Annotated in this window: 816 protein-coding genes, 11 tRNA genes, 1 other RNA gene, 13 pseudogenes and 3 riboswitches (2 of these 844 running past the window's edge); of the genes and pseudogenes, 471 read left to right on the top strand and 370 right to left on the bottom strand. The window is 58.4% G+C overall.

Going from position 1 to position 918660, the window contains the following annotated elements:
- From dnaK to greA, 6 genes are all read left to right on the top strand, one after another.
- Positions 1-1263: the 3' portion of a molecular chaperone DnaK gene (gene dnaK, locus MME58_RS21445; RefSeq protein ID WP_005733029.1), read on the top strand. It extends 654 nt beyond the left edge of the window; the window shows 1263 of its 1917 coding nt (coding positions 655-1917); its start codon lies off the left edge, out of view; it ends in the stop codon at positions 1261-1263.
- A 326-nt stretch (positions 1264-1589) separates the two neighbouring features.
- Complete coding sequence (dnaJ, locus tag MME58_RS21440) at positions 1590-2732, top strand: molecular chaperone DnaJ (protein WP_055006614.1); 1143 nt, start codon at positions 1590-1592, stop codon at positions 2730-2732.
- 22 nt (positions 2733-2754) lie between these two features.
- Positions 2755-3558 carry a 4-hydroxy-tetrahydrodipicolinate reductase gene (gene dapB / locus MME58_RS21435; RefSeq protein WP_054987351.1) on the top strand — a complete coding sequence of 268 codons (804 nt, stop codon included), beginning with the start codon at positions 2755-2757 and terminating at the stop codon, positions 3556-3558.
- A gap of 216 nt (positions 3559-3774) precedes the next feature.
- Positions 3775-4911 carry a glutamine-hydrolyzing carbamoyl-phosphate synthase small subunit gene (gene carA / locus MME58_RS21430; RefSeq protein WP_003418841.1) on the top strand — a complete coding sequence of 379 codons (1137 nt, stop codon included), beginning with the start codon at positions 3775-3777 and terminating at the stop codon, positions 4909-4911.
- 136 nt (positions 4912-5047) lie between these two features.
- Positions 5048-8269: a carbamoyl-phosphate synthase large subunit gene (gene carB, locus MME58_RS21425; RefSeq protein ID WP_055006613.1), complete on the top strand. Its 3222-nt coding sequence runs from the start codon at positions 5048-5050 to the stop codon at positions 8267-8269.
- Entirely contained in the window at positions 8266-8742 is a 477-nt protein-coding gene (greA, locus tag MME58_RS21420) for a transcription elongation factor GreA (protein ID WP_002555134.1), read from the top strand. Before carB ends, greA begins: the two co-directional genes overlap by 4 nt.
- An 80-nt stretch (positions 8743-8822) precedes the next feature.
- On the opposite strand, the gene MME58_RS21415 is transcribed toward greA, so the two are convergent.
- Positions 8823-9134, bottom strand: a complete 312-nt coding sequence (locus tag MME58_RS21415) for a YhbY family RNA-binding protein (RefSeq protein ID WP_003340569.1) — start codon at positions 9132-9134, stop codon at positions 8823-8825.
- A gap of 103 nt (positions 9135-9237) precedes the next feature.
- Here MME58_RS21415 and rlmE point away from each other — a divergent pair, with 103 nt between their 5' ends.
- The 16 genes from rlmE (at position 9238) to MME58_RS21335 (ending at position 25249) form a co-directional block, all read left to right on the top strand.
- Positions 9238-9888, top strand: a complete 651-nt coding sequence (rlmE, locus tag MME58_RS21410) for a 23S rRNA (uridine(2552)-2'-O)-methyltransferase RlmE (RefSeq protein ID WP_004666214.1) — start codon at positions 9238-9240, stop codon at positions 9886-9888.
- Between the two features lie 193 nt (positions 9889-10081).
- The gene (gene ftsH / locus MME58_RS21405; RefSeq protein ID WP_054987353.1) at positions 10082-11986 is read left to right on the top strand and encodes an ATP-dependent zinc metalloprotease FtsH; all 1905 of its coding nucleotides are present in this window, start codon (positions 10082-10084) and stop codon (positions 11984-11986) included.
- Positions 11987-11994: 8 nt separating this feature from the next.
- Positions 11995-12846, top strand: coding sequence for a dihydropteroate synthase (folP, locus tag MME58_RS21400; protein ID WP_055006612.1), 852 nt, complete (start codon positions 11995-11997; stop codon positions 12844-12846).
- Positions 12847-12862: 16 nt separating this feature from the next.
- Positions 12863-14206, top strand: a complete 1344-nt coding sequence (gene glmM, locus MME58_RS21395; protein WP_055006611.1) for a phosphoglucosamine mutase — start codon at positions 12863-12865, stop codon at positions 14204-14206.
- Positions 14207-14272: 66 nt separating this feature from the next.
- On the top strand, positions 14273-15028 hold the full coding sequence (gene tpiA, locus MME58_RS21390; protein WP_055006610.1) for a triose-phosphate isomerase: 756 nt from the start codon (positions 14273-14275) through the stop codon (positions 15026-15028).
- Positions 15029-15032: 4 nt separating this feature from the next.
- Positions 15033-15413: a preprotein translocase subunit SecG gene (secG, locus tag MME58_RS21385; RefSeq protein ID WP_004656657.1), complete on the top strand. Its 381-nt coding sequence runs from the start codon at positions 15033-15035 to the stop codon at positions 15411-15413.
- Positions 15414-15457: 44 nt separating this feature from the next.
- A tRNA-Leu gene (locus tag MME58_RS21380) sits at positions 15458-15543 on the top strand.
- Positions 15544-15638: 95 nt separating this feature from the next.
- Positions 15639-15715, top strand: a tRNA-Met gene (locus MME58_RS21375).
- Positions 15716-15845: 130 nt separating this feature from the next.
- Entirely contained in the window at positions 15846-16304 is a 459-nt protein-coding gene (gene rimP / locus MME58_RS21370) for a ribosome maturation factor RimP (RefSeq protein ID WP_002555126.1), read from the top strand.
- Between the two features lie 59 nt (positions 16305-16363).
- Positions 16364-17845, top strand: a complete 1482-nt coding sequence (nusA, locus tag MME58_RS21365; RefSeq protein WP_054987357.1) for a transcription termination factor NusA — start codon at positions 16364-16366, stop codon at positions 17843-17845.
- 27 nt (positions 17846-17872) lie between these two features.
- Positions 17873-20401 carry a translation initiation factor IF-2 gene (infB, locus tag MME58_RS21360; protein ID WP_055006609.1) on the top strand — a complete coding sequence of 843 codons (2529 nt, stop codon included), beginning with the start codon at positions 17873-17875 and terminating at the stop codon, positions 20399-20401.
- A gap of 159 nt (positions 20402-20560) precedes the next feature.
- On the top strand, positions 20561-20977 hold the full coding sequence (gene rbfA / locus MME58_RS21355; protein WP_054987359.1) for a 30S ribosome-binding factor RbfA: 417 nt from the start codon (positions 20561-20563) through the stop codon (positions 20975-20977).
- Between the two features lie 3 nt (positions 20978-20980).
- The gene (gene truB / locus MME58_RS21350; protein ID WP_004656648.1) at positions 20981-21898 is read left to right on the top strand and encodes a tRNA pseudouridine(55) synthase TruB; all 918 of its coding nucleotides are present in this window, start codon (positions 20981-20983) and stop codon (positions 21896-21898) included.
- Between the two features lie 159 nt (positions 21899-22057).
- Positions 22058-22327 (top strand): 30S ribosomal protein S15, encoded by a 270-nt coding sequence (rpsO, locus tag MME58_RS21345; protein ID WP_002555121.1) that lies wholly within the window; start codon positions 22058-22060, stop codon positions 22325-22327.
- 175 nt (positions 22328-22502) lie between these two features.
- Positions 22503-24608 carry a polyribonucleotide nucleotidyltransferase gene (pnp, locus tag MME58_RS21340; protein WP_055006285.1) on the top strand — a complete coding sequence of 702 codons (2106 nt, stop codon included), beginning with the start codon at positions 22503-22505 and terminating at the stop codon, positions 24606-24608.
- Positions 24609-24895: 287 nt separating this feature from the next.
- Positions 24896-25249 (top strand): BON domain-containing protein, encoded by a 354-nt coding sequence (locus MME58_RS21335; protein WP_002555119.1) that lies wholly within the window; start codon positions 24896-24898, stop codon positions 25247-25249.
- A 140-nt stretch (positions 25250-25389) separates the two neighbouring features.
- On the opposite strand, the gene MME58_RS21330 is transcribed toward MME58_RS21335, so the two are convergent.
- The 3 genes from MME58_RS21330 to MME58_RS21320 all read right to left on the bottom strand — a co-directional run bounded on the left by MME58_RS21330 (position 25390) and on the right by MME58_RS21320 (position 29824).
- Complete coding sequence (locus tag MME58_RS21330; protein ID WP_055006284.1) at positions 25390-25728, bottom strand: DUF2845 domain-containing protein; 339 nt, start codon at positions 25726-25728, stop codon at positions 25390-25392.
- Positions 25725-28697 carry a DUF748 domain-containing protein gene (locus MME58_RS21325; protein ID WP_055006283.1) on the bottom strand — a complete coding sequence of 991 codons (2973 nt, stop codon included), beginning with the start codon at positions 28695-28697 and terminating at the stop codon, positions 25725-25727. Before MME58_RS21325 ends, MME58_RS21330 begins: the two co-directional genes overlap by 4 nt.
- A gap of 110 nt (positions 28698-28807) precedes the next feature.
- Positions 28808-29824, bottom strand: coding sequence for a class I SAM-dependent rRNA methyltransferase (locus tag MME58_RS21320; RefSeq protein WP_055006282.1), 1017 nt, complete (start codon positions 29822-29824; stop codon positions 28808-28810).
- A 156-nt stretch (positions 29825-29980) separates the two neighbouring features.
- Here MME58_RS21320 and MME58_RS21315 point away from each other — a divergent pair, with 156 nt between their 5' ends.
- Complete coding sequence (locus MME58_RS21315; protein WP_055006281.1) at positions 29981-31555, top strand: alkaline phosphatase D family protein; 1575 nt, start codon at positions 29981-29983, stop codon at positions 31553-31555.
- Positions 31556-31661: 106 nt separating this feature from the next.
- On the top strand, positions 31662-32603 hold the full coding sequence (locus tag MME58_RS21310; protein ID WP_055006280.1) for an AEC family transporter: 942 nt from the start codon (positions 31662-31664) through the stop codon (positions 32601-32603).
- Here MME58_RS21310 and MME58_RS21305 read toward each other — a convergent pair.
- The 6 genes from MME58_RS21305 to gatC form a co-directional block, all read right to left on the bottom strand.
- Positions 32600-32983 (bottom strand): carboxymuconolactone decarboxylase family protein, encoded by a 384-nt coding sequence (locus tag MME58_RS21305; RefSeq protein WP_054987366.1) that lies wholly within the window; start codon positions 32981-32983, stop codon positions 32600-32602. The two genes, MME58_RS21310 and MME58_RS21305, sit on opposite strands and share 4 nt — an antisense overlap.
- A gap of 32 nt (positions 32984-33015) precedes the next feature.
- A complete protein-coding gene (locus MME58_RS21300; protein ID WP_055006279.1) occupies positions 33016-34047 on the bottom strand; it encodes a calcium/sodium antiporter in 1032 nt (343 codons plus the stop codon).
- A gap of 76 nt (positions 34048-34123) precedes the next feature.
- Positions 34124-34492, bottom strand: a complete 369-nt coding sequence (locus MME58_RS21295; protein WP_054987368.1) for a septal ring lytic transglycosylase RlpA family protein — start codon at positions 34490-34492, stop codon at positions 34124-34126.
- A gap of 174 nt (positions 34493-34666) precedes the next feature.
- Positions 34667-36112, bottom strand: a complete 1446-nt coding sequence (gene gatB, locus MME58_RS21290) for an Asp-tRNA(Asn)/Glu-tRNA(Gln) amidotransferase subunit GatB (RefSeq protein ID WP_055006278.1) — start codon at positions 36110-36112, stop codon at positions 34667-34669.
- Positions 36113-36122: 10 nt separating this feature from the next.
- Positions 36123-37574 (bottom strand): Asp-tRNA(Asn)/Glu-tRNA(Gln) amidotransferase subunit GatA, encoded by a 1452-nt coding sequence (gene gatA / locus MME58_RS21285; protein WP_054987370.1) that lies wholly within the window; start codon positions 37572-37574, stop codon positions 36123-36125.
- 14 nt (positions 37575-37588) lie between these two features.
- Positions 37589-37876, bottom strand: coding sequence for an Asp-tRNA(Asn)/Glu-tRNA(Gln) amidotransferase subunit GatC (gene gatC / locus MME58_RS21280; protein ID WP_002555109.1), 288 nt, complete (start codon positions 37874-37876; stop codon positions 37589-37591).
- Positions 37877-38081: 205 nt separating this feature from the next.
- On the opposite strand from gatC, the gene mreB reads away from it, so the two are divergent.
- The 8 genes from mreB to tldD all read left to right on the top strand — a co-directional run bounded on the left by mreB (position 38082) and on the right by tldD (position 49349).
- Complete coding sequence (gene mreB / locus MME58_RS21275) at positions 38082-39119, top strand: rod shape-determining protein MreB (protein WP_002555108.1); 1038 nt, start codon at positions 38082-38084, stop codon at positions 39117-39119.
- Positions 39120-39302: 183 nt separating this feature from the next.
- Complete coding sequence (mreC, locus tag MME58_RS21270; protein ID WP_082427493.1) at positions 39303-40418, top strand: rod shape-determining protein MreC; 1116 nt, start codon at positions 39303-39305, stop codon at positions 40416-40418.
- The gene (gene mreD / locus MME58_RS21265; RefSeq protein WP_003364106.1) at positions 40411-40902 is read left to right on the top strand and encodes a rod shape-determining protein MreD; all 492 of its coding nucleotides are present in this window, start codon (positions 40411-40413) and stop codon (positions 40900-40902) included. The genes mreC and mreD overlap by 8 nt, the downstream gene beginning before the upstream one ends.
- Before the next feature lie 57 nt (positions 40903-40959).
- A complete protein-coding gene (locus MME58_RS21260) occupies positions 40960-41562 on the top strand; it encodes a Maf family protein (RefSeq protein WP_055006276.1) in 603 nt (200 codons plus the stop codon).
- Entirely contained in the window at positions 41559-43016 is a 1458-nt protein-coding gene (gene rng / locus MME58_RS21255) for a ribonuclease G (protein ID WP_055006275.1), read from the top strand. Before MME58_RS21260 ends, rng begins: the two co-directional genes overlap by 4 nt.
- 181 nt (positions 43017-43197) lie before the next feature.
- A complete protein-coding gene (locus MME58_RS21250; protein ID WP_055006274.1) occupies positions 43198-47013 on the top strand; it encodes a YhdP family protein in 3816 nt (1271 codons plus the stop codon).
- Between the two features lie 48 nt (positions 47014-47061).
- The gene (locus MME58_RS21245; protein WP_055006273.1) at positions 47062-47907 is read left to right on the top strand and encodes a carbon-nitrogen hydrolase family protein; all 846 of its coding nucleotides are present in this window, start codon (positions 47062-47064) and stop codon (positions 47905-47907) included.
- 2 nt (positions 47908-47909) lie between these two features.
- Positions 47910-49349, top strand: coding sequence for a metalloprotease TldD (gene tldD, locus MME58_RS21240; protein WP_055006272.1), 1440 nt, complete (start codon positions 47910-47912; stop codon positions 49347-49349).
- 48 nt (positions 49350-49397) lie between these two features.
- On the opposite strand, the gene yjgA is transcribed toward tldD, so the two are convergent.
- A complete protein-coding gene (yjgA, locus tag MME58_RS21235) occupies positions 49398-49919 on the bottom strand; it encodes a ribosome biogenesis factor YjgA (RefSeq protein ID WP_054987377.1) in 522 nt (173 codons plus the stop codon).
- 107 nt (positions 49920-50026) lie between these two features.
- On the opposite strand from yjgA, the gene pmbA reads away from it, so the two are divergent.
- The 5 genes from pmbA (at position 50027) to MME58_RS21210 (ending at position 55325) form a co-directional block, all read left to right on the top strand.
- Complete coding sequence (gene pmbA / locus MME58_RS21230) at positions 50027-51373, top strand: metalloprotease PmbA (protein WP_054987378.1); 1347 nt, start codon at positions 50027-50029, stop codon at positions 51371-51373.
- Between the two features lie 1079 nt (positions 51374-52452).
- Complete coding sequence (locus MME58_RS21225) at positions 52453-52848, top strand: hypothetical protein (RefSeq protein ID WP_054985084.1); 396 nt, start codon at positions 52453-52455, stop codon at positions 52846-52848.
- Positions 52841-54217: a class II fumarate hydratase gene (locus MME58_RS21220; protein ID WP_055006896.1), complete on the top strand. Its 1377-nt coding sequence runs from the start codon at positions 52841-52843 to the stop codon at positions 54215-54217. The genes MME58_RS21225 and MME58_RS21220 overlap by 8 nt, the downstream gene beginning before the upstream one ends.
- Before the next feature lie 33 nt (positions 54218-54250).
- Positions 54251-54712 (top strand): tetratricopeptide repeat protein, encoded by a 462-nt coding sequence (locus tag MME58_RS21215; RefSeq protein WP_055006897.1) that lies wholly within the window; start codon positions 54251-54253, stop codon positions 54710-54712.
- Between the two features lies 1 nt (position 54713).
- The gene (locus MME58_RS21210; RefSeq protein WP_054985087.1) at positions 54714-55325 is read left to right on the top strand and encodes a superoxide dismutase; all 612 of its coding nucleotides are present in this window, start codon (positions 54714-54716) and stop codon (positions 55323-55325) included.
- A 186-nt stretch (positions 55326-55511) separates the two neighbouring features.
- Here MME58_RS21210 and MME58_RS21205 read toward each other — a convergent pair whose 3' ends face one another.
- From MME58_RS21205 to MME58_RS21160, 10 genes are all read right to left on the bottom strand, one after another.
- Positions 55512-55784: an HPr family phosphocarrier protein gene (locus MME58_RS21205; protein WP_054985088.1), complete on the bottom strand. Its 273-nt coding sequence runs from the start codon at positions 55782-55784 to the stop codon at positions 55512-55514.
- Between the two features lie 16 nt (positions 55785-55800).
- Positions 55801-56658 (bottom strand): RNase adapter RapZ, encoded by an 858-nt coding sequence (rapZ, locus tag MME58_RS21200; protein ID WP_054985089.1) that lies wholly within the window; start codon positions 56656-56658, stop codon positions 55801-55803.
- Positions 56659-56660: 2 nt separating this feature from the next.
- Positions 56661-57125, bottom strand: coding sequence for a PTS IIA-like nitrogen regulatory protein PtsN (ptsN, locus tag MME58_RS21195; protein ID WP_055006898.1), 465 nt, complete (start codon positions 57123-57125; stop codon positions 56661-56663).
- An 11-nt stretch (positions 57126-57136) separates the two neighbouring features.
- On the bottom strand, positions 57137-57445 hold the full coding sequence (gene hpf, locus MME58_RS21190; protein ID WP_002555091.1) for a ribosome hibernation-promoting factor, HPF/YfiA family: 309 nt from the start codon (positions 57443-57445) through the stop codon (positions 57137-57139).
- A 75-nt stretch (positions 57446-57520) separates the two neighbouring features.
- Positions 57521-59014, bottom strand: coding sequence for an RNA polymerase factor sigma-54 (locus MME58_RS21185; protein WP_054985091.1), 1494 nt, complete (start codon positions 59012-59014; stop codon positions 57521-57523).
- Between the two features lie 182 nt (positions 59015-59196).
- Positions 59197-59922, bottom strand: a complete 726-nt coding sequence (gene lptB, locus MME58_RS21180; RefSeq protein ID WP_002555089.1) for an LPS export ABC transporter ATP-binding protein — start codon at positions 59920-59922, stop codon at positions 59197-59199.
- A complete protein-coding gene (gene lptA / locus MME58_RS21175) occupies positions 59923-60471 on the bottom strand; it encodes a lipopolysaccharide transport periplasmic protein LptA (RefSeq protein WP_002555088.1) in 549 nt (182 codons plus the stop codon). It abuts the gene before it with no gap.
- Entirely contained in the window at positions 60458-61030 is a 573-nt protein-coding gene (gene lptC / locus MME58_RS21170) for an LPS export ABC transporter periplasmic protein LptC (protein WP_054985092.1), read from the bottom strand. Before lptC ends, lptA begins: the two co-directional genes overlap by 14 nt.
- An 8-nt stretch (positions 61031-61038) precedes the next feature.
- Complete coding sequence (locus tag MME58_RS21165; protein ID WP_054985093.1) at positions 61039-61578, bottom strand: KdsC family phosphatase; 540 nt, start codon at positions 61576-61578, stop codon at positions 61039-61041.
- Positions 61578-62552 (bottom strand): KpsF/GutQ family sugar-phosphate isomerase, encoded by a 975-nt coding sequence (locus MME58_RS21160; protein ID WP_054985094.1) that lies wholly within the window; start codon positions 62550-62552, stop codon positions 61578-61580. The genes MME58_RS21165 and MME58_RS21160 overlap by 1 nt, the downstream gene beginning before the upstream one ends.
- Before the next feature lie 304 nt (positions 62553-62856).
- Between MME58_RS21160 and MME58_RS21155 the strand changes: the two genes are divergently transcribed.
- From MME58_RS21155 to hisC, 10 genes are all read left to right on the top strand, one after another.
- Complete coding sequence (locus tag MME58_RS21155) at positions 62857-63666, top strand: ATP-binding cassette domain-containing protein (protein WP_005754063.1); 810 nt, start codon at positions 62857-62859, stop codon at positions 63664-63666.
- Positions 63666-64463 (top strand): lipid asymmetry maintenance ABC transporter permease subunit MlaE, encoded by a 798-nt coding sequence (gene mlaE / locus MME58_RS21150; RefSeq protein WP_054985095.1) that lies wholly within the window; start codon positions 63666-63668, stop codon positions 64461-64463. Before MME58_RS21155 ends, mlaE begins: the two co-directional genes overlap by 1 nt.
- On the top strand, positions 64463-64930 hold the full coding sequence (gene mlaD / locus MME58_RS21145; protein WP_054985096.1) for an outer membrane lipid asymmetry maintenance protein MlaD: 468 nt from the start codon (positions 64463-64465) through the stop codon (positions 64928-64930). Before mlaE ends, mlaD begins: the two co-directional genes overlap by 1 nt.
- 19 nt (positions 64931-64949) lie before the next feature.
- Entirely contained in the window at positions 64950-65600 is a 651-nt protein-coding gene (locus MME58_RS21140) for an MlaC/ttg2D family ABC transporter substrate-binding protein (protein WP_054985097.1), read from the top strand.
- Positions 65597-65902, top strand: a complete 306-nt coding sequence (locus MME58_RS21135; RefSeq protein WP_054985098.1) for an STAS domain-containing protein — start codon at positions 65597-65599, stop codon at positions 65900-65902. The genes MME58_RS21140 and MME58_RS21135 overlap by 4 nt, the downstream gene beginning before the upstream one ends.
- 114 nt (positions 65903-66016) lie before the next feature.
- Positions 66017-66256 carry a BolA family protein gene (locus MME58_RS21130; protein WP_002555079.1) on the top strand — a complete coding sequence of 80 codons (240 nt, stop codon included), beginning with the start codon at positions 66017-66019 and terminating at the stop codon, positions 66254-66256.
- Between the two features lie 22 nt (positions 66257-66278).
- Positions 66279-67544, top strand: a complete 1266-nt coding sequence (gene murA / locus MME58_RS21125) for a UDP-N-acetylglucosamine 1-carboxyvinyltransferase (RefSeq protein ID WP_002555078.1) — start codon at positions 66279-66281, stop codon at positions 67542-67544.
- Between the two features lie 154 nt (positions 67545-67698).
- Complete coding sequence (hisG, locus tag MME58_RS21120; protein WP_002555077.1) at positions 67699-68334, top strand: ATP phosphoribosyltransferase; 636 nt, start codon at positions 67699-67701, stop codon at positions 68332-68334.
- Positions 68335-68458: 124 nt separating this feature from the next.
- Positions 68459-69805 (top strand): histidinol dehydrogenase, encoded by a 1347-nt coding sequence (hisD, locus tag MME58_RS21115; protein ID WP_055006899.1) that lies wholly within the window; start codon positions 68459-68461, stop codon positions 69803-69805.
- Positions 69805-70857 carry a histidinol-phosphate transaminase gene (gene hisC / locus MME58_RS21110; protein ID WP_055006900.1) on the top strand — a complete coding sequence of 351 codons (1053 nt, stop codon included), beginning with the start codon at positions 69805-69807 and terminating at the stop codon, positions 70855-70857. Before hisD ends, hisC begins: the two co-directional genes overlap by 1 nt.
- A 261-nt stretch (positions 70858-71118) precedes the next feature.
- Here the strand turns inward: hisC and algW are convergent, their stop codons facing one another.
- Complete coding sequence (algW, locus tag MME58_RS21105) at positions 71119-72279, bottom strand: Do family serine endopeptidase AlgW (protein WP_004656566.1); 1161 nt, start codon at positions 72277-72279, stop codon at positions 71119-71121.
- A gap of 111 nt (positions 72280-72390) precedes the next feature.
- Here algW and MME58_RS21100 point away from each other — a divergent pair, with 111 nt between their 5' ends.
- The 3 genes from MME58_RS21100 to cysN all read left to right on the top strand — a co-directional run bounded on the left by MME58_RS21100 (position 72391) and on the right by cysN (position 76123).
- The gene (locus MME58_RS21100; protein WP_054986678.1) at positions 72391-73149 is read left to right on the top strand and encodes a Nif3-like dinuclear metal center hexameric protein; all 759 of its coding nucleotides are present in this window, start codon (positions 72391-72393) and stop codon (positions 73147-73149) included.
- Between the two features lie 146 nt (positions 73150-73295).
- Positions 73296-74213 carry a sulfate adenylyltransferase subunit CysD gene (gene cysD / locus MME58_RS21095; protein WP_003313577.1) on the top strand — a complete coding sequence of 306 codons (918 nt, stop codon included), beginning with the start codon at positions 73296-73298 and terminating at the stop codon, positions 74211-74213.
- 11 nt (positions 74214-74224) lie between these two features.
- The gene (cysN, locus tag MME58_RS21090) at positions 74225-76123 is read left to right on the top strand and encodes a sulfate adenylyltransferase subunit CysN (protein ID WP_055006901.1); all 1899 of its coding nucleotides are present in this window, start codon (positions 74225-74227) and stop codon (positions 76121-76123) included.
- 134 nt (positions 76124-76257) lie between these two features.
- Here the strand turns inward: cysN and MME58_RS21085 are convergent, their stop codons facing one another.
- A complete protein-coding gene (locus MME58_RS21085; protein ID WP_054986676.1) occupies positions 76258-76701 on the bottom strand; it encodes a Z-ring associated ZapG family protein in 444 nt (147 codons plus the stop codon).
- A gap of 145 nt (positions 76702-76846) precedes the next feature.
- Here MME58_RS21085 and MME58_RS21080 point away from each other — a divergent pair, with 145 nt between their 5' ends.
- From MME58_RS21080 to zapE, 3 genes are all read left to right on the top strand, one after another.
- Entirely contained in the window at positions 76847-77476 is a 630-nt protein-coding gene (locus tag MME58_RS21080; protein ID WP_054986675.1) for an alpha/beta hydrolase, read from the top strand.
- Between the two features lie 39 nt (positions 77477-77515).
- Positions 77516-78865 (top strand): tryptophan--tRNA ligase, encoded by a 1350-nt coding sequence (locus MME58_RS21075; RefSeq protein ID WP_055006902.1) that lies wholly within the window; start codon positions 77516-77518, stop codon positions 78863-78865.
- A gap of 62 nt (positions 78866-78927) precedes the next feature.
- Positions 78928-80022, top strand: a complete 1095-nt coding sequence (gene zapE / locus MME58_RS21070; protein WP_054986673.1) for a cell division protein ZapE — start codon at positions 78928-78930, stop codon at positions 80020-80022.
- Positions 80023-80081: 59 nt separating this feature from the next.
- Here the strand turns inward: zapE and MME58_RS21065 are convergent, their stop codons facing one another.
- On the bottom strand, positions 80082-80987 hold the full coding sequence (locus MME58_RS21065) for a GlxA family transcriptional regulator (protein ID WP_162491474.1): 906 nt from the start codon (positions 80985-80987) through the stop codon (positions 80082-80084).
- 495 nt (positions 80988-81482) lie between these two features.
- On the opposite strand from MME58_RS21065, the gene rplM reads away from it, so the two are divergent.
- From rplM to MME58_RS21045, 4 genes are all read left to right on the top strand, one after another.
- The gene (rplM, locus tag MME58_RS21060; RefSeq protein WP_002555065.1) at positions 81483-81911 is read left to right on the top strand and encodes a 50S ribosomal protein L13; all 429 of its coding nucleotides are present in this window, start codon (positions 81483-81485) and stop codon (positions 81909-81911) included.
- A gap of 14 nt (positions 81912-81925) precedes the next feature.
- Complete coding sequence (rpsI, locus tag MME58_RS21055) at positions 81926-82318, top strand: 30S ribosomal protein S9 (protein WP_002555064.1); 393 nt, start codon at positions 81926-81928, stop codon at positions 82316-82318.
- A 281-nt stretch (positions 82319-82599) separates the two neighbouring features.
- Positions 82600-83217 carry a glutathione S-transferase N-terminal domain-containing protein gene (locus tag MME58_RS21050; RefSeq protein ID WP_054986671.1) on the top strand — a complete coding sequence of 206 codons (618 nt, stop codon included), beginning with the start codon at positions 82600-82602 and terminating at the stop codon, positions 83215-83217.
- 17 nt (positions 83218-83234) lie between these two features.
- A complete protein-coding gene (locus tag MME58_RS21045; protein WP_003313571.1) occupies positions 83235-83654 on the top strand; it encodes a ClpXP protease specificity-enhancing factor in 420 nt (139 codons plus the stop codon).
- 60 nt (positions 83655-83714) lie between these two features.
- Here the strand turns inward: MME58_RS21045 and MME58_RS21040 are convergent, their stop codons facing one another.
- The 4 genes from MME58_RS21040 to MME58_RS21025 form a co-directional block, all read right to left on the bottom strand.
- Positions 83715-84293, bottom strand: a complete 579-nt coding sequence (locus MME58_RS21040) for a BON domain-containing protein (protein WP_055006903.1) — start codon at positions 84291-84293, stop codon at positions 83715-83717.
- On the bottom strand, positions 84290-84883 hold the full coding sequence (locus MME58_RS21035) for a phosphoheptose isomerase (RefSeq protein ID WP_003418801.1): 594 nt from the start codon (positions 84881-84883) through the stop codon (positions 84290-84292). Before MME58_RS21035 ends, MME58_RS21040 begins: the two co-directional genes overlap by 4 nt.
- Before the next feature lie 170 nt (positions 84884-85053).
- Complete coding sequence (locus tag MME58_RS21030; protein WP_054986670.1) at positions 85054-85428, bottom strand: YraN family protein; 375 nt, start codon at positions 85426-85428, stop codon at positions 85054-85056.
- A complete protein-coding gene (locus MME58_RS21025; RefSeq protein WP_055006904.1) occupies positions 85425-87239 on the bottom strand; it encodes a penicillin-binding protein activator in 1815 nt (604 codons plus the stop codon). Before MME58_RS21025 ends, MME58_RS21030 begins: the two co-directional genes overlap by 4 nt.
- Before the next feature lie 279 nt (positions 87240-87518).
- Here MME58_RS21025 and rsmI point away from each other — a divergent pair, with 279 nt between their 5' ends.
- The 18 genes from rsmI (at position 87519) to lpxC (ending at position 106960) form a co-directional block, all read left to right on the top strand.
- Positions 87519-88388, top strand: a complete 870-nt coding sequence (gene rsmI / locus MME58_RS21020) for a 16S rRNA (cytidine(1402)-2'-O)-methyltransferase (protein WP_055006937.1) — start codon at positions 87519-87521, stop codon at positions 88386-88388.
- A 98-nt stretch (positions 88389-88486) separates the two neighbouring features.
- Positions 88487-88844, top strand: an RNA gene (gene rnpB / locus MME58_RS21015) — RNase P RNA component class A.
- A 305-nt stretch (positions 88845-89149) separates the two neighbouring features.
- Entirely contained in the window at positions 89150-89605 is a 456-nt protein-coding gene (gene mraZ / locus MME58_RS21010) for a division/cell wall cluster transcriptional repressor MraZ (RefSeq protein ID WP_002555055.1), read from the top strand.
- A 2-nt stretch (positions 89606-89607) separates the two neighbouring features.
- Positions 89608-90549: a 16S rRNA (cytosine(1402)-N(4))-methyltransferase RsmH gene (rsmH, locus tag MME58_RS21005; protein WP_082427601.1), complete on the top strand. Its 942-nt coding sequence runs from the start codon at positions 89608-89610 to the stop codon at positions 90547-90549.
- Positions 90546-90839 carry a cell division protein FtsL gene (gene ftsL, locus MME58_RS21000; protein WP_002555053.1) on the top strand — a complete coding sequence of 98 codons (294 nt, stop codon included), beginning with the start codon at positions 90546-90548 and terminating at the stop codon, positions 90837-90839. Before rsmH ends, ftsL begins: the two co-directional genes overlap by 4 nt.
- Entirely contained in the window at positions 90839-92566 is a 1728-nt protein-coding gene (locus MME58_RS20995; RefSeq protein WP_162491475.1) for a peptidoglycan D,D-transpeptidase FtsI family protein, read from the top strand. The genes ftsL and MME58_RS20995 overlap by 1 nt, the downstream gene beginning before the upstream one ends.
- Entirely contained in the window at positions 92566-94029 is a 1464-nt protein-coding gene (locus MME58_RS20990) for a UDP-N-acetylmuramoyl-L-alanyl-D-glutamate--2,6-diaminopimelate ligase (protein ID WP_055006905.1), read from the top strand. Before MME58_RS20995 ends, MME58_RS20990 begins: the two co-directional genes overlap by 1 nt.
- A complete protein-coding gene (locus MME58_RS20985) occupies positions 94022-95392 on the top strand; it encodes a UDP-N-acetylmuramoyl-tripeptide--D-alanyl-D-alanine ligase (protein WP_055006906.1) in 1371 nt (456 codons plus the stop codon). The genes MME58_RS20990 and MME58_RS20985 overlap by 8 nt, the downstream gene beginning before the upstream one ends.
- Entirely contained in the window at positions 95392-96474 is a 1083-nt protein-coding gene (gene mraY / locus MME58_RS20980; protein ID WP_024687132.1) for a phospho-N-acetylmuramoyl-pentapeptide-transferase, read from the top strand. Before MME58_RS20985 ends, mraY begins: the two co-directional genes overlap by 1 nt.
- 5 nt (positions 96475-96479) lie before the next feature.
- Positions 96480-97826: a UDP-N-acetylmuramoyl-L-alanine--D-glutamate ligase gene (gene murD, locus MME58_RS20975; protein ID WP_054986664.1), complete on the top strand. Its 1347-nt coding sequence runs from the start codon at positions 96480-96482 to the stop codon at positions 97824-97826.
- Positions 97823-99037, top strand: coding sequence for a putative lipid II flippase FtsW (ftsW, locus tag MME58_RS20970; protein WP_055006907.1), 1215 nt, complete (start codon positions 97823-97825; stop codon positions 99035-99037). Before murD ends, ftsW begins: the two co-directional genes overlap by 4 nt.
- Positions 99027-100097, top strand: a complete 1071-nt coding sequence (gene murG, locus MME58_RS20965) for an undecaprenyldiphospho-muramoylpentapeptide beta-N-acetylglucosaminyltransferase (RefSeq protein WP_055006908.1) — start codon at positions 99027-99029, stop codon at positions 100095-100097. The genes ftsW and murG overlap by 11 nt, the downstream gene beginning before the upstream one ends.
- Complete coding sequence (gene murC / locus MME58_RS20960; RefSeq protein WP_055006909.1) at positions 100090-101550, top strand: UDP-N-acetylmuramate--L-alanine ligase; 1461 nt, start codon at positions 100090-100092, stop codon at positions 101548-101550. Before murG ends, murC begins: the two co-directional genes overlap by 8 nt.
- On the top strand, positions 101547-102503 hold the full coding sequence (locus MME58_RS20955; RefSeq protein ID WP_055006910.1) for a D-alanine--D-alanine ligase: 957 nt from the start codon (positions 101547-101549) through the stop codon (positions 102501-102503). The genes murC and MME58_RS20955 overlap by 4 nt, the downstream gene beginning before the upstream one ends.
- Positions 102504-102506: 3 nt before the next feature.
- A complete protein-coding gene (locus tag MME58_RS20950; RefSeq protein ID WP_054986229.1) occupies positions 102507-103376 on the top strand; it encodes a cell division protein FtsQ/DivIB in 870 nt (289 codons plus the stop codon).
- A 14-nt stretch (positions 103377-103390) separates the two neighbouring features.
- The gene (gene ftsA / locus MME58_RS20945) at positions 103391-104647 is read left to right on the top strand and encodes a cell division protein FtsA (RefSeq protein ID WP_003364017.1); all 1257 of its coding nucleotides are present in this window, start codon (positions 103391-103393) and stop codon (positions 104645-104647) included.
- Between the two features lie 101 nt (positions 104648-104748).
- Positions 104749-105936, top strand: coding sequence for a cell division protein FtsZ (gene ftsZ / locus MME58_RS20940; RefSeq protein ID WP_002555041.1), 1188 nt, complete (start codon positions 104749-104751; stop codon positions 105934-105936).
- A gap of 112 nt (positions 105937-106048) precedes the next feature.
- A complete protein-coding gene (gene lpxC, locus MME58_RS20935; RefSeq protein ID WP_054986228.1) occupies positions 106049-106960 on the top strand; it encodes a UDP-3-O-acyl-N-acetylglucosamine deacetylase in 912 nt (303 codons plus the stop codon).
- A 116-nt stretch (positions 106961-107076) separates the two neighbouring features.
- On the opposite strand, the gene MME58_RS20930 is transcribed toward lpxC, so the two are convergent.
- A complete protein-coding gene (locus tag MME58_RS20930; protein WP_054986227.1) occupies positions 107077-107532 on the bottom strand; it encodes a DUF721 domain-containing protein in 456 nt (151 codons plus the stop codon).
- A 304-nt stretch (positions 107533-107836) separates the two neighbouring features.
- Between MME58_RS20930 and secA the strand changes: the two genes are divergently transcribed.
- The 4 genes from secA to MME58_RS20910 all read left to right on the top strand — a co-directional run bounded on the left by secA (position 107837) and on the right by MME58_RS20910 (position 113542).
- Positions 107837-110578, top strand: coding sequence for a preprotein translocase subunit SecA (secA, locus tag MME58_RS20925; RefSeq protein WP_055006911.1), 2742 nt, complete (start codon positions 107837-107839; stop codon positions 110576-110578).
- 109 nt (positions 110579-110687) lie between these two features.
- The gene (argJ, locus tag MME58_RS20920; RefSeq protein WP_054986225.1) at positions 110688-111905 is read left to right on the top strand and encodes a bifunctional glutamate N-acetyltransferase/amino-acid acetyltransferase ArgJ; all 1218 of its coding nucleotides are present in this window, start codon (positions 110688-110690) and stop codon (positions 111903-111905) included.
- Positions 111906-111962: 57 nt separating this feature from the next.
- On the top strand, positions 111963-112589 hold the full coding sequence (locus tag MME58_RS20915) for a glutathione S-transferase family protein (protein WP_054986224.1): 627 nt from the start codon (positions 111963-111965) through the stop codon (positions 112587-112589).
- 2 nt (positions 112590-112591) lie between these two features.
- The gene (locus tag MME58_RS20910) at positions 112592-113542 is read left to right on the top strand and encodes a Nudix family hydrolase (RefSeq protein ID WP_055006912.1); all 951 of its coding nucleotides are present in this window, start codon (positions 112592-112594) and stop codon (positions 113540-113542) included.
- 115 nt (positions 113543-113657) lie between these two features.
- Here the strand turns inward: MME58_RS20910 and MME58_RS20905 are convergent, their stop codons facing one another.
- From MME58_RS20905 to MME58_RS20895, 3 genes are read right to left on the bottom strand one after another with little or no spacing between them, the layout of a single operon-like run.
- Positions 113658-114236 carry a cob(I)yrinic acid a,c-diamide adenosyltransferase gene (locus MME58_RS20905; RefSeq protein WP_054986222.1) on the bottom strand — a complete coding sequence of 193 codons (579 nt, stop codon included), beginning with the start codon at positions 114234-114236 and terminating at the stop codon, positions 113658-113660.
- A gap of 15 nt (positions 114237-114251) precedes the next feature.
- Positions 114252-116288: a sensor histidine kinase gene (locus MME58_RS20900; protein ID WP_054986221.1), complete on the bottom strand. Its 2037-nt coding sequence runs from the start codon at positions 116286-116288 to the stop codon at positions 114252-114254.
- A 44-nt stretch (positions 116289-116332) separates the two neighbouring features.
- Positions 116333-117253, bottom strand: coding sequence for a putative 2-dehydropantoate 2-reductase (locus MME58_RS20895; RefSeq protein ID WP_054986220.1), 921 nt, complete (start codon positions 117251-117253; stop codon positions 116333-116335).
- Between the two features lie 169 nt (positions 117254-117422).
- On the opposite strand from MME58_RS20895, the gene MME58_RS20890 reads away from it, so the two are divergent.
- Together MME58_RS20890 and MME58_RS20885 are read left to right on the top strand one after the other, a co-directional pair.
- The gene (locus tag MME58_RS20890) at positions 117423-117902 is read left to right on the top strand and encodes a YajQ family cyclic di-GMP-binding protein (protein ID WP_003304827.1); all 480 of its coding nucleotides are present in this window, start codon (positions 117423-117425) and stop codon (positions 117900-117902) included.
- Positions 117903-118024: 122 nt separating this feature from the next.
- Positions 118025-118855, top strand: coding sequence for a mechanosensitive ion channel family protein (locus MME58_RS20885; RefSeq protein WP_024638343.1), 831 nt, complete (start codon positions 118025-118027; stop codon positions 118853-118855).
- Between the two features lie 297 nt (positions 118856-119152).
- On the opposite strand, the gene MME58_RS20880 is transcribed toward MME58_RS20885, so the two are convergent.
- From MME58_RS20880 to MME58_RS20860, 6 genes and pseudogenes are all read right to left on the bottom strand, one after another.
- Entirely contained in the window at positions 119153-120754 is a 1602-nt protein-coding gene (locus tag MME58_RS20880) for a type VI lipase adapter Tla3 domain-containing protein (RefSeq protein WP_277623041.1), read from the bottom strand.
- Positions 120751-121649 (bottom strand): annotated as a pseudogene (locus MME58_RS20875) (effector protein Tle3 domain-containing protein); the annotation flags it as partial. The gene MME58_RS20880 and the pseudogene MME58_RS20875, both read right to left, overlap by 4 nt.
- Positions 121645-121845, bottom strand: a pseudogene (locus MME58_RS27900) (T6SS effector phospholipase Tle3 domain-containing protein); the annotation flags it as partial. The pseudogenes MME58_RS27900 and MME58_RS20875, both read right to left, overlap by 5 nt.
- 371 nt (positions 121846-122216) lie before the next feature.
- A complete protein-coding gene (locus MME58_RS20870; RefSeq protein ID WP_054986217.1) occupies positions 122217-122546 on the bottom strand; it encodes a hypothetical protein in 330 nt (109 codons plus the stop codon).
- Positions 122547-122574: 28 nt separating this feature from the next.
- Positions 122575-124125: an AmpG family muropeptide MFS transporter gene (locus tag MME58_RS20865; protein ID WP_054986216.1), complete on the bottom strand. Its 1551-nt coding sequence runs from the start codon at positions 124123-124125 to the stop codon at positions 122575-122577.
- Between the two features lie 54 nt (positions 124126-124179).
- Positions 124180-124536, bottom strand: coding sequence for an MGMT family protein (locus tag MME58_RS20860; protein WP_054986215.1), 357 nt, complete (start codon positions 124534-124536; stop codon positions 124180-124182).
- 172 nt (positions 124537-124708) lie between these two features.
- Here MME58_RS20860 and MME58_RS20855 point away from each other — a divergent pair, with 172 nt between their 5' ends.
- Positions 124709-125716 (top strand): DUF481 domain-containing protein, encoded by a 1008-nt coding sequence (locus MME58_RS20855; protein WP_054986214.1) that lies wholly within the window; start codon positions 124709-124711, stop codon positions 125714-125716.
- Positions 125717-125770: 54 nt separating this feature from the next.
- On the opposite strand, the gene MME58_RS20850 is transcribed toward MME58_RS20855, so the two are convergent.
- A complete protein-coding gene (locus MME58_RS20850) occupies positions 125771-126529 on the bottom strand; it encodes an SDR family oxidoreductase (RefSeq protein WP_055006914.1) in 759 nt (252 codons plus the stop codon).
- 331 nt (positions 126530-126860) lie between these two features.
- On the opposite strand from MME58_RS20850, the gene MME58_RS20845 reads away from it, so the two are divergent.
- The 3 genes from MME58_RS20845 to groL all read left to right on the top strand — a co-directional run bounded on the left by MME58_RS20845 (position 126861) and on the right by groL (position 129596).
- A complete protein-coding gene (locus tag MME58_RS20845; protein WP_055006915.1) occupies positions 126861-127355 on the top strand; it encodes an FxsA family protein in 495 nt (164 codons plus the stop codon).
- A gap of 254 nt (positions 127356-127609) precedes the next feature.
- A complete protein-coding gene (locus MME58_RS20840; RefSeq protein WP_003304675.1) occupies positions 127610-127903 on the top strand; it encodes a co-chaperone GroES in 294 nt (97 codons plus the stop codon).
- Positions 127904-127952: 49 nt separating this feature from the next.
- Positions 127953-129596, top strand: coding sequence for a chaperonin GroEL (groL, locus tag MME58_RS20835; protein WP_054986211.1), 1644 nt, complete (start codon positions 127953-127955; stop codon positions 129594-129596).
- Between the two features lie 84 nt (positions 129597-129680).
- On the opposite strand, the gene MME58_RS20830 is transcribed toward groL, so the two are convergent.
- Positions 129681-130421 (bottom strand): phosphatase PAP2 family protein, encoded by a 741-nt coding sequence (locus tag MME58_RS20830; RefSeq protein WP_055006916.1) that lies wholly within the window; start codon positions 130419-130421, stop codon positions 129681-129683.
- A 177-nt stretch (positions 130422-130598) separates the two neighbouring features.
- On the opposite strand from MME58_RS20830, the gene colR reads away from it, so the two are divergent.
- From colR to MME58_RS20805, 5 genes are all read left to right on the top strand, one after another.
- The gene (gene colR, locus MME58_RS20825; RefSeq protein ID WP_002555020.1) at positions 130599-131282 is read left to right on the top strand and encodes a two-component system response regulator ColR; all 684 of its coding nucleotides are present in this window, start codon (positions 130599-130601) and stop codon (positions 131280-131282) included.
- Positions 131272-132561 (top strand): sensor histidine kinase, encoded by a 1290-nt coding sequence (locus MME58_RS20820; RefSeq protein WP_055006917.1) that lies wholly within the window; start codon positions 131272-131274, stop codon positions 132559-132561. The genes colR and MME58_RS20820 overlap by 11 nt, the downstream gene beginning before the upstream one ends.
- 200 nt (positions 132562-132761) lie before the next feature.
- Positions 132762-133442, top strand: a complete 681-nt coding sequence (locus MME58_RS20815; RefSeq protein ID WP_055006918.1) for a class I SAM-dependent methyltransferase — start codon at positions 132762-132764, stop codon at positions 133440-133442.
- A 4-nt stretch (positions 133443-133446) separates the two neighbouring features.
- Positions 133447-134169 (top strand): lipopolysaccharide kinase InaA family protein, encoded by a 723-nt coding sequence (locus tag MME58_RS20810; RefSeq protein WP_055006919.1) that lies wholly within the window; start codon positions 133447-133449, stop codon positions 134167-134169.
- Positions 134166-134393: a hypothetical protein gene (locus MME58_RS20805; RefSeq protein ID WP_054986206.1), complete on the top strand. Its 228-nt coding sequence runs from the start codon at positions 134166-134168 to the stop codon at positions 134391-134393. Before MME58_RS20810 ends, MME58_RS20805 begins: the two co-directional genes overlap by 4 nt.
- A 43-nt stretch (positions 134394-134436) precedes the next feature.
- Here the strand turns inward: MME58_RS20805 and MME58_RS20800 are convergent, their stop codons facing one another.
- The 3 genes from MME58_RS20800 to MME58_RS20790 all read right to left on the bottom strand — a co-directional run bounded on the left by MME58_RS20800 (position 134437) and on the right by MME58_RS20790 (position 138115).
- The gene (locus MME58_RS20800) at positions 134437-135543 is read right to left on the bottom strand and encodes a DUF1513 domain-containing protein (RefSeq protein WP_054986205.1); all 1107 of its coding nucleotides are present in this window, start codon (positions 135541-135543) and stop codon (positions 134437-134439) included.
- Between the two features lie 16 nt (positions 135544-135559).
- Positions 135560-136624, bottom strand: coding sequence for an imelysin family protein (locus MME58_RS20795; protein ID WP_055006920.1), 1065 nt, complete (start codon positions 136622-136624; stop codon positions 135560-135562).
- 63 nt (positions 136625-136687) lie between these two features.
- On the bottom strand, positions 136688-138115 hold the full coding sequence (locus MME58_RS20790; RefSeq protein WP_055006921.1) for a di-heme oxidoreductase family protein: 1428 nt from the start codon (positions 138113-138115) through the stop codon (positions 136688-136690).
- A 217-nt stretch (positions 138116-138332) separates the two neighbouring features.
- On the opposite strand from MME58_RS20790, the gene MME58_RS20785 reads away from it, so the two are divergent.
- Positions 138333-138962, top strand: coding sequence for a pyridoxamine 5'-phosphate oxidase family protein (locus tag MME58_RS20785; protein WP_054986202.1), 630 nt, complete (start codon positions 138333-138335; stop codon positions 138960-138962).
- Between the two features lie 24 nt (positions 138963-138986).
- Here MME58_RS20785 and MME58_RS20780 read toward each other — a convergent pair whose 3' ends face one another.
- The 7 genes from MME58_RS20780 to MME58_RS20750 form a co-directional block, all read right to left on the bottom strand.
- Entirely contained in the window at positions 138987-140042 is a 1056-nt protein-coding gene (locus tag MME58_RS20780; RefSeq protein WP_233590989.1) for a DUF6708 domain-containing protein, read from the bottom strand.
- On the bottom strand, positions 140023-143499 hold the full coding sequence (locus tag MME58_RS20775) for a toxin VasX (RefSeq protein ID WP_055006922.1): 3477 nt from the start codon (positions 143497-143499) through the stop codon (positions 140023-140025). The genes MME58_RS20780 and MME58_RS20775 overlap by 20 nt, the downstream gene beginning before the upstream one ends.
- Complete coding sequence (locus MME58_RS20770) at positions 143496-144383, bottom strand: DUF4123 domain-containing protein (protein WP_054986200.1); 888 nt, start codon at positions 144381-144383, stop codon at positions 143496-143498. Before MME58_RS20770 ends, MME58_RS20775 begins: the two co-directional genes overlap by 4 nt.
- A gap of 199 nt (positions 144384-144582) precedes the next feature.
- Complete coding sequence (locus MME58_RS20765; protein WP_054986199.1) at positions 144583-145950, bottom strand: imelysin family protein; 1368 nt, start codon at positions 145948-145950, stop codon at positions 144583-144585.
- 169 nt (positions 145951-146119) lie between these two features.
- The gene (locus tag MME58_RS20760) at positions 146120-148171 is read right to left on the bottom strand and encodes a putative bifunctional diguanylate cyclase/phosphodiesterase (RefSeq protein WP_054986198.1); all 2052 of its coding nucleotides are present in this window, start codon (positions 148169-148171) and stop codon (positions 146120-146122) included.
- Positions 148172-148559: 388 nt separating this feature from the next.
- A complete protein-coding gene (locus MME58_RS20755; RefSeq protein WP_055006923.1) occupies positions 148560-149144 on the bottom strand; it encodes a superoxide dismutase in 585 nt (194 codons plus the stop codon).
- 192 nt (positions 149145-149336) lie between these two features.
- Complete coding sequence (locus tag MME58_RS20750) at positions 149337-149939, bottom strand: LysE/ArgO family amino acid transporter (RefSeq protein WP_054986197.1); 603 nt, start codon at positions 149937-149939, stop codon at positions 149337-149339.
- 94 nt (positions 149940-150033) lie between these two features.
- Between MME58_RS20750 and MME58_RS20745 the strand changes: the two genes are divergently transcribed.
- The 4 genes from MME58_RS20745 to MME58_RS20730 all read left to right on the top strand — a co-directional run bounded on the left by MME58_RS20745 (position 150034) and on the right by MME58_RS20730 (position 153880).
- Positions 150034-150933: a LysR family transcriptional regulator ArgP gene (locus tag MME58_RS20745; RefSeq protein WP_055006924.1), complete on the top strand. Its 900-nt coding sequence runs from the start codon at positions 150034-150036 to the stop codon at positions 150931-150933.
- A gap of 74 nt (positions 150934-151007) precedes the next feature.
- Positions 151008-152000, top strand: coding sequence for an NAD-dependent epimerase/dehydratase family protein (locus tag MME58_RS20740; protein WP_054986195.1), 993 nt, complete (start codon positions 151008-151010; stop codon positions 151998-152000).
- An 84-nt stretch (positions 152001-152084) separates the two neighbouring features.
- Complete coding sequence (locus MME58_RS20735) at positions 152085-152936, top strand: hypothetical protein (RefSeq protein ID WP_055006925.1); 852 nt, start codon at positions 152085-152087, stop codon at positions 152934-152936.
- Positions 152937-153076: 140 nt separating this feature from the next.
- A complete protein-coding gene (locus tag MME58_RS20730; protein ID WP_055006926.1) occupies positions 153077-153880 on the top strand; it encodes a hypothetical protein in 804 nt (267 codons plus the stop codon).
- A 70-nt stretch (positions 153881-153950) separates the two neighbouring features.
- Here MME58_RS20730 and MME58_RS20725 read toward each other — a convergent pair whose 3' ends face one another.
- Genes MME58_RS20725 through MME58_RS20715 form a run of 3 tightly spaced genes read right to left on the bottom strand, consistent with a single transcriptional unit; the run spans position 153951 to position 156532 of the window.
- Positions 153951-155000, bottom strand: a complete 1050-nt coding sequence (locus MME58_RS20725; protein ID WP_054986192.1) for an alkene reductase — start codon at positions 154998-155000, stop codon at positions 153951-153953.
- 21 nt (positions 155001-155021) lie between these two features.
- Entirely contained in the window at positions 155022-156188 is a 1167-nt protein-coding gene (locus tag MME58_RS20720; protein WP_054986191.1) for an MFS transporter, read from the bottom strand.
- Positions 156189-156217: 29 nt separating this feature from the next.
- Positions 156218-156532, bottom strand: coding sequence for an ArsR/SmtB family transcription factor (locus MME58_RS20715; RefSeq protein WP_054986190.1), 315 nt, complete (start codon positions 156530-156532; stop codon positions 156218-156220).
- 164 nt (positions 156533-156696) lie between these two features.
- Here MME58_RS20715 and MME58_RS20710 point away from each other — a divergent pair, with 164 nt between their 5' ends.
- Entirely contained in the window at positions 156697-157296 is a 600-nt protein-coding gene (locus tag MME58_RS20710) for an acyl carrier protein phosphodiesterase (RefSeq protein WP_054986189.1), read from the top strand.
- Here MME58_RS20710 and MME58_RS20705 read toward each other — a convergent pair.
- Together MME58_RS20705 and olsB are read right to left on the bottom strand one after the other, a co-directional pair.
- Positions 157254-158090 carry a lysophospholipid acyltransferase family protein gene (locus tag MME58_RS20705; RefSeq protein WP_054986188.1) on the bottom strand — a complete coding sequence of 279 codons (837 nt, stop codon included), beginning with the start codon at positions 158088-158090 and terminating at the stop codon, positions 157254-157256. The two genes, MME58_RS20710 and MME58_RS20705, sit on opposite strands and share 43 nt — an antisense overlap.
- On the bottom strand, positions 158090-158839 hold the full coding sequence (olsB, locus tag MME58_RS20700) for an L-ornithine N(alpha)-acyltransferase (protein ID WP_054986187.1): 750 nt from the start codon (positions 158837-158839) through the stop codon (positions 158090-158092). Before olsB ends, MME58_RS20705 begins: the two co-directional genes overlap by 1 nt.
- Before the next feature lie 334 nt (positions 158840-159173).
- On the opposite strand from olsB, the gene MME58_RS20695 reads away from it, so the two are divergent.
- The 4 genes from MME58_RS20695 to MME58_RS20680 all read left to right on the top strand — a co-directional run bounded on the left by MME58_RS20695 (position 159174) and on the right by MME58_RS20680 (position 162437).
- The gene (locus MME58_RS20695; protein WP_055006927.1) at positions 159174-160280 is read left to right on the top strand and encodes a serine hydrolase domain-containing protein; all 1107 of its coding nucleotides are present in this window, start codon (positions 159174-159176) and stop codon (positions 160278-160280) included.
- Entirely contained in the window at positions 160277-160615 is a 339-nt protein-coding gene (locus MME58_RS20690) for a hypothetical protein (protein WP_054986185.1), read from the top strand. The genes MME58_RS20695 and MME58_RS20690 overlap by 4 nt, the downstream gene beginning before the upstream one ends.
- An 81-nt stretch (positions 160616-160696) precedes the next feature.
- The gene (locus MME58_RS20685) at positions 160697-161278 is read left to right on the top strand and encodes a YceI family protein (RefSeq protein WP_054986184.1); all 582 of its coding nucleotides are present in this window, start codon (positions 160697-160699) and stop codon (positions 161276-161278) included.
- 1 nt (position 161279) lies between these two features.
- On the top strand, positions 161280-162437 hold the full coding sequence (locus MME58_RS20680) for a phospholipase D-like domain-containing protein (protein ID WP_054986183.1): 1158 nt from the start codon (positions 161280-161282) through the stop codon (positions 162435-162437).
- A 41-nt stretch (positions 162438-162478) separates the two neighbouring features.
- Here MME58_RS20680 and MME58_RS20675 read toward each other — a convergent pair whose 3' ends face one another.
- Positions 162479-162712, bottom strand: a complete 234-nt coding sequence (locus tag MME58_RS20675; RefSeq protein WP_054986182.1) for a DUF6124 family protein — start codon at positions 162710-162712, stop codon at positions 162479-162481.
- A gap of 433 nt (positions 162713-163145) precedes the next feature.
- Here MME58_RS20675 and MME58_RS20670 point away from each other — a divergent pair.
- Positions 163146-163470, top strand: a pseudogene (locus MME58_RS20670) (hypothetical protein).
- Between the two features lie 77 nt (positions 163471-163547).
- On the opposite strand, the gene MME58_RS20665 reads toward MME58_RS20670, so the two are convergent.
- The 5 genes from MME58_RS20665 to MME58_RS20645 all read right to left on the bottom strand — a co-directional run bounded on the left by MME58_RS20665 (position 163548) and on the right by MME58_RS20645 (position 166498).
- On the bottom strand, positions 163548-163988 hold the full coding sequence (locus MME58_RS20665; protein ID WP_055006928.1) for a type VI secretion system amidase immunity protein Tai4: 441 nt from the start codon (positions 163986-163988) through the stop codon (positions 163548-163550).
- 18 nt (positions 163989-164006) lie between these two features.
- Positions 164007-164450 (bottom strand): type VI secretion system amidase immunity protein Tai4, encoded by a 444-nt coding sequence (locus tag MME58_RS20660; RefSeq protein ID WP_055006929.1) that lies wholly within the window; start codon positions 164448-164450, stop codon positions 164007-164009.
- Positions 164450-164950: a type VI secretion system amidase effector protein Tae4 gene (locus tag MME58_RS20655; protein WP_055006930.1), complete on the bottom strand. Its 501-nt coding sequence runs from the start codon at positions 164948-164950 to the stop codon at positions 164450-164452. The genes MME58_RS20660 and MME58_RS20655 overlap by 1 nt, the downstream gene beginning before the upstream one ends.
- A gap of 49 nt (positions 164951-164999) precedes the next feature.
- Positions 165000-165488: an Hcp family type VI secretion system effector gene (locus MME58_RS20650; RefSeq protein ID WP_054986178.1), complete on the bottom strand. Its 489-nt coding sequence runs from the start codon at positions 165486-165488 to the stop codon at positions 165000-165002.
- A 263-nt stretch (positions 165489-165751) separates the two neighbouring features.
- The gene (locus MME58_RS20645) at positions 165752-166498 is read right to left on the bottom strand and encodes a hypothetical protein (protein ID WP_233590988.1); all 747 of its coding nucleotides are present in this window, start codon (positions 166496-166498) and stop codon (positions 165752-165754) included.
- Between the two features lie 40 nt (positions 166499-166538).
- On the opposite strand from MME58_RS20645, the gene MME58_RS20640 reads away from it, so the two are divergent.
- The gene (locus MME58_RS20640; RefSeq protein ID WP_055006932.1) at positions 166539-167018 is read left to right on the top strand and encodes a hypothetical protein; all 480 of its coding nucleotides are present in this window, start codon (positions 166539-166541) and stop codon (positions 167016-167018) included.
- Between the two features lie 54 nt (positions 167019-167072).
- Here the strand turns inward: MME58_RS20640 and MME58_RS20635 are convergent, their stop codons facing one another.
- A complete protein-coding gene (locus MME58_RS20635; protein ID WP_054986175.1) occupies positions 167073-168596 on the bottom strand; it encodes a fumarate hydratase in 1524 nt (507 codons plus the stop codon).
- A gap of 179 nt (positions 168597-168775) precedes the next feature.
- Here MME58_RS20635 and MME58_RS20630 point away from each other — a divergent pair, with 179 nt between their 5' ends.
- A complete protein-coding gene (locus MME58_RS20630) occupies positions 168776-169714 on the top strand; it encodes an iron-sulfur-binding ferredoxin reductase (protein ID WP_055006933.1) in 939 nt (312 codons plus the stop codon).
- A gap of 93 nt (positions 169715-169807) precedes the next feature.
- Here the strand turns inward: MME58_RS20630 and pyk are convergent, their stop codons facing one another.
- A complete protein-coding gene (pyk, locus tag MME58_RS20625; protein ID WP_054986173.1) occupies positions 169808-171259 on the bottom strand; it encodes a pyruvate kinase in 1452 nt (483 codons plus the stop codon).
- Positions 171260-171435: 176 nt separating this feature from the next.
- Here pyk and MME58_RS20620 point away from each other — a divergent pair, with 176 nt between their 5' ends.
- Together MME58_RS20620 and MME58_RS20615 are read left to right on the top strand one after the other, a co-directional pair.
- A complete protein-coding gene (locus tag MME58_RS20620) occupies positions 171436-171831 on the top strand; it encodes a tetratricopeptide repeat protein (protein WP_054986172.1) in 396 nt (131 codons plus the stop codon).
- 193 nt (positions 171832-172024) lie between these two features.
- Positions 172025-172384, top strand: a complete 360-nt coding sequence (locus MME58_RS20615) for a PilZ domain-containing protein (RefSeq protein WP_054986171.1) — start codon at positions 172025-172027, stop codon at positions 172382-172384.
- A gap of 18 nt (positions 172385-172402) precedes the next feature.
- Here the strand turns inward: MME58_RS20615 and MME58_RS20610 are convergent, their stop codons facing one another.
- The 6 genes from MME58_RS20610 to MME58_RS20585 all read right to left on the bottom strand — a co-directional run bounded on the left by MME58_RS20610 (position 172403) and on the right by MME58_RS20585 (position 179565).
- Positions 172403-173746, bottom strand: a complete 1344-nt coding sequence (locus MME58_RS20610) for a DUF58 domain-containing protein (protein WP_055006934.1) — start codon at positions 173744-173746, stop codon at positions 172403-172405.
- Positions 173743-174801, bottom strand: coding sequence for an AAA family ATPase (locus MME58_RS20605; RefSeq protein ID WP_055006935.1), 1059 nt, complete (start codon positions 174799-174801; stop codon positions 173743-173745). The genes MME58_RS20610 and MME58_RS20605 overlap by 4 nt, the downstream gene beginning before the upstream one ends.
- A 271-nt stretch (positions 174802-175072) precedes the next feature.
- A complete protein-coding gene (locus tag MME58_RS20600) occupies positions 175073-176290 on the bottom strand; it encodes a DUF4350 domain-containing protein (protein WP_054986168.1) in 1218 nt (405 codons plus the stop codon).
- A complete protein-coding gene (locus tag MME58_RS20595; protein ID WP_055006936.1) occupies positions 176287-177876 on the bottom strand; it encodes a DUF4129 domain-containing protein in 1590 nt (529 codons plus the stop codon). Before MME58_RS20595 ends, MME58_RS20600 begins: the two co-directional genes overlap by 4 nt.
- Positions 177863-178843 carry a stage II sporulation protein M gene (locus tag MME58_RS20590; RefSeq protein WP_054986166.1) on the bottom strand — a complete coding sequence of 327 codons (981 nt, stop codon included), beginning with the start codon at positions 178841-178843 and terminating at the stop codon, positions 177863-177865. The genes MME58_RS20595 and MME58_RS20590 overlap by 14 nt, the downstream gene beginning before the upstream one ends.
- Positions 178840-179565, bottom strand: a complete 726-nt coding sequence (locus MME58_RS20585) for an RDD family protein (RefSeq protein WP_055004913.1) — start codon at positions 179563-179565, stop codon at positions 178840-178842. Before MME58_RS20585 ends, MME58_RS20590 begins: the two co-directional genes overlap by 4 nt.
- 180 nt (positions 179566-179745) lie before the next feature.
- Here MME58_RS20585 and sbcB point away from each other — a divergent pair, with 180 nt between their 5' ends.
- Complete coding sequence (sbcB, locus tag MME58_RS20580; protein WP_055004914.1) at positions 179746-181176, top strand: exodeoxyribonuclease I; 1431 nt, start codon at positions 179746-179748, stop codon at positions 181174-181176.
- A gap of 70 nt (positions 181177-181246) precedes the next feature.
- Here the strand turns inward: sbcB and mvaT are convergent, their stop codons facing one another.
- Positions 181247-181627 (bottom strand): histone-like nucleoid-structuring protein MvaT, encoded by a 381-nt coding sequence (mvaT, locus tag MME58_RS20575; protein WP_054986163.1) that lies wholly within the window; start codon positions 181625-181627, stop codon positions 181247-181249.
- Between the two features lie 358 nt (positions 181628-181985).
- On the opposite strand from mvaT, the gene purU reads away from it, so the two are divergent.
- A complete protein-coding gene (purU, locus tag MME58_RS20570) occupies positions 181986-182837 on the top strand; it encodes a formyltetrahydrofolate deformylase (RefSeq protein ID WP_010435617.1) in 852 nt (283 codons plus the stop codon).
- A gap of 78 nt (positions 182838-182915) precedes the next feature.
- On the top strand, positions 182916-183116 hold the full coding sequence (locus tag MME58_RS20565) for a hypothetical protein (RefSeq protein WP_054986162.1): 201 nt from the start codon (positions 182916-182918) through the stop codon (positions 183114-183116).
- A gap of 51 nt (positions 183117-183167) precedes the next feature.
- Here the strand turns inward: MME58_RS20565 and MME58_RS20560 are convergent, their stop codons facing one another.
- Positions 183168-184640, bottom strand: coding sequence for an inorganic phosphate transporter (locus MME58_RS20560; protein WP_054986161.1), 1473 nt, complete (start codon positions 184638-184640; stop codon positions 183168-183170).
- A 206-nt stretch (positions 184641-184846) separates the two neighbouring features.
- Positions 184847-185044 carry a hypothetical protein gene (locus MME58_RS20555; RefSeq protein WP_002554967.1) on the bottom strand — a complete coding sequence of 66 codons (198 nt, stop codon included), beginning with the start codon at positions 185042-185044 and terminating at the stop codon, positions 184847-184849.
- 835 nt (positions 185045-185879) lie between these two features.
- On the opposite strand from MME58_RS20555, the gene pcaR reads away from it, so the two are divergent.
- The 5 genes from pcaR to MME58_RS20530 all read left to right on the top strand — a co-directional run bounded on the left by pcaR (position 185880) and on the right by MME58_RS20530 (position 191176).
- Complete coding sequence (pcaR, locus tag MME58_RS20550) at positions 185880-186722, top strand: pca regulon transcriptional regulator PcaR (protein ID WP_054986160.1); 843 nt, start codon at positions 185880-185882, stop codon at positions 186720-186722.
- Between the two features lie 171 nt (positions 186723-186893).
- Entirely contained in the window at positions 186894-187751 is an 858-nt protein-coding gene (locus MME58_RS20545) for a CoA transferase subunit A (RefSeq protein WP_026175054.1), read from the top strand.
- Positions 187748-188530, top strand: a complete 783-nt coding sequence (locus MME58_RS20540) for a CoA-transferase subunit beta (protein WP_183139075.1) — start codon at positions 187748-187750, stop codon at positions 188528-188530. The genes MME58_RS20545 and MME58_RS20540 overlap by 4 nt, the downstream gene beginning before the upstream one ends.
- Positions 188530-189732 (top strand): 3-oxoadipyl-CoA thiolase, encoded by a 1203-nt coding sequence (pcaF, locus tag MME58_RS20535; RefSeq protein WP_054986158.1) that lies wholly within the window; start codon positions 188530-188532, stop codon positions 189730-189732. The genes MME58_RS20540 and pcaF overlap by 1 nt, the downstream gene beginning before the upstream one ends.
- 142 nt (positions 189733-189874) lie before the next feature.
- Positions 189875-191176, top strand: coding sequence for an MFS family transporter (locus tag MME58_RS20530; protein WP_054986157.1), 1302 nt, complete (start codon positions 189875-189877; stop codon positions 191174-191176).
- A gap of 63 nt (positions 191177-191239) precedes the next feature.
- On the opposite strand, the gene adeC is transcribed toward MME58_RS20530, so the two are convergent.
- From adeC to MME58_RS20515, 3 genes are read right to left on the bottom strand one after another with little or no spacing between them, the layout of a single operon-like run.
- Entirely contained in the window at positions 191240-192700 is a 1461-nt protein-coding gene (adeC, locus tag MME58_RS20525; protein ID WP_054986156.1) for an AdeC/AdeK/OprM family multidrug efflux complex outer membrane factor, read from the bottom strand.
- Positions 192697-195831 (bottom strand): efflux RND transporter permease subunit, encoded by a 3135-nt coding sequence (locus MME58_RS20520; RefSeq protein WP_055004915.1) that lies wholly within the window; start codon positions 195829-195831, stop codon positions 192697-192699. The genes adeC and MME58_RS20520 overlap by 4 nt, the downstream gene beginning before the upstream one ends.
- A 3-nt stretch (positions 195832-195834) precedes the next feature.
- A complete protein-coding gene (locus MME58_RS20515) occupies positions 195835-196995 on the bottom strand; it encodes an efflux RND transporter periplasmic adaptor subunit (protein ID WP_055004916.1) in 1161 nt (386 codons plus the stop codon).
- A gap of 255 nt (positions 196996-197250) precedes the next feature.
- Here MME58_RS20515 and pmeR point away from each other — a divergent pair, with 255 nt between their 5' ends.
- Together pmeR and MME58_RS20505 are read left to right on the top strand one after the other, a co-directional pair.
- Positions 197251-197895: an auxin-lysine conjugate-binding transcriptional regulator PmeR gene (gene pmeR, locus MME58_RS20510; protein ID WP_054986153.1), complete on the top strand. Its 645-nt coding sequence runs from the start codon at positions 197251-197253 to the stop codon at positions 197893-197895.
- A 486-nt stretch (positions 197896-198381) separates the two neighbouring features.
- Complete coding sequence (locus MME58_RS20505) at positions 198382-199515, top strand: DUF3396 domain-containing protein (RefSeq protein WP_054986152.1); 1134 nt, start codon at positions 198382-198384, stop codon at positions 199513-199515.
- 14 nt (positions 199516-199529) lie between these two features.
- Here MME58_RS20505 and MME58_RS20500 read toward each other — a convergent pair whose 3' ends face one another.
- Positions 199530-201026: an MDR family MFS transporter gene (locus MME58_RS20500; protein ID WP_055004917.1), complete on the bottom strand. Its 1497-nt coding sequence runs from the start codon at positions 201024-201026 to the stop codon at positions 199530-199532.
- A 127-nt stretch (positions 201027-201153) separates the two neighbouring features.
- Complete coding sequence (locus tag MME58_RS20495) at positions 201154-201324, bottom strand: hypothetical protein (protein ID WP_162838971.1); 171 nt, start codon at positions 201322-201324, stop codon at positions 201154-201156.
- A gap of 165 nt (positions 201325-201489) precedes the next feature.
- Between MME58_RS20495 and MME58_RS20490 the strand changes: the two genes are divergently transcribed.
- Positions 201490-201729 (top strand): hypothetical protein, encoded by a 240-nt coding sequence (locus tag MME58_RS20490; RefSeq protein WP_055010606.1) that lies wholly within the window; start codon positions 201490-201492, stop codon positions 201727-201729.
- Here the strand turns inward: MME58_RS20490 and MME58_RS20485 are convergent, their stop codons facing one another.
- The 9 genes from MME58_RS20485 to bglX form a co-directional block, all read right to left on the bottom strand.
- Positions 201730-202353 carry a flavin reductase family protein gene (locus tag MME58_RS20485; protein ID WP_054984282.1) on the bottom strand — a complete coding sequence of 208 codons (624 nt, stop codon included), beginning with the start codon at positions 202351-202353 and terminating at the stop codon, positions 201730-201732.
- Between the two features lie 141 nt (positions 202354-202494).
- On the bottom strand, positions 202495-202851 hold the full coding sequence (locus tag MME58_RS20480) for a hypothetical protein (RefSeq protein ID WP_054984281.1): 357 nt from the start codon (positions 202849-202851) through the stop codon (positions 202495-202497).
- Positions 202852-203309: 458 nt separating this feature from the next.
- Positions 203310-204635: an MFS transporter gene (locus MME58_RS20475; RefSeq protein WP_054984280.1), complete on the bottom strand. Its 1326-nt coding sequence runs from the start codon at positions 204633-204635 to the stop codon at positions 203310-203312.
- Positions 204636-204820: 185 nt separating this feature from the next.
- Positions 204821-206455: a J domain-containing protein gene (locus tag MME58_RS20470; protein WP_054984289.1), complete on the bottom strand. Its 1635-nt coding sequence runs from the start codon at positions 206453-206455 to the stop codon at positions 204821-204823.
- Positions 206456-206460: 5 nt separating this feature from the next.
- Entirely contained in the window at positions 206461-208155 is a 1695-nt protein-coding gene (locus MME58_RS20465) for a molecular chaperone HscC (protein ID WP_055006197.1), read from the bottom strand.
- A 173-nt stretch (positions 208156-208328) separates the two neighbouring features.
- Positions 208329-210701 carry a PAS domain-containing protein gene (locus tag MME58_RS20460; RefSeq protein ID WP_082427475.1) on the bottom strand — a complete coding sequence of 791 codons (2373 nt, stop codon included), beginning with the start codon at positions 210699-210701 and terminating at the stop codon, positions 208329-208331.
- Positions 210702-210925: 224 nt separating this feature from the next.
- On the bottom strand, positions 210926-212260 hold the full coding sequence (locus MME58_RS20455; RefSeq protein ID WP_054984277.1) for a sigma-54-dependent transcriptional regulator: 1335 nt from the start codon (positions 212258-212260) through the stop codon (positions 210926-210928).
- A 6-nt stretch (positions 212261-212266) separates the two neighbouring features.
- Positions 212267-214024, bottom strand: coding sequence for an ATP-binding protein (locus tag MME58_RS20450; RefSeq protein ID WP_055006199.1), 1758 nt, complete (start codon positions 214022-214024; stop codon positions 212267-212269).
- Between the two features lie 68 nt (positions 214025-214092).
- Positions 214093-216390, bottom strand: a complete 2298-nt coding sequence (gene bglX / locus MME58_RS20445) for a beta-glucosidase BglX (RefSeq protein WP_055006196.1) — start codon at positions 216388-216390, stop codon at positions 214093-214095.
- A gap of 335 nt (positions 216391-216725) precedes the next feature.
- Here bglX and MME58_RS20440 point away from each other — a divergent pair, with 335 nt between their 5' ends.
- Positions 216726-217400 carry a TPM domain-containing protein gene (locus MME58_RS20440; protein WP_055006198.1) on the top strand — a complete coding sequence of 225 codons (675 nt, stop codon included), beginning with the start codon at positions 216726-216728 and terminating at the stop codon, positions 217398-217400.
- Positions 217401-217425: 25 nt separating this feature from the next.
- Positions 217426-218043 carry a TPM domain-containing protein gene (locus MME58_RS20435; RefSeq protein WP_054984275.1) on the top strand — a complete coding sequence of 206 codons (618 nt, stop codon included), beginning with the start codon at positions 217426-217428 and terminating at the stop codon, positions 218041-218043.
- Between the two features lie 57 nt (positions 218044-218100).
- Here MME58_RS20435 and MME58_RS20430 read toward each other — a convergent pair whose 3' ends face one another.
- Complete coding sequence (locus tag MME58_RS20430; RefSeq protein WP_054984274.1) at positions 218101-219117, bottom strand: alpha-xenorhabdolysin family binary toxin subunit B; 1017 nt, start codon at positions 219115-219117, stop codon at positions 218101-218103.
- Positions 219114-220334, bottom strand: coding sequence for an alpha-xenorhabdolysin family binary toxin subunit A (locus tag MME58_RS20425; protein ID WP_055006195.1), 1221 nt, complete (start codon positions 220332-220334; stop codon positions 219114-219116). The genes MME58_RS20430 and MME58_RS20425 overlap by 4 nt, the downstream gene beginning before the upstream one ends.
- Before the next feature lie 297 nt (positions 220335-220631).
- Between MME58_RS20425 and MME58_RS20420 the strand changes: the two genes are divergently transcribed.
- From MME58_RS20420 to MME58_RS20400, 5 genes are all read left to right on the top strand, one after another.
- Positions 220632-221852: a class I SAM-dependent methyltransferase gene (locus MME58_RS20420; protein WP_055006194.1), complete on the top strand. Its 1221-nt coding sequence runs from the start codon at positions 220632-220634 to the stop codon at positions 221850-221852.
- A 149-nt stretch (positions 221853-222001) separates the two neighbouring features.
- On the top strand, positions 222002-223150 hold the full coding sequence (gene yiaY / locus MME58_RS20415; protein WP_055007078.1) for an L-threonine dehydrogenase: 1149 nt from the start codon (positions 222002-222004) through the stop codon (positions 223148-223150).
- Positions 223151-223175: 25 nt separating this feature from the next.
- A complete protein-coding gene (locus MME58_RS20410; RefSeq protein ID WP_055007079.1) occupies positions 223176-223619 on the top strand; it encodes a GNAT family N-acetyltransferase in 444 nt (147 codons plus the stop codon).
- Between the two features lie 125 nt (positions 223620-223744).
- Positions 223745-224995, top strand: a complete 1251-nt coding sequence (locus MME58_RS20405; protein WP_055007080.1) for a pectate lyase family protein — start codon at positions 223745-223747, stop codon at positions 224993-224995.
- Between the two features lie 563 nt (positions 224996-225558).
- A complete protein-coding gene (locus MME58_RS20400) occupies positions 225559-227772 on the top strand; it encodes an AAA family ATPase (protein WP_055007081.1) in 2214 nt (737 codons plus the stop codon).
- Between the two features lie 691 nt (positions 227773-228463).
- Here MME58_RS20400 and MME58_RS20395 read toward each other — a convergent pair.
- The 12 genes from MME58_RS20395 to MME58_RS20340 all read right to left on the bottom strand — a co-directional run bounded on the left by MME58_RS20395 (position 228464) and on the right by MME58_RS20340 (position 243984).
- Positions 228464-228537: transfer RNA gene (locus MME58_RS20395), tRNA-Gly, on the bottom strand.
- 155 nt (positions 228538-228692) lie between these two features.
- Entirely contained in the window at positions 228693-229574 is an 882-nt protein-coding gene (locus MME58_RS20390) for an alpha/beta fold hydrolase (protein ID WP_055007082.1), read from the bottom strand.
- Positions 229575-229870: 296 nt separating this feature from the next.
- Positions 229871-230563: a pseudouridine synthase gene (locus tag MME58_RS20385; protein ID WP_054984269.1), complete on the bottom strand. Its 693-nt coding sequence runs from the start codon at positions 230561-230563 to the stop codon at positions 229871-229873.
- A 35-nt stretch (positions 230564-230598) separates the two neighbouring features.
- Positions 230599-230835 carry a cysteine-rich CWC family protein gene (locus MME58_RS20380; protein WP_054984268.1) on the bottom strand — a complete coding sequence of 79 codons (237 nt, stop codon included), beginning with the start codon at positions 230833-230835 and terminating at the stop codon, positions 230599-230601.
- A 40-nt stretch (positions 230836-230875) separates the two neighbouring features.
- On the bottom strand, positions 230876-234196 hold the full coding sequence (locus MME58_RS20375; protein ID WP_055007083.1) for a dermonecrotic toxin domain-containing protein: 3321 nt from the start codon (positions 234194-234196) through the stop codon (positions 230876-230878).
- Positions 234197-234318: 122 nt separating this feature from the next.
- Positions 234319-236133 (bottom strand): allophanate hydrolase, encoded by a 1815-nt coding sequence (gene atzF / locus MME58_RS20370; protein WP_055007084.1) that lies wholly within the window; start codon positions 236131-236133, stop codon positions 234319-234321.
- Positions 236130-239834, bottom strand: coding sequence for an urea carboxylase (gene uca, locus MME58_RS20365; RefSeq protein ID WP_055007085.1), 3705 nt, complete (start codon positions 239832-239834; stop codon positions 236130-236132). The genes atzF and uca overlap by 4 nt, the downstream gene beginning before the upstream one ends.
- A gap of 109 nt (positions 239835-239943) precedes the next feature.
- A complete protein-coding gene (locus MME58_RS20360) occupies positions 239944-240561 on the bottom strand; it encodes an urea amidolyase associated protein UAAP2 (protein ID WP_055007086.1) in 618 nt (205 codons plus the stop codon).
- Positions 240562-240572: 11 nt separating this feature from the next.
- Entirely contained in the window at positions 240573-241298 is a 726-nt protein-coding gene (locus MME58_RS20355; protein ID WP_055007087.1) for an urea amidolyase associated protein UAAP1, read from the bottom strand.
- Complete coding sequence (locus tag MME58_RS20350) at positions 241295-242077, bottom strand: ABC transporter ATP-binding protein (protein WP_054984262.1); 783 nt, start codon at positions 242075-242077, stop codon at positions 241295-241297. The genes MME58_RS20355 and MME58_RS20350 overlap by 4 nt, the downstream gene beginning before the upstream one ends.
- On the bottom strand, positions 242074-242889 hold the full coding sequence (locus MME58_RS20345; RefSeq protein WP_055007088.1) for an ABC transporter permease: 816 nt from the start codon (positions 242887-242889) through the stop codon (positions 242074-242076). Before MME58_RS20345 ends, MME58_RS20350 begins: the two co-directional genes overlap by 4 nt.
- A 27-nt stretch (positions 242890-242916) precedes the next feature.
- Entirely contained in the window at positions 242917-243984 is a 1068-nt protein-coding gene (locus tag MME58_RS20340) for a putative urea ABC transporter substrate-binding protein (RefSeq protein ID WP_055007089.1), read from the bottom strand.
- Between the two features lie 64 nt (positions 243985-244048).
- Positions 244049-244151: riboswitch (guanidine-I (ykkC/yxkD leader) on the bottom strand.
- 479 nt (positions 244152-244630) lie between these two features.
- On the opposite strand from MME58_RS20340, the gene MME58_RS20335 reads away from it, so the two are divergent.
- Positions 244631-245020 (top strand): hypothetical protein, encoded by a 390-nt coding sequence (locus tag MME58_RS20335; protein ID WP_162491483.1) that lies wholly within the window; start codon positions 244631-244633, stop codon positions 245018-245020.
- Positions 245021-245213: 193 nt separating this feature from the next.
- The gene (ung, locus tag MME58_RS20330; protein WP_055007090.1) at positions 245214-245906 is read left to right on the top strand and encodes a uracil-DNA glycosylase; all 693 of its coding nucleotides are present in this window, start codon (positions 245214-245216) and stop codon (positions 245904-245906) included.
- 9 nt (positions 245907-245915) lie between these two features.
- On the opposite strand, the gene MME58_RS20325 is transcribed toward ung, so the two are convergent.
- From MME58_RS20325 to MME58_RS20310, 4 genes are all read right to left on the bottom strand, one after another.
- Entirely contained in the window at positions 245916-246950 is a 1035-nt protein-coding gene (locus MME58_RS20325; protein WP_054984258.1) for an AbrB family transcriptional regulator, read from the bottom strand.
- Positions 246943-248457, bottom strand: coding sequence for a tripartite tricarboxylate transporter permease (locus MME58_RS20320; RefSeq protein ID WP_055007091.1), 1515 nt, complete (start codon positions 248455-248457; stop codon positions 246943-246945). Before MME58_RS20320 ends, MME58_RS20325 begins: the two co-directional genes overlap by 8 nt.
- 1 nt (position 248458) lies before the next feature.
- A complete protein-coding gene (locus tag MME58_RS20315; RefSeq protein ID WP_054984256.1) occupies positions 248459-248917 on the bottom strand; it encodes a tripartite tricarboxylate transporter TctB family protein in 459 nt (152 codons plus the stop codon).
- Between the two features lie 62 nt (positions 248918-248979).
- The gene (locus MME58_RS20310) at positions 248980-249957 is read right to left on the bottom strand and encodes a Bug family tripartite tricarboxylate transporter substrate binding protein (protein ID WP_054984255.1); all 978 of its coding nucleotides are present in this window, start codon (positions 249955-249957) and stop codon (positions 248980-248982) included.
- Positions 249958-250437: 480 nt separating this feature from the next.
- Between MME58_RS20310 and MME58_RS20305 the strand changes: the two genes are divergently transcribed.
- Together MME58_RS20305 and MME58_RS20300 are read left to right on the top strand one after the other, a co-directional pair.
- A complete protein-coding gene (locus MME58_RS20305; protein ID WP_054984285.1) occupies positions 250438-251109 on the top strand; it encodes a response regulator in 672 nt (223 codons plus the stop codon).
- The gene (locus tag MME58_RS20300) at positions 251102-252484 is read left to right on the top strand and encodes a sensor histidine kinase (protein ID WP_054984254.1); all 1383 of its coding nucleotides are present in this window, start codon (positions 251102-251104) and stop codon (positions 252482-252484) included. The genes MME58_RS20305 and MME58_RS20300 overlap by 8 nt, the downstream gene beginning before the upstream one ends.
- An 8-nt stretch (positions 252485-252492) precedes the next feature.
- On the opposite strand, the gene MME58_RS20295 is transcribed toward MME58_RS20300, so the two are convergent.
- A complete protein-coding gene (locus MME58_RS20295; RefSeq protein ID WP_054984253.1) occupies positions 252493-253314 on the bottom strand; it encodes an HDOD domain-containing protein in 822 nt (273 codons plus the stop codon).
- Positions 253315-253428: 114 nt separating this feature from the next.
- The gene (gene ygfZ, locus MME58_RS20290; protein WP_055006420.1) at positions 253429-254370 is read right to left on the bottom strand and encodes a CAF17-like 4Fe-4S cluster assembly/insertion protein YgfZ; all 942 of its coding nucleotides are present in this window, start codon (positions 254368-254370) and stop codon (positions 253429-253431) included.
- A gap of 153 nt (positions 254371-254523) precedes the next feature.
- Between ygfZ and MME58_RS20285 the strand changes: the two genes are divergently transcribed.
- Positions 254524-254778, top strand: coding sequence for an FAD assembly factor SdhE (locus MME58_RS20285; RefSeq protein WP_003378499.1), 255 nt, complete (start codon positions 254524-254526; stop codon positions 254776-254778).
- Positions 254762-255226, top strand: coding sequence for a protein YgfX (locus MME58_RS20280; protein WP_055006418.1), 465 nt, complete (start codon positions 254762-254764; stop codon positions 255224-255226). Before MME58_RS20285 ends, MME58_RS20280 begins: the two co-directional genes overlap by 17 nt.
- Here the strand turns inward: MME58_RS20280 and nadB are convergent.
- On the bottom strand, positions 255195-256811 hold the full coding sequence (nadB, locus tag MME58_RS20275; protein ID WP_055006417.1) for an L-aspartate oxidase: 1617 nt from the start codon (positions 256809-256811) through the stop codon (positions 255195-255197). The two genes, MME58_RS20280 and nadB, sit on opposite strands and share 32 nt — an antisense overlap.
- Before the next feature lie 497 nt (positions 256812-257308).
- Here nadB and rpoE point away from each other — a divergent pair, with 497 nt between their 5' ends.
- The 11 genes from rpoE (at position 257309) to pdxJ (ending at position 267657) form a co-directional block, all read left to right on the top strand.
- The gene (gene rpoE / locus MME58_RS20270) at positions 257309-257890 is read left to right on the top strand and encodes an RNA polymerase sigma factor RpoE/AlgU (protein WP_002554912.1); all 582 of its coding nucleotides are present in this window, start codon (positions 257309-257311) and stop codon (positions 257888-257890) included.
- Positions 257891-257923: 33 nt separating this feature from the next.
- Positions 257924-258517, top strand: coding sequence for an anti sigma-E factor RseA C-terminal domain-containing protein (locus MME58_RS20265; RefSeq protein WP_054984250.1), 594 nt, complete (start codon positions 257924-257926; stop codon positions 258515-258517).
- Positions 258518-258525: 8 nt separating this feature from the next.
- Positions 258526-259485: a MucB/RseB C-terminal domain-containing protein gene (locus MME58_RS20260; RefSeq protein WP_054984249.1), complete on the top strand. Its 960-nt coding sequence runs from the start codon at positions 258526-258528 to the stop codon at positions 259483-259485.
- Between the two features lie 297 nt (positions 259486-259782).
- On the top strand, positions 259783-261207 hold the full coding sequence (locus MME58_RS20255; protein ID WP_223813465.1) for a DegQ family serine endoprotease: 1425 nt from the start codon (positions 259783-259785) through the stop codon (positions 261205-261207).
- Between the two features lie 171 nt (positions 261208-261378).
- Positions 261379-263175, top strand: a complete 1797-nt coding sequence (gene lepA / locus MME58_RS20250; RefSeq protein WP_054984247.1) for a translation elongation factor 4 — start codon at positions 261379-261381, stop codon at positions 263173-263175.
- A 9-nt stretch (positions 263176-263184) separates the two neighbouring features.
- On the top strand, positions 263185-264039 hold the full coding sequence (gene lepB, locus MME58_RS20245; protein WP_054984246.1) for a signal peptidase I: 855 nt from the start codon (positions 263185-263187) through the stop codon (positions 264037-264039).
- Positions 264040-264155: 116 nt separating this feature from the next.
- Positions 264156-264533 carry a DUF4845 domain-containing protein gene (locus MME58_RS20240; RefSeq protein WP_054984245.1) on the top strand — a complete coding sequence of 126 codons (378 nt, stop codon included), beginning with the start codon at positions 264156-264158 and terminating at the stop codon, positions 264531-264533.
- On the top strand, positions 264530-265219 hold the full coding sequence (gene rnc / locus MME58_RS20235) for a ribonuclease III (protein ID WP_002554906.1): 690 nt from the start codon (positions 264530-264532) through the stop codon (positions 265217-265219). Before MME58_RS20240 ends, rnc begins: the two co-directional genes overlap by 4 nt.
- Positions 265212-266114, top strand: coding sequence for a GTPase Era (era, locus tag MME58_RS20230; RefSeq protein WP_054984244.1), 903 nt, complete (start codon positions 265212-265214; stop codon positions 266112-266114). Before rnc ends, era begins: the two co-directional genes overlap by 8 nt.
- 59 nt (positions 266115-266173) lie before the next feature.
- On the top strand, positions 266174-266857 hold the full coding sequence (gene recO, locus MME58_RS20225; RefSeq protein ID WP_055006416.1) for a DNA repair protein RecO: 684 nt from the start codon (positions 266174-266176) through the stop codon (positions 266855-266857).
- A 59-nt stretch (positions 266858-266916) separates the two neighbouring features.
- The gene (gene pdxJ / locus MME58_RS20220; RefSeq protein WP_055006415.1) at positions 266917-267657 is read left to right on the top strand and encodes a pyridoxine 5'-phosphate synthase; all 741 of its coding nucleotides are present in this window, start codon (positions 266917-266919) and stop codon (positions 267655-267657) included.
- A gap of 7 nt (positions 267658-267664) precedes the next feature.
- Here pdxJ and cmoB read toward each other — a convergent pair whose 3' ends face one another.
- The 4 genes from cmoB to lon form a co-directional block, all read right to left on the bottom strand.
- Positions 267665-268624 (bottom strand): tRNA 5-methoxyuridine(34)/uridine 5-oxyacetic acid(34) synthase CmoB, encoded by a 960-nt coding sequence (gene cmoB / locus MME58_RS20215; RefSeq protein ID WP_055006414.1) that lies wholly within the window; start codon positions 268622-268624, stop codon positions 267665-267667.
- Positions 268621-269364, bottom strand: a complete 744-nt coding sequence (gene cmoA, locus MME58_RS20210; RefSeq protein WP_055006413.1) for a carboxy-S-adenosyl-L-methionine synthase CmoA — start codon at positions 269362-269364, stop codon at positions 268621-268623. The genes cmoB and cmoA overlap by 4 nt, the downstream gene beginning before the upstream one ends.
- 91 nt (positions 269365-269455) lie before the next feature.
- Positions 269456-269848, bottom strand: coding sequence for a protease inhibitor I42 family protein (locus MME58_RS20205; RefSeq protein ID WP_054984240.1), 393 nt, complete (start codon positions 269846-269848; stop codon positions 269456-269458).
- A gap of 191 nt (positions 269849-270039) precedes the next feature.
- Positions 270040-272457: an endopeptidase La gene (gene lon / locus MME58_RS20200; protein WP_055006412.1), complete on the bottom strand. Its 2418-nt coding sequence runs from the start codon at positions 272455-272457 to the stop codon at positions 270040-270042.
- Positions 272458-272640: 183 nt separating this feature from the next.
- On the opposite strand from lon, the gene MME58_RS20195 reads away from it, so the two are divergent.
- The 4 genes from MME58_RS20195 to MME58_RS20180 are packed head-to-tail and all read left to right on the top strand — an operon-like array spanning position 272641 to position 276964.
- The gene (locus MME58_RS20195) at positions 272641-273315 is read left to right on the top strand and encodes a hypothetical protein (protein ID WP_054984238.1); all 675 of its coding nucleotides are present in this window, start codon (positions 272641-272643) and stop codon (positions 273313-273315) included.
- On the top strand, positions 273312-275666 hold the full coding sequence (locus MME58_RS20190) for a bifunctional diguanylate cyclase/phosphodiesterase (protein ID WP_054984237.1): 2355 nt from the start codon (positions 273312-273314) through the stop codon (positions 275664-275666). Before MME58_RS20195 ends, MME58_RS20190 begins: the two co-directional genes overlap by 4 nt.
- Before the next feature lie 3 nt (positions 275667-275669).
- Positions 275670-276536 (top strand): DUF3034 family protein, encoded by an 867-nt coding sequence (locus tag MME58_RS20185; protein ID WP_054984236.1) that lies wholly within the window; start codon positions 275670-275672, stop codon positions 276534-276536.
- The gene (locus MME58_RS20180) at positions 276536-276964 is read left to right on the top strand and encodes a group I truncated hemoglobin (protein ID WP_054984235.1); all 429 of its coding nucleotides are present in this window, start codon (positions 276536-276538) and stop codon (positions 276962-276964) included. Before MME58_RS20185 ends, MME58_RS20180 begins: the two co-directional genes overlap by 1 nt.
- A 464-nt stretch (positions 276965-277428) precedes the next feature.
- On the opposite strand, the gene MME58_RS20175 is transcribed toward MME58_RS20180, so the two are convergent.
- Positions 277429-278421 carry a GntR family transcriptional regulator gene (locus MME58_RS20175; RefSeq protein WP_371913030.1) on the bottom strand — a complete coding sequence of 331 codons (993 nt, stop codon included), beginning with the start codon at positions 278419-278421 and terminating at the stop codon, positions 277429-277431.
- A gap of 346 nt (positions 278422-278767) precedes the next feature.
- On the opposite strand from MME58_RS20175, the gene MME58_RS20170 reads away from it, so the two are divergent.
- The 8 genes from MME58_RS20170 (at position 278768) to MME58_RS20135 (ending at position 286538) form a co-directional block, all read left to right on the top strand.
- Positions 278768-280141 carry an amidase gene (locus MME58_RS20170; RefSeq protein ID WP_055006411.1) on the top strand — a complete coding sequence of 458 codons (1374 nt, stop codon included), beginning with the start codon at positions 278768-278770 and terminating at the stop codon, positions 280139-280141.
- A 74-nt stretch (positions 280142-280215) separates the two neighbouring features.
- Positions 280216-281097 (top strand): polysaccharide deacetylase family protein, encoded by an 882-nt coding sequence (locus MME58_RS20165; protein WP_004658231.1) that lies wholly within the window; start codon positions 280216-280218, stop codon positions 281095-281097.
- A 27-nt stretch (positions 281098-281124) separates the two neighbouring features.
- Positions 281125-282465, top strand: coding sequence for an MFS transporter (locus tag MME58_RS20160; RefSeq protein ID WP_054984233.1), 1341 nt, complete (start codon positions 281125-281127; stop codon positions 282463-282465).
- A 10-nt stretch (positions 282466-282475) separates the two neighbouring features.
- The gene (locus MME58_RS20155) at positions 282476-283237 is read left to right on the top strand and encodes an SDR family NAD(P)-dependent oxidoreductase (protein WP_055006410.1); all 762 of its coding nucleotides are present in this window, start codon (positions 282476-282478) and stop codon (positions 283235-283237) included.
- Positions 283238-283274: 37 nt separating this feature from the next.
- Complete coding sequence (locus MME58_RS20150) at positions 283275-284024, top strand: SDR family NAD(P)-dependent oxidoreductase (RefSeq protein ID WP_055006409.1); 750 nt, start codon at positions 283275-283277, stop codon at positions 284022-284024.
- Positions 284025-284041: 17 nt separating this feature from the next.
- Positions 284042-284341, top strand: coding sequence for a hypothetical protein (locus MME58_RS20145; protein ID WP_054984230.1), 300 nt, complete (start codon positions 284042-284044; stop codon positions 284339-284341).
- Positions 284338-285345 (top strand): CobW family GTP-binding protein, encoded by a 1008-nt coding sequence (locus MME58_RS20140; protein WP_055006408.1) that lies wholly within the window; start codon positions 284338-284340, stop codon positions 285343-285345. Before MME58_RS20145 ends, MME58_RS20140 begins: the two co-directional genes overlap by 4 nt.
- On the top strand, positions 285342-286538 hold the full coding sequence (locus MME58_RS20135; protein ID WP_055006407.1) for an ABC transporter substrate-binding protein: 1197 nt from the start codon (positions 285342-285344) through the stop codon (positions 286536-286538). Before MME58_RS20140 ends, MME58_RS20135 begins: the two co-directional genes overlap by 4 nt.
- Before the next feature lie 248 nt (positions 286539-286786).
- On the opposite strand, the gene MME58_RS20130 is transcribed toward MME58_RS20135, so the two are convergent.
- Entirely contained in the window at positions 286787-289210 is a 2424-nt protein-coding gene (locus MME58_RS20130; protein WP_055006406.1) for a glucose/quinate/shikimate family membrane-bound PQQ-dependent dehydrogenase, read from the bottom strand.
- A 446-nt stretch (positions 289211-289656) separates the two neighbouring features.
- Here MME58_RS20130 and MME58_RS20125 point away from each other — a divergent pair, with 446 nt between their 5' ends.
- Together MME58_RS20125 and MME58_RS20120 are read left to right on the top strand one after the other, a co-directional pair.
- On the top strand, positions 289657-289884 hold the full coding sequence (locus MME58_RS20125) for a VF530 family protein (protein ID WP_054988489.1): 228 nt from the start codon (positions 289657-289659) through the stop codon (positions 289882-289884).
- Positions 289885-289954: 70 nt separating this feature from the next.
- Positions 289955-290614, top strand: a complete 660-nt coding sequence (locus MME58_RS20120) for a Pr6Pr family membrane protein (protein ID WP_054988490.1) — start codon at positions 289955-289957, stop codon at positions 290612-290614.
- A 15-nt stretch (positions 290615-290629) separates the two neighbouring features.
- Here MME58_RS20120 and MME58_RS20115 read toward each other — a convergent pair whose 3' ends face one another.
- The 3 genes from MME58_RS20115 to MME58_RS20105 all read right to left on the bottom strand — a co-directional run bounded on the left by MME58_RS20115 (position 290630) and on the right by MME58_RS20105 (position 295192).
- On the bottom strand, positions 290630-291397 hold the full coding sequence (locus tag MME58_RS20115) for a siderophore-interacting protein (RefSeq protein WP_054988491.1): 768 nt from the start codon (positions 291395-291397) through the stop codon (positions 290630-290632).
- Positions 291394-291984: a PadR family transcriptional regulator gene (locus tag MME58_RS20110; protein WP_054988492.1), complete on the bottom strand. Its 591-nt coding sequence runs from the start codon at positions 291982-291984 to the stop codon at positions 291394-291396. Before MME58_RS20110 ends, MME58_RS20115 begins: the two co-directional genes overlap by 4 nt.
- Before the next feature lie 88 nt (positions 291985-292072).
- On the bottom strand, positions 292073-295192 hold the full coding sequence (locus MME58_RS20105; RefSeq protein WP_055006405.1) for a biosynthetic peptidoglycan transglycosylase: 3120 nt from the start codon (positions 295190-295192) through the stop codon (positions 292073-292075).
- Positions 295193-295552: 360 nt separating this feature from the next.
- Between MME58_RS20105 and MME58_RS20100 the strand changes: the two genes are divergently transcribed.
- Positions 295553-296458 (top strand): hypothetical protein, encoded by a 906-nt coding sequence (locus MME58_RS20100; protein ID WP_055006404.1) that lies wholly within the window; start codon positions 295553-295555, stop codon positions 296456-296458.
- A 52-nt stretch (positions 296459-296510) separates the two neighbouring features.
- Here MME58_RS20100 and MME58_RS20095 read toward each other — a convergent pair whose 3' ends face one another.
- Complete coding sequence (locus tag MME58_RS20095) at positions 296511-297200, bottom strand: hypothetical protein (RefSeq protein ID WP_055006403.1); 690 nt, start codon at positions 297198-297200, stop codon at positions 296511-296513.
- 178 nt (positions 297201-297378) lie between these two features.
- Positions 297379-297978, bottom strand: a pseudogene (locus tag MME58_RS27610) (hypothetical protein); the annotation flags it as partial.
- A 908-nt stretch (positions 297979-298886) separates the two neighbouring features.
- Between MME58_RS27610 and MME58_RS20085 the strand changes: the two are divergent.
- Positions 298887-299225 carry a hypothetical protein gene (locus MME58_RS20085; protein ID WP_183139074.1) on the top strand — a complete coding sequence of 113 codons (339 nt, stop codon included), beginning with the start codon at positions 298887-298889 and terminating at the stop codon, positions 299223-299225.
- A gap of 65 nt (positions 299226-299290) precedes the next feature.
- On the opposite strand, the gene MME58_RS20080 is transcribed toward MME58_RS20085, so the two are convergent.
- Positions 299291-300421 (bottom strand): OpgC domain-containing protein, encoded by a 1131-nt coding sequence (locus MME58_RS20080; RefSeq protein WP_054988497.1) that lies wholly within the window; start codon positions 300419-300421, stop codon positions 299291-299293.
- 294 nt (positions 300422-300715) lie between these two features.
- Here MME58_RS20080 and MME58_RS20075 point away from each other — a divergent pair, with 294 nt between their 5' ends.
- From MME58_RS20075 to MME58_RS20065, 3 genes are all read left to right on the top strand, one after another.
- On the top strand, positions 300716-300997 hold the full coding sequence (locus tag MME58_RS20075) for a type B 50S ribosomal protein L31 (RefSeq protein ID WP_054988498.1): 282 nt from the start codon (positions 300716-300718) through the stop codon (positions 300995-300997).
- A gap of 151 nt (positions 300998-301148) precedes the next feature.
- Positions 301149-302240, top strand: a complete 1092-nt coding sequence (gene ddlA / locus MME58_RS20070; protein WP_055006401.1) for a D-alanine--D-alanine ligase — start codon at positions 301149-301151, stop codon at positions 302238-302240.
- Positions 302237-302647, top strand: a complete 411-nt coding sequence (locus tag MME58_RS20065) for an NUDIX hydrolase (protein WP_055006400.1) — start codon at positions 302237-302239, stop codon at positions 302645-302647. The genes ddlA and MME58_RS20065 overlap by 4 nt, the downstream gene beginning before the upstream one ends.
- A 40-nt stretch (positions 302648-302687) precedes the next feature.
- Here the strand turns inward: MME58_RS20065 and metR are convergent, their stop codons facing one another.
- Complete coding sequence (metR, locus tag MME58_RS20060; protein ID WP_054988501.1) at positions 302688-303605, bottom strand: transcriptional regulator MetR; 918 nt, start codon at positions 303603-303605, stop codon at positions 302688-302690.
- Between the two features lie 106 nt (positions 303606-303711).
- On the opposite strand from metR, the gene metE reads away from it, so the two are divergent.
- The 3 genes from metE (at position 303712) to MME58_RS20045 (ending at position 307903) form a co-directional block, all read left to right on the top strand.
- On the top strand, positions 303712-306012 hold the full coding sequence (gene metE, locus MME58_RS20055) for a 5-methyltetrahydropteroyltriglutamate--homocysteine S-methyltransferase (protein WP_054988502.1): 2301 nt from the start codon (positions 303712-303714) through the stop codon (positions 306010-306012).
- A 181-nt stretch (positions 306013-306193) separates the two neighbouring features.
- Positions 306194-307186, top strand: a complete 993-nt coding sequence (locus MME58_RS20050; RefSeq protein WP_082427520.1) for an alpha/beta fold hydrolase — start codon at positions 306194-306196, stop codon at positions 307184-307186.
- A gap of 69 nt (positions 307187-307255) precedes the next feature.
- On the top strand, positions 307256-307903 hold the full coding sequence (locus tag MME58_RS20045) for a DsbA family oxidoreductase (protein WP_054988503.1): 648 nt from the start codon (positions 307256-307258) through the stop codon (positions 307901-307903).
- Between the two features lie 76 nt (positions 307904-307979).
- On the opposite strand, the gene aauR is transcribed toward MME58_RS20045, so the two are convergent.
- From aauR to MME58_RS19995, 10 genes are all read right to left on the bottom strand, one after another.
- Positions 307980-309308 carry a two-component response regulator AauR gene (gene aauR / locus MME58_RS20040; RefSeq protein ID WP_054988504.1) on the bottom strand — a complete coding sequence of 443 codons (1329 nt, stop codon included), beginning with the start codon at positions 309306-309308 and terminating at the stop codon, positions 307980-307982.
- Positions 309309-309318: 10 nt separating this feature from the next.
- Positions 309319-311235, bottom strand: coding sequence for a two-component sensor histidine kinase AauS (aauS, locus tag MME58_RS20035; RefSeq protein ID WP_055006399.1), 1917 nt, complete (start codon positions 311233-311235; stop codon positions 309319-309321).
- A gap of 55 nt (positions 311236-311290) precedes the next feature.
- Positions 311291-312025 (bottom strand): amino acid ABC transporter ATP-binding protein, encoded by a 735-nt coding sequence (locus tag MME58_RS20030; protein WP_054987191.1) that lies wholly within the window; start codon positions 312023-312025, stop codon positions 311291-311293.
- Positions 312022-312690, bottom strand: a complete 669-nt coding sequence (locus MME58_RS20025) for an amino acid ABC transporter permease (protein WP_174518954.1) — start codon at positions 312688-312690, stop codon at positions 312022-312024. The genes MME58_RS20030 and MME58_RS20025 overlap by 4 nt, the downstream gene beginning before the upstream one ends.
- Positions 312687-313433 carry an amino acid ABC transporter permease gene (locus MME58_RS20020; protein ID WP_055006398.1) on the bottom strand — a complete coding sequence of 249 codons (747 nt, stop codon included), beginning with the start codon at positions 313431-313433 and terminating at the stop codon, positions 312687-312689. Before MME58_RS20020 ends, MME58_RS20025 begins: the two co-directional genes overlap by 4 nt.
- 118 nt (positions 313434-313551) lie before the next feature.
- On the bottom strand, positions 313552-314466 hold the full coding sequence (locus MME58_RS20015; RefSeq protein WP_055006397.1) for a glutamate/aspartate ABC transporter substrate-binding protein: 915 nt from the start codon (positions 314464-314466) through the stop codon (positions 313552-313554).
- A gap of 355 nt (positions 314467-314821) precedes the next feature.
- On the bottom strand, positions 314822-316360 hold the full coding sequence (gene glpD / locus MME58_RS20010; protein WP_055006396.1) for a glycerol-3-phosphate dehydrogenase: 1539 nt from the start codon (positions 316358-316360) through the stop codon (positions 314822-314824).
- A 524-nt stretch (positions 316361-316884) separates the two neighbouring features.
- Positions 316885-317640, bottom strand: coding sequence for a DeoR/GlpR family transcriptional regulator (locus MME58_RS20005; RefSeq protein ID WP_054987196.1), 756 nt, complete (start codon positions 317638-317640; stop codon positions 316885-316887).
- 99 nt (positions 317641-317739) lie between these two features.
- Complete coding sequence (gene glpK, locus MME58_RS20000; protein WP_054987197.1) at positions 317740-319245, bottom strand: glycerol kinase GlpK; 1506 nt, start codon at positions 319243-319245, stop codon at positions 317740-317742.
- A 60-nt stretch (positions 319246-319305) separates the two neighbouring features.
- Complete coding sequence (locus tag MME58_RS19995) at positions 319306-320163, bottom strand: MIP/aquaporin family protein (RefSeq protein WP_054987198.1); 858 nt, start codon at positions 320161-320163, stop codon at positions 319306-319308.
- Between the two features lie 341 nt (positions 320164-320504).
- Between MME58_RS19995 and ybaK the strand changes: the two genes are divergently transcribed.
- Positions 320505-320975, top strand: coding sequence for a Cys-tRNA(Pro) deacylase (gene ybaK, locus MME58_RS19990; protein ID WP_054987199.1), 471 nt, complete (start codon positions 320505-320507; stop codon positions 320973-320975).
- Between the two features lie 8 nt (positions 320976-320983).
- On the opposite strand, the gene MME58_RS19985 is transcribed toward ybaK, so the two are convergent.
- Positions 320984-322057, bottom strand: coding sequence for an ABC transporter ATP-binding protein (locus tag MME58_RS19985; protein WP_055006395.1), 1074 nt, complete (start codon positions 322055-322057; stop codon positions 320984-320986).
- Positions 322054-322974, bottom strand: coding sequence for an ornithine carbamoyltransferase (gene argF, locus MME58_RS19980; RefSeq protein ID WP_054987201.1), 921 nt, complete (start codon positions 322972-322974; stop codon positions 322054-322056). The genes MME58_RS19985 and argF overlap by 4 nt, the downstream gene beginning before the upstream one ends.
- A gap of 450 nt (positions 322975-323424) precedes the next feature.
- On the opposite strand from argF, the gene MME58_RS19975 reads away from it, so the two are divergent.
- From MME58_RS19975 to grxD, 3 genes are all read left to right on the top strand, one after another.
- Positions 323425-323718 carry a hypothetical protein gene (locus MME58_RS19975; protein ID WP_054987202.1) on the top strand — a complete coding sequence of 98 codons (294 nt, stop codon included), beginning with the start codon at positions 323425-323427 and terminating at the stop codon, positions 323716-323718.
- A 132-nt stretch (positions 323719-323850) separates the two neighbouring features.
- Positions 323851-325971 (top strand): molybdopterin oxidoreductase family protein, encoded by a 2121-nt coding sequence (locus tag MME58_RS19970; protein ID WP_055006394.1) that lies wholly within the window; start codon positions 323851-323853, stop codon positions 325969-325971.
- A gap of 88 nt (positions 325972-326059) precedes the next feature.
- Positions 326060-326386 (top strand): Grx4 family monothiol glutaredoxin, encoded by a 327-nt coding sequence (gene grxD, locus MME58_RS19965; RefSeq protein ID WP_002554852.1) that lies wholly within the window; start codon positions 326060-326062, stop codon positions 326384-326386.
- A 172-nt stretch (positions 326387-326558) separates the two neighbouring features.
- Here the strand turns inward: grxD and bfr are convergent, their stop codons facing one another.
- The 4 genes from bfr to pyrC all read right to left on the bottom strand — a co-directional run bounded on the left by bfr (position 326559) and on the right by pyrC (position 329363).
- Complete coding sequence (gene bfr, locus MME58_RS19960; protein ID WP_005889341.1) at positions 326559-327029, bottom strand: bacterioferritin; 471 nt, start codon at positions 327027-327029, stop codon at positions 326559-326561.
- Positions 327030-327229: 200 nt separating this feature from the next.
- Complete coding sequence (locus MME58_RS19955; RefSeq protein WP_002554850.1) at positions 327230-327448, bottom strand: bacterioferritin-associated ferredoxin; 219 nt, start codon at positions 327446-327448, stop codon at positions 327230-327232.
- A 197-nt stretch (positions 327449-327645) separates the two neighbouring features.
- A complete protein-coding gene (gene rnt, locus MME58_RS19950; protein ID WP_003363600.1) occupies positions 327646-328323 on the bottom strand; it encodes a ribonuclease T in 678 nt (225 codons plus the stop codon).
- Entirely contained in the window at positions 328320-329363 is a 1044-nt protein-coding gene (gene pyrC / locus MME58_RS19945; RefSeq protein WP_054987204.1) for a dihydroorotase, read from the bottom strand. The genes rnt and pyrC overlap by 4 nt, the downstream gene beginning before the upstream one ends.
- Before the next feature lie 148 nt (positions 329364-329511).
- Here pyrC and MME58_RS19940 point away from each other — a divergent pair, with 148 nt between their 5' ends.
- Both MME58_RS19940 and MME58_RS19935 read left to right on the top strand, forming a co-directional pair.
- Positions 329512-330417, top strand: coding sequence for a flagellar protein MotY (locus tag MME58_RS19940; protein ID WP_054987205.1), 906 nt, complete (start codon positions 329512-329514; stop codon positions 330415-330417).
- A gap of 120 nt (positions 330418-330537) precedes the next feature.
- On the top strand, positions 330538-331755 hold the full coding sequence (locus tag MME58_RS19935) for an argininosuccinate synthase (RefSeq protein ID WP_003363593.1): 1218 nt from the start codon (positions 330538-330540) through the stop codon (positions 331753-331755).
- A 575-nt stretch (positions 331756-332330) separates the two neighbouring features.
- Here the strand turns inward: MME58_RS19935 and MME58_RS19930 are convergent.
- The gene (locus MME58_RS19930) at positions 332331-332855 is read right to left on the bottom strand and encodes a hypothetical protein (RefSeq protein WP_082427519.1); all 525 of its coding nucleotides are present in this window, start codon (positions 332853-332855) and stop codon (positions 332331-332333) included.
- 1243 nt (positions 332856-334098) lie between these two features.
- Here MME58_RS19930 and MME58_RS19925 point away from each other — a divergent pair.
- On the top strand, positions 334099-334725 hold the full coding sequence (locus tag MME58_RS19925; RefSeq protein ID WP_054987207.1) for a response regulator transcription factor: 627 nt from the start codon (positions 334099-334101) through the stop codon (positions 334723-334725).
- 157 nt (positions 334726-334882) lie between these two features.
- Here MME58_RS19925 and MME58_RS19920 read toward each other — a convergent pair whose 3' ends face one another.
- From MME58_RS19920 to metG, 4 genes are all read right to left on the bottom strand, one after another.
- On the bottom strand, positions 334883-335065 hold the full coding sequence (locus tag MME58_RS19920; protein ID WP_054987208.1) for a PA3496 family putative envelope integrity protein: 183 nt from the start codon (positions 335063-335065) through the stop codon (positions 334883-334885).
- Between the two features lie 106 nt (positions 335066-335171).
- Positions 335172-335810 carry an endonuclease III gene (nth, locus tag MME58_RS19915; RefSeq protein ID WP_054987209.1) on the bottom strand — a complete coding sequence of 213 codons (639 nt, stop codon included), beginning with the start codon at positions 335808-335810 and terminating at the stop codon, positions 335172-335174.
- Positions 335807-336670: an electron transport complex subunit RsxB gene (gene rsxB, locus MME58_RS19910; RefSeq protein ID WP_054987210.1), complete on the bottom strand. Its 864-nt coding sequence runs from the start codon at positions 336668-336670 to the stop codon at positions 335807-335809. Before rsxB ends, nth begins: the two co-directional genes overlap by 4 nt.
- A 128-nt stretch (positions 336671-336798) precedes the next feature.
- Positions 336799-338844, bottom strand: a complete 2046-nt coding sequence (gene metG, locus MME58_RS19905; protein ID WP_055006393.1) for a methionine--tRNA ligase — start codon at positions 338842-338844, stop codon at positions 336799-336801.
- A gap of 184 nt (positions 338845-339028) precedes the next feature.
- On the opposite strand from metG, the gene apbC reads away from it, so the two are divergent.
- Positions 339029-340123: an iron-sulfur cluster carrier protein ApbC gene (gene apbC, locus MME58_RS19900; RefSeq protein WP_054987212.1), complete on the top strand. Its 1095-nt coding sequence runs from the start codon at positions 339029-339031 to the stop codon at positions 340121-340123.
- Positions 340124-340273: 150 nt separating this feature from the next.
- Here the strand turns inward: apbC and MME58_RS19895 are convergent, their stop codons facing one another.
- Positions 340274-340483: a cold-shock protein gene (locus tag MME58_RS19895; protein WP_002554837.1), complete on the bottom strand. Its 210-nt coding sequence runs from the start codon at positions 340481-340483 to the stop codon at positions 340274-340276.
- Positions 340484-340802: 319 nt separating this feature from the next.
- Here MME58_RS19895 and dcd point away from each other — a divergent pair, with 319 nt between their 5' ends.
- Positions 340803-341369 (top strand): dCTP deaminase, encoded by a 567-nt coding sequence (gene dcd / locus MME58_RS19890; RefSeq protein ID WP_002554836.1) that lies wholly within the window; start codon positions 340803-340805, stop codon positions 341367-341369.
- 112 nt (positions 341370-341481) lie between these two features.
- The gene (locus tag MME58_RS19885; RefSeq protein ID WP_054987213.1) at positions 341482-341700 is read left to right on the top strand and encodes a hypothetical protein; all 219 of its coding nucleotides are present in this window, start codon (positions 341482-341484) and stop codon (positions 341698-341700) included.
- A gap of 74 nt (positions 341701-341774) precedes the next feature.
- On the opposite strand, the gene pdeM is transcribed toward MME58_RS19885, so the two are convergent.
- The 11 genes from pdeM to MME58_RS19830 all read right to left on the bottom strand — a co-directional run bounded on the left by pdeM (position 341775) and on the right by MME58_RS19830 (position 355708).
- Positions 341775-342431, bottom strand: a complete 657-nt coding sequence (pdeM, locus tag MME58_RS19880) for a ligase-associated DNA damage response endonuclease PdeM (RefSeq protein WP_054987214.1) — start codon at positions 342429-342431, stop codon at positions 341775-341777.
- Entirely contained in the window at positions 342428-344920 is a 2493-nt protein-coding gene (locus MME58_RS19875) for a ligase-associated DNA damage response DEXH box helicase (protein WP_055006392.1), read from the bottom strand. Before MME58_RS19875 ends, pdeM begins: the two co-directional genes overlap by 4 nt.
- 250 nt (positions 344921-345170) lie before the next feature.
- Positions 345171-345935 carry an ABC transporter ATP-binding protein gene (locus MME58_RS19870; RefSeq protein ID WP_017683457.1) on the bottom strand — a complete coding sequence of 255 codons (765 nt, stop codon included), beginning with the start codon at positions 345933-345935 and terminating at the stop codon, positions 345171-345173.
- 9 nt (positions 345936-345944) lie between these two features.
- Positions 345945-347063, bottom strand: coding sequence for a succinylglutamate desuccinylase/aspartoacylase family protein (locus MME58_RS19865; protein ID WP_054987217.1), 1119 nt, complete (start codon positions 347061-347063; stop codon positions 345945-345947).
- Between the two features lie 12 nt (positions 347064-347075).
- Positions 347076-347786: an ABC transporter permease gene (locus MME58_RS19860; RefSeq protein WP_054987218.1), complete on the bottom strand. Its 711-nt coding sequence runs from the start codon at positions 347784-347786 to the stop codon at positions 347076-347078.
- Positions 347783-348511, bottom strand: coding sequence for an ABC transporter permease (locus MME58_RS19855; RefSeq protein WP_054987219.1), 729 nt, complete (start codon positions 348509-348511; stop codon positions 347783-347785). The genes MME58_RS19860 and MME58_RS19855 overlap by 4 nt, the downstream gene beginning before the upstream one ends.
- An 80-nt stretch (positions 348512-348591) precedes the next feature.
- On the bottom strand, positions 348592-349374 hold the full coding sequence (locus tag MME58_RS19850) for a transporter substrate-binding domain-containing protein (protein ID WP_054987220.1): 783 nt from the start codon (positions 349372-349374) through the stop codon (positions 348592-348594).
- A 342-nt stretch (positions 349375-349716) separates the two neighbouring features.
- On the bottom strand, positions 349717-351426 hold the full coding sequence (locus MME58_RS19845) for an ATP-dependent DNA ligase (protein ID WP_054987221.1): 1710 nt from the start codon (positions 351424-351426) through the stop codon (positions 349717-349719).
- Positions 351423-352469 (bottom strand): ligase-associated DNA damage response exonuclease, encoded by a 1047-nt coding sequence (locus MME58_RS19840; RefSeq protein WP_054987222.1) that lies wholly within the window; start codon positions 352467-352469, stop codon positions 351423-351425. The genes MME58_RS19845 and MME58_RS19840 overlap by 4 nt, the downstream gene beginning before the upstream one ends.
- A 291-nt stretch (positions 352470-352760) precedes the next feature.
- Positions 352761-355235: a penicillin acylase family protein gene (locus MME58_RS19835; RefSeq protein WP_055006391.1), complete on the bottom strand. Its 2475-nt coding sequence runs from the start codon at positions 355233-355235 to the stop codon at positions 352761-352763.
- A 266-nt stretch (positions 355236-355501) separates the two neighbouring features.
- The gene (locus MME58_RS19830) at positions 355502-355708 is read right to left on the bottom strand and encodes an SEC-C metal-binding domain-containing protein (RefSeq protein WP_082427514.1); all 207 of its coding nucleotides are present in this window, start codon (positions 355706-355708) and stop codon (positions 355502-355504) included.
- A 158-nt stretch (positions 355709-355866) separates the two neighbouring features.
- Here MME58_RS19830 and MME58_RS19825 point away from each other — a divergent pair, with 158 nt between their 5' ends.
- From MME58_RS19825 to MME58_RS19815, 3 genes are all read left to right on the top strand, one after another.
- Positions 355867-356523 carry a LexA family protein gene (locus MME58_RS19825; RefSeq protein WP_054987225.1) on the top strand — a complete coding sequence of 219 codons (657 nt, stop codon included), beginning with the start codon at positions 355867-355869 and terminating at the stop codon, positions 356521-356523.
- 127 nt (positions 356524-356650) lie between these two features.
- Positions 356651-356899 (top strand): DUF1654 domain-containing protein, encoded by a 249-nt coding sequence (locus MME58_RS19820; RefSeq protein WP_054987226.1) that lies wholly within the window; start codon positions 356651-356653, stop codon positions 356897-356899.
- A 276-nt stretch (positions 356900-357175) separates the two neighbouring features.
- A complete protein-coding gene (locus MME58_RS19815) occupies positions 357176-357505 on the top strand; it encodes a hypothetical protein (RefSeq protein WP_054987227.1) in 330 nt (109 codons plus the stop codon).
- Between the two features lie 9 nt (positions 357506-357514).
- Here the strand turns inward: MME58_RS19815 and MME58_RS19810 are convergent, their stop codons facing one another.
- Positions 357515-358006 carry an LEA/WHy family protein gene (locus MME58_RS19810; protein WP_054987228.1) on the bottom strand — a complete coding sequence of 164 codons (492 nt, stop codon included), beginning with the start codon at positions 358004-358006 and terminating at the stop codon, positions 357515-357517.
- 117 nt (positions 358007-358123) lie between these two features.
- On the opposite strand from MME58_RS19810, the gene MME58_RS19805 reads away from it, so the two are divergent.
- Together MME58_RS19805 and MME58_RS19800 are read left to right on the top strand one after the other, a co-directional pair.
- Positions 358124-358672, top strand: coding sequence for a hypothetical protein (locus tag MME58_RS19805; RefSeq protein WP_054987229.1), 549 nt, complete (start codon positions 358124-358126; stop codon positions 358670-358672).
- Positions 358673-358783: 111 nt separating this feature from the next.
- The gene (locus tag MME58_RS19800; RefSeq protein WP_054987230.1) at positions 358784-361219 is read left to right on the top strand and encodes a TonB-dependent receptor; all 2436 of its coding nucleotides are present in this window, start codon (positions 358784-358786) and stop codon (positions 361217-361219) included.
- Between the two features lie 408 nt (positions 361220-361627).
- On the opposite strand, the gene MME58_RS19795 is transcribed toward MME58_RS19800, so the two are convergent.
- Positions 361628-362101, bottom strand: a complete 474-nt coding sequence (locus MME58_RS19795; RefSeq protein ID WP_054984352.1) for a YchJ family protein — start codon at positions 362099-362101, stop codon at positions 361628-361630.
- A gap of 3 nt (positions 362102-362104) precedes the next feature.
- On the bottom strand, positions 362105-362602 hold the full coding sequence (locus MME58_RS19790) for a DUF6231 family protein (protein WP_054984351.1): 498 nt from the start codon (positions 362600-362602) through the stop codon (positions 362105-362107).
- A gap of 218 nt (positions 362603-362820) precedes the next feature.
- Between MME58_RS19790 and MME58_RS19785 the strand changes: the two genes are divergently transcribed.
- On the top strand, positions 362821-363096 hold the full coding sequence (locus MME58_RS19785; protein ID WP_054984350.1) for a DUF1145 domain-containing protein: 276 nt from the start codon (positions 362821-362823) through the stop codon (positions 363094-363096).
- Positions 363089-363847 (top strand): hypothetical protein, encoded by a 759-nt coding sequence (locus MME58_RS19780; RefSeq protein ID WP_054984349.1) that lies wholly within the window; start codon positions 363089-363091, stop codon positions 363845-363847. Before MME58_RS19785 ends, MME58_RS19780 begins: the two co-directional genes overlap by 8 nt.
- 78 nt (positions 363848-363925) lie before the next feature.
- Here the strand turns inward: MME58_RS19780 and MME58_RS19775 are convergent, their stop codons facing one another.
- The 3 genes from MME58_RS19775 to MME58_RS19765 form a co-directional block, all read right to left on the bottom strand.
- Entirely contained in the window at positions 363926-364957 is a 1032-nt protein-coding gene (locus MME58_RS19775) for a purine-nucleoside phosphorylase (RefSeq protein WP_055005106.1), read from the bottom strand.
- 26 nt (positions 364958-364983) lie between these two features.
- The gene (locus MME58_RS19770; RefSeq protein ID WP_055005105.1) at positions 364984-365943 is read right to left on the bottom strand and encodes a nucleoside-specific channel-forming protein Tsx; all 960 of its coding nucleotides are present in this window, start codon (positions 365941-365943) and stop codon (positions 364984-364986) included.
- 180 nt (positions 365944-366123) lie between these two features.
- Positions 366124-366588 carry a CopD family protein gene (locus MME58_RS19765; protein WP_054984346.1) on the bottom strand — a complete coding sequence of 155 codons (465 nt, stop codon included), beginning with the start codon at positions 366586-366588 and terminating at the stop codon, positions 366124-366126.
- A gap of 107 nt (positions 366589-366695) precedes the next feature.
- On the opposite strand from MME58_RS19765, the gene dinG reads away from it, so the two are divergent.
- The 5 genes from dinG to MME58_RS19740 all read left to right on the top strand — a co-directional run bounded on the left by dinG (position 366696) and on the right by MME58_RS19740 (position 372950).
- Positions 366696-368840 (top strand): ATP-dependent DNA helicase DinG, encoded by a 2145-nt coding sequence (gene dinG, locus MME58_RS19760; RefSeq protein ID WP_054984345.1) that lies wholly within the window; start codon positions 366696-366698, stop codon positions 368838-368840.
- A gap of 111 nt (positions 368841-368951) precedes the next feature.
- The gene (locus MME58_RS19755; RefSeq protein WP_054984344.1) at positions 368952-370100 is read left to right on the top strand and encodes a serine hydrolase domain-containing protein; all 1149 of its coding nucleotides are present in this window, start codon (positions 368952-368954) and stop codon (positions 370098-370100) included.
- Between the two features lie 153 nt (positions 370101-370253).
- Positions 370254-371399, top strand: coding sequence for an OmpA family protein (locus tag MME58_RS19750; RefSeq protein WP_054984343.1), 1146 nt, complete (start codon positions 370254-370256; stop codon positions 371397-371399).
- Positions 371400-371690: 291 nt separating this feature from the next.
- Positions 371691-372338 carry a pyridoxamine 5'-phosphate oxidase gene (gene pdxH / locus MME58_RS19745; RefSeq protein WP_054984606.1) on the top strand — a complete coding sequence of 216 codons (648 nt, stop codon included), beginning with the start codon at positions 371691-371693 and terminating at the stop codon, positions 372336-372338.
- Between the two features lie 147 nt (positions 372339-372485).
- On the top strand, positions 372486-372950 hold the full coding sequence (locus MME58_RS19740) for an outer membrane lipoprotein (protein ID WP_003314430.1): 465 nt from the start codon (positions 372486-372488) through the stop codon (positions 372948-372950).
- Between the two features lie 93 nt (positions 372951-373043).
- Here MME58_RS19740 and MME58_RS19735 read toward each other — a convergent pair whose 3' ends face one another.
- The 7 genes from MME58_RS19735 to MME58_RS19705 all read right to left on the bottom strand — a co-directional run bounded on the left by MME58_RS19735 (position 373044) and on the right by MME58_RS19705 (position 380738).
- The gene (locus MME58_RS19735) at positions 373044-374657 is read right to left on the bottom strand and encodes an NAD(P)/FAD-dependent oxidoreductase (RefSeq protein ID WP_054984605.1); all 1614 of its coding nucleotides are present in this window, start codon (positions 374655-374657) and stop codon (positions 373044-373046) included.
- A gap of 97 nt (positions 374658-374754) precedes the next feature.
- Positions 374755-375435 (bottom strand): COG3650 family protein, encoded by a 681-nt coding sequence (locus MME58_RS19730; protein ID WP_055005104.1) that lies wholly within the window; start codon positions 375433-375435, stop codon positions 374755-374757.
- 301 nt (positions 375436-375736) lie between these two features.
- The gene (locus tag MME58_RS19725; protein WP_054984603.1) at positions 375737-376438 is read right to left on the bottom strand and encodes an ABC transporter ATP-binding protein; all 702 of its coding nucleotides are present in this window, start codon (positions 376436-376438) and stop codon (positions 375737-375739) included.
- Positions 376439-377206, bottom strand: a complete 768-nt coding sequence (gene livG, locus MME58_RS19720; RefSeq protein WP_054984602.1) for a high-affinity branched-chain amino acid ABC transporter ATP-binding protein LivG — start codon at positions 377204-377206, stop codon at positions 376439-376441.
- The gene (locus tag MME58_RS19715; RefSeq protein WP_054984601.1) at positions 377203-378468 is read right to left on the bottom strand and encodes a high-affinity branched-chain amino acid ABC transporter permease LivM; all 1266 of its coding nucleotides are present in this window, start codon (positions 378466-378468) and stop codon (positions 377203-377205) included. The genes livG and MME58_RS19715 overlap by 4 nt, the downstream gene beginning before the upstream one ends.
- Positions 378465-379388 carry a high-affinity branched-chain amino acid ABC transporter permease LivH gene (gene livH, locus MME58_RS19710; protein WP_010432468.1) on the bottom strand — a complete coding sequence of 308 codons (924 nt, stop codon included), beginning with the start codon at positions 379386-379388 and terminating at the stop codon, positions 378465-378467. Before livH ends, MME58_RS19715 begins: the two co-directional genes overlap by 4 nt.
- A gap of 225 nt (positions 379389-379613) precedes the next feature.
- Positions 379614-380738 (bottom strand): branched-chain amino acid ABC transporter substrate-binding protein, encoded by a 1125-nt coding sequence (locus tag MME58_RS19705; RefSeq protein ID WP_055005103.1) that lies wholly within the window; start codon positions 380736-380738, stop codon positions 379614-379616.
- Positions 380739-381063: 325 nt separating this feature from the next.
- Between MME58_RS19705 and MME58_RS19700 the strand changes: the two genes are divergently transcribed.
- Positions 381064-381369 (top strand): DUF2288 domain-containing protein, encoded by a 306-nt coding sequence (locus MME58_RS19700; protein ID WP_054984608.1) that lies wholly within the window; start codon positions 381064-381066, stop codon positions 381367-381369.
- Between the two features lie 145 nt (positions 381370-381514).
- Here MME58_RS19700 and MME58_RS19695 read toward each other — a convergent pair whose 3' ends face one another.
- Complete coding sequence (locus MME58_RS19695) at positions 381515-383806, bottom strand: putative bifunctional diguanylate cyclase/phosphodiesterase (RefSeq protein ID WP_054984599.1); 2292 nt, start codon at positions 383804-383806, stop codon at positions 381515-381517.
- 236 nt (positions 383807-384042) lie between these two features.
- Between MME58_RS19695 and MME58_RS19690 the strand changes: the two genes are divergently transcribed.
- On the top strand, positions 384043-385422 hold the full coding sequence (locus tag MME58_RS19690) for a spinster family MFS transporter (protein WP_055005102.1): 1380 nt from the start codon (positions 384043-384045) through the stop codon (positions 385420-385422).
- Positions 385423-385488: 66 nt separating this feature from the next.
- Here MME58_RS19690 and rapA read toward each other — a convergent pair whose 3' ends face one another.
- Complete coding sequence (gene rapA / locus MME58_RS19685; protein ID WP_055005108.1) at positions 385489-388335, bottom strand: RNA polymerase-associated protein RapA; 2847 nt, start codon at positions 388333-388335, stop codon at positions 385489-385491.
- Between the two features lie 236 nt (positions 388336-388571).
- On the opposite strand from rapA, the gene MME58_RS19680 reads away from it, so the two are divergent.
- Both MME58_RS19680 and MME58_RS19675 read left to right on the top strand, forming a co-directional pair.
- On the top strand, positions 388572-388910 hold the full coding sequence (locus MME58_RS19680) for a hypothetical protein (RefSeq protein ID WP_054984597.1): 339 nt from the start codon (positions 388572-388574) through the stop codon (positions 388908-388910).
- A gap of 88 nt (positions 388911-388998) precedes the next feature.
- Positions 388999-389154, top strand: a complete 156-nt coding sequence (locus tag MME58_RS19675; protein ID WP_005743242.1) for a hypothetical protein — start codon at positions 388999-389001, stop codon at positions 389152-389154.
- A 286-nt stretch (positions 389155-389440) separates the two neighbouring features.
- On the opposite strand, the gene MME58_RS19670 is transcribed toward MME58_RS19675, so the two are convergent.
- Positions 389441-391075 (bottom strand): pectate lyase family protein, encoded by a 1635-nt coding sequence (locus MME58_RS19670; protein ID WP_055005101.1) that lies wholly within the window; start codon positions 391073-391075, stop codon positions 389441-389443.
- A gap of 173 nt (positions 391076-391248) precedes the next feature.
- The gene (locus MME58_RS19665; protein ID WP_005743244.1) at positions 391249-391719 is read right to left on the bottom strand and encodes a MaoC family dehydratase; all 471 of its coding nucleotides are present in this window, start codon (positions 391717-391719) and stop codon (positions 391249-391251) included.
- A gap of 370 nt (positions 391720-392089) precedes the next feature.
- Between MME58_RS19665 and fadD2 the strand changes: the two genes are divergently transcribed.
- The 6 genes from fadD2 (at position 392090) to MME58_RS19635 (ending at position 407556) form a co-directional block, all read left to right on the top strand.
- On the top strand, positions 392090-393778 hold the full coding sequence (gene fadD2 / locus MME58_RS19660) for a long-chain-fatty-acid--CoA ligase FadD2 (protein ID WP_054984595.1): 1689 nt from the start codon (positions 392090-392092) through the stop codon (positions 393776-393778).
- Between the two features lie 353 nt (positions 393779-394131).
- Positions 394132-395823: a long-chain-fatty-acid--CoA ligase FadD1 gene (gene fadD1, locus MME58_RS19655; RefSeq protein WP_054984594.1), complete on the top strand. Its 1692-nt coding sequence runs from the start codon at positions 394132-394134 to the stop codon at positions 395821-395823.
- 277 nt (positions 395824-396100) lie between these two features.
- Entirely contained in the window at positions 396101-400012 is a 3912-nt protein-coding gene (hrpA, locus tag MME58_RS19650) for an ATP-dependent RNA helicase HrpA (protein ID WP_055005100.1), read from the top strand.
- A 242-nt stretch (positions 400013-400254) separates the two neighbouring features.
- The gene (locus MME58_RS19645) at positions 400255-401376 is read left to right on the top strand and encodes a beta-ketoacyl-ACP synthase III (protein ID WP_054984592.1); all 1122 of its coding nucleotides are present in this window, start codon (positions 400255-400257) and stop codon (positions 401374-401376) included.
- A gap of 120 nt (positions 401377-401496) precedes the next feature.
- On the top strand, positions 401497-406389 hold the full coding sequence (locus MME58_RS19640) for an NEL-type E3 ubiquitin ligase domain-containing protein (RefSeq protein ID WP_055005099.1): 4893 nt from the start codon (positions 401497-401499) through the stop codon (positions 406387-406389).
- 39 nt (positions 406390-406428) lie between these two features.
- Entirely contained in the window at positions 406429-407556 is a 1128-nt protein-coding gene (locus tag MME58_RS19635) for a GNAT family N-acetyltransferase (protein ID WP_054984590.1), read from the top strand.
- Positions 407557-407629: 73 nt separating this feature from the next.
- Here the strand turns inward: MME58_RS19635 and MME58_RS19630 are convergent, their stop codons facing one another.
- The 4 genes from MME58_RS19630 to MME58_RS19615 all read right to left on the bottom strand — a co-directional run bounded on the left by MME58_RS19630 (position 407630) and on the right by MME58_RS19615 (position 411990).
- Positions 407630-409462, bottom strand: a complete 1833-nt coding sequence (locus tag MME58_RS19630; RefSeq protein ID WP_054984589.1) for an ABC transporter ATP-binding protein — start codon at positions 409460-409462, stop codon at positions 407630-407632.
- Positions 409463-409562: 100 nt separating this feature from the next.
- Positions 409563-410126, bottom strand: coding sequence for a peptidylprolyl isomerase (locus MME58_RS19625; RefSeq protein ID WP_055005098.1), 564 nt, complete (start codon positions 410124-410126; stop codon positions 409563-409565).
- Between the two features lie 138 nt (positions 410127-410264).
- The gene (locus tag MME58_RS19620) at positions 410265-411053 is read right to left on the bottom strand and encodes an alpha/beta fold hydrolase (protein ID WP_055005097.1); all 789 of its coding nucleotides are present in this window, start codon (positions 411051-411053) and stop codon (positions 410265-410267) included.
- Positions 411054-411066: 13 nt separating this feature from the next.
- Positions 411067-411990: a LysR family transcriptional regulator gene (locus MME58_RS19615; protein ID WP_054984586.1), complete on the bottom strand. Its 924-nt coding sequence runs from the start codon at positions 411988-411990 to the stop codon at positions 411067-411069.
- A 67-nt stretch (positions 411991-412057) separates the two neighbouring features.
- On the opposite strand from MME58_RS19615, the gene MME58_RS19610 reads away from it, so the two are divergent.
- Positions 412058-412372 (top strand): hypothetical protein, encoded by a 315-nt coding sequence (locus tag MME58_RS19610; protein ID WP_055005096.1) that lies wholly within the window; start codon positions 412058-412060, stop codon positions 412370-412372.
- Between the two features lie 165 nt (positions 412373-412537).
- Here MME58_RS19610 and MME58_RS19605 read toward each other — a convergent pair whose 3' ends face one another.
- The gene (locus tag MME58_RS19605; protein WP_055005095.1) at positions 412538-417370 is read right to left on the bottom strand and encodes a M10 family metallopeptidase C-terminal domain-containing protein; all 4833 of its coding nucleotides are present in this window, start codon (positions 417368-417370) and stop codon (positions 412538-412540) included.
- 267 nt (positions 417371-417637) lie between these two features.
- Between MME58_RS19605 and MME58_RS19600 the strand changes: the two genes are divergently transcribed.
- Complete coding sequence (locus MME58_RS19600) at positions 417638-418516, top strand: carboxylate/amino acid/amine transporter (RefSeq protein WP_055005094.1); 879 nt, start codon at positions 417638-417640, stop codon at positions 418514-418516.
- Between the two features lies 1 nt (position 418517).
- Here MME58_RS19600 and MME58_RS19595 read toward each other — a convergent pair whose 3' ends face one another.
- Complete coding sequence (locus tag MME58_RS19595; protein ID WP_054984581.1) at positions 418518-419252, bottom strand: SDR family NAD(P)-dependent oxidoreductase; 735 nt, start codon at positions 419250-419252, stop codon at positions 418518-418520.
- Between the two features lie 149 nt (positions 419253-419401).
- On the opposite strand from MME58_RS19595, the gene MME58_RS19590 reads away from it, so the two are divergent.
- Positions 419402-419977, top strand: a complete 576-nt coding sequence (locus tag MME58_RS19590) for a DUF1349 domain-containing protein (protein WP_055005093.1) — start codon at positions 419402-419404, stop codon at positions 419975-419977.
- Positions 419978-420033: 56 nt separating this feature from the next.
- Here MME58_RS19590 and MME58_RS19585 read toward each other — a convergent pair whose 3' ends face one another.
- Both MME58_RS19585 and MME58_RS27895 read right to left on the bottom strand, forming a co-directional pair.
- The gene (locus MME58_RS19585) at positions 420034-420471 is read right to left on the bottom strand and encodes a DUF3757 domain-containing protein (protein ID WP_055005092.1); all 438 of its coding nucleotides are present in this window, start codon (positions 420469-420471) and stop codon (positions 420034-420036) included.
- A 626-nt stretch (positions 420472-421097) separates the two neighbouring features.
- Positions 421098-421301 (bottom strand): annotated as a pseudogene (locus MME58_RS27895) (DUF3757 domain-containing protein); the annotation flags it as partial.
- 366 nt (positions 421302-421667) lie between these two features.
- Here MME58_RS27895 and tnpA point away from each other — a divergent pair.
- From tnpA to tnpC, 3 genes are all read left to right on the top strand, one after another.
- Complete coding sequence (tnpA, locus tag MME58_RS19580) at positions 421668-422000, top strand: IS66-like element accessory protein TnpA (protein WP_055005091.1); 333 nt, start codon at positions 421668-421670, stop codon at positions 421998-422000.
- Positions 421997-422332: an IS66 family insertion sequence element accessory protein TnpB gene (gene tnpB, locus MME58_RS19575; RefSeq protein WP_055005090.1), complete on the top strand. Its 336-nt coding sequence runs from the start codon at positions 421997-421999 to the stop codon at positions 422330-422332. The genes tnpA and tnpB overlap by 4 nt, the downstream gene beginning before the upstream one ends.
- 61 nt (positions 422333-422393) lie before the next feature.
- Entirely contained in the window at positions 422394-423995 is a 1602-nt protein-coding gene (tnpC, locus tag MME58_RS19570) for an IS66 family transposase (protein ID WP_055005089.1), read from the top strand.
- Here the strand turns inward: tnpC and MME58_RS19565 are convergent.
- Positions 423987-424736: an alpha/beta fold hydrolase gene (locus MME58_RS19565; RefSeq protein WP_055005107.1), complete on the bottom strand. Its 750-nt coding sequence runs from the start codon at positions 424734-424736 to the stop codon at positions 423987-423989. The two genes, tnpC and MME58_RS19565, sit on opposite strands and share 9 nt — an antisense overlap.
- The gene (locus MME58_RS19560) at positions 424729-425352 is read right to left on the bottom strand and encodes an RBBP9/YdeN family alpha/beta hydrolase (protein ID WP_008012707.1); all 624 of its coding nucleotides are present in this window, start codon (positions 425350-425352) and stop codon (positions 424729-424731) included. The genes MME58_RS19565 and MME58_RS19560 overlap by 8 nt, the downstream gene beginning before the upstream one ends.
- A gap of 57 nt (positions 425353-425409) precedes the next feature.
- On the opposite strand from MME58_RS19560, the gene MME58_RS27890 reads away from it, so the two are divergent.
- Complete coding sequence (locus MME58_RS27890; RefSeq protein ID WP_420917736.1) at positions 425410-425829, top strand: Lrp/AsnC family transcriptional regulator; 420 nt, start codon at positions 425410-425412, stop codon at positions 425827-425829.
- Here the strand turns inward: MME58_RS27890 and MME58_RS19540 are convergent.
- The 4 genes from MME58_RS19540 to phbB form a co-directional block, all read right to left on the bottom strand.
- Positions 425826-426976 (bottom strand): IS3-like element ISPsy29 family transposase gene (locus MME58_RS19540; protein ID WP_122239182.1). Its coding sequence is split into 2 segments (ribosomal slippage): positions 425826-426742 and positions 426742-426976, totalling 1152 coding nucleotides; the frame shifts between segments, so codons are not numbered across the junction. The two genes, MME58_RS27890 and MME58_RS19540, sit on opposite strands and share 4 nt — an antisense overlap.
- Positions 426977-427016: 40 nt before the next feature.
- Entirely contained in the window at positions 427017-428108 is a 1092-nt protein-coding gene (locus tag MME58_RS19535) for an isocitrate/isopropylmalate dehydrogenase family protein (RefSeq protein WP_055005086.1), read from the bottom strand.
- Between the two features lie 55 nt (positions 428109-428163).
- Positions 428164-429507, bottom strand: a complete 1344-nt coding sequence (locus MME58_RS19530; protein ID WP_054985641.1) for a CitMHS family transporter — start codon at positions 429505-429507, stop codon at positions 428164-428166.
- Positions 429508-429564: 57 nt separating this feature from the next.
- The gene (gene phbB / locus MME58_RS19525) at positions 429565-430308 is read right to left on the bottom strand and encodes an acetoacetyl-CoA reductase (protein ID WP_054985642.1); all 744 of its coding nucleotides are present in this window, start codon (positions 430306-430308) and stop codon (positions 429565-429567) included.
- A gap of 618 nt (positions 430309-430926) precedes the next feature.
- Between phbB and MME58_RS19520 the strand changes: the two genes are divergently transcribed.
- Positions 430927-432089 (top strand): IS3 family transposase gene (locus MME58_RS19520; protein WP_122387017.1). Its coding sequence is split into 2 segments (ribosomal slippage): positions 430927-431182 and positions 431182-432089, totalling 1164 coding nucleotides; the frame shifts between segments, so codons are not numbered across the junction.
- Positions 432090-432343: 254 nt separating this feature from the next.
- Here the strand turns inward: MME58_RS19520 and MME58_RS19515 are convergent.
- From MME58_RS19515 to bamA, 8 genes and pseudogenes are all read right to left on the bottom strand, one after another.
- Positions 432344-433087 carry a transporter substrate-binding domain-containing protein gene (locus MME58_RS19515; RefSeq protein ID WP_055004828.1) on the bottom strand — a complete coding sequence of 248 codons (744 nt, stop codon included), beginning with the start codon at positions 433085-433087 and terminating at the stop codon, positions 432344-432346.
- A complete protein-coding gene (locus MME58_RS19510; protein ID WP_054985644.1) occupies positions 433084-434412 on the bottom strand; it encodes an MFS transporter in 1329 nt (442 codons plus the stop codon). The genes MME58_RS19515 and MME58_RS19510 overlap by 4 nt, the downstream gene beginning before the upstream one ends.
- Positions 434413-434508: 96 nt before the next feature.
- Complete coding sequence (locus MME58_RS19505) at positions 434509-435570, bottom strand: lactonase family protein (protein WP_055004827.1); 1062 nt, start codon at positions 435568-435570, stop codon at positions 434509-434511.
- A 23-nt stretch (positions 435571-435593) separates the two neighbouring features.
- A complete protein-coding gene (gene acnA, locus MME58_RS19500; protein WP_055004826.1) occupies positions 435594-438272 on the bottom strand; it encodes an aconitate hydratase AcnA in 2679 nt (892 codons plus the stop codon).
- Positions 438273-438412: 140 nt separating this feature from the next.
- Positions 438413-439300, bottom strand: coding sequence for a LysR family transcriptional regulator (locus tag MME58_RS19495; protein WP_054985647.1), 888 nt, complete (start codon positions 439298-439300; stop codon positions 438413-438415).
- Positions 439301-439446: 146 nt separating this feature from the next.
- Positions 439447-439932, bottom strand: a pseudogene (locus MME58_RS19490) (NAD(P)-dependent alcohol dehydrogenase); the annotation flags it as partial.
- Between the two features lie 87 nt (positions 439933-440019).
- The gene (locus MME58_RS19485; protein ID WP_055004825.1) at positions 440020-440433 is read right to left on the bottom strand and encodes a hypothetical protein; all 414 of its coding nucleotides are present in this window, start codon (positions 440431-440433) and stop codon (positions 440020-440022) included.
- 113 nt (positions 440434-440546) lie between these two features.
- The gene (gene bamA / locus MME58_RS19480; protein WP_055004824.1) at positions 440547-442919 is read right to left on the bottom strand and encodes an outer membrane protein assembly factor BamA; all 2373 of its coding nucleotides are present in this window, start codon (positions 442917-442919) and stop codon (positions 440547-440549) included.
- A gap of 214 nt (positions 442920-443133) precedes the next feature.
- On the opposite strand from bamA, the pseudogene MME58_RS19475 reads away from it, so the two are divergent.
- From MME58_RS19475 to MME58_RS19460, 4 genes and pseudogenes are all read left to right on the top strand, one after another.
- A pseudogene (locus tag MME58_RS19475) lies at positions 443134-443822 on the top strand (response regulator).
- Positions 443823-443833: 11 nt separating this feature from the next.
- Positions 443834-445069: a HAMP domain-containing sensor histidine kinase gene (locus tag MME58_RS19470; protein WP_055004823.1), complete on the top strand. Its 1236-nt coding sequence runs from the start codon at positions 443834-443836 to the stop codon at positions 445067-445069.
- A gap of 168 nt (positions 445070-445237) precedes the next feature.
- A complete protein-coding gene (locus tag MME58_RS19465) occupies positions 445238-446575 on the top strand; it encodes a DEAD/DEAH box helicase (RefSeq protein WP_054987649.1) in 1338 nt (445 codons plus the stop codon).
- A gap of 210 nt (positions 446576-446785) precedes the next feature.
- Positions 446786-447088 carry a hypothetical protein gene (locus MME58_RS19460; RefSeq protein ID WP_055004822.1) on the top strand — a complete coding sequence of 101 codons (303 nt, stop codon included), beginning with the start codon at positions 446786-446788 and terminating at the stop codon, positions 447086-447088.
- A gap of 275 nt (positions 447089-447363) precedes the next feature.
- Here the strand turns inward: MME58_RS19460 and MME58_RS19455 are convergent, their stop codons facing one another.
- The 4 genes from MME58_RS19455 to MME58_RS19440 all read right to left on the bottom strand — a co-directional run bounded on the left by MME58_RS19455 (position 447364) and on the right by MME58_RS19440 (position 450038).
- Positions 447364-448227: a DUF6279 family lipoprotein gene (locus MME58_RS19455; RefSeq protein ID WP_055005930.1), complete on the bottom strand. Its 864-nt coding sequence runs from the start codon at positions 448225-448227 to the stop codon at positions 447364-447366.
- 69 nt (positions 448228-448296) lie between these two features.
- Positions 448297-449025 (bottom strand): TorF family putative porin, encoded by a 729-nt coding sequence (locus MME58_RS19450; RefSeq protein WP_054987617.1) that lies wholly within the window; start codon positions 449023-449025, stop codon positions 448297-448299.
- Positions 449026-449169: 144 nt separating this feature from the next.
- The gene (locus MME58_RS19445; RefSeq protein WP_054987618.1) at positions 449170-449682 is read right to left on the bottom strand and encodes a hypothetical protein; all 513 of its coding nucleotides are present in this window, start codon (positions 449680-449682) and stop codon (positions 449170-449172) included.
- A gap of 167 nt (positions 449683-449849) precedes the next feature.
- On the bottom strand, positions 449850-450038 hold the full coding sequence (locus MME58_RS19440; protein WP_002554403.1) for a hypothetical protein: 189 nt from the start codon (positions 450036-450038) through the stop codon (positions 449850-449852).
- Between the two features lie 305 nt (positions 450039-450343).
- On the opposite strand from MME58_RS19440, the gene MME58_RS19435 reads away from it, so the two are divergent.
- Positions 450344-451180 (top strand): CvfB family protein, encoded by an 837-nt coding sequence (locus MME58_RS19435; RefSeq protein WP_054987619.1) that lies wholly within the window; start codon positions 450344-450346, stop codon positions 451178-451180.
- A gap of 45 nt (positions 451181-451225) precedes the next feature.
- Here the strand turns inward: MME58_RS19435 and MME58_RS19430 are convergent, their stop codons facing one another.
- A complete protein-coding gene (locus MME58_RS19430) occupies positions 451226-451858 on the bottom strand; it encodes a DsbA family protein (RefSeq protein WP_054987620.1) in 633 nt (210 codons plus the stop codon).
- Between the two features lie 144 nt (positions 451859-452002).
- On the opposite strand from MME58_RS19430, the gene MME58_RS19425 reads away from it, so the two are divergent.
- Positions 452003-452404 (top strand): DUF2177 family protein, encoded by a 402-nt coding sequence (locus MME58_RS19425; RefSeq protein ID WP_054987621.1) that lies wholly within the window; start codon positions 452003-452005, stop codon positions 452402-452404.
- 91 nt (positions 452405-452495) lie between these two features.
- On the opposite strand, the gene MME58_RS19420 is transcribed toward MME58_RS19425, so the two are convergent.
- Positions 452496-452876 carry a hypothetical protein gene (locus tag MME58_RS19420; RefSeq protein ID WP_055005929.1) on the bottom strand — a complete coding sequence of 127 codons (381 nt, stop codon included), beginning with the start codon at positions 452874-452876 and terminating at the stop codon, positions 452496-452498.
- Positions 452877-453115: 239 nt separating this feature from the next.
- Here MME58_RS19420 and MME58_RS19415 point away from each other — a divergent pair, with 239 nt between their 5' ends.
- The 3 genes from MME58_RS19415 (at position 453116) to def (ending at position 455087) form a co-directional block, all read left to right on the top strand.
- Entirely contained in the window at positions 453116-453307 is a 192-nt protein-coding gene (locus MME58_RS19415) for a CsbD family protein (RefSeq protein ID WP_055005928.1), read from the top strand.
- A 225-nt stretch (positions 453308-453532) separates the two neighbouring features.
- Positions 453533-454501: a YihY/virulence factor BrkB family protein gene (locus MME58_RS19410; RefSeq protein WP_002554398.1), complete on the top strand. Its 969-nt coding sequence runs from the start codon at positions 453533-453535 to the stop codon at positions 454499-454501.
- A 46-nt stretch (positions 454502-454547) separates the two neighbouring features.
- Positions 454548-455087 (top strand): peptide deformylase, encoded by a 540-nt coding sequence (def, locus tag MME58_RS19405; protein ID WP_055005927.1) that lies wholly within the window; start codon positions 454548-454550, stop codon positions 455085-455087.
- Positions 455088-455110: 23 nt separating this feature from the next.
- Here def and MME58_RS19400 read toward each other — a convergent pair whose 3' ends face one another.
- A complete protein-coding gene (locus tag MME58_RS19400; protein ID WP_055005926.1) occupies positions 455111-455521 on the bottom strand; it encodes a GNAT family N-acetyltransferase in 411 nt (136 codons plus the stop codon).
- A gap of 120 nt (positions 455522-455641) precedes the next feature.
- On the opposite strand from MME58_RS19400, the gene MME58_RS19395 reads away from it, so the two are divergent.
- The 8 genes from MME58_RS19395 (at position 455642) to MME58_RS19360 (ending at position 463115) form a co-directional block, all read left to right on the top strand.
- Positions 455642-456655, top strand: a complete 1014-nt coding sequence (locus MME58_RS19395; RefSeq protein WP_055005925.1) for an ABC transporter substrate-binding protein — start codon at positions 455642-455644, stop codon at positions 456653-456655.
- A gap of 134 nt (positions 456656-456789) precedes the next feature.
- Entirely contained in the window at positions 456790-457290 is a 501-nt protein-coding gene (locus tag MME58_RS19390; RefSeq protein ID WP_055005924.1) for a hypothetical protein, read from the top strand.
- Positions 457291-457318: 28 nt separating this feature from the next.
- On the top strand, positions 457319-457756 hold the full coding sequence (locus MME58_RS19385; RefSeq protein WP_055005923.1) for a nucleoside deaminase: 438 nt from the start codon (positions 457319-457321) through the stop codon (positions 457754-457756).
- Positions 457757-458030: 274 nt separating this feature from the next.
- Positions 458031-458852, top strand: a complete 822-nt coding sequence (locus MME58_RS19380) for an alpha/beta fold hydrolase (RefSeq protein WP_054987630.1) — start codon at positions 458031-458033, stop codon at positions 458850-458852.
- Positions 458842-460017 (top strand): PAS domain-containing sensor histidine kinase, encoded by a 1176-nt coding sequence (locus tag MME58_RS19375; RefSeq protein WP_054987631.1) that lies wholly within the window; start codon positions 458842-458844, stop codon positions 460015-460017. The genes MME58_RS19380 and MME58_RS19375 overlap by 11 nt, the downstream gene beginning before the upstream one ends.
- A 110-nt stretch (positions 460018-460127) precedes the next feature.
- Entirely contained in the window at positions 460128-461312 is a 1185-nt protein-coding gene (locus tag MME58_RS19370; RefSeq protein WP_054987632.1) for a GAF domain-containing sensor histidine kinase, read from the top strand.
- A 257-nt stretch (positions 461313-461569) separates the two neighbouring features.
- Complete coding sequence (locus MME58_RS19365) at positions 461570-461890, top strand: hypothetical protein (RefSeq protein WP_054987633.1); 321 nt, start codon at positions 461570-461572, stop codon at positions 461888-461890.
- 61 nt (positions 461891-461951) lie between these two features.
- Positions 461952-463115: a PQQ-dependent sugar dehydrogenase gene (locus MME58_RS19360; RefSeq protein WP_054987634.1), complete on the top strand. Its 1164-nt coding sequence runs from the start codon at positions 461952-461954 to the stop codon at positions 463113-463115.
- Between the two features lie 96 nt (positions 463116-463211).
- Here MME58_RS19360 and MME58_RS19355 read toward each other — a convergent pair whose 3' ends face one another.
- Positions 463212-463520, bottom strand: a complete 309-nt coding sequence (locus MME58_RS19355; protein ID WP_054987635.1) for a PepSY domain-containing protein — start codon at positions 463518-463520, stop codon at positions 463212-463214.
- 298 nt (positions 463521-463818) lie between these two features.
- On the opposite strand from MME58_RS19355, the gene MME58_RS19350 reads away from it, so the two are divergent.
- The 4 genes from MME58_RS19350 to MME58_RS19335 all read left to right on the top strand — a co-directional run bounded on the left by MME58_RS19350 (position 463819) and on the right by MME58_RS19335 (position 469113).
- Positions 463819-465993: a TonB-dependent siderophore receptor gene (locus MME58_RS19350; RefSeq protein WP_055005922.1), complete on the top strand. Its 2175-nt coding sequence runs from the start codon at positions 463819-463821 to the stop codon at positions 465991-465993.
- 160 nt (positions 465994-466153) lie between these two features.
- Positions 466154-467470 carry an MFS transporter gene (locus MME58_RS19345; RefSeq protein WP_055005921.1) on the top strand — a complete coding sequence of 439 codons (1317 nt, stop codon included), beginning with the start codon at positions 466154-466156 and terminating at the stop codon, positions 467468-467470.
- Positions 467471-467939: 469 nt separating this feature from the next.
- Complete coding sequence (locus tag MME58_RS19340) at positions 467940-468209, top strand: helix-turn-helix domain-containing protein (protein ID WP_082427342.1); 270 nt, start codon at positions 467940-467942, stop codon at positions 468207-468209.
- Between the two features lie 184 nt (positions 468210-468393).
- Positions 468394-469113, top strand: coding sequence for a hypothetical protein (locus MME58_RS19335; protein WP_055005920.1), 720 nt, complete (start codon positions 468394-468396; stop codon positions 469111-469113).
- 266 nt (positions 469114-469379) lie between these two features.
- Here MME58_RS19335 and MME58_RS19330 read toward each other — a convergent pair whose 3' ends face one another.
- Positions 469380-470456 (bottom strand): diguanylate cyclase, encoded by a 1077-nt coding sequence (locus MME58_RS19330; protein WP_054987639.1) that lies wholly within the window; start codon positions 470454-470456, stop codon positions 469380-469382.
- 284 nt (positions 470457-470740) lie between these two features.
- Positions 470741-471958 carry an MFS transporter gene (locus tag MME58_RS19325; protein ID WP_054987650.1) on the bottom strand — a complete coding sequence of 406 codons (1218 nt, stop codon included), beginning with the start codon at positions 471956-471958 and terminating at the stop codon, positions 470741-470743.
- Between the two features lie 111 nt (positions 471959-472069).
- On the opposite strand from MME58_RS19325, the gene MME58_RS19320 reads away from it, so the two are divergent.
- On the top strand, positions 472070-472978 hold the full coding sequence (locus MME58_RS19320; RefSeq protein ID WP_054987640.1) for a LysR family transcriptional regulator: 909 nt from the start codon (positions 472070-472072) through the stop codon (positions 472976-472978).
- Positions 472979-473009: 31 nt separating this feature from the next.
- Here the strand turns inward: MME58_RS19320 and MME58_RS19315 are convergent, their stop codons facing one another.
- The 3 genes from MME58_RS19315 to MME58_RS19305 all read right to left on the bottom strand — a co-directional run bounded on the left by MME58_RS19315 (position 473010) and on the right by MME58_RS19305 (position 475837).
- On the bottom strand, positions 473010-473600 hold the full coding sequence (locus MME58_RS19315; protein WP_055005919.1) for a DcrB/PsbP domain-containing protein: 591 nt from the start codon (positions 473598-473600) through the stop codon (positions 473010-473012).
- 133 nt (positions 473601-473733) lie between these two features.
- A complete protein-coding gene (locus MME58_RS19310; protein ID WP_054987642.1) occupies positions 473734-474546 on the bottom strand; it encodes an MlaA family lipoprotein in 813 nt (270 codons plus the stop codon).
- Positions 474539-475837 carry an alpha/beta fold hydrolase family protein gene (locus tag MME58_RS19305; protein WP_054987643.1) on the bottom strand — a complete coding sequence of 433 codons (1299 nt, stop codon included), beginning with the start codon at positions 475835-475837 and terminating at the stop codon, positions 474539-474541. The genes MME58_RS19310 and MME58_RS19305 overlap by 8 nt, the downstream gene beginning before the upstream one ends.
- Positions 475838-477002: 1165 nt before the next feature.
- On the opposite strand from MME58_RS19305, the gene MME58_RS19300 reads away from it, so the two are divergent.
- The 3 genes from MME58_RS19300 to MME58_RS19290 all read left to right on the top strand — a co-directional run bounded on the left by MME58_RS19300 (position 477003) and on the right by MME58_RS19290 (position 480059).
- Positions 477003-477857, top strand: coding sequence for a glycine betaine ABC transporter substrate-binding protein (locus MME58_RS19300; RefSeq protein ID WP_054987644.1), 855 nt, complete (start codon positions 477003-477005; stop codon positions 477855-477857).
- 235 nt (positions 477858-478092) lie between these two features.
- On the top strand, positions 478093-478404 hold the full coding sequence (locus MME58_RS19295) for a DUF485 domain-containing protein (protein ID WP_002552552.1): 312 nt from the start codon (positions 478093-478095) through the stop codon (positions 478402-478404).
- Positions 478401-480059, top strand: coding sequence for a cation acetate symporter (locus MME58_RS19290; RefSeq protein WP_055005918.1), 1659 nt, complete (start codon positions 478401-478403; stop codon positions 480057-480059). The genes MME58_RS19295 and MME58_RS19290 overlap by 4 nt, the downstream gene beginning before the upstream one ends.
- A gap of 116 nt (positions 480060-480175) precedes the next feature.
- On the opposite strand, the gene MME58_RS19285 is transcribed toward MME58_RS19290, so the two are convergent.
- Positions 480176-480334: a DUF3309 family protein gene (locus MME58_RS19285; RefSeq protein ID WP_002552554.1), complete on the bottom strand. Its 159-nt coding sequence runs from the start codon at positions 480332-480334 to the stop codon at positions 480176-480178.
- A gap of 317 nt (positions 480335-480651) precedes the next feature.
- On the opposite strand from MME58_RS19285, the gene MME58_RS19280 reads away from it, so the two are divergent.
- The 4 genes from MME58_RS19280 (at position 480652) to csrA (MME58_RS19265) (ending at position 483681) form a co-directional block, all read left to right on the top strand.
- Complete coding sequence (locus tag MME58_RS19280; RefSeq protein WP_054987647.1) at positions 480652-481029, top strand: DUF2784 domain-containing protein; 378 nt, start codon at positions 480652-480654, stop codon at positions 481027-481029.
- A gap of 103 nt (positions 481030-481132) precedes the next feature.
- On the top strand, positions 481133-481948 hold the full coding sequence (locus MME58_RS19275; protein WP_055005917.1) for an SDR family oxidoreductase: 816 nt from the start codon (positions 481133-481135) through the stop codon (positions 481946-481948).
- Positions 481949-482984: 1036 nt separating this feature from the next.
- Positions 482985-483317, top strand: coding sequence for a YnfA family protein (locus tag MME58_RS19270; RefSeq protein WP_054984315.1), 333 nt, complete (start codon positions 482985-482987; stop codon positions 483315-483317).
- Between the two features lie 169 nt (positions 483318-483486).
- Positions 483487-483681 (top strand): carbon storage regulator CsrA, encoded by a 195-nt coding sequence (gene csrA, locus MME58_RS19265; RefSeq protein WP_054984316.1) that lies wholly within the window; start codon positions 483487-483489, stop codon positions 483679-483681.
- A gap of 43 nt (positions 483682-483724) precedes the next feature.
- Here the strand turns inward: csrA (MME58_RS19265) and MME58_RS19260 are convergent, their stop codons facing one another.
- From MME58_RS19260 to MME58_RS19245, 4 genes are all read right to left on the bottom strand, one after another.
- Positions 483725-483952 (bottom strand): YheU family protein, encoded by a 228-nt coding sequence (locus MME58_RS19260; RefSeq protein WP_003314533.1) that lies wholly within the window; start codon positions 483950-483952, stop codon positions 483725-483727.
- Positions 483953-484019: 67 nt separating this feature from the next.
- A complete protein-coding gene (locus tag MME58_RS19255) occupies positions 484020-485216 on the bottom strand; it encodes an osmoprotectant NAGGN system M42 family peptidase (protein ID WP_002552559.1) in 1197 nt (398 codons plus the stop codon).
- 78 nt (positions 485217-485294) lie between these two features.
- A complete protein-coding gene (gene ngg, locus MME58_RS19250; RefSeq protein ID WP_054984317.1) occupies positions 485295-487043 on the bottom strand; it encodes an N-acetylglutaminylglutamine synthetase in 1749 nt (582 codons plus the stop codon).
- Between the two features lie 3 nt (positions 487044-487046).
- Positions 487047-488819 (bottom strand): N-acetylglutaminylglutamine amidotransferase, encoded by a 1773-nt coding sequence (locus MME58_RS19245; RefSeq protein ID WP_055004849.1) that lies wholly within the window; start codon positions 488817-488819, stop codon positions 487047-487049.
- A gap of 310 nt (positions 488820-489129) precedes the next feature.
- Between MME58_RS19245 and MME58_RS19240 the strand changes: the two genes are divergently transcribed.
- Positions 489130-489366 carry a hypothetical protein gene (locus tag MME58_RS19240; RefSeq protein WP_233590938.1) on the top strand — a complete coding sequence of 79 codons (237 nt, stop codon included), beginning with the start codon at positions 489130-489132 and terminating at the stop codon, positions 489364-489366.
- On the opposite strand, the gene MME58_RS19235 is transcribed toward MME58_RS19240, so the two are convergent.
- The 4 genes from MME58_RS19235 to mnmC all read right to left on the bottom strand — a co-directional run bounded on the left by MME58_RS19235 (position 489327) and on the right by mnmC (position 495631).
- The gene (locus MME58_RS19235) at positions 489327-490406 is read right to left on the bottom strand and encodes a lipocalin-like domain-containing protein (RefSeq protein ID WP_055004848.1); all 1080 of its coding nucleotides are present in this window, start codon (positions 490404-490406) and stop codon (positions 489327-489329) included. The two genes, MME58_RS19240 and MME58_RS19235, sit on opposite strands and share 40 nt — an antisense overlap.
- The gene (locus MME58_RS19230; protein WP_055004847.1) at positions 490396-492873 is read right to left on the bottom strand and encodes an ABC transporter permease; all 2478 of its coding nucleotides are present in this window, start codon (positions 492871-492873) and stop codon (positions 490396-490398) included. Before MME58_RS19230 ends, MME58_RS19235 begins: the two co-directional genes overlap by 11 nt.
- Complete coding sequence (locus MME58_RS19225; RefSeq protein ID WP_054984321.1) at positions 492873-493541, bottom strand: ABC transporter ATP-binding protein; 669 nt, start codon at positions 493539-493541, stop codon at positions 492873-492875. The genes MME58_RS19230 and MME58_RS19225 overlap by 1 nt, the downstream gene beginning before the upstream one ends.
- A gap of 92 nt (positions 493542-493633) precedes the next feature.
- A complete protein-coding gene (gene mnmC, locus MME58_RS19220; RefSeq protein WP_055004846.1) occupies positions 493634-495631 on the bottom strand; it encodes a bifunctional tRNA (5-methylaminomethyl-2-thiouridine)(34)-methyltransferase MnmC2/FAD-dependent 5-carboxymethylaminomethyl-2-thiouridine(34) oxidoreductase MnmC1 in 1998 nt (665 codons plus the stop codon).
- 162 nt (positions 495632-495793) lie between these two features.
- Between mnmC and pap the strand changes: the two genes are divergently transcribed.
- Positions 495794-497290, top strand: coding sequence for a polyphosphate:AMP phosphotransferase (gene pap / locus MME58_RS19215; protein WP_055004845.1), 1497 nt, complete (start codon positions 495794-495796; stop codon positions 497288-497290).
- A 53-nt stretch (positions 497291-497343) separates the two neighbouring features.
- Here the strand turns inward: pap and MME58_RS19210 are convergent, their stop codons facing one another.
- The 3 genes from MME58_RS19210 to MME58_RS19200 all read right to left on the bottom strand — a co-directional run bounded on the left by MME58_RS19210 (position 497344) and on the right by MME58_RS19200 (position 498756).
- On the bottom strand, positions 497344-497586 hold the full coding sequence (locus MME58_RS19210) for a hypothetical protein (RefSeq protein WP_147479843.1): 243 nt from the start codon (positions 497584-497586) through the stop codon (positions 497344-497346).
- Positions 497587-497756: 170 nt separating this feature from the next.
- Positions 497757-498158: a YbaN family protein gene (locus MME58_RS19205; RefSeq protein WP_055004843.1), complete on the bottom strand. Its 402-nt coding sequence runs from the start codon at positions 498156-498158 to the stop codon at positions 497757-497759.
- A 10-nt stretch (positions 498159-498168) separates the two neighbouring features.
- Positions 498169-498756 (bottom strand): UPF0149 family protein, encoded by a 588-nt coding sequence (locus MME58_RS19200; protein ID WP_055004842.1) that lies wholly within the window; start codon positions 498754-498756, stop codon positions 498169-498171.
- 176 nt (positions 498757-498932) lie between these two features.
- Here MME58_RS19200 and recQ point away from each other — a divergent pair, with 176 nt between their 5' ends.
- The 3 genes from recQ to MME58_RS19185 all read left to right on the top strand — a co-directional run bounded on the left by recQ (position 498933) and on the right by MME58_RS19185 (position 503884).
- On the top strand, positions 498933-501062 hold the full coding sequence (gene recQ, locus MME58_RS19195) for a DNA helicase RecQ (RefSeq protein WP_055004841.1): 2130 nt from the start codon (positions 498933-498935) through the stop codon (positions 501060-501062).
- Positions 501063-501155: 93 nt separating this feature from the next.
- On the top strand, positions 501156-501590 hold the full coding sequence (locus MME58_RS19190; protein ID WP_054984328.1) for a MarR family transcriptional regulator: 435 nt from the start codon (positions 501156-501158) through the stop codon (positions 501588-501590).
- A 95-nt stretch (positions 501591-501685) separates the two neighbouring features.
- On the top strand, positions 501686-503884 hold the full coding sequence (locus MME58_RS19185) for a motility hub landmark protein FimV (protein ID WP_054984329.1): 2199 nt from the start codon (positions 501686-501688) through the stop codon (positions 503882-503884).
- Between the two features lie 36 nt (positions 503885-503920).
- On the opposite strand, the gene MME58_RS19180 is transcribed toward MME58_RS19185, so the two are convergent.
- The gene (locus tag MME58_RS19180) at positions 503921-504271 is read right to left on the bottom strand and encodes a topoisomerase DNA-binding C4 zinc finger domain-containing protein (protein WP_054984330.1); all 351 of its coding nucleotides are present in this window, start codon (positions 504269-504271) and stop codon (positions 503921-503923) included.
- Positions 504272-504519: 248 nt separating this feature from the next.
- On the opposite strand from MME58_RS19180, the pseudogene MME58_RS27885 reads away from it, so the two are divergent.
- From MME58_RS27885 to MME58_RS19160, 5 genes and pseudogenes are all read left to right on the top strand, one after another.
- Positions 504520-504801: pseudogene (locus MME58_RS27885) on the top strand (PAS domain-containing protein); the annotation flags it as partial.
- A gap of 249 nt (positions 504802-505050) precedes the next feature.
- A complete protein-coding gene (locus tag MME58_RS19175; protein ID WP_411741100.1) occupies positions 505051-506085 on the top strand; it encodes a methyl-accepting chemotaxis protein in 1035 nt (344 codons plus the stop codon).
- A 506-nt stretch (positions 506086-506591) separates the two neighbouring features.
- Positions 506592-509597, top strand: a complete 3006-nt coding sequence (eprS, locus tag MME58_RS19170; protein WP_055004840.1) for an autotransporter serine peptidase EprS — start codon at positions 506592-506594, stop codon at positions 509595-509597.
- 100 nt (positions 509598-509697) lie between these two features.
- Positions 509698-512815 (top strand): annotated as a pseudogene (locus MME58_RS19165) (autotransporter domain-containing protein).
- A 436-nt stretch (positions 512816-513251) separates the two neighbouring features.
- Positions 513252-513542 (top strand): hypothetical protein, encoded by a 291-nt coding sequence (locus MME58_RS19160; RefSeq protein WP_055004839.1) that lies wholly within the window; start codon positions 513252-513254, stop codon positions 513540-513542.
- A 52-nt stretch (positions 513543-513594) separates the two neighbouring features.
- Here MME58_RS19160 and MME58_RS19155 read toward each other — a convergent pair whose 3' ends face one another.
- From MME58_RS19155 to MME58_RS19125, 7 genes are all read right to left on the bottom strand, one after another.
- Complete coding sequence (locus MME58_RS19155; RefSeq protein WP_055004838.1) at positions 513595-514170, bottom strand: BRO-N domain-containing protein; 576 nt, start codon at positions 514168-514170, stop codon at positions 513595-513597.
- 417 nt (positions 514171-514587) lie between these two features.
- The gene (locus MME58_RS19150) at positions 514588-515700 is read right to left on the bottom strand and encodes an HNH endonuclease (RefSeq protein ID WP_055004837.1); all 1113 of its coding nucleotides are present in this window, start codon (positions 515698-515700) and stop codon (positions 514588-514590) included.
- Between the two features lie 166 nt (positions 515701-515866).
- Positions 515867-517114: a ribonucleotide-diphosphate reductase subunit beta gene (locus tag MME58_RS19145; RefSeq protein WP_003393710.1), complete on the bottom strand. Its 1248-nt coding sequence runs from the start codon at positions 517112-517114 to the stop codon at positions 515867-515869.
- 667 nt (positions 517115-517781) lie between these two features.
- A complete protein-coding gene (locus MME58_RS19140) occupies positions 517782-518351 on the bottom strand; it encodes a GNAT family N-acetyltransferase (RefSeq protein ID WP_054987135.1) in 570 nt (189 codons plus the stop codon).
- A gap of 104 nt (positions 518352-518455) precedes the next feature.
- Positions 518456-519103 (bottom strand): BON domain-containing protein, encoded by a 648-nt coding sequence (locus MME58_RS19135; protein WP_054987134.1) that lies wholly within the window; start codon positions 519101-519103, stop codon positions 518456-518458.
- 123 nt (positions 519104-519226) lie between these two features.
- Positions 519227-519676 carry a potassium channel family protein gene (locus MME58_RS19130; RefSeq protein ID WP_054987133.1) on the bottom strand — a complete coding sequence of 150 codons (450 nt, stop codon included), beginning with the start codon at positions 519674-519676 and terminating at the stop codon, positions 519227-519229.
- 34 nt (positions 519677-519710) lie between these two features.
- Complete coding sequence (locus MME58_RS19125) at positions 519711-520463, bottom strand: helix-turn-helix domain-containing protein (protein ID WP_054987132.1); 753 nt, start codon at positions 520461-520463, stop codon at positions 519711-519713.
- 240 nt (positions 520464-520703) lie between these two features.
- Between MME58_RS19125 and MME58_RS19120 the strand changes: the two genes are divergently transcribed.
- Both MME58_RS19120 and MME58_RS19115 read left to right on the top strand, forming a co-directional pair.
- Complete coding sequence (locus tag MME58_RS19120) at positions 520704-521912, top strand: acetate/propionate family kinase (protein ID WP_055004850.1); 1209 nt, start codon at positions 520704-520706, stop codon at positions 521910-521912.
- A 73-nt stretch (positions 521913-521985) separates the two neighbouring features.
- Positions 521986-524493 carry a phosphoketolase family protein gene (locus MME58_RS19115; RefSeq protein WP_055004836.1) on the top strand — a complete coding sequence of 836 codons (2508 nt, stop codon included), beginning with the start codon at positions 521986-521988 and terminating at the stop codon, positions 524491-524493.
- Positions 524494-524622: 129 nt separating this feature from the next.
- Here MME58_RS19115 and MME58_RS19110 read toward each other — a convergent pair whose 3' ends face one another.
- Positions 524623-527535, bottom strand: a complete 2913-nt coding sequence (locus tag MME58_RS19110; protein ID WP_054987130.1) for a ribonucleoside-diphosphate reductase subunit alpha — start codon at positions 527533-527535, stop codon at positions 524623-524625.
- Positions 527536-528244: 709 nt separating this feature from the next.
- Between MME58_RS19110 and MME58_RS19105 the strand changes: the two genes are divergently transcribed.
- From MME58_RS19105 to fhuF, 3 genes are read left to right on the top strand one after another with little or no spacing between them, the layout of a single operon-like run.
- The gene (locus MME58_RS19105; protein ID WP_082427017.1) at positions 528245-528988 is read left to right on the top strand and encodes a winged helix-turn-helix domain-containing protein; all 744 of its coding nucleotides are present in this window, start codon (positions 528245-528247) and stop codon (positions 528986-528988) included.
- A 4-nt stretch (positions 528989-528992) separates the two neighbouring features.
- Positions 528993-530603: an ATP-binding protein gene (locus MME58_RS19100; RefSeq protein ID WP_055004834.1), complete on the top strand. Its 1611-nt coding sequence runs from the start codon at positions 528993-528995 to the stop codon at positions 530601-530603.
- Positions 530561-531307, top strand: a complete 747-nt coding sequence (gene fhuF, locus MME58_RS19095) for a siderophore-iron reductase FhuF (protein ID WP_055004833.1) — start codon at positions 530561-530563, stop codon at positions 531305-531307. The genes MME58_RS19100 and fhuF overlap by 43 nt, the downstream gene beginning before the upstream one ends.
- On the opposite strand, the gene MME58_RS19090 is transcribed toward fhuF, so the two are convergent.
- A complete protein-coding gene (locus tag MME58_RS19090; protein ID WP_054983988.1) occupies positions 531308-532033 on the bottom strand; it encodes a 4'-phosphopantetheinyl transferase family protein in 726 nt (241 codons plus the stop codon). It abuts the gene before it with no gap.
- A gap of 776 nt (positions 532034-532809) precedes the next feature.
- Here MME58_RS19090 and MME58_RS19085 point away from each other — a divergent pair.
- The gene (locus MME58_RS19085) at positions 532810-533343 is read left to right on the top strand and encodes an REP-associated tyrosine transposase (protein WP_054983987.1); all 534 of its coding nucleotides are present in this window, start codon (positions 532810-532812) and stop codon (positions 533341-533343) included.
- 79 nt (positions 533344-533422) lie between these two features.
- On the opposite strand, the gene MME58_RS19080 is transcribed toward MME58_RS19085, so the two are convergent.
- Positions 533423-534211: a dienelactone hydrolase family protein gene (locus MME58_RS19080; RefSeq protein WP_054983986.1), complete on the bottom strand. Its 789-nt coding sequence runs from the start codon at positions 534209-534211 to the stop codon at positions 533423-533425.
- A 172-nt stretch (positions 534212-534383) separates the two neighbouring features.
- Between MME58_RS19080 and MME58_RS19075 the strand changes: the two genes are divergently transcribed.
- The 4 genes from MME58_RS19075 (at position 534384) to MME58_RS19060 (ending at position 538596) form a co-directional block, all read left to right on the top strand.
- A complete protein-coding gene (locus tag MME58_RS19075) occupies positions 534384-534734 on the top strand; it encodes a hypothetical protein (protein ID WP_054983985.1) in 351 nt (116 codons plus the stop codon).
- Between the two features lie 27 nt (positions 534735-534761).
- Complete coding sequence (locus tag MME58_RS19070; protein ID WP_002554629.1) at positions 534762-535439, top strand: response regulator; 678 nt, start codon at positions 534762-534764, stop codon at positions 535437-535439.
- Positions 535436-536782 (top strand): ATP-binding protein, encoded by a 1347-nt coding sequence (locus MME58_RS19065; RefSeq protein WP_054983984.1) that lies wholly within the window; start codon positions 535436-535438, stop codon positions 536780-536782. Before MME58_RS19070 ends, MME58_RS19065 begins: the two co-directional genes overlap by 4 nt.
- Before the next feature lie 461 nt (positions 536783-537243).
- Complete coding sequence (locus MME58_RS19060) at positions 537244-538596, top strand: dicarboxylate/amino acid:cation symporter (protein ID WP_054983983.1); 1353 nt, start codon at positions 537244-537246, stop codon at positions 538594-538596.
- Positions 538597-538663: 67 nt separating this feature from the next.
- Here MME58_RS19060 and MME58_RS19055 read toward each other — a convergent pair whose 3' ends face one another.
- Positions 538664-539158: a SprT family zinc-dependent metalloprotease gene (locus tag MME58_RS19055; RefSeq protein ID WP_054983982.1), complete on the bottom strand. Its 495-nt coding sequence runs from the start codon at positions 539156-539158 to the stop codon at positions 538664-538666.
- 194 nt (positions 539159-539352) lie between these two features.
- Here MME58_RS19055 and ttcA point away from each other — a divergent pair, with 194 nt between their 5' ends.
- Positions 539353-540177, top strand: coding sequence for a tRNA 2-thiocytidine(32) synthetase TtcA (gene ttcA / locus MME58_RS19050; protein WP_055004832.1), 825 nt, complete (start codon positions 539353-539355; stop codon positions 540175-540177).
- 6 nt (positions 540178-540183) lie between these two features.
- Here ttcA and MME58_RS19045 read toward each other — a convergent pair whose 3' ends face one another.
- From MME58_RS19045 to arsC, 3 genes are all read right to left on the bottom strand, one after another.
- Positions 540184-540855, bottom strand: coding sequence for a DNA-3-methyladenine glycosylase I (locus MME58_RS19045; RefSeq protein WP_054983980.1), 672 nt, complete (start codon positions 540853-540855; stop codon positions 540184-540186).
- 101 nt (positions 540856-540956) lie between these two features.
- Complete coding sequence (wrbA, locus tag MME58_RS19040; RefSeq protein ID WP_054983979.1) at positions 540957-541562, bottom strand: NAD(P)H:quinone oxidoreductase; 606 nt, start codon at positions 541560-541562, stop codon at positions 540957-540959.
- Positions 541559-541912 (bottom strand): arsenate reductase (glutaredoxin), encoded by a 354-nt coding sequence (gene arsC / locus MME58_RS19035; protein WP_054983978.1) that lies wholly within the window; start codon positions 541910-541912, stop codon positions 541559-541561. Before arsC ends, wrbA begins: the two co-directional genes overlap by 4 nt.
- Before the next feature lie 129 nt (positions 541913-542041).
- On the opposite strand from arsC, the gene MME58_RS19030 reads away from it, so the two are divergent.
- Positions 542042-542509 (top strand): TlpA disulfide reductase family protein, encoded by a 468-nt coding sequence (locus MME58_RS19030; RefSeq protein ID WP_055004831.1) that lies wholly within the window; start codon positions 542042-542044, stop codon positions 542507-542509.
- A gap of 649 nt (positions 542510-543158) precedes the next feature.
- Here MME58_RS19030 and MME58_RS19025 read toward each other — a convergent pair.
- The 3 genes from MME58_RS19025 to MME58_RS19015 form a co-directional block, all read right to left on the bottom strand.
- Positions 543159-543566, bottom strand: coding sequence for an META domain-containing protein (locus tag MME58_RS19025; RefSeq protein ID WP_055006455.1), 408 nt, complete (start codon positions 543564-543566; stop codon positions 543159-543161).
- The gene (locus tag MME58_RS19020; protein ID WP_055006454.1) at positions 543563-544000 is read right to left on the bottom strand and encodes a hypothetical protein; all 438 of its coding nucleotides are present in this window, start codon (positions 543998-544000) and stop codon (positions 543563-543565) included. Before MME58_RS19020 ends, MME58_RS19025 begins: the two co-directional genes overlap by 4 nt.
- 237 nt (positions 544001-544237) lie before the next feature.
- The gene (locus MME58_RS19015; RefSeq protein ID WP_055006453.1) at positions 544238-546991 is read right to left on the bottom strand and encodes a response regulator; all 2754 of its coding nucleotides are present in this window, start codon (positions 546989-546991) and stop codon (positions 544238-544240) included.
- Positions 546992-547244: 253 nt separating this feature from the next.
- Between MME58_RS19015 and cysM the strand changes: the two genes are divergently transcribed.
- The 5 genes from cysM to MME58_RS18990 all read left to right on the top strand — a co-directional run bounded on the left by cysM (position 547245) and on the right by MME58_RS18990 (position 553333).
- Entirely contained in the window at positions 547245-548147 is a 903-nt protein-coding gene (gene cysM, locus MME58_RS19010; protein ID WP_055006452.1) for a cysteine synthase CysM, read from the top strand.
- The gene (gene rlmD / locus MME58_RS19005) at positions 548147-549502 is read left to right on the top strand and encodes a 23S rRNA (uracil(1939)-C(5))-methyltransferase RlmD (RefSeq protein ID WP_055006451.1); all 1356 of its coding nucleotides are present in this window, start codon (positions 548147-548149) and stop codon (positions 549500-549502) included. The genes cysM and rlmD overlap by 1 nt, the downstream gene beginning before the upstream one ends.
- Positions 549503-549658: 156 nt before the next feature.
- A complete protein-coding gene (gene relA, locus MME58_RS19000; protein WP_004657204.1) occupies positions 549659-551902 on the top strand; it encodes a GTP diphosphokinase in 2244 nt (747 codons plus the stop codon).
- 27 nt (positions 551903-551929) lie between these two features.
- On the top strand, positions 551930-552763 hold the full coding sequence (mazG, locus tag MME58_RS18995) for a nucleoside triphosphate pyrophosphohydrolase (RefSeq protein WP_055006450.1): 834 nt from the start codon (positions 551930-551932) through the stop codon (positions 552761-552763).
- Positions 552764-552793: 30 nt separating this feature from the next.
- Positions 552794-553333 carry a DUF2058 domain-containing protein gene (locus tag MME58_RS18990; protein WP_054986317.1) on the top strand — a complete coding sequence of 180 codons (540 nt, stop codon included), beginning with the start codon at positions 552794-552796 and terminating at the stop codon, positions 553331-553333.
- 82 nt (positions 553334-553415) lie between these two features.
- Here the strand turns inward: MME58_RS18990 and MME58_RS18985 are convergent, their stop codons facing one another.
- The 4 genes from MME58_RS18985 to purM all read right to left on the bottom strand — a co-directional run bounded on the left by MME58_RS18985 (position 553416) and on the right by purM (position 556554).
- On the bottom strand, positions 553416-553595 hold the full coding sequence (locus MME58_RS18985) for a hypothetical protein (RefSeq protein ID WP_002554613.1): 180 nt from the start codon (positions 553593-553595) through the stop codon (positions 553416-553418).
- 528 nt (positions 553596-554123) lie between these two features.
- Positions 554124-554837 (bottom strand): DUF3108 domain-containing protein, encoded by a 714-nt coding sequence (locus MME58_RS18980; RefSeq protein WP_054986318.1) that lies wholly within the window; start codon positions 554835-554837, stop codon positions 554124-554126.
- Positions 554838-554845: 8 nt separating this feature from the next.
- Positions 554846-555496, bottom strand: coding sequence for a phosphoribosylglycinamide formyltransferase (purN, locus tag MME58_RS18975; protein WP_054986319.1), 651 nt, complete (start codon positions 555494-555496; stop codon positions 554846-554848).
- The gene (purM, locus tag MME58_RS18970) at positions 555496-556554 is read right to left on the bottom strand and encodes a phosphoribosylformylglycinamidine cyclo-ligase (protein WP_054986320.1); all 1059 of its coding nucleotides are present in this window, start codon (positions 556552-556554) and stop codon (positions 555496-555498) included. The genes purN and purM overlap by 1 nt, the downstream gene beginning before the upstream one ends.
- Positions 556555-556895: 341 nt before the next feature.
- Between purM and MME58_RS18965 the strand changes: the two genes are divergently transcribed.
- The 6 genes from MME58_RS18965 (at position 556896) to MME58_RS18940 (ending at position 562221) form a co-directional block, all read left to right on the top strand.
- Entirely contained in the window at positions 556896-557990 is a 1095-nt protein-coding gene (locus MME58_RS18965) for a DUF2066 domain-containing protein (protein ID WP_054986321.1), read from the top strand.
- A 39-nt stretch (positions 557991-558029) separates the two neighbouring features.
- Positions 558030-559103: an AI-2E family transporter gene (locus tag MME58_RS18960; RefSeq protein ID WP_054986325.1), complete on the top strand. Its 1074-nt coding sequence runs from the start codon at positions 558030-558032 to the stop codon at positions 559101-559103.
- Positions 559104-559318: 215 nt separating this feature from the next.
- Positions 559319-560023, top strand: a complete 705-nt coding sequence (gene hda, locus MME58_RS18955; protein WP_054986322.1) for a DnaA regulatory inactivator Hda — start codon at positions 559319-559321, stop codon at positions 560021-560023.
- Positions 560017-560781: an NAD-dependent deacylase gene (locus MME58_RS18950; RefSeq protein WP_162491462.1), complete on the top strand. Its 765-nt coding sequence runs from the start codon at positions 560017-560019 to the stop codon at positions 560779-560781. The genes hda and MME58_RS18950 overlap by 7 nt, the downstream gene beginning before the upstream one ends.
- 75 nt (positions 560782-560856) lie before the next feature.
- The gene (locus tag MME58_RS18945) at positions 560857-561585 is read left to right on the top strand and encodes a C40 family peptidase (RefSeq protein ID WP_082427525.1); all 729 of its coding nucleotides are present in this window, start codon (positions 560857-560859) and stop codon (positions 561583-561585) included.
- Positions 561586-561675: 90 nt separating this feature from the next.
- Positions 561676-562221, top strand: coding sequence for a C40 family peptidase (locus MME58_RS18940; protein WP_054986324.1), 546 nt, complete (start codon positions 561676-561678; stop codon positions 562219-562221).
- A gap of 331 nt (positions 562222-562552) precedes the next feature.
- Here the strand turns inward: MME58_RS18940 and MME58_RS18935 are convergent, their stop codons facing one another.
- Positions 562553-563881, bottom strand: coding sequence for a PQQ-dependent sugar dehydrogenase (locus MME58_RS18935; protein WP_055006448.1), 1329 nt, complete (start codon positions 563879-563881; stop codon positions 562553-562555).
- 119 nt (positions 563882-564000) lie between these two features.
- Positions 564001-564215: riboswitch (cobalamin riboswitch) on the top strand.
- A gap of 91 nt (positions 564216-564306) precedes the next feature.
- On the opposite strand from MME58_RS18935, the gene cobO reads away from it, so the two are divergent.
- The 13 genes from cobO (at position 564307) to MME58_RS18875 (ending at position 575159) form a co-directional block, all read left to right on the top strand.
- Positions 564307-564918, top strand: coding sequence for a cob(I)yrinic acid a,c-diamide adenosyltransferase (gene cobO / locus MME58_RS18930; protein ID WP_055006447.1), 612 nt, complete (start codon positions 564307-564309; stop codon positions 564916-564918).
- A gap of 25 nt (positions 564919-564943) precedes the next feature.
- Entirely contained in the window at positions 564944-566239 is a 1296-nt protein-coding gene (locus MME58_RS18925; protein WP_054988365.1) for a cobyrinic acid a,c-diamide synthase CobB, read from the top strand.
- A complete protein-coding gene (bluB, locus tag MME58_RS18920) occupies positions 566236-566886 on the top strand; it encodes a 5,6-dimethylbenzimidazole synthase (protein WP_055006446.1) in 651 nt (216 codons plus the stop codon). The genes MME58_RS18925 and bluB overlap by 4 nt, the downstream gene beginning before the upstream one ends.
- Positions 566883-567791 carry an adenosylcobinamide-phosphate synthase CbiB gene (gene cbiB / locus MME58_RS18915; protein ID WP_055006445.1) on the top strand — a complete coding sequence of 303 codons (909 nt, stop codon included), beginning with the start codon at positions 566883-566885 and terminating at the stop codon, positions 567789-567791. The genes bluB and cbiB overlap by 4 nt, the downstream gene beginning before the upstream one ends.
- Positions 567784-568788 (top strand): threonine-phosphate decarboxylase CobD, encoded by a 1005-nt coding sequence (gene cobD / locus MME58_RS18910; protein WP_055006444.1) that lies wholly within the window; start codon positions 567784-567786, stop codon positions 568786-568788. Before cbiB ends, cobD begins: the two co-directional genes overlap by 8 nt.
- Positions 568785-570245: a cobyric acid synthase gene (locus MME58_RS18905; protein WP_055006443.1), complete on the top strand. Its 1461-nt coding sequence runs from the start codon at positions 568785-568787 to the stop codon at positions 570243-570245. Before cobD ends, MME58_RS18905 begins: the two co-directional genes overlap by 4 nt.
- A 1-nt stretch (position 570246) precedes the next feature.
- Positions 570247-570768: a bifunctional adenosylcobinamide kinase/adenosylcobinamide-phosphate guanylyltransferase gene (gene cobU / locus MME58_RS18900; RefSeq protein WP_055006442.1), complete on the top strand. Its 522-nt coding sequence runs from the start codon at positions 570247-570249 to the stop codon at positions 570766-570768.
- A complete protein-coding gene (gene cobT / locus MME58_RS18895; RefSeq protein ID WP_055006441.1) occupies positions 570765-571817 on the top strand; it encodes a nicotinate-nucleotide--dimethylbenzimidazole phosphoribosyltransferase in 1053 nt (350 codons plus the stop codon). The genes cobU and cobT overlap by 4 nt, the downstream gene beginning before the upstream one ends.
- Positions 571814-572386: an alpha-ribazole phosphatase family protein gene (gene cobC, locus MME58_RS18890; protein ID WP_055006440.1), complete on the top strand. Its 573-nt coding sequence runs from the start codon at positions 571814-571816 to the stop codon at positions 572384-572386. Before cobT ends, cobC begins: the two co-directional genes overlap by 4 nt.
- Before the next feature lies 1 nt (position 572387).
- Positions 572388-573119: an adenosylcobinamide-GDP ribazoletransferase gene (locus MME58_RS18885; protein WP_055006439.1), complete on the top strand. Its 732-nt coding sequence runs from the start codon at positions 572388-572390 to the stop codon at positions 573117-573119.
- 98 nt (positions 573120-573217) lie between these two features.
- Positions 573218-574426, top strand: coding sequence for an MFS transporter (locus MME58_RS18880; protein WP_055006438.1), 1209 nt, complete (start codon positions 573218-573220; stop codon positions 574424-574426).
- Positions 574423-574545 (top strand): hypothetical protein, encoded by a 123-nt coding sequence (locus tag MME58_RS27500; RefSeq protein ID WP_061447440.1) that lies wholly within the window; start codon positions 574423-574425, stop codon positions 574543-574545. The genes MME58_RS18880 and MME58_RS27500 overlap by 4 nt, the downstream gene beginning before the upstream one ends.
- 62 nt (positions 574546-574607) lie before the next feature.
- A complete protein-coding gene (locus MME58_RS18875) occupies positions 574608-575159 on the top strand; it encodes a glutathione peroxidase (protein WP_055006437.1) in 552 nt (183 codons plus the stop codon).
- Positions 575160-575386: 227 nt separating this feature from the next.
- Here the strand turns inward: MME58_RS18875 and MME58_RS18870 are convergent, their stop codons facing one another.
- From MME58_RS18870 to MME58_RS18860, 3 genes are all read right to left on the bottom strand, one after another.
- Complete coding sequence (locus tag MME58_RS18870) at positions 575387-576670, bottom strand: OmpP1/FadL family transporter (protein ID WP_082427523.1); 1284 nt, start codon at positions 576668-576670, stop codon at positions 575387-575389.
- Positions 576671-576910: 240 nt separating this feature from the next.
- The gene (locus tag MME58_RS18865; protein WP_002554588.1) at positions 576911-577129 is read right to left on the bottom strand and encodes a hypothetical protein; all 219 of its coding nucleotides are present in this window, start codon (positions 577127-577129) and stop codon (positions 576911-576913) included.
- Between the two features lie 481 nt (positions 577130-577610).
- Positions 577611-577916 (bottom strand): hypothetical protein, encoded by a 306-nt coding sequence (locus MME58_RS18860; protein WP_055006436.1) that lies wholly within the window; start codon positions 577914-577916, stop codon positions 577611-577613.
- Positions 577917-578664: 748 nt separating this feature from the next.
- On the opposite strand from MME58_RS18860, the gene MME58_RS18855 reads away from it, so the two are divergent.
- Both MME58_RS18855 and MME58_RS27495 read left to right on the top strand, forming a co-directional pair.
- Positions 578665-580029 (top strand): DNA recombination protein RmuC, encoded by a 1365-nt coding sequence (locus MME58_RS18855; RefSeq protein WP_162839199.1) that lies wholly within the window; start codon positions 578665-578667, stop codon positions 580027-580029.
- Positions 580030-580225: 196 nt separating this feature from the next.
- On the top strand, positions 580226-580348 hold the full coding sequence (locus tag MME58_RS27495) for a PA1414 family protein (RefSeq protein ID WP_003418154.1): 123 nt from the start codon (positions 580226-580228) through the stop codon (positions 580346-580348).
- Between the two features lie 87 nt (positions 580349-580435).
- On the opposite strand, the gene MME58_RS18850 is transcribed toward MME58_RS27495, so the two are convergent.
- Positions 580436-580744 carry a hypothetical protein gene (locus MME58_RS18850; protein ID WP_055006941.1) on the bottom strand — a complete coding sequence of 103 codons (309 nt, stop codon included), beginning with the start codon at positions 580742-580744 and terminating at the stop codon, positions 580436-580438.
- Positions 580745-580956: 212 nt separating this feature from the next.
- Here MME58_RS18850 and MME58_RS18845 point away from each other — a divergent pair, with 212 nt between their 5' ends.
- Together MME58_RS18845 and MME58_RS18840 are read left to right on the top strand one after the other, a co-directional pair.
- Positions 580957-581556: a tRNA-uridine aminocarboxypropyltransferase gene (locus MME58_RS18845; RefSeq protein WP_055006942.1), complete on the top strand. Its 600-nt coding sequence runs from the start codon at positions 580957-580959 to the stop codon at positions 581554-581556.
- A gap of 100 nt (positions 581557-581656) precedes the next feature.
- Positions 581657-582616, top strand: coding sequence for a DMT family transporter (locus tag MME58_RS18840; RefSeq protein WP_055006943.1), 960 nt, complete (start codon positions 581657-581659; stop codon positions 582614-582616).
- Between the two features lie 3 nt (positions 582617-582619).
- Here MME58_RS18840 and MME58_RS18835 read toward each other — a convergent pair whose 3' ends face one another.
- Together MME58_RS18835 and MME58_RS18830 are read right to left on the bottom strand one after the other, a co-directional pair.
- Positions 582620-583234: an NAD(P)H-dependent oxidoreductase gene (locus MME58_RS18835; protein WP_054987870.1), complete on the bottom strand. Its 615-nt coding sequence runs from the start codon at positions 583232-583234 to the stop codon at positions 582620-582622.
- Entirely contained in the window at positions 583227-584621 is a 1395-nt protein-coding gene (locus tag MME58_RS18830; protein WP_054987871.1) for a class II fumarate hydratase, read from the bottom strand. Before MME58_RS18830 ends, MME58_RS18835 begins: the two co-directional genes overlap by 8 nt.
- Before the next feature lie 169 nt (positions 584622-584790).
- Between MME58_RS18830 and MME58_RS18825 the strand changes: the two genes are divergently transcribed.
- The 7 genes from MME58_RS18825 (at position 584791) to MME58_RS18795 (ending at position 592606) form a co-directional block, all read left to right on the top strand.
- Positions 584791-585318, top strand: a complete 528-nt coding sequence (locus MME58_RS18825; protein WP_003314637.1) for a DUF2059 domain-containing protein — start codon at positions 584791-584793, stop codon at positions 585316-585318.
- A gap of 15 nt (positions 585319-585333) precedes the next feature.
- Complete coding sequence (locus MME58_RS18820; protein WP_054987872.1) at positions 585334-585627, top strand: BolA family protein; 294 nt, start codon at positions 585334-585336, stop codon at positions 585625-585627.
- A 186-nt stretch (positions 585628-585813) separates the two neighbouring features.
- A complete protein-coding gene (trhO, locus tag MME58_RS18815; protein WP_055006948.1) occupies positions 585814-586752 on the top strand; it encodes an oxygen-dependent tRNA uridine(34) hydroxylase TrhO in 939 nt (312 codons plus the stop codon).
- 3 nt (positions 586753-586755) lie between these two features.
- Positions 586756-587388: a DsbA family protein gene (locus MME58_RS18810; protein ID WP_054987873.1), complete on the top strand. Its 633-nt coding sequence runs from the start codon at positions 586756-586758 to the stop codon at positions 587386-587388.
- The gene (locus MME58_RS18805; RefSeq protein WP_055006944.1) at positions 587381-589207 is read left to right on the top strand and encodes an ABC transporter ATP-binding protein; all 1827 of its coding nucleotides are present in this window, start codon (positions 587381-587383) and stop codon (positions 589205-589207) included. The genes MME58_RS18810 and MME58_RS18805 overlap by 8 nt, the downstream gene beginning before the upstream one ends.
- Before the next feature lie 123 nt (positions 589208-589330).
- A complete protein-coding gene (locus tag MME58_RS18800; RefSeq protein ID WP_055006945.1) occupies positions 589331-591793 on the top strand; it encodes an EAL domain-containing protein in 2463 nt (820 codons plus the stop codon).
- A 27-nt stretch (positions 591794-591820) separates the two neighbouring features.
- A complete protein-coding gene (locus MME58_RS18795) occupies positions 591821-592606 on the top strand; it encodes an iron-containing redox enzyme family protein (RefSeq protein WP_055006946.1) in 786 nt (261 codons plus the stop codon).
- A 29-nt stretch (positions 592607-592635) separates the two neighbouring features.
- Here MME58_RS18795 and MME58_RS18790 read toward each other — a convergent pair whose 3' ends face one another.
- The 5 genes from MME58_RS18790 to MME58_RS18770 form a co-directional block, all read right to left on the bottom strand.
- Positions 592636-593562, bottom strand: a complete 927-nt coding sequence (locus MME58_RS18790) for a GGDEF domain-containing protein (protein WP_054987877.1) — start codon at positions 593560-593562, stop codon at positions 592636-592638.
- A 214-nt stretch (positions 593563-593776) separates the two neighbouring features.
- A complete protein-coding gene (locus MME58_RS18785; protein WP_055006947.1) occupies positions 593777-594517 on the bottom strand; it encodes a YciK family oxidoreductase in 741 nt (246 codons plus the stop codon).
- 12 nt (positions 594518-594529) lie between these two features.
- Positions 594530-595201, bottom strand: coding sequence for an N-acetylmuramic acid 6-phosphate phosphatase MupP (mupP, locus tag MME58_RS18780; protein ID WP_054987879.1), 672 nt, complete (start codon positions 595199-595201; stop codon positions 594530-594532).
- Positions 595202-595204: 3 nt separating this feature from the next.
- Positions 595205-595903 (bottom strand): bifunctional 2-polyprenyl-6-hydroxyphenol methylase/3-demethylubiquinol 3-O-methyltransferase UbiG, encoded by a 699-nt coding sequence (gene ubiG / locus MME58_RS18775; protein WP_002554570.1) that lies wholly within the window; start codon positions 595901-595903, stop codon positions 595205-595207.
- A gap of 84 nt (positions 595904-595987) precedes the next feature.
- A complete protein-coding gene (locus tag MME58_RS18770) occupies positions 595988-597319 on the bottom strand; it encodes a TRZ/ATZ family hydrolase (protein WP_054987881.1) in 1332 nt (443 codons plus the stop codon).
- A gap of 120 nt (positions 597320-597439) precedes the next feature.
- Between MME58_RS18770 and mtnA the strand changes: the two genes are divergently transcribed.
- The 14 genes from mtnA (at position 597440) to MME58_RS18700 (ending at position 615737) form a co-directional block, all read left to right on the top strand.
- Positions 597440-598516 carry an S-methyl-5-thioribose-1-phosphate isomerase gene (gene mtnA / locus MME58_RS18765; RefSeq protein ID WP_054987882.1) on the top strand — a complete coding sequence of 359 codons (1077 nt, stop codon included), beginning with the start codon at positions 597440-597442 and terminating at the stop codon, positions 598514-598516.
- Between the two features lie 302 nt (positions 598517-598818).
- Positions 598819-601599, top strand: a complete 2781-nt coding sequence (gene gyrA / locus MME58_RS18760) for a DNA gyrase subunit A (RefSeq protein ID WP_054987883.1) — start codon at positions 598819-598821, stop codon at positions 601597-601599.
- 204 nt (positions 601600-601803) lie between these two features.
- Positions 601804-602889 (top strand): 3-phosphoserine/phosphohydroxythreonine transaminase, encoded by a 1086-nt coding sequence (serC, locus tag MME58_RS18755; protein WP_055006790.1) that lies wholly within the window; start codon positions 601804-601806, stop codon positions 602887-602889.
- The gene (gene pheA / locus MME58_RS18750) at positions 602889-603983 is read left to right on the top strand and encodes a prephenate dehydratase (protein WP_054987885.1); all 1095 of its coding nucleotides are present in this window, start codon (positions 602889-602891) and stop codon (positions 603981-603983) included. The genes serC and pheA overlap by 1 nt, the downstream gene beginning before the upstream one ends.
- A gap of 57 nt (positions 603984-604040) precedes the next feature.
- A complete protein-coding gene (locus tag MME58_RS18745) occupies positions 604041-605645 on the top strand; it encodes a prephenate dehydrogenase/arogenate dehydrogenase family protein (protein ID WP_054987886.1) in 1605 nt (534 codons plus the stop codon).
- Positions 605642-606331 (top strand): (d)CMP kinase, encoded by a 690-nt coding sequence (gene cmk / locus MME58_RS18740; RefSeq protein ID WP_010433630.1) that lies wholly within the window; start codon positions 605642-605644, stop codon positions 606329-606331. The genes MME58_RS18745 and cmk overlap by 4 nt, the downstream gene beginning before the upstream one ends.
- A 121-nt stretch (positions 606332-606452) precedes the next feature.
- Positions 606453-608144 carry a 30S ribosomal protein S1 gene (gene rpsA / locus MME58_RS18735; protein ID WP_054987887.1) on the top strand — a complete coding sequence of 564 codons (1692 nt, stop codon included), beginning with the start codon at positions 606453-606455 and terminating at the stop codon, positions 608142-608144.
- Positions 608145-608469: 325 nt separating this feature from the next.
- On the top strand, positions 608470-608766 hold the full coding sequence (gene ihfB, locus MME58_RS18730) for an integration host factor subunit beta (RefSeq protein ID WP_054987888.1): 297 nt from the start codon (positions 608470-608472) through the stop codon (positions 608764-608766).
- A 24-nt stretch (positions 608767-608790) separates the two neighbouring features.
- Positions 608791-609033 carry a lipopolysaccharide assembly protein LapA domain-containing protein gene (locus MME58_RS18725; protein WP_055006789.1) on the top strand — a complete coding sequence of 81 codons (243 nt, stop codon included), beginning with the start codon at positions 608791-608793 and terminating at the stop codon, positions 609031-609033.
- A gap of 411 nt (positions 609034-609444) precedes the next feature.
- Complete coding sequence (locus tag MME58_RS18720; protein WP_055006788.1) at positions 609445-610887, top strand: MBL fold metallo-hydrolase RNA specificity domain-containing protein; 1443 nt, start codon at positions 609445-609447, stop codon at positions 610885-610887.
- 263 nt (positions 610888-611150) lie between these two features.
- The gene (locus MME58_RS18715; RefSeq protein ID WP_054987891.1) at positions 611151-612128 is read left to right on the top strand and encodes a UDP-glucose 4-epimerase family protein; all 978 of its coding nucleotides are present in this window, start codon (positions 611151-611153) and stop codon (positions 612126-612128) included.
- Positions 612121-613137, top strand: a complete 1017-nt coding sequence (locus MME58_RS18710; RefSeq protein ID WP_054987892.1) for an MraY family glycosyltransferase — start codon at positions 612121-612123, stop codon at positions 613135-613137. Before MME58_RS18715 ends, MME58_RS18710 begins: the two co-directional genes overlap by 8 nt.
- A gap of 98 nt (positions 613138-613235) precedes the next feature.
- On the top strand, positions 613236-615230 hold the full coding sequence (locus MME58_RS18705; protein WP_055006787.1) for a polysaccharide biosynthesis protein: 1995 nt from the start codon (positions 613236-613238) through the stop codon (positions 615228-615230).
- A 159-nt stretch (positions 615231-615389) separates the two neighbouring features.
- Positions 615390-615737 carry a ComEA family DNA-binding protein gene (locus MME58_RS18700; protein ID WP_054987894.1) on the top strand — a complete coding sequence of 116 codons (348 nt, stop codon included), beginning with the start codon at positions 615390-615392 and terminating at the stop codon, positions 615735-615737.
- 105 nt (positions 615738-615842) lie between these two features.
- Here MME58_RS18700 and MME58_RS18695 read toward each other — a convergent pair whose 3' ends face one another.
- Positions 615843-616412, bottom strand: coding sequence for a TetR/AcrR family transcriptional regulator (locus tag MME58_RS18695; protein WP_054987895.1), 570 nt, complete (start codon positions 616410-616412; stop codon positions 615843-615845).
- A gap of 121 nt (positions 616413-616533) precedes the next feature.
- A complete protein-coding gene (locus MME58_RS18690; protein ID WP_055006786.1) occupies positions 616534-617325 on the bottom strand; it encodes a TlpA disulfide reductase family protein in 792 nt (263 codons plus the stop codon).
- Between the two features lie 415 nt (positions 617326-617740).
- On the opposite strand from MME58_RS18690, the gene MME58_RS18685 reads away from it, so the two are divergent.
- The gene (locus tag MME58_RS18685; protein WP_055006785.1) at positions 617741-619018 is read left to right on the top strand and encodes an aromatic amino acid transport family protein; all 1278 of its coding nucleotides are present in this window, start codon (positions 617741-617743) and stop codon (positions 619016-619018) included.
- 72 nt (positions 619019-619090) lie between these two features.
- Here MME58_RS18685 and MME58_RS18680 read toward each other — a convergent pair whose 3' ends face one another.
- The 3 genes from MME58_RS18680 to MME58_RS18670 form a co-directional block, all read right to left on the bottom strand.
- Positions 619091-619297, bottom strand: a complete 207-nt coding sequence (locus tag MME58_RS18680) for a hypothetical protein (RefSeq protein WP_002554553.1) — start codon at positions 619295-619297, stop codon at positions 619091-619093.
- A 123-nt stretch (positions 619298-619420) separates the two neighbouring features.
- Complete coding sequence (locus MME58_RS18675; RefSeq protein WP_054987898.1) at positions 619421-619903, bottom strand: GreA/GreB family elongation factor; 483 nt, start codon at positions 619901-619903, stop codon at positions 619421-619423.
- A gap of 3 nt (positions 619904-619906) precedes the next feature.
- Positions 619907-620305 carry a hypothetical protein gene (locus MME58_RS18670; RefSeq protein WP_054987899.1) on the bottom strand — a complete coding sequence of 133 codons (399 nt, stop codon included), beginning with the start codon at positions 620303-620305 and terminating at the stop codon, positions 619907-619909.
- Positions 620306-620455: 150 nt separating this feature from the next.
- Between MME58_RS18670 and earP the strand changes: the two genes are divergently transcribed.
- Together earP and MME58_RS18660 are read left to right on the top strand one after the other, a co-directional pair.
- Positions 620456-621592 carry an elongation factor P maturation arginine rhamnosyltransferase EarP gene (gene earP / locus MME58_RS18665; RefSeq protein WP_055006784.1) on the top strand — a complete coding sequence of 379 codons (1137 nt, stop codon included), beginning with the start codon at positions 620456-620458 and terminating at the stop codon, positions 621590-621592.
- 99 nt (positions 621593-621691) lie between these two features.
- Positions 621692-622261 (top strand): elongation factor P, encoded by a 570-nt coding sequence (locus tag MME58_RS18660; protein WP_002554550.1) that lies wholly within the window; start codon positions 621692-621694, stop codon positions 622259-622261.
- Positions 622262-622353: 92 nt separating this feature from the next.
- Here MME58_RS18660 and MME58_RS18655 read toward each other — a convergent pair whose 3' ends face one another.
- Both MME58_RS18655 and MME58_RS18650 read right to left on the bottom strand, forming a co-directional pair.
- Positions 622354-622773 (bottom strand): organic hydroperoxide resistance protein, encoded by a 420-nt coding sequence (locus tag MME58_RS18655; RefSeq protein WP_054987901.1) that lies wholly within the window; start codon positions 622771-622773, stop codon positions 622354-622356.
- A gap of 235 nt (positions 622774-623008) precedes the next feature.
- Complete coding sequence (locus MME58_RS18650) at positions 623009-623482, bottom strand: MarR family winged helix-turn-helix transcriptional regulator (RefSeq protein ID WP_054987902.1); 474 nt, start codon at positions 623480-623482, stop codon at positions 623009-623011.
- Between the two features lie 188 nt (positions 623483-623670).
- Between MME58_RS18650 and MME58_RS18645 the strand changes: the two genes are divergently transcribed.
- A complete protein-coding gene (locus tag MME58_RS18645; RefSeq protein WP_054987903.1) occupies positions 623671-624417 on the top strand; it encodes a sulfite exporter TauE/SafE family protein in 747 nt (248 codons plus the stop codon).
- Here MME58_RS18645 and MME58_RS18640 read toward each other — a convergent pair.
- The gene (locus tag MME58_RS18640; protein WP_210434502.1) at positions 624407-625261 is read right to left on the bottom strand and encodes a LysR family transcriptional regulator; all 855 of its coding nucleotides are present in this window, start codon (positions 625259-625261) and stop codon (positions 624407-624409) included. The genes MME58_RS18645 and MME58_RS18640 overlap by 11 nt on opposite strands.
- A gap of 94 nt (positions 625262-625355) precedes the next feature.
- On the opposite strand from MME58_RS18640, the gene MME58_RS18635 reads away from it, so the two are divergent.
- On the top strand, positions 625356-625589 hold the full coding sequence (locus MME58_RS18635) for a DUF1127 domain-containing protein (protein WP_054987905.1): 234 nt from the start codon (positions 625356-625358) through the stop codon (positions 625587-625589).
- Positions 625590-625619: 30 nt separating this feature from the next.
- Here the strand turns inward: MME58_RS18635 and MME58_RS18630 are convergent, their stop codons facing one another.
- Entirely contained in the window at positions 625620-626966 is a 1347-nt protein-coding gene (locus tag MME58_RS18630; RefSeq protein WP_054987906.1) for a class II 3-deoxy-7-phosphoheptulonate synthase, read from the bottom strand.
- Positions 626967-627136: 170 nt separating this feature from the next.
- On the opposite strand from MME58_RS18630, the gene MME58_RS18625 reads away from it, so the two are divergent.
- Positions 627137-627898: a spermidine synthase gene (locus tag MME58_RS18625; RefSeq protein WP_054987907.1), complete on the top strand. Its 762-nt coding sequence runs from the start codon at positions 627137-627139 to the stop codon at positions 627896-627898.
- 454 nt (positions 627899-628352) lie between these two features.
- On the top strand, positions 628353-630026 hold the full coding sequence (locus MME58_RS18620) for a DEAD/DEAH box helicase (RefSeq protein WP_054987909.1): 1674 nt from the start codon (positions 628353-628355) through the stop codon (positions 630024-630026).
- A gap of 91 nt (positions 630027-630117) precedes the next feature.
- On the opposite strand, the gene MME58_RS18615 is transcribed toward MME58_RS18620, so the two are convergent.
- Entirely contained in the window at positions 630118-630885 is a 768-nt protein-coding gene (locus MME58_RS18615) for a DODA-type extradiol aromatic ring-opening family dioxygenase (RefSeq protein ID WP_054987910.1), read from the bottom strand.
- Between the two features lie 101 nt (positions 630886-630986).
- On the opposite strand from MME58_RS18615, the pseudogene MME58_RS18610 reads away from it, so the two are divergent.
- A pseudogene (locus tag MME58_RS18610) lies at positions 630987-631632 on the top strand (thiopurine S-methyltransferase).
- 364 nt (positions 631633-631996) lie between these two features.
- On the opposite strand, the gene htpX reads toward MME58_RS18610, so the two are convergent.
- Both htpX and MME58_RS18600 read right to left on the bottom strand, forming a co-directional pair.
- Positions 631997-632884, bottom strand: coding sequence for a protease HtpX (gene htpX / locus MME58_RS18605; RefSeq protein WP_003369784.1), 888 nt, complete (start codon positions 632882-632884; stop codon positions 631997-631999).
- A 264-nt stretch (positions 632885-633148) separates the two neighbouring features.
- Complete coding sequence (locus MME58_RS18600) at positions 633149-634360, bottom strand: pyridoxal phosphate-dependent aminotransferase (RefSeq protein ID WP_054987914.1); 1212 nt, start codon at positions 634358-634360, stop codon at positions 633149-633151.
- A 190-nt stretch (positions 634361-634550) separates the two neighbouring features.
- Here MME58_RS18600 and msrB point away from each other — a divergent pair, with 190 nt between their 5' ends.
- A complete protein-coding gene (msrB, locus tag MME58_RS18595; protein WP_054987915.1) occupies positions 634551-634946 on the top strand; it encodes a peptide-methionine (R)-S-oxide reductase MsrB in 396 nt (131 codons plus the stop codon).
- 150 nt (positions 634947-635096) lie between these two features.
- Complete coding sequence (locus tag MME58_RS18590; protein WP_054987911.1) at positions 635097-635582, top strand: glutathione peroxidase; 486 nt, start codon at positions 635097-635099, stop codon at positions 635580-635582.
- A 6-nt stretch (positions 635583-635588) separates the two neighbouring features.
- Here the strand turns inward: MME58_RS18590 and MME58_RS18585 are convergent, their stop codons facing one another.
- The gene (locus tag MME58_RS18585) at positions 635589-637940 is read right to left on the bottom strand and encodes a hybrid sensor histidine kinase/response regulator (protein WP_055006783.1); all 2352 of its coding nucleotides are present in this window, start codon (positions 637938-637940) and stop codon (positions 635589-635591) included.
- Between the two features lie 80 nt (positions 637941-638020).
- Between MME58_RS18585 and MME58_RS18580 the strand changes: the two genes are divergently transcribed.
- A complete protein-coding gene (locus MME58_RS18580) occupies positions 638021-638911 on the top strand; it encodes an ATP-binding protein (protein WP_055006782.1) in 891 nt (296 codons plus the stop codon).
- Positions 638908-639390, top strand: a complete 483-nt coding sequence (locus MME58_RS18575; protein WP_054986345.1) for a GAF domain-containing protein — start codon at positions 638908-638910, stop codon at positions 639388-639390. The genes MME58_RS18580 and MME58_RS18575 overlap by 4 nt, the downstream gene beginning before the upstream one ends.
- A gap of 54 nt (positions 639391-639444) precedes the next feature.
- On the opposite strand, the gene MME58_RS18570 is transcribed toward MME58_RS18575, so the two are convergent.
- Positions 639445-640203, bottom strand: coding sequence for a hypothetical protein (locus MME58_RS18570; RefSeq protein WP_054986344.1), 759 nt, complete (start codon positions 640201-640203; stop codon positions 639445-639447).
- A 294-nt stretch (positions 640204-640497) separates the two neighbouring features.
- Here MME58_RS18570 and MME58_RS18565 point away from each other — a divergent pair.
- From MME58_RS18565 to MME58_RS18550, 4 genes are all read left to right on the top strand, one after another.
- Positions 640498-640573: transfer RNA gene (locus MME58_RS18565), tRNA-Glu, on the top strand.
- Between the two features lie 2 nt (positions 640574-640575).
- Positions 640576-640651 (top strand) — tRNA-Gly (locus MME58_RS18560).
- A gap of 100 nt (positions 640652-640751) precedes the next feature.
- Positions 640752-640827 (top strand) — tRNA-Glu (locus tag MME58_RS18555).
- A gap of 4 nt (positions 640828-640831) precedes the next feature.
- Positions 640832-640907 (top strand) — tRNA-Gly (locus MME58_RS18550).
- A gap of 84 nt (positions 640908-640991) precedes the next feature.
- Here MME58_RS18550 and MME58_RS18545 read toward each other — a convergent pair.
- On the bottom strand, positions 640992-641420 hold the full coding sequence (locus tag MME58_RS18545) for a cupin domain-containing protein (RefSeq protein WP_054986343.1): 429 nt from the start codon (positions 641418-641420) through the stop codon (positions 640992-640994).
- 167 nt (positions 641421-641587) lie between these two features.
- Positions 641588-642310, bottom strand: coding sequence for a pirin family protein (locus MME58_RS18540; RefSeq protein ID WP_054986342.1), 723 nt, complete (start codon positions 642308-642310; stop codon positions 641588-641590).
- A gap of 187 nt (positions 642311-642497) precedes the next feature.
- Here MME58_RS18540 and MME58_RS18535 point away from each other — a divergent pair, with 187 nt between their 5' ends.
- From MME58_RS18535 to MME58_RS18525, 3 genes and pseudogenes are all read left to right on the top strand, one after another.
- Positions 642498-643418 carry a LysR family transcriptional regulator gene (locus tag MME58_RS18535; RefSeq protein WP_055006781.1) on the top strand — a complete coding sequence of 307 codons (921 nt, stop codon included), beginning with the start codon at positions 642498-642500 and terminating at the stop codon, positions 643416-643418.
- A gap of 104 nt (positions 643419-643522) precedes the next feature.
- A complete protein-coding gene (locus MME58_RS18530; RefSeq protein ID WP_054986348.1) occupies positions 643523-644515 on the top strand; it encodes an ABC transporter substrate-binding protein in 993 nt (330 codons plus the stop codon).
- 28 nt (positions 644516-644543) lie between these two features.
- Positions 644544-646813, top strand: a pseudogene (locus tag MME58_RS18525) (molybdopterin guanine dinucleotide-containing S/N-oxide reductase).
- Positions 646814-646820: 7 nt separating this feature from the next.
- Here the strand turns inward: MME58_RS18525 and MME58_RS18520 are convergent.
- The 4 genes from MME58_RS18520 to MME58_RS18505 all read right to left on the bottom strand — a co-directional run bounded on the left by MME58_RS18520 (position 646821) and on the right by MME58_RS18505 (position 651431).
- Positions 646821-648026, bottom strand: coding sequence for an acyl-CoA dehydrogenase family protein (locus tag MME58_RS18520; protein ID WP_054986347.1), 1206 nt, complete (start codon positions 648024-648026; stop codon positions 646821-646823).
- Positions 648027-648059: 33 nt separating this feature from the next.
- Entirely contained in the window at positions 648060-649049 is a 990-nt protein-coding gene (locus tag MME58_RS18515) for an ABC transporter substrate-binding protein (RefSeq protein WP_055006780.1), read from the bottom strand.
- Between the two features lie 187 nt (positions 649050-649236).
- On the bottom strand, positions 649237-650820 hold the full coding sequence (locus tag MME58_RS18510) for a rhodanese homology domain-containing protein (RefSeq protein WP_054986338.1): 1584 nt from the start codon (positions 650818-650820) through the stop codon (positions 649237-649239).
- On the bottom strand, positions 650817-651431 hold the full coding sequence (locus MME58_RS18505; protein ID WP_122239027.1) for a cysteine dioxygenase family protein: 615 nt from the start codon (positions 651429-651431) through the stop codon (positions 650817-650819). Before MME58_RS18505 ends, MME58_RS18510 begins: the two co-directional genes overlap by 4 nt.
- Before the next feature lie 219 nt (positions 651432-651650).
- On the opposite strand from MME58_RS18505, the gene MME58_RS18500 reads away from it, so the two are divergent.
- Positions 651651-652556 (top strand): LysR family transcriptional regulator, encoded by a 906-nt coding sequence (locus MME58_RS18500; protein ID WP_055005716.1) that lies wholly within the window; start codon positions 651651-651653, stop codon positions 652554-652556.
- Between the two features lie 60 nt (positions 652557-652616).
- Here MME58_RS18500 and MME58_RS18495 read toward each other — a convergent pair whose 3' ends face one another.
- The gene (locus MME58_RS18495) at positions 652617-653705 is read right to left on the bottom strand and encodes an LLM class flavin-dependent oxidoreductase (RefSeq protein ID WP_055005715.1); all 1089 of its coding nucleotides are present in this window, start codon (positions 653703-653705) and stop codon (positions 652617-652619) included.
- A gap of 256 nt (positions 653706-653961) precedes the next feature.
- Here MME58_RS18495 and MME58_RS18490 point away from each other — a divergent pair, with 256 nt between their 5' ends.
- The 4 genes from MME58_RS18490 to MME58_RS18475 all read left to right on the top strand — a co-directional run bounded on the left by MME58_RS18490 (position 653962) and on the right by MME58_RS18475 (position 656910).
- Positions 653962-654819: an ABC transporter permease gene (locus MME58_RS18490; RefSeq protein WP_055005714.1), complete on the top strand. Its 858-nt coding sequence runs from the start codon at positions 653962-653964 to the stop codon at positions 654817-654819.
- A gap of 2 nt (positions 654820-654821) precedes the next feature.
- The gene (locus MME58_RS18485) at positions 654822-655643 is read left to right on the top strand and encodes an ABC transporter ATP-binding protein (protein WP_055005713.1); all 822 of its coding nucleotides are present in this window, start codon (positions 654822-654824) and stop codon (positions 655641-655643) included.
- Between the two features lie 50 nt (positions 655644-655693).
- Positions 655694-655999: an Rdx family protein gene (locus MME58_RS18480; protein ID WP_054986332.1), complete on the top strand. Its 306-nt coding sequence runs from the start codon at positions 655694-655696 to the stop codon at positions 655997-655999.
- An 89-nt stretch (positions 656000-656088) separates the two neighbouring features.
- Positions 656089-656910: a UDP-2,3-diacylglucosamine diphosphatase gene (locus MME58_RS18475; protein ID WP_055005712.1), complete on the top strand. Its 822-nt coding sequence runs from the start codon at positions 656089-656091 to the stop codon at positions 656908-656910.
- Positions 656911-656920: 10 nt separating this feature from the next.
- Here the strand turns inward: MME58_RS18475 and MME58_RS18470 are convergent, their stop codons facing one another.
- Together MME58_RS18470 and MME58_RS18465 are read right to left on the bottom strand one after the other, a co-directional pair.
- Complete coding sequence (locus tag MME58_RS18470; protein WP_054986330.1) at positions 656921-657232, bottom strand: Mpo1-like protein; 312 nt, start codon at positions 657230-657232, stop codon at positions 656921-656923.
- A 1500-nt stretch (positions 657233-658732) separates the two neighbouring features.
- Positions 658733-660187 carry a TrkH family potassium uptake protein gene (locus MME58_RS18465; protein WP_005755011.1) on the bottom strand — a complete coding sequence of 485 codons (1455 nt, stop codon included), beginning with the start codon at positions 660185-660187 and terminating at the stop codon, positions 658733-658735.
- Between the two features lie 173 nt (positions 660188-660360).
- Here MME58_RS18465 and MME58_RS18460 point away from each other — a divergent pair, with 173 nt between their 5' ends.
- Positions 660361-660921, top strand: a complete 561-nt coding sequence (locus MME58_RS18460; protein ID WP_054984936.1) for a nitroreductase family protein — start codon at positions 660361-660363, stop codon at positions 660919-660921.
- Positions 660922-660937: 16 nt separating this feature from the next.
- On the opposite strand, the gene MME58_RS18455 is transcribed toward MME58_RS18460, so the two are convergent.
- The 6 genes from MME58_RS18455 to MME58_RS18430 all read right to left on the bottom strand — a co-directional run bounded on the left by MME58_RS18455 (position 660938) and on the right by MME58_RS18430 (position 665155).
- On the bottom strand, positions 660938-662287 hold the full coding sequence (locus MME58_RS18455) for a sensor histidine kinase (protein WP_054984935.1): 1350 nt from the start codon (positions 662285-662287) through the stop codon (positions 660938-660940).
- Positions 662288-662373: 86 nt separating this feature from the next.
- The gene (locus tag MME58_RS18450) at positions 662374-662859 is read right to left on the bottom strand and encodes a Spy/CpxP family protein refolding chaperone (RefSeq protein WP_055006778.1); all 486 of its coding nucleotides are present in this window, start codon (positions 662857-662859) and stop codon (positions 662374-662376) included.
- A 156-nt stretch (positions 662860-663015) separates the two neighbouring features.
- Positions 663016-663693, bottom strand: coding sequence for a response regulator transcription factor (locus tag MME58_RS18445; protein WP_054984933.1), 678 nt, complete (start codon positions 663691-663693; stop codon positions 663016-663018).
- 7 nt (positions 663694-663700) lie between these two features.
- On the bottom strand, positions 663701-664114 hold the full coding sequence (locus tag MME58_RS18440; protein WP_054984932.1) for an SH3 domain-containing protein: 414 nt from the start codon (positions 664112-664114) through the stop codon (positions 663701-663703).
- Positions 664115-664257: 143 nt separating this feature from the next.
- Complete coding sequence (locus MME58_RS18435) at positions 664258-664557, bottom strand: YciI family protein (RefSeq protein ID WP_054984931.1); 300 nt, start codon at positions 664555-664557, stop codon at positions 664258-664260.
- 1 nt (position 664558) lies between these two features.
- Positions 664559-665155 (bottom strand): septation protein A, encoded by a 597-nt coding sequence (locus MME58_RS18430; RefSeq protein ID WP_054984930.1) that lies wholly within the window; start codon positions 665153-665155, stop codon positions 664559-664561.
- Between the two features lie 65 nt (positions 665156-665220).
- On the opposite strand from MME58_RS18430, the gene MME58_RS18425 reads away from it, so the two are divergent.
- From MME58_RS18425 to MME58_RS18390, 8 genes are all read left to right on the top strand, one after another.
- Entirely contained in the window at positions 665221-666084 is an 864-nt protein-coding gene (locus MME58_RS18425) for a PHP domain-containing protein (RefSeq protein WP_055006777.1), read from the top strand.
- A gap of 13 nt (positions 666085-666097) precedes the next feature.
- A complete protein-coding gene (locus tag MME58_RS18420) occupies positions 666098-666727 on the top strand; it encodes an L-threonylcarbamoyladenylate synthase (protein ID WP_122239333.1) in 630 nt (209 codons plus the stop codon).
- Positions 666728-666846: 119 nt separating this feature from the next.
- Positions 666847-667545 (top strand): segregation and condensation protein A, encoded by a 699-nt coding sequence (locus tag MME58_RS18415; RefSeq protein ID WP_183139184.1) that lies wholly within the window; start codon positions 666847-666849, stop codon positions 667543-667545.
- Between the two features lie 15 nt (positions 667546-667560).
- Positions 667561-668346, top strand: a complete 786-nt coding sequence (scpB, locus tag MME58_RS18410) for an SMC-Scp complex subunit ScpB (RefSeq protein WP_055006774.1) — start codon at positions 667561-667563, stop codon at positions 668344-668346.
- Between the two features lie 135 nt (positions 668347-668481).
- Positions 668482-668673 (top strand): DUF1289 domain-containing protein, encoded by a 192-nt coding sequence (locus MME58_RS18405; RefSeq protein ID WP_005767716.1) that lies wholly within the window; start codon positions 668482-668484, stop codon positions 668671-668673.
- Between the two features lie 184 nt (positions 668674-668857).
- Positions 668858-670084 carry a 23S rRNA pseudouridine(2605) synthase RluB gene (gene rluB / locus MME58_RS18400; RefSeq protein WP_054984925.1) on the top strand — a complete coding sequence of 409 codons (1227 nt, stop codon included), beginning with the start codon at positions 668858-668860 and terminating at the stop codon, positions 670082-670084.
- A 271-nt stretch (positions 670085-670355) separates the two neighbouring features.
- The gene (locus MME58_RS18395) at positions 670356-671765 is read left to right on the top strand and encodes an amino acid permease (RefSeq protein WP_055006773.1); all 1410 of its coding nucleotides are present in this window, start codon (positions 670356-670358) and stop codon (positions 671763-671765) included.
- A 593-nt stretch (positions 671766-672358) separates the two neighbouring features.
- Positions 672359-672634, top strand: coding sequence for a hypothetical protein (locus MME58_RS18390; protein ID WP_147479874.1), 276 nt, complete (start codon positions 672359-672361; stop codon positions 672632-672634).
- A gap of 206 nt (positions 672635-672840) precedes the next feature.
- Here the strand turns inward: MME58_RS18390 and MME58_RS18385 are convergent, their stop codons facing one another.
- A complete protein-coding gene (locus MME58_RS18385) occupies positions 672841-673833 on the bottom strand; it encodes a hypothetical protein (RefSeq protein WP_055006771.1) in 993 nt (330 codons plus the stop codon).
- A gap of 571 nt (positions 673834-674404) precedes the next feature.
- Between MME58_RS18385 and arfB the strand changes: the two genes are divergently transcribed.
- On the top strand, positions 674405-674818 hold the full coding sequence (gene arfB / locus MME58_RS18380; protein ID WP_055006770.1) for an alternative ribosome rescue aminoacyl-tRNA hydrolase ArfB: 414 nt from the start codon (positions 674405-674407) through the stop codon (positions 674816-674818).
- A gap of 157 nt (positions 674819-674975) precedes the next feature.
- On the opposite strand, the gene MME58_RS18375 is transcribed toward arfB, so the two are convergent.
- The 4 genes from MME58_RS18375 to phhA form a co-directional block, all read right to left on the bottom strand.
- Positions 674976-676175 (bottom strand): MFS transporter, encoded by a 1200-nt coding sequence (locus MME58_RS18375; RefSeq protein ID WP_055006769.1) that lies wholly within the window; start codon positions 676173-676175, stop codon positions 674976-674978.
- 136 nt (positions 676176-676311) lie between these two features.
- Positions 676312-676491 carry a hypothetical protein gene (locus MME58_RS18370; RefSeq protein ID WP_054984921.1) on the bottom strand — a complete coding sequence of 60 codons (180 nt, stop codon included), beginning with the start codon at positions 676489-676491 and terminating at the stop codon, positions 676312-676314.
- Positions 676492-676965: 474 nt separating this feature from the next.
- Positions 676966-677322: a 4a-hydroxytetrahydrobiopterin dehydratase gene (locus MME58_RS18365; RefSeq protein ID WP_054984920.1), complete on the bottom strand. Its 357-nt coding sequence runs from the start codon at positions 677320-677322 to the stop codon at positions 676966-676968.
- Positions 677323-677355: 33 nt separating this feature from the next.
- Complete coding sequence (phhA, locus tag MME58_RS18360; protein WP_055006768.1) at positions 677356-678153, bottom strand: phenylalanine 4-monooxygenase; 798 nt, start codon at positions 678151-678153, stop codon at positions 677356-677358.
- A 266-nt stretch (positions 678154-678419) separates the two neighbouring features.
- Between phhA and MME58_RS18355 the strand changes: the two genes are divergently transcribed.
- On the top strand, positions 678420-680009 hold the full coding sequence (locus tag MME58_RS18355) for a sigma-54-dependent transcriptional regulator (protein WP_054984918.1): 1590 nt from the start codon (positions 678420-678422) through the stop codon (positions 680007-680009).
- Between the two features lie 88 nt (positions 680010-680097).
- Here the strand turns inward: MME58_RS18355 and MME58_RS18350 are convergent, their stop codons facing one another.
- Positions 680098-680364: a DUF2790 domain-containing protein gene (locus tag MME58_RS18350; protein WP_054984917.1), complete on the bottom strand. Its 267-nt coding sequence runs from the start codon at positions 680362-680364 to the stop codon at positions 680098-680100.
- Positions 680365-680701: 337 nt separating this feature from the next.
- On the opposite strand from MME58_RS18350, the gene acs reads away from it, so the two are divergent.
- From acs to astE, 14 genes are all read left to right on the top strand, one after another.
- On the top strand, positions 680702-682657 hold the full coding sequence (gene acs, locus MME58_RS18345; RefSeq protein ID WP_054984916.1) for an acetate--CoA ligase: 1956 nt from the start codon (positions 680702-680704) through the stop codon (positions 682655-682657).
- 532 nt (positions 682658-683189) lie between these two features.
- Positions 683190-683966, top strand: a complete 777-nt coding sequence (locus MME58_RS18340) for an ABC transporter substrate-binding protein (RefSeq protein ID WP_054984915.1) — start codon at positions 683190-683192, stop codon at positions 683964-683966.
- Between the two features lie 84 nt (positions 683967-684050).
- On the top strand, positions 684051-684740 hold the full coding sequence (locus tag MME58_RS18335; protein ID WP_054984914.1) for an ABC transporter permease: 690 nt from the start codon (positions 684051-684053) through the stop codon (positions 684738-684740).
- On the top strand, positions 684737-685435 hold the full coding sequence (locus MME58_RS18330; protein WP_054984913.1) for an ABC transporter permease: 699 nt from the start codon (positions 684737-684739) through the stop codon (positions 685433-685435). Before MME58_RS18335 ends, MME58_RS18330 begins: the two co-directional genes overlap by 4 nt.
- A 1-nt stretch (position 685436) precedes the next feature.
- Positions 685437-686549: a succinylglutamate desuccinylase/aspartoacylase family protein gene (locus tag MME58_RS18325; protein ID WP_055006767.1), complete on the top strand. Its 1113-nt coding sequence runs from the start codon at positions 685437-685439 to the stop codon at positions 686547-686549.
- Positions 686550-686571: 22 nt separating this feature from the next.
- Positions 686572-687336 (top strand): ABC transporter ATP-binding protein, encoded by a 765-nt coding sequence (locus tag MME58_RS18320; RefSeq protein ID WP_054984911.1) that lies wholly within the window; start codon positions 686572-686574, stop codon positions 687334-687336.
- Positions 687337-687471: 135 nt separating this feature from the next.
- The gene (gene argR, locus MME58_RS18315; protein WP_055006766.1) at positions 687472-688464 is read left to right on the top strand and encodes a transcriptional regulator ArgR; all 993 of its coding nucleotides are present in this window, start codon (positions 687472-687474) and stop codon (positions 688462-688464) included.
- A gap of 234 nt (positions 688465-688698) precedes the next feature.
- Positions 688699-689916 (top strand): aspartate aminotransferase family protein, encoded by a 1218-nt coding sequence (locus MME58_RS18310; RefSeq protein ID WP_054984909.1) that lies wholly within the window; start codon positions 688699-688701, stop codon positions 689914-689916.
- A 133-nt stretch (positions 689917-690049) separates the two neighbouring features.
- Positions 690050-691081 (top strand): arginine/ornithine succinyltransferase subunit alpha, encoded by a 1032-nt coding sequence (gene aruF, locus MME58_RS18305; RefSeq protein WP_055006765.1) that lies wholly within the window; start codon positions 690050-690052, stop codon positions 691079-691081.
- A gap of 63 nt (positions 691082-691144) precedes the next feature.
- On the top strand, positions 691145-692170 hold the full coding sequence (astA, locus tag MME58_RS18300; RefSeq protein WP_054984907.1) for an arginine N-succinyltransferase: 1026 nt from the start codon (positions 691145-691147) through the stop codon (positions 692168-692170).
- Positions 692167-693636, top strand: coding sequence for a succinylglutamate-semialdehyde dehydrogenase (astD, locus tag MME58_RS18295; protein ID WP_162491468.1), 1470 nt, complete (start codon positions 692167-692169; stop codon positions 693634-693636). The genes astA and astD overlap by 4 nt, the downstream gene beginning before the upstream one ends.
- Before the next feature lie 48 nt (positions 693637-693684).
- On the top strand, positions 693685-695031 hold the full coding sequence (gene astB, locus MME58_RS18290; RefSeq protein WP_054984905.1) for an N-succinylarginine dihydrolase: 1347 nt from the start codon (positions 693685-693687) through the stop codon (positions 695029-695031).
- A gap of 61 nt (positions 695032-695092) precedes the next feature.
- On the top strand, positions 695093-695380 hold the full coding sequence (locus MME58_RS18285; RefSeq protein ID WP_054984904.1) for a hypothetical protein: 288 nt from the start codon (positions 695093-695095) through the stop codon (positions 695378-695380).
- A 12-nt stretch (positions 695381-695392) separates the two neighbouring features.
- Complete coding sequence (gene astE / locus MME58_RS18280; RefSeq protein WP_055006763.1) at positions 695393-696400, top strand: succinylglutamate desuccinylase; 1008 nt, start codon at positions 695393-695395, stop codon at positions 696398-696400.
- A gap of 225 nt (positions 696401-696625) precedes the next feature.
- On the opposite strand, the gene MME58_RS18275 is transcribed toward astE, so the two are convergent.
- On the bottom strand, positions 696626-697138 hold the full coding sequence (locus MME58_RS18275) for a 6,7-dimethyl-8-ribityllumazine synthase (protein ID WP_055006762.1): 513 nt from the start codon (positions 697136-697138) through the stop codon (positions 696626-696628).
- Positions 697139-697264: 126 nt separating this feature from the next.
- Positions 697265-697431: riboswitch (FMN riboswitch) on the bottom strand.
- A gap of 212 nt (positions 697432-697643) precedes the next feature.
- Between MME58_RS18275 and ltaE the strand changes: the two genes are divergently transcribed.
- The 7 genes from ltaE (at position 697644) to MME58_RS18240 (ending at position 703607) form a co-directional block, all read left to right on the top strand.
- Complete coding sequence (gene ltaE / locus MME58_RS18270; protein ID WP_055006761.1) at positions 697644-698648, top strand: low-specificity L-threonine aldolase; 1005 nt, start codon at positions 697644-697646, stop codon at positions 698646-698648.
- Positions 698649-698792: 144 nt separating this feature from the next.
- Positions 698793-701417: an alanine--tRNA ligase gene (gene alaS, locus MME58_RS18265; RefSeq protein ID WP_055006760.1), complete on the top strand. Its 2625-nt coding sequence runs from the start codon at positions 698793-698795 to the stop codon at positions 701415-701417.
- A gap of 91 nt (positions 701418-701508) precedes the next feature.
- Entirely contained in the window at positions 701509-702741 is a 1233-nt protein-coding gene (locus tag MME58_RS18260) for an aspartate kinase (protein WP_005731386.1), read from the top strand.
- A 174-nt stretch (positions 702742-702915) separates the two neighbouring features.
- Complete coding sequence (gene csrA, locus MME58_RS18255; protein WP_002554426.1) at positions 702916-703104, top strand: carbon storage regulator CsrA; 189 nt, start codon at positions 702916-702918, stop codon at positions 703102-703104.
- A gap of 62 nt (positions 703105-703166) precedes the next feature.
- Positions 703167-703257: transfer RNA gene (locus MME58_RS18250), tRNA-Ser, on the top strand.
- 109 nt (positions 703258-703366) lie between these two features.
- Positions 703367-703443, top strand: a tRNA-Arg gene (locus tag MME58_RS18245).
- A gap of 87 nt (positions 703444-703530) precedes the next feature.
- A tRNA-Arg gene (locus MME58_RS18240) sits at positions 703531-703607 on the top strand.
- Positions 703608-703650: 43 nt separating this feature from the next.
- On the opposite strand, the gene bamE is transcribed toward MME58_RS18240, so the two are convergent.
- Positions 703651-704139, bottom strand: a complete 489-nt coding sequence (gene bamE / locus MME58_RS18235; RefSeq protein ID WP_055006759.1) for an outer membrane protein assembly factor BamE domain-containing protein — start codon at positions 704137-704139, stop codon at positions 703651-703653.
- A gap of 323 nt (positions 704140-704462) precedes the next feature.
- On the opposite strand from bamE, the gene mgtE reads away from it, so the two are divergent.
- The gene (gene mgtE, locus MME58_RS18230) at positions 704463-705905 is read left to right on the top strand and encodes a magnesium transporter (protein WP_054984333.1); all 1443 of its coding nucleotides are present in this window, start codon (positions 704463-704465) and stop codon (positions 705903-705905) included.
- A 175-nt stretch (positions 705906-706080) separates the two neighbouring features.
- On the opposite strand, the gene MME58_RS18225 is transcribed toward mgtE, so the two are convergent.
- The 3 genes from MME58_RS18225 to MME58_RS18215 form a co-directional block, all read right to left on the bottom strand.
- Positions 706081-706407: an Arc family DNA-binding protein gene (locus MME58_RS18225; protein WP_002554423.1), complete on the bottom strand. Its 327-nt coding sequence runs from the start codon at positions 706405-706407 to the stop codon at positions 706081-706083.
- 435 nt (positions 706408-706842) lie between these two features.
- Positions 706843-707028: a PA3371 family protein gene (locus MME58_RS18220; protein ID WP_054984334.1), complete on the bottom strand. Its 186-nt coding sequence runs from the start codon at positions 707026-707028 to the stop codon at positions 706843-706845.
- Positions 707029-707064: 36 nt separating this feature from the next.
- A complete protein-coding gene (locus MME58_RS18215) occupies positions 707065-707304 on the bottom strand; it encodes a hypothetical protein (RefSeq protein ID WP_054984335.1) in 240 nt (79 codons plus the stop codon).
- 316 nt (positions 707305-707620) lie between these two features.
- On the opposite strand from MME58_RS18215, the gene MME58_RS18210 reads away from it, so the two are divergent.
- Both MME58_RS18210 and MME58_RS18205 read left to right on the top strand, forming a co-directional pair.
- Positions 707621-707697: transfer RNA gene (locus MME58_RS18210), tRNA-Arg, on the top strand.
- Positions 707698-708878: 1181 nt separating this feature from the next.
- On the top strand, positions 708879-709547 hold the full coding sequence (locus MME58_RS18205) for a hypothetical protein (protein WP_147479873.1): 669 nt from the start codon (positions 708879-708881) through the stop codon (positions 709545-709547).
- Positions 709548-709634: 87 nt separating this feature from the next.
- On the opposite strand, the gene MME58_RS18200 is transcribed toward MME58_RS18205, so the two are convergent.
- Entirely contained in the window at positions 709635-712049 is a 2415-nt protein-coding gene (locus MME58_RS18200) for a DUF3772 domain-containing protein (protein ID WP_054987758.1), read from the bottom strand.
- A 283-nt stretch (positions 712050-712332) separates the two neighbouring features.
- On the opposite strand from MME58_RS18200, the gene MME58_RS18195 reads away from it, so the two are divergent.
- From MME58_RS18195 to MME58_RS18185, 3 genes are all read left to right on the top strand, one after another.
- Positions 712333-713034: a glutathione S-transferase family protein gene (locus tag MME58_RS18195; protein WP_054987759.1), complete on the top strand. Its 702-nt coding sequence runs from the start codon at positions 712333-712335 to the stop codon at positions 713032-713034.
- Positions 713035-713261: 227 nt separating this feature from the next.
- Entirely contained in the window at positions 713262-713855 is a 594-nt protein-coding gene (locus MME58_RS18190) for a TetR/AcrR family transcriptional regulator (RefSeq protein ID WP_054987760.1), read from the top strand.
- A 222-nt stretch (positions 713856-714077) separates the two neighbouring features.
- Positions 714078-716096 (top strand): DUF262 domain-containing protein, encoded by a 2019-nt coding sequence (locus MME58_RS18185; RefSeq protein WP_055006757.1) that lies wholly within the window; start codon positions 714078-714080, stop codon positions 716094-716096.
- 332 nt (positions 716097-716428) lie between these two features.
- Here MME58_RS18185 and MME58_RS18180 read toward each other — a convergent pair whose 3' ends face one another.
- The 7 genes from MME58_RS18180 to MME58_RS18150 all read right to left on the bottom strand — a co-directional run bounded on the left by MME58_RS18180 (position 716429) and on the right by MME58_RS18150 (position 724016).
- Positions 716429-717871, bottom strand: a complete 1443-nt coding sequence (locus tag MME58_RS18180) for a hypothetical protein (RefSeq protein WP_055006756.1) — start codon at positions 717869-717871, stop codon at positions 716429-716431.
- 384 nt (positions 717872-718255) lie between these two features.
- The gene (locus tag MME58_RS18175) at positions 718256-718969 is read right to left on the bottom strand and encodes an NYN domain-containing protein (RefSeq protein WP_055006755.1); all 714 of its coding nucleotides are present in this window, start codon (positions 718967-718969) and stop codon (positions 718256-718258) included.
- A 277-nt stretch (positions 718970-719246) separates the two neighbouring features.
- Positions 719247-720059 (bottom strand): oxidoreductase, encoded by an 813-nt coding sequence (locus MME58_RS18170; protein WP_054987764.1) that lies wholly within the window; start codon positions 720057-720059, stop codon positions 719247-719249.
- A gap of 95 nt (positions 720060-720154) precedes the next feature.
- The gene (locus tag MME58_RS18165; RefSeq protein WP_055006754.1) at positions 720155-721156 is read right to left on the bottom strand and encodes an NADP-dependent oxidoreductase; all 1002 of its coding nucleotides are present in this window, start codon (positions 721154-721156) and stop codon (positions 720155-720157) included.
- Positions 721157-721321: 165 nt separating this feature from the next.
- Entirely contained in the window at positions 721322-722110 is a 789-nt protein-coding gene (locus MME58_RS18160) for an SDR family NAD(P)-dependent oxidoreductase (RefSeq protein WP_054987766.1), read from the bottom strand.
- Between the two features lie 44 nt (positions 722111-722154).
- Positions 722155-723237 (bottom strand): alkene reductase, encoded by a 1083-nt coding sequence (locus MME58_RS18155; protein WP_055006753.1) that lies wholly within the window; start codon positions 723235-723237, stop codon positions 722155-722157.
- Between the two features lie 179 nt (positions 723238-723416).
- Entirely contained in the window at positions 723417-724016 is a 600-nt protein-coding gene (locus MME58_RS18150; protein ID WP_054987768.1) for a TetR/AcrR family transcriptional regulator, read from the bottom strand.
- Between the two features lie 118 nt (positions 724017-724134).
- Here MME58_RS18150 and MME58_RS18145 point away from each other — a divergent pair, with 118 nt between their 5' ends.
- From MME58_RS18145 to MME58_RS27490, 3 genes are all read left to right on the top strand, one after another.
- Positions 724135-725025: an alpha/beta hydrolase gene (locus MME58_RS18145; RefSeq protein WP_054987769.1), complete on the top strand. Its 891-nt coding sequence runs from the start codon at positions 724135-724137 to the stop codon at positions 725023-725025.
- A 186-nt stretch (positions 725026-725211) separates the two neighbouring features.
- Positions 725212-725526: a hypothetical protein gene (locus MME58_RS18140; RefSeq protein WP_054987770.1), complete on the top strand. Its 315-nt coding sequence runs from the start codon at positions 725212-725214 to the stop codon at positions 725524-725526.
- A gap of 335 nt (positions 725527-725861) precedes the next feature.
- Positions 725862-726812: a methyl-accepting chemotaxis protein gene (locus MME58_RS27490; protein ID WP_277623039.1), complete on the top strand. Its 951-nt coding sequence runs from the start codon at positions 725862-725864 to the stop codon at positions 726810-726812.
- Between the two features lie 55 nt (positions 726813-726867).
- Here MME58_RS27490 and MME58_RS27880 read toward each other — a convergent pair.
- The 5 genes and pseudogenes from MME58_RS27880 to MME58_RS18115 form a co-directional block, all read right to left on the bottom strand.
- A pseudogene (locus MME58_RS27880) lies at positions 726868-727445 on the bottom strand (methyl-accepting chemotaxis protein); the annotation flags it as partial.
- Positions 727446-727769: 324 nt separating this feature from the next.
- A pseudogene (locus MME58_RS27875) lies at positions 727770-728762 on the bottom strand (cache domain-containing protein); the annotation flags it as partial.
- Between the two features lie 136 nt (positions 728763-728898).
- Positions 728899-729222: a hypothetical protein gene (locus MME58_RS18125; RefSeq protein ID WP_054987799.1), complete on the bottom strand. Its 324-nt coding sequence runs from the start codon at positions 729220-729222 to the stop codon at positions 728899-728901.
- Position 729223: 1 nt separating this feature from the next.
- The gene (locus MME58_RS18120; protein ID WP_055006752.1) at positions 729224-731299 is read right to left on the bottom strand and encodes a hybrid sensor histidine kinase/response regulator; all 2076 of its coding nucleotides are present in this window, start codon (positions 731297-731299) and stop codon (positions 729224-729226) included.
- Between the two features lie 332 nt (positions 731300-731631).
- Positions 731632-733083, bottom strand: a complete 1452-nt coding sequence (locus tag MME58_RS18115) for an NCS1 family nucleobase:cation symporter-1 (protein WP_054987773.1) — start codon at positions 733081-733083, stop codon at positions 731632-731634.
- A gap of 345 nt (positions 733084-733428) precedes the next feature.
- On the opposite strand from MME58_RS18115, the gene MME58_RS18110 reads away from it, so the two are divergent.
- Together MME58_RS18110 and MME58_RS18105 are read left to right on the top strand one after the other, a co-directional pair.
- Positions 733429-734148, top strand: coding sequence for a GntR family transcriptional regulator (locus MME58_RS18110; protein WP_054987775.1), 720 nt, complete (start codon positions 733429-733431; stop codon positions 734146-734148).
- A 10-nt stretch (positions 734149-734158) separates the two neighbouring features.
- Complete coding sequence (locus tag MME58_RS18105) at positions 734159-734890, top strand: aspartate/glutamate racemase family protein (RefSeq protein ID WP_054987776.1); 732 nt, start codon at positions 734159-734161, stop codon at positions 734888-734890.
- 236 nt (positions 734891-735126) lie between these two features.
- On the opposite strand, the gene MME58_RS18100 is transcribed toward MME58_RS18105, so the two are convergent.
- Positions 735127-736362 (bottom strand): zinc-dependent alcohol dehydrogenase, encoded by a 1236-nt coding sequence (locus tag MME58_RS18100; RefSeq protein ID WP_054987777.1) that lies wholly within the window; start codon positions 736360-736362, stop codon positions 735127-735129.
- A gap of 101 nt (positions 736363-736463) precedes the next feature.
- Positions 736464-737369 carry a LysR family transcriptional regulator gene (locus MME58_RS18095; RefSeq protein WP_055006751.1) on the bottom strand — a complete coding sequence of 302 codons (906 nt, stop codon included), beginning with the start codon at positions 737367-737369 and terminating at the stop codon, positions 736464-736466.
- Positions 737370-737542: 173 nt separating this feature from the next.
- On the opposite strand from MME58_RS18095, the gene MME58_RS18090 reads away from it, so the two are divergent.
- Genes MME58_RS18090 through MME58_RS18080 form a run of 3 tightly spaced genes read left to right on the top strand, consistent with a single transcriptional unit; the run spans position 737543 to position 741116 of the window.
- Positions 737543-738433, top strand: a complete 891-nt coding sequence (locus tag MME58_RS18090) for an NAD(P)-dependent oxidoreductase (protein WP_054987779.1) — start codon at positions 737543-737545, stop codon at positions 738431-738433.
- A 3-nt stretch (positions 738434-738436) separates the two neighbouring features.
- Positions 738437-739954: an aldehyde dehydrogenase family protein gene (locus MME58_RS18085; RefSeq protein ID WP_055006750.1), complete on the top strand. Its 1518-nt coding sequence runs from the start codon at positions 738437-738439 to the stop codon at positions 739952-739954.
- A gap of 4 nt (positions 739955-739958) precedes the next feature.
- Positions 739959-741116 carry a M20 aminoacylase family protein gene (locus MME58_RS18080; RefSeq protein ID WP_055006749.1) on the top strand — a complete coding sequence of 386 codons (1158 nt, stop codon included), beginning with the start codon at positions 739959-739961 and terminating at the stop codon, positions 741114-741116.
- Between the two features lie 185 nt (positions 741117-741301).
- Here the strand turns inward: MME58_RS18080 and MME58_RS18075 are convergent, their stop codons facing one another.
- Positions 741302-742228 carry a LysR substrate-binding domain-containing protein gene (locus MME58_RS18075; protein WP_055006779.1) on the bottom strand — a complete coding sequence of 309 codons (927 nt, stop codon included), beginning with the start codon at positions 742226-742228 and terminating at the stop codon, positions 741302-741304.
- 150 nt (positions 742229-742378) lie between these two features.
- Here MME58_RS18075 and MME58_RS18070 point away from each other — a divergent pair, with 150 nt between their 5' ends.
- Both MME58_RS18070 and MME58_RS18065 read left to right on the top strand, forming a co-directional pair.
- Positions 742379-743161: a YqcI/YcgG family protein gene (locus tag MME58_RS18070; protein WP_054987782.1), complete on the top strand. Its 783-nt coding sequence runs from the start codon at positions 742379-742381 to the stop codon at positions 743159-743161.
- A gap of 6 nt (positions 743162-743167) precedes the next feature.
- On the top strand, positions 743168-743803 hold the full coding sequence (locus MME58_RS18065) for a LysE family translocator (protein ID WP_054987783.1): 636 nt from the start codon (positions 743168-743170) through the stop codon (positions 743801-743803).
- A gap of 30 nt (positions 743804-743833) precedes the next feature.
- Here MME58_RS18065 and MME58_RS18060 read toward each other — a convergent pair whose 3' ends face one another.
- A complete protein-coding gene (locus MME58_RS18060) occupies positions 743834-745210 on the bottom strand; it encodes an L-serine ammonia-lyase (protein ID WP_054987784.1) in 1377 nt (458 codons plus the stop codon).
- Positions 745211-745338: 128 nt separating this feature from the next.
- Here MME58_RS18060 and MME58_RS18055 point away from each other — a divergent pair, with 128 nt between their 5' ends.
- The gene (locus tag MME58_RS18055) at positions 745339-746250 is read left to right on the top strand and encodes a LysR substrate-binding domain-containing protein (protein ID WP_054987785.1); all 912 of its coding nucleotides are present in this window, start codon (positions 745339-745341) and stop codon (positions 746248-746250) included.
- 12 nt (positions 746251-746262) lie between these two features.
- Here the strand turns inward: MME58_RS18055 and MME58_RS18050 are convergent, their stop codons facing one another.
- The 3 genes from MME58_RS18050 to MME58_RS18040 all read right to left on the bottom strand — a co-directional run bounded on the left by MME58_RS18050 (position 746263) and on the right by MME58_RS18040 (position 750755).
- On the bottom strand, positions 746263-747591 hold the full coding sequence (locus tag MME58_RS18050; RefSeq protein ID WP_055006748.1) for a DUF3100 domain-containing protein: 1329 nt from the start codon (positions 747589-747591) through the stop codon (positions 746263-746265).
- 505 nt (positions 747592-748096) lie between these two features.
- Positions 748097-749485, bottom strand: coding sequence for a 2-oxoadipate dioxygenase/decarboxylase HglS (gene hglS / locus MME58_RS18045; protein WP_054987787.1), 1389 nt, complete (start codon positions 749483-749485; stop codon positions 748097-748099).
- Between the two features lie 22 nt (positions 749486-749507).
- Positions 749508-750755, bottom strand: coding sequence for a 2-aminoadipate transaminase (locus MME58_RS18040; protein WP_055006746.1), 1248 nt, complete (start codon positions 750753-750755; stop codon positions 749508-749510).
- Between the two features lie 252 nt (positions 750756-751007).
- Here MME58_RS18040 and amaB point away from each other — a divergent pair, with 252 nt between their 5' ends.
- Together amaB and amaA are read left to right on the top strand one after the other, a co-directional pair.
- Complete coding sequence (gene amaB / locus MME58_RS18035) at positions 751008-752498, top strand: L-piperidine-6-carboxylate dehydrogenase (RefSeq protein WP_054987789.1); 1491 nt, start codon at positions 751008-751010, stop codon at positions 752496-752498.
- Positions 752499-752543: 45 nt separating this feature from the next.
- Complete coding sequence (amaA, locus tag MME58_RS18030; RefSeq protein ID WP_054987790.1) at positions 752544-753830, top strand: L-pipecolate oxidase; 1287 nt, start codon at positions 752544-752546, stop codon at positions 753828-753830.
- A gap of 12 nt (positions 753831-753842) precedes the next feature.
- On the opposite strand, the gene MME58_RS18025 is transcribed toward amaA, so the two are convergent.
- A complete protein-coding gene (locus MME58_RS18025; RefSeq protein ID WP_054987791.1) occupies positions 753843-755216 on the bottom strand; it encodes a sensor histidine kinase in 1374 nt (457 codons plus the stop codon).
- On the bottom strand, positions 755213-755875 hold the full coding sequence (locus tag MME58_RS18020; RefSeq protein ID WP_054987792.1) for a response regulator: 663 nt from the start codon (positions 755873-755875) through the stop codon (positions 755213-755215). Before MME58_RS18020 ends, MME58_RS18025 begins: the two co-directional genes overlap by 4 nt.
- Positions 755876-756044: 169 nt before the next feature.
- On the opposite strand from MME58_RS18020, the gene MME58_RS18015 reads away from it, so the two are divergent.
- The 7 genes from MME58_RS18015 to MME58_RS17985 all read left to right on the top strand — a co-directional run bounded on the left by MME58_RS18015 (position 756045) and on the right by MME58_RS17985 (position 764048).
- Positions 756045-756308 (top strand): PepSY domain-containing protein, encoded by a 264-nt coding sequence (locus MME58_RS18015; RefSeq protein WP_003381463.1) that lies wholly within the window; start codon positions 756045-756047, stop codon positions 756306-756308.
- Positions 756308-756853, top strand: coding sequence for a cytochrome b/b6 domain-containing protein (locus tag MME58_RS18010; RefSeq protein ID WP_054987793.1), 546 nt, complete (start codon positions 756308-756310; stop codon positions 756851-756853). The genes MME58_RS18015 and MME58_RS18010 overlap by 1 nt, the downstream gene beginning before the upstream one ends.
- 37 nt (positions 756854-756890) lie before the next feature.
- The gene (locus MME58_RS18005) at positions 756891-758189 is read left to right on the top strand and encodes a sialidase family protein (protein ID WP_055006745.1); all 1299 of its coding nucleotides are present in this window, start codon (positions 756891-756893) and stop codon (positions 758187-758189) included.
- The gene (locus MME58_RS18000; protein WP_055006744.1) at positions 758186-758806 is read left to right on the top strand and encodes a hypothetical protein; all 621 of its coding nucleotides are present in this window, start codon (positions 758186-758188) and stop codon (positions 758804-758806) included. The genes MME58_RS18005 and MME58_RS18000 overlap by 4 nt, the downstream gene beginning before the upstream one ends.
- Before the next feature lie 10 nt (positions 758807-758816).
- Positions 758817-760850, top strand: a complete 2034-nt coding sequence (locus tag MME58_RS17995) for an LTA synthase family protein (RefSeq protein WP_055006743.1) — start codon at positions 758817-758819, stop codon at positions 760848-760850.
- A 349-nt stretch (positions 760851-761199) separates the two neighbouring features.
- Positions 761200-761814 (top strand): biliverdin-producing heme oxygenase, encoded by a 615-nt coding sequence (locus MME58_RS17990; RefSeq protein WP_054987796.1) that lies wholly within the window; start codon positions 761200-761202, stop codon positions 761812-761814.
- On the top strand, positions 761811-764048 hold the full coding sequence (locus MME58_RS17985) for an ATP-binding protein (RefSeq protein WP_054987797.1): 2238 nt from the start codon (positions 761811-761813) through the stop codon (positions 764046-764048). Before MME58_RS17990 ends, MME58_RS17985 begins: the two co-directional genes overlap by 4 nt.
- A 47-nt stretch (positions 764049-764095) precedes the next feature.
- Here MME58_RS17985 and MME58_RS17980 read toward each other — a convergent pair whose 3' ends face one another.
- The 12 genes from MME58_RS17980 to pobA all read right to left on the bottom strand — a co-directional run bounded on the left by MME58_RS17980 (position 764096) and on the right by pobA (position 779910).
- Positions 764096-764848 carry a permease gene (locus tag MME58_RS17980; protein WP_233591002.1) on the bottom strand — a complete coding sequence of 251 codons (753 nt, stop codon included), beginning with the start codon at positions 764846-764848 and terminating at the stop codon, positions 764096-764098.
- 5 nt (positions 764849-764853) lie between these two features.
- Positions 764854-768234, bottom strand: a complete 3381-nt coding sequence (locus MME58_RS17975; RefSeq protein WP_241409104.1) for a toxin VasX — start codon at positions 768232-768234, stop codon at positions 764854-764856.
- A gap of 294 nt (positions 768235-768528) precedes the next feature.
- Positions 768529-769299, bottom strand: coding sequence for a DeoR/GlpR family DNA-binding transcription regulator (locus tag MME58_RS17970; RefSeq protein WP_055007219.1), 771 nt, complete (start codon positions 769297-769299; stop codon positions 768529-768531).
- A gap of 39 nt (positions 769300-769338) precedes the next feature.
- Positions 769339-770025, bottom strand: coding sequence for an SDR family NAD(P)-dependent oxidoreductase (locus MME58_RS17965; protein ID WP_055007218.1), 687 nt, complete (start codon positions 770023-770025; stop codon positions 769339-769341).
- 63 nt (positions 770026-770088) lie between these two features.
- Positions 770089-771213, bottom strand: coding sequence for a sialidase family protein (locus MME58_RS17960; protein WP_055007217.1), 1125 nt, complete (start codon positions 771211-771213; stop codon positions 770089-770091).
- Entirely contained in the window at positions 771200-772615 is a 1416-nt protein-coding gene (locus MME58_RS17955; RefSeq protein WP_055007216.1) for a sodium:solute symporter family protein, read from the bottom strand. Before MME58_RS17955 ends, MME58_RS17960 begins: the two co-directional genes overlap by 14 nt.
- Before the next feature lie 70 nt (positions 772616-772685).
- Positions 772686-773720, bottom strand: coding sequence for a 4-hydroxythreonine-4-phosphate dehydrogenase PdxA (pdxA, locus tag MME58_RS17950; protein WP_055007215.1), 1035 nt, complete (start codon positions 773718-773720; stop codon positions 772686-772688).
- On the bottom strand, positions 773713-774972 hold the full coding sequence (locus tag MME58_RS17945) for a four-carbon acid sugar kinase family protein (protein WP_055007214.1): 1260 nt from the start codon (positions 774970-774972) through the stop codon (positions 773713-773715). The genes pdxA and MME58_RS17945 overlap by 8 nt, the downstream gene beginning before the upstream one ends.
- The gene (locus MME58_RS17940) at positions 774969-776138 is read right to left on the bottom strand and encodes an iron-containing alcohol dehydrogenase (protein WP_055007220.1); all 1170 of its coding nucleotides are present in this window, start codon (positions 776136-776138) and stop codon (positions 774969-774971) included. The genes MME58_RS17945 and MME58_RS17940 overlap by 4 nt, the downstream gene beginning before the upstream one ends.
- A 10-nt stretch (positions 776139-776148) precedes the next feature.
- Positions 776149-777027: a 4-hydroxy-tetrahydrodipicolinate synthase gene (gene dapA / locus MME58_RS17935; RefSeq protein WP_055007213.1), complete on the bottom strand. Its 879-nt coding sequence runs from the start codon at positions 777025-777027 to the stop codon at positions 776149-776151.
- Positions 777028-777197: 170 nt separating this feature from the next.
- Positions 777198-778523 carry an MFS transporter gene (locus MME58_RS17930; RefSeq protein ID WP_054986841.1) on the bottom strand — a complete coding sequence of 442 codons (1326 nt, stop codon included), beginning with the start codon at positions 778521-778523 and terminating at the stop codon, positions 777198-777200.
- Between the two features lie 202 nt (positions 778524-778725).
- The gene (gene pobA, locus MME58_RS17925) at positions 778726-779910 is read right to left on the bottom strand and encodes a 4-hydroxybenzoate 3-monooxygenase (RefSeq protein ID WP_055007212.1); all 1185 of its coding nucleotides are present in this window, start codon (positions 779908-779910) and stop codon (positions 778726-778728) included.
- Between the two features lie 147 nt (positions 779911-780057).
- On the opposite strand from pobA, the gene MME58_RS17920 reads away from it, so the two are divergent.
- Positions 780058-780927 carry a helix-turn-helix domain-containing protein gene (locus MME58_RS17920; protein ID WP_055007211.1) on the top strand — a complete coding sequence of 290 codons (870 nt, stop codon included), beginning with the start codon at positions 780058-780060 and terminating at the stop codon, positions 780925-780927.
- A 51-nt stretch (positions 780928-780978) separates the two neighbouring features.
- On the opposite strand, the gene ppnN is transcribed toward MME58_RS17920, so the two are convergent.
- Positions 780979-782352: a nucleotide 5'-monophosphate nucleosidase PpnN gene (gene ppnN / locus MME58_RS17915; protein ID WP_055007210.1), complete on the bottom strand. Its 1374-nt coding sequence runs from the start codon at positions 782350-782352 to the stop codon at positions 780979-780981.
- 452 nt (positions 782353-782804) lie between these two features.
- Between ppnN and MME58_RS17910 the strand changes: the two genes are divergently transcribed.
- The 3 genes from MME58_RS17910 to MME58_RS17900 all read left to right on the top strand — a co-directional run bounded on the left by MME58_RS17910 (position 782805) and on the right by MME58_RS17900 (position 786173).
- A complete protein-coding gene (locus tag MME58_RS17910) occupies positions 782805-783479 on the top strand; it encodes a TIGR04211 family SH3 domain-containing protein (protein WP_054986838.1) in 675 nt (224 codons plus the stop codon).
- A 400-nt stretch (positions 783480-783879) separates the two neighbouring features.
- Positions 783880-785481: a tetratricopeptide repeat-containing response regulator gene (locus MME58_RS17905; protein ID WP_003370034.1), complete on the top strand. Its 1602-nt coding sequence runs from the start codon at positions 783880-783882 to the stop codon at positions 785479-785481.
- Positions 785478-786173, top strand: a complete 696-nt coding sequence (locus MME58_RS17900; protein WP_054986837.1) for a sensor histidine kinase — start codon at positions 785478-785480, stop codon at positions 786171-786173. Before MME58_RS17905 ends, MME58_RS17900 begins: the two co-directional genes overlap by 4 nt.
- Before the next feature lie 65 nt (positions 786174-786238).
- Here the strand turns inward: MME58_RS17900 and MME58_RS17895 are convergent, their stop codons facing one another.
- Positions 786239-787048, bottom strand: a complete 810-nt coding sequence (locus MME58_RS17895; RefSeq protein ID WP_054986836.1) for a glycosyltransferase family 2 protein — start codon at positions 787046-787048, stop codon at positions 786239-786241.
- Positions 787049-787427: 379 nt separating this feature from the next.
- Between MME58_RS17895 and MME58_RS17890 the strand changes: the two genes are divergently transcribed.
- The 3 genes from MME58_RS17890 (at position 787428) to MME58_RS17880 (ending at position 791246) form a co-directional block, all read left to right on the top strand.
- Positions 787428-788339, top strand: coding sequence for a methyltransferase domain-containing protein (locus MME58_RS17890; protein ID WP_054986835.1), 912 nt, complete (start codon positions 787428-787430; stop codon positions 788337-788339).
- 195 nt (positions 788340-788534) lie between these two features.
- On the top strand, positions 788535-789776 hold the full coding sequence (locus tag MME58_RS17885) for a glutamine synthetase family protein (RefSeq protein ID WP_162491486.1): 1242 nt from the start codon (positions 788535-788537) through the stop codon (positions 789774-789776).
- A 54-nt stretch (positions 789777-789830) separates the two neighbouring features.
- The gene (locus tag MME58_RS17880; RefSeq protein ID WP_055007209.1) at positions 789831-791246 is read left to right on the top strand and encodes an MFS transporter; all 1416 of its coding nucleotides are present in this window, start codon (positions 789831-789833) and stop codon (positions 791244-791246) included.
- Between the two features lie 65 nt (positions 791247-791311).
- Here MME58_RS17880 and MME58_RS17875 read toward each other — a convergent pair whose 3' ends face one another.
- From MME58_RS17875 to flgA, 4 genes are all read right to left on the bottom strand, one after another.
- Positions 791312-792058: a flagellar brake protein gene (locus tag MME58_RS17875; RefSeq protein ID WP_055007208.1), complete on the bottom strand. Its 747-nt coding sequence runs from the start codon at positions 792056-792058 to the stop codon at positions 791312-791314.
- Positions 792059-792140: 82 nt separating this feature from the next.
- On the bottom strand, positions 792141-792608 hold the full coding sequence (locus MME58_RS17870; protein ID WP_055007207.1) for a flagella synthesis protein FlgN: 468 nt from the start codon (positions 792606-792608) through the stop codon (positions 792141-792143).
- A gap of 49 nt (positions 792609-792657) precedes the next feature.
- Positions 792658-792972: a flagellar biosynthesis anti-sigma factor FlgM gene (gene flgM, locus MME58_RS17865; protein ID WP_003370051.1), complete on the bottom strand. Its 315-nt coding sequence runs from the start codon at positions 792970-792972 to the stop codon at positions 792658-792660.
- Between the two features lie 161 nt (positions 792973-793133).
- Positions 793134-793892, bottom strand: coding sequence for a flagellar basal body P-ring formation chaperone FlgA (flgA, locus tag MME58_RS17860; protein WP_055007206.1), 759 nt, complete (start codon positions 793890-793892; stop codon positions 793134-793136).
- A 77-nt stretch (positions 793893-793969) separates the two neighbouring features.
- On the opposite strand from flgA, the gene MME58_RS17855 reads away from it, so the two are divergent.
- Positions 793970-794896 (top strand): chemotaxis protein CheV, encoded by a 927-nt coding sequence (locus MME58_RS17855; protein WP_004658711.1) that lies wholly within the window; start codon positions 793970-793972, stop codon positions 794894-794896.
- Positions 794897-794947: 51 nt separating this feature from the next.
- On the top strand, positions 794948-795775 hold the full coding sequence (gene cheR / locus MME58_RS17850) for a protein-glutamate O-methyltransferase CheR (RefSeq protein WP_003347319.1): 828 nt from the start codon (positions 794948-794950) through the stop codon (positions 795773-795775).
- 92 nt (positions 795776-795867) lie between these two features.
- On the opposite strand, the gene cynR is transcribed toward cheR, so the two are convergent.
- Entirely contained in the window at positions 795868-796779 is a 912-nt protein-coding gene (gene cynR, locus MME58_RS17845) for a transcriptional regulator CynR (protein ID WP_054986831.1), read from the bottom strand.
- 73 nt (positions 796780-796852) lie between these two features.
- On the opposite strand from cynR, the gene cynS reads away from it, so the two are divergent.
- The 7 genes from cynS to MME58_RS17810 all read left to right on the top strand — a co-directional run bounded on the left by cynS (position 796853) and on the right by MME58_RS17810 (position 802936).
- Positions 796853-797320 carry a cyanase gene (gene cynS / locus MME58_RS17840; protein WP_003370061.1) on the top strand — a complete coding sequence of 156 codons (468 nt, stop codon included), beginning with the start codon at positions 796853-796855 and terminating at the stop codon, positions 797318-797320.
- A gap of 10 nt (positions 797321-797330) precedes the next feature.
- Entirely contained in the window at positions 797331-797804 is a 474-nt protein-coding gene (locus MME58_RS17835; protein ID WP_054986830.1) for a nuclear transport factor 2 family protein, read from the top strand.
- Between the two features lie 278 nt (positions 797805-798082).
- Positions 798083-798490, top strand: coding sequence for a flagellar basal body rod protein FlgB (gene flgB / locus MME58_RS17830; RefSeq protein WP_003370068.1), 408 nt, complete (start codon positions 798083-798085; stop codon positions 798488-798490).
- 3 nt (positions 798491-798493) lie between these two features.
- Positions 798494-798934, top strand: coding sequence for a flagellar basal body rod protein FlgC (gene flgC / locus MME58_RS17825; RefSeq protein ID WP_002554316.1), 441 nt, complete (start codon positions 798494-798496; stop codon positions 798932-798934).
- A gap of 15 nt (positions 798935-798949) precedes the next feature.
- Complete coding sequence (gene flgD, locus MME58_RS17820; protein WP_003370069.1) at positions 798950-799639, top strand: flagellar hook assembly protein FlgD; 690 nt, start codon at positions 798950-798952, stop codon at positions 799637-799639.
- 25 nt (positions 799640-799664) lie between these two features.
- Positions 799665-800993: a flagellar hook protein FlgE gene (flgE, locus tag MME58_RS17815; RefSeq protein WP_003436076.1), complete on the top strand. Its 1329-nt coding sequence runs from the start codon at positions 799665-799667 to the stop codon at positions 800991-800993.
- 197 nt (positions 800994-801190) lie between these two features.
- Entirely contained in the window at positions 801191-802936 is a 1746-nt protein-coding gene (locus tag MME58_RS17810; RefSeq protein WP_055007205.1) for a flagellar hook protein FlgE, read from the top strand.
- Here MME58_RS17810 and MME58_RS17805 read toward each other — a convergent pair whose 3' ends face one another.
- On the bottom strand, positions 802937-803128 hold the full coding sequence (locus MME58_RS17805) for a hypothetical protein (RefSeq protein ID WP_032609907.1): 192 nt from the start codon (positions 803126-803128) through the stop codon (positions 802937-802939).
- Between the two features lie 283 nt (positions 803129-803411).
- Here MME58_RS17805 and MME58_RS17800 point away from each other — a divergent pair, with 283 nt between their 5' ends.
- The 50 genes from MME58_RS17800 (at position 803412) to MME58_RS17555 (ending at position 858924) form a co-directional block, all read left to right on the top strand.
- Entirely contained in the window at positions 803412-804152 is a 741-nt protein-coding gene (locus MME58_RS17800; RefSeq protein ID WP_004658719.1) for a flagellar basal body rod protein FlgF, read from the top strand.
- A gap of 46 nt (positions 804153-804198) precedes the next feature.
- Positions 804199-804987 carry a flagellar basal-body rod protein FlgG gene (gene flgG / locus MME58_RS17795; protein ID WP_002554310.1) on the top strand — a complete coding sequence of 263 codons (789 nt, stop codon included), beginning with the start codon at positions 804199-804201 and terminating at the stop codon, positions 804985-804987.
- A gap of 84 nt (positions 804988-805071) precedes the next feature.
- Complete coding sequence (gene flgH, locus MME58_RS17790) at positions 805072-805785, top strand: flagellar basal body L-ring protein FlgH (RefSeq protein WP_011268457.1); 714 nt, start codon at positions 805072-805074, stop codon at positions 805783-805785.
- 13 nt (positions 805786-805798) lie between these two features.
- Positions 805799-806908 carry a flagellar basal body P-ring protein FlgI gene (locus MME58_RS17785; protein ID WP_011268456.1) on the top strand — a complete coding sequence of 370 codons (1110 nt, stop codon included), beginning with the start codon at positions 805799-805801 and terminating at the stop codon, positions 806906-806908.
- 10 nt (positions 806909-806918) lie between these two features.
- A complete protein-coding gene (gene flgJ, locus MME58_RS17780) occupies positions 806919-808163 on the top strand; it encodes a flagellar assembly peptidoglycan hydrolase FlgJ (RefSeq protein ID WP_054986825.1) in 1245 nt (414 codons plus the stop codon).
- Between the two features lie 10 nt (positions 808164-808173).
- A complete protein-coding gene (flgK, locus tag MME58_RS17775; protein WP_055007204.1) occupies positions 808174-810234 on the top strand; it encodes a flagellar hook-associated protein FlgK in 2061 nt (686 codons plus the stop codon).
- Between the two features lie 13 nt (positions 810235-810247).
- Complete coding sequence (locus tag MME58_RS17770; protein WP_011268453.1) at positions 810248-811840, top strand: flagellar hook-associated protein 3; 1593 nt, start codon at positions 810248-810250, stop codon at positions 811838-811840.
- 89 nt (positions 811841-811929) lie between these two features.
- Entirely contained in the window at positions 811930-815502 is a 3573-nt protein-coding gene (locus MME58_RS17765; protein WP_055007203.1) for a glycosyltransferase, read from the top strand.
- Positions 815503-815616: 114 nt separating this feature from the next.
- Positions 815617-818523, top strand: coding sequence for a TIGR00180 family glycosyltransferase (locus MME58_RS17760; RefSeq protein WP_055007202.1), 2907 nt, complete (start codon positions 815617-815619; stop codon positions 818521-818523).
- A gap of 308 nt (positions 818524-818831) precedes the next feature.
- Positions 818832-819758, top strand: a complete 927-nt coding sequence (locus tag MME58_RS17755) for a ketoacyl-ACP synthase III (protein WP_054986821.1) — start codon at positions 818832-818834, stop codon at positions 819756-819758.
- A gap of 328 nt (positions 819759-820086) precedes the next feature.
- On the top strand, positions 820087-820935 hold the full coding sequence (locus tag MME58_RS17750) for a flagellin domain-containing protein (protein ID WP_055007201.1): 849 nt from the start codon (positions 820087-820089) through the stop codon (positions 820933-820935).
- Between the two features lie 72 nt (positions 820936-821007).
- Positions 821008-821400: a flagellar protein FlaG gene (locus MME58_RS17745; RefSeq protein WP_054986819.1), complete on the top strand. Its 393-nt coding sequence runs from the start codon at positions 821008-821010 to the stop codon at positions 821398-821400.
- A gap of 83 nt (positions 821401-821483) precedes the next feature.
- Positions 821484-822935 (top strand): flagellar filament capping protein FliD, encoded by a 1452-nt coding sequence (gene fliD, locus MME58_RS17740; RefSeq protein WP_055007200.1) that lies wholly within the window; start codon positions 821484-821486, stop codon positions 822933-822935.
- Positions 822936-823059: 124 nt separating this feature from the next.
- On the top strand, positions 823060-823449 hold the full coding sequence (gene fliS, locus MME58_RS17735; RefSeq protein ID WP_054986817.1) for a flagellar export chaperone FliS: 390 nt from the start codon (positions 823060-823062) through the stop codon (positions 823447-823449).
- A gap of 24 nt (positions 823450-823473) precedes the next feature.
- On the top strand, positions 823474-823770 hold the full coding sequence (gene fliT / locus MME58_RS17730) for a flagellar protein FliT (protein ID WP_003316802.1): 297 nt from the start codon (positions 823474-823476) through the stop codon (positions 823768-823770).
- Between the two features lie 177 nt (positions 823771-823947).
- Positions 823948-825423: a transcriptional regulator FleQ gene (gene fleQ, locus MME58_RS17725; protein ID WP_055007199.1), complete on the top strand. Its 1476-nt coding sequence runs from the start codon at positions 823948-823950 to the stop codon at positions 825421-825423.
- Positions 825424-825545: 122 nt separating this feature from the next.
- Positions 825546-826760: a sensor histidine kinase gene (locus tag MME58_RS17720; protein ID WP_024662270.1), complete on the top strand. Its 1215-nt coding sequence runs from the start codon at positions 825546-825548 to the stop codon at positions 826758-826760.
- Positions 826760-828175, top strand: a complete 1416-nt coding sequence (locus MME58_RS17715; protein WP_054986815.1) for a sigma-54-dependent transcriptional regulator — start codon at positions 826760-826762, stop codon at positions 828173-828175. The genes MME58_RS17720 and MME58_RS17715 overlap by 1 nt, the downstream gene beginning before the upstream one ends.
- A 242-nt stretch (positions 828176-828417) precedes the next feature.
- Positions 828418-828747 carry a flagellar hook-basal body complex protein FliE gene (gene fliE, locus MME58_RS17710; protein WP_002554293.1) on the top strand — a complete coding sequence of 110 codons (330 nt, stop codon included), beginning with the start codon at positions 828418-828420 and terminating at the stop codon, positions 828745-828747.
- A gap of 15 nt (positions 828748-828762) precedes the next feature.
- The gene (gene fliF / locus MME58_RS17705; RefSeq protein WP_003436100.1) at positions 828763-830547 is read left to right on the top strand and encodes a flagellar basal-body MS-ring/collar protein FliF; all 1785 of its coding nucleotides are present in this window, start codon (positions 828763-828765) and stop codon (positions 830545-830547) included.
- Positions 830540-831556, top strand: coding sequence for a flagellar motor switch protein FliG (gene fliG / locus MME58_RS17700; protein WP_011268442.1), 1017 nt, complete (start codon positions 830540-830542; stop codon positions 831554-831556). The genes fliF and fliG overlap by 8 nt, the downstream gene beginning before the upstream one ends.
- A 15-nt stretch (positions 831557-831571) precedes the next feature.
- Complete coding sequence (gene fliH, locus MME58_RS17695) at positions 831572-832390, top strand: flagellar assembly protein FliH (RefSeq protein ID WP_055005638.1); 819 nt, start codon at positions 831572-831574, stop codon at positions 832388-832390.
- Positions 832380-833738 carry a flagellar protein export ATPase FliI gene (gene fliI / locus MME58_RS17690; RefSeq protein ID WP_055005639.1) on the top strand — a complete coding sequence of 453 codons (1359 nt, stop codon included), beginning with the start codon at positions 832380-832382 and terminating at the stop codon, positions 833736-833738. The genes fliH and fliI overlap by 11 nt, the downstream gene beginning before the upstream one ends.
- Before the next feature lie 6 nt (positions 833739-833744).
- Positions 833745-834194 (top strand): flagellar export protein FliJ, encoded by a 450-nt coding sequence (fliJ, locus tag MME58_RS17685; protein WP_002554288.1) that lies wholly within the window; start codon positions 833745-833747, stop codon positions 834192-834194.
- A gap of 84 nt (positions 834195-834278) precedes the next feature.
- Entirely contained in the window at positions 834279-834626 is a 348-nt protein-coding gene (locus tag MME58_RS17680) for an STAS domain-containing protein (RefSeq protein WP_004408073.1), read from the top strand.
- Positions 834586-836292, top strand: a complete 1707-nt coding sequence (locus tag MME58_RS17675) for a fused response regulator/phosphatase (RefSeq protein ID WP_055005640.1) — start codon at positions 834586-834588, stop codon at positions 836290-836292. The genes MME58_RS17680 and MME58_RS17675 overlap by 41 nt, the downstream gene beginning before the upstream one ends.
- Before the next feature lie 34 nt (positions 836293-836326).
- Complete coding sequence (locus tag MME58_RS17670; RefSeq protein ID WP_054987598.1) at positions 836327-836683, top strand: Hpt domain-containing protein; 357 nt, start codon at positions 836327-836329, stop codon at positions 836681-836683.
- A gap of 108 nt (positions 836684-836791) precedes the next feature.
- Positions 836792-838195 carry a flagellar hook-length control protein FliK gene (locus MME58_RS17665; RefSeq protein ID WP_054987599.1) on the top strand — a complete coding sequence of 468 codons (1404 nt, stop codon included), beginning with the start codon at positions 836792-836794 and terminating at the stop codon, positions 838193-838195.
- Between the two features lie 548 nt (positions 838196-838743).
- Positions 838744-839256: a flagellar basal body-associated protein FliL gene (gene fliL / locus MME58_RS17660; RefSeq protein WP_054987600.1), complete on the top strand. Its 513-nt coding sequence runs from the start codon at positions 838744-838746 to the stop codon at positions 839254-839256.
- A gap of 9 nt (positions 839257-839265) precedes the next feature.
- Complete coding sequence (gene fliM / locus MME58_RS17655; RefSeq protein ID WP_055005641.1) at positions 839266-840234, top strand: flagellar motor switch protein FliM; 969 nt, start codon at positions 839266-839268, stop codon at positions 840232-840234.
- Positions 840235-840295: 61 nt separating this feature from the next.
- Positions 840296-840754, top strand: coding sequence for a flagellar motor switch protein FliN (gene fliN / locus MME58_RS17650; RefSeq protein WP_002554280.1), 459 nt, complete (start codon positions 840296-840298; stop codon positions 840752-840754).
- On the top strand, positions 840755-841195 hold the full coding sequence (fliO, locus tag MME58_RS17645) for a flagellar biosynthetic protein FliO (protein WP_003436111.1): 441 nt from the start codon (positions 840755-840757) through the stop codon (positions 841193-841195).
- Positions 841195-841947: a flagellar type III secretion system pore protein FliP gene (gene fliP / locus MME58_RS17640; RefSeq protein ID WP_054987602.1), complete on the top strand. Its 753-nt coding sequence runs from the start codon at positions 841195-841197 to the stop codon at positions 841945-841947. The genes fliO and fliP overlap by 1 nt, the downstream gene beginning before the upstream one ends.
- A gap of 25 nt (positions 841948-841972) precedes the next feature.
- The gene (locus MME58_RS17635) at positions 841973-842242 is read left to right on the top strand and encodes a flagellar biosynthetic protein FliQ (protein ID WP_002554277.1); all 270 of its coding nucleotides are present in this window, start codon (positions 841973-841975) and stop codon (positions 842240-842242) included.
- A gap of 6 nt (positions 842243-842248) precedes the next feature.
- Positions 842249-843034: a flagellar biosynthetic protein FliR gene (gene fliR, locus MME58_RS17630; protein WP_032609911.1), complete on the top strand. Its 786-nt coding sequence runs from the start codon at positions 842249-842251 to the stop codon at positions 843032-843034.
- Positions 843035-844171 (top strand): flagellar biosynthesis protein FlhB, encoded by a 1137-nt coding sequence (gene flhB, locus MME58_RS17625; RefSeq protein WP_046719191.1) that lies wholly within the window; start codon positions 843035-843037, stop codon positions 844169-844171.
- 249 nt (positions 844172-844420) lie between these two features.
- Positions 844421-846550, top strand: a complete 2130-nt coding sequence (gene flhA, locus MME58_RS17620; protein WP_002554274.1) for a flagellar biosynthesis protein FlhA — start codon at positions 844421-844423, stop codon at positions 846548-846550.
- 11 nt (positions 846551-846561) lie between these two features.
- The gene (flhF, locus tag MME58_RS17615) at positions 846562-847890 is read left to right on the top strand and encodes a flagellar biosynthesis GTPase FlhF (protein ID WP_054987603.1); all 1329 of its coding nucleotides are present in this window, start codon (positions 846562-846564) and stop codon (positions 847888-847890) included.
- A 115-nt stretch (positions 847891-848005) separates the two neighbouring features.
- Positions 848006-848839 carry a flagellar synthesis regulator FleN gene (fleN, locus tag MME58_RS17610; RefSeq protein WP_003412391.1) on the top strand — a complete coding sequence of 278 codons (834 nt, stop codon included), beginning with the start codon at positions 848006-848008 and terminating at the stop codon, positions 848837-848839.
- Positions 848836-849576 (top strand): RNA polymerase sigma factor FliA, encoded by a 741-nt coding sequence (fliA, locus tag MME58_RS17605; protein WP_002554271.1) that lies wholly within the window; start codon positions 848836-848838, stop codon positions 849574-849576. Before fleN ends, fliA begins: the two co-directional genes overlap by 4 nt.
- Before the next feature lie 256 nt (positions 849577-849832).
- Entirely contained in the window at positions 849833-850207 is a 375-nt protein-coding gene (locus MME58_RS17600; RefSeq protein WP_162491446.1) for a chemotaxis response regulator CheY, read from the top strand.
- Positions 850208-850226: 19 nt separating this feature from the next.
- On the top strand, positions 850227-851012 hold the full coding sequence (locus MME58_RS17595; RefSeq protein ID WP_054987604.1) for a protein phosphatase CheZ: 786 nt from the start codon (positions 850227-850229) through the stop codon (positions 851010-851012).
- Positions 851013-851045: 33 nt separating this feature from the next.
- Positions 851046-853322 carry a chemotaxis protein CheA gene (locus MME58_RS17590; protein WP_055005642.1) on the top strand — a complete coding sequence of 759 codons (2277 nt, stop codon included), beginning with the start codon at positions 851046-851048 and terminating at the stop codon, positions 853320-853322.
- Between the two features lie 50 nt (positions 853323-853372).
- Positions 853373-854521 carry a protein-glutamate methylesterase/protein-glutamine glutaminase gene (locus tag MME58_RS17585; protein ID WP_054987606.1) on the top strand — a complete coding sequence of 383 codons (1149 nt, stop codon included), beginning with the start codon at positions 853373-853375 and terminating at the stop codon, positions 854519-854521.
- Positions 854521-855261, top strand: coding sequence for a flagellar motor protein (locus MME58_RS17580; RefSeq protein WP_054987607.1), 741 nt, complete (start codon positions 854521-854523; stop codon positions 855259-855261). The genes MME58_RS17585 and MME58_RS17580 overlap by 1 nt, the downstream gene beginning before the upstream one ends.
- 6 nt (positions 855262-855267) lie before the next feature.
- Positions 855268-856155, top strand: coding sequence for a flagellar motor protein MotD (motD, locus tag MME58_RS17575; protein ID WP_054987608.1), 888 nt, complete (start codon positions 855268-855270; stop codon positions 856153-856155).
- A 45-nt stretch (positions 856156-856200) separates the two neighbouring features.
- The gene (locus MME58_RS17570) at positions 856201-856989 is read left to right on the top strand and encodes a ParA family protein (protein WP_054987609.1); all 789 of its coding nucleotides are present in this window, start codon (positions 856201-856203) and stop codon (positions 856987-856989) included.
- Between the two features lie 75 nt (positions 856990-857064).
- The gene (locus MME58_RS17565; protein WP_054987610.1) at positions 857065-857985 is read left to right on the top strand and encodes a CheW domain-containing protein; all 921 of its coding nucleotides are present in this window, start codon (positions 857065-857067) and stop codon (positions 857983-857985) included.
- Between the two features lie 57 nt (positions 857986-858042).
- Positions 858043-858522, top strand: a complete 480-nt coding sequence (locus MME58_RS17560; protein WP_003370201.1) for a chemotaxis protein CheW — start codon at positions 858043-858045, stop codon at positions 858520-858522.
- A complete protein-coding gene (locus MME58_RS17555; protein ID WP_054987611.1) occupies positions 858523-858924 on the top strand; it encodes a DUF2802 domain-containing protein in 402 nt (133 codons plus the stop codon).
- 419 nt (positions 858925-859343) lie between these two features.
- Here MME58_RS17555 and MME58_RS17550 read toward each other — a convergent pair whose 3' ends face one another.
- Positions 859344-859892 (bottom strand): adenine phosphoribosyltransferase, encoded by a 549-nt coding sequence (locus MME58_RS17550; protein WP_055006951.1) that lies wholly within the window; start codon positions 859890-859892, stop codon positions 859344-859346.
- A gap of 61 nt (positions 859893-859953) precedes the next feature.
- A complete protein-coding gene (gene fnr / locus MME58_RS17545) occupies positions 859954-860688 on the bottom strand; it encodes a fumarate/nitrate reduction transcriptional regulator Fnr (protein ID WP_054985609.1) in 735 nt (244 codons plus the stop codon).
- Between the two features lie 152 nt (positions 860689-860840).
- On the opposite strand from fnr, the gene MME58_RS17540 reads away from it, so the two are divergent.
- Positions 860841-861308 carry a hypothetical protein gene (locus MME58_RS17540; protein WP_054985610.1) on the top strand — a complete coding sequence of 156 codons (468 nt, stop codon included), beginning with the start codon at positions 860841-860843 and terminating at the stop codon, positions 861306-861308.
- 14 nt (positions 861309-861322) lie between these two features.
- Here the strand turns inward: MME58_RS17540 and hemN are convergent, their stop codons facing one another.
- From hemN to ccoN, 12 genes are all read right to left on the bottom strand, one after another.
- Positions 861323-862705 (bottom strand): oxygen-independent coproporphyrinogen III oxidase, encoded by a 1383-nt coding sequence (gene hemN, locus MME58_RS17535; protein WP_054985611.1) that lies wholly within the window; start codon positions 862703-862705, stop codon positions 861323-861325.
- Positions 862706-862801: 96 nt separating this feature from the next.
- Positions 862802-863485, bottom strand: a complete 684-nt coding sequence (locus tag MME58_RS17530) for a sulfite exporter TauE/SafE family protein (RefSeq protein WP_054985612.1) — start codon at positions 863483-863485, stop codon at positions 862802-862804.
- Complete coding sequence (ccoS, locus tag MME58_RS17525; RefSeq protein ID WP_054985613.1) at positions 863478-863678, bottom strand: cbb3-type cytochrome oxidase assembly protein CcoS; 201 nt, start codon at positions 863676-863678, stop codon at positions 863478-863480. Before ccoS ends, MME58_RS17530 begins: the two co-directional genes overlap by 8 nt.
- Positions 863657-866116, bottom strand: coding sequence for a heavy metal translocating P-type ATPase (locus MME58_RS17520; protein ID WP_055006952.1), 2460 nt, complete (start codon positions 866114-866116; stop codon positions 863657-863659). The genes ccoS and MME58_RS17520 overlap by 22 nt, the downstream gene beginning before the upstream one ends.
- A 2-nt stretch (positions 866117-866118) precedes the next feature.
- Complete coding sequence (locus MME58_RS17515; RefSeq protein WP_054985615.1) at positions 866119-866655, bottom strand: FixH family protein; 537 nt, start codon at positions 866653-866655, stop codon at positions 866119-866121.
- 10 nt (positions 866656-866665) lie between these two features.
- Positions 866666-868078, bottom strand: a complete 1413-nt coding sequence (gene ccoG, locus MME58_RS17510) for a cytochrome c oxidase accessory protein CcoG (RefSeq protein WP_055006953.1) — start codon at positions 868076-868078, stop codon at positions 866666-866668.
- A 64-nt stretch (positions 868079-868142) separates the two neighbouring features.
- On the bottom strand, positions 868143-868595 hold the full coding sequence (locus tag MME58_RS17505) for a type II toxin-antitoxin system VapC family toxin (protein ID WP_054985617.1): 453 nt from the start codon (positions 868593-868595) through the stop codon (positions 868143-868145).
- Positions 868595-868846: a type II toxin-antitoxin system prevent-host-death family antitoxin gene (locus MME58_RS17500; protein ID WP_002554250.1), complete on the bottom strand. Its 252-nt coding sequence runs from the start codon at positions 868844-868846 to the stop codon at positions 868595-868597. Before MME58_RS17500 ends, MME58_RS17505 begins: the two co-directional genes overlap by 1 nt.
- 124 nt (positions 868847-868970) lie before the next feature.
- Complete coding sequence (gene ccoP / locus MME58_RS17495) at positions 868971-869948, bottom strand: cytochrome-c oxidase, cbb3-type subunit III (protein WP_055006954.1); 978 nt, start codon at positions 869946-869948, stop codon at positions 868971-868973.
- Positions 869945-870136: a CcoQ/FixQ family Cbb3-type cytochrome c oxidase assembly chaperone gene (locus MME58_RS17490; RefSeq protein WP_054985630.1), complete on the bottom strand. Its 192-nt coding sequence runs from the start codon at positions 870134-870136 to the stop codon at positions 869945-869947. Before MME58_RS17490 ends, ccoP begins: the two co-directional genes overlap by 4 nt.
- 5 nt (positions 870137-870141) lie before the next feature.
- Entirely contained in the window at positions 870142-870750 is a 609-nt protein-coding gene (ccoO, locus tag MME58_RS17485) for a cytochrome-c oxidase, cbb3-type subunit II (protein ID WP_024667473.1), read from the bottom strand.
- Positions 870750-872192: a cytochrome-c oxidase, cbb3-type subunit I gene (ccoN, locus tag MME58_RS17480; RefSeq protein ID WP_055006955.1), complete on the bottom strand. Its 1443-nt coding sequence runs from the start codon at positions 872190-872192 to the stop codon at positions 870750-870752. Before ccoN ends, ccoO begins: the two co-directional genes overlap by 1 nt.
- 647 nt (positions 872193-872839) lie before the next feature.
- On the opposite strand from ccoN, the gene MME58_RS17470 reads away from it, so the two are divergent.
- On the top strand, positions 872840-873529 hold the full coding sequence (locus MME58_RS17470) for an alpha/beta family hydrolase (RefSeq protein ID WP_055006956.1): 690 nt from the start codon (positions 872840-872842) through the stop codon (positions 873527-873529).
- A gap of 1 nt (position 873530) precedes the next feature.
- Here MME58_RS17470 and MME58_RS17465 read toward each other — a convergent pair whose 3' ends face one another.
- The 3 genes from MME58_RS17465 to MME58_RS17455 form a co-directional block, all read right to left on the bottom strand.
- Positions 873531-873989, bottom strand: a complete 459-nt coding sequence (locus MME58_RS17465; protein WP_055006957.1) for a hypothetical protein — start codon at positions 873987-873989, stop codon at positions 873531-873533.
- Positions 873990-874081: 92 nt separating this feature from the next.
- On the bottom strand, positions 874082-875677 hold the full coding sequence (locus MME58_RS17460; RefSeq protein WP_055006958.1) for a hypothetical protein: 1596 nt from the start codon (positions 875675-875677) through the stop codon (positions 874082-874084).
- A 52-nt stretch (positions 875678-875729) separates the two neighbouring features.
- Positions 875730-877610 (bottom strand): hypothetical protein, encoded by a 1881-nt coding sequence (locus tag MME58_RS17455; RefSeq protein ID WP_054985624.1) that lies wholly within the window; start codon positions 877608-877610, stop codon positions 875730-875732.
- Positions 877611-878354: 744 nt separating this feature from the next.
- On the opposite strand from MME58_RS17455, the gene MME58_RS17450 reads away from it, so the two are divergent.
- Positions 878355-880250 carry an autotransporter outer membrane beta-barrel domain-containing protein gene (locus tag MME58_RS17450; RefSeq protein ID WP_407075145.1) on the top strand — a complete coding sequence of 632 codons (1896 nt, stop codon included), beginning with the start codon at positions 878355-878357 and terminating at the stop codon, positions 880248-880250.
- A 64-nt stretch (positions 880251-880314) separates the two neighbouring features.
- Here MME58_RS17450 and MME58_RS17445 read toward each other — a convergent pair whose 3' ends face one another.
- The 4 genes from MME58_RS17445 to acnA (MME58_RS17430) form a co-directional block, all read right to left on the bottom strand.
- Positions 880315-880839, bottom strand: coding sequence for a hypothetical protein (locus MME58_RS17445; RefSeq protein WP_055006959.1), 525 nt, complete (start codon positions 880837-880839; stop codon positions 880315-880317).
- A 907-nt stretch (positions 880840-881746) separates the two neighbouring features.
- The gene (locus MME58_RS17440) at positions 881747-883312 is read right to left on the bottom strand and encodes a methyl-accepting chemotaxis protein (RefSeq protein ID WP_054985626.1); all 1566 of its coding nucleotides are present in this window, start codon (positions 883310-883312) and stop codon (positions 881747-881749) included.
- Between the two features lie 96 nt (positions 883313-883408).
- The gene (locus MME58_RS17435; protein ID WP_055006960.1) at positions 883409-884200 is read right to left on the bottom strand and encodes a CPBP family intramembrane glutamic endopeptidase; all 792 of its coding nucleotides are present in this window, start codon (positions 884198-884200) and stop codon (positions 883409-883411) included.
- 139 nt (positions 884201-884339) lie between these two features.
- Positions 884340-887084, bottom strand: coding sequence for an aconitate hydratase AcnA (gene acnA, locus MME58_RS17430; protein WP_055006961.1), 2745 nt, complete (start codon positions 887082-887084; stop codon positions 884340-884342).
- Between the two features lie 192 nt (positions 887085-887276).
- Between acnA (MME58_RS17430) and rlmM the strand changes: the two genes are divergently transcribed.
- Positions 887277-888350: a 23S rRNA (cytidine(2498)-2'-O)-methyltransferase RlmM gene (rlmM, locus tag MME58_RS17425; RefSeq protein WP_054985629.1), complete on the top strand. Its 1074-nt coding sequence runs from the start codon at positions 887277-887279 to the stop codon at positions 888348-888350.
- A 673-nt stretch (positions 888351-889023) separates the two neighbouring features.
- Here the strand turns inward: rlmM and MME58_RS17420 are convergent.
- From MME58_RS17420 to MME58_RS17400, 5 genes are all read right to left on the bottom strand, one after another.
- Positions 889024-890484 (bottom strand): aldehyde dehydrogenase family protein, encoded by a 1461-nt coding sequence (locus MME58_RS17420; RefSeq protein ID WP_054985944.1) that lies wholly within the window; start codon positions 890482-890484, stop codon positions 889024-889026.
- Positions 890485-890668: 184 nt separating this feature from the next.
- Positions 890669-891526, bottom strand: a complete 858-nt coding sequence (locus tag MME58_RS17415; protein WP_055007174.1) for a GNAT family N-acetyltransferase — start codon at positions 891524-891526, stop codon at positions 890669-890671.
- A gap of 35 nt (positions 891527-891561) precedes the next feature.
- Entirely contained in the window at positions 891562-892746 is a 1185-nt protein-coding gene (locus tag MME58_RS17410) for an NAD(P)/FAD-dependent oxidoreductase (RefSeq protein WP_055007175.1), read from the bottom strand.
- 24 nt (positions 892747-892770) lie between these two features.
- The gene (locus MME58_RS17405) at positions 892771-893163 is read right to left on the bottom strand and encodes a RidA family protein (protein ID WP_054985947.1); all 393 of its coding nucleotides are present in this window, start codon (positions 893161-893163) and stop codon (positions 892771-892773) included.
- Complete coding sequence (locus tag MME58_RS17400; RefSeq protein WP_055007176.1) at positions 893153-894289, bottom strand: DSD1 family PLP-dependent enzyme; 1137 nt, start codon at positions 894287-894289, stop codon at positions 893153-893155. Before MME58_RS17400 ends, MME58_RS17405 begins: the two co-directional genes overlap by 11 nt.
- Before the next feature lie 95 nt (positions 894290-894384).
- Between MME58_RS17400 and MME58_RS17395 the strand changes: the two genes are divergently transcribed.
- Together MME58_RS17395 and recR are read left to right on the top strand one after the other, a co-directional pair.
- A complete protein-coding gene (locus MME58_RS17395; protein WP_055007177.1) occupies positions 894385-895269 on the top strand; it encodes a LysR family transcriptional regulator in 885 nt (294 codons plus the stop codon).
- Between the two features lie 110 nt (positions 895270-895379).
- Positions 895380-895982, top strand: a complete 603-nt coding sequence (gene recR, locus MME58_RS17390; RefSeq protein WP_054985950.1) for a recombination mediator RecR — start codon at positions 895380-895382, stop codon at positions 895980-895982.
- A 22-nt stretch (positions 895983-896004) separates the two neighbouring features.
- On the opposite strand, the gene MME58_RS17385 is transcribed toward recR, so the two are convergent.
- Together MME58_RS17385 and fliK are read right to left on the bottom strand one after the other, a co-directional pair.
- A complete protein-coding gene (locus tag MME58_RS17385; RefSeq protein WP_003370273.1) occupies positions 896005-896328 on the bottom strand; it encodes an EscU/YscU/HrcU family type III secretion system export apparatus switch protein in 324 nt (107 codons plus the stop codon).
- Positions 896328-897956 (bottom strand): flagellar hook-length control protein FliK, encoded by a 1629-nt coding sequence (gene fliK, locus MME58_RS17380; RefSeq protein ID WP_054985951.1) that lies wholly within the window; start codon positions 897954-897956, stop codon positions 896328-896330. The genes MME58_RS17385 and fliK overlap by 1 nt, the downstream gene beginning before the upstream one ends.
- A 190-nt stretch (positions 897957-898146) precedes the next feature.
- Between fliK and ccmA the strand changes: the two genes are divergently transcribed.
- Genes ccmA through MME58_RS17330 form a run of 10 tightly spaced genes read left to right on the top strand, consistent with a single transcriptional unit; the run spans position 898147 to position 905528 of the window.
- Entirely contained in the window at positions 898147-898788 is a 642-nt protein-coding gene (gene ccmA / locus MME58_RS17375) for a cytochrome c biogenesis heme-transporting ATPase CcmA (protein WP_055007178.1), read from the top strand.
- Entirely contained in the window at positions 898785-899456 is a 672-nt protein-coding gene (gene ccmB / locus MME58_RS17370) for a heme exporter protein CcmB (protein WP_055007179.1), read from the top strand. The genes ccmA and ccmB overlap by 4 nt, the downstream gene beginning before the upstream one ends.
- A gap of 55 nt (positions 899457-899511) precedes the next feature.
- Complete coding sequence (locus MME58_RS17365; protein ID WP_055007180.1) at positions 899512-900315, top strand: heme ABC transporter permease; 804 nt, start codon at positions 899512-899514, stop codon at positions 900313-900315.
- Positions 900312-900488, top strand: a complete 177-nt coding sequence (gene ccmD, locus MME58_RS17360; RefSeq protein ID WP_054985955.1) for a heme exporter protein CcmD — start codon at positions 900312-900314, stop codon at positions 900486-900488. The genes MME58_RS17365 and ccmD overlap by 4 nt, the downstream gene beginning before the upstream one ends.
- Positions 900485-900952: a cytochrome c maturation protein CcmE gene (gene ccmE / locus MME58_RS17355; protein ID WP_054985956.1), complete on the top strand. Its 468-nt coding sequence runs from the start codon at positions 900485-900487 to the stop codon at positions 900950-900952. Before ccmD ends, ccmE begins: the two co-directional genes overlap by 4 nt.
- 3 nt (positions 900953-900955) lie before the next feature.
- Positions 900956-902929: a heme lyase CcmF/NrfE family subunit gene (locus MME58_RS17350; RefSeq protein ID WP_055007181.1), complete on the top strand. Its 1974-nt coding sequence runs from the start codon at positions 900956-900958 to the stop codon at positions 902927-902929.
- Entirely contained in the window at positions 902926-903462 is a 537-nt protein-coding gene (locus MME58_RS17345) for a DsbE family thiol:disulfide interchange protein (protein ID WP_054985958.1), read from the top strand. The genes MME58_RS17350 and MME58_RS17345 overlap by 4 nt, the downstream gene beginning before the upstream one ends.
- Complete coding sequence (locus tag MME58_RS17340; RefSeq protein WP_055007182.1) at positions 903459-903929, top strand: cytochrome c-type biogenesis protein; 471 nt, start codon at positions 903459-903461, stop codon at positions 903927-903929. The genes MME58_RS17345 and MME58_RS17340 overlap by 4 nt, the downstream gene beginning before the upstream one ends.
- On the top strand, positions 903926-905107 hold the full coding sequence (gene ccmI, locus MME58_RS17335; RefSeq protein WP_055007183.1) for a c-type cytochrome biogenesis protein CcmI: 1182 nt from the start codon (positions 903926-903928) through the stop codon (positions 905105-905107). Before MME58_RS17340 ends, ccmI begins: the two co-directional genes overlap by 4 nt.
- Positions 905108-905120: 13 nt before the next feature.
- Positions 905121-905528, top strand: coding sequence for a hypothetical protein (locus MME58_RS17330; protein WP_054985961.1), 408 nt, complete (start codon positions 905121-905123; stop codon positions 905526-905528).
- A 61-nt stretch (positions 905529-905589) separates the two neighbouring features.
- Here the strand turns inward: MME58_RS17330 and MME58_RS17325 are convergent, their stop codons facing one another.
- Together MME58_RS17325 and MME58_RS17320 are read right to left on the bottom strand one after the other, a co-directional pair.
- On the bottom strand, positions 905590-906588 hold the full coding sequence (locus tag MME58_RS17325; RefSeq protein ID WP_055007184.1) for a sulfate ABC transporter substrate-binding protein: 999 nt from the start codon (positions 906586-906588) through the stop codon (positions 905590-905592).
- A 103-nt stretch (positions 906589-906691) separates the two neighbouring features.
- A complete protein-coding gene (locus tag MME58_RS17320; RefSeq protein ID WP_054985963.1) occupies positions 906692-907525 on the bottom strand; it encodes an ion transporter in 834 nt (277 codons plus the stop codon).
- A gap of 285 nt (positions 907526-907810) precedes the next feature.
- Here MME58_RS17320 and MME58_RS17315 point away from each other — a divergent pair, with 285 nt between their 5' ends.
- Positions 907811-908359 carry a GNAT family N-acetyltransferase gene (locus MME58_RS17315; protein WP_054985964.1) on the top strand — a complete coding sequence of 183 codons (549 nt, stop codon included), beginning with the start codon at positions 907811-907813 and terminating at the stop codon, positions 908357-908359.
- Here the strand turns inward: MME58_RS17315 and MME58_RS17310 are convergent.
- The 5 genes from MME58_RS17310 to MME58_RS17290 are packed head-to-tail and all read right to left on the bottom strand — an operon-like array spanning position 908337 to position 913432.
- Positions 908337-909812, bottom strand: coding sequence for an efflux transporter outer membrane subunit (locus tag MME58_RS17310; RefSeq protein ID WP_054985965.1), 1476 nt, complete (start codon positions 909810-909812; stop codon positions 908337-908339). The two genes, MME58_RS17315 and MME58_RS17310, sit on opposite strands and share 23 nt — an antisense overlap.
- A complete protein-coding gene (locus tag MME58_RS17305) occupies positions 909809-910693 on the bottom strand; it encodes an efflux RND transporter periplasmic adaptor subunit (RefSeq protein WP_055007185.1) in 885 nt (294 codons plus the stop codon). Before MME58_RS17305 ends, MME58_RS17310 begins: the two co-directional genes overlap by 4 nt.
- A complete protein-coding gene (locus tag MME58_RS17300; RefSeq protein WP_055007186.1) occupies positions 910690-910899 on the bottom strand; it encodes a DUF1656 domain-containing protein in 210 nt (69 codons plus the stop codon). The genes MME58_RS17305 and MME58_RS17300 overlap by 4 nt, the downstream gene beginning before the upstream one ends.
- A complete protein-coding gene (locus tag MME58_RS17295) occupies positions 910896-912983 on the bottom strand; it encodes an FUSC family protein (protein ID WP_055007187.1) in 2088 nt (695 codons plus the stop codon). Before MME58_RS17295 ends, MME58_RS17300 begins: the two co-directional genes overlap by 4 nt.
- 14 nt (positions 912984-912997) lie before the next feature.
- Positions 912998-913432: a MarR family winged helix-turn-helix transcriptional regulator gene (locus MME58_RS17290; protein WP_054985968.1), complete on the bottom strand. Its 435-nt coding sequence runs from the start codon at positions 913430-913432 to the stop codon at positions 912998-913000.
- A 553-nt stretch (positions 913433-913985) separates the two neighbouring features.
- On the opposite strand from MME58_RS17290, the gene MME58_RS17285 reads away from it, so the two are divergent.
- A complete protein-coding gene (locus MME58_RS17285) occupies positions 913986-914654 on the top strand; it encodes a polysaccharide lyase family 7 protein (RefSeq protein ID WP_054985969.1) in 669 nt (222 codons plus the stop codon).
- Between the two features lie 19 nt (positions 914655-914673).
- Here MME58_RS17285 and MME58_RS17280 read toward each other — a convergent pair whose 3' ends face one another.
- Entirely contained in the window at positions 914674-916062 is a 1389-nt protein-coding gene (locus MME58_RS17280) for a heavy metal sensor histidine kinase (RefSeq protein WP_055007188.1), read from the bottom strand.
- The gene (locus tag MME58_RS17275; protein WP_002554192.1) at positions 916041-916730 is read right to left on the bottom strand and encodes a heavy metal response regulator transcription factor; all 690 of its coding nucleotides are present in this window, start codon (positions 916728-916730) and stop codon (positions 916041-916043) included. The genes MME58_RS17280 and MME58_RS17275 overlap by 22 nt, the downstream gene beginning before the upstream one ends.
- A gap of 170 nt (positions 916731-916900) precedes the next feature.
- Between MME58_RS17275 and MME58_RS17270 the strand changes: the two genes are divergently transcribed.
- The 3 genes from MME58_RS17270 to MME58_RS17260 all read left to right on the top strand — a co-directional run.
- A complete protein-coding gene (locus MME58_RS17270) occupies positions 916901-917506 on the top strand; it encodes a hypothetical protein (protein WP_054985972.1) in 606 nt (201 codons plus the stop codon).
- 74 nt (positions 917507-917580) lie between these two features.
- Positions 917581-918201, top strand: coding sequence for a cytochrome b/b6 domain-containing protein (locus MME58_RS17265; protein WP_054985973.1), 621 nt, complete (start codon positions 917581-917583; stop codon positions 918199-918201).
- Positions 918198-918660: the 5' portion of a molybdopterin-dependent oxidoreductase gene (locus MME58_RS17260; RefSeq protein WP_055007189.1), read on the top strand. The gene runs 308 nt beyond the window's last position; only the first 463 of its 771 coding nucleotides appear in the window; it begins with the start codon at positions 918198-918200; its stop codon lies beyond the right edge, outside the window. Before MME58_RS17265 ends, MME58_RS17260 begins: the two co-directional genes overlap by 4 nt.

Below are 918660 nucleotides of genomic sequence, written 5' to 3'. Positions count from 1 at the left end.
CTGGCAACCAACGGTGACACGTTCCTGGGTGGTGAAGACTTCGACATTCGTCTGATCGACTACTTCGTCGACGAATTCAAGAAAGAAAGCGGCATGAACCTCAAGGGTGATCCGTTGGCGATGCAGCGTCTGAAAGAAGCTGCTGAAAAAGCCAAGATCGAGTTGTCTTCCAGCACTCAGACCGAAGTCAACCTGCCGTACATCACTGCAGATGCAACCGGTCCAAAGCACCTGGTCGTGAAGATTTCGCGCTCCAAGCTGGAATCGCTGGTTGAAGACCTGGTTCAGCGCACCATCGCCCCGTGCGAAATGGCGCTTAAAGATGCTGGTATCGACAGAAGTAAGATCAACGACGTGATTCTGGTCGGTGGCCAGACGCGTATGCCGCTGGTTCAGAAGCTGGTTACCGAGTTCTTCGGTAAAGAAGCGCGTAAAGACGTCAACCCTGACGAAGCCGTTGCCATGGGTGCTGCCATCCAGGGCGCCGTGTTGGCTGGTGATGTCAAAGACGTTCTGCTGCTCGACGTCAGCCCGCTGACTCTGGGTATCGAAACCATGGGCGGCGTGATGACTGCGCTGATCGAGAAGAACACCACGATCCCTACCAAGAAATCCCAGGTGTTCTCGACGGCCGATGACAACCAGAACGCGGTAACCATTCACGTACTGCAGGGTGAGCGTAAGCAAGCCGGTCAGAACAAGTCTCTGGGCAAGTTCGACCTGGCCGAGATTCCACCTGCTCCACGTGGTGTGCCACAGATCGAAGTGACCTTCGACATCGACGCAAACGGCATTCTGCACGTTGGCGCGAAAGACAAGGCTACCGGCAAGCAGCAGTCCATCGTGATCAAGGCCAACTCCGGCCTGTCCGAGGAAGAGATTCAGCAGATGGTTCGCGATGCTGAAGTCAACTCCGAAGAAGATCGCAAGTTCGAAGAGCTGGCCTCTGCCCGTAACCAGGGTGATGCGCTGGTCCACTCGACTCGCAAGATGATCGCTGATGCGGGCGACAAGGTCACCGCTGAAGAGAAAACCGCAGTAGAGGCCGCACTGGTTGCCCTGGAAGCCGCTATCAAGGGCGACGACAAGGCTGCCATTGAGGCCAAGGTCGAAGAACTGTCGAAGGTTTCCGCGCCAATTGCTCAGAAGATGTACGCCGAGCAGGCTGAAAACCCTGAAGCAGCGGCCAAGCCGGCTGAAGAAAATGCCAAGGCTGACGACGTTGTCGATGCCGAGTTCGAAGAAGTGAAAGACCACAAGTAAGCGCAGGCTCACTTGAACGCCGGTTGACCTCTTTTGAGCGTTGACTGGTAGGATGTCGCCGCGCGGGAGCTTGCTCCCGCGTTGGCGTGTCTGGAACAGGCAAAAATTTCGGCGTGTGGAGTCGCTCCGCATGCCTCGTGGCAAGATCGCGACGCTCCTGCGTGGCGAATCATTCTGCCGCTTTCTCGGCCGATTCATCAGGCCGTTGAACGAAGACCAGGATCGTTGAATCGACGTGAGTTGGGTCCGGGCCTGTATGGGGCTCAACGAGTTTGGCGGGGCTCAGGAGAGCTTTCGCCAAACGTCCTCAAGAGTGCGGAAGAACTATGGCAAAGCGTGATTATTACGAAGTGTTGGGAGTGGAGCGAGGCTCCAGCGAGGCGGACCTGAAGAAGGCTTATCGTCGTCTGGCGATGAAGCATCACCCTGACCGCAACCCTGATGACAAAGCATCGGAAGAGCTGTTCAAAGAGGCCAATGAGGCCTACGAAGTGCTGTCCGACGCCAGCAAGCGTGCTGCCTACGATCAGTATGGTCATGCCGGTGTCGACCCGAGCATGGGTGGCGGCGGTGGTTTTGGTGGTGGTGCCGGTGGTGCCAACTTCTCCGATATCTTCGGCGATGTGTTCAGTGACTTCTTTGGCGGCGGCCGTGCTGGTGGCGGCGGCGGTCGTGGCGGTGCCCAGCGTGGCAGCGATTTGCGTTATACGCTGGAGCTGAATCTGGAAGAGGCGGTTCGCGGTACTAACGTGAATATCCGCGTTCCGACGCTGGTCAACTGCAAGCCATGCGATGGCAGCGGTGCCAAGAAGGGCTCATCGCCTGTTACCTGCCCTACGTGTGGTGGTATTGGTCAGGTCCGCATGCAGCAGGGTTTCTTCTCTGTGCAGCAAACCTGCCCGCGTTGCCACGGTCACGGCAAGATCATTTCCGACCCGTGCGATTCGTGCCACGGCGAAGGTCGTGTCGAAGAGTCCAAGACGCTGTCCGTCAAAGTGCCGCCAGGTGTCGATACCGGTGACCGCATTCGCCTGTCCGGCGAAGGCGAGGCGGGTGCTCAGGGTGGACCGACCGGCGACCTGTATGTCGTGATCAATGTGCGCGAACACGCGATCTTCCAGCGTGACGGCAAGCACCTGTTTTGCGAAGTGCCAATCAGCTTTACCGATGCGGCATTGGGTGGCGAGCTTGAAGTGCCGACGCTCGACGGCCGCGTCAAACTGAAAATCCCCGAAGGTACTCAGACCGGCAAGCAGTTCCGCCTGCGTGGCAAGGGTGTTGCTCCGGTGCGTGGCGGTGGTGCTGGTGACTTGATGTGCCGCGTTGCAGTCGAGACCCCGGTCAACCTGAGCAAGCGTCAGCGTGAATTGCTCGAAGAGTTCCGTACATCGCTTGAAAGCGACGAATCCCACTCTCCCAAGGCCAGTGGCTGGTTCGAGGGTGTGAAGCGTTTCTTCGGCGATCTGTAAGGTTTATCAACGGGAGCAGGGCATGCGACGTATTGCTGTAGTGGGCGCCGCCGGGCGCATGGGCAAGACCTTGATCGAAGCGGTTCAGCAGGCACCTGGCGCCGGCTTGACCGCCGCTGTCGATCGTCCTGACAGCACGCTGGTGGGTGCTGATGCGGGCGAGCTGGCTGCGTTGGGTCGTATCGGTGTGCCATTGTCGGGTGACCTGGCAAAAGTGGCGGACGAGTTCGACGTGTTGATCGATTTCACTCACCCCTCGGTGACACTGAAAAATCTGGCGTTCTGCCGCAAAGCCGGCAAGGCCATGATTATCGGAACGACGGGTTTCAGTGCTGAAGAGAAACAGCGTCTGGTCGAGGCGGGTAAAGACATCCCGATCGTGTTTGCTGCCAATTTCAGCGTCGGTGTAAACCTTTGCCTGAAGTTACTGGACACCGCTGCCCGCGTCCTGGGTGACGAGGTCGATATCGAAATCACCGAGGCGCACCACAGGCACAAGGTCGATGCGCCTTCCGGTACCGCCTTGCGCATGGGTGAAGTGGTTGCCAGTGCGCTGGGGCGCGACCTGGAAAAGGTTGCTGTTTACGGGCGTGAAGGCCAGACCGGCGCGCGTGATCGTCAGACCATCGGTTTCGCGACCATTCGTGCCGGTGATGTGGTCGGTGACCATACCGTGCTGTTTGCAGCGGACGGAGAACGGGTCGAAATCACCCACAAGGCGTCCAGTCGCATGACTTTTGCCAAGGGGGCCGTACGGGCTGCAATGTGGCTCGACGGCAAGGCTCCCGGGCTTTACGACATGCAGGATGTGTTGGGTCTGCATTGATTTCATACAGGGCCATTCGTGGTCCTGTCGCATTTCCCCGCATTTCAGGCTCATTGGTGGTAGACCAAAAAGGGCCTTTTCTGTAAGCTACAGCTTTAGTGTGTCCACTAAAAGCGCGCAGATGATTCCATAAGAAAGCGGGGTGACGTAACTACGTCATTCCGCTTTTTTGCAGCCTGCGATCGCCCTTTCAGGTTTTATTTACGGGAGGTCTTCTTGACTAAGCCAGCCATACTCGCCCTTGCTGATGGCAGCATTTTTCGCGGCGAAGCCATTGGAGCCGACGGTCAGACCGTTGGTGAGGTGGTGTTCAACACCGCAATGACAGGCTATCAGGAAATTCTTACCGATCCTTCCTACGCCCAGCAGATCGTTACCCTGACTTACCCGCATATCGGCAACACCGGCACCACCCCTGAAGACGCAGAATCTGATCGTGTCTGGTCAGCCGGCCTGGTCATTCGCGACCTGCCTCTGGTAGCCAGCAACTGGCGTAACAAGCTGTCCCTCGGTGATTACCTGAAAGCCAATAACGTTGTTGCCATCGCCGGCATCGACACGCGTCGCCTGACCCGCATCCTGCGTGAGAAAGGCGCCCAGAACGGCTGCATCCTGGCCGGCGATAACATCACCGAAGAGGCAGCCATCGCCGCTGCTCGCAGCTTCCCGGGCCTCAAGGGCATGGACCTGGCCAAGGAAGTCTGCACCAAGGACACCTACGAGTGGCGTTCCAGCGTCTGGGATCTGAAAACCGACAGCCACCCTGAAATCGCCGCGTCCGAGTTGCCTTATCACGTGGTCGCCTACGATTACGGCGTCAAGGTCAACATCCTGCGCATGCTGGTCGAGCGCGGCTGCCGCGTAACCGTGGTGCCTGCACAAATGCCTGCCAGTGAAGTGCTCGCCTACAAGCCGGACGGCGTTTTCCTGTCCAACGGCCCAGGCGATCCGGAGCCGTGCGACTACGCCATCAAGGCGATCAGGGAAGTGCTGGAAACCGACATTCCGGTGTTCGGCATCTGCCTCGGCCACCAGTTGCTGGCGCTGGCCGCGGGTGCCAAGACCGTGAAGATGGGCCACGGCCACCACGGTGCGAACCACCCGGTCCAGGATCTGGACACCGGTGTGGTCATGATCACGAGCCAGAACCACGGTTTTGCGGTGGATGAAGCGACCCTGCCGAGCAACGTTCGCGCCATCCACAAGTCGCTGTTCGACGGCACCCTGCAGGGTATCGAACTGACCGACAAGAGCGCATTCAGCTTCCAGGGTCACCCTGAAGCGAGTCCGGGCCCGAACGACGTCGCGCCTTTGTTCGATCGCTTTATCGAAGCCATGGCCAAGCGCCGCTGACCGGTTGCCTTGAGACTGTAATACGCAGGTGCCCAGGGCGGCCCCGGACTCGGTGTCCGGTCGCTGCCGCCCAGGCCACCTCAGACAAATGTTCAAGACGGCTTGCCGACTGACCTGCGGATTTGAGTGACAACCCATGCCAAAACGTACAGATATTAAAAGCATCCTGATTCTCGGCGCCGGCCCCATCGTGATCGGCCAGGCCTGTGAATTCGACTACTCCGGCGCCCAGGCCTGCAAGGCTCTGCGTGAGGAGGGTTACCGCGTCATCCTGGTGAACTCCAACCCGGCCACCATCATGACCGACCCGGCCATGGCCGACGCCACCTACATCGAGCCGATCAAATGGCAGACCGTTGCCAAGATCATCGAAAAAGAGCGTCCGGACGCACTGCTGCCGACCATGGGCGGCCAGACGGCGCTGAACTGCGCACTGGATCTGGAGCGTGAAGGCGTTCTGGAGAAGTTCGGCGTCGAGATGATCGGTGCCAATGCCGACACCATCGACAAGGCTGAAGACCGTTCGCGTTTCGACAGGGCCATGAAGTCCATCGGCCTGGCCTGCCCGCGCTCCGGCATCGCGCACAGCATGGAAGAGGCCAACGCGGTTCTTGAGAAACTTGGTTTCCCTTGCATCATTCGTCCGTCGTTCACCATGGGTGGTACGGGCGGCGGTATCGCGTACAACCGTGAAGAGTTCGAAGAAATCTGCGCCCGTGGTCTGGACCTGTCGCCGACCAAGGAACTGCTGATCGACGAATCGCTGATCGGCTGGAAAGAGTACGAAATGGAAGTTGTCCGTGACAAAAAGGACAACTGCATCATCGTCTGCTCGATCGAAAACTTCGACCCGATGGGCGTGCACACCGGTGACTCCATCACGGTTGCTCCGGCACAGACCCTGACCGACAAGGAATACCAGATCCTGCGTAATGCCTCGCTGGCAGTGCTGCGCGAGATCGGTGTCGAAACCGGCGGCTCCAACGTTCAGTTCGGCATCTGCCCGGACACCGGCCGCATGGTCGTGATTGAGATGAACCCGCGCGTATCGCGCTCCTCGGCACTGGCTTCCAAGGCGACCGGTTTCCCGATCGCCCGCGTTGCTGCCAAACTGGCAGTGGGTTACACCCTCGACGAGCTGTCGAACGAAATCACTGGCGGCAAGACCCCAGCTTCTTTCGAGCCGTCAATCGACTATGTCGTCACCAAGCTGCCGCGCTTCGCATTCGAGAAGTTCGCCAAGGCCGATGCCCGCCTGACCACGCAGATGAAGTCGGTCGGTGAAGTCATGGCCATCGGCCGTACTTTCCAGGAATCCCTGCAGAAAGCGCTGCGCGGTCTGGAAGTCGGCGTTTGCGGTCTCGATCCGAAGCTGGACCTGAGCCACCCGGAAAGCATGAGTACGCTCAAGCGTGAGCTGACCGTACCGGGTGCCGAGCGTATCTGGTACGTCGCCGACGCGTTCCGCGCAGGCATGACGGTTGAAGACATCTTCGCCATGAACATGATCGACCCTTGGTTCCTGGTGCAGATTGAAGATCTCATCAAGGACGAGGAAAAGGTCAAGACACTGGGTCTGTCGGCAATCGATCGCGACCTGATGTTCCGCCTCAAGCGCAAAGGGTTCTCTGACGCGCGCCTGGCCAAACTGGTCGGCGTTACCGAGAAAAACCTGCGCACTCATCGTCACAAGCTGGATGTCTTCCCGGTCTACAAGCGCGTCGATACCTGCGCCGCCGAGTTTGCAACCGACACCGCGTACCTGTACTCGACGTACGAAGAAGAGTGCGAAGCCAATCCTTCGACGCGCGACAAGATCATGATCCTCGGCGGTGGTCCTAACCGCATCGGTCAGGGTATCGAGTTCGATTACTGCTGTGTACATGCTGCTCTGGCGCTGCGTGAGGACGGGTACGAGACCATCATGGTCAACTGCAACCCGGAAACCGTCTCTACCGATTACGACACCTCCGATCGCCTGTACTTCGAGCCTGTCACTCTGGAAGACGTGCTGGAAATCGTGCGTGTCGAGAAGCCGAAAGGCGTGATCGTTCAATACGGTGGCCAGACGCCGCTGAAGCTGGCGCGCGCACTGGAAGCCGCCGGTGTACCGATCATCGGCACCAGCCCTGACGCCATCGACCGTGCCGAAGACCGCGAGCGCTTCCAGCAGATGGTCGAGCGCCTTAACCTGCGTCAGCCGCCAAACGCCACCGTGCGCAGCGAAGACGAAGCCATTCGTGCTGCAGCGAAGATCGGTTATCCGCTGGTGGTGCGTCCGTCCTATGTACTGGGCGGTCGTGCGATGGAAATCGTTTACCAGGAAGACGAACTCAAGCGTTACCTGCGCGAGGCGGTTCAGGTGTCCAACGACAGCCCCGTGCTGCTGGATCACTTCCTGAACTGCGCCATCGAAATGGACGTCGATGCCGTCTGTGACGGTACTGATGTGGTGATCGGCGCGATCATGCAGCACATCGAACAGGCCGGTGTTCACTCTGGTGACTCCGCTTGCTCGCTGCCGCCGTACTCGCTGCCTGCCCACATCCAGGACGAGATGCGCGAGCAGGTCAAGAAGATGGCTCTGGAGCTGGGCGTTGTCGGCCTGATGAACGTACAGCTGGCACTTCAGGGCGAAGACATCTATGTCATCGAAGTCAACCCGCGTGCATCGCGCACCGTGCCATTCGTTTCCAAGTGCATCGGCGTTTCCCTGGCGATGGTCGCTGCTCGCGTAATGGCCGGCAAAACCCTGAAAGAGCTGAACTTCACCAAGGAAATCATCCCGAATTTCTACAGCGTGAAAGAGGCGGTGTTCCCGTTCGCCAAATTCCCTGGCGTTGACCCTATCCTTGGCCCGGAAATGAAGTCGACCGGCGAAGTGATGGGCGTGGGCGATACCTTCGGTGAAGCGTTCGCCAAGGCCCAGATGGGTGCCAGCGAAGTGCTGCCTACCGGCGGCACTGCGTTCATCAGCGTGCGTGACGATGACAAGCCGCTGGTTGAAGCGGTCGCTCGCGACCTCATCAATCTGGGTTTCGAAATCGTTGCCACCGCAGGCACTGCCAAACTGATAGAAGCGGCAGGTCTGAAAGTACGTCGCGTCAACAAAGTGACCGAAGGCCGTCCGCATGTGGTCGATATGATCAAGAATGACGAAGTCACCCTGATCATCAACACCACCGAAGGTCGCCAGTCGATCGCTGATTCCTACTCCATCCGTCGCAATGCCTTGCAGCACAAGATTTATTGCACCACTACCATTGCAGCAGGCGAAGCGATCTGTGAGGCGCTCAAGTTCGGTCCAGAGAAGACCGTACGTCGCTTGCAGGATCTCCATGCAGGATTGAAGGCATGATCAAATACCCAATGACCGTTCAGGGCGCTCGCGCCCTGGAAGAAGAACTGACTCACCTGACCAAGGTGATTCGTCCCAAGTTGAGCCAGGACATCGGTACTGCGCGCGAACTGGGCGATTTGAAGGAAAACGCTGAATACCATGCTGCCCGCGAGCAGCAGGGTATGGTCGAGGCGCGTATTCGTGATATCGAAGGTCGCATGCAGAATGCTGTGGTGATCGACGTCACGACTATTCCGCACACCGGCAAGGTGATTTTCGGCACGACAGTCGAAATCGCCAATGTCGAAACCGACGAAAGCGTTGTCTACCAGATCGTTGGTGAGGACGAAGCGGATATCAAGAAGGGCAAGATTTCAGTGGGCTCGCCCATCGCTCGCGCCCTGATTGCCAAGGAAGAGGGTGATGTTGTTGTCGTGAAAACGCCCAGCGGCGTTATCGAGTACGAAATCATCGAAGTGCGTCATATCTGAAACCTGTCGCCCGCTCTGGCGGGCGCAGTCAGTGACAAAAAAGAGTCAGGGCACGCTTTTCGCTGCCCTGACTTCTGTTTTTATCCGTGCGCGCGGTGGACGTTGGACAGTTGCTTGTTTACCTTTGGGTTCTTGCGATAGATCAGCGCCATTTTGCCGATGACCTGTACCAGATCCGCTGAACCGGCCTTGCACAGTTCTGCAATGGCACCCAGGCGGCTTTCGCGGTCGAGGATGTTGAGCTTGATCTTGATCAGCTCATGATCGCTCAGTGCGCGTTCAAGCTCTGCAAGTACACCTTCAGTCAAACCATTGTCAGCCACGATCAATACCGGTTTCAGATGGTGGCCAATGGATTTGTATTGTTTCTTCTGCTCTGGAGTGAGCGGCATAATCTGACCTCTGCGTCTGATCTTTTAAAAGCGGCGGCCAGTTTACCCGAGCGAGTCCGGGACCGCCCAGTTAATCACGACTCGTTTATTTTTGAGGTGCCCCGTGGCCCGTTCCAAGACAAGCCATAACTGGCTTAAAGAACACTTCGACGACAAGTACGTCAAAATGGCGCAGAAGGACGGCTACCGTTCGCGCGCCAGCTACAAGCTGCTCGAGATCCAGGAAAAGGACAAGCTCATCCGTCCGGGCATGACCGTAATCGACCTGGGTGCTGCGCCGGGAGGTTGGTCGCAGGTGACCAGTCGTCTGATTGGAGGTCAAGGTCGACTGATCGCTTCCGACATCCTGGAAATGGACAGCATCCCGGACGTGACCTTCATTCAGGGCGATTTCACCGAGGACAAGATTCTCGAGCAGATCCTGGAAGCGGTCGGTAATACGCAAGTAGACCTTGTGATTTCCGATATGGCCCCCAATATGAGTGGATTGAGCGCTGTGGATATGCCGCGTGCGATGTTTCTCTGCGAATTGGCACTCGATCTTGCTGGTCGGGTACTGCGTCCCGGTGGCGATTTTCTGATCAAGGTCTTCCAGGGTGAAGGCTTCGATGTCTACCACAAGGATATTCGCAAGCTGTTCGACAAGGTGCAGATGCGCAAGCCTTCGTCGTCCCGCGACAGATCGCGCGAGCAATACCTGCTGGCTCGTGGCTTCCGCGGCATCGACGGTGCAGCCAGCATCGAGCGTTTTTGATGCGGCGCGATAGCTTTTTTCAAATGGCTTTGCCGATGCAGCATGACTGAACATTGCGTTGTCAAAGTTTCATAAAGGGTTACAGACGGTGTCTGCCGTATCTGTAGGTTCTGTAGTAAGTTAGGCCGGTGAATATCATGCGAGGCACGCTTGCTGCGTGGAGCTTGCTTCAGAGGGTAGCTAATTGAACGATATGGCAAAGAATTTGATCCTGTGGTTGATCATCGCGGCTGTCCTCGTGACGGTGATGAACAACTTCTCCAGCCCTAACGAGCCGCAGAACCTCAACTATTCCGAGTTCATCCAGCAGGTCAAGGATGGCAAGGTCGAGAAGGTTTCTGTAGACGGCTACGTCATTACGGGCAAGCGCAGCGATGGCGATACCTTCAAGACCATCCGCCCGAACATCCCGGACAATGGCCTGATCGGTGATCTGGTCAGCAACAACGTCGTGATCGAAGGCAAGCAGCCCGAGCAGCAGAGCATCTGGACCCAATTGCTGGTTGCCAGCTTCCCGATACTGGTGATTATCGCGGTGTTCATGTTCTTCATGCGCCAGATGCAGGGTGGGGCAGGCGGTAAAGGCGGCCCGATGAGCTTTGGCAAGAGCAAGGCGCGCCTTCTATCCGAAGATCAGGTCAAGACGACCCTGGCTGACGTTGCCGGTTGCGACGAAGCGAAGGAAGAAGTAGGCGAGCTGGTCGAGTTCCTTCGCGATCCGGGCAAGTTCCAGCGCCTGGGCGGTAGAATTCCACGCGGTGTGCTGATGGTCGGGCCTCCGGGTACCGGTAAGACGCTGATCGCCAAGGCTATCGCAGGCGAGGCCAAGGTCCCGTTCTTCACCATTTCCGGTTCTGACTTTGTCGAGATGTTCGTAGGTGTCGGCGCAAGCCGCGTTCGCGACATGTTCGAGCAAGCCAAGAAGCACGCTCCCTGCATCATCTTCATCGACGAAATCGATGCGGTCGGTCGTCATCGTGGCGCAGGCATGGGCGGTGGTCACGACGAGCGCGAGCAGACTCTCAACCAGTTGCTGGTCGAGATGGACGGTTTTGAAATGAATGACGGCATTATCGTCATTGCTGCAACCAACCGCCCTGACGTACTTGACCCTGCGCTGCTGCGTCCTGGCCGTTTCGACCGTCAGGTGGTTGTAGGTCTGCCTGACATTCGTGGTCGTGAGCAGATCCTCAAGGTTCACATGCGCAAGGTTCCGATGGGTGAAGACGTGAACGCAGGCGTTATTGCTCGCGGTACTCCGGGCTTCTCCGGTGCGGATCTGGCCAACCTGGTCAACGAAGCGTCCCTGTTCGCTGCGCGCTCCGGCAAGCGCGTTGTAGAAATGAAGGAGTTCGAACTGGCCAAGGACAAGATCATGATGGGCGCCGAGCGCAAATCGATGGTCATGTCCGAAAAGGAAAAACGCAACACGGCTTACCACGAAGCGGGTCACGCTATCGTCGGGCGTCTCGTGCCAGAGCATGATCCGGTCTACAAGGTCTCGATCATCCCTCGTGGTCGCGCTCTGGGCGTTACGATGTTCCTGCCTGAAGAAGACCGTTACAGCCTGTCCAAGCGTGCATTGGTCAGCCAGATCTGCTCGCTTTACGGTGGCCGTATAGCAGAAGAGATGACTCTGGGTTTCGATGGCGTCACCACTGGTGCCTCCAATGACATCATGCGTGCCAGCCAGATTGCCCGGAACATGGTGACCAAATGGGGCCTGTCTGAAAAGCTCGGCCCATTGATGTACTCCGAGGACGAAGATGCGGGTTACCTGGGACGTGGCAGCAGCCAGAACTCCAGCGTTTCCGGCGACACCGCCAAGTTGATCGACTCGGAAGTGCGCAGCATCATCGATCACTGCTACGGCACCGCCAAGCAGTTGCTGACGGATAATCGCGACAAGCTTGAAGCGATGGCCGATGCGTTGATGAAGTACGAAACCATCGATGCCGACCAGATCGACGACATCATGACAGGTCGTCCTCCGCGTGAGCCGCGTGACTGGGGTGGTGGTTCGGGTACCAACGGTACTCCGATCACGCCTGACCCTCGTCCGGAAACTCCGATTGGCGGCCCTGCTGCCGAGCATTAAGGTCTGACATGACATCTGCGCTGTACCCAACCCGGTTGCCTTGCGGCAACCGGGTTCTTGATTTGGCCCATACGCATGTGATGGGTATCCTCAATGCAACCCCAGACTCCTTTTCGGATGGTGGCCGCTACAGCCAGCTTGATGCAGCATTGCGTCATGCCGAGGCGATGGTGCTGGCGGGTGCCACGCTGATTGACGTTGGCGGCGAGTCGACTCGCCCGGGCGCACGTCCGGTTTCCGCTTCGGAAGAAGTCGAGCGTGTCGCTCCGGTGGTCGAGATCATCGCGCGTGAACTGGATGTGATTATCTCTGTGGATACGTCCACCCCTGAGGTCATGCTGGTGACGGCTGGTCTGGGGGCGGGGCTCATCAACGACGTTCGCTCGCTGCAGCGCCCAGGCGCTCTTGAGGCGGCTGCAAGCACCGGTTTGCCTGTCTGTCTCATGCATATGCAGGGTGAGCCGGGAACCATGCAGGATGACCCCCACTACGAAGACCTGGTGGGAGATGTTGGCGCCTTCCTGCTTGAGCGCATGAGTTACTGCGCTGCTGCGGGGATCGCTCAGCAACAGGTCATTCTTGATCCGGGCTTTGGTTTTGCCAAGACTCTGGAGCACAATCTGAGTCTGTTCAAACACATGGAGGCGCTGCATGCGCTCGGTCGGCCGCTGCTGGTGGGTGTTTCGCGCAAGAGCATGATAGGCGCTGTGCTGGGCCGTCCGGTAGACCAGCGTTTGTCCGGTGGTCTGGCCCTGGCTGCTCTGGCAATAACCAAAGGTGCAAGAATTCTACGTGTGCACGATGTCGCCGAAACGGCTGATGTGGTGCGCATGATCGCAGCTGTCGAAGCAGCTGAATAACAACAGTGGGGCATCCATGACTACCAGAAAATATTTTGGCACCGACGGCATTCGTGGTCGCGTAGGGCAATTTCCGATCACGCCCGAGTTCATGCTTAAACTGGGTTGGGCGGCAGGCATGGCCTTCCGCAAGATGGGCGCCTGCCGGATTCTCGTCGGCAAGGACACGCGTATCTCCGGTTACATGTTCGAATCCGCTCTCGAGGCGGGGCTGTCTGCGGCCGGTGCTGACGTACTCCTGCTGGGTCCGATGCCGACGCCTGCCATCGCCTATCTGACGCGTACCTTCCACGCGGACGCGGGTATCGTCATCAGTGCCTCGCATAATCCGCACTATGACAACGGTATCAAGTTCTTCTCCGGTCAGGGTACCAAGCTGCCTGACGAGATCGAAATGATGATCGAGGAGTTGCTCGATGCGCCCATGACCGTGGCCGAATCGGAAAACCTTGGCAAGGTTTCGCGTATCAACGATGCCGCCGGGCGTTACATCGAGTTCTGCAAAAGCAGTGTGCCGACCAGTACCGATTTTGCCGGCCTCAAGGTCGTGATCGACTGCGCGCACGGTGCGACCTACAAGGTTGCGCCTAACGTTTTTCGCGAGCTTGGCGCACAGGTTGTAGTGCTGTCTGCACAGCCTGACGGGCTCAATATCAACAAGAACTGCGGCTCCACGCACATGGAAGCCTTGCAGGCGGCAGTGCTCGCAGAGCATGCCGACATGGGCATCGGCTTCGACGGAGACGGTGACCGTGTACTGATGGTCGATCACACCGGGACCATCGTCGATGGCGACGAACTGCTTTACATCATCGCCCGTGACCTGCACGAGCGTGGTCGCCTGCAGGGCGGCGTTGTCGGCACGCTGATGAGCAATCTGGGGCTTGAGCTCGCTCTGGCCGAGCAGAATATCCCGTTCGTTCGCGCCAATGTCGGTGACCGTTATGTGATCGCCGAGCTGCTTGAGCGTAACTGGCAGATCGGTGGAGAGAACTCCGGGCATATCGTATGTTTCCAGCACGCCACTACGGGGGACGCGATCATCGCCTCGTTGCAGGTGATACTGGCCTTGCGTCGCAGTAATGTCAGTCTGGCCGAGGCCCGTCTGAAACTGCGCAAATGCCCGCAAATCCTGATCAATGTGCGTTTCGCAGGGTCGGGTCTCGACCCGGTTTCGCATCCTTCGGTCCAAGAGGCTTGCGCACGTGTTACCGAGCAGATGGCCGGCCGCGGCAGGGTGCTACTGCGTAAATCGGGCACCGAGCCGCTAGTGCGCGTAATGGTCGAGGGTGAGGATGAAACGCAGGTCAGGGCGTACGCCGAAGAACTCGCAAAACTGGTTGCTGAAGTTTGCGCCTGATTTCGGCTTGCCAGTGTCGGAAGTGTTGGGTAACATCTGCGCCCACTTTGACCCACGAGGTGTAGCATGCGTCGCCCAATGGTAGCTGGTAACTGGAAAATGCACGGTACCCGCGCCAGCGTCGCTGAGCTGATCGAGGGTTTGGGCAGGCAGGTACTGCCAGGCAGCGTCGATATCGCCGTCATGCCTTCGAGCCTGTTTGTCAATCAGGTGATCGAGGGGCTTGAGGCAACGTCGATTATCGTCGGCGCACAGGATGCAGCCATTCAGGCTGAGCAGGGTGCGCTGACCGGTGAGGTAGCATCGAGTCAACTGGCCGATGCGGGTTGCAGGCTGGTGCTTGTCGGGCACTCCGAGCGCCGTCAGTTGATTGGCGAGCAGGACGATGTCCTCAACAAGAAGTTTGCAGCAATCCAGGCGAGCGGCCTGACGCCTGTGCTTTGCGTAGGCGAGACGCTGGAAGAGCGCAAGGCAGGGCAGACGCTTGAAGTTGTAGGGCGTCAGTTGGACAGTGTCATCGCCGAGTTTGGCGTCAGTGCGCTGATCAATGCCGTTATTGCCTACGAGCCGGTCTGGGCCATTGGCACCGGATTGACGGCTTCGCCTCAAGAAGCGCAGGAAGTGCACGCAGCAATTCGTGCGCAACTGGCAAAAGAGAATGCCGAAGTCGCACAAGGCGTGCGACTTCTCTATGGCGGCAGCGTGAAGGCGGCCAATGCGGTCGAGCTCTTCAGCATGCCGGATATCGATGGGGGGCTCATTGGTGGAGCGTCCCTGAATGCAGATGAGTTCGGTGCGATCTGTCGCGCCGCGGGAAACTGAAAAAATGCTGGAAACAGTCGTAATCGTTTTTCACCTGTTGGGCGCTCTGGGCGTTGTTGCTCTGGTATTGCTGCAGCAGGGTAAAGGTGCGGACGCTGGTGCGTCGTTCGGAGCAGGTGCATCAAATACTGTCTTCGGAGGTCAAGGAACCTCTACCTTTCTCAGTAAGTTTACTGCTATACTTGCCGCATGTTTTTTCATAACCAGCTTGGGGTTAGGCTACTTTGCTAAAGAGAAAGCTCAACAGCTGACTCAGGTAGGTTTGCCAGACCCGGCAGTACTGGAAGTGAAGCAAAAGCCGGCAGCAGATGATGTACCGGTTCTCGAAGGGCAAAAGCCAGCAGTCGTTCCTGCTGACGTACCTCAAGCCCCAGAGAAGAAGTAAAAGAATTCGGCGATGTTCGTGAGGTCGCCAAAAAGAGTTGTAATGCCGAGGTGGTGGAATTGGTAGACACGCAACCTTGAGGTGGTTGTGCCCATAGGGTGTAGGGGTTCGAGTCCCCTTCTCGGTACCAATTAACAGGAGAGCCCGCGTCAGCGGGCTTTCTTGTAGGTGGATGTTGGATTGACCCAGCAATGGATCGGTCGTATACTTCCGCCCCAGCTTTGTCGCGGGGTGGAGCAGTTTGGTAGCTCGTCGGGCTCATAACCCGAAGGTCGTTGGTTCAAATCCAGCCCCCGCAACCAGTTTTAGCGGAGCCCCTTTTAAGGGGCTTTTTGTTAGCTGGACAGTACATGACGTCGATGTTCAGCGGCGTTTTCAGGGATGGGCTTTTGCCCATTTTTTTATTTCTAAAGCATGCACGAGGGGGTTCAGGTGTCGAGCAAGCTAGAACAGTTGCAGGACTTGTTGGCCCCGGTGGTCGTGGCCCTTGGCTATCAATGCTGGGGGATCGATTTCAGTTCCCAGGGCAAGCATTCGGTGCTGCGCATTTATATTGACAAGGAAGGTGGTGTTCTGGTTGACGACTGCGCAATCGTCAGTCGTCAGATCAGCGGTGTATTGGACGTAGAAGATCCAATCAGCACCGAATACACCCTTGAAGTATCTTCTCCTGGCATGGAGCGCCCACTGTTCACTATTGAGCAGTTTGCTTCGTACGCCGGGGAACAAGTGAAAATAAAGCTGCGCTCGCCCTTCGAAGGCCGGCGCAACTTTCAAGGCCTTCTCCGCGGGGTGGAGGAGCAGGATGTCGTGGTGCAGGTTGAAGACCACGAGTTCCTGTTGCCGATCGACATGATCGACAAGGCCAACATTATTCCCACGTTTGACTGAGACGTGCCGGTTACTGCGGATCCCGCGGATCCAATGGCTTGCGAAAGGCGAGGCGTACGATGAGCAAAGAAGTACTGCTGGTTGTTGAGTCGGTGTCCAATGAAAAGGGCGTTCCGGCAAGTGTAATTTTTGAAGCGCTGGAGCTGGCTCTTGCCACCGCCACCAAGAAACGTTTTGAAGATGAAGTAGAACTGCGTGTAGAGATCAATCGCCAGACAGGCAACTACGAGACTTTCCGTCGCTGGACAGTTGTCGAAGATGAAGATCTGGATGATCCTGCATACGAATTGGCGGTGGACCAGGCTCAGGTCAAGAAGCCGGGTGCCGTTGCAGGCGACCTGATCGAAGAGAAAATCGAATCCATCGAATTCGGTCGTATCGCTGCGCAGACCGCCAAGCAAGTCATTGTGCAGAAAGTTCGCGAAGCCGAGCGCGCTCAGGTGGTAGATGCCTATCGCGAGCGTCTGGGTGAAATCATTTCTGGTACTGTTAAAAAGGTTACACGTGACAATGTCATCGTTGACCTGGGTAACAATGCCGAGGCCTTGCTGGCTCGTGAAGACATCATTTCCCGGGAAACCTTCCGGGTTGGTGTCCGCGTCCGTGCTCTGCTGAAGGAAATTCGCACCGAAAACCGTGGCCCTCAGCTGATTCTGTCGCGTACTGCGCCAGAGATGCTGATCGAGCTTTTCCGCATTGAAGTGCCGGAAATTGCCGAAGGTCTGATCGAGGTGATGGCTGCCTCCCGTGACCCGGGTTCTCGTGCGAAAATCGCTGTTCGCTCCAAGGATAAACGAATCGATCCGCAAGGTGCCTGTATCGGCATGCGCGGTTCGCGCGTTCAGGCTGTTTCCGGCGAGCTGGGTGGCGAGCGTGTGGATATCGTTCTTTGGGACGATAATCCGGCGCAGTTCGTGATCAATGCAATGTCTCCTGCAGAAGTAGCGGCAATCATCGTAGATGAAGACGCGCATGCAATGGATATCGCAGTGGGCGCGGACAACCTGGCCCAGGCTATTGGTCGTGGCGGTCAGAACGTGCGTCTGGCCAGTCAGTTGACCGGCTGGACCCTGAACGTAATGACCGAATCGGACATCCAGGCCAAGCAGCAAGCTGAAACCGGTGACATCCTGCGCAATTTCATCGAAGAGCTCGAAGTCGATGAAGAGTTGGCACAGGTGCTGGTTGATGAAGGCTTCACCAGCCTGGAAGAGATTGCCTACGTACCGTTGGAAGAAATGCTCAACATCGACGGCTTTGACGAAGACATCGTCAACGAGCTTCGCGCTCGTGCCAAGGATCGTTTGTTGACTAAAGCCATCGCTACAGAGGAAAAGCTGGCAGACGCCCATCCGGCCGAAGACCTGCTCTCACTTGAGGGTATGGACAAGGATTTGGCGATGGAACTGGCGGTGCGCGGCGTAATTACCCGCGAAGACCTGGCCGAGCAGTCTATAGATGACCTGCTCGACATCGACGGCATTGACGATGATCGTGCCGGCAAGTTGATCATGGCCGCCCGAGCCCACTGGTTCGAGTAATTGGGCGCGGCCTGAGGAGAGAAGTGCATGACGCAAGTCACGGTGAAAGAACTGGCCAAAGTGGTCGACACACCGGTAGAGCGCCTGTTACAGCAGATGCGTGAGGCAGGTCTGCCGCACACCGCCGCCGAGCAAGTTGTGACCGATAACGAAAAACAAGCCTTGTTGACGCACCTGAAAAGCGGTCACAAGGCCAAGGTGGAAGAGCCTCGCAAGATTACCTTGCAGCGCAAGACCACCAGCACCCTGCGCGTTGCTGGCAGCAAAAGCATCAGCGTTGAAGTGCGCAAGAAGAAAGTCTTTGTGCAGCGTAGCCCGGAAGAGATCGAAGCCGAGCGCAAGCGCGAGATGGACGAACGCCGTGCGGTAGAAAATGCCGCTCGTCAAAAGGCTGAAGAAGAAGCCAAGCGTCGCGCCGAAGAAGATGCGCGCAACCAGCCTGCTGTCGGCCAGCCAGCTTCTGCACCTGCGCAACCTGTTGCAGCCGCCGAGCCAGTGCGTGAAGCGCCGGCAGCAGCTGCTGCTCCGGCACCTGCCAGCGCTGCGCCGTCTGCAGACGCTCGCAAGCGTGATGAACAGCGTCGTCCAGACAAACCTCGTGCTGACGACCGCAATGCCCGCGGCGGCGACGGAGAGCGTAAAAATGCTCCGCATCGTGCTTCGGTCAAAGAGAAGGCTCCGGCCCCTCGCGTTGCGCCTCGTACTACCGACGAAGAAAGCGACAGCTTCCGTCGCGGTGGTCGCGGCAAGTCCAAGCTGAAGAAGCGCAATGCGCATGGTTTCCAGAGCCCTACCGGTCCTGTGATCCGTGACGTTGCAATCGGCGAGACCATCACTGTCGGCGAGTTGTCGGCACAGATGTCGGTCAAGGCTGCTGAAGTCATCAAGTTCATGTTCAAGATGGGCACTCCGGTGACCATCAACCAGGTACTGGATCAGGAAACTGCCCAGTTGATCGCCGAAGAGCTGGGCCACAAGGTCACGCTGGTCAGCGACAACGCCCTGGAAGATTCCCTGGCTGAATCGCTGAAGTTCGAAGGTGAGTCGTTCTCCCGTGCACCGGTTGTGACCGTAATGGGCCACGTCGACCACGGTAAGACCTCGCTGCTCGACTATATCCGCCGTGCGAAGGTAGCAGCCGGTGAAGCGGGTGGTATCACCCAGCACATCGGTGCCTACCACGTTGAAACCGAACGCGGCATGGTGACGTTCCTCGACACCCCTGGTCACGCTGCGTTTACCGCAATGCGTGCCCGCGGTGCCAAGGCGACCGATATCGTGATTCTGGTTGTCGCTGCCGACGATGGCGTGATGCCGCAAACCATCGAAGCTGTTCAGCATGCTGTGGCTGCTGGCGTTCCGCTGGTTGTTGCGGTGAACAAGATCGACAAGCCTGGTGCCGACCTCGATCGTATTCGCAGCGAACTGTCCGTCCACGGTGTGACGTCCGAAGAGTGGGGCGGTGATACGCCTTTCGTTTCGGTCTCCGCGAAGATGGGTACCGGCGTCGACGAGCTGCTGGAAGCTGTTTTGTTGCAAGCCGAAGTCCTGGAACTCAAGGCAACGCCATCGGCCCCTGGTCGTGGTGTCGTCGTCGAGTCCCGTCTGGACAAGGGCCGTGGTCCGGTCGCTACTGTTCTGGTTCAGGACGGTACATTGCGTCAGGGCGACATGGTTCTGGTCGGTTCGAACTTCGGTCGCATTCGCGCCATGCTCGACGAGAACGGCAAGCCAGTCAAAGAAGCAGGTCCTTCGATCCCGGTCGAAATCCTGGGTCTTGACGGTACTCCGGATGCTGGCGACGAGATGTCGGTACTGGCTGACGAGAAGAAAGCCCGTGAAGTTGCCCTGTTTCGCCAAGGCAAGTTCCGCGAGGTCAAACTGGCTCGCGCTCATGCCGGCAAGCTGGAAAACATCTTCGAGAACATGGGTCAGGAAGAGAAGAAGACGCTCAACATCGTCCTCAAATCCGACGTCCGCGGTTCTCTGGAAGCACTGCAGGGCGCCCTCGGCGGCCTGGGTAACGACGAAGTGCAAGTGCGTGTAGTCGGTGGCGGTGTCGGTGGTATCACCGAGAGCGACGCCAACCTGGCACTGGCCTCCAACGCTGTACTGTTTGGCTTCAACGTGCGTGCCGATGCTGGCGCGCGCAAGATTGTCGAGCAGGAAGGTCTGGACATGCGTTACTACAACGTGATCTACGACATCATCGAAGACGTCAAGAAAGCCCTTACCGGTATGCTTGGCAGCGACGTCCGGGAGAACATCCTGGGTATTGCCGAAGTCCGCGATGTGTTCCGTTCGCCGAAGTTTGGCGCGATCGCAGGGTGTATGGTTCTGGAAGGCACGGTTTACCGTAACCGTCCAATTCGTGTTCTGCGCGAAGACATCGTTATCTTTGAAGGCGAGCTGGAATCCCTGCGCCGCTTCAAAGACGACGCTGCCGAAGTTCGTGCAGGCATGGAATGCGGTATCGGCGTCAAGAGCTACAACGACGTCAAGGTCGGTGACAAGATCGAAGTCTTCGAGAAGGTCCAAGTGGCTCGCAGCCTCTAAATCGCGAGCCTCAGGAGCCATGGTGGGAGCCTTGCATGCAAATGCTCTGCTTCCCCCGAGGCCTCTAAACGCAACGCCCGGTCTGGCAATTGTCAGGCCGGGCGTTTGCCGCTTTCAGACTGTCAGGGTTTGCTCCCGGATCAGTAACAGGTAACAAGCATGGCAAAAGAATACAGCCGTACCCAACGTATCGGCGATCAGATGCAGCGTGAGCTGGCGCAACTGATCCGTCGCGAAATCAAGGACCCACGTGTGGGTCTGGTCACTATCACCGCCGTAGACGTCAGCCGTGACGTGGGTCATGCGAAGATTTTCATGACCGTCATGGGGCAGGACAGCGCGGAAGAGATCGCACAGACCATCAAGGTGCTCAACTCTGCCGCAGGCTTCCTGCGCATGCAGTTGGCACGCGAAATGAAGCTGCGCAGTGTGCCTCAACTGCATTTCCACTACGACGAAAGCGTCGTGCGTGGTGCACATCTCTCGGCACTGATCGAGCGTGCCGTGGCGCAGGACGGCCAGCATCAGGAAGGCTCGGCATCGTCAGATGCAAAGCCTGAAAGCAACGAGGAATAAAGGGTGGCTCAGGTCAAGCGTATACGCCGCAATGTCAGCGGGATCATCCTGCTCGACAAGCCACTGGGCTTCACTTCCAACGCCGCTCTGCAAAAGGTTCGATGGCTGCTCAACGCCGAGAAGGCCGGGCATACCGGCAGCCTCGATCCCCTGGCAACGGGTGTTTTGCCATTGTGCTTTGGTGAAGCGACCAAGTTCTCTCAATACTTGCTCGATTCGGACAAGTCCTACGAGACTTTGGCACAACTGGGTAAAACCACTACCACCGCCGATTCTGAAGGCGAGGTTTTGCTCACGCGTCCGGTGACCGTTGGTCGCGACGATATCGAAGCGGTTCTGCCGCATTTTCGCGGGCAAATCAGCCAGATACCTCCCATGTACTCAGCCCTCAAGCGTGACGGCCAGCCACTTTACAAGCTGGCACGTGCAGGGGAAGTAGTGGAGCGCGAGCCCCGTTCTGTTACTATTGCGCGCCTGGAATTACTTGCTTGCGAAGGCGACACGGCACGTCTGTCCGTCGATTGCAGCAAAGGCACCTATATCCGTACGCTGGTCGAGGATATTGGTGAAAAGCTCGGTTGTGGTGCTTACGTCGCAGAGCTGCGCCGTACCCAGGCGGGGCCTTTCACGCTGGCTCAGACGGTTACGCTGGAGGAGCTGGAGCAAGTACACGCCGACGGCGGCAATGAAGCGGTTGACCGCTTCCTGATGCCATCGGACAGCGGTCTGCTGGACTGGCCGCTGCTGAAGTTTTCGGAGCACAGTTCGTTTTACTGGTTGCACGGGCAGCCAGTACGCGCGCCGGACGCACCGAAATTCGGTATGGTTCGCGTGCAGGATCACGAAGGCCGCTTCATCGGTATCGGTGAAGTCGGCGAAGACGGGCGTATTGCGCCGCGTCGATTGATTCGGTCAGAGTGACCGGAACCAGTCCGTCCGCAGGCTAGCCTGCGAGCGGGGTGGAACGAGGATGGCTGTCAACAGGCACGGTCATACCTCCTTTTTTAATACGGGGATCTGTCCTCGGCCTGTTGGAAACGTTTCTCCGGAAACGCTTCCTTGAACAAAAGGATTGCCCACATGGCACTCAGCGTTGAAGAAAAAGCTCAGATCGTAACCGACTACCAGCAAGCTGTTGGTGATACTGGTTCGCCAGAAGTGCAAGTTGCACTGCTGACCGCCAACATCAACAAACTGCAAGGCCACTTCAAGGCCAACGGTAAGGACCACCACTCGCGTCGTGGTCTGATCCGTATGGTAAACCAGCGCCGCAAGCTGCTGGATTACCTGAAAGGTAAGGACGTTAGCCGTTACAGCGCCCTGATCGGTCGTCTGGGTCTGCGTCGCTAATAACGACGTTGCTAGAGGTTGGTTGTCTGTCACGATCCGTCGGGTTTGCCCGGTGGTTCTGGCAGGCTCCCAGCCTCAAGTTTTATCTGGGCTGTGGAAGGGGCCGATTCCCCACGCTGCCCAAGAATTCGCAAGAAACCAGTTCCCCAAGAGCCACAAAGAAAGGTAGGAAACCGTGAACCCGGTAATCAAAAAGTTTCAGTTCGGTCAATCGACCGTAACCCTCGAGACAGGCCGTATCGCCCGTCAAGCCTCTGGCGCAGTATTGGTCACCGTTGACGACGACGTCAGCGTACTCGTGACTGTGGTCGGCGCCAAACAGGCTGACGCTGGCAAAGGCTTCTTCCCTCTGTCCGTGCACTACCAGGAAAAAACCTACGCTGCCGGCAAGATTCCTGGTGGTTTCTTCAAGCGTGAAGGCCGTCCTTCCGAGAAAGAAACCCTGACCTCGCGCCTGATCGACCGTCCGATCCGCCCGTTGTTTCCAGAAGGCTTCATGAACGAAGTGCAGGTCGTCTGCACCGTCGTCTCCACCAGCAAGAAAATCGATCCGGACATCGCTGCGATGATCGGTACTTCGGCTGCTCTGGCTATCTCCGGTATTCCGTTTGACGGTCCGGTCGGTGCTGCCCGTGTCGCTTTCCACGAAAGCACCGGCTACCTGTTGAACCCGACTTACGAGCAACTGCAGGCGTCGAGCCTGGACATGGTCGTAGCCGGTACTTCCGAAGCCGTTCTGATGGTTGAATCGGAGGCCAAAGAGCTGACCGAAGACCAGATGCTGGGCGCTGTGCTGTTCGCCCATGACGAATTCCAGGTGGTGATCAACGCCATCAAGGAACTCGCCGCCGAGGCTGCCAAGCCTACCTGGGCATGGCAGCCCAAGCCTGAAGCGACCGCGTTGCTGGGCGCTATCCGTGCCGAGTTTGGCGACGCGATCTCCCAGGCTTACACCATCACTGTCAAAGCCGACCGCTACGCGCGTCTGGGCGAACTGAAAGATCAGGTCGTTGCCAAGCTCGCTGTCGAAGAAGGCAGCCCGTCCGCCAGCGAAGTCAAGGCTGCGTTCGGCGAAATCGAATACCGCACCGTTCGCGAAAACATTGTAAACGGCAAGCCGCGTATCGATGGCCGTGACACGCGCACCGTTCGCCCTCTGAACATCGAAGTCGGCGTTCTGCCAAAGACTCACGGTTCGGCACTGTTCACCCGTGGCGAAACTCAGGCGCTGGTTGTTGCCACGCTGGGTACTGCACGTGACGCACAGCTGCTCGACACCCTTGAAGGCGAGAAAAAAGACCCCTTCATGCTGCACTACAACTTCCCTCCGTTCTCGGTGGGCGAGTGTGGTCGCATGGGCGGCGCAGGTCGTCGTGAAATCGGTCACGGTCGTCTGGCCCGTCGCAGTGTCCAGGCCATGCTGCCAGGCGCTGACGTGTTCCCTTACACCATCCGTGTTGTATCGGAAATCACCGAGTCCAACGGCTCCAGCTCCATGGCCTCGGTCTGCGGTGCTTCCCTGGCTCTGATGGACGCCGGTGTGCCGATGAAAGCACCGGTTGCCGGTATCGCCATGGGTCTGGTCAAGGAAGGTGAGAAGTTCGCCATTCTGACCGACATCCTGGGTGACGAAGACCATCTAGGCGATATGGACTTCAAGGTAGCCGGTACCTCCAAAGGTGTTACCGCGCTGCAGATGGACATCAAGATCAAAGGCATCACCGAAGAAATCATGGAGATCGCTCTGGGCCAAGCCCTGGAAGCTCGCCTGAACATCCTCGGTCAGATGAACCAGATCATCGGTCAGTCGCGTAACGAACTGTCGGCCAACGCTCCGACCATGATCGCGATGAAAATCGACACCGACAAGATCCGTGACGTGATCGGCAAGGGTGGCGCGACCATCCGTGCTATCTGCGAAGAGACCAAGGCTTCGATCGACATCGAAGACGACGGCTCGATCAAGATATTCGGCGAATCCAAGGAAGCGGCTGAGGCAGCACGTCAGCGCGTTCTGGGCATTACCGCAGAAGCCGAGATCGGCAAGATCTACGTCGGCAAGGTTGAGCGCATCGTCGATTTCGGCGCATTCGTCAACATCCTGCCTGGCAAGGACGGTCTGGTTCACATCTCGATGCTGAGCGATGCTCGTGTAGAGAAAGTGACCGATATCCTCAAGGAAGGTCAGGAAGTCGAAGTGCTGGTACTGGACGTGGACAATCGCGGCCGTATCAAGCTGTCGATCAAAGACGTAGCGGCAGCGAAAGCGTCGGGTGTCTGATTGACTTGAGCAACACTTGAAAAAGGACTCTTCGGAGTCCTTTTTTTATAGCGCAATTAAAGGGTTACAAACCTGAGCATGCAAACTGCTCGGTATAAACATGCATCTTGCAAGCTGTCGTGATGACGAACGGGCAATCTGCACGATTCCGTGGAAATCAATAAAATATAACTAATTGATTTTAAAGGTTTTTCAGATTTTCTGTTATTGGCACAGCGCTTGCGATATACCTGTTAACCCTGCCACCACATGCTGGTGCAGATTTCGAGAAAAACAGGAGTTATCGTATGAAGAAGTTCGCTATTGCCGCTGCTACCGCTACTGCCCTGACTCTGACCATGGCCAATGCTGCTTTCGCACAGACCTCGGCCCAGGCGCCAATGGTTCTGGCAGCTAACACCACCACTCAAGAAGTCAAAGAAGACACCTCTGACACCTGGATCACTACCAAAGTCAAAGCTGACCTGCTGACTGAAAAAGGTATTCCTGGTTCGGACATCAAGGTTGAGACCAACAAAGGCGTGGTTTCCCTGTCCTCCATGGTAAAAGTGACTGAAGCTCAGAAAAACACTGCCGTCGCTATTACCAAGAAAATCAAAGGTGTTAAAGACGTATCGGCTGCTGGCCTGAAAGCCGAGTAATCGAATACTGCTCATGAACAGCCGCAGTCATTGATTGATGGAAGGTTCATGCGAGGCTACAAGGATGTAGCCATTAAAGGCCCCGGCTGAAGAGTCGGGGCCTTTTCTATGGCGGGGAATAACAGGTTGGGGCGGAAAGGTCAGTTGCGGCGCTTGCTTTCAATCCTGACCAGACGACCGCCTTCGAAGCGCAAGTACTGATACATGCCGTTATCAGGACCGTATATCCACTCCTCGATCCTCACAGCTTCGGACCTCCGATAATTACTATTGAAGGTTTCCTGAGTACCGAGCAATTCCTGACTCACCGGCTCTCCGCACTTCTGCTGGACTTCGAACGCGCGGTCGCCGGTGCTTATCAGCTGGTTGCCGCAACGCAGTGTTGATGTGGCATATGCCGAGGCAGCCACTGACCCGGCCACGGCGGCAAGGGTCAGGTTGATCAGCAGTTTGATTCGGGTGCGTGCCAAGGGCTTCATTCACTGTCGAGGTGGAGGGGGCTGATGACTTTACCATCCGGTTGGGCCTGACCTAGCCGGGCGTCGACGAAGTACACGCGGGCGTCTTCCAGCTTGCCCTTGTCTACCAGGTAGTCCTTGATGCTGCTGGCTCTGCCCTGGCCCAGTTCACGCAGCAATACCTCATTGCTGCTCCAGAACCTGAGTACGGCGGCACGCATCTGTCCGGCACGTTGTTCCTTGCTCAGACCGGCCCATTCAGCAGGCGGCTGCTGTTTAAGGCGTGTCCGATAAATACCTTCAAGCATGGGCGCTTTTTCGTCTTCCGGGACCTGGATCAGGCCCGCCCTGGGGGGAACCTTGTCACCGCGTCTCTGAAGAATCTTGTAATACGTGTACTGGTATTCCCGCTCCAGCCTCTGCTGTGCGATCAACGGACCATCACTGCTGGCAGCGCTGGTGCCTTCGATCTCCAGCTTCAGGTCCGGGCGCTCCTTGAGTGCGACCGAAAGCTTGTCCAGGGCACTTTGCGCCTCTGCCGACAAATCACTGGAGCCTGGCGCGAAACTCACGCTGCCGAGGTCCTCTGAGCTTCCACCGGCGACCAGCCCGCCGAGCATCTTGAACGGAGCCTGCGCAGCACGCAGCACAAGATTGCGCAGGGTCTGCCAGACAATCGGCATCACGCTGAACTGCGGATTGTTCAGGTCGCCCTCGATGGGCAGCTCCAGAGAAATTCGGCCCTGCGTATCCTTGAGCAGCGCGACAGCCAGACGAATAGGCAAGTCCAGGGCATCGGGGCTATCGACCCGTTCACCCAGTTGCAGTTGCTCTACCAGCACCTTGTTCTGAGCCTTGAGCTGACCTTTGGTAATCAGGTAGTGCAAATCGAGGTTGAGCCTGCCCTTACGGATCCTGAAACCGGCGAACTTGCCGGAGTAGGGCGTCAGATTGGTCAGCTCGACGCGCTTGAAGCTGGTGGTGATATCGAGGCTGGCCATCGGGTCGAACGGATTGAGACTGCCTTTGATCGTCACGGGCGCATAGCGATCCACCTTGCCCTCCATGTCCACGGGGGCCGGTGTAGGCTTGCGGTTATCTATAGTGCCGATGCGGCCGTTGAGCTGTTGCACGGCGGTGGCAAAGTTGGGGGTCAGGGTCATGTCGGCAAAGTTTGCCGAACCATCCTTGATATTTACTTCGCCGACGTGGATCGCCAGAGGGTTCTCTGCCTTGGCCTTGGGTTGTGTTCTGGCTGGCTTTGGCTGCGAGGCAGTCTTGTCATCGGCCTGAGGGATCAGCAGGTCATCGACGTTGGTCGTGCGGTCTTCGTTGATCATGAAGCGCGCATAGGGCTGATCCATGTCGACCTTGGCAATCGAAAGACCGGTGCCGTGCTGGTAGTCCAGCCCTTCGAGTTGCAGTTGCTGCCACTTCAGGAAGTCGCGCTGTTTGAGCGTGTCGAGCGTGTGAAGCTGATTGACCTGAGCTTTGCCGGTGACGCTGAACGCCAGTGGTTCAGTGCTTTTCAGGTTGACCGCCAGATCGCTACCGAGCATGCCGCTGCGCAGCTCCAGACGAATGAACGGGCTTATATAAGCCTGGGCGATGCGCAGGTCGATATCGCGCGAGGTTACGTTGAGTTGTGCGCTGACCGGGTTGAGGTTCACATTGCCTGCCGCGGCCAGGTTGCCCTGCTTGCCCAGTCCGGTATCGAGCTTGAGCGTAAAGGGTGCCTTGTTCAGGCTGTCGAAATTCTGGATGTCCAGATTCAACGGGCCAACATCCAGTGCAACGGGCTCTTGAGGTACGCGATCTGCCAGATGGACCATGTAATTGCGCAGTTGCACATCGCGCAGCAACACCTGCCAAGGCTTGTTCTGAGCAACAGGTTGCGCGTTGGCTTTGGCAGCGTTCTCGGTAGCGGCGGGTGCTTCGGCAGCCTTTTCATCCACGGCCGGTGTTTGCGGTGCTGCTGGCCTGGCTGGCTGGCCGGCGAACAGTTTCTGCCAATCCAGTTGCCCGTCGGCTTCGCGTGCTGCCCAGGTTTCCAGCTTCTGGCTGCGGATCTTGCCTACGTTGACCAACTGCTTTGCCAGATCGACCGATGTTTCGCTCACGTCCAGGCGTTGCAGGCGTAGCAAAGGCCGACCGTCTGGCGTGTTCAGTGCGAAGGGCGCGACGCTGGCCGAAACATTGGTCAGCTTGAGCTCGGTTTCCTTGGCCAGATTCAGTGTGTAAGCGGTGCTGAAATTCAGCACGCCGTCTTCAAGTGCCAGCGGCAAGGCATCACGCACGTAAGGCCACCACAGCTTCATCTTGCTGTCGGTAACTTTCAGCGTTCCCTCAGAGGTGATGGGTATCAGACTGATACGGCCGACCCAGTCGATCTGCCCGCCATCCGGCCCCGCCGCAACCAGCGTCATGTCGGCATTGTCTTCGGGAAGAGTGCTGAGGTTCTTGAGTTCGAAATTGAGTGTGTCGTAGAGAAACTCGATGGGCTGGCTGGGGCGCAGGTCCTGGAAATGAACGTAGCCATCTGCCAGTTTGATTTCGTCGATACGCAGTGGGAACGGCTTGCCGGGCGGTTCGTTCTTTACCGGTTCGCTGGCGGGCAGCTTGAACAGCTGTGCCAGATTGAGTTTGCCCTGTTTGTCGAACAGCAGCTCGGTGCGCGGTTTGATCAGCTCGACGCGTTGCAGATGCAGGGCCCGCGTCCACAGACTATTGATTTGCAGATTGGCGTAGAGCTTTTCAAACGCGACCTGTTCCTTGCCCGGCGTACCGATGTTCAGGCCCCAGAGGGTCAGTTCCAGCGTGTAGGGGTTGAATTCCAGACGTTCGAGCTTCGCCGGCACCGTGGCGTAGTTGGCCAGTTGCTGATTCGCGATACGCAGAGCGACGCCGGGAAGAATGAAGAACCCCAGCAAGCTGTAGAGCACGATCACAGTCAGCAGGGAGCCAAGTGTGCGTTTCAATCCTCTGGACATGGGCAGCGGCGTCTCTCTCTTTTGGAAGCCCTTGGAGTATGGCATGCCTGTTCGGTTCCCAAGGCACTGCCGTCGCGGCTTGTAGGAACTTTCTGGTATTACGCTCCGCGTCAGAGTTGCAGGATCAACGTTTTCAGGGGCGGCTGATTATCCAGAGAAGGGAAGTCTTCGGCGGGACGCATCTCCTCGCAGTCGCGCACCGGACGCCCTGCCTTGGTGGCGCAGCGCAGTACCTGTTCACGCCAGTCCTGCATACTGACTTTTGCCAGATTGTTGCAGCAGATCAGTACACCGCCTTCTGCCGTAGTCAACAGGGCGGGCTTGAGCAGGCTTTGATAATCGCGCAGCAGGTCAACGGTACCGAACGCGCTTTTGGCCCAGGCAGGCGGATCAAGCAGGACCAGATCATATTGACGCTGTTGCAGCTTCACATAGTTGGGTAATTGTTGAGTGCGTCGCGCCGCAACAGGCAGCCCGGCCAGTTGGCGTATCGCCGGAAAATAATCCGACTGGATGAATTGCATAGGCGGCAGTTGCGGGTTGAGCGCGCCATTTTCCCGACCCACGGCCAGATTGCCCTCGGCGAAATCCAGATTGCACACTTCGCTCGCGCCACCGGCCGCAGCGCTGAGACCGACGCCGCAGGTGTACGCGAACAGGTTCAACACGCTTTTGCCGGCGCTGTGCTGCTTGACCCAGCCACGCGTGTTGCGCAGATCCATAAACAACAGCGGGTCCTGGCCTGCATGTCGGCCACGGACCCGGTAGTTGAGCCCCCATTCGTGCCCGACATGGTCGGCCAGCGCCGCGTCCTCCGCCTTGTAAACGGTGTCCTGGCGGTCCACGCGCGAGTTGCCTTGCGAGCGATCGTTATAGACCAGCAACATGTCCAGGCCCAGTCGCGTTTCGATCTGCTTGTGCAACGCCAGCAATGCGTCGCGATCCAGTCGGGTGTGAAAGCTTTGCACCAGCAATTGCGGGCCGTAGCGGTCGATGGTCAGCCCGCTGGCACCTTCCTGGCTGCCGTGAAACAGTCGATAGCAGTCTGTGCCCTGCCGATGCAGTTCGCCAAGCAGCGATTGGCGGTTATCGAGGGCGACGCTGAGCGCCTGATTCAAGGAAGACATGCTGAGCGCCTCGGGCTGGAATAAGGCGCGGGAGTTTAACAGCTAGCGGGCGCTGAAGGTTTTTGGTGTCAGGCGCGCCATTCTGGCTCGTGTTGTCATACAGCGCCAATAATCCCCTGCTAGGGTGCCTTTTTGCCTGTCAGCGAGGGGATAACCGTGAGCCAGTTCGATCTCAAGCGTCGCCGTGTCATCCAGGCCGTGGGGGCCGGTTTGCTGTTGCCGGGGCTTGCCCCCGCGGTAATTGCTTCGGTGCAGGATCGCCCGAAAATGGTCGATGGTGTGCAGTCCGGGGATCTGCTCGGTGACAAGGCGATGGTCTGGAGTCGCAGCGACCGGCCTTCACGCATGGTGGTCGAATGGGACACACGCAGCATGTTTACCCAGCCGCGGCGCGTGGTGTCGGCGCTTGCCGATCAGCGCACTGACTTCACCGCGCGGGTGGAGTTGAGCGGACTGCCGGTCGATCAGGCGATTTTCTACCGCGTCTCATTCGAGGATGCCCAGACCGGTGTCGCCAGTGAGCCGTGGTTCGGCCATCTGCGCAGCTCACCGCAGCAGCGTCGTGATATCCGCTTCGTCTGGAGCGGCGACACGGTGGGGCAAGGCTTCGGCATCAACCCCGATATCGGTGGCATGCGTATCTATGAGGCGATGCGCTTGCGTTTGCCTGACTTTTTTATCCACAGCGGTGACACCATTTACGCTGACGGTCCGGTGCCTGAGCAGATCGCCACGGAAGGTGGGCGGATCTGGCGCAACCTGACGACTGAAGCGAAAAGCAAGGTAGCGGAGACTCTCGACGAGTACCGTGGCAACTACCGCTATAACCTGATGGACGAAAATCTGCGCCGTTTCAATGCCGAGGTGCCGCAGATCTGGCAATGGGATGACCACGAGGTCACCAACAACTGGTCACCCAGCAAGCAGCTTGACGAGCGATACAAGATCAAGGACATCCAGTTGCTGTCCTCGCGTGCCCGCCAGGCTTATCTGGAATACGCGCCGCTGCGCTTGCAGGAGGCGGACAATGGCGGACGTATTTATCGCAAGGTGCCGTACGGTCCGATGCTCGACGTGTTTGTCCTCGATATGCGCAGTTACCGCGACGGGAATGATGCCAACCTCGCTGACAAGCCCGGCCCGACCACGGCATTTCTGGGCCGCGAGCAACTTGACTGGCTCAAGCGCGAACTCGATGCGTCCCGCGCACAATGGAAAGTCATTGCCGCTGACATGCCCATCGGCCTTGGTGTGCCGGATGGAGAGGTAAGCCCCGGTGTGGCGCGCTGGGAAGCCATCGCCAATGGCAATGACGGCCCGGCGCTCGGGCGGGAGCTGGAGATTGCCGAATTGCTGGCTTACTTGCACGCGCAGAAGATTCGCGACTGCGTCTGGCTGACTGCCGATGTGCACTACTGCGCTGCGCATCATTACCAGCCGGATCGAGCCGTGTTTCAGGACTTCGACCCATTCTGGGAGTTCGTGGCCGGACCCTTGAATGCGGGCAGCTTCGGGCCCAATGTGCTGGACAAGACGTTCGGCCCTGAGCTGGTCTTCCAGAAGGCGCCTCCTGCGCAGAACACGTCGCCTTTTGCGGGTTATCAGTTCTTTGGCGAAGTGAACATTGACGGTCAGACCGGCGAGATGTCCGTCGCCCTGCGCGATCTCGATGGTGTTTCAGTGTTCGAGCGCAAATTGCAGCCGACAGAGGAGGTCAGCCGAATCGTCTGACGGACGATGGGGGCGGGGCCAAGTAAGGTTTTCGGAAATTCCTTGCAACATGCTTGTCATGTGTGGCCTATCATGGGCTACCTAACGACGGGACCGGATGCGTGGCATGCTGGCTATCTTTCTCGAAACCCTGAACATCACCGCCCCGGTGTTTGCCATGCTGTTTCTGGGCGTATTGCTCAAGCGGATCGGTGCGATCAACGACGGGTTCATCGTTGCGGCCTCCGGTCTCGTGTTCAACGTCACCATGCCTGCGCTGCTGTTTCTGGGCATCATTCACGCCGATTTGCGTGCGGCCCTGCAACCCCGGCTGCTGATCTTCTTCAGTGCCGCGACGCTGCTGAGTTTCGCATTCGCCTGGGGCTGGGCGATCTGGCGTTGCCCGCAGGAAGAGCGCGGCGTCTACGTTCAGGGCGCGTTCCGTGGCAACAACGGGGTAATCGGACTGGCGCTGGCAGCCAGCATGTACGGCCCTTACGGCATTTCGCTGGGCGCGATTCTCGCGGCTCTGGTCATCGTCTTCTACAACACGTTGTCCACGATTGTGCTGGCGGTTTACAGCCCGGTGATCAAATCCGATCCCTGGAGTGTTTTCAAAAGTGTGCTGGCCAACCCGCTGATCATCAGCGTGATCATCGCCTCGCCTTTCGCTTACTTCAGCATAGGCCTGCCCAAGTGGCTGGAGACGTCCGGCAGTTATCTGGCACAAATGACCCTGCCGCTGGCACTGATCTGCATTGGCGGTACGCTGTCGCTGGCTTCGCTGCGCAAAAGCGGCAATCTGGCGATCAGTGCCAGTGTCATGAAGATGATCACACTGCCGTTGCTTTGCACGCTGGCAGCCTGGCTGTTGGGTTTTCGCGGCGCGGAACTGGGGATTCTGTTTCTGTACTTCGCCAGCCCGACGGCCGCTGCCAGCTACATCATGGCGCGTACCGCCAACGGCAACTACGAACTGGCCGCCGCGATCATCGTCATCACCACGCTGGCCGCAGCCGTCACCACCAACGTGGGAATCTTCATTCTGCAATGGGGCGGCTGGATCTAGTCCGCTTTCACGTAGCTGTCGATGACTTCCTGGGCCGCACGAAATGCGTCGATGGCTGCTGGTACACCGGCATAAACCGCGCAATGCAGCAGCGCCTCACGGATTTCTTCAACCGTGCAGCCATTGTTCAGCGCACCACGAACGTGGCCCTTGAGTTCTTGCGGGCATTTAAGTGCGGTGAGCGTGGCCAGGGTGATCAGGCTGCGCGTTTTCAATGGCAGGCCGTCGCGACTCCAGACGCTGCCCCAGGCGTGCTCGTTGACAAAGTCCTGCAGCGGCTGGCTGAACTCGGTGGCGTTACCCAGTGCACGGTCAACGTAGACATCGCCCATCACCTGACGACGGATCTGTTCGCCGTCGCTGATCGTCTTGTCTGTCATGGCATTTCCCCTTGTATCGATGAGGGTTGAGGTCAGTGCTGGCGTCGCCATGCGCGGATCGTGCCCCAGGCCACGACAACGCCCAGCACAGGCAGAACCAGGGTAAGCATTTTTGTTTCAAGCCTCTCGGCCAGTGCCATGCCGGTGCTGATCGACAGAATATGCAACCCGTAAGTCAGGTACAACGACAGCAGAAACAGGCCTTCCATGCGGTCTATCCGGTAACCCGAATAGAACAGCGGCACGCAAAGCAGCGATACACCGAGCATGATCGGCAGATCGAACACCATCGCGTTCGGTGAGATCGTCAGCGGCACCGGAGCGACCAGTGCGGTCACTCCCAACACGCCCAGCAGATTGAAAAGATTGCTGCCGATCACGTTACCCACGGCAATATCGCGTTCACCGCGAAACGCTGCGATCAATGAGGTCATCAGTGCGGGCAGCGAAGTGCCGATGGCGATTACCGTGAGTCCGACGATGCGCTCGGACAGTCCCAGGTGGATGGCAATCACCACCGAGGCATCGACCAGCAAGTGCCCGCCGGCAGTCAACAGCAGCAAGCCTGCGGCCAGCATCAGGACGCGTGTGAACGTGCGCGGTTTCTCGGTGGTTTCGGCATAACCATGACGCGGCGTGTGGCCGCCCTGGCGGATGATGAAAAACAGGCAGGCCAGCAGTCCTGCGAGCAGCAGTACGCCGTCAAATTTGCTGAATTCTCCATTCCACGACAGGCCGATGGCCAGTAGACAGGCACCGATCATCAGCGGGATATCGACGTGCAACACCTGACGGGCAACGCGCAGCGGAATGATCAGCGCGCACAGACCGAGGATCACCAGCACATTGAAGATATTGCCGCCGATGACACTGCCTACGGCGATGTCGGTGTTATCGGCAAAGGCTGCTTGCAAACTGACCGCCATCTGTGGCGCGCTGGTGCCCATTGCCACGACGGTAAGCCCGATGATCAGTGGCCTGACCTTGAAAATCGCGGCCAGGTACACAGCTGCGCGAACCGACAGCTCTGCCCCGATCAGCAGCAGTAACAAGCCACTGAGCATTTGAATGAGCGCGGGGGCGGGCAGGGCCGATAGCTGGAGAATATGAGTGTCCTTGGTGGGGTAATCGGGGTTGAGGTCAGTCGAGTGCCTGAACGCGTACTGGCGCGGTGCCGCTGCGTAGCATACCCAGTTGTTCGGCTGCTTCGCGAGAGACGTCGATCAAACGACCACGTGTGTGTGGGCCGCGATCATTGATGCGTACGACCACTGACCTGTCGTTGTCCAGATTCGTGACTTTGACGCGCGTGCCGAATGGCAACTGCCGATGCGCGGCAGTCAGGGCATTCTGATTGAAAGCTTCGCCGCTGGCAGTGCGGTTGCCGTGATGTTGGGCTCCGTAATAAGCGGCCGTGCCGGTCTCGTCATAACCGTGAGGGTCGATGATGTGATTGGCGCAGCCAGCCAGTAACGTCAGCAGGCTGCAGGCAAAAATAAGGCGGCGCATGGGGGCTGGTTCCTGAGTGCCGGGGGAGTGGTAGTTGACTCTTGTGCCAATGCTCGCGTTGGCATGCATTTCGTGACGTAGCAACCCGGTGTCGCACAGCGTACTCGACACCGGATGCAGAGCGTGCGGAAAGGCATCCCCACGCAGAGCGCGGGGACACAGGTATTTGAGCGATCAGCCCTCCAGCCTGGCCTTCAGCAGTTCGTTGACCTGCTGCGGGTTGGCTTTGCCTTTGGAAGCTTTCATCGCCTGGCCGACGAAGAAGCCGAACATCTTGCCGCGTTTGGCCTCGTCGGCTGCGCGATACTGTTCGACCTGTTCCGCGTTGGCAGCCAGCATCTCGTCGAGCATCGACTCGATGGCACCACTGTCGGTCACCTGCTTCAAGCCGCGCTTTTCGATGACTTCATCGGCACTGCCTTCGCCGTTGGCCATCGCCTCGAAAACCATTTTCGCGATCTTGCCGGAAATGGTGTTGTCGGTGATGCGCTTGAGCATGCCACCCAACTGCTCGGCACTGACCGGCGACTGTTCGATTTCCAGGCCCTGTTTGTTCAGCAGGCTGCCCAGCTCGACCATGACCCAGTTGGCTGCCAGCTTGGCGTCACCACTGATGCTGGCCACTTGCTCGAAGTAGTCCGCCTGCTCGCGGCTGGAGGCCAGTACGCCGGCGTCGTAGGTCGACAGGCCGAACTGGCTCTGGAAGCGCTCGCGTTTCTGCGGCGGCAGCTCCGGCAACGTGGCGCGGGTTTCTTCTAGAAACGAATCCTCGATGATGACCGGCAACAGGTCGGGGTCGGGGAAGTAACGGTAGTCGTTAGCTTCCTCCTTGCTGCGCATGGCGCGGGTTTCGTTGGTGTTCGGGTCATACAGACGGGTTTGCTGGATGACCTTGCCGCCGTCTTCGATCAGGTCGATCTGACGCTGGATCTCGCTATTGATTGCCTTCTCGATGAAACGGAACGAGTTGACGTTCTTGATCTCGCAACGGGTGCCGAACTCGACCTGACCTTTTGGACGAATCGAGACGTTGCAGTCGCAGCGCAGCGAGCCTTCGGCCATGTTGCCGTCACAGATGCCCAGATAGCGGACGATCGCGTGGATGGCCTTGACGTAGGCCACGGCCTCCTTGGCACTGCGCATGTCCGGTTCGGAAACGATCTCCAGCAGCGGTGTGCCGGCCCGGTTCAGGTCAATGCCGGTCATGCCCTGAAAATCTTCGTGCAGGCTTTTGCCCGCGTCTTCTTCAAGGTGCGCACGCGTGATGCCGATGCGCTTGACCGTGCCGTCGTCCAGCGTGATGTCCAGGTGGCCCTTGCCGACAATCGGCAGCTCCATCTGACTGATCTGATACCCCTTGGGCAAATCAGGGTAGAAGTAATTCTTGCGGGCAAACACGTTGTGCTGGCCGATTTCGGCATCCACTGCCAGGCCGAACTTCACGGCCATGCGTACGGCTTCCTTGTTCAGTACCGGCAATACGCCCGGCATACCCAGATCGACGAGGCTGGCCTGGGTATTGGGCTCGGAGCCGAACGTTGTGGCGCTACCGGAAAAAATCTTTGATTGGGTCGAAAGCTGGGTATGAATCTCCAGCCCGATGACGACTTCCCATTGCATGTGTTTCTCCTCAGAAGCCTTCAGGTGCGCGAGTGTGCCAGTCGGTGACTTGCTGATACTGATGCGCCACATTCAAGAGGCGGCCTTCCTGGAAATACGGGGCCAGCAATTGCACGCCGACCGGCAGGCCGTCGACAAAGCCCGCAGGCATGGAGAGCCCAGGCAGGCCCGCGAGGTTGGCGGTGATGGTGTAGAAGTCTTCCAGGTATTCGGCAATCGGATCGTTGGTCTTGGCGCCGATTTTCCAGGCCGGGTTGGGCGTGGTCGGGCCGAGAATCACGTCGACATCGGCGAACGCGTTCATGAAATCGTTTTTGATCAGGCGACGAATTTTCTGTGCCTGCAGGTAATAGGCGTCGTAGTAGCCTGCCGACAGCGCGTAGGCACCTACCATGATGCGTCGCTGGACTTCCGGACCAAAGCCTTCGGCGCGTGAGCGCTTGTACAGGTCGGTCAGGTCCTTCGGGTCTTCGCAGCGGTAGCCGAAACGCACGCCGTCGAAGCGCGACAGGTTGGACGAGGCCTCGGCCGGAGCGATGACGTAGTAAGCCGGAATGGCGTGTTGCAGGTTCGGCAAACTGATTTCCTTGACGACTGCGCCGAGCTTTTCCAGCTCCTTGACGCTTTCGTGTACCAGCTGTGCGATACGCGGGTCGAGACCTGCGCTGAAGTATTCTTTCGGCACACCGATACGCAGGCCCTTGAGCGAGGTATTGAGGCCGGCGGAGTAGTCTGGAACCGGCTCGTCGATGCTGGTGGAATCCTGCGGGTCGAAACCGGCCATGCCTTGCAGCAGCAGTGCGCAGTCTTCGGCGGTGCGTGCCATCGGCCCCGCCTGATCGAGGCTGGACGCGTAGGCGATCATGCCCCAGCGCGAGACGCGTCCGTAGGTAGGCTTGAGGCCGGTGAGGTTGGTCAGGGCTGCGGGCTGACGAATCGAGCCACCGGTATCAGTACCGGTCGCGGCTGGCAGCAGGCGGGCAGCAACCGCGGCTGCCGAACCACCGGAGGAGCCGCCAGGAACGCATTCCAGGTTCCACGGATTTTTTACCGCACCATAATGGCTGGACTCGTTGGCCGAACCCATGGCGAATTCGTCCATATTGGTCTTGCCCAGTGTCACAGTGCCTGCGCGGGCCAGGCGGGAAACCACAGTGGCGTCGTAGGGAGCCTTGAAATTGTCGAGCATCAGCGAGCCGCAACTGGTGCGGATACCCTGGGTGCAGAACAGGTCTTTATGCGCCAGCGGCGCGCCGAGCAGCGGGCCGTTTTCACCGGCGGCACGGCGAGCATCTGCCGCCTGGGCCTGGGTGATGGCCAGGTCTTCAGTGAGGCTGATGAAGCTGTTGAGCTGTGGGTCGAGCGTCGCGATGCGCGACAGCAGAACGCGGGTCAGCTCTTCAGAAGAAAACTTTTTTTCGGCGAGTCCGCGAGCGATCTCGGCCAGAGTCATTTGATGCATGCAGGCGCTTTCCCTTACTCGATGACTTTCGGAACCAGATAGAGGCCGTCTTGGACCGCTGGTGCGATGGCTTGGTAAGTGTCACGACGATTTCGCTCGGTGACGGCGTCTTCGCGCAGGCGCTGGGTGGCTTCCAGCGGGTGAGCCAGAGGCTCGATGCCAGTGGTGTCGACCGCTTGCATCTGATCGACCAGTCCGAGAATGCTGTTAAGTGCTTCGGTGGTACGCGGGATATCGGCGTCATTGAGGCCCAGTCGGGCCAGATGAGCGATCTTTTCCACGTCGGAGCGTTCAAGCGCCATGGGGTATCTCCAGTGGAATGCTTATGGATTTGCTTTGTGGCCAATTGCGGAACACTATCGCGTTATTACTGTCTCAAGCCGCTAACGTCGAGGGTGGTGTTCGGAAAACCGCCAATTTAGCATATTGGCTCCTTGCCCAAAATCCCTGTCGTTGTTAGAGTTTGCCGCACTTTTTTTACCACGCGTTCCCTAGGGTCCCTTTCCCATGTTCAAGAAACTGCGTGGCATGTTTTCCAGTGATCTATCCATCGACCTGGGCACTGCCAACACCCTTATCTACGTGCGTGAGCGCGGTATCGTTCTGAATGAACCCTCTGTTGTTGCCATTCGTACTCACGGCAACCAGAAGAGTGTCGTGGCCGTCGGTACCGAAGCCAAGCGCATGCTGGGCCGTACTCCAGGCAACATCGCAGCCATTCGTCCAATGAAAGACGGCGTTATCGCCGACTTCAGCGTCTGCGAAAAAATGTTGCAATACTTCATCAACAAGGTCCACGAAAACAGCTTTCTGCAGCCCAGCCCCCGTGTGCTGATCTGCGTTCCGTGCAAATCAACCCAGGTTGAGCGTCGCGCCATTCGCGAATCGGCCCTGGGTGCAGGCGCACGCGAAGTATTCCTGATCGAAGAACCAATGGCCGCTGCAATCGGTGCCGGTCTGCCGGTGGAAGAAGCTCGCGGTTCGATGGTTGTCGACATCGGCGGCGGTACCACCGAAATCGCGCTGATCTCCTTGAACGGTGTGGTGTATGCCGAATCCGTGCGTGTGGGCGGCGACCGTTTCGACGAAGCGATCATCACTTATGTGCGTCGCAATTACGGCAGCCTGATCGGCGAATCCACTGCCGAGCGCATCAAGCAGGAAATCGGTACTGCCTATCCGGGCGGTGAAGTGCGCGAAGTCGACGTCCGTGGCCGTAACCTGGCCGAAGGCGTTCCGCGCGCATTCACCCTGAACTCCAATGAGGTGCTTGAAGCACTTCAGGAGTCGCTGGCAACCATCGTTCAGGCAGTCAAGAGCGCGCTCGAGCAGTCGCCTCCGGAGCTGGCCTCGGATATCGCCGAGCGTGGTCTGGTCCTGACCGGTGGCGGTGCATTGCTGCGCGATCTGGACAAATTGCTGGCTCAGGAAACAGGTCTGCCGGTCATCGTCGCCGAAGACCCGCTGACCTGTGTGGCGCGTGGCGGTGGCCGGGCGCTGGAAATGATGGATAAGCACACCATGGATCTGCTCTCCAGCGAGTAATTCGCCGGGGTGCCTTTCACGGAGCCTTTTGTATGCAGGTGGCGTATGTGCTACCTGTATGCATCAGGCTGACGCCGAAACAGGGTGCCTATCTCTTTCATTTGTCCAGGCCGGTTACATACCGCATGAATAATTGCCAATCGAAGTTCGATCCTACGATCGCATGCCCCGGAGGAGCGGCCCATTAAACCGCTTTTCGCAAAAGGCCCTTCGCTGGGCGTACGTCTGCTGGTGCTGGCCGTGCTGTCGGTTGCGTTGATGGTTGTCGACGCCCGCTTTACGATCCTCAAGCCCGTGCGCAGCCAGATGTCGATGGTGCTCATGCAGTCCTACTGGATCGTTGATCTGCCGCAACGTTTGTATCAAGGCGTTGCCAGTCAGTTCGGCAGCCGTACGGAACTGATCGCCGAAAACGAAAAACTCAAGACCGAAGCGCTGCTCCTGCAGGGCCGTCTGCAAAAGCTGGCGGCCCTGACCGAGCAGAATGTTCGTCTGCGTGAGTTGCTCAACTCTTCGGCGCTGGTCAATGAAAAGGTCGAGGTCGCCGAGCTGATCGGCATGGACCCTAACCCCTTCACCCATCGGATCATCATCAACAAGGGCGAGCGCGACGGCGTTGTGCTCGGCCAGCCCGTGCTCGATGCGCGCGGCCTGATGGGCCAGGTTGTCGAGCTGATGCCCTACACCTCGCGGGTGCTGCTGCTGACCGACACGACCCACAGCATTCCGGTTCAGGTGAACCGCAACGGTCTGCGTGCCATCGCCAGCGGCACCGGTAATCCGGAGCGTCTGGAACTGAGACATGTAGCGGATACCGCCGACATCAAGGAAGGCGATCTGCTGGTCAGTTCCGGCTTGGGTCAGCGCTTTCCCGCCGGTTATCCAGTGGCCACGGTCAAGGAAGTGATTCACGACTCCGGCCAGCCGTTCGCGATCGTTCGTGCCGTACCAACTGCTGCCTTGAATCGCAGTCGCTATCTGTTGCTGGTGTTCTCCGACGGCCGCTCGCCGGAAGAGCGTGCTGCCGATGCGGCGCAAGCGCAGGAATCCATCGACAAGGGCATCGAGCCCTCGGTGATGGCGACTTTGCCGCCGCCCACGCCGGCCTTCCCCATGTGGCCGCAAGTGGCTGTTCCGGTATTCCCGGGCAGCACGGCAACGCACAAACCTGCTGCGCAACCGACAACTCCGGCGCCCGCTGCAACACCTGCGACTCTTGCACGGCCTGCCACCCGGCCTGCTGCGACGCAGCCGCCTGCTTCAAGACCCTCCACCGCTCGGGAGCCTATCGATGGTTAGTCATGTTTCCGGGCGCAATGGCTGGGTGGTCTGGCTGACGTTTGCGATCGGTCTGTTGCTGAGCGTTTCGCCGCTGCCGCAATTCATGGAGATCTTCCGGCCTCTGTGGCTGGCCCTGCTGCTGACCTTCTGGGTTCTGGCGCTGCCGCACAAGTACGGCATGACCACGGCGTGGATACTGGGGCTGATGGAGGATGTGTTGTATGGCACGTTGCTTGGCCAGAATGCGCTGATCCTCAGTCTGATTACATTTCTGGTGATGTCCCTGCAGCAGCGTCTGCGCATGTTCCCCATGTGGCAACAGTGCCTGGTGCTGCTGGTCGTATTTGGTCTTGCGCAGCTCGCACAGCTCTGGCTGAGTGCATTGACCGGTAACCGTCAGCCCACGCTGGCGCTGGTTCTACCCGCGCTGGTCAGTGCCCTGTTGTGGCCCTGGATCAGTTATGGCCTGCGTGGATTGCGCAAACGTTTGAAAATCAATTAAGCGCAAGGTGAGCGCGACGCCCGCCGCGCTCATCCGCACAGACACGGAGATGTCCTTATGCCCTTGCTTTATCTGGCTTCTGGCTCGCCGCGCCGCCGCGAACTTCTGATTCAGATCGGTGTGCCCTTTACCGTACTGAGCGCTCAGATCGACGAAACTCCCTTCGACCATGAAACCCCGACTGCCTATGTCGAGCGCCTTGCGCTGGGCAAGGCTCAGGCCGGGTTATCTGTGCTGCCGGCCGAACAACAAGCCTGCGTAATGGGTGCTGACACTGCAGTGGTCCTTGACGGGCGCATTCTTGGCAAGCCGGCTGATGAAGCGGACGCCCTGGCCATGCTGATGGCCCTGTCGGGTCGCGAGCATGAGGTGATAACGGCCGTTGCGCTGAGTGATCGGCAACGCAGCGAAATCCGTACTGTGACCAGTCGCGTGCGATTTCGCCCGATTCAGGACCGTGAGGCTCAGACCTATTGGGCCAGTGGCGAGCCTGTCGACAAGGCCGGGGGCTATGCCATTCAGGGGCTGGCGGCGATTTTCGTCGAAGGCCTGCAAGGCAGCTATTCTGGGGTGGTTGGTCTGCCTCTGTGTGAAACCGCAGAACTGCTTGGCCATTTCGGCATACCCTGCTGGCAATGCCTGGAAGGTGACAAGTCATGAGTGAAGAGATACTGATCAACATCACCCCGATGGAATCGCGGGTGGCAGTGGTAGAAAACGGTGTTCTGCAAGAGGTGCATGTCGAGCGTACCCAGCGTCGCGGGATCGTTGGCAATATCTATAAAGGCAAGGTTGTGCGGGTGCTGCCCGGCATGCAGGCGGCGTTCATCGACATCGGTCTGGATCGTGCGGCATTCATTCATGCATCGGAAATTTCCATGCGTGAAGGGCCTGCGGTCGAGAGCATTGCGTCGTTGGTGCATGACGGCCAGAGCCTCGTGGTGCAAGTCACCAAAGACCCGATCGGCAGCAAGGGCGCGCGACTGACTACCCAGCTCTCCATTCCGTCACGGTATCTGGTGTATATGCCGCGCACTGCGCATGTGGGCATTTCCCTGAAAATCGAGGACGAGGCCGAGCGTGAACGACTGAAAAAAGTGGTCAGCGATTGTGTCGCCCTGGAAGGTATCAAAGAGGCCGGAGGCTTCATTCTGCGCACCGCAGCCGAAGGTGCCGGTGCCGACGAAATCCTCATGGACATCCGCTATCTGCGCAGGCTCTGGGATCAGATCGGCGAGCAGATCAAGACCGTCAGCCCGCCCTCCGTGATTTACGAAGACCTGGGGCTGGCCCTGCGTACCCTGCGCGATCTGGTCAGCCCGCGCATCGAAAAAATCCGCATCGACTCGCGGGAAACGTTCCAGAAGACCACCCAGTTTGTGGCTGAACTGATGCCTGAAATAGCGGACAGGCTCGAGCATTATCCAGGCGAGCGGCCTATTTTCGACCTCTACGGGGTCGAGGATGAAATCCAGAAGGCCCTCGAGCGCAAGGTGCCGCTCAAGTCCGGTGGTTATCTGGTGGTCGATCCGGCCGAGGCGATGAGCACCATCGACGTCAATACCGGCGCGTTTGTCGGGCATCGCAACCTTGAAGAAACCATCTTCAAGACCAACCTGGAAGCGGCGACAGCCATTGCCCGGCAACTGCGTCTGCGCAATCTGGGTGGCATCATCATCATCGATTTCATCGATATGGAAGACGGTGAACACCAGCGTCAGGTGCTGCGCACGCTGGAGAAACAGCTTGAGCGCGATCACGCCAAGACCAACATCATCGGCATCACCGAGCTGGGTCTGGTGCAGATGACCCGCAAGCGTACCCGCGAAAGCCTCGAACAGGTGCTGTGCGAGCCTTGTCACTGCTGCGCAGGGCGGGGCAAGCTGAAGACCCCCGAGACCATCTGCTACGAAATCTTCCGGGAAATCCTGCGTGAAGCCAGGGCTTATCAGGCGGTGGGCTATCGTGTTCTGGCCAATCAGCGTGTGGTGGATCGCCTGCTCGACGAGGAGTCGGGCAATGTGGCCGAACTGGAGGCCTTCATTGGCCGGACCATCCGTTTTCAGGTAGAAACCATGTACTCGCAGGAACAATACGACGTGGTGCTGCTCTGAGGGTGCTGATCGTTTGAAATATGATGACAAGTGCCCTTCGGGTTTCTGGCAGGTATGCCGTTTTATCGAGAATGATGCGTGGGAAACGAGCAAAACCTGGACCTGAACGCACCTGCACACCTGAACCGGAACCGCTTTGTCGACTCCGGTCCTTGCATCCCGCAGTGGAGGGCATCCTGAGATGGGACGCTTTCCTCGCTTCGTCGCAACCCTCACTCGCTGGGGCCTGAGCCTTTGCGCACTGATTCTGGTGCTGGCGGCACTGTACGTCAGCCTCGGGCGTCAGCTCGCGCCCTTGGTTGCCGAATACCGTGTCGACGTGGAAAGCCGGGCCAGCAGCGCGTTGGGCCTGCCGTTGAGCATTGGCAGCCTGGAAGGTAGCTGGAGCCGGTTTGCCCCGGTTCTGCTGGCCCACGACGTCATGGTCGGGGAGGGTGCCGCTGCCTTGCGCCTGGATCGCGTGAGGGTCGTTCCCGACCTCTGGGAAAGTCTTCTGGCGCGTGAAGTGCGTATCGCCCATCTTGAAGTGGACGGTCTGCAGTTCATTCTCAAGCAGGACAAGGAAGGCAGTTGGTCCGTCGAGGGCTTGCCGATGCACAACGACAGCCCGTTCGATCCCGAGCAAGTGCTCAACCAGATGCAAATGGTCTCGCATTTGTCGCTGCTCGACAGCCAGGTCACTGTGCAGCCGTTTGACGCCTCGCCACTGACCCTGACCTATGTAAACCTCAGCCTGACCACTGGCAGTTACCATCAGCGCCTCGATGCACGCCTGACGTTGCCGGATGGCCAGCCATTTGCGCTGAATGTGCGCTCGCGCATTCAGGCCAGTGAGTGGAAGAACGCCGAGGCAGATGTCTACGCCAGTCTGCCGCAAAGCAACTGGGCCAGGTGGCTGCCAAAAAGCCTCACGCGGGAATGGACACTGTCAACGCTGCAGGCCGGTGGCGAGCTGTGGATGAGCTGGGGCAAGGGCACCGTGCAACGCGCGACTGCACGGCTTAATGCGCCGCATGTCAAAGGCGTTTATGCCGGTCGCAAGCCCTCAGCTGTCGACAACCTCGCGCTCAACGCCTGGTTTGCGCGCACCGACACAGGTTTTGACCTGAACCTCGATTCGCTGGCGATGAGCCTGGGCGACAAGCGCTGGGAAAGCCGCCTGCAACTCACGCAAACCGCCGCGACCCCTGACAGCGAAGAACTCTGGCATGTGCAGGCCGATCGCCTGGACCTTACACCTCTCACGCCGCTGATCGACTCCTTCGCGCCCCTGCCGGAGAAAGCCATGGCAGTGGTCGACGGCCTCAAGGTGACGGGCGGGCTGCGTAACGTCCTGCTGGATTACCGGCCACAGGCCACCGGCGACAAGCGCCTGAGCTTTGCCGCCAATCTCGACAAGGTGGGTTTCAATGCGTATCGCGGGGCTCCGGCGGCCGGAAACGTATCGGGTGCCATCAGCGGCGATCTGGGGCAAGGCGAGCTGCGACTCGACACCGACGACTTCATGCTGCATCTGGACCCTATCTTTGCCAAACCCTGGCACTACCGGAAGGCCAATGCCCGCCTGACCTGGAAACTCGATGATCAGGCGTTCACCCTCATCGCGCCGTATATCAAGGTGCTCGGCGACGAAGGCAAGATCGCGGCGGACTTTCTGATCAGGATTCATCTCAGTCACGACCAGGAAGACTACATGGACTTGCGCGTCGGCATGGTCGACGGCGATGGCAGTTACACCAGCAAGTACCTGCCTGCAGCCCTCAGTCCTGAGCTTGATCGCTGGTTGCGAACGGCCGTGGTGAGTGGGGCGGTGAAGCAGGGTTTCTTCCAGTATCAAGGCTCGCTGAACAAGAGTTCGCCCGACACCGCGCATGTCCTCAGCCTGTTTTTCGATGTCAGCAACGCAACCCTGGCATTCCAGCCGGGCTGGCCTTCGCTGACCGGCGTCGACGGCAAGGTGTACGTCGAAAACAGCGGCGTGCGAGTCAAGGCAAGTAAAGGGCAGCTGCTTGATACCAAAATCAGCAACGTACTGGTCAACATTCCCCACGTCCCGGCAGGTCAGGACAGCCACCTGCTGGTGGATGGCAGCTTCTCCGGCAATCTGGTCGATGGCCTGAAGATCCTCCAGCAGGCACCCATTGGCACGGCCAGCACCTTTGCCGGCTGGCAGGGCGAAGGTCCGCTTGACGGCAAGCTGAAGCTGGATATCCCGCTGGCCAAGGGCGTTGAGCCAAAGGTCGTGGTGGACTTCAGTACTGAAAATGCGCGTCTGAAACTGGTCGATCCGGTGCTGGAGTTGACTCGTCTCAAAGGTGATTTCCGTTTTGACAGCTCCAGTGGACTGAGCGGCAAGGGCATCAAGGCACAGGCATTCGATCGTCCTGTGACCGCGGAAATCGCCGCCGAGGGCAGGCCGGGCGATAACGTGACGCGCATTGTGGCAAATGGGCAGATTACTGTGAAAAGACTGACAGACTGGCTGAGTGTCACCCAGCCGCTGCCGGTCTCGGGTGACTTGCCGTATCAGCTGCAATTGACTCTGGATAGCAAGGACAGCCCGTTGGTGATCAATTCCACGCTCAAGGGCGTGGCGATCGACCTGCCCGCACCGTTCGGCAAGACCGCCGAGCAGGAGCGTCCCAGCGAATTTCGCATGACCCTGCAAGGTTCAGAGCGCAAGCTCGGCGCGGCCTATAACGATCAGGCCAACTTTGCTTTCGCTGCACCGAATGGCAAGTTTGCCGAGGGTCGCGGCGAGCTTTATCTGGGGCGCGGCGGAGCGATAGTGCCCGATGCCAAGGGGCTGCGGATTCGCGGCGAGTTGTCCGAACTGGACGTGGCACCCTGGCAGGAGCTGGCTGGGCGATATGCCGGCAATGATCCGGGCGGCAATGCAAAACAACTGCTTAACAGTGTTGATCTGCAGATCGGCAAGCTGACGGCGATGGGCACCACGCTGGACAACGTGCGTGTTCAATTGCAACGCAATGCTGCAGCCTGGGCGTTGTCACTGGACAGTGCGCTGGCCAAGGGGACTGCGGTGTTGCCCGACGCGAAGTCTGCGCCAATCGGCATCGACATGCTGTACGTGCGGCTGCCTGCCTCTGATCCGAATGCGGCAGTGGTCGAAAACGCGCCTGATCCTCTGGCCGATATCGACCCGCGTAATATCCCCGCTCTGGATGTGAAGATCGCTCAGCTGTTTCAGGGCGACCAGTTGCTGGGCGCTTGGGCGCTTAAAACCCGACCTACGGCTACCGGTATGCGAATGTCTGACCTGAGCCTGGGGCTCAAAGGCATTCTGCTTGAGGGCAACGGTACCTGGGAGGGTACGCCCGGAGCCAGCAACAGTTCGTTCAAAGGTCGTCTGGCGGGCAAGAACCTTGCGGATGTGCTCAAAGCCTGGAGCTTCGCGCCGACGGTCACCAGTGAAAGTTTTGAAATGAATGTCGATGGACGCTGGCCAGGGTCGCCTGCCTGGGTCGGCCTCAAGCGCTACTCCGGCAGCCTGGATGCGACGTTGAACAGAGGCCAGTTTGTCGAGGTGGAAGGCGGTGCCCAGGCGCTGCGCGTGTTCGGACTGCTGAATTTCAACTCCATCGGTCGTCGTCTGCGCCTGGACTTTTCCGACCTGCTGGGCAAAGGGCTCAGCTACGACCGGGTCAAGGGGCTGCTGGTGGCCAGTAGCGGGGTTTATGTGACCCGCAACCCGATCACGCTGACCGGGCCGTCCAGCAACCTTGAGCTCAACGGCACGCTGGATATGGTTCGTGATCGTGTTGATGCGAAGCTGCTGGTGACCCTGCCGGTGACCAATAACCTGCCGATCGCTGCGCTGATTGTCGGCGCGCCGGCCATCGGTGGCGCGCTGTTCCTGGTCGACAAGCTGCTGGGCGACCGTGTCGCCCGCTTCGCCAGCGTGCAATACAAGGTCGAAGGCCCTTGGAAAGAGCCGAAGATCACGTTCGACAAGCCATTTGAAAAACCCCAGTAGCGCCTCATGGAGTACAGTGGTGGCCAGGTCATTGAGGAGCGGGTTGCCATGTCCTTTGCTGTGATTCAGATGGTCAGCCAGAGCGATGTCCAGGTCAATCTGGCCAGCGCTCGCCGGCTGCTCGAGCAGGCAGCCGACAGTGGTGCGCGGCTGGCGGTGTTGCCTGAAAACTTTGTCGCGATGGGGCGGCGTGACGTTGCCGATATCGGCCGTGCCGAAGCTTATGGGCAAGGACCTATACTGCCGTGGTTGAAACTGGCGGCTCGCGACCTCAAGTTATGGATTGTTGCCGGAACCTTGCCGCTGCCGCCAGACGAGCGACCCGATGGCAAGGTGACGGCGTGTTCGCTGCTGATTGATGAGCACGGCGAGCAGGTGGCCCGGTATGACAAACTGCACCTGTTTGATGTCGATGTTGCTGACAATCGAGGCCGCTACCGCGAATCGGATGACTATGCTCATGGAAGCAGGGTGGTGGTAGTCGAGACCCCTGTCGGTCGTTTGGGGCTGACCGTCTGTTATGACCTGCGCTTCCCTGAGCTGTACACCGCGCTGCGTGAAGCGGGGGCTGAATTGATCACTGCGCCGTCAGCGTTCACGGCGGTAACGGGTGCGGCGCATTGGGACATCCTGATCCGGGCGCGGGCCATCGAAACCCAGTGTTACGTGCTGGCGGCAGCACAGGGCGGGGTCCATCCGGGGCCGCGTGAGACTTACGGGCACGCGGCCATCGTTGATCCATGGGGCCGCGTACTGGCCGAGCAGGCACAGGGTGAAGCCGTGGTGCTGGCTACACGCGACAGTGAAGAACAGGCGTCCATACGGGCGCGGATGCCGGTGTCCAGTCACCGGCGCTTTTTTTCGCAGGACGCCATGCGGCCTGCTTCGGAGTGAATATGAGTGATCTGTCCTCAGTCAGCGAACACCTTCTGGCACCCGGCGGCCTGAACCTCGACAGCCTGCAATCGGTGCTGGGCGAACTCGCCGGGCCTGGGATCGACGCGGCTGATCTGTATTTTCAGGGCATGATCTCCGAGTCCTGGTCGCTCGAAGACGGCATCGTCAAGGAAGGCAGTTTCAATCTCGATCAAGGTGTCGGCGTGCGTGCCCAGTCGGGCGAGAAAACCGGTTTTGCCTACAGCAACGCGATCACCGCTGATGCATTGCGCACCGCCGCACGCGCTGCGCGCTCTATTTCCCGCGCTGGCCAGAATGGCCGCGTGCAGGCATTCACGTCGCAGGACGTGGCCCAGCTGTATGCCCCGGATAATCCGCTGGAAGTGCTGAGCCGGGCTGAGAAAGTCGCGTTGCTCAAACGCATCGACGTTGCAACGCGGGCGCTGGACTCGCGTATCCAGCAGGTGTCGGTAAGCATGGCCGGTGTCTGGGAGCGCATTCTGGTGGCTGCTGCCGACGGCAGCCTGGCCGCCGATGTGCGTCCGCTGGTGCGCTTCAACGTGAGCGTTATCGTCGAGCAGAACGGCCGCCGCGAGCGCGGCGGGCATGGCGGTGGCGGGCGTACCGATTATCGTTATTTCCTGACCGACGATCGCGCCATGGGCTACGCCCGTGAGGCCCTGCGTCAGGCGCTGGTCAACCTGGAAGCGATTCCCGCACCGGCAGGCACCTTGCCGGTGGTGCTCGGTTCGGGCTGGTCCGGCGTGCTGCTGCACGAAGCGGTCGGTCACGGCCTTGAGGGTGACTTCAATCGCAAGGGCAGTTCTGCCTATAGCGGACGCATGGGCGAGATGGTTGCGTCGAAACTCTGCACCATCGTCGATGACGGCACCCTGGCGGGGCGTCGTGGCTCGCTGAGCGTCGATGACGAAGGCACACCGACCGAATGCACTACGCTGATCGAGAATGGCGTGCTCAAGGGCTACATGCAGGACAAGCTCAATGCCCGGTTGATGGGGGTCGCCCGGACCGGCAACGGCCGTCGCGAGTCCTATGCGCACCTGCCGATGCCGCGCATGACCAACACCTACATGCTGGGCGGCCAGAGCGATCCACAGGAAATCATCGCCTCAGTGAAGCGCGGCATCTACTGCGCCAACCTGGGTGGCGGTCAGGTGGATATCACCAGCGGCAAGTTCGTATTTTCGACCAGTGAGGCCTATTTGATCGAAGACGGCAAGATTACTGCGCCGGTCAAAGGGGCGACCTTGATCGGTAACGGGCCGGAGGCCATGAGCAGGGTGTCGATGGTGGGTAACGATCTGTCGCTGGACAGTGGCGTCGGCACGTGCGGGAAAGATGGCCAGTCGCTGCCGGTCGGTGTGGGTCAGCCTACGCTGAAAATCGACGCGATTACCGTAGGTGGCACCGGTAGCTGAACGTGAGTCGGGGCCGGCTGCTTGCTGCTGCCGGCCCCGATGGCGAAATCAACGCAGACCGCGTTGAAGTTCGTCCAGCTCACGGATGTATTTGAAGATTTTGCGGCTGGTGGCCGGCGGTTTGTTGCGTGCAACTTCGTGCTGTGCCTGACGGATCAGCGAACGCAGTTGCTGACGGTCGGCGTCGGGGTATTCGACAACGAATTTCTCGAGGTCGCCGTCATCGCCCGCAATCAGGCGATCACGCCAGCGCTCCAGATTGTGGAAGCGTTCATTGTATTGGCGAGTGGAGGCATCGAGTTGGTCCAGCAACACCAGAATGGCTTCCTGGTCCTGATCGCGCATCAGCTTGCCGATGAACAGAATATGCCGCTTTCGCGCGATGTTCGCCGTGTGCTTGGGCGCTTCGGCCAGGGCCTTGCGCAAAGCGTCGGTCAGCGGCAGCTTGGCCAGCACATCGGCTTTGAGTGTTGTCAGTCGCTCGCCGAGGTCGACCAGAGCATGCAGCTCTCGTTTGACCTGGGTTTTGCTTTTCTCCCCGTCGAGGGAGTCGTCGTAAGAATCAACCATGGGGGCAGTCCGCAAAGAAACGCCGCCATGATAACCAGTCGTGGGCCGCTTGTCCGGCCCGGTCGGTATTCGGCCTGTGCTGAAAGAAGAATTTGATGGAGAAAGTCATGAGTGCAACCCAAAGCGTCGGCCCACAAGCCTTGCCCGAGCTGCAGGAACAGGTCGAGCAGATCATCGCCGAAGCCCGGCGTCAGGGCGCCAGCGCCTGCGAAGTCGCAGTCTCGGTGGATCAGGGGCTGTCGACATCGGTCCGTCAGCGTGAAGTCGAAACCGTCGAGTTCAACCGCGATCAGGGCTTTGGTATCACCCTGTACGTCGGACAGCGCAAGGGCTCGGCCAGCACCTCGGCGACCGGTGCCGATGCCATTCGTGAAACCGTCGCCGCCGCACTGGCGATTGCCGAACACACCTCCGAAGATGAAAGCTCCGGGTTGGCCGATGCTGCGTTGATGGCCAAAGAGGTCATGGATTTCGACCTGTATCACACCTGGGACATAACCCCTGAACAAGCCATCGAGAAAGCGCTGATTTGCGAAGCTGCGGCCTTCGATGCCGACAGCCGCATCAAGAACGCCGACGGCACCACGCTCAATACCCATCAGGGCTGCCGCGTGTATGGCAACAGCAATGGCTTCATCGGTGGTTATGCGTCAACGCGGCACAGCCTGAGTTGCGTGATGATCGCCGAAGGCGAAGGCCAGATGCAGCGCGATTACTGGTACGACGTCAATCGCCAGGGCGAGTTGCTGGCTGACGCACAAAGTATTGGTCGCAAGGCTGCATTACGTGCGGCGAGCCGCCTCGGTGCGCGCCCTGTGCCAACCTGTGAAGTGCCGGTGCTATTTGCCGCAGAGCTGGCGGGTGGTTTGTTCGGCAGTTTTCTCGGTGCTATTTCCGGGGGCAACCTGTATCGCAAGTCATCGTTTCTTGAGGGGGCGCTTGGTCAGCAACTGTTCCCTGAGTGGATGACCATCGATGAGCGTCCGCACTTGAAGCATGCGATGGGCAGTTCTGCGTTCGACAGCGACGGTCTGGCAACATTTGCCAAGCCGTTCGTGGAAGGCGGTGATCTGGTTTCCTACGTACTGAGCACTTATTCCGGCCGCAAGCTGGGTATGCCGAGCACTGCCAACGCGGGTGGGGTCCACAATCTTTTCGTCACCCATGGCTCGGAAGATCAGGCCGCGCTGATTCGGCGTATGGGCCGTGGCCTGCTGGTGACCGAGCTGATGGGTAGCGGCCTGAACATGGTTACCGGCGACTATTCGCGGGGCGCAGCGGGTTTCTGGGTCGAAAACGGCGAAATTCAATTCCCGGTTCAGGAAGTGACCATTGCCGGCAACATGCGTGACATGTTCAAGCAGATCGTCGCCGTTGGCAGCGATCTTGAACTGCGCAGTAACATCCGCACCGGTTCGGTCTTGATCGAGCGCATGACCGTAGCGGGTAGCTGAGCCTGACGACGCTTCGCTTGTCCGCGATATCCAGGTTTTGTAGGAGCGGACTCGTCCGCGAACTGCCGGGAACCGGCAGCAAAACCAGGCGCCTCGGTGCACCAGATACAACCAAGGTGGCCTGTTTTGGGGCCGCTTTGCAGCCCTTCGCGGACAAGTCCGCTCCCACGCCCTCCGGGCCGAAGCAGCCCTTCGCTGTCCACGATATCCAGGTTTTGTAGGAGCGGACTCGTCCGCGAACTGCCGGGAACCGGCAGCAAAACCAGGCGCCTCGGTGCACCAGATACAACCAAGGTGGCCTGTTTTGGGGCCGCTTTGCAGCCCTTTGCGGACAAGTCCGCTCCCACGCCCTCCGGGCCGAAGCAGCCCTTCGCTGTCCACGATATCCAGGTTTTGTAGGAGCGGACTCGTCCGCGAACTGCCGGGAACCGGCAGCAAAACCAAGCGCCTCGGTGCACCAGATACAACCAAGGTGGCTTGTTTTGGGGCCGCTTTGCAGTCCTTCGCGGACAAGTCCGCTCCCACGCCCTCCGGGCCGAAGCAGCCCTTCGCTGTCCACGATATTCAGGTTTTGTAGGAGCGGACTCGTCCGCGAACTGCCGGGAACCGGCAGCAAAACCAGGCGCCTCGGTGCACCAGATACAATCAAGGTGGCCTGTTTTGGGGCCGCTTTGCAGTCCTTCGCGGACAAGTCCGCTCCCACGCCCTCCGGGCCGAAGCAGCCCTTCGCTGTCCACGATATCCAGGTTTTGTAGGAGCGGACTCGTCCGCGAACTGCCGGGAACCGGCAGCAAAGCGGGCGCCTCGGTGCACCAGATATAACCAAGGTGGCCTGTTTTGGGGCCGCTTTGCAGCCCTTCGCGGGCAAGTCCGCTCCCACGCTCTCCGGGCCGAAGCAGCCCTTCGCTTGTCCGCGATATCCAGGTTTTGTAGGAGCGGACTCGTCCGCGAACTGCCGGGAACCGGCAGCAAAGCGGGCATCTCAGCACCTGTGTATGACGCACTCGCTTAAGATCACGCTTGTAATGATTATTTATATCATTTAATAATGAATATCATTATTAAGATGAGCTGCGGTCATGGCGTCTGTTCTGCACGAGCTGCCTTATCTCGAAAACTGGCGTGGATTGAGTCTGCGGATTCGTTGTGCCCTTGAGCCTGACGAGCCCCGGCTGATCGAGCATTACCTGGCCGAAGGACGTTATCTGGCGCGTTTTACCGCCACGCCTCAGCTCATGGTTGCCGAAACCACTTTCCGCCTGTTGATGGACACTGCGCGCGATACGGCATTGCCGTGGCACTGGCGTTGCCTGTGCCTGGACCAGGCCTGGCGGCCGCTGCGTGATCTACAGGCAATTGCCTCCACGCCCGCCCGACGTCAGCGCTGGCAAGCCTGTGTCCATCAACTGGCAAGTTGTGTGCTGCAGCCCTCTATTCCCCTTTCTGAACTGGTGCAAGGACATTGCGATGAGTAATACCCGTATAGAACGCGACAGCATGGGCCAGTTACAGGTCCCGGCCGAGGCCCTTTACGGCGCGCAGACTCAGCGTGCGGTGGAAAACTTTCCGATCAGCCATCAACGCATGCCCCGGCAGTTCATCCGCGCACTTTTGCTGGCCAAGTCGGCTGCGGCGCAGGCCAATCTGGAGCTGGAACAGATCAGCGAAGGGCAGAGCAGGGCGATTGTCAGTGCCGTGAAGGATCTGCTGGCCAGTGATTACATGGCTCATTTTCCGGTTGATATCTTCCAGACTGGCTCAGGCACCAGTACCAACATGAACGCCAATGAGGTAATCGCAACGCTGGCCACGCGTGTGCTGGGCGAGCAGGTCAATCCCAATGACCACGTCAACTGCGGGCAGAGCAGCAACGACATCATCCCGACCACGATTCATGTGAGTGCTGCGCTGGCGCTTCACGAACAACTGCTGCCTGCACTCGCCCATCTGACGCACGTAACCGAACACAAGGCCGAGCAGGTCCATGCCTTCGTCAAGACCGGTCGTACGCATCTGATGGACGCCATGCCGGTCCGAATGAGTCAGGTGCTCAACGGCTGGTCGCAGCAGATTCGCGCCAACATCGAGCATCTGCAAGCTCTCCAGCCGAGCCTGCAGTCGCTAGCTCAGGGCGGCACTGCAGTCGGTACCGGAATCAACGCGCATCCCGAATTTGCGGCGCGTTTCAGTCGTCAGTTGAGCGCCTTGACCGGTGTGCAGTTCGCACCTGGCAAGAACCTGTTCGCGTTGATCGGTTCGCAGGACACGGCGGTCGCGGTATCCGGCCAGCTCAAGGCCACGGCAGTATCACTGATGAAAATTGCCAACGACCTGCGCTGGATGAATTCGGGGCCGCTGGCAGGGTTGGGTGAGATTGAGCTTGAGGCGTTGCAGCCGGGGTCGTCGATCATGCCGGGCAAGGTCAACCCGGTCATTCCGGAAGCCACTGCCATGGTCGCCGCGCAAGTGATCGGCAACGACGCCACCATCACTGTGGCAGGGCAGTCCGGCAACTTCGAGCTTAACGTGATGCTGCCAATCGTCGCCCAGAACCTGCTCAGCAGCATCGAGCTACTGGCTAACTCCAGTCGTCTGCTGGCTGACAAGGCGATTGCGAGCTTCAAGGTCAATGAATCCAAGCTCAAGGAGGCGCTGTCGCGCAACCCGATTTTGGTGACTGCCCTGAACCCGATCATCGGTTATCAGAAAGCCGCCGAAATTGCCAAAACCGCTTACAAGCAGGGCCGCCCGGTCATTGACGTGGCCCTCGAACACACCGATCTGCAACGCAGTGAGCTGGAAGTGTTGCTTAACCCCGAAAAACTTACCGCTGGCGGTATTTGATTCCAGTCAGCCAACGTCCCCTGGAGGTATGTCATGCAGCATTGGAAACGCACCATCGAGCAGGCCAATCGCTGTTTCAATCTCGGCGAGTGGGTCGAAGCCCGCGAACTGTATCTCCAGGCGCTGGCGTTGGCGCAAGTACTGTTCGAGCGTTGGGCGGATGTGGATGAAGCCGTCGCAGCCTGTGTGATTTCTCACCACAACCTGGCGGACCTGCACCTGAGCCTGGGCCAGCCGGAGGAAAGTGCCGAGTACCTGTGTGCCATCCATCAGCATCTGTTGCAGACCATGCAGAACCAGCGTCTTCCCCCTGCCCTGCGTGAGGCAGCCTTGCGTCACAGCAGCAAAACCTACGCCGAGCTGTTGAGCTTTATCAGCGAGCACGGCGAATACCCGCGCACTCATCGGTTGCTCAACAGCAGCAGCGAGCACACGCGCTCATCGCTGCAGCGCCGTTCGGCAACCACTTCCGGACTCTTCTACGGAGCACATTGAAATGCCTTATACCTTGCCTGCACTGCCTTATGCATACGATGCCCTTGAGCCGCACATTGATGCGCAGACCATGGAAATCCATTACACCAAGCATCACCAGACTTACATCAATAACCTCAATGCGGCGGTCGAAGGTACCGAGTTTGCTGACTGGTCCGTCGAGAAACTGGTCGCCAGCATCAAACAGTTGCCTGAAAACCTGCGTCCTGCGGTGATCAACCAAGGTGGCGGTCATGCCAATCATTCGTTGTTCTGGGAGGTGATGGTGCCAGGCGGCGGTGGTTTGCCCAAAGGCCCTTTAGAGTTGGCCATCGAAGAGCAATTGGGCGGTTACGACAGCTTCAAAGAAGCGTTTACCAAAGCCGCCTTGACTCGTTTCGGCAGCGGCTGGGCATGGCTGAGCGTCACCCCTGAGAAAAGACTTGTGGTTGAAAGCAGCGGGAATCAGGACAGCCCGTTAATGAATGGCAATACGCCGATTCTGGGGCTGGACGTGTGGGAGCACGCCTATTACCTGCGCTATCAGAATCGTCGTCCCGAATACATCAACGCGTTTTACAACGTGATCAATTGGGATGAGGTGTCTCGACGTTATCAGGCCGCTCTGGCCTGACTCCAGCAACCCGACCCAAGGCAATTTATGCGTTCCGGGATACTCGCGATCAGCAGTGTGCGGTTGGTTCGCCTGACGATAGGGATTGTGCTGCTGGTGGCGGGTATGGCGTTACTGATTGCTCAAGGACTGAGCTGGTTGCGCATGCAATGCTGGTGGTAATGCTTACAGCGATGGGGTGACGGCTTACTCGCCCTCATCAAACCTGTTGTCGATCAGCTCGACCAGGCCATCCAGTGCTTCCTGTTCGAACTCGCCTTCGGTGTGCAGGTGGATCTCGGTACCTTTGCCTGCAGCCAGCATCATCACCGCCATGATGCTTTTGCCGTCGACCATGGTCTGCGGCGATCGGCCGACCCTGATCGTGCAAGGGAACTTGCCTGCTACGCCCACGAATTTGGCAGCAGCGCGGGCGTGCAGGCCCAGTTTGTTGATGATGGTTATTTGACGAGCGGGCATCGCAGTGAAAATCCTTTCAGCTAAGGTCGCGGTGGCGAACCTGAACGTTCTTGAGTGATTGTTGCAAGACCTGGCCGAGCCGTTCGGTCAGGTAGACGGAGCGGTGGTGTCCGCCGGTGCAGCCGATGGCAATGGTAACGTAAGAACGGTTGCTGGCAGCAAACCGGGGCAGCCATTTGTTCAGGTAAGCGAAGATGTCCTGAAACATCTCTTCAACATCGGGCTGCACCGACAGGTAGTCGATAACCGGCTGCTCAAGTCCGGAATGGTCGCGCAGCTCAGGTTTCCAGTACGGGTTGGGCAGGCAGCGTACATCGAAAACCAGGTCGGCATCGATAGGCATGCCGCGCTTGAAGCCGAAGGACTCGATCAGGAACGCGGTGCCTGGCTCGGGCTTGTTCAGCAGGCGAAGTTTGAGTGCGTCACGCAACTGATAGAGGTTCAGGTGAGTGGTGTTGATCTTCAGGTCGGCCAGATCGATGATCGGGCCGAGCAGTGCGGTCTCGTCGCGTATAGCCTCGGCCAGCGAGCGCTCTGCGGTGCTCAGCGGGTGGCGACGTCGGGTTTCCGAAAAGCGCTTGAGAAGGGTTGCCTCGTCCGCATCGAGGTACAACACGTCGCACTGGATGTTGCGTGAGCGTACTTCATCCAGCATCTGCGGAAAGCGGGTGAGATGGCTGGGCAGATTGCGCGCATCTATGGAAACCGCCAGCAAGGGCTCGGCCAACTCGGTATTGATCAGCGCACGTTCGGCCAGCTCCGGCAGCAGGCCGGCAGGAAGGTTGTCGACACAATAAAAACCGCTGTCTTCCAGCACATCCAGCGCCGTACTTTTGCCTGAGCCGGAGCGGCCGCTGACGATGATCATGCGCATGGTCAGTTTCCGTTCTGCACGTCCAGCACCACTTGATAAAGCGCTTCAGAGCTATCAGCACTGCGCAGGCGCTTACGCACATCTTTGTCATCAAGCATGCTGGCGATCTGGCGCAGCAATTCCAGGTGCTCATCGGTAGCGGCTTGTGGGACCAGCAATACGAACAGCAGGTCAACCGGCGCGCCATCGATGGCGTCGAAATCAGTCGGGTTGTCAAGGTGAATGACCGCGCTGACAGGCTGGCTGCACTCGGCGAGACGACAGTGAGGGATTGCAATGCCGTTGCCGAAACCGGTCGAACCCAGTTTTTCGCGGGCAACAAGGCTTGTGAATACTGTGTCCGAAACCATGCCCGGTACTTCACGACCGATCAGGTTGGCGATTTCTTCGAGTACACGCTTTTTGCTGCCGCCCGGCACGTTCACACAGGAGCGGCCGGGGGTCAGGATATTTTCGATTCGGATCATTTAAATGGGCGTTAGCGAGCGGCCGCACCTTTGAGGATGCTTTGCTGCTTTTCCTTATGCTTGAGCAATTGTCGGTCTAGCTTGTCAGTGAGCAGGTCGATGGCAGCATACATATCGTCATGTTCAGCATTGGCAACGACCTCTCCACCATGGATGTGCAACGTGGCTTCGATCTTCTGCTTGAGCTTCTCGACCGTCATCGTGACCTGCACGTTGGTAATCTTGTCAAAATGCCCCTCGAGCTTCTTGAGCTTGAGCTCAACGTATTCGCGAAGGGGTTTGGTCACTTCCAGTTGGTGTCCACTGATGTTGACTTGCATACAGCTTTCTCCTTTGCCAGTGCATAAGGAGACAGGCATGGCGCCTGTCTCTGGGACGCTGTGGCTCGGCCTGCATCACATCAGCCGCTTACGCTCACTGGAAGGCGCTATACCGAGTGACTCGCGGTACTTGGCGACTGTGCGACGGGCTACTTGAATGCCTTGTGCCTCCAGTAAACCAGCGATCTTGCTATCACTCAACGGCTTTTTCTGATTTTCCGCCGCAACCAGTTTTTTGATGATTGCGCGAATTGCCGTTGACGAGCATTCGCCGCCCTCGGAAGTGCTTACATGGCTTGAGAAGAAGTATTTCAGCTCGTAAATGCCACGTGGAGTGTGCATGAATTTCTGAGTGGTCACGCGCGAGATGGTCGACTCATGCATTCCCACTGCCTCGGCAATATCGTGCAGGACGAGCGGCTTCATGGCCTCGTCACCGTATTCGAGAAAACCGCGCTGGTGTTCGACGATCTGTGTGGCGACCTTCATCAGCGTCTCGTTGCGGCTTTGCAGGCTCTTGATGAACCAGCGCGCCTCTTGCAACTGATTGCGCATGAAGGTGTTGTCTGCGCTGGTATCGGCGCGGCGCACAAAGCCGGCGTATTGCGGGTTGACGCGCAGGCGCGGTACTGACTCCTGATTGAGTTCGACCAGCCAGCGCTCGTTGTCCTTGCGCACGATCACGTCGGGAATGACATATTCGGCTTCTGTGGATTCGATCTGTGAGCCAGGGCGCGGGTTGAGGCTCTGGACCAGTTCGATGACCTGGCGCAGCTCGTCTTCCTTGAGCTTCATGCGCCGCATCAACTGACCGTAGTCGCGGCTTCCCAGCAGATCGATATAGTCGGTGACCAGGCGTTGTGCTTCTGCCAGCCACGGCGTTTTCGCCGGCAACTGACGCAATTGCAGCAGCAGGCATTCGCTCAGGTTTCGCGCGCCGACGCCTGCCGGTTCAAACTGCTGGATACGGTGCAGTACGGCTTCGATCTCGTCGAGTTCGATGTCCAGCTCGGGATCGAAAGACTCGAGAATCTCATCGAGCGTTTCGTCCAGATAGCCCTGATTGTTGATGCAATCGATCAGCGTGACCGCCACAAGACGGTCCTTGTCGGACATTGGCGCGACGTTCAATTGCCACAGCAGGTGGCTTTGCAGGCTTTCGCCTGCAGAGGTGCGTGTGGTGAAGTCCCACTCGTCATCATCGTTGCTTGGCAGGCTGCTGGCGCTGGTCTGGTAAATGTCTTCCCATGCCGTATCGACAGGCAGTTCATTGGGGATACGCTCGTTCCATTCGCCATCTTCAAGGTTATCCACAGTCGGCGCGGATTCCTGATAGGTCGGTTCCTGAACGTCAGGGTTGGGCTTTTGTTCGATGTTGTCGGCAAGCGGGTCGGAGTTATCGAAGTCGTCGCCTTCTTCCTGCCGTTCCAGCATGGGATTTGACTCCAGCGCTTCCTGGATCTCCTGCTGGAGGTCCAGAGTGGAAAGCTGAAGTAAGCGGATTGCCTGTTGCAGCTGCGGTGTCATCGTCAGCTGCTGGCCCATTCTCAAGACTAGCGATGGTTTCATGGCAGGGGCTAAACACCTTATTCGCCGGCGCGCATGCGCCATCTACTACAGGCGCCGTGGCGCCAACTTAAGCAAATTATATGCCTGAAACCTGTGCCTTTGCCTAGAGTGGTATGACAAATAAAATATTGTCAATACACTGCGTAGGCATCAATCGGCTGCTAAGCGTAAAGGGCAGTCGATTAAAGGCGGAATTCGTGGCCGAGGTAGACCTCTTTCACCAGTTGGTTCGCCAGAATGGTCTCGGAGTCGCCTTCTGCGATCAGTTGCCCATCGTTGACGATGTAGGCAGTTTCGCAGATATCCAGCGTTTCACGGACGTTGTGGTCGGTGATCAGTACGCCGATACCCTTGGCCTTGAGGTGATGAATGATCTGCTTGATATCGCCCACGGAAATAGGATCAACGCCTGCGAACGGTTCATCCAGAAGGATGAATTTCGGTGCGGTAGCCAGCGCCCGAGCGATTTCCACGCGGCGACGCTCGCCGCCCGACAGGCTCATGCCCAGATTGTCGCGGATGTGGGTGATGTGAAATTCCTGCAGGAGGCTTTCCAACTCCTTGCGACGTGCCCCGGCATCGAGTTCCTTGCGGGTCTCGAGTATCGCCATGATGTTATCGGACACCGACAGCTTGCGGAAAATCGACGCTTCCTGCGGTAGATAGCCGATGCCGGCGCGGGCGCGGCCGTGCATGGGTTGATGGCTGACGTCCAGGTCGTCAATCAGCACGCGCCCCTGATCAGCCTGGACCAGTCCCACGATCATGTAGAAGCAGGTGGTCTTGCCGGCACCGTTGGGGCCCAGCAAACCGACGATCTGGCCGCTGTCGATGGAAATGCTCACATCGCGCACGACCTGTCGGCTTTTGTAGCTTTTAGCCAGATGCTGGGCTTTGAGCGTTGCCATTTACTGGGCCTTCTGAGGTTGATCGGTTTTCTTTTTCGGCTGGATGACCATATCGATGCGTGGACGTGGTGTAGTCACCTTGGCACCGCCATTGGCGCGACCGGCACTGACGACCTGTCTGACCGTGTCGTAGACGATTTTCTCGCCTTCGGACGTGTTGCCATCATTGATGACCTTGGCCTTGTCGATCAGGACGATGCGGTCCTGCCCGGCGTAATACTGGATGGTGACGGCGTAAGCCTGCACGATCGGTTTATCAACTGCAGGCTTCTGCTCGTAATAAGCCAGATTGCCGACAGACGTGAACACGTCCACTTCGCCTTGGGCATTACGCGTGATCGTCACGGTGTTACCAGTGATTTTCATCGAGCCCTGGGTGATGATCACGTTGCCCTTGTAGGTCGCTACGCCTTTCTTGTCATCGAGCTGAGCATCGTCAGACTGGATGTGGATCGGCTGATCGCGGTCGGTTGGCAGGGACCAGGCGCTCGCGCTTCCCAGTGCTGCGCCCAGGCCGAGCAATAAAGGAAGAGTTTTAACGAGCCTCATACTGTCCTCTTACGTTGGACAGCAGGTCCATCCTGCTGTCTTTCAAATACGCTTTCATTCCCTTGGCCGTAGTCACACCGCCTGCGCCGTCGATTCTAACGTCTTGCTCGGTCTGCGCATATTGCTTCTGAGGGAATACGGTCATACGACTGGTGGTGATAATAGTCGTACGTTGTTTTTCATCGGTACGTTCGACGCGTACGGAGTCGATAAGCTCGACCTGGTCGCCACCGGACGAAACCTCGCCTTTCTTGCTCTGCACGTGCCAGGGAAACTCGCCGCCGCGATACATATGCAGATCCGGCGTAGTCAGCAGGGTCACGTCAGTGGCCTTTACGTGCTCGACCTTGTCGGAGGTCATGTCGTATTGAAGCGTGCCGTCCGGCAAATACTGAACACTATGGGCATTGATCGCATAGTAGTCGATGACCGTGTCATCGACCGTTGCGACCGGTTGGTCCATGAAGCTTTCCGGACTGATATTCCAGTAGCCGACCGCTGCCAGCAGCAGCGCCAGTACCCCGAGAAGCAGGAACTTGCGAATTTTTTTAGTGAACATAATGGCTTCTATAAATAGGCGGAGTGAGCCGCTTCAAGGTTGCCTTGCGCACTCAGGATCAGTTCGCAGAATTCGCGCGCTGCGCCTTCGCCGCCCCGCGCCTTGGTGATTCCATGTGCGTGCTCGCGTACAAAAACGGCCGCATTGGCGACGGCCATGCCCAGTCCGACGCGCCTTATGACTGGCAAGTCTGGCAGATCATCGCCCAGATAGGCGACTTGTTCGTAACCAAGCTGGAGTTCTGCAAGCAGTTTGTCCAGCACCACCAGCTTGTCTTCGCGTCCCTGAAACAGGTGCTCGATGCCCAGGCTCTTTGCCCGACGCTCGACGATCGAGGTCTTGCGGCCGCTGATAATGGCTGTCGTGACGCCCGAGGCTATCAGCATTTTTATGCCTTGGCCGTCCAGGGTGTTGAATGTCTTGATCTCGCTGCCGTCTTCCATGAAATAAAGACGGCCGTCGGTGAGTACGCCATCGACGTCGAAAACGGCCAGTTTGATAGCCTTGCCGCGTTGCATGAGATCCTGGGTCATCGTTTCGGTTTCCATTACATGACGCCTGCGCGCAAAAGGTCCTGCAGGTTGAATGCGCCAACCGGCCGGTCATTCTGGTCTACGACAACAAGTGCACTGATTTTGTTGTCTTCCATGATTTTCAGCGCTTCGGCGGCCAGCATTTCGGCATGAGCCGTTTTGCCGTGAAGCGTCATGACTTCATCGATGACGGTCTGACGGATGTCGACAGGGCGATCCAGTGTTCTGCGCAAATCGCCGTCGGTGAAGATGCCGGCCAGTGTGCCATCGGCCTCGACAATTGCAGTCATGCCCAGCCCCTTGCGAGTCATTTCAAGCAGCGCATCCCGTAGCAGGGTGCCGCGTTGCACGCTGGGCAATGCGTCGCCGGAGTGCATGACATTCTCGACCTTGAGCAGCAGGCGACGACCCAGCGCGCCACCCGGATGGGAAAATGCAAAGTCTTCTGCCGTGAAACCCCGTGCATCGAGTAGCGCCACGGCCAGGGCGTCGCCCATGACCAATGCGGCAGTCGTCGATGAGGTCGGCGCCAGGTTGAGCGGGCAGGCCTCATGCACGACATGGGCATTGAGGTTGATGTCGGCAGCCTTGGCCAGAATGGACTCCGGGTCGCCGGTCAGGCTGATCATCTTTATGCCCAGCCGCTTGATCAGCGGCAGCAGGGTCACGATCTCGTTGGTGCTGCCGGAATTTGACAGGGCGAGAATGATGTCATCACGGGTGATCATGCCCATGTCGCCATGACTGGCTTCAGCCGGGTGCACGAAAAAAGAGGTGGTACCCGTGCTCGCCAGCGTGGCGGCAATCTTGTTGCCGATGTGTCCGGACTTGCCCATGCCGACCACAACGACTCGACCCTTGCTGGCGAGGATCATTTCGCACGCGCGCACAAAGTCGCCGTCAAGACGTTCGAGCAAGCCGTGTATGGCTTCTATCTCAAGACGAATGGTGCGTTGCGCCGATTGGATCAGGTCAGTGGATTGGTTCATGTCTGGAAGGGGTCAGCCTGCTGAAAGGCGGCGATTATAGCGGTAATGAACGATTCCCTCACGTCTGATCGTCGTTGTGTTGTTTTTAAACGAATTTCCTACGTGTTCGAGGGTCTGTATCCACGCCTGTTGCCATAACATTGTGGTACAGAATAATTCAGCGAATACCTGAACCGCTCGGTTCTCTTCTTGGGGGCGGGTGGCGGCGGTGGTATAGTTCGCGGCCTGTTCGGCGCGCCTGGACAGCTTGTCGGGCTCCAAGAACCGGCGGCTGCTGGCGAATGCTGTATCGCAAGGAGTTTAGATGAGTCCTGATGACGCCTATGCGGTCGAGTTGAAAGGTGTGTCTTTCAAACGCGGTACGCGCAGCATTTTCAATAACGTAGATATTCGTATTCCGCGGGGCAAGGTCACCGGGATCATGGGGCCGTCCGGTTGTGGCAAGACTACCTTGCTGCGCCTGATGGGCGCGCAGTTGCGTCCGGGCGAAGGCCAGGTCTGGGTCAATGGCCAGAACCTGCCGGAGCTGTCGCGCAGCGATCTGTTCGATGCCCGCAAGCAGATGGGCGTGTTGTTTCAGAGCGGCGCGCTGTTTACCGATCTGGACGTTTTCGAAAATGTCGCCTTTCCCTTGCGTGTGCACACCGAACTGCCGGAAGAAATGATCCGCGACATCGTACTGCTCAAGCTCCAGGCCGTGGGTCTGCGCGGTGCGGTTGAGCTGATGCCCGACGAATTGTCGGGTGGCATGAAGCGTCGTGTCGCGCTGGCCCGTGCAATCGCACTCGACCCTCAGATCCTCATGTATGACGAGCCCTTCGTCGGGCAGGATCCTATTGCGATGGGGGTATTGGTGCGCCTGATCCGGTTGCTCAACGATGCGTTGGGTATCACCAGTATCGTGGTGTCTCATGATCTCAGCGAAACGGCGAGCATTGCCGATTACCTGTATGTCGTGGGCGACGGTCAGGTGCTGGGGCAGGGCACGCCCGAGGAATTGATGTCCTCGGACAATCCACGAATTCGTCAATTCATGACCGGCGAGCCTGATGGCCCTGTACCGTTTCACTATCCGGCACCGGATTTTCGCGAAGATCTATTGGGGAAGCGCTGATGCGCAATAAGTCACTGATGGACAGGGTTCGCCTGTTGGGGCGCTCGGCCATTGATATTGTTACTGTTCTGGGGCGTTCCGGTCTGTTTCTGGTCCATGCCCTGCTCGGTCGCGGCGGCGCGGGCAGCAGTTTTCAGTTGCTGGTAAGGCAGCTTTATTCGGTCGGCGTCATGTCGCTGGTCATCATTGTGGTGTCCGGACTGTTCATCGGGATGGTGCTGGCGCTGCAGGGCTTCAGCATTCTGACCAAATACGGTTCCGAGCAGGCAGTCGGCCAGATGGTCGCACTGACCCTGCTGCGTGAACTCGGGCCTGTGGTGACGGCTTTGCTGTTCGCCGGCCGTGCCGGTTCTGCATTGACCGCCGAGATCGGCAACATGAAATCTACCGAGCAGTTGTCGAGCCTTGAGATGATCGGTGTCGATCCGCTCAAGTACATCGTTGCGCCCCGCTTGTGGGCAGGTTTCATCTCGCTGCCGATTTTGGCGATGATTTTCAGTGTGGTCGGTATCTGGGGTGCTTCCTGGGTGGCGATCGATTGGCTGGGAGTCTATGACGGTTCTTTCTGGTCGAACATGCAGAACAGCGTTTCTTTCACGAACGATGTGCTCAATGGGGTGATCAAAAGCGTCGTATTTGCCTTCGTGGTGACGTGGATCGCCGTTTTTCAGGGTTACGACTGCGACCCCACTTCCGAGGGGATCAGCCGCGCGACGACGAAAACCGTCGTATATGCCTCATTGGCCGTTCTGGGACTGGACTTTATTTTGACCGCCTTGATGTTTGGAGATTTCTGATGCAAAACCGTGCCATCGAAACCGGAGTCGGTCTGTTCCTGCTGGCCGGGATACTGGCTCTGCTCCTGCTGGCCCTGCGAGTCAGTGGTCTGAGCACAAGTGCGAGCACTGACACGTATAAACTTTATGCCTACTTCGACAATATTGCCGGTTTGACTGTCAGAGCCAAGGTAAGCATGGCTGGCGTCACCATCGGCAAGGTAACGGCGATCGACCTGGATCGCGATACCTTCACCGGTCGTGTGACGCTTGAGATCCAGAAGAAGGTCGACAACCTGCCTTCCGACTCGACGGCGTCGATCCTGACCGCTGGCCTGCTGGGTGAGAAATACATCGGTCTCAGCGTCGGTGGCGACGACAAGCTGCTAAAGGACGGTGCAACCATTCATGACACGCAGTCGTCGCTTGTGCTGGAAGACCTGATCGGGAAATTCCTGCTCAATACCGTAAGTAAAGACGCCAAGTAAGCCAAGTAAGGAGTTTTAAATGATCTCTACCCTGCGCCGCGGTCTGCTGATATTGCTGGCCACCTTGCCGATGCTGGCCAATGCTGCGGCAACGCCTTCGGCTCACGATCTGGTGGAACGTACCACCAAGGAACTGTTGAGCGATCTGGCGACCAATCGTGAGCAGTACAAGTCCAATCCGAGTGCTTTTTACGACGCGCTGAACCGTATTGTCGGACCCGTCGTCGACGCTGATGGCATTTCCAAAAGCATCATGACCGTGAAGTATTCCCGCAAGGCGACGCCTGAACAGGTGAAGCGTTTCGAAGAAAACTTCAAGCGCAGCCTGATGCAGTTCTACGGTAACGCATTGCTTGAGTTCAACAACCAGGGCATCACCGTTGCGCCTGCCAAGGATGAAGGCGACGACCGTACCAGCGTTGATATGCAGGTCAAAGGCAACAACGGTGCCGTCTACCCGGTTTCCTACACGCTGGTAAAACTGAACGGCGAGTGGAAGGTGCGTAACGTTGTCATCAACGGTATCAATATCGGCAAGCTGTTCCGTGATCAGTTCGCCGACGCCATGCAGCGCAACGGTAACAACCTGGACACTACGATCAATAACTGGGCTGGCGAAGTCGCCAAGACCAAGTCCACTGTAGATGCTGCGCAGAAGCCTGCACAATGAGTGAGTCCGCTGTCCGGCTTGTCGGTCCGGGCGAACTCCGGTTGATCGGTGTGCTGGATTACCGCACCGGTCCGCAGCTGCGCAAGCAGGGTGCGGCGCTGATCAAGTCCGGCGATCTGGCCGACCTGACGCTCGACTGCTCGGGCGTCGAGAAATCCAGCAGCGTGGGTCTTGCCTTGCTGCTGGCTTTCATGCGCGATGCCAGGGATGCAGGCAAGTCGATCACGGTCCGGTCGCTGCCTGAAGACATGCGCCAGATAGCCCGCGTATCAGGTCTGACCGAGTTACTGGACACCCACTGACAGGCATTATCGAGAAAGCCCTTTATCCGGGACCTGCTTGTCGGGCTTCGCATAACATGGGCTTTTTTGTATGATGGCCGACCCGCGCGCGTACAGCGCCGATCGAGGTTAAGCATGCAGGCCGTAGAAGTTAAAAGCTTCCTTGAAGGAAAGCTGCCGGAAATCAAGGTGGAAGTCGAAGGCGAAGGCTGCAACTTCCAGCTGAATATCATCAGCGACGAATTGGCTGGCCTGAGCCCGGTCAAGCGTCAGCAACAGATTTATACCCATCTGAACCCCTGGATTGCCGATGGCAGCATCCACGCGGTGACCATGAAATTTTTCAGCCGCGCTGCATGGGCCGAGCGTTCCTGAGCCAATTGGTGTCGAGACTCTAATGGATAAATTGATTATTACCGGCGGCGTTCGTCTTGATGGCGAAATTCGCATTTCCGGCGCAAAGAACTCTGCCTTGCCGATTCTTGCCGCCACGTTGCTGGCTGACGGGCCGGTCACTGTTCAGAACCTGCCACACCTGCACGACATAACCACCATGATCGAGCTGTTCGGTCGCATGGGCATCGAACCTGTGATCGATGAAAAACTCAGTGTCGAGATCGACCCGCGCACCATCAAGACGCTGGTCGCCCCGTACGAACTGGTAAAGACCATGCGTGCGTCGATTCTGGTCCTGGGCCCGATGGTCGCTCGTTTCGGCGAGGCCGAAGTGGCGCTGCCAGGTGGCTGTGCCATCGGTTCGCGTCCGGTTGACCTGCATATCCGTGGTCTTGAAGCCATGGGTGCGATCATTGACGTCGAGGGTGGCTACATCAAGGCCAAGGCACCTGAGGGTGGCTTGCGTGGCGCCAACTTCTTCTTCGACACCGTGAGCGTGACCGGTACGGAAAACATCATGATGGCTGCGAGCCTCGCCAACGGTCGCAGCGTGCTGCAGAACGCTGCGCGCGAGCCCGAGGTTGTCGATCTGGCCAACTTCCTGATCGCGATGGGTGCGAAAATCCACGGTGCTGGCACCGACACTATCACCATTGATGGCGTCAAGCGTCTGGGCCCGGCCACCTACAAGGTCATGCCTGACCGTATCGAGACCGGCACCTATCTGGTAGCCGCCGCCGTCACCGGTGGTCGCGTGAAGGTCAAGGATACCGATCCCACCATCCTTGAAGCTGTTCTGCTCAAACTTCAGGAAGCCGGTGCGGAAGTCACGACCGGTGAAGACTGGATCGAGCTGAACATGCACGGCAAGCGTCCAAAGGCTGTCAACGTGCGTACCGCGCCGTACCCGGCGTTCCCGACCGACATGCAGGCGCAGTTCATCTCGCTCAATGCGATTGCCGAAGGCACGGGTGCGGTCATCGAGACCATCTTCGAAAACCGCTTCATGCATGTGTATGAAATGCACCGCATGGGCGCTCAGATCCAGGTCGAAGGCAACACGGCCATTGTCACCGGGACCGAAGTTCTCAAGGGCGCGCCAGTCATGGCAACCGACCTTCGGGCGTCGGCCAGTCTGGTGATCTCTGCGCTGGTTGCCCAGGGCGACACGCTGATCGATCGCATCTACCACATAGACCGTGGTTACGAGTGCATCGAAGAGAAGCTGCAAATGCTGGGCGCCAAGATCCGCCGCGTTCCGGGCTAGTAGCGTGCGGTCCTGATGCCACCGACATCGGGGCCGCCTGTTCTGTCGCGGGTGTGATTTCTGATTCGTTTCACTTCAGGCCGAACAGGCTTGAGGGTTGCCATGCGCCGCTTGCGTCGTGACAAAAGTTTCCTGATAAGGACTTACGTTTCCCATGTTGACCATCGCACTGTCCAAGGGCCGCATTCTTGATGACACCCTGCCGCTTCTTGCTGAAGCGGGCATCGTGCCGACCGAGAATCCGGATAAGAGCCGCAAGCTCATCATCCCCACGACTCAGGCCGATGTGCGCCTGCTGATCGTGCGAGCCACCGATGTGCCGACCTATGTCGAGCATGGGGCTGCCGATCTGGGTGTCGCGGGCAAGGATGTGTTGATGGAGTACACCGGCCAGGGCCTGTACGAGCCGCTGGACTTGCAGATTGCCAAGTGCAAGCTGATGACTGCAGGCGCTATCGGTGCCGTTGAGCCCAAGGGTCGTCTGCGCGTGGCGACCAAGTTCGTCAATGTTGCCAAGCGTTACTACGCCGAGCAGGGCCGTCAGGTCGATATCATCAAGTTGTACGGCTCCATGGAGCTGGCACCGTTGATCGGTCTGGCAGACAAGATCATCGACGTGGTCGACACCGGTAACACCTTGCGAGCCAATGGCCTTGAGCCGCAGGAACTCATTGCGACCATCAGCTCGCGGCTGGTGGTAAACAAGGCGTCCATGAAAATGCAGCATGCACGCATTCAGGCCCTCATCGACACCCTGCGCAAGGCAGTGGAGTCGCGACACCGTAGCTGATTCACTCACGCAACGTTGAGTTGCGTCCAGCTATCCGTGTCATAGCCAGATTTCTCAGGTGCCTGCGCGGATAGCTTGGTAGCTTTAGGCTCCTGAGCATCCGCCAATTATTGAGGCCACCGCTATGACCACGCCCACTGCAATTCGCCGACTCGACGCTGCTGATCCGGATTTCGCACGACATCTGGATCATCTGCTGAGCTGGGAAAGTGTGTCTGATGACTCAGTCAACCAGCGCGTGCTCGACATCATCAAGGCGGTGCGCGAGCGTGGTGATGCGGCACTGGTCGAGTTCACCCAGAAGTTTGACGGGCTGCAGGTCGCTTCGATGGCCGACCTGATTCTGCCTCGTGAGCGCCTGGAGCTGGCGCTGACCCGCATTACGCCGGTTCAGCGCGAAGCACTGGAAAAGGCTGCCGAGCGTGTGCGCAGCTACCACGAAAAGCAGAAGCAGGATTCCTGGAGTTACACCGAGGCCGACGGTACGGTGCTGGGCCAGAAAGTCACACCGCTCGACCGTGCAGGTCTGTATGTACCCGGTGGCAAGGCCTCTTATCCGTCCTCGGTATTGATGAATGCCATACCGGCCAAAGTGGCTGGCGTGACCGAAGTGGTCATGGTCGTGCCCACGCCGCGGGGTGAGATCAACGAACTGGTACTGGCGGCCGCCTGCATTGCCGGCGTCGACCGGGTGTTCACCATCGGTGGCGCGCAAGCTGTGGCAGCGCTGGCTTACGGCACCGAAAGCGTGCCGAAGGTCGATAAGGTTGTCGGCCCTGGCAACATCTATGTAGCCACTGCCAAGCGTCATGTGTTCGGCCAGGTCGGTATCGACATGATCGCCGGTCCTTCCGAGATTCTGGTGGTGTGTGACGGTCAGACCGACCCGGACTGGATCGCCATGGACCTGTTTTCCCAGGCCGAGCACGACGAAGACGCCCAAGCCATTCTGGTCAGTCCGGATGCCGACTTTCTCGACAAGGTCGCGGCCAGCATTACCCGTTTGCTGCCGACCATGGAGCGCGCAGCTATCGTCGAAACGTCGATCAACGGCCGAGGTGCGCTGATAAAGGTGGCGGACATGGCGCAAGCCATCGAGGTCGCCAACCGCATTGCGCCTGAGCACCTGGAACTGTCGGTTGCCGACCCCGACGCCTGGCTGCCGCAGATTCGTCACGCAGGTGCGATCTTCATGGGCCGTCATACCTCCGAGGCGCTGGGCGATTACTGCGCAGGCCCCAACCACGTGTTGCCGACTTCCGGTACGGCACGTTTTTCCTCGCCGTTGGGTGTCTATGATTTCCAGAAGCGCTCATCGATCATCTATTGCTCGCCCCAGGGGGCGTCCGAGCTGGGCAAGACAGCATCCGTACTGGCTCGTGGCGAGTCATTGAGCGGTCACGCCCGCAGTGCCGAATATCGAATCACTGACCCCGACTGGAAAGCACGCAACACAGAGGACGGCAAATAATGAGCAAATTCTGGAGCCCTTTCGTCAGCGGTCTGGTGCCATACGTGCCGGGTGAACAGCCGAAGTTGACCAGGCTGGTCAAACTCAACACCAACGAAAACCCGTATGGGCCGTCGCCAAAGGCCGTCGAGGCCATGCACGCTGCGCTGACCGACGACTTGCGTCTGTACCCGGACCCTAACAGCGACCTGCTCAAGCACGCTGTTGCCGATTATTACAACGTACAGCCCAACCAGGTGTTCCTGGGCAACGGTTCTGATGAAGTGCTGGCGCATATCTTTCACGGTTTGTTTCAGCACGAGGCACCCTTGCTGTTCCCGGACATCAGCTACAGCTTCTATCCGGTGTACTGCGGCCTGTACGGAATCGACTACGAGATGGTCGCACTGGACGATCAATTCCGGATTCGTGCCGAAGACTATGCGCGGCCGAACGCCGGGATCATCTTCCCCAACCCGAATGCGCCAACCGGTTGCCTGCTTGGCCTGGACAAGGTCGAGCAGATCATCAAGGCCAGCCCGGATTCAGTGGTGGTTGTCGACGAGGCGTACATCGACTTCGGTGGCGAAACCGCGATTACGCTGGTCGATCGCTACCCGAACCTGTTGGTCACCCAGACCTTGTCCAAGTCACGCTCACTGGCCGGCCTGCGCGTCGGTCTGGCGGTGGGGCACCCTGATCTGATCGAGGCGCTGGAGCGGGTCAAGAACAGCTTCAACTCTTATCCGCTGGACCGCATGGCCAACGTGGGCGGTGCGGCGGCTTTCGAGGACCGTGAGCATTTCGAGACGACGCGCAACAAGGTCATCGAAAGTCGCGAAGTGCTGGTCGAGCAGTTGCAGGGCAAAGGCTTTGAAGTGCTGCCCTCGGCCGCCAACTTCATCTTCGCCCGTCACCCGCAACACGACGCCGCAGCCCTGGCCGCAAAGCTGCGCGAGCAGGGCATTATCGTTCGTCACTTCAAGCAGCAGCGTATCGCTCAGTTCCTGCGCATCAGTATCGGCACGCCAGAGCAGCATCAGGCCCTGCTGGAAGGTCTGAGCGACATCTAAGGGGGGATCTGTCAGCCCGAAAGCGGGCTGACTCTGCATTGCCACTCAGGATCGGGCACAGATCGTCCAGAACGACATGCACACGCGCAGGACTCATCGTTATACGCAAGTCTTGTGGGAGCGAGCTTGCTCGCCAAAGGGTCTGCACAAGCGCCGAAAATGCATCGAGTGAAACACCGTCTTCGCCAGCAAGCTCACTCCCACGCCCTTCGGGCAGAAGCCTGGACGCCCTTTATTCCGGGCGTCTCAGGTAATGGCGCTTTACTCCGGCGCTGCGGCAGGCGTCGGTGCAGGCGGCGGACGCAGGCCGACTTCAGCGCTCAGACGCATTTCCTTGCCGTTGCGCATCACGTCGATGGCAATCTTGTCCTTGGGCTTGGTGCGCGCAACCTGGTTCATCGAGCGGCGACCGTCGCCGGCAGGCTCGCCATTGATGCTCAGAATTACATCCCCCAATTGCAGCCCGGCCTTCTGTGCCGGTCCGTCGCGGAAGATGCCTGCCACAACGATGCCCGGACGATCCTTCAGCCCGAACGACTCGGCCAGTTCCTGGGTCAGCGGTTGAACTTCGATGCCCAGCCAGCCACGAATGACCTGGCCGTGTTCGATGATCGACTTCATGACGTCCATCGCCAGCTTGGTCGGAATGGCGAAGCCGATGCCCTGGGATCCGCCGGATTTGGAAAAGATCGCGGTATTGATGCCGATCAGGTTGCCGCTGGCGTCTACCAGTGCGCCGCCCGAGTTGCCCGGGTTGATGGCCGCGTCGGTCTGAATGAAGTCTTCGTAGGTATTGAGGCCCAACTGGTTACGGCCAGTGGCACTGATGATCCCCATGGTCACGGTCTGACCAACCCCGAACGGGTTGCCGATGGCCAGCGCGACGTCGCCGATACGGATGCCGTCAGAACGTGCGATGGTGATTGCGGGAAGGTTTTTCAGGTCGATCTTGAGTACCGCCAGATCGGTTTCCGGGTCATTGCCGATCACCCTGGCAATGGTTTCACGGCCGTCTTTCAGGGCAACCACGATCTGATCTGCGCCAGTAGTGACGTGGTTGTTGGTCAGTATGTAGCCCTCCGGGCTCATCATGACGCCAGAGCCGAGGCTTGACTCCATACGCTTTTGCTTGGGCGTGTTGTCGCCGAAGAAGCGCCGGAACTGCGGGTCTTCGAAAAGGGGGTTATTGCCCTTGTTGACCATCTTGGTGGTATAGAGGTTGACCACCGCCGGGGCTGCGGCAATGACCGCATCGGCATAGGAAGACGGACCTTGCATGACGTTGGTGGTCTGTGGAGCCTGTTGCAGATTGACATCCAGGCTCGGCAGGCCGACCCACTGCGGATAACGCTGAATAATCAGCATGGCGATAAGCACGCCAGCCAGCAATGGCCAGCCGAAAAAACGCAGTGCCTTGAACATTTAACAAGTCCTGATGGTTGCGGGCGCAGAAAGTTTTGCCACGGGTGCGCCATAATGGCGGGCATTATACGAGTACAACGCAGCTCTGAACTGCATATTTAGGAGTCTTTTATGGCTGTTGCCCTGAGCACCCTGGTCGAAGAAGCCGACCGCTATCTGAACAGTGCCCGTATTCAGGATTACTGCCCCAATGGCCTGCAGGTCGAAGGCCGGCCCCAGGTCATGCGCATCGTCAGCGGCGTGACGGCGAGTCAAGCCCTGCTGGATGCCGCTGTCGAGGCGCAGGCTGATCTGATCCTGGTTCATCACGGCTATTTCTGGAAGGGCGAAAACCCTTGCGTGGTCGGCATGAAACAGCGTCGCCTGAAAACGTTGCTCAAACATGACATCAGCCTGCTCGCCTATCATCTGCCGCTGGATGTGCATCCCGACGTGGGCAACAACGTGCAGCTGGCGCGGCAACTGGAGATCACCGTTGAAGGCCCGCTGGACCCCGAAAATTCGCGCGTGGTCGGCTTGATCGGCTCCTTGTCCGAACCCATGACCGCTCGAGATTTTGCCCGCCGCGTGCAGGACGCACTGGGGCGCGAGCCGTTACTTGTCGAGGGCAGTCAGATGATTCGCCGTGTCGGCTGGTGCACCGGTGGCGGTCAGAACTATATCGATCAGGCGGTGCTGGAAGGCGTCGATCTCTTCCTGAGTGGCGAAGCGTCAGAGCAGACGTTTCACAGCGCCAGGGAAAACGACATAAGCTTCATCGCGGCCGGGCATCATGCCACCGAGCGTTATGGTGTTCAGGCTCTGGGTGATTATCTGGCCCGGCGTTTTGCCCTTGAACATATCTTCATCGACTGCCCGAACCCGATCTGACCGATCAAACGGTGGGGTATATGTATAGATCGTTTCGATCTAGCCGCATCGCTGATTAGCGATATCACGCATGTTAAAGTGCGCGGCTCGAATACGGCCCGCAGGCCGCCCCGGGGTTTCCCGGTTCATAACGAACGTGAGTAGCCATGGTTGACAAACTGACGCATCTGAAACAGCTGGAGGCGGAAAGCATCCACATCATCCGCGAGGTCGCCGCCGAGTTCGATAACCCGGTGATGCTGTACTCGATCGGCAAGGATTCGGCCGTGATGCTGCACCTGGCGCGCAAGGCATTCTTCCCCGGTAAATTGCCATTCCCGGTCATGCACGTCGATACCCGCTGGAAATTCCAGGAAATGTATCGCTTCCGTGACCAGATGGTCGAGGAAATGGGCCTTGATCTGATCACTCACATCAATCCCGATGGCGTGGCTCAGGGCATCAACCCCTTTACCCACGGCAGCGCCAAACACACCGACATCATGAAGACCGAGGGCTTGAAACAGGCGCTCGACAAACATGGTTTCGATGCTGCCTTCGGTGGTGCCCGACGCGACGAAGAAAAGTCCCGGGCCAAGGAGCGTGTCTACTCGTTCCGCGACAGCAAGCATCGCTGGGACCCGAAAAACCAGCGCCCCGAGCTGTGGAACGTCTATAACGGCAACGTCAACAAAGGCGAGTCGATCCGTGTGTTCCCGCTTTCCAACTGGACCGAGCTGGACATCTGGCAGTACATCTACCTTGAAGGCATCCCGATCGTGCCGCTGTATTTTGCCGCCGAGCGCGACGTTATCGAGAAGAACGGTACGCTGATCATGATCGACGACGAGCGCATCCTCGAGCATCTTACCGATGAAGAGAAGTCGCGCATCGTCAAGAAGAAGGTCCGTTTCCGTACTCTGGGCTGCTACCCGCTGACCGGTGCCGTTGAGTCCGAGGCGACCAGCCTGACCGACATCATCCAGGAAATGTTGCTGACGCGAACTTCCGAACGCCAGGGTCGGGTCATTGACCACGACGGTGCTGGCTCGATGGAAGAAAAGAAACGTCAGGGTTATTTCTAAGGGGGTGTCACATGTCGCATCAATCTGATTTGATCAGCGAGGACATCCTCGCCTATCTGGGCCAGCACGAACGCAAGGAAATGCTGCGCTTCCTCACCTGTGGCAACGTCGATGACGGCAAGAGCACGCTGATCGGGCGTCTGCTGCACGACTCCAAGATGATCTACGAAGATCATCTTGAAGCCATTACCCGAGACTCGAAAAAGTCCGGCACCACTGGCGATGACGTCGATCTGGCGTTGCTGGTGGACGGTCTGCAGGCCGAGCGCGAGCAGGGCATCACCATCGATGTCGCGTATCGCTATTTCTCCACGGCCAAGCGCAAGTTCATCATTGCCGATACGCCAGGACATGAGCAGTACACCCGTAACATGGCCACTGGTGCTTCGACCTGTGACCTGGCGATCATTCTGGTGGATGCGCGCTATGGGGTGCAGACCCAGACCCGTCGTCACAGCTATATCGCTTCGCTGCTGGGCATCAAGCATATCGTTGTCGCCATCAACAAGATGGACCTCAATGGTTTTGACGAGAGCGTGTTCGAGTCGATCAAGACCGATTACCTGAAGTTTGCCGAGGGTATTGCGTTCAAGCCGACCACCATGGCGTTTGTGCCGATGTCTGCGCTCAAGGGCGACAACGTGGTGAACAAGAGCGAGCGTTCGCCGTGGTACACCGGCCAGTCGCTGATGGAGATTCTCGAAACCGTCGAAATCGCCAGTGATCGCAACTATGCAGACCTGCGATTCCCGGTGCAGTACGTCAACCGTCCGAACCTGAATTTCCGCGGCTTCGCCGGTACGCTGGCCAGCGGCATCGTGCACAAGGGCGACGAGATAGTCGTGCTGCCGTCGGGCAAGAGCAGCCGTGTGAAGTCCATCGTCACCTATGAGGGTGAGCTGGAGCATGCCGGGCCGGGTCAGGCTGTGACCCTGACCATGGAAGACGAAATCGACATCTCCCGTGGCGACCTGCTGGTGCATGCCGACAACGTTCCGCAGGTCAGCGATGCGTTCGACGCCATGCTGGTATGGATGGCCGAAGAGCCCATGCTGCCGGGCAAGAAATACGACATCAAGCGTGCCACCAGCTATGTGCCGGGCTCCATTGCCAGCATTACCCATCGGGTCGATGTGAACACGCTGGAGGAAGGCCCTGCCAGCTCGTTGCAACTGAACGAGATCGGCCGGGTCAAGGTCAGCCTCGATGCGCCCATCGCGCTGGACGGCTACAGCAGCAACCGCACTACGGGCTCTTTCATTGTCATTGATCGTCTGACCAACGGCACTGTGGCGGCGGGCATGATCATTGCCAAGCCGGTCTCGGGCGGCGGTTCGCAGCATCATGGCGAACTGGCCCATGTCTCCACCGAGGAGCGTGCGCAGCGTTTTGGCCAGCAACCGGCCACGGTATTGTTCAGCGGTCTGTCCGGCGCGGGCAAGAGTACGCTGGCGTACGCGGTCGAGCGCAAGCTGTTCGACATGGGCCGTGCGGTCTACGTACTGGACGGTCAGAACCTGCGTCATGACCTGAACAAGGGCTTGCCACAGGACCGTGCCGGTCGTACCGAGAACTGGAGCCGTGCCGCTCACGTGGCGCGCCAGTTCAACGAAGCGGGCCTGCTGACCCTGGCTGCTTTCGTTGCGCCGGACGCCGAGGGACGGGAGCGTGCCAAGGCGCTGATCGGCAAAGAGCTTCTGCTGACCGTCTATGTTCAGGCGTCACCCGCGGTGTGCCGCGAACGTGACCCGCAAGGCCTGTATGCCGCTGATGGCGACAACATTCCTGGCGAGTCCTTCCCGTATGACGTGCCACTGAATGCCGATCTGGTGATCGACACGCAGACACTCAACCTGGAAGAAAGCGTCAGGCAGGTGCTGGGCCTGCTGCGCAGCCGCGGCGCGATCTGATTGCGCTGACACCGTGTCCGTTCTCTGAGCGGGCACGGAGCGCACAGAAAGCTTTATCGCCTGTGCTGCACGCGCCTACAAAAAAGCCCGCCGCAGACAGTGTCTGCGGCGGGCTTTTCAGTGGTTGTGAATCCCTATCTTTTCAAGCCGTAATGCTCATCCAGCATTCCTGGAGTGTTGGGCGACTTGGGGGCGTAGTCCTTGGGTGTCTCGGTGTCACGCGGGGGAGTAAGGCGGTCGCGATGATCGCGATGTGCCTGATTGGCCTCCGGGTGCAGAGCCGCCAGCAGGCGTTGACGGGTCAACTCGTCGAGAGCCAGACGGTTGGCGCCCTCGGCAAGGTGTTCCTGAACATCCTGGTAGCTCTGTGAAAGCTTCTGTACCAGATTGGCCGTGCTGTTGAAGTGCGTGACTACCTCGTTCTGATAGGTGTCGAAACGCTCCTGAATGTCGTCCAGCTGGCGCTGGGTGCTGTTCGGAACGGTGTTGGGCAGCAGGCGTGCCACCAGAAAACCAATGACGACACCGGCCACCAGGGCGAGCGTCGGCAACAACCAGACTAAGAGCGAGTGTTCCACGAGTCCTTCCTCTATAAACGGCTTTGCTTTACGTTAACGGCTGGAACCTGCGCTGTATACCCGCGACGTATCGTTGATATGCAAGCCGCAGACAATCAGCTAGACGAGTCGACCCATTTCGAGGTCACGGAGTTCTGTTTTGCTCATGCGTGAAACCCCATTATTTATCGATGGCCCAGAAGGCCAGCTCGAAGCGCTGTATCAGGACGTACCCGACGCCCGAGGCGTTGCACTGATTTGCCATCCTAACCCGATACAGGGTGGAACGATGCTCAATAAAGTCGTCTCGACGCTGCAGCGTACCGCAAGAGACCAGCGTCTGATCACCTTGCGCTTCAATTATCGCGGTGTCGGTGCCAGTGCCGGTACGTCGGTTGCCGGGCCGGGCGAAATCGATGATGCTCAGGCTGCAGCCCGGTGGCTGCGGGCTCGGCACCCTGATTTGCCGATGACCCTGTTCGGTTTTTCCTTTGGCGGCTACGTCGCTGCGAATCTGGGGGGAAGGCTGGAGGCCGAGGGTGAAACGCTGACTCATTTGTTTCTGGTTGCTGCTGCGGCGTCGCGGCTCAAGGATCAGAGCGTACTGCCACACGCCTGCCCGCTGACAATCATTCAGCCCGAGAGCGACGAAGTGATTGATCCCGAAACGGTCTATGCATGGTCTGCAGCACTGCAACGTCCACATGAGCTACTGAAAGTGGCAGAATGCGGACACTTTTTTCATGGCAAGCTGACCGATCTGAAAGATCTGCTTCTGCCGCGACTTTCCAGCTGATTGCAGCCCGTATTGCACCCTATTGATAAGCGACCTGCCATGACCACTCGTATTCTGACCGGTATCACGACCACCGGTACTCCCCATCTGGGCAACTACGCGGGTGCCATTCGCCCGGCCATTGTTGCCAGCCGTCAGAGCGACTTCGATTCGTTCTATTTTCTGGCCGATTACCACGCGCTGATCAAATGCGATGACCCGCTGCGCATTCAGCGTTCGCGTCTGGAAATCGCCGCAACCTGGCTGGCAGCTGGCCTGGACGTTGAGCGTGTGACCTTCTATCGCCAGTCGGACATCCCCGAGATTCCGGAACTCACCTGGCTGCTCACCTGTGTAGCGGCCAAGGGCCTGCTCAATCGCGCCCACGCCTACAAGGCGTCGGTGGACAAGAACGTGGACAGCGGCGAAGACCCGGATGCGGGTATCACCATGGGCTTGTACAGCTATCCGGTGCTGATGGCCGCCGATATTCTGATGTTCAATGCTCATCAGGTTCCGGTAGGGCGCGACCAGATTCAGCACGTTGAAATGGCCCGCGATATCGGCCAGCGTTTCAACCACCTGTTCGGTCACGGCAAGGAATTCTTTGTCATGCCCGAGGCGCTGATCGAAGAGAGCGTTGCGACGCTGCCAGGCCTGGACGGTCGCAAGATGTCCAAAAGCTACGACAACACCATCCCGTTGTTCAGCAGTGCCAAGGAGATGAAAAACGCCATATCGCGCATTGTCACCGACTCGCGTGCGCCGGGTGAGGCGAAAGACCCGGACACCTCGCACCTGTTTACCCTGTATCAGGCTTTCTCGACGGCCGGGCAGTGCGCCGAATTCCGTTCCGACCTGTTGCAGGGCCTGGGATGGGGCGAAGCGAAAAATCGTTTGTTTACCTTGCTGGATGCCCAGTTGAGCGAACCCCGCGAAAAGTATCTGGGGCTGATCGAGCGTCCTGCCGATCTCGAAGACATCCTGCTCGCCGGTGCGCAGAAAGCCCGGCGTGTCGCCACACCATTCCTTGAGGAATTGCGCGAGGCGATGGGGCTGCGGTCGTTCCGTACCGTGGTGCAGAACGCCGATACCGGCAAGAAAAAGGCCAGCAAGGGCGCTCGTTTCGTCAGCTTCCGTGAAGACGACGGCAGCTTCCGTTTCCGTTTGCTGGCTGCCGATGGCGAACAGTTGCTGTTGTCGCGAAATTTTGCCGATGGCAAGGCTGCTGGCGTCGTCAGCAAGCAGTTGCAGCAGGGCGGTGAACTGGACCTGCGCAGTGAGGACGATCGCTTTACGCTGTGGCTGAACGGCGACTGTGTGGCGGACAGTCCGGTATTTGCCGACGCTGCCGCACGCGACAGCGCCATCGAGACTCTCAAGCTGGCGCTTGCTCCTCAACAGGACTGATTGCCAATCCCCGGGAGCGTCGCTACAGTGACGACCCGTTTTTGTTGCCTTGCTAACGAATTATGACGCCCCTAGAACGATATCAAGCTGATCTGAAACGCCCGGACTTCTTCCATGATGCCGCGCAGGAAAACGCTGTACGCCATTTGCAGCGTCTGTACGACGATCTGGTTGCCGCTCACGACAGCAAGCCCGGCCTGTTCGGCAAGCTGTTCGGCAAAAAGGAACCTGCTCTGGTCAAGGGGCTGTACTTCTGGGGGGGCGTGGGCCGCGGCAAGACGTATCTGGTTGACACGTTCTTTGACGCCTTGCCGTTTCAGGACAAGGTGCGCACTCACTTCCACCGCTTCATGAAGCGTGTGCACGAAGAGATGAAGACCCTCAAAGGCGAGAAAAACCCGCTGACGATTATTGCCAAGCGTTTTTCCGACGAGGCACGGGTCATCTGTTTTGACGAGTTCTTCGTTTCCGACATCACCGACGCCATGATTCTGGGGACGCTGATGGAAGAGCTGTTCAAGAATGGCGTGACGCTGGTTGCAACCTCCAACATCGTCCCGGACGGTTTATACAAGGACGGTTTGCAGCGGGCGCGTTTCCTGCCGGCTATCGCGTTGATCAAACAGAATACCGATATCGTCAATGTCGACAGCGGCGTCGATTACCGCCTGCGTCACCTTGAGCAGGCCGAGCTGTTTCACTTCCCGCTCAACGAAGTCGCACAGGAAAGCCTGCGTAAAAGCTTCAAGGCCCTGACTCCGGATTGCGCTGAGACCATCGAAAACGATGTGTTGATGATCGAAAACCGTGAGATCCGTGCCCTGCGTACCTGTGATGACGTGGCCTGGTTCGATTTTCGCGAGTTGTGCGACGGGCCTCGCAGTCAGAACGATTACATCGAGCTGGGCAAGATCTTCCACGCGGTGCTGATCAGCGGCGTCGAGCAGATGGACGTTTCTACCGACGACATCGCCCGGCGCTTTATCAATATGGTCGACGAGTTCTATGACCGTAACGTCAAGCTGATCATCTCGGCCGAGGTTGAATTGAAGGACCTGTACACCGGGGGGCGGTTGATGTTCGAGTTCCAGCGCACCTTGAGCCGCCTGCTCGAAATGCAATCCCACGAATTCCTTTCGCGGGCGCATAAGCCTTAGTAGCCGCTTCAAGTTTCAAGTCAGAAGCTTGAAACTTGTCCCAGGCTTGCGGCTTGAGCTCAGAGCCTCTCCTTGTGGTTTTCGAACTGCTGTCGATACTGGTTGGGCGACAGCTCGGTGTGCTGGCGAAACAGGCGGGCGAAAAAGCTGGCATCGTCATAGCCCACCTCATAGCTGATGGTCTTGATGCTCTTGCGAGACCCTGACAGCAACCCCTTCGCCGTTTCAATCCGCAGCCGTTGCAGGTAATGCAGCGGCTTGTCGCCCGTGGCCGCCTGAAAGCGGCGCATGAAGTTGCGAATGCTCATGCCGTGTTCGCGGGCGACATCTTCAAAGCGAAACTTGTCGGCAAAATGCTCTTCCAGCCAGTGCTGGATCTGCAGAATTATCACGTCCTGATGCAGCTTTTGACCGCCAAAACCGATTCGCCCTGGTGAGTAGGTGCGGCGCACCTCGTAGAGAATGTCACGGGCCACCGCCTGGGCGACGTTGGCACCGCAGAAGCGCTCGATCAGGTAGATGTAGAGATCGCAGGCTGAGGTCGTGCCACCTGCGCAGTACACGTTATCGGCGTCGGTCAGGTGCTTTTCCTGATTGAGCAGCACCTTGGGGTAGCGTTCGGCAAACGCGCCGAAAAAGCGCCAGTAGGTAGTCGCTTCCTTGCCGTCCAGCAAGCCGGCCTCGGCGAGCCAGTAGACGCCGGTGGCTTCTGCGCAAAGCACGGCACCCTTGGCGTGTTGCTCGCGCAGCCAGGGCAGAATCTGTGGGTAACGTTGGCACAGGGTTTCAAAGTCATCCCAGAATGCCGGGATGACGATGATATCGCTCTGGCACAGTGCGCCGTCGACCGGCAGCGTGACATCGCTGAAGCTGCTGACAGAGAGGCCGTCCGGGCTGACCAGGCGGGTTTCGAAAGCGGGCACCAGGCCCTGGCCCAATTGTTTGCTGTAGCGAAGGCTGGCCAGGTGAAAGAAGTCCTTGGCCTGCATGACCGTCGAGGCAAACATCTTGTCAGTGGTGAGGATGCTTACGCGGCGCAGCGGAGTGGCGTGTTGGATCGGCATAATCGTTATTCTTATATGGGTAAATGGTCAAGCAACGGCTGGATCGTCTTATTTTTTATCGGGCCTGTCCAGCCTCCTCATGTCAGGATCCCTGCGAGAGGTGCGCATGATGGCCTTATGCTAAAGGCGCAAATATCCGCCAATCCACACCTCGCAGGCAATAAACAGAATGTGAACAAAAAATCCGGTTGAGGTTATTTTTACAGTCTGTATAATCCGCCAGCTCTTTGCAGTGGAAGTGATGCGCCGTCTGCCGAAGAATCTTGCCGTATAACGGACGCGCTGACCCGAGCCCCCGATAGCGTCTGTTTCCGGCTGCCTTTGACTTGTCAAAGTACGCACTATTCAGTAAGATCCGCCGTCTAATTTTCAGGGCGGCCCCTGAGGCTATAAAGAATGAAAACTTTTACTGCTAAACCGGAAACAGTTAAGCGCGACTGGTTCGTCGTCGACGCTGCTGGTCAGACCCTGGGTCGTCTGGCCACCGAAATCGCGAGCCGTCTGCGTGGCAAGCACAAGCCGGAATACACTCCGCACGTTGATACCGGCGACTATATCGTCGTGATCAATGCCGAGCAGATCCGCGTTACTGGTGCCAAAACCACCGACAAGATCTACTACTCACACTCCGGTTTTCCGGGCGGGATCAAGTCGATCAACTTCGAAAAGCTGATCGCCAAAGCTCCTGAGCGCGTGATCGAGACCGCGGTCAAAGGCATGCTGCCTAAGAACCCGCTGGGTCGCGACATGTATCGTAAGCTGAAAGTCTATGCGGGCGCTGTACACCCTCATACTGCTCAGCAGCCCCAAGAACTGAAGTTTTAACGGAATAGTTCATTATGTCGGCGACTCAAAATTACGGCACTGGCCGTCGCAAGACCGCAACCGCTCGCGTTTTCCTGCGTCCGGGTACTGGTAACATCTCGATCAACAACCGCTCCCTGGACAATTTCTTCGGTCGCGAAACTGCCCGCATGGTAGTTCGTCAGCCGCTGGAACTGACCGAGACAGTTGAAAAGTTCGACATCTACGTCACCGTTATCGGTGGCGGTGTAAGTGGTCAGGCTGGCGCAATTCGCCACGGTATCACTCGCGCTTTGATGCAGTACGACGAGACTCTGCGCGGTGCGCTGCGTAAAGCAGGCTTCGTGACTCGCGATGCTCGTGAAGTTGAACGTAAGAAAGTCGGTCTGCGTAAAGCGCGTAAGCGTCCGCAGTACTCGAAGCGTTAATTCGCTCTTCGTTCAAAGAAAGAACGTCCACCCCCTCGCGGGGCTGGGCGTTTTTTTATGGGCGTGATTTTTGCGGTTCTGGTGTTTTGAGCGTGGGCGTGCCGCGTCGATAGAGCGAGATTTATAGACCTGTCGACGAAGATTGCGGAATTTACGTCGTGTAAATGAGCTATCTTGTGGCCCGCGACGAACAACTGTGCTGTTGCGTTCATTATCGGATGCGCTCTGAGGGCGTGTTCGTTTGTCTGTCCGATAAATTTTAACAAGCGAGGAGGATCACCATGGGCGTGACCAACCGGTTGGCCTGTTACTCCGACCCCGCCGACCACTATTCTCATCGCGTACGCATTGTGCTCGCCGAGAAGGGTGTCAGCGCCGAAATTATTGAAGTCGTGGCGGGTCGTCATCCGCCGCAGCTGATTGAAGTAAATCCGTATGGCAGCTTGCCGACCCTCGTCGATCGTGATCTGGCGTTGTACGAGTCGACGGTGGTCATGGAATATCTGGATGAGCGTTATCCGCATCCACCCTTGCTGCCTGTCTATCCGGTGGCTCGCGCCAACAGTCGGCTGCTGATCCATCGCATCCAGCGAGACTGGTGTGGGCTTGTGGACCTGATCCTCGACACGCGCAGCAAAGAGCCTGCTCGCGTCCAGGCACGCAAGGAGCTTCGTGAGAGCCTGGCCGGGGTTTCCCCGTTGTTCGCGGAAAAAGCTTTTTTCATGAGTGACGAGCTAAGTCTCGTCGATTGCTGTCTACTCCCCATACTCTGGCGTTTGCCAATTTTGGGTATTGAATTGCCGCGGCCTGCCAAGCCGTTGCTTGATTACATGGAGCGCCAATTTGCGCGTGAGGCTTTTCAGGCGAGTCTGTCTGCTGCCGAACGTGAAATGCGCTAAGGCTTAAGGAGCCGTTAATGAACTCCAGTCGCCCTTATCTTGTTCGCGCTCTCTATGAGTGGATCGTCGATAACGATTGCACCCCGCATGTGCTGGTCAATGCGGATTACCCCTCGGTGCAGGTCCCGCAAGGGTTTGCCAACGACGGGCAGATTGTCTTGAATGTCTCGCCAAGTGCAGTGCGTCATCTGCACATGGATAACGAGGCGGTGAGCTTCGAAGGCCGCTTCGGTGGTGTGCCGCACACGCTTTATGTGCCTGTCGCTGCCATTCTGGGTATTTATGCCCGTGAGAACGGTCAGGGCATGGTTTTCGATCTGGAGCCCTCCATGGAGGAGGGCGAGGAAATCGAGATCGAGATCGAAGACGATACACCTCCGCCAGACAGCGAACCGCCACGCCCGAGCGGTCGGCCGAGTCTGAAGGTCGTCAAGTAAAAGACAGGCATAAAAAAGGCGATCTTCGGATCGCCTTTTTTATTGTCTGTCGGTTGCCCGTCAGTCGATGTACTCGAAGAGTTTGACGATCTTCTGCACGCCTGAGACGCCCTGTACCAGGTTGGTGGCGCGATTGGCTTCGTCATGGGTTACCAGGCCCAGCAGGAAGACGATGCCGTTCTCGGTCACCACCTTGATGCGCGAGCCAGGGATGGATGCGTCAGCGATCATCTGGCTTTTGATCTTGGTGGTCAGCCATGCGTCGTTGTTGCGGGCCAGCAGTGAGGAGGGTGCCATCACCTGCAGTTCGTTGTTGACCTTCTTGACGCGCTGAACGGCGCTGGCGGCTTGTTCAGCCATGGCCTTGAGGTCGGCGCGCGGTGTCTGGCCAGCCAGCAGCACGATGCCGTTGAAGCTGGTCACGACGATGTGCGAGCCCTCTGCGAGGTCAGGGTTGGCTTTGGAGATGTTGACGGCTGCCTTGGTCTCGATCAGCGAGTCGTCGATCTTGCTGCCGAAGGTGCGCGTGCCGCGATCGTCTTCGATCGGTTTTTCGCGAGTGGCCGTGATCACCGAGCTGCATCCGGTGATGCTGAGGCACAGTGTCAGAACCAGTAGGCTAAGACGATTAGGGGTCATTCTTCACTCCCGAACAGTTGGCTGTCGATCAAATCGCAAAGGCAATGGATCGCCAGCAGATGGACTTCTTGTATGCGTGCCGTGACATTGGCGGGTACGCGGATCTCCACATCCTCGGGCAATAGCAGTGAGGCCATGCCGCCACCGTCGCGTCCCGTTAATGCTACGACAATCATTTCGCGATCATGTGCGGCCTGGATGGCTTGAATAATATTCGCCGAGTTGCCACTGGTGGAAATGGCCAGCAAAACATCGCCTGGTTGACCCAGTGCGCGGATCTGCTTGGAGAAGATTTCGTTGTAGCTGTAATCGTTGGCGATCGAGGTAATCGTCGAGCTGTCGGTTGTCAGTGCAATGGCCGGCAGGCTCGGCCGCTCGCGTTCGAAGCGGTTGAGCAATTCCGAGGAAAAGTGTTGTGCATCGCCAGCAGACCCGCCGTTGCCGCACGCGAGCATCTTGCCCTCGTTGAGCAGGGCATTGACCATGACCTGACTGGCTTGCTCGATAAAGGGTGCAAGGACTTCCATCGCCTGTTGCTTGGTTTCGATGCTGGCCTGGAACAGCCGGCGAATTCGGGATTGCATGTCCATCAATGTGACCTTAATTAGAGCGTACGGCGGCGGGCGGATGCGCCGGGTTTTCCCGGGAGCTATCCGGCACAAACGGGTGTGCAGCCGGCAAAACAAATAGCGAAATCGGTGAGGGCTGTAGTGTATTGCAGGTCATGGCTCAAGTGGGGCTGCTGCTTCACTGAGCCAGGTCAGCTGTCAAAAGCGCTCTTGATCCAGTTCAGCGGTGCAGCCTTGCCGGGTTCGCCTTCAATGGCGATTACGTCGAAGCGACAGGGGTGACTGGCCCAGCCTGTTACTTGTTGCAGAAAAAGCTGTGCGGCGGTGACGAGTTTTTCCTGCTTGCGAAAATCGACGCTTTCCATGGCTCCGCCCCAGCCGGAATGACGCCGGTAGCGAACTTCGACGAATACTACTGTATCGCCGTCAAGCATGACTAGATCAAGCTCGCCGCGTTTGCATAACCAGTTTTGCTCGATAAGGCTCAGCCCCTGCTGTTGCAAAAACTGCAGGGCGAAGGCTTCGGCCTCGCGCCCTGCTTGCTGGCGGGTGCTGCGTTGCGTCAAGGTGCGGTGTCCGGTAGGCGCTGGATCTTGCCATCGACGAATTCGGCCCACGGAAGTTGGCGTTCGACGCGGCGGCCCGGGTTCAGGCTCAGGCTGCCGGACAGCCCGTCAATGCGGCTATCCGGCATTGCCTTGAGCTGGGCCAGGCGTGGGGCCAGGCGGTAGGCGTCGATACCCATTGCGTACAGGCGACCCAGGCTGCCTGCGGCCTGGGGCCATTGCGCGGTGACTTGCTGGCGCAGCGGGTCTTCGGCATTCAGCAGCCAGGGGGTTTCGCAGAAGCGTACGCCGTTGAGGTCCATGTACTGTGCATGATCGTTGCTGTTGGTGAACAGATGCGAAGTGGCGTAGACCGGAACGTCGCCTGCGTACTGGAAGACCATGGTCGGCTTGATCTGCTGCGCTTGCTGAGGCGTTGCGGCAAGGAACATGAAGTCGATGTCTTGGCGACGGCTGGGCTGAGCGGCTACCTGAGTGCCGGCAGTGCTTTGCAGTCGCTGAGCGCGTCCCTCGCTGTTGCGCAACTGGAACAGATCTGCGACCTGCTGTGCCAATTCGACAGGTTGGTCAACGTGTTCGGCGGCAATCAGCGTGCCGCCCTTGGCCTGCCAGCTCTTGCGGAAGGCATCCAGCACCCGGTCGCCCCATTCGCCTTTCGGCACCATCGCAACGGCGCTGCGCTTGCCGTCTGCCCAGGCGCGACGTGCAACTTCGCGGGCTTCGTCTTCTGCGGCCAGGCCGAACTGATACAGCTGAGCAGGACCTTCGTTGCTGGTGTCGCTGTAGTTCAGTGCCAGGGTGGTAATTGGCAATTGCTGACGGCTGTTCAACTGCTTGACGAGATTTTTTTCCAGCGGGCCGACGACCAGTTGTACGCCGGCGGCCTGAGCCTGGCGGTAGAACTCGTCCATCGAGGTGACGCGCGAGCTGTCGAAAACCTGGATGGCGGGTGGATTCTGTCCTGCTTGTTGCGCCTGAAAGTGCGCAGCCATGAAGCCTTCACGCAGCGCTTTGGCAACAGCGGCCAGTTGACCGTCCTGTGGCAGCAGCAGAGCAATTTTGGTAATCGGCTCGCTAGTGAGGGCGCGTAATTGCGCAAGGGCGGTAGGCAATTGCAATGCGGCAGGGTGTTTCGGGTTCTGGGCTTTCCAGCTGTCGATGGCGGCCTGTTGTTGCTCGAGCGTGCCAGCGCCCTTGATCGAGCGAGCGAGGTTCAGCCAACCGCCCATATCGTCGGTGGCGGTGCTTTGCAGTTGCTCGGCAGGGAGGGCGGATACCAGGGTCCAGATCGCATCATTGTTGGCGCTGGCTTCTGCGCCTTGCAGCAGGGGGCTGGCAAATACCCGCTCGTTGGCCGCTGCCAGAGCCTGACCATCAGCCTCCAGTGCGCGTGCCTTGACCATGTGAGTGCGAACCTGCTGCTCGACCGACAGTTCGCCCAGGCGCTGCATGCTTGGATGGTTCAGTGCTGTCAGTGCTGCCTTGGGCTGGTTACGGCCCATCGCCAGTTCTGCTGACAGTGTGCTGGCAAAAACCTGCAGGCCAGGTTTGAGCTGGTCGATCTGCACTTGTCCGAGGATCTGTGCAGCGCGTCCTGCGTCGTTCTGGCGGCTCGCCAGGTCGGCAGCGCTCAGGCGCAGCGTTGCGGCCTGCTCGGGTGTCTTGGCGCTGGCGGCCTGATCAAGCAACTGCTCGATACTGGCGTCAGGGGTTCGAGGCAGCTCGCCAAGACTGGACGAGGGCGAGCTGGCACACGCTGCGAGAAGGGCAGCGAGGCAGAGGGCAGAGAGCAGCCGCAGACAAGCGATCATTGGTATGTTCCTGAAACTCGAGCGAATTAGCGGGGAATTGTACCCAAGCGCTGGCCGGGGTGCGATGTCGAAGGTGTTTAAAGCCATGATATTGGTGGCGTTAGGGTCATCCTATGGCCGAATCGTTCAATTCGAGAGGGGTATCGTGCTTCATGCTCAGGCTTGATCATGTTTATATTCCTTTTTATCTGCATCCCTGATGCGCGAACCGCTCGGCCGGGCTTCAGCCTGTACACTATGTCCTTCCAGGTACCCGCCTTAACCTATGAGGTCTGCGTTTTGACTGTTCCGGTTGTTTCGAATTCCACTCCAGGCTCGCTTTATGTAGTGGCGACTCCTATCGGCAATCTGGACGACATGAGCGTGCGAGCATTGAAGGTGTTGCGTGAAGTCGCGCTGATTGCGGCTGAAGACACTCGCCATTCGGCGCGTCTTATGCAGCATTTCGGGATTTCAACTCCGCTGGCTGCCTGCCACGAGCATAACGAACGTGATGAGGGTAGTCGTTTCATTACGCGTCTGCTGGCTGGCGACGATGTTGCGCTGATTTCCGATGCAGGCACGCCGTTGATTTCCGATCCCGGTTATCACCTGGTACGTCAGGCGCGTGCCGCCGGTGTACCGGTGGTCCCGGTGCCTGGCGCCTGTGCCTTGATTGCTGCTCTTTCGGCGGCCGGGCTGCCTTCGGACCGGTTTATTTTCGAGGGCTTCCTCCCGGCCAAAACTGCAGGTCGCAAGGCAAAACTCGAGCGGGTCAGGGAAGAGCCACGCACGCTTATCTTCTATGAGGCGCCGCACCGGATTCTCGAGTGTCTTCAAGATATGGAGCTGGTCTTCGGTGCTGACCGTCAGGCCTTGCTGGCACGTGAAATAACCAAAACTTTCGAAACGCTCAAAGGTCTGCCATTGGGTGAGCTGCGGGCGTTCGTCGAGGCCGACAGTAATCAGCGGCGTGGCGAGTGCGTTGTGCTGGTAGCGGGCTGGACGCCGCCCGAGGGCGAGGATGTCATCGGTGAAGAGGCGCGCCGCATACTTGATCTACTGCTCGCGGAGATGCCGCTCAAGCGCGCTGCAGCCTTGGCAGCCGAGATAACCGGCGTGCGCAAGAACCTCCTTTATCAGGTGGCGCTGGAAAAGCAGAAGGAATGATGAATGGCTTTTGAAGAGGGCAAATAAAGGGGGCAAGCGCATCGCACATGCTATTAAAGCTTGTTCTTGGTGGCATGTGCCGCTAACCTTGTCGGCGGAGAGTCGATTGGACAGTCGCTGCCTCTTGTTGTTCCGCAACAGGGGGGGGAGGAAAGTCCGGGCTCCATAGGGCGGAGTGCCAGGTAACGCCTGGGAGGCGTGAGCCTACGGAAAGTGCCACAGAAAATAACCGCCTAAGCACTTCGGTGCCGGTAAGGGTGAAAAGGTGCGGTAAGAGCGCACCGCACGTCTGGTAACAGTTCGTGGCAAGGTAAACCCCACTCGGAGCAAGACCAAATAGGGTTCCTAGGCGTGGCCCGCGCTGGAACCGGGTAGGTTGCTAAAGACGTCCAGTGATGGCCGTCGTAGAGGAATGACTGTTCTCGACAGAACCCGGCTTACAGATCGACTCTCCACCTTTTTTCACCCTTCGTTTCAAGCAGCAAATCCCTCCCGTAATACCAAAAAAATCTTATAGCTCATAAATCACATTAACTTCTGATCGCAACGGTTTGAGTTGTGTGGGATTTATCTGTCAGAGCCTTCGTAAAATTACCCTTTTATACCCGATACCTCTCCTAAATCTCCGAAATGTAAGGGTTTTCCTTAAGACCGTGCCTTGACGGTGTGGTGGGCGCGTTCCTATAGTGTGCACAAGTGGCAGAAAGTGGCACGAAGTGGGTTTTTTCAGCGCAAAAAGCTAATATTTGGAGAATGCGCCTGTGTTCCGTGGTGCCAACGCGATCAATCTCGATGCCAAGGGCCGTCTCGCTATGCCGAGCCGGTACCGTGACGAGTTGGATTCGCGTAGTGCCGGGCAACTTATCGTGACTATTGATGCCGTTGATCCCTGCCTTTGCCTTTATCCGCTTTCCGAATGGGAGCTGATAGAGGCAAAACTTCGTGATCTGGCGACGTTTCGTGAAGAGAACCGTCGCCTGCAAAGGCTTCTGATTGGTAATGCCGTCGATCTGGAACTCGATGGCAGCGGGCGTTTTCTGGTGCCGCCACGCCTGCGCGAGTATGCCAGGCTGGATAAGCGCGTAATGCTGGTGGGCCAACTCAACAAGTTTCAACTGTGGGACGAGGACGCCTGGAATGCTCTTGCTGATGCTGACCTGGCTGCCATTCAAAAACCTGGCGCGATGCCCGACGAATTACGTGATTTGATCCTGTGACTATGAATAGCGGCTTTACCCACATCACCGTGCTGCTTGAAGAAGCCGTGGAGGCTCTCGCGGTGCGCGCCGATGGCTGCTATCTGGACGGCACGTTCGGACGTGGCGGGCATAGTCGTCTTATATTGAGCCAGCTTGGCCCCGATGGCCGGCTTCTGGGATTCGACAAGGACCCTCAAGCGATTGCCACCGGGCAAGCGCTAGCGGCCGAAGACGGCCGCTTTGTCATTGTGCAGCGCAGCTTTGCCGAGCTGGGCTCGGAGGCGCAAGAGCGCGGTCTGGCTGGAAAGGTAAGCGGTATTCTGCTGGACCTGGGTGTGTCGTCCCCGCAACTGGATGATCCCGAGCGCGGTTTCAGCTTCATGAACGACGGTCCACTGGACATGCGCATGGACCCTACTCGTGGCGTAAGCGCTGCCGAGTTCATTGCCTCCGCGCCCGCCGAAGAAATTGCCCGTGTATTCAAGGAATACGGCGAAGAGCGATTTGCCAAGCGCATGGCCAACGCCGTCGTCGCGCGCCGTGACGTGCAGCCTTTCGAGCGTACAGCCGACCTGGCGGAAGTCCTCAAGGTTGCCAACCCTGCCTGGGAAAAGGGCAAGAATCCTGCAACGCGTGCCTTTCAAGGGCTGCGTATTCACGTGAACAACGAGCTGGGTGATCTGGAAACCGGCCTTGAAGCTGCGCTTGATGCGTTGGAGGTCGGTGGTCGTCTTGTCGTCATCAGTTTTCATTCGCTGGAAGACCGCATCGTCAAGTTGTTCATGCGCAAGCTCGCCAAGGGCGAAGCCGACAACATGCCGCGTAACTTGCCGATCCAGTTCAAGCCATTCGAGCCAAAAATCAAGATCCACGGCAAGGCCCGGTTCGCTTCGGATGTCGAAACCAAAGCCAATCCGCGCTCGCGCAGTGCTGTCATGCGTGTAGCGGAGAAGCTCAGGTGAGCCGTCTGTTCCTGAAGCCTCTCCCGGGCGGCAGCTTCATTATGCTGCTGCTGTTTATTGCCGTCCTGATTTCGGCGATTGGCGTTTCCTATAGCGCTCATTGGAACCGTCAGTTGCTCAATTCGCTGTATTCGGAAATGAGCGTGCGCGACAAGGCGCAGGCCGAGTGGGGGCGTCTGATCCTCGAGCAGAGCACCTGGACGGCGCACAGCCGTATCGAAAATCTGGCCACCGAACAGCTGAAGATGCGCATCCCCAGCGCTGCCGAAGTGCGGATGGTGGCGCCATGATGAAACTTGAAGGCGCTCTGTATCCGTGGCGTTTTCGCGTGGTCGTGGGGCTGCTGGTGTCCCTCGTGCTCGCCATTTGCTGGCGCATCGTCGACCTGCAGGTCATCGACCATACCTTTCTAAAAGAGCAGGGCGATGCGCGCAGCCTTCGGCACATCCCTATTCCGGCGCACCGTGGCCTGATCACCGACCGCAACGGCGAACCGCTGGCAGTCAGTACTCCGGTAACAACGCTGTGGGCCAACCCGCGTGAAATGCAGCAGGACAAATCCAAGTGGCCGATGCTTGCCGCAGCTCTGGGTCAGGACCTCAAGGCATTGACCGAGCGACTGGACTCGCAGGCGACCAAGGAATTCATCTATCTGGTCCGAGGCCTGACGCCAGAGCAGGGTCAGTCGGTCATCGATCTGAAAGTGCCCGGTGTCTACGGCATCGAGGAATTTCGCCGCTTTTATCCGGCAGGCGATGTCACTGCGCACATGGTCGGCTTTACCGACCTTGATGACCACGGTCGTGAAGGCGTCGAGCTGGCTTATGATGACTGGCTCGCTGGCGTGCCCGGCAAGCGTCAGGTCATCAAGGACCGGCGTGGCCGACTGATCAAGGATGTTCAGGTAACCAAAAATGCCAAGGCCGGAAAGACCTTGGCTTTGTCCATTGATCTGCGCCTGCAATATCTGGCGACCCGTGAACTGCGCAACGCCATCGTGGAAAACGAAGCCAAGGCAGGCAGCATGGTGATCATGGACGTGAAGACCGGGGAGGTTCTGGCGATGGTCAACCAGCCGACCTACAACCCGAACAACCGCCGCACCATGGTCCCTGCAGCCATGCGCAACCGGGCGATCATCGACGTGTTCGAACCGGGTTCGACCATGAAGCCGATCTCCATGACCGCTGCGCTGGACAGTGGCCGCTGGAAGCCGACCGACAAGGTCGAGGTGTATCCGGGCACCTTGCAGATCGGCAAATACACCATTCGTGACGTGACCAAGACCGAAGGTCCGATCCTCGATCTGACCGGCATCCTGATCAACTCCAGTAACGTTGGCATGAGCAAGGTCGCGTTTGATGTGGGCGGTGAAGCCATCTTCCGTGCCATGCAGCGCGTTGGCTTCGGTCAATACACCGGCCTCGGCTTCCCCGGCGAGCGCGTTGGCAACCTGCCCAATTACCGTGAATGGCGCAAGGCGGAAACCGCCACGCTGTCATACGGCTACGGTCTGTCGGTCACTGCTTTGCAATTGGTGCACGCTTATGGCGCGCTGGCCAACAACGGTCGTATTGTGCCGTTGACCATTCTTAAAACGGATAAAGAGCCGGATTCGACCCAGGCCATTCCCGAAAAAACTGCAAAGACCCTGCAGGGCATGTTGCAGCAGGTCATCGAAGACCCGCGCGGGGTATATCGCGCCCGTGTGCCTTCCTATCACGTCGGCGGCAAGAGTGGTACGGCGCGCAAGACGTCTATTGGCACCAAGGGCTATGCGGAGAACTCCTATCGCTCACTGTTCGCCGGTTTCGGACCGATGAGTAACCCGCGCTATGCCATCGTCGTGGTCATCGACGAGCCGAGCAAGGGCGGTTACTACGGCGGTCTGGTTTCGGCACCGGTATTCAGCAAGGTCATGTCCGGCACGTTGCGTCTGATGAACGTGACGCCTGACAACCTTGCGCCACCGGAACAAGTCAATGCAGCACCGGTAGCCAAAGGAGGGCGTGGTTGATGGCCTTTAATCTGAGCAAGATCTTCGCTCACACCGACCGCGATCCATTGATTCGCGAGTTGACCCTGGACAGCCGCAATGTTCGCCCAGGCGATCTTTTTCTGGCCGTACCGGGCATCAAGGTCGACGGCCGCGCACATATCGCCGATGCGCTCAAGCGTGGCGCAGCGGCTGTGGCGTATGAGGTGGAGGGCTCGACCGTTCTGCCGATCACCGACGTGCCGTTGATACCGGTCAAAGGCCTCGCAGCGCAGTTGTCCGCCATCGCCGGTCGTTTCTATGGCGACCCGAGCCGAAGCCTGAATCTGGTCGGTGTCACCGGCACCAACGGCAAGACCAGTGTGACCCAGTTGGTTGCCCAGGCGCTTGACGCCTTGGGTCAGCGTTGCGGCATCGTCGGCACCCTGGGCACCGGCTTCTACGGCGCGCTGCAAAGCGGGCGTCATACCACGCCTGATCCGATTGCCGTGCAGGCGACGCTGACCGATCTGAAAAAGGCCGGTGCACGCGCAGTGGCGATGGAAGTCTCGTCCCACGGTCTCGATCAGGGACGTGCTGCGGCGTTGGCCTTTGATGTGGCGGTGCTGACCAACCTGTCCCGCGATCATCTGGATTATCACGGCACCATGGAGGCATACGCTGCCGCCAAGGCAAAGCTGTTCGCATGGTCCGATCTCAAGTGCCGGGTGATCAACCTGGATGACGATTTCGGTCGTGAACTGGCCGCCGTCAAACAAGAGTCGCGCCTGATCACCTACAGCCAGCTGGACAGCTCGGCCTACCTGTATTGCCGCGATGCGAAGTTCGATGACGATGGCGTGCGTGCCAGGCTGGTCACGCCTCAGGGCGAGCACTTTCTGCGCAGCAGCCTGTTGGGTCGTTTCAACTTGAGCAATGTGCTGGCCGCGGTCGGCGCACTGCTGGGCCTGGACTACGCGCTGGACGAAATTCTCAAGGCGCTGCCGAAACTCGAAGGCCCGGTCGGACGCATGCAGCGCTTGGGCGGTGCCGACAAACCGCTTGTAGTCGTCGATTACGCGCATACCCCGGATGCTTTGGAAAAAGTCCTTCAAGCACTGCGTCCGCACGCGAAGGGGCGCTTGTTGTGCCTGTTCGGCTGCGGTGGCGATCGTGATCGCGGCAAGCGCCCGCTGATGGCTGAAGTGGTCGAACGTCTGGCCGACGGTGTGTGGGTCACCGACGACAACCCGCGCTCCGAATCGCCGGCCGGCATTTTTGACGACATCCGCCCTGGATTTGTTGCTGCCGACAAGGTGCGCTTCATTGAAGGTCGCGGGCAGGCTATTGCCGAGCTGATTGCCAGCGCCAGTGCCGATGATGTCGTGGTCCTGGCCGGCAAAGGACACGAGGACTATCAGGAAATCAATGGCCAGCGTCAGCCATTTTCCGATCTGCAGGAAGCTGCCAGGGCGCTTGCCACATGGGGGCCTGCGAATGCTTAAGCCAATGACATTCAGCGAACTGGTTGTACCACTTGATGCGAACATGGTCGGTGGCGATTGCAGTTTTGCAGGTGTGAGCACCGATAGCCGCGGCATTGAGCCGGGCCAGCTGTTCGTAGCCCTGACTGGTCCTCGCTTTGACGGTCACGCGTATCTCGATCAAGTGGCTGCCAAAGGCGCGGTCGGAGCTTTGGTCGAGCGCGAAGTGCAGGGCGCTGTCTTGCCACAACTGGTCGTGCTGGACACCCGCAAAGCCCTTGCGCAACTGGGCGCGATGAATCGCAATGCCTTTGTCGACAGGCCAGTGGCCGCCGTCACCGGTTCGAGCGGCAAGACCACGGTCAAGGAAATGCTCGCCAGCATCCTGCGCACGCGCGGTCCGGTGCTGGCTACCCGTGGCAACCTGAACAACGAACTGGGCGTTCCGCTGACTCTGCTGGAACTGGCCCCTCAATATTCCTCTGCCGTCATCGAACTGGGTGCGTCGCGAGTTGGCGAGATTGCCTACACCGTGAGCCTCACCAAGCCGCATGTCGCCATGATCACCAATGCCGGAACCGCCCATGTCGGTGAGTTTGGCGGTCCGGACAAAATTGTCGAAGCCAAAGGCGAAATTCTGGAAGGCCTTGATGCCAGCGGCACGGCAGTGCTGAACCTGGAGGACAAGGCGTTCCCGATCTGGCGCAAGCGCGCCGGTAATCGCAACGTTCTGACCTTTGCACTGAGCGATCCGGCTGCGGACCTGTACGCCAGCGAAATCAGTCGTGATGCGCGAGGCTGTCCAGGTTTCACCATCAATAGTCCGTTGGGTACGGCACAGGTCCAGTTGAACCTTCTGGGCGCGCACAACGTGACCAACGCACTGGCGGCTGCGGCTGCCGGATGTGCATTGGGTGTCACGCTGGAAGGCATCGTCACGGGCCTGAACAACGTGCAACCGGTCAAAGGACGCGCTGTTGTGCAAATCGCCAGCGACGGGACGCGCGTCATCGATGATACCTACAACGCCAATCCTGCCTCGATCAACGCGGCCGTCGACATCCTCACCGGTTTTACGGGTCGTACCGTGCTGGTGCTGGGCGATATCGGCGAGCTGGGTGAATGGGCCGAGCAAGGTCATCGCGACGTGGGTGCCTACGCCGCTGGCAAGGTCTCGGCGCTGTATGCCGTCGGTCCGTTGATGACTCATGCCGTCAGCGCCTTTGGCGAGCATGCGTACCACTTTGCCAGTCAGGCGGAGCTGATCGCGGCGCTGGGCGCCGAGCAGGATCCCGATACCACTTTACTGATCAAGGGCTCGCGTAGCGCTGCCATGGAAAACGTCGTGGCTGCCTTGTGCGGTTCTAGCTTGGAGAAACATTGATGCTGCTGCTGTTGGCCGAGTTTTTACAACAGTTCTACAAAGGCTTCGCGGTCTTTCAGTACCTGTCATTGCGCGGGATTCTCGGCGTGCTCACTGCGCTGACATTGTCGTTGTGCCTGGGGCCGTGGATGATCCGTACCCTGCAGATGCGTCAGATCGGCCAGTCGGTGCGCAATGACGGTCCGCAGTCGCATTTGTCCAAATCGGGTACGCCGACCATGGGCGGCGCGCTGATCCTGTCGTCCATTGGTATCAGCACATTGCTGTGGGCTGACCTGAGCAACCGCTATGTCTGGGTGGTGTTGCTCGTGACACTGCTGTTCGGGGCCATCGGCTGGGTCGATGACTACCGCAAGGTGATCGAAAAGAATTCGCGTGGCCTGCCCAGTCGCTGGAAGTATTTCTGGCAGTCGGTGTTCGGCCTCTGTGCAGCAATCTTTCTTTACACAACTGCGCCGTCTGCCACCGAAACCACACTGATCGTGCCAATGCTCAAGGATGTGCGCATCCCGTTAGGTATCGGTTTTGTCGTCCTGACCTATTTCGTGATCGTCGGCTCCAGCAATGCAGTCAATCTGACTGACGGTCTGGACGGTCTGGCGATCATGCCGACGGTGATGGTGGGCGGTGCGCTGGGCATCTTCTGTTACCTGTCGGGCAACGTAAAGTTTGCCGAATACCTGCTGATTCCCTATGTGCCAGGGGCGGGTGAGCTGATTGTGTTCTCAGGCGCGCTGATCGGCGCAGGGCTCGGGTTTCTCTGGTTCAACACGTATCCAGCGCAGGTCTTCATGGGCGACGTGGGAGCACTGGCGCTGGGTGCAGCACTGGGCACCATGGCGGTAATCGTGCGTCAGGAAATCGTCCTGTTCATCATGGGCGGCGTGTTCGTGATGGAAACCCTTTCAGTGGTTATTCAGGTTGCGTCTTTCAAACTCACCGGTCGTCGCGTATTCCGCATGGCACCGATCCATCACCACTTTGAACTCAAAGGCTGGCCCGAGCCGCGCGTGATTGTCCGTTTCTGGATCATCACCGTGATTCTGGTGCTCATCGGCCTTGCCACACTGAAACTGAGGTAGAACGAGTGTCCCTGATCGTTTCCGACCGCTTCCGCATTGTTGTGGGGCTTGGCAAAAGTGGCATGTCCCTGGTTCGCTTTCTGGCGAACCGGGGCGTGTCCTTTGCCGTGGCCGACACGCGGGAGAATCCTCCTGAGCTGGCGACCCTGCGTCGCGACTATCCGCAGGTGGAAGTGCGTTGTGGCGAGCTGGACGTGGATTTTCTCTGCCGTGCCGACGAATTGTACGTCAGCCCCGGCCTGGCGCTGGCCACACCGGCCCTGCAGCAGGCACACGCGCGCGGCGTCAAATTGTCCGGTGACATCGAGCTGTTCGCGCGTTACGCGAAGGCACCGGTCGTCGCCATTACCGGTTCGAATGCGAAAAGTACGGTAACGACGCTGGTAGGCGAAATGGCTGTCGCTGCAGGCAAACGCGTTGCGGTAGGGGGCAACCTGGGTACTCCAGCGCTGGACCTGCTCAGCGACGATGTCGAACTGTACGTGATGGAGCTGTCCAGCTTTCAGCTCGAAACCACCGACCAGCTCAACGCTGAAGTGGCGACCGTGTTGAACATCAGCGAGGACCACATGGACCGCTACAGCGGTCTGCCTGCCTACCACCTGGCCAAGCACCGGATTTTCCGAGGTGCCCGGCAGGTGGTGGTCAATCGTCAGGATGCGCTGTCCCGTCCGCTGATTGGCGAAGGCCTGCCGTGCTGGACATTCGGTCTCAACAAGCCCGACTTCCACGGTTTCGGTCTGCGCGAAGAGAACGGCGAAAAGTACCTGGCGTTCCAGTTCGAAAACCTCATGCCGGTCAGTGAACTGAAAGTCCGGGGCGCGCACAATCAGGCCAATGCCCTTGCAGCGCTGGCGCTCGGGCACGCCGTGGGGCTGCCCTTCGATGCCATGCTCGCCAGCCTGCGTGAATTCACCGGGCTTGAGCATCGCTGCCAGTGGCTGCGAGAGCACCACGGCGTTCATTACTACAACGATTCCAAAGCCACCAACGTCGGTGCCGCACTGGCTGCCATCGAAGGCCTTGGTTCGGATATCGAAGGCAAGCTGGTTCTGATTGCCGGTGGCGATGGCAAAGGTGCCGACTTTAGTGCTTTGCGTGCGCCTGTTGCGGAGCATTGCCGCGCCGCAGTATTGCTGGGGCGCGATGCCGAACTGATCGCTCAGGCCTTGGGCGAAGCGGTTCCGCTGGTTCGTGTGGATACCGTACAGGCCGCTGTCGAGCACAGCGCCCGTCTGGCTCAACGCGGCGATGCCGTTCTGCTTTCCCCTGCATGCGCCAGTCTGGACATGTTCAAGAATTATGAAGAGCGCGGACACGTGTTCGCGCAGGCAGTGGAGTGCTTGTCATGATCTTCGGTGTGATCAAGCCTTATCCATCGCCACTGATCAGCGGACGCGGAATCGACCTCGACTTCCCGATGCTGGTCGGCTGTCTGGCGCTGCTCGGCCTGGGGTTGGTCATGATTACCTCCGCCTCGTCGGAAGTGGCCGCCGTGCAGTCTGGCAATACGCTGTACATGATGACGCGTCATCTGGTGTATCTGCTGATCGGCCTGGGTGCGTGCGGTGTGACCATGATGATCCCCGTCGCCACCTGGCAGCGTCTGGGCTGGATGATGCTGCTCGGTGCTTTCGGCCTGTTGCTGTTGGTGCTCGTGCCGGGCATTGGACGTGAGGTGAACGGTTCGATGCGCTGGATCGGGTTCGGCGCGTTCAACGTGCAGCCATCGGAAATTGCCAAGGTATTTGTGGTGATTTTCCTTGCCGGCTACCTGATTCGTCAGCAGCAGGAGGTTCGCGAAAGCTGGATGGGCTTCTTCAAGCCGTTCATCGTGCTGTTGCCGATGGCAGGTCTGCTGCTGATGGAGCCTGACTTCGGTGCGACCGTAGTGATGATGGGCTCGGCGGCCGCCATGTTGTTCCTTGGTGGCGTCGGTCTGTTCCGTTTCTCGTTGATGGTGGTTCTGGCTGTCGCTTCGGTCGTGGTTCTGGTCCAGGCCCAGCCTTACCGGATGGCGCGCCTGACCAACTTTACCGACCCATGGGCCGACCAGTTCGGTTCCGGCTACCAATTGACCCAGGCGCTGATCGCTTTCGGTCGTGGCGAATGGTTCGGCGTCGGGCTGGGCAATAGCGTGCAGAAACAGTTCTATCTGCCAGAAGCGCATACCGACTTCGTGTTTTCCGTGCTCGCGGAGGAGCTGGGTGTGATTGGTTCGTTGATCACCGTTGCGTTGTTTCTGTTCGTCAGTATCCGCGGGATGTACATCGGCATGTGGGCCGAGCGGGCCAAGCAGTTTTTCGGTGCCTATGTGGCTTACGGTCTTTCGTTTCTGTGGATTGGTCAGTTCCTGATCAATATCGGCGTGAACGTCGGTCTGTTGCCGACCAAGGGCCTGACCCTGCCATTCCTCAGCTATGGCGGCAGCTCGCTGGTGATCTGCTGTGCAAGCCTTGGCCTGTTGCTGCGCATCGAGTGGGAATCGCGCAACAACATGGGCAGTGAAGAAGCCGAGTTCAAGGAAAGCGACTTCGCCGAGGAGACGCCCCATGGACGCTAACGTGCTGATCATGGCGGGCGGTACTGGCGGGCACGTGTTCCCGGCGCTGGCTTGCGCACGCGAGTTCCAGGCACGCGGCTACAAGGTCCACTGGCTGGGTACGCCGCGCGGTATTGAAAACGAGCTGGTCCCGCAGGCCGGTCTGACGCTGCACCTGATCAATGTCACCGGTCTGCGCGGCAAAGGCCGTTTGTCGCTGCTCAAGGCACCGTTCATGTTGCTCAAGGCCTTGTTGCAGGCGCGCAAGGTCGTGCGTCAGGTGAAGCCGGTCTGCGTGGTTGGCTTCGGCGGCTATGTCACTGGTCCCGGCGGTCTGGCTGCGAAGCTCGCGGGTGTACCGTTGGTCATTCATGAGCAGAACGCTGTTGCCGGGACTGCCAACCGCAGTCTGGCCTCGTTTGCCAGTCGCGTGTGCGAGGCGTTCCCGAACACATTTGCGGTCTCGCCCAAGCGCCGCACCACCGGTAATCCGGTGCGTGTCGAACTGTTTCTCGAAACACCGCGTCAGGCACTGGCCGGACGCAAGGCTCGTCTCCTAGTACTGGGCGGCAGCCTGGGAGCAGAGCCATTGAACAAGTTGCTGCCCGAGGCGCTGTCTCAGTTGCCTCAGGACATCCAGCCCGAAGTGTTTCATCAGTCGGGCAAGAATCACGACGCAGTCACCGCCGAGCGCTATCGCAACGTGGGCGTCGAGGCGCAGGTTGCGCCGTTCATCCAGAACATGGCCCAAGCCTATGGCTGGGCCGATCTGGTGGTCTGTCGTGCAGGCGCATTGACCATCAGCGAACTGGCCGCCGCCGGTCTGCCGTCGTTGCTGATACCGCTGCCCCACGCGATTGATGACCATCAGTCACGTAATGCTGACTATCTGGCTCGCGAAGGCGCAGCCTTCGTCATGCCGCAAGCGACAACTGGCGCCGCCGAGATGGCAGCACGCCTGAAAGAGGTTTTGATGCAACCCGAACAATTGAACAGCATGGCCCGCACCGCACGCAGTCTGGCCAGGCCCGATGCAACCAACACTGTCGTCAACGTCTGCGTGGAGGTGGCTCATGGTTGAGAATCAACGCGCCATGCCACAACCTGAAATGCGTCGCATCCGTCGCATCCACTTCGTCGGTATCGGTGGCGTCGGCATGTGCGGGATTGCCGAGGTGTTGTTGAACCTGGGCTATGAAGTCTCGGGCTCCGATCTGAAGGGCTCGGCCGTGACCGAGCGCCTGGAATCGTTCGGCGCGCAGATTTTTGTCGGTCACCGCGCTGAAAACACCGTCGGTGCCGACGTACTGGTCGTGTCCAGCGCTGTGAATACCTCCAATCCTGAAGTCGCCACTGCGCTGGAACGACGTATTCCGGTGGTGCCTCGTGCCGAGATGCTTGCCGAGCTGATGCGCTACCGCCACGGTATCGCTGTAGCCGGTACGCATGGCAAGACCACTACCACCAGTCTGATCGCTTCGGTATTCGCTGCAGGCGGCCTGGACCCGACTTTCGTGATCGGCGGACGTCTGAACGCAGCGGGCACAAACGCCCAGTTGGGCACCAGCCGTTACCTGATTGCCGAAGCAGACGAAAGCGATGCCAGCTTCCTGCACCTGCAGCCTCTGGTCGCGGTAGTCACCAACATCGACGCCGATCATATGGCGACCTACGAAGGTGACTTCAACAAGCTGAAGAAGACCTTCGTCGAGTTCCTGCACAACCTGCCGTTCTACGGTTTGGCGGTGATGTGTATCGACGACCCGGTGGTGCGTGAAATTCTGCCATTGGTCAAGCGTCCGACGCTGACCTACGGTTTCAGCGAAACTGCCGACATACGTGCGATCAACGTGCGTCAGGACGGCATGCTGACCTTCTTTACCGTACTGCGCCGCGACCGCGAGCCGCTGGATGTGTCGGTAAACATGCCCGGCAACCATAACGTACTCAACTCGCTGGCGACGATCGCCATCGCTACCGACGAAGGCGTCAGCGACGAGGCGATCGTTCAGGGCCTGTCAGGGTTCCAGGGCGTCGGTCGTCGATTCCAGGTGTACGGCGAACTGCCGGTCGAAGGTGGCAACGTGATGCTGGTCGATGACTATGGTCATCACCCGCGTGAAGTCGCCGCTGTTATCAATGCCGTGCGCGGCGGCTGGCCTGATCGTCGTCTGGTGATGGTCTACCAGCCGCATCGTTTCAGTCGCACCCGCGATCTGTACGACGATTTCGTGCAGGTTCTGGCGGACGCCAACGTATTGTTGCTGATGGAAGTCTACCCGGCCGGTGAAGAGCCTATACCGGGTGCGGACAGCCGCAATCTGTGCCACAGCATTCGTCAGCGTGGTCAACTGGACCCCATCTATATCGAGCGTGGCGTTGAACTGGCGCCGCTGGTCAAACCGCTGTTGCGAGCTGGCGATATTCTGCTGTGCCAGGGCGCAGGCGACATTGGTGGCCTTGCACCGCAACTGCTGAAAAGCCCGCTATTCGTCGGTGCCAAAGTGGCCTCCACCGAAGGGAAGCTGAAATGACAGCCGCCCGGTCTTCCCTGCGCTCGACTCTCGAGCCGAAAAGCTTCGGCCGTGTCGCCGTGCTCTTCGGTGGCAAGAGTGCCGAACGGGAAGTTTCCCTGAACTCGGGTAATGCGGTGCTCAAGGCATTGCTCGATGCTGACGTGGATGCGTTCGGCATTGATGTGGGCGATGACTTTCTGCAGCGACTGGTCAGTGAAAAGATCGACCGTGCCTTCATTGTCCTGCACGGAAGGGGCGGCGAAGACGGCACCATGCAGGGCCTGCTGGAATGCCTGGAAATCCCTTATACCGGCAGTGGTGTACTGGCTTCCGCGCTGGCGATGGACAAGCTGCGCACCAAGCAGGTGTGGCAGAGTCTTGGCCTTGCGACGCCTTTGCATGCCGTTCCTGGAAACGAGAGCGATTGTATTTGCGCGGCGACGGAACTGGGCTTCCCTTTGATCGTCAAACCGGCCCATGAAGGTTCAAGTATCGGTATGGCAAAGGTGAACAGCGTCGATGAATTGATCGCCGCCTGGAAAGCCGCCAGTACCTACGACTCGCAAGTATTAGTTGAACAGTGGATTCAGGGACCTGAGTTCACTGTGGCGTCTCTGCGTGGCCAGGTGTTGCCTCCCATCGGCCTGGGCACTCCTCACAGTTTTTACGATTACGATGCCAAGTACCTGGCTTCCGATACTCAGTACCGGATTCCGTGCGGGCTTGGCGATGCGCAAGAACAGGAACTCAAAGACCTTGCAGCACGCGCTTGCGAAGCCATCGGCATTGCAGGGTGGGCGCGCACGGATGTCATGCAGGACGCACAAGGCAAGTTCTGGTTACTGGAAGTGAATACTGTGCCGGGCATGACCGATCACAGCCTGGTGCCCATGGCGGCACGCGCTGCGGGTCTGGATTTTCAACAACTGGTGTTGGCGATTCTCGCCGACAGCGTTCAGGCGAGAGGGTAAGGCATGTACGGCGCGTCGGCACGTCCTCAGCCACCTGCACCCGGTCGCAACAAGCCGGTGCCGCGTGGTGCCAGCCGAATGGTGGCCAAGGAGCCTCTGTCGGCGCGTCTGCCCAAGGCCAACTTCAGTTTTCTGAAGCGTCTGTTCTGGCCTGTGCTGTTGGTGATTCTGGGCTTTGGCACTTATGAGGCAGCACAGCGTCTGCTGCCGTATGCCGACCGCCCGATCACCCGCATCAATGTGCAGGGCGATTTGAGTTACATCAGCCAGCAGGCTGTGCAGCAGCGGATTGCGCCTTATGTGGCGTCGAGTTTTTTCAAGATCGATCTGGCCGGTATGCGCACCGAGCTCGAGCAGATGCCATGGATCGCCCACGCCGAGGTTCGTCGCGTATGGCCGGATCAGGTCGTGATTCGTCTTGAAGAGCAGTTGCCGGTTGCCCGTTGGGGCGATGAAGCGCTGTTGAATAACCAGGGGCAGGCTTTCACACCGCGTGAACTGTCCAATTACGAACATCTTCCCCAGTTGTTCGGCCCGCAGCGGGCCCAGCAACAGGTGATGCAGCAGTATCAGGTGTTGAGTCAGATGTTGCGCCCGCTGGGCTTCTCCATCGTGCGCTTGGAACTGCGCGAGCGCGGCAGCTGGTTCCTGACGACAGGTGCCGGTAGTGCTGGCCCGGGTATCGAATTGTTGCTTGGACGCGACCACCTCGTCGAAAAAATGCGCCGTTTCATCGCGATTTACGACAAAACGCTGAAAGAACAAATCACGAATATCGCGCGCGTCGACTTGCGTTACTCCAACGGCCTTGCGGTCGGTTGGCGCGAACAGGCAGCGCCGACGACGGAAAAACCCGCCGTCGCGAAGAATTGATAAGAGGCAGGACCATGGCAAACGTGCAAAGCGGCAAAATGATCGTCGGGCTGGATATCGGTACCTCCAAGGTGGTGGCACTGGTAGGCGAAGTCGCGGCCGATGGCTCGCTGGAAATCGTGGGTATCGGCACCCATCCCTCCCGCGGCCTGAAAAAGGGCGTGGTAGTGAACATCGAGTCGACCGTGCAGTCGATTCAGCGCGCAATCGAAGAAGCGCAGCTGATGGCGGGTTGCCGCATTCACTCGGCGTTCGTCGGCGTTGCCGGCAGCCATATCCGTAGCCTGAACTCGCACGGCATCGTGGCGATTCGTGATCGCGAAGTCAGTTCCGCAGACCTGGAGCGTGTACTCGATGCTGCTCAGGCGGTGGCCATTCCTGCCGACCAGCGCGTACTGCACACCCTGCCTCAGGATTACGTGATCGATAACCAGGAAGGCGTGCGTGAACCGCTCGGCATGTCCGGCGTGCGTCTGGAAGCCAAGGTCCACGTTGTGACCTGTGCAGTGAACGCAGCGCAGAACATCGAGAAGTGCGTACGTCGCTGTGGTCTGGAGGTCGACGACATCATTCTCGAACAACTGGCCTCGGCGTATTCCGTACTCACCGATGACGAGAAAGAGCTGGGCGTGTGCCTGGTGGATATCGGTGGTGGCACGACTGACATCGCGATCTTTACCGAAGGCGCTATTCGTCATACGGCAGTCATCCCCATTGCGGGTGATCAGGTGACCAACGACATAGCCATGGCGTTGCGTACCCCGACCCAGTACGCCGAAGAAATCAAGATTCGTTACGCCTGCGCGCTGGCCAAGCTGGCCGGTGCCGGTGAAACCATCAAAGTACCGAGCGTGGGCGACCGCCCACCTCGCGAGCTGTCGCGTCAGGCGTTGGCCGAAGTGGTAGAGCCTCGTTACGACGAGCTGTTCACCCTGATCCAGGCCGAGTTGCGTCGCAGCGGCTATGAAGATCTGATCCCGGCCGGCATCGTGCTGACCGGCGGTACAGCGAAAATGGAAGGTGCGGTCGAACTGGCCGAGGAAATCTTCCACATGCCGGTTCGCCTCGGCGTGCCGCACAGCGTCAAAGGGCTCGCTGATGTCGTGCGCAACCCGATCTACTCGACCGGCGTAGGCCTGTTGATGTACGGGCTGCAGAAACAGTCGGACGGCATCTCGCTGTCCGGGATCGTCGGCAACAGCAGTTACAGCGACGAAACCAAGGCACCGGTGCTTGAGCGGATCAAGCGCTGGGTGCAGGGCAATTTCTGAGTTTCAACGTTCAAACGTTTCACGGCGTCAGATTCAGGGCTTCAAAAGCAGTATCGGCAGGCAGTAGGCAAAACTAACTAGAAAGCGGAAGGAGAGAGAAAATGTTCGAACTCGTAGACAACGTCCCGCAAAGCCCGGTTATCAAAGTTATCGGTGTAGGCGGTGGTGGCGGAAACGCTGTCAATCACATGGTCAAGAGCAACATCGAAGGCGTGGAATTCATCTGCGCCAACACTGACGCTCAAGCGCTGAAAAACATTGGCGCGCGGACCATTCTGCAATTGGGTACCGGCGTGACCAAAGGCCTTGGCGCTGGCGCCAACCCTGAGGTCGGTCGTCAGGCCGCCCTGGAAGATCGTGAGCGCATTGCAGAAGTTCTGCAGGGCACCAACATGGTTTTCATCACCACTGGCATGGGCGGCGGTACCGGCACCGGTGCAGCACCGATCATCGCTGAAGTGGCCAAGGAAATGGGCATCCTCACGGTTGCTGTCGTGACCCGTCCATTCCCGTTCGAAGGCCGCAAGCGTATGCAGATCGCCGATGAAGGCATCCGCATGCTGTCCGAAAGCGTCGACTCGTTGATCACCATTCCCAACGAGAAGCTGCTGACCATCCTCGGTAAGGACGCCAGCCTGCTGTCGGCTTTCGCCAAGGCTGACGATGTACTGGCCGGTGCCGTTCGCGGTATCTCCGACATCATCAAGCGCCCGGGCATGATCAACGTCGACTTCGCCGACGTTCGTACCGTAATGAGCGAAATGGGCATGGCGATGATGGGCACTGGCTGCGCCAGCGGTCCGAACCGTGCACGCGAAGCGACCGAAGCGGCCATTCGCAATCCATTGCTCGAAGACGTCAACCTGCAGGGCGCTCGCGGCATCCTGGTCAACATTACTGCCGGTCCTGACCTGTCTCTGGGTGAGTACTCCGACGTGGGTAGCATCATCGAAGCGTTCGCTTCCGAGCACGCGATGGTCAAGGTCGGTACCGTTATCGATCCGGACATGCGTGACGAGTTGCACGTGACTGTGGTTGCCACCGGCCTGGGCGCGAAAATCGAGAAGCCGGTCAAGGTCATCGACAACACGCTGCAGACCACTCAGCAGGCTCCTGCACAGCAGGCGTCGCGCCAGGAAGCACCGTCGGTCAACTACCGCGATCTGGACCGTCCTACCGTGATGCGCAACCAGGCACACGCAGGCGCTACGGCCGCGGCGAAGATGAACCCTAACGATGATCTCGATTACCTGGACATCCCGGCTTTCCTGCGTCGTCAGGCCGATTGATGAAATGTATCAGGGGTATTAGGGTGATTGGTGTTCAGCAAAGGCATGGTCTGCTATCATCGCCAGCCTTTGTTGATACCAGTTCGCAACTTGCGCTGAAGCGGCCCATGCCATGATTAAACAACGCACCCTGAAAAATATTATCCGTGCCACAGGTGTAGGCCTGCACTCCGGGGAGAAGGTTTACCTGACCCTCAAGCCCGCACCTGTGAATACCGGCATTGTGTTTTGCCGAGCTGACCTTGACCCCGTCGTGCAGATTCCTGCGCGTGCGGAAAACGTCGGCGACACCACTCTGTCGACCACGCTGGTCAATGGTGATGTCAAAGTTGACACGGTAGAACACCTGCTCTCGGCCATGGCTGGCCTTGGCATCGATAACGCCTACGTCGAGCTCTCTGCCTCCGAAGTTCCTATCATGGACGGCAGCGCAGGCCCTTTCGTATTCCTGATTCAATCGGCTGGCCTGGAAGAACAGGACGCGCCGAAGAAGTTCATCCGTGTCCTGCGTGAAGTCACTGTGGAAGAGGGCGGTAAACGCGCTACTTTCGTGCCTTTCGAAGGGTTCAAGGTCAGTTTCGAGATCGATTTCGATCACCCCGTCTTCCGTGATCGCACCCAGAGTGCAAGCGTGGACTTTTCCAGCACTTCCTTCGTGAAGGAAGTCAGCCGTGCCCGGACCTTCGGGTTCATGAGTGACATCGAGTACCTGCGCAAGCACAACCTCGCACTCGGCGGCAGTGTGGAAAACGCCATCGTGGTCGACAAGGACGGCGTACTGAACGAAGACGGCCTGCGTTACGAGGACGAATTCGTCAAACACAAAATCCTCGACGCCATCGGTGATCTTTACCTGCTGGGCAACAGCCTGATCGGTGAGTTCCGTGGTTTCAAATCGGGGCATGCACTGAACAATCGTCTTCTGCGCACGTTGATCGAGCAGAAAGACGCCTGGGAAGTGGTGACTTTCGAGGATGCCAGTACGGCACCTATTTCTTACATGTGCCCTGTAGCGGCCGTGTAGGCAAGCTTTACTCTCTTTCCTTTTGTTCTTTGAAGGCTGCCCTCGGGTGGCCTTTTTTTATGGCGTTTACGTCGGAAATCAATGCTCGGCGGACATCGTGCGAGGATAGGGCCGAATTATTTTTTGTCTCTGGCATGGCTGGCCAGCCGCTCCAGTGCGGCACGCAGCTTGGGGTCGGTGATGCCATCGGCGGTGGCTTGAATGTTTTCTGCAGCAACTGTCGACAGGTCGATGGTGTGCGTGGCGGCTCCGCGCGGTGCCTCAGGGGGCTGCACCCTGAAGACGATGCGCATCAGGTTGACGAATTCGTCGAAAGCCATCAGTTGGCGGTGCAGGCGCTTTTGCTGATAGCGCAGGCGCGTAGCCCAGTGACCGTCCGTCACGATCAGCAACAAGGTGCCTTCGCGCCATGAGGCCACATGACAATGCTCGCGCGCCGCTGGCTGCAGCTGGCTTTCGAGCAGACGCTGCAAATGGCTCAGGCGTTCGGCGTGACGAAAGATGGCCTTCAGAGGCTTGGCTTCACGCAGCAAAACCGCGGGCGGGCGGGCGTTCAGAGGACGAAAGGCCATGGGAGAGTGCCTGGTGACAAGATGAACATCTTAACAGAAAGCGTTCTGACGGCTGCTTTTCAGGGCATTTCCGTGCTTTCATATGCAAATCAATGAGTAACTTCCCCGAATTACGGGTTGAAGTGCTTGAAAATGGCCCCATTGTAAACCTGCCCCATAACAGCGCTGTGCCAGCATCGTGGAATAACGCCACTTTCCTCACCATCGTTTCCGGGTAGAATGCTCGTTCGCATGCGGCCATCTGGGCTGCACGGGCGACTCACGGGGCCGCCCTCCATTCCTATGTGTGGAAGATCCTGTCGATATGTTTGCGCCTTTGTTGAAAAAACTTTTTGGAAGCAAGAACGAGCGTGAAGTCAAACGCATGCTCAAGACGGTACAGATCGTCAATGCCTTCGAAGAGCAAATGGTGGCCCTTTCGGACGAGCAATTGCGCGCCAAGACCGAAGAGTTCAAGGCCCGCATAGCCAAAGGCGAGACCCTCGATCAACTGCTGCCCGAAGCCTTTGCTGTCGCTCGTGAAGCGGGCAAGCGTGTCATGGGCATGCGCCACTTCGACGTTCAGTTGATCGGCGGCATGACCCTGCACGAAGGCCAGATCGCGGAAATGCGTACCGGTGAAGGTAAAACTCTGGTCGGTACGTTGGCTGTGTATCTCAATGCGCTGTCCGGCAAGGGCGTTCACGTGGTCACCGTGAATGACTACCTCGCTCGCCGCGATGCCAACTGGATGCGTCCGCTGTACGAGTTCCTCGGCCTGACCGTAGGTATCGTCACGCCATTCCAGCCGCCTGAAGAGAAACGCGCCGCTTACGCTGCCGACATCACTTACGGCACCAACAACGAATACGGTTTTGATTACCTGCGCGATAACATGGCGTTCAGCATGGACGACAAGTTCCAGCGTGAACTCAATTTTGCCGTGATCGACGAAGTCGACTCGATTCTGATCGACGAAGCGCGTACGCCGCTGATCATCTCGGGTCAGGCCGAAGACAGCTCCAAGCTGTACACCGAAATCAACCGCCTGATCCCCAAGCTCGAGCAACACATCGAGGAAGTGGAAGGCGAAGTCACCAAGCCGGGCCACTTCACCGTTGACGAGAAAACCCGTCAGGTCGAACTGAACGAAGCCGGTCACCAGTTCATCGAAGAAATGCTCACCGAAGTCGGTCTGCTGGCCGAGGGCGAAAGCCTGTACTCCGCGCATAATCTGGGGCTGCTGACTCACGTTTATGCCGGTCTGCGAGCGCACAAACTGTTCAACCGCAACGTCGAGTACATCGTTGCGGACGGCCAGGTTCTGCTGGTCGACGAGCACACCGGCCGCACCATGCCGGGCCGTCGTTTGTCCGAGGGCTTGCATCAGGCCATCGAAGCCAAGGAAAACCTGAACATTCAGGCCGAAAGCCAGACCCTGGCATCGACCACGTTCCAGAACTACTTCCGTCTGTACAACAAACTGTCCGGCATGACCGGTACAGCCGACACCGAAGCGTTTGAATTCCACCAGATCTACAACCTGGCCGTGATGGTCATTCCGCCGAACAAGCCGTTGGCGCGTAAAGACTTCAATGACCTCGTCTATCTGACGGCGGAAGAAAAGTACGCAGCCATCGTGACCGACATCAAGGCCTGCATTGCAGAAAACCGCCCGGTGCTGGTAGGTACGGCGACCATCGAAACTTCCGAGCACATGTCCAGTCTGCTCAAGAAGGAAGGTATCGATCACAAGGTTCTGAACGCCAAGTTCCACGAAAAAGAAGCAGAAATCATCGCGCAGGCCGGTCGTCCGGGTGCGTTGACCATTGCGACCAACATGGCCGGTCGCGGTACCGACATCCTGTTGGGCGGTAACTGGGAAGTCGAAGTTGCCAATCTGGAAGACCCGACGCCCGAGCAGATCGCACAGATCAAGGCTGACTGGCAAAAACGCCATCAGCAGGTAATCGAAGCGGGTGGCCTGCACGTCATTGCTTCCGAGCGTCACGAATCGCGTCGTATCGACAACCAGTTGCGTGGTCGTGCCGGCCGTCAGGGTGACACCGGCTCCAGCCGCTTCTACCTGTCGCTTGAAGACAGCCTCATGCGCATTTTCGCTTCCGACCGGGTGAAGAATTTCATGAAGGCGCTGGGCATGCAGTCCGGTGAGGCCATCGAACACCGCATGGTGACCAACGCCATCGAAAAAGCGCAGCGCAAGGTGGAAGGCCGTAACTTCGACATCCGCAAGCAGTTGCTCGAGTTCGATGACGTGGCCAACGAGCAGCGTAAAGTGATTTATCACATGCGTAACACGTTGCTGGCTGCCGAGAACATCGGCGAGACCATCGCAGACTTCCGTGAAGAAGTGCTCAACAACCTCATCAGTCAGCATATTCCGCCACAGTCCCTGCCAGAGCAGTGGAATGTTGCCGGTCTGGAAGCTGCGTTGAACACCGACTTCGCGGTCAAGCTGCCCGTCCAGCAGTGGCTGGACGAAGACGATAACCTGCACGAAGACAGCCTGCGTGAAAAAATCATGGCGCAGCTGCTGGTGGCATACAACGAGAAGGAAGATCAGGCCAGCGCCGAAGCCCTGCGTTCCTTCGAGAAGCAGATCCTTCTGCGCGTGCTGGACGACCTCTGGAAAGATCACCTGTCGACCATGGACCACCTGCGTCACGGTATTCACTTGCGCGGCTATGCACAGAAGAATCCGAAGCAGGAATACAAGCGCGAATCCTTTACGCTGTTCCAGGAACTGCTGGATTCGATCAAGCGCGACACCATCCGTGTACTCTCGCACGTTCAGGTTCGCCGCGAAGATCCAGAGGAAGAAGAAGCACGCCTGCGTCAGGAAGCCGAAGAGCTGGCCAGTCGCATGCAGTTCGAGCACGCTCCTGCGCCGGGTATCGAGCAGCCGTTGCTGGACGAAGAGGGTGGCGAGGCACCTGTAGCCGTCGCCGCCGAGCCGGTCCGCAACGACCAGAAACTGGGTCGCAACGAGCTGTGCTGGTGTGGTTCGGGCAAGAAATTCAAGCACTGTCACGGCCAGATCAACTAAGCCTCTGACTGTGTAATACCTGCGCCGCGACCGGCTTGCCCGTCGCGGCGTTTTTTCATTGATAGCCGTACCGTTGCGGACGGCACCACACTCCTTGAGGAGCACCCCGATGGCTGTTGGTCTTGGTCCTTTGCCTGCGTTGCACCCGGTTCCCGGTTTTGAACTTGGCATTTCTTCTGCCGGCATCAAACGCCCGGGGCGCAAGGATATCGTGGTCATGCGCTGTGCCGAAGGCTCCAGCGTTGCCGGTGTATTCACCTTGAATGCGTTCTGCGCCGCACCGGTCATTCTGGCCAGACAGCGTGTGCAGGGCACCGTGCGTTACTTGCTGACTAACACCGGCAACGCCAACGCGGGCACAGGTGAACCAGGTCTGATTGCTGCACGGCGCACCTGCGAAAAGCTGGCGCAACTGACCGGCGTCGATGCATCGGCGGTGCTGCCGTACTCAACGGGTGTGATCGGCGAACCGTTGCCTGTGGAAAAGATCGAGGGCGCTCTGCAAGCCGCGCTGGATGACCTCTCTGTGGATAACTGGGCCGCAGCGGCGACCGGGATCATGACCACCGACACCCTGCCCAAGGGTGCCAGCCGTCAATTCACCCATGATGGCGTGACCATCACCGTGACCGGTATCAGCAAGGGTGCTGGAATGATTCGCCCGAACATGGCGACCATGCTTGGCTATATCGCCACCGACGCCAAGGTGTCGCAGAGCGTGCTGCAGGACCTGATCCGTGACGGCGCCAACAAGTCGTTCAACCGCATCACCATCGACGGCGATACCTCGACCAACGATTGCTGCATGCTGATCGCCACCGGTCAGGCTGATCTGCCCGAGATCACCGAGACCCAAGGCCCATTGTTCGAGGCGTTGAAGAAAGCCGTCTTCGACGTGTGCATGGAAGTCGCTCAGGCCATCGTGCGTGATGGTGAAGGTGCGACCAAATTCGTGACAGTAGAAGTCAACGGTGGCGGCAATCACCAGGAATGCCTGGACGTCGGTTATGCCGTGGCCCACTCGCCACTGATCAAGACTGCGCTGTTTGCGTCCGATCCGAACTGGGGGCGCATTCTGGCTGCTGTCGGCCGTGCGGGCGTTCCGGACCTGGACGTGAGCAAGATCGACGTATTCCTGGGCGGTGTATGCATCGCCAGCCAGGGTTGCCGTGCCACGACCTATACCGAAGAGCAGGGCTCTGCAGTCATGGCCGAAGAAGAGATCACCATTCGTATCGAGTTGGGTCGCGGCGATTGCAGCGAAACAATCTGGACCACTGATCTCTCTCACGAATACGTGAAGATCAACGCGGAATATCGCACCTGATTCAATCCCCGGTGCGGGGTCATCCTGCCCTCGCGCCGGGCTCAATGGAGCTGAACCATGAGCCTGCATCTGATTATCGGCGACAAACGCTACTCATCCTGGTCGCTGCGCCCCTGGCTTGTACTGGAAATGACCGGTGCACCGTTCACTGATCAGGTCATTCGTCTGAACCAGCCTGATACCCGCGAGAACATTCTCAAATATTCGCCGACCGGCAAGGTTCCTGCGTTGCAGTGCGAGCACGGTACGATCATCGATTCGCTGGCCATTTGCGAGTATCTGGTCGAACGCTTCCCGGACGTCGAATTGTGGCCACGCGACATCGCTGCTCGCGCCCAGGCGCGTTCTGCGTGTGCGCAGATGCACAGTGGTTTCGTCAGCCTGCGCTCTAACATGCCGATGGACTTGCGCCAGGATCAGGCACTGGAAGTGATTCCGGTCGATACCCAGAACGACATCGACCGTATTGTCGAGCTGTGGGCCGAGTGCCGCGCTCGCGCTGCCGAAAGCGGTCCGTTTCTGTTTGGCAAGCCGAGCATTACTGATGCGTTCTTCGCGCCGGTGGCGATTCGTTTGCGCAGCTATCGCGTTCAGTTGCCGGAAGAGGCGCTGGCCTATATCGAAACCATCTACCAATGGCCTGCCTTCAAGCGCTGGCAGCAGGCCGGTCTGCAGGAGTCTTGATTGTGAAACGAGTTCATGTGGCCGCCGCCGTCATTCGTGGCGCTGACGGCAGCGTATTGATTGCCCGACGTGCCGACACTCAGCACCAAGGCGGCCTCTGGGAGTTTCCTGGTGGCAAGGTCGAAGAGGGTGAGACCGTCCAGGCTGCACTCGCACGTGAACTGCAGGAAGAGTTGGGGATCCTGGTCACGGCCGCGCGTCCGTTGATCAAGGTCTGCCACGATTATCCGGACAAGCAGGTGCTGCTGGATGTCTGGGAGGTCTCGGCCTTTACCGGCGAGCCGCACGGCGCAGAAGGGCAGCCGCTGGTCTGGGCTGCTCCGCGTGACCTGGTCAATTATGACTTTCCGGCCGCCAACCAGCCTATCGTCGCGGCAGCCCGGCTGCCCGGCGAATACCTGATCACCCCTGAAGGGCTGGACAACATCGAGCTGTTGCGCGGAATGCAGAAGGCCATTGCAGGCGGCATCAAGCTGGTGCAGTTGCGAGCGCCGGGTGGTTATGACCCGAAGTATCGCGATCTGGCAGTGGATGCGGCCGGACTGTGTGCGGGCAAGGCGCAGCTTATGCTCAAGGGACCTCTGGAGTGGTTGGGCGACTTCCCGTCCGCTGGCTGGCACCTGACGGCCGAGCAACTGCGCAAGTATGCCAGCCGCGGCCGTCCGTTCCCTGAGAACCGCTGGCTGGCGGCCTCCTGTCATAACGCCGAGGAGCTGGCCCTGGCCGAACAAATGGGCGTGGATTTCGTCACCCTGTCACCCGTTCAAGCAACCCTGACTCATCCCGATGCGCAGCCGCTGGGCTGGGAGCAGGCAACGCAGCTGATCGCAGGCTTCAACAAGCCGGTATTTCTGTTGGGCGGCGTGGGCCCCACCGAGCGTCGACAAGCCTGGGAAAGCGGTGCACAAGGCGTGGCCGGGATTCGCGCGTTCTGGCCTGACGAGGTCGTCTGAGTCGTACAAGCGTCGCACAATAGTTGGGATATCGTTCCTCACGCTTCAGCGCGGGAATACCCTTCGCGACGCTCCGCGTCATACACCTGCGCAGCGCCGCTGTTTCGCATGCCAATCAAACCGGTTTGGGCGCGGGCTCCCAGAGTATTTCGGCGATGCCCTGTCTTCTGGCGATCAATCTTGCAGCGACGAACAGCAAGTCCGACAGCCTGTTGATGTAAGCCAGCCCTGCGCCTTCAAGCGGCTCGACTGCATTCAGATGCTGACAGCGGCGTTCTGCACTGCGGGCCAGGCTGCGGCAGATGTGAGCTTGAGCGATCAGCGTCGAGCCACCGGGTAGGATGAAGTTTTCCAGCGGCCCCAACTCTTCGTTCCATACATCAATCGCCGCTTCGAGGCGCTCGACCTCGGTGCTGTTGAGCGCCTTGTAAGTCGGCATTGCCAGCTCACCTCCAAGATCGAACAGTCGGTGCTGGCAAGGTGCGAGTACCTTGATCACCTCATCAAGGGCCGGCACGCGTTGAGCCTCATCGATCAGCCCCGCCAGCAACAGCCCGAGCTGGCTGTTGAGCGTATCGACCTCACCGATGGCCTCGACGCGCGGATGGTCCTTGGACACCCGCCTGCCGTCGCCCAGGCCGGTTTCCCCGGCGTCGCCGGTGCGTGTGTAGATCTTCGACAAACGAAAGCCCATTGATACGGTTCCTGATCAAGACTTGGAAATAACCTGCTGCTGAACGCTCACCTGGTTGGCCACCAGTGGCAAACGCAGCGTAAAGCAGGTGCCTGTGCCAAGAGAGGACTGCACCTCCATCTGGCCCTTGTGGTTGTTGGTGACAATAAAGTACGACACCGACAGACCCAGTCCGGTGCCCTGGCCTATTTCCTTGGTAGTAAAGAACGGCTCGAATGTACGCTTGCGAACATTTTCGGACATGCCGATGCCGTTGTCCTCGACCTGGATCTCGGCCCATGGCGGATTGAGGCGGGTACGCAGAACGATACGCCCCGGCTCTTCGCCTTCCGGACGCTGGTGAATGGCCTGAGCGGCATTTTTCAGCAGGTTCAGCAGCACTTGCTCCAGTTCGTTGGCGATGCATGGCACCGGACCCAGCTCCGGGTCGAACTGGCGAATGATGTGCTGGCCTTTGAAGTCGAAACCGACGGTCAGGTCGAAATCGTTGCTGGCAATTTCCACTGCCTGATCGATCAAGGCGGGCAAGTCGCAGGGTGACAGTTGACGACTGCTCAAACGGCTGAAATTGAGCATGTGGCTGACAATCTTCGCCGCCCTGGCACCGGCCTGCTGGATGCCGTCCAGCAGTTTCGGCACTTCGCGGCTATCCAGGTAATGATTGACCTGCGCCAGGTCGATACCGTCGGCCTCGGCCTGTTCTACGTTCTTCGGCAGTTCCGGTGACAAGCGCCGACGAATGTTCTGCACGTTATGCAGAATGGCACCCAGCGGGTTGTTGATCTCGTGGGCCATGCCCGCTGCCAGACCGCCGACAGACAACATTTTTTCCGACTGCACCATCATTTCTTCCAGCGATATGCGCTGGGTGATGTCATCGATGCGGATCACCACGCCGCGCCCGGCATCCCCGGTCAACGGGTAGAACGTCAGCGCATAGTGGCGCGACTCGTCGTTCTTGATCCAGGTCACGCGCTCGATCTTGGTCACACTGTGGCGCTCGACAGTGTGCCTGATCTGCGGCAGAAACGAGCGCATCGGTTCGAAGGCCAGGAAGATCGGCTGGTTCAGCGCTTCGTCCAGCGTCGTTCCGGACAGCGCTGTAGCCTCCTGATTCCACTGCGTGACGTACAGCTGTTCGTCCAGCGCAATCATCGCCGAGGGCATCGAATCAATGATGCTGTTGAGGTAGTTCTGAAAGCCGGTGAGCTTCTTCTCGATCTTGCTGCGCACCTGGACTTCAAGCTCCAGCTTGCGGTTGGTATGGCGGGTTTCCTCGGCCAGCCCCTGCGCCTGATCGTAGGCTTCCTGGGAATCATCCCGGGCGCGCTTGAGTTGCTGCTCACGCGCCTCGATACGCGACAGCATGGTGTTGAAGGCCTCGGCCAGACTGCCGATTTCATCCTCGTTGCCAGGCTCTGCGCGCAGGGCGTAGTTTTCTTCGCGGGTCACCTGCCGGGACAGTTCTTCCAGCTGGTAGATGGGCTCGGTGATCAAACGCCGGATTTGCCGCGCCACCACCAGCCACAGCAACACGCTGAACACCAGAATGCCCAGGCTGGCAGTCAGCGTACCGGTGTAGAACGCGGGAGGCAGCTCGCTGCTGGCAACCAGCAACAGGTGCCCTGGCGGTTCGTCGCCCTTGGGCACAGTGATGACCTGCGTGCTGCGAAACTCGGTCAGCCGCCAGCTGTCGAGGTCCTTGTAGTGCCTGGGCAACTGGAGGCTCTCGCCCTGTTGCATCTGTTCGAGCCGTTCCCCGTCATTGTCGTATATGGCTGCTGCACGTAACGGGCCGTAGCTTTTAAGTTCCTTGAGCAACGCGCGGGCGTCGGCCGGCGAGTACAAGGATCGCTCGTTGAGGTTGGCGCTGCTGATCAGGCGGCCGATGGTCTGCAGGGCCTGCGGAGCCATCGCCTCCTGCGAGATGTAATAAGCCGCGCTGATGAAGGTCAGGTTGGCGACCAGCAGCACGGTGGTCATCAGGACCAGCAGGGCGGCCAGCAGTTTTTGACCTACCGGCAGGTTTTCCAGGCGTTGGCGCAAAGGCATTGTGCAAGTCGCAGTGACGTGTGATGCCAGCAGGGTAGCGCGGGCTAGTCCGTACGCAAACCCTTGCGTGCCAAGTGTGCTGTCAGGCGCGACTGCAATTGTTGCAGGTGAGGTGCCGGACAGCGATGACGTGTCGCTGCTGCACACGCGTAACCCAGCAGGTAGCTGATTTCGGTTCGCCTGCCGTGGAGCACATCCTGATACATGGATGAGTAGTTGGCGGCTGTCGCGTGGATGACGCGCAGCACTTCATCATATAGCCCCTGCGCAGCGGCAGGCTGACCGCAGCAGGTCAGAAGGTCGGTCAGCTCGGCGCAAAGCGTGGCGACCTCGCAGACGTGCTCCAGCAGGCCACCGTTACGGCAATCGTGCAGCACCGTCAGCGGATTGATCGCGCAGTTGAGCGCCAGCTTGCGCCACAGGCGCGTCAGGATGTCCGGCGTCCATTCGTGGGGAATGCCGCTGCCGTGCAAGTCTTGCAGCAGCGCGGGGGCTTGCGGGTTCGATACATCACCCAGCCAGGTGAAGCCGTGGCCGGCAAACCTGACACGCCAGTCCGACTCCAGAAATGCGCCCTCGGTGCTGGAGGCAAACAGGCAGCGGGCGAGGGGAACATGTGCTGCCACAGCGTCCTGGCTGCCCAGGCCGTTCTGTAACAGGATGACGTCGGCATGTGCCGCCAGCCGCGGAGACAGTTGCGCAACAGCGTGTTCAGCGTCGTAGGCCTTGCAGGTGACCAGCAGACGCTCGATGGGCTGCCGATGTTCGGCGGTCTGTGCTTCGACTGAGTACATATGGGCTGTATCGTTTTCGACCAGCGTCACGCGACCGCCGCTGGCGTTGTATGCAGCCAGCCGATCGGCGTTGCGAAGAATCAGCCGCACTGGCAGACCCGTGCGTGCCAGCCGCGCCGCCCAAAGACAGCCAAGACTGCCCGCACCGAGGACATGCCATATCGCCTTCATCTGTGAGGCACGTTGAGGCGCTGGAGCGGTCTTCTGAAAGTGAAAACAAGGATGTACATGAAAGGCTCGCAGTGAACGCAGGAAAAGTCTCGTTATAATGAGCGTTCTTTCACACCGTCAAGTCATGCGTGCCCGAATCGTGCGCACGCCGTTTATCTGGAGAACTTACATGCCCTCGTTCGACGTAGTGTCCGAATTGGATAAACACGAAGTCACGAATGCCGTCGACAACGCCATCAAAGAGCTGGACCGTCGCTATGACCTCAAAGGCAAAGGCACTTTCGAGTTCAAGGAACTGACCGTCACGCTGACTGCCGAGGCGGACTTCCAGCTGGAAGCCATGATCGAAATCCTCAAGCTGGCGCTTGTCAAACGCAAGATCGACGCGAAATGCCTCGAGATCAAGGACGCCTACGCCTCGGGCAAATTGATGAAGCAGGAAGTCATTCTGCGCGAAGGCATCGACAAGGAGTTGGCGAAGAAAATCGTCGCTCATATCAAGGAAGCCAAACTCAAGGTCCAGGCTGCCATTCAGGGCGAGCAAGTACGGGTAACCGGCAAGAAGCGTGACGATTTGCAGGAAGCCATTGCAGCGCTGCGCGCCTACGATTCGGGCATGCCGCTGCAATTCAACAACTTCCGTGACTGAACATTTGCACTGAAAGCCGGGGAACCCTGCGTTCCCCGGTCAGTCCGAATCGCCTTGAGCATCGAAATGACGGCAGGCCGCCGTGGTTTTGATCGCAGTTCATGGCGGGTAAGGAGAGAACGATGGATTTAAACGCAGAAGTCGGTCACCTGTGGCAAGCGTCGCAGGCGTGGATTCCGATGATCATGGAGTACGGCAGCCGCTTGCTGCTTGCAGTCGTAACGCTGTGTGTAGGCTGGTGGCTGATCAACCGGCTGACCGGCAAGCTGGGTGCCTTGCTGGCGCTGCGACACGCTGATCTGGCCTTACAGGGCTTTGTCAGCAACCTGGCGAACATCATTCTGAAAATTCTGCTGGTGGTCAGCGTTGCGTCGATGATCGGCGTAGAAACCACCTCGTTCGTCGCGGCGATCGGTGCTGCCGGTCTGGCGATCGGTCTGGCATTGCAGGGTAGCCTGGCGAATTTCGCGGGCGGCGTGCTGATCCTCTTGTTCCGCCCGTTCCGCATCGGTGACTGGATCGAAGCTCAGGGTGTATCGGGAACAGTCGACAACATCCAGATCTTCCACACGGTGTTGCGCACCGGTGACAACCGTACCGTGATCATCCCCAACGGCAACCTGTCCAACGGCATCATCACCAACACCAACCGTCAGCCAACCCGTAAAATCACTTTCGATATTGGCGTGAGCCACGATGCCGATCTCAAGAAAGCCTTGCAGGTCCTGCTGGACATGGCCGACGACCCGCGGGTACTCAAGGACCCGGCCCCGCAGGCCGTGGTAGCCGCGCTGGGGGAGAACGCGATTACCTTGTCTCTGCGCGTCTGGACCAGCAGTGGCGATATGGGCGACGTGACCTCGATGTTCAACATCGAAGCACGCGACCGCTTGAAGGACGCGGGTATCGAGATTCCATTGCCGCAGCGGATTGTGCGGGTGGTTCAGGAATAGCGGTTTTGTGCGGTATGACAAAGCCCTGGCTCGTGAGAGTCAGGGCTTTTTTGTATGCGTTCGTTACAGGCTGGTCTTTTGTGGCGAGTACCGCTTTTATGGCCGACTCATCATCGTCTTCTTGAATATTGCGTCTACATAGATCAGATTTTTTTGGGTGTGACTTTGGGACTCATTGCAGCGTGATAATTAAAAAGCACACAAAGGCTGAAGTTGCCGTCAGACCTCTCGCACGGCTCGTACTTATGGTGAACCGTAAGTGAATGGATCTGCGCCGCGGTTGTGGCTGTTTTTCGCTTAGCGGGCCTCATCCGGCGGGCGGACCATTTGTACGGTCAGGCTGTCATCCGTGCTGGCGTAGACCACGGCACTGACGCCGCCATCCCTGTAACTGGCGATGGTCGCCAGATTGATCCCTACCAGCGCACCGCTGACCCCGGTATTGCCCAGACGACGACCGATGTCGTAACCCTCTTCGACATTGCCGAGCTCAAGACCATGGCCGTCCTTGTTCAGGTCGCGAATGGCGTTGTTCAGAGCAATTTCGGCTTCCGGGTTGTTGGTGCTGTCGTAGAACACCCGTACAGGTTTCTGACCGTCGGGCAAAGTATCCAGCGCCTGCACCCAGGCGGCTTGCAGGGCTTTGGCTTGCAAGGCAGGTTTCAGACGCTTGCCGTTTTCATCCTGCATCGAAGCCTTGATCGGGCGGTGCAGGTAGCCGAGCACTGGCGCAGCGTCAAACTCCTTGACCTGATGCTGAGCCCAGCGGATCGGTAGCCAAGGGGAGGGCTCGAAGTTGCCAGGACCACGGTTACTGATGGTTTTCCACAGGGTGGGGAGTTGGGATTGCCAGTAGGCGGTGGACATAGTACTCGGAGCGTCCGGTACTTTGGGGTTATAGGTGTCTGCACCCGCTTCATACAGATTCTTGTCGCGCTCCCAGTAAAAACTCCATAGCTTGCCCAGATCGCTGTTCTTGTTTTGATTGTCCTCTGATTCATCAGTCGCGTACTGACGGATGTAGCGATCTACCCGATCTGAGCGAGTGACCAGTAGGCCTGTCATGCTTTCGAACACTGTTGGTACGACTTGAGCATTTTGCAGTCCGGGAGTACCCGCCACACGCAAGCCGTTTCGCGTGACGTCACCATCTTCACTTACGATTAGCGCCTGAGGCACTTGGGGATTATCGTCAAAAAGACGGAATAAGCGTTCAAGCATTTTTTGAGCATGGGTGGTGTTTTCAGCGTCTTGCCACAAAAACAGTTTCACACCTAAAGTAGCAGCGTTGCGCCCATTTAAAATATTGTCAGCAGCACCCGTATCTGAAGGTTGTTTGGGGGGGGCAATTGCAAACGTTGGGATGGGCCAATATGCGACCGCCTCGCCTGCTGAGTGCTTGAATGCAGCACGGATATTAATGCTCTGGGTATTCTCTCGAGAGAGTAAGGAATCCGTATAATCTTCGGGGTTTTGCGAATATATTGATGTAAAATTATTTTTCTTTTCTTTGATTTTTCGCCATACAGATGATTGATGCCATCCCCCTACGGCTAGTCCGATTCCGCGTATTTCTAAAGCGTAGGTCCGTTTTTGCAACGCCTGCTGTTCGGAAACTTGTGCTGCTACGTTAGATTTATACGCGGCTGGTTCAACCTTCTCATGAGCAACGGCTTTACCCCACCAGTGGCCGCTGTAGATCAGCAGTAAAGTGCCCAAAATGGCTGCAATGCCCCAGCGTGTTACCGAGTGTATGTCACGAAGTTCCATGTTGTTTTCCTGTGCTTTAAAGTAGGCAAGTAGGACGAACCCTATCCAGAGAAAAAGTAGTATTCCAGTTATCCAGGTATACGCCTTCAGCTTGGGGCGTAGTGAGATTTTCGGTTGATGGAGCTTCACTTTTCACCACCTTTTTCAAGTGGGGCGGTTACTAAAGACGGCGGCGTTAGTGATACCAGCCCAGAGGGCGGAAATATGCCTCGTTGGTAATACGCATGACTGGCTTTCACCAATGTCTGAGCTTCGGCGCTAATTTTTGCCCATCCCGGTAATCTTTCAATGATTCCGAATATAGTTTTATCTATCCTCCAATTCGCAATCGCCACCAACACCTCACGCATCTCAGGATCGTCCAGGCATTTCGCCTGCCCAATCGCAATGTCCATCGCCGTGACCCAGCGCTGATTTTCCGGGCTGCGCAACACCGCAAAGTGATAGCTGTTCGGGTCCAACTCCGGAGCCTCGGCCAGCCTTGCCCGAATTTCATTGGGGGTTTCCTCTCGCTCCAGAGCGTACCTGTCCGAGGGTTTAGGGGCGCCTTCTCCGGTCAGTCGCCGACTTTGCATGGCACTGGTTTGATCGCCGGACGCTTTGCCTTTATTCCAACGGTCGTGCTCTTGCTCCAGATCTATCCGGCCTGAATAGGTCCTGATATTGATCCAGTTGAACTTGGCGCTGGGGTTGCCAAGTGCGGCGTTGATGCTCACATCATCGGGCTTGTCTAAGCCTGCCGTTGTGGCAGTGCCTGATTCAAACTCGCCTCCAAACATCTGTGGCTCATGTGGAGGGCTCAAGGGTTCGGCATTGATCAGGCACAACTGGCCTATCTCTACCGGGGCTTGCGAGATGACACCTGCCACTGTCCAGCCTCCGGGATAGCGGGGTTCATCATCGGCACGCAACAGCTCGCGGCCTGCGGGTTTCCCACCAGTACTGGCGCGCCGTCGCGATGGCGTTTGGTCCACATGCGCTGATAGAAGCGCAATGGCTGCAACTCATTCATGGGCTGCCGGCCGATCCAGCCGCTCATTGACCCCCTGGCACAACCCCGTTTCCACCGACTCATAAGAAGCCCCCGGATCATTCACTCCGTGCAGAAAGATCACCACGCCGGGCAAATCGGCGGGGACTTCCATTTTGCAGGTGGTGTTGAGATTGGGGATCAGACGTGTGGTGCCTTGGGCAACGGTGTATTCATCGGCACCGTTCATTGCGCACCGCCTTTTGGTGTGCCGCTGCGCAGTGCCGATACTTGTGCCTGATGCATCATTTCGCGTTCCACTCGTTCTGTCAGTCCGTCTGCGTTCGTCATTCCTTTCACCCGGCTGCCATCTTCCAGTTTGATTTCATAAGAATGGTCCGCCACTGCCGCGGCCGGTCACCGAGCGACATTACTCCTGATGGCGCGGCAAAATAGTGAGTGATGGCTAACAATGACGTCGGCCATTTCATAAGAAGTTGTAGTGCGTTTCTTACGGCGCAATGACAGACAACGTCAGGAGAAAAGACTGTAAGAGGAGGGGCGTGCGATATGAAAAAAAACCCTGGCTGGTGAGAGTCAGGGCTTTTTAGTTGGCGATTACTACAGGCTTATATTGGCCAGCGTAACGATAATGCCAATGGCTGCGACGGCGGCGGCCACTGCGTTGATGGAGAACACCGTGCGTACTGTCGTGGACAGCCTCCACGGTTTTACGGCGAATGCATAAATCAGCAGAAAGATGATCGCGAAGATTTCTACCTGAGCGAGCAGTACCACGGCACCGCCAAAAGCCATCGGCCCGGACGGGGTGGCAGGATCCCGCGACAGGTAAGAGATCAGCAGGGTGCCGATGATCGGCAGCCAGATGCCCAGGCTGATAAGGATCAGCGGAACGGGGTTGAAAGCGCGTGTTTTGTTATCGGTGTCCAATGTTGTTCCTTGATGGGTTGGCCTGGGCTCAGGGCTTGTCGACAACGGAAGCCTCTTTCGGCTCCTCGGTCTTCGCCGTGCGTATCTCTCGGTTCCATTGCAGGATGATCATCACCAGCGTCGGAATGCCCAGCAGGGCGGTGATCAGGAAGAAATTGTGGTAACCGAATTTTTCCACCACCACGCCTGAATATCCGCCCAACAGGCGTGGCAGCAACAGCATGATGGAACTGAGCAGGGCGTACTGGGTGGCAGAGAACTTCAGGTTGGTAAGGCTCGACAGGTAGGCGACAAATGCCGACGTCGCCAGCCCGGAACTGAGGTTGTCCAGTGAGATGGTCAGAATCAGCATCTTCACGTTGGGGCCCATGTCCGCCAGCAGCAGGAACAGGATATTGGTCGAGGCGGAGGTCAGACCGCCGATGAACAGAATCGGCATGATGCCAAAGCGCACGATCAATAGTCCGCCGATACCCGCACCCAGCAAGGTCATGATCAGGCCGAAGATCTTGCTGACACTGGCGATCTGGTCCTTGGTAAAGCCCTGATCGATATAGAACACATTGGCCATGACGCCCATTACCGTGTCCGACATTCGATAGGTCGCGATCAGGCCCAGCAAGAGCAGCGCCTGCCAGCGGTAACGCATGATGAAATCGTTGATCGGTGTGAGCACCGGTGCCAGCCCGCGGCGACCCATCGACGACAGGCAGGCGATGGTCAGCAGCGTATAGAGAATCGCCCGCAAAAACGCCCGGTCTTCGAGCAACAGATCCATCCAGCTCGTACCGTTGAACAGCACGCTGGCGAAGTCGGTATTGTAAAGCTGGGTAAACATTGCCGGCACCGATACCAGCAGCACAATCAGCACGAACACCGAGGCCAACTGGTGGGTAAAGCCATAGCGTGCTGCCGACAACTGGGTACGCAGCAGCACAGGCGGCTCGCGCATGATCAGCGTTGTGACCAGTGCGGGCAGCATCAGCAGGCCGAACAGTACATAGGTGCCGGTCCATGCCGAATGCTTGTAGGCAAAGCCTGTTGAGCCAAAACCCTCGGCGAAGTATAACGCGCCTGCTGTTGCCAGCAGCGCAGCGACCCGGTAGCCGGACATATAGCTGGCGGCCAAAGCAGCCTGTTGCGTGTCCTGGGCAATTTCCAGGCGATAGGCATCGATGGCGATATCTTGCGTCGCTGAAGAGAAGGCTACCACCACGGCAATAGCGATCAGCCACGACAGATGCTTTTGCGGATCGCAGAAGCCCATGCCGATCAGACCGAGAATCACCAGACTCTGGGACAGCACCAGCCATGAACGACGACGCCCCAGCTTGCCGAGCAGAGGCAGGCACCATTGGTCTAGCAATGGCGACCAGACCCATTTAAAGGCGTAGGCAAGGCCGATCAGGCTTGCATAACCAATGGTCTCGCGAGCGACACCGGCTTCACGCAACCACACGGATAAAGTCGAAAAGACCAGCATATAAGGCATGCCCGCAGCGAATCCGAGCAGCAGTAACACTAATGTCGACGGGCTGGCATATGCGGCGAGCGCGGCGCGCCAGGTTTTACGGGGCATGGGCTGGAATCTGCCTCAGGTTACGAAAACAAAGGGCGCACTTTAACCGCTGTGCTATAGCGGACGCCAGCCATGGCGCTGCATATCCACCCGATTATTCAGAATGGTAACGCCCTCTGCACGTAAACGCGCCCGCTGTTCGTCACCGGACACACTGCCAGCCGGCAGACTGAGCCGACCACCGGCCCCCAGTACCCGATGCCACGGCAGTGAAGAACCTTCTGGCAACTGGCTCAATGTGCGGCCTACCCAGCGCGCCGCTTTTCCCAGCCCTGCCAGTTGAGCGAGTTGCCCATAAGCGACCACCTTGCCTTCCGGGATTTGTGCCAGCGTCAGGTAGAGCGCGCCACGCTTTACCTCGGCAGGCGATTGCCCGTCCGGGTAAAGAAATGTCAAGTTTGGGTCGGTCACACACTTATCCTGTATAAAACGATATTGATTGTCGTTCTCTTGAACTTTGACTGAATTCCGCTGTCAGTGAAACCTGTGCATTGTGGTCCCCGGGCTGCCTTGATATTGCCTCTTGACGTTGTCCCGCAGGATGATGCCCGACTTCCCGCCAAACAGAGCCTGATTACCGCTTATGTTGTCCAGAACCCTGCTGTGCCTCGCAATTACCACTGTTTCCACTCCATTGCTTGCCGACACCGTCTGGTTAAAGAACGGTGACCGGCTGACCGGCACGATCAAAGTGTTCGATGGCGGCAAGCTGCTGCTGCAGACTGAATACGGCGGCGCTATCCCTTTGGACTGGAAGCAGGTCAAGACGCTGCAAAGCGACCAGCCTTTGCTGGTCAAGCAGGATGAGCACACGGGGGAGGTCTCCAAGTCGTTGCAGGCTGCCGATGACGGCAAGGTCGTGCTGGCTAATGGCGATGCGCCCAAGACCGTTGAACTGGCAAGCATTCATCAGATCATCAAGCCCAAGCCGGTTATCACTGATCTTGTCTGGAAAGGCAACATTGATGCCGCACTGGACTTCCAGCAGGCAGAGAACGACACCAACGATTACAACGTTGCGTTCAAGACTTCTGCGCGTCATGGCCAATGGCGTCATAACGCCAAAGGCGATTACAACCGCGAGACGACTGACGATGTGGTCGGCACCGACAACTGGAGTGCCGAATACTCGCTGGACCGCTTCCTGACCGAGAAATTCTTCTGGGACGCCCGCGTGACCTACAAGCGCGACAAGATCGAAGACCTGTCTCGTCAGCGCGTCGTCGGTACTGGTCCTGGCTATCAGTTGTGGGATGACGAACTGGGTGCGTTCAAGGTCGGAGCACTGCTTAACCGTACCGACTTCGAGTTTTCCAACGGTCAGAAAGAAAACTTCTATTCCGTTGCAGGTACCTGGGATTACAACCGCTACCTGATCGGCAAGAAGTTCGAGTTCTTCAGTAACGGCGAGCTGGGCAAGCCGTTGAGCGGCGTTGCCGATTACTCGATGGATGTCGAAGCCGGCCTGCGCTACAAAGTCACCGACTGGGCATCGCTTAACCTGAAGGCCGAGAAAAACATCATCAGTGGCTCGGACAACGGTGACGTGGACAAGACCCGTTATACCGCCGGCTTTGGCGTGAGCTGGTAAATGAGGGGAGAGCGATGCGCATCGTGCGCGTCGCTCGCTGCCTTGATCTGCTGGCTAGATTCTCATTGCCCCATCGAGCTCCAGAATACGCCCGCTGAAATAATCGTTTTCAAGAATATAAGCCACCGAGTGGGCGATTTCGTCCGGCTTGCCCATGCGTCTGAGCGGGATGGCCGACGTCATTTTCTCCAGTGCTTCGGGGCGCATGCTGCCAGTCATTTCGGTTTCAATGAATCCCGGCGCCACGCCCGCCACACGGATCCCGTAGCGTGCCAGTTCCCTTGCCCAGGTCACCGTAGCGGCAGCAACGCCGGCCTTGGCAGCCGAGTAGTTGGTTTGTCCAATATTGCCCGCCCGTGAAATCGACGAGATATTAATGATCGCGCCCTGACTTTTCTGCTCGATCATTTTTGCTGCCACTTCGCGCGTGCAGAGGAATACGCCTGTCAGGTTGACGTCAATCACCGCCTGCCATTGCGCCAGACTCAGTTTGGTCATCTCGCCATCCTTGACCTTGACCAGCAGGCCGTCGCGCAGAATACCGGCGTTGTTGACCAGGCCGTGAAGAGGGCCGAAATCCTCGGCAACCTTGCTGACCGTGTCGACAACCTGTTGTTCATTGGCGACATTGCACAAATAGGCGCGAGCCTTGACGCCCAGCGCCTCACAGGCTGCAACAGCCTGGTCAAGCTTCTCCTGATTCAGGTCCAGCAGCGCCAGGTTGGCACCCTTGCCGGCAAGGTATTCGGCCATGGCTCTGCCCAGCCCCTGGCCTCCACCGGTGATAACTATCAGCTTGTCTTTCAATTCCATGTGCGTGCCCAGTCACAGTTGATCGTTTCCATGGCGTCACTGGCTGAATGCGAGTGTTTAGCCATAGCCAGAGCACGTTATAGGCTGTTTTCGCGCATTCGTCTCGTGTTCGGAGTAGTGGTTTTTCAACCATTTCCTGCTGCCGACAGGGACTTCATCAAGCCGGAAACCCAGCCTTGAAATACACCGATACACGTTCGTGAAGCCTTGGTTCAGCTGACTTATGCGCATAATTGAGCGGTAAGCCAGGCGCAGGGAGCTTGAATTAACGACCTTCTGACATCACATACGGTCTACTCGGAAGGCATTCTTCCCTTGAGGAACTCATTTGATGCGTGTTTTTTTACTGCTGTTTCTATTGTTCCCGGTACTTGAGCTGTTTCTGCTGGTTCGTGTCGGGATGTCCATCGGCTTTCTCTGGACCTTCCTGCTGGTCGTCGCGACGTCGATGCTGGGCTTGTTCGTGATGCGTGTGGCCGGGTTTGCAACGGCGCTGCGGGCACGCGAAAGCCTGGCGCGTGGCGAATTGCCTGCCCAGGAAATGCTCGAAGGCCTGATGGTTGCTGTGGGCGGTGGTCTTTTGCTGCTGCCCGGTTTCATCAGCGACATTCTGGGTGTGATCTGCCTGTTGCCGATTACCCGTCGTCTGCTGATCAACAAGGTTCGTCAACGCGCCGAAGATCAGGCCATGCGTCAACGCGCCTTCGCCGATGACCTGCAGACACCGGCCAACCAGGGTACGTTCAGTCATCGCCCGAACGCTATTCACCAGCCGACTCGCGAGCCTGATGTCATCGAAGGCGAGTTCGAACATCGCGACAAGTAGCCTTTAACCCCCCGGCAGCGCGGCACCTTCGGGTGCCGCGCTGGTTTTTGCCCGGCGAATCTGGTGTAAAAAATTTTTGCCCAAGACTTGTAATCACTTTGCTCGCCCTTATGTATGGGTCACCGCAAGGTTTCTGGCATGAAGGCCAGACCGTATTCTGCGGTTCGCGCGTCGAACCGTAACCGGCAAGTCCGGATTTAAACCGGCCGGTGCAGTCACCGGACGATCAGACAAACATAATCAGGAGATCGACAATGAAGCTTCGTCCTCTGCATGACCGCGTCGTCATCCGTCGCAGTGAAGAAGAAACGAAAACTGCCGGCGGTATCGTTCTGCCAGGTTCGGCTGCTGAAAAGCCTAACCGTGGCGAGATCGTTGCTGTGGGTACCGGCCGCGTGCTGGACAACGGCGAAGTGCGTGCGCTGGCTGTGAAAGTGGGTGACAAGGTTGTGTTCGGCCCTTATTCCGGCAGCAACACAGTGAAAGTAGACGGCGAAGACCTGCTGGTGATGAGCGAGAACGAGATTCTTGCTGTTGTCGAAGGCTGAGTGCTCCCGCTGATTTCCGTTACTACAAAGTATTCAAGGAATAATGATCATGGCTGCTAAAGAAGTTAAATTCGGCGATTCTGGCCGCAAGAAAATGCTCGCCGGTGTAAACGTCCTGGCTGACGCAGTTAAAGCGACCCTGGGTCCTAAAGGCCGCAACGTTATCATCGAGAAAAGCTTTGGCGCTCCGCTGATCACCAAAGACGGTGTATCGGTTGCCAAGGAAATCGAGCTGAAAGACCGTTTCGAAAACATGGGCGCGCAGCTGGTCAAAGACGTTGCCTCCCGTGCCAACGATGATGCCGGTGACGGTACTACCACAGCGACCGTTCTGGCTCAGGCAATCGTCAACGAAGGCCTGAAGGCTGTCGCTGCCGGCATGAACCCGATGGACCTCAAGCGCGGCATCGACAAGGCGACCATCGCCATCGTCAAAGAGCTGCAGGCCATGTCCAAGCCTTGCACCGACACCCGGGCGATTGCCCAGGTCGGTACCATCTCGGCCAACTCTGACCATTCCATCGGCGACATTATTGCCGAAGCCATGGAAAAAGTGACCAAAGACGGCGTCATCACCGTTGAAGAAGGTTCGGGTCTGGAAAACGAGCTGTCTGTTGTAGAAGGCATGCAGTTCGACCGCGGTTACCTGTCTCCGTACTTCATCAACAAGCCGGACACCATGGTTGCCGAACTCGACAGCCCGCTGCTGTTGCTGGTTGACAAGAAGATTTCCAACATTCGCGAAATGCTGCCGGTTCTGGAAGCAGTCGCCAAGGCTGGCCGTCCTCTGTTGATCGTTGCCGAAGACGTTGAAGGCGAAGCGCTGGCCACTCTGGTGGTCAACAACATGCGCGGTATCGTGAAAGTTGCAGCCGTCAAGGCTCCAGGCTTCGGCGACCGTCGCAAGGCCATGCTGCAGGACATCGCTGTTCTGACTGGCGGTACCGTTATCTCCGAAGAGATCGGCCTGAGCCTGGAAACCACTACCCTGGAACACCTGGGTAATGCCAAGCGCGTCATTCTGAACAAAGAAAACACCACCATCATCGATGGTGCTGGCGTCAAAACCGATATCGACTCGCGCATCTCCCAGATTCGTCAGCAAATCGGCGACACCAGCTCGGACTACGACAAGGAAAAACTGCAAGAGCGTCTGGCCAAGCTGTCGGGCGGCGTTGCAGTGATCAAGGTCGGTGCAGGTTCCGAAGTTGAAATGAAAGAGAAGAAGGCCCGCGTTGAAGACGCCCTGCACGCCACCCGTGCAGCCGTTGAAGAAGGCGTGGTACCTGGCGGTGGCGTGGCACTGGTTCGTGCTCTGCTGGCCATTTCCGACCTGGAAGGCGATAACAGCGACCAGAACGTCGGTATCGCTCTGCTGCGTCGTGCTGTAGAAGCGCCTCTGCGTCAGATCGTAGCCAACTCCGGTGGCGAGCCAAGCGTCGTAGTCGACAAGGTCAAGCAAGGCCGTGGCAACTACGGTTACAACGCTGCTTCCGGCGAATATGGCGACATGATCGAAATGGGTATCCTGGACCCGGCCAAGGTGACTCGCTCTGCTCTGCAGGCGGCGTCCTCCATCGCCAGCTTGATGATCACCACCGAAGCGATGATCGCTGACGTGCCTGAAGACAAGCCAGCAGGCGGCGGCATGCCGGACATGGGCGGCATGGGTGGTATGGGCGGTATGATGTAATCCGGCCTTACCCGCAAAGCTGCACCCATAAAAAACCCCGCCTTGTGCGGGGTTTTTTTATGACCTTTTTTTGTTCGGGACCAATCAGCGTGTCACCTGAGTCGTCGCGTTCGCGAGGCGTTTCGGTTCAGGCTTATAGAGAATGAAGTAATAAACCCCCAGACAGATCAGCCAGCAGAACACTGCAGTCCAGATGTTATGTGAAAAGAAGTGTGCACCTTGCAGCATCCTGCCGATGGAGAACACTGTTCCCAGGCCAAAGGCCAGGGCCAGTCCCATTTTCGCCATGCGTGGGCGGCGGTCGCGCAGTGCAAAGAACAGGGCAAACAGAGTGAACCCGGTAGCAGCATGGCCACCCGGCCAGCAGCGTCCCGGTTTATCGGTGGCGGGGCGCGGGCTCAACAGTTCACTGTAGGTTTCCTGTCCTCCGAATTCGGTCAGGCTCCAAGGGCATTGCACCGAGGTCACCACTTTTACCGGCGTCACGAAGGCGGTTGAAAGAGCCATGGACAGCACCAGGCAACCCAGCTCTCTACGCCACGGGATCAGACGCTCTACCTTGAAGGAGGCGGCAAAGCCGATCATGACCAGCACGCCGAAAATCATGACCAGTTGCTTGGCGCGATCATGAAGGACGTCTTCGAGAAAATAGCTGTGCCTGCCGATGAATTGTCCACTGACAGGGTCGAAAGCCAGCTTGGCGATGTCCATGTCCAGCGAGGTCAGCTCAAGGAGTACAAGGGCCAGCGCGACGACGGCGGGTACACCCAGATAAATCCACGGGTTGATAGGGCGAGAGTAGGGTGGGGCGACGGTTTTCGACATATCGAATCCAGATCGGTGAAAGGCATGCCGCGATCATTGTGTGCGACGGTTTGTCTCAAAGTGTGTCATGGGCGTTGTAAATCATAGGTGAAAAAAACGTCATGGCATTTCGGCGCTGGCCCTTACGCCCACTTCGTCTTAAGCTGCGCCAGCCCAAACTGCATATGAGAGTGCTTTATGCGAATTCTTCTGGTTGAAGACAACCGCGACATCCTGGCGAACATGGCCGATTACCTGGGCATGAAAGGCTATACCGTCGACTGCGCCCAGGATGGCCTCTCAGGACTGCATCTGGCGGCCACCGAGCATTACGACCTGATCGTCCTCGACATCATGCTGCCGGGCATCGACGGCTACACGCTGTGCAAGCGTCTGCGTGAAGATGCGCGTCGCGATACGCCGGTCATCATGCTGACCGCACGCGATCAACTGGATGACCGCCTGCAGGGTTTCCGCTCCGGTGCTGATGACTATCTGCTCAAGCCTTTTGCCCTGTCGGAACTGGCCGCGCGGATCGAAGCGGTTCTGCGCCGTGCCCAGGGCGGCGGACGTCGCACCTTGCAGGTTGCCGATCTGGTGTATGACCTCGATACACTTGAGGTGACGCGCGAAGGCCGGATGCTCAAGCTCAACCCGGTCGGGCTCAAACTGCTCGCTGTCCTGATGCAGAAAAGCCCGCATGTACTGCGTCGCGAGATTCTGGAAGAAGCTTTATGGGGCGACGATTGTCCGGACAGCGACAGCCTGCGCAGCCATGTGCACCAGTTGCGTCAGGTCATCGACAAACCGTTCGGCAAACCGTTGTTGCAGACCGTGCACGGTGTGGGCTATCGCTTGGCCGAGGGCCGGGATGGAGTTTAAACAGAGTCTTGCCCAACGGATCATCATTGCCTTTGCGTTGATGAGTGCACTGGTCGCCGGATCTTTCGCCATCGGTATCATCTCTACCGTTCACCTGGTTGAAGAAAAACTGATTTCTGCAGGCCTCGGCGGTGATCTCAATCGTCTGATGCTGATGGACAGTGTCAGCGACTGGAGCCATCGGCCCAAGCCCGACCAGTTGTTCTACTTCAGCAACGGTCCGGGCGACTTTGATCTGCCCAAGGACCTTCGGCACCTTGAGCCTGGTTTTCATGAGGTCTTTCGAGGCCCGCTGTCGTATCACGCCATGATCGAGGTGGTGGATGGTCGGCATTACGCCCTGCTTCAGGATCAGAGCGATTTTGAAGAGCGTGAGCGGGTGCTGTTCGCTGTCGTGCTGGTCGGTTTCGTGCTGGCGCTGGCGCTGGCAGTCTTTTTGGGCTGGGTACTGGCCCGTCGGGTGATGGCACCGGTCGTGCGTCTGGCCCGGCAGGTTCGTCACCGTGACCAGTTGCTGGGGCTGGCACCGCCACTGGCACCTGACTATGCCGCCGACGAAGTCGGCGAGCTGGCAGTGGCGTTCGACGCAACATTGGGGCGTCTGAGGCAGGCGTTGATTCGTGAGCGTATGTTCACCAGCGATGTGAGCCATGAGCTGCGTACCCCTTTGATGGTGCTGGCCAGTTCCTGCGAGTTGCTGCTGGAAAATCCTGCGCTCGATATACGCGGGCGTCGTCAGGTTGAGCGTATCGGTCGCGCCTGCGAAGAGATGCGCGATCTGGTGCAGACCTTCCTCATGCTCGCGCGCACCCAGCGTGAAGATCCGGCCATGACGCCCAAGGCCACTCTGGTCGGCGTGGCCGAGCAGTTGATCTCTCAGTGGCGTGATCCAATAGAAGGCAAAGGGCTTCAACTGATCTATACCCCGCCAACGGATGACCAGTTGTCTGAAATTCGCTACAACGCAACGTTCCTGCATGCTGTCATGGGCAACTTGCTGCGCAATGCCCTGCACTACACGGATCACGGTTTCATTGCGCTGACGCTCCACGCAGAGAGCTTCACCGTGGAGGACAGTGGTGTGGGCATTCCCGAGGAAAAACGCGAGGCCATGTTCGAGCCATTTGTACGCGGCAATGAGCAGCGCGGCGAAGGCCTGGGCCTTGGGTTGTCACTGGTACAGCGCATTTGCACCAACCAGGGCTGGAGTGTCGATCTCACGCCTATGGAACCGCATGGTTGTCGCTTCAAAGTGACGCTGAATGTGGTCAAGACCTGACCTTCACTTCGAGTAGACCCGCTTCAGTGTGTGACGATAAATCGACTGCACTTCGTCGATTGGTCACACACGGTGTCTAACTCTCTGTAAAATCTCGAAACATCTGACGTGTAAAGGTGACATTTTTTTCACATTCAGATGACCTGACAGTGACAGCGGTGCCTTTAGTTTGGCCCGCATCAACGTCAGGAGCTGCTCCCATGAGCGACCGCATAGAACTCGAGTTTTCCCGTAAGTACGACAAGTCACATGCTCGCCAGTATCTTGAGAAGCATCAAGACGGTATCTGGCGCAAGCTGTCGCACCATCGTGATGAACAACTGGCAAGAAAAGCCCTGCACCTGGCCGGGGATCCGGGACTGGTGCTGGATCTGCCCTGTGGTGCAGGACGCTTCTGGCCACTGTTGGCGGAGAAACCCAACCGCTCGATCATTGGTGCGGACAACTCTGCGGACATGCTCAGTACCGCCTGTGCATCGCAGCCTGCAGAAGTGGTGAAAAGGGTACAACCTTTGCAGACATCTGCTTTTGCCATCGACTTGCCCGATAACGCGGTAGACAGCATCTTCTGCATGCGCTTGCTGCACCATGTTGGCCAGTCGAGTGACCGAATGGCTCTGTTACATGAGTTTCAGCGCGTTACCCGAGACAGTGTCATTGTTTCGCTGTGGGTTGATGGCAATTTCAAGGCATGGAAGCGTGCGCGTCTGGAGAAACAGCGCCAGCAGAAAAATGGGCAGGAAAGTTACCAGAATCGTTTTGTGTTACCGGCTGCTACCGCAGAGTCCGAATTTGAACAGGCAGGATTTCGTATCCAGAACCGAATGGACTTTCTGCCGATGTACGCCATGTGGCGAGTCTATGTCTTACGTAAAAGGTAAACAGATGGGTTTGCAGTCCTTGAAAGAGCCAGTTGTGAACTCCGTGCAGGATGAGTTCAACCATTTCTGGAGTCAGCACGGCGAGTGGGTTGAAGAACCCAACGCACGTCGAGGTGGAGAAAGTGGTGTACAACGGCTCGACATGGGCAACGGGCAGACTCTTTATGCCAAGCGCCAGATAGGTCATATCTATCGCAGTCTGCTGCATCCGCTCGGTCGCCCCACCGTATTGCGCGAGCGCGAGGCGTTAGAAGGGCTGCGAAAGCTTGGCGTCGTTGTACCTGAGGTGGTGTTTTGCGGTGCCGAACGTGGCGAAGACAATGCATGGCGTGCATTGCTGGTTACGGTCGCACTGGAAGGTTTCGAAGAGATAGAAAAGTGGCAGGCTGCCGGGGGGCGCGAGCGGCATGGCGAGCTGTTTTATGAGCGCATGCTCAAGGAAGTAGCGACCACCCTGGCGCGCATGCACTTGGGCCGTTGGCAGCACAGCTGCCTGTATATCAAGCATATTTTTGTACGTGTAACGGGTGAGGGGCCGGATGCCAAGGTAGAGGTCGCCTTGCTGGACCTTGAAAAAGGCCGTCGCCGCCTGACCGCTCATGGCGCAGCCCAGCATGATATGAAACAGCTACGACGCCATTCGTCATTCAGCGCTGCAGACTGGCAAAAGTTGTTCTACTTTTACCAGGCAGCGTTTGGCAGCTCTATCAAAGGTTTAGAGTCATGAAGCTAGAAATGGCAAGAGGTTTGTTTATCTTCGGTGCACTCGCAGTAGCGACCGTCGCCGTGGCGGCGCTTGAGCAACCGTCTACCCGAATACTCACGGCACAACATGGCGAGGGATACTGCCCCTTGCCGCGTGTGGCGAAGAGTCTGGTAAACGTGCAGCCGGACCATGACCTTTTGCTGTTCATGTACAGCCTGGCACAAGGGGCAGGAGCTCGTAACTAAGGCCCCGTAACCAAGGCCGGTTGTTCCCGGACGGAACCTCTGGCTACCCCACCTGAGCCAGATGAAGATGGTTGTCCCACAGCCCTGCGGGCAGGTCCAGCGGCCTGGCAAGCAGTTCCTGTCTGCGGCAATCGTAGAAGCGGCAACGTCCCTGGCCCGAGGTAACGACAAAACCGTCGGCCACAGCACCCACGCCCGCGCAGTCAGGTAACGGCGCGTCCAGTTTCAATGCGCCGCTGTCCAGATCCCAGATGAAGAACCGGTTACCGCGTGGTGCCGTCAGGGCTACCAGCCGTAGCTCACTGTGCACTGCGACGCTGGCCGTATAGTGAGCCATTGCCCGCAATTGCTCTTCGGCCACCACAAACGCCTGGAATGGCTGGCCGGGCCGCTTGATCGCCAGCAACTCGGCCAGTTCGTGGCTGTCCCCCATGAACTGCTGACCCGCCACGATAGTGCCATCACTGGCGATGCCCAGATGACGTACGCTGTTCATCTGCTGAGAAAGCGTTTCCTTGCTCAGCAGCGTCCCGTCACGCTGCATGATGACCAGGCTGGGTTGCATGGCATTCAGGTTCATCTCTACCCGGCTTTCCGCTTCGGTGCGAATGCCGCCGTTCGCGACCACCAGCGTTTCGCCATCCGGCATCCATGAGACTTGATGCGGACCGATGCCGTGTGTGGGGATTTCAGCCGAGTGCACCAGCCGCTCGTCGACAAATCGATAGACGCCCAGCAATCCGCGGCCTGGGTCGCGCGTGTCGTTCTCCGTCGCATACAGCCATTCGCCGTCGCGATGAATCACTGCATGGCCATAGAAGTGCCGGTTCGGCTGCGAGACGATGGTTTGCAGCAAGCGGCCGTCACGCAGATCGATGAGATAGCTTTCAGTGCCTGGACGACGTGCGATGAACACCGCAAGTGGCAGGCCGGGATGATTGATGATGTCATGGCAGCGCTGGCCCACTGGGGTAGCAAAGACTTGTGTCCCGTCGAGCCGGAAACCCACCGCATAGTGTTTGCCGTCGCCATCGTCGCGAGCGGAAAGCAGCAGGGGGCGTGCGCCTTGTTGCCTGAACAGTTTCCAGCCGCCCAGCGTGCAAGCGTTGAGCAAGAGGCTGCCGAATGCCTTGGCCTGACGTCGCAACATCACATGTACCTCTTGATCAATCGCCGTCGTTGGCGTTGAAGCCCAACTGAATGCCCAGCGCCTTGGCCAGCTCGCCTTCATGCAGACGATGCACCGCATTGAGGCTGTCGTAGAACGCATTGAGTTGCTGGCGTCCTGCATCAGTGGCCAGCAGGTCGGCCAGCGGCGGCTTGAGCTCCGAGAGCAATTTGCGGCTGGTAGCGTAGGCCGCATCGATTTTGTCGGCCAGCGGTTTCTGCTCGGCGGGCAGCAGGCTGCGCAGGCCCTTGTTGTCGACACCGGTCCAGACCGTCTCAGCACTGATCAAACTGGCTTCCAGGCTGCTGAGAGAAGATTTGCTGCGCCAGGCGTCGGCCTGGAAGGGTTGCGGCTGGCCTTTGCTCTGGCGACCCAAGGGCGTGCCCAGCTTCTTTTTCAGGCTGTCGAGGGCGGTGACCTGCACCCGTAGCAGTTCGGCAATGGCCTCGTGAGAGTCGGCATAGCGTTGGTTGGGGAACTTGCTCAACTGCGCGAGCATGCCGTCCGTGCTGTTCCAGCTGTTGAGGATTTCTTCGGCCAGCAGCTTTTGACGCTCGCCGATCGCCATCAACAGCGGACAATAGCGCGCTTTCTGTTCGGCATTGGCCATGTCGATTTCAGCGTCGAACAGAATGTATTCGTAAGCGGACAGGCCTTGAACCACTACGCTGGCCTTGGACAGCTCCTGGGCGTTGATCTGCGGCTGTGCGCTCACCAGTTGCTCGACCTGACGACCGACCAGGTTCTTCTTGTCTGGCCAGAACTGTATTTGCCAGGCGCGATTGCCCTCGGCCAGAGGGCCTATCAACAGCGGCTGCAGTTCAGCCCAGGTCTTCTGCGCTTTCAGGAAGTCGGCACGCGCCGTGGCCAGGTCGGTCTTGCCCTGACAGAACGCCAGCGCACTGCTTGCCAACTGACGATCAGCATCGACCCAGCGGCTGTAGGTCGGCAGGATCACCTGTTTGGCAATGGCTGCGGACGTGACTGCCTGCGGGTCGGATGGCGAGCAGGCACCCAAGGCAAGCGCCGCAAGGCTGGTCAGCAACAACTTGGGTCGGAACATGTCCGGCTCCTTATTTTCGAAAAGAAGATTTTTTGAAACGAGACGATTCTGGGTTGGGCGCAATCATAACGAATTCAGGAACGCCAACAGTGCTTCACGCTGCTGTGCATCAAATGCCAGCACCTGCCGCTGCGCGGCCTGGGCTTCGCCGCCGTGCCACAGTATCGCCTCAAGCACATTGCGGGCGCGACCATCGTGCAACAGCTGGGTGTGTCCACTGACAGTGCCGGTCAGGCCCAGCCCCCACAATGGCGGTGTACGCCACTCGCGGCCAGAGGCTTGAAACTCGGTACGGTTATCGGCCAGTCCTTCGCCCATGTCGTGCAGCAGCAAGTCGCTGTAAGGGCGAATTCCCTGATTGGCCAGCTCAGGCTCGGCGGCGTCGCCACGGGTCTTGAAAGCGGGTGTATGGCATTGCTGGCATCCCGCCTGAAAAAACAGATTCTTGCCCGCCAGCACCTGAGGGTCATCCACCCTGCGGCGTGCTGGAACCCCCAGATTTCGTGTGTAGAACTCCACCAGGCGCAGGATGTTGTCACTGACCTCCGGCTCGCCATTCGGGCCATTGCCATTGGGCGCGGCCAGACAATCGGTCTGGGCTGGCGTGCAGTCATCGAAACGACGCAGGCTGGTGGTCAGCCCCATGTCACCGGAAAAAGCGTGCACGTTCTGCTGGTTAAGGTTGGGTTGTCCGGCTTTCCAGCCGAATCTGCCCATGACGATTTTTTGCTGCGCGTCGTCCCACACCCAGTTGGCTCGTCCCGAGATGCCATCGGCGTTTTTGTCATCGGGATCGGCGTTGGCCAGGATTGCGTCGTCGGCAATGGCCTCGAGCAAGCCCAGGCCGATCATTGGCGGGGCTATGCGCGCCGAGATGTGCGTATCGGGGTGCATGGGGCCGTAACCCAGCTGGGTGATTCTGAGGGTTGGCTGGCGCAGCTCGACTGACGTGCCATCGCGAAACTCGACTGTCAGCGCATCGTACTCGACCCGTACCTTGCCCTCGGGCGCTACGCCGGGGTTCGACATGTCCTGCAATTGCCCGCCGTAAACCGGTTCGGGCAGTACACCGTTGCGCTTTATAAGGTCGGCATAGGCCGGGTCATCGGGAATCGACAGCCTGACCAGCATCGATACCGCATTGCTGTCGTCAGCCTCCGGCGGATGACCGCGCCCGTCCTTGATGTGGCAGTTCTGACAGGCATTGGTGTTGAACAGCGGCCCCAGTCCGTCGCGAGCCGTGGTGGTCGACGGCGCAATTACCCACGGGCTGCGGAAAAAGCTGTTGCCGACGCTGAAGTCCAGCCTCCGCACGGGGGCCAGATTGGCCGAGGGCATGGAGAACGCGTTCTGGTCGCTCTTCCTGACGGTAGCGCTGCCACCGGACAAGGCTTCTCCCGGCTCGGCATATGTGAAACGCGGGGCGTCATCGCATGCGCTCAGGACCAGAGTCGTGAGCAAGGCAAGGGATAGACGGAGCCGCGTACTCATACACATCCTGCAACGAGGCGAAAATCGGGGCGTGCAAGCTTATCAGCCTCGAGCGGTTTGAATAAGAGGGATTATCGTTTACGGCGTCTGATGCAATGTGTTGTTACGAATCTTCAAGCTGGCCGAGCCCCTGCATTTTTGCCTATGCTGCAAAGGCTGTCGCGTTTGTCGACGTTGACAGTATCCGCAGATAAAACACCAGGTTGAGATCACATCAATGGATACCCCGGACAACAGCGCGTTCGTGACCACCATCCAGGCACTGGAAGCGATCTATGGTCCGATCGCACCTCCTTCGCTCATCAAGGAAGTTGACCACATTCATGAGATCTACCGGCCTTTCATCGAGCAGGCACCGTTCGCCGTGCTGGCCTCTGCCGGGCCTGACGGGCTCGATGCCTCTCCGCGCGGAGATCAGGCGGGGCTGGTGCATATCGAAGACAGCAAGACGCTTTATCTGCCTGACCGACGTGGCAACAACCGCATCGATACGCTGCGCAATATCGTCAACGACCCACGTGTCGCGCTCCTGTTTCTCATACCCGGCGTGGGGGAAACCCTGCGCGTCAACGGAACCGCTCAGATATCGGTTCAGCCCGAGTTGCTGTCGCGTTTTGCGGTGAAGGGGCAGTTGCCCAGGTCAGTGCTGCGCATTTCAGTGACCAGCGTCTATTTCCAGTGCAGCAGGGCGACCATCAGGTCCGGTTTGTGGGACACGACGCAGCACATCGAGCGCAGTGCATTACCCACTGCGGGGCAGATACTCAAAGCGGTCTCGGCTGAGCAGATCGACGGTGAAGCCTATGACAAGGCTTTACCGGGCCGTATTGCGGATACGCTGTATTGATCACGGCGGGTGGCCCCGACTCGATCAGACACCGGCTTTGTTCTGGTTTTTTTCCTTCTCAAGAAAGTAGTCAAAGATACTCATGCCCTTGCGGAGGCTTTTGCGTACTTCTTCGCTTTGCGCGATCAGTTCGGCGCTGGGGGCTTGCCATTGTTCGCGGGGTAGGGGGGCGGACCAGTCGAAAATCGATTTGGGCAAGCGTATGAAAGGCAGGCGGGTTACCCCGGCGGCAATGTAGCAGGGAAGGGTCCAGCCCGAGAGGAATTGGACCGGAAGGAAGTTGAATAGGTAACGCAGGTAATCACCTTCTGATCGATAATAACGGCGGCGCATATGGAAATGCTCTACAGTACCTTCCTCCACGTTTCCTGGTCTCATTGGCAACGGCAGTGCGTCAACACCCTTTTCCATGTAAGCGCGAATAATTTCCCATTCGCTCAACGCCAACTCCCTTGTGTGAGTAGGTACGGTGATCCATGAAGCGTGACCACCTGATTTGCCCTCTAGCCCAATCGTCAGATAAGCGAATTTGATGGTTCCATATACCGTTGCTGCTTCGCCGGTGCTGACACAGGCTACGATGTCCTCCCATGAAGCAAATCTGGGACGTCTCCAGTATTTGGTAATGTATGCCACTTCACGGCGTTGTCTATTGAAGCGGACGGGCCGAGGGCATGGCATGGGGACCAAGGGGCCAGAGATAATAAAATAATGAATGACAGTCATGAGTAAGAACAGTCCACTGACAAAATAGTGAATGGGCGAGAACTCCATAAAGTTTTCCAATAAGAATCTCTCATGTTTTATATAATCACGTAACGTCATGGCTAAGCTGGTCATCAGGAGAGTGACTGCTATAACCGTCATAAGGCCGATAATGGCGCGCACGGATTTCTCCAAGGGTTCGAGCCCCGGACCATAGTCAAGATAAACATCATTGATCGATTTGCAGGAGTTCCATGCGCTGATAGCGACAGCCCCTGTGGGGACAGGGAGTGGCGAAAGATAAAATGCCTGGTGGGCAGACTCTTGCTTGCTACCGCTTTCACTGGGCGGCAGATTATGATGATTGGAAGTCACAAAGCTTATCTCTTTTTATCTGCGTGGTCGGTAATTGGAGCGCCTCTTTGGATGATGGCAACGATGCGCTGATAGGATTGCTCCTGATATCCATGCCCAACGGAATTCGGTAGTGCAAGTATCCTTGGTTTTCTTTCAAGAATGCCGTTGCCAGTGCGGGCTTTGCTGCCAGTTGCAAAAGCATAACTGTGTTATGTCCCTGCCAGTCAGTCGGTATCTCCAGCTTTAGGGTCAAGGGGGACGCAGAGACTATGGAGGCTCTTTGGCAAAGCGCCTCACTGATGTCTTCTCTGTAAGATAAATTATGTAACACCGCAGTCCAGCGTAGCGATGTGTCATCGAAGGTCGCTTCTGTCAGGCCTGGTAATACCAGATGTAAGCTGCGTACGGGGTCGCCATCAATGCGACGATGGATAATGCCGTTGTCAAAGACGGTGGGTAATAAATTGATTTCGGCCAGTTTTTGACCATGTGCGGACCCGTCCCAGCCTTCTGGATTTTTTCCCCAAATACAACCTAATAACCAGCGTTGTTGGTCATCCAGGCTTGAGTAATTGTAGAGTGTTTCCCCGGTTAACTGCAGCGCAGCGAAAACCAGACTCCAAGGTGTCAGATACATGGAGACATGAAGGAAACGAGGACCCCGAGTGGCCCACGCTCGACTGGCAATCAGTTTTTTTGTCGATGGCGTTGCAGCTTTTATGTCCGCCCAAAGCCCGGCCATCTCCTTTCCTGCATACAGCGTTATGGCAGAATTTATTCCGATGGCTCCCGCATCACCTGTCAAGCCCATCAGGGCTCCGGCTCTTTCTCCCGAGGTTCCGTTAATAAACGCGCTTTTCCATTTTTCCCAGTCATTCCATAGTGTGCCGACTGTACCTAGCAAGCTCAGAGGAGCGATGACACTGCCCAGGCCCAAACTTAATGAGCCCAGTCGTACCGCCAGTAACCCGCCCGTAGTTTCGGCACTGTTAATCATCAGGATGCGCAGTGCTCTGTCTACGATAGCAATATGTACCGACTGGTAAACTGCCAGAGCAGCGGCTGCAAAGGAGTAAAGGGTTGCGGTCGCTATTACCAGGTCTTTCGCAGATATATTATCCCTTGCACCCGTCCAAACAGCCCACGCCTCCCCCAGATTCCCAACCTGCAAACACACCGCCAGTAACGGAAAGAAACTGCCCTTCAGCGCCGCCGCAGCCGCCCCCTGAGTTGCATACCCTCCAAACGCCCCCGCTCGCAGCGTGTCAATTTCGTCATTGAGCGCTTGCAGTTGTGGATCAGTGATATCCAGTCGAACGCCAATCGCGCCATTGCGCGGAGTGCCTGTCGGGGTAATGGCTTTTTCCAGGTCTCGGCGCAGCGCGTCGCGCGTGTTACGGGTTTGCAGCAGCCGCTGGTGGTTGTATTGCCTTTCGTGAAGCAGATCTCGATGTTGATCCGCTGTCAGTGTGCGGCGGTTAATAAGTTTGGTGAGGCGGTTGCGCTCTCTGATGAGGTCGTCTTCGGTAGCAAGCAGCTGATTCAAGCGCACGAAGTTGTCGCGAAATTTTGTCACATCGGCTTCGTTTGCAACGCTCAGCGTGACGGCTTCCTGTTGCAGCGCCACCAACATGCCCAGTCGCTGTGCTCGATTGCTTGCCCTGCTGAAGTTATCCAGATGTTGGCGTAGCTGTGGGCTGTTCAACCGCTTTTGCATTTCAATCAGCCAGCGCTCCAGGTTCAGGGCGACGGCCGGGATATAACTGGCATTGACGGCTTGGTGCAGCGGCAGGGCAGCGGGGTCCAGATTCAGACTGTTGGTCCAGTGATTGCCCATGATGTGGCTGATATCAGCGATGCGCCTATGGGCATCGGCCAGTCCGTCGCTGAAGTTATGAATATCATCCAGCCACTTGAGCAGGTTGCCTGATTTGGCGCGCAGAAAGTCCATGTCCAGACGCCCATAGAACACCGGCAGAATGTAGTGGGGGTTGTCGTGAAAGTAGTCGCTGACCTTCCGCAGGCTTTCGTCGGTGCGGCACAGGTCGCGGGTGCAGTTGAGCTCCATCGCCAAGGCGCTTTTCAACTGGTCGGGATGGTCTGGGTCGAAGTACCAGGCACTTCGAAAGAGCTCACCTTGAGTGAACAGGCTCACGCGATCATGGGTGATATCGTCCAGGCGCTGCGTCCAGCGTTGGAGATGCGAGCGCTCCTGGGTCAGATAAGCTTGCATCTCCTGGTGACGAACAAGATCGTAAAGACCTCGCGAGCCAAGTCCGACGCCGTTGAGCATGCCTTGGTTGTTATCTTCCAGCGCGTCAATATCGTCTTTCAGTTCTTCATGGAGAGGTTTACCGAGCGCGAGCACCATCTGTGAGTGCTTGCTTTCCATGTTCAGTCTGGCAAATCCGGTTTGCGGCCGTTCGGTATACGCGACCCCGCGCATGGCGGAATACTGCCCCGCTGATGTAGTCGCTGGCACAGGTCCCTTGGAGTGTTCCCGGTGCCAGTCATTGCGCGCATTGAGGTAATCGTAAATGCGGCTGCGTTGTTCGGGCGTAGCAGTGTTCAGTAGTTTCGAGTCAGGATTTGTCTGCCGGGCAGTGTTGTCGTCAACGCTCATCAGTGTGTCGATGTAGCTGGCGGTGATGTAACGCATTTCATTGTCGTTGCGCTCACGCCAATGGTTTAGCCAGCCCACCACCTCGTCCTGCTCCTGCGCAAGGTCACGCAGAATGCCAATGCTGTCGTCCAGCACCAGATACAGGTGATTCAATTCGTAGTACGGGTTGAGTGTATTTTTCAATTCGCCGATGTGTGCCTCGCGAAACAGCGGCAGATGCTCCCAGACATAGTCCTGACGTTCGCCTTCGGGCATATCGGGCGCCGTGCATTGTTGTGCCGGCAATTCGGCGAGTTCGGCAAGCTGCTCTCTGACTTGCTGCTCGACGCGAAGGTGAACGCCGCCGCGCTGGCAATCGGCTTCAGCCAGATTCACTTTCTGCATGAAATAGAAACGGTCTGCAGCGCTGCCCAGCACACGGTTGCATTTGGCGGCGGTCCATTGCAGTTCGGCATAGGCAATATGCAACGTTGTATCACGGGCGAAGATCAGGGTGTGCTCGCCAATCGTGGTCGGCCTGACATCCTGAGTGACTTCCCGGTCCTGCCAGAGCAGTTTGGTCGGTACGCCGCTGTCGAGGCGATATTCATGCAGGTAGCCAGTGCTTTCATCGATCACATACAAATAGCCATCACGCACCAGACGCAAGCCGAGCGGTCGTTTCAAGTCTCTGTAGCCCGAAGTCTCCGACGGGTAGTGAAGCCGTTCCACGCGGCCATAACGCAGTGGCAGCAGTTGCACTTTGATGCCCATTAGCGGGCAGTTGCTCGTACTGTTGCGGGCGTCAATATGGCTTTTTGCTCTGGACTCCCAATAGGCTTTGTCCACAGGTGAAAGCGTTTTGCGAGTCATGGCCGGATCGCTTCGTGCTGTTCGCGACTGCGTTTCACTGCCAGCCAGTTGGCCTGTTGAATACGCCGGGATGGCGTCAGTGAGGACTTTTCATTCATAAGCATCCTGATATCAAGCTGCGACTCGGCTGGCTGGGTAGCCAGAAAGCAGGTGACGTTGGCGTAATGGAAAATATCCGCTTCGCTGTTGAAGCCCGCTTCATAGGCTGTGACGGCCAGTGCATAGACATGGCCGTATCGCGACTTCAAACCCGTGGAGGTGAGGTAGTCCGGGAAAAATGTGCGCAAGTGCTGGTCAAGACTGATCACGATCAGGCGGAACGCGACGTCATTCATGGCCTCCATCTGCCGTTCGCTCATCCGATAAAGCGTCGTGTTTTCATGAATGGCTGGCTCACCCCGGCGCTCGTGCCGGACCCAGTGTTCAGTAATGACATCTGCTGCATAAACACTGTCGATAGGGCCAAACAGCCGATTGTCGATGTGCGCCGGATGAAGCCCGAACAGCGCGTTGGCGACCGGCGGGTCCGAGAGGTTCAAGTGACAGGCCTTGCCTGTTGGCTTATCAACGAAAACCAGCCAGCGCAGGTGATCGGCCACTGTCTTGTGGTCGGCATCACTGAACAGGAGCAGGCCCCATTCCTCGCACGCATTGGTCAAAAAATCTGAAAACGTCGGGTCGTACGGGCCATCGATCTGAACCAGTGCCGGCGAGTGGTCGAGTAATTCACTGAAGCGGGTTTGCAGAAACAGCAGTGTGCAGATCGGTGCTGGGTTCCACTCGAAAAGCTTTCTTCTCAGCTGTGGGAGATTGATGGCGTTGAGCAGCAGGTAAGCGTTTTTCGACCATGGCAGACCACCGGGGCCGGATTCAAATTCAAACATGAGCGCGCTTTGGAAGGGCAGGAGCGCGGATACTCGGTGGTATGGAGAGCGTGTTCAATACACGGAAATGACTTTGGGAAATACCCTACAAAGATCGCTGAAATATCGCTGGCCAGATCTGAAGCACATATCGAGCAGCATAAAAAATGCCGGTCAGCGAACTGACCGGCATTGGTGACTACTGCAGGAGCGACGGCTGTCAGAACTCGTGATCAGCGTTGTCCGGGTTCAGGTCGGTGATGCCAAGCTTGCCAGCTGCCTGCTCGATAGCGCCTGTCTGTTTGACCAGCGCAGCAATGGCGTCACGCACCACTTGATTGCCTGCCGTGTTGCCTGCGGCAATCAACTGGTCGAAGTGCTCACCCTTGTTGGCGTGATCAACGATAGCCTGCAATTTTGCCTGGGTGTCGTCCAGGTCGGCGCGCAAGGTGGCGTCGGTGGCCGGGTCGACCTTGGCGACCAGCGATGACAGGCTCGGACCACTGACCTTGCTGCCGTCCGTGCGAGTGTATTCGCCCAGGTAAACGTTGCGAATGCCTTTGCCGTTGTAGAAGTGCGAGTTATGCGTGTTGTCACTGAAGCAGTCATGTTCGTCTTCGCTGGAGTTGGCTTCCAGCGCGACTTTCATGCGCTCGCCCGCCAGTTCACCCAGTGACAGGCTGCCCATGCCGAAGAGCATTTTACGCAGACCGCTTTCGCCGGATTCTGCTTCCAGCGTGGCACGGTAGTTATCGGGAACCCCTGCCTTCCAGTTGCCGGACATTTCTTCCAGGTCGCTGACCAGCAGATCGGTAACTGCCTTGAGGTAAGCGCGGCGGCGATCGTTATGGCCGCCGGTCGCGCCAGTGCCTTCAAGGTAGTCACTGGCCGGACGAGCGCCGGCACCAGGGCCGGTGCCGTTCAGGTCCTGGCCCCACAGCAGGAATTCGATGGCGTGGTAGCCGGTAGCAACGTTGGCTTCGGAACCGCCCAGCTCGTTCAGGCTGGCGAGTTTTTCGGAGGTGATCTCCTTCACGTCGACCTTGTCTTCACCCACCTGAATCTCGGTATTGGCGATGATATTGGCAGTGGCTCCGGGGTTGCCGAGCGCGTGCTGGTAATCCTTGGCGACATAGTCGATCAGGCCTTCGTCCAGGGGCCAGGCGTTCACCTGTCCTTCCCAGTCATCGATGATGGTGTTGCCGAAGCGGAAGACTTCGCTCTGCATGTAAGGCACGCGCGCAGCCACCCACGCATCCCGGGCAGCTTTCAGGGTTTCATCGTTGGGTTTGGCCAGGAATGCGTCGACGGCGGTGCTCAGTTTTTTAGCACCGGCCTGGGCATCGTCGAATACCGCAGACACCATGTTGGCGTAATTCGCGACCACAGCCTTGGCCGCCGCGTCGTCAATTTGCGCCGCTGTGGCCGGAGCAGACGCTGCGGGGGCAGCAGGCGCGGCAGCGGGGGCCGCAGGAGCAGCGGCTGGCGCGGGTGCCGGGGCGGCGGCCTTGTCCTTGCCTTCGCCACAACCGGCGAGAGAGATAGCGATGGCCAACAGACTAGCGGTTGCCAGAGGCATACGAATCATGACGGAATCCTGCGTCGATAGAGGGGATGGCGGGGTGCGCCCAGAAAATCTGCGACATGATGCGAAAGATTTGCATTCGATGTAAAGGCAAAACGCCTTTGCGGTCGTGTTCAGGCATTCGGCAGGTTGTAACAGCCGGTTTCAAACTGGCTCGGCGGGCCGCAACTGCTCAGCGGCTGGCGGCTTTATCCTCTCGCGCCTGTTTCAGATAGGCCAGCAATTCCCGACCGGGCAGCGGCTTGCTGTACAGGTAGCCCTGACCTTCATGACAACCTTCGGTCACCACATAGGCTTCCTGCTCGATTGTTTCCACACCTTCGGCAATGACCTGCATGCCCAGGCTTTTACCCAGCTGGATAATGGCCCGCACGATGGTGGCGTCATCGTCGTCATCAATCAGATCCTGCACGAAACTCCGGTCGATCTTGATCTTGTCCAGCGGCAGGCTTTTCAGGTAGCTCAACGACGAATAGCCGGTGCCAAAGTCGTCGATGGCAATCAATGCACCAGAGCGGCGCAAACTGAGCAGGTGCTGGGCGGCAGTGTTGATATCTTCCATAAGCCCGGTTTCAGTCACTTCCAGTTCCAGGCTGCGGGGCGGCAGGCGGTAGATCTGCAACAGGTTGTTCACCACGCGCGGCAGTTCTGCGTGGTGCAGCTGCACGGTCGACAGGTTGACCGCCATGCGTAGATCGGTGAAGCCCTGATCAAGCCATTCCCGCAGTTGGCGGCACGCCTGATCAAGCACCCACTCACCGATGGCAATGATGGTGCCGTTCTGTTCGGCCAGCGGGATGAATACATCCGGTGGCACCAGACCATGCTCCGGATGTTGCCAGCGGATGAGTGCTTCCACGCCAACGATGCGGTGATCGCGATAGCTGATCTGCGGTTGGTAGACCAGGTGCAACTGATTGCGTGGCAGCGCTTCGCGCAGATCTTTTTCGAGTTCACGACGGCGGCGCATTTCGCTGTCGACGCTGGCGATGTAGAACTGGTATCGGTTACGCGAGCGGGCTTTGGCCAGTGTCATGGTCTGCTCGGCCTTTTGCAGCAGCTTCTCGGTGCTGTCGCCATCTTCCGGAAACAGTGTGATGCCGATGGTCGCGCGCAGGCGGATCTGCTGTTCGCCTACTGCGAAAGGTGCTTCCAGCTCATCCAGAATATTCTGTGCCAGCTCTGCCGCCTCATAGGGTTGCTCGATTTTTGCCTGCACCAGCGCAAACTGATCACCGCCCAGGCGCGCCAGTGCACCGAGTCGCCCGCTGTGGGCGCGCAGCCGGTCGGCCAGCGCGAGTAACAGTTGGTCGCCTGCCTGATAGCTGAACTGTTCGTTGATCCCTTTGAAATCATCCAGGCCTACGCAGAGAATCGCGACCCTGTGCTGTTGACGTCCCGCGTCTTCCAGAATTCTGTCCAGCCCGGTCTGTAACTGAAGCCGGTTGGGCAGCCCGGTCAGAAAATCATATTGCGCCATGCGCTGCAGGTTGTTCTCCGCTTCGTGGCGCAGATAAGTGTGGCGCTCTATAGAGGCAAGCAGCTGGTTGGCGGTATTGACCCAGATCCCCAGTTCGTTTTTTTCGTGACCTTTGAGCAAGGGCAACTGGTGTTCGCTGGGGCGGTCAGGGTTGATCGCAATCAGGTGTTCGATGATTTTTGACAGCGGCTTGGTCAGCAACCAGTGATAGACCAGATACAGCACCAGGCCCATTGCCAGTGCACGCAACACGCCGGCGACAAAAATGATTCCGGCATTGACCAGAAAGCTTTCGCCGTAATTGGCAGTGTCCAGCGTGATGCGCAGATCGCCGTAGTATTCGCTGTAGGGGCTGCGACCTACCAATTGGGTGGTGAAGCTGCGTTCCTGGCCAAGGATCAGGTCTGTCAGCCATCGGGTTGGAGACGCCTTCAGAGGGCGGTCTTTTTCGGCGAGCAGGCTTTCGTTGGGATGTCCGATCGACGCCATGCGTACGGCGTCATCCTGAAACAGGCCCTCGATGACTTGCATGCCCATCTCGCGGTCCAGGCTGTAGACCGCCTGAGTCGAGGGATCACGAAACATTCCGAGAATTCGTTCGGCATCGCTCGCGACGGCCTGACGTGTCTTGTAGGCGTCGAAAACAATTTGCGCACAGCTGAGCACGACGCCTACCAGCAGCGCCGAAAGCAGTACAACGCGCAGCAACTTTACCGACAGGCTGTTCTTGAGTTCCAGCTTCAATGGCCGTTCCTTAGTTCGTGTCGGAGGACAGAGCGCCTCATGACCCTCGAAAAGCCAGCGTCTCCCGCCGTGAACTGGTCAGAAGCGGTGCGTCTGGCTGATCTTCGCGTTCCTTGCACCTACTGGCCCAAGCCACCTTAGTGTGTCGGGTGGCCAGATGGGTAACTTGAGCAGAACACTGTAAAGAATTACATCGTGATGCGAGTCAGCTAGCGTTTTCTGACAATACACAAAGTAACAGCGGCAGGCGAAAAAACATTTGCGATTCGTCTGACTGGCAGGTCGATGTCTGACGTCGTTACCCAAACAGGTGTCTGGACAGACTATCGGTGTAAGCCCGGCGCATAAAAAACCCGGCGCAAGGCCGGGTTTTTTGCTGATGCTGGAATCAGGCGGCGAATTGCTTGGCCACGAAATCCCAGTTCACCAGGTTCCAGAACGCTTCTACGTACTTTGGACGCAGATTGCGGTAGTCGATGTAGTAAGCGTGTTCCCAGACGTCGCAGGTCAGCAGTGGCGTGTCGCCGCTGGTCAGCGGGTTGCCGGCACCGATAGTGCTGGCCAGTGCCAGGGAACCGTCGGTTTTTTTCTTCACCAGCCAGCCCCAGCCGGAGCCGAACGTGCCGATGGAAGTCTTGCTGAACTCTTCCTTGAACTTGTCGAAGGAACCGAACGCCTCGTTGATGGCTTCGGCCAGAGCGCCGGTAGGTTCGCCACCAGCGTTAGGGGCCAGGCAGTTCCAGTAGAACGTGTGGTTCCAGACCTGAGCGGCGTTGTTGAAGATGCCGCCCGAGGAGGTCTTGATGATCTCTTCCAGGGTTTTGCCTTCGAACTCGGTGCCTGGCACCAGGTTGTTCAGGTTCACGACGTAGGTGTTGTGATGCTTGTCGTGGTGATATTCCAGAGTCTCCGCAGAAATGTGCGGCACCAGAGCGTCTTTGGCGTAGGGCAGTGGCGGCAATTCAAAAGCCATGGTTTATCTCCTTTCAGGTCAATTGCGGTAATCGCACGGCCGATCACGGGCGGCCAGATACAGCATGCACCGGGAGTTTTACTCTTTTGCGGCGCAGACCCCGGATCATAGCACCGGGTCTGCGGCTTAACCACGCAACAACTGTGTGGGATAGAGGTTCCAACGCGTTTGCTCCGGCGTTCATGAAACCCGTCAGGCAGAACGAATCAACTGGAGTGCCACGCTGAACATCATGATGGCGATCATCACATCCAGTATGCGCCATGTCGCAGGGCGGGCCAGCCAGGGCGCGAGCCACGCCGCACCCAGTGCCAGGCTTGAGAACCACAGCAGCGAAGCACTCGCAGCACCGGCGACGTACGCGCCCGGCGCAGCCTGTTGCGCTCCCAGCGAGCCAATCAGCAGCACGGTGTCCAGGTAAACGTGCGGGTTGAGCAAGGTAACGGCCAGTGCGCTGAGCAGCACGGTGCGCAGCGATTTTCTGGCAGTTGCTGCGCTGTGTTCCAGGCTTTGCCGCGAGCAGGCACGCCGCAAGGCCTGCAGCCCATACCAGCTCAGGAATAGCACGCCACCCCAGCGCGCTACCGCCAGCAATGTCGGGTTTTGTGCCAGCACGTTGGCCAGGCCGAACACACCTGCAGCAACCAGGATGGCGTCACAGACGATGCACAGTAACGCGACGGGGACATGGTGTTCGCGGCGCAGGCCTTGTGCGAGTACAAAGGCGTTTTGAGTACCGATCGCCATGATCAGGCCCGCTGCGATCAGCAGGCCATTGAGGTAGCTTTGCCACATAAAGAGTTTCCATCGAGCAGATTCAGATGGCGATTCTCATGCGTTGAGCGTTATAAGAAAAACCAATAATCTTCATCGCTCATTAGGGAAACTGATGTTCGACTACAAACTGTTATCTGCATTGGCGGCAGTGATCGAGCAGGCGGGCTTCGAACGTGCTGCCCAGGTGCTCGGGTTGTCTCAATCGGCGGTTTCGCAACGCATCAAATTGCTGGAGGCGCGCATCGGCCTGCCAGTGCTGGTGCGGGCGTCGCCACCCAGCCCGACAGACATCGGGCGGCGCTTGCTCAATCACGTCCAGCAGGTTCGGTTGCTGGAGCGAGACTTGCAAAGCCAGGTCCCGGCGCTGGATGAAGAGGGGATGCCCGAGCGTTTGCGAATCGCCTTGAATGCCGACAGTCTGGCGACCTGGTGGGCACCGGCCATCGGGGCGTTCTGTACGCAGCACCGTCTGCTGCTGGATCTGGTTGTCGAAGATCAGGACGTAGGCCTCAAGCGCATGCGCGCAGGCGAGGTTGCGGCGTGTCTGTGTGGCAGCGAGCGTCCTGTGGCCGGGGCACGCAGTCAGTTGCTGGGGGCCATGCGCTATCGCGCACTGGCCAGTCCTTCATTCATTGATCGGCATTTTCCAGACGGCGTCAGCCCTGAAAAACTGGCCCGTTCGGCAGCCCTCGTATACGGGCCGGACGACTTGTTGCAGCACCGTTATCTGGCTCTGCTTGGTGTTGAGGACGGCTTCGAGCATCATTTGTGCCCGTCGTCCGAAGGTTTCATACGTATGATCGAGGCCGGAATGGGTTGGGGGCTGGCCCCCGAGTTGCAAGTGCGCGACCAATTGCGCAGCGGTGTTCTGCTTGAGCTGCTGCCGGATCGCTGCATCGATGTGCCGCTGTACTGGCACCATTGGCGCAATGGCGGACAGCTCTTGACGCGCCTCACCGAACATCTCGCACAACATTCGGCCCACTGGCTGGTGCCGCTGAGCGAGGAATGATCGTCAATACGATCATGTGTAATTTAGACAGGCAGGGTTTTCGCCCTCCTGCAGATGCGTTAATGGAGCGGTAAATGAAGATTCTGGTCACCGGCGCGAGCGGCTTCATCGGCGGGCGCTTTGCGCGTTTTGCCCTTGAGCAGGGCATGAGCGTGCGGATCAATGGCCGCCGTGCCGAAGGTGTCGAGCACCTGGTCCGGCGTGGCGCAGAGTTCATCCAGGGCGACCTCGCCGATCCTTATCTGGTGCGCGCGCTGTGCGATGACGTGGAAGCCGTGGTGCATTGTGCGGGTTCAGTGGGTGTGTGGGGACGCCGCCAGGACTTTATGCAGGGCAACGTGCAGCTTACGGAAAACATTGTCGAAGGCTGCCTGAAGCAGCGAGTGCGAAGGCTTGTCCATCTCTCATCGCCGTCCATTTATTTTGATGGCAAATCGCACCGTGGCCTCAAAGAGGAGCAGGTGCCCAAGCGCTTTCATAACCACTACGCGGCCACCAAATACCTGGCCGAGCAGAAGGTCTTCGGTGCCGAGGAGTTCGGTCTGGAGGTGATCGCCTTGCGGCCGCGCTTCGTCACCGGCGCGGGCGACAACAGCATTTTTCCGCGTTTGCTGCACATGCAGCGCAAAAAGCGTCTCTCGATTGTCGGCAACGGGTTGAATGTGGTGGATTTCACCAGCATGCACAATCTCAACGAAGCCCTGCTCAGCAGCTTGCTGGCGACCGGCTCGGCACTGGGCAAGGCCTACAACATCAGTAACGGGACGCCGGTTCCGCTGTGGGACGCGATCAATTATGTGATGCGGCAGATGCACTTGCCTCAAGTCACCCGTTATCGTTCGTACGGTCTGGCCTATAGCGCTGCGGCGATCAATGAAGGCGCCTGCATGCTGTGGCCGGGACGACCTGAACCTACCCTGTCGAGAATCGGCATGCAGGTCATGAACAGGGACTTTACGCTTGATATCAGCCGCGCCAGGCATTATCTGGATTATCAGCCTCAGGTCAGCCTGTGGACGGCGCTGGATGAATTCTGTGGCTGGTGGCAGGCACAGCACGCACTCTGAATGCGGTGGTGGCACAGTGAGATTAGTTGAGCGCTGTTGTTATACTGCCCGACTTTGGTTTAACAGCTTCCTGAAGGGTTATTCATGCGCAACGATCCATACGACGACGTCGATGACGTTCCCAGCCTGAGCGCCAAGGACGATGATGACGACTTCGCGCCGGGCAATGGCGCACGCGAGCGCACTACGGTTTATTCGCGCACCCCGCCCGTGCTCAAGGTCAAGGCACCGAGCACAGGGCCGTTGTGGGCATTGGTCGGTGCGCTGTTCATTGCTTTTTGCGGTCTTGGCTGGTGGAGCTTTCAGCAGGTTTCCCTGATGGAGCAGCAGTTGGTTGCGACTCAGGAGAGCTTTGCCCGCATCAGCGAAGAAGCGGCGGGGCGCCTGCAGGATATTTCCGGCAAGGTCGTCGCGACCGAAGCGCTCTCCAGTGATGGAGAGGCGCTCAAGCAGCGTATCAAGTTGCTGGAAGCGCAGCTGGAGGATCAGGACAAACAGCGTGAGGGCGTTGAAGGCCAGCAGGGCAGTCTCGACAAGCGTCTGGAACAGATGGCCGCGCAAACCGCTCAGCAGCAGAGTGAAAACGCGCAGTTGCAGGAGCAGCTCAAAAGTGTCGTCGCGGAACTGACCACGTTGAAGGCCGCGCTGCCCGACCTGAAAACTGCACAGGCTGATCAAGGCAAGCTGGATGCGCAAATCAAAAGCGTGGCGGCTGATGTCGCCACCCTGAAAAAGCAGGGCAACCCGTCTGCCGCCGTCGAGCGTCTGGAGCAGGACCTGATGGTTCTGAAAAGCGAGCAGGAGAACCGTCCGGCACCCTCGGCAGAAGCCAATACTGCCGAGTTCGATGCATTTCGCGCTCAGGTCACGCGCAATATAAATACCCTGACCAGCCAGATTCAGAATCTGTCGCAACAGCTCAACGCACGCCGTTGACGCTGAGGGCCTGTCTGCCGCGATCGGGTCGCGGCAGGCAATAACCCGGCATCATTTTGTACACTCATAAATAGATATGTGCTTGCCAATTAAGGGAGGGTTTACGCTTGTCTGGCTGTTAAACAAATGGAGTTTCAATAATGAATGGAATCAACGACATGAGCCCCGACACGCTGCACCCATCAACCGAAACAGATCGCATCGCCGGTGAAGAGAACCAGCCCAAGAATGTTTCTACCGAGCCGGCAGAACTTGATGCTGAAGAGCAATCCTGGTCAGAGTCACTCGCTTGGGATGATGCCCCCATGCATCCGGACAATCTGGTATCGCCACGCCCGTCCAGGCCGCCGGTAAGGGTCAAGCCGCCGGTGAGACCTCCTGTCAGGGAGGGCGTACCGGCGAAGCCTCCCATAAAGCCTCCGGTGAAGGTGGCTGAGCCGGTGAAGCCCCCTCAAAAACCACCGGTCAGGCCTCCGGTCAAGGCAACAGACCCGGTCAAACCGCCCGTCAAACCTGTGGTCAAGCCATCCACCGTTCAGCCGGTGCCACAGACCGTGCCGCCGAACCCGGCAGCGCCTTCACGTCTGGACAAGCTGCTGGCAATCGTCAATACCGCAACGGGCGTCCTGCAACTGGTTCAGCCGCTCAACAGTGTGTTCAACCCGGACGGCACGGTCAGCTATCCGAATGGCAGCGTCGAGTCTGCAGATAGCCAATCCGTTGTCCATCCTGACGGTGCCGTGCAGCATCTTGACGGCACAACTGTGCATGCCGATGGCTCGATAGAGCATCCGGGTGGCGAGATTCAGCATAAGGACGGCACCTGGGTCTTTGCCGATGGTTCGGTCAACTACCCGGACGGACGCTGGAAAATGGCGGACGGTACGATTACCGATGCTGAAGGTAATGCGCTAGGTACCGTCAGGCCAGACGCTACGCTGTAGCGGTCATTAATGTACGGTCAATAAAAAACCCTGGCTCTTGCGAGTCAGGGTTTTTTATTACAACGCTGTGTTACAAACGAGGGTAGTCGATATAACCGACTGGCCCTTTGCCGTAAAACGTCTCGGGATGCGCTTCATTCAGTGGCGCATCGCTGGCCAGGCGCTCAGGCAGGTCCGGGTTGGCAATGTAAGGCACGCCGAACGCGATAGCGTCGGCCTTGCCTTGCGCCAGCCAGGCATTTGCAGTGTCCTTGGTGAATTTCTCATTGGCGATGTAGACGCCGCCGAAATCCTTCTTCAATTGCGGGCCGAGACTGTCTTCGGCATCGTGCTCGCGGGCGCAGATGAACGCGATGCCGCGCTTGCCAAGCTCTTTGGCGACGTAACCATAAGTTTCAGCGCGGTTTTCATCCTTCATGTCATGCATGTCGGCGCGGGGTGACAGGTGTACGCCTACGCGACCAGCGCCCCATACCTCAATGACCGCATCCGTCACTTCGAGCAGCAGACGGGCACGGTTTTCTACCGAACCGCCATATTCATCGGTGCGCTGGTTGGTGCCGGTCAACAGGAACTGCTCAAGCAGATAGCCATTGGCACCGTGCACTTCCACGCCGTCAAAGCCTGCAGCCTTGGCGTTTTCTGCACCTGCCCGATAAGCGTCGACGATGTCAGCGATTTCCGCCAGTTCCAAGGCACGCGGGGTCGGCAGCGGGGTGATCGGGCGCATCAGGCTGACGTGGCCTTCAGCTGCGATGGCACTCGGGGCCACCGGGGTTTCGCCGTTCAGGTAGGACGGGTGGGAAATGCGGCCAACGTGCCACAACTGCAGCACGATGCGGCCACCGGCGTTGTGCACCGCCTTGGTAATGTTGCTCCAGCCACGCACCTGATCATTGGACCAAATACCCGGCGTGTCGGGATAACCCACGCCCATGGGCGTCACGGAGGTCGCCTCGGTGAGAATCAGCCCTGCCGAGGCGCGCTGCACGTAATACTCGGACATCATTGCATTCGGCACACGGCCTTCATCGGCACGGCAACGGGTCAGCGGTGCCATGATGATGCGGTTGGGCAGTTGCAGATCGCCAAGGGTAATCGGGTCAAAGATAGTCGTCATGTGTCGAATCCTCGTAATGGATCAATGCGTAGCAGGTGCCAGGTCGGGGTTGCCGTTCTGACGAAAAGTAATCAGCGTGATCAGCAGTGCAAGCACTGCCAGCATGGCGGCAGCCAGCGGTACGCTGGTCAGGCCCAGGCCGTGGGCGATGACGCTGCCACCGACCCAGGCACCGAGCGCGTTGCCGACGTTGAATGCGCCGATGTTCAGGGTTGAAACCAGATTGGGTGCGGCTTTACCGAAGGTCACTACGTTGATCTGTAAGGCCGGGACAGCGGCAAAGGCCGCGACCGCCCAGAGGAACAGAGTGATTTCTGTCGGGATCAGCGCGGTGCTGGTCCAGCTGAGCGCGGTAGAGATCACCGCCATTGAGATGAACACGCCAATCAGCGTCGAGGACAAGCGGCGGTCAGCCATCTTGCCGCCAATCACGTTACCGGCGGTCAGGCCCAGGCCGATCAACAGCAGCGTCCAGGTCACGCCCTTGGGCGATACACCGGTGACTTCACCGAGCAGCGGAGCAATGTAGGTGAACAGCGTGAACATGGAGGCTGAAAACAGTGCGGTCATGGTCAACGACAGCCAGATACCGGCACCTTTGAGCGCAGCCAGTTCGGCACGCATGTCGAGCTTCTCTTCATTGCGGTTGGTCGGCAAAAAGCGGATCAGACCGATCAATGCAATCACGCCGATGACCGTTACAGCCCAGAAGGTCGAGCGCCAGCCGGCGTATTGTCCCAGCGCGGTGCCCAGAGGCACGCCCAGCACGTTGGCCAGCGTCAGGCCGGTAAACATCAGCGCCACGGCCGACGCACGGCGGTTGGCAGGCACCAGCCCTGCAGCAACAACCGATCCGATACCGAAGAACGCACCGTGACACAGCGCAGTGATCACGCGGGCAAACATCAATACGTTGTAGTCGCTGGCCAGCGCACAAAGCAGGTTGCCGATGATGAAAATCCCCATCAGCGTGACCAGCGCGGCCTTGCGTGGCAGTTTTGCCGTGGCCATGGCCATGAAGGGCGCACCGACGGCGACACCCAGCGCATAGCCGGTTACCAGCCAGCCGGCACCGGGGATCGATACGCCGAGGTCAGCCGCCACATCGGGCAGCAGGCCCATGATGACGAATTCGGTGGTGCCGATGGCGAAGGCGCTCAGGGCCAGAATAAGTAGCGAAAGAGGCACGGGGCAGCTCCTGGTAAACGTTGGAAAAGTCAGGTCGGGTTGTTCAGCTCTTCAACCAGCGCCTGCACGAATGCCCGTATGACTTCTTCGTTGCGTCTGAAGAAATGCCACTGGCCGACCTTCTTGCTGCTGATCAGCCCGGCGCGTTGCAAGGTCGCCAGATGAGCCGAGACAGTGGATTGGGACAGCCCGGCGCGCTGATCGATCTGTCCGGCGCACACGCCGTGTTCGATTGAGTATTCCTGAGCGGGAAAGCTCGCGCGGGGGTCCTTCAACCAGGTCAGGATTTCTCGGCGGACCGGATGGGCCAGGGCTTTTATTATGTCGTCGAGGTCGATAGGCATGGCGTACTCAGAGGCGGTGTAGCGATATATCGCGATAGAGCGAACCTTATATCTGTATTTCGCGATATACAAATATGATTTGGTGCTTAGGACTGACCAAATCGCTATATCGGGTTATATCGATATGTGGACCCGGGGCTTGAAAGCGGCGTAGGCTTGTCGCCATGAACTACTTGGCACATCTCCATCTCGGCGGGCATCGCCCCGCTCAATTGCTTGGCAGCCTGTATGGCGACTTCGTCAAAGGTCCGCTGTCGGGACGTTTTCCCGCGGAGCTCGAGGCGGCTATTCGTCTGCATCGCAGCATCGACGCGTTCACTGACAGCCACCCGCTGATCAAAGCCTCCATTGCCCGATTTCCGCCTCAGCGCAGGCGCTATGCGGGCATCATGCTTGACGTTTTTTTTGATCACTGTCTGGCGCGTGACTGGCATCACTACGCTGACCTGCCGCTGGACGCATTCACCCGCAAAGTCTATGGCACGCTGGCCGCCGAGCCGCAATTGCCCGAGCGGCTGGCACTGATCGCGCCGCGCATGGCGGCGCAGGACTGGCTGGGTTCGTATCGAGACTTTGAGGTGCTGGAACAGGTGCTGAACGGCATCTCCCGGCGCTTGTCACGACCCGAAGGGCTGGCAGGCGGCATGCAGGAACTGCAGGCGTTGTACCAGCCCCTGAGCGCGGATTTTGCCGAGTTCTATCCGCAACTGGAGGATTTTGCTCAGGCTGCTCTGGACGAACGCGACGCCACCTCGCCTGGCTGAGCAAGCTCGCCGGGCACCGGCTTACTGATCACTGGCTCATCGACTGCCGGCTCGCCGAACAGTGCGGCCTGAACGGCCTGCTGGGCTTTGAAGGCCAGTGCGGCGCGTTCCTGATCTGCCGTCGGGATAGGCGTCAGCAGGTGAATATGCACATCGCTCTGCTCGTTGGCGAACAGTCGGCGCAAATGGGACAGCAAGTCATCGTCGCCAATGAACGGGGCAATCGGGTCCGGCTTGCCGTCACGCGAGTAGCCGATGGCTACCGGCTGGATCGGTACACCGGCTTCAATGGCACTGGACAACAGACGGCCGTGGAAGGTGCGCAGGCTTCTGCCATCGGTGGTGGTGCCTTCGGGGAAAATCAGCAGTGCGTTGCCTTGTTGCAGGTGATTGCACATCTGTTTCTGGATCAAACGGCTGTCGCCCGATCCACGACGAATGAACAGCGTTCCGGCCTTCAACGCCAGCCAGCCCGCCACCGGCCAGGTCCGTACTTCGGCCTTGGACAGAAATGACAGCGGTGCCAGCATGCCAAGCAATGCGATATCGGTCCACGATACATGGTTACTGACCCACAGCATCGGCTGGGTTGGCAGTTGGCCAGTCACGGTCACGCGAAAGGGCAGGGCGTTGGTCAGGCGTGCCATGAACCAACGGCTCCAGCGCTGTCTGCGTTCCATAGAGCCACCGATTCTGGTGCGTTCCAGAACCGCGAACGCACCGGCAATGGTCAATCCGAGCGCCACCACCAGCAGCACCCGGACTACGCGGGCATAGCCGCGTGCCCGGCTCATCACACAGCCGCCTTGAAGTGGCGAGCGTAACGAGGGCACAGATCGTCGCGCTTGAGCAGGATGAACACGTCGGCTACCTGAAAGTCTTCATCCCAGCACGGCTCGCCGCAGATCTTGGCACCCAGACGCATGTAGGCCTTGAGCAGCGGCGGCATCTCGCAGATCACATTGCTCGGGATGTCCAGTGTCGGCAGCGGGTTCTTCGGCTCGGCGCGCAAGTGCTCGTTGCACAGGTAGCGCTCGCGCAGACGTTGCATGATCGCGTGTGCCTGAATGCCGCCGTCCTGCATCGGAATGCTCGCACAGCCCATCAGGTAGCTGTAGCCGCCTTCGTTGAGCACCTCGGCCAGCTCGCTCCACAACACCGCGATGGTGCCGCCGTTGCGGTAGGCTGGATCGACGCATGTACGCCCCAGCTCAAGAATAGGGCCCTGCAGATGAACCAGCCCGTGCAGGCTGAACTCTTCTTCACTGTAGAAGCGCCCCAGCGTACTGGCAGCCTGATGGTCGAGCAGCCGGGTAGTGGCAACCAGACGCCCGGTGTTCATGTCACGCACACCGATGTGCGAGCAGTGAACATCGTAGTCATCGATATCCAGGCCTTGTTCAGCACCGTTCAGGCGAGCGTTGAACTCTTCGCTGAATACACTGAAACGCAATGCCTGTGCTTCCTGCAAGGCGCGCGTTCCAATCAGGCGCTCGGCCTGAAGACGACGTTCAGAAGCGTTGTCACGGGCGATCTGGGTCATACGAATCTCCATGAGCCAGCCATGCAGAGTGGGCTGGTTGACTGATTTTTCCAGGCGCTTTGCCGTACTTGCAGGCTAGGGAGATGGCGTGTCATGCCTGTGAAGCTTTGGTGATGGTTGTGTGACGGGCGACCTTGCAGCCGTCACAGACGGATCACTATCGTTGCGATGCTCCGCACTCATGGTGATGCACACGCCGCGAAGAGCCCGAAAAACAGGGCTGATACTTTGCCCGGGCATGCCGTTCTGGAGGCTCTGCGTCCGGCCCCGAGGTAATGGCTGACTGTCATGAAACGCTGATACGGTGTGCGGATTACTCTTTAGAGGCCCTGTCATGCCGCGTAGATTTGTCCGTCTGTGTCTGGTTCTGATCCTGGGCTGCAGTGCCCAGGGCGTCGTTGCTCAAACATGGCCGACAGAGCAATGGCTTTCTCGGTCTGTGCCGCGGTCTGCGGCAATCGAAGAGCTCGAGGCTTACGCCTTCCCGTCTCGCGACGACGCCACGCGCAAGGGCATACGCACCGATGCGTTGCTGGTCGTTCGTGACGGGGAAGTCGTCTACGAGCGCTATGCCGGTGTCACCACCGCGCAAACCCCGCACCTGACCTGGTCGATCAGCAAAAGCATCATGGCGACGGTGCTGGGTGTGGCGTTTACAGAGGGGCGTTTTCAGCTGAACGATCCGGTAGCGAAGTTCTATGCGCCGTTCAAGGCGCATGCCGATGTCGCCATCAAAGACCTGATGCACTGGGCCTCGGGTCTGGACTGGCAGGAAGACTACGAATACGCACCGCTCAACTCTTCTGTAGTCGCCATGCTCTACACCCGAGGACGTGACGACATGGCGCGTTTCACCGCTGATCATCCAGTCGCCAGCTCCCCCGGCAAGGCTTACCGATACTCAAGCGGCGACAGCACCGTGCTGGCCGCCGCCCTGAAAACCATGGTCGGGGCCCAGGCCTATCCGGGCTACCCCTGGACTGCGCTGTTCGACCCGCTCGGCATCCGCAGCGCCGTCTGGGAAACCGATGGCGTGGGTACGTTTGTAGGGTCGTCCTATGCCTATATGACCGCTCGCGACCTGGCGCGTGTCGGCTTGTTGATGCAGCGTGGCGGGCAATGGCAGGATCGGCAACTGCTCGGCAACGAATGGATGAACTTCGTGTTGACGCCGTTTGCGGGCGAGCACGTGGATGCCCGTGCTGAAGTCCCCGGCGGTCAGTGGTGGCTCAACCGTACGGCCGATGGCGGCAGAGGGCCGTGGCCAGACGCTCCGCCTGATACTTTTGCCGCGCTGGGGCATTGGGGGCAGGCACTGTATGTGATCCCCTCGCAAAAGCTGGTGATCGTGCGCTACGCCGATGACCGCGACGGCACTTACGACCACAATCAGATGCTCAAGCGCGTGCAGGCAGCACTGGGCAAGGAGGGCGGGCAATGAGCAATCGTCGAATGTTCATCCTGCGCCGCCCGTTCAGCAGCCTGTTGTTGCTGATTCTTGCCGCACTTGCGCTACTCGCCTGGCAGTACGGTGTGAACCTGCAGGCGTTCCCCACCATCATCAGTGCCTACACCGCCAAGGAATACTGCTCGTGCCGGTACGTCATGAACAACCCCGAGGCGTATTGCCTGGGCTACGTCAAACAGTACGTGCCCAGTACCCTGATCGACGACAGCAGCCAGAAACGGGTCATTGCCAACGGCTTTGGACGAACCAGCACCGCCTCGTGGCAGGGTGAGCGACAGGGCTGTCGCCTGTTGCCATCCGAGCCTTGATGGATCGCTGCCGAACGTCGCAGTTTGCCAGAGGTCAGACAGGCGGATAAGGTGGCCCTCAATTGCTCGTCTGGAGTCTGCATGCTCACTATGAATCGCCTGCTGCTGGTCATGCTGGCCGCAGTGGCGTTACCCGCCCATGCGAACTGGTATCTGGATAACGAGTCTTCGCGACTCTCCTTCACCTCGACCAAAAATACCGATATTGCCGAGGTGCATCGTTTCCTTGTGCTGCACGGCAAGGTTGACGCCAAAGGGCTGGCTGAAGTGCAAGTCGAAACGGACTCCATCAGCACTGGCATCCCCCTGCGTGACGAGCGCCTTCGCGAGCAAGTGTTTCAAGTGCGCAAGTTCCCCGCTGCGCAAATCAATGCCCAGCTCGACATGCGGCCGATTAACGCCCTGGCACCGGGTGCGCAACTGGAGCTGCGTTTACCCTTGACCGTCAGCCTGCGCGGCAAGACCCACAGCTATAACGCCGAACTGCTGGCCACGCGTCTCGACGAGCGCCGCTTTCAGGTGGTGACGCTGGAGCCGCTGGTGCTTCATGCTCAGGACTTCGACATGGTCCCTGACTTCAACGGTTTGCGCGGCGCTGCAGGGTTGTCGGCGATCAGCTTGTCAGTTCCGGTCGGGGCTGTTCTGATCTTCACGGCGCGCTGATATGAACGGTGCGATTTTTCCGTGGCGTGAAAACAACCGCTTTCAATTGCTGATCGACGGCCCGGCGTTCTTCCCGCGCATGATCGCCGCCATTGATCGCGCCGAGCAGCAGGTCGATCTGGAGCTGTACCTGGTCGAAGCCGGGGCCTGCGCCGATGCCATCGTGCGGGCGCTGGTCGAGGCGGGCAGGCGTGGTGTGATCGTGCGCTGCCTGTTCGACGACTTCGGCTCGAAAGCCTTCGATGCCGGGCTGCGCAAGCAACTGACCGATGCCGGTGTAATCCTGCGTTTCTATAACCCGATTCACTGGCGACGCGGCGTGCGCAATTTCTACCGCGACCATCGCAAACTGCTGGTGGTGGACAAGGCACTTGCGGTGGTTGGCGGTACAGGTGTGACCGATGAATTCTGGGAGCCGGACAAGGACGTCAGCCAGTGGCACGAAGTGATGGTAGAAATCACCGGACCGCTGGTGATCGACTGGCAAGCGCTGTTCAATCGGCAGTTCCACGCCAATGCCCGGCGCTTCGCCTGGCGTCCGAAAGAAAACTTCGGTCTGGATCATCTGCCCACCGCCCCGGTAGCCGGTGAAGGCCTTGGCCGTGTGGCGTATGCCGACTCCCGACAGCATCGTGACATTCTGCAATCGCTGGTGCGCACGCTGAACACCGGGCAAACGCGCATCTGGCTGGCGACCCCGTACTTTCTGCCCACCTGGAAAGTTCGCCGCGCCTTGCGCAGGGCGGCGGCGCGGGGCGTCGATGTGCGTTTGCTACTGACCGGGCCGCGCACCGATCACCCGTCCGTGCGCTATGCCGGCCACCGCTACTATCCGCGCCTGCTGCGGGCCGGGGTCAAGGTGTTCGAATACCAGCCCTGCTTTCTGCATTTGAAAATGGTCCTGATCGACGACTGGGTGAGCATCGGCTCGTGCAACTTCGATCACTGGAACCTGCGCTTCAACCTGGAAGCCAACCTTGAAGCCCACGACCCAGGCCTGACTGGAGACGTGGTTGCCAGCTTTGAAAAAGACTTCGCCCTGAGCGCCGAAACCACACTGGCAGACTGGAAGGCCAGACCGCTGTGGCGACGGGTCAAACAGCGCGTGTGGGGCTGGATCGACCGGCTGGTGGTGAACTTGCTGGATCAGCGTAATTGAGGGTTACACGGGGCCGAGCGCGGCCCCGGGTTGTCATCTCGTCAAACGACGCATTCCAGCGAACGGTCAATCATGGCCTTGGCCATCTCGGCCATGTGCAGCACTGAAAACGCCAGATCACGGCTGGTGCCCTGAGTGCTGTCGCCGGACTCATAGGCCGTCGTAATGATGCAGCGCAGCAGATCCGAAGCGTAGTTGAGCGCTTCTTCCTGGCTGACGGATGCGTTGACGGTGAACAGGGCGGTGGGCGGGTCGGGAACGATTTTATGGGGCATGTTTGCAACTCCAGCAGAGTATGTGGGAGCCGTCACTAATCGCTACCAAACGATAAGGTGGCGGCCGTGTGCAAGTTGGTAGACCGGCTGCTGGCACCCGGTGCATCCGAAGATGCCATGCGCACGGCCACCATGAAAACGGGACGAAAAAGATCGCCTCGCGGAGGTGGCACATTGCGCCAGCAAAAGCAGGTCTACCAAACCTGATCGCTGATTGGGCAGCGATCGATGAAGGCTAGAGACCTGGGTAGCCAAGCGCAAGAGGCCGGGATTTTCTCGGAAATTTCCTTCAAATGGAAGTGAGGCTTCCTGCTGTTAATTCCTACAAGAATTATCAAAAAGGGTTTTCTGAGTCTGTTTTAGCTACCTGATCGAAAAGATGAGTGCACGCTTTGCTACGCCATAAAGACGTGTTCAGCGTAAAGGGCGGGAAATGAATAACACAGGGAGTCAGGGGCAGCAGCCGGAAAGTCTCAATCTAAAGTTCAATTACAAATTCTTCTTTTGGCTGCTGTTCTCGCCAGTGGTTTTGAAACTCACGCTGTTCGACTACCTGGATAGCTCATCGGGCGCAGATTCTGCTGACGGACAGCGCTCTGAGTAACGTGAAGATTGCCGACACACCCAACGGTGTGGGCGTGGAAGTGACTGGCGCTGTTTATCGGTATTTCAGCCAGCAGTACATTAACGTAGGCGAGACGTTAAAACGCTATCGGATCATATTGAATCAGCATGATGCGTCTGCGCCCTATAGGTAATGGGTGGAGTAGAGTGCTTGTAACGAAAATAGCCTGTGCAGCGTTCGCTGGACAGGCTTGTTGTATGAAAGGACTGTTTAAGGCTTTTTGATGTTCTGCATGTAGGTCTGATTCGGGTGGGTCACGACCCTCTTCGTCAACGTGTCGAGTTCCTTGCTGTGGTACATGTCCAGGCATTTCAGCAGGTCGAATTTTATACCCTTTATCTGGGATTCGGCCAAAGGGTTTGTGTAGTCTCGGGCGAGGTATTTTTCAACCAGCGCCTTGACGGTAAGGGGGCTCTTTTCCATGTCATAGTAGGTCCAGTCACGCATCGCACTGACACTGCTGCCCGCGTCAATTCCGACGTTTATGTCATATTTATAGGCGGTGGTTATACAGGTGGCGAGCGCCATGTCCTTGTAGTTTTTTTCAAAGGTTCTGTACATTCCTTCTGGCGATGAGGTGGGGGTGTAGGCGAAGCTGTTGGATGCTGCTAACACGAGAAGTGTTTTCGTGGCTGCAAGGAATAACCTCATGGCACTTAGCTCCTTGTATTACTTGGTTTTTTTGTAGTCTTGTATGTCGGTATGCGTAGGGTTGATTACTACCTTTTTTGTCAGTGCATTTAGCTCTTTGCTGTGGTAGAGATCAAGGCACTTGAGTAAGTCGAATTTTACGCCTCTTATCTCAGACTCAACCAGTGGGTTTTTATAGTCTCTAACAAGGTATTCGTTCACGAGTTCTCTAAGCTTTTCGGGACTTTTTTCCCAGTCATAATTGGCCCAGTCGCGCAGGGCGGTTATGCTGCTGCCAGCATCGATTCCAACGTTTTCATTATATTGATAAGCGCTGGCGATGCAGATGGCAAGAGCCAGGTCTTTATAGTTTTGTGCATGAGTTCGATATATTCCCTCTGGTGACGTTGGCGTGACAGATGCAAAAATACCCGGCGTATCGAGCGTAAAGAAAACCAGAATTGCTGCACGCAACGACCGCATTACGTAAGGCTCCAGAAATTTGCTTGATCTGTCCGATAGTTGACGCCAGGCTCGTTGAAATAGCAATGGTCATAGCAGATGCTTCCGTCAAACAATGTCGCATGTCCTCGAGCGTCCGACCAGCCTGATATTTCAAATACGATGATGCCTTTTTTGTTGGCCAATGGTCCGCTATCAGAGGGCGGGTATTTGACTGTCTCTGGTTTGCCCCAGTTTCTCATCAGGAAATTTTTGAGGTCAGTAATGCGGAAAAAATATTGATTTCGATCTTCGCCGGATACTGTCTGATCTGGTATTTTTGGGATTTTTTCTCCTGAGTAATTTATGATGTAGCTCATTCTTACAGCGCAGGTATTTTTCCATCTTGCCAATGCATCAGGATTATTTATATTCTGCGCCACAAACCCTCCAATCACCTCTGCCACTCGTTTTTCCGGCGCTACCGGATCATAAATATGTTGCGACGCCGCCCAGGCGGCAGTAAAAAATGGCCGTGCCATAGTCCTTCCTTGATCATGTCGTGACGTTTATACGTGAGCGTTCAAGACGTCAGGAATAGACCTTGTTGTTGATACGGTTCCAGCCACCGGAGACATTCCCTCCACCGGCACCGTCAGATCTTTTCTGCTGGGTGTAGGTGGTTTTTATTTTTCCGTAGTTGAGGCTTATGGTCTCGCTGGGGATGCCCTCATTGGCATTCTGGGTGTAGTTGGAAATGATGACTTCCTCCAGCAGCACTTCAAAGTATTTGACCTTGTCTCCGCCTGCACGATGCAATGACAACACGACTTCCTTCAGGTGCCTGCCCGCGCACAAGGTTTCCATGAGCTTGCAACTCGACTTGTCCAGGGATTTGGTGAACGTGAAATCGCTCAGTGACGTCCGACCCGAAGAGGCGCCACCGGAAGAACTCGCCGTGGCGGAGGTACTCTGGTGCATGCCGAAACCATACCCGGTGATCTCGATACAGTCCTTATAACGATCGTCCAGCGCTTCGCCTGGAATACCTTCGATCTTGATATACGCATCAAATGCCATTTTTCAAATCTCCACGTTCGTTTGGTCTTGCGCTGCATACAGGTATCTATATGTTTCAGTAGCGTAATCTTTATTTTTATCGAGCGTGGGGTCGGCATGCCTTTGATATTGACTGAAATTTCTTAACTTTTCGTCAGAATGGTCGTACAGAGTTTTCCTGTCGAATTGCATTTTCTGGCGGCTACTTATAACAGAGAGTGAACGTGCTTTGAGTTGCGGTTACAAGTACTGAGTGTTCTTAATGTCGGGGCGGTGACGTGAGTCTACCGTTTAAAATGATTGATGGGTTTCACTCCTAGCGTAAAATGGCTGATCGGATCCAGTACAGGATCTACTTGGCGATGCACCCAACTTGCCTCCATTTGAAACTCGGCTAGTAAAATGCTTGTCCCTTTATCGATCGGTGTCTCATTGACGTAGATGTCTAACAGATGGGCAATGCCAAACTCTGCTCCGGAGGTAACGTCGAGTGTTTTTTTGTTTATGACGTATTGGTTTTCTATAACAGCAGGTAATACTCCAAAGAATCCAAGTGTTTTCGATACGTTCTCATATTGATATCGAATAACGTCGCTTGCATGGTAATCATTCGATTTGCTGGCTTTAAAGTTGGATTGAATCATCCACTTTTCGGGTGTGTAAGTGTTCGTGAATTCATCAACATTATTCCAGTGTCTGGATGTTATTTCATAGGGCTTTTTGACAGGGTCATGATCGTGATTGAATAGTGTAGTAACGATGGCATGGCTCATCCATGAGCGCTCATTCGCCCAGTTTATGCGTTGTTGCAGGTTGGCATTGTAGTGCCACGTGGGTGCGTATCGGTAGCCAGTTCCCAAGAGCCTTGGAGGGTCATTCCATAGCGCTCCGGGTCTGGCGTCCGCAGTCATTTGATCGTCAGAGGCTTCGGATAAGCATGCATTTTCAAAGTATGAAGGAAGGGCTGGTTCGTTCGATACGTAGGCTGCGGTAATTAGCTCGCCTACTCTCCCATCCTTGTCAATTGACATAACGGGGTTGTCCGATACGAAATTGGCGGAGACTGGTGGAATGACGCCGCTGGGAGATCAGCCACTGTTTGCCGAGCCTGATGAAGTTCTGACGCTGTACCCTGTTCATGTCCCTTGGGAGCTCCAGAGTTCTGTTGAAAGTTTTATGGTCAATAACAGCTCCTTCGCCGCCCATTCAGGTACAAGCGTTCTACATAATATGATGAGTGAAGGCGCGAAACGGTATGATGAAGCCGTTGAAAGCGGAAATTATCCGGATCCGACGGGTGTGAACGGTATAGGTCTTAACCTGCTCTGGAATCCTGACCCGGCAGTAAGAATTCGAACGTTATCGAAGATAGTAGGTCCCGGCTTGTTTACAGATGCACTGCGCGCTTCGGACGCAGTATACGGTGATCTTTTTACTCGTCTGAGAGGCGTCGTCTTTCAAGGACAGCCGTTCACGTTTGCCGACCAAATGGCCAGAAAGATGCCGCTGCATCGGCATATAAAAAGCGGCGCTGCGCAGACATGGCGTTGAACATAACTGAAAAACCCGCCTCCATGAGACGGGTTTTTATGTTCCTGCCGAGCGTTACTGCACTTCCACCGCCAGACTGTCGCTGATCTTCTTCTGCCAGATCTGCGGGCCGGTGATGTGCACCGAGTCACCCGTGCTGTCTACGGCAACGGTCACCGGCATGTCCTTGACCTCGAACTCGTAGATCGCTTCCATGCCCAGTTCGGCAAAGGCCACGACTCGGGATTTCTTGATCGCCTGGGCCACAAGATAGGCAGCGCCGCCAACAGCCATCAGGTACACGGCTTTGTGGTCCCGGATCGCGTCGATGGCAGTCGGGCCGCGTTCGGATTTGCCGATCATGCCCAGCAGGCCGGTCTGGTCGAGGATCTGGCGGGTGAATTTATCCATCCGCGTGGCCGTGGTCGGGCCAGCCGGGCCGACGACTTCTTCGCGTACCGGGTCGACCGGGCCGACGTAGTAGATGAAGCGACCCTTGAGGTCGACCGGCAGGGTTTCGCCCTTGTTGAGCATTTCGACCATGCGCTTGTGCGCAGCGTCGCGACCGGTGAGCATCTTGCCGTTGAGCAGAACGGTTTCGCCCGGCTTCCAGCTTTGCACTTCTTCCGGGGTCAGGGTGTCGAGGTTGACGCGGCGGGCCGATGGGCCGGCTTCCCAGACGATTTCCGGGTAGGCGTCCAGTGAGGGTGCTTCCAGCGACGCAGGGCCGGAGCCGTCGAGCACGAAGTGGGCGTGACGGGTAGCTGCGCAGTTGGGAATCATGCACACCGGCAGCGAAGCCGCGTGGGTCGGGTAATCCATTATCTTGACGTCGAGCACGGTGGTCAGACCGCCCAGGCCCTGAGCGCCGATGCCCAGCTGGTTGACCTTCTCGAACAGCTCAAGACGCATCTCTTCGATGCGATTCTGCGGGCCGCGGGCTTTCAGCTCATGAATGTCGATGGACTCCATCAGCACTTCCTTGGCCATGACCGCTGCCTTTTCCGCAGTGCCGCCGATGCCGATGCCGAGCATGCCCGGCGGGCACCAGCCTGCGCCCATGGTCGGTACGGTTTTCAGCACCCAGTCGACGATCGAGTCGGACGGGTTGAGCATCGCCATCTTCGATTTGTTTTCCGAACCGCCGCCTTTTGCCGCAACGTCCACTTCCACGGTATTACCCGGAACGATGGAGTAGTGGATAACGGCCGGGGTGTTGTCCTTGGTGTTTTTACGAGCGCCTGCCGGATCGGCAAGGATCGAGGCACGCAGCACGTTTTCAGGCAGGTTGTAAGCGCGGCGTACGCCTTCGTTGATCATGTCGTCCAGGCCCATGGTGGCGCCGTCCCAGCGAACATCCATACCCACGCGCACGAAAACGGTGACGATGCCGGTGTCTTGGCAGATTGGACGATGGCCGGTCGCGCACATACGCGAGTTGATCAGGATCTGGGCAATGGAGTCGCGAGCGGCAGGCGACTCTTCACGCAGATACGCCTCGTGCATGGCCTGGATGAAATCCACGGGGTGGTAATAGGAAATGAACTGCAGTGCGTCTGCAACGCTCTGAATCAGGTCGTCTTGCTTGATCACGGTCATGCGGCGCGCTCCTCTGTAAGGACGGGAACATTCAATTACGCTATCGGCGGCAGTCTGGAACTGCGGCTTGAACCAGAGCTGTCAGGTTAGCCGTAGCGGGCGCAAAAAGGCGCGGCAGTATAACCCGCCCGACAGGCCAGTCTGTACAATCGCCGTTATTTTCTGCGCAGGCTGCCTGAATGCCTCAATTGCATGTTGGTGAGCGTAGCTGGTCGGTGGCATCGGCCAGTAATCTGCTCGACGCCCTGAACCATGCCGGTGTGCCGGTCCCTTACAGTTGTCGTGCCGGCAGCTGTCATGCGTGCCTGGTGCGCTGCGTAAAAGGGCAGCCTGAAGATGCGCTGCCCGATGCCTTGCCTGCTGAAAAGCGTCAGCAGGGTTGGCGGCTTGCCTGCCAGTGTCGAGTGGTCGCGGACCTGACGGTCGAGGTCTTTGACCCGCAGCGTGATGGCCTGCCCGCGACGGTAGTTGGCTGCGACTGGGTCTGCCCGACGGTACTGCGCTTGCGTCTGGAGCCCGCACGCCCACTGCGCTATAGCGCCGGGCAGCATCAGGTGCTGTGGACTGACAGCGGTGTGGCCCGGCCATACTCGCTGGCGAGCCTGCCTGGCGAGGACCCTTTTCTGGAATTTCACATCGATTGCGCCGGGTCAGGATCATTCCGAGATGTCGTCCGACAGTTGCAGGCCGGCGACGCAATGAGGCTTGGCGAACTGCGTGGCGGGGCTCTTCGTTATGACCCCGACTGGCAGGAAAGACCCTTGCTCCTGCTGGCGGCGGGCACCGGGCTCGGTCCGTTGTGGGGCGTACTGCGCGAGGCATTGCGACAGGAACATCAAGGCACCCTCCGCCTGATTCATCTGGCCCATGACAGCCAGGGGCATTATCTGGCCGATGAACTGCACGCTCTGGCCGAACGCTATCCCCAGTTGCATGTCCAGTTGGTCACTCCGCAGATGCTGCAGACTACCCTGGCTGAGCTGCGCCTGTTGTCGCGGCATGCGATGGCGCTGGTGTGTGGCAGTGCCGACAGCGTGGAGACGTTTGCCAAGCGCCTCTATCTGGCAGGGCTGCCGCGTAATCAGTTGCTGGCGGATGTGTTTGTGGCGCGGGAATAACAGGCGCGACAGTCACAACATTCGTCAGGCATGACACCATGCAAAAGGCCCCGGCTCTTGCGAGACGGGGCCTTGGCTTGCAGTATGCTGCGATCAGACCAACGGGTCGCCGACGTGCAGAATCTTCATGCCGTTGGTGCCACCGATGGTGTGATAGCTGTCGCCCTTGGTCAGGATGACCCAGTCACCTTGCTCGACCAGACCACGCTTGAGCAGCTCGTCGACTGCGGCCTGGCTGACCTGACCGGGCGGCAGGGCTGCCGGATCGAACGGCACGGTGTAGACACCACGGAACATCGCCGCGCGTGCTTGAGTGCCACGGTGCGGGGAGAACGCGTAGATTGGCACCGAAGAGCGAATGCGCGACATGATCAGCGGGGTATAGCCGCTTTCGGTCAGTGCAATGATCGCCTTCACGCCAGGGAAGTGGTTGGCAGTGTACATGGCGGCCAGCGCAATGCTTTCATCACAACGGGTGAACGAGTGACCGATACGGTGGCTTGAGGTCTTGCCGGTCGGGTGCTTCTCGGCACCGATGCAGATACGGGCCATGGCCTGAACCGCCTCGATCGGGTAAGAGCCTGCAGCACTTTCCGCCGAAAGCATCACGGCGTCGGTGTAGTCGAGCACGGCGTTGGCCACGTCGGACACCTCGGCACGCGTCGGCATCGGGCTTGAGATCATCGACTCCATCATCTGCGTGGCAACGATCACCGCCTTGTTGTGGCGACGAGCATGCAGAATGATGCGTTTCTGTACGCCAACCAGCTCGGCATCACCGATTTCAACGCCCAGATCACCACGAGCAACCATGACGGCGTCACTGGCGCGGATCAGTTCATCGAGCACTTCGTCGTTGGCAACGGCTTCGGCACGTTCGATCTTGGCGACCAGCCAGGCCGTACCGCCGGATTCATCGCGCAGCTGGCGGGCGTATTCCATGTCGGCGGCATCGCGCGGAAAGGAGACGGCCAGGTAATCCAGGTCCATTTCGGCGGCGAGCTTGATGTCCTGCTTGTCTTTTTCGGTCAGCGCCGGTGCCGTCAGGCCACCACCACGACGGTTGATGCCTTTGTGATCGGACAGCGGGCCGCCGATCAGCACGGTGCAGTGCAGTTCGTCAGCCGTCTGGGTGTCGACGCGCATGACCACGCGACCGTCGTCGAGCAGCAGCTCGTCGCCTACGCCGCAATCCTTGACCAGATCCGGGTAGTCGATACCCACGATTTGCTGGTTGCCACTGGTCAGCGGGTGAGCGGTGGAGAAGGTGAACCTGTCACCGACCTTCAGCTCGATTCGCTTGTCGGTGAACTTTGCGATACGGATCTTGGGACCCTGCAGATCGCCCAGCAGCGCGACGAAGCGCCCGTGTCTGGCGGCGATTTCGCGGATCAGCCTGGCGCGTGCCTTGTGCTCATCCGGAGTCCCGTGAGAGAAGTTCAGACGAGCAACGTCCAGACCCGAAAGGATCAGTTGTTCGATGACTTCCGGCGAGTTGCTGGCAGGGCCAAGTGTGGCGACGATTTTGGTGCGGCGAACGGTCATGCACAAACTCCTTAATTGAAGCGCAGCGAGAGGCTACTCCTGTCTGGGTCTTTAGTCATTGTTCCTTTGCACTACCGCGCTGCCGCCGGGGAGGGCAATCGGCTGACGGTCGGTGTGCGATTTACTTGAAGAAACAGGCTGTGAGGCCGATACAGGGCAGAGAACAGGAGAGTCCCATGCGTATTGTAACGATTGTTGTATTACTGACTGCGCTCAGCGGTTGCACCCGCTGGGCAATGAATTCCAACCTCGATCACGCCTACCGTGCCTATCAGGAAGGCGATTGTGATCGGGTCATGCTGGACCTGTCCAAGGTCGAGCGTCAAAGCCGTTCACGCCGTTATGTTCAGCCCGAAGTGTCGATGCTGCGCGGCCAGTGCCTCGAGCGGCAAAAACTCTACGTCGATGCTGCGCAGACTTATCAGTTCCTGATGACTCAGTACCCGGAAAGCGAATACGCGTTCCGCGCACGAGCCAGACTCGATACGCTTGCACAAACCGGCCTTTACCCCAAGGCCCAGCCTGCCAGGCCGATACCTGTACCTGTTCGAAACGCTCCCGTATCAAAATAGTTACCCCCGTATGAGTGGCAGATGTTGTGTTCGGGTGGATTTTGAAAAATTCTGAGCTAGGCTCTCGTCACAGAGCGGACGAGTTGCTGGGCTCTGAACAGGCACAGTTGCCGGGCAGTGCCTCGCCTTTGAAGTCCGCTACCAACATACGGTGTTAAGCGATCGCAAGCGTGATCTCGGAAGGCTGCCTGCCATGTACAAAGAGCGAAAAATAGAACGCCATCAATTGCAGGATTACCTGCAGGTTTTCAATCGTCATACCGGCAAGCTGATCGGGTGTCTGGGTAATGTGTCAGGGGAAGGGCTGATGTTGATCAGCGACCTGCCCGTCTTGGTGGGGGGCAGGTTTGATCTGTGTCTGAAACTGCCGAGTGACACTATCGGACAGCCGATAGATGTGAGCGCCACATGCCTTTGGTGTCACGAAGACGAGACACCAGGCAGCTATGACTCCGGTTTCGAGTTGTCTCAGGTCTCGACAGAGTATCTGGAGTTCGTCCACCTGCTGCGCCGCTATTTCTGCTTCTATCCCTCTTATGAAGCCTCGGCCTGAGGCTACCGTGCAAGGGGCTCAGAGAGCCCCTGCCTTTTTCCAGCTCAGATAACGGCTGACCAGCTGCGGTCCCAGCTCGCCCGGTCGGGCATCCATTATGGCAATGCCCTGAGCGCTCAGGCGGTCGTGCAACGAAGCGCGGGCATTGAGGAAGTTCAGGGTCCCGCAATACTCCAGCGCTTCATCGTAGCTGTGTATGGGCGTCTGACGCAGGCTGTCGAGCACTTCCTCTCGCAGGCTGGCAATCAGCACCCGGTGTTGCTTGCCCAACTGCCTGGCGGCCGTCAACAGTTCTTCATCGTCTTCATCGCGCAGATTGGTTACCAGCACAACCAGTGAGCGCCTTTTATGACGAACCATCAGTTGGCGAACGGCGGCACTGTAGTCCGCAGGTCGCCGGGTGGTCTGCAGGTCATAAATCGCGTTGAGCAGCAGGTTAAGCTGCCCTGGCCCCTTTACAGGGGCCAGATAACGGTCCTGCTCACCGGCAAACGTTGCGAGGCCGACGGAATCGCCTTGGCGCAGCGCCACGTAGCTCAATAAAAGGCTGGCATTGAGCGCGTGATCGAAGTGAGACAAATCACCGTCCTGGCTGCGCATTCGCCGTCCGCAATCAATCATGAAGATGATCTGTTGATCCCGCTCGTCCTGATATTCACGGGTAATGGGTGCCCGCTGGCGAGCGGTGGCTTTCCAGTCGATCTGGCGCAGGCTGTCGCCTTCACGAAATTCACGCAATTGATTGAATTCCATCCCCGGCCCGCGACGTTGCAACTGGCGCACGCCCAGTTGGCTAAGCCAGTTGTCCACCGCCCGCAGTTGCCCGCCGTAAAGCCGGGCGAAGTCCGGATAGACCCGGGTCGTGCTGAGCACCGGAATATAGCGCCGCGCAGTCCACAGGCGCAAAGGCCCTGGCAGGCTGATTTCGCACCGTTCAAAGGCGAAGTGGCCGCGGCTGGACGGGCGCAGACGATAACCGACGCTGCCTTTGCCGCGTGCAGGCAAGGTGATCGATTGCGGCAGATTTTCATGCTCCAGACCATGCGGCACGTGATCGAATACCCGCAACGTGAGGGGGCTGACGCCGTCGTGCTGAAGGTCGAGCCGGGCTTCGTTCCAGCGTTGCAGCGCCAGGCTGCCCGCCAGCTCGCGCTGCACGCGTGGCGAGGGGCGCCTCAACAGCCAGAATGCATCCAGCAGGCTCAGGCCCGCGAACGCCAGCAACGCCCCTCGATAAAGCCCGTCGATGCCAGCCGGATACTCGATGCCCAGCGCATGAAGTGTTCCCAGCAGCAACGCAATGCCCAGAAATCCGCCGAGCCAGCGCAGCATCGGAACCGACGGTTTGAGCGCCTGTTTCACAGGCGCGGTGCCGGAGCCTGGTCAAGGATCTGCCTGAGCACCTGATCCACCGACAGGCCCTCGATGTCCAGTTCCGGTGACAGTCTGACCCGGTGTCGCAATACAGCCAGTGCACAGCCCTTGATATCGTCCGGGGTGACGAACTCGCCGCCGCGCAGCAAGGCCCGTGCCCGCCCGCCACGCACCAGTGCGATTGACGCGCGAGGCCCCGCGCCCTGGCTCAGACCAGGCCAGCCCCGCGTGCTGCGTGCCAGCCGCACGGCGTAGTCCAGCACCTGTTCATCAATGGGCAGCTCGCTGGCAATGCGTTGCAGAGCCTGTACCTCTCGGGCCTGCATGATGACTCTGAGCGGTCGCACATCCAGCATGTCGGCACGGGTCGAGCGCGAGACCTGACGCACCATGTTCAGCTCTTCCAGCGCGTCGGGATAATCCATGCGCAGTTTGAGCATGAAGCGGTCCAGTTCAGCTTCCGGCAGCGGATAAGTGCCTTCCTGTTCAATGGGGTTCTGGGTGGCCAGCACCATGAACGGCTGCGGGATGGGGAGGGCGCGCCCTTCAAGGGTAACTTGCCGCTCCTGCATGGCTTCAAGCAGCGCAGCCTGAGTCTTGGCCGGTGCCCTGTTGATTTCGTCGGCGAGCAGCAGGTTGGTGAACAGCGGGCCCTTGCGCAGCTTGAACTGCTCAGTCTGCATGTCGTATACCGCATGACCGGTGACATCGCTGGGCATCAGGTCCGGCGTAAATTGAATACGGGCGAACTCGCAGCCTATGCAACTGGCAAGCGCTCTGACCAGCAACGTCTTGCCCAGACCGGGCACGCCTTCCAGCAGCACATGGCCGCCGCCGATCAGCGCGGTCAGCACGTCTTCGATGACCGCGTTTTGCCCGATCACGGCCTTTTGCAGCTCGTTGCGCAATGCCTGAGCCAGTTGACTGGCGCGCTGACGCTGCTGCAACTGGGTGCTCGCAGCGCTCGCTATACCGGTCGGCTCGTTTGCCGGCTCGGTGATTGGCTCGGTGCTGCCTGATGGGTCGGGCGTCTGGTCGCTCATGCGTTCTGGAGTCCTGTTAACGGCTGCCGGTCTTTTATCGTCTATAAACCAGACGTTAGCCCGATCTGGCCTTTTTCGGTTCTTTAGTGTGCTGAATGGAGGGTTGAGCGGTCTACCTCCGGTGTGAAATCGTCCCACCTTGCGTGCTCTGCCAAAGCACTCGGGCACCTTGCATAATGCGCAGGCAGGTACCCGGTACACGTCCCTGACAGCACCGGAATCGATGGCGATTCCATCTGCGTCACTGTGTTGCGCTGTGCTCGATGTCTGGTCACAAGGCATTCCTGAGTATCTGCAGATGGGCTACCTGGCGGGTGAATTCGCTGTGTGAGAGGCGCTGCGGCGGACGAGGCCGCAGGGCGTTGCTGATGGCGCTGGTGGGTTGTCGGGTAAGGCGTGAGAGCACCTGCCATTGTTCGGCCACCGCCAGCTGCTCGAAACCGGGATGCAACTGGCGGGCGCGGCGCAGAATGTCCTGTTGCAGGCTCTTGATCAGCGTCTGCTGCCCGCTGCGTCTGCGCAGAAATTCGGCGCTGGCGCGCAGATGCTCGGTCAGTTGTCGACGCGCAAGCGGGTCGGGCCGACGCACCGGGCCTTCGCGCAGGGCGATGTGCCAGAGGCCCAGGCCGATCAGCAGCGCCAGGGTCAGCAGCGCCTGAGGGTAGTTGCGTACCAGCAGGGTCAGCAGGTTGTCGTGTTCGGTTTGCAGCACCAGGGTTACTTCGCTGCCTTGCGTCAGATACCAGAGCAACCAGGCATTGTCATACGTGCCGATCGATCGGGCTTTCCACAGGTTGGCGTCAGTCACAACGGTAATCAGCCCGTTGCCACGGCTTATTTGCAGCAAATGTGTGGCTTCGGCGCTGTTCGCCCAGGACTGTGCGTGATCTTCCGGGTCTTCCAGATGAAACGCCGGATCGAAGCTCATGTACGCCGGGGCATTTTCGTTTTCTAGATAGAGGCGGGTCAGCTCGGGCCAGGGCACCTTTTTGCGTCCGGGTGCGGGTGTCATCAGAGGGATCGGCAGCAGGGGCTGAGCATCGTTCAGCTGTCGCTCCCGCGCATTGATGTCCGTGGTGAGGTACTGATGGATCTCTAGTCTGTCCAGCAGCAGATCGCCGCTGCGGCCTTTTTGCTCGTCCCAGAGTTGCTCGGCCACGAACAGCAGGTGTCCGCCCGATTCGGCCCAGTTCAACAGCCGTTCGGTTTGTGCAGGGGTCATGTCTGCCCGGTCGTCGAGCAGCAGCAGGGTCTGTGCGCTCCGACTCGGATCGGGAAGTTCAGCCAGGGTGTCGGTGGTGTTCACGGTAACGGACAGCCCACGCAGGAAGTGTTCGGCTGCGAGCCAGGGATTGGCCTTTGCCTGCGGGGAGGGGCCCTGATCGACGGTTTTCTCGTAGCGTTCCAGGTGACGGCTCAGGTAAAGCCCTGCGCCTGTCAGCAGTAAGAGGGCCAGCAGCCCGATCAGTATTCCGCTGCGGCGGCTCATGCCTGCACCGCCGAATTGAACAGACGGCGCCAGCCATCGCAGAGTTCCTGCCGGGCATGGGCCGGTGGCAGGCGATGGCCGTAGGCGAGGTTTTGCCAGTGTAGAGTCAGGTTATGGCTGAATTCGTTGAGCAGCGGCTGGTTCAGCGAAGCGATGCGCTCCAGTACCTGGCTTTCGGTGTCGGCCTTTTTCAACGGCAAACGGTAGTCGCTCATCAAGCGGCTGAGCAGCGCGCGGTACAACAGGCTCAGGGCCTCGCGAGGCTGGCTGCTCCAGAGCCGTTCTGCCTGGTCCGCGACATCGTCAGGCAGGCTTTCGGCATTCACTTGCAGGCCGAATAGCTGCTCGGGGGCCGGGCGGGCAGCGTTTGTCGAGTCGGCCTTGCGACTTGCGAACGTCTTGAGCCAGTCCCTGTAATGCCAGATCACCAGGCCGGCCAGACCGATGACCACACCCCACAACAGCATCTCGATCAGGCTGGCCAGGGCACTTGCCGCCCGAAGCAACCGGTTGAGCCAGGCGATCAGCCAGCTCTGGTCATGCACCTTCCCCGCTGCAGGCCGGGTTGTCTGTTGTTCGGGAAAGCGCCAGCCTGTTTCGGTCTTGAGATTTCTGAAGGGCGGTTGTTGCAGTACGCTCTGAATCTGGCTTCGGGCCGCTTCGCTGGTCAGTGTCTGGCGGGTCAGGCGCGGCGTGTCGGGTGGTGCCAGGGGCGAGTCAGGTTCTGCGCCGCTGGTATCAGGCAGCGGGCAGCTATAGCTTTGTTGATCGGCCCAGGCCGGGGCTGGTGCTGCGGAAAGCATCACACCCACGCCGATCAGCAGCGCATAGGCACTGCCGATCAGGCGCTGGCGCAGGCGTCTGAAAACCAGCTCGATGTCCCAGGCTTCAAGGACCGTACGGCGATTGAGGTACAGGGTGAAGCCGCAGGCCACGTAGACAGGTTCCCAGAGTATCAGCGCCAGGGCGTAGAAAAGATTGGTCAGGTGGTCGATCCACAGCCACTGGTTTTCGACGTCGAGCAGGTTCATCCAGTGCCAGTCGATCTGGATCTGCTGCGGAATGAAGGCGTAAAGCAGGATCAGCAGCCCTATCCACAGTGAGTATTCCAGATGTGCGCCGACGATGGTGAGCAGCCGCGCGGCGCGCAGGTCCTTCTGGCTCAACAGGCTGATGCGCAGGGCGCGCTCCGTACCGGCCAGATGTTCCAGTTGCTGCACCGGTAACTGGAAGCTGCGACTCAGACAAAGCCTTCGCCATAACAGGCTGGGCAACAGTTGATCTTTCAAGGTGGCTGGCCAGGCCTTGAGTGCTTGTCCGAGCGTAGGTGCTGCGCCAAACAGTGACTGCGACAGGATGAGCAGCGGCAAGCGTTCGAACGCTGGCTTGAGCCACCAGAACAGCAGAATCGCTGCCGAGGGATAATCCCAGAGCAGCGCACTGAGCAGGCAGAAAAAGGGCAGGGTGACGATTGCCCAACTGCTCATCAGCACACTGCGGTGCCGGCCCGCGAGCAGCACGCCAAGGTCGATGGCTTCCCAGGGGGATCGAGGACGTATGGCGACGTTCGACTCAGTCAGGCGCATGAGGTTTACGTCCTGCCAGGGTCAGGTAGGCGGCAACCAGCGCCCATAAGGCGGCACCGGTGAGGTACTTGAGCAGCGGCCCGGGCCAGGTCATCGATGACCAGTAAGCCTCGATGAATGCGGCAATCAGCAGAAACAGGATGACCCCGCCGACCAGTTGCACGCTGGTCCTGGCGGCATTGCGCAGCGCGGCACTGCGCATCAGTCTTCCAGGGGCCAGCAAGGCCCATCCCAGCTTCAGACCTGCCGCGCCGGCCAGGGCGATGGCGGTCAGTTCGAAAGCACCGTGACCGATGACGAACGTCCAGAATGTCTGCCCGAAACCGATGTCGGTCAGGTGGCCTGCAATGGCACCAGTCATCAACCCATTGAACAGCAGGAAAAACACGCTGCCCAGACCGAACAGCAAACCGCTGGCGTAGGTCTGAAAGGCGATGCCGATGTTGTTCATGATGTAATAGCCGAACATCATCCAGTCCGCGTCGGAGGCCCGCTCGACGGGTTGGCCGATCCGGCTGGCCGACGGGTCATACATGCTCTGCATGTCGGCCAGTTGCCCGGCGCTGACGATGCTGTAGACCAGTTGCGGAAAGGCGTAGACCAGCAGTCCCATGCCGATCAGGCTGCCGAAAAACAGCACGCTGGCAACCAGCACGAAACGCCACTCGGCGCGCACCAGTCGTGGAAAACCACCCAGAATGAAGCTCAGCAGTCTGGCCAGCGGAGCGCTACGGTGACGGTAAAGTTGCTGGTGGCCGCGCATGGCCAGTTGATGCAAGGGGTCGATCAGATGGCTGCTGTAGCCACGCTCCTGTGCCAGTGCCAGATGGTGACAGATGCGCCGATAGTCGCCGGGAAATGTTTCGCAGCCGTGAGCATCGGCCTTGCCGTTTTCAAGCGCATCAAGGCGTTGCCCAAAGCGTTGCCACTCATCCTGATGGCGGGTTTCAAAAAGGCTCTGCTTCATTTCGGCCCCAACAGATGGCGGGCGATGCCGTTGACATGAACGACCGCCCTGTCGTCAGGGATTTGCAAGGGCTCGGCAAGAATCGCCGCCAGTTCCTGAGTTCGCGCGCTGGACAGTTCGCTCTGTCGCTCCGCCAGACCGAGTACAGCACGCTGCTCATCCACATGCAGGGCAAAGGGCACAATCACCGGTTCTGCCTCTGGCAGGATGGGGCGGGCTACGGGGCGGTCACTGTAGATCACCAGTGTCCCGGCCGCGAGATCACCCAGCCGTTTGAACAATGGATGGCTCAGGCAACTGATCGCCCCCAGCCCGTAGCCGAGAGGAAGCATGTCGACAAAACGCAGCAGATTGCGTATCAGCGACGCGGACCAGTCTACAGGGGGGCCGTCGTCGTGAACCACCCGTAGCCCGAGCACTCGCTTCCCGGGTGTGCGCCCCTGATTCAGCACTTCAAACAGCACCATGTACCACCAGTTCACCAGAAAGAACACGATGGCGGCCAAGCCCATGCCGAGCTTGTCAAACCACTGCAGGAGCAAAAAGAACACACCGATGAGGGCTGCGCGAATTGCGAAGTCGATACCGAATGCCAGTGCACGCGCAACCAGGCCGGCAGGGCGAAGAACCATGTCGATGCCTTCCGGCGTCTCGATTTCGATGCGGGTGTCCAACGGCGTGGGCAGCGCTGCATTCCTTGGCAAAGCGGGAAGGGGGTACATTGTCGGGAGGGCGCGCCTGAAAACGAAAACTGATGCTAGCTACCGCAGCAGAGCTAAGCAACCGACCATTCAATACGCGGGCTGTAAGAAAACATTTCCCGGTACGCCCGATATTACCCGATTAGCCAATGGCGCTTGTCACGGCCTACACTTCGCGGGTCTTTTGTTCAGGATCAGCCCGTGACTTCCAGCATTTTCTGGTACGACTACGAAACCACCGGTATCAACCCGCGCAACGATCGTGCGCTGCAGGTGGCCGGTATCCGCACGGATACCGAACTCAATGAAATTGCGCCTCCGGTCAATCTGTACTGCCAGCTCAGCGATGACATTCTGCCCCATCCTGCTGCGTGCGTAATTACTGGAATCACGCCGGTTACGCTGGCAGAAAAAGGCTTGTGCGAGGCGGATTTCATGACACGTGTACATGCCGAGCTTTCTGCGCCGGGTACATGTGGCGCGGGTTACAACACCTTGCGTTTCGATGATGAAGTCACACGTTACAGTTTTTATCGCAACTTCTTCGATCCTTACGCTCGCGAGTGGCAGGGCGGTAACAGTCGCTGGGATCTGATCGACGTTGTACGCGCGGCCTATGCACTGCGCCCCGATGGCATTGTCTGGCCAGAACAGGACGGTCGGGTCACTCTCAAACTCGAGCGCTTGACTGCAGCAAATGGCATCGATCATGGACAGGCCCATGACGCGTTATCCGATGTGCGTGCAACGATTGCTCTGGCGCGCCTGATTCGCGAGAAACAGCCGAAGCTTTACGACTACCTGTTCGCACTGCGCAGTAAACAGAAAGTCCAGGAACAGGTTCGCCTGATGGAGCCTCTGGTGCATATTTCGGGACGCTTTTCTGCCGCACGCAATTACCTCGGCGTGGTGCTGCCGCTTGCCTGGCATCCCCATAACCGCAACGCGCTGATCGTGTGCGATCTGCACCTGGATCATTCACCGTTGTTGCAGGACGACGCCGAAATACTCAGGCAGCGTTTATATACCCGGCGTGACGCGCTGGCGGAAGGCGAATTGCCGGTGCCGCTCAAACTATTGCATATTAATCGTTGCCCGGTGATCGCCCCGCTGGGCGTGCTGCGCAGTGAAGATCAGCAGCGGCTGCAACTGGACATGGCAGGCTATCAGGCACGCGTAACACAGTTGAGTGACAGCCGGGAAGTTTGGCAGGATAAACTGCAGGTCCTTTACGGCAAGGACGATTTTGCGGTAAGTGAAGATCCCGAACAGCAGTTATATGATGGCTTTATCGGTGACCGTGATCGTCGATTGTGCGAGCAAGTTCGGCAGGCCGAGCCCGAACAACTGGCGCGTGACGCGTGGCCGTTTGATGATGCGCGGTTGCCTGAATTGTTATTCCGGTACCGCGCTCGTAACTTTCCTGACACCTTGAGCGGCGAAGAGCAGGCGCGGTGGCAAGACTTCTGTCGGCAGCGGCTGAGCAACCCGGAGTGGGGCGCGCCCAATACCCTGAGTGACTTTACGGCGGCGCTGGCTGAATGCTCTCTTAGTGCCGTGCCAGAGCAGTTGGAGGTGTTGCGGCAGTGGCAGGATTACGCGCAGGGACTGAGTAAACGTCTGGGTGTATAAATAACGGACAATAAAAAACGCCAGCAGGCTGGCGTTTTTGCAATCGCAATAAAACGCGATTTCTTGAAGCTTAGCCCAGCAGGGTGGCCCAGCTTTCAACGTCGTCGCTGCCCCACTTGGCTTTCCACTCTTTCAGCGTCTTGTGGTTGCCACCTTTGGTTTCGATGACTTCACCGTTGTGTGGGTTCTTGTATTGCTTGACCTTGCGAGCGCGTTTGGTGCCGGCAGGTTTAACAGCGCCACCACGAGGGGCCTTGTTTACCTTGGCATCCGGATCCAGCATAGCAATGATGTCACGCAGCGACTTTTGATACTCGCCCATCAGCGTACGCAGTTTGCCTTCGAATTCCAGCTCGGTTTGCAGTTTGTCGTCTTGCGACAGGTTCTTCAAACGGGCTTGCAGTTCTTTGATGGCTTCTTCTGTGGCGCGGTATTCGTTGATCAGGGACATGAGGAGACCTTATGTTGTGAGGGTTGCAGGGATACAGTGGGGCAATAATAGTCACTGTAAATGAGCAAGTAAACATTAAATAAAAGTTTTATTTGAATTATTTAGCAATATACACGCGTCCTACAGACGTCTGAACTAGGCGTGCCCCCGTCCTCCCTGAAAAGACCCTCGCTATAAAGCCCTCCTTAATATAGGTCTTGTTTAGCGCTGCGCTGCGTAGACGCGGATACTGGCAAGGTGCAATCTTTCCCCTTTTCGGTGTCCTTTTTCAGGGGCTGCATTCAGGCAACAGAGATACTGCAGTTTTGCTGCGCAGCCGCTAGAATAGCGGCTTTGCGAAGTTCTGGAGTTTCCCCCAATGCGCACTTTTCGTCTGGTGATTGCTTGCCCGGACCGTGTAGGCATCGTTGCCAAAGTCAGTAACTTTCTGGCGTCCCATAACGGCTGGATCACCGAAGCGAGTCATCATTCGGACAATCTCAGCGGCTGGTTTTTCATGCGTCACGAGATACGTGCCGACACCCTGCCTTTTGATCTGGACGGGTTCCGTGAGGCCTTCACGCCGATTGCCGAAGCGTTTTCGATGGACTGGCGCATCACCGACTCGGCGCAGAAGAAGCGCGTCGTGCTCATGGCAAGCCGCGAATCGCACTGTCTGGCCGACCTGCTGCACCGCTGGCACAGTGACGAACTCGACTGCGATATTGCCTGCGTGATTTCAAACCACCAGGACCTGCGCAGCATGGTCGAGTGGCATGACATTCCTTATTACCATGTTCCGGTGGACCCGAAAGACAAGGAACCTGCATTTGCCGAAGTCTCGCGTCTGGTCGGGCATCATCAGGCGGACGTTGTGGTGCTGGCGCGCTACATGCAAATCCTCCCGCCACAACTGTGCCGTGAATATGCTCACCAGGTCATCAACATTCACCACAGCTTCCTACCGTCCTTCGTCGGTGCCAAGCCTTATCACCAGGCGTCGTTGCGCGGCGTCAAGCTGATTGGCGCGACCTGTCACTATGTCACGGAAGAACTTGATGCCGGTCCGATCATCGAGCAGGACGTGGTACGTGTCAGCCATCGTGACAGCATCGAAAACATGGTGCGCTTCGGTCGCGACGTTGAAAAAATGGTATTGGCTCGCGGTCTGCGTGCTCATCTGGAAGACCGTGTCCTGGTACACGACAACAAGACAGTTGTCTTCGACTGATCTATCTTTTCGGGAGTGTGCCCCTCGCGCTCCCGACTCTGCCCGTCGGCAATGGTGTAACACCCAAGGTGAAAGCCCGTGACCGATCCTCTCGATAAAGCCACATCCACCGCCCCTGCAACGCTTGGCGAAGGCTGCCTGAGCCGTTATGACCCTGCGGCACTGACTGCGGAAAACGGTGCTGATTTTGAGGGCGCTGCCGCATTGTGGCGCGAGTTGCAGCAATCGGACGTAGCCGATGAAAGGCTTGTGGGGACGGGAGCGGAAGGGGAGGAGTGAATCAAACCTTTGTGGCGGTGCAGAAACCTGCACCGCCACAAGGGCTCTGAATCAGGCCAGAGCCTTGGAGGCCAGCCAGAACAGGGCTGCGGACAGGGCGACCGTTGCAGGCAGGGTCAGCACCCAGGCCAACAGGATGGTACGAACGGTTCCGCCTTGCAGACCGCTTTTGTTGGCGACCATGGTTCCGGCAACACCTGATGACAGAATGTGCGTGGTGGAAACCGGCAGACTGAACACGTTGGCCAGGCCAATGGCGCAGGCAGTAGTGATTTGTGCCGACATGCCTTGTGCGTAGGTCATGCCCTGCTTGCCGATCTTCTCGCCGATAGTCAGTACCACGCGTTTCCAGCCGACCATGGTGCCGATGCCCAGCGCCAGCGCGACTGCCAGGATCACCCAGAACGGTGCGTACTCGGTGGTGGTGGTCAGGTCCTTGCGAAGTTTCTCCAGGTCGGATTTTTCACGCGCCGACAGGTCTGGAAGTTTGCCGACCTTGCGGGCGGTGTCGTCCAGGCACAACAGATAACGGCGTACTTCGATGCGGCTTTCAGGGGCCAGAGCGTGGTAGTCGGACACGCCTTTCAAGCGGTCGAGCAACGCATCGATGGTCGGTTCGGTCTGCTTCGGATTGCAGGCAGAGCTGGACGGCAGGTCGCCTTTTTCGGCTTTACCCATGGCCAGATATTCGCCCAGCGTGCTGCTGTTGCGCTGATAGAACTGGCTCAGATGCTGGGTCGCATCGCGGGTACGTTCGATCTGATAGGTCGTGCTGGTAAGGTCGAGTACGAACTGGCTGGGCACGATACCGATCAATACCAGCATGATCAGGCCGATGCCTTTCTGGCCGTCATTCGAACCATGTACGAAGCTGACCGCCATTGCGGAGATGACCAGCACCAGACGATTCCAGAACGGAGGGTGCTTCTTGTCGTCCAGCTTGCGGCGCTGGTCCGGAGTTTTATGCATCTTCGACTGCGGGCGCCACCATTTCAGTGCAACCAGTACCAGCCCCGCGACGATAAAGCCAGCCAGTGGCGAGAACACCAGCGAAGCGCCGATGTCGATCGCTTTCTGCCAGTTGACGCCATCGGCCAACGGGATTCCGTTGATCAGCGCATTGGCCAGACCCACGCCGAGTATCGAGCCGATCAAAGTGTGCGAACTGGAAGCCGGGATGCCGAAGTACCAGGTACCGAGGTTCCAGGTAATGGCCGCCGCCAGCAGCGAGAACACCATGGCCAGCCCGTGGCCGGTGTTGACGTTGATGAGCAGCTCGACCGGCAGCAGATGGACGATGGCGTAGGCAACACCCACACCGCCCAGCAATACGCCGAGGAAGTTGAATACACCAGAGAAGAACACGGCCAGATGAGGCGGCATGGCCTTGGTGTAAATGACTGTCGCCACCGCATTGGCGGTGTCATGAAAGCCGTTGATGAACTCGAAGGTGAGGACAAAAGCCAGGGCAAGCAACAGGCTCACAAGCACCCAGGCATCAAGCCCGCTGAATAAATCGATCATGTAGGTTTTCTGACCGGGTCTGAAGGGGGCGCGATTATGACAGAAAAAATACCGAACGACTTGTCGTCACTGCGAGGTGTCGCCTCAAGCCAAAAAAAAGACGCATGAACGCCGCCCCGTTGAATACTCTTTGTGGCCGTCTGGCGTTTTGTTCCGGGTGCTGGAAGGCAGAGATGAGCGGGCGCGGGATCATGAGACCCGCGCTGTCATGGCTCTTCTTTCAGGCCTTCTTCCATTTTTTGCAATTCTTGCTTGAACGCTTGATCCAGCAGGCTGGCTCTTTTGCGCCAAGGCTTGCGTTCCGGTTCTGGTTGCGCGGCGTAGGTAGTGATTTCACCGCCGTAGACATCCTTGTAACGTTGTTCCTGGCGCTCAAGTTCCGCGCGCAGTTCATCTTTAGTCACTGTAATACCTGATCGAGTCAAATGGGCTCTGGTGATGACGCAGAACAGTGCAAGTATGTTCACTCCAGTCGGGCTGTATACCAGATACAGTCAGAGGCCTGATCGGGCGAATGCGCGAAAAGATTGCTGGACATCCTGTTATTGTCTGCGGCTACGTGCACCAGAGAAACAACTGTCGTAGCGACATGTGTGTGATTCAAGCGCTGGGCTCGAGCTGGCGGGCTTGCCTGTGTTCTCGCCGCGACGGTGGTGCACCGCGACAGCGCGTCGACACGATGATCAAGGCGTAATCGGGTAGACGGATCAATCGCTGTGAGGGTAATGCCAGCCAACTGAGGGGTACTATCGCCAAGAAGTTCTGTTACGTCAACAACAGAGGTTGAATGAGTTCACATGTCTGGTTTTTTTGTACGATTGTTCCGAAGTTTGAGTGAGGCATTTATATGACGGAACTTTTATAAGACACTTTTTACCCACCTGACGACAGAGCGCCGACCCTCGTGTTCAGAGCGCTTTATATGCGGTGCGTTCGGAGTTGTGAGGCGATGGAGAAAAAACGGGGCGGTTTCACGCGTGCAAGGCATTTTCACAATGAAAACGGCCTTGCTTGGTGAGCAAGGCCGCTGCCTTGGACTTCTCAGTGGGTACCTGACCAGTAATTTCCAAGAAGTCACTTCGTGGCAGAGGTAAAGGTATAAGTATATTTACGGTGGGTCAATTGCGATTATCGGCCACCTGTTCGATAATCGCACAAGCAGGGTGCGTGTCGTTGCCTCCAACAGACCTGAAACCTGCGTACTACAGGGCCTGAAAGGGAGTGACAGAGGGTGCGTCAATGAACGATGAACTGCGTAAATCTTTTGCCTCATTGGCACCGCCCATCGTGGCGTCGCCCGCCAGGCGAATACAGGCACTGACCGGCGACCCGGATTTCATGACGTCGCTGGCGCGGGGACTGGCTGTCATTCATGCGTTCCAGGAGCGCAAGCGGCACTTGACCATCGCGCAGATCAGCCACCGGACGGAAATTCCCCGAGCGGCTGTGCGGCGCTGCCTGCACACATTGATCAAGCTGGGTTACGCGACCACTGATGGCCGCACGTATTCCCTGCTGCCCAAAGTGCTGACGCTGGGTCATGCCTATCTGTCATCGACGCCTCTGGCGACGTCCTCGCAGCCTTATCTGGACCGTATGAGCGACCAACTGCACGAGGCATGCAACATGGCCACGCTGGAGGGCGACGATATTCTTTATATAGCGCGCTCTGCGACCACACAGCGATTGATCTCGGTTGACCTCTCCGTAGGCGGACGCCTCCCGGCGTACTGCACGTCCATGGGGCGAATCCTGCTGGCTGCGCTGGATGACGTGTCGCTGCACGAATACCTTGACCATGTCGATCTGCAGCCCAAGACCAGTCGTACAATCCGCACGCCGGAAGCGCTGCTTGAATGCCTGCAACTGGTTCGTCAACAAGGTTGGTGTATTGTCGATCAGGAACTGGAGCAAGGGCTGCGCTCGATTGCCGTACCGGTTTATGATGCGTCGGGCCAGGTGCTGGCCGCGCTGAATGTCAGTACCAGCGCCGGGCGTGTGGCGCGGAGCGAGCTTGAACAGCGCTTTCTGCCCATCATGCTCGACGCCAGCCGCGACCTGAGCACCCAGTTGTTCACCTGACCGAGTGAACCCGGCTGGTCAGGCGGTTCTGATCAGCTGAATTTGTTCGATTACCGAACGGTTAGTCGATTATCGGATTGTTTGCCCGTCTGCTCAGGCATAACCTCATTTTCATTCCGGCGCAGGTCTTCGCGCCGATCATTGAACGTGATGTTGGGTTCGGAGCACCTCATGGCAGACATTCTTTCTTTGCGCGATGCGGTGAAGCAACTGGTCAACGATGGCGACACCGTTGCACTGGAGGGCTTCACTCATCTGATCCCCACGGCCGCCGGCCATGAAATCATCCGTCAGGGTAAAAAAGACCTGACCCTGGTGCGCATGACTCCTGACCTGATCTACGACCAGTTGATCGGTGCAGGTTGTGCGAAACGTCTGATTTTTTCGTGGGGCGGCAACCCAGGCGTTGGCTCCTTGCACCGTCTGCGCGATGCCGTTGAAAAGCAGTGGCCGCGCGCGATGGAAATTGAAGAGCACAGCCATGCCGATCTTGCCAATGCCTACGTGGCGGGTGCGTCGGGCCTGCCGTTCGCAGTGCTGCGCGCTTATGCAGGCTCTGACCTGCCCAGGGTCAACCCGCTGATCAAGACCGTAACCTGTCCGTTTACCGGGGAAGTATTGGCTGCTGTGCCTTCAGTACGCCCGGACGTGACCGTGATTCATGCACAAAAAGCCGACCGCAAGGGCAACGTCCTGTTGTGGGGCATTCTGGGCGCGCAGAAAGAGGCCGCGCTGGCTGCGAAGCGTTGCATTGTGACCGTGGAAGAAATCGTCGACGACCTGAAGGCACCGATGAACTCCTGTGTGCTGCCAACCTGGGCATTGAGCGCGGTGTGCCTGGTGCCCGGCGGGGCTCATCCGTCCTATGCACACGGGTATTACGAGCGTGACAACCCGTTCTATCAAGCCTGGGACCCGATTGCCCGGGACCGGGAAACCTTCACGGCGTGGATCGATGAGTACATCCACGGCACTGCAGATTTCAGTGAATTCCAGAGCAAGCTGGCTCGCGCTTCGGAGGCCAAATAATGACTTACTCCACCAGTGAAATGATGACCGTCGCCGCCGCCCGTCGTTTGCGCAATGGTTCGGTATGCTTCGTCGGCATCGGTCTGCCGTCCAAAGCCGCGAACCTGGCACGCCTGACGTCAGCGCCGGACGTGGTGCTGATCTATGAGTCAGGCCCGATTGGTGCCAAACCTACCGTGTTGCCGCTGTCGATTGGTGATGGCGAGCTGGCGGAAACCGCGGACACGGTGGTTTCCACCAGCGAAATCTTTCGTTACTGGCTGCAGGGCGGGCGTGTCGACGTCGGCTTTCTCGGCGCGGCGCAGGTGGACCGATTCGGCAATATCAACACCACCGTGGTCGGTGATTATCACCATCCCAAAGTGCGGCTGCCGGGCGCTGGTGGCGCGCCGGAAATCGCCGGATCGGCCAAGTCGGTGCTGATCATTCTCAAGCAGTCGGCGCGTTCGTTCGTCAACAAGCTGGATTTCATTACCTCCGTCGGCCACGGCGAAGGCGGCGATTCGCGTAAGCGCCTGGGTTTACCCGGTGCCGGTCCGGTGGGGATCATCACCGACCTGTGCATCATGGAGCCGGAAGCCGACACCAACGAGTTCGTCGTGACCACGCTGCACCCAGGCGTGACCCGTGAGCAGGTTATTGCAGCCACGGGTTGGGAAGTCCGCTTTGCCGACACGGTGCTTGTGTCCGAAGAGCCTACCGACATCGAGCTGACAGCGCTGCGTGATCTGGAAGCCCGGACCGCCGCCGCTCATGGCCAGGTTGCAGGAGAAGCGTGATGCGTGAAGTGTTTATCTGCGATGCGATTCGCACTCCCATCGGACGCTTCGGCGGTGGCCTGTCTTCGGTGCGTGCAGACGATCTTGCCGCCGTGCCGATCAAGGCATTGATGGAGCGCAACCCCTCGGTCAACTGGGAAGAGATCGACGAGGTGTTCTTCGGCTGTGCCAACCAGGCGGGTGAGGACAACCGCAACGTTGCGCGAATGGCAGCACTGTTGGCGGGGCTGCCGGAAAACGTTCCGGGCGTGACCCTCAATCGCCTGTGTGCTTCCGGTATGGACGCCATTGGTACGGCGTTCCGGGCCATCGCTTCGGGTGAAATCGAACTGGCGATTGCCGGTGGTGTGGAGTCGATGTCCCGTGCGCCCTTCGTGATGGGCAAGGCCGATGCAGCGTTCTCGCGCAGCATGAAACTTGAGGACACCACCATCGGCTGGCGCTTTATCAACCCGGCCATGAAGGCCCGCTACGGTGTGGACTCCATGCCCGAGACGGGCGACAACGTAGCCAGTGATTTCAGGATTTCTCGAGCCGATCAGGACGCTTTCGCCCTGCGCAGCCAGCAACGCACTGCCGTTGCCCAGGCTGCGGGCTTTTTCGAGGAAGAGATTGTGCCGGTGCGGGTGGCGCACAAAAAAGGCGAAACCATTGTCGACAAGGATGAGCATCCGCGCAGCGATACCAGTCTGGAGACTCTGGGCAAGCTCAAACCGGTCAACGGCCCGGACAAAACGGTCACCGCCGGCAATGCCTCCGGGGTCAACGATGGGGCTGCCGCGCTGATTCTGGCTTCGGCCGAGGCCGTCCGCAAGCACGGCCTGACGCCTCGGGCCCGAGTACTGGGCATGGCCAGCGCAGCCGTTGCACCCCGGGTAATGGGCATCGGTCCGGTGCCTGCGGTGCGCAAGCTGGTCGAACGACTGGGCCTGGCGGTGACTGATTTCGATGTTATCGAGCTCAACGAAGCGTTTGCCAGCCAGGGTTTGGCGGTTCTGCGTGAACTGGGTCTTGCGGACGACGCGCCGCAGGTCAATCCCAACGGCGGGGCCATTGCCCTCGGCCATCCGCTGGGTATGAGCGGTGCACGGCTGGTTCTGACTGCGCTGCATCACCTGGAAAAAACCGGAGGGCGCAAAGGCCTGGCAACCATGTGTGTGGGTGTCGGGCAAGGCCTTGCGCTGGCAATCGAGCGTCCATAAAAACCGGCACAGGTATCTGTTCAATGGCCCGGATCAGCGGATTGCCTCCACGAAAGGGCGATCTGCAGGTCCGGGCTGTTGTGCTTGGGTAAGGAGGATGTTACAGATTGTTGCTTATGGATAAATCCGCGTGGGGAAAACAATGACTACAACATCAAACACACCGCATTACACCGGCGAGGAGCGAAGCAAAAGAATCTTCGCGATTGTCGGGGCGTCATCAGGGAACCTTGTCGAGTGGTTCGACTTTTACATCTATGCCTTCTGCGCGATCTATTTCGCACCGGCTTTCTTTCCTTCCGATGATCCGACCGTTCAGTTGCTCAATACCGCAGGTGTCTTCGCCGCTGGCTTTTTGATGCGTCCGATTGGCGGCTGGTTGTTTGGCCGTGTGGCAGACAAGCATGGGCGCAAGAATTCCATGCTGATCTCGGTGACCATGATGTGCGCGGGATCGCTGATCATCGCCTGCCTGCCGACCTACGCATCGATCGGTGCCTGGGCACCGGCCTTGCTGCTGATGGCGCGCTTGCTTCAAGGCTTGTCGGTAGGTGGCGAATATGGCACCACGGCAACGTACATGAGCGAAGTGGCCTTGCGCGGGCAGCGCGGCTTTTACGCCTCGTTCCAGTACGTCACCCTGATCGGCGGTCAGTTGCTTGCGGTATTGACGGTGGTCATTCTTCAGCAGTTTCTGACCACCGAGGAGCTGCGTGACTACGGCTGGCGTATCCCGTTCGTGATCGGTGCGGCCGCTGCGGTCATTGCCTTGCTGCTACGCCGCACGCTGAATGAAACCACAACTGCCGAAAGCCGTAAGGACAAGGACGCTGGCAGTATTGCGGCACTGTTCAAGCATCACGCAGCGGCCTTCATCACCGTGTTGGGTTATACCGCCGGTGGCTCGCTGATTTTCTATACCTTCACTACCTACATGCAGAAGTACCTGGTCAATACCGGTGGCATGGAGGCCAAGACCGCCAGCTATATCATGACCGGCGCGCTGTTTCTGTACATGTGCATGCAGCCTTTCTTCGGCATGCTGGCGGACCGCATCGGCCGTCGCAATTCGATGCTCTGGTTCGGCGCGCTGGGTACGCTGTGTACGGTGCCGATCCTGATGACGCTGAAAACCACGACCAACCCGTTCATAGCGTTTGCGCTGATTACCCTGGCGCTGGCAATTGTCAGTTTCTACACGTCGATCAGCGGGCTGGTCAAAGCCGAGATGTTTCCACCTCAGGTCCGTGCGCTGGGCGTCGGTCTGGCGTATGCAGTGGCCAACGCGGTGTTCGGCGGCTCTGCCGAGTTTGTTGCACTGAAACTCAAAAGCGCCGGAATGGAGAACAGCTTCTACTGGTACGTGACAGCGATGATGGCTGTCGCATTTCTGTTCAGTCTGCGCCTGCCCAGGGAGCCGAAGTATCTGCATCAGGATCATTGATCGCCGCTTTGTTGCGGCCCTAAAAAAACCCACCTGATCAGGTGGGTTTTTTATGCGCTGCAATCAGAACAGTTGAACCGAAGGTTTCTCCTTGGAGATGGTTTCGGTCTGTCCGGTTCTTTCATACCAGCCGCCGCCGAGGGCCTTGTACAGGTTGACCTCGCTGGTCAGCTGCGACAGGCGATCGGTGATCAGCGTTTGTTGTGCGCTGAACAACGAGCGCTGGGCGTCGAGGAAGGTCAGGTTGCTGTCGATACCGATCCGGTAGCGACGCTCGGCCAGACGGTAGTAGTCCTGGTTGGCTGCAACGAAGTCACGCTGTGCCTGGAGCTGCTCGTCGTAGGTCTTGCGCGAGGCCAGTCCGTCGGACACTTCCTGGAAAGCGGTCTGAATCGCTTTCTCGTAGTTGGCGACGCTGATTTCCTTCTGGATTTTCGAATAATCCAGGCTGGCGCGCAGGTTGCCGGCGTTGAAGATAGGGATGTTGATGCTCGGCTGGAACAGCCAGGTTCCCGAGCCTCCCTTGAACAGGCCGGACAACTCGGTGCTGCTGGTCCCGGCACTGGCCGTCAGGCTGATGCTGGGGAAGAACGCTGCGCGTGCTGCACCGATATTGGCGTTGGCAGCCTTGAGCGTATGCTCGGCCTCCAGAATGTCCGGGCGACGCTGCAGCAGGTCGGACGGCAGGCCTGCCGGCATTTCGGTCAGCATGTCGGAATCGAGCAATTGGCTGGCCGGCAGGTTGTCGGGCAAACCGGTGCCAAGCAGCAGCACCAGGCCGTTTTGATCCTGGGCCACCAGACGTTGGTATTGGGCCAGTTTGGCACGCGCGCTTTCAACCGCGGTGCGCGACTGGCTCAGGTCCAGCGCCGAAGAAACACCGACTTCATTGCTGCGCGAGGTCAGGCGATAGCTTTCTTCATAGGTCTTGAGGGTGTCCTGCGTCAGCTTGAGCAGTTCCTTGTCGGCCTGCCAGGTCAGGTAGGCATTGGCAACGTTGGCCACCAGACTGATCTGAGTGCTGCGACGCGCTTCTTCACTGGAGAAGTAGGTCTCCAGCGCCTGCTCGCTGAGGCTGCGCACCCGGCCAAAGAGGTCCAGCTCGTACGAGCTGACACCCAAAGCGGCAGAATAGCTGCTGGTGATGCGGGACTCGCCGGTTTGCGACTGGTCTGCAGGCACGCGCTGACGGGTGCCGCTACCGGTGGCCGAAACAGCAGGGAACAGGTCCGAGCGCTGAATACGGTACTGGGCGCGGTACGCGTCGATGTTCAGCGCCGCAACCCGCAGGTCACGGTTGTTGAGCAGCGCAGTCTGAATCAGCTGTTGCAGCGCCGGGTCATTGAAAAAGTGCCGCCAGCCTTGCTCCGCAGCGGCCATTTTGGCGCCTTCGACCGGCGAGTACGCCGGTCCTTGCGGATATTGTGCAGCGACCGGGGCTTCCGGCTGCTTGTACTCGGGGATCAAAGAGCAGCCGCCGAGAATGAACGCGGTAACTGCAAGAGAGATCAATGACTTGCTCATTGGCCAGCCTCATCGTGTGAAATATGTTTCTGCTTGCCCTTGAAGAGCCCTGAAACCGAGACGAAGAACAGGGGCACCCAGAAGATCGCCAGAATAACTGCGGTGATCATACCGCCGATTACGCCTGTACCGATCGAATGCTGACTACCCGAACCTGCGCCCGTGGAAATCGCCAGCGGCACAACACCAAGGATGAATGCCATGGACGTCATGATGATCGGGCGCAGACGCATGCGGCAGGCTTCGATCGCCGAGTCGACCAGGCTCTTGCCCTGTTCGTGAAGCTCTTTGGCGAACTCGACGATCAGAATGGCGTTCTTCGCCGCCAGCCCCACCGTCACCAGCAGTCCGACCTGGAAGAACACGTCGTTGGACAGACCGCGCAAGCTGGTTGCCATCAGCGCACCGATGACCCCTAGTGGCACGACGAGGATGACCGCGATCGGGATCGACCAGCTTTCATACAGCGCCGCCAGACAGAGGAACACAACCAGCAAGGACAGCGCATAAAGGGCAGGGGCCTGGGAGCCGGACAGACGCTCCTCGTAAGACAGACCTGTCCACGAAATACCGATACCTTGCGGCAGCTTCTTGGCCAGCGCTTCGACCTCGGCCATTGCCTCGCCGCTGCTGTAGCCTGGGGCTGGCGTACCGAGCACTTCCTCTGCCGCCACGCCGTTGTAGCGCGACAGTTTCGGTGAACCGTAGGCCCACTTGCCACTGGCGAAGGCCGAGAACGGCACCATTTCGCCCGAGCTGTTGCGCACATACCACTTCTTGAGGTCTTCAGGCGTCATACGCGCACCCGCATCGCCCTGGATGTACACCTTCTTCACACGGCCGCGGTCGATGAAGTCATTGACATAGCTGCCACCCAGCGCGATGGACAGTGTGTTGTTGATGTCCGACAGGGTGATGCCCAGCGCACTGGCGCGCTCGTCGTCGATAATCAACTGGTATTGCGGTTCGTCATTCAGTCCGTTCGGACGCACGCCTGCCAGAATCTTGCTCTGGGACGCCATGCCGAGGAACTGGTTACGCGCTTCCATCAGCTTGTCGTGGCCAACGCCGCCCTGATCCTGCAGATAGACGTCGAAACCGGTGGCGTTACCCAGTTCGAGAACCGACGGTGGAACGACCGCGAACACCATTGCGTCGCGCAGGCTGAAGAAATAGCCCTGAGCACGCTTGGCCAGTTCGAAGACACTGTTGTTGGAATCACGTTCTTCCCACGGCTTGAGCATGACAAATGCAATCGCCGAGCTTTGACCGCGGCCCGCAAAGTTGAAACCGTTTACCGAGAACACCGACTTCACTGCGCCGCTTTCCTTGGTCAGCAGGTATTCACGCATGTTGTCGATGACTTCCTGCGTACGTTCGGTCGAGGAGCCCGCCGGGGTCTGGATCTGGGCAAAGATAACGCCCTGATCTTCTTCAGGAAGGAACGCTGCCGGGATCCGCATGAACATCCAGACCATGCCTGCACAGATCAGGATATAACCCAGGTATGCCGGCCACTTGTGCTTGAGCATGTTGCCGACGCCGCGCTCGTAGCTCAGAACGCTACGGTCGAAGGTGCGGTTAAACCAGCCGAAGAAACCGCGTTTGGGCTGGCCGTGGGTCTTCTCGTCGATGGGCTTGAGCATGGTCGCGCAGAGCGCCGGGGTAAAGATCAGTGCCACGACGACCGACAGGGCCATGGCCGAGACGATGGTGATCGAGAACTGTTTGTAGATCACCCCGGTAGAACCACCGAAGAACGCCATCGGCAACAGAACCGCCGACAGCACCAGCGCGATGCCGACCAGCGCGCCCTGAATCTGAGTCATGGATTTGATCGTGGCGTCGCGCGGAGAGAGCTTTTCTTCCTCCATGACCCGCTCGACGTTTTCCACCACCACAATCGCATCGTCCACCAGCAAGCCGATGGCCAGCACCATACCGAACATGGTCAGGGTGTTGATGGTGAAGCCGAAGGCGGCAAGGATGCCGAACGTACCCAGCAATACGACCGGCACTGTCATGGTTGTAATGACGGTGGCGCGGAAGTTCTGCAGGAACAGGTACATCACCAGGAACACCAGCACGATCGCTTCGATCAGGGTGTGGACCACACCGTTGATCGATTCGCTGACGACGGGCGTGGTGTCGTACGGGTAGACGACTTTCATGCCTGGCGGGAAGAACGGTTCCAGCGACGAAACGGTCGCACGGATGGCCTTGGCGGTGTCCAGTGCGTTGGCACCGGTGGCGAGTTTGATCGCCAGACCCGATGCCGGTTTGCCGTCGAACTGCGAGTCGGTGCTGTAGTTCTCTGCGCCCAGGCCGACCGTGGCGACGTCTTTCAGGCGAACCTGCGAGCCGTCGGTGTTGACCTTGAGGAAGATGTTGCCGAACTGCTCGGCGGTCTGCAGACGCGTCTTGCCGATGATTGTGGCGTTCAGTTGCTGGCCGCTGATGGACGGCAGGCCGCCTAACTGGCCGGACGATACCTGAACGTTCTGGGCGGTGATTGCGTCTTTCACGTCCACCGGAGTCAGCTGGAAGTTGTTCAGCTTGGCCGGGTCCAGCCAGATACGCATGGCGTACTGCGAACCGAACACCTGGAAGTCACCGACACCGGAGGTCCGGGAAATCGGGTCCTGCATGTTCGACACGATGTAGTTGGCCAGGTCTTCCTTGCCCATGCTGCCGTCTTCCGACACCAGGCCGATGACCATCAGGAAGTTTTTCACTGCCTTGGTCACGCGGATACCCTGTTGCTGCACTTCTTGCGGCAGCAGCGGGGTCGCCAGGTTGAGCTTGTTCTGCACCTGAACCTGCGCGGTATCCGGGTTGGTGCCCTGATTGAAGGTCGCGGTGATGGTCATGCTGCCGTCGGAGTTACTTTCCGAGCTGACATAACGCAGGTTATCAATACCGTTGAGCTGTTGCTCGATCACCTGCACCACGGTGTCCTGCACTGTCTGGGCGGAAGCGCCCGGATAGGTGACCTGGATACCGATGGCTGGCGGTGCGATGCTCGGGTACTGGTTGATCGGCAGGCTGGAAATCGACAGCGCACCGACCAGCATGATCACGAGGGCAATAACCCAGGCAAAAATGGGTCGATCAATAAAAAATTTCGACATGGGTTACTCCCCTTTGCTGCCTGCGGCTTTATCAGTGGCCGGGGCAGGTGCCGGGTTTGCTCCTTTGACGTTGGTCGCTTCGGCGACTTTCACTTCCGCGCCTGGTTTGACGTACTGCAAGCCTTCAGTGATGACGCGATCACCTTCTTTCAGGCCGTCTTCGATCAGCCAGTCGCTGCCCACGGTGCGGTTGGCCACCAGAGTACGCATTTCGACCTTGTTGTCCTGATTGACCACCATGGCAGTCGGCGTGCCTTTCAGGTCGCGAGTCACACCTTGTTGCGGTGCCAGAATCGCTTTCGAGTTGACGCCGGCCTGCAGTTGCGCGTGGACGAACATGCCCGGCAGCAGACGGTGTTCCGGGTTCGGGAACACGGCGCGCAGGGTCACGGAACCGGTGGTCTGATCAACCGATACTTCGGAAAATTCCAGCTTGCCTTCCTGGCCGTAGACGCTGTTGTCTTCCAGCGTCAGCTTGACCTTGGCCGCGTTGTCGCCGGCCTTCTGCAGCTTGCCGCTTTCCAGGTCATTGCGCAGCTTGAGCATGTCGGCGGAGGACTGAACCACATCGACGTAGATCGGGTCGAGCTGCTGAATGGTTGCCATTGCCTCGGTCTGGGCACTGCTGACCAATGCGCCTTCGGTCACGGCAGAGCGTCCGATCCGACCGGAAATAGGCGCCAGCACCTTGGTGTAACGCAGATTGATCTGGGCAGTTTGCAGGGCAGCCTGAGCTTCCTGAGTAGACGCCAGCGCGGTGTCGTACTCCTGACGGCTTACCGCTTGCTCGCTGACCAGTTGCTTGTAGCGATCAGACATCGACTTGGCGGACTGAAGCGTCGCCTTGGCGCTATTGGCATTGGCTTCATAGACCGCAGGATCGATCTGATAGAGCTGTTGACCGGCCTTGACGTCGCCGCCTTCGGTAAACAGACGCTTGAGAATAATGCCGTTGACCTGAGGGCGTACCTCGGCCACGCGGAACGCGGTGGTCCGGCCCGGCAGCTCGGTGGTCAGTGTATAGGGCTGTGCTTTGAGGGTAACGACGCCGACCTGAGGGGGTTGCGCAGGCGGGGCCGCCTGTTCCTTCTTGCTACAGCCACTGAGCAGGGTTGCCAGGGCGACGGCAGTGACCAGAACGGTAACAGCTGGCTTGAATTGCATGAAGATCCTCGGGGCAGGAGCCTGTTTTCTCAACAGTACGTTGAAGTGTTAAAAAATATTTCGGCTAGATAAGTAGCATGCTAAGGAATATACTTACATTCGCGGCTGTTTGTAAACACCCGCCGTGCGCATTCGGCCACTATTCACGGTGCCGACAGCCAATTCGGGACAAGGCGAGACAAATGCCGCCCGGTCATATCTCCAGGCATGCCGCCAGACGCATGCGTGAGGTGAATTTTTTGAGGTTTTATTGCCATGGTTCGTCGCACCAAAGAGGAAGCTCAGATCACTCGCAGCCAGATTCTGGAGGCTGCCGAGCAGGCTTTTTATGAGCGAGGCGTCGCCCGCACCACGCTGGCCGACATCGCAACCCTTGCCGGTGTAACGCGAGGAGCCATTTACTGGCACTTCAACAACAAGGCCGATCTGGTTCAGGCAATGCTCGACAGCCTTCAGGAACCGCTCGACGAAATGGCGCAAGCCAGTCAGAGCGAAGAGGAGGAAGACCCGCTGGGTTGCATGAGAAATCTGTTGATTCATTTGTTTCATGAACTCGCACTGGACCCAAAAACCCGTCGCATCAATGAAATCCTGTTTCATAAGTGCGAGTTTACTGACGAAATGTGTGATTTTCGTCGGCAGCGTCAGGACAACGCCATCCAGTGCCATGACCGTATAACTCTGGGGCTGAACAATGCCGTGCGCCAAGGGCAACTGCCCAAAGAACTGGACACGTCCCGGGCCGCGGTCGCCCTATTTTCCTACGTCAACGGCATTATTTATCAATGGCTGCTGGTTCCCGACAGCTTTTCGTTGCCGGTAGAGGCTGAGCAACTGGTTGATGTGTGCCTGGACATGCTGCGTTTCAGCCCCACGCTACGGGTCGCCAATGCTTCCTGAGTGAAGGAAGGGTAACTGGCTGTAGCGCTCGGTGGTTGAGTCGGGCCGTTCCTTTTCATACACAGCCTAACGCCATTTCGTGCTTCTCATACAGTGTGTTTACCGACTGTTTACCTGACTTCTTCGATTGCGCTGAACCGTTACTGCCGATCACGCCTCGATCCGACAAAATATTGTAGGAAGAAGGTAGGACATTTCCTGATACATGTAGCTGATTTCCCAAAGTAATTTCCGAGTATTGCCCCGCAGGACAACTCCCTTCACTCTTCGCATCCTGAAACATCAGAAGAGAGGAGGGTTGCATGTTTTTGCCGAATCTTGCGCCTATGTGCCCTGAAATCAACACCAGATCTGCTGAAATGCACACGCGTGGACGAAGGCCTTGCGCGCCTGCGTGCGGGTGCCTGTCGGGCGTTATGGAAACGTGCGAAGCGCATGCAGGCCTGAGCGTAAACCTGGCTCCCGCCTTCGAACGGAGGGCGGAGCATGTCGGACACCGCAACTGATACTGTGAGGCTACTGACCGGAGTTACGCACCAATCCGCACGGGTGGCTATGGATTCTGAATTGGGGACGCCGGTCATTCGGCTTGGGTTGATTACCACGCTGTACTTTCGCAACGGCCACACCGTGGAGATGAAGCGTCGGGTCGAAGCCTGTTTTTCGCGTTTCTACGAGGCGTTCAAGACGAAACTCAAATGGCAGTTGTTCAAACGCATGCGCCGCCTGAGCGGATCGGGGTTTTCGTCGACCCGGCGTCAGGTTGTCGAAAGTCTGCCGGGTGAGCAGTTCATCTGGTCTATCGCCAGCGCTACCCAGGCCGAAGTCGCCATGTACAGCCTGTTTGTCATGAATACTCCGGAGGGACAGGCCGACAATGATCGTTCGTGTCTGAAAATGGTACTGCCCTGGTCTTACCTGACCGAGCCCGACGGCTTGAAAAACTACGAGGCCTGGATTCGCTATCTGAGCAGTGAAGTCCAGGCCGAGCATGGTTTTGGTGGGCTTGCCTGTGTATTGCCTTGCGATGGTCATCAGTATTTACCCTGGGAATATCGACTGGCTCAGGACTACATCGGGTTGATGGTCGATCCCGGTCCGCACATCGAAAGCCTGCGCTTGCTGGATCGCATCAAGGGTGTGAGCTGGTACACGGTGTTGGGCGAGGCGTTTGTCAGGCAGTTGGGAGGAAGCGACAGATTGCGGGGCGAAATGAGCGCTCACAGCGACATCGTGTTCCACCGCTATCGCAACGGGTTGATCATTCGGGCAGGGGCGGTGCCTGAGTTGGGGGGCAGAGGTCTGCCGCCGCCGCAAGCCTATGTGACGGTCAACCGGATGATCAAACCGATTCGCCTGCAGGACACCGGCAACCTTCATCCCTACCTTGCCCCCGGGATCGGTTTTACCGAAGAAACCACTGCGCAATGGTATGCGCGATTCGATGAGAAACCTCTGCCGCCAGTCGATGCAGGGCAGGCATGTCCACGCTCGGGCTGCTGGTTCAGCAGCGCGCAGTTCGGCTCCCGGCGGCATTTCGACGAAGGTGAACTCATGCCTGCGTTCGCCCATATAAAGAGCAAGAAAACCCAGTGGTTCTGGGCCGGTGTGCCTTCCTGAGTCCTAAAGTCGAATTAGTCCCGGCCTCGCAATAGCGTATTCGGCATCATCGCCGCTGCGGCAAGGCCGAGCAGCGAAATGGCAGCGCTGGTCATGAGCAGGTGTCTGAAGGTCAATGCCAGTTCGGCTCGCAGCGTTTCCAGTGCCGGTCCGGTTGCTGCATTCAGGCTGTCGAGCAGAACATTCCCGGAGCTGCCTTCGCCACCCAGCGCTCCCGCGCCGAGCTGACCGACCCCTGTATGCTGCAACATGGCCAGCAGCAGTGCCGACATCAATGCCACGCCTACTGCACCGCCCAGCGAGCGGAACAAATTGGTCGTGCTGGTGGCTACGCCCATATCCCGAGGCTGAACCGAGTTCTGGGTCCCGACCAGAGAAGTGGGGAACTGCATGCCGGTGGCGATACCGGTGAGGATCATGAACAGGCTCATCACGATCAGCGACTGCGCAGGCGTGAAGGCCATGCCCAGGATTGCGAAGGGCATCAGCAACGCGCCAGTCAGAATAAGTGGCTTGTAACGCCCGGTTTGTGCCGTGCGTCGCCCTGCAAAATAGGCACCCATCGGCATGCCGATAGCCAGCGGAAGCAAGTGCAGGGCCGCGCTGTCTGCCCCCCCTCCGGTGACGGTCTGATAACGCAAAGGCATCAGGACAATCAGGGAAATTGCTTGAAAGCTGGTAAAGAATACGGTGCACCAGCAAAGCACCGCGCTTTTATTGGCAAACAGGTGCATGGGCAGCAGGGGTTCGGCGGTGCGACGTTCGTACCAGACGAAAATGGCCAGCGTCAGCAGGGCAGTGCCCAGTAACAACTGAACCTCGACATCGGCCAGATTATGTCCCTGACCAATTTCGGTAATTCCCAGCAGCAGCGCGGTCAGGCCGATGATCATCAGCACCGTACCCAGATAGTCGATAACCGGTTTGCGCTGTGGCACCGGCAGGCCGACCAGTGTTCGATACGCAACGATCAGGGCGGCGGCCCCTAAGGGCAGATTAATCAGGAACACCCAGCGCCACGACAGGTATTCAGTCATCAAGCCACCCAGTACCGGACCTGCGACACTGGCCACGGCGTACATACTGCTGAAGTAGCCCTGATAACGGCCGCGCTCACGCGGTGGAACAATGTCGGCGATGATTGCCTGGCTTACCGAAACCATGCCGCCTGCGCCGATTCCTTGAAGAATGCGTGCCAGCACCAGTTGTTCCATGCTCTGCGCCATGCCACAGAACAGCGATGCCAGGGTGAAAAGCCCCAGGCCGAACAGCATCAGCTTACGCCGCCCGTAAAGATCGCCCAGCTTGCCGTAGATCGGCACTGCCACGGTCAGCGAAACCATATACGCGGAAATGACCCAGGCCAGCAGATCGATATCTCTGAACTGGGCGGAAATGGCCGGCATCGAGACGGCAACGATGGTCTGATCCAGCGCGCTGAGCAGTACCGCCATCATCAGCGCGAACAGAATGCTGCGAATGGCCGGAGGCGTTTGAGTAAGACTGGTCAAGGCAAAACCTGATGGCAGTGGTGACCCGCCGCAAGTGTGGCGGGAGAGTCTGGCCAGTCTAATCCGATAGCTTGCTAATCGATAGCTGCCTTTGCTGAACGATGGCGCAATTTATCCTGTGCAGACGTCATCGCAACGCGCTGAAGGTTGCATCGGTCGGCACGCAGTGGCCGAACGTGCAACTGGCGACCTGCGGAGCCTGACGCGCCAGTTCGTTACGATAGGCCCCTGCGGTGTATACCGCCATTACCGCGAGGGCACCGATAACCACCATGCACTTTCTTGTTATTGCTTTCATGACGCACTCCTTACCTCGGCTACAGAGCAGTTTGAAAGAACTGATTAGAGTGTAGGACAAGGTTGGGGCGGACGTCGGTTGTCATCATCACAGCATGCTGCATGACGAATGCGCTGGAAGACGCGTTAGAATTCGCGCTCCGATTTACAAGCAGGGTCGAGGCCAATGGCACGCAAGGAATACAACGGGTTTGAAGTAGTCTCGGCAGTGATGCCTTCCGAGCAGGGTTACAACGCGGCGATTGCCGTCAAGGCATTGGGCGCTGGTGGTGCACCACGCTTTCATGCGCTGTTGCCTGATCAGAAGTTCAAGACCGCCGATGATGCCGACCTGGCCGCTGTGCAGGAGCTTCAGCGGCTGATCGGCATCGATGCCGAGGGGCAGCCGGTATGGGCCGACTCCTGATCAGGCGCCTGGGCGGAACATTTTGAACAGCGCTTCCGGCCCGAGCTGGAAGTAATCCGCAGGGCCGCCGCCACGCAGGATCGGCTCGGCGGCGGCGGTGTCGTAAACGCCGTCCTTGAGCAGGGATTTCTCGATGTGCACGGCCACTACTTCGCCCAGAATCAGCCAGCTGGGTACCCGTTCCTTGTCGGCACGTTGCAACTGAATGATCTGCGTGACTTTGCATTCGAACGACACCGGCGTTTCAAGCACACGTGGCACCGAAACGATATGGGATGCCAATGGCGTCAGGTTTGCCAGCTCGAATTCACTGACGTCCGGCGCGACCGGAGCACAGCTCTGGTTCATGGCTTCTGCCAGCGAACGAGTGGCGAGGTTCCAGACGAATTCGCCGGTCTGCTCAATGTTATTGAGGCTGTCTTTGCGACCAACGCTGCAGAAACCGATGATGGGTGGAACGTAGTTGAAAGCATTGAAGAAGCTGTAGGGTGCCAGATTCAATTTGCCGTTGGCGTCCTGTGAAGAAATCCAGCCAATCGGGCGGGGACCTACAATGGCATTGAACGGGTCATGTGGCAGGCCATGACCTTTAGATGGCTCGTAGGAGTGAATAGTGTCTGACATGCTCGATTCCTGATGGGCTCAATAGGCGATGTGAGCATAGTGCTGCGCATTTGCGGAGGACGCCAGCGCAGTGTGTATTTCATCCTGGGCCAGACATGAAGAAGCCCGACATCGGCCGGGCTTGGGGTGTTGCATGAGCTGTCAGCCCAGACGATTGGCACCTACACGATCTGCACCGTCAGCAGCCAGACGATTGGCACCGACATGGTCTGCACCGTCGGCAGCCTGGCGGTTTGCACCGACACGGTCCGCACCGTCAGCCGCCAGACGATTGGCACCGACGTGATCTGCACCGTCGGCAGCCTGACGATTTGGTCCCACACGGTCTGCACCGTCAGCGGCTACGCGGATCGAACCGACGTTAGTGTGCTTGGTGCCGCCTTCGGCCACGACAGTCGAGCTGGACAAGTCGTTGTGAACGTTGAGGGCTGGAAGTGCAAATGCGCTGGAAGCCAGAACAGAGAACGCCAGGCCAAAGATCAATTTAGAAGTTTTCATGATGATGTCTCCAATGAGTGTCGGGGTGAGTTGTCATCCCGGTATGGAGGCAATGCTACGCGCCAGCGGATTATTAAGAAGTTAATAGGAGTGCTAGCGATCATCGCTAAAAATGATAGTTGCCTGTGATGCTCTGATTTCGGGCTTCTTGGGTGGTATTGCTTCATTAGGGTGCGTATTTTGAAAAGCCTTGCAATAAACCCTCTTGACAAACTGAAACTACAGTTTTTTCAATGCGTTAACGCAAATTATCGGTTTAAAAGTGCACTAACTTGAAACACTTTGTTGCAGGTGCTGTAAGAAAGTCGGCACCCTTTTACGCGGCTGTATCGACAGGATGGATAGTGAGTTACGCATCTTACGCGTTGCGCTGCATCCGAAGGTCCGCTAAAAGCGCAGAGCTTCATGAACGGCATGCCGGGTAGCGCATGCCATTCATGTTGTGTCATGAGGTGCGATCAGTCAGTTTCGATACGTGAGTGCTTGCGCGTGTCTTTCATGAACACATACACCAGCAGCGAGCAGGCGATACAAGCGGTGACATACCAGTAGTAACCGGTTTCCATGCCGATGCTCTTGAACCACAGTGCGATGTATTCCGCTGTACCCCCGAAGATCGAGACGGTCAGGGCGTAAGGCAGGCCGACACCCAGTGCGCGGATTTCAGTCGGAAACAGCTCGGCTTTGACTACTGCGTTGATCGAGGTGTAGCCACTGACGATTATCAGTGCCGCCATGATCAGGAAGAACGCGCCCCACCAGGTATCGATGGTATGCAGCGTGGTCAGGATCGGCACGGTACACAGCGTTCCCAATACACCAAACGCAATCAGGATCGGACGACGCCCGACCTTGTCGGACAGCGCGCCAATGACAGGTTGCAACAGCATGAACAGAAACAATGTCGCTGCAGATATCGAGGTCGAGTCGGTGATGCTCATGCCGACGGTGTTGACCAGGTACTTCTGCATGTAGGTGGTGTAGGTGTAGAAAGCCAGTGTTCCGCCCATGGTCAGGCCGACTACCGTCATCAGTTCCTTGGGATGGCGCATCAATGTGCGCATCAGGCTTTCCTTGGACTTTTCCTTTTTCTTGCGTGTGAACGACTCGGTTTCTTCCATGCCACGGCGCAGAAACAGCGCCACTACCGCACACAGTGCTCCGATGACAAACGGGATACGCCAGCCCCAGGCGTACAGTTGCTCGGTGGTCAGTGTCTGCTGCAGCACGATCAATACGCCCAGTGCGATGAGCTGGCCGGAAATCAGCGTGACGTACTGAAAGCTGGAAAAGAAGCCGCGACGTTCCTTGGTCGCCATTTCGCTGAGGTAGGTGGCCGAGGTGCCATATTCACCGCCGACAGACAGACCCTGGAGCAGTCGGGCGAACACCAGCAGGATAGGGGCACCGACACCGATGCTTTCATAGCCGGGTGTCAGGGCAATGATCAGCGAGCCGAAACACATCAGCAGCACCGATGCCATCAGCGCAGCCTTGCGTCCCTTGTAGTCAGCATAGAGCCCCATCAGCCAGCCGCCGATAGGCCGCATCAAAAAGCCGACCGCAAAGATTGCAGCGGTGTTGAGCAACTGCGCGGTGGTGTCGCCCTTGGGGAAAAACGCTTTGGCGAAGTACAGCGAGAAAGCGGCGTAGACGTACCAGTCGTACCACTCGACCATGTTGCCGACTGAGCCGCTGAAAATGGATTTCAGGCGGCTGGAGGTGGTTTTCTGACCGGCGATGCTGGCAGCCGGCCCGTTGGAGGCGGGGTTGGAAGTGTCCATGGTGTTCCTTGATTTCATTATTTATTTTTAGAGGGGCATGCGTTGCCCTGACCCGTTCCATAGCAGGAGCTGTGCCACACCGTCGGGGCCTGTTGCAGAGCGGTTGAGCGATTTTGGTGAGCAAGAATCCGCTTATCCGGGCATATCGGATAAGCGGATTCTTGCCGATGGGCATCGGCTCGAGATCAGTGCCCGCGTGCAGGGCCGAAAACGATCACGCCCACCACGAAGGCGAGCATCAGGCCTAAAAGGATCATGATCCCCTTGAAGGTGTTTTTTACGCAGTAGGCTTTCACGCTGTCCCAGCCTCCGGTCCTGGCAGAGATGGCGTCCTGAAAACCGGATATGCGGTACGGCGACAGCACGATCCACAGCAGCAGAACGGTGCCATACAGCGCCGTCAGTACCGGCCCTGTCTGCAGGACGACGTAGCTCAGGGTAACCACTGGAATACCGTGGCGCAGTACCAGTGCCTGATGGCCTGGCCAGCTCAGGCAGTCGGGCAGCAGGCGCTCGCTCCAGCGCATGTCCACCGCTTTGACGCGCTCGGCGAAAGGGCGCCAGAACGACATGAACACGTAAATCACAAGCAGCAGGAACACCGGCGCAGTCAGCGCGACGCCAGCTACTTCGTACCAGGTGGCCTTGATGCTGGACGGGTCCAGCAATGCAGTCGTCAGGATCACCAGTGCGCCGAAAAAATAGGCCCTGAGATTAGGGTTGAAGGACGACTGTTGCGGTAATTTTCGCCAGGACTGCACATCTGCGTCTGGAAACGCTTCCATCGCATCCGGGAACCGGTGAATCAGGTCGGAGGCGAGCTTTTCGCAGGCTCGCCACAGGGTTTCGTCGCCGTGCCTTGCTAGACGCAGCCGTTCGTCCAGTGGCGGCGGTTGCAGAAGAAGACGTGCGGCGATGGCCTCAGGGGTGTCACCTTGGGCAGCGAGCAATTGCTGCTGACGGGCGATGAATGCTTTCTTCTCGCAGCGCTGGACCAGGTTCATCCACAGGGAAAGCGGCCCGGCATACACATCATGTTTCTGATCCCAGCCAAAGAGACTGCTCAAACGTTCGAACAGGGCAGGGGACCAGTCATGGTTATTGAGCAGCAGCGTCATGACCCACTGCTCAAGCTGCTCCTGGCGATCGAATGATGTCAGCCAGGGCTGTTGCCGGAGAGCCGTGAGTGCGTCGAGGAAGGCGCGCTCTTCGTTGCGCTCGAGCAAGGCATGCAATGGCCCGAGCGAGCTGTCCAGCAGTGCCTGGGTCAGCCGATGCGACTGATGCGCCCTGAGCTGTACTTTTTGCCAGGGTGTCAGCCATTGCAGTTGTTCGACCGCTGCCTTGATCAGTGCCTGATTGTCCTCGGGGTCCAGCAGGCAGCGTCGGGCAAGATGTTGCTGGAAAAGCTCATCGCAGCCCTGATTCTGAGCAATCTGACGTTGTGAATGCAGGTTTTCCGGTGTGGTCTGACAGGCTTGCTCGTACCAGATCAGTTCTACTGCAGGACGGGCCGGGGGCTCGGCCATGTCGGATGCCTGGAGTACCGCTCGATGTTCCGGCCGGGCCAATGACACCGGCGTGTCGAACGTCTGCGATGGATGTTCCTGGCCGGTGGATGACCAGGCGTCGCTGCCCTCGTCATCGTCTTCGGCACGGTTTCTAGCCCAGTCCAGCGCTTGCTCGTAAGCATCGCGCAGTGTCTGAAAGGCGACCGGATCGTCGTCGGGCCGTGTGGTTTTCAGCAGTCTGGCGTATTGGCGCTTGATGCTGCGCTCGTCGGCATCGTGCCCAAGGTCCAGCACGCTCCAGCAGTCCATTGCCGTCACCATTCACCTCGTTCGAAACGGTCTGCTTCCTGCTCGAGCTGTTTGCGCAATTCATTGATCTGCCGGTCGTCCTGGGTTTCCAGCACGCGCTGAAATTGGGCAGCCCAGACACCGATGGTTTCGCGCGCCTCGCCCAGATACTCCTGATAGAGCCTTTCCAGGCGTGCCGTCAGGTGAGTGTTGACCTGTTGCTCACGCGGGTGAACCTTGAGCGCTTCCAGCACCTTGAGTCGCTCACGGATCTCGGCGGGTGTCATGACGCCAGGGTTGTTCTCGATGACCAGCTTATGACTTTCGCCGGTCATCTGGATTCGCACATCGGCCTCCAGCAGGCCGTTGTTGTCATACGTGAAGCGCACGTCCAGTTCGACCTCGCCAGCCTTGGCCTTCGGCACCGGAATATTCAGTTCGCCCAGTGCAATGTTGTCTTTGACCAGGCGGCTCTCCCCCTGGAAGATTCTCAACAGAACGTGTTCCTGATTATCGGCAACCGTGTTGACGGTACGCACCCGACTGACAGGCACCACACTGTTGCGCTCGATGATCGGGAGGTAATGACCCGACTGGTAGCCATTGAATACGTATTGTGTGGTTTCGATACCCAGCGTGTAGGGGCACACGTCGGTCAGCACGACTTCTTCCAGCGCCGCATCGCGCTGCTTGAGTGCAGCCTGAATCGCGGCACCCTGTGCAACGACTTCATCCGGGTTGAGCGTGATGGCCGGAAAGCGCCCGAACATCCCGGCGGCCAGTTTCCGGATCAGCGGCATGCGCGTGGTTCCGCCCACCAGCAGGATTTCGTCCAGATCCGCCACGCGGATCTTTGCATCGCGCAGGGCGCGCTCGATGGGCGCGCGCAGGCGGGCCAGCAGAGGCGCAAACAGATCGTTCATCTGCTCTTGAGAGAGTGTCTTGCGCCACTCGTGGTCGGCATGGCGCAGCACGAAGTCGGCACTGTTTTCCTGACCCAGCGCCTTGCGCACCCGCTCGGCCTCACGCCGCAGGCTGGGCGTCACCAGCTCTTTGCCAGGAAAGTCTCGCTCATCGCGGTGCAGGCCGAGAAAGTGCTCGACCAGCAGACGATCGAAGTCTTCGCCACCCAGAAAGTTGTCGCCCGCACTGGCTCGCACTTCCATTACGCCGTCGAAGAGTTCGAGGATCGAGATGTCGAACGTGCCGCCGCCCAGGTCGAACACCAGAAACGAGGTTTCGCCTTCCTTCTGGTGAAGTCCGTACGCCAGGGCCGCCGCTGTCGGCTCGTTGATGAGCTTTTCGACCCTCAGACCCGCCAGTTCGCCGGCGATACGCGTCGCTTTACGCTGAGCGTCGCTGAAATAGGCCGGGACGCTGATGACCGCTTCGGTCACCGGTTCGCCAAACGCCCGTTCGACGTCGGCTTTCAGGCTTTTGAGGACTAGCGACGACAACTCTTCAGGACGATAGGTGGCAGATCCCAGGCGAATCTCCTGAGCGCTGCCCATGTAACGTTTGAACAGCGCCGTGGTTTTGTCCGGGTGAGTCTGCAGACGTTCACGCGCCGCTTTACCGACCAGAATCTGCCCGTCGTCGTCCAGTCCGACCACACTGGGGGTCAGTGTTTCACCCAATGCATTGGTAACCAGCTCGCTGCTGCCGTCGCGCCAGACAGCCACCAGGCTGTTGGTGGTGCCCAGATCAATACCGACGATCATTAAAAATGCTCCCTGCTCGAGGATTGTTGCAATGTTTTGCGTGATTCTGAATCAAGGCAACCGGTGTTGTCTTGGTTTTATGCATTCGCGAATTCAGGGGGCAGGTACGAAAAAGTGTGATCGCGTGGCATCTGCGCACCTGACTGCGCAATGCGTTCAGGCGCCGCGCAAAACTATCGATCCCCGGTGCGACTCACGGCCCTGTGCAGAATCGCCGCCAGATCTTCTCTGGAGTAGGGCTTCTGCAACAGGTCGAAGCGGTGTGTTTCATCCTGAGCGATCGTCGCAAATTCAGTGCTGTAGCCAGTAGTGAGGACAACCGGCATCCACGGATAACGTGCTTCGATTTCAGCGTAGAGTTCCAGCCCGCTCATGCCCGGCATTGCGATATCCGAGAACACCACATGAAAGTTTTCCGGGTTGCCGGAAAGCTCGTGCAATGCTTCGGCACCACTCGTTACCCAGAGCACCTGAAAGCCCAGTTGCTCAAGCATAGGGCGCGTATAAGTGCCGATGTCCTGATTGTCCTCGACCATCAGGACGCACATACCGGGCATCGCAGCGAGGGTACAGTGTGTGTCCTCCGATACGACTTCATGATTTTTTGCGCTGGGCAGGCACAGCGTAAAGCAGCTGCCTCTGCCCAGTTCGCTTTCAACCAGCACCTCACCGCCCGATTGTTTGGCAAAACCGAATACCTGCGACAGACCCAGCCCGGTGCCCTGGCCCACGCTCTTGGTGGTGTAGAAGGGTTCAAAGATCAGGCCCAGTTTTTCTCTGGCGATCCCCGCGCCGGTGTCGGTCAGCGACACCGTCACATAGTCACCATGACTGAGTGAGGGGCGGTCCGCAGTGGGGCAGGCTGCGCATTCAACCTTTATGCTGAGCCGGCCAGCGCCGGACATCGCATCGCGGGCGTTGACCACCATGTTGACCAGCGCAGTGTCGAACTGGCTGCCATCGGCAAAGATAAAGCAAGGTTCGTCAGGCAGGTCGATGCTGACCTGAATACGTGCGCCGGTAAGCGTATCCATCATCTCGCCAATGCGCGCCACGCTCTTGCAGACATCGAATACCTCCGGCTGCAAGGCCTGACGGCGGGCAAAGGCCAGCAACTGACCGGTGAGGCGCGCTGCCCGGTCGACCGTGCTGGAAATGGCCTCGACGTACTTCACTCGGCGATGCTCTTCAAGGTTCGGCGATTTCAACAGGTCACTGCATGAGCGGATCACTGTCAGCAGATTATTGAAATCGTGCGCCACACCGCCCGTGAGTTGGCCGATGGCTTCCAGTTTCTGCGCCTGATGCAGGGCATCCTGGGACAGACGCAATGCTGCATTGGCCTCTTCTTCTGCCTGAATGTCGCGGCCGACGGCATGGATGAATTGATTGTCCGGTACTGCGGTCCACGAGATGGTGCGGTACGAACCGTCCAGATGACGATAGCGGTTCTTGAAGTGAGGAATGGTCTGGCCGTTTTCAAGTCCGCTCATGGCAGCCAGTGTGCTATCCACGTCTTCGGGGTGCACCAGCGCCAGAAACTGGCTGTCGAGCAGTTGTTCCTCCGACCAGCCAAGGGCTCGGGTCCAGGCCGGATTGACCGCCGAGATAATGCCGTCGAACTGCGCCATCAGCATCAGGTCGGTCGATAGCCGCCAGATACGATCACGGTCCTGGGTACGCTCGACCACACGCTGCTCCAGCGTCTCGTTGAGCGACATCAGCGCTTGTTCCGCGTCTCTGAGCTGGGTCATGTCCCTGGAAACGCAAAGGATTTTCTCTGGCTTGCCGTCCTTGCCTAAAATCGGGCTGACTTGCACATGCCACCACTTGACGGTGCCCGCCAGAGTTTGCGCCGAGCCCATGAAATTGGCGTTCTGACCCGCGCGGGCCGCTTCAATCGCCGCGATGGCGTCCAGATTGCCCTGATCCTGCCAGAAGTCGGGCCAAGGGCAGCCGCGAATCGAATTGAAATCGCTGACTTCCATTATTCGCTGACCGCCTTCGCTCATGAAGGTCAGGCGCGAATCAAGGTCCAGCACCTTGATGCAGTCATTGATGCTCGACAGAACACGGTCGGTAAACGCCTCGTTTTCGTTTTGTCGGGCTTCAGCGACCACTTGTGAGGTGGTTTCGTTGACCCGACAGAATACGCCGTCGATCAGGCCGCTATCGCCGTAGAGGGGCGAGTAGGACAGCGACCACCAGGTCTGCTCGGACCTGCCGTTGCGGACAATGGTGCGCTGGATATTGTCAGACCGGCAGCTGTGTCCGAGCAGCGCCTGCTCGGCCAGCGGGCGCACGGCCTCCCAGGCATCGCCCCAGACCGAGGCGATGGGTTGCCCTTGAGCCTGCCCGGCAGCGATCGGCAAGACCTGGGAATAGGCATCATTGAAAAACACGATATAGTCCGGCCCCCAAAGCAGGTACATGCTGTCGGGGCAACTGAGCATCAGGTTCATTGATGACAGCAGTGCCGCGGGCCACGCTTGCTTCGGTCCCAGCGCAGACGTCGACCAGTCTGTCTCTCGGATAAACCGGCCCATTTCGCCGCCTCCCAGTGGGAGGTCGAGGGGAGTATTCACGGTAGAAAATGCCCCATCTTTCGGACTGTCAAAGTGAGCGGAATAGCCAGGCGGGTATGATGTCATTATGCCTGTAAACTATCCAGCCATCACGACCCTATATAGCCGTGAACAGTATGCAGACCCGGTGCTGCGAGAAATGTTCGGTTGTCGCCAGAAGAAGCCCCACCGAATGTCAGCAGCCGTCAGCCAAGGAACATTTCGCGTGCCAGGGCATGGCGCTGCATTTTCTCGTTGAGTGTCCTTCGGGGTAGCTGCAGCTCGTTGAGAACAGCTTTGATATCGCCTTTGTGACGGCTCAGCGAGGCGCGCAGGCATTGAGCTTCGAAAGCTTCCTGACGCGCCGCCAAGGATTGCCCCTGCCATTGCGTGGCGGATTCCAGAGGCGCTGGTTCCAGGCCCAGCGCTTGCCGCTCGGCCGCATTGGCCAGTTCGCGCACGTTGCCAGGCCAGTCATGGCTGAGCAACTGGCTCAGGCGCGCGGCACTCAGGGCAGGCACTTCGCGTCCCATGCGCCCGGCAGCAGCCCGGGCGAAATGGCTGAACAGTTGCGCGATGTCTTCAAGGCGTTCGCGCAACGGCGGCAGGCGCAGCTCGGCAACATTCAGGCGATAGGCCAGATCCTCGCGGAAGCGTCCGGCGCGGGCCTCTTCGAGCAAATCCGGCTTGGTTGCCGCGATGATCCGCAAGTTGACGTCGATGCTCTGATTCGAGCCCAGTCGCTCAAGGCGCTTGTCCTGCAAGACGCGCAGCAGCTTGACTTGTTGCGCCATGGGCATGCTCTCGATTTCGTCAAGAAACACCGTGCCGCCGTCGGCATACTCCAGTCGGCCGATGCGCTTGCCCTGTGCGCCGGTAAAGGCGCCGCTTTCGTGGCCGAACAACTCAGCTTCGAACAGGTGCTCCGGAATGGCCGCGCAGTTCAGCGCAACGAAAGGTTTTCCGGCGCGCGGCCCAAAGTCATGGAGACAGCGAGCGACCAGCTCCTTACCGCTGCCGGTTTCTCCTCGAATGATCACGTTCACCGGCAATTGCGCCAGTTCCAGCACCTGGCGGCGCAGAGCCTGCAGGCTGGGTGAAACACCGAGCAGCGTAGCGTCCAGCCGGGTCCTTGCATCGGCCTGTTCATGCAAACGGCGGTTTTCCAGCACTAGCTGACGTTTCTCCAATGCGCGCCGCAAGTTGCTGATAAGGGTCTGCGGACTGAAAGGCTTCTCGAGAAAGTCATAGGCACCTTCGCGCATCGCCTCCACAGCCATTGGCACATCGCCATGGCCGGTCAGGAGGATGACCGGCAGGTCCCGATCCTTGTCTTGCAACCGGCTCAACAGTTCCAGACCGCTCATGCCCGGCATGCGCACATCGGTTAGAACGACTCCGGGAAAATGCTCCGGCAGTCGCGTCAGGCACTCCTCGGCGCGGGCGAAGACTTGCACCTCGAACCCCGACAGCGTCAACCACTGTTCGACGGCTTGCCGAATGGGTGCCTCGTCGTCTACTACGATGACCGAATTCAACATGCTGGGTCAGGTCTCCAGAAAATCGTTGGGCAGGCTGAACGAGAATACAGCGCCGTCCTCGTGGTTTTGCGCCATCAGCTGTCCGCCCAGTTCATGAATGATGGCGTACGATACTGCCAGGCCAAGGCCCAAGCCATCGCCTACCGGTTTGGTGGTGAAGAATGGATCGAAAATACTGGCCAGATTCTCCGCAGCGATGCCCGTTCCGCTGTCCCTGACGCTGAGACGCCAGTGGCCGTCGATGGCGTCGATACGCACCTCGAGGCGTCTGGACGGGCGCTCGCGCATGGCATCCAGTGCGTTGCGCAGCAGGTTTATCAGCACCTGCTCCAGGCGTATGGCATCGCCGCGTACCCAGGCAGGGCGGGAAAGATGCAGTACGCAGTCGATGTGCTCCTCGCGCAGGCGCGGGTCGAGCAGCAGCAAGGCCTGATCGACTACCATCGCCAGGTCCAGCCTCTCGCGCAAACCGCTGGGGCTTTTGCGGGCAAAGGTCTTCAGGTGGCTGGTCAAGGCGGCCATACGAGTCAATTGTTGATCGACCGGAACCAGCGCCTTGCAGGCTTCATCTATTCGGCCTTGATCCAGCAGCAGCCGCAGGGTGGCCAGTTGCATGCGCTGGGCAGTCAGCGGCTGATTGATTTCGTGGGCCAGTGCTGCCGACATCTGCCCCAGCGCTGCCAGTTTGGCCGATTGCACCAGGCCGTCCTGCGCGGTTTGCAGATCTCGGGTTCGCTCCTGCACCAGGCGCTCCAGTTCGTCCCGGTTGCGTTCCCTTAATCGCGCCAGTCGCCAGCGCTGATAAAGAAACAGGCCCAGAAATACCAGAGCCAGCCAGATGCCCGCCGCAGCGAGCCCTGCATTGCGAATGTCCTCACTGGACGCGGGTGGCTTGCGCAACAGGTGCAAGGTCCAGTTTTCATCGGGCAACGGCAGCGACTGCCAGAGGTAATCCGTGGTGCCCTCAGGCCCTTCGACGCGGCTCAAGTGACTGTTTTCGCCAAAGCTGTCGATAACCCGGCTGCGCAATGGCGTCAGTACTTTCTTGTCGTATTGGCGGGTGCGCAACAGGTCGGCACGGTCTTCCACGGAAATGGGCAGCAACTCGCGATAGCGCCAGCCTGACTGATTGGCAATAAACACGATGCCCTTTTCATCACTGACCAGCAGTAGATCATCACCCTGGCCCCACTCCTGCTCAAGGTCCGGAAACTCCAGCTTCACGACCATCGCGCCCATGAAGGCACCTGTATCGTTCACCACCGCGCTGGACAGAAAGTACCCCGGAATCCCGGTTGTTACACCCACCGCATAGAAGCGCCCGGTGCCCTGAGCGCGGGTTTGCAGGAAGTAGGGGCGAAAGCCGTAGTTGTGACCGACATAGCTGTTGGGCGTGCGCCAGTTGCTCGCGCCGATTGCCAATCCGTGCAGGTCGAGCAACTCAAGTGTCGATGAATGGGCCGTGCTGTTGATTTTTTCCAGCTTGAGATTGAGCGCGTTCTGCATCTCGCCGGTCACCGGACCGCTCAATGCGGCACGAATCTCCGGGTCCAGAGCCAGAACGGAGGGCAGGGCGCGGTAACGCTCAATCAGGGTGTGCAGGGTATTGGCGTAGAGTGCCAGCTGGCCTTCAGCACGCACGGCATCTTTCGACAGCGTATGGCGCTGGGCCTGAAACATCGCGAGCCCGGCGGACAGCGCTGCGCCGGCCAGAATCAATAGCACGTACAGGGTGATGCGCCAGTAACGATGCTTTAGCGTCATGTTGCGGCCTGATCGGACTGCATGGCGCGTTTGCAGGCGAGTGCCTGCGAACGCGCCATGGACGGGCATTACAACAGATTGAAGGTCGCTTCTTTCACGGTCTGTGAGTCCAGGCCGATCATGACCTTGAATTCTCCAGGTTCCGCAGCGTACTTGAGTTCGCTGTTGTAGAACTTCAGGTCGTTTTCACTGAGGGTGAAAGTCACGACTTTTTCTTCTCCAGGCTCAAGCATCACTTTTTCGAAGTTCTTCAGTTCTTTCACCGGACGACTGATCGAAGCCGCCACATCATGCAGGTATAACTGCACAACGGTGGCACCCGCAACCTTGCCGGTATTTTTCACGGTCACGCTGGCAGTGAGCTTGCCTTTGCGCGCCATGCTGGAGTCCGACAGCTTGACGTCCGATACGTCGAACTGCGTGTAGCTCAGACCAAAACCAAACGGGAACAGCGGCCCATTGGGCTCCTCGAAGTAATGCGAGGTGTAGTTGCCAGGCTTGCCTTCGTGATAAGGGCGGCCGGTGTTGAGGTGCGCATAGTAGACCGGCAGTTGACCGATCGAGCGCGGGAACGACATGGCCAGCTTACCCGACGGGTTGTAGTCGCCGAACAGCACATCAGCCACTGCGTTGCCGCCTTCGGTACCCGGGAACCACGTTTCGAGCATGGCGTCGGCCTGTTCCTGTTCGTCGACCAGCACCAGTGGACGACCATTCATCAGCACCAGTACCAGAGGTTTGCCCGTGGCCTTGAGTGCCTTGATCAGATCCTGCTGCCTGCCCGGAATGTTCAGGCTGCTGCGGCTGGCCGATTCATGGGACATGCCGCGCGACTCACCGACCACGGCAACGATCACGTCGGCCTGTTCGGCGACCTTGACCGCTTCGTCGATCATTTCCTGCGCCGGACGCGGGTCGACCTCCACTTCCTTCTCGATAAAGTTCAGGTAATTGAGGATGTGTTCGTTGTCACTGACATTGGCACCACGCGCGTAAACCAGTCTGGCTTTGTCGCCGACTGCATTGGCCAGCCCTTCATATACGGTCACTGACTGGTTGGCACGGCCGGCAGCTGACCAGCTGCCGAGCATGTCGAGGTGACTTTGGGCCAGCCCCCCAATCACCGCGATGGTGCCTTGTTTCTTCAGCGGCAGCGTGTCGTTCTGGTTTTTCAGCAGTACAAGGGTCTTGCGCGCGACATCGCGGGCTTCTGCACGGTGCAGGCGGTCATCGGAATAGGTGTCGGCAGGGTCATCGGCGGCAACGCCGATGCGACCGTAAGGCGAGGCGAACAGGCCCATGTCGTATTTGGCACCCAGCACTTCACGCACGGCGTTGTCGATTTCCTTCATGGAAACCTCGCCGTCTTTCACCAGCCCGGGCAACTGCTCACCATAGGCCGCATCGTTCATGCTCAGGTCGACGCCCGCCTTGATCGCCAGCTTGGCGGCCTCGCGGAAGTCCTTGGCCACGCCGTGGTCGATCAGCTCCTTTAGTGCGCCGTGGTCACTGATGGTCACGCCCTTGAAACCCCAGTCCTTGCGCAGCAGATCCTGCATCAGCCACTTGTTGGAGGTCGACGGAACGCCATTGATCGAATTGAGCGCGACCATCACACCGCCAGCGCCCGCATCGATGCCAGCCTTGTAGGGCGGCAGGTAGTCCTGGTACATGCGCGTCATGCTCATGTCCACGGTGTTGTAGTCGCGTCCGCCTTCGACTGCGCCATACAGGGCGAAATGCTTGACTGCCGCCATGATGCTGTCATTGGCTGCAACGTTCTTGCCCTGAAAAGACCTGACCATCACATCGGAGATGCGTGACACCAGATAGGTGTCCTCGCCGAAACCTTCAGAACTGCGGCCCCAGCGTGGATCGCGGGAAATATCGACCATGGGTGCGAATGTCATGTCGATACTGTCGGCACTCGCTTCCTGCGCTGAAACCCGGCCCATCAGTGCGACGGCGTCCATGTCCCAGCTGGCAGCCATGCCCAGGCTGATCGGAAAAATCGTGCGATGACCGTGAACAACGTCATAGGCAAAAAACATCGGAATTTTCAGACGGCTTTTGGCGACAGCTGCTTCCTGCAGCGGGCGATTTTCCGAGCGCGTAATGGAGTTGAACGTGCCGCCGATTCTTCCTGCAGCAATTTCCTTGAGAATTTGCGGCTGTGGCATTTCGGCGCTGATACTGATCAAGCGCAACTGGCCGATCTTTTCGTCCAGAGTCATTTGTTTCATGAGTTTGCCGATGAAGGCATTCTTGGCTTGAAGCGTTGTATTGTCCGTGGCGGCAGCGGTTTGAGCCATCACCGACTGGCTGGCCATACCGAACAGCAAACCTAATAAACACAGCTTATTCATGAATGATTTCTCAAGGCTTTTGTCAGTAACTCGCGTTTAATGTCCGACAGCGAGTTTTTGGGTTATGGACCTTTGGCGTTATGGTTCGTACAGAGCGCAAGGATAGTTGCTATGCGCTTGACTGTATGAAGTCTCCCCAAGGTGTGTACGAAAATGGTGGTTTGATTGATTTTTGTACAAACCCTGTTCGATCAATTATTGACCGTACCAGGCGTTGGCGGTGGATTATGCCGGGGAACTTGTGTTTTGGCTAAGGCGTGTCGTTTCAATAGATTCAAAAAAGCACCGGAGGTCTGATTTTGAAGTCTGTTTCACAGTGGGTGTTGTACGTGGTGATGCTGTTGGGAGGAGGGTTGCGTGCCGAAGCGGAGCCGCCCGCACTGGTTTTTCCGCCGATGACCGGCAGTGTTGTCGATGCAGCACAGATGCTTGATAGCCAGACCACGGTTCGTCTGGCCAGACTTCTGCGTGCCCACGAGCAAGCAACCGGCGAGCGCGTGGTGGTGGTGACCCTGGCCGATCTGCAGGGCACGAGTCTTGAGGAATTCGGCTCTCGGTTGGGCGATGCCTGGGGGCTGGGGCTACATGGTGAGGACAATAGTGTTCTGCTGATGGTTTACCGCGACAAGCGCAAGGTGCTCATGGAGGTTGGCGCTGCCCTGAAGGATCGTCTCAATGATGCGCAGGCTTCCTTGATCATCGATATGCTGATGACGCCCGAGTTTGACGACAATCGCTTTACGATCGGCGTCGAGCGTGGCACACGAGCGGTCATCGCGGCATTGGGTGGTCAGATACCGGATTATCCCGACCCGACCCGACAGATGTCGGATTATGACGAGCAGACCAGTGATGATCAGGTCTGGCTGATCGCTATTGTGCTGACTCTTGTCGTGCTGGGCATTGTGATAATCAGCATCAGACGTGGTGCTGCCCGGCCTGCTCGCGACAAAGCCGCTGACCGGAGTGGCGGTCGCTTCGGCGGTGGCGGGGCTTCGGGCAACTGGTAGTCGAACGATTCGGAATGAGGGAACCATGGCGTTATTGAACAGAGAAGAGCAACGGCAGGTCGCCGAGGCAATTGATCGCGTCGAGCAGCGCACCGATGCCGAACTGGTCACGGTACTGGCTGCCCGTGCCGACGACTATGCGTATATGCCGCTGATCTGGGCCGGGCTGCTCGGCCTGCTGCTGCCGGGTACGATCAATTACTGGGTTCAGTGGCTGAGCGCGGACGAATTGATGCTGGCGCAGATGAGTACGTTCATTGTCGTAGCGCTGGTCTGCCGGTTATCGAAAGTATCCGCCTTGCTGGTGCCGCTTTCGGTACGGCGCTGGCGGGCCGGGAATCTGGCGCGTCGACAGTTTCTTGAACAAAACCTGCACAAGACTCATGACGGAACAGGCATTCTGGTGTTTGTCAGCGAAGCTGAGCGTTACGTCGAAATTCTGGTCGATCATGGCATCGCCAGCCGTCTGCACGACGATACCTGGAAGGCAATGGTCGATGTATTCACCCAGCAGGTCAGGGACGGACAGACCTTGCAGGGGTTTCTGGGCTGTATTCATGCGTGTGGCGAGTTGCTTGCCGATCATGTTCCGGTGACCCACGGCAGGAATGAGTTGCCGAATCGGCTGGTGGTGCTGGGGTAATGACAAAAGGCAGGTGCCTATGAAGTCGACACCTGCCTTTCCTGAAACACATTTGCGTCAGAGGGCGCGCGTTACATCGTAAAGCGATTTTATGTAGGCCTTCAGGTGTTCGACATGCTGGCTGATCAACGCCGAAGAGTCAGGTTGCGACGCGATCTGATCCAGAAAATTATGGAGCGATTGATAAACCTTCCTGGCCTCTTTGACCCACAGCGCCTTACTCTCATCGATCTGCGCGAGCCCTGTCAGCTCATCGAGCTTAGCTTTGGTCTCCTTGGCTTCCCGAGTGATCGTCCGGGTCTGGTCGAGCAGGGCGTTATAGCGCGACCTCAGTCTGTCGCGTTCTTCAGTCAGATCCAGATAAGTCAGGGCGCTGCTGATCTTGCCGAGCAGATTTCCGAGCCTGGCAATCCCGGCAGTAACCAGCGCAAGTTCCGGTGACGGCAGGGTGACCAGTCTGAGCTCCTCCGGAGTAGGCAGCATTTCCTTGAATTGATCGGCAAGGCGGTACTTTTCAAATGCCTTGATGGTTGCATCGAGCAGGCGTCGGTCTTCCGCGATGGCACTCATTGCGCTCTCCAGCCCGGCCGAACGTTCGGTCATGCTGTCGATTTGTTGCTGGAGTGTTTCCGGTAGACGATTGCCTTCCAGCGTCAGATGTATCTGTGTCATATCATCGCTGCGCTCGACAATGGTGCGAGCGCTTTTGCGCACACTCTCCGTGAGATTCGACACCTGACGAATGCGCTGTCCGTTCAGCAGGCTGATCGCTTGCTTTCTTTGTTTATCGCTGAGTCTTTTGTCTGCCTCGATCTGCTGTTGCTTCAGATCAATCATCTGCAGATTCACAGTATTCAATTGCGTGGTGAGAGTGGCCAGTTCATGGTGATAGGCCTTGTCTGCGCTCGTCAATGCTGCTTGAAGCGGTCGCATCTTTTCTTTCATGACCGGCAGAAAGTCCAGTTTCAAAGCGCTCACCTGCGACAGAATATTCTGGTGAGCGGCTCTCATGACTTTATGGCAAGGCGGAGTGAGGACCAACGCTTTTTCAGGAGCTTCAATAGTCATGATCATTGTCCTGTGGTGCTGGAGATTTTTTCGCGTTGAAACTGAATAAGTGCACTTTCAAATAGCTTCAGCAACTGAGTGGTTATGCCTTTTATTTCCAGCCACGGTGTCACAACGCCCTGAAATTGCAGCGCGAAAATCAGCAGCGCCTGATCGTTTTTGATGTCCGCCAGTTCATCGGCTGAGCGATCGATGTACGCCGCCAGCAGTGCCCACAGGTCTTTCAGGTCGGTCGCGCTCTGATGAGCATCGTTTAAGCGAATGTCCATGTCTTCAAACATTGATTGCAGGCCGCGAACGGCGGCTGCCAAGGGGATTTTTTCCTTGAGCGCCTGAACTTTCTGGTTCTTGGAGGCGACCATTCGATTTTTTTCTTTTCGGATTTTTTCCGCCTTTGCGCCAAAAATGCCTCCCGTTATAGCGATCCCGATAGGCCCGCCAAAAATACCCCAGGCAATACTGTTTTTGGTCGCTTTGTATTCTTTGTTTTTGTGGTCTATATCGATCGTCAACTCTTCGATATCTTTTTCCAGGTCTTTGATCTGCTGATCCACGTCGGAGCGCTTCGCCAGTCCCGCCTTGTAATTGATATCAGGAAGGAGCTTATTGCTCAGGACGGTGCTGAACGTGTCGATGTTCCGCATCAACGTTCCTGCCGCGTCCTGATGATCCTTTATTTTTGAGGCGGTCTTTTTCAGGAACTGGGACAGCGTGATACAGACCTTTCGGTCGGTTTCGCCCAGCGGCATCGCTGGTGTATCGCGTACTTCTTCGATGGTCAAATCGTCAACGGTCAGGTCCAGCTGTCTGGCAAAATCCATCTTTTCGATGTAACTGATGATCTGTCGACCCTGGACCGAGAACTGCGCGGCAAACACGTCAAGGGTAACCCCGCTACGCTTGATGCCATTCTCGATAACCAGCCAGCTTTTGCCGTGATTATTGATGGTCGTATAAAGCAACAGCATGTCTTTGGGCTCAAGCCCGGGAATGCCACTTTTTTTGAAACCCAACTCTTGTTCGACACGCGCGAGCGAAGTAGGGGTATTAAGCGCGTACCGTTCGTAACGTTTCAGCGTGATGATGTCTTCCTGGCTCAGAACAAAGGCGGCGCTCCGGCCACCCTTTTTTTCATCATCAAGGAGAACGTTTACGTATTCCAGTGGCTTTAAAGTAACCCGAGCAATGTCTTCGTTTTCCAGGAGTGCTGCTTGGCTCAACATAATGCACGTTCCTTGTGCGAGTTATTGTGTCAGAGCAAAAAGCTCTAAAAGGTGAGGCTGATTGTTTGCAATCAGCCAGGGCAACTATAAAGCTGTTTTTGCCGGGCACAAGTAATGGCCTTTGGTTTTCGGTGGGGATTGTTTTACGGGTTATGTAGGTTTCGAATGGTCAGGCGTGCGTGTACGAACCGTCTGTGTACTCAAGGAAAAATAGGGGTGCCCTTGGTACGCCGAGCCGCCTAAAATGCACGTCTGATTTTTCAAGTTCCCGTTGGGGACATTCGAGGCACATCTTCAATGTCAGTCATTACTCCTACGTCATCCAGCACTGCGAGCGATCACCGCGTGCAGTTCCTCGGCCTGCTGGACATCAGCCTGTCGCAGAACTCGTTGATCAAGCTGGTCCTGGCCAAACACGTGGGCAGCGAGGCCGATTTGCAGCGGATTATCATCAAACCGCTGACCGTCAAGGAGCAGCTTTGCCTGACATTTGTGTACCGCTACAAGACCCGCGACATCACCAAGAATTTTCCGCTTGCCGAAGCCGCGGACGTTATTGCCAGCCTGATCCCTGAGTCGTTCAAGAACGCACACTTGCTGTCGCTGACCGACGAGGTGCAGCTGGAGTTCAGCAAGAAGGGCAAGACGACGCTGTTCAAAAGCAAGGCTCAGCAACAGCGCCAGGTCCCCGCGGCAGGTCATGATCGCGAGAAAAAGCGCTATCTGGAGCTTACCCGGCCCTTCCTGACCGACCTTGGTGTGACCAATCGGCAGCATGAACTGATTCCGGCGATGTCGCGCAAATGGAAGCAGATCAACAAGTTCATCGAAGTGTTCTCCCATGCCTTGAGTGCGTCGCCGCTCAAGCTCGATCGACCGATCAAGGTCGCGGACTTCGGCTCAGGCAAGGGTTATCTGACTTTCGCTATCCACGATTACCTGTGCAATACCTTGCAGGCGCAAGGGCAGGTGACCGGTGTCGAACTGCGCGAAGACATGGTGACGCTGTGCAACGAGGCTGCGGTGAAGCTCGATCATCCCGGTTTGACCTTTGCGCACGGTGACGTACGCACTGTGGCACCCCGTGCACTGGATGTGATGATCGCGCTGCACGCCTGTGATATCGCGACCGACTACGCCATTCATATGGGCATTCGCTCCGGCGCCTCGATCATCATGTGCTCGCCGTGCTGCCACAAACAGATCCGTCTGCAGATCCAGAGCCCGGCTTTGTTGAAACCGATGCTGCAATACGGCCTGCACATGGGGCAGCAGGCAGAAATGGTCACTGACAGCCTGCGTGCCTTGTTGCTGGAAGCGTGCGGTTATGAAACCAAGGTGTTCGAGTTCATCTCTCTGGAGCACACCAACAAAAACAAGATGATCCTCGCCGTCAAGCGTGCCGAACCGGTCGACCCAGCCCTGTTGCTGTCGCGTATTCAGGAGCTCAAGACGTTCTACGGCATCAGCGAGCATTGCCTGGAAACACTTCTGCAAGCGGACGGTTTCATCGGCTGATAGAGGGGCTGCTACCCGGTAGCGGGCGACCTTCGACCAGCGGTATGACGTATGACGGTTTTCCTTGCGCTGGGTCAACTTTCGTACCTCGCGCAGGGCGGATGCTTGAGCTATTACCCAAGCATCCGCGCTACCCACGAGGGTCCGTCATGATCAGCACCTTTTTTATCCCCGCTGTGAACATCATCGGCACTGGCTGCATTGATGAAGCCATGCTCGCCATACGCAAATACGGATTTCACAAGGCCCTGATCGTCACTGATGCCGGGCTTGCAAAGGCCGGGGTGGCCGGTCAGGTTGCCGGGTTGCTGGTGGAGCAGGGTATCGACTCGGTGGTGTATGACGGTGCCCGTCCCAATCCGACCATCGCCAACGTAGAGAATGGCCTGGCCTTGCTGCAAGAACGTCAGTGCGATTTCGTTATCTCGCTTGGCGGAGGTTCGCCCCATGACTGCGCAAAAGGTATTGCCCTGTGCGCCAGCAATGGAGGGCACATCAGTGACTATGAAGGCGTCGACCGCTCGGCAAAACCGCAGTTGCCGCTGATTGCGATCAACACCACCGCCGGAACCGCCAGCGAAATGACCCGCTTCTGCATCATCACCGATGAGGCTCGCCACGTAAAAATGGCTATCATTGATCGCAACGTTACGCCGCTTTTATCGGTAAATGACCCTGAGATGATGGTCGCCATGCCCAAATCGCTGACCGCCGCGACCGGCATGGATGCCTTGACCCACGCAATCGAAGCCTATGTCTCGACGGCTGCCAACCCGATCACTGACGCTTGCGCGTTGCAGGCCATGGCACTGATTGCCAACAATTTGCGTGATGCCTTCACCAACGGGGCGAACATCACTGCGCGCGAGAACATGGCTTATGCCCAGTTTCTGGCCGGCATGGCGTTCAACAATGCGTCATTGGGCTATGTGCACGCGATGGCGCACCAGTTGGGCGGCTTCTATGATTTGCCACACGGTGTGTGCAATGCTGTTTTGCTGCCTCATGTGCAGCGCTTCAACGCCAGCGTCAGCGCTGCACGCCTGACCGATGTTGCGCATGCCATGGGCTGCAATATTCGCGGCCTTTCTCCGGAAGAGGGCGCTCTGGCGGCAATCGATGCCATTCGTGCACTGTCGGCTGCTGTGGATATTCCGGCAGGTCTGGCACTGCTCGGGGTCAAGGAAGAAGATTTTCCTATACTGGCCACCAACGCCCTGAAAGATGCGTGCGGTCTGACCAATCCGCGTTCCGCCGGGCTTGAGCAGATCCAGGAGATATTTCGCCAGGCACTTTGATCGATCGGAACAGACAGGCTGAAAAATGGCAACGCTCAGGCCCTACACCCTTACGGATCGGAATGTCTGCCTGGATATTTTCGACAGCAACGTACCGCATTACTTTGATCCTGCGGAGCGCGAGCAATTTGCCAGCTTCCTGATGGCTCCATTGGGTCATTACTTCGTTGTCGAGCGTGATGGCGCTGTTGTGGCTTGTGGGGGCTATCTTGTGCTGTCGGACCCATCAGTGGCCGAACTCACATGGGGCATGGTCCACAATGAGCTGCACGGCAGCGGCCTTGGCCGATTTCTGACCCAGGCGAGGCTTGATCTGATGAGGGTGTTACCGCGCGTCACCCGCGCCTTTATCAATACGAGCCAGCATGTTCAGGACTTCTACTCGAATCTGGGGTTTGTCATGGGCGCTGTCGAACTGAACGGGCATGGCCCTGGCATCGACAGTGTGAGGATGGAGCGGGCACTGTGAGGAATGATCTTCGCGGCTGAACAGAGGCTGACCAAAGTCGCAGAACATGGGGAAGGCAGGTTTCTGTCCGTTTAGCATGCAGACTGTTTTCGCACCCCCTGCGAATAGGTCCGGAAGGTCAACACATGAGGCCTGTAAGTGCTCTTTTCCAATGCGTTGCTGCTTTGTTCCTGATGTGCTCGTTAGAACAGCACTTGCAGGCTGCTGAGGCGCCGGAAGGTTTTGCCAAAGGCGTTACAGGTGGCGGAGCCGCCACGGCAGTGCATCCCTCGACACTTGACGAGCTTCGATCTGCGTTGTGCGCATCTCGCGATTCACGCGGTGCCTGTACCGATGAAACCCCGCGGGTCATCGTTCTGGACCACGTGTTCGACTTTCGCAGAAGCGTTGTTGTCAGCGGCAGCACCGAAACCACCGAACCGGGCTGTGTGGTCAAGCCGTGTCCGCATGGCGGCGAACAGTTTGCGCTCAATGGTGCCAACAACTTTTGCCAGTCGAGGCCTCCAGTCATGGTGACCTACGATAATGCCGGGCTGAAGCCTCTGAAGGTCGGATCGAATAAAACCCTGATTGGTGTGGGCAACAAGGCTGGCATTCAAGGCGCGGGGCTGTTCATTGGTGACGGCGCACATAACGTGATTGTCCGCAATCTGACCCTGTCCGATATCAACCCCAGCGTTGTATGGGGCGGAGATGCACTCACGCTGAACAAGGCGGATGGCATCTGGATCGACCACAACACCTTCGCACGTATTGGCAGACAGATGATTGTGACCGGATGGGGCGCAGCCTCGCACGTCACCCTTTCCAGTAACGAATTCGACGGCCGCACGCCTTACTCGTCGACCTGCGACGGTCATCATTACTGGGTCTGGCTGTTCCTTGGCAATCAGGACACGCTGACGTTATCGAGAAATTACATACACGACGGCTCGGGAAGAGCGCCGCATTCCGGCGGAATGAAAAATGCGCAGGTGCACGCTCAACTGGTCAACAACGTCTTTCAGCGCATGACCTATCAAGGCGCAATCATGTCGCGAACGCCATCTTCACAGTTGTTGGTTGAAGGAAACGACTTCGAAAAAGTAACTCACCCGTTGTTCAACGATGTGGACCAGCCGGGCAATGCATTCGCGTTGTTCGATCCGGGCTCAGCCGGTGCCAACGACGTCTGCATGAAAACTATCGGAAGGGCATGTGTGGCAAATCAGCAACGGTTGAGTGGTGATGACTACCGCCCCCAGGACGCCTCTGTATTGAACGCGTTCAGGGAATACCGGCAGTTTCTGTTGGTGCCGATGCCTCCAGAACAGGCCCGGGTGCAGGTGCCACGTGATGCCGGTGTAGGGAAGATAGATGTCGGGACTATGAGGTGAAAGTCCGAAAGCATGATGCTGTGTCGACGGGAGCTTAGTATCGAGGGGCTGGTCGGAGCGATGTTTAAAATGACAGCGATATTTGCTTCACTTTTGCATGGCATGAATGCGTTGCGAAAGGGGAAGGGAAATCGAAATAGATGAGTTCATGCTGAAGAAGACAGACTGCTGAGAAACCAGGTTGTACTGAAAACGGTGGAGCGGGTAGAGGGAATCGACCCCTTATAGGGCAGGAGGCCACTCAAAGTGTGTAAGTGTGTAAGTGTGTAAGTGTGTAAGTGTGTAAGTGTGTAAGTGTGTAAGTGTGTAAGTGTGTAAGTGTGATCGAACCTCCACCCTGAAAAATTCTGGCTAGCCGGGCATCGCTCACCAATCCAGCCATCACTCACCTGTCGAGTAAAGGCGTGATCCTACCTGCTCAGTCCCCAGCGCCTCCGAGCAGCCCTAAGATCTCACCCCCCAAAGCATCTCCTATAACCGCCTGTAGGATAGGGCTATGAAATGGCCACTACGCTGATATAGTTTTGGCGTCAATTGACCCTACCTGCAAATGGAATGCCTTTATGATCAAAACAATCTCACTCAAGGGCGTCACCAGCTACCCCCATGACCAGCCGGTCATTCTTGGCCCGCTGAAACGTGTCAACCTGGTATACGGGCTCAACGGCTCGGGGAAATCGACGGTTGGAGACTATTTGCAGGATCTCACTGGCAACCGATATCAAACTTGTCAAGTTGATCCAGCTATCAAGCAGGATCAAGTCTTCGTATACAACCAGAAATTCATTGAGAAAAATTTTCACCAGGAAAGTCATCCTGGAATCTTTACATTGAATGAAGGCAATATCGAAGCGAAAGAAAAAATCGCAGAGTTACAACAAAGCTTAGAGACGGCCAATAAAGAAGTTGATCGTATAAAGACGAAGCTGTCAGAGGGGGATGAGGCTCACGGCAGATCATTAATGACCTACAAGGATGCACTTTGGGATATCAGGCTGGAGTTTGAGAAGGGCGATCTGGCTACCTGTTTCAGAGGTCAGAGGAACAAGGAGGCTTTCAAAGATCAGTTGGAAAAAATTCCCCTTCCTACAAGTCCTGTCCGCACAAAAAAGGAACTGTCCGATGTTACGAAGTCGCTGAGTTATTCCGACGCGAGCTCCATAGCAGCCCTGCCTGAATTAAGCTTTGCTGGAGCGTCACTAGAAAATGATCCGATACTGACTAAAGTTATCACTCCCTCCGGCGATTCTTACCTAGCCGACCTGATCCAAAGACTAGGAAACTCAGACTGGGTCAAGAAAGCGTTGCCCTATCTAGATCATTCTGAGAATGCATGTCCTCTCTGTCAGCAAGATCTACCTCACGAATTCCAACGCAATGTCAAGTCGCTATTCGACGAAACCTACGATCAGGAGGTTTCTAAGGTCGTGGTGCTCAGAGAAAAATATATTAAAGCCGCTGATGCATTGGAGTTTGAATTAGAGGCACAGGCCTACACCTCTTCAGCGATCCAGTCAGAGGCTGACTTCATCAAGGCCAAAGGCGAATTGAAGCGGTTGCTCACGATTAATCGCACAAGGTTAGCGGATAAAGAAGAGTCCGTGTCCAAATCCTTATCTCTAGAGTCAACGACGGCTGCAGTAATTAACTTGAATGCGGCAATCAAGGCTCAGAAAGCCAAGGATGATGAGTACAATCTTAGGTTGAGCAAAAAGGATCAACTCTTTTCGCAAGTTGTCGCAGAGATGTGGCAAGTCATGCGTCAGCAAGCTGAGAAGACTATTGCTGCCCATAAGGAGCTTGCGAAATTCTATCTTAAAAATTCTGCTGAGTTGAATGCTAAGAAAAAAGAGCTAAGCGACCAAGTGCTTCGCGATCTTGCTTCAATTACTGAATGTCAGTCCAAGATGACTAATGTTGATGAGGCAGTTAAGAAAATTGATGCTGCCATCGCGAATATCGGTATCACTGGTTTCAATCTGAAGAAAGTTGACGGTGACGAGACAAGCTATCGATTGGTTCGGGGAAATAATTCAAATGACGTTTACAGGTCATTGAGTGAAGGTGAGAAGACTCTGATCACTTTTTTGTATTTCCTCGAACTTTGCGCAGGTAGTGTAGACGCTGAAAAGCCTGTAGTCGCTAGCGAGAGGGTCATTGTGATCGATGATCCGATTTCAAGCCTGTCGCATAACTATGTTTACGAAGTTGCAGCTCATATCTATCATCGTGTTCTATGCGCTACCCTGAAATTCAAACAGATAATCGTGCTTACTCACAACTTGTTCTTCTTTCATGAGCTATTAAAAAATGCTCCTAAGAGCGTTACTAAGCAATACGCATGTTTCAGAGTTTCTAAAGGCGCTCATAGTGCGATTGCCCAGTTGGGTCAAGAGGAAATCAAGAACGATTACGAAAGCTATTGGCAAGTGATCAGAGAGGCTCGTGATTCTAAAGTGCATGCTGCGGTGCTTCCTAATATGATGCGTAATATTCTGGAGCACTATTTTGGCTTCATCCATAAGAATGATGATCTGCTAAAAGCCCTTGAGGTGCTGGAAAGAGTTGATCATGAATTCAAGCCCCTCTATCGATATATAAATAGACAGTCACATGGTGGTGCGATTAATGTCACTGACTTTGGTGGTTGGAGCGCAGACAAAATGATTGAAAAATTTGAAGGCGTCTTTGCGAGATCCGGATACCCCGAGCATTACGCCGTCATGATGGGCGGTATAGCCGGGGAGGAAGAGGGCACTAATCCTACGGGCGCATGACGGCCACTGACGTCAAAAAGAGGCCATGCTAGGCGGTGGTGGCGATGTGCCACACAATGCTTCCAATCCCCATAAGTCGCTGCTAGGATAGCCCCGCAGCTACCACCAGCGACTCCTTTCCATGCTGCCTGACCCTCCAAACCGCATGAGCTTTGCGCAAGGGGCGCAAAGGCTATCAGCAGGCAATGCTGAGAAAATATGGAGGGTTCTTCCATGAGAAATCATGAGAAAGTCGTACCTGTACGACAATACGAACGTTTCCGCTTTGGTCGTTGGGAGCAGGTGCGTAAGCACCGCCGTTCCCTGCCTCGGCGGTAATGGATGAGTTTGGTGGTAGCTGCACTATTTACTTTCCCCCTCTACGGTGGGCATCACCCACTGACCCGTTGGCGACCTAGGCGCTGGTCGTGCCTCATCAAGCATAAAATGATCGATGACGTCGACGCCTGAGTCCTTTAGGTAGTCAACCACCTCGTGGTAACGCTGGGTCACCAGCAAGCCTCGCTTCAATCCCACCCGAGCAGCCTGCGTCACCTCAATAGTGTACGCCAGCGACGTTATGCAAGCGCCTACGAACTCGTTAGTCGTGCCGTTGCTGCTGTGTGTCCCAAGGAGGGGATAGGCGATAATTGAGCGCGCGGAGATTTAGAGCCGAAGCGTCTGATTAAAAAAAATTTTTCTTTGGAAGGGATGGAGCGGGTAGAGGGAATCGAACCCTCAACTAAAGCTTGGGAAGCTTTCGTTTTACCACTAAACTATACCCGCTCTGGGACCTGCTCTGAGCGGCTGACTTTGTACCAGAACCCTGCCTCGATTTGAAGCGCTAATTTCATCGCGCAGCGATTTCCCGTCCGTCACATCACACAAGCCCTCCGCCAGCAGCACATGTGCATGTGCTGATGGAGGGGCGTTTTCGGGTTTCAGAAGGCGAAAGCATGGTGCCCCTGAACCCGGCTATAGACGTTTGTTGATGCTTCTGCCGGTTGCAGGAAATTCATGAGCACGTGTTTCGAGTCGCGGCAGGCGGCCTTGTGTTCCATGTCCAGAAAGTGGCCTGTTGCGTCGACGGTACTGAAGCTGCAGTTTTGCAGGTACCTGGAGAACTGCGCTGCGTCTTTTGCGGAGGTGTATTCGTCCCAGTCACCGTTGATGAACAACACCGGGGCCTTGATACGCTTTCCTGCGGTCAGGTAGTTGTCCGGATCAAGTTCCAGCACCTGACTGAAGTGATAGTGCATCTGGTCGTATTCATGACCGTCCAGGCTGCTGACGTGGCGATAGTTGACGCGCTTGAAAAGCGATGGCAAGTGCTTGCCGATGGTGCTGTTGATCAAGTGGCCCATGTCATAACGGCTATGCGCGCTGAGGTAGTCGAGGCCCTTGTCCAGGTACTCGCGCATGGGGCCGTTGATGACCGGGGAGAACGAACTGATGACCGCGCTCTCAATGCGTTTTGGTTGGTGGGCCAGCGCAACCAGTGTCGCTGCGCCGCCCCAGGAGAAGGACAGCACGTGCTCGGCGTTGAAGTGGTCGATCAGTTCCAGCAGGAGTTGGCCTTCCTCTTCCCGGGTAAGAGGGGCACCGTGCAGATTGTGAGGCTTGGATCTGCCCGAATAAGGCTGGTCATACAGCACCACATTGAATGTCGGATAAAGGTTACGCAAGGTTTGGGCAAAAGACGCGGTGGTGGCCAGTGAGCCGTTGACCAGAATGATGGTCTTTGCGGCGGCGTCGGTGCGATAGAACTCGGTATAAACCCGAAACTGTCCTTGTATGTCCAGCACTGCTTTTTCTGGCGACATAGGTGTAACTCCTGGCGTAAACAGGTATGCGTGCACATGACGTTGCACGAGTTTCGTGACAGGCAGGCGATAGCCGATGAAAGGCCCATGTCGATCCGATAGTCTGTTCGACAGGTATTATTATTGGCGGGCAATTTGTCGCGAGCCCGTGGCTCTGTGCGACAAAGAGTTTCTTGGAATAATGGATGGACTCATCAGTCGCATCAGGACTGACCATTGCAGTCAAGCAGTCGATTCCTCAACCCGCAAGTGCCGTTCGTACCTTATTCGGGTAATCCGCCAAACGGTTGTGACTTTCAGAACAGGCCGATTTCCGTGGCGTGCAACGCCCGGTAGCTGCCGGGTGCCAGCGCAGGATCCAGAGCCAATCCACCGATGTTCTCTCTGTGCAGGCGCAACACTTTGTTATCGAAGTGGCCGAACATCCTTTTCACCTGATGGTAGCGACCTTCGACAATACTCAGGCGTGCGCTGCGTGGACCCAGTAAGGTCAATTGTGCCGGTTGCGTGGTTATCCCTTCGAATGAGAAATACAGACCTGCAGCAAACAGGGCGGCATAGCGCTCGTCGATCAGTTGTTCAGTCTCGACGTAATACACTTTGGGCATTTTGGTCTGTGGCTGTGTGAGGCGTCTTGACCACTGGCCATCGTTGGTAATCAGCATCAGCCCAGTGGTATTGAAGTCCAGTCGCCCGGCGATGTGCAGTTCGTGCTTGTCAGGCTCGTCCAGCAAGTCGAGGACTGTCGGATGCTGTGTATCGACTGTCGCACTGACGCAGCCTTCAGGCTTGTGCAGCATGAAGTAGCGTGCCGCCTTGCCCGCCTGCAGAATTTCCATGTCGAGCGCTACACGGCTGAACTCGCGTACTTCGTGATGCGGATCGCGAATCGTACGCCCGTCTACCTGCACCCTGCCGCTGGCCATCGCGAGGCGCACGCTTTTGCGATTGAAACGCGGCAGGTTACTGAGGAAGCGATCAAGACGCATGGTGGTAGCGGCGGGCGGGAGAGGAGAGGCGCATCTTATTCCGTGATCCGGTGCGGGGCCTGACCGGACGCTGCATCCGTTATCCCGGCGCAACGCGGACACAGACACGCTTTATCGCGAATGTCATCCGGCAGAGCTTCAAGCCGCAGCGGGTCGATGCTTGCCGAAAAACACCAGCAGGGCTGTGCTGCCGTGCGCGGATCGGCCAGGCTGCATTGGTTACTGAAGCCGCACAGAGGGCAGAGGCGCGTGTCGTTCAGGACGGTTGTCATGCGGGTTCAGGCACCGTGCTCGATGATCGTGGTAGTCAGTTCAGGCGCTCCTGCCAATGGACTGCGCTGTGGGCGCATGATAAACCGGCGCACGGCGTAACAGTGCAGATATCGCTGCGCAACGGCAATGCAGCAGCAGAATCCTGTCGTAATGAATGCCCTGCGCCGACAGGCTGTTGAACAGGTCGTTCAGCGAAGGGGGCGTCATGCCGAAGCGGCTGCGTACCGTCAACACATCCATTGGCTTGGGTGGTAGCCAGCCTTTGAGTGGTGAGCCATTGGAGTTGCCTACCACGCGGGCAATATCGTCATAGCTCTCGCCACTGGGTGTCTGGAACTTGGACAGACTGTAGTTTTTCAGCCTGCCGGGCAGTGATGTTCCGGAGATGACCTTGTCAGTCATCAGCAATGGTTCAAGCACTGGCTGCATCAGTGAATGTTCTGCTGTGCTGGAGGCAGCAAACGGCCGGACATTCCCGTTGACGACGCGATGCAGTTGGGGGTCGACCAATTCGTAGCCATGAGGCGCATAGGTTCGTATTTCTGTGCCGTTGGGGATTTTCACTGTTGCCGTCCACGGTGTGTAATACCCGTGGGTGCTGACCACCAGAGTCCGCGCCTGACCTCTGTCCGATGTCCAGAGCAGAAAACGCCCGCCCAGCTTCCAGGCATGCACCGCTACCCGGCTGGGCGCTGCGGCGCCGGTAATGGTCCAGCGCTTGAGCAGCGCGTCGGTATGGAAGAATTTTTCCAGCCGGGTCTGGCGCGGCTTTATTGGTCGTATGCTCAATCGACCGGGGCCCCGCGCGCCAGCGGACGACACTGAAGATACTCCTGCCGTATGACCTGCAGGTTTGACGATTTTAGTCAGCGTGCGCAGCAGCCTCGGTGTCTGCGGCCCAAGCTGTAGCAAGCCCAGTGATAACGTTGCCAGCAGCGCCTGATGTTTTTCTGCGTAACGCCTGCCCGGCAAATTTGCAGAAGCAACGCTCAGCGCTGCAAGACCGACTTCCGCCGCCAGCGACGCGAAATATACCGGTGTCAGCAACAGCGATATGGGTGCCAGCAAACGCTGCAACTGGTGTAGTCGGTCTGTCCAGTAGGCCAGTGAAACCTGTGCAGGGGTCACGATCTGCTCCTTGGCATCATCCAGCGAGTTCTGTTCGAGGAGTTGGTGCAGGTAAGCGAACGGCGAGCCCTCCAGCTTTTTTTCGCACAACGAGTGGTGCATGGCTTTTCGTGTGTCAGGGTTGTACAGCGCATCCGTCCATGGGCGCAGGAGGGAGGCGGGCGGAGTGGGGGGCTGAGCACCGCCCCATAGTTTGAAGAGATAGTCCAGCCGTTGGTGATGGCGTAGCGGAACGTAGCGCATCACGGCTTCCCGCCAATCCGGATGTGCGGTTTTCAATTTCAGATAGCGTTCAAGTTCACTGTCGTCCGAGAACTGGACAAAGGCCTCGGGGTGCCCTGGTTGATAAAGCACGTTCGGTTTGTCGGTGTGCTTGAGTATCAGCAGCCCGGTGTATTGATGTTCCATGCCGTCGATCAGCGAACCCTGAACGAAAAAACCGAGTGCCAGCCAGTGACCTGGCGCAGAGCCAGCCAAGGCTTCAACGACCTGATCGAAGCCGTTGCGTTTGAGACTGCCGCGCTTCAGGCTGATCAGCGCCTGATTGATAAAGGCCGATCTGAATGCCTGTTCGATGGCTGTTTTTTGCTGTCTCCAGAATGTCTGGATGTGCCCGGTCATCCAGGTCAGAAAATCGAATGCCTTGATGTAGTCCTCAAGTGCCTGCGGCGTGATTGCCAGTCTCTGGCCCTGAGCTCGTTCGCCCTGGCCTGTGCTATCCAGAAAGACCTCTGTAGTACCGTCGTGATCAATGTAACCCTCGGGTGAGTCGACCCGGTAGTTGCTTATCAACGCCTCGCTCAGGCTGATCGGTTTTTCAGCGGGTGTGTGAACATGGATGGGCGGATTGCGGGGGCTGCCCAGCGGGCTGACCGAGTTACCGGATTGATAGGCAATGAACACGTGATCGGGATTAAGCGTCAGATTGTGATGTTTCAATAGATAGGCCGCCATGACCTGCGCAGCCATCCTGGGGGCTGAGGGGATCTGTTCCAGAAGAGTGGACGCTGTTTGCCAGAGGTCTGCCGCACCGGCCAGCGTAAGGCTGCGTGATACGGGTTTGAGCAGGTCGATGTTTTCGCTGTTGAATTGCGTCTCTGTGAGCGATGCCTGGCTCAGTTCGGTAAAAACATCGCCTGCGAGCAGCGGGGCGTCGGCAACGATGACTGCGTCCTGATCGAGCGCATGCAATGCGTGGCCGTACAGTCCCGAGACGTTCATGGCCGCCAGCAGCCTGCGGGTCATCTCGCCCGGATCCTCGCTGATGTATTCGATGACGTTGCCCTTGGCACCCAGTATGTGAATGAAACAGTGGGAGGTGGCTTTCGACCTCACCTGAAAAATACCCTGCACGGTGTCGCCGTTGAGTGACAACATGCGGATCTCGGATTTTTGACCGCGACCGCTTTGCTCAAGGGTCGCCACGTCGGCAGGGAAATCGCTCAGCCCCAAGGCGTCCAGCGTCAGGAAATAGCCGGCCCGGCTGATGTGCCCGGAGAGAAACTGGCGAGCCAGCACATCCAGAAAGCCCAACCGGGACAAGGTGCGAAAAGTGGCTGCGTGCCGAGTTCGAAAAACCTCGAGTGCTGTGCTGTAGTCACGATCCAGATGGGCTTCGCTGATCCACTTGACGAGCTGCGTTGCGCTCAGTGACGAGGCCTCTTCAGGCCAGTGCGTACTGGTGATTTCACTGCGATACAGGCGCACGAACTGCCCCGGATCAAAGGTCGCGGACAATGCCACGTCGGTCAGGGACAGCTCGATGCTGTAAGACTCGTGCCCCTCGTCGTTCAGTGCGGGCAGGGTCTGGGTGCTGAACGTGACCCCTAACGTATCCGGGTCCAGTGCCTTGCCGGTTCGTTGGGTGAGCAGCGCGACGAGCTGTTGGCGGACATGGTGTCTTCGGTTCGGCGGGAGATCCATGTCCAGCTGGCAAGCCTTGAGGAGCAAGACCGAGTCGGCAATCAATGGGAAGCCAGGGCTTTTACGCAACGCTTTGAGGGGGCGTTCGATGTGTGCGGCCGGGGCCTGTGGCTCGTGCTCCTCGGTCGGCGGCAGTGGATGTTCGCGAGGCGCAAGCTGAAGCGCTGGCAGCGCGAATGGCACTGAAGCATTGAGCGTGTCGTGTCGGTTGCTGCTGTACTCTGGCAAAAGAATGCTCGGCTGTTCCAGCAGAAAAGATGAGGGGTGAAAAAGGGTGTCCTGACGAAGCGGACTCCAGATGTGGTTCATGACGGCCGGTCGAAGTGAGTGGATGCTCACTATGTCGTGAAGGCGGTCCGGGTATGACATAACTATGTAATACCCGAGCCGTGTCAAACACGGCGGCACGCCTGGGCACGCCGCGTGTTCGCTTACAGCTGCTGCAAATGAGCACGCCAGCCACCGAGATGGCTGATATCGACAGCCCCCTCCAGGCCGTAGGCTTCGCAGATAAAACCGGTCTCCCAACGGCCATCGGCCAGTTGCACTTTACCGAGGCCCAGCGGTGCCGGAATACCGGTCAGAAACGACCCCAGCTCGCCACTGGGCAACTCCCAGACCTCCACTTCAATGGCTACACCCCGTTCGGCAACCCGCACCATGCCCGGGCGAAACGGCGGCCCACCGGCCAGCGCATACAGCCGATAGTCGGCCGAGCTTTGCGTGGTCTCCAGCAGACGCGCACCGCGTTGCCTCAGTTGCCAATTCAATGCCAGCCCGTCCAGATGCGCGCCACACACCACCAGTTGTGCCTTATCGTTACGTGCGACGCTCTGTGGCACGGACCATTCAGGTATTTCTCCGCCAATCAGGGGCAGCGCGGTTTGCCGTTGAAAAGCATCGGCCAGGCTGAGCAGATACTGGTCGGTGAACGCCCGTCCGAATAGCGTCACGCCCCACGGCAGGCCGTTGCCCATGAAAGCGCTTGGCACGGCGATGGCGGCGTAGTCGAGCAGGTTGACGAAATTCGTGTAATAACCCAGCTCAGAATTACGCAGCACTGGCTCGGCAATCAGTTCTGCCGAGGTGACCGGGCGACCGATGCTGGGTGTTACTACGCAATCCAGCCCTTCAAGCTCCCGGTCGCAAATCGCCTTGAGCGCTTGCAGGCGGTATTGCGCACGAAATGTATCGACTCCGCTGACGCTGGGGGCCTTGGCCAGTACATCGCGAATCACCGGCAATACCGCCTCCGGACGGTCTTCCATCAACTGCCCTGCCACGCTATAGCGCTCGGCCACCCAAGGACCCTCATACAACAGGCGAGCAGCTTCAAGAAACGGTGACAGGTCCACTGTGACCGCTTCGCCGCCTAGCGCGGTGAGGTGGTCGATAGCAGCGCTGAACAGTTTCGGCCCCTCGGTACAGCCAAAGAATTGCAGATTTTCAGCGCGTGGTACGCCGAAGCGAAACGGGCGAGGGGCACCAAACGCCGAAGCGTCGTTCCACTGGGGGTTGCGCCGGCTGTATTCATCGCGCGGATCAAGCGTGGCGACCAGCCCCAGTAACTGGCTGGCTTCCCTCGCCGTGGCAGTGAAGATCGAGACGCAGTCCTGCGTACGGCAGGCTGGCACGACACCTGCGGTAGAAATCAGCCCCTTGCTGGCTTTCGTTCCCACCAGGTTGTTCAGCGCTGCGGGTACACGCCCCGAGCCCGCCGTGTCGGTGCCCAGCGAGAAGCTGCTGAGCCCCAGCGCAACGGCCAGAGACGAACCAGCGCTTGAACCACCCGACGGATACTCCTTCAATACGCTGTTGGGGCAGGCACCATAGGGCGAACGGCTGCCATTCAGGCCGGTGGCGAACTGGTCCAGATTGGTCTTGCCCATGGGCACTGCGCCCAGTGCAATCAGTTGTTCGACGATGGTCGCCGAGCACTCTGGCGTGTAAGCGTAATCCGGGCAGGCGGCCGTGGTTGGAATGGCAGCCAGATCAATGTTGTCCTTGATCGCGAAGGGCACGCCGTAGAGTGGCAGGCTCTGAGCATCGCGATCCTCCAGTGCGGTCAGATAGGGCTCCAGTTCGTCCGTGCCGAGCAGGTGGATGAACGCGTGATAATCCGTGTTGAGCCGTTCGGCTTTTTCCCGCAACGCCAGAATCAGCTGGCGTGGTGAAATCCGGCCGGACTGGTACGCGGTGCGCAGCGTGTCCAGGCGCAGGTCATTGGGCAGTGCTGTGTCGTTCATGACGGGATTCCATTGACAGTGAAAAGGTGATCGATTCCTTCAGTCGCCAGCACTACGACCCGTTGCCCTGCGCGTATTGCCGATCCGGGTTGCACCCTGACCTCCTGCACCACACCGGCGACCGGGGCAAGGAGGGGGATTTCCATTTTCATGGACTCCAGAATCACCAGCACGTCGCCCGCATCCACGCGCTCGCCCGGTTGCACCCGAACCTGCCAGAGGTTGCCGGCAATGTGGCTGTCGATGCCCTGATGACCGGCCTGCAAGGGCTGTTCTTCGGTGTTCGGGGCAGCCCCCTCATCGCTCTGGAAGTCGGCCTGACCATTGGCGTTCCAGCGCTCTCGCTCGGCGTTGAACGCTGATTGCTGACGGGTTCGGAATGCCGTGATGCCGTCGGCTTCGCGGGTCAGAAAGGCCTGGTAGTCGGCCATGTTCAAGGTGCTGTGTTCGATGTTCAGGTCGAAGCGACCCAGCGGAAAATCGCGACGGATACGCAGCAGTTCGTCGGCGCTGACCGGGTAGAAACGGATCTGGTCGAAAAAACGCAGCAGCCACGGTTTGCCCTCGAAGGCAGCGACGTCGCGGTAGCGGTTCCACATCTGCAGGGTACGGCCGACGAACTGATAGCCACCGGGGCCTTCCATGCCATACACGCACATGTAGGCACCGCCGATGCCGACCGAATTCTCGGCGGTCCAGGTGCGCGCCGGGTTGTACTTGGTGGTCACCAGCCGATGGCGCGGGTCCAGCGGCGTGGCAACCGGTGCGCCGAGGTATACATCGCCAAGGCCCATGACCAGATAGCTGGCGTCGAATACTGTGCGTTGCACTTCGTCGAGGTTGGGCAGGTCGTTGATACGGCGGATGAACTCCAGGTTACTCGGGCACCACGGTGCATCCTTGCGCACGGTAGTCATGTATTTCTCGATGGCCAGCTGGCAGGCCGGATCGTCCCAGGACAACGGCAGATGGACAATACGCGACGCCACTTGCAGGTCTTTCGCTGCGCACACCACGCCCCATTCTCCGGCGACGATGTCGAGCAGTTGCCGAAGCGGCAGTTGCTCGGGACGGTAGTGAACCTGTAGGGAGCGAATACCCGGCGTCAGGTCAATCACGCCCGCCAGTGCCTTAGCCTCTAGCGCGAGCATCAAGGCATGGCCGCGCAGACGCAGCACCAGATCCAGCTCTGGTGCCCCGATTTCCAGCAGCAGATGGGTATCACCGGACAGACGTGCAACCAGACGTTTATCGTCCTGACCGATATCAAGGATGATCGGAGTGTGCAGATCCCCTATGCGAACGGGCGTCGGGGTCGGCGCATTAGCGGCATTTCCTGCGTTCGGACTGACGCCTTCGCGAACAAGTTCGCTGCCAAGGGCATCAGTGTTTTGCATAGTTTGCGGGAACACTGCGGCCATTGCCGCATGGCACGCCTCGACGCTCACCGGCGTGAACCGTACCTTGTCGCCAGCCTTCAATTGCCCCAACTGCCACAGGTCTGCCTCGATGATGGTCACCGGGCACACGAATCCGCCCAGGCTCGGGCCGTCCGGCCCGAGGATCACAGGCATGTCGCCAGTAAAATCCACTGCGCCGACCGCATAGGGATTGTCGTGAATATTGGACGGGTGCAGACCTGCCTCGCCCCCGTCGGCGCGGACCCATTCGGGTTTCGGGCCGATCAGGCGCACGCCGGTACGGCTGGAGTTGAAATGGACTTCCCAGTCAGTCGCGAAAAACCTCTCGATGTACGCTTCAGTGAAGTATTCCGGGGCCGCATGGGGGCCATAAATGACCCTCATCTGGCGGACGTCGGTCAGCGTTTCAAGTGCTTCGTCGGCAATCCGCTGGCCTGCACTGCGATCCATCAAGGGCGCGATGTGCAACACATCGCCAGCCCGCAGCGCGCGGCCGCCATGCCCGCCGAACTGGCCGAGGGTAAAGGTGCTTTTGCTGCCCAGATAGTCCGGCACGTCGAGCCCGCCGCGCACGCACAGGTAACTGCGTACACCGGCGCCGGCAATAGTGCCCAATGCGAGGGTCGAACCCGCGCGTACCAGCAGGGCGGTATTCATGGCAGCGGGTTCAGCGTCGACCGTGATCGGAATCTGCGCACCGGTTACTGCGACCACCGCGTCGGTATTGAAGCGCAGCAGTGGGCCGCTCATGGTGATTTCCAGCGCGGCGCATCCTTCGGGGTTGCCCAGCAGGCTATTGCCTTGACGTAACGCGCGGCTGTCCATCGGCCCTGACGGCGGTACACCGACTGCCCAGTAACCCAGCCGCCCCGGATAATCCTGAACGCTGGTCTGCGTTCCGCCAGTCAACACTTCGAACGTATCAGTCTGGTACACCAGATCTTCCAGGCAGCGCGTCCATGGCTGGCCGCTGGCGAACGGGGTGTCGGCGATGATCTGCCGCAGATAGCCTCGATTGGTTTCCACCCCGTACAGGCGCGTTTGATCGAGTGCACCGATCAGCCCGGCGCTGGCGTGCTCGCGGGTTGGTGCCCAACTGATCAGCTTGGCGATCATCGGGTCGAAGTACGGCGGTATCTCACAACCGGCTTCGACCCAGGTGTCGATGCGCAGTGCGCGGCCATCGGCAGGAGGGAAAGTCACAGCGGTCAGCAAACCAGGGCAGGGCTGGAAGTCGCGGCCCGGATCCTCAGCGTACAGCCGCGCCTGAATGGCATGGCCGACCGGTTTGAGGCCAACCTGCAACTGAGCAAGCGGGGGCAGATCACCGGCAGCCAGTTGCACCATCCAGCTGACCAGATCCACGCCCCACACCTGTTCGGTCACGCCGTGTTCGACCTGCAGGCGCGTATTCACTTCCAGAAAGTAGAAGCGCTGATCCTCACTGTCGAAGACGAACTCGACAGTCCCGGCGCTACGATAATTCACCGCTTTGGCGAGTTTGATAGCCGCCGCGCACAGCTCATCGGCCATACCGTCCGGCAGGTTGGGGGCCGGGGTTTCTTCCAGCACCTTCTGATTGCGCCGCTGTACCGAACAGTCACGCACGCCCAGTGCCAGCACTTCGCCCTGACCGTCGCCGAACACCTGCACTTCCAGATGCCGGGCGCGCTGGATGTATTTCTCGATGAACACGCCCGCATCGCTGAAATTGTTCCGACCGAGACGTTTTACCGCCTCGAACGAGTCGGCCAGCTCTTCAGCGCTGCGGCACACACGCATGCCAATGCCACCGCCACCCGCAGTGCTCTTGAGCATGACCGGATAGCCGATGGTACGAGCTGCCAGGAGGGCTGATTCCAGGCTGTCGAGCAATTCGGTGCCTTCCAGCATGGGCACGCCCTGTTGCCTGGCCAGCGCTCGGGCAGTGTGTTTGAGACCGAATACGCGCAGTTGCTCGGGCGTCGGGCCGACGAAGGCGATGCCGACGTCTTCACAAGCCTGGGCAAACGCTGCGTTTTCGGAGAGAAAGCCGTAACCTGGATGAATGGCTTTGGCACCGCTGGCTTTGGCGATGGCGAGGATCTTGTTCACCGCCAGATAAGTCTCGGCTGCGCCGCCTTCACCCAGGCTGTGAGCTTCATCGGCTTGCATCAGGTGCAGGCTGGCAGCATCGGCTTCGGAATATACCGCCACACCTTTCACCTGCAGGGTGCGCAGGGTCCGCAGGATGCGGCAGGCAATGGCGCCACGATTGGCGATCAGCAGTTTGTCGAACATGGCATAACCCCGGAAACCCAGGCGCGCTCGGTTTCGTGATGGGAAGCGGGCCGTCCCGCTGTTTATCTGTCTACGCAACGGTCGTCCGTTGCTGAGGGCGGGTGCCGGGTCAGTCGCGAATCAGCAATTGCGCAGGCGTCGGGTTGTAGCCGTTGCACGGGTTGTTGAGCTGCGGGCAATTGGAGATCAGCACGATCACGTCCATTTCGGCACGCAGTTCAACGTACTTGCCGGGGGCGGAAATGCCGTCTTCGAAGGTCAGGCCGCCCTCTGCGGTCACGGGCACGTTCATGAAGAAATTGATGTTCGGACCGATATCGGTCTTGGTCAGACGGCCGTCATGCAGGCAGGCGCGCAGGTAATTGTCGCGGCAGCTGTGCATGTAGCGTTTTTCCAGGGCGTAGCGCACGGTGTTGCTCTCTTGCGCGCACGCGCCACCCAATGTGTCGTGATGTCCGCAAGTGTCATCGACAATGGTCAGCATGGGGCGGCCCAGATTGGAAAACAGCACGCTGCCAGTGGTCAGGTACACGCTGTTCTGGCGGCGCAAGGTGCGTTGTACGTCATAGCGTTCGCGCGGGTTGTCCAGGCTGAAAAACAGCGTGTCGACCGCCTGATTGCCTTCCAGATCAAGGATGCGCACGGTCTGCCCGGCCTTGACCTCGGCCAGAAACGGTTCGCCTGCCGGAATGGTCGCGTCGCAGCAAGAGTGGGTATCGGTATTCATGACTGGGCTCCTCAGGCGAACAGGCGGTCGGTATTGATGAATCCGCGCTCGTTTTCCGGGCGCGAGGTGCGGCAGTGTTCGGCAATGCTGGCGTCGGCTTTCATCCAGCCGAGTTTCAGCGGTTGCGGTGCGTAGTGCGGGTTGGGGTCCATCGGGTGTTGCAAGGCAGTCAGCACCACCAGCGTGTCCATCGGTGCATAGAGTTCGATGTAATCACCGGCTTTCGAATTGTTCGGGACGAAGTGCAGTGCGCCGGTTTCATCGACGTCGACGCGGCTGAACAGGTTGAGTGTCATCAGCAGGTCGGACAGCCCCAGTCCCCATTTGCCCAGCTCGACCAGCAAGTTGTCGACGCCGTTGCGAAAGAAGCCGTTGCGTAGCTCCTGGTAGCGACCCTGACCGTATTTGTCGGCGACTTCCTGAGCGTTAAGCACGCCACCGATGCTATCGCTCCAGCCGCAGGTGTCGGTGACAATGGCCGCCAATACGCGGCCCATGTCCGAATACAGGCAATGGCCGTTGCTCAATCTGGCGGTGTGCTGGCATTTGAGGCTGTCCGGCAGGTTCAGGCGTTCGGTTTTTTCGCCGGCATTGAGTAGCGTCAGGCTGACGTTGGCGTTGCCGTGCAGGTCGGTCAGGCGCAGCAGTTCACCCCGTTTGAGGATGAACGAGTGATGGCCGCCACCGGGCAGCAGTTCTTCGGCGAACACCGGGTACAGCGTGGTTGAATCAGTCATTGAACGGGCTCCTCTGAGGCGTTGAGCAGCGAATCGATGGCGGCGCGCTCGGCGCGGCGTTCGCTGTTGAGGGGGATGTCGTAAGTGATGCGCGCGCCATACGCACCGGGCGCATGCGGGTCGTGGCGCACCTTGTCGAAGACCAGCAGACGGGTGCCGAGGTTGAAGCCTTCGGACAGGTCGTGGGTGACCATGAACACGGTCAGCTTCGTTTCGCGCCACAGGTCCAGCAGCAAGTGATGCATGTCCTTGCGGATGCCGGGGTCGAGCGCGCCGAACGGCTCGTCCAGCAGCAGGACGCGGGGCTTCATGATCAGTGCCTGAGCAATCGCCAGGCGCTGCTGCATACCGCCCGACAGTTGTGTCGGGTACTTGTCCAGGGCGTGGCTCAGACCGACTTTGTCCAGCAGTTGCGCGGCCTGCTCCCGGGCCTGGTTTTTGCTCTGACCGAACAGACGGCCTATCCACCGTGAGCGGGGCAGCTCCAGGCCCAGCGCCACGTTGTCGAGCACCGACAGGTGCGCAAAGACGGAATAGCGCTGAAACACCACGCCACGGCTGGCGTCCGGCTCATTGCGCAGAGCCGTACCGTCCAGCGTGATGAGACCGCGACGCGGGGTTTCTTGGCCCAGTAACAAGCGCAGAAAGGTCGATTTGCCACAACCCGATGCGCCGACCAGCGTGCAGAACTCGCCTTCGGCCACTTCCAGATTCAGGCCCTCAAGCACCACTTGGTCGTCGTACTGTTGCCAGACATTGCGCACACAGATAAAGCTCATGTTCGCGCTCCTTCGTACCAGGGAAAGGCGCGTCGGGTCAGGGCTTTAAGGCTCCAGTCCATCAGCCAGGCGAGCAGGGTGATCCACACTACATACGGCAGAATCACGTCCATCGCCAGATAACGCCGAACCAGAAAGATCCGGTAACCCAGGCCGTCAGTCGAGGCGATGGCTTCGGCCGCTATCAGGAACAGCCATGCCGAACCCAGCACCAGCCGCAGGGCGATCAGCAGGCGCGGCAGCAGCTGCGGCAGGACTACCCGCAGGATCAGCGTCCATGTCGTGGCACCGAGTGTCTGCGCTTTGATCAGCAGTTCGACCGGGATTTCATGGGCGCGCTGTTCCAGGTCGCGGGTCAGAATCGGTGTGATACCAATCACGATCAGCATCACTTTCGACAGCTCGCCCAGCCCGAAGACGATGAACAGAATGGGCAGAATCGCCAGCGGCGGCACCATCGACATGACCGTCAGCAAGGGTGACAACGGTGCACCGAGCAGCGGCAGGATGCCCGCCGCAATACCCAGACACAGGCCCAGTAGCGCGCTGACCCCCAGGCCGATTGCCAGACGTTGCAGGCTCGATGCCGTGTCCTGCCAGAGCAGATAATCACCGCTGCGAGTGTCGGCAGTGAACGCCATGCGTTTGACCGCATCGGCCATCTGCATGGCGCTGGGCAGCAGTTTGTCGGTAGGGTTCTCCGCGAGCCGGGTAGCCGAGCCCATGAAATAGGCGAACAGCAACAGGGCGAACGGCAGGATCACCAGAATCAGGCGACCGGCACGGTCCGGATGGCGGTTTATCAAACGCATGGCAATGACCTTTTTGCGGAACGTGATTTACAGCTTGCCGTCGACGGCCATCTGCACGTAGCTGGGGTCAAAGTGCAACTTGATGTTGGCTTTGTCGCCAAGGTTCACGCCATTGGCGAACGACATGCCGACTGCGTTGGCATCACGTGCGCCTTCACCAAGCAGGCCATGAGCGAACGAGAAGTCGGCGACCTTGCGCTGAGTGTCCGGCAGCTGTTTGCCGGTCGCGAACTCAAGCGCTTCCTTTGGTGTGGCGAACAGTTTTGTGGTGTCCAGCTGTGCCTGAAAACCAGCCAGATCGGTGCCCGACGCCTTGGCCATGTGCTCCAGCGCTGCTTTGCTCTGGGCGTTTTTGGCGTTCATCAGCGCAACCACTTCAAACCAGGCACCGGTCAGCGCTTTGCCCAGCGCCGGATTGTCCTTCAGGGTCTGGGTATTGACGACCATCATGTCCATGATCTCGCCGGGAATCTGACTGGAATTGAACACTTCGGTCACGCCAGGTTTGGCTTTGATGTCCGACAGCATCGGGTTCCAGGTGGTGACCGCCTGCACATCGTCGGTGTTGAAGGCGGCCGAGATGTCGGCATCCGAGGTGTTGACGACCTTGAGGTCTTTTTCGCTGAGTTTGACGCTGTCCAGCGCACGCGCCAGCAGGTAGTGGGATACCGATAGCTCGACCAGATTGACGTCCATGCCTTTGAGGTCGGCGACTTTCTTGCCTTCGCCCTTGAGCACGATGCCGTCATTGCCGTTGGAGAAGTCACTGACGATCAGTGCTGTGCTTTCCACACCGCCTGCGGCCGGGATGGTCAGCGCGTCCATATTGGTCATGGTGCAGCCATCGAACTGGCCGGCGGTGTACTGGTTGATGGATTCGACGTAGTCGTTGAGCTGAGTGACATCGATCTTGATGCCGTACTTTTTCGCCCACTTGTCGACAATGCCCTGGCTGCCTGCGTATTCCCACGGCATCCAGCCTGCGTAGATGGTCCAGCAGACATTGAAGTGATCTTTTTGGGCGGCATTCGCCGAGAGGCTCAACGCAGCAAGCAGGCCTGCCGTGAGCAGACCGAAGAGACGAGACTTTTGCATGTTGAGAAATCTCCAGTAGTGGAAAAAAGGCGGCCAGGAGCAACGTGACACCACTGGTGTCCCTGTCTCCCGGGCTTTTGTCCCGCCGTGTAACCTCTACTGGAGGTCGCCAACTCTTGGACCAGCCACTTGCCTGTCGGCAAGCCGGAACCCTAGTCGGCTATTGCAAATTGTGGTGCCGCGAACCTGTGTTGACTCCTGCACACCTGTCATCAAGCGAGAGTTGTGCCAACTTGCCAGGACCTTTGTTTTTCAAGGCCTGCCCGAATGATCGGCGGCGGAGCACGCTGAAAGCTGCCTTGTGCTGGTGCGAGGGCGCACCGTGATGATGCGCGTATCCGTGAAATGTTTTGTAGCATGTTTGTAGCAAGTTGAAACACGCCTGCAAGCCTTGGTTTCAGAGCCTTTTGGGGCCATGTGATGACCAGTAACCCAGTGACCGCGCCCCTGTCCCAAGGCACTAGAATGCCTTTTCGGTGTCTGATTCTTCGTCCGCCAACCGCTTTGGCGGACGCCGACCAGCGTCGCTGGTTCGTGCCCAATAGCGGTCCAGGAGGCCGCCATGTATCGAAGACCCTTGCTTATCACGTTGCTGACCCTTTTCCTTGCTGGTTGCTACGCAGGTCCTGGTTACTACGAATCCGATGTGTACACGCAGCCGACAACTGTCGTCGGTGGCGCTTACGCGTATGACAATGGCTATCGCTCTACCTACTATCAGGAGCAGCGCATCTACGTCGCGCCTCAACCACGCTATTACACTCAACCCCGCTACTACGCCCCGGCACCGCGCTATTACGCGCCACCGCCCGTGCCGCGCTACTACCAGCCGGGACGCCCACCGGGCTATGGCTGGAGAAACGATGGCTTCGGCCGCAATGATGGCTTTCGCGGCAATGGCGGTTTCGGACGTAATGACGGCTTCCGCGGCGACCGGGGCAATCGTGGCTGGGATGACCACGGTGGGCGCGGCGGAAGAGATGGCCGTGATCATGGACGGGGCGGGCGCGGCGATGGTCGTGGCGGGCATCGCTAGCTGAAACCCGCGCGTTCACGAGCATGTCAACGCTGTGAACTGACTGCTGCAAACTGACTATGGTGCCGACGCTCCGCGTCGGCACGCCTTTCTGGACGCTCTACGCCCGATCTTGAAGCGCATAGCGCAACCGGCATTGACTTTGCCGTCCGGCTTTCCTAGTGTCCGCGCATTGTTTTTACCGGATGTAACCATGACTAGCGACGACCGCATCAAGCTTGAGCCCAGCTGGAAGGAAGCTCTGCGCGACGAATTCGAACAGCCTTACATGGCGCAGTTACGCGAGTTTCTGCGCCAGGAGCATGCCGCAGGCAAGCAAATCTATCCGCCGGGACCGCTGATTTTCAATGCGCTGAACTCAACGCCGCTGAATAACGTGAAAGTGGTGATTCTCGGTCAGGACCCCTATCACGGCCCGAATCAGGCTCACGGCCTGTGCTTCTCCGTGCAGCCCGGTGTGCCGACACCCCCGTCACTGGTCAACATCTATAAAGAGCTCAAGCGCGACCTGAATATCGATATTCCGAATCACGGTTGCCTGCAATCCTGGGCCGATCAGGGCGTACTGCTGCTTAATACCACGCTTACCGTCGAGCGCGCCAACGCAGCCTCTCATGCCGGAAAAGGCTGGCAGTATTTCACCGACCGGATCATTCAAGTGGTCAGCGAGCATCAACCGCATTTGGTGTTTTTGCTATGGGGCGCTCATGCGCAAAGCAAGCAGAAACTGGTCGATGCGACCAAGCATCTGGTGCTGACCTCTGTCCATCCGTCGCCGTTGTCAGCCTACAAAGGCTTTCTGGGCAACGGGCACTTCGGGCGGGCCAACAAGTACCTTGAGCAAAACGGCATCGCGCCGATCGATTGGCGTTTACCGCCTGTCTGACTGACGCGCTCAGTCAATGAGCCGCTTGTTCCAGCGCCGGTACAGCGGCTCGGCGAGAAACAGTACGAATAGAAGGCGCATCACCTGCATGGCCGTGACCAGCGGCACCGAAAGTTGCAGCACCTCTGCGGTCAGGCTCATCTCTGCAATACCTCCCGGCATCATGCCCAGTGTCAGCGAGCGAAGGTCCAGGTGGGTGAGGGCGCTCAATCCCAGCGCCGCGATTGCAGCGATCAGCATGGTCAGGGCGGTGCCCAACAGTGTACGCGCCAGAAACGAGGGCGCACGTCGAAAGAACTCCCGATTGAAATGGCAACCCAGCCCGCTGCCGATCAGCAACTGGCCAAGCTGACTGGCACCGTTTGGCAGTCCGATTTTCAAGTCCCAGACCACACTCACGACTGCACTGAGCAGAAGAGGGCCGAACAGCCAGGGGTTGGGTTGCTTGAGACGTTGCCACAGCCAGGCCAACGCTGCGCCGACTGGAAGCAGGAAGGCCAGCCAGCGCCAGTCGACCATTGTTGCATGCAGCGAAGGCGCACCTTCACCCAGCAGGTACTTGAAGATCGCCGGTACGCACAGCACCACGGCCAGCACCCGAAGGCTTTGTGCGGCAGCAACACTGCTGAGCGTCGCACCGTTACGTGCGCCCAGGTTGACCATTTCCCCGGAACCGCCGGGCATGCTCGAGAAGAATGCAGTGGGACGATCCTCTCCGGTACGCAGCATCAGCCATACGCCGACCAGGCACGACAGGCTGGTGATCAGCGCACCGAAGAAGATCAGTCCGAAATGCGTCAGCACTTGCTCGATAACCACCGGCGTGAAGTGCAGGCCGATGCCTGTGCCGATAATCAACTGGCCACATTTGCGCCCGCCGGGAATCTGCGCCAGTTGCCAGGGAGTCAGGCAACGCACCAGGATGATTGCCAGCAACGAGCCAACCATCCACGGCAACGGCCAGCCGACCTGGCTGGCGAGGTAGCCGCCCAGCAGGCCGACCAGTGGCGTTGCCCACCATTGGCGCAGAGACGAATCAGCCATGCGTTGCGGCAGCTTGCTGCTTCGTGCGCTTGCGCCAGATACGGATCAGCGGGAACAGCAGCATGAAAACGGTCACTACCCAGACCCCGAGGGTGATCGGACTGGCCCAGAGAATCCCCAGTTCGCCGTTGGAGATCGACAGGGCGCGACGCAGATTCTGTTCCATCAGACCGCCAAGGATGAAGCCGAGCAGGATCGGCGATAACGGAAAATCCAGCTTGCGCAGGATGTAACCGAAGATACCGATACCGACCATCAGGAACAGGTCGAATGTCGTGGCGTGTACTGCATACACGCCGATCCCGGTGATGATCGCAATCACCGGCACCAGCGCCCAGTTCGGCACGGCGAGGATGCGCGTGAAAATACGGATCATCGGGATGTTGAGGATCACCAGCATGATGTTGGCGATGAACAACGAAGCGATCAGGCCCCACACGATGTCCGGTTGCTGTTGAAACAGCATCGGACCGGGCGTGATGTTGTACAGCGACAACGCGCCGATCATTACTGCCGTGGTGCCCGAGCCGGGAACACCCAGCGTTAGCATGGGCACCAATGCGCCACAGGCCGTTGCACCGATGGCTGTCTCGGGCGCGGCCAGGCCGCGCATGTCGCCCTGGCCAAACTTGCCGCTAGGGCCGGCGATACGTTTTTCAGTCATGTAGGCGACCGCACTGGCCAGCGTCGCGCCTGCACCCGGCAGCACGCCGAGAATGAAACCCAGCAAGCCACAGCGAATATTCACCACGAAGACCGCCGCGGCTTCCTTGGCATTGAACATCATGCGCCCGGTGGCCTTGACCGCCTCCTGGCCGCGATGGGTCTTCTCCAGCAGCAAGAGGATTTCGCTGATCGAAAACAGACCCAGTACCAGCACCACGAATTGAATGCCGTCGGTGAGATGAATGTTATCGCCCGTGAAGCGGTACACCCCACTGTTGGCATCGATGCCAACCGCTGACAGGAACAGCCCGATCAGTGCCGCAATGAACGTCTTCAACGGCCTGTCTCCGGCCATGCCGCCCAGGCAGACAATGGCGAACACCATCAGTACGAAGTATTCCGCCGGGCCGAAGGCAATCGCCCATTTGGCGAGCAGGGGCGCGAACAGCACCATGCCGCAGGTGGCGATGAATGCACCGATGAACGAGCTCCACGCCGACAGCGACAGTGCAACCCCGGCCAGCCCCTTGCGGGCCATCGGGTAACCGTCCAGCGTGGTCATGACTGTGGACGCTTCGCCCGGGATGTTCAGCAGGATGGAACTGATGCGCCCGCCGTACTCACAGCCCAGGTACACGGCTGCCAGCAGAATCAGTGCCGATTCGGGCGGCAGGCCCAGCGCAAAAGCGATAGGGATCAGCAGCGCCACACCATTGATCGGCCCGAGCCCCGGCAGCAGGCCGACGACGGTGCCGATCAGTGTCCCGGACAGTGCAGTAATCAGGTTGTACGGGGTGAGGGCGACGCCGAAGCCCTGGCCCAGATAGCTGAAAGTATCCATGTCAGTTCTCCAGAACGCTGAGCAGGCCTAAAGGCAAGGGGACGTCCATGGCCTTGTCGAACAGCAGATAAAGGCCGACGCTCATCAGAGTCACCACCACAATGCCGGGCAGCCAGCGACCGCCATACAGGCGTGCCATGGGAATGCCGATCAGAATGCTGCTGAGGATGAAGCCGAGCGGTTCGAACAATCCTGCGAAGATCAGCAGCAGGACGATGCACGCGCCGATCTTGACCAGGGTTTCGCGGTCCAGCGCCGGTTCCTCTTCGGTATGGACGATGGGTGTAGGCCGAATCAGCAGGTACAGCAGGGCGACCCCCATCAGTCCAAGCATCAGCAGAGGGAAAGCGCGCGGGCCGACCGGTTCATAAGAGAAGGGCGCTTGATAGGGCCAGGCCATGAGGGCCAGACCAGTGCATGCCAGTAGCAGTGCGGCAGCGAAAATGCGTTGTATGACCATGAGAAGCTCCTGAATCGCGCCCGTTGTGCAGGCGCAACTGAAAGTCAGTCATTTGGGTTCAATTACTGAATCAGGCCGAATTCCTTGGCCATCAGTTTGTAGTCGGCGACCTGCTTCTTGACGTAGGTGTCCAGTTCCGCACCGGTCATGGCGAAGGGGAACAGCTCGCGCTGGTCGCGCAGTCTGGCGAAATCTTCGGACGCCAGGATCTTGTCGAACGAGGCTTTCCACCAGTTGTAGTCTTCGTCGCTGACCTTAGGCCCCAGGTAGAAGCCGCGCACCACAGGCCAGACGATGTCGTAGCCCTGTTCTCTGGCAGTGGGGATGTCTTTCATTTCAGGTTCGTCGATGCGCTTCTCGGCAAACACCGCGAGCAGGCGCATGTCGCCGCTCAGAATATGCGGCATCGAGTCGGAAATATCCGTGCTGCCGACCTGGATGTGGCCGCCGAGCAGGGCGGTGGCGATTTCACCGCCCCCTTCAAGCGCCACGTAGCGCAAGGCCCGCGGATTGATACCTGCGGCTTTGGCGATCAGTGCAGTCTGCATCCAGTCCTGGCTGCCTACGGTGCCGCCAGAGCCGATCACGACTTTGCTCGGGTCGGCCTTGAGCGCTTTGACCAGATCGTCGAGATTCTTGTATGGCGAGTCGCTTTTCACGGCGATGGCACCATAACTGGTGCCGACAGCGGCGAGCCAGCGCACGGCGTTTTCATCGAAACGGCCGAATTTGCCCTGTGCCAGATTGAGCAGCGAACCGCTTGACCAGGCGACCAGTGTGCCTGCATCGGCAGGACGCTGAGCCACGACTGCGTTATAGGCTACTGCGCCAACCCCCCCCGGCATATAGGTCACGCGCATGGGTGAGGTCAGAACCTTCTCGTTGATCAGTGCGCTTTGCACCAGCTTGCAGGTCAGGTCGAATCCGCCACCCGGCGACGCGGGCGCAATGCATTCCGGACGTTTTGGCTCGGCAAGCAACTGGCTGGCAAGCAGCATGCATCCGGCGGTGGCGGCTATCTGACGCAGGGGGAATTTCATGTTCAGTCTCCAGAGCTATTCTTGTTTTTGGTAGAGAGAAGCTGTTCAACTGAGGCTTTTTTTACGTGCACGACGAGCGTTGTTCGCCGACACACACGTGCCATCGGTACAGCGCTGTACGCTGATGTTTTGCAGGGAGGCGGAGCAGGGGTAAAGCTGGCGCTGAGCACTTCGCGATGGACTGTGCTCACTGAACTGGCAAGCCAGGGCTGGCGTAGACATGAGGTGACTCCGTTTGACGATTTATTGTTTTTATTTTTCAGACGCATCCAGGCGCCTGTTTCATACGTACCCTTCTGTCGGGTCGTTTAGCGATGCTAAATGACGAACCTTTCGCAAACCTTTCAGCTTCCTTTCACGTCGCGATCGGCACGTAGCAAATCGTTTATGGCCTTCACAGACGGCGGCCGGCCTGTAAACTCCATCGCCACAAGCATCGATACCCAGATCGATAACAACAGTGACAATCAGGAGACGGCGATGCGTGTTCTTCTCGTGGAAGATCATCTGCAATTGGCTGAAAGTGTCGCGCAGGCGCTCAAGGGCGCGGGCTTGACAGTTGATGTGCTGCATGACGGGGTGGCTGCCGACCTAGCGTTGAGCAGTGAAGAATATGCTGTCGCCATTCTCGATGTAGGGCTGCCACGCATGGACGGTTTTGAGGTGCTGGCGCGTTTACGAGCGCGCAGTAAGAACCTGCCGGTGCTGATGCTGACCGCACGCAGCGACGTCAAGGATCGGGTTCATGGCCTTAATCTGGGGGCCGACGACTACCTCGCCAAGCCTTTCGAGCTCTCCGAGCTGGAGGCCAGGGTCAAGGCCTTGCTGCGTCGCAGTGTGCTGGGCGGCGAGCGGCAGCAGCGCTGTGGCGTGCTGGCCTATGATCTGGACACGCGACGTTTCACGCTGGGCGAAGAGCTGCTGACTCTGACCTCTCGCGAACAGGCGGTGCTGGAAGCGCTTATCGCACGACCTGGCCGGGTGATGAGCAAGGAGCAACTGGCCGCGCAGGTGTTCGGGCTCGATGAAGAGGCCAGCCCTGACGCCATTGAAATTTACGTCCATCGTCTGCGCAAGAAGCTCGATGGGCATTCCGTGGCCATCGTGACCTTTCGAGGGTTGGGGTATCTGCTTGAAAGCCGCGATGATTAACGACAGCCTGCGTTGGCGGTTGTTGTGGAACCTGGCTTTGCTGCTAGTGGTGTTGATGCTGGCCAGCGGCATGAGCGCTTACTGGAATGGTCGCGAAGTGGCCGATACCGCCTATGACCGTACATTGCTGGCTTCAGCGCGGACCATTGCCGCTGGCCTGACCCAGCGTGATGGGACGTTGAGCGCCGACATTCCCTACGTGGCGCTGGACACCTTCGCCTACGACAGCGAAGGGCGAATCTATTACCAGGTCAACGACATTCATCAGAAGCTGATTTCCGGTTACGAAAATCTGCCTTCGCCACCACCGGGAACGTTGCGCACCGACGATTACCCTGCGTTGGCCAAGTTTTATAACGGCGTTTATCAAGGTCAGGATGTCCGTGTGGTGAGCCTGCTAAAGCCGGTGACTGACCCAGGCATGAATGGCACTGCCGAGATCCGCGTTGCCGAAACCCAGGAGGCGCGCAAGGGCATGGCGCGAAGCCTGATGGCTGACACATTGCTGCGCCTGGGCATGCTCGGCGGTGGCGCGTTGCTTCTGGTCTGGTTCACCGTGAGCGCTGCATTGCGACCGCTGGAACGGTTGCGTACGGCGGTCGAGGAACGTCAGCCGGACGATCTGCGCTCGCTGCCCATGGTTGAGGTGCAGCACGAATTGCGTCCGCTGGTCGGGGCGCTGAATCACTTCACCGAGCGGTTGCGCCTGCAGTTCGAGCGGCAGGCGCAGTTCATCGCCGACGCCGCCCATGAATTGCGCACGCCGCTCGCCGCGCTCAAGGCGCGGGTCGAGCTGGGCCTGCGCGAGCGCGATCCGCAACACTGGCGCAGTACGCTGGAGTCTGCGGCGCTTGGCACCGATCGGCTCACGCACCTGGCCAATCAGTTGTTATCACTGGCGCGGATTGAAAACGGTGCCCGGGCTATTGCCGAAGGCGGCGCACAACAGCTTGACCTCAGCCAACTGGCCAGAGAGCTGGGTATGGCCATGGCACCGCTGGCCCATTCTCGCGGCATCGCACTGGCGCTGGAGGCTGAGGAGCCGGTCTGGCTGCGTGGTGAGCCGACATTGCTGAACGAGTTACTGAGCAATCTGATCGACAATGCGCTGGCCCATACCTCTCCGGGCGGCAACGTCGTGTTGCGGGTCTATGCGCCGGGTGTGCTCGAAGTCGAGGATGATGGCCCCGGCATTCCGTCAGATGAGCGTGAGCGGGTTTTCGAGCGCTTCTACCGACGCAGTCAGCAGGGCAGTGGTGCCGGGCTCGGCCTGGCTATCGTTGGGGAAATCTGCCGTGCGCACCTGGCCAGAATCACATTGCACGATGGCGCCGAACGGGGGCTGAAAGTGCGGGTCAGCTTTGTCGCGACTTGATAATGAGCCTAGTAGAGCATGCTCTTGGCTTCGTCCATCTGAGCGCTCAGCATTCCTTCGGCTCTGGCAAGCCGCAACTGACCGTACGCAGGCAGGTCGACCATTTCCACAAGGCTGAAAGGGTGGTCGGTATTTCTGTGGATATGCACGGTGGCGATCTGTACCAGATCTGTGTAGTCCGGGCTTTTCGACACGCGCGAGAAGTTCTGGAACTGACCTGGTACGCAGGCCAGCGGCTCGGGAAAATCCCATGAGCGCAGCAAGCGTTCGCCGATGACCGGATGAATGCTGTCGATCACGTGGTTGAGGCTGATCGGATCGGACAGCAGCTCGTAATGGTCTTCTGCGTACGTCAGGATCGGCAGGATTCCGATCAGATGGATCAGGCCGGCAAGCGTGGCCTGATCGGGTTTGAGTGTGGTGTAGTGCTGGCAGAGCGTGTAACTGATGCCGGCTACCTGCAGGCTTTGTTTCCAGATATCACGCATCTTCTGCTCGATGACGGGAGACTTGGCGTGAAACATTTGCTCGACCACCAGGCCGATGGCCAGGTTGCAGGTGTAATTGACGCCCAGCCGCCGGATCGCGGTATTGACGTCGCTGACCTCAAAATTCGGACGCAGCAGAGGACTGTTCGCGACCTTTATCAGGCGTGCGGAAAGGGCTGTATCGCTACCGATGACCTTGCTCAGGGCCGAAATACTGATTTCGGTATCTTCGGCGGCAAGGCGAATTCTCAGTGCTACTTCCGGCAGGGTAGGCAGAAACAAGGCATCTCTGTCGATGGCCTTGATCAAGTTTCTCTGCACCTCGTCAGCCATCTTGCTCATGTTGCATCTCGCAGCCGTTGGGGGTGTCCAGAGTTTTCCGCGCGCTCTGCAGAGCGCCAGCATGTGCACTGGAACGCTCTAGAGACACTAGGAACCTGAATGTGTTCGTCTGGCTTAGCGCTGAGTTTCGAGTTTGCTGTCCAGTATGTAGGGCAGATCACTCATTTGCAGCGTCGCGCCTTCTGGCGAGCCAAGATTTATACGGCCGTCTTCTGCTGCATCGCCCTGCAGTACAGCGAGCAGTTCGACGCCCTGGCCGGAGTGCGCGGCGATGACCACATTGCCCACGGCGCTGGCATGTACGGGTGAAAACAATGCCGTTCCGGGCTCCGGGATCTCTTCGCTGCTCAGCGTCAGGCGGTAGAGCCTGCGCTTGAGTTTGCCAAGGTACTGCATTCGCGCAACGATTTCCTGGCCGGTGTAGCAACCCTTTTTAAAGCTTACGCCGCCGACCGCCTGCAGGTTGATCATCTGCGGGATGAACTCTTCGCGAGTGCTGCCGAACACCTGACCGATACCAACGCGTATCTGGCCCAGCAGCCAGTCATTCAGTGGGCCTTCACTCAGTTGCGATGCCAGATTTGATTTGATGCTGTCCGCGTTTTCAGAGCGCGCCCAGAGTTCGGCCCGGCCCGGCGAGACGCGAATAGCGATCATTTCACTGCCCCGTGCCACCGAGTCGGTTTCCTGCGCAAGCTCCAGGCCCAGACTGGCCAGAGCCCCATCACCGTCCTGCAGGCCGAAGCGCACCCAGTCTGCGCTTTCGTCAGTCAGTTTCGATTTGGAGAACACTGCGTATTTGCGCAGGTCCAGCAATTGCGTCTCGATCAGTTCGCTGGCCATCGCCAGCAGGCAGCCGTCGCCCTCGAAAACGATGCGAAAGCTCGACTGCATCCGGCCCTTTTGCGTGCAGCGTGCGCCGAGGCTGGACGTGTCTTCATTCAGATAATTGAGGTTGCACGTCAATTGACCCTGAAGAAACTTGCTGGCATCCACGCCGCGAACGGCGAGAACGCCCTCATGGGATAGCGTGCAGAAAAAAGCTGTGTGGGCCATGGTCATCGCAAATTGGGAAAAAAGTCCGGGGGCACATCATAGTGCCGAGTCGAGGTTATGCATACGGGGTACGTTAAAACTGCTGCGACCATTGCAAGATTCGCGTGCCCGGCTCGCGGCTGTATACTTGCGGCCTACTTTGAGGAGCGCTCCATGGTCGAAGACGTTGAACTCAACCGCCTTTACTGGCACAGCCGCCGCGGCATGCTTGAACTGGATGTGCTGCTGGTGCCGTTTGTCCGTGAGGTCTATCCGCATTTGAATGACGTGGATCGCGATCTGTACCGTCGTTTGCTCACCTGTGAAGATCAGGACATGTTCGGCTGGTTCATGCAGCGCGCCGAGTCCGAAGACGCTGAATTGCAGCGTATGGTTCGCATGATTCTGGACCGTGTCCAGCCCAAGTGATCGTTTCGAATGCCACTGGCAGGCCTCGCACCTGCTATTGGCACTGTATCTCGCTGTTCAGTTGCTGGCGCTTGTCGCACTGTTTTCGCTGGATATCTCTGGTTGGGTTGTAGCGCCCGGTGTGCTGGTCTGCGTTGCGCATGCTGCCTGGGTGTTGCCGCGCTCCATCCTGCTTAGCCATTCGGCAGCGTTCACCGCGCTGAAGCGCGATCCCCAAGGCTGGCAGCTATGGAATGAGCGTGATGGCTGGCAGCCTGTGCAGTTATGCCCGGACAGCCTTGCGTTACCCTGGGTGGTGATTCTGCGTTTTCGCCCGATCATCAACGGTAAACCAGCCTGGTCGAGAATGAGCTGCTGTATCCCGCTCGACGCGCTGACGCCGGATATTCACCGACGTCTGCGCGTGCGCCTGAAGTTCAGCCGGAATAGGTGGGCGGCACCAGAATAGTGTCCAGTGCTTCCGGCAACATGTCGGGATAGTCCAACGTGTAATGCAGGCCGCGACTTTCCTTGCGCTGCATGGCGGAGCAGATCATCAGCTCCGCCACCTGTGCCAGGTTGCGCAGCTCGATCAGGTCGCGGCTGACCTTGTAGTTGCTGTAGAACTCGTCGATCTCATCCAGCAACAGGCGCACGCGATGCTGAGCGCGCTGCAGACGTTTGTTGGTGCGCACAATGCCGACGTAGTCCCACATGAATCGCCGCAGTTCGTCCCAGTTGTGCGCGATGATCACATCCTCGTCCGAGTCAGTGACCTGGCTGGCGTCCCAGGCCGGAAGGTCCAGGGGCATCTGCACGTCAGCCAACTGCCTCTCGATGTCTGCCGCCGCCGAGCGGGCATAGACGAAGCACTCCAGCAATGAATTGCTGGCCATGCGATTGGCGCCATGCAGGCCTGTGAAACTGGTCTCGCCGATGGCGTACAGACCCGGTACGTCAGTATGGCCTTTGCTGTCGACCATCACGCCGCCGCAGGTGTAATGCGCCGCCGGAACCACCGGGATCGGCTCTCGGGTAATGTCGATGGAAAACTCCAGGCATCGCTCGTAGACCGTCGGAAAGTGCGCCCTGATGAAGGCTTCCGGTTTATGGCTGATGTCCAGATAGACGCAGTCGATACCCAGCCGCTTCATTTCGTGGTCTATCGCACGGGCAACGATGTCGCGAGGTGCCAGCTCCGCCCGTTCGTCGAATCGTTGCATGAAGCGCTCGCCATTGGGCAGCTTGAGGTAGGCGCCTTCGCCGCGGAGTGCTTCGGTGATCAGAAAGCTTTTGGCCTGGGGGTGATACAGGCAGGTCGGGTGAAACTGGTTGAATTCAAGGTTTGCCACTCTGCAACCGGAGCGCCAGGCCATGGCGATACCGTCGCCGCAGGCACCGTCAGGGTTGCTGGTGTACAGATAGACCTTGGCAGCACCGCCTGACGCGAGGATTGTGAAGCGCGCGCTGTAGGTGTCCACTTCGCCACTGGTGCGATTGAGCACATAAGCGCCGAGGCAGCGCTGGCCGTCCAGTCCGAGGCGTCGTTCGGTGATTAGGTCGATGGCGGCGCGCTGTTCGAGCAATTCGATGTTCGGCCGTTTGCTGGCCTGTTCCAGCAAGGTGCGGAAAATAGCTGCGCCGGTGGCATCGGCGGCGTGGATGATCCGCCGATGGCTGTGACCGCCTTCGCGCGTGAGGTGGAATTCAAAGCCGCTTTCATCGGTGTCGGCGGCGTCGCCCCGAGTAAACGGGACGCCTTGGTCGATCAGCCACTGAATCGCCTCACGACTGTGCTCGACAGTAAAGCGTACAGCCTCCTCGTTGCAGAGACCGCCGCCGGCATTCAGCGTGTCTTCAACATGAGATTGCACGGTGTCGGTGTCATCCAGCACCGCTGCCACGCCACCCTGGGCCCAGAATGTCGAGCCGTTGGCCAGATCCCCTTTGCTCAGAACCGCAATCCGCAGGTGCTCGGGAAGGGTCAGTGCCAGGCTCAGCCCGGCAGCGCCGCTGCCTATTACCAGTACGTCATGCTGAAAATGTTGACTCATCTGCGAATTCTGCCCTTGGCGACCACTAGTATAAGTATTGGGGTAACGGCACAATAGCCGCGCCTACATGGCAATGTGAGACCACGGCGGGTCTGGATTGTGCTCCAGTCCGGGATGTCATGCCTATTGTTTTCCCTGTTATCTGTTACTGGAAATGCTCCAGTGCACTGATTTCAGGGGACTTTGCGCAGTTTGCCGCTCACGCCTGTGATTGTGTCAATGGAACTTTTTGCTAAGAACCATGCTCAATAGCAGGTTGCCTACACAGGAACAGCGTCGTTTTCGCAGGCTTAGATAAGTGATCATCAACTGCGAAACTGGCGACAAGACTATTCGCGCAGCCGACCGTGTCGAGCTGCGTTTTTCGTGCAGGCTTCATGATGGCTTGCAGGAAACTTGCTTGAAGGGGGAGAACTTTTGCGAAAAGCCCGAGTCTATGTTTGCGAGCCTGAACAATGTCAGTTGCAACACTCCTTCATGCTCAACGAGGAGTGTTCATGCTAACCCAGGAAGAGGATCAGCAGCTTGTCGAGCGCGTGCAGCGTGGCGATACGCGGGCATTTGATCTGTTGGTGCTGAAGTATCAGCACAAAATTCTAGGGTTGATCGTGCGTTTCGTGCACGACACCCATGAGGCTCAGGATGTTGCACAGGAAGCCTTTATCAAGGCTTATCGTGCGCTCGGAAATTTTCGTGGTGACAGCGCTTTCTATACTTGGCTGTACCGCATCGCCATTAACACGGCGAAAAACTATTTGGTGTCGCGAGGTCGGCGACCGCCAGATAGCGATGTAAGGTCTGAAGACGCGGAGTTCTACGACGGCGATCACGGCCTCAAGGACATCGAGTCGCCGGAGCGTGCATTGTTGAGGGATGAGATCGAGGGCACTGTCCATCGGACCATCCAGCTTCTCCCGGAAGATTTACGTACGGCGCTAACTTTACGTGAATTCGATGGTCTGAGTTATGAAGACATTGCGAGCGTCATGCAGTGTCCTGTTGGTACCGTGCGCTCTCGGATCTTCCGCGCTCGGGAAGCCATCGATAAAGCCCTGCAGCCGTTGTTGCAGGAATCCTGAGACAGCGGCGATAGCCCAAGAGAGGAACCCGCCATGAGTCGTGAAGCCCTGCAGGAATCGCTGTCCGCGGTACTGGATAACGAAGCGGACGAACTGGAATTACGTCGGGTATTGAATGCCATTGACGATGCCGATACTCGTGCCACCTGGTCGCGTTACCAAGTCGCTCGTGCAGCCATGCACAAAGAGCTGCTGATCCCTCATCTGGATATTTCGGCAGCCGTGTCTGCTGCGATTGCAGACGAAGTCAGTCCGCTCAAGGCGGCGCGCGGACCTTGGCGTACGCTGGGTCGTCTGGCAGTTGCAGCGTCGGTTACTGTAGCCGTTCTGGCCGGTGTCCGCCTGTACAACCAGGACGATATTGCCGGTGCGCAACTGGCACAGCAGAGCCAACAGCCTGCCAACCTGACCGTTCCGCAAGTGAAAGGCCCGGCCGTACTGGCGGGTTACACTGAAGAAAGTGCCGAGCAGGCGCCTGGCCCAATGGCCAACGGCGTATTGCAGGGTGCTGGTCAAGGTGATCAACGTTTGCCGGGTTACCTGCGCCAGCATGCCCAGGAAGCTGCGTTGAAAGGTACTGAAAGCGCGCTGCCGTACGCTCGTGCTGCGAGTCTGGAAAACCGTTAAGGAGGATCATGCGAGCCATCCCTCTACTGCCGTTACTGCTTGGTGGATGGCTTGCCCTCCCGGTACAGGCTGATGATGCGCAAGACGCAATCAGTCGTCTTGCCAAGGCTGATCAGCAGCAGAGCTATCAAGGCACTTTTGTATACGAGCGCAACGGTAGTTTTTCTACCCATCGAATCTGGCACCGCATAGCGGAAGGCAAGGTTCAGGAGCGTTTGTTGCAGCTTGATGGCTCTGCTCAGGAAGTTCTGCGTGTTGACGGGCTGACCCAGTGCGTCAGCGGTACACTCGAAGCGGGTGTAGCCAATCCGGCTGATTCCACCTCCCGTGCATTCGATGTCAAGAAACTCTCCGCCTGGTACGACATAAAAATTGTCGGCAAGTCTCGTGTGGCTGGTCGTCAGGCAACCATTGTTGCACTGTCGCCCAAGGACCAGCATCGATATGGTCTCGAATTGCACCTGGATAATGAAACCGGTCTTGTACTCAAGTCACTCCTGCTGAGTGAGAAGGGTCAGTTGCTGGAGCGTTTCCAGTTCACTGATCTCGATACCGCTGGTAATTTGTCGGATCAGATGCTCAAGGTCAGCGCCGACTGCAAGCCTGTTTCTGCGGTCAAGGTCAGGCCCGAGTCTTCCATAGGTCCTGTGGCCTGGCACTCCGACTGGCTGCCTCCCGGTTTTGAAATAAGCAGCAGTGGTGTGCGCAAGAATGCGTCTGCTCAATCGTCTGTTACCCGCCTGATGTACGGCGACGGTCTGGCACGTTTTTCTGTGTTTATCGAGGCGGTGAAGGGTGGTCCCTCCACGGATATCCGGACTCAGTTAGGGCCTACTGTTGCAGTTTCGCGTCGTCTTGCAACGCCGCAGGGCGACATGATGGTGACCGTCGTCGGAGAAATTCCAATGGGCACTGCAGAGCGTATAGCCTTGTCGATGCGTTACGACGAATCTCCAGCCAAAAAATAAACATTTGAAGTCACGAATCCTTGGATGTAAAAATTTTCATCCTGGGTTTCAGGAGTCGCCAGGCCGCATCCAACCTGGCTTGGGCGCAGGCATTGAAATGTTTGGTGAGGTTTGCAGATTGCAAAAGCTCTGGTTTTTTTCTATAGGTCACAGCCTCGCAGCTTTGGCCTTTTGTCGTTTTCAGGGGCCATGTCGCTGATCCAGGGATGAGCATCGCTGCTCGAGGTCTTTGAGTCAGTTGCTTTGTACTGCTTAATTTTGCTCGTTACGAACGGGAGCCATATGTCGATACCACGCATGAAATCCTACTTTTCACTGATTGCTGCTGTGCTGATGCTCGGTCAGGTCGCTACGGCTCAGGCCGAGAACCTGCCGGACTTCACCGGGCTGGTCGAGCAGGCGTCACCTGCTGTGGTGAACATCAGTACGCGTCAGAAACTGCCGGACCGCGCCATTGCCAATCAGCAGATGCCTGATCTGGAAGGCTTGCCGCCGATGCTTCGCGAGTTTCTCGAGCGCAGCATGCCGCCAGGCTCGCGTCCGCCGGGAGCTGGCAAGGGAGATCGTCAGCGCGAGGCTCAGTCGCTGGGCTCGGGATTCATCATTTCCCCGGACGGTTACGTACTGACCAACAATCATGTGATTGACGGTGCTGACGAGATTCTGGTTCGCCTGTCTGATCGTAGCGAGCTGAAAGCCAAGCTGGTTGGCACCGATTCGCGTACCGACGTTGCCGTCTTGAAGATCGAGGGCAAGGACCTTCCGACAGCCAAGCTGGGCAATTCCAATACGCTCAAGGTGGGTGAGTGGGTGCTGGCCATCGGTTCGCCGTTCGGCTTCGATCATTCTGTGACCAAAGGTATCGTCAGCGCCAAGGGTCGCAGCCTGCCGAACGACACGTACGTGCCGTTCATTCAGACCGATGTGGCGATCAATCCGGGTAATTCGGGCGGTCCACTGTTCAACATGGCCGGTGAGGTTGTCGGGATCAATTCGCAGATATTTACCCGCTCCGGCGGCTTCATGGGACTTTCGTTCGCCATTCCGATCGACGTAGCGATGGACGTGGCTAACCAGCTGAAGGCCAATGGCAAAGTCAGCCGCGGTTGGTTGGGCGTTGTTATCCAGGAAGTGAACAAGGACCTCGCCGAATCGTTTGGTCTGGACAAGCCTGCCGGTGCGCTGGTTGCCCAGGTGCTTGAAGACGGCCCTGCTGCCAAGGGCGGTTTGCAGGTCGGTGATGTGATTCTGAGTGCCAACGGCCAGCCAATCATCATGTCCGCTGATCTGCCGCACCTCATAGGCAACCTCAAGGACGGCAGCAAGGCCGAGCTTGAAGTGATTCGCGACGGCAAGCGTCAGAAGCTGACAGTTACCGTAGGCGCGCTGCCTGATGAAGGTCAGGAAATGGGCGATGTTGCCGGTGCGGGCGCCGAGCGCAGCAGTAACAGGCTGGGCGTGTCGGTGATCGAGCTCACTGCAGAGCAGAAGAAATCCCTGGACCTCAAGGGTGGTGTCGCCATCAAGGAAGTCACAGGTGGTCCGGCGTCGCTGATTGGTCTGCAGCCGGGTGATGTGATCACTCACCTGAACAATCAGGCGATTACGTCCAGTAAGCAGTTTACAGAGGTAGCGAAAAGCCTGCCCAAGGATCGTTCTGTCTCGATGCGCGTCCTGCGTCAAGGCCGTGCGACCTTCATCACCTTCAAACTGTCCGAGTAACAGGTCCGTCTGATCGAAAAGGGTGGCTGCGGTCACCCTTTTTTGTGCCTGTTTGTTTACCGTGCGCCGAACCGGGTGCCTGTAAGCGTGACGCCTCTTGCTTAGTTCAGGTACAATTCCCGGCTATTTTTCGGCGGGCAATCTGCCTGCAACCTTTTTGAGTGTTGATCCGTGAGTGATTTGAGTCATATCCGCAATTTCTCCATCATCGCCCACATTGACCATGGCAAGTCGACGCTGGCCGACCGCTTCATTCAAATGTGCGGCGGCCTGTCCGAGCGCGAAATGGAAGCGCAGGTGCTCGACTCCATGGATCTTGAGCGCGAGCGCGGGATCACCATCAAGGCCCACAGCGTTACCCTGTATTACAAGGCCAAAGACGGTATCACCTACCAGCTGAACTTCATCGACACCCCCGGGCACGTCGATTTCACCTATGAGGTCAGCCGATCCCTGGCCGCGTGCGAAGGCGCATTGCTGGTGGTCGATGCGGGGCAGGGCGTCGAGGCACAGTCGGTCGCCAATTGCTACACCGCCATCGAGCAGGGCCTTGAGGTCATGCCGGTACTGAACAAGATGGACCTGCCGCAGGCCGATCCGGACCGCGTCAAGGAAGAGATCGAGAAGATCATTGGCATCGACGCCACCGATGCCGTGGCGTGCAGTGCCAAGAGCGGCATGGGCGTGGACGAGGTGCTCGAGCGTCTGGTCGCAACCATCCCGGCACCGACCGGCAACATCGAAGATCCGCTGCAAGCGTTGATCATCGACTCCTGGTTCGACAACTATCTGGGTGTCGTGTCCCTGGTGCGTGTGCGCCACGGACGAGTCAAGAAAGGCGACAAGATTCTCGTCAAGTCCACCGGCAAGCTGCACCTGGTCGACAGCGTAGGTGTATTCAATCCCAAGCACACTGCAACCGTTGATCTGAAAGCCGGCGAAGTGGGCTTCATCATCGCCGGTATCAAGGATATCCACGGTGCGCCGGTCGGTGACACCCTGACTCTGAGCTCCACACCTGATGTAGACGTGCTGCCCGGTTTCAAGCGGATTCAGCCGCAGGTCTATGCCGGCTTGTTCCCGGTCAGTTCGGACGATTTCGAAGACTTCCGTGAAGCGCTGCAAAAGCTGACGCTGAACGACTCTTCACTGCAGTACCTGCCGGAAAGCTCCGATGCACTGGGCTTTGGCTTTCGCTGTGGCTTCCTTGGCATGCTCCACATGGAGATCATCCAGGAACGTCTGGAGCGCGAATACAATCTCGACCTGATCACCACCGCACCCACCGTAATCTTCGAGCTGTTGCTCAAGAGCGGCGAAACGATCTATGTCGATAACCCATCCAAGCTACCTGACCTGTCGGCTATTGAGGACATGCGCGAGCCTATCGTTCGCGCAAATATTCTTGTGCCGCAGGAGCACCTGGGTAACGTCATTACGTTGTGCATCGAAAAACGCGGTGTGCAGCACGACATGCTGTTCCTCGGCACCCAGGTTCAGGTCAGCTACGATTTGCCGATGAACGAAGTGGTTCTGGACTTCTTTGATCGTCTCAAGTCTGTCAGCCGCGGTTATGCTTCACTGGATTATCATTTTGATCGTTACCAGTCGGCCAACCTGGTCAAGCTCGACGTTCTGATCAACGCCGAGAAGGTCGATGCCCTGGCGTTGATCGTTCATCGCGACAACGCGCACTACAAAGGGCGTGCGTTGACCGAGAAGATGAAAGAGCTGATCCCGCGACAAATGTTCGACGTGGCAATTCAGGCCGCCATTGGCGGTCAGATCGTGGCACGGACAACCGTCAAGGCACTAAGAAAGAACGTACTGGCCAAATGCTACGGCGGCGACGTCAGCCGCAAGCGTAAATTGCTGGAGAAGCAAAAGGCCGGTAAGAAACGCATGAAGCAGGTCGGCAACGTGGAAATTCCACAGGAAGCCTTCCTTGCAGTGCTCAGGTTGGAATAGTCAGGTCCTATGTCACTAAATTTCCCGCTGTTGTTGGTCATCGCTGTTTTCGTCTGTGGCGTGCTTGCACTGATTGATCTGGTCATCCTGGCGCCCCGTCGCCGGGCCGCCATTTCGAATTATCAGGGAAGCGTCGGCGAACCTGACATTGCTGTCGTGGAGCGCTTGAACAAGGAGCCTTTGCTGGTTGAGTACGGCAAGTCGTTCTTCCCGGTGCTGTTTATCGTGCTGGTGCTCCGTTCGTTTCTGGTAGAGCCTTTCCAGATTCCTTCGGGCTCCATGAAGCCGACACTGGATGTGGGTGATTTCATCCTGGTCAACAAGTTCGCGTACGGCATTCGCCTGCCGGTACTGGACCAGAAGGTCATCCAGCTCGGTGATCCGCAACGTGGCGATGTGATGGTGTTCCGCTACCCGAGCGACCCGAGCGTCAATTACATCAAGCGTGTTATCGGTCTGCCGGGCGATCGCATCCGCTACACCAGCGACAAGCGGTTGTTCATCAACGGTGAGCTGGTGGCCAAAAAGCTGATCGGCACCGAGCCCGGCACACTGGGTAGCGCGGAACTGTACGAAGAGCAACTGGGCGCAGTCGAACACCAGATCCGTCAGGAAATGAGCCGCTACCGCGCGCCGCCTGACAGTGAGTGGGCAGTGCCTGCTGCGCACTACTTCATGATGGGCGACAACCGCGACAACTCGAATGACAGCCGTTACTGGGATGATCCCAATATTCCCAAGGAGGAACTGGGCATGGTTCCGGACAAGAACATCGTAGGCAAGGCGTTCGCGGTCTGGATGAGCTGGCCGGAGCCGAAGTTGAGCCACTTCCCTAATTTTGCACGCGTAGGGTTGATCAAGTAATCGATACGGCGCTGCCTGGAGCAGCGCCGTATGTCATTTGGGCTGACTGGAAACGCCTCTGAAACCTGAGTCGACCCGGTCGGGCAGGCGGTTCACTCTTGAGGTCGAAGTCGAACATGACGTTCTCTACTTCTCAAAAAGGTTTTTCGTTCGTGGGATGGCTGTTGGTACTGGCGCTGGTCGCGTTCGCGACCAGCACGGCCTTCAAGCTGATTCCACACTACCTCGACTACATGACGATGAAGAAAATCATCGAAGCGGTCGACAACAATCAGGCCATGGACATTACCACGGTCGACGATTTCTACGGTTATGTCGGTAAGAACATGCAGGTCAACAGTATTCGGGATATAGATTTGAACAAGGCGTTGAAAGTGACGGTGGAGAACAATGCGTTCAAGGCTCATTTGAATTATGAGCAGCGTGAACCGTGGTTCCAGAACATCGATCTGGTGATGAAGTTCGACAAGCAATTCAGTGTGGGTAAACCGTGAGCGTATCCTTGAGCCGCCTTGAGCGTCAGCTCGGCTATACCTTCAAGGATCAGGAACTGATGGTCCTGGCCCTGACCCACCGCAGTTTTGCCGGTCGCAACAATGAGCGTCTGGAATTTCTCGGCGATGCCATTCTCAACTTCGTGGCGGGCGAGGCGTTGTTCGAACGTTTTCCCCAGGCTCGTGAAGGCCAGCTGTCGCGCTTGCGTGCGCGATTGGTGAAAGGCGAAACATTGGCGCTGCTGGCTCGTGGTTTCGACCTGGGCGAGTACCTTCGCCTGGGTTCCGGCGAACTGAAAAGCGGCGGCTTCCGTCGCGAGTCGATTCTTGCCGATGCCCTTGAGGCGTTGATCGGTGCGATCTACCTGGATGCAGGCATGGAGGCGGCGCGCGAGCGCGTTCTGGCCTGGCTGACGACCGAGTTCGACAGCCTGACGCTGGTGGACACCAACAAGGACCCCAAGACCCGACTGCAGGAGTTTCTCCAGTCGCGGGCCTGCGAACTGCCGCGTTACGAGGTGGTGGATATCCAGGGCGAACCGCATTGCCGGACGTTTTTCGTCGAATGCGAGATCAACCTATTGAATGAAAAAAGCCGAGGACAGGGTGTCAGCCGCCGGATCGCCGAACAGGTCGCCGCCGCAGCAGCACTCATTGCCCTGGGCGTGGAGAACGGTCATGAATGATACAACCGCAACACGCTGTGGCTATGTTGCCATTGTCGGCCGTCCCAACGTAGGCAAGTCCACGCTGCTCAACCATATTCTGGGTCAGAAGCTCGCGATTACTTCGCGCAAGCCGCAGACCACGCGCCACAACATGCTGGGCATCAAGACCGAGGGCACCGTGCAGGCGATCTATGTCGATACTCCCGGCATGCACAAGAATGGCGAGAAAGCGCTCAACCGTTACATGAACAAGACCGCTTCGGCAGCCTTGAAAGACGTCGACGTAGTGATCTTCGTTGTGGATCGCACCCGCTGGACAGACGAAGACCAGATGGTTCTGGAGCGCGTTCAGTACGTGCAGGGGCCGGTCATTCTGGCGATCAACAAGACTGACCGCATCGAAGACAAGAGCGAACTGATGCCGCATCTGGAGTGGCTGCAAGGTCAACTGCCGAATGCGTCCATCGTGCCCATTTCCGCACAGCACGGCCATAACCTGGAAGCGCTTGAAAGCCTGATTGCCTCGCACCTCCCCGAAAATGATCATTTCTTCCCTGAAGACCAGATCACCGACCGCAGCAGCCGCTTTCTGGCCGCAGAACTGGTTCGCGAGAAGATCATGCGCCAGTTGGGTGCCGAACTTCCGTACCAGATCACCGTCGAGATCGAAGAGTTCAAGCAGCAGGGGCGCACGCTGCATATCCATGCGCTGATTCTCGTCGAGCGCGACGGGCAGAAGAAGATCATCATTGGTGACAAGGGCGACCGTATCAAGCGTATCGGCAGTGATGCGCGTCGCGACATGGAACTGTTGTTCGACTCCAAGGTGATGCTCAATCTGTGGGTCAAGGTCAAAGGTGGCTGGTCGGACGACGAGCGTGCACTTCGCTCCCTCGGCTACGGCGACCTGTAAGCCCTCTTTTCGCCTGACCCACTGCGGTCGGGCGAACACTTCTCTTTCGAGCCAGCCTGATGAGCACGCCCACCGGCCAACCTGCTTATGTGCTCCATAGCCGTGCATACCGCGAAAACAGCGCGCTGGTCGATTTTCTCACGCCCCAGGGGCGGCTGCGTGCCGTGCTGCGCAGTGCCAAAGGCAAGGCGGGCTCACTGGCGCGTCCTTTCGTGCCGCTTGAAGTCGAGTTTCGAGGGCGCGGCGAGCTCAAGAATGTCGGTCGCATGGACAGCGCAGGTATTGCCACCTGGATGACTGGCGAGGCGCTGTTCAGCGGCATGTACCTCAATGAGCTGCTGATTCGCCTGTTGCCCGCTGAAGATCCGCATCCAGCGGTATTCGAACATTATGCCGCGACCTTGCTGGCCCTCGGGCTGGGCCGTCCGCTGGAACCGTTGCTGCGTTCCTTTGAATGGCGGTTGCTGGACGATCTGGGCTACGGCTTCGCAATGGACGCCGACATCAACGGTGAACCGCTGGCAGTCGAGGGCATGTACCGTCTGCAGGTGGATGCCGGGCTTGAGCGTGTATATCTGCTTCAACCAGGCCTGTTTCAAGGCGCAGAATTGCTGGCCATGTCAGAGGCGGACTGGAGCGTTCCCGGTGCGTTGTCTGCTGCCAAGCGTCTGATGCGTCAGGCGCTGGCGGTGCATCTGGGTGGTCGTCCACTTGTCAGTCGTGAACTGTTTCGCAAGCCTTGATCAAGCTTTATTCTCTACAACCTGCTTCGATCAGCTCGCCCATTTTTCTGGAGACAACCGTGACCCAAAGCACTCGCATCCTTCTCGGCGTGAATATTGACCATGTTGCCACTTTGCGTCAGGCCCGCGGCACACGTTACCCGGACCCGGTCAAGGCGGCACTGGATGCCGAAGAAGCCGGTGCCGACGGTATCACCGTTCACCTGCGTGAAGACCGTCGACATATTCAGGAACGCGACGTGCTGCTGCTCAAGGATGTGCTGCAGACCCGAATGAATTTCGAGATGGGCGTGACCGAAGAAATGCTCGCGTTTGCCGAGCGTATTCGTCCTGCGCATATCTGCCTGGTCCCGGAGACACGACAGGAGCTGACCACAGAAGGCGGGCTGGATGTCGCAGGGCAGGAAGCACGGATCAAGGCAGCGGTCGAGCGGCTGGCGAAAATCGGCTGCGAGGTTTCGCTGTTCATCGACGCCGATGAGCGCCAGATTGCCGCTTCAAAGCGTGTCGGGGCGCCAGCCATTGAGTTGCACACAGGGCGTTATGCCGATGCTCAGACCCCGACTGAAGTCGCCGAAGAACTGCAGCGGGTCGCCGACGGCGTGGCGTTTGGTCTTGCACAAGGCCTGATCGTCAATGCCGGACATGGCCTGCATTATCACAACGTCGAAGCGGTCGCGTCGATCAAAGGTATCAACGAACTGAACATCGGCCACGCGCTGGTGGCTCACGCTCTGTTCGTGGGCTTCAAGGCGGCGGTGGCAGAGATGAAGGCGTTGATCGTGGCGGCCGCCCGCTAAGCACCGTTCAAGGCTTGCGCCCCACAATCACAGCGCGCATCGGCGCGGGCAAGCCTTCGACGGTCTTGCTGTGATCGGCAGGGTCCAGATAGTCGCTCAGCGACTGGAAGCGCATCCACTCGGTGCTGCGCTGTTCTTCGACCGTCGTATGGCTGACGTCGACGCAGCGCACATCGGTGAATCCTGCGCGGCGCATCCACAGCTCCAGCGCAGGCACCGACGGCAGGAACCAGACGTTGCGCATCTGTGCGTAACGGTCTTCGGGCACCAGTACCTGGTGAACATCGCCCGGCACTACCAGCGTTTCCATCACCAGCTCGCCACCTTTTACCAGGCAGTCTTTCAATGCCAGCAAATGGTCGATGGGTGACTTGCGGTGATACAGCACACCCATAGAGAACACGGTGTCGAAGCCTTCCAGGTTGGCGGGCAGGTCTTCCAGCGCAAACGGCAGGTGCCAGGCGGGGAGGTCAGGCAGGTAGCGTTGCATCGCCTGAAACTGACAGAAGAACAGCCAGTTGGGGTCCACGCCGATCACGCTGTCAGCCCCGGCGCCCAGCATGCGCCACTGGTAATAACCGTTACCGCAACCAACGTCCAGAACACGTTTGCCTTTGAGATCAAGATGCGGCGATACCCGGGACCACTTCCAGTCCGAGCGCCATTCGGTGTCGATGTGCACGCCAAACACATTGAATGGCCCTTTGCGCCATGGCGAAAGGCCCAGCAATGCGTTGCGCAGTACGGTGCGGGTTTCACCGTTGCAGCTGCCTTCAAGGGTAAAACTGTCGGTCAGGTCGACTCGCTCGGGCTGCAGATCCGGAAGGGCATCCAGTGCACTTTGCCAGCGTTGCAGATCGCCATGACCCTTGGCCATCTTGGTATCCAGTTGTGCTTGCAGGCCATTGGCCCAGTCAGCCAGAGGGGTTCCCGCCAGACGGCGGACAAGAGGAGCGAGATCAATCATGGCAGGGCAATCAACGAGGTAAAGTTAAGGCATTGGAACCAGGGCACCACCTTGGAAAAACCTGCGGCAAGCAGACGTTGGCGGTGTTCATCAAGGCTGTCGGGCTTCATGACGTTTTCAATGGCACTGCGCTTCTGGGCAATTTCCAGGTCGCTGTAGCCGTTCGCGCGTTTGAAAGCGATATGCAGGTCCGTCAGCAGCGCATGTTCCTGCTCGTCATCGAACCGCAGTTTTTCCGAGAGAATCAATGCGCCGCCTGGCACCAGCGCATCACGAATGCGCCCGAGCAGTGCCAGGCGCTGATCAGGGGCGATGAACTGCAGAGTGAAGTTCAGCGCCACCACGGAGGCAGGCTTGAACTCCAGTGCCAGAATATCGCCTTCGACGACCTGCACCGGCAACAGCTCCTGGAACATCGAATCCTGTGCGTTCAGGTATTCGCGACAGCGCTCGACCATCGCGCTGGAATTATCTATCGCCATGACTTCACAACCTTCGCTGCGCACATGGCGGCGCAAGGCTTGAGTCACAGCACCCAGCGAACTGCCGAGGTCGTAGAGGACTGTTTCCGGTTGGGCAAACTGCGCCGCGAGCACGCCGAGGTTTTCGACAATCGTCGGATAGCCGGGTACCGAACGTTTAATCATGTCCGGGAAAACCCGCACCACGTCTTCGTTGAAGGCGAAGTCAGGCACCTGGGCCAGTGGCTGGGCGAAAATGCGGTCGGTTTCTTTGCTCACGGCGGTTCCGGTGACGGCTTTGAAAAGCGGGCATTCTAGCCAACTTGTCGCCGGGATGCATGGTGCTGCCAGCCAGGCCGAGCCGAAAGCGTCAGTTCACGGTAATCGCGCACTCGAAGGTCTGTTCCGGTGGGACCTCCGGAGCCCATGGCTGCTGATAGGTCATCATCAACCTTCCTGTGCCGGCGTCAGTTGCCTTATAGCGCCATACCGACTGGCCGGCGCTACCGACCATCTCCTTGCTCTCGGCGTTGGCATACACCTCCGGGCCAAGGCTGCGCAGGATATTCTGCGCCGGGTTCTGGGTCAGCCAGCGAAAGCCGGTTGTCGGGTTGCTGGGCAGGGTGAGGATCAGCGTCTGTCCGCTCTGGAGCGTCAGTGGGCAATCGTTTTCAGCCTCGATGGACACGATGTTTTTCGGGGTGTGCGCGCACGCGGTCAGTAGCACAAGGCTCAACGGTGCAATGAAACGGGCAGGGGTCATGGCAAGATCCGGTTTTGCGAGACGAGGCGCAAGGATAACTGATCGGAGTTTTGTGGGGGAGTACGACAGGTGTGGCGCTCTGCGTCACACATCCAGCCGCGCCGCACATTCAAGGTTGGACTGAGATCATACCGAAATGCGCTCCCACGCCGGAACCGATAGCCAGCGTGGGACCTGCGCTGCATCAACCCTTAAAACAACACCTTCGCCACATCTGCAAAGCGTTTGGCAAAGTGAACGGTGATGCCTTCCTTGAGATAGTCCGGCAGTTCTTCGAAGTTGCCACGGTTAGGTTCCGGAAGGATCAGTTCGTGAATCTTCTGACGTCGCGCGGCAATGACTTTCTCGCGCACTCCACCGATGGGCAATACATGCCCTGTCAGGGTCAGCTCGCCGGTCATGGCCACGCCTTTTTTCGGCGGCTGGTTGCGAGCCAGGGACAGCAAGGCGCTGGCCATCGTCACGCCCGCGCTCGGCCCGTCTTTGGGCGTGGCACCTTCGGGAACGTGGACGTGCACAAACGCCTCATCGAAGAACTTCGCGTCGCCGCCAAACTTCGACAAATTGGCACTGACGTAGCTGTAGGCAATTTCAGCCGACTCTTTCATTACGTCGCCCAGTTGCCCGGTCAGTTTGAAGCCGCGATTCAGGGTATGAATGCGCGTTGCTTCGATCGGCAGGGTGGCACCGCCCATGCTGGTCCAGGCCAGACCTGTGATCACACCGGTGCCCGAAAGCACCTGTTCGCTGCGAAACACCGGCATGCCCAGCGACGCTTCAAGGTCTTTCGGACCGATCTTGATCACTGAGTCGGGCGTGTCCAGCAGCTTGACAACGGCTTTGCGCACCAGCTTGCCCAGTTGTTTTTCCAGATGCCGCACACCCGCTTCGCGAGCATAGCCTTCGATGACGGCGCGCAGGGCGCTGTCGCTGATGCTCAGCTTGCTTTTGGCAACGCCTGCTTTCTCCAGTTGCTTGGGCCACAGGTGGCGCTTGGCAATTGCAAGCTTCTCTTCGGTGATATAGCCGGACAGGCGAATCACTTCCATCCGGTCCAGTAACGGGCCGGGGATCGAATCCAGCGTGTTGGCAGTGCACACGAACAGGACTTTGGAGAGATCCAGACGCAGGTCCAGATAGTGATCGAGAAATTCGACGTTCTGCTCAGGGTCCAGGGTTTCCAGCAGGGCAGACGCCGGATCGCCTTGATAGCTTTGGCCCATCTTGTCGATTTCATCGAGCATGATGACCGGGTTCATGACTTCAACGTCTTTAAGCGCCTGCACCAGCTTGCCCGGCTGTGCACCGATGTAAGTACGACGGTGGCCTTTGATTTCGGCCTCATCGTGCATGCCGCCTACGCTCAGACGGTAGAACGGTCGCCCCAGTGACTCGGCAATCGAGCGCCCGACACTGGTCTTGCCGACACCCGGCGGCCCGACCAGCAGCACGATCGAGCCGCTGATCTCACCCTTGTAGGCACCTACCGCAAGGAATTCAAGAATACGTGCCTTGATATCATCAAGGCCGGCATGATGTTGATCGAGCACTTTACGCGCATGTTTGAGGTCCAGCTTGTCCGCGCCGTAGACGCCCCACGGCAACGAGCTGGTCCAGTCCAGGTAATTACGCGTCACGGCGTATTCCGGTGAGCCGGTTTCCAGAACCTTGAGCTTGCCTATCTCCTCGTCGAACTTCTTGCGGGCCTGCGGCGGCAGGGTCTTGCCTTCGAGACGCTGCTCGAACTGCTCGATATCGGCGCTGCGGTCGTCCTTGCTCAGCCCCAGCTCCTGCTGAATGACCTTAAGCTGTTCCTTGAGGAAGAACTGACGCTGATGCTCGCCGATCTTGCGGTTTACCTCGGCAGAGATTTCCTTCTGCAGGCGGGCGACCTCGACTTCCTTGCGCAGCATCGGCAGAACTTTCTCCATACGCCTGAGCATCGGCACGCAGTCGAGTACTTCTTGCAGCTCTACGCCGGTGGCCGAGGTCAAGGCCGCAGCGAAATCGGTAAGCGGCGACGGATCGTTGGGGCTGAAGCGGTTGAGGTAGTTTTTCAGTTCTTCGCTGTACAGCGGGTTGAGCGGCAGCAGTTCCTTGATCGCGTTGATCAGGGCCATACCATAGGCCTTCACTTCATCGGTCGGCTCATTGGGTTGCTGCGGGTACTCGACCTCTACCAGATACGGCGGGCGGTGATGCTTGAGCCAGGTGCGGATGCGCACCCGGCTCAGGCCCTGTGCGACGAACTGTAACCGGCCATTTTCGCGACTGGCATGGTGAACCTTGACCAGAGTGCCATACTCGGGGAGCGCATCTGTCTTGAAATGACGTGGATCTTCCTGCGGCGTGTCCATGAAAAACAACGCCAGCGAGTGATGCTCTGACTTGCTGACCAACTCAAGCGTTTCGGCCCACGGCTCTTCATTGACGATGACCGGCAATACCTGTGCCGGGAAGAACGGGCGGTTGTGGATCGGAATGATGTAGACCTTGTCGGGCAGGTTCTGGCCGGGCAAGGCAAGCGAGGTGCTGTTGGAACTCAGAGACACGTTGTGCTCGTCTGCGTCATTGGGCAAATCTGGCGAGTCTGTCTGCTGGTCGCTCATGGGGCACCTGAGAAGTTGAACATGGTTCTTAGATGGGGCGGCGGCCCTCAGGTTTCAATAGTCTTGGTCGATAGTCTGTAAAGCGGTTGTAAAACCGTCATTTATCACCAGTTGGTCCAGCCGGTGTGGGCCAAAGAGAGCTTATTTTTACTTACGGCGCTGCCGTTACGGGTTGAATCAGGTATGACCAACGTATTTATATCGGCAGTGCTGGCTGGACTATGGATGGCATCGGCTGCGAATGCATCGGCGTCTACTTTTACCGCGCAGGTAATGGACAAGGAGGGTCAGCCCCTTGCCGATGCGGTCGTAACGCTCAAAGGGCCGCCCGCCCCGTCGCCCTCGGTTCTGAAAGCGTCAATGGACCAGCGCGATCAGGAGTTTGCGCCGCATGTGCTGGCCGTCCACACGGGTACTCAGGTCAAGTTTCCCAACAGCGACAACATTCGCCATCAGGTGTACTCGTTCTCGCCGGCCAAACGCTTCGAGTTGCGACTTTACGAGGGCACGCCCTCGGACCCGCTCCTGTTCGACAAACCCGGTGTGGTGGTGCTCGGCTGCAATATCCATGACTGGATGGTCGGCTACATCTATGTCACCGACGAGCCATGGTTCGGTGTGACGGACAGCAACGGCCTGCTCAAACTGGATCAGGTACCCATCGGACATTACGCGGCCACGCTATGGCATCCACAGATCGAAGACATGCAGCCCGTGTCGGGCGGCGAGTTCAATGTGCCCGCCGCGGGCCTCACTCAGCGTTTCAACCTTACGGTCGAAATTAAAGCCGAGGATAAACCCGGCAAGCCCGCACCCGGTGGTTTCGGCGACGCGTTTCACAAGGCCGCGCATGAATGAAATTTAAAGCCAGCTTTCAGGCGCGCATCGCCGGGGTTCTCATTGCCCTGCTGCTGATTGTCGTGGGCGCGGTGTTTCTTGCGGTCAAGGTGGCCACCGGCGATGCGGTACGCACCCAGGCTCAGGCGCAACTGGAAGTGGGTAGCCGAGTGTTCGAGCGGCTGATTGATCTGCGCGGCAAACGGCTGCGCGACACAGTGCAACTGGTGGCGGCCGATTTCGGGTTTCGCGATGCTGTGGCCAGTGCCGATTCATCGACCATCCGGTCGGTGTTGCTGAATCATGGCAAACGCATCAATGCCAGTGACATGTTTCTGCTGGGCATGGATGGCGTAGTGATTGCCAGCACTGTGCCCGAAGTGCCCGAAGGTTCCAGATTCGTTTACGATCAGGCGTTGCGCAACGCCAAACGTGCCGGTCAGTCAGTGCTCATTGTGCCGGGCGGCGGAGCTCCACATTTGCTGGTGGAGAGCACTGTTCTCGCACCGTTGCCGATCGGCCGTGTCGTCATGGGCTTTACCATCGACAGCGATCTCGCCGAAGAACTGCGTTCGCTCAGCGGGCTGGAAGTATCTTTTCTCACGGTAGAAGACGGTAAGACCGGCGATTTGATCAGCACCCAGCCAGAAGCCTTGCACGCAGGGCTGATCGAGTTGATGCGCAGCTCCTCTGAAGGCCAGATGCTGCTGACCGAGCAATCGAACCTTAACTTTCTCAGCCAGACCCTGATGCTCGCCAAAAACAGCAATGGCGGCGACGGGCAAGTGATCGCACTGTTACAGAGCCCGCTGGACAAGGCCTATCAGGCATTCGCGCCGCTGAATGAAAAGATCTTCTGGATATCCATGGCCGCGTTACTGGCGTCGCTGGTCGGTACGCTGGCGCTTGCCCGAAGCGTCTCGCTGCCGGTGCAGGCACTGGCCATCGCGGCCAAACGCATTGGAGATGGAGACTACAAAACACCGGTAACCCTGGTTCGCAGCGACGAGTTGGGGATGCTTGCCGACGCGATCAACACCATGCAGCAGGGCATTGCCGTGCGTGAAGGGCAGTTGGCGCACAACGCTTTGCACGACAACCTGACCGGGCTGCCCAATCGGGCGCTGGTAATGGAGCGCCTAGGCAGCTCGATTGCAGCAGATCGTGCGGTTGCCCTGTTGTATCTGGGCATCGAGAACCTGGCCACGATCAGCGAAAGTGCAAGTGCCGAAGGTGTAGAGCAACTGTTGCGCCAGTTAGGTCAGCGTCTGCAGAGCAATTTGCGGGCTGGCGACACCGTGGCGCGGCTGGGGGCCAACGAATTTCTTTTGTTGCTGGACAATACTGCCAGTGACGGTGCGGTGGGCATGGCCGACGCCGTGCAGCGGCTGCTCAGTGAGCCGCAGCGCATCGACAGCCATGATCTAGTGCTGGAGTGTTGCATTGGCATCACGGTGTATCCGGAACATGGTGACTCTGCTCACGAACTGGTCAACCGCGCAGCGATTGCCCGCAAGGACGCCACGTTCCTCCCCGGTCGTCTGCAGATCTATCAGGATGGGCGCGACCTCGCCCATCAACGTCAGATCAGTCTGATTCGCGACCTGCGCAAGGCACCGCAAAGTGGTGAACTGATGCTGCATTACCAGCCCAAGCTGGATATCCGTCAGGGTTATGTACGCCAGGCCGAAGCTCTTCTGCGCTGGACTCATCCGCAGTTTGGCAACGTATCGCCGGCTGAATTCATCGTCCTGGCCGAGCGCACTGGCAGCATTCATCTGCTGACCAACTGGGTTATCGAGGAGGCGATGCGCCAGTTGGCCGACTGGCGCCAGCGTGGTCTGGTGCTGCAGGTATCGGTGAATATTTCCGCTGACGATCTGCTGGGCGACGACCTGGCAGGCTACGTCATGAAATTGCTCAAGCAATACGCAGTACCTGCCGAACAACTGGTATTCGAGATCACCGAGAGCGCGGTGATGAGCGAGCCGGAAAAAGCGCTGATTGTCCTCCATCGTCTGCGCGACTGCGGCATCAGCCTGTCGGTCGATGACTTCGGAACCGGTTACTCGTCACTGGCTCACTTGAAGCGTCTGCCGGTGCAGGAGCTGAAAATCGATCAGTCTTTCGTGCGCAACCTGGATGAAACCAGCGAAGACGCGGTAATCGTGCGGTCGACCATCGAAATGAGCCACAACCTTGGACTCAAGGTGGTGGCAGAGGGTGTCGAGTACCAACACAGTCTGGACCTGCTCCGGCGTTGGCACTGCGATACGGCCCAGGGTTACCTGATCAGTCGACCGCTGACGGCGGCAGCATTCGAGGCATGGATTGCTACGTTCCAGGCATCACCCAGCCTTATGGTGAATTAATCCATGTTCTACAAAACATCATTGCTGTTGGGGTATCTGCTGGCGGGCGTCGTTCCGGCGCTTGCATGGGCTGACAACGGCCGTTTGATCGCCACGGGTGGCGCAACCAGCATTGAAGGCAGTGCCGGGGGCGGTATAACCCCTTGGGCGGTGATCACCGGTTACAGCGAGCAGGGCGAATGGGGCGCGACGGCCTTCGCCACGCACGTCAATCTGCCGGATTACAACCTTGATGTGGCAGGACTCGCCGTCGCCTACGGCAACCGTGTCGAGTTTTCCTACGCTCATCAACGGTTCGATATCAGCAACCTGCAGCACAGACTCAGCCTGCCGGACGATAACCTCAGCCAGGACGTATTCGGCGTCAAGGTGCGTCTGTTCGGCGACCTGATCTACGAAAGCCTGCCGCAGGTTTCTCTGGGTGTGCAGTACAAGCATCAGAACGATTTCCTGATCCCCAGCCTGGTGGGGGCTCAGCGTGATTCGGATGTCGAAGGTTACTTGACGGCCAGTCGGCTGTTCATGGGGGCGGCATTCGGCTACAACGTCGTGGTCAACGGCGGCGTGCGTTACAGCCGCGCGAATGAAACCGGCCTGCTGGGCTTTGGCGGGGACCGGCGTGACAGCCGCAGCCTGCTCAAGGAGGGTTCGGTAGCGGTGCTGTTCAATCCGCGCTGGGCGCTGGGCGTCGAATATCGCGAAAAACCGGACAACCTGTCGTTTGCGGGCGAAAGTGACTGGGCTGATGTGTTTCTCGGTTATTTCCCCAACAAGCATTTGTCCGTTGTATTGGCTTACGCCCGCCTGGGCGAAATCGCTACGCTGGATAACCAGAACGGCACGTATCTGTCTGTGCAGGGGAGTTTCTGATGAGACGCTTGCTGATCTGTCTGATGCTGACGGTACTGGCCGGTTGCGCCCAACAGCAACAGCCCCCCAGGGATGACAGTCTTTATCGAGACCTTGGCCAGCGTGCCGGCATCCAGCGCATTGTCGAAGGCATGCTCATGAACGTGGCCAGGGATGACCGGATTGTCGAGCACTTCAAGAAAGTCGACATCGTGCGTCTGCGCGACAAACTGGTCGAGAAACTTTGCGTCGAAGCGGGCGGCCCGTGCCGCTACACCGGTGACAGCATGGCCGAGTCGCACAAGGGCCAGAACCTTACCCCCAGCGATTTCAACGCGCTGGTTGAAAATCTGATCGCAGCGATGGACACCGAGAACGTCCCGGTTCCGGTTCAGAACCGCTTGATCGCCCGGTTGGCGCCAATGCGTGGCGACGTGGTCGGTAAGTAATTCGTAGCCTTTAAATACACTCTGACTATCGTGCCAATGCTCCGCGTTGGCATGCCGTTCGTGACGCTCCGCGTCACATGCTGGTGCTGACACCGTGCACTCAAGATCGGACGCAGAGCGTCCAGAAAGGCATTCCCACGCGGAGCATGGGAACGATGAAAGTCCAGAGAACACTATCGTGCCAATGCTCTGCGTTGGCATGCCGCTCGTGACGCTCCGCGTCACAAATCGCCGCCGCGCGCGTGCTCAAGATCGGACGCAGAGCGTCCAGAAAGGCATTCCCACGCGGAGCATGGGAACGATGAAAGTCTAGAGAACACTATCGTGCCAATGCTCTGCGTTGGCATGCCGTTCGTGACGCTCCGCGTCACAAATCGCCGCCGCGCGCGTGCTCGGGATCGGACGCAGAGCGTCCAGAACAGCGTTCCCACTGGAGCGTGTGCAATGAATCTTCCAGCCCCACCTCAACTCAACCGAGTCAGATACCCCGGCACTTTCTGCTCCGGCAGCACCGACAACACTTTCAGGCGTTGCAGCATGCGCTGTCGGGCGCGTAGCAGGTGTTCCTTGAGGTTCAGGGCGGCGGCATCAAACGCTCCGTGCAGCAGCAGTTCGATGATCAACCGGTGTTCGGCCAGCATCGCTTCGTCGGCACCGATACTCAGCAGCCGGTAGAAAATCCTGTTGATAATCATCGGGCTCTGCGCTTGGCTGATCAGGGTGGCGATCTTGCGGTTTTGCAGGCCTCCCAGGCATTGCTGGTGCAGGTCGTCCTCAAGGCGTTCTATCTCCTCCAGGCTGCAATGGTTGGCATTTTGCGCCTGGATGACCCTGGCCAGCATTGCTTCAAGGGTTTCGCGACTCAATTGTGGCGCGGTCTGGCGCAGAGCTTCAGGCTCGAGGCAGGCGCGCAGTTCATAATCTTCGGTGATTTCCCGAGCTGTCAGCGGCCCCGCCAGCCACTGCGAGTAAGGCTCTTTCTCCACCAGGCCGCGATCACGCAAACGCATCAGCGCCTCGCGAACCACCGCGCGGCTGACACCGTAATGCTGCGCGGCACTCTGTTCATCCAGCCGATAGTGACCAAAGGCGATGCAGGCCGACAGCGCCGCCCCGATTTCATCATGAATACGCTCGCCGAGCGGGCGGGTGTCGACCAGCTCTTCACTGCTGTCCAGCCCGAACTGCTTGTGGCTCAGGCTCAGCCGCAGCGGCTCGACTTCTCGAGCGTCAGGATTGACCAGATAGCCGCGGCCATCGAAGCGGCTGATCAAACCTTCTTCATGCAGCAGATTAAGCGCCTTGCGAACGGGTACCCGACTGGTGCCGAACAGTTCTGCCAACGGTGCTTCAAGCAGCACCAGTCCATTGGCGGCCGCACCCGAGACGATTGCGTTACGCAACACCTCACGGATCATGGCGTAACGCGACGCGGTGCGCGTGTCCTCTTCTGACATCGGTTTCATACACTTCTGGCGATTGACGGGCAATTCTCGCACAGATGCGCCGCTGTCACCTTGGGCCACGTCCTGATGCTCGCTCATGGGGCCACCGTTACTTTTTTGCACTGAAATGTACCTTTTGTAAAAGATACATTATTTCTTTATGACGATTATGTGCTCTGAAGAATCGTCGCCGTGCCTGATCTACGGTCTTTCAGGAACGCTTCTAGCACGGTGGTTCCAGACTGCCGGGGCCTGATCGGCAATCAGGCCGGGAAGGGCGTCGACGTAGATTGGCATGGAATCTGCCTTTATTAAATGTACATTTTATTAATAAGTACATTTTAAAGGCCGCGTGCTTATGAACGACATCGGGAACCACAGTGCCACTCGTGACGCCTGCGCAATGGCCGAGGATTTCGCACAGGGGCGCAGTGACCCGCTGCAGGCTCTGGAAAGCGCCTTGCAACAGACAACCGAAGTCGATCATGTGTTTATCTCCATGAGTATCGAGCGTGCACGCAGGGAAGCCGAAGCGTCCGCTGCGCGCTGGAAACACGGGCAGCCATTAAGCGCGTTCGACGGTGTGCCGATTGCCTGGAAGGATCTGTTCGACGTGGCGGGCTGTGTTACGACGGCCGGTGCCGCCTTGCGCAACAACCTTTCGCCTGCCTTGCTGGATGCGCCCGGTGTGGGGCTGCTGGCGCGCTCCGGGATGGTCAGTCTGGGCAAGACCAATCTCAGCGAATTCGCCTATTCCGGGCTGGGCCTGAACCCGCATTTCGGTACGCCGGTCAACCCTGCAAGCGACAGTTCGCCCCGCATTCCCGGAGGCTCATCCTCGGGCTCGGCGGTTGCCGTCGCTGCCGGGATCGTGCCGATTGCGATGGGTACCGATACCGCCGGTTCAATCCGTGTCCCGGCAGCGTTCAATGGTCTCGTCGGGTTTCGCAGCACCAGTCGCCGCTACAGCCGTGACGGTGTCTTCCCGCTGGCGCTGACACTGGACAGTATCGGCCCGCTGACACGCAGTGTGCGCGATGCACTGGTGATCGACGACCTGCTTTGCGCGCGCAGCAAGCCTTCGTCATTAACACCTCGCAGCGTGGCCAGCCAGCGTTTTCTGGTCGATAAGGCGGTGCTGGAAGACCACCGTGTCGAACCTGCGGTTCGCGACAATCTGCTTCGTGCCATTGGCGTTCTGCAAGACGACGGCGCCGTGATCGAGGTGCGGGATTGTCAGGCATTTCAGGCCACGTTGCAGTTGATTCAGCAGCAAGGCTGGCTTGGTGCTGCCGAAGCATTCGCGTTGCATCAGTCGTTGCTCGACAGCGACGCCGCCAGTCAGCTCGACCCCAGAGTTCGCAAGCGCCTGGAGGCAGCACGTCACATGCCGGCCAGCTTGCTGGTCAATCTGTACGCCGCGCGGGAACGATTACAGGAGCAGTTGACCGTTGAACTGGACGGCGCGCTGCTGGTTACCCCGACCGTTGCTCACGTGGCTCCGCCGCTCGCGCCTCTGCTGAACGACGAAGAGCTGTTCATTCAAACCAACCTTGCCACGCTGCGCCTGACCATGCCGGGCAGCCTGCTGAATATGCCCGGCGTTTCGATGCCCAGTGGTCGTGATGCCTCGGGCTTGCCCACCGGCCTGTTACTCAGCGCTCCGGCAGGGGAAGACGCACGGCTGCTGCGCGCAGCGCTGACCGTGGAAGCGTTGATCGCAGCATCTTGAACACTCTGTGAATTGCAAACCGGCCCGCACAGTACACCGCGAAGCCGTTCTGATTAACCTGTGGGAGAACAAAGATGGCCAAAGAAATTCTGTGTGCGTTTGGTGTGGATGTGGATGCGGTTGCAGGCTGGCTCGGCTCATATGGCGGCGAGGATTCGCCGGACGATATCTCGCGCGGGCTATTTGCCGGTGAAGTGGGGGCACCGCGGTTGCTCAAGCTGTTCGAGCGTTACGGCCTGCGCACCACCTGGTTCATACCGGGCCACTCGATGGAGACGTTCCCTGAGCAGATGAAGGCTGTGGCAGATGCCGGACATGAAATCGGCGTGCATGGTTACAGCCATGAAAACCCGATTGCGATGACTCCGGAGCAGGAAGAGATCGTTCTCGACAAGTCCATCGAGCTGATTACGCAAATGACCGGCAAGCGCCCGACCGGCTATGTCGCTCCCTGGTGGGAATTCAGCAACGTTACCAATGAGCTGTTGCTCAAGAAAGGCATCAAGTACGACCACAGCCTGATGCATAACGACTTTCATCCCTACTACGTTCGCGTGGGCGACAAATGGACCAAAATCGATTACAGCCAGCACCCTGACACCTGGATGAAGCCGCTGGTACGCGGCGAAGAAACCGATCTGGTGGAAATCCCGGCCAACTGGTACCTCGATGACCTGCCTCCGATGATGTTCATCAAAAAGGCACCCAACAGTCACGGTTTCGTTAACCCCCGACACCTTGAAGAAATGTGGCGCGACCAGTTCGACTGGGTATATCGCGAGCATGAACACGCCGTATTCACCATGACCATTCACCCGGACGTGTCTGGTCGCCCGCAGGTGCTGCTGATGCTGGAGCGCTTGATCGAGCACATTCAAAGCCATGCAGGCGTCAAGTTCGTCACTTTCGACGAGATCGCCGACGACTTCGTGCGTCGTAACCCCCGTACCCGTTGATACATTGCCCTGTCCGAGGCGTCACTCATGTCCATTTACAACAAGCTCGACCTGACCGGCTGGAAACCTGAGCAACTGACTCCGGAGCAAGTGCGGTTCGCCACATGGATTGCGTTTTTCGCGTGGGTGTTTGCGGTATATGACTTCATTCTGTTTGGCACGCTGCTACCGGAAATCGGTCGGCATTTCAGCTGGAGTGAGGTCGAACAGGCCGAAATCGCGACCTGGGTCGCGGTCGGCACAGCGGTGGTGGCGCTGGCCATCGGCCCGCTGGTAGATCGCCTGGGACGGCGCGTGGGTATCATTTTTACCGTGAGTGGCTCGGCGATCTGCTCGGCGCTTACGGCCATCGGTGGATCCTGGGGCAAGTCGCCGCTGATCCTTATTCGTTCGCTGGGCGGTCTGGGCTATGCGGAAGAAACGGTCAACGCGACCTATCTGAGCGAAATCTACGCAGCCTCCGACGATCCGCGACTGACCAAACGGCGTGGCTTTATCTACAGCCTGGTGCAGGGCGGCTGGCCGGTCGGTGCCTTGATCGCGGCCGGTCTTACCGCGGTGCTGCTGCCGATCATCGGCTGGCAGGGGTGCTTCGTGTTCGCGGCCATCCCGGCCATTGTCATCGCGATCATGGCGCGCAAGCTCAAGGAGAGCCCGCAGTTCCAGATCCATCAACGCATTACCCAATTGCGCAAGAAGGGCGACCTCAGCCAGGCGCAGGCTGTGGCGCAGACGTACGGCATCGATTACGACGAACACAGCAAAGCCGGTATCGGCGCTGCCTTTCGCGGTACATCGCTGCGCGCAACCCTGGTGATCGGTGCTGCGATCCTGCTCAACTGGGCGGCCATTCAGGTGTTCAGCGTTCTGGGCACGACAGTAATCGTCAGTGTTCACCACATCTCTTTCGAAAACTCGCTGATCATCCTGGTGCTGTCCAACCTGGTGGGCTATTGCGGTTACCTGTGTCACGGCTGGATGGGTGACCGGATCGGTCGCCGCAATGTCATCGGCCTTGGCTGGATGCTCGGCGGCCTGGCATTTGCCGGCATGCTTTACGGGCCAAGCAACATGGTGATGGTGGTCGGCTTGTACAGCCTGGGGCTGTTCTTCCTGATCGGTCCGTACTCGGCGGCATTGTTCTTCATTAGCGAAAGCTTTCCGACCAGCATTCGTGCAACGGGCGGCGCAATCATCCATGCCATGGGCCCACTCGGTGCTGTGGTCGCGGGTTTCGGTGCCACATCGGTTCTGAGCGCTGGCGGAGACTGGCAGACCTCGGCACTGTACTTCGGCGCACTGCCTTGCTTCCTGTCGGGTGCACTGATGTTTGCGGCCAGACACGTGCGACCTGAAACTGTGAAATGAGGAGCAGCACATGATTCGTAAAGTTGCAGTAGTAACCGGTGCCGCCAGCGGCATCGGCCAGGCGCTGGCAGTGGCTTTCGCCCGGCACGGTGTGGCGGTGGCAGGCGGGTTCTATCCGGCTGACCCGCATGACCCTGAAGATACCCGGCGGCGAGTGCAGGAGGCGGGTGGCGAATGTGTGATGCTGCCGCTGGACGTGACCAGCACAGCGTCGGTCGATGATCTGGCCGCCGCTGCGATCAAGGCTTATGGCCGAATCGATTACGCGGTGGCCAATGCCGGATTGTTACGTCGTGCGCCCTTGCTGGAAATGACGGACGAACGCTGGAACGAGATGCTCGACGTGGACCTCACCGGCGTGATGCGTACCTTTCGCGCCGCCGCCCGGCATATGGGCGAGGGCGGTTCGCTGGTAGCGATCTCCTCGATCGCCGGTGGTGTTTATGGCTGGCAGGACCATTCACATTACGCAGCAGCCAAGGCGGGTGTGCCGGGGTTGTGCCGTTCGCTGGCGGTGGAACTCGCGGCGAAGGGCATCCGCTGCAATGCCGTGATTCCGGGGTTGATCGAAACGCCGCAATCGCTGGACAGCAAGAACTCGCTTGGGCCGGAGGGCCTGGCTCAGGCAGCCAGCGCCATACCGCTGGGCCGTGTCGGTCGTGCAGATGAAGTCGCCGCGCTGGTGCGTTTTCTGTGCAGCGACGAAGCCAGTTACCTGACCGGGCAAAGCATCGTGATCGACGGCGGCCTGACCGTACGCTGGCCGGGCTAGATCGCACACCCTCAACCCAGGAACAGGAACCCGACCCATGCAACAACTCAAACAAAAACGCGCCGTCATCACCGGAGCAGGCAGTGGCATCGGCGCTGCCATCGCTCGCGCTTATGCGGCAGAAGGCGCACGTCTGGTGCTGGGGGATCGAGACGCCGACAGCCTGGCAAAGGTCGCAGAACAATGCCGGCAGCTTGGCGCCGATGTGCAGACGTGCGTAGCCGATGTCGGCAGTGCCGCCGGTGCGCAGGCCGGCGTGGATGCCTGTGTCGAGCATTTCGGCGGTATCGATATTCTGGTAAACAATGCCGGCATGCTGACTCAGGCGCGTTGCGTCGACCTGACCCTCGACATGTGGAACGACATGCTGCGCATCGATTTGACCAGCGTGTTCGTGGCCAGCCAGCGCGCGCTGCCGCACATGATTGCCCAGAGCTGGGGGCGCATCATCAACGTTGCCTCGCAACTGGGCATCAAGGGCGGTGCCGAGCTGACCCATTACGCCGCCGCCAAGGCCGGGGTGATCGGCTTCAGCAAATCCCTCGCGCTGGAAGTCGCGAAAGACAACGTACTGGTCAATGCCATCGCTCCCGGCCCTATCGAGACCCCGCTGGTCGCCGGGATCAGCAGCGCCTGGAAAACCGCCAAGGCGGCCGAGTTGCCGTTGGGACGTTTTGGTCTGGCTGAAGAGGTCGCGCCGGTGGCGGTACTGCTGGCCAGCGAGCCCGGCGGCAATCTGTTCGTCGGCCAGACGCTGGGCCCCAACTCCGGCGATGTCATGCCATAACTGCTGGAGAACACCTGATGTGTGGATTGTGCGGGCTGTTGGGCGAAGACGTGCACTGGAGCGATCCGCTGGCAGCCGAACTGCCTCGTCGGCGCGAGCGTTTGCGGCGCATTGCCGCGATCAACAAGGTGGTCGCGCCGTTTCGTCTCAAGGTCGAAGACTTTCAGGGCGTTTCCTACCTTCTACTGGGTGCCACCGGCAAACAGGAACTGGCGACCGGTCTGGAGCAGCTCTGGCAGAAAGCCGAGCTGCTCGTCGGCCGACCGCTCGACCCGCTTGATCCCCGTTTGCTCGACCATTTGCAGAGGTCCTCATGAGCATTGCTCTCAATGTGATTACCGGTTTTCTCGGCAGTGGCAAAACCACGTTGCTCAAGCGCCTGCTGGCTGATGAAAACATGGGCGAGACGGCGCTGCTGATCAACGAGTTCGGTGATGTCGGTATCGACCATCTGCTGGTTGAAGAGGTCGCTCCGGATACCGTGCTGTTACCGAGCGGTTGTGTCTGCTGCACCGTTCGTGGCGAATTGAAAGATGCGTTGCTCGGTCTTCTGGAGCGGCGGAATCGTGGGGAGATTCCGTTGTTTCGTCGGGTGATTCTGGAGACCACCGGTCTGGCTGATCCGGCCCCGATTCTCACCACGCTGAGCAATGATCCGCAATTGCGCGGACGCTTCCATGTCGGCCTGATCGTCACCCTGGTGGACGCCTGTCACGCCGCACTGCAGGAGCGTCTGCATCCAGAGTGGCTGGCTCAGGTCGCTGCGGCGGACCGGCTGTTGCTGAGCAAGACCGATATGATCGATGAGCCTGCGCGAGAGGCACTGCGTCGGCGTCTGCAAGCGCTCAATTTTTCTGCACCGCTGCGGGATACCGCGCAGATCCACAGTGGAGACCAGCTGCTGCTTGGCGAGGGCATGCGCAGTGATGAGCCGGCCGCTGAAGTGACTCGCTGGCAACTGCATCGAGTGTTGTCCACCACCGCTCGGCATGGTGATGCGCAGGTCTGTTGCCTGACCTTCGAACGCCCTCTGGACTGGGTCGGTTTCGGGGTGTGGCTGTCGATGCTGTTAAGATGCCATGGCGAACGAATCCTCCGTGTCAAAGGACTGCTCAACGTGAACGACAACCAGGCTCCCATCGTGATTCATGGTGTGCAGCATTGCCTGCATGCACCGGTGCATCTGGCGGCCTGGCCAGGCGAGGATCGCACTTCGCGGCTGGTGTTCATCTTGCGCGGTCTGGAGGCGGACGCACTGCGACGCTCGTTCGAAGTGTTTTCCAGCAGTTTTGCGCCGCCGCTCAATGAGTCAGCAGCATGACCATCACCTTGCGTGTGCTCGGTACCTCCGTGACGTTGCTTGAATCCCTGCGCGAGCGGGCCGAGCAGGAGCTGGGCATCAAACTGATCTACCAGATTCATGATGTGCAGACCGCGCAACGCATCGCGGTCATGCAACCAGACAGCTACGATCTCTACGACCAGTGGTTCCATAACGTCGATTTCGTCTGGCCTGCCCGGGCGATCCAGCCCATCGACACGCGGCGCATCGCGCTTTGGCACGAAATCAACGACCTGCCCAAGCGGGGCCGGTTGCGGCCCACCGATCAACCCGGCAGCGGCAGCGTGCCCAGCGAGCGTTTGTTCGTGCAGCATGACGGCAGTCTGGGCAGTGCGGTGACTGAGCGCATCAGTATGTTGCCGCTGACCCATAACGCCGACAGTTTTGCCTACCGTCCCGAGCGCTTGCCGGACGGCTTGAGCCCTGCGGACGAAAGCTGGGGCTGGCTGCTCGACCCTGCGTGGGGCGGGCGCATCGCCTTGCAAAGCGACGCTGCCATCGGCGCGCTGGATGCCGCGCTGGCCGTGCAGGGCGCGGGCCTGGCGATGTTCAAGGATATCGGCAACATGAGCATCGAGGAGATCGACCTGCTGGCTGAGGTGCTGGTACGTAAACAGCAGCAAGGGCACTTTGGTGCATTCTGGTCGGATGACGAAGAGGCCGCTGAACTCATGCTCAGCCCGACCATCGACATCCAGAGCCTCTGGTCGCCGACCCTGGTCAGGCTGCACCGCGCGGGTGTGAAGTACCGCGTGGCGGTGCCCAAAGAGGGGTATCGTGGCTGGTTCGGCGGGCTGTCCTTGTCACGCCACGCCAAGGGCCCGGTGCTGGATGCCGCCTATGCGTACCTGAACTGGTGGCTTTCGGGCTGGCCTGGTGCGGTGATGGCGCGGCAGGGGTACTACATCGGCAATCCGGCGCGCAGCCGGGATCACCTCAGCGCTGCCGAATGGGATTACTGGTACGCCGGACTGCCTGCCCGCGAACAGCTGCTTGGCAGCGACGGTCTGCCACTGATTGACGCCGGCGAGATCCGCGACGGCGGTTCCTACGAAGAGCGCATGGGCCACATCGCCGTGTGGAACTCGGTCATGAATGAGCACAACTACCTGGTCCGCCGCTGGAGCGACATTCTGCGCGCCAGTGACAAAAGCAGCGCCAAAGCGCGCTAGCCCAACGCACTGGGGCGCGGACGCTGCGCGTCCGGAACGATAATCGTGTGAACACTATCGTGCCAATGCTCCGCGTTGGCACGCATTTCGTGACGCTCCGCGTCACAGGTCTGCGCCGCACCGCGCATTCAAGAGCGGGCGCAGAGCGTCCGGAACGAGGTAGTTGGCGCAATCGGGATCCTGCTTCAGTGGCGACAAAAAAAGCGGCTACCTCTCGGCAGCCGCTTTTTATCCACCTCAGCAACGCATTACTTCGGCAGTTTGAACGCCATCACGTAGTCCCCCTGTTTTGTGCCCAGTGAGCCGTGACCGCCGGCCACGACGAGCACGTATTGCTGGCCGTCCTTGCCGGTGTAGGTCATCGGTGTGGTTTGTGCGCCTGCCGGCAGGCGACCTTCCCACAGCTGTTTGCCGTTGCGCACGTCGTAGGCACGCAGGTACTGGTCAAGCGTACCGCTCAGGAAGGCCAGGCCGCTGGCCGTCGTGATCGGACCGCCCAGGCTTGGAACGCCCATGGTCAGCGGGATCGGGATCGGCGAGCTGTCACGCACGGTGCCGTTCTTGTGCATCCAGATGGTTTTGTGGGTGGTCAGGTCGACCGCCGCCACGTAGCCCCACGCGGGTGCCTGGCATGGCAGGCCCATTGGCGACAGCAGTGCCTCCAGAATCACGCCATAAGGTGCGCCCTTGTTCGGTTGCACGCCTTCGGTTTCGCTCTTGCGACCCGGCCCGCCTTCAACTTCGGCAGACGGCACCAGCTTCGAACGGAAAGCCATGTAGCTCGGGTTGACGAAGGCGATCTGACGAACCGGGTCGACAGAAATGCCACCCCAGTCGAACACACCGAAGTTGCCCGGATAAACGATCGAACCCTGCAGCGAAGGTGGGGTAAACGGGCCGTCGTAGCGCAGCGACTTGAAGTCGATCCGGCACATCATCTGGTCAAACGGCGTCACGCCCCACATGTCGCGCTCTTTAAGCGGAGGCGGCATGAAGTTCAGGTCGGACTTGGGCTGAGTCGGCGAAGTCCAGTCACCTGCAACAGCGCCCTGCGGAACCGGTACGTCCTTGATCGGCACGATTTCCTTGCCGGTGCTGCGATCCAATACGTAGATGCTGCCCTGCTTGGTCGAGGCCAATACCGCAGGCTTCACGCCATCAGCAGTTTTCATGTCCAGCAGGGTTGGTTGACCACCGACGTCCATGTCCCACAGATCATGGTGAGTGAACTGGAAGTCCCAGCGCACGCGGCCGGTTGCGATGTCCAGTGCAACCAGGCCCGCGCTGTACTTCTCGGACTGCTTTGTACGGTCGCCGCCCCATTGGTCAGGCGTCTGATTACCCATCGGCAGGTAGATCATGCCGAGCTTTTCATCGACGCTGAACATGGACCACATGTTCGGTGAGTTGCGGGTGTAGATCTTGCCGTCGGCAATCGGAGCCGTTTCTTCCGGATTACCGCTGTCCCAGTTCCAGACCAGACGGCCGGTGTGCACGTCATAGGCGCGGATCACGCCGGACGGCTCGTCCATCGAGACGTTATCGGTGACGTGGCCGCCGATGATCACCAGATCCCTGGTCACTGCCGGTGGCGAGGTGGAGTAGTAGCCGCCCGGTGCGAACGTGCCCATGTTGGCCGTCAGATCAACCGAACCCTTGTTGCCGAAGTCTTCACACATCTTGCCGGTATCAGCGTTCAGCGCGATCAGACGGGTGTCGGCTGTCGGCAGGAAAATTCTGCGCGGGCAGGCAGCACTGGCGGTGGCTGTGCCATCGGCAGCCGGGACCGTCGGACTTTGCGCCGGGGCGCTGGCTGCGTAGGCTGCGTCGTCATGGTAAGTGACACCACGGCAGGTCATGTGCGCCCAGCCTTTGAAGTTTTTCGCATTCTGGGTGCTTAGCTTCGGATCGAAGCGCCAGATTTCCTTGCCGGAATCGGGGTCAAGCGCGATCACCTGGCTGTGTGGTGTGCACACGTAAAGCATGCCGTTGACCTTGAGCGGGGTGTTCTCGGCAGTGGTTTCGCCCGGGTCGTTCGGCCCAGGAATATCTCCGGTGCGGAAGGTCCAGGCAGGTTCCAGCTTGTTAACGTTTTCCGGGGTTATCTGCGCCAGTGGCGAGTAGCGGTCACCGAATGCGGTACGGCCGTAGGACTGCCAGTCGCCGTCAGGCATGGCCGGGGCAGTGTTGGTCGTGCCAGCCGTCTCGCGGTCCAGTTGGCCTTCGATACGACCCGGATGGGTGAACTGGCTCGCCAGCGCGGTCAGACCGGCCAGCACGACAGCGACGCTTAATGCGCCCGTACCCATACGTGCCGGCCCATTGCGCAGCAGTGGCTTGCGGAACCACGGCAGCAGCAACACGATGCCCAGTGCAAACCAGAGCGCAAGGCGTGGCACCAGTTGCCACCAGTCGAGGCCGACTTCCCACAACGACCAGACCGTGCTCGCGAACAGCAGCAGTGCATAAAGGCCCAAGGCCGCCGCACGACCCGTTATCAGCAACACGCCGGTGACGGCAAAGCCGATACCTGCCAGCAGGTAATACAACGAGCCGTCCAGTTGCAGCAGTCGGGCGCCACCGACCAGCAAGGCCAGCCCCATCAACAGGATCACCAGCCCGAGCAGTGTCGGTAACAGGCGATTTCTATTCGAAGCACGGTCGGTGCTCATAATGCGAATCTCCGCGAGAAGTAGGTAGTAGACATCTTGTTTTCGTATGCAACGCCTGCCTTGGCATCATTTCTTGAAGCTGCTTATTGAGACGAATCGCCGACGGCCGGATTCAGCCGCCAAGCCGAGCGCGGTTGCACGCTCGGTCCGGCGCGGTCATTGAGTCGTAGACCATTGCCGCCCGGATTCGTGCATAGGCTTTTGTCTGAAGGAACATCTACAGAAGGGAAACGCTTCATTCCTTAAAGGCGCAATGATAGGACGCTAACGATTTTTCTAAAAGCGATAAACCTGACATGGATCGTTGCAGGGCAGGCAACAGTGCTTAACGGCGGCTGTTTTTTATGAAAGCGCGGGGCTTACAATGGCAGACTTTTTCGAAAGACCTGCGCGCTCCGGGGATCTGTTCAGGTTCGTATCCCTCTTCATCAGCTTCAAGGCTCATCATGACAACACCCACTTCCGATCCGCTGCACGGCGTCACGCTGGAGCAGATTCTCAGGGCTCTGGTCGAACACTACGAGTGGTCCGGCCTGGCCGAGCGTATCGACATTCGCTGCTTCAAAAGCGATCCGAGCATCAAGTCCAGTCTGACCTTCCTGCGCAAGACACCCTGGGCGCGGGAAAAGGTCGAAGCGCTGTATGTGAAGCTGCATCGCGGCAAAGGCTGGTAACGCTTCTTCAGTACCGTCAGCCGCGCTACACAGCCCCGGCATGGACGCCGGAACTCAAGGATAACGATTGATGCACAGCCAACACCCGCAACGTGCGCAAGGACAGCGCTACTACGCCCTTGTCGCCGCCTGCCTTGGCTGGGCAGGGCTGGTGATTCAGCTTTATCTGATCTTTATGGGCCGTTATGCCGACCATGCCAGCCTGTTGGGTGGTCTGGTGCGGTTTTTCAGCTTCTTCACCGTGCTCACCAACACCTTGGTGGCGGTTGCCCTTAGCTGCGTGCTGACCCGTCGTCAATCGGCAGGCCATCGTTTTTTCCGTCATCCGGCAGTGTGTTCGGGCATTGCCGTGAGCATTGCGCTGGTCGGTATCGCCTACAACCTGCTGTTACGCCACTTGTGGCATCCGCAGGGCTGGCAGTGGGTTGCCGACGAGTTGCTGCACGACGTAATGCCGCTGGCGTTCATGCTGTATTGGTGGCTGTACGTGCCTAAAGGCAGCCTGCGCCTGAGCCATATCGCACTGTGGATGATCTATCCGCTGGTCTACTTCGGCTACATCCTGCTACGCGGCAATATGATCGGCGATTATATGTACCCGTTCATCGACGTCGGTACCCTCGGGTTTATGAAGGCATTCGGCAACGCACTAGGCGTGCTGCTCGGGTTTGTAGTGATTGCGTTGCTGATGGTCGGAATCGACAGATGGGCGGCTCGTCGCACTCAGTGAGTCGCCCGTTGGTGCTTATTCTTCGCCGTCGCCCAGTTTCCAGTAGCCTGCGGCCTTGACGAAGTCCTCTTGCAGGCCGAATTCGTCCAACAGCACGCGACGCAGCTTGCGCGACAGACCGGACTCGGTCGCGACCCACGCATAAAGCCTGCCTTCGGGCATTTCCAGGCGGCGAACCACGTCCACCAGGCTTTGTTCGCCGCGCACGATCCAGATCACATCGACCTGCGCTGCGCTGTCGAAAACCTGCTGTTCCTGCGAGTTGGCCACTTCGACCACGACCAGCGCAGCACGGCTGGCAGGCAGCGATTCCAGGCGTCGAGCGATGGCTGGAATCGCCGTTTCATCGCCGATCAACAGGTAGCTGTCGAACATGTCCGGCACGACCATCGAACCCCGCGGCCCGGCGATGTGCAGGAATTGGCCTGGTTCAGCCTGAGCCGCCCACGTGGCGGCAGGACCTTCGCCATGCAGTACGAAGTCGATGTCCAGCTCACCGGTGTTCTCGTCGTAGCCACGCGGCGTGTAATCGCGCATCGGCGGGCGTGGTGCGTCCTTGTCGCTGGTGGCGCTCAGGTCTGCCAGAGCAGCGTGCTCTTCCGGAGTTTGCGGAAAAAACAGTTTGACGTGGTCATCTGTGCCCAGGCTGATGAAGCCCGTCAGTTCGGGGCCATGCAAGGTAATGCGGCGCATCAGAGGCGTCAGCTCTGTGACGCGCAGCACCTGCAACTTGCGGCGCTTGATTTCATGCATGACGCGGTGGATTGACTGTGGCGAATTCATACCGACTCCTCCGACCTGGATTGAGGCCCATCGACGACGGCCTTGGCGGTGGTGTTGAGCAGTTCGCTGACCCGGGTAATTTCTTCCGGGCTCCAGCGGCCATGGTGCATTTGCAGCGCATGCCTCAGGTTATGCACCGCTTCGTGGATTTCCGGTGGACGATCATGGCCGCGCAGTGAGCGCTTGCTGACGTCGATGCGCATCCGTACGCCTTCCAGCGCCACGGCCTGATCCTGCAGCGACTTGAGACCGGCATCGGTGACGCTATAAAGCTTCTTGCCGGCCTGTGCGTCGCCGAGCACCATTTCACTTTCTTCGAGAAACGTGAGGGTCGGATAGATGACGCCAGGGCTGGGGCAGTACGCGCCATCGAAAAGGCCTTCGATTTTGCGGATGAGGTCATAGCCGTGAGCAGGCTGTTCGGCGATCAGCGCCAGCAGCAGCAGTTTCAGATCGCCAGGGGCGAAGACCCGTGGGCCGCGTCCGCCGCGTTCTCGGCCCGGGCGTTTTTCAAAACCGTCGCGGTCTTCACCTGGTTCACGAAGATGTGGCGGACGATGGTGGGGAGAGTGTTTATCTTCACGCATGTGTTTTGATCTCTGGTTACACGTTAGATATACCTTAAGATATATCTAAGTGTATGCACAGAGTCGGCAGACGAGCGGTCGTTACTGATCATGCACCCTTTGGCGGGTCGGGCAGCGGGGCATTGCACATCGCCTGTCCGTGGTTTTCCAGATAGGGCGTGAGAATCGGTGCCATGCCTTTGAGTACCTGTACGGGCAGCGCCGACGTGAAGCGAAAGCCTTCGGCGGCGCGTCCCGGTACGAACGCGGTCAAAGCGCCAAAGTGGTTGTCGCCGATATAGAACACAAACGTCGCCGTACGGTTGATTGCTCTGGAACTGAGAATACGTCCACCTGCACCAACACTTTCGATCCTGTTATCGCCAGTGCCGGTCTTGCCGCCCATTGCCAGCACGCTGCCGTCCTGCATCTTGAAGGTGCCTTGCACGCGTTTGGCGGTGCCGCCGTCCACCACTTGCGACAAGGCCTCGCGCATTGCCGCAGCAACTTCCGATGGCAGCACACGCTGGCCAAGTTCGGGGTTGATGGTCAGTTCGGTGTCGTAAGGTGTGTCGGCGGCAAAATGCAGGCTGTCGATCCGCACCGCAGGCAGTCGGGTACCATCGTTCTGGATAATGCCGATCAACTCGGCGAGCGCCGCCGGCCGGTCGCCAGAGCTGCCTATAGCCGTCGCCAGCGAGGGCACCAGATGGTCGAACGGATACCCCACACGCTGCCAGCGCTGCTCGATGTCCAGAAACGCCTCGACTTCCATCATGGTCCGTACGCGGCTGTCGCGAGCGCCTTTGTGACGACTCTTGAACAGCCAGCCGTAGACTTCCTGACGCTCGAAGCGGCTGGCGGCCACGGCGTCCTTGAATTGTGCTTCCGGGTGTTTGAGCAGATAACCCACCAGCCATAGCTCCAGCGGATGGACGCGTGCGATATAGCCTTGATCGGGCAAGTCATAGGTGCCCGGCCCATAGCCCTTGTAGAGGTCGGCAAGACGCTTGTCGGTCAGCTTCGAGGTTGCCTTGGGCTCTTCCAGATGGGCGCGAATGAACGTATTGAACGTGGCCTGATCAGCCCCCGGCAGCAAGTAGCGATGTACGGCAGCCAGGCGAATGGCCGTCGGATGGATACCGTCCAGGAAGGTGTCGAGTCGCTCCTGTGTAGTCTTTTCCTTGTAGCGTTTCCAGAAGCGCAACAGGAACACCGTGCCCTCTCGGTCGGCGAACTGAGCCAGGTATTCCTGACGACGCGGGTTGTCGTCATCTTTGAGCAGCTCGGCGCTGTTGTTGGGTGCCTGATAAGTGCTGTAGCGCACCACATCGCGCATCAGGCGAATGAACGGCAGGTTGATGGACTCACGCAGCGATTCGCGCAGGGTTGGAATCCGCTCGTTGTCCTCGCGCCGGAAATTGTTGAAACGATGCATGCCGCCGCCGGTGAAAAAGGCTTCTGCCGGGCTGGCCGAATAAGTCCGGTCGAGGGCCGCAGAGAGCATCTTCGCGAGGTCACGGTCCTTGTTCATCAGCAGATAATCCAACGCCCAGCGGGTCAGCCGGTCAGGTTCTTCGACAGGGACTTTGCGCAACTGTACAGGGCTCAAGCCCGCATAGCGGCCATGCAATTCGGCGATGATTTCCAGGTAAGTGGTCAGCACGCGCATCTTTGCCGTTGAGCCCAGTTCCAGCTTGCTGCCCTCGTTGATGTCGAAAGGCTGATCAGTGCTGTCGGTCTGCACTCTGACGCGCGAACCATCCATGCCGCGTTCGAATAACGTGAAGCTGTAGCGTACCTGGGTGGTACTGGCGGGGGTCAGCAGCCGTTCCCCCATCAAACCGACCTTTGCAGCGAACTCAGGGTTGGCCAGATCACGCAGGTACTGGCTGACGCTGCGCTGCAATTCGCCGTGCAAGGTGCTGGTGGCAGACAGGTCCAGACGGTCCAGGTCATAGAGGGGGCGATTGAGCAGATTCGACAGGCGGGTGCGCGCGACACTGATGCCCTTGTTGGTTTCGATGGGTTGAATGGTCGGCTGCTGTGCCCAGTCTCGATAAGTGACCTTTGCGGCCAGCGCTGCCCTTGCCAATGGTTGATCGATAACATCGGCCTGAGCCAGCAGGCGGATGTGGCTGTCGGTCAGTTCGGCGAGTTCAGCACGGCCCTTGGCCAGGTAATGCGACGGACGACGCTGGGCAATCACCAGTGACAGCACCTCGCGCAACGCCAGCGCCTTGTCGGCCAGGCCCTTTTCGCCATCGGGGCTTGCAGCCAGTATCTCGTTGGTTTTGGCAAAGTCTGCGCCGAACCACACCCGTAGTCCTTCGGCCAGACCATGCACTTCGCCATGCCCCGGCACCGCAGACAGCGGCACACTGTTCAGGTAATCGCGCACCACTCGCTTGCGCACGGCGAGTGTCTCGGTGCCCGGCTGATAGGCACGAACGCTGGCGGAAATCATCTGCCGCAACTTCTCGGAACCCGACAGCGTCAGTCCATCGGGGGAATGACGATATTTTTCCAACTGAGTGGCCAATGTGCTGCCGCCGGCCGACTGGCCGGGCAGGGCGAACATCTTCGCCACTTGCGACCACGCGGCCTTCACGAAGCGTGGCCAGTCCACTGCCGGGTTGGCCAAAGGTTGCTGCGGATCGAGCAGATCGCGGTTTTCGATAAACAGCAGGCTGTTCACCAGCAGTGGCGGAATGGCGACAAAGGTCGGATAAAACTGCTGCGGGTATCTGAACTCGTACAGCGGCTCGTTTCGGCAATCGGTGATCGACAGGCCAGCCTGGGTTTTTTCCTCGTAAGGCACGAAGAACCCATGCCGGACGTAACGCAGCAGCTCCGGAGAGAACCGGGTCTGGCGGGTAATCACATAATCGCGTTTAAGTAGGCGCGGCAGAAACTCATCCAGCGATGAATAACCCAGGCGCTTGTCGAACGGCCCATCACCGGGATACACCACATCATGACTCGGCCCAGGCTGCATCGAATAACTCAGGCTCGCGGCAAAACGACTGAATTCCCGCGCCTGCAGCCTGGAACTGCGGCTCTCCATCGTTACTGCAACACCCAGCGCAACGCCGGCCAGCACCACAATCACCCAAAACACCCGCCATCCGTATCGCTTGCGACGCGGGCGCGTTGGCGCGCGTGGGTCATCCTGGCGGTCAGCGGACAGCGCTTCTTGCTTGCTATCGGAATGCCGAAATACGCCCATAGTTGATAGTCCGGTCATCCTGGCAACGCACCTGAACCAAGCTTAGACGCTGGGTGGCGATGTGGGGGATTTGTCTGGTGGTTTTCAGGATTGGCTGGGGCGGTGCCTGGACGGGCATGGCTTGTGTGCTTTTTTCGTCTAAGTTTTGCTGTTGACTGAAAAAGTCAGTCATCGATAAGCGTCCCAGAAGCAGTTTCTAAAAAACAGTTATTGAACTTATAAAATATTATTGGTTGTTTGTAGGACGTTTCCGATAATTGTTTCAGCCGCTTGAACTTGAATTCAACAGGTGATTACGTCCGATTTTGTCAGTGGCAATGATGCCCTGCGTAATTAATCACTCTTCTCGAGATTAACAAGATGAAAAACAAGAAAAGCAAGGCAGGTCGTGCGTTTGTGTCTGGACTGCTATTGGCGATGTCTTATCACGCCTTGGCACAAGTAGATGTAGCTCCTGTTGCCGGTCATCAACCAACGACGCTGGAACAGGCTGTACAGAACCAAAGTCGTTCGACTCCTGTCGTGTTGTCGGACAAGATTCATCAGATCTCCAATACCTTGGAGAATACCTCGGCAGTTCATCAGTACAATTTCACCGCTGTGCGCGGCCAGAATGTGCTGATTACAACGCCGGATTCGGATTACGACCAGAAATGGAGGTTGGAGTATCAGGTGGATGGCGGGGTGTGGCAGCCCAAGCGTCATTCATCGGCGGAAAGAATCGAAGGGCTCAATCCCGGTTCACAGGTCAATATACGTATTGTCGCGACTGACGGTGCCAGGTTTGAGACTGCTGATTACAGCGTGGTGTTTGGCTCGTTTCCTCATATGCGCTATGAATTGCATCACGAGGAAGGCTTCAGGTTGATTCCATATGGTTTCACCAAACCCGCTTTTCTAGCGACTCAAGCCCTCACAGAAGCGATGCTGGAGGTTACGTTTACAGACAGCAAGGCTTTTCTGCTGGAGGGCGGTGTGTTTGATTTCGAACTTAATATCAAAAATCATCAGGCTAACGGGCAATATACCTCGGACAGTTCGGGGAAAATAATGCATCGGGTAACGTTTAAGCGCTGTGAGGGTGGCTTGCTCGCTGATAATTTTACTCACCTGAGTGAAAATGGACGGGAAACCTGGAGCACTCGTTACGAGCCAAAAAAATATTGGGCCAACAATAGGCTCGCTGAACAGCTGGCGGATAAGCCTCATGTATACAACTTGGGGTTGATCTGCAATCGTTGGCTGATCAACTGGTCGAGGAACTGATTTAAAGAAAACGCTCTGTCTGCGGTAGGCGGTGCAGAGCGTTTCCGGACTATCAGGCCTTTGTGTCGATCAAGTGTGTCGGATTTTTTTCTGCTTTTTCTTTGATCTGATTTATCCAGATTTCACTAGGGTCATCTTTTTTGCTGAGTGCTATTTTTCCAAGGTCGATGATGTTTTGAAAGTTTAGCAGGTCGAGTTTGTAGGTTCCTTTGAACGTGTCTGTGTCATGGTCAGCCAGCGTCATGAGGATTTTGGCATGAGTGATCGCACAATCCTTGAGTGGGGTTTTTTCGTTGATGGCGTCTGATAAATACTTGATTTCATTCGTGCCTAATTTATCGTCCAAGTCTATTATTTTAAGCTCGGCATCATCCCCTATCGTATAGCTGAAATTTTTGCCCGCCAGGTCAGGCCGCAACTCTATGAGTTCCGCTCTGAACTTCTGGTAAAAGCAGGATTGTAGTTCCGACATAAGTAATGCATCAACATTAAGGTGCTCTATATAAAGCTCTTTTGTCATCGGGCGAGTGACTTTTTTGGTCGGGTCTTTATCGTCGGTATGGTTGGAGGTGAATTGCAGCCATGGTTCTTCCACGCGCGTGTAGAAAGCATTTGCAAACTCTTCTTTTTCACTCAGTTTCGGTTTGGTCTCAGGCGATAGTGTTAGTGCTCCCATTGGGAGGGGTTTCGAGGGGCGCGACGGAGAAATTATAAAGTCAGAAGTAATAGTGCTAATGTGCATTTTCTGCTCCTTGCTGAATGAATGTGTCTTTCTTGTTATCGGTAAATGAACGAGATACTTGGGCTGATAAAGCTGTGGGAAAATTCCTAGTCACAGGCTTTGTGTGATCTGCGTCACGAACCAATGGCATGCCACTGGTTCTTCCGAGCGAAATATCAACGGCCTGTATTTGTATTCATCAAACGTGCACATCAACCAGAGGTTTTGGTTCTTCCTCACGTTTCGGCGCATTGCGCTCGATCTGGTAGATAATCGTGTCCATGAAATTGCCAATATGGTTGCGGCTGAAGATCTGTCCGTAGTCGATGACCTTGCTGTAACTCTCCAGATTGAGGGTGTGCTGGTTACCGAATTTTTCCGTGTAATGGTCGAGTAGCGTCATCACAATCTTTGCGTGCGCACGCAGATCCTCTTTCAGTTGTTGGCGTTCGTTCAGATTCTCGGTCAGGTACGTGAACTCTGCCGGGGTGAGTACCTCGTCCGGGTCGGTCACCTGAATGTCTTGATTGAAGCCCAGCGTGAAGCCGAAATGCTTTTTTGACAGATCCGTATTAAGGTAAAAAAGCTGCTGTTTGAAATCGTGGAAATTGTCGTACATACGACATATGGTTTCGTCAAAGGCTTTAATGTAGTTTTCCAGATACTCGCCTCGGATATCTTTTGCTTCCTTCTCAGACATTTTCTCTAAAATAGCGCGTCCTGCCTCCGACTTTTTGTAGCCTGCAAACCAGGGCGTTTCCTCGGTGGTATAGAATTCAGCGTTAGGGTCGCGCTGTTTTTTTGTTCTGGCTCTATAAGGAGCTTGTTCAAAGGGATCAAGGTCACCTCGTTTTTTTTATCAAACAGGGTTTGCCATTCTTGTGCAGAGATGTAATTAGGGTCGATATTCATTGTGTACCTGCTTTTTTTTAGTCAATTTACTAACGGCACGGACAGGAAAAGCTTGCGCTGAGAAGCTTGTAGGAATATTCCCAAGCTGCTGGGGTGGCAATTGTTTTGTAGGAAATTTCTTTATTTTTCGTTTTGCTATTGACCTTGTGATCGGACTTCTATTACGTCCTGTTTTATTTTTTTATAATATTAGGAGCGTTACATAAACAATCTCAAGGCAGCAAAGATTTTGGCATTCTAGTTGTGGGCATGCGCTTTACACACGCAAGCAATAGCACACGAAGTAGGGCGGGATATTTTAAATGGGCAGGCAAGGGAGGCGTAAGTTTTAGAGGGATTTGGCGAGGTTAAGGCGGGGGAGGCTGTAGAACCTAAATTTACTGAGCTGCCTGGCAAATTTATCTTATCAAGGATTCATTGGTAAGCGCAGCGGACAGTCACTATTACGGCTTCACAGCGTTGCGTGGGCAAAAGGTGTTGATTCAAGGGCATCTATCCGGATCTGCTCAGTTGGAAATTCATGATGGCGCTAAATGGAATATGCTCGCCAGTGGTCAGAAAATTGTGCTTTCTTCTTTGACGCTTGGGCAGGATGTAATTGTTCGTGTGTCTCATAACAAGTCCAGGCCTTTTGTACAAGGCTCTACCTATGGCCTGATATTAGGTTCGTTTCCAAAAGTCACTTATGCGCGCCTGCGAGATCAGCCATAGGGTATGTCAAGAATACCACCTGATGCGTCCACCTTGGGGCCGTTGTCTGCTCAGGGTATAAGCAATGTTATTCTGGAAGTCGATATGACGGACTCGACTGGAAAGCCTCTGGAAGGGGGCATCGCTTCATACTCAATCGATCTGCCAAAATCTGATAAATCCCATTTGGGTGGTTTTGTAAAGACTGACGCATCCGGTAAAGTCCGCACGGTAGTAGATATTGGTCGCTGTGTCGGCGGAAACGACGCAGATGTTTTTACCGAGAAAGGTAGAGGGACACATCTTTGGCGTACTCAATATTTTGAAGGCGATTGGATGGTGCACAATTTTTATGCTGGAGATACAGGCGCTGACGCACCTCATCCTGATAAAGGGCAAGTCGGACATATCTGTCATCAGAGACTGATCAAGAGTACTCCGTAAATAAACAGGTAAAGAAGACTGGCAAATGCGTTTTGCCAGTCTTTGCATTTGAAACTTTCCTTTCTCTACACGGCTACGGCGGCTTTATATCTTCCCAGCCGTTTATTCAACTCCAGCCCATTGGCCATCAGCATCATCAAGCCCAGCCCGACAATCGCGGTAGTGACCTGCATTGGCCGGGTATCGCCGGCCAGCGCATTTGCCATGTCAGCCAGTGGCGCGAGCAGTACGCCTAGGCAGAAGACTTCCAGCGAATAACGGCCCATGCGGCAGGTCTGGCGGGCGGGCCAGTTTTCCAGCCAGGTGCTTGAGGTGGGCAGCAGTCGGGCGACGACGTAGACCAAGGCGAGGAAGTGCAGCAGGCGCACGGGTGCCAGGTCGGTCTTGCTGATGGGGTACAGGGTTTCGAGGTGCAGGGTCGAGACCAGCGCGGTGTGCAGGTCGGGCCATTTCTCGCTGAAGGTCAGCATACCCGCGATCAGCACGTAGACGGCGGCCATCAGGAACCGCGGTTGTTGGCGTAACGGAGGACGTTCGGCTGGTGTGGCCGATTCGCTGCGCAATGCACAGGCACCGCCGAGGATGAACAGCAACTGCCAGGCCACAGGATTGAAGTACCACACGCCACCGCCTTCGTAGGCGCGCAGGTTCCAGCCGAACAACGGCACCATCAGGTATAGGGCAATCGACAGACCGACCGCCACTTCCAGCTTGCGCAGCATCAACGGCAAGGTCAGGGGCAGGGTCAGCAACAGCACGATATACAGCGGCAACGGGTCGGTCAGGTTCGGTTTGAAGCGCAGCAGCAGTTCATCGGCCAATGCCTGTTGCGGGTTGCCGACGAAGTATTCAAGGCCCATCTGCTGAACCATATCGCGGGTTTCGACGTGGTTGTTGGCGACGAAAACGATGCCCATCAGCAAAGTCAGCAGAAAGATGTGCACCACATACAGCACCCAGGTCCGGCGCAGGATCCGCACGCCAGCCACCAGCATGCCGTCGCGTCGGGCGATACGTCCGTAGGCCAGTATCGATGCGTAGCCCGCGAGGAAGACAAATATTTCCGCCGCGTCGCTGAAGCCGAAGTTACGTACGGTCAGTTGCGCGAGAGGATTGTCCGGCACGTGGTCCCAGAATATGAAGACCAGCGCCAGGCCGCGAAAGAAGTCGATTCGATGATCGCGTCCGTTATTCATAACGGTGGACTCTTGAAAGTGCTGATGAATAAAGATTGGCCACACGGGCTCAGGTTCCAGGCCAGCGACCAGTGACGTTCGGCGGCGCGGCAGGGTGCCGCTAATCGCGGGGAATTGCAAAGGCGCGCTATTACAGAATGTCTCTGGCGCGGCCCTTTGCGCGGCATCAGGCCGACAGCAGCCCTTGGTGCAGGTTCGATCAAGCGTGGCAATGGTGGCAATCAACAGCAATCATTCTCATCTTCTCTTGTGTTACTGTATAACGATTGCAGTCAACTCAACGGAGAGATACCCATGAAACCTGATATCCATCCTGCCTACCGTACTGTGCTGTTTCACGACACCGCTGCCGATGTCTACTTCCTCATCGGCTCCACTGTGGACACAGACCGCACGCAACAGCACAGCGACGGCAACACTTATCCTTATGTCGCACTCGACGTCTCCAGCGCCTCGCACCCGATGTACACCGGGCAGCAGCGCAAGACCACCAACGAAGGCCGGATCGCGGGTTTCAACAAGCGTTTCGCCACCTTCGGCTCTGGCGGCAAGAAAGAAACCGCAGCGGCTCAATGAGCCATCTGACCTCCCGGTCGTGGGCATTTCGTATGGATTGCCCACGACCGGGATTTTTTTGTCTGAATTTCAGGTGTGCGGCCAATCATCTACTGGACTAACAGCCAACATTGCTTTTATCTTCGCGGCCTGAAAAACAGGAGTAGCCGCTTTGAAAAAGTCAGTCGCCATCGTTTTCGGTGGGCAATCCAGCGAGCATGAGGTTTCGTTGCAATCGGCACGCAACGTGATCAATGCGATTGATCGTGAACGCTATGCGCTGACCTTGATCGGCGTCGACAAGCAGGGCCGCTGGCTGCGCTTCGACGAAGCCGATTACCTGCTCAATGCCACCGACCCTGCACGGATCAAACTGAGCGAGTCAGGCAAGCCATTGTCCTTGCTGCCTGGCAGCATCGGTGGCCAGTTCGTCGAGGTCGAGTCGGGCAAGCCGCTGGCAGCTATCGATGTGGTTTTTCCGCTGATCCACGGTGCTTTTGGCGAAGACGGCGCGCTGCAAGGGCTGTTGCGCATGCTTGCGGTCCCTTTTGTGGGCGCTGATTTGCTTGCCTCTGCGGCCTGCATGGATAAGGACGTGACCAAGCGCCTACTGCGTGATGCGGGAATTGCTGTCGCGCCGTTCATGGTGCTCACACGTGGTGACACCCTTTCGTTCGCCGAGGCGAGCGGGCAGTTAGGTTTGCCGATGTTCGTCAAGCCTGCCAACCAGGGTTCGTCAGTGGGCGTCAGCAAGGTCTGCGACGAGGCGGGTTTCGCTGCGGCGCTGGCGCTGGGCTTCGAGTTCGATCACAAGCTGCTGATCGAGCAGGGCATTGTCGGCCGGGAAGTGGAGTGCGCCGTGCTGGGCAATCTCGATGCTCAGGTCAGTGTCTGTGGCGAAGTCATTGCCAATGACGAATTCTATGCTTACGACACCAAATACCTGAACGGTGATCAGGCGCGCATTGCCATCCCCGCCGAGTTGCCGGACGATTTGAGCGATCAGGTACGTGACATCGCGTTGCAGGCTTACAAGATGTTGGGCTGCGCGGGGCTTTCGCGGGTCGATTTCTTCGTCACCGAAGGGCGCGACATCATCATCAACGAAGTCAACACGCTGCCGGGTTTCACCTCCATCAGCATGTACCCCAAGCTCTGGCAGGCCAGCGGTCTGTCGTATGCCGAACTGATCCATCGCCTGATCGTTCTGGCGCTGGAGCGGGCTGATCAGGCTCGGCTGCTGAAAACGGAAATCTTCGCATGAAGATCATCCGCATCGCGGCGGCGCTGCTGATCGGCGCAGACGGCCGTACCCTGCTGGTGCGCAAGCGCGGTACTCAGGCCTTCATGCAGCCGGGCGGCAAGATCGAGCCCGGTGAACCGGCGCCGCAGGCGCTGGCCAGGGAACTTGAAGAGGAACTCGGGTTGATCGTCGATCCGGCACAGGCGGTATTTCTCGGTGAGTTCACGGCCCCCGCCGCCAACGAGCCCGGTTTCGAGGTCAATTGCCAGTTGTATGAGGTCAGGACCGACGCTCAGGCAGTGCCTGGCGCCGAGATCGAAGAAGTGCTGTGGGTTGACGCGGACAGTCATGCGGATTTGCAACTGGCGCCGTTGACCCGCGATCTGATCCTGCCGCTGTATCTGAAGCGGCAGGCGGCATTGAGCTGAACGGCGCATTCGTCCTGCATTACGGTGCAGGACGATGCCGTCAGCGAACCACGCTCACGCCGTCCAGCGTCGAAAACGAGGTGTCCTTGGCGGTCAGCAGAAAATCACGCATGTAGGGTGCGTCGAGCATGTCGGCGCGAATGCCGGCGTATAGCGTCGCGAACAGCCCTTTCTCGCCCAGTCGCTTGGCCTTCACATAACCGCGTGAGCTGTACTCATGCAGTGCCCAGTGCGGCATGCCGCAGACCCCACGGCCGCTGGCGACCAGTTGCATCATCATCACCGTCAACTCTGATGTCCTTACCTGGGCCGGCTCGATGTCGGCTGGCTCTAGAAAACGCGTGAAGATGTCCAGCCGGTCGCGCTCTACCGGGTAAGTGATCAGCGTTTCAGTCAGCAAGTCCTCCGGGACGATGTACGGTTTGCTCGCCAGGGCATGCTGATTGGCCACCGCCAGCATCGCTTCATAGGTGAACAGCGGCACGTAAGTGATGCCGGGCAATTCCAGCGGGTCGGAAGTCACCACCAGATCCAGATCACCGCGTGCCAAGGCAGGCAGTGGCGCGAACGAGAAGCCGGAAGACAGGTCCAGCTCGACCTCCGGCCAGGCATCACGGAACTGGTCAATGGTCGGCATCAGCCATTGAAAGCAGCTGTGGCACTCAATTGCCATGTGCAGCCGGCCCGCCGTGCCACCCGCCAGGCGGGCGATGTCGCGCTCGGCACTGCGCAGTTGCGGCAACATGGAGTCGGCCAGTTGCAACAGGCGCAAACCGGCGCTGGTAAACCGTACCGGCTTGGTCTTGCGCACAAACAGCGGCATACCCATGCGCTCTTCCAGCTCCTTGAACTGGTGGGACAGTGCCGACTGCGTCAGGTGCAGGCGCTCGGCAGCTTCCACAAGGCTATCGGCCTCGCGTAGGGCGTGCAGGGTTTTGAGGTGGCGTATTTCAAGCACCGTCAACGCTCCATGAATAAAATTTGTGGCCATCACGAAAACAATGAGTTTGTCTCATGTTGTGCCGCCTGTCGACAATAGCGCCATCTTTTATGGAGGACGCATTATGGCTCTGGCCCACAACCTTGGATTTCCGCGCATCGGCGCAGATCGTGAATTGAAAAAAGCTCTGGAAGCCTGCTGGAAGGGCGATCTTGATCAGGCTGGCTTGCGCACCGTTGGACGTCAGCTACGCGCAACCCACTGGCAGGTACAAAAAGACGCCGGTATCGAGCTACTGCCGGTTGGCGACTTCGCCTGGTACGACCAGGTGCTGACGCAGTCGCTGATGCTCGGGGTCATTCCCGAACGCTTTTCCCACCTGAGTAACGCCGCGGGATTGCCCACGCTGGACACCCTGTTTGCCATGGCGCGCGGTGCAAGCAACTGCTGCGGCGCGTCTCATGGCAAGACGCAGCATGCTCAGGAATTGACCAAGTGGTTTGACACCAACTACCACTATTTGGTCCCGGAGTTCAGTCGGGACCAGCGTTTCCAGCTGAGTTGGGAGCAACTGTTCGAAGAGGTCGATGAAGCGCATGCGCTCGGCCATCAGGTCAAGCCGGTACTCATAGGGCCATTGACTTACCTGTGGCTGGGCAAAGCCAAAGGCGACAGTTTCGACAGGCTTGAACTGCTGGATCGGTTGTTGCCCGTGTATGGCGAGATTCTCGGGCGTCTGGCGGCACAAGGTGTGGAGTGGGTACAGATCGACGAGCCGATCCTGACGCTGGACCTGCCGCTGGAGTGGAAAACCGCATTCGAACGCGCCTATCACAGCCTGCAATATTCGCCGCTGAAAAAGCTGATCGCCACCTACTTCGGCGGTCTTGAAGATAACCTGGGTCTGGCTGCCACGCTGCCGGTGGACGGTCTGCATATCGACCTGGTACGTGCGCCGGAGCAACTGCCAACTGTGCTTGATCGCCTGCCGTCCTATAAGGTGTTGTCGCTTGGCGTGGTCAATGGTCGTAATGTCTGGCGCTGTGATCTGGAGGCTGCGCGGACAGCCTTGCAGCAGGCTCATGTACGCTTTGGCAATAACCTCTGGGTCGCCGCGTCCTGCTCGCTGTTGCACAGCCCCGTCGACCTGAGCCGTGAAGACCGGCTGGACCCGGAACTGAAAGGCTGGCTGGCATTCGCGGTGCAGAAAAGCGAAGAAATCGCCATTCTCAGCCAGGCGCTGAACGACCCTCAGACTGCCCAAGTGGTTGAAGCGCTGGCAAAGAGCAGCGAGATCCAGGCAAACCGTGCGCGCTCATCGCGCATTCACAACCCCCAGGTGCAAGCGCGTCTGGCGTCTGTGACCGCCGCCGATCATCAACGTCGATCTGCTTTCCCCGAGCGCATCAAGGTGCAGCGTGAACGCCTGCAACTCCCAGCATTTCCGACCACCACTATCGGCTCTTTCCCTCAAACGTCGGCGATTCGTCTGGCGCGACAGGCTTATAAGCAAGGCAAACTGTCGCTCAATGACTACACCGACGCCATGCGCCACGAAATCCGTCATGCGGTACAGATTCAGGAGAATCTCGGCCTGGATGTGCTGGTACACGGCGAAGCCGAGCGCAATGACATGGTCGAATACTTTGCCGAGCAACTGGATGGCTATCTGTTTACCCGTTTTGGCTGGGTGCAGAGCTATGGTTCGCGTTGTGTAAAACCGGCGGTTATCTTTGGCGACCTCAGCCGTCCCGGGCCGATGACTGTCGACTGGATTCGTTACGCGCAAAGCCTTACCGACAAGACGCTGAAGGGCATGCTGACTGGCCCGGTAACGATGCTGATGTGGTCCTTCCCGCGCGAAGACGTCTCGCGCGAAGTGCAGGCGCAACAACTGGCTCTGGCGATTCGTGACGAGGTGCTAGATCTTGAGCGAGCGGGGATAAAGATCGTACAGATTGACGAGGCAGCCTTTCGCGAAGGGTTGCCGCTGCGCAAGGCGCATTGGCAGGCGTATCTGGATTGGGCGGTCGCTGCGTTTCGCCTCTGTGCCTGCGGTGTTCGGGACGAGACCCAGATCCACACGCACATGTGCTACAGCGAGTTCAATGACGTGATCAAGTCCATTGCCGCCATGGACGCCGACGTGATCACCATTGAAACCTCACGGTCGGACATGGAGCTGCTGGATGCGTTTGAAGCGTTCGACTATCCGAACGACATCGGCCCTGGCGTTTACGATATCCATTCGCCACGTGTTCCGGAAACAGCCGAAATAGTCGGCCTGATCGCCAAGGCTGCCCGACGCATTCCTGCCGAGCGACTGTGGGTCAACCCGGACTGCGGCCTCAAGACCCGAGGCTGGGCGGAAACCGAAGCCGCATTGGTCAACATGGTCGCAGCCGCTAGACAACTGAGGCTTTAAGGCTGATTCAGGCCCAAGGTTGCAAGCGGGCACGCCAGCTGGTCGATTGAGGCTGGCGGCGTGCAACTGATTCCCTACCACTCAGCGCCATTCATCAAATTGTCACGAAAGTGTGGCAGCGCGCCTGGCGAAACATCATCAGACTCGCGGCCTACTGGGGATCTGTTTTTTGGTGTTTTTCATGCGGGTTTTAATTTTTCTGGCCGCGCTTCTGTGCGGCTTGCCGTCTTTTGCGGCCGATCGTTGTGATGTCGATGTTCCTGTACAGATGGCTGACCTCAAGGAGGTGCGGATTGCCTATCAAAGTATTGGCAGCGAGTCCGACCCCGCCTTGTTGTTGGTGATGGGGCTGGGTGGGCAGTTGATTCATTGGCCGGATGAAGTGGTGGTCGCGCTATGTCAGCAGGGCTACCGGGTGATTCGCTATGACAATCGCGATGTAGGCCTGTCGTCGTGGGTGCAACAACCCGCCGAGGCCAATCTGACGTTTGAAGTGCTGCGCTATAAGCTTGGCCTGCCAGTCTCGGCACCTTATTCGCTGACCGATATGGCTGATGATGCCTTGGGCTTGATGGATGCGTTGCAGGTCCGTCAGTTTCACGTGCTGGGGGCAAGCATGGGCGGCATGATTGCCCAGCATCTGGCCGATCTGGCACCCTCGCGGGTTGAAAGCCTGACGCTGATCATGACCAGCTCCGGAGCCCAGGGCTTGCCTATGCCCAGCGCGGCACTGATGCAACTGTTGGCGCGCCGCGGTGCGCCAAACCGGGAAATGGCGATCGAGCAGCAGGCTGACCTGCTTGCGGCGCTTGGCAGCCCGCAGGTCAAGGATGATCGCAGGCAACTGCTGCACCAGGCTGCTGTGTCCTATGACCGGGCCTTCAATCCCGAGGGTGTCAAGCGTCAGATCATGGCTATTCTGGCCGAGCCAAGCCGTGTGGAGTTGCTCAACCGCTTGCGTCTGCCGGTGCTGGTGGTGCACGGCACGGCTGATCCGTTGCTGCCGGTCATGCACGGTGTGCATGTGGCCGCGCATATCCAGGGCAGCCAGCTGCGCCTGATTCCGGGGTTGGCACACCGTTTTCAGGAAGCCTTCAAGGCACCATTGCTCGGGGCGGTGCTGCCGTACCTGAAAGCTCAGCACGAAGATGGCAGAAGCCTGGCTCAGTTGTGAGGCCGGGCCGGTTGTAAGGCACTGACAGAGGTGTATCGTATGGCCTTTGTTTATTGAGCGAGGGTCGGCATGACAACTGCACTGAAGATCGACTTCATCTCCGATGTTTCCTGCCCTTGGTGCGTCATCGGCCTGCGTGCGCTGGATCAGGCGCTGGAGGCGCTGGGTGATGAAGTGCAAGCGCACATCCACTTCCAGCCTTTCGAGTTGAACCCGAACATGCCTGCCGAAGGGCAGGACATCAAAGAGCACATCGCCGAAAAATATGGCTCTACGCCAGAACAGATCGAAGCCATTCACGAGACGATTCGTGAGCGCGGTGCTGAGCTGGGCTTCACCTTTGCCAAGGGCGAGCGACGTATCTACAACACGTTCGATGCTCACCGCCTGTTGCACTGGGCCGAGCAGCAAGGCAGGCAGCACGCCTTGAAGCAGGCACTGTTCGACGCCTATTTCAGCGACCTTAAAGACCCGTCCAGTCACCAGGCCTTGGCAGACGTGGCGCAGAAGGTCGGCCTGGACCGTTTGCGGGCTCAGGCCATCCTGGACAGCGGTGAGTATACTGCCGAGGTCCGCGAAGCCGAACAACTCTGGACATCCCGCGGTATTACTTCGGTGCCGACCATGGTCTTCAACGACCAGTACGCCGTATCGGGCGGTCAGCCGGTCGAGGTATTCGTCAGCGCGATCCGCCAGATTGTCGGTGAATCGCAGTAACGTACTGCCTGTGCAGGATCGGACGCAGAGCGCCCGCAAAGGCATGCCCACGCACACTCAAGAGCGGACGCAGTGCTCAAAGCCCGTATTTCTTGACCTTGTCAAACAACGTGGTCTTGGCCATGCCCAGTTCCTGACTGGCCTGGCTGAGGTTGCCGCCGCTGCGTTGCAAGGCTTCGCTGAGCAATGATCGTTCGAAGGCTTCAACCGCTTCGGCAAACCCCAGGCTTTCATTTTCACTGACCGTGCCTGTCTGCTTGAACGCGGGCAGACCCAGGGCAAAGCGCTCGGCGACGTTGCGCAGTTCCCGTACATTGCCCGGCCAGTCGTGGCTCATCAGGTTCGAACTGGTTTGCCGGTCCAGCAATGGCGGCTCGCGGTCAAAGCGCAGCGACGACAACTGCAGGAAGTGTTCGAACAATTGCAGAATGTCTTCACGGCGCTCACGCAATGGCGGCAGTTCCAGCGTGACGACGTTCAGGCGGTAGTACAGGTCGCTGCGAAACTGATTGGTCTTGCTCAGGGCATTAAGGTCGGACTTGGTCGCCGCAATGACTCGGCAATCCACGGCAACGGTCTGATTGGAGCCAAGCCGTTCAAGGGTTCGCTCCTGAAGGACGCGCAACAACTTGATCTGCAGATTGACCGGCATGCTTTCCACTTCATCGAGAAACAGCGTGCCATTGTGGGCGTGTTCTATTTTGCCGATGCGCCGTTTGCCTGCGCCGGTAAAGGCATTGGCTTCGTGCCCGAAGATCTCCGACTCGAACAGGCTTTCTGCCAGCCCGCCGCAATTGAGGGCTACGAACTGGCTGTCCTTGCGCCGACTGAAGTCATGCAGGCAGCGCGCGACGAGCTCCTTGCCAGTACCGGTCTCGCCTTCGATAAGCACATTGGCGGAGGTGTCGGCGACATTGGCAATCAATGCACGCAGGTTTTGCATTGCGGGAGAGCGGCCGATTATCCGGCCTTCCAGCGAATCGCGTTCGGCCAGTTGCTTGCGCAACGCCCAGACTTCCCTGGCCAGCCCGCGCTGCTCGAGCGCGCGTCGGGTTACGTCGACCAGACGCTCGGGAGAAAAGGGTTTCTCCATGAAATCGTAAGCACCATCGCGCATTGCATTGACGGCCATGGTGATGTCGCCATGACCGGTGATCAGCACGACCGGCAGGCTGCTGTCACGAGCCTTGAGACGGCTAAGCAACTCAAGGCCGTCGATACCCGGCAAACGGATGTCACTGATGACGATACCGGCAAAATTGTCACCGATGCGCTTCAGAGCATCTTCGGCGCTGGCTACGCCTTCGCTGGCAATGTCTTCCAGCGCGAGGGCTTGCTGGCAGCCGAGCAATACATGCGGGTCGTCTTCGACGATCAGGACGGTCAGGTCGCTGTTTATGCTCATGGGTGTCGTCTCATGTCAGTCCACCCGGGCCAGGTGCAGTCGGGGAATCGGGGACAAACGGCAGGCTCAGGACAAACACTGTGCCGCCGTCACCCGGATGCTCGGCGCTCAGATTGCCCCCGGCTGCGGCGGCAAGGCTCGCCGACAGTGTCAAGCCCAGCCCCAGGCCTTGCTCGCCTGGTTTGGTGGTGAAAAAAGGTTCGAACAGGTGCTTGCGCGCTTCGGCGCCGACGCCGTGTCCGTTATCTCGCACCCGCAGGCGATAACGGCCGTCTTCGATCGATCCGGCGAGCCACAACTCGGGCTGCGGCTGGTCGAACATGGCATCCAGCGCATTGCCGATAAGATTGACCAGGATCTGCTCCAGCCGGGTCTGGTCGATGGTCAGGGTGGCGTCGACGAAATGTCGATGCAGCGTCAGACCGGATTGCTCCAGACGCACGCTCAGCAACTGTACCGCCGCGTCGACGGCCTTGCTCAGTTGCGCCAGGCCCTGATCGTCGCCGCGCCGGGCGAATGCGCGCAGGCTGGCAGTGATCCGCCCCATACGGTCGACCAGATCATTGATGGTGCGCAGGTTGGCGCTGGCAGTGTCCAGCGCACCTCGCTCCAGAAATCGCACGGTATTGCCGGACAAGGTGCGCAATGCTGCCAGAGGCTGGTTCAGTTCATGAGCGATGCTGGTCGACATCTGACCGATGGCAGCCAGCTTTCCAGCCTGTACCAGCTCGTCCTGGGCTCGGCGCAAAGTGTCTTCGGCCTGTCTTCGTTCGCGGATCTGCGCCTTGAGGCGTTCGTTGCTGGCACGAAGGTGTTCGGTACGTTCGGCGATCTTGCGTTCCAGCTCATTGTTCGCCGCCTGCAGCGCCTCTCTGGCGGCAAGCCGGGTCGAGATCACCTTGCGTCGCTCGTTCCAGGCAATCAGCAGAAAGGTCACCAGCGCGCAGGCCACGGCCACCAGCATGCCCTGATTCGCCGCTTCACGGCGCAGGTCTTCCAGGGGCGTAAGCAGTGTCAGGTGCCAGGATGTGTCGCTCAGCGGCCGGCTCTGGGCCAGATAACTGACTTGCTTGTGTTCCCGGTCAACACTGACGTTGGCCGGAAAGACAAGCTTTTCGACGCCATCGGACAGTGTTTCCCGTTCCAGTGGTACCAGCTCGTTGAGCGGCCACCAGTAGTATTGCAGACTGCGGGCCAGGCGCTCCTTGACCGCCGGGGTCAGTGGGCGCACTGATTTCAGACGGCGAGCAGGGTCGCTGGAAAGAATGATGATGCCGTTCTCGTCGCTTACGAAGGCCTCCAGACGCGCCCGTTGCCAGCGTTCTTCCAGTGCTTCCAGGCGCACCTTGATCACCGCGACACCGATGATCATGCCTTTGTCTTCCAGGCCGTGAGCAAGGTAGTACCCCGATTCGCCTGTGGTGGTGCCGATGCCGTAAAAGCGGCCGGGCAGGCCGCGCACGGCGTCCTGAAAATAGGCGCGGAAGGAAAGGTCCTCGCCTTGATAGCTGTCGGAGTCGCGCCAGTTGCTGGTGGCCAGTACCCGACCGGTGGTGTCCATCACATAAATGGCTCGGCTGCCACTGCGTCGGTTCATCCCTTCCAGGTAGCGGTTGACCTGCTGTTGAAGCTCGGGACTCGGCTTGTTCAGCAGTTGCGAAACGCTGGATTCAAGCTCCAGAACGCTGGGCAGGTAGGTGTATTTGCTGATTTCGCTCTCGACCGTGCGAGCGTGCAGCTCCAGCTGGCGTTCACCTGTCTCGCGCAAACTCTTGATGCCGCTGTGTTCACTGATCAGGTAGGCGACATAGCCCAGCCCGATCATCAGCATGAGGATCAGCGGTGGCAAAAACAGTTGGCGGATCAGACGGGGTTTCACGGCGAGTGATGGCGGCGCGGCGCGATACAGAGTGGAGTCGCATTTCATCACAGTCATCCTGAACCGAACAGCTGCCCGCGAAAGCGCGGGCAGCCGGCACTGTCTAGTGCTGGAGAATCTTGGCGAGAAATTGCTGGGCGCGTTCCGAGCGTGCGCTGACGTCGCCGAAGAATTCTTCTTTCGCACAGTCTTCGACGATCTGGCCCTTGTCCATGAAAATCACTCGATTGGCCACCTTGCGAGCGAAGCCCATTTCGTGGGTCACGCACATCATGGTCATGCCTTCGTGTGCCAGTTGAACCATGACGTCGAGCACTTCATTGACCATTTCCGGGTCCAGTGCGGAAGTGGGTTCGTCGAACAGCATGACCACCGGGTCCATCGCCAGTGCGCGAGCAATGGCGACACGCTGTTGCTGACCACCGGAAAGCTGGCCAGGGTGCTTGTGGGCGTGCTCGGAGAGGCCCACCCGGTCGAGCAGTTTCAGGCCTTTCTCGGTCGCTTCGGCCTTGCTGCGGCCCAGCACCTTGATCTGCGCGATGGTCAGGTTTTCAACAATGCTCAGGTGCGGGAACAGTTCGAAATGCTGAAACACCATGCCGACCCGCGAGCGCAGTTTCGGCAGGTTGGTTTTCGAATCGGAAATTGATGTGCCGTCGACGACAATATTGCCTTTCTGAAACGGTTCCAGGGCGTTCACGCATTTGATCAGGGTCGATTTGCCGGAGCCGGACGGCCCGCACACCACAACCACTTCACCTTTGCTGACCTCGGTGCTGCAATCGGTCAGTACCTGGAAATCGCCATACCACTTGTTGACGTTTTTGATGGAAATCATACGGCAAACCTTTTTTGCAGACGCTTCACCAGCAGCGAGGCGGCGAAGCTGATCGTGAAATACACCAGACCGGCAATGATCAGGAACTCGTTTGCGCGGCCGATGATGTCGCCGCTGGAGCGCGATGCGTTGAGAAAGTCCACAAGGCCCACGGTGTACACCAGAGAGGTGTCCTGGAACAGAATGATGCTCTGTTGCAGCAACAGCGGGGTCATCTTGCGAAACGCCTGAGGCAGGATGATCAATCGCATCATCTGCGAGTAGTTCATGCCCAGCGCCTGGGCTGCACCCATTTGTCCCTTGGAGATCGACTGTACACCGGCACGGACGATTTCGCAGAAGTACGCGGCTTCGAACATCATGAAGGCCACGACACAGGAGGCGAACGCCCCGATCGGCGTGTCTTCACCGGTAATCCAGCGCAACACGAATGGCACTGCGAGGTAGAACCAGGTGATCACCAGCAGCAGCGGGATCGAACGGAAGTAGTTCACGTAGGCACCAGCCACATTGGCCAGCCATTTGTTCGATGACAGACGCATCAGTGCCAGCAGGGTGCCGAGCACCAGGCCGCCAACGACGCCCATCGCCATCAGCTTCAAGGTCATGAGCATGCCGTTCCACAGGCCGGGAATGGCTGGAACGATTCCAGTGAAGTCCATTATTTGCCCCCCAGCGAGATGAGTCCGGGCACGGCGACTTTCTTCTCGACCATGCGCATCAGCAGCATCAGGCTCATGTTCAGCGTGAAGTAGATGAGGGTTGCGAGCGTGAAGGCTTCAAACAGGTTGGCGGAAAACTCGGCGGTCTGTTTGGTCTGTGCAAGCAGCTCCATCAGGCCGATCAGCGACGCTACCGATGAGTTCTTGAACACGTTCAGAAATTCGGAAGTAAGCGGCGGAATGATGATCCGGTAAGCCTGCGGCAACAGCACGTTCCAGTAGATCTGCGGCAGTTTGAAACCCATGGCACGTGCGGCCGATTCCTGGCCTTTTGGCAATGCTTCAATGCCGGTACGTACCTGTTCGCAGACCCGGGCAGCGGTAAACAGTCCCAGGCAGACCACCACGCTCAAGAACGCAGAGGTGGTCGGGTTGAGGTCCTGCTTGTACCACTCCTGAAGGTTTTCCGGCAGCAGGTCGGGCACCAGGAAGTACCAGATGAACAGCTGCACCAGCAGTGGCACGTTACGAAAAATTTCCACGTATACCGTGGCGATACCCGATACCAGACGGCTGGGTACAGTGCGCATGACGCCCAGTACCGAACCCAGTATCAAGGCAATGATCCAGGCAACTACAGCGATGGCGATGGTCCAGCCCAGACCGGAGATGAACCAGTCCAGATAAGTCTCACTGCCGACGCCGGTGGACTTGAAGAACACGCCCCAGTCCCAGTTGTAATTCATCAGGGTCTCCCCCTCTTCTTGTTGCTATCGAAATGCACGCACTGTCGTCAGGCGAAAGTGATGAGCCGATCCCGAACCGGCGGTGCCCGTCCGGGATGCAGTCAGGTCAACCGGCTACTCAGGCTTCTTTGTCTTCAGCAGCCTTGTCGGTGGGGTTCTGAATCAGCTCCTTGAGTTTGTCGCTCATCGGAAAATTCAGATTCAGGCCTTTCGGAGGGACTGGCGACATGAACCACTTGCTGTAGATAGCGTTGATGTCGCCGGATTTGAAGGTGGCGACAATGGCGTCATCCACGGCCTTCTTGAACGGGGCGTCGCCTTTGCGAACCATGCAACCGTAGATTTCATAGGATTGCGCAGTACCGGTTACCGCCCAGTCGACCGGCTTCCTGGCCTTGGCCATTTCGCCTGCCAGCAACGCGTCGTCCATCATGAACGCGACCGCACGGCCGGACTCGAGCATCTGGAAGGATTCGCCATGGTCCTTGGCCGAGATCACGTTCATGCCCATCTGCTTGTCGGCATTCATCGCCTTCAGGATGCGCTCGGATGTAGTGCCCGCGGTGGTGACGACGTTCTTGCCTTTCAGGTCATCGAAGTCCTTGTAGCTGGAATCCTTTTTCGACAGCAGACGCGTACCGACTTCGAAGATGCCGATGGAGAAATCGACCTGCTGCTGACGCTCGACGTTGTTGGTAGTCGACCCGCATTCCACGTCGACGGTGCCGTTCTGAACCAGCGGAATGCGGGTCTGAGAGGTCACCAGGTTGTACTTGACCTTGAGGTCAGGCATGTCCAGGTCTTTCTTGATGGCCTCGACGATCTTCAACTGGATGTCATGCGAGTAGCCCATCGGCACGCCTGTAGCATCTGCGATGTAGGAAAACGGGATGGAAGCGTCACGATGACCCAGGGTGATAGTGCCGGACTCTTTGATCTTCTTCAGGGTGCCGGTGAGTTCGGCAGCGAAAACCGGGGTGCTGATCAGAGCGGCAGTGATAGCTGCGCCCAATACGTGGGGAACGATGCGCATGGATGAATCCTTGATTTCATTTTTATTGATGGAGCCGCAATGGCTGCGGCCCGCTTCTTGGCGAATGCTTCAACGGCGTCCAGATCCAGACACACGCCCCTGTCGAAACGCTCGGTCCAGACTCTAGAGCACGAGTCGTGCCAAACAGGTTTTTGTTATCAATGCACTGAATTTAAAGGGTTTTATTTTTAAATGAGCACTGTGTTCGGCATGGATGTGTCCGGTAAGCCGAATAAGGCAAGGCAGGGTGTTCGGAAAACCGAATGCAATCGCAAGGATTCAGGGAGGGGGAAATGAGCGGCGGGGTATACAGTCTGTTCACCCGACGGCGGGTGAACAGACTGTATTCAAGCGGTCAGGCTGCCTCGATGGAGGCCTTGTTGCGTGCAACGGTTTCCAGGTAGCTGCGCACAGCGGCCTGCTCTTCAGGCGTGGTGAACAAGCCGAGTTTGGTGCGGCGCCACAGGATGTCTTCGATGCTGGTGGCCCATTCCTGATCGCACAGGTAATCGACCTCACGGGTATACAGACCGGCACCCAGATGCTGGCCGAGGTCTTCCAGGCTGTGCGCGCCCTCTAACAAGCGCCAGCTGCGGCTGCCATAGGTAATTGACCAGCGTTTGGCGATAGGGGCAGGCAGCCAGCTGAAGCGACGGGTCATTTCAGCTGCCAGTGCTTCAGGCGTGGTCATGTCCTCACCGCCAGGCAGAGCAGCCTTGGCCGTCCAGCTCGGCTTCATCTGTTTGAAGAAGGGTGCCAGCTGTGACATCGCCGATTCAGCCAGTTTGCGATAAGTCGTCAGCTTGCCGCCGAACACCGACAGGATCGGTGCCTCATCGCCGCTGCCCGACAGCGACAGCGTGTAATCGCGGGTGATCGCCGACGGGTTATCGGATTCGTCGTTGCACAACGGACGCACACCCGAATAGGTATGCAGAACGTCCGCACGAGTCAGCTGCTTCTTGAAGTGGTCGTTGGCCACTTTAAGCACGTAATCCATTTCACCATCAGTGATATCAACCTTGTTCGGGTCGCCCTGATATTCGCGGTCGGTGGTGCCGACAATGGTGAAGTGCTCCAGATACGGGATTGTGAACACGATGCGTTTATCTTCGTTTTGCAGAATGAACGCGTGCTCGCCTTCGTACAGTTTCGGCACGATGAGGTGGCTGCCCTGAATCAGGCGAATACCGTAGGCAGACTCGAGTTTGAGGTCTTCACGGATAAACTTGGCTACCCACGGGCCTGCGGCATTGACCAGTGCCTTGGCATGGATCGAAAACAGGCTGCCATCGCTTCGTTCCAGATGCAGATGCCACATACCTTTGATGCGGCGGGCACTGACACAGCGGGTCTGTGTATGAATGTGTGCACCGCTCTCACGGGCGGCCATGGCGTTCAGCACCACCAGACGAGCATCGTCGACCCAGCAGTCGGAGTACTCGAAACCGCGGGTGATGCTCGGGTTGAGCGGGCTGTCCGCACCAAAACGAATGGTCCGTGATGCTGGCAGCTTTTCACGTTTGCCGAGGTTGTCGTACAGGAACATCCCGGCACGAATCATCCATGCTGGACGCAGGTGTGGACGATGGGGCAATACAAAGCGCATAGGCTTCACAATGTGCGGAGCCTTGGCGAGCAACACTTCGCGCTCTGCCAGAGCCTCGCGCACCAGACGAAACTCATAGTGCTCAAGATAGCGCAGGCCACCGTGAATCAGCTTGCTGCTGGCCGATGACGTGTGGCTGGCAAGATCGTCTTTCTCGCACAGAAAAACCGACAGGCCGCGACCGGAGGCATCCGCTGCAATACCGACACCGTTGATGCCACCGCCAATCACGGCAATGTCGTAGACCTCGGAGAGGGGCGGGGTTGGCACAGTAGTGTGGGGCATTGGTGGCCTCCTGGACAATTCGTGAGCAACGCTCGAAAGGCGAATCTGAACATTGATGTTCATTTTCGAAAATAATAGCTCAATAAAATTGCCCTTGCCAGCACGTATCGATTGAAAATACTGATGACTGAATCAGGAAAAGAACAAAAATGAACATTGTAGGGCGGGATTTGTGCGCGGATGATTGACCCCGGACGCCTCATGCTTTTCATGCTCAAACGCGGGAAAGCCCGTGGGTGACGCCTCGCGTCAAAAATCTGAGCCACATCGCAGATGCGGGGAAGGACGCAGAGCGCCCAGAACTGCATGCCAACGCGAGGCATTGGCACGACAGTGTTCTTGCGGGCATTGTTCGTTCCGCACGCTCCGGGCCAGACACGCCTCGTTCCTCACGCTCCCGCGTGGGAATGCCCTGGGTGACGCTCTGTGTCACGAGTCCACGAGGCGCTGCAGAGACAGGGGCGGATGCAGAGCGGCAGGTCAACGCAGAGCATTGCCTTCGGAACGCCTCAGGTTCTTCACGATCAAACCACTTCCAGGCGAATCTTGTGCTGCGTAAGAAGTTGCTGAAGCGCAGGCACCGGAGGCTGGTCGGTGACCAGGCAATCGATCAGGGTGATCGGTCCGAGCCTGACCATGGCATTGCGCCCGAACTTGCTGGAGTCCGCCGCCAGGAGCACTTTGCGTGCATTGGCGATGATCGCCTGAGAAACCCGTACTTCCTGATAATCGAAATCCAGCAGGCTGCCGTCCTCATCAATGCCGCTGATGCCGACCAGCGCGAAGTCCACTTTGAACTGGGTAATGAAGTCGATACTGCCCTGGCCCACGACGCCGCCGTCACGACGCACATTGCCGCCTGCGATCAGGACCTCGAAATCATCCTTGGCACTGAGGATCGACGCGACATGCAGGTTATTGGTGATGACCTTCAGATTGCTGTGGTTGAGCAGGGCGCGTGCGATGGATTCGGTAGTGGTGCCGATATTGATGAACAGCGAGGCATTGTCCGGGATCTGCGCTGCGATGGCCTCGGCGATCCGTTGTTTTTCGTCGCGCATCTGATCCGCACGCATGGCGTAGGCGGTGTTTTCGATGCTGGAGTCATAGGCCGCGCCGCCGTGATAGCGACGCAGCAGGTTCATTTCCGCCAGCTGATTGATATCGCGGCGGATGGTTTGTGGGGTCACGACGAACAGCGTCGCCATTTCCTCGATGCTGACGTAACCGCGGTCGCGGACCAGTTCGAGGATCTGTTGTTGGCGGGGAGGCAGGTTCATTGTTTTTCCTTGAGCGCCCTCTACAAATGGCGCCCATCATGCCGCAGGAAAGTGTGACCTGTCAGCCGGAATCCTGCCTGCTCCCTACAACAGCCGGGATCACTCCTCGTTTTCGTGCGGTTCCCAGTCGCGGGTTCGTGCCACGGCTTTTTGCCAGCCTGCGTAAAGTTTCTCGCGGTGCGCCTCTTCGCAGGAAGGTTCGAAGACGCGCTCGATCACGGCCTTGTTGCGCAATTCGTCCAGGCTGCTCCAGAAGCCGATCGCCAGGCCAGCCAGGAACGCAGCACCCAACGCTGTCGTTTCACGCATTTGTGGACGCTCGACGTGGGTGCCGAGAATGTCTGCCTGGAACTGCATCAGGAAGTTATTGGCAACTGCACCGCCGTCCACGCGCAACGACTTGAGGCGTTCGCCGGAGTCCTGTTGCATGGCATCGAGCACGTCACGGGTCTGATAAGCGATGGACTCCAGCGCCGCACGGATAATGTGGTCGACTTTCACGCCACGGGTCAGACCGAACAATGCGCCTCGTGCGTACGGGTCCCAGTAAGGTGCGCCCAGACCTGTGAAGGCGGGTACCAGATACACGCCGTTGCTGTCCTTGACCTTGCTGGCAAAGTATTCGGTGTCCAGCGCATCGTTGATGAGTTTGAGTTCGTCGCGCAGCCATTGCACGGTCGAGCCACCGTTGAATACGGCGCCTTCCAGCGCATAGGCGACTTCACCACGAGGGCCGCAGCCGATGGTGGTCAGCATGCCATGTGCCGATTTCACGGCTTTTTTACCGGTGTTCATCAGCAGGAAGCAGCCAGTGCCGTAGGTGTTCTTGGCCTGGCCGGGTTCGACGCACATCTGACCGAACAGCGCTGCCTGCTGGTCGCCTGCGATACCGGCAATAGGGATGCCGCTTTTGCTGTGACCGTAGACTTCGGAAGAGGCTTTGACCTCTGGCAGTATCTCGCGCGGGATGTCCAGCACGTCGAGCATGCGCTGATCCCATTCCAGTGTATGAATGTTGAACAGCATGGTCCGCGAGGCGTTGGTGTAGTCGGTGACGTGAACCTTGCCGCCGGTGAATTTCCAGATCAGCCAGGTATCGATCGTGCCGAACATCAACTCGCCTTTGCGGGCACGCTCGCGACTGCCTTCCACATTGTCGAGGATCCACTTGACCTTGGAGCCGGAGAAGTACGGGTCAATCACCAGGCCTGTGGTGTCCTTGATGTATTCCTCAAGACCGTCGCGCTTGAGTTGCTGGCAGATCTCGGTGCTGCGTCGGCACTGCCAGACAATTGCGTTGTAGATAGGGCGACCGGTTTCGCGTTCCCAGATGACTGTGGTTTCGCGTTGGTTGGTAATGCCGATGGCTGCGATCTGGTTGTGGTGCAGGTCCGCCTGCGCCAGCGCTTTGGTCATGCAAGCGGTTTGTGTGGCGAAGATCTCCATCGGGTCGTGCTCGACCCAGCCTGCCTGCGGATAATGCTGTACGAATTCGCTTTGGGCAGTGCTCACCACATTGGCGTCGCGGTCGAAAATGATAGCGCGCGAGCTGGTGGTGCCCTGGTCAAGAGCAATGATGTAGTTCTTGTTCTGTGTGTCAGTCATGTCGATTGCCTTGCATTGTTGGGTGGGATTCAGTTGAGTGAGATTCAAATTGAGTGGAATTCAAGATGAAGCCTGAACTTTGCCGCGAACCACTGGAGCATCTTTTTCGTTTTCAACAGGAACGGCGCTCGGCAGATGACGCGCAATCAGCGCGCGATAACCGGCTGCACCGAGGCAGGCACCCAGGATGGGTGCAAAAATCGGAACCAGAAAATAAGGAATGTCACGACCGCCGGTGAAGGCTATTTCACCCCAGCCTGCGAAGAACGTCATCAGCTTTGGACCGAAGTCGCGAGCCGGATTCATGGCAAAGCCGGTCAGCGGGCCCATGGCACTGCCAATCACCGCAACCAGCAGGCCGATCAGCAACGGGGCCAGCGCGCCGCGTGGCAGCCCGTTGTTGTCATCGCCCAGGGCCATGATGACGCCCATCAGAATGGTGGTAATGACCACTTCGACCAGAAATGCCTGACCCACCGAAATGGCAGGGTTAGGATAGGTCGAGAATACCGACGCCAGTTCAAGGCTCTGCTCGCTGCCGCGAATGATGTGGTGCGCATGTTCGAAGTCGAAAAAGAGGCTGATGTACAACAGGTACACCAAACCAGCCCCACAGAACGCGCCGGCTATCTGCGCCGAGATGTAAAAAGGCAATTTACGTTTTTCGAATCCGGCAAACAGACTCAGCGCAATGCTGACGGCCGGGTTGAGATGAGCACCTGAAATACCTGCGCTGAGGTAGATCCCCATGCTGACTGCCATGCCCCAGATGATGCAAATTTCCCACAAGCCGAAAGTGGCTCCCGCGACCTTGAGCGCTGCAACGCATCCTGTGCCGAAAAATATCATCAGCGCGGTGCCAAGAAATTCAGCTACACATTGCCCGGTGAGTGTCGGTTGTTTTAGTGCGATGGTCATGGATACCTCATTTTTGTTTTTGTCTCGGCACCCTGAGACAGGCCCGGGTGCTCGTTATTCGTGCGTATCAGAAAAACCCCATTTCTGATCGCTGATGCGAGTTATACCGAAAAATCGCTTTCGATAATATTCGTAAACGAAAAAATATAGACAAGAAACAACGCTGTCAAAGGTCGGAACCGAACGGTCAGAAAATCGATGCGGCCCCGCACAGCCGCTTTATACCGGAAAAATTCACGCCGTTGTCAAAAAGCCATCAGGGTTGCAGATAGCGTGAATCAAGGCATGTTCACTTTACTTGGCTTAAAGTGTCGTGCATCCGTCACTCCTTGGAGCGTTGCATGACACCCGCACTGGATTTGCTGAAAAAGCTTCGCGCCGAACATCGCATTCACAGTTATGAACATGACCCGAAAGCGGCCTCATATGGCCTGGAAGCAGCGGAAAAGCTGGGGCTGGAGCCAGCGCGGGTTTTCAAGACGCTGTTGGCCAGTACCGAAAAAGGTGAATTGCTGGTTGCTGTCGTGCCGGTCGTCGGAACACTTGATCTAAAGGCTCTGGCGCACGCTGCCGGGGCCAAGAAAACCGAAATGGCTGACCCTGCGGCGGCGCAGCGCTCAACGGGTTATCTGTTGGGTGGCATCAGCCCGCTGGGTCAGAAAAAGCGCCTGCGCACCTTTATTGACGAAACTGCACAGCGGTTTGAGCGTATTTATGTGAGTGCCGGGAGGCGGGGTCTTGAGGTTGAGCTTTCGGCTGCGGTGCTGGCCGAGCATACTCAGGCCATGTTTGCACCGATTGGCAGGGAATGACCTGCGGCTCAGTTGTTGAGCGTATGGGCCGCAATGCTGCCTGGCGCTGCAAACAACACCAGATGTTCAGCCGCTACACGAATACCGACTTCCTCGCCGGGGTTGTGATCGGCATGGCTGGGGAAAACAGCTTCAAGCTGGCTGCCGGTAGAGAGCCGCAGACGGTACAACGTCGAGGCACCCTGAAACGTTCGCCCGATTACCCGTGCTCTCAGATCGCTGTTCGGCGCATAGACGATATCGTCAGGTCGTAGCAAAACATCCACGGCGCTGCCGCTGACGCCCGGATAGGCCCGGTTGCCGCGCAAGACACCCAGTTCGGTGTGCACTGATTCCGGCTCTATCATCTGCCCGCGAATGAAATAACCCTGGCCGATGAAGCTGGCGACATAAGGGGTTCGGGGTTCGTGATACAGGTTGTAAGGTGTGTCCCACTGCTCCAGACGACCCTCCTTGAATACGCCGACATGGTCGCTGACGGCGAAAGCCTCTTCCTGGTCATGAGTCACCAGAATCGCGCTGGTGCCACGCGCCTTGAGAATATCGCGCACTTCATGGCTCAACCTCCGGCGCAGCTCGCCGTCCAGGTTGGAAAAGGGCTCATCGAGCAACAGCAGTTGCGGCTCAGGCGCCAGTGCTCTGGCCAGCGCCACACGTTGTTGCTGTCCACCGGACAGTTCGTGGGGATAGCGTTTGCCTAATGCACCCAGGTTGACCAGCTCAAGCAGTTCGGCGATGACATGTTTCAGACGCGTATGGCTGCGAATACCGAATGCAATGTTATCGGCGACGCTCAAGTGCGGAAACAGTGCGTAGTCCTGAAATACCATGCCGATGCGGCGTTTCTCGGGTGCCAGAGTCCAGCCCGGACGGGAGATGACTTCGCCTGCGAGAGTGATCTCGCCCGCATCGATGGGTTCGAAACCGGCAATGGCGCGCAGTGTCGTGGTCTTGCCGCAGCCCGATGAGCCCAGCAGGCAGCCGATATCACCCGCGTTGAGGTGCAGGTTCAGATCCTGCACCACGCGCTGGTTCTGATAGCCGCAAGCGAGGTTGCGCAAGTTCAGCAGCAACGGTTTCATGCTGGCTTGCAGGACGGCGCGACCAGAAACTCCAGCAACGCTTTCTGCGCATGCAGGCGATTTTCCGCCTGATCCCAGGCGACCGAGCGTGAATCATCCAGCAGGTCGATGCTGATTTCTTCGCCGCGATGGGCGGGCAGGCAGTGCATGAACAGCACGCCCTTGTCAGCCAGGTCGAGCAGGGCGCGCGTGACCTGAAACGGCGCGAACAACTTCTTGCGCCGGGCGGTTTCCTCTTCCTGGCCCATTGAGGTCCACACATCGGTGCTGACCAGATGTGCGCCGGCAACTGCGGCTTCGGGATCGCGGACCACGGTGACACGCTCTCCCGCCAGTGCCAGGAACTCGGCGTTTGGCTCGTAGCCCGCAGGGCAGGCCACACGCAACTGGAAGTCGAACTGAATCGCCGCTTCTATATAGCTGTTGCACATGTTGTTGCCATCACCGATCCAGGCGACAGTTTTGCCCTTGATCGAGCCGCGATGCTCCAGAAAAGTCTGCATGTCGGCGAGCAACTGGCAGGGGTGCAGGTCATCCGACAGGCCATTGATGACCGGTACACGGGAATTGGCGGCGAATTCGGTCAGATTGCTGTGCGCATAGGTACGGATCATCACCGCATCGAGCATGCGTGACATCACTTTCGCGCTGTCGGCAATCGGCTCGCCACGGCCTAACTGGGTGTCTCGATGGGACAAGAAGATGGCCTGACCACCCAGTTGAATCATCCCTGCTTCGAAAGAAAGACGGGTACGTGTCGAGGATTTCTCGAAAATCATCCCCAGCACCCGGTTCTTCAGCGGCTCAAAAAGCATACCGCGATTTCGCAGGTCTTTGAGCTCTACGCCACGACGGATCAAGCCCAGGAGTTCGTCTGGGGTGTAATCCATCATCGAGAGAAAGTGCCTGGCGTTCATGATTAACTACCTTTTTTGCAACAGACCACAGGTTATCAAAGCCGGTTTTTATCGGGAAAACGGGCGAGACCTGCGGCGGAAGCCGCACGAGGCGACGAATAGTAAAGGCGCGATAGTATAAAAAAATGTCGCGTCTTACCAATAGCATGCATCTTTCTGAAACATTGCTGCCATCGGCGCTTGGCTTCAGGGAGCACCGTTATTTCGTGTTGACGGGTCAGAAATTGGCTAAGCTGAGGAGGCTAATAGCCATCTTCGCTTTTTCCGAAGGCAGCATTTGTACACTGCGCAAATAGCACTTGGCAATTAGTACCAATCCTGCAACAGTCTGTGTTTGCGCGGGCGCGCTTAATGCGATGCGCTTCACGGGCTTGAAACAAGGACCGTTTCTTTAATGCCGGACGTAGGTTATAAATCGTTGCCGATACATTACTGATCGAGGGCTAGGGAATGGACTCAAAAGAGCGTCAACTAACGGAGTTACTCGGGCTGACCGCTCGTACGCTTACCCATCTGACGGCCTCCATGACCTCGATGTCCTTCGAGTTGCTGCGCAGCGAGGACGAAATTACGCGTACTGCGGGCCGGCGCATGATTGACCGCATGGCGACCATCAGTTCAGGGCTCGATGAGCACTGGCGTCTGATCGGCGACCTGACCGGTGTTCACCTGGCTCAAGAGCAAGTCGAAACCGTGACTGAAATCCAGTTGCAGCGCAAGGTCGTGACGCCTATCGGCGGTTGATCCGGTCCGCTCATCGGCCCGCCTGATGCACGTCGATTCACAAGACGAACGTCAGTGGCACGGGTCATTGCAAGGCACCATAGTGATTGTTCGGCAGTCAACCGGATTGCCATGACAAGATCTGAGGCTGTGATGACCCGGACTGAACACTACCGCGCCTGTCACTTGTGCGAGGCCATTTGCGGCCTCGTCATCGAAACTGTTTCGCAACCCGATGCTGCGCCCCGGATTACCTCGATCAAGGGCGACCCGCTTGACACCTTCAGCCGTGGTCATATCTGCCCCAAGGCGGTCGCGCTGCAAGACATCCAGAACGACCGTGATCGCCTGCGCCAGCCGATGCTGCGCATAGGTGACCAATGGCAACCCATTGCCTGGCAAGAGGCGTTCGATCTGGTGGCGGAGCGGATCCACGCCATTCAGCAACGTCATGGACAGAACGCGGTAGCGGTCTATCAGGGCAACCCCAGCGTGCATAACTACGGGTTGATGACCCACAGCAATTACTTCCTCGGTCTGCTCAAGACCCGCAATCGCTTTTCGGCCACCTCGGTCGATCAACTGCCGCACCACCTCACCAGCTTTTTAATGTACGGCCACGGCATGCTGTTGCCGATCCCGGATATCGATCACACCGACTTCATGTTGATCCTTGGCGGCAACCCGCTGGCGTCCAACGGCAGCATCATGACTGTGCCTGACGTTGAAAAGCGTCTGAAAGTCATTCAGCAGCGTGGTGGCAAACTGGTAGTCATCGACCCGCGCCGCAGCGAGACGGCAGCCATCGCCGACCAGCATCTGTTCGTGCGTCCGGGCGGTGATGCGGCGCTGCTGTTCGGGTTGCTGAACACCCTGTTCGAAGAAGGGCTGAACCGCGAAACCCACTTGCCCGTCGACGGTCTGGATCAGGTGCGGCAGGCCATTGCCGGTTTCACTGCTGAGGCCATGGCGCCCCGCTGCGGCATTGCAGCCGGGCAGATTCGGCAACTGGCTCGGGATTTTGCGGCGGCCGACAAGGCGGTCTGTTATGGGCGAATGGGTGTTTCCACCCAGGCTTTCGGCACGCTGTGCCACTGGCTGGCGCAACTGGTCAATCTGGTAACCGGCAACCTGGATCGTGTCGGCGGGGCGCTGTGTACGGAGCCTGCCGTCGACCTTGTCAGTTCCACTTCCGGGGGGCATTTCAATCTATGGCAAAGCCGGGTGTCCGGCCTGCCTGAGTACGGTGGCGAGCTACCGGTTTCTGCGCTGGCCGAGGAGATGCTCGTGGAGGGGGAAGGGCAGGTCCGTGCGCTGGTGACAGTCGCGGGCAACCCTGTGCTGTCGACGCCCAATGGTCGTCAATTGGAGCGGGCGCTCGAAGGGCTGGAGTTCATGCTAAGCATTGATCTTTACATCAACGAGACCACGCGCCACGCCGACCTGATTCTGCCGTCCACTTCGGCGCTGGAAAACGATCACTACGACACCACCTTCAATACACTGGCGGTACGCAACGTCACCCGCTTCAATCGGGCGATTTTTGCCAAGCCCGAAGGTGCGCTGCATGACTGGGAAATTTTCGTCGGTCTGGCCAGGTCCTTTGCAGCCCGGGCGCAGCGGGAACTCAAACCTACCGTGCCACCGGCGCAGATGATTGATCGCGGGTTGCGCGCCGGCTTCTATGGAGATGCGTCACCTTACTCGCTGTCACTGGAAACCCTCTCCAGTCATCCGCATGGTCTGGATCTTGGGGCCTTGAAGCCTAACCTCACAGAACGCCTGAAAACCGCCAATGGGCGGGTTCAGGCGGCACCCGAAGCGATCATGGCGGACCTTGCGCGGTTTGCGGCCGACCTTGCTCCCGATCCGGCCTTCAAGCCCGGTGATCTGCTGCTGATTGGCCGTCGACATGTACGCAGCAACAATTCGTGGATGCACAACTACCATCGACTGGTGAAGGGCAAGCCACGCCATCAACTGCTGATGCACCCTGACGATCTTGTTGCTCGTGGTCTTGGTGATGGCCAGCAGGTTCGGGTCACCTCTCGTGTCGGGGTGATCGAGGTGCAGGTGCTGAGCAGTGTGGACATGATGCCGGGCGTGGTCAGTCTGCCGCACGGCTGGGGGCATTCGCGTTCGGGGGTAAAAATGGAGATCGCCAAGAGCCAGCCCGGGGTCAGTGCCAATGACCTGACTGACGAACGGCGACTGGATGCGCTGTCCGGCAATGCGGCGTTAAACGGCGTGCCGGTGCAGGTGGCTGCCTGTTAAGGCTCAAGACAGAGCGTCATGCTCGGGATTTCGTTACAATGCGCCACCGTGCCGACAACTGAGTCGGATAATTCAGCCGAGGTGCTCCATGGATATCATCGAAACGATCAAAGAGCAGATTGCCAACAACACCATTCTGCTTTACATGAAAGGCGCTCCGAACGCCCCACAGTGCGGCTTTTCGGCCAAGGCTTCCCAGGCATTGATGGCGTGTGGCGAAAAGTTTGCCTATGTCGACATTCTGCAAAACCCTGAAATCCGCGCCAACCTGCCAAAGTACGCCAACTGGCCGACTTTCCCGCAGCTGTGGGTTGCCGGTGAGCTGGTCGGTGGTAGCGACATCATTACCGAAATGATGGCTGACGGCTCGTTGCAGACGTTGGTCAAGGAAGCGTCCGCCGCCAAGGCCGAGTAAAGCCTCGCGCACAGCGTGGGCATGCAGCTTTGACGCTCTGCGTCAATTGGGGACGCAGAGCGTCGCACGATAGTCGAGATTATCGTTCCCTGCGCTCTAGTATGGTTTTACGCACAAGAAAAAGCCCGCTCTCGATTGAGGCGAGCTTTTTCATTGCAACGCGGTGGGTGAATCAGTCCCCCATCTGCGACTGCAGGTAGTTCTCTATACCGACTTTGACGATCAGACCCAGCTGGGTCTCGAGCCAGTCGATCTGTTCTTCCTTGGGCTCAAGGATGTCTTCAAGCAGTTCTCGGCTGCCAAAGTCACCGACCGTTTCGAAGTGAGCAATGGCCGCTTTCAGATCGGCCAGACCCTTTTGCTCTATCTTCAGGTCGCATTCCAGCATCTCTTTGGTGTGCTCACCAATCAGGATTTTGCCCAGGTCCTGCAGGTTGGGCAGACCTTCCAGAAACAGCGTGCGCTTGATCAGCTTGTCAGCGTACTTCATCGCGTGGATGGACTCATGATACTCATGGCCACCGAGTTTTTTCAGACCCCAATCTTCATACATGCGCGCATGCAAAAAGTACTGATTAATAGCGACCAGCTCGTTCCCGAGGATCTTGTTGAGATGCTGGATGACTGTGATGTCGCCTTTCATGTTCGAGGTCCTGCCGGTGGCTTGTGTATATAAGTGCCGAGTGTGAGCCGCACTTAATCGCCTGTCAAACCTAAGTGGTTGAATAATAAGTGAAATTAAATAGGAATAAGAATGTTTGAGTTCCGCATCTTGACGCTAAGCGCTTGAATTACAGGCATAAAAAAACCGGACAGGGTGTCCGGTTCTTTAAAAGAGAGGGTTCAGGCTGCTGAAAATTCTGCTGGATAGGCCAGCGATGCCTGAGTGGTTTGCAGTTCTGTCAGCGTGTCACGCACCACTTCCTTTGCCAGGCAGGCGCATTTTCCACATTTACTCGCAACACCCAGAGTTTCACGGACTTCACGATAACTGCAGCAGCCTTCCAGAATTGCATCCCGGATTTGACCGTCTGTGACACCTTGGCAGAGGCAAACATACATAAGCTATGGACCGTCGCTGGTTTATTGCTTGGTGCCCAGGAGCTTAATGTTAATGAGAATGCTTGTCAAAACTGTTTTGGGTTCGATTCAGGTAGAGCGATGAGTGGTCTGTTTCATGATGAGTGCATGCTTTCATACGCTCAAGGCAGGCCTGAAAAAACCGGCGCAAGGCCGGCTCATTCAGTGACGTATCGACTTTAATCGTCGAAGTCTTCCCAACCGCCCATCTCTTTCCAGCGGTTGACGATGCCGCAGAACAGCTCTGCAGTCTTCTCGGTATCGTAACGAGCCGAATGGGCCTCACGCCCGTCGAAATCGATTCCAGCGGCCTGACAGGCCTTGGCCAGGACGGTTTGACCGTAGGCCAGCCCGGCCAGGGTGGCGGTGTCGAAGCTTGAGAACGGATGAAACGGGTTGCGTTTCATGTCCATCCGCGCCACAGCGGCGTTGACGAAGCCGAGGTCGAAGCTGGCGTTGTGGCCGACCAGCACTGCGCGTTTGCAGCCATTGGCCTTGAGGGCCTTGCGCACGCCGCGGAAGATGTCGTTCATCGCGGTTTCTTCGCTGACCGCCATGCGCAGCGGGTGGTCGAGCTTGATGCCGGTGAACTCCAGCGCAGCGGCTTCGATGTTGGCACCTTCGAACGGCTCGACGCGGAAGAAATAGGTGTGTTCAGGGAACACGAAGCCTTTCTCGTCCATGCCGATGGTCACGGCGGCAATTTCCAGCAAGGCATCGGTGGCTGAATTGAAACCGCCGGTTTCTACGTCGACGACCACGGGCAGGTAACCCCGAAAGCGGGCTGCCATCGGGTGACGGGAACCGCCGCCACCGCCGTGGCCTTCGTGTTCGTCGTCAAAATGATCTTCACTCACGCGTGTTCCTCCAGACGCCAGCGCAGTTTTTCACCAGCGCGCAGCGGGATAACAGTCAACTCGCCAAACGGCAGGCTGGCAGGGGCGGTCCACTCGTCACGCACCAGCGTGATGGTGTCCTGATTGGCTGGCAAGCCGTAGAACGCCGGACCGTGAAGGCTGGCAAAGCCTTCCAGCTTGTCCAGAGCGTTACGCTGCTCGAAAGCTTCGGCATACAGTTCGATCGCCGCGTAGGCGGTGTAGCACCCGGCGCAACCGCAAGCGTTTTCCTTGGCATGCTGGGCATGCGGCGCCGAATCGGTACCCAGGAAGAACTTGCCGCTGCCGCTGGTGGCCGCGTCGAGCAAGGAAGCCTGATGCGTATTGCGCTTGAGAATCGGCAGGCAGTAGAAGTGCGGGCGAATTCCGCCGACCAGCATGTGGTTGCGGTTGTACAACAGGTGATGCGCGGTGATGGTTGCCGCGACATTGGCTGAGGCTTCGTTGACGAACTGTACCGCTTCACCGGTGGTGATGTGTTCAAACACCACTTTCAAGTTCGGAAAACGCTCGACTACACGACGCAGATGTTCATCGATGAAAACCTTTTCACGATCGAACACGTCGATTTCGCCCCGTGTCACTTCCCCGTGCACCAGTAGCAGCATGCCAACTTCGGCCATGGTCTCGAGGGCAGGGAAGATCTTGTCGATGCTGGTGACACCGGAATCGGAATTGGTGGTCGCGCCGGCCGGATACAATTTGGCGGCGTGGACGAAGCCACTGGCCTTTGCCGTACGAATGTCTTGCGGCGTGGTCTGGTCGGTGAGGTAGAGCACCATCAACGGCTCGAAGCGGCTACCGGCCGGACGTGCAGCCAGAATGCGCTGACGATAGGCATCGGCTTGCTGCGCGTTGCGTACCGGAGGCACGAGGTTGGGCATGATGATTGCGCGGCCAAAAGTTCGCGCTACGTCGGCAACGGTATGAGGCAAGACAGCTCCGTCACGGAGGTGAATGTGCCAGTCGTCGGGACGCAGGAGGGTCAGGCGGTCAGACATTGGGGATTCCAGGCGGGTCAAACTCGCTGGGAATGCTACCGGAAAAGACTCTCTCAGGCATCCGCTATCAAGTTTTGCACGAAGTTACCGATAGCCCCCTTGTCAGTCAGTCATTTTTGTTTCGCGTTCATTTCCAGTGGAGCCTCCCGTGCGCCAGCGATATTTAGCCTTGCTCAGCATGTTTGCCAGCCTCCCGGCGATGGCTATCAGTTTCCAGACACGTCTGGAGAGCATCGAGTGGAAGGTCGAAGGCGATCAGTTCGAATGCCGCCTGACTCAGCCGATCACCGACTTCGGTGCCGGTGAGTTCGTGCGCCGGGCGGGTGAGCAGGCGACGTTTCGCCTCAAGGCTTCATACAACGTGCTGGGCAACGGTTCCGCGACCCTGCTGGCCGCTGCGGCGCCCTGGCAACCGGGGCGCGGTGATATCAACCTGGGATCGGTGCGCGTCAGCAATGGCGACATACCCTTCAATACCTCCCAGGCCCAGGCTGGTCGTCTGATCAGTGGCCTGATGGACGGACGCAGCCCGCTCATTCGCCACTACACCCGTGACGGCGGTCAGATGGAAGTGCGCTTGCTGCCAGTCAAGTTCAGCAAGGCGTTCAGCGATTACCAGGCGTGTACGGCCAAGCTGCTGCCAATGAACTTCGATCAGATCAAACAGGCCGAAGTAGGGTTTCCCGGTGGCGGGATCGAACTGGATGCCCGTGCCAAAGCGCGTCTGGACAACATGGTGGCCTACTTAAAGGCCGACCCGACCGTGAATCGTATCGAGCTGGACGGCCATTCGGACAACAGTGGCAATCGTCTTACCAACCGTGACCTGTCCCGCCGCCGTGCGCTGGCGGTCATGGATTATCTCAAGGCTCAGGGCGTACCCGAGCAGCAAATCACCCTGCGTTTTCACGGTGAACGCTACCCGCTGGTGCCTAACACCAATGAAGCCAATCGTGCACGCAATCGCCGTGTGAATGTACATCTGGAGCGTGTTGCGCCCGATGAACGTCCGGTGCCGGTAGCCTCTTCGGCCAGCGCAGCACATACATCCTGAGACCCGCACACGGCTCCGGTTAAACGTCGCCTCGTCGTCACAAGCTGTCGCGCCCCTGTAAATTTACTGGTTTGAACGGTAGAATCAGCGGTTTTCCGTACAACCCGGTGGAGTGATGGCATGGCGGACGTAAACAAGGTAGTTCTCGCGTATTCCGGTGGCCTGGATACTTCGGTAATCCTCAAGTGGCTGCAAGATACGTACAACTGCGAAGTGGTGACCTTTACCGCTGACCTGGGTCAGGGTGAAGAAGTCGAGCCGGCACGCGCCAAGGCTCAGGCCATGGGCGTGAAAGAAATCTACATCGATGACCTGCGCGAAGAGTTCGTGCGTGATTTCGTGTTCCCGATGTTCCGTGCCAACACCGTCTATGAAGGCGAGTACCTGTTGGGTACTTCCATCGCTCGCCCGTTGATCGCCAAGCGTCTGATCGAGATCGCCAACGAAACCGGCGCTGACGCCATTTCTCATGGCGCAACCGGCAAGGGCAATGATCAGGTGCGTTTCGAGCTGGGTGCCTACGCGCTCAAGCCAGGCGTCAAGGTCATTGCGCCATGGCGTGAATGGGACTTGCTGTCGCGTGAAAAGCTGATGGATTACGCCGAGAAGCACAACATTCCGATCGAGCGTCACGGCAAGAAGAAATCCCCGTACTCGATGGATGCCAACCTGTTGCACATCTCCTATGAAGGCGGCGTGCTGGAAGACACCTGGACCGAGCATGAGGAAGACATGTGGCGCTGGACCAAGTCCCCGGAGGACGCGCCAAACGTTGCGACTTATCTTGAACTGACCTATCGCAACGGCGACATCGTTGCGCTGGACGGCGTCGAAATGACGCCAGCCACCGTGCTGGCGACGCTGAACCGTATCGGCGGCGAAAACGGTATCGGACGTCTGGATATCGTCGAAAACCGTTACGTGGGTATGAAGTCCCGTGGCTGCTACGAGACCCCGGGTGGCACCATCATGCTGCGTGCTCACCGCGCCATCGAATCGATCACCCTGGACCGTGAAGTCGCCCACCTCAAGGACGAACTCATGGCCAAATACGCCAGCCTGATCTACACCGGCTACTGGTGGAGCCCTGAGCGTCTGATGCTGCAGCAGATGATCGACGCGTCCCAGGTTCATGTAAACGGTGTTGTACGTCTGAAGTTGTACAAGGGCAATGTGATCGTCACCGGCCGCAAATCGGATGATTCGCTGTTCGATGCCAATATCGCCACCTTCGAAGATGACGCAGGTGCCTACGATCAGGCCGATGCGGCTGGCTTTATCAAGCTCAATGCGCTGCGCATGCGTATTGCTGCGAACAAAGGCCGCAAGCTGTTCTGATCCCGCCGGGTGTTAGAGAAGTGCAGCCTTTGCCGGGCTGCACTTCAAATGCCTGAAGGCCCGTCATGCGTTTCACGCACAACAGTATCTGCGTTCAATAACGCGCTTTTTTCATCTGAAGCTGCCTTGGGGGCGTCTTGTTCTCTGGCGTACCTGAACCCGAAGGTATCGAGGCCGGGTTCACGCACTTCAGGCTGGCTTCTACCGTGAGGCAGTAGCGTTACATTAATGTCTTCAGCCTCTTCTCAAGTTAACGTTGCCTGACAAGTTGCTCACCCTTCTCAAGTGTTCGAGTCGGTCCTGTGGGAGGCTCATTGCGCTTCAGTGGGTATAGTGCTCTTTGATATCGACAGCGTATTTTCCTCGGTGGGCTATATAAGAGAGACGTTGCTCAGTGAATGTAATCATGTACTTGCCGTTTTCCGACAGCGTGTTCCCTTTGCCCAGTACGAGCCTATGTAAGAAGCCTGTCGCTGTTTTGGTTTTTCTCCTACAGCGTCCGTAGAAGTTAAAAGAGGGCGATCAGGCGCTCCCGGGTCAGCTGAGTTCTCTTGCGCCGCCGCCAAGGCAGTGTTTCAGCGTGTATCCTCCCGATGCTGCCTGAACTCGAATCGATAGGCCTTGCCGATGTTCCATACCTGGCTGATGCTCAGGTCGAGTACCTGGGCAATCTCGGCTACGGTATAGCCCAGCGCCGAATAATGCATGGCGTGACCTGCAACCACGTCGTCGACATCCGTGCTGTCATGACGGGCCTCTCTCTTGGTGGTGAGCACGGGCTGGCTGAAATTGACCCTTACTCCGTTCTCCGTAGCCAGTTGGCGAACGTCTTTTTTATTCATGCGCAATGAGTACTGCAGTGCTGTAAAACCTGCACCCTTGGCGGCCAGGTACTTCAGCTGTTCTACCTTCCCGGCGTATTCAAGCCTGGGGTCCGTGGCGGGTACAGTATCAGTAGAGAGAGGCTGGGATGCTCCGGCTGTCTTGCCATCGGGTATTACTGCAATAACACCGCCTTTGGCAACAAACGTTTCCACGGCAGTGATCAACTCAGAGGCGGTGGGTGTCGATGAACGCGTGCGCGCGTGTTTAGTGTTCATTATGTGTCCCTTTTTGAACATGGTTATACACAGGGTCCATTCAAAAGAGTTGCCAGGCACTCAAAGAGTTTATGTGATGATCGCGGTGCCCGAATTCATTCGCTGCGCGTGATACACGGAGTCCGGTAAGCGCCTGATACCGCGCACACGCGCATTACGTATTGATGAGGTTTCATAGGGCTGCACATCTTTAAAGTGCAGTAAGTCATGAAGTTGCTGTTAAAAAAGTAACGACTGGTAATAAGATTTGCAAGTGAAAAATGGAAGGCCGCAGGAATTGGTTTTGCGATTTTTATAAAGTCTTACATGTTTTTATATTGCTTCCCTGAATCCTGTAGTACGTTTCCTGTTTGATTGCTTGTGTCTGGATTTGAAATAAAAAATGGTATTTGCTACTTGTCGAAAGAGCCTTTATGGTCTTGAATGATGTAGGGTTATGCTATGGTGTGTGTAAGATTTTGCGACAGATGAGGGACGAAGGCTTGATGTTTGAAGGTGTGTCGATGGCAGTCCATAACGAAGTCGCCTGTTGAGGTGGCAACTCTTGGTTGTAGGACTTTTCTTTAGTGTGTGTAAGGATTTTCCTTAAATAAATATTTGTACGAAATTCTGTTTTCTATGTGTAATTTTTAATCCCTGTGTACGTATGTATGTGTGGTTTTTATTCACTGGCATCCGTTAATGCATCGGGCGGGAAGCGGAGCGGTAACGCCTCGTATAAAGGGTGTGATGCCTTTCTGCGCAGCATGTCGATGTGTGAGCATGAAGGCGAAAAGCAACGAAAATTTATGGCAGTGCTGCTTTTTTCCGTGATTACAGGTTGCGGCCTGCCTTCAAATGATTCAGGCGATGGATTTCCGTTTGATTTGCTGGCTATGAGCCATGTTTTGGGGCGTCTTGTGACACCGGTGCGGAAGTAGTTCGGCAATACTTTCAGCACCTGCGGGAAGGTCTTTTTGAGCGTAAAAGTTCGGCGGGGCCTTGCTGCATGCATTTACCGACTAGCGCTTTGATGCTTGTGCTACAGCTGCCAGCAACAAAAAACATCAGTTTCCGAAAAGGAAGGCTCTATGAGAATTAATAAAAATTTTACGTTCGTGCCGAGTTTTGTAGGAAGTTTCTGCTGTAATTGTAGGAGTGGTCTTTGGCTGCCGATCCACAAGGGTAAGCGCCATGCAAAGCAGTAAACGACTAAGTTATTGTGCTGGCTCTGAAAATTCGAATAGCGAAAAATGGACTGCCCATGAATAAAGTGCTGATCGTGGATGATCATCCCGTCATTCGCCTTGCTGTACGCATGCTGATGCAACGTCATGGTTATGAGGTCGTTGCGGAGACTGACAACGGTGTGGATGCGTTGCAACTGGCTCGTGAGCACCTCCCTGATATCGTCATCCTTGATATTGGCATCCCCAAGCTCGACGGGCTGGAGGTCATTGCCCGTCTGTCAGCCATGACATTGCCGTTCAAGGTTCTGATTCTGACTTCTCAGGCACCGGGTCATTTTTCCATGCGCTGCATGCAAGCGGGTGCCGCCGGATATGTGTGCAAGCAGCAGGACCTGACCGAGCTGCTCAGTGCTATCAAGGCGGTATTGTCAGGGTACAGCTACTTTCCCAACCAGGCGCTGCACACCGTCAGGTCCAGCATGGGGAACGCAAGCGAGTCGGACATGGTTGACCGGCTGTCCGGCAGGGAGATGATGGTTCTGCAACAACTTGCCAGAGGCAAGACCAACAAGGAAATTGCAGACGGTATGTTTCTCAGCAACAAGACCGTCAGTACCTATAAAACGCGTTTGCTGCTCAAGCTCAACGCGCACTCGCTGGTTGATCTGATTGAGCTTGCCCAGCGTAACGGACTTGTCTGAATAACAGGTGGATTTGAAAGGGCAGGTGCGTGATGTGCATTTGTGTCGGGCGGGCCTCCAGCAGTCATTTCATGCACTGAAGCCTCTTATGCGAGAGGCTTCAACTATCTGAACGATGCGATAGGCAGAGGGATGCCGGTTGAGGCGTTGTGTCTGTCTAGAAGTCGAAGTCGTAGTCGGCCAGCTGCTTTTGCAGGCGTCGCTCTTCAAGCAGATTGTCGATGGTGCGTCGTTTGCTCAGATTGGTCTTTGCCGGCTCGATGGTCGCTGGTTCGGTCTCATCCGGTTCGACGGAGACAAGGTCATCGTCCACGTCCAGTTGCTCGTTGTCAGTGCTCATGAAGTCGACTCCAGGGCTTGGGCTCTCTGGCGCTTCTTATATCGACAATCCACAAGCGGGTAAAAAAGATTTTTTCAATCGACCCGGTGGCAACTCCCTGTCCGGCTCAATCGTCAGACGTTTTTTCCTTGTAATCGCACAGGTCTTCTATACGGCAACTGCCGCATCGCGGCTTGCGTGCCTGGCAAACGTAGCGCCCGTGCAGGATCAACCAGTGATGTGCGTCAAGCAGATAGTTTTTCGGCACGAACTTCATCAATTGTTTTTCCACTTCCACCACATTTTTTCCTGGCGCGATTCCCGTACGGTTGCTGACGCGGAAGATATGGGTGTCCACGGCCATCGCGATCTGGCGAAAAGCTGTATTGAGCACAACGTTGGCAGTCTTGCGTCCCACACCTGGCAAGGCTTCGAGTGCTTCCCGGGTCTCTGGTACTTCGCCGTTATGTAATTCCACCAGCAACCGGCAGGTCTCGATCACGTTTTTGGCTTTGCTGTTATAGAGACCGATTGTCTTGATGTATTCCGACAGACCTTCGACGCCCAGGTCGTATATGGCCTGTGGCGTATTGGCAACCGGATACAGCCTTGCCGTAGCCTTGTTGACGCTCACATCAGTGGCCTGAGCGGAGAGGATGACCGCTATCAACAGCTCAAAAGGCGTTGTATAGGCCAGTTCGGTTTTGGGGTCCGGATTGTCCTCATGCAGCCTGCGAAAGATTTCCTGACGTTTTGCGGCATTCATGGGCAGAACTTTTCCTCGGAATGAGCCTTTACGGGCGTTGTCACAAGCGCTGCGAGTGCCTGTTCGGCTGCCTCGTATTCGTGCTGCAACTCCACAAGTCTGGCGGCCTGTTCCGCAATCGGAGGATGACCGAACGCCTTGAGCGACTTGTTAAGCTGCGCGCGGCTCATGGCCACGGCAATACGGGCTTTTTTCAAGGCCTCGTCTGGCGCGGCAGGCTTGTCTTTCCTGAAAGATTCAGGCGCAGACTCGCTGCCGGATTCGACGCGTTGCGACCGCGCGAGACGCTCGGCCAGGCGCGTCTGTTGTTCGCGGTGCAGGCGTGCATTGCGCGCTTCAAAACGCAGCCTGGCATGAGTGCGCTTGCGCAGACGAGCTTTTTGCAGTTCAGGCGTGGGTGCCAGGCCACCTACGATGGGTACAGCAGTCGCCAATGGCAGAGGATGCATTTCAATGCAGTCCACCGGACACGGCGCAACGCACAGATCACAGCCTGTGCATTCATCGACAATGACGGTGTGCATCAGCTTCGCCGCGCCGATAATGGCATCCACAGGACAGGCCTGAATGCATTTGGTGCAACCAATGCACTCTGCTTCGCGAATGAAAGCCACTTGCGCAGGCGCTGCACCGCGTTCGATATCAAGCGTCAGAACCGGAACAGAAAGCAGTTCGGCCAACCTGGCTATTGTTTCGTCGCCGCCCGGTGGGCATTTGTTGATGGCTTCACCGCCAGCAATACCCTCTGCGTAGGGCTTGCAGCCGGAGTGGCCGCACTTGCCACATTGAGTTTGCGGCAGGAGGGCGTCGATACTGCGGATCAGGTCCACGCCGGGAAGCAGGCGAATCAATTCAGTCATGATCTTGCCAGTTGACCAACAGGTATTCTGTCTATCGAGAGCGCTGCATTATCGGACAGATCAGGGGAGCTTGCGAATAGCAAAGGCCGGGTATCCGCCTGATGACAGGATACCGGGCCTTTCGCGGGTTACTTGATGCGTTGGCCTGGCTTGGCGCCAGCGTCCGGGCTAAGCAGATAGATCTCTTCACCGCCAGGACCTGCCGCCATCACCATGCCTTCAGAAATGCCGAAGCGCATTTTTCGTGGTTTGAGGTTGGCGATCATCATGGTCAGACGGCCCTCGAGCTCGGACGGGTTCGGATAGGCGCTCTTGATGCCGGAAAATACGTTGCGCTGCTCGTCGCCGATGTCCAGGGTCAGGCGCAGCAGCTTGTCGGCACCTTCCACATGCTCGGCCTTGAGGATCAGCGCGACGCGCAGGTCTACTGCGGCAAACGTATCAAAGTCGATTTCCGCCGACAGCGGGTCTTTGGCCAGCTCGCCATTACCGGCAGGTGCGGTGTCTGCTGTCTCGGTAGCGGTCAGGTCTTCCTTGGACGCAGTGGCCATGGCCTCTACCTTCAACGGATCGATCCGGGTCATCAGGGCCGAGAACGGATTGAGCTGATGATTGGCCAGCAAGGTCTTGTGGTCTTCCCAGGTCAAGGGCGCGACGTTGAGGAATTTCTCTGCATCGGCAGCCAGGTTCGGCAATACCGGTTTGAGGAAAATGACCAGTTGGCGGAACAGGTTGATACCCAGCGCACAGACTGCCTGGACTTCATCCTGTTTGCCTTCCTGTTTGGCCAGCGCCCAGGGTGCCTTTTCCGCAATGTAGGCATTGGCGCGATCTGCCAGCGCCATTGTCTCGCGCATGGCGCGGGCGAAGTCTCGGGCTTCGTAGGCGTCGGCAATGCTCGGTGCTGCAGCCAGAAACGCATCGGTCAGCTCTGGCGCTGCGTTGGTGTCCACCATCACGCCAGCGTTGCCCTTGTGAATGAACCCCGCGCAACGGCTGGCAATGTTCACTACCTTGCCGATCAGATCGGAATTGACCTTTTGTACGAAGTCTTCAAGGTTCAGGTCCAGATCGTCGACGCCACGACCCAGCTTGGACGCATAGTAATAGCGCAGGTACTCGGGCGGCAGGTGATCCAGGTAGGTGCGCGCCTTGATGAAGGTGCCGCGCGATTTCGACATCTTCTGGCCGTTGACGGTCAGGTAGCCGTGCACATTGATAGCAGTCGGCGTACGCAACGCTGCGCCTTCCAGCATGGCGGGCCAGAACAGGGCATGGAAGTTGACGATATCCTTGCCGATGAAGTGATAGAGCTCTGTGGTCGCTCCCTTTTCCCAGTACGCGTCGAAGTCCAGATCCGGACGGCGCGCGCACAGGTTCTTGAAGCTGGCCATGTAGCCGATCGGTGCATCCAGCCATACGTAAAAGTATTTGCCCGGTTCGTCGGGGATTTCAAAGCCGAAGTACGGCGCATCGCGGGAGATGTCCCACTGCTGAAGGCCGCTGTCCAGCCATTCGGCGATCTTGTTGGCGACGGCGTCCTGCAACGTGCCGCTGCGCGTCCAGCTCTTGAGCATTGCGTCGAACGCGGGCAGATCGAAGAAGAAGTGCTTCGAATCCTTGAGGACCGGAGTGGCACCCGAAATCGCCGATTTGGGGTCTTTCAGGTCTGTCGGGGCGTAGGTTGCGCCACACTTTTCACAGTTGTCGCCGTACTGGTCCTCGGCCGCACATTTCGGGCAGGTGCCCTTGATGAAGCGGTCGGCCAGAAACATATTCTTTTCCGGGTCGAAATACTGGGTGACCGAACGCGTCGCGATATGACCTGCATCGCGCAGGCGCGTGTAGATCATGCTCGACAGCTCACGGTTTTCGTCCGAGTGCGTCGAGTGGAAGTTGTCGAAGTCGACCAGAAAATCGGTAAAGTCGGCGCTGTGCTCGGCCTTGACGTTGGCGATCAGTTGCTCTGGCGTAATGCCTTCCTTTTCAGCGCGCAGCATGATTGCCGAGCCGTGAGCGTCGTCCGCGCAGACATAGATGCATTGATTGCCGCGGTGCTTCTGAAAGCGCACCCACATGTCGGTCTGGATGTACTCGAGCATGTGGCCAAGGTGAATGGAACCATTGGCATAGGGCAGGGCGCTGGTAACGAGAATCTTGCGTGGCTCGGACATGGGGCTCGGCTACTTGAAGTGAAACGGAGACCGGCCACTATAAAGGTCTGCACAACTTTTTTCACCCGTGCGGTTGTGGGAATACTCTTGAGCAGTCGGGCATTGCTCAGTGAAATCATGCCGGCTGCTGGCAGAACAGGTACGATAGCCGGCTGTTCCAGTCAGTCTTTTACGGAGTAAGCCCATGAGCGCAGTCAATCGCGCAGCGGTGGAGACGATTCTTCGCCAGTACACCGACCCCTACCTGAATCAGGATCCGGTCACTGCCGGTTGCGTCCGGTCCATCGATATTCAGGGCGCGCAGGTCAGCGTGCAACTCGAATTGGGCTACGCCGCCGACCTGTTCAGGAACGGCTGGGCGCAGGTGCTTAAAACTGCCATCGAGAATCTCGACGGGGTCAGTTCGGCCACGGTTGCCGTTAAAAGCGTGATCGGCGCGCACAAGGCTCAGAGCCAGATTCCCGGCCTCGCTAATGTGAAAAACATCGTGGCTGTGGCGTCGGGCAAGGGCGGTGTCGGCAAATCCACCACTGCGGCCAATCTGGCACTGGCGTTGTCTCGCGAAGGCGCACGGGTCGGTATTCTCGATGCGGATATTTATGGGCCGAGTCAGGGCGTTATGTTCGGTATTGCCGAAGGTACACGGCCGAAGATCAAGGATCAGAAGTGGTTTGTGCCGATCGAGGCTCACGGCATCGACGTGATGTCGATGGCCTTTCTGACCGATGACAATACGCCGATGGTCTGGCGCGGGCCGATGGTGTCGGGGGCGCTGCTGCAACTGGTCACTCAGACTGCTTGGAACGATCTGGACTATCTGGTTATCGACATGCCGCCTGGCACGGGCGATATCCAGTTGACGCTGGCACAGAAGGTTCCGGTTGCAGGTGCTGTCATTGTCACTACGCCTCAGGATCTGGCGCTGCTGGATGCGAAGAAAGGTGTCGAGATGTTCCGCAAGGTCAACATTCCGGTGCTGGGCGTTGTGGAAAACATGGCAGTGCATATCTGTTCCAACTGCGGTCATGCCGAGCATCTGTTCGGTGAAGGCGGCGGCGAGAAGCTGGCATCGCAGTACGATGTCGAGCTGCTGGCTTCGTTGCCGTTGTCGATGCTGATTCGCGAACAGGCAGATGGCGGCAAGCCTACGGCGATTGCCGAGCCGGAAAGTCAGATTGCGATGGTGTATCAGGAGCTGGCAAGGCACGTTGGTGCGCGAATTGTCTTGCAGGAAGCTGCAAGCCCGGCGATGCCGACCATTTCTGTAAGTGACGACTGACGGTATAGCGATCATATCGAGGGGAGACGAGCGGGCGGCTTCCCTCTCGCTGGCGTGATGCGTAGCGAACGCTCAGCAGGATGTGATCAAAACACAGGCGATAAAAAACCCCGCTTTTGAGAGCGGGGTTTTTAAGCGAATCAGTACAAGTTAGATAACTTGAACTTCTTCAGCTTGCATGCCTTTCTGACCGCGGGTAGCGATGAAAGAAACCTGTTGGCCTTCTTTCAGGCTTTTGAAGCCGTCGGATTGGATAGCTTTGAAGTGCACGAACAGGTCGTCACCGGATTGTGGAGTGATGAAGCCGAAGCCTTTTTCATCGTTGAACCACTTAACGGTACCAGTTTGGCGATTGGACATAGTATATCTCCTTGGACAAAGTTAACTGCGGCGTAGGAAGAGCCCTGGCCGAGACTGAGTGCAAAGAGCTGGAAAATTCATGGAGATGGTTGGATCGAAATTCAACATCGTGTAGAGATTCTCAGTGACACAAGCAACACAGTGACGCCACCTTAACCCTTTTTTCCGAACGTGCCAATGGTCTGTTGATGATTATTTCCATTCGCAGCGAAAGAGCATTGCCCGTCACGCCAACTCGCTATCGGTTGCCTTTGAACCGTCGGCCCCGGCCCGGTAAGATGCCGGTTATCTTTTTTACCTCGCTATTCAGGACACCGCCATGAGCATCAAATCGGACAAGTGGATTCGCCGCATGGCGCAGGAACACGGGATGATCGAGCCCTTCGTCGAGCGCCAGGTACGTGGTGAAGGTGCTGATCGGGTGATCTCCTTCGGCGTATCCAGCTACGGCTACGACGTGCGTTGCGCCGACGAATTCAAGGTGTTCACCAACATCAATTCGGCCACGGTCGACCCGAAAAACTTCGATGAAAAAAGCTTTGTCGATATCAAGAGCGACGTGTGCATCATTCCTCCCAACTCGTTCGCACTGGCGCGCACCGTCGAATATTTCCGAATTCCGCGTAACGTGCTGACCATCTGCCTGGGCAAAAGCACCTACGCGCGCTGTGGCATCATCGTCAACGTCACGCCGCTTGAGCCGGAATGGGAAGGCCATGTGACGCTGGAGTTTTCCAACACCACGACATTGCCGGCCAAGATCTACGCCAATGAAGGCGTGGCACAGATGCTGTTCCTTGAGTCCGACGAGGAATGTGAAGTGTCCTACAAGGATCGAGGCGGCAAATACCAGGGCCAGCGTGGTGTCACCCTGCCGCGCACCTGATTTGCAGGTCAGGTGATTAGTGGGATTGAATTAATACTCTATTTCGCACTCTATCTGCTCACATGCTTTCGCATAATCATTACCTGCGACGGCCTTTGATCTGGAGTGCCCTATGATGACTACTTTCAAAATCTCTGAACAGGTTCAATCTCCGCTTAACGAGATCGGGTTGCTCGCCTGGTCATTGATGGCCCACTCGGACCTGCTTCCCGAATTGAATATGGTCGGCGGCGGGATTCCGGGTCACCCATCACCTGACGTAGCTGAGCCGCCTGTCGAGCCCGGCATTCCGACCGTACCGGACGAGCCACCACCTGCCCCTGTTGCCTGACTTGTAAACGCCTGCTTCCATTCACAGGAAGCGGGCGTGTTCATGCCCGTGTCTCACGGCCAGACGTTGTGCGGCTAGACGACCCGCCACACTGCGTCCCCACCTGTCACATAGACAGAACTACCCTCCGTTGGCTCAATTCGAAACCCGCCCGTAAATTCGCCGAACGCTGGCAGCAGACTGATGCGCTGACCCAGGTAGAAACAGGCCAGCCGCAGGCTTTGCCGGCCACGCCCGTGCAGCCGATACACCGGGTGAACGTGACCGGCCAGTACGTGCAGATCAGGGTGTGGATCGGGTTCGTGCTGGAGGGCAAATGGGCCCAGTTTCAAGGGCTCCGGGACCACATCGATGTCCAGATAAGCCGGAGGATCGCCTGCCCGCTTGTCGTGATTGCCGCGGATCAGGGTGATGCGCAGCTTCGGGCGTTCTGTCCGCCATTGCTCCAGTGCCGCCAGCGTCCCCACTGCATGCGATTCCGGCGCGTGGAGAAAGTCGCCCAGAAAGATCATATGATCACAGGAATAGGCATTTAATAAGCTGTCGAGTCGTCGCAGATTGGCCTGCGTGGTGCCGTGTGGCACCGGCTGGCCAAGCTTGCGATAGGCAGCGGCCTTGCCGAAGTGCGCATCGGCAATCAGCAAAGACCGTTCGGCGGGATAGTAGATGGCCTTGTCGGCCAGCAACCAAAGTTCTTCTCCCGCCAGCGTGACAGCCTGGTGCGGCTTCATTGTTCATGCTCCGGGCCTGCGGCCTTCTCCAGATCGCGGACCATGCGCGCAATGCGGTCGGCGAGTTTTTCCGAACTGAGACTTTCGCGAAAGCGTTCGACCAGTAATGGAAAGGCCAGCGGGGTCGCGCGCTTTATCGCGTGCAGGTCCAGCGTGCGGCTGTTGATCTGGCGCAACGTCAGTTCCAGGCGTTGCAGGTCCAGCTCCTGGCGCAACACCTCCTGCTCGGCTTGAGTCAGCAGCATGTTGTCAGCGTCGTATTGCTTGAACACCTCGAAGAATAGCCCGCTGGATGCCTGCAGTTGCCGATTGCTTTTCGCCGCACCGGGGTAGCCGGAAAACACCAGCCCGGAGATACGGGCAATTTCGCGAAAGCGCCGCAGGGCCAGTTCGCCTGCATTCAGGCTGGCAATAATGTCAGCTAGCAGGTCGGTTTCGCTGAACAGCTCGGCGCGTAACGCCTGAGCCCAGTCAATCTCGCTGGCGCTGAGCAGCTCCAGGCCGTAATCGTTGACGGCGATGGAGAAAGTCAGCGGCCGATGCCGGCTCAAGCGCCAAGCCAGCAGGCTACCCAGCCCCAGATGCACGTGACGGCCGGCGAAGGGATAGAGGAACAGGTGCCAGCCTTCGCGGGACTTAAGGGTTTCAGCCAGCAGCGTGTCACGTCGCGGCAACCCTGACCACTGCTGCTGGACTTCCAGCAACGGTTTGATCGCTTGCATTTCCAGGCTATTGAATTCACCCCGCGCCGCAGCGTCGAACTTCTCCACCACTGCGTCCGCCAGTTCGCTGGACAAGGGCATTCGCCCACCGTTCCAGCGTGGTACGGCGGCTTTCTTGCCCGTGGCCCGCTTGACATAGGCCGTCATGTTTTCCACCCGGACCAGCTCCAGCAAACGCCCGCCGAACAGAAAGCCGTCACCGGGTTTGAGTCGGGCGATAAAACCCTCTTCGACACTGCCAAGCGAGCCGCCACCGCCGCCTTTTTTCCAGTATTTCAGGTTGACCGTGGCTTCGCTGACGATGGTGCCGACACTCATGCGATGTCGTCTGGCGAGGCGTGCATCGGGAACACGCCAGACACCCTGTTCGTCCGGCTCGGCACGGCGGTAATCGGGGTAGGCGGTCAGCGAGTGGCCACCGTTACGCACGAAAGCCAGTGCCCACTGCCACTGCTCGTCGCTGAGGTAACGGTAGGCCCAGGCGCTGCGCACCTCGGTCAGTAACTCATCGGGCAGGAAGCCACCGCCCAGCGCGATACTGACCAGATGCTGGACCAGCACGTCCAGCGGCTGAGAGGGTGATTCACGCGGCTCGATCATCCGTGCTTCTACGGCGTCGTGGGCGGCAGCGGCTTCGACCAGTTCCAGGCTATGCGTCGGCACCAGCGTGACACGCGAAGGGCGTCCAGGTGCGTGCCCGGAGCGCCCCGCGCGCTGCATCAAACGTGCGACGCCTTTGGGCGAGCCGATCTGCAGAACGCGCTCGACCGGCAGAAAGTCCACGCCCAAGTCCAGGCTGGATGTGCACACCACCGCTTTCAGCGCGCCTTCTTTCAATGCACGTTCAACCCAGTCGCGTACCTCTCGGGCCAGCGACCCATGATGCAGGGCAATCAGACCGGCCCAGTCGGGACGTGCCTCCAGCAGCGCCTGATACCAGATTTCCGATTGTGCACGCGTGTTGGTGAACACCAGGCAACTGGCGCTGCTCTCCACTTCGGCTACGACCTGCGGCAACATGCGCAGGCCCATGTGCCCGGCCCATGGAAAGCGTTCAATGGCGGGCGGCAGGAGCGTATCGACTTGCAGATCCTTGACGATTTTGCCTTGCACCGTCACACCGCTTTCGCCGATCAGCACTTGCTGTGCGTGTTGCTGATTTCCAAGCGTTGCCGATATGCCCCACACGATCAGTTGCGGGTTCCAGCGCCTCAAGCGTGCCAGAGCAAGTTGCAACTGAACCCCACGCTTGTTGCCGATCAGTTCATGCCACTCGTCCACCACCACCATGTTCAGCGTCGATAACGCGACCTGCGCGTCGGCACGGGTCAGCAGCAGCGTCAGGCTTTCGGGGGTAGTGATCAATGTGGAGGGCAGCCGCCGGCTCTGGCGGGCACGTTCACTGCCGCTGGTATCGCCGGTGCGCAAGCCTACCGACCACGGAATATCCAGCTCTGCCAACGGCGCTTCAAGCGCGCGAGCGGTATCGGCGGCCAGGGCGCGCATGGGCGTGATCCACAGCACGCTCAACGGAGCAGCGGGCGGTTTGCGTTTGCGGGGCTTGTCGTCGGCGACAGGCGTATTGGCTTTGGCAAAGCGATTAAGTGCAGCAAACCATACCGCATAGGTTTTGCCCGCGCCGGTGCTGGCGTGCAGCAGGCCGGACTCGCCCTTTTTGACTGCTGCCCAGACCTCCTTCTGGAAAGCGAACGGCTTCCAGCCCCGGGCGAGAAACCATCGTCGAGCGAAATCGGTGGGTCTGCTCATCCGTTTGCGTGTGCTCTGAGGGGGGGGTTAAGTCAGAGACAGCGGAGAAAGGGTAATAGTTTTAAATGGTTATGTGGCCGGAACAACTCTCGTGCCGATGCTCCGCGTCGACACGCAGTTCTGGACGTTCTGCGTTCTTTTATAACGCGCAGCGTCGTGAAACGCATTCCCACGCTGGAGCGTGGGGACGATAGTCACGTATATTTCAGTTCCGGTTACTGGGCATTTGCGGCTTCATACACAAAAACCGCTACTTCAGATTGCCGCTCAAAAACTGCTGCAAGCGCTCGCTTTTAGGGTTGTTGAGCACCTCGTCCGGATGGCCGGATTCTTCGATCTGGCCCTGGTGCAGGAACACCACCTGACTTGCAACCTTGCGCGCAAAGCCCATCTCGTGGGTGACCAGAATCATGGTCCGACCTTCTTCGGCCAGGCCCTGAATGACCTTCAGCACTTCACCGACCAGTTCCGGGTCCAGCGCCGAAGTCGGTTCGTCGAACAGCATGATTTCCGGCTCCATCGCCAGCGCCCGTGCAATCGCCACGCGCTGTTGCTGGCCGCCGGAGAGGAATGCCGGGTACTGATCGGCAACGCGTTCCGGCAGCCCGACTTTTTCCAGGTACTTGCGCGCGCGAGCCTCGGCTTCGGCCTTGGGAACGCCCAGTACCCGGCGCGGTGCCATGGTGATGTTTTCCAGCACGGTCATGTGCGCCCACAGGTTGAAGTGCTGAAACACCATCGCCAGGCGCGTGCGGATGCGCTGCAACTCGTCCGGGTCGGCAACACGCATCCCGTCCTTGTCGCTGACCATGCGCACTTGCTTGCCATCCAGGCTCATCGCGCCGTCATTGGGCTGTTCGAGAAAATTGATGCAGCGCAGAAAGGTACTCTTGCCGGAGCCGCTGGCACCGATCAGGCAGATCACGTCACCGCTGCTGGCCTTGAGCGATACGCCTTTGAGCACTTTGTTGTCGCCATAGCTTTTGTGCAGGCCATCGATGGTCAGTTTGTACATGACAGGTCCTCAAGGAGAAAGTAGATAGCCGCTGCGATAGGCCCGGGTGCCGGCGATGTGCGCAATGACCATGCCGGCAGTCGCCATGCGGCGCAGCGAGCGCGCATACAGCAGGCCCGCATTCAAGGCATGGATACCGGTAACGGTGTCGCTGATCGGGTCGATGACCTCTGCAATCAGCTGGCCGGCTTCGACGTGCTCACCGGGCATTGCGCAGAACACCAGCAGGCCGCCGACCGGCGTCGCCAGCGGCTCGACGGCAGCCAGTGGCGTAGCGGGGTAGAGCAGTTCAGGGAGTGGCTGTCGCTCACCGTCGATGATGCCGGCATCGATCAGGTAATGAATGATTGCCTGACAGTCGCGGCTGGCGAGAGCATGGTTTACATCGCCTTGCCCACGCAGTTCCAGTGTCACCGAGAAGCTTCCCATGGGGATCGGAAAGCGCTGACCGAAGCGTTGCTGCAACTGCCACCAGACCAGCGTGAAGCATTCATCGAACGACTGTCCGCCCGAGTCGGTCGCCAGCAGGTTGGCTTGCGCACCCAGATAGCGCGACAGCGGCTCGACTTTCGGCCAGGCTTCGGGCGTGGTGTACACGTGCTCTACCGACTCGAAATCACAGTGCAGGTCCAGCACCATGTCGGCGTCGCAAGCCAGGCGTTGCAGGGTCAGGCGCAGCGATTGCAACTGGGTGGTCGCGGCCAGGCTATTCAACGCCGCCAGCAGGCTATCACGCACCAGAGAACGGTTTTGTTCAGCATCGGCAGTCAGCCGGGCTTCGATATCATCGCCCACTTGAGTGCCGAGGTCGCTGAACCAGCGGTTGAAGTTTTGTCCGCTTTCCAGCTCGTAGCGGCCCAGCGGCGTGTCCATCAGGACCTGCTCCAGACCGATCGGGTTGGCGACTGGCACTACGACGATTTCACCCAGCAGGCGACCGGCACTTTCCAGCTCGGCCAGACGTTGCTTCAGATACCAGGCAACCAGCATGCCTGGCAGTTCGTCGGCATGCAGCGATGCCTGGATATAGACTTTGCCGGAACCACTCTGCGGGCCGTAATGAAAGCTGTGGATTTGCCGGCCCGTGCCGGGCACCGGCGACAGCAAGTCGTGTGTGAGATGGCGCATGTTCAGTCCTGATTAATGGGCCGGGCCGAGAAAGGCCAGCCAGCGGCGTTCGGCAAGGCGGAAAAGTCCGACCAGAATGAACGTCACGGTCAGGTACATGACGGCGGCGATACCGAAGGACTGGAACGTCATGAAGGTGGCCGAGTTGGCATCCCGCGCCACTTTCAGTATGTCCGGCACCGTGGCGGTGAAGGCCACAGTGGTGGAGTGCAACATCAGAATCACTTCATTGCTGTAATACGGCAGCGAACGTCGCAGCACCGACGGCATGATCACGTAGGCGTACAGCTTCCAGCCAGTCAGGCCGTAGGCTTTGGCCGCCTCTACTTCACCGTGGGCCATGCTGCGGATGGCACCGGCAAAGATTTCTGTGGTGTAGGCGCAGGTGTTCAGGGTGAAGGCCAGGATCGTGCAGTTCATCGCATCGCGAAAGAACGCGTCAAGCATGGGCTGTTCACGCACCGCAGCGATGCTGTAAATACCGGTGTAGCAGATCAGCAACTGTATATAGAGGGGCGTACCGCGAAACAGGTAGGTGTAAAGCTGCACCGGCCAGCGCACCCAGCGGTTTTTCGACACCCGCGCAATCGACAGCGGGATCGACACGCAGAAGCCGATGGCGATGGAGGCACTGAGCAGCCACATGGTCATGGCCAGACCGGTGACATTGACGCCATCCGTATAAAGGAAGGGTTTCCAGTATTCCTGCAGCAGTTCGATCATCGCTGTGCCTCCCGGCTGCCTGCGGCGTAATGCCGTTCAGCCCAACGCAGGGCGAAATTCGAAGCGCTGGTGATGAGCAGGTAGATCAATGCCGCCAGTACCAGAAAGTAAAACAGTTGGTAGGTGCTCTTGCCGGCGTCCTGCGAGGCCTTGACCAGATCGGCCAGACCGATGATGGAGACCAGCGCGGTCGCCTTGAGCAGCACCTGCCAGTTATTGCCGATACCCGGAAGTGCGTAACGCATCATTTGCGGAAACACGACGTAACGAAACCGCTGGCCGCGTTTCAGTCCATATGCGGTCGCCGCTTCTATCTGACCGCGAGGCACCGACAGAATCGCACCGCGAAATGTCTCGGTGAAGTAAGCGCCGTAGATGAAGCCCAAAGTGATGACGCCTGCGCCGAACGGGTTGATTTCGATGTATTCCCATTCCATGGCGTCGGTCAGCATGGTCAGCCAGGTTTGCAGGCTGTAGAAAATCAGCAGCATCAACACCAAGTCCGGTACGCCCCGGATCAGTGTGGTGTAAATCTGTGCCGGCACGCGCAGCAGCGCCGAGCTCGACAGTTTGGCGCTGGCCCCGACCAACCCGAGCAAAATGCTCAGAGCCAGCGACAGCACAGCCAGTTTGATGGTCATCCAGGTGCCTTCCAGCAACAGCGGGCCAAAGCCCTTCAGGCTGAACGCCGAGAGTCCCAGGTTTTGCATGAGTGCATCGAGCATGGATAGGCCTTGCGTTCAAAAACAGGGACGCCCATGGATTGGGCGGCGAATCATCGCCGAAATCGATGGGCGTCGGGGTGTTATTTGCCGCTGTACAGGTTCAGATCGCCAAAATGCTTTTTCTGGATTTCAGCATAGGTGCCGTCATCGTGCAGCGCCTTGATACCTTTATCCAGAAGCGCTTTCAGCTCTTTGTTGCCCTTGGCGATGCCGATGGCGGTCTTGGCTGGCAGCAGAGGGCTTTCGATGGGCTGGCTGACTTCGTAATCAGCACCTGCAGGCGACTTCAGGAAACCCAGCTCGGCTTGCAGCATGTCCTGAATCGAAGCGTCCAGACGACCGGACGTCAGGTCAGCGTAAACCTGATCCTGATTGGCGTAGGCCTTGGTGGTCACACCGGCCTTGTCCAGTACGGCCTTGGCGTAGGCTTCCTGAATGGTGCCTTGCTCATAGCCTACGGTTTTGCCCTTCAGGCTGGCCGGGTCAGCGCTAAAGGCTGCGCCTTTTTTGAACACCAGAGAGGTCGGGCCGGAGAACAGTTCATTGGAGAAGTCGATGACTTTTTCACGAGCAGGGGTCACGGTCATCGAAGAGATCACGCCGTCGAACTTGCGTGCCTTGAGGCCAGGGATCATGCCGTCGAAATCGCTTTCAACCCATTTGCAGGTGACTTTCAACTCTTTGCAGATCGCGTTGCCCAGATCGATATCGAAACCGACCAGGCTGCCGTCGGCGGCTTTGGATTCAAACGGCGCATAGGATGGATCAACGCCGAAGCGCAGTTCCTTGTATTCCTTGGCCATCGAGTTACCGGCGGCGAGGCACAGAGCCAGTGCAGAAAGAGTCAGCCATGCTTTTTTCATTGTTCAGTCCTTAAAACCTTAAATGGGGCATTGGGATCACGCGAAGCTTGCTACCGGCGAGTGCCAGACTGGCAGAAGGTAGCAATTTCCGAACCAGAGCGATGAACGTGCGTTTGAAATGTAAGGCGTTGTCGCTATTTCGTATAAACGGCTGGCAATCTGCCGCCTTGGCGCGTTTATGAACAGAATGTTTTGCTTTAAGGCAAAAGCCACGCTGCGTTCAGCCTTGGGCGAGCGGCAGATTGGTAACGAAAGAAGCACTCTCAAGCGGGCAACAGCGCGTTTTCAGAATGAAGTGTTTCAAAATGGTGCGCGTGAATCCGGGCGCCCTTTTATAGGGCGTCAGTTCAGCAGGTCCTGTAACGTCGCCAGGCTGTCAGCTTCGGCGACCGGTTTGTCCTGTCGCCAGCGCAGCATGCGCGGGAAACGCACCGCAATACCGCTCTTGTGGCGCTTGGACAGAGCGATGCCCTCGAAGCCCAACTCAAACACCAGCGTCGGCGTGACACTGCTGACCGGGCCGAACTTTTCCACAGTAGTTTTCCGAACGATGGCGTCGACCTTGCGCATTTCCTCATCGGTCAGCCCCGAGTAGGCTTTGGCAAACGGTACCAGTGTGCGCTCACTGGCCTCGGGCGGGCCGTCCCACACCGCAAATGTGTAATCGCTGTACAAGCTGGCACGTCGTCCGTGACCGCGTTGCGCGTAGATCAGCACGGCATCGACACTGAAGGGATCGATTTTCCATTTCCACCATACGCCCATGTCCTTGGTGCGCCCGACGCCGTAGAGCGAGTCGCGAGCCTTGAGCATCATGCCCTCGACGCCCAGGCTGCGAGAGGCCTCGCGCTGGGCTGCCAGATCGAGCCAATCCTTGCCGGTAAGCACCGGGGAGGGCATCAGCACCTCGCTTCGGCAGCTTTCAATCAACGCCTCCAGTTGCGAGCGGCGCTGGTATTGCGGACGACTGCGCCAGTCATCGCCCTGCCATTCGAGCAAGTCATAAGCCAGCACCACCACGGGCACATCGGCGAGGATCTTCTTGCCCAGGGTCTTGCGGCCGATCCTTTGTTGCAGCAGGGCGAATGGCTGGACAGAAGGTGCCGACGCAGGGGCATCACCGTTCAATTTCAATGCAAATTCCGCGCTGCCGTCAGGGACGGGATCGGGGGCTTTCCAGACTACGATTTCGCCATCGATCACCGTGCCGTCGGGCAGGCACTGCACCAGGTTGTGCAGCTCGGGGAAACGGTCGGTCACCAGTTCCTCGCCGCGGGACCAGATCCACAAGCGTCCGTCACGTTTGACCAGTTGCGCACGAATACCGTCCCACTTCCATTCCACTTGCCAGTTCTCGGCCGACCCGAGCAAATCCTCGAACTGATCGGCAGGCTGCTGCAAGGAGTGAGCAAGAAAAAAGGGGTAGGGTTGGCCACCACGTTGTGCATGCTCATCTTCGGATTCGGGCGCAATGAGTTTCAAATAGCGTTCAGCGCTGGGCCGATGCGACAGGTCGGTATAACCGACCAGCCGCTGCGCGACACGCTTGCTGTCGATGTCCGCCAATGCAGCCAGTGCGCGGGTAACCAGCAGTTTCGACACGCCGACCCGGAAGCTGCCGGTGATCAGCTTGATGCAGACCATCAGGCTGCTGCGGTCCAGTTGCGACCAGAACATCGGCAAGCGTGCGGCCAGGTCTTCAGGCGGCATACCGCGCAACGGCAGCAGTTTGTCTTCCATCCAGGTGGCCAGACCTTCTTCATTGTTGTGGTCGGCCTGAGGCAACAACAGCGACAACGTCTCCGCCAGGTCGCCGACGGCCTGATAGCTTTCTTCGAACAGCCACTCGGGCAGCTGTGCGAGGGTCATTGCCTGTTCGCGTAATACGCGGGTCGGCACCAACTGCCGTGGGCGTCCACCGGACAGGAAATACACCGCCCAGGCCGCGTCCTCTGCCGGTGCCTTTTCGAAATAGTCGCGCATTGCGGCCAGTTTGGCGTTGCTTGACGTGGTGGCGTCCAGCCGAGCGTAGAGTTCCGCGAAGGCTTTCATGACTGAGCCTCGCCCGTTGCCGCCGCCTCAGGCTCGGCGGTTGCCGGGTTGGTATCCTCTTCATCGCCGTACTCGGTGCTGAAGCCCTGAGCGTCCAAGCCCAGTTCGCGCAGATAACGCACCAGTATCCCGACCGAACCGTGGGTCACCATGACCCGTTCGGCACCGGTCTGCTCGATCGCCCACAGTAAGCCCGGCCAGTCAGCGTGATCGGACAGCACAAAGCCCCGATCCACACCACGCCGACGTCTTGTGCCGCGCAGCATCATCCAGCCGCTGGCGAAGGCATCGCTGTACTCGCCGAAGCGTTTCATCCAGCTGCTGCCTCCTGCCGACGGCGGGGCGAGGATCAGCGCCTGGCGCAAGGCCGGGTCGGTCTTCTTGAAGTCACCCGCGTATTGGGTTTCCGGGATACGGATGCCGCCTTCGCGATACACACGGTTCAGCGGTTCGACGGCACCGTGGACCAGAATCGGTCCGATCTGGGAGTCGATGCCGTGCAAAATGCGCTGAGCCTTGCCGAACGAATAAGCGAATAGCACGCTGGCCTTGCCTTGGGCCGCATTGGCGCGCCACCACTGGTTGATGCCTTCGAAAATCTGCGACTGCGGAGCCCAGCGGTAGATCGGCAGGCCGAAGGTCGACTCGGTAATAAAGGTGTGGCAGCGCACAGGCTCGAAGGCCGCGCAGGTGCCATCCGGCTCCACTTTGTAATCTCCGGAAGCAACCCAGACTTCGCCTTCGTATTCGAGCCGCACCTGTGCGGACCCCAATACGTGTCCAGCCGGGTGCAGACTGAGTTTTACCCCGTGATGGGTAATGGTTTCGCCGTATTCGAGGGTCTGCAGGTTGATGTCCTGCCCGAGGCGCGAGCGAAGAATCCCTTCGCCACTGGCGGCCGACAGATAATGCTGATTGCCCGTACGGGCGTGGTCGCCATGGGCGTGGGTGATCACTGCCCGTTCGACTGGACGCCATGGATCGATATAGAAATCACCGGGGGGGCAGTACAAACCTTCGGGGCGGGCAACGACAAGATCCATGGGGTAACCGTATGGATGGGCTTGTTAGCTATGAGCCGGTGCGAGTCTGGAAGTTCGGGGAGTTTGCGCGTGCGCTACCGGGCACGAGGCGCGAGAGCATTATCCAGAACACTTATCGTCCAACGTTAGGGGGTCATACCAGAACGTAGGAACGATAGGCGTTCGGGAGCATGTTCCGCGTGGGTAGGCCCGCTGGAGCGAGCGGAACGATAGGTGTCCGGAAGAACACTATCGTGCCCATGCTTCGCGTGCGTATGCCGTTCTGGACGCTCCGCGTCCGGTTTTCGGCGCTTACTTGCCCGGCGTGAGTGTCAGGCGTTGCTTACCGTAACCTTTTTCGTAGTTTTGCTGTTGCAGCGGGATCGACATGTATTGACCTTTCTGCCATGGCTCGATGCTGTTGGCGTAATACGGGCTGGCCGGGTTGCCTGACTGGCCAGTGCTGATCATGCCGGTCATGGGTTCAACGAGGCTGAAGTCGACGATCATACGCAGCGCCGGGGCAATGCGTGCATCGAAACCTTTGCCCCATTCGAAACCGGACACGTTCAGTGTGGTGTGATCACCGCCTGCTGGTGTGGCGCCACGGTTGAACTCGCCGCCACCCAACTGCCGGGCGAGCGGACTGGTCGAGGTCCAGTTGTCACGGTGCAGCTTGCCCCATTGCCAGGCCTTGTGGTCGCTGCCCAGCAGGCTGTCGCCGCTGGTAATGGCAGCTGCCAGACTGCGCGCCAGAATGGCCGGCTTGTCTTCTTTCTGCGGGGTCTTGAGGTCATCCCAGTAAGGGCTGTCATCACGGCCCAGCAAATGATCGGCTTGCGGCGAATACGATGAGTTGGCGTTGGCAACCAGCGCCTGCCAGGCAGGGCTGGTTTCCGGCCCCAGCTCATCAAGGAAAATCTGCCTGGCGCTTTCCTGCAGAAACAGCTCGTACAACGCAGCATCAGCCGAGGTTGCACTGAGCTTGCCGTCGAACGCCATCAGGCGAGTGAACGCTTCGCGGGCCTTGTTGCGCTCGGCTTCCGGCAAGGCATCGATAGCCTGCTTGAGTGGTGTGCTCATGCCTGGTGCCTGGAGCATGGTCTTGAGTTTGGCGGCAAACGTCGTGGTCTGATCGTATTGCATGGCGACGGTGCTGCGCAGGTCTTGTTTGCCACCATTGGCCAGTTCGGCGATGCGCTCGGCACGCTCCGGATAGCCCCACGAGTTGGAGAGCTGCATGCCGTAGCCTTTCGGAATCGTGCGCTGGTTGGCGGCCGCGAGCCAGCCCTGGCGTGGGTCCTGATCATAGGGATGGAGCATCGAGTCGGCGAAACCGTCCCAATCGTACTTGCCATCCCAACCCGGCGAAGGCAGCAGGCCCTGGCCTTCACGGCGATTCGGGAAGCGGCCGGTGACCTGCCAGCCAATGTTCGAAGCATCAGCGAAGATCATGTTCAGGGTGATCGCACGAATTTCGCGACTGGTGTCGAAGGCCTTCTCGACATTAGGCGCGCGGGACAGATCGAAGAACGCGTCCAGGCTCTTGTCGTCCTTGAAACTCGGAACTTGCAGCGCCAGGCTCAAGCCATTGCCCGGTGGTGTTGCGGATGCGTTGAGCAGCGCGCCATGCCGGGTCTCGTAAACGGTTTCGCGAAGCGGACTGCCACCCTTGACCAGAAAGGTCTCCTGATGGGCGGTTGCCGGCAGCCATTTGCCGTCTGCCATATAAGAGACGCGATTGCCTTCGCGTTTGATCTTCTCCAGAAACAGGTCCTGGTTATCGCCCTTGACGTTGCTCATGCTCCACGCCAGCTTGCCGTTGAAACCACTCAGAACCAGCGGCAGACCTGCGATGGATACACCGGACACCTGATATTTCGGTGCGCGGATCTGTACGAAGCTCCAGGCGGAGCCGGGGCCGCCAGGCAGCTGCATGTCGCTGGCCAGAAGGCTCTTGCCGCTTCGGCTGCGTTGTGGCGCGATGGCCCAGTTGCTTGAAGCCACAACGCCAAGCATGTTCAGGTCCGAAAGCTGCAAGGCGATCTTGTTCAGATCGCTCAGGCCGGTGACCTGATTGTTCAGGTTCAGGCCCTTGAGCTTGTCGGCTTCGGCAAATGGCAACTCTTCGTCGGGGTAGGTGGGCAGCAGCCAAGCGAGCTTGTCCGCCCCGACTTTCTGCGCCAGTACCAGCGCCGACAGTTCTTCCTGGAGATTCACCGACAGGCTGAAATTGAGCAGGCTGAAGATCAGTGCCGAGTCTTCCGGCTTCCAGTACTCCGGCTTGTAACCCGAGTTGGCGACATCGGCGGGCAGCTTGTCGCGGTAACGGAACAGGTAAGCGTTCACGCCACGGGCATAGACATCGAAGAACCGTTTCAAACGAGGGGAGGCGGCGTTATATAAATCGCTGGCGTTCTGCTTGAGATTGACCGAGCGCATCAGGCGGTCGACTTCCAGTGCATCCGCGCCGGCCATTTCCGACAGACGGCCTTGCGCCAGCAGGCGCATGCCGAGCATCTGGCCTATTCGATCTCCCGCATGCACATAGCCCAGAGTGAACAGGGCGTCGTGGTAGCTGCTGCTTTCTATCAGCGGCATGCCCATGTTGTTGCGCCGCACAGAAACGTTCTGCGCCAGCCCTTTGAGCGGGAAAGTCCCGGAAGCAGGCAATACGGTCTCGGGATCACCGCCGCCCAACTGACAGCCAGCGAGGCTCAGGAAACTTGCCGCAGCGGCGGCAGCGCCGAATCGGGGTAGAAAATGACGAAGGGCTGGCGAGGCCATGGGCAAGCTCCTGGAGGGGTAACGTACAAAAGTCGCTACGTTAGAGAGCAGGCAGTCATCGCGCAAGCGGGGAGGGCGAGTTTATTTCAGGATTTTGCAGAGCTGGCCAGACGCCGTTCGCTCCTTATAGGTGTAACCTCGCAGCAGGTGGCGCTTGGCGTTACATCGCAGCCGGGGCCATTTGCCTCCGACCGTCCCTTGAAAGCGTGCAGCATGCTCAAATGAAAACGGCCTGCAAGGCAGACCGTCTGTAGAACGCACAGGCTTTACGCGCCGTGGCACTTCTTGAATTTCTTGTCGCTACCGCACGGGCAAGGATCGTTGCGACCTACATCTTTCAGGGTGTTGCGCACCGGTTCCTGGTGGGCATGCCCGCAGTTCGGACCGTGCACATGGCCATGCTGGTGGTCGTGATGATTGTGGTCATGGTCGTGGTTGCAATCGGGGCCATGAACATGGGCTTGCTGGTTCATCGGGTTTACTCCGCAATTAAATCTGGCGCGCATTATCCCGCAAATCAGGATGAAGCAGTATCGGCATATAACAGTTCGCTCGTGGTTTTTTTTAAGTATGCTTACTTTTTCGACGGGTGTTTCATCGCCCTTTTGTTTTCGTGCGCAGAGCCAAGCCTATGACCCGCCAGGAACGTATCGCCAGGGCAATTGCCGCCAGTGGCATGAAAAAGGGTGAAATTGCCGCGCAGTGCGGTGTTGCCAATTCGGCTGTCACTCAATGGATCAGCGGTGAGAGCAAAAGCCTGCGGCCGGAAAACCTGTACGCATTGGCTCGCGCCACGGGCTTTCGTGCCGAATGGCTGGCAATTGGTGAAGGACCCGAGAAGGAGCATGCCTTCGACGCCAATGTTGCACTGATCGATCAGCCGAACATGTCGTTCCGCTATCCGGTAATCAGCTGGGTGTCGGCAGGCTCCTGGGAAGAGGCCGTCGAGCCTTATCCTGACGGTTTCTCAGATCGCTATGAGATTTCCGATTACGACTCCAAGGGCCCGGCGTTCTGGCTGGAGGTCAAGGGCGATTCGATGACGGCCCCTACCGGCGTCAGCGTGCCGGAAGGGATGATGATTCTGGTTGATACGGAGGCCGACGTGCAGCCCGGCAGGCTCGTTATCGCCAAGCTACCGGCCAGTAACGAGGCGACTTTCAAGAAGCTGGTCGAGGATGGCGGCATACGCTATCTGAAGCCACTGAATCCGGAGTACAAAATGATCGAATGCGGTGCCGACTGTCGCATCATCGGAGTTGCTGTGCGAATGACCGGCAAGCTGTGAGCCTTGCTGCACAAGGCTTTCGGGTATTTTCGGTGGAGATGTAAAGAGGAAGCGTCCTACGAAGTGCTTGCGCAGGTCTTACAGCTGGAATACTGTGTTTATATACAGTAATGCTCGGGAGGCTGTGATGGCCGGCAAGGGTAACGGGCCGACAGGCGCGTCGTCTTATGAACAGATCGGCAAGCGCATTCAGCGCCTGGTAGCCGCACCCAATGTGCAAAAGATCCAGTGGGTAATCGTTGCCCGACGCGACGATGAGCCTCTGGACAGCTGGAACGTGGTGCTTCAGGAAATCGAAGAAACCGAGGGTATTGAGGTCAACCGCCAGCCTGACGGGTCGGTAAAAATCGGATGGCAACGCTATATCGATAATTGATACGGCGTCCCGATCGTTGCGCGATCACCTGAGATATTCATGGCAAGCGTTCGAATTTAAATTTAAGCATGCTTAAAATTATTTGTTTTTAGCTTCACATACCACCGCTGCGTCGATTCATGAACCGCGCAAGGACGCGATCAAGGCAGGGCGGGCCTGGGCGTCAAACCGGATGACCCTCATCGATCAGTTCCCTGCCACCGCAGTGGCAGGCTCTCAATGTCTGAATTTTCTGTGTTCGTGAATGGCTGTATCTCTTGAACGGAGTCAGATCCTATGGAAATCTTGAATGGTTTGGCAGACAGAGGCGAATGGCTGGTAGCCGGTCTGGTTGGCGCGATCATCTCTGGCTGGTGGCACAAGGCAGGACTGCTCGACTGGCGTGCCTGGCTGGTTTTCCTGATCACTGGCGTGGCCTGTGCCGTGTTCCTCACCGGTATTGCCAGTGATTACCTTGGGGTGGCGGATCCTCGCAACACCACGGGCGTGGGCTTTTTGCTGGGCTCATTCGGGGGCGCGCTGATCAGCGCAATCAATCGGGCGTTGTGGGCAGCGGATATCTGGAAGTTTCTGCTGGAGTTGATCAAGGGCAAACTGGGTGGATAAGCCGCGTGATCATTTACGTTGAATCAATTCTTCCGGTGCCACATCGCCGGTTTTGCCAATCCGTACGGTGTGCCTGAACACCATGCCAGTCTTGAGTTTGCCTTCGAGCCGGTAATGGATCAGCTCATCAGGTTTTTTCAGCAACTGGGCAATGTATTTCGCGTGGCGCCAGAGGTTGGTACGAATCGGCACCACAAAGGTTCTGCGGCTATGAGCGTCGACGAAAAACCAGTCGCTGAACTTATCGTCAGCCAGGACGACGTCGTTGAGCGTGATCTTGTAATTCAGGCCACGCACGAACAGGTCCGAGTCGTTGGGGTTGTCGACCTCGAAATACAGCTTGAAATCCTGCTGGGTCAACCTGGCTTTGACCACCTGGACTTTCAGCAAATGCACTTCCGGATCCTGAGCGCTGTCAAAGCTCAGTAACGAGCAGCCGCTCAGCCCGAACATGACCAACGCAAGGCTTATGATTCTTGTAATGTGCGCCTGAAAAGACATGGATGTGCTCCGTTTGACGCCTGAGTCTACCAACTCGGCGTTCAAGGGTAACGCGCTTGTTGCGCTGTCTGATGCAGCGCCCTACTTTTACTGACGTGCTTATCGGTGTCTTTCTCCATGAATCTCTACGAAATTGTCTTCAGCGCCGAACTGGTCGCCGGGGCGCAACCCGAGAAGGTAAGGGCTAACCTTGGCAAGCTGTTCAATGCCGATGCAGAGCGTCTGGAGCTTCTTTTTTCGGGACGCCGACTGGTTCTGAAAAACAATCTCGATGCGGCGACCGCCGAGAAGTACCGCGCCACGCTGGAGCGAGCAGGCGCACTGGTTCAGGTACTGGAGATGAACACGCCGCCCATGGAGGAGGTCGAACTGGCTCCGCCGCCAGACGCGCCAACCTGGTTGCGCAAACCTTCGGTCAGCCCGGGGCGCCTGCAGATCAAACCGCGTGATGCTTATATGGCGGCCTTTGAGAACGTGGATGCGCCGGAGTATTCGGTAGCAGAAGCAGGTGCCGACCTCCTACCCGCCAAGCCTCGGCCTGCGGCGCCGCTGCTGGATCTTTCACGACTGAGCCTGGCACCGGTCGGCAGCGACATGGGGCAGGCCGAAAAGCCCGAGCCGCAGTCTGCACCCGATACCTCTCACCTGAAGATCATCCCGGAGTAATGCTGCGAGCCATCTGAATCCTGAAACGGAATTATTTTCAATCAGCTCTGTCACTTTCGAACTTTCGCTCGGCTAACAGGCATTGAGAAGTATTCCACCAGGAGTTGCCCGATGTCCCGTTCGTTAGACACCCTTCTGCGCCCCAGTCTGTTGGCCGTGGCGATTGCCATTTGTACGCCTCTGGCCAGCCCGCTCTTGATGGCGGCGCAGCAGGTGGGCGTTGTTGCCTATGATTTGCCCGCAGCACCTCTGGCGACCACGCTGAATCAGATTTCCAGTCAGGGCGGTCTGGCGTTGAGTCTCGATCCGGCACTGGTCGCCGGCAAAACAAGCCCGGCGGTGAAGGGCAATTTCGACGCCGCCACCGCCTTGCGCGAGGCCCTGCGTGGCAGCGGCTTGCAACTGGTGCAAAGCAGCGCCGGGACTTACACCCTGATGGTCATGGAAGAGAACGCCTTGAACCTGTCGGACGTAAACATCAACGCCAACAGCGCGCCCGCCGAAGGTTCGGAAGCAGCAGGTTATCGCAGCGAAAACGTCAGCAGCGTCGGTGCGCTGGGCGGTATGAAACTGCAGGACGCGCCTTATTCCATCAGCGTGACGCCGCAGGCCCTGTTGAAAAACATTCAGGCTACCTCGCTGGACGATGTCATCAAGCACAACCCGTTCACCCAGATGTACTCGCCGACCAGTGCCGGGTATGCCAGTGCCGTCAACATCCGTGGTTTCAGCAGCGCGGGCAGCCTGAACATCGCCAATGACGGCCTGCGCTTCACCAACGGTGCCGATGGCAGCAACTACCTGGAAGAGATGGAGCAACTGGAAGTCATCACCGGCCTGACCGGCTTCCTTTACGGCCCGGCCTCGCCGGGCGGGCTGGTCAACTATGTGCTCAAGCGCCCGACCTACGAGCGTTACAACAGCGTGACGCTGGGCAATGCCGGTGGCGATAACTACTACCTGCATGGCGACTTCGGCGGCCCGATCGACAGCGAAGGCAAGTTTGCCTATCGCCTCAATGTGCTGACTCAGGATGGCGAAACCGCCGTCGACATGAACAAGCGCCGTCGCGAGATGATTACCCTGGCGCTGGACTGGAACGTCTCCGATGACCTGCTGGTGCAGTTCGACGCTTCACACAAGAAGACCGAAATCCGCGGCCTGACCAGCTACTGGTATTTCGGTGACCAGTCGCTGCGCCCCAGCGCCGCTTCGCTGGACAACGACAAACTTTACAGCCAGAAGTGGTCGTTTTCCGATTATGAATCCGACAAGGCAGGCGTGCGTGCCAAATGGCGTCTGAACGATACGTTCACCTTGCGCGCTGCCTTCGCCGCCCAGCAGTACACCTCTGAAAACACCTACACCGGGCCGACGGTCTACAACGCGGGCCTGTACTCGCAGCCGCTGTATGCCTTCGCCCCGATTGAAACCGAAGAAAAGACCGGCTCGCTGTTTCTGGACGCCGCATTCAATACCGGCTTTTTGGGCCATAAAGTCACAATGGGTTATCAGGGCAATACTTCCCGTCAGAAACAGTACGAGGATCACATCCCTTACACGCCCACTCAGCCCGGCCCGCAATACACCTCCCCGGTGGGCACAATCCCGCTCGACCAGACGCCTCAGGTCGGCAAACCGGCTTACTCCATCGGTCATGGCGATCAGCGTCTGGCCAATAGCTCGGAAAGCAATAATTTCCTGATCGGCGATGTCATCACCTTCAACGAACAGTGGTCGGCGATTCTGGGTGTGACCAACACGCAGATCAAGACTTACGCCAACGAGTTTGTCTATGCCAAAGCGTTCGGTTCAGCGGAAACCGAGACCAAATACAACGAGAGCAAGACCTCGCCAAACATCTCGCTGGTCTACAAACCTGTGCCGTGGCTGACCACGTATGCGACTTATATAGAAGGTCTGCAATCCGGGGGGGTAGCACCAAGTGGCACCGCCAATGCCGGTCAGGCGTTCGCACCGGAAATCAGCGAGCAATATGAAATCGGTGCCAAGGCGACGCTGGGCGAAACCCTGTTTACTCTGGCGCTGTTCAATATCGAGAAGCCAAACGGTTACACCACTGCTTCGAACATCTATGTAGTGGACGGGCGTCAGGAAAACAACGGCCTGGAGTTCAGTGTGACCGGCAAAGTCATCCCGGAGCTGACACTGGTTGGCGGTTTTACCTTACTGGACCCGAAGATCAAGAAAACCGGGGTTGCCGCAGATGAAGGCAATGCGCCGACCAACGTCGCCAAGCAACTGGCCAAGGTCTACGCCGAATACGACATCAACCCGGTACCGGGACTGGCAGTGACCGGCGGCGCGTTCTATACCGGCAAGCAATACACCGATCAGAGCAATGAAAACGACCTGCCGTCCTTCACCACCTTCGATGCCGGAGCGCGCTATCGCATGCGCGTCTCGGAAAACGACCTGACCTTGCGGGTCAACGTCAGCAACCTGGCCAACAAGGAATACTGGCTCAACAGCAGCTACCTGGGCGACCCACGTACCGTCGCGTTCTCGGCGCAATTGGAGTTTTAAGGCGAACGGGCCCGCCGTGTGACGCAGAGCGTCACGAACTGCATGCCGACGCGGAGCGTCGGCACGATAGTCATAAGCTTTCGCCCCGTGCCTTTAACCACACTGCTCTAAAGTGCTTTTCGACCGCGATGGCACTGCAACGCAGAATACGACGTAAGTAACGGCTGAGTCCTGGCGCTGATCCGGGGGTAGCCTGGCAGGACGCCAAGCTAGCCGCACCGGGCCATGGATGGCCCGGTGCGGCGACCCGCGGATCAGCGTCAGGACGAAGGAACCCGACGAAGTCGGGCCGGAAACGGAGCCAGGGGCTTTGGTTACTTTGGTCCTTCAAAGTAACTCGCCGAGGGGCGAAAAGCCGACCCGAGTCAAACGCGCATGCATGATCCCGCTCAGGCAAAGAGCCGCAACTCAGTCCACATAAGCCGAGCAACATTTCTTGAATTTCTGCTCGCTGCCACACGGACAGGCGTCATTGCGGCCAGCCTTCAACGGCACGGTGGAATCGATGAAATACCAGCAACCCTGATTCTGCACGAACGACGAGCGCTCCTTGTGGCTGTGTTCCCCATGGCCATCGTGCCAGCGTGCAGTGAAGGTCACAAACGCATGTTCGGGCTTACCGCCAAACACCTCCGAGCTTTCTACCTCAAGCCCCAACCAGGTACTCTGCGCACTCCACTGGGCGATGGCCTCGCGGTTCAGCCCGCTCTGCTGCACCGGCAATGTAGTCTGTACCAGATAGTCGGTCAGCCCCAGCACGTAAGCGCTGTAGCGCGAGCGCATCAGCTTTTCCGCGCAGGGCGCAGGTTGACCTGCGTGATAGCGACCGCAGCAGGCCAGCAACAGATCGCCGCTACCGCACGGGCATATAGCACTACTCATAGGTCACCACCAATACTTTCCAAAATTCTCCGGGTTGGCCCAGTACTTTGCGTTCAGCCAGTCGGGCACCTGCTTATATTCGCGCAGGTCGTAGGTAAACAGATTCAACACCTGCTCGTCGCGCGCGAAGCGTTCGCTGGATTGCAGGGCCAGCGAGAAAAAATCGGTCTCCTGCCAGCCACAAGCCTGCAGGTCGGCCAGTACCGCAATGCGGCTGGCGTTGAGGTTGCGGATGCCGCCCAGCAGTTCCAGGCCGGTACGCTTGGGGATGTGCTCCAGGCAGTCGACCACCAGCGCCAGATCGAAACGCTGCGCCGCCAGATGCGCGGGCAGCGCGCCCGGCTCGGCCAGCGCCACCTCGGTCTGCGGGTGTGCTTCCTGAAAGGCTTGCAACGCAGGGAACGCCTGAGCGCCGATCAACAGCAGGCGCTCGGGAGCGTAACGGTCGAGCAGGGCAGCCAGCGCCTGCTGGGGCGTGCGGTTTGAATAGCCGACGGTCATCGAAAGTCCTCTGGTTGACTGACAAGACTAGCTTGCCGGACCAGCTCTGAACAGCCGCGAGTATCAGGGCGAACGCGCACAGACGCGCGACAACGATCTATGCTTGATCTTTTTCAATACACTGCTGGCATATTCGCTGAACAGCACGTCTACTGTGCGGCAACGAAAAGCGTGCAAAAGACTTCGCGTTCGTAAAGGATCATCACAGGGGGCAGATAATGAAGCTTTTTTGGGGGCTGGGAAAAATCTTGATGCTGGGCTTCTGGCTGGTAGTGCTGGCCAATGCGGTCATTGAAGCGCCCAGCCCGTTTGGCGTGATGGTCGATATGGCGGGTGCCGTACTGCTATTGACTCACTTGCTCGAACTGATCCTGTTCAATGGCAGCCTGCGCGGACGCAGGCATCCCTGGCGTGATCGGGGCAAAATTATTCTGTTCGGCATTTTTCATATTCAATCCATCGGCCGTTCGGCTACGGGGCACTCTCATGCGTAAGCTCGTTCTGCTGGCGGCACTGTTCAGCCCCCTGGCCATGGCCCAGGCAATCATCGTTGCGCCACATTCGCTGATGCGCCTGCCCGGTAGCAGCAGTGTCTTGCAAGTTGAACGCCTTGAAGTGTCCGACTACGGCACTCTGCTGATACCGGCCGGTATCGATGACGTGAAGATCGGCGAGCTGGTGCTGGGGCACGAAGCGCGGATTGCCATCGTTCCGGGCGTGCAGGCATTCAATCTGGTTGTGGTGCATGGTGAATTCGGCACCGGCAGCCAGATCACTGCGCGAGGCGCACCGGGCACTTTCGAGAAACCGGCCCTGCCAGGGCGCAACCTCACGCTGCGCTTGCAAAGTCTCAATGCAGAAGAGCTGTCGATTGATGCACGCGGTGGGGCGGGCAGCCCCGGCTATGTCGGACTCGATGGCGGCACCGGCGAAGAGCCGGGCTGCACCTGGGGCCAGGCCGGGCGCGGTTACAATGGCGATAGCGGTGGTAATGGTCACGACGGTGCAGCGGGTGCGCAGGTGCGTCTGGAACTGCCACAAAGCTTTCCGGCCGAACGTATCAAGGTGAATGTCGCAGGTGGCGCGGCAGGCAAGGGGGGTGAAGGCGGAAAGGCCGGGAAAGGCGGCGCTTCAAAGGGTTGTATCGTCTACCGTGCGGATGGCGGCAAGGCCGGCAGACCGGGCGAACCCGGACTGCCGGGTGTTGCAGGGCCTGCGGGCAGTCTGATTTTGCAGCGTCTGTAACCCGACAGTTGTAAGCCATGAGAGGCCGTCCGGATCAGGCGCAACGCCATGATCCGGACAGGCATCACCGTGACGCGTTTACTGCGGCACGCCTTTTTCCCAGGTTTTCCAGTCGCCTACAATGGCCTGCACCAGCGGGTTACCGGTGCGGTAAAGGTTTTCCAGTGCCGGTACAAATGCACCCTGATTTGCATATTTGAGCAGGTTGTCCACCTCGCTGTAACCCGGATACGGGCGGTCGAAATCGGAACCTGCGCGCACCACGGCCAGCCGGTTGACATCGACCTTGCCCGCCTTGCTGGCGCGCAACAGGGCTTCGTAAGTGGAGTTGTCCTCCTGTTGAGTGGTGCAATACACGCCTTTGCCGTCGGTCAGCAGTCTGGTCCAGACTTCAGCCCGTTCACTCAGGCGCGTTCCCGAAAACCAGGTGTTGCCAGCCAGCGTGTCGCACTGCGTGACCTGCGGTGGCTGGTTGGCGGGGGCGTAAGGGTATTTGACGCGCCAGGCGGCGGATTCCTTGCTCTCGCTGAGCTTCACTTTTTGAGACAGGGCAAATGCCTTGGCCTGAAGTCTTGGGTTGAGTTCGAAGACTTCGGTCTTGTAATCCAGCGGCGGCTTTTCGTTCGGACCTTTGGTGTTGATGCCCAGATAACCGGTCGGCCAGTCCTTGGGCACGTCGCGGGAATCGATTTCCCACTGCGTACCGAATTCCACCAGATAATGCGCCCACGCGGTGGTGCCGAGCGTACCGTGGTGCGGGTTGATGCCAGCAATACCCGCGACGATGAAATAGGTCTTGCGCAGGTCGAATTGCGGCGACAGCGCCAGTGCCAGGGTCGAGGCGGCAGCATTGGTCTGGCCCATGCCGGTGACCATCAGACAAACATCCTGCTCGTTACAGCGGATCGCCGGGTATTCAGCAGCCAGGCCTGGCACCTGAATCTCTTTGGTCAGGTGCAGCCGGTCAATCCAGTTCTGTGCTTCGGGCGCAAACATGGCGACCAGCATGACCTTGGGGGTAACTGGCGTAACCGGCGCGGTGGCCGCCCAGATGCCGGGGCTGAGCAATGCCAGCGTGGCGCACAAAGTGTTGCGAGTGATGTGTTTCATGAAAACTCCTGTCGTCATAATCAGGTTCAGAACTGATAGCCCACGCCTGCGTAATAGCCCCAGCCGTCAGAGCGCGCGCGGAAATTGCCGTCGCCGAAGTTCAGCTCGCTGCCGTCCTGCCAGTTACCGCCATTGTGGAAGTAGCGACCCACCAGGGTGAAACGCAGATGCGTGAAAGCGTAGAGCAGCACGTTGGTGGCGACTGTTGAGTTGCCGGTGCGTGCCGGATCGTTCTTGAGGTCTGATCCGAAATCGAAGTTGGTGAATCCGATGTAGGTCAGCGAGGCACCGTTGTCGAACGTGCTGATCGGTACGATGTATTTGAGCTGGGCGCGGTAGCCATCCCACGAGTATTCGTTGCTGGCCCCGTAGTTTTCCCATTGATAACGGCCATAGAAGTTGGCCGACAGATTGACCCGCGAGTGGGTATCAATGTCAGTGCCAAGGCCGCTGTAAAGCGTGTTGGCCCGGTTGGCCGAGTTACTGCCGTGGTCGTAGATCCAGTCGAAGGCGACATACCATTCCTTGAACGGACCCACGGCCAGACTGCGCCCGGCCAGATAGTCGATGGAAATGCGCGGCTCGTGCTCCATGAACAGTGGTGAGCCGTGGTCCCAGACGCCCTTGTCGTTGTCATTGCCGATGCCGAGAATCTTCGGCACGTCGACATAGCCATAGAGTTCGAACGGCCCCTTGCGGCCGAAGTATTCATACTCCAGATAGATGTCGTCGTTGGGCTTTGGGCCGAAGCTGATGTCCTTGCTGCCGATCAGCGTCAGGTCCTGATTGAACCAGTCTGAAAAATACGCGCCTTTACCTTCCTTGGGCGAGGCGGGCGGGCTGAGTGCCTCGCCCTGCGCCGAGTCTTCGGCAGCGGCGGGCTGTGCCAGCACGCTGGTACATGGCAACGCCGCAGCGGCGGCGAACAGCAGAGGCATGAGAAATCTTGAAGGCGTTGCGGGTCGAGTGAACGGCGGCTGTGGCATTGAAGCTCCTTTTCGTGGGCGCGTACTGCTGATCGCAAACGTTTGCACAGCCCATGCCAAAGTGTTTCAAGGTGTTGAATGCGTTGGATATCAGATAAATAAGATGACCGATCGGGCAGGAAACTGCCCGCAAGCTGTGCGCGGTGTCACCGCCAGTGCCCTGCGATGTTCCGTTTTGCCTCAAATGCCAGGGCGAGCCGCTGCCAGCATGACCACGGCCAGGCCAATGATCAGGTTGATGCCGACCAGACGGCGGATATGGCCCAATGCCGCTGCGCCCTCGGCCCACTGTTCGGCTTCCACGGCACGACGCAACTCCGGCAACTGTAATGAATGGATACGCAAAAACAGCGCAACCATGACTACGTAGAGCCCCATCATGATCTGCACATAGCGCGGCGCGGTTTCAAAGCCGCTGAAGTTCAGCTGGACCATGCCGATGCCGGTGATCGGCAGCACCACCACCGCTGCCCAGACCCAGACGAAGAAGCGCGGAAACACCTGGACCCACACTTTCAGGCGAGGAGGGCCTTCAAGTGCTGCAATGACTGCCGGGCGCAACACCATCCAGGCGAAGAACATCCCGCCAACCCATAACAGGGCAGCCAGCAGATGCAATGTATAGACAGTAGAAAAAGCGGTCATCGGACACTCCGTTCTGCGCGGAAGGATTTAGCGCGCTATGATAGCGCCCACTTAGAACTACTGAAAATTTATCCAGCCTTTTTAGCCGTGCCCCCGAACCGAAGCCAATGATCAGTACCGAACTCAAAACCCAGATTCAGGGCGCTTACTCGCGTTTCCTCGAAGCCAAGAGCCTCAAGCCACGCTATGGCCAGCGATTGATGATCGCGGAAGTTGCCAAGGTGCTGGGGGACATTGACACCGATGAAGAGGGCCGTCGTTCGGGCGATCCTGCGGTAGTGGCCGTCGAGGCCGGGACGGGTACCGGCAAGACCGTGGCTTACGCCATCGCGTCGATCCCCACCGCCAAGGCAGCAGGCAAGCGATTGGTGATCGCCACCGCGACCGTCGCGTTGCAGGAGCAGATCGTCTACAAGGATCTACCGGATCTGATGCGCAACAGCGGTCTGAATTTTACTTTTGCCTTGGCCAAGGGGCGCGGGCGTTACATGTGTCTGTCGAAACTCGACATGCTGCTGCAGGAAAGTGACGCGACCAACGCAACCGCGCAGTTGTTCGAGGAAGAAGGTTTCAAGATCGAAGTCGATGAAGCCAGTCAGAAGCTTTTCACCAGCATGTTGCAGAAGCTGGCAGGCAACAAGTGGGACGGTGATCGCGACAGCTGGCCCCAGGAGCTTGCCGATCAAGACTGGGCGCGACTGACCACCGATCATAGTCAGTGCACCAACCGGCATTGCCCCAACTTTCAGCAGTGCGCTTTCTATAAGGCGCGTGAAGGCATGGGTAAGGTCGATGTGATCGTCACCAACCACGATATGGTGCTGGCCGACCTGGCTCTGGGCGGCGGTGCGGTGCTGCCGGATCCGCGTGACACACTGTACGTATTCGACGAAGGCCACCACCTGCCGGACAAGGCAATCGGCCACTTTGCCCACTACACCCGACTGCGGTCCACTGCCGACTGGCTGGAGCAGACCGCCAAGAACCTCGCCAAGCTGCTGGCCCAGCATCCACTGCCTGGCGATCTGGGCAAGCTGATCGAGCAGGTGCCGGAACTGGCCCGCGAGATCAAGGGCCATCAGCAATTCATGTTTGGTGCCTGTGAGCAACTGGCGGATTTCCGCGCCGGTGAAGACATGCAGGGCCGCGAGCGGCCACGTCACCGCTTTGTCGGCGGCGTGATTCCCGAGCATATCCGCGAGATGGGCATCGAGCTCAAGAAGGGTTTTGCGCGTCTGGACGACCTGTTCACCCGTCTCACCGAGCTGCTCAAGGAAGGCATGGACGGCGAAGTCAACATCGGCATCGCCAGCCATCAGGCCGAGGAATGGTATCCGCTATTCGGCAGCCTGCTGGCCCGTGCCCATGGCAACTGGGAATTATGGACAGCCTTCACCGCCGAGGACCCGGAAGACAGCCCGCCGATGGCACGCTGGCTGACCCTGGCTGACAGCGGTGCGTTGTTCGATATCGAGGTCAACGCCAGCCCGATTCTGGCGGCGGAGATGTTGCGTCGTAATCTGTGGAATATCGCCTATGGCGCGCTGGTGACCTCCGCCACGCTGACTGCGCTGGGCAAGTTCGATCGCTACCGCATGCGTGCCGGTCTGCCGAAAGGGGCGGTTACCGCTGTGGTGCCAAGCCCGTTCCATCACGCCGATGCCGGTGTGCTGCGCGTGCCGGACCTCAAGGCCGATCCGCGTGATTCGGTGGCCCACACCGCAGCGATCATTCGTGACCTGCCTGGTCTGGTGGAAGGGTCGCGAGGCACGCTGGTGCTGTATTCGTCGCGCAAGCAGATGCAGGATGTCTTCGACGGCCTGGATCGCGACTGGCGCAAGCAGGTGTTCATTCAGGGCAACCTGTCCAAACAGGAAACCCTCAACAAGCACAAGGCTCGGGTCGACAGCGGCGAGTCCAGCGTGTTGTTCGGGCTGGCCAGCTTCGCCGAGGGCGTTGACTTGCCCGGCGCATATTGCGAGCACGTGGTCATCGCCAAGATCCCGTTCGCAGTGCCTGACGACCCGGTCGAGGCGGCACTGGCCGAGTGGATCGAGGCGCGGGGTGGCAACCCGTTCATGGAAATCGCGGTGCCCGATGCGTCGTTGCGTCTGGTACAGGCCTGTGGCCGGTTGCTGCGTACCGAAGAGGACCGCGGCACTATTACGCTGCTGGATCGTCGCGTCGTCACTCAGCGCTACGGCAAGGCAATTCTCAATGCGCTGCCACCGTTCCGCCGCGAGATTTCCTGAATCAACGCTGTCGGTTGATTCACGTCTGTTCCCAAAGCGCCCGATCGCTGGAACAATACGCGCCCATTCAGCCTGTGATCAGGCTTGGTACAGTCAGTCAGGAGTTAGCCGTTGCAGATCCAGGGTCATTACGAACTTCAGTTCGAAGCGGTACGTGAAGCCTTTGCGGCGCTTTTTGACGACCCTCAGGAACGTGGTGCCGCGTTATGTATCCAGGTGGGTGGCCAGACCGTGGTTGACCTGTGGGCGGGTACTGCCGACAAGGACGGTGCCGAGGCCTGGCATACCGATACCATCGCCAACCTGTTTTCCTGCACCAAGACCTTCACCAGCGTAGCGGTATTGCAACTGGTCGAAGAAGGCAAGTTGACGCTGGACGAACCGGTTGCCCGGCTCTGGCCTGAATTCGCCGCGGCGGGCAAAGCCTCGATCACTCTGCGCCAATTGCTCTGCCACCAGGCGGGTTTGCCCGCACTGCGCGAACAATTGCCTGCCGAAGCGCTTTACCAATGGGACACGATGACCGCCGCCCTGGCAGCTGAAGAGCCTTGGTGGACACCCGGGCAGGGGCACGGGTATGCGGCAATCACCTATGGCTGGCTGGTGGGCGAGGTGTTGCGTCGTGCCGATGGCCGAGACCCCGGAGACTCGATTGCCGCGCGGATTTCACGTCCGCTTGGGCTGGATTTTCACGTTGGCCTGGCAGATGACCAGTTTCATCGCGTCGCTCATATCGCCCGCGGCAAGGGTAATGCCGGCGACGCTGCTGCTCAGCGTGTGCTGCAGGCGACGATGCGCGAGCCAGCCTCCCTCACCGCCAGGGCATTCACCAATCCGCCATCGATCATGACCAGTACCAACAAGCCGGAATGGCGACGCATGCAGCAACCGGCGGCCAACGGCCACGGCAATGCGCGCAGTCTTGCCGGTTTCTATAACGGTTTGCTCGATGGCAGCCTGCTTGAAGCAGACACGCTCAACGAGCTGACCCGTGAACACAGCCTCGGTCAGGACAAGACGCTGCTGACTTCAACGCGTCTTGGATTGGGCTGCATGCTCGATCAGCCGGGCGTCGCCAACGCGACTTACGGACTGGGGCCCAAGGCCTTTGGCCATCCGGGGGCGGGCGGTTCGGTAGGTTTCGCCGATCCGGATCACGAGGTTGCCTTTGGCTTCGTCACCAACACCCTGGGGCCATACATTCTGATGGATCCACGCGCTCAGAAACTGGTGGGGATCCTGCGTGAGTGTTTGCAGTAAGTATCGGCCATAAGTACTTGTTTCATACCGACTGTCAGTTAAATGGCTGTAATAGGAACCGTACGACGGTTTCTTTTTCCAACTGCATCTTTATGCATGTTATACCGGCGTAGTCACGTCCTTCTGTCTGATCAAAACCGTTGCGGGTTATCCATGTCGTCTAATAAAAGCCTCGTTCTCGCTCTGTGCATCGCCGTCACCGGCTGTGCTCAAACCCCTCAATCCGACTCTGCTGCAACCGGAGGCCATTGGTGGCAGTTCGGTTCTGGCAGCGAGTCTGCTGACGCAGGCGCTGCCGAAAAGGCTCCTGCGCCGAGCCAGGCAGCGGCTCCGGTGGCCAAGGCCGCTGTAGCACCGACCCCTGCGGCGGACGCTGAAGGCGGCACTCGCTGGTACTGGCCGTTTGGTTCCAGCGACAATGCTCAGGCAAAGCCTGATGCTGTGGCCAGCAAGCCTGCGGACAAGCCAGCCGCGCCTGCCCTGTTAGCCAAGTCGGAAACCGACAGCAAATGGTGGTGGCCGTTCGGCAACAGCGAAGGCAAGAAGGACGAGCCTAAAGCGCTGCCGATGCCCGATCCGAAAGTAACTCAGGCCTGGCTGGACGAGTATGAGCCGCGCCTGCGCGCCGCAATCAAGGACAGCCCGTTCCAGCTGGAGCGTCGCGAAGACCTGCTGGCGATTACCGCACCGGTCGACAGCTCGTTCAACCCGGACCGTCCGGCCATGCTGCTGCCCAACACGCTCGGCCCGATCACCCGTCTGGCCAAGGCAGTCGAAGGCGATCAGAAGACAGCAGTGCTGATCCTCGGCCATGCAGATACGTCGGGTCCTACCGAAGCCAACCAGAAGATCAGCCAGGAGCGGGCGCAGTCCGTTGCTGCGATCTTCCGTCTCAGTGGTCTGGAGCGTAATCGCCTGAGCCAGCGTGGGATGGGGGCCGTGATGCCGCGCGCCGCCAACGACAGCCTGCAAGGCCGTGCGCTCAATCGCCGTGTCGAAATCCTCATGACGCCGCAGGACACCATGCGCGCGCTGATGAGCCGATACGCGCTGCCGCCAGTGGCACCGACCATGGTGGCTACTCAGGACGTCAAGCCGGTCGCGCCAGCACCTGCTGCCGCACCTGCCAAGAAAGCCGCCGTGGCGAAGAAAGACACTGCCAAGAAAGCGCCAGCCAAGGCCAGCACCGCCAAAAAGGCCGCACCCGCCAAGACCACTGCAGCGGCTAAAAAGCCGGCAGCCACCAAAGCCTCGGCCAAGGCACCTGCCAAGAAAGATGACAGCCAGGCCAGTAACTGAGGCCTGTGTACTTCAACGACTTTCGTCTCCACGCTTTGCGTTGTGCACAGGTCCTGAATAGCCCGAGAAACAAGGCTTTCAGGCTTCTGCCCGCAGGGCGTGGGAGCGAACTTGTTCGCGAAGAGGGCCTTACATTCACCAATGATTTATCGCCCACAACATAGCCTTCGCGAACAAGTTCGCTCCCACGGCCTTCGGCCAGAATCAAAAACGAATGTGTGATAACGACGAGCGCCGAGCCTCGTAACGAGAGTTAGCTAACGTTCATGATATCTGCGCAGGAATGAAACCATGACTCAGACCCTGGCCGACATGCGCCGTGACTACACTCGCGACGGATTGACCGAAGCGCAATCACCGGACGAACCGTTTGCACTCTTCCACACCTGGTTCGAAGACGCAGTAAAGACCGAGCAGCCGCCTGTCGAGGCCAATGCCATGACCCTGGCGACGGTCGATGAGCAAGGACGTCCTCATTGCCGCGTTTTATTGCTCAAGGGGCTGGACACTCAGGGGTTCACGTTCTTCACCAACTACGACAGCGCCAAGGGCCAGCAACTGGCTGCACGCCCATTCGCTGCCATGACGTTCTTCTGGCCGACGCTGGAGCGGCAGGTACGTATCGAAGGCCGGGTCGAGAAGGTCAGCGCGCAGGAGTCGGATGCTTATTACCAGGTGCGTCCATTGGGCAGTCGCCTTGGCGCATGGGCCTCGCCACAAAGTCGCGTGATCGCCGATCGTGACGAACTGGAAGGCCTGATCAGACAGACGCAACAACGCTTCGCAGACACCCAGCCACATTGCCCCGAGCACTGGGGGGGCTACCGTCTTTTACCCGATCGGATCGAGTTTTGGCAGGGTCGCTCCAGTCGACTTCACGACCGTTTGAACTATCGTTCATTAGACGGCACATGGACACGCGAGCGCCTGGCACCCTGATTGAATTATTCGTCTGGCCGGTCGTCTGAGCGTTATACAGAGCGTCGCTGTATGACGCCTGAATGAACTTAAATTGCAGGATCGGGACCGTGACAGCACCTTTGTCGGGTAGTCTAATGGCCACTGATTCCTCTGGAGATTCCCTTTATGCGCAAGTCTGCTCTTCTGGTTGCTTCGTTCACTGCCATGGCATTGACGTTGGGCGGCTGTACCTCGAATCTGACCGGTGATTCCTATTCCCGCGATGAGGCCAGGACCGTACAGACCGTCCGCATGGGCACTATCGAATCCTTGCGTCCGGTTAAAATCGAAGGCACCAAGACCCCGATTGGCGGCGCTGCGGGTGCGGTCGTCGGCGGCGTGGGTGGCAGCGCCATCGGTGGCGGTCGCGGTAGCATCGTGGCGGCGGTAATCGGCGCGGTGGCCGGTGGTCTGCTGGGTTCAGCGACCGAAGAAGGCCTGACCCGTACGCAGGGTGTCGAAATTACCGTGCGCGAAGACGATGGCAGCATGCGCGCCTACGTGCAGCAGGTTCAGGAAAACGAGATTTTCCGGGTTGGCGAGCGCGTGCGCATCATGAGCGTCAACGGTACCAGCCGCGTTACCCACTGATCGGCAGCAGCGCACAGCAAAACCCCGAGCCGAAATGCTCGGGGTTTTTTATTGCGGTATGTTTCCAGTCCTGCGCTGGAAATCACGCCGACGTCAACCCTCGATCCCCAGCATGTCCCGCACCAGTGCTTCAGCCACCCGAATGCCGTCCACGCCAGCGGAAAGAATCCCGCCCGCATAACCCGCGCCTTCACCGGCGGGGTACAGGCCTTTGGTATTCAGGCTTTGCAGGGTCGGCCCGCGAGTAATGCGCAGCGGTGCCGAGGTGCGGGTTTCGATGCCGGTCAGCACGGCATCATGCAGAGAGAAGCCTTTGATCTGCTTGTCGAACGCCGGCAAGGCTTCACGAATGGCTTCGATGGCAAAAGCGGGCAGGGCTTCGGCAAGGTCCACCAGCTTCACCCCCGGCTTATAGGACGGTTCAACGCTGCCCAGAGCGGTCGAGGCCCTGCCAGCAATGAAGTCGCCGACCAGTTGCGCCGGCGCTTCGTAGCTGCTGCCGCCGAGCAGATACGCGTGAGATTCAAGGCGCTCCTGCAGCTCGATACCGGCCAGCGGGCTGCCGGGGAAATCCTGCTCTGGCGAGATACCGACCACAATGCCCGAGTTGGCATTACGCTCGTTGCGCGAATACTGGCTCATGCCGTTGGTGACCACGCGCCCTGGCTCTGAAGTGGCTGCCACGACAGTACCGCCAGGGCACATGCAGAAACTGTAGACCGAGCGACCGTTGCTGGCGTGGTGCACCAGTTTATAGTCGGCTGCGCCCAGTTTCGGGTGCCCGGCGTATTTGCCCAGCCGCGCCCGGTCGATCAGCGATTGCGGGTGTTCGATACGGAAACCGACCGAGAAGGGTTTGGCCTCCATGAACACGCCACGACCGTGCAGCATGCGGAACGTATCACGGGCACTGTGGCCCAGTGCCAGAATGACGTGTCGGGATTTGATCTGTTCGCCGCTGTCGAGCTGCACGCCCAGCAATTGGCCGTCCTCGATCAGCAGATCGGCCACGCGCTGCTGAAAGCGCACTTCGCCGCCCAGCGCCTCGATCTGATGGCGCATGTTTTCAACCACACCCGTCAGGCGGAACGTGCCGATATGCGGTTTGCTGACGTAGAGGATTTCTTCCGGCGCACCGGCCTTCACGAACTCGTGCAGCACCTTGCGGCCGATAAATTTCGGGTCCTTGATCTGACTGTAAAGCTTGCCGTCGGAAAACGTCCCGGCGCCGCCTTCGCCAAACTGCACGTTGGACTCGGGATTGAGTACGTTTTTGCGCCACAGACCCCAGGTATCCTTGGTGCGCTGGCGCACTTCGGTACCTCGTTCAAGGATGATCGGCCTGAAGCCCATCTGCGCCAGCAGCAGCCCGGCAAAGATGCCGCACGGCCCGAACCCCACGACTATCGGGCGCTCTGCCAGACCTTCGGGAGCGTGACCGACCACTTTATAACTGACATCAGGTGCCGGCCCCACATGGCGGTCGTTGACCAGCTTGCGCAGCAGCGCCTCTTCATCCGAGACCTGAAAGTCGATGGTGTAGATGAAGCACAGTTCGGATGACTTCTTGCGCGCGTCGTAGCTGCGTTTGAAGAGGGTAAAGTCCAGCAATTCGCTGCTGTCGATGCCCAGGCGCTGCAGGAGTGCAAGGCGCAGGTCTTCTTCCGGGTGATCGATCGGCAGCTTGAGTTCGGTGATTCGTAACATTAAGGGGTCCAGTTTTCGGGCCGCAGGTTCAGCCCGACAGCACTACAAGAACCGGCGATTATAAGCGCTGAACCCCTTTGGCGGCGAGCGTGGCCGATCAGTCGTCGCGCGAACCACCGTAATAACCGCAGCCGCGCTGGGCCTGGCCGTTGATACGCAGCTCGGCCGTCAGGTGTTGCACCGAGCCATTGACGCTGTCAACGCAGCGTTGTGGGGCGACCCAGATCTCGATGCGCTGGTTGTTGGCTTCGCTGCTGACGCTGAAGCTGCCGTCGGGCAGCTTCTCTTCCACATAAGGCACCGCCAGTGGTGCGGCACCTTCGCGCTCGATCACCATGCCCTTGCCGCTGACGTTTACATTCCAGGCGGGCTTGTTGCCATTGACGTGCAGGGTCAGGCGCTTGAAATTGGGATCTTCACAGGCTTGGCCTGGACGTTCGACGCGGTACAGTTGGTGCAGATCCAGCTGACCATCGCTGCTGGCTGCTTTGCTCGCAGCAAAATTACCGCGCAGATCGGCGAATACCGTGCCCTTGCTGTCTGCCAGTGAGGCCGCTTCCTGAAGAATACCGGTGTTGCCGCGATCCTTGACCACATAGCGGCGCTGCTCGTTGCACGGCTTGAACAGCAACTGGCCGTCTTCGCCTGTCAGATCGCCCTGCATACGGAGCATGCCCGCCGTGGAGACCTTGGGTTCCTCGGCCTGCCTGCCGAGCAACTGGCACCCGGCAAACAGCGGTAGAAGAGCAAATACGAGGACGGAACGAGCAGCGAACATGGTGTGGTCTCCAGACAAGTGCCGCCACGTTACTCAGACTGGAGGTGCATCACAAGGGTTGGAATGTCTATCGCGTGCAGGAGCGGACCGAGCGTCGCTTCGCCCGGCCTCTGTGGGAGCGGAATTGTCCGCGATCTGCCGGGAACCGGCAGCAAAACCGGTGTATGCGGTAGATCAGGTGCAACCGTACGCGCCGGTTTCAGTGCCGCTTCGCCGCCCATCGCAGCCGTCGTAACCTCCTGAAGCTCCTACGCCCTCCGGGCAGAACCGGGGGGGTGGATGACGGGTGTCCCGGGCAAACTCAACCGCCCAGATACGCATCCCGCACTTTCGGGTCGACCAGCAGTTCTTCACCGGTACCTTGCATGACCACGCGGCCGTTTTCCAGTACGTAGGCACGATCGGCAACTTTCAGGGCCTGGTTGGCGTTCTGCTCGACCAGAAACACCGTCACACCGTCATGACGCAGCTGTTCGACGATTTCGAAAATCTGCTGGATGATGATCGGGGCCAGTCCCAGCGACGGCTCGTCCAGCAATAGCAGCTTGGGTTTGCTCATCAGCGCACGACCGATGGCCAGCATCTGCTGTTCGCCACCTGACATGGTGCCGCCACGCTGATTAAAGCGTTCCTTGAGACGCGGAAAGAGCTGCAGGACCTTGTCCATCTGCTCCTGATAGTCGGCTTTTTCCGTGAAGAAACCGCCCATCGCCAGGTTCTCTTCAACGGTCAGGCGCGCAAATACGCGACGGCCTTCCGGCACTACGGCGATGCTCTTGCGCATGATGATCGACGATTCCAGCCCGACCAGCTCCTCGCCCATGTAGCGAATACTGCCGCTCTGGGCGCGAGGTGAGCCGCACAGTGTCATCAGCAGCGTGGATTTGCCTGCGCCGTTGGCACCGATCAGGGTGACGATTTCACCCTGTCGGACTTCCACGTTGACGCTGTGCAGCGCCTGGATCTTGCCGTAGAAAGTGGAAACGTTTTCGAACTGCAGCATTTACGCTTCCCCCAGGTAGGCTTTGATCACATCAGGATTGTCACGAATCTGTTCCGGCGTACCGTCTGCCAGAGGCGTGCCCTGGTTGATCACTACGATGTGGTCGGAAATGCTCATTACCAGTTTCATATCGTGCTCGATCAACAGGACCGTGGCGTTGTGTTCGTTGCGCAATACGCCGATCAGCGCTTTCAGGTCGTCGGTTTCTCTGGGATTCAGACCTGCTGCCGGCTCATCGAGCATGAGGATGCGCGGGCGGGTCATCATGCAGCGGGCGATTTCCAGGCGACGCTGCTGACCGTAGGCCAGCGTTCCGGCAGGGCGGTTGGCGAACTCCTTGAGGTTGACGGCCTCCAGCCAGTGCTCGGCGTAGTCCATGGCTTCGCGTTCGCTGCGGCGAAACGCGGGCGTCTTGAACAGGCCAGACAGAAAGTTGGTGTTCAAATGCCGGTGCTGGGCAACCAGCAGGTTTTCCACGGCAGTCATTTCCTTGAACAGGCGCACGTTCTGGAACGTACGCACCACTCCCTTGCGCGCAATCTGATGGCCAGCCAGGCCCTGGATCGGCTCACCGTCCAGCAGAATTGTGCCCGCGCTCGGCCGGTAGAAACCGGTCAGGCAGTTGAAGACTGTCGTCTTGCCGGCACCATTGGGACCGATCATCGATACGACCTGCCCCTGATTGACGGTCAGGGCAACGCCATTGACCGCCAGCAGACCGCCAAAACGCATGCTCAAGCCAGTGGCTTGCAGTAATGGGCGGCTCATTTTGGCAGCTCCGCTTTCAATTTCATTTGGGGGCGCTGCATCGGCAGGAAGCCCTGTGGACGCCAGATCATCATCAGCACCATCAACGCGCCGAACATCAGCATGCGGTAGTCACTGAACTCGCGCATCAGCTCAGGCAGCAGAATCATCACGATGGCAGCCAGAATCACGCCCAGTTGCGAGCCCATACCGCCTAGCACGACGATGGCCAGGATGATTGCCGACTCGATGAAGGTGAACGACTCAGGGGTAATCAGACCCTGGCGTGCTGCAAAGAAGCTGCCTGCGAAACCGGCGAACGCTGCGCCCAGAGTGAAGGCTGACAGTTTGATCACGGTTGGATTCAACCCTAGCGCGCGGCAAGCGATTTCGTCTTCGCGTAACGCTTCCCAAGCCCGGCCGATCGGCATGCGCAGCAGGCGGTTGATGACGAACAATGCTGCCAGCGCCAGCAGCAGGGCGATCAGGTAGAGGAAGATGACCTTGTTGATCGAGTTGTACGGCAGGCCGAAGAACTCGTGGAAGGTCTGCATGCCCTCGGCGGCCTTGCGCTCGAACGTCAGGCCGAAGAAGGTCGGCTTTTCGATATTGCTGATGCCGTTCGGACCACCTGTCAGTTCAGTCAGGTTGCGCAGAAAGATGCGGATGATTTCCCCGAACCCCAGCGTCACGATGGCCAGATAGTCTCCGCGCAGACGCAGTACCGGGAATCCCAGCAGGAATCCGAACAGCGCCGCCATCAACCCCGCAATTGGCAGGCAGATCCAGAAGCCGAGCCCGTAGTAATGCGACAGCAATGCGTAGCTGTAAGCGCCTACTGCATAGAATCCGACATAGCCCAGGTCAAGCAGGCCAGCCAGGCCGACCACGATGTTCAGGCCGAGGCCGAGCATGACGTAGATCAGGATCAGTGTGGCGATGTCCACCGCACCGCGCGAACCGAAGAACGGCCAGATGAAGGCCAGCACGATGAGCGCCGCAAGGCCCCAGCGCTGGGTTTTCGGCTGGGTCAGGAAGTCGCTGGTCTTTTGCGGGATCAGCGGTTTCCCTGACCCGCGGCGCAGGCTGCCAATCTGTTCCGCGAACAGGACACGCAGAAACAGCAGCACCGAGCACACGGCAATGATGGTCAGGGTCAGTGGGCTGGCGTTCTGTACTTGCAGGGTGACGCCGGAAAAGGCCAGTTTCAGGCCGAAGACCGGGTAGGCTACAGCCCAGACCAATGCAGCGCTGAACAGCGCCTGTTTGAAAGACTTGCTCATACTTTCTCAACCTCCGGACGACCCAGAATGCCGGTCGGTCGGAACAGCAGCACCAGGACCAGCAGGCCGAAAGCCACTACGTCCTTGTACTGATCACCAAAAATGTCGGCACCGAAGGCTTCGGCGACGCCCAGCACAAGGCCACCGAGCACAGCGCCCGGGATCGAGCCGATACCGCCCAGTACCGCAGCAGTGAAGGCTTTCAGACCCACCAGAAAGCCTGCGTTGGGATTGATGACGCCGTATTGCATGCTCAGCAGCATCGCAGCAACGGCCGCCAGTGCTGCACCGACCACAAAGGTCAGGGCGATGATGTTGTTGGTGTTGATCCCCAGCAGGTTGGCCATTTTCATGTCCTCGGCGCAGGCGCGGCAGGCACGACCCATTCGCGAGCGTGAGATGAACAGGGTCAGGCCGGTCATGGCCAGCAGGGTGACGACGAACACCACGATCTGCATGTAGGAAATCAGCACTTCCTGCGCGCCGCCCGGACCGAACGACAGGCTGCCGGGCAGCAGGTTGGGGATGGCAAAGTTGCCGGACCCCTGAGACAACTGAACCGAGTTCTGCAGGAATATCGACATGCCGATTGCAGAGATCAGTGGAATCAGACGGTTGCTGTTACGCAACGGGCGGTAGGCCACACGCTCGATGCTGTATCCGTAGGCACTGGTCACGATGATCGCTGCGGCAAAACCGGCAATCATCAGCAGCGGCAGGCTGTGAATACCCAGCATCGCCAGACCGGCGAGTGCCATGAAAGCAACATAGGAACCGATCATGTACACCTCGCCGTGGGCGAAGTTGATCATTCCGATGATGCCGTACACCATCGTGTAACCGATGGCGATCAATGCATACGTACTGCCAATGGTCAGGCCATTGACCAGTTGCTGCATGTAGTGGAATAACTCGGGCATTTACCGCGCTCCTAAAAACCTGATCTGCATTTCTCTGACCTGCGCCGGGGTGGCATTCTGTCGATGCGTAGCCTGTTGCGCTGTCAGGGAACCGCTGTTGACGGTTTTAAGATTTTCAGGGGGCCTCGTGTGCGCAGTTCGCTTTGCGAAGTCGGCGCACGGGGCTGGATTCGTAAAACAAAGCCCACTGCACAGGCAGTGGGCTTTATGGGCAACGCAAGCAGCTTATTTGGCGGCTTCGGTCTTCGGTTTGCCGAAGTGCCACTCGTAGACCACGAACTGGAAGTTTTTCAGGTCGCCCTTGGCGTCGTAGCTCAGGTCGCCCATCGGGGTCTTGAAGGTACCGGCATGGATGGCGGCTGCCACTTTGTCGGTGTCTTCGGACTTGGCGGCAGCGATGCCGTCGGCTACGACCTGAACGGCGGAGTAGGAGGGGTATACGAACGGGCCGCTCGGGTCCTGTTTCTTGGCTTTGAAGGCTTCGGTCAACGCCTGGTTGGCCGGGTCCTGATCGAAGGATTTCGGCAGGGTGACAAGCAGGCCTTCTGAAGCTTCACCGGCGATCTGCGAGATGGAATCGTTGCCGACGCCCTCAGGGCCCATGAATTTGGCGTTCAGGCCTTTTTCCTTGGACTGACGCAGGATCTGGCCCAGCTCCGGGTGGTAGCCGCCGTAGTAGACGAAGTCGACGTTGGCTTGTTTGAGCTTGGCGATCAGCGACGAGAAGTCCTTGTCGCCAGCGTTGATACCTTCAAACAGCGCAACCTTCACGCCTTTTGCTTCCAGGGTCTGCTTGACTGCCGTCGCAATACCTTCACCGTACTGCTGCTTGTCGTGAATGACGGCAACGATTTTCGGCTTCGCGACGTCGGCGATGTAGTTGCCTGCAGCCGGGCCCTGGGCACTGTCGAGACCAATGGTGCGAAACACCAGTTTGTAACCGCGTGCGGTGATTTCCGGGCTGGTGGCAGCCGGGGTCACCATGATGATGCCTTCGTCTTCGTAAACGTCGGACGCTGGCTGGGCGGAGCTGGAACAGAGGTGACCGATAACGTATTTGACGCCGCCGTTGACCACCTTGTTGGCCACTGCAACGGCCTGTTTCGGATCGCAGGCGTCATCGTATTCAACGGCTTCAAGCTTTTTGCCATCCACGCCGCCCTTGGCGTTGATCTGGTCGATGGCCATTTTTGCGCCGTTGAATTGCATGGTGCCGTATTCGGCCACAGGGCCGGTTTTAGGGCCGGCGATGCCGATCTTGATGGTGTCGGCTGCGAACGAATGGCTGGCGACCCCTGCCATAACCAGTGCGGCAAACAGCCTTGAAAGCTTATTGGTACCCTTAGTCATGATGCTCCACTCTTGCGTTGTAGTTTTTATAATCCTGATGGCCAAGGCTCCAGGACCAGATTCGATCACTGGTTTTTCCCGCCGCCAACTGTACCGGAACAGTTTAGAGCGCCGCTCGTGGGCTTGGAAAGCCGGGCGTTTGGGGACAAACCAGTGTGTGTCGCTTAATCGAAAGAAAGTTACAGAATCAAACCGCCTGAGTGCCTGAAATCGCTTCAGATCCATGAGGTTATCTGCACTTCCCTGCGATAAATCACCTGCTTCTGGGCTTGCCGACGGGAAAGTGGGCGCTATCATTGCGCCGATTTTCTTTCTGGTGAAACCCATGACGCAAGAACCTAGCACCCTCTATGCCAAACTGCTTGGCGAAACGGCCTCAATCACCTGGACTGAATTGCAACCATTCTTTGCCAAAGGTGCCCTATTGTGGGTCGAACTGCCGCTGGATTTGATCGAAGTCGCCGAGGCAGTGGCTGAAAATGATGCAGCCAGGGTCGCTGCGTGGCTGGCTGGTGGGCAGGTCGGCAAGGTGTCGGAAAGCAAGGCGCTTGAGCTGGTGGAGACCGATCCTGCATTGTGGGCTGTAGTGGTGGCACCCTGGGTGTTGATTCAAAACAGGGCGCGCGATTGATTTTTGCGCCATCTTGGGGCGTGGCGATTCGCGGGATTGAGTGGGAAGGTAACCCTTACGGTTCCCGCGTAGCGTAAAACCACACCGGTGAGCGTTGTTCGACCGGCCTTGCGTGGCCGTTCAACGGACGCTTTTGGCACCCCGCTCAGGTACGCACGGGTCTGTGGCTGGCGAAGTCGTCGCTGTCGGACAAATCGGCAAAAATGTCCGGCGCTTCTGATACTTCGATGTCAGGTCCGAGCGTGGGCGACGGTGGCAAGGCTGCCCACTGTGTGTTCGGTGCGCGCTCGTTCATTTGTCTGGCAAGCGGCAGAATTCGCTCCAGCGGTTGTGGTTTGCTGAACAGATAACCCTGGACGTAATCACTGCCAAACTGCCTGAGAAACTCCAGTTGACCCTGGGTTTCGACGCCCTCGGTGACAACTTTCAGGCGCAGTGTGTGAGCCATGACGATGATCGCCTGTACGATTTCCATGTCCTGCGGGGATTGTGGAATATCAATAATGAATGACCGGTCGATCTTCAGTGTGTCCAGAGGCAACCGTTTGAGATAGGCGAGCGATGAATAACCCGTGCCGAAATCGTCAATCGACAGGGAGACCCCCAGGCTGCGGATCTGCTTGAGCATCAGGATGGTATTGCTGATATTGCCCATCAGGGCATTTTCGGTGACCTCCAGTTCCAGGCGTCCGGGCGCTGCGCCAGCATCGACCAACGCCTGTTCGACCTCTTCGACCAGTTCGTCGCGGCCCAGCGTCAGCGCTGAGCAGTTGACGCTGATGATCAGTTGTTCAAGTCCCTCTTGGCGCAGTGCGTGCAAATCACGGCAGGCTCTGCGCAATACCCAGTTGTCCAGTTCGGCGATCAGACCATTGGCCTCGGCAATGCCGATGAAGCGTCCGGGTGCAAGCAGGCCGTGTTGCGGATGATTCCAGCGTACCAGCGCCTCGAGTTTGGCAACATGGCCGGTGCACATGTCGACGATAGGCTGGTAGTAGACCTGCAGTCCCGTCTCCTCGCGCAGTGCATTGCGCAATTCCTCTTCCAGATGCAGCTCCAGGCTGGCTTTGGTCCTGAGTGCGGGGCTGAAGAAATTGACCCTGTTGCGCCCGTTGCCCTTGGACTGGTAGAGCGCAAGGTCTGCATGCTTGAGCAGCTCATCGCACGTCGAGCCGTCACGCGGGAAGACGGCAATACCGATGCTGGTCGTCATGACCATGCGCCTTCCTGCCAGCGCGATGGTCTCCTTCATTTTGTGCATGACCCGATGCGCCAGATGCCGTGCTTCTTCATAGTCTGGAATACTTAGCAGGATGCAGAACTCATCGCCGCCGAAACGGGCAACCACGTCCTGGACGCGGGTAGCGCTGCGGATACGTTCGGCAATCACTTTGAGCAGTTCGTCGCCAGCGTCGTGACCCAGACTGTCATTGATGCGCTTGAAGTGGTCGATGTCCAGAAACATCACTGCAAGCATGCCCTTGCCCACGGTGTGTTCAAGCAGTTTTTCGGCGAATATCTGATTGAAGCCCCGGCGGTTGATCAGATTGGTCAGCGGATCGTAGTGAGCCACCTGCTGAAGAGATACGCGTGCCTGATCCAGCTGGCTGAGCAGGGCGTTGACCCGCTGCAGATCGTGCTCCTTGCCTTGCAGTTTCTTGTCGGCCATCGCTGCACTGATGCTCCCGGCGATGGTCAGCAGGGTGATCGCGGCGATGGTCAGGCCCAACTGCTGACCGTTTTCGGGGCCGGGAATGTGCAGTGCAGAGCCTTCCGGGATGACCAGCCGTAGCGCCCTCATGCCCATCAGGTGCATGGTCAGCAAACCTGCGCCCAGCAGAAGACTCACCCCGTAGCGGAACATCTGGTGAAACATGCCGTTGTATTGACGCAAGTGTCGGGACAAGGTCAGCAACGCAATACTGGACAGGACAGCGACCAGAATCGACAACGCAAACATCCGCGGCTCGTAATACTGCGTAGCAGCGGAGCGCATAGCCGACATGCCCAGATAGTGCATGGCGCTGATGCCCACTCCCATGACCAGCGAACTGATCAGGCAGCGCCGCATGCTCAGCTCTGGAATGGTCAGGGCTCTCATGGCCACCAGCGCGGTGATAAGCACGATCAGCAGGGAAAACAGCGTGACGGTCAGGTCGTAAGAGATTTTTAGCGGCGCCTGGAACGCCAGCATGCTGATGAAGTGCATCGCCCACACGCCGCCTGCCAGGCATAAAGCGCCCAGTGCTTTCCAGAGACGACGGCTTTTCAGGGCGTCTACCTGAATGACACGGTCAGCAATATCCAGCGTGGCAAAACATGCGGCGCAGGCCACACCGTAAGCCAGCGCTACCAGAAACAGGTTATGACTGCAGTCGATCAATAATTGCCCGTCCGCTGGCAGGCCAGCGAATACGTTCAAACCCAGCCACTCCATAGCGTGCCCTATTCTCACTACAAGGGCGCCAAGGCTCGAAGAAGCCCGGCGATTCGAGCTGAGTATAGAAGCTGTTTACAAACTGCCACCACAATGAGCTGCCATTTTGATATTGGCTCAATAACGAATAGTTATAAAACGCCATCATCTACTTGACCTGTTTACGAATGTTTACAGACAGATAGCTTTTCTCCTTCTAGATTGAGGTGACTGAGAGTCAAGGGACGGATGCCTTCATGAACACACTCCAGGCAGAAAACGCTACTCAGGCTGCCAACGCCTGGCGCGTGCTGTTCCTGCTCTTTCTGGCCAATCTGTTCAATTTCTTCGATCGCACCATCCCCGCCATCATCGTCGAGCCCATTCGCCTGGAATGGCATTTGAGTGACTTTCAGCTGGGATTGCTGGGGACTGCATTCACGCTGGTTTACGCGGTCGCCGGTCTGCCATTGGGGCGCATGGCTGACAATGGGTCGCGCAAGAAGCTCATGGGCTGCGGGCTGGCGGTATGGAGCGGGTTGACTGCGGTGAACGGCATGGTGGGCAGTTTCTGGACGTTCCTGCTGGTGCGTATGGGCGTCGGCATTGGAGAGGCCAGCTACGCGCCTGCTGCCAACTCATTGATCGGTGACCTGTTTCCGGCCCATCGGCGCGCACGGGCCATGGGGCTTTTCATGCTGGGTTTGCCGTTGGGCCTGCTGTTGGCGTTCTTTACCATTGGCGCGATGGTCAAGGCGTTTGACAGCTGGCGCGCACCGTTCTTTATCGCGGCGGTTCCTGGTCTGCTGCTGGCCGTGTTGATTTTTTTCATCCGCGAGCCCAAGCGCGGTGCGGCTGAAAGCGTGCGCATGTCAGAGGCTAAGATTGAAAAGCCGATTCGTCGTGTGCTGTCGATTCCGACTTTTCGCTGGCTGGTATTGGGCGGTCTGACCTTCAACTTTGCGACCTACGCCTGTAATTCATTCATTGTGCCGATGCTGCAGCGCTATTTCCTGCTGCCCTTGCAGGAAGCGGCGGTGGCGACCGGGATCATAGTCGGCGTTACCGGGCTGATAGGTCTGACGCTTGGCGGCTGGATAGCCGACAAACTGCATCAGCGTTTTTCCAATGGACGACTGTTGTTTGCGATCATCAGTATGCTGATCGCTTCGTTGGCCACAGGTTACGCATTGCATGCGGGGCAAGTCGGGATCGGTGTGTTCGTAGGGGTGTTCAGTCTGGGCTGGCTGTTTGCCTACAACTTCTACACCTGCGTCTACACCGCGATTCAGGACGTGATCGAACCGCGTCTGCGAGCCACGGCCATGGCGCTGTTCTTTGCCGGGCTTTATTTATTGGGTGGAGGCCTGGGGCCGGTAGTGGTCGGTTTGCTGTCTGATCACTTTGCCCATGCGGCGATGGCCGTTGCGGGTGTCGAGGTGATGAGCGAGCCCTTCAAGGCCATCGGCTTGCATGACGCCATGTACCTGATTCCGGTTGCGTTGTTTCTGACCTTGCTGTTCCTGTACCAGGCGTCACGTTGCTTCAGTCAGGATGCTTGCAGGATGAAGGAGAGAATGGCGGCTGAAGAGCCTTTGGCGGGGCTGGCGGAGGGGATTGTGGTGGCAAGGCGGTAATCATACGGATCGTAAGCCGCGATGATTCTTGTCCCCACGCACGTGGGGAAAAGAATCGTGCAGGTCTTAGCCCGCGACCAGTACCCGTATCGCTTCCAGACGCAGCGCTGCTTTTTCAAGCATGGCCAGGCCCTGTTCTCGCTGAGTGCGCAGGGCGACCAGCTCGCTGTCGCGCACGGTCGGGTTGACCGCTTGCAATGCCGTCAGACGGGCCAGTTCCTCTTCGGTATCGGCTGCCAGACGACGCTGTGCTTCTGCTACGCGTTCTGCGTGTTTCGGTGTGATTTTCTCTTCGCCCGCGTTGATCCTCGGGGTCAACTGATCACGTTGTGCCTGGATGAACTTGTTGGCGCTCGCCCGAGGCACGCTTTCGAGCTGATCGTTGAGGGTGTTGAACGACACTCGGCTCGCCAGATCATTGCCATTCGCGTCCAGCAGGCAACGCAGCGCGGCCGGAGGCAGATAACGCCCCAACTGCAATGAGCGCGGAGCAACCACTTCGCTGACGTAGATCAGTTCGAGCAGGACGGTACCCGGCTTGAGCGCCTTGTTCTTGATCAGCGCCACGGCGGTATTGCCCATCGAACCCGACAGCACCAGATCCATGCCGCCCTGAACCATCGGGTGCTCCCAGGTAATGAACTGCATGTCTTCGCGAGACAGCGCCTGATTGCGGTCGTAGGTGATGGTCACGCCTTCGTCGTCGCCCAGCGGGAAGCTGGCGTCGAGCATTTTTTCGCTCGGCTTGAGGATCAGGGCGTTTTCCGAATGGTCTTCGCTGTCGATGCCAAAGGCGTCGAAGAGGGTTTCCATGTAGATCGGCAGGCTGAACTGATCGTCCTGTTCGAGGATGGCTTCAACCAGTGCTTCACCTTCGCCAGCGCCGCCGGAATTGAGTTCCAGCAGGCGGTCGCGTCCGGTGTGCAGCTCGCTTTCCAGGCGCTCGCGCTCGGTACGGGCTTCGTCGATCAGGGCTTGCCACTCATCATCGTCACCGCTTTCCAGCAGTGGCAGCAGGCGCGGGCCGAACTGGTGTTGCAGGGCGTTGCCGGTCGGGCAGGTATTGAGGAACGCGTTGAGCGCCTCGTGATACCACTGGAACAGACGTGCCTGCGGGCTGGTTTCCAGGAACGGTACGTGCAGCTCGATGGTGTGCTTCTGACCGATACGGTCCAGACGTCCGATGCGTTGCTCCAGCAAGTCCGGGTGCGACGGCAGATCGAACAGGACCAGATGGTGGGAAAACTGGAAGTTGCGGCCTTCACTGCCGATTTCCGAGCAGATCAGTACCTGAGCGCCGAACTCTTCGTCTGCAAAATAAGCCGCTGCCCGGTCGCGCTCGAGGATGTTCATGCCCTCGTGGAACACTGTGGCAGGGATGCCGGAGCGTACGCGCAGCGCGTCCTCCAGGTCCATCGCGGTTTCGGCGTGGGCACAGATGACCAGTACCTTGACGCGTTTGAGCATTTTGAGTGTATCGATCAGCCAGTCGACGCGCGGGTCGAAGCGCCACCAGCGCTCTTCTTCGCTGACTTCCGATTGCGACTGGAAGCTGACCTCCGGGTACAGATCGGCGTGCTCGCCGACAGGCAATTCCAGGAATTCGACAGGGCAGGGCAGCGGGTATTGATGCAGCTTGCGCTCCGGGAAACCCTGCACGGCGGCGCGGGTGTTGCGGAACAGCACGCGCCCGGTGCCGTGGCGGTCCAGCAGTTCGCGAATCAGGCGTGCCTTGGCTTCGTCGTCGCCGGTATTCACAGCCGCCAGCAGCGAATCGCCTTCGGCACCCAGGAAGCCGTGGATGGTTTCCTGCGCCGCAGCGGACAGCTTGCCCTTGTCGAGCAGCTCCTGAACGGCCTGAGCCACCGGACGGTAGTTCTCGCTCTCGGCGCGGAACGCCTTGAGGTCATGAAAACGGTTCGGGTCCAGCAGGCGCAGGCGGGCGAAGTGGCTGTCCTGGCCCAATTGTTCCGGGGTGGCGGTCAGCAGCAGTACGCCGGCAATGACTTCCGCCAGTTGCTCGACCAGCGCGTATTCACGGCTGACCTTGTCTTCGTGCCAGACCAGATGGTGCGCCTCATCGACCACCATCAGGTCCCAGCCTGCCGCAAACAGGGCATCCTGAGCTTTTTCGTCTTCAACCAGCCATTCCAGCGCAACCAGCGCCAACTGGGTGTCTTCGAACGGGTTGCCGGCATCGCTTTCGATGAAACGCTCGGCGTCGAACAGCGCGACCTGCAGGTTGAAACGGCGGCGCATTTCCACCAGCCACTGGTGCTGAAGGTTTTCCGGGACCAGGATCAACACGCGGCTTGCGCGACCCGACAGCAGTTGACGATGGATCACCAGGCCGGCTTCGATGGTCTTGCCCAGACCCACTTCGTCAGCCAGCAGAACGCGAGGCGCGATGCGGTCTGCAACTTCACGAGCGATATGCAACTGATGTGCAATGGGTTGCGCCCGGACGCCGCCCAGGCCCCAAAGCGAGGACTGCAATTGGCGGCTGGTGTGCTCAAGCGTGTTGTAGCGCAACGAGAACCAGGACAACTGGTCGATCTGGCCCGCGAACAGGCGGTCGGTTGCCAGGCGGAACTGAATGAAGTTCGACAGCTGGGTTTCCGGCAGCGTAACCACTTCGTTCTGCGCGTTCAGGCCGTGGTAGACCAGCAGGCCGTCAACGTCGTCGACTTCGCGGACGGTCATTTTCCAGTTTTCGAAGTGGGTGATCACATCGCCCGGAGAGAAGCGCACGCGGGTCAGTGGCGCGTTGCGCAGTGCGTACTGACGTGTTTCGCCAGTGGCCGGATAGAGCACGGTCAACAAGCGGCCGTCCTGTGCCAGAACGGTGCCCAAACCCAGCTCGGCTTCGCTGTCACTAATCCAGCGTTGCCCCGGTTGATACTGCTGCGCCATGCTGCCTGTCTCCCGCTTGAAAAAGCTGAGTATGTTAACGGAACGCGCACCGAAGGCCAAAGGCGGCGTGAAAAAACTCATCGTCAGCGGCTCTGATCGATCAGATTTTCAGTTCCATGACACTAATTTCACTGTAAGCGGTCAAAAAATATCTTATAAATGTTTGCTGACTATTTCAGCCCCGGTTCAAGTTGCCTCGTGCACGGCCGACACCCCGGTAATGAGGAGATAAAACCATGCTGCAACCTATGCTTCCGCTAAGTGTTGTGCCAGTGACATCACAGTTGGATCCGGCCAAGCGCATGCCGGACATCCCGCCTGTCGCGCCTGTGCAGCAAAGCTCCAACGAAACCGCGATCGACCTGCGCAATGAAGATACTGAACGCAGCGCGTTGCTGTTGCGTGAAGAGCAGCAGCGTCAGCAACAGCAGCAGGGTCGTACCTCTGAAGAGGCTGAGGAGTATCAGGGGCTGGTCGTTCCGGGAGACTCGCTGAATGCCGACAACACCGTTCCGGTTGTACCGCTCATCGACGACGAGCCGCGCCAGGGGCTGTGGGTGGATATTCAGATCTGATCGCGGCAACGCCCGGTTCTTCACTGGTCATCGTCGCTGCGTTTAAGCATTATTGGCACTGATTTCCAGTGTGCGAGAGCGGCAAGCCATGAGCGACGATGAAAAATTGATCGACCTGGGCGCAGAGCGCGCCAGGCGCGTTCACGATTTGAACGACAAACGCCTCAACGAAGTGCGCAATGCCTTCGAACAAGCGATGCCGTTGAGCAGTAAAAAACCGAAGAAAAAGCCTAAGAAACGCTGATACCCCTCCCGACATCATTGATTCTGATCAGTGACCCCGTGCGCACGAACGACGAGCGAGCGGATAACTGATCTGGATCAACATGCCCTGGTGCAACTGCGCTTAACCTGAGCCTATCGAATACGGCAGAGGAATATGACGACACGCGAGTCGTTACCTGTGCCGGGAAGGGACAATACAAGAGGAAAGGCTGGCGCAGGCCGCAGTCATTCCGGGCAATGAGCACGCAAGGCACTTCGGGCGACTCGGGTCGCCCTTTTTTTCGTCTGCGTTTCAGGTTACGCCCTCATTTCACGCTCTTCGCACCAGCATTGGCCAGGTCGTAGGCTCTGGCCGCTTCGGCGGTTTTCACGTCACGGTCATAGCTCGGTGTCCAGGCGGTTACCGGTGACTTCTGAGTGAAACTGACGTTACTGCCGATGTCTTTGAAGTGAGCGTCGCCATAGTCATCCAGCACGCCGGAGTTACTGGCCTTTTTGGAAACATCCACGCCTTTTGCGAAATAGTTGGCCTGCGACAGGATGGTTGCATCCCCTGTGGCGGTGAAGCCGAGGTGGAAGTCGTCAATGGCGTTGTTGAATACATCGAATTGCCCATGGCGCATCAGGCCGGGTGCCCTTACATCAAGATTGCTGAACACGTTATTGGCGATGGTCATTCGCGGGTAGCCCTTGTATTCGGCCTTTGCAGCTGCCGAATCGTCAGGCTGACCGAGGATCACACCATATTCGTTGTTCTGGAATTTCGAATTGGTCAGGGTGACCAGATCGGCCTTGCCGCCGACGTAAAGCAGTTTATCCAGCCCTTTGGGGTTCTGGTCCTTGGTGCCGGTGTAAGTGTTGCTGTCTATCCAGTACTTTTGGCCACTGCTGATGAACATCTGCATGTCGCCGTTATTGCGATAGCGCGCATCGTGGCTGAAGTTCAGGTTCTGGAAAATGTCATTGCTCGCGGTTTTGCCACTGGCCAGGTAGATGTTATGCAGGGTGTTGCCTTTGTCGGTGCCCAGCAGGGTTTTGTTGGCTCCAAAATTGATGGTCACCTTGCTGTCGGCAGACAGGTTGGCTCCGAGACGCACCGTGCGGGCTGTGTCGTCTTCCATTTTTTCCTTGAGCTCCGCCACGCTATTGACGGTGACCACTTCACCTTTATTGCCACCGGTTGTATCGGCTTCCTTGGCAAAACCCAGGATGCCAGACATATCTGCGCCCTGGCCATGCGCGGCGCGGGATACCGGGACGGCCAGCTTCTCCGTTGCATCGGGTGTGTCGATGGTCGTTGGTGGTGTTTTCGGTGATATCGGCCCGCTCGCTACCGCGTGCGTCACCGGGTCGGCTTTGACAGGCGTCTTTTCCACCGTCGAAGTGCCCCGCCCGGCAACCCCGGCCGTGGTTGGCGACGTGGCAGAAGGCGCTGTGTCTGTGGTTTTCTGCAGCGCCACCGGTTTGTCTGCCGGGTGATCGCTTTGCACCACAAAAGGCTTTTCTGCCTTGCCCGAGGGGATGGAGGGTTGTGAAGGTGAGGCTGCCGAAGGAGCAGATGACGATTGCGGGGACGTTGGAGGCTGTTCGCGTTGGGTCTGCGCGGGTGGAGATGCTTCGCGCTGTTGTTGATTACCCAACAGGCCGGAAAACAGCTTTTTGATAGCGTCGCGAATGGCTTCCACCAGTTTGTTCAAAAGCAACTCGCTGGTAGCGCCAGGCGTGCTTGACGCTGTGTGGGTGGTGGGCGATTGCGCTGTGGAACTCAGGATATTGAGTGGTGATTGCAGGCCGGTCGCCTGATGTGGCGGGCTGAAATCGACCGTGGTGCTGTTGTGGCCCGACCTGACGTCTGACGGCTGGATTGCATCGGGGGCTTTGGTGCTGCCCAGAGCCGGTTGTCCGGAGACGGGGTAATAGTTTCTGTTGATCATATTCATGGCTGATTTCCCCGCCTTTGGGAATGAACAATTCGTGATCCCGGATAGAAAGAGCTGCTGTGTCCCTGAGTGGAAAGCGCAGGGAAACAGTTCCGGGATGCATCATGAATTTTTTGCTCATGCCACTGGCGAGTCTGACGTGCGCGCTGCGTGGCGCACGCCCATCTTGGGTATCAGCCGAAAGTGATCTCGGGCAGTACGGTCAGGTCGACGGTCTGCTGCTTGCGCGGCGCGAGGATTTCAGCCTCGCCATCTACAACCAGTTCATCGTTCTGATTGAACACGCGAGTTGCAATGCGTACACGGAACTTCGGCAGTTTTTCCAGGATTTCCAGGCGCACTGTCAGGGTGTCGCCCAGTTTTACCGGTTTCTGGAAGGTCATCTGCTGACCAATGTAAATGGTGCCCGGCCCAGGCAATTCGCATGCGACGGCAGCGCTGATCAGCGCGCCACTGAACATACCGTGGGCGATGCGTTCCTTGAACATGGTCTTGGCAGCGTATTCGGCATCAAGGTGGACCGGGTTGTGGTCGCCGGACATGGCGGCGAACAGTTGAATGTCACGCTCTTCCACTGTTTTGCTGTAGCTGGCGGTCTGACCGACTTCAAGGGCTTCGTAAGGCGTGTTGGTGACTTGAGTCATGTGGCTGTCCTGACAATAAAAAATGGATTGAAGCGGGCCGGTTCATGCAATCCGACTTGGCCTTGATTTGTAACACTTGATGACCTGTCGCCGCCAATGCGCGGACAAGATCATTCAGACGCTTGCTGGCGCTTCCAGGATCACATTCAAGGCAAATAATAAATAAACGGCTTGAGAATACCGCTGTTGCGCTGTCGCAGGCCTGTTGGTTACCGACTCGTCGACACCGGGCAGTGTATCGCTGGCCGACCGATTTCAGTCTGAACAGAGACAAGATTCATGCAGTTGATGACGCACTCACGATTATTTGCCTGAGGCGCTTTAACTGCTAACGTCGGGCCAGGCCTACGCAGGGAAGAGGATAAAAATAATGCAAGCTGATTTCTGGGATGACAAGCGTCCGGCCGGTGTCGACTCCGAGGTGGATCTGCAGACTTATCAGTCGGTCATCGAAGTGTTTGAACGCAGTTGCCGGAAATTCGCGGATCGGCCCGCGTTCAGCAATATGGGCGTTACGCTGACCTACGCTGAACTTGAACGCCACTCTGCGGCCTTTGCAGCTTATCTGCAGCAACACACGCAACTGCGGCCGGGTGACCGCATTGCCGTACAGATGCCCAATATCCTGCAATACCCGATTGCCGTATTTGGCGCGATGCGTGCCGGTCTGATCGTGGTCAACACCAATCCGCTGTACACCGCGCGCGAGATGCGCCATCAGTTCAAGGACTCGGGTGCCAAGGCGCTGGTTTACCTGAACCTGTTCGGCAAGCTGGTGCAGGAAGTGCTCCCGGACACTGCAATCGAACACCTGATCGAAGTGAAAATGGGCGATATGCAGTCGACGGCCAAGGGGTGGCTGGTCAATACCATCGTCGACAAGGTCAAGAAGCTGGTCCCGGCATTCCATCTGCCTCAGGCCGTCGGCTTCAAGCGTGCACTTCGCCTGGGTCGCGACAGCCGGATGGAGGCCGTACCCCGAGGCCTGGACGACGTTGCCGTGCTGCAATACACCGGCGGCACCACGGGGCTGGCCAAGGGCGCGATGCTGACTCATGGCAACCTGATTGCCAACATGCAGCAAGTCTACGCCTGCATGCGTCAGCAAATGCCTGAAGGCGGGGCGCTGTTTGAGGAGGCTGCCGAGGTGATGATTGCGCCGTTGCCGCTTTATCACATCTATGCATTCACGGCGAACTGCATGTGCATGATGATCAGCGGCAATCACAACATCCTGATTACCAACCCCCGCGATATCGGCGGCTTTATCAAGGAGCTTGCCAAGTGGAAGTTCACCGCCATGATCGGCCTCAATACCCTGTTCGTGGCACTCATGAACCATCCTCAGTTCAGGAGTCTGGACTTCTCGACGCTGAAAAGCACCAACTCCGGCGGCACGGCGCTGGTCAAGACCACAGCCGAGCGCTGGGCGCAGATCACCGGCTGCACGATCGTCGAAGGCTATGGCCTGACCGAAACTTCGCCTGTCGCCAGTGCCAATCCTTACGGCGCTCTGGCTCGTCTGGGGACGGTCGGCATTCCGGTGCCCGGCACGGCCATGAAAGTCATCGATGACCAAGGGGCCGAATTGCCTTTTGGCGAGCGTGGCGAACTGTGCATCAAGGGACCGCAGGTCATGAAAGGCTACTGGAACCAGCCGGCTGCCACCGCCGAGTCGCTTGATGCCGATGGCTGGTTCAAGACCGGCGACATTGCGGTGATTGGTGCCGATGGTTTCGTCAGTATCGTCGACCGCAAGAAAGACCTGATCATCGTGTCCGGCTTCAACGTTTACCCCAATGAAATCGAAGACGTGGTCATGGCTCACCCGAAAGTCGCCAATTGCGCCTGTATAGGCGTCCCGGACGAACGCTCGGGGGAGGCCGTGAAGCTGTTTGTGGTGGCGCGAGAGCCAGGGTTGAGCGTTGAAGAGCTCAAGGCGTTCTGCAAGGAGAACTTCACGGCTTACAAAGTACCCAGGCACATTGTTCTGCGGGAGTCATTGCCGATGACGCCGGTGGGCAAGATTCTGCGTCGGGAGCTACGAGACATCGCCTGAGCCTTTTAATCGTCTCCATCTGTGTCCCTGACCCCGGTTGCAGTCCGCTGCACCGGGGTCTGATTTTTTCAGAATTAGTAATATTGATGGCCGGCCGCTCTGTTCCGGTGCTTTCGGGTGGATGGTTAATATTGTTTTAATGTATTAAAAGTGACTAATATGTGGTTCATGGTCACTTTTTTGACTGTGCAGCCTTCTTATGCCTCTAGTCGAGGTTTGGCAAAGCTGCTACTCTCGGCGCGCTTTTTGATCAGTCATAAAGCGAAAAAAGCGTCTACTGCATAATTCCAAGCACAAGAAAATCATCGCTTAAGGCGATGTGAAGAATTCGCTATCGCTACGGAGCCGACTGAATGATTGATAACTTCTGGAAGGACAAGTACCCGTCCGGTATCCCCGCCGATATCAACCCTGACGAGTATCCCAATGTCCAGGCGGTCCTGAAGCTGTCCTGCCAGCGCTTCGCCGACAAACCGGCGTTCAGCAATCTGGGCAAGACCATCACATACGGCGAGTTGTATGAGCTGTCCGGCGCGTTTGCGGCCTGGATACAGCAATATACCGATCTGCAGCCGGGTGATCGCATCGCTGTACAGTTACCTAACGTCTTGCAGTACCCGATTGCCGTCTTTGGTGCCATTCGCGCCGGGCTGATCGTGGTCAACACCAACCCGCTGTACACCGCGCGGGAAATGGAACACCAGTTCAACGACTCCGGCGCCAAGGCGCTGGTATGCCTGGCGAACATGGCGCATCTGGCCGAGAAGGTCGTGCCGAAAACGCAGATCAGGCATGTCATCGTCACCGAAGTGGCCGACATGCTGTCGCCGCTCAAGCGGCTGCTGATCAACAGCGTCATCAGATACGTGAAGAAAATGGTCCCGGCCTATCACCTGCCGAAGGCCGTCAAATTCAACGATGTACTCGGCAAGGGCCGTGGCCAGCCGGTGACCGAGGTGTCGCCTGGCGGCGTCGATGTTGCCGTGCTGCAATACACCGGCGGCACCACCGGTGTGGCCAAGGGCGCAATGCTGACTCATCGCAATCTGATCGCCAACATGCTGCAATGCAGGGCGCTGATGGCTTCGAACCTTGACGAGGGGTGTGAAGTCATCATCACGCCGCTGCCGCTGTATCACATCTATGCCTTCACATTTCATTGCATGGCGATGATGCTGCTCGGCAATCACAACATTCTGATCAGCAACCCGCGTGACCTGCCTGCGATGGTCAAGGAGCTTTCGAAATGGAAGTTCAGCGGCTTTGTCGGCCTGAATACGTTGTTTGTGGCCCTGTGCAATAACGAGGGCTTCCGCAACCTCGATTTCTCGGCATTGAAAGTGACCCTGTCCGGCGGCATGGCCTTGCAGCAGTCCGCTGCCGAGCGCTGGAAGCAGGTCACTGGCTGCCAGGTCTGCGAAGGCTATGGCATGACCGAGACCAGCCCGGTGGCTACGGTCAATCCCGCTAAAGACGTGCAGATGGGGACCATTGGCATTCCAGTGCCGTCGACGCTGTGCAAGGTCATCGATGATGCTGGCAATGAGCTTGCGTTCGGTGAAACCGGCGAGTTGTGCATCAAGGGCCCTCAGGTCATGAAGGGCTACTGGCAGCGCCAGGAAGCCACCGATGAAATGCTCGACAGTGATGGCTGGCTCAAGACCGGCGACATCGCGATCATCCAGCCGGACGGCTACATCCGGATTGTCGATCGCAAGAAAGACATGATTCTGATCTCCGGTTTCAACGTTTACCCCAACGAACTGGAAGACGTGCTGACGACACTTCCCGGCGTGCTTCTGTGCGCCGCAATCGGCGTACCGGACGAGAAGTCGGGCGAGACCATCAAGGTTTTCGTCGTGGCCAAACCGGGCGTTACCCTGACCAAGGATCAGGTCATGGAGCACATGCGTGCCAACCTGACTGGCTATAAAGTGCCGCGCAGCGTGGAATTCCGTGATGTTCTGCCCACCACCAATGTGGGCAAGATCCTGCGTCGCGAGCTGCGTGATGAGGAATTGAAGAAGCTGGGCGTGAAGAAGTAGCGCGGAGTATCCATAAAGTCATGCGACGCAGAGCGTCGCACGATATTCAAGATTATCGTTCCGCACGCTCCAGCGTGGGAATGCAGGTCTCGACGCTCTGCGTCGCAAAAGGACGTGTAGCGTCCGGAATGGCGTACCTCATACTCTATTGTGATTGAGCACTGCTGCCGGCTAACCATGACCGCAATGGATAGCCTGACACTCAGGCCATTCGTCACGACCCGCCACAATCTGCGACAATCCGCACCTGCCATTTGAAAAAGACCCTGCGCGCCTGATGACCGACGAATCGCCTTCTATCGACCAACTCCTGAAAAACCTCGACCAAGCGATGATCAGCGAACGTCATCGTCTGCGCCGTCAGTTGCATGATCTGCGCAAAAAACCTGACGAGGCGAAGCTGGCGCAGTGGGTTGCACGGGTCCAGGCGTCTTGCGCGCAGGTGACGGCACGTCGTGAGAGCGTGCCGACGATCCGGTATGACGACAACTTGCCCATCGCCGCCAAGCGCGATGAGATCAAGGAGGCGTTGCTCAAGCATCAGGTGTTGATCATTGCAGGTGAGACAGGCTCCGGAAAGACCACCCAGTTGCCGAAAATCTGCCTTGAAATCGGTCGCGGCCAGCACGGTCTGATCGGTCATACCCAGCCGCGCAGGATTGCCGCACGCAGTGTGGCCAGCCGGGTGGCCGACGAACTGGGGACACCGCTGGGCGCGCTTGTCGGTTATCAAGTGCGCTTCGAGGATCAGAGCGACAGCAACACGCTGATCAAACTCATGACCGACGGTATCCTGCTGGCCGAAACCCAGCATGACCGCTTTCTCGAGCGCTACGACACTATCATCGTCGACGAAGCCCATGAGCGCAGCCTGAACATCGACTTTCTGCTCGGCTACCTGAAAACCCTGCTGCCACGGCGTCCGGACCTGAAGGTCATCATTACCTCCGCGACCATCGACCTGCAGCGCTTCTCCGAACACTTCAACGGTGCGCCGGTGATTGAAGTGTCCGGGCGTACGTTCCCCGTAGACCTCTGGTATCGCCCGCTGACCAGCGAGCAGGACGAGGAAGGCAACAGCGTCGAAGACGATCTGACGGTCGATCAGGCCATTCTGGCCACGCTGGATGAGCTGGCGGCCTTCGAGCGTACCGAACGCAAGAGCCCGGGCGATGTGCTGGTGTTTCTGCCCGGCGAGCGCGAGATTCGCGATGCCGCCGAAGTGCTGCGCAAGGCGCAGCTCAGGCACACCGAGATTCTGCCCCTGTATGCACGCCTTTCGCCCGCCGAACAGCAGCGCATTTTTCAGTCGCATCCCGGTCGTCGTGTGGTGCTGGCGACCAACGTGGCCGAAACCTCGTTGACGGTGCCGGGCATCCGTTACGTGATCGACACCGGTACTGCGCGCATCAGCCGCTATAGCTATCGTGCCAAGGTCCAGCGCCTGCCGATCGAGGCCGTGTCCCAGGCCAGTGCCAACCAGCGCAAGGGCCGTTGCGGACGTGTCGAACCCGGTCTGTGCGTGCGTCTGTACAGCGAAGAGGATTTCAACGGTCGGCCTGAATTCACTGACCCCGAGATCCTGCGCACCAACCTGGCGGCGGTCATCCTGCAGATGCTGCACTTGCGCCTGGGCGAGATCACCGATTTCCCGTTCATCGAGCCGCCGGATGGCAAGGCGATCAGCGACGGGTTCAACCTGCTGCAGGAGCTTTCTGCCGTCAATCGCGAGAATCAGCTGACCCCGCTGGGCCGCCAGCTGGCGCGTCTGCCGGTGGACCCGCGCATGGGGCGCATGCTTCTGGAAGCGGCGAAACAGGGCAGTCTGCAAGAAGTGTTGATCGTGGCCAGCGCCATGTCCGTACAGGATGTGCGCGAGCGCCCTCCCGAGCGTCAGCAGGCGGCCGATCAGGCCCATGCGCAATGGAAGGACGCCGATTCGGACTTCGCCGGGCTGGTCAATCTGTGGCGTGGTTTCGAAGAGCAGCGTCAGACGCTGACTGCCAGCCCGCTGCGCAACTGGTGTCGACGCAACTTTCTGAATTATCTGCGCCTGCGTGAGTGGCGCGACTCCCATCGACAACTAAGCCTGATTTGCCGTGATCTGCAACTGACGGTCAACAAAGAGCCAGCCGATTACCCGAAATTCCACAAGGCCATTCTCTCCGGCCTGTTGAGCCAGATCGGGCAAAAGGCCGAGGAGGGCGATTACCTCGGCGCTCGGCAGCGGCGCTTCTGGATTCATCCGTCTTCCGGGCTGGGCAAGAAGCGTCCGCAATGGCTGATGACCGCCGAACTGGTAGAAACCACCAAGCTGTACGCACGCATGGTCGCCAAGATCGATTCGGACTGGATCGAGCCGCTGGCTGGCCACCTGATCAAGAAAAATCATTTCGAGCCGCACTGGGAGAAAAAGCGCGGACAGGTCGTAGCGTTCGAGCAGATCACGCTGTTCGGCCTGATCGTAGTGGGCCGTCGCCCGGTGCATTTTGGCCCTGTCGACCCGGTGGTCTCGCGCGAGTTGTTCATCCGCGAAGGTCTGGTGCGTGGCGATATCCTGTCCCGGGCCAGGTGCCTGAGCGCCAATACCCGCCTGCTGGAGCAGCTCGACGAGCTGGAGGCCAAGGCTCGACGTCGCGATATTCTGGCTGACGAAGACACCTTGTACAGCTTCTATGAGGCGCGAATCCCGGCCGAGATTCACCAGACGGCCACGTTCGACAGTTGGTACAAGACCGAAAGCCAGAAGAACCCGCAACTGCTGATCATGCGTGAAGAGGACGTGCTGGCCCGCGAGGCCAGCGAAGTCACTGCCGCGCAGTATCCGGATACCTTGCACCTGGGCGACCTCAGCCTGTCGCTGAGTTATCACTTCGAGCCCAACCACCCACGCGATGGCGTGACGTTGCGCGTTCCCGCACCCTTGTTGCTGTCGCTGCCTGCCGAGCGCCTGGAGTGGCTGGTGCCGGGATTGCTGGAGACCAAGAGCATTGCACTGGTCCGCAATCTGCCCAAGGCTGTGCGCAAGAACTTCGTGCCGGTCCCGGACTTCATCAAGGCCGCATTGCAACGTATTACCTTTGGCGAGGGTTCATTGCCTCAGGCGCTGGGGCGTGAGCTGCTGCGCATGACCGGCGTGCGGGTCAGCGACGAGGCCTGGACCGAGGCGGCACAGCAGCTTGAAGGCCATCTGAAGATGAACCTGGAAATCGTCGATGGCAGTGGCAAGTTCCTCGGTGAGGGGCGTGATCTGGCCGAGCTGACGGCGCGCTTCGCCGAGGCCAGTCAGGCGGCACTGGCTGTGCCGCAAAGCGCAAAGAGTCAGCAGCCGGTGCAGGCCAAGGCTTTTGCTGCAGTGGCGCAGAAGACACAGCAGAACATCGCCGGGCTGTCGATGACGGTGTACCCGGCGCTGGTCGAAGAGGGCGGAGCGGTCAAGGAAGGCCGGTTTTCCACGCAGGCCGAGGCCGAGTATCAGCATCGCCGCGCCTTGCAGCGTCTGCTGTTGCAGCAGTTGGCCGAACCGGCAAAATTTCTGCGCAACAAATTACCGGGGCAGACCGAACTGGCCTTGCTGCACCGTGAGCTGGGGCGCATCGATGCATTGATCGAGGACATCCTGCTGGCCAGTCTCGACAGTTGCGTGCTTGAAGGTGAAGCCGAGTTGCCGCGCGACGGTGCCGGTCTGCTGTCACTGGCCGAGCGCAAACGCGCCGACTGGACCGAACACGCCGAACGGATGGCGAAGCTGACGCTGGAAATCCTCAAACTGTGGCATGGGCTGCAAAAGCGCTTCAAAGGCAAGATCGATCTGTCTCAGGCCGTTGCGCTCAACGATATCAAGGCGCAACTGAGCAGGCTGGTGTACCCCGGGTTCGTGCGTGAAACCCCGGCGGTGTGGTTCAAGGAACTGCCGCGCTACCTGAAAGCCATCGAGATGCGTCTGGAAAAGCTGCCGGGTCAGGTTCAGAAGGACCGGGTGTGGAGCATCGAACTGGCAGGCCTGTGGACGCAGTACCAGACGCGTGCCGACAAACATGCCCAGGAAGGCAAGCGTGATCCGGAACTGGCGCTGTATCGCTGGTGGATGGAGGAATACCGCGTTTCACTGTTCGCTCAGCAACTGGGCACCAAAATGCCGGTGTCGTACAAACGGTTGAGCAAGCAGTGGAGTCAGGTGGAAGCCTGATCCTGCGCCGGAGCCCGGCGCAGTGAATTGCGTCTATCGGGTCGATATTCATTGGCCCGATAGCGCCAAAACCGGGCTCTGTGGCACACTCCGCGCCTGTCTTCACCGTGTCATGAAATGCTGCTCCCTGTTGCGGGCAGATTTTACAGTCGCACTGGTACGTTGGTCCCAAAAAACAGTGGGCCTCCGGACGCCGTGCCTGAGCAGGTCTTTACCTGCAACTCAATAAGAGAGGAACGACCGTGCACAACGTCGTCATCAGCGGCACAGGCCTGTTTACCCCGGCCAACAGCATTTCCAACGAAGAGCTGGTGCAGTCTTTCAATGCCTATGTTGCACAATTCAACAGCGATAATGCCGCGGCTATCGAGCGTGGCGAGATAGAAGCGCTCAGTGAATCCAGTGCCGCTTTCATCGAGAAGGCTTCGGGCATCAAGAGCCGTTTTGTCATGGACAAGCAGGGCATTCTCGACCCGCAGCGCATGAAGCCCAACCTGCCGGAACGCGGTAATGACGAGTGGTCGATCCTTTGCCAGATGGGTGTAGCAGCGGCCGAACAGGCCTTGCAGCGCGCCGGCAGAACGGCTGCCGACATCGATGGCGTAATCGTTGCCTGCTCCAACCTGCAGCGGGCTTACCCGGCGATTGCCATCGAGATACAGGAAGCGCTGGGGGTTGCAGGCTACGGCTTTGACATGAACGTCGCCTGCTCGTCGGCGACCTTCGGCATTCAGGCGGCCTGTAACAGTGTGCAACTGGGTCAGGCCCGTGCCTTGCTGGTGATCAGCCCGGAGATCTGCACAGCGCACCTTAATTTCCGTGACCGTGACAGCCATTTCATTTTTGGCGACGGGGCGACGGCCGTTGTGGTAGAGCGCGCCGACCTTGCCACCTCGCCTTACCAGTTCGATATCGTCAGCACCCGTCTGCTGACTAAATTTTCCAACAACATCCGCAACAATTTCGGTTTCCTCAACCGCACTTCGGATCAAGGGCAAAACGCACCGGACAAGCTGTTCGTGCAGGAAGGTCGCAAGGTGTTCCGTGAGGTCTGCCCGATGGTTGCCGAACTGGTCGCTGCGCATTTGCAGGATAACGGCATCAACATCACCGACGTCAAACGCTTCTGGCTGCATCAGGCCAACCTGAGCATGAACCAACTGATCGTCAAGAAGCTGCTGGGCCGCGACGCCACGGTCGAAGAAGCACCGGTGATTCTCGACACGTATGGCAACACCAGCTCGGCTGGCTCGGTCATTGCGTTTCATACTTATCAGGATGATCTACCGAAGGGCGCGCTGGCTGTACTCAGTTCTTTCGGCGCCGGGTACTCGATCGGCAGCGTGATTCTGCGCAAACGCTGATTGCTTTGGACGGGTAGCGCTTGAGCCGCGAGCGTTACCTGTCATATCCCGTTATGTCACTCGCAACCTCTCGGGTCTTTATCGTGTTGGCTTTTAACCAAGCCATCACGGGTATCGACCATGTTCACTGTCAACATCACATCCGAAACGCAGGCGGTGCCAGGCAGCCGGCTTTCCGCGCACCCCTCCGACTCCGTGCCCTTCGAAACAGACCACCCCAATGCACAGTTCATTCGGGGCAATCTGCCTGCCTGGTATCTGAACGCACCGGCAACCTTGCGCCGGGCACTGCAGGCCAGTCAGCAGAAAACCATGCGCTCCTGGCATGTGCTGGAGCCCATCCGTAATCGACTGTTATCGGCACAGGAATTTGCTGCACCGCTGCTTTCAAAGGCATTTTTCGAGCGTTTCAAGCACAGGCTGGACGTTGAAGCGTTCCAGCTGATGACCTGGCGCTACGACGAGAGCTGGAAGCCCGATCCCCTTGAACAGACGCTGCTGCAGGCTGCGTTGCAGAACTTCGCGGCCAGCAATCGAAGCCGGTTCGATCCCTATTCGGCCATCCTGCGTACAGGGGGCCTGCGTTACTGGCTGATTGATAGCGCCGAGCGAAGATACCGGGTCGAATACAGGGACCGCATCAATATCAACCTTGAGCAGTTCGCCGATTTCTGCCATGAACTGGATCTCGGGGGCCGTTATCAGACCCACCTGGACAGCGTATTCAAACCCGCTGCCGCAGAGGCTGCGAGCGCGGTTGCTGCCGCGTTCATCGCCAGTGAGCGTGATGCCGTCGAGGTGCTCGCGCACATTGCCATGATGAAGGGCGACCTCACCGATGCCGCTTATCAGATGCTGCTGAGCGTAGTGAAGCCCGCTGACCGTCCACAATGGGATGGCAAGGGTGTACGCTACTGCCAGTTACACATGCTCGATACCTACGCTTTTTCAGGCTGCCTGTTACACGGTGCCTTGTTGATCCAGCAGGATATTCCTGAACCTGATGGCGGGCCTTGCGTGGTCTATATGCCTTCCGAACCCTCGCATCCGATCAAGCAGTTCGCGTCACTTCAGGCGTTCAGCGCCAGCCTTGCAGGAGCGCTCGGCAGCGAGAGTTATCGGCAATATTTCAGCCGCTTTGTCAGTCTGAGCAAAAGCCCGGAGTTCTTTGCCAAACTGAAATCGCGTCTTTATCCCGCTCAAGGGTCGACGCTGGACGTCAATGCTGACCTGGTCTTGCAGGCGCAGCCCTTTTCGAAACCTCCATTCGAGTTGCTTTACGACCACTTGCTGGCTAAGACCTACGGCGATTCAAGGGCAATCGCAGTGCCTTCGGCCCAGGCGGATCACATTGCCCGCGACGCATTGCTTACAAGCCTGAAAAGCAACGGCCTGGATATACTCAATGCGGCCGGGCTTTTTGTGCCGGTGCTGGGTGAGGTCATGGCAGTGATCGCTCTCTATCAGCTTGCCAGTAAAGCGTTCGTTGCCTATCAGGACTGGACGCACGGTGAAGTGGAAGAGGCGATGCAGCATGTTTACGAGATAGGTGAAGACGTGGCCCAGATGCTGGTGACAGGCAGCGTCATCGGTGCGGTGGAGCGCTTTGAGCCGTCGATGTTCATTGAAAGTCTGGTGCAAAAGAGGGTGGATCGATCAATCCGTCTTGGCAAACCGACTATCGGTGCCTATGCAGACACCGTCAGTTTACCGGATGGCCTGACTGCCAATGCCCTGGGACTCTACGAGCTCGACGGCAAGACCTGGCTGCCTCTGGGACGCAAGCTGTATCGCGTAGAGGCAGATGCGGCGCGCGAAAACTGGCGCATCAAACACCCGGTGAATGAGCGCTCGTACTCGCCAAGGCTGAAGCACAACGGCAACGGCATTTGGCACCATGAATGGGAAAACCCCATGGGTTGGGATGAGGTAACGTCTTTCCGGCGTCTGAGCCCGAGCTGCGATGCATTTACCGAGGACGAAATTCAGAAGGTCATGCGCATTACCGGCACCAGCGAGGGTGTGTTGCGCCAGATACATGTCGAAAGCCTGCAGCCTCCGGCCTTGTTGAAAGATGTTATTCAGCGCGTGGCAATCGAACGGGAGTTGCAGAGCTGTATCGAGGCGCTGAAGGCCGAAGATTCTGCGCAGGTAACGGTTGCTCGTATCGAGCCATGGATGAAGCTGCTGGCTTCGTCGCCGCGCTGGTCCAGGGAGCGGGGACTTTTACTGCTCGATGCCGACGGGACCATGCTCGATGCCTGGAACGCAGGTTCGCAGATGACACTTTCCTCTCATGTCACGGGGCCGACGGGAAACCTGACGCATGTGCTGGGCCAATTGCTGGAGGGGCTTGCACCCGATGAAATAAGCCTTCTGACTGGAAGCGGCAGCACGGAAACAGCTGCCCGGGTCAACGGCTTGAAACGCCATCTTGCCGAGTACGCTCAGCGTCATGTGGAGCAATTGCTTGATGGGCTTCATTCATTGGCAGAGCGCAGCAGCGACCCATTGGTCAAGCTGATCCAGCGCGACTTTGCCAGGCTGCCGGATGGCGTCGCCCTGGAGCTCATCGGCATGGCAAGTGACGCAGATAAAGCCCGGATGACATCAGAGAAACGTGTGCCGCTTTCGCTTGCCGAGCATGCTCGTGAGTATCAACAGCAGTTGAGACTGAACAGGGCCATCGAGGGCTTTTACCGAAGCATCACCGACAACCCCGATACCCATGCTGCGGGGCTCGGCATATTGCACGATGTGCCGGGCTGGCGCGGAGATCTGTCAATCGATCTACTCAAGGACACGCTGGAGGGGGACGTAATCACGAGCCTTGAAAGTGGCGAGGAGAGCGCCGTGCACCGGACTCTGGTCAAGACCAGTGAGGGATTTCAGCCCTTCAATCATCTGGGCAATTCTCTGGGGGAGGCCGACCCGCTTTTTTTCGGCGCTTTGCTCAATACGCTTACTGATGCAGTACGCATCAATATCGAGCTGCCTTTGAATGCTGACGAGCAGCAACTGCGCAGTCTGGCGGGCCGTACCGCAGCGGCTCGTCGCGACCGTGTCGCTGGCATTCTACGTATGCAACCTATCAAGCCCGCAGTCAAATGGCCGCAACGTTTGCCTGATGGCCGTATGGGTTATCCCATGAGTGGACGCTTGCGTAATTTATTTCGTCGGTTGGGCATTGGTGCGTCCAGGTATTCGCCTGAGCTTGCGGTGAAGAGCCTGTACCCGGACTTTACCGACGACGAGGTGTCGAGCTTTCTTGCTGAGTTACGGGCCGAGTATGTCGGTTCAGACGGGCAATTGCAGAGCTTCGTTCGGCAGCGGCTGCGCAACCTGGCCGATGAGTTGCGCACCCTGCAGACCACCCTGGACAAGTGGGTCGAGCAAACGCCTTTTTCCTCCTTGCGCAGATCAAGGGAAATTGCGGCAAGGCGCATTCACGGATGCTGGAAGAGACTCAGCGCTCACTGCAGAAACTACCAGGGTGAGTTCTTGGGCTACGCGCTTGATCTGGATGGTCTGCGCATAGGACAACTGCCGGATATAGCCGCCAGTTTTGCTCACGTGGCAGTGCTGAAAGTGCGCAACATGCAGCTGACTCAATCACAAGCGGATGCATTGCTGACAAGATTCAATAACTTGCGATCATTGAGCCTGGACTTCAACGATCTTCAATCCATGCCGGAGTCGATAGGGAGAATGACCCTGCTTGCAGAATTGTCAGTCAGCCACAATCCCTTGTACTGGACCGAGGCGTCCAACACCGTTTTACAGGACCTGAACCGTCTGGAGATCCTCGACCTCAACTATTGCGCCCTTGGTGCAGGGGCGGATATTCGGGCGATTAACGCCCTGCGCCTGCTGTTCTTGCGCGGTACAGGTATTGAAAGGTTGCCCCGGTGGAATTGGTCGAGGTCGGATTTGATTCGTATTGATGCGCGTGATAATCGCATCTCGGAAATCTCCATAGAGGAGCTCGAGAATATCGACCGCTCCCTCAGTTCATCGCGCCTGCACCTGCATCTGCAGGGCAATCCGTTGAATCAATCCACGCTGGAGCGTATCCGACTGTTTCGCGAGGGCAGGTTGCAAGCGCGATGGGTCGTCAGTCGTAATCCTCCGCCACTTGAGCCCAGGCCCGACAGCACGCCCTGGCTTGCAGGTATGAAGCCTGACCAGGCACGTGTTCGCACCACGCTTTGGCAAGACCTGCAAGCGTGTGCAGGGTCCACGGATTTTTTTCAGATGTTGAGCGATCTGGCGCACTCGGCCGACTTTACAAATAACCGTGCAGAGCTCACTGCGCGAGTCTGGAAGATGATCGAGTCGGCCTCGGCAAACTCAGAATTGCGTGCCCAGCTGTTCGATCTTGCCGCGCACCCCCAGACCTGCGGCGATGGCATGGCCCTGGTCTTTGGCGACATGGAGATACGTGTCCAGTTGTTCTCGATCATGTCATCCACGCCGGAGGCCGCGCAGCCAGAGGCACTGTTCAAGATGGCCAGAGGCCTGGAGCGCCTGGATCAGGTGGAAAAAATTGCGTTACGCGACATTACGCTTCGTCAGGCGATCGGCGAAACGGTGGATGAGGCTGAAGTGCGTCTGGCTTACCGCGTCGGCCTGCAAGCGCGGCTTGAACTGCCGGGTCAGGCGAAAACCATGCTGTTCAGCAATATGGCGAACGTAAGCAAAGCTGATTTGCAGATGGCGTACAACGAGATAATCGAGCGCGAGGGAACCCGGGCGTTTTTGGAGTCGATGATTGCCAGGGAATTCTGGATGAGTTATCTGGAAGTCCGTTACGCTCCCGTTTTCGAGCCGGTAAAGCGACCGTTCAATGAGCGTCTGGCGGTGCTGGATGAGCTGCCGGCGGATCAGCAATCCGATCAACAATACCTCGACCGGATTGCCCTCATCGCCAGCCAGCGTACGCAGGCGCTCAATCAATTGGCGATCAATCTTTCCATGCAGATTGCGGAGGCGGTGAACACGGTGCCTCAATAAGGGATATTCTTCACCCTGTCTGCCTATCGGGGAACCTGCATGCCTGTTCACGTTATCGACAGCCTCGGCACCGTCGCGCCAGCCCAATGGGATGCGCTGGTGCCAGGCAACCAGCCATTTCTGCGGCATGCATTTCTCAGTTCGCTGGAGGACAGCGGTAGTCTCGGGCCTCGTTCGGGCTGGCGTCCCGAGCATGTGCTGCACTATGAGAACGATCAACTGATGGCGGCGTTGCCGGCCTACCGGAAGTGGCATTCTTATGGCGAGTATGTGTTCGACCACGCTTGGGCAGACGCTTGTCGTCGCGCCGGAATCGCCTATTACCCCAAGCTGTTGGTAGCGGTGCCTTTCAGTCCGGTCGGCGGCTCGCGCATTCTGAGTAAAACGCCACAGGGCGGCATGGAGTTGCTCGGCGAGCTGCCGGCCTATCTGCAGAGTGAGGGGTTGTCTAGCGCGCACGTCAACTTCACCGATCCGGCTGCCGATGCCTTGCTTGCGTCGCAACCGGACTGGCTGCAGCGTTTTGGCTGCCAGTTCCACTGGCATAACCGGGGCTACCGCGACTTTCAGGATTTTCTCGACGCATTGAGTTCGCGCAAGCGCAAGCAGATGCGCAAGGAGCGCGAGCAGGTGGCGGGGCAGGGCATTCAGTTTGAATGGCTCGAAGGCGCGCAGATGACCGAGGTGCTGTGGGACTTCGTCTATGCCTGCTACTCCAATACCTATGAAGTACGCGGGCAAGCGCCGTACCTGACCCGCGAATTCTTCAGCCTGCTGGCCGAGCGCATGCCGGAATCGATTCGCGTGGTCATCGCCTTGCAAGGCTCACGCCCTGTGGCGATGGCCTTCAGTCTGATCGGCGACGACAGCTTTTATGGTCGTTACTGGGGTTGCCTGGCCGAGTTTGACCGCCTGCACTTCGAGACCTGTTTCTATCAGGGCATGGACTACGCAATCGCCCATGGCCTGCAACGATTCGATGCGGGTGCGCAGGGTGAGCACAAACTGATCCGCGGCTTCGAACCGCAGATTACCCGTTCGTGGCATTACCTGATGCATCCTGGATTGAAAGAGGCTGTCAGCGAGTTTCTGGAGCAGGAGCGAGTCGGCGTAATGGCCTATGCAGAGGATGCGCGCAGTGCGCTGCCGTATCGGCAGGCGGACTGATCGACCAGCAGACATTCAGCGGCCGCACTGACCTCTTCGCTTGCTCGGGAAGAGGCCAGCAATCTCTCTGCGCTCAATCCACCCCCACAAACCCCCCGGTCTGGTGCTGCCACAACCTCGCGTACAATCCGCCACGTGCCAGCAGTTCGCTGTGCGTGCCGGTTTCGGCTATCTGGCCTTTCTCCAGAACCACAAGGCGATCCATGCGCGCGATCGTCGACAAGCGGTGCGCGATGGCGATCACGGTCTTGCCCTGCATCAACGTTTCCAGGCTCTCCTGAATCGCTGCTTCGACTTCCGAGTCGAGTGCCGACGTGGCTTCGTCCATGATCAGGATCGGCGCGTCCTTGAGCAGCACACGGGTAATCGCGATACGCTGGCGCTGACCACCGGACAGCTTGACGCCGCGCTCTCCCACATGGGCGTCAAAACCGGTGCGACCTTCGGAGTCCGACAGCAACGGGATGAACTCTTCGGCGCGGGCCTTGCGAATCGCTTCCCAGAGCTGCTCGTCAGTTGCGTCAGGGTTGCCATACAGCAGGTTCTCGCGGATCGAACGGTGCAGCAGCGACGTGTCCTGGGTAATCATGCCGATCTGCGCACGCAGGCTTTCCTGAGTGATTTCCGAGATGTCCTGGCCGTCGATCAGAATCCTGCCGCCCTGCACGTCATACATGCGCAGCAGCAGGTTCACCAGCGTCGACTTGCCTGCGCCTGAAGGGCCGATCAGACCGATTTTCTCGCCCGGCTTGATGTCCAGGTTGAGGTTGTGAATGATCCCGTTGCCATTGCCGTAATGGAAATCGATGCCGTCGAACCGGACGCCGCCGTTTTCTATCTTCAGCGGCAATGCACCGGGTTTGTCATTGACCGTAACAGGCTGCGAGATACTCTGCAGACCGTCCTGTACGGTGCCGATGTTTTCGAAAATGCCATTGACCACCCACATGATCCAGCCGGACATGTTGACGATGCGGATCACCAGTCCTGTGGCCAGTGCGATCGCACCCACCGAGATCATGGACTGAGTCCACAGCCAGAGCGCCAGACCGGTGGTGGTGACAATCAGCACGCCGTTCATGGTGGTGATGGTGGTGTCCATCGACGTGACGACGCGGCCAGCCAGCTGGCTTTTTTCGGTTTGATCGCGCATCGCTTCGCGAGCGTACTGCTGCTCGTGGTTGGTATGGGCGAACAGCTTGAGGGTGGTGATGTTGGTGTAGCCGTCGACGATTCGGCCCATGAGCCGGGAGCGGGCATCCGAAGAGTCCACCGAGCGCTGCTTGACCCTGGGCACGAAATACATCAGCGAGAGTATGAACGCCACGATCCAGGTGCCCAGCGGGATCATCAGGCGCCAGTCTGCTTCGGCGAACAGCACCATGGCGCTGATCGCGTAGATCAGCACATGCCACAGCGCATCCACCGACTGCACTGCTGAATCGCGCAACGAGTTGCCGGTCTGCATGATGCGCTGCGCGATACGCCCGGCGAAGTCGTTCTGGAAGAAATTGACGCTCTGTTTGAGCACGTAGCTATGGTTCTGCCAGCGAATCAGGTTGGTCATGCCGGGGCTGATGGTCTGATGCACCAGCAGGTCATGCAGGCCGACAAAGATCGGCCGCAGCAGCAGGGCCACCACCACCATCCAGATCAATTCCGGGCCGTGGGTGCTGAAGAAGCTCTCCGGCGGCGTGGTCTGTGCCAGGTCGATGATGCGGCTCAGGTAGTTGAACAGCGACACCTCGATCAGTGCTCCGACCAGCCCGACCACCAGCAGCGCGGTGAACGTCGGCCATACCTGACGCAGGTAATAGAGGTAGAACGCGAAGACGGTATTGGGCGGGGCAGGGGTAGGAGCGTCTTTGAAGATATCGATCAGTTTTTCAAAACGACGATAAAGCATTGGCTATCACACCCACGCGACGTGGGTTCTCCTTGATAAGTGGAGGCTCTCCCGTCCGGATCGCATGAAGCCTGGGGCTTCATGCGATGCAGGTTCCTGCTCAGTCGACGCGTTTGGCGGACTTGATCAGGATCGGGTCGATTGGCACGTTTTGCATGCCTTTCTGAGTGCTGGTCTGGGCGTTGACGATGTTGTCGACAACGTCCATGCCTTTGACGACTTTCCCGAACACCGCATAACCGAAGTCACGCTTGCCGTTGTCGAGCATGGCATTGTCGTTGGTGTTGATGAAGAATTGACTGGTGGCCGAGTTCACGTCGGAAGTACGGGCCATGGCGATGGTGCCACGGACGTTGTGCAAACCGTTCTGTGCTTCGTTCTTGATCGGGTCCTTGGTCGGCTTCTGAACCAGTTGCTGGGTGAACCCGCCGCCCTGCACCATGAAGCCTGGAATCACGCGGTGAAAGATGGTGTCGGTGTAGAAGCCGCTGTCGACATAACCCAGAAAGTTCTGGGTGCTGACCGGCGCCTTGGTGTCCGCGAGCTCGATTTCAATCTGGCCGAAGCTGGTGTCGAGCACCACATGGGTGGCCTTGTCTTGCGCGGCCATCAGGTTGGCGGCAAACAGCACGGAGCAGGCGGCGAGAGCGATTTTTTTCAGCATGTGGCAACACGTCCTTCGGTAAGAGATATCGACTGTGACCGGCAAGGTAACCACGTTTGGCGTCCTTTGCCCAGCGCGTTGGAGGGTTTGCAAGGCTTCACGCAAGCGGTCTGCCTGCCAACAGTCCGCACACGTTTTTCAGACTGCGGTGCTCGCGATGAATTCCAGCAGTGTGCGATTGAATTGCTCTGGCTGGTCCAGCGGCGTGGCATGCCGGGAGTCGTTGATGACCTCCAGCCGTGCGTTGGGCAGGCGTTTGACGTAAGCCTCCTTGAGCGCGACCGGTGTGTAATCATGTTCGGCGGCAATGATCAGGGTCGGGCAGGTAATACGCCCCAGCCTGTTCTCCACGCCCCAGCCGACGATGGCATCGAAACTGGCCAGGTAGGCGCGCTTGTCGTTTCTGCCCCAGCGCTCGGCCATCTTGCGCCGCAGGTCGGCCTGTTCCGGGTGTGGAAACAGCAGCTTGCCCAGCGCCTTGCCCAGGGTTTCCATGCTGACGATGCGTGACAGGGTCCAGCGTCTCGCCCACTGCCACAGGTCTGCGGCGCTTCTGACCTTGACCTGCGGCGCGCTGTTGACGATGCACAGGCTCTTGAGCAACTGCGGCTGATCGGTGGCCAGCTGGAAGCCGATCATCCCGCCCATCGACAGGCCGACCAGGTGCACAGGGCCCAGACGAAGGTGTTCGATAAGCGCCTCTACGTCATTGCTCATGGCCCGAATACTGTAGCGCCCGTACGGTTTGTCCGAGCGCCCATGGCCGCGCATGTCCATGGCGATGACGCGGTATTGCCTGGCCAGTACCGGAATCTGATATTCCCAGTCCTGACAGCTTGAACCCAGGCCATGCAGCAGCAGGACAGGTTCGCCCTGGCCGTACTCTTCATAGTGCAGCGAACAGTCGTCGTGTTCGAAGAACGCCATGTGCCTTCTCCTGTCAGGCGTGTTGGGGAGCGTGGGTGGCTGTGGTGAGCGGCGTTGTGTCGAAGGTGCGGATCAGATCGATCAGAATCTGGGTGGCCGGGCCCAGTGGCCTGTCCTTGCTGGAGTAAAGATAGAATATCGGGTTGCGACTGCCGCCCTTGTCCAGGCGCAGTGGTTTGAGCAGCCCCTCGCGCAGTTCACGCTCGATCATGTGGCGAGGCAGCCAGGCGAAGCCCAGCCCGTTACTGACGAAGGTCGCGGCTGTGCCCAGGCTGCCGACTGTCCAGCGCTGTTCTGCACCCAGCCAGCCAAAATCCCGCGGTTGCTGCCTGCCGGAATCGCGAATGACCACTTGCAGCTGGCTTTCGAGGTCCTGGAAGGTCAGTTCGCGATTGGTCTGGTGCAGTGCGTGGTCCGGATGAGCCACGGCGACGAACTCGACGGCGCTCATCTCGGTGCCCAGATGGCCAGCAATGCCGTAGCTGCTGATGGCCAGGTCCGCCACACCTTCGAGCAGCACTTCCTCGACACCCGAGAGCACTTCTTCACGCAGCCGCACGCGGCAACCACGGCTCTGCGGCATGAACGCGGTCAACGCCCTGACCAAGCGCGCCGAAGGGTAGGCCGCATCGATCACCAGACGCACTTCCGCTTCCCAGCCTTGCTCCATATGGTGAGCGAGGTCTTCCAGTTGACTGGCCTGCTTGACCAGTTGCCGCGAGCGGCGCAGCAGCACGCCTCCTGCATCGGTCAGCACGGCCTTGCGCCCGTCTATGCGCAGCAACGGCACGCCGAGCTGTTCCTGCATGCGTGCCACCGTGTAACTCACCGATGATTGCGAGCGGTGCAGCGCCTCGGCGGCCTGAGCAAAACCACCGTGATCGACCACCGCTTGTAACGTGCGCCACTGGTCGAGAGTCACGCGGGGCGCTTTCATGCTGTAATTCCTCTTAATGTGCTGGCTTATTGTTCTATTCTGACAATCCCGCTTCGGAGATCGCTGAATGAATCGACTGTGCTGTGTACTGCTGGTCATGTTGCCTGTGACAGCTTTCGCGTACCCCATCGAGGTGGAAAAACAGTACCAGGGCGTGAAGATCGATTACGTGACGCACGACGTCTATCACAACATCGGATCGATCACCGTCAGCAACTATGGGGATGTAGACGCCAAATGTTCGGCCGTGTTCGTCAACGGGCCAGAGGCACCGCGTACACGGCATGTGCAGGTTGGCGCAGGTCAGAGTGTCGACGTTTCATCCACGTTCAATCGCAGCATCATCAAGTTGCGAATCAGGCTCAACTGCCAGCCAGCCTGAGAGTAGAGCGCTCTTATGGATAAAACAAATTTATGCAGGGGCGCGCAAAGCGCCGGGAAATGCATTCCCACGCGAGCGTGGGAATGATCATTGTCATGCTCTGAGCCCCGTGCTTCGGGCTCGGTCAGGCTTGCATACAGCGCTGAGCGCCGAGCCCATGCAGGGTCAGACGATGATATCGGCGGCCTGCAAGGTTTGTACGCCAGTGAGCTGGATTTCGAAGTCCGCCCCGACGTTGTCATCGGTGTTGCCATACAGCACACCGTCGGCAAAACGAAGCTCACCGCTGTTGTTGGCGCTGAACGCCGCGTTGCCGATGAACACAAACGCATCATGGCTATCGGTCAGCGGTCGGGCATCGAAACCGGAGAAGTCCAGTTTGTCGCCTTCTGCGGCCTTGAAGCCATTGATGATGTCGCGCAGGCTGCCCAGCCCCGCTTCGTTGCTGTTATTGAACACGTAGTGGTCGGCACCGGTGCCGCCGATCAGGGTGTCGGTGCCGACTCCACCGATCAGCACGTCGTCGCCTGCGCCGCCGGACAACGTGTCATTGCCCTCGCCGCCGCTCAGCGTGTTGGCGTTTTTGTTACCGGTCAGTGAGTCGGCAAACTGGCTGCCGGTCAGGTTCTCGATGCCCTTCAGTGTGTCCAGCCCCGAGCCTCCGGTGGCCTGTTGTGCGCTGGTGTTCAGCGCCACGGTGACTCCGGCACCCGCCAACAGATACGACACTGTGTCATTGCCGTCGCGTCCGTCCAGAACATTGTCGCCTGCGCCTGCGTAAATCAGGTTGTCGAGGGCATTGCCCGTTGCGTTGGCGGCCCCCGTGCCGGTAACCACGATGTTTTCCAGGTTGGCCCCCAGCGTATAGCTGGACAACGCGCTGTAAACCGTATCGACGCCGCCCACCTGTTTATCGGCATTGGTCTCGACCACCCGGTCTGCGACATCGTCGACGTAATAACTGTCCGATCCATCGCCGCCGGTCAGCAGGTCGGCACCCGCTGCGCCGTCGAGAATGTTGTTGCTGGCATTGCCGGTAATGACGTTCTTCAATGCGTTACCGATGCCATTGGTGGCAGATACACCGGTCAGCAGCAGGTTTTCCACATTCGCCCCCAGCACCCAGCTGACGGAAGACACTACGGTATCGATCTGCGAGGGCGAATCATTGCTTTCGGTGACGGTATCGAGCGCGTTATCGACCACGTAGATGTCGTTGCCGTCACCGCCGGTCATGGCGTCTGCGCCCTGATCGCCATCCAGTACGTCGTTGCCGGCGCTGCCCACCAGGGTGTCGTCATCACTGGTGCCAAAGATGTTGCCACCTTCGTTCTGGCCACTTTCGAAAATGGCCGCCGGGTCATTGTTGTCGCTGGTATTGCCTTGAAAGCCCAGATCATCGGCAATGAAGTCCGCCAGACGCTGGCCGACTATTTCGGCAGACTCTTCATGCAAATGCCAGACGTCATCGGGGTAAACCAATGGGTTGACCTCGTAGCGCAATGGCAGGTCGGTATAGTCAACCGCCAGCTTGACGTCGGCACGCTCGTTGGCGATGGCTTCCTGGGCAGTTCTTACGTACCCGGCACCCTCGACGATGGCGTTGATCTTTTCCTCGGTGTAACCACGCGCCTTGGCCGCTTCGGTCTGGTAATGGCCGGTTTCAGCCATGTACACGGTAAAGTCGCCTATCTGTGCATGCAGGTAATCGAATACCTTCAGGGTCGAGGCTTTGTACAGATCGGCTGCCGCCTGCTTGTCAGTGGCGCGGGCGATTTCCTGTGCGGCTTCTTCGCCCTGGCCCCATATGATCCCGGTCGTCACTTTGTCGATAGACGTCAGCGATGCCAGTTGCGACTTGAGCAGTTCAGCAGCGCGCAGCAGTGCCGGGCCAGGCTGATCGGTATCGACCAGCCACCAGGAAACACGCTGTTCTTCCTGGGTGCCGGTCGAGTAGCCGACGACGGTGCTGCCGCCCACGGCAAGGTCAATACCATCACCATTGGCATCGGTGAACTGACTGCGGACGTCGTAATCGGTGTAACGGGCCAGGTCCTTGACCATTTCCGAGGTGCCTGACTGGTTATCGTCCTCGGTCATCCGTAGCAGGCGGGCGTTGGACTGGCCCAGCGTCGGCAGGTAGAGAATTTCCTGGGCCTCACGCTGAGCGAAGACGAAGTCCGCGTCGGTCAGGGTGTCGATCAGATTGCCGCTCAGGGCGATTTCGAAGCGATTGCCGTCGGCATCCGGCGTGGCCGACTTGATGTAGGTTTTGTCGCCTGTCTCGTTGAGGGTCATGTACAGCGTGTGGTCTTCACCGCTGCCCAACCCCAGAAAGCCCAGAGCGGATACGTCTATCCTGTCCTGACCGGGAGTGAAGTCGTAGATCGTGTCGGTGGCGGTCAGCCCGCCAGCGTCGTAATCGCGATAGCTGTCGGTGAGTGCGCTGTAAACGAATGTGTCGGCATCGGCTCCACCGTACAAGGCGTCGCGCCCTGCGCCACCGTTTATAATGTCGGCACCGGTATCGCCGCGCAGCGTATCGTCGCCGCCCAGCCCCAGAAGGGTGTCGTTACCTTCGGTGCCGTACAGCGATTCCGCATTCTCGGTGCCGGTCAGAATACCCGGCGTCACGTTGCCCACGGTGATGGCAAAGCTGTCAGCCACCGACGCGCCCGTGGCATCGCTGGCGCTCAGCAGCACGGAGTAAAGTCCTGATGCAGTGCCGCTTGGCGTGCCGCTGAACGTCAGGGTCTTGCTGTCGAACTTCAACCACTCGGGCAGGGCGCTGTTATCACCCAGGGTTGCGCTGTAAGTCAGTGTGTCGCTGTCTGGATCACTGAAACTGCCAGGTTGCACCGCATAGGAGAACGCTTTCAGCTCGGTAACGTTCTGGTCCATCAGCGGCGTATTGAGTACCGGTGCCTGATTGGCGGCCGACGCGGTGGAGAAGATGAAGCTGGACGCACTCAGTTTGTCGAGCAGATTGCCTTGCAGCGCGATCTCGAAGCGATTGCCGGTAGTGTCGACTGCATTGGTCTTGATGTAGGTCTTACTGCCGTCGGCATTGACGGACAGGTAGATGGTATTGGCGCTGCCATCCCCCAGGCCACGCAGGCCGATGCTGGACAGGTCGATTCGGTCCTCGGCAGGGTTGAAGTCGGTGATGGTGTCGCTTTGCTTGGTACTGCTGGCGTTGTAGTTGCGATAGCTGTCCAGCCGCGAGTTATAGACGAACACGTCCGCGCCTGCCCCCCCGGTCAGGGTATCGGCATCAGCCCCGCCGTTGATGATGTCTGCACCAGCCCCGCCGTCGATACGGTCAATACCGGCATTGCCATTGATGACATCATTGCCGTCAGTGCCGGTGAGAGTATCGCCACCCGCCGTACCCTCCACGACCCGCTGAAAGATGAAATGGCTGGCATTGAGTGTGTCTTTCAGGTTGCCGCTCAAGCCCAGTTCGAAGCGGTTGCCACTGGCATCGGCGTCGAGTGACTTGATGTAAGTCCGGTCGAGCGTGGCGCTGTAGCTGATGTTCAGCGTGCCGCCTTTGCCGCTGCCCAGCCCGCTGAACCCCAGGTTTGTCAGGTCGATGCGGTCCTGGCTGATGTCGAAGTCGGTGACCAGGTCGGTGGCGCTGGCGGTCGCCGTGCGGTAGCTGTCGGTCAACTGATCGAAGCGAAAGGTGTCGGCACCCGCGCCGCCAGTGAGTTTGTCGGCACCGGCACCGCCCACCAGAATGTCGTCACCGGCACCGCCGCTGAGTGTGTCCTTGCCGGCCAGCCCGAGAATCATCTCGTTTGCTGCACTGCCGGTGATCGCATCGTTGGCCTCTGTCCCTTGCACGGTGACCAGGGGAAACGAATCGCCTGCAAAGCTGCCATCGCCGTAAACCAGGGTCAGCCCTTTGCTGGTGTGACTGATGGTGTTGCCGACGATACTGTTGCGGTCGGTGCCGTCTTCGTTGCGCTCGGCAACGCCGTAGGTGGAGTTGTCACTGCCTGTGATCACATTGCCGCGGATCAGGTTGTCGCTGCCGTTGAAATATTTGCCGGAGACGCCCGAGGTGTCGTCGTAGGATTGAATGATGATCTCTGGCACAGGCGCGCCGAGCGAGTTGTTGCTCAGGGTGTTATCAAAGACATCCACCCCGGAACTGCCGTAGATGCGTACGCCCGCACTGCCGTTGTCGTGAATGTCCAGGCCGCTGACCGAGACCTGGCTGGACAGCTTGATGAGCACGCCTTCGGCACCGTTGCCGTAGACCGCGCCACCGGTGATAGTGATATTGGCGGGCGAGGGGATGTTTTCACTGCCGCGCTGTACCACGATGCCGGTGCTGCCATTGCCGTAGGCGACGTTGTTGCTCAGGGTAAAATCGTGGGTGCTGGTCACCACGTTGAAGCCGTGGCGGTCGTTGTTGTAAGCGATGTTGTTTTCAAACACGCTGTCGCTCAGGTAATCGGCCACGAAGCCGTCGAGGCCGTTGCCATGGGAGACACTGTTCTTGATCACCATATTGACGGTCTGTTCGTGCGGGTCAAAACCGTATCCCGAGCAATCCTTGATCTCGACGCTGTCCAGCGTCACGTTCGAGTCCTTGCCGTCAGAGCCTGGAATGTAACCGTTGAACCAGCCGTCGACCTTGCCTGTGGTCGCGTCCCGGTTACCGTCCAGTGTCAGATTTTTCATGCCGAAGTCGTGAGTCTCTTCGCCGTAGGCCGAGCGCACGATGCCGGTGATTTTGGTATCCGAGCCATCCGCGAGTTTGATGACCGTCTCGCCCATGCCTGCGCCCGACAAGGTGACGTTGCTCTTGAGCATCAGGCAGCCATCCGAAGGCTCCTCGCCGCCGGACACAATGTATGTCCCGGCCCCCATGACCACTTCCCCACCGCCTGCCGCAGCGGCTGCGTCGATTGCGGCCTGAATGGCTGCCGTATCGTCAGTGACGCCGTCGCCCAGTGCTCCAAAATCTTTTGTGTTGAATATCATGATGTTACTCCAGGCGACGCGCATTTCAGGTGAGGAAGTCAATATTGCAGCGGTCCGATCATAAGACCTTTCGTTCAGAAAAAGTTGCTTGATATGGTCTATATTTTCGGCGAAACCGACGACATGTGCGTCAATAATGCAGCTGTCATATTTGTGACGGGTAACGCGGGTCGCGGCGATGGGTTGGCGTCAAAAAGCGGCGGCCTTCGAGTGGACAGTGAATGACGCAACCGCTATGGTCGCGCCCTTCAAAAATGAGGGGCGGGCATGGGATATCTACTTTTCGTCACACTGATTCAGGCGTTTTCGTTCAGCCTGATCGGTGTTTACCTGGCCGGGCACGTCGACAGCTACTTCGCGGTGCTGGTCCGCGTGGTGCTGGCCGGTCTGGTGTTCATTCCGCTGACCCGTTGGCGTCAGGTCGAACCCCGCTTCATGCGCAGCATGCTAGTGATTGGCGCGCTGCAGTTCGGCGTCACTTATGTATGCCTGTACCTGAGTTTCAGGGTGCTGACGGTGCCGGAAGTGCTGCTCTTCACCATCCTCACGCCGCTGCACGTGACGTTGATCGAAGATGCGCTGAACCGACGCTTCAACCCCTGGGCATTGCTGGCGGCGGTGGTCGCGGTGCTGGGCGCTGGCGTGATTCGTTACGATGGCCTGGACGGCGACTTCCTTGGCGGTTTCCTGTTGCTGCAACTGGCCAACTTCACCTACGCCGCGGGGCAGGTGCTGTACAAGCATCTGGTGGCGCGCCACCCGAGCGACCTGCCGCATTACCGACGCTTCGGCTATTTTTATCTCGGCGCCCTGGCCGTGGTCCTGCCGGCGTTCCTGATGTTCGGCAACCCGCAACACCTGCCCGAAGCACCGACCCAATGGATCGTGCTGCTATTTCTCGGCCTGGGTTCGACGGCGCTGGGCATGTATTGGTGGAACAAAGGCGCGTGCATGGTCAACGGCGGCACACTGGCGGTGATGAATAACCTGCATGTGCCGCTGGGGCTGTTGATCAATCTGCTGATCTGGAACCAGCATGAGGACTTCACCCGCCTGCTGATCGGCGGCGGGGTGATCGTGGCGTCGGTGTGGATCAGTCGGTTGGGCGTGCGGCGCGTGCCGGAGGGCGTTTCCGGCACGCCTTGAGTCAGACGTGCTGGCCGCCGTTGACGTGAATCTCTGCACCGTTCACATAGGACGCGCCGGCCGTGCACAGGAAGTAGATCAACGAGGCGACTTCCTCTGGCTTGCCCAGCCGGTGCATCGGCACCAGCCGCTCGACAATCTCTGCGGTGCCGGGTGACAGAATCGACGTATCGATTTCCCCCGGCGCAATGGCATTGACCCGTATCCCGTGCGGGCCGAAATCGAAGGCCATTTCTCGGGTCAGCGCCGACAGCGCCGCCTTGGACGTGGCATAGGCAACACCTGCAAACGGGTGGACCTTCGAGCCGGCGATGGAGGTGACATTGATGATGCTGCCCTTGGCCGCCTTCAACTCGTCAAACAAACCCCGGCCCAGCAGAGCGGTGGAGAACAGATTGACGTTGAATACCTTGATCCAGGTGCTGTAATCCGACTCCAGCACACCCATGCGCCCACCGTCCTCGGTCTTCGGTGAAACGCCGGCATTATTGACCAGCGCATCGAGCCGTCCGCCGAGCTTGTCCTTGATCGCCGCCATGCTCTCGCTGACGCTGTCGATGTCTTCCAGGTCCAGATGGATATGATTGAGCAGACCTTCAGCCCACGGGCAGTCAGCGACCCAGTTCTGCCGCGACGCCGTAAACACTTCCCAGCCAGCAGCATTGAAATGCTTGACCGTGGCATGACCGATACCCCGGCTTGCGCCAGTCAGCAAAAGCTTTTTCTTGTCGCTCATGAGTGCGTTCCGGTGTTGAGGGTGGAAGCATCATGTTTTTTGGTGGGTGGGGTGTCAATAACGGTGCGGTGATTGGCTGCGTGCGCTATGGGTATTGTGTTTGTCATCCAATAACCTACTCTCGGCATCAACCCCAAACAGGAGGCGACATGTTCGACAAAGGCATCTGGCTGAACCAACCCCGGCACTGCAGCGTGACGGACGAGCGCCTGACAGTCACCACAGACCCGCAAACCGATTTCTGGCAGCAGACGCACTACGGCTTCTGCCGCGACACCGGTCATTTTCTGGGTGTTTCGGTGACCGGTGATTTCACTGCGCAAGTGCATGTGCAGGGTGATTTCAAGACGCTTTACGATCAGGCGGGCTTGATGGTCCGCATTGACCAGCGCAACTGGGTCAAAACCGGCGTTGAAGTCAGCGACGGAGCCCTGATGCTGGGCAGCGTTTTAACCTGCGGACAATCCGATTGGGCCACGGGGGCGTTTGATGAGTCGTCATCCGGCCTCTGGCTGCGAGTCACAGTCGCCAAGGGCGTGCTGCGTATTCAGCACTCCAGCGACGGGCTGCGCTGGCCGCTGCTGCGCCTGGCACCATTTTCGGTGAGTGGGTCTTATGCCGTAGGGCCAATGTGCTGCAGTCCGGAGCGGGGCGGGCTGGAGGTGGTGTTCTCTCATTTTAAGGTCATGCCTGCGCTGGGCAAGGATTTGCATGATCTGACGTGAGTGGTTCTTCAGCGAGCCGTTGCAGGCTCGCTGAAGAGCGACAGGGTTATTTTGTGTTACTGAACGACGGTGAACTTGCAGTTTTCAGGTGATGTTTTTTCACACACGTTATAGACCAGACCAAAAGGCCCATCTTCTTTCTTCCAGACACTGCCTGCGGTTTTTACAGTGAAATCCTTATTATTTTTAGCGATGAAACGCATGTCCAGCGCCTCTCGCCCACCGATGTTGTAGGTGCAGTGCTGCAACATCTGAGGTGCGTCTGCACCCTCTTGAATAGCGATGGCCAGGTCAAAGGACTGCACAGGCATTTTCTTTGTTACAACGCCTTGCAGCACGCCTGTCCACTCACCGCCATTGCCGCTCGCCCGGTATACACCGGGCGATACCTGTTCGATCTTCGCGATAGCAGGGCAGTTTTCCGCCGCTTGAGAGGTCATGGACATGCCCAGCAGGGAAGTTGCAATTGCAGCGCTGACTAATATTTTTTTCATGATATTCCTTTGTTTGAAAATTCAATTCTTAATGTGTGTGTAGGCTTGCGTGCGGATTTTTGGCGTGGTGAGAGGATGCGAGCTTTTTGGATCCGCCAGTTGGTTACATATTTCTATATGGTGCGTAACGGCAAGTTTGTTGCGTGTTGTCTCGTCATAAAGGCGTCTGTGTTTTATTGCTGATTTGACCGTATTCAATGCACATGGAGCTATCTTAGGCGCTAGACTATTTACTGTCTGCGCCTTCAAGCCTTAATTGTGTGTAGGAAATGACGTTGGTTCGTGTGGGGATGGTGGGGTGGTTGAATTTTTGGAACCCTGAGCGTATATCCGTCACGCTGGATCTGATAAAAAATCAACCTGAAGGCCGCCATCACTGTAATAAGTAAATGGAAAATATCCCACTTATCCGTTCGTAATCGAACCAGGGCGTGACGCTCGGCTATTCGGCGTCTCGTGGAAGGGGAAACCTGTCAGGTTCCCCCTTGTTGTTCTGTCATCGCATGTTTGGACGGCGTTGTTTTCCGACGGACAGTGGCCTATTTAACGAGCGTGAAGGTGCATTTCTCTGGATCGATTTTTTCACACACGTGATTGATCATGCCAAAGTAACCATCTTCTTTTTTTCAGTAATTTCCTTCGACTTTTACGATGACGTCTTTTCCGTCTTTTCCGGTGAAGCGCATGTTTAACTTGTTGTCTTTTTCTATATTGTACTCACAGTATTGTAATCGTTGCGGTGCGCTGTCACTCTCCTGAGTGACAGTTGCAAGTTTTAAGGAAAGCACCTTGAGGTTTTTTTCTATCTCTGTTGAGGACGTCCCTGTCCATTTTCCCCACTTGCGGTGTAGCCGCCTGCATTATCCTGCTGAACTTTAGAGAGCACTGGGCAGCTTTCGCTCGCCTGGGCGGCCGCCGCAATTAACAGCAGGCATGACCCAGTCATGGCGCTGAATAATCTGTTCATCATAAATATTCCTTTATTTATGTTTAATAGTTATTGGGCACAATCGGTACAGGTAACCATTTTGTGAGTATGCGTTGCCGTTGTTGTTTGTCAAGGCACCCCGAATACAATGTTTGGCATTTAAAAGTATCCGTCCGGCCAAGTCATCTACTCAGCCCCGCAAGGCCACGACATGGTGTGCACTTAAATTTAAGTGGGCACCAATTCTAGCCTTTTAAGCGGGTATTTCATGCAGCCAACACGCCGTACCTATTCAAAATCCTTCAAGGCCCAGGTCATTCAAGAGTGTGTCCAACCCGGCGCTTCGATTGCCAGCATCGCACTCAGCCATAGCCTCAACGCAAACCTCGTCCACAAATGGATTCGAGTGCACGCGCAGAAAAGCACTGCGCTGCAACCTGCATTTATTCCGTTACCCATGCCGCTGGCCGGAGCAAATTCGCAAGCGACATCGTCGAATATCTGCGTTGAGATCCAGCACCCGCACGGCACCATCAAAGTGAACTGGCCAACTGAAAGTGCTGCCACCTGCGCGACGTTTCTTCGAGATCTGCTGCGATGATTCGCATCGACTCCATCTGGCTTGCCACCGAGCCGATGGACATGCGAGCGGGCACCGAAACCGCGTTAGCCAGGGTGATCGCGGTGTTCGGTGCGGCGAAGCCGCACAGTGCTTATCTGTTTGCCAACCGCCGCGCCACTCGCATGAAAGTTCTGGTGCATGACGGCTTCGGTATTTGGCTGGCTGCACGTCGGTTAAATCAGGGTAGGTTCCACTGGCCAAGCATTCGTCATGGCTCTGAAATGCAGTTGGACACCGAGCAACTTCAGGCCTTGGTATTGGGTCTGCCATGGCAACGCGCGGGTTCCGGCGGCGCGATCACACTGCTTTAACGCCTGCCATTAGCCCATCGATCTATCGCCGCGAACGGCCTGCTCTGGCAAAATTCGAGGCATGACTTCTTCGCCCGACCTCGACCAATTGTCCCCCGACCAACTGCGTGCCTTGGCGGCGCAGTTGCTCTCGCAAGTCGAGACCATGGGCAAGACGGTCGAGACAATGGGTAAGAAGATCAACCGCGATCAAACGGTGATCGAGAAGCTGACCCACGAGATCGCACAACTCAAGCGCTTGAAGTTTGCCAAGCGTAGTGAGCAGATGAATCCTGAGCAGGCCAGCCTGCTAGATGACCTGATCGATACCGATATCGCGGTGATTGAAGCAGAGCTTCAGGCGTTGCAAACAATGCCAGCGACGACCGAGAAAAAGCAAAAACCCAAGCGCACTGCATTGCCGGCAGAGTTTCCACGCACGTTGATCCATCACGAACCGGACAATACTCACTGCCCCTGTGGCTGCGCCCTCAAGCGCATCGGTGAAGACGTCAGCGAGAAGCTGGACTACACGCCGGGCATATTCACCGTCGAGCGCCATGTTCGCGGAAAATGGGTCTGTGATGACTGCGAAACGCTGATCCAGGCGCCGGTTCCGGCGCAGATCATCGACAAGGGCATCCCGACCGCCGGACTGCTGGCCCACGTCATGATCGCCAAGTTTGCCGACCACTTGCCGCTTTACCGCCAAGAGTCGATTTTCGGTCGAGCCGGCTTGGCGATTCCACGTTCAACGTTGGCTCAATGGGTTGGCGTGACGGGCGTGCAGTTACAGCCGCTGGTCGACGCGCTGCGCGACGTGGTGCTTGGGCAGCAAGTCATCCATGCTGATGAAACACCAGTGCAGATGCTCGCTCCAGGCTCGAAGAAAACTCACCGCTCTTATGTGTGGGCCTACACCACCAGCCAGTTCTGTGAAACAGCGGCTGTCGTTTATGACTTCAGTCCCAGTCGCGCTGGTGAGCATGCTCGCAAGTTCCTGCAAGGCTGGAAGGGCAAGCTGGTCTGTGATGATTTTGGCGGTTACAAGGCCAGCTTCGAACTCGGCGTGACCGAGATCGGCTGCATGGCCCATGCGCGGCGTAAGTTCTTCGAGCTGCACGCCACTAACAAGAGCATGCTCGCCGAGCAGGCCCTGCGCTATATCCAGTTACTGTACGAAATCGAACGTGACGCCCGCGATCTGGAGCCGGATTTACGACGCCGAATACGGCAAGAAAAAGCCGTACCGGTGATGGATGTGCTGCATACCTGGATGATCGCCCAGCGTGATCTCGTGCCTGAAGGTTCGGCTATCAGCAGAGCCCTGGATTACAGCCTCAAACGCTGGGCGGCGCTGTCGCGCTACCTCGATGACGGAGCCGTACCCATTGACAACAACTGGGCAGAGAACCAGATCCGACCGTGGGCCCTTGGGCGCAAGAACTGGCTCTTTGCAGGGTCGTTGCGCAGCGGCAAACGGGCCGCAGCGATCATGAGTTTGATCCAGTCGGCGCGGCTGAATGGGCATGATCCGTATGCCTATTTAAAGGATGTTCTCAAGCGGCTGCCGACGCAGCGAGCAAGCGAGATCGGACAACTGCTGCCGCATCAGTGGACGGGGCCTGGCTTAATGGTGCCTTCGGCAGACGCTTTTGCGTGTATCAACTCTCACTCAGGCTAATAGGCCCGCAACCAGTCGACCAAACGCTGCGGGATGTTGCAACATCATTAGGTGTCCAACGTCTGGCATGATGGTGAGACTCGTCGCTCCCTTATTTGCCCAGTCAGGAACATCCCAACCTCCGACTGAGTGTTCACCCGCCAACAAATGCACCGGTACCGAAGCGAACACGCTCCTTAAGATTGTTTGATAGTCAGGGCGCCCTGTGACCGCCACTACCGATTGGGCCATCGCTTGCAAGGTTGAAGCAGGTTGGTGGGCAAGCCAGGTCTTCGCAGTTTCTGTTTTGCCAGCGGGCCACAGTATTCCGGATCGCTCCAGCCAGGCCTCGGGATCGGCCCGGAATCCCTCCAGCATGGTTTCTGCTTGCTCTACTGACATGTTCGCGACGGACGATGACCAGAAGGCATCCTTCAGGGTGAAGTTACCTTCAACACTGACAAGGCTCTTCACGCGCTCTGGGTAGCGGTGGGCAAATGCATAGGCCACCACTCCACCGACCGAATGCCCAACAAGATTCACTGCACATTCATTGAACTCGGCTTCGACCACCTCGCGTATTCGTTCGACCTGTCCCTGAATATTGATGTTCCCTACAGGCGTATCTTGATGGTTTCCATAGCCGTAAAGGTCAGGTGCAAGGAAAGGTCGATCACCGAGTTGTCTATGAATCTCAGGATCATTCAACGTACCGATAAGGCCGTTGATGAATACAACAGGGGCGTTGGATGCGTTATTCATTTGGCTTTCCTTGCGAACAATGAAGTGAATTCTTTTCTTTAGCGTCGTGAACGGTTGAGCGAACATCTGGGACGGGGCTCACAGACATTGCGACGAGATCTTCCAGCAACGCTCTCCCCTGAAGCCAATCACCAAGTCCGCTGGCAGAATTGATGTGCCCTTGGGGCCCGATGTTCACCAGGCGGCTGCCCCAGGCTTCTGCACATCGCTGGCTATAATCCATATCTGCATATGGGTCGTTGCAGCTTGCGACAACGGTACTTGGAAATGCAAAACGCTTCAGGCCAAGTGGACTAAATCCTAGCGCCTCGTTCGGAAAAGTGGAGCGGTCGGGGTCTGGTACAGCAACCAGCAAAGCAGCCCTAACCAATGTGCGACTACATTGCGCCCAGTGGGCGACTTGCAGGCAGCCAAGGCTGTGGGCTACCAACACGATGTCGGGCCCCGCTCGGCTAATAGCGGCCTCCAGATTCTCGACCCATTTTGTGCAAACTGGTCGATTCCAGTCTTGCCCCCCAATGCTCTCCATGGAAGCGTCGGTGTGTGCCCATATCGTCTGCCAGTGACCTGGCCCGGAATTGCCAATGCCCGGGAGGAGCAATATCGAAGGTGTCATTTCTTGTTTCTCAGAAGGGGTGTCCGCAGAATGTAGCGAATGACACATCGACCTTGGATGGCAAATCATCCGAAAGAAGCGTCGTCAACCGATGATTCATCGGATTACTCAGTAGAGGAAAAGCATGGGACTGGACAGCAAAGATTGGCAGATTCTGGAGGCACTGCAAAAGAATGCACGGCAAAGCCTGGCATCCTTGGGCAAGCGCATTGGGCTTTCCCAACCGGCTATGAGCGAGTTCAGAAACTCGAAGCTGCGGGTGTCATAGAGGGTTACAGCGCGCGGGTAAGTTTGCGTGAGGTAGGGTTGGGGTTGCAGGCGATTCTGCGCATTCGCACAACTCACCAGCACATCAAGCGCTATCTGGAGTTGTTTAACAACATACCTGAGGTGCTAGAAGCTGACAGGATTACGGGAGAAGACTGCTTCATAGTCCGTTGCGCGTTTTCTCAGCCTGAATCGCCCCGGATTCTCTAGACACCTTGCAAGCTCATTGCGTAACGTTTTTCAAACTCTACCGGTGACAGCTGATTGTTGAAACCATGGCGGCGTTTTGGGTTGTAGAACATCTCGATGTAATCGAACACATCACTACGAGCATCTTGCCGTGAGGTGTAGATTTTCCGCTTGATTCGTTCCCGTTTCAGAAGCTGGAAAAAGCTCTCAGCCACGGCGTTGTCATGACAATTGCCTCGGCCGCTCATGCTGGCAACCAAATTGTTTGCCTTCAAAAAACTGCGCCAATCGGAGCTGCTGTACTGGCTGCCCTGGTCGGAGTGAACCATCACCTCTTGTTTCGGTTTTCGCCTCCAAACCGCCATCAATAACGCATCAATGGCCAAATCACTGGTCATCTGCGACTTCATTGACCAGCCAACGACCTGACGAGAAAACAGATCCAGCACCACCGCCAAATACAGCCAGCCTTCATACGTACGAATGTAGGTGATGTCGGTGACCCAAACCTTGTTGGGTTCCACGACATCGAACTCGCGCTTCAGTAAATTGGGTGAGGCGACCGCTGGCTTACCGCCGTACTTTCCAGGGCGACGTCGATACCCTGTCTGAGAGCGCAGACCTTCAAGACGCATCAACCTCGCCACACGATGCCGACCACAATCTTCACCGACCTCGCGCAGGTCGTCATGGATTTTGCGATAGCCATAAACTCCGCCGCTCTCCAGCCACGAGTGCTTGATCAAACCCAGCAATCGCTGGTCGTCTTTAGCGCGTGCAGATTGCGGCTCAGACAACCAAGCGTAATAACCACTGGGATGGACTTTCAGCGTCAGGCAAAGCCGTCGAATGGAGTAGTCGCCCGCGCGCTGCTTGATAAAGGCGTACTTCAGCCGCACTCCTTGGCAAAGTACGCTGCGGCCTTTTTTAAGATGTCTCGCTCTTCAGTGACCCGCTTGAGTTCCGCTCGCAGACGACGCAGTTCAGCGTGCTGATCATCGTCTTGCTGCCGTTCTGCCTGAGGTTTGCTGTAGCGCTTTATCCAGGCATAGAGGCTATGCGGTGACACGCCAAGACGCGCCGCCACATCAGCGACAGGCAGCTTCTTTTCGGTCACTTGATTGACCGCTTGGATTTTGAATTCTTCGGGATAACGTGGGTTGCTCATGGCACCTCCTGATTGGCCTCAGTTTAAGGCATGGAGGTGTCTACGAAACCCGGGGCGATTCAGAACTGCTTAGCACTGCAGCTACCTTCAGCCCAAACGCGCTGCAGCCTTGCAAGCCTCCGATATCGGCGGTTCGTTTGCTGGGATCTTCCAGTACGATATCCACTGCCGTGGTAATAGCAGTAGATGCTTCTAACAGTCCCTGATGATCGCGACGTTCGCCCATCCAACCAAGCAACATGGCAACGGAAAGAATCATCGATACCGGATTGGCTTTATCCTGGCCGGCAATGTTGGGTGCAGACCCATGTTGCGCCTGAGCGCAGCAGTGTTTGTCGCTGGCCATTATCGATCCGGCGAGACCGAGACTGCCGGATAGCTCACTAGCCAAATCACTAAGGATGTCGCCGTAAAAATTTGTAGTCACAAGCACATCGAAACGCTCTGGATTGCGCACGAGATGCGCCGTACACGCGTCAACCAACAAGTCATCCAACTGCACATCTGGAAAGTCTCGGCTGACGTCCCGTACACATTCCATGAACAAGCCATCGGTCATATGGAAACTGTTGGTCTTGTGGACAGCGGTAACCTTCTTTCTCCGTACTGACGCGAGCTCGAAAGCGCGACGGGCGATACGCTCGCAGCAGTGACGTGTGATCTTGCGGGTAGACAATGCCATGTCTGGTGTTGGCATCACCTCACCCCAGCCCCGGCTCATGTTGCGGTCAGGGTAAAAGCCTTCAGTCGCCTCGCGCATGATGATCAGATCCATAGTTCTCCCTTCGCGCATGTTCGATTGCAGGAAGGAACGTGTTCTGGCGGGCCGAACATTCGCATACAGATCCAGCCCTGTACGGAAAGCGGCGGAGATGTTGCGGCCTCCCTTTTCAGGTGCAGGATAATCGGCGTGGGACTGTGTGCCGAGAATGATGCCGTCGTACTCCTTCGCTTTTTTCAAAACATCATCACGCAAAGTAGTGCCGTATTTCTCAAGGCTCACGAAGCCGACATCATCATGATCAAAGCTCAACCCTAATCCGAACTTCTCATTCGCCGCTGATAGTACGGCCAGTGATGAACTTACAATTTCAGGCCCGATTCCATCACCTGGTAACACCAATAAACGCATAGCCTAGGCTCCGAATTCAACTCTGGCCGGAACGAAGCCGGCCAGGTTTGTTTGCTTACGATGCCACCGAATACAGTGGGAAGAGGCCCAATAACATTGAAGACATCATGATGAGCAACGACAGCGCCAGAGACCATTTGAATGTGTACTTTTGATGATCGCTGAATTCGACGCCGGCGAGGCCTACAAGCAAGTAGGTTGAGGCCACGAGTGGGCTAAGTAGATGCACCGGCTGACCTGCCATCGATGCGCGTCCGATTTCTGCGGCGGAAATACCGTAAGCCTCCGCTGCATGAGCCAGCACCGGAAGTACACCGTAATAGAAAGCGTCGTTAGACATGAAGAAGGTGCCCGGAATGCTGACCAAGGCGGTGATTGGTGCGAGATAAGCACCCCATGATTCAGGCAAAGCCCACAGAAGCGTATCGGACATGGCTTTTACCATGCCCGTCCCTGACAGGATGCCAGCAAAAATACCTGCAGCAAGGAAGATGGCTATCTGATTAAGTGCGGTTGGAGCATGTGCGGCAATCCGTCGACGTTGGTCATCAATGCTTGGGTAGTTGATGACCAAAGCAATCGAGAACGCCATCATGAACAGAATTGGCAATGGCAAAAGCTCCACTACCAGGCACCCCATCAATGTCACTGTGAGGACAGCGTTGAGCCAGAACATCTTAGGCCGACGCAACTCGGCGTTTTCAGCGCTGAGCGTCATCAGGTCGGACATATCTTCGTCTGCGCCTCGGGCGTATCGACCACTACCTCCAGCGGGTAGCTTGAGCGTTCCTAACCGACGACGCTCTTGTATCCCCAGGTAAAAAGCCAGCAGGACTACGCCGGCAAAGCTTATGAGCATTGATGGAATCAAAGGCAGGAACAGCTCAGTGGTTTCAACCTGCAGCGCTGCAGCAGCACGTGCAAGTGGCCCTCCCCAAGGCAGTAAGTTTGTGACGCTCGCTGCCAATATAACCACGCACGGAAGGATCAAAGGATTGAGTCCAAGCCTCCTGAATAACGGCAGCATGGCCGTAAGTGTAATCATGTAGGTAGTAGAACCATCGCCGTCCAGGGAAACCATCCCCGCCAATATTGTTGCGAATACGACGGCTTTGGCTGGATCGCCTTTGATCAGACGAATAAAGGTTTTGATGATTGGATCGAACAGGCCGGTATCAAACATCATCCCGAAATAGAGGATCGCGAACATGACCATCACTGCGGTGGGTGCGACCTTGCGCAGCCCCTCGATCATCATGGTGCCCATGTCGCCTGTGAACCCAGCCATCATTGCAAAGATGATGGGAATGATGGTCATGGCTACCAAGGGGGCAAGCCGCTTGGTCATGATCAATGTCATGAACACCACAATCATGCCGTAGCCAAAAAAGGACAGCATTGAAATCTCCTGGTTAGGATTATTTTTATAAGGGAGTAACTAAGCGGCGCATCAGCGTCACGTCATATGCAACCCGCCGTTTACGGCGAAATCGGCACCTGTGACGAATGAAGATTCTTCCGACGCTAGCCATGCACACATTGCCGCGACTTCTTCGGGTTTACCGAGGCGCTTCATAGGGATGTCTTCGACGATCTTGTCCATCAAAGACGTGTGAGTTATCGATTTCAGCCGCTCAGTGCCTATGTAACCTGGTGAGACGGTGTTGACCGTGACCCCACGGTGAGCGACCTCTCTAGCCAGAGCCCGAGTGAAACCACGAATTGAAGATTTCGCCGTGGTGTAATTCACCTGACCGATATGTCCCAGCTGTGCATTGACCGTTGAGATGTTGATAATCCGCCCCCAGCGCCTTGAGCTCATACCATCGACAACTTGCTTGGTTACGTTGAACAGTGAGTTGAGGTTGGTATCGATAACGGTTTGCCAATCGTTCGGTGACATGTCCTTGAACAGCACGTTGCATGTGGTGCCAGCGTTGTTTACTAGCACATCGATAGGGCCGACTTCTTTGATGATCTTGTCAAAGGCTGCCACTGTAGAGTTCCAATCTGCTACGTTGCCTTCACAGGCAATGAACTCAAATCCCAGTTTTTTATTCTTTTTCAACCAAGCATCTTTGATCGCAGAATCTGGCCCGCAGCCTGCCACGACGATGAAGCCGTCTTTGTGAAGTCTCTGGCAGACAGCGGTGCCAATTCCACCCATTCCGCCAGTGACAAACGCGATTCGTTTGGACATGAGCAGTCCTCCTAAAATGACAAGGTGCATCGGAAGTTCGAGATATTCACTGAGCTCTACGTCGCATGTAGTTCGGTAATCGGCATCCGATTACCGCTTCTGGACGAAGGGGGCGGTCAGTCGGTGGTTCGGACTGCTACGCAGTCGCCGATGACTATTGGTGAAAGGAGTTTGATCAGGCGTATCTGAAGGAGTCGATCCATGGGCAAGTCTCTTTTATTGTTTTTCATCAACTGGCTGAGTCCTCATCCTAGGGGCATGCTGTCGACATTTGAATTGGTCATTGGGTAACGAAGCCTTCTCCAAACGAGAATGCTGAAGTCAATCTGACGAATGAATATGGATGTCAAAATTCAGAGGCTGCGTCCCCAAGTCTTTTCCAGGAGCTCAGCTAGTTGGCGTTTTATTGCTCGCCTCGACTGGCTGCCTAATTGGCCCGAAATTCATGCGAAGCCCGACGCTCATGGCGCATTCATCAGGCTTGCTCCGGCGTTCAGGGGGGAGAAGCTCAGCGTGGCAGTCTTGCCACGTCGAGTCGCCGCTTTTCCTCAAACTGTAGTGGTCTAATGAAACCGGACACCCATTTAGGCGAGAATGATCGCCAGATAGAGGTGTCTGATGACCAAACAACGTCGTTCCTTTTCCGCTGAGTTCAAACGCGAGGCCGCAGGCCTCGTGCTCGATCAAGGCTATAGCCATATCGAAGCCAGCCGCTCGCTTGGTGTGGTTGAGTCCGCGTTGCGCCGCTGGGTTAATCAGCTTCAGCAGGAGCGCACCGGCGTTACTCCGCAGAGTAAAGCGCTGACGCCAGAGCAACAGAAAATCCAGGAATTGGAAGCTCGAATCGCTCGACTTGAGCGGGAGAAATCCATTTTAAAAAAGGCTACCGCGCTCTTGATGTCGGAAGAGCACGAGCGCACACGCTGATTGATCAGTTAAGTACCCAAGAGCCGGTCGATTGGCTTTGCGCAGTCTTTGATGTCACTCGTTCGTGTTACTACGCCCACCGCCTCAGGCGCCGAAATCCCGACGTTGAGCGGCTTCGGTTGCGCAGTCGGGTCAACGAACTTTTCACGCAAAGTCGAAGTACTGCCGGTAGCCGCAGTATCGTGTCGATGATGCAGGAAGACGGCGAGCAGATCGGGCGGTTTAAGGTGCGAGGCCTGATGCGGGAACTGGCGCTAGTCAGCAAACAACCTGGATCACATGCCTACAAACAAGCGGCGGTCGAGCGGCCTGACATTCCGAATATCTTGAATCGAGAGTTTGATGTTCCGGCACCCAACCAGGTCTGGTGTGGCGACATCACCTACATCTGGGCTCAAGGGAAATGGCATTACCTGGCAGTCGTTCTGGATCTCTACGCACGCCGGATTGTGGGCTGGGCGCTGTCAAACAAGCCGGATGCGGATCTGGTCATCAAGGCGTTGGACATGGCTTATGAGCAGCGTGGCAGGCCTCAAGGGCTAATGTTTCACTCGGATCAGGGCTCGCAATATGGCAGCCGTCAGTTTCGCCAACGGCTCTGGCGTTACCGCATGCGCCAAAGCATGAGCCGTCGTGGAAACTGTTGGGATAATGCGCCGATGGAGCGTGTGTTTCGCAGCTTGAAAACTGAGTGGATACCAACCGTGGGCTACATGACAGCTCAAGAAGCGCACCGCGACATCAGTCATTACCTGATGCATCGTTACAACTGGATTAGACCGCACCAATTCAACAACGGACTGGCACCAGCTCAGGCCGAGAAAAAACTTAACGTCGTGTCCGGGATTAGTTGACCACTACAAACCAAGGGTGGGGCGAATGGATAGAAGCTGCACTCATGGAGCGCAGCCACCTAAGCAGTTACTGCCAGGCGAAACCGTAGGAGTGCGACATTTATTTCCGTGCGGAGAAAAAACGAACATGCCGATGGCTGGGAGGATGGCTTTGGGGGTTGAGCGGCGGCGCGAAACGATTTGAAATCCTTCCGACTTTCTACCTACCTTTCACTCTCAGGAGTCCAAGGTGCCGGTCAGAAGGATGATACGATTTATCCCTGAGCGTTCAGCGCTGGCCCTACGCGCACATCTTCCTGACCGCTGGCACGTAATGCATCTGCGATAAAGCCGCTGCGTATCTTCTGATCCAGGAATGCTCGTACGTATTCAGCTCCTGCCGTACGTCCTTTCGGTACGGCCATCGCTTGCCGGATCTCGGTGAAACTATCCGGTAGGACGCGAAAGCCTTCGTTCTTGATCGCGAAGCCTTCTAAGGGCTGGCGGACGCCAGCGGCGGCGTCAAGGCCCTGTTCCACAAACCATTCCACCGCTGCGGCAGATGTCGGGGCCCGAACCAGTTCTGCAGCGGTGAGCGTTCGGCTGAGGTACAGGTCGTATGCTGCACCTGTGCCAACGGCGAGCCGCGCTCCCAAATGATCAAGTTCAGCTACGGTTTGGTACGCGCTCGCGTCACGCACCAGGTAGGTTCCTTCAATGATGACGTAGGGATGGCTGAACTCTATCTCGGCTGATCGCACGGGCTCTATGGCCAGGAACGCCAGATCCCATATTGAGTCGGTCAGGGCTGCGAATACCTTGCCTGCGGCATCGAATGTGACGAATTCGACGGCCACGTTCAGTTCCTCGGCGAGGGCCCTGGCCAGTTTGGCAGATACTCCTGCGGGGCTGCCGTTTACGTTGCGCTGAGCCAGCACCGGATTCCCATAGTTGATGGCTGCACGCAGTACGCCAGTGGGGGCCAAATCAGCGAGAATTCTTGAATCTACAGTAGTCATGGGTGCTTCTCTGCAATGGTCGGGTGCGTGTTGCTGGGGGTGTCGCCGTTATGGATTCGCATCAACAGAGTCATGACGAAGGCTATTGCCAGTAAACCGCTAAGAAATAGCAACCCCATTGAAGCGCTGTTGGTCGAACCTTTGATCATGCCTATCGCAAAAGGGCCGACAAATCCCCCGATATTACCAATCGAGTTGATCACTGCTATGGAAACGGCGGCCGTAGATCGGCTCAGGAAAAGCGTTGGAAGTGCCCAGAACGGTGACTTGAAGCTGTAAAGACCTGCTAGCGCCAGGCTGATCATGGCGATGGCGACGATTGGATCGCTTACCATACTCGCGCCAACCATCGCAGCGGTGGCGACAGCCAATGGTATAGCGCAGTGGAGTTTGCGTTCGCCATGCCGATCAGAATTGCGTGACCAACCTATCATCATCAACGTAGCGAAGATGTACGGCACCATCGCGATCATGCCGATTTGAGTATGGGTCAAGGAGTCCGAGAACCCCTTGATGATTTGCGGCATCCAGTATCCGACCCCCAAACTGCCGCATTGATACACGAAATAGATGAAGGATAAATACAGCACCTTGGGATTGGTCATGGCCTTCAATGCGCCAAAGTGCTTCACGTTTTTGCGCGACTGACGATCACGTTCCAGTTCGGCTAAAAGCCACTCCCTTTCATCCTGTTTGATCCATTTCGCCTGCTCCGGTTTGTCCGTCAGGTAGAAGAAACATGCCACGCCTAGGAACAATGCAGGGATGCCTTCAAGAAACAGCATCCAACGCCAGCCGCTCCAGCCGAACCAGTGAATGTTGTCCATGATCCAGGTGCTGAGGGGGGCACCTATGATGTAGGACACGGGAATTGCTGCGGTGAAAAGCGCGACCGTAGTGGCTAGCTCCTTGGAGCGAAACCAATAGGTGAGATAGACGATGATGCCTGGGAAGAACCCGGCTTCGGCAACTCCCAGCAGGAAACGCAACACATACAGATGCGTAGATGTTTGCGCGAATGCCGTGGCCGCAGCGATCAATCCCCAGGTTACGAGGATGCGGGCTATCCATACTCTGGCGCCATAGCGATTGAGCAGGACATTACTGGGGACTTCAAACAGAAAATAACCAATAAAAAATATTCCGGAGATGAACCCGAAGGCCTCGCTGGTCAGTGCCAAATCAGCGTTCATCTGCAGCGCCGCATAGCCGATGTTGGCACGATCCAGGTAGGAAACGATATACAGCAGGAACACGAAAGGGATGATGCGCAGGGTCACCTTGCGCACCACTGCCTTTTCGAAGGCAGGGTTATTCGTAGACATAGGGCCTCACGTAACCGCTTCTAGGCGGTTTGTATTGTTCTTGTCGTGGTTGTAAGCGTGTTAGCTAGAGAGCGTTAATCTGGCTCTCGCAGCGCATCAACATCGTTGGGAGGGAGAAAAAATCATGCACACAGGGCTGCCGGTAGATGTCTGAAAACCCGTAGTCCGCAACGTACCGTGGTCTTGATCCACGGCAAACGTGACGATGCTGTCGCTGTCTTCATTCAGAGCCATTAAATAGCGTCCATTAGGCGTCAGTGTAAAAAAGCGCGGCGTACAGCCTCCGCTATGAGCTGCCTCCCTGAAATCAAGCAAACCGTTTACCGGGTCGACAGCGAAGACGGCGATGCTGTCGTAACCACGATTGGAGGCGTAAACAAAGCGTCCTTCACGATCTACTTGAATTCCCGCAGCTCTGCTATTGCCGGTGTAGCTTTGCGGCAAAGTAGTCAGAATTTGCTTCGGACTAAGGGTTCCGCTCTCGGCGTCGTAACTGTAGGTGGTGATAGTCGAGTCAAGCTCGTTAACCACGTAGGCAAGATTCCCTTTGGGATGAAAGGCCACGTGACGGGGGCCGGCTGTTTCGCGCGCAGCAACCCCCGGTATCGTGGCGGCGAGCCGCCCAGCGGAGAAGCGAAAAGCGAAAACTTTGTCCAGGCCTTTGTCCGGCACGATGACGTAGCGACCATGATTATCAAAGAGGCTGTAATGCGGCTTGGCGTGGGGCTGTTCAATCCGGTGCGGCCCCGGTTCGCCCACAACCTCCAGCAGCTGGCTCAATGGGGCGATGCTGCCGTCATCCAGAACTGGCAGGACGGCAAGGCTGGCGCCGATATGATTGGTGACTACCAAATACCGCTCTGATGGATCTAGTGCCAGGTGTACCGGATTCCTTCCTTGCGTACTCTGCGTATTCAGGAAGGTCAGTTTTCCGCTGCATTTGTCTACGCGAAAAGCGCTCACGTCGCTCTGATCACCGTGAACTGTGTAAAGCGTATCTGCGTTGCGATTGAGCGCCAGGAACGATGGGTTGACCAAGTCACGTACCACTTGAACCAGTTCCAGCGTTCCTTCGTCCTGATTCATGGCGTAAACGCTGATACCTTCGCCACGCGCATTACGCTCGCGAGTGGTGCGGCTACCGACATAGGCGTACATAGGATTCTCCATGATTTCGGTCATCAGACGGGAGCAGGGCTGTCTGCGCGGTTGAGCATCTTGCGCACTACGTACGGCAGGATTCCCCCATGAGACAGATACATCAGCTCTTGGCGGGAATCGAGATTGAGTTGTACGTCAACACGTTGCTCCGGCTTGCCTGCTCGCTCAATCCGTAAAGTGACAACGTTCATGCCAACTGCCAATAGCTCAAGCCCATCGAACGTCAGATGCTCATTCCCTTCAAGCGACAAGTCTTGAGCGCTAGTGCCCTCCCCAAACGCCAGCGGGAAGATACCCATTCCGATCAAGTTGCTGCGATGAATTCGTTCAAAACTACGTGCTACCACCGCGCGTACGCCAAGCAAAGCCTGCGCTTTGGCTGCCCAGTCACGACTGGAGCCAGCACCGTAGTTAATCCCTCCGAAGACCACCAGCGGCGTTTCCTGCGCCAAGTAACTTACAGAGGCCTCATAGACTGGCAGCACCTGTTGACCATCCGCTGTCCAAGCCCACGCTCCTAAGCCAGGCTGCTCACCGAGGAGCAAGTTACGCACCGAGCGATTAGTAAAGGCACCCCGCAGCATGACCTCATGGTTGCTGCGTCGTGTGGAGTATTGGTTGAGATCGACCGGATCTTCGCCATGCTCAATGAGCCACTTACCCGCTAGGCTGTCTCTCGGTATGGCCCCAGCAGGAGAGATGTGATCAGTAGTAACGTTGTCGCCCAAAACCATGAGAATCCTGGCGTTGTCGATTGCCAATGTTTTTGGTGGCTCGGCTTCAATGCTTTCCAGGTAGCGTGGGCGGCGCAGATAGGTCGAGGCTGGATCCCAAGGAAACTGGATGCTGCCTGCTGCACTGAGGGCCTGCCAGTGGTGTGTTCCCTCCCACACAGTTCTCAGACGCTCCGCAAAGAATTCTGGCTTCACTACGTGACTCGCAAGCTCAGCGACTTCTTCATCGCTTGGCATCAATTCGCTGAGATAGATGTCGCGCCCATTGCTGTCGCAGGCCAGTGGTTGGTTGACCAGATCAACATGAATATCGCCCGCTATTGCATACGCGACCACCAATGCAGGTGATGCCAGATAGCCTGCAGGTACTTTGGGATTGACTCGTCCTTCGAAATTTCGGTTGCCCGAAAGAACTGCCACGCCTTTGAGGCCCTGTTCGGCAAAGGCTTCGACATGAGACTCCAAGCTGCCCGAATTACCGATGCACGTCATGCACCCGAAGCCTGCAAGATCGAAACCTAGGGCGGCGTAGTCTTCAAGAAGCTTGGCTTCCCGTAGATAGTCAGCCACTACTTGAGAGCCTGGTGAAAGAGAGGTCTTTACCCAAGGTTTGCGGGTGAGTCCCAGTTTTCGCGCATTGCGTGCTAGTAGCCCCGCCTGAATCATTTGTGCCGGGTTGGCCGTATTTGTGCAACTGGTGATCGCCGCGATGACGACCGCGCCGTGACCAATAGGCTCGCCAAAGCTCGGCTCTTCAAATCGGTCAGGTGCAGTGGTTGCGATCATCTGAAGGCCGATTACATGCTCGTCAAATGATGAGCCGGCTTGAGCCAGAGGCTGACGCTGATGAGGTTGATGTGGGCCGGCAACACTGGGTTCCAGGCTTGCAAGATCCAGGTCGATAACGTCTGCGAACACAGGCTCTGGTGCCTGCGAACGACGCCACAGTTGCTGGATTTCCATGTAGCGTTCAGCTTTGGCGCGCAGGTCTGGTGAGCGACCCGAAAGCTTTAAGTAGCGGGCCGTTTCGTCGTCAAATGGGAAAAACACCACGGTTGCGCCGTACTCAGGCGCCATGTTGGCTACGGTACCTCGGGTGGCCCAGGTGAGATTGTCCAGGCCAGGGCCGCAGAACTCCACGAACTTGCCGACTACTTTGTGCTTGCGAAGAATCTCGGCAACGTAGAGGGACAGATCTGTCCCCGTCACCCCAGGGCGTAGCGAATTTGTGACGCGGATGCCAACCACTTCCGGAAAGCTAATGGGTACGGGTTCGCCCAGCATGGCGGCCTGACCCTCAAGGCCACCAACGCCCCAGCCGAGAATACCGATAGCGTTGATCATAGGGGTATGGCTATCGGTGGCAACCATATCGTCCGGATGCAACAGACGTTCGCCGTCCGGGCCTTCGCTCTCCCAGACGACTTGAGCCATCGCCTCCATGTTCATCTGATGGATAATGCCGGTACCTGGGGGAATGACCTTGAAATTTTCCAGGCTCTTCTGGGCCCATTTGATGAACTGATAACGCTCACCGTTACGGCGGAAGTCGATGTCCAGATTAGCTTCGACTGCGTCCGGGTCAGCATAGCGCTCGACAATCACCGAGTGGTCAATAGCCAGCACTGCGGGGATGACTGGATTCACGCGCTCAGGATCACCACCTAACTCGGCTACTCGGTCTCGCATACCCGCGAAGTCTGCAAGCGCAGGCAGGCATGTGGTGTCATGGAACATGAGACGATTGGGAAAGAACGGAGCTTCGCACGCCGGGCCTGTGCCGACTGCACAGGCGAGTACCGATTCGAGAGCGTCAGGCGAGCAACGTGCGACGTTTTCCAGCAATAAACGAATCGAGTAAGGGAGGCGCTCTAAATCCGACTGGGTCAGAAGCTTGCTCAGGTCGACGAAGGTGTAGCGCTCTTCAGCTATATCCAGCTGACTAAGGTAAGCTTTGGCGGTCATGATTGTCTCGTTCTTGTAGGGGCAATCTGATGCCCTAATGACCTGATCCTAAGGTGAGAACAGGTAAACGAAAATTGGTCATTCGCCAAGCCATCGTTCGTGAAAGGAGAACGCTCGTCAGGATAGCTTCCTCCCTATCACTAGTGGTTTTTACCCAGATGCTCCACCAACGTCTTTATAGTCGGTGACAATAGTTCTGAGCTTCTCATTCCAATGACCAAGCTGCGCCTCGCCCATGACTCATCAAGGAGCGTCATTTTAAGTTTCAAGGGCCGTAGATATTGCTGGATAGCCGCCTTGGGCAATATTGCAATTCCAACCTTGGCACTTACCAGTCGGCACATGCATTCGAAACTACTGACGCGAACGCGTACCCGCATCTCTCGCCCTGAATCCGGTTGCTGCTGGGCGAACAGTGTGTAGAGAGAGCTGTCAAGGTGGGGCCCAATGAACTCGTGCTCCAAGGCATCAAGGAATGATATTTTCCCCTTTTCTGTTACGGGATGATCACTCGGCGTCACAACCACGAGCTGATCCTGGCGGTAGGGAAGTATTTCGAGGCCTGCGGCACGGGTGTGCTCAGCAAATATTCCGAGATCAGCACGACCTTCTACGACCGCCTTTACCACAGCCGAACCAACACGTTCTTCTATGTCGAAGTTGATCAGAGGGTAGCTGGCTAGGAAGCGCTCCAAGTCGGTAGGAAGAAATTGGGCCAATGCGGATGTGATGGCATGAATCCGAATATGACCCTTTACGCCGGCAGAGTAACTGGCCAACTCTTCGTCCATGTGGCCTAGCACCAAACGCAGCTCACGTGCGTAGTGCAGAACCGATTGGCCGGCAGGTGTAAGATCTACCCCTCGTGCATAACGCAGCAGTAGGGCCGAGCCAACTTGCTCTTCGAGCTCCGCTATGCGCTTGCTAACCGCTGATACAGCCAGGTGTAAGCGTTCAGCCGCCCGGGTAAGGTTCCGCTCTTCGGCCACTGCGATGAAAACATCCATAGTGATGAGGTCGTAGCGCATTCATTTCGTACCTTTTCGTTGGCGTATAGCAGGATACATACCTAATTCGGGTACTGGGAGCCTGAGCGAATCGAGGTCGAAAATGCGGAATTGATCACCAGCCCATCCTTCTATGCTTTTAACCACGGCATCAGACTGAATGGGGGCAGGCTTGCCTTGCAGACGGCTCCCGAGCAGCCGTTGATGAACACATGCTGGCCTGCCTGCAGCTTCGCTTTGTCGATCAGCCCATTCCAGGCGGTGATGCCCGGCGTGCCGATGCAGGCTGCATCTTCGAAAGAAAGCGACGCGGGTTTTTTGGCCAGAAACGTTTCTCTGGTCACGACAGCCTGACCAAATGCGCCGCTTTCCTTGAAACGTGCAAGCCCCAGCACCGCGTCGCCTACCTTGAGCCGAGTGACGTCCGCGCCGACCGCGGTGACAGTGCCCGAAAAGTCCATGCCCATTGCCCGGGGGAACGCGTTGCCGGTGACGATCTTCATCATCCCGTTACGCAGTTTCCAGTCGATCGGGTTAATAGCGGCAAACCGGACCTGCACAGCCACCTCGCCTTTTCCGGGCGCGGACAACTCGAAATCCTCAAGCCGCATCAGCTCCGGGTCGCCGTATTTGCTGTATTGAATGCGCTTCATCAGTCATCTTCTCCGTTGAGTGTGAAGATCACAGTACACAGAGACAGGGACAGTTTTTGTCACCATGATTAGTCGGAGCAGCCCGTATCACCCCGCCATTCGCCGCCCCCGCAACGCGTTCAAGCATTCACGTCCTGCATCCCCGGCCGTTTGCAGCACCGTCTGGTTGCTGTCGTCGTTGATCCAGGTCAGCAGCCGGACCTGACCCGTCACCTGGCTGCCGCCGTGCATGCGACTCAGGGTTTCGCGTTGCTTGAGCATGGTCTTCATGCGCGTTGCTAGCATGAAAATGTCGTCGATGAAGCCGTCTTCGACATTGTCGTGATGCTCGATGCCCAGACCTGTTGCGTCGTGGTCGATGCGCAGGTGGTAGTGCATCGCCCCGGTTGTGTCTTCGCTGCCGAATAACGCGATGACGAAACCTTTGCCCAGCAGCGAGCGCAATGCCTGCTGGATGATTTCCTGCACATCGGGGGTAATTTGTCTGACTTCGCGGCTCATGGGGCGGCTCCTGACCAGGTGGTTGATACCAGGCAGTATTCAATGCCCGGACGTAAAGCGCGGTCCGGGCCGGGTAATGCTGGGTAAAGGTTCACGCTGTAAAAGGCCAGGTTTCAAAAAGTCTGGCCCAGCGAGAACTGGAACACTTGGGTCTCGGCGTCTTCGGGTTTCTTGATCGGTACGGCGAGGTCGAAGCTCAATGGGCCGAGCGGCGAGTACCAGGTCACGCCGACGCCGACCGAGCTGGCCATCTGGTCGATATTGATGTTGCCGCAGTTCTGCGTGGTGCTCAGGTAGCACTTGTCGGCGTAGACGGTGCCGAAGTCCCAGAACAGCGAGGTGCGCAGGGATTTCTGGTCTTTGACGAAGGGCATCGGGAACAGGTATTCCATGCCGCCGGTGATCAGGACGTTGCCGCCCAGTGCTTCCGTGTCGCGGTCCGAGTAATAAATCTGACCCTGGCTGGCGTAGGCCCCGGTGGCCGGGGTATTGCGCGGTCCCAGAGTGCCGTCCTTGAATCCGCGGACCGTGGCCTGGCCGCCCGCCGTATAGTTTTCATAGAACGGCAGGCCGTCGGTATCGCCATAACCGTTGCCGTAGCCGAGTTTGGTGTGCAGGCGTAGCGAGGTTGCGTCGCTGAGTGGCACGAACGTCTGGCCGTTGTAGTCGAGCTTGTAGAACTGCAGGTCACTGCCCGGCACGGTGCTGGCCAGGGTCAGGCTTTGTGAGTGGCCGCGCGTGGCCAGCACGCCTTTGTTGAGGGTCGATTCCGACCAGCCGACGCTGGCTTTCAGGTTGGTGAATGACGAGCCCTCACGCTCGATGAAGTCGTAAATCTCGTCGGCGCTGTAGCTGCCGGGGTCGAGGGTGTCGTGCTGGATCGACAGACCGTAGGTCAGGCGCGATGTTTCGCTGATCGGATAACCGAGGTTGACCCCCGCGCCCACGCTGTCGAGCGAGTAATAGGAGACCTCGTCGTCATCGTCGTAATACTTGCTGTAGTCGGTTGCGTTGTAGAAAACGTTGTAGCCCAGGCTCACACCGTCCGGTGTGAAGTACGGGTTGGTGAAGGCGAAGTTGTACTTGGTCTGGTACTCGGAGCGGGTCATGCCGAGGCTGGCGAAGTTACCGGTGCCGAGGATGTTGTTCTGCGAGATGGAACCCCCCAGTATCAACCCTGCGCTCTGCGAGAAGCCCACGCTGGCGGTGATGTTGCCCGAGGCTTGCTCTTCGACCGCGTAGTTGATGTCCACCTGGTCGTCGGTTCCGGGGACCGCCGGTGTTTCGACGTTCACCTCCTTGAAAAAGCCCAGACGCTCCAGGCGCACTTTCGACTGGTCGATCAGGTAAGTCGACGCCCAGCCGCCCTCCATTTGGCGCATTTCGCGGCGTAGCACTTCATCGGCGGTCTTGGTATTGCCGCGAAAGTTGATGCGATTGGCATAAGCACGTTTGCCCGGATCGACCACGAAGATGATGTCTACCGTGTGATCGGCCTCATTGGCTTTCGGCACGCTGTTGACGTTGGCGAAGGTGTAACCGTCATTGCCCAGGCGGCGTGTGATCAGGTTGGTGGTATCGGTCATGACCTTGCGCGAAAACACTTGGCCCGGTTTGACCAGAATCAGTTGCTCAAGCTGATCCTGCGGCACCTTCAGGTCGCCGCCGAGTTTGACGCTGGCCACCGTATACCGGTCGCCCTCGGTGATATTCACGGTAATGAACACACTCTTCTTGTCGGGCGTCAGCGACACCTGGGTCGAGTTTATGTCCATGTTGATGTAGCCACGATCCAGGTACCAGGAACGCAGGCGCTCCAGATCGCCGGACAGCTTTTCGCGAGCGTACTTGTCATCGTTCTTGAAAAATGACAGCCAGTTGCTGGTTTTCAGTTGAAACTGGTCGGCGAGCTGTTCATCGGGGAACACCGTGTTACCGACCACATTGATGTGCTGGATCGACGCCACCGTCCCCTCGTCGATAGTTATTTTCAGGGCGATGCGGTTACGTGGCGCAGGCAGCGCCTGAGCATCGACCGAGGCGCTGTAACGGCCTTGGGAGACGTATTGGCGTTGCAGCTCATTGCGCACGCCCTCAAGGGTGGCGCGCTGGAAAATCTCGCCCTCGCTGAGCCCCGACTGCTTCAGGCCCTTCATCAGGTCGTCGGTGCTGATTGCCTTGTTGCCGACAATCTCGATGCTGGCGATGGAGGGGCGTTCGACGACATTGATCACCAGCACATTGCCGTCGCGCGCAACGTCAATGTCCTGAAAAAAGCCGGTCTTGAACAATGAGCGCGCAGCGTCGGCCAGACGCTGTTCATCGGCCTTATCACCGACATTGAGCGGCAGTGCAGCGAAGACGCTGCCGGCTGACACGCGTTGCAGGCCGTTGACGCGGATGTCCGAGATGGAAAAAGTGTCGGCGTGCACCAACGGGACGCTGAATAGCAGGCAGAGCGATAGAAGCAGACGCGAATAAATCATCAAACCCTTTCCAGAAAAGCTGCGAACACAGGCGCTTGAACGCTGCCGGTGAGACGCCAGAAAGGGCCCCGGCGGGCGCTGTTGGCTGCGCAGCATAGGGGGCGGGCAGGTTGGGGACGGTTAACGCAGTGTAAGGTTAGGTAAAGATCATCCCGCCTGGCTGACATGCCGTGGCAGCGCCGGGATAATCGGCAACCACCAATAAGGGCCTGCCATGACGTGCGTATTGCTTGTCGACGATGATCGGGAACTGACAGAAATGCTCAGTCAGTACCTGACCCGTGAACACTTCACGGTGACCTGCACCAACAGTGCTGAAGAAGGGGAAATCGAGGCGTTGTCGGGTCGTCACGACATTGTTGTGCTCGACATCATGATGCCGCGCATGTCCGGGATCGAAGTGCTCCGGCGTATCCGCGCGCAAAGCCAGGTACCGGTGATTCTGCTGACGGCCCGTGGCGACAACATCGACCGTATTTCCGGTCTGGAACTGGGGGCTGACGATTACGTGCCCAAGCCCAGCTCACCGGGCGAACTGGTGGCGCGTCTGCGGGCGATCATGCGCAGGGTACGGGCGGTACCAATGGTCGAGACGGGAAGGGATGTGGTACAGGCCGGTGAACTGACGCTCTGGCCGGGCAAACGCGAAGCACACTGGCAGGGCGTCACGCTGAACTGACTGGCAACGAGTTCTGCCTGCTCGAAGAGCTGGCGCGTCATGCCGGGCAACTGGTCAGCAAGCAGAACCTGTCGATGAACGCACTGGGCCGGCCGCTGGCGCGCTATGACCGCAGCATCGACGTGCACATCAGTAGCATTCGTCACAAACTGGGGCCGCGCAACGATAGCCGGAGCTGGATACAGAGCGTACGCAATCTGGGCTATATGTTGATTACGCCATGAGACCGAGCCGGTTGTTCTGGAAACTGTTTCTGGCGTTCTGGCTGGCAACCAGCATGACGTTCATGGTCGGTGCCGGTTTGTTCATGCTGTCGCGTTCAGGGCCGGGCGATCCTTCGTTCAGCACCGTGTTTGACAACGAAGTACGCATTCTTCAACAGTCCGGCATTGCCGCGGGGCAGGCGTTGCTCGATGCCTGGCAGCCTGACGCGCAAGGTCGGGTCGGGCTGTACGACAGCCGCGGCCTGCTGTTGGCGGGCAAGCCGGTAGAGGATCCAGTTTTCGAACTGGCCGTGCACACCCGCGAGGGCACGGTCGTACACATCAGGTCCACCCAGCGCCCCAACCATGAAGACCGGCCCTCGCATTTCAATCCGCTGATCACCGGCACGTTCATGAGCGCACTGTTCAGTTGGTTCCTCAGCAGCTATCTGGTGGCACCGCTGATCAAATTGCGTGAGGCAATGGGCAAGGTTGCCAGAGGCCGTTTCGATACGCGGGTGAAACCCGATATGGGGCGGCGACGCGATGAAATCGTCGATCTGGCTGAAGATTGCGACCGGATGGCCAATCAGCTCAAGGTCATGGCAGATTCCCAGCAGCAACTGCTGCACGACATTTCCCATGAGTTGCGCTCACCGCTGACCCGCATGAGTGCCGCTATCGGTCTGCTGCGCCAGGAGCCGACTCAACTGGACATGCTCGAGCGGGTCGAGCGCGAGTCGGAGCGCATGGATGCACTGATCGAAGAGCTGCTGACCCTCGCGCGCATGCAGCGTGATGTCGGGAGCCTGGAGCGAGAAACGGTGGACGTCATCAGCCTGCTGGCGGCCATCGTCGAGGATGCCGAGTTCGAGGCTGGCCTGAAACAGTGTCGGGTCAGGCTGCAGGCCCCAGGACCTTTTGTGGCGCAGGTCGACAGCGAGCTGCTTTACCGGGCCTTCGAAAACGTGATTCGCAATGCGGTCCGCCACACCACGGTTGGCACTGACGTGGTGGTGATCGCCAACGTTCAGGCATACCCACCGGGCTTGACGGTCAATGTCATCGATCAGGGGCCGGGCGTGGATGAACAGTGCCTGCAACGTATCTTTCAGCCTTTCGAACGTGGCCCGGACAATGCCGCGCAAGGTTTCGGCCTGGGCCTGGCCATCGCGCTTCGTGCCGTTGAAATGCATGGTGGCCAGATCGCCGCGCGCAATCGGCCTGGCGGTGGGCTGGCAGTGGATATCGTACTGCCGGTGAGCTGAGACGTACGTGTTGTTCATCGTCAGCGGTTCGATTGTGCGGCTTCTGGAGGTGTCGTACGGGCTGATCCATAAACAAAATCGACCTTTGGTAGTAAAGAAACTCGGCCCCGGCGCTCGAAACCGTTACGCTATGCAGCTGTATTTTTGTTTTTCGTCGAGGTAGCACCCGTGTTTTCCGAATTCGCCCTGCACGAACGCCTGCTTAAAGCTGTGGCCGAGCTTAAATTTGTCGAGCCTACGCCTGTGCAGGCGGCCGCCATTCCGCTTGCACTGCAAGGGCGCGACCTGCGGGTGACTGCGCAAACCGGTAGCGGCAAGACCGCCGCGTTTGTGCTGCCGATCCTCAACCGCCTGATCGGCCCGGCCAAGGTTCGTGTCGACATCCGTGCCGTGATCCTGTTGCCAACGCGCGAGCTGGCTCAGCAGACCCTGAAGGAGGTCGAGCGCTTCTCGCAGTTCACTTTCGTCAAGGCCGGCCTGATCACCGGTGGTGAGGACTTCAAGGTACAGGCGGCCATGCTGCGCAAGGTTCCGGACATTCTGATCGGCACACCGGGTCGTCTGCTGGAGCAGTTGAACGCGGGCAACCTCGACCTCAAGCATGTTGAAGTGCTGGTGCTCGACGAAGCCGACCGTATGCTGGACATGGGTTTCTCCGAAGACGTCGAGCGCCTGGCGGGTGAATGTGCCGGCCGTGAGCAGACCATGCTGTTCTCCGCAACCACCGGCGGTGCCGGCCTGCGCGAAATGATCGGCAAGGTGCTCAAGGACCCGCAGCATCTGCAGGTGAACAGTGTCAGCGAACTGGCTTCCGGCACACGCCACCAGATCATCACCGCTGACCACAACGTGCACAAGGAACAGGTTCTGAACTGGCTGCTGGCCAACGAGACTTACCAGAAGGCCATTATCTTCACCAATACCAAGGCGATGGCCGACCGTTTGTACGGCCGTCTGGTGGCCTTGGAGTACAAGGCATTCGTGCTGCATGGCGACAAGGACCAGAAAGACCGCAAGGCGGCCATTGACCGTCTGAAGCAAGGCGGCGCCAAGATCATGGTCGCGACCGATGTAGCGGCCCGTGGCCTTGATGTCGAAGGCCTGGACATGGTGATCAACTTCGACATGCCACGCAGCGGTGACGACTACGTCCACCGCGTTGGTCGTACCGGCCGTGCGGGCAGCGACGGCCTGGCAATCTCGCTGATCTGTCATGGCGACTGGAACCTGATGTCGAGCGTCGAACGCTACCTCAAGCAGAGCTTCGAGCGTCGTGTCATTAAAGAGGTCAAAGGCACTTACGGCGGGCCGAAGAAGGTCAAGGCTTCCGGCAAGGCGGTAGGCGTGAAGAAGAAAAAGACCGACGCCAAGGGTGACAAGAAGAAGGCAGCGGCCAAAGGGCCGACCAAGCGCAAGACGGTCAACCGTCCCAAGTCCGATCTGGTGAGCCAGGATGGCATGGCACCGCTGAAAAAACGCAGCACCCCGGCCCCGGCCGCGGAGTGACTGACTTGATCGCTCCCGCGCAGGCGGGAGCGATCATCTTCTACAGCCTGGCTTTTTAGTACAGCCTGGCTTTGTGCAGGCAACGCCTGTTCACGCCGTCCGGCAACTCCGGTGAACCGCCACAAACCCCGCAGGTCACAAACTCTGAGTCGCATGCCTGTGGCTGGAAGTCATGGGTGATCATTCCATGCTGGACGGAGGTTTAGAAAAATGACTTACAACTGGGACCTTATCGAGCGTTTGTTGCACGAGGTGCAGAACAACGGCACCCACTCGACATCCACCGAATTCGAAACGCTTTTGAATCGCAGCTATATCGAACCGCGCCCTCGCGAGGAAGGTGGATATGGCTCGACTTATATCCTTACAAAGCGTGGCGCAAGCTTGCTGGCTTTGATCGACAGCAGCATTCCGGGCAATGATCATCCGCGTCAGGTGCTCAATGAGCAGGCAGGCGACCCGCTTGACCCTGTGCTCTTCGACACCATCGCTAAAAAGCCACAGATCGCCTGAAACCGCTGACACCCCGCATGCCGGTTCAAGGCAGGACGCAGAGCGTCCGGAACGGCGTGCCCACGCGGAGCATGGGCACGATAGTCAGAGAGCTATCGTTAGTCAGAGAGCTATCGCTCCTCACGCTCCGCGTGGGAATGCCTTGGGTGACGCTCCGCGTCACGATTCTGCGCCGCGCCGCGCACTCCGCGTGTTTAAGGCAGACCGCAGAGCGTCCGGAACGGTATACCCACGCGGAGCATGGGCACGATAGTTGTGGTGAAAGGGCTATCGGGTCACTTCTGCGACTTCAGGCAATCCAGATCGGTAAAGTCCTTGCGCATATCGGCGATCCGGCTAAGCAGTCGGGAGCGTTGGTCCGGGGTGCTCATGGCCGTGATGTCGACAATTAATGATATCGCTGCCTTCTCTGTCTGGTCGTAGGCTTTTCGATACTCAGGCGTCCAGAATGTCTCACGGTCCTGCAGCAGTGCCGCGATACGTTGCGGGAAGTCGCTGGCCTGACGCTGCTGGACAGTGGCGAGGAACAGGTTCTGCCATCGCGTACGGTTTTCGATCCAGGCCTTGTTCTGCTCGCCGAGCGAAGCGGACCAGGTATGAATGCGGTCTTTCTGCGCCTGATTAAGTTTGCCGATCCACGGCGTCAGGCGTTTTTGCATGCGATCGGCACGCTCGGCGACCTGGCGTTCCAGTGGCTGCTCGAGGTATTTGTTTTCACGTTTGCGCTGATCCTTGGCGAACGACTCCTGCATCTCCTGCACCTGCTTGTCGTCAAAGCGCGAAAGCAGTTCTACCGCAGACGGGGTGATTTCCTTCGATATTTTCGCTATCGCTTCTTTGGCTTCGCGAGTGCGAGCCTCCAGCCCCTCGTAAGTTACTTGGTCGTTCTTGACCATGTCCTCAAGCTTGTCCAGCCAGGTCAGGTACTCCGGCAACTGGGTACTGCAATGCCAGCTCAAGTGCTGCTTGAGGCGTACATCCAGCCAGCTTTTCTGCTCCGAGTTCATGTCCAAATAATCGCTGAGCGTCCAGGGAATGATCACGTCGAGATTGCGATACGCCAGTCCGACCTGGTTGCATCCTGCAAGCAGTGACACGGTCATCATCAGCATGATGAAGGCTTTGAATAAAGACTGCATGACAACTCCTTGGCGTACTGACGTGCAGTAGAGGAGTGTAGCGTCTGGCAGTTCAACCGGTTTCGAGCTTTAGAAGAATGAGCGTACCGCTTTGAGCGTGAACGTCCCTTCGCAGCGTGCATTGTGGCCGCTATAGACGCTGCAATCGCCGCCGCTCAGGCTTGAGCCGCTGTAGATGAGGTTCATGTCGATGCCCAGCCAGGGGCGTGACAGGTTCAGCGACCAGTCGTTGAATCCGTTGATCAGCCCACCGTCGGCGGAAGACTGCGGGGTGTCGAACTGATGATTGGCATATTGCATACGTACGCCCACCCCCAATTGCTCGATGGCACCCAGATCGACAAATACTGTGCTGTCGCGTGTGCCGACATCGTTACTGAATGCGGCACCGATCCTGCTGTTCTGCATCCGCAGCCCGGCGTAGAACTCGTGGCTGTCGATCTGGCTGGTGTCGGGATAGCTGTAACGAATCATCCCCAGCTCGTAGCCCAGGGTATTATCGAAAGGCTTCTTGAAGCCCATGTAGGAATCAAGCTCCATTCCTGTATCGGAGGCGAAGCCCATATTGGGTGCCCATTGTCCGAAGTAGAAGCCGCTCTCGTGGGTCAGGTCCAGCCCGCCATGAAAGGAACCCGAGCCGCCGCTGGGCGTTACCAAGCCCTGCGCCATACTGCGTGTAGGCGTAGTGGCAAGTTTCAGGTCGAAGTCGCCCAGATCCCGCTCCATAACCTGGGCAGAGACGGACTGACAGACAATCATGGCGCTGAAAGACAGCACATGTAAGCGATGACTGAGCATGGCTCACTCCTTGATCTGCGAGGAGTGTGGTCAGGGATGGCGTATCGAAAATGGCTCAGGAGCCGACACAAGCCGCGAGCTAGAGCCTCGCAAGCATACCGTTGAAATGTGCTGCGGGCGCACCGTTCGTCGATCCGTTGTGTGTCAGTTAGCCGCAGTGGTGCGTGCGGACGGGATGATCAACCCGCGAATCACTACCAGCGCCTGCTGAAACGAAGGGTAGCCGCTCCTGGCGACGTCCAGTTGCGCGTATTCGGCTTGATAGCGCTCGGCAAGTTTGGGATCACTGACGCTCAATTGCTGGGAAAGCAGAGCTATGGCCAACGGATGTTTGTGTTTTGCAGCAGTTTGCAACAAGTCGATGATCTGTTTTTGATCGGCCTGCTGGCGAATCAGCAATACGGCCTGATAGAACTCGGCTTCGCCCGACGCGTCGTCAAGCGCGGCACGGCGCAGCATGGCTTCAGCCAGTTCGTAGTTTTCGCGGTTGTCTTCGCTGATCAGCAACTTGGCCTGAAGCATGTCGTTTTGATAGAGCAGATGCTCTGCCCGGCAAGGGCTGTCGGTGAGCTGACTGTCGTTTGGGCCGTTTTCGCAGTGCTGCGATGCGCAGCCGCCAAGGTAGACAAGTGCGCCGAAAAGCATCCAGTTCTTCATTCGAGCATTCCACAAAGGAGATAACGTCCAGAGCGTGATCCAGCTCGTGGTCATAGTGATATCAGAGGAGAGAGTAGCAGCGTGACCGGAGGAATATCCAGCGAAGGATGGTCAATCTAGCGCCTTGAGCGTCAAGGCGCATAGAGATCGACAGGCAGGGCGCGGTTTTACTTTTTACCGAGATTGATCTGCTTGGACGGTGCGAAGGTCTGGCCACTCACGCCTTTGGCAATTTGCTGGATTTCACCGCCGGACTTCAGGAAAGCTGCAATCTGCGCGTTGATCGAGTCGCTCGTTTCAACGGCTGGGGCGGGTTTGGCTTTCGAGTGGGATGCTTTGATACGCATGGCTGCCATTTACCTTCATAAACGTAATACGGCCAGCCAGAGTACAGGAAACGCTTGATTATTGCTTGGCAAATATGGCATTCGCCCGAGGTCAGTCTGTGCACCGAGCGGCGTCGGTTTTACACGAAAAAATCTAAGGCGATGTTTTTAAAGGAAAGTTTTTACTTGTGAAGCGTTGCGCTGCGCAGATAAGGCAAAACGTTTCAATCAGGGAAACTGACGAGTGGAAGCTGCACCGGCACCTTCTGCCATGCAGCGCGAACCCGGCCACAAAGTCGGGTAGAATGCCGCCCACGTAATGAGGGTATCTGGAAATGGCTTTAATCGGGCGCTACAACAGCTTGCAAATCGTCAAGCACACGAACTTCGGTCTGTATCTGGACGGTGCGCAGGATGGTGAAATCCTTCTGCCCAACCGGTATATCCCCAAGGACGTTCCTACCGAAGATGAAGACTGGCTCAATGTGTTCATCTATCTGGACAGCGAAGACAAGCTGATCGCCACCACTGAAAAACCCAAAGTGCAGGTCGGTGAGTTCGCCAGCCTCAAGGTGGTTGAAGTCAACAGCATCGGCGTGTTCCTCGATTGGGGGCTGCCCAAGGATCTGTTGCTGCCGTACTCCGAAGAGAAGCGCACCCTGCAGGCCGGTGACTACTGCGTGGTCCACGTTTATCTCGACAAACACACGCGGCGCATCACCGCCACTGCGCGTCTCGATCGCTATCTGGACAAGACTCCAGCCAGCTACAGCGTAGGGCAGGAGGTTGATCTGCTGGTGGCCGAAGCGACCGACATGGGCTTCAAGGCGATCATCAACAACAAGCACTGGGGCCTGATTCACAAGAACGAAGTGTTCAAGTTCATGCGCGCCGGCAAGCAGGAAAAAGGCTACATCAAGGAAGTCCGTGCCGACGGCAACATCAGCCTGAGTCTTCAGCCGGTAGGCGCAGAGGCAGCAAGCAGTCTGAACTCCAAGATTCTCGCCAGGCTGCGCGAGAACAACGGCACGCTGCCCGTCAGTGATAAAAGCGATCCACAGATCATCAGCAACCTGTTCGGCGTCAGCAAGGGCAACTTCAAGAAAGCTATTGGTGCCTTGTACAAGCAGGGTCAGATCGTGATTCACGCCGACCGTATCGAGCTGGTCTGAACCGAGAATTGTGGCCTGGACACCTGAGTGCGCAGCCGGTGCGCCTCAGCACCAGGCTGAAAGCGCGTCTATTTCCCCACTCAGGCGGTCGAACGGCAAAGTGCCGTTGAATACCCGGGCCTGCTCCAGTGCTTCGTCATTGCGTCGCAGCAGCAGGACCGGCACCGCTCTGAGGCCTAGCTTCTGCGCCAATTGCTGATCTTCCAGCACGGTGCTTTCATACTCGCTGGCGTTCAGTGCCCGCTCCATGGCTTGCCGGTCCAGTCCGGTGGTTGCAGCCAGCTCCAGCAACGTAAGTGTCTCGCCTATATCCAGGCCTTTTTCAAAAAACGCCTTGAAAGCCTCCTTGTGGAACTTGTCAAAACTTCCCGCGTTCCTGGCAAACGCGGCCGCTTCCAGAACCTTGCGGCTGCGCGGCTGCACGGCTGGCATCTTCATCATGACCTGGCGTCTGTCGGCCATCGGCAGCACTGATCGTGACCAGGTTTCCCGCAGATAATCGGCATTCGGATCAAGCAGTGCCAACGGATCGGGGCGCAGTTCAAAGGCGTGCCAGCTGAATTCGAGCTGTTCACCATAGGTGCGCTGAAGCTGTTCCAGGACTGTCAGTTGCAGGTAGCAGAACGGACAGACATAGTCGCTCCAGACATCGATTTTCAAGGGTCCAACAGTGTTCATTTGGTTAAAACTCCATAACGCTAACTAACACTGACTCCCTTGGCCTTTTAAAAGTCCTGACGTTGGACGGATCGTTGTCTACCTTTGGTCGGTCATACCCTGAAGCGGGCTTTCCCAGACCCGGAATTTCATCAAGGACGCGCCATGAAAAAACTACTGATCGCTTACGTCGGCACATTGCTGGCGTTTCTGATCCTCGACGGATTATGGCTGGGCGTGCTCATGGGGCCGACCTACCGTGAATGGCTCGGACCGCTGATGCTTGCGACACCCGTGGCAGGGCCTGCAATAGCGTTCTATCTGCTCTACGGGGCGGGCGTGGTGTTTTTTGGCGTGCTGCCGGCGGTCAGGGAGCAGCGACTGAGCCACGCGACCTTGTTCAGCGGCCTGTTGGGGCTGATTGCCTATGGCACTTATGACCTGACCAACTGGGCCACCTTGCAAGGCTGGCCTGCGCAGCTGGCGTTGGTCGACCTTGCGTGGGGCACGCTGGTGTCGGCGCTGGCGGGTACGGCAGGGTATCTGGCAGTGCGCCGGTTTGCCTAAAACCATGCGCCGAAAGAAAGTTGCTGGCTGGCACCTTTCTTACGGTACGCGTGCGCAAGCATGGCCGCAGGTGCAGTCACTGTGCTCGCCGTTACTTTTGCAGGAAGCCGGCAAAGCTCAGGCTGCTGCCCTTGGGGCGCATGTCCTTGAGAAACGAGTCCTTGTCGGCGCTCAGTTCCAGGCTGACGGTCGGTTTGCGCTTGTCCGCATTGCGTACCTCAAGGTCTTCCATGTGGTCGCGCATGAACACGGTGGTCACTTTCAGATGCAGTAACCGGTCGGTCTCAGGGGTGTGCAGCAACAGGTGCAGCCATTCGTACTGACCTACTTGCAGGCGCGGCACCGGCAGGTCAAACCACCAGATGTTTCTTTTAGGGTCCAGTACGGCGAAGTGCGTGTTGTTGACGCCGAGCACTGCGCCGCCCAGATCCTGGTTTCTGCGTGCAATGGCCAGCTTTTTATCGAGTTTCATAACGTTCCTGTGAATCGGTTTGTCAGCGTGTCGGCCCTGCCAGACAACAATGGCGCGCATTCTCGCACAAACCTCGGTGCAAACTCGCCATCAGCGGGCTGAATGCGCACCTGTGGTGGCAGACGAGCGGCACGGAGCGGTCCGAAAATAGTTGAAACTCTTCGCAATGGCGACAGGTCAACCTTTTGTCGAGTACGACATCCGATTCCAGCGCGGTCTTCAGACCCAGGAGATTTCCGATGAGCAGCACCAGCGATAAAGCCAAAGGTATGGCCAACGAAGCAGTTGGTAACGTCAAGCAGGCTGTTGGCAAGGCCACCGATAACACCAAACTGCGGGCTGAAGGCAAGGCGCAAGAGCTGAAAGGCGAAGGCCAGCAGGCCAAAGGCAATGCCAAGGACGCGATCAAGAAGGGCGTCGACAAGGCCTGAGTCGATTGATCCCGGCGTTTTCTGGCCGGGAGCAGGCAATACCGATAACGGTCATCCATGGATGGCCGTTATGCTTTCTGCTCCGCGGGACTGAAACCTTTCACGACCTGTTCAGTCAATGTGCCATCGGTATTCACGTCTTGGCTAAAGTGAGCGAGACACTGTATGCAAAATACCGGTTTTCAGGATGTAAGGTTATCCGGTAAGGGAGCGAGAGGAAGCGCCATGATTTTCCCCCATTTACGTAAATTGAAAGTCAGCAAAGTGCTGGTGAGAACCGTCAACGAGTTTCTCGACGACGAGATGTCCACCTATGCCTCGGCACTGGCTTATCAAATGCTGTTTTCTCTGTTCCCGTTCCTGCTGTTTCTGATCGCCTTGATCGGTTTTCTGCATTTGCCTGACTTTTTCTCCTGGTTGCGCCTGCAATCGGAGTTCCTATTACCGCCTCAGGCCCTTGAGCAGGTCAACCCGGTCATTGACCAATTGCAACAGTCCAAGGGTGGCTTGCTATCCATCGGTATCGTGATCGCGCTGTGGACCGCCTCGGCGGGTGTGCGCCTGATGATGAGCGCCATGAACGCTGCGTACGACGTAGTGGAAGGGCGTCCCATCTGGAAGCGCCTGCCGCTGTCGATTCTCTACACCGTAGGCATTGCCGGCATGTTACTGGCGGCGGCAGCCTTTATGGTGCTGGGGCCGCAGGTGATGAACTGGATAGCCGCACAGATCGGCATGGAAGACTTCATCGTGACGCTGTGGACCATCCTGCGCTGGCCAGCCATCATCATTCTGCTGATGGTCGCTGTGGCGCTGATCTATTACGTGATGCCTGACGTCAAACAGGAGTTTCGCTTTATCACCCCTGGCTCGGTGTTGGCCGTGGTGGTGTGGATCGTCGCTTCACTGGCGTTCGGTTTTTACGTCAAGACCTTTGCCGACTACAACGCCATGTACGGCAGTATCGGCGCGATCATTGTCCTGTTGCTGTACTTCTATATTTCAGCTGCCGTGTTGTTGCTGGGGGCGGAAATGAATGCCGTGATCGAGCACATGTCCGCCGAGGGCAAGGATGCAGGCGAGAAAGAAGCAGGCGACGGTCTTGGAGAGGAAAGCAGCGAGACAGGCAAGCAGCACGTTTCCGGCCTGGGCCGCGATCACTCGGTCCCGCTGCAGAAGGCTGACGAAACCTGATCGCGTTCTGTGGCAAGATTGCCTTTTAGGCGAGGGACAGGCAGTCATGATCCGTAACATCCTGAAGATGGGCGATGAGCGCTTGTTGCGCATCGCCCCTCCGGTGCCGGCAGACATGTTCGGCAGCAGCGAACTCGAGACGCTGATTGCCGACATGTTCGAAACCATGCACAGCGTGGGCGGTGTGGGCCTGGCAGCACCGCAGATCGGCATTGATCTGCAACTGGTCATTTTCGGCTTCGAGCGCAGCGAACGTTATCCCCAGGCTGAAGCGGTCCCTCAGACAATTCTGCTCAACCCGCTGATCACCCCGTTGAGCCCGACGCTTGAAGAGGGCTGGGAAGGGTGCCTGTCGGTGCCAGGGTTGCGGGGCATGGTGGACCGTTATCAGAGCATTCGCTACGAAGGGTTCGACCCGAACGGCCAGCCGATCGAGCGGGTTGCCCACGGTTTTCACGCACGGGTCGTTCAGCATGAATGCGATCATTTGATCGGGCGTCTCTACCCGTCGCGCATCACCGATTTCAGCAAGTTCGGCTTTATGGACGTGATGTTCCCGGATATGGATCCGAATGCCGATGAATGATCGTCATCTGCCCGCTAAAGCCACTAAGCCTCGCGACACAAGGCAATCAGAGGTTTGCTGCGACTGTAGCGCATGAACCGCTCGCCCAGGGTTTGTGGCAGACGCTGAGCTGTCGCAAACCCGGCGAGCTGGTAAAACCCAAGCAGATCAGGATGGCAGAACAGCCAGACCGGCCCGGTCTGTGGCTGCAGCGCCGCATCGATCAAACCTCGAGCCACCGCCTTTCCGCGCATCGCGGGCGCAACGAACAGCCCCGTCAGCCAATGACCCTCCGCTACTGGCGTCAGGCACAAGGCACCGACGATTTCTGCCTGCCTGGCCACCCACGCCTGACCCTTGCTGGCCGCACGCATTGACGACTGGTGTTCGCGGTAGAACTTGCCCAGTAGCGGACGACACTCATCGGGCAATGGGCAGAAGCGGATTTCGGACATCGCTGGCAGGCTCGAAACATGGGCCTCGCATCATACAGAGACCGAAGCCGTCACAACTAATTGCCGCAGGCTGATGTCGATAGTTTCAGACCCGTTTTTCCCGCGCCATTCGAGGTGAGCATGAAATCAATAACACGACTGTTGGGCTGTTCACTTGTGGCGCTGGGGCTGCTTGGGCAGACGGCAGTGGCCGTTGAAAAAAACACGCCTATCCAGTTTGGTGCGCTGACCTGGGAAAGTGGCAGCCTGATCACCGAGGTGCTGCGCACCCTTGTCGAAAAGGGCTATGGCTACCCGACGGATACCTTGCCCGGCAGTACCGTCAGCCTGGAAACCGCACTGGCGAAAAATGACATTCAGGTGATCGCCGAAGAGTGGACCGGACGCAGCCCGGTGTGGGTCAAAGCCGAGGCTGACGGCAAAGTGCTTGGCCTGGGCGACATTGTCAAAGGTGCGACCGAAGGCTGGTGGGTGCCTGAGTACGTGATCAAGGGGGATGCGGCCAAGGGGATCAAGCCCGCAGCTCCCGACCTGAAGTCTGTTGCCGACCTGGCGCGTTATAAAGATGTATTCAAGGACCCCGAAGCGCCCGGCAAGGGCCGTTTTCTGAACAGCCCGAGCGGCTGGACCTCTGAGATCGTCAATACTCAGAAGCTCAAGGCGTATGGCCTGGCAGACAGCTTCGTCAACTTTCGCACCGGGTCCGGTGCAGCGCTGGATGCAGAAGTTGCATCGTCCATCCGGCGCGGTAAACCCGTGCTGTTCTACTACTGGTCACCGACACCCCTGCTGGGCAAGTACAAGCTGATCAAACTGGATGAACCCGCCTTTGATGCTGAAGCCTGGAAAACCCTGACCGACCCCGGCAATCCAGACCCGCGTGGCACGTCCTCGCTGGCGGCTACGCTGTCTATCGGTGTCTCCGCTGAATTCAGCAAGCAATACCCTGAGCTGGTAAGTGTCTTCGAACAGGTCGATTTTCCGATTGATCTGCTTAACCGGACATTGGGTGAAATGAGTGAAAAGCACGAGGACGCCAGCGTCGCCGCCGCCAGGTTCCTCAAGCAACATCCCGAGGTCTGGAAGGCGTGGTTGCCGGCCGATGTGGCCGCAAAAGTCAGCAGCAGTCTTTGACTGTTGCGCACCGGCGGTGCTGGAAAGGGCATAGCTGATAACGTCATAAATGGCCTTTATGCGACGTGTCGGGTGGTAAAGCGTCGTCGAGCTGTTAAGTTCAGGACTCGGTCAACTCATGCTCAGGAGGAGCCATGACTGATCCTATCCAGGTCTCGCGCGGTGCGTGGCAGACCTGTCTGGCACTCATGGCCTGTCTGTGCCTGGACGTGACGCACCCGGTCAACGCCGAAGAGACCGATGACACTGCGCTGGCACTGGTGGAGCAACGCAAACTGGGTGAGGGTCTCGCCTGGCTTGGCTATCAGGTCGCCTCGCGCACGGCGACGTTTGCCGGTATCGTGCAGGCGATTGGCAAGACAGAAGCTCAGGAGCTGGTGCAAAAAGAACTGCAGCGCTTGCAACCGGAGTACCAGGCTCAGTGGGACCGCAACCTTGCCGCTGCTTACGCTCATTCCTTTACCGCAGAGGAATTGCGCTCGCTCAATCAGGGCGAGGATTCGCCTTCTCTGGTGAGCAGATTCAGAGCCAGAAACACCCAGGTCAGTGCCGACATGAAAGCGCGGTCCTCGGAGCTGCTGGGAAAATTTGTAAGTCGTGCATTGGGCAATGCCCAGGCAGCACTGCAACGCTGACCGCTATTTGACGATATGAGGCAAAACCATGGACGCATTCATGCAGGCTGCAATCGATGAGGCGCAACTCGGGCTGAAGGAAGGAGGAATTCCCATCGGCTCGGTCATCGTCCACGAAGGCAAGATCATTGGCCGGGGCCACAATCGCCGCGTGCAAGAGGGCAGTGCAACGAAACACGGCGAAATGGATGCGCTGGAAAACGCCGGTCGCCAACCGGCCAGTATTTACCGGGAAGCGGTGCTCTACACCACACTGTCTCCTTGTGCGATGTGCAGTGGCGCGATTCTGCTTTACGGTATTCGCAAGGTGATCGTCGGCGAAAACCAGTCTTTTATGGGCGAGGAAGAATTGTTGCGCTCACGCGGGGTGCAGATCGATGTGCTGGATAACGAAACGTGCAAACACATGATGCAGGGCTTTATCGCCAGCAAGCCCGAGGTATGGAACGAAGACATCGGCGAGTAACGGTTGAACGCTGATCATCATCGGATTCTCGCCCCCAGGCAGGCTTGAGTGACTGTCCCGCCAGACTGAACAAGGGTGACGCAATGTGTCATCCTTCGCGTTCCCTGATGCGATTCACGTTCGCATCAGGTTTTTGCCCATCGTCGAACTTCCCTGGCTCCAGCCTTAAAATGCTGTTTGTGCCACTAGTGTGCCTTTAACGGTGATAATCTCCTCTCATCATCATTATGGTAAGCACACCAAGCCGGTTACCTAGCCATTTCTGGAGCCTGATATGTCGGTCCAACAGCGCAATAATGTCAACATCGTGGGCGACGGACCGGCCACTCTGATTTTTGCTCACGGATTCGGCTGCGATCAGCACATGTGGCGGTTCATGGCTCCGCACTTCGCAGAACGCTTCAAGGTCGTGCTGTTCGACCTGGTAGGCAGCGGAGATTCGGACGTGTCGGCCTGGTATCCGCACAAATATGCATCGCTCAAGGGCTATGCAAGCGACTTGCTGGAACTGGTCGACGAGTTCGCCGGAGAGGGGCCGGTTGTGCATGTCGGCCACTCGGTCAGTTGCATGATCGCGGTGCTTGCCGAGCTTCAGTCGCCCGGCCGCTTCGAAGGTCACATCATGGTCGGTCCCTCTCCCCATTACCTCAACGACGGTGATTACCTGGGGGGATTCACTCGCGCCGATATCGACTCGTTGCTTGAGACCCTGGAAAGCAACTACCTGGGCTGGTCCAGCACTATGGCTCCGACGCTCATGGGGGCTTCGGACCGGCCTGAGCTGGGTGAAGAACTCGCCGAGAGCTTTTGCCGCACCAACGCCGAGATCGCCAGGCAGTTTGCCCGCGTGACCTTCCTCTCCGACCATCGTGCCGATGTCGCGCGATTCAACAGCAAGACGCTCATTCTGCAAAGCAGCGACGATCTGGTCGTGCCGGTTCAGGTTGGCGAGTATCTGCACCGCGTCATTGCCGACAGCACATTGCACATGATCGATAACGTAGGGCATTACCCGCATATGAGCGCGCCACAGGAATGCATCACCGCCATGAATCAGTTTCTGGCACCTTACGAAGGTGCTGCCCATGACGGTTGAACAGGTGAGTCTGCCAGTGACAGAAGACCTGTACGAACATGCGGCCTGCGGTCTGTTGGTCACTTTGCCCAATGGCACCATCGAGCGGGCCAACCTGACGTTCTGCCGTTGGCTGGGCCTGGAACCAGATGCTGTTGCAGGACGCCGCTTTCAGGATCTGCTGACGGTGGCTGGCAAAGTCTTTCTGCAGACCCACTGGGCACCGCTGTTACAGACTCAGGGTTCAATCGCCGAGGTCAAGGTCGAGTTGATCCATGCCGATGGTCGTGCCATTCCCATGATGCTCAATGCGGTACGCCGTGAGCACTCGTTGGGGGCGCTGCATGAAGTGGCCGTGTTCATGGCTGAAGAGCGTAACAAGTACGAACGCGAACTGCTTGCTTCGCGCAAGATCGCCGAAGAGTTGCTGCAGCAACAGATGACCGTCCAGACCGAGCTTACCTCGGCGCGCAATCGCCTGCGTCTGGCCCATGCCGAGGCGGAAATACGAGCCATTTTTGCCGAACAGATGATTGGTATCGTCAGTCACGACCTGCGTAATCCGCTGGCGGCGATCAAGATGGCTGCCGGGCTGCTTGAGCGCACGCAGCTTGAGTCGCGGCAGGAGCGGATTCTCGGGCACATCCATCACTCCACTGACCGTGCCGAACGCATGATTGTGGATCTGCTGGATTTCACTCATGCCCGCGTCGGCAGTGGTATTGCCGTCGTCCCACAGCCTATCGATCTGCACGCGGTTGTGGCCCGGGGCGTCGAAGAGCTGCGTCAGGCTTTCCCGCACCGAGTGCTGACGCATCGTAGCGAAGGGCAGGGTGCCTGTTCGGCTGATCCGGATCGTCTGCTGCAAATGCTTGGCAATCTGGTGAGCAATGCCATCAACTATGGTACGGAGGGTAGCGAGGTGTTGATCACCTCATCCTTCGATACCTGGCTGGTCAAGCTGTCGGTGCATAATTTTGGCGAACCGATACCGATGGAAAAAGTAGACGACCTGTACGAGCCAGTCGTACGCATAGTCAGCGACAGCGACGAAACCCGAACCGTCGGGCTCGGTCTGTTCATCGTCCGCGAGATCGTTCGAGCCCATCTGGGGGAAGTTACGGTTCGCTCTTCGGCTGAAGAAGGCACAACGTTCACGGTCTCCTTCCCGCGTCCTGCCACCTGAGGAAAGGCCAGGCCTCGTGGGGCAACGAGGTCTATTTGCAGGTGCACGAAATTCGTTACAGACCTAAACTAAACGCTGTGTTATCACTCTGAGGCCAAAACAGGTTCCCCATGCGGCAATCCATTTCAAATGATGTGACCACGATCAGCCGGATCAGCGCGGTACCTGCCATTCTGCAAGTGATTACCGAATCCACCGGTCTGGGTTTTGCCGCCGTGGCGCGTGTCACCGAAAGCTCCTGGACGGCCTGTGCGGTTCTGGACAAACTGGATTTCGGATTGAAACCCGGCGCAGAGCTGGAACTGCACAGTACGATCTGTCATGAGATTCGCAGCTCCCACAAGGCCGTGGTGATTGATCATGTCGCTGAGGATCCGTTGTTCTGCGCGCACCATACGCCGCGTCTGTACAACTTTCAGAGCTATATTTCGGTGCCCATCTTTCTCTCCGATGGCACCTTCTTCGGCACCATTTGCGCGCTGGACCCCAAACCCGCCAGACTGACAGGCACGCCCATCGAATCGATGATGACATCGTTCGCGCGTCTCCTGGCCCTGCAGATCGAGGCAGAAGAAAATCTGCAGCAGGTGCGTGATGACCTCCTGGCCGAGCGTGAGGTAGCTGAGCTGCGAGAGCAGTTTATCGCCGTGCTGGGACACGACCTGCGCAATCCGCTGTTTGCCATCAATGCCGGTGCCGAAATGCTGCTGCGCCGTCCGCTGGATGAAAAGTCTTTGCAGGTCGTGCAACACATCCTGACGTCTGGCAAGCGCGCTTCGCAACTGGTCGATGACGTGCTCGATTTTGCCCGTGGCCGTATGGGTCATGGCATTCCGCTCAGCATGCATGAGGCGCACGGCCTGGACGATACGCTCGAGCATGTGGTGTCGGAGATACGGCGTGTTCACCCGTCCCGGCTGATTCGGTCGGATATCAAGACGCTGGAACGTATTCGTTGCGACCACGAGCGGATCGCGCAACTGCTGTCCAATCTGGTGTCCAACGCCATCAGTCATGGTGATCCAGAAAGCCCGGTCGAGGTGGCGGCGGGCGTGCACGGCAATCTGTTTCTGCTCAGCGTTACCAATCAGGGTGAGCCGATCCCCGAGTCGGTTCGTTCGCAGCTGTTCCTGCCGTATTCACGGCCCATCACTGACGAACCGCAAGCCGGGCTTGGGCTGGGCCTTTATATCGCCAGCGAGATAGCCGTGGCGCATGGCGGTGCGCTTGACGTGTGCTCGACGCGAGAGCGCGGTACTGTATTTACCTTCAGCATGCCGGTGAAGGCAGCGTAACGGTCTTTCTTTGCCAACCAGATGCCTGTGACGGCGCATAGCCTGCAGGCGTATCACTTCTTGGCTTGCCGAATACCTCGAGCCTGTGGCTGCTTGCATTCCGCTGGCCGTGGGCTCTGACCATCCTTGTTACAAACTCTCACACCGCTTCGCTTGCTCATCGACACCGCCGGGTCGAACCTGAGGCCTCGGTTGCCATCAAAGGCCTGAGTCTTCACGGTTCCCTTCGGAGTTTTCACCTTTACCAAGAGGTAGTGATGAACAGTTTTTTGCGAAGTCTTGCAGGGGGCGTACTTGTTGCTGCATGTGGCATCGGTGCTGCGCAGGCGCAAACGCTGCCAGGCAGCACCCTCGACAACAGCGCCAGCAGCAACCCCTACAACAGCCCGATTAAGCGCTCCAATCCCAACAGCCGTCAGGGCACCGAATCAATCACGCCGCGTGCCCCCGGTCCCAATATTGCGCCGCCTGTGCGCAAACCTTCTCTGGAGAACGGCGGTATCGGCAACGGGTATCCCACACGTCAGACTGCCCCGCGTCCCTCTACACCGACAACCGACCCCAAACGCCCCCACTGAATCTTTAACCACGCGAACCCGGTTACAACGGGATGTCGATTCAATGCATAAGGAAACGCTCATGCTTAGAAAAAACCTGATCGCCACATGCTGCACTGCTGCCATCCTGAGCCTGCCACTGACGGCAGGCGCCGCTGCGCAAAGCTACAAAAGCGAACTGGGCACAGTGACGGTCACCCCGGTTGCCGAAGGACTGGATCATCCATGGGCATTGGCATTTCTGCCTGACAAGCAGGGTATTCTTGTGACGGAGCGTTCCGGTAACCTGCGTATTGTGTCGGCGGATGGCAAACTGTCCGCGCCGCTTTCCGGTGTGCCGCAGGTCTGGGCAAGAAAGCAGGGAGGACTGCTCGACGTGGTACTTTCGCCGGACTTCGCCAAGGACCGGATGGTCTACCTGACGTACTCCGAGGGCAGCGGCAAGACCGCCGCCGAAGGAGACACCGCCGGGACTGCAGCGGGGCGTGGTCGCCTGTCCAGAGACATGACCCGTCTGGAAGACTTCGAAGTCATCTTCCGCCAGCAACCGAAACTGTCGGTAGGCAATCACTTCGGTGCGCGGATGGTCTTTGATCGCGACGGTTACCTGTTTATCGCGCTGGGCGAGAACAACGATCGCCCCACCGCACAGGATCTGGACAAGCTGCAAGGCAAGATCGTACGACTCTACCCGGACGGTAGCGTGCCGAAAGACAACCCCTTCGTCGGGCAGAAAAACGTCCGGCCCGAGATCTGGTCCTACGGCCATCGCAACCAGCAAGGCGCAGCGCTCAACCCCTGGACCGGCACATTGTGGACTAATGAGCACGGCCCCAAGGGTGGCGATGAGTTGAACATCATCGAGCGCGGTCAGAATTACGGCTGGCCGATTGCAACCCACGGTATCAACTATTCGGGCGAACCGATTCCGGAAGCAAAGGGCAAGTTTGTCGAAGGCACCAAAGTACCGTTTCAGGTCTGGGAAGTGTCACCCGGCCTCAGCGGCATGGCCTTTTATGACCACAACCTGTTCAAGGCCTGGGATCACAGCCTGTTTATCGGCGCGCTGGCCACGGAAGAATTGATCAGGCTGCAATTCGACGGTGACAAGATTGTTCATGAAGAACGGCTGTTGAAAGACATGAAGCAGCGTATCCGTGATGTGCGTCAGGGGCCGGATGGTTACGTGTATGTGTTGACGGACGATGACAAGGGAAGTGTGTTGAAAGTGGGGCTGGCCAAATAGATAAAAGGTCAGGAACTTGAAACGAAAATTCCCACAATTATGTGGGAATTTTCTTATGCGGGGGTGCGGATTCGATATCGGCATCCGGCTAGCAAATCAATGGTCTTCAGCGTTACGCACCACTTTGCCTGTCTTGGCATCGACGTCGTAGTTCCATTCAGCGCGATTGGGGCCTTTGAGTTCAATCTGATAAACGAGTTGGCCGGTCACAGTCTTGTCCAGCTCGGTATCGTGGATCGTGAAGCCAGGGTGTGCGGCCAGGGCCTGCTTATTGAACTGTTCGAAATCACCTACGGTGCCGGATTTGTACAGGCGTATTACTTCGTCGGGACCGATATCGGCGTGGGCTACGCCGGCAGCAGCAGTGAGGGCAACAGCAGCGAAGAGGGCAGGCATGAGTTTCATGGGGTATTCCTTTTGATTGATCTGTTTTAATAGATACATGACACGCCGAAGGGTTCAGCGATTTTGTTGAATTCAGATTAGCCACGCTTACTTAATTCACGCTTAATTATTTCGCTGCCCAGCGTTTTTACGTGCGGCTTCATCGCCCGATGCGTAAGTAAAGTTTTCCAGTGCAATTCGTTTTCAGAAAGACCGTCACGTAAAGGTTGAAAAAAACCGGCGGTGAACGTAAAAGGTTGCCCCCTGCCGGAAGGTGCACTGCGTCTGTCCAGGCACCTGTCCTTGCGGAGTCCGATCGATGAGTACGCCCTACCGACCTGTCATGCGTCACGCCTGGCGACTGTTGCCGTTGGGCATGGCGGTCGCGTCGCCGCTGCTGGCCGCTGAGCCGCTCAATCTGGATGCCGTCAATGTGACCGGGTTCAGCGAGCAGGAAAGCGCCGGCGACTATAAAGCGGGTCAAGCGTCGATTTTCGGGTTCGATCAGGCTTCGCTGCTGGACACGCCTGCCTCGGTTTCAGTGTTCAGCGAGGCGCTGATCAAGGATCGTCAGGCAAAACTTCTCAGCGACGTGCTGCGCAACGATGCTTCGGTCGGCGACGGTTATGCACCGGTGGGCTATTACGAAAACTTTGTGGTGCGCGGGTTCTCGCTGAACGCGGCCAACAGCTATCGCATCAACGGCCGCAGCATAGCCGGTGAACAGAATGTGGCGCTGGAGAACAAGCAGCAGGTCGAGCTGCTCAAGGGCCTGTCCGGGCTGCAGAGCGGCGTTTCAGAGCCCGGCGGGGTCATCAACTATCAGACCAAGCGTGCACAGGACGTCCGGTCGGTCACGGTCTCTACCAATGAACATGGCGAGCGCTACCTCGCGACCGATGTCGGCGGCTGGTTCGGCAGCGAACAGCAGTTCGGCCTGCGCGCCAACCTTGCCCATGAAGACATTCGCTCATACGTCGAGCACGCCGACGGCCAGCGCGATTTCGCTTCGCTGGCATTCGACTGGAACATCGGCGAGCGCGCCTTGCTGCAGCTGGACGTGGAATACCAGAGCAAAGAACAGCGCTCTGTACCCGGCTATCAACTGCTCGGCGGCACAGCGCTGCCTCACGACGCTTCACCACGTCAATTGCTCGGCTATCAACGCTGGTCCAACCCGGTGGGTATCGACTCGCTGAATATGAACGGGCGTTTCGAATACCGGTTCAGCGACAGCTGGAAGGGCCGCTTGAGTGCGTCGCGCAGCCGCGTGGTCATCGATGACTACAGCGCCTTTGCATGGGGCTGTTATGGCTCGGCCAGTTGCGCCGCTGAAGCGGTGCCCAATCATTTCAGTGCCGAGGGTGGTTATGACATCTATGACTTCCGCAGCCCGGACGACACGCGTCGTAACGATGAGGTCGAAGCAGCCATGTCCGGTACATTCAACACCGGATCACTGGGACATGAGCTTACCTTCGGCACCAGCGCCTACCGTCGCACCGTCGACACGCGCGGGACCTTCAACGAATTTGTCGGGTCAGGCAACATCAACGAGTCGCCCGAGCAGGTGGCACCCTCGACGTTGGCGCTGCCACATACCGAGCGCCGTCTGGACAGCCGCCAGTACGGGCTGTTCGTCATCGACCGGATCCAATTCAGCGAGCAATGGCAAACCGCACTGGGCGGGCGTCAGGTGCGGCTCGACGAGCAGGCCTTCGCCGAGGACGGCAGCGATGCACGGCACACCGAGCGATACGTGTTTCTGCCCCAGGCGGCATTGATCTACAAGCCGGTGGACAATCTTTCGCTCTACACCAGCTACAGCAAGGGCTTGTCTCTGGGCGGTACGGCGGCTTGGTTCACCACCAATGCCAGCGAAATTCTGGCACCGACCGTATCCCGGCAACTGGAAGCGGGCATCAAGTATGACTGGCAGCGCATGAGCCTGACCGCCGCAGTGTTTCAGGCCCGTCAGGCCTACCAGTATTCCAGGCCCAACGACGACGGGACATTTACTTACGTTCAGCAGGGCGAGCAGAAAAATACCGGGCTGGAGCTGGGTGCAAGCGGCTGGTTGACTGATCGACTGCAGGTGTCCGCCAGTGCGGCGGCCATTCGGGCACGGGTCGAGGGCAGCGGCACCGAGGCCTATGACGATCACCAGGCGCTCAACGTGCCCCGCTACCGTGGCACCCTGCAGGCCGACTACAGCTTGCCGATTCCCGGGCTTGCGCTGCTGGGGGGCGTTCAATACAGCGCTAGCAAATATGCTGACCGTGAAGGCTCGGTGCAGGTCAACGACTACGCGTTGTTCAACATCGGCAGTCGCTACAGCCAAAAAATAGGTGGTTACGACACTGTCCTGCGTCTGACCGTGGACAACCTCTTCGACAAACGCTACTGGCGCGATGCTGGCGAGTACCTGGGTGACGATTACCTGTTCATGGGCGCTCCCAGAACGGCGAGATTGTCGGCATCGGTCAATTTTTGAGGCATTTGCCGCTTCAGAAGCTTGAGCACGCCGGTTACCGCAGCAAGGCAGCAGGCCGATAACCCAGGCAGGACCTGGCAATACATGCGCCTGCAAGCTTTGCTATTCTTCGCGCCCTGTGCGCGCCAGGCGCTTTTTTCAGCCATGTATCGGGGGCTTCATGACGGCCATCGTTAAATCCACTCCCCAACCCTTCACCCGCGCCGGCTACAAGACCCTGAGCCTTGCAGCGCTGGGTGGCGCGCTGGAAATCTACGATTTCATCATCTTCGTATTCTTTGCCCTGACGCTGAGCCAGCTGTTTTTTCCGCCCGACATGCCCGAGTGGCTGCGTCTGCTGCAAAGCTTCGGGATCTTCGTGACAGGCTATCTGGCGCGTCCGCTGGGCGGGATTCTGATGGCGCACTTCGCCGACCGGCTGGGGCGCAAGCGAGTATTCAGCCTGAGCATTCTGATGATGGCCCTGCCTTGTCTGCTCATCGGCGTCATGCCCACCTACGCACAGATCGGTTACTGGGCACCGCTGGTATTGCTGGCGCTGCGCATTTTGCAGGGCGCCGCGGTCGGCGGTGAAGTGCCGAGCGCCTGGGTATTCGTGGCAGAGCACGCGCCCAAGGGGCATCGGGGCTATGCACTGGGGGTACTACAGGCGGGCCTGACGTTTGGATACCTGCTCGGGGCGCTGACCGCAACCTGGCTGGCCAGGGTCTTCAGCCCCGGTGAAATCCTCGACTGGGCATGGCGCATTCCTTTTCTGCTTGGCGGCGCATTCGGCGTAGTGGGTGTTTGGCTGCGTCGCTGGCTGAATGAAACGCCTGTGTTCATTGCCATGCACGCCCAGCGCGAAAACCTGCCGACGTTGCCACTTGGTCAGGTCCTGCGCGATCACCGCCAATCCCTGCTGCCTGCTGCGCTGCTGACGTTCTTGCTGACCTCTGCCGTGGTCGTGCTGGTGGTCATTACCCCGACCGTCATGCAGCAGCGCTTCGGGATCAGCGCCAGCACTACTTTCGCCTTGAGTGCTGTCGGTATCGTCTTTCTCAATATCGGTTGCGTGCTGGCAGGCATGCTGGTCGACCGCATCGGTGCCTGGCGCGGTGTCATGATCTACAGCCTGCTGCTGCCGCTGGGTATAGGCGTGCTTTACGCCAGCCTGATCCTGCAGTGGATGCCATTGGGCTTCGCCTATGCCATGGCCGGGCTGGCGTGCGGGATTGTCGGTGTGGTGCCTTCGGTGATGGTCGGACTGTTCCCGGCGAACATTCGCGTGTCAGGCATCTCGTTCACTTACAACATCGCCTACGCCTTTTGGGCGAGTACCACGCCATTGTTGCTGATCGCGTTGATGCCTTGGAATATCTGGGTTTGCGTGCTCTACAGCCTGATCATGGGGGGCGTGGGGCTGACGACCGCTGCTGTATTCGGCCTGCGTCGGGGGGTGATGGTGGATGACCTAGCAACCGGTCGAAGCGGATAGCATCAAGCCTGTTTCTGCTGGCGCACGTCTTTCTCGCAACCAGCCGCTTACCTGTGTGGGCGGTTTGCGAAAATGAAACATATCAAGAAAGTTCCTCCGGTCAGGCGCTATCAATTGTAACAAGTGATTGTAATTCTGTTTGCTCAAGTCTATCTTGCGTCCCTCTTTATTACTTTGTTTATTGATCTGGTTTGCTCTTGCTTGCCCCGATTCAGAAGTGCTTCGGCTGGCGGATTAAGTATGCTCTCGATAAGTTGATAAGCGTAATTTTTCTGTGTTTGCTGTAGGATATTTCTTCTGTATTTTAATAATCGATGATTCTTCTTACAGGCTTGCTTTTGGTAAAGCATGGGTTGCTATTCGTTTTAGCAAAAAGCAAGACTAAATAAAATGGTTTCTGTGCCGATTTACTTTTTAGGTCATGGAAGACGAATGTAAGAAACATCCTACAAATTTGCTTTAGGGCAAGATGATTGCAAGGGGAAGTGGCATGGGGGTGACAATGAGAGAGCAAGAGGTTCTTGGCCTGTTGCTGCAGGGCTATACGAACAAGGAAATCGCCAGGCAGCTCCGTATCAGTGACTATACGGTTCGCGATCACGTGTCTTCGCTACTCAGAAAAAACCACGTAAAGACACGTGCCGAGCTCATGGCGCGTTGTGTTTCTTTATTGCTTCCGGGGAAGAGTAACCGACCCCCTACATCTGTCGGATTGCGCAACGAGTCAGTACATCCATAATGTGTCTTGTCACAGCCTATATCTCATCAGGGCGATCAGCATTATCGGGATAGCGTCCCAAGGTCAATAACATCAACAGTGCACTACGGTTGCTTTCCGGTGGTCGGCTATCTGGCTGTCCGGAACAGGGGATTTCCAAAGTTCGTCCTTGCGACAAACCGTAAAGAATAAAAAAGGAGCAATCATGACTGTTTGTTTTGTTCGGGGCCGGTCTGAGTCCGATCAGTCATTGCGGCTGGATCCGCATCGGCCCGGTTTGAATCTCACAACGGACTTCCATCGTCTGGCAAGCCGTCAGTCGGCACTGTCAGTGGCGCAACTTGCCGAGCAGCAGAAAAAACTGTCCGGGCCCGTTGGCCTGTTTGCCAAACTCTGCCGACAGGTTCGCTCGCATGCACGTCAGGCACCGTTGCTCGAGGATGTCGAGCGGCTCGAAGGGCGCAAACGTAAGTGGCTGGCCGAGCAGGCTGTGCAGTTCATACTGGGCTTGCACGGTCGCAGGCCAGTGGTCGAAAACCCGTTCAAAGGCCTGTTGCGCGAAAACCTGTGCTGCATCGTGTTCGATGATGCATCGCTGCACACACTGGTCGAGCGTTACGCTGCTGGCGAAGCGCTGCGGCGTCAGGACAGCGAGTACTTCGTCAAACTTATTGCCACGACACGCAACACTGTCGAGCGGCGAATCGTCTTCCACGGCTTGCTCGAACACTTCGACCGATTGCTGCCGATCGAAAAGAGCATCTATCCGCTCAATTACCGCGCCGTCCAGCTTGCTCATCTGGAGCAGGAAGAAACCCTCTACGGCAAGTTGATCATGGAGCAGCCTGTCGCCGCGCTGCTTGAAGTACATACGCCTGAATGGCTGTTGGAAAATCTGTCCTCTCTTGAGTTTTCTATTGACTGAGCGCGTATTCAGAGGCGGTAGAAAGGTCGGTCAGGTATTCGTACCTGACGCAGGTTGCGAAAATTTAAAATGGTTAATCAAGTGCTGTTCTCCCGATTTATCAGGCGTGAACGTCAGGACGCCCGAGGGCAAAAAAGTACAGCACTAAAAAGAACTTATTCTGGAAAGCCTGTGAGAAAACATGCGCAACTCGTTCATGATGGCGATGGGCATCAAGAACTTCTCATCCCTGTTCGACGTACTGTTCGAGAACAGGCGTTGACCGGTCAGGCATCGGCAATCAGGGGCTGAAGCTCTGGCGGTGTATCCTGAGCGCTGGCCACGCGGTTGCGGCCGGTGCTTTTGGCGAGGTACAGCGCCTTGTCAGCCTCGTGCAGCCATGACGATGCATCGGGCAGTTCTGGAGTGTAAGCGGCGATGCCGATACTGAGGCTGACCTTGAGATCGCGCTGCAGAGAGTAGGTCATTTCATCTATTGCCAGGCGCATGCGCTCAAGGATTTCCCTCGCTTGAGACAGGTTGGTGTCGGGCAGAATGACGCAGAACTCATCGCCGCCACAACGTCCGATAAGATCGGAATCACGCAGGTTTTCTATCAGTGCGTCACTGATGCTCTGCAGCACCGTGTCGCCCATGAGGTGGCCGTAGGTATCGTTGATGACCTTGAAGTGATCAATGTCGATCAATGCGATGACGCCTTCCTGGCTCTGCTTGCGACTCTTTGCGTATTCCAGATCAAGCAGGTCCTTCCACGCGCCATGATTCAGCAGACCCGTCAGGCTGTCGGTGCGGCTTATTTTGCGCAGGATGTTGCGATGCTCCCAGAGCTTCAGTGTGACCTGATGGCTCAGCCAGCCGATGAAGATAGGGTAGATGACCAGAACCGGGAGGCAGGCGTAGATCTGCGCCATGTTGCCATGCAGATTGACGGCGGGGTTGAGCACGGCCAGCGAGATCAGCACACCGAGTGCCTGAGCGCACAAGCCTTGCAGCATCAGACGCGGTCCGGCGGCGGCCATGTTATGCATGGCCATCATTGCGATGACCGTGACGCTGGGGACGGCACTGAAGCCCATTGCACCGATCCAGAACCCACCGATGAGCGAATCGAAAAGCAGATTGCGCCATTCAGCCTGATAGGGCTCGTGCGATTTTTTCGCAATTCGGTAAGCGACATGTGGCCAGATCAATGCATTGAGCAGGGCTAACGACCAGAGCCAGTGTGCAGCATTCACGTAATACAAAGACACAGCGACAGTGATAAAGCCAACGCTGACACCGAGTGCTCTCGGCGCGTAGATCCGCTTGGCGAATGCCAGTCCCTTGCGGTGATATGAGCTCATAGGTCCTTACCGAACATAACTTCTTGAATCGGCCAGAAACAATCACCCTGGACCGAAAGGCTGGAGTTTGAGCGTTCGCCGGAGCCATGGGAAGAGCATTTTGCTGTGATGTGTCAATTTGCTGCACATTGGGGCAGGATGCCTGTCATGGAGTCAATTAACTGACAAATACAGGGTTAAAACAGGTTCAAAAATATGACGAAACATGCAGGCATCTGCAGGTTGAAATAGCCGGGCAGTGTAGTTGCATCCTTGCAGGGGCACTGCCCGGTGACTTCTGTAAATCAGCTCAGATCGGGTTGCGCACCTGCCTTGTTTTTCTGAATCCCGGTCATCCATGCAACGGCGATGGCCAGCACTGCAACAACGGCTGCAACATACCCCACTGCATTCAGACCCAAGTGTTCAATGGTCAAGCCTCCAATGATCGATCCCAGGCCGATACCGGCGTTCGCAGCCGAAACATTCAGGGTGCCTGCCAGTGCCTGCGCCTGAGGCGCAGCTTTCATGACCCTGATCTGGCATATCGGAAACAGCGCTGTGTGAGCAATGCCCCAGATCACCAGTACCACAGCCAGCAACGGCATGGAGCCTGCGGCGGGTACGCTTGCCGTCATACCCAATGCCAGCAGTAGCGCAAACGCCATGGTCGAGCCGAGCGGGCTGCGGTCCACATAACGGCCACCCAGCGCATTGCCGATCAGGCCGACCGCGCCGAAGCCCATCAACCACCAGCCCACTTGAGCCGATTCGATGCCTGCGATGCGTTCCAGCGTGTCCGCCAGGTAGGTATAGGCACCGAACATGGCCGTGAACAGCAAGATGGACAACAGCAAGTTGGCGAGGAACAGCGGATCACGCAGAATTTTTGCCTGCTCGGCGAGGCCTACCTTTGCAGTAGGTTCAAGGCGTGGCATGGACAGCGCCAGTAGCACCGCCATCAGCGCAGACAACAGCGTCAGTGCCCAGAACGCACCACGCCAGCCCACGGCGTCTGCAAATACGGTACCCAGCGGGATGCCAAACAGCATGGCGGCGGAAATACCGAGGTACACCTGCGCTACAGCCTTGCCAGCGCGTTTCGGCCCGGCCAGCAAGCTTGCGGTTTCACTTGCAGTGCCCCAGAACACGGGCAAGGCCAGAGCCGGAATGAAGCGCGCCAGCGCCAGCACCCAGATATTGCTGGATACCGCAGCCAGAGCGTTGGAGGCCGCGAAGATCAGCAGGATGACGATGAACGTACGCTTGCGGTCCAGGTGTGAAAGCATGGCCGTCAGCGGTGGGCCAAACAGCATTACCGTGAACGCAAAAAGCGTCACCAGCAGACCGGCAGTCGAGATGGATATTCCCAGATCGCGGGCCAATGAAGGCAGCAGTCCGATGATGAGAAATTCGGTGGTGACGATCACGAAGCCGGCCAGTGCCAGAATCGCGATAGATAAGCCGGCACCTGTCGAGCTTTTGCTCGTGGTGCCGGAAGCGGCGGTTTCCAGAGAAGGCATGGTACAAAACCCATAGAAAAATAAGTTCGCCAGCTTATTGCAGAAAAGCATTCCTATCTTTGGTATATATTCCGCGCATTATGGAATTAATTTCTTTAATCTGGAGTTAGTGTGCTGTCCACCGACCGTCTCAAGGGCATCGAAACTTTCGTCGCCGTTGCCAATGCAGGGAGTTTTACGGCAGCTGCCGAACGCTTGAACCTGACCAACTCTGCGGTCAGCAAAAGCGTTGCGCGCCTGGAGAATCGCCTGGGCATGCGCTTGTTCGAGCGGACTACCCGAAGTCTGGCGCTCACGGAAGAAGGCGCGGCCTATCACGTCGTATGCACACGAATGCTTGCCGACCTCGAGGCTGCCGAGACCGCGCTTGCTGCACAACGCACAGAGCCGGCCGGGCAATTGCGCATCGATCTGCCTGCGACCTTTGGCCGCTTACATGCGCTGCCGTTAATCCTGGCTTTTACCGGAGAGCATCACAAGCTGCGCCCGCGGATAACCTTCACCGATCGCTTCGTCGATATCATCGAGGAGGGGATCGACCTGGCCGTGCGCATTGGCGGTCCGCCTGTCTGGCCAGCGGGTGTGGCGCACCGGTATCTGGGCACCGAAAGGGTAATCTTCTGCGCGGCACCGGCGTATCTGCAGCGCCACGGTAGGCCGGAAACATTCGAAGACCTGGCCAGTCATGCCTGCATTCTGTTTGGCCGTGGTGATGGCAGCACCAGCCCCTGGCTGTTTGTCGACGATCAGGGGCAGCAGGAGGCGCGCGCTGTCGAAGCGCGGCTGGTTATCGGCAATGGCGAAGCGCAGGTGGCCGCGGTGACATCGGCGTGGGGCATTGCCCAGTTGGCGACCTGGCTGATCAAGGAGCAGTTGCAGCGCGGCGAGCTGGTGGAAATCCTGCCACAACTGGCCACCGACGGCCTGGCCTTGCATCTGGCCTGGCCGCGCAATCGCGAATCGCTACCCAAGGTGCAGGCGCTGGTCGAGCGGTTGTCAGCGGCGTTGCGGGTGGACTGAGCCAATCTGATTCAGCCACCCGATTCCCGATTCACTGGCCTATGACAGTCTTTACCAGCGCGGCGTGTTCTTTCGGGTTTTTGGCGTTGGAGACTACGTTGAGCACGGCTGCGCGGGCACCCGACGCGGCAATGATCGATGTGCTCAACACCTGAGCGTCGCTCATGGTCGCCGAGGTATCCAGCTGACGTACACCCAGGCCATTGTTCTTGACGATCTTCTTGTCGCCGAGCTTTTTGAAATCCTTGTAGCCAGCACTCTGCTGGGCAAGTATCCCGGTGACCAGTCCATCCAGTACTGCACCGTCGTTATCGCTGGCCTGGACGCCCATTGGCATCGGCGTTTCGGTAACGATCAGCACGCGCTTTTCAGCCGCATTGGTATACAGCGCCCCGGTTACTCCCTGCGCCTTGGCCTTCTCGTCAATTTCGGGCATCTCGCCCTTCACGTAGCCTGCCGGGATGGTAAACGCCAGTTTGCCACCCAGCAGCGAGGCCTTTTGTAGCGCAGCAGAGGCGGGCGCGGCGGCCTGTGCCTTGGTGGCCGCCTGAACGCTCACCACGCTCTGGCAAGCTACCAGTGCGATGCCCAAAACAATTGCCTTGAAACCGAAAGACCGCATGAAAATTCCTTTTGTCTGTGAGTGGATCGAGTCGTTTGTGCCCGAGGGATACGAGTGGCCGGGCAGGTAAAAGTGCCCATAAAAAACGGCCAGCAAGATCACTCCGGCTGGCCGTTCTGTTGCTGCGTCAGGCTTATTCGGCGATCTGCAGTTTGCGCGACTCGGTGTAGACGTAACGCACTTTCTCGTACTCGAAGGGTGAGTTCAATTGGCCGTACCGGAAGCTGGTGACGTAACGGCGGTCAATGGCACGCAACACGGTGATTTCCGGATGGTCGCTGCTGACTTCGGCAACGTTCAGGAAGTTGATCTGGTTTTCAGCGGTGTAGTCGAACAGCATGCCGCCCGTGTCACGCAGGTTGGATGGGCCGAACAATGGCAACACCAGATAAGGTCCGGCAGGCACGCCGTAGAAGCCCAGCGTCTGGCCGAAGTCTTCATTCTGGCGCGGCAGCCCCATCATGGACGCCGGATCCCAGAGACCGGCGATGCCAATGGTGGTGTTGAGCAGCAGACGACCGGTGGTGTCCAGCGAGCGTTCACCCTTGAACTGCAACAGACTGTTCAGCAGGTTGGAAACGTCGCCCAGGTTGCTGAAAAAGTTGCTCACGCCGCTGCGTACGAAGCCCGGCGTAATGTAGCGATAGCCGTCCACGACCGGCAGGAACACCCATTCGTCGAAACGGTAATTGAAGTGGTACACCCGGCGGTTCCAGGACTCCAGCGGGTCGTAGACTTCCAGCGCATTGATGGAGGCGCGTTCGAACTCGCGCTGGTCCAGCCCCGGGTTGAATTGCAGCGACTTCAGCGGCTGAGTGAAACCGTCGGCATCGGTCTGACGGGCCACGGTGGCAGGGTGCTGAGCCTTGTTGCTGGTATCCGCGTCAGCGGCCTGGACTGTGCCGGCACAGAGCAGAGCGGCAAGAAGTAAAAGACGTTTAGCCACGGAAAAACTCCAGCATGGCGTCGGTGTTGACGCGGTAATTAAGGTTGCCGCAATGCCCGCCGTAAGGATAAACGGTCAGACGATCGCCAAAGGTCTTGCGCAGGAAGCCCAGATCACCCGAGCCCAGAATCACATCGTCAGCGTTGTGCATGACGGAAATTTTGGGGCTGTTGTGCAGGTAATCCTTGAGTGCGTAAAGGCTGACCTGGTCGACCAGCTGCAGCAGGCTACCGCCGTCCGTGCGTGCGCGCCACATCGGGATGACCTGTTCGGTCAGGTAGCAATCGAAGTCGCATTGCAGGGCGCGCTTGAGAAACGGCGTCAGGCTGGTGCCTTCGGTGATCGGGAATTTCGGCGGGGTGATCAGGCCGCGGCGGTTGATCAGGTCGGAAGTGAACGCGATGTCGGCCGACGAGAAGCGGAACGAGGTGCCGATCAGCATGGCCATCTGTTCATTGGTCAGGTGCTGCTTGGACTGCTGGAAATCGAACAGCAGTGCATCGTTAAGGTCGATGTAACCCTTTTGGCGGAAGTAACGGGTCAGCTTGGCCAGCACCAGTTCATAGAACGTGGTGGTGTTGTTGATGCCCTTGACGTTGGTCTGCACCAGTTTGTCGAGGTTGCTGATCGAGGTGTAAAGGTTGACCGGCGGGTTGAGCAGCAACACTTTCTTGAAGTTGAAGCTGCGGCGCTTTTCGTCCAGCTGGCTGACGAAGGCAGCATTCAAGGCCCCAAGGCTGTAACCGGTCAGGTAATAGTCGGTCACCGGCAACTGCGCCTGCTGGGCACGAATGGCTTGCATGACCCGGTAGATATCCTCCGCGTCGTCCGAGGAGATCCCCGGGGTCGCAAAACGCGAGGCCGAACTCATGAAGTCGTAGCTGGTCGGCGATGACAACTGAACGACGTGATAGCCCGCGCCGTAGTAGAGCTTCTTCAGGAATTCATTGATGGTGCTGTTATAAGGCGCGCCGGTGCCCGCAATCAGGAAGATCAGCGGTGCCGCGTGGTCTTGTTTGGCCAGGCGATAGTGCAGTTTTTTCACGGCCCAGAAGTTGTCGGGCAGGGTGAACTCACGCTCCGGGTGCAGGTTCAGGGTGTAGACGTCCTGATCGATATCTTCATCATCAGGCAGATCGGGGCGTAAATCGGGAGGGGTGGTTGCAATGGTCGCTTCGAACGGATTAGTCAGCGGATAGCCATAGGTGGCGGAGTCGACGTTGGTCGCCAGAGCGGACGCACTTAAACACAAGCCACCTATAACGGTAGCGAAGCGCAGAAAACGGAGCATGACTAAATCCCTTGGGAAAGAAGTGCTGATGAGATACGCAGGCTATGACCAAGGTGTAGTGCCAAAGTGCCGCATCCACCGGTTAACCGTGTAAATTATGACGGAACAATACACGTTCTTTGGATTTTGCAATGCAGATATACGGTTTATTTTTTGCGCGCGGCTTGGATTGACCGCTTCGAGCACGCAGGTACGGCGCTGAGTACGACTATATCCGCCGAGGGGACGGATTCTTGAGGGGCGCAAAACACAAAGGAGAACCTAAGCTCTCCTCCAATGTGTTTTACCTGCTCTTTTTATTGTTCTAGGGCGGCCTGTTATTGTTGTTGGCGGCCAGTCCCTTTACAGCGTTGTTGGGCGACCCCCAGACGGGGTCAAGAGCAAACGTATTTTTTTGAGCGCTGACTCGCTTTAATCACCTGTCTGCACAATATCCTGATCCCACCGGTTCGGGAGCTACCTGAAGGTAGTTTTATTGTTCTCTGTCCGGTCGCGAGGCCTTTCACCGAAAGGTCCCTGTAAAGCTGATCCACTCCAAAAAAATCTGTTAGCTGCGTCTCTGTCCGTTTTGTTCTTGTTGTGTCAGAGCCGTTACGTCTTGTTTTTATTGGTTTACCGCTTCATTTCTTGTTTTTGTTGTACAGGAGATATAGCAGGTCCCATGCCATCTTTTTAAAAATCATATAAATCATAGGGTTACGGTTATTGGCAGGTGTCGTGCGGGCGTAACGACGCAAAAAACGTTTCAGTGTTACCCGTTCGGGGCGTTGCTCAACAGCTCGCGGTAACACATCCTGTTTCCTTTGCAGAATGACCCAGAGTGGTGCGCTGCAGATGTTCGGCGTCTATACGACGATCGTATCGTTTCCGGTTCCAACCGACTGTTACACGGTTTTGTTGCGTAGGGGTGTGGCTGCATTCAGGCGTGTTTCGTTGAGCCTTGTCGTGGATGGATCGTTGTTGTCGTTTCCCGTTGTCCCGGTGTCGCAGACAGAGCATGCCTGTCCGCGCAGCAAGTCGATGATCAAGGTGGCGTGCAGTGCGTTTGGCTGCGATCAAAGCGTGCAGGGCGCAGCGTGCCCCAAAGCCGGGCGTGGGTGCGGTCTTGAAAACAACGTTAACGATGCGCTGACAACCGTCTGTGCAGACTTCCGGGGAAGCGACAATGATGATGCGAAAAATACTGGGGGCGGGTGCCGCTCTGGTACTTGCTGTCAGCTCCACGCTGGCGATTGCTGAAACCAAAACCCTGACCATCGGCTATGTGGAAGGCTGGTCCGACAGTGTCGCCACCACCTTCGTGGCCTCCGAGGTGATCAAGCAGAAACTCGGATACGACGTCAAGTTGCAGTCCGTTGCAGCGGGGATCATGTGGCAGGCCGTGGCAACCGACAAGCTGGACCTGATGTTGTCTGCCTGGCTTCCAGGCACGCACGGCGAGTACTACGCCAAGTACAAGGATCAGGTTGTCAACTACGGCCCCAACTTCAAGGACGCCAAGATCGGCCTGATCGTGCCTGAGTACGTGAAAGCCAAGACCATTGAAGACCTCAAGACCGATGACTCCTTCAATAAGAAGATCACCGGGATCGATGCTGGCTCGGGTGTAATGATCAAGACTGATCAGGCCATCAAGGATTACGGTCTGGACGGTTACAAACTGCAGGCCAGCTCCGGCGCCGGCATGATTGCCGAGCTGACCCGTGCCGAGAAGGCAAAGAAATCCATCGTCGTCACCGGCTGGGTACCGCACTGGATGTTCGCCAAGTGGAAACTGCGTTTCCTGGAAGACCCTAAAGGGGTCTACGGTGCCGCTGAAACCGTCGACAACGTTGCCAGTCTGGGCCTGGAGAAAAAAGCCCCCGAGGTCGTGGCCTTCCTGAAAAAATTCCAGTGGGCCTCCAAGGATGAAATCGGTGAAGTAATGCTGGCGATTCAGGACGGTGCCAAACCTGAAGCCGCTGCCAGGGAATGGGTAGCCAAACACCCGGATCGTGTTGCTGCATGGACCGCCAAATAGCCTGCAACCTGCTGAGAGCGCCGTTTCAAGGCCGTCTGGTCCCATTGCCAGACGGCCTTTAGCATTTCTGGATCATGGCATTTTCTGCATGGGCTGACTGACGGCAGATAGACGCTGTGCAAAGCGGTCGATCTACAGCTAGTGTCGTTCTAATACTAAGGTCGTCTGGAGTGCGCGCCGGACCGGACTAAAGTGCGTTACGTGACATCTCATCTGTGCTGCGAGGACAAAAACAATGAACGACAGCATTTACCTCTCGATTCAAAACAGCCCGCGTTTCAAGGAGCTGGTATCCAAAAGAGAGCGGTTCGCCTGGATTCTCTCGGCGATCATGCTTGGGCTGTATGCGGCCTTTATTCTTTTGATTGCGTACGGACCCCATATTCTGGGGGCCAAGTTGAGCCCGACTTCAACCATTACCTGGGGAATGCCGATCGGCGTAGGGCTGATCCTCTCTGCGTTTGTGCTGACCGCCATCTATGTTCGCCGTGCCAATGGCGAATTCGATGACCTGAATAACGCCATCCTGAAGGAGGCTCAGCAATGATCCGGCGCCTATCAGCAGCACTTGGCCTGGCCGCATTCGCGCCGACTCTCTGGGCGGCAGATGCATTGACTGGCGCAGTGCAGAAGCAACCCCTGAACGTCGCCGCGATCGTCATGTTCGTGGTGTTCGTTGCCTTCACCCTGTACATCACCTACTGGGCGTCGAAAAAGAACAAGACCGCGTCGGACTACTATTCGGCGGGTGGCAAAATCACCGGCTTCCAGAACGGTCTGGCGATTGCCGGTGACTACATGTCGGCAGCGTCCTTTCTGGGTATCTCCGCACTGGTCTACACCTCCGGCTACGATGGTCTGATCTACTCGATCGGCTTCCTGGTGGGCTGGCCGATCATTCTGTTCCTGATCGCCGAGCGCCTGCGTAATCTGGGTAAATACACCTTTGCCGACGTTGCCTCGTATCGCCTCAAGCAAAAGGAAATTCGCACCCTGTCTGCCTGCGGTTCGCTGGTGGTGGTGGCGTTTTATCTGATCGCGCAGATGGTCGGTGCCGGCAAGCTGATCCAGTTGCTGTTCGGTCTGGACTACACCGTTGCGGTGGTGCTGGTCGGTATCCTGATGTGCCTTTATGTACTGTTCGGCGGCATGCTGGCGACCACGTGGGTGCAGATCATCAAGGCGGTAATGCTGCTGTCCGGCGCGTCGTTCATGGCACTGATGGTCATGAAGCACGTCAATTTCGACTTCAACATGCTGTTCTCCGAGGCGATCAAGGTTCACCCCAAAGGTGAAGCGATCATGAGCCCTGGCGGTCTGGTGAAAGACCCGATCTCGGCATTCTCGCTGGGTCTGGCGTTGATGTTCGGTACTGCAGGCTTGCCACACATCCTGATGCGCTTCTTCACAGTGAGCGATGCCAAGGAGGCCCGCAAGTCCGTGCTCTACGCAACCGGCTTTATCGGCTACTTCTACATCCTGACCTTCATCATCGGTTTTGGCGCGATCCTGCTGGTCAGCACCAACCCGGCGTTCAAGGATGCAGCGGGTGCCTTGCTGGGCGGTAACAACATGGCAGCGGTTCACCTGGCCGATGCGGTCGGCGGCAGCCTGTTCCTGGGCTTCATCTCTGCGGTAGCCTTCGCCACCATTCTGGCAGTGGTTGCCGGCCTGACCTTGGCAGGTGCCTCGGCGGTCTCCCACGATCTGTACGCCAGTGTGATCAAGGCGGGCAAAGCCAACGAGAAAGACGAGATCCGCATCTCGAAAATCACCACCATTGCGCTTGCCGTTGTGGCTATCCTGTTGGGTATCGCCTTCGAAAGCCAGAACATCGCGTTCATGGTGGGCCTGGCGTTCTCGGTCGCTGCGAGCTGCAACTTCCCGATCCTGCTGCTTTCCATGTACTGGAAAAATCTGACCACTCGTGGGGCCATGATTGGCGGCTGGATGGGGCTGATCAGTGCCGTGGTACTGATGATCCTGGGGCCGACCATCTGGGTGCAGATCCTGCACAACCCCAAAGCCATTTTCCCTTACGAATACCCGGCGCTGTTTTCCATCGCCATCGCCTTCGTGGGTATCTGGTTCTTCTCCATCACCGACAAGTCAAAAGCGGCGGAGGGCGAGCGCGCCTTGTTCTATCCGCAGTTCGTCCGCTCGCAAACGGGACTGGGTGCCAGCGGTGCGGTTTCGCACTAAGGCGCAGGAGTAGTGAACGAAGCAGCCTCCGGGCTGCTTTTTCACGCGCCATAAAAAACCCCGCTTGAGAAAGCGGGGTTTTTTACTGACAGCTACCGATTGCGTGAATCAGCAGGTCATATCTTGCCGAGCAACACCAGAATCAGCAGGATCACCAGGATAGTACCGATGATGCCCGATGGACCGTAGCCCCAGCTGCGCGAGTGCGGGAATACCGGCAGACCGCCGACCAGCAACAGAATCAGAACGATGATAAGAATAGTGCCGATGCCCATGATGAGTTCCCTCTTTCATTTAAGTTAGTTAACGAATGCAGTTGAAGCTTTCATACCCGAGGGTATGGAATTTACCTGCCTGACTCATCCGACTACGGCCGTTCAGGAAAGGTTTCATCTATTTTAAATAATTTCTTACATATTTAAAAAATCATTAAAATCAGGGATTTGATGCATTTTTGTCCGACAATGTTTCAACTTTAGTTGGCAGAAAGTGCTTGAAACGGTCTTAAAAAATATTGAACTAACGGCCATGAAAGGTCTCGTCTGATTCGCGCCGGTGAGCGTAATCAATAACCCCGCAAGAGGTCGTGCAAATGGTGTATCGGGTGGCGGCAGATGCCGTGGTCATGTTTCATCTATTGTTCATCGTGTTCGTCCTGTTCGGCGGTCTGCTGGTATTGAGCAGGCCGTGGCTGGCGTTACTGCACGTTCCGGCAGCCGTGTGGGGGAGCGCCGTCGAGTTTCTGCACCTGTATTGCCCGCTGACACCGCTGGAAAACACACTGCGCAGCGCTGCGGGTGAACAGGGTTACAGCGGTGGGTTCGTTGAGCACTATCTTGTTCCGCTGATTTATCCGGCCGGGCTTACACCGGGCATACAGCTTTGGCTGGGCGGCATCGTTTTACTGGTCAATGTGGTGGTATACGGCCCGTTACTGCTGCGTTTTGTGTCGCGTGTGCGACGCTCATGAAGCTACGGGTTTGCTCTTGGCATTCAGCGCCTTGATGGTGGGGTTGCCTAGCCCTGGCTGTGATTACACTCAGGCAACTCCTGCACATCACAAGGCACTCGCTATGCAAAACCGCATCATGATTACTGGCGCCGGCTCGGGTCTGGGCCGTGAAATTGCACTGCGCTGGGCGCGCGAAGGCTGGCGACTGGCGCTGTCGGACATCAACGATGCCGGTCTGCAGGAGACCCTGGCGCTGGTGCGCGAGGCGGGTGGTGACGGTTTTGTTCAGCGCTGCGACGTTCGCGATTACAGTCAGCTCACCGCATTTGCTCAGGCATGTGAAGAGCGCTTCGGCGGCATCGACATCATCGTCAACAATGCGGGTGTGGCGTCGGGTGGCTTTTTCGACGAGTTGTCACTGGAAGACTGGGACTGGCAGATCGCGATCAACCTGATGGGGGTGGTCAAAGGCTGCAAGGCGTTCCTGCCGATGTTGCAGGCCAGCAAAGGCAAAATCGTCAACATTGCGTCGATGGCTGCATTGATGCAGGCCCCGGCGATGAGTAATTACAATGTCGCCAAGGCGGGGGTCGTAGCGCTTTCCGAAAGCCTGTTGGTCGAGCTGCACGACCAGGGTGTTGATGTGCATGTGGTCTGCCCGTCATTTTTTCAGACCAACCTGCTGGATTCCTTCCGCGGTCCGACGCCGGCAATGAAAGCGCAGATCGGCCGACTATTGGAGAAGTCGCCGATCACTGCAGCGGATATTGCCGATCACATCTTCAGGCAGATCGCCGAAGGCGAGTTCATGATCCTGCCCCACGAAGAAGGTCGAATGGCCTGGGACATGAAGCGCAAACAGCCACATGCGATGTATGACGAAATGACGGTCATGTGTGCAAAGATGCGCGCCAAGGCACAGAAAGGGCATGCCTGAAGCCCTGCATCAAGACCGGACGCAGAGCGTCGCACGATGGTTATGGTGATCGTTCCCGCGCTCCAGCATGGGAATGCGGTTCTTGACGCTCTGCGTCGCCAAGAGGACGCGGAGCGTCCGGAACGGCGTGCGACGCAGAGCGTCGCACGATAGTTGCGATGATCGTTCCCGCGCTCCAGCGTGGGAATGCGGTTCTTGACGCTCTGCGTCGCCAAGAGGACGCGGAGCGTCCGGGACGGCATGCGACGCAGAGCATCGCACGATAGTTGTGGTGATCGTTCCCGCGCTCCAGCATGGGAATGCGGTTCTTGACGCTCTGCGTCGCCAAGAGGACGCGGAGCGTCCGGGACGGCATGCGACGCAGAGCATCGCACGATAGTTGTGGTGATCGTTCCCGCGCTCCAGCATGGGAATGCGGTTCTTGACGCTCTGCGTCGCCAAGAGGACGCGGAGCGTCCGGGACGGCATGCGACGCAGAGCATCGCACGATAGTTGTGGTGATCGTTCCCGCGCTCCAGCGTGGGAATGCGGTTCTTGACGCTCTGCGTCGCCAAGAGGACGCGGAGCGTCCGGAACGGCATGCGACGCAGAGCGTCGCACGATGGTTGTGGTGATCGTTCCCGCGCTCCAGCATGGGAATGCGGTTCTTGACGCTCTGCGTCGCCAAGAGGACGCGGAGCGTCCGGGACGGCATGCGACGCAGAGCGTCGCACGATAGTTGCGATGATCGTTCCCGCGCTCCAGCGTGGGAATGCAGTTCTCGACGCTCTGCGTCGCCAAGAGGACGCGGAGCGTCCGGAACGGCATGCGACGCAGAGCGTCGTACGATAGTTGCGATGATCGTTCCCGCGCTCCTGCGTGGGAATGCAGTTCTCGACGCTCTGCGTCGTCTCGAGGACGCATATACTCCTGAACTGCATTCCGATGCGTGACGGACAGTTGTCGCGCTCCATGCCCACTGTCATCACGATCATGAGCGCATTCTTTTCTGATAGGGTTGCGCCCATCTTTCCTGCCCCTTTTCAGAGAACCTTTTGTGCTCAATTATCTGTGGTTCTTCCTCGCGGCCCTGTTCGAGATAGCCGGCTGCTATGCTTTCTGGCTATGGTTGCGCCAAGGCAAGAGCGCGCTGTGGGTCATTCCTGCGCTGATCAGCCTGACGTTGTTTGCACTGTTGCTGACGCGTGTCGAGGCAGCTTATGCCGGGCGGGCCTATGCGGCATATGGCGGGATTTACATCGTGGCGTCGATTGCCTGGCTGGGGCTGGTCGAGCGGGTCAGACCGCTGGGGACGGACTGGCTGGGTCTGGCTTTCTGTGTCACCGGCGCGACGATCATTCTGCTTGGGCCCCGTTGGGCTGCGTCGTGAGAACCCCAGTCTTAAACGAAATTTCCTACAGATTTCGCTAGGAAGTAAGGCGTTTCCTTCAGCCTTTTCCGGCGGGATTGCAGGACCTTACTGATTTGCCATCAGCGCATTGAAGCGCCCTGTTTCGCGATGCACCCTGCCTCCTTTGCGCAATGAAAGGGTGGGAAAAATGCTGGTACTGACGCGGGAAATTGGCGAAACGTTCTCCATTGGTGATGACATCACCGTGCAGATTCTGGGCATCAACGGCAACCAGGTCAGGCTCGGAATCAATGCCCCGAAAGACATCAAGATTCACCGTGCCGAGGTCTACAAGCGAATCGCCAACAAGCTTTCGCAGCAGGCAACAATGCCGCCTCACTAGGTGACATGGTTCGCCTTGTCGAACCCTGTTCAGGTCCGAAGGATTATTCAAAAAACTCCTTGGGCACATCGTGCTTGAGCATCAACTGACACTGCTGGCTCTCAAGATCGAAAAAGATCACCGCCTGGCCCTTGGTCAACGCATGCCGCACACGCAACACGCGGGTTTGCAGTGGCGTCTCGTCGCCATTGTCGGTGCCCTCACGGGTGACGAAATCCTCTATCAGGCGAGTGAGGGTGTCAGGTTCCAGTTGGTCATAAGGGATCAGCATGGCGGTTCTCGTGTCGATGAGCTGCGATGATAGAACTGCGGTGCCAGGCACCGCAATTCACAAGGCCTCAACTCTCCTCGCGATTCTGTCCGATCAGACTGTCGACCGGGGGGACGCGGGTGTCGGATTCCATCTGTGCGTCATGTTCGATCTGATGGCTGAACCGCTCCAGTGAACTCTGCGCCGGTTTGGCATCGCTGGCGAATACCGGCGGGCTGAGGATATAAGCCCCCAGCAATTTGCTGAGTGCTGCCAGGCTGTCGATATGCGTGCGCTCGTAACCGTGAGTCGCGTCGCAGCCGAAGGCCAGCAGCGCCGTACGGATGTCGTGCCCCGAGGTCACAGCCGAGTGCGCATCGCTGTAGTAATAGCGGAACAGGTCACGGCGTACCGGCAACTCATTCTCCACGCCCAGACGCAGCAAATGGCGGGACAGGTGGTAGTCGTACGGGCCGCCCGAGTCCTGCATGGCTACACTCACCGCGTGTTCGCTGGAGTGCTGGCCAGGTGCGACCGGTGCGATGTCAATGCCGACGAACTCGCTCACGTCCCAAGGCAGCACGCCTGCTGCGCCCGTACCGGTTTCTTCGGTGATGGTGAACAGTGGATGGCAATCGATCAATGGCTCGGCACCGCTGTCGACAATGGATTTCAGCGCCGCAAGCAGCGCCGCAACGCCGGCCTTGTCATCCAGGTGGCGGGCACTGATATGCCCGCTCTCGGTGAATTCCGGCAGCGGGTCGAATGCCACAAAGTCGCCGATGCCGATGCCCAGCGACTCGCAGTCGGCGCGCGTGGTGCAATATGCATCCAGCCGCAACTCGACGTGGTCCCAGCTGATCGGCATCTCGTCCACAGCGGTGTTGAATGCATGACCGGAAGCCATTAATGGCAAAACACTGCCGCGGATCACACCGGTATCGGTAAACACGCTGACCCGGCTGCCCTCGGCAAACCGGCTTGACCAGCAACCGACGGCGGCCAGCGCAAGGCGGCCGTTGTCTTTGACTTCCCGAACGCTTGCACCGATGGTGTCCAGGTGCGCCGATACTGCACGGTCAGGGCTGTTTTGCTTGCCCTTGAGCGTGGCGCGGATGGTACCGCGGCGGGTCAGCTCGAACGGGATGCCCAGTTCTTCAAGACGCTCGGCCACGTAACGCACGATGGTGTCTGTGAAACCGGTCGGGCTTGGAATCGCGAGCATTTCCAACAGAACTTTCTGCAGGTATTTCAGATCCGGATCGGGGATATTTGCAGGGGTCATGGATGCTCCTTATGGAACAGTGCAGGCCACAGGCTGCGAGGGCTGATAGCCGTTTGCAGCCTGTGCCCGCAACTGCGATCAGATATGCACAGGCAGACTGTGCGGAAACAACAGATCGACGAAACGTTCGGCGGTGGGTTGCGGTTCGTGGTTGGCAAGGCCCACGCGTTCATTGGCTTCGATGAACACGTACTCGGGCTGGTCGGCGGCAGGCACCATCAGGTCCAGGCCGACCACCGGGATGTCCAGGGCCCGCGCTGCGCGTACTGCTGCATCGCTGAGCACCGGGTGCAGAATCGCCGTGACATCTTCCAGGCAGCCGCCTGTGTGCAGGTTGGCAGCGCGGCGCACAGCCAGACGCTGATCCATCGGCAGGATATCGGCGTAGTCAAAACCGGCCTCGCGCACGGTGCGCTCGGTCTCCTTATCCATCGGAATACGGCTTTCGCCGTCGGTCGCCGCTGCACGACGACGGCTCTGCGCTTCGATCAACTGTTTGATGGTGTGGCGGCCATCACCGATGATTTCGGCTGGGCGACGGATGGCTGCAGCCACCACCTGGAAGCCGATCACCACGATGCGCAAGTCCAGGCCTTCATGAAAGCTTTCCAGGATCACGCGAGTATCGAACTGACGAGCCTGTTCGATGGCGGTTTGCACGCCATCGATGGTGCGCAGATCAACCGCAACGCCTTGCCCTTGCTCGCCATCCAGCGGCTTGACCACGATCTGCCCGTGCTCTTCAAGAAATGCCAGATTATCATCTGCACTGCCTGCCCGTTGCTGTGCGGGCAAGCGCAGGCCGGCAGCCTTCAACGCACGATGGGTCAGACTTTTATCCTGACACAGGGTCATGCTCACCGCGCTGGTCAGATCACTCAACGACTCGCGGCAGCGGATACGACGACCGCCGTAGCTGAGGGTAAACAACCCGGCGTCTGCGTCGTCCACCTGGACGTCAATGCCGCGGCGATGCGCCTCCTCGACAATGATCCGCGCATACGGATTGAAGTCCGCCTGCGGACCGGGGCCGAGGAACAATGACTCGTTGATACCGTTTTTGCGCTTGATGGCGAAGGTCGGCAGGTTGCGAAAGTTCAGTTTGGCGTACAGCGCCTTCGCCTGGTCATTGTCGTGCAGCACCGACAAATCCAGGTAACTCAGGCCGCGACTCATGAAATGCTCGATCAAATGCCGCACCAGCACTTCGCCCACACCAGGCCGCGTGCATTGCGGGTCGACCGCCAGACACCAGAGGCTGCTGCCTTTTTCCGGGTCATTGAAGGCTTTCTGGTGGTTGAGGCCCATTACGCTGCCAATGATCGTGTTGCTGCCTTCGTCCTCGGCCACCCAATAGACAGGGCCACCCTCATGACGCGGCGTAAGCAGTTCAGGGTCGATGGGCAGCATGCCGCGTGCCAGATACAGGTTGTTGATGGCCTGCCAGTCGGCTTCGTTGTGCGCCCTGCGGATTCGATACCCGCGGAACACCCGATGCGCCGGTCGATAATCACTGAACCACAGACGGAGCGTGTCGGAAGGGTCGAGAAACAGCTGTTGCGGCGATTGCGCCAGGACTTGCTGCGGCGCAGCCACATACAGGGCAATATCGCGCTCACCGGGCTTTTCGTTGAGCAGATCCTGAGCCAGCGCTGCTGGATCAGGGTAGGTGTGACCGATCAGCAAGCGTCCCCAGCCGCAGTGCAGGGCCAACGGCTCCGCCTCTATCTGACTGCCATCTTCGGCAAGGCGCGCCTGCAGACGTTCGTACGAGGGCGACTGGCCGCGCAGCAGGCGCTGGCTATAAGTCGTCGCGTTCTGTTTCATCAATCACAATCCTTGTTCGCTGAGCCACAGGTTCAGCGCTGCCAGTTGCCACAGCTTGGAGCCGCGCAATGGCGTGAGCTGGCCCTCGGGATTGGTCAGCAATTTATCGACCATGGCCGGGTTGAACAGGCCGCGATCCTGGCTGGAGTCGGTCAGCAGTTCACGCACCCAATTGAGGGTGTCACCCTGCAAATGCTTGAGGCCGGGAACCGGGAAATAGCCCTTCTTGCGGTCGATCACTTCCGAAGGAATGACCAAGCGTGCAGCTTCTTTCAGGACCTGCTTGCCACCGTCCGGCAGTTTGAACTTGCCGGGGATACGGGCCGACAGTTCGACCAGGCGGTAGTCGAGAAACGGCGTACGTGCTTCCAGGCCCCAGGCCATCGTCATGTTGTCGACGCGCTTGACCGGGTCATCGACCAGCATCACTGTGCTGTCGAGGCGCAGAGCCTTGTCGACTGCGGCGCTGGCACCGGGCTGGGCGAAATGATCGCGAACGAAATCACCGGCTGCGTCGTTGGGCGTGCGCCACTTCGGCTGTACCGTTTCGGCGTATTCGGCGTAGCTGCGGTCCACAAATGCATCGCGATAAGCCGCAACCGGGTCGCTCGCGCCATCCACCTGAGGGTACCAGTGGTAGCCGGCGAACAGTTCGTCAGCGCCCTGGCCGCTCTGTACCACTTTGCAGTGTTTGGACACTTCACGTGACAGCAGGTAGAAGGCGATGCAATCGTGGCTGACCATCGGCTCGCTCATGGCGCGAAACGCCGCAGGCAACTGCTCGATGATCTCGCTTTCCTGAATGCGCAATTGGTGATGGCGTGTGCCGTAATGCTTGGCGATCAGATCGGAATACTGGAATTCGTCGCCACGCTCGCCACCGGCATCCTGGAAACCGATAGAGAAGGTCGACAGGTCCTCGACACCCACTTCACGCAACAAGCCAACCAGCATGCTGGAGTCGACGCCACCGGAAAGCAGCACGCCGACATCGACCGCTGCACGCTGACGAATTGCCACTGCCTCACGGGTACTGTCCAGTACGCGATCGCGCCAATCTTCAAGGGTGAGGTTTTTCTCGTCATCGTGAGGGCCGTAAGGCAGCGTCCACCAGACTTTTTGCTCGACCTTCCCACTGGCGTCGATACGCATCCAGCTGGCAGGCGGAAGTTTTTCGACACCGGCCAGCAGCGTGCGCGGCGCAGGTACGACGGCATGGAAGTTGAGGTAATGATTGAGCGCCACCGGATCAAGCATCCCGCTGATATCACCGCCCTTGAGCAGGGCAGGCAGCGAGGACGCGAAGCGCAGGCGCTTGTCGGTTTTCGACAGGTACAACGGCTTTACGCCGAGGCGGTCACGGGCAATGAACAGCTGCTTGCTGTCACGCTCCCAGATGGCAAAGGCGAACATGCCGTTGAGCTTGGGCAGCATGTCTGCGCCCCACGCGTGGTAGCCCTTGAGCAGGACTTCGGTGTCACCGCCGGAGTGGAACTGATAGCCAAGGCTTTCCAACTCGGCTCGCAGTTCGGGAAAATTGTATATAGCACCGTTGAAGGCCATGGACAGGCCCAGATGACTGTCGATCATCGGCTGCGCCGACCCATCCGACAGGTCCATGATTTTCAGACGGCGATGACCGAGGGCAACCGGCCCCTGGCTATGAAACCCCCACGCATCCGGGCCGCGAGGCGCCAGCTCATGGGTAATACGTTCAACAGCGGCAAGGTCCGCTGGTTGATGGTCAAAACGAAGTTCGCCTGCTAATCCGCACATAAGTCCTTACCGGGTTTCCGTTGGGGAGGTGACTGAGAAAGTGCAGTCACCCAGAAACTGACCCAGTGAGGGCATGGTAGTTTTAGATCAAAAAGTTATAAGCGTTTGTTTTCAGCTGGTTGGGTGCGCGCTTCTGGAATTGATGCTTTCACCGGGTCCGGGTTGTTGTCGTGCTTGCCGCATCGGCTTCAGGGCGGATTTTTCTGACATGTAAAGGGGATTCGGCTCATTGACGGTGATGTTTGCAGCACGCTGGTTTGGGGCACATAAAAGCACGTCAATTCACTCGGCATGCATAAAGGGGTACAGGGTGCTGGCGGCTGCGAAGAAGAAACAGACCGAAGACCTGTTATCTGGGGGCCGACGGGATGAACAGTTGCAGTTGGGTAACGCGCGCATCGCCGCCATGCAGGATGCCCAGTCGCCGATGGAGGATTTGCTGTTGTCTTGCTTCAAGGCTGATCGCAAGGACATTCGAATTGAAGGCGCAACTGCCAGCAGACCCGCTCAATACCCGGTCATCTCCAGATACCCCACGCCTTCCTGACTCCCGCTGAACCTCACCGGGCCCTCCCAGTAGGGAATGCTCACGCCCATCCAGGCTGCGGGGTTCAGTGCATCGGTGGTAATGTCCAGATTTCTGTCAGTGACCCTGACTCTCCAGCGGGTGGGCACTTTATGCTCGCCGAGCAAGGTTTCTTTCAATGGCTCCAGACTGATCTCGTTGGCCTGCAACAATCGAGTGGTACCGTCGGCGCTGATCCAGTTGCCGGTCAGGTAGGGGTCGCCGTTCTTGTGACGGATGCGGTAGAGCATCAAGCGGTCGCCGTCTGCCAGTTGCAGCGAAAACCAGTCCCAGCCGCTCTGGTTGGCGGTCAGTGGCTGGCTGCTCCATTCCCGGTCCAGCCAGGCATTGCCGGTGACTTGATAGGACTTGCCCTGTATTTCCACGCTGCCTTTGGCGTCGAAAAATGGCTGGCTGTAGTAATACGACGCCTGGCCCGCCTCCGATTTCTGGCTGTAGCCTTGTTCACCCTGTAACACCAGAGGCTTGCTGGACGTGAGGTTCAGGTCATAGCGAAAATCCTGGCCGCTGGCTTTTAATTGCATGCTGGTTAGCGGATCTCCTGTTCTGGCGCTACTGGTGAACGTCCAGTCGTCGATCCACGCCGAGAAGGGGGCTTGCGTCACGTTCGCCTGTCCGATACCGCCACGTGCGAAACGCTCTGCCACGTAATGGCCGCTGCTGGAGGTCGCCGCCGCATGGCCCAGCCAGACAGTGCCTTCGTTCCAGCCGCTGCCGGCCTGCACGCCGGGTCGCAAGGCGCTGCGGAACAAGGTCCATTGCACGCCGAACGGCTGGCCGGTGTCATCCTTCAGCGTCGCCGTGATATACCACCATTCGATACGAAAGCCGGGGTGCTGGCCATGGTCGTCGGGGAAGGAAAATACCCGTCCCGGCCTGACCTGGGTGTAGGCGTTTGCGTCATTTCCAAGCCCGGCAAAGCCGCTTTCAGGCTTCGGTGTTTCATCGCAGGCACCCAGCAGCAGTACCAGCGCCAATGGCATCGGCCACTTAATGGTCATTGGCAAAGGTCCTCAGCAAATCCGCTGGACGGCTGCGGTACAGCTTCAGCAGCGGCCAGGCCGAGGCCAGCAGGGTCGCCAGCATTGCCAGCGCCATCAATTGCAACAATTGCATCGGGTAGACTTGCAGCGGCAGGCGCCAGCCAAACGCCTGGACATTGATCACCGCATCCAGACACCACGCAATCATCAAGCCCAGCGGCATGGAGAACAGCAATGTCAGAATCGCCAGCAGCCAGGTCTGTCCCAGGTTCAGCAGCATCAACTGCCGTCGCGTCACCCCAAGCGCCCACAACGGGGCAAGCTGTCCGAGCCGGCTCTGGCTCTGGGTCAGCAGGCTGATGAACAACGCGACGCCCGCTACCCCCAGTGTCAGGCTGTTGAGGGCGGCGGTCGCGGAAAACGTGCGTTCGAAAATCTGGGTTGACCACCGCTTGATCTGGCTCTGATCGATGATGTGATTGTCGTCGAGCGTGAAGCGCTCCTGCAGTTGCTTCACCAGAGGAGGAATCGCGGCCTGATCGACCCTCAGGTTGAAACGAAACGGGTTCAATCCTGGCCAGTGGGCGAGCAGGTGTTTTTCGTTGACCAGCAGATGGCCTTTGGGGTTGCCATAGTCGGCGTAGATCCCGACGATGCGCGCAGTCCACTGGCCGGCAGGCACCGGGATGCTCAGCGTGTCGTTCAGCGCCAGCTTGAGACGACGCGCCAGTTGTTCGCTGAGCATCACGGTATCTTCGTCACGTAGCAGACTCCATGGATCGCCTTCTACCGCTTCAAGCAGTTCCCAGTGCTGGCGGTAGGTAGTGTGATCGACCACACCGAACAGATCGGCAGGCCACCCCTGAACTTGCAGCGCCACTTGCCAGTTGGGCAGCACTGCGCTGATTTGCGCTTGCTGGTTCAGCCAGGTGTGCAATGGCCCGGCCTGTGCCGGGTCCTGCGAGCTGACGTAAAGTTCGGCAGTCAGCCGCTGTTCCAGCCAGCTATTGAACGTCTGGCGAAAGCCGGAGGTCATGCTGCCCACGCCGACATTGGCGGCCATCGCGAGCAGCAAGGCCATCAGTGCCAGGCTCAGCGCGGGCAGTTGCTGTCGGCAATCGGCCAGAAACCATTGCCCCAGCACCGAACGACTGCGGGTCAGCAGGGCTCCGAGCATGGCATCCAGCAGCACCGGAAGGCCTAGCCCGGCACTGAACAGCAGGGCGGACATCAGTACGAAACCCACCAACAGGCTGTTGCCGAACAACAGCGCTGCCAGGGCGACGAGTGCTCCGGCTGCTGCCACCCAGGCTTGCCGCCGCAGCCATCGTGCATGGGCCTGCTGCCACGCCTGGGCATCGGCCAATGCCAGCAAGGGCAGGCGCGCCGCACGCAACAGGCTGTTGACACCGGCCAGCAGTGCGCCCAGCAGGCTCAGTCCGATCCCACTGAGCCACCACCACAGGCTGAGGTTCAATTGACCGGCGACCTCGGCACCGTAAAGCCCCCGCAAACTGGCTACAACGTCCGGCAACAGCAGGCTGGCGAGCAGGTAGCCGCTGATCACCCCCAGCACACCGCCCACCAGGGCCAGTGCGCCCAGTTCGATGCTCGAGGCAGTGATCAGCAGGCGTGCGCTGACACCACAGGCACGCAGGTTGCGCAACAGGCCTCGACGTTGCTCCAGTGCCAGGCCAATGGCTGCGTGCACGATAAACAATCCCACTCCGAACGACAGAACACCCAGTGCGCTCAGGTTCAGGTGAAAGCTTTCGGTCAGGCGTTGCAGGTTGTTTTCTTCCCCTGTCTTGCTGATTGCCAGTTGACCTCTGAGGGCTGCCGGCAATTGCGGGTCGCGAGCCGCGAAATCCTTTCGCAGCAGCAGGCTGGACAATTGATCGGTCAAGCCGAGCAAGGATTGGGCAAAACCGATATCGGTAAGCAGCACGCCGGGGGCCATGTCCGGTTTGATGCGCAGCGGCGGCAGGGCAACGCCATTTTCGGCCAAGGGTTGCTGACCTTCTTCAAACCCCAGTGCCTGGAGGGTCTGCGCCGATATCCACGTCGCTCCGGGCGGGGTGAGGAAATCGACGATCTGACCGGAGTCCAGCGTCTGTCCGGCCAGCATGCTGTTCGGCAGCGTCAGCGGCTCGATGCCGACCAGTTGCAGCCGTTGGTTCTCCAGGCCCTTGAGCGTTATTCGCCCGCGCAGGACGGGCGAAACCGGCCAGCCTTCACGGCGCAACTGGACGAACAGATCCTGAGCGAACAAGGCCCCGCCAGGTGCCGCGATGCTGGTTTGCGGTTCACCGCCGATCAGTTCGCTGGCCCGCTGATAGCTTTCCCGTGCCTGACTGTTGAGCGCCTGAACGCCGGTCAGCAACGCGGTGGCCAGCCACAAGCCGGTCAGCACACTGAAAAACTGCACGGGATGGCGTCGCCAGTGGCTCAGCAAGGCGCGCAGGGTCCAGTAGAAAACCGGCATCAGCGCTCGCCTTCGACAGCCAGGCGACCCAGATGCAGTACCACTTTGCGCGCCAGTCGGTCAGCCACCCGTGGGCTGTGAGTAACCATCAGCAGGCTGGTGGGACTGTCGGCGAGCACATCCAGCAACAATTGCAGCACTTCGTCGCTGGTCGTTTCGTCGAGATTGCCGGTGGGCTCGTCTGCCAGCAGCAGGCTGGGCCGTGCCGCAAGCGCGCGACCGATCGCCACCCGTTGCTGTTGTCCGCCGGACAGTTGTTCGGGATAACGATCCAGCAACGCCCCAAGACCCAGACGTTCGATCAGGTGCGCCTGCCAGGCCGCATCGAATCGCCCTGCCAGTCGTGCCTGAAACGCCAGGTTGTCTGCTATTTTCAAGCTGCCGATCAGGTTGAACTGCTGAAACACCAGACCGATTTCGGTACGTCGCCAGTTCGCCAGCCGGTTTTCGTTCATCAGGTCCAGGCGTTGCCCTGCGACGTCGATGCTGCCGTCATCGACCTGGTCAAGGCCCGCCACCAGATGCAGCAACGTGCTCTTGCCGCTGCCGGATTCACCCATCAATGCCAGGCTTTCGCCCTGTGCCAGGTGCAGATCGACACCACGCAGGACATCCAGCGGTCCCTGTGCCGTGGTGTAGCGCTTGAATACGTTTTGCACGTGCAGCATGAGCGGTCCAATTGTTCTGACAGACGCTAAAGAGTAGCGCCTGAGCGCGTGCTTGTAGGGAATATCGTGCGAGCTGGCAGCATCTGCGGATTTCAGTGACCAGCAGCCTGCTTCCCCTTGCCGCGAATCAGCCCGCGCAGGACAAAGCGGTTGGGGTGACAGGCTTCGGCCACGCTGCGTGGCAAGGGCAGAGGCTCGTTGTCGAGCCAGGCGGCGATCAGCTCGCCACACAGCGGTGCTGTAATCAGCCCGCGCGAACCGTGACCGCTGTTGACGTACAGGCCATCCAGCCACGGGCAGGCGATGTCCGGCACCTGGCGCGCATCCTTGGCCAGTGCTGCATAGGCCTGCATGAACGCCTCGCGATCGGCCAGCGGACCGACGATCGGCAAATAATCCGGACTGGTACAACGAAACGCTGCGCGCCCCTGTAATTGTTCGGCTGCCAAATCGGCGGCCTCAAGGCGTGCAGTGAGGTCTTGCGAAATCTCCCGCAACAGCTCCAGATTGTCCAGATGATCGGTCAGGTTGGGCGTCAGATCAGTGCTGTTGAAGTCGAAACTCGCCCCGAGCGTATGCTCGCCCAGACGTGCCGGAGCCACATAACCCTCGGCGCATACCACGCTGCGCAATGCCGCGCTGGCCTGAGTCTGCGGCAAACGGGTGATCTGCCCGCGGATACGTTTTAGCGGCAAATCGGCCGTCTGCGTGAACTGCTGGATATCAGCTGCCCCGGCCAGCACCACGACCGGGGCGCTGTCGATCAACCGTTCGTTACCCCAAGCCTGCCACTGATCATCGACACGCCTCAGTTCCAGTGCCTGTTGATGAGTGATCAGGCGGATATTTTCGTGCCCGGCCTGTGCGTGACACAACGCAGGCGGATGAACCCAGCCGCCTTCGGGGTAAAACAGCCCGCCACTGTTCAGCGCAACGCCGCTCTGCGCTTCGGCCGCAGGCTGGTCCAGCAGGTGCAGGAGTGATTCGGGGAAGGCATCGGTCAGCTGTTTCTGGCGTAGCGCTTCCTTGCCGTCGAAAGCCAGTTGCAGCACGCCACAAGCGTCCCAGTCGATGCCACGCTGCAATCGCTCAAGCAGCCTTCGTGTGTGGCCAAAGCCGCTGAGGATCAACTGTGACAGCGCCGTGCCGTGCGCCGACAGTTTCAGGTACAGCACGCCCTGCGGATTGCCCGAGGCTTCCTGTGCCGGTGCGGCATGGCGCTCCAGCAGGCTTACCTGCCAGCCCCGTTGCGCCAGGCTCTGCGCCGTGGCACATCCTGCCAGCCCTGCGCCAATCACCAGCGCCTTGCGCTCGCCACTCGCTGGCGCAGGACGGGCAAACCAGGGTTTAACGACAACAGAAGGCGCAACACCTTCCGGCCAGGCGATAAAAGTGCCGCGCAGCACCTCCCATTTATGGCCGATACCCGGCACCCGCTTCATCTTGAAGCCTGCTGCGTTGAGCGAGCGCCGCACCCAGCCGGTGCTGGTGAAGGTGCCGATCGTGGTGGTGGACGTGGACAGGCGCGCCAACTCGGCAAACAGCTCGGGCGTCCACATTTCCGGGTTTTTCGCCGGCGCAAACCCGTCGAGAAACCACGCATCAATCTGCCCGTCCAGCTGTGGCAGCATGTGCAGCGCATCGCCGATCAGCAGTGTCAGGGTCACGCGGCCGTCAGCGAATAGCAGGCGCTGAAAGCCTTCATGCAGCGCTACGTACTGGTCGAGCAACGGCTGAGCGAACGTCGACAGCTCCGGCCACAGGGCCAGGGCACGCTGCAGGTCGTCGCGGCTCAACGGGTACTTCTCGACGCTGACGAAATGCAGGCGCGCGCCGGCAGGCGCGCACTCATCGAACAGTTGCCAGGCACAGAGAAAATTGAGCCCGGTGCCGAAGCCGGTTTCGCCAATGATCAACCTGCCGCCTTCGGACAGTTCGGTGAAACGCCGACGCAGGTCGTTCTGCACCAGAAACACATGGCGCGTCTCGTCCAGACCGGACTCGGTGGAAAAGTACACGTCGGAAAAATCGCGGGAGCGCGGGTTGCCTTGTTCGTCCCAGTCTATCCGGGCGTGGCGGGTCATGGTCATGTCAGGCTCAGCGGTGGCAGAGGGCGCATTTTAGCCATCTGCGAGGATAAAAGTGCGATCACTGGCGCGCGGATTGACCGATGCCCGCAATCGGTGGTCAGAATGTTCACTGAGGGTTGTCCATCGGGCGTTCTCTGAGCCATCCCCAATCAGGAGTTGTGCATGTTTGAATCCGCTGAAATCGGTCACGCCATCGACGACGAGACCTACGAGGCTGCGTTGCCGGAATTGCGCGAGGCCTTGCTCGAGGCGCAGATAGACCTGCACGAGCAGGCCGGTCGACAGATCATCGTGCTGATCAACGGCATAGAAGGCGCAGGCAAGGGCGAAACCGTCAAACTGCTCAACGAATGGATGGACCCGCGGCTGATCGAGGTACGCACTTTCGATCAGCAGACCGATGAAGAACTGGCTCATCCACCCGCCTGGCGTTACTGGCGACAACTGCCTGCCAAAGGCCGCATGGGCATTTTCTTTGGCAACTGGTACAGCCAGATGCTGCAGGGCAGGATCCACGGCCGTTTCAAGGACGCTGTGCTCGATCAGGCCATCAGTGGCGCCGAGCGCCTGGAAAAAATGCTTTGTGATGAAGGCGCGCTGATTTTCAAATTCTGGTTTCACCTGTCCAAAAAACAGATGAAGCTGCGCCTCAAGACCCTCAAGGACGATCCGCTGCACAGCTGGCGCATCAGCCCGCTGGACTGGCAGCAATCCAAGACTTACGACAAGTTCGTGCGCTTCGGTGAGCGGGTGTTGCGCCGCACCAGCCGCGAATATGCGCCCTGGCATGTGATTGAGGGTGTGGACGCCAACTACCGCAGCCTGACAGTCGGACGCCTGCTGCTGGAAGGCATGCAGGCTGCAATCAACAAGGTCGAGCCTGAACCCGGCGCGCTGACGGTCGGCCCGTTGGCGATTCACGACAACGAACTGACATTGCTGGACAGTCTCGACCTCAGCCTGCACCTGAGCAAGGATGACTATCAGCAGCAACTGATTACCGAGCAGGCGCGTCTGTCCGGCAACATGCGTGACAAACGCATGAAAAGGCATGCACTGGTAGCAGTGTTCGAAGGCAACGACGCTGCTGGCAAGGGCGGCGCGATACGCCGTGTTGCTGCGGCGCTCGACCCGCGCCAGTACGCTATCGTACCCATCGCTGCTCCGACACAGGATGAGCGCGCGCAGCCTTATCTGTGGCGGTTCTGGCGACAGATACCGGCACGCGGCAAATTCACCATCTTCGATCGCTCCTGGTACGGAAGGGTGCTGGTCGAGCGGGTCGAGGGTTTTTGCAGCGAGTCCGACTGGAAGCGCGCGTATGCAGAAATCAACGATTTCGAAGAGCAGCTCACTGACGCGGGCATTGTGGTCGTCAAGTTCTGGCTGGCCATCGACCAGCAGACTCAGCTGGAGCGCTTTCAAGAGCGCGAAAAAATACCGTTCAAGCGCTACAAGATCACCGAAGATGACTGGCGCAACCGCAAGAAGTGGCCAGACTACCGCCAGGCGGTGGGCGACATGGTGGATCGCACCAGCACTGAAATTGCGCCGTGGACATTGATCGAGGCCAATGACAAGCGCTGGGCCAGAGTCAAGGTTCTGCGCACCCTCAACGACGCGCTGGAAGCGGCGTTTGCCAGGGACAAGAAGAAGTGATCGATTGCAAAACCGCGCTGACGGCATCCTGAATGCACTGCGGGGTGAAAGACCTATTGCGGCTCATCTGCAGGGCTGCTGGCAGCCGCTTCGTCGGACACTTCAGAGACTGCCGGCTCATCAGGTGCCTCGAAATTGCCATTCACCCATTGATGCAAGCGTGATGTGCAATGTGGGGCCGGTACGTCCTGACCGGAGTGAGTCACGCTGTCCGGCTGCCGGGCGTCTTCGGCAATGGGCGACATGGCTTCCACTGCCTGAAGGACTGCGCTGTAGAGCGGGTTCAGATCACGCATGACTTTCTCCCTGAAGAGGCTGAGCAGCCAGACAATGGCGCACCATCTGCCTTGATCCATTCAGGGCATTTCACTGAAGCCTAAGCGAGTTTCTACAAAGCCTCAGACAGTTTTCGCATAGGCGTTATGCAAAAAGAACACGTGTTTCAGGCGGGATACAGCAATCGCGGTCAACGCTTGCGCAGCGTCTTTTGCCTGAGAATATAAACGCTGACCAGCACTGCGCTGGTCAGCATGAAGGCGCGTGCCCACGGCTGTTGCACCAGGTAACACGACACGGAGATGCTGATCCACATCAGCCCGATTGCGCATACCTTGCCCTTGAGCGGGATACCGTTGCCTTCAAGGTAGTCACGGATCCACGGACCGAGCCGCGGGTGATTGACCAGCCAGTCGTAGAAGCGTGGAGAGCTGCGCGCGAAGCAGGCGGCGGCCAGCAGAAGAAACGGCGTGGTGGGCAGCACAGGCAGGAATATGCCGATGACGCCCAATACCACGCTCAACCAGCCAACGGCTATCAGCAGATAGCGCACCGAGCGATGACGGCTGGTGCGCGGTGAGTCTTGCGCCATAGGCGCTGGCTCAGTGGTGACGGGGCTTGAGGATCGCCGGCTTTTCGTCCGGCGCCTGGCAGAGCAGGTACAGGGCGGTCAGCGCTTCCGGGATTTGCACGATCATGTCGTCCATCAGGTTGGCGTCCTGAGCGATGTCGGCAAATTCCGGCTGTTCGTCGAACAGCCCCGAGCCGACCATGATGGGCAGGAGCATTTCGCTGACTTCTTCCTCGGCACTTTCGAACCAGGCGTTTTCACGCAGGAACACGCCTTCCATGAAGCCGATGCACCAGCCACGCAGGTCCGAGTCGTCCGGATCGTCGCCCAGGTCCAGATCGCACGGCAGCTCGAACTCTTCGTCCGAGGCCAGCTGGCGAGCAATATGCGCCTTCAGTGCAATCAGGGTGGCTTCGACTTCTGTCTGCTGCGCCTCACTGCTGTACTGCGGCGGCTCGGAAAACAGCGCGTCGATCCACTCGCGCTCCGGCACGTCTTCGGAGCAGATGGACAGGGCGGTCAGGTAGCCATGAGCGGCCACGTAGTCCAGTGCTTCTTCGTGCAGTTCATCTGCATCGAGGAAGACTTGCAGGCGGGTCAGTTGCTCAGCGAAGGACATGGAAGCGCTACCTTGAAAATAAACGATGCTGGATTCTAGGCCCTGAGCGTCCGTGGCGCCAGCGCGCAGGCCAATTGCAGTTAATTTCGACCGCTCATGTCCGAGTCATCCATTGCTCCCGAGCGCTCGGGTATACTCCCTCGTTTTGCAGTGCAGCAGGATATTCCGGGGTTTTTATGCTTGAGCAGGCACAACGCGTACTTAAAGACATCTTCGGTTACGACAGCTTTCGTGGTCGCCAGGGTGCCATTATTGAGCGTGTAGCCAACGGTGGCGATGCACTGGTGCTGATGCCGACCGGTGGTGGCAAGTCCCTGTGTTTCCAGGTGCCCGGGCTGTTGCGCGACGGTCTGTGTGTGGTCGTGTCGCCGCTTATTGCGCTGATGGACGATCAGGTGGCCACGCTGGATGAACTGGGCGTATCTGCGGCTGCACTCAACTCGACCCTCAGCGCCGAGCAGCAGCGCGATCTGGCCAACCGCATTCGTCTGGGTGAAGTCAAAATGCTTTACCTGGCCCCCGAGCGTCTTGTCCAGCCGCGCATGCTGTCGTTCCTGCAAAACCTCAAGATCGCCCTGTTTGCCATCGACGAAGCGCACTGCGTGTCGCAATGGGGTCATGACTTCCGCCCAGAATACCTGCAACTGGGGCAATTGGCCGAGCTGTTCCCGGATGTGCCACGCATCGCGCTGACGGCCACTGCCGACAAGCGTACCCGCGAAGAGATCGTCACTCGGCTGCACCTGCAAAACGCCGAGCGTTTTCTGTCCAGCTTCGACCGGCCCAACATCTTCTACCGCATCGTGCCCAAGGAACAGCCACGCAAACAATTGCTGGCATTCCTGTCGGAGCGGCGCAGCGATGCGGGTATCGTCTATTGCCTGTCACGCAAGAAAGTCGATGAGGTGGCCGTATTTCTCAGTGACAACGGCTATCCGGCGTTGCCCTATCACGCCGGCCTGCCATCCGAAACCCGTGCTGCCAACCAGAAACGCTTTCTCAACGAGGAAGGGCTGATCATGGTGGCAACCATCGCGTTCGGCATGGGCATCGACAAACCCAACGTGCGCTTTGTCGCGCACATGGACCTGCCCAAATCGCTTGAGGCCTATTATCAGGAAACCGGCCGGGCAGGGCGTGATGGTCTGCCTGCCGATGCCTGGATGGCTTACGGTCTGCAAGACGTGCTGATGCTCAAGCAGATGCTGCAGAACTCCGAAGGCGACGAGCGTCACAAGCGGCTGGAGCAGCACAAGCTCGATGCCATGCTGGCCCTGTGTGAAGAAACCCGCTGCCGTCGGCAGACCCTGCTGGCCTATTTCGACGAAGACATGCCCAACCCGTGCGGCCATTGCGACAACTGTGTCGACGGCGTGCAGACCTGGGATGCCACCGAACCAGCACGCCAGGCGTTGTCTGCCATCTACCGCACCGGTCAGCGCTATGGGGTCGGTCATCTGGTCGACGTGCTGCTCGGCAAATCCAACGACAAGGTAGAAAGCTTCGGCCATCAGCATCTGTCGGTATTCGGCGTCGGCAAGGCGCGCACCGAGGCCGAATGGCGCTCGCTGTTTCGCCAGCTGGTGGCACGCGGGCTGGCGGACATCGACCTTGAAGGCTATGGCGGCCTGCGGCTAAGCGACACCTGCCGCCCTTTGTTGCGTGGCGAGGTTTCTCTGGAACTGCGACGTGATCTCAAGCCACAAACCACCTCGAGAAGCAGTTCCGGCAGCCAGGCCAGCCAGTTGGTGCGCGGCGAAGAGCGCGAGCAGTGGGAAGCCCTGCGCGCGTTGCGGCGCAAGCTGGCCGAAGAGCACGCCGTGCCGCCTTACGTTATTTTCCCGGATTCGACATTGCTGGAAATGCTGCGCAGCAAACCCGGTTCGATGGCCGAGATGGCCAGAGTCGGAGGGGTGGGTGCGCGCAAGCTGGAACGCTACGGCGAGGCCTTTCTCGAAGTGCTGAGTGGGAAGGCCGAGGCACCACGGGTGGTGGCCGACGTGCGGCACGAGCTGATCAGCCTGGCGCGTGCAGGGATGACACCGACGCAGATTGCCGGTCAGTTGCAGTGCTCGGAAAAGAACGTTTACACCCTGCTGGCCGAGGCTATCGGCAAGCAGCAGTTGTCCATCGAGCAGGCACTGGATTTGCCGGAAGACCTGCTGGGCGAGGTTCAGGATGCCTTTCTCGATGGCGAAGGAGAACTGCCCCCGGTGTCGGCGATTGCCGAGCAGTTTGCCGGGCGCGTGCCGGAGGGCGTTCTGTATTGCGTCCGAGCGGCGCTGCAATCGGAATTTGAGGTATAACAGCGTGCGACGAAACGTCACCGTCTCTTGCTTGCCTGAACATAAGGACCATGCTTAGCTCGCTAATAATTAGTTTGAATCATGAGTTTCCTTATGCCATTGACTGATGAACATCGTTTCGGGATGCAACTCGGACACCTCACCCGGGGCTGGCGCGCCGAGCTGGATCGTCGGCTGGCCGACCTTGGTCTGTCCCAGGCTCGCTGGCTGGTCCTGTTGCACCTTGCCCGCTTCAACGAGCCGCCCACCCAGCGCGAGCTGGCGCAGAGTGTGGGGGTTGAAGGACCGACCCTGGCGCGTTTGCTCGACAGCCTTGAAAAACAGGGTCTGGTTCAGCGTCAGGCAGTGGTCGAAGACCGACGTGCAAAAAAGATCCTGCTTAGCGAGACCGCATTGCCCCTGATCGAAAAGATTGAAACCATCGCCAATGTGTTGCGTATCGAGCTGTTCGAGGGCGTGAGCGAAGAAGATTTGCGCGTCAGCATGCGCGTGCATTCGCAGATTCTGGCCAATCTGGAAAGATCCTGAGACGAAGCCGGGCATTCTCAACCATAATCGTGCAACGGATACTGAAGTCCATCTGATTACGTGAGAAGCCTGCTGTGGTTTCCATAAGGGTTCGCATGCTGAAGAGTTCACTGGCTGCTGTCGAAGGTGCAGGTCGCAGGGCGTGCGCGGTTTTTTGCAAAAGTGTCATGGCGGCGTCATTGCTGACCTGCTCTACGCTGGCGTCAGCGTTGGGCCTGGGTGAAATCACTTTGCACTCAGCGCTTAATCAGCCGTTGAATGCCGAGATCCAGCTGCTGGAGACCGCCGGTCTCAGCAACGAAGACGTTGTCGCCAGGCTCGCTTCACCCGAGGCTTTTGCCAAGGCAGGCATAGAGCGGGTGTTCTTTCTCAATGACCTGCGCTTCACCCCTGTGCTGAGAGGCGATCGCGGCGTCATCCGGGTGGTTTCCAGCAAACCTGTTACCGAACCTTACCTGAGCTTTCTCGTTCAGTTGGCGCGTCCGAATGGCGACTTGCTGCACGAGTACACGCTGTTGCTCGATCCTGCCACGTCGGCGCAAGGACTGGCCGCTACGCGCAGCCGCAATTCCCAGCGAATGACGGCTTCCGCACAGGAAAGCCGCATGCCGGTCGCGCCACCGGCCGCCGTGCAGGGTAAGCATTACACGGTCGCCAACGGCGATACGCTGAACGGCATTGCCAGCCGTTTGCAGGGGCCAGGCAACAAGGTTTCGGCAAGCCAGTTGGCGGACGGTATTCGTCTGCTCAATCCGCAGGTGTTCGCAGCGGGTGCCGGTGCCGGGCTGAAAGTCGGCCAGGACCTGTTGCTGCCCGATTCCGCTGTCTTGCCAACCGCTGCGGCGGCGGCTGCCAGCCCGGCTGCGCCGCCACCCCAGCCTGCCGAGCTGCAGCGCACCGCCGAGCAACTGTCGGCGGCGGCCATCGAAAACCAGCAACTGGTTCAATCGCTGGAAGCGCTCAAGGCCCAGACTCAGGAACTGCAAGAGCAGATGAGCGGCAAGGACAAGCAGATTACCGCGTTGCGCAGTGATCTTGCCGCTGCGCAATCCGCCGCCCGACCTGCCGCACCTGCCACGCCGCCAGCCACTCCTGTGCAGCCCGCTGTCGCTGTTACGCCGAGTAGCGATTCATTCCTGAGCCTGCCGATCTTGCTCGCTGTCGTGTTGATTATGCTTCTGCTTGCCGCGTTGGTTTATTCGAGACGACGCCAGCGCAAACAGTCCGCTGCGCCTGCTTTTGCCGCTTCTGCCGCGGACGATCAACTGATCAAGCCTGCTCAGGCGGCCATGCTTCCGGTGTTCGAAGTGCCTGCCGTCGCGCCGCAGCCTGTGCCCCAGACGCCACCGACACCGGCACCCGCCAAGGCAGCGGCTACGCAACGTCCGGCTGGTGCTGTTCCGGATGCGCTGGACGGCGTCAGTATTTACATCGCCTACGGACGTTTTACCGAGGCAATGGGCATTCTGCGCAGCGCCCTGGAAAAGCAGCCCGAGCGCGATGACATTCGCATCCGCTTGCTGGAATTGCTGGCGGAGCAGGGGGACGGCAGCGGTTTCGTGCGTGAAGAGCAATCCGCGCTGGAGCATGGTGTCGACCCGCAGACCATTCAGGACATCCGCGACCGTTTTCCACAACTCAAGGCCGCCGAAGTTGCGCCTGCGACGCCTGTCATTCCGGTGGTTGCGGCCGCGGCTACTGCCGTGTCGTTCGAGAAGACCGAGCCTGAACCGGCTGCCTACCTGCAACCCGACCTGGAGCCTGAACCCGCGGCGCAGCTGGATGAAACGGCTGCAGCGGCACTGAATCCGCAGCACGCCGATGAGTTTCAGTTGAACCTGGATGACCTGTCGATGGACGCCGACTGGGATCTGGTCGATCCATTCGACAGTCCGCCGCCACGGCCCAAGCCAGCGGTTGCGGAGCCTGCGCCTGCCGAGGTCGATCCCGGTTTCTCTTCGGACCTGACTCAACTGCCGGAAGTCTTCGAACTCTCGGATGAACAGTTCCTCAGCGATTTTTCCGAGCCCGATGTCATTGAGCCGATCGAAGTGGTAGCGCCAGCGGCCGTTGACGACTTGAGCGACGACTTCCTCGACAGCTTCATGAGCGATGACGCAGAGTTCGACCTGCTGGACCTTGAGGAACCACCGCTCAGCCAGATCAATCAGGCGCAGGTGCTGATCGAGGAGGGCGACCTCGAGTCAGCTCGTGAAATCCTGCAACAGGTCATTGCCGAGTCCGACGAAGAGCATCGGCGCATGGCGCGTGAGCTGCTGGCGGGTATCAGTTGAACCGGTGTTTTTGATGGGCGCCGGTCTGGCGTTTAGCTAACGAAAGATCGGTCGGATCCCGCGGCATTGCGGATACGCCACACAACCCCAGAACTCACCGGCATTCTTGCCGGTGCGCGCGACCTTGATCACCATCGGTTTCTTGCAGTGCGGGCACGCGGGTGGTGTGGGCTTTGCTTCCGGCTTCGGTAGAGCCGGTTCGCGAGGCTTTTCCGGGCGTTTGGCGGTGCCGGTCTCGACAGGCTTTCGCAGGGGCGGCGAGTGTGATGCGGGTTCGCCGGGCACCGTCTGCGCTTGCTGGTCCTTTGCCTTGCCGGCAACTCCCGTCAATAGCCTGCGAAAGGTGCGGATGAGTGCCGCCAGAGCAGAGGTCGTTTTGCGTGCCATCAGGGTGCCTTGAGTCGTGTCGCGTTCAGGGGCGGCATGGTGCAGACATCCTCGTTACGAAGCAAATCCCTGCACACAATCGTGCCCGCCTGCCGGGCCGCAATCGGTTTAACGCCCGCCTGACGCTAAAGCCCTGTCTTTTGTGGGCGATAACAGGGCACGAGGACTGCCGGATGTCATCTTGAAAGGTGTGCTACACCTTCAATACACGCCCGGCATATCAAGCATTATCACGGAGTGAATTCTTAATGCGCGTCAACATGCCCATCACGCAGACTGAACGGACTTTTCCGGCATCTGAACGCCTCATCTCCACCACCGACCTGAACAGCCACATCACTTACTGCAACGACGCCTTCGTCACGCTGAGCGGCTTCACCCGCGAAGAACTGATCGGGCAGCCGCATAATCTTGTGCGCCATCCGGATATGCCTGCTTCGGTGTTCGCCCATATGTGGGAGACCATCAAGCAGGGCAAGCCGTGGATGGGCGTGGTCAAGAACCGCTCCAAGCAGGGCGACTATTACTGGGTCAGTGCCTACGTGACAGCAGTGTACGAAAACGGCCGTGTCGTTGGTTACGAGTCCGTTCGCTCGTTGCCGACCCGCGACCAGGTTCGCCGGGCAGAAGCGTTATATGCGCGATTGCGCGCCGGTAAATCGTCAGTGTCGACAACCAGCACGGCGGTCTATCACCTGATTCGTCAGTTGCCGATGATTCTGTGTGCGCTTGCGCTGGCAGTCGGGGTTTATCTGCTGGATGACCTGGCCTCGATCATCATGATTCCGATTGTATTGACTGTGCTGGGTGGTTTTCTGGAAGTGCGTCATCGCAACAGCATTCGCAAGACCCTTGAAGAACATCCCAAGGCGTTCACCAGCGCGCTGGTTGCGCTGACCTACAGCGACAACCGTGGCCCACAGGCGCAGCTCGACCTGGCCATGCTCAGTGAAGAAGCGCGCCTGCAAACCGCGTTGACGCGTCTTGCGGACACCGGCGAAAGCGTGCGTCAGCATGCCGGGCGGTCAGCGCAGTTGTCCCTGCGTCAGGCCGAGTCGCTGGATCAGCAGCGCAGCGAGGCGGATCAATCGGCCACGGCTATCAATCAGATGGCAGCGACCATTCAGGAAGTGACCCACAACGTACAGAACACCGCCCACGCTGCCGAAGAAGCCGACAAGCTGGCGCAACAAGGCCGCGGTCTGGCCGACGAAAGCCTGCTGGCGATTCGGCACATGGCCAACTCGGTTACTGACATCGGCAACGCTGTGGGTGAGCTGGCCAGCGCCACTCAGTCGATTGGCAGCGTGGTCGACGTGATCACCTCCATCGCCCAACAGACCAACCTGCTGGCGCTCAACGCAGCCATTGAAGCGGCCCGCGCCGGCGAGCAGGGGCGTGGCTTTGCAGTGGTGGCCGATGAGGTTCGCTCGCTGGCTTCTCGCACACAGTCCTCGACCGAGCAGATCCAGCAGATCATCACCTCGTTGCGTGACGGTGCCGACCGTGCGGTACAGACCGCCAGCAAAGGTGAGCAAATCTCTCAGGAAAGCGTTGCCAGCGTCGAAGCGGTGCAGAAGGCCCTGGACGGCATCAGCCAGTCGGTGACGCGCATCACCGGCATGAGCCAGCAAATGGCCTCGGCGTCCGAAGAGCAGAGCCACGTAGCGGAAAACATCAGCCAGCAGATTACCCGTATCGCGCAACTCTGCGACGAGAGCGCCAGCCAGGCGCAGCAAGGCTCTCAGATCAGTGGCGAACTGGAAGAAATGGCGCAGTACCTGCACAGCCTTGCCGAGCGATTCAGTCGCTAAGCATGCGCAGACGACGCAGAGCGTCCGGAGCGTGGTAACGAGAGTCGGGTGTATTAAGCCTGTGTGTGTTTACACAAATCCCGACTCCACCACCTAGCGTGCCCATCGCTCCGCGTGGGCATGCAGTTCATGACGCTCTGCATCATCTGTTTGCAGTCAGGCAAACTCCATTTAGGTAACTGTCAGTTATTGTCGGACAATTGTTCTGCTGTCTGAATAAATAAGTCTCTTAACTGAAGTTGCTGAAGGTATCGGCTAAAAACTGAATAAAAGAAGGTGCAGTGCAACTAAATAGCCACTACTCAATTCAGTTTTCTCCATATCAAAAAACAAAAAAAACTCAATAGATTCAATCGGATATCACTGAGCTATATATCCAGTGATGCATTATCCTTATGTCCTTAAACTTGTATCAGAATTGAAATAAAACGGTTGTCAAGTGCATAACTGCGGACTATGTTCTGGAATCGCTCAATGAAGAGCCGACCATTATCAGGTGTGCAGGGATGCGAAAGTCCAAGCGTTCGGGTGCTGTCCGTTATTCGTTTAAACCTGTAGCAAGCGGTGTGCTGTGTGCGTTGTCTTTTACAGTCGGCTGTTCTGCATACGCAGGCTATGTCGAGCAAGGCAAAGTGGGCGATGCTGCCAGTTGGCGCTCGGCAGAATTCCAGAGTGACTGGGGCCTGGGTCGCATTCAGGCTGATCACGCCTATGCTGCCGGCATCACTGGCGCAGGCGTCAGGATCGGTGCGCTGGACTCGGGTTTCGACCCTTCCCATCCGGAAGCCACGCCGTCCCGCTATCACGCGGTCACTGCCAGCGGCACCTACGTTGACGGTTCGCCCTTCAGCGTCACGGGTGCCATCAACCCGAACAACGATACCCACGGCACCCACGTCACCGGCACCATGGGCGCGGCCCGTGACGGTGTCGGCGTGCACGGTGTGGCGTACAACGCGCAGGTCTACGTCGGCAACACCAACCAGAACGACAGTTTCCTGTTCGGCCCGAGCCCGGACCCGCAGTATTTCAAGGCGGTGTACAGCGCACTGGCTGATGCCGGAGTACGCGCCATCAACAACAGCTGGGGCAGCCAGCCGTCCGACGTCACCTACGCCACCGAGGCGGGCGTGCGCGCTGCTTATGCCCAGCACTACAACCGCGGCACCTGGCTGGACGAAGCGGCGAACGTCTCGCGCAAGGGCGTGATCAATGTGTTCAGCGCAGGTAACACCGGGTACGCCAATGCCAGCGTCCGGGCATCGCTGCCGTATTTCGAGCCAGACCTCGAAGGCCACTGGCTGGCCGTGTCGGGCCTCGACAGCAGCAACGGTCAGCGTTACAACCAGTGCGGCCTGTCCAGATACTGGTGCATCACCATGCCGGGGCGGTTGATCAACGGCACCGTGCCTGGCGGCGGCTACGGCATCAAGTCGGGCACTTCGATGTCTGCACCGCATGCTACCGGTGCCTTGGCGCTGGTCATGGAGCGCTTCCCGTATATGAACAACGAGCAGGCGCTGCAGGTATTGCTGACCACCGCCACCCAGCTCGATGGCTCGATTACTCAGGCACCGACCAGCAGCGTTGGCTGGGGCGTGGCCGATCTTGAGCGGGCAATGCGCGGTCCCGGCCAATTGCTCGGCACCTTCGACGCCAATCTGGGCGCGGGTCTGACTGATGTGTGGAGTAACAATATTTCCGATCAGGCGCTGATTCAGCGCAAGGCCGAGGACACCGTCGAGCAAGCCGCATGGCAGCAGACGCTGATCAGCAAAGGCTGGCAGAACGGTGTTGCCAGCACCGCCAGCCAGCAGGATCAGGCCGATTATGCAACGGGCACTGCGCGCGCCGCCGCGGCTGCGCAACGCCAGTATCAGGGCAGCCTGATCAAGTCAGGTGCAGGCCGCCTGATTCTTGAAGGCACCAACACCTACCGGGGCGACACACTGATCAACGGCGGAGTGCTGTCAGTCAACGGCTCGCTGGTTTCAGCCGTGCAGGTCAACGCCGGCGGCACACTGGGTGGCAATGGCCAGATCGGCGGACTGACGGCGGGCAGCGGCGGTATCGTCGCGCCGGGCAATTCCATCGGTACGTTGCAGGTCAATGGCGATGTCGCCCTTGAGCCGGGGTCGACCTATGCCGTGGAGCTTTCACCGACGGCCAGTGACCGCATCGTCGCCACCGGCAGCGCAACGGTGTCAGGCGCAAACATGACCCTGGCGCTGGAGAACGCGACGCCGGTGGCCTTGAGTTCTGCACCGATACAAAGCGTCGTAAACCGGCAGTACAACGTGCTGCAAGCCGCCAGTGGTGTGAACGGCCAGTTCGGTTCAGTGACTTCAAACTACGCGTTTCTGGGTGGTCGACTCGACTACGCAGCCACCGGCGTCGTGCTTAATGTCGAGCAAACGTCCGCTTTCAACAGCGTGGCGCAAACCCCCAACCAGGCTGCTGTGGCGACTGCCGCCGAACAACTTGGCGCAGGCAACGCGGTGTACGAAAACCTGTTGCTGACTCAAAGCGCAGCTGCTGCCCGGGACAGCTCTCAGCATCTGTCAGGCGAGATCTACCCGGCCATCGGCAGTGTGCTGATCAATGACAGCCGTCAGGTCCGTGATGCAGTGGGTGAGCGTCTGGGGTCCAGCGTGTTCGGCACCGATGGCAACACCGCTGCCCAAGACAACGTCTGGCTCAAGGCCTTGGGTGCCTGGGGCAAAACCGACTCGCGTGACGATACCGCCGGTTACACCACCTCGATTGGCGGGCTGCTTGCCGGGGTCGATGGCAACATTGCCGACGACACGCGCCTGGGCGTTGTCGCGGGTTACAGCGACAGCTCGTTGAATATGGGCTCGGGCACGCATTCGCGGGCTTCGGTGGACAGCTACCATTTGGGTGCTTACATCGGCCACGAAATCGGCGCACTGCGCCTGACCCTCGGCGGCGCGCACAGCTGGCATCGCATCGATGCGCAACGCGACGTGCAGGTCGGCGGCGCAGCGGGCAAGGAGAAAACCAGACACGACGCGCAGAGCACTCAAGTGTTCACCGAGGCGGCGTACCGCATCCACTTGCAGCCTGCGACCCTCGAGCCGTTCGCCAACCTGGCCTACGTCCACCTCAATACCGACAGCTTCACCGAGAAGGGTGATGCGGCGGCGCTGTCTGCCGGCAGCGATAACCGTGATGCCGTGCTGAGCACCCTCGGCTTACGGGCGTTGAAAACCATCGCGATCACCGAATGGCAGAAGGTCGACCTGTCGGGCAGCCTCGGCTGGCAGCGCAATCTGAGCGACACCGACTCCGAGCAGCACCTGGCATTTGCCTCGGGTGGTGGCAGTTTCGGCATCCAAAGCTCGCCACTGGTCCGCGATGCTGCACTGGTCGGCGCCCACGCCAGCGTTGCGCTGAGCAAGGACGCGAGGATCAGCCTCGATTACAGCGGCCAACTGGCCAGCCGTGAAAAAAGTCATGGTGTTGGCCTGAGCCTTAACTGGCAGTTCTAACCCAGGCAGTACCCAACTCAAACCCAAACCAAAAAGAACGACGCGCATGCAGATGCATGCGCGCGCGGATTCGTGCGCGTTAACTAAGGACGGTAGCTTGATGAAAGATGCATTCACCACCCGACACACCTCTGTCAAACCCCTCGGTCAGGCCATTCGGGCCATCAACCGCGCCTCCTGCGGCGCGCTCGCCTGCTACCTGGCGACACTCGGCGTGGCTCATGCCGCACCTTATGTGGAAGCAGGGCAGGCGGGCAATGCGGCCAGCTGGCGCAGTGCCGAATTCAACGCCGACTGGGGGCTGGGCGCGATCAACGCCGATCAGGCCTATGCCGCTGGCTACAGCGGCAAGGACATCAAACTGGGCATCTTCGACCAGCCGGTCTATGCCCCCGCACCCGGAATTTGCCAGCCCCAACAAGGTGGTCAATCTGGTCACCAGCGGCATTCGCGAATACACCGACCCATACATCCCGGTGAAGGCGGGCGACGCCTTCCGCTACGACGGCGCGCCGACCCTGGACTCCGGTGGCAAACTCGGCAACCACGGCACCCACGTGGGCGGCATCGCTGGTGGCGACCGTGACGGCGGGCCGATGCACGGCGTGGCTTACAACGCGCAAATCATCAGCGCCGACAACGGCGACTCAGGCCCGGAAGACGGCATCGTGCTGGGCAACGATGGCGCGGTGTATCAAGCGGGCTGGAACGCGCTGGTCAGCAGCGGTGCGCGGGTCATCAACAACAGCTGGGGCATCGGCATCACTGATCGCTTCGATAAAGGCGGTCGCGACCCGGCTTTCCCGCACTTCACCGTGCAGGATGCACAAGTGCAGTTCGACCAGATCCGCCAGATCCTCGGCACCCGCCCGGGCGGCGCGTATCAAGGTGCGATTGACGCAGCCCGCAGCGGTGTCGTGACCATTTTCGCCGCGGGCAACGACTACAACCTCAACAACCCCGACGCAATGGCCGGGCTCGGCTACTTCGTACCGGACATCACCCCCAACTGGTTGACTGTCGCTGCACTGCAACAAAACCCCGACACTGCCGCCGCTGCGACCACGCCGTATACGCTGAGCACCTTCTCCTCGCGCTGCGGCTACACCGCCAGCTTCTGCGTCTCGGCACCGGGCACGCGCATCTACAGCTCGGTACTCAACGGCACCAGCCTTGCAGACCTGACCGTCGGCTGGGCCAACAAAAACGGCACCTCAATGGCCGCGCCCCACGTGGCGGGCAGCATGGCCGTGCTGATGGAGCGCTTCCCGTACATGACCGGCGCGCAGGTCGCCGACGTATTGAAAACCACCGCCACCGACCTCGGCGCACCGGGCGTCGATGCGCTGTACGGCTGGGGCATGATCAACCTTGGCAAAGCCGTCAACGGCCCGAGCCTGTTCGTCACCGAGGCAGACATTCCGGCTGAGTTCCGCATCAACGGCGCGTATGGCGACAGTCAGTTCGTCGTGGACTTACCCGGCGTCGGTGCGATTGTCGATGCCGGCAAACCGACCCAACGCACCTGCACCGGGCCGCAATGCGGGCTTGATGTGTGGAGCAACGACATCTCCGGTCACGGCGGCCTGACCAAACAAGGCATCGGCACGCTGGTGTTGAGCGGTGCCAACAGCTACAGCGGCCCGACTCTAGTGAATCAAGGACGCTTGGCCATCAACGGCTCGCTGGCCTCGGCCGTCACCGTCAACAACGGCAGCATCCTGGGGGGCAATGGCAGCGTCGCATCACTGACCGCCAATCAGGGCGGCACCGTCGCGCCGGGCAACTCCATCGGCACCCTGCAAGTGGCAGGCGACCTCAACCTGGCGCCGGGCTCGACCTATGCGGTCGAATTCTCACCCACCGCCAGCGACCGCGTTGTGGTCGGCGGCACCGCGACCGTGAGCGGCGCGAACATGGCCCTGTCTCTGGAAAACGATGACGTCGCACTGCTTGGTAACAACCAGACCAGCAGCGTTCTGGGTCAGCAGTTCAACGTGCTGCAAGCGGCGGGTGGCATTCAGGGTCAGTTCGGTTCGGTGACCGATAACTATGCCTTTCTGGACGGCAACCTGGCTTACACCGGCAGCGGCATGACACTGGCCCTTGTCCGTAACGGCGACAGCTTCGCCAGCGCCGCACAAACCGACAACCAACGCAGCGTGGCCCAGGCCATCGAGCAACTGAATGCGGGCAACTCGGTCTACGAGAGCATCATCCTCAGCCAGGACACTGCCAGCGCACGCCGTGCGTTCACCCAACTGTCGGGCGAAGTGCATCCGGCCATCGCCACGCAATTGATCAACGACAGCCGCCAACTGCGCGACGCTGTAAGTGACCGCTTGCGCGTGGAAGGTTTGTACGACCAGCCGGCACCGGGCAGTGAAGACAACTCGGTGTGGGTCAAAGCGCTGGGTGCCTGGGGCAAAAACAGTGGCAGCAGCGACAGCGCCAGCTCGAACTCATCGTTGGGCGGCTTGCTTGCCGGTGTGGACGGCCTGATCAGCGAGCACACCCGCTTGGGCGCGATGGCAGGTTACAGCGACACCTCGCTGAGCCTGGGCGACGACACCCACTCGCGCGCCTCGGCAGACAGCTACCACCTGGGCGCGTATATCGGCCATGAACAGGGCGCACTTCGCCTCACTGCAGGCGCATCGCACAGCTGGCACCGCATCGACGTGAAACGCGACCTGCAATTCGGCGCGTTTTCCGACCGTCAAAAGGTCAAACGTGACGCCCAGTCCAGCCAAGTCTTCACCGAAGCCGCCTACCGCCTGAACCTGCAACCGCTGGCACTGGAGCCGTTCGCCAACCTGGCTTACGTCCACTTCGACAGCGACAGCTTCACCGAAAAAGGCGGTGCCACAGCCCTCAAAGGCAGCGAAGACACCCGCGACACCGTGCTCTCGACCCTGGGCATGCGTGCCGGCAACCGCTTCAACCTCAACGACACCCAAAAACTGGATGTATCCGCCACCCTCGGCTGGCAGCACAACCTGAGCGACACCTCGTCCGAACAACACCTGGCCTTCGCCAGCGCGGGCAACAGCTTCAACGTACAAAGCGTCTCAATGGACCGCGACGCCGCCGTAGTCGGCGCCCGCGCCAGTCTGGCCTTGGGCAAGGACGCACGCATCAACCTGGACTACAACGGCTTGCTGGGTGCACGAGATAAAACCCACGGTGTGGGTCTTTCGCTGGATTGGCAGTTCTGATGGGGGAGGCCTGCGGGGGGCAGTAGCCTCGCAGGCTCTCGCCACCCTTCGTATGACTATCGTGCCAATGCTCCGCGTTGGCACGCATTTCGTGACGCTCTGCGTCATATCCAAGCCATCAGGCAAATATCAGATCACCCACGAATCCAAGCCTCTGCCCAAATGCGATTGGGCGGACTGGCCGAGGCTTCTGCCCGCAGGGCGTAGGAGCGAACTTGTTCGCGATCTGCCGGGAACCGGCAGCAAAACCTGTGCGTGCGATACATCCTCTGCAAACCGAGTCTCAAGATCGGGCTATTCAAACATCTCTAAAAAATATCTCCTCAAACAACCCAAATCCCCAACAACCACCTCAAAAAAACAAAATTTGATGGCTCATTACCATCATGGTAAAACCTTGCAACAGACACCCGTCTGCACTCGCTAAGGAATAGCCATGAAAAAGACAGGGACAGGCCTCTTCGCCACACTCGCATTGCTCTGTGCCTTCACCGCACAGGCCAGAGAAACCCAGGTCACAGACGCCTCAATCGTCAACGCCATCATCCAGGAATCCATCGACAGCTACCCCGGCAACTGCCCATGCCCCTACAACTCTGCCCGCAATGGCAGTCAATGTGGCAAACGCAGCGCGTACAGCCGCAAAGGTGGCTACGCACCCATCTGCTACAAGGATGACGTTACCAAAGAAATGATCAACGACTATCGGCGCCGCCTTAAAGACTGATCCGACGAGACGCAATGGCCGTCACCCACACGGCACGGCCATCACTCCGCATTCAACCCAGCCGAGAAGCAGGCAACACCGCCCGCCACCAAGACCGGCCTAAACTACGTAGCCGCGTCTCAATCTGCATCTGCGGATGCGCCAACAGCATCGGCATATCCCGCAAACGTATCCACGGCTCGCTGTGCCAGTGCAACATGCTCACCGACAACCCCGGCCACTGCAGCATACTCAGGTTCGGCGTGCAGTCATCGAACGGCACCTGCCCATCCCGCAACGCAGGCACCACCTCATTGGTAATCCATTGCCGCAACCCACGATTCTCCGCGTGATAGTGATGCACCATCATCGCGTACGCGCCCGACTCACTGACCATCAACTCTGACTGTGCTTCGCCATGCAGGTCGAGCGTGATCATCCGATGCTGGTCAGCGTCCAGCTTGCGCAACGTTCGCTCGTTCAAAGGCCAGCCGATCATGCGACCGAGATCACGGGCGCTGAACCAGGGTTGGTTTTCGAGGAGGAGGGCGAGGAGTTGGCGGTTGTGGCGGTGGAAGGGGGTTGGGGTGAAACCGGTAAAATCCTCGTGTGCCTCACGAGCACTGCCCCGGAATAGATTGCTTAACATGCTGACCTCTACGTATGAGCTGAAATAACGTTAAAGACCAACGTAGAGCGGGCGTAAGAAATCCCAACTGAGTGGCTCAGCAAAGCCGAGATTCCCGTTCAATCAGAACGACTGGAATCTGGAGCTAATGCTTGAACTCACTGTGTCTACGTTGGGCGTTTCTTAGGCACCGGCGCACATGATGCTGGCGCTGGTAGCGTGTCGATATCGGACCAGGGAGGGAGAGGCTGTCAGGGGTTTCCGATTTTTTGGAGGGCAGCGGGTCTCGGCAGCTCGGATTAAGCTTGAGGTTGTGCGAATAAGGATTGCTTGATAGTTATTTGATTTTAGAAACTCACGACCACTACACCGCCACAAGCGGTTGGCTAAGCCGTCTGTGCTCGGGGTCGGTGATATTGAAACTCTGGCTTAGCAAAGTTAATGCTTGTTAGCTAGCCAAGGAGATTCTTTTGATGAAATTATTTTCTTAAGTATCTCATTTTTCTGCTCGCCCATTTTTCCGTAGTGAATTTCTTTATGACATGACGGGCAGAGAGCTGCTATAAATTGTGGGTGGTCTAAGCCGCCATCTGATAAGCGATTTATGTGATGAGGTTCCAAATAAGGCTGTTCCTTTTTTGTGACGAAAGGAGCAGATTTCTCACAGCTTTCACATTTCCCATTAGCTCTTCGTAGCACATAGTCTTTTACTGCTTGGCTTCTAGCATACACTGTACGAATAGCCGTCATCTTGCCTTTGCTAGGCAATGCAACTGTTGCTTCATATGCGCGATTGCGGAGTATCTCTATTTCAATTTCTTGTTGGTCTTCTTGCAAGATTTCTCTCGGGCTTTCTTCGTTTGTTAGCAGATCTATTACAGGGATTAGGTGAAAGATTAAAATTTTTCGTGTAGTGCCTTCTCGATCTGGTCCGTCGGTCCACGAAATATCTGCGCATGAAAACTCACCAACGTATCGCTGTCCTTTCCGCTCATCAAGCGCTTTGAAAAGGTGTAAAGTTCGACCGGTTTCTGCGTGTTTTTGAATAGCTAGATTACCCCTGGTTAGAGTCATATCGCCAATTTGGCCCTCACCGGTGTACGAGTAAACACCACTCGCATCGATCTCATCCCGATAACCGTATTGTTCGCCTGACGAACCAGTGAATAAAAATACTGCAGGTGCTTTATCTGATGGTGCTATCCCACTTTGGAAACTACCGCCGAACGGCGCATGAATCTCAGACCTTCGATCATATATTTCTCCCTTTACGAATTCAAGTCTTGGTGATTTACGTAGATCTACGACCTCAAACCCGCGAGCACGAAGATATCCATTTGTAGGCCTACCTCCAGTAAAGTCATAAACGGCAATACCGGTAGCTAGAGAAACGATTTTTTTCGCAGGGTACAGCTGTCCCTCAACTCGGATAGCAAACTTATGTGACCTATTCGATTCCCATGTAGCCCAATCAGGCTGCTTCCTGAGCTCTTTGTCGAATTTTTTCAGTGCCTTTTCAATGGCTTTTTGTTCAACCGCCGGAATCGCCACTTCGTCATCCTTGTAGGAAAAATCTCCTGCAACTGTACGAAATGGATGAGCCTCTTGGCTACCTATACGATTACTAAAGACAGAAATTTCTTAGATGATTTTACGCAGTCAATAAAAAAGGCCGCCTATCGGCGACCTTCTTTGTGTAGGACTGGACGACTGCAAATCAATCCCAGCTCAACGCCCCACCCGTCTGATACTCAATAACCCGCGTCTCAAAGAAATTCTTCTCTTTCTTCAAGTCCATAATCTCGCTCATCCACGGAAACGGGTTCGTCGTCCCTGGATACTCTTCCTTCAGCCCAATCTGGCTCAGACGACGGTTAGCGATGAATTTCAGGTAATCCTCCATCATCGCCGCATTCATCCCCAGCACGCCGCGAGGCATGGTGTCGCGGGCGTATTCGATTTCCAGCTGGGTGCCTTGCAGGATCATCTGCGTGGCTTCTTCTTTCATTTCGGCATCCCACAGGTGCGGGTTTTCGATTTTGATCTGGTTGATCACGTCGATGCCGAAGTTCAGGTGCATGGACTCGTCGCGCAGGATGTACTGGAATTGCTCGGCGACGCCGGTCATTTTGTTACGGCGGCCCATGGAGAGGATCTGGGTGAAGCCGCAGTAGAAGAAGATGCCTTCCAGTACGCAGTAGTAGGCGATCAGGTTGCGCAGCAGTTCCTTGTCGGTGTCGACGGTGCCGGTTTCGAACTTCGGATCGGAGATCGAACGGGTGTATTTCAGGCCCCAGGCTGCCTTTTTGGCGACCGACGGGATCTCGTGGTACATGTTGAAGATCTCGCCCTCATCCATGGCCAGCGATTCGATGCAGTACTGGTAGGCGTGGGTGTGGATCGCCTCTTCGAAGGCCTGGCGCAGGATGTACTGGCGGCACTCCGGGTTGGTGATCAGGCGGTACACGGCCAGCACCAGGTTGTTGGCAACCAGCGAGTCGGCGGTGGAGAAGAAGCCCAGGTTGCGCATGACGATGCGGCGCTCGTCGTCGGTCAGGCCTTCCGGGTTTTTCCAGAGGGCGATGTCGGCGGTCATGTTGACTTCTTGCGGCATCCAGTGGTTTGCGCAACCGTCCAGGTACTTCTGCCAGGCCCAGTCGTACTTGAAAGGTACGAGCTGGTTGAGGTCGGCGCGGCAGTTGATCATCATTTTTTCGTCAACGGCGACGCGGGCGCTGGCGCCTTCGAGTTCGGCCAGGCCTTCAGCGACGTCCAGTGCATCCAGCGCTTTCTTGGCGCGGATCAGGGCAGCGGAGTCTGCGGCAGTCACGGCACGGGCTTCCTGTGCAGCCAGGCCACCGGCGCTGTCGAGGCGGTCCATGTTGGCTTCGTTGGCATGACCGGCGTTGGTCGCTTTGGCGACTACTTCGCCGTCTTCCTTATCGAATTCGTCCCAGCTCAGCATGGTGTACGTCTCCTGCCTGAGGGGTTGCCTGTGGCACCCCTGTTGGATTTTCAAAGTATGGGCTGCCAGCGTCGCGCTGAACGTGCGCTGGCAATGGAATTTTTACTCGGGGTCTGTCGCGATCGGCCGGCTTATGAGTGTGCCGGTCGCTCTTTGAATGTGCTGCCGAGGCTGTGCCTTACAGGCGAGCAGATCGAAAGCTCGAGGTTGCTTTCAGACAAGCCAGGTTTGCAGGTTTTGCAAATGGTCATTTGAGTACCCTTGAGCGAGCGCGGGATTATACAGATTTTGTCCGACCCCTGCGCATGTGTGACTGATTTTGATGTGGAAATTACGCCCGTTGTGAATGGCTCCGGTATTCAGTGAGCAGGCTCATGAATGCTTGGTGCCCGGGCGTAAATCCCTTATGTAGTGTTTTTTCTGAATCAGGAGCGCAGCATATAGTGATGTGTGAATTGCTGCAATCGGCTGCGCAACAGGATGTATAGCCATCCTCGGGGATGTGATGCCGGTCAATGTTCCCTGTTACACGCAGGTCGCGGGCTGTAACGAACAAGGGTTGATTGCATGCCAGAGATTAGCCTGAAGGCAGGCGACGAATGGTTATAGGCGCTACGGCTTTGCTTCGCGGATTACCAAGCGTCGTGGTCATGCCTGACATGCGCGATCACAGCACGAGAACATGCTCATGAAAAATTCTGGGCCCGTGTTTTTCGTCCACGCGGCAGGTGAAGCCCATGCTGGTTGCCAGTCCGTCCATGGCCAGATTTTTAGAGGCGTCCATTGATGATATTTTGCTGAAACCCTCCTTCGTCGCGGTTTCCATGAGGCGCTTCAGCAGAGCGGTGGCCACTCCCCGACGTTGCCATTTCTCAGAAACGGCAATGGCGAATTCGCAATGCGCGTCGCCTTCATAGGCACCGTAACGGGCAACGCCGATCTCCGTCAGTTCATCGTTTTGGAAGGCCAGTGCGATGTAGGCCATGCGATTGTGCAAGTCGATGTCCATGAGCTGATCGTGCACTTCTGCATGTTTGCTGAACGATCCCAGAAAGCGAAAGTGCGCGATGTCCTTGCCAAGGTCGTTTAAAAAGGAGAACTCCCTGTCCCGGTCTTTATCGGCCAACTGACGAATCAGCACCGGGGTATCATCGCGCAGCTTTTCGACCCAGAACCCGCCGATCAGATCGTCAGTGTCTTCGTTGAAGCGTTTGAGGATGTCTTCTGTGTAGGGCATGCGAGTAACTCCGGATGAACGAGGGGAATGCCCTTTGCAGCCTAGTCCGGCCAACGTGCAACGCCGCTATTATCGGCTCGCTGTACAGGTCGGCTGACAGTCGGTCAATTGATGAGCAGGTGGTTGTCCACGTTTTTGACACCCGGCACTGCCCAAGCGGCATGTTCGACCGCTTTGCGTTCACGCCAGCGGTGAACATAGCCTTCGAGCTTCACTTGATTGCCCTCGGCGGTGACGCGAATCTTGCTGGCGTCCAGTTCCGAGCTTCGGGCCAGGGCTTGTTCGATCAGTGTCTTGATGTCCAGGCCCGCAGTTTCAGGCCTGACGATCAGCCGGTTGTCGAGGTCCGCAACGCCTGCGAGGGTGTTGATGGCTTTTTGTGCGGCTTCTTTCTGGTATTGCCATTGCACATCGCCTTCAAGCGTTACCCGTCCGTGCTGCACCTTGACCTGTATGACCTGGTCGGGCGATATCGTGTTCCAGCGAATCAGGTCCAGGCAACGCGAGGCGATCACGCTGTCGTCGATGTAGAGGCTGCTCGGCACCCGCACTTCAAGTTCTACCGCCACGGCTTTGACGCCTTTGACGCTCTTGACTGCGCGTTCGGCCGCGATTTTTTCGGCGAAGGTTTTCACATGCCCGCTGAGCACCACCACGCCGTTTTCAATCGTGATACCAATCGCGGCAGCGTCGATGTGGGGTAAAAACTCAAGCTCGTCCAGAATCGTTCTACGTAACGTCAGGTCGCTCATGCCGAGCCCTCTTGATGATGGGTGGTGCGGCTGTTTATCCCGTCCCGCAGTCACCGCATTGAATACCCTCCTGCAGGCCAAACATTGAGTTTTGTCAGTTAAAGCCCTTTGCGTTATACCCGCTTATCTGCGCCGCGCTGAGTGCTCGCCTTGTGTGCCCCAGTACTTCTGCATCTCGATAAACAGGAAGGAAGCCGTCCAGGTGATGAGCACCAGCCCCGTCAGGGCTTCGAGTCCTGTCAGGTATTTGAGCGGGCCACTGGGCGTGATGTCGCCGAAACCGATGGTGGTGAACGTCGTGAACGAGAAGTACACCGAATCCATGAAGCTGCCGTCGAAGTTGCCCGTCAGGCGTCCCAGTGAGTCCGAGCGGTTCATCAGGTAATAACCCAGTGCGAATATCCACACTTCGATGGCATGGGCGACGAGGGCGCCCAGTACGCCGAACACCATCCTGAATCGATGCCAGAGGTTGAGCCTGGGCATCAGCCGGCTCAGGCGCAGCAGGCATTCATAATGAACAATGACCACCGTGGTGATAATCAGGACGTTGATCAGTGTGACAGTGATCATGGGAGTGTTTCCGGTCAGAACGTGCTGCAGTGACTTACAGGCTTTTTGCGCGGTAGCTGCAGCCGTGGATCAACGCTTGCAGACGGTGCAGGTCGAGGATTTCCACTTCGCGTCCGGAGATACTGACGATGTGCAGATTGCGTAGATTGGCGATGGCACGGCAGATGGTTTCAAGTCGTAGCCCGAGGTAGGAGCCGATGTCTTCTCGGGTCATGCGCAACACAAACGCTGTGGCTGAGTAGCCTCGGCTGGTCATTCGGCCTGACAGGTTGAGCAGGAACGCGGCCATGCGTTCTTCGGCATTGAGGTTGCCCAGGAGCAGCAACATCTCATGGTCGCGGACGATCTCTTTGCTCAGTGCGCGATTGAGGTTGTGTTGCAGAGAGGGCATTTCCCGAGACAGTCGTTCCAGATGGGTAAAACGAATAGGGCACACCTCGCTGTCTTCCAGCGCAATGGCATCGCACACATGGCGGTTGTCGCTGATTGCGTCACAGCCCAGCAATTCTCCCGACATCTGAAACCCGGTCAACTGGTCGCGCCCGTCCTGAGAAGAGATCGTTGTTTTGAAAAAACCGAAACGCACCGCGTACAGTGATCGCAACGGATCGCCCGCACGATAAAGCGCCGCGCCTTTCTTCACCTTGAACGGCTGAGGAATGATTGCGGACAAACGATCCGTGTCTGTATGGCTCATACCGACTGAAAGACACAGTTCCCGAACATTGCAACTTGAGCACTCTGCCGTGAGATATGAACCATTGATTGCTGCCAAATGGGCGGTCATGGCGTGCTCCCTGTTCAAACCAGCATAGGCGCGTCGAGAGTGCAGTGATAGCAGGCATTTCAAATGTGGATGAACGGGGCAGTGGGCGATTTTTGGCAGGGTTTGCCTCATCGTCGGGTCTGTCGTGGCTTTCTGATCCAGATCAATACCGCCGTGATTGCGACGATCAGACTGGCCCCGGTTGTTTGCATTGAGCAAGGTTTCGCTGGTGCGAACCCCAAGCCATTGACGGAGTGCTCCATGACGGATCGATCGCAGCCCTTGCTGCTGGTGCTCAATACCGGTTCCTCCAGCATCAAGTTCTCGTTATACAACGCTGCCGCGCCGGCCACGTCCGGGCCGCAGTGCCTGGGCAACGGCAGTTTCGAGGTGCGCAAGGACACCGAAAGGCTGATTTTCCAGAACACTGGCAGTGCTGCGCAAAAGCATGAGGAGTGGCCGCGTAACGATGCCTCGCCAGACAGCGGAACGTTATCCAATTTGCTGGACTGGATCGAACGTCACGCAGACGGGCAGATTTGCGCGGCAGCGCATCGTGTCGTGCATGGGGGCCGCCGCACGCAGGTGGCGGCGCGCGTCGATGCTGCGCTCATGGCCGACATGCAGGCGCTTGTTGCGCTTGCGCCCTTGCATCAGCCGTTGTGCCTGGCACCGATGAGTTACCTGAGCCGCGAGCACAGTGGGCTGGTGCAATTTGCCTGTTTCGATACCGCGTTTCACCACAGCCTGGACGCGCTTGAAACCGGTTTTGGCCTGCCTGCGTCTCTGACTGTGCAGGGCCTTCGGCGCTATGGCTTTCACGGTTTGTCTTACGAATACATTGCCAGCGTGCTCGCGCATTACGATCAGCGTGCAGCCGAAGGGCGGACGATCGTGGCGCATCTGGGCAATGGCGCAAGTTTGTGCGGTATGCACAACCGGGTCAGTCGCGGCACAACCATGGGCTTCAGCACCCTGGATGGTGTGCTGATGGGAACGCGCCCGGGTCGCCTGGACCCCGGCGTGCTGCTGTACCTGATGCGCGAGCACGGCATGAGTGCGCAGGCGTTAGAGCATTTGCTGTATCACGAATGCGGGCTATTGGGTGTTTCCGGCGGCATCTCCAGTGATATGCGCGAACTTTCTGCCAGCCAGGCTCCCGAGGCCCGAGAGGCCATCGCGCTGTTCGTACGCAGTGTGGTGCGCGAGATAGGCAGTCTGGCCGCCATTCTGGGCGGTGTCGATGCGCTGGTCTTTACCGGTGGCATCGGTGAGCACGCTACCGAGGTGCGCAACGCGATTCTTGACGGTTGCGCCTGGCTGGGCCTGAAGCGCGACAGGGCTGTAGCGACTCAGTCTGCGCCCCGGCTGACGCTCCCTGACAGTGCTGTTTCGGCCTGGACGATTGCCACCGATGAGAGCGCTGTCATCGCCCGCCATGCGCTCAAGCTGTTGCATAACTGCACCTGAATCCTTCCACGCCTTTTCATTCCTTTAAACCTGCGAGTCGCAAGGCTTGTGCATTGCACGCTATGGAGTCGCCATGTATCACTTCAATGCAACGCTTTCCAGCGCCGAACAATCGGATGCTGAATCGACCACGCAGCCTGAACGGCCGGGCAGCGAAGCAGGGCCGCTAAGCGCCGATCTGCTGTCACGTCTGCATCGTTACTGGAATGCCGCCAATTACCTGTGCGTCGGCCAGATCTACCTCAAAGCCAATGCGCTGCTGCGCGAGCCGTTATTGGCCGAGCACATCAAGCCTCGATTGCTGGGTCACTGGGGCACGTCGGTCGGGCAGAACTTTATTTATGTGCACCTCAATCGCTTGATCTGCGAGCGTCGGATCGAGACGATTTTCATCTCCGGCCCAGGTCACGGTGGCCCGACCATGAATGCCTGCGCCTGGCTCGAGGGCACTTACAGCGAGGTTCACCCCGACATCTCGTCCGATGAAGAGGGCATGCTGGGTTTCTTTCGTAGTTTTTCCACGCCTGGCGGCATCCCCAGCCATTGTGGTCCACATACGCCTAACTCAATGCATGAAGGTGGAGAGCTGGGCTATTCGCTGATGCACGCCTTTGGCGCTGCCTTCGACAACCCCCACCTGCTGGTCGCCTGCGTCATTGGTGACGGGGAAGCTGAAACCTGTCCGCTGGAAGGCAGCTGGAAAAGTGTTCACTTTCTCGACCCCCGTCGAGACGGTGCCGTGCTGCCGATCCTGCACCTCAATGGCTACAAGATTTCCGGGCCGACGGTCGAAGCGCGTTTGCCGGACGAGCAGTTGATCGAGCTGTATCGAGGGCGGGGGTATCAGCCCGTTATTGTCGCGGGGGATGACCTGCCAGGCATGCACCAGCGGTTTGCGGCCGCGCTCAATGCCTGTTACGACGAGATCCGCGCACAGCAGGCGCGCTCCAGAGCGGACGTGGGCGCTGCACGTGCGCGGTGGCCGATGATTATCCTGCGCAGCCCCAAGGGCTGGACCGGACCGAAAGTCGTGGACGGTGTACCGGTGGAAGGTACGTTCCGGGCTCATCAGGTGCCGTTGGCCAATGTCATCGGCAACCCGCAACACCTCCAGCAACTGGAACGCTGGATGCGCGGTTACTCGCCCGAGACGTTGTTCGATCAGAACGGCCGGTTGTTGCCTGAGCTTCAAGCGCTGACCCCGCCGCCTGCATTGCGCCTGGGCGCCGTGCCGAGTGTCAACGGTGGGCGCGTGCTGGTGGCGCTGGACCTGCCGAACTTCGCCGAATATGGTCTGGAGGTGCCAGGCCCCGGTCAGGTCATCGCCGAAGCACCGCGCCGGCTGGGCGAGTACCTGCGTGATGTGATGCGCAACAACCCGCATAACTTTCGTGTCTTCGGGCCAGACGAAACCAACTCCAACCGACTCAACGCCGTGTTCGAAGCCAGCAACCGCACTGCACCAGGACCATGCCTGGGGATTGACGATCACCTGACAAGCGATGGTCGGGTAATGGAGGTACTCAGTGAACACCTGTGTGAAGGGTGGCTGGAGGGCTACCTGCTCACCGGCCGGCATGGCATGTGGTCGACCTACGAAGCGTTCGCCCAGGTGGTCGACTCGATGGTTACCCAGCATGCCAAATGGCTGCAGCAAAGCCGCGAGTTTGCCTGGCGTCGTCCGCTGGCCTCACTCAATATCCTGATCAGCAGCCACGCCTGGCGTAACGACCACAACGGTTTCAGCCATCAGTCCACCGGGTTCGTCGACAACGTGTTACAACGCCGGGCCGACGTGGTGAGGGTGTATTACCCGCCGGATTCCAATTGCCTGGTCAATGTCTTCGACCACTGTCTGCGCAGCCGCAACTACGTAAACGTCGTGACCTGCGGCAAGCAGCCGGACTTTCAGTGGCTGGATTTCGACGCCGCACTTAAACACTGCTCCCAAGGTGCGTCGATCTGGAGTTTCGCAGGCAGTGACGACGGTGAGCAGCCGGATGTCGTGCTGGGCTGTGCCGGCGATGTACCCACCACCGAAGCAGTAGCCGCCGCCTGGTTGCTGCAAAAATACGTACCGGGTATTCGGGTAAGGCTGGTCAATGTTGTCGACCTCGGCATTTTAAGCGCACCTGAAGATCGGCCTCACGGTATGGACCATGTATCGTTCGAGGCCTTGTTTACCCGAGATGCGCCGGTAATGTTCGCCTTTCACGGTTCGACCTGGGTGATCCATTCCATGGTGCATGGTCGCGCCAACGAGGCACGCTTTCATGTCCGTGGTTTCAGTGATCGGGGTACCACCACGACACCATTCGACATGGTGGTGCTCAATCGTCTGAGCCGTTATCAACTGGCCATCGACGCATTGAGCCACGTACCGCGTTTACGTGCGCAGAGTCTGGATGCGGTGCATTTTTTCGAAAGTCAGTTACGCAAGCATCACACCTGGATACGCGAACACTTCGAAGACATGCCGGAGATTCGAAATTGGTGCTGGACGGCCGATTTCAGCGAATCGCAGACACCGCCGCAGCTGGCCAAGGGGCATACCCGAGGGCAAACGTTTACGGATGCATGAGCGGTTGCGTGAGCGAATGGCGCAGGAGTTGTTGCGCAACGGCGAGCGCCGTTTACAGGCGGGTGAGGGTCGGGGCAGTTTGCCCCCAGGTTGGTGTTGCCAACATGGGGGCAAGTCAGGCTTTGACGGTTACTGGCAAGCCTCACAATCCGGCTCGTCGATTGCGCACGCCTTTGGCACTGGGGCCGGGCCGGCAGGTGCGGCTTCGGTTGGACGCGGGGCGGTAATCGCCGAGTCGTCCGGGCCGTGGCCGCCGCTCGATACTGCGTTGAGCTTGCCGGTGTTGACGGTGGATTTCTCGGTGCTGGTCGCGGCCAGGGCACGGAGGTAGTAGGTGGTTTTCAGACCACGGTACCAGGCCATGCGGTAGGTCACGTCCAGCTTCTTGCCCGAGGCACCAGCGATGTACAGGTTCAGCGACTGAGCCTGATCGATCCACTTCTGACGACGGCTTGCCGCGTCGACGATCCACTTGGTGTCCACTTCGAAAGCCGTCGCGTAAAGCTCTTTGAGCTCCTGCGGGATGCGCTCGATCTGCTGCACCGAACCGTCGTAGTACTTCAGGTCGTTGATCATGACCGAGTCCCACAGGTCGCGGGCCTTGAGGTCGCGAACCAGGTACGGGTTGATCACGGTGAATTCGCCTGAAAGGTTCGATTTCACGTACAGGTTCTGGTAGGTCGGTTCGATCGACTGCGACACGCCGGTGATGTTGGCGATGGTGGCGGTCGGTGCGATGGCCATGATGTTCGAGTTACGGATACCTTTCTGCACACGGGCACGAACCGGTGCCCAGTCCAGGGTTTCCTTCAGGTCGACATCGATGTACTTCTCGCCACGCTGCTCGATCAGGATCTGTTGCGAATCCAGTGGCAGGATGCCTTTGGACCACAGCGAACCCTGGAACGTCTCGTAAGCACCGCGCTCGTCGGCCAGGTCGCAGGACGCCTGGATGGCGTAGTAGCTGACCGCCTCCATGGACGTGTCGGCGAACTGCACGGCAGCATCCGAACCGTACGGAATGTGTTGCAGGTACAGCGCGTCCTGGAAGCCCATGATGCCCAGGCCGACCGGACGGTGGCGCAGGTTGGAGTTCCTGGCTTGCGGCACGGAGTAGTAGTTGATGTCGATCACGTTATCGAGCATGCGCACTGCTACATCGACGGTGCGCTTGAGCTTGTCGGTGTCCAGCTTGCCGTTGACGATGTGGTTCGGCAGGTTGATCGAGCCCAGGTTGCAGACCGCGATCTCGTCCTTGTTGGTGTTCAGGGTGATCTCGGTGCACAGGTTCGAACTGTGAACCACGCCCACGTGCTGCTGCGGGCTGCGCAGGTTGCACGGGTCCTTGAAGGTCAGCCAAGGGTGGCCGGTTTCGAACAGCATCGAGAGCATCTTGCGCCACAGATCCTTGGCCTGGATGGTCTTGAACAGTTTGATCTTGCCCGGGTATTCGGTCAGCGCTTCGTAGTACTCGTAACGCTCCTGGAAGGCCTTGCCGGTCAGGTCGTGCAGGTCCGGCACTTCGGAGGGCGAGAACAGGGTCCACGGGCCGTCGTCGAAGACGCGCTTCATGAACAGGTCAGGGATCCAGTTGGCGGTGTTCATGTCGTGGGTACGACGGCGGTCATCACCGGTGTTCTTGCGCAGCTCGATGAACTCTTCGATGTCCATGTGCCAGGTTTCCAGGTAGGCACAGACAGCGCCCTTGCGCTTGCCGCCCTGGTTGACCGCAACGGCGGTGTCGTTGACCACTTTCAGGAACGGCACGACGCCTTGCGATTTGCCGTTGGTGCCCTTGATGTACGAGCCCAGCGCACGAACCGGCGTCCAGTCGTTGCCCAGACCGCCTGCGAATTTGGACAGCATGGCGTTGTCGTGGATCGCGTGGTAAATGCCTGACAGGTCATCCGGCACTGTGGTCAGGTAGCAGCTGGACAGCTGTGGACGCAGGGTGCCGGCGTTGAACAGTGTCGGGGTCGACGACATGTAGTCGAACGACGACAGCAGGTTGTAGAACTCGATGGCGCGGTCTTCACGGGCTTTCTCTTCGATTGCCAGGCCCATGGCCACGCGCATGAAGAAGATCTGCGGCAGTTCGAAGCGCACGCCATCCTTGTGGATGAAGTAACGGTCGTACAGGGTTTGCAGGCCCAGATAAGTGAACTGCTGATCACGCTCGTGATTGATCGCCTTGCCGAGTTTTTCGAGGTCGAAGTCGGCCAGCACAGGGTTGAGCAGTTCGAACTTGATGCCGGTGGCGACGTAGGCAGGCAGGGCCTTGGCGTACAGGTCGGCCATTTCGTGGTGGGTGGCGCTTTCGGCGACACCAAGGAAACCCAGGCCTTCGGCGCGCAGGGTGTCCATCAGCAGGCGGGCGGTGACGAACGAGTAGTTCGGCTCGCGCTCGACCAGGGTACGGGCGGTCATGACCAGCGCGGTATTGACGTCTTTCAGCGCCACGCCGTCGTAGAGGTTTTTCAGGGTTTCGGTCTGGATCAGGTTGGCGTCGACTTCGGCCAGCCCTTCACACGCTTCGGTAACGATGGTGTTCAGACGCCCCATGTCCAGTGGCGCAAAGCTGCCGTCGGCGAGGGTGATGCGGATGGACGGGTGAGCCTGAACCTGATCTTCGGGCGCACGAACGGCACGTTCCTTGGCGCGCGAATCACGGTAGATGACGTAGTCGCGAGCTACTTTCTGCTCGCCGGCACGCATCAGCGCCAGTTCGACCTGGTCCTGGATTTCTTCGATGTGAATGGTGCCGCCCGAAGGCATGCGACGCTTGAATGTGGCGCTGACCTGTTCGGTCAGGCGTGCAACGGTGTCGTGGATGCGCGACGAGGCAGCAGCATTGCCGCCCTCAACTGCAAGAAACGCCTTGGTGATGGCAACGGTGATCTTGTCATCCATGTAAGGAACGACAGTGCCGTTACGCTTGATCACGCGCAGTTGACCGGGAGCGGTGGCAGACAGATCCTGTGGGGTCTGGCTTGCCTGCGGCGCGCCGGTCGGCGAGTTCTCGCGAGTTGTGTCTGTTTGCATGTGTGACTCCACGTTCCTTTAAGTTTGTTCGGGCATTGCTGCCCACCGTTTCGTTTCGAGCAGTAAGTCGCAAAAGGCGACTCGAGGGCTCCAAAACGAAGGTGGAAGCGGGGTGTGCTGCCGCTTCCAGGTTTTGAAGCCAAAAAGGACCGGGCTGGGCCCGATCCTTTGAAAATCTGGTGAAGAATGCCGCTTCGATGTTGCAAAGCGTGTACGGGATGGCTCTGGCTCAAGCGCGAGCGGTTTGGGTGCCTAAACGGGCTTGAAGTTCAACCCCTCAGACGCAACAAAAATGCTTGAATTTCCCATTTGAGTTGTGCTGGTGTTTCTGCGAAAAACCCCACATGTAGGGTGTGTCTCGTCGCCGGGCTACAAGATAATGCGTTTTGGACATGAATTGCAACGCACCGCCTGTGGATAAAGTGTGTGTAGTTTGTGTATGAATCGCACACCATGCGTGTAGGCCGCATAACTACTGGATTGTGACCGTTTGTCACTGATTTCCGTAGGGGCGGGCGGCACGTGGCTGATTTTTGAGGGCGCGAACCCTATCACAAAAAAACGCTGCGACAAGGCCTGTCTGGCATGTGATGTGCTATGCCGCGATCCGTGTCGTGCGATGCGCCCGACGGTTGTTACACTGGCCTGCGACGCGGTGCCGCAACCCCTGCTTTTCAGAACAACAAGGGGGCGATGACAACAAGGGGAGATTGCTTTGGAGCCACACACCTGGCACGTGCTGATTGTCGAGGACGACCAGCGACTGGCCGAACTGACCAGCGATTATCTGCAAAACAACGGTCTGCGCGTCAGCATCGAAGGCAATGGCGCGCTGGCAGCGGCGCGGATCGTCGATGAGCAGCCGGATCTGGTGATTCTCGACCTGATGCTGCCCGGCGAGGACGGTTTCAGCATTTGCCGCACGGCGCGTGACCTTTACGACGGGCCGATCCTGATGCTCACCGCGCGCACCGATGACACCGATCACATTCAGGGCCTCGATACCGGGGCTGACGACTTCGTCTGCAAACCGGTGCATCCCCGCGTGCTGCTGGCGCGCATTCATGCCTTGCTGCGCCGGAGCGAGGCGCCGCAGGTCCCGGCAGCAGAGCTGCGGCGTCTGGTGTTCGGGCCGCTGGTGGTGGACAACGCACTGCGCGAGGCCTGGTTGTGCGAGCAGAGCATCGAGCTGACCGGTGCCGAGTTCGATCTGCTGTGGCTGTTGGTGGCCAACGCTGGGCGCACGCTGTCCCGCGAAGAGATCTTCACTGCACTGCGGGGTGTGGGTTACGACGGCCAGGACCGCTCTATCGATGTACGTATCTCGCGTATCCGTCCGAAAATCGGTGACGACCCCATCCACCCGCGTCTGATCAAGACCGTGCGCAGCAAGGGCTATCTGTTTGTGCCCGAAGCCGCGCAGGACATGAGCGGCAACGTGTTCAGCGGCTGACCTGATGAACTCGATCTTCCTGCGAATCTACGGCGGCATGCTCGGCGTGCTGGTGCTGGTCGCGCTGCTCGGCGTGCTGGCCCTGCATGTGCTCAATCAGTCACGCGGCGAGCAATACCGTGAGCGCCTGGCCCACGGCACTTTTACAGTGATGGCCGATAACCTGCTGTCGCTCGACGACATCGAGCGCCGCCGCGCCCTGGCGATCTGGGAGCGATTGTTGGGCATTCCCCTGAGTTTGCAACGTATCGAGCAGGCCCGGCTGGACAGTGGCGCGCGTGGTCGGCTGGCGCGCGGGCAGGTGGTGGTTGAACAGATCGGCCCACACGCCGCCAGGGTTTATCGTCAGTTGAGCGACAAAGAGCCGCTGTTGCTGACCGGCGAAGTGCAGCAGATCACCGAGCAACTGGCGCGAGCGACTATCTACCTGCTGATCGATGAGCTGGTGCGCTTTCCGGTCGATGAGCAACCGGCGCGCCTGCAAGCCCTGCGCATCGACAAAGGGTTCGGTTTCGACCTGCATCTGCTGGCGCTGGATCAGGCCGATCTGGACGATGACCAGCGCCGCCGTATTTATGAAGGCGATACGGTGATGGCGCTGGGCAAGGGCGGTGATTCGATCCGCGTGCTGGCCGGGATTGTCGACACCAACTGGGTGCTGGAGATCGGTCCGCTGTACCAGATGAACCCTTATCCACTGCATTGGCTGCTATTGATTGCCTTGATGGGCCTGTGCCTGATCGGTCTGGTGGTGTATTTGCTGGTACGCCGTCTGGAGCGGCGGGTGCTGGAGCTGGAGGCCGCCGCGACGCAGATTGCTCAGGGCAGCCTGCAAACCCGAGTGCCCACCGAGGGTTCCGACTCGGTAGGGCGGGTGGCGGCTGCCTTCAACAGCATGGCCGAGAACCTGCAGCGTTCGTTGATGATCCAGCGCGAATTGGTGCGTGCGGTGTCTCACGAGCTGCGCACGCCGGTGGCGCGCCTGCGTTTCGGTCTGGAGATGGTCAGCGACGCCACCACCCCCGAGGCGCGGCTCAAGTACATGCGCGGTATGGACAGCGATATTCAGGACCTCGACAAGCTGGTCGATGAAATGCTCACGTACGCGCGCCTGGAGCAAGGCGCGCCGACCCTGAATTTCCAGCGTGTCGATCTGCAGGCGCTGATCGATCAGGTAATCGCCGAGGTCGCACCCTTGCGTGCCGATGTGCGGGTGTCGCGGGGCGAATGCCTGGCCGCTGAAGAGGATGAGGCTGCCTGGGTCGAGGCCGAGCCCCGATACTTGCACCGGGCGGTGCAGAACCTCGTCAGCAATGCACTGCGTCACGCAGAGAACGAGGTGCGTATCAGCTACCGGCTGGACGCGCAGCAGTGCCGTATCGACGTGGACGACGACGGCCCCGGCGTTCCGGAAGACGCATGGGAGCAGATTTTCACGCCGTTCATGCGCATCGATGACAGCCGCACCCGAGCCTCGGGTGGGCACGGGCTGGGCCTGTCGATTGTGCGGCGGATCATCCATTGGCATGAAGGCCGCGCGCTGATCGGGCGTAGCGAGAGCCTGGGCGGTGCGTGTTTCAGCCTGTCCTGGCCGCGTACGCAGGTGCCGCGTTGAGTGCGCAACTGTTCAGTGGCCCGTTCGAGCGCTTCGGGCAGACGCTGCTGGCCGTAGAGGATCCACGCCCGGTCGTGGCGTTGCCCGATCTGCTACGCCGCGAGCGCCTCGATCAATTACTGCTGACGCTGTACGGGCCACAACTGATGGCCGGTCAACTGCCGGTGCTGGTGTCACAGTGGGCCAAGTTTTATTTCATGCAACTGATTCCTCCGGTGCTGGTTGGCAGCCTGGTGCACGGTTGGCATTGGCCGCTACGGCTTGATCAGGTAGCACTGGCGCTGGATGAGCGTGGCGTGCCGACCGGCGTCAGGCTGACGGAACAGGGAGAGGTCTGGCGAGACAGTCCGGTGGAACCGTTTCAGCGGTTTGCCGGGTTGCTCGATCACAACCTGCAGCCGTTTATTGCTGCATTGAGCGCTTATGGCGGGCTGGCCGACAGGGTGTTGTGGGTCTGCGCCGGGGATTATCTGGAAAAGGGCCTTGTTCAATTGGCCGCTTGCAGCGATGTACCACTGGCCACAGGGCTGGCGCTGTTAAGCGAGAGAAAAAGACCGGATGGACGCGCCAATCCTCTTTTTCAGGCAGTGCGTTATATCCCACAGGCGCAGGGCGACGAACTGCGCAGGCAGCGACGTGTATGCTGCCTGAGTCATCGAGTCGAGTGGGTCGGGCGGTGCGAGCATTGTCCGCTGCCCGGCTGATCAGCCTTCGACGGCGACCAGGCTGAGCAGATGATCGCCCAGCACACTGAACTGACCGTCGAGTTTCTTGCCTGCATGCCATTCGCGGGACAGGTCGATCAGCAGCTGTAGCCGGGCGCTGCCATCGGCGGACCACTCCAGCAGTTGTGCGTCTTCAAAGTAGAAGCGCTTTTGCACGATAGGGTAAAGCGCCTTGAACAGCGCCTCCTTGATCGAAAAGGTCAGGGTCACGCGTAACGCCACCTGATCCTGCGGGCCTGCTGCCATGTCGGCCAGCTCGGCAGCCGTCAGGATTTCCCCGGCCAGCCGCGAGGCGCGGTCATGGCTCAGCAGGTTCTCCGTGTCCAGCCCCAGCCCGCGCCATTGTGGCTTGTGCGCAACCACAGCAGCGGCCCAGCCGGTGCTGTGGGTAATCGACCCGCAGACATCAGTCGGCCATACCGGCGCACGGTCTTCGCCCAGGGACGGGGTATGTTGACGCCCGTCCAGCTGGCGCAGGGCTTTGCGAGCGCAGAGCCGACCGGCGAGAAATTCAGCCTGGCGCTTGGCGACAGAACGCTGAATGCTCGCAGGCGTTTGCACCGCACAGCGCTGAAAATCACCCTCAACCAGCTTGTGCGGATCAAAACGCCCACTGACCAGCACCACACCCGGCAGTGCATGCGGCAACGGCCAGTGCTGGACGAGTTCGGGACAGCAGGCGGGAAGATCGGCTAATTGAGTCATGGCGGCATTTTGCCGGGGGAACGGGTTTGAGGGAAGGGCACTGGTAACATCCGCGCCCTCTTCAACTATCGTGCGACGCTTTGCGTCGCATGTCTTTCCAGACGCTCTGCGTCCTCTTGACGACGCAGAGCGTCGAGACCTGCATTCCCACGCTGGAGCGTGCGGAACGATAACCTGACTATCGTGCGACGCTCTGCGTCGCATGTCTTTCCAGACGCTCTGCGTCCTCTTGACGACGCAGAGCGTCGAGACTGCATTCCCATGCTGGAGCGTGTGGAACGATAAACCTGACTATCGTGCGACGCTCTGCGTCGCATGCCTTTCCAGACGCTCTGCGTCCTCTTGACGACGCAGAGCGTCGAGACTGCATTCCCATGCTGGAGCGTGTGGAACGATAAACCTGACTATCGTGCGACGCTCTGCGTCGCATGCCTTTCCGGACGCTCTGCGTCCTCTTGACGACGCAGAGCGTCGAGACTGCATTCCCACGCTGGAGCGTGCGGAACGATAACCTGACTATCGTGCGACGCTCTGCGTCGCATGCCTTTCCGGACGCTCTGCGTCCTCTTGACGACGCAGAGCGTCGAGACTGCATTCCCACGCTGGAGCGTGTGGAACGATAACCTGACTATCGTGCGACGCTCTGCGTCGCATGTCTTTCCGGACGCTCTGCGTCCTCTTTGCCAGGTAGCGCAAAAAACTGGTCACACTTTCATCATTTCCACCCAATCAGTCGGGATGTACCGTTCGTGCCCTGATGATTCAAGGACGAACTCATGGGCCGAAGCCGATACACCATCACCGAACCTGAAAAGCCTCACTTCCTGACCTGCACAGTGGTGGAGTGGTTGCCGCTTTTTACCCGGCCTGCTTTGGTGGACGTTCTGTTGAACGCATGGCGCTACCAACAGGTTAATCAAGGACTGCAGCTCTTCGGTTATGTCGTCCTGGAAAACCATTTGCACTTCGTGGCCCAAGCGCCCGCTCTGGACAAATGTGTAAGCAGTTTCAAGTCGTTTACGGCTCGACGGATAATCGAAGCACTTGAGAACGCCAATGCTGAGAGCACGTTGGAGCGTCTGCGGTTCGTCAAGCGCCTGCACAAGAGTGACAGGGTTTATCAGGTCTGGCAGGAAGGAGCACACGCCGAGCTTGTATGGAATGAAAAGGTTATGCGGCAGAAGCTCGATTACATTCACCACAACCCGGTAAAGAGGGGTTATGTGGATGTCGGCGAGCATTGGAGATACTCCAGCGCTCGCGACTATGAGGGGCAGCGCGGTTTGATAGACATTCAGCGCTGGTATTAACGAATTGTTGCGACGCAGAGCGTGCGGAACGAAATCTCAACTATCGTGCGACGCTCCGTGCAGAAGGAGTATCTGACGCTCAACCAAATATCTTCTTGAAAAACACCTGCATGTCCGACCAGGAGCTCTGGTCGGCAGCCTTGTTGTAACCGATGTCCGGACCGCCGTGTTCGCCATGGCTCAGGCGGTCGGCGTCGGGGTTGGTGAAGCCGTGTTTGGCGTCGTCGATGCTGACGAATGTGTAGTCGGCCTTGGCGTCGTCCATTTCCTTTTTGAACGCAGTGACGTTTTCAGGCGTGACCATGCTGTCTTTGGCACCATGCTCGACCAGCATCGGCACTTTGATGCCCGGTTTGGCCGGGGTGTTGGTCACCAGTGCGCCGTGAAAACTCACCACGCCCAGCAACGGCTCGCCGCGTCGGGCCGCATCGAGCACGATCTTGCCGCCAAAACAGTAGCCGACCGCTGCAATCTTTTTCGCGTCGGTCTGCGGCTGCTTCTTCAATTGCTCCAGCCCGGCGTCAAAGCGCTTGTTGGCAGCATCGCTGTCCTTCAGCGCGGCCTGCATGAAGGCCATCGCGTCTTTCGGATGCTCGGTGTTCTTGCCTTCGCCGTACATGTCGATGGCCATCGCGCTATATCCCAATGCAGCCAGATCGCGGGCGCGGCGCTTGGCGTAGTCGTTCAGCCCCCACCACTCATGAACCACCAGCACACCAGGCCGCGGCCCCTTTATGGCGTCGTCGTAAGCGTAGTAACCCACCAGCTTTGTACCGTCGGCACTTTTGTAATCGATCTGCTCAGTCTTGATCGCCGCCTGGGCGAGGCCGGTCAGGCCCATCATGATCATTGCAATCCACACACGCATGGTCAGCTCCTTATTGGTGTTTTGAAGTGGCAACAACGATAGCCGATTCTGTTACGCCTCGTATGGATGAGTGTTCAGCGCCGGTTCATGCCGTGTTCAGTCGGGGTTCAGCCCGGCGCGATTACTGTTGAACCGTACCTTGACAGCGTCCCCGAGCGTAAAAGGAGTCGATATGTTGAATCTCAACAAGTTTTTCCTGGCCTTGGCTTTTCTGGGTGGCAGTGCGGCGGTACAGGCTGGCGATGGCCGGCTTGACGTGCCCCGTATCGAGTTCGGCAAGACCAGCGAAAGGCTCGACGATGCCAACGGCTGGGGGCACGCGCTGGGGGAACAGGCGCATGCCAATGTCTCGATGGGCACGCTTTATTCACCGCCGGTTTACGGCACCGTGACGGGGACTCACAATGGCGTGCCTGTCAGCCGCGAAATCCTGCTGGGCAGCTATGATGTGACACAACATGTGCCCGTCAGCGCCCGCCTGTTGAGTACTGATGCGACGATGTCGTTTCATTCTTTGTCTTGAGGCTGCGATTGTGCCTGGGAGAGCTGCATGAAGTTGTTGGTAGTTGAGGATGAAGCGCTGCTGCGTCATCACTTGCGAACCCGTCTGACCGAAGCGGGCCATGTGGTTGAGGCGGTGGCCAACGCTGAGGAAGCGTTGTATCAGGTCACGCAATTCAATCACGACCTGGCGGTGATCGATCTGGGCTTGCCGGGCATCGGCGGGCTGGACCTGATTCGGCAGTTGCGCACAGTGGGCAAGGCGTTTCCGATTCTGATCCTGACCGCACGCGGCAACTGGCAGGACAAGGTCGAAGGGCTGGCGGCCGGCGCTGACGACTACGTGGTCAAACCCTTCCAGTTCGAAGAGCTGGAAGCACGGCTTAACGCCTTGTTGCGGCGTTCCAGCGGCTTCATTCAGTCCACCATCACGGCTGGTCCGCTGTTGCTGGACCTCAATCGCAAGCATGCCGCCCTGGCCGAGCAACCATTGGCGCTGACCGCTTACGAATACCGCATCCTCGAATACCTGATGCTCCATCATCAGCAAGTGGTGCCCAAAGAGCGCCTGATGGAGCAACTGTACCCCGATGACGACGAGCGCGACCCGAACGTGATCGAAGTACTGGTCGGTCGTCTGCGCCGCAAACTTGACAGCAATGTGGCCTTCAAACCTATCGAAACCGTGCGCGGCATGGGCTATCTGTTCAACGAGCGCTGTACGTGATTCGTTCGCTTCGCCTGCGCCTGATGCTGGGCGCCGCCACTCTGGCGGTGATCTTCATGCTTCTGATGTTGCCTGCTCTGCAGGGGGCGTTCAGCCTGGCGCTGCGCGGGGCGATAGAGCAACGCCTGGCTTCCGACGTGACCACCATGATTTCGGCGGCGCGCGTCGAAGACGATCATCTATTGATGCCGTCCGTGCTGCCGGGCGAACAGTTCAACCTGCCGGGCAGCCGTCTGCTCGGCTACATCTATAACCGCCAGGGGCAGATGGTCTGGCGCTCACTGTCCACCGAAGGCGAGAACATCGACTACCGCCCGCAATATGACGGGCAGGGCAGCGAGTTCACCAAGATCAAGGAAATCAATGGCGATGAGTATTTCGTCTACGACGTCGAGATCCGGCTGCTCGGCGGGCGCAATGCCGCGTTCAGTATCGTCGCCGTGCAGCCCTTGCGTGGCTATCAGGAAACCATCGACGGTTTGCGCCGCAAGCTCTATCTGGGCTTTGGCGCCGCACTGGCGGTGCTGCTCGGGTTGCTGTGGATGGGCCTGACCTGGGGGTTGCGTGCCTTGCGCGGCTTGAGTCAGGAACTGGATCAGGTGGAAGCCGGCGTGCGCGACAGCCTGAGCGAAGAGCATCCCAGCGAATTGCTGCGCCTGACCGACTCGCTGAACCGACTGCTGCGCAGCGAGCGTGAGCAGCGGATTCGTTACCGCGACTCCCTGGATGATCTGGCCCACAGCCTGAAAACACCGCTGGCGGTATTGCAAGGCGTGAGCGAGAACATCGCCAAGCGCCCAGAGGATGTCGAACAGGCGTGGGTGTTGCAATCGCAGATCGAACGCATGAGTCAGCAGATCGGCTATCAGTTGCAACGGGCCAGCCTGCGCAAGAGCGGTCTGGTGCGGCACCATGTCATGCTGCGGCCCGTGGTCGAAAGCCTGTGCAACACGCTGGACAAGGTGTATCGAGACAAACAGGTCAAGGCCACGCTGGACCTGCCGGAACATTGTCAGGTGCACATGGAGGAGGGCGCGCTGCTGGAAATGCTCGGCAACCTGCTGGAAAACGCCTATCGGCTATGCCTGAGCGAAGTACGCGTCAGCTTTACCCGCTCAGCGGACGGCGATGAACTGTGCATCGAAGACGACGGCCCCGGCGTCCCGCAGAGCCAGCGGGCGCGCATCCTGGAGCGCGGCGAACGGCTGGACCGGCAGAACCCCGGACAGGGCATTGGTCTGGCGGTGGTCAAGGACATCATCGAAAGCTACGGCGCGCAACTGACGCTGGGCGATTCCCCGCTGGGCGGCGCGGCGTTCAGGATTCATTTTCTGGCGCAGTGAGGGTCAAACGCTGGACCTGTGGACGTAATGCCCACCGATTCAAGATCGGACGCAGAGCGTCCAGAGCGGTATGCCGACGCGGATCGTCGCACGATAATAACCGCGCTCTAGCGTGGAATGCAGTCCTTGACGCTCTGCGTCACAGGTTCGCGCCACGCCTTATATCTCTTCTGTCCGCTTCAAGAAGGCGGATACCCGCCACTGAGCGCCTGTTTTTCTCACCATACGGCGGAAAACCGCCACGTCTTTCCTGGTTTCCGACTACCGTTACCCGTTCGCGCCTTGTAATGCGGGGTTTTGATGGCTATTTGATTCTATGGCACGCCTATTGCTATCTACTTGGCAGAGGTCTGCCTTGCGCAGCTCGACAAAACAAATCCCTCCAGTGCAGGAGGGTTAGCGCTTTATAGGCTCGCGTGCATCAGGTGAAGATGCCGACGACGCCCTTGAGGAAAACTGCAATGACGACTCGTCAGCCCATCTACAAATCCCTCTATTTTCAGGTAATCGTTGCGATTGTCATCGGTATCCTGATCGGTCACTTCTATCCTGATACCGGCAAGGCTCTGAAGCCGCTGGGTGACGGGTTTATCAAACTGATCAAGATGGTTATCGCTCCGATCATTTTCTGTACTGTTGTCAGCGGCATCGCCGGCATGCAGAACATGAAGTCGGTCGGCAAGACCGGCGGTTATGCGCTGTTGTACTTCGAGATCGTTTCGACCATCGCCCTGCTGATCGGTCTGATCGTGGTCAACGTCGTTCAGCCGGGTGCCGGCATGAACATCGACGTCAGCACGCTCGACGCGTCGAAGATCGCCGCTTACGTTACAGCCGGTCAGGACCAGAGCATCGTCGGCTTCATCCTTAACGTGATTCCGAACACCATCGTCGGCGCCTTTGCCAACGGCGATATCCTGCAGGTCCTGATGTTCTCGGTGATCTTCGGCTTCGCGCTGCATCGCCTGGGTTCGTACGGCAAGCCGGTTCTGGACTTCATCGATCGCTTCGCTCACGTCATGTTCAACATCATCAACATGATCATGAAGCTGGCACCTATCGGTGCGTTCGGTGCAATGGCCTTCACCATCGGCGCTTACGGCGTAAGCTCGCTGGTGCAGCTGGGTCAGTTGATGATCTGCTTCTACATCACATGCGCCCTGTTCGTGGCGCTGGTGCTGGGTGCCATCTGCCGCGCGCACGGTTTCAGCGTCTTCAAGCTGATTCGCTACATCCGTGAGGAGCTGCTGATCGTTCTGGGTACGTCCTCCTCGGAATCGGCCCTGCCACGCATGCTGATCAAGATGGAGCGTCTGGGTGCCAAGAAGTCCGTCGTGGGCTTGGTTATCCCGACTGGCTACTCGTTCAACCTGGACGGTACTTCCATCTACCTGACCATGGCTGCCGTGTTCATCGCCCAGGCGACCAACACCCACATGGACATCACTCACCAGATCACCTTGCTGCTGGTGCTGCTGTTGTCGTCCAAAGGTGCTGCTGGCGTAACCGGTAGCGGCTTCATCGTGCTGGCCGCCACCCTGTCGGCTGTTGGCCACCTGCCGGTTGCCGGTCTGGCGCTGATTCTGGGTATTGACCGCTTCATGTCCGAAGCCCGCGCGCTGACCAACCTGGTGGGTAACGCTGTTGCAACAGTTGTGGTTGCCAAGTGGGTCGGCGAGCTGGACACCGACAAGCTGCAATCCGAACTGGCTTCCGGTGGCAGTGCCATCCTGGAAACCCGTCCTGAAGACGACCTCGGCGTTGCCGAAGGCCCGACTCCAGCCAATGCTGTGAATACAACTAAAACGGTCTGATTGACCATCGGCCATGAAAAAACCCATCTTCGGATGGGTTTTTTTATATCTGCAGCTTTGTCGGGGATTATTCGGTACGCGTCTCGCCGCTATACACCAGCGTTTCACGGCAGCGGCGGCACAGGTAGCGTCGCCCTTTGCGGACCATGCCGTGGCGTTGTGCCGAGAACGGAAAGTCACTGTCCGGGCAAGGGCAACGGTAGATGTAGCGGATCACACTGCGCCGCTTGACGGCATAGGTGTGACAGCGATTGGGCGGCAGTTCATAGACGCCGCGCATGATCAATTGCCACTCTTCGCCATGCGGCTGGATACTGCCACCAAACAACTGGTGGGCAATCAGATGCGCCACTTCGTGTGGCACGGTCTGGCGCAGGAAATCTTCGGCGTTTTCCTTGTACAACTGTGGATTGAAGCGCAGCAGGTTTTCGTGCAGGTGAGCCACACCGGCTTTCTGGCCGCGCAACCGGAAACTGACCACTGGGCGTTTGAAGGTGCGCTTGAAGAAGGCTTCGGCTTGTTGGTAGCAGGTTTCGACGCGTGAATTGAGTTGTTCGGGCATGCTTTAGGGTTCTCCAGTGCGTCAAGTATGCCGCAATGTGGCTACGCTCTGAAAATGCCGACCGCCCGGTGGTCGTTTTTGATCAGGCGTTGTTGCCTGACGAAACAGCACCAGCGCAGCATATTTAACCCACGGTCGGTTACAGGTAAAATGTCCGGCTTTTCTCAAGCTACCGTCAGCGGATATTTCCATAAATGGGCACCCTTTCAGTCAATCAGAACAAACTGCAGAAACGTCTGCGTCGGCTGGCCGGCGAGGCGGTTGCCAACTTCAACATGATCGAAGAGGGTGACAAGGTCATGGTCTGCCTGTCCGGTGGCAAGGACAGTTACACCATGCTCGATGTGCTGATGCATCTGCAGAAGGTCGCGCCAATCAAATTCGACATCGTGGCCGTCAACATGGACCAGAAGCAGCCTGGCTTTCCCGAGCACGTGCTGCCTGCCTACCTGAAAGAGCTGGGTATCGAGTACCACATCGTCGAAAAAGACACGTACTCGGTCGTCAAGGAGCTGATCCCCGAAGGCAAGACGACCTGTTCGCTGTGCTCTCGGTTGCGTCGTGGCACGCTGTATACCTTCGCCGATGAAATAGGCGCTACCAAAATGGCATTGGGGCACCACCGCGACGACATCGTCGAGACATTCTTCCTCAATATGTTTTTCAATGGCTCGCTCAAGGCCATGCCACCCAAGCTGCGTGCCGATGACGGCCGCAACGTGGTGATTCGTCCGTTGGCCTACTGCCACGAAAAGGACATTCAGGCGTATTCGGACTTCAAACAGTTTCCGATCATCCCGTGCAACCTTTGCGGCTCTCAGGAGAATCTGCAGCGTCAGGTGGTCAAGGACATGCTGCAGGACTGGGAGCGCAAGACGCCGGGTCGCACCGAAAGCATTTTCCGCGCTCTGCAGAACGTGCAGCCTTCACAATTGGCCGACCGCAACCTGTTCGACTTCAGCAACCTGCGCATCGACGAAACCGCTGCGTCGCGGTTCGTCAATGTGGTCAACCTCTGATAGAAGTCAGTGGTTGACCGTGAAGGCCAGCATCGCTGACAGCTGGCACATCGGTCGACCGCTTTCTGCGTGCCACTGGTTGAATACACCCTGCACGATGGCCTGATCGCGTTTGCTGGTCGGCACACGGTCGACGATATCCTGCGCGTTCAGCGCGGCCACTACGTCCCAGGTCGGAATGAAGGTGTCCTTGCCGACCATGCGCAGAAACCGCGGTGCCGAAAGACCGCCCATCTGGTTGCCGTGCTTGGCGAGGTACTGCCACAGGCCGGTAATGTCATCGACCGGCCATTGGGCGATGAACTTCCCGAAGCTGCCGTGCTCCTGTTCGATGTCCAGAATCAGTTGCGCATTACGCGGCACGCTCTTGAGTTTGCCCAGATGACGGATGATGCGCGCATCCTGCATCAGCCGCTCCAGGTGATCGGCCCCCATCAGCACGACTTTTTCCGGATCGAAGCGAAAGAAGACTTCCTCGAAGGCCGGCCATTTAGCGTCCACCAGACTGTGTTTCAGGCCTGCACGAAAGACACGCAGGGCCATGGTCGACAGGTAGCGGTCGGCGCTGATGGCTTGCAGTTGTTTCGGTGTCTTCGGGGAGGGCAGGTGGGCTTCCAGTGCTTTGGCGGAGCCGAATCGATTCAGGCAATACTCGTTCAGCCATTTGTAGTCTTGCATCGGTTCTCCAAAGAAATTCGACAGGCAGGTCAAGGGTTCAGACCGACCCTTGCGCTGCAAGTTTGCGATTTAACTGAAAGCGTCTGACCTGCCCTGACGATTCAACTGCGCGGTGTGTCCAGCTGCAATGCGGTTTTTGCCAGACGCTGGCCCAGTGCACGGCACAGGTCGGTTTCATGGCGGTCGAGCGCACGCTTGCCATCGGCACCGGCATGATGACTGGCACCATAGGGTGTGCCGCCGCCTGTGGTTTCCAGCAGCGCCGATTCGCTGTAAGGCAGGCCCATGATCAGCATGCCGTGGTGCAACAACGGCAGCAGCATGGACATCAGCGTGGTTTCCTGACCGCCGTGCAGGCTGGCGGTGGAGGTGAAAACGCCTGCGGGTTTGCCCACCAGCGCGCCGGTCAGCCACAGGTTGCTGGTGCCGTCGAGAAAGTATTTCAGCGGAGCGGCCATGTTGCCGAAGCGGGTCGGGCTGCCGAGTGCCAGACCCGAGCAGTTTTTCAGGTCGTCGAGGGTCGCGTACAGCGCGCCGTTTTCCGGAATGTCGGGGGCCGTCGCTTCGCAGTCCGCGGAAACGGCGGGCACGGTGCGCAAGCGCGCTTCCATGCCGCCCAGTTCAATACCGCGGGCAATCTGCCGGGCCATTTCGCTGGTGGAGCCATTGCGGCTGTAATAGAGGACCAGAATGTAGGGTGTGCTCACGGCAGCAGCTCCAGAATGTTCTCGGGTGGGCGGCCAATAACAGCCTTGTCGCCTGCGACCAGAATCGGCCGTTCGATCAGTTTGGGGTGGGCGGCCATGGCGGTGATCAGTTGCTCGTCGCTCAGGCTCGGGTCGGCCAGATCGAGTTGCTTGTAATCATCTTCGCCGGTGCGCAGCAGTTGCCTGGCACCGATGCCCAGTTTGCCGAGCAGGTCGCGCAAACGGTCTGCGTCGGGCGGGGTTTCCAGGTACAGGACGATGTCGGGCGTCAGGCCGCGGGCCTGAAGAAGTTCCAGCGCGCCGCGGGATTTGCTGCAGCGCGGGTTGTGATACAGCGTCAGATCGGTCATTTGCACGTCGCATCTCGTGTGGGGTGGCGTATTCTAACCAGCGATGGCACTGTCCGACATATCGAATGGTCAATAGTCGTAGCGTGGGTATAAGTAATTGAAGGTTGAACGGGGCGAGGAAGGAAACAGATGGCAAGGCGATTAACAGCAGCAATGATACTTTTCGGCAGCTTGCTGCTCAGCGGATGCGGTGTGGACCTGGGTACTGACCAGAACGGCCAGAAAGTGGCCAGCGAGCGAATCAAGGGGCATTGGCTGGTGGTTAACTACTGGGCTGAGTGGTGTGGCCCGTGCCGTACCGAAGTCCCTGAATTCAATGCATTGTCCGAGCAGCTCAAGGACAGGAAGGTCACTGTGCTGGGGGTCAACTTCGACAACCTGCAGGGCGATGAGCTGAAAAACGCTGCCAACGCGCTGGGCATCAAGTTCACCGTGCTTGCGCAAGACCCTGCCGAGCAATACAGCCTGCCGCCTTCCGAAGCGCTGCCGGTCACTTACATCATCGACGACAAGGGCAAGATGCGCGAACAACTGCTCGGCGAGCAATCGGCCGCGACCGTGATCCAGAAGCTCAAGACACTGCGCGGCGAGGGCTGATTGCGATGCTCCGCGACCGATCTTGACTACGCGGCGTAGCGCACACTTGTGACGCAGAGCGTCACGCACTGCATGCCGACGCGGAGCGTCGGCACGATAATCAAAATCTTAGTCACTGCCAACGAAGTGCTTTTCAACCGCGATGGCACAAACGACGCAGAGTGCGACGTAAGTGACGGCTGAGTCCTGGCGCTGATCCGGGGGTAGCCTGGCAGGACGCCAGGCTAGCCGCACCGGGCCATGGATGGCCCGTTGCGGCGACCCGCGGATCAGTGACAGGACGAAGGAACCCGACGCAGTCGGGCCGGAAACGGAGCGGGGGGTTTGGTTACTTTGGCCCCATCAAAGTAACTCGCCGAGGAGCGAAAAGCTGACCCGAGTCGAACCCCAGTCCACCTGACACCACAGAACCGCTTTGTGACGCAGAGCGTCACGAACTGCATTCCGACGCGGAGCGTCGGAACGATAGTCATCTACCTGACACCACAGAACCGCCGTGTGACGCAGAGCGTCACGAACTGCATTCCGACGCGGAGCGTCGGAACGATAGTCATCTAACTGACATCGCAGAGCCACTGTGTGACGCAGCGTCACGAACTGCGTGTCCAGGCGGAGCGCAGGCACGATAGCCATCTCAAAATCGCAAGCGTCAGCTATCTTCCAGCCAGAAACGCAGCGGCTTGCCCTGAGCAGGCCACAAGCGCAGTTGCTCGATGGGCGAAATGTCCCAGCGTTGCACACTGCTGATGGCTTTGATAAAGCGCTGCTCTTGCTCCATCAGCGCGGGGGCGCACATCTTGCGGGTCTTGCCCACCGGGCCGATGCTGATACTGTGGTCGTTCAGCGTATAAGGCGCGAACCAGTGGTTGCAGCCTGCATTGCCATACGCTCGGCCATCGGCACCCAGGGTCATGGTCAGGTGACTGTTGTCGATCAGCGGACGTTCGCCGATCCATTCCATTACGTAGCTGTGGTCCTGGCGGATCGGCAGCGGGTCAGCGGTACAACCGGCCAGCAGCGCGCCGCCGATCAGGCTCAGGAGCGCAAACTGTTTCATGCCGCTTGCTCCTGGCACTTCTTGCACAAGTGCTTCTCGCCTTCGGTTTTCCAGCCCAGTTCCGCGATACGCGCAATGGCCGCGGGTTTCTGCGCCTTGACGCCCAGCTTGCTCTCTACCATGAATTCGAAGTTCAGTTCGGCGGCGCAGCTGTCGCAATTCACTTTCCACTGATGAATCGCCAGCTCGTCGAATACCGGGCCCTTGGCCACTGCAATCCACTGGCCGGGCGGGTTGATCAGGTGCCGGACTTTCTCGACTGTCAGGCGCATGTGCAGGCTTTTGCTGCCCTTGATGGTCACCAGCAGCTGGTCACTGTCATGAATCGAGCCGCCGTTGCCGGTGACCTGATATCGACCGGGGGCCAAGGTCCGGCATTCGGTCAATGTGTGCTGCGGGTTGAGCATGCTGTAGCGAAAATCGTGTTCGACCATGGGTCCTCCAAAATTGCGCGCATCCTATCACGCTCCGCGCCGATCGTTTCCTGGCGTGAGGCTATGACTGTGGTGGCAATGCTGCGCGTCACACCATGACCTCAGAATCGGACGCCGAGTGGTCAGAGCAGCATTTCTGCGCTGCGGACATCCCGGGACGTGTGTGTAGTGCAGAGCGCTGGCGCGTGAGGAACGACAGGTGTCAGTCCTGAGCGTGAGAGGTGATCCGTCACGCCGTCACGCCGTCACCCGCGCCTCGGCTTCCAGACGAATGATGGCCTTGTCCAGATCGTCCAGAGCGTCCTCGGTGTGCGCAGCGTTCTGCTTGAGCAGGGTCTCGGCGCGCTGGCAGGCGGTGCGCAACTGCGGGACACCGCAGTAACGCGTTGCGCCGTGCAGACGATGAATGCGTTCGATCAGCGCCTGTACATCCTGACTGGCCCGCGCCACACGGATAGCCTCGCGGTCGGCGTCCAGCGAGGCCAGCAGCATGGCCAGCATGTCGGCGGCGAGATCCGGCTTGCCTGCGGCCAGGCGCAGCCCTTCTTCAGGGTCCAGCACCAACGGCCCGACATGCACTTCAAGCGCTTCATTCTGGCGTTCCGGTGCCGGGTTGCGCAGCGCCAGCCCCGTCCACTTGAGAACCACTTGCGCCAGTTGTCGTTCGCTGATCGGCTTGGTCAGGTAGTCGTCCATGCCGCTTTGCAGCAGCGAGCGTTTTTCATTGGCCATCGCGTGGGCCGTCAGCGCCACGATCGGCAGCGAGCTCTGATTGCGCTCGGCCTCCCAGGCGCGAATCGCTTCGGTAGCCTGGCGTCCGTCCATGCCGGGCATCTGCACATCCATCAACACCAGATCGAACGCCTCCTGCTGCACGGCATTGACCGCCGCATAGCCGCCCTCGACAGCCACGACTTCTGCGCCCATGTCCTCAAGCAGGGTCTGCACCAGCAACAGGTTGGCCGGGTTGTCGTCCACGCACAGCACCCGCGGCGCACGGCTCGACAGTGGCGGGCCGATGTCGGCGCGGATCGCTCGCGGCGCGATCAGTTCGGACAAGGCTTTTTGCAGCTTGCGGGTACAGGCAGGCTTGGCCTGTAGCTGGGTATAGACATCGTGAACGGCCAACTGGAACAACGCGTGCTCGGTGGTCGGGCACAGCACCATGACCTTGCAGTTGAGGTTTTCCAGGTCCCAGATGTGCTGGCGTAGCCGTTCCGGGGATATTTCCAGTGCGGTCACGCCGAGCACCGCCAGATCGATGGCTGCCGGAGTTTCGTGAGCCGCCGTCACCCCGTTGAGCAGGTTTTCGAGGTTGTTGAAGACGATGGTGTGCAGGCCGCAGTCTTCCAGTTGGTGCTCCAGCGCCTGGCGCGCCAGGTCATGATGTTCAAGCACCGCGGCACGCAGCCCTTCCAGCGGAATATTGAGCGATTCTTCCTTGTCTTCACGGGCCTTGGGCAGTTTCAGGCTGATCCAGAATTCCGACCCTTCGCCCGGTGTGCTGTCGACACCGATTTCGCCGCCCATCTGTTCGATCAGACGCTTGGAAATCACCAGCCCCAGCCCGGTACCGCCCGGCTGGCGCGAGAGCGAGTTGTCGGCCTGACTGAACGCCTGGAATAGCGCCCGCACGTCCTGACTGGACAGCCCGATCCCGGTGTCCTGCACGCTGATGCGCAGTTGCGCGTGCTCTTCGGTTTCGTCCTCGAGCATGGCGCGGGCGACAATGGTGCCTTCACGGGTGAATTTGATGGCGTTGCTGACCAGATTGGTCAGGATCTGCCGCAGGCGCAGCGGGTCGCCGGACAGCGCCAGTGGCGTGTCGCGGTACACCAGACTGACCAGTTCGAGCTGCTTGGCATGCGCCGCCGGGGCGAGGATGGTCAAGGTGTCCTGAAGCAGATCGCGCAGGTTGAACGGGATGTTATCGAGCACCAGCTTGCCGGCCTCGATCTTCGAGAAGTCGAGAATTTCGTTGATGATGCTCAACAGGTTGTCGGCGGACTTCTCGATAGTGCCCAGATAATCGAACTGACGCGGCGTCAGCTCGCTTTTTTGCAACAAATGGGTGAACCCCAGAATGCCATTCAGCGGCGTACGGATTTCATGGCTCATGTTGGCGAGGAATTCGGATTTGATGCGGCTTGCTTCAAGGGCTTCCTTGCGTGCCAGATCCAGCTCGATGTTCTGGATTTCAATGGTTTCCAGGTTCTGCCGGACGTCCTCGGTCGCCTGATCGATGCTCAGTTGCAGTTCTTCCTGCGCATTCTGCAAGGTGGCTGCCATGCGGTTGATGCCCGATGCCAATTCGTCCAGCTCCCGGCTGCCCAGCGGCGGCAGGCGGGTTTCGAGATTGCCGTCCTTGAGCTGCGACACAGCCTGCTTGATCTGGCTCATTGGCCCGTTGATGGTGCGGCTCATGCGTACGGCAAGGGTGGCGGTGCACGCCAGTCCGGCCAGGATCAGCAGCAGGCTGGCAAACAGGCTTCGATAGCCGCGCAGCAGCGTGCCGTTATGGGATATTTCCAGCTCGACCCAGCCCAGCTGGGTATCGGCTTCGGCCGGAATGATCGGGCTGGTCAGGTGGCGTTGATTGCCGAATACCGGCAGCAGGTAGCGCGTGGCGTCGGTCCCGGTCGAACTGAGCAACTGCGAGCCGCTGCCGATCGGTGAGGGACTGATCATGGTCGGCCCGGCGTGGGCCAGTGGCGTGCGATCGACATCGAGAAACGACACGGCGCGCACGTCGCTTTGTTCCAGAGTCTGGGTCGCGATGCGACTCAGCAGCACCTTGTCCTTGCGCCCCAGTGCGTTGGCTGCCAATGGAGCAAGATCCTGAGCAATCATTTCGCCACGTTGCAGTAGCTGGCTTTGCAGCTCGCTCAACTGCATCCAGGTGAAATAACCACCGAGCATCGCAGCCATCAGGCTGGCGGGCAGGATTGTCAGTAGCAGCACACGGCCTTTTATACCCAGCTTGGTCAGCACGCTTTTTCTCCGGCAACACGTATCAGTCCGTCGATATCAGGCATCGGCTGCCCGGCGGTATCGGCACAAGGGGCTGAGTTTAGCCATTTACCGGGGGGTGGGCATATAACTCTGTGCACAACGGCCAGCTGTCGGTGGTGGAAATACCTATGCTTATTCTTTTTGGGAATAAACAGCGCACTTTGCGTGATATGGGCTTTGGGCGTTTGCCGTTATGATAGGCACCCCCCGCAGTCTGGATTGCGAAGACGCCATGACCCTGCAGTATCAAACCATTGCCGATTGCGTCGGCAACACCCCGCTGGTGCGTCTGCAACGCATGGCGGGTAACACCAGCAATACCCTCTTGTTGAAGCTTGAAGGTAACAACCCCGCTGGCTCGGTAAAAGACCGCCCGGCATTGTCGATGATCACCCGTGCCGAGTTGCGCGGCCAGATTCATCCGGGCGACACGCTGATCGAAGCCACCTCCGGCAATACCGGCATCGCACTGGCCATGGCCGCCGCGATCAAAGGCTACCGCATGATCCTGATCATGCCGGACAACTCCAGTGCCGAGCGCAAGGCGGCGATGACCGCCTATGGCGCCGAGCTGATTTCGGTCAGCAAGGACGAAGGCATGGAAGGTGCTCGTGATCTGGCCGAGCGCATGCAGGCCGAAGGCCGCGGCAAGGTGCTCGATCAGTTCGCCAATGGTGACAACCCCGAGGCGCATTACACGTCCACCGGTCCGGAAATCTGGCGGCAGACGGCGGGTACCGTTACCCATTTCGTCAGCTCAATGGGCACCACCGGCACCATCATGGGCACTTCACGCTACCTCAAGGAGCAGAATCCCGAGGTGCAGATCGTCGGTCTGCAACCGATGGAGGGCGCTTCGATCCCGGGTATTCGCCGCTGGCCGCACGAATACCTGCCGAAGATTTACCAGTCGGACCGCGTTGACCGCATCATCGACATGGGCCAGACCGAAGCGGAAGACACCATGCGCCGACTGGCACGCGAAGAGGGCATCTTCTGTGGCGTTTCGTCGGGAGGCTCAGTCGCTGGAGCATTGCGTATTTCCCGCGAAGTCGAAAACGCCGTGATTGTGGCGATCATCTGTGACCGAGGCGACCGTTACCTGTCGACCGGTATCTACGATTCGCCCAACTGATGGCCAGGCATGAACGAGGTCTGCGCTTTCAGCCCACGGGCGGCGTCAAGACCGCGCAGATTCCTGCCGGTAAAAAACAGCGGCTGAGCATTGAGCGACTGTCCGACGACGGCCGCGGTATTGCCTTTCTCGACGGCAAGACCTGGTTTGTCGCCGGGAGCCTTGCAGGCGAGGAGGTCGAGGCCCGGGTGCTCAATGCACGTGGCAAGATTGTCGAGGCCCGTACCGAGCGGGTCTTTGCCGCCAGCGACATGCGCCGCGCGCCGGCCTGTGATTATTTCGGTCGCTGCGGTGGCTGCAGTGTTCAACACGTGCCCCATGAAGAGCAGCTTGCCCTGAAACAGCGCATGCTCGCCGAGCAGTTGCTGCGCGTGGCGAACGTGGTGCCGGATGAATGGGCCGCGCCGTTGAGCGGGTCCGAACTGGCCTATCGTAGACGCGCGCGGGTCGCGGTGCGCTGGGATGCCAAGGCCAAAAGGCTGGACGTGGGCTTCCGCGCGGCCGCCAGCCAGGACATCGTCAACATCGAAGAATGTCCGGTGCTGGTACAGGCCTTGCAACCGATCATGAGCCAGTTGCCTGGCATGCTGAAAAGCTTCAGCAAACCGCAGGTGCTGGGTCACGTCGAGCTGTTCAGTGGTTCTTCGACCGCCGTGTTGCTGCGCCATACCGCGCCGCTCGCCGATGCCGACCTGGCCAGCCTGCGGGCGTTCTGCTCGATGCACGGTGCGCAGCTCTGGCTGCATGGCGACGGCGAGCCCCAACCGGTCAGCGCGGGCGATACGCTGGGTTACCGGCTGGAGCCGTGGAACCTGCAACTGGCCTGGCGACCGGGAGATTTCATTCAGGTCAACGCGGCGGTCAATACCGCGATGATCGAGCAGGCCCTGCAATGGCTGGCACCTGCGAAAGATGAACGGGTGATGGATCTGTTCTGCGGTCTGGGCAATTTTGCCTTGCCGCTGGCCGGTCTGGTGAAGGAAGTGGTGGCGGTCGAAGGCGTTGCGACCATGGTCGAGCGTGCAGCCGTCAACGCAATGAGTAATGATTTGCACAATGTGCAGTTTTTTCAGGCGGACCTTTCCCAGCCGCTGACACATGCCGACTGGGCAGCGGAAGGGTTTTCTGCGGTACTCTTGGACCCGCCGCGTGACGGGGCCTTTGAAGTGGTTCGCCAGATCAGAAAAACAGGTGCCCGGCGACTGCTTTATGTGTCATGCAACCCGGCAACTTTGGCTCGTGACGCGGTCGAACTGATCAGTCAGGGCTACCGATTAAAACGTGCCGGAATTCTCGATATGTTTCCTCAGACGGCGCATGTCGAGGCGATGGCTTTATTTGAAATGAGTAAGTGAGCGGCGTTCACTGGAACGAGGTCGTTGCTGACAGGGAATCTCATTTAATCCGACTGGCCCGCGAATGCCGGTCCTTGCTTGCCCGGCAAGTGGCATTCGCTCAGAAGGCTGGCGACTGATGGCGCTATTCATCGCGCCGTAGGGAAGGTAAGCAGCATGGTACAGGTGAGAGCGAACCAGCCGATAAACACAGACGGCAGTATCAATCTCGACGCGTGGCTCGATCATATTGTCAGCGTCGACCTGGTCCTGGACCGGGAAGTCATGAAACAGGCCTGTGAATTTGCCCGGCAAGCCGAGCAGAACGACAAGGCCCACAAGAATCATTGGGCAGAGGGCACCTCCAGTTTCCAGACCGGTCTGGAAATCGCGGAGATCCTCGCTGACCTCAAGCTGGATCAGGACTCGCTGGTTGCGGCGGTTATTTACCGTGGCGTGCGTGAAGGCGTTATCCCGTTACCTGAAGTCGAGCAGCGTTTCGGCGCGACGGTCGCCAAGCTGATCGACGGCGTGCTGCGCATGGCGGCGATCAGCGCCAGCCTCAGCCCTCGTCAGTCATTGGTGCTGGGCAGTCAGGCGCAGGTCGAAAACCTGCGCAAGATGCTGGTGGCGATGGTCGACGACGTTCGGGTTGCGCTGATCAAGCTGGCCGAACGCACGTGTGCGATTCGGGCGGTAAAAAACGCCGACGACGAAAAACGCAACCGGGTGGCCCGGGAAGTCTTCGATATCTATGCGCCGCTGGCTCACCGTCTGGGCATCGGCCACATCAAATGGGAGCTGGAAGACCTGTCTTTCCGCTACCTGGAGCCTGATCAGTACAAGCAGATCGCCAAGCTGTTGCATGAGCGCAGGCTGGACCGCGAGCGCTTCATCAGCGACGTCATGTCCCAGCTCGACAACGAGCTGCAAGCCACCGGTGTGACGGCTGATATCAGCGGCCGTGCCAAGCATATCTATTCCATCTGGCGCAAGATGCAGCGCAAGGGGCTGGCGTTCAGCCAGATCTATGATGTGCGCGCGTTGCGTGTGCTGGTCCCGGAAATGCGCGACTGCTACACCGCCCTGGGTATCGTGCACACCTTGTGGCGGCATATTCCCAAGGAGTTCGACGACTACATCGCCAACCCCAAGGAAAACGGCTATCGCTCGCTGCACACTGCGGTCATCGGGCCTGAAGGCAAGGTGCTGGAAGTACAGATCCGCACCCATGCCATGCACGAAGAAGCCGAACTGGGCGTTTGCGCGCACTGGCGCTACAAAGGCACCGACGTCAAGTCCGGCTCCAATCATTACGAAGAGAAAATTTCCTGGCTGCGTCAGGTGCTCGAATGGCACGAAGAGCTGGGTGATATCGGCGGGCTGGCCGATCAGTTACGGGTCGATATCGAGCCGGACCGTGTCTACGTATTCACCCCTGACGGCCATGCCATTGACCTGCCGAAAGGCGCGACACCCCTCGATTTCGCCTATCGGGTGCACACCGAGATCGGCCATAACTGCCGTGGCGCGAAAATCAACGGTCGGATCGTACCGCTCAACTACAGTCTGCAGACCGGCGAGCAGGTCGAAATCATCACCAGCAAGCACGGCACGCCGAGCCGTGACTGGTTGAACTCGAACCTGGGCTATATCACCACGTCCCGCGCGCGGGCCAAGATCGTTCACTGGTTCAAGTTGCAGGCCCGCGACCAGAACGTCGCCGCTGGCAAAACCCTGATCGAACGTGAACTGGCGCGCCTTGCGCTGCCACAGGTTGATTTCGACAAACTGGCGGACAAAGCCAATCACAAGACTGCCGACGACATGTTTGCAGCTCTGGGGGCGGGTGATCTGCGTCTGGCGCAACTGGTCAACCTGGCTCAGCAGCAGGTTGAGCCTGATCGCGTCAACGAACAGCTGGAATTGATCCCGCGCAAGGCCACCGGTTACAAGCCCGGCAAGCGTGGCGATATCCAGATTCAGGGCGTCGGCAACCTGATGACACAAATGGCCGGCTGCTGCCAGCCGCTGCCGGGCGATGCGATTGTCGGTTACATCACTCAAGGCCGTGGCGTCAGCATCCACCGTCAGGATTGCGCTTCAGTGCTGCAATTGGGTGGTCGTGAGCCCGAGCGGATCATTCAGGTCAGTTGGGGGCCGGTGCCGGTGCTCACTTATCCGGTGGACATCATTATCCGCGCCTACGACCGTTCCGGCCTGCTGCGTGACGTGACTCAGGTGCTGCTCAACGAGCGGATCAACGTGCTGGCGGTCAATACCCGCTCGAACAAAGAGGACAACACCGCGCTCATGTCGCTGACCATCGAGATTCCGGGTCTGGACGCGCTGGGGCGGTTGCTGGGGCGTATTTCCCAGTTGCCGAACATCATTGAAACGCGCAGGAACAGGACGCCATAAGCGTTGCCTGCGCTCACAGGGAGCCCCATGTATACAGTTCAAGACCTGCTGAACCTCATGAGCCGTCTGCGTGATCCGCAATCCGGCTGCCCATGGGATCTGAAACAGACGTACGCCAGCATCGTGCCGCATACGCTGGAAGAGGCCTACGAAGTGGCCGATGCCATCGAGCAGGGCGATCTGGACCACCTGAAGGGCGAGCTGGGTGATCTGCTGTTTCAGGTGGTTTTTTACGCGCAACTGGCCAAGGAAGAAGGCCGGTTTGAATTCGACGCTGTGGTCGACGGCATTACCCGCAAGTTGCTGCGTCGCCATCCCCACGTGTTTCCGACCGGCGAGCTGTACGCGCCAGCAGAAACGCCGCGCCTGACCGATGAGCAGGTTAACCTGCGCTGGGACGAGATCAAGGCCGAGGAACGTGCCGAAAAGTCTGGCGCGCCCGAACAGTTGTCGTTGCTCGATGACGTGCCGGTGGCCTTGCCTGCGTTGAGCCGCGCGGCCAAACTGCAGAAACGCGCCTCTCAGGTGGGTTTCGACTGGCCTGCGGCGCTGCCGGTGGTCGACAAGGTGCGTGAAGAACTCGATGAAATTCTCGAAGCCATGGTCGACAATGACGCCGCGGGCATTGCCGAGGAAGTCGGCGATCTGCTGTTCAGCGTCGTGAACCTGGCCCGGCACCTTAAAGTTGACCCGGAAACTGCGCTACGCTCGGCTAATAGCAAGTTCGACAGACGCTTCCGATTCATTGAACAGGCATTGCGCCACATCCAGCGTCCTATCGAAGAGTGCTCGCTCGAAGAAATGGACGCGTTGTGGGGTGAAGCCAAACGTCAGGAAAAAAGCACGCCCGGCTGTGGCTGAGTGTGCGGTAACGGTATAAGTGAGTAGACAATGAGCCTTTCCCTTCGCGATCAGTTGCTCAAGGCAGGTCTGGTCAACCAAAAGCAGGCCAAGCAGGTCGGCAAAGAAAAGCAGAAAGAGCAGCGTCTCGTGCACAAGGGGCAGGCTCAGGCCGACGACTCGCAAAAGCGTGCAGCTCAGGAAGCCATGGCCGAGAAGGCCAGACGTGATCAGGAGCTCAACCGTCAGCAGCAAGAGAAGGTCGAGCAGAAGGCGCGCACGGCTCAGGTCAAGCAACTCATCGAAGTGTCGCGCCTGCCCAAGCTGATCACCGAGGATTACTACAACTTCGTTGACGACAAGAAGGTCAAGCGGATCTCGGTCAATGCGCTGGTGCGTAACAAGCTCAGCAGCGGTTCACTGGCCATCGTTCACCACGGCGGTGGTTACGAGATCATTCCGCGCGAAGCTGCGCTGAAGATCCAGGAGCGCGACCCGCGCCGTATCGTGCTGCTCAACACCCCGACCGAAGCCCCGGATGCCGATGATCCGTATGCGGCGTATCAGGTGCCCGATGATCTGATGTGGTAAAAGGCTGACCCGTCATGACAAAACCCGCATTCAGCGGGTTTTGTCGTTTATGGGGCTGGTGCTTCCGGCTCGGAAGCGTTGCTCAGTGATTACCCTGGCTTTCCAGCGCTTCCAGCTCTTCCTTGTAGCGAAGGGCATCGGACTCTACGTGGAACATGCCCACCAGTTGATCCTGTTGATGCACGTCCCAGATCTGGATGCCGTCGGCCACGGCTTCGTGAGAGAGGTGGGCGTCGTCGCGTTCAGTAACTCTGACAGTCATAGTAGTAAGCTCCTGACTTTGATGGCCTTGATGGTTAGGCCTCTGGATACTGCGGCGATGTGTCGCAGGACTCTTTTATAGAATTTGTTAGCTCCCTAAGTAAATAGGCTGTTCAGGTTCCTCCGTGATCAAAAAATGACCGTTTGCCTACAGCCCTTGCATGGCGAGGCCTGCAGCGTAACAGCGGCAAAGTGAAGGATTTTTCATGTGCTTCGGCGTGGCGCAGAACCATGACGCAGAGCGTCAGGAAAGGCATTCCCACGCTGGAGCGTAGAAACGATAACCAACTCAACCATCGTTCAGATGCTCTGCGTCGTATGCCGTTCCGGACGCAGCTGCGTCTTCTTTGCGACGCGGAGCGTCGAGAGCTGCATTCCCACGCTGGAGCGTAGGAACGATAATCAGCCCAACCATCGTGCGAAGCTCTGCGTCGCATGCCGTTCCGGACGCAACTGCGTCCTCGATCCTCGTGGCCAATAAAAAGCCCCGCTGAAAAGCGGGGCTCTGTGTGGCGATGGGTCAGGGCAATCAGCTGCCTTTGACGGCCTTGCCGTTGACCGTGCCGTCGAGCAAGACGATGTTGTATTCCTTACCGTCGGTTTCGACCTGTTGCAAGCGCACCAGCAGGTAATCCCAGTCTTTGGCGAACCACAGCACGGTAGTGCGCTTGCTTTGCGTCGGATCACGCACGCGCTCGACCTTGATTGCATCGACCTGGCCGGTCTTGGTGGTGACTTTTTCCGAACCCAGCACGCGGAAGTCGTAGGTGTCTACTTCATCACCGTCGACCACCTGATAGCTCATGCTCTTCTTGCCGTCGGCGATGTCATGTTGCAACGCCAGCTGATACGTGGACTTGTCGAGGATGCCACGGTTGAGCGGCAGCTTGATCGCATCGCCACGGTCGGTGCCGGTAACGAATTTGGTATTCCAGTCGAACGCAAGATCAACCTTCTTGGATTTGCCCAGACCGCTGCGCTCGAAGCTGTAGGTCTGTGGCAACAACGTGTCCTTGTCGACTTTCAGTGTGCTGACTTCGGTCAGGCTGGCGATCATCATCGATGCCTTGAAACTTAGTGTCCAGGTGCCATTGGCCCCGGCTTCCAGGCTGCGTTCGGCAGTACCGCTCATCGGCAGCTGCTTCCAGTCGGCGGTGTAGCTGGCGGAGAAAGGTTGAAGGTCTGCAGCCTGTACCGCAGGCAATGCGAGCAGAGCGAAAGCGAAGAGCAGAGCGCGACGCATAATATCTCCTAATGTCGAATCAGATGGCCGCTGGCCGGGAGTAGCTGGCTATCCAGTAACGCACCTTGTTCGCCAAGGCTCAATCGGCCTTCGGCAAACCAGCGAATGGCCAGTGGGTAAATACGGTGCTCTTGAACATGAACCCGTTGCGCGAGCGCTGCTGGCGTGTCGTGCAACTGTACCGAAATAACTGCCTGTACGACCAGCGGCCCGCCATCGAGTTCCTCCGTGACAAAATGCACGCTGCAACCATGCTCGGCGTCGCCGGCTTCAAGGGCACGCTTGTGCGTGTGCAGACCTTTGTATCGCGGCAGCAGGGAAGGGTGAATGTTCAGCAGGCGGCCATGGTAGTGGCGGACGAACCCCGCGCTGAGGATGCGCATGAATCCGGCCAGCACCACCAACCGTGGCTCGAATGTGTCGATCAGTTCGATCAGCGCTGCATCGAAGGCCTCACGGCCTTCATACGCGGTGTGATCCAGCACGCAGGTGTCGATGCCGGCGTCTCTGGCGCGTTGCAGGCCGAACGCATCCGCACGATTGGAAATCACTGCGCGGATGCGGACGGGGCTGGCCCCGTCCTTGAAACTGTCGATCATCGCTTGCAGGTTGCCGCCGGTGCCGGACAGCAGCACCACGACATCGCAGATGGCTGGCATCAATGCGCCTTGAGGTTTTTCAGCTCGACCTGTGCCGCACCTTCGGCAGCGTCAGCGATCTGGCCGATCACCCATGGCTGCTCGCCAGCTTCGCGCAGAATCGTCAAGGCGGCTTCGACGTGTTCCTGAGCAACGCAGATGACCATGCCCACGCCGCAGTTCAGTACGCGGTGCATTTCGTTTTCGGCGACGTTGCCTTGCTGCTGCAGCCAGTCAAACACGGCCGGACGCTGCCAGCTGGCGACATCGACCACCGCCTGAGCGCCTTCCGGCAGAACGCGCGGGATGTTGTCGAGCAGGCCGCCACCGGTGATGTGCGCCATGGCTTTGACTGCGCCGGTTTCCTTGATCAGCTTGAGCAACGGCTTGACATAGATGCGGGTTGGTGCCATCAGCAGTTCGGTCAGCGGTTTGCCGTCCAGCTGGATGTTTTCGATATTGGCACCGGCTACTTCGATGATCTTGCGGATCAGCGAATAACCGTTGGAGTGCGGGCCGGACGAGGGCAGGGCGAGCAGCGCGTCACCGGCAGCGACTTTCGAGCCGTCGATGATTTCGGCCTTTTCCACGACGCCGACGCAAAAGCCTGCCAGGTCGTAGTCTTCGCCTTCATACATACCCGGCATTTCAGCGGTTTCGCCGCCTACCAGCGAGCAGCCGGCCAGTTCGCAGCCAGCGCCAATACCGGTCACCACCTGAGCGGCGGTGTCGACGTTCAGCTTGCCGGTTGCGTAGTAGTCGAGGAAGAACAGCGGCTCTGCGCCGCAGACCACCAGGTCATTGACGCACATGGCGACCAGATCGATGCCGATGGTGTCGTGCTTGTTCAGGTTCAGCGCCAGGCGCAGCTTGGTGCCCACACCGTCGGTGCCGGACACCAACACTGGCTGCTTGTAGCCAGCCGGGATTTCGCAGAGGGCGCCGAAGCCTCCCAGGCCGCCCATGACTTCCGGACGCTTGGTGCGCTTGGCGACGCTCTTGATGCGTTCGACCAATGCTTCACCGGCGTCGATGTCTACACCGGCGTCTTTATAGCTCAGGGAGGGTTGCTTGCTCATAAAAAATCCAGGCCTTTAGGGGGGATTCGGAGGTATCGACCGCTGCGTTGGGACCCGTTCAGCACCGCGCTGTCATGCGGTGGTAATGTTGGGCCGTGGCGATTGCCGGTCTGCGAAGGCGCGCGATTTTATCAGGCTTGCTCCCCAGGGGCCATCCTTGCGCCGACAACAGGGCGGTGTTGCACCAAATAAACCTGATGTGGCGTCAGCTGTCAGTGCGAGTGCAGACGTTTAAGGTGTACTTTATGCGCAAATTGAATGATTGGTGGCTCAAGGCTGTCCCAGACTTGCACACCTCCTGAAACAGCTTCTTTTTACTTTTTTCCGTTCGGGAACTGTCCATGCGTTTTTCCAGAATTATTCTAGCCGGCTGTCTGTCCTTGATCAGCCTCCCCAGCCTCGCCGAAACGGTCAGCAACCTTTATCAGGTTCGTGAACCGGTCAATGGCCAGTCGCCCGATGAGCGCACGCGGGCCACGCAGGCCGCCGTCGACACCCTGGTGCTGCGTCTGACCGGCGACGCCAAAGCTGCGCAGGGTTCGGCCATCGCCGCGTTGCGCAAGGATCCGCAGCAGATCATCAGCCAGTACGGCTACGAGGCCGGTCCACCGGAGACCCTGCTGGTGGACTTCGATCCGGCCACCACCGACCGCGCCCTGCGCGATGCCGGTTTGTCGATCTGGGGCAGTAATCGACCGTCGATTCTCGGCTGGTGGCTGAATGACTCGGTCGAAGGCTCGAATCTGGTCGGTGACGGGCAGGCGGCGGCCGAGCCGTTGCGCCGTGCTGCCCAGCACCGCGGCCTGCCGTTGCGTCTGCCACTGGCTGATTTGAGTGAACAGGGTATCGGTAACGCGAAAACGCTGGAGGGTACTGATCCTGCGCCGCTCAAGGAGGCTTCCGAGCGCTACGGTGCCGACGCGATACTGGCCGTGCACGCCAAGGAAGACGCTGGTCAGTGGCAGGGCAAGTGGCGCTTGTGGCTGGGCGATCAGCGGGAGCAGGGCACGGCGACCGGCGTTACCCCGGAGGCACTGGCTGATGCGGTGCTGCTGTCGGTGAGTCAGCGTCTGGCACCGCGTTTCGTCGCCAAGCCCGGTGCCTCGACCGGCCTGCTGGTGCAGGTCCAGGGCATGACGCTCGAGCGTTATGCACAACTGCTTCAGTTACTTGATCCCTTCGGCGTGCGTCTGAGCTCTGTCGACGGCGATAAAGTGGTGTTTGAAGTCAGTGGCAGCACCGAGCAACTGCGCTCGCAACTGTCGCTGGCCAAATTGCAGGAAGTGCCTGCAGGTGAAGCAGTTGCTGCAACACCGCCCGCTGCGCCTGTCGATGCTGCGGCTCCGGTTGCGCCTGCTGCAGGTGCTGCCCCTGTGCCCGCACCTGCCCCGATGATTGTTCCGGCGTCTGCGCCACAGCTTTATTTCCGCTGGTAATCCGGCAAAAACGCTTTTCCATTGGGTTGAGGGATGTTGATGACTGATACGCGGCGTTGGTTCTGGATCGGCGGCCTGGCCTTGCTGGTCGCTTTCGTGGTGCTGCTGCACACGATCCTCACCCCCTTCCTGGTGGCATTGCTGCTGGCTTATATGGGCGATCCGCTGGTGGATCGCCTGGAACGCGCCGGGCTGTCCAGAACCTTGAGCGTAGTGGCCGTTTTCGGGCTATTCACACTGGTGCTGATGGCGTTGCTGCTGGTGCTGGTGCCGATGCTGGCCAAGCAACTGTTCCGTCTTTATGAGCTGGCCCCGCAGATCCTCGACTGGCTGCAACACTCGGCGCTGCCGTGGGTACAAGCCAAGTTCGGTCTGGCAGACGGGTTCTGGAAGTTCGACAAGATCAAGGCTGCTATTTCCGAGCATATGGGCCAGGCCGGGGATATCGTTTCCGTCGTGCTGTCTCAGGCTACGGCCTCCAGTCTGGCGCTGATCGGCTGGCTGACCAATCTGGTGCTGATCCCGGTGGTGTGCTTCTACCTGCTGCGTGACTGGGACATCATGACCGGCAAGATCCGTGGTCTGCTGCCGCGTCAGCGTGAAGGTCAAATCGTCAAGCTGGCGGGCGAGTGCCACGAGGTGCTGGGCGCGTTCATACGTGGACAGCTACTGGTCATGGTCGGCCTCGGCGTGATCTACGCAGCCGGCCTGATGCTAGTCGGGCTGGAGCTGGGCCTGTTGATCGGGGTGATTGCCGGTCTGGCGGCCATCGTTCCTTATATGGGCTTTGTGATCGGCATTGGTTCGGCTTTGGTAGCCGGTCTGTTCCAGTTTGGCGGCGACCTGTACCCGATGATGGGTATCGTTGCTGTATTCATGATCGGTCAGGCCCTTGAAGGGATGGTGCTGACGCCATTGCTGGTGGGGGATCGTATCGGTCTGCACCCGGTGGCGGTGATCTTTGCGATTCTGGCGGGCGGTGAACTGTTCGGGTTTACCGGGATTCTGCTGGCCCTGCCGGTTGCCGCAGTGATCATGGTGCTGGTGCGCCATATGCATGATGTTTACAAGGACTCGGAAATCTACGCAGGCGCGGACGATCCCGAGCTGTAAGAGTAATCCGGGCTTCTTCGCTCACTGGCGAGAGGCCCGGACAGGCAATGCATGCATCACGTCAATCGGCCCTGCCCGACCCGCGCTTTACTCACTTTGACGCAAACCTTTGATTTTGCTTGAGGTCTGTCGCATTGTGCGACCAGCCCCACGGGTATAAACTTTGCGCTCTTTACACAGAGGCCCTTGACGGTTTGCATGAGCCGTTAGTCAGCATGAAACCGATTCAGCTGCCCCTGAGTGTGCGTCTGCGTGATGATGCCACTTTCGTCAACTACTACCCAGGCGCCAACGCCGCTGCACTCGGCTATGTCGAGCGGCTGTGCGAAGCCGACGCCGGCTGGACCGAAAGCCTCATCTATTTGTGGGGCAAGGACGGGGTAGGGCGTACGCACTTGCTGCAGGCTGCGTGCCTGCGTTTCGAGCAGATGGGCGAGCCTGCGGTTTACCTGCCACTGGCCGAAGTCATAGATGAAGGTATCGAGCTGTTCGACCATCTCGAACAGTACGAGCTGGTGTGTCTTGACGACCTGCAGGCTGTGGTTGGCAAACCGGACTGGGAAGAAGCCCTGTTTCATCTGTTCAATCGTCTGCGTGACAGCGGGCGTCGTCTGCTTATTGCTGCGTCGAAATCGCCCCGCGAACTGCCGGTCAAACTCCCTGATCTGAAATCCCGCCTGACCATGGCGCTGGTATTTCAGATGCGCGGACTGTCTGACGAAGACAAGTTGCGTGCGCTGCAACTGCGTGCTTCGCGGCGCGGCCTGCACCTGACTGACGAGGTCGGCCATTTTATCCTCACCCGCGGTACGCGCAGCATGAGCGCCCTGTTCGAGTTGCTCGAGCGTCTCGATCAGGCGTCACTCCAGGAAAAGCGCAAACTGACTATTCCCTTCCTTAAAGAGACGCTTGGGTGGTAGATCAGGCGCTGGTGATGCAGACGGCGGCAGCGCTGCGTCATGCACAACGGATTCTGGTAATCACCGGAGCCGGCCTGTCTGCTGATTCGGGGCTGCCGACCTATCGCGGGGTAGGTGGTCTCTACAACGGTAAGACCGATGATGGCCTGCCGATAGAAGTGGCCTTGTCCGGGCCGATGCTGCGCCGTGACCCTGAGCTGTGCTGGAAGTACATCGCCGAATTGGGCAAGGCCTGTCTTGGCGGTGAGCCCAATAGTGCGCATTACGCCATCGCTCAGTTGCAGCGCATCAAGCCCGAGTGCTGGGTGCTGACCCAGAACGTCGACGGTTACCATCGTGCTGCCGGGAGCCCGCCGGAGCGTTTGATCGAGATTCACGGGCAACTTTCACCCTTGTTCTGTCAATCCTGCGGAGCTGAAGATCCTCAACTGAGTGAGCATTTGCAGCGGCCATTGCCGCCTTTGTGCCGGATATGTAGTGGCATTCTGCGACCGTCCGTCGTTCTTTTTCAGGAAATGCTCCCTGATGGAGCACTGAAAACACTGTATGAACAACTGGCTAAAGGCTATGACGCAGTATTGAGTATCGGCACTACGGCAAGCTTCCCCTACATTCACGAGCCTGTCATTCGCACCAGAGTTTCCGGGGGTTTTACGGCAGAAATCAATCCGCAGCCGACCGATCACAGTGCGCAGATGGACGTCTTTTTGCAGTGCCGGGCGTCACATGTCATGGCCGAACTCATAAGTCACATCTAGTTCGATTGAATTTGCAAATCACCTTCATAAAAGGCATAGTCTCGCCATCTTAACTAGTCAGCCACGGTTGTGCCCATGCAGGTTGTTCGCTTCGCACCCCTCGTGCCTCTCGCACTCGTTACATTCCTCTTCGGTTGCTCGGCCAATATGCCGGTCGCACAGCATAAACAGGCCCAGCCCGTTCCGCGTTATCAGAGCGCCAACGCTGTGAATGCCCAGTCCGCAGCCCGTCGTGCCGACGCAGCAGCCTTGCAGGACGAGATTGCCACCGAAGACGAGTTGGCCCAGTTCTCCGACAACAAGTCTTACCAACTGCCGGTTCTGGCCGACAGTATCCTGGAACGTGGCAAATCCCTGATCGGTACCCGCTACAAGTTCGGTGGCACGTCGACTTCTTCGGGGTTCGATTGCAGCGGCTTTATCGGTTACCTGTTTCGCGAAGAGGCTGGCATGAGCCTGCCGCGTTCCACGCGTGAAATGATCAACGTCGATGCACCGCTGGTCTCGCGCAAGAACCTTCAACCTGGTGACGTGCTGTTCTTCAGCACCCGCGGCCGCGGTCGTGTCAGCCATGCAGCGATCTATGCCGGTAATCAGCAATTCATCCACTCCAGCAGCCGCCGCAGCGGCGGTGTGCGCATCGACAGCCTTGATGACGCCTACTGGAGCAAGACATTCATCGAGGCCAAGCGGCCTCTGGCAATGGCGCCAGGCACTGTCGCTGTAAAGTCGACGCCTGAGGCCACGCAGACAACGGCGATGACTTCGACTACAGTCAAGACCGCGCCAAAGCGGCGTAAATAAAATAGAACGCGCAGAACAAGGCCTTCGGGTCTTTCTGCGTTTTTGAGCTTCTCGGCAGCGTAAGCCGCATCCGGATAGGTTGTTGTGGTTATGTCGATTGCGTTGCGCCTGATAGTCATCTCTGTTGCTGCGTTGCTGGGGGCCTGTGCCAGCGCGCCGCCACCGCCCAAAGCACCCCGGATCGTTCAGCGTCCGGTGGTTACTGCTCCTCCCCAGATTCTTTCTCCAGCCGCCGAAGACGTGCTGTTTCGCGCGCTGGGGCTGGTCGGCACGCCTTATCGCTGGGGCGGCAACACGCCAGACTCCGGTTTTGATTGCAGCGGCCTTATAGGTTATGTCTATCGTGATGCGGCGGGTATCTCTCTGCCGCGCTCCACGCGCGAGATGATCGTGATGGGCGCACCGAATATTCGGCGCGAGCAATTGCAGTCGGGGGATCTGGTGTTTTTCGCCACATCGGGCGGTTCGCAGGTTTCCCATGCGGGGATCTACGTCGGCGAAGGCCGCTTCGTGCATGCCCCGGCCAGCGGCGGCACGGTCAAGCTCGATAGCCTAGACAAGCCCTACTGGCAGAAAGCCTACCTCAACGCCAAGCGCGTCATTCAGCCAGCCAATCTGGCGCAGATTCGGCCGTAGCGCTTCGCCTGCTCGCAATCTGCCTGGAACCTGCCGCCAAAACATATCGTGCGACGCCCCGCGTCGCCATGCGGTTCAGGATGCTCTGCGTCCGCTTGCGACGCAGAGCGTCGAGAACTGCATTCCCACGCTGGAGCGTAGGGAACGATAATCTCAACTAGCGTGCGATGCAGAGCGTCGAGAACTGCATTCCCACGTTGGAGCGTAGGGAACGATAATCTCAACTATCGTGCGATGCAGAGCGTTGAGAACTGCATTCCCACGTTGGAGCGTAGGGAACGATAATCTCAACCGTCGTAAGACGCTCCGCGTCGCACCCCTGCACTCGGCGTTACTGCGCAGCCTTGGCTGACGTCACGCGCCATATCTTGTTGCCCACATCATCCGCCACCAGCAACCCGCCACGCTGGTCATTGACCACGCCAACCGGGCGGCCCATGGCTTTTTCGTCCTTGTTGAGAAAGCCGGTCAGCACGTCGACGGGTGCGCCGTTGGGCTTGCCGCCACTAAATGGCACAAATACCACTTTATAGCCGCTGTGCGGTTTGCGGTTCCATGAGCCGTGCTGACCGATGAACAGGCCTTCATTGAATGGTGCGGCCAGGGTTTTGCCGTCGGCGAACACCAGGCCCAGCGAAGCCGTGTGCGGACCGACTGCATAATCCGGCGCGATGGCTTTGGCGACCAGTGCCGGATTCTGCGGCTTGACGCGTTCGTCGACGTGTTGGCCATAGTAGCTGTAAGGCCAGCCGTAGAAGGCGCCGTCCTGTACCGAGGTCACGTAGTCCGGCACCAGATCGCTGCCGATTTCGTCACGCTCGTTGACCGCCGTCCATAGCTTGCCGGTTTTGGGCTCCCAGTCCATGCCGTTGGGATTGCGCAGTCCGGAGGCGAAGATACGGTGGTTGCCGGTGGCGGCGTCCACTTCCCAGATCGCCGCGCGACCTTCTTCCTTGTCCATGCCGTTCTCAGCCACGTTGCTGTTCGAGCCCACGGTGACGTACAGCTTGCTGCCGTCCTTGCTGGCGATGACGTTCTTGGTCCAGTGATGATTGAGCGTGCCGCCCGGCAGGTCGACCACTTTGGTCGGCTGCGCGCTGATCGAGGTCTGGCCTGTTTCGTACGGGAAGCTGATCAGGCGATCGGTGTCGGCCACATAGAGCTTGTTGCCCACCAGCGTCATGCCGAACGGCGAATTGAGGTTTTGCAGGAAAACGGTACGGGTTTCTGCAACGCCGTCCTTGTCCAGATCGCGCAGCAAGGTAATCCGGTTGGCGCTTGGCACGCCGGCACCGGCTCGGCCCATGACCTTTTCCATCACCCAGCCGCGAATCCCCTTGGAGTCATCCGGTTTGGCCGGGGAATTGGTTTCTGCCACCAGCACATCACCATTGGGCAGTACATAGAGCCAGCGTGGGTGGTCCAGATTTTCAGCGAACGCGGCCACCTGTGTGCCCGGCGCGGCGACCGGCCGGGCACCTTTTTCCCAGCCTATGGCGGGGGCAATGTTGACGGTCGGGATCAGCGTCTTGTTGGGCTCCGGCAACTTGGGCGAGGGGCCTGTTCCATCCGAGACTTGCAGGGTCGAAGACTCGCCGCAGGCAGCGAGGCCGCCGGCAACCAGAAGCAACACTGCGTAGTGGGGTCTGAGTTTGAACATGGTGAATCTCCATAAACAAGGGCGTGGTCCAGTAATTGATAGAGGCACTGCCAACCATCTAGGTTCAATCACGTTCCAGAGCGACGGTGTCGATTGACGCTCCCAGCCCAACCCTCTACCCTTCGCGGTTTGTTTCAGGTGCTCTGCAATCCTTGATTGGCAGGGTGAAACAGGGAAGCCGGTGTGGATCCCCAGATCCGATCCCGGCGCTGCCCCCGCAACGGTAAATGAGCCAAGGCTGTGCCTGACGCCACTGTGTTTCGACATGGGAAGGCGCGCAGCCGGGGGTGACCCGCTCATGAGCCCGGAGACCGGCCTGAACCACTCAATGGCATCACGGAGGGTGATGTTCTGTGCAGGGCGTTGCCGTGCTGTTCAGTGCTGTCCTTCCGTCTGTTGTCGCCTGCCCCGAGCGGAGAACCCAGATGAACGAATCCCCCGAACGCGACGAACGCCATCTGGCGCGCATGCAGCGCAAGAAAGCCGTGATGGATGAGCGTATTGCCAGCTCGCCCAACGAGTGCGGCCTGCTGCTGGTATTGACCGGCAACGGCAAAGGCAAGAGCAGCTCGGCATTCGGCATGCTCGCCCGGGCCATGGGCCATGATATGCAGTGCGGCGTGGTGCAGTTCATCAAAGGTCGCAACAGCACGGGCGAAGAGCTGTTCTTCCGGCGTTTCCCCGAGCAGGTGCGCTATCACGTGATGGGCGAGGGCTTCACCTGGGAAACCCAGGATCGCCAGCGTGACATCGCCGCCGCCGAAGCCGCCTGGGCGGTGTCTCGGGAGATGCTCCGCGATCCGCGTATCGGCCTGGTGGTGCTCGATGAACTGAACATCGCCCTCAAGCATGGCTACCTCGACCTTGAACAGGTGTTGAGCGATCTGCAGGCTCGCCCGCCGATGCAGCATGTGCTGGTTACTGGCCGCGGTGCCAAGCCCGAATTGATTGACCTGGCTGATACGGTTTCCGACATCGGCGTGGTCAAGCATGCGTTCCAGGCCGGCATCCGGGCGCAGAAAGGTATCGAGCTGTGAGCCATTCCTTATTGAGAACCGCGTTATGAGAGCTCCGCGTGATTGCCCTGCAGTTTTGATCGCCGCGCCAGCGTCCGGACAAGGCAAGACCACCGTCACGGCTGCGCTGGCACGTTTGCATCGCAACCAGGGGCGCAAGGTCAGAGTATTCAAGTGCGGCCCTGACTTTCTCGACCCGATGATTCTCGAGCGGGCCAGCGGTTCGCCTGTCTACCAGCTGGACATGTGGATGGTGGGTGCCGACGAAAGCCGTCGCCTGTTGTGGGAGGCTGCGGATGAAGCAGACCTGATCCTGATCGAAGGCGTTATGGGGCTGTTCGACGGCACACCGTCCAGCGCCGACCTGGCCCGTCATTTCGGCGTGCCGGTCCTCGGGGTGATCGACGGCACGGCCATGGCGCAGACGTTTGGTGCGCTGGCGCTGGGCCTGGCGCGTTATCAGCCGGACCTGCCGTTTGCCGGCGTGCTGGCCAACCGCGTCGGCACGGTACGCCATGCGCAGTTACTGGAGAACAGCCTGACCGAAGGCCTGCGCTGGTACGGCGCACTGTCCCGGGAGGTCGGTTTCGAATTGCCCAGTCGCCATCTGGGGCTGGTTCAGGCCAGTGAACTCAACGATCTGGACGTGCGTCTGGACATGGCCGCCGCGGCGCTGGCCAGCACCTGCGAAGTGGCCTTGCCGCCCGCCGTGACCTTTACTGCGCCCGATCCGGTTCAGGTCGAGCCGCTGCTCGCCGGTGTGCGTATTGCTATCGCCCGCGACGAAGCCTTTGCCTTTATGTATGGCGCAAGCCTGGACCTGCTGCGAAACATGGGCGCGGAACTGAGTTTCTTTTCGCCGATCCATGATCGCGAGCTGCCGGAGGCCGACAGCCTCTACCTGCCCGGCGGCTACCCGGAACTGCACCACGTCGCGCTGGCGGAAAACCTGGCCATGCAGGCATCAATCAGGGCGCACCATATCGCCGGCAAGCCGATTCTGGCCGAGTGCGGTGGCATGCTCTATCTGCTCGAAGCCTTGACCGACGTGGAGGGTGTTCGCGCCGAACTGGTCGGCTTGCTGTCCGGTGAAGCGGTCATGCAGAAGCGTCTGGCGGCGCTGGCCTTGCAAGCGGTCGAGCTGCCCGAGGGCACGTTGCACGGCCACACCTATCATCATTCATTGACCAGCACCGAGTTGCAGCCGATTGCCCGAGGCGTCAGCCCCAATGGCGGACGCGGAGCAGAGGCGGTCTACCGTCTCGGTCGCCTGACGGCGTCATACGTGCACTTCTATTTTCCTTCCTGCCCCCAGGCGATTGCAGCGCTGTTCAAACCATGACCGAGCAAGCGTTCAGCCCGCAAGAGCGGGCTGCGGTGTACCGCGCTATCGCCGAACGCCGCGACATGCGTCACTTCATTGGTGGCACCGTGGCCCCCGAGTTGCTGGCGCGGGTGCTGGAAGCCGCCCATCAGGCACCCAGCGTCGGGCTGATGCAGCCGTGGCGCTTCATTCGCATCAGCGACCCGTTGTTGCGCGGCAAGATGCAGGCGCAAGTGGAAGAGGAGCGCATTCGCACCGCCGAGGCATTGGGCGAGCGCTCCGACGAGTTCATGAAGCTCAAGGTCGAAGGGATCAATGACTGCGCAGAGGTGCTGGTCGCTGCGCTGATGGAGGGGCGTGAGCAGCACATTTTCGGCCGTCGCACCTTGCCGGAAATGGATCTGGCCTCGCTGTCCTGCGCCATCCAGAACCTCTGGCTGGCGTCCCGTGCAGAAGGTCTGGGTATGGGCTGGGTGTCGCTGTTCGATCCCGAGACGCTGGCCGAATTGCTGGGTATGCCCGACGGCGCCAAGCCGCTGGCAATCATCTGCCTGGGGCCGGTCAAAGAATTTTATCCGACGCCGATGCTGGTAATGGAAGGCTGGGCGCAAGCGCGTCCGCTGCATGAGCTGCTGTATGAGAATCAATGGGGAGTGAGTCAATGAGTGTGGCGCTGTTGAGCGTTGCCGGTGTCGCGCTGGATGCGTTACTCGGTGAGCCGAAACGATGGCATCCGCTGGTGGCATTCGGGGGCCTTGCCAATCGGGTCGAGCAGCGTTTCAACAGCGGTGGCCGCGGCTGGCGCAGTCATGGCGTTACCGCGTGGGTTATCACCGTAGTGCCGTTCACGCTGCTGGCGACGCTGCTGAGCTGGTTGCCCGGTATCGGCTGGTTGTTCGAGATACTGGCGCTGTATGGCGCGCTGGGTATGCGCAGCCTGGGCGAGCACGTTCAACCCGTGGCGCAAGCGCTGCGCAGTGACGATCTGGTCGAGGCGCGTCAGCGGGTCGGTTATCTGGTCAGTCGTCAGACCAGCGAGCTGGATGCCACTGAAGTGGCCCGCGCAGCCACCGAATCAGTGCTGGAGAACGGCAGTGATGCGGTATTCGCGGCGCTGTTCTGGTTTGTTGTCGCCGGTGCGCCGGGCGTTGTGCTGTACCGGCTGAGCAATACGCTGGACGCCATGTGGGGATACCGCAACGAGCGCTTTGAGCGTTTCGGCTGGGCTGCGGCAAAGATCGACGATGTGCTCAACTACGTGCCTGCGCGGCTTGTGGCATTGACCTACGCGCTACTGGGCAAGACCCGCCTGGCGCTGCGCTGCTGGCGCACTCAGGGACCGACCTGGGACAGCCCCAACGCCGGTCCGGTCATGGCGGCCGGCGCGGGCGCGCTGGGCGTCGAACTGGGCGGGGCGGCGATCTATCATGGTGAGCTGCATCAGCGTCCGCCATTGGGTGAGGGTGCGCCTGCCGATGCCGACTCGATTGATCGTGGCTGGCAACTGGTGCAGCGCGGCGTCTGGTTGTGGTTGCTGGTCATCTGCCTGGCAGCTGAATTTTATGCTTGAGCACGGCGGCCGGCTGCGCGCGGCGGCGCAGCATTACGGGATTGATCTGGCCGAATGGCTGGACCTGTCCACCGGCATCGCGCCTTGGGCGTGGTCCATCCCGGAGATCCCGGCGCGCGCCTGGGCGCGCCTGCCCGAGACTGATGATGGCCTTGAAGCGGCGGCCTGCGCCTATTACGGGGTGTCGCGCTTGTTGCCGGTGTCTGGTTCGCAGGCCGCGATTCAGGCATTGCCTCGGGTGCGCAGCGGAGGGCGGGTCGGCGTGCTGTCGCCATGCTACGCCGAGCATGCACATGCGTGGCGCAAGAACGGTTTTGTGGTACGTGAGGTCGGTGAGCAGGAGGTCGAGTACTTTCTCGACAGCCTTGACGTGCTGGTGGTGGTCAACCCGAATAATCCGACCGGCCTGCACCTGAGCGCCGAGCGTCTGCTGGAGTGGCATGCCCGACTGGCAGAGCGCGGTGGCTGGCTGGTCATCGACGAGGCGTTCATGGATAACACGCCAGGCATGAGCCTGGTTGCCGAAACCTGGCGCATCGGGCTGATTGTGCTGCGCTCGTTCGGCAAGTTCTTCGGTCTGGCGGGTGTCAGACTCGGCTTTGTCATGGCCGAGCCGGTTTTGTTGAGAATGCTGGCGCAGGAAATAGGCCCCTGGTCTGTCAGCGGGCCGACCCGGATCGTCGGTCAGATGTGCCTGAGCGATACGGCGGGGCAGGCCCGGCAGCGTGAACTCAGTGAACGGGCCCGCGACCGTCTGGTGGCCCTGCTCGACCGGTTTGGTTTGGGCCCGCAGGGAGGCTGCGCGCTGTTTCAATGGCTGGTGACCCCTGAAGCGCAAACGCTCTATGAATTCTGTGCGCGCCGAGGCGTGCTGTTGCGCCTGTTCAAGGGCGGCACTCCCGAGTCGGCCAGCCTGCGCTTCGGTCTGCCCCGTGACGAGGCCGACTGGGTGCGGCTGCATACTGTTCTGCTTGAATACCGCAAGGAATACCCATGACCACGCTGATGGTACAAGGCACCACCTCCGATGCCGGTAAAAGCACACTGGTGACTGCGCTGTGTCGCTGGCTGACCCGGCAGGGCGTCGAGGTTGTACCGTTCAAGCCGCAGAACATGGCGCTCAACAGCGCAGTGACGGCGGACGGCGGCGAGATCGGCCGTGCGCAGGCGGTGCAGGCGCAGGCGTGCCATCTCGAACCGCACACCGACATGAACCCGGTGCTGCTCAAGCCCAACAGTGATACAGGCGCGCAGGTGATCATTCATGGTCGCGCCGTCACCACCATGAACGCGGTGGCCTATCACGGCTATAAAGAGATCGCCATGCAGGCGGTACTGGAGTCGCATCGGCGGTTGGGCCAGCGCTACCCGGTGATCATCGTCGAGGGCGCGGGTTCGCCGGCCGAAATCAACCTGCGCGCCAATGACATCGCCAACATGGGCTTTGCCGAGGCGGTCGACTGCCCGGTGCTGTTGATCGCCGACATCAATCGCGGCGGCGTCTTCGCCCATCTGGTCGGCACGCTGGAGTTGCTGTCGCCCAGTGAGCAGGCGCGGGTCAAGGGTTTCATCATCAACCGTTTTCGCGGTGACATCGCCTTGCTGCAACCGGGCCTGGACTGGCTGGAGGCACGCACAGGCAAGCCGGTAGTGGGCGTACTGCCTTACGTGATGGATCTGCACCTGGAAGCCGAAGACGGTCTGGATCAGCGTCAGACCGACAAGCTCGAACAGGTCCTCAACGTGGTCGTTCCGGTGCTGCCGCGCATCAGCAATCACACCGATTTCGACCCGTTGCGCCTGCATCCGCAGGTCAACCTGCAATTCGTCGGCCCCGGCCAGGACATTCCGCCCGCTGACCTGATCATCCTGCCCGGTTCGAAGAGCGTGCGCAGCGATCTGCAGTACCTGCGCCGCAATGGCTGGGACACGGCCATCGAGCGGCATTTGCGCTACGGCGGCAAGCTGATGGGGATCTGCGGCGGCCTGCAAATGCTCGGTGATCAGGTGCACGACCCGCTGGGTCTGGAAGGCGCGCCCGGGTCCAGTCCGGGCCTTGGTTTACTGGCGATGAGCACGGTGCTGGAAGCGGAAAAGCAATTACGCAATGTACGTGGCCGTCTGACGCTGGAAGACGCCGACGTCAGTGGTTACGAAATTCATGCCGGCGTGACAACCGGGGCAGCGCTGGAGCAGGCAGCCGTCCGGCTGGACGATGGTCGTTGTGACGGCGCGCAAAGTGTCGACGGGCAGATTCTGGGCACTTATCTGCATGGTTTGTTCGAAGCGCCCGCCGCCTGCAGTGCCTTGTTGCGCTGGGCGGGCCTGGAGAACGTCCAGTCGGTCGACTATCACGCGTTGCGCGAGCGCGACATCGAACGTCTTGCGGATCTGGTAGAAAAACATCTGGACGGCGCGTTGCTTCGTGAGCTGTGCGGCCTGGAGGCGAACTGAAATGCTGCAACTGATCCTTGGGGGCGCGCGGTCCGGCAAGAGTCGGCTGGCTGAGAAACTGGCTGCAGACTCGGCGCTGAACGTGATCTATATCGCCACCAGCCAGCCTCTCGATGGCGAAATGAATCAGCGTGTTGCCAGCCATCGCGCCCGTCGTCCCGAACGCTGGGGGCTGGTCGAAGAGCCGGTCGAGCTGGCACGGGTGCTGCGCGAAAATGCTGCGCCCGACCGCTGTCTGCTGGTCGATTGCCTGACCCTCTGGCTGACCAATCTGCTGATGCTCGACGACCCCGAGCGTCTGTTTCAAGAGCGTGAATCCCTGCTCGAAAGCCTGACGGGGCTGCCGGGCGAAATCATTTTTGTCAGCAACGAAACCGGACTTGGCATTGTGCCGCTCGGCGAGCTTACGCGCCGCTACGTCGATGAGGCCGGTCTGTTGCATCAGGCACTGGCCGGGCGTTGCCAGCGTGTCGTGTTGACCGTTGCCGGCTTGCCCCTGACTTTGAAAGGAACCCCGCTATGAGCAATTCCTGGTGGCTCACGCCTGCACGGGCCATTGATGTGCCGATGCGCGAGGCGGCACTCGCCCGTCAGCAACAACTGACCAAGCCTGCCGGTTCGCTCGCGCAACTGGAGCGGCTGGCGGTTCAACTGGCCGGCCTGCAAGGGCGGGAGCGCCCGGCTGTGGATAAGCTATGGATCGCAATCTTTGCCGGCGATCATGGCGTGGTAGCGGAAGGTGTATCGGCCTATCCGCAGGAAGTCACCGGCCAGATGCTGCACAATTTCGTTAATGGCGGCGCAGCGATCAGCGTGCTGGCGCGTCAGCTTTCGGCGCAGCTGGACGTGGTCGATCTGGGTACTGTGGCGCCAGTCGATCTGCCCGGCGTGCGCCATCTGCACATCGCTGCGGGCACCGCCAATTTCGCCCATGGCCCTGCCATGAGCGCTGAGCAGGGGCTCGCTGCTCTGCAGGCCGGGCGTGACAGCGTACTGCGCGCCAAGGCGCTCGGCACCGAGCTGTTCATCGGTGGCGAGATGGGCATCGGCAATACCACAGCGGCCAGCGCCGTTGCCTGCTCGGTGCTGGAATGCGCTGCGCCGTTGCTGGTGGGTCCCGGTACCGGGCTGAACGCCGAAGGTATCGAGCACAAGACCCGTGTCATCGAGCGCGCGCTGGCGCTGCATGTAGAGCACGCAGGCGATCCGTTGCGCAGCCTGTTCAGCCTGGGTGGTTTCGAAATTGCCGCGCTGACCGGCGCCTACCTGGCCTGTGCGCAGGAAGGTATTGCGGCACTGGTCGACGGCTTTATTTGCAGCGTGGCCGCGCTGGTGGCCGTGCGTCTGAATCCGTCCTGCCGCAACTGGCTGCTATTTGGCCATCGGGGCGCTGAGCCCGGTCATCGGTATTTGCTGAAAACACTGCAGGCCGAGCCGCTGCTGGACCTCGGTTTGCGTCTGGGCGAGGGCAGTGGCGCGGCGCTGGCAGTACCGCTGGTGCGCCTGGCTTGCGAGTTGCACAACGGCATGGCGACATTTGCCGAAGCAGCAGTGGCGGATCGCCCCGCATGACCTTGCATCTGGACCTGCTGCGTCATGGCGAAACCGAGCTGGGCGGCGGTCTGCGCGGCAGCCTTGATGACGCCTTGACCGAAAATGGCTGGCAGCAGATGCGTTCGGCGGTGGCCAGTGCAGGTCCCTGGGGGCGGATTGTCAGTTCGCCTTTGCAGCGTTGCGCGCGTTTCTCCGAAGAGCTGGCGCAGCGCTTGTCGCTGCCCATGCAACTGGAGCCGGGGTTGCAGGAACTGCATTTCGGCGACTGGGAAGGACATAGTCCTGCGCAACTGATGGAAACCGATGCCGAAGGTCTGGGCCTGTTCTGGGCCGATCCCTATGCATTTACACCGCCCAATGGCGAGACCGTGATCGACTTTTCGACACGTGTGCTGAGTGCGGTGCAGCGTCTGCATCAGGCGTATGCCGGTGAGCGGGTGTTGCTGGTCAGCCACGGTGGTGTGATGCGCTTGTTGTTGGCTCGGGCGCGTGGCCTGCCGCGCGAGCAACTGTTGCAGGTGGTGGTTGGTCATGGCGCGCTGTTGTCGATTCAGGTCGCCGCTGATGACGCGTTCGTGGAGGTCTGAGATGCTGCCGTTCTGGATCGCCCTGCAATTTCTCGGCAGTCTGCCGATCACCCTTCCCGGTATGCCACGCCCCGAAGAGTCGGGACGTTCGTTGCTGTTCTATCCACTGGTAGGCGCGTTATTCGGCACGCTGCTGCTGGGTTTCAGCGCAGTGCTCGACGGCGCTCCGCTCGTGCTGCACGCCGCGTTGGTGCTCTGTGCCTGGGTGCTGCTCAGCGGCGGTCTGCACCTGGACGGGCTGGCCGACAGTGCCGACGCCTGGCTGGGCGGTTTTGGTGATCGTGAGCGGACCTTGAAGATCATGAAGGACCCGCGCAGCGGGCCTATCGCGGTGGTCACGCTGGTATTGGTGCTGCTACTCAAGTTTGCAGCGATTCTGGCGCTGCTCGACAGTCAGAGCAGCATCGGGCTGCTGCTGGCTCCGTTGATCGGGCGGGCTGCCATGCTTGCGCTTTTTCTGGGCACGCCGTACGTACGGGCAGGCGGCCTGGGGCAGGCGCTGGCGGATCATCTGCCGCGTAGTGCCGGGCGTAAAGTATTGTTGGCCAGCGCATTCGCATGTGTCCTGCTGGCTGGCTGGTCGGGTGCAGCGGCGCTGCTGGTCTGCTCGGTGTGTTTCTTCTGGTTGCGGCAGACAATGATGCGCCGTCTGGGTGGTAGCACCGGCGACACAGCCGGGGCATTGCTTGAGCTGTTGGAGTTGGTGGTACTGCTGACGCTGGCGTTGCTTTAGCGGCCATGCCAATGCTTTGTTGACAGCTTTTACCGGCAGCGCGTAGTTTCGCGATTCGCAGGTAAAACCATGTAACACAAAGGGCAGGGAGCTAAACCATGACATCGATCTGGCGTACCAGTGGCTGGGTTCTGCTGGGCAGTGCGTTGATCCTTGCGCTTTCGCTCGGCATACGACACGGTTTCGGCCTGTTTCTGGCACCCATGAGTGCAGATTTTGGCTGGGGGCGGGAGGTTTTTGCCTTTGCAATTGCCTTGCAAAATCTGATGTGGGGGCTGGCTCAGCCATTCGCCGGGGCGCTGGCAGATCGATTTGGCGCGGCAAAAGTCGTCTTCGTCGGCGGCGTGCTGTATGCCGCAGGGTTGCTGTGCATGAGCATGGCCGACTCGTCCCTCAGTCTTTCATTAAGCGCTGGTTTGTTGATCGGTATCGGTCTGTCCGGCACGTCGTTTTCAGTCATCCTCGGTGTCGTAGGGCGTGCGCTGCCTGCGGAAAAACGCAGCATGGGCATGGGTATCGCCAGTGCGGCGGGCTCATTCGGCCAGTTCGCCATGCTGCCCGGCACACTGGGCTTGATCAGTTGGCTGGGCTGGTCCGGTGCTTTGCTGGTACTGGGCGTGATGGTGGCTCTTATCCTGCCACTGGTCGGTATGCTCAAGGACACGCCCAGCGGGTCCACCGGTGTCGAGCTGACACTGGGCGAGGCGCTGCGTGAAGCCTGCTCGCATTCGGGGTTCTGGCTGCTGGCACTGGGTTTCTTCGTCTGCGGCTTTCAGGTGGTGTTCATTGGCGTGCATTTGCCCGCCTATCTGGTGGATCAGCACCTGCCCGCCAAGGTCGGTACAACGGTGCTGGCCTTGATCGGTCTGTTCAATATCTTTGGCACTTACACCGCTGGCTGGCTGGGCGGGCGCATGTCCAAACCTCGGCTGTTGACCACGCTTTATCTGCTGCGCGCAGTGGTGATCGTGTTGTTTCTCTGGATCCCGCTGAGCCAGACCACTGCCTATCTGTTCGGCGTGGCGATGGGCCTTCTATGGCTCTCCACTGTCCCGCTGACCAACGGCACGGTCGCGACGCTGTTTGGCGTACGCAACCTGTCTATGCTGGGCGGTATCGTCTTTCTGTTTCACCAGTTGGGCGCATTCCTCGGGGGATGGCTGGGCGGACTGGTGTATGACCGTACCGGCAGTTATGACCTGATCTGGCAAGTATCGGTGCTGCTGAGTCTGCTGGCGGCTGCGCTCAACTGGCCGGTGCGCGAGCGCCCGGTGGCCAGATTGCAGGCGCAAGGCAGCCTGGCATGAGTCGGCGCTGGCCTCTGCTGGCGGCGCTGCTGGTTGGTGCGGTGCTGCTGGGGCTGGTCTGGTGGGCCTGGCAGCATGTCGGACTGGCTGCGCTGCAGTTGGGCCTGGGTGCTTGCTAGGCAGGCGGCGTGGCATGGGGTAGCGTGTCTGCAGACCACAACAATATTCCAGGGCCACCATGATGAAGATTCGCTTTGTTTCCATCCCTCTACTGCTGCTGGCCATAAGTGGCGCTGCAATGGCTGCCGACTGTCCGCCGTTGCTGCAAGGCGAGTTGCCCAAGCTGCGTGCCAAGGAAAACATCGATCTGTGCAAGCGCTTCGCCGGCAAGCCGCTGGTGGTGGTCAATACCGCCAGTTTTTGTGGCTTTGCCCCGCAGTTCAAAGGGCTTGAAGAGCTGAGTCAGCGCTACAAGGGGCAGGGGCTCGAGGTTCTGGGCGTGCCGTCCAACGACTTCAAGCAGGAAGCCAAAGATGGCGAGGAGACCGCCAAGGTCTGTTACGTCAACTACGGCGTCACCTTCACCATGACCGAGCCGCAGGCCGTACGCGGCGACGATGCAACCCATCTGTTCAAGGTACTGGCCGAACAAAGCAGCGCGCCGCGCTGGAATTTTTACAAGTATGTAGTAGATCGCCAGGGCAAGGTCGTCGCCAATTTCTCCAGCATGACCAAGCCGGATGATCCGGAACTGATCGCGGCCATTGAAAAGGCGATTGCGTCGAGGCCGTAAGGGGGGCGAAAAGGGAGGGCTTGAGTCTTGTCTGAATCTACCTGGCATCGCAGAACCCTTGTGTAAGCCGGACCGCCACAAGAGGACGCACCGCGTCCAGAACTGCATGCCGACGCGGAGCATCGGCACGATAATCAATCAATGCACGTCCAAGTGCACCAGGCACGCAATAAAAAGCCCGCCACCATCACTGGTTGCGGGCTTTTTTTCAGCCTGGCAGTTGCTTATCAGAAGCGATAGGTAACCGAAGTGCCCAGGCCGTGAGCGGTGTTGCGGTAGTCGGCGCTGTAAGAACCTTTGCTCGCGCTGGAATCGCGGATCTTGGTTTCGTCTTCGCGCAGGTACGAGTACGCCACGTCGATGGTCAGGTCATCGGTCGGGCTCCAGCCTGCACCGAAGCTGATGATCTTGCGGTCGCCTGTCGGAATGCGCGGGGAGCGGTTGACGTTGTTGGTCGGCGATTGATCAACGGAGAAGCCTGTGCGCAGCGTCCACTCTTTGTTGAGCTTGTACGAAGCGCCGATGGCGTGCGCCCAGGTGTCGTGCCAGTTCTGTTCTTCACTGATGGTGCCGATCGGGCCGGCTGAGCCGCCCAGCAGGGCTGGAACGCCATCGTTGTTGACGGTGATATCTTGCAGGCGGCTCCAGCGAGTCCAAGTGCTGCCGGCATAGACCGTCCAGTTCTCGTCGATCTGCTGGGTGATGGAGAAGTCCACAGACTCAGGCGTGGAGATGTCCAGCGAAGCGTCATACTTCTGACCGCCGAAAGGACCGAAGCCCGAACCTTCGATCTTGGTCTTGCCTTTGAGCTTGTAATCGACTTTTGAGTGGTAAGTCAGACCCAGACGAGTGGTGTCGGTAGCCTGCACCAGAATGCCAGCATTGAAGCCGATTGCGGTGTCATCGCCTTCGATTTTCACCTTGCCGTCATTACGGCCCGGTGTTGCGGCGTTCAATGTTGCCGAGGTCAGCTCGCCGTCGATACGGTTGATCGTCGGACCGAAACCGATGGAAACCTTGTCATTGAATGCATAGCTGACAGTCGGCTGGAAGGTCACGATCTGGACGTGACTCTTGTCACCCCAGTAGCGGCCAGCGAAGCCTTTTTCGTAATCGGTGACCAGGCCGAACGGTACGTACACGCCCAGACCAAACGCCCAGTGATCGTCGATGGGTTTGACGTAGTAGCCCATGGGCACGCCGACCACCGGAACCATGTCGCCGTCGTTGCTGCCGCCAAATGTGCCACGACCGTTGTCGATATCGGTCTTGGCGATCACGGCAGCTGCACCCACACTGATTTGTTCGCGTTTGAGGCGGGACATGCCGGCAGGGTTGCCGAATACGGTACTTGCGTCATCCGCTGACGAGGAGCGACCAGCAAAACCGGTGCCCATGCCGCTGATACTTTGTTCGTTAAGGGCAAAGCCGGCAGCGAGCAGTTGAGAAGATGCCAGACCCAGTGCGAGTCCAAGCGTTGTCCGGTTCAGTGCTTTTGTCATTATTTTCATTATTAGAACTCCTTGTTGTTCACCGGTCGAAAATTACCAACATTTTCGATGGCGCGCTATAGGCTGAAGAGCCCGATTTAGAGCTATTCTTGTAGGACAATCCGGTTTTGTCAGCAGGAATAGTAATCAACACGAAGTTCCAGCGCCGCACGTTTGAGTAATGCCGCCACTATAAAACGCGGGCATAAAAAAAGCCCCGCCTTGCAGGGCGGGGCTTTTCGCTTGCGACGATCTGTTTCGTCAGGCGATGAGGGCTTGACGGGTACGCTCGATAACAGCTTGCAGCGGCTCGGCGCTCGCGTACTGATCGGGGTACAGGCGTTCGCTGTGACGGGCGATGCCGTGTTCGTTGACAATGGTAAAACTGAAGCAACCTTTGCGAGCGGCCATGATCAGGCAGTTCATCGGAGCAAAAGCGTTGGTCAATGTGTGAATGGCATGTTGGGTCTGAGTATTCATATTCAAGGTGTTTCCTGAAACAACACGGAACAATACCGTGCATAAATAAAGATTCCAGTAAACGCGGGCCGGCATTTGATATAAAAGCCTGGCTGGGCGGAGAACCTGACTGGAACAAAGACAGGCAGTTGAAGCGCGCTTTATCGTATGGCGCTCTGGCTGACCGGTAGGTACTTAGGAGGGCAGGCAACACAACAGGAGCAAAGGTTCGACGCTCCGGGTGAAGATCCTGATCAATTGCAGGCTGGTTGAAGCAGACCATGAGAGCCGTGACTGCACTGTCACCCCAAATGGTGCATCAGCGCGAAAGGTTCATGTCTGGAAACCATCGAGGTGGTCGATCCCTTGTTGCCAACATTCTCGTCGCATGGAGGAGTGTCTGTCGGGGGACTTGTCGACCGGAATTGATTTTCAGCTTGGTACTAACGGCGGTGATAATACTCGCAGTACCGAAACATTGCAAGGGGCGGAAAAGAACGTTTTACCAGTGCCCCGCCAGACGGTAAATCAATACGGTCACCGACGCGACCATTGAGCATCCGAGCAGGTACGCGGCGATGGTAAGGCGCAGTGATCTGCGGCTTTCGATGGCGCGCATGATGTCGCCCGTCTCATTGATACGGCCCTTGCTGAGGTCGCTGCAGATAATCAGCATCAGGGCAATTGCAGATAGCAGAACGGTGTACGCGAAGACGCCGCCGTCTGGTGGCGGCAGTACAATACTGACTGCCAGGGCGACGATGCAGATGGTCAGCAACAGGAGCAAGAACTTGGCTATCTCCTTCATGGGTCCCTTACTGATTGATGGGTGGCATCGGGCGTGGTCCTTTTGGGCAGTGCTTGGACCGCAAGAATGACGATTTGTCGTCAGTGTTGTTTTCAAGGTGCAGGGTGAGGCACGAAATGCCTTGGATACCAGCCGTTTCCAGCGGTTCGAAACCTGCTGAGGGCCGCGAATTCATTGAGAATAAGATGCAATCTGGCGAGAATCATATGACGCCCGAAATAGCTGAAAAGTACGTGGGCAAGGAGTTGTGCACATTAGCGGCACAAGCTGCCATATCACTGTCATAAGCGTGGCTAAGGGTTTGATTTATGATGGTGAATTATTAAGTCAATGAAAAACATCGTTTTTTTTAGCTGGTGAAAAAATCGTCAGTTTGAGTGTAGGCCGCACCCTGCTTGCGTTTGCGGAAGTTAAAGGGGGGTTGTCCACTGAGTTATCCACAGCTTCTGTGGATTGTCCCGAATGAAATGTCCCCGGAATAGGGGCTGTGCGCTGCGCTGAAAGCGCGTACAATTCGTTCCCCCGATTTGCCCCCGCCTGTTGATCTCGCCTCACCCGAGACGATGTTTCTGCTGCATTGTCACGCTCTAATCCGAACAGCCGCTGGCGATGATTCAGCCCGCATGGAGTCTTTATGGCACTGGACCTGAACAGCCTGTTACTGGGGCTTGCTGCAGCCGCATTGCCCTTGTTGGCATTGCTCTGGCAGGTGCAGCGTCGTCTGGCACTTCGTCAGGCCGAAAGCGCGCTGCTGGACGAGCGTCTGAGCATGGCGCAAATGGCGCAGGAAGGCCTTAATGCCCAGCTGGATGCCAGCCGTGACGAGGTCAGTGACCTCAGTCAGGCCAATGCGGCAAAGCAGGCCGATCTTGCCGCGCTGCGGCGCGAGGTCGAGTTGCTGCGTCAGGAAAGCGATAATGCTCGCCAAACGGCACAGGACTGGAATCAGGAGCGTGCTGGCAGAGAAGCAGAGCTACGTCGCCTGGATGCGCAATGCGCAGCGTTGAACGCCGAACTGCGTGAGCAACAGGACAGTCATCAGCAGCGCCTGAACGATCTGCAGGGCTCACGTGATGAACTGCGCGCGCAGTTTGCCGAGTTGGCAGGCAAGATTTTCGATGAGCGTGAACAGCGCTTCGCGGAAACCAGCCAGCAGCAGTTGGGGCAATTGCTCACGCCGCTGAAGGAGCGTATCCAGTCGTTCGAAAAGCGTGTCGAGGAAAGTTATCAGAACGAAGCCCGCGAACGCTTTTCGCTGGCCAGGGAGCTGGAACGTCTGCAGCAGTTGAATCAGCGCTTGAGCGATGAAGCCACCAACCTGACACGTGCTTTGAAGGGGCAGAAGACCCAAGGCAATTGGGGGGAGCTGATCCTTGAGCGAGTGCTGGAGCACGCGGGGCTTGAAAAGGGCCGTGAGTACCAGACGCAAATAAGCCTGAAGGGGCCGGATGGCGAGCGCTTTCAGCCTGACGTGCTGATCATGTTGCCAGGTGACAAGCAAGTGGTGGTCGATGCCAAGGTCAGCCTGACGGCCTATCAGCAATACGTATCCGCGGACGACGATGTTATCGGTCAGGCTGCGCTGAAACAGCATGTGCTGTCGCTGCGCAATCACGTCAAAGGCCTCTCGGGCAAGGATTACAAACGTCTCGAAGGGCTTCACAGCCTGGATTTCGTTTTGCTTTTCGTACCTATCGAGGCTGCTTTTTCCGCCGCACTACAGGCTGAGCCCAATCTGTTTCAGGAAGCCTTCGACCGTAACATCGTGATTGTCAGCCCCACCACGCTGCTTGCCACATTGCGGGTTATCGACAGTTTGTGGAAGCAGGAGCGTCAGAGCCAGAACGCGCGGGAGATCGCCGAGCGGGCAGGGTGGCTGTATGACAAATTTGTCTTGTTCATTCAGGATCTGGATGAGGTCGGCAACCGCCTGCAGCAGCTGGACAAGGCTTATTCGGCGGCGCGCAACAAGTTGACCGAGGGGCGCGGTAACCTGATCAGCCGTAGCGAGCAACTGAAGCTGCTGGGTGCTCGTGCCAGCAAGAGCCTGCCGGCCGATTTGCTTGAGCGGGCGATGACTGACGGTGACGGGCTGATCAGTCCGCCTGACTGAGTCGCTTGTGTGTTGGCGCAACGTTCAGTAACAGGCCGTCCGTCGCAAAGACTAGAAGCGCGTCTGCACAAATGTCACATTGACGCTATCGGAAAATTGTTTCCGTAGCACTCGGCTAACAGTTCATTTGCTTCTATGATCTCTAGTGAGTGATGAGTACAGATTGACTGCCGGGTATTTCCCTCAAGGGGGCTTTATGAATAGCAAACTGCAAGAATGGCTCCATGACGTCGGCGTTGCGCTGGGTCTGATAGAACGACCAAAGCTGCAACCCATTCCGGTTCGTGCCGATGACGATCGTCGTCGCCAGCGCCGGTAAACCTCTCGCCTGACTCTGTTCGCGGGGCAGAGCACATGCTGAATTTTGTCGGGACGCACAGGAGCGTCCCGCTACCAGGGCTGGCACTCAACGCCGATGCCCCTCGTCTCGCGTCGATTTGTCGCCTTCCTCCGACAGTGTTTTCTTCCCCATCAACAAAATCAGCTCAACGATCATCTGCAGGGAGAAGTCATCAGGCTTTTCTATCGCCTGCTCCATGATCTGAACAGGAAATGTGAAGTGGAATACTTCCCCCAACGACGTGAACAGGCTTTCGATGTCGTCGTCATCGAGCTTCAGGGAGGTGAGGGTGGCACCTTCGTGAATATCGCTTTTGTCCACTAATATGATGCCCAGCGCATCAAACACCTTCTGTTTGATTTCTTCGCGATTCATGAAAGCCCCTGAGATTGATCTCGTCAGATTCAGCAGGCGTACTCCATTTAACCAGCCCAGAACCATGAGGCTAGCTCAAATCGCTCTTGCAACTAAGGATTGCCCCGTCCTGACAGTGTTGAATTGTCTAAAATGGGCGGCTGTTCGACAGGCGGTTTGCCACGGCCCGGATTCATCGTGCTGCGCTGTCATTTCCCACTGAGTAATAATTGATGTCCCGCGCCCGTTGTGACCGTTGCCTGCGTCCTGTTCCACACTGTCTTTGCACCTTGATTCCGCAACTGGACAGCCGCACGCGGGTATTGATCCTGCAGCACCCTGGCGAAGTGAGTCATGCCTTGAACACGGCGCGACTGGCCGCTTTGGGGCTGGTCAATGCGCAACTGCGAGTAGGCGAAGTGTTTGACGACCTGCAAACGCTGCTCAGACCGCCCGGCTATGAGGCGCGATTGCTGTTTCCGGGCGAAGCTGCCGAGACGTTGATGCCTTACGCGCACAACTCGCTGCCCATGTTGCTGGTGGTTCCGGACGGCACCTGGCGCAAGGCGCGCAAACTGCTGCACCTCAACCCCTTGCTTGCCGAGCTGCCCAGGGTCACGCCAGGCGCTGTGCCTGTTTCTCGTTATCGATTGCGCAAAGCGCCAGGCCCGGATGCCCTGTCGACGCTGGAGGCGATCGCCCATGCGTTGCAGACGCTGGAAGCACCACGCTCTTTCGAGACACTGCTGAAGCCGTTCGATGCGTTGATCGATGGTCAGATTCAGGCAATGGGCAGCGAAACGTATCGGCGCAATCACGGCGGGCAGGCGTAAAGAAAACAATTCGCAGCGTTAACCGCGCCCAGCTGTAACTGTTGCTTTGCCGTTCAGCGCCTAGAATGAGTCGCGTGTTCCATCTCTTGCGGAAATTCCGATGCACATTTCTTCCGGTCGCTGGGTCTATGGCCTCTGTCTGTCACTGTTGACCGCGCTGCTCTGGGGCATTTTGCCGATCAAGCTCAAGCAGGTTCTGCAGGTGATGGACCCGGTGACGGTTACATGGTTTCGCCTGTCTGTTTCCGGTGCGCTGTTGTTCATCTGGCTGGCGTCGGTCAAGCGCCTGCCCAGGTTCAAGGTCCTGGGGCGCAAGGGCAAGGTGCTCGTAGGGTTGGCCGTGTTCGGCCTGGTCGGCAATTATGTGCTGTATCTCATCGGCTTGCGGCTGCTGAGCCCAGGCACTACGCAGTTGCTGGTTCAGGTTGGTCCGATTTTCCTGTTGATCAGCAGTATCTTCCTGTTCAAAGAGCGTTTCAGCGTTGGTCAGGGGATTGGTCTGATCGTATTGCTGATTGGCTTCGGTTTTTTTTTCAACCAGCGTCTGGTGGAACTGTTCACCTCACTGAGTGATTACACGCTGGGTGTGCTGGTGGTGTTGCTGGCATCGACCATCTGGACCTTTTACGGATTGAGCCAGAAGCAGCTTCTGACGGTCTGGAATTCGCTGCAGGTCATGATGGTGATCTACCTGTTCTGCGCCTTGTTGCTCACCCCTTGGGCGCACCCTGCCGAGGCGTTGTTATTAAGCCCGTTGCAAGGCTGGCTGCTGCTTGCCTGCTGTCTGAACACGCTGATGGCCTATGGCGCGTTTGCCGAAGCGCTGGCGCATTGGGAGGCGTCGCGGGTCAGTGCGACCCTTGCGCTGACCCCGTTGGTCACGCTGGCCGCTGTGGCTGCTGCCGCTTGGTTATGGCCGGATTATGTGCAGGCTGAAGAATTGAACATGCTGGGTTACGGCGGGGCGCTGCTGGTAGTGGCGGGGTCGGCGCTGACTGCGCTGGGTCCCTCGCTGGTTGCCGGTCTGAGGGCGCGCAAGGCAAGGCTGGCGCAGGCCTGACTATCAGCGCTTGCCCAGTGCCTGCGCCTGAACAATCCATTCCTGACGCTGCTGTTCGCTCGCGCTGTGCACGGGGGCGAATTCGGTAAGGTGCCGAGTCTTTATTCCACAAAAGCCGAGTATGGTCCGCACTATCTGGCGGTGAGCGGGCGCGCCATAGATCCAGTGAAAATAGCGCGGCGGGGTGTCCATAGCGACCAGCAGCTCCGCAGTGCGGCCCCGGAGCAACTCATTGGAAGGATGCTTGCGACCGTGGGCCTTGAACGCAAAACCGGGCGTCAGCACCCGGTCGAAAAAGCCGCTCAGCAGTGCAGGCAAGCCGCCCCACCAGACCGGATAGACGAATACCAGATGTTCGGCCCAGTGAATCTGGCGCTGGGCGTCGAGCAGATCGGGTTCGAGTGTCTGGGTCTGATCGTAGCCGTTGTGCAGAATAGGGTCGAAATTCAGCTCGCCGAGTTTGAGTACCCGCACCACATGCCCCTTGCCGCGCGCGGCCTGGGCATAGGCTTCGCCAAGAGCATGGCAGAGGCTGATGGCTTTCGGCGTACCGTAAACCATCAAAATCCGTTTGCCGTTGCCCTCCAGCGGTGTTGCGCCGCTTTTGGCATCAGCCATTGGTGCCTGCCTCAAGCATTTTGTCCGGGCGCACCCAGGCGTCGAACTCCTCGTCGGTCAGATAACCCAGTGCCAATGCGGCTTCACGCAGGGTCAGACCTTCGGTGTAAGCCTTCTTGGCAATCTGTGCTGATTTGTCGTAGCCGATATGCGGATTGAGTGCAGTGACCAGCATCAGTCCGCGTTCCAGGTGTTCGGCCATTTTTTCGCCGTCGGGCTCCATGCCTGCGATGCAGTGTTCATTGAAGTTGCTGCAGCCGTCGGCCAGCAGCCGGATCGATTGCAGAACGTTATGAATGATCACTGGCTTGTACACGTTCAACTGCAAATGACCCTGGCTGGCTGCGAAACCGATGGTCACGTCGTTGCCCATGACCTGGCAGGCGAGCATCGACAGGGCTTCACACTGGGTCGGGTTGACCTTGCCGGGCATGATCGAGCTGCCAGGCTCGTTGGCCGGCAGTCTGACTTCTGCCAGCCCTGCACGTGGGCCGGAGCCCAGCAGGCGCAGGTCATTGGCGATTTTCATCAGGGTCCCGGCCAGCGTCTTGAGTGCGCCGGAAAGCGCGGCAAGCGGTTCATGCCCGGCAAGCGCGGCAAACTTGTTGGGCGCGGTGACGAACGGCAGACCAGACAATGCGGCCAGTTCTGCTGCAATGGCCTCGGCAAAGCCTTTCGGCGAGTTGAGCCCGGTGCCGACTGCAGTCCCGCCCTGAGCCAGTTCATAGACGGCGGGCAGGGCAGCACGAATGGCTTTTTCCGCGTAATCGAGCTGCGCGACAAACCCCGAAAGCTCCTGGCCAAAGGTGATCGGCGTCGCATCCATCATGTGCGTGCGTCCGGTCTTGACCAGTTTCATGTGTCGCGCAGCCTGTTCGGCCAGTCCGCTGGAAAGCTCTGCAATGGCTGGCAGTAGCTGTTCCTTGACCGCCTGGGCAGTGGCGATATGCATGGCCGTCGGAAAGCAGTCATTGGAGCTCTGCGAACGATTGACGTGATCGTTGGGGTGGACCGGCGACTTGCCGCCACGGCCCTGGCCGGCCAGTTCGTTGGCGCGGCCTGCGATCACTTCGTTGACGTTCATGTTGCTTTGCGTGCCACTGCCGGTCTGCCAGACCACCAGCGGGAATTGCGCGTCGTGCTGGCCATCGAGCACTTCGTCGGCGGCCTGCTCGATCAAGCGCGCGATGTCGGCAGGCAGATCGCCGTTACGGTCGTTGACGCGTGCGGCGGCTTTCTTGATCAGGGTCAGCGCGTGCAGAACCGGCAATGGCATACGCTGGTCGCCAATCGCAAAATTGATCAGTGAGCGTTGGGTCTGCGCGCCCCAGTAGGCATCTTCGGGGACTTCGATCGGGCCAATGCTGTCGGTTTCGGTGCGGCTCACTGGTCTTACTCCTTTAAGTACGTTGCAAGGTTAGGTGTCCATATGCGGAGAGGGTTCCCGTGCAGTGCTTTTTAACCGCTGGGTGAACCGGGGGTTGAGCCAAAAGCCCAGATAAGCGCAGAATGGTCGGCCCTGGGGTAATGCCTCGTTTGCTAGATAAGGAAACTCGATGACCCGTCTTCGTGCCATTTGTACCGCGGTAGCCCTGGTCTGTGCCAGCGGCCAGGTCTTCGCCGACACCGCCAGTCACAACGCGAGCGCCGAAACGTTCCTGAAGCTTGCCAACGCCGATCGCCTGGGCGCTCCGGTCTATGCGCAGGTTCAGCAGATGTTCGCCCAGCGTTTTGCTGAAACCAAGGCACCTGCATCGAAAAAAGCCCTGCTTGAAACCTACCAGGCCAAGGCCAACACCGCTCTGGACCAGGCTATTGGCTGGAACAAGCTCAAGCCTGAAATGGTCAAGCTGTACACCGCCAACTTCACTGAAAGCGAGCTGAAGGATCTGGTTGCGTTCTACCAGTCGCCACTGGGCAAGAAGGTGATGACCAAGATGCCTGAACTGGCTCAGCAATCGGCCCAATTGACCCAGAGCAAGCTGGAAAGCGCAGTGCCGGTCGTCAACAAGCTTCTGGCTGACATGACTGCCGAGCTGGAGCCTGCCAAGGCCGCTGCTCCTGCGCCGGCCAAGAAGCCCTGACAGGCGATCGCTATCATGACCATGCAACAACGAATCGAGTCGGCGCTTGCGCTGCTGCAGCCGCACCACCTGCAAGTGCTCGATGAGAGTCACATGCACAGTCGTGGCCAGCAGACCCATTACAAGGCTGTGCTGGTCAGTGATCAGTTTCAGGACCTGAATTCGGTCAAGCGGCACCAGAAGGTTTACGCCACGCTCGGTGCGCTCATGGGCGAATTTCATGCGCTGGCATTGCACACCTACACGCCTGAAGAATGGTCGAAGATCGGTGCAGCGCCTGCTTCGCCGACCTGTGCCGGTGGTCATTGACCAGGGCTTTTGGCTGATTACGCCCCTTTGCCGGGGCAATTGATCCGCTGGCCTGCCTGCTCCACTCCGGTTTTTGCTAGAATCCGCACCGCGCCGCCTGGCCGGTGCGTTTTTTTGTCCGCAATTTTATACCCGGTAGGCCCTTTGCGAGGGTCGCCACTGGAGAGACACATGACTCAAGAGCCGATGACTCAGCCTATCGTCGTGGCTGCGCTATACAAGTTCGTTACCCTGAGCGACTACGTGGCACTGCGCGAGCCGCTGTTGCAGGCGATGGTCGACAACGGCATCAAGGGCACCCTGCTGATCGCCGATGAAGGCATCAACGGCACGGTATCTGGCAGCCGTGAAGGCATCGACGGGCTTATGGTGTGGCTGAAGAACGACCCGCGCCTGATCGACATCGACCACAAGGAATCCTACTGCGACGAGCAGCCGTTCTACCGCACCAAGGTCAAACTCAAGAAAGAGATCGTGACCCTGGGCGTGGAGGGTGTCGACCCTAACAAGAGCGTGGGTACTTATGTCGAGCCAAAAGACTGGAACGACCTGATCACCGACCCTGAAGTGCTGCTGATCGATACCCGTAACGACTACGAAGTGTCGATTGGCACCTTCGAGGGGGCCATCGATCCGAAAACCACCTCTTTTCGCGAGTTTCCGGAATACATCAAGGCGCATTTCGACCCTGCCGTGCACAAAAAGGTCGCGATGTTCTGTACCGGTGGCATTCGCTGTGAAAAAGCTTCGAGCTATATGCTGGGCGAGGGTTTCGAAGAGGTGTATCACCTCAAGGGCGGGATTCTCAAGTATCTGGAAGAGGTTCCCGAGCAGGAAAGTCAGTGGCGCGGCGAATGCTTTGTGTTCGACAACCGGGTCACGGTGCGCCATGACTTGACTGAAGGCGATTACGATCAGTGTCATGCCTGCCGCACGCCGATCAGTGCCGAGGACCGTGCCAGCGAGCATTATTCGCCGGGTGTAAGCTGCCCGCATTGCTGGGATTCGCTGAGCGAGAAGACTCGGCGCAGCGCCATCGACCGGCAAAAGCAGATCGAGCTGGCCAAGGCACTTAACCAGCCTCATCCGATCGGTCGCAACTATCGTTTACCCTCCGAGGCCTGAGCCATGTCTGCCCGCCTGATATATGTCATGGACCCGATGTGCTCCTGGTGCTGGGGCTTTGCTCCGGTTGCCGACGCGTTGGTACAGCAGGCTCGGGCGGCAGGCGTGCCGCTGCATCTGGTCATGGGCGGTCTGCGCTCCGAGGGTGCTGCACTGGAGCCTGCCAAGCGTCGTTACATTCTTGAGCATTGGCAGGCGGTTGAGGAGGCCACCGGTCAGCCGTTTCTTCGCGAAGGGGCGCTGCCGGAAGGGTTTGTCTACGACACCACGCCAGCCTGCCTTGCTGTCACTGCGGCACGGCAACTGGATCCGGACCGCGCCTGGGAGCTGGTCGGACTCATCCAGCGGGCGTTCTACAGCGAGGGCCGTGACGTGACGCGCCCGTCACTGCTGGCTGAACTGGCGGAGCAGACGGGGCTGTCGCGCCAGGCATTTGCCGATCAATTCGAGAGCCCGGAGCGGCAAGCCGCCACGGCAGCCGATTTCGCCTGGGCGCAGGATCTGGGCATCGCCGGCTTTCCGACCCTGCTCGCCGAGCGCAACGGTCAGCTGGCGCTGCTGACCAACGGTTACCAGCCATTGAGCAGCCTTTCGCCTCTGCTCGGACGATGGCTGGAGCGTGCAGCCAGTGCGTGACGAATCGCCCGAGACTGCCCGACAGCCTCAAGCCACACGTGGCGATGCGCTGAGCTGGGCCGAGATCCGTCGTCTCGCGCTGCGTCATAAAAAAGCCTTGTGGCTGGCCAATGGTGTCGCGGTTCTGGCGACGCTGTGCAGCGTGCCTATCCCGTTGCTGCTCCCGTTGCTGGTCGACGAGGTGCTATTGGGGCGTGGCGATGCGGCGCTGAAAGTCATGAACCACTTGCTGCCCGACGGCCTGCAAAAGGCGGCGGGCTACATCGGCCTGATGCTCTTGCTGACGCTGGTACTGCGCGTCGGGGCGCTGGTCTTCAATGTGCTGCAGGCGCGGTTGTTTGCCGGTCTGGCCAAGGACATCGTCTACCGTATCCGGCTACGCCTGATCGAACGACTCAAGCGTATTTCCCTGCGTGAATACGAAAGCCTCGGTAGCGGCACCGTGACTACGCATCTGGTGACCGACCTGGACACGCTGGACAAGTTTGTCGGCGAAACCCTCAGCCGACTACTGGTGGCCACGCTGACGCTGGCAGGCACTGCGGGCATTCTGATGTGGATGCACTGGAAGCTGGCGCTGTTGATCATGCTGTTCAATCCGCTGGTGATTCTGCTTACGGTCAAGCTGGGCAAGCGGGTCAAGCACCTCAAAAAGCTCGAAAATGACAGCACGTCGCGTTTTACCCAGGCATTGAGCGAAACGCTGGATGCCATTCAGGAAGTCAGGGCCGGTAATCGACAGGGCTTTTTCCTTGGCCGTCTTGGCATGCGGGCACAGGAAGTGCGTGATTACGCAATCAATTCGCAATGGAAAAGCGACGCCTCGGGCCGTGCCAGCGGGTTGTTGTTTCAATTCGGCATCGATATCTTTCGCGCCGCAGCGATGCTCACCGTGCTGTTCTCCGACCTGTCCATCGGGCAGATGCTCGCAGTGTTCAGCTACCTGTGGTTCATGATGACGCCAGTGGAGCAATTGCTGAATCTGCAATATGCCTACTACGCGGCAGGCGGTGCTCTGACCCGCATCAACGAGCTGCTGGCGCGTGCCGACGAGCCGCAGTACGTCGGCGGCACCGACCCGTTCGAAGGTAAGGAAACAGTGGGCGTCGACGTGCGCGGCCTGAGTTTCGGTTATGGCGAAGATCTGGTCCTGGACCAGTTGAACCTGAGCATTGCAGCGGGTGAAAAAGTCGCCATCGTCGGTGCCAGTGGTGGTGGCAAGAGCACGTTGGTGCAGTTGCTGCTTGGCCTCTACACCGCCCGCACCGGAGTGATCCGTTTCGGCGGTGTCAGTCAGCAGGATATCGGTCTGGACACCGTGCGCGAGAATGTTGCCGTAGTGCTCCAGCATCCGGCCTTGTTCAACGACACCGTGCGCGCCAACCTGACCATGGGGCGTGACTGCAGCGATGAAGCGTGCTGGCGTGCGCTCGAGGTCGCGCAACTGGAGTCTGCCATTCGCGATCTGCCGCAAGGGCTGGACAGCGTGGTAGGGCGTTCCGGTGTCAGAATGTCCGGCGGGCAGCGTCAGCGCATGGCCATCGCGCGCATGGTGTTGTCCGATCCGAAAGTGGTCATCCTCGATGAGGCCACCTCGGCGCTGGATGCGGCCACCGAGTACAACCTGCATCAGGCTCTCGCACGTTTTCTGCGCAGCCGCACGACGCTGATCATTGCCCACCGCCTGTCCGCCGTGAAGCAGGCTGACCGGGTGCTGGTGTTCGATGGCGGGCGAATCGTGGAAGACGGCGGCCATCAACAGCTGATTGCCGATGGAGGTCTGTACGCCAAGCTGTACGGGCATTTGCAACAAATCTGATGCGCCTTGCCCTGATCGACGCACAGGCTGGCTTAATTGCGGGAGAATCACCTGCCATCATTCACGAATTTAGCCTAGTCTCTGCGCTAGGCGTTTATTCAGGCATGTGGTGACGTGAAACCCATGAAGCAACCATGGACCTTCTCCAAGCCCCGTCTGTTGGGCATCGTGTGGCCTTTCATTGCTGTCGCTCTGTTTCAGGCACTGCTGGGGTGCGTTAGCCTTTACACCATGTCTGCGGTGCGCAGCTATGTGGCGGGCGAGAGTCTCTGGTCCAAGGGGCAAAAGGACGCTATTCACTACCTGAGCCTGTACGCCAATACGCACGATGAGCGTGACTATCTGAAGTATCAAGCTGCCTTCTCCATCCCGCAGGGTGGTTACGCCCTGCGCAAGGCGCTTGATCAGCCCATTCCGTCCATGTCGGACGCCAGAGCCGCGATCATTCAGGGTGGCAATCACCCAGATGATACGAACGGCATCATCTGGATGTACTTGAACTTCCACAACTTCAGCTTCATGAAACAGGCTATTCACTTCTGGGGGGTGGGTGATGGCTACCTCATGCAGCTCAATGACCTGGCCCGGCGTATTCATGAGCGGGTCGGTCAGGGCGGCGTGACTGCTGCCGATGTCGATCAATGGCGCGAGCAGATCAACGTCATCAACGAAGGGGTGACGCCTGCGGCCCGCGCGTTCAGCGATGCGTTGGGCGAGGGGTCAAGGTTTATCCTTAACCTGCTGATAGCGGTCAATCTGGTCACCGCCGTTGTGCTGATCCTTCTGGCGCTGCTGCGTGTGCGTCGCCTGATCGTCCAGCGACGCGTGTTTGCCGATGCTCTGCAACTGGAGAAAGAGCGCGCACAGATCACCCTTGAGTCCATCGGCGACGGAGTGATCACCATCGATGTTGCCGGTGCCATTGTCTACATGAACCCGGCAGCCGAGGGCCTGACGCACTGGAAAAGCACTCAGGCCAGCGGACTGCCGCTGGCGGCGCTGTTTAGTCTGCTGGATGAAAACGATCAGAAGGACAGCTCGACGCTGGTCGAGCAGATCGTCACCGGCAAGCTCAAGGGCGGCAGCGCCAATAGCAAGCTCATCCAGAGGCTGGATGGCAGCACAGTCTCGGTGGCGCTGGTCGGTACGCCGATTTATACCGAAGGGGAGATCAGTGGTGCGGTGCTGGTGTTGCACGACATGACCCAGGAGCTTCAGTACATCGCTGATCTGTCATGGCAGGCTGCCCATGATCCGCTGACCGGGCTGGTCAATCGCAGTGAGTTCGAGCATCGGCTGCAGCGGGTACTGGATGGCGATGACGGTCGGACGGGCAGCCATTGCCTGATGTTTCTCGATCTGGACCAATTCAAGCTGGTCAACGACACCGGTGGTCATGCGGCGGGTGATGAGCTGCTGCGTCAGCTTTGCCGGGCACTCCCGCAGGGGTTGCGCGACGCAGACACGCTGGCCCGGCTGGGAGGGGACGAGTTCGGTGTGTTACTGGTCGATTGCCCTGCCGGCCTCGCACTCGATATTGCCGAGGCGTTGCGCGAGATCGTGCAGCGCCTGCATTTCATGTGGAAAGGTCGGCCATTCATGACTACCGTCAGTATTGGTCTGGTGCATCTCGGCGACACCCCCGCGACACTTGAAGGGTCACTGTCTGCCGCAGATATGGCCTGTTACATGGCCAAGGAGCGAGGGCGCAACCGGGTTCAGGTCTACAGCGTCGACGACCTGACCCTGTCGATGCGGTTTGGCGAGATGGCCTGGATACAGCGGCTGCACATGGCAATGGATGAAAATCGCTTTTGCCTTTATGCACAGGAAATCGCCTCGATCAAGGGCGAAGGCGATGAGGTGCGGCACATTGAGATCCTCCTGCGCCTGCGTGATGAGTCCGGACGAATGGTTGTCCCGGACAACTTCATTCCGGCTGCTGAGCGTTACGGGCTGATGACCACACTGGATCGCTGGGTGGTGCACAATGTGTTCAAAGTGATTGCCCAGTGCCAGAGCGATGACCGGCATCAGGTGCCGCAAGCGCTATGTGCTATAAATTTGTCCGGCTCCAGTATCGGAGACGATACCTTTCTCGAATACCTGAAGCAGCAGTTCCAGGCGTTTGCCGTTTCCCCCGGGATGATCTGTTTCGAGATCACTGAAACCAGCGCCATTGCCGATCTGGACAGCGCGATTCGTTTCATCAATGAGTTGAAGGGGCTGGGGTGTCAGTTTTCCCTTGATGACTTCTGTTCGGGCATGTCGTCCTTTGCCTATCTCAAGCACCTGCCAGTGGATTTTCTGAAAATCGATGGCAGTTTTGTAAAGGACATGCTCGATAATCCGATCAACAAGGCAATGGTCGAGGTTATCAATAACATCGGTCATGTGATGGGCAAGCGCACTATTGCCGAGTACGTTGAAACACCGCAGATAGAGTCTGCGCTGCAGGAAATGGGCGTGGATTTTGCACAAGGGTATCTGATTGCGCGCCCTGAATTATTTACGTGCGAGAGTCTTTACATTCAGCCTGTACGGCCTGACCCCCTGATGTTCGGCGCGCCAGGAACGCTACGTTAATCAGTTGAAACCTATAAGGAGATACCAGTGATCGACACTTTCGAGAGAACCGGTCCGCTCATGGAAGCCAGCAGTTATCCCGCCTGGGCGCAGCAGTTGATCAAGGATTGCAGCGCCGCAAAGGCACGGGTGGTCGAGCACGAGTTGTACCAGCAGATGCGTGACGCGAAACTGAGTCCGCAGATCATGCGTCATTACCTGATCGGCGGGTGGCCGGTTGTCGAGCAGTTTGCGGTGTACATGGCCAAGAACCTCACCAAGACCCGCTTTGGTCGCCATCCCGGTGAAGACATGGCGCGGCGCTGGCTGATGCGCAATATTCGCGTGGAACTCAATCATGCCGATTATTGGGTCAACTGGTGTGCGGCGCACGACGTGACACTTGAAGATCTCCACGATCAGCGGGTTGCGCCCGAGCTGCACGCACTCAGCCATTGGTGCTGGCAGACCAGTTCTTCTGATTCGCTGGCGGTCGCAATGGCTGCCACCAACTATGCCATTGAAGGGGCTACGGGTGAGTGGTCGGCAGTGGTCTGTTCCAATGGTGTCTATGCCGAGGCATTCCCCGAAGCATCCCGCAAAAAGGCCATGAAGTGGCTCAAGATGCATGCACAGTATGACGACGCGCACCCTTGGGAAGCGCTCGAGATCATTTGCACACTGGTGGGGAATAAACCAAGCCCGCAGTTGCAGGCCGAACTGCGTCAGGCCGTTAACAAAAGTTACGACTACATGTTCCTGTTCCTTGAGCGCTGCATGCAGATGGAAAAGGTCAAGCCTGCGCGTGGGCGTGTTGCCGCGCTGGAAGTGTAAGGGCTGGGCGAAAAAGGCAGGAAAAAGTGCTAGCTGGCCATGGCAAGACGATTACGGCCTTCGCGCTTGGCGACATACAGGGCGTTGTCGGCACGGCGCAACAGGCTGTCGGCAGTTTCCGCGGGCAGCAGTGTCGAGCACCCCAGGCTGACGGTCATGGTCAGCGCCGGGTCAAGTTCGCGAAACTCAAGATTTCGCACCGCCTGGCGTAGACGTTCGCCAATCAGTTCGGCCGAATTGGAACCGGTGTTGGAGAGAATCACTACAAACTCCTCGCCACCATAGCGGAACACGCGATCAATGTTACGCAATTGCGCTTTCAGGCTTTGCGCGACGGTTTTCAGTACATCATCGCCCGTGTGATGGCCGTATTCATCGTTCACTTTCTTGAAGTGATCGATATCCAGCATCAGCAGTGACAACGGCTGCTTGTGGCGGCGTGATATCTCTATCTCGCGGGCCAGACCCTGATCCATCGCGATACGGTTGCCGGTACTGGTCAACGGGTCACGCAGCGCAGTCTGAGTGGCGATGCGATACAGCAGCGCATTCAGCAGCGGATAGACGAGGCAGACCAGAAGGGATTCAAGGTCGCTCAGCTGCCGGGGATCAAATGGCCTCGCGCCCTGAAACTCCAGCTCGCCGATACATTTACCTTCATGGCGCAGATGAAAGGTGGCGCTGTCGGATGACATCTCGCCCAAACGCAGATTCAGGTCGCTTTCGGCGTGCCGATAGACCAGGCCGCTCAATGGCAGGAACCGCTGCACGCCTTGAAAGAAAAGGGTCAGTATCCGCTCGGCTTCCAGGCTGGTCTGCAATTGTCGCCCAAGCTGGTAAACCAGCTCGGGCAGTGACGGGGGTGGAAGTATGGCGTCGGGTCGATTTCGAAAACCCAGGCGTTGCAGTTCAGCCGTATCGAAATCGATTGCATGGGTCTGGGTAGGAAAATTCATCTCTTCGCTCCTCAGCACATATTGCTGGCTTGGCTGGGTTAGAGGGGATGTGGTGCCATTCGGTTCATTTTTGCCCAGACTTATTAAAATCAGTGGTTTAGCTGACGCCATCTCTCTGACAGTGAGGCTGGATCGGCAATTCCTTGACTTAAAAACGGAGCAAAAAATGGCTGCCGTGACGGTTTTTCGTCACGGCAACGCCTGTCATTTTCGGTTAGCGGGCATTCAGCGCTTGCCCATTGGGGCCTTTGCTGTCTGGCCCCATCAGGTACAGATAAACCGGCATGATGTCTTCGGCTGCAGGGTTGTCCTGCGGGTTTTCGTCAGGGTAGGCCTGCGCACGCATGCTGGTGCGGGTAGCGCCGGGATTGATGCTGTTGGCCCGTACATTGGTAACACCTTCAAGCTCGTCGGCCAGGGTTTGCATCAGGCCTTCGGTAGCAAATTTCGACACCCCGTACGCACCCCATTGCGCGCGGCCCTTGCGCCCGACGCTGCTGGATGTGAAGGCCACCGATGCATCTGTTGAGCGCTGAAGCAGCGGCAGCAGCGCCTGGGTGAGCATGAAGGTCGCGTTGACGTTGATGTGCATAACCTGCATGAAGTCCGCACCGGACAGGTGTTCCAGCGGCGTTCGCGGCCCGATGATCGAGGCGTTGTGCAGCAGGCCGTCAAGGTGGCCGAATGTGCTTTCGATCATGGCCGCCAGCGCGTGGTATTGCTCCGGCTCGGCGCTTTCCAGATCGAACGGTATGACTAGCGGTTGCGGCAGTCCCGCCATCCTGATTTCGTCATGAATCGGCGCAAGGCTTGCTTCTGTCCTGCCCAGCAGCAAAACGGTCGCGCCGTGGGCTGCGTAGGTCTTTGCGGCTGCCGCGCCGATGCCGCGCGCAGCGCCAGTGACCAGAATGATCCGGCCCTTTAGCAGTTCCGGGGGCGCAGAGTAATCAAACATGTAGAACCTCGTTTAACAGCTGCACAGTGCATTATCCAGCACCTTGCGCAGTTCCAGCGGATGGTCGACTACCACGTCGGCACCCCAGTGATCGGGGTTGTCGTCGGGGTGAATGTAACCGTAACGCACGGCTGCGGTCCTGGTGCCTGCATCCCGCCCGGACTCGATGTCGCGCAGATCGTCGCCAACGAACAGGACGCTGGCCGGGTCAAGGTCAAGCATCCTGCAAGCCAGAATCATTGGCTCGGGGTGGGGCTTGCTGTGGGTGACGTGGTCCGGACAGATCAGTACAGCCGAACGTTCGGCCAGTCCGAGCTGTTCCATGATCGGCTGAGCGAATCGCACTGGCTTGTTGGTGACCACGCCCCAGATCAGGCCGGCCTTTTCGATGTCGGCCAGCAACTCGCCCATGCCGTCGAACAGCCTGCTGTGGACGGCACAGTCACGCTGATAGCGCTCCAGAAACTCCAGGCGTAACGCTTCGAATTGCGGTGCCTCAGGCGACAGCGAGAACGTGGCTGCCACCATCGCCCTGGCACCCCCTGAAATTTCGTCGCGTATCAGTTTGTCCGGTACGGGCGGGAGACCGCGGTCGGCCAGCATCGCCTGAGCAATGGCGATGAAGTCCGGGGCGGTGTCGAGCAGGGTACCGTCCATGTCGAATAAAACTGCTCTCAAACGCATGTATCACGCCTCTCGCAGGGTCTGGATCATGTAGTTGACGTCGACGTCGGAAGCCAGCTTGTAATGCTTGGTCAGCGGGTTGTAGGTCAGGCCGATGATGTCCTTTACCTGCAAGCCTGCGTCACGGCTCCACGCACCCAGTTCGGAGGGGCGGATGAATTTCTTGAAGTCGTGGGTCCCGCGCGGCAGCAGGTTGAGGATGTATTCGGCACCGACCACGGCGAACAGATAAGCTTTCGGGTTGCGGTTGATGGTCGAGAAAAACACCTGGCCACCGGGCTTGACCATGCGGTAGCAGGCGCGGATTACCGAAGACGGATCCGGTACGTGCTCAAGCATTTCCAGGCATGTCACGACATCGAACTGCTCGGGCATTTCTTCGGCCATGTCCTCGGCGGTAATCTGCCGATATTCGACGCTGACGCCTGATTCGAGCTGATGCAGTTGCGCCACTGCCAGTGGCGCTTCGCCCATGTCTATACCGGTCACCGTTGCGCCGCGCAGGGCCATCGCTTCGCTGAGAATGCCGCCGCCGCAACCGACGTCCAGCACTTTTTTGCCCGCCAGACCAACGCGCTCGTCGATCCAGTTGACGCGCAGCGGATTGATGTCATGCAGCGGCTTGAATTCGCTTTCGCGGTCCCACCAGCGATGGGCCAGGGCCTCGAATTTGGCGATTTCTGCGCGGTCGACGTTGCTCATGGGTGTCCCTCTTGAACTCAAAATTCTTTTCATCAGTCAGGCTTATAGATAAGCCTGACTGGCATGTGTTCGGTCCGAATCGAATTATTCGGCTTTACCGGAAATACGCTGGCCCCACGCGATCGCGGTGTCTCGCAAAGCGTGTTCATCCATGCGGGTCAACTGGCGAGCGTCGAGCAATTGCTTGCCGGCCACCCAGACATGGCTCACGCAATCGCGGCCAGTGGCATATATAAGCTGCGATACCGGGTCATAAATCGGTTGCTGGGCCAGACCCGACAGGTCGAAAGCGACCATGTCCGCAGCCTTGCCGATCTCCAGCGAGCCAGTCTCGGCCTGAATGCCCAGTGCACGGGCACCATTGAGGGTTGCCATGCGCAGCGCGCGGTGCGCATCCAGCGCCGTGGCCGAGCCGGCGACAGCCTTGGCCAGCAACGCAGCGGTGCGGGTTTCTCCGAGCAGGTCCAGGTCGTTATTGCTGGCCGCGCCGTCGGTACCCACTGCAACGTTCACACCGGCCTGCCACAATCGTTCGACCGGGCAGAAGCCGCTGGCCAGCTTGAGGTTGGATTCAGGGCAATGAATCACACTGGTATTGCTTTCCACCAGCAGGGTCAGGTCGTCATCGCTGATCTGCGTCATATGTACAGCCTGAAAGCGCGGACCCAGCATGCCCAGGCGGTTCAGTCGGGCAAGAGGGCGCTCCTGACGCTGTTCGACAGCCTGTTCGACTTCAAATGCGGTCTCGTGGACGTGCATCTGAATCATGGCGTCCAGTTCGTCGGCGATCACCCGGACCTTTTCGAGGTTCTCATCACCTACGGTGTAGGGTGCGTGCGGGCCGAAGGCGATCTTGATGCGTGGATGATGAGCAAGATCGTTGAACAGCTCGATGCCGTTGTGCAGTGCTTCATCGGTGGTGTGAGCACCTGGAATCGGAAAGTCCAGTACCGGCACGGTGATCTGTGCGCGCATGCCGCTGGCGTGGACGCGCTCGGCAGCCACCTTCGGATAGAAATACATGTCCGAAAAGCAGGTGATGCCGCCTTTGAGCTGCTCGGCGATGGCCAGATCGGTGCCGTCGCGTACGAAGTCTTCATTGACCCACTTGCCTTCGGCGGGCCAGATGTGGTCCTGCAGCCAGGTCATCAGTGGCAGGTCGTCGGCCAGCCCGCGAAACAGCGTCATCGCCGCATGGCCGTGAGCGTTGATCAGGCCGGGGCTGAGCAGCATGCCGGGCAACTCCTGCACCTGCGCGGCGTTTTGTCGGAGAGCTTCGGCCCGTGGGCCTATATAGACAATACAGCCGTCGCGGATACCGATGCCGTGGTCTTGGAGCACGACGCCTGCGGGCTCGACCGGCACCAGCCAGGCGGGCAGGAGCAAAAGGTCGAGCGGTGCTGTGGCGTTCGGCATGAGAAGGTTTCCATCGTTTATTACGTTGATGGCGAAGTATACCCGAGCGTCTTCGCAGGCGGCTCGCTATAATCAGCGGCTTTTGATGCTGGGTTTCCGATGTTCAAGATGGAGTTGGCGATGCGCGATCGACTGTTGGCTGCGGAGAAGGTTAAGGCCATCGATTGGCGAGACGACGCTCTGTACCTGCTGGACCAGCGGGTACTGCCGTTCGAGGAAGTCTGGCACCGCTATACCACTGCCGAGGGAGTCGCCGAAGCGATTCGCACGATGGTGGTGCGCGGCGCACCGGCTATCGGTATCAGTGCCGCCTATGGTGCGGTGCTGGGTGCGCGTGCGCGGATTGCCGAAGGTGCAGACTGGTATCCGGCACTGGAAGAGGATCTGCAATTGCTCGCCGATTCGCGGCCGACAGCCGTGAACCTGTTCTGGGCGCTGAACCGGATGCGTGATCGTCTGATGCGCGTGAAGGACGGCGACGATCCGCTTGCAGCCCTCGTGGCTGAAGCCGTGGCGATTCACCTGAGTGATCGCGAGGCCAATCTGACCATGGCGCAACTGGGGGCCGACCTGATCCGCAGGCATCAAGGCAACCTGCAGACGGTGCTCACTCATTGTAATACCGGAGCGCTGGCCACCGGCGGCTTCGGCACTGCGCTGGGCGTGATTCGTGCGGCGCATCTGGAAGGCATGATCGAGCGGGTCTACGCCGATGAAACACGGCCCTGGCTGCAAGGGTCGCGGCTCACCGCATGGGAGCTGGCCAATGAAGGCATCCCGGTGACCTTGAACGCAGACTCTGCCGCCGCGCATCTCATGCGTACCAAAGGCATCACCTGGGTCATCGTCGGGGCTGACCGCATCACCGCAAATGGCGATGTGGCGAACAAGATCGGCACTTATCAGCTGGCCGTCGCCGCCATGCATCATGGCGTGCGCTTCATGGTGGTGGCACCGAGTTCGACCATCGACATGGAGATGGCCAGCGGCGATGACATCATCATTGAAGAGCGCGACGGTCGCGAACTGCTCGAAGTGGGCGGTCAGCGGGTCGGTGCCGAGGTCGAGGCCTTCAATCCGGTGTTCGATGTGACACCGGCGGACCTGATCGATGCCATCGTGACCGAAAAGGGCATCGTCGAACGTCCTGATACCGCCCGCATGGCTCAATTGATGAGCCGCAAGCACCTTCACTGATGCTGCACGGCCTGCCTGACGCCGCTGTGCAATGCGGCTGGGCGGGCCTGTAAGCGTCTCTCAGGCGTCCTGTGCGTGGATGGCTCGTTTTCAGCGCCTGCAAAGGATGTGAGCGCCTCGGCGATTGTGGTAATATCCGGCGGTTATCGGGGGCACTGGTTGTAGCCGCCCACACTGCATAGATTCATGGCATAACTCGTTGATTTGTCGTAAGTCGCTGCCTGCAAATGCTGGCAGCGGCGAGCTTCGTATACCCCGAATGGGTTTGCGAGGTTTCACCAGAAAAAGGAATCAGGCTTCTCATGGGCGAACTGGCCAAAGAAATCCTCCCGGTCAATATCGAAGACGAGCTGAAGCAGTCCTACCTCGACTACGCGATGAGCGTAATCGTCGGTCGGGCACTGCCCGATGCACGCGATGGCTTGAAGCCCGTGCACCGGCGCGTGTTGTTCGCAATGAGCGAGCTGGGTAACGACTGGAACAAGCCGTACAAGAAATCCGCCCGTGTGGTTGGTGACGTGATCGGTAAGTATCACCCGCACGGCGATACGGCTGTTTACGACACCATCGTTCGTATGGCTCAGCCATTCTCGCTGCGTTACCTGCTGGTAGACGGCCAGGGTAACTTCGGTTCCGTCGACGGTGACAACGCTGCGGCCATGCGATACACCGAAGTGCGCATGACCAAGCTGGCTCACGAGCTGCTGGCCGACCTGCACAAGGAAACCGTGGACTGGGTGCCGAACTATGACGGCACCGAGATGATCCCTGCGGTCATGCCGACCCGTATTCCCAATCTGCTGGTCAACGGTTCCAGCGGTATTGCCGTGGGCATGGCGACCAACATTCCGCCGCACAACCTCGGTGAAGTGATTGACGGCTGCCTGGCGCTGATCGACAACCCCGAGTTGACGGTCGACGAACTGATGCAATACATCCCGGGCCCGGACTTCCCGACGGCGGCGATCATCAACGGTCGCGCGGGCATCATAGAAGCCTATCGCACGGGTCGTGGGCGCATATACATGCGTGCCCGCTCCATCGTCGAAGACATCGACAAGGTCGGTGGTCGCCAGCAGATCGTCATCACCGAGCTGCCTTACCAGCTTAACAAGGCGCGTCTGATCGAGAAGATCGCCGAGCTGGTCAAGGAAAAGAAACTCGAAGGCATCACCGAGCTGCGCGACGAGTCCGACAAGGACGGCATGCGTGTGGTCATCGAGCTGCGACGTGGCGAAGTGCCCGAGGTTGTTCTCAACAACCTTTACGCCCAGACCCAGCTGCAAAGCGTTTTTGGTATCAACATCGTTGCCCTGATTGACGGTCGTCCACGCATCCTGAACCTCAAGGACCTGCTCGAAGCCTTCGTTCGTCACCGTCGTGAAGTGGTTACCCGTCGTACCGTGTTCGAGCTGCGCAAGGCACGCGAGCGTGGCCATATCCTTGAAGGTCAGGCCGTTGCGTTGTCCAACATCGATCCGGTCATCGCCCTCATCAAAGCCTCTCCGACACCCGCCGAAGCCAAGGAAGCGTTGATCAAGACGCCTTGGGAGTCGAGCGCAGTGGTCGAAATGGTCGAGCGGGCCGGGGCCGATTCATGCCGCCCCGAGAACCTTGATCCGCAATACGGTCTTCGTGAAGGCAAGTATTTCCTGTCGCCGGAACAGGCTCAGGCCATTCTGGAACTGCGTCTGCATCGCCTGACCGGTCTGGAGCACGAGAAACTGCTGGGCGAGTACCAGGAAATTCTCAACCAGATCGGCGAGCTGATCCGCATCCTGAACAGCGCAACGCGGCTGATGGAAGTGATCCGCGAAGAGCTGGAACTGATCCGCTCCGAATACGGCGATGCCCGTCGTACCGAAATTCTCGATGCACGTCTGGACCTGACCCTGGGTGACCTGATAACCGAGGAAGAGCGTGTGGTCACCATCTCCCATGGTGGATATGCCAAGACTCAGCCGTTGGCGGTCTATCAGGCTCAGCGTCGTGGCGGCAAGGGCAAATCGGCCACCGGCATCAAGGATGAGGACTACATCGCTCACCTGCTGGTCGCCAACAGCCACACCACGCTGCTGATGTTCTCCAGCAAGGGCAAGGTCTACTGGCTCAAGACCTACGAGATTCCGGAAGCGTCCCGCGCTGCCCGTGGTCGTCCGCTGGTCAACCTGTTGCCGTTGAGCGACGGCGAATACATCACCACCATGCTGCCGGTCGACCTCGAAGCCATGCGCAAGCGTGCCGATGAAGAAGGCGAGGCCCTGGAAGGCGAGCTGGACGACGCGGAAAACAGCAGCGAGACCGAAGAAGAGCGCAAGGCCCGTATCAAGGCCGCCGACAAGAAGAAAGCTCCGTTCATCTTCATGTCCACCGCCAACGGTACTGTCAAGAAGACCCCGCTGGTTGCATTCAGCCGTCAGCGCAGCTCCGGCCTTATCGCGCTGGAGCTGGACGAGGGCGACATCCTGATTTCTGCGGCCATTACCGATGGCGAGCAGGAGATCATGCTGTTCTCCGACGGTGGCAAGGTGACACGCTTCAAGGAATCCGACGTGCGCGCCATGGGCCGTACCGCTCGCGGTGTTCGCGGCATGCGTCTGCCAGAAGGGCAGAAGCTGATTTCGATGCTGATCCCGGAAGAGGGCAGTCAGATCCTGACCGCTTCCGAGCGCGGTTACGGCAAGCGTACGGCCATTTCCGAGTTCCCCGAGTACAAGCGCGGCGGTCAGGGCGTCATCGCCATGGTCAGCAACGAGCGTAACGGTCGTCTGGTCGGCGCGGTTCAGGTGCTCGATGGCGAGGAAATCATGCTGATTTCCGACCAGGGCACGCTGGTTCGTACTCGCGTCGGCGAGGTCTCCAGTCTGGGGCGTAACACTCAGGGCGTCACCCTGATCAAGCTGGCCAGCGACGAGAAACTGGTTGGCCTCGAACGCGTTCAGGAGCCGTCGGAAGTCGAAGGCGAAGAACTCGAGGGTGAGGAGATCGTTGATGGCGTCATCGTCGATGTCACCGAAGTGGACGATGCAGGTGAAGACCTGCAGGCGGATGCTGCGTCAGACGAAGACGAACCACAGAACTGAGCGGTAACGTAAATCAGGTAAGGGCTGGCTCGTCTGTGCATGCATCTGCATTTCAGGCAAGTCCAGCCCTTGCGGCATTCGGCCAGCCCTGCAGCCGGATCAGAATTCCCGCAAGGAGCTTTCGGTCGCTGCGGCGGCTGTCTGCTCGTGGCAAGCAACCCGAAACAAGCGCGTACAGACCCAACGTATTTGACGAGAGTGGATATGAGCAAGCGAGCCTTTAACTTCTGCGCAGGTCCTGCTGCGCTTCCTGAAGCTGTTCTGCTGCGTGCCCAGGCGGAACTCCTCGACTGGCACGGCAAAGGCCTTTCCGTCATGGAAATGAGCCACCGCAGTGATGAGTTCGTCTCCATTGCCACCAAGGCCGAGCAGGATCTGCGCGATCTGCTGTCCATCCCCTCGAATTACAAAGTGCTGTTCCTGCAAGGTGGCGCGAGCCAGCAGTTCGCTCAGATTGCATTGAACCTGCTGCCGGAAAACGGCAAGGCCGATTACATCGATACCGGGATCTGGTCGCAGAAGGCTATCGACGAGGCGTCGCGTTACGGCGCAATCAACGTCGCGGCCAGCGCCAAGGCCTACGATTACTTTGCCATTCCCGGCCAGAACGAGTGGAAGCTGTCCAAGGACGCGGCTTACGTCCACTACGCGCCAAACGAAACCATTGGCGGCCTGGAATTCAGCTGGATTCCGGACGCCGGCGACGTGCCGCTGGTTGCCGACATGTCGTCGGACATCCTCTCGCGTCCAGTGGATATCTCGCGTTTCGGCATGATCTACGCCGGTGCCCAGAAGAACATCGGCCCCAGCGGTATCGTGGTGGTGATCATTCGCGAAGACCTGCTGGGTCGCGCGCGCTCGCTGTGCCCGACCATGCTCGACTACAAGGTCGCGGCCGACAATGGCTCGATGTACAACACGCCGCCGACCTTGGCCTGGTACCTGTCCGGGCTGGTCTTCGAATGGCTCAAGGAGCAGGGCGGTGTCGAGGCGATCGGCAAGCTTAACGATATCAAGCAGCGCACGCTGTATGACTTCATCGACGCCAGCGAGCTGTACAGCAACCCGATCAACAAGCCTGATCGTTCGTGGATGAACGTGCCGTTCCGTCTGGCGGATGATCGCCTCGACAAGCCGTTCCTGGCTGGTGCCGATGCAAATGGGCTGCTCAACCTCAAAGGCCATCGCTCGGTGGGCGGTATGCGCGCGTCCATCTACAACGCGGTCGACATCAACGCGGTCAACGCGCTGGTGGCCTACATGAAAGACTTCGAGAAGGAGCACGGCTGATGTCCGAGCAAGAACTCAAGGCGCTTCGCGTCCGTATCGACAGCCTCGATGAGAAGGTCCTGGAACTGATCAGTGAGCGAGCTCGCTGTGCCCAGGAAGTGGCCAGGGTCAAGATGTCCTCGCTGGCTGAAGGCGAAGTGCCTGTGTTCTATCGCCCGGAGCGCGAAGCTGCTGTGCTCAGGCGAGTCATGGACCGCAATCGCGGACCGTTGAGCAATGAGGAAATGGCGCGTCTGTTCCGCGAAATCATGTCTTCCTGTCTCGCACTGGAACAGCCGCTCAAGGTCGCCTATCTTGGCCCTGAGGGGACGTTCACCCAAGCCGCCGCGATGAAGCATTTCGGGCACGCAGTGATCAGTTTGCCGATGGCTGCAATTGACGAAGTGTTTCGCGAAGTGGTCGCCGGTGCCGTGAATTTCGGCGTGGTTCCGGTGGAAAACTCCACCGAAGGCGCGGTCAATCACACCCTCGACAGCTTTCTTGAACACGACATGGTGATCTGCGGCGAAGTCGAACTGCGCATTCACCATCATCTGCTGGTGGGCGAAAGCACCAAGACCGAAAGCATCACGCGCATCTATTCCCATGCCCAGTCACTGGCCCAGTGCCGTAAATGGCTGGATGCCCATTACCCGAATGTCGAACGAGTGGCGGTAGCCAGCAACGCCGAAGCCGCCAAGCGGGTCAAGGGAGAGTGGAACTCGGCGGCTATCGCCGGCGATATGGCGGCAGGTCTGTACGGCCTGACCCGTCTGGCGGAAAAGATCGAAGATCGTCCCGACAACTCCACACGCTTTCTCATCATCGGTAATCAGGAAGTCCCGCCGACCGGTGATGACAAGACCTCGATCATTGTTTCGATGAGCAACAAACCGGGCGCTTTGCATGAGCTGCTGGTGCCCTTTCACGAAAACGGCCTGGACCTGACGCGAATCGAAACCCGGCCTTCGCGCAGCGGCAAGTGGACCTATGTGTTCTTCATTGACTTCGTCGGGCACCATCAGGACCCGCTGGTCAAGGCCGTGCTGGAAAAGATCAGCAGCGAAGCGGTTGCCTTGAAGGTGTTGGGCTCCTACCCGAAAGCGGTTCTCTGAGGGCGTGGTCCATGATCCGTTTGTTTTTCACCTTGCCGGGCTGTCAGGTATGTTCGCGTGGTTGATGTGATTTCAGAACAGTCCGTACGGCCTGTGATCGGTCGTCTGGTCGTAGTCGGTCTGGGGTTGATCGGCGGCTCCTTTGCCAAGGGTGTGCGCGAAAGCGGCCTGTGTCGCGAGGTGGTCGGTGTCGATCTTGATCCGCAGTCGCGACAGTTGGCGGTTGAGCTGGGTGTTGTGGACCGTTGTGAGTCCGATCTTGCCGCCGCCTGTCATGGCGCCGACGTGATCCAGATGGCGGTACCCATCCTGGCGATGGAAAAACTGCTTGCGCTGCTGGCACCGATGGATCTGGGTAACGCAATCCTGACCGATGTCGGCAGCGCCAAGGGCAATGTGGTCAGGGCTGCGCGCCAGGCATTTGGCCGCGTGCCGCCGCGTTTCGTGCCGGGCCACCCGATTGCCGGGTCCGAACAGAGCGGCGTCGAGGCGTCCAACGCAGCGCTGTTTCGGCGTCACAAGGTAATTTTGACCCCACTGGCTGAAACCGATCCTCACGCGGTGACCATCGTCGACCGGTTGTGGTCCGCGCTGGGTGCCGATGTCGAGCACATGCAGGTCGAGCGTCACGACGAAGTGTTGGCTGCGACCAGCCATCTGCCGCATTTACTGGCATTTGGTCTGGTCGACTCGCTGGCCAAGCGTAATGAAAACCTGGACATATTCAGGTATGCCGCTGGCGGTTTCCGGGACTTCACTCGTATCGCAGGCAGCGACCCGACCATGTGGCATGACATCTTCATGGCCAATCGTGAAGCGGTACTGCGCACGCTGGACAGCTTTCGCACCGATCTCGACGCCCTGCGCGACGCAGTGGATGCCGGCGATGGCGCACAGTTGAAGGACGTATTCACTCGCGCTCGTGCAGCCAGGGAGCACTTTGGCAGGATCCTGGCCAGTCGTGCCCGTGTCGATACAGTGCCCGGCGACCATCGCGACATTCGCAGCGTGTCAGCGGATGGCGTCAGTCACCGTATCAAAGGGCCGGTGGATATCACCTCTGCGGTGCTGTTCATGGTTGCCGCGTCGATCAGCGAAGGGTGTGACTTGCTGCTTGAGGACGTTCCCGTCAACGCCCTGTGTGAGGGGGTAATCGACATCCTGCGCCTGATGGGCGGGGACATTGTGCTGCAGAATGCCCGCAAGACGGCGAGCGGGCCGGTCGCCGACCTGCATGTCCGCTCGGCGCAGCTTAAAGGCGCCGATATCCCGGATGCGCTGGTGTCGCTGGCGATCAGCACGTTTCCGGTGCTCCTTGTTGCCGCAGCATGTGCAGAAGGGCGTACCATTCTGCGCGGTGCACAGGCGCTGCAAGCCGATGAGGCGGAATGCGTCAGGCTGATGGCCGATGGTTTGCTGGCTCTGGGTATCGAGGCCGAGCCTGTGCTGGATGGCATCATTATCGAAGGCGGTGTGCCGGATGGCGGCGAGGTTGATGCGCGTGGCGATCAGCGTATCGTCATGGCGTTCAAGGTTGCATCGTTGAGGGCTTCGGCGCCCATCCGTATTCAAGCGTGCGCGGATGCCGCCGCATTGTTTCCCCATTTTCTGGCGCTGTGCGCTCAAGTCGGCATGCGTGTAGCGCAAGAGGACAAAAAGTGAAAATCAAAGCTCCCGTTATCACCATCGACGGACCCAGCGGTTCCGGAAAGGGCACTGTAGCCGGCCTGCTGGCCAGAAAACTGGGCTGGTGCCTGCTTGATTCCGGTGCGCTGTATCGCCTGCTGGCCTTTGCCGCACGCAATCATGGCGTCGACCTGACCAATGAAGAGGCGCTCAAGCTTCTGGCCGCTCATCTGGATGTCCAGTTCGAAGCGACTGCGGCAGGGCAGGGGCAGCGCATCATTCTTGAAGGCGAAGATGTTACCCACGCCATTCGCAACGAGCAGATAGGCAGCGGCGCTTCGCAGGTCGCCTCGCTACCGGCGGTGCGCGACGCCCTATTGTTGCGCCAGCGTGCTTTTCAGGAAGAGCCAGGCCTGGTCGCGGATGGGCGCGACATGGGCACCGTGGTATTTCCGGATGCCCCACTGAAGATATTCCTCACGGCCAGTGCCGAGGAGCGAGCACGTCGGCGTTACTTGCAGTTGAAGGCCAAGGGCGATGATGTTAGTCTGTCGAGTCTGCTAGATGAGATATGTGCACGCGACGAGCGTGACACCCAGCGAGCGGTAGCACCGCTGAAGCCGGCGCACGACGCCATACAGCTGGATTCCACCGAATTGTCCATCGAACAGGTGCTGGAACGCATTCTGAGCGAAATCGCGCTTCGCGGTATTGCCGGGTGACGAAGAAGCATGCGGGAGACCAGTCATAGTCCCGCAGGCTTTCTTTTACTTGAACGAAACCCACGTTGTCTGGAGCGTGGCAGATGGGCGTATCCTTCGCCCTTGATCAACAGGAATTAAAATGAGCGAAAGCTTTGCAGAACTTTTTGAAGAAAGCCTAAAGACCCTCAACCTTCAGGCCGGTTCGATCATCACCGCTATCATCGTGGATATCGATTACCAGGCAGGTTGGGTTACGGTTCACGCCGGTCTGAAATCTGAAGGCCTCATCCCGCTGGAACAGTTCCACAACGACGCTGGCGAGCTGACCATCAAGATCGGTGATGAAGTTCACGTTGCGCTGGACGCGGTCGAAGATGGCTTTGGCGAAACCAAGCTGTCCCGCGAAAAAGCCAAGCGTGCCGAGTGCTGGATCGTTCTGGAAGCGGCTTTCGCAGCTGAAGAAGTGGTCAAGGGCGTTATCAACGGTAAGGTTAAAGGCGGCTTCACTGTCGACGTTAACGGCATCCGTGCGTTCCTGCCTGGTTCTCTGGTTGACGTCCGCCCTGTGCGCGACACGACTCACCTGGAAGGCAAAGAGCTCGAGTTCAAGGTCATCAAGCTGGACCAGAAGCGCAACAACGTTGTCGTTTCCCGTCGCAGTGTCCTGGAAGCCGAGAACAGTGCCGAGCGCGAAGCTCTGCTCGAGTCCCTGCAGGAAGGTCAGCAAGTCAAAGGTATCGTCAAGAACCTCACCGATTACGGCGCATTCGTCGATCTGGGTGGCGTCGATGGCCTGCTGCACATCACCGACATGGCCTGGAAGCGTATCAAGCATCCATCGGAAATCGTCAACGTTGGCGACGAGATCGATGTAAAGGTCCTGAAATACGATCGCGAGCGCAATCGTGTTTCCCTGGGTCTGAAGCAACTGGGTGAAGACCCATGGGTTGCTATCAAGGCTCGCTACCCGGAAAGCACCCGCGTTACCGCGCGTGTTACCAACCTGACCGACTACGGCTGCTTCGCAGAGCTGGAAGAAGGCGTGGAAGGCCTGGTACACGTTTCCGAAATGGACTGGACCAACAAGAACATCCACCCTTCGAAAGTCGTTCAGGTTGGCGACGAAGTGGAAGTCATGGTTCTGGATATCGACGAAGAGCGTCGTCGTATCTCCCTCGGCATCAAACAGTGCAAATCCAACCCGTGGGAAGATTTCTCTGGCCAGTTCAACAAGGGCGATAAAATCTCCGGCACCATCAAGTCGATCACCGATTTCGGCATCTTCATTGGTCTGGACGGCGGCATCGACGGTCTGGTTCACCTGTCCGACATCTCCTGGAACGAAGTGGGCGAAGAAGCCGTACGTCGCTTCAAGAAGGGCGACGAGCTCGACACCGTGATCCTGTCTGTTGATCCTGAGCGTGAGCGTATCTCGCTGGGTATCAAGCAACTGGAAAGTGATCCGTTCTCCGAGTACGTCACTGTCAATGACAAAGGCGCTATCGTTCGTGGTACCGTTAAAGAAGTTGATGCCAAAGGCGCTATCATCACCTTGGCCGACGACATCGAAGCGACTCTGAAAGCCTCCGAGATCAGCCGTGACCGCGTTGAAGACGCGCGCAACGTTCTGAAAGAAGGCGAAGAGATCGAAGCGAAGATCATCAGCGTTGACCGCAAGAGCCGCGTAATCAGCTTGTCCATCAAGTCGAAAGACGTTGAAGACGAGAAAGAAGCTATTCAGAGCCTGCGTAGCAAGCCTGAAGTCGCTGAAAGCACTGGTCCTACCACCATTGGTGATCTGCTGCGCGCGCAAATGGAAAAACAGAACTAAGTTCTGCTTCTCCACAAAAAAGGACGACTTCGGTCGTCCTTTTTTATTTCCGTTGCTCAGGCCTCCCAGGCCCGTACATTACGAATGTCGGCGGGTAGGCACAGCGTAGCCCGCTAAATGCCCTCAGTAGGCTCTCAAGACCGTCCCGTTTTCTTCGAATGCTCCAGCTCTATTCCGATAGGGTTCGGCTGTAATGCGGGTGTAATCTGCTCATGCCCTGTAGACAGGGTTGAACATAAGTCAATAGATGGGCTGTTCAAAATCATCCGGTCATGCTAAAACCTTCCAAGCGCTGATCTAGCTGCTTGAAAAAGAAGGGAAAAATATGACGAAGTCGGAGTTGATCGAACGAATTGTCACCCATCAAGGGCTGCTCTCATCCAAGGATGTCGAGCTGGCCATCAAGACCATGCTTGAACAAATGTCCCAGTGCCTGGCGACCGGTGACCGAATCGAAATTCGGGGTTTTGGCAGCTTTTCGCTGCATTATCGTGCACCGCGAGTAGGGCGCAATCCGAAGACCGGTCAGTCGGTCAGTCTCGACGGCAAGTTTGTCCCGCATTTCAAGCCGGGCAAGGAGCTGCGAGATCGGGTCAATGAGGATGAAGACGAGGGCTTTTAAAGCCATCCACCACAGGATCACCAGATGCGTATCTTCAAACGAGTCATTTTGATCGTCGCCTTATTGCTTGCTGTTTTGGCAACAACTGTATTCGTGCTCGAAAACCAGCAATCCGTTGCCGTGACCTTTTTTGGCTGGTCAGCGCCTCAGCTTCCTTTGGCATTACCCGTAGTCCTTGCCCTGCTTTTGGGCATGGTTATCGGTCCGGTGCTGACGTGGATAGCCAGCTTCCGTAAAAAACGTACGCCTTCCCCTCGCTCCGTCTGAGCAGCGCAGATCAGGTGTCGCCGGAGGCATTTCTGGCGACGTGATAGTGCGCATTCATCACGCCCTCGCGCTCAATAAAGCTGCATGCATTGTTTTGCAGTCCGCCTGAACTTCATGCATGTTTCCGTTTTTATCAAAATACAGGCCTTATAGTTGAGTCAGTTTAGTCCTCTGCTTTATAGGGGATAGTTACTTATCTATGTAGGAATATTCTCTTTTTTAATTTGATCTCCCATTCTAAAGGGCTGGCGAGTAGTCTTTACTGACAGCAGTTTTTGTTGTTGTTCTGAAGGCCTTATGTCAAGTCTTGAAAATAAGCCGTTCACGTGCAGAATGCGCCCAAACTACTGTCCAGATCCGAAGCCGGATGTTGCAAACATCAAGTACAGGCTGGCAAGAAAAGGTAACTGCATGTCTTATCCGGAAATCATTCATCACGGTGCTGTCGATACGGTGACGGGCTCTTGCCATCAGCTGTGCATGGACGCATCAAGTAGTCTGTTGATCGACTGTGGGTCGGTGCAGGAGCGCGGCGAGCGTGCAGGGCCTGTCTCGTTCGGGTTCGACCCAGTGAGCATCAGGGCGCTACTGATTACCCATGTCCACAATGACCATGTCGGGCGTATTCCCGAGTTGCTGGCATCCGGTTACAAGGGGCCTATATTGTGCAGCGAGCCCAGCGCTCATCTGTTGCCACTGGTTATGGAGGACCTCTTGAAGATCGATTTTGCACACGACCCCGGGCAGGTCGAGCGCTACCTGGAAATCATCAACAAGCGAATCATCGCCCTGCCATTCGATAACTGGTTCAGTCTGGTGGACCATGAGTCGCTGCGCTGCCGGGTTCGATTGCAGCGTGCCGGACATATACTGGGATCGGCCTACATAGAGTGTGATCTGCAATATCCTGCACAAGAGCGTTCGGTCAGTGTGGTCTTTTCCGGTGATCTTGGCGCAAGCCATACCCCCTTTCTGCCTGCCCCGAAGTCTCCCGGGCGTGCAGATGTGCTGATTCTTGAAAGCACCTATGGCGATCGTCTTCATCAGGATCGCAGCATTCGCCAGCAAGAGCTCGAGCGGATCATAGACAAGGCGTTAGAAGATAACGGCACTGTTCTGATACCGGCGTTCAGCATCGGTCGTACTCAGGAATTGCTCTATGAGCTGGAAGATATTCTGCAGCGTAAAATGCTTTCGAATCATTCGGCTGAACCTCGCGAGCATGTGGGTGGAGAAGAAGTGCGGCCTGCTGATTGGTCAAGATTGCCGATCATCCTTGATTCTCCGTTGGCCAGCCGTTTCACAAAGGTCTATCAGTCATTCGAAGACTATTGGGACGAAGATGCCCGGTTGAAGCTGGACGTCGGCAGAAAGCCGTTGGGCTTCCGGCAGCTGATTACCATCGATACGCATGAGCAACACCTGCGCACGGTCAATTACCTGTCCAGCACTGCGCGTCCGGCCATTGTGATTGCCGGCAATGGCATGTGTGCGGGAGGCAGAATTGTCAATTACCTGAAAGCCATGCTGGGCGACACTCGTCATAACGTGGTATTTGTCGGTTATCAGGCCAAGGGAACGCCAGGTGCGGCCATTCAGTTACATGGTCCGCTGGGGGGATATGTCGAGCTGGATCGCGAGCGCTTTTATATTCGTGCCGGCATCCATACCGCCAAAGGCTATTCTGCGCATGCCGATCAGGCCGAGCTGGTGGAGTTCGTCACAGGTATGAACGAATGGCCAGCGCAGATCCGGCTGGTACACGGCGAGGCCGCTGCGAAAAAGGCGCTGGGGAATATTCTGAATCGCAAATATGCGCTGGAAAAAAGAGCCTTGGAACTGCTTATACCCTGACAGTGTGCCGGGCACGCTAGTTACCGGCTGGCGGGTAATAAAATCCACCGTCTGCACCGGAACCAGATAAGCGTGTGTCACTCCGGGCAGACGAGGGTATGTCGGAGAGTCTGTTAGTTCGGTAGTTATACCTCTCAGTCAGGTTCATCGCTGCACCGTCTTTTTAAGGCAACGGGGAAGTTATAAAATCAATTTAAGATATTTTTATTGTCAAAAAGCGCCACATAAGGAATATTTGGCGCTATTTGGAGAGGCATTCTTGCATGAGTGGTGATGTTGCATTGGTTGCGATAACAGGTGCGACAGGTTTCGTGGGCAGTGCTGTGGTTCGCCGATTGATCGAGCGCACCGGCTATTCTGTCCGGGTGGCGGCTAGAGGCCCCTATGCCCGCACGCAACGTATCAATGTCGTCACCGCGCAGTCTCTGGCACCGGATAACCAATGGGCAAGTCTTGTGACCGGCGCGAATGTGCTTATTCATTGTGCCGCCCGGGTTCATGTTCTTAATGAAACTGCTGACGAGCCCGATCAGGAGTATTTTCGCGCCAATGTCACCGCGACGCTGAATCTCGCCGAGCAGGCGGCAGCGGCAGGGGTCAGGCGCTTCATTTTCCTCAGCTCCATCAAGGCCTGCGGCGAGTTCACGCGCCCCGGCGAACCGTTCATGGCGGACGATCCTTGCCATCCTCTGGATGCTTACGGCGTCTCCAAGCAAAAGGCCGAGGAGGGCTTGCGCGCGTTGTCTGTCCGGACCGGCATGGAGGTGGTGATCATTCGCCCGGTTCTGGTCTATGGTCCCGGGGTCAAGGCTAACTTCAGAAGCATGATGCGCTGGCTCGACAAGAGGCTGCCTTTGCCCCTCGGGTCTGTCGATAATCGCAGAAGCCTTGTGGCGGTGGATAATCTGGCCGATCTGGTAGTGGTCTGCGTCGATCATCCTGCTGCAGCCGACCAGACGTTTCTGGTCAGCGACGGGGACGATCTGTCCACCACCCGGCTTCTGCGCGAAATAGGCAAGGCCCTCGGCAAACCGGCCCGGTTGCTGCCGCTGCCTGCGCCACTGCTGAAAGGCGTTGCGGCAATGCTTGGCAAAAAAGCTTTTTCACAACGGTTATGCAGCTCTCTACAGGTCGACATCAGTAAAACCTGTACGATGCTGGACTGGCATCCACCTGTGAGTATTGAAAAGGCCATGCAGGATACTGCTCGATATTATCTGGAGCACGACAAGCATGATTGAGTGGCTGTCAGTAATCGTCATTGCCTTTCTGTCTCTGATTCTAACGGCGTTGCTGCGCAAGTATGCCCTCGCCAGAAGTTTGATTGACGTACCGAATGCCCGCAGTTCGCATTCCATTCCTACGCCTCGGGGCGGCGGCGTTTCCATCGTCGTCGCGTTTGTCATGGCGTTGGTCATCCTGGCTTGGATGGGGCATTTGTCCGCCCCGGCTCTTGCCGCAATCGTCGGCTCGGGTGGCCTGGTCGCTGTGATCGGTTTCATGGACGATCATGGGCACATCGCGGCACGATGGCGCTTGCTGGGGCATTTTGTTGCCGCCGCCTGGGCGTTGTTCTGGCTGGACGGGCTTGCTCCGGTTGACGTCATGGGCTGGACGTTTACGCCTGGTCCGGTCGGACAGGTACTCGCGGCGTTCTATCTGGTATGGATGTTGAATCTCTATAACTTCATGGACGGTATTGACGGGATAGCCGGTGTAGAGGCGGTCACAGTCTGCATGGGTATGAGCATCATTTATGCCCTGGGTGGCTATGTCGGCTTGTCGTGGGAAGCACTCTTGCTGGCCGTGGCTGTCGCCGGCTTCCTCTACTGGAACGTTCCTCCAGCGAAGATATTCATGGGCGATGCGGGCAGCGGATTTCTTGGAATCGTACTCGGCGTGCTATCCATTCAGGGTTCCTGGGCGTCGCCTCAGTTATTCTGGTCCTGGCTGATTCTGCTGGGTGTTTTTATTGTCGATGCCACCGTAACGCTTGTCAGGCGTATGTTACGTAGAGAACGGCTCTACGAGGCTCATCGCAGCCACGGGTATCAGTTCGCGTCGCGCCATTACGGCAGCCATTTGCTGGTTACGCTGACTGTCGGGCTGATCAATCTGGTCTGGCTGTTGCCTGTTGCGATGTGGGTGGCGCTCGGCGGCGGTGCAGGGCTGATGTGGACGGTAATTGCCTACGTGCCCTTGATTTTTCTGGCGCTCAGGTTCCGCGCCGGCGAGGCGGAAATCACGTAACGAAGCCGTTTTCCGGTTGTCTCACACATGTAGCTGTTTCATAAATGCCGGTTTAAGTGATGTTCAAACCGGTAGCACAACGGAGCATTATAGAATTGATGAGCAGGTTGCGGGCCAGTTTGCTGGCCCTACCACGCCGCAAAAAGAGAATAATTCAGGTAGCTGCTGACGTTCTTCTTGTCTGGCTCGCCCTGTGGATGTCGTTTGTCGTTCGGTTGGGGATCGACGAGTTGGTCAACCCGCTCGAGAAGCACACGTGGCTGTTCATCAGTGCGCCGCTGGCGGCTATTCCGTTGTTCATTCGTTTTGGCATGTACCGCGCGGTAATGCGCTATTTTGGCAACGACGCCCTGATTGCGATCATCAAGGCGGTCACGATGTCGTCGTTGATTCTCGGCTGCATGGTCTACGTATACAGCAATCACCAGCAATTGGTCCCGCGTTCGGTCATCTTCAATTACTGGTGGCTGAGCATGGTAATGATTGGCGGCTTGCGTCTTGCCATGCGCCAGTATTTTCTGGGTGACTGGTTCGCGGCTGCGCAGCACGTACCCTTTGCCAAGAGTGACAACGGTTTGCAGAAAGTTGCCATCTATGGTGCAGGCGCAGCAGGAAACCAGCTGGTCGCTGCATTGCGAATGGGGCGTTTGATGCATCCGGTGGCGTTCATCGATGATGACGAATCGATTTCCAATCGGGTGATTTCCGGCCTTCAGGTCTACAAGCCACGAAATATCCAGCGGATGATAGATTCCACCGGTGCTCAGGAAATTCTCTTGGCGATCCCGTCTTCATCGCGCGGGCGTCGTCGGGAAATTCTGGGTTTTCTGGAAGGCTTTCCGCTCCACGTACGAAGTGTTCCCGGCTTCATGGATCTTGCCGCTGGCAGGGTCAAGGTCGACGATCTGCAGGAGGTCGATATCGCTGACCTGTTGGGGCGAGATTCCGTTCCGGCCCGAGACAACCTGCTGGAGCATTGCATCAAGGGTAAAACGGTCTTGGTGACCGGCGCAGGCGGCTCGATCGGTTCAGAGCTGTGCCGGCAGATACTGCTGCTGCAGCCCACTCAGTTGTTGTTGCTGGACCATAGCGAGTTCAACCTCTACAGCATTCTCTCCGAACTTGAGCAGCGTGCAGCTCGTGAATCTCTTTCGGTCAAGTTATTGCCCATACTCGGTTCGGTACGCAATCATCCAAAACTGCTGTCGATCATGAAAACCTGGAAGGTCGACACGGTGTACCACGCAGCGGCCTACAAACATGTACCCATGGTCGAGCACAATATTGCCGAAGGGGTCATCAACAATGTCGTCGGTACGCTCAACACCGCACAGGCAGCTTTGCAGGCAGGGGTTTCCAACTTCGTTCTGATTTCCACCGACAAGGCGGTCCGTCCGACCAACGTGATGGGCAGCACCAAGCGCCTTGCCGAGTTGATATTGCAGGCGTTGAGTCGCGAGACGGCCCCCGTGATTTTCGGTGACAAGGCCAACGTTTATCAGGTCAACAAGACGCGCTTCACGATGGTTCGTTTCGGCAATGTACTCGGGTCGTCCGGCTCGGTCATTCCGCTGTTCCACAAGCAGATTCAGTCGGGTGGGCCGCTGACGGTAACGCATCCCAAGATCACCCGCTACTTCATGACCATTCCCGAGGCTGCTCAACTGGTCATACAGGCGGGCTCGATGGGGCATGGCGGAGATGTGTTTGTTCTGGACATGGGCGAGCCGGTCAAGATTGTCGAACTGGCAGAGAAAATGATCCATCTTTCCGGCTTGTCCATTCGTTCCGAGAAAAACCCGCAAGGCGATATTTCCATCGAGTTCACCGGGTTGCGTCCTGGCGAAAAACTCTATGAAGAGCTATTGATCGGGGACAATGTCGTCGCCACCGAACACCCGATGATCATGAGTGCGAATGAAGATTGTCTGCAGTGGGATGTCCTGAAGGGCCGTCTTACAAAACTGCTGGATGCGGTAGACCGGGATGACTACAACAGTGTGCGTCAATTACTGCGAGAAACCGTCAACGGGTATACGCCGGAAGGTGAAATTGTTGACTGGATGTATCAGGAACGCAGCGGCGAAACCTGATCTTATCAGTCATTACGGGGCCTGATCAGCCATAGACATACGTTGATTGATCTGGACATAGTCAGCAACGCTCGACTTCTTTTCCAGGGCGCAGTAGTGCTCTAAGTTTCAGGCACAGCATGTGGAATGCTGCCTTGAACTGCTATGGAGCTTTAATCTATGCGAACCAGTATCTTCAGCGCCTTGATCTTTGCTTTGCTCACCAGCACCTCGGTCGCGGTCAGCGCCGATCCTTCGTCTCAGCCTCCGGTGTCTCAGTCAGCCATGATGGAGAACGCAGCGCCCGCTGCTGCTCTTGAGCAACGTAACGACAGGGTCAATCTCAATACCGCTGATGCACAAACGCTTCAGAAAGAACTGGCGGGTATCGGCAAGAACAAGGCCGATGCCATCGTTGCCTATCGGGACGCCAACGGCGAATTTACCTCGGTCGACGAGTTGATCGAAGTGAAAGGCATCGGCAAAGCCATTCTGGAAAGGAATCGCGAGAAACTTGCAATCGACTGACGGTCCCGGCAACTGAAAGCACACAGGCCGATGATTGATCGGCCTGTGTGTCTGGAAACTTTCAAACGGGCGTTACTGCTCCCGAGAAAGTCTTGTTTTCAATCGTCAGTTGGCGCTCCTTTTTATCTCCTGTTTGAGATAGTCACGGGTCGTGTCGAGAATGCGCAGTGACAGTTCGTCGTCAAACGCACTCCGGGCCAGTACCAGGCCACCTACCAACGCAGACAGTACCGGAAGGCTTCTGGATTCCAGGCCGGTCGGCGTCAGGGACTGATCGAATTGTTCCAGCAGGTGAAGGATGATTTTATCCGTCGTCGCGCTGGGTTGGTCTCGCTGCCCCAGTTCCAGGCACATGGTCGGTAACGGACAACCGCCGTCCGACGCATCACGACTGGTGAGTGATAAGTAGAGATCAATGAATTCACTGAGCGAGTCCTGTCTGGCGAAAACCTCGCTGGTGATTCCTTTTACATTGTCGAGGGCGTGACTCAATGCCTGTTCAACAAGATCATCCTTGGATTTGAAATGCGCGTAGAAACCGCCGTGGGTCAAGCCTAGTGCCTTCATCAAAGGTTGTAAGCCCGTAGCACCGATGCCATCGCGACGGAAGCGCATAGACGCTTCCTTGACGATGCGTTGGTGCGTTTGGGCCTTATGATCGAGCGCGTAACGCATGCGCTGAGTCTCCAGAGATTGGCCAAGGTGTAAGCGCATTTATACATGGATAGATGAAACGATGCAGCAGGCTTTCGCTCGCAATGTGAACTTCAGCTCAATCAGTAAGGTGAATACCTGACTATTTATCCAGATAATGAGTGAGGCTGGCTCTGGACAATTCGCCCAGATGATTGCCGATCAGGCGTCCGTCCGGCGAATAGAAAAGAGTAGTGGGAAGCGCCGCCGAACCGACCTGGCGGGCGAACTCGCCGTGCGGATCCAGAAAACTGTTGCTCAGCACCAGTTGCTGCGTAGACAGATAGTCGCTGACTGCCCCGGCGCTTTCGGCCTGATTGACGAACAGAAATGTGATGTCCTTGCGTTGCCGTTGCATATCGCGCAGTACCGGCATTTCGCGGCGACATGGAGGGCACCAGGTGGCCCAAAGGTTGACGACCATCGGTTTACCCCGGTAGTCGGAGACCCTGGCCGGCTCGCCAGTCAGCGTCCAAAGCGTTGTATCAGGCAATGCAATGCGCTTTTGATAATGGTCCAGGATCAAACTGCCCGATACCCAGATTGCCAGTCCGATGCCCATTCCGAACGTCAGCGCGCGACGCTGTTCGGGACGGTGCCAGCCGATGATCAAGACGCCCAGCAGGGCGCAGATAACCCCGGGCCAGGCCATAAAGCCGCCATCACGGATGTCCAGCGCCTTCCAGGGGGTGTCGCTGTACTGCGCGAAATAGGTCAGAACGAATGCGACACGTGCGGTGACGATGCCCAGAATGAAAATTCCGAATACGGCGGTCTTTCTGGACAGGGTATGCCGGACGAGCCGCGCCTCTGCCCAGGTGGCCGCTATCAAGGCGCCCAACAACAACAGGTGGGATATCGCAGGGGCGAACGGCCCGGCGTTGATGCTCAACATCGTTTTTGGTCCTTGAAGGGATTTTGCCGGGATCACATTCAGCTGTCGGTGCGCTCATCTACCTGACGACAATCTTTTGCACACTGCATAGGCGCGGAATTGTATCGCTGCTAACCCCTCCAGGAAAAACGCAGAACTGTTCCCGGATGTTCGGCCGTGTGGGCGGCTGGATTGAGCTCGTAAGCTGTTTGAATACTGATTCCTCGACAAGAGGTCGACCGTCCTCCAGCCCTTTGTACAGAAGGCGTACGCTCGAATGCCGGCTTGTTGTGGAAGAAACTATTGTCCTACAAGCCTTTGACTTCTGGCGTCAATCCCGGAGAATCTCGCCCGCTGTTTTCGAGGGGAGCGCTGAACTGCCGGCTTTTTCGACGCGTTTCCCTTTTTGATAAACCGGCCACGGAGAGTCGACCGGATGAATGATCAGGCTAATGGCGTCGTAGAACGCCTGGATGTAGCTCCCGAGAGCGTTGCGTCGTGGAATCGTAATGACACCACCTGGATGCTCGGATTGTTCGGTACCGCCATCGGTGCGGGTACCCTGTTTTTGCCAATCAACGCAGGTATCGGTGGGTTCTGGCCGCTGATGGCGCTGGCGCTGCTGGCATTTCCCATGACGTTCTACGCCCACCGTGGGCTGACTCGTTTCGTGCTGTCCGGGCGTGAGGGGGCCGATATCACAGAAGTGGTCGAGCAGCATTTCGGCAAAAGTGCCGGCGCGATGATTACCTTGCTGTACTTCTTTGCAATCTTCCCGATCCTGCTTATCTACAGCGTCGCACTCACCAATACCGTGGGCAGTTTTCTAGAGCATCAGTTGCACATGACACCGCCACCACGCGCAGCGTTGGCGTTCGTACTGATCATGGGGCTGCTGGCGGTGGTGCGCTGTGGCGAGCGGTTCATCGTAAAGGCCATGAGCCTGATGGTTTACCCGTTCATTGTCGCACTGCTGTTTCTGGCGGTATTCCTGATCCCGCACTGGACAGGTGGCATTCTGAGTACCGCGACGACCTTTCCAGAACCCTCGGCGTTCATACCGACCCTGTGGCTGGCTATTCCGGTGATGGTGTTCTCTTTCAACCACACGCCGATCATCTCGGCCTTTGCCGTTGATCAGAAGCGCCAGTACGGTGAAAACGCCGAGGTGCGCAGCTCGCAGATTCTGGCTCGCGCTCATGGTTTGATGGTAGTGATGGTGTTGTTCTTCGTGTTCAGTTGCGTATTGACGCTGTCGCCAGACCAGTTGGCCGAAGCCAAGGCGCAGAACATCTCGATCCTGTCCTACCTGGCCAACCACTTCAACAATCCGACTATTGCCTTTGTCGCGCCGCTGATTGCATTCGTGGCCATTTCCAAGTCGTTTCTCGGCCACTACATAGGGGCCAGCGAGGGTTTGAAGGGGCTGGTTCTGAAAGCCGGTCGTCGCCCTGCGCCGAAGGCTCTGGACCGTATGACAGCAGCCTTCATGCTGGTGGTGTGCTGGCTGGTTGCAACGCTTAATCCGAGCATTCTGGGCATGATCGAAACGTTGGGCGGGCCTGTGATCTCGGCCTTGCTGTTTCTGATGCCGATGTATGCCGTCTACAAGGTGCCAGCCATGCGCAAATATGCCGGTGCATGGTCCAACTACTTTGTGGTGGCCGCTGGTGTGGTGGCGATATCGGCACTCATCTTTTCGCTGACTCGCTGAGCCTGACCGCCAGAGCCTCGAAGGCTGCGCCGATGTCCCGGCGCAGTCTTTGTTCAGGCGCTACGGTGATGATCAATCCACTGGTTCGGGATACAACGGCCTGGACAAGTGCATGATGCTGGCATAGTCGTAAACGTACTGACGTCCTGCATGGCTGGTCGAACGCAATTGGTCGATCAACTGTCGCTCTTTCTTGTTCAGGTATCTCAACGCCGGATCTTGACTGGACTTCAGGCGATCACGTTCATGGGCGTCAGGGAAAGCGATGACGTTCGTCATGAAAAATCTCCTTGGGTTTTAGTCCTTGTTTGCTTTGATGTTGCCCCGGTTGCGGTGGTGATGGCGACGGTTCACCTTACCCACAAAAACTTGGTGCGATCAACCCTGCAGATGCCGGGTGTGTCACATCGTTAGTGTGATTTCATAGGATTGTCCGTTGCCGTTGATGACAATCTGTACGGCATCGTCTTCGAATTTGCCCAGCAGACTTTGCCCCAACGGCGCTTTGGCCGTGATGACCATGACCTGTTGATCCCCTGCGCTGACCTTCAGGCCAGCGGCGTCGGGGCCCAGAAACAGGCAACGGGTCTGACCGCTCAGGGCTTCGACGACGATCAGATCACCGGTCTGAATACCGCGTGATTCATCGAATGGCTTGAGCGTCCAGTTCCGATAGGCGGCCAGTGACTGACGGATTTCCTCGACGCGTCGCGCCTGGCCTGCCGCCAGATAGGATGCCTCCAGCCCCAGCGTGTCGTACTTGTTCTCGGCAATGTTCTCTTCGTGTGTGGCTGTTTCGTAGGCGGTCTGTGCCGCCCGTTGTGCGATATCCAGATCGCTTTCCAGCTTGTCGATGATCAGTTGCAGCACATCCTGCTTGTTCATGGTTTATCCGCAGTACTGATTGATGCTGGCACGGCTTTTCTCGCTTGGTGCAGTACGATCCTGTTGTATCCAGAAATCACACTTCGAACGGTTGAAGGTGCGCTGCTGTTGTTCCTGAGCTTGCTCATGAGCCTGACGCGCCTCGCTTTCACGCAGACTTTGCTCGTACTTGCGGAACATTTCAGTCTCCGGCCCGGAGGATGGCGCAGTTTTTTGCAGAGGCGGGGCAGTGATCTGTGTCGCGGCGTTTTCCAGCGCCTGGGTCTGCGCCGCCGGCAGGCTTTTGTAAAACAGCAGAGCGGTCAGAAACACCGCCATTGCGCCCAGCCAGATGCCCAGCGCAATGCAGACAATCAACTTCAACGACACATACAGATCGCGACGGCGGGTAGTGGACGACATGGCTGAACTCCTTGCAGGGCAACAGATGTGATTGTGCCATGCCTTATGGCCGGGCATGAAAACTGTGCTGTCCATTTGCATCGGGCTGGTGACAGCAGGCCGTTCTGAACGACAATCAGCGTTTTTGCCATCCAGCCTCAGGGAGCCGGGATGAAAGCCTCATGGGACATTTTTTGCAGCGTAGTCGACAACTACGGTGATGCTGGCGTGACCTGGCGTCTGGCCCGCCAACTGGTTGCCGAGCAGGGGCTGCAGGTGCGTTTATGGATCGACGATCTGTCGGCCTTCGTTCGCCTGTGCCCCGACGCGGACCCGCAGGCGTTGCAGCAGTGTCACGAGGGCGTGAGGGTGTGCCAATGGCCGACCGAATGGGTTGGTAGCGATATTCCCGATGCCGTCATCGAAGCCTTCGCGTGCCGCCTGCCGACGCGGTACATCGAGTCCATGTTGCAGCGCTCTCCGAGGCCGCTGTGGTTGAATCTTGATTATCTCAGTGCCGAGGACTGTGTATCTGGCTGCCACGGCCTGCCTTCGCCACAGATGAACGGATTGAAGAAGTTCTTTTTCTTTCCCGGGTTTTGCGACACCACAGGCGGCCTGCTGCGCGAAAGAAACCTGATCGAGCAGCGGCAGGCGTTTCAGCGGGACACGGCCGCGAGGCGCGTTTTCTTGCAGGGCCTGGGTGTCGAACCGTTGCCTGAGGCTCGTCTGATCTCGGTATTTGCCTATGAAAACCCCGCGCTCGGCAGCTGGCTTGACGCGCTGGCCAGCAGCACTCTGCCGACTCATCTGCTGTTGCCCGAGGGGCGCATTCTTGGCGATCTGCGGCGCTGGCTGGGTCTTGGCGATGAGGTGCATGCCGGGTTCATGCAGGTAAGGGAAGGGCTCACGATTCAGGTTTTACCGTTCATCCGCCAGGAACACTACGATCATCTGCTGTGGAGCTGCGATTTCAACATCGTGCGCGGCGAAGACTCGTTTGTCCGTGCGCAATGGGCAGGTCGGCCGATGCTCTGGCACATCTATCAGCAGGAAGACGATGCGCACCTGCCCAAGCTTGATGCGTTTTTGACGCTCTACCTGGAGGGTCTTGAGGCCGCGGCAGCTCAGGCCTTGAATCAGTTCTGGCAGCACTGGAATGCCGGTAGCGATCTGAACGAAAGCTGGGAGGCGCTCACAGAGCACTGGCCGCAGATCGACAGGCATGCCGAGCGCTGGTGCCTGCAACAAGCCGCACAGACTGATCTTGCCACGGCGCTGGTGCAGTTTTATGTAAATTCGCTATGATACGCGGCCTTGATACAAGGCTCTGTACGAAAAAGGCCTGAGCAGGCTGTTTCTCGTACAGAGCCTTTGGTTAATTCCATCCAAATTCGGATATATGCAATGAAAACTGGTAAAGAGCTGAAACCCGGTACTGTGATCCGTCTCGAAAACGATCCTTGGCTGGTTCAGAAAGCTGAATTCACCAAGTCCGGTCGTAACAGCGCGATCATGAAGACCAAGCTGAAAAACCTGCTGACCGGTTACAAGACCGAGATCGTTTACAGCGCTGACGACAAGCTGGACGACGTGATCCTGGATCGCAAGGAAGCCACCCTGTCTTTCATCAGCGGTGACACCTACACGTTCATGGACACCACTGACTACACCATGTACGAGCTGAACGCCGAAGACATCGAAAGCGTTCTGCCATTCGTTGAAGAAGGCATGACCGATGTCTGCGAAGCCGTGTTCTTCGAGGACCGTCTGGTTTCCGTAGAGCTGCCGACCACCATCGTGCGTCAGGTTGACTACACCGAAGGTTCGGCTCGTGGCGACACGTCCGGCAAGGTCATGAAGCCTGCCAAACTGAAAAACGGCACCGAGCTGAGCGTTGCTGACTTCATCGAAATCGGCGACATGATCGAGATCGATACCCGTGAAGGTGGTTCCTACAAAGGCCGTGCCAAGTAAGCACGGTTGTGTAACCCCGTTACGCAAAAAACCCGCATCGCTGCGGGTTTTTTTGTGCCTGACATTCTTGCCGCACCGCCATGCTGGCGGTGTCAGACAGTCACGTGCAGACGCACATCGACATTGCCACGCGTGGCGTTGGAGTAAGGGCAGACCACGTGAGCGGCATCGACCAATTGCTGGGCGTCAGCCTGTTCCAGACCTGGCAGGCTGACATGCAGGTCGATGTCCAGGCCGAAACCGCCAGGGATCTGGCCGATTCCTACGTGAGCAGTGATCGAGGTGTCTGTCGGAATGCTGCGTTTGCTTTGACCCGCAACAAATTTCAGGGCTCCGATGAAGCAGGCCGAATAACCGGCAGCAAACAGCTGCTCAGGATTGGTGGCTGCGCCGCCAGCACCGCCGAGTTCTTTCGGGGTCGCCAGCTTGACGTCGAGAATCTTGTCGTCGGAAACAGCGCGACCATCACGGCCGCCGGTGGCGGTTGCAACTGCGGTGTAGAGAGTGTCCATGAGCTTTCCTCGTTTGATGGCGACGTTTTTGCGCAAAATACTTGCGCGATAATTAATTACAACGCAAAGGTAGCTCGATGATAGTTTGCGCGCAAGCTAAATTTCGAAAAATTTATTGAGGTCTGTACGAGGCAGGAAGATTGCCGTTGCGGCAGGCTGGAAATTCTCTCAGCCCCGCGGTGCATGGGGCTGGTGCGACGAGAGGCAGGCAAGCAGAGCCGAGGTATCGTTTGTCTTAAAGGCTCTGGTGCAGATGGTCACGCAAGTCCAGCAACTGGGCCTGCAGCTCATGAAGTCTTTCCATGTTCAGGCCGCTCGCCGACAAAATACAGCCGGGCACGTTCAGTGCCTGGTGTTGCAGTGCACGGCCTTGTTCCGTCAGATGCAGCAGCACCACGCGTTCGTCCTCCTTGCTGCGGGTACGGCTGATAAAGCCTTCGCCCTCAAGGCGCTTGAGCAAAGGTGTCAACGATCCGGGATCGGTAAGCAGGCGCGTGCTGACATCACCCACGGTAAGCCCGTCTTTTTCCCACAGCACCATCATTGCCAGATACTGCGGATAAGTCAGGCCGAGCGCCTGGAGCAGCGGTTTGTAAACCTTGGTCATCATCAACGAGGTGGAATACAGGGCGAAACACAATTGGTTGTCCAGCAGCAGCGAATCGCAATCGGCAGATGCAGCGTGGCCAAGGCCTTCGTCGGCACTCATATCAGGTCCTCAAATTCAATCGAATGAGTTTAACTTAGTGGTGCATTCTTTAACGCGCCAGATAAATCCGCTCTTGTAGGTTCGCCGCGCTGGCATCGTGCGTCGTGCGCGAAAAAAACGGGATCACCGGGTGTCGGTTGCGCGCAGGACTGCGTAGCATTTGGCCATTGACCGGGTGGGGATGTAGTGTGATTGAAATTGTGATGTTTGTGTTACTGGGTGCGGCAATGGGCACCCTTGGGGGACTGTTCGGGATCGGTGGTGGTCTTGTGGCAATTCCCGCGCTGGGGGTGCTGTTCGGTCTGGATCAGCAATTGGCACAAGGGACGGCGTTGTTGATGGTGCTGCCTAACGTGTTACTCGCCTTGTGGCGCTACAACCAGCGCAACCGGATTTTGCTGCGCAATGCGCTGATGTTGATCGTTCCCAGTTTTATGTTTGCCTGGCTGACGTCATTGCTGGCGGTGCGCATTGACCCTCAAGGCATGCGCCTGGGTTTTGTCGGCTTTCTGGTGGTCCTGACGGTATTCAATGTCGCGCAGATGTACTGGCGCAGCAATCAGGCGGTTGGCGGCTTGCGCCATGAAAAGTGGTTGTGGCTGCTTGGTGTCGGCTCCGGCGTGACCGGCGGTTTGTTCGGTGTAGGCGGCGGGGTGGTTGCAACGCCGATCCTTACCAGCGTGTTTGGTGCTACACAGGTTGTGGCACAAGGGTTGGCGCTGTCGCTTGCAGCGCCGAGCACCGGGATCACGCTGGTTACCTATGCGTTGCACGACCACGTCAACTGGTCGATGGGCGTTCCACTGGCCATCGGCGGGCTGGCCAGCATCAGTTGGGGCGTCAGGCTGGCGCACTCGTTGCCGGAGCGAACGCTGCGCCTGATGTTCTGCGTGTTTCTGGTGTTCTGCGCGGTGATCCTCGCGCTCAAGGTTTGAAGCCGTCGATGATGTAATCGGCCATGCACTCGGTGATGGGCGAGGTGGTTTTCGGATTGCGCAGCAGCACGATGCTGGCCGTTGGCAGCTCGGGCAATTGCTCGGCCTCGCCGAGGATGCGCAAATCCGCCGTGATCAGGCTTTGAAACTGTGCGGTGACTGCCAGGCCTGCGCTGACCACTGCGGTGATTGCCGCCATGCTGGAGCTGCTGTAGGCGATACGGTAATCACGCTCGACGCTGTCCAGAGCATTGCAGGCCCAGTCGCGGCAGAAGCAATGCGTATTGAACATCGCCAGCGGGATAGGCGTTCGCTCATGGGGTGCAAAGCCGATGGCCTCCATCCACACCAGACGTTCATGACGCAGCAGTGTGCCGATCTCGGTGCCGGGCTTGCGCGTCACAATGGTCATATCAAGATCCTGGCGTTGCAGCAGAAGGTCCGAAGGCTCGCAATGCACTTCTACCTGAACCAGCGGATAGGCCTGCGCGAACTGCGCCAGGATGCCGGGCAGGAAGCGCATTACGTAATCGTCCGGGGAGCCGATTTTCACCACGCCGACCATGTGCGGTTCGCGCAGCGTGTTGAATACCTCACTGTGCAACTTGAGAATGCGTCGCGCGTAGCCGAGCAATACCTGACCCTCTGCAGTCAGGTTCAAAATCCGGCCTTCCCGCTGAAACAGCGGGCGCTGCACGACATCTTCTTCCAAGCGCTTCATCTGCATGCTGACCGCCGACTGGGTGCGGTTGACGGCCTCACCTGCGCGGGTGAAACCACCGTGGTCGGCGATCGCCACGAAGGTGCGAAGCAGCTCGGTATCAATGCTCGGGTAGATAGCCAATACATCAATCTCCCAGATGGACTGCATAAGAAACATTCGTTGGATTGATCTTATGTCAGGGGTGAGACTTCAGTCATCCCGTCTGGAGGGCAAGATGATGAAAGGTCAAAAAGGTTATGTATTGGCAGCGGTCCCTGCCTGGCAAGCTCGGCTCGGTGGCAGGCTGGTTGCCTGGACGCGTCGTATGCGGCGTTGGCTGGAGCTGCATCGCCAGCGCCGTTATCTGGCGCAGATGAGCGATGCAGCATTGAAAGATATGGGCTTGAGTCGTGCAGACATCCTGGAAGAGACCGAGCGGCCGTTCTGGGACGATCCACTCAAGCGCTGACGGATCAGCGCATGAGTGATGTGGGTCGATTCAGCGCCTGACCTGCTTGAGTGTCTCGGCAATCAGGAAGGCCAGTTCCAGCGACTGATCGGCGTTCATGCGTGGGTCGCAGTGCGTGTGATAGCGATCCGAAAGACCGTCTTCGGTGATCGGACGGGCGCCGCCGATGCATTCGGTGACGTTCTGCCCGGTCATTTCGATATGGATGCCCCCTGCGTAAGTGCCCTCTGCCTGATGCACCTGGAAAAACTGCTTCACTTCACCAAGTATCTGCGCAAAATCGCGGGTCTTGTAGCCACTGCTGGCCTTGATGGTATTACCGTGCATCGGGTCGGAGCTCCACAGCACGTTGCGACCCTCGCGTTCGACGGCGCGGATCAACTGTGGCAAATGATCACCGACCTTGTCGGCCCCCATGCGGGCTATCAGGTTCAGGCGTCCCGGATCGTTGTCCGGATTGAGAATGTCGATCAGACGAATCAGGTCGTCGGTGTTCATGCTCGGCCCGACCTTGACGCCTATCGGGTTGTTGACCCCGCGCAAGAATTCGACATGTGCGCCATCGAGTTGCCGGGTACGGTCACCGATCCACAGCATGTGTGCCGAGCAATCGTAATAATCATGGGTCAGGCTGTCGCGCCGCACGAAGGCTTCTTCGTAGTTGAGCAGCAATGCCTCGTGGGCAGTGAAAAAGCTGGTTTCGCGCAATTGCGGCGAACTGTCCATACCGCAGGCGCGCATGAACGCCAGGGTTTCATCGATGCGTCCCGCCAGTTGGCTGTATTTGTCGGCCAGCGCCGAGTTGGCGATGAAGTCCAGATTCCACTTGTGCACCTGATGCAGGTCGGCGAATCCGCCCTGTGCGAAGGCGCGCAGCAGATTCAGGGTGGCGGTGGACTGGTTATAGGCCTGGAGCAGGCGTTGCGGGTCCGGCACTCGGCTTTTCTCATCGAAACCGATGCCGTTGACGATGTCGCCGCGGTACGCCGGAAAGGTCACGCCGTCGATGGTTTCATCATTGGCCGAACGTGGCTTGGCAAATTGGCCGGCCATGCGCCCGACTTTCACCACCGGGCAACCGGCGGCGAAGGTCATCACGATCGCCATCTGCAGCAGCACCTTGAAGGTGTCGCGAATCTTGGCGGCGGAAAACTCCATGAAGCTTTCCGCGCAGTCGCCGCCCTGCAACAGGAAAGCGCGACCCTGAGTCACTTCGGCAAACTGGCGGCGCAACTCCCGGGCTTCGCCGGCAAACACCAGCGGCGGATAGCTGGCCAGGGTCTGCTCGACCTTCCGCAAATGTTCGGCGTCGGGGTAGTGTGGTTGCTGCTGGATCGGCAGTGCCCGCCAGCTGTCGGGGCTCCAGGGTTGGCTCATTATTGGCTCTAGGTTATGCAGTCGGGTTGGCATGTTAGCAGTTCGCAGTTGCTCTGCCAGTGTAGCGCAGACCATTGGGGCGGCTTTACGGCCTACAACGTGTGACAAAGCCGTACGCTTGCCCGACAATTCGCATTTTGCGCCCGGCGCAACGATGACCAGGAACGGTGATGACGGAAGAGCGTGAGCGGGTAGAGCGAATTCTGGCTGAGGTCCATGATGACTTCGGCATGATTCGTGTGCTGGAGGTGGAAGATTACCGCTTTCTGGAGTTTGGCGAGGCAATCGAGCAGAGCTGTACCTTCACGGCGGATCCGAGCTGGCTGGAGTACGACTACACGCGGGCGATGCTGATCGGCGCACTGTGTCATGAGGCGCCGGAGAGCGCGCTGTTTCTGGGGCTGGGAGCCGGTACGCTGACCCAGGCCTGTATGAAGTTCCTGCCACTGGAAGACGTGGAAGTCATTGAGCTGCGTCCGGATGTCCCGCGTCTGGCCATGGAGTTCATGGGCCTTGATGACGACCCGCGCCTGTATATACGGATCGGCGATGCGCTGGAGTTGCTGGACAGCGCCGAGCCCGCCGACCTGATTTTTGTCGACCTGTACACCGATGTCGGGCCGGGTGTCGGGCATCTGGCCTGGAATTTCCTGCAGGGGTGTCAGGAACGTCTGAATCCCGGTGGCTGGCTGATCATCAATCAGTGGGCCACCGATGACGGCAAGCCGCTGGGTGCTGCCTTGTTGCGGGGTTTGTACCACCGCCATTATTGGGAGCTGCCTGTGAAGGAGGGCAACGTCATTCTGATTGTGCCATCCGACCTGGATCAGGCACTGGATATCGAGGCATTGAATTCGCGTGCCAAGACGCTTGCGCCTCATCTGGGGTACTCGCTGGAGCCGTTGATCAGAACGATTCGCTCTGCGACCTGAGCGGGCCCGACCGTGCACCCTCTGTTCTGAAAACAGGGTGAGACAATTCGCCACACCCTGAGGGTCGGAATATCGGTCATCGGCATCAACAGGTTAAACGTTTAAGCGGCAACGCCCGCAATCTCGGGCCCGCGCTCTGCTCAGGCAGCCTTCTGCCCGGGCTCAGGGCCTGCTGCTGCTCAAGAATGGCGCAACGTTTCGTAAAAAAAGACTCACTAAGGTGCGTAATTCCGGTATAGTGCGCGCCGGCCTTAACACGGCCCTCGTCAAGGTATTGCAGTTCCCCGAAGCCAGCTTCGGTTGCTTGTTCGCACAGCGGACTAGCCTGGACGATCCATTCATCCAACGTTTTCGCAAATCCCCGCCGACAAAGCAGCCAGGGTGACCTCAAGGTCGTACACGGCACGCGCAGCTTTGAAGCATGGGTCTTTGCGGATGCACTAGAGGCAGACCCATGACCCAGGAAATCGGCGGCTTCGCCGCTCTCGAACTTCATCCAAATATCGTTGCAGCAGTTGTCGCCACCGGCTACGAAGAGCCTTCGGCCATCCAGCAGCAATCGATCCCGATTATTCTCGCCGGTCACGACATGATTGGTCAGGCGCAAACCGGTACGGGTAAAACCGCTGCGTTCGCACTGCCTATCCTGCATCGTATCGACCCGAGCAAGCGCGAGCCGCAAGCACTGATCCTGGCCCCGACCCGCGAACTGGCACTTCAGGTTGCCACCGCGTTCGAGACCTACGCCAAACAAATGCCGGGCGTGACCGTTGTAGCGGTCTACGGCGGCGCGCCGATGGGCCCGCAGCTCAAGGCCATTCGCAACGGCGCACAGATCGTCGTCGCAACTCCTGGCCGTCTCTGCGACCACCTGCGTCGCGACGAGAAAGTCCTGGCAACCGTGAACCATCTGGTTCTCGACGAAGCAGACGAAATGCTCAAGCTGGGCTTCATGGACGACCTTGAAGTCATCTTCAAGGCGATGCCTGAAACCCGCCAGACCGTACTGTTCTCGGCCACACTGCCGCAGTCGATCCGTGCCATCGCCGAGCGCCATCTGCGCGATCCGAAGCACGTCAAGATCCAGACCAAGACCCAGACCGTTACCGCGATCGAGCAGGCTCACCTGCTGGTTCACGCTGACCAGAAGACCTCGGCTGTTCTGAGCCTGCTGGAAGTTGAAGACTTCGACGCCCTGATCATGTTCGTCCGCACCAAGCAGGCGACCCTGGATCTGGCAAGCGCTCTGGAAGCCAAAGGCTACAAGGCTGCCGCACTGAACGGCGACATCGCCCAGAACCAGCGCGAGCGCGTTATCGACTCCCTCAAGGATGGCCGCCTGGACATCGTTGTGGCGACTGACGTTGCTGCCCGCGGTCTTGACGTTCCGCGTATCACCCACGTTTTCAACGTGGACATGCCTTACGATCCTGAGTCCTACGTTCACCGTATCGGCCGTACCGGCCGTGCAGGTCGCGAAGGGCGCGCACTGCTGCTGGTAACTCCTCGCGAGCGCCGCATGCTGCAAGTGATCGAGCGTGTGACCGGCCAGAAAGTTGCGGAAGTCCGCCTGCCGGATGCCCAGGCCGTTCTGGATGCGCGCATCAAGAAACTGACCAACAGCCTGTCGCCGCTGGTCGCTGATGCCGAATCGACTCATGGTGATCTGCTGGATCGTCTGACTGCCGACATCGGTTGCAGCCCTCGTGCCCTTGCTGCTGCATTGCTGCGCAAGGCTACCAACGGTCAGGCGCTGACTCTGGCGGCTATCGAGCGCGAGCGTCCACTGGTTCCGAACAACGCTCCGCGCGGTGATCGTCCTGAGCGCAGCAGCGACCGTGGTGATCGTCCTGAGCGTGAGCGTCGTGCGCCGGTTCCATTGGCCGAAGGTCGTGCTCGTTGCCGTACCGCGCTGGGTGCGCGTGACGGTATCGCCGCCAAGAACCTGCTCGGTGCCATTCTCAACGAAGGCGGCCTGGCCCGCGAAGCGATCGGCCGGATCCAGGTGCGTGACAGCTTCAGTCTGGTCGAGTTGCCGGAAGATGGTCTTGAGCGTCTGCTGACCAAGCTCAAGGACACCCGTGTCGCCGGCAAGCAGCTCAAGCTGCGTCGCTATCGCGAAGACTGATCAGCCATTGAGCTGATGGGTCAATAAAAAATCCCCGACTGGTTCGGGGATTTTTTTGCGCTGAATTCAGGTAGGCGGGCGTTTTTCTGCGTCAGTCGAACCGATAGATGTCCATCCCGAGCGCGCCCATGGTGAAGCCTTGATGGGCAATGCTGAAGGCACCGCCCGCGCCCCTTGCGAAATACAGCGGCAGCAGGTGTTCGTCACTGGGGTGTGCTCGTACCGCATGCGGCGCGAGAGTGCGGTAGCGGTGCAGGGCGGCCTCATCGTTGTTGCGCAGCTTGTCGATCATCCAGTCACGAAACTCGACGGCCCAGGGCTCGACCCTTTCGGGTCCAGCATTCCAGTCCAGATCGTACAGGTTATGCGTGATACTGCCGGAGCCGACAATTAGCACTCCCTGTTCACGCAGGCTGGCCAGTGCGCGCCCTACGTGTGTCTGTAACTCGGGCCCCTGGCGGCTTGGCAGCGAAACCTGCACCACCGGAATATCGGCGTCCGGGTACATCAGCGACAGTGGCACCCAGACGCCATGATCGAACGGTCGCCTGCTATCGACGCGTGCAGGCAGGCCGCTGACGGCCAGTAATTCGACTATTGTCCGGGACAGTTCCGGCAGGCCTTGCGCCGGGTATTGCACCGCAAAGAGTTCAGCCGCGAAACCGCCGAAATCATGCCATGTTTCGGGCTGCGGATTGCTGTTGACGGTGAGTTCATGGCTCTCCCAGTGAGCAGAGACCATCACGATGGCGCGCGGCCTTGGCAGGCTGGCAGCCAGTTGCCTGAGAGCGGGGCCACTTTTGCCGGGCTCCAGCGCAAGCATGGGCGAGCCATGGGAAATAAACAGGCTGGGGAACATTCAAAGCTCCAGAATAAAGGGATGACTTATAGTCGGCCATTTCTATGATCTAAATCTAATATAAGTTCTGGTGCTTTTTTATCGGATTTTCGGGAGGTTTCATGCAGGCTGATTTTTGGCTGCAACGCTGGAGTGCCGGGCAGATCGGTTTTCATCAGTCGCAGGTCAATCAGGACCTGCAGCAATACTGGTCGTTGCTGAAGGTTGCCACAGGGACGCGGGTTCTGGTGCCGCTATGTGGGAAGAGCGAGGACATGAACTGGCTGATCGGGACGGGGCTGTCATGTGGTGGGTGTCGAGCTGTCCAGGGCGGCGGTCGAGGGTTATTTCAGTGAGCATGGCGTGCAGCCGGACATTACTGCGCAGGGCGACTTCAACGTCTATTCTGCGCAGGGTATCGAGATGTGGTGCGGTGATTTCTTTGCGCTGACAATGCGCGACATTGGCCATTGTGCGGCTTTTTACGACCGCGCCGCCATGATCGCCTTGCCGGTGGATATGCGTGAACGCTATGTGCGGCAGCTTGAAGCGCTGATGCCGCAGACGTGCAGCGGCTTGCTGATCACCCTGGAATACGATCAGCACCTGCTCGAAGGCCCGCCATTTTCCGTGTCGTACACATGGCTGCAGAGGGTCATGTCAGAAGACTGGGATGGCGGGCAGGACGCGTTGCAAAGCAGCCCCAAGGCGTTGAAGGCCGGATTGGAGCGTATGGATGAGCACGTGTATGTGTTGGAGCGCCTGTAACTCTGAGAGCACAAGCCTCCGGACTCTCACTTGCTTTGCTGTGCGTTGAGTCGATTCCGGGAGGCAGCACAACGTCATGCCTTGTCCCTGGTCAGTGCAAGTCAACGCGCTTTTTTATCGCGATGGCACTGATCACGCAGAGTGCGACTTGAGTGACGGCTGAGTCCTGGCGCTGATCCGGGGGATCGCCGCACCGTGCCATTCATGGCCCGACGAAGTCGGGCCGAAAACGGAGTGGCCCCATCAAAGTAAGTCGCCGAGGGGCGAAAAGGTGACCGGAGTCGAACCTCTTTTCACCTGACAAGGAAGCCAGCGTCCAGGACTGCGTCCCCGCGCGGAGCCCGGGAACGATGATCCTTGTGATTCAACCGCGGCGGCGTAGCGCCTCGATACGTTGCTCCAGCGGCGGATGGCTCATGAACAGGCCTGCAAGGCCTTTCTTGAGTCCGGCGTTGATGCCGAAGGCGGTCAGGCTGTCAGGCATGTTCACCGGTACGCCCTGTTCGGAGCGCAAGCGTTGCAGCGCCCCGATCATTGCACCTGTACCGGCCAGGCGGGCACCGGCGTCGTCAGCGCGGAATTCACGTTTGCGCGAGAACCACATGACGATCGCGCTGGCCAGAAAGCCCAGCACCAGCTCGGCAAAGATCGTCGTGATGTAGTAGGCGATACCTTGGCCGTTCTCGGTCTTGAAGATCACCTTGTCGACGAAATTACCGATGATGCGGGCGAAGAACATCACGAAGGTGTTCACCACACCCTGCACCAGCGCCAGTGTGACCATGTCGCCGTTGGCAACGTGGCCGATTTCGTGCGCCAGCACGGCCTTCACCTCATCGGGCGAGAACCGCTCGAGCAAGCCCTGGCTTACCGCGACCAGTGCATCGTTCTTGTTCCAGCCCGTGGCGAACGCGTTGGCTTCATAGGCCGGGAAAATACCGACTTCCGGCATTTTTATGCCCGCATCGCGGGACAATTGTTCAACGGTCTGCAGCAACCATTGCTCATGGCGGGTACGAGGCTGACTGATGATCTGAGTACCGGTGCTCATTTTCGCCATCCACTTGGAGATGAACAGCGAGAACAGCGAGCCCGCGAAACCGAACACAGCGCAGAAAACCAGCAGCTGATTGAGGTTCAGATCAACCCCGTTGGCCGCCATGAACCCATTGAAGCCGAAAAGGCTCAGGGTGATGCTGGCAATCAGCACGACCGCAAGGTTAGTGGCCAAAAACAGCAAAATGCGCATCATGGTCGAAACGTTCTCCTCAGATAAATATTTAACTCGATGCCGGGTATATAAGGGGATGCCCGCTGCTATTCAACAGGGGGACTATTTCAAACTGTGTCCTCTTGTCGCAATCAATGTTAATCCCGCCAGGCTGAACGGCGCCTGAGCCAGAGTGGTCGATGCCTGAAGGGATGTGGGCTGGGTGGATACGCTGTTTCGGCAGGGCAAAAATAAACTGCCCCGAACAGGTCGGGGCAGGGAGGCAGAGCGAGCGGCTGGGTCTGGTTACTGACGATAACCCTTCAAAAAGTTGCCGATACGGCCAATGGCCTGTTCCAGCTCGTCAACCCGTGGCAGGGTCACGACGCGGAAGTGGTCAGGGTGCGGCCAGTTGAACGCAGTGCCCTGAACTACCAGCAGTTTTTCGGAAAGCAGCAGGTCGAGGACAAACTTCTCGTCGTTGAAGATCGGGCAGACCTTCGGGTCAATGCGCGGAAACGCATACAGCGCGCCCATGGGTTTGACGCAACTGACACCAGGAATATCGTTGAGCAGCTCCCAGGTGCGGTTGCGCTGTTCCAGCAGACGGCCGGGTGGCAGGATAAGATCGTTGATGCTCTGATAGCCACCCAGGGCGGTCTGGATAGCATGCTGGCTCGGCACGTTGGCACACAGGCGCATGTTGGCCAGAATGTCGAGGCCTTCGATGTAGCTCTGTGCGTTATGTTTTGGCCCGGAAATGGCGATCCAGCCGGAACGGAAGCCTGCGACCCGATACGACTTGGACAGGCCGTTGAAGGTCAGGCACAGCAGGTCCGGGGCCAGCGAGGCGGTGCAGACATGCACGGCGTCGTCGTAGAGGATCTTGTCGTAGATCTCGTCGGAGAACACCACCAGATTATGCTGGCGAGCCAGCTCCAGCATGCCCAGCAGTACCTCGCGGGAATACACCGCACCAGTCGGGTTGTTCGGGTTGATGATCACCATGGCTTTGGTATTCGGGGTGATTTTGGCCTTGATGTCTTCCAGGTCCGGCCACCAGTTGGCCTGCTCGTCGCACAGGTAATGCACCGGGCTGCCGCCGGACAGCGCCACGGCCGCTGTCCATAGTGGATAGTCGGGTGCCGGGACCAGCACTTCGTCGCCGTTGTTGAGCAGCGCCTGCATCGACATCACGATAAGCTCGGAAACACCGTTGCCCAGATAGATGTCTTCGATGCCGACGCCTTCCACCTGCTTCTGCTGGTAATACTGCATGACGGCTTTACGGGCGCTGAAAAGGCCCTTGGAGTCGCTGTAGCCCTGCGCAGTCGGCAGGTTACGGATCACGTCCTGCAGGATTTCGTCCGGCGCCTCGAAACCAAACGGTGCCGGGTTGCCGATATTCAGCTTGAGGATGCGGTGGCCTTCCTCTTCCAGGCGTTTGGCGTGCTTGAGCACCGGCCCGCGAATGTCATAACAGACGTTTGCGAGCTTGTTCGATTTGTTGAACTGCATGGTGATGATCCCGAAAATGGACGAGCTGTTGCCGGCTTGCAATGAAGGTCGCAGCATGTTCGCCATGAAAATGGGTTTGTATGCGACAAACGCGGGTGCCAGACTGACGTCTGACCTGGCGCAATCATACGTGCCACCTGATCTGTGGAAAAGGTACAGATCGGGGTTTTTCGAATTCGGAGGTGTACCTGTGGACAAGTTGCAGAAAACGCTCGAAGAGTGGAAAGAGATGCTCGACCCGGCGCAGTACAACGTTTGTCGCCTGAAAGGGACTGAGCGGCCGTTTTCCGGCAAGTACAACGATACAAAGACCGCGGGCATCTATCACTGCATCTGCTGCAATGAGCCGCTGTTCGATTCCACTACCAAGTTTGATTCCGGATGCGGCTGGCCGAGTTTCTATGCGCCGCTCGAGGGCAGTGCGGTGGTCGAGGTTCGCGATATGAGCCACGGCATGATTCGTACTGAAGTGGTCTGCGCCAAATGTGATGCGCACCTGGGCCATGTGTTTCCCGATGGTCCGCCGCCGACCGGGCTGCGTTATTGCATCAATTCGGTCTGCCTGGACCTGGTGCCACGCGCCTGAGGGCGATGCGGCACGGCGGCATGCAACGGTTGTGGGGCTTATCTATCCGTATCAATACCGGGAATCCGCGTGCGCCGCGTACCGTCTCACGCTAACGTCAGTGCTCATGTTCCCATCCCGCACTGCACCTTGAACTCGAGGCCATCCTTGATGAGCGAAAACCTGCTGAGTATCCCGGTCACTACGATCAAGGGAGAACAGAAAACCCTCGCCGATTACGCTGGCAAGGCCGTACTGGTGGTCAATACGGCCAGCAAATGCGGATTCACGCCTCAGTACCAGGGCCTGGAAAAGCTCTGGCTGGACTATAGGGATAAAGGGCTGGTGGTGCTGGGTTTCCCTTGCAATCAGTTCGGCAAGCAGGAACCGGGTGACGAGGGCGCGATCTCCGGGTTCTGCGAGCTTAACTACGGGGTCAGCTTCCCGCTGTTCAAGAAGATCGATGTGAACGGTGCCAATGCTCACCCTTTGTTCGTTCGGCTAAAACAGCAGGCCCCGGGTCTGCTGGGGACCGAGCGGATCAAGTGGAATTTCACCAAGTTCCTGATTGGCAGGGATGGCACGCTGGTCAAGCGCTTTGCGCCTTTGACCAAACCCGAGGAGCTGACCGGCGAAATCGAATCGCTACTGCGCTGAGCCCGCTCAGCCGACGCCATTGAGGGGGATCCACTGATCCAGGATGCTGGCCAGTTCGGCGCGGCGGAACGGCTTGGCCAGATAGTCGTTCATGCCTGCTGCCTTGCAGCGCTCACGCTCATCGGGCATGGCGTTGGCCGTAAGGGCTACGATCGGCAGATTTGGCCAGCGGCCGCTGCTGCGGATCTGGCGGCTGGCTTCGTAGCCGTCCATGACCGGCATGTTGCAATCCATCAACACCAGATCGAAATGGCCTTGCTCCAGTTGTTCCAGAGCCTCGCCGCCATGGCTGCTGATAATCACTTCGCATCCCAGCTTGCCAAGTATGCCCTTGGCCACCAACTGATTGACCGGGTTGTCCTCCACCAATAAAACCCGCGCCATACGCTGAGCGGTTTGCTCTGGCGCTCTGGTGTCCCTGACGCCTGCTTCCTCCTGACCCAGTACGCGTCGCAGCGTATGGTAAAGCGCGTTGCGGGCCAGTGGCCGGGCCTGCTGTTGCAGAGGGGCGAGGGCGGTAACCTGTTCGCCTGGCATGAAGTTGCCGTAGGCAGTGACCAGCAGGATCGGCACCGGTGTGCTCGGGCGGATCGCAAACAGGCATTCGGGGCAGTCGGTAATGACCAGGTCCGGGCTGCTGTCGAGGTCCACATCCTCCGGGCGATCGTCAATGCTGCGGCGCTTGAGATCGACCCCCCAGGACGGCAGCAGGCTGCCGAGAAGTTCTACCAGTCCGCTGCCTGCCGAGCTGACCACGGTAACCCGGCCCCTGAGCGCGGTCTGAGTGACCGCGGGCACGTGCACCGGCAACGGCAAATCAGCGCAGAACTGGCTGCCGAAACCGGACTGCGACTGGATACTCAACGTGCCGTTCATGGCCTCGCAAAGGTTGTTGGTCAGCGCCAGGCCCAGCCCCGTACCGCCATACTGTCGAGTGATGGCGGTTTCTGCCTGAGTGAAGGGCTGGAAGATTTTCGCCTGGGCGTCCTGCGCAATGCCGATGCCGGTGTCGCGCACTTCGATGCGTACCCGGTTCTCTCCGGAGTCGGCGTCCTTATGGTGAGTCAGGCGCACATCCACACGCCCGAAACGGGTGAACTTGAGTGCGTTGGACAGCAGGTTGCTGACGATCTGCCGCACCCGGGTCGGGTCACCGGTGACCATCGCCGGAAAGTCCGGAGCAATCAGACAAGTGAGCTCCACGCTGGGGGCTGCGTTCTGTGAGAGCAGGTTGGCGGTGTCCTCGATCAGCACTCCCAGGTCGAAAGGAATGCGCTCGATTTCCAGGTGACCGGCATCGAACTTGGACATGTCGAGAATATCGTTGAGCAGCTCGACCAGCACCTTGCCCGAATCATGGGCGATCATCAGTTGCTGGCGTTGCTCGGCACTGAGCGGGCTGTCCAGTGACAGGGCCAGCATGCCCAGCAGGCCATTGAGCGGCGTACGGATTTCGTGGCTCATGTGCGCGAGAAAAGCCGAGCGCGCATGCGCCATGTCCAGCGCCGTACTGCGTGCTATCTGCAGTTCCTCATTGGATTCACGAAGGCGCATGTTGCTGGCCTTGAGCTCGTTGGTGCGTGCCGAAACGATATTTTCCAGCTCGTTGAGATGTTCGGTCAGCCGGTCTTCGGCCATGCGCCGTCTGGAAAACTCGCTGCTCATGGTTTCGAACTGACGATTGAACGTGGCGACCAGTACGCCGATTTCATCCTGCTCATGATAAGGCGGGCAGGTTATTTTCCCCTGGTCGGGATCGCGCGGATCGCGACTGCTCAGCTCGCGGATCACCCTCACCAGCGGCTTGGTCAGGGTGGCGTAGAACAGAATGGTCAGAATACCGGCCAGCGCCAGACTGCGAACGAATCCGTTGAGCAGGGTGATCTCGGCACGTTGCAGAAAGTGGCTGCCGAAAGCGAAGGTGTCCACGGTCAGGTACAGTGTGCCGATGGTTTCATCCGGCAGATGGTTGAGGTGCAGTTTTTCCTGAAACTGTCGGCTCTCCCCGAACAGCCAGTCGCTGAAGACCCGATAACGTCCTGTCGCCATGGGGCGGTCGACGCTGGAGAGCACCGCGTCATTGTTATCGGTCAGTCTGGCACTCACCACGGCAGGGGAACGCAGCAACCCGAGCGTGAGCTCCTGAGCCAGCTCTGAGTCGATGTTGTAGGCAATGCGTGATGCCGGGTTCTGAATGATTTCCAGCAGCGACTTGATTTCGCGATTGATGGACGCGTCTTCGCTGGCATAATCGATCGCAATCTGGAACAGGCTCAGCAGGGTCCCCAGCGCGAAGCCGATCAGTACGGCAAGACGCGCCTGCTTGAACGAAAGCCTGTTTTTGAGCGATATATCCATGAGTACTTACTGCCACTTCTGGTTGGCCAAGCATAGCTGATAGGCACTGCTGACCAATCAGTTAAATATAAGGAGATCCCGTGGATTCTCGGTTGGATGCTTTTTTGCAACGCGCCGATGCAGTGCTGGCACGCCTGGAGCCGTTGCTGCCAGCGTTGCGCGAGCCGGTTGACTGGTCGCAGGCGCCGGCCGCGCGTTGGGTGCAAGAGGGGCGTAGCGGCTATCTGATGCCATTGCAGGTGAGCCTGGATACGCGTCTGACCGATCTGATCGGTGTCGACCTGCAGCGCGATCAGCTAGGGCGCAATACACGCCAGTTCATCGATGGCCTCCCAGCCAATCATGCGTTGCTCTGGGGCTCGCGCGGCACCGGCAAATCGTCCTTGATTCGCGCTCTGCTGGCTGAATATGCCTCGGCCGGTTTGCGCCTGATCGAGATCGAGCGTGATCATCTGGGCGACCTGCCTCGGGTGGTCGAGCAATTGCACGCACTGCCGCAGCGTTTCGTGCTGTTCTGCGATGACCTGTCCTTCGAGTCGGGTGAAGGTGATTATCGCGTGCTGAAAAGTGTACTCGACGGTTCGCTGGAGCAGGCACCTGACAATGTGTTGCTGTATGCGACGTCCAATCGCCGTCATCTGGTGCCCGAAAAGGAAAGCGATAACGTTGACTGGAAGCACGTCGACGGCGAATTGCACCCCAGTGAGGCCGTGGAAGACAAGATCGCATTGTCTGACCGGTTCGGTCTGTGGCTGTCGTTCTACCCGTTCACTCAGGAACATTATCTGAATGTGGTCGAGCACTGGATCACGCAACTGGCAGACAAAGCCGGCTTGCAATGGCAGCGCGACGAAAACCTTGAAAAAGCCGCGATTCGCTGGGCGACCGCGCGAGGTAATCGCAATGGCCGCTGTGCCTTTCAATTTGCACGTTACTGGGTAGGACTTGAATTGTTGGAGCAACATACATGATTGATTTGCAAACTACCGGCGCTGGCCTGGATGGCTACAGTCTGCTGGCCGCCCAGCTTGAGTCGTTGCTGGCCGACGAGCGCGACTTCGTCGCCAATGCCGCGCAGTTCTCTGCGTTTCTCTATACGCAGATCGATGACCTGAACTGGGCTGGCTTTTATCTCAATCGCGATGAAGAGCTGATACTGGGGCCGTTTCAAGGGCAGATAGCGTGCGTACGCATTCCTTTCGGCAAAGGCGTTTGCGGAGCCGCAGCGCAAAGTCGGCAAACCCAGCGTGTTCAGGATGTTCATGAGTTTCCCGGACACATCGCCTGCGACAGCGCCTCGAACAGCGAGCTGGTGGTGCCGCTGGTCAAGGACGGCCATCTGATCGGCGTGCTGGACCTGGACAGTCCAAGTGTGGGGCGTTTCAAGGAGGAGGATCAGGCGGGGATCGAACGTCTGGCCGCTATCTTTCTGGCATCGACCGACTGCTGAGCCGGTCGGCCTGCCGCTGCCCGGAACCTGGTTCCGGCAGCGGCGGGGGAGTCATCAATCGTAGATGACTTTCTTCTTCCATTCGGATTCTGTTTCGTCTGCTTTCAAGCCTTCGGTCAGCGCGTTGTCGTCGTCTTCGGAAGGCGCAGTGTTGGTCAATACCATCGAGTTGGCGCGGGCCAGTTGTTTTTCCATCGCCAGCAAGTGCTGTTGATAAGTCACCGGGTCCGGCTGATTGCGCAAATACTGTACGCCGCGTTCGAACGCCAGGCGAGCCTGGCCGGGCTGGTCCTGGCTGAGGGCCATCTGTCCGAGGTTATTGAAGAACTCGATGTGCAGCGTAACCAGAATGGTGCGGATCTCACGGATCCAGTGTTTGGCCTCGCTGGTTTGCAGGAAGCCATCATGCGCAGCGCGGGTCACCTGGCCATGCAGGGCTTCAAGCAGGAAGCGCACGTCCTTGGCCTTGGCTTCGGTCTGAATCGGCGTGACCGGGTTGGGCACGTCAATGCGCTCGCCTTTGCCGATCTGTTCTTCCAGCTCGCCAATGCGATGCTTGAGCTGAGCGTTGCCCTTGTCCAGGTTCAGCATGCGCTGGACGACGTTGAGTTCCAGGCGGGTGAGCAGCAGCTTCAAGGCTGGCGACATCAACTGGCCGGGAAATACTTCGGTGATCTCGCTGCAGCGACGCAGGCGATCACTGAGCTCAACCTTGGTACGGGCCTTTTCCAGTTTGCCGTTTTCAGCGACGTGATTCAGGTAGCCGATCGCGATAAGCAGTGCGATACCTGCTACTACCATCAGCGTGATCATGAGTGGAGTCACTGTGCAAACCTCATTTGTTCAATTAGTTTTAGTGCGAGTGTAGTGGCTAAGCACTACTGCGCATAGATGTCCCTCCTGGAGTTTGTCGGCATCTCTTCTATATAGATTAGGCAGCCGAGCGATTGGCGACAATCGGTCGGCGTCCGAACGACATCGAAGTTATTGATTTAAATAAATTTTCAGATGGGGGTTGACGACCCCCCAAACCATCCATAGAATGCGCGCCACTTACAGCGTAAAGCACACAGCGTAGCGCAAATAAGTAGTGAATGTTGTACGTGTGTCCCCTTCGTCTAGTGGCCTAGGACACCGCCCTTTCACGGCGGTAACAGGGGTTCGAGTCCCCTAGGGGACGCCATTGCGGGAATAGCTCAGTTGGTAGAGCACGACCTTGCCAAGGTCGGGGTCGCGAGTTCGAGTCTCGTTTCCCGCTCCATTTTTAAGCAGCTTTGCTTCACGGCAGGGTTGAGTGAAACCAGAACACATCTCCGGATGATGTCTGGAACTGAAACACACACCATTGTGTTTCAGGCAGTGTCCCCTTCGTCTAGTGGCCTAGGACACCGCCCTTTCACGGCGGTAACAGGGGTTCGAGTCCCCTAGGGGACGCCATATTGCGGGAATAGCTCAGTTGGTAGAGCACGACCTTGCCAAGGTCGGGGTCGCGAGTTCGAGTCTCGTTTCCCGCTCCAATTTCACAAAAACGCCGCTCATCAGAGCGGCGTTTTTGTTTGTGCGTTTTGACATCTCCATAAAGATTTTTTCTTCCCTTATGGTCAGTCCTCGCTCTGGCTCGACGCCAGTAATTCGTCGAGCTGCGGCAGCAAGGTCACGCTTTCCTGTTCATTGGAATCGGTACGTGCTACCAGAACCGTTGCTTCTCGCTTGCTACTGCGGTTATAGGGCACATGCGGCATGCCCGCCGGAATATAAAAGAAGTCGCCTTCCTCTACGATTGCATGTTTTTCCAGCGACTCTCCATACCAGCAGCCTGTCGCTCCACGCAGTGCATAAATAGCGGTTTCATGCTCCTGATGCTTGTGTGCCTTGCCTTTGCCTCCTGGCGGGATCGTCAGCAGTTGCATATGGATATGCCGGGCACCGGCACTTTGTGCAGAGATGCCGACTTGATAATCCAGCCCCTGTTTGCCTTGAGCGGTCTGAGCGGGTTTCAAAAGGACACAATCAAGTTGATCACTGGCCACGGTTTTCTCCTCGTCTGATGCTCGAACGAGCTTGTCCACTGAGCCCGCTGCCCGATCAAGGCAGCGGGCATTGAACAATATGCCTGATGGGCGGGAGTGTGGCGCAGGCGTTGGCGTCGATCAAGTGAAAGAAACGCCATGTCGGTATCGATGTCTGGTGTGATGCATCAAGGCATTTGCGGCAGTTCATTGGGTCGCATATCAAACACCAGCACTTCTGCGTCAACGCCCTCGCTCAGGCGTATGGCCTGTTCGTTACGCACGCGCACCCCATCTCCTTCACCCAGTTGCTCGCCATTGAGCACCACACTGCCACGCGCAACGTGCACGTAGGCATAGCGGTTGGCCGCCAGCTCCAGGGTCGCGGTTTCATCTCCATCGAACAGGCCGGCATACACCCGGGCGTCCTGGCGCACCTTGAGCGCACCGTTCTCGCCTTCCGGCGAAATGATCAGTTGTAAACGACCGCGCTTCTGTTCGGCACTGAAGTGCTCTTGCTGGTAGTTCGGCGTTGCGCCTGCAACGTTCGGCACAATCCATATCTGCAGAAAGTGCACGCCCTCGGACGGCGAGTGGTTGAACTCGCTGTGCGCCACGCCGCTGCCGGCACTCATCAGTTGCACGTCGCCAGGGCGAATCACCGAACCGGTGCCCAGCGTATCCTTGTGCTCCAGAGCACCTTCCAGCACGTAAGAGAAAATCTCCATGTCGCGGTGTGGGTGTTGGCCAAACCCCTTGCCTGCAATCACGCGATCGTCGTTGATCACCAGCAGGTCGGAAAAACCCTGTTCCTGCGGGTTGCGATATCCGGCAAAGGAAAAGGTGTGAAAGGATTTCAGCCAGCCATGATTGGCTGCGCCGCGGTCGGAAGCTTTGCGAAGAGTCAGCATGATTCTTTCTCCATCCGTTTATCGACGCTGCACATTCAGCAATCGATCAAGTGAGACAGAGACTACGGGTTATCGACTGTCACAATAAGTCCTTGAAAGGCGAATGACTGTCTCGCTGTGGTTGACAGTGCGCGCTGACGCGTTACGCTTTGTCGCATAGCATTTTGCGTTTACCCAGGCCACGACCATGAACCCTTTTGAAGACATGCGGATTTTCTGCCAGGTCATGGAGTCCGGCAGCTTCACGGCGGCGTCCGACAAGCTGGGCCTGTCCAAACAATTTGTCAGCCGCCGCCTTATGCAACTGGAGGCGCGGCTGGGCGTGCGTCTGCTCAACCGCTCTACGCGACGTCTGGATGTCACGCCCTTGGGTCAGAGTTATTACGAATCAGCCGTGCGCCTGCTGGCCGAGGTCGAACAGGTCGAGCAGGGGATTGCCGGGCAGAATAACGAGCCGCGCGGCACCCTGCGCCTGAGTGCGCCGCTGTCGTTTGCCGTCGCGCATCTGGGATGTCTGCTGCCACTGTTCCTGGAGCGCTATCGCGATGTCGCGGTGGAAGTGGACTTGAGTGATCGTGCGGTGGATGTGATCAGTGAAGGCTACGATCTGGTTCTGCGTATCGGGGTGCTGGAAGACTCCAGCCTGATCGCCCGACGCATCGCGTCGATCGACCGGGTCTACTGCGCCAGTCGGGCCTACCTGGCCAAGCGTGGCACGCCGCAAAAACCTGACGACCTGCATGCCCATGATTGTCTGCCCTATGGTCACAGCCGGCAGGCGCAATGGCGTTTTCAGTGGCAGGGCAAGCCATTGACCCTGAACGTCAGCGGGCGGATGCGCGCCAACAATGGAGAACTGCTCAGAGACTCGGCGATGGCCGGGCTGGGCATCACTTATCTGCCGACGTTCATCGTTGGCGCAGCGCTGCGCGAAGGCAGTCTGGTACGAGTGCTGGATGACCTGCGCCCCGAGCCATTGACGTTGTCGGCAGTTTACCCTCAGCACCGACAGGCCTCACGCCCGGTGCAGGCCTTCGTCGATTTCCTGCGTGAGCGCCTGGAGTCAGGTATCGAGCTTAATGATCCGCAAGGCCGAGGTCATCACTGAAGCGGCTTTAGATGATTTTTTTGCATCTTAGGCTAGAACAAAAATGAATTTAGCTAATTTTTGTCCGGGTGGTAGGGTCATTGCCGATCACGTCGTTCTGTCCGATGCCTCTGGAGACCCTGCCCGTGCCGACACTCATTATCCGCTGGAGCCAACGCCTGTTGACGGGGCTGGCCCTTGTCCTTGTGGCCGCGCTGAATACTCAGGCTGCCGATCTCATCGTCGGTGATCAGAGTTACAGCGCCCGGACCGTCATGGAAGCGGCCGGTGTACTCAAGGATCTTCCCTACGAGCTGGAATGGAAGCAGTTCACGGCAGGCTCTCCGGTTGCAGAAGCATTGAATGTCGGCAGTCTGGATATCGGCTTGCTGGGTGATTCGCCCGCGCTGTTCATGGGCGCGCTGGGTGCTCCGATCAAAGTGATCGGCGTGTCGCGGCAGAATCTCGAGGGTGTTGCGATTGTGGTGCGCAAGGATTCGCCGATCAAAACCGTCGCTGATCTGGCCGGCAAGAAGGTCGCCATCTGGAAAGGATCGTTCAGCCAGCAGTTGACGCTGACTGCGCTGGACAAGGCGGGTGTCGCCCGCGATGCCGTGGATTATCGCTACCTTGGCGCACTGGACTCTTCCCATGCACTGGACGGTGGCTCGGTGGATGCCATTGCGACCTGGGAGCCCTATGTCACTCAACAGGAGCGTCAGGGCGCACGGATCATTGCGACCGCCGAGGGACTGATCCCTGCGCAAAGCTTCATTGTTGCCAACGATCAGGCGATCAAGGACAAGCGTGCGCAGATCAGTGATTTCCTGCAACGCCTGCAAGCTGCCCGCGCCTGGTCGGTCAGTGATCCACAGCACAATGAAATCTATGCCAATGCCTGGGCCGCGCTGACCAAGGCCGATGCACAAGTGGCGCGCCGCTGGTTTTCCCGGGCTCAGGTCGTGGTGGTGCCGATTACCCCGCAAGTGGTGGCCGGCGCACAGCAGACCATCGATTTTTTCAACAAAGCAGGGCTGACCAGGCGCTATCCTGCTGCCAGCGTATTCGACGAATCGTTCAATGCGGTGTTGGACAGCCAGACGCAGGCCGCCCGCTGAACGACTGTTTTGTCCGGGAGCCTTTACCATGAGCCTTACATCATTGCACTGGGGCGCCTATCGCCCGCAGGTCAAGGGCGGAAAACTGGAAGCACTGTTGCCTGCGGAATGGGACCAGGACCCGTCACCGATTGGCGATTCGGTTGCCGACGCCATAACCTCGCCCACTCGCATCATGCGCCCGGCGGTACGTCGCAGTTTTCTTCAACAGGCAGGCGGGCGTCCCGATTTGCGCGGACAGGAACCGTTTGTCGAGGTCTCTTGGGACGTCGCACTGGATCTGGTCGCCAGTGAGTTGCAGCGTGTCAGGCACGAGCATGGCAACCGGGCCATCTTCGGCGGCAGCTATGGCTGGGGCAGCGCAGGGCGCTTTCATCACGCGCAAAGCCAGCTGCATCGTTTCCTCAACTGCATAGGCGGTTATGTATTCAGTACCGACAGCTACAGCCTGGGTGCCGGACGCGTACTGATGCCGCACATCGTCGGCAACATGGACTGGCTGCTGGCGGCGCATACGTCCTGGAAGAACCTCGCCGAACACTGCGAGCTGTTCGTTGCCTTCGGTGGTCTGCCGGCCAAGAATGCGCAGACCAGCCCCGGCGGTGCCAGTGATCACCTGCTGACCGACGCGCTGCAGCGCATGTCTGACGCCGGTGTGGAGTTCGTCAATGTCAGCCCGTTGCGTGATGATCTGACTGGCCCTGAGCATAACCAGTGGCTCGCTGTACGACCAGGCAGCGACACGGCGTTGATGATGGCGCTTGCCTGGGTATTGATCAGCGAGGGTCTGCACAACGAGGATTTCGTCCAGCGCTACACCGTGGGCTACGAACGCTTTCGCGATTACCTGCTGGGTGTACCGACGGCCAGCCGAAGGACCCGCGCTGGGCCGAGGCATTGACCGATATCCCTGCGCAGCAGATTGTCGCGCTGGCACGGCGCATGGCCAGCAAGCGCACCATGATCAACGTCGCCTATTCCTTGCAGCGTTCGCTACATGGCGAGCAACCATTCTGGATGACCGTTACCTTGGCCGCGCTGTTGGGGCAGATAGGCTTGCCCGGTGGCGGTTTCGGGTTGGGTTACGGCTGCATGAACAACACCGGCAGTGGCCGCAAGGCGTTTTCCGGGCCGCGTTTTTCCCAGGGCAGCAACCCGATCAAGGAGTTCATTCCGGTCGCGCGGGTGACGGATATGTTGCTCAACCCCGGTACACCCTTCGATTACAACGGTCAGCAACAGACTTACCCGGACATCCGCCTTGTGTATTGGGCGGGCGGCAACATCTTTCATCATCATCAGGACCTCAATCGGCTGCTCGAAGCGTGGCAGCGGCCGCAAACCATCATTGTTCATGAACAGTTCTGGACCGCTCAGGCGCGCTATGCCGATATCGTGCTGCCGGCCACCACGGCGCTGGAGCGCGACGATATCGGCAGCTCGGCCTCTGACCGCTTCATGATTGCCATGCAACAGGCCATCGAGCCGGTGGGCGAGTCTCGCGATGACTATTCGATTCTGTCCGGGCTGGCCCGGCGGCTGGGTGTGGCAGATGCGTTTACCGAAGGTCGCGATGCGCGCGGCTGGCTGCACTTTATCTATGACGAGTCTCGGCAGCGGGCCGAAACGTTCGGTATCACGCTGCCTGATTTCGAGCAGTTCTGGCGTGACGGTGTGCTGGAAATAGACTATCCGCAAGCCGACACCGTGTTGCTCAAGTCCTTCCGCGATAACCCTGATGCGCACCCATTGCCGACACCGTCCGGACGCATCGAGATATTCTCCGAACGCATCGCAGGCTTTGTCTATGCCGATTGCCCCGGCCATCCGGTATGGCTGAACAAGCCAGCGCCGACCCATGCGCTGCACCTGCTGTCCAATCAACCGAAAACCCGCCTCCATAGCCAGTACGACCACGGCAGCTACAGCCGGGCTTCTAAAATTCAGGCGCGCGAGCCGCTGACCATTAACCCGCACGACGCCCAGTCGCGAGGGCTGGTCGATGGTGACGTGGTCAAGGTCTTCAACGAGCGGGGGGCGTTTCTGGCCGGGGTGATCGTATCGGATGGCATTCGGCCCGGCGTGGTGCAGATAGCCACCGGTGCCTGGTTCGATCCACTGGTGCCTGGCGAGCAGGGCAGCCTGGAAAAGCATGGGAATCCCAACGTGATCACTCAGGACGTCGGTGCGTCCAGCCTGTCGCAAGGCTGTGCGGCGCAGACTGCGTCGGTGGAAATCGTCAAATGGGCAGAGGCATTGCCGCCAGTGACGGCGTTCGAGCCGCCGTCCTTGCTCTGAAAAGGTGTTACCGACCGCTTTGCTGGTCTTTGCTGCGCGCCGCAAAAGCGGCCTTGCCCACGCCCATCAGCACCGCGTCGTTCTGCGGTGTATGCACCCGGCCGCACAGGACATTACGGTAATGGCGCTGCAGCGGGTTACTGCGTGAAAGTCCTGGATTTCCGGACGCTTCTATAGCCAATCCCACCGCGCGGATCGCATTGCCGGTTACCAGGTATTTGATTTGCGCGGCATGCTGTGCCGACGTATAGCCATGGGCCGCAGAGTGCAGCAGACTCTGGTTGGCGAACAGCAGCGTGTCGATCTGCCCGACTGTTTCCTGAAAGCGTGGCAAGGTCGACAAGGCCGCGCCGAGGTTGGATGGCGTGCGCTGCTCTAGCCAGTTCACCAACCAGTCGCGTGCGGAGTGGGCGATGCCGTCATAGACCGACGACAGCAATACCGACATCCACAGCATGCCCGCCCCATCAAGCTCGGATTGCGGAGCGCTCCACGGGCTCACGCTGACGGCGTGGTCGAGCGGCACCCGCACGTTGTCGAATCTGACTTCGTGGCTACTGGTGGCGCGCATGCCCAGATGATCCCAGTCCTCGATGATTCTGATGCCCGGTGTGTCCTTGTGGACCAGCCAGCTGCCCACCAGCGGATCATCGTCATCGCTGCGTGCCCATACGGCAAACCAGGTCAGGCCATGACTGCCGGTGGAGTAGATCTTGCTGCCGCTGATGTGCCAGCCGTTGGCGCTGCGGCGGGCGATGGTGCCTGGCAGACCGCCGCGCGCCGGTGTTCCCAGGTCGGGCTCCACGCGCAGGGCATTGATCAGCGCCCCATCGCGTACCGCTTCCTCGGCGACCTGTACGCGTAAATGGCTCGGCCAGTTGCGGTTTTCTTGCAGCCTCGAATGCTGCAGGTATTGCATAACCAGAATCAGCGCCGTTGAAGGCTCGCCTTTTGCCACCGCGCTGACCACCTGCTGCGCACGCGGCAGATCGGCACCGCCGCCGCCCAGTTCGGTCGGCACGGTCAGGCCAAGCAGGCCATGGGTGTGCAACAACTCGAAGTTGGCATGAGGGAATTCGGCGCTGATGTCGTACTGCTCGGCGGTTTCAGCCAGGGTGGCGGTCAGCGCAGCCAACCGTTCGCCGAAGTCTTCGGCCGACTCGAGTGACGGGACATGCTGGCGCTGGGTCGGGCGCAGGGTCGAGAGTGTCATGCGGGGGTCCTTTTCGCAGCGGTTATGCAGCATTCATTGAGCAGCAGCCTGAGCGATCTGCGCGCGTGATGCGTTGAAGCTCTTGTCGAAGCCTGTGGAAACGTCAATCCGTCTGGTCAGGATGCCTTCGGCCAGGTAGGTGTCAGCGGTGTTTTGCAGGCCCTGGACAATCTGATCGTCAATCGGCGTGCGCTGCATTTTCGTCGCCTTGGCCACTGCCAGATGCACCGCCAATGGCAGGCCGGTGACCTTCGCCTGGGCAGCAGCATATTCTTCGGGGTGGGCATTGGACCAATTGAAGGCGCGCTCCACGCGAGCGACGAAATCATCCAGTTGGGCGCGTTTGCTTTCGATGGCTTTGCTGGTAGCAGCGAGGTAAAGGTGATTGCTCAACAGTTCGCTGCCACTGACCAGCACGCGAGCGTCACTTTGCGTGATGGAAATCGTGGTGTATGGGTCCCAGGTCGCCCAGGCATCGGCATCGCCGCTGTCCAGCAGCAGGCGCGATTCGCTGGGCAGCAGGTTGATAAAGGTGACGTCACTGGTTTTCAGCCCGGCCTCCTGCAAGGCGCGGATCGCCAGATAATGGCCGATGGAGCCACGTCCGGTGACGATACGTTTGCCTTTCAGGTCGGCAACGGTCTTGATCGGCGAGTCTTTCGGCACCAGCACCGCCGTGGTGAAGCGCCCCTGGGCGTGAGTGATGCTGACCACCTTCAACGACGCGCCCGCGCCCAGAGCGAATACATAGGGCGCATCACCCAGTGCACCGATATCCACAGCGCCCGCATTCAGTGCCTCTCCCAGAGGTGCCGCCGAGGGGAACTCGGAAAACTGGATCTCGTACGGCACATCTTTGAGTTCGCCGGAGACTTGCAACAGTATTTTCAGCAGTGACTTCTGATTGGCGACCAACAGCGGAGCCTGTTCGGCAGCCACCGCCTGCTGGCCTGCCAGCACACTGAGCAATGCGCCCAGCAACAGGCTTTTGAGGGCCAGGGGAAATTTCAAAAAAGGCAGCATTGAGGTGTTTCTCCATTGAGTTGATCGGTCGGCCAGACACTTGTCGTTCCTCACGCTCCAGCGTGGGAATGCCTTGGGTGACGCTCCGCGTCACAAATCCGCGCCGCACCGCAGGTTCACGGCTGGACGCGGAGCGTCCAGAAATGCGTGCCAGCGCTGAGCATTGGCACGATAGCCATGCACACGCTCAGATCACATGAAACCCATGTGTGCCGTCACGCCCTAGTTGTTCTACCAGGCCATACTCCCAGTCCAGATACGCCTGCATGGCTTCACGCGGCGCATCGGTGCCTTCATAAGGGCGGCGGTAGCGGTCGATGCGTGGCGAGGCCAGTCGGCTTTCGCCGTGCTCCAGTGGCTGACCGGCCTTGATCCAGCTGGCGGTGCCGCCGTCGAGCAGAAACACCGGTTTGTCGGTCAGGGCCTCGACATCGGCCACAGCAAAGCGCGCCAGACGGCTGCTGCCGCAGGTCAATACATAACGATCGGCGGCGGGTATCTTCTCCAGCGCCTGTTTGAGGTCGGCGCGCAAGGTCCACCAGGCACCGGGAATGTGCTGTTTGACATAGTTGGCGCTGGCCGTGAAGTCCAGCACCGCCACGTCCACCTGTGTCTGCCATTGAATGAGGGTCTCGACGCTGATCGCTTCCACATGTGGCGGTGTCGGGAAGGGCGCGTCCCAGTCACCCGGTTCGCTGAAATCTGTGGCCTCCAGATCATCGATCACCGCCACGTCCCAGCCCAGTTGCGCCAGCCACGAGGCCGACATGTTGGCGCGTACGCCATCGTCATCCAGCAGAACGATTCGTGCGCCGCGTACGCTGGCGAAATGATCGGTTTCCTGCACCAGCTGTCCGCCTGGAGTCGAGCGCGCACCGGGCAGATGGCCTTTGGCAAACTCTTCCGGGGTGCGTACATCGAACAGGTAGGTGGTGCGTGATGCCTCGGTTTGCCAGTGTTGCAGATCAGCGCGACTGGCCCGTTTGACACCGGCGCGGTCGGCGACCTTTTGCGCATCGGTACTGGCGGCCTCGCGGGTTTCTTCGCTGACCGCCGCAAAGCGCCGGTTCTGACCATGGTCCAGCGTCTGACCGGCGAGCAGCCAGCCAATCGTGCCATTGCGCAGGGCGCTGATCTGGTTGGGAAGCCCCGCGTTGACCAGCGACTGAGTGCCGATGATGCTGCGCGTGCGGCCAGCGCAGTTGACGATGATTCGCGTGTTCGGGTCCGGTGCCAGTTCCCGCGCCCGCAGTACCAGCTCGGCTCCCGGCACGCTGATGCCGCCGGGAATGCTCATGGTCTGGTATTCGTCAAAGCGCCGGGCATCCAGTACGACTACATCGGCGTTGCTGTCGAGCAGGGCCTTGACCTGTTCAGCCGCCAGCGACGGCGTGGCACGCTGATGCTCTACCAGTTCGCCAAACGCCTTGCTAGGCACATTCACGTCGATGAACAGCTCGCCGCCCGCGTCACGCCAGCCTTGCAGGCCACCTTCGAGCAGTTTGACGTTGCTGTAGCCCAGTGCCTGCAGACGTTGCAGGGCGACGTGCGCCAGGCCTTCGCCGTTGTCATACAGAGTCACGGCGGTATCACGGCGCGGAATTCGCGAGAAAACCTCCAGCTCCAGTTTCGACAGCGGGATGTTCACGGCAAACAACGGGTGAGCCTCGGCAAAGGGCGCTTCTTCACGTACGTCTACCAACGCCAATTCCTGGCGGTCCAGCAATGCCTGACGAACGTCGGCGAAAGATCGGGTGGCGGGTGTGGTCATCGGGCGGGGCTCCCTGTTGGCTGATCCTGATGGGGCGTGGCAGTACTGACGGCATTGGAATAGCCGGAGATAAAAAGCTTTTCGGTGCCGTCGAGGTCATAAACCGCACGCTTTACGGTGCCGATATCGGCACCGTAAACGTGGATGCTGATCGACACCTGGTCGTTGAAGGCATTGCTGACCTGATGGACATCGTTGCTGAGCGGTGACAGCGCCTCTACCTGGCCGGGTTGCAGGCGAATCGCCGGGCCATTGGTCTCGAAGCGTCCCTGGGTATTGCGGACATAGCCCTGCGAATGTTCTGCGCCACGCAGCATACCGATCAGGCCCCAGACGCGATGGTCATGAATCGGTGTGCGTTGCCCCGGTCCCCAGACAAAACTGACCACCGAAAAGCGTTGCTGTGGATCGGCATGCAAGAGAAATTGCTGATAGCGGCTTGGGTCCGGTATGGCAAATTCTTCTGCCAGCCAGTCATCATGGCTGACCAGCTGTGCCAGCAGCTTGCCGCCGCGACGCAACAGATCGCCTTCGTGCGGTTCGCTGCCAATCAGCTGAGTGAGCGCGTCGATAAAGGCCCCGAGTCGTTCCGGGTGTCGGTTCTGAGTCATGTCCATTTCCAGATCAGGGTCAAGGAATGGTTCGATATAAGCATAATATGGATATTTAATATGCTATTTTTTAATGATTAGGTTATAACGAAAACGTCTTTTACTTCCTTGCTGCACTGCGTGAAATCTAGCGCTTGGCTGTTGGACGGGCTATGAATGAACGCTTGTCAGGACTATGCTTTTTGCCTATGTCTTCTTTCTTTTTTATGTGCGGTCCGAATGAAAATTGATGATATCGATGCGTTCGTTGCAGTTATCCGCTGTCAGTCGATCAGCCATGCCGCTGAATCGCTGGATCTGACCCAGCCGGCCATCACTCGCCGGGTGCAGAATTTCGAGCAGGCCCTCGGGGTCGAGCTGTTCGACCGCAATACCAAACCGCTCAAGCCGACCCTGATGGGCACTCAGGTGTACCAGAAGTGCCTGGCGATCCTGCGCGAGATGGATTCGCTGCGTGAGCTAGTGGCCAGCGATACACCGCCCAGCGGTCTGCTGCGTCTGGGCGTACCGCAGACCATTGGTGATGTGGTGCTGCTCGATGCGCTCAAGCAATTGCGCGGCGAGTTTCCGGATCTGCGGGCTCAGGTCATCACCGGCTGGGGCAGCCACCTGATCGGCAAAATAGAAAACGGTGAGCTGGATGCCGCAGCGGCGCTGTTTCCGGCAGGCAAGATATTTCCGGAAAACATCGTGGGTCAGTCGATTGGCAAGATGGAGCTGGTGGTGGTCTGCGCCAAGGGCCTGGTGCCGAAAAAGCTCGGCAAGCTGGCGGACTGCTATGAGCAGGGCTGGGTGCTCAACCCTGACGGCTGCGGTTTTCGCGCAGGTTTGCAGCGTACGCTGAGCGATCAGGGGCTGAGCATGAAAGTCAATCTGGAAACGTTCGGCACCGAGCTGCAATTGGGGCTGGTGGCCGATGGCATGGGGTTGGGGCTGGTACCGAGGCCGTTGCTGGAGCGCAGTGCTCACTGCCAGCAACTGGTGGTGTTGCCGCTCAAGGACTTCAAGCCAGTGATGGATCTGTGGCTGTTCTACCCGCGCTTTCTCGGCAATCTGCAAGCGCCGGTCGAAGCCTTTGGCGCATTGGTGGCTCGCTCTCTCAAGCCGGTGTCAGCCGCCGCGTGAAAGGTCATTGCGGGCAGGCAGTCTTCAGTACGAAGCCTGGCCCGCCCGCAGGGCGTTGAATCAGGCGACCCGCTCGCGGGCCTGCTGTTCGCGCTGAGCCACCAGTGCGCGGGTCAGCGGGATCAGTTTTTTGCCGTAATCGATGGCGTCTTCCAGCGGATCGAAGCCGCGAATCAGGAAGGTGGTAATTCCCAGATCGTAGTAATCCAGCAGCGCTTCCGCGACCTGTTCCGGGGTGCCGACCAGCGACGTGGAATTGCCCTGCGCGCCTAGCAGACCGGCGATGCCTGTCCACAGTCGTTTGTCCAGACGCGAACCTTGCGCAGCGGCCGCCAGCAGGCGACGCGACCCTTCGTTGGGTGGCTCGCGACGGATAAAGCCGTTGTGGTCTGCCAGTGCCTTGGCTTTTTCCAGAATGCTGTCGGCACGCGCCCAGGCCTGTTCTTCGGTCTCGGCCAGAATCGGTCGCAATGACAGGCTGAAGCGAATGGTCCGCCCATGTCTGGCGGCTTCGGCGCGCACCTGCTTGACGACATCGCGTACCTGTTCGTACGTCTCACCCCACAACGCGTAGACGTCGGCGTGTTTGCCCGCCACCGCAATCGCGGCTGCCGAGGAGCCGCCGAAGTACAGGGGGATATGTGGCTGCTGCGGGGATTTGACCAGCGAGTGCGCGCCCTCGAACTGGTAGTAGGTGCCCTGATGATCGAACGGCTTGTCGCTGGTCCATTCCTGACGTACTACGCTGAGGTATTCGTCGCTGCGTGCGTAGCGTTCGTCCTTGCCGATGTGGCTGCCGTCAGCGCGCAGTTCCTTGTCGTCGCCGCCGGTGATGATATGTACCGCCGTGCGCCCGCCATTGAAGACGTCCAGCGTCGCAAACTGCCGTGCAGCCACGGTGGGAGAGATGAAGCCGGGGCGATGGGCAACGAGGAACTTCAATGAGCTGGTCACGCTGGCGGCATGCGCCGCGACCAGGGTGCTGTCCGGGCTGTTGGAGTGGTAGGCGATCAGCGCACGATCAAAGCCTGCGTCTTCATGAGCCTTGGCCACTGTCTTCACGTAGTCGGGCTGGACAGTCGCGCCGCTGCGCGGGTGGATTTCAGAACCGGGTTGCGTGGCGATATAGCCAATGAATTCGATGCTCATGAGTACTCCTGCCAATGGTTGAGGTCCGTTCGACCTTGTCGAGAAGCACCATAAAGGCAAGCAGCCAAGGCTGTGAAATTCGATTTCGGTCTAAGTTAATTATAAAAAATATGCATCATCTGTTTTGATTTTAATCAAATATTTTGACTATTAGCTTAGGTCTAAATCGAATTTCACGCGATTTTCTTATGCAATTAGCATGTGTCCATACTGCATCGGGTGTGCTTTACCCGGTTTGCTCAGGAAGGATGCGCCCATGTCTGACACAACGCTCAAACCACTCGAATCCGGTTTTCTGGTGATCAACAAGCCTGCACAACGCCGCGCTTCTGAACAGCGTCGCCAGCGCCGGCAGGTGCCGGGATCTGTATTGCGTCTGCTCAGCCCGCTGGCGCTGTTGCTGTTCTGGGAACTGGCCTCGCAAACCGGTTTGCTGCCCGTCAGGGTGATTGCCGCTCCGTCGCAGATAGGCGGCACGCTGTGGTCGATGATCCTCTCGGGCGAGTTGGCCCGCCATCTATGGGTTTCTCTGCAGCGGGCGCTCCTGGGGTTGAGCATCGGCGTCAGCATCGGGGTTGTTGCTGCGCTGGTAAGCGGGCTGTCTCGGCGCGGTGAAATCGTTCTCGACTCGCCGATGCAAATGCTGCGCACTATTCCTTCGCTGGCACTGGTGCCACTGTTCATTCTTTGGTTCGGCATTGGCGAGTTCACCAAAGTGGCGCTGATCGTGATGGGTACTACCTTTCCGGTTTACCTGAACCTGTTTTCCGGTATCCGCAACATCGACCCTAAACTGATCGAGGCCGCGAACACGTTGGGATTGAGCCGTCGTGAACTGATCTGGCACGTCATTCTGCCCGGCTCGTTGCCGTCATTTTTCGTCGGGCTGCGCTACTCGCTGGGTATTTCCTGGCTGGCACTGGTATTTGTCGAGCAGATCAACACCACCGCAGGCATCGGCTATCTCGCCAGCGATGCGCGGGACTTCATGCGCACGGATGTAATCGTTATCTGCCTGTTGATCTACAGCGTCCTTGGCCTGGTGATCGACGGCATCATTCGCACGCTGGAGCGCTATGCTCTGGCCTGGCGACCGACCTTTGTGAGGCATTGAGCATGGCAACGCCTGATTTGCGCAACATCTCCTCCGTCACGAACGAAGCTGCTCAGGCACCGGTACAACTGCGCAATGTGGTCCGCCAGTTTGGTCGGCAGCGGGTGATTGACGGGCTGGATCTGGACATCGCAGCGGGTGAATTTGTCGCGTTGCTGGGTGCCAGCGGTTCCGGCAAAACCACTTTGCTGCGTACCCTGGCCGGGCTGGATGAGATCGACAGCGGCGAGTTGCGTGTACCGGCAGCGCGTTCAGCGGTGTTTCAGGAGCCGCGGCTGATGCCGTGGAAAAGTGCCTGGAAAAACGTGATTCTCGGCCTGCGCGTCAACGATGCCAAGGCACGCGCCGAAGCGGCGTTGACCGAGGTCGGCCTGGCCCACCGTCTGAATGCCTTCCCGGCGACGCTGTCCGGCGGAGAGGCACAGCGCGTAGCGCTGGCACGGGGGCTGGTCCGTGAGCCCGAATTGCTGCTGCTCGACGAGCCATTTGCCGCACTGGATGCCTTGACCCGCATCCGCATGCATCAACTGATCATTGATCTGTGGCGCAAGCACACCCCGGCGGTGCTGTTGGTGACCCACGATGTCGATGAGGCGATCTTGCTCGCCGATCGGGTCATCGTGCTGGCCGACGGTAAGATTGCCGATGATATACGTGTCGACCTGTCGCGCCAGCGTGACAGCGGCCAGCCCGGATTTCAGGCGATTCGCAGCCGCTTGCTGGGTGTGCTGGGCGTAAAAGCGCAGGCTGCCGACACGGCGGCGCAGGAGCCCACTCAGGACGTGACGCTCAGCGCATTGCGTCGTGTCGCCAATGCTCGTTGATCCTGCATCGGGTGCGTATCATGGGCGTCTGAATTTCTGGAGGGGTGCCCATGTCTGCCGAAAAGCCTGAAGTCGTCATCACCTATTGCATCCAGTGCCAGTGGTTATTACGCGCTGCCTGGCTCGCTCAGGAGCTGTTGAGCACTTTCGGCGATGATCTGGGCAAGGTCTCGTTACAACCGGGCACCGGTGGCGTTTTTCGTATCACGTGCGACGGCGTACAACTCTGGGAGCGCAAGGCCGACGGCGGTTTTCCCGAGGCCAAGGTGCTCAAGCAGCGTCTTCGAGACCAGATCGATCCGGCCCGTGATCTTGGCCACAACGACCGTCATTCTCCTGCCAGTCCTGAGGAATAAGGGCGACTGTCACGACATCGCCATTCACATGTCACATTCGGTTAACCGGCATGCTCCATTCTCGTGGAAACCCTGCCGGAGGTCGCCTCATGACCAGCGCTCAGCTCGCCACACCCAGCCGCAAACAACGCGTGCGGACCTTGTGGATTTCCGACGTTCACCTGGGCACGCGCGACTGCCAGGCCGAGCACTTGTCTGCGTTCCTCAAGCGCTATCAGGCTGACAAGGTCTACCTGGTCGGCGATATCATCGACGGCTGGAAACTGCGCGGCGGCATGTACTGGCCGCAGGCGCACACCAATGTGATTCGCCGGCTGCTGACCATGAGCAAGCGCGGCACGGAAGTGATCTATGTCACCGGCAATCACGACGAGTTTCTGCGTCGTTACTCCAAACTGGTGCTGGGCAATATTCAGTTGGTGGACGAGGTCGAGCACGTGACCGCCGATGGACGTCGTTTTCTGGTCATCCACGGCGACCAGTTCGACGTGATCACCCGCTATCATCGCTGGCTGGCCTTTCTGGGCGACTCGGCCTATGAATTCACCCTGACCCTGAACCGCTGGCTGAACCACTGGCGCGCCAGATACGGCTATGGCTACTGGTCACTGTCGGCGTACCTGAAGCACAAGGTCAAAAGCGCGGTGAACTTCATCAGCGATTTCGAGGAAGCCATCGCTCACGAATGCGTGAAGCGCGGGCTGGACGGGGTTGTTTGCGGGCATATCCACCATGCGGAAATCCGCCAGGTAGGCGGCGTGGAATACCTCAATTGCGGTGACTGGGTTGAATCCTGCACCGCCCTGATCGAGCACCTGGACGGCAGTATCGAACTGTTCCGCCTGGCGGATGCGCACTTGAAAGCCAGCCAGGCAGTGGTTCAGGAGCCGGTCAGCGAAACGGCTGTCTGAAGCAACCGGCCTAGAATGGCACCTTGCCCAACAGCATGTCGCGGTACATCACGAAGTCGCCGAGCAAACTGTAAAAAGGATGCTTGAACGTGGCCGGACGGTTCTTCTCGAAAAAGAAATGCCCGGCCCAGGCGAAGCCATAACCTGCGACCGGCAGTAGCCATAACAACCACCATCGACCGCTGCCCACACCGAATGCCAGCAGGAAAATCACCAAAGAAGTACCGACAAAGTGCAGACGTCGACTGGTACTGCTGCTGTGCTCGGCAAGATAAAAGGGATAGAACTCGGCAAAGCTCGAAAAACGCTTGATGGAATCCACGTTGCCTGTCCTCGTGCGGGGTCTTGTTGTTATACACAAATTTAGCCGACTGTCGTACCGATGTGGAGTATTCGATTACCGTGCCAATCCACCGCGTTGGCATAATGGTCAAAAGCCGACCCGAGTCGGACCCCTATCCCCCTGATACCCCAGAACCGCCGTGTGACGCAGAGCGTCACGAATTGCATGCCGACGCGGAGCGTCGGCACGATAGTCATCAGCTTTCGCCCCGTGCCTTTAACCACACTGCTCTAAAACGCTTTTTACCGCGATGGCACAAACGACGCCGGTTGCGACGTAAGTGACGGCTGAGTCCTGGCGCTGATCCGTGGGTAGCCTGGCAGGACGCCAGGCTAGCCGCACCGGGCCATGGATGGCCCGTTGCGGCGCCCCGCGGATCAGCGTCAGGGCGAAGGAACCCGACGAAGTCGGGCCGGAAACGGAGCTGGGACTTTGCTTACTTTGGTCCCTCAAAGTGAGTCGCCGAGTGGCGAAAAGCCGACCCGAGTCGAACCCCAATCCCCCTGACACCCCAGAACCGCCGTGTGACGCAGAGCGTCACGAACTGCATGCCGACGCGGAGCGTCGGCACGATAGTCAAGGTCATGCCTTGCACACAGCCGCTGCCAACGCAATGCTTTTCAACCACGATGGCACAGACGACGCAGAGTGCGACGTAAGTGACGGCTGAGTCCTGGCGCTGATCCGGGGGTAGCCTGGCAGGACGCCAGGCTAGCCGCACCGGGCCATGGATGGCCCGTTGCGGCGACCCGCGGATCAGTGACAGGACGAAGGAACCCGACGCAGTCGGGCCGGAAACGGAGCCAGGGGCTTTGGTTACTTTGGCCCCATCAAAGTAACTCGCCGAGGGGCGAAAAGCCGACCTGAGTCGAACCCCAGTCCACCTGACACCACAGAACCGCTTTGTGACGCAGAGCGTCACGAACTGCATGCCGACGCGGAGCGTCGGCACGATAGCCATCAGCTTTTGGCCCCATCAAAGTAACTCGCCGAGGGGCGAAAAGCCGACCCAGTCGAACCCCAATCCCCTTGACACCCCAGAACCGCCGTGTGACGCAGAGCGTCACGAACTGCGTGCCGACGCGGAGCGTCGGCACGATAGTCATCAGCTTTGGCTCCATCAAAGTAACTCGCCGAGGGGCGAAGCCGACCCGAGTCGACCCCCAATCCATCTGACATCACAGAACCGCCGTGTGACGCAGAACGTCACGAACTGCATGCCCACGCGGAGCGCCGGCACGATAGTCATCAGCTTTGGCCCCATCAAAGTAACTCGCCGAGGGGCGAAAAGCTGACCCGAGCCGAACCCCAATCCCCCTGACACCCCAGAACCGCCGTGTGACGCAGAACGTCACGAACTGCATGCCCACGCGGAGCGTCGGCACGATAATCAAAGGCTGACCTGAGTCGAACCCCAATTACCACGCGGAACGATAAAAAGCCCCGACTTTCCGGGCTCTTCAAGCGTGCTCCCAGACCTCAATGCCGCCAGAACGCAGGCACACATAGCACCAGCACAGTGATAATCTCAAGGCGGCCAAGCAGCATGCCACCGGACAGAATCCACTTGGCCGCATCCGGCAAAGTGGAGAAGTTACCAGCAGGCCCAATGACCTCACCCAGCCCTGGCCCCACGCCGGAGACCGTGCTGGCGGCACCGGTCAGCGCCGTCATCCAGTCCAGCCCGAGCAGCGAAAGCATCAGCGCAATCAGGCAGATGGTGATCGTGAAGAAAAACGAAAAGGTCAGAATCGAGCGGACGATTTCGTCATCCAGTCGATGGCCGTTGTATTTCTGCTTCATCACGGCACGTGGATGGATCAGCTGATTGAGGTTGGTCTTGAGCAGAATGTAGGCCACCTGAAAGCGGAAGATCTTCACCCCGCCCGCGGTCGAGCCAGAACAGCCCCCGATGAAGCCCAGATAGAAAAACAGCATCAGCGAGAAATTGCCCCACAGACTGTAGTCTCCGAGCGCAAAACCCGTTGTGGTCACCACCGACGTCACATTCAGCGCCACGTGGCGCAGCGCCTCGGTCCATGGCAGGTCGGTGGTATTGGCGTACCAGACGGTCATCACCAGCCACGTGACCAACAGCAGACCGATCAGCCCTTGCACCTGTTCGTCCTTGATCAACGCCTTGCGGTTGCCACGCAAGGTCGCGACATACAGCGTAAAGGGCAGGCTGCCGAGGATCATCACCACAATCGCAACCCAGTGCACCGCAGGCTGTGGCCATTTGGCCAGCGACAGGTCCGAAGTGGAGAACCCGCCCGTGGAAATTGCCGACATCGCGTGGTTGATCGCATCGAACAGGCTCATGCCCGCCGCCCAGAAGGCCAGGCTGCCCAGCGCGGTAAAACCCACGTAGGCCAGCACGATGAACTTGGCCACCATGTGCGAGCGGGGCATGACCTTTTCCGAGCGGTCCGAGGATTCGGTTTGAAACAACCGCATGCCGCCAATGCGCAGCAATGGCAGAATTGCCACGGCCATACCGATGAAACCGATGCCGCCAAGCCAGTGCAGCATCGAACGCCAGATCAGAATGCCCGGGGACATGCTGTCCAGGTGGCTGAGCACTGTCGAACCTGTGGCAGTGATGCCTGACATGCTTTCAAAGAACGAATCGGTGTAACTGATGTGCTGGGTCAGCAAAAAGGGCAGGGCGGCGAAGATACACACCACGATCCAGCTGGAAACCGTGAGCATGTACATGTCCCGAGGGCGCAACTGGACATTGTCGGGGCGTCCGGGCACCACCAGCGCCAGGCCGGCGATGAAGGTGATCGCGCTGGCCCACAAAAACTCGCGCAGGTCTTCGAAACGGTCGTAAATGACCAGCGTGGCCATGGGCACAATCATGGCCACAGCCAGGGTGATCAGGAAGATGCCGATAATGAAACCGATGATACGCAGGGTCGGCAACGACATGAATGGCTCTGGCAGGTATGAGGAAAGGCGCCATTCTACCTGCGGTTGAAGGCATGTAAACCAGTGCGGCCGGGGACAAGGCCAGACCGCACGGGTAAGGAATTGTCTGTCGCGCTCGTTATTGACGGTAAACAGGCTCTAGAATGCTCGATCACTTTTCAAGGAGACAGCCCATGCAGGCGCTCGACGTTTTGCTCAATCGCGTATCGGTTCCGCGACTGGTCGACCCGGCCCCGGATACTGCACAGCGGGAAATCATGTTTGGTGCTGCATTGCGCTCGCCGGATCATGGACAGCTCAAGCCGTATCGTTTCCTGACAGTCGAAGGCCCGGCCCGTGAGCGCATGGGCGAGTTACTGGTGCAAGCGCTGCAGCACAGTGGTGCTGAAGTGACCCCGCAAGCGTTGGAAAAAGCTCGTCTTGGTCCCTTGCGCGCGCCCTTGGTCGTGGTCGTGATCGCTCGCTTGCAGGACCATTTCAAAGTCCCGCGGTCGGAACAACTGATCACCGCCGGGTGCGCTGCTCACGGAGTGCTGCTGGCCGCCTATGCACTGGGGGTCGGCGCGGTCTGGAGAACTGGCGAGTTGTCCTATGCGCCGCAGGTTGCCAAAGGCTTCGGGCTTGAGGCCGACGAGCAAGTGATTGGCTTTCTGTACCTGGGGACACCCTTGAACCCACCGCGCGAAGCGCCAAAAGTCGACGTCGGCGGGTTTGTCAGCGAGTGGCAGGGCTAGCCTTTTACGCAAGAGACTAGGCAGATGATGAACTGAGCGGCTCTCTGGGCAGATCCAGCGTGGCGATAAACCCGCCATCCGGGTGATTGCCCATAACCAGACTGCCGCCATGTCGTTCCGCTGCACGCCTGGCAATCGCCAGTCCCAGACCGTGGCCGGGTGTCGTCTGGCCGGGCGCGCGATAAAACGGCTCGCCCAGTTGCGCGAGATGCTCATCGGCAACTCCCGGGCCGTGATCGCGAACGCTCAGACGGACCAGATTGTCGACCTGGCTCGCCTGCAGATCGATCCGCCCCCCTGGCGGGTTGAAGCGCACAGCGTTGCGCAGCAGGTTGTCCAGAGCCCGCTCGATCATGTCCGGCCAGCCCTTCAGGTGCAGGTCGCTCTGTACCTCGACGCGAATGTTCTGGTCGACCCCGTCCAGTTGTGTGTCGTTCTTCAGGCGCTGCAGCAGTGAATCGAGGTCAACTGTTTCAGGGCCACGAAGCTCTGCGTCGAGGCGCGCCAGCGCCAGAATTTCGCTGATCAACGCTTCCAGTCGGTCGCATTCACGGCTCAAGCGCGGCCACAGTTTGTCCCGCTCGGCGGGCTCCGCACGTTCAGCCAGCGCCAGCGCAATGCGCAGTCGGGCCAGCGGTGAGCGCAATTCATGGGACACATCGCGCAACAGCTGGCGCTGGCTGCCGATCAGGCTTTGCAGGCGCGCGCCCATGCGGTTGAAGTCCTTGGCCAAGACGCCGAATTCGTCACGCCGGTTGGCCAACTGGCCGAGGCTGTGCTGCTGATAGCTGGTTTGCCCCAGATCGTGCACTGCGCCACGCAGGCGGCTCAGCGGTCGGGTGATCGACAACGTCACGAACAGGCTGAACAGGGTCAGAACCACCAGTGCGATGCCCAGCGCACTCAATGGCCACATCAGGCTCTGGCGATGCCACTCGTCGAGCTCCGGGTGCGGAACGCGATAGATGAACAGATAGGTTTCGCCGGTCTTCGGGCTGCTGTATTCGGTGGCAAGGCGGCGCCAGGGCAGTTTACGCCCCTGATCCTCGTCGGCCTGTTGCCGGGCCTCCAGCGCTGCGGCGCGGGGCGGGAAAGTGCCACGGACCATCGGTTCGCCGCTGTCGCTGAGCACCTGGACGTCGATGCGATTGCGCCGCTTGATGTCCTGAAGGAATTCCTGAGCATTGTCCGCGCCCTGTTCCTCGAAGCGCTGTGTCCATTGTTCCGGCAATGAGTTGAGCACAGGGTGACGACTGAGGATCCACGCATCCTGATTAAGCATATGCCCGACGAGTACCGACAGACCTCCCACCAGAGCAATGGCCAGCCAGAAGCTGGCCAGGATTCGCCAGAACAATGAACGCACGGGATTTCCTCGGTCTCAGTAAAAAAGCCCGGCATGCGTGCGCATGCCGGGTTGTGTTCAACTCATCGGGCCGCGAGGCCTGATGGTTACTGCGCTTTTGCTGCTTTTGCCGCTTTCCAGGCCTTGAATTCGGCCCATTCGGCGCGACGCTCATCTTCTTTCTTTTTGATTTCGTCGAACTGCTTCTGCTGTTCAGGCTGGAGCAGTGCGCGAATCTCGCTGTCTGTCTTGGAGCGCTTGGCTTCGATTTCGTCGTGCATTGCCTTCTGGTCGGCAGCAGGCATTTTTTCCAGGTAGCTTTGGGTGATTTCGCGGCGCTCGTGTCTCTGCTCGCGCATCAAGCGTTCGATCTGCTGGCGCTGTTCACGTGTCAGGTCCAGCTCACCCAGAGGTCCCATCGGGCCTGGGCCGCGACGCATGCCTGGGCCTGGGCCTGGGCCGCGGTCATCCCGCTCGATGTGCATGCCGGGTCCATCGGCGTCCGGACCACCAGCAGGTGGCGGTGGTGGTGCGGCCATGGCGATGGTAGGCAGGGCAGTGGCAAACATCAAAGCGATCAGGGTCTTGCGCATGGTGTATCTCCTTGTCTCTAGTGCGGCTCGATGCCGATGAGCCCAGTTTAGGGAGATCAAGGTCAAGCGCAGTCAGCGCTTGGTAAAGCTTGTGTAAGGGCGGCTGCCAACCGTCAGCTACAAAACGCTCTGCTTTGACTTGAAGCTTGCCGCTGCTCAAAGAGCGTAATAATAGCCGCGACTGCGCAGTGCGACGATGCGTGGACGGCCATCGGCGTGAGGGCCGATTTTCTTGCGCAGGTTGCTGACGTGCATGTCCAGGCTGCGGTCATAGAGCGTCAGTTTGCGACCCAGCGCCAGTTGCGCCAGTTCCTGTTTGTCCAGCGGCTCGCCGGGCTGACGCATGAGTGCCTCAAGCAGACGGCTCTCGGATACTGTGAGGGTCAGTTCCTTTTCATCGACACTCACCACCCCGCGCATCGGGCTGAAGGTCAGGTCGCCCAGTTCGAGCTGTGTGGAAGACGCCACCGGATGACTGCGACGCAGCACGGCGCGCAGGCGGGCGGTCAGTTCGCGAGGGTCGCAGGGTTTTGCCAGGTAATCGTCAGCACCCAACTCCAGACCCAGAATACGGTCCAGCGGCTCGCCGCGTGCCGAGAGCATGACCACCGGCAGGTCAGGATGGTCGGCGCGCAGTTGCTTGAGTAATTCCAGGCCGCTGCCATCGGGCAGCATCACGTCCAGTACCACGGCAGCCGGCGCTGCGTCGGCCAATGCCTGACGCGCGCTGGTCCCGTCGTGACAGGCGCGCACTTGAAAACCTTCCTGGCTCAACCAACTGCTCAGCAGTTCGCACAGCTCCTGATCATCATCGATTAGTAACAGCTCGCTCATGACTCACTCAATTTAGCCACTGCCGACGTTGCTTACGCCAGCCGCTGACCAATATACCGCACAGAAGGGCGAACATCGCAACGCCACCGCCTGCGACGAACCATTGTTGTTGCTCTGTCAGCAAGCGCGGAGGCGCAGCCGACAGTGCTTCTTTGAGCTGCAACTTGAGCTTTTGGTTCTCTTGACGCAAGCGTGTCAGCAGGGCGTTGTTGCGTTCCTGATCGACGTTCTGCAATTGGCGTGTCAACTCGTCGCGCTGACCCTCGCTGTCCTTGAGGCGCAACTGGAGGTCAGCAATCTGGCTGGCAGGGCTGGGCAGATGCAAAGGCTGCACTGCGCCGCTTTCATTAACAGTCTCGGCGTTTACCTGAAACCCCGATGCCATCAACATTGCCAACAGACACCACATACCTGAACGCATCTGAACTCCCTTTTACCGAGCCGTGTAAATTCGCACATTGAGCAGGTTATCGGCAGGGTGTCGGGAAGGATGAATGAAGGGCGGTGGTGCAACACGGCTCTGCCTCGATGGGCAGAGCGTGTCAGGGATATCCGGAGGCGGGATCAGGGCATGACTTGCTTGAACGGCTTGACCACGACATTGGCATAGACGCCCGCTGCAACGTATGGGTCGGCATCGGCCCATGTTTTGGCAGCGCTCAAGGATTCAAACTCGGCAACGACCAGGCTGCCACTGAAACCGGCGGTCCCCGGGTCATTGCTGTCGACTGCCGGATGTGGGCCGGCCAGCACCAGACGGCCTTCGCTCTTGAGCTCGATCAGGCGTTCCAGGTGGGCAGGGCGCACGCCGAGGCGTTTTTCCAGCGAGTTCTCGACGTCGGTGGCGATGATAGCGTAGAGCATGTCAGTCCTCGGATTTGGTCGTATTGGGGGCGGTGTCGTGCAGGTGGCGTGACAGGTAGATCCCTTGGCCAACCAGGAAGATCAGGGTCATGCCCAGGCTGCCGAATACTTTGAAGTCGACCCAGAATTCCTGATAAGTGAAGGCCACGTACAGGTTGGCGGCGCCACAGAACAGGAAGAAGACGATCCAGGCGATGTTGAGCCGGGTCCAGATAGCTGCTGGCAACGTCAATGCGTGCCCCATGATGCGCTGGATAAGCGGACGGTCACCGATGAAATGACTGCCGGCGAACGCTACGGCAAACAGCCAGTTGACTACCGGCGCTTTCCATTTCAGGAATGTTTCGCTGTGAAAGGCAAGGGTCAGGCTGCCGAATACCAGACAGGCAACCAGCGTGAGCCACTGGCTTTTTTCAAGCTTGCGCTGTTTGACGTAAAGAATGCCGTAGACCACCACCGAACTGATGATCAGCATCGCCGTTGCGCTGAAAATGCCGCCTACCATATAGGTATTGCCGAGGATATCCACGGCACGCGGCTCGGTTTTGTAAACGAGGAAAAACAGGAGCAGCGGGATGAAGTCGATGAATTGTTTCACAATGGCAGCCAGAAGCAGGATGTGGCGGCATAATAACAAACATCAATGAACACGAAAGCACCACTATGAATGTCGACCTGCACTGCCACAGCACCGCTTCCGACGGGGCGCTCTCGCCCACGGCACTGGTTGCCCGTGCTCATGAAAACGGCGTGCGCGTCCTTTCGCTGACCGACCACGATACCCTTGAAGGGCTTGAAGAAGCCCGCGCGGCAGCGCATTCATTGGGCATGCAACTGGTCAATGGGGTGGAACTGTCCTGCACCTGGGGCGGTGCGACCATCCATATTCTGGGCTACGGCTTCGATACGCAGGCCCCGGCGCTGACCGACGCCATCGTCCGTTTGCATGAGGGGCGCTGGCTGCGCGCAGAAGAAATCAGCCGTAAATTGGCGATCAAAGGTATGCCTGGTGCGCTGGAAGGTGCTCGCGCGATCCAGCAGGAACTGGGCGACAGCGGTAATGCGCCCGCACGGCCGCATTTTGCCGACTTCATGGTCAGGGCCGGTTTCGTCAAGGACCGCGCCGAGGCGTTTCGCAAATGGCTGGGGGCGGGCAAACTGGGCGATGTGAAGCAGCACTGGCCGACTCTGGAAGACACCGTCGCCACTTTGCGTGCCTCGGGCGCATGGGTCAGCCTTGCGCATCCTTCACATTATGACTTTACCCGCAGTAAACGGCGTAAACTGGTCGGCGATTTCGTCCTGGCCGGTGGGCACGCCATAGAAGTGGTCAATGGCATGCAGCCTGCCGATCAGGTCGGCACCCTGGCCATCCTTGCACGCGAGTTCGGTCTGCTGGTTACCGCCGGCAGCGACTTCCACGGTCCTGGCAATTGGGGTGAAATCGGTACTTATCGCCCCGTGCCTGAGGATCTACCGCCTTTGTGGTGCAGATTCAAATATGAACAGCCTACTGCCGCCGTCTGAACAGGAAGTTACCGTGAGTCAATTTTTCCAGGTCCATCCGGAAAACCCGCAGCCGCGCCTGATCAAACAGGCCGCTGAAATCATCAAGGCCGGCGGGCTGGTGGTGTACCCGACAGATTCGTCCTATGCACTGGGTTGCCAGATCGGCGACAAGAGTGCCATCGAGCGTATCCGCCGCCTGCGTCAGCTGGACGACAAGCACAACTTCACCCTGATGTGCTGCGACCTGTCGCAACTGGGGTTGTTTGCCAAGGTCGACACCGGCGCGTTCCGTGCCCTCAAGGCGCATACGCCCGGCCCTTACACCTTTATCCTCAACGCCACCCGCGAAGTGCCGCGTCTGGTGCTGCACCCCAAGCGGCGCACCATTGGTCTGCGGGTGCCCAGCCACCCCATCGCCCAGGCCCTGCTCGAGCAACTGGGCGAACCGCTGATGAGCGTCAGCCTGATCATGCCGGGCGACACTGTGCCTCTCAGCGATCCCTACGAGATGCGCCAGATTCTCGAGCATCAGGTGGACCTGATCATAGATGGCGGAATCGGCGGTATTTCGGCGTCTACGGTTATCAATCTGGCCGGCGGAGATCCCGAAGTCGTTCGTGTCGGTTGCGGTGATCCATCACCTTTCGGTGAACGCGCTTAATGACCGTCGTCGAGGCAGTGGACAGCCAGGCAGACGCCCAGCAGGAGCTGCCGTTTGCGCTGGTCTATGGGCGTGCTGTCACGCAGATGCCGCTGGACCTGTACATTCCGCCCGATGCGCTGGAGGTCTTTCTCGAAGCGTTCGAGGGGCCACTCGACCTGCTCCTGTACCTGATCCGCAAGCAGAACATCGACATCCTCGATATTCCCGTGGCCGAGATCACCAAGCAGTACATGGGCTATGTCGAGTTGATGAAAACAGTACGCCTGGAGCTGGCTGCCGAGTATCTGGTCATGGCCGCCATGCTGGCCGAGATCAAGTCGCGCATGCTGTTGCCGCGCTCGGCCGAAGTCGAAGAGGAAGAAGGCGATCCGCGTGCCGAACTGATTCGTCGATTGCAAGAATACGAGCGCTTCAAGGCAGCCGCCGAAGGCATTGACGGCCTTAGCCGGGTTGGCCGCGATGTTGTCGTGCCGAAACTGGATGCCCCCGAAGCCCGCGCCCGCAAGTTGCTGCCGGATGTGAGTCTTGAAGAAGTACTGATGTCCATGGCTGAAGTGCTGCACCGCGGGGACATGTTCGAAAGCCATCAGGTCAGCCGCGAGGCGCTGTCTACCCGCGAGCGCATGAGCGATGTACTGGAGCGTCTGAAGGGCGGTGGTTTTGTGCCGTTCGCCGAGCTGTTTACCGCCGAAGAGGGGCGTCTGGGCGTGGTCGTGACGTTCATGGCGGTGCTTGAGCTGGTCAAGGAGTCCCTTGTCGAGCTGGTCCAAAACGAGCCCTTTGCGGCGATCCATGTCCGGGCGCGAGCCGAGTAGAGCAAGAATACATCCATGAACCTCAACGAACCTCGTGAACTGGCCCCGTTGCTTGAAGCATTTCTGCTGGCCTCCGGAAAGCCGCAGACGCTGGAGCGACTTTACGAGCTGTTCGAAGAAGGTGAGCGTCCAGAGCCGCCGGTGTTCAAAAAGGCGCTCGAAGTGCTGCGCAAATCTTGCGAAGGGCGCGCCTTCGAGCTCAAGGAAGTGGCGTCGGGTTATCGTCTGCAGATTCGTGACCGGTTTTCCCCTTGGGTCGGTCGGCTGTGGGAAGAGCGGCCGCAGCGTTACTCCCGCGCCATGCTGGAAACGCTGGCGTTGATCGCTTACCGCCAGCCGATCACACGCGGCGAGATTGAAGACGTGCGCGGTGTGGCGGTGAACAGCCACATCGTCAAGACCTTGCTGGAGCGCGAGTGGATTCGGGTGGTGGGCTACCGTGATGTGCCCGGCAAACCGGCGATGTTCGCCACCACCAAGGGCTTTCTGGATCACTTCAATCTCAAAAGTCTCGACGAGCTCCCGCCGCTGGCCGACCTGCGCGAGATGGAAACCGAACCGGTGCTGGATTTTGAAGACGCCCCTGTGCCTGCGCACCTGCAAGCTCTGGCCGACGCCAGTCTCGACCCGGAAGCGGAGCCCGAAGCGCCCCGCGATGAAACCAGCTTCCGCACCCTGCTGGTGGAACTGGACTCGATGGAGCAGGGCCTCAAGACCGATTTCGACGATCTGCTTCGTACGGAGCCTGAGGCTGAGAGGCAGGATGACAACGTCGATGAGGATAAAGAGCCCGACCTCTGAGAGTTCTCGCTCCCACACTGGAGCATGTGCAACGACACTTTCCAACTGTCGTGCCAACGCTGCGCGCACTTCGGTCGAATTCATACGTCAGCCCACGGTCACATCTGATACCACCCGCCATGAGACCCGCTGCCCATGAGTTCCACCAAGAACCCCTGCATCAGCCTGTGCAAGTTCGATGATGACATCTGCCTGGGATGCGGCCGCAGCAAGCGCGAAATCAAGGCCTGGAAGAAACTCGACAAGGACGACAAGCGTACGGTTCTTGATGAGTCTGCCAAGCGACTGGCCAAGCTCAAGACCGCCGGTCGTAAAAAGAAGAAGTGATCCGCGCATTTGCCGCTGCCGCCGGATGCGTAAACCGGTGCGGGGGCGTATGATGGCCGACCCTCGGCGATCAAGTGTTGCCAAGGCTTTCAAGTATTTCGCCCTGCTGCTATCCATAGCGCGCCGGGCACAGGTCTTGCCGGTTCCCGGCCAGCCCTGATTCGACACACCGGGAGGTGCCCAGATGAGTGAAAAAGACAAGCAGGACAGCCAGGAAATCGGACCCGCAGGCGAAAAGCTGCAGAAGGTTCTGGCGCGCATTGGCGTAGGCTCGCGCCGTGATGTGGAAGCCTGGATTACCCAAGGCCGCATCAAGGTCAATGGCAAGGACGCGACTCTCGGTCAGCGCGTCGACCTGCATGACGCCATCAGTGTCGATGGTCGTGTTATCAAGCGCGAAGAGGCGGCCGAAACGGTCCGCCGCGTGATCATGTACAACAAGCCCGATGGCGAAATCTGCACCCGTGACGACCCTGAAGGCCGTCCGACCGTGTTCGATCGTCTGCCGCGCCCGAAAGAGGGCCGCTGGATCAACATCGGTCGTCTCGACATCAACACCACCGGCCTGCTGATGTTCACCACCGACGGCGAACTGGCCAACCGGCTGATGCACCCGTCGTTCGAAATGGACCGCGAATACGCGGTTCGTGTGCGTGGCGAAGTCGATGACGACATGCTGCTGCGCCTCAAGAACGGTGTGATTCTCGAAGACGGTCCTGCGCGCTTCACCGATATCCAGCAGGCACCGGGCGGCGAAGGCTTCAACCACTGGTATCACTGCGTGGTGATGGAAGGCCGTAACCGTGAAGTGCGTCGTCTCTGGGAATCCCAGGGTCTGGTGGTCAGCCGCCTGAAACGCGTGCGTTACGGGCCTGTGTTCCTCAACTCCGACCTGCCGATGGGTCGCTGGCGTGAAATGAGCCAGTATGAGGTCGACATTCTGGCGGCTGAAGTCGGTTTGCAGCCTGTGGCTCAGCCGCAGATGAATGCCAAGACCAAAGACAAGATGGAGCGTTTGCAGCGCCAATCGTCGCGTCCGTTGGGCAAGGGCGAACGTGTGCGCACGCTGCGTCCGGCCGCTGGCGCTCCGGCGACTGGCGACCGCGCACCGCGTCAGCCGCAGATTACCGGCAGCGAACGTGATCGTCCGCGTGGCGGCGACTCTACTCAGCGTCCTTCGCCGCGCAAGGACTCGGGCAAGCCCGGTTCGCGCGCGCCGCGTCCTGCCGACAACAGCCGTGGTACGCCGGTCGCCGAGCGTCCGAGCGAAATGAACAAGCGCCCGGCCAAGCCTGCTCCGAAGCGTGTCGGCATCAAGCTGGTCAACGATGATGCGCCGTCAGGCAAACGTCGTGGTCCACCGGCGGGCTCGGGTCAGCGTCCTGGCTTCGGTCGTCGCAAGCCTGAGTGATTGCGTGGTGCGAGTGAATGGCAACGCCAGCCCAGGGGGCTGGCGTTGTTGTTTTCGGCAGCCTGTAAAGCGTTGTCACATAGCTGTTGCGCATCGATCCTCCGGTTTTAAACCTCAACCTGGATGCAGGTGTACAATGCTGCGCTTTTTTCTGTGAATCATTGTTGTTCACCATCCCGGGCCGTCGGCCTCGGGTGCTGCAATGCTGTTGCGCCACACGCGGAGCAGGTTCTATTCCGTCACAGAACAAGAACAATCAGGTGGCTATTGAATGAGTGAAACAACCTCACCCGCGGGCGAGCTGAAACGCGGCCTGAAAAACCGGCACATCCAGCTGATTGCTCTGGGTGGTGCCATCGGCACTGGTCTTTTTCTAGGCTCGGCGGGCGTGCTGAAATCAGCCGGCCCCTCGATGATTCTCGGTTATGCCATCTGCGGCTTCATTGCGTTCATGATCATGCGCCAGCTCGGCGAAATGATCGTCGAAGAGCCGGTGGCCGGATCGTTCAGCCATTTCGCCCACAACTACTGGGGCGGTTTCGCCGGGTTCCTGTCGGGCTGGAATTGCTGGCTGCTGTATATCCTGGTGGGCATGTCCGAACTGACCGCGGTCGGCAAGTACATTCATTACTGGTTGCCGGACATCCCGGGCTGGGTCTCGGCGGCCGCCTTCTTCGTACTGATCAATGCGATCAACCTGACCAACGTCAAGGTGTTCGGCGAGACCGAGTTCTGGTTCGCAATCATCAAGGTAGTGGCGATTATCGGCATGATTGCGCTGGGCAGTTACATGCTGGTCAGCGGCAGTGGTGGCCCGCAGGCGTCGGTCAGCAACCTCTGGGAGCACGGCGGGTTTTTCCCCAGCGGTGTCAGCGGGCTGGTAATGGCGCTGGCGATCATCATGTTTTCGTTCGGCGGTCTGGAAATGCTCGGTTTCACCGCTGCTGAAGCCGAGCAGCCGAAGACCGTGATCCCCAAGGCGATCAACCAGGTGATCTACCGAATCCTGATTTTCTACATCGGTGCATTGGTGGTGCTGTTGTCGCTGACGCCCTGGGACAGTCTGCTGGTCAGCCTCAATGCGTCTGGCGATTCCTACAGCGGCAGCCCGTTCGTGCAGGTGTTCTCGATGCTGGGCAGCGACACGGCTGCGCACATTCTGAATTTTGTGGTGCTGACGGCAGCGCTGTCGGTCTACAACAGTGGTACCTACTGCAACAGCCGCATGCTGGTCGGCATGGCCGAGCAGGGCGACGCGCCCAAGGCGCTGGCGCAGGTCGACAGGCGCGGGGTGCCGGTCAAGGCAATATTTGCTTCGGCAGCGGTGACCGTGGTGGCGGTCCTGCTCAATTACTTTGTGCCGCAGCAGGCACTGGAACTGCTGATGTCGCTGGTGGTGGCTACACTCGTCATCAACTGGGCGATGATCAGCTATTCGCACCTGAAGTTCCGCCAGCACATGAACCGTACTGCACAAGTGCCGCTGTTCAAGGCGCTGTGGTATCCCTACGGCAACTACGTGTGCCTGGCCTTTGTGGTCTTTATCCTCGGTATCATGCTGATGATCCCCGGCATCCGGATCTCGGTTTACGCGATACCCGTCTGGCTGGTGGTGATGTGGGTATGTTACCGGGCCAAAAACAGGCGTAGCGTTGTCGTAAATGCCGACTCTGGCAAATGATTGGGTTGCGGTAGGAGCGGTAGATAACTGTCGTCCCTACCGAGACCAATGATTGTGGCTGTTGCAGAAAAAAGACACCCTTATGCTGGTGGGTTTTCACGGGCCTTACTCGTTTTTTGTATTTTAGATAAAAATTCTGGCGAGCCAGTGCGTTTTGGATAGTTATAGGTTTTATTTTCTAAAGTGGAATTTTTTCATTTTTTTTCCATTCTGGTGATGTGGTGCGTGATTTCGGTCAGATCTAATGAGGTGTGATAACTAATACTTCATGCCATAAACTGAGCCCGTAAGCATGAAGTGCGCTGCATATTGCATGCGAACGAACGAAAAGCTTGATGCTGGGGTTAGATATCTAGTTTGGAAAATTTTTCATCAGACTGCCCGTTCCTAGCTGACTGGCTTTTGACCGAGATATGATTTGTCAGGAGCTTCGCCCTCAATATTCAAGTCTTTCTTGAGGAAGTCACAGATTATAACTTTAGATTTTCTCGAGTTTTTACAACTGAGGTTCATGAAGTTTAAATCCGAGATAGTATAGCCCCCAGAACGTTGCGGTTAGCATTTGCATAAGTAGTGTGTAATAGATTAAGGTCATGGTTATTGATAGAAAGTTTCCTCCTAGGCTGTTGCCTATGTCAATGCTGGCAATTGTTGTGCCGCTGGATAGAAGTAAGACGGAAAATAATACTAGAGCTATGCTTTCGCATGTTAAAAAAGAAAACAACATTGCCAAGAATCTACGGCGGGTAAGCTTTATCAAGATGTTTTCGCCGCGAGTATTTAGTTTGACGGTCGGCGTTGGCTCAGGTAGCACATTGTCAATGTCATTACGACCAAAAGTTGCAATTGCTGCCAGGGCGGCTATGTAAAAGCCAGGAAGGCATGAAAGAAAACCTAGTAGTAGGCTGATGGGGCCGGACACTCTATAAGCATCAGACTTCCATTCCTCATTAATGGAGAACCAAGTGCAAGCTATAGAAATTATTATAGGGAAAAGCCAGTCTACTTTCCATTTTTGTGGGTGCCGTATCGCAAGGTAAGAAAGTGGTTGTAACATCTGTTTTAGCATTTTAAGTTACTCTAGGGTCTTAAGAACTTCTTTAACTATAGCATGGTTAGCTTCTTCGATACTCGCCGAGCTAACATTGTTAGCTGATGAAATGTAGTATCGCTTCAAATATCGTCCATCAGCTGCTAGCTGTCCGGTATCAACCGAAAGCAAGGCGTTATTCGGAGAGCCAGAGCTATCCTTGAAGCTGACGCGCATCTGATCGATGCCATCAGTTTTTGCATTTTTAAGTACATCTTTAACGGTTTTTACTGCATCTCCTATCAGATCTCTTTCTAGCGTAAGTTTGATGATCCGGTGTTTTTCTTTTACAAAGCCTGCATCGTCCCACTTGCCACCGACCGTTTTATGGCTTATTAACTCTATACCACCTAGAGCGCCGCTTTGTAGGTCGGTTTTAAAAGTGTCGGAGATATGTCCTTGCAGCTCAACCTCATGCGCAAGGTGGACTTTGTTTTGGTCGCCTTTTTTGTTGCATGAGCCATCTATATTCGGGATCTTGAATAGGTCGGGCTTTTGCTTTTTGCAGTGCCTTATAATATGTGCGAAGTAGCTAGAGATCGCACTGCTTCCAAGTCCAGATCCGTAAGCTGCTTCGATTATACAAAAATAGTAGTCTTTTCCTTTGGCTGGATTAGTGTCTAATATCAAATGTGCGGAAAATTCAGCACCTTGGCCGGGTAGTTTTTCATTTACTTTACGCTCTTTAGATTCTGGGTTGCTGTATACAGAGTCCGGCGCGCTAGGGTCACATCGATTGATGAGAAGTACCCAATATCCGTTAATGGTGTCTGTGTGTGCGATGTAATATTTATCAGCTTTGTCGCTATGACCTTTACTCAGAAAATTATCGCCGCCGTCAATCAGTGTTTCAACTAGTTCTCGAATCTCCTGCATGGGCTTTGGAGTGGCAGGGAAGTCGGCGGTATTCCCCTCTGCTCTTGAGCGGCCGCGGGCATACAGCTTCATATCAAAAAATGTCGCAACACGTCTAGACATACAAGTTATCTCTGTTTGTTAATTGTATAGTTTTATTCAAGGTGTAAGTGGCAGTTGTTTGTTATAGATAACAAGCGCCGTAAGCCCATATGGATGTATCTGAAAGTTATTAATAATTCGATATTTATCTGAAGTCCTTTCATGCACATAACGAATCCGTATTCTGTGATGGCTCTATAATGGCATTGTTTGTGGCGTTGAGCAACCTAGCTCACGCCTGAGGGCGTTCAGGGACAAGAGATGAGAAAATGGTTGAGAATTGATCCCAAAAACATGTCGTGAGAGTGCGCTTATTTCGTTTTCGACGTGCTACGTGCTCTTTTGCAAATTTCAAGGTAGTGCAAGGTTGTTTTTGTCGACAGAGCTTATCGGTTCGGCGTTCTTCCCCTTGAAGTTTAGGCTTCGATTTCTGTCAGTCGAATGTGCTTCACCATTTTCCCGTTTGTTTCTCGTTGAGCCTGAAGGTGGTGTTATAGAGTGAAATACTGAGACAATAGTGCTATGCCTAAAACCCTAATATCCAAGGGCTTTATGGGCAATGAGCGGTTTTCGAAGTCGATATGAGAACGCAATGCTGAGAATTTCCAACAATGTCCATCTGCCGGACGCCGAGATCGAGTTGACTGCTATCCGTGCTCAGGGCGCGGGTGGCCAGAACGTCAACAAGGTCTCCAGTGCTGTTCATTTGCGCTTCGACATCAAGGCCTCGTCGCTGCCGCCGTTCTACAAGGAGCGGCTGCTGGCGTTAAGTGACAGTCGCATTACCAGCGAAGGCGTGGTCGTGCTCAAGGCCCAGCAATACCGTACTCAGGAGCAGAACCGCGCCGATGCCTTGCTGCGTCTGAGTGAGCTGATCGTCAACGCGGCCAAGGTGGAAAAGAAACGCCGCCCGACCCGCCCGACCCTGGGTTCCAAGACTCGCCGCCTGGAGTCCAAGAGCAAGCGCGGCTCAATCAAGGCCGGGCGCGGGAAAGTGGATTTCTGAGCGTAAGTCGAGAGTATCGCTCCTCAGGCTCCAGCGTGGGGATGCCTTGGGTGATGCTCTGCGTCACAAATCTGCGCCGCACCGGACACTCAAGATCGGACGCAGAGCGTCCAGAACGACGTTACCACGCTGGGAACGGTAGGATGAGCGCGGGGCATCACTGGCGCACCCCCTGCGTCTGTTTGTACAGATAGACGCTCAGGCCCAACCCGGTGAGTGACGCCAGGGCCGCAAACAGAAAGATCGAGACAAAGCCGAAGCCGGCGGCAATCGCGCCTGCCAGCGGCCCCGTGATGCCCAGTGAAAGGTCGATGAACAGCGAGTAAGCGCCCACTGCTGCGCCTCGGCTTGATGCCGGGACCAGATTGACCGCTTCCACGCCCAGCGCCGGGAATACCAGTGAAAAACCGAAGCCTGTCAACGCCGCGCCAGCCAGCGCCAGTTCCGGCGTGGGGGCCATCCACAGCAGCAACAGCCCCAGGCTTTCCACGGACAGACAGGCAATTGCCACCCGAAAGCCACCCAGGCGATTGATCAGGTTGCCGAACAGCAGGCGCGCCGCGATGAAACTGCCGCCGAACAGCGTCAGGCACAGCGCTGCATTCGGCCAGTGATTGCTTGCGTAGTACAAGGTAATGAAGGTGGCGATGGTGCCAAAGCCAATGCCGCCCAGCGCCAGACCCATGCCGTGCGGCAGCACTCGCCCCAGTACATGCATGAAGGGCAGCCGTTCACCCTGCACGATGGGGGCGGCCTGCTTGTGCCAGGTCAGATACAGGCCCAGCGTGCAGAGCAGCATGATGCTCACGCCCACCGTCCACAATCCGAGCGAATTGACCATCCAGACACCCAGCGGCGCGCCGATGGCCAGTGCGCCATAGCTGGCGATGCCGTTCCAGGAAATCACTTTGGCGGTGTTCTGCGCCCCGACGCGGCCGATACCCCAGCCAATCGAGCCCGAACCCACCAGGCTTTCCGCGCTGCCAAGGATTACGCGTCCAATCAGCAGGATCACCAGACTTGCCATCGGCCAGCTGTCCAGCCAGACCGGCACAAGCATGAACACGCCGCTCAATCCGCAGCCGGCCAGGCCGATCTGTACGGCTTTCTTGCTGCCAAGGTTGTCGATGATGCGACTCGCCCATGGCCGGCTGATCAACGTAGCCAGGTACTGAACGCTGATCACCAGTCCTGCGATGACTGCACCGAAGCCCAGATCGCTGTGGACATAGCCGGGCAGAACGGCAAGCGGGATGCCGATGTTCAAGTAGCCGATAAAGGTGAACATGACGATGGAGACGACGGTCAGGGTAACGGCCATCGGAGTTTGCGGTGTGGTTTGCTGTGTCTCGGGCATGAGGTGGGCTTTCGTTCTGTGCGGGCATGGCGTTCGAGCGGGCAGGGAAAACCCTTAGCAAGCTCTCGAAGTGCTCATCATACCGACGCATCGCGTGATGCAGGTGTAACAGATTGAAATAAACGGCGAATGGAGGTTATTTGTTCGCCGGAGCTACGAGCCGGGTGGTCACAAGGGCGGCCAAGGCGTTTTCCTGAGTACCGAACCGGGCGAGCAGGGCGCTCTGTTTTTCGGGACTGAGGCGCGACCAGATTTCGATCATTTGCTCGGCGGTGCCGATCAGTGCACTGGCCTGTGTTTCAGTGAAGTCGCTCATGAGGATCTGCTGTTTGCCTGTTGCTGGTTTTCCAGGCGTATTGAAAATCGGCCAGACCGTTTTCGATACGCCTGAAAACAATCGCCTTCAGTCTTTGCTTCCGGCTTTCTGGCTGTCTTGAGCCGAGGGTGCTGCTTTCATTGCGACAGGTTGACCAAGCTCCTGTTGAGCCAGGGTCGACTGCTGCGGTTCCTGTTGGCCTGGTGGGAAGTTAGGGATTTCATGCATCGTCGTCGCTCCTCGCAAGGGGTTGCAGATAGAACCGTGCTTTAAAAAAGCATGCGCAGGATACCCCACTGAAAATGACAATCAGGATATTTTTTTATCCTCATCGGCGTGTCAGCGAAACAAAATCGCATTTTTACTGTCCCGGTCTCTCCCTCACGAATCGCTGCACGGTGTGGTTTTACGGTGCTTTGCCTGGGCCAGAGCGCAAAAAAAGTGCTCTTTATCCCCGTAAATTTTTCTGCAAAATTATTTGCGGCCCTCTGCACCTGTCGCTACGCCGTCGGTTCGCGCGGCCATGATGAAGTCGTTGCGGTGCAGTCCCTTGATCGAATGGCTCCACCAGGTCACGGTCACCTTACCCCACTCGGTCAGCAGCCCCGGGTGATGACCTTCAGCCTCGGCAATTTCGCCAACCGCATTGGTAAATGCCAGCGCCCATTTGAAATTCTTGAACAGAAACACTTTTTCCAGTTGCATGACGCCATCGCGCACTTCGATGTTCCAGTCAGGGATCTGCTTCAGCAGTTCCGGCAACTCGGCTTCGCTGACTTGCGGGGCGTTGGCGCTGCAGGCTTCGCAGTGGGCTTGATTCAACGTGCTCATGAATGGGTTTCCTTTTTAGATACCTGGCCGCTTTCAGGCCGCATGGTCTTTGGTTTTAGGTGGAAATCTGGGGGCGTGCAAGCCCAACTGCGTGCCTTGCCCGACCAGCGCCATGATGTCCTCATGCGCCAGGTCGAACAGGCGCTTTAGATTTGGCAGGACAAAATACAGCGGTTGCAGAATGTCGATCCGGTAAGGCGTGCGCATCGCTTCACGCGGGTCGAAAGGCTGATGCACAGGGGCTGAAGACAGGCTATACAGGGCTTCCTTGGGCGAAGAAAGAATGCCTCCGCCATAGATTTTGCGCCCCTGAGGCGTATCGACCAGTCCGAATTCGATGGTCATCCAGTACAGGCGGGCCAGGTACACGCGTTGTTCCTTGCTGGCACTCAGGCCGAGTTTGCCGTAGGTATGGGTGAATTCTGCAAACCACGGATTGGTCAGCAGCGGGCAGTGACCAAAGATTTCATGAAAGATGTCCGGTTCCTGCAGATAGTCCAGTTCCTCCTCGGTGCGAATAAAGGTCGCTACCGGGAAGCGCTTGCTGGCCAACAGTTCAAAGAACGTCTGGAAGGGAATCAGCGCGGGCACTCGCTCAACCTGCCAGCCGGTGGCCGCATCCAGCACCTTATTGATTTCACCCAGCTGTGGAATGCGATCGAGGGGCAGGCCCAGTTGCTCGATACCGTCCAGATACTCTTGGCAGGCACGCCCTTGGATGATGTTCATCTGCCGGGTAATCAGAGTGTTCCATACCGCATGTTCGCCTGCGGTGTAATCAATGAAGCCCGAAGCGTCCGGCTCGCGTGCCACGTAAAGCGTCTGGGCCATGCTGATATCCTCGAACGGCTGTTTTTGTCGACGTATTTTTGTAAAAGCCTGACTGCAGGAATAACCCGCTTTCGGCCTGTGGTCAGTACGGGAAAGCCCTCTTGCGCCAGTGTTTTTGCTCAGCCCCGTAACGAAAACTTTACGATTGGTCTTCGCTCGCCATAAATTCAGCTCTGCGGGTCCTCGCGAATCGTGCGTCTGTAACGTATTGTTGACGGCAAGTTTTGTCATTGACCGAAAAACACGCTCACAGGAGCGAATGCCCCATGCGTATCAAGGTGCACTGCCAGAACCGGATCGGCATTCTTCGCGACATTCTCGATCTGCTGGTGGCCTATGGCGTCAACGTGGCGCGCGGTGAGGTGGGTGGCGAGCATGGCGACGCGATCTATCTGCATTGCCCGAATCTAATCAACCTGCAGTTTCAGGCCCTGCGTCCGAAGTTCGAGGCGATCACCGGGGTATTCGGCGTCAAGCGCGTCGGGTTGATGCCCAGCGAGCGTCGGCATATGGAACTCAACGCTCTGCTTGGCGCGCTGGAGTTCCCTGTGCTGTCCATCGACATGGCCGGTGCAATCGTTGCGGCCAACCGTGCAGCGGCGCAGTTACTGGGCGTGCGGGTCGATGAGGTGCCAGGCATACCATTGTCGCGCTATGCCGAAGATTTCGACTTGCCCGAGCTGGTGCGTGCCAGTCAGTCACGGATCAATGGCCTGCGGGTCAAGGTGCGCGGTGATGTATTTCTCGCCGACATCGCTCCGTTGCAATCGGAACACGACGACAGCGAAGCCATGGCCGGTGCGGTGCTGACGCTGCACCGCGCTGATCGGGTCGGTGAACGCATCTACCATGTGCGCAAGCAGGAATTGCGCGGTTTCGACAGCATCTTTCAAAGTTCGAAAGTCATGGCTGCGGTAGTCCGCGAGGCGCGACGCATGGCACCACTGGACGCGCCCCTGCTGATCGAGGGCGAAACCGGCACCGGCAAGGAATTACTGGCCCGTGCCTGTCACCTCGCCAGCCCGCGCGGCCAGTCCCCGCTGATGGCGCTCAACTGCGCCGGGCTGTCGGAGTCGATGGCCGAGATCGAGTTGTTCGGCTATGACCCAGGCGCGTTCGAAGGCGCGAGAGCCGAGGGTCGATTAGGGCTGCTGGAACTGACGGCGGGCGGCACACTGTTCCTGGATGGCGTGGGTGAACTGAGCGCGCGCATGCAGGCCAAGCTGTTGCGCTTCATTCAAGACGGCAGCTTTCGCCGTGTTGGCAGCGACGAAGACATGTTTCTCGATGTGCGAGTGATGTGTTCGACCCAGGTCGACCTGTCGGAGCTGTGCGCCCACGGGGCGTTCAGGCAGGACCTTTACCATCGTCTTAATGTGCTGTCGCTGCATATACCGCCGTTGCGCGACTGCCTGGACGGCCTTGAGCCGCTGGTCGAGCACTTTCTGGATCACGCCAGCCGCCAGATCGGTTGCCCGTTGCCAGGCATTTCGGCAGCGGCCATTCAGCGCCTGGGTCAGTATCACTGGCCCGGCAATGTGCGGCAGCTGGAAAATGTATTGTTTCAGGCTGTATCGCTTTGCGAAAGCGACAAGGTGCAGGCCGAGCATATTCGTTTACCGGATTACGGTGTGCGGCCCGGGTTGAACGATATGTCTCTCGAAGGCGGGTTGAGCGCTATTATCGGGCGCTTCGAAAAGTCGGTGCTGGAACATTTATATGCGCACTATCCCAGCAGTCGTCAATTGGCCAAGCGTTTGGGGGTGTCTCATACAACGATTGCCAACAAGTTGCGTGACTATGACGTGGGCCGGGAATCAGGTCGGCACGCGGCCGATCAACAATCTGCCGATTGATCGCACGACCACTCGCGCTGTGCATGCGCCTCGCAATCAATATCTGCGAGGCGTTATGCACATATATACACAGCCGCAGCGGGTAGCCTCAACCGTTGCTGCAGCCGTTGCCCATTACCTGATAGCTCATGGTGTGTCGCGCGCCTTGCGAGTCTTCGTACACCATGCGCGCCGGAACCACCTGGCAGACATTGGGGATCTGGCTGATGGAGATAACCCGTGCGATATCCAGATGCGTACCGTATGTGTATTGCTCGACGCGGGCTTGCTGGGCAGCTACTTTGGTCTGCGATTCTTCGGCCATGGCAAGGCTGCTGACACCGCAAAGAGCCAGTGCCACTAATAAAGCTTTCATTATGTTTTACCTGTTTGAATGTGAGCGCCGTCGCATCACGTTTTTTGACGTCATGTGTTAAAACGGTTGGACACGTTTTTCGAGTGGGAACAACACTGCGTGGGGGCAGTTGATGTTTGCCGTGTTGGCGGATCGAATTCTATGCCTGTTGAGGCAGCGCATATATAAAGACTTTGGATAAGCGCTTTTATCAAAATGGTAATAATCTGATAGCCGTTCCGCGCGTGTGACTTGAAGCTCCGGTTTCGCCCGGTAAGACCAACGTCGAATGGCCCCACCGGTTGGGGCGGGATACAACAGGGGCATAAAACAACAACTATCCACCGAGGTAACCAAGATGAGTGCAGCTTCCCTGTACCCCGTCCGCCCAGAAGTCGCAGCGACTACGCTGACGGATGAAGCGACCTACAAGGCCATGTACCAGCAGTCGGTGGTCAACCCTGATGGTTTCTGGCGTGAACAGGCTCAGCGCCTCGACTGGATCAAACCTTTCACTGTCGTCAAACAGACGTCCTTCGATGATCATCGCGTCGACATCAAATGGTTTGCCGACGGTACGTTGAACGTTGCCTATAATTGCCTGGACCGCCATCTGGCCGAGCGCGGCGACAGCATCGCCATTATCTGGGAGGGAGACGACCCTTCCGAGCATCGTGAAATCACCTATCGCGAGCTGCACGAGGAAGTCTGCAAGTTTGCCAATGCACTGCGCGGTCAGGATGTGCACCGCGGCGATGTCGTCACTATCTACATGCCGATGATTCCCGAGGCTGTGGTCGCCATGCTGGCATGCGCTCGTATCGGTGCCATTCACTCGGTGGTGTTCGGCGGGTTCTCGCCGGAAGCGCTGGCGGGACGAATCATCGATTGCAGTTCGAAAGTGGTCATCACCGCCGACGAAGGCCTGCGTGGCGGTAAAAAGACTGCGCTCAAGGCCAATGTCGACCGTGCCTTGACCAATCCGGAAACCAGCAGCGTGCAGAAAGTCATCGTCTGCAAGCGCACCGGTGGCGACATCGAGTGGAACCGTCATCGTGACATCTGGTACCACTCGCTTCTTGAGGTGGCGTCCAGCACCTGCGCACCAAAAGAGATGGGTGCCGAAGAGTCGCTGTTCATCCTTTACACCTCAGGCTCGACCGGCAAACCCAAGGGCGTGCTGCACACTACTGCAGGTTATCTGCTCTATGCGGCGCTGACCCACGAGCGCGTGTTCGACTACAGGCCCGGTGAAATCTACTGGTGCACCGCCGACGTCGGCTGGGTAACCGGGCACAGCTATATTGTCTACGGGCCTCTGGCCAATGGTGCAACCACGCTGTTGTTCGAAGGTGTGCCGAACTATCCGGACATCACACGTGTGTCGAAAATCATCGACAAGCACAAGGTCAATATCCTCTACACCGCGCCTACTGCCATTCGCGCCATGATGGCCGAAGGCACCAAGTCCGTTGAGGGTGCCGACGGCTCGAGCCTGCGCCTCTTGGGTTCGGTGGGCGAGCCGATCAACCCGGAAGCCTGGGGCTGGTACTACGACACTGTTGGCAAACAGAACTGCCCGATTGTCGATACCTGGTGGCAGACAGAAACCGGTGGCATCCTGATCAGCCCATTGCCGGGTGCAACCGCGCTGAAGCCGGGCTCGGCGACACGGCCGTTCTTTGGTGTGATTCCGGCGCTGGTGGACAATCTGGGCAACCTTATCGAAGGCGCAGCCGAGGGCAATCTGGTGATTCTCGATTCGTGGCCAGGCCAGTCACGCTCGCTGTACGGCGATCACGATCGTTTCGTCGATACTTATTTCAAGACATTCCGTGGCATGTACTTCACCGGTGACGGTGCCCGTCGTGACGAGGACGGTTATTTCTGGATCACCGGGCGGGTGGACGACGTGCTCAACGTTTCCGGCCACCGCATGGGGACGGCCGAGATTGAAAGCGCGATGGTTGCGCACCCTAAAGTTGCCGAAGCCGCCGTGGTCGGCGTGCCACACGACTTGAAAGGGCAGGGCATATACGTATATGTCACGCTCAATGGGGGCGAGGAGCCGAGTGACGCACTGCGCACCGAGCTGCGCAACTGGGTGCGCAAGGAGATCGGTCCGATCGCCTCTCCGGACTTCATTCAATGGGCTCCTGGCCTGCCGAAGACCCGGTCGGGCAAGATCATGCGCCGCATCCTGCGCAAGATTGCGACCGCCGAATACGATGCGTTGGGGGATATCTCGACGCTGGCCGATCCGGGTGTGGTGCAGCATCTGATTGACACGCACAAGACCATGAACGCTGCCTGATCGATCATTGATCGCTTGAATGCGCCCCGTCCGGTGAAAGCCTGGCGGGGCGCTTTTGTTTTCGTGCCCGGCACTGGAAACGGGATATATATCGGTTTGTTACGGGTTTACACGGCGTTGTCGGGCGGTGCTTCGTTGTGGGACGTTGGCTGACTTTTTTGTGGGAAAGCACGACGCATTTTGGCCTTTCATCCACCACATGAAACGCTGGGCTTGCCGGATTAGAAGGGTTTGCCAATAATGGGCGCGCTTTTTGCTGTTGTCACAGGTTGAGGCTGTTCTTCTTGATCAGTAGAAACGTGCTTCGTCAATAGCTGGTGGTGGGCTTTCATGCGCTTCTGTAACTAGTTGTCGCATTGAAGAAATATCGACTTCGAGCCTGTCGTTAAAATGCCCCTCATTCGCCGAAGGTCTGTGAGCCGCCAATGCGGTGTCACGCGTCCGGCGTCGCTCTCCCCCGAGATTGTCCTTTCGCACATTGGGCGCTTGCTCACTTTGCCACTTGTCGTGCTTTACCGATGGAGTCCTGGAAATGAAAAAGCTCATGCTTATTGGCGCGATGGCGTTGTCCGTGCTCGCCCAGCCGATCTTTGCTGATGAAAAACCACTGAAAATCGGCATCGAAGCGGCTTACCCGCCGTTCGCTTCCAAGGCCCCGGATGGCAGCATCGTCGGCTTCGACTACGACATCGGCAATGCGCTGTGTGAAGAAATGAAGGTCAAGTGCACCTGGGTCGAGCAGGAATTCGATGGTCTTATTCCAGCGCTGAAAGTGCGCAAGATCGACGCCATCCTTTCGTCGATGTCCATCACCGACGACCGCAAGAAGTCTGTCGACTTCACCGGCAAGTATTACAATTCCCCGGCGCGTCTGGTCATGAAGGACGGCACAGTGATCAGCGAAAGCCTGGTTGAACTCAAGGGCAAGAAGATCGGCGTTCAGCGCGGTTCGATCCACGAGCGTTTTGCACGTGAAGTCCTCGCACCCAAAGGCGTGGAAGTGACGCCCTATGGTTCGCAGAACGAAATCTATCTGGACATCGGTGCCGGTCGTCTGGACGGTACCATCGCCGACGCCACGCTGCTGCAGGACGGTTTCCTGAAAACCGACGCGGGCAAGGGCTATGCGTTCACAGGTCCAGCGTTCACCGACCCTGAATACTTCGGTGACGGTATCGGCATCGCCGTGCGCAAGGGTGACAAGGCCAACCTTGAGCGTCTCAATGCCGCCATTGCCGCGATCCGTGCCAACGGCAAGTACAAGGCGATTCAGGACAAGTATTTCGATTTCGATATCTACGGCAAGTAAGTCGTCGTACCGGTACTGATCAATGGCGCAAACAGAACTGCCTGGATTGCGCCATTTTTATTCCACGCTTGAGGACCGCACATCATGTTGAAAGGTTACGGAGCTGTCATCCTCGAAGGTGCCTGGCTGACGTTGCAGCTGGCCCTGTCGTCGATGGCTCTGGCGATCGTTCTCGGTCTGATCGGCGTGGCGCTGCGGCTTTCGCCGGTCCGCTGGATTGCCTGGCTGGGCGATCTTTACAGCACGGTGATTCGCGGCATTCCCGATCTGGTCCTGATCCTGCTGATCTTCTACGGCGGTCAGGACCTGCTCAACCGCGTCGCGCCCTTGCTGGGGTTCGACGACTACATCGACCTTGATCCGCTGCTGGCCGGGATCTGCACGCTGGGCTTTATCTTCGGGGCCTATCTCTCGGAAACCTTTCGCGGTGCCTTTATGGCGATTCCCAAAGGGCAGGCCGAGGCCGGCATGGCGTATGGCCTGAGCAGCGGCAAGGTATTCTTCCGCATTCTGGTGCCGCAGATGATTCGTCTGGCGATCCCAGGTTTTACCAACAACTGGCTGGTACTGACCAAGGCCACTGCGCTGATTTCCGTGGTCGGTCTGCAGGATATGATGTTCAAGGCCAAGCAGGCGGCCGATGCCACCCGCGAACCTTTCACCTTTTTTCTGGCGGTTGCGGCGATGTACCTGGTGATTACCAGCGTTTCGCTGCTTGCGCTGCGTTACCTCGAAAAACGCTACTCGGCAGGCGTCAGGGCGGCTGATCTATGATCTTTGACTACAACGTGATCTGGGACAGCCTGCCGCTGTACTTCGGCGGCTTGCTGACCACCCTGAAACTGCTGGCGATTTCTCTCGCGTTCGGGCTGCTCGCGGCCTTGCCGCTGGGCTTGATGCGAGTATCGAAAAACCCGTGGGTCAACCTGCCGGCGTGGCTGTACACCTATGTGATTCGCGGCACGCCAATGCTGGTGCAATTGTTCCTGATCTACTACGGACTTGCCCAGTTCGGTGCGGTGCGCGAAAGCTTTCTATGGCCCTGGCTGTCCAGCGCCACCTTTTGTGCCTGCCTGGCGTTTGCCATCAACACCAGTGCCTACACGGCCGAGATCATCGCTGGCAGCCTCAAGGCCACGCCGGCCGGTGAAATCGAGGCGGCTCGGGCCATGGGCATGTCGAAGGCAAAAATGTACCGCCGCATTCTGTTGCCGTCGGCATTGCGCCGGGCACTGCCGCAGTACAGCAATGAGGTCATCATGATGCTGCAGACGACCAGTCTGGCCTCCATTGTGACCCTGATCGACATTACCGGTGCCGCGCGCACAGTCAATGCGCAGTTCTACCTGCCTTTCGAGGCTTACGTCACCGCAGGCGTTTTCTATCTGTGCCTGACATTCATTCTGGTGCGGCTGTTCAAGATTGCCGAACGTCGCTGGCTGGGCTATCTCGCCCCTCGGAAGGTCTGAAATGCAAAGAATCGACCATGTATTGCCGTGGAGCAGTCTCGGCACCGAACGCACGCTGAGCGTCTTCCGCTTCGGCACCGGCGAGCGCAAGGCCTACATCCAGGCCAGTCTGCATGCCGATGAACTGCCTGGTATGCGCACCGCCTGGGAGTTGAAAAAGCGCCTGACCGTGCTGGAACAGCAAGGGCTGCTCAAAGGTGTTATCGAGCTGGTGCCGGTGGCCAACCCGCTGGGGCTGGGGCAGTTGCTGCAAGGCGCACACCAGGGGCGCTTCGAGTTCGGCAGCGGCAAGAATTTCAACCGTGATTTCACCGAGTTGAGCGAGCCGGTTGCCGAGTTGCTGGAGGGCCAGTTGGGCGATGACCCGCGCGCCAACACGCAGTTGATTCGTCAGGCAATGACTGCTGCACTGGACGGCCTGCCTGCTGCACAATCCGAGTTGCAGGGCATGCAGCGCATTCTGCTCAAGCATGCCTGTATAGCTGATGTAGTCCTTGATCTGCATTGCGATGCCGATGCCGCGCTGCACATGTATGCCTTGCCGCAGCACTGGCCGCAATGGCGCTCGTTGTCGGCGCACCTGAACATTCAGGTGGCGTTGCTGGCCGAGGACTCCGGCGGCAGTTCCTTCGACGAGGCCTGCTCGCTGCCGTGGTTACGTCTTTCGCGGTTCTTCCCGCAGGCGCAGATTCCGCTGGCGTGTCTGGCGACTACCATCGAGTTGGGCGGTCAGGCCGATACCGGCAGGCCTCAGGCACAAGCACACGCCGAAGGTATTCTGGCGTTTCTGGCCGAGCAGGGCTTTATCAGCGGCGACTGGCCGCAGCCAGCACATGAAGCCTGTGAAGGCATGCCATTCGAAGGTACCGAATTGCTTTATGCGCCGCATCCCGGCGTGGTGACATTCCTGCGTGCCGCAGGCGACAGGGTCGAAATCGGCGATCCGCTGTTCGAAGTCATCGATCCGCTGTCCGATCAGGTCAGTACCATTTGTGCGAATACTGCCGGGGTGTTGTTTGCCATCGAGCGGCTTCGTTACGCTCAACCAGGTTTCTGGCTGGCTAAAGTGGCAGGGCGCACTGCGCTGCGTCACGGACGTCTGCTCAGTGATTGACCGTTCTGTGGAAACCCAAAGCATGAACAAACTGGAAGTGCAGGACCTGCACAAGCGCTATGGCAGTCACGAAGTGATCAAGGGCGTGTCCCTGACTGCCAGAGCTGGCGATGTCATCAGTATCATCGGCTCCAGCGGCTCGGGCAAAAGCACTTTTCTACGCTGCATCAACCTGCTCGAACAGCCCCATGCCGGCAAGATCCTGCTCAACAACGAAGAGTTGAAGCTTGTACCGAACAAGGACGGCGGCCTGAAAGCTGCAGACTCCAGGCAGTTGCAGCGCATGCGCTCGCGCTTGTCCATGGTGTTTCAGCATTTCAATCTGTGGTCGCACATGACTGCCTTGCAGAACATCATCGAGGCGCCGGTTCACGTGCTGAGCGTGTCGAAAAAGGAAGCGCTGGAAAAGGCCGAGCACTACCTGGCCAAGGTCGGTGTTGCCCACCGCAAGGATGCCTACCCTGGACACATGTCCGGTGGCGAGCAGCAGCGGGTAGCGATTGCCCGTGCGCTGGCGATGGAGCCTGAGGTGATGCTGTTCGACGAGCCGACGTCGGCACTGGATCCGGAGCTGGTGGGTGACGTGCTCAAGGTCATGCAGGGGCTGGCTCAGGAAGGCCGGACCATGGTGGTGGTCACTCACGAAATGGGCTTTGCCCGGGAAGTCTCCAACCAGCTGATTTTTCTGCATCAGGGTGTAGTCCTGGAGCGGGGCGATCCGCGCGAGGTGCTGGCCAATCCGCAGACCGAACGTTTGCAGCAGTTTTTGTCCGGCAGCCTAAAGTGACGATCGGCATCGCATTGCGATGCCTTTTTACGGCAGAACAGGGCATGCTGCGCGACGCGCGACATGACCTGAATGTTCCAGATCGAGCCATCTTCTGACGCTCGGCTTTTGCGGCAATACGTATCGGATGTCCCAATGACTGCCCATCGAATAGGTTTTCTCGTCTGGCCTGGCACCAAAGCGCTGACCCTGGCACTTGCCGAAGAAGCCTTGCGTGTTGCTCAGCGTGTTCATCCTGACGTGGCCTACGAATTGTCGTTTCTGCAGGCCGAGGTTGCGGAGCCCGCAGCTATTGCCGGTGCATGGCAATTGCCGGGGGAACCCTGGAGCGGTCGACTGGACGGTTTCCAGAAGCTGTTTTTGCTGGCCGATGAGCCGCCGTCGGCAGTGGCTCCGGCGCTGGGCAGTGCGCTCAAGCAACTGGTTCGGGCCGGCTGTTCGATTGGCGGGCTGTCGGCGGGCGTTTACCCGCTCGCCCAGCTGGGCCTGCTGGATGGCTACCGTGCTGCCGTTCACTGGCGCTGGCAGGATGACTTCGCCGAGCGCTTCCCCAAAGTCATTGCCACCAGCCATCTGTTCGACTGGGATCGGGATCGTCTCACCGCTTGCGGTGGCATGTCGGTGCTCGACCTGCTGCTGGCAGTGTTGTCGCGTGATCATGGTGCCGAGCTGGCCGGAGCGGTGTCCGAAGAGCTGGTGGTCGAGCGCATCCGCGAAGGTGGCGAGCGCCAGCGCATTCCGTTGCAGAACCGTCTGGGCTCAAGTCATCCGAAGCTGACCCAGGCTGTGCTGTTGATGGAAGCCAACATCGAAGAGCCGTTGACCACTGACGAAATCGCCCAGCACGTGTGCGTGTCGCGCCGTCAGCTGGAGCGGATTTTCAAGCAGTACCTGAACCGCGTGCCAAGCCAGTATTACCTGGAGCTGCGCCTGAACAAGGCGCGCCAGATGCTGATGCAGACCAGCAAGTCGATCATTCAGATCGGCCTTTCGTGCGGTTTTTCCTCGGGGCCGCACTTCTCCAGCGCTTACCGAAATTTTTTCGGTGCAACGCCACGTGAAGACCGCAATCAGCGACGCAGCAGCAGCCCGTTCGAACTTTCGCCGGTGCCTGCCGAGCGCGGTTGATCTGCGCTTGCAACAGATGCGCTGCATCGACAGCGCAGGCCCAGACACCCGCGCTCAATCTGTTTAAACTGCGCCTTTGTGACGCAATATGTCGCATTGCCGAAAACCTTGAAAAAAGCCGGTTTTGCGCTGTAACAAGTTGTCGCCTGGCGACAAGGCCGAACAGAATTCAGTCCTTACAATCTTCCCATCGCTCGCCAGTTTCAGGCAGGCGTTCCTCATCAGGAGACTCCGATGTCCGTTGAGCATGCTGCGGTGCAACGCGCCGATTTCGACCAGGTAATGGTCCCCAATTACGCCCCGGCCGGGTTCATACCTGTGCGCGGTTCGGGCTCCCGAGTCTGGGATCAGGCGGGGCGCGAACTGGTGGACTTCTCGGGCGGGATCGCCGTCAACGTACTGGGCCATTGCCATCCGGCGCTGGTCGGTGCCTTGACCGAGCAGGCCAATAACCTCTGGCATGTGTCCAACGTCTTCACCAACGAGCCGACTCTGCGTCTGGCCAAAAAGCTGGTGGATGCGACGTTCGCCGAGCGCGTTTTTTTCTGTAACTCGGGTGCTGAAGCCAACGAAGCGGCCTTCAAGCTGGCGCGCCGGGTGGCACACGACCTGCACGGTCCGGACAAGTACGAGATCATCGCAGCGGTAAACAGTTTTCACGGCCGTACCCTGTTCACCGTGAGCGTGGGAGGACAGCCGAAATATTCCGATGGTTTCGGGCCTAAGATTACCGGTATCAGCCACGTCCCTTACAACGACCTCGAAGCCTTGAAGGCTGCCGTGACGGACAAGACCTGTGCCGTGGTGCTGGAGCCGATTCAGGGTGAGGGTGGCGTTCTGCCGGGTCAGCTGGAATACCTGCAAGGCGCGCGCAAGCTGTGTGATGAACACAATGCGCTGCTGGTGTTCGATGAAGTACAAAGCGGTATGGGCCGTAGCGGCCATCTGTTTGCCTACATGCATTACGGTGTGACCCCCGACATCCTTTCCAGCGCCAAGAGCATCGGTGGCGGTTTCCCGCTGGCGGCCATGCTCACCACTGAAAAACTCGCCAGGCACTTTGCGGTCGGCGTCCACGGCACCACGTATGGCGGCAACCCGCTGGCGTGTGCGGTCGGTGAGGCGGTAATTGATGTGGTCAATACGCCTGAGGTGCTGGCTGGCGTGCAGCGCAAGCATCAACAATTCAAGACCCGCCTGGAAAGCATTGGTCAGCAATACGGCGTGTTTACCCAAGTGCGCGGCCTTGGCCTGTTGATTGGCTGCGTGCTGTCCGACGCCTGGAAAGGCAAGGCCAAGGACATCTTCAATGCGGCCGAAGCTCAGGACCTGATGATTCTGCAGGCGGGTCCTGACGTGATTCGTTTCGCGCCAAGCCTGGTGATTGAAGACGCGGACATCGAAGAGGGCCTGAACCGCTTTGAACGCGCCATCGCCAAACTGACATCCTGACTCGATTGCAGCCTTGCGGCGTCCGCCTGAGTGCGGGTGCCGCACCTGTTTCCTGCGCCATGCGGCCTGACGCCGTGTGGTGCTTTTACTAGCGCCGGTCTTAAAGGCTGGTCGATCTACAAGGAGTGGCACCATGCTGGTAATGCGCCCTGCGCAAATGGCTGATCTGGCCGAGGTTCAACGCCTCGCTGCCGACAGCCCTATCGGTGTCACGTCCTTGCCCGACGATGCTGGCCGTCTGACCGACAAGATCGGCTCGTCGGAGGCCTCGTTTGCCGCCGAGGTCAGTTTCAACGGTGAAGAAACCTACTTCTTTGTGCTGGAAGACAGCGAAAGCGGCGAGCTTGTAGGGTGCTCGGGCATTGTTGCGTCTGCGGGCTATTCCGAGCCGTTCTACAGCTTTCGCAACGAAACCTTTGTGCACGCGTCACGTGAACTGAAGATCCATAACAAGATCCATGTTCTGTCCCAGTGTCACGACCTGACCGGCAACAGCCTGCTGACCAGTTTCTACGTGGTCCCGGAACTGGTCGGTACGGCATGGTCGGAGCTCAACTCTCGCGGCCGTCTGCTGTTCGTCGCCAGTCACCCCGAGCGCTTCGCCGATTCGGTGGTCACCGAAATCGTCGGCTACAGCGACGAACACGGCGATTCGCCGTTCTGGGATGCCATCGGGCGTAACTTCTTCGACCTCAACTATGCCGCCGCCGAGCGCCTGTGCGGGCTGAAAAGCCGGACCTTCCTCGCCGAGCTGATGCCGCATTACCCGATCTACGTGCCGTTGCTGCCCGACGCAGCGCAGGAAGCCATGGGCCAGGTGCATCCACGTGCGCAGATCACCTTCGATATTCTGATGCGCGAAGGTTTTGAAACCGATCATTACATCGACATCTTCGACGGCGGCCCGACCCTGCATGCCAAGGTCTCGGGCATCCGGTCCATTGCCCAGAGCCGTCTGGTGCCGGTCAAGGTCGACACCGCGCAAGGCAGCGATGTCGGCAATGGCGGTCGTCTGTACCTGGTGGCCAACGGTCTGTTGCAGGATTACCGCGCGGTGCTCCTGGAACTGGACTGGGCACCCGGCAGGCCGGTGGTGCTGAGTCTGCAGGCCGCCGACGCGTTGGGCGTAGGTGAAGGTGCCAGTGTGCGTATCGTCGCGGTCTGAGCCGGACGTTCGATAGCCGATTAGCGAGTTTCAAGGCTCTCGATGAGCCGCTGAGGAGAAAACATGATCGTTCGTCCTGTACGCAGCAGCGACCTGCCCGCGTTGATCGAGCTGGCGCGCAGCACCGGTGCCGGTCTGACGACCCTGCCCGCCAACGAGCAGCGTCTGGCGCACCGGGTAGGCTGGGCTGAGAAGACCTTTCGCGGAGAAGCCGAGCGCGGCGATGCCGACTACCTGTTCGTGCTTGAAGATGACGACGGCCGGGTGGTCGGAATTTCCGCTATCGCCGGCGCGGTCGGTCTTCGCGAGCCCTGGTACAACTATCGCGTCGGCCTGACCGTCAGCGCTTCACAGGAGCTGAACATCTACCGGGAAATTCCGACCCTGTTCCTGGCCAACGACCTGACCGGCAATTCCGAGCTGTGCTCGCTGTTCCTGCACAGCGATTCGCGTAACGGCCTCAACGGCCGCCTGCTGTCCAAGGCGCGCATGCTGTTCATCGCAGAGTTTCCCGCCCTGTTCGGTAACAAGATCATTGCCGAGATGCGGGGCATGTCCGACGAGAATGGCCGCTCGCCATTCTGGGAAAGTCTGGGACGGCATTTTTTCAAAATGGAGTTCAGCCAGGCCGATTACCTGACTGGCGTGGGCAACAAGGCATTCATTGCCGAGCTGATGCCCAAGTTTCCGCTGTACAGCTGCTTTCTTTCCGAAGACGCACGCAACGTGATCGGCCGCGTGCATGCCGACACCGAGCCGGCGTTGACCATGCTCAAGGGCGAGGGCTTTTCGTATCAGGGCTACGTCGACATCTTCGACGCGGGACCTGCTATCGAGTGCGAGACCGGCAAGATTCGCGCGATCAAGGACAGCCAGGCGCTGGTACTGGCCATCGGCACGCCAGGCGACGATGCTCCTCAGTTCCTGATCTACAACCGCAAGCGGGAGGATTGCCGCGTGACGGTAGGCGCTGCGCGTTTCGCCGCCGGTACGCTGGTCGTGGCACCGCAAACTGCCAAGCGTCTGCGCATGAGCGCGGGTGACAATGTGCGCGCAGTGCCGCTTTCTGCCGCGCGGGAGGGCGTTTGATGAGTAGTCTTTATATCGCTGGTGTTTGGCAGAACGGGCAGGGTGAGTTGGTCAATTCGCTGAACCCGGTGACTCAGCAAGTACTGTGGTCCGGTCAGGCCGCAACAGTCGAGCAGGTCGATCAGGCGGTACAGGCTGCGCGTCAGGCATTTCCCGCCTGGGCGCTGCTGTCCCTGGATCAACGTATCGCCGTGCTGGAAGCCTTCACTGCCAGACTCAAGCACCATGCGGACACGCTGGCGCACTGTATCGGTGAAGAGACCGGCAAACCGTTGTGGGAGTCGGCGACTGAAGTGACCAGCATGGTCAACAAGATTGCGATCTCGGTGCAGAGCTATCGTGAAAGAACCGGTGAGAAAAGCGGCCCGCTGGGTGACGCTACAGCGGTATTGCGCCACAAGCCACATGGCGTGGTCGCCGTATTCGGGCCCTATAACTTTCCCGGTCACCTGCCCAACGGCCACATTGTTCCGGCCTTGCTGGCGGGCAACACGGTGTTGTTCAAACCCAGCGAACTGACGCCGAAAGTCGCCGAACTGACCGTCAAGTGCTGGATCGAAGCAGGCTTGCCGGCCGGGGTCCTGAACCTGCTGCAGGGCGGGCGCGAAACCGGTATTGCACTGGCTGCCAATCCAGGCATCGACGGGCTGTTTTTCACCGGTTCCAGTGGGACCGGCAATGCGCTGCACCAGCAGTTCGCCGGGCACCCCGACAGGATTCTCGCGCTGGAAATGGGCGGTAACAATCCACTGATCGTCGATCAGGTTCAGGATATCGATGCGGCGGTTTACACCATCATCCAGTCAGCCTTTATTTCCGCAGGCCAGCGCTGTACCTGTGCGCGTCGCCTGTTGGTGCCCGAGGGCGACTGGGGCGATGCCTTGCTGGCGCGACTGGTCGCAGTCAGCGCGACCATCGAAACAGGGGCGTTCGATCAGCAACCCCCTCCATTCATGGGCTCGGTCATTTCGCTGGAGGCCGCACGCGCCTTGCTCGACGCGCAGCGCAATCTGCTCGCCGATGGGGCGGTCTCCCTGCTGGAAATGCGCCAGCCGCAGCCTGGCGCTGCGCTGCTGACGCCGGGCATTGTCGATGTTACTTCGGTCACCGACCGGCCCGACGAAGAGCTGTTCGGCCCACTGCTGCAAGTCATCCGTTACACCGGTTTCGACGCTGCCATCGCCGAAGCCAATGCCACTCGCTATGGTCTTGCGGCGGGTTTGCTCTCGGACTCCGAAGCGCGTTACCGGCAGTTCTGGCTGCACAGCCGCGCCGGAATCGTCAACTGGAACAAGCAGTTGACCGGAGCTGCCAGCAGTGCACCGTTCGGTGGTGTAGGCGCCTCGGGCAATCACCGCGCCAGCGCGTATTACGCGGCCGACTATTGCGCTTATCCGGTGGCGTCGCTGGAGGCAGGCAGTCTGACCCTGCCCGCGACACTGACCCCCGGTATCAGGCTGAACTGACAGTGTGTGCACGATTGCTTATAAAAACAGATCCACGGAGCCTAGCCGATGAAGTCCTGTGAAGTGAATTTTGACGGTCTGGTCGGGCCAACCCATAACTACGGCGGGTTGTCCTACGGTAACGTTGCCTCGCAAAGTAACAGCCAGCAATGCGCGAACCCGCGTGAAGCGGCGCTGCAAGGCCTGGCGAAAATGAAAGCGCTGATGGATCTGGGGTTTACCCAGGGCGTGCTGGCACCGCAGGAACGCCCTGATGTGGCCGGCCTGCGGCAGTTGGGGTTTACCGGCAGCGATGAACACGTCATTGAAAAAGCCGCCCGTCAGGACATGCCGCTGCTGGTTGCCAGTTGCTCGGCATCCAGCATGTGGGTGGCCAACGCGGCGACTGTAAGCCCCAGTGCCGACACTGCTGATGGGCGCGTGCATTTCACCGCCGCCAACCTGAACTGCAAATACCATCGCAGCATCGAACACCCCACCACCAGCCGCGTGCTGGGGGCAATGTTTGCCGATGCAAAGCACTTTGCCCATCACCCGGCGTTGCCGTCAGTCGCGCAGTTCGGCGACGAAGGCGCGGCCAATCACACGCGTTTCTGTCAGGACTACGGCCAGGCCGGGGTGGAATTTTTCGTCTTTGGCCGCAGTGCATTCGATACGCGCTATCCGGCACCGCAAAAGTATCCGGCCCGCCAGACCCTTGAAGCGTCACGAGCCGTCGCGCGCTTGCACGGCCTGAGCGAGGGCGGCGTGGTCTATGGTCAGCAAAACCCGGCGGTCATCGATCAAGGGGTGTTTCATAACGATGTGATCGCGGTCGGCAACGGCGAGGTGCTGTTCTATCACGAAGATGCATTCCTCAATACCGAACCGATGCTTAACGAGTTGCGCGACAAGCTCAGCCGTTTCGGCGGGCAGTTGCGGGCGATTTGTGTGCCGCGTGCCGACGTCTCGGTTCAGGATGCGGTGCGCTCGTACCTGTTCAACAGTCAGCTGTTGTCGCGCCCCGATGGCTCGATGCTGCTGGTTGTTCCGCAGGAATGTCAGGCCAGTACGAGTGTCTGGGCTTACCTGCAACGACTGATTGCCGATGACAGCCCTATTGCCCAGGTCAAGGTCTTCGACCTCAAGCAAAGCATGCAGAACGGCGGTGGCCCCGCATGCTTGCGACTGCGTGTGGCGCTCAACGAAACCGAGTTGGCGGCGGTGAATCCTGGTGTGATCATGACCGCGCCGCTGTATGAAACACTGACGCAATGGGTCGACAGGCACTACCGTGATCGTATGAGTGAAAACGATCTGGCCGACCCCCGCCTGCTGACCGAATGCCGTACGGCATTGGATGAACTGACGCAAATCCTTAAACTGGGTGCGGTCTATCCGTTTCAACTGAATTGAAACACCCTGCGCGTCTGGCAGATGTCCGGCGCATGATTTACTTATCTAGAGCATTCCGACTATGAGCGACGCCCTGCAACTGATCCTTGAAGACACCGATGGCACCCAACTGGAAACTTCCTGCACCCGCGTTGCCGTCATCTGGCAGGGCAAGGAGTTGTGGATTCAGCAGGACGGCCGGGGCCAGTTGCTGATCGGTGTCGACGTGGAAGAAGACGATGCCGAATATGCCAACCTGCTGCTGCGTCCATTGGCGACCAATCTGGTCAGCCTGCAACTGGAAATGGAACCGGCCGACGCAGGTGCCGACGAAGACGGCCACGTTCACGGTCCTGACTGCAACCACTAAGGAAGTTGCCCTATGCTCGCCCTCGGCAAACTGCTTGAACTGACCCTGGCTGGACGTGAGCCAACGGAAAAGACTCAACTGACCGTCGAAGGCGTGCGTATGCGATGGATGGGCGAGGGCGCGCTGGAAGTCCGCCCGCCCGAGGCACATGACAAGGGCACCGACCTGCTGCTGTCCGCCGGTATTCATGGCAATGAGACGGCCCCCATCGAGCTGCTGGATGAACTGATCCGCAGCATCGCGCGCGGCGACCTCAAACCGCGCGCACGTATTCTTTTCCTGTTCGGCAACCCGGACGCCATGCGGCATGGTACGCGTTTTGTCGAACAGGACGTCAATCGGCTGTTCAATGGCCGTCATTTGCAAAGCGGTGGAGTGGAAGCTCTGCGCGCCTGTGAGCTGGAACGGCTGGCCGCCAGTTTTTTCAGCCTGCCCGATCGTTACCGGCTGCATTACGATCTGCACACTGCCATTCGCGGCTCGAAGATCGAGCAGTTCGCACTGTACCCGTGGAAAGAAGGCCGTCGGCACTCGCGTCTTGAGCTGGCCCGGCTGCGTGCTGCGGGCATGAGTGCGGTGCTGCTGCAGAACAAGCCGTCCATTGTGTTCAGCGCCTATACCTACGATCAGTTGGGCGCCGAAGCCTTCACTCTGGAATTGGGCAAGGCTCGCCCGTTCGGCCAGAACCAACAAGTCAACCTCGCGCCGTTGCGCTTGCGCCTGGAGCAGATCATCGAAGCTACCGAGCCCGAGCTGGATGAAAATCTTGAAGGGTTGCAACTGTTCAGCGTGGCACGCGAAGTCATCAAGCGCACAGATGCGTTCACGTTCAACCTGGCAGATGCCGTGGAAAACTTCTCCCCGCTTGAGAAGGGCTACGTACTGGCCCAAGACGCGGGCGGTTCACGCTGGGTGGTTGAGGAGGAGGGGGTAAGGATCATCTTCCCCAATCCGAAGGTCAAAAACGGCCTGCGGGCGGCGATTCTGATCGTACCCACTGATGCGGATAGCCTCGGCTGATCGCCCGGCATTCTCAAGACCGGAAAGACCGGACGCAGAGCGTCCCGAACGGCATTCCCACGCTGGAGCGTGGGAACGATAGCCTCGACCGGGATTCCGTCGGCTATCGTGCGACGCGCTCTGCGTCTGCATGCCGTTCAGGACGCTTCGCGTCTTCTTTGCCACGCAGAGCCTACGGAACGAGAGTTGTTCTGATGAGCGCGTCTCGTGCCGCTGCTTCGCGTTTCAGCAGGCCGCTTTTTGCTGAGCATCCAGGCGTCGCAGGCTGCGTACCTTGTTCAGGGTATCAGCGCAGGTTTTGGCCGCTTCCTCGCCCTTGTGCACGAAGTGATCGAAGAAGAACTTCTGGTGCTCTTCACCCGCATGGAAGTGGTGCGGCGTCAGGACCACGGAGAACACCGGCACTTCGGTTTCCAGCTGAACCTGCATTAGTGCGCTGACCACTGATTGCGCGACGAATTCGTGACGATAGATACCGCCGTCCACCACCAGCGCAGCACCAACGATGCCTGCGTAGCGACCGGTATTGGCCAGCAGTTTTGCATGCAGCGGGATTTCAAATGCACCGCCTACTTCAAAGATGTCGATATCACTTTCGGCGTAGCCGTGATTGGCCAATTCGGCGATAAAACCTTTACGGCTTTGATCGACGATATCCTTGTGCCAGCAGGCCTGGATGAAGGCGACGCGTTCGTTGGGGTGGCTTTTGCTTTTGCTGTCGATTGCAGTAGGTTGCACGTGTTCTGACTCCTGTTTATGAAAAAAACAGGGCGTTTGGATCGAAAGGGATTCAAGTCGCGTAGGAAAGCCTCCTGAACGATGTCGTTCATGGGGAGGTTTTGCAGACGTTCTTGCAGACACCAATCCCGCTCTCTCTTCATCCGGACTATGACCGTCGGCCCCGGAATCACACCGGGTCTGCTGACCTTGCCGATCGCCAGCCAAAGCCGCGACCCTCAAGCGCTCGCGGGCTAGACGCATTGCGCGCCATTACCGCCGGTGGGGAATTGCACCCCGCCCTGAGAACGTTGCCGTCACTTTACGTGGCCGGCGCAGGATTTTTATCACAGTTCGCCGGATCATGCATGGACACTTTCGTACGGTGCACCTACCTTTTTCTTATAAGGGCATGGAGTATCGAGAGCGACGGCGCTTGATTATCATGTGCTGCGGCCTCAGTAATGCCTTGTTGCAAGCCAAAGGTTGCATGCATTATCGATCCTCAACTTCAGGGAGCTTTTTCGTGACTGTCATCGATCTGCGCAGCGACACAGTGACTCTGCCCACGCCCGGTATGCTTGACGCCATGGCGCATGCGCCCGTTGGCGATGACGTCTACGGTGAGGACCCGACGGTCAATCTGCTCGAAGCGACGCTCGCCGAGCGCCTCGGGTTCGACGCTGCGCTGTTTGTCCCGTCCGGCACCATGAGCAATCTGCTGGCGTTGATGGCGCACTGTGAGCGTGGCGATGAATACATCGTCGGTCAGCAGGCGCATACCTATAAATACGAAGGCGGCGGTGCCGCGGTGCTGGGTTCTATCCAGCCGCAACCTCTGGACGTGCAGGCTGACGGCTCGCTGGACTTGCAGCAGGTACTCGACACCATCAAGCCCGATGATTTTCACTTTGCCCGTACACGTCTGCTGGCGCTGGAAAACACCATGCAAGGCAAGGTGCTGCCGCTGGAATACCTGGCCGCCGCACGCACGCTGACACAGGAAAAAAACCTCGCCCTCCACCTGGATGGTGCACGCCTGTACAACGCATCGGTCAAGCTGGGCGTCGATGTACGCGAGATTACCCGGCACTTCGATTCGGTTTCGGTCTGTCTCTCCAAGGGCCTGGGTGCCCCGGTCGGCTCGGTATTGTGCGGATCGCAGCCGTTGATTGCGAGAGCGCGGCGCTTGCGCAAGATGCTGGGTGGCGGCATGCGTCAGGCGGGAGGGCTTGCCGCTGCCGGACTTTACGCGCTGGATCATCAGGTCGAGCGGCTGGCGGATGACCATGCCAACGCAGCGTTTCTGGCCGAGGGCCTGAGCGGCCTCGGTTACCCGGTCGAGCCGGTACAGACCAACATGGTCTACGTGCATGCCGGTGACCGTGCCGCGTCGCTCAAGGCCTTCTGCGCCGAGCGTGGCATCGTGCTTACGGCCGCTTCGCGGCTGCGCATGGTGACTCATCTGAATGTGTCGCGCGCGCAGGTCGAGCAGGTCATCGCGGCATTTGCAGCCTTTGAACACTCATGACATGCCGATAATCCAGTTACTTGTTTCTATCGCACAAACACACTGTACCGAGGGCGCAACGCCTATATAATGCGGCCCTTTGCCGTCGCTACGTCATTTGACGTTTTGCACTTGCCTCTGGCCGCAGTCTCCGTGGAAGAACCTATGAAAAGCGCAGAAATCCGTGAAGCCTTCCTTGGCTTCTTCGAAGAGCAAGGCCACACCCGTGTCGCTTCAAGCTCCTTGATTCCGGGCAATGACCCAACCCTGCTGTTCACCAACGCAGGCATGAACCAGTTCAAGGATTGCTTCCTGGGCCAGGAAAAACGCGCCTACACCCGCGCCGTGACCAGCCAGAAATGCGTGCGTGCCGGTGGCAAGCACAACGATCTGGAAAACGTTGGCTATACCGCTCGTCACCACACTTTTTTCGAAATGCTGGGCAACTTCAGCTTCGGTGACTATTTCAAGCGAGATGCCATCACCTACGCCTGGACTTTCCTGACATCCGAGAAATGGCTGAACCTGCCCAAAGAAAAACTCTGGGTCACGGTCTATGCGACCGACGACGAAGCCTACGATATCTGGACCAAAGAGATCGGCGTGCCTGCCGAGCGCATGGTTCGCATCGGTGACAACAAAGGCGCACCGTACGCTTCCGATAACTTCTGGACCATGGGCGACACTGGCCCGTGTGGTCCTTGCAGCGAAATTTTCTTCGATCACGGTCCTGAAATCTGGGGTGGCCCGCCAGGCTCGCCGGAAGAAGACGGTGACCGTTACATTGAAATCTGGAACAACGTATTCATGCAGTTCAACCGTACGGCCGATGGCGTGTTACATCCGCTGCCAGCGCCATCGGTTGATACCGGTATGGGGCTTGAGCGTGTCAGCGCCGTTCTCCAGCACGTGCATTCCAACTACGAAATCGACCTGTTCCAGAGCCTGCTGGCGGCCTCGGCGAAAGCCATCGGCTGCAGCAATGACAACCAGGCTTCACTGAAAGTCGTGGCCGACCATATTCGCTCCTGCGGTTTCCTGATCGCCGATGGCGTACTGCCTTCCAACGAAGGTCGCGGCTATGTACTGCGCCGCATCATTCGGCGTGCCTGCCGCCACGGCAACAAACTGGGTGCCAAGGGCAGTTTCTTCTACCAGATCGTTGCGGCGCTGGTCGCCGAGATGGGGGCTGCGTTCCCTGAGCTGGTGCAACAGCAGTCGCATATCGAGCGCGTGCTGAAAGGTGAAGAAGAGCAGTTCGCCAAGACCCTCGAGCAGGGCCTGAAAATTCTCGAGCAGGATCTGGCCGACCTCCAGGGCACCGTGGTGCCGGGTGAAGTCGTGTTCAAGCTTTACGACACTTATGGTTTCCCGATGGACCTGACGGGCGACATCGCCCGCGAGCGAAATCTGACCCTCGACGAAGCCGGCTTCGAGCGTGAAATGGACGCCCAGCGCGTACGCGCCCGTTCTGCCAGCTCGTTTGGCATGGACTACAACAGTTTGGTCAAGGTCGATGTAGCCACGCAGTTTACCGGCTACTCCGCGACGACCGGCAGCGCTAGTGTCGTCGCGCTGTACAAGGAAGGTCAGGCGGTCACCCACCTGAATGAAGGCGAAGAGGGCGTGGTGATTCTCGATATCACCCCGTTCTACGCCGAGTCGGGCGGTCAGATTGGTGACAGTGGTTTCCTGCAGGCCGGTGATGTACGTTTCGACGTCAGTGATACCACCAAGACCGGCGGCGCTTTTCTGCACCACGGTGTGGTGGCTGCCGGCAGCCTGAGCATCGGCGCCCAGGTTGAAACACAAGTGTCCGATGAGGTTCGCGATGCAACCGCATTGAACCATTCGGCCACTCACTTGCTGCACGCCGCATTGCGCCAGGTGCTGGGTGAGCACGTACAACAGAAAGGCTCGTTGGTCGACAGCCAGCGTCTGCGCTTCGACTTCAGCCATTTCGAATCGATCAAGCCCGAGCAACTGCGTGCGCTTGAAGATATAGTCAACGCCGAGATTCGCAGAAACACACTGGTGGTGACGGAAGAAACCGATATCGACACGGCGAAGAAGAAAGGTGCCATGGCGCTGTTCGGCGAGAAGTACGGCGACAGCGTTCGGGTGCTGAGCATGGGGGGCGAGTTCTCTGTCGAGCTGTGCGGTGGCATCCACGCCAAGCGTACCGGTGACATCTCGCTGTTCAAGATCGTCAGTGAAGGCGGTGTCGCTGCTGGCGTGCGCCGTATCGAAGCGGTCACCGGTGCTGCTGCGCTGGCCTGGCTGAATTCGGCCGAGGATCAACTCAAGGAAGTCGCGACGCTGATCAAAGGCAATCGCGACAACCTGCTGGACAAGTTGACGGCTGTGCTTGAGCGCAACCGTCTGCTGGAAAAACAACTGGAACAACTGCAAGCCAAGGCTGCCAGTGCGGCCGGTGACGACCTGTCGTCTGCCGCGCTGGAAGTCAAAGGGGTCAAGGTTCTGGCCACGCGCCTGGATGGTCAGGACGGCAAGGCGTTGTTGGCGCTTGTCGACCAGTTGAAGAACAAGCTCGGCCGCGCAGTGATCCTGCTCGGCAGTGTCCATGAAGACAAGGTTGTATTGGTCGCAGGCGTGACCAAGGACCTGACTGGCCAACTCAAAGCCGGTGATTTGATGAAGCAGGCGGCCGCCGCTGTCGGTGGCAAAGGCGGTGGTCGTCCTGATATGGCTCAAGGCGGCGGTGTCGATGCAGGTGCGCTGGACTCAGCGCTGGCACTGGCCGTTCCTTTTGTAGAGCAGGGTATCTGAGTCAGATCTGCAGGCCTGTCGTTTGCTGGCAGGCCTTGCAAGGATTTGAATGTTAATGGGTGCTCTTAACGGGTTCTGAGGCGGCTTTGAGATGGCTTTAATCGTACAGAAATTTGGCGGCACCTCCGTGGGCTCCGTAGAGCGCATCGAGCAGGTGGCCGACAAGGTCAAGAAATTCCGTGAGGCGGGTGATGACCTGGTGGTCGTACTGTCGGCCATGAGCGGTGAAACCAACCGTCTGATCGAGCTGGCCAGGCAGATCAGTGATCAGCCGGTTCCTCGTGAACTGGATGTCATCGTCTCTACGGGCGAGCAAGTCACCATTGCGCTGTTGGCAATGGCGCTGATGAAGCGTGGCGTGCCTGCGGTGTCCTACACCGGCAACCAGGTGCGTATCCTTACCGACAGCGCGCACAACAAGGCGCGCATCCTGCAGATCGATGACCAGAAGATCCGCTCCGACCTGAAAGCAGGTCGTGTGGTGGTGGTCGCCGGTTTCCAGGGCGTCGATGAGCACGGCAACATCACGACCCTGGGCCGTGGTGGTTCGGATACCACCGGTGTCGCGCTGGCCGCAGCCCTGAAAGCTGACGAGTGCCAGATCTACACCGACGTCGATGGTGTGTACACCACAGACCCGCGTGTCGTGTCGCAAGCTCAGCGCCTCGACAAGATCACCTTCGAGGAGATGCTGGAAATGGCCAGCCTCGGCTCCAAGGTGCTGCAGATTCGTGCGGTCGAGTTCGCCGGCAAATACAATGTCCCGCTGCGCGTTCTGCACAGCTTCAAAGAGGGGCCGGGCACCCTTATTACAATCGATGAAGAGGAATCCATGGAACAGCCGATCATTTCCGGCATCGCCTTCAACCGCGATGAAGCCAAGCTGACCATCCGTGGTGTGCCAGACACCCCCGGCGTAGCGTTCAAGATTCTCGGCCCGATCAGCGCGGCCAATATCGAAGTGGACATGATCGTGCAGAATGTCTCGCACGATAACACCACCGATTTCACCTTCACGATCCATCGCAATGACTATCAGGCGGCCTTGCAGGTGCTTGAGACTACAGCGCGTGAAATCAGCGCTCGTGAAGTGTCCGGCGACACCAAGATCGCCAAGGTGTCCATTGTCGGTGTCGGCATGCGTTCGCACGCAGGCGTGGCCAGCCGCATGTTTGAAGCATTGGCCAAGGAGAGTATCAATATACAGATGATCTCCACGTCGGAAATCAAGGTTTCCGTGGTCATCGAAGAGAAGTATCTGGAGTTGGCTGTGCGCGCGTTGCACACGGCCTTTGAGCTGGATGCTCCGCGGCAGGGTGAGTGATCCTGTCGTCGAAAGGCGCGGCGTGATCGCGCCTTTCGGGTGCTGCGCAGAAAGGCTGTGGTTTTCTTTGCGTTAGTCGATATACAGGTAACGGCTATGGCATTGCGCCATGGCTCTATGCCTGCCGGTTTGCAGACTGTTGTCCCTGAATAAAAAAGGCGTAAGGAGAAAAGTATGCTGATTCTGACTCGTCGGTGCGCGGAAAGCCTGATCATTGGTGACGGTGAGATTACCGTGACCGTGCTCGGAGTGAAGGGTAATCAGGTGCGTATTGGTGTCAATGCGCCCAAGGAAGTCGCTGTCCACCGTGAAGAGATTTACCTTCGCATCAAGAAAGAGAAGGACGAAGAACCAAGCCATTAATTTTTATTGAATTTTTGGTTTGCAAACGGGGAAAAGGGTGGTTATTATACGCCCCGTGTTGCGGAGAGCTGGCCGAGTGGCCGAAGGCGCTCCCCTGCTAAGGGAGTACACCTCAAAAGGGTGTCGGGGGTTCGAATCCCCCGTTCTCCGCCATTATTTATGTAGTGCGTAAGATTTGGCTTGATCGGTAAGTTGTTGAATTTACTAGAAAAAGTGCTTGACTAAAAAATTTTACGACCTATAATGCGCGGCACCAACACATGCACTCGTAGCTCAGCTGGATAGAGTACTCGGCTACGAACCGAGCGGTCACAGGTTCGAATCCTGTCGAGTGCACCATTTAAAGTTGTTTGAAGTGTTGTAAGCAATTACAAGGTTTCCGATAACTGGCTTCAACCAGAGGTGATCTGGTCTAAAAACACCAATGCACTCGTAGCTCAGCTGGATAGAGTACTCGGCTACGAACCGAGCGGTCACAGGTTCGAATCCTGTCGAGTGCACCATACAACGAAAAGCCCACATCGAAAGATGTGGGCTTTTTGCTTTCTAGCGTTTTCCTTTAACGCATCCGTTTTCGTCAAATGTCACATTATTGCTGCGACCCTTTTTCTGGTGGTACACGTAATGCAGCTCGCCATTACGGTTGGTGACTTTGTCCGGGCGGCCCAGCATGCTTTCGACATCACGTTGAGTCATGCCGGGCGGTGTGCGCTGGTTGATAATCGCTGCCCTGCGCTGTTCGGCGCTCAAACGGTTGCCGCAGCCATCATCGCGTGTGCCGACCACAACCACTTCCTGGCTTGAGGGTTTTTGGCGCGGTGGTGAACTGTTTCCGGGTGGGAGTAAATCAATCCTGGTTCCCGGTGGTGCATTGAAGGCTCTCTGTAGGCGCGTGTTGTAGCCTTCGGGGCATCCCAGGGTAGTGAACATGATCTTTCCGGACGCGTCCTCGCAACGGTGAACGCTGCTGGCGGTTGCAGGTTCCGGAAGGCAGAGCAGGGTGCTCCACAGTAATAGATGGGCGGCTACGCGCATGTTCGGGTCCTCCATGACGGGTGTCGTGAAAGCCTAACTGCGGCCTCTGGACAGGGCGAGCGTGTTTTTTTGGCTGAATGTGACGTCGAACCCTGGCTGGCTTACAGAGTTGTGCAGGTTTGCGCTGCAAACGGTTGTTATAAGCTGAATTTCTCGCATGCGCCTCGCTCAAAGCGGTGTATCATTGCGCCCGTCAGCTCCGCCGGGGCTTGTGGAACACCTCCATGGACTTACCCAGTCGTTACTCAATAATGTTTTTCAACAATCATGAATTAACTGATTGATCTCCCGGCGTGCTCCGCTGCTGGGAGTGGAGTTCGCCTATGACCGAAAGAGAAGTAAAAAAAACGCAGGAAAGCTTGCAGGATCGCCTGGCTCAGGTTGTCGATCTGCTGCAGCGCCAGCGTATTGTTGAAGACCTGACCCATCGTCAGGAAGGTCAGCATCAGGACCGTGTAGAAAACCTGGTTCACCGGCAGAACCTCGTCGAGTTGCAACGCAAGCTCGAAGACCTTCACTCTGCCGACGTCGCCTATATCCTCGAAGCGCTGCCTCTGGAAGACCGTCTGACCGTATGGCAGCTGGTCAAGGCCGAGCGCGACGGCGACATTCTTCTTGAAGTATCCGATTCCGTTCGTGAAACCCTGATCGCCGACATGGACGATCACGAGTTGCTCGCGGCGGCACGGGACATGGACGCCGACGAACTGGCCGACCTCGCTCCCGAGTTGCCCCGCGACGTTGTTCACGAACTGATGGAAGCGCTGGATTCACAGCAGCGCGAACGTGTCCGCTCGGCTTTGTCCTATGACGAGGATCAGGTCGGTGCGCTGATGGACTTCGAGATGGTGACGATCCGTGAGGACGTCAGCCTTGAAGTTGTACTGCGCTACCTGCGCAGACTGAAAGAGCTGCCGGGTCACACCGACAAACTGTTCGTGGTCGATTCCGAAGGTGTGCTCAAGGGCGTGCTACCGATCAAGCGTCTGCTGGTCAATGACCCGGAGAAGCAGGTTGGCGAAGTCATGGCCAACGATCCGGTCAGCTTTCACCCGGAAGACGATGCTTACGATGCCGCCCAGGCGTTCGAGCGTTACGACCTTATCTCCACGCCGGTTGTGGACAAGAACGGCAAGCTCATTGGCCGACTGACCATCGATGAAATGGTCGACCTGATTCGTGAGGAGAGCGAGAGCGAAGTCCTCAACATGGCGGGTCTGCGCGAAGAGGAAGATATCTTCGCCTCGGTATGGCGCTCCCTGCGCAACCGTTGGGCCTGGCTGGCCGTCAATCTGGTGACGGCCTTCCTGGCCTCGCGCGTTATTGGCCTGTTCGAAGGCTCCATCGAGAAATTGGTGGCGCTCGCTGCGCTGATGCCAATTGTGGCCGGTATTGGTGGCAACTCCGGCAATCAGACCATCACCATGATTGTGCGGGCGATGGCGCTGGATCAGGTGAATACCGGTAATACGGCTCGATTGCTGCGCAAGGAGCTGGCTGTAGGCCTTATCAACGGTCTGATCTGGGGTGGGGTGATCGGGGTGGTCGCCTATATGCTGTATGGCAGTTGGTCGCTGGGTGTGGTCATGACTGCAGCCATGACGCTCAATCTTTTGCTCGCAGCATTGATGGGCGTCTCCATCCCTATGGCGCTTGCACGTTTGGGGCGAGACCCGGCGATGGGTGCAAGCGTCATGATTACGGCGATGACCGACAGTGGAGGTTTCTTCATCTTCCTCGGGCTGGCGACGATCTTTCTGCTCTAGAACTGCGGTTTCAGCCGTAACCGTCAAACTAAAAAACCGCCATGATCAGGCGGTTTTTTTAGTGGCGACGAATCTCGCGTTGTCACATAACTGCACTAACGCCCACGACTAATAACGAAAATGGCTACAACGAAAAAGGCCAGCTTGCGCTGGCCTTTGTCTGTTACGCCAAATCTCAGGACTCTTCGGAAGCGAGTTCCGTGTCATGAGCAATCAGCGAAACAAGTGCGTTCTGTTGACGATGTGAAAGCTGACGAAAACGTTGCAGCAGCTCGCGTTCGTGCAAGGACAGCTCAGGACTGTCAAGACGCAGGCTTGGTTCATCACCAAGAGCACCTTCCTGAATCAGACTTTGTTCGAGGCGAGCAATGATTTCCGAGTTCATGCTGCGGTGATGATTCTTGGCTACCTCTTGCACGCGATTACGCATGCCGTCTGGTAGGCGAACGACGAACTTGTCAGCCGTGCGGCTGGAATAAGTAGCCTGTTTCATAGGGCTCATATATTTAACCGGTTAGTTCAGGGGAAGCGGTTCTAGCAAGTGGCCGCAAGATTGTCATCGTGAGACAGTCATTTTGGCCAAATGTTCAACCGGGGTTCCAAGGGACCGACATCATGCCGTAATACGTCGAATCCTTGGCGTCAATTCTGTGACAAATAGTGACTCAGGTGGCGGCGTTTGGCCAGCACCAATTATCAGAAATGCGAGCAAATTTGCAAAGTCGCTGCATTTGCCCCTGACTAAACAGGCACATCACCGAGCTTCTTTTTGCCATCATGGCTATTTGACTCTGGGAGCTGGTCGGAATTCAGCACAAAAGAAATGAGCCGACCAAGGGTTGGCCAGCGTAGATGAGGGGAGGTATCTGGGGCGCGAGGCGTGACGCTTGCCGCAAGAACGCTTGCCGCAAGAACGGGTTGCCGTGAAGCGTAGGTATCAGCGAAGAACCGGGTCGAACTTGAAACGACGGCCCAAAAACAGCGCAACCACAAAAAGGCTGGCGAACACACCGGCAGCGGCATTCGCAGCGATACTCATGCCTTTCGCGTTAACAGGAAGCAACAGATCAACGACCACAGCCATGATCGCAAGGGCCAAAAATGATAACGCGGATTTCGACATGGCTACTCTCTCTCAGGATGGCGGATTCAAGCGCTCTCAGAAAATCCAGCGCTGTTCAGCGCGTGGCATCTGGAGTGACTCATCATCGTCATTGGCCAGCACAGCTGCGCTGGCGACGCGGTCAGTCATGATTGCCAACTGGGGCGCATGGCTGATCTGATGGTGAACAGGGGCTGGTGTGGTGACCTGCGTATCCTTGGCACCGGAATCCTGGAAGTGAAATGCCACCAGAGCCACCAGAGCTGCCGCATTCAACGCTGAGAGAGTCTTGTTCATTTTCCAGTACCTGTGCCCGACCGTTTGGGATGAGATGTGTTCACTGATACTGATAATGCAGTCTGCATGCCAATCAGAAATTGATAAAAAATCCTTAAAAATCATATGTTTATAAATTTAAAAAAAGTGATGTGCAGTGCGTTTTGCAATGATGGCTTTTTGGGGGATTGCAAATTGCATGATCGGTTTATTCAGCCGTATTTCAGCGCGACATCGGCTACAGCGTCGATGGGCAATGACGACATGACAAAAGCGGCACATGCCGCTAAGATGCACGCCGTCCTCGCTGGCACCGATCGGTGTGTCGGCACGCAGTGTCTCAGTAGCTCAATTGGATAGAGCATCCCCCTCCTAAGGGGAAGGTTGCAGGTTCGAACCCCGCCTGGGACACCATATGAATAAAGCCTTTCAGCGTTATTCCGGTTTTGGTATTTCTTCTCATGAGTACAGGGTGGATGCGTTAGCAGTCGCGCATTCGGTTTGCAGTCTCACAGGCAGGGATGCGTAAAGACCAGGAAATACCCTTTCTTTTCCGAAGTGTCGCTTCACACTGCCGATGAAGTCTGGTTGGTGATGTCGCCGACACTCAATTGAGGCCTGAGCCATACGATTTGCCTCAAGGGGCAGGGCGATTCTTGCTCGCCACTGTGACAACATTGGTATATCGGTTCCGAATGACTCTCAGGAGTTCCGCCGCGACGTAATGAATTCGCAACGAGCGGATAGGTTCTACAAGGACCCCTCACTCTGGCCGGATAGCCAACTGCTAGATCTTATGGCGATGGCACAGCATCACGGCGTGCCAACTCGATGTCACTTCTGCTATCACGCCGCTCGTTTCTGAAATCCATCCAGAAAATAAACGCCACTCGACCATTGGCCGACCCCAGACGAACACCTATCTTCCCGTCATCTATGCCGGCGGGTATAAGGCGTATGCTTCCAAGGGGAGTTCATGACTTTCCTTTGCGTGCGAACGTAAAACGCAGCCGGAATTTCGCATTGCTGACTCGGAGGGAGCTCACCCCGCTTCAGACTGCTTGCGAGCAGTCGACCTGAATATCCAGTTTAAAGCCGCATGCCTGAATCTCATCGAGCAGCTGGTTCGTGAGCGTTTGTCGAATAACGATTTTGCCAGTCATGACCACGTCCTTGTTCCGCTACAGATCAATCAAACCGATTGATCCACTCAGTAGGCTCTCTCAGGAAACACAGGCGCAAGGCCTCTCAGCCACGTCTCCAGCTATTGAACCGGGATTTTGACCTGACAGGAAGAAACGAGCGCTATACTTTTTCTCGCTATGCACTTGTCCGCGTTGTGCATCGATACCGATCTTCCTCAGTCTCATGGATTTGTAGAAGGGCTCAGCATGACAACCTGTTTACTGTGTCATAACTCACATCAGTACTGCACGTGCAGAATCTTGCGTCGCGGTATAAAAAAATTGCGCACAGAGTTCATTCGGGTACGGAAGGGGCCTATCAGACGTTCACACCTGAAATACCCACACCAGGACCACAGATCGCTTCTTACGCGAAAGGCGATGGTCGATGCGGATACCCATAGAATCGCTATGGAAACGCTGCTCGGGAACGCAGGCGATTTCACGTTCCTGCATTCAGCCAGAAAATTAACGCCCCTCGACGACGCATTTGAGTTCGCATTGAAAAGCAATAATGTGGCGCGCTGTCATATCGTCGCTGACAGCAATGTGCGACTTATTGTCGAGGCGATTTACGCGCGATTGCGAGAGGTGGAAGAACACCCTGCACAGCAGACCGGTCAAATGCCTCCCTTTTCACTGTTCGGCCCGCCCCGCACAGTCCCTGCAGATATTTATGATTTCATCCAGGCAATGGCCAGCCCCATAGAAGCACTTTCTATACACATCAGCCTTGTCGACGACATTGTAAAAAAGTCCACTGCGAACAAGGCAAGTATCATGCACTCGCTTTCGCATGGGTCACGTAATCTGTTCTTCGGCGATGCGTCGATCAACACCGATATCCTTCACGGGCTTGATGTTCCGCTAGCGCATGGCAAACCCACACCTAATGCGGCTGGCATCATCAGGTCCATAAACGGGTTGCGTATACCCAGCGAGCTCAAATTTTCAATACTGCAACCCACGATCAGGAAAGACACTGGCGCTGCGTTGAGTTCAAGCAATGCCGAGTATGCTTCCGCCCTGAGATTTGAAGATGCTTACCCGTTTGGCAGACCGCGTAGCAACAGCCAATGAATCGGCGATCCGTAAAGCTGAAATATATGATGCGATCAACGGCCTGACCGCAGGGGCTGGAATCTGCCCCTGCACGTCACGCATGCCCTAAGGCGTCACTGACTCTGGCGGCGCCTCTTTTCCAGCCCCCTCATTGATCAACACCATGCTTTGTGGCGCAGACAGCGCTACACCCAGCTCCCTCAGACGCCCCAGAACGGTAAACAACAGATCACTCCGTGCGCCACCCACTGAGCGCGGGCTGTTCACGTAGCCGCTGGCGCTGATAATCAAGCCGGTATTGGTCAGGTCTTTGAAGGTCACTGAAGGCGCGGGCGCGTCGAGTATTGCTTCATGCTCGGTAAAGGCCTGCAACAGCAGTTCGCGTATTTGCAGAACGTCTGTTTCCAGAGGCAGGGTAAGGGTGATTCCGACCACCCCCAGTGCGTTGCCCATGGTGACGTTGCGTACGTTTTGTGTGATGAACTGCGAGTTCGGCACGATTACCGTCGAGCGGTCGCCCATCTGGATTTCGGTCGCGCGCACGTTGATCCGGCGAATATCGCCTTCGACCCCTGCCAGGCTCACCCAGTCGCCGACTTTGACCGGACGCTCGGTCAGCAGAATCAGGCCGGAGATGAAGTTCTGCACGATGGCCTGCAGGCCGAAACCTATCCCCACCGACAGGGCACTGACCACCCAGGTAAGGTTGGTCAGGCTGATCTTGAGCGTGGACATCACCACGGCCACGACCAATACAAAACCGATGTAACCGATCAAGGTCACCAACGAGGCCTGCATTCCTGCGTCCATGTTGGTCTCTGGCAGGAGGCGCTCTCCAAACCATTCCTTGAGCACACGCACGCCCAGCAGGCCAGCAACCAGGCAAATCAACGCCATCAGAATATCGCTGGGCACGATGTTCAGGTTGCCGAGGGATTTGGACGTGACATCCAGCTGAGTAAAACTTGCAAGCAGATCGCCCGGACTCGAGCCTGAAGGCAGGAAAGCCAGCAGCACCGCGGTCAGCAGCAGCAAGGTGCGGCCTATACCCGCCAGCAGGGTACTTGCCTGGGCCTGATGGCGTGCGGACAAGCCCAACGCCGAACCCAGTGCCATGCCGCCGGGCTGTCTGGGCGACAAGAGGGTTTCGCAGATGTCACCGAAGCAGGCGATCAACAGGTACGCAGTGGACGCTACCACGCTTACCCAAAGCAGCTTTACCGCGAGAAAGTAAGCCAGTGTCAGGTAGCCGCTCAACAATGCCAGCAAACTCAGTCCGACCCACACCGCAACGACAAAAGGAATCAGCCCGGCAAATCCCCCAAGGCGTTCCAGCTGAAAGCGTCGCCGGGTTCGGCGGTAGCGCACCAGGGCGTAGAAAAACACCAGGGACACCGCCAGTGCTGTCAGGCCATTGACCGCTACGGTCAGCGCCAGGCTACTGGCTATCACACTGTTGATTCGCTCCTGCGTGCCGATAATCATGAGTGCCAGCGCCAACGCGGGCGGGAAGCGGCCCATCGCCGTGGCGATTTCGTCAGGAATTTGCGGCAGGCGCCACGAGGCGTGCGGCAACATCAGCAGTGCTCGCCCCAGACCGACAATGAAAGCGCAAAAGGTGATCAGCGTCTGCACCTGATCAAGCAGGTTGACCACGTCATTGCTGAGCACCGCATTGCGCACTATTCCCCAGCGCAGCAGTGAAGTGGCAACGGTGATGGTGAGAATGGTCGAAAGCCCTACCGCCAGCGCCAGAGCGCTGCGGCGCAGGCGGCCTTCAGGTAGCCAGCGAATCATCGACCAGATCAGCAAGCGTTCCAGCAAGCGTCGCACCACCACCCATATGAATAAGGCGCCCATCACCACGCTGACGAGCTGCACACGATTTTCCGGTGCAATCGCGCTGTTGAGCACTTGACGGACATCGACCAGAAGTCTGTTCAAGCGTCCCAGGTCGTCATCGGTAGGGCGAATCAGCGTGGACCAGAACGCAGAGCTGAGAGGACTCGCCGTCCGCGTGCTGATCTGCGAATCGAAGAGGCTGCGACGAAGGTTGAATATCTGCGTAGCCAGATCCCGGGCTGACTGGCTTAGCGCATTGGTCTGGCGCTCGTCATTGACCAATGCGTTTTTTTGAGCGGTCAGCGTCTTGCGCTGACTGGTCAGACTTTGCGCTTCGTCCGGTTGCATTGGCCCGAGAATGTTGAGCTGGTCATCCAGGTGCTCGATGTCGACAGCTTGCCGGGCAATCAGATTGTCGGCTTGTTTCTGGACCTGTAAAGCCGCCTGTCGCAGGCTTGAAAGCAGGTCATCGTTGGCGTTGCCCGTCACTTTCTGACGGATCTGATCAAGCTGTTCGCTCAGGTCGTCCAGGCTCGGGGCATCGACTACAGGCGATGCACTGCTGGCGCCATCGGCTTGGGGCGCGGGGATATTCTGGGCAAAGGCTGGCAAGGCCATGCAGAGCAAAAGCAAGGCGAGCAGCCCAATACGAAAACGGTTCAGCGAAGCGTGCTGCATTCTTTTCCCTTCTTGGCACTGTGCGGCCTGGCAAGGCCTGTGTATTTCAGGCTTCGGTCTAGTCTGTCTTTGAGCTGCACTCACGGGTCATTTGAGTACAGCAGGTAGAATATCAAGGCCCTGATGTTTGAGCGCTGGAAATACAGCTCAACGAGAGACGAGGCGTCACGGTGATTTGCCTAACAAATGTTAGGTAGGGTCTTGACAAGGTACGGTCACGTGCTATGGTTTAGCTACCTAACGGTAGTTAGGTAAGTCTCCTCCCCATTTCACAGGCCCTTCTATGACTTCTAAATTGCGGCTTTTCACATCCCCTTCGGCTTTTCCGAATCCTCAGCGCTTGCGCCTGTTTATCCACGAGAAAGGCATTGCCGATCAGTTCGACGAAACTATTTATGACATGACGCCTGGCGGAGAGCAGCGTGGCTGGCGTCATCTCAATATGAACCCGTGGGGGGAAACGCCGACCCTTGAACTGGCAGACGGCAGCTTCATTTCCGAAACGGCAGCCATCGCCCGCTATCTGGATCAGTCTTATCCGGGCCGCAAGATCATGGGCGAGGGAGCTTTGGAGCAGGGCCTCGATAACATGTGGGATAACCGGATCTGGGTGCATATCCTCTATCGGATCGTTACAGCTTTTCATGTCCTGCACACCGGGCTCGGCTTCAAACTTGAACTGACCAAAAACGAAGCATGGGGCGAGCACTGCCGTAAGGAGGCGCTGACACACGCAGCATTGGTAAACCGTCATCTTGCCGACGGCCGTGAGTGGCTGTTGGGCGGCAATGAACCTACTTTCGCGGACATCACGCTTGCAACCGCCATTGCCTTTTCCAAGTTTCCAGTCAACGCCACACCGCTGGATGAGCGTTTCGAGTTCCTGGACTCATACTGGAAACGCTGGCAGAAACGCCCGGGTTTTCAGGCGGCCTATGCTGATCGCAGCAGCGGTATTCCTGAGTTGGACTCGCCAGCCGAGTGATTGACCTGTCGGGCGCGCACCTTATCGTCGGGAACGTTGTGCATGACGTTCCCGGCGACAGTATTTCAAGGTAGGGAGAAATCAATAGTGAGCTGCTTAGCCGATCGCTTCATTGGCAGCGGATGCCTTGCGCACATGCCTCTCCACAGTTCTACCTGACAACAGTCAGGTTTTTGAATTAGCATGTGTCCGTCCCCAGAAACGCGTCTGCAGTACAAGGCACTACGATGACCATCAATGCCCGAGAGGCGATTCTGCTTGCCGCGAGAAACATCGCGCAGTCACAGGGGTATAACGGCCTGAACTTTCGCGATCTGGCAGCCCAGGTCGGAATCAAGCCGGCCAGTATTTACTACCACTTCCCCAGCAAGGCTGATCTGGGCGTCGAGGTTGCCAGGCGATACTGGGAGGACGGTGCTGCTGCACTTGAGACCATCTCTGAAGAAACACCTGACCCCATCGAAGCGTTGCACCGTTTCCCGGAAATTTTCCGACGCTCGCTGGAGGCTGAAAATCGCCTTTGCCTGGGCAGTTTTGTAGGTGCGGAAACCGACAATTTACCGCCCGAAATGATTCAGGAAATCCAGCTTTTTGCCCAGGTCAATATTGCCTGGCTGAGCAAGCTTCTGGTAACGGCTAACGTCTGCACGCCGTCGGATAGCATGGTGCGGGCGCAGGCGATTTTTTCAGCAGTGGCGGGCGCTCAACTCATTGCGAGAAGCCGGTCGGACATTGCCCTTTTTGACACATTGATCGACACCTACCGTCTCTGTGGACCGCTGCCGGCCAAAGAGGCCGGATCAGTGCTGCCAGCGGCCTGACGTTCCACGCCAACCGGTTCTGCTAAGCCGCGGTGTATCCATTGAATCGCCATGTTCACTCTCGTCATCACAGAGTATCCGGTTCCGCAATTGTCTGGAGCATCCCTCCGCGCTTCAGCCGCACTAAGGGCTTGCAAAGTATGTCGTTCAAGATATTGAATTCCCCTCTCGCGGTTTCTGCTTTTTACCGATAACCAAACACCTCATTTCCAAGGACGGCCCATGCCACCCAGCGATGCAACGCTTCGTCATATTGGTGAAGTTCTCGATCACTACATTTTTTTGATTCCAGACTACCAACGGGGATACTCCTGGAGTGAAAGCCAATGGCAGGCGCTTTGGCGGGACATCCGCAATGTGGCGGGCAGCGGGGTTGAACAGCACTTCATTGGCATGATGCTGGTGCGTAACTGCCCTCAGAAGAAAGAGGGGCCAAGTGTCGAGGTCGTCGATGGTCAGCAGCGGCTGATGACAGTGATGATCCTCGCCAATGTACTGCGCGCTCGCCTTGGCGAACCGTCGCAACGCTACGCTGTAGACTTTCAAGACAATCAGGAACTGCAAAATTACTTTAATTTCTATGTGCTGAATGACCCCCTCTTCGAAGTCAGTCTGTCGCGCGAGCCGTCAAGCTATGCCTTGAATCTGAAAGCCGCCTCCGAGTTTTATGCCGACCTGGTACACGCACTGCCTGATGGGGTGGTTCGGCAATCGCTGGACCTGCTGCTTGATCGGTTTTGTTTGTTCTTGCTGGCAGTGTCTCCCACGTTGGATATCCACGTCGCGTTTGAAACGTTGAATAATCGCGGGCGGCCCTTATCAAAAATGGAGCTGCTGAAAAACAGGCTCATTTATCTTTCTACTTTCGCTGCGCGACCGGGTGAGGATACAGCGGCTCTGCGTGACCATGTTCACAGCGCATGGAAGGGTATCTACCGGGCGTTGGGGCACAGCGAAAAAACGCAACATCAGGACGATGAGTTTTTGTTGGCGCACGCGACGGCCTACTTCAAGCGCAAGCGCGAGGCGGACTGGCTGGAAAATACATTGTTCAACCAAGTGTTCGCGGTGGGTGTTGAGCAGACTACGTTCGTGTTCATCCGGGACTATATTCAAAGTCTGGAAGCCGCTGCCGTCTGGTGGTCGCATATCCACTCCCCGGCGCTTATGCCGCCGGGCCACCAAAAACAACTGAACCGTTTAGAGCATGCGGGTTTTGCTTTTTTCAAGCCCCTTATTCTTTCGGCCTATTTGCGCGCCTCAAACGGCATCCGTGGTGCGATGAACACCCCGCGTGAACACGCGGGTGTCTTGGCATGTGTCGAAGCGCTTTTGGTCGAGATCGAGCGGTTCATTGTGGTCGTTTTGAGACTCTCAGGAGTTAGAGGAACGGCGGGCAGGGCCGATATGGAATCGGCTGCCTACACGTTGTTGAAACCCGGCAGGGACGGCTTCCTCGCTGAAGACCACGGGATCGGAAAGCTCGACAGTAAGGGCGCCGTTCAACTCGTTTCGCGCCTGGTCAGGGCTTATGCAAGCAATACCGAATATGACGATGGACGCTACGACGATAACGATTTTCAGTGGCCCGGGTTCTTCTTCCCGTTCCAGCTGCAAACGCATATCGAGCGTCGATTTCAAAATGGCGATGGTTTCTATAAATGGGACTTTACCCGTTTGGCCCTTTACGAGTACGAGGCCAGTTTCCACAAGGATGGCAACAACCCCGTGAAGATTGCATGGTCGGACTTTCATTTCGATGAAACGGTCGAGCATATTTTCCCGCAGAATCCCTCCGGGCATGGCAAAGCCTACTGGGATGAAAAGATTCCGGTGGACGGCCGCTCAAACCGCAACCTGCGCATTACCAAAGCACTGCAAAACTCGCTCGGTAATCTGTTGTTCCTGTCTCGCAGCAGCAACGCAGCAGCCTCGAATGATGCCTACAGCATCAAGCAGGGACGAACCGAGACGGGTAAGCGTGCTCGCTACGAAAACGCAAGTTATTCTGCGACTGAAGTCGCTCAGGAATTTCGCGATTGGAGTGCACAGAGCATTGCCGTGCGCGGTGTTGCGTTACTCAAGTTCATCGAGCGGCGCTGGGACATTAAACTGACGAACACGCCCAACGATTTGAAAAGTTATTTGTCGCTGTGCTTTGGCCAGCAAGAGCACGCCATCAAGGAGGGAAAGGCCGGAAAATTTTCTACGCGGGGCCTGAAGCAAGCTCTGAGTAAGTGACGTTTGATTGCAAGGGCGGTTTGGGTGAGCCAGATCAGCGAAAAAGTGTCTGCCTTGATGGGCAGGCACTTTGTGATTGTCAAAGGCGGGTCGCACGGATCAGGGGTAGGCAACTGCCACTCCCCTGCTGCACACCTTGGCAGCGCTGCGGGCAAGTGAAATCGGCCAACTGCTGCCGAATAAACGGCAGCCGGCTTAGTCTCGCGAGGCATGATGCCCTGACGCTTTGCGCAGTGGACGCGAGCGACAGATTGTTGAACGGTAAGTACTCGAAAGATCCCCATAGACCGTCCTGTAAACCTGCACCTGGATTTCACTGACCGGTGTATGAATCAATGCAACGCCAGGCAAAGGCATGCAGGAAGATGCCAGGGGCCAGGCGTTTTATAACTTGCCAGTGCAAACCAACGGTTTCGTCTTTTGCCGACACCATAGTGGCAATCCAATCGAGAGTCAGTCCGGGAGATCTTCCAGCCCAAGGCCGATGCTTCGGTGATCGTTTCATTCGACGGTATTGTAGAGTAGCAGCCATCATGAGTTGAGAAGACCATGTAGCGGTATGTGCCTGCGTCCACGTCGGGTGCCGGGATCGAATGTGGGGTTACTCGACCGCCGTGATGAGGCGCGACTATACCCCCAAGGTTTTGCTTGAATGCTGCGGAAATAGAGGTGTAATCAGCATCCCCACAGAGCAGTACGCGTCTGAAGTAGTAGCTTTGCGGGTTTTCCACCAACATGCCCAAGGCTTCGTTATTGCGAAGGTACTTGGTGTCATGCGCACCGGCAATGGGGTTGCAAGTGAACACGGTACATGCTCCCCATTGAAAGTGCGTTTGAGCGGGAGGCCAAAACTTCAGTGCGCGGCTTCCATCATTAAGCACCTGGTTCTGCAACGCGTACATTAAATGCGCATGGCTGGCACCCAGCTTTAGTCTGCCCGAAGGTCGACGCATAACCCATGCACGCTGTAGTGCGCCTGCTCGATAGGTCACCTTCGTTTTCCAGAAGCCACGCGTATCCTTAGTAGGGCGGCCGGATTCGTAAGCGTACCCCCAATGATCCCAATCCAGGTGCGAAAGAAAAACCGGAGCGGGGTGGACGGGGTCGTCACGTTCGAGTGGATCGAAGTTTTGGCAACCCGGTAGTGATCGGCGATAGAAACCAATGGGCCAGCCGAAATCAAAGAACGCTTTGGGTTGGTAATTGTTATCGAGGATGGCACACATATTAGCCTGACCGACATCATACACCGCGACGTAAACTCCATTGCCCGGCGGGTCACCCTGGTATTCACTAGGTGCACTGTGATGGTGGCGACACTTGATGACCCGTTTCAAGGCGTGCAGGTCTTTTGCATCAGGTACGGAGGGATTGATTCTCACGTAAAGAGTCGTAGGAGCAGGCTGCTCCTCGCTTCCAGAAAATTCAAGCGCGGTGGCGCTAAGAAAGCCTTGTTGCATTACAGGGTTTTCTGAAACGGTAATCGAGCACCAGCCACCCACTCTTACCGTCTGTTCGAAAAGAGGGGTGGGGATCACTGCTTCCATGAGCAGAAAGCTCAATGCGTTATCTGAATCGTTGATGATGTCCTGGGATTTCGCTCGCCGCAAAAAGGGCAGGATCTTCATAGGTATTGCGTCAAAGGTCACTCTACAGTAACCAGCCTGCGCGAGATCTTCATCGTCGTCGTGGACATCTACAGCACTAAGGTATTCCACATTTTCGAAGTAATCGGGCAACTCATTTTGCTTATTCAGGCTTCTGGGTTTGATCAAGACGAGCAATCCTTTACTTGATAAAAAACGATGAGAAACGAAAAATACCACTGAAGGATCATCACGAAAACTCGATGCTGGATAATCGTGTTGGCACAACACGACGTTTCAAGCTAAGTGAATTTATCAGTGGGCTTCGTTTCACACGGGATGACCGGAAAGACTGCTGCGGTCGTCAAGGCGGCTATCTATGGCGAGCCAACGATCAGATTCGGAGCCTCATTCATTGTCTGGGCGAGTGCGTAAGCGTGTTCGACGCCTTTTGTGTGAGGGAAGCGGTCGCGTAATTCAGCGTCGTTTCCCCTGCGTCTACAGCCCTTTGTTTGCTTCGACACGGTCTTGCCGGTAGTGGAAGAAACCTGGTTTTCAAGCAATGCCATAGGGTCATGTGTTGCTCAGCCGAACGTGAATATGAGTAATCTCTCCATCCGGTATTTCTTTGATTTCGATATAGTTCTGGGCACGAACCAACGGCCCCAGTTTTGTGAACCCATAGTTTCTTGCATCGAATGAAGCGTGGTTTTTGGAAATATAGGCACCGACCCCACCCAGTGCTGCCCAGCCGTGGTCACGAGCCTTTTCCTCGATAGCCAGGGTCAGGATTTCTCTCAGGTCCGGTAGGTTAGCGATGGTCACCGGCACCGTGTTCCGGGTTGGCTTTTTCAATACCTCAAAGAAAATAAATTTGTCGCAGGCTCCAATGAACGCATCAGGTGTTTTACGTTCGCCCAGACCATAAACCCTTTTGCCTGCCTCCCTCAGGCGGGTCGCCAATCGTGTGAAATCACTGTCGCTCGACACAATGCAGAATCCATCCACGTTGCCCGCATACAGCAAGTCCATGGCATCAATGATGAATGCCGAGTCTGTCGAGTTTTTCCCATGGGTATAAGCGAACTGCTGGATCGGCTGAATGGCATGTTTATGCAGGTGATTTTTCCAGCCTGTCAGGTGTTGGGTCGTCCAGTCGCCGTATGCGCGCTTTACCGTTGCGGTACCGTATTTAGCGACTTCCTCTAAAAGCTCTTTAGCCACTGAAGAACTGGCGTTGTCAGCGTCAATGAGTACTGCGAGGCGGAGCGTGTCAGGTAAGGCCAAGGCGATATCCTTTTCGAGTGCTGGCGTGTGGCTTTTATTCTAGTCATTGCACAGTAAAAGCGCCTGGGGCTCCGCCCCCCTGCATGCCCTGCAGCGCTAAAATGCCTGAATCACCAGACAGTCAAATAGGGAACTGATTTTTCTAAGCCTTGAAGTTCGCAGCTAAAAAAACGGAACGCCCTTACCACTCTTGAACAGCGAGCCTGAAACGATTGTCTTTTCATGCCTCTCGATCAATGCGTATCAGACGCTCACGCCGCCGTCACATACCCTGGATTCAAACCGGCAAACGAAATTGCTTGCGCAGGCTCTTGTCAAATACGCCAGCAGGCGCAAAGCGACGCAGTATGCTGATTTGGCGCGCTGTCTTGCCGGCCGCGTATCGATGCCTGGGACGTGCATCCTCAGCGGCTTTCAGCACGACAGCCGCCACAACGTCGGGCAAATCGGCTTTCGGCATCACGTCGGCCAGCAGTGACCTGACGCCCGCTCTGGCCTGATCGTATTCTTTCAACAGCGAGTCCGGCTCGATGCTGTTTTGATCGAAGACGGTTCGTACAAATGCTGGCTCGATGACCGAGACCCGAATATTGAAGGCTCGAACCTCGTGATCGAGGGACTCCGAATAGCCTTCGAGCGCGTGCTTGACCGCCGAATAATGAGAAGAGTAGGGCGCGGGGATCAACCCCAGGATCGATCCGATATTGATGATGCGCCCCTGGCCCTGTTTGCGCATCGACGGTAATACTGCATTGGTCATGCGAATGACGCCGAACAGATTGACATCGAACAGTGCCTGCACCTGGGGGATGGAGAATTCTTCAGCGCCACCCAACAGGCCTATACCCGCGTTGTTGACCAACAGGTCGATTCGCCCGGTCTGTGCGAGCACGGTGGAAACGAGAGCGCTGACAGCGTCATCGCTGGTCACGTCGCACGTGAGCATGGACACCTCGGCCGAACTGTCGCCAATCTTGCGGCTTGTGCCAAATACGGTATAACCCGATTGCGCCAGTGCCTCGGCTGTCGCGCGACCAATTCCGGATGATGCGCCGGTAACAATGGCCGTTTTTTTTGACGATGTACTCATGTAATACCTCCAATGCTTAAAAGGCTGGATGCAGATAGCGTGGCCATGCGGATAGTTGAATGGGTCGGTCACGGACAGAGGAAAGTTCGCTTTACTCACCTGACCTTTACAACGACTTTGCCTTTGGCGCGACCCAGGGCCAGGTATTCAAGTCCGGTGTAGGCTTGTTCAAGCGAAACGACACGGTCAATGACCGGTTTGATTCGTCCACTTTCAAGTAACCCGGCAATGTTCTCCAGTTGAGCACCGTCCGGGCGCATGAACAAAAACGAGTAGGAGACCTTGTGTTTTCTGGCACGTCGCCTGATCGAGTGGCTCATCAGCCCGAAGATAAACGTGAAAAAGGCATTCATCCGGCGGGTTTTGGCGAATGCTTTATCCAGTGGACCAATGAGGGATACGATCCTGCCTCCGGGTTTGAGGATGCCGACAGCTTTTTTAAGGGTGTCTCCTCGGGTGGTGCCCAGTACCAGGTCGTAACCGTGCAGTACGTTTTCGAATGCCTGCTCTTTGTAGTTCACGACGTTATCTGCGCCCAGACTGCTGACCAGCGCTGCATTCACGTTGCTGGTGGTCGTAGCCACGTTGGCGCCCAAGTGTTTCGCCAACTGGATGGCGAAAGTACCGATGCCGCCAGACCCCGCAGGGATGAATACCTTTTGTCCGGGTTGAAGATTGGCGCGCTCTTTCAAGGCTTGCCAGGAGGTCAGTCCAACCATCGGAATGGAGGCTGCTTGTACGAAGTCCAGATTCGCCGGTTTAAGTGCGGCAGCGTGCTCCGGGACCGCTGCAAAGTCGGCGATGGCGCCTTTTCCGAGGTCGAAGAGGCTGGCGAAAATGGCGTCACCGGCCTTGAAACGAGTTACGGCGCTGCCAACCTCGATGACCACGCCGGACAGGTCACTGCCCATGATGGCGGGCAGCTCGTACTTGAGGACAGATTTGAATACGCCCGTGGTGATCATGTTGTCGATCGGGTTCAACCCGGCAGCGTGAACTTCCACCAACAATTCGTCAGGCCTGATGGTCGGTACAGGGACATGCGCAATCGCAATATCAGGCGTCTTGCCATAGTTTCCGAAGGTGAGTGCTTTCATGACGCGCTGATTCCAGTGGTATCGAACAATGAGGTAGGGCAAGTGAAAAGTGGGGCATGGGCGTGACCCGGACGATATGGACGTCGAACTTCACAGTCCTCGATACGGCGTCCGGGATACATCACGCGTTGCGCCTGCACGGGTTATATCGTGGCTCGATCCTGTTCAGGCTTCTGCTTGATAGCGCTCTGCGGCCTGCGCCTGTCGAATATCCGACAATAATCCTTGCCGCGCTCCATCCAGAGCGTCCCAGCGATCCGCAACGTGCAGCGGCGGGATGGTGACCAGTTCGCGGCGGTCGAAGCCCACCAGCGCTGCGTCAACCAGTTCTTCGACGTCCATCACCTCTGAAAGAGTGTTGACGTCGATCCCCGCACGCTCCCAGATTTCGGTACGGGTGGCCGCTGGCAGTACTGCCTGGACGTACACGCCTTGTGGCGATAATTCCAGGTTCATGCCTTGGGACAGGAACAGCACGTAGGCCTTGGTAGCACCGTATACAGTCATGCCGAACTCTGGCGCAAAGCCCACCACTGATCCGAGGTTGACGATTGAACCGCTACCCGATTGTGCGAAGCGTGGGGCCACCGCTGCCGCGAGTCGTGTCAGAGCAACCACGTTGAGTGCGATAAGCTTTTCAATGGCCTCGGCGCTTTGCTGAGTGAACCCGCCCGATTGCGCCATGCCAGCGTTATTGATCAAAACGCCGATCCGGGCATCGTCACGCAGGCGAGTTTCGAGTGCGGCGAGGTCGGCGGCCTGGGTCAGGTCGGCCTGAAGCACTTCGACAGCAACGTCGTTTTCTGCACTCAGTTTTGCCGCAAGGGCGTCCAGGCGTGGCTTGTCACGTGCGACAAGCACCAGGTTGTGGCCGCGGCGGGCAAATCGCTCGGCGTAAACGGCACCAATACCGCTGGACGCGCCAGTGATCAGAACAGTGGAGAGCGTAGTCATCGAGAATGTCCTTGCATGAGAGACGATGAGAGAAGTCGCGGGTTTCAGCCTGCGATGGTGGGGTAGTCGATATAACCTTCAGCGCCGCCGCCGTAGAGCGTGGCCGGGTTGAGCTCTGTCAGTGGTGCACTGGTTTTCAGGCGCTCGATCAGGTCAGGGTTGCTGATGAACGGACGGCCAAGGGCGACGAGGTCCACCTGCCTGGCGTCGAGACGGGCCGTTGCGAGGTCGAGGTCGTAACCGTTGTTGGCCAGGTAGGTGTGCTTGAAGCGCTGACGTAGCGCGCTGTAGTCGAACGGAGCAATATCCCGCGATCCGCCCGTGGCACCTTCTATTACGTGAATGTAGGCAATGCCCAGCGCGTTGAGCTGCTCGGCGATGTACTCGTACTGTGGCTGGGGATCACTGCTGGAAACCCCGTTGGCAGGAGAAACCGGCGATAGCCGGACGCCAGTGAGTTGTGTACCGATTTCCTTGACCACGGCAGTGACGACTTCCAGCAGCAGGCGCGCGCGATTCTCCACCGAGCCACCGTAGGCATCGGTGCGCAGGTTGGCGTTGTCCTTGATGAATTGATCAAGCAAGTACCCGTTGGCACCATGGATTTCGACACCGTCGAAGCCTGCTGCAATGGCATTTGCCGCTGCCTGACGAAAGTCGTTGACGATACCTGGCAGTTCGCTCAGTTCCAGCGCGCGTGGCTCGGACACGTCTGAAAATTCGTTATTGACGAAGGTTTTGGTCTGCGCCCGGATGGCTGAAGGAGCGACAGGCGCTGCGCCGTCCGGTTGCAGGTCAACGTGAGAAACCCGGCCTACGTGCCAGAGCTGCACGAAGATACGCCCGCCTGCCGCGTGCACCGCGTCAGTAACCTTGCGCCATGCAGCGATTTGCTCTGACGTGTAAAGCCCCGGTGTGTTCTGGTAACCCTGAGCCTGGGGGGAAATCTGCGTCGCTTCGGTAATGATCAGTCCGGCAGAGGCCCTTTGTGCGTAGTAGGTCGCTGTCAGCTCTGTAGGGATCAGGCCGGCACCCGCACGGTTGCGGGTCAGTGGTGCCATCACGATACGATTCGCCAGCGTCAGATTGCCTAAGGTGTAGGGTTCGAAAAGCGTTTTCTCGGACATAGCGTTCATCTTCCGGGGTGGTGATGGACGCTATGATTACGATCGAAATCTAAAATGTCAACGTATTGATGTTGATCAACATCAATATTCGAAAATCCACGACATGCTCGACGCTCAGGTCGTCAAGGTATGGCCATGACAAATCACGTGCGCTCAGGCATCTCCGCTGTTCTGGCGCGCTACGGTGTAAGCAGAAAAGGGGTCATCGGCTTGAATATCGACTCGGCCGAGACGGCAGAAAACTCATCCGGCTTTCTGTCGATCGTCAATGAGGCGTATCCGTGCGCGGTGCTCCAGGCCAGGAAGGTGCGTTGCTCAAGGACTGTCGGGTCGGGTTCGGTACCATTTTTTTCTATCCATGCCGTGCGTATAGACTGACGAAGCAGCTGTAACGTGGCTTCGCTTGAAGAGAGAAGTCTGGGCAACGATCGGTTGATGCCTGACATCCCGAACATCAACCGAAAGTGCTGAGGGTAGTGTCTGGCGAAATTTACATAGCCTATCCCGCAGCCCAGGATACAGTCGCCAAGATCCCGCTGTGCGACACGGATAGCGTCGACCATGCGCTCGTAACCATCTGCCACGACTTCTGCCAGCAGGTTTTCCAGAGAGCCGAAGTGGTGTGCAGGCGCCGCGTGAGAGACATTCGCCCGTCTGGCGCATTCGCGTAAAGAGAGTCCGCGTATGCCCGTTTCGCCAACAATATCCCAGGCCGCCTGACGCAAGACAGTCGGCAAGTTGCCGTGGTGGTAGGTGCGCGGAGTGTCCGAGGCCGGCATGTAAAGCTCCCTGTCATGAAACAAAAGTTATACGCCCATGGAGTAATTGTATCTTGTCAGTGACAAGATGCGCTGCTCTAATTGCGCCAGACCTTGTGGCCGGTGGCGGAGAATACCGATGAGCAAAATCACCAAAAGGCTTCGATTACTGGCATTGCGTGGCACGTTCATGCTTGCCAGCCGAATTCTACCGGGCCCTACTGGAAGACACCTTGCCCTACGTTTCGTTACACCTCAGGTTGCCGGGCGTGCAAAGGCCGCCGCATTACTGAGCACATCGCTGGATGCGCGAATGGAGACCCTGGAGCTGAACGGAAACAAGGTAGCCACTTATGTGTGGGGAGATCCGTCCAGTCAGCCTTATGTATTACTCGCTCACGGATGGTCAAGCTACGCGATGCGTTTTATCGAGTGGGTGCCGTTGTTACGATCAATGGGTTACGCAGTGGTGGGTTTTGACCAGCCTGCTCATGGGCTGAGCAGCGGCACCATCAGCCATATGCCGCAATTTGTGGACGTACTTCGGCAGGTCGGGCGCCATTTTGGCAGGCCGACGGCCGTAATCGGGCATTCGCTGGGCGCTTCATCAATCGTCTTCGCTCAGGAAGAACAGTGGCGTCCCGAACGATTTGTGTTGATTGCGCCGTTCCTTGCGCCGGCTGACAGCGTGTTTCAACAGTTTGATGCTGTGGGTGTGGCCCATAAGGTGTTTGCACCTTTTGAAGGGTACTTGTATGCGCTGACCGGCCGGCGTTTTGCGGACTACGACGCTTCTCTGCGACTGCATGTATTTGATCGTCCTGCGTTGGTTATCCACGACCGGCACGACCGTGAAACCCCGTGGGAGAAGGGTGCCCGGTTCGCAAAGCTATGGCCCGGAGCACGGCTCTTTACGACTGAAGGATTGGGCCATAACCGGCTGATCAATCATCCTTCGGTTATTGCCGAAGTCATGAAGTTTCTGCAGCCGGACAATCATCTGCCGACTTCCGAAGCGCTGGAAAGGTGAACGTTTTCAGCATGCTTTTTAAGCCGGGCCGCGCTGTTTCGTAACCTCAAACTTGCCAGCAGGATCCTGGCGGGTTGACGGGGAGAGGGTCAGTACCGCTCTGATCGTCATGAACTTCATCCTGATACTTCATACAGGAACCTGTGACGCGGCTGGAGGGCTGGTCATGGTTCGGGAGGTCGCTCTGTGGGCAATGATCATTTTTTCGATGAGTCGGCGGTGCTGGAAATCGTCCACAGCGCTAATCGTGTACGCTCCAGAAAACTGACGTCTGGTCAGCTTTACCTGGGGCTGGTACGCGTTCTGCCTACAGTTCCGGCAATAGGCGACTTTATGGAGATAATTGATGGCCTGGTGAAAGAGGGGCTTTTGATTTCAGGTGCCGTATTGCCCTATTCCCCCTCGTTTCCCTATGTGCAGCATATTATTCTCGGCCTTACCGAGCCAGGCGAGGCAGCCTTGGAATCAATAAGGTCTCAGCCCGAAAACTTCTGCTTTTAATGGTATGCACTCACGCTGCAACCGTCCCGTGCAAACGCCCCCGCAAGCCTGTATTGCAAACCTTGTTTGCGGAGTGCTTGCAGATCGCCGATCTTCAAAACTACATTAGCGGTGTTGAGGGCATATCGGCATCAGTCGATAAAAACAGGAAGGCTGGACTTCCGCGCCCCTGAAACGATGTACGTCTTTCCCTCTGTTTTTGCATAACTATTGTGCGATGGCTGCCGCCAACGGTAACTCATTGAAGCAGAAAGAAAATGATCGAACCCGAACGCATTGTGACCTTGTCCCGTGAAGTGGAATCTCTGGCGACTCGTGGCGTCAGCGATATATAGATGATTACTCGCCAGACCCGATTGCTGGCGATAAACGCGCTGATCGAAGCGGCGCATGCAGGCAAGGCCGGTCGGGGTTTTGCAGTGGTGGCAGAGGAGGTGAAGAATATCTCCGAGCAGATTTCGAAGATTGCTAGTGGGCTCACTCAGGACCTTCAAGCGTCGGTCAATGAACTCACCGAACTGGGCAAGGGCATGTGTTTTGATGTGCGAGGCCAGCGACTGGCAGACCTCGCGTTGAACCTGATAGAAATCATCGACCGTAATCTGTATGAGCGCACGTGCGATGTTCGGTGGTGGGCGACCGATGCGTCGCTGGTCGATGTACTGATGACGCCAACCCCGCAAAATCGCGCTCATTCCAGTGAGCGCCTCGGCGTTATTCTGGACAGCTATACGGTGTACCTGGATATCTGGGTGGCGGACACAACAGGCTGTGTGATTGCCTCCGGCAGGCCCGGCACCTTCGGCAAGGTTATCGGTGCGGATGTCACCGGCGCGACCTGGTTCAAGCAGGCGGTGCGGCACTCATCGGGCGATCAGTACTTTGCCGGCGAAGTTGCGGTAGAGCCCTTGCTTAACGGTTCGCAAACCTGCGTGTTCAGTGCCGCTGTGCGCAGCAACGCTGGCAAACACTCACCTGTGATCGGCGTCATCGGGATCTTCTTTGACTGGCAGAATCAATCGGACTCGGTGATACAGGGCGTGCGCCTGAGTGACGAACGTACCCGCACCCGAGTGATGATGGTCGACGCCAGCCACAAGGTAATTGCCAGCTCCGACCCGCAAAGCCCGTTGGGCCACCGTGTCGAGTTGCACGCCAGGGCTGGTCAGGCGACCGGTTACAGCACGCTGCCCAACAACAGTATCCAGGGGTATTCAATGACGCCGGGCTTTGAGACTTACCCTGGCATGGGATGGCTGGGGGTGATTGAACAGCAACTTCCGTAGCCTGTTGGCATATATCGGGCCGCTGCCGAACCTTTTCGGCAGCGGCTCTTGAACGTTATAGACGGAAGCTCCCCACCAACTGCGTCAACCGGGTGGATTGCTGTTCAAGGTCAGTGCATGCACGCAAGGTGGCGTTCAAGTTTTCCACGCCCTGCTGGTTCAGGGTATTGATCTCCGTGATATCCACGTTGATCGCTTCCACTACGGCGGTCTGTTCTTCGGTTGCCGTGGCAACCGAATGATTCATGCCGTCGATTTCGCCGATGCGTTCGGTAACGTGCTCAAGGCTTGCAACGGCCTTGTTGGCAATGCCGACTGTTTCAACGCTTTCGCGCTGACTTTCGTTCATGATCGCCACTGCTTCGCGAGCGCCGGATTGCAGTTGCTCGATCATCTCCTGTACCTGGCTCGCCGATTCCTGCGTACGGTGGGCCAGGCTGCGGACCTCATCGGCCACTACGGCGAAACCTCTGCCGGCTTCACCCGCGCGCGCGGCTTCATGGCGGCGTTAAGGGCCAACAGGTTTGTCTGTTGCGAGATGCCTGTAATGACTTCCAGGATCTGACCGATGTTGGCTGTTTTTGTATTAAGCGTTTCAATCTGCTCACTGGCGTTACTGATGCGTCTGGACAGACGGCTCATGGCCGCGATGTTCTGCCCGACCACTTCCTGGCCGTCCGAAGCCAGCGTGCGGGCGTCGCTCGAGTGGCCCGAGGCGCGCGCGGCGTTCTGGGCAATTTCCTGGGTTGCGGCACCCAGTTCATTGATGGCGGCGGCCACGCTGTTGGTCCGGTTGGACTGTTGATCGGAATTGAGCATTGACGAGTTGGAGGCATTCACTACCCGCAGAGCAACTTCGTTGAGCTGTACAGTGGAGGAGGCCACTTCACGCATCGAGTCATGGATGCGTTCCACGAACAGGTTGAAGCCGTTGCCCAGATACCCGAACTCGTCTTCGCTCTGAATGGTCAGACGCTTGGTCAGGTCGCCTTCGCCGGCAGCGATATCATGCATGGCGCGGCCCATCAGATTTAGCGGCCGCATCAGGACGCTCAAGAGCATCCCCAGCAGCAGGATAATCAACACCACGGCAATGACCGTCGCCACAATGGCCGAATTTCTGAACTCGCCCAGTGCTGCATAGGCGATCTCTTTATCCATCGCCACGCCCACGTACCAATTCACGGAGGGCAGCCCGTCTACATGAGCAAACGTAACGATCTGAGACTTTCCGGCATGCTGGCTCTCACTGAGGTCTTGTGACAACACGGGCGTATTCGCCGGGTAGACTTCGGCCAGCGTCTTCATCACCAGCGAGGTGTCCGGGTGAACCAGAATGCGACCATTCGCGTCGACCAGGAACGCATATCCGTCCCCATGAAGCCGCAGCGAACTGATCATCTTCACCAGTATCTCCAGGCTCAGATCACCACCAATGACACCGGAAACGCCTGAAGTACCTTTGACCGGTGTCGCAAGGGTCACGATCAAGCCCTTGGTCACGGCATCCAGGTACGGCTCCGTGAGGATCGTTTTGCCTGCGCGAATGGCATCGACATACCAGGGCCGGGTTCTGGGATCGTAGTCGGCCGGCATGTCATCGGGCGGCTGGGTGACGAAGGAACCGTCACGTTTACCTTGGTAGATGCTCATGAAAGTAGCGATAAGCGTGGGTTGGCCGAGGGCGAGATTCTGCGCTTCCGGGGACTGGGACTGTGGCGACGATGCGTTTTCCGCCAGGTTTTCCACCAGAAGAATCCGCCCTGAAAGCCAGTTGCGAATATTGCCCGCCGTGCTTTCGCCAGTCTGATTCAGGTTTTCCTTCAGTTGCACTCGAAGCGCGTTGCGCTGCAGATAGTCGTTGTAAAGCGTGAACAGGGTGAATGCGGCGATCACGACGAGAGACGCCGCCAAGAGGATTTTATGGCTGAATTTTAGCGATTTTGTCATGCCGGTATGGGCCATTAGAGGGTATTGCGCAGAGGGCACAGGTCGTAGATGAAGCTGGAGGGTTATCGGCGGGGATTCTTTTTTATGAATGTCGCGTGTCATATAAATGACCGGAAAGCTCCACGAGTGATCAGCTTCAGTTGGCGGGATTGTTCAAGTCCCGATACCACTGCGCATAAGGCGTATTCGTCACCTTGCGCCGATTGAAATCCTCGGCCCCGTCGGTCCACCAGACTTCGCCGCGTTCACCCAGTGCAACTTTGGCCTGGTCGACCGCAGCCCGTGCCGTTTTCAGCGCTTCGGGGTCGCCGCAAGCCTTGGCAGCCCTGACGGCGCGGCGTGCAGCCATGAGTTGGTCAACCAGTTGCTGCCGAACGTCTTCGCTTAATGACGGGTTGGAGCAGCGCCAGAGTTGTCCCTTGACCACGAAATACCGACCGTCGGGCGTGCCTGGATTCACGCTATGAATAGCCTCGAGCGACAGCATCTGCGCCGATCAGACCGGTCACACGTCCGGCAAGCGTGTCCAGCCCGAAAGGTTTGGTCAGCACTTGCGTACAAGGTCGCAGGTGGCAGTCGTCCAGGACTGAGGTCTTGGCGTAACCCGTGATGAATAATGTAGGCAGCCCCGGCCGGTAGTCGCCTGCTGCATCGGCCATTTCCCGGCCATTCATGCCGCCTGGCAGGCCGATGTCACTGATCAGCAGGTCAATGCGGGTGTCCGATTGCAGGATCTGCAAGCCGGATTGAGCATCGGCTGCTTCCAGGCAGTGGTAGCCCAGGCCGGTAATCACTTCCGCGACGAGCATCCTGACCGAGGGTTCGTCATCAACGACCAGCACCGTTTCGCCAGTGTGGTGCGCCGGCTCTTCGGTGACGTCGGGGTCGCTGATACGTGGAGCGTTTTCAGCGATGTGGCGCGGCAGGTGCATCACCACGCTGGTGCCCTGGCCTTCGACCGACTCGACGCGGATCTGCCCACCAGACTGGCGGACAAAACCGTATACCATCGACAGACCCAAGCCTGTGCCGGCACCGATGGGTTTGGTGGTGAAGAACGGTTCAAAGGCTTTGGCGACTGTATCGGGGGTCATGCCTATGCCGGTGTCGGTAATGCGGATGCTCAAGTGCTCGCCAGCAGGAACGCCGTGATCCGGGTCGGTGCACTCCTCAATGGAGGCATTGGCGGTTTCGATGATGATGCGTCCGCCATTCGGCATTGCGTCACGGGCGTTCAGGCACAGGTTCAACAAGGAGCTTTCGAGCTGCGCATGGTCGATCAGCGCAGGCCACAGGTCATTCTGGGCGACCACCTTTATATCTATTTCCGGGCCGACGGTGCGTGCGATCATTTCTTCCATGTCATGGATCAGCACGTTCACGTTGGTCACCCGCGGGGAAAGATTCTGGCGGCGTGAAAATGCCAGCAACCGGTGGGTCAGCGAAGCGGCACGGCGTACGGCCCCCTGAGCGACTGACACGTAACGGTCTACATCGCCCACCCGTCCCTGAGCCAGTCGTTTAGTAATCAATTCCAGACTGCCCGAAATGCCCGCCAGCAAATTATTGAAGTCATGTGCGATGCCGCCTGTGAGCTGGCCGACGGCGTCCATCTTCTGCGAATGGCGCAAAGCATCTTCTATCTGCTCGCGTTCGAAAACGGCTTGTTCGATGCGCTGTTCCAGCGTCTGGTTGAGTTCCCTGACGGCTTCTTCGGCTCTTTTGCGTGCCGTTACATCGATAGAGGAGCCGATAAGACCGATGACTTCGCCGTTGCCGTCGGTCAGTGGCGCTTTGGTCGACAGCCATACCGCTGCAGAGCCATCAGCCAGGTTTACCTGCTCTTCAATCTGTTCGCTGACGTTGCTCTGCATGATCCGGCGGTCGGTTTCCATCAGGATCCGCGCTTGCTCCTTGTCATCTAGAAAGTCCAGATCCGTCTTGCCAATGAAAAACTCGGGCGGCTTGCCGATCAGCTCGGCAGTGCCGCGGTTGGCGACCAGCATTCTGCCCTCCAGATCCTTGGCGTAGACAACGCCTGGAACTGCAGCAGTGAATATTTTGAGCAGTTCGTTCAAGCGATCCCGCTCGGCTTCGGCGGCACGCCGGCTGTCTATGTCAAGCAGCACGCCCGGGCTGCGAACAGGCTTGCCGTGAGCATCGCGTTCAATTTTCCCGCTGGCTTCAACCCAACGATAAACGCCGTCCTGATGAAGAACCCGGTATTCGCATCGGTAGGTATCGCTGCCGAGCAGTGCCTCTTCGATGGCCTTGTCGACCCTGCGTGAGTCGTCAGGATGAATGGACGCTGTCACCAGCTCCAATGGGAGCCCTTTGGCACATAGTTTCGGACACAGACCGAAAGTCTGGGCAAACTGCTCATCGCCTGTAAGGCGATCATCAATGATGTCCCACACCCAAGTGCCGACGACCGCGCCTGAATCCAGAGCGAGTTGCAGCCGCTCGGCGGTTTCCTGCGCTGAGGGGAGGAGTGGTTTGGGCGCGAATGGCATGCCGCCGGAAACATCATTGCTCATTACTATCGACCCACTTGAACGCCTGGTTCACAAAGACTCAGTCATAGGGCAGCGCAGCGGCCTGAAAGTTGTACAAAATTTATTCTATTTTGTGTCCCGTATACTAAAAGCCGATCAATGACACTCGATCATTCAATGTTCGGGATTGAGGATGATATTAAATTAATATCATTTGGGGCGGGCATTATTTTCTGCTGATCAGGCAGGGACGGGTTTTCAGGTGATACCGGGCTTGCCGGCGTACCTGCAAGCACTGGATTTTGTAAGGGAACAAGTGTTTGTGCGGCGTTCAGGCGCTGGATCCGGCAAGTGTCCAGCGCCTGTCGGGTTTATCAGTTCTGGCCGACGGGTGCGGGCATGTTGGCAACTTGCTCAGGCGACCAGCGGGTCATCGCGTAAAACACTGCGCCGCCCAGAATGCAGCCGGTAAACCACGCGAAGTTGGCGATGGGCTTGAACCACTCGACGAAGGTGAAGCACAGACCGACCAGCGCCGTCAGCACCAACGCCTTGACCGCTATCCAGTTCACGCCATTGGTGTACCAGTAGCGACCGCTCGGTGTGTCATCGAACAAGGCGTCGACGTCAATCTGCTGTTTCTTGATCAGGTAATAATCCACCAGCAGGATGCCGAACAGCGGGCCGATGCAGGCCGCCAGTACGTCAAGGGTGTAATGAATCACTTCAGGATTGTTGAACAGGTTCCAGGGCGTAATGAAGATCGACGCCACCGCAGCGATCATGCCGCCTGCACGCCAACTGATGCGGCTGGGGGCCACGTTGGCGAAGTCGAAGGCCGGGGAAACGAAGTTGGCGACGATATTGATGCCGACAGTGGCGGTCACGAAGGTGAATGCGCCAAGCAGCACGGCAGTGGTGTTATCGATGCGCGCTACGGTAGCAATCGGGTCGTGGATCATTTCACCGAAAATGGGCAGCGTGCCCGAGACAATCACCACCGTCACCAATGAAAACGCCAGAAAATTCACTGGCAAGCCCCAGAAGTTGCCGCGCCGCACGTCAGCCATACTGCGGCAATAGCGGCTGAAATCACCGAAGTTCAGGGTGGGGCCAGAGAAATACGAGACCACCAGTGCGATAGCCATGACGACTTGCCCGAACGCTGCCCAGCCGGACAACTCTTTTTCAGCCAGGGTAAAACTGATGTTATCCCAGCCTGCACGCCAGACAATCCAGCCTGCCAGCGCGAACATCACCGCATAAACGGCAGGGCCGGCCCAGTCGATGAAGCGTCTGATCGACTCCATCCCGGTCCAGAACACTGCGGCCTGCACCACCCACAGCGCCAGAAAGCCGAACCAGCCCAGCCACGACAGCCCGAGAAAGGTCACGTTCTGATAGGCGGCCAGTTCCGGAAAGAAGCGCAACACCACGATTACCAGTGCGCTGGATGCCAGATAGGTTTGAATGCCATACCACGCCACCGCGATCAGCCCGCGAATGATTGCAGGAATGTTGGCCCCGAAAACGCCGAAGGCCAGGCGGCAGATGACCGGGTAGGGCACGGCAGCCTGCTGGCTGGGTTTGGCGACCAGATTGGCAATCACCTGGATGATGCAGATACCGACCAGCAATGCGATCAGCACCTGCCAGCTGGCCAGACCCAGAGCAAACAGGCTGGCGGCAAAGACATAGCCGCCGACGCTGTGCACGTCGCTCATCCAGAACGCCAGAATGTTGTACCAGGTCCATTTCTGCGGCAGCGGCCCCAGATCATGGTTGTGCAGGCGCGGGCTGTACCCGGCCGGGCGTGGGTCTGTCATGGCGCTACTCCCTTGGTGAGTCGTGACGGGATCGGAGTACGATCAATGGTTTTTTTGTATACGATCGTGTACGCAAAAGATGTGCCATTCGATTTTTTCAAGGGCCGGGAATTGATCCATGCTTTGCCGGATGGCGCTTTGCGAAGGAAAAGCTGGCGCGGTGGACATGTTCGCCACTCAGTCCGATGTGCACGTAAAAAGGGCGCTTTTGCTCATTTATAGTGCGAGCTTTATGAGGTTTGCAGGTTTTTGCAGTTGGCAGAGGGTTCAGATAGCGCTACTCATCATCGACTGGATCAGGCACTATTCCTGTATACGATCTTGGTAAAAAAGTGATGTGAAGTGATGAGCCGACCTGCCAGTACTCCGTTGTTCCTGACGCCCGCTGCCGATGAGAAAGGTCGTGACGAACAGATCTACCAGCATGTGCTTGAAGCCATCGTCGAGCATCGCCTTGCGCCGGGCACTCGCTTGCCCGAGGACGCGCTGGCTGAAGTGTTCGACATCAGCCGGACCGGCATTCGCAAGGTGTTGCAGCGTCTGGCGCTGGAGCGACTGGTGACCCTGCGTCCCAAGCGCGGCGCGGAGGTCGCGCAACCGTCGGCGCAGGAGGCGCAGGATGTACTGGGTGCCAGGCAGCTCATCGAACCTGCGCTGATGGCGGATATAGCCACAAGGGTCGGCGGTCAGCGCCTGGAGTCATTGCGCGCGCTCTGTGACCAGGAGCATGAGGCGCAACACGCCGGGCGTCACAGCGAAGCGATTCAATTGTCGGCCCGCTTTCACGTGCAACTGAGCGCGTTGGCAGGTAACCAGGTCTTGACCGAGCAAGTTGCGCAGCTCACTACGCGTTCCTCGCTGATTGTGGCGGTGTACGGTTCGCGGCGCAGTGTCGGCTGTGAGTGTGGCCAGCATGTTGACTTGCTGGCCTTGCTCGAAACCGGGCAGGGCGAACAGGCCCGCGAGTGGATGGCCGAGCATTTGCGCCGCATCCGCGCCAGCCTGAATGTCGATGCGCCGGGCGGCGAGGCAGTGGATTTTCATAGCATTTTCAAACGGCGCTGAAGGAGTTCCGGTGCGTATTCAAGTGATCAACCCCAACACCAGCCAAGCCATGACCCACAAGATCGGCCTGGCCGCGCAAGCGGTTGCGCGCTCCGGGACGCAGATCATCGCCTGCAGCCCGGCTGATGGCCCGGTGTCTATCGAAGGCCATTTTGACGAAGCGATAGCGACCCTCGGCGTGCTGGAAGAAGTGCGCAGGGGGCGTGAACAACAGGTTGACGCGCACATCATCGCTTGCTTCGGCGACCCTGGACTGCTGGCAGCCCGCGAGTACGCCAGCGCACCGGTGATCGGCATCGCCGAAGCGGCCTTTCATATGGCCAGTCTGATTTCGACCCGCTTTGCAGTGGTGACGACGCTGAGCCGTACCCGAATCATTGCCGAGCATTTGCTGCAGCGTTATGGCTTCAGTGAGTTGTGTACTTCGGTGCGCTGTATCGACCTGCCGGTGCTGGCGCTGGAGGAGAGCGGGCCTGAGCTGATCGAATCCATGGCCGAACAGGCCTGTCGCGCCCGTGATGACGAAGGGGCAGGCGCCATTGTGCTGGGCTGCGGCGGCATGGCGGATCTGGGCAGGCAACTGAGCGAAGTGATAGGCCTGCCGGTCATCGACGGCGTGGCTGCGGCGGTGAAACTGGCTGAATCGCTGGTGGATCTGGGGCTGAGCACCAGCAAACACGGCGACCTGGCCGACCCCATTGGCAAACCTTTCAAGGGCCGATTTGCCTACCTGAGCCGATAACATGTGCGTCCAGAAATGCACTGACGCACACTTTGGGTGATGCTCCGCGCCACAGAGATCGGACGCAGAGCGTCCAGAACGGCATTTCCACGCTGGAGCGTAGGGAGCGATGAGCTCTACGACTACTGTCGTGCGACGCAGCGCTTGGCTATTGCTTCGACGCTCCGCGTGGTAGCGCACTTCTGGACGCTCTGCGTCCGATCTTGAACGGCGCGAAGCAACGCCGGGCATGCGTCTCACATGGCCGGCACGCCACCCGCGATCAGGGCTTCAGTCGTGTCGTCTGGCACCACGATTGTGTTGTTGCCAGGCGTCAGAATCACCTTGCGGCAATCCTCTTCCTTCTTGTCGAACAACTTGTAACCTTTCGCCGCATCTTCCAGCGACATGCGGTGGGTGATGATGGCTTCGGGTTCAAGTCGACCTGCTTCGATATGTTCCAGCAATTCAGGCATGAAGTGATGGACGTGGGTCTGGCCCATTTTGAACGTCAGCCCCTTGTCGAACGCATCGCCGAACATGAAGCCGTGGATAAAGCCGGCGTAAACCCCCGGCACACTGACCACGCCGCCACGTCTGACTGCTGCGATGCACTGACGCAATGCTTTGCCGCTGCTACCTTCCAGTTTCAGCGTAGCCAGGATGGTCTCGGTCGTACTGCCCTTGGCTTCGAAACCCACGGCATCCACCACACCGTCCACGCCACGCATGCCAGCGGTCTGACGGATGATGGTGTCGGCCGGATCATCGTCGTCATCGAAATTGATCGGGATCACACCGTAGGTTTTCTGAGCGTAGGCCAGACGATACGGATGATGATCGACCATGAATATCTTCTCGGCACCGAGCATTTTCGCGCACGCGGCGCTCATCAGGCCCACCGGGCCAGCCCCATAGATGGCAACGCTTGAACCAGGTCCTATTCCCGCATTGGTCACCGCCTGCCAGGCAGTAGGCAGAATGTCGGAGAGAAACAGGACCTTCTCGTCAGCCAGAGTGCCCGGTACCTTGAATGGGCCGACGTTGGCCTTCGGCACGCGCACGTATTCAGCCTGGCCACCCGGGACGCCACCATACAGATGGCTGAAACCGAACAGTGCTGCCCCTGGCGGAATGGACTTCTTGTTGATGATTGCGCCGCGTCCGGTGTTGGTGGTTTCACAGGCGGCGAACTGGTCGAGGTTGCAGAAAAAGCAGCTGCCGCAGGCGATGACAAAAGGGATCACGACGCGATCACCTTTCTGCACAGCGGTCACTGCCGAGCCGGTCTCCTCGACGATGCCCATAAACTCATGACCGAAGATATCGCCGTGTTCCACAGTGGGGATCTTGCCGCGATACAGGTGCAGGTCTGAGCCACAGATCGCGGTCGCGGTGACTTTCAGAATAATGTCGTCGGCTTCTTGTATTTCCGGGTCCGGCACCGTGTCGACCTTCACACTGTTCGCGCCGTGGTAAGTCAAAGCTCTCATGATTAATCCTCAGTAGCAGCAGAAGTTCTGTCCGTACTGAAGATGAACCACGAGGATTTTGTTGGTTCAGCGCGATTGGTCGACGCAGGACTAACGGTAGGTCAATTGCGAAACGCCGTCATGTCCTGCAACAGCATGCCCATCAGACGGTTGGCACCGACGCTAAGCTGACGGCCCAGCCGGCTGATCAAATGAGTCTGCGGGCTGCTGAACACCTCGTGCTGCAACGGCAGGGCGCGCAGTTTCCCGGCTTTTATTTCTTCTTCCACAACAAAGGTTGGCAACAATGTGACGCCACCCTGCATGGCGAAGTGCTTGAGCATGGCGAAGGTGCTGCAGGTCAGTGTCGGCTGCACTGTAATGCCCAGTTGGTGTTCGGCTTGCAGCAGTATCTGGCGGATACCGTAAGACACTGCTGGCAGTGCGATACGGTAGTGTTCAAGGGCACGAAGCTCAATCGGAGCGTGCGCTTGGGTAAGCGGATGATCGGGGGCGGTGATGACGCACACGGGTTTGCGCTGATGAGCGTGAGAGCGGATTTTCGGGTCGGCGGCGGGGTTGAAGACCAGGCCGATATGCGCCTCGTCCTCGACCACCTGACGAATCACCTCATTGCTGCCGCACACGTTCACGATCAGCTCGATGCGCGGGTACAACTCGGAAAACCGCGCCAGCGGCTGGGCGAGACTTTCAAGAAAACCCTCTCCTGACACCAGAGTTACCGAACCGCTGTGCAGGCCCTTCAGCGCCTGAATCGAATCCAGCAAGACCTCCTGCTGAGTCAGCCGCTGACGGTAATAGGCCATTACCTTGTCACCTGCTTCGGTGGGTTTGACGCCGCGGCGGTGGCGCTCGAGCAGTGGCGAGCCGAGTTCCTGTTCCAGTTGCGCGATCTGGCGGCTGACGGCCGAGGGTGCCACGTTGAGATAGTCGGCGGCAGCCCTGACGCTGCCCAGCCGCACCGCTTCGAAAAAATACAGGATGCGTCGATCTTGCACCAGGCTCATAGGGTTCCTGCGGAGGTTCAGTGTTGCGTTGAAGGCAACATAAATTCGATTTCAGGATTATTGCTGAGAGGGTAGAGCGCTGTCCATACTCGAATCATCAGCACATTGCCGGTCGATAAGGCCTGCAGCGTCATTCTCGAATTCGTACAAAAACCTTTGACCGGGATGCAGACATGACTTTGAAAGCAGGTGTGATCGGATTGGGCAACATGGGCGGTGGCATGGCTGCCACGCTGGCAAGCAAGGGGTTTGATGTCAGCGGCTTCGACCTGTCACAGATGGCGCTGGACCAGGCCGAAAGCAAAGGCGTCAAGCCGGTTGCCGACCGTAAGCAACTGATTCAGGGCGTGGACATTCTGATCCTGTCGCTGCCCAAGGCTGAGCACGTGGAGTCGGTGTGTCTGGGCGCGGGTGGCATCAGCGAGTTCGGTCGCAAGGGTTTGATCGTGGTCGATACTACGACCTCGACGCCGGAAATGAGCCGCAAGGTCGCTGCCGAACTGGCAAAGAGCGGCATCGCATTCATCGACGCGCCGGTATCTGGCGGCCCGAAAGGTGCCGCCACCGGCACCATGGCGATGGTGATCGGCGCCGAGGATGCTGACCTGGCACGCGCCATGCCGGTTTTGGAAGGCATGAGCGGCACCCGCGTGCACGTCGGGCAATGTGGCGCTGGCAACGTGGCCAAGATTGCCAACAACATGCTGGCGGCCTGTCACCTGATCAGCACCGCAGAGGCCGTCGCGATGGCGGCACGCGCAGGTGTCGACCCGGAAAAACTGCTGCAGGGTCTGAACGCGGGTTCCGGACGTAGCGGTGCCACGCAAGTCATGTTCCCGACCTGGGTGCTTAACAAGGCGTACGACTCCGGTTTCACCATGGGCCTGATGCGCAAGGACGTTGGCCTGGCCAGTGATCTGGCGGACAGCCTCGACATGGACTTGCCGCTGTCGCGCGTTGTCGCCCAATTGTGGAAGGCCAGCAGTGAAACCCTGGCAGACACCGAAGACTTCTGCGCCATCGTGCAACGCACCGATGGCAAACTTTACGGTCATGGAGAATAAGCGATGAGCGCTGCAAGAATCCTCGAATTGATGCGCCCTTACTGGGGCGATCGGAGTGTCATCGCCAGCTACGTCGGCGGCCAGTTCATTGAAGGTCACGGGGCGCCGGTCGAAGTGCGCAATGCCCACGACGACAGTCTGCTGCTGAGCTTCCCGGACGCTGACGAGTCGTTGGTCGAAGTCGCCGACAAGGCGGCAAAAGCTGCGCAACAACACTGGTGGGCGCTGACCGCTCAGGCGCGAGGCCGCGCCATGTACCAGGTGGGCAGTCTGATTCGCGAAGAACTGGAAAGCCTTGCGCAGATCGAATCCCTGACCGCCAATAAACCGATCCGTGACGCCCGCGTCGAAGTGCTCAAGGTCGCCGAGATGTTTGAGTATTACGCTGGCTGGGCGGACAAGCTTCACGGCGAGATCATCCCGGTGCCGACCACGCACCTCAATTACGTGACCTACGAACCGCTCGGCACGGTGTTGCAGATCACGCCCTGGAACGCACCGGTTTTCACATGTGGCTGGCAGATAGCCCCGGCGATTGCGGCGGGCAACGCAGTCATTCTCAAGCCCTCGGAGCTGACGCCGCTCAGCTCGTTGATCGTCGGTGTGCTGATTGAGCGTGCCGGGGTGCCGAAAGGGCTGGTCAACGTGATCGCCGGTTTTGGTCAGTCCATCGGTCAGGCGTTCATTGCCAAGGCCGATATTCGCAAGGTGGTGTTCGTCGGCTCGCCGGCGACCGGTCGGCATATCGCTGTGGCTGCGGCACAGCGCTGCATTCCGGCGGTGCTGGAGCTGGGTGGCAAGTCGGCCAACATCGTATTCGACGATGCCGATCTGGAGGTGGCCTTGCGCGGTGCTCAGGCGGCGATCTTTTCTGGTGCCGGGCAGAGTTGTGTCTCCGGTTCGCGGCTGTTGGTGCAAGCGTCGATTTTCGAGAAGTTCACCAATGCCCTGGCAGTGGCAGCGACGCAGTTCAAGGTCGGCGATCCGAGCGACCCGGAAACCCAGATCGGCCCGATCAACAACGCCAGGCAATACAACCACGTGAAAGGCATGGTAGAGCAGGCGCTGAAAGACGGCGCGAGACTGGTTGGCGAGCACGCTGATCCGATCCCGAAAAAACCGGGTTATTACATCAATCCAACCGTGCTGGCAGGTACCAACGAGTTGCATTGCGCGCAGGAAGAAATCTTCGGTCCGGTGGTGGTGGCGATCCCGTTCAAGGACGAAGAGGACGCGATCCGTATCGCCAACAACAGCCGTTTCGGTCTGGCGGGTGGTGTCTGGACCCGTGACGTCGGTCGCGCTCATCGCGTTGCCAGGCAGGTGCGTGCCGGGACGTTCTGGGTCAACGGCTACAAGACTATTCACGTCAGCTCGCCGTTTGGCGGCTATGGTGAGAGTGGCTATGGCCGTTCTTCCGGTCTGGATGCCCTGCGTGAGTACAGCGAAGTGAAAAGCGTCTGGGTCGAAACTGCCGCCAAGCCTGCCGCCAGTTTTGGATACGGCGCGAGTCTGGAGTAAACACATGCCCATTTCAAAGACACTGATCGACGAAGCAACTGTCTGGCGCCGTACGATTCATGCCGCGCCGGAGCTGGGGTTCCAGGAGCTGAAAACCTCGGACAAGGTGGCGGATCTGCTGAGCAGTTTCGGTATCGAGGTGCACCGCGGTCTGGGCGGTACTGGCGTGGTCGGCACCTTGCGCAACGGCGACGGCCCGACCATCGGCATTCGTGCCGACATGGATGCCCTGCCGATTCAGGAGCTGGGCGACAGCGTTCACAAGTCGGTACACAAAGGCTGCATGCACGCCTGCGGACACGATGGCCACACGGCGATCCTGCTCGCCACCGCCCGGCATCTGGCGGAGACTCGCCGGTTTCGCGGTACAGTGCATTTCGTTTTCCAGCCTGCTGAAGAGAACCTGGGCGGCGCGCAACGAATGATCGAAGACGGCCTGTTCGAGCGTTTCCCGATGGAGGCCATTTACGGCCTGCACAACTGGCCCGGCGTGCCTGCGGGCAAGGTGGTGATCAATCCGGGGCCGATGATGGCGTCACTGGACACTTTCGAGATCACCCTGACCGGCAAAGGCAGCCATGCGGCCATGCCGGACAAAGGCAGTGACCCGATCGTGGCGGCGGCCGAACTGGTACTCGGGCTGCAGACCATCGTCTCCCGGCGCCTGTCGCCACTGGATTCGGCGGTGGTCAGCATCACTCAATTCAATGCCGGTGAAGCCATCAATGTCCTACCGGAAACCGCCACCCTGCGGGGCACCGTGCGCTGCCTGCAAACGCCGGTACGCGAGAAGGTTCAGCGACTGATCGGCGAGTTCGTCGAGCGTTTGCCGGCGGCGTTCGGCGTGCGCGGCGAGCTGGTTTATAACGTCGGTTACCCGGTGACCGAAAACCATGTCGACGCCGCCGCCACGGTCCGGCGTGCTGCGGTCGCAGCGGTGGGGGAGACCAACGTGCAATGGGGCTGTAACCCGTCCATGGCTTCCGAAGACTTCGCTTTCATGCTGCACGCCTGCCCGGGTGCATACATCTGGATGGGTGTCGATGGCGAGCAACCGTCGGCGGCGTTGCACAACCCGTACTACGACTTCAACGATCAGGTGATTGAACCTGGTGTTGCAGTGTGGACAGCGCTGGTGGAGCAGTGTTTGCCGGTGAGTTGAGTGATCACGATGACACTGACGACGCAGAGCGCGACGTCAGTGTCAGGGCGAAGGAATCCGACGAAGCCGGGCCTGAATCTCACTGACTTGCAGAGCTGTGTGACGCAGAGCGTCACGAAATGCATGGCCACACGGCGCATGGGAACGATAGCAAAAGCAGCGTGCGCCTGACGGCTCACGAGGAATCAAGGCGCGGTGAGCAACTCCACGCTGATGCCGGATATGTCCGGCAGGCAGGTCAGCAGATGGTCGCGCAGCTCCATGACCCGCTGGCGCTTGAAACTGTCCTGCAACCACACCAGGTAGTAGGCATCCCCAGTGCCGACAGCTGAGTCGAATGGCAAAAAAACCTGACCTTCGTTGATGTCATCTGCGACCAGGAACAGGTCGCCGATCGACACGCCATGCCCTCTTACCGCAGCAGTGATTCCCTGATCCAGCGTGTCGAATACCTTGCCTTTGCTCAACGTTACCTGACCTGCGAGGTCCATTCGGTTCAGCCAGCGCCGCCAGTCCCGACGGTCGCTGGACGGATGGATGAGTTCAGCAGCCTGCAGCCGCTCCGGCCCCCATGGCTGCTTGCCCAGGGTGTCTGCCGAGCAGATTGGAATCAGCCACTCGTCAAACAGTTTGCAGGTTTCGACCTCTGCACCGAAGTTGCCATTGCCCAGCAGAATCGCGCAGTCGAAAGGCTCCGAATAGAAGTCCACGCTGTCAAAGTCCATCCACACGCTGGAGAGCTGAACCGGCAGAGCAGGGGTGGACTGCTTGAAGGATTCCAGTGCGTGCAGCAACCACCTCATGGTCAGGGTGGACGGTGACTTGAGACGCAGATTCGCGCCCTGACCGCGAAATGGCTGGCAGGCATCTTCGATGATCCGAAAGCCGATCTTGAGCTGACTGGACAGTCGCCGACCCTCATCACTCAACCAGAGCCTTGGTCCCTTGCGCTCGAATAACCGGCAGCCCAGGGTCTCTTCCAGCGTACGAATATGCCGGCTGATGGCGCTCTGAGTCAGTGAAAGCTCTTGGGCAGCACGTGTGAATGAGCATGATCGGGCTGCTACTTCAAAGGCTCGGAGTGCGTAAAGAGGCGGGATTCGCTCGGTCATGCGATAACTAACCATGATTATTTGTCATAGTAGGTTACACCTTTTTCCATTTTTCCGCGCCCGGGTCCCCGGTCAGAATCGCCCGCTCGTCACTGTCGTAAAAAACCAATAACAAGGCGGTGTCCTTATCTGCTGCGTGCGTGAGGGAATATGCTGCCCAAGTCCGAAATGCTGTTGCGTCAATCCGTTGTGAGACGTGTGCTGGAAAGTGGTAACGCTCTTGAACCGGGCTGGAAAGTTCAGGCTTACAGGCAATTCGAGCAGGTGCTGAGCGACAAAGGGTTTCCTTGTCTGTTTGGACGGCGGGCGAATAAGTCCGGAAGTTGTCTGCTGCTGTTCATACCCGTTGAGCATGACCGGCAAACGCTGTGTGCCGGCCTGCAAGAATATGTGAGGTTCGTGAATGACACGCCACTTGAAGAGCGCCTGTTCAACCCGCTGATCGTCATTTTCGAGAAGAACGATTTCAACAGCCTGGCCGAAGAGCAGGCCTATGCATGGGCCACGTTGCAGCATTTGCACAACGATGACCGCTCACCCTGGCCCGCCGGTGCCAGCACAGACCCGGAGACGTTCGAGTGGACCTACCACTTTGCCGGTCTGCCCCTGTTCATCAATATGAGCTTTGCGCGCCACACCGCGATGAAAAGCCGCTCGCTGGGTGGGCATATTGTGTTTGTGGTCAACCCTCGGGAGAACTTTGACGAGGTGGCAAGCGCCGAGACGGACAGTGGTCGCAAGATCAGGGAAAGGATCCGTCAGCGAATCGCCAGTTACAACAACGGTGTCGTACCGGACACGCTGGGCTTTTTCGGCGATCGGAACAGCCTTGAGTGGAAGCAGTACCAGCTATATGAGGAGGGCGGGCTGGCATTGTCCAAGTGCCCCTTGCATATCAAAGTCGACAAGACTGACCATTTGAATGAGCGTTGAGTACCCATGAATATATCGTTGCTGCTGATCTACATGTTCAGTGTGTTCATGCTGATCATTACCCCTGGTCCGGTGGTGGCGCTGATCGTCAATACCAGCCTGGCGTGCGGGCCGAAGCGCGCGATACTGACGGCGCTGGGCACCAACTGGGCCTCTCTGGTGCTGGTGCTGGTCGCGGCCTTGATCCTGACGGGGACATTGTCGGTGAGCGTGACCCTGCTCAACTGGATCAGCCTGATCGGCTGCTTCTTTATCGCTTATCTGTCCGTGCAGGCGCTGGAGCAGGCATTGCGTTACATGCCGTCCCGGTCTGAAGCATCGCCGCTGCCGACGCGCAGCAGGCACAGCGGGCTGATAACCGGTTTTCTGGTGGGAATTTCCAATCCGAAGGACATCATTTTCTTCGTCTCGTTTTTCCCGCAGTTCATTAACGTGACCGAGTCGTTCAAGGGCAGCATCGCATTGCTGTCGGTGCTGTGGATCATCATTGATCTGTCGATTCTGTTCGCTTACATCTTCCTCATGCGCCAGAAACTGGCGTTGAAGTACAAGCGCAAGATCGAAGTTGTTTCCAGCGTGACGCTGCTGCTGATCGCACTGGCCGGGATTTTCTATTCGGGTTCGACGCTGCTGAGCCAGTAATCGTCGAACCGGTGACACAAGCCGATGCGCTCAGCACTCGATCAGATTGACAGCCAATCCGCCGCGTGAAGTTTCCTTGTATTTGTCGTGCATGTCCGCGCCGGTATCGCGCATGGTGCGGATGGCGTGGTCCAGGGAGATAAAGTGCTCACCGTCGCCGCGCAGGGCCATTTGTGCGGCGTTGATCGCCTTCACGGCGGCAATCGCATTGCGTTCGATGCAGGGAATCTGCACCAGCCCTCCGACCGGGTCGCAGGTCAGCCCCAGGTTATGTTCCAGACCAATCTCGGCAGCGTTCTCCACCTGCTCGGGGGTCGCGCCGAGAATTTCCGCCAGGCCAGCGGCAGCCATTGCGCAGGCTGACCCTACTTCACCCTGACAACCGACTTCAGCCCCGGAAATGGACGCATTTTTCTTGCACAGAATGCCGACTGCTGCGGCGCTCAGGAAAAAGCGCACCACGTCATCGTCATTGGCGGTGGGTTTGAATTTCATGAAGTAATGCAGCACTGCAGGCACGATGCCCGCCGCGCCGTTGGTGGGCGCTGTGACCATGCGCCCGCCGGCGGCGTTTTCCTCGTTGACTGCCAGGGCGAACAGGTTGACCCACTCCATCGCGCTCAGGGTCGAGCCGATCACGTTCGGGTTATCGAGGTTTTGCAGGCTCTGATGCAGTCGATAGGCGCGACGACGTACATTCAATCCACCAGGCAGGATGCCGGTTTCAAGCAGGCCCTTGTCCACACAGGCGCGCATCGCCGCCCAGATGACCATGATTTTCTCGCGTATTTCTTCTTCGCTGCGCCAGACTTTCTCGTTGGCCATCATCAGCTCGGAGATGCTCATGCCATGGGTCTTGCACAGTTTCAGCAACTGCGCACCGCTGAAAAAGTCATAGGGCAGGACGGTGGTATCGCTGTCCAGCACACCGCTGGCCGCCTGTTCGGCGTCGATCACAAAGCCGCCGCCTACCGAATAGTAGGTTTGCTCGTACACTTCGCCGGTCTTGCCGTAGGCACACAGCGTCATGCCGTTGGGGTGGTACGGCAGGCTTTCGTCGAGCAGGCACATGTCTCGTTCCCAGACAAATGTGATGGCCTGTTCGCCAGCGAGCATCAGTTGGTTATCGGCACGCAGTGCATCAATGCGCTGGTTGACCAGGCTGGGATCGATCTGGTCCGGCCATTCGCCCATCAGGCCCATCACCGTTGCCCGGTCGCTGCCGTGGCCGATGCCGGTGGCCGAAAGAGAACCGTACAATCGCACCTCGATCCGTTCTACGCTATGCAACCGGTCCTGGTTGCGTAGCTCGGTCACGAACAGTGCCCCGGCGCGCATCGGCCCGACGGTGTGGGAACTGGACGGCCCTATGCCGATTTTGAACATGTCGAAGACGCTGATGGCCATCACGGAGGTCCTTCAAATGAGATGATGCAGGGGAGTTGGAGACTCCTTCTTTCTGGTCTTTATCTTTGGCTTCGCCTGTCGAAACGACAAACGATTGTTGCTATGCAACGCTTTAGCGGAACTCTTCAATGAGCAGAATCTTCAACGCACAGATGCACGCCTGGTTACAGGTGTTCGCCTGCGCGGCCCGACACCTTTCCTTCACCCGCTGTGCGGAAGAGCTGCACGTCACGCCCGGTGCCATCAGCCAGCAGATGCGCCAGCTGGAAGAGCGCCTTGGGTTCGCGCTGTTTCACCGGGTCGGACGCGGACTGGAACTGACCGCAGAAGGTCAGCGCCTGGCGGTGGTCGCCAACGAAGTGCAGAGCCGCATCAGCGAAGAACTGCGCCTGCTGTACTCCGGGCGTATCGGCGGGGTGTTCAAGTTGCGCTGCATCCCTTCGTTTCTCAGCAAATGGCTGATGCCGCGCCTGCCGCGTTTGCAGGAAGCGTTTCCGGACATCCAGTTACGGATCATCGCCGAAGACAGCAGCGGCTCGTTGCGTGACGACGATTTCGATCTGGCCATCGACCTGAATGACGGCAGCTATCCGGGGCTGTCGACCACGCCCTTGCTGGAAGAAGAGTTGTTTCCGGTCTGTTCGCCCAGCCTGTTGGTGGACAAGCCGCCGCTGGACACGCCCAGTCAGCTGGTGCATTTTCCGTTGCTGCACGATATCACCGCCTGGCGCGGCAGCTATGAGTATGCCGAGTGGGAGTTCTACCTCACCGCCATTGGCGCTGACGGCATTGATGTGCGCCGCGGCCACACGTTCAACCGCAACCACCTGACCATCGACGCCGCGCGTATGGGCATGGGCGTGGCGATTGCCCGCAAGGCGCTGATTACGGACGAGCTGGAGCAAGGTTTGTTGATCGTGCCGTTCGGACATCCGATCAAGGCCAGGAAGAAATACGTCCTGGCCTATCGTGAGGGTGCGCTCACTACTCCGGCACGCCGAGCCGTGCATGACTGGCTGGTGAGCGAAGCAGTGATCTAGTCCGCTCCGGAATCAATGAAACATCTCGGCAATCAGCACCGCACCGATGAAGGTGCCGAAGTTGGCGAGGAAAGACACCAGCACAATCCGCCAGCCCAGACGACGGAAGGCCGGTAGATCCTTGGCAATCGACAGGCCGGCAAACGTCAGCATCGGGGTGATGACCGCCAGCATATTGATCGAGCTGGTCATTCGGGCGATCTCGGCTGCCCAAGGGCAGGCCGGCGAGGTCAGGAACATTGCCACCAGCGAGACCATGCACACGGCCGGAATCTTTCGGCGGATCAGGTTGCACAGCGCTTCACCCACGAAGGCGCAGAAAATCATGATGCCCATTCCGGTGAAGGCATCGGCCGACAGCGTCTTGTAACCGACATAGTTGGCAATCAACGCCAATGCACCGGCCGCCAGCCACGCACTGATCTTGCCCGACCAGCCCAGCTCCGGGACCTCCAGCGAGACATCGCTGTGGCGCAGGCCTTCATCGCTCATTGACGCTTTGGTAGTACGGCCGATCAGCGGCTCAAGTACCCGATAACCCCAGACCGCCAGCGGCAGGGAAATGAACAGAGTGAAGTAAGTGCCGATGGTGGTGGTGATCAGGTTTGACGCCGCTGCCAGCGTCATGACTTCCTTGGCAACTTCCGGCGTCTGCTGCGCAGCGATCGCGCCTGCAGCAGCGGCCATCATGCTGCCCGAGCCAATGCCTGAACCCATCGCCAGCGAATTGGGATGGAAGATCCCCAGGCTGGCGATGAAACCGGCAACGATAGCAATGAACAGCGCACCGAACAGGGTCCCGGTCAGGTACTCGGCCAGTACGCCGCGGCCTTCCGGTGAGTCCATGCCGTAGCGCTCGCCGATGATCGCCAGACTGGGCTCGCGGCCGACCGAGAAGGTTGCGCCGACCGCCTCGCGCTTGATACCCAGCAGCAACGCGACCGGCAGGCCGAGCACCACGGTGCCGACAAAATGGCCGAACTCCTGAAACACCAGCGCCCACCCCGAGGCAAACACCACTGGCAGCGAGCCACCGACGACCAGACCGAGTTTGGCGATGAAAATCAGCAGGGCGGGTTGCAGGATGGACGCCGAACGCAGTTGCGTACCATGGTCGATGCCAATGGTGCCCGGCATGCGGCGACTGGCAATGCCGATCATCGCGCCCAGCACCAGCGCCCAGACCATCGGCAACAACACCACCTTGCCGGGGCCCAGCGGGATACTGATGGCACCGATCATTTCGGCGATGATGAGGATAACGGCGGCCCAGACATACAGCTTCACTGTCGATGAAACAGCCTGGTTATCGCCCGACACTGCAGCGTGTGAGTTTTGCATGATGATCCCCTTGCCTGCTGAATGGCCTTTTTCAGGCCTTATCAATCGTTATTCTGTTTTTCAGGTCGGCGCTGTGAGGCGCCAGGGCAGCGTTGGAAAGTCCATGAAATCATGGTGACCGTTATCCGGCCGAGAATTTTTATGAAGTCCGAAAGTGATCCGGACTCAGGCTGCTTCGAGCCTTTGCAGGGGCATTACAGGGTGCGCTACTTGAAGGGATTAGCCTTTGAATACGGCACTTTGCTGTCCACACGCAATCGCAGTATGCATAGCACGAGGTTGCACACCAATATTGCGAATTTTATTTATCGTTGCGTTAAACAGAACACAGAAAGGGGCTGGAACGATCTGACCGGACTATCGTGCGACGCTGCGCGTTGCATGCCGTTCAGGACGCTGCGCGTCCTCATTGCGACGCTGCACGCTGCGATCTGCATTGCCACGCTGGAGCGTGCGCAACGATAATTTCGGCTATCGTGCTGACGCTCTGCATGCGCATCCGAGGTCAGGCCAGTGCCGTCTGCCCCAGTGCCTCGGCGCATGCTTGTAGGGAACGCCGCTGGGTATCTGCATACAGGTCCAGTTCATCAAGCGTCCGACACCCCAGTGCCCGCTCGAAATCCTGCCGATTCGAATTCGTTGCGTACTGCGCCTGGGCGTTGTCACCCAGATTGGACTGGAAGATGCCCGCCGCGCTGACCGGCAGAAAGTCTTCGTACACCAACGGCTCGAAGCGCACATGGCCGGCTTCAATCAGTTGCTCCAGATCGCCGGTTTTGCGGGCCGCAATACCTTCGGGTGTCGGAAAGTAGCGAAAGTAGGCCAAATCCTGTGCGCGCATTTCACTGTGACTGTCCGCAAACGCCTGAAAAGTCTTTTCCAGAAGCCCGGCATAGCGCACCGCATTGGCTTCGCCGGGAAATTCGCCCAGTTCGTCGCGCGCCTCGTTCAGCAGCCTGTCATACAGCGCGCGGCCTTTGGGCGTCAGTGCTGCGCCGCGTTGTTCGATCTCGCCGAAACGTGCTGTATGACTGCCGGACTGATTACCAGCCTGACCCATGAACGTGATCGGTTCTTCAAGCGCCTTGAAGCTGGTCTGGCGCAGCAGAATCGGACACTGGCGACGCGGAGGCCCTTCGACCACCGCCTTGGGCGTGATGCCTTTACCGGGCATGCCGCTTTGCACCGCGTCGATATCCAGCGTGCGGGGGGTCAGGTGGTTGATGTGCGGGCCCCGAAACGCCACTACATCGGCAATCAGGCGGTGCTGGGCGCTGAGCATCTGATACTCGTCGAGCGAAACGGTCGCGGTGTTGTGCCAGCGGAAGGTTTCCAGCGCCTGTTGAATGAACTCCGCTGCATCTGCTTCGCTCAACCCGCCATCCGTTTCATGCTTCTTGATCAGCGTCAGGGCACCGGGCGTGAAGATACTGCGTCTGGCCAGCACCTGACTGGCAAACTCGCGCAGGCTGTCGCTGTCGATCAGTTCCAGGCGCAGCAGGGAGGTAAATACGCGAAACGGACTGACCTGCAAGGCATGCTCATGCACGGCGCGGAAGGCCGTGGAGTGAACGGGCACACCGGCTGCCGTCAGGTCGTAATAACCCACCGGCTGCATGCCCATCACCGCAAAAAGGCGGGCGAGGGTGGCCAGTTCGTGTGCCGTACCGACGCGGATCGCGCCATGGCGCTCCATGTCCAGACGCTGAATTTCACCGGTCTGGCGCAGGCTGTCGAGCACGTCGCTGTTGTGGCTCATGACCTGCTCATTGACTTCGCTCACCAGCGTCATCAGCGTGCCGTAGAGGGGCACCTCGTGCTTGTACATGTGCGACATGGCGCGCGAGAAGCCCGCGCGGATCTGGTCCGGGTCGGCAAAGCGTGCTGTGCTCATCAGGTGTTTTCTCCGTACGGTGTCAAGCCAGCGCTGCCAGGCAACGCTCGAAAATATCCAGCCCTTCGTGCAGCACTTCGGGCTCGACGGTCAGCGGGATCAGCAGGCGGACAATGTGCCGCGCCTTGCCGCTGGGCATCAATAACAGACCGGCCTCTCTGGCCAGGCCAAGCAGATCGGCAAGCTGGCGTGTACCGGGTTCGCCCTCGGGCGTGATCAGTTCGATACCGCGCATACAGCCCACGCCCGTCAGCCTGCCCAGACAGGGATACAGCTTGCTCGCCTGCCAGGCGTCGTAGCGCGCAACGATCGCGTTTTCCTGCTGTTCACCCCACCCGGACAAATTGGCATCAGTCATCTGCGCCAGCGAAGCAAGGCCTGCAGCGCAGCCAATCGGGTTGCCGGAATAGGTGCCGCCCAGCCCGCCCTTGGGCAGGTTGTCCAGTAACAGCTTGCGGCCGACCACGGCACCCAACGGGATACCACCGGCAATGCTTTTGCCCAGCAGGATCAGATCTGGCTCGATGCCCAGACGGGTGAACGCAAAGCGCTGCCCGGTGCGACCGAAACCGGACTGGATTTCGTCGGCGACCAGCACGATGCCATGTTCATCACAGAACGCTCGCATCGCCTGGGCGAAATCAGGCTCCATGGCCAGAAAGCCGCCTTCGCCCTGTACCGGTTCGAAGATGATGCAGGCTACATCGTGGACATCGATCTCGACGCTGAACAGCCGGTCCAGGGCCTTGAGTGCTTGCTCGGTAGAAACGCCATTGTCCTTGCTGGGGAACGGAATGTGGAATACCGGGCCGGGCAGCACACCGATTTTCTGTTTGTAGGGCGCAACCTTGCCATTGAGGTTCAGGGTCGCCAGGGTTCGCCCGTGAAAGCCGCCGTCAAACGCAATGACAGCCGTGCGACCTGTCGCACCGCGCACTATTTTCAAGGCATTTTCCGTGGCTTCCGCACCGCTGTTGGTGAGCATGCCGCTCACTGGGTAACTCACCGGTACGAACTGCGTCAGTTGCTGCATGAAGCGAATATACGGATCGTGAGGCGTGGCGTTGAAGCAGTAGTGAGTCAGTTTTGTCGCCTGGTCTTGAATGGCTTTGACCACCTGAGGGTTGCAATGCCCCAGATTGAGCACCCCGATGCCACCGACAAAGTCGATATAGCGCTTGCCGGTGGTGTCCCAGACTTCGGCATTGCGGCCGTGAGACAGCGTCATGCTGTGGACAAACGAAATGGATTCGCTGATGTGTTCGCTCATCGGCCTGGCCCTGACTCCGGGTGATCATGATGGCTTTATCCAAGCAAACATCGGGCACCGCTCGCAAACGAAATAAAATCACCGGGTCATTCCAATAATTCCCGATGTTGTGTCTTTCGCTGCTGTTGACAGCAAGAAGTTCATTCCTAAATGGAATCATGTTTTTCAAAAACGTCGTTTGTGAGTCGGCCCTGACTGGATCAATACTGGGTTCATCAGTGATTTCCACCGTTCCATGACAGGAGAATCAACATGGTTGCCGAGTTATTAGCACGTCTGGGCGTGGCGAACAGTGCCCACACACAAGGGGACTATGCGGTTTACACCCCGATTGATGGCAGCCAGATCGCCTCGGTCACGCTTGAAGGCAGCGCGCAGGTGGCGGCGCGCATCGACGCTGCGCACAGCGCATTTCTGCAATGGCGCACAGTGCCGGCCCCCCGGCGCGGCGAGCTGGTACGGATCTTTGGTGAAGTGTTGCGCGAGCACAAGGCTGATCTGGGCGAACTGGTGTCGGTCGAAGCAGGCAAGATTACTCAGGAGGGCCTGGGCGAAGTTCAGGAAATGATCGATATCTGCGACTTCGCGGTCGGTCTGTCGCGTCAGTTGTACGGCCTGACCATTGCCTCGGAACGTCCCGGCCACCACATGCGTGAAACCTGGCATCCACTGGGTGTGGTCGGGGTGATCAGCGCGTTCAACTTCCCGGTTGCAGTCTGGGCCTGGAACACCACGCTGGCGCTGGTCTGTGGCAACCCGGTGATCTGGAAACCCTCGGAAAAGACTCCGCTGACTGCCCTGGCCTGCCAGGCGCTGTTCGACAAGGCGCTGAAGATTTTTGGCGATGCGCCCGCAGCACTTGCCCAGTTGGTGATCGGTGATCGTGACGCCGGTGAAGCGCTGGTCGATGACCCGCGTGTGCCACTGATCAGCGCCACGGGCAGCACCCGCATGGGCCGCGAAGTGGGTCCGCGTGTTGCTGCACGTTTCGGCCGCAGCATTCTCGAACTGGGTGGCAACAACGCAATGATTCTGGCCCCCAGCGCCGATCTTGATCTTGCTGTGCGGGGCATTCTGTTCAGCGCCGTGGGCACTGCCGGCCAGCGCTGCACCACGTTGCGTCGTCTGATTGTGCATCGCTCGATCAAGGATGAAGTGGTTTCCCGCGTCAAGGCAGCCTACGCCAGGGTGCGCGTCGGTGATCCACGCGAGGGCAATCTGATCGGCCCGCTGATCGACCAGCAAGCGTTTTCGGCCATGCAGAACGCGCTGACCAAGGCCCGTGATGAAGGTGGTCAGGTGTTTGGCGGCGAGCGTCAGTTGCAGGACAAGTACCCGAACGGCTACTACGTCACGCCAGCCATTGCCGAAATGCCGGGTCAGAGCGAGGTGGTGCGGCACGAAACCTTTGCCCCGATCCTTTACGTGCTCGCCTATGACGACTTCGAAGAGGCCTTGCGCTTGAACAACGAAGTACCGCAGGGCCTGTCTTCGTGCATTTTTACCACCGACCTGCGTGAAGCCGAGGCGTTCCAGAGTGCGGCGGGCAGCGATTGTGGTATCGCCAACGTCAATATCGGCACCAGCGGTGCAGAAATCGGCGGTGCGTTTGGCGGCGAGAAGGACACCGGCGGTGGCCGCGAATCCGGCTCCGATTCGTGGCGCGCCTACATGCGGCGGCAGACCAACACCGTCAACTATTCCCGCGAGCTGCCACTGGCCCAGGGCATCGTTTTCGACTGATCTGTACCGAGCCATTATTCGACGGGCATTGCTGGAGTTTTTTCGATGGTGCAGTTTGCCGAAGGCTGTCTGTGGGAACAATTGACTCCGCAACGTCCGGTCAGCCCGGCCCTGAGCGGTGAGCGGAGCGCCGATGTATGCATCATCGGTGCCGGGTTCACCGGTCTGTCGGCGGCGCTGCGGTTGCTGGAAGGCGGCAAATCGGTGTGCGTGGTCGAAGCTCATCAGGTGGGCCACGGCGGTTCCGGGCGTAACGTCGGTCTGGTGAATGCCGGGACCTGGGTGGCTCCCGACGAACTGGACAAGGCCTTGGGCAGTGTCGAGGCCAGTCGCCTGAACAGCGCTCTGGGTGCGGCTCCGGGCCTGGTGTTTGCGACCATCGACAAGTACCGCATCGATTGTCAGGACACGCGCACCGGCAACCTGCACATGGCACATAACGCCAAGGGGCTGGCCGATCTGCAAAGTCGTGCAGAACAATGGCAACGGCGCGGTGCCAACGTCGAATTGCTGACCGGCAAGGCCTGCGAAGATGCCTGCGGTACCGACAGGGTCAGCGGCGCATTGCTTGATCATCGTGCTGGCACGGTGAACCCGATGGCCTACGTATCAGGAATGGCGCTTAATGTCGTGGCGCTGGGCGGTCAGTTGTTTGGCGGGTCCGCGGTAACAGGGCTGCAACGCACTGCCGACGGCTGGAAGGTTTGCACAAAAAACGGCAGTGTGTGCGCCGAAAAAGTGATCATTGCTTCCAATGCCTATACCGAAGGTGAGTGGACCGACGTCAAGGATCACATCTTTGCGGGGTATTACTATCAGGTCGCTTCACAGCCACTCAGTGGTGCCGAGCAGGCGGGTATTCTGCGGGGCGGGCAAGGTTCGTGGGATACGCGCACGGTACTCAGCAGCATTCGTCGCGATGCTCATGGGCGGCTGCTGCTGGGCAGCCTTGGCAATGCCGGCAATTATCCGCTGTGGTTCATCCGTCAGTGGGCTGACCGCATTCAGCAGCATTACTTTCCGCAACTGGGCCGGGTCGAGTGGCAAAGCACCTGGACCGGCCGCATCGGGTTCACACCCGACCACTTGTTGCGTCTGTTCGAGCCTGCGCCAGGCTTGCTGGCCGCGACCGGTTTCAATGGCCGGGGTGTGACCACCGGGACATTGGTGGGCAAATGCTTTGCCGATTACCTGCTGAGCAACGATGCCGCTGCACTGCCGGTGAGTTTTTCGCGCAGTAAAAAAGTCTCTGGCAGTTCACTGCGCACGTTGGCCTACGATGCCGGTTTCACGCTGTATCACGCCGGACAATGCCTGCGCGTAATGCTCTGAGCCGACAACCTTTCAGGCTGTTCGGCTCCTGATTCGCAACTCCGCACACAGCCCGCCCTGCGCCGAATTGCGCAGGTGCAGGCTGCTTTCCAGCTTGCGCACGATCATGTCGACGATCGCCAGCCCCAGTCCTGCGCCATTGCTGTGGCCCTGGCTGTAAAAGCGCTCAAAAAGGCGTGCTTTCTGCTTCTCGTCGATGCCCGGCCCCGCGTCTTCTACCGACAAATGTGCACTGCCATCTTCCTGACGACTGAGCATCACGCGAATCTCGCTGGCTGGCGGGGCGAAGTTGAGCGCGTTGGTCAGCAGGTTTTGCAGCGCGATGGTGATGGCCGAGGGGTCGCTGTGAATCACACAGTCATCGCCGGCCTCAAACACCAGGTCTACACGCTTCTCCAGTGCCAGTGGCGTGAGTTCGGCCATTTCCTCGCGCACCAGAGTGTTCAGCTCGAAGCTCTGCAACTGGCTGACGTCAAGACGCGGCTCCAGTCGCGCCATGGTCAGCAACTGGCTAGCCAGACGTGCAGCGCGGTCGACGCCATGCACCAGGAAATCGAGTGCTTCCAGACGTTGTTCCGGGGTTTCGGCCTGCCGTGCGTTCTGTGCGTGGATGCGCAGAATAGTCAGCGGTGTGCGCAGTTCATGAGCCGCGTCGGCGATAAAGCGCCGCTCGCGTTCCAGCACGCTCTCGATCTGGGTCAGCAGGCGGTTGAGCGCGTATTGCATGGGTTCCAGCTCTTTGGGCAGCGGTGTTACGTCAAGCGGCTCAAGGCTTTCGGCATCGCGTTTGCGGATGACCCTGGCCATCGATTGCAATGGACGCAGACCCCAGCCGATGGCCAGCCAGATCGCGACCACCAGCAGTGGCACGCCGATCAGCGTCGGCCATAACGTGTGGCTGACAATGCGCTGAATCAGGTCCTGGCGCACATCGTCGCGCTCTCCGACCCAGATCAGGAAACCCTGCTGCGGGTCGGCCAGCAGGAAGCCGCACCATTCATGTCCATTCTCGATCAGGTCATGAGAGCCCTCTTCGGCGGGAGGCGCACTGAGCAGCGGCGCTTCGGCCGAGCGCACCAACAGCTCACCCGATGTGCGCCATACCTGAAACGTCAGCCGGGTTTCGTACGGATGGGCAACGCCACTGGTGCCGACCCGGCTCATGGCCTGATCGAACGCCTGATACAGCTTATCCAGGTCCTGTTCGCCCGCCGCGCGCTGACGCAGCACACCTTGCAGCAGGCGTGCGCTCTGGGCCAGTTGCGCGTCGTAGACTTCTTCGATTTCGTGGTGGCTGTCGCGCAGGGCGAGCAGACTGATCGCCAGGTCGCCGAGCAGCAACAGCACCAGGACCGGGACCAGAATGCGCGCGCGTACCGAGGTCATACTTTGAGCTCCAGCAGGTAACCAACGCCGCGCACGGTGCGGATCAGCTCGGTGGACAGTTTCTTGCGCAGGTTGTGGATCAGCACTTCAAGCGTGTTGCTTTCGACCTTGTCCTGCCAGCCGTACAGGGTATTGGACAAGCGCTCGCGGGTAACCACTTTGCCGGGACGAATCATGAGTTGGTGCAGCAACTGGTATTCCATTGGCGTCATCGGCACTTCAATGCCTTGAAAACTGACCTGCTGCGACGCCGGGTCCAGGCTGATGCCTGCGTGCTCCAGCAGCGGTTGCGCACGTCCCTGACTGCGCCTGAGCAAGGCCCGGACCCGGGCTTTGAGTTCGTCGACGTCGAACGGCTTGATCAGATAGTCGTCTGCGCCAGCGTCCAGGCCGGCGATGCGGTCAGCGGTGCCGTCGCGTGCGGTAAGAATCAGTACCGGCAGAGTGAGTTCCTCGGCACGCAGCTGACGCAGCAGGTCGAACCCATCCATGCGCGGCAGCCCCAGGTCAAGCAGCAACAGATCGAATGGTTCGCTGCGCAGGGCGTGCAGCGCGCTCAGCCCTTCCTCCAGCCAGTCGAGGGTATAGCCCTCGGTATTCAAGGCCACGCGGATACCTTGGCCAATGGCTCGATCATCCTCGACAAGAAGCAGGCGCATAGGTGTGTGACCAATGAATAGGGGTGAGAAGGGCGCCATCATGCCGTCAGCCGGCAGTGTCGCGAAGTGCCGTGTGTCCGGGAAGATGTTACGAGCTGTTACGTATTAAGCTTTTCCTAAGACTCGTTTCGCACAGTAGGCGCTCCTTAACTGCCTGCGAGTATCTGTCATGCGTAAAGTCCTGCTGATTTCCCTGTTGTTGGCCAGCCCGCTGGCTCTTGCCGGTCCGCAATGCACCACGGCTGAAAAGTCCCAATGGCAGGATCAGGCCAAATTCCAGGAGCAGCTCAAGGCTCAGGGTTACGAGATCAGCAAATTCAAGGTGACTGATGGCAACTGCTACGAAATCTATGGCTTCGACAAGGACAAGCGCAAGGTCGAGATCTATCACGATCCGGTAACGGGTAAAGCGGTCAAGACCGAGATCAAGTAATGAGCCGTGTTTCCCTGCGCCTGTGGGATCCGCTGGTCAGACTGTTTCACGTGTCGATTGCGGGTGTTTTCGTTGCCAATTATTTCTTCAATGAAGCGGGCGACGACTGGCATGTCTGGCTGGGCTATTACGCGGTTGCCTGGCTGGTGGTGCGAGTGGTGTGGGGATTCATCGGGCCGGTCAGCGCCCGCTGGAGCGATTTCTGGCCAGGTCCGGCGCGCCTGCGTGCGCATGTCCGATCGCTGATCAACCGGCAACCGGTGCATCGGCTCGGTCACTCTCCGCTCGGCGCGCTGGTCATGATACTGATGATGGTGCTGATCTTCGGCATGGGCCTGACCGGTTTCCTGATGGAGGAAGTCGATGCCTTGTGGGGTGCCGACTGGCCTTTGCAGGCTCATGAAATTCTCGCTAATACGCTGTGTGCTCTGGTGGTGCTGCACATGGCCGCGGCCATCTTCGAAAGTTTTCAGGTGCGTGACAATCTGCCCTTGTCGATTCTGACCGGCAAACGACGTCCATTACCTGAAGATCGCCATCGCTGAAACCCCATCCTTTTCCCTCATCACAGTGATGCCTCCGATGCGTGTTATTTCCCGAAACCAGGCTGCATGGAGCGCAGGTCTGATGGTTGTAGCGATTTTTCTCAGTGCATGGTTAAGCCATCCCCAGCATCGCATCTCCGCCTTTGCCGTGAACGCCGCGCCCGCCGGGACTGAAAGCGTCGCGCCCCGAGCGTCGTACATCGCACGTTTCGCGTCTTCTGATCTGGACGATTTCGTGCATTCGTCAGCGGTGACGGCGTTGCCCGGCGGCGACCTCATGTCGGTGTGGTTCGCCGGTTCTCGCGAAGGTGCGGGAGACGTCGAGATACGCACCTCGCGCTTCGATGCGTCCAGCGGTGAGTGGGGCGGCGAGCAGGTGCTGGCAACACGCGAGTCCACCCAGTCGGGCACCGGCAAATACATCCGCAAACTGGGCAACCCGGTCATCGCCCTGGCCCCGGACAACCGTCTGTGGCTGTTTTATGTTTCAGTCTCGGTCGGCGGCTGGGCAGGCAGTACGGTCAATGCGATGGTGTCCAGCGACATGGGGGCCAGCTGGTCGCCGCCGTGGCAGCTGGTGACATCGCCGTTTTTGAACATCAGCACGCTGGTGCGTGGCGCGCCGGTGTTTCATGCCGACGGCTCGATCGGCCTGCCGGTCTATCACGAGTTTCTCGGCAAATTTGCCGAATACCTGTACCTGAGCGCAGATGGCGAAGTCATCGACAAGTTTCGCATCAGCCGCGGCAAGAACTCTCTGCAGCCGACCGTCGTGCCGCTGGACGGCCAGCGTGCCGTAGCCTTGCTGCGTTATGCCGGCGAGACGTTCCATCGGGTACTGGCCAGTCGTACCGAAGACGGCGGCCAGACCTGGAGCGAGCCGCAACCGCTGACACCCAGCAACCCCAACTCGTCACTGGCCGCCGTCGGCGTACCGGGCAAAGGCTTGCTGGTGGCGCTGAATGATCTGCGCGAAGGGCGCTTCAAGCTCAGTCTGTATAGCACCGATGAGCAGATGAAGGTCTGGCGGCCGCTGCCGGATCTGGACAAGTCGCCCGATCCGCTGGGCACGCCGTTCGCGCTGGAAGCCTACAAAGCTGCCATCGGTGAAGGCTTTCGTGCCTCCAGCGGCACTCGTCGCCAGCCGCTGGAAGCCGAGTTTCTGAACAATCTGGACCAGCGTGTCTGTTCGGCGCAGGGGTGTGATTTCGAATACGAATACCCGTATTTCATCCGCAGCCCGGACGGCCTGTATCACTTGGTCTACTCATGGAATAACACCTTCATCAAACATGTCAGCTTCAACGAGGCCTGGCTGGCGGAGCAACTTTTATGATCGCTTTGGGATTGGCTCATCTGGCGTTTGCCTGGACCCTGTTCGTGCTTTTGGCCCCGCTGACTGCGTCGTTATGGTGGCGCTGCGGCCTGCTGACAGCGACCTCGGTGCTGAGCGTTATCTCGGTCGACGGGTTGTCGATGGCGTCGTACGCTCGCAGCCTGACCGATGATCTGGCAATCAGCAGCCTGGTTGCACTGGGTTGGCTGACCCTGCAGCGACTGGGTGTGCTGCGGCCTATTGATGTATCCCGGCCATGGGGCATGTTGCTGGTGTTTGCCGCACTGGCGCTGATGCTGTATCCGGCCACTCTGGGTTTGACGTACTTCGATCCCTACCGCTGGGGTTACAATCCGCGGCCGATGATCATTATCGTTGCCGTTATCGCATTGGGGCTGGTGTTCATGCGGCATGCGCTGGCTGTGGTGATGCTGGCCGCCGCGACGCTGGCCTTCACGTTCCGTATCAAGCCGTCGGAAAATTATTGGGACTACCTGATTGACCCGCTTCTTGCCCTGTATTGCTGCGGGGCCTTGCTGAGCCTGGCCGTCCGTTTTGTTTATCGCCGGGCCACGGAGTCGCGCCGTTCGGCCACTCTGTCTGCCGGCAATGTTTAGAGGAATGACAATGAGTTGGTTGCAATCGCGACGCCTGCACTATTGGCTGGGCGCGGTCACGTTGGTGTTACTGTTGTCGGTGTTATTGAGAGGGGTGTTTTTCTACGGTTTTTCCGGCGTCGAGCCCGGCACCCTGTTCACGCATGGCGAAGTCGCACAGACACTGGGTATCGGTATGCGCTTCGACCTGCGTCTGGCGCTGCTGATCCTGCTGCCAGTCGCGGTGCTGCTCTGGCTGCCGCGCTGGAACCTGATCGGCAGGCCGGTCCTGCGCTGGATCGCACGAGGCTATCTGATTGTAGTGCTCGCTGTTTTGACGATGATTCATATCGTCGACTTTGGTCATTACGCCTATCTCGGGGTCAGGCTCAACGCCAGCGTGATGCGCTATCTGGAAGATGCGCAGATTTCCCGTGACATGCTCTGGCAGACTTATCCGTTGTTGTGGATCACGGCCGTCTGGCTGCTGACCGTCGCAGCGCTCGGCTGGGCATTACTCAGGCTTGAGCGTATCACTCTGGACCGCAAGGCCCGGCCGATCAAACGCTGGTCCGTGGTCTGGGGATCGGCGCTGATGGTCTGTGCGACTCTTCTCGGCTTGCTGGGTCGGGTCGACAATCTCAATCTGGAAAACCCCGTACCGTTGCGCTGGAGCGATGCATTTTTCTCCGGCAACAGTCAGGTGGCGGCATTGGGGCTCAACCCGGCGCTGTTCCTGTACGACACGCTCAAGGTCTCTCAGTCACACTTCGATGAAGCTCAGGTGCGCGAGCACTATGCTCTGGTCGCACACTATCTGGGCGTCCGCCAGCCCGATGCGCAGGCCTTGGACTTCAAGCGTCACCAGTCTGTGCAGCCGTACCGAGTGCAGGGCGAGCGGCCGCCGAATGTCATGTTCGTCATGCTCGAATCCCTCGGCACCAGCGCTGTCGGCGCCTATGGCAACCCGCTGAACCCGACGCCTAATCTGGACCACCTGGCGACTCAAAGCTGGTTTTTCAAACACTTCTACGTGCCGGTGACCGGCACCGCGAAAACTGTCTGGGCGAGTATTACCGGCGTGCCCGATGTCACCCGGCAGGAAACCGCTACGCGTCATCCGCTGCTCACACGGCAAAACACCATCATCAATGACTTCAAAGGCTACGAGAAGCTGTACATGATTGGCGGTAACTCCGGTTGGGCCAACATGAACGCATTGATCCGCCGCAGTATCGATGACGTGCGCCTGTACGACGAGCGCGACTGGAAATCACCGCAGGTTGATGTGTGGGGAATTTCCGACCTGGATCTGTTCAAGGAGAGCGACCGCATTCTGCGGGCCTTGCCAGCGGACAAACCGTTCTTTGCCTACGTACAGACGGCTGGCAATCACCGGCCATTTACCATTCCGCAAGACAATGACGGTTTTCAGGTCAGCGACAAGACACTGGAACAGGTCCAGGCCGCCGGTTCCCGTAGCGTGGAACAGTACAACGCCGTGCGTCTGCTAGATTTCAATATCGGCCGTCTGATGGAACTGGCCAAGGCGGGCGGTTACTACGAAAACACCATCTTTGTGCTGTTTGGCGACCACAACACACGCATCAGCCAGATCCCGCACATGGCACCGGCATTCGAGCAACTCGGGCTTGAGAGCAATAACGTTCCGCTGTTGATTCATGCACCAGGCCTGCTGGGCACCCGGGTCATCGATGAAGCGGTCGGCCTTGCGGATCTGCTGCCGACGCTGGCAGGGATGGCCGGTATGGAGTTCACCAGCGGCACAATGGGGCGTGACATTCAGCAGCCGGCTCCGGAAGGCGAACGTGTAGTGCCACTGGTGCTGCGTGAAGGCACGTTTCCGCTGATCGGCGGTGTCACGCGCAACTACCTGCTGCAAATGGAGCACGATGGAAGTTCGCCAACGCTTCACGACCTGTCTTCACCCACGCCGCTGGATAACGTCGCCGGGCAGAACCCGCAAGAGTTCGAGCGTCTGCGTGATCTCACTCGCGGTCTGCATGAGACCTCACGAATGATGCTGTATCAGAACGTGCGCTAAGGGAGCGCAGGGCTGGTTGCAGGGCATTGCGCAAGCCGTCGGTTGAGCCCGTGTGCTTGCGTAATGATGGCATCGGGGATTGATGATGTTAAAGTGCTCGTCAATGTGAACCCTGCACGGATAAAACACGTACAAGGCTCGGTTTTCGACTATCGTCATCCGTTGAAGAAAAGGTTGTCGGGCAATGCAGACAGCTGCTCTTTGACGCTGGCTGTTTTCCTTGTGAATTGTGGTATTTCATCGCCTATACCGGAAAAAACTGTCAGATTTTGCTTTGAATCTGTATTTTGGCGACCTGTTTTCGCTCGGATGCGTTTTCTGTCTACTGCACACTCAAGAGCCTTCCTGGATGCCGGCAAGTTTTTCCTGTGTTACCCCGCCGAAAGTGCTTGCTGCACTGCGTGCTGAGACGAGTCAGCTGCACGTTAAACTCGAAAAACGCATGCCGTTTTTTTCATCCACGCTGGATCATGCGCTTTACCTTCGCTTGCTCAAGGCCTATTACGGTTTTTATGCACCGCTTGAAGCTGTATTGCATGACAGCGACTTGATACCTGCGGAGCTTCTCCCGGAAGACAGGGTCAAAACGCCTATGCTGGTCGAGGATCTGCGTGCGCTGGGCCTGTCTGACGAGGACATCAGGCAACTTCCGCGTTGCGGACAGTTGCCTGCGGTTGATTCGCCCGGTTCATGTCTGGGTGTCATGTACGTACTGGAAGGTGCAACACTGGGCGGGCAGGTGTTGCGTCGCGAGATAAACAAGCGCCTGGGCCTGGATGAACAAAATGGAGCGGCCTTTCTCGATGTCTACGGTGCCCACACCGGACCTCGCTGGAAGGCGTTTCTGAATCATCTGGATGAGGTGCCGCGAGACGTTGCTTTTACTGACGCCGCAGCGTTTGCGGCGCAATCCACGTTTGCATGTTTCGAGCACTGGCTCGAGGGTCAAAAGGTACTGCTATGAGCCAACTCGACAAAGACGCCTTTGAAGTCCTTCTGGCCAATTGTGCGGATGAGCCCATTCAGTTTCCCGGTGCCATTCAGCCCCATGGGGTGCTGTTTACGCTGAAAGAGCCCGAGCTGACGATCCTGCAAGTCAGCGCCAATCTGGAGAAGGTTCTGGGCCACGCGCCCGAGCAGGTCCTTGGCAAGGGCCTGGAGCTTGTTCTGGGTGCCGGCTGGGCCGAGGTGATCAGAAGCGCCAGTGGTCATGATTCGTTCATCGACGCGCAACGCCTGCTGTTATCGGTCAATGGTGTCGAGTTCGAAGCCTTGATGCACCGCAATCAGGGGGTTCTGATTCTGGAACTCGAGATACAGGACAAGGACGCGCTAGCGGTCAGTTATTCCGAGCGCACCGGCAACATGGGGCGCATGTTGCGCCAACTGCACGCGGCGAGTGATCTGCAGACGCTGTATGAAGTCAGTGTCCGAGAGATTCAGAAGATGACCGGCTATGACCGGGTACTCATCTATCGTTTTGAAGAGGAGGGCCACGGTCAGGTGATTGCCGAGGCGTCGTCGCCGTCCATGGAGCTTTTCAACGGTCTGTTTTTCCCGGCTTCGGATATTCCCGAGCAGGCGCGTGAACTGTATCGCCGCAACTGGTTGCGTATTATTCCCGATGCCGACTACACCCCGGTGCCATTGGTGCCGCAACTGCGCTCGGACACCCATGAACAGCTGGACCTGAGTTTTTCGACGCTGCGCAGCGTTTCGCCGATTCACTGCCAGTACATGAAGAACATGGGCGTGCTGTCGTCCATGAGTGTTTCGCTGATTCAAGGGGGCAAGTTATGGGGGCTGATCAGTTGCGGACATCGCACCCCGTTATATGTGTCTCACGAACTGCGCAGCGCCTGCCAGGCGATCGGTCAGGTCCTGTCGTTACAGATCAGCGCGATGGAAGCGCTGGAAATAAGCCGGCAGCGTGAGGCAAAACTCAGGGCGCTTGAGCATTTGCACCTGGCCATGACCCAGTCCGAAGAAAACGTCTTCGATGGCTTGGCGCAGCAGCCGCAACTGTTGATGGATCTGGTGGATGCGACCGGTGTAGCGATCATCGAAGACCGGCAAACTCACTGTTACGGAGTCTGCCCGGAACCCGCCGATATACGTGCACTGCACGCATGGATGATTGCAGGCGGCGCACCAGTGTATGCCAGTCATCATCTCTCCAGTGTCTATGCACCTGCGCAGGCCTATCAGCCAATCGCCAGTGGCGTATTGGCCATGAGCCTGCCCAAGCCTGTCGACAATGGCGTGATCTGGTTTCGTCCCGAAGTCAAGGAAACGGTCCAGTGGAGCGGTGATCCGAACAAGCCGCTGAACATGGAAAGCTCGGAAGGTGGCATGCGCCTTCGGCCGCGCACGTCGTTTGAAATCTGGAAGGTCGAAATGGCCGGGATTGCTACAAAATGGAGCCATGGCGACATCTTTGCAGCCAACGACCTGCGCCGCTCAGCGCTGGAGAACGACCTTGCCCGTCAAGTGCGCAAGGAGCAACAGGCCGTTCGTGCCCGCGATGAGCTGGTGGCGGTTGTGTCCCATGACCTGCGCAACCCGATGACGGTCATTTCCATGCTCTGCGGGATGATGCAGAAGTCGTTCAGCTCTGATGGCCCGCACACCTCACGGCGCATTTCCACGGCAATCGACACCATGCAGCAAGCGGCCAGCCGCATGAATGTATTGCTTGAAGACCTGCTCGACACTTCGAAGATCGAAGCAGGCCGCTACACCATCACGCCCCAGCCGCTGGAAGTCAGCCAGATATTCGAGGAGGCCTACACTCTGCTGGCTCCGCTGGCGATGGACAAGTCCATCGAGATTTCCTTCAATGCCGAGCCTGACCTCAAGGTCCAGGCCGATCCGGAGCGTCTGTTCCAGGTGCTGTCCAACCTGATCGGCAATGCCATCAAGTTCACCCCCAAACTGGGCAAGATCGGCGTGGCGGCGATGTCCAACGGCACTGAAATCGTCTTCACCGTTCGTGACTCCGGCGAGGGCATCCCTCCCGAACAGCTGCCGCATATCTTTGAACGCTACTGGACTGTCAAAGAAGGCAACCCGACCGGTACCGGTCTTGGGTTGTACATTTCCCAAGGCATCATCAAGGCCCACGGCGGAGAACTCGGGGCGCACAGCCAACTGGGCGAGGGCAGCGAGTTCCGCTTTACTGTGCCGATCGCGGTTTGATCGCTTTCTCAGGCTTGCGATGGACGTTGGCTCAAGCCTGAGTCGCGTCAACCCTGATACCAGTTGGTCGCCTTTTCGATGTATTCAACGTTCGCTGGAAGTACCTCGCTCAGGAAGGCGAGGTACTTGTCCATCAACTCCTTGCTGGGAAAGCGCGCGGCGAAGCCGGTGGTGATATCGTCGCAATGGATAATGACCATCAGACGCGTGTAATCGACCGTGACAAATTCGTGCAGTGGCCATGGGGCGGTTTGTCGATGGTGGACGGGGTTTTCCCAATTCAGCAGTTTGATGGCGGCGATGAAGGCCATCGCCACCGGACCGACCAGAAACAGCAACGATCCGGTCAGGATGGCGACGAGTACGAATACCAGCATGACGAAAATGGCGACGCCTTTGAAAAAAGATGAGGCGAAGTCGGGGTAGTGGAGGTAATACTCGACCGTGGCGCCATCGGTTTTCAGGGTGTAGTTGTAGATGGTTTTTTGGCGGACTATCAATGCAATAAGGTAGAACGCGGCGCCCGCGAATGTATACACCAGAAAAAGTGCCTCAGAGGGTGTCTCTAGATAGACATCCCGGCCAAGCCATATGCAGAAGCTCATGGGCAGTGCGCATATCAATATCGTGCCTAACTGAGTCCAAAATATTTCACTGGGGGATCTCGCTATGGTTTTCAATGACCAGTTAAAAATATCTTTACCAGATAGGTAAGGGCTGATTTCTTCAGTATTATCTGAATTGCCAATAACGTTTGTTGTTGGCTTTTTCAAGGCGGAGACTGCCGCTTTTTTAATCATGAATGTTATTCCGCTATTTCAAGTGTCAAAGCGCTGATTCGGCTGAATGTTTTTATTTCGAGTTCGGTGTTTGCCAATCCGTCGACTGCCGTGCCTCCTTTGCTACTAGGCTCCAGTTGAAACAGGTAGCCTACATCCTGTTGGCCTGGTTTTATCAGGCCGTCGGGATACCATATTTGTAGTTCTAGATACGTTGCGTCTTTTTCAAGAGGCACCCAGGTTTCCCACACAACGTCTTCACCTTCAGGGGGCATAAGTGGAAATGTGAAATCTTCTTGGGCTTTGCGAGCAGGCTGATTGACAAGCTTTTTGAATTGCCCGACCTCCTTGAATTGTCCTCTTTCCAGAAAAGGGTAGAGTATCGGCTCATCCACTTTTGTTACAGGCAGAACGCCTAACGGACGTTTACTACTGATGATATTGAAATGTACTGATTGTCCGCGCACTGCGCTTGGCAGAAGAATTTGTATCCCGGCACCGTATTGTTCCGGAGCATGGTAGGGCGTATCTCGACCAAAATAATGGTTTTTGTCATGTGTGGTGCTTTTTACATGAATTTGAGGGCTAAGCTGTATCGTAAGCAGAGCAAGCTTTTCTTCAAGTTGACCACCTGCATCTACTGCGTAATGGTAATTTATTGATTTGGACCAGCTACACCTTCGCAGCCACCATCCAACACTGTCTTGCTTGAAGTAGTTCAACATCATAGTGGCCAATAAGTAAATCGCGCCTATTAGCAAGATGGTTACACTAAACCACGAGCTCATTGCAATCAATGCGAATGAGCTTCCGGGAGAAATTCCTGCAGCAAGCTGGAATATACTGCCTGCTGCCATAAGGCCCACTGAACCAAATTTTATACGTGCGCTAATTGTCTCTTCAGTTGTTTTTGCTTTAGTCAGATCGTCGTAGATATCTATTAACTCTAATGTGGCCGCCGCTATCCCAAACGCACCCATCGCCACCATCGAACCTCTAAACCCACGTATAGCATCACCCCAAACCGCATTGCCCCGTGCTTTCCAGTAAGTCGCCGATTTATCAAGAATGCCTATGTCATAGCCGCCAATGGAAAGAGGCTTCGCCGTACTGATCACCGCCCACGGTGCTTCAACAAATACAGCCATCAACAGGTTCAAGCTATACCCCAACCCATACATAACCTTGCCGATGTCCTTGGCACTGAAGTCTCCGTCCCGAGTAAGGTCGCGATAGGTTAAGGCGGTGTTGATGAAGTTGAGCATGATTACGCCCCAGGTGAGCGAGCCGGCAATCCCTCCCAGTCCATCGAGCCAGCGCCTGGCGGTGCTCAGCCAGTCTTTGGCGATGGCTTTGCCGGACTGGAAGTGCAGGCGAATCTCGTCCTGCAACTGCTTGGCGTATTGGTTGTTCTGAAAGTCGAGCAGGGCGGGCATGCTCAGTTCGTGGAGGCGAAGTTTGTTCTCGAGGGCGCGCAGGTGCTTGGCGATGCTTTTGCGGGGGTTGTAAGCGGTTGGGTAGAGCCAGCTGCGACGGGTTGCGCTGATCTGTTTGTTGAGTACCTGCCACTCACTGATCCAGGTTTTCAGTTTCGCGAGCATTTTTTGATCGATCGCAATACGCGCCTTCGAGTCGAGCAGGATCTGACCGATCAACAGGGTGCGAATCAGTGCAACGGTGTTCTGCTGCTTGCCCATCGTCAGGCGGCTGTCGATGGGCACCCAGGCCAGCAGGACACTTTCGAGCGTCGCCTTGCCTGCGCCGCTGGCCAGTTGGCCGAGGGCTTTGAAGGTGTCCTGAACGGGCTGCTTCAGCGCCTTCATCCACGGCTTGTCGGCAAAACCTTGGTGATTGAGTGCGCCGTTAAGTTCGCCGATGCGGGTGGCCAGGTTGGTGACGTCGCCGAGGCCGTTCAGCAGCGCGTTGGCCTCCTGGTGCAGCGCGTGTTTGAGCGCGGGTGAGAAGCCGTAGCGCAAGTTGCCGAACAGCGTAGTGGCGTTGGCTTCCTGCTCGGCGAGCCAGGCGCTGGCGGCTTTGTCCTGAGCGTAGATGATCTGCAGGTTGAGCATGACCGTTTGCAGGTACAGCAGGCTTTCAGGGTGAGTGGTATCGACAAACAGCTTGAGCGGGTCTGTACCGATATGGGTTGCCCAACGCTGAAAATCGCTTTGCGTGTCACGCACCTGCTGCAGCAATGCGTCTCCGGCTGGCAGGTGCTGTTGCAGATACTGACGCGCACCGCTCAGATCGACCTCGCGCCGCCATTTGTGGCGATCTTTCCAGGCTTGCAGGGCCTCGTCGGAGGGCGCGCTGCCGTAACGCATTTCAATCGATCTGCGCATGTCCAGGCTCTTGAACATGTCCGGCATCAGCAGAAAATCGCCGGGAACGTTACTGCTGTTGATCTGCGCTTGCTCAAGGATGCACTGCTCGAAGTAAGCTTCGAGCTCGCCCAGATACTGCTGGGTGAGCGCCGCATTGCCGCGCACCGATGCAGGCAGTTTCTCCGGTTCGCTCTCTGCGCCACATAGCGTGGTGACGGTCTGGGCGATCTGTACCTTGTGTTCGTGCTCGGCTTGCCAGTTGCGGTAAGCGGCCTGATCGGCCGCCAGCTGCATGCCCAGATCGTCGAAAATTGCCAGCGGGTCATCCAAAGCAATGAGCAGGGAACTGTCCTGATCGTCGACGCTGCCTTGCCAGAAGACGTCAGCGCCGATTGGCGAAAACAGCGGCTGGTTTTTTTCGCTGGAGGCCTGCGATGCAGGAATCGCCGAGTCTGCAAACCGGTCATCATCGACCACATACTCCTTGTCGATGTCCGCCACCGCTTCGGCGATACGGTTCAACGGCAAGGTATCCGGCTCGGCCATGGTCGTGCAGTAGCGCTTCAGGTCCAGGGACTTCATCCACGACGCACGGCTTGCAGGGTTCGAGCGCAGGTGTTCGCAGATGCGCCACGTCCATTGCTGCGGCGAAAAAGCGATGTGAAGCCGGTTGTTTCGCGGATAGAACAGGAAGGGTTTGCCATCGTCGGCACCGCTTCGCCGGTCGCTGCCGATCTGCGCGTCTGTCCAGACGATGCGGCTCAGATGGCCATTGGCGGCTGACGAAACGTACTCATGAAAGGTCCCGGCCGTTTCGTCGAACACATAGACATAGCCATCGTACAGTTGGCGAAGGGTATAGCTGCGTGTTTTCAGGCTCGGCATCAGCGTCCATTTGCTGGCCTTGAGCAGCGGTTTCAGCGTATCGGGCGCGGCATCGTAACGGGAGCGATCCAGCGCGTAGCGCACCGGTACGATGGCGACATTAGGGCCTCTGAAGGGGCACAGGCTGGTGGCCGTGGCGGGTGTCTTGGGGAACAGTGCAGCACGTCGTTGCCGGTGTGTGCCGTGTTTATTGGTCATGCGGGGCGTTCTCTGCGCAGAAGCGGGCCGTCTCGCCCGCGGTATGCAGAAGTGCATTCCAAGATGTATGCCGATAATGTTTTTATCTAATAAAAACAGATAGATAGAGATTCAAGATCGAAAGATGGCTCGATTTTCAGGCAAAACATGCGAAATAGTGCGCAGGCTTCTGCGCGTCTATGCGAAAGCTCGTTTAGGTGCTGGAGGGCTTTGTGTATGGGGCGTGGCCGGTTTCAAACGGCCATGCGATGCGCAAGAGTTTGCACATCGCAGTTTTTTGCCACGAGTGTGAAGTCAGCCAGGCAACGCAATTTCCACCTGAATGCTCTTGCGCGCCTTGAACGGCGCAAGCAGGGACTCGTCGTCTACCGGGTTGGTGATCAGCGTCCAGGGCTGGCGTAAGGGTGTCCAGTGCTGCTGACGAGCGCGGCCCAGTTTGGTGATGTCGGCCAGCACGAAGACCTGAGCGGCGCGCGCCAGCATGTTTTCCTTGAGGTACGCCTGTTCGGCACTGGCCTCGCACAGACCCAGTTCGGCCACCACACCGTCGGCACTGATGAACAGTTTGTCGGCGCTCAGGTGTTCCAGCGCGGCCTGCGCCGCCACGCCATAGGTCGACATGCTTGATGCCCGCAGTGTGCCGCCCAGAACGGTGATTCGCCCGTCGGGAATCAACGCCAGATCGCCCAGTGCCAGCAGGTTGTTGGTGATCACATGCAGCCCGCGCCGCTGGTTGAGAATGTGCGCCAGCGCGCTGGTGCTGGTGCCGCCTTCGAGAAACAAGGTGTCGTGATCGTTGATATGAGCCAGTGCGGCACGGGCGATGTCCATTTTTTCCTGGCTGTGCTGGCGGCTGCGCTCTTCCAGAGAGGTTTCCGGTTCGCGATGGCCAACGTGTGCAGCGCCGCCATAGGTGCGCAGAATCAGGCCTTCCTCGGCGAGAGCGGTCAGGTCGCGCCGAACGGTGGCTTCCGAGACGCCCAGTTGGGCGCACAGCTCGTCCACATTGGATTTGCCGGACAGAACCAGTTCAAGTATCGCTTGACGACGGTTGGCGACTTTCATTGCAGCCCTTGCGCTAAAGCCTGGAAACGGGATGCAACCTTACAACGACGCACCGCCGCATACCACCAGGCTTTGCCCGGTAATTGCGCCCGCGTCGGGGCCGAGTAGAAAGGCCGCCAGCCCCGCTATTTCTCCCGGTTGCACAAAACGTCCGATGGGCGGCTTTTGCGGTGGCGTGCCACTGCGTGCGGGGTCCAGCAACATGGGCGTTTCGGTCGCGCCGGGGGCGATCAGATTGACGGTAATGCCGCGTGGTGCCAGCTCGATGGCCCATGAGCGAACCATGCCTTGCAGCGCAGCTTTGGTCGCGGCGTACTGACTGCGTTGTGCCGCGCCCTGCATGGTGCGGCTGCCGATCATGAGGATACGTGAGCCATCGCGCAGCCGTGGGTAGAGCAGATTGACCATGTGGCTGGCCGCAGCCACGTGCAGATGCCACATCGCCTGGCCATCAGCTTCGTTCAGCTCTCCCAGCGGTGCGGTGCGCATGAAGCCTGCCGCATGGATCAGTGCATCTATGCGTGGTGTCTGTTGCAGCGCCTTGTCCAGCGCGCTGAAGTCATTGAGGTCGCACTCGCGCCAGGTAAAGTTCGCGTGGCTCAGGTCCGGCGCGCGCCGGCTCAGGCCAGTGACTTGCAGGCCCTGTTCCAGCAGGCGCGTGACAATGGCTTTGCCAATGCCGGAGCTGGCACCGGTAACGAGGACGGACTGGATCGGTTCGGGCATGAAAAGGCTTCCGCAGAGGCGTCGATCAGTCAAAAAAGCAAGGCGAGATCGACGCGGGTGGATTCAACGGATCGCATTCAGCGGCAGATGGACATGTTTGATCTTCTGCCGGAAGTAAGTGAATGCGATGTGCAGACTGCCATCAGCAGCCTGGATGATGCTGGGGTAGGAAAACTCGCGATTGAGCTTTTCCTGCGAATTGTTGGTCAGGCAGAAGCCGTCACCCATTTCCAGGTCTAGCCGGGTCGGCCAGCTGTGGCCGCCGTCGCGGGAGATTGCCAGGCTCATCGGCGCGCGGGGGATGCCCCAGACGGCTGACTTGCCGTCGTGGCGTGCTTGCGGTGTGATGCGGTCATCGCTTTCATCTTCGATTTCGTCGTACAGCGAGGCCCTGCGCTGCGCATGACCTTCGGCACTGACCGGGTTGTAGACCAGCGCCAGCTCCTGCGTCGCCAGTTTCACGAACTGGATCGACGAGTTGTTGTTGGGCAGTCCGGTCGGCGTCGGCGCGCTCCAGGTTCGCCCTCGATCGGTTGACCGGCTGCTGTAAATGAAGTCTGCCCAACGGCTGCGGAACAGGCCGAGCAGGCTGCCGTCCGGCAACTGATGAACATTCATGTGCACGCTGCCGGTGCTGTCCGGCACGTCATGGCGCGACCAGCTCTGGCCTTGATCGCTGGAGATCATCACTGCGCTGACGTCATGGTTGCCGACCCACTTTTCGCCGGGCCCGGTGATGCAGTACCAGACGGGCAACAACCAGTCGCCGTTATCCAGCACCACAGGCGGTTGGCGCACAAAGGTGCCGGGCTCGTCGAACAACGTGTCTATCGGCCCCCAGCGTTGGCCGCTGTCCAGTGACATACGGCGGCGGATGATCGCCGTCTCCTGATTGCCGGAAATCTGTGCGGTCCAGATCAGCCACAGCGGGCCGTCGGGTGCCTGAAACAGGATCGGATTCTGCTCGGAGCGGGTCGAGTCTTCGGACATTTTCTGTGGCTCGCTCCAGATGCCGGTGGCCGGGTCGCGGCGCGAAAGCAGCACGAAGATGTCGGCCATGCCCTCCTGAGTGCCAGCGAACCAGGTACAGAGCACTGTGCCGTCGGCCAGCTCGTGCAGGTTCGCTGCATGATTCTGCGCATAAGGCGTTGGCAGGAACGCATCCTGGCGGGTATCAGCGGTTGGCATGGGGAACCTCGTTTTGAGCAGGTTTGGTCGACGCGGACCGGGGCAGCAGGCGCTCGATGGCAATCACGATAGCGGGTGTTACCAGGGCGATATACATGTTGTCGATGCCGTAAGGGTTATCCAGCAGGTACCAGACACTGGTAGTGATGGCTGAGGCGATCAGCCCGAGCGTAGCGCCTCGACCTGAACCGAAGAACGGCAGGTAAATGGCGATCATGGCCACAACGGCAATCGACAGGCGCAGGGCGCGGGTGAAGAACGACAGGTTGAGGATCTCCGGGACAAAGAACACGAAGAACAGCGGCACGAAACCGATCACCAGAGCAATCAGGCGTGTGGTCTTGAATTCCTGATCCACGGACGGCTTGCGCCAGGGTACGTAGAAGTCACGAACTACCAGGGACGCGATGGCCAGCGCTACGGTACTGACGCTGACGAAAATCGAGGCAACCAGCGAGATGGTCACGACGCCCGCCATGACCGGGCTCATCGACTGCAGAAAGATCGGCAGGGCGTACAGGCTGCTCATGTCCGGGTGCAGGTACTTGGAGGCAACCCCGATGAAGCCCAGCGCCAGCGCTATCGGAATACACAGCAGCGAGGCATAGAAGGTCGAGCGGCGTGCGGCGTTCTGGTTCTGAGTCGAGGAAATGGCCTGAATGATGAACTGAGTCGAGAAAATCGCACCGACCGTGCCGATGATCCAGGCCATGATTTTCGAGCCGCCGATGGCACCGTCCCAGGTGAAGTAATGCTCGGGCATATTCTGTACAACGGGGCTGAATCCGCCGGTCATTTTCAGTGCAACGCCCAGCACGATCAGCACGCCGATGTACTTCACTCCGGTGTGCAGAATGCTCATGTAGGCCACGCTTTTCAGGCCGCCGAACACGTAGTACAGGGTGCTGATGATTGCTGTAATGAATGCGGCGGTGGTCAGATTGATTTTCAGCACCGTGGCAATCGCTGCCGCACCGCTGACGTAGTTGCCGACGTTCACCAGCAACAGTGCGTAGATCATGATGATCGAGACTGCGAGTTTGGTGGAGGTGCCATATTTTTTGGCGATAAACCCGGAAATGGTGAATTCGCCGGAGCTGTACAGCTTGCGTGCCATCAACAGGCCGAACAGCGGGAAGCCGATGGCGGCAGCGATGACCGACCAGGAGGCCGCGAAACCACTCTCGAATGCGGCCTGCGCGGTGCCGACCGTGGACTTGGCACCGATGAATTCAGACATCATCAGCACGCCGACGACAAAGGCGGGCATGGTGCGTGAGGCGACCATGTATTGCTCACTGGTCTTGCTGCGCAGGCGCATGCTCATCCAGGTGGTGACAAGGATATAGGCGACCACCATGCCGATGATGATCCAGGTGTCTTGCGCGTTGAAGGTATCCATCAGTCTCGCTCCATTGTTGTTGTTCTGGCGCGTTATGGGGTGCCGCAGGGTGTCAGGACTACTGACGACCTCAGACGGCGATGGAATTGCGGGTGTCGCGTTTACGGGTTGCCAGCTCCACGGCCTGACGCATGGCTTCGATCAGACTGCGCTCGTCGGCGATGCCTTTGCCGGCAATATCGAAGGCAGTGCCGTGGTCGACCGAGGTACGAATCACCGGAAGGCCGATGGTCACGTTGACGCCTGCTTCCAGGCCCATGACCTTGACCGGGCCATGACCCTGATCGTGATACATCGCAACGACTGCATCGAAATCACCTCTTCCGGCACGGAAAAACAGTGTGTCGGCGGGTAACGGACCTTCGACGCGCCAGCCACGGGCACGCAGTTCGTCGATCGCGGGCTGGATCTTGGTGGCTTCTTCGCCGTAGCCAAACAGGCCGTTTTCCCCTGCGTGCGGGTTGATGCCGCAGACGGCGATCAGCGGATTTTCGATACCGGCGCGGGTCAGTGTCTCCCGGGCGCGCTCGATGGTGCGCTTGACCAGCCCCGGCTCGATCCGCGCAATGGCGTCTATGATGCCGATGTGGGTGGTGACATGAATCACCCGCAGTGTCGGGGTCATCAGCATCATCGACACTTCATCGATACCCAGCAGGTGCGCGAGCATCTCGGTATGGCCAGGAAAAATATGCCCGCCCGCGTGCAGGGCTTCCTTGTTCAGTGGTGCGGTGCAGATCGCATCCAGCTCCCCGGCCTGAGTCAGTTGCACTGTGCGCTCGATGTAGCGAAAGGCTGCATCACCGGCCAGTGCCGAGAGCTTTCCATACGGCAGGTCGGCCGGGATCAGGCCCAAGTCGATGCAGTCCACAGAGCCTTGGGTGAAACGGGCGTCTGCAGGGCAGGTGATGCTGTTGACGCGCAACTGGCTGCCGACGATCCGGTTGGCGTCTTCCAGGCGTTGCGCGTCGCCGATCACCAGCGGGCGGCAGGTGGCGTACACCGAAGCGTGGGTGAGCATTTTCATGATGATTTCCGGCCCCACCCCGGCGGCATCGCCCATGGTGATGCCGATGACAGGACGTTCAGACAGACGCTCAGACATAGGAAGCTTCCTCGTTGAAAGGGGTGCCGGTCGCAGCCGGTGCGTGGAGCATTTGCCAGGCAGTCAGCAAGGTGTCGGGGTTGCCGAACCCTCCGGCTTTGGTCACGACATTGATCGTATGCTTGCCCAGCCGGGCTTCGGCCAGGACCACCCCGGTGGCCAGTTCGCCATGCAGGGTCAGACGTTTGATACCGGCAGCGGTCAGGATCGCTCTGGCGGTTTCACCACCGGTGGCGATCAATGACCCTGTATGGGGCAGGGCAGGGGCCAGCCACTGCGCCAGTGCATTGCTCAACAGGGCCGCGAGCGCCGGGTCGCGCTGTTGTTGATCGAGACGCACCAGTACATCCTGGCCAGCGGACAGATGCTCGCGGAGTTGCAGGCGCATGGCATCACGCTCGGCGTGTGCATCTTCATTCAATAGGCTCGTCGGCTGCAGCGTCAGGCACAGTGCCTGGCTGATGTGTGCGAGTCTGTCGGCCTGGGCCTGAGAATGGCGGGACATGCTGCCCACCACCGTCAGTACCGGTGAACGCTGTTGGACCTTGACCGGCAAGGCTTCGGCCAGCCCGAATGCGTGCGGCAGATGACGTGCCAGCCCGGCAGAGCCGACCCAGAACAGTTCCTCATGCCAGTCCACCGACGCTTCGGCCAGACGCATCAGATCACTGTCCAGTTCTGCATCGCAGACCAGCGCCTGCACACCCTGTTCAAGCGCGCTGCGCAGTGTGGCTTTGAGTCTTGGGGGATCACGCAGGGTGTCCAGCCCCAGCCATTGCGTGCGCAGGCCTTGTGCGGCAAACAGGTCGAGCAGATTGCCCGTACCTTGCAGGTTTTCGTTGCGCCAGACATCGCTTTGATCGACCGGCACACCGTCTACCAGTTGCACACCCCGAACCGTCGTGCGCTTCATGGCCGGGAACGCCGGAGCCACCAGCGCCATGCCCCGCAGCCCCTGCAGCGCATCGATTTCGCTGGCGACATTGCCGCGTAGCGTGGAGTCGATTTTCTTGTACAGCGCCATGCCTGGGCGAGGTTGTTGTTGCAAGGCAGCGCGGTTCTGTTCGGCAGCCTGCTGCGGCGCGAGCCGACGCGAATCGGCATCGACGGCGATCACCCCCGACAGGCCTGCGGCACTGTCGGCCAGAAGCACATGGGTATCGATTCGTGAGGCGAAATCCGCTGCACAATCGGCGGCTCCGGACAGGTCGTCGGCGATAATCAGCAGGCCGGGAAACTCGGCGCGGCTCATGGCAGCAGGCACCGATACAGCTGCTGGATATCGTCCAGGCTGAGGGTTTTAGGGTTGTTGGTCATCAGGCGAGTGACCTTTGAGGCGGCCACCGCCATGTCAGCCAGGTGCTCTTCGGCCACCCCGAACTCTCGCAGGTTCTGCGGGATGTCCAGCACCTGAGTCCATAGGCGAATCTGCTCGATCAGCTTGTTGGCGGCGATTTCGTTGCTGTCGTCCTGTTGCGCGACGCCGCAGACCAGTGCCGCACGCTTGAGACGTTCGGCGCAGCTGTCCAGGTTGAAAGCCATCACGTGTGGTAGCAGCATGGCGTTGGCCACGCCGTGGGTGACGTGAAATTTGCCGCCCAATGGGTAAGCCAGCGCGTGCACCGCTGCGGTCCCGGCGGCGGTCAGCGCAAGGCCGCCATACATCGAGCCCAGCAGCATGTCGCCGCGTGCGCGCACGGATTCCGGTTGTTGCCAGGCCTCGACAATGCTGCCCGCGATCAGGCGCATCGACTCCAGTGCAAACGCATCGCTGATCGGGTTGGCCTTGGTCGATATGAAGGACTCCAGCGAATGCGTGAAGGCATCCATTCCGGTCGCCGCCGTGATTGGCCGCGGCAGGCTGAGGGTCAACAGCGGATCGAGGATTACCAGCGTCGGCAGCAGATGACGGCTGACCACGCCGATCTTCAGTTCCTCATCGGGCAGGGTGACGATGGCATTGGGGGTCACTTCCGATCCTGTACCGGACGTGGTCGGGACCAGCACCATGGGCTTGCCGGGGTGAGTCACCTTGTCGATACCCAGCAGGTCTTTGAGCGGTGTGTCGTTGGTCAGCATGACTGCGAACAGCTTGGCGGCATCCAGCACACTGCCTCCGCCAATCGCGATCAGAGCGTCCGGCGCGTGCGGAGCAACGTCTTCGCGGAACACCCGCTCGATGTTGTCCAGGGTCGGTTCGATTTCGACGTTGTCGAGCATGTGCACACGGATGTTCCGGGTACCGAGTTGCTCGGTGACACGCTGAGTGACACCCAGGTTATGCATGGCGTTCTGAGTGACCAGAATCACGGTCTTGACTGGCACATCAAGCAGCGGCAGTTTTTTCCCCAGCAGGTCGAGGCTGCCGGGGCCATGAACGACGTGTTTGACCGTCTGGAAGTGATAGGGAGCAGGCATCATGATTACCTCAGGCTTGGCGGTAGACGGCCAACAGGCTGTGGAGTTTTTCCAGGGCGGCGGCATCCAGCGGCTGCACCGGCGCACGACAGGGGCCTACCGGGACATTAAGCAACTGCGTTGCGGTTTTCAGCACCACCGGCAGGGTGCCCAGGGCGAAGGCATCGCGCAGCGGACGCAGGGCTTCCTGCGCGGCACGGGCCGCTTCGTGGTCGCCTGACTGGAAGTTGTTCCAGATCGACATGACCACATCCGGCACGGCATTGGCTGTTGCAGCAACAGCGCCGTCACCGCCGGCCAGCAGGTTCCAGTAAATCAGCGAGTCGGTCCCGGCGAACACTGCGAAGTCTTCGCTGCGGTACTTCATCATCTGCACCAGTGCATCGAAGTTGCCGGCGCTGTCCTTGATGCCCTTGATCTGCGGGTGCTGGCTGAGCGTGGCCACGGCACCGATACCGATCGACATGCCGGTCTTGGCGGGAATGTTGTACATCATCAGCGGCAGCTCGGAAGCGTCGGCAATGGTGGTGTAGTGCCTGATCAGTTCGGACTGGCTGATGGCGTTGAAGTAAGGCGTGATGATCGACAGGGCATCAGCGCCCACATCAATCATTTTTTTGTTCATTTCAATCACTTCATGCGTGGCGAACGCACCGGTGCCGACCACAACAGGCACGCGTCCTGCTGCCGCTTCGACTGTGATACGAGCGATTTTGAGTTTTTCCGATTCGGAAAGCGTGAAGAACTCGCCATTGGTCCCCAGTACGAAAAGCCCATGAACGCCCGCATTCAGTAGGTTTTCGATCAGATTGCGCAGGGCCTTCTCGTCGAGTTGCTGGTCTTCGGTGAAGGGCGTGACCAGAGCTGGAATGATGCCGCGAAATTGCATGACCAGATTCTCGTTTTATTTTTAGTAAAACGATAATGATTGAATCGATCATTACTGGCAAGCGCTTTGATCGTTTTTTTCATCCGCAAGCAGGACGGTGGCCTGAAAGTGACAGGTCTGATCAAAAAGCCAGGCACATGGCCTGGCGTTTGGGGAGGGTATGGATAATGTCAGGCCGTCGCCGCAACCTTGCCCGCCGACTGACGGCTGACCCGCAATGCCACCAGACTGCCGACGATGGTCAGCGCGGCCAGCGAGTACAGTGCCAGGGTGGTGGAGCCGGTCTGATCCTTGATCCAGCCCACCAGGTATGGGCTGAGGAAGCCTGCCATCTGGCCGATCGAGTTGATCAGCGCCAGGCCACCTGCGGCAACACTGGCGCTCAGCAGTGCGGTTGGCAATGGCCAGAACATCGGCAGACTGGTCAGCGCGCCCATGGTGGCGATGGTCAGACCGAGAATGGCGACGATGGGCACCGTCGCAAAGTTGGCGGCGATGATCAGGCCGGTTGCGCCCATCAGCATCGGCACTACCAAATGCCAGCGCCGCTCATTGCGCAGGTCTGCGGAGCGGCCGACCAGCAGCATGAACACGCCTGCCATCAGGTAGGGTACGGCGCTGATCCAGCCGATCACCAGCGCGTCGCTGAAACCGAGGGTCTTGATGATTGACGGCAACCAGAAGTTGATCGCATAGACACCGCTCTGAATGCAGAAATAGATAAAGCCCAGAATCCATATGAACGGCATGGTCAGCACCGAAGCCACCGAGCTTTTACCGTGCACCGGGCGACTCAGTTCGTCGTTGGTAATATCGGCCTTGACCCGCTGGCGTTGCTCGGGTGTGAGCCAGCGCGCGTCCTCGACCTTGTCGCACAACAGAACGAATGCCAGCCCGCCGAGGGCGACGGTCGGCAGGCCCTGAATCAGGAACATCCACTGCCAGCCGGCCATTCCGCCCTGGCCAGCGGCAAAATGATTGAGAATCCACCCTGAAAAAGGACCGCCCAGCAGCCCGGATACCGGGATTGCCGACATGAACAGCGCCATGATCCGTCCGCGCCGCTGGTTCGGATACCAGCGCGAGAGGTACAGCACGATGCCGGGAAAGAAACCGGCTTCTGCCATGCCGGTCAGGAAGCGCAGCAGGTAAAACTCGACCGGCGTCGTGACGAACAGCAGACAGGTCGAAAACAGGCCCCAGGTCATCATCATCAGGCCAATCCAGCGACGCGGCCCGAAGCGGTTCAGCGCCAGGTTGCTGGGCAGCCCGCACAACACGTAGCCAATGAAGAAGATGCCGGCACCCAGGCCATAGACCGTCTCGCTGAAGCTCAGGGCGTCGAGCATCTGCAGTTTGGCGAAGCCGACGTTCACGCGGTCCAGGTAATTGAACAGGTAGCAGATGAAGATAAACGGGATAAGACGCAGGGTGATGCGACGGTAGACATGATTGCCTTCAGCGTCGCCCACCTCGTGGGTCGATACAGGAGCCATGGCGTGTGTTCCTCTGTGCTTGTTGTTTTTATCTAGCGGATTAGCTATCGGGTGCACTCCCGATCATAGGCGGCCGTTGAAAAAAACGCTTTGGGGTTTTGCACGGCTGCACGAGACCTGCGTTGTGTGATTGCACAACGCAGGTCATTGGAGTGTATGGGGTTCTTCTGGCACCCATGTATTGCACCGCGTACTTGATGCTCTACTCGATAGCTTCATACGGCAGCCCGACATAATTCTCGGCAATCGTCCTGCGCCCGGCATCCGAGCCGACGTAATAGTCGAGTTCGGTCTGCTGAATGCGCTGGCTGAAGGCATCGGTGTCGGGAAAGTTATGCAGCACCGAGGTCATCCACCAGGAGAATCGCTCTGCTTTCCATACCCGGCGCAGGCAGATTTGCGAGTATTTTTCCAGCAGGTCGGTGCGCCCTTCGCGGTAGACCTTGAGCAGGATCCGGTACAACGTGCTGACGTCGCTGGCCGCCAGGTTCAGGCCCTTGGCACCGGTAGGCGGGACGATATGGGCGGCGTCGCCGAGCAAAAACAGACGACCATACTGCATGGGCTCCACCACGAAGCTGCGCAGCGGCGCGATGCTTTTCTCGATGGACGGGCCGGTCACCAGGCGCTCTGCCAGATGTGCCGGCAGCCGTGCTTTCAGTTCGGTCCAGAAGCGATCATCCGACCAGTCTTCGACCTTTTCATCGGCGCTGACCTGCACGTAATAGCGGGTGCGAATGGCCGAGCGCATGCTGCACAGGGCAAAGCCACGCGGATGATTGGCGTACACCAGTTCTTCGTTGACCGGCGGCGTGTCGGCCAGCACGCCGAGCCAGCCAAACGGGTAGACGCGCTCGAACACCTTGAGTGCCTCGACCGGGATCGACTGTCGCGAGACCCCATGAAAACCGTCGCAGCCTGCAATATAGTCGCAGTCCAGGCGCACGGTTTCGCCGTCTTTCACGAACGTCAGGTACGGGCAGTTGCTCTTGAGATCATGCGCGCTGACGTTCGAAGCGTTATAGATCGTCATTGCCCCTGTGGCGGCACGCGCCGCCATCAGATCGCGGGTGACTTCGGTCTGGCCATAGACCATCACCGTCCTGCCGTCGGTCAAGGTTTTCAGATCGATGCGCTCGCAGCGTCCATCGAACGCCAGCTCGAAACCGTCATGGATCATGCCCTCTGCGTCCATGCGTTCACTGACGCCCGCTTCACGCAACAGGTCGGTCATGCCTTGTTCCAGCACGCCGGCGCGGATGCGCGACAGGATGTAGTCGGGGTCCTTGCGCTCGACGATGACGTTATCGATACCGGCACGCTGTAACAATTGTCCCAGCAACAATCCGGAAGGGCCTGACCCGATTATGGCAACCTGCGTTTTCATGGCAATGGTCCTGTCTTTGATCCCTGCCGGGCTTGATCAGCGGGATAGAGTTGTTTTTGTCTCCTGCATTTTTAATGGATGCCATCGAGATAAGAAGGCAATATCCAGCGCATTATCTGGACTTTTCGAGGGTTCAGGAGGGGCAGCATGTCCAGACCTGCTATCGCAGCAATACCTGTTTTCAAGCTCTATGGTGAAACAACGGCCTGGCCAACGCCTGACCTGATCCACTGTGAGTCGATCCCCGAACGCAGCAGGATTCACGAATGGGAGATCAAGCCGCACCGGCACGGCGATCTGGTTCAGTTGCTTTACGTACAGTCAGGCAAGGCGATGCTGAAGGTCGAGGACAGGGTCAGCGAGGTTGAAACGCCTTCGCTGCAGGTCGTTCCTGCCCTGAGTGTGCATACCTTCAGGTTCTCCAGGGATATCCAGGGGCATATTCTCAGTCTGGCCAGACCCTTGGTGGAGCAGCTTGAGGCCGCGCTCGATATCTCGGGCCTGAGCATGGCACGTTGCTATGCTCTGGGGGCGGACAGCGATTACGTGGACACGCTGTTCACGGCCATTGCCAGCGAATATCGGCAGCCCGGAGCAGGGCGCGATCTGATGCTGCACTCACTGGTCAATGTGTTGACCGTGTGGCTCAGTCGGCGTAGCAGCGAGCATGCTGGCGAAGAGATTCATGCGATGGACCGTGGCCGCGAGCATCTGCAGGTATTCATGCATCAGTTGGAGGCAAGTTTTCGAGAGCATTGGTCGATTAACCAGCACGCCCAGGCCATGGGGATCAGCGCGGCGCATTTGAATGCGCTGTGTCGCCGCCTGTGCAACCAGTCGGCCTTGCAGATCATCAGTCAGCGACTGTTGCTGGAGGCGAAACGCAACCTGATCTACACCACCCTGACAATCAACCAGGTGTCCGACAGTCTGGGATTTTCCGAACCAGCGTATTTTTCGCGCTTTTTCAAACGTGCCACCGGGCAATCGCCCAAGGCGTTTCGTGAGCAGAAATAGAAACGGGGTGCTCAAGAGCACCCCGTTGGCGTGTCGCCTTTCGCTGCACGGTCAGGTCACGACCTGATAACACGGCACATAGGCCGCGCCGCCTGGCAGCTTCATCCGATGCTGGTCGACAAACGCCTGCAGCAGTTTGTCCAGCGGGCCCATGATCGACGGGTCGCCGTGGATCTGATAAGGACCGTGTTCTTCTATCAGGCGAATACCCTTGTCCTTGACGTTGCCTGCCACGATCCCGGAAAACGCCCGGCGCAGATTGGCGGCCAGTTCGTGAGTCGGCACATCGTGGTTCAGTTGCAGTCTGGACATGTTCTCGTGGGTCGGATCGAAAGGGTGCTGGAAGCTTTCCTCGATCTTCAGCAGCCAGTTGAAGTGAAACGCGTCATTACGCTCGCGGCGGAACCGCTTCACTTCCTTAAGGCCCTGAGTCATCTGCCGGGCAACGTCTGCCGGGTTGTCGATGATGATCTGGTAGTGGCGCTGCGCCTCTTCACCCAACGTGGCACCGACAAATGCGTGCAGTTGCTGCAGGTACGGCTCGGTGTTTTTCGGGCCGGTCAGGATCACCGGGAACGGCACGTCCTTGTTGTCCGGGTGCATCAGAATGCCCAGCAGATACAGGAACTCTTCGGCAGTGCCTGCGCCACCGGGGAAAATGATGATGCCGTGACCGACGCGGACGAACGCTTCGAGGCGTTTTTCGATGTCCGGCAGGATCACCAACTCATTGACGATCGGGTTGGGTGCTTCGGCGGCGATGATGCCCGGTTCGGTCAGGCCCAGGTAGCGACCGCCGACAATGCGTTGCTTGGCGTGAGCGATGGTCGCGCCTTTCATTGGGCCTTTCATCACACCAGGGCCACAGCCGGTGCAGATGTCCAGGCTGCGCAGGCCCAGTTCGTGGCCGACTTTCTTGGTGTATTTGTATTCTTCGGTATTGATCGAATGACCACCCCAGCACACCACCATCTTCGGCTCGACGCCCGCACGCAGGGTGCGAGCGTTGCGCAGCAGGTGGAATACGTAATCGGTAATGCCCTGGGAATTGCTCAGGTCGATGCGCTGGCTGTCCAGCTCGCTCTCGGTGTAGACGATGTCGCGCAAGGCGCTGAACAGCATTTCGCGAGTGCTGGCGATCATTTCGCCATCGACGAATGCGTCGGCCGGAGCGTTGAGCAGCTCCAGGCGGACACCGCGGTCCTGTTGATGGATGCGCACTTCAAAACTCTCGTACGCTTCAAGAATAGTCTTGGCGTTGTCGACGTGGGCGCCGGTGTTGAGAATGGCCAGGGCGCACTGGCGGAACAGGGTATAGGTGCTGCCTGAACCGGCCGCGCTGAGCTGCTGCACTTCACGCTGGGACAGGGTTTCAAGGCTGCCTTTCGGGCTTACGGTGGCGTTAATCACTTGTCTTGGGATCATTCTATTTTCCATTAGAGCGATGCGGTCGAGCATCAGGATGGCGAACATCGGGAGCATTCACCCCTGTGAGGCCTTTTCTACAGCACTTGGCCGGGAAAGCAAACGTCGGACCACGCACTACCCACGTTTGAGGCCTGATGCGTTGTCGAGGGCGTGGGTCGGGGGCTGAATTCTTTCGAAAGCAGGGGCTTGCTCTGCATGACCGTGCGGCTGAATTTTGACGCGAACACCGGGCAATAGTGAACCTGACCCCTTTAACAGAGTCTGTTAGCTGATGGACTTTCTGGACGGCCTGTACGAAAGGGATCATCAGGTGCTTTTTCAGCGCGCCTGATAGGCAGACATTCCGTCCGGGCAGGAGTTGCAAAACCTTTGATCGCCTGCCGCTCCCATCCTTAGCCGGCCCGTTAAACGAGGCTTTATTTTCATTTCAGATAAAGATAATTATCGCCATGTCTCGTCATTTTTCTGCACTTCTTTCCCGTGCCCCTGGCCTGTTCGCTGTTTCGCGTCGCCTGCTTGGCGCAGGCCTGTTTGGCGCTGTATTGACCGTTGTCATTCCTGACAGCGCACAGGCCGCAGGCAATGATCGCTGGGTCAGCGACAGCCTTACCACTTATGTCCGCAGCGGGCCAACCGATGAGCATCGCATAGTGGGTACGTTGAAGTCCGGGCAGAAGGTCGAACTACTCACCTCCTCGGGCAAGTTCAGCCAGGTGCGCGGCGAAGGCGGTGCCACGGTATGGATTCCGAGCAGTGACCTGCAAGAGGTCCCGGGCCAGGCCGAACGTGTCCCACAACTGACTCAGCAGGTCGCCGATCTGACCGAGCAGCTGGCGGGCATCGACAACACCTGGAAGACTCGCGTGCAGGGCATGCAGGAAACGCTGGACGCGCGCAAGAAACTGGTCGATGAGCTGGAAGCGCGCACCAAGACCCTCAACGATCAACTGGCCGACTCTCAGGCTGAATTGCGTGCGACTCAGGCACGACTTGGCGATGAGAACAAGCAAGTGATGATGCGTTACATGGTCTACGGCGGCAGCATTGCCGGTGCCGGCTTGCTGGTCGGCCTGATCCTTCCGGCGCTGACCAAGGGCCGTAAGAAGAACGACGGCTGGGTGTAAACCACCTTGATCACCTCACATGCCAGCGTCCCGCGCTGGCATGTTGTCCGCCACGCTGTGCGTTTTATCGAGTGCGCAGCCGATGTGTGACGGACCTCTCCGAAAATGCCTTTCCCCTGCCGCAATCACGATCCAGCCCACACTCTTTATGCCTGTCTGGCACAGGGTTCGTGCGCGAAGTTGATGTTCGTTCTACAGTTTCTGCGTGGATGGTCGAAAAACTGAGTGTCGCCCTCAACCTCGTGCGCTGACGCATAGGAGGAGAAGACCGGCAAGCTGTATTATGGCTCTTTGCCATCAGTTATTATGTGCGTCCTGAAAAATGGGATGCCGAGTCGGGCCTGAATGATTTTCAGGCCGCGGGTCTCATATTTTCACCCTCTCCTGTGCAGGAATCCGGATGCTGGCGTACAACCAAAAAAGCTTTCTTATCGTTGATGATTTCTCTGACTTTCGCAGTTCAGTGAGATCGATGCTGCGTGAGTTGGGCGTCAAGGAAGTGGACACCGCCGACACCGGCGAGCAGGCTCTGCGCATGTGCTCGCAAAAGCGTTATGACTTCGTGCTGCACGATTTCAACCTGGGTGATGGTCGCAAGAACGGTCAGCAGGTGCTGGAAGACCTGATGATCGAGCGGCTGCTGAGTTACGAAAGCGTATTCATCATGGTCACTGCCGAAAACAGTCAGGCGATGGTCATGAGTGCGCTTGAGTGGGAGCCGGATGGTTACCTGACCAAGCCGTTCAACCGCGCCGGGCTGGCCCAGCGCCTGGAAAAGCTGGTGCAGCGCAAGACCTTGCTCAAGCCGATTCTGCAGGCCCTCGACCGTCGCAAACCGGCCGAAGTACTGGCCGCGTGCGACAAGCTGATCGAGCAGGACCCACGTTATGCGCCGTTGTGCCTGCGCTACAAGGCCGATGCCCTGCGTGACCTGAAGCAGAACGAGCCCCTGGAAGCGTTCCTCAAGACCATTCTGGCCGATCGGGCCACGCCGTGGGCCTACGGTGCATTGGGCAGCCTGCTGCTCAAGCGCGGCAAGACCGCCGAGGCGCAGGCTGTCTACGAACAGGCAATCAAGGCATTTCCGACCATGCCTGCGCTGTTCGATGGCCTGGCTGATGTGCTGGTCGCGCTTGGCGATGGCAAGCGCGCGCAGTCCGTGCTGGAAAGCGCAGTGCGCCTGTCGCCGCTGGCGGTGCGTCGGCAGAAGCTGCTGGGCAAGCTGGCATTGGGCAACGAGGACTTCGAAAGCGCTTCCAAGGCATATCGCCAGGCCGTCTCCCAAGGTCAGCATTCGCGTTTCAAGGATCCGGAAACCAACCTGGGGTTGGCGCATGCGCTGATCAGCAAAGGCGGTGATCAGGGGCTCGATGCGCGCACCCGTGTCGAGATCAACAACGCCCTGGTCGACGTGGCCAAGGAGCATGGCGACGACGAGGGTCTGCAAGTGCGCACCCGCTTGATGAAAGCGGCCAGCCTGCAGCATTCGGACCCGGAAACCGCAGCCAAGCTGACCGAGCAGGCAATGGCCAGACTGGATGGCATGGAGCAGGTGCTCAGTGCCGATGCCGCACTGATGGTGGCTGCGCAACTGAAGAAGCTTGGTCAGGAAGAGGCCGGTGCCGGCGTCTTGAAGAGTTGTGCGGGAGCCTATGGCGATGATCCTGCGGTGATGAAAAGCATTGCCAGCATGACCGATGATCCGGCGATTCTGGGTGCCAGCAAGGCGGCTGTCGATTTCAACCTGCAAGGCGTGCGCAGCTACAAGGCCGGCAATCTTACGGAAGCACAGGCATTTTTCCGCAGTGCGCTGGGGCTGCAGCCAAAGAACATCAGTATTGCGCTGAACATGGTGCAGTCGCTGCTTCACCCTGGCCAGAATCTGGGCCAGGCCGGAATTGACGAGTGCCGTGCCAGCCTGACCATGCTTGGTAAGATCCCGGAAAGCGATCCACGCTATGAGCGCTACCAGAAACTCAGGGAGAGGGCATTCAGCGCATGAGTGAGGAGACAGAGCAGGGCCTCGACTTTTCCATGGTGATCGCCTCCACGGTGCACGACATGAAGAACTCGCTGGCGACGCTGATCCAGGCACACAGCCAGTGGCAGGCGAAGCTTTCGGTCCAGCAGCGCGATACGCCGGAGCATGGCGTTATCAATTACGAGTTCGCCAACCTCAACGGGATGCTCGTGCAGTTGCTCGGCCTTTACAAGCTGGGTGTCAACCAGATGCCGTTGCGTCCGGACTACCACGAACTGGACGATTTCATCGAAGCGCAACTGGCCCATCATCAGGACGTGCTGGCCAGCCGCGGGATTGCCGCGCGTCATGCGATCGATGTGGTTAGCCCCCTGGGCTTTTTCGACCGCGAACTGATCGGCTCGGTGGTGGGCAATATCATCGTCAACGCCATCGGCTTTGCCTGCGAGCAGATTGTTGTCAGTGTCGGTGATGAAGGCGGGCAGCTGAAGATCACCATCAATGACGATGGCCCCGGCTACCCGGCGTATCTGATCGAACGCCAGACCGACTATGTGCAGGGCATCAACCAGGGCAGCGGCAGTACCGGCCTGGGCTTGTATTTCGCTGCGCACATTGCCCGGCTGCATGTACGCAACGGCATGCGCGGGCGCATTGAAATCGCCAACGGCGGCGTGCTGGGCGGGGCGATGTTCAGTATGACCCTGCCCTGAGAGGCCGCAGCCTTTCCAAGAGCACCCCGCAACGCCTTGTCAGGATTGCGGGGCGTATTCGGCGCTTAGATATTCAGCCCGAAGTTCTGTTTGATGCTGTTCAGGCTGTCCATCAGGTCCTGATCAGATGCCAACGGATGTCTGACCGGTTCGCAGCCGTGCTTGAGCGTGAAGTGCTCGATGGCCGCAAGAGCATTTTGCCGATGCAGGGTATCGGACGAGATCGTTGAGCCCTCGAGCGTCCAAGGCTCGTCCCCCAGATACAGCTGCGAATTATCGATGTCGGCAAAAAACCAGAACGGCGGGTGCATGTTCTGGTTGATGATGGCCAGGGTGTGGTCGACGTGTTCAAAGGCGTTGTGATACGTCTCGTCCATCAGGCCGGCCGCTTCCAGGCTCCGTCTGGAATAGTAGGAAAACGCGCCGACGCAATGGCGGTACAAGGGCAGGTTGATGCCATTGCCGTAGTCAATCCTGTACACCGCATTGGCCTCGCCGGACGGCGTCTTGTTCATCAGACCATGCTGGCTGTAATTGAGGTGCTGAATGCCGGTCAGCGTCGAGGTCAGAATATAAAGCTCGAACACTTCCGGGCTTTTTATGTATATGTCGTCTTCGATCAGGAACAGATGCTCGCACCCGGCATGCATCAGTCGCGACAAGGCTCTGTTCTTGGATTTTCCAACGCCGAGATTGGTTTCGTTATTGAAGAAAACCTCGCTGTCATACGCGGAAAACTCCGGATACACATCGCCGTCATTGATGATGACAACGCAGTCGATGATCTCGGCAGGCAGGGAATCGTAAAGTTTTTTCAGCAGTGCAGGACGGTTGTAGGTGACGATTCCGCAGCCAACCTTTTGACCATTGATCATGGTGATCCTCTGTTCTCTCGGGCGTTAGGCTCCGTACGAAAAGTGGCTGCGCTCGGTGATGCTTCGTTAAAAACAGGCTCGGAATGCTCATTTACAACACGTAGACTCCGCTTCCTCGCCTGTTTTTGCCTCGCCTGACCTTCGCTCGCCGACTTTTCGTACAGAGCCTAGCGTGATTGTTCGTTGATTGGCGTCGCAGCGTGGCGGGTGGTTAAGGCCTGCGCTGACGTAAATCGATGTATGTACGCGGTGGACTGCAATATTTGCGCCAATTGCTGGCACGCCAAAGGCCTGGAGCGGTGCTGGTTAAAGTTTTAGCGGACACCGCCGAAATCGTTGAAAGGCTGTATTCGATATCACGATGAGCGGTGGGTGGGTGATGCTGTTAGCTAAAAAGTACTGCCAGGGGCACGGAATAGAGTTGGGCGCGGCGGCTCACAACGCGTTCAACCTTGCCAATTGCCTGAACGTTGCGCCGTGCAACGGTGTGGATTTTCTGCACCCCCGCGACATGGAAGACTATCAGCAGTACTTCGTCGAGCAGATGAAAGTCTCGGGCGACGTTTCGAAGGTCGACATGCTGGGCGATTTTCAGTGCATCCATACGGCCGACTCGTCAGTTGACTATCTGATCAGTTCGCACGTCATCGAGCACGTCCCCAACCTGCTCTCTGCCTACGTCGAATCCTTCAGAGTGCTGAAGAACGGCGGGGTATTCTTCTGCATCTTTCCCAAGCGCACCGCAGCCAAGACTGATCGGGCCCGTCGTTTGACGACGCTGGCGCAGATGATCGAGGACTATGAAAACAAGGTCGACATGACCACCGTCACTGAAGGCGAGTGGCGCGGTCACTATCAGGTCTTTTCCCTGCAAAGCATGCTCCGCGCAGTCAATTATGTTAACTCGTCAGGCCTGGGTTGCTGGTACATCGAGTGCGTCGAGGAAACCGATTCGAAAGTAGGCAACGGCCACACCGTCGTGCTCCGCAAAGTGGAGGGCTTGTCTGCCGAAAAGTGGCAGGAAGTCGGCGACTTCAACACGCAGTTCAACCAATTGTTGATGGCGGGCAAGCTCGAGAACGCGCTGACGCTGACCAAAATCATGCTGTCATTCAATTTTTTCGATGCCACCAGGCTGCACCTTGCCGGTGCTCTGAGTCGTCAGTTGGGCAATGTGGCCGAAGGCGTCGAATTCCTGCGTCAGGCCCTTGTGGTCGACCCGGAAAACGAAGACTACCGAAAGGAGTTCATCGAAGTGACCGGGACGCCTTTCCATAACCCGGTTCTCTGAGGCGGCAGGCCGACAGCCTGAAGCGCGGTGCTTGAAGATTGCAGTCTGAAGGTTGAAGCTTGGCGTTTGCTGCTCAACTAAAAGGACTGACCCATGACAGGCAATGACCCCCATTCGCAGAAAGAAATGCTGATGGGCATTGATGAAGTGGAGTGTGTAACCCCGGATTTGAACGGTGTACCGCGCGGCAAGGTGATGACGGCTGAAGGTTTTCTCGAGGGCCGCCGTTTGCAGCTGGCGCGCGGTGTGTTGCTGCAATGCATCATGGGCGGTTATCCGCCGGCGCGCTTCTATGGCAGTGACGACGGCGATCTGGCGCTGATCAGTGATCCACAGCAGCTCCACCGTCTGCCCTGGAGCACATCGCCGCGCGCCTTGGCGATCTGTGATGCGCAGGACCTCAATGGTCAGCCCTGCATGCTCTCCACCCGTAATCAGCTCAAGGCAGTTATCGCCCGTTACGCTGCGCAGGGCCTGGTGCCGGTGGTGGCCACTGAACTCGAGTTTTTTGTCTTTGCGCCCAATCCCGAGCCGCTTCATTCATTCGTGCCGCCGACCGGGCTGGACGGACGACGCGAACAGGGGCATTCGGCATTCAGCGTCAGTTCCAACAACGGCTTGCGGCCTTTTTTCGCCGAGGTGTATGCATGCATGGCGGCGCTGGGGCTGCCGCGTGACACGGTGATGCACGAGATGGGTGTCAGCCAGTTCGAGATCAACCTGCTGCATGGCGATCCGCTGCTGCTGGCCGATCAGACGTTTCTGTTCAAGCACCTGCTCAAGGAGGTGGCGCTCAAACACGGGTTCATCGTGGTGTGCATGGCCAAACCGCTCGCCCATACAGCGGGCAGTTCGATGCATATTCATCAGAGCGTGGTGACAGCAGAGACCGCAACGAACATCTTCAGTGATGCGCAGGGTGAGCCGACCGACACGTTTCGTCATTTCATTGCTGGCCAGCAAGCCTGCATGGCGGACTTCACCGCGCTGTTCGCGCCCAATGTGAATTCCTACCAGCGCCTGTGCCATCCGTATGCCTCGCCCAACAACGCCTGCTGGTCCTACGACAATCGCGCTGCCGGATTACGTATACCGTCGAGTGCAGCGGCGGCCAGAAGGGTGGAGAATCGTCTGCCGGGCGCTGATGCCAATCCCTATCTGGCCATTGCCGCAAGTCTGGCGGCCGGGCTGCATGGCATCGAGCAACGGCTGGAACCGACGCCGCCGCTGCAGGGCGAACTCGAGGTGCCGGAAGAATTGTTATTGCCGTGTACCTTGCACGCTGCTCTGGAGCGTCTGAAAAGCAGTCAGTTGGCCAAGGAACTGTTTGGTCATGAATTCATCGAAGGCTACATCGCGTCGAAGACCCTGGAACTGACCAGTTTTTTTGACGAGATAACCCCCTGGGAACGGCGCGTGCTGGCTGCTCAGGTTTAAGAATCGCAGTGTCGGGCTCGCCCAGTCGGGCGACTCCCTATTTTTGGAAAGTTGATGCGCCAAATCTGGAAGTCCTTTCGAGCGCTTTATTTTGCCTCGTTGATGATGTTGATCGGCTCGGGTCTGCTGAGCACTTATCTGGCCCTGCGCTTGGCGGCCGATCAGGTTGACAGCCTGTGGGTCGGTGCGTTGATGGCCGCCAACTATTTCGGTCTGGTGCTGGGCGGCAAGATCGGTCACCGCCTGATCGGCCGTGTCGGTCACATTCGCGCCTACGCCACCTGTGCCGGCATCGTCGGCGCGGCGGTACTCGGGCATGGCCTGATCAGCTGGTTGCCGGCCTGGCTGGTGCTGAGGGTCATCGTAGGTCTGGGCATGATGTGCCAATACATGGTCATCGAGAGCTGGCTGAACGAGCAGGCGGCCGCCAAACAGCGCGGCATGGTCTTCAGCGGTTATATGATTGCATCCTACCTGGGGCTGGTACTGGGTCAGCTGGTGCTGGTGGTGCACCCGCAACTGGGGCCTGAGCTACTGATGCTGGTAGCGCTGTGTTTCGCACTGTGCCTGGTGCCCGTCGCCATGACCCGGGCGATTCACCCGGCACCTCTGCATCCGGCACCACTTGAGCCGCGCTTCTTCATGAAACGTGTGCCGCAGTCGTTGACGGCGGTACTGGGCGCCGGTCTGATCATCGGTTCGTTCTATGGTCTGGCACCGGTCTACGCCGCCGAGCAGGGTCTGTCCACCGAGCAGGTCGGTCTGTTCATGGGCTGCTGCATTCTGGCCGGGTTTCTGGTGCAGTGGCCGTTGGGCCTGCTGTCCGACCGCTATGACCGTTCCGTACTGATGCGTATCTTTGCCGCCGCATTGGTGGTGGCGTCATTGCCGCTGGCGGTGTTTCCCAGCGTGCCGGTCGAGGTGCTGTTCGGTGTCGGTTTTCTGGCTTCGCTGATGCAGTTCTGCCTCTATCCACTGGCAGTGGCCTTCGCCAATGACCACGTCGAGGCCGAGCGCCGGGTGTCGCTGACGGCCATGTTGCTCATGACCTACGGCATTGGTGCCAGTATCGGTCCGTTGGCCGCGGGTGTGGTGATGAAGCTGTTTGGCGGGCACATGCTCTATGCGTTTGTCTGTGGTGCTGGCGTGATTCTGGTGTTGCTGATCAGGCCCAAGGCGGTCACTCACCTGCACCAGGTCGAAAACGCACCGCTGCACCACGTTGCGATGCCGGACAGTATGTCCAGTTCGCCACTGGTGGTTGCACTTGACCCGCGTGTCGATGAGCAGGTGGTTCAGGAGCAGATGCAGGCAACCGTTGAGCCTGAGCCGGAGCCCGAGGTGGTGTCTGAAGCAGAGGCCGAGGCAGAAAGCGAGGTTCTGGCGCAGAGCGAGCCGGCTGCCGGAGCGGAAACAACCGAAGCCGATGAGCATGAACGCGAGCGTGAAAGCGAGACCTTGAAGGCCTGAGGGGTAGGGCAGTACACGATTGCGGCAGCAATGCCGCAATCGCCGGGGGATTCAGCAGGTGAGTGTCAGAAGTCGTCGTCTTTGTCGAAGCGCCGTGCTTCGCGCTGTAACTGATAGACGAAACGTTCGACCTGGCGCTGCACCAGCCCACTCATGTTGTGGAAGCGCACGCCGGCAAAGGTGGTGTTGAATCGTTCTTCGAAATGCAGGTGGCGCAACTCGACAGGTGCTGTCATGGCGCCGAAAGGCAGCTTGGCAACGAAACGCTCGTATACCTGGCCCAATTGCATGCGATCGGACACGTCGCCCTCGAAGCGCAACTTGCAACCGGTGGCAGAAATATCCAGCAGCTTGCCAGCCAGTGTGAATTTCAGGCGGTCACCGCCGATTTCGACGTCGACCAGCTGCGCCAGCTTCAGCGCGGCCCGGAAGGCGTTGCGGCGCTGGTGATAAACCACTTCCTCAGGCATCGGGCCGCGGTACATGCGTTGACCGTCGGTGCTGAGGATGTCCATGTGTGCAGTACTTTCCCAGGCAATCCGCACGCCGTCATGAAAGCCTTCGACACGGAAGGATTCGCCGTTGCTCAGAAAGCGTTCGCCATCGCGGGGGATCATTTCGTCGAGGGCCATGACGTTGTTGTCACGGTCGACTTCAAGCAGATAACTCTGAAAGCGCTGGGGACGCTCGTGAAAGGTAATGATCAGAGGATCATGACTCTCGAGTAGCAGCCGCAGGTTAGCGGCAATTTCCAAAGGTGTATTGAGAACCTTCGGGGGCTGCGGAGCATCGTCCGCGCTTGAGCCATTCACGTTCTTGAATCTCCAGGCAAAATACTACGGCAACGCAACAGCAGGCATTCTGCCACCATGCACGAAACCTTGATACAGGAAGTTACGCCTGGCTCAGAGGGCGTGGTTTTGCTCTAAGCGCAGTCGATCCGCGGCTGTCATAGAGTGTAGGCGTATCGCCACCGTTCAGGATGCGAAGCTGGTGAGCGGTACTGACCTGTTGCAACTGGATCAGACTACCATTGCGCTCGTTGAGCGTCTGGCATTCGTTGATCAACGTGTTCAGTTCGTCGGCGGCAAGCAGCAATTGCTCACCGATATCCGACTGGCTGGCCAGTTGCTGGAGACCACTGCGATTGGCTGGCAGGCCCATGCCCGCAAGCACCTGGCTACGCTTGCGGCCGTGCTGGTCGAGAAGAATGACCAGCGCCTGTTTCTGCGCCAGCACCTGCTCCATCTCGCCCATGTCGCGGCCGTGAAGAATCAATGATTCGGCCTTCAACAACTCAAGAAGCTGTCGGGCCGAAACCATGTCGTCAGTGATCATCTGCAGCAAAGTAGTGTCGTGCATCGCATGCTCTGGTTTTTAAGCGTCCAGAATATCCAGCGCCAGCCTTGGCTTAGCGTTGGGTTTCGAAATTCAACAGTTTGCTGGCGACACGGTTGCTGTCCACTGTGTAACTACCGTCGGCGATGGCCTGTTTGAGCTCGGCAACCCGAGCACTGTTGACGGTTGGCAGATCGGTCAGCTTATCCGTGATTTTCTGCAACTGTTGAGCCTCACTGCTCAAGGAAAAAGTTTCCCCGGTGCTTTTGACACCTGCGGTGACGGCAGGGGCTGGGGCATCGGTTTTGGCGGTGTCTTTACTGGCGCTGGTACGTGAAGTACCGGCAACAGCCTGTGAGTTGTTAAGGCGACTGAAATCTATGACCATGATTGAAAAAACCTCTGGGTGTTTGGACGCTTGCCTTGTTTTCGGCCAACCCCTGTCAAACTTTAGGCTGATTGTGAGAAAGCTTCCCAATAGACGACATTTGCCGTCGGGCATTCCCCGCAGTCTAAAAAAAACACACCCTTCGCGCCACTATCAATGCACTACATAGCGACTTCCACCTGCCCTGGGCCGGTGACACTTGCTTTGATCACCCGCTGGGAATTGAGGTTTTTCACCCGTATCTGTTCGTTGAAGCCTCCGTCGGACATTGCTTCGCCGGGCATGCGAACCGCCAGCGAGCCGCTGCGCGCGATGATCACCACCTGATCGCCCTTGTGAACCATCTGTGGCTGCTCAAGCGCCACCGGGGTAATGACCTGGTCGATGACCATTTGTCGGACAACCTTCTGACCGACCGCCTGATCCAGCGACGCCAGGAAACCCTGACCCAGACTGCTGACATCCCGCTCACGCATCGCGACGTCTTCTTCGGTGACGATCGCGTCACGCTTGAGCGGGCGCATCACGGTCACGACGTTGCGATACAGCAATACCTGAGCGGGCACAAACACCGTCCAGGGCGAAGAGCCTTCGCAGCGCACGCGCACGGTAACCCGGCCAACCGGGCGCGGACTTTCCAGTGTGGCTGTCAAATCCTTGTCGCAGGCACCCATCCTTAAACGCGGGTCGAGCTGCTTGACCTGTATCTCATGACGCCCGTCAATCTGGTTGGTTGCCAAATAGTCTTCTACTGTGAACTCAAGAAACCCTTGGGTGACGCCGATAAGCTGTTCAGGCAGTGTGAAACTCTCGGCACGAGCGAGGGTCACCGTGCTGGAAAGGCACAGCAGAGCGATTGCGCACAGAAGCCTGCGGGTTTCTAATGCGAGGTGTCGAGAAATTGTCGTCTTTGCGTTCATGACGTAATAAATAGCAAAGCCCGTGCCGCTTGTTGATCTGGTGTCTGGGCGGCGGTCATTTTGTAAGGGGGTTCGGCATGGCAGGTGTAATGGATTCGGTAAACCAGCGAACTCAGCTGGTGGGTCAGAATCGCCTGGAGCTGCTCTTATTCCGTCTCGACGGCAAGCAGCTCTATGGGATCAACGTCTTCAAAGTGAAAGAAGTACTGCAATGCCCGAAACTCACCATCATGCCCAAATCGAGCAAGATCGTTCGGGGCGTGGCCAATATTCGTGGCGGCACGATCCCGATCATGGATCTGGCGATGGCGACAGGTTCCACAGGGATGATTTCGCTGGTTAACTCCTTCGTCATCATTACCGAGTACAACACCAAGGTTCAGGGCTTTCTGGTGCATTCTGTCGAACGCATCGTCAACATGAACTGGGAAGAGATTCATCCACCACCCAAGGGCACCGGGCGCGATCATTACCTGACCGCCGTCACCCGGGTTGATAACCAACTGGTGGAAATCATCGACGTCGAGAAAATTCTCGCCGAAGTCGCGCCAGTGTCCGAAGAAATCTCGGTCGGTGTCATTGACGCCGAGGTTCAGCACAAGGCTGTCTCCATGCGCGTGCTGACGGTCGATGACTCGTCGGTGGCCCGCAAGCAAGTGAGCCGCTGCCTGGAAACCGTCGGGGTGGAGGTCGTCGCGCTCAACGATGGTCGTCAGGCGCTGGACTACCTGCTCAAGATGGTCGCAGAAGGCAAAAAGCCTGAAGAAGAGTTCCTGATGATGATCTCCGACATTGAAATGCCGGAGATGGATGGCTATACCCTTACCGCAGCAATACGTAATGATCCACGCATGCAGAAGATGCACATCACCTTGCATACCTCGTTGTCAGGGGTATTCAACCAGGCGATGGTCAAGAAAGTCGGCGCGGATGACTTTCTCGCGAAATTCCGGCCTGATGATCTGGCGGCCAGGGTCGTTGCGCGGATCAATGCAGCAGAATAACCAGCCGGGGGCGTCGTCCCCGGTGATTCACATGATTTGAGAGGCGGCACTTTGTCTACGGGTAATTTGGATTTTGATCAGTTCCGGGTATTTCTGGAAAAAGCCTGTGGCATTCTGCTTGGGGAAAACAAGCAGTACCTGGTGTCCAGCCGCCTCAACAAATTGATGGAGCAGCAAAGCATCAAGTCGCTTGGCGAGTTGGTCCAGCGTATTCAGACCCAGCCGCGCAGTGGTTTGCGCGAGCAGGTCGTCGATGCGATGACCACCAACGAAACCCTGTGGTTTCGCGACACCTATCCGTTCGAAGTGCTGAAGAACAAGGTGCTGCCCGAGCAGATCAAGGCCAGCCCTGGTCAGCGACTGCGTATCTGGTCGGCCGCCTGTTCATCGGGTCAGGAACCGTATTCGCTGTCGATGTCCATCGACGAGTTCGAGCGTGCCAATCAGGGTCAACTCAAATCGGGCGTGCAGATCGTCGCAACCGATCTGTCGGGCTTGATGCTCAATAACTGCAAGACCGGCGAATACGACAGTCTGGCTATCGGCCGCGGCCTGTCGCCGGATCGTCTGCAGCGCTTTTTTGACGTTAAAAGCCCGGGCCGCTGGGTGGTCAAGGCGCCGATCAAGAGTCGTGTGGAGTTCCGCTCGTTCAACCTGCTCGACAGCTACGCCTCGCTGGGCAAATTCGACATCGTGTTCTGCCGTAACGTATTGATCTACTTCTCCGCTGAAGTGAAGAAAGACATCCTGCTGCGTATCCACGGTACGCTCAAGCCAGGCGGTTACCTGTTTCTGGGGGCTTCCGAAGCACTCAATGGTTTGCCGGATCACTACCAGATGGTTCAGTGCAGCCCCGGGATCATCTATAAGGCCAAGTGACGGTCTGTCAGTTGCCTGCGATGAAAAAAGAGACCTTCGGGTCTCTTTTTTTGTGCGCGGCTGAAAACAGCTTTGATCGTCTGCCCATCGGTTCATGTTTGCGTACTGTTGCTCACCAGTTTTGCAAAAGCGTTGGCGGCGGCGCTCTGGTAGCCGTTTTTACGCCGCAGCAGCGCAACCGTCCGCCCGGGCAAGGCAGGGATCGTCTGAACTTCGCACAACTCAGGCTGCTCGCGAACGATGGCATCGGGAAGAATGGTCGCCATGCGGCCCTGGGCAACGACCTTGAGCAAAATGGCAATCGAGTTCGCCTCGAGGCCGACAGTCGGCTTGAAGTTCTGCGTATGGCACCAGGCATCCAGCAATTGGCGAGTGGCGAATCCGGGGGCGAGCAAGGCAAAGCGAAGCGTTTGCAGGTCCTCAAGTGTCAGCGCGGTCTGTTTTTCGAGGGCAGACTTGGCCATGACCAGGCACAGTTGTTCATCGAAGAGAGGCTGGCTGTCTATCTCGACGGCATGACTGCCGGTAAAACCTATGGCCAGATCGAGCGCGTCACTGATCAATGCCTCGGTGATCCGCTCCAGAGGCAGCTCCGTGAGGATGATTGCCACGCCGGGATACAGCGCGCTGAAGCGGTCGATCAGCGGCGCTATCAGGTATTCACTGAAGGTGGGCGTGACGCCGAGGCGCAAGTGTCCGCGTGACAGGTCGCTGACATCGTTGAGCGCACGCTTCCCGGCCTCCAGCTCCAGCAGGCAGCGACGCGCGTGGTCCAGATAGACGCGGCCGGCATCGGTCGGCACGACACTGCGGCGAGTGCGGTCGAACAGTTGCACACCCAAGCTGCTTTCCAGTTGCCTGATCTGTTGCGACAACGCCGGTTGCGAGACATGCAGGGCCTCGGCCGCCCGGGTGAAATTGCCATGGTCGGCGACTGCCAGCAAATAACGTATATGGCGTAACAGCACGGCATCACCATAAGTCAGGGTTATGGCGATGATCATAAATCAGTCTTGGATCTTATGGTGATAGTTGCCGATGCTGTGATTGACGTGAATTCATTCCGGAGGGTTACCTATGCCGCACAGCAACATTTCCAGAGCGCCGCGCCAGCATCTGACTGAACGTGTGCTGCAGGCCAAGACTGCAAAGAACCTGACGTGGGCAGGGCTTGCAGAAGGTACGGGGTTGAGCGTGGTGTATGTCACGGCTGCATTGCTCGGTCAGCACCCATTGCCGGAAGCGGTGGCCGAGGTAGTTGCCGAGCGTCTCGGGCTGGACAGGGACGCGGTCGCCGAACTGCAAACCATCCCGTTGCGCGGCAATGTCGAAGACGTCTCAAGCGACCCGACGATCTACCGCTTCCATGAAATGGTTCAGGTCTACGGCACAACGCTGAAGGCATTGGTGCATGAGCAGTTCGGCGACGGCATCATCAGCGCAATCAACTTCAAGCTCGACATCAAGAAAGTCGAAGATCCGGAAGGGGGCGAGCGAGCCGTGATCACCCTTGATGGAAAATTTTTGCCCTATAAACCGTTCTGAGGACGCTGAGATGAGTGATAAAGGAAGACCGCCATTTCCACCCTTTACCTTGGAGACGGCTGTTCAGAAGGTCCGTGGCGCCGAGGATGGCTGGAATTCGCGCGATGCGGCGAAAGTTGCGCTGGCCTACACCGAAGACACCTACTGGCGTAACCGCAGTGAGTTCATCAATGGCCGCACAGAGGCTCAGGCCTTTCTCGAGCGCAAGTGGCGCAAAGAGCTGGACTACCGGCTGATCAAGGAACTGTGGGCGTTTACTGATAACCGCATTGCCGTGCGTTATGCCTATGAATGGCACGACGACTCAGGCAACTGGTTCCGCTCGTACGGTAATGAAAACTGGGAGTTTGCCGCAAACGGCCTTATGCAACGGCGCTTTGCCTGCATCAATGATTTGCCGATCGCCGAGTCCGAGCGCAAATACCATTGGCCGCTGGGGCGCCGACCGGATGATCACCCGGGGTTGAGCGAGCTTGGCCTCTGATCAATCGTCAAAGGGACCTTCGGGTCTCTTTTTTATTGGGTGTCCGGTTGAGGCAATGATGAAGGGCCACGATTGCCAGGCGGCAAGCCGGTACTGGCAAAAAAACGGCACCCACCTTGCCGCTTTGCCCCTCCACAGCGGAAATGCCTTGCCGCTTTTCTGGCATTGCCGCCTCACCGCTGCCTGCGGCCCCCGCAATCATTGGCTTTTACAACATGGCACGCTGATTGCTTTGTCAGTAACAACAGAATCAGGTCAACCGGCAAAGGTTTCCCGAAATGAGCATCAGCTTCGATAAAGCGCTAGGCATACATGAAAAGGCTCTGAACTTCCGGGCTCAGCGTGCAGAGGTGTTGGCCAACAACATCTCCAACGCCGATACCCCGAACTTCAAGGCTCGCGATCTGGACTTCTCGTCGGTGCTGGCTGCCGAAAACGACAAGGTGCAGAACGGTCATTTCGCGCTGAACAAGACCAACAGCCGCCATATCGAAGCCGAAGGCATGGGCAATGATGACGGGACGCTGATGTATCGCACCCCGTCGCAGCCTTCGCTGGACCAGAACACCGTCGATTCTCAGGTCGAGCAGGCCAGCTACACCGAGAACGCCATGGGCTTCCAGGCCAGCTTCACATTGCTCAACAGCAAGTTCAAGGGGCTGGTTGCAGCCCTTCGCGGAGAATAATTCATGTCACTAGCCAATGTGTTCAACATTGCCGGTAGCGCCATGAGTGCCCAGACCACGCGTCTGAACACCACGGCCAGTAACATCGCCAACGCCGAGACCGTGTCTTCGAGCATGGACCAGACCTACCGCGCCCGTCACCCGGTGTTCGCCACCGTGATGCAGGGTCAGCAGTCCACAGGTGGTTCGTTGTTCCAGGACCAGGGCGAAGCCGGGCAGGGCGTTCAGGTCAACGGCATCATCGAAGACAGCTCGAACCTGGAAGCACGTTACGAGCCCAATCATCCTTCCGCTGACAAAGACGGGTATGTCTATTACCCAAACGTCAATGTCGTGGAAGAAATGGCCGACATGATTTCTGCCAGCCGGTCTTTCCAGACCAACGCAGAAATCATGAACACCGCTAAATCCATGATGCAGAAGGTTCTGACCCTCGGTCAGTGATAGAAGGCAAAAGTTATGGCCGTTGATAACACCTCAGCAACCAGCGTCTCATCGACATTCCTGAATACGCTGCAGAACCCGACACCGACCAAGACGGACTCTACCGGTACGTTGGGCAAGGACTCGTTTCTGCAACTGCTGGTCACGCAGATGAAGAACCAGAATCCTCTGGACCCGCAGGACAACACGCAGTTCGTGGCGCAACTGGCGCAGTTCAGCAGCCTTGAAAGCATGCAGAACCTGACGTCGACGGTGGATACGATCGCCAGCAGCTACAAGTCGTCGCAGGCCTTGCAGGCCTCGTCACTGGTCGGTCGCTCGGTGATCATTGATGCGAGCAGTACTTCGGTCGATACCACCAAAGGCCTGACCGGTTCGATCGTGGTGCCGGGCGAAAGCTCGCTAACGACCGTCAAGGTGTACGACGCGCAATCGAATCTGGTCGACAGTGTTGACCTGGGCACGCAAAAAGCCGGTACCACCAGCTTTGCCTGGGACGGTACGGACTCAAGCGGTACCCAGCTGCCATCGGGCACTTACAGCTTCAAGGCTGAAGGCTCGGTGGAAGGCAAGAACACGCAGTTTTCAACTTACCTGCCCGCCACGGTCAACAGTGTCACGCTGGGTGTCAATGGCGCAGAAACAACGCTTAACCTGGCCAGCGGCAGTGTCGCCCTGTCCAAAGTTCAAACTATCGGATTGTAGAGCCGCTACGGCGCAGGAGTGAAACATGTCTTTCAATATCGGCCTTAGTGGGCTCTATGCTGCAAACAAAAGTCTCGACGTTACAGGCAACAACATTGCCAACGTCGCGACAACCGGTTTCAAATCGTCACGTGCCGAGTTCGCTGATCAATATGCTCAGTCGATTCGCGGTACTTCCGGCAATACCAGCGTCGGCAGTGGCGTGACTACCGCTGCGGTTTCCCAGCAGTTCTCCCAGGGCAGTCTGACCACCGGAACAGCCAACAGTCTGGACCTTGCCATCAATGGCGACGGGTTCTTCATGCTCAGTAATAACGGTGAGAAGCTGTATACCCGTGCCGGTGCATTCCACACCGACAAGGAAGGCTATGTCGTCAACAGCAGCAACATGAAGCTGCAGGGTTACAACGTTGACGCCAATGGCTCAGTGGTGACTGGCGCGCTCAGCGATCTGCGTGTGAACGCGTCCAACCTGGAGCCCAAGGCGACGACCACAATCACCAACTCCGCCAACCTGAACTCGACAACCGCGCTGCCGACCGTTTCGACGTTCGATGCCACCGACACCAATAGCTACAACGTCAAGTACAGCACCCCGACTTACGACACTCAGGGTAATGCGCATACCCTGGATCAGTATTTCGTCAAGACCGGCACCAATACCTGGTCGATGTATTCCCTGATGGACGGGCGCAGCATTTCCGATCCGACGTCCACCACGCCGGACAAGAATAACCTGACATTCGACTCCTCGGGCAATCTGGTGACCACTGCCGGCGGCTCTGTTCCTACCGACAGCGCCAACATCAAGTTCAATGCTGACGGTACATTCGCCGTGACCAACTGGGTGCCTGGCGTGCAGGTCGGTACTGGCACGACAGCTACCTGGGCAGCCAACGGTGCGACGGGCGCTGCTTCGATCAAGCTGGACATGTCGAGCACTACCCAGACCGCTTCGGTATCCGGTCTGCTCAAACAGGATCAGAATGGCTACGCCACTGGCCAGCTGAGCGGCATGAACGTTGACTCGAGCGGCAACCTGTTCGCCACTTATACCAACGGCAAGTCGCAGGTGATCGGTCAGACTTCTCTGACCAGCTTCGCCAACGTGCAGGGTCTGGCGCAGGCCGGCGGCACCAACTGGCGTGAAACGTTCGCTTCCGGTGTACCGGTGAGCGGCGCACCACAGTCGGGTACGCTGGGTTACATCACCGGTCAGGCGCTGGAAGAGTCCAACGTCGACCTGACCATGGAACTGGTTAACCTGATCAAGGCGCAGAGCAACTATCAGGCTAACGCCAAGACCATTTCCACCCAAAGCACCATCATGCAGACCACTATTCAGATGACGTAATACGCGTTGTTTGATACGCGTTGAAAGAGCCCCTGTAAAAAGGGGCTTTTTTATGGGTGTCTGCAAAGTATTTTGTCATGTCTTTTTTAGTGCTGAAAGTTACGGATTACTCCCTCAGCCTACTTGGAAACTTCCTACGCACGATGGTGTGAGAATAAAACTCCTCTATGAATTGCCTTTATGGCAAGGGAGTTTTCATGTCATTCAATACAGCGATCAGCGGTATTCAGGCTGCCAATAAACGACTGGAAGTAGCGGGTAATAATATTGCCAACGTCGGCACCCTGGGGTTCAAGTCGTCTCGTGCGCAGTTTTCTGCTTTATATGCGTCCGCACAGTTGGGGGCCGGGCAGCACGCTGTCGGGGATGGCGTACGACTTGCTTCGGTGCAGCAGAATTTCAATCAGGGTGAAACCGTGATCAGTTCCGGCAATGCGTTGGATATGCGTATTCAGGGCAACGGTTTTTTTGTGGTCAGTGATCAGGGCTCACTGGCCTATACCCGGGCCGGCGCCTTTCTGAAGGATGCTGCCAACTTTGTCGTCGACAGCGATGGTGGGCGTTTGCAGGGTTATGCCGCAAACGACAAGGGCGAGATTGCCAGTGGTATCCGCACCGACTTGCAGATCGATACGTCCAATGTCGATGCTCGGGCCACGACCCGGGTGGCCGAAACCATCAATCTGGATGCCTCGCTGCCGTCACTCGCCCGCTTGCCGACCTTTGACCCGGACAACCCCGCGACCTATACACGGGTTGCCACCCGGACCATCCAGGATGTGGGGATCACTCCGGTGCCCGCAGCCGACCATGAACTGAAGCAGTATTTCGTCAAGACCGAGGCTGATCAGTGGTCGATGTATGTACTGGTGGACGGGCGCAACCCGGTGGATCCCGACAGCGTAGCGCCGTTGCAGGTAAGCCTTGAGCTGAAGCCTGACGGTTCCCTGTCGTACAGCGGCAATGATCAGCATCTGCGCAAGCTTTCGGACACCGAGTTTGCCTTGCAGGGTTGGGTGCCTGCCGCGCAGATCAATGGCGCCTGGGCGGCAAATGGCTCCCTGAACGGCGGGGCTGTTTCGTTGCCGTTGAGCGACGCCGGGGCCAGTCTGCTCGATCCGGGCGATACGGTCATGCATCGGCCGGTTCCGCACTTCAACCCCGCAGATCTGAACACCTATAGCAGGATGTTCGGTAACCAGATCTTTGACAGTCAGGGCAACACCCATGAGCTGAAACAATATTTCGTGAAGGACGGCACCAACAGCTGGCGCCTGCACGTACTGATCGACGATCGAAACCCGCAGAACTCCGGGTCCACCACGCCGCTGACGGCAAACATCGTCTTCGATTCCCATGGCGCCGTCGCGTCGTTGACCGGCAGTCCGGGCCTGAGCAGCAATGGCGATCAGCTGAAGCTCACGGGCTGGTCGCCTGTGATGGCGGTTGATCCTGGCACCGGTCGCGAGCGCTGGATATCCAATGGGGCGGCTGGCAGCGCTGACGGCATCACCATTGACTTCACCCATCTGCTTCAGCACAACGCTGCCAGTTCGCGCTCCGCCGCATATGTGGATGGCCATTCGGCAGGGGAATTGAAAAGCCTCGACGTTGGCCGGGACGGCATTCTGCGTGCGGGGTTTACCAATGGCATGACTAAAGATATCGGTCAGGTGATGCTCGCCAGTTTCGCCAATCCGCATGGCTTGCAGCCGCGTAGCGATACACGCTGGACCGCCACTGCCGATTCCGGAGTGGCTGAATATGATGTGCCGGGCGTCGGTACGCTGGGCAGCATCGTCAGTGGCGCGCTGGAAGGTTCGAACGTCGTGCTGGCCGATGAGCTGATTGCGCTGATCCAGGCCCAGACGGCCTATCAAGCCAACTCCAAGGCGATATCCACCGAAGTGACGCTGATGCAGACGCTGATCCAGTCGACCTGATCAGATCGAGCAGTCGGCTTTGATGAAGTGGCCTTTCAAGCGTTTCCAGCCTGGGCCCGGGCTGGCCTGGGCGCAGACGATCCGGCTGTCGCCCTGCCATTTGTAATAGTGGGCGGGAGCGGCCTGAGAGAGCAGGGCAAAGGTCATCAGGCTCGCGCTCGCGATACCGATGATGCACGCACGAAAAGGCATGACGGTTCCCGGTCACGGTTGCGGTGTCGGCAAGATTATCACTGTCGATCCGGTTCTCGGCGCAGTTCGATGAAGTTTTTTTGGCGGTGTTTCCTGTCTGGCAAGCGGCAGGCGGCAGTCCACCGCCGCTATTGGTTGGCGCTCGTTCCTCAAGCCATCGGCGATCGCCAGTTTTTACTGGTTAATCAAGCATTTGTATCGAGCCTGACAAGTTGGTTCAAAAATTGCTTTATCCCTTTCAGAACAGCTACAGGCGGCAAGCGTCTGTCGGAGGAGGAAGACTGTGGACAAGTTGCTTTACGTCGCAATGAGCGGTGCATCCGAAAACGCGATTGCGCAGAAGGCTCACGCCAACAACCTGGCAAACGTCTCGACCAACGGTTTCATGCGTGACCTTGAACAGGCCCGCTCGATGCCGGTGTTTGGCGAGGTCATGCCGTCGCGTGCCTACGCGATGAGTGAGCGTCCGGGCACCGACTTTTCCGCGGGTGCCATGGTCGAGACCGGTCGTGAACTGGACATTGCCGTCAAGGGCGACGGCTGGATTGCGGTGCAGACCCCCGACGGTGGTGAAGCCTACACCCGCAGTTCCGGCATGAACATCGACGCTCTGGGCGTGCTGCGTGACGGCAGTGGTTTGCCGGTAATGGGCAACGGCGGTCCGATTGCCGTGCCGCCTCAGCAGCAGATCGAGATCGGTGCCGACGGCACCATCAGCATTCGTTCGCTGGGCGAGAGTCCTCAGGTGATGGCGCAGGTCGACCGGATCAAGCTGGTCAAGCCTGACCTGAAGACCATGGAGAAGGGCCCTGATGGCCTGATCCACACCAAGACCGGCCGGCCTGCCGATGCAGATGCCACCGTTCAGGTCGAGTCCGGCTTTCTGCAGGCGAGCAACGTCAATGCGGTCGAGGAAATGACCTCGGTACTGGCCTTGTCCCGTCAATTCGAATTGCACGTCAAGATGATGAAGACCGCCGAAGAAGACGACCAGTCGATGGCGCGCGTCTTGCAACTTGGCTAATCAATGACAGCTTGCGCCGACAAACCGGCGCTTGAGGAGAACACACATGCTTCCTGCACTATACGTCGCCAAAACCGGCCTTGCCGCTCAGGACACCAACCTGACCACCATCTCCAACAACCTGGCGAACGTTTCGACCACAGGTTTCAAGAGTGACCGCGCCGAGTTCCAGGACTTGCTCTACCAGATCAAACGCCAACCGGGTGCTCAGTCCACTCAGGACAGCGAGCTGCCATCCGGCCTGCAACTGGGTACCGGTGTGCGCATTGTCGGTACGCAGAAGAACTTCACTGCCGGTAGCCTGCAGACCACCAACAACCCGCTGGACCTGGCGGTCAATGGTCGCGGTTTTTTCCAGGTGACCCAGCCGGACGGTACTGTGGCCTATAGCCGTGACGGTACATTCCACCTGGATGCCAACGGCCAGATCGTGACTGCCAACGGTTATGCCCTCGAGCCTGCGATTGTCGTTCCCCAGAACGCCCAGACCTTCACGGTCGGCCAGGACGGTACTGTTTCCGTCACGCTGGCAGGCGCGACCGCTACACCGCAGATCATCGGCAACATCCAGACCGCCGACTTCATCAACCCGGCCGGCCTGCAGGCAATCGGCGGCAACCTTTATCTGGAAACCGGTTCGAGCGGCGCGCCGCAGATCGGTACGCCAGGCCTCAACGGTCTGGGCCCGACCCTGCAGAACACGCTGGAGAACTCCAACGTCAGCACCGTTGAGGAACTGGTCAACATGATCACCACCCAGCGCGCTTACGAGATGAACTCCAAAGTGATCTCGACCGCCGACCAGATGCTGCAAAACCTGACTCAGAACCTGTAAGTGCTTGATGTTGTCGCTCGTAGAACTGCTCAATCCGATGGGGCGCCTGATAAGCGCCTGTTACACCGCGAGGTTTCAAGTGTCATGAACCGCCTTAGTGTTCCGCGTTTTTCAGTGTTGATCGCTTCATTGTGCGGGATCACCCTGCTGTCCGGCTGTGTTGCGCCGACGGCCAAGCCCAATGACCCTTATTACGCTCCGGTGTTGCCGCGTACGCCCATGTCGGCGGCTGCCAACAATGGCGCCATCTATCAGGCCGGTTTCGAGCAGAACCTGTACGGCGACCGCAAGGCCTTCCGTATTGGCGACATCATTACCATCACGCTCTCCGAGCGTATGGCGGCGAGCAAGGCGGCCACGTCGGCAATGTCCAAGGACAGCACCAACAGCATTGGTCTGACCTCGCTGTTCGGTTCGGGTCTGACCACCAACAACCCGATTGGCGGCAACGACCTGAGTCTGAACGCCGGTTACAACGGTGCGCGGACCACCAAGGGTGATGGCAAGGCTGCACAGAGCAACAGTCTGACCGGTTCGGTCACCGTGACGGTTGCGGATGTGCTGCCCAACGGCATTCTTGCGGTACGTGGTGAAAAGTGGATGACCCTCAATACCGGTGATGAACTGGTGCGGATTGCCGGCCTGGTCCGGGCTGACGATATCGCCACCGACAACACTGTGTCATCTACCCGTATCGCTGATGCACGTATTACCTATTCGGGGACCGGAGCCTTTGCCGATACCAGCCAGCCAGGCTGGTTCGACCGGTTCTTCCTCAGCCCGTTGTTCCCTTTCTGATAGCGGGATAGACATGATCAAGCTCAAGCAACTGATAGCGGCGACCTTGTTGTTGTCCACAGCGTTCGGCGTCCACGCCGAGCGTCTGAAGGACATCGCGAGCATCTCCGGCGTACGGGCCAACCAGTTGATCGGTTACGGTCTGGTCGTGGGTCTCAATGGTACAGGTGACCAGACCACCCAAACCCCGTTCACCCTGCAGACCTTCAACAACATGCTGTCGCAGTTCGGCATCAAGGTCCCGGCCGGCTCCGGCACCGTGCAGTTGAAAAACGTCGCGGCGGTCGCCGTGTATGCGGATCTGCCTGCCTTCGCCAAGCCGGGCCAGACGGTCGATATCACCGTTTCCTCGATCGGTAACTCCAAGAGCCTGCGCGGCGGTGCGCTGTTGATGACACCGATGAAAGGTGTCGACGGCAACGTTTACGCCATCGCTCAGGGCAACCTGGTGGTCGGTGGTTTCGATGCGGAAGGCCGTGACGGTTCGAAGATTACCGTCAACGTCCCGTCGTCGGGACGCATTCCTGGCGGCGCTTCGGTCGAGCGCTCGGTACCGAGCGGCTTCAATCAGGGCAATACCCTGACCCTGAACCTGAATCGCTCCGACTTCACTACGGCCAAGCGGATTGTCGACAAGATCAACGAATTGCTGGGCCCGGGCGTCGCTCAGGCGCTGGACGGTGGTTCGGTGCGTGTGACCGCGCCGCTTGATCCGGGTCAGCGTGTCGACTACCTGTCGATTCTGGAAAACCTGGAAGTCGATCCCGGCCAGACCGCTGCCAAGGTCATCATCAATTCGCGTACCGGCACGATTGTCATCGGTCAGAACGTCAAGGTGTCGCCTGCTGCCGTGACCCACGGCAGCCTGACCGTGACCATCACCGAAGACCCGATCGTCAGCCAGCCGGGCGCATTGTCCGGCGGCCAGACTGCGGTAGTGCCTCGCTCGCGGGTCAATGCCCAGCAGGAGCTGCACCCGATGTTCAAGTTCGGTCCAGGCACCACGCTGGATGAGATCGTTCGCGCGGTCAATCAGGTGGGCGCTGCGCCCGGTGACCTGATGGCCATTCTCGAAGCCCTTAAACAGGCCGGCGCGTTGCAAGCCGACCTGATCGTGATCTGAGGATTCGAGCATGGATATGCCCAAGAGCGGAATTTCGTCGGCGGTCGATTCGGGTGCCTACACCGACGTCAACCGTCTGGCGTCGCTGAAGCATGGCGACAAGGACAGTGTGGAAAACCAGAAGAAGGTGGCCCGCGAGTTCGAATCGCTGTTCGTCAGTCAGATGCTCAAGGCCATGCGCTCGGCCAACGAAGTGCTGGCCAAGGACAATCCGATGAACACCCCGGCCACGCGGCAGTATCAGGATATGTATGACCAGCAACTGGCGGTCACGCTGTCCACGCGTGGCAACGGTATCGGTCTGCAGGATGTGCTGATGCGCCAATTGTCGAAAGACAAGGGGATAAACCATGCCGCGCCGGTCAATACGACCGACGCTGCAACGGCCGCCACTGACGCTGCGCCGGCCAAGACCGGTCTGGCGACCAGTGTCTACCAGCGTCCGTTGTGGGCCACGCGCTCGGCGTCTGCCGATCAGGCGGCGGCTGCGGCATCGGCGTCCGGAGAAGGGCGCAATGACATGGCGCTGCTCAACGCCCGCCGTCTGTCCCTGCCCGCCAAGCTCACCGATCGTCTGCTGGCTGGCATCGTGCCGTCCGCCACAACGGCGGTCAGCAACAGTCCGGTACCCGCTCGCGCGACAGCCGGCACTACAGGCAACAACGGCGACTGGACACTCGATCCGAACCTGGCACCCGCGCCCGAGTACGTGCGCTCCATGGCCCAGCCACCGCTGGCACCGGCCAAGCGTGCGTTCAGCAACGCCGATCAGTTCGTCGAAACCATGCTGCCATTGGCCAAGGAAGCCGCAGCACGTATCGGCGTTGACCCGGTCATGCTGGTGGCGCAGGCGGCATTGGAAACCGGTTGGGGCAAATCGATCATGCGTCAGCAGGACGGCAGCAGCAGTCATAACCTGTTCGGCATCAAGGCGGCAGGCAGCTGGAAGGGGGCCGAAGCGCGCGCGATCACCAGCGAGTTCCGCGACGGCAAGATGGTCAAGGAAACCGCGGACTTCCGTTCCTACGATTCCTATGCCGATAGCTTCCACGACCTGGTCAGTCTGTTGCAGAACAACAGCCGCTATAAAGAAGTGGTCAATTCGGCCGATAAACCGGAACAGTTTGTAAAAGAATTGCAGAAAGCCGGTTACGCCACTGACCCGGACTATGCCAGCAAGATTTCGCAGATTGCCAAGCAGATGAAGAGTTACCAGACTTACGCCGCTGCAGCGGGCTCTTCCACGACTTTATAAGGTTTGACTCATGTCGCTGATTTCAATTGGGCTCTCAGGTATCAATGCCAGCAGTGCCGCGATCAACACTATCGGTAACAACACGGCCAACGTGGATACCGCGGGTTACTCGCGTCAGCAGGTGCTGACCACGGCTTCGGCGCAGATCGCTCTTGGTCAGGGTGTGGGCTACATCGGTACCGGCACCACGCTGTCCGACGTACGTCGCATCTACAACAGCTATCTGGACACCCAATTGCAATCGAGCACCGCCCTCAGCGCGGATGCAGTGGCTTATTCCGGTCAGGCCAGCAAGACCGATACATTGCTGTCCGACAGTGCGACGGGGATCTCCGTGCAACTGGCGGACTTCTTCACCAAGATGCAGGGCATCGCCACCAGCGCCACGCAGTCGGCAGAACGCTCGTCGTTCCTGACCCAGGCTGGCGCGTTGAGCGCACGCTTCAACTCGGTGTCGTCGCAGTTGTCCACGCAGAACGATAACGTCAACACGCAGCTCGACACGTTCACCAAAAAGGTCAACGAACTGACCACTACCCTGGCGAGCCTGAACAAGCAGATTACGCAAGCGTCGGCGGGCAACGCCACGCCGAACACCTTGCTCGATTCGCGCAGCGAGGCGGTTCGTCAGCTCAACGAGCTGGTCGGTGTGAAGGTTGTCGAGAACAATGGCAACTTCGACATCTATACCGGCACCGGACAATCATTGGTCAGTGGCGGCACGTCCTACAAGATGTCGGCCACTCCGAGCCCGTCCGATCCGCTGCAGTACAACGTGCAGATCGCCTATGGCCAGACCCAGACTGATGTGACTTCAGTACTCACTGGCGGCTCGATCGGTGGTCTGTTGCGCTATCGCAACGAAGTGCTGGTGCCCGCGACCAATGAGTTGGGCCGTACCGCGATGGTGCTGTCCGACCAGGTCAACAGCCAGATGAATCAGGGTATCGACAGCAAGGGTAACTTTGGTTCGAACCTGTACTCCAGCATCAACAGTGCAGATGCCATCACTCAGCGCAGCATCGGCAAAACCACCAACAGTGTCGGCTCCGGCAACCTCAACGTGACGATCGGCGACACCAGCAAGCTGACCGCCAACGATTATGAAGTGACGTTCAGCGACTCATCGAATTTCAGCGTGCGCCGTCTGCCCAATGGCGAGAGCGTGGGTTCCGGTTCGCTGGCTGACAATCCGCCCAAGCAGTTCGAAGGCTTCAGTGTGAGCCTCAACGGCAATACGCTGGCCGCCGGTGACAGTTTCAAGGTTATCCCGACACGCACTGGCGCGTCGGGGATTTCTGTGGCTCTGACCGATGCCAAGGACATTGCAGCTGCGGCGCCCTTGACGGCAACGGCAGGTAGCAGCAACTCCGGTACCGGCGGCTTCACTCAGCCGGTGGTGAACACCAAGTCCGATATCTACGACAGCACCCAGACCGCTGATCTGCGCAATGCGCTCAAAGACTCCACCCCGATGAAACTGGTAATGGGGGCGGTCAACAGCAGCGGTGTGCAGAGCTATACCCTGATCAAGGCGAATGGCGGTGCGGTGCTCGACCAGAATGGCAACGCCATCGGTGGTTCGATCATTCAGGGCCAGGCCAACACCGTCAAGTTGAACGTTGGCTACACCGACACCACGACGACGCCGAACAGTAAAACCGCTTTCGAACTGCAAATGACCATCTCCGGCTCGCCGGTTGCCAATGACACGTTCAGCATCGGCCTGACCGGTGGCGGCTCGTCCGATAACCGCAATGCGTTGGCGGTGGTCGGCCTGCAGACCGCCAAGACTGTCGGCGTCATCAACGGTGGCGTGGGCACCAGCTTGTCCGGCTCGTATGCAAGTACCGTATCTGTCGTAGGTACGCTGGCGAGCCAGAGCAAGAACGATGTGACTGCCACTGCAGCCGTTGTCAGCCAGGCCAAGTCGTCACGTGACTCGGTCTCGGGTGTATCGCTCGACGAAGAAGCGTCCAACCTGATCAAGTACCAGCAGTACTACACCGCCTCTTCGCAGATCATCAAGGCGGCACAAACCATTTTCAGCACGCTGATCAACAGTCTTTAAGGAATCGTGAGCCATGCGTATCTCGACTACCCAGTTCTTCGAATCCACGAACACCAATTATCAGCGTAACTATTCGAACCTGAACAAGACCAGCGAAGAGGTTTCCAGCGGCATCAAGCTCAATACCGCGGGCGATGATCCGGTGGGTGCGGCGCGCGTACTGCAACTGGCCCAGCAGAACTCCATGCTGACCCAGTACGAAACCAATATCGGCACGATCAATACCAACGTTGTGACTACCGAAACGACGCTGACCAGCATCATCGACACGATGCAGGCCGCGCGTGAGCAGATCGTTTCGGCGGGCAGTGGCGCCTTCACCGACTCTGACCGTCTCGCCAAGGCTTCGGCCCTCAAGCAGTACCAGAGTCAGATTCTGGGCTTGATGAATAGCCAGGACCCGAATGGTCAGTACATATTTTCCGGTTCCAAGGCGTCGACGCCGCCGTACGCGCAGAACGCTGACGGCTCCTACAGCTACAAGGGCGACCAGACCAGCGTCAATCTGGCGGTAGGTGATGGCCTGGTTATGGCCAGCAACACCACAGGTTTCGAGGCCTTCGAGCAGTCGGTCAACACCACCCGTACGTCTGCCACACGGCTTTCGCCTGCGACCGATGACGGCAAGATCGGCCTGAGCGGTGGTCTGGTGACGTCCACTCCGACCTATAACGCCAGCTACCAGGGCGGCGAGCCGTATACGCTGACCTTTCTCAGCGGCACGCAGTTCAAGATCACTGACGCCAGTGGCACTGACGTGAGTTCAGATACGTCGTCGGGCGGCAAGTTTTCCCACGGCTCGTTCGATGCCCAGACGTTCACCTTCCGCGGCGTGGAAATGACCCTCAACGTCAACCTGCCAGCCGCTGACCGGGTCTCGGACGCTACCGCAGATGCGGCTCTGGCCAATCGCAGCTACCAGCTGGCGTCCACACCGGACAGTGTTTCCACCGCGCGCAGCGCCGGCAACACCTCGACGGCGACCGTCAGCAGCTCTGCTGTGGGCAATACTGCTGCGGACCGGACCGCGTTCAACAATACCTTCCCGACAGAAGGCGCAATTCTCAAGTTCACCAGCCCGACCGATTACGACTTGTATGCTGCGCCATTGACCAGCAGCAGCAAGCCAGTGTCCAGCGGCACAATGACTGGTTCGACGGCCAACGCTTCCGGGGTGAACTTCAATATCAGCGGTACACCGGCTGCAGGCGACCAATTCATCGTCGAATCCGGCACACACCAGACCGAGAACATCCTGAATACGCTGACAGCGGCGATTAAGGCCCTGTCGACACCCACCGATGGCAACCTGGTGGCCTCGCAGAATATGACGGCGGCGCTGAACACTGCGCTGGGCAACATGAGCAGTGCCATCGAACAGGCCTCTACGGCACGTTCCAGTGGCGGTGCACGTCAGCTGGCGGCAACCGCCCAAGGCACGACCAACGATCTGCTCAAAGATAACAACACCGTTGAGCAAGGCACTTACGTAAACGCCGATATCGTCGAGGCGACCACCCGCCTGACATTGCAGAAAACCATGCTGGACGCTTCTCAGCAGGTGTTTACCATGCTATCCAAGTTGAACCTGTTCAGTCAGCTTTGAGTTCTGACGTTGAGCATCCGCCGTCTTTTTTCAGCGGTGAGGGGGGCCACTCGACTGATGGGTCCCCAGCCGCTCGCGAGTCAGTCATAGTGAATTCAGTCCCCCTCGTCAGTATCGTCATTCCCGCCTTCAATCCGCGCTTCTTCCGCGCAGCGCTGCAAAGTGCGCTGGACCAGGTCTACGACAATCTCGAAATCATCATCTGTGATGATTGCCGTACCGATGAGATCAAAGCGATTTTCGATGAGCTGGTGGTTCCCGACAGCGGCCGGGCCCGTTACCTGCGCAATCCTCAGCGCCTGGGGTTTCAGGGCAATCTGCTCAAGTGTCTGGAGCAGGCGAGCGGCGAGTACATCAAATTTCTCTGCGATGACGACCGTCTCTATAACTACTGCATTTCGCATCAGGCGCAAACGCTTGATACCTACAAGGACGTCCAACTCGTCGTCAGCAAGCGCCATCTGGTGGACGTCGATGATTATATCCTGCCGGCCCGCATGGAAAACGTCGGCCTCGTTCCCTACGACGCCGTGTTCAAGGGCGAGGACATGCTGGCGATTTTCGAGCGCACGCCGCGCAATTATCTGGGCGGTTTCAGTGGCGCGCTGATGCGTCGCGCCGATGTCCAGGAATACCTGCCGTCCATTGCGCTGCCGCAGGGTTTCGTTGCGCTGCTGGATTTCACGTTGTTTATCTGCCTGCTGCGACGCGGCAATCTCGTGGTGCTGCACAGTATCCAGAACACCGAACGCCTGCACCCGGGGCGCTTCAGCAGTCAGGGCGATATGCACCAGAAAGCCACCACCGAATGGGGCTGGCTGAACGAAATGCTCAAGGCGCGTAGCGGCGAAGACGCACCGGCTCAGGGCTGGGTGCGTTTTCTGCCTCTGCGCCGCGCGCACGAAGAACCGCGTGAGTGGGATGAGGTCGGCCTTTACGGAGTGATGGCTGGTCGCCAAGGCATCATGATGAGCCGCGTTGGCAGCAGCAGTGACAGCTATGCAGAGCTTTACGCCGAATGGCTGTCCTGCCGCCGGTTTTCCGAGCCGCAAAGAAAACTGCTGGAACAGCGCATCGTCAGTTGGGCCTGGCAGCCACGTATCGTGCCGGTGATCATCGATGCGGATGGCGATGCCGAGGCCCTCGATATCACCTTGCGCAGCCTGGCCGAACAGGACTATGCCGCAGACTCGGTGGTGGTGCTGACCAACGCCAGCGTCGACGATCCGCAGGTGCTGCGTTTTTCTCTGCAGCCGGACTGGGCTCGGCAACTGAACGAAGTATTGCCACTGCTGGACAGTGCCGACTGGGTTTACCTGTTGCGTGCCGGTGACCGGCTGACGCAGCCGGCGTTGCTGATTCTGGCCGAGCGTATCGCCCAGATCCCCGGGCTGCTGTGTGTCTACAGCGACGAAGGCGCGCTGGTCGAGGACGAGTCCAGAGAGCCGATATTCAAACCCGGCTTCAACCTGGACCTGCTGCGTGCCTATCCCTATGTCGGGCGCACGCTGGCGTTCGAACGTCGAAATCTGCTCGACATGGGCGGTTTCGATCCGGCCTTCGATGAACTCGCCCCGCACGATGTGATCTGGCGTCTGGTCGAGGGTGCAGGGCCGCAGAGCATCGAGCACATTGCCGAAGTGCAGGTCGAGTCGCGTCTGGCATTCGCTGACTGGCTGTCACTGCCTTGTGTTATCGAGCACAGCGAGCGTCTGGTTGCAGCCCACCTGTCACGGATCGGCAGAGAACACGTGATTCATCACGATCAGTTGCCGTTGCTCAATCGCATCGAGTACGTTCACCCGTCGCTGCCTCTGGTCTCGATCATCATCACCGCCAGGGATCAACTGGGCGCCCTGGAGCGCTGCATAGACAGTTTGCTCAGTAACACCACCTACCCGAATTACGAAGTCCTGATCGTCGACAACGCCAGCGAAAGCGCCGAAGCGCGGGCATGGTTCACGGCGATGAGTGAGCTGGGCAGCGACAAGTTGCGGATTTTTTCCCTGTCCGCAGCAGGCAGCGAGGCAGCCGCCCAGAATCATGCCGCCGGTCAGGCGCGTGGCGATTATCTGCTGATGCTCAGCGCCTATGCCCTGATCCATCAGGCGGACTGGCTGCAGGGGCTGATGCACCATGCCCAGCGCCCCGAGGTCGGGATCGTCGGTCCACGTATCCTCAATCCACAAGGCAATATTCTGTACGCAGGCATGGTCATGGGCATGGATGGCCTGGCCGGTCGGCCGTTCATCAATTTCCCTGCAGGTGCCAGTGGCTACATGCAGCGCCTGCAATTGACCCAGAACTGGAGCGCGGTCAGCGGCAATTGCCTGATGGTGCGCAAGGACGTGTTCGACGCCGTCGGCGCACTGGAGGCGGCGACCTTCACGCAGGGGCTGCAGGACCTGGACCTGTGCATGCGCGTCGGGCGCGAGGGCTACCTGATCGTCGGTACTCCGGATTCATCGCTGGTACTGGCCGAGCCGGCCGCCGCTGAACGTAACGAGACGTCTCGTCAGGTACTCGACAACGAGCAGAAATCGTTCTTCCAGAAGTGGCTGCCGAAAATGGCCAGGGATCAGGCCTACAACCCCAATCTGTACCTCAACGAGGCGCTGTCGTTCGCCCTGGACCCCGGTCTGCTGGCAGGCTGGAGCCCGTTCTGCACCCGCCATCTGCCGTCCATTTTCGGTATGGCGGTCAACTCTTCGGCTGTGGGTCACTACCGGGTCAGCCAGCCACTGCTGGAGTTGATGGCGGCCGGGCGGGTGGTTGGCCGAATGACTTATGAGACCGCAACGCCGGTCGAAATAGAGCGCCAGTCGCCGGATGTCATCGTTTTCCAGGGCCGTTACACAGAAGCCAAGGTTCCGGACATCGAGCTGGCGAAGAACTACTCCAGTGCCATGCGTATTTTCGAGCTCGATGACTATATCGCCGATGTCCCCGAGCGCAACGAGCACAAGCGCAACATGCCGGACAACATTGGCGCCATGCTGCGCAAGGGCATAGGCCTGTGTGACCGTGTGGTGGTATCGACTCACCCGCTGGCCGAGGCGCTGTCGAGCATGCACAGCGACATTCGCGTCGTGCCGAACATGCTGGCGACCCACTTGTGGAGTAACCTCAGGACTCAGCGGCGCAGCTCGGACAAGCCACGTATCGGCTGGGGCGGTGGAACCAGCCATCGGGGGGACCTGGAGCTGATTGCCGATGTGGTGCGCGAACTGGCTGATGAAGTCGAGTGGGTGTTCTTCGGCATGTGCCCGGATCTGCTCAAGCCCTACATCCATGAGTTCCATCCAGGGGTCAGTCTGAAAACCTACCCGGCCAAGCTCGCCAGCCTGAACCTTGATTTGGCCTTGGCGCCGCTGGAATTCCATATTTTCAATGACTGCAAAAGCAACCTCAGGTTGCTGGAGTACGGCGCCTGCGGTTATCCGGTGATCTGTTCCGACACCGAGGCGTATCGCGGCCATCTGCCAGCGACCCGGGTGTACACCAACAGCTCCGAAGAGTGGTTGCAGGCGATCCGCATGCACTTGTCCGACCCCAATGCCAGCTACCGCATGGGCGACGAGTTGCGCGAGACAGTTCTGCGTGACTTCATGTTGCGCGGCGAAAACCTGCAGTATTGGGCCAACGGCTGGTTGCCGGACTGATCCGATCCGTTTGAACACGTGCCAGCGGGTTGCCCGCTGGCACGGTCACGCTACGCTCTTGCTTCAACGCCCGCTGCGGTTGAAGGCGCAATCGATTCGTTATAAGGAAAGATCATGCAAAGCCATTCGGGAAATGAACACACCGCTTTGAATCAGCGCCTGACCCTGCTGTTGATGGCCAAGGACCAGCCAGACTTCCTGCGCCGCGCCTTGAAGTATTACAGCCAGTTTCCGTGCACCCTCATAGTGGTCGATGCGTCAGCCCAGCCTGATGCGGAGATTGCCGGCACAGCCGGCCTGCATTACCTGCGCGGTGACGCGCTGGCCAGTGCCAGCCTTGGCGTCAGGGTCGCCGAGGGGCTCAAGCAGGTGACCACGCCCTTCGTGGTTCAGGCTCCGGTCGACAGTTTTCTGCTGCCTGATGCACTGAGCGCAGCGCTGAGCTTTCTTGAGGCCAACCCCACCTACGGCGCCTGTCAGGGCTACAGCCTGAGCTATCAGGCGCAGGTCGGTCAGGTGGACTATTTCCGTCGCGATCGCAAAACCTGCGAAGACTATGCCGCGGATGACGCGGGCGAGCGGGTTCTGGGTTTCATGAGCGAAAGTCTGTCGCTGCTCAGCGCAGTGACGCGCACGGAGCTGGCGCAGCAGTGGTTCACTTCGGTTACCGATGACACCGAGCCGCACTGGCAGGAAATCGGCCATATGAACTATCTGGTTGCGGCGGCCCGCCTGCGCATCCTGCCAATCGCTTATGCACTGCACTTCACCTCGGGCAAGCAGGCCGAGCTACGCCATGGCGCAGCCATTGCCGCCGCCGTCAGGCACACTGATCCCAAGGCCAGGGCCGCCCGCGATGCGTTCGCCAAAAAACTGGTCGCGCTGCTCGGTGAGGGCTCGGGCTTCGACGGCGCGCAGGGCGAACAGAAGATTCAGGCCGGTCTTGCCGCCATGGGCGAGTGCCTCAAGACCCAGGGCTTCCAGGGCGGTGAGAAAATCATCAGTGCGGTGTGGAATGTCGGCCTTGAGCAATCGGACGCGCTCTTCGAGCCTCGCCAGTTCGTCGAAATGCCGTTTTACAACCAGGCACTGTTCGATGAGCTGGCCAGAATCGAATTCCTCATCCATCTGATGCCGGCGGGCCGTCTGCAGTTGGAAGGGCTGGAAGCGGCGCTGCTCAAGCAGGCCGAGTTGTTGCGCGAGCAGAGCAACCCGGACGCCGAAGCGCGCATCAGCCGCCTGTGGTACGCCTACGAAACCTACGCCTTCAATCTGGGCGTCGTGAAGAGCCTGATCGCGGAATTGATCAGCGGCAAAGGCAAGGACAGCGAAAAGCAGATCGAACAGGTTTCGGCCTGGAGCCAGCGTCTGCAGGCGGCATCCGCTTTCGACAACGGTCGGCTGCTCGATGGCATGGCTTCCGGTCAACTGCTCAACTGGCTCGATTCGCGCGATCCGGCGCCTGAGGCCCTCAAGCAGATCAGCGACAAACTCGCCAGCAAACCGGCCGGGTCGCAGATCGGTATCCTGGTGCTGGATCTGGAAGCGGATGTATTCAAGCTGCAGGCCACGTTCGACAGCCTGATCAACAGTCATTACAAGGCTTTCAGGGTGGCGGTGTTCACCACCGGGGAATTGCCGGCCGTGACTACGCTGCACAGTACCCTGCACTTTGTGAAAGTCACCGAAAGCAACTACGTCGACAAGATTAACCAGTTCGTCAAACAGTCGCCCAGCGACTGGCTGATGCTCGCGCACGCAGGCGAGGAGTTCACCCGCAGCGGTCTGCTGCTGGCCAGCGCCGAGCTGATCGATGCCGCGCAGTGCCGGGCTGTGGCCGTGGACGAGGTTCAGCGTCAGGCCAACGGCACGCTGGCCCCGTTGTTCCGTCCCGGTTTCAACCTTGATCTGCTGCAAAGTCTGCCTGCATTGATGGCTCGTCACTGGCTGGTGCGTCGCGAGTTGCTGGTCGAGGCGGGTGGATACTCGCGCGAGTTTCCCGAGGCGCTGGAATTCGATCTGTTGCTGCGCCTGATCGAGCAGGGCGGCATGAGCGGTCTGGCCCATCTGAGCGAACCGTTGCTGATCTGTGAGGCGCCCGAATTGAAAGACAATCCGGACGAACAAAAAGCGCTCAAGCGCCACCTTGACAAGCGCGGTTATCAGGCGGAAGTCAGCTCGGCGCAGCCTGGTGCTTACAAGATCGATTATCGCCACGCTCATCGGCCGGTGGTTTCGATCCTGCTGCACGGCCAGGACAACCTGCCCGAGTTGCAGCGTTGCCTGCAAAGCATTCTGCAACGCACCCGCTATCAGCGTTATGAAGTGCTGATCGGTGACAACGCCAGCAGCTCTGCCGAATTGTCGACCTGGCTGGATCGGCAGGAGCAGGTGTCGGGTCGCGTGCGCGTGTTCCGCGCCGAGCAGCGCATGAGCCCGGCAGCCTTGCGCAATCTGATCAGTCAGGAAGCCGGTGGCGAATACCTGATCCTGCTGGATGCCGAAAGTCAGATTGTCAATGTCGGCTGGATCGAATCACTGCTCAACCAGGCGCAGCGTCCGGAAGTGGGCGTGGTAGGCGCCAAGCTGGTGGATGGCGAAGGCGCAGTGACTCAGGCCGGTCTGGTGCTGGGCCTGAATGGCGGTGTGGGTTCGGGGTTCGTCGGTGAGCCCAAGACCGCCACTGGCTATATGCAGCGCCTGGTGGTCGAGCAGAACTACTCTGCCGTGTCATCGGCCTGCCTGATGATTGCCAAGGAGCTGTACAACGCTGTGGACGGTCTGGATGAAGATCTATTCGCCGAAGCACTGGGCGATGTCGATCTGTGCCTCAAGGCTGCGCAAGCCGGCTATCTGACCGTATGGACGCCGCATGTGCAGGTGGTGCATTCCGGTGTGGTGCATGCCCCGCAGCAGGCGCGCGAAGCATTGATGGACAAGTGGTCATCGCAGTTCGCGCAGGATGAAGCCTACAACGTCAATCTGGATCTCCACGGCAAAGGCTTCACTCTGGCCGTTTGAGTCGTTCAGCCCCCGTAAAACCGGCTGCTGCGCGGCCGGTTTGTCACTTTGAAGGCTTCTTCGCAGGAAGCTGCCGGCAAGCATCAAGTGCATGTTCCCTCGACGCAAATTGACTCAAAGCATGCAGACGGGAGTGACCTGCGGGTCATAAAGTGCATCTCCACTGTATTGTTTTACAGGGAGCGACATGCGCCTGACTTGCTTTAACCTGCCAAGCGCCCTGAAAATGTCTGTAAATCACCCCTATTCGGTAGCGCCCCGATTGCATCGGGACGAAAAATGACCTGTTTACTCATCGGGAAGCCATGATGATTGGCATTAAAAGCATAGCGAGTTACGTGCCTGTTGCAGGTGTTGATAACTACGCTCAAGGCGCAAGATTCGGCAAGGATGAAGAATTCATCCTTGGGAAAATCGGCTCCACCTTCCTGCCGCGCAAAGACGCCGGCCAGGAAACCTCGGATCTGTGCGTTGAGGCGGCCAACACGCTGTTTGCCAATAACCCGCAGCTCAAGCGCGAAAGCATCGATGTGCTGATCGTCGTCACCCAGAATGGCGACGAGGAAGGGCTGCCGCATACCGCAGCCATCGTTCAGGACAAGCTGGGGCTGTCGACCAACGTCGCTGCATTCGATATATCGCTGGGCTGTTCCGGCTATGTGTACGGCATTTATGCGATCAAGGGCTTCATGGAAGCGGCAGGCTTGAAAAATGGCCTGTTGATCACTGCCGATCCGTATTCGAAAATTGTCGACCCGGAAGACCGCAACACTACCATGCTGTTCGGTGATGCTGCGACGGCCACCTGGATGGGCGAGGGGGCCCAATGGCAGCTGGGCAAGGCGAAGTTCGGTACCGATGGTTCCGGTGCGCCACATCTGAAGGTCAGCAACGGCGTTTTCTTCATGAACGGTCGCCAGGTGTTCAACTTTGCACTGTTGAAAGTCCCGGCGCATTTGCATGAGCTACTGGGCGAGTCGGATCTGACCCCGGACGATATCGATGCCTTCTGTATTCACCAGGGCAGTGCGGCGATCGTCGATGCGGTCGCGCGGCGCTTCGAAGACAAACCCGAGAAGTTTCTCAAGGACATGGTCGAAACCGGCAACACCGTGTCATCCAGCATTCCGCTGCTGATCGAGAAGCATGTGCTCGGTTCTTCATGGAAGCGGGTCGCCTTGAGCGGTTTTGGTGTGGGGTTGTCCTGGGGCTCTGCAATTATCTATAAAGACTGAGTTCACCTCGCCTTACAAAGAACGCCTGCGGATAAAACCCCAGGCGTTCTTAAATTAAATAGTGATCTACGTCACACTTTGAACTTCGTGGCGCAATGCGCTCGCCTGCCGCCACTTCTGACTGCCGTGAATTCCCCTCTTTCCCGCCGTGGGTTTACGGCCCAAACCCTTGTTTTATAAGGGGTGTCACGATGATGGCAAAATATTAAAAAAAAACACTCAAGCAACCTGCCATCGCGACGATAACTATTACGAAGGTTCTCTAGGCATACCCGGCGCTTGCAGGGGCCGGAAGCCACGTAGTACCAAAACCACCGAGGAATTCATCATGGCTTTAACAGTAAACACCAACGTAACATCGTTGAGCGTCCAGAAGAACCTGAGCCGCGCCTCCGACGCACTGTCGACGTCGATGGGTCGTTTGTCTTCCGGCTTGAAGATCATGAGCTCGAAAGATGACGCCGCCGGCCTGAACATTGCTACCAAGATCAACTCGCAGATCAAAGGTCAGACCATGGCGATCAAAAACGCCAACGACGGTATGTCCATTGCTCAGACCGCTGAAGGCGCTCTGCAAGAGTCGACCAACATTCTGCAGCGTATGCGTGAACTGGCTGTTCAGTCGCGAAACGACAGCAACAGCGCTACTGACCGCGTTGCGCTGAACAAAGAATTCACCCAGATGAGTTCGGAACTGACCCGTATCGCCAACAGTACCAACCTGAACGGCAAAAACCTGATTGACGGTTCTGCCAGCACCATGACTTTCCAGGTTGGCTCCAACTCCGGCGCCTCGAACCAGATCTCGCTGTCTTTGAGCGCCAGTTTTGACGCGAACACCCTGGGTGTCGGTTCGGCGATCACCATCGTCGGCTCCGACAGCGCCGCAGCGGAGGCCAACTTCTCTGCTTCAATCGCCGCGATCGACTCGGCTCTGCAGACCATCAACAACACCCGTTCGGATCTGGGTGCTGCGCAAAACCGTCTGTCCAGCACCATCTCCAACCTGCAGAACATCAACGAAAACGCCAGTGCTGCACTGGGTCGTATCCAGGATACCGACTTTGCTGCTGAAACTGCACAGCTGACCAAGCAACAGACCCTGCAACAGGCTTCCACCTCGATCCTGGCACAGGCTAACCAGCTGCCGTCCGCTGTACTGAAACTGCTTCAGTAATATCGGAATGAGTTTTGGCGGGTGAGCACTTAACAGTGCTCTCTCGCTTTTTTGCTTTCAGAGGTGATGGTCATGGATATGAGTGTGAAGCTGAGCTTGTCTTATCCGGCCGTTCAACCGGCAGGCCAGGCCGTTGTGGCCGCCCCGTCGGTTGACAAGCCTGCCGACGCGAAGCCCGTGGAGCGGGTTGCGGACCCGGCCGAAAGTAAAGGTTCCGATCTGCATAAGGATAATCCCAAGGACGACGCTAAAGTCAAAGCAGCGGCCGAGGATATTCAAAAATTCTTTCACGCGGTGAAGCGCAATCTTGAGTTCTCGATTGACGAAGATTCTGGCAAAGTCATTGTCAAAGTGATTGCAAGCGACTCCGGTGAAGTAGTAAGACAGATTCCCAATGCAGAAATCCTGAAACTGGCCGATAGCTTGAGTGATGCGAACAGTTTGTTGTTCCGCGCCAAGGCCTGATCGCCGGTACCGCATGTGTTGTCGGGTCATTCGCCTTTTAAAAGGGCGGTTAACCCTGCGGCATTCTTGAAGGGAGAAGCACCATGGCAAGTCCGATTACATCTACAAATGGTATTGGGTCCGGTTTGGCAATCGGTTCCATCGTCGAAGGTCTTGTCGGTGCTGAAAAAGCGCCCAAGCAGAACCAGATCGACAAGCAGAGCGCCTCCACGACTGCATCCCTGTCGGGTGTCAGTCAGTTGACGTCTGCACTGGCTGCGTTCCAGAAGACACTGGACACCCTTGCCAGTTCCACCACGCCTGCCTTCCAGGGCTTTGCTGCTACGTCTTCTAATGAAGCGGTGGTCAAGTCCACAGCGGGCAACACGGCAGTCAACGGCTCCTACGCGATCAACGTTAGCCAGCTGGCAACGCCTTCGAAGGTGGCTACCGCCGCGCTAGACTCGACGCAGTCAAGTGCTATTCCGAGTGGTACTCTGAAAATCACTCAAAATGGCACTGATTACAACGTGGCGATCGACAAGACCTCGACGCTGCAGGAAGTGCGCGACAAGGTCAACTCGACGCTGCAGGGTAAAGGCATCACCGCCAACATCATCAACGACAACAACGGTTCCAGGCTGGTGTTCAGTTCGACGACCACCGGCAAGGGCAGTGACATTTCGGTGACGGGCGCTTCCGGCCAGGAAGCGCTTAACATTGATGGCACCAAGTTGATGAGTGCCTCGGGTACTGGCGCCGGTGCGATTACCGATGTCGCCAAGGACGCTGCGTTCACGGTCGATGGCCTGAGTCTGACCAGCAAGACCAATACCGTGAGTACGGCCATTTCCGGTCTGACGTTCGAACTGGTCGCGCCCAGCGCTTCTTCTGCTCCTTCGGCATCGACCACAGTCACGGTAGCCACTAACACCGATGGTCTGAAAACGTCATTGCAGTCTTTCGTCGACTCTTACAACACACTGGTTTCACTGGTGTCGTCGTTGACCAAGGGCACTGTCGACAGTCAGGGTAAATACACGGCCGCTGCGTTGACCGGCGATTCCGCGCCGCGTGCCCTGCTGGCGACGATACGCGACCAGATTGCCACGGCTACGTCGAATGCCGGCTTGAGTTCCCTGGCGCAGTTGGGGATCAAGACTCAACAGTCTGACGGCAAATTGACGTTGAGCACGACCGAACTCACAACAGCGCTGAGCGACAAGAAGCTGGGCAGCCAGATTCAGGCGATGTTCACCGGTGTGACCAATGCTGACGGCACCAGCTCGGGTGGCTTGATCGCACGCATGAACACTGCTCTTGAGCCGTATACGAAAGCCGACGGCGTTCTGGCTGGCAAGACCACCAGTCTTAATAAAGTGCAGACGCGACTGGCCAGTGATCAGGAGGCGCTCAACCGTCGTATTACGACATTGACGGCAACCCTCACCAAGAAATATAACGCAATGGACCTGGTCGTCGGGCAGTTAAAGGCAACGGCTTCAAGCATTACTTCGATTTTTGAAGCGATGAACGCGCAGAAAAACGCCTCGTAAAAAAACGAGTGTGGAAGTATCAGCAACCCGACTCTGTGTCGGGTTCTTGCTTTTGGGCTAAAGTTTCTGCGCACTGCGTCGATAGCTTGAGTATCAGTATTCTGGATTTGTTACGAGGCCCATTATGAATCCGATGTTAGCGTTGCGGCAGTATCAGAAGATCGGCTCCCAGGCTCAGACCTCGGAGGCCAGTCCTCATCGTCTTGTTCAAATGTTGATGGAAGGTGGCCTCGACCGCATTGCTCAGGCCAAGGGTGCCATGGCGCGCAAGGATATCGCCAGCAAGGGCGTGCTCATCAGCAAGGCCATCGACATCGTGGGCGGCCTGCGTGAGGGGCTGGATCTGGAAAGCTCGCCAAGTGACGTGCTGGTCAGGCAGGACAGTCTCTATCACTACATGATGACGCGTCTGGCGGAAGCCAACGCCCGTAATGATCAGAAGATGCTCGATGAAGTCGCCGGCCTGTTGATCACCGTCAAGGAAGGCTGGGATGCTATCGGCACCTTGCAATAATCTGCTGGCCTGAGGAGAACAATAATGAGTGCTGCGCTCAAGCGTATCGAGGAAACCCGCGAAGCCTTGGTAGGCGCGCTGGCAGATCGTGACTGGGAGGCTATCGTCAAGCTGGACCTGGCGTGTCGCGAGTGTGTCGACGCGGTGGTCAGCGAAGCGCCCGACGACGAACCTGCACTGCGCAGCAACCTTGAGGAGTTATTGGGTGTCTACAGGCAACTGATTGATGTTGCAACCGGTGAGCGTCAAGCGGTTGTCGAAGAAATGACTCAAATCCAGAATGCGAAGAGCGCGACGAAGGTATACCATCTGTTCGGTTAATGTTTAATTGTCATTTTTATTGTTCGACAAGAATTTCGCCATAAATTTGACTGTGTTCGTTTTTTTGACTTAACTAGTGATGTTTACTATTTTCTGGCGTCTCAAGGTTTATACATCTGAGAAGCCAAGCTGCCCCCCAATCATGGGCATTGAGTTGACTAGGGAAGTTGCTATTGCATGTGGCGTGAAATCAAGATTCTGCTAATCGATGACGATAGCCAGCGCTGCCGGGATCTGGCGGTGATCCTGAATTTTCTTGGCGAAGAAAATCTCTCCTGTTCCAGTCAGGACTGGCAGCAGGTGGTCGGCTCTCTGGCGTCTCCACGAGAAGTACTGTGCGTACTGGTCGGCAGCGTAAACGCGCCGGGCAGCCTGCAAGGGCTCCTTAAGACCATCGCGGCATGGGATGAGTTCCTTCCTGTGCTGCTGATGAGTGAAAATTCCTCTGTCGAATTGCCCGAGGATTTGCGCAGGCGAGTGCTCTCCGCACTCGAAATGCCACCCAGCTACAGCAAGCTGCTCGATTCGCTGCACCGTGCCCAGGTCTACCGCGAGATGTACGACCAGGCTCGCGAGCGCGGCCGTCATCGTGAACCGAACCTGTTCCGCAGTCTGGTAGGTACCAGCCGCGCGATTCAGCACGTGCGGCAGATGATGCAGCAGGTCGCTGACACTGACGCCAGCGTACTGATCCTTGGTGAGTCGGGGACGGGCAAGGAAGTGGTTGCGCGTAACCTGCACTACCACTCCAAGCGCCGAGATGCGCCGTTCGTGCCGGTCAACTGCGGTGCCATTCCGGCCGAACTGCTCGAAAGCGAGCTGTTCGGACACGAGAAGGGCGCGTTTACCGGCGCGATCACCAGCCGTGCCGGCCGCTTCGAGCTGGCCAACGGCGGCACCTTGTTCCTTGACGAAATCGGCGACATGCCGCTGCCGATGCAGGTCAAGCTGCTGCGCGTCTTGCAGGAGCGCACGTTCGAGCGTGTGGGCAGCAACAAGACGCAGAGCATCGATGTGCGCATCATCGCCGCAACGCACAAGAATCTCGAGACCATGATCGAGCTGGGCAGCTTCCGCGAAGATCTTTACTACCGTCTCAACGTGTTCCCGATCGAGATGGCGCCATTGCGTGAGCGTGTCGAAGACATCCCGCTGCTCATGAACGAATTGATTTCGCGTATGGAGCACGAGAAGCGCGGTTCGATTCGCTTCAACTCCGCAGCCATCATGTCGCTGTGTCGCCATGCCTGGCCGGGCAACGTCCGTGAGCTGGCCAACCTGGTCGAGCGCATGGCGATCATGCATCCGTATGGTGTGATTGGTGTAGCCGAGCTGCCAAAGAAGTTTCGCTATGTCGACGACGAAGACGAGCAGATGGTCGACAGCATGCGCAGCGAGATCGAAGAGCGTGTGGCGATCAACAGCAATACGCCGAACTTCGCTTCCGGCGCGATGCTGCCGCCAGAAGGGCTCGATCTGAAAGACTACCTCGGTGGTCTGGAGCAGGGCCTTATTCAGCAGGCGCTGGACGATGCCAACGGTATCGTTGCTCGCGCTGCGGAGCGCCTGCGCATTCGTCGGACCACGCTGGTCGAGAAGATGCGCAAGTACGGTATGAGTCGTCGTGAGGGCGATGAACAGGCAGATGATTGACGCCGGTTTTTTGTGCCAAAAGCCAAGCCCCTGATTTTTCAGGGGTTTTTTTTAGGCACGGGGATTGCTAAGTCTCTCTTAACACACCGTTTACTGACGGTTCGCCACGAGAGAGATGAATCATGTCCCAGGCCGCCCAACTGACTTCCGCCCTATCTGTTCAGGCTCAGTACTCCCCGGAACTGGAAAGTCGTCAGGGGCTTGAGCAGGCATTCTCGCTGTTCAATCAAATGTCGGCGCAACTGACCGACTCCTACGGCTTGCTTGAAGCGCGCGTCACCGAGCTAAAGGGCGAACTGGCTCATGCCGGTGCCCAGCGCCTTCAGGAGCTGGCGGAAAAAGAACGCCTGGCCAACCGACTGCAGAATCTGCTTGATCTGCTGCCCGGCGGGGTGATCGTCATTGATGGCATGGGCGTCGTGCGCGAAGCCAATCCGGCGGCCATCGACCTGCTTGGTCAGCCGCTGTTGGGCATGCTCTGGCGTCATGTGATCAGCCGCTGTTTTGCACCCCGTGAAGATGATGGCCACGAAGTCTCGCTCAAGGATGGCCGCAGGCTTTCCATTGCCACGCGTTCGCTGGATGCAGAGCCAGGGCAACTGGTGCTGCTCAATGACCTGACCGAAACCCGTCATCTTCAAGAACAGCTGGCTCGTCACGAGCGCCTGTCGTCACTGGGCCGTATGGTCGCTTCTCTGGCGCATCAGATTCGTACGCCGTTGTCCGCTGCCATGATCTACGCCAGCCATTTGACCGAGCAGGAACTGCCGGTGGAAACCCAGCAGCGTTTCGCCGCGCGGCTCAAGGATCGTTTACATGAGCTGGAGCATCAGGTTCGCGACATGCTGGTGTTCGCCCGCGGCGAACTGCCGCTGACGGATCGCCTGACGCCCGGTGCTCTGTTTCAGGCGCTGCAAAATGCGGCTGCGACGCATGTTCAGGGCGTGGCGGTGCGCTGGCAGTGCGACAGCATCGATGGCGAGCTGCTGTGCAATCGCGACACACTGGTCGGCGCACTGCTCAATCTGATTGAAAACGCCGTCCAGGCCAGCGCTGGCCGGACGCTGCTGAAAATTCACGCCTACAGTCGCGGCAACGAACTGCGAATCTGCTTCAGCGATAACGGCAGCGGCATTGACAAGGCCGCGCTGGCGCGCATCGGTGAGCCGTTCTTTACGACCAAGACCACCGGCACAGGGCTTGGTCTGGCCGTGGTGACGGCGGTGTCGCGTGCGCATCAGGGGCGCGTGGATTATTTGTCGCGGGTCGGCCGTGGTACCTGCGCCATTGTCAGTCTGCCGTTGATCCCGGCTTCCAGTCCGACAGGTAATAACTGATGCCGATCAATGTGCTGCTGGTCGAGGATGACCGTTCGCTCCGGGAAGCGCTTGGGGAAACCCTCGAGCTGGCCGGTTATGACTATCAGGCGGTCGGTTCCGCCGAAGAAGCACTGGTGGCTGCCGAGGCAACGCCCTTCAGCCTGGTGATCAGTGACGTCAACATGCCGGGCATGGACGGCCACCAGTTGTTGAGTCTGTTGCGCAGCCGGCATCCGCAACTGCCGGTGCTGCTGATGACGGCGCATGGCGCAGTCGAGCGCGCTGTCGATGCCATGCGTCAGGGGGCTGCGGATTACTTGGTCAAACCCTTCGAGCCCAAGGCGCTGATCGCGCTGGTTGCGCGGCATGCACTGGGTCGTCTGGAACCTGCCGAGCGCGACGGACCGATTGCCGTCGAGCCCGCCAGTATCCAGTTGCTGAACCTGGCCAGTCGCGTGGCGAAAAGCGACTCCACCGTGTTGATCTCCGGCGAGTCCGGGACCGGCAAAGAGGTTTTGGCGCGTTTCATTCATCAAAACTCGCCCCGTGCCGATAAGCCTTTTATTGCGATCAACTGTGCAGCGATTCCGGACAATATGCTGGAAGCCACGTTATTCGGTCATGAGAAGGGTTCGTTTACCGGCGCCATTGCGGCGCAGGCCGGCAAGTTCGAGCAGGCTGACGGCGGGACGATCCTTCTGGACGAGATTTCCGAAATGCCGCTGGGGCTGCAAGCCAAATTGCTGCGTGTGTTGCAGGAACGCGAAGTCGAACGCGTAGGGGCGCGCAAGCCGATCGTTCTGGATATCCGCGTCGTGGCGACCACCAACCGCGATCTGGCGGGTGAAGTGGCGGCGGGGCGCTTTCGTGAAGATCTGTTTTATCGCCTGTCGGTATTTCCACTGGCATGGCAGGCGTTGCGTCAAAGGACTGCCGATATTCTGCCGTTGGCCGAGCGGCTTCTGGCCAAGCACGTCAATAAAATGAAGCACGCGCCGGTTCGTCTTTCTGCCGAAGCGCAGCAGTGTCTGGTGAGCTATCCATGGCCCGGGAATGTGCGGGAGCTGGATAACGCTGTGCAGCGTGCCTTGATTCTGCAGCAGGGCGGGGTGATTCAGGCGCAGGATTTCTGTCTGTCCGGGCCGGTTACCAGCCTGCCTGTTGCTGCCTCTGTCGAGGCTGCAGTGGCAGTGACTGGCACTACCGTGGCGGAGAATGCAGGTGCCGGCGTCAGTCCGGAATCTGTCGGCGCGCTGGGCGATGACCTCAGGCGTCACGAGTTTCAAATGATCATCGACACCCTGCGTTCTGAACGGGGACGTCGCAAGGAGGCTGCGGAACGCCTGGGTATCAGCCCGCGTACATTGCGCTACAAGCTGGCGCAGATGCGTGACGCCGGAATGGATGTGGAAGCCTATCTGTTTGCCACATGAACCAGGCACACGGATCGCCGCTCCCGATCGGCGGTCACTGAATATTTTTGCTGTGATACAAGCCTGAAATAATCCCGGCGCCCCGTAGATACGGGCGGCCCGGCGCGAACTCGTGTCAAGCGACATGATGCACTCATCTGGTGTGGCAAATAGCCGCCATCTAGCTGGCATCGTTGTTGCTATACCTTCTGTACCCGCTGAATCAGTGTCAAAAATTTGCGGGCCTTACGAGAGATATGTCCATGAGCCAAGGTGTTGAATTTAATCGCTTGATGTTGGATATGCGGGCCATGCAGATGGACGCGATGTCTGCGCCCAAGCCCGTGTCCGGTGCGCAGGAAGCCGGTGCCAGCAGCTTCGCTGACATGCTTGGTCAGGCCGTCAACAAGGTCGCGCAGACCCAGCAGGCTTCCAGCCAGTTGGCCAATGCATTCGAAATCGGCAAGAGCGGCGTGGATCTGACCGACGTCATGATTTCGTCGCAGAAAGCCAGCGTGTCTTTTCAGGCGTTGACCCAGGTACGTAACAAGCTGGTTCAAGCTTACCAAGACATCATGCAGATGCCGGTTTAAGGGACGTACTGAGTCATGGCTGAAGCAGCTGCCGATACCGTTCCTGCAAGAGCGGGCGCTTCCGAAAGAAAACCGTTGTTCGGTATGTCTTTTCTGGAAAATCTTTCCGAAATGACCATGCTGCGTCAGATCGGCCTCATGGTCGGTCTTGCCGCGAGCGTGGCCATCGGCTTCGCCGTGGTGCTCTGGTCCCAGCAGCCTGACTATCGTCCGCTTTATGGCAGTCTGGCGGGCATGGACAGCAAGCAGATCATGGACACCCTGACTGCAGCGAACATCAACTACACCGTCGAGCCGAACTCCGGTGCGCTGTTGGTGAAGTCCGATGATGTGCAGCGTGCGCGCATCCAGCTGGCTCAGGCGGGTGTGGTACAGAACGACGCCAACATCGGTTTCGAAATCCTCGACAAGGATCAGGGGCTGGGCACCAGTCAGTTCATGGAAGCCACGCGTTATCGTCGTGGCCTGGAAGGCGAGCTGGCGCGTACCATTTCTGCGTTGAACAACGTCAAGGGTGCCCGCGTGCACCTGGCGATTCCGAAAAGCTCGGTATTCGTCCGTGATGACCGCAAGCCAAGCGCTTCGGTACTGGTCGAGCTGTACGCCGGTCGTTCGCTGGAGCCGAGTCAGGTCATGGCCATCATCAATCTGGTGGCCACCAGTGTTCCCGAGCTGAGCAAGTCGCAGATTACCGTCGTTGACCAGAAGGGGGCTCTGCTTTCCGATCAGGCGGAAAACTCCGAGCTGACCATGGCCGGCAAGCAATTCGACTACAGCCGTCGCATGGAAAGCATGCTCACCCAGCGCGTGCAGAACATTCTGCAGCCGATTCTGGGCAATGATCGCTATAAGGCCGAGGTCTCGGCAGTGGTTGATTTCAGCGCTGTCGAATCGACCGCCGAAAGCTTCAACCCTGATCAACCTGCCTTGCGCAGCGAGCAGTCGGTCAATGAACAACGTTCCAGCAGCTCAAGCTCGGGCGGCGTTCCGGGGGCGCTGAGCAATCAGCCGCCCGGCCCGGCGACGGCTCCGCAGACTGCAGGCGGTGGCGCAGCCGGTGCAGCCGGCCCTATCGCTCCAGGCCAACCCCTGCTGGATGCCAATGGTCAGCAGATCATGGACCCGGCAACCGGTCAGCCCGCGTTGGCGCCATACCCGGCCGACAAGCGCGTGCAGTCGACCAAGAACTTCGAGCTTGACCGTTCCATCAGTCACACCAAGCAGCAGCAGGGCCGTCTGACCCGCCTTTCGGTTGCGGTAGTGGTCGATGACATGGTCAAGACCAACGCGGCCAATGGCGAAGTCACCCGTGCTCCATGGAGCGCGGCGGATCTCGCTCGCTTCACGCGGCTGGTACAGGATGCCGTCGGTTTCGACGCCAGCCGCGGCGACAGCGTCAGCGTGATCAACGTGCCGTTCTCCAGCGAACGCGCTGAAGTGCTGCCTGAAGCGTCGTTCTATTCGCAACCCTGGTTCTGGGACATCGTCAAGCAGGCTGTTGGCGTGATCTTCATCCTGATCCTGGTGTTCGGTGTACTGCGCCCGGTGTTGAACAACATCACCAATGGCAAGCGCAAGGAACTGGCAGGTTTCGGCGGCGACGCCGAACTGGGTGGCATGGGCGGTCTGGACGGCGAATTGTCCAACGATCGCGTAAGTCTGGGTGGCCCGCAGAGCATTCTGCTGCCAAGCCCGACCGAAGGCTATGACGCACAGCTGAACGCAATCAAGAGTTTGGTGGCTGAGGATCCTGGCCGTGTGGCTCAGGTTGTGAAAGAGTGGATCAACACTGATGAATGAACGAGCCATGGTAGCCAAACTCTCCAAAGTTGAAAAAGCGGCTGTACTGTTGCTCTCGCTGGGCGAAACCGATGCGGCTCAGGTGCTCCGGCACATGGGCCCCAAGGAAGTCCAGAAAGTGGGTGTGGCGATGGCGCAGATGCGCAACGTGCATCGCGAGCAGGTCGAAGAGGTCATGAGCGAATTCGTCGACATCGTCGGCGATCAGACCAGCCTTGGCGTCGGTTCCGACGGCTATATCCGCAAGATGCTGACCCAGGCACTGGGCGAGGACAAGGCCAACGGCTTGATCGACCGGATTCTGCTGGGTGGCAATACCAGCGGCCTGGACAGCCTCAAGTGGATGGAGCCGCGTGCGGTCGCCGACGTGATCCGTTTCGAGCACCCGCAGATTCAGGCCATCGTGGTCGCCTACCTCGACGCCGATCAGGCGGGCGAGGTGCTTGGGCATTTCGATCACAAGGTCCGCCTCGACATCATCCTGCGCGTGTCATCGCTCAACACCGTACAGCCAGCGGCTCTCAAGGAATTGAACCAGATTCTCGAGAAGCAGTTCTCCGGTAACGCCAACACGTCGCGTACCACACTGGGTGGTATCAAGCGTGCGGCCGACATCATGAACTTCCTCGACAGCTCGATCGAAGGTTCGCTCATGGACTCGATCCGCGAGGTCGACGAAGACCTTTCGGTGCAGATCGAGGACCTCATGTTCGTCTTCAACAATCTTTCCGATGTCGACGACCGTGGTATCCAGGCGCTGCTGCGCGAAGTATCCTCGGACGTGCTGGTACTCGCGCTCAAGGGCTCGGACGAAGGCATCAAGGAAAAAATCTTCAAGAACATGTCCAAGCGTGCCTCTGAGCTGCTGCGCGACGATCTGGAAGCAAAAGGTCCGGTGCGTGTCAGCGATGTGGAAACCGCCCAGAAAGAAATCCTCACCATTGCGCGTCGTATGGCCGAGGCCGGCGAGATCGTACTCGGTGGCAAGGGTGGCGAGGAAATGATCTAAGGATTCAGCCGACTCATGTCCAGTTCCAATAAAGAATCGGCCAGCGACCTCATTCGCGCCAAGGACGCCGCGTTGCTCGACATCTGGGCGCTGCCCAGCTTCGATCCACACGTGGAGCCCGAACCTGAACCGGAACCCGAGCTGGTCGACGAACCGGCCGAGATGGAAGAAGTGCCGCTGGATGAAGTCCAGCCACTGACTCTGGAAGAGCTGGAAAGCATCCGCCAGGAGGCCTGGAACGAAGGCTTCGCCACCGGTGAAAAGGAAGGTTTTCACGGCACTCAGCTAAAAGTGCGTCAGGAGGCGGAGGTCGTTCTTGCGGCAAAAGTTGCCAGCCTGGAACAACTGATGGGTAATCTGCTGGCACCTATCGCCGAGCAGGACACCCAGATCGAAAAGGCTGTCATTTACCTCGTCGAGCACATCGCGCGCAAGGTCATTCAGCGCGAGCTGGTCACGGACTCGGCACAGATTGCCAGCGTGCTGCGCGATGCCCTCAAGCTATTGCCGATGGGCGCGCAGAATGTGCGAATTTTCATAAATCCTCAGGACTTTCTGCTGGTCAAGGCCATGCGTGAACGTCACGAGGAGTCGTGGAAGATCGTCGAAGACGAAGACCTGCTGCCGGGCGGTTGCCGCATCGAAACCGAGCATAGCCGTATCGACGCCAGCGTCGAAACACGCATTGCCCTGGCGATTTCCAAGATGCACGACCAGTTGCATGAACAGGTCACTCATCCTGCTGCAGCGGATCTGAGCGTTGATCTGGATGTCTCGCCAGGCAAAGCCCCCAATGCTGAAGAATCTGACGCGGACACCCTCGATGCGCCTTGATCGCACCAGTTTCGCCAAGCGCCTCGGTTCCTATGCCGAGTCGATCAGCCTGCCTGCCCAGCCCGTAGTGGAAGGTCGTCTGCTGCGCATGGTGGGTCTGACGCTTGAGGCCGAGGGCCTGCGCGCGGCAATGGGCAGCCGGTGTGTGGTTATCAATGACGACAGCCATCACCCGGTGGAAGTCGAAGCTGAAGTGATGGGTTTTTCCGGTGGCAAGGTGTTTCTCATGCCGGTCGGCAGCGTGGCCGGCATCGCGCCTGGCGCGCGGGTTGTGCCGCTGGCCGATACCGGTCGTCTGCCGATGGGCATGAGCATGCTGGGCCGGGTCCTTGATGGTGCCGGTCGTCCGCTGGATGGTCGCTCGCCGATCAAGGCCGAAGACTGGGTGCCGATGGATGGCCCGACCATCAACCCGCTCAAGCGTGACCCCATCAGTCAGCCACTGGATGTCGGCATTCGGTGCATCAACGGTTTATTGACGGTGGGTCGCGGTCAGCGTCTCGGGCTGTTTGCCGGTACGGGCGTGGGCAAGAGTGTGCTGCTCGGCATGATGACGCGCTTCACCGAAGCGGACATCATCGTCGTTGGCCTGATCGGGGAGCGGGGCCGTGAGGTCAAGGAGTTCATCGAGCACATCCTCGGCGAGGAGGGCCTGAAGCGTTCGGTGGTGGTCGCTTCGCCAGCCGATGATGCGCCTCTGATGCGTTTGCGCGCAGCGATGTATTGCACGCGAATCGCCGAATACTTTCGTGACAAGGGCAAGAATGTCCTGTTGCTGATGGATTCACTGACCCGTTTTGCTCAGGCTCAGCGGGAAATCGCGCTGGCCATTGGCGAGCCGCCGGCCACCAAGGGCTATCCTCCATCAGTGTTTGCCCGCTTGCCCAAACTGGTCGAGCGCGCCGGCAACGCTGAAAAGGGTGGTGGTTCTATTACCGCGTTTTACACCGTGCTCTCCGAAGGCGATGACCAGCAGGACCCGATTGCCGATTCGGCGCGCGGTGTGCTGGACGGCCACATCGTGCTGTCCCGGCGCCTGGCCGAAGAGGGGCATTACCCGGCTATCGATATCGAAGCGTCCATCAGCCGGGTCATGCCCGCCGTGGTCAGCCCCGAGCACATGGCGCGTGCGCAGCATTTCAAACAGTTGTGGTCACGCTATCAGCAGACTCGCGACCTCATCAGCGTGGGGGCCTATGTAGCAGGCGGCGATCGCGAAACGGACATGGCGATTGCGCTGCATCCGGTACTGGTGCGCTATCAGCGTCAGGCGTTGCGCGAGAACGAAAGCATGCAGGGCAGCAGCGAGGCGCTGGCGTCGATCTTCGCACCAGCGACTGGCGGCTGATAACCCATGGCGCAGAGTCGAGCGGCGCGTCTGGCGCCGGTGGTCGAGATGGCAGAGGCTGCCGAGCGAACTGCCGCCCAGCGCCTTGGGCACTTCCAGGGGCAGGTCAATCTTGCCAACAACAAGCTGCAGGAACTTGACCAGTTTCGTCAGGATTATCAGCAACAATGGTTGCAGCGCGGCAGTGCCGGGGTTTCCGGGCAGTGGCTGCTGGGTTATCAACGCTTTCTCAGTCAGCTCGATGTCGCCGTTGCCCAGCAATACAAAAGTCTTGAATGGCACAAAGCCAATCTGGATCGGGCGCGCAGCGCCTGGCAGGATTGCTACGCGCGGGTAGAGGGCTTGCGCAAGCTGGTGCAGCGGTACATGGACGAGGCGCGCAGGCTGGAAGACAAGCGCGAGCAGAAATTGCTCGACGAGTTGTCGCAGCGCCTGCCTCGTCATGAACAATTCTGACGTTTGACTCAATCAGACCCGCAGTGATCTCTCTGGCTGGTCTACGCTATCAATGTCTCGGTGATGAAACACCTCGAGGTTCCCATGACTGTCACTTCCGAACGTTCTGCCGATGGCCAGACGCTGACCCTTTATATCGAAGGGCGTTTCGATTTCAATTCCCATCAGGCGTTTCGCACTGCCTATGAGGACTATCCGCAGTCACTGAACTACGTGGTCGACCTGCGCGGTACGCATTATCTGGACAGTTCTGCGCTGGGCATGCTGTTGCTGCTGCGCGATCACGCCGGAGGTGACAAGGCATTGGTACGCTTGGTCAACTGCACGCCTGATGTGCTGAAGATTCTGGCCATTTCCAATTTCTCGAAGCTGTTCGAATTGAGCATACCCAGTGCAGCCAGCCCCGAACAAACTGTGCATTCTGATCGCTGATGACAGCACCAGTGACCGCTTGCTGCTGTCAACCATCGTGGCGCGGCAGGGTCACCGGGTCCTCAGCGCGGGCAACGGTGTCGAAGCGGTTGCCATCTTCAAGGCCGAAAGCCCGCAGTTGATTCTGATGGACGCCATGATGCCGGTCATGGATGGTTTCGAAGCGGCGCGAAGGATCAAGGCGATGGCCGGCGAATCGCTGGTGCCGATCATCTTCCTGACCTCGCTCACCGAAGGCGAGGCGCTTGCACGCTGCCTGGACGCCGGTGGTGACGACTTTATGTCCAAGCCTTACAACCCGCTGGTATTGGCCGCCAAGCTCAACGCCATGAACCGTTTGCGGGTATTGCACGAGACTGTTCGCCAGCAGCGTGACCAGATCGCCAGGCACCATGAATATCTGCTCAATGAGCAACGTGTCGCCAAGGCGGTGTTCGATCAGATCGCCCACGCCGGTTGCCTGGGGGCGAGCAATATCCGCTACCTGCAGTCCCCCTACGCACTGTTCAACGGCGACCTGATGCTGGCCGCTTACACCCCCGCCGGGCACATGCAGGTGCTGCTCGGTGATTTCACCGGACATGGCTTGCCGGCTGCCGTTGGCGCGATGCCGCTTGCAGAAGTGTTCTATGGCATGACAGCCAAGGGCTATGGCCTGGTTGAAATCCTCCGTGAAATGAACGCCAAGCTCAAACGCATCCTCCCGGTCGACATGTTTTGTTGTGCGACGCTGCTGTGTATCAATCTGCCGCAGCGGCAGGTCGAGGTATGGAGCGGCGGCTTGCCGGACGGCTACCTGCTGCGCGGCGCACAGGGCGAGCATGTGCCGCTGGCCTCGAATCATCTGCCCTTGGGCGTATTGAGCGTCGATGCCTTCGACGCGCGCACCGACGTGTATCCGTTGGCGCCGGGTGACCGCATATTTCTGTTGTCCGACGGCGTGCTCGACACCAGTAACAGTCAGGAGGAGCTGTTCGGTGCGCAGCGTCTGCGACAGGTTCTGTCGGCCAATCGCGAACCGCAGTTGCTGATCGAAGAGATCCTCGAGGCGCTCAACGAATTTGGCGGCAAGGCGCGTGACGATGTCAGTCTGCTGGAAGTCAGCGCTGTCGAAGCGCCGCTGCAAAGTCTGCCTGCCATGATGTATTCGGACAGCGGCGCCTCCAGCCCGCTGGACTGGTCGGCCAGCTTCGAGTTTCGTGCCTCGACCCTCAAGCGTTTCAACCCCCTGCCTTACGTACTGCAATTGCTGCTGGAGGTACATGGCCTGCGTGATCAGGGTGCCGCACTGCACATGGTGCTCGGCGAGCTGTACAGCAATGCGCTGGAGCATGGTGTGCTAGGGTTGGATTCGGCGCTCAAGCACGACGCAGCAGGCTTCGCGCTCTATTATCAGCAGCGGGCAGAACGCCTCGACAGGCTGCAGTCCGGCTTCATCCGCATGACCCTGCAGGTTGAAACGGTCGCGCAGGGCGGTCGGCTGACCCTCGGTGTCGAGGACAGCGGCCAGGGATTTGATGTGGAAAAGACCCGGACGCTGACGCCTGCCAGCAATGAACTGTATGGTCGCGGGCTGCATCTGGTCTGTGAGTTGAGCCGCGAGGCCAGGTGGTCCAGGGATGGCAGGACCGCCTGCGTGGAATTTTCCTGGGAGGGAGTGGCATAATCCCCGCCTGGAGTCTTGATCAAGGAGTGAACAAGTGTCGATTCATCTGGATTACAGCGTGTTGAATACCTTGCAGGAGGTCATGGAAGACGAATATCCAACCTTGCTGGATGTTTTTCTCAAGGATTCCGAGCAGCGTATCGCGCAGTTGCGTCTGGCTGCCGGGTCCCGCAATCCTGACTTTCAGGAGTTGAGCCTTACCGCTCACAGCTTCAAGGGCAGCAGTAGCAACATGGGGGCCTTGCAGCTTTCCGAGCTGTGCCGTCAGCTCGAGGAGCAGGCCCGCCAGGAGCAGTTCGCAGGTCTGGCAGAATTGATTGGCACGATCGACAGTGAATACATGACGATTCGCGGGTTGTTCAATTCCGAGCGGCAGCTGTTCGTCAGCTGAGCCCTGAAGTCTCCCTCGATTCCCGTTATGGAGATCATTTAAAAATTGGCCCGCATATTGCTAGCTACTCTGGTAAGGCGATAACCAGCAGCTGATGCGGAGACCGAAATGCCCCTTGCTACCAATGCGCTTCTTCAGGCTACAACCTCTGTGACCGCCAGGTCCGGTGTGGCCAACAATGCGGTCAAGTCTGCTGACAGCAGCAAGGACGGGGCCTCCAGCTTTTCCAATGTCTATGCAAAGCAGGCGAAAGACACCGTCCCTGCGCGTGACGATACGCCCGTAAAACCAGCTCGCGACAAGACCGCGCCTGACAAGGACAAGGTTGCCGCTGGCAAGGACAAGCCTGCAAGCGATCAGACGAATGCCGCCGACAAGTCGAGCGTTGCCGATAGCGGCAATGATTTGCCAGCCAAGTCGGCAAGTGCGGATGATGACGCGGCGCATTCCGACTCGAAGCAGGACGATGCGCAGGCCTCTGCCGATCCGGCGCTGACTGAGGGCCAGGCGGTCGTCGATCCGGCCCTTGACCCGGCATTGCAGGCAATGGCCGCACAGGCTCCCGCGGCACCTGTAGGCAAGGCACCACCAAGTGCGGAAGTTGTCACCGCACCAGTGGTCTCGGCGCTCACTACCACTCAGGCGGCACCGCCAGTCGTGGCCGAAGACGCCTTCAATCCCGACGCCGATCCGCTGGACGGTCTGGATGCCGTGCAGTTGGCGCTGGAAAACGCCACTGCCAAGACTCAACTGGCTGCGCAGAACGCCCAGGCTGCCAACAAGGCGACGCCGAGCAACTCTGAAGCTGACCCCAATCAGAATATCGTCAATAACCTGTCGGTCCTGAGCGAGCAACTTCCCTCCGAAGGCAGCAGCACTGAAAGCAGTGACAAGTCGTTCAGCGGTTTGATCGGTGAGGGTCTGAAGGATGTCAAAGGCGCCGCCGGCGACACGCGCGTCGACAACTTTGCCGATCGCCTCGCTGCGCTCAGCCAGGCCGCGCAACCGGCACGCGCAGCGGCAGCACCTGCCGCGCCCTTGATGAACCAGCCGTTGGCCATGCATCAAAGCGGCTGGACCGAAGGCATCGTCGACCGCGTCATGTACCTGTCGAGCCAGAATCTCAAGACCGCCGATATCAAGCTGGAACCTGCCGAACTCGGTCGTCTCGATATTCGTATCAACATGGCGCCTGAGCAGCAGACCCAGGTGACCTTCATGAGCGCCCATATGGGTGTACGTGATGCACTGGAAAGCCAGATGTCGAAGTTGCGTGAGTCGTTCGTGCAGCAGGGGCTTGGCAACGTCGACGTCAATGTTTCCGACCAGTCGCAACAGCAGGCCCAGCAACAGGCTCAGGAGCAGGCCAGCCGTGCCCAGCGCAGCGGTCGTGGCGGTGGCATGAGTTCCAGCGATACCTCCGATGAAATCGCAGGCGTCGATGCAGCCATTCCGGTCAGCCAGCCAGCGGCACGTGTGATCGGCACCAGTGAGATCGATTATTACGCGTGAGGCTCTTGAGTTGCATGGCAGCCGCGACGCGATGTCATGCATTGCATGAACTTGATGGCGCAGAAATGCTTTTTTAACGCGATGGCACAGACGACCCAGATTGCGACGTAAGTGACAGGGTGAAGTCGGGCCGGAAACGGAGTTGCGGGCTTTGCCTACTTTGGCCCCATCAAAGTAGGTCGCCGAGGGGCGAAAAGGTGACTTGAGTCGAACCTCAATCCACCTGAGAACGAAAAACCATTGTGTGACGCGGAGCGTCACGAACTGCATTCCCACGCGGAGCGTGGGGACGATAGTCGTGGCAGCCGCGACACGACGTCATGAACTGCATTCCCACGCGGAGCGTGAGGAACGATAGTTATTAGCTCCCGAACTGTGCCTTTAGCCAAACTGCTCTAAAGTGCTTTCACAAGAATCACGATCCCTTCGCGCCCAGGCGCGTAACCGTTTGTGTCCAATACATCTCCGCCTCGTACAACTCTGGCATAACACTTGCTCTGCCTCTGTCACGTATTGAAGAACCTCTTGAATAGTGACGGATTATTGGCATGGCGCAGAGCGAAGAAGTTAAAGACCCCGCGACCACAGGCAAAGGTAAAGGCAAACTCAAGCTCATTATCATCGCCGTCGTGGCGCTGCTGCTGGCCGTAGGCTTGTCGGTGGGCGCGACCTGGTTCCTCATGCACAAGAGCGAAAGCAAGGAAGATCCAGCGGCGGCCGCAGCGGCAGCCAACGTCAAGCCAGTGGCGGTGTTCGAACCGATGACCCCGGCCTTTGTGGTCAACTTCAACGCCAATGGCCGCCAACGCTACATGCAGGTGAGCATCACCATGCTGGGCCGTAACGCAGCCGACATGGAAGCGCTGAAGGTCCACATGCCATTGATCCGCAACAATCTGGTCATGCTGTTTGCAGCCATTCCCTTCGAATCGCTGGCTTCGCCGATCGGCCAGGAAATGCTGCGTCAGAAAGCGACCGCCAGCATTCAGGAAGTCGCGCAGAAAGAACTCGGCAAGACTGTGATCGAACAGCTGCTCTTCACTAACCTCGTATTGCAGTAGGACTCTCACATGGCCGTGCAAGACCTGCTCTCCCAGGACGAGATCGATGCGCTGCTGCATGGCGTCGACGATGGGATGGTCCAGACTGACAACAACAGCGAACCTGGGAGTGTCAAAAGTTACGACCTGACCAGCCAGGACCGGATCGTCCGCGGACGCATGCCGACGCTGGAAATGATCAACGAGCGCTTCGCCCGCTACACACGTATCAGCATGTTCAACCTGCTGCGCCGCTCGGCGGACGTGGCGGTGGGCGGTGTTCAGGTCATGAAGTTCGGTGAGTACGTGCATTCCCTGTACGTGCCGACCAGCCTCAATCTGGCCAAGATCAAGCCGCTGCGTGGCACCGCGCTGTTCATTCTTGACGCCAAGCTGGTGTTCAAGTTGGTGGATAACTTTTTCGGCGGTGACGGTCGTCACGCCAAGATCGAAGGCCGGGAGTTCACGCCGACCGAACTGCGTGTCGTGCGCATGGTGCTGGATCAGGCGTTTGTCGACCTCAAGGAGGCCTGGCAGGCGATCATGGAAGTCAATTTCGAGTACATCAACTCGGAAGTGAACCCGGCCATGGCCAACATCGTCGGGCCGAGCGAGGCTGTAGTGATCTCCACCTTCCACATCGAACTGGATGGCGGTGGCGGCGATCTGCACGTGACCATGCCGTACTCGATGATCGAGCCGATCCGCGAAATGCTCGATGCCGGCTTCCAGTCGGATCTGGACGATCAGGACGAGCGCTGGGTCAATGCGCTCAAGGAAGACGTGCTGGATGTCAATGTGCCTCTTACTACGACCGTCGCCCAGCGTCAGCTGCCGCTGCGTGACATCCTGCACATGCGACCTGGTGATGTGATCCCGGTGGAATTGAGCGACTCGCTGGTCATGCGTGCCAATGGCGTACCTTCATTCAAGGTCAAGCTTGGCTCGCACAAGGGCAAGATGGCCCTGCAAGTAATCGAACCCATAGCGCGACGCTGACCTGTCTGGTCGACGTCGGAAATTGTTGCGTAACTGAAATACTGCGTGCAGAGGACAACTGATGGCTGATGAAAACGATATGACGTCTGCTGAAGATCAGGCGTTGGCCGATGAGTGGGCTGCTGCATTGGGCGAAGCTGGCGACAGTCAGGCTGACATCGATGCGTTGCTGGCTGCGGATGCGGGGAATTCGGGTAGCCGGATGACCATGGAAGAGTTCGGCAGCGTGCCGAAAAGCACGGGGCCGGTTTCTCTGGATGGGCCTAATCTGGATGTGATTCTTGACATTCCGGTGTCGATCTCCATGGAAGTGGGCAGCACTGACATCAATATCCGTAACCTGCTGCAGCTCAACCAGGGCTCGGTGATCGAGCTGGATCGTCTGGCTGGTGAGCCGCTGGACGTGTTGGTCAACGGGACGCTCATCGCGCACGGTGAGGTGGTGGTGGTCAACGAGAAGTTCGGCATCCGTCTGACCGACGTGATCAGCCCGAGCGAACGCATCAAGAAGCTGCGCTAAGTGAGGCGCTGGCTGAGTGTTCTGCTGACCCTGCCATCGCTGGCCTGGGCCGCCGAACCCGCCGTTCAGGCGGCGCCTGCGCAAGTGGCCAATACGGTCTCCGGCGGTATGGGCGGGCAGGTGGTGCAACTGCTGTTCGGTCTGATCCTGGTGATTGGCCTGATTTTCGTACTCGCGTGGCTGATGCGCCGGGTGCAGCGCGTCGGGCCGAACAGCAATCAGGTGATCGAGCTGGTGAGCTCGCGCGCGCTGGGGCCGCGTGATCGGCTGGTGCTGGTGCAGATCGGCAATGAACAAGTGCTGCTGGGCATTACGCCCGGGCGAATCACGCCTTTGCATGTGCTCAAGGAGCCCGTGCAGGTGCCGGTGCGCGAGCAGGCTACCCCTGAATTCGCTCAGCGCCTGATGGAGCTGATGGGCAAGGATAAGGACAAGAAGTAATGGGCGCCTTGCGTTTCCTGATACTGCTGTTGCTGGTGATGGTGACGCCCGCTGCGCTAGCGGCCGATCCGCTGTCGATCCAGGCGATCACGCTGTCCAATGGTGCCGATGGTCAGCAGGAGTATTCGGTCAGTCTGCAGATTCTGCTGATCATGACCGCGCTGAGCTTCATTCCGGCGTTCGTCATGTTGATGACCAGCTTCACGCGGATCATCATCGTCTTCTCGATTCTGCGTCAGGCCCTCGGCTTGCAGCAGACGCCGTCGAACCAGATCCTCACCGGCATGGCGTTGTTTCTGACCATGTTCATCATGGCGCCGGTATTCGACCGGGTGAATCAGGATGCGCTACAGCCTTATCTGGCTGAAAAGCTCACGGCGCAGGATGCTGTCGCCAAAGCTCAGGTGCCGATCAAGGATTTCATGCTGGCACAAACCCGCACCAGTGACCTCGAGCTGTTCATGCGTCTGTCCAAGCGCACCGACATCCCGACCCCGGATGCTGCGCCGCTGACCATTCTGGTCCCTGCGTTCGTGATTTCGGAGCTCAAGACGGCGTTTCAGATCGGTTTCATGATCTTCATTCCGTTCCTGATCATCGATCTGGTGGTGGCCAGCGTGCTGATGGCGATGGGTATGATGATGCTGTCGCCGCTGATCATTTCTCTGCCGTTCAAGATCATGCTGTTTGTGCTGGTGGACGGCTGGGCGCTGATTGTCGGCACCCTGGCCGGCAGTTTTGGTGGCGTATGAGCCGTTTCACTGAGGAGTCTGCCCGATGACGCCGGAAGTAGCCGTCGATCTGTTCCGCGAGGCGCTGTGGCTGACCACTGTGCTGGTTGCGATTCTTGTTGTGCCAAGCCTGTTGTGCGGTCTGCTGGTGGCAATGTTTCAGGCGGCCACGCAGATCAACGAACAGACCCTGAGCTTCCTGCCGCGCCTGCTGGTGATGCTCGTCACCCTCATCGTCATCGGCCCGTGGCTGTTGAAAATATTCATGGAATACATGCTGTCGTTGTACACCAGTATTCCGACCCTGATCGGCTAGCATCGCATGCAGCCGATGCTCGCGCTGACCGATACCCAGATCAGTACCTGGGTAGCCAGCTTCATGTTGCCGCTGTTTCGCATCATCGCGTTGCTGATGACCATGCCGATCATCGGCACCACGCTGGTCCCGCGTCGGGTGCGCATGTACCTCGCCGTGGCGATCACCGTGGTGGTCGCGCCTGCGCTGCCAGCCATGCCGCCCGTGCAGGCGCTCGACCTGAGCGCGCTATTGCTGATCGGCGAACAGATCATCATCGGCGCCGGGATGGGCCTGTCGCTGCAGTTGTTCTTTCATATCTTTGTGGTCGCCGGGCAGATCATCTCGACGCAGATGGGGATGGGCTTCGCCTCGATGGTCGACCCTACCAACGGTGTCTCCTCCGCCACCATTGGCCAGTTCTTTACGATGCTGGTCACCCTGTTGTTCCTGGCCATGAACGGTCATCTGGTGGTGCTGGAAATCCTCGTCGAGAGCTTTACCACGATGCCGGTCGGCAGTGGTTTGCTGGTCAATAACTTTTGGGAGCTGGCCAACGGGTTGGGCTGGGTACTGGCTTCGGGTCTGCGGCTGGTGTTGCCTGCGATTACCGCGCTGCTGATCATCAACATCGCTTTTGGCGTCATGACCCGTGCCGCGCCGCAACTCAACATCTTTTCCATCGGTTTCCCGCTCACGCTGGTGTTGGGCATGGTCATTCTGTGGATGACCATGGGCGACATTCTCAATCAGTATCAACCGATCGCTACGCAGGCATTGCAGGCGTTGCGCGACATGGTGAGGGCTCGTTGAATGGCAGAAAACGAGAATGGCCAGGACAAGACAGAAGACCCCACGGAAAAAAAGGTCAAGGACTCACGGGCTGACGGCCAGATCGCTCGCTCCAAGGAACTGACCACGCTGGTGGTGATGCTGATGGGGGCGGGAGGGCTGTTGATGTTCGGCTCCGATATCGCCCTGATGATGTCCGAGCTGATGCGTGACAACTTCACGATATCCCGCGAAACCCTGATGGATCAGTCCTACATGGGCAAGGCGCTGCTCAGTTCCGGGATGCACGCGCTGGTCGTGGTTCTGCCATTTCTGATCGCCATGCTGGTTGCCGCACTGGTAGGGCCGATCATGCTCGGCGGCTGGCTGTTCGCCACCAAATCACTGATGCCCAAGTTCAGCCGCATGAATCCGGCAGCAGGGCTCAAACGCATGTTTTCGCCGCATGCGCTGGTCGAATTGCTCAAGTCTTTCGGCAAATTCCTGATCACTCTGGCGGTTGCGCTGGTGGTCCTGAACAATGAGCGCAAGGACCTGGTCGCGATTGCCCACGAGCCGCTTGAGCAGGCCATGATTCACAGCCTGATGGTGGTGGGCTGGAGCAGTTTCTGGATGGCGTGTGGCCTGATATTCATCGCGGCGGCGGACGTGCCGTTCGTGTTGTATGAGGCGCACAAGAAGCTGCTGATGACCAAGCAGGAGGTGCGCGACGAGCACAAGAACAGCGAGGGCAGCCCGGAGGTCAAGCAACGTATTCGCCAGTTGCAGCGTGAAATGTCCCAGCGACGCATGATGGCCTCCGTCCCTGAGGCTGACGTGATCATTACCAACCCGACACACTTCGCCGTCGCCCTCAAATACGATCCCGAGCAGGGCGGGGCACCGATGTTGCTGGCCAAGGGTACTGATCTGGTGGCGCTGAAAATTCGCGAAATCGGCGCGCATAACGAGATCCTGATTCTGGAATCTGCGGCACTGGCGCGTTCCATTTACTACAGCACCGAACTCGATCAGGAAATTCCCGCCGGCCTGTATCTGGCCGTCGCCCAGGTGCTGGCCTACGTCTATCAGATCCGCCAGTTCCGTGCCGGTCAGGGCAAGCGCCCCGACCCTCTGGGCGACATCAAAATCCCTCCCGACCTGCAGCGCGACGCGTAGTCCGGTCCCCTCTCGCGACGTTCGGGCATCAATCTGAAAGGCCCTGGTTTCAGACGCTCCGCGTCCGCTCTTGCACAGGCAAACGAGAAGATTTTTCTGACTGCGCTCAGCGCACTGGATTTACGTGATTTCTGTGTCTAAAGCCTTACTGCCACTGGCTTTGTAAAAGTTGGACAGCTTTTTGCAACAGGGTCGATACAGGTCGCCATCGGCGTCAATGTTTTGATCTAGTGCGCAGGTAAACAATCAGTGGATCGTTCTCAGATATTCAGTAGCGCACGCAGCAATATCACAGGCCTTGGCCGTGGTCAGTTGGGCGTTCCGCTGTTGTTGCTGGTCATGATGGCAATGATGATGTTGCCGATGCCGCCATTCCTGCTGGACGTGTTCTTCACGTTCAACATTGCACTGTCCATCGTCGTGCTTCTGGTGTGCGTTTACGCCCTGCGGCCGCTGGACTTCTCGGTGTTTCCAACCATTCTGCTGGTCGCCACGTTGCTGCGTCTGGCACTCAACGTTGCTTCCACGCGTGTGGTCATGCTTCACGGTCAGGACGGTCATGCCGCTGCGGGCAAGGTGATTCAGGCCTTCGGTGAAGTTGTGATCGGTGGCAACTATGTCGTCGGTATCGTGGTGTTCGCGATTCTGATGATCATCAACTTCGTGGTAATCACCAAAGGTGCCGGCCGTATTTCCGAGGTCAGCGCGCGTTTCACCCTCGACGCGATGCCTGGCAAGCAGATGGCCATCGACGCGGACCTCAACGCCGGCCTTATCGATCAACCGGAAGCCAAGCGCCGCCGTGCCGAAGTCGCTCAAGAGGCCGAGTTCTACGGTTCCATGGACGGTGCCAGCAAATTCGTGCGCGGCGATGCGATTGCCGGTCTGCTGATCCTGTTCATCAACCTGATCGGCGGCATGCTGGTCGGTATTCTGCAACACAACATGACCTTCGCCGACGCAGGCCGCGTGTACACGCTGCTGACCATCGGTGACGGTTTGGTGGCGCAATTGCCATCACTGCTTTTGTCGACTGCCGCTGCGATCATGGTGACCCGCGCTTCCGGTTCGGAAGAGATGGGTAAGCTGATCAATCGGCAGATGTTTGCCTCGCCCAAGGCGCTGGCCGTTTCCGCTGCGATCATGATCGTGATGGGACTGGTGCCGGGTATGCCGCACTTCTCCTTCATCAGCCTTGGCCTGGTAGCGGCGGGCGGCGCGTATCTGCTCTGGAAGAAAGAGAATCAGGTGAAGGTCGAAGCGCTGGCCGAAGTGCAGCGTCAACAGGATCTGCTGCCGTCGCCGACCCGCGTTCAAGACGCCAAGGAACTGGGTTGGGATGACGTGACGCCCATCGATATCATCGGGCTGGAAGTGGGTTATCGCCTGATTCCGCTGGTGGACCGCAATCAGGGTGGTCAGTTGCTGGCGCGTATCAAGGGCGTGCGCAAGAAGCTGTCGCAGGAACTTGGCTTCCTGATGCCGACCGTACACATCCGTGACAACCTCGATCTGGCACCCAGCGCTTATCGCCTGACACTGATGGGTGTGATTCTGGCCGAGGCCGAAATCTACCCGGATCGCGAGCTGGCGATCAACCCCGGTCAAGTCTTCGGGACCCTGAACGGCATCACCGCCAGAGACCCGGCGTTTGGTCTGGAGGCTGTATGGATCGAAATCAGCCAGCGCAGCCAGGCACAGTCGCTGGGGTATACCGTGGTGGATGCCAGCACTGTAGTGGCAACCCACTTGAACCAGATTCTCTATAAGCACTCTCATGAGCTGATTGGTCACGAAGAAGTCCAGCAATTGATGCAATTGCTGGCCAAAAGCTCGCCCAAGCTGGCTGAAGAGCTGGTCCCGGGCGTCCTGTCCCTGTCCTCGCTGCTCAACGTGCTGCAAGCGCTTCTGGCTGAACATGTACCTGTGCGTGATATTCGCAGCATTGCCGAAGCTATCGCCAACAACGCCGGTAAGAGTCAAGATACCGCCGCTTTGGTGGCCGCCGTGCGCGTGGGTCTGAGCCGCGCAATCGTCCAAAGCATTGTAGGGGTTGAGCCGGAGCTGCCTGTTATCACTCTGGAGCCAAGGTTGGAACAGATATTGCTCAATAGTTTGCAGAAGGCTGGTCAGGGTCAGGAAGAAGGCGTTCTTCTTGAGCCAAGCATGGCTGAGAAGCTCCAGCGTTCGTTGATTGAGGCCGCCCAGCGTCAGGAGATGCAAGGGTTGCCGGTAATTCTTCTGGTAGCAGGGCCTGTCCGGGCGATGCTGTCACGATTTGGACGATTGGCTGTACCGAACATGCATGTTCTGGCGTATCAGGAAATTCCGGACAACAAGCAAGTAACCATCGTAGCGACTGTCGGGCCGAACGGCTGAGGTAGTGAGTCATGCAAGTTAAGCGATTTTTCGCCGCCGATATGCGTCAAGCCATGAAACTGGTTCGCGATGAGCTGGGCGCCGAGGCGGCCATCATCGGTAACCGGCGCATTGCCGGTGGCGTAGAGCTGACTGCCGCTCTGGATTACAAGCTGTCCGCCCTCGCACCGCGCGTGCCGAACATGGAGCTTGAAGACGAGCTGCGCAAGACCCAGTCGCGCATCGTCTCCGCTCAGGCCGAATTGAATAACCGCAGCGACAGCGACGCGTCGATCAATCTTCAGCTGTTTTCCGGCAAGCCGGCCAGCGCTGTGGACACGCACATCGAGCCGACGCTCGAAGAGCCGCCGCGTCCATTCGCATATACGCCGCCAGCCGCTGCAGAGCCGGCCGTTGGCCAGCGCGCCTACGACTCGATGCGCTCCGAACTGAATGGCCTGCGCGAGCTGCTGGAAGTCCAGCTCGGCTCCCTGGCCTGGAACCAGCTGCAGGGCAGTCGGCCGCAGCAGGCCAATCTGTGGCGTCGCCTGCAACGTGTCGGTCTGTCCGGCCCGTTGTCGCGCGATCTGCTCTCGATGATTCCGGAGATCGACGAGCCTCGTCAGGCCTGGCGCATGCTGCTGGCCCATCTGGCACGCATGATTGCTGTCCCGGACATCGAGCCGCTCGAAGAGGGTGGAGTGATTGCCATGGTCGGGCCTGCCGGCATGGGCAAGACCACCACGCTGGCCAAGCTGGCGGCGCGTTATGTGTTGAAGTACGGCCCGCAGAACATCGCGCTGGTCAGCATGGACAGCTTCCGCATCGGCGCACAGGAGCAACTCAAGACCCTTGGGCGCATCCTCAACGTGCCGGTCACTCATGTCGATCCTGGTCAGTCTCTGGTCCAGGCGCTGGAACCGCTGTTGCGCAAGCGCGTAGTGCTGATCGACACCGCCGGCCTGCAAGCCAGCGATCCGGCACTGCGCATGCAGCTGGAAAGTCTTGCAGGGCGCGGCATCAAGTCGCGTAACTATCTGGTCCTGGCAACCACCAGCCAGAAGCAGGTTCTGACAGCGGCTTATCACAGTTACAAACGTTGTGGCCTGGCCGGATGCATTCTGACCAAGCTTGATGAAACAGCCAGCCTCGGCGAAGTCCTGAGCCTGGCGATCAGTCATGAATTACCTGTGGCCTACCTTACGGACGGACCACGTATTCCTGATGACCTGCATACCCCGCGTCGTCATCAACTGGTAAGCCGCGCGGTGAGTGTGCAGATGCAGGATGAGCCTAGCGAGGAAGCAATGGCTGATATGTTTGCTGACCTCTATCACACCCCTGGCAAGAGAGTGGGTTAAGTGATGGATATTATTGGAATGTCCCTGCGTCAACGGTCTGCCAGGCAGTGTTCGTTTGTGAACGTGCAGCCCTCGATGTGGTTTCGGTCTACGCAAGACAAGGTAAAGAAATAACATGGGCAGCATGCATCCCGTACAGGTTATCGCGGTGACCGGTGGCAAAGGTGGCGTCGGTAAGACTAACGTGTCAGTGAATCTTTCACTGGCCCTTGCCGAGCTTGGCCGGCGCGTCATGCTGCTGGATGCCGATCTGGGTCTGGCCAATGTCGACGTTCTGCTTGGGCTGACGCCTAAACGTACACTGGCCGATGTGATAGAGGGTCGTTGTGAATTGCGCGACGTTCTGTTGCAGGGGCCAGGTGGGGTTCGTATCGTGCCTGCCGCCTCAGGCACCCAGAGCATGGTGCATCTGTCCCCGGCCCAGCATGCAGGGTTGATCCAGGCGTTCAGCGAGATTGGCGACAACCTCGATGTACTTGTGATCGACACGGCTGCCGGTATCGGTGAATCGGTGGTCAGCTTCGTGCGCGCCGCTCAGGAAGTGTTGCTGGTGGTGTGCGACGAGCCCACGTCGATCACCGATGCCTACGCCCTGATCAAGCTGCTCAATCGCGACTACGGCATGAACCGTTTCCGGGTCCTGGCCAACATGGCGCAGAGCCCTCAGGAAGGGCGCAACCTGTTCGCCAAACTCACCAAAGTAACGGACCGTTTTCTTGATGTTGCGCTGCAGTATGTAGGTGCCGTGCCGTACGACGAGTGCGTGCGCAAGGCCGTGCAGAAGCAGCGCGCCGTCTACGAAGCATTCCCGCGTTCCAAATGTGCACTGGCGTTCAAGGCCATTGCCCAGAAGGTTGATACCTGGCCGTTGCCAGCCAATCCGCGGGGCCATCTCGAGTTCTTCGTTGAGCGACTCGTTCACCAGACCAGTGCAGGGCCTGTGCAATGACTGCGAGCGGCTACCAGATGTACAGCAAGGCTTCCCGTAACTCACAGTACGAGTTGATCGAGCGTTATGCGCCATTGGTCAAGCGTATCGCTTATCATCTGCTGGCGCGCTTGCCGGCCAGTGTGCAGGTCGAGGATCTGATCCAGGCCGGCATGATCGGTCTGCTTGAAGTCTCGACCAAATACGATTCCACCAAGGGTGCGAGTTTCGAGACCTACGCCGGTATTCGCATCCGTGGTGCGATGCTGGATGAAGTGCGCAAAGGGGACTGGGCACCACGCTCGGTGCACCGCAATACCCGCATGGTCAGTGACGCAATTCGGGCAATTGAAGCTAAAACCGGTCGTGATGCTAAAGATCACGAGGTTGCGGCCGAACTCCAGTTGAGTCTCGATGATTATTACGGGATTTTGAACGACACCTTGGGCAGCCGCCTCTTCAGTTTCGACGACCTGCTTCAGGACGGCGATCACGAAGGGCTGCATGAGGATGGCGCAAGCGGTTCGCTTGAGCCGTCGCGCGACCTGGAAGACGAGCGCTTCCAGGCTGCGTTGGCCGATGCAATTGCCAACCTGCCAGAGCGCGAGCGTCTGGTGTTGGCGCTGTACTACGACGAAGAGCTGAACCTCAAGGAAATCGGAGAAGTTCTAGGGGTCAGCGAATCTCGGGTCAGTCAGTTACACAGCCAGTGCGCAGCTCGTTTGCGAGGGCGTTTGGGGGAGTGGCGAGCGCGTTGACAGATGCGGTGCGGCCTGTGGTCGCGCAGTATCTGCATACCGGCTGTGCAGAGCGTTACGTGGTAACAGGATAGACGAGTCAAAAGCCTGTCGGGCAGTGCCCTGATGGGCTTGTTGTTCAGGTCTTTGCCTGTTGTTGTGCCAAGCCCGTCGTCGTTTCGTACAGCCGGGGGTGTGCTGTGCCAGTATTGAGTGAACAGCGTGTTCAGGTGCTGAACGCGTTAAAGACTGCTTGGAGGTCGAATTGGACAAGAACATGAAAATCCTCATCGTTGATGACTTCTCAACGATGCGGCGGATCATCAAGAACCTTTTGCGTGATCTGGGGTTTACCAACACATCGGAAGCGGATGATGGTCTGACCGCATTGCCGATGCTGCAAAGCGGTGCCTTTGACTTTCTGGTGACGGACTGGAACATGCCTGGCATGTCCGGCATCGATCTGCTGCGCGAGGTCCGCAAGGACGATCGCCTCAAAAGCCTTCCCGTGCTGATGGTCACTGCCGAAGCCAAGCGTGAGCAGATCATTGAAGCTGCCCAGGCCGGGGTGAACGGTTATGTAGTCAAGCCATTCACGGCTCAAGCGCTGAAAGAGAAGATCGAAAAGATCTTTGAACGCGTCAATAGCTGATGCATGCCGCGAGGGCGCTATGGATAACAATGATTCGATGGCCGACTTTGAGTCGACCTTAAAAAGACACGCGCAGGAACTCGTCACCAGCCTTGAAAAAGGTCGCTTTGGTGACGCTGTGCAGCTGATCCATGAACTCAACCAGACACGCGACCGCGGCCTTTATCAGGAAGTGGGCAAGCTGACTCGTGAGCTGCACAGTGCAATCGTCAACTTTCACATCGATCCACACATGCCTCAAGCCGAGGAAGTGTCGCAGATCACGGACGCAACCGAGCGCCTGTCGTATGTGGTGAGGCTGACCGAGAATGCGGCCAACCGCACCATGGACCTGGTCGAGGAAAGTACGCCGCTCATGGCCGGTCTCAATTCCGATGCCAAGGCGCTGAGCGATGACTGGGGACGCTTCATGCGCCGCGAAATCGGTGCCGAGGAATTCCGTGAGCTGGCCAAGCGGGTCGATGGCTTCCTGACGCGTACCGAGCAGGAAACCCATAAGGTTTCCGGACACCTCAACGACATTCTGCTTGCCCAGGATTACCAGGACCTTACGGGTCAGGTCATCAAGCGCGTGACGCAACTGGTTACGGAAGTCGAAAGCAATCTGCTCAAACTGGTGCTCATGGCCAGTCATGTCGATCGCTTCGCAGGCATCGAACATGACGAACAATCCATCCTTGCTGAAAAAGATCCTAAAAAACATCTCGCCAAGGGTGAAGGTCCGCAGATTCATGCCGATAAACGTGAAGACGTCGTATCCGGACAGGATGATGTAGACGATCTGCTATCGAGCCTCGGCTTCTAAGGTCTGTTGACGGTTAATTTTAGGGAGCACCCCATGAGCTTCGGCGCCGATGAAGAAATCCTTCAGGATTTTCTGGTAGAGGCCGGCGAAATTCTGGAGCAGTTGTCAGAGCAATTGGTCGAGCTGGAAAGCCGACCGGATGATGCTGATCTGCTCAATGCAATTTTTCGCGGTTTTCACACTGTAAAAGGGGGCGCCGGCTTCCTCCAGCTCCATGAGCTGGTGGAGTGCTGCCACATCGCCGAAAACGTGTTCGACATCCTGCGCAAGGGTGAGCGTCGCGTTGATTCCGAACTGATGGATGTGGTCCTGGAAGCTCTGGACACCGTCAACAGCATGTTCGGTCAGGTACGTGAACGGACTGACGTTACTGCGGCGACGCCAGAACTGCTGGCCGCGCTGTCGCGGCTGGCCGAACCACAATCTGCAGACGAAGTCGCAGCGCCTGAGCCTGAGCCTGAGCCGGCGATTGAAGCTGCCGCGCCGGTAGCCGAGCCAGCGGCCAGCGATGACATTACCGATGATGAGTTCGAGCAACTGCTCGATTCGCTGCACGGCTCCAGTCCAGTGTCTGCGGCTCCATCGGCAGCACCGGCAGCTGCGGTCGCGCCAGCCGGCGATGAAATCACCGATCAGGAATTTGAATCCCTGCTCGATCAGTTGCATGGCAAGGGCAAGTTTGCGGCCGATGCTGTAGCCGCTCCGGTTCCTGCACCCGCTGCTCAGAGTGGCAGTGCAGCGCCAGCCAGCGACGAAATCACCGATGATGAATTCGAAGCACTGCTCGATCAACTGCACGGTAAAGGCTCGTTTGACGCTGCCATAGCCGCTCCTGTGGCTGCTGCACCCGCGGCCGTCGCTGCCAAGGCACCAAGTGTTGCGGCTGCATCGGACGAAATTACCGATCACGAATTCGAAAACCTGCTCGACGAATTGCACGGCAAAGGCAAGTTCGAGCCTGACGCGGTCGTTGCCAAGGCACCGGCTCCGGCAACTGCCGCAGCCGTTTCTCCGCCACCTGCCGCCAAGCCCGCCGCAGCGCCTGCGCCTGCTGCGAAAGCCGAGCCGGCCAAGCCAGCGTCGGCACCTGCCCCTGCGCGTGCTCCTGCCCCTACCGGCGAGAAGCCGGTGGCTACGGAAGCTGAAACCACAGTTCGTGTGGACACTGCCCGACTGGACGAGATCATGAACATGGTCGGCGAACTGGTGCTGGTGCGTAACCGCCTGGTGCGTTTGGGCCTCAACAGCGGCGATGAAGCCATGTCCAAGGCGGTTTCCAACCTGGATGTGGTCACCGCCGACCTGCAGACTGCGGTCATGAAAACCCGCATGCAGCCGATCAAGAAAGTCTTCGGACGCTTCCCGCGTCTGGTTCGTGACCTGGCTCGTCAGCTCAAGAAAGAGATCAATCTGGAACTGGTCGGTGAAGAAACCGACCTCGACAAGAACCTCGTGGAGGCGCTTGCCGACCCGCTGGTCCACTTGGTGCGTAACGCGGTCGACCACGGTATCGAAACGCCGGAAGAGCGCGAAGCCACGGGCAAATCCCGTGGTGGGCGGGTCATCCTTTCGGCAGAGCAGGAAGGCGATCACATCCTGCTGTCGATTTCCGATGACGGCAAGGGCATGGACCCTAATGTATTGCGTTCCATCGCGGTCAAGCGCGGCGTCATGGACAAGGATGCCGCCGACCGGTTGAGTGACACCGATTGCTACAACCTGATCTTTGCACCGGGTTTCTCGACCAAGACCGAGATTTCCGATGTGTCGGGTCGCGGTGTGGGCATGGACGTGGTCAAAACCAAGATTTCCCAGCTCAACGGCTCTATCAATATCTATTCGACCAAGGGCCAGGGTTCGAAGATCGTCATCAAGGTCCCTCTGACCCTGGCGATCATGCCTACCCTGATGGTGATGCTGGGCAACCAGGCCTTCGCCTTCCCGCTGGTCAACGTCAACGAAATCTTCCACTTGGACCTGTCGACCACCAACGTGGTAGATGGTCAGGAAGTCGTGATCGTACGTGACAAGGCCTTGCCGCTGTTCTACCTGAAGCGCTGGCTGGTCAGTTCGGCGGCTCATGAAGAACAGCGAGAAGGGCACGTCGTGATCCTGACGGTCGGCACCCAGCGCATCGGCTTCGTTGTCGATCAACTGGTTGGCCAGGAAGAAGTGGTTATCAAACCGCTGGGCAAGATGCTGCAAGGTACGCCGGGCATGTCGGGCGCCACCATCACCGGTGACGGTCGCATCGCCTTGATTCTCGATGTACCCAGCATGCTCAAGCGTTACGCCGCACGGCGTATTTGAATCCGGGGTTGCGGGCAGCCTGGCTGCCTGCAACACCTATTGGAGTGTTTATGGCAGTCAAGGTCCTGGTGGTGGATGATTCCGGTTTTTTCCGCCGCCGCGTTACGGAAATTCTTTCTTCGGACCCCAACATTGTAGTTGTCGGCACCGCCACCAACGGCAAGGAAGCGATTGAGCAAGCGCTGGCGCTCAAACCTGACGTCATCACCATGGACTACGAAATGCCGATGATGGATGGCATTACGGCAGTTCGCCATATCATGCAGCGTATCCCGACCCCGGTCTTGATGTTCTCGTCACTCACGCACGAAGGTGCACGTGTGACGCTGGACGCGCTTGACGCCGGTGCAGTGGATTTTCTGCCCAAGAATTTCGAAGATATTTCGCGCAACCCGCAGAAGGTCAAACAACTGCTGTGCGAGAAAATCAACAGTATTTCGCGCAGTAACCGTCGCTCCAGCGGGTTTGGTACGACCAGCGCTGCGCCGGCTGCTGCGCCGTCGCCGACGCTCCCTGGCCGTGCAACTGCGCCAGCCGCTGCGCCTGTCCGTGCCGTGCCAGCGCGCAGTCCAGCGCCTGCCACGCCTGCTCACCATGCACCGGCGCACCCGAGTACGTCAGGCACGCCCAAGCGCAAGGCCTACAAGCTGGTGGCTATCGGTACCTCGACGGGCGGCCCGGTTGCGCTGCAACGTGTGCTGACCCAGTTGCCAGCCAGCTTTCCGGCGCCGCTGGTGTTGATTCAACACATGCCCGCGGCCTTCACCAAGGCTTTTGCCGAGCGTCTCGACAAGTTGTGCAAGATCAGCGTCAAGGAAGCGGAGGACGGTGACGTTCTGCGCCCGGGCCTTGCCTTGCTGGCACCAGGCGGCAAGCAGATGATGGTTGACGCGCGTGGCACGGTGAAGATTCTGCCGGGTGATGAGCGCCTGAACTACAAGCCGTGCGTAGACATCACCTTCGGCTCTGCTGCCAAGTCCTATGGCGACAAGGTGCTTTCGGTCGTATTGACCGGCATGGGCGCCGACGGTCGCGAGGGCGCTCGCCTGCTCAAGCAGGTCGGCAGTACGGTGTGGGCGCAGGACGAAGCGAGCTGCGTGATTTATGGCATGCCGATGGCAATCGTCAAGGCTGAGCTTGCAGACGCGATCTACAGTCTCGACGACATCGGTCGGCACCTGGTAGAGGCCTGTCTCTGATGGATGTACTGAGTCTTATCGGCCTGATCCTGGCGTTTGTCGCGATCATTGGCGGCAATTTTCTTGAAGGCGGACACCTCGGTGCGTTGCTCAATGGCCCGGCAGCCCTGATTGTATTGGGCGGCACACTGGGTGCGTCGCTGTTGCAGTCACCGATGAGCGCATTCATGCGCGCCATGAAAATCATCCGCTGGATCATTTTTCCTCCTCGTATCGATCTGCCCGGCGGTGTCGACCGGGTGATCGGCTGGAGCATGACGGCGCGCAAGGAGGGCTTGCTCGGCCTGGAGACGGTCGCCGATTCCGAGCCCGACAGCTATGCCCGCAAAGGCTTGCAACTGTTGGTCGATGGTGCCGAGCCCGCAGCGATCCGCAGCATTCTCGAAGTGGATTTCATCACTCAGGAGACCCGCGATATCCAGGCTGCCAAGGTATTTGAAAGCATGGGCGGCTACGCGCCGACCGTAGGCATCATCGGTGCGGTGATGGGTCTGATTCATGTCATGGGCAACCTGGCTGACCCCAGCCAGTTGGGTAGCGGCATTGCGGTGGCCTTTGTCGCCACCATCTACGGTGTCGCTACGGCCAACCTGATCCTGTTGCCAGTGGCCAACAAGCTCAAGGCGATTGCCCACCGTCAGTCACGTTATCGCGAAATGTTGCTCGAGGGTCTGTTGTCCATCGCCGAGGGTGAAAACCCGCGCTCCATCGAACTCAAGCTGCAAGGCTTCATGGAGTAACAGTGCATGGCTCGTCGACGTCAGGCCGAAGAACACGAAAATCATGAACGCTGGCTGGTGTCGTATGCCGACTTCATTACCCTGCTGTTCGCCTTTTTCGTGGTGATGTACTCGATTTCCTCGGTCAACGAAGGCAAGTACAAGATTCTGTCCCAGGCGCTGGTTGGCGTTTTCAACGACACCGAGCGGACCATGAAGCCGATCCCGATCGGTGAACAGCGCCCGCTCTCGGTCAAGCCTGCCGAACCGTTGGTCAAGGACAGCGAGCAGACTGACGCAGGTATCGGCCAGGCCTCTGATGATCCGTTACAGACCATCGCCCAGGACGTGCGCGATGCGTTCGGCGATCTGATCAAGTCCGATCAGATGACTGTGCGTGGCAACGAGTTATGGATCGAGATCGAGCTCAATTCCAGTCTGCTGTTCGTCAGCGGTGACGCCATACCCAGCGACAAGGCCTTCAACATCATCGAAAAGGTCTCCGGAATCGTCAAACGCTTCGACAACCCGATTCATGTCGAGGGCTTTACTGACGATCAGCCGATCAGCACTGCACAGTTTCCGACCAATTGGGAGTTATCTTCGGCTCGTTCCGCCAGCATTGTGCGCATGCTGGCCATGGACGGCGTCAACCCCGCACGTCTCGCCTCAGTGGGTTACGGTGAGTTTCAGCCGATTGCGCCCAACACCACTGCTGCCGGACGCGCAAAGAACCGCCGTGTGGTGCTGGTTATTTCGCGAAATCTGGATGTACGCCGAAGCCTGACCAGCGCGGGTTCGGCCAATGTTCAGCCTGATGCGGCATTGAGGCGTGCTGGCACACAAACTGCACCGGTGCCAGCAAAGCCGCCGGTACGCGCGAACGCCGTCAATTCTCCGTCACCTGCTCCCTAAACATCGTATCGGCATGGTCGTTGCTGTACGCAAGGAAAAACATCAATGAGAGTCTGGGCAGTTGCCAACCAGAAAGGTGGAGTCGGAAAGACCACCACGACCATTGCCCTGGCCGGCCTGCTGGCCGACGCAGGCAAGCGTGTGGTCGTTGTCGATCTGGACCCCCATGGCTCCATGACCAGCTATTTCGGGCACAACCCGGACGAACTCGAACACAGCGCCTTCGATCTTTTTCTGCACAAGGGCGCGGTGCCGGACGGACTCCCTGGCCAGTTGCTGCTGCCGACCAGCGACCAGCGTATCTCGCTGATCCCTTCGAGCACCGCACTTGCCACGCTGGAGCGTCAGTCACCGGGCCAGAGCGGTCTGGGTCTGGTCATTGCCAAGAGCCTCGCTCAACTATGGCAGGATTTTGACTATGCGCTGATCGACAGTCCGCCGCTGCTGGGCGTGCTCATGGTCAATGCGCTGGCAGCCAGTCAGCAACTGGCGATTCCAGTGCAGACGGAATTCCTTGCCGTCAAAGGTCTGGAGCGCATGGTCAATACCCTGACCATGATCAACCGTTCGCGCAAGGTGCCATTGCCTTATACCATCGTGCCGACGTTGTTCGACCGCCGTACGCAGGCGTCGATGGGCACTTTGAAATTGTTGCGTGACAGCTTTCCCGAACACGTCTGGCAAGCCTACGTGCCGGTTGACACGCGACTGCGCGACGCCAGCCGTCTGGGGCTGACGCCGTCGCAGAATGACAGCAAGAGTCGTGGTGTGATCGCTTATCGGGCATTGCTCAAACATATGCTCGCCGAGCAGTTGAATGCGCAGGTGGCCTGACGTGAGCGTCTATTCTTTCTACACAGTTTGCTCAAGTGATGCCTCAATGCGGCCGATAACTCTATCAGGCTGCACATGCTCCATTTTTTGTTGGGCCCCGGTATGAACCGCCCTGTAGAAGTAGCAACACGACCCAAGCTGGCATTGCAGTCTTATCTGGACGCACTGCTGCACGACGCGACTGAAGTGCTTGAAGAGCCTGTCAGCAGCATCGACGAATTTCAGGCTGCTGTGCTCGAAGAGCAGGCCATTGATGCGCGAATGCAGACGCGCATCAAACCGCTGGCGGTCGCGGTAGCCGCTCCGGCTCCGGTGGCTGTAGCGGTAAAGGTCGCAGCGCCTGCGCCGGTCGTTGAAGCCGCTCCGGTGATCGTTGCCGAAGCGGTGCAGATTGAAGTGCCCGTGCCGGTCGAAGTGGCTGATGCGCAAGTGGCTGTGCCGACGGTTGATCTGGTCGAGCCGGTCGCCGAGTTGAGTACGCTGGTCACACAGCGGACGCCAACGCCACCGCCGACCAGCGATGGCCGTCCGGCATGGGCCGCTGAGCCGTTCGAATGCTTGCTGTTCGATGTGGCCGGGCTGACACTGGCGGTGCCTCTGGTGTGCCTGGGGTCGATTTATCCGCTGGCAGGGCAGGAGCTGACGCCGCTGTTCGGTCAGCCGGACTGGTTTCTCGGGATTTTGCCCTGCCAGGCGGGCAACCTGAAAGTGCTGGATACCGCGCGCTGGATCATGCCTGATCGCTACCGCGACGATTTTCGCCAGGGATTGCAGTATGTGATTTCGGTGCAGGGATACGAATGGGGACTGGCGGTGCATCAGGTCAGCCGTTCGTTGCGTCTTGATCCAAACGAGATCAAGTGGCGCACGCAGCGAGGTCAGCGTCCATGGCTGGCGGGCACGGTCATCGAGCATATGTGCGCGTTGCTGGATGTTGCAGAGTTGGCCGAGCTGATAGCCAGTGGCGCGGTCAAGCAGTTGAACAAGTCGAAATAATCATGGGTCGATGCCAGTGGCGTCACCCGCAAAGAACACACGTGAGGGGTTGGGGTTATGAATAAGTCGTCTGCACAAGGTTCCGAAGATCCTATCCTGCAATGGGTTACGTTCCGTCTGGACAACGAGTCCTATGGCATCAACGTAATGCAGGTGCAGGAAGTGCTGCGCTACACTGAAATCGCCCCGGTGCCGGGTGCGCCAAGTTACGTACTGGGCATTATCAACCTGCGCGGTAACGTTGTAACGGTGATCGATACCCGTCAGCGTTTTGGTCTGGCACCGGTTGAAGTCAGCGACAATACGCGTATCGTGATCATCGAAGCCGACAAGCAAGTGGTCGGGATTCTGGTCGACAGCGTGGCTGAAGTGGTTTACTTGCGTCAGTCCGAAGTCGAAACCGCGCCAAACGTGGGCAACGATGAATCGGCCAAGTTTATTCAGGGCGTCTGCAACAAGAACGGCGAGCTGTTGATTCTGGTTGAACTGGACAAAATGATGTCCGAAGAAGAGTGGTCCGAGCTGGAGAACATCTGATTGATCTTTGAGGTAGCTGTCGTCTTCCTGGGCATTCTCTGGGTAGTCACCCTGTTTATGTTCCTGGCCCATACCAGGCGTCAGCGCAAGCTCGACGCCGAGCGTGATGAGGCAGCTGCCTTGCGTGATCAGCGGATCAAGGAGTTGGCCAGACGTCTGGACAACTACCAGAACGGCACGGTGCGCATGGGCGAAGCGTTGCATGAACTGCGTGCCATTGTTGCGCCGTTGCCCGACAAGCTTACCGCACTGGAACAGCGCGATCCCTCCACGCTGTCCTTTGCTCAGGCTGCACGCCTGGTGGGCATGGGTGCCAGCATCGATGAGCTGACCCAGTCTTGCGGGCTGACCCAGGCCGAAGCGCAATTGATGACCAAACTGCACGGCAATACAGCGAGCTAGTTTCTCGTTCGGATGGCTATCGTTCCCATGCTCCGCGTGGGAATGCAGTTCGTGACGCTCCGCGTCACACAGTGGTTTTGTGATGTCAGGTAGATTGAGGTTCGACTCAAGTCACCTTTTCGCCCCTCGGCGACTTAATTTGATGGGGCCAAAGTAAGCAAACCCCCAGGCTCCGTTTCCGGCCCGACTTCGTCGGGTTCCTTCGCCCTGTCACTGATCCGGGGGTCGCCGCAACGGGCCATCCATGGCCCGGTGCGGCTAGCCTGGCGTCCTGCCAGGCTACCCCCGGATCAGCGCCAGGACTCAGCCGTCACTTACGTCGCACTCTGCGTCGTCAGTGCCATCGCGATAAAAAAGCGCATTTACGATAGCCGTGAGCGCTGGACCGTTTGGAACCTGTAACTCTCGTGCCTGTGCCGTTACTGCTCGTCCAGCGCAAACTCCGTCAGACAGAACGTCGGGATGTTCAGGTCGCGCAGGCGTTGCGAGCCGCCCAGTTCCGGCAGGTCGATAATCGCAGCGGCCTCATGCACCTCGGCACCCATGCGGCGGATCAGGTTGGCGGCGGCGATCAGCGTACCTCCAGTCGCGATCAGGTCATCGAACATGATCACCGAATCACCCTCGCACAGACTGTCGGCATGCACTTCCAGATACGCTTCGCCGTATTCGGTCTGATAAGCCTCTGACAATACATCGGCAGGCAGTTTGCCTTGTTTGCGGAACAGCACCAGTGGCTTGTTCAGTTGATACGCCACCACTGAACCAATCAGGAAACCACGCGCGTCCATGACGCCGATATGGCTGAAATCGGCCTCTATGTAACGCTGCACGAAACTGTCGATAACCTGGCGGGTAGCCTTGGGCGACTGAAAAAGGGGAGTGATGTCGCGAAACACTACGCCCGGTTTGGGGAAGTCCACGACCGGGCGTATCAAGGATTTGAAGGTCGATTGATCGAAAATCATCAGGGGGATCCATGGCAGGTTTGGCCGATAGTTTAAGCCGACCTGCCACAGATCGCACGTTTCAGCTTTGCATCGCACCGCCTGCCAGTGCGCAGAGTTCGATAGGGTCGAGGATATGAATCTCTTTGCCTTCTGCAGAAATCAGCTGATTTTGCTGAAACCGGGTAAATACCCGTGACACGGTCTCGACTGCCAGACCGAGATGATTGCCGATTTCGTTGCGCGACATGCTCAGGCGAAACTGGTTGGCTGAAAAGCCCCTGGCACGGAAGCGCGCAGACAGATTGATCAAAAACGTGGCGATCCGCTCATCGGCAGTCTTTTTCGACAGCAACAGCATCATTTGCTGATCGTCGCGGATCTCGCGGCTCATCACGCGCATCAACTGCCGACGCAGTTGCGGCAATTGCACCGACAGTTCATCCAGGCGTTCAAACGGAATTTCGCACACTGAAGTGGTTTCCAGTGCCTGCGCCGAGACCGGGTAAGCTTCTGCGTCCATGCCTGACATACCCACCAGTTCGCTGGGTAGATGAAAGCCGGTGAGTTGTTCCTCGCCGTTGTCACTGATGTTGAAGGTCTTCAGTGCACCGGAACGTACGGCGTAGACCGATTCGAAGGTATCTCCCTGACGAAACAGAAATTCACCTTTTTTCAGCGGACGGCCCCGCTTGACGATCTGGTCAAGGCAGTCCATGTCTTCCGTGTTCAACGAGAGGGGCAGGCAGAGTGGAGCGAGACTGCAATCCTTGCAGTGAGCCTGGGTTTGAGCACGCAACTTTACTGGCTCGGACATCACTTAATTCCTTGTGGGAAATTACACATAAGCCGTAAGGGTAACTCACCCTTGCTTGTCGGGGCCAGCCTGCAAACCTGTCGGCGTCGTCAAGGTTGCAGACTGGCTGCCGATAAATCTTTATTCCCTCAGCCACACCAGGATGCCTTGGCATGTCAACGACACTCCCGTTGATCAACAGCATTACGATCCGAACTGCGACCTCGCAGACCACCTACAGTAACGCCGGGCAAAGCACTGCCGAGACGTCCGCGAGCGAGACAAAGGGCGTACAGGTCAATTTGTCGGCAGAAGGCAAGGCAGTTGCGTCATCGTCTTCGAGAAACGCTGATATCGAGCAGAGCGGCCTGCCGGCTTCCGTGCAGAAGATCCTCAAGGCGATTCGCGAGCTTCAACGCAGGATCGAGGAAACCATGGAGCAGATCCAGAAGACGCTGAATGACCCCAGTCTGAGCCCCGAAGAGCGACGGACCAAGGCCGCGGCGCTACAGACCGTGCTCATCACGTTGCAGGCGCAGGTGAGCAATTCCACGGCCGATCTGTCGTCGCTCATGAACAGCCTGGGCTCCAGTGACGCCGACAAGACCGCGGCGGGAATGCTGGTTCTGGCCAAAATGTAGGGCCTGGACGCGGGTCATATCACACGGGAGAACTGCTGCCTGCTCTGCCGGGGCAGGTATGCATCGAAGACCATGCACACGGCACGCACCAGCAACCGGCCTGCGTGCGTGATTTTTAGACCGGTATTGCTCAACGTAATCAGCCCGTCCTCCGTCATGCCGAGCAATTGCGGCCATGCGTCACTGAAATAGTCCCTGAAATCAATGGAAAATGCCTTTTCGATCCAGGCGAAATCCAGCGTGAAGTGGCAGATCAACTGCTGGATGACAGCGCGTCTGATCCGGTCGTCGTCGCTGCACATCAGCCCACGTCTGGTCGCCGGCTGGTCACTGTCCAGCAAACGCTGATAGTCGTTCAGGTCGCTGCTGTTCTGACTGTACAGCTCGCCGACCTGGCTGATGGCCGAAACCCCCAGCCCGATCAGGTCACAGTGACCGTGCGTGGTGTAGCCCTGAAAGTTACGCTGCAGGGTCAGGTCTTCCTGAGCGATGGCCAGCTCGTCGTCGGGCAGGGCAAAGTGGTCCATGCCTATGTAGCGATAACCGGCGTTGCCCAGTTGCTCGATGGTCCGCTCCAGCATGAGCAGTTTGTCCTGCGCATCCGGCAGGTCCGCCGTATCGATGCGCCGTTGCGGCATGAAGCGCTCTGGCAGATGGGCATAGTTGAACACCGACAGTCGATCGGGCTGCAATTCGATGACTGCTTCCACGGTGCGACTGAAGGCGTGCGGGGTTTGTCTGGGCAGGCCGTAGATCAGGTCGATATTCACGGAGCGAAATTGCAGTGTTCGGGCGGCCTCGACGATTGCGCGTGTTTCCTCCAGGCTCTGCATGCGGTTGATCGCCCGTTGCACAACCGGGTCCAGGTCCTGCACGCCAAGGCTGACGCGGTTGAACCCCAGTTCTCGCAGCAGGCCCATGGTCGTCCAGTCTGCCTCGCGAGGATCGATCTCGATGCCGTAGTCGCCGGAATCATCCTCCAGCAGGTTGAACCTGGCGCGTAGCTGAGCCATCAGCCGGCGCAGTTCGTCATGGTTGAGGAAGGTCGGCGTGCCACCCCCCAGATGCAGTTGCTCTACCACCTGAGCGGGTGCCAGGTGGCAGGCGAGCATTTGTATTTCGTGCTCGAGTCGCTGCAGGTAGGCCTGTGCACGTCCGCGGTCTTTGGTGATGACCTTGTTGCAGGCGCAGTAGTAACAAATGTTTGCGCAAAAGGGCAGATGCACATAGAGCGACAGTGGGCGCAACGCTTTGCGGCTTTCGCGCAGCGCATGCAGCAGGTCGAATGCGCCCACTTGTGTATGAAGCTGCAACGCTGTCGGGTAGGACGTATAGCGCGGTCCCGGCACATCGTAGCGATGGATCAGATCTGAATCCCAGCGAATGGCGTCAAGCATGCGCACGTTTCCCGGTCAGGCTGGCGATGTCGCGAGCATACGCAGGCGCTCAGGGGCGGGCGTTGACGTGGGTCAAGGCGCGATGAGCTGTCTGCCTCAATGCCCCATCAACCAATGCTGATGGGCCCCCGGCAAGGTCCAGAGGCCGAACACGATCACCAACAACCCTCCCGCCACGCGCACACCCCGTTTGCGCAGCAGGGCAGTAGTGCGTTCGGCGGCAAGTCCGGTGGCCAGCAGAACGGGCCAGGTGCCTAACCCGAAAGCCAGCATCAGCAGGGCGCTGTCGAGGGGGCTGGCCTGACTGGCTGACCACAACAGGGCGCTGTAGACCAGCCCGCAGGGCAGCCAGCCCCACAGCGCGCCGAGCAACAAGGCGCGGGGCAGGCTGGACACCGGCAGCAAGCGACTGGCCAGCGGTTGCAGGTACCGCCACAAGCCTCGGCCCAACCGCTCGATGTGCGTCAGGCCGCTCCACCAACCGGCCAGATACAGCCCCATCATGATCAACAGCACGGCGGCCATGATCCGCAGGCCCGTTGCCAACGGGCTTTGCGCGACCGCCCAGCCGACCAGCCCGGAACACAGGCCGGCAACCGTGTAGCTGAGAATGCGTCCGAGGTTGTAGGCCAACAGCAGCCGAAATCGGCGGCTGCGCTGTTCTTGGGGAATAGCCAGCGTCAGCGCCCCCATCAGACCGCCACACATCCCCAGGCAATGGCCGCCGCCCAGCAGCCCGAGAATGAATGCCGAGATCAGCATCGAAGCGAGTTCAAACATCGTGCTTCCTGTCAGCGCCAGACTGTTGCTGCTCTGGCCGATCCTTCACTGGCGGCGGCTCATCGAACAATATGCTGTGTGCCGGGCCTTCCATATCGTCGTACTGGCCGCTGTCCACCGCCCAGAAAAACACGTAGATCGCGACACCTACCAGCAGCAAGGCAGCAGGGATCATGATGTAAAGCGCGGGCATGAAACCTCCGAAGCAGGTGGGCGCGCCATACGGGTCAGGCGCAAAGCGTTGAGCACCACGGTCAATGAACTGATCGACATCCCGATGGCTGCCCATACCGGGGTGATCCAGCCCAGCGCCGCGAATGGCAGCATGAGGCCATTGTACAGGCCGGCCCAGAGCAGGTTCTCGATAATCACCCTGCGCGTGCGCCGGGCCAGATTCAGTGCGTCGATCAGCACCGGCAGGCGATTGCACAGCAGCACGGCGTCAGCGCTGGTTTTTGTCAGGTCGGTGGCCGAGCCCATTGCCACGCTGATGTCCGCGGCCGCCATGGCCGGTACGTCGTTTACTCCGTCACCGATCATCAGCACCTTGTGCCCCTGAGCCTGGAGTTGCCGCAGCGCGTTCAGTTTATCGTCCGGGCGCATGCCGCCACGCGCGTCGTCGATACCGAGCGCCCGCGCGACAGTGCCAACCATGGGCGAGCTGTCGCCGGACAGCAGCAGCGTTTTCCAGCCGCGTACCTTGCATGCGTGTAACAAGGCGCCGGCATCTTCGCGCAGTTGATCGTCCAGCACCAGCCAGGCCAGCGGTCCTTGCGCGTCGCCCAGTAGCAGCCACTGTCCGGATTCATCCGCGACCACGGGTGGTTCAACGCCGCTCTGCGCGCAGACAAAAGCTGCCTGACCGATGCGCAGCCGTTGCCCGTCAACGCTACCTTCCAGGCCCAGTCCTGGTGTACTGCGCACCTGTTCGGCAGCCGTTGAAGCCGGACCGAAGGCGCGGGCAATGGGATGCTCTGAACGGTTTTCCAGCGCAGCCGCCAGTTCCAGGCAGCGCTCGGCGTCCAGCTCGCGCAGCGGGAGAATGCTGCGCAGCACCAGACGTCCCTCGGTCAGGGTGCCGGTCTTGTCGAAAATGACTGTATCGATCTGGTGCAAACCCTCCAGTACGTGGCCACGGGTCAGCAGCAGCCCGAGCTTGTGCAGCGTACCGGTGGCTGCTGTCAATGCGGTCGGCGTTGCCAGCGACAGTGCGCAGGGACAGGTGGCGACAAGCATCGCCAGTACGATCCAGAATGCGCGCGATGCGTCTATCTGCCACCAGATCACGCCGATCAGCGCAGCGGCCATCAACGAAAACAGCAGGAAGGTCTGTGCCGCCCGGTCGGCTATCTGCGCGAGACGGGGTTTCTCCGCCTGGGCGCGCTCAAGCAGGCGGACAATGGCCGAAAGGCGGGTTTCGTGACCCAGCGCCGACACTGCGATGGTCAGCGGGCTTTCGACATTGAGCGTTCCTGCGGTCACCGGGTCGCCTACGTTACGCGTCTGTGGCAGGTACTCGCCCGTCAGCAGCGACTCATCGACACTGGACCGACCTTCAAGGACCTTGCCATCCGCCGGTATCACCGTACCCGGAAGCACCAGTACGCGGTCGGCCAGACGTAGTTCGCTGAGCAGGATGCGCTGGCTGTGGCCATTAGCACCGAGGCGCAGGCATGAGGCAGGCAGCAGGTTGACCAGCTGCGCCGTGGCCGCTGCCGTGCGTTCGCGGGCGCGGCGTTCCAGGTAACGTCCGGCCAGCAGGAACAGCGCAAACATGCCGACTGCATCGAAATACAGCTCCCCGGTGCCGGTTATAGCGGTCCAGATACCTGCCACGTAGGCTGCGCCGATCGCCAGCGACACCGAGACGTCCATTGTCAGGTGACCGCTGCGCAGGTCGCGCAAGGCACCGCGAAAGAAGGGTGCGCAGCTGTAGAACACGATAGGGGTTGTCAGAAACATCGCTACCCACCGCAGGATCGTATGCATCTGCGGGCTGAGGTCGATATTGAACTCCGGCCAGGTCGCCATGGTTGCCATCATCGCCTGAAACCACAGCAGGCCGGCGACACCCAGTTGCCGCAACGCCAGACGATTTTCACTCGCCAGGCGCTCGGCCGCGTGGTCGGCCTGCCATGGATGAGCGACGTAGCCAATTGCATGCAGCTCGCTCAGTAACTGACTGAGGGCAAGTTGCTCGACTCGCCAGCGCACGTGCAGGCGACGGGTGGAGAGGTTCATACGGGCTTGCGCCACTGCGGGCAACCGGCTCAGGCGTTGCTCGATCAGCCAGCCGCAGGCTGCACAACTGAGCCCCTCGACAAGCAAGGTCGCCTCTGACAACTCGCCGTCGTGGCGCACGAACGGTGCCTGCACATCAGGGCGGTCGTAGAGTGTCAGCTCATCGATCAATTGCGTGGGCAGGCTTTGCGGGTTGGCCGAGGTCTCGCTGCGATGCCGGTAATAGCTCTCCAGACCACTGGCGACGATTGCCTCGGCCACGGCCTGACAGCCAGGGCAGCACAGCTCACGGGGATGACCGAGCACCACCGCTGTAAATCGGCCACCCGCAGGCACAGGCAGGCCGCAGTGGTAGCACGGTCTGGGAGTAATCGGGGGCAACCTCGCCATGTTCAGTCTTTCCGGCGCTGCGCGGCTTGCAAAGGTTCATCGCCCAGGGTCAGCTCATCGGCGCCGATCTGCTCTTCCTCGAACAGGCGCCACGTCTGGTCGCCCTCGATACCCAGCAGTTCCACAAAACGCCGCCCCTCCACCCGGTCCGGTAATTGCCCGATGTAACGACCCGGTTCCGATGGGCTGCGGGTCAGAAACACGCGGCGGTCACTGTCGGGGCGCGTCGGGGAAATGAGGTTCAATTCCAGACGTTCCGGGTTGCTGTTGCCGCTCAGGTGCAGCTCGACTTCGCCGGTCAATTCGTCCACATTCAGGCGGGCATGCAGGTTGAGAGACTGGGCAAGCACCTCCCTGTTCAATGAGCGGTTGATGCCTTTGCCGGCCTCGTAATAATTGTCGGTGACCAACGGGTCCGGATGGCTGACGGCGATGAACACCATCGAAAGGCTCAGTGTCACCGAACAGGTCAGGATGGCGATGATGATCCATGGCCAGAGGTGTCTGTACCAAGGGCTTGCAGCAGTCGCAACGGGCATGGCGGCGCTCTTAACGAATGGGTGGGCCGATGAAGCGGCTTTTGGTGTCGACGCGCGTGTCGCTGTCGGTGTCCTTGAGGGTAAAGATTACCTCGTTGCTCTGCGCTGGCAGTTTTTCCGGCGCGCTGGACAACCCTGCCGGCAGGCTGACGATCTCGCCTGCCGGGACCCTGATTTCCCGCTGGCCTTGCAATTCAAGATCGGGCAGACCGCTGGCATCCAGCGTATAGATGTGATCCACCTGGTCCTTGTTCATCACTTTCAGGCTGTAGACGTTTTCGATCCGGCCTTCGGCGTTTTCCCGGAACAGTATGCGGTCTTTGCTGACCTCCAGACCTACCAGCGTGCGCATGCAGAAGGCCGCGCTCAACAGCGCAATCATCAGCAGCAGGACCAGCGCATAACCGATCAGACGCGGACGCAGTCTGCGGGTGCGTTGCCCGGACAGGTTGTGCTCGGTGGTGTAGCGAATCAGGCCGCGAGGGTAATCCATCCTGTCCATGACCGTATTGCAGGCGTCGACGCAGGCGGCGCAGCCAATGCATTCGACCTGCAGCCCGTCACGAATATCGATGCCGGTCGGGCAGACCTGTACGCACAGTGTGCAGTCGATGCAGTCACCCAGCCCCTGAGCCTGATGATCGGCTTCCTTTTTACGCGGCCCGCGGGTTTCGCCACGATTCGGGTCATAGGAGATGATCAGCGTATCCTTGTCGAACATTACGCTCTGGAACCGCGCGTAGGGGCACATATAGATACACACCTGTTCGCGCAGCCAGCCTGCATTGAGGTAAGTGGCCAGGGTGAAAAAGCCGACCCAGAAATATGCCCAGCCGTCCGCCTCGCCTGTGAACAGGTCAACGCACAGGTCGCGAATGGGAGAGAAGTAACCTACGAAGGTCATGCCTGTGGCAAACCCGATCAGCAGCCACAGGCTGTGCTTGGCGAGCTTGCGCGCCAGTTTGCCAGCGCTTGTCGGTGCATGGTCTAGCCTGATGCGCTGGTGGCGGTCGCCCTCGGTGACTTTCTCGCACCACATGAATATCCAGGTCCAGACACTCTGCGGGCAGGTATAGCCACACCAGACCCGTCCGGCATAGACCGTAATGAAGAACAGCCCGAACGCTGCGACGATCAGAATGCCGGACAAGAGGATGAAATCCTGCGGCCAGAATGTCGCACCGAAGATGTAGAACTTGCGCTCCGGCAGGTTCCACCAGACGGCCTGATGCCCGCCTCGATTCAGCCAGACCGTGCCAAAAAAGATGAGCAGCAGTAACGCGCCGCCCACCCTGCGCACATTTCGAAACAGGCCTTTGAACGCGCGGGTGTAAATTTTCTCGCGCGAGGCGTAGAGATCGATGAACTCGCCGCTCTTTTCGGATGCCGTGGTGATGTCGTGTACCGGGATCTGGTTGGTCATCGATGAGTCCAGCGGCGGTGGACTGGTCCCGGCCGACACAGGTCAGGCAGAATCACGATCGCGTTCAACGTGATGCACGTGAATAAAGGGCCGATTCTTCATTCGACTGGCTGACCCAGGGATTGAGCAGCGCGACCCCGCATGACTGAAAGTCGATTGTGTTGCGTGTGACCACGGTCATGCCATGCACCAGTGCAGTAGCGGCGATCAACGCATCGGATTCGCTGCGTGGTTCAGGAAGGTGCAGTTGAGCGCAGCGCCTTACGACCTGAGTGTCGACTGTCAGAATACGCCCGGCGAACGCTTTCAATACATGCTGGTCTAGCCACATTCGCAATACTGCGCCTTGGGTCGGGTCACGGCGTTCGATACGCAGGATACCTGTTTCGAGTTCAAGAATCGTGATGGACGAGATGAACAGGCTGGATGCCATTTTCGTTCGCGACCAGCGAAGCACATTGACGTCTGCAGTGCGCTTTCTGAGTTCTGAAACCACGTTGGTGTCGAGCAGGAACATCAGGACAGATCGACCTGTCGCGGAGTAATCACTGCGCGCTGAGGCTCGAACTCGATATCGATGTCAGTGGGCATTATCAGCATGTCGGCAATGCTTGCTGCGCTGCCGGTCAGCTTCAGGTAATCCTCGATGCAAAGCAGTACATGGGCCGGGCGGCCTCGGTCGGTAATGAACACCGGGCCTTCATTGGCCGCCTTCTTGGCTCCGCTGGTGTCCTGATTGAATTCACGACTGGAGAGGGTAGTGGTCATGTGCGCGACTTCCAGAATGAGTAGACAGATTGTCTTGGTGACGAAGAGTCTAGTCATGTAGATATGTAACTACAAAGAATTTATTCTTTCAGAATGCAACTTCCATCGGCCAACCGGGGCACTTTCATCGGGATTCAGGTGGCCTCTCCTGCCGGGAAAGGCTGTAGACGTAGGCCGCGAGAATATGAACCCGATCGTTGCCTTGCAGTGCTTGCTGAGCAGGCATCTGGCCCTGACGGCCCTCGCGAATGGTCTGTTGCAGTTGGGCGAAGCTGGAGCCGTAGATAAACGCATTCGGGTGGGTCAGGTCCGGCGCGCCGAGGAGTGGCATACCTTTTCCCTCTGGCCCATGACAGGCGACGCACAGACTGGCGAAGGTCTTCTGTCCTGCTGTTGGGTCAGCCTTGGCATCCTGCGGTAGCTGGCGCGCGTCCAGCTGTGTCAGTACATAAGCCGCCACATCGCGAACACCCTGTTCGCCAAGCACGCCGCCCAGCGCCGGCATCACGCCCATGCGCCCGGCCATGATCGACGTCTTGATTGCCTGAGCATCGCCGCCCCAGCGCCAATCCGCGTCGGTCAGGTTGGGAAAACCGTAGGCACCTTTGGCGTCGGAGCCGTGGCAGACTGAGCAGTTGGACGCGAACAGGCGCGCGCCGATTTTCAGTGCCTGCGGGTCTTTGGCCACTTCCTCGACGGGCATGGCGGCGTACCGGGCAAACAGCGGTCCGTAACGGGCTTCGGCGTTTGCGACTTCCCGCTCCCACTCGTGAATACTGCTCCAGCCCTGCTGGCCATCCGAGAATTGCGTCTGGCTGCCCTTGTCCCGGTATTCATAACCCGGCAGCAAGCCCTGCCAGTTGCCCAGGCCCGGATACAGCAGCAGGTAAGCCAGCGCGAAAATAATGGTGGCGATGAACAGCAGGAACCACCACCTGGGCAGCGGATTGTCGTACTCCTCGATGCCGTCGAACGAGTGGTCGACTTTTTCGTCGGTCGGCTCCTCGCGCTGGCCCTTACGGGTGGACAGCAGCAGCCAGAGCATGGCGATGATTGTGCCCAGCGTCAGGAGGGTGACGTACAGGCTCCAGAACGTACTCATGATCGATTTTCTCGCTCGGCCTTGGCCTGCTCGACCGTGCCGATGGCCTCAGGGTCATCTGCGAATGGCAGCAAGGTCGCGTCGTCAAAGTGGGCCTTGCGTGCAGGGCTGAACACCCACAGCATCAGGCCGATGAAAGCGACCATGACGACCAGTGTGCCGAGACCCCGAATCATTCCGATGTCCATGCTGATCACCGCTTGCTCTTGATAAGGGTGCCGAGGCCTTGGAGGTAGGCCACCAGCGCGTCCATTTCGGTTTTGCCCTGCACGGCCGCCGCCGCGCCGGCAATATCAGCGTCACTGTACGGCGTGCCAAGGGTGCGCAGCACTTGCAGCTTTTTCGCTGTCTGCGTGCTGTCGATGTGTTTGCCGGCCAGAAACGGATAGGCCGGCATGATCGAGGCAGGGACCAGGTCGCGCGGGTTGTTCAGGTGCACACGGTGCCACTCATCCGAGTAGCGACCGCCGATCCGCGCAAGGTCCGGCCCGGTGCGTTTCGAGCCCCACAGAAAAGGGTGATCCCAGACACTTTCGCCTGCGACCGAGTAATGCCCGTAGCGCTCGGTTTCGGCGCGTAACGGGCGGATCATCTGCGAGTGGCAACCCACGCAACCGTTGGCAATGAACACATCGCGGCCTTCGACTTCCAGCGCGCTGCGCGGCTTCATGCCCTCGATTGGTTGATTGGTCACATCCTGAAAGAACAGCGGGACGATCTGAGTCAGCCCGCCGATGCTCACGGCAATCACCATGAAAAAGGCCAGCAGACCGATATTCTTTTCCAGCACATCGTGTTTCATCAATGCGCTCCCGCGACGGCGATGCGCGCAGCGGCTTGCGCTGCTTGCGGGTCCGAGGCGCGCACGGTGCGCCACACGTTGTAGGCCATCAGCAGCATGCCGCTGGTGAAGATGACACCGCCGATCACCCGCACGATGTAGCCCATATGGCTGGCCTGCATGGTCTCGATGAAAGAGTAAGTGAGCGTGCCGTCGTCATTTACCGCGCGCCACATCAGGCCTTGAGTGATGCCGTTGACCCACATCGAGGTGATGTACAGCACGGTGCCGACGGTCGCGAGCCAGAAGTGCGCGTTGATCAGGCCGACGCTATGCATATGTGGGCGGGCGTAGAGCCTGGGGATCATGTGATAGACCGAGCCGATGGTGATCATCGCCACCCAGCCCAAGGCGCCTGCATGTACGTGGCCAATGGTCCAGTCCGTGTAATGCGAAAGCGAATTGACGGTCTTGATCGCCATCATCGGGCCTTCGAATGTCGACATGCCATAGAACGCCAGTGCCACCACAAGAAAGCGCAGAATCGAATCGGTTCGCAATTTATGCCACGCGCCCGACAGCGTCATCATGCCGTTAATCATGCCGCCCCAGCTGGGCACCAGCAGAATGATCGACATCACCATGCCCAGCGACTGCGCCCAGTCCGGCAGGGCTGTGTAATGCAGATGGTGCGGGCCGGCCCAGATGTACAGGGTGATCAACGCCCAGAAATGCACGATGGACAGGCGATAGGAATACACCGGGCGTTCAGCCTGCTTGGGCACGAAGTAATACATCATTCCGAGAAAACCGGTGGTCAGGAAAAACCCTACCGCGTTGTGCCCGTACCACCACTGGATCATGGCGTCGGTTGCACCGGCGTAGGCTGAATAGGATTTGAACAGGCTGACCGGCAACGAGATATGGTTGACGATGTGAAGCATCCCGGTCACGACGATGAACGCACCGTAAAACCAGTTGGCCACGTAGATATGCCGGGTACGGCGTTTGACAATGGTGCCGAAAAATACCGCTGCGTAGGCGGCCCAGACGATTGCCAGCAGAATCGCCACCGGCCATTCAAGTTCGGCATATTCCTTGGTGGTGGTGTAGCCCATCGGCAACGTCACGATGGCGCCGACAATCACGGCTTGCCAGCCCCAGAACGTAAAGGCTGCCAGACCATCCGAAATGAGCCGTGTCTGGCATGTGCGCTGCACCACGTAATAAGAGGTGGCGAACAGCGCGCAGCCGCCGAAGGCGAAAATCACCAGATTGGTATGCAGTGGTCGCAGACGTCCGAAGGTGGTCCATTCAAGCTCCAGGTTCAGCCCCGGCCAGACCAGTTGTGAAGCGATGAAAACTCCCAGGCTCATGCCGATCACACCCCAGACCACGGTCATGATGGCAAACTGGCGCACCACTGTGTAGTTGTAGGCCGTCGGGCTGGTTGTTGTGCTCATTACAGACTTCCACGATTCAGAGGGTTACCGCAGACGTAATCGGGCTCAGGCGATGCATCGCTGAAAATGGCATCGAAGCACACCGAAAAGACAGGGGCAGGAACAGACAGGCATGTAGACGAGCGTCAAAAGCTTGCAACAGACGCCTGTCGGCGAGTTTAGCTTTGAAAGAAGAGTGTGGGAAGCCGTAGCAACGAGCTGCTGATCAGCAGGTATTCCGCACCCCGTTGCAGGGTGCGGAGTTCACCCATCGCCGCTGGACTGGAACACAGCGGTGGCGACCTTCGCGTACGGACGAGTTGATCAGGACTCGCGCAAAGACTGTCACGTATGTCGTCGGCAGTAACACTTGTCATTGCCCAGCAAATTGGCCTGAGCAGGCATATGACTCTGGCGACCGCCCCAGCGGTTTGTTGCCATTGTGCGAGGCCAGTGCCGTCAATGAAACTGCCCGGCGGTGTCAGGTTTGGGGCGCTCATCGCCTCGGTACGTTTACCTTGCGCACTTTGACAGATTACCTGGACACACCTGAATGGTTGCTGTCCGTTGAAGAGAGCCCGCCGATGTCGGCATCCGTTCTGCGTGTACGATTCGGGCACGATTGGCGGTTATAGTGGCGGGCCGAGACTCACCTGAACGAGGCAGACATGAACAAAGGCCTACAGCCCGGTATCGGCAACGACCAATGGCTGCAACTGATCGGTGAAAGAGGCTGGTTATGGACGCCCGCCCGGCCCGCAAGCGGGCTGGATGTGCCCACACTGTTGCTGGCGCACGGTGCGGGCGCACCGATGGACAGCGATTTCATGAGCCGCATGGTCACTGATCTGGCGGCGCAGGGCATCAGCGTTCTGCGTTTCGAGTTTCCTTATATGGCTCAGCGGCGCCAAGGCGGCAGCAAGCGCCCACCCAATCCACAGGCTCAATTACTGGAATGCTGGAGAGACGTCTTCGCCTGTGTGCGTCATCACCTTGCCGGGCCTCTGGCGGTCGGCGGCAAATCAATGGGTGGGCGGATGGCCAGCCTGATCGCTGATGAACTCGAGGTGAGTGCGCTGGTATGTCTGGGGTATCCGTTTTACGCCGTGGGCAAACCTGAAAAGCCGCGGGTGGCTCATCTGGCGGATCTGAAGACCGCCACCCTGATCGTTCAGGGCGAACGCGATGCGCTGGGTGACCGCGAGGCGGTGGAGGGGTATACGTTGTCCACTGCCATCCGCCTGCACTGGGTGCCGACTGCCAACCACGACCTCAAACCACTGAAGATCGCGGGCGTCAGCCATGAGCAATGTCTGGCTGACTCCGCGAGGGAGATTGCCGGGTTCCTGCGCGTATGAGTCACCGGCAGTAAACGTCGAAAGCACCGTCAGTCACCTCAAGGTTTATCGATGACATGCTGAAGCCGAACACGCCTCTGATCCGCAGGGTGCAGGGATTGGCTTCGAGCAGGGTCAGCGTACCGCCTTGAAAATGCGCCGAGTGATAGAGGGTGTTTTTCCTGTGCAGCGTTTCGTTGTAGATCACGTTGATCTGCGGATGGTCGATCAGATCGTGCTCGCCGGATTCAAGGTCGCCGTCCAGAAACAATCCGATAGTGGTTCGGTTGTTGCCCACCTTGCCGTCGACAATAACCTTCCATACCCATCGGGCAGTTGCGTTTCCGGGTTCCGGTTGTAGCGTCAGTCTGCCGGTCAGCGACAAGGTTTTGAAAGACTGCCTGTTGATGCTGGCTGCAAACCTGCTTGCGCATGCTGCCGGGCGAGCGGAGCGTCTGGCTGATGAGGTCGTATGGTGCATGGTCTGACTCAGGAAAGCGCTTGATGAAGCAACAGGGCGTTACTTCTTTGAGCAACGCCCTGCCGGATAATCACTGAATGTTCAGCAGTCGATCATTTGATACCGACGCCCAGGCTTGAGTTGTGACTCTTCAATTTGAAATTTCCGCCTGAAACCATATTTTTCACGTAGTACCAGTTCCATCCGCCAATGCCGGCGCTTGAGACAGTGGACGACCAGTAGTTGCCATTGCCCATCGGCCAGCGGTTGCCGTACAGGGCGTAGATCTCCACCAGTTCGTGGATGGTCGGAATCCTCGTGCCATTGTTGCCCGCTGCCTTGCTGACCTGAGAAAAGCTGCCGCTGCCCAGTCCGATGCAGTGGATGACGCCGGTAACGGTGACCGTATAACGTTTGCTCGCGCCCAGTGAATCGGTAGCGGTAATGATGGCCGTGCCTTTGCCTCGAACCGAAGTCAGGCCATGACCGTCTACCTTGGCTACCGCCGGGTTGCTCGAGGTGTACTGATAAGGCGCATGCCCGCCACTGGCCCGGCGTTGAACGGTCGTGTCGGCCGGGAAATTCGGCAGCAGATCCGGCGAGCCCGGAAGTAGATAAATCTTGCCCGCCAGCGTCACCGGCGAAGTATCCAGCACCAGCTCGGGCCGCCAGTCAAGAATCTTCAAGGCCAATATGCCGGATGCCTGGACCAGACCGTTGACGCGATCGACGACATAAGAGATGTCGACCTTGTGCCCGGCGTTCGCCGTGACCAGAGCGGCGGCAAACAGTATCTCCAGCGTCTTGCCGGATTGCGCGGCTGTCACGGTTCTTTTCTGGGTGTCACTGCCTTTGGGCCCTCGCCAGTGCACCGTCACCTGGTCGCCGGCTTTCAACTGGGCGGTGGCCTTGATTACCACGGTTGCACCCGATCGTGCGTTGTCCGGGTCCAGGGTCGTGGTGTGGCCAGCTTCTTTTACAGTGGGTAAGGGGAGGGGCACTGCACGCATGAGCTGAAGCTTCACTTCCACAGGCTCCGAGGCCATGGACACATTCCCCGCGAGGTCCGCAACGGTATAAGAAACCAGCACCTCAATGTCGCCGATCCGTTCCAGAAACGGTCTGTCGAAGTCGACCATGGTTCGTTTAAGGCCCATATCGTCTTTGCTGACCACCACCATCGGGCCTGGTATTTTGTTCCAGTAGGTACGGATGACGTCTCCCTCCTCCATTCCGTTGTAACCGGCAACCGTACCCGTCAGCACATCACCCATACTTTCCAGTTCTTCGGCTGTAAGACCGTTCAGGGTTTGCTTGGGAAAAATGAGGGGGGCGAGGACTGGCGCTCCAGGAGCGGTAATGTCCACGGATATGAGGGTACTCTCAGAAAACTCAGTCACCATGTTTCCAGGGTTTTCAATGGCGTAAGCGACTGAATGGCTACCTTCTCTTAATAGTTGTTGCGGGATTTCCAGGCGTAGGGGATCCCCTGGCATGTGGCTCACCAGTATGACTTTCTTTGGCCCGACAGGTGTTCCGTCAAAGTAAAGTTGATAGGTATAACCAGGGCGCGCGCCTGGCCATACGCTAAGCGTTACCTGGACAGGCTGATTCAAACAGGTCACGGGCAGCAGTCCATTAACCAGTGCTGCCGGTACACGAGGGGCGTCCAGTGGACGTGTGTTTATATGAGCGTTCGAGCGAGGCATTTTTGTGTTCTCTTTATAAGGGGAAACGCGGGCCACAGAGACCCGCATCGAATCAGCGCGATAAGCAGGTCACGTCGGAAGGCTTGAGCATTAAAACCGGCACACGAGTAGTTGTAGAACTCGCCGGGCTCTGGTTACTGCCCTCAATGGGGCTGACGGTAAAGCGGGCTTCTGCGAAGCCTGTACAGATCACCCGGGTGTTGAAGTAAGGCACTGTGAATACATGACCGTCCAGCACATCAACTTCGTCGACGGTCCTTGTTGCACTATAAGTGGCCGCTTCAATAGGGTTATTCGACGGGTCAAAACCGGTGAAGGTAAATGTTATTTTCTGGCCCACGACCATGTTCAGGTAGGGCAGGATTTTTACGTCTGCGCCATCGGGGTTTTCATTCGGGCCTAAAACACCATTTGGCGTCAGGTTGAATGTGGGTCCCTCCAGTCCGTCCTGACCGCCAGGCTGGTCCTCTTTGGATCTTGCTGTGACAGCCTGAATCGGGCTTTTGACAGGATTGGGGTTGCCTGCTCGCGAGACGGTAAAGTAGACGGGGATGGCCGCACCTGTCCCTTGAAGCTGAATAAGTTCATTATCAATCGGAATGACCAGATCTTGCTGATTGGCCACGTCCGCCGAGTTGATCTGATGCCACTGCACCTTTACCTGATCCCCCCAGTAAAGATTCAAATCATCATTTACCCGAAAGCCAGGGTTCCAGTTCACCACGCCTCGGCCATTCAGTTCGTAATCATCCTCATCAATAAAGTTATCTTCAGTGTTTGGGTTCTGTAAGCTTGTTCCCTGAACCGTCAGACGGTTGAGCGGTTCCTCGACAGGCAGTGATGTAAATACGTCGATGTCGGTCGTTAGCGATGTACCTACAGGCTCTCCGTTACGGAAGACTTCATAGTGGATTGATACACGGCCTTGGGGAAACTTGTTGATCGCCTCAAAGGGCACGCTCAACGTCAGGACGACGGTCTCATCTTCATCGCCAGGGGGCAGTACGACAGGCGTCAGAGGGTTATTGTCGCCCCAGAACAGCTGGAGGTTATCAAGTGCCGTTGCGCCTTGGTAATGCGGAATGTCGACTAATACCCCCGGCCGCGCCTCACTATAATCCACCACGTCGCCCACCGCCGGGTCGACGATAGGGGCCGGGTAGTCAGAGGGCAGCTCCTGAAGCCTCAATTTCACAGCAACGGTATTCGAGAGAATCGAGGTGTTGCCTGCACGATCAACTACCTTGTAGCAGACCTGTTTTTCGTCCGGCCCCAGGGACTCCAGGAATTCGCGTGTAAAGGTGACTACCACCTTGTCCAGTCCCATGTCATTTTCGTTGACGACGGCGTTTGGTCCCAGGGTATCGCCCCACCGTGTCTGAATAAGGTCGTGTTTTGCCATGCCGGTGTAGCCAGCAATCTGGACGACCAGCTGTCCACCTAACTGTTCGAGCTCGGCGGCAGTCAGACCGTTTTGAATCTCGGCTGGAAACTGTATTGCTGCAAGCTCAGGCGCACCCGGTGGTGTTTTGTCGATCCGAATTCGAAACGGATCCGATCGTTCCTCTACTTGGTTTATCGGATTTTTAATCACATAGGCAATGTCATGGAATCCTTCAGATAATAGGTTCGTTGGCACTTCAAGGCTCAAGGGATCTCCCGGAGTGTGTGAGGGGAGGATCAGCTTCTCCGGGCCCACTTTTTCAGCGTCAAAGACCAGTCGATACGTATAGTCAGGAAGCGCGGCTTGCCATACTTTCAGGCTGACTGGCAAAGGCTCGCTTAATGCGTTGACAGGAATCAGGCCTGGCGTGTCCTCGTCATGAAACGCGACAGCCACATCAGGCGCATCCAGCGGGGCTTTCGGGCCTGTGTATCGATTCTTCGGGATGATAACGGGTTTCAGCAGGTTGTTTTCCTGAAGGCTTTTCATAGGTAAATCCTTTTGTAGTGAAGAAATTTTGTAGGTGTTTTCCTACTTGTCTTTTTAAAGCGGGGTGCTGTTAGTTTGTTTGCTAACGGTTGGCTTCGCTTTCTCAGTCACGTTTTTAAGTAATAGCGTTTTCTGTGTGCTGTCAATGGTGTGATAAGTGGTTTTTTTTATCTGGGCATATAATGTTCTTTCTTAGATGGTTTTAGGTTTATGTCTGTAGGAAATGTTTTATAGCTATTTGGGAAGGCTCCTACAGTTCTAGTAGTGGAGAGGTTGGGTTTTTATGACTTGGATACGATAAGTTCTCGGTCTCAATAGTCGAGGAGATGGACGGTGTCTTATAGAGAAAGTAACGCAAGAAAATTTAGCGGCTGTGTTTTGCAGCTTTCTGTTCTGGCTGCTGGAGTTCTGGCCACTGCGCAGGTTCTGGCAGATGCTCAAAGTCGGGTCAATGCCGGGTATGAGGGTGAAGAAAAAGTATCGGTCATCCTGCCTAATGGGGACGTGCTCAAGGCTGTACCGGTAAACGGCGATGCAGTGACGGTGGGGCCTGATACGCCTTTCGATTCTTACATCGTGAGCAACGACGGCATTCTTAATATTAATGGCGGAAGGACCAGCACGGTCTACGCGACTCAGTCCACCGTCACTATCGAATCCGGAACGGTGGAGAATGGTCTGCACCTTAGCGACAGTGTGTCTACTCTTCATAACGCCGTGGTAAAGAATGACTCAGGTTTCGGTATCTCTCTGGGTGGAGTCAAAGGCTCCGATAAACCGGGCTCTGAAGCTTCTATTTTTTCGAGCAGCGTGTCGGGATTGGAAGTAGGTATTGCGGTAGGGCTGTGGGGCGAGCTGTACCTTGCTAACACGCAGCTGCATGGGTTCGCATCGCAACGTGGAAGAGGTCAGGGGATTCTTTCTTCGGGGGGAGACGTTTTTATTACCCAGCGTAGTCATGTTGTGGGTGACCTGAATGGCCTCAACATTACTGACGGATCGGATGGCGGGGGCTCGGACGAAAGTCTGAAGGGAAACGAATCCTACACGCTTATCGATGACTCTATTGTCGAGGGCTTGAGTGGTGCGGCTATCAAAGTCGATCATCGTGTATTGTTCGACATTGAGGCAGATATCGATGTGCAAAACCATTCCGAGCTGTGGTCCGGAAATGGCAATCTGCTGGAGGTCGAAGATCACAGTACTGCCAACTTCAACGTCGACAACAGCACCCTCAATGGCAACCTCTTCGCCGATGACACCAGCACCCTGAACATCACGCTGCAAAACGGCGCGCAATTGAATGGCGACATCGTCAATGGCAATTCGCTGGCGATTGCCTCTGGCAGTCAATGGCAGATGCAGGGTGACAATGCCGTCAGGTCGCTCGCCCTGCAAGGTGGCAGTGTGGCGTTTGCTGGCGAAGGGTTTCATACACTTTCTCTGAACGAGTTGTCAGGGTCTGGCACGTTCGGTTTACGCGTGGACCTGGACAACGGCGTCGGAGACCTCATCGACGTTAACGGCAAGGCCAGCGGGCAATTCGGTCTGCAGGTGCGTAACACGGGGGTTGAGGTTGCATCGGCTGATATGCAGCCGCTCAAGGTGGTGCATACCGACGGTGGCGACGCGCAGTTCAGCCTGCTGGGCGGGCGGGTCGACCTGGGCGCCTATTCGTATCTGCTGGAGCAGCAGGGCAATGACTGGTTCATCGTCGGTAAAGACAAGGTCATAAGCCCCTCGACCCAGAGCGCTCTTGCTCTTTACAGCGCGGCACCTGCTATCTGGATGAGTGAGCTTTCGACCCTGCGCTCGCGCATGGGCGAGGTACGCGCAAGCGGCAAGGCGGGCGGCTGGATGCGCGCCTATGGCAACAGGGTTAATGCCACGACCAGTGAGGGTGTCGACTATCGGCAGAAGCAAAGTGGTCTGTCGCTGGGTGTCGATGCGCCCGTCGAGGTCAGCAATGGCCAGTTGGTGGTGGGTGTGCTGGGGGGGTACAGCACGTCCGATATCGACCTGAGCCTTGGTACTACGGGTAAAGTCGACAGCTACTATGCAGGCGGTTATGCCACCTGGCTGTCGGATGATGGCTATTACGTTGACGGCGTGCTCAAACTCAACCGTTTTCGCAATAAGGCAGATGTAGCCATGAGCGATGCAAGCAAGGCCAAAGGTGACTACACCAACAACGGAGTAGGGGGCTGGGTAGAGTTCGGCCGCCACATCAAACTGGCGGACGATTACTTTCTCGAACCGTTCGCTCAGTTGTCCAGCGTTGTCGTGCAGGGACAGGAGTTGCGTCTGGACAACGGCATGAACGCGAAGAATGAACGAACCCGGTCGTTCCTGGGCAAGGTCGGGACCTCGCTGGGGCGTACGGTTGCACTCAAGGACGGAGGGGTGCTGCAGCCTTATGTACGTGTCGCTGTTGCGCAGGAGTTTTCGCGCCGTAACGAAGTGAAGGCCAACGATGTGAAATTCGACAACAGCCTGTTCGGTTCGCGTGGCGAACTGGGGGCCGGGGTATCGGTGTCGCTGTCCGAGCGCTTGAAACTGCACGCAGACGTCGACTACATGAAAGGTCGGCATATCGAACAACCCTGGGGAGCGAATGTGGGGCTACGCCTGGCATTCTGATCTCCAGGGCCGACGCCTTAGCAACACCAGAGCCCCCGGTGAGTGATCACCGGGGGCTTTTCAGTTACTGATCGGTAAACCTGCGTTTGCGTTGCTTCTGTCGGGACGAGATGGGCGCTGAGTAGTTAACGTTCACCCGTAACACTGGCGATGTACCGATCAGCCGTTGATCACGATAAAGCTCGTAATACAGATCAACCAGACCGTACTGAATATAGGGTGTGAAGTTGTAGGAAATGCACAGCACTCGTACCACGCTGTTTTCGCCTACCCGATGGAAAAGCGTTGTCGATGACAGGTTTTTTCCCCAATAAAAATGGATTTCGTCACCCCAGCACATTTTGACTGAGCCGGGGATATGGATGGTAATGCCCGCATGTGCCTGTTCGTGACTGATGGAATCAGGGTCGATGTTAGGCAGCACAGGTGCTTTCAGCGTGTTGGAAATGTCGGATGGAAGGTGGAGGGGGCTCGCGTGTCGGTAGAGGCTCTCATGGGGTGGGGCTTCTTGAACAGTGCTCGCACTGTCGGGATTGTTTTTTTCTTTTTGGGTGCGCGCCGCTACATCCGTGGATTGTTCTTTATCCATCGTAAACTCTTTTATTGACGTTAAGTTGAGTTGTTATATATGTGCCGGCAGTTGTCGGCAGCGGAAATATTACAAGGCACATAAGTGTTCAGGTCAAGGGGGCTGCGCACTCCAAAGACTTGTCCAGGTTGTGTAAGGCTATGCGGTTACATTTGGTATCATGTGTGTAATAAATGAGTGGTTATTAGTGTTGAGGATCCTGTAAATAAAGGGGGTACTCAACGGTGGGTGTTTTTTTTGAGACATTTTTCGAATCGAAAACCTGTAGGACATTAACTACAGATAAATCTTACAGGAGGTAAAAAAGTGTGTTTTGGCTAAATTCCCACTTATGCGTAGGAATATTCACTCAACTTTATCATTAGGGTCTCGCACATGTTAGCGTGCGAAACCGTCAAGGTCGTGGGCAGAAATGTAGGTTGCTGTGCTTTGTCTGCAATGGAAGCACCGCAGAGTACAGGAGCCGCGATGTATTGGATGTGCGTTCAGTGAACTCATGATTGATCGTGATCTGATCGCTGTCCAGGCTCCAGCAGCAAGGCCAGGTCGAAATCTGCAGAGGGCAGGTTTGTCAGCGGCTAACCTCATCCATGTGACGGAGATTCTGGTTAGACACCACAGGGCACACCACTGAACATGTTCACTCGGATCGCACACAGAGACCGTAAAGGGTAATAAGTAATTGACGTATTAACTTGTTTTAACTGATAAGTGCGTGCATTGCCCGCCTCCAGCGGGTAATAGTACTTTGCTGCTGTGGCCGGTATAAAAGAAAAGTTTTGCCAGGTCTTCAGGGGGGTATTTCCTATCGACTTGATGAAAGACAAGTGACGGTGCACCTGTAACAGCCCGGAAAAAAGCCCCGACCAACCGAAGTTTGTCGAGGCTTGGCAAACAGCTTCAAACCTCAGCGATTAAACCGTTCCACCAGCGAATACTGCGAGTTGGCCGTATCGGTCAGTTCGCCACTCAACACTGCCGAGCGTTGGGCTTCGTCCGATGTCTGGTCAGCCAGGCTGGCGATGGTGGCAATGTTGCGGTTGATCTCCTCGGCCACGGCGCTTTGCTCTTCAGTGGCGGTGGCGATCTGGGTGGTCATGTCGGTGATGTTGGCGACCGCCTCGCTGATGCCCACCAGCGCCTGATCCGCCTCCAGTACCCTGGCTACGCCTTCCTCTGCCTGACGGCGACCTGCGTCCATGGTTTGTACTGCATCGTTGGCGGTCTGCTGCAGCTTGGCAATCAGGCCATGAATCTGCCCTGTGGACTCTGCGGTTCGCTGCGCCAACTGGCGCACTTCATCCGCCACGACCGCAAAGCCGCGGCCCATCTCGCCGGCGCGCGCTGCTTCGATGGCGGCGTTGAGGGCCAGCAGGTTGGTCTGATCGGCGATGCCTTTGATCACATCGACGACACCACCTATTTCATCACTGTCCTTGGCCAGTCGCGTCACGGTCAGGCCCGTTTCGCCTACCGAGGTGGACAGGCGCTGAATGGCTTCGCGGGTCTCACCAGCGATGTCGCGGCCGCGACGAGTCAATTCGTTGGCCTGCTGGGTGGCGTCGGCTGCACGATTAACGTGGCTGGCGACTTCCTGAGTCGTCGCGGCCATCTGATTGATAGCGGCAGCAACCTGCTCGGTTTCCACGCGCTGGCGCTCCAGTCCGGTCGAACTGGCATTGGCCAGCGAATTGGATTGACGCGCCTGGCTGGTCAGGTGTTCGGCAGTGTCCTGCAAACGCGTCAGGCAGGTTTTCAGACGCGCCTCCTGGCTGAGGATCGACATTTCCAGGCGCGCCTGCGGGCCTCGGCTGTCGGTATACATCTGTGCGATCAACGGGTCAGAGGTGGTCTGTTCGGCCAGGCGCAACAGACGTTTGGTGCCACGCTGTTGCCAGGACAGCCCAAGCAGCCCCAGCGGCACAGACAACGCCGCCGCCAAGGCAAAGCCCCATTGCGAGTTGAGCCACACCCCGATCAGGAAGCTCAATTGACTGACCAGAATGAACGGCAGCCAGTCTTGAAGTATCGGCAGCCACTTGTCGCGGTTCGGTATGGCGCTCTTGCCCTTGTTGATTCGGGCGTAAAGCGCCTCGGCGCGGCGGATCTGTTCGGCGGTCGGTTTGATGCGCACCGACTCGAAGCCCACCACTTTGCGGTTTTCCAGCATCGGCGTCACATAGGCGTTGACCCAGTAATGATCGCCGTTCTTGCAGCGATTCTTGACGATGCCCATCCACGGCTGCCCGGCTTTGAGCGTGGTCCACATGTGCTCGAAAACCGCAGGCGGCACATCCGGATGGCGCACGGTGTTGTGCGCGGCACCGAGTAATTCCGCCTCGCTGTAACCACTGATGTCGACGAAGGCATCGTTGCAATAGGTGATCGTGCCTCGGGTGTCGGTGGTGGAAATCAGTCGCTGTTCGGCAGGAAAAGTCCGCTCATGTTGAGTGATGGGCTGGTTGTTGCGCATGGGGTTTCGATCCTTCGATCCGGAAGACTATGGCGTGTTATCGGCTGGTGTGTCGATAAATTGAGTGGTGCGTCACAAATGACCGGAGAGTCAGCTTCAGTGCGCCAGCATCGGGTAGGTGAACAGGCCGAAATGCACCAGATTCAAACCAAAGTGGCTGATGACCGCAGCCTGCAGGCCGCCAAAACGAAACGCGATGCCATAACCTGCGCCTGCAACGCCCGCCAGCAGCATCCATTCAACGCCGGCCACCGCGTGAGCCAGCCCGAACAGGCTCGCAGCGAGGGTGATCGACAGCGCAGTCGCAAATCTTGAGCCGTTGAAAAAGCGCTGCAGGCCACCTTGCAGGTACGCGCGGAAAAACAGCTCTTCGGTCAGGGTCACCAGCAACAGATTGTTGAGCAGCCATATCAGGCCCTGAGCAGGCCATTTGGGTGTCCAGCCAACAACGTTGAGGACGACCGCTGCCGTCATGCAGAACGCTGACGTCACGATCAGTGCCAGCACGCCCGTTTGCAGCGAATGGGCGACGTCGACTTTTGGCACAATCCACGGGCAAGCGAGTATCAGCCAGAGGCCGATCAGCGGTTTGTCCAGATTCAGGTCCATGGAATAGACCGCCGCGTCGGCGGTGAATCGGGTCGCTTCGATAACGTTGGCGTTATTGAAACCGGGTGCCAGATGTGATGCCAGTGCCAGGCTGGTCATGATGAACAGCCCGTGGCCGCACACACGGATGGAAGGATGAGGCGAACGAGTGACGCATAACCAGGCAACGAGCAACAAGCCGAAACTCGCAGCCGAGCAGGGCGCAAGACTGCCATGGTACAACGCCAGCGCGTAGCCGGTGCTCAGAAGACAGAGAACCAGCCAGTGCCTTGTGGTCATGAAATGTTTCCTGCTTTTGGACGCGGAGGATTCTATCCGACGTTCAGGGAAGCAGGTTTGAGCTTATACAAATCTTCATGCGCGAACCTGCCCCTTCCGCAGGGCACAGGCTCCATTCCCGGGTATCAGGCATTGCCTGTCAGGACGCGATCAGCTGTCGCAACACGTAATGCAAAATGCCTCCTGATTTGAAGTATTCCACTTCATTGAGCGTATCAATGCGGCACAGCACATCGACCGTTTCCTTGCTGCCGTCCTCGCGGTCGATATGCAGGGTCAGGCTCATGCCGGGTTGCACATCGGCGTGGGTCAGCCCGGTGATTTTCAGGGTTTCCTTGCCGGTCAGGCCGAGGGTCTTGCGGGTCTGGCCGTTCTTGAACTGCAGTGGCAGTACGCCCATACCGACCAGATTCGAGCGATGTATCCGTTCGAAGCTTTCGGCAATGACCGCCTTGACGCCCAGCAGGTTGGTGCCTTTGGCCGCCCAGTCGCGGCTTGAGCCGGTACCGTATTCCAGACCGGCAATGATCACCAGCGGGGTGCCTTCCTTCTGATAGCGCATGGCAGCATCGTAAATCGCCAGCTTCTCGCCGGACGGCACATGCACTGTATTGCCGCCTTCCTCGCCACCGAGCATTTCATTGCGGATGCGGATGTTGGCAAAGGTCCCACGCATCATCACTTCATGGTTGCCGCGGCGTGAGCCGTAGGAGTTGAAGTCCTGATACTTGACGCCTTTCTCCTGAAGGTAGCGCCCGGCGGGGCTGTCGACCTTGATATTACCGGCGGGCGAGATGTGGTCGGTGGTCACCGAGTCGCCCAGTAAGGCGAGGATGCTCGCGTTTTCGATGTCTTCGATAACCGGCAGTGGACCGCCGATGTCTTCGAAGAATGGCGGGTGTTGAATGTACGTGGAGTCATCCTGCCAGACATAAGTGGCCGCCTGCGGCACTTCGATGGCCTGCCATTGTTCGTCACCGGCGAAGACTTCGGCGTATTCCTTGTGGAACATGCCGGTGTTGACGCTGGCCACCGCGTCGGCGATTTCCTGCTGGCTTGGCCAGATATCGCGCAGGTAAACCGGTTTGCCATCCGACCCCTCGCCCAGCGGTTCGCTGCTGATGTCGATGCGCACCGAGCCTGCCAGTGCGTAGGCGACCACCAATGGCGGTGAGGCCAGCCAGTTGGTCTTGACCAGCGGATGGACGCGGCCCTCGAAGTTGCGGTTGCCCGACAGTACGGAGGCGACTGTCAGGTCGGACTGCTGAATGGCTTTTTCGATAGGCTCCAGCAGCGGGCCGGAGTTACCGATGCAGGTGGTGCAACCATAGCCCACCAGATCGAAGCCCAGCGCGTCGAGGTATTGAGTCAGGCCTGCTGCATTGTAGTAATCAGTCACGACTTTCGAGCCGGGTGCCAGCGAACTTTTCACCCAGGGCTTGCGCTGCAGGCCTTTTTCGACAGCTTTTTTCGCCACCAGCCCGGCGGCCATCATCACGCTGGGGTTGGAAGTGTTGGTGCAGGAGGTGATTGCCGCGATAACTACGGCACCGTCTTTCAGGTGATGGGTCTGGCCGTTGTGCTCATACTGGGTTTCGCCGCTGACCTGAGCCTCGTTGCCCACCGCGACACCGCCGCCGCCTTCGCTTTCAAGGCGACCTTCATCGACCTTGGCGGGCTTGACCTGCAGACCGAGGAAATCGCTGAATGCCTTGGACACATTCGGCAGCGCGACACGATCCTGAGGGCGTTTGGGGCCTGCAAGGCTGGCTTCCACCGTGCTCATGTCCAGCTCCAGACTGTCGGTGAACACCGGCTCCTGACCTGCCAGACGCCACAGGCCCTGTGCCTTGCAGTAAGCCTCGACCAGTTTGACGGTTGCGTCGGGGCGTCCGGACAGACGCAGGTAGTCAAGTGTCACATCATCGACCGGGAAGAAACCACAGGTCGCGCCATACTCCGGTGCCATGTTGGCAATGGTCGCGCGGTCTGCCAGCGGCAGATCAGCCAGCCCGTCACCGTAGAACTCGACAAACTTGCCCACCACGCCTTTCTTGCGCAGCATCTGGGTTACGGTCAGTACCAGATCGGTGGCGGTGATGCCTTCTTTCAATTTGCCGGTCAGTCTGAAACCGATGACTTCCGGGATCAGCATCGACACCGGCTGGCCGAGCATCGCCGCCTCTGCTTCGATCCCGCCCACGCCCCAGCCCAGCACGCCCAGGCCATTGATCATTGTGGTGTGGGAGTCGGTGCCGACCAGAGTGTCGGGGAACGCGTAGGTGCGACCGTCTTCTTCCTTGGTCCATACGGTACGACCCAGGTATTCAAGGTTTACCTGATGGCAAATGCCGGTGCCGGGCGGTACTACGCTGAAGTTATCGAAAGCACTCTGGCCCCAGCGCAGGAACGCGTAGCGTTCACCGTTACGCTGCATCTCGATATCGACGTTCTCGCCGAATGCCTCGGGGTTGCCGAACTTGTCGACCATCACCGAGTGGTCGATCACCAGGTCTACTGGGGACAGCGGGTTGATACGCTGTGGGTCACCGCCAGCCTTGGCCACGGCAGCACGCATGGCGGCCAGGTCGACTACCGCCGGTACACCGGTGAAATCCTGCATCAGCACGCGGGCGGGGCGGTATTGAATTTCCCGGTCCGAACGGCGTTCGGTCAGCCAGTCGGCGATGGCTTTGAGGTCATTGCCGGTTACCGTCTTGTTGTCTTCCCAGCGCAGCAGGTTTTCCAGCAGCACCTTGAGTGACATGGGCAACCTGTCCAGATCGCCCAGCGATCGGGCCGCCTCCGGCAAGCTGAAGTAGTGGTAGGTCTTGTTATCGATTTCCAGCGTTGCAAGGCTTTTCAGGCTATCGAGGGAGGGCATGAATGTCTCCTTTCAGGAATGTTCTCCGAACATCGGTTAATGCGCTCCATGTGCATCAGGTCGGGAGCGCCGCATCAGGCTTCAGGTTCTGTGGACTGTTCGGCTGCACCAGTGGTTCCTGGATTGGGCTATCATGCGCGGCTTTCAAGTCTGCGGGGTTACGCCCGAGTGCCCATTGCCCAGGAGTAACCCATGAATACACTGTTTATGCATTGCAGACCCGGTTTTGAAGGCGAAGTCTGTTCGGAAATATCCGATCACGCCGCACGCCTTGACGTTGCCGGGTATGCCAAGGCACGTCCTGACACGGCCTGCGCCGAATTCATCTGCACCGAGGCGGATGGTGCCGAGCGGCTGATGAGCGGCCAGCGCTTCGATCAGTTGATCTTTCCCCGGCAATGGGCTCGTGGCCTGTTCCTCGATTTGCCGGAGACCGATCGGGTCAGTGTGATTCTTGCGCAGCTTTCGGCGTTCCCGACCTGCGGCAGCCTGTGGCTGGAGGTGGTGGATACCAATGATGGCAAGGAACTGTCGAATTTTTGCAAGAAGTTCGAGGCACCTTTGCGCAAGGCTCTGACTCAGGCTGGCAAGCTGGTGGATGATCCGCGCAAGCCGCGTCTGCTGCTGACGTTCAAGAGTGGTCGTGAAGTGTTTCTAGGTGTGGCCGAGGCCGATAACTCCGCAATGTGGCCGATGGGCATCCCGCGCCTCAAATTCCCCCGCGAGGCACCCAGCCGTTCTACCCTGAAGCTCGAAGAGGCGTGGCACCATTTCATTCCCCGAGACCAGTGGGACGAGCGTCTTTCCGGTGATATGACCGGCGTGGACCTCGGAGCTGCACCGGGTGGCTGGACGTATCAACTGGTGCGCCGGGGCATGCTGGTGACTGCCATCGATAACGGACCGATGGCAGAAAGCCTGATGGACACAGGCTTGGTGCAGCATCTGATGGCTGACGGTTTCACCTACAAGCCTCGTCACCCTGTGGACTGGATGGTCTGTGACATCGTCGAAAAGCCTGCCCGCAATGCGGCGCTGCTGGAAACCTGGCTGGGTGAAGGCCTGTGCCGCGAAGCAGTGGTCAACCTCAAACTGCCAATGAAACAGCGCTACGCGGAAGTGCGCCGACTGCTCGACCGCATCGAAGAAGGCTTTCAGGCGAGAGGGGTACGGGTGGCCATCGGCTGCAAACAGCTCTACCACGACCGCGAGGAAGTCACCTGCCACCTGCGCAGGCTCGACGTCGCCAAAACGGCGAGAAAGTGATTTCTTACTTTAAAAAGCGCTTTTGACTACCGTGCCGAGCGTCGGCACGATAATCATCCCCCTGACACCACAGAACCGCCGTGTGACGCGGAGCGTCACGAACTGCATGCCGACGCGGAGCGTCGGCACGATAGTCAATAATCATCCGTGCTTTTAGCCAAACAGCTCTAAAACGCTTTTCACCGCGATGGCCCAGACGGCGCAGAGTGCGACGTAAGTGACGGCTGAGTCCTGGCGCTGATCCGGGGGTAGCCTGGCAGGACGCCAGGCTAGCCGCACCGGGCCATGGATGGCCCGTTGCGGCGACCCGCGGATCAGTGTCAGGACGAAGGAACCCGACGCAGTCGGGCCGGAAACGGAGCCAGGGGGTTTGGTTACTTTGGCCCCATCAAAGTAACTCGCCGAGGGGCGAAAAGCTGATCTGAGTCGAACCCCAATCCCTCTGACATCACAGAACCGCTGTGTGACGCAGAGCGTCACGAACTGCATGCCCACGCGGAGCGTCGGCACGATAATCAAAAGCTGACCTGAGTCGAACCCCAATCCCCCTGACATCACAGAACCGCCGTGTGACGCAGAGCGTCACGAACTGCATTCCAGCGCGGAGCGTCGACACGATAGTCGTCCGCGCTTTTAACCCAACAGCTCAAAAAACGCCTATCACAAGCACCACTCAACAAAACCCCACGATAGCCTTGGTCTCCAGATACTCTTCAAAACCCTGCACACCGTACTCGCGGCCGTTACCCGAACGCTTATAGCCACCGAACGGAGCCATCGGGTTCCAGGCGGGATAATTCAGATGCACCTGCCCGGCACGAATACGCGAAGCGACCGAACGTGCCACAGCAAGATCCTGACCCTGTACATGCGCGCCGAGACCGTAGACCGTGTCATTGGCGATCGCCACGGCCTCGTCAACCGTGTCGTAGGCAATCAGGCACAGCACCGGGCCGAATATCTCTTCCCTGGCGATACGCATGGAAGAGTCCACTTCGGAAAACACCGTTGGCCTCGTATAGAAGCCTCGCTCATGACCGTTCACACGTCCTGGACCGCCGCAGACCAGCTTCGCGCCTTCGCTCAGCCCTGCATCGATCATGGCCTGTACGCGGTGGAACTGTGCCTCGTTGGCAATCGGCCCCAGAACTGTGCCTTCCGACTGCGGATCACCGACAATAATCGCCCCGGCCGTCTCGGCGGCCAGCGCTTCGACTTCTGCCAGCCGGCTCCTGGGCACGATCATCCGCGTCGGCGCACTGCACGACTGGCCAACATTACGGAATGCGGCCATCACACCGGGTGGCACGGCTTTGGCGAAGTCGGCGTCAGGCAATAGGATGTTTGGCGACTTGCCGCCCAGTTCCTGGGTTACCCGTTTGACGGTCAGTGCGGCAGCCTGCGCAACCAGTGCACCTGCGCGATTGGAACCGGTGATCGAGATCATGTCGATGTCAGGGTGCGCCGCCATCGCACCACCTACTTCGGGGCCGCTGCCATTGACCAGATTGAATACCCCCGGTGGCAGACCGGCGTCATGCACCAACTGTGCGAACAGTAAGGCGCTCAGCGGCGACAGTTCGCTGGGTTTGAGCACCACCGTACAGCCAGCGGCAATGGCCGGGGCAACTTTTGCAGTGATTTGATACAACGGCCAGTTCCATGGCGTGATCAGGCCGCACACGCCAATGGGCTCGCGTTCAATCGCCGTGCCGCCTTCGACGTTCTGGAAGCGATAGGTTGCCAGCAGGTCACGCGCAACACGCACATGTTCTGCGGCAAGCGGTACCTGCATGGCCCGCGCAGAACTGATCGCAGCGCCCATTTCCAGCGAGATCGCCTGCGCCAGTTGCTCCTTGCGCTCGAGAATAAGTGCATGGATCCGGCCGATTATCTCGGCCCGAACGTGCGGTGGTGTGCCGGACCAGCCCGCAAAGGCTGCGCGTGCTGCCGTAACCGCCCGGTCGACATCGGCGGCTGTGCCGCTTGCGACATGCGCCACGACCTCTTCAGTTGCAGGGTTGATTACCGCAATACTGGTCGGGTCGAGCGGCGCAGACCAGCGGCCATCGATATAGAATTTCTGCGCAGTGTCGGGGTCGACGCGATGGCTGTTCAAGGACTGTGTGGTCATCCAGCGGGCTCCCTGGAGCGATGATGGGCAAGGCCGGGCCATTTGAGATCGGGCCGTTCGATAGCCATAAGCTAACAAAGCGTTCGGGATAAAAAGCGCCGATCTGCGGAGTTGCAAAGAATATTCTGCTGTATGCATCCCGCTAACATCGCGGACCTGTTTCGGCGCTTTATCCGCGCTGATTTCAGCCAATCGCCTGAGTCACCAGCGCAAACTGCCGTACGTCACGACTCGATGGCGGAGGCGTCCCGAGCACCATACGCGGTGCCCTGTCGACACATGGCAGGCCCAGGCGCTCAAGCCACGGTGCCAGTCCGCAATCAGCCAGAATGTCGAAGCGCACGAACATGCCGGGAATTCGGTGCAGCAGGTGGGCAATCATGCGCCGGGCCTGATCTGCATCATGGGCGACCAGCGGGCCGATGATATGACCCCGGCCGAAGCGGCGCAGCAGGGCGATACCCTGTAATTGCCCTTGGTGTTCGATACCGACCGCCTGCTCTGCATCGCGGAGCAGATCGGTCAGCACAGCGGTTCGGTCCAGACCGCTGCCTGCGTTGGCCAGCCTGATCAATTGCGCATGGTCCGCTGCGCCAAGTGAGCGAATGGGCAAACCGTCGCTCGGTGTCGTCAGGCCTGACCCATTAGGAATGCCCTGATGCTGCTGGATTCGCGCAAAATCGACGAAACCAAGGCTGCGATAAAGTGGCGCGCCCAGTTCTGTGGCGTTGAGGATGGGTGTGCGCGGTGCGGTTGCGTCAATGCACAGGTGCATCAGGCGGCGGCCGATGCCTTTGCCCTGATGCTCATCGCTGACAATCACCAGGCCGATCGATGACCAGTCGCCCTGATGGCAGGTGAATGCCACGCCAACCAGTTGGCCGTCATGCTCGGCGACAAAACCTTCGGAGGTGCGTTGCACCATCGCCCAGTCCTCTTCGCGGTGCGGCCATTTGAGGTTGAGCGAAAGGGCATGCGCGGCCGGAATGTCCGCTGCAGTCACCGGGCGATATCGATAGTGTGCATCTGGGGTCGCCGACATGGGGGCTCCGTTATAAAGGTCAGGATCGGTTCGGCTCATACGAGTTTGCCGCTACTCATCAGGCTGGACGTGAACGGCATCGCGATGGCCGTCGGGTCGGTAAAGCGGCGAATATCGAACGGGCTGATCAAGGTGCGCGTGCTGCCGGTGCTGATCAGTTCGGCCATCACATCGCCGACGCCGGGCCCGAGCTGGAAGCCGTGGCCGCAAAAGCCGAACGTATAGAACAGACCGTCCACCTTGCCGCTACGGCCCATGATCGGCAGTGAGTCCGGTGTGTAGCTCTCGATGCCGCTCCAGACACGGATGATGTTCAGCTTCTCCGCGCCCGGCAAAAGGCGTTTCATTTGCTTCATCTGGTTGATCAGGCTTTCCGGCTTGAAAAAGGCACGGCGGTTGATCATGTCCGGGGTGATGCGGTTACCGCCGCCGATGATGATGTTGCCGCGCGGGATCTGCCGGAAATAGATCACTTCTTCCTTGATTTTGGTAAATACCCCGATCACCGTCGGCATTGCGTAAGGCACCGGTTCGGTCACCGACATCTGAGGGCCGTTCGGCTCAAGGGGGACCGGTTCGCCGAATTGCTCCGCCAGTCTGGCCGCCCAGGCTCCGGCAGTGATGAGCAACTGTTCGGCGATGAATAATTGCCCACCGGCAGTGGTGACATGAAACTCACCGCCCACCTTCTGCACATTGAGCACCTCGGTGCGCTCCTCGATTCTGGCCCCGGCCCGGATCGCCGCCCGGGCAAATGCCGGGGCCGCCAGGCGTGGGTTGGCATGGCCATCGTGAGGCGCATGGGAGCCGCCTTTGACTTCAGGCCCAAGGAATGGAAAACGTTCATGCAGGGCCTTGCCGGAGAGAATCTGCAAATCCAGCTCTCGCGCTTCCGGGGCCGCGGCGTAAGCTTCCAGTTCAGCGATTTCGTCATCGCGATAGCAGACCCGCATATGCCCGCTGGGGATGAACTCCAGATCTTCGCCGATCAGCTCCGGCAGGCGTTTCCACAACGCCCAGGAACGATTGGACAGCTCCAGCTGGCCGAGAAACCGTCCCTGGCGGCGCACGTTGCCGAAATTCACTCCGCTGGCGTACTGGCCGATCTGGTCTCGTTCCAGCAGGGTTACCGAGCGACCGTGCCGGCGCAGGAAAAAAGCTGACGACGAACCCATGAAACCGCCGCCGATAATCAGAACATCACTTTTTTGTCGGGTCATGAGCTGCTTCCGGCCATGTTCAATTCATCGCCCGCTGCGGGCCAGAGCTTCGATTTCGATCAGATAGCCGTGGTGCAACTCCGCGACCGGCACCACAGCGCGGGCCGGACGATGTTCGCCCAGATAGCCTGCGTAGATCCGGTCGAAAGCAGGCCAGTGCTGGATACCTGCGACGTAGACCGTCACCTTGAGCAGATCATCCGTGCCGCAACCTGCGGCACTCAGTATCGCGAGCAGATTGTCCAGTGCAATCGCGGCCTGGACCTCGAACGGTTGTTCGACGCTGGGGCTGCCATCGGCGCGCACCGGGAGTTGCCCGGACACATGCAGCGTGCCCTGATGCAACACAGCCTGTGAATAATGCCCGCCTGGCGCAGCGGCCAGTGCCGTGCGAATCAGTCCGATATCACCAGCCATGCAGGCGACTCCAGGTGTGGACTGCGCCGTCGGCATCGCAGGCGTGGTAGTTCGGGAACTGCGCACCGGTGGCGCAGGCGTGGTTGGGCAGAATGCGCAATCGGCTGCCGATGGGGAAACACGCAGTGATGTCTGCGTGGCTGTCTGCGGCAAGCGTGATGATGCCGTGCTCCTGATTGGCACCGGTCACCCGCGCGCCTTCGATCCACTCACCGGTTTCCGCACACACCTGGCCGTAGCCGAAATCCTGACGCTGGCGTTGGGTGCCACGGTCCCGACTCATTGCCATCCAGCCCGCGTCGACAATGATCCAGCCCTTGTCCCGCTGGTGGCCGATGACCGTGGTCAGCACGCTCAGAGCCAGTTCATCTTTCCTGCACACGCCAACGTTGTGCATCACCAGGTCGAAGAATACATAGACCCCGGCGCGCACTTCGGTGACGCCTTGCAGGCTCTGCGCCGACAGCGCGGTAGGCGTCGAGCCGATGCTGACTTCCGCACAGGGCAGTCCTGCCTGGCGAATGCGCTCGGCAGCGCAGACACAGAGCCTGCGCTCCTGTTCAGCCAGGGCTTGCAGCGCTTCAGGAGTGTCGAGGTCGTAACTGGAGCCGGCATGGGTCATGACCCCACGCAGGTGCATACCGCCCTCGACCAGGGCTCTCGCGACTTCGACAAGCGAGGGATCCTCCACGGTCAGCCCGGAGCGATGACCGTCGCAATCGATTTCGATCCAGACGTCGAAGCGCTCGTCATGGCTCTGACCGAAGGCGACTATCGCCTGGGCAGCTACGACGCTGTCGGTCAGGATGCTCAGGCGGCAGCCGCTGCGCCGCAGTCTGAGCGCCTGATCCAGTTTGCCGGGGGCAATGGCGACGGCATAGAACACGTCATCGATACCTTCGGCAAAGCAGTGTTCGGCCTCCTTCAGGGTCGACACCGTGACGCCGCTGGCACCTGCGGCAATCTGCGCCTGAATGACCGGCAGGGACTTGCTGGTCTTGACGTGCGGACGCAAACGCACGCCCAGGCCATTCATGCGTTGTTGCATGCGCAGGATATTGCGCTGCATGCGCGGTATATCAAGCAACGCAACAGGCGTATCGAGAGAAGACAGGGAGGCTGACATGGGCTGAGCTCGGGTGACAGGTATGGCAGTGAGTCTACTCACGGATAATGAAGCTGTGGTTCAATGTGGCGTCATCAATCCTTAAACTGAACTGAATGATTGCCTTTGAAGACCTGCGCCTGGCCGTGGCCTTGTCGCGCTGTGAGTCGCTGAGCGCTGCCGCCAGGGTTCTGAATGTCTCGCCGCCCGCGCTGTCGATGCGCTTGCGCAAGCTGGAGGCGCAGTTGGGCATTACCCTGGCCAATCGCGATGCCAGGCGCCTGAGCCTGACGGCCGATGGCGAACGTTTCGCACGGGAAAGCGCGCATTTGCTGGAGCAGCTGGAGGCTCTTCCGGAATCCTTCAGGCAGCGCGACGAACGACTGGCGGGCACGCTGCGTCTGGCAGCGCCGTTTGGTTACGGTCGCCAGCGCATCGCGCCGCTGCTGGCACGCTTTGCCAAACTGCATCCGCAATTATGTCTGCACCTGGACCTGCGTGAAACGCCATGGCCGGATCGTCATGACAGCGACGCAGTGATTCACATCGGCAGCCTCAATGACAGCCTGTGGATCGCCAGACCGCTGGCACAGAATCATCGCTGGCTGTGCGCCAGTGCGGCGTATCTCGAGCAGCATGGCGTGCCCTCGACGCCTGAAGAGCTGGCCCGTCATCGCTGTATCTGCATTCGCGAAAACGATGAAGACGTCACCCTGTGGCACCTGAGCAAGGGCCAGGTGAAGAAGACGCTGCGCATCGAGCCGGCGCTGCTCAGCAACGATGGCTCGGTCGCCCGGCGCTGGGCCGAGCAGGGGGCGGGCATCGTGTTGCGCTCGCAGTGGGACGTCAGCGATGCCATTGCCAGCGGCAGGCTGGTGAGGGTGCTGGCCGATTGGCAACTGGCCAGCGCGCCGATCAACCTGCTGGTGCCCGTGCGCAAGCACCGCAGCGCGCGAGTGCAGGCGCTGATGGAGTTTCTGGAGACGGCCTTGAAGGCCTGATTCAGGAAAACACCGGTGCGCTGTTGGTCGCAGGGTTGAATACCTCAATTGACGCTCACGGCAACGCGCGGGTATAAACCGCGTCTTGTGTTTTTGTCGGATTTTTCTCCATGAGCTTCAGCCCCCTGATTCGCCAGTTGATCGATGCCTTCCGCGTACTGCCGGGCGTCGGTCAGAAAACCGCTCAACGCATGGCGTTGCAGCTGCTGGAGCGCGACCGCAGCGGTGGTTCGCGACTGGCGCAGGCGCTGGGACAGGCGATGGAGGGCGTTGGGCACTGCCGCTCATGCCGCACGTTGACCGAAGAGGAACTCTGCCCGCAATGCGCAGATCCGCGTCGGGATGACACGCTGCTGTGTGTGGTCGAAGGCCCGACGGATGTCTATGCGGTAGAGCAGACCGGTTATCGCGGTCGCTATTTCGTGCTCAAGGGCCATCTGTCGCCGCTCGACGGCCTGGGCCCGGAAGCCATCGGCATTCCGCAGCTGATGGAGCGTATCAGTCAGCAAGGTACGTTCACTGAAGTGATCCTTGCCACCAACCCGACCGTGGAAGGCGAAGCGACGGCGCACTACATCGCTCAGTTGCTCCACGACAAGGGCCTGATCGCTTCGCGCATTGCCCACGGCGTACCGCTGGGTGGCGAGCTGGATCTGGTCGACGGTGGCACCCTGGCGCATTCGTTTGCAGGGCGCAAGCCGATTGCGCTGTGATGCCGGCCAGCGCTGCCGCTAATCAATAGCGCGGCGTAATGTCTCGTTCTACAGGCGGGGCATCAGGGTCCTGACCTGCCGGGAACTTGCCTTTCAGGTGCCAGGCGAACGCAATGATTTCGGCAATCGTGCGGTACAGCGGCTCGGGAATACTGTCGCCCAGCTCCATGCGTGCCAGCAGCTTGACCAGTTCGGCGTTCTCGTAGATCGGCACTTCATACTCGCGGGCAATGGCCAGAATCGCCTCGGCCAATTGGTCGTCGCCCTTGGCGCTGAGTGTCGGAGCGTGCTGGCCGTCATAGCTGAGGGCAATAGCCTGGCGCGGAGTGTGGTCGGGTAGGCTCATCAGGCGTTCTCGTCGATCCAGCGTTGTTCAAGTGCGGTGCGCGGTCCGCTTGGCGGTGCGCCGTGACTGCAGGCCAGCTCGCCCACCGCCAGGCCGCACGCTATCAGCCGTTCGCGCAGATACCCCAGCTCATGTTCGATCAATGCTGCGCTGTCGGGACGCTCGGCCCACAGTTGGCTGGACAGCGTGCCGCGCAGCAACTGCGCGTGCACCTGCAAGGGCCCCAACGGCTCGAGGTCGAACGCCAGATCGACTTTCCAGAGCTTTTCCCGGGTGTCCTTGATGTCGACATCGTCGCGGTCTTCGGCAGCTTCCTGATCAGGCTTGTCTTCGCGCTGCACCTTGACCTGCAACGGTACGATGTCGTGTGCGTTGCGCATGGGTACTTCCAGCTGCCAGGTGGTTACCTGAGTGCCATCAGCGTTGGTACGGGTCTGTTCCAGTCCGCCCAGTTGGTGGCTTTGCAGGCGCGAAACGGCGGCAGCGGCCAGCTTGAGCAGAATCTCCAGATCCTCTTCCTTCTCGCCACCGCTAACATTGCGCGACGGCAGGGGAAAGCTGCTCGGCTGGGTTCGGGCGGCGACCAGTCCGAGAGTGCCCAGCGCATTGCGAATCGAATTGGGCATGGCACGAGCGAGGGTATTGGACGCCGCCGCGGCGCCGTAAGAGGTGTTGTCCGGCAGGCCGGGGAGGATCTGCGCGATCAGGCGCATCAGGTTGGCTTTCATGTCCGGCAGCTGCGCGGGGTTCAGGCCGGCAAGCAGCTTCGCTTCCATAAATACCCCGCTGGCATTAAGTGCCTGGGCGACGCCTTTCGGGGTGCTCATCTGCTCGATGTCGGGCAGATCGGCCAGGAGCTGGTTAATGCTGGCTTGCAACGGGGCGCTGATTCCTGAGTTGCCGGCATTGGCAGGGCTGGCCGACTGCAGGTTTTGCAAGGCATTGATCAGGTTATCCAGCGAGCCCTGACGGTTTTGCTGAGCGGCCAGTTGCTGCGCCACGGCCAGTTGATCGAAGCGGCCGGGCAGGGCAACGAAGTTGAGCGCCTGGTTGCCTTGTACCTGCGCGCTCAGCAGACTGCCGACCGTCAGCGGCTGCGGACTTTCGATGGTCAGGCTGGAACCCGCCAGCGCAGTATTGAGCAGCATGACGATGGACCGGTAAACGGGTGTCGCGGCGGCCGGGTTCTGCGCGGCCAGCTGATTGACCGCCTGCGCGATCACTTGGCTGGTCATGACCTTGCCCTGCAACAGCGTGCCGACCGGCAACTGCTGCGTATCGATGCTGGTCATCGAGTTTTTCAGTGCGCTGTTGATCTGTTGCAGCGTCAGGGTCAGCTCGTTGGGTGACGCCTGCGCCACTTGCAGCAGGCTGCCGGGCGTGAACGGTACGCTGCTGGTGACCGGCAGGTTGGTCAGGCTGCCATTGGCGAGTACCAGGCGCAGCAGCAACTGGAAGTTCTGGTTGACCTGCTTGAGGGTCAGCACTTCGGCGTCGACGGTTTCGCCTTCGGGAATCAGATTTTCCGCCGATTGCAGCAAGGTCAGCACCTGGGCAGGGGAGATGCCGGCGCGCAGCAGTGTGGTGGTCGGGATTGTCGCCGGAACGCTGGTGATGTCGCCTGTCATTGAAATATCGACCTGAGGAAATTGCCCCTTTGATAACAGGACTCGCATGTATAATACCGGCCGAAACCGGACCGGCCGTCATTAACTTCTCTTCATGTAACGGCCGCATCAATTCTGACTTGAACCGCCTTTTACTCCGGATGTGTCTGTTTCGGTACATTTCGCGACGCAACAGCACTGGAAACGCTCGATGACCCCAGTCACCCCATTTTTGCAAGCGACGGCTCTGGCGTGTGAGCGGGACTGGCGAATGCTGTTCGAAAATCTTGAGCTGCAGGTGACCCCAGGAGACATGCTGCAGGTCAGCGGCCCCAATGGCAGTGGCAAGACCAGCCTGTTGCGTGTGCTGTGCGGGTTGATGCAACCCACATCAGGGCACGTGTTGATCAACGGGCAGCCCTTGGCCAGTCAGCCAGCAGCGCCGGGGCGCAGCCTGTTGTGGATTGGTCATGCGCCAGCGCTCAAGGATCTGCTGACGCCGCTGGAAAATCTTTTCTGGCTGTGCGCGCTCCATCAGCCAGCCGATGCCGATACCGTTCTCAAGGCGCTTGACGCGGTCGGGCTGGCAGGTTTCGAGGATGTGCCTTGTCACACCTTGTCGGCCGGGCAGCAGCGCCGCGTCGCACTGGCGCGCTTGTACTTGCCGGGTCCGCCACTCTGGCTGCTCGATGAGCCGTTCACCGCGCTTGACCGCCAGGGCATCGACCAACTGGAACATCACCTTGCCGCGCACTGTGAAAAGGGCGGGATGATCATCATGACCACCCATCACAGCCTGACCCGTCTGCCCAAAGGTTATCGGGATATCGATCTGGGGCAGTGGTCCGTATGAGCAATGTTTTTGCCCTGCTGATCGTCCGTGAAGTCCGGTTATTGGCGAGACGTCCGGCAGAGCTGGCCAATCCGCTGGTGTTCTTTGCAATGGTGATCGCCTTGTTTCCGCTGGCCCTCGGTCCGGACACGCAATTGTTGCAAGCCTTGTCGCCGGGGCTGGTCTGGGTCGCTGCGCTGTTGGCCGTGTTGCTGTCGCTGGACGGGCTGTTTCGCAGTGATTTAGAGGACGGTTCGCTGGAGCAGTGGGTCCTTTCGTCGCACCCGCTGGCCCTCCTGGCCGTGAGCAAAGTGCTCGCGCACTGGGTTTTTTCCGGGCTGGCACTGGTATTGTTGTCGCCCTTGCTGGCGATGATGCTGGGGCTGCCGGCGCGCTGCCTGCCGGTGTTGATGCTGTCGTTGCTGCTGGGCACGCCGGTGCTCAGCCTGCTGGGCGCAGTGGGGGCGGCATTGACGGTAGGTTTGAAGCGCGGCGGTCTGTTGCTGGCATTATTGATTCTGCCGCTGTACATACCGGTGTTGATACTGGGTAGCGCTGCGCTGCAAGCCGCGTTGCAAGGCACGCCAGCGACCGGCTACCTGCTGTGGCTGGGCAGCCTGACTGCTCTGGCGATCACCCTGACGCCCTTTGCGATGGCTGCCGGCCTGAAAATCAGCATCGGTGAATAAATTGAGGTTCCGGGATCGAGAGCTCGATGCCGGTCAACACCCTGGATACACCCTGATGAAAAGCAATGCCATGAAAAGCAGTATCGGTTGGGCCTGGTTGCACACACTCGGCTCACCGAAAGGTTTTTACCGCGTCAGCGCACGCCTGTTGCCGTGGCTGAGTGTGGCGACTGTCGTTTTGCTCGGCATCGGCATGGTCTGGGGACTGGTGTTTGCGCCGCCGGATTACCAGCAGGGCAACAGCTTCCGGATTATCTATATCCACGTGCCTGCCGCCATGCTCGCGCAGTCCTGTTACGTCATGCTGGCCATGTGCGGGGTGATCGGGCTGGTCTGGAAAATCAAGCTGGCCGACGTGGCGCTGCAATGCGCAGCGCCCGTGGGCGCCTGGATGACCGCGCTGGCACTGGCCACCGGCGCGATCTGGGGCAAGCCCACCTGGGGCGCGTGGTGGGTCTGGGACGCACGATTGACCTCGATGCTGATTCTGCTGTTTCTGTATTTCGGTCTTATTGCGCTGGGCAACGCCATCAGCAACCGTGACAGCGCCGCCAAGGCCTGCGCGGTGCTGGCCATTGTCGGTGTGGTCAATATCCCGATCATCAAATATTCGGTCGAGTGGTGGAACACCCTCCACCAGGGCGCGACGTTCAGCCTCACTGAAAAACCGGCCATGCCGGTGGAAATGTGGTTGCCGCTGCTGTTCACCACGCTGGGTTTCTACTGCTTTTTCGGCGTAATGCTGCTATTGCGCATGCGTCTTGAAGTGCTGCAGCGTGAGTCGCGTACCCAGTGGGTCAAGGCCGAGATTCTGCGTAGCCTGGGGCACGATGCTGTGCCGTCGGAGAACACGCCTTGAGTTTTGCATCGTTCAGCGATTTTCTGGCCATGGGCCGCCACGGGCTGTTTGTCTGGTCTGCCTATGGTCTGTGTCTTTTGGTGCTGCTGATCAACGTGGCGCTGCCGCTACTGGCGCGTCGGCGGTTGCTGAAGCAACACGCGCAGCGCCTTAAACGGGAGCGCCGCCCGTGAACCCGCTGCGCAAAAAGCGTCTGTTGCTGGTTGTTGTACTGCTGTGCGGTGTTGGCCTGGCCGTGACCCTGGCGCTCAGCGCGCTGAAGGAAAACATCAATCTGTTCTATACCCCAAGCCAGATCGCCAATGGCGAAGCACCGCTGGATACGCGCATTCGCGCTGGCGGCATGGTGGAAAAGGGCTCATTGCAGCGCTCGGCGGATTCGCTGGACGTGCGTTTCGTGGTCACTGACTTCAACAAGTCGGTGACCATCACCTATCGGGGCATTCTTCCCGATCTGTTCCGCGAAGGGCAGGGCATTGTAGCGTTGGGCAAACTCAATGCGCAGGGCGTGGTGGTGGCCGATGAAGTGCTGGCCAAACATGACGAGAAGTACATGCCTCCCGAAGTCACCAAGGCGCTGCGTGACAGCGGACGGGCGGCATCGGGTGCCTCTTCCATACCCGCAAAACAGGGTTGATCGATGATTCCCGAACTCGGCCATCTGGCCATGATTCTGGCACTCGGCTTTGCGCTGGTGCAGGCCATTATTCCGCTGATCGGCGCATGGCGTGGCGACCGCCTGTGGATGAGTCTTGCCCGTCCGGCGGCATGGGGGCAATGCAGCTTTCTGATCTTTGCCTTCGGGTGCCTGACCTACGCGTTCATGGTCGACGATTTTTCCGTTATCTACGTTGCACAGAACTCCAATACCGCGCTGCCCTGGTATTACAAATTCAGCGCCGTTTGGGGCGCGCATGAAGGCTCGTTACTGCTCTGGGCGCTGATTCTCGGCGGCTGGACCTTCGCCGTATCGGTTTTTTCCCGGCAGTTGCCGCAGGTGATGCTGGCCCGGGTCCTCGCGGTGATGGGCATGATCAGCCTGGGTTTTCTGTTGTTTCTGATTCTCACCTCCAACCCGTTCGCGCGTCTGTTACCGCAGATGCCCGCCAACGGACGCGACCTCAACCCGTTGTTGCAGGACATCGGTCTGATCGTGCATCCGCCGATGCTGTACATGGGCTATGTGGGCTTCTCCGTAGCCTTTGCGTTCGCCATCGCCGCGTTGCTCGGCGGCCGACTCGACGCTGCCTGGGCGCGCTGGTCGCGGCCATGGACGCTGGTGGCGTGGGCGTTTCTGGGCATCGGCATCAGCCTGGGCTCGTGGTGGGCGTATTACGAGCTGGGTTGGGGTGGCTGGTGGTTCTGGGACCCGGTGGAAAACGCCTCGTTCATGCCCTGGCTGGTAGGCACGGCGCTGATTCACTCGCTGGCGGTCACGGAAAAACGCGGTGTGTTCAAAAGCTGGACGGTGTTGCTGGCAATCGCTGCGTTTTCGCTAAGCCTGCTGGGCACCTTTCTGGTCCGCTCCGGGGTGCTGACATCGGTGCACGCCTTTGCGTCGGACCCGGCGCGAGGGGTGTTCATTCTGATTTTCCTGCTGGTGGTGACGGGGGGCTCGCTGACCCTGTTCGCCATTCGCGCACCAGTGGTCAAAAGTCACGTCGGATTCGGCTTGTGGTCGCGAGAAACCCTCCTGCTGGGCAATAACCTGCTGCTGGTGGTTGCCGCCTCGACGATCTTGCTGGGCACCCTTTATCCACTGGTGATAGACGCCATGAGCGGTGCCAAGATGTCGGTCGGCCCGCCGTATTTCAATGCGCTGTTCGTGCCACTGATGGCACTCTTGCTGGTGGTCATGGCTGTCGGCGTACTGGTGCGCTGGAAGGACACGCCGCTGAAATGGCTGTTGGGCATGCTCGCCCCCGTCCTGGTCGGCAGTGCCGTGCTGGCGGTGCTCGCCGGCCTGCTTATGGGCGATTTCCAATGGGCGGTGCTGGCAACCGTCATGCTCGCTGCCTGGGTGCTGCTGGCCGGGGTTCGCGACCTGTTCGACAAGACGCGCCACAAGGGCCTTTTCAGCGGTGCACGCAGTCTGACCCGCAGTTACTGGGGCATGCAGCTGGCGCACCTTGGCATCGTGGTCTGCGCACTGGGCGTGGTGTTATCCAGCCAGAACAGCGCCGAGCGCGACTTGCGCATGGCCCCCGGCGAGTCTACCGAACTGGGCGGTTATGTCTTTGTGTTCGAAGGCGCAAAGCACTACGAAGGGCCGAACTTCACTTCGGATCGCGGCACTGTCCGCGTGCTGCGCAATGGGGTTCAGCTCACCGAACTGCACCCGGAGAAGCGCCTGTACACCGTGCAGCAGTCGATGATGACCGAAGCAGGTATTGATGCCGGGTTCAGTCGTGATCTGTATGTCGCCCTGGGTGAACCGCTGGGCGATGGCGCGTGGGCCATACGGGTCCACGTCAAACCCTTCGTGCGCTGGATCTGGCTGGGCGGTCTGTTGACTGGGCTGGGAGGTGTGCTGGCGGCACTGGACCGGCGTTATCGTACCCGGGTCGCCAGCAAGGTGCGCGAGGCCCTTGGCCTGTCGGGAGCGGCACTATGAAACGCTGGGTCATGATACTGCCACTGGCGCTGTTTCTGGGCGTTGCGGCGTTCCTCTATCGCGGGTTGTATCTTAACCCCGCCGAGCTACCCTCGGCCCTGATCGGCAAGCCTTTTCCGGCGTTCTCGTTACCCGCGGTGCAGGGCGACCGGGTCTTGTCCCGTGCCGATCTGCTGGGCAGGCCTGCGCTGGTCAACGTCTGGGGCACCTGGTGCGTGGCCTGCCGGGTGGAGCATCCGCTGCTTGCCCGGCTGGCGCAGCAGGGCGTGCAGATCTATGGGGTGAATTACAAGGACGTCAATGCCGATGCGCTGAAATGGCTCCGGGAGTTTCACGACCCTTACAAACTGAATATTCGTGACGAAGACGGCTCTCTGGGGCTGAATCTGGGCGTGTACGGTGCGCCGGAAACGTTCCTGATCGACCGTCAGGGCATCATCCGTTACAGACATGTCGGGGTTATCGATGAGGCTGTCTGGCGAGAAAAGCTCGCTGCCCGTTATCAGGCGCTGGTTGACGAGGGCAGACCATGAAGCGCTGCCTCACCGTTCTTTTGCTGAACCTGCTGCTGTTCGACATGGCCCAGGCGGCCATCGACGCCTATGCCTTTCGCGATGACGCCGAGCGTGCCCGCTACAGCGAGCTGACCAAAGAGTTGCGCTGCCCCAAATGCCAGAATCAGGACATTGCCGACTCCAATGCGCCGATTGCCGCTGATCTGCGCAAAGAAATCTATCGCATGCTGGGCGAAGGGCAGAGCGATCAGCAGATCATCGACTTCATGGTCGATCGCTACGGCGACTTCGTTCGTTACAAACCGAGCCTCAATACCCGTACCTGGCTGCTGTGGTTCGGCCCGGCCGGTTTGTTGATCGGTGGTGTGGTGGTGATCGGTTTCATCGTCGCTCGACGTCGCAAGGCCTCACCAGGACAAGCCGAGGGGCTTTCCGAGGATGAGCGACAACGCCTTGCCAGACTGCTGGATGACAACCGCCCATGATCGATTTCTGGATAGCGACCGGGGTTCTCTTGCTCGTTGCCCTTGGTTTCCTGTTGATTCCGGTGCTGCGCGGCCAGCGTGCGCAACATGACGAAGATCGCACCGCTCTGAACGTGGCGCTGTATCAGGAACGATTGAGCGAGTTGCAGGTTCAGCAGGAGCAGGGCGTATTGTCGGTGGCGCAACTGCAAGGCGCGCGTGCCGAGGCTGCACGGGAGCTGCTGGCCGACACCGAAGGCGCAGAGCCTGCTCGCAACTCGCGGCTGGGTAAGCCCGCCTTGTTGTTGGCCGCAGTGCTGGTACCGGTACTGGGGCTGACGGGTTATCTGCAACTGGGAGCCAGTGACCGGGTCGAGCTAAGCCGCGAATTCGCTCGACCACCGACCTCGCTGGCAGACATGACCCAGCGTCTTGAGCGCAGTGTGCAGGCCCAGCCGGATTCTGCCGAGAACCTGTATTTTCTGGCGCGCAGCTACATGGCGCAGAACCGTCCTGCTGATGCTGCACGGATGTTCGAACGTTCGGTCGCACTGGCCGGAAGGCAGCCGGAGCTGCTCGGGCAGTGGGCGCAGGCGTTGTATTTCGCCAGCGACAAGCACTTCACCGCTCAGGTGCAGGTGCTGACCGACGAAGCGTTGCAGGCTGACCCCAGAGAAGTCACCAGCCTTGGCCTGCTGGGAATTGCCGCGTTCGAAACGCAGCGCTATCAGGCAGCGGTGGATTACTGGACCCGGTTGCTTGCCGCATTGCCCGCAGATGACGCATCACGTTCGGCACTGGAAGGTGGCATTGCCCGCGCCCGTGAAAATCTTGTCGAGCACGGTGCGCCGGCCAGGAGGAAATCGCTCAAGGTCCTTGTCAAACTGGCTCCGGCGCTTGAAGGCAAAGTGCGGCCGGAAGACAGCGTGTTCATCTTTGCTCGCGCCATCAGGGGACCGGCGGCCCCCCTGGCGGTCAAACGCATCACCGTGGCGGACCTGCCTGCCGAAGTCGAACTGAGCGATGCCGACGCAATGATGCCGCAACTGAACCTGTCGAACTTTGCGCAAGTCCAACTGGTTGCGAGAGTGTCTCGTGCAGGGCAGCCAACCACCGGTGAGTGGGTCGGCCGCAGTCAGCCGCTGGCCAGCGATACCCAGGCGCAGCAGGTACTGACCATCGACAGTCCGGATAACTAGAGAAAAATTGCTTATGTACCGTACCGCACGCATCACCTTGTTGGGTCTGGTCGTTGGCCTGAGTGCCTGTGCAGTCCAGCATCCGGCACCACCACACAGCCAGGATCCGATCCTTAACCTGCCGGGCGGTCAGCAGCCTGGCGCGGCGCGCCCGAGTACCGCGCCTGCAGAGCCGGCCAAGGCCCCCGCTGCAGCACCAAAAACCTCGGCCAGCTTTGCTCCGCCGCCGGGTGGCGGCAGCCATTGGGACCCACGCCTTGGCGTGTACGTGATGGACGATCAGCCCAACACGTTCTATCGCCAGCGCACCTATTACCAGTGGAACAACGGCTGGAGCTGGGCCACCAACCCCAATGGTCCGTGGCAGGCGACCGACGCCAGCGGCGTTCCGGCCGGGTTAGGCAAGCAGTTCAGTAACTGATTCAAGCCGGCAAATCAAAACGGCGACCTGATGGGTCGCCGTTTTGCGTTGCGCGGGTTGCTTACTTGCCCGGATAGATCTCGTCGAAGACACCACCGTCAACGAAGTGGGTCTTCTGCACCGTACGCCAGTCACCGAAGGTGTTCTCCACCGACAGGAAATCCACTTTCGGGAAGCGGTCGGTGTACTTGGCCAGAACCTGCGGATCACGCGGACGCAGGTAGTTTTTGGCGGCGATTTCCTGGCCTTCCGGTGACCACAGATATTGCAGATAGGCTTCGGCCAAGGCGCGGGACTGTTTCTTGTCCACGACCTTGTCGACCACACTGACCGGTGGCTCGGCTTGCGCCGACACAGACGGATAGACCACTTCGAACTGGTCGCGACCGAATTCTCGGGCAATCATCTCCGCTTCGTTTTCGAAGGTCACCAGCACATCGCCGATCTGGTTGGTCATGAAGGTCGTGGTCGCGCCACGACCGCCCGTGTCGAGGACCGGCACATGGCGAAACAGATCGCCGACGAATTTCTTCGCGGCCGCTTCATCGCCGCCTTTTTTCAGGGTGTAGCCCCACGCCGACAGGTAAGTGTAGCGGCCGTTGCCCGAGGTTTTCGGATTGGGCACGATGACTTCCACGCCATCCTTGATCAGATCCGGCCAGTCTTTGAGGGCCTTCGGGTTGCCCTTGCGTACGATGAACACAGTGGCCGAGGTGAAGGGCGCACTGTTGTTCGGCAGGCGGCTGACCCACTCTTTCGGCACCAGCCCGCCGTTGTCGGCCAGGGCGTTGATGTCGGTGGCCATGTTCATGGTGATCACGTCAGCCGGCAGCCCGTCGATGACCGAGCGCGCCTGCTTGCTTGACCCGCCAAAGGACATCTGCACGCTCACATCTTCATTTTTTTCGGCCTTCCAGTGTTTCTGGAAAGCGCTGTTGTAGTCCTTGTAGAAATCACGCATTACGTCGTAGGAGACGTTGAGCAGCGTCGGGGCTGCCTGGACAACGCTGGCAAAGGCCAGGCCGGCGGCCAGTAGCGAGGCGGCGAGGAGTTTATTCACTGCAGGGTCCTTGAGATGAAGAGTGGTGTGACAAGCCTGATGGCGTAATGCCGCGACACTATCAGCAACGCGCCTGCGGTTTAAAGATCGAAAAGATCTTTGCTTATGCCCCGTGCTCTGTTTTTTTAAACAATTGATTGCCGCAGCGTGAGCAGAACGCCGCGCCATGCTCGTGAAGGTTTTTCGAGCACACCGGGCAGTCATGCTTCAACTGCTCGCCACGCATGGCATTGGCCAGTTCGGCGGTGAATATGCCGGTGGGCACGGCGATGATCGAGTAACCGATGATCATCACCAGCGACGAGAGCATCTGGCCGACCGGCGTCTTGGGCACTATGTCGCCGAAGCCGACCGTTGTCAGGGTCACGATAGCCCAGTAAATCCCCTTGGGAATACTGGTGAAACCATGCTCCGGGCCTTCGATTACATACATCAGCGTACCGAACACCGTGACCAGCGTGGAAACGGTGACCAGAAACACGATGATCTTCTGCTTGCTGCCACGCAGCGCCGCCAGCAGGTAGTTGGCCTGGCGCAGGTAGGTGCCGAGCTTGAGCACCCGGAAAATCCGCAACATACGGATGATCCGCACGATCAGCAGGTATTGTGCGTCACTGTAATAGATCGACAGCACCCCTGGAACGATGGCCAGCAGGTCGACCAGCCCGTAAAAACTGAACGCATATTTCAGCGGTCGGGGCGAGCAATAAAGGCGCAGGATGTATTCGATCGCGAACAGCAGCGTAAAGCCCCATTCGATCCATGCGAACAGCATCGCGTAGTCGCGATGAATGCTCTCGATACTGTCGATGACCGTGACCAGCAGACTGAGCAGAATGGCGACCAGAACAATCTTGTCAAAGGTTCGCCCGGCAGGCGTATCGGCCTGGAAAATAACAATATGCAGCTGCTCGCGGCGGCTGAGAGAGGTGTCCATAGTGCTTCCCGACTCTAAGATCGGCAGAGCCTAGGAGCATTGGGTGGTTGAGTGCAAGCGTGTTGGCAACACAGTCAAAGATCGGACGCAGAGCTTCCAGAACGGCATTCCCATGCTGGAGTGTGAGGAACGATACTCTCACTATCGTGCGACGCTCCGCGTCGTCATGCAGTTCTGGACGCTCCGCGTCCTCTTGTGGCACAGAGCGTCCAGTACTGGAATCATCAGGGCTACGTATAACAAGCCAACTGGTGAGCGTCGGCAATGACCGACGCGGGAGGATGCATGCAGTATTCGGGCGAGGGCTTTTCGATCAGGGTGTTGGCGTTTGATGATTGCGAGTTGATCAACCGGTACGAAAAGGCCAATCGCAAGCATCTGCAGCCTTGGGAACCGTTGAGGGACGATGACTATTTCATCCTCGAAAACGCCAGATCAAGGGTTCAGCAGCAGTGGGAAAGCATGCAGGCCGGCAGCGCGATTTTCTTCCTCGTCACGGAGTCAGACGGCGGCGAGTTGCTGGGGCGGTGCAGTTACACGAATATCGTGAGGGGCGTTTTTCAGGCCTGCAGTCTAGGCTTCTCGCTGGCAGAGGCTGCTCAGGGGCGTGGCTTGATGAAAAGGGCGCTTGAGGTCACCAATCGCTTTTGCTTTGAACAGACGGGGCTGCATCGAATTATGGCCAGCCACATGCCAGCCAATGTACGCAGCGAGCGACTTCTGCAATCACTCGGCTTCGAAAAGGAAGGGTATGCGCGCGCCTACCTGAAAATTGCCGGAGTTTGGGAGGACCACGTTCTGAGGTCTTTGATTAATCCGGGTGACGTGGCTTAACTCCTGCCCGGTCCGTGTCCTGTTTCCTGGCCACCTCATCCTTCTCCCAGCCGCCGCCGAGTGCCAGAAACAGGTTGATCTGTCCCATGGCCACTTGGGTATTGGCTTCGGCCATTTGTGCACGCACGTCGGTGTAAGTGCGTGTGGCTTGCAGGTCGGCGAGGAACGAAGCGCGTCCGGCCTGATAGAAGCGGTGGGTCTGGTCTGCGGCTTCCTTTGCTGACTGCTCGGCTTCCTTGAGGGCATCGCGACGGTCGAGCAGGGCGGTGTATTGCGCCAGGCCAGTCTGGGTTTCACGGATGGCATTGAGTACCACGCCGTCAAAGCGCGCCAGCGCAGCCTGGGCCGAGGCCTCGGCCTGATGGATGCGCGCGCGCGAGCCGTTGGACGGAATGGTCCAGTTCAGCAGCGGCCCGAAGCCCCAGCGGTTGGCGGCCGGTTTGCCGAGGTTCTCGATCAGGCCGGTAGTGCCGATGCTCGCACCGATGCTGATGTCCGGATAAAGCTCGCCGGTGGCAACGCCGATCTCTGCCGTCGACATCGCCAGATGACGCTCGGCCTGACGCACATCCGGGCGGCGTTTGAGCAGCGCGGCACCATCGCCGACGGGCATGACCTGTGCAATGTGCGGCAGTGCGTTGCAGGTGCCGACCCCGTCGGGCAGTTGCTCCACGGGTTTTGCCAGCAGCATCGACAGGCGGAACATCGCCGCCTGTCGCCGCGCTTCGTAACGAGGCATTTCAGCGCGCAACGACTTGAACTGCGTCTGCGAGCGAGTGACCTGGGTTTCATCGCCACGCCCGGCATCGCGCAGGCGCTGGTTGAGGGTCACGCTCTGTTGTTGCAGGTCCAGCGATTCACGGGCGATGTCGAGTTCTTCGTTGGCCGCGCAAATCTGCGTATAGGCGCGCACCACATCGGCGACCACGGTAATGCGTGCGGTATCGACCGCTGCCTGAGTGGCATCAACATTGGCCTGCGCCGCTTCGATACCGCGCTGCAAGGTGCCGAACAGATCGAACTGATACGAGGTGGTCAGACCCACATCGCCCACATTGGCGACCGGCACCTTGTCGGTCAGCAGAAACGCTTCGCCCGACTCCTGTACACGCTGGGCACCGATTTTCGCGCCATTGGTAAAACCGCCAGCCGCCTCGGCTTCCGAGGTCTGATAGCGGGCACGCTGCAGGTTGGCGGCGGCGATGCGCAGATCGGTATTGGAGGCAATGGCCTGGCGCACCAGTTCATCCAGACGCGCATCCTGATACAGACGCCACCAGTGCGCAGGCACCGGGGCCGATACGGTGTTGACCGAGCGACCTGCCAGTTCGCCCTGCAGATCCGGGCGGTTGATCGCGCCATCCTTGGGCGGTTGGTAATCCGGCCCGACCACCTGACACGCCGAAAGCACGGCAGTAAAACCGAGTGCGGCCACGCGTAAGGCACGTTTCATAGTGTGCGCTCCTGCGTATCGTCGATAATCGACACCGTCGCAGTACGCCCGGCGATCATACGGAAATCGGCGGGGACGTCATCGAAGGCAATGCGCACCGGAATGCGCTGTGCCAGGCGTACCCAACTGAAGGCCGGGTTGACGTTGGGCAGCAGGTTCGAGCCACTGCTGCGGTCGCGGTCTTCGATACCGGCGACGATGCTTACTACATGGCCGGTCAGCCGTGCATTGTCGCCGATGACCCGAATGTCGACACCCTGGCCGACATGAATGCCGTCCAGTTTGGTTTCCTCGAAATAGCCGTCGATATGGAATGATGCGGAATCGACTACCGACAGCACCGGACGCCCGGCGGTGACGAATTCATGCTCGCGGGGTGCCCGGTCGTTGAGGTAGCCGTCGACCGGGCTGCGGATCACCGAGCGATCCAGATTCAACTGCGCGGCATCCACTGCGACCCGCGACTCACCGAGCGCAGAAAGTGCCCGGGCTTCGCGGGACTGGCTTTCTTCCAGTTGCTCGCGGGCCACCAGGTTGCCCAGACCCCGGTTACGCTTGTTCTCGCGGCGTGCCTGCTCCCAGGTTTCCTGGCGCTCGGCCACCGTGGCCTGCGCCTGACGCAGGGCCAGGCGGAAGCGGTCCTGATCGATGGTGAACAGCACCTGACCCTTGTGCACGGGCTGGTTGTCAGTAACTTCGACCTTCTGGATAAGCCCGGACACGTCCGGTGCGATCTGCACGATATCGGCGCGAATATGCCCGTCGCGGGTCCACGGCGCGTACATGTAATACATCACCATGCGCCATACAACGACAGCGGCCAGGGTGACAACCAGCAGGGTCAGGACCACGCGGCCCAGTGTCAGTATCGGTTTTTTCATGTCATCAGGTATCGACTTAGAGTATCCACGGCGCCCAGCAACAAAGCGTATAGACCTACGTTGAACAAAGCCCGGTGCCAGACCAGACGGTAGAAGTGGGCACGCGACAGCCCGGCGTGCACGACAAGAAACAGCAGATAGGCGATGCCCATCATCGCCAGGAACGTGGGGATGAAGATCCCGCTGATGTCCAGATCACCGATCACAAGGGCGCTCCATCGATGTTATGCGGCAGTTGCTCGGTCAGTTCGCCGCCCACGGTGACGATCTCGACCCCCGGCAACAAGGCCAGACGCAGTCCGCTGAGGGCATGCAACAGATGCAGCCGGGCCGGGTTGTCGCCCATTTCCTGATCGGTCAACGCGCGGCGTGCGCGGTCCATGGCCATCAACAGGCCCCGTGGCGCGGGCAGTCGTTCGCCAGCCTTGCGGCAGTGTTTGAAATAGCCGCTGACTTCATCGATCACCTGGCGCAACAACACCTGGGCCGCAGGCGTGGCGCGGCGGGTGTAGGCCAGCAGGTCGAGCATGTTCAGCGCGACACGCAGTTCACGCAGGGCAATCCCAGTGTCCTGCGCGGTAAGCGTCAGGCGCGGCAACTGCTGCATCAGGCGGTCGAGCATTTGCACGCCCATGCGCCGATGTTCGGCCAGAGACGAGTTTTCACTGAGGCTGGCGATGTCGCGCCAGCTGAAACGGGTCAGGCGCTTGACCGCCAGTTCGACGCCGAACGGACGGAACACCAGCGTCCAGATAAAGGCAAACAGCAGCCCGGCTGGACCGGCCAGGTTGGAGTTGAGGAAATTCATGAAGTCCGCGTCGTAGGCGCTTTGAATACTGATGAACGACGAGGTGTTGACGATGGTCAGCAGCGTGCCGAGAAAGAAACGCGGCTGCACGGTCAGGGTGCCGACGCAGATGAATGGCACTGCGAAGGCCAGCACCAGCATCGGGAAGTCATGCAGGTTGGGCAGCACCACGAACAGGTACAGGCTGGCAAACACCACCGAGAGCAGGGTCCAGAAGAAGAACCGGTAGATTTGCGGGGCAGGGTCGTCCATGGCCGCAAAGAAACTGCACGACACCGCTGCCAGTGCCACTGCGCTGGCCCCGTCTTTCCAGCCCAGCAAAATCCACAACACGGATGCAGCGATGATCGCCAGTACAGTCGAAGTCACGGAATAAAGCATCAGGCCCCTGTCCAGAAATGGCGTCAGCCGGCCCAGGCGCCAGTGGCGATAGACCGCTCTCCATGGCGACTGGTCGTCCGTCCTGATCGCATATTGCAGGGTTCGGCAATCCAGCCACAGGTCGATCCACTCGCCGAGCCTGAACAGCGTGTTGGAGAGCAGCAGTTGATCGCGGTCGTCCAGTTGCGCGGAGGCCGGCTGCAGGCGTTCCAGCTCATGATGCAGCTGTTGCCAGTGCTCCCGTTGCGGGCCGTCGGCAGTGCTTTCCAGCCATTCACACGTCTTTTGCAACAAGGGTTTCAGGCCGGCCAACAGCTCTGGCGAGCGTCGTTCCAGCGCCCACAGCGCATCATCAAGTGCATCGATGACCGGTAACAGGTGTATCATCCGGCCGCGCAGTTCATTGGCATTGCGCACGGTCTGCTTGCGTGCGCCTTCGTGGCTCAACTGGCCGATCATCATTTCCAGTGAGTTGAAGCTGCCGACCATCGAATTGCGTAATACGCCGATTTCCTCGGGTTGACAGGTGCGGCTGATAAAGCGCTGGCTGTAGGTCGAGGCGTCACCGAACCACTTTTCCGTGGTGGCCTGAAACACAGGTGCCAGGCGTCTGGGCCAGAACATTGCACCTACGACGGCGGCGCAGATAATGCCGAGAAAAATTTCTTCGGTGCGTGATACCGCGATGTCGAACACGGCCTGCGGGTTGTCGACCACCGGCAGGGAAATCAGCGGCATGGTGTAGCCGGCCAGCATCAGTGCGTAGCTGTTAGCCGTGCGCAAGTGCAGGGACAGGAACAACAAGGTGCCGGTCCACAGCCCGACGACGATGGCCAGCAGCAAGGGCGTCTGCACGAACATCGGTACCAGCAGCACTGACGCAGCGGCACCGGCCAGAGTCCCGGCGGCTCTATACAGGGCTTTGGAACTGGTCGGGCCGACGAAAGGGCTCGACACGATGTACACCGTGGCCATGGCCCAATAGGGGCGCGGCATTTCCATCAATAATGCGATGTACAGCGCCAGCATGGATGCGCCGAAGGTGCGCACGCCGTAGAACCAGTCACGTGCCGGAGGAACGCTGGAAAAGAAACCGTTCAAATCTGTCCCCCGTGCTAACGCTGCGCCGCCTCGGCGAAGGCCTGAAATACCCGCAAGGTGGCTTCAAGATCGGCAGGTTGCAGACCCTGAAGTACATCCGCCCGCAGCCGCGTCAGCTCCAGCTCTATCGAACCGGCCAGCGCGCGACCCTTGTCGGTCAGGCTGAGGGCCTTGGCGCGACGATCGTTGGGGTCTTCGCTGCGGCAGACGATGCCTGCCTTGCACAGCTGGTCCAGCAGACGCACCAGCGTCGGACTTTCCATGCCGGCCGCCTGCGCGACTTTCACCTGGTGCACGCCGTCACCCAGGCGTGCGATTGCCAACAGTGGCCCTGCGCACGCTTCAGAAATTTCATAAGTGGCCAGTGTGTTGTGGCAAATGCGTCGCCATTGGCGAGAGGCGGCTACCAGGCCGCTGCTGACAGCGCGATGCAGTGGATCGACAAGCATGAATCACCGGGTTGAGTCAGGGGTGAATTTAGTTATGAGTAATATTGTTAGGGAGGATATTAGTAGGATGCTAACTAATATCCCGTAACAAGTTCTTACAGTCAACCCGAAACTGCCGAGTGGAGACTTTCCGCTTATTCAGCCGTCCGCAAACTGGTTTTTATCCACAAAAAGGGCGATGAACGGTTGCCCTCGTCAGCGTGTAGTGCTGAAAGTTCATTTTTTCAAAAAATAATCGATACCGTTCGTCGGTAACTTATCCAGAATTCGGGTGGTTTTGCCCAGACCCATTCAAAAAAATGACGCGGCATCCGATAGGAGGGTCCTGATGAATCGCTGCCTGCAGCAAATGGATGGCAATTCGCCTTGCGGGAAGATTTGGCATCAAAGTAATGGCATTGACTGTTTTGTGGCGGTTTATTGGCGTCAGTGTCTTGTCGTTGCTGTTTAAAAAATAAACGATTCAGCCGATAGTCTGGTTGACCACAACGGGCCAGCACACCCGTTCCAGAGCCATCTGTCGGTGCGCAATGCGTACCTTGCGAGCTACTCCATGATCGACCTTGCCACCTGGAATCTTTCCGTCCCTGTCGGAAGTCCTGCGACCATCATCGAAACCCCCAAGTTGGTGAAGGGCTATCGGGATGGTTATTTTCAATCCGGGGAGACGCTGTTTTTCTGGGCACCGGTGACCGGTTCCACCACAGAAAACGCCAAGTACCCGCGCTCCGAGCTGCGCGAGACTACTTCCGACGGCAGAGTCTTCAACTGGGCGTACTCCAGCGCCGACAATTTCCTGCGCGCCACGCTGGAAGTCGATCAGGTGCCTTCCACCGGTAAAATCGTGATCGGCCAGATCCACTGCTACCAGAGCACCGAACCGCTGTTGAAGGTGGAGTATCAGTACAAGGAGAAGCTGCAGACCGGCAATATCGTCGCCAAGTTTCGTCGTACACCGGACTCGGAAATCGAGGTCATCACCATTGCGCAGGGTGTGCCGCTCAACAAGCAGTTCAATTACACCATCAACCTGTCGCCCAGCGGCGACCTGACGGTCAATGCCTTTGATTCGGTCTGGTACGCCAAGCTGGATTCAGCCTGGAGCACCAAGCTGTTCTACTTCAAGGCCGGGGTCTATACCCAGGACAACACGGGCTACACCACTGAAGGCGGCTCGGCGACGTTCTACAAGCTGGCCATTGCCCACGACAAGAAGTCCTGATCCGCACGTCGCGCAGCGTTCAGCTCGCTGGAAACATCAGGCTGAAGCAGATCCGTCCGGGGCCGGGTTGCGTGACGTCGACCCGGCCGCCGTGCAACTGCATGATCGCGGTGACGATGGCCAGACCCAGTCCGTTGGAGTCCGAGCGTTCATGGCGTGAAGCGTCGCCACGATAGAAACGGTCGAAAAGCCGGGCGAGACTGGCTTGCGGCAGCTGCGGCCCCTGGTTCTCGACGTCGATCTGCCACTGTCGATCAACGGCCGATACCCTGATCAGAATCTCGCTGTCTTCATCGGCGTAGCGGATGGCGTTGGCGATCAGATTGCTAAGGGCACGGCGCAGGAGGATCGGGTCGGCCAGCAATGTACCTTGTCCGCTGTGGCTCAGTCTCAGATTGCGCTCTTCGGCCAACCCCTCGAAATAACCGGTCACGCGTTGCAATTCATCGTGAAGGTCCAGCGGTTGGCGTTCCAGTGCGGATTGGGCCTCGTCTGCTCTTGCCAGGAACAAAATACTTTCCACCAGCCTTGAGATACGCTCCAGCTCCTCCAGATTGGAGGCCAGCAGCGCCTGATACTCATCGGCGCTGCGGTTCTGGCGCAGCGCAACCTGGCAGTGGCCCATCAATGAGCCGACCGGTGTACGGATTTCGTGGGCCAGGTCGGCAGAAAACTGCATCAGGCGTCGATAACCATCGTCCAGACGGTCAAGCATGGCGTTGAAGGCATCGCTTAGCTGTTGCAGTTCGACCGGCGTGTCGCGACTGTCGAGCCGTTTGTGCAGGCTGGCCGGGGTGATTGCGGCAGCGTGAGCAGCCATCCTGCGCAACGGACGCAAGCCGCGTCGCAGCAGTACGTAGCCCAGCGCTGCGGTGATCAGAAAGGCCAGCGCCACGGCAATATAGATGCGCTGGCGAAAACCGGCGAGCATGGCCATTTCCTTGACCATCAGGTGCGCGGCCTGCAGACGGACCTCGACGCCATTGGACATCACTTGCACCGCCGCCGCGCGCAACGGTACGCCTTGCAGGCTCAGGCCGCTGCGCAGGTTGTCGACCCGCAGCGGCTGATCCTGCGCTACGGTCGGCAGTTCCGGCAGCGGCGCGTGTTGCGGGTTGACCGAGATCACGGGCGGCTTGCCCGGCTCGCCGATGATGAAGATGTCTTCCTCGCTGTCGAGCATGTTCTCGAACAGTTGCGGACTGCCTTTGAGGTTGTCCATGGTCAGGTCATAGCGCAGCAGCTTGCGAAAGTGGTCCAGCCGCGCCAGCACTGCATGGTCGCTGCGTTGCATCACGGTTTCTTCAATCGACTGATACAGGTACAGGCCCGCGCCGCTGACGGTGAGCATCGCCACCAGCGCAAACGCCAGGGTCGAGCGCAGGGTCAGGGAAGGCTGGCGTCGCATGGCCGTACCTCGCACACATAACCGATACCGCGCACGGTATGGATGAGTTTGACCGGGTAGGGAAGGTCGACCTTGCTGCGCAGGCGCTTGATGGCAACGTCCACGACATTGGTGTCGCTGTCGAAATTCATGTCCCAGACTTCCGAGGCAATCTGTGCTCTGGACAGCACATCGCCCTCGCGGCGCAATAATAGATGCAGCAGGGCAAATTCCTTGTTGGTCAGCACGATGACCTGTTGCTGACGCGTTACGCGGCGACGCAGCAGGTCCAGTTCAAGGTCGGCCAGATGAAAATGATCGGCCTCGCGCACCACGCCTCGCCGCAGGATGGTACGGATGCGCAGCAGCAGTTCGGTGAAGGAAAACGGTTTGACCAGATAATCGTCGGCACCCAGTTCCAGGCCGCGAATTCGGTCTTGCAACTGGTCGCGTGCGGTCAGAAACAAGACCGGTACGTCCTGTCGGGCGCGCAGCACTTCGATGATCTGCCAGCCGTCGATGCCCGGCAGCATCACATCCAGCACGATCAGGTCGTAACGGTTTTCCAGCGCCAGGTGCAGGCCGTCTGCACCGTGCTGCGTCCAGTCGACCTTGTAGCCTGATTCCCCCAGGCCCTTTTTCAGGTATTCGCCGGTTTTGGTGTCGTCTTCAATCAGCAGGATATGCATCGTTTTGTCCGCTACGCTTTTGCAGGCACCCTCGGTGCGCCGATGCCGGAGTCTAACCAGTTGCCGACTAGGTGTCCGGCGAATGACAAAAATGTCATTGCCCGGTCATTCTGCGGTGCCGGTAGCGGTGCAAAGATGGATTTCAGATCTCACCTGCCAAGGAAGTACCGATGAAGACTACACTCTCTGCCACGTTCGGCCTGCTGTTGCTCAGTGCCGCTGTCATGACCCAGGCCGCCGACATGAAGGTGGTTAAACCCATGCGCGGGACCGTCGACAGCGTGAGCGCCGACACGCTCGATTTCACGACTCGCGCGGGCCAGCATCAAAGTATCAAACTGACTGACAAGACCGGTATTCGTCTTGTGTCCGAAGCTGACTTCAAGCAGATCAAAGATGACAGCTTTGTCGGGTCGGCTGCGGTTCCCCAGGCTGACGGTACGTTGAAAGCCCTGGAGGTGACCGTTTTCGAAGCGAGCCTCAAAGGCAGCGGTGAAGGCCATTACGGTTGGGAAAACGCCGATGGCAGCACCGGCACCATGACTAATGGCACCGTCGGCACACTGGCCGGAGCCGACGGCCGTACGTTGACCGTCAAGTATGAGGGCGGCGAGAAGAAACTGGTGGTGCCACAGGACGTGCCTATCGCCTATGTCGAGCCAGGCAAGGTCGAACAGTTGACCAAAGGTGCCAAGGTTGTTGTGTTCCCGGCTGACGACGGCAAGTCGGCACGCGGTGTTGCCGTTGGCAAGGACGGTTTCACGCCGCCGATGTAATCGCCGCCAGAGATGTCAGGGGCAGGCCGCTGCCGCTGACATCTCCGTCCATGCCTGATCAGAGGGATCCCCACATGAAAACCCGCCCCATTCATCCCTGGCCGGTGCGCCTGACCCACTGGGTCAATGCCGCAGGCATGGTCTGTATGTTCATGAGTGGTTGGGCGATCTATAACGCATCGCCACTGATGCCTTTTACCTTTCCCAAATACCTGACACTCGGCGGCTGGCTGGGCGGCTCCATCGCCTGGCACTTCGCGGTGATGTGGCTGTTGGTCATCAACGGTCTGTTGTATGTGCTGTATGGCGTGTTCAGCCGCCACTTCAAGCGCGATCTGCTGCCGGTTCGTCCATCAGACGTAAAGCGTGACATGAATGACGCGCTGCATTTTCGGCTGGCCCACGTCAAGGGCCGTTACAACGCTGTGCAACGGCTGATGTACTGGCTGGTGCTGGCAATGGGCGTGCTGGTGGTACTGTCGGGACTCGCTATCTGGAAACCGGTGCAGTTTCAGGGGCTGGTCAGCCTGCTGGGCGGGTTCGATTTTGCCCGTTGGGTGCACTTCGGTGCGATGGCAGCCATTGGCGCGTTTGTCGTTGTTCACCTGGTGCTGGTCGTGCTGGTGCCAAGTACCTTGCTACCAATGATTACCGGCGGCCGCCAGCCGAACGAAGACGGAACTGCACAATCATGAACGAACCTCGTAAACGCGTCACCCAGCGTATCCGTCTTGAGCCGGCGCAACAGAGCCAGCTGGTCGATATCCAGCGTCGCTCGTTCCTGCGCGCCGGGTTGACGGTGGGCGCGATGTCGATGCTCACCGGGTGTAACCTGCAGGATGGCGACCAGGTCGACAAGGTGCTGTGGGCCATGTCGCGCTGGAATGACCGGGTTCAGGCCTGGCTGTTCAACGGGCAGAAGCTGGCCCCGACCTACAGCAAGGCACAGTTGACCAGTCCATTCCCGTTCAATGCGTTTTACCCCGAATACAACGTGCCGGAGCTGGAGCTTTCCGATTACCGGCTGGCGGTGTCCGGGCTGGTCCGTGACAAGCAGCCGTGGACGCTGGACGCGCTGCGTAAACTGCCACAACGTACCGACATCACTCGGTTGATCTGTATCGAGGGCTGGAGTGCGATAGGGCAATGGGGCG

It is taken from the genome of Pseudomonas syringae pv. tagetis (genome assembly GCF_022557255.1).
In the GTDB taxonomy this organism is placed as follows: domain Bacteria; phylum Pseudomonadota; class Gammaproteobacteria; order Pseudomonadales; family Pseudomonadaceae; genus Aquipseudomonas; species Aquipseudomonas caricapapayae.
The sequence above is the reverse complement of the archived record's forward strand: the minus strand, read 5'-3'. Positions and strand labels throughout refer to the sequence as shown.

What these genes read in the sequence shown, in the direction of transcription:
- tnpC (WP_055005089.1), top strand. Translation starts at nt 422,394, where the DNA reads ATGACTTCTTCGCCCGACCTCGACCAATTGTCCCCCGACCAACTGCGT.
- MME58_RS19145 (WP_003393710.1), bottom strand. Translation starts at nt 517,114, where the DNA reads ATGCTGAGCTGGGACGAATTCGATAAGGAAGACGGCGAAGTAGTCGCC.
- MME58_RS20375 (WP_055007083.1), bottom strand. Translation starts at nt 234,196, where the DNA reads ATGAACCACATCTGGAGTCCGCTTCGTCAGGACACCCTTTTTCACCCC.
- bamA (WP_055004824.1), bottom strand. Translation starts at nt 442,919, where the DNA reads ATGATTTATTCGCGTCTGCTTCTATCGCTCTGCCTGCTATTCAGCGTC.
- MME58_RS18085 (WP_055006750.1), top strand. Translation starts at nt 738,437, where the DNA reads ATGAGCGCTGCAAGAATCCTCGAATTGATGCGCCCTTACTGGGGCGAT.
- fliN (WP_002554280.1), top strand. Translation starts at nt 840,296, where the DNA reads ATGGCTGATGAAAACGATATGACGTCTGCTGAAGATCAGGCGTTGGCC.
- aauS (WP_055006399.1), bottom strand. Translation starts at nt 311,235, where the DNA reads ATGAAATGCGACTCCACTCTGTATCGCGCCGCGCCGCCATCACTCGCC.
- MME58_RS19420 (WP_055005929.1), bottom strand. Translation starts at nt 452,876, where the DNA reads ATGAAACTCGATAAAAAGCTGGCCATTGCACGCAGAAACCAGGATCTG.
- ngg (WP_054984317.1), bottom strand. Translation starts at nt 487,043, where the DNA reads ATGAAACAGAACGCGACGACTTATAGCCAGCGCCTGCTGCGCGGCCAG.
- MME58_RS20300 (WP_054984254.1), top strand. Translation starts at nt 251,102, where the DNA reads ATGATTAACGACAGCCTGCGTTGGCGGTTGTTGTGGAACCTGGCTTTG.
- glpK (WP_054987197.1), bottom strand. Translation starts at nt 319,245, where the DNA reads ATGACTGACACACAGAACAAGAACTACATCATTGCTCTTGACCAGGGC.
- MME58_RS17980 (WP_233591002.1), bottom strand. Translation starts at nt 764,848, where the DNA reads ATGATTAAAAAAGCGGCAGTCTCCGCCTTGAAAAAGCCAACAACAAAC.
- MME58_RS18065 (WP_054987783.1), top strand. Translation starts at nt 743,168, where the DNA reads ATGAATATATCGTTGCTGCTGATCTACATGTTCAGTGTGTTCATGCTG.
- MME58_RS19920 (WP_054987208.1), bottom strand. Translation starts at nt 335,065, where the DNA reads ATGAGCACTGACAACGAGCAACTGGACGTGGACGATGACCTTGTCTCC.
- MME58_RS17870 (WP_055007207.1), bottom strand. Translation starts at nt 792,608, where the DNA reads ATGCACGACACTACTTTGCTGCAGATGATCACTGACGACATGGTTTCG.
- MME58_RS19450 (WP_054987617.1), bottom strand. Translation starts at nt 449,025, where the DNA reads ATGCTCAGTCATCGCTTACATGTGCTGTCTTTCAGCGCCATGATTGTC.
- MME58_RS18185 (WP_055006757.1), top strand. Translation starts at nt 714,078, where the DNA reads ATGCCACCCAGCGATGCAACGCTTCGTCATATTGGTGAAGTTCTCGAT.
- MME58_RS19790 (WP_054984351.1), bottom strand. Translation starts at nt 362,602, where the DNA reads ATGACCGTCGGCTATTCAAACCGCACGCCCCAGCAGGCGCTGGCTGCC.
- MME58_RS19110 (WP_054987130.1), bottom strand. Translation starts at nt 527,535, where the DNA reads ATGCAAACAGACACAACTCGCGAGAACTCGCCGACCGGCGCGCCGCAG.
- infB (WP_055006609.1), top strand. Translation starts at nt 17,873, where the DNA reads ATGACGCAAGTCACGGTGAAAGAACTGGCCAAAGTGGTCGACACACCG.
- MME58_RS18015 (WP_003381463.1), top strand. Translation starts at nt 756,045, where the DNA reads ATGCGTAAAGTCCTGCTGATTTCCCTGTTGTTGGCCAGCCCGCTGGCT.
- MME58_RS20180 (WP_054984235.1), top strand. Translation starts at nt 276,536, where the DNA reads ATGAGACGCTTGCTGATCTGTCTGATGCTGACGGTACTGGCCGGTTGC.
- MME58_RS19080 (WP_054983986.1), bottom strand. Translation starts at nt 534,211, where the DNA reads ATGCGTGTGTGGATTGCAATGATCATGATGGGCCTGACCGGCCTCGCC.
- MME58_RS19610 (WP_055005096.1), top strand. Translation starts at nt 412,058, where the DNA reads ATGAATCGACTGTGCTGTGTACTGCTGGTCATGTTGCCTGTGACAGCT.
- phbB (WP_054985642.1), bottom strand. Translation starts at nt 430,308, where the DNA reads ATGTCCAAACGAATCGCGTTTGTCACTGGCGGAATGGGTGGAATTGGC.
- pdxH (WP_054984606.1), top strand. Translation starts at nt 371,691, where the DNA reads ATGACTCAGACCCTGGCCGACATGCGCCGTGACTACACTCGCGACGGA.
- MME58_RS20885 (WP_024638343.1), top strand. Translation starts at nt 118,025, where the DNA reads ATGGATTTAAACGCAGAAGTCGGTCACCTGTGGCAAGCGTCGCAGGCG.
- MME58_RS20405 (WP_055007080.1), top strand. Translation starts at nt 223,745, where the DNA reads ATGAGGCCTGTAAGTGCTCTTTTCCAATGCGTTGCTGCTTTGTTCCTG.
- gatC (WP_002555109.1), bottom strand. Translation starts at nt 37,876, where the DNA reads ATGGCGCTTGAACGCTCCGACGTGGAAAAGATCGCTCATCTGGCCCGA.
- MME58_RS17975 (WP_241409104.1), bottom strand. Translation starts at nt 768,234, where the DNA reads ATGACCAATAAACACGGCACACACCGGCAACGACGTGCTGCACTGTTC.
- MME58_RS27890 (WP_420917736.1), top strand. Translation starts at nt 425,410, where the DNA reads ATGGCAAATCATCCGAAAGAAGCGTCGTCAACCGATGATTCATCGGAT.
- MME58_RS18220 (WP_054984334.1), bottom strand. Translation starts at nt 707,028, where the DNA reads ATGTCGAAATCCGCGTTATCATTTTTGGCCCTTGCGATCATGGCTGTG.
- pmeR (WP_054986153.1), top strand. Translation starts at nt 197,251, where the DNA reads ATGGTTCGTCGCACCAAAGAGGAAGCTCAGATCACTCGCAGCCAGATT.
- MME58_RS18195 (WP_054987759.1), top strand. Translation starts at nt 712,333, where the DNA reads ATGACTTCTAAATTGCGGCTTTTCACATCCCCTTCGGCTTTTCCGAAT.
- MME58_RS19315 (WP_055005919.1), bottom strand. Translation starts at nt 473,600, where the DNA reads ATGCGGTCTTTCGGTTTCAAGGCAATTGTTTTGGGCATCGCACTGGTA.
- cobO (WP_055006447.1), top strand. Translation starts at nt 564,307, where the DNA reads ATGAACGAATCCCCCGAACGCGACGAACGCCATCTGGCGCGCATGCAG.
- MME58_RS17435 (WP_055006960.1), bottom strand. Translation starts at nt 884,200, where the DNA reads ATGACCACAAGGCACTGGCTGGTTCTCTGTCTTCTGAGCACCGGCTAC.
- MME58_RS17955 (WP_055007216.1), bottom strand. Translation starts at nt 772,615, where the DNA reads ATGGATACCTTCAACGCGCAAGACACCTGGATCATCATCGGCATGGTG.
- mraY (WP_024687132.1), top strand. Translation starts at nt 95,392, where the DNA reads ATGCTGCTGCTGTTGGCCGAGTTTTTACAACAGTTCTACAAAGGCTTC.
- MME58_RS20750 (WP_054986197.1), bottom strand. Translation starts at nt 149,939, where the DNA reads ATGTGGCAAAGCTACCTCAATGGCCTGCTGATCGCAGCGGGCCTGATC.
- MME58_RS18095 (WP_055006751.1), bottom strand. Translation starts at nt 737,369, where the DNA reads ATGAGCCTGGTGCAAGATCGACGCATCCTGTATTTTTTCGAAGCGGTG.
- MME58_RS19885 (WP_054987213.1), top strand. Translation starts at nt 341,482, where the DNA reads ATGATGACTACTTTCAAAATCTCTGAACAGGTTCAATCTCCGCTTAAC.
- MME58_RS19025 (WP_055006455.1), bottom strand. Translation starts at nt 543,566, where the DNA reads ATGAAACAGTTTGCGCTCCTGAGCCTGATCGGCGGCGCGCTGCTGGCC.
- amaA (WP_054987790.1), top strand. Translation starts at nt 752,544, where the DNA reads ATGGTGCAGTTTGCCGAAGGCTGTCTGTGGGAACAATTGACTCCGCAA.
- MME58_RS18425 (WP_055006777.1), top strand. Translation starts at nt 665,221, where the DNA reads ATGAATGTCGACCTGCACTGCCACAGCACCGCTTCCGACGGGGCGCTC.
- MME58_RS18695 (WP_054987895.1), bottom strand. Translation starts at nt 616,412, where the DNA reads ATGCGTTACGCGCTCGATCATAAGGCCCAAACGCACCAACGCATCGTC.
- MME58_RS19535 (WP_055005086.1), bottom strand. Translation starts at nt 428,108, where the DNA reads ATGCGTTTATTGGTGTTACCAGGTGATGGAATCGGGCCTGAAATTGTA.
- MME58_RS19075 (WP_054983985.1), top strand. Translation starts at nt 534,384, where the DNA reads ATGTTGAATCTCAACAAGTTTTTCCTGGCCTTGGCTTTTCTGGGTGGC.
- mgtE (WP_054984333.1), top strand. Translation starts at nt 704,463, where the DNA reads ATGACCGAAAGAGAAGTAAAAAAAACGCAGGAAAGCTTGCAGGATCGC.
- MME58_RS20950 (WP_054986229.1), top strand. Translation starts at nt 102,507, where the DNA reads ATGTACGGCGCGTCGGCACGTCCTCAGCCACCTGCACCCGGTCGCAAC.
- MME58_RS18530 (WP_054986348.1), top strand. Translation starts at nt 643,523, where the DNA reads ATGCCTCTGGAGACCCTGCCCGTGCCGACACTCATTATCCGCTGGAGC.
- MME58_RS20340 (WP_055007089.1), bottom strand. Translation starts at nt 243,984, where the DNA reads ATGCAAAAGTCTCGTCTCTTCGGTCTGCTCACGGCAGGCCTGCTTGCT.
- MME58_RS17750 (WP_055007201.1), top strand. Translation starts at nt 820,087, where the DNA reads ATGGCTTTAACAGTAAACACCAACGTAACATCGTTGAGCGTCCAGAAG.
- MME58_RS18100 (WP_054987777.1), bottom strand. Translation starts at nt 736,362, where the DNA reads ATGAGAGCTTTGACTTACCACGGCGCGAACAGTGTGAAGGTCGACACG.
- MME58_RS19290 (WP_055005918.1), top strand. Translation starts at nt 478,401, where the DNA reads ATGATCCGGCGCCTATCAGCAGCACTTGGCCTGGCCGCATTCGCGCCG.
- MME58_RS20410 (WP_055007079.1), top strand. Translation starts at nt 223,176, where the DNA reads ATGGCAACGCTCAGGCCCTACACCCTTACGGATCGGAATGTCTGCCTG.
- def (WP_055005927.1), top strand. Translation starts at nt 454,548, where the DNA reads ATGATCCGTAACATCCTGAAGATGGGCGATGAGCGCTTGTTGCGCATC.
- MME58_RS19455 (WP_055005930.1), bottom strand. Translation starts at nt 448,227, where the DNA reads ATGCAGTCTTTATTCAAAGCCTTCATCATGCTGATGATGACCGTGTCA.
- MME58_RS20135 (WP_055006407.1), top strand. Translation starts at nt 285,342, where the DNA reads ATGACCATCACCTTGCGTGTGCTCGGTACCTCCGTGACGTTGCTTGAA.
- MME58_RS17470 (WP_055006956.1), top strand. Translation starts at nt 872,840, where the DNA reads ATGAACAAAGGCCTACAGCCCGGTATCGGCAACGACCAATGGCTGCAA.
- MME58_RS21080 (WP_054986675.1), top strand. Translation starts at nt 76,847, where the DNA reads ATGCGTGAAACCCCATTATTTATCGATGGCCCAGAAGGCCAGCTCGAA.
- fleN (WP_003412391.1), top strand. Translation starts at nt 848,006, where the DNA reads ATGGGCAGCATGCATCCCGTACAGGTTATCGCGGTGACCGGTGGCAAA.
- MME58_RS17530 (WP_054985612.1), bottom strand. Translation starts at nt 863,485, where the DNA reads ATGTTTGAACTCGCTTCGATGCTGATCTCGGCATTCATTCTCGGGCTG.
- MME58_RS19225 (WP_054984321.1), bottom strand. Translation starts at nt 493,541, where the DNA reads ATGCTGCACGTGCAAAACGTATTCAAGCGCTACACCACGGCACAGGGA.
- eprS (WP_055004840.1), top strand. Translation starts at nt 506,592, where the DNA reads ATGCGAAAGTCCAAGCGTTCGGGTGCTGTCCGTTATTCGTTTAAACCT.
- MME58_RS19860 (WP_054987218.1), bottom strand. Translation starts at nt 347,786, where the DNA reads ATGATCGAACTGCTGCAGGAATACTGGAAACCCTTCCTTTATACGGAT.
- MME58_RS19820 (WP_054987226.1), top strand. Translation starts at nt 356,651, where the DNA reads ATGGCCGGCAAGGGTAACGGGCCGACAGGCGCGTCGTCTTATGAACAG.
- MME58_RS18200 (WP_054987758.1), bottom strand. Translation starts at nt 712,049, where the DNA reads ATGCAGCACGCTTCGCTGAACCGTTTTCGTATTGGGCTGCTCGCCTTG.
- MME58_RS17785 (WP_011268456.1), top strand. Translation starts at nt 805,799, where the DNA reads ATGATCAAGCTCAAGCAACTGATAGCGGCGACCTTGTTGTTGTCCACA.
- MME58_RS20705 (WP_054986188.1), bottom strand. Translation starts at nt 158,090, where the DNA reads ATGAGCCGGGCACGCGGCTATGCCCGCGTAGTCCGGGTGCTGCTGGTG.
- MME58_RS17720 (WP_024662270.1), top strand. Translation starts at nt 825,546, where the DNA reads ATGTCCCAGGCCGCCCAACTGACTTCCGCCCTATCTGTTCAGGCTCAG.
- MME58_RS18630 (WP_054987906.1), bottom strand. Translation starts at nt 626,966, where the DNA reads ATGAGCCAACCCTGGAGCCCCGACAGCTGGCGGGCACTGCCGATCCAG.
- phhA (WP_055006768.1), bottom strand. Translation starts at nt 678,153, where the DNA reads ATGGCCCAGACGCTTTACGTGGCACGCGAGCCGGACGCTTCGGGCTTC.
- MME58_RS17385 (WP_003370273.1), bottom strand. Translation starts at nt 896,328, where the DNA reads ATGAGCCTACCCGACCACACTCCGCGCCAGGCTATTGCCCTCAGCTAT.
- MME58_RS19600 (WP_055005094.1), top strand. Translation starts at nt 417,638, where the DNA reads ATGGGATATCTACTTTTCGTCACACTGATTCAGGCGTTTTCGTTCAGC.
- MME58_RS20630 (WP_055006933.1), top strand. Translation starts at nt 168,776, where the DNA reads ATGCCTCAATTGCATGTTGGTGAGCGTAGCTGGTCGGTGGCATCGGCC.
- pcaF (WP_054986158.1), top strand. Translation starts at nt 188,530, where the DNA reads ATGCGTGAAGTGTTTATCTGCGATGCGATTCGCACTCCCATCGGACGC.
- csrA (WP_002554426.1), top strand. Translation starts at nt 702,916, where the DNA reads ATGCTGATTCTGACTCGTCGGTGCGCGGAAAGCCTGATCATTGGTGAC.
- MME58_RS18215 (WP_054984335.1), bottom strand. Translation starts at nt 707,304, where the DNA reads ATGAACAAGACTCTCTCAGCGTTGAATGCGGCAGCTCTGGTGGCTCTG.
- MME58_RS20845 (WP_055006915.1), top strand. Translation starts at nt 126,861, where the DNA reads ATGCGTGTTTTTTTACTGCTGTTTCTATTGTTCCCGGTACTTGAGCTG.
- MME58_RS18990 (WP_054986317.1), top strand. Translation starts at nt 552,794, where the DNA reads ATGAGCCTTTCCCTTCGCGATCAGTTGCTCAAGGCAGGTCTGGTCAAC.
- pyrC (WP_054987204.1), bottom strand. Translation starts at nt 329,363, where the DNA reads ATGTCTGACCGCCTGACCCTCCTGCGTCCCGACGACTGGCACATTCAC.
- MME58_RS18005 (WP_055006745.1), top strand. Translation starts at nt 756,891, where the DNA reads ATGCGTGTTATTTCCCGAAACCAGGCTGCATGGAGCGCAGGTCTGATG.
- MME58_RS19285 (WP_002552554.1), bottom strand. Translation starts at nt 480,334, where the DNA reads ATGGGCATCGGCACTATTCTTATCATCGTTCTGATTCTGTTGCTGGTC.
- MME58_RS21335 (WP_002555119.1), top strand. Translation starts at nt 24,896, where the DNA reads ATGAAGAAGTTCGCTATTGCCGCTGCTACCGCTACTGCCCTGACTCTG.
- MME58_RS20790 (WP_055006921.1), bottom strand. Translation starts at nt 138,115, where the DNA reads ATGAGTACGCGGCTCCGTCTATCCCTTGCCTTGCTCACGACTCTGGTC.
- flgJ (WP_054986825.1), top strand. Translation starts at nt 806,919, where the DNA reads ATGGATATGCCCAAGAGCGGAATTTCGTCGGCGGTCGATTCGGGTGCC.
- MME58_RS18960 (WP_054986325.1), top strand. Translation starts at nt 558,030, where the DNA reads ATGACTGATACGCGGCGTTGGTTCTGGATCGGCGGCCTGGCCTTGCTG.
- MME58_RS20470 (WP_054984289.1), bottom strand. Translation starts at nt 206,455, where the DNA reads ATGGACTGCTGGAGCGTGCTGGACCTTGGGCACGATGCCGACGAGCGC.
- MME58_RS17330 (WP_054985961.1), top strand. Translation starts at nt 905,121, where the DNA reads ATGTACCGTACCGCACGCATCACCTTGTTGGGTCTGGTCGTTGGCCTG.
- MME58_RS18120 (WP_055006752.1), bottom strand. Translation starts at nt 731,299, where the DNA reads ATGAGCAATGATGTTTCCGGCGGCATGCCATTCGCGCCCAAACCACTC.
- MME58_RS19185 (WP_054984329.1), top strand. Translation starts at nt 501,686, where the DNA reads ATGCTGAAGAGTTCACTGGCTGCTGTCGAAGGTGCAGGTCGCAGGGCG.
- MME58_RS19925 (WP_054987207.1), top strand. Translation starts at nt 334,099, where the DNA reads ATGAATAAAGTGCTGATCGTGGATGATCATCCCGTCATTCGCCTTGCT.
- MME58_RS19085 (WP_054983987.1), top strand. Translation starts at nt 532,810, where the DNA reads ATGGGCCGAAGCCGATACACCATCACCGAACCTGAAAAGCCTCACTTC.
- MME58_RS17350 (WP_055007181.1), top strand. Translation starts at nt 900,956, where the DNA reads ATGATTCCCGAACTCGGCCATCTGGCCATGATTCTGGCACTCGGCTTT.
- MME58_RS21025 (WP_055006904.1), bottom strand. Translation starts at nt 87,239, where the DNA reads ATGATCGCTTGTCTGCGGCTGCTCTCTGCCCTCTGCCTCGCTGCCCTT.
- MME58_RS21220 (WP_055006896.1), top strand. Translation starts at nt 52,841, where the DNA reads ATGAGTAATACCCGTATAGAACGCGACAGCATGGGCCAGTTACAGGTC.
- MME58_RS19120 (WP_055004850.1), top strand. Translation starts at nt 520,704, where the DNA reads ATGACGGATCGATCGCAGCCCTTGCTGCTGGTGCTCAATACCGGTTCC.
- MME58_RS20585 (WP_055004913.1), bottom strand. Translation starts at nt 179,565, where the DNA reads ATGTACCCCCTTCCCGCTTTGCCAAGGAATGCAGCGCTGCCCACGCCG.
- MME58_RS18405 (WP_005767716.1), top strand. Translation starts at nt 668,482, where the DNA reads ATGAGTTCCACCAAGAACCCCTGCATCAGCCTGTGCAAGTTCGATGAT.
- MME58_RS21135 (WP_054985098.1), top strand. Translation starts at nt 65,597, where the DNA reads ATGAGTGAGTCCGCTGTCCGGCTTGTCGGTCCGGGCGAACTCCGGTTG.
- MME58_RS20520 (WP_055004915.1), bottom strand. Translation starts at nt 195,831, where the DNA reads ATGTCGAAATTTTTTATTGATCGACCCATTTTTGCCTGGGTTATTGCC.
- gatA (WP_054987370.1), bottom strand. Translation starts at nt 37,574, where the DNA reads ATGCATCAAATGACTCTGGCCGAGATCGCTCGCGGACTCGCCGAAAAA.
- MME58_RS19725 (WP_054984603.1), bottom strand. Translation starts at nt 376,438, where the DNA reads ATGCTGCAGTTCGAAAACGTTTCCACTTTCTACGGCAAGATCCAGGCG.
- MME58_RS19795 (WP_054984352.1), bottom strand. Translation starts at nt 362,101, where the DNA reads ATGAGTAGTGCTATATGCCCGTGCGGTAGCGGCGATCTGTTGCTGGCC.
- MME58_RS20175 (WP_371913030.1), bottom strand. Translation starts at nt 278,421, where the DNA reads ATGTCAGAAGAGGACACGCGCACCGCGTCGCGTTACGCCATGATCCGT.
- fliS (WP_054986817.1), top strand. Translation starts at nt 823,060, where the DNA reads ATGAATCCGATGTTAGCGTTGCGGCAGTATCAGAAGATCGGCTCCCAG.
- flhF (WP_054987603.1), top strand. Translation starts at nt 846,562, where the DNA reads ATGCAAGTTAAGCGATTTTTCGCCGCCGATATGCGTCAAGCCATGAAA.
- MME58_RS20915 (WP_054986224.1), top strand. Translation starts at nt 111,963, where the DNA reads ATGAGCCTGCATCTGATTATCGGCGACAAACGCTACTCATCCTGGTCG.
- MME58_RS20900 (WP_054986221.1), bottom strand. Translation starts at nt 116,288, where the DNA reads ATGCCTTTGCGCCAACGCCTGGAAAACCTGCCGGTAGGTCAAAAACTG.
- acnA (WP_055004826.1), bottom strand. Translation starts at nt 438,272, where the DNA reads ATGACCGCCAAAGCTTACCTTAGTCAGCTGGATATAGCTGAAGAGCGC.
- MME58_RS19785 (WP_054984350.1), top strand. Translation starts at nt 362,821, where the DNA reads ATGAAGCTTTTTTGGGGGCTGGGAAAAATCTTGATGCTGGGCTTCTGG.
- ccmB (WP_055007179.1), top strand. Translation starts at nt 898,785, where the DNA reads ATGAGCAATGTTTTTGCCCTGCTGATCGTCCGTGAAGTCCGGTTATTG.
- MME58_RS17600 (WP_162491446.1), top strand. Translation starts at nt 849,833, where the DNA reads ATGAAAATCCTCATCGTTGATGACTTCTCAACGATGCGGCGGATCATC.
- uca (WP_055007085.1), bottom strand. Translation starts at nt 239,834, where the DNA reads ATGTTCGACAAACTGCTGATCGCCAATCGTGGCGCCATTGCCTGCCGC.
- MME58_RS21225 (WP_054985084.1), top strand. Translation starts at nt 52,453, where the DNA reads ATGGCGTCTGTTCTGCACGAGCTGCCTTATCTCGAAAACTGGCGTGGA.
- MME58_RS19690 (WP_055005102.1), top strand. Translation starts at nt 384,043, where the DNA reads ATGAACACACTCCAGGCAGAAAACGCTACTCAGGCTGCCAACGCCTGG.
- pmbA (WP_054987378.1), top strand. Translation starts at nt 50,027, where the DNA reads ATGAGTGCAACCCAAAGCGTCGGCCCACAAGCCTTGCCCGAGCTGCAG.
- MME58_RS19875 (WP_055006392.1), bottom strand. Translation starts at nt 344,920, where the DNA reads ATGAGCAGACCCACCGATTTCGCTCGACGATGGTTTCTCGCCCGGGGC.
- MME58_RS20310 (WP_054984255.1), bottom strand. Translation starts at nt 249,957, where the DNA reads ATGAAATTCCCCCTGCGTCAGATAGCCGCCACCGCCGGATGCATGCTG.
- fliA (WP_002554271.1), top strand. Translation starts at nt 848,836, where the DNA reads ATGACTGCGAGCGGCTACCAGATGTACAGCAAGGCTTCCCGTAACTCA.
- MME58_RS19115 (WP_055004836.1), top strand. Translation starts at nt 521,986, where the DNA reads ATGTATCACTTCAATGCAACGCTTTCCAGCGCCGAACAATCGGATGCT.
- cbiB (WP_055006445.1), top strand. Translation starts at nt 566,883, where the DNA reads ATGAGTGTGGCGCTGTTGAGCGTTGCCGGTGTCGCGCTGGATGCGTTA.
- arfB (WP_055006770.1), top strand. Translation starts at nt 674,405, where the DNA reads ATGCTGAGAATTTCCAACAATGTCCATCTGCCGGACGCCGAGATCGAG.
- MME58_RS20505 (WP_054986152.1), top strand. Translation starts at nt 198,382, where the DNA reads ATGTCGGACACCGCAACTGATACTGTGAGGCTACTGACCGGAGTTACG.
- adeC (WP_054986156.1), bottom strand. Translation starts at nt 192,700, where the DNA reads ATGAGCAAGTCATTGATCTCTCTTGCAGTTACCGCGTTCATTCTCGGC.
- MME58_RS17405 (WP_054985947.1), bottom strand. Translation starts at nt 893,163, where the DNA reads ATGGCTGGTGATATCGGACTGATTCGCACGGCACTGGCCGCTGCGCCA.
- MME58_RS18820 (WP_054987872.1), top strand. Translation starts at nt 585,334, where the DNA reads ATGACCATGCAACAACGAATCGAGTCGGCGCTTGCGCTGCTGCAGCCG.
- cysD (WP_003313577.1), top strand. Translation starts at nt 73,296, where the DNA reads ATGGTTGACAAACTGACGCATCTGAAACAGCTGGAGGCGGAAAGCATC.
- MME58_RS19205 (WP_055004843.1), bottom strand. Translation starts at nt 498,158, where the DNA reads ATGGCGCAAGACTCACCGCGCACCAGCCGTCATCGCTCGGTGCGCTAT.
- MME58_RS21320 (WP_055006282.1), bottom strand. Translation starts at nt 29,824, where the DNA reads ATGTCTTCCTTGAATCAGGCGCTCAGCGTCGCCCTCGATAACCGCCAA.
- groL (WP_054986211.1), top strand. Translation starts at nt 127,953, where the DNA reads ATGGCTGCTAAAGAAGTTAAATTCGGCGATTCTGGCCGCAAGAAAATG.
- ccoP (WP_055006954.1), bottom strand. Translation starts at nt 869,948, where the DNA reads ATGAGTACGTTCTGGAGCCTGTACGTCACCCTCCTGACGCTGGGCACA.
- MME58_RS18925 (WP_054988365.1), top strand. Translation starts at nt 564,944, where the DNA reads ATGAGAGCTCCGCGTGATTGCCCTGCAGTTTTGATCGCCGCGCCAGCG.
- MME58_RS20450 (WP_055006199.1), bottom strand. Translation starts at nt 214,024, where the DNA reads ATGACGCTAAAGCATCGTTACTGGCGCATCACCCTGTACGTGCTATTG.
- MME58_RS19210 (WP_147479843.1), bottom strand. Translation starts at nt 497,586, where the DNA reads ATGCGTGATCTGAACCCGCTCTACAGCGCAGTCCTTCAGGCAGTGGAA.
- fliR (WP_032609911.1), top strand. Translation starts at nt 842,249, where the DNA reads ATGCAGCCGATGCTCGCGCTGACCGATACCCAGATCAGTACCTGGGTA.
- MME58_RS20095 (WP_055006403.1), bottom strand. Translation starts at nt 297,200, where the DNA reads ATGCACATTAGCACTATTACTTCTGACTTTATAATTTCTCCGTCGCGC.
- hisD (WP_055006899.1), top strand. Translation starts at nt 68,459, where the DNA reads ATGACCACGCCCACTGCAATTCGCCGACTCGACGCTGCTGATCCGGAT.
- MME58_RS20255 (WP_223813465.1), top strand. Translation starts at nt 259,783, where the DNA reads ATGAAATCCTACTTTTCACTGATTGCTGCTGTGCTGATGCTCGGTCAG.
- MME58_RS18515 (WP_055006780.1), bottom strand. Translation starts at nt 649,049, where the DNA reads ATGCTGCCTTTTTTGAAATTTCCCCTGGCCCTCAAAAGCCTGTTGCTG.
- pcaR (WP_054986160.1), top strand. Translation starts at nt 185,880, where the DNA reads ATGAACGATGAACTGCGTAAATCTTTTGCCTCATTGGCACCGCCCATC.
- MME58_RS18845 (WP_055006942.1), top strand. Translation starts at nt 580,957, where the DNA reads ATGTCCCGCGCCCGTTGTGACCGTTGCCTGCGTCCTGTTCCACACTGT.
- MME58_RS21155 (WP_005754063.1), top strand. Translation starts at nt 62,857, where the DNA reads ATGAGTCCTGATGACGCCTATGCGGTCGAGTTGAAAGGTGTGTCTTTC.
- MME58_RS20805 (WP_054986206.1), top strand. Translation starts at nt 134,166, where the DNA reads ATGAAGCTAGAAATGGCAAGAGGTTTGTTTATCTTCGGTGCACTCGCA.
- MME58_RS20495 (WP_162838971.1), bottom strand. Translation starts at nt 201,324, where the DNA reads ATGAAAGCAATAACAAGAAAGTGCATGGTGGTTATCGGTGCCCTCGCG.
- era (WP_054984244.1), top strand. Translation starts at nt 265,212, where the DNA reads ATGAATGATACAACCGCAACACGCTGTGGCTATGTTGCCATTGTCGGC.
- MME58_RS20205 (WP_054984240.1), bottom strand. Translation starts at nt 269,848, where the DNA reads ATGACCCCTGCCCGTTTCATTGCACCGTTGAGCCTTGTGCTACTGACC.
- MME58_RS19020 (WP_055006454.1), bottom strand. Translation starts at nt 544,000, where the DNA reads ATGGTCGAACACGATTTTCGCTACAGCATGCTCAACCCGCAGCACACA.
- MME58_RS20020 (WP_055006398.1), bottom strand. Translation starts at nt 313,433, where the DNA reads ATGAATTACAACTGGGACTGGGGCGTGTTCTTCAAGTCCACCGGCGTC.
- MME58_RS19340 (WP_082427342.1), top strand. Translation starts at nt 467,940, where the DNA reads ATGATTGCAAGGGGAAGTGGCATGGGGGTGACAATGAGAGAGCAAGAG.
- flgD (WP_003370069.1), top strand. Translation starts at nt 798,950, where the DNA reads ATGGCCGTTGATAACACCTCAGCAACCAGCGTCTCATCGACATTCCTG.
- MME58_RS20385 (WP_054984269.1), bottom strand. Translation starts at nt 230,563, where the DNA reads ATGCGTCTTGATCGCTTCCTCAGTAACCTGCCGCGTTTCAATCGCAAA.
- MME58_RS19630 (WP_054984589.1), bottom strand. Translation starts at nt 409,462, where the DNA reads ATGCTTTATCGTCGTTTTGAAAAACTGATCGATATCTTCAAAGACGCT.
- MME58_RS20165 (WP_004658231.1), top strand. Translation starts at nt 280,216, where the DNA reads ATGGCCAAAGAAATTCTGTGTGCGTTTGGTGTGGATGTGGATGCGGTT.
- MME58_RS19380 (WP_054987630.1), top strand. Translation starts at nt 458,031, where the DNA reads ATGTCGGTCCAACAGCGCAATAATGTCAACATCGTGGGCGACGGACCG.
- MME58_RS20150 (WP_055006409.1), top strand. Translation starts at nt 283,275, where the DNA reads ATGCAACAACTCAAACAAAAACGCGCCGTCATCACCGGAGCAGGCAGT.
- dapB (WP_054987351.1), top strand. Translation starts at nt 2,755, where the DNA reads ATGCGACGTATTGCTGTAGTGGGCGCCGCCGGGCGCATGGGCAAGACC.
- MME58_RS19365 (WP_054987633.1), top strand. Translation starts at nt 461,570, where the DNA reads ATGAACAGTTTTTTGCGAAGTCTTGCAGGGGGCGTACTTGTTGCTGCA.
- MME58_RS20140 (WP_055006408.1), top strand. Translation starts at nt 284,338, where the DNA reads ATGAGCATTGCTCTCAATGTGATTACCGGTTTTCTCGGCAGTGGCAAA.
- MME58_RS19955 (WP_002554850.1), bottom strand. Translation starts at nt 327,448, where the DNA reads ATGTATGTTTGCCTCTGCCAAGGTGTCACAGACGGTCAAATCCGGGAT.
- livH (WP_010432468.1), bottom strand. Translation starts at nt 379,388, where the DNA reads ATGCCCGAGTTATTCCACTACATGCAGCAACTGGTCAATGGCCTGACC.
- MME58_RS19815 (WP_054987227.1), top strand. Translation starts at nt 357,176, where the DNA reads ATGGAAATCTTGAATGGTTTGGCAGACAGAGGCGAATGGCTGGTAGCC.
- MME58_RS18650 (WP_054987902.1), bottom strand. Translation starts at nt 623,482, where the DNA reads ATGAGTGCCGACGAAGGCCTTGGCCACGCTGCATCTGCCGATTGCGAT.
- MME58_RS20160 (WP_054984233.1), top strand. Translation starts at nt 281,125, where the DNA reads ATGTCCATTTACAACAAGCTCGACCTGACCGGCTGGAAACCTGAGCAA.
- MME58_RS17755 (WP_054986821.1), top strand. Translation starts at nt 818,832, where the DNA reads ATGATTGGCATTAAAAGCATAGCGAGTTACGTGCCTGTTGCAGGTGTT.
- MME58_RS17920 (WP_055007211.1), top strand. Translation starts at nt 780,058, where the DNA reads ATGTCCAGACCTGCTATCGCAGCAATACCTGTTTTCAAGCTCTATGGT.
- MME58_RS18055 (WP_054987785.1), top strand. Translation starts at nt 745,339, where the DNA reads ATGAGCAGAATCTTCAACGCACAGATGCACGCCTGGTTACAGGTGTTC.
- MME58_RS19130 (WP_054987133.1), bottom strand. Translation starts at nt 519,676, where the DNA reads ATGATCACTGTCACACTGATCAACGTCCTGATTATCACCACGGTGGTC.
- MME58_RS20605 (WP_055006935.1), bottom strand. Translation starts at nt 174,801, where the DNA reads ATGAGCGACCAGACGCCCGACCCATCAGGCAGCACCGAGCCAATCACC.
- MME58_RS17285 (WP_054985969.1), top strand. Translation starts at nt 913,986, where the DNA reads ATGATCGACCTTGCCACCTGGAATCTTTCCGTCCCTGTCGGAAGTCCT.
- pap (WP_055004845.1), top strand. Translation starts at nt 495,794, where the DNA reads ATGTTTGAATCCGCTGAAATCGGTCACGCCATCGACGACGAGACCTAC.
- MME58_RS18620 (WP_054987909.1), top strand. Translation starts at nt 628,353, where the DNA reads ATGACCCAGGAAATCGGCGGCTTCGCCGCTCTCGAACTTCATCCAAAT.
- flgH (WP_011268457.1), top strand. Translation starts at nt 805,072, where the DNA reads ATGAACCGCCTTAGTGTTCCGCGTTTTTCAGTGTTGATCGCTTCATTG.
- MME58_RS19595 (WP_054984581.1), bottom strand. Translation starts at nt 419,252, where the DNA reads ATGAGCGACAAGAAAAAGCTTTTGCTGACTGGCGCAAGCCGGGGTATC.
- secA (WP_055006911.1), top strand. Translation starts at nt 107,837, where the DNA reads ATGTTTGCGCCTTTGTTGAAAAAACTTTTTGGAAGCAAGAACGAGCGT.
- ftsH (WP_054987353.1), top strand. Translation starts at nt 10,082, where the DNA reads ATGGCAAAGAATTTGATCCTGTGGTTGATCATCGCGGCTGTCCTCGTG.
- hrpA (WP_055005100.1), top strand. Translation starts at nt 396,101, where the DNA reads ATGACCGACGAATCGCCTTCTATCGACCAACTCCTGAAAAACCTCGAC.
- MME58_RS19865 (WP_054987217.1), bottom strand. Translation starts at nt 347,063, where the DNA reads ATGCGCCATCTCACACACGACTTGCTGTCGCCGGTGCCCGGCACGGGC.
- MME58_RS20285 (WP_003378499.1), top strand. Translation starts at nt 254,524, where the DNA reads ATGGTCGAAGACGTTGAACTCAACCGCCTTTACTGGCACAGCCGCCGC.
- MME58_RS19235 (WP_055004848.1), bottom strand. Translation starts at nt 490,406, where the DNA reads ATGACCATTAAGTGGCCGATGCCATTGGCGCTGGTACTGCTGCTGGGT.
- MME58_RS20075 (WP_054988498.1), top strand. Translation starts at nt 300,716, where the DNA reads ATGAAACCTGATATCCATCCTGCCTACCGTACTGTGCTGTTTCACGAC.
- MME58_RS18145 (WP_054987769.1), top strand. Translation starts at nt 724,135, where the DNA reads ATGAGCAAAATCACCAAAAGGCTTCGATTACTGGCATTGCGTGGCACG.
- argR (WP_055006766.1), top strand. Translation starts at nt 687,472, where the DNA reads ATGACTGCCCATCGAATAGGTTTTCTCGTCTGGCCTGGCACCAAAGCG.
- MME58_RS18460 (WP_054984936.1), top strand. Translation starts at nt 660,361, where the DNA reads ATGCAGGCGCTCGACGTTTTGCTCAATCGCGTATCGGTTCCGCGACTG.
- hpf (WP_002555091.1), bottom strand. Translation starts at nt 57,445, where the DNA reads ATGCAAGTCAACATCAGTGGACACCAACTGGAAGTGACCAAACCCCTT.
- MME58_RS21100 (WP_054986678.1), top strand. Translation starts at nt 72,391, where the DNA reads ATGGCTGTTGCCCTGAGCACCCTGGTCGAAGAAGCCGACCGCTATCTG.
- MME58_RS18445 (WP_054984933.1), bottom strand. Translation starts at nt 663,693, where the DNA reads ATGAGCGAGCTGTTACTAATCGATGATGATCAGGAGCTGTGCGAACTG.
- MME58_RS20190 (WP_054984237.1), top strand. Translation starts at nt 273,312, where the DNA reads ATGAAATTTAAAGCCAGCTTTCAGGCGCGCATCGCCGGGGTTCTCATT.
- MME58_RS18500 (WP_055005716.1), top strand. Translation starts at nt 651,651, where the DNA reads ATGAAAATTGATGATATCGATGCGTTCGTTGCAGTTATCCGCTGTCAG.
- MME58_RS18835 (WP_054987870.1), bottom strand. Translation starts at nt 583,234, where the DNA reads ATGGCTGATGCCAAAAGCGGCGCAACACCGCTGGAGGGCAACGGCAAA.
- MME58_RS17345 (WP_054985958.1), top strand. Translation starts at nt 902,926, where the DNA reads ATGAAACGCTGGGTCATGATACTGCCACTGGCGCTGTTTCTGGGCGTT.
- MME58_RS19625 (WP_055005098.1), bottom strand. Translation starts at nt 410,126, where the DNA reads ATGCTGAAAAAAATCGCTCTCGCCGCCTGCTCCGTGCTGTTTGCCGCC.
- MME58_RS19510 (WP_054985644.1), bottom strand. Translation starts at nt 434,412, where the DNA reads ATGTCTACGAATAACCCTGCCTTCGAAAAGGCAGTGGTGCGCAAGGTG.
- MME58_RS20660 (WP_055006929.1), bottom strand. Translation starts at nt 164,450, where the DNA reads ATGCGGTCGTTGCGTGCAGCAATTCTGGTTTTCTTTACGCTCGATACG.
- fliE (WP_002554293.1), top strand. Translation starts at nt 828,418, where the DNA reads ATGAGCCAAGGTGTTGAATTTAATCGCTTGATGTTGGATATGCGGGCC.
- MME58_RS19345 (WP_055005921.1), top strand. Translation starts at nt 466,154, where the DNA reads ATGACGGCCATCGTTAAATCCACTCCCCAACCCTTCACCCGCGCCGGC.
- astA (WP_054984907.1), top strand. Translation starts at nt 691,145, where the DNA reads ATGATCGTTCGTCCTGTACGCAGCAGCGACCTGCCCGCGTTGATCGAG.
- lepB (WP_054984246.1), top strand. Translation starts at nt 263,185, where the DNA reads ATGTCACTAAATTTCCCGCTGTTGTTGGTCATCGCTGTTTTCGTCTGT.
- tpiA (WP_055006610.1), top strand. Translation starts at nt 14,273, where the DNA reads ATGCGTCGCCCAATGGTAGCTGGTAACTGGAAAATGCACGGTACCCGC.
- MME58_RS17420 (WP_054985944.1), bottom strand. Translation starts at nt 890,484, where the DNA reads ATGACCACACAGTCCTTGAACAGCCATCGCGTCGACCCCGACACTGCG.
- bglX (WP_055006196.1), bottom strand. Translation starts at nt 216,390, where the DNA reads ATGAATAAGCTGTGTTTATTAGGTTTGCTGTTCGGTATGGCCAGCCAG.
- MME58_RS18635 (WP_054987905.1), top strand. Translation starts at nt 625,356, where the DNA reads ATGATGAAAGGTCAAAAAGGTTATGTATTGGCAGCGGTCCCTGCCTGG.
- pdxA (WP_055007215.1), bottom strand. Translation starts at nt 773,720, where the DNA reads ATGTCTGAGCGTCTGTCTGAACGTCCTGTCATCGGCATCACCATGGGC.
- MME58_RS17275 (WP_002554192.1), bottom strand. Translation starts at nt 916,730, where the DNA reads ATGCATATCCTGCTGATTGAAGACGACACCAAAACCGGCGAATACCTG.
- rng (WP_055006275.1), top strand. Translation starts at nt 41,559, where the DNA reads ATGAGTGAAGAGATACTGATCAACATCACCCCGATGGAATCGCGGGTG.
- MME58_RS18575 (WP_054986345.1), top strand. Translation starts at nt 638,908, where the DNA reads ATGATTGATTTGCAAACTACCGGCGCTGGCCTGGATGGCTACAGTCTG.
- rpsI (WP_002555064.1), top strand. Translation starts at nt 81,926, where the DNA reads ATGTCGGCGACTCAAAATTACGGCACTGGCCGTCGCAAGACCGCAACC.
- MME58_RS18965 (WP_054986321.1), top strand. Translation starts at nt 556,896, where the DNA reads ATGCGTTTTTCCAGAATTATTCTAGCCGGCTGTCTGTCCTTGATCAGC.
- bfr (WP_005889341.1), bottom strand. Translation starts at nt 327,029, where the DNA reads ATGAAAGGCGACATCACAGTCATCCAGCATCTCAACAAGATCCTCGGG.
- MME58_RS20740 (WP_054986195.1), top strand. Translation starts at nt 151,008, where the DNA reads ATGAAGATTCTGGTCACCGGCGCGAGCGGCTTCATCGGCGGGCGCTTT.
- MME58_RS18070 (WP_054987782.1), top strand. Translation starts at nt 742,379, where the DNA reads ATGCTGCCCAAGTCCGAAATGCTGTTGCGTCAATCCGTTGTGAGACGT.
- MME58_RS19735 (WP_054984605.1), bottom strand. Translation starts at nt 374,657, where the DNA reads ATGTTACGAATCACCGAACTCAAGCTGCCGATCGATCACCCGGAAGAA.
- MME58_RS17310 (WP_054985965.1), bottom strand. Translation starts at nt 909,812, where the DNA reads ATGAAACGTGCCTTACGCGTGGCCGCACTCGGTTTTACTGCCGTGCTT.
- MME58_RS18205 (WP_147479873.1), top strand. Translation starts at nt 708,879, where the DNA reads ATGGAAACGCTGCTCGGGAACGCAGGCGATTTCACGTTCCTGCATTCA.
- rbfA (WP_054987359.1), top strand. Translation starts at nt 20,561, where the DNA reads ATGGCAAAAGAATACAGCCGTACCCAACGTATCGGCGATCAGATGCAG.
- MME58_RS18060 (WP_054987784.1), bottom strand. Translation starts at nt 745,210, where the DNA reads ATGGCCATCAGCGTCTTCGACATGTTCAAAATCGGCATAGGGCCGTCC.
- MME58_RS19850 (WP_054987220.1), bottom strand. Translation starts at nt 349,374, where the DNA reads ATGAAAAAAGCATGGCTGACTCTTTCTGCACTGGCTCTGTGCCTCGCC.
- MME58_RS19280 (WP_054987647.1), top strand. Translation starts at nt 480,652, where the DNA reads ATGGTGTATCGGGTGGCGGCAGATGCCGTGGTCATGTTTCATCTATTG.
- recQ (WP_055004841.1), top strand. Translation starts at nt 498,933, where the DNA reads ATGCTTGAGCAGGCACAACGCGTACTTAAAGACATCTTCGGTTACGAC.
- MME58_RS19400 (WP_055005926.1), bottom strand. Translation starts at nt 455,521, where the DNA reads ATGTCCGAAATCCGCTTCTGCCCATTGCCCGATGAGTGTCGTCCGCTA.
- MME58_RS18325 (WP_055006767.1), top strand. Translation starts at nt 685,437, where the DNA reads ATGCAAAGAATCGACCATGTATTGCCGTGGAGCAGTCTCGGCACCGAA.
- mvaT (WP_054986163.1), bottom strand. Translation starts at nt 181,627, where the DNA reads ATGTCCCTGATCAACGAATACCGCGCCACAGAAGAAGCCATCAAAGAA.
- MME58_RS20105 (WP_055006405.1), bottom strand. Translation starts at nt 295,192, where the DNA reads ATGGGCGTATTTCGGCATTCCGATAGCAAGCAAGAAGCGCTGTCCGCT.
- MME58_RS19030 (WP_055004831.1), top strand. Translation starts at nt 542,042, where the DNA reads ATGGCAAGGCGATTAACAGCAGCAATGATACTTTTCGGCAGCTTGCTG.
- MME58_RS21130 (WP_002555079.1), top strand. Translation starts at nt 66,017, where the DNA reads ATGCAGGCCGTAGAAGTTAAAAGCTTCCTTGAAGGAAAGCTGCCGGAA.
- MME58_RS20590 (WP_054986166.1), bottom strand. Translation starts at nt 178,843, where the DNA reads ATGAAGCAGAGCCTTTTTGAAACCCGCCATCAGGATGAGTGGCAACGC.
- ccoN (WP_055006955.1), bottom strand. Translation starts at nt 872,192, where the DNA reads ATGAGCACAACAACCAGCCCGACGGCCTACAACTACACAGTGGTGCGC.
- MME58_RS18885 (WP_055006439.1), top strand. Translation starts at nt 572,388, where the DNA reads ATGCTGCCGTTCTGGATCGCCCTGCAATTTCTCGGCAGTCTGCCGATC.
- MME58_RS19370 (WP_054987632.1), top strand. Translation starts at nt 460,128, where the DNA reads ATGCGGCAATCCATTTCAAATGATGTGACCACGATCAGCCGGATCAGC.
- MME58_RS20005 (WP_054987196.1), bottom strand. Translation starts at nt 317,640, where the DNA reads ATGAACCTGCCTCCCCGCCAACAACAGATCCTCGAACTGGTCCGCGAC.
- MME58_RS19565 (WP_055005107.1), bottom strand. Translation starts at nt 424,736, where the DNA reads ATGAATAACGCATCCAACGCCCCTGTTGTATTCATCAACGGCCTTATC.
- MME58_RS21415 (WP_003340569.1), bottom strand. Translation starts at nt 9,134, where the DNA reads ATGCCGCTCACTCCAGAGCAGAAGAAACAATACAAATCCATTGGCCAC.
- MME58_RS19125 (WP_054987132.1), bottom strand. Translation starts at nt 520,463, where the DNA reads ATGACCGCCCATTTGGCAGCAATCAATGGTTCATATCTCACGGCAGAG.
- earP (WP_055006784.1), top strand. Translation starts at nt 620,456, where the DNA reads ATGAAAGCCTCATGGGACATTTTTTGCAGCGTAGTCGACAACTACGGT.
- cynR (WP_054986831.1), bottom strand. Translation starts at nt 796,779, where the DNA reads ATGATCATCGCCATAACCCTGACTTATGGTGATGCCGTGCTGTTACGC.
- MME58_RS20120 (WP_054988490.1), top strand. Translation starts at nt 289,955, where the DNA reads ATGCACAGCCAACACCCGCAACGTGCGCAAGGACAGCGCTACTACGCC.
- MME58_RS20440 (WP_055006198.1), top strand. Translation starts at nt 216,726, where the DNA reads ATGCTGTTGGGAGGAGGGTTGCGTGCCGAAGCGGAGCCGCCCGCACTG.
- MME58_RS17585 (WP_054987606.1), top strand. Translation starts at nt 853,373, where the DNA reads ATGGCAGTCAAGGTCCTGGTGGTGGATGATTCCGGTTTTTTCCGCCGC.
- MME58_RS17910 (WP_054986838.1), top strand. Translation starts at nt 782,805, where the DNA reads ATGTCTCGTCATTTTTCTGCACTTCTTTCCCGTGCCCCTGGCCTGTTC.
- MME58_RS19855 (WP_054987219.1), bottom strand. Translation starts at nt 348,511, where the DNA reads ATGCTCGATGCACTCATGCAAAACCTGGGACTCTCGGCGTTCAGCCTG.
- hemN (WP_054985611.1), bottom strand. Translation starts at nt 862,705, where the DNA reads ATGCTTGACGCCATTCGCTGGGATTCAGATCTGATCCATCGCTACGAT.
- MME58_RS20815 (WP_055006918.1), top strand. Translation starts at nt 132,762, where the DNA reads ATGAGCGACCGCATAGAACTCGAGTTTTCCCGTAAGTACGACAAGTCA.
- ung (WP_055007090.1), top strand. Translation starts at nt 245,214, where the DNA reads ATGACTAGCGACGACCGCATCAAGCTTGAGCCCAGCTGGAAGGAAGCT.
- MME58_RS21250 (WP_055006274.1), top strand. Translation starts at nt 43,198, where the DNA reads ATGGGACGCTTTCCTCGCTTCGTCGCAACCCTCACTCGCTGGGGCCTG.
- pdeM (WP_054987214.1), bottom strand. Translation starts at nt 342,431, where the DNA reads ATGAAGCCGCACCAGGCTGTCACGCTGGCGGGAGAAGAACTTTGGTTG.
- MME58_RS18170 (WP_054987764.1), bottom strand. Translation starts at nt 720,059, where the DNA reads ATGAGTACATCGTCAAAAAAAACGGCCATTGTTACCGGCGCATCATCC.
- MME58_RS19180 (WP_054984330.1), bottom strand. Translation starts at nt 504,271, where the DNA reads ATGGCACGCAAAACGACCTCTGCTCTGGCGGCACTCATCCGCACCTTT.
- MME58_RS18860 (WP_055006436.1), bottom strand. Translation starts at nt 577,916, where the DNA reads ATGAAGGAGATAGCCAAGTTCTTGCTCCTGTTGCTGACCATCTGCATC.
- fliD (WP_055007200.1), top strand. Translation starts at nt 821,484, where the DNA reads ATGGCAAGTCCGATTACATCTACAAATGGTATTGGGTCCGGTTTGGCA.
- ftsA (WP_003364017.1), top strand. Translation starts at nt 103,391, where the DNA reads ATGGCAAACGTGCAAAGCGGCAAAATGATCGTCGGGCTGGATATCGGT.
- MME58_RS17835 (WP_054986830.1), top strand. Translation starts at nt 797,331, where the DNA reads ATGAGTGATAAAGGAAGACCGCCATTTCCACCCTTTACCTTGGAGACG.
- acnA (WP_055006961.1), bottom strand. Translation starts at nt 887,084, where the DNA reads ATGCCCTCCCTCGATAGCCTGAAAAGCCTTGCAACGCTGGAAATCGAT.
- hglS (WP_054987787.1), bottom strand. Translation starts at nt 749,485, where the DNA reads ATGAGCACAGCACGCTTTGCCGACCCGGACCAGATCCGCGCGGGCTTC.
- MME58_RS17565 (WP_054987610.1), top strand. Translation starts at nt 857,065, where the DNA reads ATGCTCCATTTTTTGTTGGGCCCCGGTATGAACCGCCCTGTAGAAGTA.
- MME58_RS19810 (WP_054987228.1), bottom strand. Translation starts at nt 358,006, where the DNA reads ATGTCTTTTCAGGCGCACATTACAAGAATCATAAGCCTTGCGTTGGTC.
- MME58_RS18625 (WP_054987907.1), top strand. Translation starts at nt 627,137, where the DNA reads ATGACGGAAGAGCGTGAGCGGGTAGAGCGAATTCTGGCTGAGGTCCAT.
- MME58_RS18725 (WP_055006789.1), top strand. Translation starts at nt 608,791, where the DNA reads ATGCGTATCTTCAAACGAGTCATTTTGATCGTCGCCTTATTGCTTGCT.
- MME58_RS18615 (WP_054987910.1), bottom strand. Translation starts at nt 630,885, where the DNA reads ATGTTCCCCAGCCTGTTTATTTCCCATGGCTCGCCCATGCTTGCGCTG.
- MME58_RS17415 (WP_055007174.1), bottom strand. Translation starts at nt 891,526, where the DNA reads ATGTCGGCGACCCCAGATGCACACTATCGATATCGCCCGGTGACTGCA.
- MME58_RS20155 (WP_055006410.1), top strand. Translation starts at nt 282,476, where the DNA reads ATGATTCGTAAAGTTGCAGTAGTAACCGGTGCCGCCAGCGGCATCGGC.
- MME58_RS18690 (WP_055006786.1), bottom strand. Translation starts at nt 617,325, where the DNA reads ATGTTGAGCATCAACGCCGGGCCGTTCGCCCCTGCGATATCCCACCTG.
- MME58_RS19440 (WP_002554403.1), bottom strand. Translation starts at nt 450,038, where the DNA reads ATGGCAGCCATGCGTATCAAAGCATCCCACTCGAAAGCCAAACCCGCC.
- MME58_RS20170 (WP_055006411.1), top strand. Translation starts at nt 278,768, where the DNA reads ATGAACGACATCGGGAACCACAGTGCCACTCGTGACGCCTGCGCAATG.
- MME58_RS18675 (WP_054987898.1), bottom strand. Translation starts at nt 619,903, where the DNA reads ATGAACAAGCAGGATGTGCTGCAACTGATCATCGACAAGCTGGAAAGC.
- greA (WP_002555134.1), top strand. Translation starts at nt 8,266, where the DNA reads ATGATCAAATACCCAATGACCGTTCAGGGCGCTCGCGCCCTGGAAGAA.
- MME58_RS18485 (WP_055005713.1), top strand. Translation starts at nt 654,822, where the DNA reads ATGGCAACGCCTGATTTGCGCAACATCTCCTCCGTCACGAACGAAGCT.
- pobA (WP_055007212.1), bottom strand. Translation starts at nt 779,910, where the DNA reads ATGAAAACGCAGGTTGCCATAATCGGGTCAGGCCCTTCCGGATTGTTG.
- glpD (WP_055006396.1), bottom strand. Translation starts at nt 316,360, where the DNA reads ATGCCCCACACTACTGTGCCAACCCCGCCCCTCTCCGAGGTCTACGAC.
- MME58_RS17855 (WP_004658711.1), top strand. Translation starts at nt 793,970, where the DNA reads ATGGCAGGTGTAATGGATTCGGTAAACCAGCGAACTCAGCTGGTGGGT.
- acs (WP_054984916.1), top strand. Translation starts at nt 680,702, where the DNA reads ATGAGTGCAGCTTCCCTGTACCCCGTCCGCCCAGAAGTCGCAGCGACT.
- MME58_RS19935 (WP_003363593.1), top strand. Translation starts at nt 330,538, where the DNA reads ATGGCGGACGTAAACAAGGTAGTTCTCGCGTATTCCGGTGGCCTGGAT.
- MME58_RS18490 (WP_055005714.1), top strand. Translation starts at nt 653,962, where the DNA reads ATGTCTGACACAACGCTCAAACCACTCGAATCCGGTTTTCTGGTGATC.
- fliL (WP_054987600.1), top strand. Translation starts at nt 838,744, where the DNA reads ATGGCGCAGAGCGAAGAAGTTAAAGACCCCGCGACCACAGGCAAAGGT.
- MME58_RS18520 (WP_054986347.1), bottom strand. Translation starts at nt 648,026, where the DNA reads ATGACACTCTCGACCCTGCGCCCGACCCAGCGCCAGCATGTCCCGTCA.
- MME58_RS19585 (WP_055005092.1), bottom strand. Translation starts at nt 420,471, where the DNA reads ATGAAAAAAATATTAGTCAGCGCTGCAATTGCAACTTCCCTGCTGGGC.
- MME58_RS18670 (WP_054987899.1), bottom strand. Translation starts at nt 620,305, where the DNA reads ATGTCGTCCACTACCCGCCGTCGCGATCTGTATGTGTCGTTGAAGTTG.
- MME58_RS18785 (WP_055006947.1), bottom strand. Translation starts at nt 594,517, where the DNA reads ATGTTTGATTACTCTGCGCCCCCGGAACTGCTAAAGGGCCGGATCATT.
- MME58_RS18385 (WP_055006771.1), bottom strand. Translation starts at nt 673,833, where the DNA reads ATGTCTAGACGTGTTGCGACATTTTTTGATATGAAGCTGTATGCCCGC.
- MME58_RS18875 (WP_055006437.1), top strand. Translation starts at nt 574,608, where the DNA reads ATGAAGATTCGCTTTGTTTCCATCCCTCTACTGCTGCTGGCCATAAGT.
- MME58_RS18905 (WP_055006443.1), top strand. Translation starts at nt 568,785, where the DNA reads ATGACCACGCTGATGGTACAAGGCACCACCTCCGATGCCGGTAAAAGC.
- rluB (WP_054984925.1), top strand. Translation starts at nt 668,858, where the DNA reads ATGAGTGAAAAAGACAAGCAGGACAGCCAGGAAATCGGACCCGCAGGC.
- MME58_RS27500 (WP_061447440.1), top strand. Translation starts at nt 574,423, where the DNA reads ATGAGTCGGCGCTGGCCTCTGCTGGCGGCGCTGCTGGTTGGTGCGGTG.
- flhB (WP_046719191.1), top strand. Translation starts at nt 843,035, where the DNA reads ATGGCAGAAAACGAGAATGGCCAGGACAAGACAGAAGACCCCACGGAA.
- MME58_RS17745 (WP_054986819.1), top strand. Translation starts at nt 821,008, where the DNA reads ATGGATATGAGTGTGAAGCTGAGCTTGTCTTATCCGGCCGTTCAACCG.
- MME58_RS20710 (WP_054986189.1), top strand. Translation starts at nt 156,697, where the DNA reads ATGAACTACTTGGCACATCTCCATCTCGGCGGGCATCGCCCCGCTCAA.
- MME58_RS21310 (WP_055006280.1), top strand. Translation starts at nt 31,662, where the DNA reads ATGCTGGCTATCTTTCTCGAAACCCTGAACATCACCGCCCCGGTGTTT.
- MME58_RS20265 (WP_054984250.1), top strand. Translation starts at nt 257,924, where the DNA reads ATGAGTCGTGAAGCCCTGCAGGAATCGCTGTCCGCGGTACTGGATAAC.
- MME58_RS19605 (WP_055005095.1), bottom strand. Translation starts at nt 417,370, where the DNA reads ATGATATTCAACACAAAAGATTTTGGAGCACTGGGCGACGGCGTCACT.
- MME58_RS17880 (WP_055007209.1), top strand. Translation starts at nt 789,831, where the DNA reads ATGCGCCAAATCTGGAAGTCCTTTCGAGCGCTTTATTTTGCCTCGTTG.
- MME58_RS18700 (WP_054987894.1), top strand. Translation starts at nt 615,390, where the DNA reads ATGCGAACCAGTATCTTCAGCGCCTTGATCTTTGCTTTGCTCACCAGC.
- MME58_RS20620 (WP_054986172.1), top strand. Translation starts at nt 171,436, where the DNA reads ATGCGTATTGTAACGATTGTTGTATTACTGACTGCGCTCAGCGGTTGC.
- MME58_RS18940 (WP_054986324.1), top strand. Translation starts at nt 561,676, where the DNA reads ATGTCGATTGCGTTGCGCCTGATAGTCATCTCTGTTGCTGCGTTGCTG.
- MME58_RS18010 (WP_054987793.1), top strand. Translation starts at nt 756,308, where the DNA reads ATGAGCCGTGTTTCCCTGCGCCTGTGGGATCCGCTGGTCAGACTGTTT.
- MME58_RS18115 (WP_054987773.1), bottom strand. Translation starts at nt 733,083, where the DNA reads ATGACAGACCCACGCCCGGCCGGGTACAGCCCGCGCCTGCACAACCAT.
- MME58_RS17500 (WP_002554250.1), bottom strand. Translation starts at nt 868,846, where the DNA reads ATGACCACTACCCTCTCCAGTCGTGAATTCAATCAGGACACCAGCGGA.
- MME58_RS20695 (WP_055006927.1), top strand. Translation starts at nt 159,174, where the DNA reads ATGCCGCGTAGATTTGTCCGTCTGTGTCTGGTTCTGATCCTGGGCTGC.
- MME58_RS20830 (WP_055006916.1), bottom strand. Translation starts at nt 130,421, where the DNA reads ATGTCGAAAACCGTCGCCCCACCCTACTCTCGCCCTATCAACCCGTGG.
- ccmI (WP_055007183.1), top strand. Translation starts at nt 903,926, where the DNA reads ATGATCGATTTCTGGATAGCGACCGGGGTTCTCTTGCTCGTTGCCCTT.
- argJ (WP_054986225.1), top strand. Translation starts at nt 110,688, where the DNA reads ATGGCTGTTGGTCTTGGTCCTTTGCCTGCGTTGCACCCGGTTCCCGGT.
- MME58_RS18465 (WP_005755011.1), bottom strand. Translation starts at nt 660,187, where the DNA reads ATGTCGTTGCCGACCCTGCGTATCATCGGTTTCATTATCGGCATCTTC.
- recR (WP_054985950.1), top strand. Translation starts at nt 895,380, where the DNA reads ATGAGCTTCAGCCCCCTGATTCGCCAGTTGATCGATGCCTTCCGCGTA.
- MME58_RS19590 (WP_055005093.1), top strand. Translation starts at nt 419,402, where the DNA reads ATGTTCGACAAAGGCATCTGGCTGAACCAACCCCGGCACTGCAGCGTG.
- MME58_RS19615 (WP_054984586.1), bottom strand. Translation starts at nt 411,990, where the DNA reads ATGAAAGCGCCCCGCGTGACTCTCGACCAGTGGCGCACGTTACAAGCG.
- lon (WP_055006412.1), bottom strand. Translation starts at nt 272,457, where the DNA reads ATGAGCGACCAGCAGACAGACTCGCCAGATTTGCCCAATGACGCAGAC.
- MME58_RS20465 (WP_055006197.1), bottom strand. Translation starts at nt 208,155, where the DNA reads ATGATCGTCGGTATTGATCTGGGCACCACCAACAGCCTGGTGGCTGTC.
- MME58_RS18800 (WP_055006945.1), top strand. Translation starts at nt 589,331, where the DNA reads ATGAAGCAACCATGGACCTTCTCCAAGCCCCGTCTGTTGGGCATCGTG.
- MME58_RS19870 (WP_017683457.1), bottom strand. Translation starts at nt 345,935, where the DNA reads ATGTACAAACTGACCATCGATGGCCTGCACAAAAGCTATGGCGACAAC.
- fliI (WP_055005639.1), top strand. Translation starts at nt 832,380, where the DNA reads ATGCGCCTTGATCGCACCAGTTTCGCCAAGCGCCTCGGTTCCTATGCC.
- MME58_RS18600 (WP_054987914.1), bottom strand. Translation starts at nt 634,360, where the DNA reads ATGCAGTTCAACAAATCGAACAAGCTCGCAAACGTCTGTTATGACATT.
- MME58_RS19845 (WP_054987221.1), bottom strand. Translation starts at nt 351,426, where the DNA reads ATGAAAGCCTTCGCGGAACTCTACGCTCGGCTGGACGCCACCACGTCA.
- MME58_RS20065 (WP_055006400.1), top strand. Translation starts at nt 302,237, where the DNA reads ATGAAGATCATCCGCATCGCGGCGGCGCTGCTGATCGGCGCAGACGGC.
- MME58_RS18440 (WP_054984932.1), bottom strand. Translation starts at nt 664,114, where the DNA reads ATGCGTTCAGGTATGTGGTGTCTGTTGGCAATGTTGATGGCATCGGGG.
- MME58_RS20085 (WP_183139074.1), top strand. Translation starts at nt 298,887, where the DNA reads ATGACGGACTCGACTGGAAAGCCTCTGGAAGGGGGCATCGCTTCATAC.
- MME58_RS19530 (WP_054985641.1), bottom strand. Translation starts at nt 429,507, where the DNA reads ATGCTGTCCTTTTTTGGCTACGGCATGATTGTGGTGTTCATGACATTG.
- MME58_RS17440 (WP_054985626.1), bottom strand. Translation starts at nt 883,312, where the DNA reads ATGCGCAACAACCAGCCCATCACTCAACATGAGCGGACTTTTCCTGCC.
- MME58_RS19305 (WP_054987643.1), bottom strand. Translation starts at nt 475,837, where the DNA reads ATGCTCCGTTTTCTGCGCTTCGCTACCGTTATAGGTGGCTTGTGTTTA.
- MME58_RS17580 (WP_054987607.1), top strand. Translation starts at nt 854,521, where the DNA reads ATGGATGTACTGAGTCTTATCGGCCTGATCCTGGCGTTTGTCGCGATC.
- fliJ (WP_002554288.1), top strand. Translation starts at nt 833,745, where the DNA reads ATGGCGCAGAGTCGAGCGGCGCGTCTGGCGCCGGTGGTCGAGATGGCA.
- mtnA (WP_054987882.1), top strand. Translation starts at nt 597,440, where the DNA reads ATGCGCGATCGACTGTTGGCTGCGGAGAAGGTTAAGGCCATCGATTGG.
- MME58_RS20100 (WP_055006404.1), top strand. Translation starts at nt 295,553, where the DNA reads ATGAAAAACAAGAAAAGCAAGGCAGGTCGTGCGTTTGTGTCTGGACTG.
- folP (WP_055006612.1), top strand. Translation starts at nt 11,995, where the DNA reads ATGACATCTGCGCTGTACCCAACCCGGTTGCCTTGCGGCAACCGGGTT.
- ccoS (WP_054985613.1), bottom strand. Translation starts at nt 863,678, where the DNA reads ATGCCCGCGCTTTACATCATGATCCCTGCTGCCTTGCTGCTGGTAGGT.
- MME58_RS17340 (WP_055007182.1), top strand. Translation starts at nt 903,459, where the DNA reads ATGAAGCGCTGCCTCACCGTTCTTTTGCTGAACCTGCTGCTGTTCGAC.
- MME58_RS18850 (WP_055006941.1), bottom strand. Translation starts at nt 580,744, where the DNA reads ATGAATCGCGAAGAAATCAAACAGAAGGTGTTTGATGCGCTGGGCATC.
- MME58_RS19430 (WP_054987620.1), bottom strand. Translation starts at nt 451,858, where the DNA reads ATGAACACTGTTGGACCCTTGAAAATCGATGTCTGGAGCGACTATGTC.
- MME58_RS19435 (WP_054987619.1), top strand. Translation starts at nt 450,344, where the DNA reads ATGGCTTTAATCGGGCGCTACAACAGCTTGCAAATCGTCAAGCACACG.
- MME58_RS18075 (WP_055006779.1), bottom strand. Translation starts at nt 742,228, where the DNA reads ATGACCGAGCGAATCCCGCCTCTTTACGCACTCCGAGCCTTTGAAGTA.
- MME58_RS17305 (WP_055007185.1), bottom strand. Translation starts at nt 910,693, where the DNA reads ATGAAAAAACCGATACTGACACTGGGCCGCGTGGTCCTGACCCTGCTG.
- MME58_RS17805 (WP_032609907.1), bottom strand. Translation starts at nt 803,128, where the DNA reads ATGCCTTTTCGTGCGTGCATCATCGGTATCGCGAGCGCGAGCCTGATG.
- MME58_RS20955 (WP_055006910.1), top strand. Translation starts at nt 101,547, where the DNA reads ATGACAGCCGCCCGGTCTTCCCTGCGCTCGACTCTCGAGCCGAAAAGC.
- fliF (WP_003436100.1), top strand. Translation starts at nt 828,763, where the DNA reads ATGGCTGAAGCAGCTGCCGATACCGTTCCTGCAAGAGCGGGCGCTTCC.
- MME58_RS17265 (WP_054985973.1), top strand. Translation starts at nt 917,581, where the DNA reads ATGAAAACCCGCCCCATTCATCCCTGGCCGGTGCGCCTGACCCACTGG.
- yiaY (WP_055007078.1), top strand. Translation starts at nt 222,002, where the DNA reads ATGATCAGCACCTTTTTTATCCCCGCTGTGAACATCATCGGCACTGGC.
- nadB (WP_055006417.1), bottom strand. Translation starts at nt 256,811, where the DNA reads ATGAGTCAACATTTTCAGCATGACGTACTGGTAATAGGCAGCGGCGCT.
- MME58_RS17810 (WP_055007205.1), top strand. Translation starts at nt 801,191, where the DNA reads ATGTCATTCAATACAGCGATCAGCGGTATTCAGGCTGCCAATAAACGA.
- ubiG (WP_002554570.1), bottom strand. Translation starts at nt 595,903, where the DNA reads ATGAGCAACGTCGACCGCGCAGAAATCGCCAAATTCGAGGCCCTGGCC.
- grxD (WP_002554852.1), top strand. Translation starts at nt 326,060, where the DNA reads ATGGATATCATCGAAACGATCAAAGAGCAGATTGCCAACAACACCATT.
- MME58_RS18570 (WP_054986344.1), bottom strand. Translation starts at nt 640,203, where the DNA reads ATGATCACGCTGATGGTAGTAGCAGGTATCGCACTGCTTATCGCGATC.
- MME58_RS20260 (WP_054984249.1), top strand. Translation starts at nt 258,526, where the DNA reads ATGCGAGCCATCCCTCTACTGCCGTTACTGCTTGGTGGATGGCTTGCC.
- cmoB (WP_055006414.1), bottom strand. Translation starts at nt 268,624, where the DNA reads ATGATTGATCTCGCTCCTCTTGTCCGCCGTCTGGCGGGAACCCCTCTG.
- ihfB (WP_054987888.1), top strand. Translation starts at nt 608,470, where the DNA reads ATGACGAAGTCGGAGTTGATCGAACGAATTGTCACCCATCAAGGGCTG.
- rpsA (WP_054987887.1), top strand. Translation starts at nt 606,453, where the DNA reads ATGAGCGAAAGCTTTGCAGAACTTTTTGAAGAAAGCCTAAAGACCCTC.
- MME58_RS21035 (WP_003418801.1), bottom strand. Translation starts at nt 84,883, where the DNA reads ATGGACATGCAATCCCGAATTCGCCGGCTGTTCCAGGCCAGCATCGAA.
- MME58_RS19325 (WP_054987650.1), bottom strand. Translation starts at nt 471,958, where the DNA reads ATGCCTTCTCTGGAAACCGCCGCTTCCGGCACCACGAGCAAAAGCTCG.
- MME58_RS20765 (WP_054986199.1), bottom strand. Translation starts at nt 145,950, where the DNA reads ATGATTCGTATGCCTCTGGCAACCGCTAGTCTGTTGGCCATCGCTATC.
- MME58_RS19200 (WP_055004842.1), bottom strand. Translation starts at nt 498,756, where the DNA reads ATGTCCTTCGCTGAGCAACTGACCCGCCTGCAAGTCTTCCTCGATGCA.
- glmM (WP_055006611.1), top strand. Translation starts at nt 12,863, where the DNA reads ATGACTACCAGAAAATATTTTGGCACCGACGGCATTCGTGGTCGCGTA.
- zapE (WP_054986673.1), top strand. Translation starts at nt 78,928, where the DNA reads ATGACGCCCCTAGAACGATATCAAGCTGATCTGAAACGCCCGGACTTC.
- MME58_RS20545 (WP_026175054.1), top strand. Translation starts at nt 186,894, where the DNA reads ATGGCAGACATTCTTTCTTTGCGCGATGCGGTGAAGCAACTGGTCAAC.
- MME58_RS27490 (WP_277623039.1), top strand. Translation starts at nt 725,862, where the DNA reads ATGATTACTCGCCAGACCCGATTGCTGGCGATAAACGCGCTGATCGAA.
- MME58_RS20650 (WP_054986178.1), bottom strand. Translation starts at nt 165,488, where the DNA reads ATGGCATTTGATGCGTATATCAAGATCGAAGGTATTCCAGGCGAAGCG.
- motD (WP_054987608.1), top strand. Translation starts at nt 855,268, where the DNA reads ATGGCTCGTCGACGTCAGGCCGAAGAACACGAAAATCATGAACGCTGG.
- MME58_RS18710 (WP_054987892.1), top strand. Translation starts at nt 612,121, where the DNA reads ATGATTGAGTGGCTGTCAGTAATCGTCATTGCCTTTCTGTCTCTGATT.
- MME58_RS20560 (WP_054986161.1), bottom strand. Translation starts at nt 184,640, where the DNA reads ATGATCGATTTATTCAGCGGGCTTGATGCCTGGGTGCTTGTGAGCCTG.
- MME58_RS20480 (WP_054984281.1), bottom strand. Translation starts at nt 202,851, where the DNA reads ATGAAAACTTCTAAATTGATCTTTGGCCTGGCGTTCTCTGTTCTGGCT.
- MME58_RS18715 (WP_054987891.1), top strand. Translation starts at nt 611,151, where the DNA reads ATGAGTGGTGATGTTGCATTGGTTGCGATAACAGGTGCGACAGGTTTC.
- MME58_RS18680 (WP_002554553.1), bottom strand. Translation starts at nt 619,297, where the DNA reads ATGACGAACGTCATCGCTTTCCCTGACGCCCATGAACGTGATCGCCTG.
- MME58_RS20460 (WP_082427475.1), bottom strand. Translation starts at nt 210,701, where the DNA reads ATGGGCCGGTTTATCCGAGAGACAGACTGGTCGACGTCTGCGCTGGGA.
- cobT (WP_055006441.1), top strand. Translation starts at nt 570,765, where the DNA reads ATGAGCAATTCCTGGTGGCTCACGCCTGCACGGGCCATTGATGTGCCG.
- MME58_RS20045 (WP_054988503.1), top strand. Translation starts at nt 307,256, where the DNA reads ATGACAACTGCACTGAAGATCGACTTCATCTCCGATGTTTCCTGCCCT.
- MME58_RS18395 (WP_055006773.1), top strand. Translation starts at nt 670,356, where the DNA reads ATGAGTGAAACAACCTCACCCGCGGGCGAGCTGAAACGCGGCCTGAAA.
- MME58_RS21075 (WP_055006902.1), top strand. Translation starts at nt 77,516, where the DNA reads ATGACCACTCGTATTCTGACCGGTATCACGACCACCGGTACTCCCCAT.
- MME58_RS19445 (WP_054987618.1), bottom strand. Translation starts at nt 449,682, where the DNA reads ATGAAGAACTGGATGCTTTTCGGCGCACTTGTCTACCTTGGCGGCTGC.
- MME58_RS20840 (WP_003304675.1), top strand. Translation starts at nt 127,610, where the DNA reads ATGAAGCTTCGTCCTCTGCATGACCGCGTCGTCATCCGTCGCAGTGAA.
- MME58_RS17595 (WP_054987604.1), top strand. Translation starts at nt 850,227, where the DNA reads ATGGATAACAATGATTCGATGGCCGACTTTGAGTCGACCTTAAAAAGA.
- MME58_RS18870 (WP_082427523.1), bottom strand. Translation starts at nt 576,670, where the DNA reads ATGAAAATAATGACAAAAGCACTGAACCGGACAACGCTTGGACTCGCA.
- MME58_RS18985 (WP_002554613.1), bottom strand. Translation starts at nt 553,595, where the DNA reads ATGACTGTCAGAGTTACTGAACGCGACGACGCCCACCTCTCTCACGAA.
- MME58_RS18365 (WP_054984920.1), bottom strand. Translation starts at nt 677,322, where the DNA reads ATGAGCACGTTGAATCAAGCCCACTGCGAAGCCTGCAGCGCCAACGCC.
- MME58_RS18340 (WP_054984915.1), top strand. Translation starts at nt 683,190, where the DNA reads ATGAAAAAGCTCATGCTTATTGGCGCGATGGCGTTGTCCGTGCTCGCC.
- MME58_RS18020 (WP_054987792.1), bottom strand. Translation starts at nt 755,875, where the DNA reads ATGCGCCTGCTTCTTGTCGAGGATGATCGAGCCATTGGCCAAGGTATC.
- MME58_RS19160 (WP_055004839.1), top strand. Translation starts at nt 513,252, where the DNA reads ATGAAAAAGACAGGGACAGGCCTCTTCGCCACACTCGCATTGCTCTGT.
- ptsN (WP_055006898.1), bottom strand. Translation starts at nt 57,125, where the DNA reads ATGATCCGAATCGAAAATATCCTGACCCCCGGCCGCTCCTGTGTGAAC.
- gyrA (WP_054987883.1), top strand. Translation starts at nt 598,819, where the DNA reads ATGGGCGAACTGGCCAAAGAAATCCTCCCGGTCAATATCGAAGACGAG.
- MME58_RS19895 (WP_002554837.1), bottom strand. Translation starts at nt 340,483, where the DNA reads ATGTCCAATCGCCAAACTGGTACCGTTAAGTGGTTCAACGATGAAAAA.
- MME58_RS20080 (WP_054988497.1), bottom strand. Translation starts at nt 300,421, where the DNA reads ATGAATAACGGACGCGATCATCGAATCGACTTCTTTCGCGGCCTGGCG.
- MME58_RS19245 (WP_055004849.1), bottom strand. Translation starts at nt 488,819, where the DNA reads ATGTGCGGATTAGCAGGCGAACTTCGTTTTGACCATCAACCAGCGGAC.
- MME58_RS19715 (WP_054984601.1), bottom strand. Translation starts at nt 378,468, where the DNA reads ATGAGCAAGTCTTTCAAACAGGCGCTGTTCAGCGCTGCATTGGTCTGG.
- rplM (WP_002555065.1), top strand. Translation starts at nt 81,483, where the DNA reads ATGAAAACTTTTACTGCTAAACCGGAAACAGTTAAGCGCGACTGGTTC.
- metG (WP_055006393.1), bottom strand. Translation starts at nt 338,844, where the DNA reads ATGTCCGAGCCACGCAAGATTCTCGTTACCAGCGCCCTGCCCTATGCC.
- MME58_RS19975 (WP_054987202.1), top strand. Translation starts at nt 323,425, where the DNA reads ATGGACTCAAAAGAGCGTCAACTAACGGAGTTACTCGGGCTGACCGCT.
- MME58_RS20530 (WP_054986157.1), top strand. Translation starts at nt 189,875, where the DNA reads ATGACTACAACATCAAACACACCGCATTACACCGGCGAGGAGCGAAGC.
- MME58_RS20030 (WP_054987191.1), bottom strand. Translation starts at nt 312,025, where the DNA reads ATGATTTCCATCAAAAACGTCAACAAGTGGTATGGCGATTTCCAGGTA.
- MME58_RS19640 (WP_055005099.1), top strand. Translation starts at nt 401,497, where the DNA reads ATGTTCACTGTCAACATCACATCCGAAACGCAGGCGGTGCCAGGCAGC.
- MME58_RS17490 (WP_054985630.1), bottom strand. Translation starts at nt 870,136, where the DNA reads ATGGACATCGGAATGATTCGGGGTCTCGGCACACTGGTCGTCATGGTC.
- trhO (WP_055006948.1), top strand. Translation starts at nt 585,814, where the DNA reads ATGACTCAGCCTATCGTCGTGGCTGCGCTATACAAGTTCGTTACCCTG.
- MME58_RS18320 (WP_054984911.1), top strand. Translation starts at nt 686,572, where the DNA reads ATGAACAAACTGGAAGTGCAGGACCTGCACAAGCGCTATGGCAGTCAC.
- hisG (WP_002555077.1), top strand. Translation starts at nt 67,699, where the DNA reads ATGTTGACCATCGCACTGTCCAAGGGCCGCATTCTTGATGACACCCTG.
- mreD (WP_003364106.1), top strand. Translation starts at nt 40,411, where the DNA reads ATGGTTAGTCATGTTTCCGGGCGCAATGGCTGGGTGGTCTGGCTGACG.
- MME58_RS18165 (WP_055006754.1), bottom strand. Translation starts at nt 721,156, where the DNA reads ATGAAAGCACTCACCTTCGGAAACTATGGCAAGACGCCTGATATTGCG.
- MME58_RS21205 (WP_054985088.1), bottom strand. Translation starts at nt 55,784, where the DNA reads ATGCCCGCTCGTCAAATAACCATCATCAACAAACTGGGCCTGCACGCC.
- MME58_RS20315 (WP_054984256.1), bottom strand. Translation starts at nt 248,917, where the DNA reads ATGGTCATACAACGCATTTTCGCTGCCGCACTGCTACTGGCATGCACT.
- MME58_RS18720 (WP_055006788.1), top strand. Translation starts at nt 609,445, where the DNA reads ATGTCTTATCCGGAAATCATTCATCACGGTGCTGTCGATACGGTGACG.
- ccoG (WP_055006953.1), bottom strand. Translation starts at nt 868,078, where the DNA reads ATGACCAACCAGATCCCGGTACACGACATCACCACGGCATCCGAAAAG.
- MME58_RS17960 (WP_055007217.1), bottom strand. Translation starts at nt 771,213, where the DNA reads ATGCCAACCGCTGATACCCGCCAGGATGCGTTCCTGCCAACGCCTTAT.
- MME58_RS19135 (WP_054987134.1), bottom strand. Translation starts at nt 519,103, where the DNA reads ATGAGCGACCTGACGTTACGTAGAACGATTCTGGACGAGCTTGAGTTT.
- dapA (WP_055007213.1), bottom strand. Translation starts at nt 777,027, where the DNA reads ATGCAATTTCGCGGCATCATTCCAGCTCTGGTCACGCCCTTCACCGAA.
- MME58_RS20485 (WP_054984282.1), bottom strand. Translation starts at nt 202,353, where the DNA reads ATGTCAGACACTATTCACTCCTACGAGCCATCTAAAGGTCATGGCCTG.
- mupP (WP_054987879.1), bottom strand. Translation starts at nt 595,201, where the DNA reads ATGCGTTTGAGAGCAGTTTTATTCGACATGGACGGTACCCTGCTCGAC.
- cobC (WP_055006440.1), top strand. Translation starts at nt 571,814, where the DNA reads ATGACCTTGCATCTGGACCTGCTGCGTCATGGCGAAACCGAGCTGGGC.
- dnaJ (WP_055006614.1), top strand. Translation starts at nt 1,590, where the DNA reads ATGGCAAAGCGTGATTATTACGAAGTGTTGGGAGTGGAGCGAGGCTCC.
- MME58_RS18770 (WP_054987881.1), bottom strand. Translation starts at nt 597,319, where the DNA reads ATGCCGAACGCCACAGCACCGCTCGACCTTTTGCTCCTGCCCGCCTGG.
- tnpA (WP_055005091.1), top strand. Translation starts at nt 421,668, where the DNA reads ATGCAGCCAACACGCCGTACCTATTCAAAATCCTTCAAGGCCCAGGTC.
- MME58_RS20475 (WP_054984280.1), bottom strand. Translation starts at nt 204,635, where the DNA reads ATGGACACTTCCAACCCCGCCTCCAACGGGCCGGCTGCCAGCATCGCC.
- MME58_RS19665 (WP_005743244.1), bottom strand. Translation starts at nt 391,719, where the DNA reads ATGACTCAAGTCACCAACACGCCTTACGAAGCCCTTGAAGTCGGTCAG.
- MME58_RS18370 (WP_054984921.1), bottom strand. Translation starts at nt 676,491, where the DNA reads ATGAGCGACTTCACTGAAACACAGGCCAGTGCACTGATCGGCACCGCC.
- rlmM (WP_054985629.1), top strand. Translation starts at nt 887,277, where the DNA reads ATGAATACACTGTTTATGCATTGCAGACCCGGTTTTGAAGGCGAAGTC.
- MME58_RS20690 (WP_054986185.1), top strand. Translation starts at nt 160,277, where the DNA reads ATGAGCAATCGTCGAATGTTCATCCTGCGCCGCCCGTTCAGCAGCCTG.
- MME58_RS20800 (WP_054986205.1), bottom strand. Translation starts at nt 135,543, where the DNA reads ATGTTGCGACGTCAGGCCAAGGCATTCGGCAGCCTCTTGCTCAACGCT.
- MME58_RS17280 (WP_055007188.1), bottom strand. Translation starts at nt 916,062, where the DNA reads ATGCGACGCCAGCCTTCCCTGACCCTGCGCTCGACCCTGGCGTTTGCG.
- MME58_RS18350 (WP_054984917.1), bottom strand. Translation starts at nt 680,364, where the DNA reads ATGAAAGCTTTATTAGTGGCACTGGCTCTTTGCGGTGTCAGCAGCCTT.
- MME58_RS17940 (WP_055007220.1), bottom strand. Translation starts at nt 776,138, where the DNA reads ATGCCTGCTCCCTATCACTTCCAGACGGTCAAACACGTCGTTCATGGC.
- MME58_RS20400 (WP_055007081.1), top strand. Translation starts at nt 225,559, where the DNA reads ATGATCAAAACAATCTCACTCAAGGGCGTCACCAGCTACCCCCATGAC.
- MME58_RS20595 (WP_055006936.1), bottom strand. Translation starts at nt 177,876, where the DNA reads ATGCGCCTGACTGAGTCGAACGTCGCCATACGTCCTCGATCCCCCTGG.
- MME58_RS20185 (WP_054984236.1), top strand. Translation starts at nt 275,670, where the DNA reads ATGTTCTACAAAACATCATTGCTGTTGGGGTATCTGCTGGCGGGCGTC.
- MME58_RS20305 (WP_054984285.1), top strand. Translation starts at nt 250,438, where the DNA reads ATGCGTGTTCTTCTCGTGGAAGATCATCTGCAATTGGCTGAAAGTGTC.
- MME58_RS17400 (WP_055007176.1), bottom strand. Translation starts at nt 894,289, where the DNA reads ATGTCAGCCTCCCTGTCTTCTCTCGATACGCCTGTTGCGTTGCTTGAT.
- mlaD (WP_054985096.1), top strand. Translation starts at nt 64,463, where the DNA reads ATGCAAAACCGTGCCATCGAAACCGGAGTCGGTCTGTTCCTGCTGGCC.
- argF (WP_054987201.1), bottom strand. Translation starts at nt 322,974, where the DNA reads ATGAACGCCAGGCACTTTCTCTCGATGATGGATTACACCCCAGACGAA.
- gatB (WP_055006278.1), bottom strand. Translation starts at nt 36,112, where the DNA reads ATGCAATGGGAAGTCGTCATCGGGCTGGAGATTCATACCCAGCTTTCG.
- MME58_RS20130 (WP_055006406.1), bottom strand. Translation starts at nt 289,210, where the DNA reads ATGAGCACCGACCGTGCTTCGAATAGAAATCGCCTGTTACCGACACTG.
- htpX (WP_003369784.1), bottom strand. Translation starts at nt 632,884, where the DNA reads ATGATGCGCATTTTGCTGTTTTTGGCCACTAACCTTGCGGTCGTGCTG.
- MME58_RS17505 (WP_054985617.1), bottom strand. Translation starts at nt 868,595, where the DNA reads ATGTTCCTGCTCGACACCAACGTGGTTTCAGAACTCAGAAAGCGCACT.
- MME58_RS17770 (WP_011268453.1), top strand. Translation starts at nt 810,248, where the DNA reads ATGCGTATCTCGACTACCCAGTTCTTCGAATCCACGAACACCAATTAT.
- MME58_RS18655 (WP_054987901.1), bottom strand. Translation starts at nt 622,773, where the DNA reads ATGGACACTCTCTACACCGCAGTTGCAACCGCCACCGGCGGCCGTGAT.
- astE (WP_055006763.1), top strand. Translation starts at nt 695,393, where the DNA reads ATGCTCGCCCTCGGCAAACTGCTTGAACTGACCCTGGCTGGACGTGAG.
- MME58_RS19425 (WP_054987621.1), top strand. Translation starts at nt 452,003, where the DNA reads ATGAAAAAACTACTGATCGCTTACGTCGGCACATTGCTGGCGTTTCTG.
- nusA (WP_054987357.1), top strand. Translation starts at nt 16,364, where the DNA reads ATGAGCAAAGAAGTACTGCTGGTTGTTGAGTCGGTGTCCAATGAAAAG.
- cysN (WP_055006901.1), top strand. Translation starts at nt 74,225, where the DNA reads ATGTCGCATCAATCTGATTTGATCAGCGAGGACATCCTCGCCTATCTG.
- flgA (WP_055007206.1), bottom strand. Translation starts at nt 793,892, where the DNA reads ATGAACGCAAAGACGACAATTTCTCGACACCTCGCATTAGAAACCCGC.
- MME58_RS20455 (WP_054984277.1), bottom strand. Translation starts at nt 212,260, where the DNA reads ATGTTGAATTCGGTCATCGTAGTAGACGACGAGGCACCCATTCGGCAA.
- MME58_RS21210 (WP_054985087.1), top strand. Translation starts at nt 54,714, where the DNA reads ATGCCTTATACCTTGCCTGCACTGCCTTATGCATACGATGCCCTTGAG.
- MME58_RS21300 (WP_055006279.1), bottom strand. Translation starts at nt 34,047, where the DNA reads ATGCTCAGTGGCTTGTTACTGCTGCTGATCGGGGCAGAGCTGTCGGTT.
- MME58_RS20295 (WP_054984253.1), bottom strand. Translation starts at nt 253,314, where the DNA reads ATGAGCAAGATGGCTGACGAGGTGCAGAGAAACTTGATCAAGGCCATC.
- fliP (WP_054987602.1), top strand. Translation starts at nt 841,195, where the DNA reads ATGGGCGCCTTGCGTTTCCTGATACTGCTGTTGCTGGTGATGGTGACG.
- MME58_RS19775 (WP_055005106.1), bottom strand. Translation starts at nt 364,957, where the DNA reads ATGAAACACATCACTCGCAACACTTTGTGCGCCACGCTGGCATTGCTC.
- MME58_RS19730 (WP_055005104.1), bottom strand. Translation starts at nt 375,435, where the DNA reads ATGTTCGCTGCTCGTTCCGTCCTCGTATTTGCTCTTCTACCGCTGTTT.
- MME58_RS19800 (WP_054987230.1), top strand. Translation starts at nt 358,784, where the DNA reads ATGTCCCGTTCGTTAGACACCCTTCTGCGCCCCAGTCTGTTGGCCGTG.
- MME58_RS17760 (WP_055007202.1), top strand. Translation starts at nt 815,617, where the DNA reads ATGCAAAGCCATTCGGGAAATGAACACACCGCTTTGAATCAGCGCCTG.
- MME58_RS18285 (WP_054984904.1), top strand. Translation starts at nt 695,093, where the DNA reads ATGAGCGACGCCCTGCAACTGATCCTTGAAGACACCGATGGCACCCAA.
- MME58_RS17995 (WP_055006743.1), top strand. Translation starts at nt 758,817, where the DNA reads ATGAGTTGGTTGCAATCGCGACGCCTGCACTATTGGCTGGGCGCGGTC.
- MME58_RS20490 (WP_055010606.1), top strand. Translation starts at nt 201,490, where the DNA reads ATGGCACGCAAGGAATACAACGGGTTTGAAGTAGTCTCGGCAGTGATG.
- astB (WP_054984905.1), top strand. Translation starts at nt 693,685, where the DNA reads ATGAAGTCCTGTGAAGTGAATTTTGACGGTCTGGTCGGGCCAACCCAT.
- MME58_RS20350 (WP_054984262.1), bottom strand. Translation starts at nt 242,077, where the DNA reads ATGAGCTTTATCTGTGTGCGCAATGTCTGGCAACAGTACGACGACCAA.
- MME58_RS21050 (WP_054986671.1), top strand. Translation starts at nt 82,600, where the DNA reads ATGGGCGTGACCAACCGGTTGGCCTGTTACTCCGACCCCGCCGACCAC.
- MME58_RS19230 (WP_055004847.1), bottom strand. Translation starts at nt 492,873, where the DNA reads ATGCCGGTTTTCTACTGGACCCTGCGCGCCTTGCTGAGCCACTGGCGA.
- MME58_RS17520 (WP_055006952.1), bottom strand. Translation starts at nt 866,116, where the DNA reads ATGGCGAGGTTGCCCCCGATTACTCCCAGACCGTGCTACCACTGCGGC.
- MME58_RS20735 (WP_055006925.1), top strand. Translation starts at nt 152,085, where the DNA reads ATGCGCAACGATCCATACGACGACGTCGATGACGTTCCCAGCCTGAGC.
- MME58_RS21165 (WP_054985093.1), bottom strand. Translation starts at nt 61,578, where the DNA reads ATGGAAACCGAAACGATGACCCAGGATCTCATGCAACGCGGCAAGGCT.
- fnr (WP_054985609.1), bottom strand. Translation starts at nt 860,688, where the DNA reads ATGTCCGAGCCAGTAAAGTTGCGTGCTCAAACCCAGGCTCACTGCAAG.
- MME58_RS17895 (WP_054986836.1), bottom strand. Translation starts at nt 787,048, where the DNA reads ATGATCAATGGTCAAAAGGTTGGCTGCGGAATCGTCACCTACAACCGT.
- MME58_RS17560 (WP_003370201.1), top strand. Translation starts at nt 858,043, where the DNA reads ATGAATAAGTCGTCTGCACAAGGTTCCGAAGATCCTATCCTGCAATGG.
- MME58_RS19695 (WP_054984599.1), bottom strand. Translation starts at nt 383,806, where the DNA reads ATGGAGTGGCTGGGTTTGAACGTATTCGCTGGCCTGCCAGCGGACGGG.
- pheA (WP_054987885.1), top strand. Translation starts at nt 602,889, where the DNA reads ATGTCCGAGCAAGAACTCAAGGCGCTTCGCGTCCGTATCGACAGCCTC.
- MME58_RS21330 (WP_055006284.1), bottom strand. Translation starts at nt 25,728, where the DNA reads ATGAAGCCCTTGGCACGCACCCGAATCAAACTGCTGATCAACCTGACC.
- MME58_RS20770 (WP_054986200.1), bottom strand. Translation starts at nt 144,383, where the DNA reads ATGTTTGAATTTGAATCCGGCCCCGGTGGTCTGCCATGGTCGAAAAAC.
- mazG (WP_055006450.1), top strand. Translation starts at nt 551,930, where the DNA reads ATGTATACAGTTCAAGACCTGCTGAACCTCATGAGCCGTCTGCGTGAT.
- MME58_RS17540 (WP_054985610.1), top strand. Translation starts at nt 860,841, where the DNA reads ATGTCAACGACACTCCCGTTGATCAACAGCATTACGATCCGAACTGCG.
- MME58_RS19275 (WP_055005917.1), top strand. Translation starts at nt 481,133, where the DNA reads ATGCAAAACCGCATCATGATTACTGGCGCCGGCTCGGGTCTGGGCCGT.
- alaS (WP_055006760.1), top strand. Translation starts at nt 698,793, where the DNA reads ATGAAAAGCGCAGAAATCCGTGAAGCCTTCCTTGGCTTCTTCGAAGAG.
- MME58_RS19560 (WP_008012707.1), bottom strand. Translation starts at nt 425,352, where the DNA reads ATGACACCTTCGATATTGCTCCTCCCGGGCATTGGCAATTCCGGGCCA.
- cysM (WP_055006452.1), top strand. Translation starts at nt 547,245, where the DNA reads ATGACCCTGCAGTATCAAACCATTGCCGATTGCGTCGGCAACACCCCG.
- MME58_RS21260 (WP_055006276.1), top strand. Translation starts at nt 40,960, where the DNA reads ATGCCCTTGCTTTATCTGGCTTCTGGCTCGCCGCGCCGCCGCGAACTT.
- MME58_RS20745 (WP_055006924.1), top strand. Translation starts at nt 150,034, where the DNA reads ATGTTCGACTACAAACTGTTATCTGCATTGGCGGCAGTGATCGAGCAG.
- olsB (WP_054986187.1), bottom strand. Translation starts at nt 158,839, where the DNA reads ATGACCCAGATCGCCCGTGACAACGCTTCTGAACGTCGTCTTCAGGCC.
- MME58_RS18080 (WP_055006749.1), top strand. Translation starts at nt 739,959, where the DNA reads ATGCCCATTTCAAAGACACTGATCGACGAAGCAACTGTCTGGCGCCGT.
- MME58_RS19355 (WP_054987635.1), bottom strand. Translation starts at nt 463,520, where the DNA reads ATGAAACTCATGCCTGCCCTCTTCGCTGCTGTTGCCCTCACTGCTGCT.
- MME58_RS19090 (WP_054983988.1), bottom strand. Translation starts at nt 532,033, where the DNA reads ATGACTCAATTAGCCGATCTTCCCGCCTGCTGTCCCGAACTCGTCCAG.
- MME58_RS18110 (WP_054987775.1), top strand. Translation starts at nt 733,429, where the DNA reads ATGAGCCGACCTGCCAGTACTCCGTTGTTCCTGACGCCCGCTGCCGAT.
- MME58_RS20865 (WP_054986216.1), bottom strand. Translation starts at nt 124,125, where the DNA reads ATGCCCCGTAAAACCTGGCGCGCCGCGCTCGCCGCATATGCCAGCCCG.
- MME58_RS20930 (WP_054986227.1), bottom strand. Translation starts at nt 107,532, where the DNA reads ATGGCCTTTCGTCCTCTGAACGCCCGCCCGCCCGCGGTTTTGCTGCGT.
- livG (WP_054984602.1), bottom strand. Translation starts at nt 377,206, where the DNA reads ATGAGCCGCCCATTACTGCAAGCCACTGGCTTGAGCATGCGTTTTGGC.
- MME58_RS18825 (WP_003314637.1), top strand. Translation starts at nt 584,791, where the DNA reads ATGACCCGTCTTCGTGCCATTTGTACCGCGGTAGCCCTGGTCTGTGCC.
- MME58_RS19495 (WP_054985647.1), bottom strand. Translation starts at nt 439,300, where the DNA reads ATGCGCTACGACCTCATCACTATGGATGTTTTCATCGCAGTGGCCGAA.
- MME58_RS17465 (WP_055006957.1), bottom strand. Translation starts at nt 873,989, where the DNA reads ATGCACCATACGACCTCATCAGCCAGACGCTCCGCTCGCCCGGCAGCA.
- lptB (WP_002555089.1), bottom strand. Translation starts at nt 59,922, where the DNA reads ATGGCAACGCTCAAAGCCCAGCATCTGGCTAAAAGCTACAAAAGCCGA.
- MME58_RS21040 (WP_055006903.1), bottom strand. Translation starts at nt 84,293, where the DNA reads ATGACCCCTAATCGTCTTAGCCTACTGGTTCTGACACTGTGCCTCAGC.
- ygfZ (WP_055006420.1), bottom strand. Translation starts at nt 254,370, where the DNA reads ATGGCCCACACAGCTTTTTTCTGCACGCTATCCCATGAGGGCGTTCTC.
- MME58_RS17965 (WP_055007218.1), bottom strand. Translation starts at nt 770,025, where the DNA reads ATGCCCGAACCGATCCAGTCCGTCCTCGTTACCGGTGCCAGCTCCGGC.
- dcd (WP_002554836.1), top strand. Translation starts at nt 340,803, where the DNA reads ATGAGCATCAAATCGGACAAGTGGATTCGCCGCATGGCGCAGGAACAC.
- MME58_RS20985 (WP_055006906.1), top strand. Translation starts at nt 94,022, where the DNA reads ATGCTTAAGCCAATGACATTCAGCGAACTGGTTGTACCACTTGATGCG.
- rlmD (WP_055006451.1), top strand. Translation starts at nt 548,147, where the DNA reads ATGGCCAGGCATGAACGAGGTCTGCGCTTTCAGCCCACGGGCGGCGTC.
- MME58_RS17270 (WP_054985972.1), top strand. Translation starts at nt 916,901, where the DNA reads ATGAAGACTACACTCTCTGCCACGTTCGGCCTGCTGTTGCTCAGTGCC.
- nth (WP_054987209.1), bottom strand. Translation starts at nt 335,810, where the DNA reads ATGAATGCCGCAAAACGTCAGGAAATCTTTCGCAGGCTGCATGAGGAC.
- MME58_RS27495 (WP_003418154.1), top strand. Translation starts at nt 580,226, where the DNA reads ATGAATAGCAAACTGCAAGAATGGCTCCATGACGTCGGCGTTGCGCTG.
- cobU (WP_055006442.1), top strand. Translation starts at nt 570,247, where the DNA reads ATGCTGCAACTGATCCTTGGGGGCGCGCGGTCCGGCAAGAGTCGGCTG.
- atzF (WP_055007084.1), bottom strand. Translation starts at nt 236,133, where the DNA reads ATGAACGACACAGCACTGCCCAATGACCTGCGCCTGGACACGCTGCGC.
- MME58_RS17455 (WP_054985624.1), bottom strand. Translation starts at nt 877,610, where the DNA reads ATGAAAAGCCTTCAGGAAAACAACCTGCTGAAACCCGTTATCATCCCG.
- MME58_RS17460 (WP_055006958.1), bottom strand. Translation starts at nt 875,677, where the DNA reads ATGCCTCGCTCGAACGCTCATATAAACACACGTCCACTGGACGCCCCT.
- MME58_RS20420 (WP_055006194.1), top strand. Translation starts at nt 220,632, where the DNA reads ATGTCAGTCATTACTCCTACGTCATCCAGCACTGCGAGCGATCACCGC.
- MME58_RS18480 (WP_054986332.1), top strand. Translation starts at nt 655,694, where the DNA reads ATGTCTGCCGAAAAGCCTGAAGTCGTCATCACCTATTGCATCCAGTGC.
- MME58_RS18505 (WP_122239027.1), bottom strand. Translation starts at nt 651,431, where the DNA reads ATGACTCAGAACCGACACCCGGAACGACTCGGGGCCTTTATCGACGCG.
- MME58_RS20730 (WP_055006926.1), top strand. Translation starts at nt 153,077, where the DNA reads ATGAATGGAATCAACGACATGAGCCCCGACACGCTGCACCCATCAACC.
- MME58_RS20995 (WP_162491475.1), top strand. Translation starts at nt 90,839, where the DNA reads ATGAAACTTGAAGGCGCTCTGTATCCGTGGCGTTTTCGCGTGGTCGTG.
- MME58_RS17590 (WP_055005642.1), top strand. Translation starts at nt 851,046, where the DNA reads ATGAGCTTCGGCGCCGATGAAGAAATCCTTCAGGATTTTCTGGTAGAG.
- MME58_RS20145 (WP_054984230.1), top strand. Translation starts at nt 284,042, where the DNA reads ATGTGTGGATTGTGCGGGCTGTTGGGCGAAGACGTGCACTGGAGCGAT.
- MME58_RS17900 (WP_054986837.1), top strand. Translation starts at nt 785,478, where the DNA reads ATGAGTGAGGAGACAGAGCAGGGCCTCGACTTTTCCATGGTGATCGCC.
- MME58_RS19190 (WP_054984328.1), top strand. Translation starts at nt 501,156, where the DNA reads ATGCCATTGACTGATGAACATCGTTTCGGGATGCAACTCGGACACCTC.
- ppnN (WP_055007210.1), bottom strand. Translation starts at nt 782,352, where the DNA reads ATGATCCCAAGACAAGTGATTAACGCCACCGTAAGCCCGAAAGGCAGC.
- bluB (WP_055006446.1), top strand. Translation starts at nt 566,236, where the DNA reads ATGACCGAGCAAGCGTTCAGCCCGCAAGAGCGGGCTGCGGTGTACCGC.
- csrA (WP_054984316.1), top strand. Translation starts at nt 483,487, where the DNA reads ATGCTGGTACTGACGCGGGAAATTGGCGAAACGTTCTCCATTGGTGAT.
- MME58_RS20810 (WP_055006919.1), top strand. Translation starts at nt 133,447, where the DNA reads ATGGGTTTGCAGTCCTTGAAAGAGCCAGTTGTGAACTCCGTGCAGGAT.
- MME58_RS17970 (WP_055007219.1), bottom strand. Translation starts at nt 769,299, where the DNA reads ATGAAAGTCGCCAACCGTCGTCAAGCGATACTTGAACTGGTTCTGTCC.
- MME58_RS20725 (WP_054986192.1), bottom strand. Translation starts at nt 155,000, where the DNA reads ATGACGACTATCTTTGACCCGATTACCCTTGGCGATCTGCAACTGCCC.
- MME58_RS19140 (WP_054987135.1), bottom strand. Translation starts at nt 518,351, where the DNA reads ATGCCCTACACAGAAGACATCCTCAAACGCTTCAACGAAGACACTGAC.
- MME58_RS18450 (WP_055006778.1), bottom strand. Translation starts at nt 662,859, where the DNA reads ATGCGCAAGACCCTGATCGCTTTGATGTTTGCCACTGCCCTGCCTACC.
- MME58_RS20680 (WP_054986183.1), top strand. Translation starts at nt 161,280, where the DNA reads ATGAACGGTGCGATTTTTCCGTGGCGTGAAAACAACCGCTTTCAATTG.
- metE (WP_054988502.1), top strand. Translation starts at nt 303,712, where the DNA reads ATGGCTCTGGCCCACAACCTTGGATTTCCGCGCATCGGCGCAGATCGT.
- MME58_RS19100 (WP_055004834.1), top strand. Translation starts at nt 528,993, where the DNA reads ATGAACTCGATCTTCCTGCGAATCTACGGCGGCATGCTCGGCGTGCTG.
- murA (WP_002555078.1), top strand. Translation starts at nt 66,279, where the DNA reads ATGGATAAATTGATTATTACCGGCGGCGTTCGTCTTGATGGCGAAATT.
- MME58_RS18000 (WP_055006744.1), top strand. Translation starts at nt 758,186, where the DNA reads ATGATCGCTTTGGGATTGGCTCATCTGGCGTTTGCCTGGACCCTGTTC.
- MME58_RS20345 (WP_055007088.1), bottom strand. Translation starts at nt 242,889, where the DNA reads ATGCGTTTGATAAACCGCCATCCGGACCGTGCCGGTCGCCTGATTCTG.
- MME58_RS19155 (WP_055004838.1), bottom strand. Translation starts at nt 514,170, where the DNA reads ATGTTAAGCAATCTATTCCGGGGCAGTGCTCGTGAGGCACACGAGGAT.
- MME58_RS19515 (WP_055004828.1), bottom strand. Translation starts at nt 433,087, where the DNA reads ATGACTACTGTAGATTCAAGAATTCTCGCTGATTTGGCCCCCACTGGC.
- ttcA (WP_055004832.1), top strand. Translation starts at nt 539,353, where the DNA reads ATGGGCACCCTTTCAGTCAATCAGAACAAACTGCAGAAACGTCTGCGT.
- MME58_RS21245 (WP_055006273.1), top strand. Translation starts at nt 47,062, where the DNA reads ATGTCCTTTGCTGTGATTCAGATGGTCAGCCAGAGCGATGTCCAGGTC.
- MME58_RS18495 (WP_055005715.1), bottom strand. Translation starts at nt 653,705, where the DNA reads ATGAGCATCGAATTCATTGGCTATATCGCCACGCAACCCGGTTCTGAA.
- aruF (WP_055006765.1), top strand. Translation starts at nt 690,050, where the DNA reads ATGCTGGTAATGCGCCCTGCGCAAATGGCTGATCTGGCCGAGGTTCAA.
- MME58_RS19505 (WP_055004827.1), bottom strand. Translation starts at nt 435,570, where the DNA reads ATGTACGCCTATGTCGGTAGCCGCACCACTCGCGAGCGTAATGCGCGT.
- MME58_RS20115 (WP_054988491.1), bottom strand. Translation starts at nt 291,397, where the DNA reads ATGAATTCGCCACAGTCAATCCACCGCGTCATGCATGAAATCAAGCGC.
- rapZ (WP_054985089.1), bottom strand. Translation starts at nt 56,658, where the DNA reads ATGCGCATGATCATCGTCAGCGGCCGCTCCGGCTCAGGCAAAAGTACG.
- MME58_RS19765 (WP_054984346.1), bottom strand. Translation starts at nt 366,588, where the DNA reads ATGACCGCTTTTTCTACTGTCTATACATTGCATCTGCTGGCTGCCCTG.
- MME58_RS21215 (WP_055006897.1), top strand. Translation starts at nt 54,251, where the DNA reads ATGCAGCATTGGAAACGCACCATCGAGCAGGCCAATCGCTGTTTCAAT.
- MME58_RS18150 (WP_054987768.1), bottom strand. Translation starts at nt 724,016, where the DNA reads ATGCCGGCCTCGGACACTCCGCGCACCTACCACCACGGCAACTTGCCG.
- rpsO (WP_002555121.1), top strand. Translation starts at nt 22,058, where the DNA reads ATGGCACTCAGCGTTGAAGAAAAAGCTCAGATCGTAACCGACTACCAG.
- tldD (WP_055006272.1), top strand. Translation starts at nt 47,910, where the DNA reads ATGAGTGATCTGTCCTCAGTCAGCGAACACCTTCTGGCACCCGGCGGC.
- purU (WP_010435617.1), top strand. Translation starts at nt 181,986, where the DNA reads ATGCGCACTTTTCGTCTGGTGATTGCTTGCCCGGACCGTGTAGGCATC.
- amaB (WP_054987789.1), top strand. Translation starts at nt 751,008, where the DNA reads ATGGTTGCCGAGTTATTAGCACGTCTGGGCGTGGCGAACAGTGCCCAC.
- MME58_RS20820 (WP_055006917.1), top strand. Translation starts at nt 131,272, where the DNA reads ATGGAGTTTAAACAGAGTCTTGCCCAACGGATCATCATTGCCTTTGCG.
- arsC (WP_054983978.1), bottom strand. Translation starts at nt 541,912, where the DNA reads ATGACCGATCTGACGCTGTATCACAACCCGCGCTGCAGCAAATCCCGC.
- MME58_RS20665 (WP_055006928.1), bottom strand. Translation starts at nt 163,988, where the DNA reads ATGAGGTTATTCCTTGCAGCCACGAAAACACTTCTCGTGTTAGCAGCA.
- MME58_RS20715 (WP_054986190.1), bottom strand. Translation starts at nt 156,532, where the DNA reads ATGCCTATCGACCTCGACGACATAATAAAAGCCCTGGCCCATCCGGTC.
- MME58_RS20615 (WP_054986171.1), top strand. Translation starts at nt 172,025, where the DNA reads ATGTACAAAGAGCGAAAAATAGAACGCCATCAATTGCAGGATTACCTG.
- MME58_RS21140 (WP_054985097.1), top strand. Translation starts at nt 64,950, where the DNA reads ATGATCTCTACCCTGCGCCGCGGTCTGCTGATATTGCTGGCCACCTTG.
- MME58_RS18330 (WP_054984913.1), top strand. Translation starts at nt 684,737, where the DNA reads ATGATCTTTGACTACAACGTGATCTGGGACAGCCTGCCGCTGTACTTC.
- MME58_RS18880 (WP_055006438.1), top strand. Translation starts at nt 573,218, where the DNA reads ATGACATCGATCTGGCGTACCAGTGGCTGGGTTCTGCTGGGCAGTGCG.
- MME58_RS18310 (WP_054984909.1), top strand. Translation starts at nt 688,699, where the DNA reads ATGTCCGTTGAGCATGCTGCGGTGCAACGCGCCGATTTCGACCAGGTA.
- MME58_RS20360 (WP_055007086.1), bottom strand. Translation starts at nt 240,561, where the DNA reads ATGAATACCGATACCCACTCTTGCTGCGACGCGACCATTCCGGCAGGC.
- MME58_RS18705 (WP_055006787.1), top strand. Translation starts at nt 613,236, where the DNA reads ATGAGCAGGTTGCGGGCCAGTTTGCTGGCCCTACCACGCCGCAAAAAG.
- MME58_RS18535 (WP_055006781.1), top strand. Translation starts at nt 642,498, where the DNA reads ATGAACCCTTTTGAAGACATGCGGATTTTCTGCCAGGTCATGGAGTCC.
- MME58_RS19700 (WP_054984608.1), top strand. Translation starts at nt 381,064, where the DNA reads ATGACGCAAGAACCTAGCACCCTCTATGCCAAACTGCTTGGCGAAACG.
- MME58_RS21185 (WP_054985091.1), bottom strand. Translation starts at nt 59,014, where the DNA reads ATGAAACCATCGCTAGTCTTGAGAATGGGCCAGCAGCTGACGATGACA.
- MME58_RS19670 (WP_055005101.1), bottom strand. Translation starts at nt 391,075, where the DNA reads ATGAATATGATCAACAGAAACTATTACCCCGTCTCCGGACAACCGGCT.
- MME58_RS20850 (WP_055006914.1), bottom strand. Translation starts at nt 126,529, where the DNA reads ATGGAATTGAAAGACAAGCTGATAGTTATCACCGGTGGAGGCCAGGGG.
- purN (WP_054986319.1), bottom strand. Translation starts at nt 555,496, where the DNA reads ATGCCAGCCATCTGCGATGTCGTGGTGCTGCTGTCCGGCACCGGCGGC.
- fadD2 (WP_054984595.1), top strand. Translation starts at nt 392,090, where the DNA reads ATGCAAGCTGATTTCTGGGATGACAAGCGTCCGGCCGGTGTCGACTCC.
- MME58_RS18840 (WP_055006943.1), top strand. Translation starts at nt 581,657, where the DNA reads ATGCACATTTCTTCCGGTCGCTGGGTCTATGGCCTCTGTCTGTCACTG.
- MME58_RS18355 (WP_054984918.1), top strand. Translation starts at nt 678,420, where the DNA reads ATGCGTATCAAGGTGCACTGCCAGAACCGGATCGGCATTCTTCGCGAC.
- hda (WP_054986322.1), top strand. Translation starts at nt 559,319, where the DNA reads ATGAAACCGATTCAGCTGCCCCTGAGTGTGCGTCTGCGTGATGATGCC.
- MME58_RS17395 (WP_055007177.1), top strand. Translation starts at nt 894,385, where the DNA reads ATGATTGCCTTTGAAGACCTGCGCCTGGCCGTGGCCTTGTCGCGCTGT.
- MME58_RS18090 (WP_054987779.1), top strand. Translation starts at nt 737,543, where the DNA reads ATGACTTTGAAAGCAGGTGTGATCGGATTGGGCAACATGGGCGGTGGC.
- MME58_RS20855 (WP_054986214.1), top strand. Translation starts at nt 124,709, where the DNA reads ATGTTGTCCAGAACCCTGCTGTGCCTCGCAATTACCACTGTTTCCACT.
- MME58_RS19460 (WP_055004822.1), top strand. Translation starts at nt 446,786, where the DNA reads ATGACTTACAACTGGGACCTTATCGAGCGTTTGTTGCACGAGGTGCAG.
- MME58_RS21305 (WP_054987366.1), bottom strand. Translation starts at nt 32,983, where the DNA reads ATGACAGACAAGACGATCAGCGACGGCGAACAGATCCGTCGTCAGGTG.
- MME58_RS19070 (WP_002554629.1), top strand. Translation starts at nt 534,762, where the DNA reads ATGAAGTTGTTGGTAGTTGAGGATGAAGCGCTGCTGCGTCATCACTTG.
- MME58_RS19360 (WP_054987634.1), top strand. Translation starts at nt 461,952, where the DNA reads ATGCTTAGAAAAAACCTGATCGCCACATGCTGCACTGCTGCCATCCTG.
- MME58_RS19825 (WP_054987225.1), top strand. Translation starts at nt 355,867, where the DNA reads ATGACCCGCCAGGAACGTATCGCCAGGGCAATTGCCGCCAGTGGCATG.
- MME58_RS20895 (WP_054986220.1), bottom strand. Translation starts at nt 117,253, where the DNA reads ATGAAGGCGATATGGCATGTCCTCGGTGCGGGCAGTCTTGGCTGTCTT.
- MME58_RS21045 (WP_003313571.1), top strand. Translation starts at nt 83,235, where the DNA reads ATGAACTCCAGTCGCCCTTATCTTGTTCGCGCTCTCTATGAGTGGATC.
- MME58_RS18980 (WP_054986318.1), bottom strand. Translation starts at nt 554,837, where the DNA reads ATGCGTCGCGCTCTGCTCTTCGCTTTCGCTCTGCTCGCATTGCCTGCG.
- recO (WP_055006416.1), top strand. Translation starts at nt 266,174, where the DNA reads ATGAGCACGCCCACCGGCCAACCTGCTTATGTGCTCCATAGCCGTGCA.
- MME58_RS20050 (WP_082427520.1), top strand. Translation starts at nt 306,194, where the DNA reads ATGCGGGTTTTAATTTTTCTGGCCGCGCTTCTGTGCGGCTTGCCGTCT.
- MME58_RS20240 (WP_054984245.1), top strand. Translation starts at nt 264,156, where the DNA reads ATGACGTTCTCTACTTCTCAAAAAGGTTTTTCGTTCGTGGGATGGCTG.
- MME58_RS20425 (WP_055006195.1), bottom strand. Translation starts at nt 220,334, where the DNA reads ATGTTGAGCCAAGCAGCACTCCTGGAAAACGAAGACATTGCTCGGGTT.
- MME58_RS17320 (WP_054985963.1), bottom strand. Translation starts at nt 907,525, where the DNA reads ATGGACACCTCTCTCAGCCGCCGCGAGCAGCTGCATATTGTTATTTTC.
- MME58_RS18155 (WP_055006753.1), bottom strand. Translation starts at nt 723,237, where the DNA reads ATGTCCGAGAAAACGCTTTTCGAACCCTACACCTTAGGCAATCTGACG.
- flgE (WP_003436076.1), top strand. Translation starts at nt 799,665, where the DNA reads ATGTCTTTCAATATCGGCCTTAGTGGGCTCTATGCTGCAAACAAAAGT.
- MME58_RS19930 (WP_082427519.1), bottom strand. Translation starts at nt 332,855, where the DNA reads ATGAACACTAAACACGCGCGCACGCGTTCATCGACACCCACCGCCTCT.
- rapA (WP_055005108.1), bottom strand. Translation starts at nt 388,335, where the DNA reads ATGGCGCAGCAGTATCAACCGGGGCAACGCTGGATTAGTGACAGCGAA.
- fliG (WP_011268442.1), top strand. Translation starts at nt 830,540, where the DNA reads ATGAATGAACGAGCCATGGTAGCCAAACTCTCCAAAGTTGAAAAAGCG.
- MME58_RS19350 (WP_055005922.1), top strand. Translation starts at nt 463,819, where the DNA reads ATGAGTACGCCCTACCGACCTGTCATGCGTCACGCCTGGCGACTGTTG.
- MME58_RS20635 (WP_054986175.1), bottom strand. Translation starts at nt 168,596, where the DNA reads ATGACCGTGATCAAGCAAGACGACCTGATTCAGAGCGTTGCAGACGCA.
- MME58_RS19395 (WP_055005925.1), top strand. Translation starts at nt 455,642, where the DNA reads ATGAAATCAATAACACGACTGTTGGGCTGTTCACTTGTGGCGCTGGGG.
- MME58_RS19770 (WP_055005105.1), bottom strand. Translation starts at nt 365,943, where the DNA reads ATGCCACAGCCGCCGTTCACTCGACCCGCAACGCCTTCAAGATTTCTC.
- mreB (WP_002555108.1), top strand. Translation starts at nt 38,082, where the DNA reads ATGTTCAAGAAACTGCGTGGCATGTTTTCCAGTGATCTATCCATCGAC.
- MME58_RS17665 (WP_054987599.1), top strand. Translation starts at nt 836,792, where the DNA reads ATGCCCCTTGCTACCAATGCGCTTCTTCAGGCTACAACCTCTGTGACC.
- MME58_RS17890 (WP_054986835.1), top strand. Translation starts at nt 787,428, where the DNA reads ATGCTGTTAGCTAAAAAGTACTGCCAGGGGCACGGAATAGAGTTGGGC.
- murG (WP_055006908.1), top strand. Translation starts at nt 99,027, where the DNA reads ATGGACGCTAACGTGCTGATCATGGCGGGCGGTACTGGCGGGCACGTG.
- relA (WP_004657204.1), top strand. Translation starts at nt 549,659, where the DNA reads ATGGTACAGGTGAGAGCGAACCAGCCGATAAACACAGACGGCAGTATC.
- MME58_RS19175 (WP_411741100.1), top strand. Translation starts at nt 505,051, where the DNA reads ATGATTCCGATTGTATTGACTGTGCTGGGTGGTTTTCTGGAAGTGCGT.
- tnpB (WP_055005090.1), top strand. Translation starts at nt 421,997, where the DNA reads ATGATTCGCATCGACTCCATCTGGCTTGCCACCGAGCCGATGGACATG.
- scpB (WP_055006774.1), top strand. Translation starts at nt 667,561, where the DNA reads ATGAACCTCAACGAACCTCGTGAACTGGCCCCGTTGCTTGAAGCATTT.
- MME58_RS20675 (WP_054986182.1), bottom strand. Translation starts at nt 162,712, where the DNA reads ATGCCCCATAAAATCGTTCCCGACCCGCCCACCGCCCTGTTCACCGTC.
- MME58_RS19680 (WP_054984597.1), top strand. Translation starts at nt 388,572, where the DNA reads ATGCTGCAACCTATGCTTCCGCTAAGTGTTGTGCCAGTGACATCACAG.
- MME58_RS17945 (WP_055007214.1), bottom strand. Translation starts at nt 774,972, where the DNA reads ATGAGCCGCGCCGAGTTTCCCGGCCTGCTGATTATCGCCGACGACCTG.
- MME58_RS19620 (WP_055005097.1), bottom strand. Translation starts at nt 411,053, where the DNA reads ATGGCGTTCTTCGAACACGACGACTGTTCGCTGCACTATGAAGAGTAC.
- MME58_RS20015 (WP_055006397.1), bottom strand. Translation starts at nt 314,466, where the DNA reads ATGCGCATCGTTCCCCACGTATTGGGCGCAGCTATCACTGCCGCTCTG.
- MME58_RS19675 (WP_005743242.1), top strand. Translation starts at nt 388,999, where the DNA reads ATGAGCGACGATGAAAAATTGATCGACCTGGGCGCAGAGCGCGCCAGG.
- MME58_RS19375 (WP_054987631.1), top strand. Translation starts at nt 458,842, where the DNA reads ATGACGGTTGAACAGGTGAGTCTGCCAGTGACAGAAGACCTGTACGAA.
- MME58_RS17635 (WP_002554277.1), top strand. Translation starts at nt 841,973, where the DNA reads ATGACGCCGGAAGTAGCCGTCGATCTGTTCCGCGAGGCGCTGTGGCTG.
- MME58_RS20325 (WP_054984258.1), bottom strand. Translation starts at nt 246,950, where the DNA reads ATGGCTGATTCGTCTCTGCGCCAATGGTGGGCAACGCCACTGGTCGGC.
- fleQ (WP_055007199.1), top strand. Translation starts at nt 823,948, where the DNA reads ATGTGGCGTGAAATCAAGATTCTGCTAATCGATGACGATAGCCAGCGC.
- MME58_RS19635 (WP_054984590.1), top strand. Translation starts at nt 406,429, where the DNA reads ATGCCTGTTCACGTTATCGACAGCCTCGGCACCGTCGCGCCAGCCCAA.
- purM (WP_054986320.1), bottom strand. Translation starts at nt 556,554, where the DNA reads ATGAGCAAGCAACCCTCCCTGAGCTATAAAGACGCCGGTGTAGACATC.
- MME58_RS17365 (WP_055007180.1), top strand. Translation starts at nt 899,512, where the DNA reads ATGAAAAGCAATGCCATGAAAAGCAGTATCGGTTGGGCCTGGTTGCAC.
- MME58_RS19705 (WP_055005103.1), bottom strand. Translation starts at nt 380,738, where the DNA reads ATGACTAAGGGTACCAATAAGCTTTCAAGGCTGTTTGCCGCACTGGTT.
- cobD (WP_055006444.1), top strand. Translation starts at nt 567,784, where the DNA reads ATGCTTGAGCACGGCGGCCGGCTGCGCGCGGCGGCGCAGCATTACGGG.
- MME58_RS20795 (WP_055006920.1), bottom strand. Translation starts at nt 136,624, where the DNA reads ATGTTCCGACCCAAGTTGTTGCTGACCAGCCTTGCGGCGCTTGCCTTG.
- MME58_RS18225 (WP_002554423.1), bottom strand. Translation starts at nt 706,407, where the DNA reads ATGAGCCCTATGAAACAGGCTACTTATTCCAGCCGCACGGCTGACAAG.
- MME58_RS17570 (WP_054987609.1), top strand. Translation starts at nt 856,201, where the DNA reads ATGAGAGTCTGGGCAGTTGCCAACCAGAAAGGTGGAGTCGGAAAGACC.
- flgM (WP_003370051.1), bottom strand. Translation starts at nt 792,972, where the DNA reads ATGGTCATAGATTTCAGTCGCCTTAACAACTCACAGGCTGTTGCCGGT.
- algW (WP_004656566.1), bottom strand. Translation starts at nt 72,279, where the DNA reads ATGTTCAAGGCACTGCGTTTTTTCGGCTGGCCATTGCTGGCTGGCGTG.
- mlaE (WP_054985095.1), top strand. Translation starts at nt 63,666, where the DNA reads ATGCGCAATAAGTCACTGATGGACAGGGTTCGCCTGTTGGGGCGCTCG.
- MME58_RS20755 (WP_055006923.1), bottom strand. Translation starts at nt 149,144, where the DNA reads ATGGCTTTTGAATTGCCGCCACTGCCCTACGCCAAAGACGCTCTGGTG.
- MME58_RS18435 (WP_054984931.1), bottom strand. Translation starts at nt 664,557, where the DNA reads ATGCTCTACGCTATCATCGCCACCGACGTCGAGAACTCGCTGGAAAAA.
- carB (WP_055006613.1), top strand. Translation starts at nt 5,048, where the DNA reads ATGCCAAAACGTACAGATATTAAAAGCATCCTGATTCTCGGCGCCGGC.
- MME58_RS19835 (WP_055006391.1), bottom strand. Translation starts at nt 355,235, where the DNA reads ATGGCCTCGCCAGCCCTTCGTCATTTTCTACCCCGATTCGGCGCTGCC.
- MME58_RS20515 (WP_055004916.1), bottom strand. Translation starts at nt 196,995, where the DNA reads ATGCAATTCAAGCCAGCTGTTACCGTTCTGGTCACTGCCGTCGCCCTG.
- MME58_RS17290 (WP_054985968.1), bottom strand. Translation starts at nt 913,432, where the DNA reads ATGCTTGTCGATCCACTGCATCGCGCTGTCAGCAGCGGCCTGGTAGCC.
- yjgA (WP_054987377.1), bottom strand. Translation starts at nt 49,919, where the DNA reads ATGGTTGATTCTTACGACGACTCCCTCGACGGGGAGAAAAGCAAAACC.
- lptC (WP_054985092.1), bottom strand. Translation starts at nt 61,030, where the DNA reads ATGTTCACTAAAAAAATTCGCAAGTTCCTGCTTCTCGGGGTACTGGCG.
- MME58_RS18585 (WP_055006783.1), bottom strand. Translation starts at nt 637,940, where the DNA reads ATGGATATATCGCTCAAAAACAGGCTTTCGTTCAAGCAGGCGCGTCTT.
- MME58_RS20435 (WP_054984275.1), top strand. Translation starts at nt 217,426, where the DNA reads ATGGCGTTATTGAACAGAGAAGAGCAACGGCAGGTCGCCGAGGCAATT.
- MME58_RS18040 (WP_055006746.1), bottom strand. Translation starts at nt 750,755, where the DNA reads ATGAGCGAACACATCAGCGAATCCATTTCGTTTGTCCACAGCATGACG.
- MME58_RS20685 (WP_054986184.1), top strand. Translation starts at nt 160,697, where the DNA reads ATGCTCACTATGAATCGCCTGCTGCTGGTCATGCTGGCCGCAGTGGCG.
- MME58_RS20355 (WP_055007087.1), bottom strand. Translation starts at nt 241,298, where the DNA reads ATGACTGATTCAACCACGCTGTACCCGGTGTTCGCCGAAGAACTGCTG.
- MME58_RS20125 (WP_054988489.1), top strand. Translation starts at nt 289,657, where the DNA reads ATGACAACACCCACTTCCGATCCGCTGCACGGCGTCACGCTGGAGCAG.
- MME58_RS17715 (WP_054986815.1), top strand. Translation starts at nt 826,760, where the DNA reads ATGCCGATCAATGTGCTGCTGGTCGAGGATGACCGTTCGCTCCGGGAA.
- MME58_RS20645 (WP_233590988.1), bottom strand. Translation starts at nt 166,498, where the DNA reads ATGTCAATTGACAAGGATGGGAGAGTAGGCGAGCTAATTACCGCAGCC.
- MME58_RS20785 (WP_054986202.1), top strand. Translation starts at nt 138,333, where the DNA reads ATGGATACCCCGGACAACAGCGCGTTCGTGACCACCATCCAGGCACTG.
- MME58_RS18050 (WP_055006748.1), bottom strand. Translation starts at nt 747,591, where the DNA reads ATGCAAAACTCACACGCTGCAGTGTCGGGCGATAACCAGGCTGTTTCA.
- MME58_RS21325 (WP_055006283.1), bottom strand. Translation starts at nt 28,697, where the DNA reads ATGTCCAGAGGATTGAAACGCACACTTGGCTCCCTGCTGACTGTGATC.
- MME58_RS17410 (WP_055007175.1), bottom strand. Translation starts at nt 892,746, where the DNA reads ATGACCCGACAAAAAAGTGATGTTCTGATTATCGGCGGCGGTTTCATG.
- MME58_RS19780 (WP_054984349.1), top strand. Translation starts at nt 363,089, where the DNA reads ATGCGTAAGCTCGTTCTGCTGGCGGCACTGTTCAGCCCCCTGGCCATG.
- fliT (WP_003316802.1), top strand. Translation starts at nt 823,474, where the DNA reads ATGAGTGCTGCGCTCAAGCGTATCGAGGAAACCCGCGAAGCCTTGGTA.
- serC (WP_055006790.1), top strand. Translation starts at nt 601,804, where the DNA reads ATGAGCAAGCGAGCCTTTAACTTCTGCGCAGGTCCTGCTGCGCTTCCT.
- MME58_RS19045 (WP_054983980.1), bottom strand. Translation starts at nt 540,855, where the DNA reads ATGCAAGACTACAAATGGCTGAACGAGTATTGCCTGAATCGATTCGGC.
- lpxC (WP_054986228.1), top strand. Translation starts at nt 106,049, where the DNA reads ATGATTAAACAACGCACCCTGAAAAATATTATCCGTGCCACAGGTGTA.
- MME58_RS19390 (WP_055005924.1), top strand. Translation starts at nt 456,790, where the DNA reads ATGACTGATCCTATCCAGGTCTCGCGCGGTGCGTGGCAGACCTGTCTG.
- MME58_RS18260 (WP_005731386.1), top strand. Translation starts at nt 701,509, where the DNA reads ATGGCTTTAATCGTACAGAAATTTGGCGGCACCTCCGTGGGCTCCGTA.
- murC (WP_055006909.1), top strand. Translation starts at nt 100,090, where the DNA reads ATGGTTGAGAATCAACGCGCCATGCCACAACCTGAAATGCGTCGCATC.
- colR (WP_002555020.1), top strand. Translation starts at nt 130,599, where the DNA reads ATGCGAATTCTTCTGGTTGAAGACAACCGCGACATCCTGGCGAACATG.
- MME58_RS18590 (WP_054987911.1), top strand. Translation starts at nt 635,097, where the DNA reads ATGAGCGAAAACCTGCTGAGTATCCCGGTCACTACGATCAAGGGAGAA.
- cynS (WP_003370061.1), top strand. Translation starts at nt 796,853, where the DNA reads ATGCCGCACAGCAACATTTCCAGAGCGCCGCGCCAGCATCTGACTGAA.
- pyk (WP_054986173.1), bottom strand. Translation starts at nt 171,259, where the DNA reads ATGACCGTTCGCCGCACCAAAATCGTCGCCACACTTGGCCCTGCCAGC.
- MME58_RS18335 (WP_054984914.1), top strand. Translation starts at nt 684,051, where the DNA reads ATGTTGAAAGGTTACGGAGCTGTCATCCTCGAAGGTGCCTGGCTGACG.
- ccmA (WP_055007178.1), top strand. Translation starts at nt 898,147, where the DNA reads ATGACCCCAGTCACCCCATTTTTGCAAGCGACGGCTCTGGCGTGTGAG.
- MME58_RS21295 (WP_054987368.1), bottom strand. Translation starts at nt 34,492, where the DNA reads ATGCGCCGCCTTATTTTTGCCTGCAGCCTGCTGACGTTACTGGCTGGC.
- MME58_RS18510 (WP_054986338.1), bottom strand. Translation starts at nt 650,820, where the DNA reads ATGACCACACCCGCCACCCGATCTTTCGCCGACGTTCGTCAGGCATTG.
- MME58_RS19970 (WP_055006394.1), top strand. Translation starts at nt 323,851, where the DNA reads ATGACCCGGACTGAACACTACCGCGCCTGTCACTTGTGCGAGGCCATT.
- ftsW (WP_055006907.1), top strand. Translation starts at nt 97,823, where the DNA reads ATGATCTTCGGTGTGATCAAGCCTTATCCATCGCCACTGATCAGCGGA.
- MME58_RS19385 (WP_055005923.1), top strand. Translation starts at nt 457,319, where the DNA reads ATGGACGCATTCATGCAGGCTGCAATCGATGAGGCGCAACTCGGGCTG.
- MME58_RS18375 (WP_055006769.1), bottom strand. Translation starts at nt 676,175, where the DNA reads ATGCCCGAGACACAGCAAACCACACCGCAAACTCCGATGGCCGTTACC.
- flgK (WP_055007204.1), top strand. Translation starts at nt 808,174, where the DNA reads ATGTCGCTGATTTCAATTGGGCTCTCAGGTATCAATGCCAGCAGTGCC.
- MME58_RS19750 (WP_054984343.1), top strand. Translation starts at nt 370,254, where the DNA reads ATGTCGTCTAATAAAAGCCTCGTTCTCGCTCTGTGCATCGCCGTCACC.
- flgG (WP_002554310.1), top strand. Translation starts at nt 804,199, where the DNA reads ATGCTTCCTGCACTATACGTCGCCAAAACCGGCCTTGCCGCTCAGGAC.
- MME58_RS19055 (WP_054983982.1), bottom strand. Translation starts at nt 539,158, where the DNA reads ATGCCCGAACAACTCAATTCACGCGTCGAAACCTGCTACCAACAAGCC.
- fliH (WP_055005638.1), top strand. Translation starts at nt 831,572, where the DNA reads ATGTCCAGTTCCAATAAAGAATCGGCCAGCGACCTCATTCGCGCCAAG.
- MME58_RS19060 (WP_054983983.1), top strand. Translation starts at nt 537,244, where the DNA reads ATGACGACTCGTCAGCCCATCTACAAATCCCTCTATTTTCAGGTAATC.
- MME58_RS18865 (WP_002554588.1), bottom strand. Translation starts at nt 577,129, where the DNA reads ATGAATACTCAGACCCAACATGCCATTCACACATTGACCAACGCTTTT.
- MME58_RS20600 (WP_054986168.1), bottom strand. Translation starts at nt 176,290, where the DNA reads ATGAGCCGCCGCAGCGGAATACTGATCGGGCTGCTGGCCCTCTTACTG.
- bamE (WP_055006759.1), bottom strand. Translation starts at nt 704,139, where the DNA reads ATGCGCGTAGCCGCCCATCTATTACTGTGGAGCACCCTGCTCTGCCTT.
- apbC (WP_054987212.1), top strand. Translation starts at nt 339,029, where the DNA reads ATGAGCGCAGTCAATCGCGCAGCGGTGGAGACGATTCTTCGCCAGTAC.
- MME58_RS18190 (WP_054987760.1), top strand. Translation starts at nt 713,262, where the DNA reads ATGACCATCAATGCCCGAGAGGCGATTCTGCTTGCCGCGAGAAACATC.
- MME58_RS17315 (WP_054985964.1), top strand. Translation starts at nt 907,811, where the DNA reads ATGCAGTATTCGGGCGAGGGCTTTTCGATCAGGGTGTTGGCGTTTGAT.
- MME58_RS17550 (WP_055006951.1), bottom strand. Translation starts at nt 859,892, where the DNA reads ATGATTTTCGATCAATCGACCTTCAAATCCTTGATACGCCCGGTCGTG.
- MME58_RS17680 (WP_004408073.1), top strand. Translation starts at nt 834,279, where the DNA reads ATGACTGTCACTTCCGAACGTTCTGCCGATGGCCAGACGCTGACCCTT.
- MME58_RS18025 (WP_054987791.1), bottom strand. Translation starts at nt 755,216, where the DNA reads ATGACCTCGGTACGCGCGCGCATTCTGGTCCCGGTCCTGGTGCTGTTG.
- hisC (WP_055006900.1), top strand. Translation starts at nt 69,805, where the DNA reads ATGAGCAAATTCTGGAGCCCTTTCGTCAGCGGTCTGGTGCCATACGTG.
- MME58_RS20320 (WP_055007091.1), bottom strand. Translation starts at nt 248,457, where the DNA reads ATGGATACTTTCAGCTATCTGGGCCAGGGCTTCGGCGTCGCCCTCACC.
- MME58_RS19335 (WP_055005920.1), top strand. Translation starts at nt 468,394, where the DNA reads ATGACTGTTTGTTTTGTTCGGGGCCGGTCTGAGTCCGATCAGTCATTG.
- fliK (WP_054985951.1), bottom strand. Translation starts at nt 897,956, where the DNA reads ATGACAGGCGACATCACCAGCGTTCCGGCGACAATCCCGACCACCACA.
- ybaK (WP_054987199.1), top strand. Translation starts at nt 320,505, where the DNA reads ATGACACCCGCACTGGATTTGCTGAAAAAGCTTCGCGCCGAACATCGC.
- MME58_RS19985 (WP_055006395.1), bottom strand. Translation starts at nt 322,057, where the DNA reads ATGAAACCGTTGCTGCTGAACTTGCGCAACCTCGCTTGCGGCTATCAG.
- MME58_RS19840 (WP_054987222.1), bottom strand. Translation starts at nt 352,469, where the DNA reads ATGGATCTTGTCGTTGCCCGCCCCGAAGGTTTGTACTGCCCCCCCGGT.
- MME58_RS19255 (WP_002552559.1), bottom strand. Translation starts at nt 485,216, where the DNA reads ATGACCCCTGCAAATATCCCCGATCCGGATCTGAAATACCTGCAGAAA.
- MME58_RS19330 (WP_054987639.1), bottom strand. Translation starts at nt 470,456, where the DNA reads ATGAGCTCATATCACCGCAAGGGACTGGCATTCGCCAAGCGGATCTAC.
- MME58_RS18390 (WP_147479874.1), top strand. Translation starts at nt 672,359, where the DNA reads ATGGTTATTGATAGAAAGTTTCCTCCTAGGCTGTTGCCTATGTCAATG.
- lptA (WP_002555088.1), bottom strand. Translation starts at nt 60,471, where the DNA reads ATGAGGCTCGTTAAAACTCTTCCTTTATTGCTCGGCCTGGGCGCAGCA.
- MME58_RS21160 (WP_054985094.1), bottom strand. Translation starts at nt 62,552, where the DNA reads ATGAACCAATCCACTGACCTGATCCAATCGGCGCAACGCACCATTCGT.
- MME58_RS17515 (WP_054985615.1), bottom strand. Translation starts at nt 866,655, where the DNA reads ATGCCCGTTGCGACTGCTGCAAGCCCTTGGTACAGACACCTCTGGCCA.
- MME58_RS19300 (WP_054987644.1), top strand. Translation starts at nt 477,003, where the DNA reads ATGATGATGCGAAAAATACTGGGGGCGGGTGCCGCTCTGGTACTTGCT.
- MME58_RS17445 (WP_055006959.1), bottom strand. Translation starts at nt 880,839, where the DNA reads ATGGATAAAGAACAATCCACGGATGTAGCGGCGCGCACCCAAAAAGAA.
- flgC (WP_002554316.1), top strand. Translation starts at nt 798,494, where the DNA reads ATGTCACTAGCCAATGTGTTCAACATTGCCGGTAGCGCCATGAGTGCC.
- MME58_RS20905 (WP_054986222.1), bottom strand. Translation starts at nt 114,236, where the DNA reads ATGGGCTTTCGTTTGTCGAAGATCTACACACGCACCGGCGACGCCGGG.
- MME58_RS20990 (WP_055006905.1), top strand. Translation starts at nt 92,566, where the DNA reads ATGGCCTTTAATCTGAGCAAGATCTTCGCTCACACCGACCGCGATCCA.
- MME58_RS18945 (WP_082427525.1), top strand. Translation starts at nt 560,857, where the DNA reads ATGCAGGTTGTTCGCTTCGCACCCCTCGTGCCTCTCGCACTCGTTACA.
- fadD1 (WP_054984594.1), top strand. Translation starts at nt 394,132, where the DNA reads ATGATTGATAACTTCTGGAAGGACAAGTACCCGTCCGGTATCCCCGCC.
- secG (WP_004656657.1), top strand. Translation starts at nt 15,033, where the DNA reads ATGCTGGAAACAGTCGTAATCGTTTTTCACCTGTTGGGCGCTCTGGGC.
- MME58_RS18660 (WP_002554550.1), top strand. Translation starts at nt 621,692, where the DNA reads ATGAAAACTGGTAAAGAGCTGAAACCCGGTACTGTGATCCGTCTCGAA.
- MME58_RS17905 (WP_003370034.1), top strand. Translation starts at nt 783,880, where the DNA reads ATGCTGGCGTACAACCAAAAAAGCTTTCTTATCGTTGATGATTTCTCT.
- MME58_RS18935 (WP_055006448.1), bottom strand. Translation starts at nt 563,881, where the DNA reads ATGTTCAAACTCAGACCCCACTACGCAGTGTTGCTTCTGGTTGCCGGC.
- rpoE (WP_002554912.1), top strand. Translation starts at nt 257,309, where the DNA reads ATGCTAACCCAGGAAGAGGATCAGCAGCTTGTCGAGCGCGTGCAGCGT.
- MME58_RS18810 (WP_054987873.1), top strand. Translation starts at nt 586,756, where the DNA reads ATGTCTGCCCGCCTGATATATGTCATGGACCCGATGTGCTCCTGGTGC.
- MME58_RS19805 (WP_054987229.1), top strand. Translation starts at nt 358,124, where the DNA reads ATGAATCTCTACGAAATTGTCTTCAGCGCCGAACTGGTCGCCGGGGCG.
- rsmH (WP_082427601.1), top strand. Translation starts at nt 89,608, where the DNA reads ATGAATAGCGGCTTTACCCACATCACCGTGCTGCTTGAAGAAGCCGTG.
- MME58_RS17990 (WP_054987796.1), top strand. Translation starts at nt 761,200, where the DNA reads ATGCCGGCAAGTTTTTCCTGTGTTACCCCGCCGAAAGTGCTTGCTGCA.
- MME58_RS19260 (WP_003314533.1), bottom strand. Translation starts at nt 483,952, where the DNA reads ATGCTGATCCCTTATGACCAACTGGAACCTGACACCCTCACTCGCCTG.
- MME58_RS20775 (WP_055006922.1), bottom strand. Translation starts at nt 143,499, where the DNA reads ATGACTCGCAAAACGCTTTCACCTGTGGACAAAGCCTATTGGGAGTCC.
- mnmC (WP_055004846.1), bottom strand. Translation starts at nt 495,631, where the DNA reads ATGACCATGACCCGCCACGCCCGGATAGACTGGGACGAACAAGGCAAC.
- MME58_RS19295 (WP_002552552.1), top strand. Translation starts at nt 478,093, where the DNA reads ATGAACGACAGCATTTACCTCTCGATTCAAAACAGCCCGCGTTTCAAG.
- MME58_RS19415 (WP_055005928.1), top strand. Translation starts at nt 453,116, where the DNA reads ATGAGCAGCACCAGCGATAAAGCCAAAGGTATGGCCAACGAAGCAGTT.
- MME58_RS19410 (WP_002554398.1), top strand. Translation starts at nt 453,533, where the DNA reads ATGATTTTCCCCCATTTACGTAAATTGAAAGTCAGCAAAGTGCTGGTG.
- MME58_RS20655 (WP_055006930.1), bottom strand. Translation starts at nt 164,950, where the DNA reads ATGGCACGGCCATTTTTTACTGCCGCCTGGGCGGCGTCGCAACATATT.
- dinG (WP_054984345.1), top strand. Translation starts at nt 366,696, where the DNA reads ATGATCAGTACCGAACTCAAAACCCAGATTCAGGGCGCTTACTCGCGT.
- ftsZ (WP_002555041.1), top strand. Translation starts at nt 104,749, where the DNA reads ATGTTCGAACTCGTAGACAACGTCCCGCAAAGCCCGGTTATCAAAGTT.
- fliM (WP_055005641.1), top strand. Translation starts at nt 839,266, where the DNA reads ATGGCCGTGCAAGACCTGCTCTCCCAGGACGAGATCGATGCGCTGCTG.
- MME58_RS20890 (WP_003304827.1), top strand. Translation starts at nt 117,423, where the DNA reads ATGCCCTCGTTCGACGTAGTGTCCGAATTGGATAAACACGAAGTCACG.
- MME58_RS19485 (WP_055004825.1), bottom strand. Translation starts at nt 440,433, where the DNA reads ATGAGCCGCGAAGTCAGACAAATTACCCCCGATGTGCAGGAAATCATC.
- MME58_RS17985 (WP_054987797.1), top strand. Translation starts at nt 761,811, where the DNA reads ATGAGCCAACTCGACAAAGACGCCTTTGAAGTCCTTCTGGCCAATTGT.
- MME58_RS19740 (WP_003314430.1), top strand. Translation starts at nt 372,486, where the DNA reads ATGCGCAAGTCTGCTCTTCTGGTTGCTTCGTTCACTGCCATGGCATTG.
- MME58_RS19830 (WP_082427514.1), bottom strand. Translation starts at nt 355,708, where the DNA reads ATGAACCAGCAAGCCCATGTTCATGGCCCCGATTGCAACCACGACCAT.
- MME58_RS20110 (WP_054988492.1), bottom strand. Translation starts at nt 291,984, where the DNA reads ATGCGTGAAGATAAACACTCTCCCCACCATCGTCCGCCACATCTTCGT.
- MME58_RS17930 (WP_054986841.1), bottom strand. Translation starts at nt 778,523, where the DNA reads ATGGCTCCTGTATCGACCCACGAGGTGGGCGACGCTGAAGGCAATCAT.
- MME58_RS18475 (WP_055005712.1), top strand. Translation starts at nt 656,089, where the DNA reads ATGACCAGCGCTCAGCTCGCCACACCCAGCCGCAAACAACGCGTGCGG.
- ccoO (WP_024667473.1), bottom strand. Translation starts at nt 870,750, where the DNA reads ATGAAACACGATGTGCTGGAAAAGAATATCGGTCTGCTGGCCTTTTTC.
- MME58_RS17885 (WP_162491486.1), top strand. Translation starts at nt 788,535, where the DNA reads ATGACGGCTGAAGGTTTTCTCGAGGGCCGCCGTTTGCAGCTGGCGCGC.
- MME58_RS20380 (WP_054984268.1), bottom strand. Translation starts at nt 230,835, where the DNA reads ATGACAACCGTCCTGAACGACACGCGCCTCTGCCCTCTGTGCGGCTTC.
- flgB (WP_003370068.1), top strand. Translation starts at nt 798,083, where the DNA reads ATGAGCATCAGCTTCGATAAAGCGCTAGGCATACATGAAAAGGCTCTG.
- MME58_RS18160 (WP_054987766.1), bottom strand. Translation starts at nt 722,110, where the DNA reads ATGACTACGCTCTCCACTGTTCTGATCACTGGCGCGTCCAGCGGTATT.
- rsxB (WP_054987210.1), bottom strand. Translation starts at nt 336,670, where the DNA reads ATGACTGAATTGATTCGCCTGCTTCCCGGCGTGGACCTGATCCGCAGT.
- MME58_RS20390 (WP_055007082.1), bottom strand. Translation starts at nt 229,574, where the DNA reads ATGTCGCCAGAAAAAGCAGTGCTGGACATACAAGGACAGTTTCGGGTT.
- MME58_RS18685 (WP_055006785.1), top strand. Translation starts at nt 617,741, where the DNA reads ATGAATGATCAGGCTAATGGCGTCGTAGAACGCCTGGATGTAGCTCCC.
- MME58_RS20195 (WP_054984238.1), top strand. Translation starts at nt 272,641, where the DNA reads ATGACCAACGTATTTATATCGGCAGTGCTGGCTGGACTATGGATGGCA.
- MME58_RS20430 (WP_054984274.1), bottom strand. Translation starts at nt 219,117, where the DNA reads ATGATCATGACTATTGAAGCTCCTGAAAAAGCGTTGGTCCTCACTCCG.
- aauR (WP_054988504.1), bottom strand. Translation starts at nt 309,308, where the DNA reads ATGAGCATAAACAGCGACCTGACCGTCCTGATCGTCGAAGACGACCCG.
- MME58_RS19995 (WP_054987198.1), bottom strand. Translation starts at nt 320,163, where the DNA reads ATGACCATCGCACTAAAACAACCGACACTCACCGGGCAATGTGTAGCT.
- MME58_RS20640 (WP_055006932.1), top strand. Translation starts at nt 166,539, where the DNA reads ATGACGCCGCTGGGAGATCAGCCACTGTTTGCCGAGCCTGATGAAGTT.
- MME58_RS18790 (WP_054987877.1), bottom strand. Translation starts at nt 593,562, where the DNA reads ATGAATTTTCCTACCCAGACCCATGCAATCGATTTCGATACGGCTGAA.
- MME58_RS18540 (WP_054986342.1), bottom strand. Translation starts at nt 642,310, where the DNA reads ATGCTGACTCTTCGCAAAGCTTCCGACCGCGGCGCAGCCAATCATGGC.